The sequence below is a fragment of the Pseudocitrobacter corydidari genome (assembly GCF_021172065.1).
GTDB lineage: Bacteria > Pseudomonadota > Gammaproteobacteria > Enterobacterales > Enterobacteriaceae > Pseudocitrobacter > Pseudocitrobacter corydidari.
In genome coordinates this window covers 4077548-5000293 of record NZ_CP087880.1, presented here as the reverse complement: position 1 = coordinate 5000293, position 922746 = coordinate 4077548, and the positions used below count along the sequence as shown (strand labels likewise).

General features: G+C 54.2%; 857 protein-coding genes, 17 tRNA genes, 7 rRNA genes, 4 other RNA genes, 3 pseudogenes and 1 riboswitch (2 of these 889 only partly in view). Of the genes and pseudogenes, 357 read left to right on the top strand and 531 right to left on the bottom strand.

Translation table 11 applies throughout. The annotated features are described in order from the left end of the window. The 6 genes from proW to emrB form a co-directional block, all read left to right on the top strand. Nucleotides 1-229, top strand: the 3' end of a protein-coding gene (gene proW / locus G163CM_RS23355) for a glycine betaine/L-proline ABC transporter permease ProW (protein ID WP_231826445.1). It extends 830 nt beyond the left edge of the window; the window shows 229 of its 1059 coding nt (coding positions 831-1059); its start codon lies off the left edge, out of view; the stop codon is at nucleotides 227-229. Nucleotides 230-297: 68 nt separating this feature from the next. Beyond that, nucleotides 298-1293 (top strand): glycine betaine/L-proline ABC transporter substrate-binding protein ProX, encoded by a 996-nt coding sequence (gene proX / locus G163CM_RS23350; protein ID WP_231826444.1) that lies wholly within the window; start codon nucleotides 298-300, stop codon nucleotides 1291-1293. 214 nt (nucleotides 1294-1507) lie between these two features. Beyond that, complete coding sequence (locus G163CM_RS23345) at nucleotides 1508-2689, top strand: MFS transporter (RefSeq protein ID WP_231826443.1); 1182 nt, start codon at nucleotides 1508-1510, stop codon at nucleotides 2687-2689. A gap of 144 nt (nucleotides 2690-2833) precedes the next feature. Continuing rightward, nucleotides 2834-3364 carry a transcriptional repressor MprA gene (gene mprA / locus G163CM_RS23340; RefSeq protein ID WP_015963311.1) on the top strand — a complete coding sequence of 177 codons (531 nt, stop codon included), beginning with the start codon at nucleotides 2834-2836 and terminating at the stop codon, nucleotides 3362-3364. A gap of 253 nt (nucleotides 3365-3617) precedes the next feature. Continuing rightward, a complete protein-coding gene (emrA, locus tag G163CM_RS23335) occupies nucleotides 3618-4790 on the top strand; it encodes a multidrug efflux MFS transporter periplasmic adaptor subunit EmrA (RefSeq protein WP_231826442.1) in 1173 nt (390 codons plus the stop codon). A gap of 16 nt (nucleotides 4791-4806) precedes the next feature. Then, nucleotides 4807-6345, top strand: coding sequence for a multidrug efflux MFS transporter permease subunit EmrB (gene emrB, locus G163CM_RS23330; protein ID WP_231826441.1), 1539 nt, complete (start codon nucleotides 4807-4809; stop codon nucleotides 6343-6345). Between the two features lie 106 nt (nucleotides 6346-6451). On the opposite strand, the gene luxS is transcribed toward emrB, so the two are convergent. The 18 genes from luxS to mltB form a co-directional block, all read right to left on the bottom strand. Beyond that, the gene (luxS, locus tag G163CM_RS23325; RefSeq protein WP_015963308.1) at nucleotides 6452-6967 is read right to left on the bottom strand and encodes an S-ribosylhomocysteine lyase; all 516 of its coding nucleotides are present in this window, start codon (nucleotides 6965-6967) and stop codon (nucleotides 6452-6454) included. A 243-nt stretch (nucleotides 6968-7210) separates the two neighbouring features. Next, nucleotides 7211-8767: a glutamate--cysteine ligase gene (gshA, locus tag G163CM_RS23320; protein WP_231826440.1), complete on the bottom strand. Its 1557-nt coding sequence runs from the start codon at nucleotides 8765-8767 to the stop codon at nucleotides 7211-7213. A gap of 78 nt (nucleotides 8768-8845) precedes the next feature. Beyond that, nucleotides 8846-9274 (bottom strand): YqaA family protein, encoded by a 429-nt coding sequence (locus G163CM_RS23315; RefSeq protein WP_108476423.1) that lies wholly within the window; start codon nucleotides 9272-9274, stop codon nucleotides 8846-8848. Next, a complete protein-coding gene (yqaB, locus tag G163CM_RS23310; protein ID WP_015963305.1) occupies nucleotides 9271-9837 on the bottom strand; it encodes a fructose-1-phosphate/6-phosphogluconate phosphatase in 567 nt (188 codons plus the stop codon). Before yqaB ends, G163CM_RS23315 begins: the two co-directional genes overlap by 4 nt. A gap of 277 nt (nucleotides 9838-10114) precedes the next feature. Next, nucleotides 10115-10191: transfer RNA gene (locus G163CM_RS23305), tRNA-Arg, on the bottom strand. 32 nt (nucleotides 10192-10223) lie between these two features. Continuing rightward, a tRNA-Arg gene (locus tag G163CM_RS23300) sits at nucleotides 10224-10300 on the bottom strand. 57 nt (nucleotides 10301-10357) lie between these two features. After that, a tRNA-Arg gene (locus tag G163CM_RS23295) sits at nucleotides 10358-10434 on the bottom strand. Nucleotides 10435-10635: 201 nt separating this feature from the next. After that, nucleotides 10636-10712: transfer RNA gene (locus tag G163CM_RS23290), tRNA-Arg, on the bottom strand. Nucleotides 10713-10716: 4 nt separating this feature from the next. Continuing rightward, nucleotides 10717-10809, bottom strand: a tRNA-Ser gene (locus G163CM_RS23285). Nucleotides 10810-11147: 338 nt separating this feature from the next. Next, nucleotides 11148-11333 (bottom strand): carbon storage regulator CsrA, encoded by a 186-nt coding sequence (gene csrA, locus G163CM_RS23280; RefSeq protein ID WP_000906486.1) that lies wholly within the window; start codon nucleotides 11331-11333, stop codon nucleotides 11148-11150. 286 nt (nucleotides 11334-11619) lie between these two features. After that, entirely contained in the window at nucleotides 11620-14247 is a 2628-nt protein-coding gene (alaS, locus tag G163CM_RS23275) for an alanine--tRNA ligase (RefSeq protein ID WP_231826439.1), read from the bottom strand. Between the two features lie 130 nt (nucleotides 14248-14377). Continuing rightward, nucleotides 14378-14878 (bottom strand): recombination regulator RecX, encoded by a 501-nt coding sequence (recX, locus tag G163CM_RS23270; protein ID WP_015963303.1) that lies wholly within the window; start codon nucleotides 14876-14878, stop codon nucleotides 14378-14380. A gap of 70 nt (nucleotides 14879-14948) precedes the next feature. Then, nucleotides 14949-16013 carry a recombinase RecA gene (gene recA, locus G163CM_RS23265; protein WP_015963302.1) on the bottom strand — a complete coding sequence of 355 codons (1065 nt, stop codon included), beginning with the start codon at nucleotides 16011-16013 and terminating at the stop codon, nucleotides 14949-14951. An 80-nt stretch (nucleotides 16014-16093) separates the two neighbouring features. After that, nucleotides 16094-16591, bottom strand: coding sequence for a nicotinamide-nucleotide amidase (gene pncC / locus G163CM_RS23260; protein WP_015963301.1), 498 nt, complete (start codon nucleotides 16589-16591; stop codon nucleotides 16094-16096). 137 nt (nucleotides 16592-16728) lie between these two features. Next, nucleotides 16729-17607, bottom strand: a complete 879-nt coding sequence (locus tag G163CM_RS23255) for a metal ABC transporter substrate-binding protein (protein ID WP_231826438.1) — start codon at nucleotides 17605-17607, stop codon at nucleotides 16729-16731. A gap of 9 nt (nucleotides 17608-17616) precedes the next feature. Continuing rightward, nucleotides 17617-18480: a metal ABC transporter permease gene (locus G163CM_RS23250; RefSeq protein WP_231826437.1), complete on the bottom strand. Its 864-nt coding sequence runs from the start codon at nucleotides 18478-18480 to the stop codon at nucleotides 17617-17619. Beyond that, nucleotides 18477-19163 (bottom strand): metal ABC transporter ATP-binding protein, encoded by a 687-nt coding sequence (locus G163CM_RS23245; RefSeq protein ID WP_231828417.1) that lies wholly within the window; start codon nucleotides 19161-19163, stop codon nucleotides 18477-18479. The genes G163CM_RS23250 and G163CM_RS23245 overlap by 4 nt, the downstream gene beginning before the upstream one ends. Nucleotides 19164-19360: 197 nt before the next feature. Beyond that, on the bottom strand, nucleotides 19361-20440 hold the full coding sequence (mltB, locus tag G163CM_RS23240) for a lytic murein transglycosylase B (protein ID WP_015963296.1): 1080 nt from the start codon (nucleotides 20438-20440) through the stop codon (nucleotides 19361-19363). Nucleotides 20441-20669: 229 nt separating this feature from the next. On the opposite strand from mltB, the gene gutQ reads away from it, so the two are divergent. Further along, a complete protein-coding gene (gene gutQ / locus G163CM_RS23235) occupies nucleotides 20670-21644 on the top strand; it encodes an arabinose-5-phosphate isomerase GutQ (protein ID WP_015963295.1) in 975 nt (324 codons plus the stop codon). Here gutQ and norR read toward each other — a convergent pair. Further along, on the bottom strand, nucleotides 21641-23161 hold the full coding sequence (gene norR / locus G163CM_RS23230) for a nitric oxide reductase transcriptional regulator NorR (protein ID WP_231826436.1): 1521 nt from the start codon (nucleotides 23159-23161) through the stop codon (nucleotides 21641-21643). The genes gutQ and norR overlap by 4 nt on opposite strands. A 186-nt stretch (nucleotides 23162-23347) precedes the next feature. Between norR and norV the strand changes: the two genes are divergently transcribed. Both norV and norW read left to right on the top strand, forming a co-directional pair. Further along, entirely contained in the window at nucleotides 23348-24796 is a 1449-nt protein-coding gene (gene norV, locus G163CM_RS23225; RefSeq protein ID WP_231826435.1) for an anaerobic nitric oxide reductase flavorubredoxin, read from the top strand. Then, nucleotides 24793-25926 (top strand): NADH:flavorubredoxin reductase NorW, encoded by a 1134-nt coding sequence (norW, locus tag G163CM_RS23220; RefSeq protein ID WP_231826434.1) that lies wholly within the window; start codon nucleotides 24793-24795, stop codon nucleotides 25924-25926. The genes norV and norW overlap by 4 nt, the downstream gene beginning before the upstream one ends. A gap of 253 nt (nucleotides 25927-26179) precedes the next feature. Here norW and hypF read toward each other — a convergent pair whose 3' ends face one another. From hypF to G163CM_RS23200, 4 genes are all read right to left on the bottom strand, one after another. Continuing rightward, nucleotides 26180-28396 (bottom strand): carbamoyltransferase HypF, encoded by a 2217-nt coding sequence (gene hypF / locus G163CM_RS23215; RefSeq protein ID WP_231826433.1) that lies wholly within the window; start codon nucleotides 28394-28396, stop codon nucleotides 26180-26182. Between the two features lie 3 nt (nucleotides 28397-28399). Continuing rightward, nucleotides 28400-30550 carry a formate dehydrogenase subunit alpha gene (gene fdhF / locus G163CM_RS23210; protein WP_015963290.1) on the bottom strand — a complete coding sequence of 717 codons (2151 nt, stop codon included), beginning with the start codon at nucleotides 30548-30550 and terminating at the stop codon, nucleotides 28400-28402. Between the two features lie 36 nt (nucleotides 30551-30586). Further along, nucleotides 30587-31132, bottom strand: a complete 546-nt coding sequence (hydN, locus tag G163CM_RS23205) for an electron transport protein HydN (protein ID WP_015963289.1) — start codon at nucleotides 31130-31132, stop codon at nucleotides 30587-30589. 144 nt (nucleotides 31133-31276) lie between these two features. Further along, nucleotides 31277-32290 (bottom strand): LacI family DNA-binding transcriptional regulator, encoded by a 1014-nt coding sequence (locus G163CM_RS23200; RefSeq protein ID WP_231826432.1) that lies wholly within the window; start codon nucleotides 32288-32290, stop codon nucleotides 31277-31279. A 223-nt stretch (nucleotides 32291-32513) separates the two neighbouring features. Between G163CM_RS23200 and ascF the strand changes: the two genes are divergently transcribed. Next, entirely contained in the window at nucleotides 32514-33953 is a 1440-nt protein-coding gene (gene ascF, locus G163CM_RS23195; RefSeq protein ID WP_231826431.1) for a PTS cellobiose/arbutin/salicin transporter subunit IIBC, read from the top strand. Nucleotides 33954-33980: 27 nt separating this feature from the next. Continuing rightward, nucleotides 33981-35405 carry a 6-phospho-beta-glucosidase gene (locus G163CM_RS23190; protein ID WP_231826430.1) on the top strand — a complete coding sequence of 475 codons (1425 nt, stop codon included), beginning with the start codon at nucleotides 33981-33983 and terminating at the stop codon, nucleotides 35403-35405. Between the two features lie 90 nt (nucleotides 35406-35495). On the opposite strand, the gene hycI is transcribed toward G163CM_RS23190, so the two are convergent. The 9 genes from hycI to hycA all read right to left on the bottom strand — a co-directional run bounded on the left by hycI (nucleotide 35496) and on the right by hycA (nucleotide 43319). Continuing rightward, nucleotides 35496-35963: a hydrogenase maturation peptidase HycI gene (gene hycI / locus G163CM_RS23185; protein WP_231826429.1), complete on the bottom strand. Its 468-nt coding sequence runs from the start codon at nucleotides 35961-35963 to the stop codon at nucleotides 35496-35498. Further along, nucleotides 35956-36366, bottom strand: coding sequence for a formate hydrogenlyase maturation HycH family protein (locus G163CM_RS23180; protein WP_231826428.1), 411 nt, complete (start codon nucleotides 36364-36366; stop codon nucleotides 35956-35958). The genes hycI and G163CM_RS23180 overlap by 8 nt, the downstream gene beginning before the upstream one ends. Beyond that, a complete protein-coding gene (locus tag G163CM_RS23175) occupies nucleotides 36363-37130 on the bottom strand; it encodes an NADH-quinone oxidoreductase subunit B family protein (RefSeq protein ID WP_015963281.1) in 768 nt (255 codons plus the stop codon). Before G163CM_RS23175 ends, G163CM_RS23180 begins: the two co-directional genes overlap by 4 nt. Next, a complete protein-coding gene (locus G163CM_RS23170) occupies nucleotides 37130-37672 on the bottom strand; it encodes a formate hydrogenlyase complex iron-sulfur subunit (protein WP_015963280.1) in 543 nt (180 codons plus the stop codon). Before G163CM_RS23170 ends, G163CM_RS23175 begins: the two co-directional genes overlap by 1 nt. Before the next feature lie 9 nt (nucleotides 37673-37681). After that, nucleotides 37682-39391, bottom strand: coding sequence for a formate hydrogenlyase subunit HycE (hycE, locus tag G163CM_RS23165; RefSeq protein ID WP_231826427.1), 1710 nt, complete (start codon nucleotides 39389-39391; stop codon nucleotides 37682-37684). A 16-nt stretch (nucleotides 39392-39407) separates the two neighbouring features. Beyond that, entirely contained in the window at nucleotides 39408-40331 is a 924-nt protein-coding gene (locus G163CM_RS23160; protein WP_231826426.1) for a respiratory chain complex I subunit 1 family protein, read from the bottom strand. Between the two features lie 2 nt (nucleotides 40332-40333). Then, nucleotides 40334-42160 (bottom strand): formate hydrogenlyase subunit 3, encoded by a 1827-nt coding sequence (hycC, locus tag G163CM_RS23155; protein ID WP_231826425.1) that lies wholly within the window; start codon nucleotides 42158-42160, stop codon nucleotides 40334-40336. Then, nucleotides 42157-42768 (bottom strand): 4Fe-4S dicluster domain-containing protein, encoded by a 612-nt coding sequence (locus G163CM_RS23150; RefSeq protein WP_015963276.1) that lies wholly within the window; start codon nucleotides 42766-42768, stop codon nucleotides 42157-42159. The genes hycC and G163CM_RS23150 overlap by 4 nt, the downstream gene beginning before the upstream one ends. An 83-nt stretch (nucleotides 42769-42851) precedes the next feature. Continuing rightward, entirely contained in the window at nucleotides 42852-43319 is a 468-nt protein-coding gene (hycA, locus tag G163CM_RS23145; protein ID WP_149463431.1) for a formate hydrogenlyase regulator HycA, read from the bottom strand. Between the two features lie 213 nt (nucleotides 43320-43532). Here hycA and hypA point away from each other — a divergent pair, with 213 nt between their 5' ends. The 8 genes from hypA (at nucleotide 43533) to G163CM_RS23105 (ending at nucleotide 52786) form a co-directional block, all read left to right on the top strand. Continuing rightward, nucleotides 43533-43883 (top strand): hydrogenase maturation nickel metallochaperone HypA, encoded by a 351-nt coding sequence (gene hypA, locus G163CM_RS23140; RefSeq protein WP_231826424.1) that lies wholly within the window; start codon nucleotides 43533-43535, stop codon nucleotides 43881-43883. Between the two features lie 3 nt (nucleotides 43884-43886). Further along, entirely contained in the window at nucleotides 43887-44759 is an 873-nt protein-coding gene (hypB, locus tag G163CM_RS23135; protein WP_113857677.1) for a hydrogenase nickel incorporation protein HypB, read from the top strand. Further along, on the top strand, nucleotides 44750-45022 hold the full coding sequence (locus G163CM_RS23130) for a HypC/HybG/HupF family hydrogenase formation chaperone (RefSeq protein WP_015963272.1): 273 nt from the start codon (nucleotides 44750-44752) through the stop codon (nucleotides 45020-45022). The genes hypB and G163CM_RS23130 overlap by 10 nt, the downstream gene beginning before the upstream one ends. Next, a complete protein-coding gene (gene hypD / locus G163CM_RS23125; RefSeq protein WP_149463427.1) occupies nucleotides 45022-46143 on the top strand; it encodes a hydrogenase formation protein HypD in 1122 nt (373 codons plus the stop codon). Before G163CM_RS23130 ends, hypD begins: the two co-directional genes overlap by 1 nt. Then, the gene (hypE, locus tag G163CM_RS23120; protein ID WP_231826423.1) at nucleotides 46140-47150 is read left to right on the top strand and encodes a hydrogenase expression/formation protein HypE; all 1011 of its coding nucleotides are present in this window, start codon (nucleotides 46140-46142) and stop codon (nucleotides 47148-47150) included. The genes hypD and hypE overlap by 4 nt, the downstream gene beginning before the upstream one ends. 237 nt (nucleotides 47151-47387) lie before the next feature. Continuing rightward, nucleotides 47388-49469 carry a formate hydrogenlyase transcriptional activator FlhA gene (gene flhA / locus G163CM_RS23115; protein WP_231826422.1) on the top strand — a complete coding sequence of 694 codons (2082 nt, stop codon included), beginning with the start codon at nucleotides 47388-47390 and terminating at the stop codon, nucleotides 49467-49469. A gap of 178 nt (nucleotides 49470-49647) precedes the next feature. Then, nucleotides 49648-51945: a formate C-acetyltransferase gene (locus tag G163CM_RS23110; protein ID WP_231826421.1), complete on the top strand. Its 2298-nt coding sequence runs from the start codon at nucleotides 49648-49650 to the stop codon at nucleotides 51943-51945. Beyond that, the gene (locus G163CM_RS23105) at nucleotides 51911-52786 is read left to right on the top strand and encodes a [formate-C-acetyltransferase]-activating enzyme (protein WP_231826420.1); all 876 of its coding nucleotides are present in this window, start codon (nucleotides 51911-51913) and stop codon (nucleotides 52784-52786) included. Before G163CM_RS23110 ends, G163CM_RS23105 begins: the two co-directional genes overlap by 35 nt. Here the strand turns inward: G163CM_RS23105 and G163CM_RS23100 are convergent, their stop codons facing one another. Continuing rightward, nucleotides 52787-53140, bottom strand: coding sequence for a nitrous oxide-stimulated promoter family protein (locus tag G163CM_RS23100; RefSeq protein WP_231826419.1), 354 nt, complete (start codon nucleotides 53138-53140; stop codon nucleotides 52787-52789). It lies immediately after the preceding gene. A gap of 596 nt (nucleotides 53141-53736) precedes the next feature. On the opposite strand from G163CM_RS23100, the gene G163CM_RS23095 reads away from it, so the two are divergent. The 7 genes from G163CM_RS23095 (at nucleotide 53737) to G163CM_RS23065 (ending at nucleotide 63023) form a co-directional block, all read left to right on the top strand. After that, entirely contained in the window at nucleotides 53737-56472 is a 2736-nt protein-coding gene (locus G163CM_RS23095; RefSeq protein ID WP_231826418.1) for an autotransporter outer membrane beta-barrel domain-containing protein, read from the top strand. A gap of 519 nt (nucleotides 56473-56991) precedes the next feature. Beyond that, entirely contained in the window at nucleotides 56992-57366 is a 375-nt protein-coding gene (locus G163CM_RS23090) for a hypothetical protein (protein WP_225372713.1), read from the top strand. Nucleotides 57367-57382: 16 nt separating this feature from the next. Then, nucleotides 57383-58543, top strand: a complete 1161-nt coding sequence (locus tag G163CM_RS23085) for a ComEC/Rec2 family competence protein (RefSeq protein ID WP_231826417.1) — start codon at nucleotides 57383-57385, stop codon at nucleotides 58541-58543. Nucleotides 58544-58610: 67 nt separating this feature from the next. Further along, complete coding sequence (locus G163CM_RS23080; RefSeq protein WP_231826416.1) at nucleotides 58611-59879, top strand: ThiF family adenylyltransferase; 1269 nt, start codon at nucleotides 58611-58613, stop codon at nucleotides 59877-59879. A 767-nt stretch (nucleotides 59880-60646) separates the two neighbouring features. Beyond that, entirely contained in the window at nucleotides 60647-61012 is a 366-nt protein-coding gene (locus G163CM_RS23075; RefSeq protein WP_124988833.1) for a hypothetical protein, read from the top strand. Between the two features lie 5 nt (nucleotides 61013-61017). Continuing rightward, entirely contained in the window at nucleotides 61018-62205 is a 1188-nt protein-coding gene (locus G163CM_RS23070; RefSeq protein WP_231826415.1) for a relaxase/mobilization nuclease domain-containing protein, read from the top strand. Nucleotides 62206-62444: 239 nt separating this feature from the next. Further along, on the top strand, nucleotides 62445-63023 hold the full coding sequence (locus tag G163CM_RS23065) for a DUF4755 domain-containing protein (protein WP_231826414.1): 579 nt from the start codon (nucleotides 62445-62447) through the stop codon (nucleotides 63021-63023). A 51-nt stretch (nucleotides 63024-63074) separates the two neighbouring features. Here the strand turns inward: G163CM_RS23065 and G163CM_RS23060 are convergent, their stop codons facing one another. The 5 genes from G163CM_RS23060 to G163CM_RS23040 all read right to left on the bottom strand — a co-directional run bounded on the left by G163CM_RS23060 (nucleotide 63075) and on the right by G163CM_RS23040 (nucleotide 68120). Beyond that, the gene (locus G163CM_RS23060; RefSeq protein WP_231826413.1) at nucleotides 63075-63494 is read right to left on the bottom strand and encodes a hypothetical protein; all 420 of its coding nucleotides are present in this window, start codon (nucleotides 63492-63494) and stop codon (nucleotides 63075-63077) included. Between the two features lie 91 nt (nucleotides 63495-63585). Next, the gene (locus G163CM_RS23055; protein ID WP_231826412.1) at nucleotides 63586-63987 is read right to left on the bottom strand and encodes a hypothetical protein; all 402 of its coding nucleotides are present in this window, start codon (nucleotides 63985-63987) and stop codon (nucleotides 63586-63588) included. An 8-nt stretch (nucleotides 63988-63995) separates the two neighbouring features. Further along, entirely contained in the window at nucleotides 63996-65813 is a 1818-nt protein-coding gene (locus G163CM_RS23050; RefSeq protein ID WP_231826411.1) for a DNA-binding protein, read from the bottom strand. After that, nucleotides 65810-67129, bottom strand: coding sequence for a site-specific integrase (locus G163CM_RS23045; RefSeq protein WP_231826410.1), 1320 nt, complete (start codon nucleotides 67127-67129; stop codon nucleotides 65810-65812). The genes G163CM_RS23050 and G163CM_RS23045 overlap by 4 nt, the downstream gene beginning before the upstream one ends. Continuing rightward, nucleotides 67122-68120 (bottom strand): tyrosine-type recombinase/integrase, encoded by a 999-nt coding sequence (locus G163CM_RS23040; RefSeq protein WP_231826409.1) that lies wholly within the window; start codon nucleotides 68118-68120, stop codon nucleotides 67122-67124. Before G163CM_RS23040 ends, G163CM_RS23045 begins: the two co-directional genes overlap by 8 nt. Nucleotides 68121-68791: 671 nt before the next feature. Here G163CM_RS23040 and G163CM_RS23035 point away from each other — a divergent pair. Beyond that, nucleotides 68792-69364 (top strand): hypothetical protein, encoded by a 573-nt coding sequence (locus G163CM_RS23035; RefSeq protein ID WP_231826408.1) that lies wholly within the window; start codon nucleotides 68792-68794, stop codon nucleotides 69362-69364. A gap of 195 nt (nucleotides 69365-69559) precedes the next feature. Further along, nucleotides 69560-69775, top strand: coding sequence for a hypothetical protein (locus G163CM_RS23030; protein ID WP_129587464.1), 216 nt, complete (start codon nucleotides 69560-69562; stop codon nucleotides 69773-69775). 58 nt (nucleotides 69776-69833) lie between these two features. Here the strand turns inward: G163CM_RS23030 and G163CM_RS23025 are convergent, their stop codons facing one another. From G163CM_RS23025 to G163CM_RS23000, 6 genes are all read right to left on the bottom strand, one after another. Beyond that, entirely contained in the window at nucleotides 69834-70325 is a 492-nt protein-coding gene (locus tag G163CM_RS23025; protein WP_231826407.1) for a hypothetical protein, read from the bottom strand. A 113-nt stretch (nucleotides 70326-70438) separates the two neighbouring features. Then, nucleotides 70439-70939 (bottom strand): type II secretion system protein, encoded by a 501-nt coding sequence (locus tag G163CM_RS23020; protein WP_255689192.1) that lies wholly within the window; start codon nucleotides 70937-70939, stop codon nucleotides 70439-70441. A 125-nt stretch (nucleotides 70940-71064) separates the two neighbouring features. Further along, complete coding sequence (locus G163CM_RS23015) at nucleotides 71065-71655, bottom strand: hypothetical protein (protein WP_231826405.1); 591 nt, start codon at nucleotides 71653-71655, stop codon at nucleotides 71065-71067. A gap of 750 nt (nucleotides 71656-72405) precedes the next feature. Next, nucleotides 72406-73014, bottom strand: coding sequence for a hypothetical protein (locus tag G163CM_RS23010; protein WP_231826404.1), 609 nt, complete (start codon nucleotides 73012-73014; stop codon nucleotides 72406-72408). Nucleotides 73015-73030: 16 nt separating this feature from the next. Next, entirely contained in the window at nucleotides 73031-73996 is a 966-nt protein-coding gene (locus G163CM_RS23005) for an HNH endonuclease (protein WP_231826403.1), read from the bottom strand. 7 nt (nucleotides 73997-74003) lie between these two features. Continuing rightward, nucleotides 74004-75461 (bottom strand): tyrosine-type recombinase/integrase, encoded by a 1458-nt coding sequence (locus tag G163CM_RS23000; RefSeq protein WP_231826402.1) that lies wholly within the window; start codon nucleotides 75459-75461, stop codon nucleotides 74004-74006. A gap of 159 nt (nucleotides 75462-75620) precedes the next feature. Between G163CM_RS23000 and mutS the strand changes: the two genes are divergently transcribed. The 3 genes from mutS (at nucleotide 75621) to pphB (ending at nucleotide 79835) form a co-directional block, all read left to right on the top strand. Continuing rightward, nucleotides 75621-78188, top strand: coding sequence for a DNA mismatch repair protein MutS (gene mutS / locus G163CM_RS22995; RefSeq protein ID WP_231826401.1), 2568 nt, complete (start codon nucleotides 75621-75623; stop codon nucleotides 78186-78188). Nucleotides 78189-78292: 104 nt separating this feature from the next. Beyond that, nucleotides 78293-79156, top strand: a complete 864-nt coding sequence (locus tag G163CM_RS22990; protein ID WP_231826400.1) for a tetratricopeptide repeat protein — start codon at nucleotides 78293-78295, stop codon at nucleotides 79154-79156. A gap of 22 nt (nucleotides 79157-79178) precedes the next feature. After that, complete coding sequence (pphB, locus tag G163CM_RS22985) at nucleotides 79179-79835, top strand: protein-serine/threonine phosphatase (protein ID WP_231826399.1); 657 nt, start codon at nucleotides 79179-79181, stop codon at nucleotides 79833-79835. 41 nt (nucleotides 79836-79876) lie between these two features. Here pphB and G163CM_RS22980 read toward each other — a convergent pair whose 3' ends face one another. From G163CM_RS22980 to G163CM_RS22970, 3 genes are read right to left on the bottom strand one after another with little or no spacing between them, the layout of a single operon-like run. Beyond that, nucleotides 79877-80113, bottom strand: a complete 237-nt coding sequence (locus G163CM_RS22980; protein ID WP_015963262.1) for a non-oxidative hydroxyarylic acid decarboxylases subunit D — start codon at nucleotides 80111-80113, stop codon at nucleotides 79877-79879. 10 nt (nucleotides 80114-80123) lie between these two features. Beyond that, the gene (locus G163CM_RS22975; RefSeq protein WP_231826398.1) at nucleotides 80124-81551 is read right to left on the bottom strand and encodes a non-oxidative hydroxyarylic acid decarboxylases subunit C; all 1428 of its coding nucleotides are present in this window, start codon (nucleotides 81549-81551) and stop codon (nucleotides 80124-80126) included. Then, nucleotides 81551-82144 carry a non-oxidative hydroxyarylic acid decarboxylases subunit B gene (locus G163CM_RS22970; protein WP_231826397.1) on the bottom strand — a complete coding sequence of 198 codons (594 nt, stop codon included), beginning with the start codon at nucleotides 82142-82144 and terminating at the stop codon, nucleotides 81551-81553. The genes G163CM_RS22975 and G163CM_RS22970 overlap by 1 nt, the downstream gene beginning before the upstream one ends. A 173-nt stretch (nucleotides 82145-82317) precedes the next feature. Here G163CM_RS22970 and G163CM_RS22965 point away from each other — a divergent pair, with 173 nt between their 5' ends. Further along, nucleotides 82318-82722, top strand: coding sequence for a MarR family winged helix-turn-helix transcriptional regulator (locus tag G163CM_RS22965; protein WP_231826396.1), 405 nt, complete (start codon nucleotides 82318-82320; stop codon nucleotides 82720-82722). A gap of 22 nt (nucleotides 82723-82744) precedes the next feature. On the opposite strand, the gene G163CM_RS22960 is transcribed toward G163CM_RS22965, so the two are convergent. The 17 genes from G163CM_RS22960 to cysG (G163CM_RS22880) all read right to left on the bottom strand — a co-directional run bounded on the left by G163CM_RS22960 (nucleotide 82745) and on the right by cysG (G163CM_RS22880) (nucleotide 98863). Next, entirely contained in the window at nucleotides 82745-83908 is a 1164-nt protein-coding gene (locus G163CM_RS22960; RefSeq protein ID WP_231826395.1) for an ROK family transcriptional regulator, read from the bottom strand. Continuing rightward, entirely contained in the window at nucleotides 83865-85118 is a 1254-nt protein-coding gene (locus G163CM_RS22955) for an N-acetylglucosamine-6-phosphate deacetylase (RefSeq protein WP_231826394.1), read from the bottom strand. The genes G163CM_RS22960 and G163CM_RS22955 overlap by 44 nt, the downstream gene beginning before the upstream one ends. Further along, nucleotides 85111-85887 (bottom strand): glucosamine-6-phosphate deaminase, encoded by a 777-nt coding sequence (locus tag G163CM_RS22950; RefSeq protein ID WP_231826393.1) that lies wholly within the window; start codon nucleotides 85885-85887, stop codon nucleotides 85111-85113. The genes G163CM_RS22955 and G163CM_RS22950 overlap by 8 nt, the downstream gene beginning before the upstream one ends. 1 nt (nucleotide 85888) lies before the next feature. Continuing rightward, nucleotides 85889-87403 carry a sodium:solute symporter family protein gene (locus tag G163CM_RS22945; RefSeq protein WP_231826392.1) on the bottom strand — a complete coding sequence of 505 codons (1515 nt, stop codon included), beginning with the start codon at nucleotides 87401-87403 and terminating at the stop codon, nucleotides 85889-85891. A 245-nt stretch (nucleotides 87404-87648) separates the two neighbouring features. Next, entirely contained in the window at nucleotides 87649-88641 is a 993-nt protein-coding gene (gene rpoS / locus G163CM_RS22940) for an RNA polymerase sigma factor RpoS (RefSeq protein ID WP_015963258.1), read from the bottom strand. Nucleotides 88642-88746: 105 nt separating this feature from the next. Further along, nucleotides 88747-89904: a murein hydrolase activator NlpD gene (gene nlpD, locus G163CM_RS22935; RefSeq protein WP_015963257.1), complete on the bottom strand. Its 1158-nt coding sequence runs from the start codon at nucleotides 89902-89904 to the stop codon at nucleotides 88747-88749. Between the two features lie 125 nt (nucleotides 89905-90029). Further along, nucleotides 90030-90656 (bottom strand): protein-L-isoaspartate(D-aspartate) O-methyltransferase, encoded by a 627-nt coding sequence (locus tag G163CM_RS22930; RefSeq protein WP_015963256.1) that lies wholly within the window; start codon nucleotides 90654-90656, stop codon nucleotides 90030-90032. After that, entirely contained in the window at nucleotides 90650-91411 is a 762-nt protein-coding gene (gene surE / locus G163CM_RS22925; RefSeq protein ID WP_015963255.1) for a 5'/3'-nucleotidase SurE, read from the bottom strand. The genes G163CM_RS22930 and surE overlap by 7 nt, the downstream gene beginning before the upstream one ends. Continuing rightward, nucleotides 91392-92441: a tRNA pseudouridine(13) synthase TruD gene (gene truD / locus G163CM_RS22920; protein ID WP_231826391.1), complete on the bottom strand. Its 1050-nt coding sequence runs from the start codon at nucleotides 92439-92441 to the stop codon at nucleotides 91392-91394. The genes surE and truD overlap by 20 nt, the downstream gene beginning before the upstream one ends. Next, nucleotides 92438-92917, bottom strand: a complete 480-nt coding sequence (gene ispF, locus G163CM_RS22915) for a 2-C-methyl-D-erythritol 2,4-cyclodiphosphate synthase (protein WP_015963253.1) — start codon at nucleotides 92915-92917, stop codon at nucleotides 92438-92440. Before ispF ends, truD begins: the two co-directional genes overlap by 4 nt. Further along, nucleotides 92917-93627, bottom strand: coding sequence for a 2-C-methyl-D-erythritol 4-phosphate cytidylyltransferase (gene ispD, locus G163CM_RS22910; RefSeq protein ID WP_231826390.1), 711 nt, complete (start codon nucleotides 93625-93627; stop codon nucleotides 92917-92919). Before ispD ends, ispF begins: the two co-directional genes overlap by 1 nt. 24 nt (nucleotides 93628-93651) lie before the next feature. Further along, nucleotides 93652-93963 (bottom strand): cell division protein FtsB, encoded by a 312-nt coding sequence (ftsB, locus tag G163CM_RS22905; protein WP_015963251.1) that lies wholly within the window; start codon nucleotides 93961-93963, stop codon nucleotides 93652-93654. 163 nt (nucleotides 93964-94126) lie between these two features. Further along, on the bottom strand, nucleotides 94127-94453 hold the full coding sequence (locus tag G163CM_RS22900) for a DUF3561 family protein (protein WP_015963250.1): 327 nt from the start codon (nucleotides 94451-94453) through the stop codon (nucleotides 94127-94129). Nucleotides 94454-94496: 43 nt separating this feature from the next. Beyond that, nucleotides 94497-95102, bottom strand: coding sequence for an adenylyl-sulfate kinase (gene cysC / locus G163CM_RS22895; RefSeq protein ID WP_149463406.1), 606 nt, complete (start codon nucleotides 95100-95102; stop codon nucleotides 94497-94499). Continuing rightward, on the bottom strand, nucleotides 95102-96529 hold the full coding sequence (gene cysN, locus G163CM_RS22890) for a sulfate adenylyltransferase subunit CysN (RefSeq protein WP_231826389.1): 1428 nt from the start codon (nucleotides 96527-96529) through the stop codon (nucleotides 95102-95104). Before cysN ends, cysC begins: the two co-directional genes overlap by 1 nt. A 9-nt stretch (nucleotides 96530-96538) precedes the next feature. Then, nucleotides 96539-97447, bottom strand: a complete 909-nt coding sequence (gene cysD / locus G163CM_RS22885; protein WP_015963247.1) for a sulfate adenylyltransferase subunit CysD — start codon at nucleotides 97445-97447, stop codon at nucleotides 96539-96541. A gap of 9 nt (nucleotides 97448-97456) precedes the next feature. Next, nucleotides 97457-98863, bottom strand: coding sequence for a siroheme synthase CysG (gene cysG / locus G163CM_RS22880; protein WP_231828416.1), 1407 nt, complete (start codon nucleotides 98861-98863; stop codon nucleotides 97457-97459). 248 nt (nucleotides 98864-99111) lie between these two features. On the opposite strand from cysG (G163CM_RS22880), the gene G163CM_RS22875 reads away from it, so the two are divergent. Then, on the top strand, nucleotides 99112-100155 hold the full coding sequence (locus tag G163CM_RS22875; protein ID WP_015963245.1) for an aminopeptidase: 1044 nt from the start codon (nucleotides 99112-99114) through the stop codon (nucleotides 100153-100155). Between the two features lie 66 nt (nucleotides 100156-100221). On the opposite strand, the gene G163CM_RS22870 is transcribed toward G163CM_RS22875, so the two are convergent. The 4 genes from G163CM_RS22870 to cysJ form a co-directional block, all read right to left on the bottom strand. Beyond that, a complete protein-coding gene (locus G163CM_RS22870) occupies nucleotides 100222-100374 on the bottom strand; it encodes a Hok/Gef family protein (RefSeq protein WP_000956460.1) in 153 nt (50 codons plus the stop codon). A 264-nt stretch (nucleotides 100375-100638) separates the two neighbouring features. Next, nucleotides 100639-101373, bottom strand: coding sequence for a phosphoadenosine phosphosulfate reductase (cysH, locus tag G163CM_RS22865; RefSeq protein ID WP_231826388.1), 735 nt, complete (start codon nucleotides 101371-101373; stop codon nucleotides 100639-100641). A gap of 136 nt (nucleotides 101374-101509) precedes the next feature. Further along, nucleotides 101510-103222 carry an assimilatory sulfite reductase (NADPH) hemoprotein subunit gene (cysI, locus tag G163CM_RS22860; RefSeq protein ID WP_231826387.1) on the bottom strand — a complete coding sequence of 571 codons (1713 nt, stop codon included), beginning with the start codon at nucleotides 103220-103222 and terminating at the stop codon, nucleotides 101510-101512. Beyond that, on the bottom strand, nucleotides 103222-105024 hold the full coding sequence (cysJ, locus tag G163CM_RS22855; protein ID WP_231826386.1) for an NADPH-dependent assimilatory sulfite reductase flavoprotein subunit: 1803 nt from the start codon (nucleotides 105022-105024) through the stop codon (nucleotides 103222-103224). The genes cysI and cysJ overlap by 1 nt, the downstream gene beginning before the upstream one ends. A gap of 303 nt (nucleotides 105025-105327) precedes the next feature. Here cysJ and queD point away from each other — a divergent pair, with 303 nt between their 5' ends. Further along, entirely contained in the window at nucleotides 105328-105693 is a 366-nt protein-coding gene (gene queD, locus G163CM_RS22850) for a 6-carboxytetrahydropterin synthase QueD (RefSeq protein WP_015963241.1), read from the top strand. Between the two features lie 48 nt (nucleotides 105694-105741). Here queD and queE read toward each other — a convergent pair whose 3' ends face one another. The 7 genes from queE to rlmD all read right to left on the bottom strand — a co-directional run bounded on the left by queE (nucleotide 105742) and on the right by rlmD (nucleotide 114835). Continuing rightward, the gene (queE, locus tag G163CM_RS22845) at nucleotides 105742-106413 is read right to left on the bottom strand and encodes a 7-carboxy-7-deazaguanine synthase QueE (RefSeq protein WP_015963240.1); all 672 of its coding nucleotides are present in this window, start codon (nucleotides 106411-106413) and stop codon (nucleotides 105742-105744) included. 135 nt (nucleotides 106414-106548) lie between these two features. After that, on the bottom strand, nucleotides 106549-107847 hold the full coding sequence (gene eno / locus G163CM_RS22840) for a phosphopyruvate hydratase (RefSeq protein ID WP_005130911.1): 1299 nt from the start codon (nucleotides 107845-107847) through the stop codon (nucleotides 106549-106551). Nucleotides 107848-107929: 82 nt separating this feature from the next. Continuing rightward, the gene (pyrG, locus tag G163CM_RS22835; RefSeq protein ID WP_149463400.1) at nucleotides 107930-109567 is read right to left on the bottom strand and encodes a glutamine hydrolyzing CTP synthase; all 1638 of its coding nucleotides are present in this window, start codon (nucleotides 109565-109567) and stop codon (nucleotides 107930-107932) included. Nucleotides 109568-109916: 349 nt separating this feature from the next. Next, nucleotides 109917-110720: a nucleoside triphosphate pyrophosphohydrolase gene (mazG, locus tag G163CM_RS22830; protein WP_231826385.1), complete on the bottom strand. Its 804-nt coding sequence runs from the start codon at nucleotides 110718-110720 to the stop codon at nucleotides 109917-109919. 41 nt (nucleotides 110721-110761) lie between these two features. Continuing rightward, entirely contained in the window at nucleotides 110762-111091 is a 330-nt protein-coding gene (locus G163CM_RS22825; RefSeq protein ID WP_231826384.1) for a hypothetical protein, read from the bottom strand. Nucleotides 111092-111251: 160 nt separating this feature from the next. Beyond that, nucleotides 111252-113486, bottom strand: a complete 2235-nt coding sequence (gene relA, locus G163CM_RS22820) for a GTP diphosphokinase (protein WP_015963237.1) — start codon at nucleotides 113484-113486, stop codon at nucleotides 111252-111254. A 50-nt stretch (nucleotides 113487-113536) separates the two neighbouring features. Then, nucleotides 113537-114835: a 23S rRNA (uracil(1939)-C(5))-methyltransferase RlmD gene (gene rlmD, locus G163CM_RS22815; RefSeq protein ID WP_231826383.1), complete on the bottom strand. Its 1299-nt coding sequence runs from the start codon at nucleotides 114833-114835 to the stop codon at nucleotides 113537-113539. Nucleotides 114836-114891: 56 nt separating this feature from the next. On the opposite strand from rlmD, the gene barA reads away from it, so the two are divergent. Continuing rightward, entirely contained in the window at nucleotides 114892-117645 is a 2754-nt protein-coding gene (gene barA, locus G163CM_RS22810; protein ID WP_015963235.1) for a two-component sensor histidine kinase BarA, read from the top strand. An 81-nt stretch (nucleotides 117646-117726) separates the two neighbouring features. Here the strand turns inward: barA and G163CM_RS22805 are convergent, their stop codons facing one another. The 8 genes from G163CM_RS22805 to syd form a co-directional block, all read right to left on the bottom strand. Continuing rightward, complete coding sequence (locus G163CM_RS22805) at nucleotides 117727-118872, bottom strand: glycerate kinase (protein ID WP_231826382.1); 1146 nt, start codon at nucleotides 118870-118872, stop codon at nucleotides 117727-117729. An 84-nt stretch (nucleotides 118873-118956) separates the two neighbouring features. Next, entirely contained in the window at nucleotides 118957-120294 is a 1338-nt protein-coding gene (gudD, locus tag G163CM_RS22800) for a glucarate dehydratase (protein WP_015963233.1), read from the bottom strand. Between the two features lie 3 nt (nucleotides 120295-120297). Then, entirely contained in the window at nucleotides 120298-121653 is a 1356-nt protein-coding gene (locus G163CM_RS22795; RefSeq protein WP_231826381.1) for an enolase C-terminal domain-like protein, read from the bottom strand. Further along, the gene (gene gudP / locus G163CM_RS22790; RefSeq protein ID WP_231826380.1) at nucleotides 121650-123008 is read right to left on the bottom strand and encodes a galactarate/glucarate/glycerate transporter GudP; all 1359 of its coding nucleotides are present in this window, start codon (nucleotides 123006-123008) and stop codon (nucleotides 121650-121652) included. Before gudP ends, G163CM_RS22795 begins: the two co-directional genes overlap by 4 nt. A gap of 479 nt (nucleotides 123009-123487) precedes the next feature. Continuing rightward, entirely contained in the window at nucleotides 123488-123931 is a 444-nt protein-coding gene (locus G163CM_RS22785; RefSeq protein WP_015963230.1) for a flavodoxin, read from the bottom strand. 21 nt (nucleotides 123932-123952) lie between these two features. Beyond that, entirely contained in the window at nucleotides 123953-124729 is a 777-nt protein-coding gene (gene truC, locus G163CM_RS22780) for a tRNA pseudouridine(65) synthase TruC (protein WP_231826379.1), read from the bottom strand. Beyond that, the gene (locus G163CM_RS22775) at nucleotides 124729-125058 is read right to left on the bottom strand and encodes a YqcC family protein (RefSeq protein WP_231826378.1); all 330 of its coding nucleotides are present in this window, start codon (nucleotides 125056-125058) and stop codon (nucleotides 124729-124731) included. The genes truC and G163CM_RS22775 overlap by 1 nt, the downstream gene beginning before the upstream one ends. 685 nt (nucleotides 125059-125743) lie before the next feature. Continuing rightward, entirely contained in the window at nucleotides 125744-126289 is a 546-nt protein-coding gene (gene syd, locus G163CM_RS22770; RefSeq protein ID WP_015963227.1) for a SecY-interacting protein, read from the bottom strand. Between the two features lie 68 nt (nucleotides 126290-126357). On the opposite strand from syd, the gene queF reads away from it, so the two are divergent. From queF to xni, 5 genes are all read left to right on the top strand, one after another. After that, nucleotides 126358-127203 (top strand): NADPH-dependent 7-cyano-7-deazaguanine reductase QueF, encoded by an 846-nt coding sequence (queF, locus tag G163CM_RS22765; RefSeq protein ID WP_231826377.1) that lies wholly within the window; start codon nucleotides 126358-126360, stop codon nucleotides 127201-127203. 135 nt (nucleotides 127204-127338) lie between these two features. Further along, entirely contained in the window at nucleotides 127339-128703 is a 1365-nt protein-coding gene (gene ppnN / locus G163CM_RS22760; protein ID WP_231826376.1) for a nucleotide 5'-monophosphate nucleosidase PpnN, read from the top strand. Between the two features lie 564 nt (nucleotides 128704-129267). Further along, nucleotides 129268-130557: an HAAAP family serine/threonine permease gene (locus G163CM_RS22755; RefSeq protein ID WP_231826375.1), complete on the top strand. Its 1290-nt coding sequence runs from the start codon at nucleotides 129268-129270 to the stop codon at nucleotides 130555-130557. 60 nt (nucleotides 130558-130617) lie between these two features. Continuing rightward, entirely contained in the window at nucleotides 130618-131985 is a 1368-nt protein-coding gene (locus G163CM_RS22750) for an L-serine ammonia-lyase (RefSeq protein ID WP_231826374.1), read from the top strand. A 130-nt stretch (nucleotides 131986-132115) separates the two neighbouring features. After that, nucleotides 132116-132871 (top strand): flap endonuclease Xni, encoded by a 756-nt coding sequence (gene xni, locus G163CM_RS22745; protein ID WP_231826373.1) that lies wholly within the window; start codon nucleotides 132116-132118, stop codon nucleotides 132869-132871. A gap of 83 nt (nucleotides 132872-132954) precedes the next feature. Here the strand turns inward: xni and rlmM are convergent, their stop codons facing one another. The 4 genes from rlmM to G163CM_RS22725 form a co-directional block, all read right to left on the bottom strand. Continuing rightward, a complete protein-coding gene (rlmM, locus tag G163CM_RS22740) occupies nucleotides 132955-134055 on the bottom strand; it encodes a 23S rRNA (cytidine(2498)-2'-O)-methyltransferase RlmM (RefSeq protein ID WP_231826372.1) in 1101 nt (366 codons plus the stop codon). Further along, on the bottom strand, nucleotides 134048-134443 hold the full coding sequence (locus G163CM_RS22735) for a DUF423 domain-containing protein (protein ID WP_108477165.1): 396 nt from the start codon (nucleotides 134441-134443) through the stop codon (nucleotides 134048-134050). Before G163CM_RS22735 ends, rlmM begins: the two co-directional genes overlap by 8 nt. A 19-nt stretch (nucleotides 134444-134462) precedes the next feature. Next, nucleotides 134463-135380, bottom strand: a complete 918-nt coding sequence (gcvA, locus tag G163CM_RS22730) for a glycine cleavage system transcriptional regulator GcvA (protein ID WP_015963219.1) — start codon at nucleotides 135378-135380, stop codon at nucleotides 134463-134465. Between the two features lie 350 nt (nucleotides 135381-135730). Continuing rightward, entirely contained in the window at nucleotides 135731-135958 is a 228-nt protein-coding gene (locus G163CM_RS22725) for a YgdI/YgdR family lipoprotein (RefSeq protein WP_015963218.1), read from the bottom strand. Between the two features lie 192 nt (nucleotides 135959-136150). Between G163CM_RS22725 and csdA the strand changes: the two genes are divergently transcribed. Both csdA and csdE read left to right on the top strand, forming a co-directional pair. Beyond that, nucleotides 136151-137359 (top strand): cysteine desulfurase CsdA, encoded by a 1209-nt coding sequence (csdA, locus tag G163CM_RS22720; protein WP_231826371.1) that lies wholly within the window; start codon nucleotides 136151-136153, stop codon nucleotides 137357-137359. Further along, on the top strand, nucleotides 137356-137805 hold the full coding sequence (gene csdE, locus G163CM_RS22715) for a cysteine desulfurase sulfur acceptor subunit CsdE (RefSeq protein WP_231826370.1): 450 nt from the start codon (nucleotides 137356-137358) through the stop codon (nucleotides 137803-137805). Before csdA ends, csdE begins: the two co-directional genes overlap by 4 nt. Here csdE and tcdA read toward each other — a convergent pair. Next, the gene (tcdA, locus tag G163CM_RS22710) at nucleotides 137790-138602 is read right to left on the bottom strand and encodes a tRNA cyclic N6-threonylcarbamoyladenosine(37) synthase TcdA (RefSeq protein WP_231826369.1); all 813 of its coding nucleotides are present in this window, start codon (nucleotides 138600-138602) and stop codon (nucleotides 137790-137792) included. The genes csdE and tcdA overlap by 16 nt on opposite strands. Before the next feature lie 114 nt (nucleotides 138603-138716). Beyond that, nucleotides 138717-139814 carry a murein transglycosylase A gene (gene mltA, locus G163CM_RS22705; RefSeq protein WP_231826368.1) on the bottom strand — a complete coding sequence of 366 codons (1098 nt, stop codon included), beginning with the start codon at nucleotides 139812-139814 and terminating at the stop codon, nucleotides 138717-138719. 209 nt (nucleotides 139815-140023) lie between these two features. Here mltA and G163CM_RS22700 point away from each other — a divergent pair. From G163CM_RS22700 to G163CM_RS22690, 3 genes are all read left to right on the top strand, one after another. Beyond that, nucleotides 140024-140100 (top strand) — tRNA-Met (locus tag G163CM_RS22700). Nucleotides 140101-140144: 44 nt separating this feature from the next. Beyond that, nucleotides 140145-140221, top strand: a tRNA-Met gene (locus tag G163CM_RS22695). Between the two features lie 51 nt (nucleotides 140222-140272). Then, a tRNA-Met gene (locus G163CM_RS22690) sits at nucleotides 140273-140349 on the top strand. A 90-nt stretch (nucleotides 140350-140439) separates the two neighbouring features. On the opposite strand, the gene amiC is transcribed toward G163CM_RS22690, so the two are convergent. Next, nucleotides 140440-141687 carry an N-acetylmuramoyl-L-alanine amidase AmiC gene (amiC, locus tag G163CM_RS22685; RefSeq protein WP_231826367.1) on the bottom strand — a complete coding sequence of 416 codons (1248 nt, stop codon included), beginning with the start codon at nucleotides 141685-141687 and terminating at the stop codon, nucleotides 140440-140442. A 230-nt stretch (nucleotides 141688-141917) separates the two neighbouring features. On the opposite strand from amiC, the gene argA reads away from it, so the two are divergent. Beyond that, a complete protein-coding gene (argA, locus tag G163CM_RS22680) occupies nucleotides 141918-143249 on the top strand; it encodes an amino-acid N-acetyltransferase (protein ID WP_015963212.1) in 1332 nt (443 codons plus the stop codon). A 41-nt stretch (nucleotides 143250-143290) separates the two neighbouring features. On the opposite strand, the gene recD is transcribed toward argA, so the two are convergent. From recD to rppH, 12 genes are all read right to left on the bottom strand, one after another. Continuing rightward, nucleotides 143291-145126 (bottom strand): exodeoxyribonuclease V subunit alpha, encoded by a 1836-nt coding sequence (gene recD / locus G163CM_RS22675; protein WP_231826366.1) that lies wholly within the window; start codon nucleotides 145124-145126, stop codon nucleotides 143291-143293. Further along, nucleotides 145123-148686 (bottom strand): exodeoxyribonuclease V subunit beta, encoded by a 3564-nt coding sequence (gene recB, locus G163CM_RS22670; protein WP_231826365.1) that lies wholly within the window; start codon nucleotides 148684-148686, stop codon nucleotides 145123-145125. Before recB ends, recD begins: the two co-directional genes overlap by 4 nt. Continuing rightward, the gene (gene ptrA, locus G163CM_RS22665) at nucleotides 148683-151568 is read right to left on the bottom strand and encodes a pitrilysin (RefSeq protein ID WP_231826364.1); all 2886 of its coding nucleotides are present in this window, start codon (nucleotides 151566-151568) and stop codon (nucleotides 148683-148685) included. The genes recB and ptrA overlap by 4 nt, the downstream gene beginning before the upstream one ends. 126 nt (nucleotides 151569-151694) lie before the next feature. Then, complete coding sequence (gene recC / locus G163CM_RS22660; RefSeq protein ID WP_231826363.1) at nucleotides 151695-155063, bottom strand: exodeoxyribonuclease V subunit gamma; 3369 nt, start codon at nucleotides 155061-155063, stop codon at nucleotides 151695-151697. 12 nt (nucleotides 155064-155075) lie between these two features. Continuing rightward, complete coding sequence (locus G163CM_RS22655) at nucleotides 155076-155399, bottom strand: prepilin-type N-terminal cleavage/methylation domain-containing protein (RefSeq protein WP_231826362.1); 324 nt, start codon at nucleotides 155397-155399, stop codon at nucleotides 155076-155078. Beyond that, complete coding sequence (locus G163CM_RS22650) at nucleotides 155384-155788, bottom strand: DUF2509 family protein (protein ID WP_231826361.1); 405 nt, start codon at nucleotides 155786-155788, stop codon at nucleotides 155384-155386. Before G163CM_RS22650 ends, G163CM_RS22655 begins: the two co-directional genes overlap by 16 nt. Next, complete coding sequence (locus tag G163CM_RS22645) at nucleotides 155785-156345, bottom strand: prepilin peptidase-dependent protein (protein ID WP_231826360.1); 561 nt, start codon at nucleotides 156343-156345, stop codon at nucleotides 155785-155787. Before G163CM_RS22645 ends, G163CM_RS22650 begins: the two co-directional genes overlap by 4 nt. Further along, nucleotides 156336-156806 (bottom strand): prepilin peptidase-dependent protein, encoded by a 471-nt coding sequence (locus tag G163CM_RS22640; RefSeq protein ID WP_231826359.1) that lies wholly within the window; start codon nucleotides 156804-156806, stop codon nucleotides 156336-156338. The genes G163CM_RS22645 and G163CM_RS22640 overlap by 10 nt, the downstream gene beginning before the upstream one ends. Before the next feature lie 171 nt (nucleotides 156807-156977). Beyond that, complete coding sequence (thyA, locus tag G163CM_RS22635) at nucleotides 156978-157772, bottom strand: thymidylate synthase (protein ID WP_015963203.1); 795 nt, start codon at nucleotides 157770-157772, stop codon at nucleotides 156978-156980. Nucleotides 157773-157778: 6 nt separating this feature from the next. Next, nucleotides 157779-158651, bottom strand: coding sequence for a prolipoprotein diacylglyceryl transferase (gene lgt, locus G163CM_RS22630; RefSeq protein ID WP_015963202.1), 873 nt, complete (start codon nucleotides 158649-158651; stop codon nucleotides 157779-157781). A 176-nt stretch (nucleotides 158652-158827) separates the two neighbouring features. After that, nucleotides 158828-161074, bottom strand: a complete 2247-nt coding sequence (gene ptsP / locus G163CM_RS22625) for a phosphoenolpyruvate--protein phosphotransferase (protein WP_231826358.1) — start codon at nucleotides 161072-161074, stop codon at nucleotides 158828-158830. A gap of 12 nt (nucleotides 161075-161086) precedes the next feature. Continuing rightward, entirely contained in the window at nucleotides 161087-161617 is a 531-nt protein-coding gene (gene rppH / locus G163CM_RS22620) for an RNA pyrophosphohydrolase (protein ID WP_015963199.1), read from the bottom strand. Nucleotides 161618-162070: 453 nt separating this feature from the next. Between rppH and G163CM_RS23505 the strand changes: the two genes are divergently transcribed. The 6 genes from G163CM_RS23505 (at nucleotide 162071) to G163CM_RS22595 (ending at nucleotide 167110) form a co-directional block, all read left to right on the top strand. Then, complete coding sequence (locus tag G163CM_RS23505; RefSeq protein ID WP_338050257.1) at nucleotides 162071-162208, top strand: hypothetical protein; 138 nt, start codon at nucleotides 162071-162073, stop codon at nucleotides 162206-162208. 92 nt (nucleotides 162209-162300) lie between these two features. After that, on the top strand, nucleotides 162301-162996 hold the full coding sequence (gene mutH, locus G163CM_RS22615) for a DNA mismatch repair endonuclease MutH (RefSeq protein ID WP_231826357.1): 696 nt from the start codon (nucleotides 162301-162303) through the stop codon (nucleotides 162994-162996). A 64-nt stretch (nucleotides 162997-163060) separates the two neighbouring features. Then, the gene (locus tag G163CM_RS22610) at nucleotides 163061-163774 is read left to right on the top strand and encodes a TerC family protein (protein WP_108475951.1); all 714 of its coding nucleotides are present in this window, start codon (nucleotides 163061-163063) and stop codon (nucleotides 163772-163774) included. A 124-nt stretch (nucleotides 163775-163898) separates the two neighbouring features. Further along, entirely contained in the window at nucleotides 163899-164117 is a 219-nt protein-coding gene (locus tag G163CM_RS22605) for a YgdI/YgdR family lipoprotein (RefSeq protein WP_015963194.1), read from the top strand. A gap of 125 nt (nucleotides 164118-164242) precedes the next feature. Next, nucleotides 164243-165283, top strand: coding sequence for an NADP(H)-dependent aldo-keto reductase (locus G163CM_RS22600; RefSeq protein WP_015963193.1), 1041 nt, complete (start codon nucleotides 164243-164245; stop codon nucleotides 165281-165283). Nucleotides 165284-165427: 144 nt separating this feature from the next. Continuing rightward, nucleotides 165428-167110: a DUF4139 domain-containing protein gene (locus tag G163CM_RS22595; RefSeq protein WP_231826356.1), complete on the top strand. Its 1683-nt coding sequence runs from the start codon at nucleotides 165428-165430 to the stop codon at nucleotides 167108-167110. 37 nt (nucleotides 167111-167147) lie between these two features. On the opposite strand, the gene lplT is transcribed toward G163CM_RS22595, so the two are convergent. Beyond that, on the bottom strand, nucleotides 167148-168341 hold the full coding sequence (gene lplT / locus G163CM_RS22590) for a lysophospholipid transporter LplT (RefSeq protein WP_231826355.1): 1194 nt from the start codon (nucleotides 168339-168341) through the stop codon (nucleotides 167148-167150). Continuing rightward, complete coding sequence (gene aas, locus G163CM_RS22585) at nucleotides 168334-170493, bottom strand: bifunctional acyl-ACP--phospholipid O-acyltransferase/long-chain-fatty-acid--ACP ligase (protein WP_231826354.1); 2160 nt, start codon at nucleotides 170491-170493, stop codon at nucleotides 168334-168336. Before aas ends, lplT begins: the two co-directional genes overlap by 8 nt. 399 nt (nucleotides 170494-170892) lie before the next feature. Here aas and galR point away from each other — a divergent pair, with 399 nt between their 5' ends. Together galR and G163CM_RS22575 are read left to right on the top strand one after the other, a co-directional pair. Next, the gene (gene galR, locus G163CM_RS22580; RefSeq protein WP_231826353.1) at nucleotides 170893-171909 is read left to right on the top strand and encodes an HTH-type transcriptional regulator GalR; all 1017 of its coding nucleotides are present in this window, start codon (nucleotides 170893-170895) and stop codon (nucleotides 171907-171909) included. Nucleotides 171910-172050: 141 nt separating this feature from the next. After that, nucleotides 172051-173082, top strand: coding sequence for a LacI family DNA-binding transcriptional regulator (locus tag G163CM_RS22575; RefSeq protein WP_231826352.1), 1032 nt, complete (start codon nucleotides 172051-172053; stop codon nucleotides 173080-173082). Here the strand turns inward: G163CM_RS22575 and lysA are convergent. Next, nucleotides 173052-174314, bottom strand: coding sequence for a diaminopimelate decarboxylase (lysA, locus tag G163CM_RS22570; protein ID WP_231826351.1), 1263 nt, complete (start codon nucleotides 174312-174314; stop codon nucleotides 173052-173054). The genes G163CM_RS22575 and lysA overlap by 31 nt on opposite strands. Nucleotides 174315-174435: 121 nt before the next feature. Between lysA and G163CM_RS22565 the strand changes: the two genes are divergently transcribed. Continuing rightward, the gene (locus G163CM_RS22565) at nucleotides 174436-175359 is read left to right on the top strand and encodes a LysR family transcriptional regulator (RefSeq protein WP_231826350.1); all 924 of its coding nucleotides are present in this window, start codon (nucleotides 174436-174438) and stop codon (nucleotides 175357-175359) included. A 207-nt stretch (nucleotides 175360-175566) separates the two neighbouring features. Here G163CM_RS22565 and G163CM_RS22560 read toward each other — a convergent pair whose 3' ends face one another. Further along, on the bottom strand, nucleotides 175567-176259 hold the full coding sequence (locus G163CM_RS22560; protein WP_231826349.1) for an aspartate/glutamate racemase: 693 nt from the start codon (nucleotides 176257-176259) through the stop codon (nucleotides 175567-175569). Nucleotides 176260-176401: 142 nt separating this feature from the next. Between G163CM_RS22560 and G163CM_RS22555 the strand changes: the two genes are divergently transcribed. The 6 genes from G163CM_RS22555 (at nucleotide 176402) to G163CM_RS22530 (ending at nucleotide 182610) form a co-directional block, all read left to right on the top strand. Then, nucleotides 176402-176728 (top strand): cupin domain-containing protein, encoded by a 327-nt coding sequence (locus G163CM_RS22555; protein WP_231826348.1) that lies wholly within the window; start codon nucleotides 176402-176404, stop codon nucleotides 176726-176728. A 474-nt stretch (nucleotides 176729-177202) separates the two neighbouring features. After that, a complete protein-coding gene (locus G163CM_RS22550; RefSeq protein WP_015963179.1) occupies nucleotides 177203-178093 on the top strand; it encodes a carbohydrate ABC transporter permease in 891 nt (296 codons plus the stop codon). Next, entirely contained in the window at nucleotides 178086-178988 is a 903-nt protein-coding gene (locus tag G163CM_RS22545; RefSeq protein WP_231826347.1) for a carbohydrate ABC transporter permease, read from the top strand. Before G163CM_RS22550 ends, G163CM_RS22545 begins: the two co-directional genes overlap by 8 nt. Nucleotides 178989-179000: 12 nt before the next feature. Next, nucleotides 179001-180128: an ABC transporter ATP-binding protein gene (locus G163CM_RS22540; protein ID WP_231826346.1), complete on the top strand. Its 1128-nt coding sequence runs from the start codon at nucleotides 179001-179003 to the stop codon at nucleotides 180126-180128. Between the two features lie 12 nt (nucleotides 180129-180140). Then, nucleotides 180141-181427 (top strand): ABC transporter substrate-binding protein, encoded by a 1287-nt coding sequence (locus G163CM_RS22535; RefSeq protein WP_015963176.1) that lies wholly within the window; start codon nucleotides 180141-180143, stop codon nucleotides 181425-181427. Between the two features lie 64 nt (nucleotides 181428-181491). Further along, complete coding sequence (locus tag G163CM_RS22530) at nucleotides 181492-182610, top strand: oligogalacturonate lyase family protein (protein WP_231826345.1); 1119 nt, start codon at nucleotides 181492-181494, stop codon at nucleotides 182608-182610. A gap of 50 nt (nucleotides 182611-182660) precedes the next feature. On the opposite strand, the gene araE is transcribed toward G163CM_RS22530, so the two are convergent. From araE to kduI, 3 genes are all read right to left on the bottom strand, one after another. Then, the gene (gene araE / locus G163CM_RS22525) at nucleotides 182661-184079 is read right to left on the bottom strand and encodes an arabinose-proton symporter AraE (protein ID WP_149463343.1); all 1419 of its coding nucleotides are present in this window, start codon (nucleotides 184077-184079) and stop codon (nucleotides 182661-182663) included. Nucleotides 184080-184391: 312 nt separating this feature from the next. Continuing rightward, nucleotides 184392-185153 carry a 2-dehydro-3-deoxy-D-gluconate 5-dehydrogenase KduD gene (gene kduD, locus G163CM_RS22520; RefSeq protein ID WP_015963173.1) on the bottom strand — a complete coding sequence of 254 codons (762 nt, stop codon included), beginning with the start codon at nucleotides 185151-185153 and terminating at the stop codon, nucleotides 184392-184394. Between the two features lie 62 nt (nucleotides 185154-185215). Continuing rightward, complete coding sequence (kduI, locus tag G163CM_RS22515) at nucleotides 185216-186052, bottom strand: 5-dehydro-4-deoxy-D-glucuronate isomerase (RefSeq protein WP_231826344.1); 837 nt, start codon at nucleotides 186050-186052, stop codon at nucleotides 185216-185218. A 461-nt stretch (nucleotides 186053-186513) separates the two neighbouring features. On the opposite strand from kduI, the gene G163CM_RS22510 reads away from it, so the two are divergent. Then, nucleotides 186514-187689, top strand: a complete 1176-nt coding sequence (locus tag G163CM_RS22510; protein ID WP_015963171.1) for an oligogalacturonate lyase family protein — start codon at nucleotides 186514-186516, stop codon at nucleotides 187687-187689. A gap of 185 nt (nucleotides 187690-187874) precedes the next feature. Here G163CM_RS22510 and G163CM_RS22505 read toward each other — a convergent pair whose 3' ends face one another. The 3 genes from G163CM_RS22505 to G163CM_RS22495 form a co-directional block, all read right to left on the bottom strand. Beyond that, nucleotides 187875-188570, bottom strand: coding sequence for an oligogalacturonate-specific porin KdgM family protein (locus tag G163CM_RS22505; RefSeq protein ID WP_231826343.1), 696 nt, complete (start codon nucleotides 188568-188570; stop codon nucleotides 187875-187877). A 487-nt stretch (nucleotides 188571-189057) separates the two neighbouring features. Continuing rightward, nucleotides 189058-190251 (bottom strand): acetyl-CoA C-acetyltransferase, encoded by a 1194-nt coding sequence (locus G163CM_RS22500; protein WP_015963169.1) that lies wholly within the window; start codon nucleotides 190249-190251, stop codon nucleotides 189058-189060. A gap of 100 nt (nucleotides 190252-190351) precedes the next feature. Beyond that, entirely contained in the window at nucleotides 190352-191221 is an 870-nt protein-coding gene (locus tag G163CM_RS22495; RefSeq protein WP_231826342.1) for a LysR family transcriptional regulator, read from the bottom strand. A 96-nt stretch (nucleotides 191222-191317) separates the two neighbouring features. Between G163CM_RS22495 and G163CM_RS22490 the strand changes: the two genes are divergently transcribed. The 21 genes from G163CM_RS22490 to G163CM_RS22390 all read left to right on the top strand — a co-directional run bounded on the left by G163CM_RS22490 (nucleotide 191318) and on the right by G163CM_RS22390 (nucleotide 209825). Next, nucleotides 191318-191779 carry a multidrug/biocide efflux PACE transporter gene (locus tag G163CM_RS22490; protein WP_231826341.1) on the top strand — a complete coding sequence of 154 codons (462 nt, stop codon included), beginning with the start codon at nucleotides 191318-191320 and terminating at the stop codon, nucleotides 191777-191779. 214 nt (nucleotides 191780-191993) lie between these two features. After that, the gene (locus G163CM_RS22485) at nucleotides 191994-193223 is read left to right on the top strand and encodes an amino acid permease (RefSeq protein ID WP_231826340.1); all 1230 of its coding nucleotides are present in this window, start codon (nucleotides 191994-191996) and stop codon (nucleotides 193221-193223) included. Between the two features lie 221 nt (nucleotides 193224-193444). Then, the gene (locus G163CM_RS22480; RefSeq protein ID WP_231826339.1) at nucleotides 193445-194167 is read left to right on the top strand and encodes a beta-ketoacyl synthase chain length factor; all 723 of its coding nucleotides are present in this window, start codon (nucleotides 193445-193447) and stop codon (nucleotides 194165-194167) included. Then, nucleotides 194146-194934, top strand: coding sequence for a lysophospholipid acyltransferase family protein (locus tag G163CM_RS22475; RefSeq protein WP_420851454.1), 789 nt, complete (start codon nucleotides 194146-194148; stop codon nucleotides 194932-194934). Before G163CM_RS22480 ends, G163CM_RS22475 begins: the two co-directional genes overlap by 22 nt. 24 nt (nucleotides 194935-194958) lie before the next feature. Beyond that, nucleotides 194959-195216, top strand: a complete 258-nt coding sequence (locus G163CM_RS22470; RefSeq protein ID WP_015963163.1) for a phosphopantetheine-binding protein — start codon at nucleotides 194959-194961, stop codon at nucleotides 195214-195216. Between the two features lie 12 nt (nucleotides 195217-195228). Continuing rightward, a complete protein-coding gene (locus tag G163CM_RS22465) occupies nucleotides 195229-195480 on the top strand; it encodes an acyl carrier protein (protein ID WP_015963162.1) in 252 nt (83 codons plus the stop codon). Between the two features lie 6 nt (nucleotides 195481-195486). Next, nucleotides 195487-196056, top strand: coding sequence for a COG4648 family protein (locus tag G163CM_RS22460; protein ID WP_231826338.1), 570 nt, complete (start codon nucleotides 195487-195489; stop codon nucleotides 196054-196056). Next, nucleotides 196053-197408 (top strand): AMP-binding protein, encoded by a 1356-nt coding sequence (locus tag G163CM_RS22455; protein WP_231828415.1) that lies wholly within the window; start codon nucleotides 196053-196055, stop codon nucleotides 197406-197408. The genes G163CM_RS22460 and G163CM_RS22455 overlap by 4 nt, the downstream gene beginning before the upstream one ends. After that, complete coding sequence (locus G163CM_RS22450; RefSeq protein ID WP_231828414.1) at nucleotides 197395-197748, top strand: ApeI family dehydratase; 354 nt, start codon at nucleotides 197395-197397, stop codon at nucleotides 197746-197748. Before G163CM_RS22455 ends, G163CM_RS22450 begins: the two co-directional genes overlap by 14 nt. Continuing rightward, complete coding sequence (locus tag G163CM_RS22445) at nucleotides 197739-199415, top strand: glycosyltransferase family 2 protein (RefSeq protein ID WP_231826337.1); 1677 nt, start codon at nucleotides 197739-197741, stop codon at nucleotides 199413-199415. Before G163CM_RS22450 ends, G163CM_RS22445 begins: the two co-directional genes overlap by 10 nt. Nucleotides 199416-199418: 3 nt before the next feature. Beyond that, nucleotides 199419-199841 (top strand): acyl-CoA thioesterase, encoded by a 423-nt coding sequence (locus G163CM_RS22440; RefSeq protein WP_231826336.1) that lies wholly within the window; start codon nucleotides 199419-199421, stop codon nucleotides 199839-199841. Next, nucleotides 199838-200443, top strand: a complete 606-nt coding sequence (locus tag G163CM_RS22435; RefSeq protein ID WP_231826335.1) for an outer membrane lipoprotein carrier protein LolA — start codon at nucleotides 199838-199840, stop codon at nucleotides 200441-200443. Before G163CM_RS22440 ends, G163CM_RS22435 begins: the two co-directional genes overlap by 4 nt. Beyond that, nucleotides 200412-202733: an MMPL family transporter gene (locus G163CM_RS22430; protein WP_231826334.1), complete on the top strand. Its 2322-nt coding sequence runs from the start codon at nucleotides 200412-200414 to the stop codon at nucleotides 202731-202733. The genes G163CM_RS22435 and G163CM_RS22430 overlap by 32 nt, the downstream gene beginning before the upstream one ends. Next, complete coding sequence (locus G163CM_RS22425) at nucleotides 202733-203308, top strand: DUF3261 domain-containing protein (RefSeq protein WP_231828413.1); 576 nt, start codon at nucleotides 202733-202735, stop codon at nucleotides 203306-203308. Before G163CM_RS22430 ends, G163CM_RS22425 begins: the two co-directional genes overlap by 1 nt. Nucleotide 203309: 1 nt before the next feature. Further along, nucleotides 203310-204464 (top strand): beta-ketoacyl-[acyl-carrier-protein] synthase family protein, encoded by a 1155-nt coding sequence (locus G163CM_RS22420; RefSeq protein ID WP_231826333.1) that lies wholly within the window; start codon nucleotides 203310-203312, stop codon nucleotides 204462-204464. Continuing rightward, nucleotides 204461-204937, top strand: a complete 477-nt coding sequence (locus G163CM_RS22415) for a hotdog family protein (protein ID WP_231826332.1) — start codon at nucleotides 204461-204463, stop codon at nucleotides 204935-204937. Before G163CM_RS22420 ends, G163CM_RS22415 begins: the two co-directional genes overlap by 4 nt. Continuing rightward, entirely contained in the window at nucleotides 204934-205665 is a 732-nt protein-coding gene (locus G163CM_RS22410; RefSeq protein ID WP_231826331.1) for a 3-ketoacyl-ACP reductase FabG2, read from the top strand. Before G163CM_RS22415 ends, G163CM_RS22410 begins: the two co-directional genes overlap by 4 nt. Continuing rightward, a complete protein-coding gene (locus G163CM_RS22405; RefSeq protein ID WP_231826330.1) occupies nucleotides 205662-206891 on the top strand; it encodes a beta-ketoacyl-ACP synthase in 1230 nt (409 codons plus the stop codon). Before G163CM_RS22410 ends, G163CM_RS22405 begins: the two co-directional genes overlap by 4 nt. 2 nt (nucleotides 206892-206893) lie before the next feature. Then, the gene (gene acpT / locus G163CM_RS22400) at nucleotides 206894-207418 is read left to right on the top strand and encodes a 4'-phosphopantetheinyl transferase AcpT (RefSeq protein ID WP_231826329.1); all 525 of its coding nucleotides are present in this window, start codon (nucleotides 206894-206896) and stop codon (nucleotides 207416-207418) included. A gap of 275 nt (nucleotides 207419-207693) precedes the next feature. Beyond that, the gene (locus tag G163CM_RS22395) at nucleotides 207694-208149 is read left to right on the top strand and encodes a DUF1398 family protein (protein ID WP_338050294.1); all 456 of its coding nucleotides are present in this window, start codon (nucleotides 207694-207696) and stop codon (nucleotides 208147-208149) included. Between the two features lie 488 nt (nucleotides 208150-208637). Continuing rightward, nucleotides 208638-209825 (top strand): multidrug effflux MFS transporter, encoded by a 1188-nt coding sequence (locus G163CM_RS22390; RefSeq protein WP_231826328.1) that lies wholly within the window; start codon nucleotides 208638-208640, stop codon nucleotides 209823-209825. Between the two features lie 32 nt (nucleotides 209826-209857). On the opposite strand, the gene G163CM_RS22385 is transcribed toward G163CM_RS22390, so the two are convergent. Together G163CM_RS22385 and G163CM_RS22380 are read right to left on the bottom strand one after the other, a co-directional pair. Further along, nucleotides 209858-210886, bottom strand: a complete 1029-nt coding sequence (locus tag G163CM_RS22385) for an alpha/beta hydrolase (protein WP_231826327.1) — start codon at nucleotides 210884-210886, stop codon at nucleotides 209858-209860. 3 nt (nucleotides 210887-210889) lie between these two features. Beyond that, nucleotides 210890-212059 (bottom strand): MFS transporter, encoded by a 1170-nt coding sequence (locus G163CM_RS22380; RefSeq protein WP_231826326.1) that lies wholly within the window; start codon nucleotides 212057-212059, stop codon nucleotides 210890-210892. A 188-nt stretch (nucleotides 212060-212247) separates the two neighbouring features. On the opposite strand from G163CM_RS22380, the gene G163CM_RS22375 reads away from it, so the two are divergent. The 3 genes from G163CM_RS22375 (at nucleotide 212248) to G163CM_RS22365 (ending at nucleotide 217253) form a co-directional block, all read left to right on the top strand. Next, complete coding sequence (locus tag G163CM_RS22375) at nucleotides 212248-213141, top strand: LysR family transcriptional regulator (RefSeq protein WP_231826325.1); 894 nt, start codon at nucleotides 212248-212250, stop codon at nucleotides 213139-213141. Between the two features lie 190 nt (nucleotides 213142-213331). Further along, nucleotides 213332-215536 carry a ferric-rhodotorulic acid/ferric-coprogen receptor FhuE gene (fhuE, locus tag G163CM_RS22370; RefSeq protein WP_231826324.1) on the top strand — a complete coding sequence of 735 codons (2205 nt, stop codon included), beginning with the start codon at nucleotides 213332-213334 and terminating at the stop codon, nucleotides 215534-215536. A 118-nt stretch (nucleotides 215537-215654) separates the two neighbouring features. Beyond that, nucleotides 215655-217253 carry an FAD-NAD(P)-binding protein gene (locus G163CM_RS22365; protein ID WP_231826323.1) on the top strand — a complete coding sequence of 533 codons (1599 nt, stop codon included), beginning with the start codon at nucleotides 215655-215657 and terminating at the stop codon, nucleotides 217251-217253. 144 nt (nucleotides 217254-217397) lie between these two features. Here the strand turns inward: G163CM_RS22365 and G163CM_RS22360 are convergent, their stop codons facing one another. Both G163CM_RS22360 and G163CM_RS22355 read right to left on the bottom strand, forming a co-directional pair. Beyond that, nucleotides 217398-218276: a DUF6998 domain-containing protein gene (locus G163CM_RS22360; protein ID WP_231826322.1), complete on the bottom strand. Its 879-nt coding sequence runs from the start codon at nucleotides 218274-218276 to the stop codon at nucleotides 217398-217400. A gap of 169 nt (nucleotides 218277-218445) precedes the next feature. Continuing rightward, nucleotides 218446-218910 carry a helix-turn-helix domain-containing protein gene (locus G163CM_RS22355; protein WP_032672091.1) on the bottom strand — a complete coding sequence of 155 codons (465 nt, stop codon included), beginning with the start codon at nucleotides 218908-218910 and terminating at the stop codon, nucleotides 218446-218448. Between the two features lie 239 nt (nucleotides 218911-219149). Between G163CM_RS22355 and G163CM_RS22350 the strand changes: the two genes are divergently transcribed. The 3 genes from G163CM_RS22350 to G163CM_RS22340 all read left to right on the top strand — a co-directional run bounded on the left by G163CM_RS22350 (nucleotide 219150) and on the right by G163CM_RS22340 (nucleotide 220814). Continuing rightward, nucleotides 219150-219647: a hypothetical protein gene (locus tag G163CM_RS22350; RefSeq protein ID WP_032671962.1), complete on the top strand. Its 498-nt coding sequence runs from the start codon at nucleotides 219150-219152 to the stop codon at nucleotides 219645-219647. 115 nt (nucleotides 219648-219762) lie between these two features. Next, the gene (locus tag G163CM_RS22345) at nucleotides 219763-220440 is read left to right on the top strand and encodes a hypothetical protein (RefSeq protein WP_085280942.1); all 678 of its coding nucleotides are present in this window, start codon (nucleotides 219763-219765) and stop codon (nucleotides 220438-220440) included. Further along, nucleotides 220437-220814, top strand: a complete 378-nt coding sequence (locus G163CM_RS22340) for a hypothetical protein (RefSeq protein WP_032671964.1) — start codon at nucleotides 220437-220439, stop codon at nucleotides 220812-220814. The genes G163CM_RS22345 and G163CM_RS22340 overlap by 4 nt, the downstream gene beginning before the upstream one ends. Nucleotides 220815-220861: 47 nt before the next feature. On the opposite strand, the gene G163CM_RS22335 is transcribed toward G163CM_RS22340, so the two are convergent. Further along, nucleotides 220862-221503, bottom strand: a complete 642-nt coding sequence (locus G163CM_RS22335) for a recombinase family protein (RefSeq protein ID WP_032671967.1) — start codon at nucleotides 221501-221503, stop codon at nucleotides 220862-220864. Nucleotides 221504-221741: 238 nt separating this feature from the next. On the opposite strand from G163CM_RS22335, the gene G163CM_RS22330 reads away from it, so the two are divergent. The 3 genes from G163CM_RS22330 to G163CM_RS22320 all read left to right on the top strand — a co-directional run bounded on the left by G163CM_RS22330 (nucleotide 221742) and on the right by G163CM_RS22320 (nucleotide 224348). Beyond that, nucleotides 221742-222224 (top strand): ribbon-helix-helix domain-containing protein, encoded by a 483-nt coding sequence (locus G163CM_RS22330; protein ID WP_071993937.1) that lies wholly within the window; start codon nucleotides 221742-221744, stop codon nucleotides 222222-222224. 350 nt (nucleotides 222225-222574) lie between these two features. Next, the gene (locus tag G163CM_RS22325) at nucleotides 222575-223501 is read left to right on the top strand and encodes a hypothetical protein (RefSeq protein ID WP_032671969.1); all 927 of its coding nucleotides are present in this window, start codon (nucleotides 222575-222577) and stop codon (nucleotides 223499-223501) included. Nucleotides 223502-224021: 520 nt separating this feature from the next. Then, nucleotides 224022-224348: an NIPSNAP family protein gene (locus G163CM_RS22320; protein ID WP_032671971.1), complete on the top strand. Its 327-nt coding sequence runs from the start codon at nucleotides 224022-224024 to the stop codon at nucleotides 224346-224348. 115 nt (nucleotides 224349-224463) lie between these two features. Here the strand turns inward: G163CM_RS22320 and G163CM_RS22315 are convergent, their stop codons facing one another. The 4 genes from G163CM_RS22315 to G163CM_RS22300 all read right to left on the bottom strand — a co-directional run bounded on the left by G163CM_RS22315 (nucleotide 224464) and on the right by G163CM_RS22300 (nucleotide 228366). Next, on the bottom strand, nucleotides 224464-226416 hold the full coding sequence (locus G163CM_RS22315) for a site-specific integrase (RefSeq protein WP_163312272.1): 1953 nt from the start codon (nucleotides 226414-226416) through the stop codon (nucleotides 224464-224466). A gap of 89 nt (nucleotides 226417-226505) precedes the next feature. Further along, a tRNA-Gly gene (locus G163CM_RS22310) sits at nucleotides 226506-226579 on the bottom strand. A gap of 82 nt (nucleotides 226580-226661) precedes the next feature. Beyond that, nucleotides 226662-227366: an amidase activator ActS gene (gene actS / locus G163CM_RS22305; protein WP_015963141.1), complete on the bottom strand. Its 705-nt coding sequence runs from the start codon at nucleotides 227364-227366 to the stop codon at nucleotides 226662-226664. 97 nt (nucleotides 227367-227463) lie between these two features. Further along, entirely contained in the window at nucleotides 227464-228366 is a 903-nt protein-coding gene (locus tag G163CM_RS22300; protein ID WP_015963140.1) for a LysR family transcriptional regulator, read from the bottom strand. A gap of 170 nt (nucleotides 228367-228536) precedes the next feature. Here G163CM_RS22300 and G163CM_RS22295 point away from each other — a divergent pair, with 170 nt between their 5' ends. The 5 genes from G163CM_RS22295 (at nucleotide 228537) to G163CM_RS22275 (ending at nucleotide 233321) form a co-directional block, all read left to right on the top strand. Then, entirely contained in the window at nucleotides 228537-230009 is a 1473-nt protein-coding gene (locus tag G163CM_RS22295) for a UbiD family decarboxylase (protein ID WP_015963139.1), read from the top strand. Nucleotides 230010-230034: 25 nt separating this feature from the next. Beyond that, the gene (locus tag G163CM_RS22290; protein WP_051051086.1) at nucleotides 230035-230604 is read left to right on the top strand and encodes a UbiX family flavin prenyltransferase; all 570 of its coding nucleotides are present in this window, start codon (nucleotides 230035-230037) and stop codon (nucleotides 230602-230604) included. A gap of 18 nt (nucleotides 230605-230622) precedes the next feature. Further along, on the top strand, nucleotides 230623-231339 hold the full coding sequence (locus G163CM_RS22285) for a DUF554 domain-containing protein (RefSeq protein ID WP_231826321.1): 717 nt from the start codon (nucleotides 230623-230625) through the stop codon (nucleotides 231337-231339). A 120-nt stretch (nucleotides 231340-231459) separates the two neighbouring features. After that, on the top strand, nucleotides 231460-232023 hold the full coding sequence (idi, locus tag G163CM_RS22280) for an isopentenyl-diphosphate Delta-isomerase (RefSeq protein ID WP_231826320.1): 564 nt from the start codon (nucleotides 231460-231462) through the stop codon (nucleotides 232021-232023). A 155-nt stretch (nucleotides 232024-232178) separates the two neighbouring features. Then, nucleotides 232179-233321 carry an IS481 family transposase gene (locus G163CM_RS22275; protein WP_420851270.1) on the top strand — a complete coding sequence of 381 codons (1143 nt, stop codon included), beginning with the start codon at nucleotides 232179-232181 and terminating at the stop codon, nucleotides 233319-233321. 126 nt (nucleotides 233322-233447) lie between these two features. Here the strand turns inward: G163CM_RS22275 and lysS are convergent, their stop codons facing one another. The 5 genes from lysS to xerD all read right to left on the bottom strand — a co-directional run bounded on the left by lysS (nucleotide 233448) and on the right by xerD (nucleotide 239537). Next, nucleotides 233448-234965: a lysine--tRNA ligase gene (gene lysS, locus G163CM_RS22270; RefSeq protein ID WP_231826319.1), complete on the bottom strand. Its 1518-nt coding sequence runs from the start codon at nucleotides 234963-234965 to the stop codon at nucleotides 233448-233450. Between the two features lie 9 nt (nucleotides 234966-234974). Then, nucleotides 234975-236073, bottom strand: a protein-coding gene (prfB, locus tag G163CM_RS22265; RefSeq protein ID WP_231826318.1) for a peptide chain release factor 2 whose coding sequence is annotated in 2 segments (ribosomal slippage) — nucleotides 234975-235997 and nucleotides 235999-236073 — 1098 coding nt in all. Because the reading frame shifts where the segments join, the coding sequence is not laid out codon by codon here. A gap of 91 nt (nucleotides 236074-236164) precedes the next feature. Further along, nucleotides 236165-237898: a single-stranded-DNA-specific exonuclease RecJ gene (gene recJ, locus G163CM_RS22260; RefSeq protein WP_231826317.1), complete on the bottom strand. Its 1734-nt coding sequence runs from the start codon at nucleotides 237896-237898 to the stop codon at nucleotides 236165-236167. Nucleotides 237899-237903: 5 nt separating this feature from the next. Then, nucleotides 237904-238617 (bottom strand): bifunctional protein-disulfide isomerase/oxidoreductase DsbC, encoded by a 714-nt coding sequence (gene dsbC / locus G163CM_RS22255; protein WP_015963132.1) that lies wholly within the window; start codon nucleotides 238615-238617, stop codon nucleotides 237904-237906. 23 nt (nucleotides 238618-238640) lie between these two features. Beyond that, on the bottom strand, nucleotides 238641-239537 hold the full coding sequence (xerD, locus tag G163CM_RS22250) for a site-specific tyrosine recombinase XerD (RefSeq protein WP_149463303.1): 897 nt from the start codon (nucleotides 239535-239537) through the stop codon (nucleotides 238641-238643). Nucleotides 239538-239639: 102 nt separating this feature from the next. On the opposite strand from xerD, the gene fldB reads away from it, so the two are divergent. Then, nucleotides 239640-240161 (top strand): flavodoxin FldB, encoded by a 522-nt coding sequence (gene fldB / locus G163CM_RS22245; RefSeq protein WP_231826316.1) that lies wholly within the window; start codon nucleotides 239640-239642, stop codon nucleotides 240159-240161. Here the strand turns inward: fldB and G163CM_RS22240 are convergent. Together G163CM_RS22240 and sdhE are read right to left on the bottom strand one after the other, a co-directional pair. Then, nucleotides 240158-240574, bottom strand: a complete 417-nt coding sequence (locus G163CM_RS22240; RefSeq protein WP_149463301.1) for a protein YgfX — start codon at nucleotides 240572-240574, stop codon at nucleotides 240158-240160. The two genes, fldB and G163CM_RS22240, sit on opposite strands and share 4 nt — an antisense overlap. Continuing rightward, the gene (gene sdhE / locus G163CM_RS22235) at nucleotides 240555-240821 is read right to left on the bottom strand and encodes an FAD assembly factor SdhE (RefSeq protein ID WP_015963128.1); all 267 of its coding nucleotides are present in this window, start codon (nucleotides 240819-240821) and stop codon (nucleotides 240555-240557) included. Before sdhE ends, G163CM_RS22240 begins: the two co-directional genes overlap by 20 nt. Before the next feature lie 247 nt (nucleotides 240822-241068). On the opposite strand from sdhE, the gene ygfZ reads away from it, so the two are divergent. Continuing rightward, nucleotides 241069-242049, top strand: a complete 981-nt coding sequence (gene ygfZ / locus G163CM_RS22230; RefSeq protein ID WP_231826315.1) for a tRNA-modifying protein YgfZ — start codon at nucleotides 241069-241071, stop codon at nucleotides 242047-242049. A 26-nt stretch (nucleotides 242050-242075) separates the two neighbouring features. After that, entirely contained in the window at nucleotides 242076-243347 is a 1272-nt protein-coding gene (locus G163CM_RS22225) for a hypothetical protein (protein WP_231826314.1), read from the top strand. A 188-nt stretch (nucleotides 243348-243535) separates the two neighbouring features. On the opposite strand, the gene trhA is transcribed toward G163CM_RS22225, so the two are convergent. Beyond that, nucleotides 243536-244195 (bottom strand): PAQR family membrane homeostasis protein TrhA, encoded by a 660-nt coding sequence (gene trhA, locus G163CM_RS22220; protein WP_015963125.1) that lies wholly within the window; start codon nucleotides 244193-244195, stop codon nucleotides 243536-243538. Nucleotides 244196-244337: 142 nt separating this feature from the next. Beyond that, nucleotides 244338-244670, bottom strand: coding sequence for a N(4)-acetylcytidine aminohydrolase (gene yqfB / locus G163CM_RS22215; RefSeq protein WP_231826313.1), 333 nt, complete (start codon nucleotides 244668-244670; stop codon nucleotides 244338-244340). Nucleotides 244671-244721: 51 nt separating this feature from the next. Between yqfB and G163CM_RS22210 the strand changes: the two genes are divergently transcribed. Beyond that, the gene (locus tag G163CM_RS22210) at nucleotides 244722-245450 is read left to right on the top strand and encodes a MurR/RpiR family transcriptional regulator (RefSeq protein ID WP_231828411.1); all 729 of its coding nucleotides are present in this window, start codon (nucleotides 244722-244724) and stop codon (nucleotides 245448-245450) included. Nucleotides 245451-245568: 118 nt separating this feature from the next. Beyond that, nucleotides 245569-247002, top strand: coding sequence for a 6-phospho-beta-glucosidase BglA (bglA, locus tag G163CM_RS22205; RefSeq protein WP_231826312.1), 1434 nt, complete (start codon nucleotides 245569-245571; stop codon nucleotides 247000-247002). Between the two features lie 87 nt (nucleotides 247003-247089). Here the strand turns inward: bglA and G163CM_RS22200 are convergent, their stop codons facing one another. The 8 genes from G163CM_RS22200 to G163CM_RS22165 all read right to left on the bottom strand — a co-directional run bounded on the left by G163CM_RS22200 (nucleotide 247090) and on the right by G163CM_RS22165 (nucleotide 257234). Continuing rightward, complete coding sequence (locus G163CM_RS22200; RefSeq protein ID WP_015963121.1) at nucleotides 247090-247833, bottom strand: SDR family oxidoreductase; 744 nt, start codon at nucleotides 247831-247833, stop codon at nucleotides 247090-247092. A 56-nt stretch (nucleotides 247834-247889) separates the two neighbouring features. Next, a complete protein-coding gene (gcvP, locus tag G163CM_RS22195) occupies nucleotides 247890-250763 on the bottom strand; it encodes an aminomethyl-transferring glycine dehydrogenase (RefSeq protein ID WP_231826311.1) in 2874 nt (957 codons plus the stop codon). Nucleotides 250764-250890: 127 nt separating this feature from the next. After that, the gene (gene gcvH, locus G163CM_RS22190) at nucleotides 250891-251280 is read right to left on the bottom strand and encodes a glycine cleavage system protein GcvH (RefSeq protein ID WP_108475859.1); all 390 of its coding nucleotides are present in this window, start codon (nucleotides 251278-251280) and stop codon (nucleotides 250891-250893) included. 26 nt (nucleotides 251281-251306) lie between these two features. Continuing rightward, entirely contained in the window at nucleotides 251307-252401 is a 1095-nt protein-coding gene (gene gcvT / locus G163CM_RS22185) for a glycine cleavage system aminomethyltransferase GcvT (RefSeq protein WP_231826310.1), read from the bottom strand. Between the two features lie 408 nt (nucleotides 252402-252809). Beyond that, nucleotides 252810-254012 carry an FAD-dependent 2-octaprenylphenol hydroxylase gene (gene ubiI, locus G163CM_RS22180; RefSeq protein ID WP_231826309.1) on the bottom strand — a complete coding sequence of 401 codons (1203 nt, stop codon included), beginning with the start codon at nucleotides 254010-254012 and terminating at the stop codon, nucleotides 252810-252812. 9 nt (nucleotides 254013-254021) lie between these two features. Beyond that, nucleotides 254022-255200, bottom strand: coding sequence for a 2-octaprenyl-6-methoxyphenyl hydroxylase (gene ubiH, locus G163CM_RS22175; RefSeq protein ID WP_231826308.1), 1179 nt, complete (start codon nucleotides 255198-255200; stop codon nucleotides 254022-254024). Continuing rightward, the gene (gene pepP, locus G163CM_RS22170) at nucleotides 255197-256513 is read right to left on the bottom strand and encodes a Xaa-Pro aminopeptidase (RefSeq protein WP_015963115.1); all 1317 of its coding nucleotides are present in this window, start codon (nucleotides 256511-256513) and stop codon (nucleotides 255197-255199) included. Before pepP ends, ubiH begins: the two co-directional genes overlap by 4 nt. 142 nt (nucleotides 256514-256655) lie before the next feature. After that, nucleotides 256656-257234, bottom strand: coding sequence for a YecA/YgfB family protein (locus tag G163CM_RS22165; protein WP_144052225.1), 579 nt, complete (start codon nucleotides 257232-257234; stop codon nucleotides 256656-256658). A 160-nt stretch (nucleotides 257235-257394) separates the two neighbouring features. On the opposite strand from G163CM_RS22165, the gene zapA reads away from it, so the two are divergent. The 3 genes from zapA (at nucleotide 257395) to G163CM_RS22150 (ending at nucleotide 258568) form a co-directional block, all read left to right on the top strand. Then, nucleotides 257395-257724, top strand: a complete 330-nt coding sequence (gene zapA / locus G163CM_RS22160; protein ID WP_015963113.1) for a cell division protein ZapA — start codon at nucleotides 257395-257397, stop codon at nucleotides 257722-257724. 41 nt (nucleotides 257725-257765) lie between these two features. Beyond that, nucleotides 257766-257949: non-coding RNA, 6S RNA (ssrS, locus tag G163CM_RS22155), on the top strand. Between the two features lie 22 nt (nucleotides 257950-257971). Further along, the gene (locus G163CM_RS22150; protein WP_231826307.1) at nucleotides 257972-258568 is read left to right on the top strand and encodes a 5-formyltetrahydrofolate cyclo-ligase; all 597 of its coding nucleotides are present in this window, start codon (nucleotides 257972-257974) and stop codon (nucleotides 258566-258568) included. A gap of 100 nt (nucleotides 258569-258668) precedes the next feature. Here G163CM_RS22150 and G163CM_RS23590 read toward each other — a convergent pair whose 3' ends face one another. The 3 genes from G163CM_RS23590 to rpiA all read right to left on the bottom strand — a co-directional run bounded on the left by G163CM_RS23590 (nucleotide 258669) and on the right by rpiA (nucleotide 261454). Then, nucleotides 258669-258728: a type I toxin-antitoxin system Ibs family toxin gene (locus G163CM_RS23590; RefSeq protein WP_420851453.1), complete on the bottom strand. Its 60-nt coding sequence runs from the start codon at nucleotides 258726-258728 to the stop codon at nucleotides 258669-258671. A 571-nt stretch (nucleotides 258729-259299) separates the two neighbouring features. Continuing rightward, entirely contained in the window at nucleotides 259300-260532 is a 1233-nt protein-coding gene (serA, locus tag G163CM_RS22145; protein ID WP_015963111.1) for a phosphoglycerate dehydrogenase, read from the bottom strand. A gap of 262 nt (nucleotides 260533-260794) precedes the next feature. Continuing rightward, complete coding sequence (rpiA, locus tag G163CM_RS22140; protein ID WP_231826306.1) at nucleotides 260795-261454, bottom strand: ribose-5-phosphate isomerase RpiA; 660 nt, start codon at nucleotides 261452-261454, stop codon at nucleotides 260795-260797. Between the two features lie 148 nt (nucleotides 261455-261602). Here rpiA and argP point away from each other — a divergent pair, with 148 nt between their 5' ends. Next, nucleotides 261603-262496: a DNA-binding transcriptional regulator ArgP gene (gene argP, locus G163CM_RS22135; protein WP_015963109.1), complete on the top strand. Its 894-nt coding sequence runs from the start codon at nucleotides 261603-261605 to the stop codon at nucleotides 262494-262496. Nucleotides 262497-262586: 90 nt separating this feature from the next. Here the strand turns inward: argP and G163CM_RS22130 are convergent, their stop codons facing one another. The 8 genes from G163CM_RS22130 to G163CM_RS22095 all read right to left on the bottom strand — a co-directional run bounded on the left by G163CM_RS22130 (nucleotide 262587) and on the right by G163CM_RS22095 (nucleotide 271114). After that, on the bottom strand, nucleotides 262587-263333 hold the full coding sequence (locus G163CM_RS22130) for an oxidative stress defense protein (protein WP_015963108.1): 747 nt from the start codon (nucleotides 263331-263333) through the stop codon (nucleotides 262587-262589). Nucleotides 263334-263424: 91 nt separating this feature from the next. Next, nucleotides 263425-264060 carry an arginine exporter ArgO gene (gene argO, locus G163CM_RS22125; protein ID WP_015963107.1) on the bottom strand — a complete coding sequence of 212 codons (636 nt, stop codon included), beginning with the start codon at nucleotides 264058-264060 and terminating at the stop codon, nucleotides 263425-263427. Nucleotides 264061-264195: 135 nt separating this feature from the next. After that, complete coding sequence (locus tag G163CM_RS22120; protein ID WP_015963106.1) at nucleotides 264196-265053, bottom strand: small-conductance mechanosensitive channel MscS; 858 nt, start codon at nucleotides 265051-265053, stop codon at nucleotides 264196-264198. Nucleotides 265054-265176: 123 nt separating this feature from the next. Next, entirely contained in the window at nucleotides 265177-266109 is a 933-nt protein-coding gene (gene allS, locus G163CM_RS22115; RefSeq protein WP_231826305.1) for an HTH-type transcriptional activator AllS, read from the bottom strand. Next, nucleotides 266066-266899, bottom strand: coding sequence for an oxamate carbamoyltransferase subunit AllH family protein (locus G163CM_RS22110; protein WP_231826304.1), 834 nt, complete (start codon nucleotides 266897-266899; stop codon nucleotides 266066-266068). The genes allS and G163CM_RS22110 overlap by 44 nt, the downstream gene beginning before the upstream one ends. Before the next feature lie 39 nt (nucleotides 266900-266938). Beyond that, on the bottom strand, nucleotides 266939-268201 hold the full coding sequence (locus tag G163CM_RS22105) for a YlbE family protein (RefSeq protein WP_231826303.1): 1263 nt from the start codon (nucleotides 268199-268201) through the stop codon (nucleotides 266939-266941). Between the two features lie 15 nt (nucleotides 268202-268216). After that, on the bottom strand, nucleotides 268217-269878 hold the full coding sequence (locus tag G163CM_RS22100) for an acyl-CoA synthetase FdrA (RefSeq protein ID WP_231826302.1): 1662 nt from the start codon (nucleotides 269876-269878) through the stop codon (nucleotides 268217-268219). Nucleotides 269879-269890: 12 nt separating this feature from the next. Further along, a complete protein-coding gene (locus G163CM_RS22095; protein ID WP_231826301.1) occupies nucleotides 269891-271114 on the bottom strand; it encodes an MFS transporter in 1224 nt (407 codons plus the stop codon). Between the two features lie 322 nt (nucleotides 271115-271436). On the opposite strand from G163CM_RS22095, the gene G163CM_RS22090 reads away from it, so the two are divergent. After that, nucleotides 271437-272339, top strand: a complete 903-nt coding sequence (locus tag G163CM_RS22090; RefSeq protein ID WP_231826300.1) for a carbamate kinase — start codon at nucleotides 271437-271439, stop codon at nucleotides 272337-272339. Between the two features lie 66 nt (nucleotides 272340-272405). Here G163CM_RS22090 and fbaA read toward each other — a convergent pair whose 3' ends face one another. From fbaA to epd, 3 genes are all read right to left on the bottom strand, one after another. After that, the gene (gene fbaA / locus G163CM_RS22085) at nucleotides 272406-273485 is read right to left on the bottom strand and encodes a class II fructose-bisphosphate aldolase (RefSeq protein ID WP_015963099.1); all 1080 of its coding nucleotides are present in this window, start codon (nucleotides 273483-273485) and stop codon (nucleotides 272406-272408) included. A gap of 97 nt (nucleotides 273486-273582) precedes the next feature. Then, nucleotides 273583-274746: a phosphoglycerate kinase gene (gene pgk / locus G163CM_RS22080; protein WP_231826299.1), complete on the bottom strand. Its 1164-nt coding sequence runs from the start codon at nucleotides 274744-274746 to the stop codon at nucleotides 273583-273585. A gap of 48 nt (nucleotides 274747-274794) precedes the next feature. Further along, on the bottom strand, nucleotides 274795-275814 hold the full coding sequence (gene epd, locus G163CM_RS22075; protein ID WP_231826298.1) for an erythrose-4-phosphate dehydrogenase: 1020 nt from the start codon (nucleotides 275812-275814) through the stop codon (nucleotides 274795-274797). Between the two features lie 1461 nt (nucleotides 275815-277275). On the opposite strand from epd, the gene G163CM_RS22070 reads away from it, so the two are divergent. The 5 genes from G163CM_RS22070 (at nucleotide 277276) to G163CM_RS22050 (ending at nucleotide 285683) form a co-directional block, all read left to right on the top strand. Beyond that, nucleotides 277276-278907, top strand: a complete 1632-nt coding sequence (locus G163CM_RS22070) for a PTS transporter subunit EIIC (RefSeq protein ID WP_231826297.1) — start codon at nucleotides 277276-277278, stop codon at nucleotides 278905-278907. Next, a complete protein-coding gene (locus tag G163CM_RS22065) occupies nucleotides 278907-280115 on the top strand; it encodes a CehA/McbA family metallohydrolase (protein ID WP_231826296.1) in 1209 nt (402 codons plus the stop codon). Before G163CM_RS22070 ends, G163CM_RS22065 begins: the two co-directional genes overlap by 1 nt. Before the next feature lie 3 nt (nucleotides 280116-280118). After that, nucleotides 280119-282110 (top strand): DUF5054 domain-containing protein, encoded by a 1992-nt coding sequence (locus G163CM_RS22060; RefSeq protein WP_231826295.1) that lies wholly within the window; start codon nucleotides 280119-280121, stop codon nucleotides 282108-282110. Continuing rightward, nucleotides 282107-284680 carry a glycoside hydrolase family 38 N-terminal domain-containing protein gene (locus G163CM_RS22055; RefSeq protein WP_231826294.1) on the top strand — a complete coding sequence of 858 codons (2574 nt, stop codon included), beginning with the start codon at nucleotides 282107-282109 and terminating at the stop codon, nucleotides 284678-284680. Before G163CM_RS22060 ends, G163CM_RS22055 begins: the two co-directional genes overlap by 4 nt. A gap of 127 nt (nucleotides 284681-284807) precedes the next feature. Next, complete coding sequence (locus G163CM_RS22050; protein ID WP_231826293.1) at nucleotides 284808-285683, top strand: prohibitin family protein; 876 nt, start codon at nucleotides 284808-284810, stop codon at nucleotides 285681-285683. 45 nt (nucleotides 285684-285728) lie between these two features. Here G163CM_RS22050 and tkt read toward each other — a convergent pair whose 3' ends face one another. Then, the gene (tkt, locus tag G163CM_RS22045; protein ID WP_231826292.1) at nucleotides 285729-287720 is read right to left on the bottom strand and encodes a transketolase; all 1992 of its coding nucleotides are present in this window, start codon (nucleotides 287718-287720) and stop codon (nucleotides 285729-285731) included. Nucleotides 287721-288001: 281 nt separating this feature from the next. Here tkt and loiP point away from each other — a divergent pair, with 281 nt between their 5' ends. Next, on the top strand, nucleotides 288002-288760 hold the full coding sequence (gene loiP, locus G163CM_RS22040; RefSeq protein ID WP_231826291.1) for a metalloprotease LoiP: 759 nt from the start codon (nucleotides 288002-288004) through the stop codon (nucleotides 288758-288760). A 397-nt stretch (nucleotides 288761-289157) separates the two neighbouring features. After that, complete coding sequence (locus G163CM_RS22035) at nucleotides 289158-290426, top strand: OprD family outer membrane porin (RefSeq protein ID WP_015963093.1); 1269 nt, start codon at nucleotides 289158-289160, stop codon at nucleotides 290424-290426. 98 nt (nucleotides 290427-290524) lie between these two features. Here G163CM_RS22035 and G163CM_RS22030 read toward each other — a convergent pair whose 3' ends face one another. The 14 genes from G163CM_RS22030 to G163CM_RS21965 all read right to left on the bottom strand — a co-directional run bounded on the left by G163CM_RS22030 (nucleotide 290525) and on the right by G163CM_RS21965 (nucleotide 303244). After that, the gene (locus G163CM_RS22030) at nucleotides 290525-292165 is read right to left on the bottom strand and encodes a thiamine pyrophosphate-binding protein (protein WP_231826290.1); all 1641 of its coding nucleotides are present in this window, start codon (nucleotides 292163-292165) and stop codon (nucleotides 290525-290527) included. A gap of 15 nt (nucleotides 292166-292180) precedes the next feature. Then, nucleotides 292181-293650, bottom strand: coding sequence for an aldehyde dehydrogenase (locus tag G163CM_RS22025; protein ID WP_231826289.1), 1470 nt, complete (start codon nucleotides 293648-293650; stop codon nucleotides 292181-292183). Between the two features lie 9 nt (nucleotides 293651-293659). Next, on the bottom strand, nucleotides 293660-294430 hold the full coding sequence (locus G163CM_RS22020; RefSeq protein ID WP_015963090.1) for an aspartate dehydrogenase: 771 nt from the start codon (nucleotides 294428-294430) through the stop codon (nucleotides 293660-293662). Nucleotides 294431-294439: 9 nt separating this feature from the next. Then, nucleotides 294440-295234 carry an SDR family oxidoreductase gene (locus tag G163CM_RS22015; protein ID WP_231826288.1) on the bottom strand — a complete coding sequence of 265 codons (795 nt, stop codon included), beginning with the start codon at nucleotides 295232-295234 and terminating at the stop codon, nucleotides 294440-294442. Then, the gene (locus G163CM_RS22010; RefSeq protein ID WP_231826287.1) at nucleotides 295218-295988 is read right to left on the bottom strand and encodes an alpha/beta fold hydrolase; all 771 of its coding nucleotides are present in this window, start codon (nucleotides 295986-295988) and stop codon (nucleotides 295218-295220) included. Before G163CM_RS22010 ends, G163CM_RS22015 begins: the two co-directional genes overlap by 17 nt. Nucleotides 295989-295997: 9 nt before the next feature. Beyond that, nucleotides 295998-296528, bottom strand: coding sequence for a cupin domain-containing protein (locus G163CM_RS22005; RefSeq protein WP_015963087.1), 531 nt, complete (start codon nucleotides 296526-296528; stop codon nucleotides 295998-296000). 10 nt (nucleotides 296529-296538) lie between these two features. Next, complete coding sequence (locus G163CM_RS22000) at nucleotides 296539-297795, bottom strand: MFS transporter (RefSeq protein WP_231826286.1); 1257 nt, start codon at nucleotides 297793-297795, stop codon at nucleotides 296539-296541. A gap of 26 nt (nucleotides 297796-297821) precedes the next feature. Further along, the gene (locus G163CM_RS21995; RefSeq protein ID WP_231826285.1) at nucleotides 297822-299018 is read right to left on the bottom strand and encodes an NAD(P)/FAD-dependent oxidoreductase; all 1197 of its coding nucleotides are present in this window, start codon (nucleotides 299016-299018) and stop codon (nucleotides 297822-297824) included. Then, a complete protein-coding gene (locus tag G163CM_RS21990) occupies nucleotides 299015-299941 on the bottom strand; it encodes a VOC family protein (RefSeq protein WP_231826284.1) in 927 nt (308 codons plus the stop codon). The genes G163CM_RS21995 and G163CM_RS21990 overlap by 4 nt, the downstream gene beginning before the upstream one ends. Before the next feature lie 87 nt (nucleotides 299942-300028). Then, nucleotides 300029-300817, bottom strand: coding sequence for an IclR family transcriptional regulator (locus tag G163CM_RS21985; RefSeq protein WP_108475824.1), 789 nt, complete (start codon nucleotides 300815-300817; stop codon nucleotides 300029-300031). Between the two features lie 16 nt (nucleotides 300818-300833). Beyond that, nucleotides 300834-301583 (bottom strand): SDR family oxidoreductase, encoded by a 750-nt coding sequence (locus G163CM_RS21980; RefSeq protein ID WP_231826283.1) that lies wholly within the window; start codon nucleotides 301581-301583, stop codon nucleotides 300834-300836. Further along, nucleotides 301583-302605 (bottom strand): aromatic ring-hydroxylating oxygenase subunit alpha, encoded by a 1023-nt coding sequence (locus tag G163CM_RS21975; RefSeq protein ID WP_015963081.1) that lies wholly within the window; start codon nucleotides 302603-302605, stop codon nucleotides 301583-301585. Before G163CM_RS21975 ends, G163CM_RS21980 begins: the two co-directional genes overlap by 1 nt. A gap of 10 nt (nucleotides 302606-302615) precedes the next feature. Next, a complete protein-coding gene (locus G163CM_RS21970; RefSeq protein WP_015963080.1) occupies nucleotides 302616-302924 on the bottom strand; it encodes a recombinase-like helix-turn-helix domain-containing protein in 309 nt (102 codons plus the stop codon). Beyond that, nucleotides 302921-303244 carry a Rieske (2Fe-2S) protein gene (locus G163CM_RS21965; protein WP_231826282.1) on the bottom strand — a complete coding sequence of 108 codons (324 nt, stop codon included), beginning with the start codon at nucleotides 303242-303244 and terminating at the stop codon, nucleotides 302921-302923. Before G163CM_RS21965 ends, G163CM_RS21970 begins: the two co-directional genes overlap by 4 nt. A gap of 415 nt (nucleotides 303245-303659) precedes the next feature. Here G163CM_RS21965 and G163CM_RS21960 point away from each other — a divergent pair, with 415 nt between their 5' ends. After that, on the top strand, nucleotides 303660-304871 hold the full coding sequence (locus G163CM_RS21960) for an MFS transporter (protein ID WP_231828410.1): 1212 nt from the start codon (nucleotides 303660-303662) through the stop codon (nucleotides 304869-304871). A 4-nt stretch (nucleotides 304872-304875) separates the two neighbouring features. Here the strand turns inward: G163CM_RS21960 and speB are convergent, their stop codons facing one another. The 4 genes from speB to G163CM_RS23585 form a co-directional block, all read right to left on the bottom strand. Then, nucleotides 304876-305796, bottom strand: coding sequence for an agmatinase (speB, locus tag G163CM_RS21955; protein ID WP_231826281.1), 921 nt, complete (start codon nucleotides 305794-305796; stop codon nucleotides 304876-304878). A gap of 187 nt (nucleotides 305797-305983) precedes the next feature. Next, on the bottom strand, nucleotides 305984-307960 hold the full coding sequence (gene speA, locus G163CM_RS21950) for a biosynthetic arginine decarboxylase (protein ID WP_015963076.1): 1977 nt from the start codon (nucleotides 307958-307960) through the stop codon (nucleotides 305984-305986). 8 nt (nucleotides 307961-307968) lie between these two features. Beyond that, nucleotides 307969-308100 carry an acid stress response protein YqgB gene (yqgB, locus tag G163CM_RS21945; RefSeq protein ID WP_144052291.1) on the bottom strand — a complete coding sequence of 44 codons (132 nt, stop codon included), beginning with the start codon at nucleotides 308098-308100 and terminating at the stop codon, nucleotides 307969-307971. Between the two features lie 84 nt (nucleotides 308101-308184). Then, on the bottom strand, nucleotides 308185-308334 hold the full coding sequence (locus tag G163CM_RS23585; protein WP_420851269.1) for a hypothetical protein: 150 nt from the start codon (nucleotides 308332-308334) through the stop codon (nucleotides 308185-308187). Between the two features lie 405 nt (nucleotides 308335-308739). Here G163CM_RS23585 and metK point away from each other — a divergent pair, with 405 nt between their 5' ends. The 8 genes from metK (at nucleotide 308740) to ruvX (ending at nucleotide 316038) form a co-directional block, all read left to right on the top strand. After that, nucleotides 308740-309894, top strand: coding sequence for a methionine adenosyltransferase (gene metK, locus G163CM_RS21940; protein WP_015963075.1), 1155 nt, complete (start codon nucleotides 308740-308742; stop codon nucleotides 309892-309894). 349 nt (nucleotides 309895-310243) lie between these two features. Continuing rightward, nucleotides 310244-311638, top strand: coding sequence for a galactose/proton symporter (gene galP / locus G163CM_RS21935; protein ID WP_015963074.1), 1395 nt, complete (start codon nucleotides 310244-310246; stop codon nucleotides 311636-311638). A gap of 130 nt (nucleotides 311639-311768) precedes the next feature. After that, nucleotides 311769-312269: a SprT family zinc-dependent metalloprotease gene (locus G163CM_RS21930; protein ID WP_015963073.1), complete on the top strand. Its 501-nt coding sequence runs from the start codon at nucleotides 311769-311771 to the stop codon at nucleotides 312267-312269. A 94-nt stretch (nucleotides 312270-312363) separates the two neighbouring features. Continuing rightward, on the top strand, nucleotides 312364-313071 hold the full coding sequence (gene endA / locus G163CM_RS21925; RefSeq protein WP_231826280.1) for a deoxyribonuclease I: 708 nt from the start codon (nucleotides 312364-312366) through the stop codon (nucleotides 313069-313071). Between the two features lie 134 nt (nucleotides 313072-313205). Beyond that, nucleotides 313206-313937, top strand: coding sequence for a 16S rRNA (uracil(1498)-N(3))-methyltransferase (rsmE, locus tag G163CM_RS21920; RefSeq protein WP_189623858.1), 732 nt, complete (start codon nucleotides 313206-313208; stop codon nucleotides 313935-313937). A 23-nt stretch (nucleotides 313938-313960) separates the two neighbouring features. Continuing rightward, nucleotides 313961-314908 (top strand): glutathione synthase, encoded by a 948-nt coding sequence (gshB, locus tag G163CM_RS21915; protein ID WP_015963070.1) that lies wholly within the window; start codon nucleotides 313961-313963, stop codon nucleotides 314906-314908. A 144-nt stretch (nucleotides 314909-315052) separates the two neighbouring features. Beyond that, nucleotides 315053-315616, top strand: coding sequence for a YqgE/AlgH family protein (locus G163CM_RS21910; RefSeq protein WP_231826279.1), 564 nt, complete (start codon nucleotides 315053-315055; stop codon nucleotides 315614-315616). Further along, nucleotides 315616-316038, top strand: coding sequence for a Holliday junction resolvase RuvX (gene ruvX / locus G163CM_RS21905; protein WP_189623856.1), 423 nt, complete (start codon nucleotides 315616-315618; stop codon nucleotides 316036-316038). The genes G163CM_RS21910 and ruvX overlap by 1 nt, the downstream gene beginning before the upstream one ends. Before the next feature lie 95 nt (nucleotides 316039-316133). Here ruvX and G163CM_RS21900 read toward each other — a convergent pair whose 3' ends face one another. Together G163CM_RS21900 and G163CM_RS21895 are read right to left on the bottom strand one after the other, a co-directional pair. Then, nucleotides 316134-316787 carry a LuxR C-terminal-related transcriptional regulator gene (locus G163CM_RS21900; protein ID WP_015963067.1) on the bottom strand — a complete coding sequence of 218 codons (654 nt, stop codon included), beginning with the start codon at nucleotides 316785-316787 and terminating at the stop codon, nucleotides 316134-316136. Between the two features lie 485 nt (nucleotides 316788-317272). Next, a complete protein-coding gene (locus G163CM_RS21895; protein ID WP_231826278.1) occupies nucleotides 317273-318253 on the bottom strand; it encodes a type IV pilus twitching motility protein PilT in 981 nt (326 codons plus the stop codon). 17 nt (nucleotides 318254-318270) lie between these two features. Between G163CM_RS21895 and G163CM_RS21890 the strand changes: the two genes are divergently transcribed. Genes G163CM_RS21890 through hemW form a run of 5 tightly spaced genes read left to right on the top strand, consistent with a single transcriptional unit; the run spans nucleotide 318271 to nucleotide 321577 of the window. After that, nucleotides 318271-318984 carry a YggS family pyridoxal phosphate-dependent enzyme gene (locus G163CM_RS21890; RefSeq protein WP_231826277.1) on the top strand — a complete coding sequence of 238 codons (714 nt, stop codon included), beginning with the start codon at nucleotides 318271-318273 and terminating at the stop codon, nucleotides 318982-318984. Nucleotides 318985-318992: 8 nt separating this feature from the next. Continuing rightward, complete coding sequence (locus G163CM_RS21885; RefSeq protein ID WP_015963064.1) at nucleotides 318993-319559, top strand: YggT family protein; 567 nt, start codon at nucleotides 318993-318995, stop codon at nucleotides 319557-319559. Further along, nucleotides 319556-319846, top strand: coding sequence for a DUF167 family protein YggU (yggU, locus tag G163CM_RS21880; RefSeq protein WP_231826276.1), 291 nt, complete (start codon nucleotides 319556-319558; stop codon nucleotides 319844-319846). Before G163CM_RS21885 ends, yggU begins: the two co-directional genes overlap by 4 nt. A gap of 8 nt (nucleotides 319847-319854) precedes the next feature. Further along, nucleotides 319855-320448, top strand: coding sequence for an XTP/dITP diphosphatase (locus G163CM_RS21875; protein WP_231826275.1), 594 nt, complete (start codon nucleotides 319855-319857; stop codon nucleotides 320446-320448). Beyond that, complete coding sequence (gene hemW / locus G163CM_RS21870; protein WP_231826274.1) at nucleotides 320441-321577, top strand: radical SAM family heme chaperone HemW; 1137 nt, start codon at nucleotides 320441-320443, stop codon at nucleotides 321575-321577. The genes G163CM_RS21875 and hemW overlap by 8 nt, the downstream gene beginning before the upstream one ends. Before the next feature lie 38 nt (nucleotides 321578-321615). On the opposite strand, the gene ansB is transcribed toward hemW, so the two are convergent. Together ansB and G163CM_RS21860 are read right to left on the bottom strand one after the other, a co-directional pair. Then, on the bottom strand, nucleotides 321616-322662 hold the full coding sequence (ansB, locus tag G163CM_RS21865) for an L-asparaginase 2 (RefSeq protein WP_231826273.1): 1047 nt from the start codon (nucleotides 322660-322662) through the stop codon (nucleotides 321616-321618). Between the two features lie 181 nt (nucleotides 322663-322843). Next, nucleotides 322844-323848, bottom strand: a complete 1005-nt coding sequence (locus G163CM_RS21860) for a DUF1202 family protein (RefSeq protein ID WP_231826272.1) — start codon at nucleotides 323846-323848, stop codon at nucleotides 322844-322846. Between the two features lie 150 nt (nucleotides 323849-323998). On the opposite strand from G163CM_RS21860, the gene G163CM_RS21855 reads away from it, so the two are divergent. Continuing rightward, a complete protein-coding gene (locus tag G163CM_RS21855; RefSeq protein ID WP_231826271.1) occupies nucleotides 323999-324361 on the top strand; it encodes an endonuclease domain-containing protein in 363 nt (120 codons plus the stop codon). A gap of 85 nt (nucleotides 324362-324446) precedes the next feature. Here the strand turns inward: G163CM_RS21855 and G163CM_RS21850 are convergent, their stop codons facing one another. Genes G163CM_RS21850 through trmB form a run of 3 tightly spaced genes read right to left on the bottom strand, consistent with a single transcriptional unit; the run spans nucleotide 324447 to nucleotide 326263 of the window. Next, nucleotides 324447-325166 carry a YggN family protein gene (locus G163CM_RS21850; protein WP_149463238.1) on the bottom strand — a complete coding sequence of 240 codons (720 nt, stop codon included), beginning with the start codon at nucleotides 325164-325166 and terminating at the stop codon, nucleotides 324447-324449. Between the two features lie 51 nt (nucleotides 325167-325217). Further along, nucleotides 325218-325544 (bottom strand): YggL family protein, encoded by a 327-nt coding sequence (locus tag G163CM_RS21845; RefSeq protein WP_015963056.1) that lies wholly within the window; start codon nucleotides 325542-325544, stop codon nucleotides 325218-325220. Continuing rightward, the gene (trmB, locus tag G163CM_RS21840; RefSeq protein ID WP_015963055.1) at nucleotides 325544-326263 is read right to left on the bottom strand and encodes a tRNA (guanosine(46)-N7)-methyltransferase TrmB; all 720 of its coding nucleotides are present in this window, start codon (nucleotides 326261-326263) and stop codon (nucleotides 325544-325546) included. Before trmB ends, G163CM_RS21845 begins: the two co-directional genes overlap by 1 nt. A gap of 150 nt (nucleotides 326264-326413) precedes the next feature. Here trmB and mutY point away from each other — a divergent pair, with 150 nt between their 5' ends. Genes mutY through mltC form a run of 3 tightly spaced genes read left to right on the top strand, consistent with a single transcriptional unit; the run spans nucleotide 326414 to nucleotide 328900 of the window. Continuing rightward, entirely contained in the window at nucleotides 326414-327472 is a 1059-nt protein-coding gene (gene mutY / locus G163CM_RS21835; protein ID WP_231826270.1) for an A/G-specific adenine glycosylase, read from the top strand. A gap of 26 nt (nucleotides 327473-327498) precedes the next feature. After that, nucleotides 327499-327774, top strand: a complete 276-nt coding sequence (locus G163CM_RS21830; protein ID WP_015963053.1) for an oxidative damage protection protein — start codon at nucleotides 327499-327501, stop codon at nucleotides 327772-327774. 46 nt (nucleotides 327775-327820) lie between these two features. Then, nucleotides 327821-328900, top strand: coding sequence for a membrane-bound lytic murein transglycosylase MltC (gene mltC / locus G163CM_RS21825; protein ID WP_015963052.1), 1080 nt, complete (start codon nucleotides 327821-327823; stop codon nucleotides 328898-328900). Between the two features lie 39 nt (nucleotides 328901-328939). Here the strand turns inward: mltC and citG are convergent, their stop codons facing one another. The 8 genes from citG to G163CM_RS21785 are packed head-to-tail and all read right to left on the bottom strand — an operon-like array spanning nucleotide 328940 to nucleotide 336282. Next, complete coding sequence (citG, locus tag G163CM_RS21820; RefSeq protein ID WP_231826269.1) at nucleotides 328940-329761, bottom strand: triphosphoribosyl-dephospho-CoA synthase CitG; 822 nt, start codon at nucleotides 329759-329761, stop codon at nucleotides 328940-328942. Next, nucleotides 329739-330278, bottom strand: coding sequence for a citrate lyase holo-[acyl-carrier protein] synthase (citX, locus tag G163CM_RS21815; RefSeq protein WP_231826268.1), 540 nt, complete (start codon nucleotides 330276-330278; stop codon nucleotides 329739-329741). The genes citG and citX overlap by 23 nt, the downstream gene beginning before the upstream one ends. After that, nucleotides 330278-331801, bottom strand: a complete 1524-nt coding sequence (gene citF, locus G163CM_RS21810; protein ID WP_231826267.1) for a citrate lyase subunit alpha — start codon at nucleotides 331799-331801, stop codon at nucleotides 330278-330280. Before citF ends, citX begins: the two co-directional genes overlap by 1 nt. A gap of 10 nt (nucleotides 331802-331811) precedes the next feature. Then, complete coding sequence (citE, locus tag G163CM_RS21805; RefSeq protein WP_231826266.1) at nucleotides 331812-332687, bottom strand: citrate (pro-3S)-lyase subunit beta; 876 nt, start codon at nucleotides 332685-332687, stop codon at nucleotides 331812-331814. After that, nucleotides 332687-332977: a citrate lyase acyl carrier protein gene (gene citD / locus G163CM_RS21800; protein ID WP_231826265.1), complete on the bottom strand. Its 291-nt coding sequence runs from the start codon at nucleotides 332975-332977 to the stop codon at nucleotides 332687-332689. The genes citE and citD overlap by 1 nt, the downstream gene beginning before the upstream one ends. Before the next feature lie 18 nt (nucleotides 332978-332995). Beyond that, a complete protein-coding gene (citC, locus tag G163CM_RS21795) occupies nucleotides 332996-334018 on the bottom strand; it encodes a [citrate (pro-3S)-lyase] ligase (RefSeq protein WP_231826264.1) in 1023 nt (340 codons plus the stop codon). Between the two features lie 15 nt (nucleotides 334019-334033). Continuing rightward, entirely contained in the window at nucleotides 334034-334897 is an 864-nt protein-coding gene (locus tag G163CM_RS21790) for a fumarylacetoacetate hydrolase family protein (protein WP_015963045.1), read from the bottom strand. 23 nt (nucleotides 334898-334920) lie between these two features. Beyond that, nucleotides 334921-336282, bottom strand: coding sequence for a 2-hydroxycarboxylate transporter family protein (locus G163CM_RS21785; protein WP_015963044.1), 1362 nt, complete (start codon nucleotides 336280-336282; stop codon nucleotides 334921-334923). Between the two features lie 322 nt (nucleotides 336283-336604). On the opposite strand from G163CM_RS21785, the gene G163CM_RS21780 reads away from it, so the two are divergent. Continuing rightward, nucleotides 336605-338242: an ATP-binding protein gene (locus G163CM_RS21780; protein ID WP_231826263.1), complete on the top strand. Its 1638-nt coding sequence runs from the start codon at nucleotides 336605-336607 to the stop codon at nucleotides 338240-338242. Then, nucleotides 338232-338924, top strand: coding sequence for a response regulator (locus G163CM_RS21775; protein ID WP_231826262.1), 693 nt, complete (start codon nucleotides 338232-338234; stop codon nucleotides 338922-338924). The genes G163CM_RS21780 and G163CM_RS21775 overlap by 11 nt, the downstream gene beginning before the upstream one ends. Before the next feature lie 16 nt (nucleotides 338925-338940). Here the strand turns inward: G163CM_RS21775 and G163CM_RS21770 are convergent, their stop codons facing one another. Then, nucleotides 338941-341076: an ornithine decarboxylase gene (locus tag G163CM_RS21770; protein ID WP_231826261.1), complete on the bottom strand. Its 2136-nt coding sequence runs from the start codon at nucleotides 341074-341076 to the stop codon at nucleotides 338941-338943. A 259-nt stretch (nucleotides 341077-341335) separates the two neighbouring features. Here G163CM_RS21770 and G163CM_RS21765 point away from each other — a divergent pair, with 259 nt between their 5' ends. The 3 genes from G163CM_RS21765 (at nucleotide 341336) to G163CM_RS21755 (ending at nucleotide 343630) form a co-directional block, all read left to right on the top strand. Continuing rightward, the gene (locus G163CM_RS21765) at nucleotides 341336-342046 is read left to right on the top strand and encodes a DUF554 domain-containing protein (RefSeq protein ID WP_231826260.1); all 711 of its coding nucleotides are present in this window, start codon (nucleotides 341336-341338) and stop codon (nucleotides 342044-342046) included. A gap of 104 nt (nucleotides 342047-342150) precedes the next feature. Next, a tRNA-Phe gene (locus G163CM_RS21760) sits at nucleotides 342151-342226 on the top strand. Between the two features lie 147 nt (nucleotides 342227-342373). Then, nucleotides 342374-343630 (top strand): tyrosine-type recombinase/integrase, encoded by a 1257-nt coding sequence (locus G163CM_RS21755; protein WP_231826259.1) that lies wholly within the window; start codon nucleotides 342374-342376, stop codon nucleotides 343628-343630. A 1069-nt stretch (nucleotides 343631-344699) separates the two neighbouring features. On the opposite strand, the gene G163CM_RS21750 is transcribed toward G163CM_RS21755, so the two are convergent. Continuing rightward, nucleotides 344700-345497: an integrase domain-containing protein gene (locus G163CM_RS21750; RefSeq protein WP_231826258.1), complete on the bottom strand. Its 798-nt coding sequence runs from the start codon at nucleotides 345495-345497 to the stop codon at nucleotides 344700-344702. Between the two features lie 275 nt (nucleotides 345498-345772). Between G163CM_RS21750 and G163CM_RS21745 the strand changes: the two genes are divergently transcribed. Beyond that, complete coding sequence (locus tag G163CM_RS21745) at nucleotides 345773-345925, top strand: hypothetical protein (RefSeq protein ID WP_231826257.1); 153 nt, start codon at nucleotides 345773-345775, stop codon at nucleotides 345923-345925. A 424-nt stretch (nucleotides 345926-346349) separates the two neighbouring features. Here the strand turns inward: G163CM_RS21745 and G163CM_RS21740 are convergent. Next, a pseudogene (locus G163CM_RS21740) lies at nucleotides 346350-346603 on the bottom strand (helix-turn-helix domain-containing protein). Then, nucleotides 346600-347061, bottom strand: a complete 462-nt coding sequence (locus G163CM_RS21735) for a hypothetical protein (RefSeq protein WP_000246270.1) — start codon at nucleotides 347059-347061, stop codon at nucleotides 346600-346602. The pseudogene G163CM_RS21740 and the gene G163CM_RS21735 overlap by 4 nt, the downstream one beginning before the upstream one ends. Before the next feature lie 521 nt (nucleotides 347062-347582). On the opposite strand from G163CM_RS21735, the gene G163CM_RS21730 reads away from it, so the two are divergent. Beyond that, entirely contained in the window at nucleotides 347583-351716 is a 4134-nt protein-coding gene (locus tag G163CM_RS21730; protein WP_231826256.1) for an RHS element core protein, read from the top strand. A 17-nt stretch (nucleotides 351717-351733) separates the two neighbouring features. Beyond that, on the top strand, nucleotides 351734-352198 hold the full coding sequence (locus tag G163CM_RS21725) for a hypothetical protein (protein WP_231826255.1): 465 nt from the start codon (nucleotides 351734-351736) through the stop codon (nucleotides 352196-352198). A 701-nt stretch (nucleotides 352199-352899) separates the two neighbouring features. On the opposite strand, the gene G163CM_RS21720 is transcribed toward G163CM_RS21725, so the two are convergent. The 8 genes from G163CM_RS21720 to G163CM_RS21685 form a co-directional block, all read right to left on the bottom strand. Further along, nucleotides 352900-353388 (bottom strand): GNAT family N-acetyltransferase, encoded by a 489-nt coding sequence (locus G163CM_RS21720; protein ID WP_231826254.1) that lies wholly within the window; start codon nucleotides 353386-353388, stop codon nucleotides 352900-352902. Further along, a complete protein-coding gene (locus tag G163CM_RS21715; protein ID WP_231826253.1) occupies nucleotides 353385-353678 on the bottom strand; it encodes a type II toxin-antitoxin system TacA family antitoxin in 294 nt (97 codons plus the stop codon). Before G163CM_RS21715 ends, G163CM_RS21720 begins: the two co-directional genes overlap by 4 nt. A 766-nt stretch (nucleotides 353679-354444) precedes the next feature. After that, nucleotides 354445-354560, bottom strand: a 5S ribosomal RNA gene (gene rrf, locus G163CM_RS21710). Nucleotides 354561-354657: 97 nt separating this feature from the next. Further along, nucleotides 354658-357565 (bottom strand): 23S ribosomal RNA (locus G163CM_RS21705). A 204-nt stretch (nucleotides 357566-357769) separates the two neighbouring features. After that, nucleotides 357770-359311: ribosomal RNA gene (locus G163CM_RS21700) — 16S ribosomal RNA — on the bottom strand. Together the 16S, 23S and 5S rRNA genes form the textbook arrangement of a ribosomal RNA operon. A 435-nt stretch (nucleotides 359312-359746) precedes the next feature. After that, a complete protein-coding gene (locus tag G163CM_RS21695; RefSeq protein ID WP_274707223.1) occupies nucleotides 359747-360928 on the bottom strand; it encodes a cyanate transporter in 1182 nt (393 codons plus the stop codon). A 48-nt stretch (nucleotides 360929-360976) separates the two neighbouring features. After that, entirely contained in the window at nucleotides 360977-361447 is a 471-nt protein-coding gene (gene cynS / locus G163CM_RS21690; protein WP_231826252.1) for a cyanase, read from the bottom strand. Nucleotides 361448-361476: 29 nt separating this feature from the next. Beyond that, nucleotides 361477-362136, bottom strand: coding sequence for a carbonic anhydrase (locus G163CM_RS21685; RefSeq protein ID WP_231826251.1), 660 nt, complete (start codon nucleotides 362134-362136; stop codon nucleotides 361477-361479). Nucleotides 362137-362245: 109 nt separating this feature from the next. On the opposite strand from G163CM_RS21685, the gene cynR reads away from it, so the two are divergent. Together cynR and G163CM_RS21675 are read left to right on the top strand one after the other, a co-directional pair. Then, nucleotides 362246-363133, top strand: coding sequence for a transcriptional regulator CynR (gene cynR, locus G163CM_RS21680; RefSeq protein WP_015963035.1), 888 nt, complete (start codon nucleotides 362246-362248; stop codon nucleotides 363131-363133). Between the two features lie 59 nt (nucleotides 363134-363192). Then, nucleotides 363193-363810, top strand: coding sequence for a DUF2238 domain-containing protein (locus G163CM_RS21675; protein ID WP_231826250.1), 618 nt, complete (start codon nucleotides 363193-363195; stop codon nucleotides 363808-363810). A gap of 83 nt (nucleotides 363811-363893) precedes the next feature. Here G163CM_RS21675 and G163CM_RS21670 read toward each other — a convergent pair whose 3' ends face one another. Continuing rightward, nucleotides 363894-364901, bottom strand: a complete 1008-nt coding sequence (locus G163CM_RS21670; protein ID WP_231826249.1) for a DUF1202 family protein — start codon at nucleotides 364899-364901, stop codon at nucleotides 363894-363896. A 700-nt stretch (nucleotides 364902-365601) separates the two neighbouring features. Between G163CM_RS21670 and G163CM_RS21665 the strand changes: the two genes are divergently transcribed. The 4 genes from G163CM_RS21665 (at nucleotide 365602) to G163CM_RS21650 (ending at nucleotide 370597) form a co-directional block, all read left to right on the top strand. Next, entirely contained in the window at nucleotides 365602-366237 is a 636-nt protein-coding gene (locus G163CM_RS21665) for a fimbrial protein (protein ID WP_231826248.1), read from the top strand. Nucleotides 366238-366326: 89 nt separating this feature from the next. Next, nucleotides 366327-367031 (top strand): fimbrial biogenesis chaperone, encoded by a 705-nt coding sequence (locus tag G163CM_RS21660; RefSeq protein ID WP_231826247.1) that lies wholly within the window; start codon nucleotides 366327-366329, stop codon nucleotides 367029-367031. A gap of 69 nt (nucleotides 367032-367100) precedes the next feature. Continuing rightward, the gene (locus G163CM_RS21655; RefSeq protein ID WP_231826246.1) at nucleotides 367101-369617 is read left to right on the top strand and encodes a fimbria/pilus outer membrane usher protein; all 2517 of its coding nucleotides are present in this window, start codon (nucleotides 367101-367103) and stop codon (nucleotides 369615-369617) included. Continuing rightward, nucleotides 369614-370597, top strand: coding sequence for a fimbrial protein (locus tag G163CM_RS21650; protein WP_231826245.1), 984 nt, complete (start codon nucleotides 369614-369616; stop codon nucleotides 370595-370597). Before G163CM_RS21655 ends, G163CM_RS21650 begins: the two co-directional genes overlap by 4 nt. 1 nt (nucleotide 370598) lies before the next feature. Here G163CM_RS21650 and nikR read toward each other — a convergent pair whose 3' ends face one another. From nikR to gss, 7 genes are all read right to left on the bottom strand, one after another. Further along, nucleotides 370599-370997 carry a nickel-responsive transcriptional regulator NikR gene (nikR, locus tag G163CM_RS21645; RefSeq protein ID WP_231826244.1) on the bottom strand — a complete coding sequence of 133 codons (399 nt, stop codon included), beginning with the start codon at nucleotides 370995-370997 and terminating at the stop codon, nucleotides 370599-370601. Nucleotides 370998-371001: 4 nt separating this feature from the next. Then, complete coding sequence (nikE, locus tag G163CM_RS21640) at nucleotides 371002-371808, bottom strand: nickel import ATP-binding protein NikE (protein ID WP_231826243.1); 807 nt, start codon at nucleotides 371806-371808, stop codon at nucleotides 371002-371004. Continuing rightward, nucleotides 371805-372569, bottom strand: a complete 765-nt coding sequence (nikD, locus tag G163CM_RS21635) for a nickel import ATP-binding protein NikD (RefSeq protein WP_231826242.1) — start codon at nucleotides 372567-372569, stop codon at nucleotides 371805-371807. The genes nikE and nikD overlap by 4 nt, the downstream gene beginning before the upstream one ends. Then, nucleotides 372569-373402, bottom strand: a complete 834-nt coding sequence (gene nikC / locus G163CM_RS21630) for a nickel ABC transporter permease subunit NikC (protein ID WP_001008963.1) — start codon at nucleotides 373400-373402, stop codon at nucleotides 372569-372571. The genes nikD and nikC overlap by 1 nt, the downstream gene beginning before the upstream one ends. Beyond that, nucleotides 373399-374343, bottom strand: a complete 945-nt coding sequence (nikB, locus tag G163CM_RS21625) for a nickel ABC transporter permease subunit NikB (protein ID WP_149465012.1) — start codon at nucleotides 374341-374343, stop codon at nucleotides 373399-373401. The genes nikC and nikB overlap by 4 nt, the downstream gene beginning before the upstream one ends. Then, nucleotides 374343-375920 (bottom strand): nickel ABC transporter substrate-binding protein, encoded by a 1578-nt coding sequence (gene nikA, locus G163CM_RS21620; protein WP_231828408.1) that lies wholly within the window; start codon nucleotides 375918-375920, stop codon nucleotides 374343-374345. The genes nikB and nikA overlap by 1 nt, the downstream gene beginning before the upstream one ends. A gap of 174 nt (nucleotides 375921-376094) precedes the next feature. After that, entirely contained in the window at nucleotides 376095-377948 is a 1854-nt protein-coding gene (gss, locus tag G163CM_RS21615; RefSeq protein ID WP_231826241.1) for a bifunctional glutathionylspermidine amidase/synthase, read from the bottom strand. A gap of 186 nt (nucleotides 377949-378134) precedes the next feature. Here gss and yghU point away from each other — a divergent pair, with 186 nt between their 5' ends. After that, nucleotides 378135-379001: a glutathione-dependent disulfide-bond oxidoreductase gene (gene yghU, locus G163CM_RS21610; protein ID WP_231826240.1), complete on the top strand. Its 867-nt coding sequence runs from the start codon at nucleotides 378135-378137 to the stop codon at nucleotides 378999-379001. 30 nt (nucleotides 379002-379031) lie between these two features. On the opposite strand, the gene G163CM_RS21605 is transcribed toward yghU, so the two are convergent. Both G163CM_RS21605 and yghX read right to left on the bottom strand, forming a co-directional pair. Beyond that, a complete protein-coding gene (locus tag G163CM_RS21605) occupies nucleotides 379032-379322 on the bottom strand; it encodes a DUF2623 family protein (protein WP_015963010.1) in 291 nt (96 codons plus the stop codon). A gap of 80 nt (nucleotides 379323-379402) precedes the next feature. Beyond that, nucleotides 379403-380290: a YghX family hydrolase gene (yghX, locus tag G163CM_RS21600; RefSeq protein WP_231826239.1), complete on the bottom strand. Its 888-nt coding sequence runs from the start codon at nucleotides 380288-380290 to the stop codon at nucleotides 379403-379405. 156 nt (nucleotides 380291-380446) lie between these two features. On the opposite strand from yghX, the gene G163CM_RS21595 reads away from it, so the two are divergent. Beyond that, a complete protein-coding gene (locus G163CM_RS21595) occupies nucleotides 380447-381487 on the top strand; it encodes an aldo/keto reductase (protein WP_015963008.1) in 1041 nt (346 codons plus the stop codon). Between the two features lie 47 nt (nucleotides 381488-381534). Here the strand turns inward: G163CM_RS21595 and G163CM_RS21590 are convergent, their stop codons facing one another. From G163CM_RS21590 to exbB, 4 genes are all read right to left on the bottom strand, one after another. Beyond that, nucleotides 381535-382032, bottom strand: a complete 498-nt coding sequence (locus tag G163CM_RS21590; protein ID WP_015963007.1) for a TIGR00645 family protein — start codon at nucleotides 382030-382032, stop codon at nucleotides 381535-381537. Nucleotides 382033-382121: 89 nt separating this feature from the next. Further along, complete coding sequence (locus G163CM_RS21585; protein WP_231826238.1) at nucleotides 382122-383573, bottom strand: methyl-accepting chemotaxis protein; 1452 nt, start codon at nucleotides 383571-383573, stop codon at nucleotides 382122-382124. A gap of 280 nt (nucleotides 383574-383853) precedes the next feature. Next, nucleotides 383854-384279: a TonB system transport protein ExbD gene (exbD, locus tag G163CM_RS21580; protein ID WP_015963005.1), complete on the bottom strand. Its 426-nt coding sequence runs from the start codon at nucleotides 384277-384279 to the stop codon at nucleotides 383854-383856. Nucleotides 384280-384285: 6 nt separating this feature from the next. Further along, nucleotides 384286-385020 (bottom strand): tol-pal system-associated acyl-CoA thioesterase, encoded by a 735-nt coding sequence (gene exbB, locus G163CM_RS21575; RefSeq protein ID WP_231826237.1) that lies wholly within the window; start codon nucleotides 385018-385020, stop codon nucleotides 384286-384288. A gap of 250 nt (nucleotides 385021-385270) precedes the next feature. Here exbB and metC point away from each other — a divergent pair, with 250 nt between their 5' ends. Both metC and yghB read left to right on the top strand, forming a co-directional pair. Next, complete coding sequence (metC, locus tag G163CM_RS21570) at nucleotides 385271-386458, top strand: cystathionine beta-lyase (RefSeq protein WP_231826236.1); 1188 nt, start codon at nucleotides 385271-385273, stop codon at nucleotides 386456-386458. Between the two features lie 266 nt (nucleotides 386459-386724). Next, nucleotides 386725-387384, top strand: a complete 660-nt coding sequence (yghB, locus tag G163CM_RS21565; protein WP_015963002.1) for a DedA family general envelope maintenance protein YghB — start codon at nucleotides 386725-386727, stop codon at nucleotides 387382-387384. A gap of 78 nt (nucleotides 387385-387462) precedes the next feature. Here yghB and G163CM_RS21560 read toward each other — a convergent pair whose 3' ends face one another. Further along, complete coding sequence (locus G163CM_RS21560) at nucleotides 387463-388362, bottom strand: AraC family transcriptional regulator (protein WP_231826235.1); 900 nt, start codon at nucleotides 388360-388362, stop codon at nucleotides 387463-387465. 198 nt (nucleotides 388363-388560) lie between these two features. Here G163CM_RS21560 and yqhD point away from each other — a divergent pair, with 198 nt between their 5' ends. The 4 genes from yqhD (at nucleotide 388561) to G163CM_RS21540 (ending at nucleotide 392976) form a co-directional block, all read left to right on the top strand. Further along, complete coding sequence (yqhD, locus tag G163CM_RS21555) at nucleotides 388561-389724, top strand: alcohol dehydrogenase (RefSeq protein WP_231826234.1); 1164 nt, start codon at nucleotides 388561-388563, stop codon at nucleotides 389722-389724. A 130-nt stretch (nucleotides 389725-389854) separates the two neighbouring features. Next, nucleotides 389855-390682 carry a 2,5-didehydrogluconate reductase DkgA gene (gene dkgA / locus G163CM_RS21550; protein WP_149465001.1) on the top strand — a complete coding sequence of 276 codons (828 nt, stop codon included), beginning with the start codon at nucleotides 389855-389857 and terminating at the stop codon, nucleotides 390680-390682. 297 nt (nucleotides 390683-390979) lie between these two features. Continuing rightward, entirely contained in the window at nucleotides 390980-392434 is a 1455-nt protein-coding gene (locus G163CM_RS21545) for a DASS family sodium-coupled anion symporter (protein ID WP_231826233.1), read from the top strand. 77 nt (nucleotides 392435-392511) lie between these two features. Next, the gene (locus tag G163CM_RS21540; protein ID WP_231826232.1) at nucleotides 392512-392976 is read left to right on the top strand and encodes an HIT family protein; all 465 of its coding nucleotides are present in this window, start codon (nucleotides 392512-392514) and stop codon (nucleotides 392974-392976) included. On the opposite strand, the gene G163CM_RS21535 is transcribed toward G163CM_RS21540, so the two are convergent. The 4 genes from G163CM_RS21535 to G163CM_RS21520 all read right to left on the bottom strand — a co-directional run bounded on the left by G163CM_RS21535 (nucleotide 392973) and on the right by G163CM_RS21520 (nucleotide 398966). Then, entirely contained in the window at nucleotides 392973-395192 is a 2220-nt protein-coding gene (locus tag G163CM_RS21535) for a YgiQ family radical SAM protein (protein WP_015962995.1), read from the bottom strand. The two genes, G163CM_RS21540 and G163CM_RS21535, sit on opposite strands and share 4 nt — an antisense overlap. Before the next feature lie 133 nt (nucleotides 395193-395325). Beyond that, complete coding sequence (locus G163CM_RS21530; RefSeq protein ID WP_231826231.1) at nucleotides 395326-395664, bottom strand: hypothetical protein; 339 nt, start codon at nucleotides 395662-395664, stop codon at nucleotides 395326-395328. A gap of 60 nt (nucleotides 395665-395724) precedes the next feature. Then, entirely contained in the window at nucleotides 395725-397143 is a 1419-nt protein-coding gene (locus G163CM_RS21525) for a hypothetical protein (RefSeq protein ID WP_231826230.1), read from the bottom strand. A 59-nt stretch (nucleotides 397144-397202) separates the two neighbouring features. Next, a complete protein-coding gene (locus G163CM_RS21520) occupies nucleotides 397203-398966 on the bottom strand; it encodes a glycosyltransferase family protein (protein ID WP_231826229.1) in 1764 nt (587 codons plus the stop codon). A 277-nt stretch (nucleotides 398967-399243) separates the two neighbouring features. Between G163CM_RS21520 and G163CM_RS21515 the strand changes: the two genes are divergently transcribed. Together G163CM_RS21515 and htpX are read left to right on the top strand one after the other, a co-directional pair. Next, the gene (locus G163CM_RS21515) at nucleotides 399244-399795 is read left to right on the top strand and encodes a LemA family protein (RefSeq protein WP_231826228.1); all 552 of its coding nucleotides are present in this window, start codon (nucleotides 399244-399246) and stop codon (nucleotides 399793-399795) included. Nucleotides 399796-399813: 18 nt separating this feature from the next. Then, entirely contained in the window at nucleotides 399814-400716 is a 903-nt protein-coding gene (gene htpX / locus G163CM_RS21510; protein ID WP_231826227.1) for a zinc metalloprotease HtpX, read from the top strand. Between the two features lie 47 nt (nucleotides 400717-400763). Here htpX and ftsP read toward each other — a convergent pair whose 3' ends face one another. The 5 genes from ftsP to G163CM_RS21485 all read right to left on the bottom strand — a co-directional run bounded on the left by ftsP (nucleotide 400764) and on the right by G163CM_RS21485 (nucleotide 407002). Next, nucleotides 400764-402176, bottom strand: coding sequence for a cell division protein FtsP (ftsP, locus tag G163CM_RS21505; RefSeq protein WP_231826226.1), 1413 nt, complete (start codon nucleotides 402174-402176; stop codon nucleotides 400764-400766). 119 nt (nucleotides 402177-402295) lie between these two features. Next, nucleotides 402296-403033, bottom strand: coding sequence for a 1-acylglycerol-3-phosphate O-acyltransferase (gene plsC, locus G163CM_RS21500; RefSeq protein WP_231826225.1), 738 nt, complete (start codon nucleotides 403031-403033; stop codon nucleotides 402296-402298). A gap of 262 nt (nucleotides 403034-403295) precedes the next feature. Then, entirely contained in the window at nucleotides 403296-405554 is a 2259-nt protein-coding gene (parC, locus tag G163CM_RS21495; RefSeq protein ID WP_231826224.1) for a DNA topoisomerase IV subunit A, read from the bottom strand. A 115-nt stretch (nucleotides 405555-405669) separates the two neighbouring features. Then, the gene (locus G163CM_RS21490) at nucleotides 405670-406536 is read right to left on the bottom strand and encodes an AraC family transcriptional regulator (RefSeq protein WP_231826223.1); all 867 of its coding nucleotides are present in this window, start codon (nucleotides 406534-406536) and stop codon (nucleotides 405670-405672) included. Nucleotides 406537-406609: 73 nt separating this feature from the next. Continuing rightward, nucleotides 406610-407002 (bottom strand): YgiW/YdeI family stress tolerance OB fold protein, encoded by a 393-nt coding sequence (locus G163CM_RS21485; RefSeq protein WP_231826222.1) that lies wholly within the window; start codon nucleotides 407000-407002, stop codon nucleotides 406610-406612. A gap of 153 nt (nucleotides 407003-407155) precedes the next feature. On the opposite strand from G163CM_RS21485, the gene qseB reads away from it, so the two are divergent. From qseB to G163CM_RS21465, 4 genes are all read left to right on the top strand, one after another. Next, nucleotides 407156-407815: a quorum sensing response regulator transcription factor QseB gene (gene qseB, locus G163CM_RS21480; RefSeq protein ID WP_015962986.1), complete on the top strand. Its 660-nt coding sequence runs from the start codon at nucleotides 407156-407158 to the stop codon at nucleotides 407813-407815. Next, nucleotides 407812-409161 carry a quorum sensing histidine kinase QseC gene (gene qseC, locus G163CM_RS21475; RefSeq protein ID WP_231826221.1) on the top strand — a complete coding sequence of 450 codons (1350 nt, stop codon included), beginning with the start codon at nucleotides 407812-407814 and terminating at the stop codon, nucleotides 409159-409161. The genes qseB and qseC overlap by 4 nt, the downstream gene beginning before the upstream one ends. A 106-nt stretch (nucleotides 409162-409267) precedes the next feature. Next, nucleotides 409268-409849: an NAD(P)H-dependent oxidoreductase gene (locus G163CM_RS21470; protein WP_231826220.1), complete on the top strand. Its 582-nt coding sequence runs from the start codon at nucleotides 409268-409270 to the stop codon at nucleotides 409847-409849. Nucleotides 409850-409879: 30 nt separating this feature from the next. Further along, nucleotides 409880-410194, top strand: coding sequence for a putative quinol monooxygenase (locus G163CM_RS21465; RefSeq protein WP_015962980.1), 315 nt, complete (start codon nucleotides 409880-409882; stop codon nucleotides 410192-410194). 85 nt (nucleotides 410195-410279) lie between these two features. Here the strand turns inward: G163CM_RS21465 and G163CM_RS21460 are convergent, their stop codons facing one another. The 3 genes from G163CM_RS21460 to G163CM_RS21450 form a co-directional block, all read right to left on the bottom strand. Continuing rightward, a complete protein-coding gene (locus tag G163CM_RS21460; protein ID WP_231826219.1) occupies nucleotides 410280-411470 on the bottom strand; it encodes a glycoside hydrolase family 88 protein in 1191 nt (396 codons plus the stop codon). Nucleotides 411471-411501: 31 nt separating this feature from the next. Then, nucleotides 411502-412770 carry an oligosaccharide MFS transporter gene (locus tag G163CM_RS21455; RefSeq protein WP_231826218.1) on the bottom strand — a complete coding sequence of 423 codons (1269 nt, stop codon included), beginning with the start codon at nucleotides 412768-412770 and terminating at the stop codon, nucleotides 411502-411504. Nucleotides 412771-412831: 61 nt separating this feature from the next. Continuing rightward, nucleotides 412832-414670 (bottom strand): DUF2264 domain-containing protein, encoded by a 1839-nt coding sequence (locus tag G163CM_RS21450; protein WP_420851267.1) that lies wholly within the window; start codon nucleotides 414668-414670, stop codon nucleotides 412832-412834. Between the two features lie 151 nt (nucleotides 414671-414821). Here G163CM_RS21450 and G163CM_RS21445 point away from each other — a divergent pair, with 151 nt between their 5' ends. Further along, entirely contained in the window at nucleotides 414822-415673 is an 852-nt protein-coding gene (locus tag G163CM_RS21445) for an AraC family transcriptional regulator (protein ID WP_231826216.1), read from the top strand. A gap of 41 nt (nucleotides 415674-415714) precedes the next feature. On the opposite strand, the gene G163CM_RS21440 is transcribed toward G163CM_RS21445, so the two are convergent. The 8 genes from G163CM_RS21440 to nudF form a co-directional block, all read right to left on the bottom strand. Next, nucleotides 415715-417004, bottom strand: coding sequence for a TRAP transporter large permease (locus G163CM_RS21440; protein ID WP_231826215.1), 1290 nt, complete (start codon nucleotides 417002-417004; stop codon nucleotides 415715-415717). Nucleotides 417005-417016: 12 nt separating this feature from the next. Continuing rightward, the gene (locus G163CM_RS21435; protein WP_231826214.1) at nucleotides 417017-417565 is read right to left on the bottom strand and encodes a TRAP transporter small permease; all 549 of its coding nucleotides are present in this window, start codon (nucleotides 417563-417565) and stop codon (nucleotides 417017-417019) included. A 54-nt stretch (nucleotides 417566-417619) separates the two neighbouring features. Beyond that, nucleotides 417620-418597, bottom strand: a complete 978-nt coding sequence (locus tag G163CM_RS21430) for a TRAP transporter substrate-binding protein (RefSeq protein ID WP_231826213.1) — start codon at nucleotides 418595-418597, stop codon at nucleotides 417620-417622. 257 nt (nucleotides 418598-418854) lie between these two features. Then, on the bottom strand, nucleotides 418855-420750 hold the full coding sequence (gene parE, locus G163CM_RS21425) for a DNA topoisomerase IV subunit B (RefSeq protein ID WP_231826212.1): 1896 nt from the start codon (nucleotides 420748-420750) through the stop codon (nucleotides 418855-418857). 27 nt (nucleotides 420751-420777) lie between these two features. After that, entirely contained in the window at nucleotides 420778-421353 is a 576-nt protein-coding gene (gene yqiA, locus G163CM_RS21420; protein ID WP_015962974.1) for an esterase YqiA, read from the bottom strand. Beyond that, nucleotides 421353-422180 carry a 3',5'-cyclic-AMP phosphodiesterase gene (gene cpdA, locus G163CM_RS21415; protein ID WP_231826211.1) on the bottom strand — a complete coding sequence of 276 codons (828 nt, stop codon included), beginning with the start codon at nucleotides 422178-422180 and terminating at the stop codon, nucleotides 421353-421355. Before cpdA ends, yqiA begins: the two co-directional genes overlap by 1 nt. Before the next feature lie 25 nt (nucleotides 422181-422205). Then, nucleotides 422206-422625 (bottom strand): DUF1249 family protein, encoded by a 420-nt coding sequence (locus tag G163CM_RS21410; RefSeq protein ID WP_015962972.1) that lies wholly within the window; start codon nucleotides 422623-422625, stop codon nucleotides 422206-422208. After that, nucleotides 422622-423254 carry an ADP-ribose diphosphatase gene (gene nudF, locus G163CM_RS21405; protein ID WP_015962971.1) on the bottom strand — a complete coding sequence of 211 codons (633 nt, stop codon included), beginning with the start codon at nucleotides 423252-423254 and terminating at the stop codon, nucleotides 422622-422624. Before nudF ends, G163CM_RS21410 begins: the two co-directional genes overlap by 4 nt. Before the next feature lie 200 nt (nucleotides 423255-423454). Here nudF and tolC point away from each other — a divergent pair, with 200 nt between their 5' ends. From tolC to G163CM_RS21390, 3 genes are all read left to right on the top strand, one after another. Beyond that, nucleotides 423455-424882: an outer membrane channel protein TolC gene (gene tolC, locus G163CM_RS21400; RefSeq protein ID WP_231826210.1), complete on the top strand. Its 1428-nt coding sequence runs from the start codon at nucleotides 423455-423457 to the stop codon at nucleotides 424880-424882. A 170-nt stretch (nucleotides 424883-425052) separates the two neighbouring features. Continuing rightward, the gene (locus G163CM_RS21395; protein ID WP_231826209.1) at nucleotides 425053-425724 is read left to right on the top strand and encodes a DUF1190 family protein; all 672 of its coding nucleotides are present in this window, start codon (nucleotides 425053-425055) and stop codon (nucleotides 425722-425724) included. A 5-nt stretch (nucleotides 425725-425729) separates the two neighbouring features. After that, nucleotides 425730-426890: a glutathionylspermidine synthase family protein gene (locus G163CM_RS21390; RefSeq protein WP_231826208.1), complete on the top strand. Its 1161-nt coding sequence runs from the start codon at nucleotides 425730-425732 to the stop codon at nucleotides 426888-426890. 22 nt (nucleotides 426891-426912) lie between these two features. Here G163CM_RS21390 and G163CM_RS21385 read toward each other — a convergent pair whose 3' ends face one another. Then, nucleotides 426913-427068 carry a hypothetical protein gene (locus G163CM_RS21385; protein WP_231826207.1) on the bottom strand — a complete coding sequence of 52 codons (156 nt, stop codon included), beginning with the start codon at nucleotides 427066-427068 and terminating at the stop codon, nucleotides 426913-426915. 357 nt (nucleotides 427069-427425) lie between these two features. On the opposite strand from G163CM_RS21385, the gene G163CM_RS21380 reads away from it, so the two are divergent. Genes G163CM_RS21380 through dsbI form a run of 3 tightly spaced genes read left to right on the top strand, consistent with a single transcriptional unit; the run spans nucleotide 427426 to nucleotide 430593 of the window. Next, the gene (locus tag G163CM_RS21380; protein WP_231826206.1) at nucleotides 427426-429222 is read left to right on the top strand and encodes an aryl-sulfate sulfotransferase; all 1797 of its coding nucleotides are present in this window, start codon (nucleotides 427426-427428) and stop codon (nucleotides 429220-429222) included. Nucleotides 429223-429234: 12 nt separating this feature from the next. Beyond that, nucleotides 429235-429903 carry a thiol:disulfide interchange protein DsbA/DsbL gene (locus G163CM_RS21375; protein ID WP_231826205.1) on the top strand — a complete coding sequence of 223 codons (669 nt, stop codon included), beginning with the start codon at nucleotides 429235-429237 and terminating at the stop codon, nucleotides 429901-429903. 15 nt (nucleotides 429904-429918) lie between these two features. Next, nucleotides 429919-430593: a protein-disulfide oxidoreductase DsbI gene (gene dsbI, locus G163CM_RS21370; protein ID WP_231826204.1), complete on the top strand. Its 675-nt coding sequence runs from the start codon at nucleotides 429919-429921 to the stop codon at nucleotides 430591-430593. A 106-nt stretch (nucleotides 430594-430699) separates the two neighbouring features. On the opposite strand, the gene ygiD is transcribed toward dsbI, so the two are convergent. Beyond that, complete coding sequence (gene ygiD, locus G163CM_RS21365; RefSeq protein ID WP_231826203.1) at nucleotides 430700-431488, bottom strand: 4,5-DOPA-extradiol-dioxygenase; 789 nt, start codon at nucleotides 431486-431488, stop codon at nucleotides 430700-430702. A gap of 191 nt (nucleotides 431489-431679) precedes the next feature. Between ygiD and zupT the strand changes: the two genes are divergently transcribed. The 5 genes from zupT (at nucleotide 431680) to G163CM_RS21340 (ending at nucleotide 437654) form a co-directional block, all read left to right on the top strand. Continuing rightward, nucleotides 431680-432453, top strand: coding sequence for a zinc transporter ZupT (gene zupT / locus G163CM_RS21360; protein ID WP_015962966.1), 774 nt, complete (start codon nucleotides 431680-431682; stop codon nucleotides 432451-432453). Nucleotides 432454-432773: 320 nt separating this feature from the next. Further along, nucleotides 432774-433337 carry a fimbrial protein gene (locus G163CM_RS21355; protein WP_231826202.1) on the top strand — a complete coding sequence of 188 codons (564 nt, stop codon included), beginning with the start codon at nucleotides 432774-432776 and terminating at the stop codon, nucleotides 433335-433337. 60 nt (nucleotides 433338-433397) lie between these two features. Next, the gene (locus G163CM_RS21350; protein WP_231826201.1) at nucleotides 433398-435845 is read left to right on the top strand and encodes a fimbria/pilus outer membrane usher protein; all 2448 of its coding nucleotides are present in this window, start codon (nucleotides 433398-433400) and stop codon (nucleotides 435843-435845) included. Nucleotides 435846-435858: 13 nt separating this feature from the next. Continuing rightward, nucleotides 435859-436590, top strand: a complete 732-nt coding sequence (locus tag G163CM_RS21345; protein ID WP_231826200.1) for a fimbrial biogenesis chaperone — start codon at nucleotides 435859-435861, stop codon at nucleotides 436588-436590. Then, nucleotides 436587-437654, top strand: a complete 1068-nt coding sequence (locus tag G163CM_RS21340; protein ID WP_231826199.1) for a fimbrial protein — start codon at nucleotides 436587-436589, stop codon at nucleotides 437652-437654. The genes G163CM_RS21345 and G163CM_RS21340 overlap by 4 nt, the downstream gene beginning before the upstream one ends. A 47-nt stretch (nucleotides 437655-437701) precedes the next feature. Here G163CM_RS21340 and ribB read toward each other — a convergent pair whose 3' ends face one another. Continuing rightward, nucleotides 437702-438355 (bottom strand): 3,4-dihydroxy-2-butanone-4-phosphate synthase, encoded by a 654-nt coding sequence (ribB, locus tag G163CM_RS21335; protein ID WP_015962961.1) that lies wholly within the window; start codon nucleotides 438353-438355, stop codon nucleotides 437702-437704. A gap of 105 nt (nucleotides 438356-438460) precedes the next feature. Beyond that, nucleotides 438461-438610: riboswitch (FMN riboswitch) on the bottom strand. Between the two features lie 121 nt (nucleotides 438611-438731). On the opposite strand from ribB, the gene ubiK reads away from it, so the two are divergent. Beyond that, nucleotides 438732-438998, top strand: coding sequence for a ubiquinone biosynthesis accessory factor UbiK (gene ubiK, locus G163CM_RS21330; protein ID WP_015962960.1), 267 nt, complete (start codon nucleotides 438732-438734; stop codon nucleotides 438996-438998). Nucleotides 438999-439051: 53 nt separating this feature from the next. Here the strand turns inward: ubiK and glgS are convergent, their stop codons facing one another. The 4 genes from glgS to G163CM_RS21310 form a co-directional block, all read right to left on the bottom strand. Further along, on the bottom strand, nucleotides 439052-439252 hold the full coding sequence (gene glgS, locus G163CM_RS21325) for a cell surface composition regulator GlgS (protein ID WP_231826198.1): 201 nt from the start codon (nucleotides 439250-439252) through the stop codon (nucleotides 439052-439054). Between the two features lie 191 nt (nucleotides 439253-439443). After that, nucleotides 439444-440877, bottom strand: coding sequence for a bifunctional D-glycero-beta-D-manno-heptose-7-phosphate kinase/D-glycero-beta-D-manno-heptose 1-phosphate adenylyltransferase HldE (gene hldE, locus G163CM_RS21320; protein WP_015962958.1), 1434 nt, complete (start codon nucleotides 440875-440877; stop codon nucleotides 439444-439446). A 47-nt stretch (nucleotides 440878-440924) separates the two neighbouring features. Beyond that, nucleotides 440925-443765, bottom strand: a complete 2841-nt coding sequence (gene glnE / locus G163CM_RS21315) for a bifunctional [glutamate--ammonia ligase]-adenylyl-L-tyrosine phosphorylase/[glutamate--ammonia-ligase] adenylyltransferase (protein ID WP_231826197.1) — start codon at nucleotides 443763-443765, stop codon at nucleotides 440925-440927. Between the two features lie 21 nt (nucleotides 443766-443786). Continuing rightward, nucleotides 443787-445088 carry a CYTH domain-containing protein gene (locus tag G163CM_RS21310; protein WP_231826196.1) on the bottom strand — a complete coding sequence of 434 codons (1302 nt, stop codon included), beginning with the start codon at nucleotides 445086-445088 and terminating at the stop codon, nucleotides 443787-443789. A 251-nt stretch (nucleotides 445089-445339) separates the two neighbouring features. On the opposite strand from G163CM_RS21310, the gene G163CM_RS21305 reads away from it, so the two are divergent. Both G163CM_RS21305 and G163CM_RS21300 read left to right on the top strand, forming a co-directional pair. After that, nucleotides 445340-445960, top strand: a complete 621-nt coding sequence (locus G163CM_RS21305) for a TIGR04211 family SH3 domain-containing protein (protein WP_041686171.1) — start codon at nucleotides 445340-445342, stop codon at nucleotides 445958-445960. Between the two features lie 58 nt (nucleotides 445961-446018). Continuing rightward, nucleotides 446019-447260 carry a multifunctional CCA addition/repair protein gene (locus G163CM_RS21300; RefSeq protein ID WP_231826195.1) on the top strand — a complete coding sequence of 414 codons (1242 nt, stop codon included), beginning with the start codon at nucleotides 446019-446021 and terminating at the stop codon, nucleotides 447258-447260. A 10-nt stretch (nucleotides 447261-447270) separates the two neighbouring features. Here G163CM_RS21300 and bacA read toward each other — a convergent pair whose 3' ends face one another. Both bacA and folB read right to left on the bottom strand, forming a co-directional pair. Beyond that, nucleotides 447271-448089, bottom strand: coding sequence for an undecaprenyl-diphosphate phosphatase (gene bacA / locus G163CM_RS21295; protein ID WP_015962953.1), 819 nt, complete (start codon nucleotides 448087-448089; stop codon nucleotides 447271-447273). An 84-nt stretch (nucleotides 448090-448173) separates the two neighbouring features. Beyond that, nucleotides 448174-448542, bottom strand: a complete 369-nt coding sequence (gene folB / locus G163CM_RS21290; protein WP_015962952.1) for a bifunctional dihydroneopterin aldolase/7,8-dihydroneopterin epimerase — start codon at nucleotides 448540-448542, stop codon at nucleotides 448174-448176. Between the two features lie 107 nt (nucleotides 448543-448649). On the opposite strand from folB, the gene plsY reads away from it, so the two are divergent. Further along, complete coding sequence (plsY, locus tag G163CM_RS21285; protein ID WP_149463893.1) at nucleotides 448650-449267, top strand: glycerol-3-phosphate 1-O-acyltransferase PlsY; 618 nt, start codon at nucleotides 448650-448652, stop codon at nucleotides 449265-449267. Between the two features lie 74 nt (nucleotides 449268-449341). Here the strand turns inward: plsY and tsaD are convergent, their stop codons facing one another. After that, a complete protein-coding gene (tsaD, locus tag G163CM_RS21280) occupies nucleotides 449342-450355 on the bottom strand; it encodes a tRNA (adenosine(37)-N6)-threonylcarbamoyltransferase complex transferase subunit TsaD (protein ID WP_231826194.1) in 1014 nt (337 codons plus the stop codon). A 235-nt stretch (nucleotides 450356-450590) separates the two neighbouring features. Here tsaD and rpsU point away from each other — a divergent pair, with 235 nt between their 5' ends. The 10 genes from rpsU to G163CM_RS21230 all read left to right on the top strand — a co-directional run bounded on the left by rpsU (nucleotide 450591) and on the right by G163CM_RS21230 (nucleotide 461744). Then, nucleotides 450591-450806: a 30S ribosomal protein S21 gene (rpsU, locus tag G163CM_RS21275; RefSeq protein ID WP_001144069.1), complete on the top strand. Its 216-nt coding sequence runs from the start codon at nucleotides 450591-450593 to the stop codon at nucleotides 450804-450806. Between the two features lie 115 nt (nucleotides 450807-450921). Beyond that, nucleotides 450922-452667 carry a DNA primase gene (gene dnaG / locus G163CM_RS21270; protein ID WP_231826193.1) on the top strand — a complete coding sequence of 582 codons (1746 nt, stop codon included), beginning with the start codon at nucleotides 450922-450924 and terminating at the stop codon, nucleotides 452665-452667. 155 nt (nucleotides 452668-452822) lie between these two features. Continuing rightward, complete coding sequence (gene rpoD, locus G163CM_RS21265; protein ID WP_015962948.1) at nucleotides 452823-454664, top strand: RNA polymerase sigma factor RpoD; 1842 nt, start codon at nucleotides 452823-452825, stop codon at nucleotides 454662-454664. A 612-nt stretch (nucleotides 454665-455276) separates the two neighbouring features. Further along, the gene (locus G163CM_RS21260; protein WP_231826192.1) at nucleotides 455277-455849 is read left to right on the top strand and encodes a fimbrial protein; all 573 of its coding nucleotides are present in this window, start codon (nucleotides 455277-455279) and stop codon (nucleotides 455847-455849) included. Nucleotides 455850-455930: 81 nt separating this feature from the next. Next, nucleotides 455931-458576, top strand: coding sequence for a fimbrial biogenesis outer membrane usher protein (locus G163CM_RS21255; RefSeq protein ID WP_231826191.1), 2646 nt, complete (start codon nucleotides 455931-455933; stop codon nucleotides 458574-458576). Nucleotides 458577-458595: 19 nt separating this feature from the next. After that, nucleotides 458596-459339: a fimbria/pilus periplasmic chaperone gene (locus G163CM_RS21250; protein ID WP_231826100.1), complete on the top strand. Its 744-nt coding sequence runs from the start codon at nucleotides 458596-458598 to the stop codon at nucleotides 459337-459339. 15 nt (nucleotides 459340-459354) lie between these two features. Further along, nucleotides 459355-459861 (top strand): fimbrial protein, encoded by a 507-nt coding sequence (locus tag G163CM_RS21245; RefSeq protein ID WP_000018447.1) that lies wholly within the window; start codon nucleotides 459355-459357, stop codon nucleotides 459859-459861. Continuing rightward, entirely contained in the window at nucleotides 459858-460346 is a 489-nt protein-coding gene (locus tag G163CM_RS21240) for a fimbrial protein (protein ID WP_231826190.1), read from the top strand. The genes G163CM_RS21245 and G163CM_RS21240 overlap by 4 nt, the downstream gene beginning before the upstream one ends. After that, entirely contained in the window at nucleotides 460343-460882 is a 540-nt protein-coding gene (locus G163CM_RS21235; protein ID WP_231826189.1) for a fimbrial protein, read from the top strand. The genes G163CM_RS21240 and G163CM_RS21235 overlap by 4 nt, the downstream gene beginning before the upstream one ends. Before the next feature lies 1 nt (nucleotide 460883). Next, nucleotides 460884-461744: a StfH/YfcO family fimbrial adhesin gene (locus G163CM_RS21230; protein WP_231826188.1), complete on the top strand. Its 861-nt coding sequence runs from the start codon at nucleotides 460884-460886 to the stop codon at nucleotides 461742-461744. Between the two features lie 62 nt (nucleotides 461745-461806). On the opposite strand, the gene mug is transcribed toward G163CM_RS21230, so the two are convergent. Further along, the gene (mug, locus tag G163CM_RS21225; protein ID WP_231826187.1) at nucleotides 461807-462313 is read right to left on the bottom strand and encodes a G/U mismatch-specific DNA glycosylase; all 507 of its coding nucleotides are present in this window, start codon (nucleotides 462311-462313) and stop codon (nucleotides 461807-461809) included. 125 nt (nucleotides 462314-462438) lie between these two features. On the opposite strand from mug, the gene G163CM_RS21220 reads away from it, so the two are divergent. Both G163CM_RS21220 and G163CM_RS21215 read left to right on the top strand, forming a co-directional pair. After that, nucleotides 462439-462514: transfer RNA gene (locus G163CM_RS21220), tRNA-Ile, on the top strand. 100 nt (nucleotides 462515-462614) lie between these two features. Then, nucleotides 462615-463175 carry a serine O-acetyltransferase gene (locus tag G163CM_RS21215; protein WP_231826186.1) on the top strand — a complete coding sequence of 187 codons (561 nt, stop codon included), beginning with the start codon at nucleotides 462615-462617 and terminating at the stop codon, nucleotides 463173-463175. Nucleotides 463176-463246: 71 nt separating this feature from the next. Here the strand turns inward: G163CM_RS21215 and G163CM_RS21210 are convergent, their stop codons facing one another. Continuing rightward, nucleotides 463247-463546 (bottom strand): DUF1889 family protein, encoded by a 300-nt coding sequence (locus G163CM_RS21210; protein ID WP_231826185.1) that lies wholly within the window; start codon nucleotides 463544-463546, stop codon nucleotides 463247-463249. 445 nt (nucleotides 463547-463991) lie between these two features. Here G163CM_RS21210 and G163CM_RS21205 point away from each other — a divergent pair, with 445 nt between their 5' ends. The 4 genes from G163CM_RS21205 (at nucleotide 463992) to G163CM_RS21190 (ending at nucleotide 468591) form a co-directional block, all read left to right on the top strand. Then, nucleotides 463992-464522 carry a Csu type fimbrial protein gene (locus G163CM_RS21205; RefSeq protein WP_231826184.1) on the top strand — a complete coding sequence of 177 codons (531 nt, stop codon included), beginning with the start codon at nucleotides 463992-463994 and terminating at the stop codon, nucleotides 464520-464522. Nucleotides 464523-464536: 14 nt separating this feature from the next. Continuing rightward, complete coding sequence (locus tag G163CM_RS21200) at nucleotides 464537-465256, top strand: fimbrial biogenesis chaperone (RefSeq protein ID WP_231828407.1); 720 nt, start codon at nucleotides 464537-464539, stop codon at nucleotides 465254-465256. A gap of 103 nt (nucleotides 465257-465359) precedes the next feature. Next, nucleotides 465360-467594 carry a fimbria/pilus outer membrane usher protein gene (locus G163CM_RS21195; protein WP_231826183.1) on the top strand — a complete coding sequence of 745 codons (2235 nt, stop codon included), beginning with the start codon at nucleotides 465360-465362 and terminating at the stop codon, nucleotides 467592-467594. A 16-nt stretch (nucleotides 467595-467610) separates the two neighbouring features. Next, nucleotides 467611-468591 (top strand): Csu type fimbrial protein, encoded by a 981-nt coding sequence (locus G163CM_RS21190; protein ID WP_231826182.1) that lies wholly within the window; start codon nucleotides 467611-467613, stop codon nucleotides 468589-468591. Here the strand turns inward: G163CM_RS21190 and G163CM_RS21185 are convergent. From G163CM_RS21185 to G163CM_RS21150, 8 genes are all read right to left on the bottom strand, one after another. Further along, nucleotides 468588-469091: a protein disulfide oxidoreductase gene (locus G163CM_RS21185; RefSeq protein WP_231826181.1), complete on the bottom strand. Its 504-nt coding sequence runs from the start codon at nucleotides 469089-469091 to the stop codon at nucleotides 468588-468590. The genes G163CM_RS21190 and G163CM_RS21185 overlap by 4 nt on opposite strands. Continuing rightward, the gene (locus tag G163CM_RS21180) at nucleotides 469081-469677 is read right to left on the bottom strand and encodes a DsbA family protein (protein ID WP_231826180.1); all 597 of its coding nucleotides are present in this window, start codon (nucleotides 469675-469677) and stop codon (nucleotides 469081-469083) included. Before G163CM_RS21180 ends, G163CM_RS21185 begins: the two co-directional genes overlap by 11 nt. Continuing rightward, on the bottom strand, nucleotides 469677-471689 hold the full coding sequence (locus tag G163CM_RS21175; RefSeq protein ID WP_231826179.1) for a protein-disulfide reductase DsbD family protein: 2013 nt from the start codon (nucleotides 471687-471689) through the stop codon (nucleotides 469677-469679). The genes G163CM_RS21180 and G163CM_RS21175 overlap by 1 nt, the downstream gene beginning before the upstream one ends. Before the next feature lie 49 nt (nucleotides 471690-471738). Next, nucleotides 471739-472089, bottom strand: a complete 351-nt coding sequence (locus tag G163CM_RS21170) for a copper resistance protein (protein ID WP_108475055.1) — start codon at nucleotides 472087-472089, stop codon at nucleotides 471739-471741. 116 nt (nucleotides 472090-472205) lie between these two features. Continuing rightward, entirely contained in the window at nucleotides 472206-473018 is an 813-nt protein-coding gene (locus G163CM_RS21165; RefSeq protein WP_015962936.1) for a MetQ/NlpA family ABC transporter substrate-binding protein, read from the bottom strand. 23 nt (nucleotides 473019-473041) lie between these two features. Next, nucleotides 473042-473710, bottom strand: coding sequence for a methionine ABC transporter permease (locus tag G163CM_RS21160; protein WP_015962935.1), 669 nt, complete (start codon nucleotides 473708-473710; stop codon nucleotides 473042-473044). Then, nucleotides 473703-474725, bottom strand: coding sequence for a methionine ABC transporter ATP-binding protein (locus G163CM_RS21155; RefSeq protein ID WP_231826178.1), 1023 nt, complete (start codon nucleotides 474723-474725; stop codon nucleotides 473703-473705). Before G163CM_RS21155 ends, G163CM_RS21160 begins: the two co-directional genes overlap by 8 nt. Before the next feature lie 620 nt (nucleotides 474726-475345). Then, nucleotides 475346-476110 carry a siderophore-interacting protein gene (locus G163CM_RS21150; RefSeq protein WP_231826177.1) on the bottom strand — a complete coding sequence of 255 codons (765 nt, stop codon included), beginning with the start codon at nucleotides 476108-476110 and terminating at the stop codon, nucleotides 475346-475348. A 247-nt stretch (nucleotides 476111-476357) separates the two neighbouring features. Here G163CM_RS21150 and G163CM_RS21145 point away from each other — a divergent pair, with 247 nt between their 5' ends. Beyond that, nucleotides 476358-476948 (top strand): PadR family transcriptional regulator, encoded by a 591-nt coding sequence (locus G163CM_RS21145; RefSeq protein ID WP_231828406.1) that lies wholly within the window; start codon nucleotides 476358-476360, stop codon nucleotides 476946-476948. Here G163CM_RS21145 and G163CM_RS21140 read toward each other — a convergent pair. Then, nucleotides 476945-478465, bottom strand: a complete 1521-nt coding sequence (locus G163CM_RS21140; RefSeq protein ID WP_231826176.1) for a methyl-accepting chemotaxis protein — start codon at nucleotides 478463-478465, stop codon at nucleotides 476945-476947. The two genes, G163CM_RS21145 and G163CM_RS21140, sit on opposite strands and share 4 nt — an antisense overlap. A 345-nt stretch (nucleotides 478466-478810) precedes the next feature. On the opposite strand from G163CM_RS21140, the gene ygjG reads away from it, so the two are divergent. Both ygjG and G163CM_RS21130 read left to right on the top strand, forming a co-directional pair. Continuing rightward, a complete protein-coding gene (gene ygjG, locus G163CM_RS21135) occupies nucleotides 478811-480199 on the top strand; it encodes a putrescine aminotransferase (RefSeq protein ID WP_231826175.1) in 1389 nt (462 codons plus the stop codon). A 141-nt stretch (nucleotides 480200-480340) separates the two neighbouring features. Next, nucleotides 480341-482359 (top strand): NADPH-dependent 2,4-dienoyl-CoA reductase, encoded by a 2019-nt coding sequence (locus G163CM_RS21130; RefSeq protein ID WP_231826174.1) that lies wholly within the window; start codon nucleotides 480341-480343, stop codon nucleotides 482357-482359. A 142-nt stretch (nucleotides 482360-482501) separates the two neighbouring features. Here the strand turns inward: G163CM_RS21130 and rlmG are convergent, their stop codons facing one another. Then, nucleotides 482502-483638 (bottom strand): 23S rRNA (guanine(1835)-N(2))-methyltransferase RlmG, encoded by a 1137-nt coding sequence (gene rlmG, locus G163CM_RS21125; protein ID WP_231826173.1) that lies wholly within the window; start codon nucleotides 483636-483638, stop codon nucleotides 482502-482504. An 83-nt stretch (nucleotides 483639-483721) separates the two neighbouring features. Between rlmG and G163CM_RS21120 the strand changes: the two genes are divergently transcribed. The 5 genes from G163CM_RS21120 to sstT all read left to right on the top strand — a co-directional run bounded on the left by G163CM_RS21120 (nucleotide 483722) and on the right by sstT (nucleotide 488793). Continuing rightward, entirely contained in the window at nucleotides 483722-484225 is a 504-nt protein-coding gene (locus G163CM_RS21120; RefSeq protein WP_231826172.1) for a M48 metallopeptidase family protein, read from the top strand. A gap of 80 nt (nucleotides 484226-484305) precedes the next feature. Further along, on the top strand, nucleotides 484306-484998 hold the full coding sequence (locus tag G163CM_RS21115) for a SanA/YdcF family protein (RefSeq protein WP_231826171.1): 693 nt from the start codon (nucleotides 484306-484308) through the stop codon (nucleotides 484996-484998). Nucleotides 484999-485079: 81 nt separating this feature from the next. After that, complete coding sequence (locus G163CM_RS21110; RefSeq protein ID WP_231826170.1) at nucleotides 485080-486078, top strand: Gfo/Idh/MocA family protein; 999 nt, start codon at nucleotides 485080-485082, stop codon at nucleotides 486076-486078. Between the two features lie 287 nt (nucleotides 486079-486365). Next, nucleotides 486366-487334 carry a TerC family protein gene (locus tag G163CM_RS21105; RefSeq protein WP_231826169.1) on the top strand — a complete coding sequence of 323 codons (969 nt, stop codon included), beginning with the start codon at nucleotides 486366-486368 and terminating at the stop codon, nucleotides 487332-487334. A 214-nt stretch (nucleotides 487335-487548) separates the two neighbouring features. Continuing rightward, nucleotides 487549-488793, top strand: coding sequence for a serine/threonine transporter SstT (gene sstT, locus G163CM_RS21100; RefSeq protein WP_231826168.1), 1245 nt, complete (start codon nucleotides 487549-487551; stop codon nucleotides 488791-488793). Between the two features lie 18 nt (nucleotides 488794-488811). Here sstT and G163CM_RS21095 read toward each other — a convergent pair whose 3' ends face one another. The 3 genes from G163CM_RS21095 to uxaC form a co-directional block, all read right to left on the bottom strand. After that, a complete protein-coding gene (locus tag G163CM_RS21095; protein WP_231826167.1) occupies nucleotides 488812-489363 on the bottom strand; it encodes a YgjV family protein in 552 nt (183 codons plus the stop codon). Nucleotides 489364-489446: 83 nt separating this feature from the next. Next, nucleotides 489447-490934, bottom strand: a complete 1488-nt coding sequence (locus tag G163CM_RS21090; protein ID WP_231826166.1) for a UxaA family hydrolase — start codon at nucleotides 490932-490934, stop codon at nucleotides 489447-489449. 14 nt (nucleotides 490935-490948) lie between these two features. Then, nucleotides 490949-492361 carry a glucuronate isomerase gene (gene uxaC, locus G163CM_RS21085; protein ID WP_231826165.1) on the bottom strand — a complete coding sequence of 471 codons (1413 nt, stop codon included), beginning with the start codon at nucleotides 492359-492361 and terminating at the stop codon, nucleotides 490949-490951. A 460-nt stretch (nucleotides 492362-492821) separates the two neighbouring features. Here uxaC and exuT point away from each other — a divergent pair, with 460 nt between their 5' ends. The 8 genes from exuT (at nucleotide 492822) to G163CM_RS21045 (ending at nucleotide 497899) form a co-directional block, all read left to right on the top strand. After that, complete coding sequence (gene exuT / locus G163CM_RS21080) at nucleotides 492822-494117, top strand: hexuronate transporter ExuT (RefSeq protein ID WP_231826164.1); 1296 nt, start codon at nucleotides 492822-492824, stop codon at nucleotides 494115-494117. A 126-nt stretch (nucleotides 494118-494243) separates the two neighbouring features. Then, nucleotides 494244-495020, top strand: a complete 777-nt coding sequence (gene exuR / locus G163CM_RS21075; RefSeq protein ID WP_231826163.1) for a transcriptional regulator ExuR — start codon at nucleotides 494244-494246, stop codon at nucleotides 495018-495020. A 318-nt stretch (nucleotides 495021-495338) separates the two neighbouring features. Continuing rightward, a complete protein-coding gene (gene yqjA, locus G163CM_RS21070) occupies nucleotides 495339-496004 on the top strand; it encodes a DedA family general envelope maintenance protein YqjA (protein ID WP_015962917.1) in 666 nt (221 codons plus the stop codon). Next, nucleotides 496004-496387, top strand: a complete 384-nt coding sequence (mzrA, locus tag G163CM_RS21065) for an EnvZ/OmpR regulon moderator MzrA (RefSeq protein ID WP_015962916.1) — start codon at nucleotides 496004-496006, stop codon at nucleotides 496385-496387. The genes yqjA and mzrA overlap by 1 nt, the downstream gene beginning before the upstream one ends. A 134-nt stretch (nucleotides 496388-496521) precedes the next feature. Further along, nucleotides 496522-496890, top strand: coding sequence for a DUF1090 domain-containing protein (locus tag G163CM_RS21060; protein WP_231826162.1), 369 nt, complete (start codon nucleotides 496522-496524; stop codon nucleotides 496888-496890). 29 nt (nucleotides 496891-496919) lie between these two features. Further along, nucleotides 496920-497225 carry an ElaB/YgaM/YqjD family protein gene (locus G163CM_RS21055; protein ID WP_015962914.1) on the top strand — a complete coding sequence of 102 codons (306 nt, stop codon included), beginning with the start codon at nucleotides 496920-496922 and terminating at the stop codon, nucleotides 497223-497225. A 1-nt stretch (nucleotide 497226) separates the two neighbouring features. Further along, a complete protein-coding gene (locus tag G163CM_RS21050; protein WP_015962913.1) occupies nucleotides 497227-497625 on the top strand; it encodes a phage holin family protein in 399 nt (132 codons plus the stop codon). After that, entirely contained in the window at nucleotides 497618-497899 is a 282-nt protein-coding gene (locus tag G163CM_RS21045) for a YqjK-like family protein (protein ID WP_015962912.1), read from the top strand. The genes G163CM_RS21050 and G163CM_RS21045 overlap by 8 nt, the downstream gene beginning before the upstream one ends. A 38-nt stretch (nucleotides 497900-497937) precedes the next feature. Here the strand turns inward: G163CM_RS21045 and G163CM_RS21040 are convergent, their stop codons facing one another. Further along, nucleotides 497938-498285, bottom strand: coding sequence for an RpnC/YadD family protein (locus tag G163CM_RS21040; RefSeq protein WP_231826161.1), 348 nt, complete (start codon nucleotides 498283-498285; stop codon nucleotides 497938-497940). Nucleotides 498286-498586: 301 nt separating this feature from the next. Between G163CM_RS21040 and G163CM_RS21035 the strand changes: the two genes are divergently transcribed. The 3 genes from G163CM_RS21035 (at nucleotide 498587) to G163CM_RS21025 (ending at nucleotide 500523) form a co-directional block, all read left to right on the top strand. After that, on the top strand, nucleotides 498587-498979 hold the full coding sequence (locus G163CM_RS21035; protein ID WP_015962910.1) for a DoxX family protein: 393 nt from the start codon (nucleotides 498587-498589) through the stop codon (nucleotides 498977-498979). A 64-nt stretch (nucleotides 498980-499043) separates the two neighbouring features. After that, complete coding sequence (locus G163CM_RS21030; protein WP_231826160.1) at nucleotides 499044-500030, top strand: glutathione S-transferase family protein; 987 nt, start codon at nucleotides 499044-499046, stop codon at nucleotides 500028-500030. Nucleotides 500031-500157: 127 nt separating this feature from the next. Next, a complete protein-coding gene (locus G163CM_RS21025) occupies nucleotides 500158-500523 on the top strand; it encodes a DUF805 domain-containing protein (protein ID WP_231826159.1) in 366 nt (121 codons plus the stop codon). 106 nt (nucleotides 500524-500629) lie between these two features. Here G163CM_RS21025 and G163CM_RS21020 read toward each other — a convergent pair whose 3' ends face one another. Further along, nucleotides 500630-501526 (bottom strand): LysR family transcriptional regulator, encoded by an 897-nt coding sequence (locus G163CM_RS21020; protein WP_015962907.1) that lies wholly within the window; start codon nucleotides 501524-501526, stop codon nucleotides 500630-500632. Between the two features lie 105 nt (nucleotides 501527-501631). Between G163CM_RS21020 and G163CM_RS21015 the strand changes: the two genes are divergently transcribed. Next, nucleotides 501632-502333, top strand: coding sequence for a pirin family protein (locus G163CM_RS21015; RefSeq protein WP_231826158.1), 702 nt, complete (start codon nucleotides 501632-501634; stop codon nucleotides 502331-502333). Between the two features lie 25 nt (nucleotides 502334-502358). After that, on the top strand, nucleotides 502359-502520 hold the full coding sequence (locus G163CM_RS21010) for a hypothetical protein (protein ID WP_015962905.1): 162 nt from the start codon (nucleotides 502359-502361) through the stop codon (nucleotides 502518-502520). A gap of 48 nt (nucleotides 502521-502568) precedes the next feature. Here G163CM_RS21010 and tdcG read toward each other — a convergent pair whose 3' ends face one another. From tdcG to garP, 12 genes are all read right to left on the bottom strand, one after another. Then, on the bottom strand, nucleotides 502569-503933 hold the full coding sequence (tdcG, locus tag G163CM_RS21005) for an L-serine ammonia-lyase (protein WP_231826157.1): 1365 nt from the start codon (nucleotides 503931-503933) through the stop codon (nucleotides 502569-502571). 67 nt (nucleotides 503934-504000) lie between these two features. Beyond that, entirely contained in the window at nucleotides 504001-504396 is a 396-nt protein-coding gene (locus G163CM_RS21000; protein ID WP_015962903.1) for an enamine/imine deaminase, read from the bottom strand. 14 nt (nucleotides 504397-504410) lie between these two features. Then, nucleotides 504411-506705, bottom strand: coding sequence for a formate C-acetyltransferase (gene pflB / locus G163CM_RS20995; RefSeq protein WP_231826156.1), 2295 nt, complete (start codon nucleotides 506703-506705; stop codon nucleotides 504411-504413). 33 nt (nucleotides 506706-506738) lie between these two features. Then, on the bottom strand, nucleotides 506739-507947 hold the full coding sequence (gene tdcD / locus G163CM_RS20990; RefSeq protein WP_231826155.1) for a propionate kinase: 1209 nt from the start codon (nucleotides 507945-507947) through the stop codon (nucleotides 506739-506741). Between the two features lie 31 nt (nucleotides 507948-507978). Then, complete coding sequence (tdcC, locus tag G163CM_RS20985; protein ID WP_015962900.1) at nucleotides 507979-509310, bottom strand: threonine/serine transporter TdcC; 1332 nt, start codon at nucleotides 509308-509310, stop codon at nucleotides 507979-507981. Nucleotides 509311-509403: 93 nt separating this feature from the next. Then, the gene (tdcB, locus tag G163CM_RS20980) at nucleotides 509404-510393 is read right to left on the bottom strand and encodes a bifunctional threonine ammonia-lyase/L-serine ammonia-lyase TdcB (RefSeq protein ID WP_231828405.1); all 990 of its coding nucleotides are present in this window, start codon (nucleotides 510391-510393) and stop codon (nucleotides 509404-509406) included. Nucleotides 510394-510505: 112 nt separating this feature from the next. After that, on the bottom strand, nucleotides 510506-511429 hold the full coding sequence (gene tdcA, locus G163CM_RS20975; RefSeq protein WP_231826154.1) for a transcriptional regulator TdcA: 924 nt from the start codon (nucleotides 511427-511429) through the stop codon (nucleotides 510506-510508). Nucleotides 511430-512117: 688 nt separating this feature from the next. Continuing rightward, nucleotides 512118-512498: RNase P RNA component class A (gene rnpB, locus G163CM_RS20970), an RNA gene on the bottom strand. Between the two features lie 32 nt (nucleotides 512499-512530). After that, a complete protein-coding gene (gene garK, locus G163CM_RS20965) occupies nucleotides 512531-513676 on the bottom strand; it encodes a glycerate 2-kinase (protein WP_231826153.1) in 1146 nt (381 codons plus the stop codon). Nucleotides 513677-513772: 96 nt separating this feature from the next. Further along, entirely contained in the window at nucleotides 513773-514663 is an 891-nt protein-coding gene (gene garR / locus G163CM_RS20960; RefSeq protein WP_231826152.1) for a 2-hydroxy-3-oxopropionate reductase, read from the bottom strand. A 30-nt stretch (nucleotides 514664-514693) separates the two neighbouring features. Next, entirely contained in the window at nucleotides 514694-515464 is a 771-nt protein-coding gene (gene garL, locus G163CM_RS20955) for a 2-dehydro-3-deoxyglucarate aldolase (protein ID WP_015962895.1), read from the bottom strand. A gap of 28 nt (nucleotides 515465-515492) precedes the next feature. Next, nucleotides 515493-516824 (bottom strand): galactarate/glucarate/glycerate transporter GarP, encoded by a 1332-nt coding sequence (gene garP / locus G163CM_RS20950; protein WP_231826151.1) that lies wholly within the window; start codon nucleotides 516822-516824, stop codon nucleotides 515493-515495. Between the two features lie 415 nt (nucleotides 516825-517239). Between garP and garD the strand changes: the two genes are divergently transcribed. From garD to G163CM_RS20935, 3 genes are all read left to right on the top strand, one after another. Next, nucleotides 517240-518811, top strand: a complete 1572-nt coding sequence (gene garD / locus G163CM_RS20945) for a galactarate dehydratase (RefSeq protein WP_231826150.1) — start codon at nucleotides 517240-517242, stop codon at nucleotides 518809-518811. A gap of 150 nt (nucleotides 518812-518961) precedes the next feature. Next, nucleotides 518962-519297, top strand: coding sequence for a type II toxin-antitoxin system PrlF family antitoxin (locus G163CM_RS20940; RefSeq protein WP_231826149.1), 336 nt, complete (start codon nucleotides 518962-518964; stop codon nucleotides 519295-519297). Beyond that, on the top strand, nucleotides 519297-519770 hold the full coding sequence (locus G163CM_RS20935) for a type II toxin-antitoxin system YhaV family toxin (RefSeq protein ID WP_231826148.1): 474 nt from the start codon (nucleotides 519297-519299) through the stop codon (nucleotides 519768-519770). The genes G163CM_RS20940 and G163CM_RS20935 overlap by 1 nt, the downstream gene beginning before the upstream one ends. Nucleotides 519771-519842: 72 nt before the next feature. On the opposite strand, the gene G163CM_RS20930 is transcribed toward G163CM_RS20935, so the two are convergent. Beyond that, nucleotides 519843-520790 carry a sugar kinase gene (locus G163CM_RS20930; protein WP_231826147.1) on the bottom strand — a complete coding sequence of 316 codons (948 nt, stop codon included), beginning with the start codon at nucleotides 520788-520790 and terminating at the stop codon, nucleotides 519843-519845. A 10-nt stretch (nucleotides 520791-520800) separates the two neighbouring features. Next, nucleotides 520801-521634 carry a DeoR/GlpR family DNA-binding transcription regulator gene (locus G163CM_RS20925; RefSeq protein ID WP_231826146.1) on the bottom strand — a complete coding sequence of 278 codons (834 nt, stop codon included), beginning with the start codon at nucleotides 521632-521634 and terminating at the stop codon, nucleotides 520801-520803. 334 nt (nucleotides 521635-521968) lie between these two features. Here G163CM_RS20925 and G163CM_RS20920 point away from each other — a divergent pair, with 334 nt between their 5' ends. From G163CM_RS20920 to G163CM_RS20875, 10 genes are all read left to right on the top strand, one after another. Continuing rightward, entirely contained in the window at nucleotides 521969-522823 is an 855-nt protein-coding gene (locus G163CM_RS20920; protein WP_000469985.1) for a tagatose bisphosphate family class II aldolase, read from the top strand. 10 nt (nucleotides 522824-522833) lie between these two features. Next, on the top strand, nucleotides 522834-523748 hold the full coding sequence (gene pfkB / locus G163CM_RS20915) for a 1-phosphofructokinase (RefSeq protein ID WP_231826145.1): 915 nt from the start codon (nucleotides 522834-522836) through the stop codon (nucleotides 523746-523748). Between the two features lie 26 nt (nucleotides 523749-523774). Next, nucleotides 523775-525202 (top strand): PTS fructose transporter subunit IIC, encoded by a 1428-nt coding sequence (locus G163CM_RS20910; protein WP_231826144.1) that lies wholly within the window; start codon nucleotides 523775-523777, stop codon nucleotides 525200-525202. Continuing rightward, nucleotides 525189-525995, top strand: coding sequence for an HPr family phosphocarrier protein (locus G163CM_RS20905; RefSeq protein WP_231826143.1), 807 nt, complete (start codon nucleotides 525189-525191; stop codon nucleotides 525993-525995). Before G163CM_RS20910 ends, G163CM_RS20905 begins: the two co-directional genes overlap by 14 nt. Nucleotides 525996-526192: 197 nt before the next feature. Next, nucleotides 526193-527467, top strand: a complete 1275-nt coding sequence (gatZ, locus tag G163CM_RS20900; protein WP_231826142.1) for a tagatose-bisphosphate aldolase subunit GatZ — start codon at nucleotides 526193-526195, stop codon at nucleotides 527465-527467. Further along, the gene (gatA, locus tag G163CM_RS20895; protein WP_231826141.1) at nucleotides 527464-527928 is read left to right on the top strand and encodes a PTS galactitol transporter subunit IIA; all 465 of its coding nucleotides are present in this window, start codon (nucleotides 527464-527466) and stop codon (nucleotides 527926-527928) included. Before gatZ ends, gatA begins: the two co-directional genes overlap by 4 nt. A 29-nt stretch (nucleotides 527929-527957) precedes the next feature. Further along, a complete protein-coding gene (gene gatB / locus G163CM_RS20890) occupies nucleotides 527958-528242 on the top strand; it encodes a PTS galactitol transporter subunit IIB (protein WP_000824291.1) in 285 nt (94 codons plus the stop codon). Nucleotides 528243-528248: 6 nt separating this feature from the next. Beyond that, the gene (locus tag G163CM_RS20885; RefSeq protein ID WP_231826140.1) at nucleotides 528249-529622 is read left to right on the top strand and encodes a galactitol-specific PTS transporter subunit IIC; all 1374 of its coding nucleotides are present in this window, start codon (nucleotides 528249-528251) and stop codon (nucleotides 529620-529622) included. 45 nt (nucleotides 529623-529667) lie between these two features. Next, the gene (gatD, locus tag G163CM_RS20880; RefSeq protein ID WP_231826139.1) at nucleotides 529668-530711 is read left to right on the top strand and encodes a galactitol-1-phosphate 5-dehydrogenase; all 1044 of its coding nucleotides are present in this window, start codon (nucleotides 529668-529670) and stop codon (nucleotides 530709-530711) included. A gap of 111 nt (nucleotides 530712-530822) precedes the next feature. Then, the gene (locus G163CM_RS20875; RefSeq protein ID WP_231826138.1) at nucleotides 530823-531596 is read left to right on the top strand and encodes a DeoR/GlpR family DNA-binding transcription regulator; all 774 of its coding nucleotides are present in this window, start codon (nucleotides 530823-530825) and stop codon (nucleotides 531594-531596) included. Between the two features lie 53 nt (nucleotides 531597-531649). Here G163CM_RS20875 and rsmI read toward each other — a convergent pair whose 3' ends face one another. Continuing rightward, complete coding sequence (gene rsmI, locus G163CM_RS20870) at nucleotides 531650-532513, bottom strand: 16S rRNA (cytidine(1402)-2'-O)-methyltransferase (protein WP_231826137.1); 864 nt, start codon at nucleotides 532511-532513, stop codon at nucleotides 531650-531652. 63 nt (nucleotides 532514-532576) lie between these two features. Here rsmI and G163CM_RS20865 point away from each other — a divergent pair, with 63 nt between their 5' ends. Genes G163CM_RS20865 through dolP form a run of 4 tightly spaced genes read left to right on the top strand, consistent with a single transcriptional unit; the run spans nucleotide 532577 to nucleotide 536207 of the window. Next, entirely contained in the window at nucleotides 532577-534658 is a 2082-nt protein-coding gene (locus G163CM_RS20865) for a penicillin-binding protein activator (protein WP_231826136.1), read from the top strand. Next, complete coding sequence (locus G163CM_RS20860; protein WP_231826135.1) at nucleotides 534616-535002, top strand: YraN family protein; 387 nt, start codon at nucleotides 534616-534618, stop codon at nucleotides 535000-535002. The genes G163CM_RS20865 and G163CM_RS20860 overlap by 43 nt, the downstream gene beginning before the upstream one ends. A gap of 29 nt (nucleotides 535003-535031) precedes the next feature. Further along, entirely contained in the window at nucleotides 535032-535622 is a 591-nt protein-coding gene (gene diaA, locus G163CM_RS20855; protein ID WP_015962885.1) for a DnaA initiator-associating protein DiaA, read from the top strand. A gap of 9 nt (nucleotides 535623-535631) precedes the next feature. Beyond that, nucleotides 535632-536207, top strand: coding sequence for a division/outer membrane stress-associated lipid-binding lipoprotein (gene dolP, locus G163CM_RS20850; RefSeq protein WP_231826134.1), 576 nt, complete (start codon nucleotides 535632-535634; stop codon nucleotides 536205-536207). A gap of 89 nt (nucleotides 536208-536296) precedes the next feature. Here the strand turns inward: dolP and G163CM_RS20845 are convergent, their stop codons facing one another. Then, nucleotides 536297-536950, bottom strand: a complete 654-nt coding sequence (locus tag G163CM_RS20845) for an NAD-dependent epimerase/dehydratase family protein (protein WP_231826133.1) — start codon at nucleotides 536948-536950, stop codon at nucleotides 536297-536299. A gap of 103 nt (nucleotides 536951-537053) precedes the next feature. On the opposite strand from G163CM_RS20845, the gene G163CM_RS20840 reads away from it, so the two are divergent. Then, nucleotides 537054-537572 carry a type 1 glutamine amidotransferase domain-containing protein gene (locus tag G163CM_RS20840; protein ID WP_231826132.1) on the top strand — a complete coding sequence of 173 codons (519 nt, stop codon included), beginning with the start codon at nucleotides 537054-537056 and terminating at the stop codon, nucleotides 537570-537572. Here G163CM_RS20840 and G163CM_RS20835 read toward each other — a convergent pair. Next, complete coding sequence (locus G163CM_RS20835; protein WP_231826131.1) at nucleotides 537552-537995, bottom strand: YhbP family protein; 444 nt, start codon at nucleotides 537993-537995, stop codon at nucleotides 537552-537554. The two genes, G163CM_RS20840 and G163CM_RS20835, sit on opposite strands and share 21 nt — an antisense overlap. A gap of 54 nt (nucleotides 537996-538049) precedes the next feature. Between G163CM_RS20835 and G163CM_RS20830 the strand changes: the two genes are divergently transcribed. Continuing rightward, nucleotides 538050-538334, top strand: a complete 285-nt coding sequence (locus G163CM_RS20830; RefSeq protein ID WP_108474997.1) for a GIY-YIG nuclease family protein — start codon at nucleotides 538050-538052, stop codon at nucleotides 538332-538334. Here the strand turns inward: G163CM_RS20830 and G163CM_RS20825 are convergent. Continuing rightward, nucleotides 538321-538824, bottom strand: a complete 504-nt coding sequence (locus G163CM_RS20825) for a GNAT family N-acetyltransferase (RefSeq protein ID WP_231826130.1) — start codon at nucleotides 538822-538824, stop codon at nucleotides 538321-538323. The two genes, G163CM_RS20830 and G163CM_RS20825, sit on opposite strands and share 14 nt — an antisense overlap. Continuing rightward, nucleotides 538818-539342, bottom strand: a complete 525-nt coding sequence (gene ubiT, locus G163CM_RS20820) for a ubiquinone anaerobic biosynthesis accessory factor UbiT (protein WP_015962878.1) — start codon at nucleotides 539340-539342, stop codon at nucleotides 538818-538820. Before ubiT ends, G163CM_RS20825 begins: the two co-directional genes overlap by 7 nt. 205 nt (nucleotides 539343-539547) lie before the next feature. Between ubiT and ubiU the strand changes: the two genes are divergently transcribed. The 3 genes from ubiU (at nucleotide 539548) to G163CM_RS20805 (ending at nucleotide 542636) form a co-directional block, all read left to right on the top strand. After that, complete coding sequence (ubiU, locus tag G163CM_RS20815) at nucleotides 539548-540543, top strand: ubiquinone anaerobic biosynthesis protein UbiU (protein ID WP_015962877.1); 996 nt, start codon at nucleotides 539548-539550, stop codon at nucleotides 540541-540543. A gap of 8 nt (nucleotides 540544-540551) precedes the next feature. Then, nucleotides 540552-541430: a U32 family peptidase gene (locus G163CM_RS20810; RefSeq protein WP_231826129.1), complete on the top strand. Its 879-nt coding sequence runs from the start codon at nucleotides 540552-540554 to the stop codon at nucleotides 541428-541430. A 198-nt stretch (nucleotides 541431-541628) separates the two neighbouring features. Next, entirely contained in the window at nucleotides 541629-542636 is a 1008-nt protein-coding gene (locus G163CM_RS20805; RefSeq protein ID WP_015962875.1) for a luciferase-like monooxygenase, read from the top strand. 91 nt (nucleotides 542637-542727) lie between these two features. Here G163CM_RS20805 and mtr read toward each other — a convergent pair whose 3' ends face one another. The 12 genes from mtr to G163CM_RS20745 form a co-directional block, all read right to left on the bottom strand. Next, a complete protein-coding gene (gene mtr / locus G163CM_RS20800; RefSeq protein ID WP_231826128.1) occupies nucleotides 542728-543972 on the bottom strand; it encodes a tryptophan permease in 1245 nt (414 codons plus the stop codon). A 145-nt stretch (nucleotides 543973-544117) separates the two neighbouring features. Next, nucleotides 544118-546067, bottom strand: a complete 1950-nt coding sequence (locus G163CM_RS20795; protein ID WP_231826127.1) for a DEAD/DEAH family ATP-dependent RNA helicase — start codon at nucleotides 546065-546067, stop codon at nucleotides 544118-544120. Beyond that, nucleotides 546060-546140 (bottom strand): protein YrbN, encoded by an 81-nt coding sequence (gene yrbN / locus G163CM_RS20790; RefSeq protein ID WP_100249910.1) that lies wholly within the window; start codon nucleotides 546138-546140, stop codon nucleotides 546060-546062. The genes G163CM_RS20795 and yrbN overlap by 8 nt, the downstream gene beginning before the upstream one ends. 105 nt (nucleotides 546141-546245) lie before the next feature. Continuing rightward, on the bottom strand, nucleotides 546246-547130 hold the full coding sequence (nlpI, locus tag G163CM_RS20785; protein ID WP_015962872.1) for a lipoprotein NlpI: 885 nt from the start codon (nucleotides 547128-547130) through the stop codon (nucleotides 546246-546248). Between the two features lie 111 nt (nucleotides 547131-547241). Beyond that, nucleotides 547242-549377, bottom strand: a complete 2136-nt coding sequence (gene pnp / locus G163CM_RS20780) for a polyribonucleotide nucleotidyltransferase (protein ID WP_231826126.1) — start codon at nucleotides 549375-549377, stop codon at nucleotides 547242-547244. A gap of 346 nt (nucleotides 549378-549723) precedes the next feature. Beyond that, nucleotides 549724-549993 carry a 30S ribosomal protein S15 gene (rpsO, locus tag G163CM_RS20775; protein WP_015962870.1) on the bottom strand — a complete coding sequence of 90 codons (270 nt, stop codon included), beginning with the start codon at nucleotides 549991-549993 and terminating at the stop codon, nucleotides 549724-549726. Between the two features lie 150 nt (nucleotides 549994-550143). Beyond that, entirely contained in the window at nucleotides 550144-551088 is a 945-nt protein-coding gene (gene truB / locus G163CM_RS20770) for a tRNA pseudouridine(55) synthase TruB (protein WP_231826125.1), read from the bottom strand. Further along, nucleotides 551088-551489, bottom strand: coding sequence for a 30S ribosome-binding factor RbfA (gene rbfA / locus G163CM_RS20765; protein ID WP_015962868.1), 402 nt, complete (start codon nucleotides 551487-551489; stop codon nucleotides 551088-551090). Before rbfA ends, truB begins: the two co-directional genes overlap by 1 nt. Before the next feature lie 159 nt (nucleotides 551490-551648). Next, nucleotides 551649-554336, bottom strand: a complete 2688-nt coding sequence (infB, locus tag G163CM_RS20760) for a translation initiation factor IF-2 (protein ID WP_231826124.1) — start codon at nucleotides 554334-554336, stop codon at nucleotides 551649-551651. A 24-nt stretch (nucleotides 554337-554360) separates the two neighbouring features. Further along, nucleotides 554361-555848, bottom strand: coding sequence for a transcription termination factor NusA (gene nusA / locus G163CM_RS20755; RefSeq protein WP_015962866.1), 1488 nt, complete (start codon nucleotides 555846-555848; stop codon nucleotides 554361-554363). 27 nt (nucleotides 555849-555875) lie between these two features. Further along, nucleotides 555876-556328, bottom strand: a complete 453-nt coding sequence (gene rimP, locus G163CM_RS20750; protein WP_015962865.1) for a ribosome maturation factor RimP — start codon at nucleotides 556326-556328, stop codon at nucleotides 555876-555878. Between the two features lie 207 nt (nucleotides 556329-556535). Next, a tRNA-Met gene (locus G163CM_RS20745) sits at nucleotides 556536-556612 on the bottom strand. A gap of 337 nt (nucleotides 556613-556949) precedes the next feature. On the opposite strand from G163CM_RS20745, the gene argG reads away from it, so the two are divergent. Then, the gene (argG, locus tag G163CM_RS20740; protein ID WP_149463986.1) at nucleotides 556950-558293 is read left to right on the top strand and encodes an argininosuccinate synthase; all 1344 of its coding nucleotides are present in this window, start codon (nucleotides 556950-556952) and stop codon (nucleotides 558291-558293) included. 488 nt (nucleotides 558294-558781) lie between these two features. Here the strand turns inward: argG and G163CM_RS20735 are convergent. The 6 genes from G163CM_RS20735 to rlmE all read right to left on the bottom strand — a co-directional run bounded on the left by G163CM_RS20735 (nucleotide 558782) and on the right by rlmE (nucleotide 564377). Beyond that, nucleotides 558782-558868, bottom strand: a tRNA-Leu gene (locus G163CM_RS20735). Between the two features lie 13 nt (nucleotides 558869-558881). Further along, a complete protein-coding gene (gene secG / locus G163CM_RS20730; protein WP_015962861.1) occupies nucleotides 558882-559211 on the bottom strand; it encodes a preprotein translocase subunit SecG in 330 nt (109 codons plus the stop codon). 229 nt (nucleotides 559212-559440) lie between these two features. After that, nucleotides 559441-560778: a phosphoglucosamine mutase gene (gene glmM, locus G163CM_RS20725; protein ID WP_015962849.1), complete on the bottom strand. Its 1338-nt coding sequence runs from the start codon at nucleotides 560776-560778 to the stop codon at nucleotides 559441-559443. Further along, the gene (folP, locus tag G163CM_RS20720) at nucleotides 560771-561619 is read right to left on the bottom strand and encodes a dihydropteroate synthase (RefSeq protein WP_231826123.1); all 849 of its coding nucleotides are present in this window, start codon (nucleotides 561617-561619) and stop codon (nucleotides 560771-560773) included. The genes glmM and folP overlap by 8 nt, the downstream gene beginning before the upstream one ends. A 93-nt stretch (nucleotides 561620-561712) precedes the next feature. After that, nucleotides 561713-563647, bottom strand: a complete 1935-nt coding sequence (gene ftsH / locus G163CM_RS20715; RefSeq protein WP_041686165.1) for an ATP-dependent zinc metalloprotease FtsH — start codon at nucleotides 563645-563647, stop codon at nucleotides 561713-561715. A 100-nt stretch (nucleotides 563648-563747) separates the two neighbouring features. After that, nucleotides 563748-564377, bottom strand: a complete 630-nt coding sequence (gene rlmE / locus G163CM_RS20710; RefSeq protein ID WP_015962846.1) for a 23S rRNA (uridine(2552)-2'-O)-methyltransferase RlmE — start codon at nucleotides 564375-564377, stop codon at nucleotides 563748-563750. 126 nt (nucleotides 564378-564503) lie between these two features. On the opposite strand from rlmE, the gene yhbY reads away from it, so the two are divergent. Next, nucleotides 564504-564797, top strand: a complete 294-nt coding sequence (gene yhbY, locus G163CM_RS20705) for a ribosome assembly RNA-binding protein YhbY (protein ID WP_041686369.1) — start codon at nucleotides 564504-564506, stop codon at nucleotides 564795-564797. Between the two features lie 153 nt (nucleotides 564798-564950). Here yhbY and greA read toward each other — a convergent pair whose 3' ends face one another. Then, nucleotides 564951-565427, bottom strand: a complete 477-nt coding sequence (greA, locus tag G163CM_RS20700; protein ID WP_015962844.1) for a transcription elongation factor GreA — start codon at nucleotides 565425-565427, stop codon at nucleotides 564951-564953. A 246-nt stretch (nucleotides 565428-565673) separates the two neighbouring features. Between greA and dacB the strand changes: the two genes are divergently transcribed. After that, a complete protein-coding gene (dacB, locus tag G163CM_RS20695; protein ID WP_231826122.1) occupies nucleotides 565674-567107 on the top strand; it encodes a serine-type D-Ala-D-Ala carboxypeptidase in 1434 nt (477 codons plus the stop codon). Nucleotides 567108-567145: 38 nt separating this feature from the next. On the opposite strand, the gene cgtA is transcribed toward dacB, so the two are convergent. The 4 genes from cgtA to rplU form a co-directional block, all read right to left on the bottom strand. After that, entirely contained in the window at nucleotides 567146-568324 is a 1179-nt protein-coding gene (gene cgtA, locus G163CM_RS20690; RefSeq protein ID WP_231826121.1) for an Obg family GTPase CgtA, read from the bottom strand. A gap of 15 nt (nucleotides 568325-568339) precedes the next feature. Further along, nucleotides 568340-569305: a DMT family transporter gene (locus G163CM_RS20685; protein ID WP_231826120.1), complete on the bottom strand. Its 966-nt coding sequence runs from the start codon at nucleotides 569303-569305 to the stop codon at nucleotides 568340-568342. Nucleotides 569306-569408: 103 nt separating this feature from the next. After that, complete coding sequence (gene rpmA / locus G163CM_RS20680) at nucleotides 569409-569666, bottom strand: 50S ribosomal protein L27 (RefSeq protein ID WP_007673187.1); 258 nt, start codon at nucleotides 569664-569666, stop codon at nucleotides 569409-569411. A 19-nt stretch (nucleotides 569667-569685) separates the two neighbouring features. Further along, nucleotides 569686-569997: a 50S ribosomal protein L21 gene (rplU, locus tag G163CM_RS20675; protein ID WP_003025032.1), complete on the bottom strand. Its 312-nt coding sequence runs from the start codon at nucleotides 569995-569997 to the stop codon at nucleotides 569686-569688. Between the two features lie 258 nt (nucleotides 569998-570255). On the opposite strand from rplU, the gene ispB reads away from it, so the two are divergent. Together ispB and sfsB are read left to right on the top strand one after the other, a co-directional pair. Continuing rightward, nucleotides 570256-571227, top strand: coding sequence for an octaprenyl diphosphate synthase (gene ispB / locus G163CM_RS20670; RefSeq protein WP_015962839.1), 972 nt, complete (start codon nucleotides 570256-570258; stop codon nucleotides 571225-571227). Nucleotides 571228-571434: 207 nt separating this feature from the next. Further along, nucleotides 571435-571704, top strand: a complete 270-nt coding sequence (sfsB, locus tag G163CM_RS20665) for a DNA-binding transcriptional regulator SfsB (RefSeq protein ID WP_231826119.1) — start codon at nucleotides 571435-571437, stop codon at nucleotides 571702-571704. 58 nt (nucleotides 571705-571762) lie between these two features. Here the strand turns inward: sfsB and murA are convergent, their stop codons facing one another. The 7 genes from murA to mlaF form a co-directional block, all read right to left on the bottom strand. Then, complete coding sequence (murA, locus tag G163CM_RS20660) at nucleotides 571763-573022, bottom strand: UDP-N-acetylglucosamine 1-carboxyvinyltransferase (protein ID WP_015962837.1); 1260 nt, start codon at nucleotides 573020-573022, stop codon at nucleotides 571763-571765. 65 nt (nucleotides 573023-573087) lie between these two features. Next, a complete protein-coding gene (gene ibaG / locus G163CM_RS20655) occupies nucleotides 573088-573342 on the bottom strand; it encodes a BolA family iron metabolism protein IbaG (protein WP_015962836.1) in 255 nt (84 codons plus the stop codon). Between the two features lie 139 nt (nucleotides 573343-573481). Further along, nucleotides 573482-573772, bottom strand: coding sequence for a lipid asymmetry maintenance protein MlaB (gene mlaB, locus G163CM_RS20650; RefSeq protein WP_231828404.1), 291 nt, complete (start codon nucleotides 573770-573772; stop codon nucleotides 573482-573484). Further along, complete coding sequence (gene mlaC, locus G163CM_RS20645) at nucleotides 573769-574404, bottom strand: phospholipid-binding protein MlaC (protein WP_231826118.1); 636 nt, start codon at nucleotides 574402-574404, stop codon at nucleotides 573769-573771. Before mlaC ends, mlaB begins: the two co-directional genes overlap by 4 nt. Before the next feature lie 18 nt (nucleotides 574405-574422). After that, nucleotides 574423-574977 (bottom strand): outer membrane lipid asymmetry maintenance protein MlaD, encoded by a 555-nt coding sequence (mlaD, locus tag G163CM_RS20640; RefSeq protein WP_015962833.1) that lies wholly within the window; start codon nucleotides 574975-574977, stop codon nucleotides 574423-574425. 4 nt (nucleotides 574978-574981) lie between these two features. After that, nucleotides 574982-575764: a lipid asymmetry maintenance ABC transporter permease subunit MlaE gene (mlaE, locus tag G163CM_RS20635; RefSeq protein WP_015962832.1), complete on the bottom strand. Its 783-nt coding sequence runs from the start codon at nucleotides 575762-575764 to the stop codon at nucleotides 574982-574984. Between the two features lie 7 nt (nucleotides 575765-575771). Beyond that, the gene (gene mlaF / locus G163CM_RS20630; RefSeq protein ID WP_015962831.1) at nucleotides 575772-576584 is read right to left on the bottom strand and encodes a phospholipid ABC transporter ATP-binding protein MlaF; all 813 of its coding nucleotides are present in this window, start codon (nucleotides 576582-576584) and stop codon (nucleotides 575772-575774) included. Nucleotides 576585-576786: 202 nt separating this feature from the next. Here mlaF and G163CM_RS20625 point away from each other — a divergent pair, with 202 nt between their 5' ends. The 12 genes from G163CM_RS20625 (at nucleotide 576787) to yrbL (ending at nucleotide 585525) form a co-directional block, all read left to right on the top strand. Then, nucleotides 576787-577761, top strand: a complete 975-nt coding sequence (locus tag G163CM_RS20625; RefSeq protein ID WP_015962830.1) for a calcium/sodium antiporter — start codon at nucleotides 576787-576789, stop codon at nucleotides 577759-577761. 14 nt (nucleotides 577762-577775) lie between these two features. Beyond that, entirely contained in the window at nucleotides 577776-578762 is a 987-nt protein-coding gene (kdsD, locus tag G163CM_RS20620) for an arabinose-5-phosphate isomerase KdsD (protein ID WP_041686367.1), read from the top strand. A gap of 14 nt (nucleotides 578763-578776) precedes the next feature. Continuing rightward, the gene (gene kdsC, locus G163CM_RS20615; RefSeq protein ID WP_231826117.1) at nucleotides 578777-579343 is read left to right on the top strand and encodes a 3-deoxy-manno-octulosonate-8-phosphatase KdsC; all 567 of its coding nucleotides are present in this window, start codon (nucleotides 578777-578779) and stop codon (nucleotides 579341-579343) included. Then, a complete protein-coding gene (gene lptC / locus G163CM_RS20610) occupies nucleotides 579340-579915 on the top strand; it encodes an LPS export ABC transporter periplasmic protein LptC (protein ID WP_015962827.1) in 576 nt (191 codons plus the stop codon). The genes kdsC and lptC overlap by 4 nt, the downstream gene beginning before the upstream one ends. Beyond that, nucleotides 579884-580438, top strand: coding sequence for a lipopolysaccharide ABC transporter substrate-binding protein LptA (gene lptA, locus G163CM_RS20605; protein ID WP_015962826.1), 555 nt, complete (start codon nucleotides 579884-579886; stop codon nucleotides 580436-580438). The genes lptC and lptA overlap by 32 nt, the downstream gene beginning before the upstream one ends. 6 nt (nucleotides 580439-580444) lie before the next feature. Beyond that, nucleotides 580445-581170 (top strand): LPS export ABC transporter ATP-binding protein, encoded by a 726-nt coding sequence (gene lptB / locus G163CM_RS20600; protein WP_015962825.1) that lies wholly within the window; start codon nucleotides 580445-580447, stop codon nucleotides 581168-581170. 47 nt (nucleotides 581171-581217) lie between these two features. Continuing rightward, nucleotides 581218-582651 carry an RNA polymerase factor sigma-54 gene (rpoN, locus tag G163CM_RS20595; RefSeq protein ID WP_231826116.1) on the top strand — a complete coding sequence of 478 codons (1434 nt, stop codon included), beginning with the start codon at nucleotides 581218-581220 and terminating at the stop codon, nucleotides 582649-582651. 22 nt (nucleotides 582652-582673) lie between these two features. Continuing rightward, nucleotides 582674-582961: a ribosome hibernation promoting factor gene (gene hpf, locus G163CM_RS20590; RefSeq protein WP_015962823.1), complete on the top strand. Its 288-nt coding sequence runs from the start codon at nucleotides 582674-582676 to the stop codon at nucleotides 582959-582961. 56 nt (nucleotides 582962-583017) lie between these two features. Further along, nucleotides 583018-583506: a PTS IIA-like nitrogen regulatory protein PtsN gene (gene ptsN, locus G163CM_RS20585; RefSeq protein WP_015962822.1), complete on the top strand. Its 489-nt coding sequence runs from the start codon at nucleotides 583018-583020 to the stop codon at nucleotides 583504-583506. A gap of 33 nt (nucleotides 583507-583539) precedes the next feature. Next, nucleotides 583540-584394, top strand: a complete 855-nt coding sequence (gene rapZ, locus G163CM_RS20580; protein WP_015962821.1) for an RNase adapter RapZ — start codon at nucleotides 583540-583542, stop codon at nucleotides 584392-584394. Next, nucleotides 584391-584663 (top strand): PTS phosphocarrier protein NPr, encoded by a 273-nt coding sequence (npr, locus tag G163CM_RS20575; protein ID WP_015962820.1) that lies wholly within the window; start codon nucleotides 584391-584393, stop codon nucleotides 584661-584663. Before rapZ ends, npr begins: the two co-directional genes overlap by 4 nt. Before the next feature lie 229 nt (nucleotides 584664-584892). Further along, entirely contained in the window at nucleotides 584893-585525 is a 633-nt protein-coding gene (yrbL, locus tag G163CM_RS20570; protein WP_231826115.1) for a PhoP regulatory network protein YrbL, read from the top strand. Here the strand turns inward: yrbL and mtgA are convergent. The 4 genes from mtgA to mnmL all read right to left on the bottom strand — a co-directional run bounded on the left by mtgA (nucleotide 585522) and on the right by mnmL (nucleotide 590706). Beyond that, nucleotides 585522-586247 (bottom strand): monofunctional biosynthetic peptidoglycan transglycosylase, encoded by a 726-nt coding sequence (mtgA, locus tag G163CM_RS20565; RefSeq protein WP_231826114.1) that lies wholly within the window; start codon nucleotides 586245-586247, stop codon nucleotides 585522-585524. The genes yrbL and mtgA overlap by 4 nt on opposite strands. Then, the gene (gene elbB, locus G163CM_RS20560; protein WP_231826113.1) at nucleotides 586244-586897 is read right to left on the bottom strand and encodes an isoprenoid biosynthesis glyoxalase ElbB; all 654 of its coding nucleotides are present in this window, start codon (nucleotides 586895-586897) and stop codon (nucleotides 586244-586246) included. The genes mtgA and elbB overlap by 4 nt, the downstream gene beginning before the upstream one ends. 232 nt (nucleotides 586898-587129) lie before the next feature. Further along, nucleotides 587130-589466: an aerobic respiration two-component sensor histidine kinase ArcB gene (gene arcB / locus G163CM_RS20555; RefSeq protein WP_231826112.1), complete on the bottom strand. Its 2337-nt coding sequence runs from the start codon at nucleotides 589464-589466 to the stop codon at nucleotides 587130-587132. A 313-nt stretch (nucleotides 589467-589779) separates the two neighbouring features. Next, nucleotides 589780-590706 carry a tRNA modification radical SAM protein MnmL/YtqA gene (gene mnmL, locus G163CM_RS20550; protein WP_231826111.1) on the bottom strand — a complete coding sequence of 309 codons (927 nt, stop codon included), beginning with the start codon at nucleotides 590704-590706 and terminating at the stop codon, nucleotides 589780-589782. A 683-nt stretch (nucleotides 590707-591389) separates the two neighbouring features. On the opposite strand from mnmL, the gene gltB reads away from it, so the two are divergent. The 3 genes and pseudogenes from gltB to G163CM_RS20535 form a co-directional block, all read left to right on the top strand. Continuing rightward, nucleotides 591390-595850, top strand: a complete 4461-nt coding sequence (gltB, locus tag G163CM_RS20545) for a glutamate synthase large subunit (protein ID WP_231826110.1) — start codon at nucleotides 591390-591392, stop codon at nucleotides 595848-595850. 9 nt (nucleotides 595851-595859) lie between these two features. After that, the gene (gene gltD / locus G163CM_RS20540) at nucleotides 595860-597278 is read left to right on the top strand and encodes a glutamate synthase subunit GltD (protein WP_015962813.1); all 1419 of its coding nucleotides are present in this window, start codon (nucleotides 595860-595862) and stop codon (nucleotides 597276-597278) included. Nucleotides 597279-597460: 182 nt separating this feature from the next. Further along, nucleotides 597461-598346: pseudogene (locus tag G163CM_RS20535) on the top strand (PDDEXK nuclease domain-containing protein); the annotation flags it as partial. A gap of 67 nt (nucleotides 598347-598413) precedes the next feature. On the opposite strand, the gene nanQ reads toward G163CM_RS20535, so the two are convergent. The 18 genes from nanQ to zapE form a co-directional block, all read right to left on the bottom strand. Next, nucleotides 598414-598881 (bottom strand): N-acetylneuraminate anomerase, encoded by a 468-nt coding sequence (gene nanQ, locus G163CM_RS20530; RefSeq protein ID WP_231826109.1) that lies wholly within the window; start codon nucleotides 598879-598881, stop codon nucleotides 598414-598416. Further along, the gene (gene nanK / locus G163CM_RS20525) at nucleotides 598875-599753 is read right to left on the bottom strand and encodes an N-acetylmannosamine kinase (protein ID WP_231826108.1); all 879 of its coding nucleotides are present in this window, start codon (nucleotides 599751-599753) and stop codon (nucleotides 598875-598877) included. The genes nanQ and nanK overlap by 7 nt, the downstream gene beginning before the upstream one ends. Then, the gene (locus tag G163CM_RS20520; RefSeq protein ID WP_231826107.1) at nucleotides 599750-600439 is read right to left on the bottom strand and encodes an N-acetylmannosamine-6-phosphate 2-epimerase; all 690 of its coding nucleotides are present in this window, start codon (nucleotides 600437-600439) and stop codon (nucleotides 599750-599752) included. Before G163CM_RS20520 ends, nanK begins: the two co-directional genes overlap by 4 nt. Before the next feature lie 45 nt (nucleotides 600440-600484). Continuing rightward, the gene (locus G163CM_RS20515; protein WP_231826106.1) at nucleotides 600485-601975 is read right to left on the bottom strand and encodes an MFS transporter; all 1491 of its coding nucleotides are present in this window, start codon (nucleotides 601973-601975) and stop codon (nucleotides 600485-600487) included. A 197-nt stretch (nucleotides 601976-602172) separates the two neighbouring features. Then, on the bottom strand, nucleotides 602173-603066 hold the full coding sequence (nanA, locus tag G163CM_RS20510) for an N-acetylneuraminate lyase (protein ID WP_231826105.1): 894 nt from the start codon (nucleotides 603064-603066) through the stop codon (nucleotides 602173-602175). A 134-nt stretch (nucleotides 603067-603200) separates the two neighbouring features. Then, a complete protein-coding gene (nanR, locus tag G163CM_RS20505) occupies nucleotides 603201-603983 on the bottom strand; it encodes a transcriptional regulator NanR (RefSeq protein ID WP_231826104.1) in 783 nt (260 codons plus the stop codon). Between the two features lie 114 nt (nucleotides 603984-604097). Next, a complete protein-coding gene (locus G163CM_RS20500) occupies nucleotides 604098-604958 on the bottom strand; it encodes a StfH/YfcO family fimbrial adhesin (RefSeq protein WP_231826103.1) in 861 nt (286 codons plus the stop codon). Between the two features lies 1 nt (nucleotide 604959). Then, nucleotides 604960-605499, bottom strand: a complete 540-nt coding sequence (locus G163CM_RS20495; RefSeq protein ID WP_231826102.1) for a fimbrial protein — start codon at nucleotides 605497-605499, stop codon at nucleotides 604960-604962. Further along, the gene (locus tag G163CM_RS20490; RefSeq protein ID WP_231826101.1) at nucleotides 605496-605984 is read right to left on the bottom strand and encodes a fimbrial protein; all 489 of its coding nucleotides are present in this window, start codon (nucleotides 605982-605984) and stop codon (nucleotides 605496-605498) included. Before G163CM_RS20490 ends, G163CM_RS20495 begins: the two co-directional genes overlap by 4 nt. Then, nucleotides 605981-606487 (bottom strand): fimbrial protein, encoded by a 507-nt coding sequence (locus G163CM_RS20485; RefSeq protein WP_000018447.1) that lies wholly within the window; start codon nucleotides 606485-606487, stop codon nucleotides 605981-605983. The genes G163CM_RS20490 and G163CM_RS20485 overlap by 4 nt, the downstream gene beginning before the upstream one ends. 15 nt (nucleotides 606488-606502) lie before the next feature. Continuing rightward, entirely contained in the window at nucleotides 606503-607246 is a 744-nt protein-coding gene (locus G163CM_RS20480; protein ID WP_231826100.1) for a fimbria/pilus periplasmic chaperone, read from the bottom strand. A gap of 19 nt (nucleotides 607247-607265) precedes the next feature. Continuing rightward, on the bottom strand, nucleotides 607266-609911 hold the full coding sequence (locus G163CM_RS20475) for a fimbrial biogenesis outer membrane usher protein (RefSeq protein ID WP_231826099.1): 2646 nt from the start codon (nucleotides 609909-609911) through the stop codon (nucleotides 607266-607268). 81 nt (nucleotides 609912-609992) lie between these two features. Continuing rightward, a complete protein-coding gene (locus tag G163CM_RS20470; protein WP_231826098.1) occupies nucleotides 609993-610559 on the bottom strand; it encodes a fimbrial protein in 567 nt (188 codons plus the stop codon). Nucleotides 610560-611115: 556 nt separating this feature from the next. Next, entirely contained in the window at nucleotides 611116-611607 is a 492-nt protein-coding gene (sspB, locus tag G163CM_RS20465; protein ID WP_015962806.1) for a ClpXP protease specificity-enhancing factor, read from the bottom strand. A gap of 4 nt (nucleotides 611608-611611) precedes the next feature. Then, nucleotides 611612-612250, bottom strand: a complete 639-nt coding sequence (gene sspA, locus G163CM_RS20460; protein ID WP_015962805.1) for a stringent starvation protein SspA — start codon at nucleotides 612248-612250, stop codon at nucleotides 611612-611614. A gap of 360 nt (nucleotides 612251-612610) precedes the next feature. Continuing rightward, on the bottom strand, nucleotides 612611-613003 hold the full coding sequence (gene rpsI / locus G163CM_RS20455) for a 30S ribosomal protein S9 (protein WP_000829815.1): 393 nt from the start codon (nucleotides 613001-613003) through the stop codon (nucleotides 612611-612613). Nucleotides 613004-613018: 15 nt separating this feature from the next. Next, complete coding sequence (rplM, locus tag G163CM_RS20450) at nucleotides 613019-613447, bottom strand: 50S ribosomal protein L13 (RefSeq protein WP_015962804.1); 429 nt, start codon at nucleotides 613445-613447, stop codon at nucleotides 613019-613021. A 286-nt stretch (nucleotides 613448-613733) separates the two neighbouring features. Then, complete coding sequence (zapE, locus tag G163CM_RS20445) at nucleotides 613734-614861, bottom strand: cell division protein ZapE (protein WP_231826097.1); 1128 nt, start codon at nucleotides 614859-614861, stop codon at nucleotides 613734-613736. Between the two features lie 196 nt (nucleotides 614862-615057). Between zapE and zapG the strand changes: the two genes are divergently transcribed. The 3 genes from zapG to degS all read left to right on the top strand — a co-directional run bounded on the left by zapG (nucleotide 615058) and on the right by degS (nucleotide 618146). Beyond that, nucleotides 615058-615456 (top strand): Z-ring associated protein ZapG, encoded by a 399-nt coding sequence (gene zapG / locus G163CM_RS20440; protein ID WP_015962802.1) that lies wholly within the window; start codon nucleotides 615058-615060, stop codon nucleotides 615454-615456. A gap of 170 nt (nucleotides 615457-615626) precedes the next feature. Further along, complete coding sequence (degQ, locus tag G163CM_RS20435) at nucleotides 615627-616994, top strand: serine endoprotease DegQ (RefSeq protein WP_015962801.1); 1368 nt, start codon at nucleotides 615627-615629, stop codon at nucleotides 616992-616994. 87 nt (nucleotides 616995-617081) lie between these two features. Continuing rightward, the gene (gene degS / locus G163CM_RS20430) at nucleotides 617082-618146 is read left to right on the top strand and encodes an outer membrane-stress sensor serine endopeptidase DegS (RefSeq protein ID WP_231826096.1); all 1065 of its coding nucleotides are present in this window, start codon (nucleotides 617082-617084) and stop codon (nucleotides 618144-618146) included. Between the two features lie 29 nt (nucleotides 618147-618175). On the opposite strand, the gene G163CM_RS20425 is transcribed toward degS, so the two are convergent. The 10 genes from G163CM_RS20425 to mdh form a co-directional block, all read right to left on the bottom strand. Continuing rightward, nucleotides 618176-618883, bottom strand: coding sequence for a hypothetical protein (locus G163CM_RS20425; RefSeq protein ID WP_231826095.1), 708 nt, complete (start codon nucleotides 618881-618883; stop codon nucleotides 618176-618178). 47 nt (nucleotides 618884-618930) lie between these two features. Next, nucleotides 618931-620235 carry an oxaloacetate decarboxylase subunit beta gene (locus tag G163CM_RS20420; protein ID WP_231826094.1) on the bottom strand — a complete coding sequence of 435 codons (1305 nt, stop codon included), beginning with the start codon at nucleotides 620233-620235 and terminating at the stop codon, nucleotides 618931-618933. A gap of 11 nt (nucleotides 620236-620246) precedes the next feature. Beyond that, entirely contained in the window at nucleotides 620247-622019 is a 1773-nt protein-coding gene (gene oadA / locus G163CM_RS20415; protein ID WP_231826093.1) for a sodium-extruding oxaloacetate decarboxylase subunit alpha, read from the bottom strand. Between the two features lie 15 nt (nucleotides 622020-622034). After that, nucleotides 622035-622280, bottom strand: coding sequence for an oxaloacetate decarboxylase subunit gamma (locus G163CM_RS20410; protein WP_231826092.1), 246 nt, complete (start codon nucleotides 622278-622280; stop codon nucleotides 622035-622037). Nucleotides 622281-622351: 71 nt separating this feature from the next. Continuing rightward, the gene (gene ttdB / locus G163CM_RS20405; RefSeq protein ID WP_231826091.1) at nucleotides 622352-622969 is read right to left on the bottom strand and encodes a L(+)-tartrate dehydratase subunit beta; all 618 of its coding nucleotides are present in this window, start codon (nucleotides 622967-622969) and stop codon (nucleotides 622352-622354) included. After that, nucleotides 622969-623868: a L(+)-tartrate dehydratase subunit alpha gene (gene ttdA / locus G163CM_RS20400; protein ID WP_231826090.1), complete on the bottom strand. Its 900-nt coding sequence runs from the start codon at nucleotides 623866-623868 to the stop codon at nucleotides 622969-622971. The genes ttdB and ttdA overlap by 1 nt, the downstream gene beginning before the upstream one ends. 31 nt (nucleotides 623869-623899) lie before the next feature. After that, nucleotides 623900-625168: an SLC13 family permease gene (locus G163CM_RS20395; protein ID WP_231826089.1), complete on the bottom strand. Its 1269-nt coding sequence runs from the start codon at nucleotides 625166-625168 to the stop codon at nucleotides 623900-623902. A 197-nt stretch (nucleotides 625169-625365) separates the two neighbouring features. After that, nucleotides 625366-626034 (bottom strand): GntR family transcriptional regulator, encoded by a 669-nt coding sequence (locus G163CM_RS20390; RefSeq protein ID WP_231826088.1) that lies wholly within the window; start codon nucleotides 626032-626034, stop codon nucleotides 625366-625368. After that, nucleotides 626021-626650 carry a GntR family transcriptional regulator gene (locus G163CM_RS20385; RefSeq protein WP_231826087.1) on the bottom strand — a complete coding sequence of 210 codons (630 nt, stop codon included), beginning with the start codon at nucleotides 626648-626650 and terminating at the stop codon, nucleotides 626021-626023. The genes G163CM_RS20390 and G163CM_RS20385 overlap by 14 nt, the downstream gene beginning before the upstream one ends. A 123-nt stretch (nucleotides 626651-626773) precedes the next feature. Continuing rightward, a complete protein-coding gene (gene mdh, locus G163CM_RS20380; RefSeq protein ID WP_231826086.1) occupies nucleotides 626774-627712 on the bottom strand; it encodes a malate dehydrogenase in 939 nt (312 codons plus the stop codon). Nucleotides 627713-628169: 457 nt separating this feature from the next. Here mdh and argR point away from each other — a divergent pair, with 457 nt between their 5' ends. The 3 genes from argR to yhcN (G163CM_RS20365) all read left to right on the top strand — a co-directional run bounded on the left by argR (nucleotide 628170) and on the right by yhcN (G163CM_RS20365) (nucleotide 629650). After that, a complete protein-coding gene (argR, locus tag G163CM_RS20375) occupies nucleotides 628170-628640 on the top strand; it encodes a transcriptional regulator ArgR (RefSeq protein ID WP_015962796.1) in 471 nt (156 codons plus the stop codon). 375 nt (nucleotides 628641-629015) lie between these two features. Beyond that, a complete protein-coding gene (yhcN, locus tag G163CM_RS20370) occupies nucleotides 629016-629279 on the top strand; it encodes a peroxide/acid stress response protein YhcN (RefSeq protein WP_015962795.1) in 264 nt (87 codons plus the stop codon). A 107-nt stretch (nucleotides 629280-629386) separates the two neighbouring features. Then, nucleotides 629387-629650, top strand: coding sequence for a peroxide/acid stress response protein YhcN (yhcN, locus tag G163CM_RS20365; RefSeq protein ID WP_015962794.1), 264 nt, complete (start codon nucleotides 629387-629389; stop codon nucleotides 629648-629650). A gap of 52 nt (nucleotides 629651-629702) precedes the next feature. On the opposite strand, the gene G163CM_RS20360 is transcribed toward yhcN (G163CM_RS20365), so the two are convergent. The 4 genes from G163CM_RS20360 to aaeX form a co-directional block, all read right to left on the bottom strand. Then, on the bottom strand, nucleotides 629703-629978 hold the full coding sequence (locus G163CM_RS20360; protein ID WP_231826085.1) for a barstar family protein: 276 nt from the start codon (nucleotides 629976-629978) through the stop codon (nucleotides 629703-629705). A 116-nt stretch (nucleotides 629979-630094) separates the two neighbouring features. Beyond that, complete coding sequence (aaeB, locus tag G163CM_RS20355; RefSeq protein WP_231826084.1) at nucleotides 630095-632062, bottom strand: p-hydroxybenzoic acid efflux pump subunit AaeB; 1968 nt, start codon at nucleotides 632060-632062, stop codon at nucleotides 630095-630097. Nucleotides 632063-632067: 5 nt separating this feature from the next. Beyond that, on the bottom strand, nucleotides 632068-633000 hold the full coding sequence (aaeA, locus tag G163CM_RS20350; RefSeq protein WP_015962791.1) for a p-hydroxybenzoic acid efflux pump subunit AaeA: 933 nt from the start codon (nucleotides 632998-633000) through the stop codon (nucleotides 632068-632070). 7 nt (nucleotides 633001-633007) lie between these two features. Continuing rightward, entirely contained in the window at nucleotides 633008-633211 is a 204-nt protein-coding gene (aaeX, locus tag G163CM_RS20345; RefSeq protein WP_015962790.1) for a p-hydroxybenzoic acid efflux pump operon protein AaeX, read from the bottom strand. 130 nt (nucleotides 633212-633341) lie between these two features. Between aaeX and aaeR the strand changes: the two genes are divergently transcribed. After that, a complete protein-coding gene (gene aaeR, locus G163CM_RS20340) occupies nucleotides 633342-634277 on the top strand; it encodes an HTH-type transcriptional activator AaeR (protein ID WP_015962789.1) in 936 nt (311 codons plus the stop codon). A gap of 86 nt (nucleotides 634278-634363) precedes the next feature. On the opposite strand, the gene tldD is transcribed toward aaeR, so the two are convergent. The 8 genes from tldD to csrD form a co-directional block, all read right to left on the bottom strand. Beyond that, nucleotides 634364-635809, bottom strand: a complete 1446-nt coding sequence (gene tldD, locus G163CM_RS20335) for a metalloprotease TldD (protein ID WP_231826083.1) — start codon at nucleotides 635807-635809, stop codon at nucleotides 634364-634366. A 70-nt stretch (nucleotides 635810-635879) separates the two neighbouring features. Further along, on the bottom strand, nucleotides 635880-639683 hold the full coding sequence (gene yhdP, locus G163CM_RS20330; protein ID WP_231826082.1) for an AsmA2 domain-containing protein YhdP: 3804 nt from the start codon (nucleotides 639681-639683) through the stop codon (nucleotides 635880-635882). 29 nt (nucleotides 639684-639712) lie between these two features. Continuing rightward, the gene (gene rng, locus G163CM_RS20325; RefSeq protein WP_015962786.1) at nucleotides 639713-641182 is read right to left on the bottom strand and encodes a ribonuclease G; all 1470 of its coding nucleotides are present in this window, start codon (nucleotides 641180-641182) and stop codon (nucleotides 639713-639715) included. Next, entirely contained in the window at nucleotides 641172-641762 is a 591-nt protein-coding gene (locus G163CM_RS20320) for a Maf family protein (protein ID WP_231826081.1), read from the bottom strand. The genes rng and G163CM_RS20320 overlap by 11 nt, the downstream gene beginning before the upstream one ends. Before the next feature lie 8 nt (nucleotides 641763-641770). Then, nucleotides 641771-642259 carry a rod shape-determining protein MreD gene (gene mreD, locus G163CM_RS20315; protein ID WP_015962784.1) on the bottom strand — a complete coding sequence of 163 codons (489 nt, stop codon included), beginning with the start codon at nucleotides 642257-642259 and terminating at the stop codon, nucleotides 641771-641773. Further along, nucleotides 642259-643275, bottom strand: coding sequence for a rod shape-determining protein MreC (mreC, locus tag G163CM_RS20310; protein ID WP_015962783.1), 1017 nt, complete (start codon nucleotides 643273-643275; stop codon nucleotides 642259-642261). The genes mreD and mreC overlap by 1 nt, the downstream gene beginning before the upstream one ends. A gap of 67 nt (nucleotides 643276-643342) precedes the next feature. Continuing rightward, nucleotides 643343-644386 (bottom strand): rod shape-determining protein MreB, encoded by a 1044-nt coding sequence (gene mreB, locus G163CM_RS20305; protein WP_000913396.1) that lies wholly within the window; start codon nucleotides 644384-644386, stop codon nucleotides 643343-643345. A gap of 307 nt (nucleotides 644387-644693) precedes the next feature. Then, nucleotides 644694-646634 (bottom strand): RNase E specificity factor CsrD, encoded by a 1941-nt coding sequence (gene csrD / locus G163CM_RS20300; protein WP_015962782.1) that lies wholly within the window; start codon nucleotides 646632-646634, stop codon nucleotides 644694-644696. Nucleotides 646635-646852: 218 nt separating this feature from the next. On the opposite strand from csrD, the gene acuI reads away from it, so the two are divergent. From acuI to accC, 6 genes are all read left to right on the top strand, one after another. Beyond that, entirely contained in the window at nucleotides 646853-647827 is a 975-nt protein-coding gene (acuI, locus tag G163CM_RS20295; protein ID WP_231826080.1) for an acrylyl-CoA reductase (NADPH), read from the top strand. Nucleotides 647828-647907: 80 nt separating this feature from the next. Beyond that, nucleotides 647908-648897, top strand: a complete 990-nt coding sequence (gene msrP / locus G163CM_RS20290; RefSeq protein WP_420851266.1) for a protein-methionine-sulfoxide reductase catalytic subunit MsrP — start codon at nucleotides 647908-647910, stop codon at nucleotides 648895-648897. Then, nucleotides 648897-649496 carry a protein-methionine-sulfoxide reductase heme-binding subunit MsrQ gene (gene msrQ / locus G163CM_RS20285; protein WP_231826079.1) on the top strand — a complete coding sequence of 200 codons (600 nt, stop codon included), beginning with the start codon at nucleotides 648897-648899 and terminating at the stop codon, nucleotides 649494-649496. Before msrP ends, msrQ begins: the two co-directional genes overlap by 1 nt. Nucleotides 649497-649730: 234 nt before the next feature. After that, a complete protein-coding gene (gene aroQ, locus G163CM_RS20280) occupies nucleotides 649731-650183 on the top strand; it encodes a type II 3-dehydroquinate dehydratase (protein WP_015962778.1) in 453 nt (150 codons plus the stop codon). Between the two features lie 22 nt (nucleotides 650184-650205). Then, on the top strand, nucleotides 650206-650667 hold the full coding sequence (gene accB / locus G163CM_RS20275) for an acetyl-CoA carboxylase biotin carboxyl carrier protein (protein ID WP_015962777.1): 462 nt from the start codon (nucleotides 650206-650208) through the stop codon (nucleotides 650665-650667). Between the two features lie 10 nt (nucleotides 650668-650677). After that, on the top strand, nucleotides 650678-652027 hold the full coding sequence (gene accC / locus G163CM_RS20270) for an acetyl-CoA carboxylase biotin carboxylase subunit (protein ID WP_015962776.1): 1350 nt from the start codon (nucleotides 650678-650680) through the stop codon (nucleotides 652025-652027). 57 nt (nucleotides 652028-652084) lie between these two features. On the opposite strand, the gene G163CM_RS20265 is transcribed toward accC, so the two are convergent. Continuing rightward, nucleotides 652085-653713, bottom strand: coding sequence for a sodium/sugar symporter (locus tag G163CM_RS20265; RefSeq protein ID WP_231826078.1), 1629 nt, complete (start codon nucleotides 653711-653713; stop codon nucleotides 652085-652087). A 530-nt stretch (nucleotides 653714-654243) separates the two neighbouring features. On the opposite strand from G163CM_RS20265, the gene G163CM_RS20260 reads away from it, so the two are divergent. The 6 genes from G163CM_RS20260 to G163CM_RS20235 all read left to right on the top strand — a co-directional run bounded on the left by G163CM_RS20260 (nucleotide 654244) and on the right by G163CM_RS20235 (nucleotide 658780). Continuing rightward, the gene (locus G163CM_RS20260) at nucleotides 654244-654486 is read left to right on the top strand and encodes a YhdT family protein (RefSeq protein WP_231826077.1); all 243 of its coding nucleotides are present in this window, start codon (nucleotides 654244-654246) and stop codon (nucleotides 654484-654486) included. Next, nucleotides 654476-655927: a sodium/pantothenate symporter gene (gene panF / locus G163CM_RS20255; RefSeq protein ID WP_231826076.1), complete on the top strand. Its 1452-nt coding sequence runs from the start codon at nucleotides 654476-654478 to the stop codon at nucleotides 655925-655927. The genes G163CM_RS20260 and panF overlap by 11 nt, the downstream gene beginning before the upstream one ends. Before the next feature lie 12 nt (nucleotides 655928-655939). Continuing rightward, complete coding sequence (prmA, locus tag G163CM_RS20250) at nucleotides 655940-656821, top strand: 50S ribosomal protein L11 methyltransferase (protein ID WP_231826075.1); 882 nt, start codon at nucleotides 655940-655942, stop codon at nucleotides 656819-656821. Between the two features lie 358 nt (nucleotides 656822-657179). Continuing rightward, the gene (gene dusB / locus G163CM_RS20245; protein WP_015962772.1) at nucleotides 657180-658145 is read left to right on the top strand and encodes a tRNA dihydrouridine synthase DusB; all 966 of its coding nucleotides are present in this window, start codon (nucleotides 657180-657182) and stop codon (nucleotides 658143-658145) included. 24 nt (nucleotides 658146-658169) lie between these two features. After that, nucleotides 658170-658466, top strand: a complete 297-nt coding sequence (gene fis / locus G163CM_RS20240) for a DNA-binding transcriptional regulator Fis (RefSeq protein ID WP_000462905.1) — start codon at nucleotides 658170-658172, stop codon at nucleotides 658464-658466. Between the two features lie 146 nt (nucleotides 658467-658612). Further along, the gene (locus tag G163CM_RS20235) at nucleotides 658613-658780 is read left to right on the top strand and encodes a DUF2556 family protein (protein ID WP_015962771.1); all 168 of its coding nucleotides are present in this window, start codon (nucleotides 658613-658615) and stop codon (nucleotides 658778-658780) included. Between the two features lie 41 nt (nucleotides 658781-658821). On the opposite strand, the gene envR is transcribed toward G163CM_RS20235, so the two are convergent. Then, entirely contained in the window at nucleotides 658822-659478 is a 657-nt protein-coding gene (envR, locus tag G163CM_RS20230; RefSeq protein WP_231828402.1) for an acrEF/envCD operon transcriptional regulator, read from the bottom strand. Between the two features lie 318 nt (nucleotides 659479-659796). On the opposite strand from envR, the gene G163CM_RS20225 reads away from it, so the two are divergent. The 7 genes from G163CM_RS20225 to G163CM_RS20195 all read left to right on the top strand — a co-directional run bounded on the left by G163CM_RS20225 (nucleotide 659797) and on the right by G163CM_RS20195 (nucleotide 669150). After that, on the top strand, nucleotides 659797-660951 hold the full coding sequence (locus G163CM_RS20225) for an efflux RND transporter periplasmic adaptor subunit (RefSeq protein ID WP_231826074.1): 1155 nt from the start codon (nucleotides 659797-659799) through the stop codon (nucleotides 660949-660951). Nucleotides 660952-660965: 14 nt separating this feature from the next. Next, complete coding sequence (locus tag G163CM_RS20220) at nucleotides 660966-664079, top strand: efflux RND transporter permease subunit (protein WP_231826073.1); 3114 nt, start codon at nucleotides 660966-660968, stop codon at nucleotides 664077-664079. Nucleotides 664080-664331: 252 nt separating this feature from the next. After that, complete coding sequence (locus G163CM_RS20215) at nucleotides 664332-664553, top strand: lipoprotein (protein WP_015962767.1); 222 nt, start codon at nucleotides 664332-664334, stop codon at nucleotides 664551-664553. Between the two features lie 447 nt (nucleotides 664554-665000). Then, nucleotides 665001-666026 (top strand): amino acid ABC transporter substrate-binding protein, encoded by a 1026-nt coding sequence (locus G163CM_RS20210; RefSeq protein WP_015962766.1) that lies wholly within the window; start codon nucleotides 665001-665003, stop codon nucleotides 666024-666026. Nucleotides 666027-666089: 63 nt separating this feature from the next. Next, nucleotides 666090-667271, top strand: a complete 1182-nt coding sequence (locus G163CM_RS20205; protein ID WP_231826072.1) for an amino acid ABC transporter permease — start codon at nucleotides 666090-666092, stop codon at nucleotides 667269-667271. Nucleotides 667272-667280: 9 nt separating this feature from the next. Next, nucleotides 667281-668384, top strand: a complete 1104-nt coding sequence (locus G163CM_RS20200; protein ID WP_231826071.1) for an amino acid ABC transporter permease — start codon at nucleotides 667281-667283, stop codon at nucleotides 668382-668384. A 7-nt stretch (nucleotides 668385-668391) separates the two neighbouring features. After that, complete coding sequence (locus G163CM_RS20195; protein WP_015962763.1) at nucleotides 668392-669150, top strand: amino acid ABC transporter ATP-binding protein; 759 nt, start codon at nucleotides 668392-668394, stop codon at nucleotides 669148-669150. A gap of 204 nt (nucleotides 669151-669354) precedes the next feature. Here the strand turns inward: G163CM_RS20195 and rrf (G163CM_RS20190) are convergent. The 7 genes from rrf (G163CM_RS20190) to G163CM_RS20160 all read right to left on the bottom strand — a co-directional run bounded on the left by rrf (G163CM_RS20190) (nucleotide 669355) and on the right by G163CM_RS20160 (nucleotide 674764). Next, a 5S ribosomal RNA gene (rrf, locus tag G163CM_RS20190) occupies nucleotides 669355-669470 on the bottom strand. Nucleotides 669471-669509: 39 nt separating this feature from the next. Further along, nucleotides 669510-669585: transfer RNA gene (locus G163CM_RS20185), tRNA-Thr, on the bottom strand. Nucleotides 669586-669599: 14 nt separating this feature from the next. Further along, nucleotides 669600-669715 (bottom strand): 5S ribosomal RNA (gene rrf / locus G163CM_RS20180). Between the two features lie 97 nt (nucleotides 669716-669812). After that, nucleotides 669813-672719 (bottom strand): 23S ribosomal RNA (locus G163CM_RS20175). A 177-nt stretch (nucleotides 672720-672896) separates the two neighbouring features. Next, nucleotides 672897-672972 (bottom strand) — tRNA-Ala (locus G163CM_RS20170). Nucleotides 672973-673075: 103 nt separating this feature from the next. Beyond that, nucleotides 673076-673152, bottom strand: a tRNA-Ile gene (locus G163CM_RS20165). Nucleotides 673153-673222: 70 nt separating this feature from the next. Next, a 16S ribosomal RNA gene (locus G163CM_RS20160) occupies nucleotides 673223-674764 on the bottom strand. Between the two features lie 469 nt (nucleotides 674765-675233). Here G163CM_RS20160 and G163CM_RS20155 point away from each other — a divergent pair. Next, nucleotides 675234-675788 (top strand): gamma carbonic anhydrase family protein, encoded by a 555-nt coding sequence (locus tag G163CM_RS20155; protein WP_015962762.1) that lies wholly within the window; start codon nucleotides 675234-675236, stop codon nucleotides 675786-675788. Here G163CM_RS20155 and G163CM_RS20150 read toward each other — a convergent pair. The 6 genes from G163CM_RS20150 to dprA are packed head-to-tail and all read right to left on the bottom strand — an operon-like array spanning nucleotide 675764 to nucleotide 679556. Further along, entirely contained in the window at nucleotides 675764-676021 is a 258-nt protein-coding gene (locus tag G163CM_RS20150) for a DUF1488 family protein (protein WP_231826070.1), read from the bottom strand. The two genes, G163CM_RS20155 and G163CM_RS20150, sit on opposite strands and share 25 nt — an antisense overlap. Beyond that, nucleotides 676018-676836, bottom strand: a complete 819-nt coding sequence (aroE, locus tag G163CM_RS20145; RefSeq protein ID WP_231826069.1) for a shikimate dehydrogenase — start codon at nucleotides 676834-676836, stop codon at nucleotides 676018-676020. Before aroE ends, G163CM_RS20150 begins: the two co-directional genes overlap by 4 nt. Nucleotides 676837-676839: 3 nt before the next feature. Continuing rightward, a complete protein-coding gene (gene tsaC / locus G163CM_RS20140) occupies nucleotides 676840-677412 on the bottom strand; it encodes an L-threonylcarbamoyladenylate synthase type 1 TsaC (protein ID WP_231826068.1) in 573 nt (190 codons plus the stop codon). A gap of 4 nt (nucleotides 677413-677416) precedes the next feature. Then, on the bottom strand, nucleotides 677417-677959 hold the full coding sequence (locus G163CM_RS20135; protein WP_108477155.1) for a DNA topoisomerase family protein: 543 nt from the start codon (nucleotides 677957-677959) through the stop codon (nucleotides 677417-677419). A gap of 27 nt (nucleotides 677960-677986) precedes the next feature. Next, on the bottom strand, nucleotides 677987-678460 hold the full coding sequence (smg, locus tag G163CM_RS20130) for a DUF494 family protein Smg (protein ID WP_015962757.1): 474 nt from the start codon (nucleotides 678458-678460) through the stop codon (nucleotides 677987-677989). Further along, nucleotides 678432-679556 carry a DNA-protecting protein DprA gene (gene dprA, locus G163CM_RS20125; RefSeq protein WP_231826067.1) on the bottom strand — a complete coding sequence of 375 codons (1125 nt, stop codon included), beginning with the start codon at nucleotides 679554-679556 and terminating at the stop codon, nucleotides 678432-678434. The genes smg and dprA overlap by 29 nt, the downstream gene beginning before the upstream one ends. Nucleotides 679557-679685: 129 nt before the next feature. Between dprA and def the strand changes: the two genes are divergently transcribed. From def to mscL, 5 genes are all read left to right on the top strand, one after another. Continuing rightward, nucleotides 679686-680195: a peptide deformylase gene (gene def / locus G163CM_RS20120; RefSeq protein WP_231826066.1), complete on the top strand. Its 510-nt coding sequence runs from the start codon at nucleotides 679686-679688 to the stop codon at nucleotides 680193-680195. A 14-nt stretch (nucleotides 680196-680209) separates the two neighbouring features. Continuing rightward, nucleotides 680210-681157: a methionyl-tRNA formyltransferase gene (fmt, locus tag G163CM_RS20115; RefSeq protein WP_231826065.1), complete on the top strand. Its 948-nt coding sequence runs from the start codon at nucleotides 680210-680212 to the stop codon at nucleotides 681155-681157. Between the two features lie 54 nt (nucleotides 681158-681211). Then, nucleotides 681212-682501 carry a 16S rRNA (cytosine(967)-C(5))-methyltransferase RsmB gene (gene rsmB / locus G163CM_RS20110; RefSeq protein WP_231826064.1) on the top strand — a complete coding sequence of 430 codons (1290 nt, stop codon included), beginning with the start codon at nucleotides 681212-681214 and terminating at the stop codon, nucleotides 682499-682501. A 21-nt stretch (nucleotides 682502-682522) separates the two neighbouring features. Further along, nucleotides 682523-683899 carry a Trk system potassium transporter TrkA gene (trkA, locus tag G163CM_RS20105; protein ID WP_015962752.1) on the top strand — a complete coding sequence of 459 codons (1377 nt, stop codon included), beginning with the start codon at nucleotides 682523-682525 and terminating at the stop codon, nucleotides 683897-683899. 144 nt (nucleotides 683900-684043) lie between these two features. Beyond that, nucleotides 684044-684454 carry a large-conductance mechanosensitive channel protein MscL gene (mscL, locus tag G163CM_RS20100; protein WP_015962751.1) on the top strand — a complete coding sequence of 137 codons (411 nt, stop codon included), beginning with the start codon at nucleotides 684044-684046 and terminating at the stop codon, nucleotides 684452-684454. Here the strand turns inward: mscL and G163CM_RS20095 are convergent, their stop codons facing one another. The 31 genes from G163CM_RS20095 to rpsJ form a co-directional block, all read right to left on the bottom strand. Continuing rightward, the gene (locus G163CM_RS20095) at nucleotides 684455-684670 is read right to left on the bottom strand and encodes an alternative ribosome-rescue factor A (protein ID WP_015962750.1); all 216 of its coding nucleotides are present in this window, start codon (nucleotides 684668-684670) and stop codon (nucleotides 684455-684457) included. Between the two features lie 57 nt (nucleotides 684671-684727). Beyond that, the gene (gene zntR / locus G163CM_RS20090; RefSeq protein WP_015962749.1) at nucleotides 684728-685153 is read right to left on the bottom strand and encodes a Zn(2+)-responsive transcriptional regulator; all 426 of its coding nucleotides are present in this window, start codon (nucleotides 685151-685153) and stop codon (nucleotides 684728-684730) included. Between the two features lie 6 nt (nucleotides 685154-685159). Continuing rightward, nucleotides 685160-685528 (bottom strand): DnaJ family domain-containing protein, encoded by a 369-nt coding sequence (locus G163CM_RS20085; protein WP_015962748.1) that lies wholly within the window; start codon nucleotides 685526-685528, stop codon nucleotides 685160-685162. Between the two features lie 106 nt (nucleotides 685529-685634). Then, complete coding sequence (gene rplQ, locus G163CM_RS20080; protein ID WP_001216368.1) at nucleotides 685635-686018, bottom strand: 50S ribosomal protein L17; 384 nt, start codon at nucleotides 686016-686018, stop codon at nucleotides 685635-685637. Between the two features lie 40 nt (nucleotides 686019-686058). Next, nucleotides 686059-687048, bottom strand: a complete 990-nt coding sequence (locus G163CM_RS20075; RefSeq protein ID WP_015962747.1) for a DNA-directed RNA polymerase subunit alpha — start codon at nucleotides 687046-687048, stop codon at nucleotides 686059-686061. 25 nt (nucleotides 687049-687073) lie between these two features. Next, nucleotides 687074-687694, bottom strand: coding sequence for a 30S ribosomal protein S4 (gene rpsD / locus G163CM_RS20070; RefSeq protein WP_002919224.1), 621 nt, complete (start codon nucleotides 687692-687694; stop codon nucleotides 687074-687076). A 33-nt stretch (nucleotides 687695-687727) separates the two neighbouring features. Next, nucleotides 687728-688117, bottom strand: coding sequence for a 30S ribosomal protein S11 (gene rpsK / locus G163CM_RS20065; protein ID WP_002919257.1), 390 nt, complete (start codon nucleotides 688115-688117; stop codon nucleotides 687728-687730). A 16-nt stretch (nucleotides 688118-688133) separates the two neighbouring features. Further along, nucleotides 688134-688490 (bottom strand): 30S ribosomal protein S13, encoded by a 357-nt coding sequence (gene rpsM, locus G163CM_RS20060; RefSeq protein WP_149464956.1) that lies wholly within the window; start codon nucleotides 688488-688490, stop codon nucleotides 688134-688136. A 146-nt stretch (nucleotides 688491-688636) separates the two neighbouring features. Beyond that, nucleotides 688637-688753 (bottom strand): 50S ribosomal protein L36, encoded by a 117-nt coding sequence (gene rpmJ, locus G163CM_RS20055; protein ID WP_000868187.1) that lies wholly within the window; start codon nucleotides 688751-688753, stop codon nucleotides 688637-688639. A gap of 31 nt (nucleotides 688754-688784) precedes the next feature. After that, nucleotides 688785-690116 carry a preprotein translocase subunit SecY gene (gene secY / locus G163CM_RS20050; RefSeq protein ID WP_015962746.1) on the bottom strand — a complete coding sequence of 444 codons (1332 nt, stop codon included), beginning with the start codon at nucleotides 690114-690116 and terminating at the stop codon, nucleotides 688785-688787. 7 nt (nucleotides 690117-690123) lie between these two features. Continuing rightward, nucleotides 690124-690558, bottom strand: a complete 435-nt coding sequence (gene rplO, locus G163CM_RS20045; RefSeq protein WP_015962745.1) for a 50S ribosomal protein L15 — start codon at nucleotides 690556-690558, stop codon at nucleotides 690124-690126. Between the two features lie 3 nt (nucleotides 690559-690561). Beyond that, complete coding sequence (gene rpmD, locus G163CM_RS20040; RefSeq protein WP_001140434.1) at nucleotides 690562-690741, bottom strand: 50S ribosomal protein L30; 180 nt, start codon at nucleotides 690739-690741, stop codon at nucleotides 690562-690564. 3 nt (nucleotides 690742-690744) lie between these two features. Continuing rightward, on the bottom strand, nucleotides 690745-691248 hold the full coding sequence (rpsE, locus tag G163CM_RS20035) for a 30S ribosomal protein S5 (RefSeq protein ID WP_015962744.1): 504 nt from the start codon (nucleotides 691246-691248) through the stop codon (nucleotides 690745-690747). A 14-nt stretch (nucleotides 691249-691262) separates the two neighbouring features. Beyond that, nucleotides 691263-691616: a 50S ribosomal protein L18 gene (gene rplR / locus G163CM_RS20030; protein ID WP_000358960.1), complete on the bottom strand. Its 354-nt coding sequence runs from the start codon at nucleotides 691614-691616 to the stop codon at nucleotides 691263-691265. A 9-nt stretch (nucleotides 691617-691625) separates the two neighbouring features. Then, complete coding sequence (gene rplF, locus G163CM_RS20025) at nucleotides 691626-692159, bottom strand: 50S ribosomal protein L6 (RefSeq protein ID WP_015962743.1); 534 nt, start codon at nucleotides 692157-692159, stop codon at nucleotides 691626-691628. A 12-nt stretch (nucleotides 692160-692171) separates the two neighbouring features. After that, the gene (gene rpsH / locus G163CM_RS20020) at nucleotides 692172-692564 is read right to left on the bottom strand and encodes a 30S ribosomal protein S8 (RefSeq protein ID WP_003031127.1); all 393 of its coding nucleotides are present in this window, start codon (nucleotides 692562-692564) and stop codon (nucleotides 692172-692174) included. A gap of 30 nt (nucleotides 692565-692594) precedes the next feature. Continuing rightward, nucleotides 692595-692900, bottom strand: coding sequence for a 30S ribosomal protein S14 (gene rpsN / locus G163CM_RS20015; protein ID WP_003863291.1), 306 nt, complete (start codon nucleotides 692898-692900; stop codon nucleotides 692595-692597). A 10-nt stretch (nucleotides 692901-692910) separates the two neighbouring features. After that, a complete protein-coding gene (gene rplE / locus G163CM_RS20010) occupies nucleotides 692911-693450 on the bottom strand; it encodes a 50S ribosomal protein L5 (protein ID WP_007702494.1) in 540 nt (179 codons plus the stop codon). 14 nt (nucleotides 693451-693464) lie between these two features. Beyond that, nucleotides 693465-693779 carry a 50S ribosomal protein L24 gene (gene rplX / locus G163CM_RS20005; protein WP_015962742.1) on the bottom strand — a complete coding sequence of 105 codons (315 nt, stop codon included), beginning with the start codon at nucleotides 693777-693779 and terminating at the stop codon, nucleotides 693465-693467. Between the two features lie 10 nt (nucleotides 693780-693789). Beyond that, complete coding sequence (gene rplN / locus G163CM_RS20000; RefSeq protein WP_000613954.1) at nucleotides 693790-694161, bottom strand: 50S ribosomal protein L14; 372 nt, start codon at nucleotides 694159-694161, stop codon at nucleotides 693790-693792. Nucleotides 694162-694327: 166 nt separating this feature from the next. After that, nucleotides 694328-694582, bottom strand: a complete 255-nt coding sequence (gene rpsQ / locus G163CM_RS19995) for a 30S ribosomal protein S17 (RefSeq protein WP_015962741.1) — start codon at nucleotides 694580-694582, stop codon at nucleotides 694328-694330. Next, complete coding sequence (gene rpmC, locus G163CM_RS19990) at nucleotides 694582-694773, bottom strand: 50S ribosomal protein L29 (RefSeq protein WP_015962740.1); 192 nt, start codon at nucleotides 694771-694773, stop codon at nucleotides 694582-694584. The genes rpsQ and rpmC overlap by 1 nt, the downstream gene beginning before the upstream one ends. Next, on the bottom strand, nucleotides 694773-695183 hold the full coding sequence (rplP, locus tag G163CM_RS19985; protein ID WP_002919759.1) for a 50S ribosomal protein L16: 411 nt from the start codon (nucleotides 695181-695183) through the stop codon (nucleotides 694773-694775). The genes rpmC and rplP overlap by 1 nt, the downstream gene beginning before the upstream one ends. Before the next feature lie 12 nt (nucleotides 695184-695195). Further along, nucleotides 695196-695894 carry a 30S ribosomal protein S3 gene (rpsC, locus tag G163CM_RS19980; RefSeq protein WP_006817277.1) on the bottom strand — a complete coding sequence of 233 codons (699 nt, stop codon included), beginning with the start codon at nucleotides 695892-695894 and terminating at the stop codon, nucleotides 695196-695198. A 17-nt stretch (nucleotides 695895-695911) separates the two neighbouring features. After that, the gene (rplV, locus tag G163CM_RS19975) at nucleotides 695912-696244 is read right to left on the bottom strand and encodes a 50S ribosomal protein L22 (protein WP_002919773.1); all 333 of its coding nucleotides are present in this window, start codon (nucleotides 696242-696244) and stop codon (nucleotides 695912-695914) included. 14 nt (nucleotides 696245-696258) lie between these two features. Continuing rightward, a complete protein-coding gene (gene rpsS / locus G163CM_RS19970; RefSeq protein WP_001138117.1) occupies nucleotides 696259-696537 on the bottom strand; it encodes a 30S ribosomal protein S19 in 279 nt (92 codons plus the stop codon). Nucleotides 696538-696553: 16 nt separating this feature from the next. Then, nucleotides 696554-697375 carry a 50S ribosomal protein L2 gene (gene rplB, locus G163CM_RS19965; RefSeq protein ID WP_015962739.1) on the bottom strand — a complete coding sequence of 274 codons (822 nt, stop codon included), beginning with the start codon at nucleotides 697373-697375 and terminating at the stop codon, nucleotides 696554-696556. A 17-nt stretch (nucleotides 697376-697392) separates the two neighbouring features. Beyond that, entirely contained in the window at nucleotides 697393-697695 is a 303-nt protein-coding gene (gene rplW, locus G163CM_RS19960; RefSeq protein ID WP_231826063.1) for a 50S ribosomal protein L23, read from the bottom strand. After that, nucleotides 697692-698297 carry a 50S ribosomal protein L4 gene (gene rplD / locus G163CM_RS19955; RefSeq protein WP_000424395.1) on the bottom strand — a complete coding sequence of 202 codons (606 nt, stop codon included), beginning with the start codon at nucleotides 698295-698297 and terminating at the stop codon, nucleotides 697692-697694. The genes rplW and rplD overlap by 4 nt, the downstream gene beginning before the upstream one ends. A gap of 10 nt (nucleotides 698298-698307) precedes the next feature. Continuing rightward, nucleotides 698308-698937 (bottom strand): 50S ribosomal protein L3, encoded by a 630-nt coding sequence (gene rplC, locus G163CM_RS19950; RefSeq protein ID WP_231826062.1) that lies wholly within the window; start codon nucleotides 698935-698937, stop codon nucleotides 698308-698310. Nucleotides 698938-698969: 32 nt separating this feature from the next. Then, nucleotides 698970-699281, bottom strand: a complete 312-nt coding sequence (gene rpsJ / locus G163CM_RS19945; RefSeq protein WP_001181005.1) for a 30S ribosomal protein S10 — start codon at nucleotides 699279-699281, stop codon at nucleotides 698970-698972. A 375-nt stretch (nucleotides 699282-699656) separates the two neighbouring features. Between rpsJ and G163CM_RS19940 the strand changes: the two genes are divergently transcribed. After that, nucleotides 699657-700121: a prepilin peptidase gene (locus G163CM_RS19940; RefSeq protein WP_231826061.1), complete on the top strand. Its 465-nt coding sequence runs from the start codon at nucleotides 699657-699659 to the stop codon at nucleotides 700119-700121. Here the strand turns inward: G163CM_RS19940 and bfr are convergent. The 11 genes from bfr to fkpA all read right to left on the bottom strand — a co-directional run bounded on the left by bfr (nucleotide 700118) and on the right by fkpA (nucleotide 708314). Then, the gene (gene bfr / locus G163CM_RS19935) at nucleotides 700118-700594 is read right to left on the bottom strand and encodes a bacterioferritin (protein ID WP_015962736.1); all 477 of its coding nucleotides are present in this window, start codon (nucleotides 700592-700594) and stop codon (nucleotides 700118-700120) included. The two genes, G163CM_RS19940 and bfr, sit on opposite strands and share 4 nt — an antisense overlap. 71 nt (nucleotides 700595-700665) lie before the next feature. Continuing rightward, the gene (gene bfd / locus G163CM_RS19930; RefSeq protein ID WP_015962735.1) at nucleotides 700666-700860 is read right to left on the bottom strand and encodes a bacterioferritin-associated ferredoxin; all 195 of its coding nucleotides are present in this window, start codon (nucleotides 700858-700860) and stop codon (nucleotides 700666-700668) included. 177 nt (nucleotides 700861-701037) lie between these two features. Next, nucleotides 701038-702222 (bottom strand): elongation factor Tu, encoded by a 1185-nt coding sequence (gene tuf / locus G163CM_RS19925; protein WP_003031109.1) that lies wholly within the window; start codon nucleotides 702220-702222, stop codon nucleotides 701038-701040. A 70-nt stretch (nucleotides 702223-702292) separates the two neighbouring features. Next, complete coding sequence (gene fusA / locus G163CM_RS19920; RefSeq protein WP_015962734.1) at nucleotides 702293-704407, bottom strand: elongation factor G; 2115 nt, start codon at nucleotides 704405-704407, stop codon at nucleotides 702293-702295. A 96-nt stretch (nucleotides 704408-704503) separates the two neighbouring features. Next, nucleotides 704504-704974, bottom strand: coding sequence for a 30S ribosomal protein S7 (gene rpsG / locus G163CM_RS19915; RefSeq protein ID WP_003023657.1), 471 nt, complete (start codon nucleotides 704972-704974; stop codon nucleotides 704504-704506). A gap of 95 nt (nucleotides 704975-705069) precedes the next feature. Then, a complete protein-coding gene (rpsL, locus tag G163CM_RS19910) occupies nucleotides 705070-705444 on the bottom strand; it encodes a 30S ribosomal protein S12 (protein WP_000246815.1) in 375 nt (124 codons plus the stop codon). A gap of 124 nt (nucleotides 705445-705568) precedes the next feature. Further along, nucleotides 705569-705856, bottom strand: a complete 288-nt coding sequence (gene tusB / locus G163CM_RS19905; RefSeq protein ID WP_231826060.1) for a sulfurtransferase complex subunit TusB — start codon at nucleotides 705854-705856, stop codon at nucleotides 705569-705571. A 7-nt stretch (nucleotides 705857-705863) separates the two neighbouring features. After that, entirely contained in the window at nucleotides 705864-706223 is a 360-nt protein-coding gene (gene tusC / locus G163CM_RS19900; protein WP_015962732.1) for a sulfurtransferase complex subunit TusC, read from the bottom strand. Then, nucleotides 706223-706609, bottom strand: a complete 387-nt coding sequence (gene tusD, locus G163CM_RS19895; protein ID WP_231826059.1) for a sulfurtransferase complex subunit TusD — start codon at nucleotides 706607-706609, stop codon at nucleotides 706223-706225. Before tusD ends, tusC begins: the two co-directional genes overlap by 1 nt. Then, nucleotides 706609-707331 (bottom strand): helix-turn-helix transcriptional regulator, encoded by a 723-nt coding sequence (locus tag G163CM_RS19890; RefSeq protein ID WP_015962730.1) that lies wholly within the window; start codon nucleotides 707329-707331, stop codon nucleotides 706609-706611. Before G163CM_RS19890 ends, tusD begins: the two co-directional genes overlap by 1 nt. 164 nt (nucleotides 707332-707495) lie before the next feature. Further along, nucleotides 707496-708314, bottom strand: a complete 819-nt coding sequence (gene fkpA / locus G163CM_RS19885; RefSeq protein ID WP_108476640.1) for an FKBP-type peptidyl-prolyl cis-trans isomerase — start codon at nucleotides 708312-708314, stop codon at nucleotides 707496-707498. Nucleotides 708315-708547: 233 nt separating this feature from the next. Here fkpA and G163CM_RS19880 point away from each other — a divergent pair, with 233 nt between their 5' ends. Beyond that, the gene (locus tag G163CM_RS19880; RefSeq protein ID WP_231828401.1) at nucleotides 708548-708766 is read left to right on the top strand and encodes a protein SlyX; all 219 of its coding nucleotides are present in this window, start codon (nucleotides 708548-708550) and stop codon (nucleotides 708764-708766) included. Between the two features lie 122 nt (nucleotides 708767-708888). Here G163CM_RS19880 and slyD read toward each other — a convergent pair whose 3' ends face one another. The 4 genes from slyD to kefG all read right to left on the bottom strand — a co-directional run bounded on the left by slyD (nucleotide 708889) and on the right by kefG (nucleotide 712129). Continuing rightward, nucleotides 708889-709467: a peptidylprolyl isomerase gene (slyD, locus tag G163CM_RS19875; protein WP_231826058.1), complete on the bottom strand. Its 579-nt coding sequence runs from the start codon at nucleotides 709465-709467 to the stop codon at nucleotides 708889-708891. A gap of 94 nt (nucleotides 709468-709561) precedes the next feature. Then, nucleotides 709562-709762, bottom strand: a complete 201-nt coding sequence (locus G163CM_RS19870; protein WP_015962726.1) for a YheV family putative zinc ribbon protein — start codon at nucleotides 709760-709762, stop codon at nucleotides 709562-709564. Nucleotides 709763-709772: 10 nt separating this feature from the next. Further along, nucleotides 709773-711578, bottom strand: coding sequence for a glutathione-regulated potassium-efflux system protein KefB (gene kefB / locus G163CM_RS19865; RefSeq protein WP_231826057.1), 1806 nt, complete (start codon nucleotides 711576-711578; stop codon nucleotides 709773-709775). Beyond that, nucleotides 711578-712129 (bottom strand): glutathione-regulated potassium-efflux system ancillary protein KefG, encoded by a 552-nt coding sequence (gene kefG / locus G163CM_RS19860; protein ID WP_015962724.1) that lies wholly within the window; start codon nucleotides 712127-712129, stop codon nucleotides 711578-711580. The genes kefB and kefG overlap by 1 nt, the downstream gene beginning before the upstream one ends. A 159-nt stretch (nucleotides 712130-712288) precedes the next feature. On the opposite strand from kefG, the gene G163CM_RS19855 reads away from it, so the two are divergent. Beyond that, a complete protein-coding gene (locus G163CM_RS19855) occupies nucleotides 712289-714193 on the top strand; it encodes an ABC transporter ATP-binding protein (RefSeq protein WP_015962723.1) in 1905 nt (634 codons plus the stop codon). A 12-nt stretch (nucleotides 714194-714205) separates the two neighbouring features. Then, nucleotides 714206-715138 (top strand): LysR family transcriptional regulator, encoded by a 933-nt coding sequence (locus tag G163CM_RS19850; RefSeq protein WP_015962722.1) that lies wholly within the window; start codon nucleotides 714206-714208, stop codon nucleotides 715136-715138. Nucleotides 715139-715212: 74 nt separating this feature from the next. On the opposite strand, the gene mdcH is transcribed toward G163CM_RS19850, so the two are convergent. The 8 genes from mdcH to mdcA form a co-directional block, all read right to left on the bottom strand. Next, nucleotides 715213-716106 (bottom strand): malonate decarboxylase subunit epsilon, encoded by an 894-nt coding sequence (gene mdcH / locus G163CM_RS19845; RefSeq protein WP_231826056.1) that lies wholly within the window; start codon nucleotides 716104-716106, stop codon nucleotides 715213-715215. After that, nucleotides 716106-716723 carry a malonate decarboxylase holo-ACP synthase gene (locus G163CM_RS19840; protein ID WP_231826055.1) on the bottom strand — a complete coding sequence of 206 codons (618 nt, stop codon included), beginning with the start codon at nucleotides 716721-716723 and terminating at the stop codon, nucleotides 716106-716108. The genes mdcH and G163CM_RS19840 overlap by 1 nt, the downstream gene beginning before the upstream one ends. A 3-nt stretch (nucleotides 716724-716726) precedes the next feature. After that, a complete protein-coding gene (locus G163CM_RS19835; RefSeq protein ID WP_231826054.1) occupies nucleotides 716727-717686 on the bottom strand; it encodes an AEC family transporter in 960 nt (319 codons plus the stop codon). 120 nt (nucleotides 717687-717806) lie between these two features. Then, the gene (gene mdcE / locus G163CM_RS19830; RefSeq protein WP_041686160.1) at nucleotides 717807-718607 is read right to left on the bottom strand and encodes a biotin-independent malonate decarboxylase subunit gamma; all 801 of its coding nucleotides are present in this window, start codon (nucleotides 718605-718607) and stop codon (nucleotides 717807-717809) included. Beyond that, nucleotides 718607-719440 carry a biotin-independent malonate decarboxylase subunit beta gene (locus tag G163CM_RS19825; RefSeq protein ID WP_015962717.1) on the bottom strand — a complete coding sequence of 278 codons (834 nt, stop codon included), beginning with the start codon at nucleotides 719438-719440 and terminating at the stop codon, nucleotides 718607-718609. The genes mdcE and G163CM_RS19825 overlap by 1 nt, the downstream gene beginning before the upstream one ends. Continuing rightward, complete coding sequence (gene mdcC / locus G163CM_RS19820; RefSeq protein WP_015962716.1) at nucleotides 719433-719732, bottom strand: malonate decarboxylase acyl carrier protein; 300 nt, start codon at nucleotides 719730-719732, stop codon at nucleotides 719433-719435. Before mdcC ends, G163CM_RS19825 begins: the two co-directional genes overlap by 8 nt. A 9-nt stretch (nucleotides 719733-719741) precedes the next feature. Next, nucleotides 719742-720608, bottom strand: coding sequence for a triphosphoribosyl-dephospho-CoA synthase (locus G163CM_RS19815; protein WP_231826053.1), 867 nt, complete (start codon nucleotides 720606-720608; stop codon nucleotides 719742-719744). Beyond that, nucleotides 720608-722263 (bottom strand): malonate decarboxylase subunit alpha, encoded by a 1656-nt coding sequence (gene mdcA / locus G163CM_RS19810; protein ID WP_015962714.1) that lies wholly within the window; start codon nucleotides 722261-722263, stop codon nucleotides 720608-720610. The genes G163CM_RS19815 and mdcA overlap by 1 nt, the downstream gene beginning before the upstream one ends. A 249-nt stretch (nucleotides 722264-722512) precedes the next feature. Between mdcA and G163CM_RS19805 the strand changes: the two genes are divergently transcribed. From G163CM_RS19805 to G163CM_RS19795, 3 genes are read left to right on the top strand one after another with little or no spacing between them, the layout of a single operon-like run. After that, a complete protein-coding gene (locus G163CM_RS19805) occupies nucleotides 722513-723535 on the top strand; it encodes a hydrolase (RefSeq protein ID WP_231826052.1) in 1023 nt (340 codons plus the stop codon). Further along, nucleotides 723532-723750, top strand: a complete 219-nt coding sequence (locus G163CM_RS19800; protein WP_015962712.1) for a YheU family protein — start codon at nucleotides 723532-723534, stop codon at nucleotides 723748-723750. Before G163CM_RS19805 ends, G163CM_RS19800 begins: the two co-directional genes overlap by 4 nt. Before the next feature lie 26 nt (nucleotides 723751-723776). After that, nucleotides 723777-724646: a phosphoribulokinase gene (locus G163CM_RS19795; protein WP_231826051.1), complete on the top strand. Its 870-nt coding sequence runs from the start codon at nucleotides 723777-723779 to the stop codon at nucleotides 724644-724646. A gap of 81 nt (nucleotides 724647-724727) precedes the next feature. On the opposite strand, the gene G163CM_RS19790 is transcribed toward G163CM_RS19795, so the two are convergent. Then, nucleotides 724728-725132: an OsmC family protein gene (locus G163CM_RS19790; RefSeq protein WP_108476622.1), complete on the bottom strand. Its 405-nt coding sequence runs from the start codon at nucleotides 725130-725132 to the stop codon at nucleotides 724728-724730. Between the two features lie 300 nt (nucleotides 725133-725432). On the opposite strand from G163CM_RS19790, the gene crp reads away from it, so the two are divergent. Together crp and G163CM_RS19780 are read left to right on the top strand one after the other, a co-directional pair. Next, on the top strand, nucleotides 725433-726065 hold the full coding sequence (gene crp, locus G163CM_RS19785; protein ID WP_000242758.1) for a cAMP-activated global transcriptional regulator CRP: 633 nt from the start codon (nucleotides 725433-725435) through the stop codon (nucleotides 726063-726065). 48 nt (nucleotides 726066-726113) lie between these two features. Next, complete coding sequence (locus tag G163CM_RS19780) at nucleotides 726114-728189, top strand: YccS/YhfK family putative transporter (RefSeq protein WP_015962709.1); 2076 nt, start codon at nucleotides 726114-726116, stop codon at nucleotides 728187-728189. Here G163CM_RS19780 and argD read toward each other — a convergent pair. Then, nucleotides 728182-729399, bottom strand: coding sequence for a bifunctional acetylornithine/succinyldiaminopimelate transaminase (argD, locus tag G163CM_RS19775; protein ID WP_231826050.1), 1218 nt, complete (start codon nucleotides 729397-729399; stop codon nucleotides 728182-728184). The genes G163CM_RS19780 and argD overlap by 8 nt on opposite strands. A 178-nt stretch (nucleotides 729400-729577) precedes the next feature. Between argD and G163CM_RS19770 the strand changes: the two genes are divergently transcribed. Next, the gene (locus tag G163CM_RS19770) at nucleotides 729578-730648 is read left to right on the top strand and encodes a DUF3829 domain-containing protein (protein ID WP_231826049.1); all 1071 of its coding nucleotides are present in this window, start codon (nucleotides 729578-729580) and stop codon (nucleotides 730646-730648) included. A 28-nt stretch (nucleotides 730649-730676) separates the two neighbouring features. Here the strand turns inward: G163CM_RS19770 and pabA are convergent, their stop codons facing one another. From pabA to ppiA, 4 genes are all read right to left on the bottom strand, one after another. Then, nucleotides 730677-731240, bottom strand: coding sequence for an aminodeoxychorismate synthase component 2 (pabA, locus tag G163CM_RS19765; protein WP_231826048.1), 564 nt, complete (start codon nucleotides 731238-731240; stop codon nucleotides 730677-730679). Between the two features lie 39 nt (nucleotides 731241-731279). Then, nucleotides 731280-731873 carry a putative adenosine monophosphate-protein transferase Fic gene (locus tag G163CM_RS19760; RefSeq protein WP_231826047.1) on the bottom strand — a complete coding sequence of 198 codons (594 nt, stop codon included), beginning with the start codon at nucleotides 731871-731873 and terminating at the stop codon, nucleotides 731280-731282. Further along, the gene (locus tag G163CM_RS19755) at nucleotides 731863-732030 is read right to left on the bottom strand and encodes a YhfG family protein (RefSeq protein ID WP_015962705.1); all 168 of its coding nucleotides are present in this window, start codon (nucleotides 732028-732030) and stop codon (nucleotides 731863-731865) included. Before G163CM_RS19755 ends, G163CM_RS19760 begins: the two co-directional genes overlap by 11 nt. 105 nt (nucleotides 732031-732135) lie before the next feature. Then, entirely contained in the window at nucleotides 732136-732708 is a 573-nt protein-coding gene (gene ppiA, locus G163CM_RS19750; RefSeq protein WP_015962704.1) for a peptidylprolyl isomerase A, read from the bottom strand. 279 nt (nucleotides 732709-732987) lie between these two features. On the opposite strand from ppiA, the gene tsgA reads away from it, so the two are divergent. Then, complete coding sequence (tsgA, locus tag G163CM_RS19745; protein ID WP_015962703.1) at nucleotides 732988-734166, top strand: MFS transporter TsgA; 1179 nt, start codon at nucleotides 732988-732990, stop codon at nucleotides 734164-734166. A gap of 127 nt (nucleotides 734167-734293) precedes the next feature. Here the strand turns inward: tsgA and G163CM_RS19740 are convergent, their stop codons facing one another. Next, on the bottom strand, nucleotides 734294-735574 hold the full coding sequence (locus tag G163CM_RS19740; RefSeq protein WP_231826046.1) for a cytosine deaminase: 1281 nt from the start codon (nucleotides 735572-735574) through the stop codon (nucleotides 734294-734296). A gap of 239 nt (nucleotides 735575-735813) precedes the next feature. Between G163CM_RS19740 and nirB the strand changes: the two genes are divergently transcribed. The 4 genes and pseudogenes from nirB to G163CM_RS19720 form a co-directional block, all read left to right on the top strand. Next, the gene (gene nirB / locus G163CM_RS19735) at nucleotides 735814-738357 is read left to right on the top strand and encodes a nitrite reductase large subunit NirB (protein ID WP_231826045.1); all 2544 of its coding nucleotides are present in this window, start codon (nucleotides 735814-735816) and stop codon (nucleotides 738355-738357) included. Then, nucleotides 738354-738680, top strand: coding sequence for a nitrite reductase small subunit NirD (gene nirD / locus G163CM_RS19730; protein WP_231826044.1), 327 nt, complete (start codon nucleotides 738354-738356; stop codon nucleotides 738678-738680). Before nirB ends, nirD begins: the two co-directional genes overlap by 4 nt. Nucleotides 738681-738812: 132 nt before the next feature. Next, nucleotides 738813-740186 (top strand): siroheme synthase CysG, encoded by a 1374-nt coding sequence (gene cysG, locus G163CM_RS19725; protein WP_015962699.1) that lies wholly within the window; start codon nucleotides 738813-738815, stop codon nucleotides 740184-740186. A 54-nt stretch (nucleotides 740187-740240) separates the two neighbouring features. Continuing rightward, nucleotides 740241-740318: pseudogene (locus tag G163CM_RS19720) on the top strand (DUF4223 family protein); the annotation flags it as partial. A gap of 48 nt (nucleotides 740319-740366) precedes the next feature. Here G163CM_RS19720 and trpS read toward each other — a convergent pair. From trpS to G163CM_RS19660, 12 genes are all read right to left on the bottom strand, one after another. Further along, nucleotides 740367-741374, bottom strand: coding sequence for a tryptophan--tRNA ligase (gene trpS, locus G163CM_RS19715; protein ID WP_149464160.1), 1008 nt, complete (start codon nucleotides 741372-741374; stop codon nucleotides 740367-740369). Next, entirely contained in the window at nucleotides 741367-742128 is a 762-nt protein-coding gene (gene gph, locus G163CM_RS19710; protein ID WP_231826043.1) for a phosphoglycolate phosphatase, read from the bottom strand. The genes trpS and gph overlap by 8 nt, the downstream gene beginning before the upstream one ends. Continuing rightward, entirely contained in the window at nucleotides 742121-742798 is a 678-nt protein-coding gene (gene rpe, locus G163CM_RS19705) for a ribulose-phosphate 3-epimerase (protein WP_015962695.1), read from the bottom strand. The genes gph and rpe overlap by 8 nt, the downstream gene beginning before the upstream one ends. Nucleotides 742799-742814: 16 nt before the next feature. Continuing rightward, nucleotides 742815-743645: an adenine-specific DNA-methyltransferase gene (gene dam / locus G163CM_RS19700; protein ID WP_231826042.1), complete on the bottom strand. Its 831-nt coding sequence runs from the start codon at nucleotides 743643-743645 to the stop codon at nucleotides 742815-742817. A 74-nt stretch (nucleotides 743646-743719) separates the two neighbouring features. Further along, on the bottom strand, nucleotides 743720-745066 hold the full coding sequence (damX, locus tag G163CM_RS19695) for a cell division protein DamX (protein WP_231826041.1): 1347 nt from the start codon (nucleotides 745064-745066) through the stop codon (nucleotides 743720-743722). A gap of 85 nt (nucleotides 745067-745151) precedes the next feature. Continuing rightward, complete coding sequence (gene aroB, locus G163CM_RS19690) at nucleotides 745152-746246, bottom strand: 3-dehydroquinate synthase (RefSeq protein WP_231826040.1); 1095 nt, start codon at nucleotides 746244-746246, stop codon at nucleotides 745152-745154. A 72-nt stretch (nucleotides 746247-746318) separates the two neighbouring features. Further along, nucleotides 746319-746840, bottom strand: coding sequence for a shikimate kinase AroK (aroK, locus tag G163CM_RS19685; protein ID WP_015962691.1), 522 nt, complete (start codon nucleotides 746838-746840; stop codon nucleotides 746319-746321). 280 nt (nucleotides 746841-747120) lie between these two features. After that, complete coding sequence (gene hofQ / locus G163CM_RS19680; protein ID WP_231826039.1) at nucleotides 747121-748353, bottom strand: DNA uptake porin HofQ; 1233 nt, start codon at nucleotides 748351-748353, stop codon at nucleotides 747121-747123. Next, nucleotides 748295-748669, bottom strand: a complete 375-nt coding sequence (locus tag G163CM_RS19675) for a HofP DNA utilization family protein (RefSeq protein WP_231826038.1) — start codon at nucleotides 748667-748669, stop codon at nucleotides 748295-748297. Before G163CM_RS19675 ends, hofQ begins: the two co-directional genes overlap by 59 nt. Continuing rightward, nucleotides 748659-749090, bottom strand: coding sequence for a HofO family protein (locus G163CM_RS23475; RefSeq protein WP_274707222.1), 432 nt, complete (start codon nucleotides 749088-749090; stop codon nucleotides 748659-748661). The genes G163CM_RS19675 and G163CM_RS23475 overlap by 11 nt, the downstream gene beginning before the upstream one ends. Next, a complete protein-coding gene (locus tag G163CM_RS19665; protein ID WP_231826037.1) occupies nucleotides 749077-749613 on the bottom strand; it encodes a PilN domain-containing protein in 537 nt (178 codons plus the stop codon). Before G163CM_RS19665 ends, G163CM_RS23475 begins: the two co-directional genes overlap by 14 nt. Continuing rightward, nucleotides 749610-750398: a type IV pilus biogenesis protein PilM gene (locus G163CM_RS19660; RefSeq protein WP_231826036.1), complete on the bottom strand. Its 789-nt coding sequence runs from the start codon at nucleotides 750396-750398 to the stop codon at nucleotides 749610-749612. Before G163CM_RS19660 ends, G163CM_RS19665 begins: the two co-directional genes overlap by 4 nt. A gap of 119 nt (nucleotides 750399-750517) precedes the next feature. Between G163CM_RS19660 and mrcA the strand changes: the two genes are divergently transcribed. Continuing rightward, nucleotides 750518-753070: a peptidoglycan glycosyltransferase/peptidoglycan DD-transpeptidase MrcA gene (mrcA, locus tag G163CM_RS19655; protein WP_231826035.1), complete on the top strand. Its 2553-nt coding sequence runs from the start codon at nucleotides 750518-750520 to the stop codon at nucleotides 753068-753070. Nucleotides 753071-753126: 56 nt separating this feature from the next. Beyond that, complete coding sequence (locus G163CM_RS19650) at nucleotides 753127-753777, top strand: hypothetical protein (protein ID WP_231826034.1); 651 nt, start codon at nucleotides 753127-753129, stop codon at nucleotides 753775-753777. Here G163CM_RS19650 and nudE read toward each other — a convergent pair whose 3' ends face one another. Continuing rightward, entirely contained in the window at nucleotides 753778-754338 is a 561-nt protein-coding gene (gene nudE / locus G163CM_RS19645; RefSeq protein WP_231826033.1) for an ADP compounds hydrolase NudE, read from the bottom strand. A 305-nt stretch (nucleotides 754339-754643) separates the two neighbouring features. On the opposite strand from nudE, the gene G163CM_RS19640 reads away from it, so the two are divergent. The 4 genes from G163CM_RS19640 to hslO all read left to right on the top strand — a co-directional run bounded on the left by G163CM_RS19640 (nucleotide 754644) and on the right by hslO (nucleotide 758845). Then, nucleotides 754644-756791, top strand: coding sequence for an intracellular growth attenuator family protein (locus G163CM_RS19640; protein ID WP_231826032.1), 2148 nt, complete (start codon nucleotides 754644-754646; stop codon nucleotides 756789-756791). Nucleotides 756792-756862: 71 nt separating this feature from the next. Further along, nucleotides 756863-757531, top strand: coding sequence for a GMP/IMP nucleotidase (yrfG, locus tag G163CM_RS19635; RefSeq protein WP_231826031.1), 669 nt, complete (start codon nucleotides 756863-756865; stop codon nucleotides 757529-757531). A 10-nt stretch (nucleotides 757532-757541) separates the two neighbouring features. Next, nucleotides 757542-757943 carry a ribosome-associated heat shock protein Hsp15 gene (hslR, locus tag G163CM_RS19630; RefSeq protein ID WP_015962681.1) on the top strand — a complete coding sequence of 134 codons (402 nt, stop codon included), beginning with the start codon at nucleotides 757542-757544 and terminating at the stop codon, nucleotides 757941-757943. Nucleotides 757944-757966: 23 nt separating this feature from the next. Further along, nucleotides 757967-758845 (top strand): Hsp33 family molecular chaperone HslO, encoded by an 879-nt coding sequence (hslO, locus tag G163CM_RS19625; RefSeq protein ID WP_015962680.1) that lies wholly within the window; start codon nucleotides 757967-757969, stop codon nucleotides 758843-758845. Between the two features lie 70 nt (nucleotides 758846-758915). On the opposite strand, the gene G163CM_RS19620 is transcribed toward hslO, so the two are convergent. Further along, a complete protein-coding gene (locus tag G163CM_RS19620) occupies nucleotides 758916-760631 on the bottom strand; it encodes a DUF4153 domain-containing protein (RefSeq protein WP_231826030.1) in 1716 nt (571 codons plus the stop codon). A gap of 378 nt (nucleotides 760632-761009) precedes the next feature. Here G163CM_RS19620 and pckA point away from each other — a divergent pair, with 378 nt between their 5' ends. Further along, nucleotides 761010-762626: a phosphoenolpyruvate carboxykinase (ATP) gene (gene pckA / locus G163CM_RS19615; protein ID WP_231826029.1), complete on the top strand. Its 1617-nt coding sequence runs from the start codon at nucleotides 761010-761012 to the stop codon at nucleotides 762624-762626. Nucleotides 762627-762786: 160 nt separating this feature from the next. Here pckA and envZ read toward each other — a convergent pair whose 3' ends face one another. Both envZ and ompR read right to left on the bottom strand, forming a co-directional pair. Then, entirely contained in the window at nucleotides 762787-764139 is a 1353-nt protein-coding gene (envZ, locus tag G163CM_RS19610) for a two-component system sensor histidine kinase EnvZ (protein ID WP_015962675.1), read from the bottom strand. Then, nucleotides 764136-764855 carry an osmolarity response regulator transcription factor OmpR gene (gene ompR, locus G163CM_RS19605; protein ID WP_001157751.1) on the bottom strand — a complete coding sequence of 240 codons (720 nt, stop codon included), beginning with the start codon at nucleotides 764853-764855 and terminating at the stop codon, nucleotides 764136-764138. Before ompR ends, envZ begins: the two co-directional genes overlap by 4 nt. A 215-nt stretch (nucleotides 764856-765070) precedes the next feature. On the opposite strand from ompR, the gene greB reads away from it, so the two are divergent. The 5 genes from greB (at nucleotide 765071) to feoC (ending at nucleotide 771179) form a co-directional block, all read left to right on the top strand. Further along, complete coding sequence (gene greB / locus G163CM_RS19600) at nucleotides 765071-765544, top strand: transcription elongation factor GreB (RefSeq protein WP_015962674.1); 474 nt, start codon at nucleotides 765071-765073, stop codon at nucleotides 765542-765544. Between the two features lie 103 nt (nucleotides 765545-765647). Further along, a complete protein-coding gene (locus G163CM_RS19595) occupies nucleotides 765648-767981 on the top strand; it encodes a Tex family protein (protein WP_231826028.1) in 2334 nt (777 codons plus the stop codon). Nucleotides 767982-768361: 380 nt separating this feature from the next. Beyond that, entirely contained in the window at nucleotides 768362-768589 is a 228-nt protein-coding gene (gene feoA, locus G163CM_RS19590) for a ferrous iron transporter A (protein ID WP_015962672.1), read from the top strand. A gap of 31 nt (nucleotides 768590-768620) precedes the next feature. Beyond that, nucleotides 768621-770933: a Fe(2+) transporter permease subunit FeoB gene (gene feoB / locus G163CM_RS19585; RefSeq protein WP_231826027.1), complete on the top strand. Its 2313-nt coding sequence runs from the start codon at nucleotides 768621-768623 to the stop codon at nucleotides 770931-770933. 9 nt (nucleotides 770934-770942) lie between these two features. Next, complete coding sequence (gene feoC / locus G163CM_RS19580; protein ID WP_015962670.1) at nucleotides 770943-771179, top strand: [Fe-S]-dependent transcriptional repressor FeoC; 237 nt, start codon at nucleotides 770943-770945, stop codon at nucleotides 771177-771179. Between the two features lie 172 nt (nucleotides 771180-771351). Here the strand turns inward: feoC and G163CM_RS19575 are convergent, their stop codons facing one another. Together G163CM_RS19575 and bioH are read right to left on the bottom strand one after the other, a co-directional pair. Then, a complete protein-coding gene (locus G163CM_RS19575) occupies nucleotides 771352-771621 on the bottom strand; it encodes a YdgH/BhsA/McbA-like domain containing protein (protein WP_015962669.1) in 270 nt (89 codons plus the stop codon). Nucleotides 771622-771765: 144 nt separating this feature from the next. Continuing rightward, nucleotides 771766-772539 (bottom strand): pimeloyl-ACP methyl ester esterase BioH, encoded by a 774-nt coding sequence (gene bioH / locus G163CM_RS19570; protein ID WP_231826026.1) that lies wholly within the window; start codon nucleotides 772537-772539, stop codon nucleotides 771766-771768. Nucleotides 772540-772576: 37 nt separating this feature from the next. Here bioH and gntX point away from each other — a divergent pair, with 37 nt between their 5' ends. From gntX to gntT, 3 genes are all read left to right on the top strand, one after another. Continuing rightward, a complete protein-coding gene (gntX, locus tag G163CM_RS19565) occupies nucleotides 772577-773251 on the top strand; it encodes a DNA utilization protein GntX (RefSeq protein ID WP_231826025.1) in 675 nt (224 codons plus the stop codon). Between the two features lie 58 nt (nucleotides 773252-773309). After that, nucleotides 773310-773885, top strand: a complete 576-nt coding sequence (gene nfuA, locus G163CM_RS19560; RefSeq protein WP_015962666.1) for a Fe-S biogenesis protein NfuA — start codon at nucleotides 773310-773312, stop codon at nucleotides 773883-773885. A 473-nt stretch (nucleotides 773886-774358) separates the two neighbouring features. Beyond that, entirely contained in the window at nucleotides 774359-775675 is a 1317-nt protein-coding gene (gene gntT / locus G163CM_RS19555) for a gluconate transporter (RefSeq protein ID WP_231826024.1), read from the top strand. A 136-nt stretch (nucleotides 775676-775811) separates the two neighbouring features. Here the strand turns inward: gntT and malQ are convergent, their stop codons facing one another. Further along, nucleotides 775812-777893, bottom strand: coding sequence for a 4-alpha-glucanotransferase (malQ, locus tag G163CM_RS19550; RefSeq protein ID WP_231826023.1), 2082 nt, complete (start codon nucleotides 777891-777893; stop codon nucleotides 775812-775814). A gap of 10 nt (nucleotides 777894-777903) precedes the next feature. After that, a complete protein-coding gene (gene malP, locus G163CM_RS19545) occupies nucleotides 777904-780294 on the bottom strand; it encodes a maltodextrin phosphorylase (protein WP_231826022.1) in 2391 nt (796 codons plus the stop codon). Nucleotides 780295-780919: 625 nt separating this feature from the next. Here malP and malT point away from each other — a divergent pair. Together malT and G163CM_RS19535 are read left to right on the top strand one after the other, a co-directional pair. Continuing rightward, a complete protein-coding gene (gene malT / locus G163CM_RS19540; protein ID WP_015962662.1) occupies nucleotides 780920-783625 on the top strand; it encodes an HTH-type transcriptional regulator MalT in 2706 nt (901 codons plus the stop codon). A gap of 187 nt (nucleotides 783626-783812) precedes the next feature. After that, a complete protein-coding gene (locus G163CM_RS19535; RefSeq protein ID WP_015962661.1) occupies nucleotides 783813-785171 on the top strand; it encodes a glycoside-pentoside-hexuronide (GPH):cation symporter in 1359 nt (452 codons plus the stop codon). Between the two features lie 87 nt (nucleotides 785172-785258). Here G163CM_RS19535 and G163CM_RS19530 read toward each other — a convergent pair whose 3' ends face one another. From G163CM_RS19530 to glpE, 3 genes are all read right to left on the bottom strand, one after another. After that, entirely contained in the window at nucleotides 785259-786023 is a 765-nt protein-coding gene (locus tag G163CM_RS19530) for a DeoR/GlpR family transcriptional regulator (protein ID WP_231826021.1), read from the bottom strand. Nucleotides 786024-786041: 18 nt separating this feature from the next. After that, complete coding sequence (glpG, locus tag G163CM_RS19525) at nucleotides 786042-786872, bottom strand: rhomboid family intramembrane serine protease GlpG (protein ID WP_231826020.1); 831 nt, start codon at nucleotides 786870-786872, stop codon at nucleotides 786042-786044. A gap of 181 nt (nucleotides 786873-787053) precedes the next feature. Then, the gene (gene glpE, locus G163CM_RS19520; protein ID WP_015962658.1) at nucleotides 787054-787383 is read right to left on the bottom strand and encodes a thiosulfate sulfurtransferase GlpE; all 330 of its coding nucleotides are present in this window, start codon (nucleotides 787381-787383) and stop codon (nucleotides 787054-787056) included. 201 nt (nucleotides 787384-787584) lie between these two features. Between glpE and glpD the strand changes: the two genes are divergently transcribed. Continuing rightward, a complete protein-coding gene (gene glpD / locus G163CM_RS19515) occupies nucleotides 787585-789093 on the top strand; it encodes a glycerol-3-phosphate dehydrogenase (RefSeq protein ID WP_231826019.1) in 1509 nt (502 codons plus the stop codon). Between the two features lie 213 nt (nucleotides 789094-789306). On the opposite strand, the gene G163CM_RS19510 is transcribed toward glpD, so the two are convergent. From G163CM_RS19510 to asd, 9 genes are all read right to left on the bottom strand, one after another. Next, the gene (locus G163CM_RS19510; protein ID WP_231826018.1) at nucleotides 789307-790020 is read right to left on the bottom strand and encodes a YbbD family protein; all 714 of its coding nucleotides are present in this window, start codon (nucleotides 790018-790020) and stop codon (nucleotides 789307-789309) included. Nucleotide 790021: 1 nt separating this feature from the next. Next, the gene (locus tag G163CM_RS19505) at nucleotides 790022-791521 is read right to left on the bottom strand and encodes a PstS family phosphate ABC transporter substrate-binding protein (protein ID WP_231826017.1); all 1500 of its coding nucleotides are present in this window, start codon (nucleotides 791519-791521) and stop codon (nucleotides 790022-790024) included. 59 nt (nucleotides 791522-791580) lie between these two features. Further along, a complete protein-coding gene (locus G163CM_RS19500; RefSeq protein WP_231826016.1) occupies nucleotides 791581-792108 on the bottom strand; it encodes a hypothetical protein in 528 nt (175 codons plus the stop codon). Between the two features lie 85 nt (nucleotides 792109-792193). Continuing rightward, nucleotides 792194-794641 (bottom strand): glycogen phosphorylase, encoded by a 2448-nt coding sequence (glgP, locus tag G163CM_RS19495; protein ID WP_015962655.1) that lies wholly within the window; start codon nucleotides 794639-794641, stop codon nucleotides 792194-792196. A 17-nt stretch (nucleotides 794642-794658) separates the two neighbouring features. After that, nucleotides 794659-796092 carry a glycogen synthase GlgA gene (gene glgA, locus G163CM_RS19490; RefSeq protein ID WP_015962654.1) on the bottom strand — a complete coding sequence of 478 codons (1434 nt, stop codon included), beginning with the start codon at nucleotides 796090-796092 and terminating at the stop codon, nucleotides 794659-794661. Next, a complete protein-coding gene (gene glgC / locus G163CM_RS19485; RefSeq protein WP_231826015.1) occupies nucleotides 796092-797387 on the bottom strand; it encodes a glucose-1-phosphate adenylyltransferase in 1296 nt (431 codons plus the stop codon). The genes glgA and glgC overlap by 1 nt, the downstream gene beginning before the upstream one ends. 55 nt (nucleotides 797388-797442) lie before the next feature. Beyond that, nucleotides 797443-799419: a glycogen debranching protein GlgX gene (gene glgX, locus G163CM_RS19480; protein WP_231826014.1), complete on the bottom strand. Its 1977-nt coding sequence runs from the start codon at nucleotides 799417-799419 to the stop codon at nucleotides 797443-797445. Then, on the bottom strand, nucleotides 799416-801602 hold the full coding sequence (gene glgB, locus G163CM_RS19475; RefSeq protein WP_231826013.1) for a 1,4-alpha-glucan branching enzyme: 2187 nt from the start codon (nucleotides 801600-801602) through the stop codon (nucleotides 799416-799418). Before glgB ends, glgX begins: the two co-directional genes overlap by 4 nt. A 258-nt stretch (nucleotides 801603-801860) precedes the next feature. Next, nucleotides 801861-802967, bottom strand: a complete 1107-nt coding sequence (gene asd, locus G163CM_RS19470; protein WP_015962650.1) for an aspartate-semialdehyde dehydrogenase — start codon at nucleotides 802965-802967, stop codon at nucleotides 801861-801863. 232 nt (nucleotides 802968-803199) lie between these two features. Between asd and G163CM_RS19465 the strand changes: the two genes are divergently transcribed. Next, nucleotides 803200-803793, top strand: coding sequence for a YhgN family NAAT transporter (locus G163CM_RS19465; RefSeq protein WP_015962649.1), 594 nt, complete (start codon nucleotides 803200-803202; stop codon nucleotides 803791-803793). A 154-nt stretch (nucleotides 803794-803947) separates the two neighbouring features. Here G163CM_RS19465 and gntU read toward each other — a convergent pair whose 3' ends face one another. From gntU to G163CM_RS19440, 5 genes are all read right to left on the bottom strand, one after another. Further along, nucleotides 803948-805288 (bottom strand): gluconate transporter, encoded by a 1341-nt coding sequence (gene gntU / locus G163CM_RS19460; protein WP_108476565.1) that lies wholly within the window; start codon nucleotides 805286-805288, stop codon nucleotides 803948-803950. Further along, nucleotides 805285-805818 carry a gluconokinase gene (gene gntK / locus G163CM_RS19455; protein ID WP_015962647.1) on the bottom strand — a complete coding sequence of 178 codons (534 nt, stop codon included), beginning with the start codon at nucleotides 805816-805818 and terminating at the stop codon, nucleotides 805285-805287. The genes gntU and gntK overlap by 4 nt, the downstream gene beginning before the upstream one ends. Nucleotides 805819-805953: 135 nt before the next feature. Continuing rightward, on the bottom strand, nucleotides 805954-806949 hold the full coding sequence (gene gntR, locus G163CM_RS19450; RefSeq protein WP_015962646.1) for a gluconate operon transcriptional repressor GntR: 996 nt from the start codon (nucleotides 806947-806949) through the stop codon (nucleotides 805954-805956). 102 nt (nucleotides 806950-807051) lie between these two features. Continuing rightward, a complete protein-coding gene (locus G163CM_RS19445; RefSeq protein WP_015962645.1) occupies nucleotides 807052-807747 on the bottom strand; it encodes a pirin family protein in 696 nt (231 codons plus the stop codon). A 121-nt stretch (nucleotides 807748-807868) separates the two neighbouring features. Continuing rightward, nucleotides 807869-808906: an oxidoreductase gene (locus G163CM_RS19440; RefSeq protein WP_231826012.1), complete on the bottom strand. Its 1038-nt coding sequence runs from the start codon at nucleotides 808904-808906 to the stop codon at nucleotides 807869-807871. A 470-nt stretch (nucleotides 808907-809376) separates the two neighbouring features. Between G163CM_RS19440 and yhhY the strand changes: the two genes are divergently transcribed. After that, on the top strand, nucleotides 809377-809880 hold the full coding sequence (gene yhhY / locus G163CM_RS19435) for an N-acetyltransferase (RefSeq protein ID WP_231826011.1): 504 nt from the start codon (nucleotides 809377-809379) through the stop codon (nucleotides 809878-809880). Between the two features lie 166 nt (nucleotides 809881-810046). Further along, on the top strand, nucleotides 810047-811189 hold the full coding sequence (locus tag G163CM_RS19430; protein ID WP_420851079.1) for an IS481 family transposase: 1143 nt from the start codon (nucleotides 810047-810049) through the stop codon (nucleotides 811187-811189). A gap of 86 nt (nucleotides 811190-811275) precedes the next feature. Here the strand turns inward: G163CM_RS19430 and ggt are convergent, their stop codons facing one another. Next, complete coding sequence (gene ggt / locus G163CM_RS19425) at nucleotides 811276-813027, bottom strand: gamma-glutamyltransferase (RefSeq protein ID WP_231826010.1); 1752 nt, start codon at nucleotides 813025-813027, stop codon at nucleotides 811276-811278. 121 nt (nucleotides 813028-813148) lie between these two features. Between ggt and G163CM_RS19420 the strand changes: the two genes are divergently transcribed. After that, nucleotides 813149-813589 (top strand): DUF2756 family protein, encoded by a 441-nt coding sequence (locus tag G163CM_RS19420; protein ID WP_231826009.1) that lies wholly within the window; start codon nucleotides 813149-813151, stop codon nucleotides 813587-813589. Here the strand turns inward: G163CM_RS19420 and ugpQ are convergent. From ugpQ to livK, 10 genes are all read right to left on the bottom strand, one after another. Beyond that, complete coding sequence (gene ugpQ / locus G163CM_RS19415; protein ID WP_231826008.1) at nucleotides 813586-814326, bottom strand: glycerophosphodiester phosphodiesterase; 741 nt, start codon at nucleotides 814324-814326, stop codon at nucleotides 813586-813588. The two genes, G163CM_RS19420 and ugpQ, sit on opposite strands and share 4 nt — an antisense overlap. After that, nucleotides 814323-815393, bottom strand: a complete 1071-nt coding sequence (locus G163CM_RS19410; RefSeq protein WP_231826007.1) for a sn-glycerol-3-phosphate import ATP-binding protein UgpC — start codon at nucleotides 815391-815393, stop codon at nucleotides 814323-814325. Before G163CM_RS19410 ends, ugpQ begins: the two co-directional genes overlap by 4 nt. A 1-nt stretch (nucleotide 815394) precedes the next feature. Next, nucleotides 815395-816240 (bottom strand): sn-glycerol-3-phosphate ABC transporter permease UgpE, encoded by an 846-nt coding sequence (ugpE, locus tag G163CM_RS19405; protein ID WP_015962638.1) that lies wholly within the window; start codon nucleotides 816238-816240, stop codon nucleotides 815395-815397. After that, on the bottom strand, nucleotides 816237-817124 hold the full coding sequence (gene ugpA, locus G163CM_RS19400) for a sn-glycerol-3-phosphate ABC transporter permease UgpA (protein ID WP_015962637.1): 888 nt from the start codon (nucleotides 817122-817124) through the stop codon (nucleotides 816237-816239). The genes ugpE and ugpA overlap by 4 nt, the downstream gene beginning before the upstream one ends. A 98-nt stretch (nucleotides 817125-817222) precedes the next feature. After that, nucleotides 817223-818539, bottom strand: a complete 1317-nt coding sequence (gene ugpB / locus G163CM_RS19395; RefSeq protein WP_113858407.1) for a sn-glycerol-3-phosphate ABC transporter substrate-binding protein UgpB — start codon at nucleotides 818537-818539, stop codon at nucleotides 817223-817225. 289 nt (nucleotides 818540-818828) lie between these two features. Then, nucleotides 818829-819542, bottom strand: coding sequence for a high-affinity branched-chain amino acid ABC transporter ATP-binding protein LivF (livF, locus tag G163CM_RS19390; RefSeq protein ID WP_015962635.1), 714 nt, complete (start codon nucleotides 819540-819542; stop codon nucleotides 818829-818831). Nucleotide 819543: 1 nt separating this feature from the next. Then, nucleotides 819544-820311 carry a high-affinity branched-chain amino acid ABC transporter ATP-binding protein LivG gene (livG, locus tag G163CM_RS19385; protein ID WP_015962634.1) on the bottom strand — a complete coding sequence of 256 codons (768 nt, stop codon included), beginning with the start codon at nucleotides 820309-820311 and terminating at the stop codon, nucleotides 819544-819546. Further along, nucleotides 820308-821585 (bottom strand): high-affinity branched-chain amino acid ABC transporter permease LivM, encoded by a 1278-nt coding sequence (locus tag G163CM_RS19380; protein ID WP_015962633.1) that lies wholly within the window; start codon nucleotides 821583-821585, stop codon nucleotides 820308-820310. The genes livG and G163CM_RS19380 overlap by 4 nt, the downstream gene beginning before the upstream one ends. Beyond that, nucleotides 821582-822508, bottom strand: a complete 927-nt coding sequence (livH, locus tag G163CM_RS19375; RefSeq protein WP_149464107.1) for a high-affinity branched-chain amino acid ABC transporter permease LivH — start codon at nucleotides 822506-822508, stop codon at nucleotides 821582-821584. The genes G163CM_RS19380 and livH overlap by 4 nt, the downstream gene beginning before the upstream one ends. A gap of 54 nt (nucleotides 822509-822562) precedes the next feature. Continuing rightward, a complete protein-coding gene (livK, locus tag G163CM_RS19370) occupies nucleotides 822563-823672 on the bottom strand; it encodes a high-affinity branched-chain amino acid ABC transporter substrate-binding protein LivK (protein ID WP_015962631.1) in 1110 nt (369 codons plus the stop codon). A 420-nt stretch (nucleotides 823673-824092) separates the two neighbouring features. Here livK and panM point away from each other — a divergent pair, with 420 nt between their 5' ends. Then, the gene (panM, locus tag G163CM_RS19365; protein ID WP_149464105.1) at nucleotides 824093-824476 is read left to right on the top strand and encodes an aspartate 1-decarboxylase autocleavage activator PanM; all 384 of its coding nucleotides are present in this window, start codon (nucleotides 824093-824095) and stop codon (nucleotides 824474-824476) included. Here panM and G163CM_RS19360 read toward each other — a convergent pair. From G163CM_RS19360 to ftsY, 7 genes are all read right to left on the bottom strand, one after another. Next, the gene (locus tag G163CM_RS19360) at nucleotides 824442-824978 is read right to left on the bottom strand and encodes a GNAT family N-acetyltransferase (RefSeq protein ID WP_231826006.1); all 537 of its coding nucleotides are present in this window, start codon (nucleotides 824976-824978) and stop codon (nucleotides 824442-824444) included. The genes panM and G163CM_RS19360 overlap by 35 nt on opposite strands. A gap of 3 nt (nucleotides 824979-824981) precedes the next feature. Next, a complete protein-coding gene (locus G163CM_RS19355) occupies nucleotides 824982-825251 on the bottom strand; it encodes a type II toxin-antitoxin system TacA family antitoxin (RefSeq protein WP_015962628.1) in 270 nt (89 codons plus the stop codon). A 149-nt stretch (nucleotides 825252-825400) separates the two neighbouring features. After that, entirely contained in the window at nucleotides 825401-826504 is a 1104-nt protein-coding gene (livJ, locus tag G163CM_RS19350) for a branched chain amino acid ABC transporter substrate-binding protein LivJ (RefSeq protein ID WP_041686153.1), read from the bottom strand. A 338-nt stretch (nucleotides 826505-826842) separates the two neighbouring features. Continuing rightward, on the bottom strand, nucleotides 826843-827697 hold the full coding sequence (rpoH, locus tag G163CM_RS19345) for an RNA polymerase sigma factor RpoH (protein ID WP_015962625.1): 855 nt from the start codon (nucleotides 827695-827697) through the stop codon (nucleotides 826843-826845). Nucleotides 827698-827940: 243 nt separating this feature from the next. Continuing rightward, nucleotides 827941-828996 carry a permease-like cell division protein FtsX gene (gene ftsX, locus G163CM_RS19340; RefSeq protein WP_015962624.1) on the bottom strand — a complete coding sequence of 352 codons (1056 nt, stop codon included), beginning with the start codon at nucleotides 828994-828996 and terminating at the stop codon, nucleotides 827941-827943. Beyond that, nucleotides 828989-829657, bottom strand: coding sequence for a cell division ATP-binding protein FtsE (gene ftsE / locus G163CM_RS19335; protein ID WP_015962623.1), 669 nt, complete (start codon nucleotides 829655-829657; stop codon nucleotides 828989-828991). Before ftsE ends, ftsX begins: the two co-directional genes overlap by 8 nt. Before the next feature lie 2 nt (nucleotides 829658-829659). Next, nucleotides 829660-831216, bottom strand: a complete 1557-nt coding sequence (gene ftsY, locus G163CM_RS19330) for a signal recognition particle-docking protein FtsY (protein ID WP_231826005.1) — start codon at nucleotides 831214-831216, stop codon at nucleotides 829660-829662. A 192-nt stretch (nucleotides 831217-831408) separates the two neighbouring features. Between ftsY and rsmD the strand changes: the two genes are divergently transcribed. Both rsmD and G163CM_RS19320 read left to right on the top strand, forming a co-directional pair. Continuing rightward, nucleotides 831409-832005: a 16S rRNA (guanine(966)-N(2))-methyltransferase gene (gene rsmD, locus G163CM_RS19325; RefSeq protein WP_149464099.1), complete on the top strand. Its 597-nt coding sequence runs from the start codon at nucleotides 831409-831411 to the stop codon at nucleotides 832003-832005. Beyond that, nucleotides 831995-832267: a DUF1145 family protein gene (locus G163CM_RS19320; protein WP_231826004.1), complete on the top strand. Its 273-nt coding sequence runs from the start codon at nucleotides 831995-831997 to the stop codon at nucleotides 832265-832267. The genes rsmD and G163CM_RS19320 overlap by 11 nt, the downstream gene beginning before the upstream one ends. Nucleotides 832268-832363: 96 nt before the next feature. On the opposite strand, the gene G163CM_RS19315 is transcribed toward G163CM_RS19320, so the two are convergent. Next, complete coding sequence (locus tag G163CM_RS19315; RefSeq protein ID WP_041686152.1) at nucleotides 832364-832732, bottom strand: DUF2500 domain-containing protein; 369 nt, start codon at nucleotides 832730-832732, stop codon at nucleotides 832364-832366. Between the two features lie 135 nt (nucleotides 832733-832867). Here G163CM_RS19315 and G163CM_RS19310 point away from each other — a divergent pair, with 135 nt between their 5' ends. Together G163CM_RS19310 and zntA are read left to right on the top strand one after the other, a co-directional pair. Further along, on the top strand, nucleotides 832868-833494 hold the full coding sequence (locus G163CM_RS19310) for a lysoplasmalogenase (protein ID WP_015962618.1): 627 nt from the start codon (nucleotides 832868-832870) through the stop codon (nucleotides 833492-833494). Between the two features lie 78 nt (nucleotides 833495-833572). Next, complete coding sequence (zntA, locus tag G163CM_RS19305; protein ID WP_231826003.1) at nucleotides 833573-835774, top strand: Zn(II)/Cd(II)/Pb(II) translocating P-type ATPase ZntA; 2202 nt, start codon at nucleotides 833573-833575, stop codon at nucleotides 835772-835774. Nucleotides 835775-835887: 113 nt separating this feature from the next. On the opposite strand, the gene G163CM_RS19300 is transcribed toward zntA, so the two are convergent. The 4 genes from G163CM_RS19300 to tusA all read right to left on the bottom strand — a co-directional run bounded on the left by G163CM_RS19300 (nucleotide 835888) and on the right by tusA (nucleotide 839118). Beyond that, complete coding sequence (locus G163CM_RS19300) at nucleotides 835888-837171, bottom strand: TRAP transporter large permease (RefSeq protein WP_015962616.1); 1284 nt, start codon at nucleotides 837169-837171, stop codon at nucleotides 835888-835890. A gap of 11 nt (nucleotides 837172-837182) precedes the next feature. Next, nucleotides 837183-837692, bottom strand: coding sequence for a TRAP transporter small permease (locus tag G163CM_RS19295; protein WP_015962615.1), 510 nt, complete (start codon nucleotides 837690-837692; stop codon nucleotides 837183-837185). 10 nt (nucleotides 837693-837702) lie between these two features. Next, nucleotides 837703-838686, bottom strand: coding sequence for a TRAP transporter substrate-binding protein (locus G163CM_RS19290; protein WP_231826002.1), 984 nt, complete (start codon nucleotides 838684-838686; stop codon nucleotides 837703-837705). A gap of 186 nt (nucleotides 838687-838872) precedes the next feature. Continuing rightward, a complete protein-coding gene (gene tusA / locus G163CM_RS19285; RefSeq protein WP_015962613.1) occupies nucleotides 838873-839118 on the bottom strand; it encodes a sulfurtransferase TusA in 246 nt (81 codons plus the stop codon). A gap of 199 nt (nucleotides 839119-839317) precedes the next feature. Between tusA and G163CM_RS19280 the strand changes: the two genes are divergently transcribed. Further along, nucleotides 839318-839983, top strand: a complete 666-nt coding sequence (locus G163CM_RS19280; protein WP_231826001.1) for a 7-cyano-7-deazaguanine/7-aminomethyl-7-deazaguanine transporter — start codon at nucleotides 839318-839320, stop codon at nucleotides 839981-839983. A 73-nt stretch (nucleotides 839984-840056) separates the two neighbouring features. Further along, nucleotides 840057-840614: a DcrB family lipoprotein gene (locus G163CM_RS19275; protein ID WP_015962611.1), complete on the top strand. Its 558-nt coding sequence runs from the start codon at nucleotides 840057-840059 to the stop codon at nucleotides 840612-840614. Here G163CM_RS19275 and G163CM_RS19270 read toward each other — a convergent pair whose 3' ends face one another. Next, nucleotides 840615-841835 carry an MFS transporter gene (locus G163CM_RS19270; RefSeq protein ID WP_231826000.1) on the bottom strand — a complete coding sequence of 407 codons (1221 nt, stop codon included), beginning with the start codon at nucleotides 841833-841835 and terminating at the stop codon, nucleotides 840615-840617. A gap of 142 nt (nucleotides 841836-841977) precedes the next feature. On the opposite strand from G163CM_RS19270, the gene G163CM_RS19265 reads away from it, so the two are divergent. Continuing rightward, the gene (locus G163CM_RS19265) at nucleotides 841978-843027 is read left to right on the top strand and encodes an AI-2E family transporter (protein WP_231825999.1); all 1050 of its coding nucleotides are present in this window, start codon (nucleotides 841978-841980) and stop codon (nucleotides 843025-843027) included. A 3-nt stretch (nucleotides 843028-843030) separates the two neighbouring features. Here G163CM_RS19265 and G163CM_RS19260 read toward each other — a convergent pair whose 3' ends face one another. Then, entirely contained in the window at nucleotides 843031-843540 is a 510-nt protein-coding gene (locus G163CM_RS19260; protein ID WP_041686150.1) for a phenolic acid decarboxylase, read from the bottom strand. A 96-nt stretch (nucleotides 843541-843636) separates the two neighbouring features. On the opposite strand from G163CM_RS19260, the gene G163CM_RS19255 reads away from it, so the two are divergent. Beyond that, nucleotides 843637-844497 (top strand): LysR family transcriptional regulator, encoded by an 861-nt coding sequence (locus tag G163CM_RS19255; RefSeq protein ID WP_015962607.1) that lies wholly within the window; start codon nucleotides 843637-843639, stop codon nucleotides 844495-844497. Between the two features lie 217 nt (nucleotides 844498-844714). On the opposite strand, the gene G163CM_RS19250 is transcribed toward G163CM_RS19255, so the two are convergent. The 5 genes from G163CM_RS19250 to G163CM_RS19230 form a co-directional block, all read right to left on the bottom strand. After that, a complete protein-coding gene (locus G163CM_RS19250) occupies nucleotides 844715-845839 on the bottom strand; it encodes an ABC transporter permease (RefSeq protein WP_231825998.1) in 1125 nt (374 codons plus the stop codon). Further along, nucleotides 845839-848574 carry a ribosome-associated ATPase/putative transporter RbbA gene (gene rbbA, locus G163CM_RS19245; RefSeq protein WP_231825997.1) on the bottom strand — a complete coding sequence of 912 codons (2736 nt, stop codon included), beginning with the start codon at nucleotides 848572-848574 and terminating at the stop codon, nucleotides 845839-845841. Before rbbA ends, G163CM_RS19250 begins: the two co-directional genes overlap by 1 nt. After that, complete coding sequence (locus G163CM_RS19240) at nucleotides 848571-849638, bottom strand: HlyD family secretion protein (RefSeq protein WP_231825996.1); 1068 nt, start codon at nucleotides 849636-849638, stop codon at nucleotides 848571-848573. Before G163CM_RS19240 ends, rbbA begins: the two co-directional genes overlap by 4 nt. A gap of 63 nt (nucleotides 849639-849701) precedes the next feature. After that, the gene (locus G163CM_RS19235) at nucleotides 849702-849839 is read right to left on the bottom strand and encodes a hypothetical protein (RefSeq protein ID WP_231825995.1); all 138 of its coding nucleotides are present in this window, start codon (nucleotides 849837-849839) and stop codon (nucleotides 849702-849704) included. A gap of 119 nt (nucleotides 849840-849958) precedes the next feature. Continuing rightward, a complete protein-coding gene (locus G163CM_RS19230) occupies nucleotides 849959-850864 on the bottom strand; it encodes a LysR substrate-binding domain-containing protein (RefSeq protein WP_231825994.1) in 906 nt (301 codons plus the stop codon). 131 nt (nucleotides 850865-850995) lie between these two features. On the opposite strand from G163CM_RS19230, the gene G163CM_RS19225 reads away from it, so the two are divergent. Genes G163CM_RS19225 through G163CM_RS19215 form a run of 3 tightly spaced genes read left to right on the top strand, consistent with a single transcriptional unit; the run spans nucleotide 850996 to nucleotide 853299 of the window. Next, the gene (locus G163CM_RS19225; protein WP_189624052.1) at nucleotides 850996-852006 is read left to right on the top strand and encodes an aldo/keto reductase; all 1011 of its coding nucleotides are present in this window, start codon (nucleotides 850996-850998) and stop codon (nucleotides 852004-852006) included. A 44-nt stretch (nucleotides 852007-852050) separates the two neighbouring features. Next, on the top strand, nucleotides 852051-852848 hold the full coding sequence (locus G163CM_RS19220) for an SDR family NAD(P)-dependent oxidoreductase (protein WP_231825993.1): 798 nt from the start codon (nucleotides 852051-852053) through the stop codon (nucleotides 852846-852848). A 34-nt stretch (nucleotides 852849-852882) separates the two neighbouring features. Then, nucleotides 852883-853299, top strand: a complete 417-nt coding sequence (locus G163CM_RS19215; RefSeq protein ID WP_231825992.1) for an SRPBCC family protein — start codon at nucleotides 852883-852885, stop codon at nucleotides 853297-853299. Nucleotides 853300-853886: 587 nt separating this feature from the next. Here G163CM_RS19215 and G163CM_RS19210 read toward each other — a convergent pair. Further along, nucleotides 853887-855077 carry a BaiN/RdsA family NAD(P)/FAD-dependent oxidoreductase gene (locus tag G163CM_RS19210; protein WP_231825991.1) on the bottom strand — a complete coding sequence of 397 codons (1191 nt, stop codon included), beginning with the start codon at nucleotides 855075-855077 and terminating at the stop codon, nucleotides 853887-853889. Between the two features lie 230 nt (nucleotides 855078-855307). Between G163CM_RS19210 and pitA the strand changes: the two genes are divergently transcribed. Beyond that, on the top strand, nucleotides 855308-856804 hold the full coding sequence (pitA, locus tag G163CM_RS19205; protein WP_015962601.1) for an inorganic phosphate transporter PitA: 1497 nt from the start codon (nucleotides 855308-855310) through the stop codon (nucleotides 856802-856804). Nucleotides 856805-856865: 61 nt separating this feature from the next. Here pitA and uspB read toward each other — a convergent pair whose 3' ends face one another. Then, complete coding sequence (gene uspB, locus G163CM_RS19200; protein ID WP_015962600.1) at nucleotides 856866-857201, bottom strand: universal stress protein UspB; 336 nt, start codon at nucleotides 857199-857201, stop codon at nucleotides 856866-856868. Between the two features lie 425 nt (nucleotides 857202-857626). Between uspB and uspA the strand changes: the two genes are divergently transcribed. Beyond that, nucleotides 857627-858064 carry a universal stress protein UspA gene (gene uspA, locus G163CM_RS19195; protein WP_004106650.1) on the top strand — a complete coding sequence of 146 codons (438 nt, stop codon included), beginning with the start codon at nucleotides 857627-857629 and terminating at the stop codon, nucleotides 858062-858064. A gap of 90 nt (nucleotides 858065-858154) precedes the next feature. On the opposite strand, the gene G163CM_RS19190 is transcribed toward uspA, so the two are convergent. Continuing rightward, nucleotides 858155-858658: an RrF2 family transcriptional regulator gene (locus tag G163CM_RS19190; protein ID WP_015962599.1), complete on the bottom strand. Its 504-nt coding sequence runs from the start codon at nucleotides 858656-858658 to the stop codon at nucleotides 858155-858157. Between the two features lie 219 nt (nucleotides 858659-858877). On the opposite strand from G163CM_RS19190, the gene G163CM_RS19185 reads away from it, so the two are divergent. After that, a complete protein-coding gene (locus G163CM_RS19185) occupies nucleotides 858878-860080 on the top strand; it encodes an NAD(P)/FAD-dependent oxidoreductase (protein ID WP_231825990.1) in 1203 nt (400 codons plus the stop codon). 150 nt (nucleotides 860081-860230) lie between these two features. Here the strand turns inward: G163CM_RS19185 and G163CM_RS19180 are convergent, their stop codons facing one another. The 3 genes from G163CM_RS19180 to prlC form a co-directional block, all read right to left on the bottom strand. Next, a complete protein-coding gene (locus G163CM_RS19180; RefSeq protein ID WP_420851200.1) occupies nucleotides 860231-861373 on the bottom strand; it encodes an IS481 family transposase in 1143 nt (380 codons plus the stop codon). A 129-nt stretch (nucleotides 861374-861502) separates the two neighbouring features. Further along, nucleotides 861503-862255, bottom strand: a complete 753-nt coding sequence (gene rsmJ / locus G163CM_RS19175; protein ID WP_015962597.1) for a 16S rRNA (guanine(1516)-N(2))-methyltransferase RsmJ — start codon at nucleotides 862253-862255, stop codon at nucleotides 861503-861505. 7 nt (nucleotides 862256-862262) lie between these two features. Continuing rightward, a complete protein-coding gene (prlC, locus tag G163CM_RS19170) occupies nucleotides 862263-864305 on the bottom strand; it encodes an oligopeptidase A (protein WP_015962596.1) in 2043 nt (680 codons plus the stop codon). 277 nt (nucleotides 864306-864582) lie between these two features. On the opposite strand from prlC, the gene G163CM_RS19165 reads away from it, so the two are divergent. The 4 genes from G163CM_RS19165 to G163CM_RS19150 all read left to right on the top strand — a co-directional run bounded on the left by G163CM_RS19165 (nucleotide 864583) and on the right by G163CM_RS19150 (nucleotide 869660). After that, entirely contained in the window at nucleotides 864583-865425 is an 843-nt protein-coding gene (locus tag G163CM_RS19165) for a 23S rRNA (adenine(2030)-N(6))-methyltransferase RlmJ (protein ID WP_108476769.1), read from the top strand. Between the two features lie 101 nt (nucleotides 865426-865526). Then, nucleotides 865527-866879, top strand: coding sequence for a glutathione-disulfide reductase (gorA, locus tag G163CM_RS19160; protein ID WP_231825989.1), 1353 nt, complete (start codon nucleotides 865527-865529; stop codon nucleotides 866877-866879). A gap of 73 nt (nucleotides 866880-866952) precedes the next feature. Then, a complete protein-coding gene (locus tag G163CM_RS19155) occupies nucleotides 866953-867783 on the top strand; it encodes an SdiA-regulated domain-containing protein (RefSeq protein WP_231825988.1) in 831 nt (276 codons plus the stop codon). Nucleotides 867784-868010: 227 nt separating this feature from the next. Continuing rightward, nucleotides 868011-869660, top strand: coding sequence for an alpha,alpha-trehalase (locus G163CM_RS19150; protein ID WP_231825987.1), 1650 nt, complete (start codon nucleotides 868011-868013; stop codon nucleotides 869658-869660). A 227-nt stretch (nucleotides 869661-869887) separates the two neighbouring features. Here G163CM_RS19150 and G163CM_RS19145 read toward each other — a convergent pair whose 3' ends face one another. Further along, nucleotides 869888-871468, bottom strand: coding sequence for an STY4199 family HEPN domain-containing protein (locus tag G163CM_RS19145; RefSeq protein WP_231825986.1), 1581 nt, complete (start codon nucleotides 871466-871468; stop codon nucleotides 869888-869890). Nucleotides 871469-871773: 305 nt separating this feature from the next. On the opposite strand from G163CM_RS19145, the gene G163CM_RS19140 reads away from it, so the two are divergent. Then, nucleotides 871774-872250: a lysozyme gene (locus tag G163CM_RS19140; protein WP_231825985.1), complete on the top strand. Its 477-nt coding sequence runs from the start codon at nucleotides 871774-871776 to the stop codon at nucleotides 872248-872250. Here G163CM_RS19140 and G163CM_RS19135 read toward each other — a convergent pair. Together G163CM_RS19135 and G163CM_RS19130 are read right to left on the bottom strand one after the other, a co-directional pair. Next, nucleotides 872206-872832 (bottom strand): response regulator transcription factor, encoded by a 627-nt coding sequence (locus G163CM_RS19135; RefSeq protein ID WP_231825984.1) that lies wholly within the window; start codon nucleotides 872830-872832, stop codon nucleotides 872206-872208. The genes G163CM_RS19140 and G163CM_RS19135 overlap by 45 nt on opposite strands. Nucleotides 872833-873175: 343 nt before the next feature. Then, a complete protein-coding gene (locus tag G163CM_RS19130) occupies nucleotides 873176-873934 on the bottom strand; it encodes an SDR family NAD(P)-dependent oxidoreductase (protein WP_231825983.1) in 759 nt (252 codons plus the stop codon). Between the two features lie 119 nt (nucleotides 873935-874053). Between G163CM_RS19130 and G163CM_RS19125 the strand changes: the two genes are divergently transcribed. The 3 genes from G163CM_RS19125 (at nucleotide 874054) to G163CM_RS19115 (ending at nucleotide 877628) form a co-directional block, all read left to right on the top strand. Continuing rightward, the gene (locus G163CM_RS19125) at nucleotides 874054-874953 is read left to right on the top strand and encodes a LysR family transcriptional regulator (RefSeq protein ID WP_231825982.1); all 900 of its coding nucleotides are present in this window, start codon (nucleotides 874054-874056) and stop codon (nucleotides 874951-874953) included. A 51-nt stretch (nucleotides 874954-875004) separates the two neighbouring features. Further along, nucleotides 875005-876033, top strand: coding sequence for an inner membrane protein YhjD (gene yhjD / locus G163CM_RS19120; RefSeq protein ID WP_015962585.1), 1029 nt, complete (start codon nucleotides 875005-875007; stop codon nucleotides 876031-876033). A 272-nt stretch (nucleotides 876034-876305) separates the two neighbouring features. After that, complete coding sequence (locus G163CM_RS19115; protein ID WP_231825981.1) at nucleotides 876306-877628, top strand: MFS transporter; 1323 nt, start codon at nucleotides 876306-876308, stop codon at nucleotides 877626-877628. A gap of 80 nt (nucleotides 877629-877708) precedes the next feature. Here the strand turns inward: G163CM_RS19115 and G163CM_RS19110 are convergent, their stop codons facing one another. After that, nucleotides 877709-879745, bottom strand: a complete 2037-nt coding sequence (locus G163CM_RS19110) for an AsmA family protein (RefSeq protein WP_420851452.1) — start codon at nucleotides 879743-879745, stop codon at nucleotides 877709-877711. Between the two features lie 88 nt (nucleotides 879746-879833). Beyond that, complete coding sequence (pdeH, locus tag G163CM_RS19105; protein ID WP_231825979.1) at nucleotides 879834-880607, bottom strand: cyclic-guanylate-specific phosphodiesterase; 774 nt, start codon at nucleotides 880605-880607, stop codon at nucleotides 879834-879836. A 203-nt stretch (nucleotides 880608-880810) separates the two neighbouring features. Here pdeH and kdgK point away from each other — a divergent pair, with 203 nt between their 5' ends. After that, complete coding sequence (gene kdgK, locus G163CM_RS19100; RefSeq protein WP_015962581.1) at nucleotides 880811-881740, top strand: 2-dehydro-3-deoxygluconokinase; 930 nt, start codon at nucleotides 880811-880813, stop codon at nucleotides 881738-881740. 118 nt (nucleotides 881741-881858) lie between these two features. Here the strand turns inward: kdgK and G163CM_RS19095 are convergent, their stop codons facing one another. From G163CM_RS19095 to bcsR, 9 genes are all read right to left on the bottom strand, one after another. Beyond that, a complete protein-coding gene (locus G163CM_RS19095) occupies nucleotides 881859-883346 on the bottom strand; it encodes a M16 family metallopeptidase (protein ID WP_231825978.1) in 1488 nt (495 codons plus the stop codon). 229 nt (nucleotides 883347-883575) lie between these two features. Beyond that, the gene (locus tag G163CM_RS19090) at nucleotides 883576-884862 is read right to left on the bottom strand and encodes a dicarboxylate/amino acid:cation symporter (RefSeq protein WP_231825977.1); all 1287 of its coding nucleotides are present in this window, start codon (nucleotides 884860-884862) and stop codon (nucleotides 883576-883578) included. A 157-nt stretch (nucleotides 884863-885019) separates the two neighbouring features. Further along, entirely contained in the window at nucleotides 885020-887023 is a 2004-nt protein-coding gene (gene hmsP / locus G163CM_RS19085) for a biofilm formation regulator HmsP (protein ID WP_231825976.1), read from the bottom strand. A 266-nt stretch (nucleotides 887024-887289) separates the two neighbouring features. After that, the gene (gene bcsC, locus G163CM_RS19080) at nucleotides 887290-890778 is read right to left on the bottom strand and encodes a cellulose synthase complex outer membrane protein BcsC (RefSeq protein WP_231825975.1); all 3489 of its coding nucleotides are present in this window, start codon (nucleotides 890776-890778) and stop codon (nucleotides 887290-887292) included. After that, the gene (gene bcsZ, locus G163CM_RS19075; RefSeq protein ID WP_231828399.1) at nucleotides 890760-891866 is read right to left on the bottom strand and encodes a cellulose synthase complex periplasmic endoglucanase BcsZ; all 1107 of its coding nucleotides are present in this window, start codon (nucleotides 891864-891866) and stop codon (nucleotides 890760-890762) included. The genes bcsC and bcsZ overlap by 19 nt, the downstream gene beginning before the upstream one ends. Nucleotides 891867-891872: 6 nt before the next feature. Next, on the bottom strand, nucleotides 891873-894185 hold the full coding sequence (bcsB, locus tag G163CM_RS19070; RefSeq protein ID WP_231825974.1) for a cellulose biosynthesis cyclic di-GMP-binding regulatory protein BcsB: 2313 nt from the start codon (nucleotides 894183-894185) through the stop codon (nucleotides 891873-891875). Nucleotides 894186-894198: 13 nt separating this feature from the next. Continuing rightward, on the bottom strand, nucleotides 894199-896817 hold the full coding sequence (gene bcsA / locus G163CM_RS19065) for a UDP-forming cellulose synthase catalytic subunit (RefSeq protein WP_015962573.1): 2619 nt from the start codon (nucleotides 896815-896817) through the stop codon (nucleotides 894199-894201). Further along, a complete protein-coding gene (bcsQ, locus tag G163CM_RS19060; protein WP_015962572.1) occupies nucleotides 896814-897566 on the bottom strand; it encodes a cellulose biosynthesis protein BcsQ in 753 nt (250 codons plus the stop codon). The genes bcsA and bcsQ overlap by 4 nt, the downstream gene beginning before the upstream one ends. Before the next feature lie 10 nt (nucleotides 897567-897576). Further along, nucleotides 897577-897777 (bottom strand): cellulose biosynthesis protein BcsR, encoded by a 201-nt coding sequence (gene bcsR / locus G163CM_RS19055; protein WP_015962571.1) that lies wholly within the window; start codon nucleotides 897775-897777, stop codon nucleotides 897577-897579. Nucleotides 897778-897949: 172 nt separating this feature from the next. Here bcsR and bcsE point away from each other — a divergent pair, with 172 nt between their 5' ends. Genes bcsE through bcsG form a run of 3 tightly spaced genes read left to right on the top strand, consistent with a single transcriptional unit; the run spans nucleotide 897950 to nucleotide 901376 of the window. Then, a complete protein-coding gene (gene bcsE, locus G163CM_RS19050) occupies nucleotides 897950-899509 on the top strand; it encodes a cellulose biosynthesis protein BcsE (RefSeq protein ID WP_231825973.1) in 1560 nt (519 codons plus the stop codon). Next, nucleotides 899506-899700, top strand: a complete 195-nt coding sequence (gene bcsF, locus G163CM_RS19045) for a cellulose biosynthesis protein BcsF (RefSeq protein ID WP_015962569.1) — start codon at nucleotides 899506-899508, stop codon at nucleotides 899698-899700. The genes bcsE and bcsF overlap by 4 nt, the downstream gene beginning before the upstream one ends. Next, nucleotides 899697-901376, top strand: a complete 1680-nt coding sequence (bcsG, locus tag G163CM_RS19040; RefSeq protein WP_015962568.1) for a cellulose biosynthesis protein BcsG — start codon at nucleotides 899697-899699, stop codon at nucleotides 901374-901376. The genes bcsF and bcsG overlap by 4 nt, the downstream gene beginning before the upstream one ends. A gap of 83 nt (nucleotides 901377-901459) precedes the next feature. On the opposite strand, the gene G163CM_RS19035 is transcribed toward bcsG, so the two are convergent. From G163CM_RS19035 to G163CM_RS19000, 8 genes are all read right to left on the bottom strand, one after another. After that, the gene (locus G163CM_RS19035) at nucleotides 901460-901567 is read right to left on the bottom strand and encodes a type I toxin-antitoxin system toxin Ldr family protein (RefSeq protein WP_041686144.1); all 108 of its coding nucleotides are present in this window, start codon (nucleotides 901565-901567) and stop codon (nucleotides 901460-901462) included. 258 nt (nucleotides 901568-901825) lie between these two features. After that, a complete protein-coding gene (gene dppF, locus G163CM_RS19030) occupies nucleotides 901826-902836 on the bottom strand; it encodes a dipeptide ABC transporter ATP-binding subunit DppF (protein WP_231825972.1) in 1011 nt (336 codons plus the stop codon). Continuing rightward, nucleotides 902833-903816, bottom strand: coding sequence for a dipeptide ABC transporter ATP-binding protein (gene dppD, locus G163CM_RS19025; protein ID WP_231825971.1), 984 nt, complete (start codon nucleotides 903814-903816; stop codon nucleotides 902833-902835). The genes dppF and dppD overlap by 4 nt, the downstream gene beginning before the upstream one ends. Nucleotides 903817-903826: 10 nt before the next feature. Further along, entirely contained in the window at nucleotides 903827-904729 is a 903-nt protein-coding gene (gene dppC / locus G163CM_RS19020; RefSeq protein ID WP_231825970.1) for a dipeptide ABC transporter permease DppC, read from the bottom strand. Between the two features lie 9 nt (nucleotides 904730-904738). Beyond that, complete coding sequence (dppB, locus tag G163CM_RS19015; RefSeq protein ID WP_231825969.1) at nucleotides 904739-905758, bottom strand: dipeptide ABC transporter permease DppB; 1020 nt, start codon at nucleotides 905756-905758, stop codon at nucleotides 904739-904741. Nucleotides 905759-905926: 168 nt separating this feature from the next. After that, a complete protein-coding gene (gene dppA, locus G163CM_RS19010) occupies nucleotides 905927-907534 on the bottom strand; it encodes a dipeptide ABC transporter periplasmic-binding protein DppA (RefSeq protein ID WP_231825968.1) in 1608 nt (535 codons plus the stop codon). A gap of 582 nt (nucleotides 907535-908116) precedes the next feature. Further along, nucleotides 908117-909442 carry a uracil-xanthine permease family protein gene (locus G163CM_RS19005; protein ID WP_231825967.1) on the bottom strand — a complete coding sequence of 442 codons (1326 nt, stop codon included), beginning with the start codon at nucleotides 909440-909442 and terminating at the stop codon, nucleotides 908117-908119. A gap of 57 nt (nucleotides 909443-909499) precedes the next feature. Beyond that, on the bottom strand, nucleotides 909500-910624 hold the full coding sequence (locus tag G163CM_RS19000) for an aryl-sulfate sulfotransferase (protein ID WP_231825966.1): 1125 nt from the start codon (nucleotides 910622-910624) through the stop codon (nucleotides 909500-909502). Between the two features lie 149 nt (nucleotides 910625-910773). Between G163CM_RS19000 and G163CM_RS18995 the strand changes: the two genes are divergently transcribed. After that, complete coding sequence (locus G163CM_RS18995) at nucleotides 910774-911790, top strand: LacI family DNA-binding transcriptional regulator (protein WP_231825965.1); 1017 nt, start codon at nucleotides 910774-910776, stop codon at nucleotides 911788-911790. 79 nt (nucleotides 911791-911869) lie between these two features. On the opposite strand, the gene G163CM_RS18990 is transcribed toward G163CM_RS18995, so the two are convergent. From G163CM_RS18990 to G163CM_RS18965, 6 genes are all read right to left on the bottom strand, one after another. Next, nucleotides 911870-912003: non-coding RNA, RtT sRNA (locus G163CM_RS18990), on the bottom strand. A 33-nt stretch (nucleotides 912004-912036) separates the two neighbouring features. Next, nucleotides 912037-912170, bottom strand: a non-coding RNA gene (locus tag G163CM_RS18985) — RtT sRNA. A gap of 33 nt (nucleotides 912171-912203) precedes the next feature. Then, nucleotides 912204-912280: transfer RNA gene (locus G163CM_RS18980), tRNA-Pro, on the bottom strand. Between the two features lie 91 nt (nucleotides 912281-912371). Beyond that, nucleotides 912372-914063: a kdo(2)-lipid A phosphoethanolamine 7''-transferase gene (eptB, locus tag G163CM_RS18975; RefSeq protein WP_231825964.1), complete on the bottom strand. Its 1692-nt coding sequence runs from the start codon at nucleotides 914061-914063 to the stop codon at nucleotides 912372-912374. A gap of 253 nt (nucleotides 914064-914316) precedes the next feature. Continuing rightward, nucleotides 914317-915522: an L-lactate MFS transporter gene (locus G163CM_RS18970; RefSeq protein WP_015962561.1), complete on the bottom strand. Its 1206-nt coding sequence runs from the start codon at nucleotides 915520-915522 to the stop codon at nucleotides 914317-914319. A gap of 177 nt (nucleotides 915523-915699) precedes the next feature. Further along, nucleotides 915700-916398: an autotransporter domain-containing protein gene (locus tag G163CM_RS18965; RefSeq protein ID WP_231825963.1), complete on the bottom strand. Its 699-nt coding sequence runs from the start codon at nucleotides 916396-916398 to the stop codon at nucleotides 915700-915702. Nucleotides 916399-916675: 277 nt separating this feature from the next. Here G163CM_RS18965 and tag point away from each other — a divergent pair, with 277 nt between their 5' ends. After that, entirely contained in the window at nucleotides 916676-917257 is a 582-nt protein-coding gene (gene tag / locus G163CM_RS18960; RefSeq protein WP_231828398.1) for a DNA-3-methyladenine glycosylase I, read from the top strand. Then, entirely contained in the window at nucleotides 917235-917681 is a 447-nt protein-coding gene (locus tag G163CM_RS18955) for an N-acetyltransferase (RefSeq protein WP_015962558.1), read from the top strand. The genes tag and G163CM_RS18955 overlap by 23 nt, the downstream gene beginning before the upstream one ends. Here G163CM_RS18955 and G163CM_RS18950 read toward each other — a convergent pair. After that, a complete protein-coding gene (locus G163CM_RS18950) occupies nucleotides 917644-919923 on the bottom strand; it encodes a molybdopterin guanine dinucleotide-containing S/N-oxide reductase (protein ID WP_420851451.1) in 2280 nt (759 codons plus the stop codon). The genes G163CM_RS18955 and G163CM_RS18950 overlap by 38 nt on opposite strands. Before the next feature lie 222 nt (nucleotides 919924-920145). Here G163CM_RS18950 and G163CM_RS18945 point away from each other — a divergent pair, with 222 nt between their 5' ends. The 3 genes from G163CM_RS18945 to G163CM_RS18935 form a co-directional block, all read left to right on the top strand. Then, entirely contained in the window at nucleotides 920146-920808 is a 663-nt protein-coding gene (locus G163CM_RS18945; RefSeq protein ID WP_231825961.1) for an OmpA family lipoprotein, read from the top strand. Nucleotides 920809-920903: 95 nt separating this feature from the next. Next, nucleotides 920904-921920, top strand: coding sequence for a LacI family DNA-binding transcriptional regulator (locus G163CM_RS18940; RefSeq protein ID WP_108476453.1), 1017 nt, complete (start codon nucleotides 920904-920906; stop codon nucleotides 921918-921920). 100 nt (nucleotides 921921-922020) lie between these two features. Continuing rightward, nucleotides 922021-922746, top strand: the 5' portion of a protein-coding gene (locus G163CM_RS18935) for a sugar phosphate isomerase/epimerase family protein (protein ID WP_015962554.1). It continues 24 nt past the right edge of the window; the window shows 726 of its 750 coding nt (coding positions 1-726); its start codon is at nucleotides 922021-922023; its stop codon lies off the right edge, out of view.

Sequence of the window (922746 nt, the reverse complement as noted above, 5' to 3'; positions counted from 1 at the left end):
GGTTATCGCCTCGATGATCGCGGTGGGCGGCCTGGGGCAGATGGTTCTGCGCGGTATTGGCCGTCTTGATATGGGCCTCGCTACCGTGGGCGGCGTCGGGATCGTTATTCTGGCGATTATCCTCGACCGCCTGACGCAAGCCGTCGGCCGCGATTCCCGCAGCCGTGGCAACCGCCGCTGGTACACCACCGGCCCGCTGGGTCTGCTGACCCGTCCTTTCAGCAAGTAATCCTGTTATTACCCGGCGCATCGCGCGCCGGGCTCTCAAACCTTACTCATCATAAAAAAGGAACAACGATGCGACATAGCGTAATGTTAGCCACAGCCTTCGCCACCCTTGTTTCCACCAGCACCTTTGCGGCGGATTTACCGGGCAAAGGCGTTACCGTACAGCCGATTCAGAGCACCATCACGGAAGAGACCTTCCAGACCCTGCTGGTCAGCCGCGCGCTGGTAAAACTGGGCTACACCGTCAATAAGCCCGATGAAGTCGACTACAACGTCGCGTACACCTCGCTGGCGTCCGGCGATTCCACCTTTACTGCCGTCAACTGGCAACCGCTGCATGACGATATGTATGCCGCAGCCGGTGGCGATAAGAAATTCTACCGTGAAGGTGTATTTGTGAACGGTGCGGCTCAGGGTTATCTGATCGATAAAAAAACCGCCGATCAGTATCACATCACCAATATTGAGCAGCTTAAAGATCCGAAAATCGCCAAACTGTTCGACAGCAACGGCGACGGCAAAGCGGACTTAACCGGCTGTAACCCAGGCTGGGGCTGTGAAGCGGCGATTAACCACCAACTGGACGCCTATGGCCTGACCAAAACCGTTACCCACAACCAGGGTAACTATGCGGCGATGATGGCCGATACCATCACCCGCTATAAAGAAGGCAAACCGGTGCTTTATTACACCTGGACGCCGTACTGGGTAAGTGACGTGATGAAGCCGGGTAAAGATGTGGTATGGCTGCAGGTGCCATTCTCTTCCCTGCCAGGCGTGCAGAAAGACATCGACACCAAGCTGCCGAACGGCGCGAACTATGGCTTCCCGGTTAGCACCATGCACATTGTTGCCAACAAAGTCTGGGCCGAGAAAAACCCGGCGGCGGCGAAGCTGTTCTCAATCATGAAACTGCCGGTTGCTGACATCAACGCCCAGAACTCGATGATGCATGAAGGTAAAGCATCGGAAGGGGATATTCAGGGTCACGTTGATGGCTGGATCAAAGCGCACCAGGCGCAGTTTGATGGCTGGGTGAAAGAAGCGCTGGCGGCGCAGAAATAAGTTGTACTCATGGGCGCGTAGCATGTCGGATGGCGCTACGCTTATCCGACCTACGCCTGACGCTGCGTTTATCTTTCTGGCTTTATAAGCGCAGCGCCATCCGGCAAATTGTCTGAAACCGCACGTCTCGCCACTATTCATTTCACTTAATTCCCCCTGCATCCGTTATTATTGGTAACATCAATAATAATCACCACGAAAATAATTTACCCCAATGACCAAAACCTCACACGGGCTGAGCCCCGCGCTGATTGTCCTGATGTCTGTCGCCACCGGGCTTGCCGTTGCCAGCAACTATTATGCACAGCCGCTGCTCGAAGCCATTGCGCGCGCATTTTCCCTGAGCGCGAGCCAGGCGGGCTTTATCGTCACGGCGGCGCAGCTTGGCTATGCGGCCGGGCTGCTGTTCCTGGTGCCGCTGGGCGACATGTTTGAACGTCGACGGCTGATTGTGGTGATGACGCTGCTTGCCGCGGGCGGGATGCTGATTACCGCCAGCAGTACGTCGTTGGGGATGATGATTCTGGGGACCGCCCTGACCGGCCTCTTTTCAGTGGTGGCGCAGCTGTTAGTGCCGATGGCCGCCACGCTCGCCGCGCCGGAAAAGCGCGGCAAAGTGGTCGGCACGGTGATGAGCGGCCTGCTGCTTGGGATCTTACTGGCGCGCACCGTTGCCGGGCTGCTGGCAGGCCTCGGCGGCTGGCGCACCGTGTTCTGGGTGGCCAGCGTATCAATGGCGGTTCTGGCGCTTGCGCTGTGGCGGGGTTTACCGAAGCTCAAACAGGAAAATCACCTGAGCTACCCGCGAATTCTGGGCTCAATTTACCATCTGTTTGCCCATAACAAACTTCTGCGCACCCGCGCGCTGCTGGGCTGCCTGACCTTCGCCAGCTTCAGCATTCTCTGGACATCCATGGCATTCCTGCTTGCAGGTGAGCCTTATCACTTCTCCGAAGGCACCATTGGCCTGTTCGGCCTGGTGGGTGCGGCGGGCGCGTTAGGCGCACGTCCTGTGGGTACGCTGGCCGATAAGGGCAAAGCGCATCTGACCACCACGGTAAGCCTGCTGGCGCTGCTGCTCTCCTGGCTTGCTATCTGGTACGGGCAGGTCTCCGTAGCGGCGCTGATCGTCGGGATTCTGGTGCTCGACCTGATGGTTCAGGGTGTTCATATCACGAATCAGACGGTGATTTATCGCGTGCATCCCGATGCACGTAACCGTCTGACCGCAGGTTACATGACCTGCTATTTCATCGGCGGCGCGGCCGGGTCGCTGATTTCCGCTTCGGCCTGGCAACATGCAGGCTGGAACGGGGTTTGTCTGGTTGGCGCATGCATTACGCTGCTCAATCTGTTGGTGTGGTGGCGCGGCTACCGACACCAACCGCAGGAGTAATTCCCTGCACTGCTTGCACCGGGCTGCGGAACGGCCCGGCCTTCACTTTGATAGATTCGTCATATAAATTCGAATCAATAATTCATTTACTTTATTTGTCACCGTCGTTACTATATCGGCTGAAATTAATGAGGTTATGCCCAAATGGATAGTTCGTTTACGCCCATTGAACAAATGCTAAAATTTCGCGCCAGCCGCCACGAGGATTTTCCGTTTCAGGAAATTCTTCTGACTCGTCTTTGCATGCACATGCAGGGCAAGCTGCTGGACAACCGCAATAAGATGCTGAAAGCTCAGGGGATTAACGAGACATTGTTTATGGCGTTAATTACGCTGGAGTCTCAGGAAAATCACAGCATTCAGCCTTCTGAGCTGAGCTGCGCGCTGGGCTCGTCTCGTACCAATGCAACCCGTATCGCCGATGAGCTGGAAAAACGCGGCTGGATCGAGCGTCGTGAAAGCGATAACGATCGTCGTTGCCTGCACCTGCAGCTTACCGATAAAGGCCATCAGTTCCTGCGTGAGGTTCTGCCTCCGCAACATCATTGCTTACACCAACTCTGGTCTTCTTTAAGCGCGGCTGAAAAAGACCAGCTTGAGCATATCACCCGGAAACTTCTCACCCGTCTGGATCAGATGGATGAAGACGGCGTTGTCCTTGAGGCACTGCGCTAAATCCGGATATCGCTCAATTATCCTGATTAATTTACACAAAATAATTCCAGCTTCATCAAGGCGGCAAGTGAACGAATCCCCGGGAACGTACATAAGTACGTGACTGGGGTGAGCGAGCGCAGCCAACGCAGAGGAAGCTTGAAGAATGAAGTGTAAAAAGAAAACTGATAGGCCAGCAGATTACCCTCTGCTGGCCTTTCTGATAAACAGGTCGGCTCAGCCGATGTGAAATAATAAGATCGTGGAGAATAACATGAGCGCAAATGCGGAGAGTCAAACCCCGCAGCAACCGGCCAACAAGAAAGGCACGCGTAAGCGCGCCCTGATGCTGTTGACCTTGCTCTTTGTCATTATTGCTGTGGCATATGGGATTTACTGGTTTTTAGTACTGCGTCATTTTGAAGAAACCGATGACGCATACGTGGCAGGGAACCAGGTACAAATTATGGCGCAGGTGTCCGGCAGCGTGACGAAAGTCTGGGCCGATAACACCGATTTCGTGCAAAAAGGCGATGTGCTGGTAACGCTCGATCAGACCGATGCACAGCAGGCCTTCGAAAAAGCGCAAACCGCGCTGGCGTCTACCGTACGTCAAATGCGTCAAACGATGATCAACAGCAAGCAGTTGCAGGCGAGCATCGATGTGAAAAAAACCGCACTGGCGCAGGCGCAAACGGACTTAAACCGCCGTATTCCGCTCGGCAGCGCCAACCTGATTGGCCGCGAAGAGCTGCAACACGCGCGTGATGCGGTTGCCAGCGCACAGGCAGAACTCGACGTCGCTATCCAGCAATATAACGCCAACCAGGCGATTATTCTGGGGACCCGGCTCGAAGACCAGCCGACCGTCAAGCAAGCGGCGACAGAAGTACGCAACGCATGGCTCGCCCTGCAACGTACCAAAATTGTCAGCCCGATGACCGGTTATGTGTCTCGTCGTCAGGTACAGCCTGGCGCGCAAATCAGCCCAACTACCGCGTTAATGGCGGTGGTTCCGGCGAACAATTTGTGGGTTGATGCGAACTTCAAAGAGACGCAGCTGGCGCATATGCGTATCGGCCAACCGGTGACCGTCATCTCTGATATTTACGGCGACGACGTGGAATATCACGGCAAAGTGGTCGGCCTCGATATGGGGACCGGCAGCGCCTTCTCGCTGCTGCCTGCGCAGAACGCCACCGGGAACTGGATCAAAGTGGTGCAGCGTCTACCGGTTCGCGTTGAGCTGGATGAAAAACAGCTGGCGGAACATCCGCTACGTATTGGCCTCTCCACGCTGGTGAAAGTAGATACCTCGAACCGCGACGGTCAGATCCTGGCAAGTCAGGTGCGTACCAGCCCGGCTTACGAAAGTAACGCGCGTGAAATCAGTCTCGATCCGGTCAACAAGCTGATCAACGACATCGTGCAGGCCAACGCCAACTGATCCCGGGGTGAGTGTAATGCAACAGCAAAAACCGCTGGAAGGCGCGCAACTGGTCATCATGACCATTGCGTTGTCGCTTGCGACTTTCATGCAGGTGCTGGACTCCACCATCGCAAACGTGGCGATCCCGACGATCGCCGGTAACCTTGGCTCATCATTGAGCCAGGGTACCTGGGTTATCACCTCATTCGGCGTGGCAAACGCCATCTCCATCCCGATTACCGGATGGCTGGCGAAGCGCGTCGGTGAGGTGAAACTGTTCCTGTGGTCCACCGTAGCCTTTGCTATCGCGTCGTGGGCCTGCGGCGTCTCCAACAGTCTGGGCATGCTGATCTTCTTCCGCGTGATTCAGGGGATTGTTGCCGGCCCGCTTATCCCGCTGTCGCAAAGCTTGTTACTCAGCAACTATCCGCCTGCCAAACGCTCTATCGCGCTGGCGCTGTGGTCGATGACCGTTATCGTTGCACCAATTTGTGGGCCTATCCTTGGCGGGTATATCAGCGATAACTATCACTGGGGCTGGATCTTCTTCATCAACGTGCCGATTGGCATCGTGGTGGTGCTGATGAGTATTCAGGCGCTGCGTGGGCGCGAAACGCGTACCGAACAGCGTCGTATCGACGGTATTGGTCTGGCGCTGTTGGTATTGGGTATCGGTAGCCTGCAGGTGATGCTCGACCAGGGGAAAGAACTCGACTGGTTCAACTCCACCGAGATCATCGTGCTGACCATTGTGGCGGTGGTGTCGCTAAGCTTCCTGATTGTCTGGGAGTTGACTGACGATAACCCGATAGTCGACCTCTCGCTCTTTAAGTCGCGAAACTTCACCATCGGTTGTTTATGTATCAGCCTGGCATACATGCTCTACTTCGGCGCAATCGTTCTGTTGCCGCAGCTATTGCAGGAAGTGTACGGCTATACCGCGACGTGGGCAGGGCTGGCTTCTGCGCCGGTGGGCGTGATACCGGTGATTCTGTCGCCGATTATCGGTCGCTTTGCGCATAAGCTCGACATGCGTCGTCTGGTCACCTTCAGCTTTATTATGTATGCGGTCTGCTTCTACTGGCGCGCATATACCTTCGAGCCGGGGATGGATTTCGGCGCGTCGGCCTGGCCGCAGTTTATCCAGGGCTTCGCGGTGGCGTGCTTCTTTATGCCGCTGACGACCATTACGCTCTCCGGTTTGCCGCCTGAACGTCTGGCCGCGGCGTCGAGTTTGTCGAACTTTACGCGTACGCTGGCGGGCTCTATCGGGACGTCTATCACCACAACGTTGTGGACCAACCGGGAATCGTTGCACCATGCGCAGTTAACGGAGTATGTCACGCCGTATAACCCGGATGCTCAGGCGATGTACAACCAGCTTGAGGGGATGGGCATGTCGCAACAGCAGGCTTCCGGCTGGCTGGCGCAGCAGATAACCAACCAGGGGCTGATTATCTCGGCTAACGAAATCTTCTGGATTTCGGCGGGGATATTTCTCGTGCTGCTGGGGCTGGTGTGGTTTGCCAGACCGCCATTTGGTGCCGGGGGCGGCGGCGGTGGCGCGCATTAAGTTGTCGATATAAAAAAAGGGCCGATGGCCCTTTTTTGTTGCCCGGTGGCGCTTCGCTTACCGGGCCTACGTTGTCCGTAAGTTCATATAAGCCGGCACAATCAGACTAAATGTGCAGTTCCTGTAACTTCTCTTTCGGCAGCGCCAGCTCATCGTTGCTGTTCACACGCACGTCACGGTCGAGAATATGGCGCGCGATATCCTGCGCTTCCGCCAGGGAGTGCATCTGGTAGGTACCGCACTGGTAAACGTTCAGTTCCGGGATCTGATTCTGATCCTGAACCTTCAGGACGTCTGCCATTGCCGCTTTCCACGCATCCGCCACGCGCTGTTCATCCGGCGTACCAATCAGGCTCATATAGAAACCAGTGCGGCAGCCCATCGGGGAGATGTCGATGATCTCAACACCGTTACCGTTCAGGTGATTACGCATGAACCCGGCGAAAAGGTGCTCCAGCGTGTGAATGCCCTTTTCCGGCATGACTTCTTTGTTCGGCACGCAGAAGCGCAGGTCAAAAACGGTAATCGCGTCACCATGCGGCGTGTTCATCGTTTTGGCTACACGGACGGCTGGGGCTTCCATACGGGTGTGATCGACAGTGAAGCTATCTAACAACGGCATTTCGTAACCTCCGGTGTATCCCTCATCCTCGGCATTTTATTTTTCATCATAAGTAATTGAAAAATAAAATTTTTAAGCCATTCCACTCAGGATTTTGAGGGATAAAGTGATTTTTTATAAAAAAAACTGAACTCTTCATTCCAGTGCGAGTCTGAGTATATGAAAGACGCGCATTTGTTATCATCATCCCTGAATTCAGAGATGTATATTTTGGCCACAGTGATGTGGCCTTTTTCTTTTCTGTCAGGCGTGTTTTGCCAGCATCGCTTCAAATGATTCCGTATCTGAAGCTTCAAGCTTACGCTGACGTTCAACGGATGCATCACGTTCCGCAGCAAACTCCTCTTCTGTGAGGATCTCCAGCGGCTCTTCACGCAGCATATTACGATACTGCTCCGCCAGCGCCTTACCGGTTCCGCCAATCCCTTCATCAAGCATAGAACGCAGAATGCGTGCTGAGAAAGTTAATTCCGGATTATCAAAGCTGGCAACCAGTTCATCGCATACTTTCTGGTAAGCTTCACCGCCTTCAATGCTGTCCATCGTCTGCGCCACTCGCTTCAAATCGCGGAACAGATCTTTACCCACTTTCGGCAGCGGGAACTGTGCGGTTTCGCAACCAATGCCCAGCGTCAGGCCCGGTTTACGCCCTTCCAGAATCACGCGATTCCAGTTGGTACGCGTACATTGCAGCTCCTGGCTGCTCATTTCTGGCGCATCGGCCAGCACGCACCAGACCATAAACAGGTCAAGGAAGCGAATCTGCTGCTCGTCCACGCCAATTGGTGAGAACGGGTTGATATCCAGCGAGCGCACTTCGATATACTCAATGCCGCCGCGCAACAGCGCATCGGACGGATTCTCACCGCTACGGGTGACGCGTTTCGGGCGAATCGGCGCGTAGAGCTCGTTCTCAATCTGCAAAATATTGCTGTTGATCTGCAAACGCTTACCGTCTTTTTCCACGCCAATACGCGCGTACTCTTCCGATGGCGTTTTGATAGCCCGCTTTAATCCTGCCACGTATTCGTGCAATTCGTTAAACGTAATTCCGAGATTGCTTTGCGATTTATTGGTATAGCCGAGATCGCTCAGGCGCAGAGACGTGGCGTAAGGCAGGTAATACATGCCGCATTCGGTTTTTTCAAACGGCAGCGCGCTCTCTTTCCCTTGCAGGAAGGAAGAACAAATCGCCGGAGACGCACCGAACAGATACGGGATCACCCAGCCAAAGCGGTAGTAGTTGCGGATCGCGCGGAAGTAACCAGCCGAGATCGCCTCTTTACCGCTTTCGGCGTCCGTTACGCCGCACTTCGCCTGCCAGAACGCCATCGGCAGAGAGAAGTTGTAATGCACGCCAGAGATGGTTTGCATCAGCGCGCCATAGCGGTTCTTCAGCCCTTCACGATACAGCGTTTTCAGACGGCCAACGTTTGAAGTGCCGTACTGCGCCAGTTCGATATCCTGGCCCGGCGCGATATAGCACGGCATACTCAGCGGCCACATCCGTTCGTCGCCAAGATGACGCGCCGTATAGCGGTGAACGTCACGCAGGAAAGTGAGCATATGGTTGACGTCGCCATCAACCGGAGTGATAAATTCCAGCAGCGCTTCGGCGAAATCGGTGGTGATCCATTTATGGGTCAGCGTCGAGCCCAGCGATTCCGGGTGCCCGGTCGTTGCCAGTGAGCCATCGGCGTTAACGCGTAGCGTCTCACGCTCAAGACCACGATTTATCCCTTTCAGAGCTTCAGGGTGTTTTTCCAGCCAGGTCAGCGCCTGTGATACATCCGGGATCAAATTGACCTCCCGCCTGTCGATATCATTTTATTAAGCATAATTGTAATGGTTGACGATTAAAGGTCACAAGCAATCCAATTAGTGCCACCACGTCATACCCTGGAGCGTCGCCGCCGCTACAGCGATGTAGCGTAACGCTTTTCCAAGGCATAAAAAAAAGAGCACCGGTCCCCAGGAGATGCGCATCCATCCCGCCAGCAGACACAGTAAATCACCGATAACGGGCATCCAGCTCAGTAACAGTGTGGCTGCGCCGTAACGTTTTAACCAGGATGTCGCTTTTTCCTGCCAGCGCGATTGCTTACGCACGGGAAACAACCGCCCAAGGATAACGTTTGTTGCCCCACCAAGGCTATTACCCATTGTTGCTATTAATACTAAAAGCCAGGGGTGACTGAGGCCAGAAACGAGAAGCGCCACAAGTACCGCTTCCGAGTTGCCCGGCAGCAGCGTGGCGCTCAGAAAGCTGCTGGCGAATAACGACGCCAGCGCCAGCCCGTCGCTCACAGCAGACGAACGTCAACAGCGTCCATACCGGCGCTTCTTGCCGCCTGCAGGCCAAAATCCGCATCTTCAAACACGACGCATTTTTCCGGCGCCACGCCTAAGCGTTGTGCGCAGAGCAAGAAGGTATCGGGTGCGGGTTTGTGGTTCTTGACGTGATCGGCGGCGACCACCGCAGAAAAGTAGTGTCGCAGGCCCAGATGCGCCAGCAATGCTTCAGCAATAGCGCTCTCGCTGCCTGTACCGACCGCCATCGGGCGACGTCCGTGCCAGGCTTTCACCACATCAATAAGCGGTAACGGCGTCACAGAGTCCAGCAGCATCGCTTTAACGGCGGCTGTTTTTTCCTGTGCCAGGAGATGAGGGTCGAGATCGGCCTGATGAAGTTCAATGATGGCCTGCGCGATACGCCAGGTTGGAGAACCGTTAAGGGCGACCATCGCCTGCTCGTCGAAACGCATACCATAACGCCCCAGCACCTCGTGCCACGCTTTACGGTGCGTAGGTTCGGTGTCCAGGATGGTGCCATCCATATCAAAGATTAATCCCGCGTAGCGTTCGTACATCACGTTCTCACAGACAAGATAAAGTGAGATGTTACTTTAACGTAAAAGGCGGTTTTTGTCGCTGACAGACACACTGGAAATATGCAGAGAAGAAGGGCTTAGAGAAAAATAGGATTTTGTAAGTACATCGAGGGGAAATAAGAGATGGTGCATCCGGGAGGATTACTCGGCTGCGCCTCGCCCGATGGGTCGTTGCTAAAGCAACGCTATCCTCCCTGGTGCCTGCGGTGACTTCGCAGAACCTGAAACAACAGACTCGCTGTTATCCTGGAGAAGATGGTGCATCCGGGAGGATTCGAACCTCCGACCGCTCGGTTCGTAGCCGAGTACTCTATCCAGCTGAGCTACGGATGCATCGGGAAATGCTATTCGTTGAAAACAAGAGATGGTGCATCCGGGAGGATTCGAACCTCCGACCGCTCGGTTCGTAGCCGAGTACTCTATCCAGCTGAGCTACGGATGCATCGGGAAACTTGCTTTACTGCCGATGTTGATATCACGAAAATGATATCAAGTAAGATGGTGCATCCGGGAGGATTCGAACCTCCGACCGCTCGGTTCGTAGCCGAGTACTCTATCCAGCTGAGCTACGGATGCATCGGGAAACTTACTTTACTACTCTGATACTACCCTGATTTAACATCACTAATGCAATGCTAAGTAAGATGGTGCATCCGGGAGGATTACTCGGCTGCGCCTTGCCCTACGGGTCGTTGCTAAAGCAACGCTATCCTCCCTGGTGCTCGCGAGTATCTCGCAGAACCTGAAACAACAAACCAACTGTTATCTCGGAGAATATGGTGCATCCGGGAGGATTCGAACCTCCGACCGCTCGGTTCGTAGCCGAGTACTCTATCCAGCTGAGCTACGGATGCAAAATGGCGGTGAGGCGGGGATTCGAACCCCGGATGCAGCTTTTGACCGCATACTCCCTTAGCAGGGGAGCGCCTTCAGCCTCTCGGCCACCTCACCACACGCCTCTTACGAGTGCTTCGGAGAACTCGTTAAAAGCTCTTCGTCGCTGCGTGGCGCACATATTACTTTCTGGGCTTTATAAGTCAAACAATTTTTCGAGACCTTTTATCGTTTGCACACTTCGCGCACAATTAGGCGTTAAAAACGGCAAAAAGCCTGTTTTCTCAACAGTAAAATCGCTAACTCACGGTAAAACAAAACAGAAAGAATGCGGCACAACAGACGCGACAAAATCACGACGGGACGAAAAAGAGAAGAAAGCGAGAAGAAAACGAAGAGGTAAAACGGGAAATCTGGGAAGGATGCGTCTCACCAGGAAGGTGAGACGCCAGAACTTAGTAACTGGACTGCTGGGATTTTTCAGCCTGGATACGCTGGTAGATCTCTTCACGGTGAACGGATACTTCTTTCGGAGCGTTAACGCCGATACGCACCTGGTTACCCTTCACCCCTAAAACTGTCACAGTGACCTCATCTCCAATCATGAGGGTTTCACCAACTCGACGAGTCAGAATCAGCATTCTTTGCTCCTTGAAAGATTAAAAGAGTCGGGTCTCTCTGTATCCCGGCATATCCATCATATACACACTCATCATCAGGCTTCCTTGATTTGACCTGAACGCTTCGTGCATAACGCCAAACGTACGCTGTGACAAACACCTGGTGTAACTGTCACGGCATCACATTCTGTTAAACGTAAGTTTAGCCGATATACATGACTTCAACCTGACTTTATCGTTATCAGTACTCCATATGCAAGGCGTCTTAACAATTAACGTTAAGACGCCCACACAGGATTTATTTTTGTTACAGCTTAGCGCCTACCCACTCTTTCACACTGGCCAACGCGGCTGGAAGCGCCGTCGCATCGGTACCACCGGCTTGCGCCATGTCCGGACGACCACCGCCTTTACCACCAACCTGTTGAGCCACCATACCGATAAGTTCACCTGCTTTGACACGGTCAGTGACATCCTTAGACACGCCCGCAATCAGAGAAACCTTATCGTCAGCCACGGTCGCCAGCACAATAATGGCGGAACCCAGCTGGTTTTTCAGATCGTCAACCATCGTACGCAGCATTTTCGGCTCAACGCCGGAAAGCTCGCTCACCAGCAGCTTAACGCCGTTGATGTTTTCTGCTTTGCTGGAAAGGTTTGCACTCTCCTGCGCTGCCGCCTGCTCTTTCAGCTGCTGCAGCTCTTTTTCGAGCTGACGGGTACGTTCCAGCACGGTACGCACTTTCTCCGTCAGGTTATGGCTATCGCCTTTCAGCAACTGGGCGATATCACCCAAGCGATCGCTTTCTGCATGCAGGCTGGCAATCGCGCCTTCACCGGTTACCGCTTCGATACGGCGAACACCCGCCGCCGTTCCGGATTCGGACACAATACGGAACAGACCGATGTCACCGGTGCGTGAAGCGTGAGTACCGCCGCACAGCTCGGTAGAGAAATCGCCCATGCTCAGCACGCGAACGCGGTCATCATATTTTTCGCCGAACAGCGCCATCGCGCCCTTCGCTTTTGCCGCGTCGAGATCCATTACGTTGGTCTCAACCGGCAGATTACGACGGATCTGGGCATTGACCAGATCTTCGACCGCACGAATCTCTTCTGGTTTCATCGCTTCGAAATGCGAGAAATCGAAACGAAGGACTTTGTCATTTACCAGAGAACCTTTCTGCGCCACATGCGTGCCCAGAATCTGGCGCAGCGCCGCGTGCATCAGGTGCGTAGCGGAGTGGTTCAGACGAATACGCGCACGACGCGCTTCGTCAACGTCGGCCTGCACCGCGTCGCCCACTTTCAGGGAACCCGCCGTCAATTTGCCGAGATGACCAATCGCCTGACCATATTTCTGCGTATCGTTCACGCTGAAACTAAAGCCCGCGCCTTTCAGCTCGCCTTTATCGCCAACCTGACCGCCAGATTCCGCATAGAACGGCGTCTGGTCCAGAATGACCACCGCTTCCTGACCGGCCGCTACGCTCTCAACCGCTTTACCGTCGATAAACAGCGCAGTCACTTTGCCGTTCAGTTCCAGATGATCGTAGCCTTTGAATTCTGACGCGCCATCAACGCGAATCATCGCGTTGTAGTCTGCGCCGAAACCGCTGGATTCACGCGCACGGCGGCGCTGTTCTTCCATCGCGGCTTCAAAGCCTGCTTCATCCACTTTCAGGCCACGTTCACGGCAAACGTCCGCCGTCAGGTCAACCGGGAAGCCGTAGGTGTCGTACAGACGGAAAGCGGTTTCGCCATCCAGCGTGTCGCCAGTCAGCTTAGACAACTCTTCGTCCAGCAGCGCCAGGCCGCGTTCCAGCGTACGGGCAAACTGCTCTTCTTCCGTTTTCAGTACCTGTTCAACCTGCGCCTGCTGGCGTTTCAGTTCTTCACCGGCAGAACCCATTACATCAATCAGCGGGCCAACCAGCTTATAGAAGAAGGTGTCTTTCGCGCCCAGCATGTTGCCGTGACGAATGGCGCGACGAATGATGCGACGCAGCACGTAGCCACGGTTTTCATTCGACGGCGTAACGCCATCTGCAATCAGGAACGCGCAAGAACGAATGTGGTCCGCAATAACGCGCAATGACTTGTTAGACAGGTCAGTCGCGCCGGTGACTTTAGCCACGGAATCAATCAGCTTACGGAACAGGTCAATTTCATAGTTAGAGTTGACGTGTTGCAGTACCGCAGTGATACGTTCCAGGCCCATACCGGTGTCGACAGACGGTTTTGGCAGCGGTTCCATGGTACCGTCAGCCTGACGGTTGAACTGCATGAAGACGATGTTCCAGATCTCAATGTAACGGTCGCCGTCTTCTTCAGGCGTTCCCGGAGGGCCACCCCAGATGTGGTCGCCGTGATCGTAGAAGATCTCGGTGCACGGGCCGCATGGGCCGGTATCGCCCATCTGCCAGAAGTTATCGGAAGCATACGGCGCGCCTTTATTGTCGCCGATGCGGATGATGCGCTCACGCGGGATTCCGACTTCTTTTTCCCAGATTTCGTAAGCTTCATCATCGGTTTCGTAAACGGTCACCCACAGACGCTCTTTCGGCAGAGCGAACCAGTTTTCACCGGTCAGCAATTCCCACGCGTACTGAATAGCGTCGTGTTTGAAGTAGTCGCCGAAGCTGAAGTTACCCAGCATTTCGAAGAAAGTGTGGTGACGCGCGGTGTAACCGACGTTTTCCAGATCGTTATGTTTACCACCCGCACGAACGCAACGCTGCGCAGTAGTTGCGCGAGAATAATTACGTTTGTCGAGACCAAGGAAAACATCCTTGAACTGGTTCATCCCGGCGTTGGTAAACAGCAGGGTCGGGTCGTTATTCGGCACCAGGGAGCTGCTGGCAACTACCTGATGTCCCTTGCTATGGAAAAAGTCGAGAAACGCCTGACGGATCTCAGCGGTGCTCTTGCTCATAATTATCCTGAAATCAAGCTAACGAATGGTCGCCGTCGTAGCAGGTCATTTGTTGTCCAACTTGCTACCAGACGGAAAAAGTGGGAATAAGATAAGTTTTCTTTAAAGGGAAGTAAAATCCCCCGTGCGGTCAATCGGCAAAATTTCGCCATATTTCCTGGATATCTTCCATCAAATAGCCGCGGTAAAGCAAAAAGCGCTGGATTTTCACTTTTTCGGCAAATGTGGTCGGTAACGGTTCACCATATTTCCGCTCCGCCTGGTCACGCGCCAGCATGCACCAGTCGATATCGCACTCGCGCATCGCCTGCTCAATGTCATTACGCGCAATGCCTTTCTGCCCGAGTTCCTGACGAATACGCGCCGGGCCGTAGCCTTTGCGGCTGCGGCTGGCGATAAACTGCTGCACAAATCGCAGATCATCGAGATAGCGATTCTCGTGACACCAGGCAATGACTTTCTCGACCTCTTCTTCCGGCGCATCGATGGGTTCGGGGCCGTTTTTGGTCATCACCGGGGCCGTCAGTTTGCGACGCAGCTCCTGTTCGCTGTGGTCACGCATCGCCAGAATACGAATGGCACGATCCAACAAACGCGCGTAGGCGGAGCGGCGTGGTGCGTTCTCGTTCATAACCCTCCCGGTCGTTTAAATGCAAAAAAGGGCTGCATCGGCAGCCCTTCTGTTTTCTGATGAGAGGTTATCAGAAATCTTCGTTGGTTTCTTTCGCGTGCGTGTCGTTTTCATCGACCACGAAATCCGGCGAAGAGTCCTGATTGCTGAGCAGCAGCTCGCGCACTTTCTTCTCGATTTCTTTCGCCGCAGCCGGGTTCTCTTTCAGCCAGGAGATAGCATTCGCTTTACCCTGACCAATTTTGTCGCCGTTGTAGCTGTACCAGGCGCCCGCTTTTTCGATCAGCTTCTCTTTCACGCCCAGGTCTACCAGCTCGCCCAGGAAGTTAATGCCTTCACCGTAGAGGATCTGGAATTCGGCCTGTTTGAACGGTGCGGCGATTTTGTTTTTCACCACTTTCACGCGGGTTTCACTACCGATGACGTTATCGCCCTCTTTCACCGCGCCGATACGACGGATGTCCAGACGAACGGACGCGTAGAATTTCAGCGCGTTACCGCCAGTGGTGGTTTCCGGGTTACCGAACATCACACCAATTTTCATACGGATCTGGTTGATGAAGATAAGCAGAGTGTTGGACTGTTTCAGGTTACCGGCCAGCTTACGCATCGCCTGGCTCATCATACGCGCCGCGAGGCCCATGTGAGAGTCACCGATTTCGCCTTCGATTTCCGCTTTCGGCGTCAGTGCCGCAACGGAGTCGACTACCAGCACGTCAACCGCACCAGAGCGCGCCAGCGCGTCACAGATTTCCAGCGCCTGTTCACCGGTGTCTGGCTGGGAGCACAGCAGGTTGTCGATATCAACGCCTAACTTACGTGCATAGACAGGGTCCAGCGCGTGCTCTGCATCGATAAAGGCACAGGTTTTGCCTTCACGCTGCGCCGCAGCAATAACCTGGAGGGTTAACGTCGTTTTACCGGACGATTCAGGCCCGTAGATTTCGACGATACGCCCCATCGGCAGACCGCCTGCACCCAGCGCGATATCCAGTGAAAGCGAACCGGTGGAGATGGTTTCCACGTCCATGGTGCGGTCTTCACCCAGGCGCATGATGGAGCCTTTGCCGAATTGCTTCTCAATTTGGCCCAGTGCTGCCGCCAACGCTTTCTGTTTGTTTTCGTCGATAGCCATTTTTACTCCTGTCATGCCGAGCAAGCCCGGGGAATGAATTCTGTTCTGTTGAAGCAATTATACTGTATGGTCATACAGTATCAAGTGTTTTGTAGAAATTGTTGCCAGAGCAGTTGCAAGGCAAATGCCGTGGCCTGTCGACGCACCGATTCCCGGTCGCCCGCAAAGCATTCACGCTGGGTGACGCCCTGCCCGGTCGCGCTTGCCACGCCAAACCACACGGTACCGACGGGCTTCTCATCGCTGCCGCCATCTGGCCCGGCGATGCCGCTGACCGATACCGCATAAGAGGCGCGCGCAGCCCGCAATGCGCCCACGGCCATTTCGACCACGACCGGTTCGCTGACCGCGCCATGCTGTTCCAGCGTCACCGCGCTGACGCCAATCATTTGTGATTTGGCTTCATTGCTATAGGTGACAAAGCCGCGCTCAAACCACGCGGAGCTTCCCGCGACATCGGTCAGGGTTTTGGCAATCCAGCCACCAGTGCAGGATTCTGCCGCGGTTACCGTTGCGCCCTGCGCTTTCAGCGCCTGCCCGACCTTTTCGCTCAGTTGAAATAATTCGCTGTCAGTCATCACCACTCCTGTCAGGTAGATATCTGTCGGACAAGATAGCACTTTCCCAACACAGATGGGGGCGAGGTGTCGATTTTACGAGGGGGGTTCAGAAAAAGCGGAAAATCCCCCGACTGAGAGCGGGGGGACATGATTCATTACTCCATGCTTTTCACAATAGTATCTACGTTATGCCGCACCATCTTCACATAGCTGTCCGCCACGCCGCCCGGCTTCGATAACGCTTCCGGATAAAGCTCGCCGCCTGCCTGCGCTCCGGTTGCGGACGCAATCTGCTTAACCAGTCGCGGGTCGAGCTGATTTTCCATAAACCAGGTGTGTACCCCATCGGCTTTGATTTGTTTAATCAATGCGCCTACCTCCGCCGCGTTCGCTTCGCTTTCTGATGACAGCCCCTGCGGCGAAAGGAAGTCCACCTGATACGCTTTGGCAAAATAGCCGAACGCATCGTGGCTGGTCAGCACCTTACGCTTCTCGCGCGGAATGGGGCTAAAACGCTGCTTGACCCAGCTATCGAGCGCCCGGAGATCATCCACATATTTCGCACCGCGGGCTTTAATTAGGCTGGCGTCCTGCGGGTCCGCTTTAGCGAGGCCCTCGGTAATGTTCTGCGCATAAATAACGCCGTTCGCCACGTTATTCCAGGCGTGTGGGTCCGTCACCGTTTGTCCATCCTCTTCCAGCGTTTGCGTGGCGACGCCCTGAGAGGCAACAACCAGTTTCCCTTTAAACCCGGACGCTTTGACTAATCGGTCAATCCATCCTTCCAGCCCCAGACCGTTCACCACCACCACATCCGCTTTACTCAGCAACGCGCTCTCTTTCGGCGATGGCTCAAAAGTATGCGGATCGCCGTCCGGCCCCACCAGCGTCGTTACCTTCACCGCATCGCCGCCAACCTGCTGCGTGATATCGCCCAGCACCGAAAAACTGGTGACGACATTGAGCGTTTTCGCCATTGCGCCCTGCGCGATTAACCCCAACGCCAGCGCCAAAATAACCCTCTTCATTTTCATAGCATCCCCTCAGTTAAAAAGCGCCCGCAGGCGATAGGCCAGCCTGCTGCGCGTGCCAAAAATTAGTGAAAAAAGAAAAACCAGGCTGGCGGTCAGTACAATAGCCGGCCCGGTAGGCAGACTCGCCGCCCACGACAGGCTCAGCCCTATCCAGGCGCAAAGTACGCCGCAAAGCCCCGCCAGCCCGAGCATGGTTGGCAGCGTTTGCGCCCAGCAGCGGGCCGCTATCGCGGGCAGCATCATCACGCCCACCGCCATCAACGTACCCAGCACCTGAAACCCGGCCACCAGATTCAGCACCAGCAGCGCGAGGAACAATCCGTGCAGCGCTGAGGGCAGCCAGCGTGCATTCACCTGTAGCCAACTGCTGTCGAACGCTTCAACCACCAGGCCGCGATAGCACACCGCCAGCGCGATCAGCGTGATGCTGGCCACCAGCGCGACAAACAGTGCAGACGGCCCATCCACCGCCAGAATCGAACCGAACAGCAGATGCAGCAGATCGACGTTTGAGCCGCGCAGCGACACCAGCGTTACGCCCAGCGCCAGAGAGCCCAGATAAAATCCGGCAAAGCTGGCATCTTCTTTCAGAAGCGTGCGGCGACTTACCCACCCCGCCCCCAGCGCCACGGCGATCCCTGCCACGAAACCGCCGATCGTCATTGCCAGCAATGACATTCCATTCATTAAATAGCCCACAGCAACACCGGGAAGAATGGCGTGCGACAGCGCATCGCCCATTAAGCTCATTCGCCGCAACAGGAGAAATACGCCGAGCAGCGTCGTGCTGAGTGAAAGCGCGAGGCACACCATCAGCGCGCGGCGCATAAAACCAAATTCGATAAACGGTTGAAAAAAGGTGTGCCAGATCATGCTGACCTCGCGGGTAACATCGGGGATATTGCGCGCACGCCGCCCAGCTCAAGCACCTGTGGAAAAAAGCGCGCCACTTTTTCGCTGTCATGCAGGACCGCCAGTACCGTTTGCCCGTGCCGCTGCATATCAAGGATGAGCGACATCAGCATCTCCGTTGTCGTTTCATCGACGCCGGTAAAGGGTTCATCCAGCATCACCAGCGGGGCCTGCTGAACGAGGATGCGAGCAAAAAGCATGCGCTGAAACTGGCCACCGGATAAGCTGGCAATCGGTGTTTTCGCCAGTGAAATCAACCCTACCCTTTCCAGCGCGTCAGCTACGCGTCGGCGCACCACCCGATCAATGCCGAAGCACAATGAGATGCGCGGCCACGCGCCCTGACACACGACGTCCTGCACCGTTAAGGGAAATTGCTGATCCATCAGCTGTCGCTGCGCCAGCCAACCAATAACCGGGCGTCGCGTCTGCCAGTGCACACGCCCACTGACAGGAGGAATAAATCCGGCGAGGGTTTTTAGCAGCGTCGATTTACCGCAACCATTCTCACCGACGATAGCCATCAGGCTGCCACGCGTAATGCGTCCATCGACGGGCGGCGCAATCGCCTCGCCGTCATAGCCGACACAAAGGTTGTTCAGAACAATCATGGCAGCGATACCGCCCACCAGGCGACCAGCCAGATAAACGCCAGCAGCACACAAACGGCTGCCAGCCGCCTCAGGCTGGAGAGAGAAAAAAGCGAAGATGACATCAACAGCACCCCAATCATTATGTTATAACATAACAATAAACAGCGAGCAGATGAATGTAAATCCTTGTCAGCGCCTGAGGGTGTATCGAAATGTAAATCCCCTCCCGAACGGGAGGGGAAGCGGGATTACTGAACGCGAGCCAGCGCGACGGCCTGACCAAGCTGCCAGACAGCCATCGCATAGTGCGTGCTGTGGTTGTAGCGGGTGATGGTGTAGAAGTTCGGCAAGCCGTACCAGTACTGATAACCGGTGCCGACATCCAGACGCAGCAGGCTGGCCTGCTGATGGTTACCCAGTGAATTCATCGGCGTCAGACCTGCGGCAGCAAGCTGCGACACGCTGTATTTGGTTTTAAAGCCGTTTTCCAGCCCCGGCGCCTGGCCCATCGCCTGCACCGCCACCTGGTCGCCCTTCACCCAACCGTGCTGTTTAAAGTAGTTCGCCACGCTGCCGATGGCATCTTCCGGATCCCACAGGTTGATGTGGCCGTCGCCATTAAAATCAACAGCATACTGTTTGTAAGAGGACGGCATAAACTGGCCGTAACCCATTGCGCCTGCGAAGGAACCTTTCAGATCCAGCGGGTCATCGCTTTCATCACGCGCCATCAGCAGGAAGGTTTCCAGCTCGCCGGAGAAATACTCCGCGCGGCGCGGGTAGTTAAAGGAGAGCGTCGCCAGCGCATCGAGGATACGGGTTTTGCCCATCACGCGGCCCCAGCGGGTTTCAACGCCAATAATACCGACGATAATTTCCGGCGGCACGCCGTACACCTGCCATGCGCGTTTCAGCGCCGCTTCATGTTGATTCCAGAACGCCACGCCGTTTTGAACGTTGTCCGGAGTAATAAACTGTTTGCGATAACGCAGCCACGCACCGTTTGGCCCACTCGGCGGCAGGCCGGTCGGTGCCTGGCGATCCATCAGACGCAGTACGTAATCAAGACGCTTCGCCTGGGAGAGAATTTCGTGCAGCTGTTGTCGATCAAAGCCGTGCTTGCTCACCATCTTATCGATGAACTGCTCTGCCGCCGGGTTATTGGCGAAATCACCGGTTGGGATCAGCGCATTGTGCTGCGGCTCCAGCAGGAAGCCGCCGGATGGCGTGCCAGCCGTTGCCGGTGCGGCGGCGGTTTTCGGTTTGCTGCTACAGGCAGCGAGCAGGACACACAGGGGGAGTAAGGCGATATAACGACGCTTCAACATGGGACATCCATTTAACAATATCGGCAAGAGGTAATTATGGTAAAGCAATCGCAACGCCTCAAGGAAGCGCCTTCACGTATCGCAGAGAAAAAACTTCGCCCTAAGCGAAACGCCCAGACCTTGATCGCGCTATTGGTATTGGGGGCACGAAATCAGTACCCTTACGCCGCACGTCGGTGAACGCCGATCCCTACACCTATGACATACAAAAATGACAGGATGCAACGCCATGATTGCGGATAACAATTTTTTACTGGAAGCGGGCCGTCAAACGCTGATGCTGGAACTTCAGGAAGCTAGTCAGCTGCCGGACCGCCTGGGTGATGACTTTATCAAAGCCGCCGAAGCCATCATTAATTGCAAAGGCAAACTGATTGTTTCCGGTATCGGTAAATCGGGCCATATCGGTAAAAAACTCGCCGCAACCTTCGCCAGCACCGGTACACCCGCGTTCTTTGTTCATCCGGCAGAGGCGCTGCACGGCGATCTCGGTATGGTAGAAAGTCAGGATGTGATGCTCTTTATCTCCTACTCCGGCGGCGCGAAAGAGCTGGATCTCATCATCCCGCGTCTGGAAGAAAAATCCGTTGTTCTGCTGGCGATGACCGGAAAATCCCACTCGCCGTTGGGGTTAGCGGCAAAAGCGGTGCTGGATATTTCCGTCGAGCGCGAAGCCTGCCCGATGCGTCTGGCCCCCACGTCCAGCACCGTGAATACGCTGATGATGGGCGATGCGCTGGCGATGGCCGTGATGCAGGCGCGCGGTTTCAATGAGGAAGATTTTGCCCGTTCGCATCCGGCTGGCGCGCTGGGCGCACGCTTACTGAATAAAGTACATCATCTGATGCGCCGCGATACCGAGGTGCCGCAGGTGAGCATCCACGCCAGTATCATGGATGCGATGCTTGAACTGAGCCGCACCGGGCTGGGCCTGGTTGCCGTATGCGATGAGCAGCTACAGGTGAAAGGCGTGTTTACCGACGGTGACCTGCGCCGCTGGCTGGTTGGCGGCGGCGCGCTGGCGGATAACGTGAGCCTGGCGATGACGGTGAACGGCACCACGCTGAATGCCCAGAGCCGCGCCATTGATGCCAAAGAACAACTGATGAAGAAAAAAATCAGCGCCGCACCGGTGGTGGATGACCACGGCCAACTGGTTGGCGCGATCAACCTGCAAAACTTTTATCAGGCCGGAATTCTTTAATCCTTCATTCCCAGACGTTTCGCCAGCCGATGCAGGTTGGCGACGTCTGTCTCCAGCGCCCGCGCGCTGGCCGCCCAGTTATTGTTGTTTTGCGACAGCGCCTGACGGATCATCTCACGCTGGAAATGTTCGGTCGCGTCACGCAGGTTGTGACACGCGGGTAACGCTGGCGCTTCACTTTCCTGAACGGGCGCAACCACGCTCTCTTCAAACGCAAAATGCTGCGCTTCCAGAATCACTTCGCCACCGCTGCGCGTTGCGCGCGCCAGCACCACCGCGCGATGCACGGCATGTTCCAGCTCACGCACGTTGCCCGGCCAGCCATAACTCAGCAAATGCGCCCTCGCCCCGGAGCTTAAAATCACGCGGGACAGCCCAAGACGCAATCGACACTGTTCGCAGAAATAGCCCGCCAGCAGCACCACGTCATCACCACGTTCACGCAGCGGTGGTACGGAAAGTGGGAAGACGCTCAGGCGATGGAACAGATCGGCACGAAAACGTCCGGCCAGCACCTCTTCGCGCAGGTCGCGGTTGGTCGCCGCCAGCACGCGCACATCGACCCGCAGGCTACGGTCATCGCCGACGCGCTGAATATCGCCATACTGCAACACGCGCAGCAGCTTGGCCTGCAACGCCAGCGACAGCTCGCCAATTTCATCGAGGAACAGCGTACCGTTATCGGCCATTTCAAACTTACCGCTACGGTTGCTGATTGCCCCGGTAAACGCACCTTTCACGTGGCCGAATAGTTCACTTTCCGCCACGCTTTCGGGCAGCGCCGCACAGTTGAGATAGACCAGCGGGTTAGCCGCACGCGGAGAACCCTCATGAATCGATTTCGCCACCAGCTCTTTCCCGGTGCCCGTTTCACCGCTGATCAGTACGTTGAGATCGGACGCCGCGACGATTTCTATCTCTTTTTTCAACTGCATCATGTTCGGCGACAGGCCAATCATGTCGGTATTGGCCACCGGCTCAAACGCGGCGGGCGCGCCTGGCAGCATATTCTGGCTTTCAAGCTGTTCAATCAACAGCGCGTTGCTCAGCGCTCCGGCGGCCAGCGCGGATATCAGTCGCAGCTCTTCATCGCTGAAAACATCAAACTGCTCCGGCTCCATCGCATCGAGCGTCAACGCGCCAATCAGGTTTTGCCCGGCAAACAGCGGCAGGCCGACGCAGGCATGCACTTTCAGGCTCTCCTGGCCGGGGATTAGCCCATCGTAGGGATCGGGCAAATCGCTGTCTGCGGGGAAACGGACGACATCACCGGCGCGGGCGATAGCTTCCAGCCGCGGGTGCCCTTCCAGGGTAAAGCGACGCCCCAGCACATCCTGCGCCAGTCCGTCGATTGCCAGCGGGATAAATTGCCGCGCATCGTAGCGCAGCAGCGCCGAAGCATCGCACTCCAGCACCTGACGCAGGGTGGTGATTAAGCGCTGAAAGCGGTCCTGATGCCCAACCCCGCTTTGCAACTGGATGGCGATACCCGCCAGCACGTCGACCGAAAAACTCATGATGACCTCATTGTCTTTTTGACAATGCATATTGTCATATTGACAGTATTAGTAACAGTCATTTTGACAACAAAAATGCACGGTAAATTATTAAAAACATATAAAACAATAAGTTATAAAGTTGGCACGCAACCTGCAATAAGCAATACATCTTTTTTAAAAACACTGCATTTGATTGAGGTTGCTATGTCTATTCTGGTTAAAAATAACATTCATTGGGTTGGCCAACGGGACTGGGAAGTGCGTGATTTTCACGGTACCGAATACAAAACGCTGCGCGGTAGCAGCTACAACAGCTATCTGATCCGTGAAGGTAAAAATGTCCTGATCGACACCGTTGACCATAAATTCAGCCGCGAATTCGTGCAGAACCTGCGCAGCGAAATCGACCTGAACGACATCGATTACATTATTATCAACCACGCAGAAGAAGACCACGCCGGTGCGCTGACCGAGCTGATGTCTTACATCCCGAACACGCCCATTTACTGCACTACCAACGCCATTGATTCCATCAACGGCCACCACCACCATCCGGAATGGAATTTCCATACGGTGAAAACCGGCGACAGCCTGGACATCGGTAACGGCAAACAATTGATCTTCGTTGAAACCCCGATGCTGCACTGGCCGGACAGCATGATGACCTACATGACTGGCGACGCGGTTCTGTTCAGTAACGACGCCTTCGGCCAGCACTATTGCGACGAACGTCTGTTCAACGACGAAGTGGATCAGACCGAACTGTTTGAACAGTGCCAGCGCTACTACGCCAATATCCTGACGCCGTTTAGCCGCCTGGTAACGCCAAAAATCACCGAGATCCTCGGCTTCAACCTGCCGGTCGATATGATTGCCACCTCCCACGGGGTGGTATGGCGTGACAATCCAACGCAAATCGTTGAACTGTATCTGAAATGGGCGGCCGATTATCAGGAAGACCGCATCACTATTTTCTACGACACCATGTCGAACAACACCCGCATGATGGCGGACGCGATTGCTCAGGGCATCAACGAAGTTGACCCACGCGTGGCGGTGAAAATCTTCAACGTCGCCCGCAGCGATAAAAACGAAATCCTGACCAATGTTTTCCGTTCTAAAGGCGTGCTGGTCGGTACTTCAACCATGAACAACGTGATGATGCCGAAAATTGCCGGCCTGGTAGAAGAGCTGACGGGCCTGCGTTTCCGTAACAAACGCGCCAGCGCGTTCGGTTCACACGGCTGGAGCGGCGGCGCGGTTGACCGTCTTTCTACCCGCCTTCAGGATGCCGGTTTTGAAATGTCGCTGAGCCTGAAAGCCAAATGGCGCCCGGACTTCGACGCGCTGGAAGTGTGTCGCGAACACGGTCGGGAAATCGCCCGCCAGTGGGCGCTTGCGCCGCTGCCAGAGGTGAGCGCCAAAGCGACAACCGCGCAGGAAGAGTGCGCCTGTGCCGCAGCGGCAGCCGCCGATCTCGGCCCAAGCATGCAGTGCAGCGTCTGCCAGTGGATTTACGATCCGGCAAAAGGCGAGCCGAACCAGGATGTTCAGCCAGGTACGCCGTGGAGCGACGTGCCAGACAACTTCCTGTGCCCGGAATGTTCACTGGGTAAAGACGTCTTCGACGTACTGGCCACGGAGGCAAAATGAATAATGGCATCGTGATCATCGGGTCGGGCTTCGCGGCCCGCCAGTTGGTGAAAAACATTCGCAAACAGGATGCTGCCGTGCCGCTGACGTTAATTGCCGCCGACAGCATTGATGAGTACAACAAGCCGGATCTCAGCCACGTCGTCAGCCGGGGGCAAACCGCCGCCGACCTGACGCTGCAAACCGCGGGCGAGTTTGCCGAGCAGTACAACCTGAATCTCTTTCCGCAAACCTGGGTGAGCGACATCGACGCGCAGGCCAAAGTGGTGAAAAGTCAGGACAGAGAGTGGCATTACGACAAACTGGTGCTGGCCACAGGCGCATCAACCATTGTACCGCCGGTCCCCGGAAAAGAGCTGATGCTGACCCTCAACAGCCAGCAGGAATTCGGGGCCGCGCAGAGTACCCTGCGTGATGCGCAGCGCGTACTGATTATCGGCGGCGGGCTGATTGGCAGCGAGCTGGCGATGGACTTCAGCCGCGCAGGTAAAGCGGTGACGGTGGTGGATAACTCCGCCTGCATTCTGGCGTCACTGATGCCGCCGGAAGTGAGCAGCCGCCTGCAACATCGCCTGACCGACATGGGCGTGCATCTGCTGCTGAAAACTCAGTTACAGTCGCTGGCGAAAACGACAACCGGGATTGTGGCGCAGTTTGACCGTAATCGTCAGGTTGAAGTAGACGCGGTCGTCGCCGCCACCGGCTTGCGCCCGGAAACTGCGCTGGCCCGTCGCGCGGGTGTGGAGATCAATCGCGGCGTGAAGGTCAACAGCGCGATGCAGACCAGTAACCCGGATATCTATGCGCTGGGCGACTGTGCGGAAATCAACGGCGCCGTGCTGCCGTTCCTGCAACCGATTCTGTTGAGTGCGATGTGTCTGGCGAAGAATCTGCTCGGCCAGAATGGCGAGTTGAAGCTGCCGCATATGCTGGTGAAGGTGAAAACGCCGGATCTGCCGCTGCATCTGGCGGGGGAAACGCGCCGTCAGGATCTGGACTGGACCATCGCCACCAGCGCGCAGGGCATGCTTGCCCAGGGCTATGACGACAGCCAGCAGCTTCGCGCTTTTGTGGTGAGTGAAGAGAGAATGAAGGAGGCGTTTAGCCTGTTGAAATTATTGCCGAACTGATTTGCTACGCCATTGCTGAACTTAACCTTGCTCGCGAATGTTGCAGAGCCCTTATGAACCTCAGATACATGGACGTATCGCGTCTGATTTTTGCCCCGGTCGCCGGGGCTTTTTTTTGGCTCCGTGCGCACATTTTTGTCGGGTGGCGGCTACGCCTTACCCGACCTACCTATTTGCACCATCACACAAGCCCAAACCACCCGACATTACGCGCACAACCCGTAGGCCGGATAAGGCGCAGCCGCATCCGGCATCACGCGCACCGGGCCGCAGCCACCACCGCCTGCCCGAACGCAATTGCCCCATCACCTGCGGGCAAACTGTGCGGGAAAAGCAGCGTAAAATTAGCCAGATGGTGCAGCAACCGCGCACGCAGCAGGGCGTTATGTAGCACGCCGCCGCCAAACGCCAGCGTTGAGATGCCCCGCGCCTGTGCTTCACGACGCATCATACCGCCCAGCCCCTGCGCCAGCGCATCGTGAAACGCCCACGCTTTCTCCGCCGGGCTGGCCTGCCAGGCTAACCAACTCGGCCAGAATTCAGCAAGGTCGAACTGTTCACTTTGCAACGGATGTTCGACGCCGGTACAGGTCGCCGCCAGCGCTTCCAGACGACAAGCCGCTTCACCTTCATAGCTCAACGTCAGCGGCGCACAGCCCAGCGCACAGGCCACGGCATCAAACAATCGCCCGCAGGATGACGCGCGCGGCGCATTAATACCGCGCTCAATCGCCCGCGCCAGCAGCGGCCAGTTTTGCTCGCGCACGGTGGCGGTTTCCGGGTAACTTTCCCACTCCGACACAAACGCCAGGCAGTGCGCCAGCAGGTTTCGCCACGGCTGACGTGCTGCCAGGTCGCCCCCCGGCAACGCTACCGCAGGCAGGCCGCCAAGATGTTCACACTCGCGGTAGTTCACCCGCAGACATTCACCGCCCCACAACGCGCCCTCTTCCCCCATGCCAATGCCGTCCAGCGCCAGCGCAATCACATCACCGCCGTCCAGCGGCCAGTTGTGTTCCGCCAGGCACGCGGCAATATGCGCGTGGTGATGGAGCACCGTTTGATGGGGTAAATCGCGGGCGGCGGCCCACTGCGAGGAGTGGTAGCCAGGATGCGCATCCGCCACCACCGCCTGCGAAGTAAAATCGTAGATAGCCTGCATCAAACGCAACGACTGCTGCCATTGCGCTTCGACACCTTCATCAGTGAGATCGCCAAAATGCTGGCTCAACACCGCCTGCTCGCCGCGTACCAGGCAGAAGGTATTTTTGAGATCCGCACCCAGGCAAAGCATCGGCGGAATATCGTGAAAACCCGGCGGCAGAGGAATGGCGTCCGGCACATAGCCGCGCGACCGGCGCAGCATTTCGCCGTTTTGTCGCACCACCGAGTCATCCATCCGCTGCACAATATCGCGATTGTGCAGTAAAAATCCGTCGGCAATCTCCGCGAGATCCGCCAGTGCCAGCGCATTGGTCAGCGCGGGTGGTTTACCGCTGAGATTCCCGGATGTCATCACCAGTGGGCGATTCAACGCCTGCATCAGCAAATGCTGAACAGGGTTAGCCGGGAGCATGACGCCCACTTCCGCCAGCCCCGGCGCGATGTCATCACACAAGCCGCTGACGCAGGATTTATCCACCAGCACAATCGGTGCTGCGGGCGTGCGCAGTAATCGGCTGGCGTCATCGGGGAGATTCGTCGTAGTGGGGATCATCACCGCAAGCGGTTTCGCCGGGCGATGCTTACGGGCGCGCAGCGTCGCTACCGCGCGGGCATTGCCCGCATCACAGGCCAGATGAAAACCCCCCAGCCCTTTAATCGCCACAATGCCGCCCGACGTGAGAAGCGCAATCGCCGCCTGTAGCGCCGCCTCATGATGCAGAGGTTCGCTCCCGGCATACCACGACAGCCACGGGCCGCACTCGGCGCAGGCTACCGGCTGGGCGTGAAAGCGACGATCGTAAGGATTGCGGTACTCCGCCTCGCAGGCAGAGCACAGCGGAAACGCCGCCATCACCGTCAGCGGACGGTCGTACGGCATGGCGTTGATAATGGTGAAACGTGGGCCACAGTGGGTACAGTTGATAAAGGGATAACGATAACGGCGCTCCTGCGGGTCATTCATCTCCGCAAGACACGCCGGGCAGGTGGCCGCATCCGGGACAATCTGCGTGCTCATCGCCCCCGCGCCGCTCTCGCGGATCACGAAGTCGTCAGGCTCTCTTTGCCACACATAAGGCTGCACCTGCGTCTCATCAATACGCGCCAGCGGCGGGCAGTGTTGATGAAGCGCGGCAAGGAAATCCGCTTCTTCGCCCAGCAAACGAACGAGCACCCCCGCACCGTCGTTGCAAACATCGCCCACGCGCGCCTGCTGCTGAGCCAGTTGCCAGACAAAGGGGCGGAAGCCCACCCCCTGTACTTTACCGCGGATGCGGATTTCGACGCCGTTATGCGTTATCGTCATTCATTATCCTGCTACCGCCTCGCGCAGGCGGGATTTCATCGACTGGTAGCTTTCCAGCGCGTAGTTTTCCGCCCAGTTCTGATCCTCAATCGCACTGATATTCACCGCACAGTACTTGGTTTCCGGCGTTTTGGAGATGGGATCGAGGTTGTCCTGGGTCAGTTCGTTACAGGCGCCAATCCACCACTGGTAGGTCATATAGACGCTGCCGTGATTGATACGCTCGTTGACGTTGGCACGCGTGATCACTTTACCGCGACGCGACGCCACCCACACCAGCTGTTTGTCTTTCACGCCCAGTTTCTGTGCATCCTGCGGGTTAATCTGCACAAATCCCGGTTCGTCGGCCAGCGATTGCAGCGCCGCGCAGTTACCGGTCATCGAGCGGCAGGAGTAGTGCCCCACTTCGCGCACGGTGCACAGCACCAGCGGATATTTATCATCCGGGCGTTCGGCGGGCGCACGCCACGGTGCGGCGAACAGATGGCCTTTGCCATCCGGGGTATCAAACTGATTGCCTGCGTAAAGATACGGCGTGCCGGGATGATCGAGCGTCGGGCATGGCCACTGTACGTGCCCCATGTCGCCCATTTTATCGTAAGTCACGCCATAGAAGAGCGGGCAAAGCTCACGCATTTCGTCCCAGATTTGCTGGTTATTATCATAATGCATCGGATAGCCCATTTTCTGGGCAATCAGGCTGATAATTTCCCAGTCGCGTTTGACGTTGTATTTTGGTTCGATGGCTTTTTCGAAACGCTGGAAACCACGGTCGGCACAGGTGAAGACGCCACCGTGTTCGCCCCAGGAGGTGGCGGGCAGCAGCACATCGGCCTGCTCGGCGGTTTTGGTCATAAAGATGTCCTGCACCACCACGAAGTCGAGCGCTTCAAACCCTTTGCGCACCAGGCCTAAGTCGGCCTCGGTTTGCAGCGGATCTTCACCCATGATGTAGTAGGCTTTCACCTTCCCTTCCAGCGCCAGATGCGGCACTTCAGTAATGCGCACGCCCACTTTGTCGTCCATCAGGCTGGCGTCAATACCCCAGGCTTTGGCGAATTTCGCCCGCACGTCGGCATCCACCACGTCCTGATAACCAGGGAACTGGTTGGGGATCACGCCCATATCGCACGCGCCCTGCACATTGTTCTGACCCCGCACCGGGCCGACGCCAACATGTTCACGACCCAGATTGCCGGTGAGCAGCGCAAGCGTTGCCAACCCCTTCACCACATCCACGGCCTGACCAAACTGCGTCACGCCCATGCCCCACATAATGGTGGCGCTCGGCGCCGCCGCGTAGGTGCGCATCGCCTGACGAATCTGTTGTGCGGTCACGCCAGTCAGGGCTTCTACCGCTTCCGGCGCATAATCTTTCACGATTTCACGCAGCTCGTCGATACCGGTGGTGTAGCGCGCAACGTATTCTTTGTCGTAGAGATTTTCTTCCAGCAGCACATGGGAAAACGCATTCACCAGCGCCATGTTGCAGCCGTTTTTAATTTGCAGATGTTGATCGGCGATACGCGCGGTTTCAATGCGACGCGGGTCGCAGACGATAATTTTCGCGCCTTTCTCTTTGGCTTTGATTACGCGACGCGCCACGATAGGGTGCGAATCGGCGCAGTTGTAGCCAAAGACCAGCAGACAGCTTGAGTTTTCAATGTCTTCGATGGAGTTACTCATCGCGCCGTTGCCGAGCGCTTCCTGCAAGCCTGCGACGGAAGGCCCGTGGCAGACGCGCGCGCAGCAGTCGACGTTATTGGTATTCAGCACGCCGCGCGCAAATTTTTGCATCACATAGTTGGTTTCATTCCCGGTACCGCGCGATGACCCGGTGGTCATAATGGCGCGCGGACCGAATTTCGCTTTGATCTCGCCTAAGCGTTTTGCCGTATAGCTGATGGCTTCATCCCAGCTCACTGGCGTCAGCTTGCCGCCTTTTTCATAGCGGATCATCGGCTGCGTCAGGCGCGGCGTCAGCAGTTTGGTGTCGTTCAGGAAATCCCAGCCGTAATAGCCTTTCAGGCACAGTTCATGCTGGTTAGTTTTCCCATCGGCCGCTTCCGCGCGGATGATTTTATTGTTATCGACAACCAGCTTCAGTTTGCAGCCAGCACCACAATACGGACAAACACTTGTAATTTTTTTCATCAGTAACAGACCTGTTAAAAGTGAAACGGAGGATCATTAAAACGACAGGGAAATCGACGTATCGAGCGCAGCGCGACGACGTTTTTCGGCGCTGATTTGCTCAAGCTTGTCGCGATCGACGCAGAAAATAGCGTGCGTCGGGCAGGCTTCCATACAGGCCGGGCCTTGCTCGCGGTGGAAGCAAAGGTCGCATTTGTTGGCTTCGGCTTTTTCGGCACGCACGTTGAGGCCCGCGCCGCTGTTGCGTACAACCGGGCGCACGACCACTTCCATCGCGCCATACGGGCAGGCTACGACGCAGGTTTTGCAGCCGATGCAGCGTTCCTGCATCACATGCACAAAGCCTTTTTCGCGGCGAATTGCGCCGTTCGGGCAGACGTTAGCGCACGGCGCGTCTTCGCACTGGCGGCACGCGGTCGCGGTAGAGACGTTCACGCCTTTAATCACATGAATTCGCGGCAGGAAAGATTCCGGCGTCAGCGCGGCGCAATCCTGTTCGGCCTGGTGGCTAACCACGCATGCCACTTCGCATGTCCGGCAGCCTATACATTTACTCGCATCTGCAATGATGAAACGGTTCATCAAATTCTCCAGCAATGACAATGAATGAGCCGGAGAATGCATTATTCGCGCCAACTTTTATTACGCTGTTTATTAAGGATTTTTTATTTGAAGCGCTGTGTCTAACCCTGTCATCGTCACGAGTGACGATGACAGGTGACGAGATTACCCCTGCGGGCCTGTGCCGAGGGAATCGCGTGCGATAAGCTCGCCGAGGAAGGAAGGTTGTGGTTTGAACTCGCCACCATCGAGCATGAAAATCAGACGATGGATAATCTCCTGAATCATCTCTGTCACTGGGATTTTAACGCTGGAGAGCGATGGCAGCATGTACGGCGCCAGGGCGATATCATCAAAACCCACAACAGAGACCTGCTCCGGTACGCGCAGGCCGCGCGACTGAAGTTGTTTCATCGCCCCGATAGCCATGTCATCGTTGCTGGCGACCAGCGCGCTAAAGCTAACGCCGCGCGCTAGCAGCGTATCGACACCCGCCAGACCCGTCGCTGGCGTCCATTTCCCTTCGACAATCAGCGCATCATGAAGTGGAATATTGTGTTCAGCTAAAGCAGCTTTGTAGCCTGACAAGCGTTCAATGCCGGTTGGCGAATCAAGCGAACCGGTGATAAATGCGATATCGCGATGCCCCTGTGCAATCAGCTTCTCCACCGCATTCTGGCTGGTACGCGCCTGGTCGCAGTACACACAGTGGCTGAGGTTACGGCGCAGGCGACGGTTGAGCACCAGCACCGGCTGTTCATGCTGCTGAATCAGCTCGTCGATTTCGTCAACGCTGAGAAAACGCGGGTAGATGATGATGCCGTCGCAGCGCATATCGAGCAGATACTGAATCGCCGCCCGCTCCTCTTCCGCGCTGTGTTTACCGTCGGCGAGGATCAACTGGCGGCCCTGGTTTTCCGTCATCCGCGCGGCGTGAAACAGCAGCTCGCTGAAATAGACACCGTGATACAGGGTGTTGGTGACCACCAGCCCCAGCGTTTGCGTGCGTTTGGTCGCCAGATTGCGCGCCAGCAGATTAGGCCGATAGCCGCTCTCTTCAATCGCCTGCCAGACCCGGTCTTTGGTCTCCTGACCCACGTAGCCGTTGCCGGTCAGCACGCGTGAGACCGTCGCTTTCGACACGCCAGCCAGCTTTGCCACCTCCAGCATCGTCGCCATTTCGCTTCCCTCGTCAAAAATGATGGGCAGCAGTGTACTTCAGCCACCGCCCTTTTTCAGCATTTGCCATGCATAGCGATCAATGTCACAAATTTAAAAAATGATTTTTTAATCTCTTGTTAGTGGTCATGAAACTCATCATGATTTTGTGGAACCGGTTTCCTATGCAACGTTTCATCGCCTGGCGATGAGTACCCTACAGATAAAAACAGGATAGATTCCGATGTCCAAAAACTATGCGGCGCTGGCAAAGTCGATCGTCGATTTACTGGGCGGCGTCAACAACATTTCCGCGGTGACCCACTGCATGACGCGTCTGCGCTTCGTGTTGAAAGACGATTCCCTGGTCGATAGCCCTGCGCTGAAAAGCCTGAGCGGCGTGCTCGGCGTGGTGCGCAGCGATAACCAGTGCCAGGTGATCATCGGCAACACCGTTTCCCAGGCGTACCGGGAAGTGGTGAGTTTGCTGCCGGAGAATATGCAGCCTGCCGTACCGCAGGGGAAACCGAAGATAACGCTGAAGCGCATCGGCGCGGGGATCCTTGATGCGCTGATCGGCACCATGTCGCCGTTGATCCCAGCGATAATCGGCGGATCGATGGTCAAGCTGCTGGCGATGATCCTCGAAATGTCCGGCGTGCTCACCAAAGGCGCACCGACGTTGACTATCCTGACGGTGATTGGCGACGGGGCATTCTTCTTCCTGCCGCTGATGGTCGCCGCCTCTGCCGCCGTGAAATTCAAAACCAACATGTCGCTGGCCATCGCCATTGCAGGCGTGCTGGTGCACCCAAGCTTTATCGAACTGATGGCGAAAGCCGCACAGGGCGAGCATGTGGAATTCGCCTTCGTGCCGGTCACGGCGGTGAAATATACCTATACGGTTATTCCGGCGCTGGTGATGACCTGGTGCCTGTCGTACATCGAACGCTGGGTGGATCGCATTACGCCTGCGGTAACGAAAAACTTCCTCAAACCAATGCTGATTGTACTGATTGCCGCCCCGCTGGCGATCCTGCTTATCGGCCCGATTGGTATCTGGATCGGCAGCGGTATCTCTGCACTGGTGTACACCATTCACGGCTATCTCGGCTGGCTGTCGGTCGCCATTATGGGCGCGCTGTGGCCGCTGCTGGTGATGACCGGGATGCACCGCGTCTTTACGCCCACCATTATTCAAACCATCGCTGAAACGGGCAAAGAGGGCATGGTGATGCCGTCAGAAATCGGTGCGAACCTTTCGCTGGGCGGCTCATCGCTGGCGGTGGCGTGGAAAACCAAAAACCCGGAACTGCGCCAGACGGCGCTGGCTGCGGCGGCTTCAGCCATTCTGGCGGGCATCTCTGAACCGGCGCTGTACGGCGTGGCGGTCCGGCTGAAGCGTCCGTTAATCGCCAGCCTGATCAGCGGCTTTATCTGCGGTGCCGTTGCAGGTATTGCCGGGCTTGCCAGCCACTCGATGGCGGCACCCGGCCTGTTCACCAGCGTGCAGTTCTTTGACCCCGCGAATCCGATGACCATTGTGTGGGTCTTTGGCGTGATGGCGCTGGCGGTGGTGCTCTCCTTTATTTTGACGCTGATCCTGGGCTTTGAAGATATCCCGGTCGAAGAGGCCGCCGCCGATGCCCGCACGCGTCAGGCCGCAGCGCCAGCAACTGTTTGAATAACAAAACATTTAATGAGGAAACGCATGTCGACATTTCCAGAAGGATTTTTATGGGGCGGCGCACTGGCCGCCAACCAGTGCGAAGGCGCTTATCTTGAAGGCGGTAAAGGCCTGACCACGGTCGATATGATCCCGCATGGCGCAAATCGCCTGCCGGTTAAGCTGGGCCTGGAAAAACGCTTTAGCCTGCGTGACGATGAGTTTTACCCTAGCCATCAGGCGACCGATTTTTATCATCGTTACAAAGAAGATATCGCCCTGATGGCGGAAATGGGCTTCACCGTATTCCGCACCTCCATTGCCTGGGCACGACTCTACCCGAACGGCGATGAGCTGACGCCGAACGCAGAAGGCATTGCGTTTTACCGCGCGGTATTTGAAGAGTGCAAAAAGTACGGCATCGAACCGCTGGTCACGTTATGCCACTTCGATGTGCCAATGCATCTGGTGGTGGAGTACGGCTCCTGGCGCAACCGCAAAATGGTCGAGTTCTTCACTCGCTACGCGCGCACCTGCTTTGAAGCGTTTGACGGGCTGGTGAAATACTGGCTCACCTTCAATGAAATCAACATTATGCTGCACAGCCCCTTCTCCGGTGCCGGGCTGGTGTTTGAAGACGGTGAGAATCAGGATCAGGTGAAGTACCAGGCGGCGCACCATGAGCTTATCGCCAGCGCGCTGGCAACCAAAATCGCCCACGAGGTTAACCCGCAAAACCAGGTTGGCTGCATGCTGGCGGGCGGCAATTTCTACCCATACTCCTGCAAGCCGGAAGATGTGTGGATGGCGCTGGAGAAAGACCGCGAAAACCTGTTCTTTATCGATGTACAGGCGCGTGGCGCGTATCCCTCTTACTCCGCCCGCGTATTCCGCGAAAAAGGCGTGGTGATTGAGAAAGCCGAGGGCGATGACGAGATCCTGAAAAATACCGTCGATTTCGTGTCGTTCAGCTACTACGCGTCTCGCTGCGCGTCTGCCGGCATGAACGCCAATAACACCAACGCGGCAAACATTGTGAAATCGCTGAAAAACCCGCACATCCAGGCCAGCGAATGGGGCTGGGGCATCGACCCTCTGGGGCTGCGCATCACCATGAACATGATGTACGACCGTTACCAGAAGCCGCTGTTTTTAGTGGAAAACGGGCTGGGTGCGAAAGATGAAGTGAACGCGCAGGGCGAGATTAACGACGACTATCGCATCAGCTATCTGCGCGAACATATTCGCGCGATGGGCGAAGCGATTGGCGACGGTATTCCGGTTATCGGCTACACCAGTTGGGGCTGTATCGACCTGGTGGCGGCCTCGACGGGCGAGATGAGCAAACGGTACGGTTTTGTCTATGTCGACCGTGACGACGCGGGCAACGGCACGCTGGCGCGCACGCGCAAAAAATCGTTCTGGTGGTATAAGAAGGTGATTGCCAGTAACGGGGAAGATTTGGGGTAACAGCAGTGCCGGATGGCGCTAACGCTTATCCGGCCTACGGTATGGCATAGATTGGTAGGCCGGATAAGGCGCAGCCGCCATCCGGCATTGTTACTCCTCGGCCTCTAACTGCGCAAATCCGCCGTTGCCTTCCCATCCCTCCAGCCTCTGATAAACCACCTCAACCGCGTCTTTAATCGCCTGGGTCATCGGGTAATAGAAGCCGACAATATCCGGCTGAATGCCGAGGAAAATCACCTCGCCAACATCTTCTTTAAGCTGATCAACCAGATAGTTCAGCGGCATGTTATGGGTAGTCATCATAAACATCTCGGCGATGTCGTCCGGGTCGATAATGCGGATCTCGCCAGGGTTAAGCCCCATGTCGGTGGCATCGACAATCAGCAGACGTTCCGGGTGCAGTTCGCGGATGGCGAAGACGTCGTTTTCCGGCGCGCTGCCGCCGTCAATCACTACCCAGTTGCCTTTCGGCGCGGCGGCGCACATTTCGGCGAGCAACGGGCCTGCGCCATCGTCGCCCATCATGCTGTTGCCCACGCAAAGTAATACGTCAGTCACGAAGCCTCCGGACCATCAAATAAATCGCACTTTCCTGATATATCGCGTGCAGCATGCCGAGCATCGCTTCGCTCCATTCCTTCTGCTGCGCCGTTTGCCCTGCGCGCGCTTTATCAAACGCGTTCGCGAGCATAGAGACGTGATTACTGTCGATAACGATTTCACCGTACTTCGGCACGCCTTCCATTTTGCGCCGCGCGACGCTGCCCTCTTCCAGCGTAGCAATCCATGCCAGATATTGATCCCACGGGCAGGTCAGCGCGGCTTCGAGGCAGTCGATCACCCCGAGGTGGTGGCCAATCGCCAGGCTGTAATAGACAACCTGCTGCGCCTCAGACGGCGTCGCATCGTTCTCATCAATAAATTTACGGCTCAGTTGACTGAACACCACCGTTTCGCTCATCGGATACGCGCCTCTTCAACAACGTGATTAAGCTGACCGACAATTTCGGTCAGACGGGGGTCGCTTTCGGCTTCCAGCCAGCGCTGTACCTGGTGATCGCCTTGCCCCAGCAGACGCATATAGTCGTCTGCAATCTGGCGGCCATAGCGATAACCCGCCAGACGGCGCGCGGCGCGATCGATACGTACGCGCAGCGGTTGGTTCATATCCGCGTGCAGCAGTTCCGCCGGTTGTGCATCCAGTTCACCCGGCGCGCGGGCGTGGATTTTCTGCTCCAGCAGGCCGAGCGCCATCGCAAAGCCATACAGCGTGGCGGCAGGCGTCGGCGGGCAGCCTGGGATGTAGACATCCACCGGCACGATTTTGTCGGTGCCGCCCCAGACGCAGTACAGGTCGTGGAAGATGCCGCCGCTGTTGCCGCAGGCACCGTAAGAGATACAGATTTTCGGGTCCGGCGCGGATTGCCAGGCACGCAGCGCCGGGGAACGCATGGCGCGGGTGACTGCGCCAGTGAACAGCAGGATGTCTGCATGACGCGGCGACGGCACAACTTTAATGCCGAAGCGTTCAGCATCGAACAGCGGCGAAAGTGTGGCGAAAATCTCGATTTCGCAGCCGTTACAGCCGCCGCAGTCGACGCGGTAAACATACGCGGAACGTTTGATGTTTTTCAGTAACGCCGTTTTCATACTGGCGATGGACTCTTCCACCGTCATCGGCACCGGCATGCCGTTATCATCACGTGGGCCTATTAAAGCGCTCATCAGCTGGCCTCTTTCATATGGCGAGTCAGTTCAATACGGTCGGACGGCACCAGGCATTTCTGGCGTTTGCATTCCGGGCAGGTTTCGAAGCTTTCGCGATGTTTCTCCGCGCGGCTGTCGCCGTTGTGCTTGAGGATCGCAATGGCATAGTCGATCTCTTTTTGCACCGCGAACGGACGCTGACAAACGCGGCAGTTGCAGATGTCAAAGCGCGACTGCTGTAAGAAGTCCTCTTTTTTCCACACCGCCAGTTCGTACTCCTGCGACAGTTTAATTGCCGCTGTGGGGCACACTTCTTCACAGCGGCCACAGAAAATGCAGCGGCCCAGGTTGAATTGCCACGCCAGTTGATTGGTGGCTAAATCCGTTTCCACTGTCAGCGCGTTGGAGGGGCACGCGTTCACGCAGGCCGCACAGCCCACACATTGCTGCGGATTATGTTCCGGTTTGCCACGGAAGTTTTTATCAACCGGCAGCGGCTCCAGCGGATACGACGACGTGGTCGTACCGGTTTTGATCACTTTTTTGATAAAGGTAAACATGGCGATTCCTTATTTCAGCGGCGAGTTTTTACGCTCGATGCTGTAGCGCTCAAGTTCTTTGTACGGCACCACTTTGCTTTTCTTCTTACGCACATCAACCACGGTCATGCGGTCGGTACAGGAGTAGCAAGGGTCGAGGCTACCGATAATCAGCGGCGCATCGGAAACGGTGTTACCGCGAAGCATGTAACGCAGGGTCGGCCAGTTGGCGTAGGTCGCCGCACGGCAGCGCCAGCGGTAGAGTTTCTGGTTGTCGCCGGTCATGCTCCAGTGGATATCGTCGCCGCGCGGCGCTTCGGCAAAGCCAAGGGCGAAGCGATGCGGAATGTAGGTAAAGCCTTCCACCGCCAGCGGGCCGCCAGGCAGGTTATCGAGACCGAAATCAATCATATTCAGCGCGGTAAACACTTCATTGATACGCACTTTCAGGCGCGAAATCACGTCACAACCCTGCTCGCTGTGGACTTCCATCGGCAGCAGGCCATAACCGACAAACGGGTGATCGGCGCGGGTGTCGCGCGCGTGGCCGCTGGCGCGAACCATCGGGCCGACGTTACTGAAGTCGCGGGCGATTTCCGGGTCGAGACGACCAATGCCGACGGTGCGCTGTTCCATGTTCGGGGTGCTCAGCAGCACGTCCACCAGCTCCTGCACGTCGCGGCGCATCTGCTGCGCCAGCTGGCGGGTCTGGATCATGTCATCTTTCAACAGGTCGCGACGAATGCCGCCAATCAGGTTCAGGCCGTAGGTTTTACGCGCCCCGGTGAGAATTTCCGCCATTTTCATGGAGGTCTCACGCACGCGGAAGAACTGCATAAAGCCGGAGTCGAAGCCGGTGAAGTGGCAGGCCAGGCCGAGGTTCAGCAGGTGCGAGTGCAGGCGTTCCACTTCCAGCAGAATGGCGCGGATCATCTGCGCACGTTCCGGCACCACGATGCCCATCGCATTCTCAACGGAGGTAGTGTACGCCGTACTGTGGGCGAAGCCGCAGATACCGCAGACGCGATCCGACAGGAAGGTAACTTCGTTGTAGCCCATGCGGGTTTCCGCCAGCTTTTCCATGCCACGGTGGACGTAGAACAGACGGTAGTCGGCGTCGATAATGTTTTCGCCGTCAACAAACAGACGGAAGTGGCCCGGTTCATCGGAAGTCACGTGCAGTGGGCCAATCGGCACCACGTTGTTCTTTTTGCTGCCCAGTTCGTTGATGAACTCGTAGGTTTCGGCATCGGTGGTCGGCGCCGGGCGCTGACGGTAATCCATGCTGTCTTTACGCAGCGGATAGAGTTCGTCCGGCCAGTCATCCGGCAGGACCAGACGACGTTCATCCGGCAAACCAACCGGAATCAACCCGTACATGTCGCGCACTTCGCGCTCGCCCCACACGGCAGCAGGCACGCGCGGCGTCACGGACGGATATTCCAGCGTGTTGGCGTCCACTTCGACGCGCACCGTTACCCAGCATTTCGTGCCCTGCTCCATGGAGAGCACGTAATAGACCGCGTAGTGGCCGTTCAGCTTGCGTTCGTCGTTACCGAACAGCACCGACAGCCAGCCGCCCTGTTTGTAGTAAAGGAACTCCACCACTTCCGGCAGGTAGTTCACCTTCACCGTAATAGTAAGCTGATCTTTCGTCTGCCAGGCTTCATCCAGCACCACGCCCGGAAAGGCCTGATGCAGTGCGGCGAGGTAATGTTGACCGATTTTTTCTTCAGACATGCTCAAACTCTCTTAATCACGCCGCCAGCAAGGAGACGAAAGCTAAAAACGCAAAACCAAAACCCGCCCAGGTGACGCGAGACGTGGCGCAAAAACGCAGACGCGCCATGCTGTTTTCGAACAGGGCAATCACCAGAACGCCGACGACCAGTTTGACGACCGCTGCTACCACTGCCAGCACAAGGCCGCCAACGCTGAAGCTGGTCATCTGACCCCACGGAATGAAGACGCCCACGAACATTTGCAGCACCACCAGTTGTTTCAGGCTGATGCCCCATTTCAGGATGCCGAAGCCACTGCCGCTGTACTCAGACAGCGGGCCTTCCTGCAACTCCTGCTCGGCTTCAGCCAGGTCGAACGGCAGTTTGCCCATTTCGATAAAGGTGGCGAACGCGCAGGCGCAAAGGGCCAGCAGCAGCGGCAGGGAGTGAGAAACAGGCCAGTGATAAACGGTGTTCGCAATATTGCTGATGTGCGTAGACCCCGCCACCAGCGCGGCTACCCACAGGCCGAGCAGCAGAATCGGCTCCACCAGCACGCCGAGCATCGCTTCACGGCTTGCGCCGATGGCGGTGAACGGACTACCGGTATCCAGCCCGGCGATAGCAAAGAAGAAACGGGCAATGGCGAACAGATAAATCAGGGTGATGAGATCGCCCAGAGACGGCATCAAAGACCCTACAGTTACCACCGGCAGCGCGGTAGCAATGGTCAGCATCACGCCGACCATCACAAACGGCGTCAGGCGGAAGACCCAACCGGATGCATCCGGCCCGACGCTCTGGCGGCCCAGCAGTTTGATAATGTCGCGATACTCCTGCAACACGCCCGGCCCACGGCGGTTATGCATACGCGCGCGGGCCACGCGGGTAATGCCGGACAGCAGCGGCGCAACGGCAAACAGCACCAGCGCCTGCAGTAATGCAAAGAAAACGGTCATTCTCAGGCTCCTCGCGAAATCACAATCACCACCAGCACGGCAAGCTCAACGAGCGCCACACCGCGCAGCAACGCTGGCGCACTGGCGTTCTGCCAGCCTGGCACCAGACGCACCGGGTTCAGCCAGTCGCGCAGTTTCAGCACCACGGCAAAGGCTTCTTTCACCGGCATGGCAAAACCGTGCGCGGTTACCACCATTGATTGCTCATGGTCATAGCCACACACCCACGCCGCGCCGCGTGAACGGTTCGGCAGGCGGTCGCCTTTGAAGAGAATCATGATGATGAACGGCAGCAGCGGGCAGGCAATCAGCAGCAAGGTGATCATCGGCTGAGAGACCACGGTGCTCGCGGTCTGCAACGGCAGCGGCACGGCGGAGGTCAGCAGCGGCAGCAGCCACGGCGCAGCAACGCCACCCACGACGCACAGCAGCGCCATCGCCACGGTGCTCACGCCCATCAGCAGCGGCGCGCAGCAGGCGTTTTCCGCCTCTTTGGTACGCGGTGCGCCGAGGAAGGTGACGCCATAGACTTTCGCCATACACATCACCGCCAGTGCACCGGTAATCGCGAGGCCCACCGCCAGCAGCGGCCCTAACAGACGACCAACAAACAGGTCGCTGGCGCTCAGTTTGAAGAAGGATTGATAGATAACCCATTCGCCCGCGAAGCCGTTCAGCGGCGGCAGCGCAGCCATCGCCATCAGGCCAACCAGCATGGCAATGGAGATAACCGGCATTTTTTTGCCGATACCGCCCAGTTTTTCGATATCGCGATGCCCGGTGCGATACCACACCGCGCCCGCGCCGAGAAACAGCGTGGTTTTAAACAGGCTGTGGTTTACCAGGTGATAGAGACCACCGGTTAAGCCCAGCGCCACCAGCACCGGCTGTTGCAGCGCAATACCGGTTACGCCCGCGCCAAGGCCGAGCAGAATAATGCCGATATTTTCCAGCGTGTGGTACGCCAGCAGACGCTGAATATTGTGCTCCATCAGTGCATAAAGGCCGCCGACAAAGGCGGTGATCATCCCCAGCACCAGCAGGGCAATGCCCCACCACAGCGGTTGATTCACGCCAATCAGCGAAACGGTCAGAATGCCGAGTAAACCGACTTTCATCACCACGGCGGAGAACAGCGCCGCAGCCGGGGCGCTGGCGTTGGCATGCGCCTGCGGAACCCAACCGTGCAGCGGAATAATCCCCGCCAGCAGGCCGAAGCCCAGCACGCTCAGCACCCAGATATCTGAGCCCAGCGGCAGAAGTTGAGTCCGTTCATTCAGCACGGACAGTTCCAGCGAGCCGTAGCGTTGCCACAGCAGCCAGCAGGCGATTGCCAGCAGAATCGTGCCCAGACGCCCCAGCGCAAACCACAGTTTGCCGGAGGTGGCGCAGCCGGTGAGGAACGCGCCGCACAGGGCCATGATTTCTGCCATGACAACCATCGACCCCAGGTTATCTGCCACCGTGGCGCATACCGCCGCCGCCAGCAGAATGTTCATCAGCCAGCCGTTGGCTTTCGCCTGCGGATGACGGTGCCAGGTAATGTTAAACAGGCTGATAAACAGACCACACAGGCCAAAAGCAATCAGCCAGATGGAATTCAGCGGAGTGGCCAGCACGCGATGCCCGACCAGCGGGATGACCCCGGCAATCGGCTGAGTGTGGGTTAATACACTGAAACCCGCCAGCGCCGCGCAGGCACTGCCGACCGCGCCGCCAATACCGGCAACCCAGCCGCTCAGCGGTTTATTGAACGACAGCAGAAAAGCGAGCACCGCCGCCGCCGCAAACCAGGCGACCGCACTATCAATTAACGACATCACGCTCATTTCGCCTCTCCTTCCTGCATGCTCTGCAACAGCGACAGATCGCCTAAGTCGGTATTAAAGGTCAGTTCGCGTTTGCGTTTGCTGACGCGAGCAATATCCATGTTATTGACCAGATGCAGCGCTTTAGTTGGGCAGGTGCGTACACAGGCCGGGCCTTCTTCGTCGAAGTTGCACAAATCGCACTTCACGGCGATAGCACGAACGCCCGGCACCCAGTCGAGCAGCGTGCTCACGCGTGCAGGCGCAGGCGGCGCGGGCAGTGCTTTCGGCGTATTAGCATTGGCCGGAATATCCAGCGGACGGCTGCCGGAGAATTCGATGGCACCAAACGGGCAGGCGATGCCGCACAGCTTGCAGCTTACGCACAGGCTCTCGTTGAGCTGCACCGCACCGTCAACGCGGTTGATGGCGTTCACCGGGCAAACGGTGGCACACGGCGCATCTTCACAGTGGTGGCACATCTGCGGGGCAGATTCTTTTTCATTGCGCATCACGCGCAGACGCGGCATGGACTGCAATCCATGATGGCGATGCGTCTCGGAACAGGCGGCTTCGCAGGTGCGGCAGCCAATACAGACGCTTGAGTCAGCAATTACAAAACGGTTCACCAGGTCTTCCTCAGGTGACAGTCATTTTTGACGAAATCATGCAGAGCAGGTGTCATTTCGACACCTGTCGACACACCGGTACTTCAGGCTACTTTGGCCGTATTCGCGCTTTGCGCCAGCGGGTTGAACGTCACCGGGCTGTCGCTTTCCAGCGCGGCATACAGGGCGTCATAAACCGGGGCGATTTTTTCCAGATAGTGTTCCAGCACCTGCTCGCGGTCGCGGCATTTGACGCCGTTATCCACGGTGCCGTCGGCGTTTAACTCCGCGCGGGCAATACATTTTTTGTCTTGTCCGTCGCGCGTTTCGACGGTGTATTCGATGGTGTGGCTGTTGAAGCCGCCGACCAGGCTCACGGAAAGCACAAAGTGTTCGAACAGCACAAAGCTGAGGTCCTTATCCGGCGCGCAATTCACCGCATGATGCAGGCGCGCTTTGGAAAGCGTGATCCCCTGAACCAGCGAGTTGCAGTAAATACGCCACTGTTCCTGTTGGCGATGGTGTCGATCGGCGATGAAGTCAGCTTTTTCGCTAATTTCCCAAATGGTCATGTCAGGTTACCCGGTTGATAGAGACTCACCCTGATAAGCACGTTCCATGCCAGTTTTTAATTTATTGATATTTAATGATTTTAACTATCAACCTGATGAATGGTGACATGTCATTTCGTCAGTTTGACACTGTCATCGACAGTACAAATGCATCAGATTTCATCTCTGGCATCGTTATTGCATTAACCGGGTCAATGAAATGTCGGAGGCGTTATGCACGAAATTACGCTCTGCCAGCGGGCGCTGGAAATCGTCGAACAGCAGGCCACCCAGCACGGCGCAAAACGCGTAACCGGGGTCTGGCTCAAAGTTGGCGCATTTTCCTGCGTTGAAACCAGCGCAATGACCTTTTGTTTTGATCTGGTATGCCGCGGCACGTTAGCTGAAGGATGTAAATTACACGTCGAAGAACAAGAGGCGGAGTGCTGGTGCGAAAAGTGCCAGCAATATGTTCAGTTGCTCTCCGTTCACGTGCGCCGCTGCCCGCAATGCCAAAGTAACGACCTGCAAATTGTGGCGGATGACGGTTTACAGATTCAGCGAATTGAAATAGATCAGGAGTAAGCTATGTGTACCACCTGTGGTTGTGGAGAAGGTAACCTCTATATAGAGGGAGACGAACATAACCCGCACTCGCCGTTTCGCAGTGCGCCTTTCGCCTCTGCTGCACGGCCAGCAATGACCATTACGGGTGTGAAAACCCAGCAATTTGAACCGACGCGCGCCGACAACGGCGACCTGCATTACGGTCACGGCGAAGCGGGAACCCACGCGCCGGGCATGAGTCAGCGTCGCATGCTGGAAGTCGAAATTGACGTGCTGGACAAAAACAACCAGCTCGCCGCGCGTAACCGCGCTCGCTTTGCCGCCCGCGAACTGCTGGTGCTGAATCTGGTGTCGAGCCCAGGCTCCGGTAAAACGACTCTGCTCACCGAAACGTTAATGCGCCTGAAAGACAAGGTGCCGTGCGCCGTTATTGAAGGCGATCAACAAACGGTGAACGATGCCGCGCGTATTCGCGCCACCGGCACACCGGCGATTCAGGTTAACACCGGTAAAGGTTGTCACCTTGACGCGCAGATGATTGCCGACGCCGCGCCGCGCCTGCCGCTGGATAATCACGGCATTCTGTTTATCGAAAACGTTGGTAACCTGGTGTGCCCGGCAAGTTTTGATCTCGGCGAAAAGCACAAAGTCGCCGTGCTCTCCGTCACCGAAGGCGAAGACAAACCGCTCAAATATCCGCATATGTTTGCCGCCGCATCTATCATGCTGCTTAATAAAGTCGACCTGTTGCCGTACCTCAACTTCGACGTTGAGAAGTGCATCGCTTACGCCCGTGAAGTGAATCCGAACATTGAAGTTCTGCTGATTTCCGCCACCAGCGGCGAAGGCATGGACACCTGGCTGAACTGGCTGGAGGCACAGCGATGTGCATAGGTATTCCGGGGCAAATCTGCGCCATTGATGGCGTCCAGGCGAAAGTAGAAGTCAGCGGCGTAAAGCGCGACGTTGACCTGACGCTGGTTGGCGCGGTGGATGAACAGGGCCAGTCGCGCATCGGCCAGTGGGTGCTGGTGCACGTCGGCTTCGCCATGAGCATCATTAACGAAGAAGAAGCCCGCGACACCCTCGCGGCGCTGCACAATATGTTTGAAGTCGAGCCGGACGTCGGCGCGCTGCTGTATGGCGAGGAGCACTGATGCGTTTCGTTGATGAATATCGCGCCCCTGAGCAGGTGATGCAGCTTATCGCGCACCTGAAATCCCGTGCGGCGCTGCTGAACTACACCGCCGCGCGCCCGTTGCGCATCATGGAAGTGTGCGGCGGCCACACCCACGCCATTTTTAAGTTTGGCCTCGACCAGCTTCTGCCGGATAACATCGAGTTCATCCACGGGCCGGGCTGCCCGGTATGCGTGCTGCCGATGGGGCGCATCGATAGCTGTATCGAAATCGCCAGCCATCCGGAAGTGATTTTCTGCACTTTTGGCGATGCGATGCGCGTACCGGGGAAAAACGGCTCGCTGATGCAGGCGAAATCGCGCGGCGCGGACGTGCGCATTATCTATTCGCCGATGGATGCGTTAAAACTGGCGAAACAGAACCCGGATCGCAAAGTGGTGTTCTTTGGCCTTGGCTTCGAAACCACCATGCCCGCCACCGCTATTACCCTGCAACAGGCGCGTATCCAGCAGGTCGATAACTTCTTCTTTTTCTGTCAGCACATTACGCTCATCCCGACGTTGCGCAGCCTGCTGGAGCAACCGGACAACGGCATTGACGCTTTCCTCGCGCCGGGCCACGTCAGTATGGTCATCGGCACCGACGCTTACGGATTTATCGCCAGCGATTTTCATCGTCCATTAGTGGTCGCTGGATTCGAACCGATTGATCTACTGCAAGGCGTGAACATGCTGGTTGAGCAGAAAATAGCGGATAACATTCAGGTAGAGAATCAATACCGCCGGGTCGTGCCCGATGAAGGCAACCGGCTGGCGCAGGTGGCTATCGCCGACGTGTTTACCGTGAAAGGCGACAGCGAATGGCGCGGTCTGGGGCTTATCAATGACTCTGGCGTGCAGTTAACCGAAAAATATCAATCATTTGATGCAGAAGCGCACTTCAAACCTGCGCCGCAAAATGTCAGCGATGACCCGCGCGCGCGCTGCGGCGACGTGTTAACCGGGCGCTGCAAACCGCATCAATGCCCGCTTTTCGGCAACACCTGTAATCCACAAAGTGCCTTCGGCGCACTGATGGTTTCCTCCGAGGGAGCCTGCGCGGCCTGGTATCAATATCGCAGTCAGGAATCAGAAGCATGAAAAGTATTCAGCTCGCTCACGGCAGTGGCGGCCAGGCAATGCAGCAGTTGATTGGCGACCTGTTTATGCAGGCATTCGCCAACCCGTGGCTGGCGGAACAGGAAGATCAGGCGCGTTTGTCGCTGGCTTCTCTGATGGCTCAGGGCGACCGTTTAGCCTTCTCCACCGACAGCTACGTTATCGACCCGCTCTTCTTCCCCGGCGGCAACATCGGCAAACTGGCGGTGTGCGGTACGGCGAATGATGTCGCGGTCAGCGGTGCGATCCCACGCTTTCTCTCCTGCGGTTTTATCCTCGAAGAAGGCCTGCCGATGGAGACGCTGGAAGCGGTGGTGAACAGCATGGCGGCGACGGCGAAAGCGGCGGATATCGCTATCGTGACCGGTGATACCAAAGTGGTACCGCGCGGCGCGGCGGATAAACTGTTTATCAATACCGCCGGGATGGGTGCCATTCCGGCGGATATTCACTGGGGTGCGGCGCAGTTGCAGCCGGGCGACCAATTATTGGTGAGCGGCACCCTGGGCGACCACGGAGCGACTATCCTTAACCTTCGCGAGCAGATGGGGCTGGATGGCGAACTGGCGAGCGACTGCGCGGTGCTGACGCCGCTGATTCAGGCGCTGCGCCATATCCCTGGCGTAAAAGCCCTGCGCGACGCCACCCGTGGCGGCGTGAACGCCGTGGCGCATGAATATGCCGCCACCAGTGGTTTCGGTATCGAACTGCACGAGCAAAAGCTGCCGCTGAAAGAGGCGGTGCGCGGCGTGTGTGAACTGCTTGGGCTGGATGCGCTTAACTTTGCCAACGAAGGCAAACTGGTGATCGGCGTGGCGCGCGACGCGGCGGATGCCGTGCTGGAAGCGCTGCGTGCGCATCCTTTGGGGCGCGATGCGGCGATTATTGGTGAAGTCACCGAACGTAAAGGCGTACGCGTCGCCGGGCTGTACGGCGTGAAACGCACGCTCGATCTTCCGCACGCAGAGCCGCTGCCGCGGATTTGCTGAGTGCCCGTGTTGTGCCGGGGGCGCTACGCTTGCCCGGCCTACGGGTAAGCTGTGCATGGGTTTGGTCTTTTGTCGGTCGGGTAAGCGTAGCGCCACCCGACACCGTGCACCGGCATGATGGTTTGGTCGTTGTAGGTCGGGTAAGCGCAGCGCCACCCGACAAAAGCAGGTTCCGCCCTGCTATTAATCTAATTTTTTCTTTTTCCGTACCCTCACGGTACGTTTGTGGGCTAATCAATGTCGTATACACCGATGGGCGATCTCGGTCAGCAAGGGCTGTTCGATATCACCCGGACACTTCTGCAACAACCCGATCTGGCGGCGCTTTGCGAAACGCTGACCCAACTGGTCAAGCAATCTGCACTGGCAGATCGGGCGGCCATCGTACTGCTGCAGGCGGGCAATCATCGCGCCAGCTATCATGCGACGCATGAAGCAGGGAAACCCATTGCCTACGATGATGACAGCCTGCTGGCTAACGGTCCGGTGCGTCGACTGCTCTCGCGCCCGGACGCCCTGCACTGCGACTATCGCGAATTCAGTGAAACCTGGCCGCAACTCGCCGCCAGTGAACTTTATACGCCCTTTGGTCACTACAGCCTGCTGCCTCTGGCGGCGGAAGGACGCATTTTCGGCGGCTGCGAATTTATTCGTGACAACGACCAGCCGTGGACGGAAAAAGAGTATCAGCGGCTGCAAACCTTCACCCAGATTATCGCGGTGGTTACCGAGCAAATTCAGAGTCGCGTCACCAACAACGTCGATTACGACTTACTGTGCCACGAACGCGATAACTTCCGCATTCTGGTCGCTATCACCAACGCCGTGCTCTCGCGTCTGGATATGGACGACCTGGTGAGCGCGGTGGCCAAAGAGATCCACTATTACTTCCGCATCGACGCCATCAGCATCGTGCTGCGCAGCAACCGTAAAGGCAAACTCAACATCTACTCGACACACTATCTGGATGTGAACGACCCGGTTCACGATCAGAGTGAAGTGAGCGAAGCCGGTACGCTGACCGAGCGCGTGTTTAAAAGCAAAGAGATGCTGATGCTCAACCTGCGCGAGCAGGATAAGCTCGCCCCCTACGAACGCATGCTGTTCGATATGTGGGATAACCAGATTCAAACCCTGTGCCTGCTGCCGCTGATGTCGGGCAACACCATGCTGGGCGTGCTGAAGCTGGCCCAGTGCGACGAAAAAGTCTTTACCGCTACCAACCTTAAGCTATTGCGTCAGATTGCCGAACGGGTGGCCATCGCGGTAGATAACGCTCTCGCCTATCAGGAAATTCATCGACTAAAAGAGCGGCTGGTGGATGAGAACCTGGCGCTAACTGAGCAGCTCAACAATGTTGAAAGCGAGTTCGGCGAAATTATTGGTCGCAGCGAAGCGATGTACAGCGTGCTTAAGCAGGTTGAAATGGTGGCGCAAAGCGACAGCACGGTGCTGATCCTCGGCGAAACCGGCACCGGGAAAGAGCTGATTGCCCGCGCCATCCACAATCTCAGCAACCGCAACGGTCGCCGGATGGTGAAAATGAACTGCGCCGCAATGCCAGCCGGGTTGCTGGAAAGCGACCTCTTTGGCCACGAACGCGGCGCGTTTACCGGCGCAAATACGCAGCGCATTGGTCGTTTTGAACTTGCCGATAAAAGCTCCCTGTTCCTCGATGAAGTGGGCGACATGCCGGTGGAACTTCAGCCAAAACTGCTACGCGTCTTGCAAGAGCAAGAGTTTGAGCGCCTCGGCAGCAATAAGCTGATCCGCACCGATGTGCGTCTGATCGCCGCCACCAACCGCGATCTGAAACAGATGGTTAACGATCGCGAATTTCGTAGCGATCTCTATTATCGATTGAACGTCTTCCCGATCCACCTTCCACCGTTACGCGAACGTCCGGAAGATATTCCGCTGCTGGTGAAAGCCTTCACCTTTAAAATCGCCCGCCGTCTGGGGCGCAATATCGACAGCATTCCGGCGGAAACCCTGCGCACCCTGGAACGTATGGAGTGGCCGGGTAACGTCCGTGAACTGGAGAACGTGATTGAGCGCGCCGTGCTGCTGACGCGCGGCAGCGTGCTGCAACTGTCGCTGCCGGAAGTCACCCTATCCCCTAATGAATCCCCCGCACCAGCCGCGACCTGCGCCATGGACGGGGAAGATGAATTCCAGCTGATCACCCGCGTGCTGAAAGAGACCAACGGCGTCGTCGCCGGGCCAAAAGGCGCGGCGCAAAGGCTGGGTCTGAAGCGCACCACGCTGCTGTCACGCATGAAACGCCTGGGGATTGATAAAGACGCACTGCTCCCCTAGACACGCAAACATACACAGCGCCAAATCATTGGCGCTGTGTTTTTAATACAGGACAAAACAGAGATCTCACTTTCAAAATCTGCGTACAATAATCCAGTATTTCGCCAGATTGTCTCCTGTCTTCGCCCCCCTGATTTGCCTACCTTAGACACATCACCTGTTCTGAGGAGCACCCCGTATGACCCATCGCATTCAACGCCTGAAAGACGCCCTTTTCGCTCATCCACGTGAAATTTCACTTGAGCGCGCCCTGCTCTACACCGAGAGCCATCGCCAGACAGAAGGCGAGCCGGTGATGATTCGCCGCGCGAAAGCCACCGCGCACATTCTGGATAACGTCGCCATCAGCATTCGCGACGACGAACTGATTGCGGGCAATCGAACGATTAAACCGCGCGCCGGGATTATGTCACCGGAGATGGATCCTTACTGGTTGCTTAAAGAACTCGATCAGTTCCCGACGCGCCCGCAGGATCGGTTTGTCATCAGCGACGACGACAAGCGCTGCTATCGCGAAGAATTGTTCCCGTACTGGGAAAAGCGCTCGATGAAAGATTTCATTAACGGGCAGATGACCGATGAGGTAAAAACCGCCGTTGGTACACAGATTTTCAGCGTTAACCAGACAGACAAAGGCCAGGGTCATATCATTATTGACTACCCGCGGCTGCTGAATAACGGCCTCGCCGCGCTGATTTCAGAGATGAAAGCACACTGCACTCAGCAGCGGGAAAACCATTTTTATGCCGCAGTATTGATTGTGCTGGAAGCCGCGCAGCGCCATATTCTGCGCTATGCCGCACTGGCGGAAACCCTGGCCGCAGCGTGCCCGGATGCCGGACGTCGCCAGGAGCTGCTGTCTATCGCCGCGACATCCCGCCATAACGCCGAACAGCGCCCGGAGGATTTCCATCAGGCCTGCCAGCTGTTCTGGTACATGAACATCATTTTGCAGTATGAATCCAACGCCAGCTCAATATCGCTGGGCCGCTTCGATCAGTACATGCTGCCCTTCTGGCAGGCCTCGCTCAACCGTGGCGTTGACGCGCAAACGCTGCGCGAACTGCTGGAATCCCTGTGGGTGAAATGCAACGACATCGTACTGCTGCGTTCCACCAGCAGCGCCCGCTATTTTGCCGGTTTCCCGACAGGCTATACCGCCCTGCTCGGCGGCTTAACCGAGAATGGCCGCAGCGCCGTCAATGCCCTTTCGTTTATGTGTCTGGACGCCTACCAGAGCGTACGTCTGCCGCAGCCAAACCTCGGCGTGCGCGTCAATGAACTGATCGATCGCCCGTTCCTGCGTAAAACCGCTGAGACCATTCGCCTCGGTACCGGCATTCCGCAAATTTTTAACGATGAAGTGGTGGTTCCGGCATTTTTAAACCGTGGCGTGTCGCTGGAAGATGCGCGCGATTACGCGGTAGTTGGCTGCGTTGAGCTGTCGATTCCCGGGCGCACCTACGGGCTACACGATATCGCTATGTTTAACCTGCTGAAGGTGATGGAAATCGTGCTGCATGAAAACGAGGGCAACCCGGATATCAACTGGGAGGGCTTGCAGGCGCAAATCCGCGACAAGATCCGCCATTATATTAAGTTAATGGTTGAAGGCAGCAATATTTGCGATATCGGCCATCGCGACTGGGCGCCGGTGCCGCTGCTCTCATCGTTTGTCAGCGACTGCCTTGCCAATGGCAAAGATATCACCGAAGGCGGCGCGCGCTACAACTTCTCCGGCGTGCAGGGCATTGGTATCGCCAATATGAGCGACTCGCTACATGCACTGAAAGGTATGGTTTTTGACCAGCAGCGGATGAGTTTTGACGAACTGCTGGCGGTGCTGAAAGCCAACTTCGAAACACCAGAGGGCAAAGAAGTGCGTGCGCGGCTGATTAACCGCTTCGAGAAGTACGGTAACGATATCGACGAAGTGGATAATATCAGCGCCGATCTGCTGCGTTTTTACTGCAAAGAGGTGGAAAAATACCGCAACCCGCGCGGGGGGCAATTTACACCGGGTTCCTACACCGTTTCGGCACACGTACCGCTGGGATCGGTAGTCGGCGCAACCCCGGACGGACGTTTTGCCGGGGAACAGCTGGCGGATGGCGGGTTGTCGCCTATGTTAGGTCAGGACTGCCAGGGGCCAACGGCGGTTCTGAAATCGGTGAGCAAGCTGGATAACTATTTGCTCTCTAACGGGACCCTGCTGAACGTGAAATTTACCCCGGCGACGCTGGAAGGCGAAGGCGGCCTGAACAAACTCTCGGACTTCCTGCTCGCCTTTACCAAACTGAAGTTGCAACACGTGCAGTTTAACGTAGTCAACGCCGACATGCTGCGCGAAGCCCAGCAGCGCCCGCAGGATTTCGCCGGATTGGTGGTCCGCGTGGCGGGCTACAGCGCCTTCTTTGTTGAGCTGTCGAAGGAGATTCAGGATGACATTATCCGCCGCACCGCGCATCAGCTATGAGGTAATGGAGCCGCGCGCCGACACGGCGCGCATCTTTAACATCCAGCGTTACTCGCTAAACGACGGCCAGGGCATCCGTACGGTGGTCTTTTTTAAAGGCTGCCCGCACCGCTGCCCGTGGTGCGCTAACCCGGAATCACTGTCGCCAAAAATCGAAACCGTGCGCCGCGAAAGCAAATGCCTGCGCTGCGTTCGCTGCCGCCAGGATGCGGATGAGTGCCCGTCTGGCGCATGGGAAAATATTGGCCGCGACGTCACGCTGGAACAGCTGGAACGCGATGTGCTGAAAGATGATATTTTCTTTCGCGCATCGGGCGGGGGCGTCACGCTTTCGGGCGGTGAAGTACTGATGCAGGCAGAATTTGCCACTCAATTTTTGCAGCGCCTGCGCCAGTTAGGTATCCGTACGGCAATCGAAACGGCAGGTGACGCATCGTTCAGCCGGTTGCTGCCGCTGGCCAGCGCCTGCGATGAAGTCTTGTTTGATTTAAAAATCATGGATGCCGAACGCGCCCGCGAGGTGTTGAATATCAACCAGCTACGCGTGCTGGAAAACTTTCGCCAGCTGCTGGCAGCAGGTATAAAGGTCATCCCGCGTCTGCCGCTGATCCCGGGCTTCACGTTGAACGACGAAAACGTGACGCAGATCCTGGCGTTCCTCGCCCCGCTCGCGGTGCAGGAAATTCACCTTCTACCGTTTCATCAGTACGGTGAACCGAAATACCATCAGCTTAGTAAAGTGTGGCAAATGGCGGGCGTGACAACGCCAACAGAGCAGGATATCGCCCCACTGCGCGAGAAAATCGAACAGGCCGGTTATCGGGTAGTGATGGGCGGGTAGTTATTTCGCATTGGGTTTCTTGCGGTATTTTTCAGGTAGTTCCGGCACCGGGCGCTTGTCATCAATCAGATGGCGGACCGTAAGAATCGGGTGCCGCCAAAGCATTCGCGGCCCGGCCCAGCGCATTATCTGCTTCATCTCTTCGCGTTTTGCTGGCTGATAGCAGTGTACCGGGCACTGTTTGCAGGCCGGTTTTTCTTCACCGAACACGCACTTGTCGAGGCGCTTTTCTGCATACGCGAAAAGATCATCATAATGCCCGCTCTGAGCTACAGCCTGCGGGCACTGTTTCTCGTAAAGCGCGATCATTTTTTCAATCGTTTTTTTCTCACGAGCAATACGTTTTCCAGCCATTGCGCCCCTCCCGACAAAAGATGCATGTATCTTACAACTTATCTATTGTGCATACCATTACCCGAAAGTGACAGTTCGCGATTTTCTGCTTGCATCGATATTCGGTTATTCAGCGTCGTATAACGAATAATATGAAACCGTATTAATAACTTGTCATTGTCTTAATGCTCATGTTATTTTTCTTATATCATCAATTCTTCAACTTTTGATTTTAATCAATAAACGCACATTATTATCAAACGCTCTCGCCCCACATATCCATATTAATATGGTGATAATAATAATCACGCCAATATTCACCCATGACAACTAAATTATTTTTCTAATCTTTTCGCCGCTTGCTCATACACAAAAAAGACGCTGATTTAAGATTTTTATCTCCCCGTGGATAAGTGACAACAAAAAATTTTTAATCACTGCGCCAGCATTCTTCACACGCGTATTATTCTTATATTGTTAAAACCTATTAATCGTTAATGATTGTAGTGTCTTAAACGATTTTTTATTTTATTCCTGCCATCACTACTATCCAGATTGCAGAGCCTTTGTTTTTTTAAATTGAAAAACAATATATTTATTATGAGCAAGGAAAAGCGATGAGCCCTAATCCTCTGATTCACCCAATGTCAAAAATTGCACTCGTGGTATCCCTGATACTTTCAGCTCAGGCCAATGCAGGAGCCGTTAATAATATCGATTTATTCGCTTCCTATACGCCGGTTGATACCAACATCACCGTCACGATCAATGAAAACAATTCCGTTACGCTATCATCGACAGAGAATACTGAATCTGAATGGGACCAGTTTAAGTCGCTGATTATCGGGAAAGACACCGATGGCAGCATGATTATTGATAATCGCGCAATCAATACTCAATCGCCAAACATAAATGACAATATCATCGGTACAAACTCAACGGGGTCCTTAACGTTAACCAATGGCGCCAGATGGTCGGTTAACGGTGCTTATCTTTTGTTAGGCAAATATGACGGAAAAGGAACCCTGTTCGTTGAAAAGGGGAGCCAGATCACCGGCGTCGGCGAACTCAGAGTCGGGGAGTTCGCGAGTGCGGCTGAAGGGGTCGTTATTATCGACGGAGAAAACTCATCGGTTGATACTCAGTGGACGATGGTTGGCGATCAGGGAACGGGGTATCTTGCGATCACCAACGGTGGTCACCTCAGCGTAGCCAAAAGCCTGGTATCAGGATTCAATGGTTATCCAGAATTTAATCAGGCTGGTCATGGTGAAGTGCTGGTCGACGGTGATCAGTCAACGCTTGATGTCACTTCAAATTTAACCGTTGGCGGTTACGGTGCGGATGAAAATTCAGCGTTTGGCACGCTGACCATCAGTAATGGCGCAACCGTCAATGTGGGAAAAGAGTTGCAATTAGGCTATAGCACAACGGCCACAGGAATACTCAATATAGGCGGCGTAGCTGGTGAAGCGGAACAGGGAGCGGGCACACTCAACGCGCCGGTGATCCTTTTAGGTCGTGAGGGGGATACCAGTACCGCGATTCTCAACTTTAATCATAACAGCGAAGATTTCACGCTCGCGGCAAACATTGTTAACCACGGGGAAGTGAATCAGATTGGTTCGGGCATTACGACCCTCAGCGGCGCTAACACCTACACGGGCACCACCCATGTGGCAAACGGCACGCTGCGTGCGGGTGTAGCGAATACCTTTAGCGCCAATTCAGATTATGTCGTCGACAGCGCCGGAACGTTGGATCTCAACGGCCACGACCAGACGCTCAACTCTCTTGTTCTGGCGGGTAACGCGTCCCTCTCTTCTGGAGAAGTTAGCGGTGAATTTACGCCGACTACGCTCACCATTAACGGCGACTATACCGCAGACAATGGGTTACTGGCGCTGCGCACGGTATTGGGCGATGACAACTCCGCCACTGACAAACTGGTCGTACTCGGCGATACCGCGGGCGACACCCGCGTCAGCATCAGCAATGCAGGTGGCACCGGTGCGCAAACCATTGAAGGTATCCGCATTGTCGATATCGCCGGTGAATCAAACGGCACATTTGCCAAAGAGGGGCGTATCGTCGCTGGCGGGTATGACTACAATATTGTCAAACTCGACAATCAGAACTGGTATCTCACCAGTGAAGCCATTCCGGATCCGGTCAAACCTGTAGATCCTGTTGACCCTATCGATCCTAAACCGCCGGTTGATCCCGTTGACCCAGTGCCACCGGTTGATCCGGTTGACCCTGTACCACCTGTCGACCCGGTTGACCCTGTACCGCCTGTCGACCCGGTTGACCCTTTACCGCCTGTCGACCCCGTGCCGCCCGTTGACCCTATCCCAACGCAACCTGAAGGTGAACATCAGTATCGCCCGGAATCAGGCAGCTATCTCGCGAACGCAATGGCCAACAACACCCTGTTTAATACTCGCCTGCACGATCGTTTGGGGGAAACCCAGTACACCGACGCGCTGACCGGCGAGCAAAAAGTGACCAGCCTGTGGATGCGTAACGTCGGCGGACACACTCGTTTTAAAGATGGGTCAGATCAACTCTCCACACAGAGTAATCGATATGTGTTGCAGATTGGTGGTGACATCGCGCAGTGGAGCAGCAACGGTCAGGACCGTTTGCACCTCGGCCTGATGGCGGGCTATGCCAACAGTAAAAGCCGCACGCATTCACGACTGACCGGATATTCTTCTCGTGGCGAAGTGAGTGGTTATAGCGCCGGGCTTTATGGCACCTGGTATGCCAACGAGCTCGATAAAACCGGTCTCTATGTCGACAGCTGGGTGCTTTACAACTGGTTTGATAACAAGGTCTCCGGCGAAGATCTCGCCACCGAGAAGTATGATGCCGATGGCGTTACCGCCTCAATTGAGAGTGGATATAGCTTCCGTCTCGGCGAAAGCAGCGATGAGCGCACCAGCTACTGGCTGCAACCCAAACTCCAGCTTACCTGGATGGACGTGCAGGCCGATAGTCTGACCGAACATAACGGAACTCGCGTGTCGGATAAAACAGACGGTAATCTGCAAACACGTCTCGGCGTGAAAGCATATCTTCAGGGGAACAACAAACTGGACGACGGGAAAGATCGTACCTTCCAGCCGTTTGTCGAAGCGAACTGGATCTACAATTCGGACACGTACCGCGTGAAAATGGATGATATCAGCAATGATATCAGCGGCACGCGTAATGTTGGCGAGCTGAAAGTGGGCGTTGAAGGGCAAATTAACAAGCGTCTACAACTGTGGGGAAATGTTGCCCAACAACTGGGCGACAACGGTTACAGCGACACCCAGGGCATGCTGGGCGTGAAGTACAGTTTCTAATATCCCAGTTCCCACCTGCGTTTTCGCAGGTGGGAATCACGTTCGTTCCCGTCTTTACCTCCTCTTTTTTTGCTATTGCGCGCTCTGACGCATAACGCCAGCCCACATCTGGAAGCGCGATCGCACAACCATGCAGATTGTTAAATCAACATCGTATTGATGGTACAATCGCCTCCCTATGAGCTGAATTTCATCGGCAGCGTTGACGCGACCCAGAGCACCATCATGGTCACGCATGAGAACAGAAATTCTCACTAACGCATTAAAAGTAAAGAGAATGGAATAACGAATTCGATGAGTACGATTGATAACCTGGACGCGCATACGCCAATGATGCAGCAGTACTTTCATGGATAATCTAAGAACATGATCTAAAATGACTAAACATGAAAATTCACTTAAAAAGTTACCTATAGGCTACATATGAAACGGATAATCTGTTATCTCTTCTTCCTACTCTTACTTGTTGTCCTTGTGTATGCCGGGTTAGTAAAGGGGGATGTGTTTCCTGAATGGATCATGAGTAAGAAGCTTATGATCCGTTGTGGGTTGATAGGTATCCTTGGTGGAACTCTTTACTGTATCCGTGGAGTGTATCTTAACAAATGTGTTAGGAACTGCTGGGATGAACGCTGGCATGTTTGGTATGTGTTGAGACCTATCGTTAGTGGTATCTGTGGTGTTGTGGCCTACCTGTTCCTTAAAGCGGGTTTGATAGTGTTAGATGCATCACAAAACGGTAGTGGTGGCGATTATGGATATATGGCATTTGCCTTCTTTGCTGGCTTGAATGTAGATAAATTCGTTGGCAAAATCGAAGATGTAGGTATGGCTATTTTTGGGATTGAGAAATCTCGCACAGCAAGATCGGGAGATAATACCGATCAGAAATAATTAATAAGGATATAATATGTCTGCAAAGATATGTTTCTTCCCCGTTGGTAATGGGGATATGACCCTCATCCAAACGGAAGATGGGCAAAATATTTTAATCGATTGCCACATAAGAAAAGGGAAGGAACACCCTGATGTTCTTTCTCAGTTAAGAGAAAAGCTGGATCGTGATGAGAAAGGTAGATTATTTATCCACCTATTTATTTGGTCTCATCCCGATAAAGATCATTGTTCTGGAATTTCTGAGCACTTCCATTTAGGCAAACCCGAAGACTGGAGTGAAAGGTCAGATAAAATCTTTATTAATGAAATCTGGTCCAGTCCGATAGTATTTAGGCGACACCATGCACAAAATCATAATTTAGTCCAAGATGCAAGAGATCTTAATTCAGAAGTAAAACGAAGAGTTAATCTTTACAAAGAAAAACGATATTTAGATGGTGTCGGTAATCAAGTTTTAGTCTTAGGTGAAGATGAAAATGGTAAAACTGATGATATCCCTAATATTGTACTGCAACTTGATAATACAACTCGACTAATTAATGGTGCATATTCATACAATTTTGAAGCTCATTTGCTTGCACCATCACCAAAAAAAGATTTTGATGAGGATGAAGATGAAGATAAGTTAGGTAAGAATCATTCAAGTGTAATTATCAATTTTGAGTTAAAAGGCGATAATAAAACAGCATTCTTTTTAAGTGGTGGTGATGCGGAAGTTGTTTGTTGGGAAGGTGTCCGTAACCGCCTGTTTAAAAATTACAATATGTCGTGGCTTGATTACGATATACTACAAACCCCACATCATTGCTCTTGGCGATCTTTATCGCATGATAGTTCAAGCGGTAAAGGAGATGAAGCAAAAACCTCCGAACTGGCGATGGAAGTATTCAACCGAGCAAAACAAAATGCATTCATAATTGCAAGTTCAGATCCTATTGCAGATGATGCTAATGATCCCCCATCATATCGAGCAAAAAAAGAATACGAAAATATTGTTGATAATGTACAAGGTCAATTTTTATGTGTATCGGACCATAAAAAGAATGGAGAGAATATTCCGTTAGAAATTGAAATTTCAGATAATGGTATTAAGAAAATTGCAGCATCTGCATTAGGCATGGCTGAATCATCAAGTGCCGCTGTAAATAGACAAGGTGGTGGTGGTTATGCCTGATTGTCTTAAAAAAAAGATAGATCAGTTGAGCACAATCCTTGCACCTTATGGTGCAAGGAAGCTTTCTATGAATGAATTAATAAAATTCGATAATAGATATGCTTGCGCTTGGGAGTTACCAACTGATTTAGAATTTAGTAATGAACCTATTGTATTGCAACTAAGATACAAAACTCTTAGTCAATTTGACATTCCAGATGTGTTTATTTCCTCACCTAAAATTGATGTTTGCCAACTCCCGCACTTAGAAAAAAATGGCAAGTTATGTGTTTGGCCTGACAGTTATATCATCGATCATAATGATATGACCTATGCAGTCGACTTACTAAACGATGCTATACTAATGCTAAGAAAAGGAATAAATGGAGATTTAAATGAGGATTTTATTGATGAGTTCCAGAACTATTGGATTTATCAATGTAATAAAACAGATCGACTTATAAGCCTGTGTGATCTAACAAATAAAAACACAAGGTTGGTTTTCGGTTATCGGACTCGGAAATTTGGAGTAATATATTCTGACACACAGAAAGAATTAATTAACTGGTTGGAAAACCAAAAAATATTGCCATTAGAATCGGATGAAAGTAATTCAAAAGATAAGCGAATAAGGCAACAGCAACTATCTAAAATAATTTCCATTCCATTGATATTCTTCGATGAAGCCTGGTATCCGAGTCAGTATCCCAAAACTGCAAGGGATTTTTTTGAAATCATAAATCAGCAACAGGAAGATTCAGAAAGCACTATTGAATTGATCTTAAGATCTTGTGCTAATATGTTCAATGTCAAGCCAATAATTCTAATTTCATTCCCAACTCCTTCTGGAATGAATATTATAGGAATACAGATTCCCAAGGGAGTTAGTGATCTTGCCTCAGACCGCTTCGATACCAAAGGTCTTAGTCGGGGTCGATTCAGAAATACAGCTTTATTAGATGGTTATAGAAATTACATCGATGGAAAGATTTTAAAAAATAGAATAGGCCAAACTAAAACAGAAAATCTCATAGTTGACCGTTCTGACGATTCTTGGTTAACGGGCCGTGAGCATAACAAAACTTACAAGAAAATCTCTGAACATAAAGTAGCTATCGTCGGATGTGGTTCAGTAGGTTCTTCGGTCTCAAGACTATTACTTCAATCAGGCGTTAGAAAAATGATGCTTTGGGATGATGATTTAATGAAGAGTGAAAACTCCTCTCGTCATCTATTAGGATTTGATTCTGTTTATAAAAATAAAGCATTAGCTCTTGCCTCAAGACTACGGGAAGAGTTTCCAAATGCCAATATAGAAGCTTTTAATGAAGAACTATTAGAGTATCTGGAGGTATGAAATCCTTTCTAAATATTGGTTGCTAGTTCCTCCAATTTTAATAGCTTTTGGTTTTTCTATTTTCTACGAAAAATTGAAAAAGATTGCAGAGTTTATTTTCTCCATTGCTTCTAGTGTTATAGGGTATTTAATTATAGTTGTAATAGCTTCTCTTTCATTAGCAAAAATAATTTCCGCAATTATATTGAAAAAATTACCATAAATACGGATGAATGCTAATAATGCGGAGATTATACCTTATCTCTGCATTTATTTTCAAAAAAGTAAAAGAATGGGAAAGCCATCATGTAAAAGAAACTAGCTAATACTACGAATACCTCCACGACACTTCCATCTTTATATAATGGCTGACTGAATGGTAGATTAAAGAAAAAACAGACTACAAAGATTATGGCCATTAAATTTTGATATCTTTTATTACCCTTCATATATACCTCTTTTATATAATTGCTATATTTAATTCTTTATACATTATGAAACAACTTTGTCAATTATCTAAACTTCTTATATTATTATTTAGCAAGGGCTAACTTATCGAAGCTACGCTTCTCAAGTTGACCTTGCTTTTTCGCCCTTTGGTTGAAAAAGAACATCAAAACCTAAAAACCATAATGCAAAAACACTCTGAAGATGTTGTATTATTTCAGCAATAGCTTCGTTTTTATTCAACCTAAATTACCTGTATACATTGACATTTTTCTTTTGTGCAATATAAATATTCTAAGCATAAGGAATATGCTTCGGATAAAAACACGAATGGAGTTCGTATGGAAAATACTTTTAATAAAATTAATAAAAATGAATCATATCAAAATTTACTAAGAACGCATTGCATCAGTGTTCGACTGAACCATGAAGAACTACAGCTTCTCAATGCTAAACGTGGAGAGAAAAGCAAGGGGGAATGGCTCAGATTAGCTTCTCTTGATAAGCTTCCCATAGTAGTTCCTTCAATCAACATAGAAGCTTGGAAATCCCTCAGCGAAATATCACAGAAGCTGAACAAGCTACTTATTCATCTCGAAAGTAAAAGCACTGGTGGTGAGCTTACAAAGACAGAGATCTTCGCAGTGAAGCGCCAAATTTCTGAGCTTCGCTTCTGTCTTACATCCTCCAAGAGATCTATGAGTTAACTTTAATGAAAGGAATGCAAAAAATCAAAAGAGGGAAAACCTTTAATGGCCTTATTTCTTATTTATTAAAACCTGCTTCGCACCACAAGTCAGATCCGTATGTAATCGGAGGGAATGTCATAGAAAGCTTCGCAGAAGCACTAAGTGCAGAGTTCAACGCTACGAAGCTCCTACGCTCCGATGTAAGTAAACCTGTTTGGCACAATTCTCTGCGTCTACCTGCTGGTGAGTGTCTACCTATACAACAATGGAAGCTGTTAGCTGACGACTATATGAAGCGTATGGGCTTCTCTGAAACGCATCTACGTGCATACGTGCTTCATGATGATAAAGATGGTCAACATATCCATATAGTAGCAAGTCGCATAGATGCAACATCCGGGAAGCTCTACTTAGGTAAAAATGAGAACCTTATCAGCACACGTATCATCCAGGAACTTGAAAAGGACTACCAGCTAACAAGAACTAAAGGAACTGATGCTGTGAAACCTTCTTCCTCACCTACCAAACGTAAAAAATCACGTAATGAAGCAATGTTAGAAGAAAGAACTGGCGAGAAATGTGCAAAGACAATCATACAAGAAGCTATAGATACACTCATAACCAGCAAGATTTCCGAAGAAAGGTTTGTGCAGCAGCTTGCAGCTCAGAAGATAAGAGCAATCCCCAACAGGGCTTCAACCGGAAAAATGAACGGTTTTTCATTTGAATACGCCAAAATTTCATTCAAAGCATCCCAATTAGGTAAAAAGTATTCATGGAAAAACTTAGAGCCGTTCATCATCATTGATCCCCTTGTCGTAGATGATAGAAAAGCTTCCATTGCCTTCAATGCAACCAACCCAGAAGAAATTATCAAGATAGTGAAAGCTGATGCCGTAAGTTTTTTTGGTGGTATAGATGCAGAAAACACCCTGCTTCCTTTATCTGTCTTGCCTGTAGCAGATGATATCTATCAAGAGAAAGTTAAAACCACAGGTAAAAGCTATGTGGACGTAGTGATGCGATGGATAGAAACCATCCCCTGGGTAGACAAAATAGTTAACACCATCAAAAAACTACGTAATCCATTGTTAAAGGCGTTTAAGCAGCCCCCCAAGATTTTTTCGGCTATCCCCCTTCCTATAGACACACCACCTCTTTCTGCTGTTGAAAAAGCTACAAAAACAAACGGTTTTAGGTCTAAAATTTAGCATTATTATTGCTGCAAACAGCTATATCATTGATTTTAGTATAATTAATCGATCGTCACAATCGATCGATAAATCACATATGATAGGAATAAACTATCAAGATGAAAGTATCGATCGGTACAAATGATTTGATAACTTTATCGCTTCGTCCAAAATGTACCTTGAACGAAATGTAGGCTAATAGATTGATTTTACTAGCCTATTTTCAATTTCTTTTTACATCGTACAGGAACAAACGTATGAAATACTTCATGATGAAGCGTGTATTACTGGCGATTGCACTCCCTGTTTTTGTTGCTTATTTTGGGGGTGCTAAGGTTATGTCAGTTTATTGGGTACCTCTGTTTTTCGTCAGTGCAATGCTTCTGGCTACAGCATATGGCAAATATGTTGTCAGAAAGAATAACTCTGCAACAGTCAATTATCTTAACGACAATAATGATGGGGTCTATCTTCATAAATTCAATGATTGTGAAATCCGGTTAGACACAAATAAACAAGAGGTCTTTCTTAAAAATAGCGAAGGAGCAAATACTTATTCTTTTGATGATATTAAAGAATGGAGCTACAACATCACACATGGTGGCGAAATTTCAGGTGGTGGTTTAAAGGGTATCAGTGAAAACGGCAAAACATTAGGTCAAAACATCGCTGATACAGGTCTCTTTATCCGTGTAAAAGACATTCGTAAACCAGAGTGGCATATTCGGTTCTATCCTCGTAATGATTCTTTTAATTCAAGCAAGGGCATTAATGATCTCAAAGAACAACTTAATCAATGGATGGAGATCTTTGATCAGAACTTGAATGCAGCATGAAATTAAGCATCTTATATTTAAAACAGAATCTATATAGGAACAGATTCTGTTTTAAGTGTTTTTATTATTGTTCGCCATATAGTTGAGATTTCTTTCTTTTAATGACCTTGCCAATACAGAACGATCATATTTTCTTTTTTCTGTTATAAAAACAGTTTCTGAATTAGCTTTGTTCTTCATGATGAAGTGAATGAGTAATCCACACATTCTTCTTATTTTATCAGCATCGATTACTCTTTTTTCAACATTATTAATAAAGCAGTAATAAGAGGTAAGCATAAAAGATAAAACAACATCTCTATTAGCTAACTCCATATTATCAATGTCATTTTTATACTTGATATAAAAACCTACACAGAAAAGGTAAGACTTTTCTAATATGTCTGACTCAGACAATCCAGACTCTTCGAGCTTTTTAATGAAGCGTTCAAAAAGTATTAGAAAACGCTCCATGCTATTTAATTTTTCCATAATATGCATCCTTGCAATTGTTAACGTCCGTATTTCTGTCTATACAATTAGCATAATATTCAATCATGTCAATAGTTAAAACCTATCAATATTATCTTTTAATGATGGGAAAGTTTTCTTCAATTTCGTGTTCTTTAATCCCTTTGAGATAACAAGAGTACTGTAGCTTAGCTATATTCTCTTGCAGTATATTGTTCAGGTTAGACAGTTCTGCAACTTTGATTTCTAATTTATCGATCTTTTCGTAGGCTTTTTTAATGCTGGATGGTTTGTCAACGAGATCAACTTTCTGCCTGATAGCCTTCTTTTTAGCCATGTATAAATTTACGATTTCTTTGTGTGTATATAAGGATTGCCTTGTTGGGGTTTTCCCGATCTTTCTTGATACTTTTTTGCATAAGTTGTCCCAAGTTAGCTTGTCGCTTTTCATGTTCCACTCGGTGATTGAATAAAGTATATAATCGATATCTCTTCTACTTAAATGCTTTGCCATACTCTCTCCTATTTTTTATTGAGTTTTTCTTTATATTTAAGATGTAGTTCTAACCATTGTTCTGCACCATACACTCCATCGTTCTTATCCTGTTCAGTTCTATATACCAGCTTGTCTACAAGATCGGTCAGCTCAGCGCTGCCGCTACCTGTTGTGTCATCTAAGCCAGAGAACTTGGAGCAGGGTTTTATGGAGTAGTGATGTTGGCAATAGCCCTGTTCTGTAGCAAGCACAGCTCCATGCACATCAGGATCAAGGTTCGAGTCAGAGATCCCACTATCAGTTCCTAAGAAAGGCTCAATGGAACTTTGCTTTTGTTCGCTTATGTCGATGGCATAACACTTCATGTGCTCTTCTGAAACATGGTTATAATCTCTATTGCTTGTAATCCTATTACGCCCAGACCATCTTGCGATATCAAAATCATTCATCCCGCCAAGATATGCGAACGTATTAAGTAAATGCCTTGCCTGATGGCTATATACAATCAATGGTTTGCCATCTCTATCAAAAAAACCATGTCTTTCAAATATATTTGGTCCTCCTATCTTTTTGTGTCCAATTTCCAACATGAGGCTATTAGCTGAATATTTGTGAATTTGCCACAGATTAGTTTGTGCATCTTCATTAAGTTGATAACCATTAACAATACATAGAGCATTGGAATATTTAATCCCTTTTTCCCTATCGTAATATGGGAAATCTGGTGGCGGCGAATTATGGATTGTTTGGAATAGAGTTTTCAGTGTATAGGAGTACTTTTTACCCAAGAATGTTTTTTTATCATTTAATAACAAAGATTCTATTTTGGCTTTATAACCATGTTTCCATTTTAAATTAACATCATAACCTAAAGCTTTATATACCTGAGCACTTGTTAGAGGTTGTTCTTCATCTACATCTGGACAAGTAGGCAGTCTAAAAACTGATGATTTGTTTTCATGCCATAACGCGATGGCTCTTGCGTTCGCTGATAGTCTCCTGAGTCTTGCCACTGCTTTTTGAGCTACGGGAACCATTATCGAAGGTATCCATTTAATATCTGCTCCATATCCTTTTGCTGAATAAAAGCGAAGCCCATAATGCTCTGCACCATCTTTATCTTGTTCAACGATTTCACAATCGGCCGGTAAAGCAAGGATCTCTGAAATTCTACTCGGAGCACACATCAAAAGAGCGAATACAGAACTTACATACTGATCCTTTTCACTTAGTTTCGAATCTTCTTTTGCAAAAATACTCGCTAATGCTTCAATGGCAGATAAATTTGATAATTTCCCATTTTCTCCAATTACCTCTGAAAGCGGTTTATAACTTTCGACCTGTTTTAATTTTAAAGGAGACACCCATCCTATAAAAAATTTTCTGACTAATTTCTTTTCAACCAAGAATATAGAAAACCTTTCTAATACTTTTGATAGTTTGTATACAGAGTATTCTGAAAAACTTTTTTTCATTATATTTAAAGCCAAATCAAAAACCATAGTATCACAATTGGTTATACATGCACTGCCCTTTAATTTGATTAGTGATTCTTCGATGCATTTTAAAACAACCATCTCTCGTTGAAATTTCTTCTTCCTTGTTAGACCTCTTTGATAAATAATGTAAGACTTCGCAAAGTCAACAAACTCCAAATTCATTGCATTACCATCTTCCCAATGTTTGGTTTTTAGTTTGGTGAATGTGCCCAACTTATACCAAATATTGTCATCCCATGTATGCATTCTCTTTTGATGGTTAAATTGCTGTTTACAAAATGATATGAATTGTTCTAAATTATTATCCTGCTCATCATTTGGTGGATTGAATATTAAGACAGTCATTTTACCCCCTTATTCCATGCTTTAAAATGTTGACAACCATCACAGTTTCTATTGTTTTTACTTTCTTTTTTTATGTCCATTGTGAGCACTTTCTGTAATAAATCTCCCTGGTATCCTCTTTTACCAAGAAATACATCTGATATATCTGTTAGATAACGTTCTACTGCTTTGTCTATAACATTGACGTTATCAGATAAGTTTTTAATATAATAACCTGCACTGGTATCAGACGAATGATCCATTGCGAAAGCAATTGTGCTCAAGTTTCCTCCACTTCTGGCTAATAACGTCCCGAATGTATAGCGAAACCTTACTGGATGAATTTTCAATAATTCCCCTGTCCTTGGAGAATATATTTTAAATTTCTTAGCAAAATCTTTTAACCAAAATCGAGCCTGACCTGTTCTGATATGTAAAAAATCACATTGTAGGTACTTAGAGAAATCTATTCCATTTGAAACTTTACATAATTGAGGGATTGAAAGAAATATAGGCAAATCGTCGAAAAACTTCTCATTTAAATCTTCAGCAATAATTTCTTTAACTTTATCTATATTGTGAACCATTACTTTCATTAAATGTTGCCAGATATCCTCTGTGATTTCTATTTCTCTGAACGTCCCCCTGAACACATTATTCTTTTGCTTAGCTCTCGGTATTCTTAAAAAGTATCCCCCTTCATTCTTTATAACATCTCGGTGTTTTAATGACATGATTTGAATAGGTCTTCTACCACTTAGTAGTAAAATCCTTGTGAAAATATAACAATATTCACTTACTGTGCCTCGATTTATACCCGTTTCAAGTCCATCTACAATCATTTTAATTTCCAGATCATTAAATGGACCTAATTTTGGGTCTCTTCTTTTAACGACATCTCCATGAACACTTGTAGGGATAGTTATTACTTTTAAATATTCATAAGCATTGTCATCTATTCCATAATAACCAAGTTCTTTCCATTTAATTATAAAGCTCTTAAACGTTATGAATTTTTCGTAATCTTTGCTCTGCAAGTCGCTATATGCAGTAATAAGTTCATGTTCACTGAACGTCCTAACATTATAACCAAACATAATAGCTTTTATTTTAACAACAAATGAACTTACTGACTCTGGTTTGTATACCTGTGCAAAATAAGAAAGAGTATGAATGAAACCTTCATGATAAATTTTTTCTAAAAAATCATTCAGAAATGATAAGTTAATTATTACTCCCCTTTTCAGATTCCAATTTTTTTCTCTGAGATCAAATTCATATCCAGCCATACTATATCTTATATTGAATTCTTCTTTAAGTATTGTCTGATTAATCATCGCCCATCACCTCAATTATTTTACACATCTTTTTTTGCATAGCTTTCTGGATTTGGCTACAGATCTCTTTAGTGAATCTTTGATTGTACACTTTCGATATGTTTGTATTCGGAACCCATCCCATAACATAAGATCGAATTAACTCTTCATTTATGTTCCCATTTTCTATCGTCGCATTCCTTAACTCTTTAGAAAATTCATAGTTCCAGGTATGCCTCAACTTATGTCCTGAAAAATTCTTTGGTAAGCTATCAATCTCTTTTATTCGCTCGAATAACTTCTCATACGCTGCCATTGTCAACGGTAATCCTCTATTCAGAGAGCTACCCTGTGTTATGAACAGAAAATCATGTTTGTGCTTCTTTATGTTCTTTTGTCGTTCACCTTGTATGTAAAAGTAGATCTTACTTTCAAGCCACTCTGACATGTAAATGTTTCTGTTCAAAGTTTTAACAAGCGGCTGCTTGATCCTGTTATCCGTAAGATCATCATGACGACGAATAATTTTGATCGTCCTGTTTTCAAGATCTATATCTCGCAAACGAATGTTCAAAAGCTCTCCTGCTCGCACACCCAACATGTACAGCATGATTACTATTAATTCATTCCTTGTGCGAACTGTCTTTGAAAACGGATTTTGATGAGAGGATGATTTTATTGCAGAAAAAAGTTGCCTCTTTTGGTGATCATCAAGAGATTTTGACTCTGAGGTATAATAGTCATCATCATAACAAAGTTTCGGTTTTTTGCTGTCCAGCGTTCTTATGAATACATTTTGTTTTTTTACTTCCACTTTCTTATCATATAAAAGATAGTTAGAAAGCCATGTGAAATACCTGCTAATCCAATTTATCCTGTTATACTTAGTTTTTACACTTACTGGTTGCCTTCTTCCATGTGTAATTTTTACAACTTTTTTTGTAGTATGGTTTAAACCTAAATAGTAGACCAATTCATCTATCTCTTGAATAGTCAGGAATTCTAATTCCATTATCCTTTCTATTATGTCTATATTCTTCAGATTTAAATAATCATTCAATAACAGTAAGGTCCTGATTACTGCTTCCATCGTCTTTACTGAGTGAGTTCGGTTTCTCACCTCTACTGTTATATACATGTTTTCGTAATATCTCGGTATGTTAGTCGCCCTATCAAATAACAAACAATACCTCTCACCGTTCTCAAACATGAAATTCTTTACATAAAAATTACCCACAATAACCCCCTTTTTTTACTTTTTATTCTCTAACTATGGTTGCAATTTAACTCTCCTTAATTTTGACTATCTTTTCCAATCATAAATAAATCATAAATATATGGAACAACTATCTTTTTTTGCAAATTTTTTACAATTTCATTTAATAGTAGAACTAAGCTCTGTTATGTTTACTGCCTTTTCCTTTTAATTACGAGAAAGTAGTATAAACAATACCTGTAATAACAAACGTAAAAAATATTGCAAATAATTCGAAATAAGCCCTGAAAATAATTGACAAAATTATTGTTTATAACATTACATGATAGAATGTATGCAGTACAAATTTATTTTCAGCAAAACCAAAAAAAATTAATATACCGTTATCAGTAGTTATCTCTCTGGAAATAAAAGCGTGATACAATGGTCTTCTGGTTTGCAAATGCATTGAATATGGAAGGTTCACCATGAATAGAGTATTGAAAACACTCGTTATTGGATTGCCACTTATAGGTGTTTTTTACGGAATATACTTTGGATATTTTCCTAATGCACCAGATATGCACCGGAAGGAAGATATAATAGGAACGTGGGCAACAAATGGTTCGTATTCATATAATGAACAGGGAATTATAGTAAGCACAAAGGTAAAAACATCTTATTTTTCAAACGGAAAATACAATGTTAGTGGCGAAATGTCTTATAGCTCCGATAAAATCAATAATACTAATTTGTTTGTATCTTATAGAGTAAATGGTGCTGGCGAGTGGCAAATCAATGATAAAGAGTTAGTTATCTCTCTCAACAATCTGAAATCAACCCCGAACAAAATTATTTATAATGGCGAAGAAGTCGATCTTCAGAACTTATCTCTTCTTGAAAAACTCACAAACAAAAATTTCCCTGCTGTAGAAGACATGCTGGCGAAAGGGGCAAGCCAATCGTATAGAATCATCATTGATAACCACAATTACAAAAAACTCGATGTGATAAATCCCTTTGGAAATAATTTCAACATGGAAATGTATAGAGAGAATTGATAGCTTTGATAAACACGGTCAGTGTTCTATTGACCGTGTTCGTTCCTCTCTGGCATCCTGCTTTATCGCTACCAGAACCCTACCCCTACGTTCCCATCGCTGATGACGACTTTACTTATTGCTGTTCCGAACGCCAGTATGTATGCTTCCTCTCTCTGTTGATAGTTTCTTACGACCATGTTATGGGTAAATAGTATGTCTCAATACAAGATAGAAAAAAGAACCAAGTACGCGACAGATGGAACAATCATCTCAACAGTATGGGATATCTATGATGAAGAAGGGCGAGTTATTGAAAGGGGACTTGATTCAGAAGAGATAGCACAAGGTATTGTTGAAATGCATAAAACAAGGAATGAATTAAAAAAAATAAAGACCAACATTATCCACAAAAATGATTCAAAACCATAGGTTATGGATTATATAGCAAGGATGCTATAGTTAATACCACACCCCATATAATGAAAGTTCATGCTGAATTTGACCTTTCTGATAATATTTGAGTGCTATCTTTATGATTTTTTTGCCATATTCCATATAATGGGATTGTATCCCCATTGTCTTTGACTAAATAACGATCGGCTTGATAAAGACCTGATATAGCGTGTGCTAATCTTCTGTGGTATTCATCAAAATCAGGATTATGATTATCAGTCAAGGCATCTAATATTGATAACGATATATTTTTCTTCTCCTGCATCGAAAAGAAAATATCATTGTCCTGATACATTTCATAAAGACATACAATAGCAAAAGCAAAATCATCAAGATTCAATCTTACAATGATATCACTGTATGTATTTAACTTGTTAGTGTTTATCTTATCTTCAACAAAAACCAGTGCTGATAATGCTGCTATATGTTTATACTCCAAATCAGAAAAACCTTTCTCAAAAAAACAATCCACTGACACCTCATTGTTAAATACTTTCTTCAGACTAAGGTAAACCGTATTAATCATCTCATCTATTCCTTTTAATTCAATTCTCTATTTTAATTTGACAATACTACAACTGCTTAACCAATTAACTATGTCTTCTTTTTTATATATGCATGACACTCATTAAAGTTATTTTAAAAACAGATCCATAATCCTTCTAAACTACCAGCCTGGCTTCTGAATTCTTCAACATAATAACCCATTGCTTTGTAGGCATTGGAGATCCTGTCGAGTGGGTAATCTTTTGATGAAATCCTTATACAATGATTCAATGCTGAATTTCCGTTATATCCACTGCCATAGTAGGTAATGTATGTCTTACCACCCAGGCTATTTTTGTAATAAATTGAATTACTCGCCTCTGGATAAAAAATCACTTTCGGTTTATTCATTAGGTTCATAAAAACAGATAAATGTTGACCAGCAGTTCTACCAGGTATGTTGTAGAATCCAGTGTAGATAGACTCCATTTCACTTCTTACCACACCAATATAAGCTAATTCTTCATTCAGTCTGTTGTTAGTATCAACTTTTTTATACATGATAAAAACAGAGATAGTTAAAACAGCACCAATTACAAGAACCAAAATTATTTCAGTCAACGTAAACCCTTTTAAACTTCGAAATATCTTCATAAAAATATACTCTCCCATAGTTTATAATGAAATATATAATATTTATCTAAACCTAAGTCAAATTAGTGGGTAATATATTATGGATTACATTTAGTTGATACTTTGTAATTACACCAATAGAATTCTTATTGACTTAAAAAAAACCATGATGGTCTATCTTTTGAAACCATTTTATTAAATTTTTTGCAATACCTTCCCAATATGAAACCTATATCATCTTTGAGGTCTTCTGGATTATTACTTTTGAGAAAATTTGTAGGTGCTGTCATTATAAATTCATTAGAACTACTTTTATTGATATAAACATACTCATTGCCTAAACTACTCCAGTCCCCTCTTTGTAGGGGTGCAATAACTCCATCAAAAGAAATGTTGCTTTCAATATATGTATTATTGATTTTTCCCAAAACGCTAATGACATATTCGTTTTTTATAATTAGTGGGAATTGTTGTTTTTTTGAACTAAGGCAATCAGTTATATCGCTACCCAAGTCTTCCGTGAGTGTATTGTTAGGTATAGGCAATAAGACCTTCTGGCAATTATTGTCGCAAGTAGCTTTGGCTAAAAATTCAGATTTATTCAGTCCTTTAAAGTCTTTGAATGGGTCAAAGAAATAAATAATGAATGTTAGGATTACCATCAATACAAATAACAATATCCCGAACGTAATCAAAACTCCTTTACCTGAATTTCCTCTTTTTGTTTTTTTGCTCATAACACCCCGTTGAAATATAAAGAACGCTATTAAATAGCACGCTATTTTTATATAAAAACAATATACGTTGAAATAATAAAAATCAAAAAAAATATTAAGTTATAAATAAAAAACAACATTCGCATGGTGAATGAATGCAATGCGATTAATACGTGAAATATATGAGATGTGATTGAACCTCATACATAAAAAAAGCCCCCCTAAGGGTGCTTTAAATGTTTAGCAATGATACTCTTCAAGTGAACCCAAAGAAGGTACCTTCATCCAAATGGTTGGATGATGAGAAGAGGAGATGAGCATGAAAAACTCTCCCAACAGAAAAGTAAAAGCGCTAATTTTAGTGCTTTTATTTTTCTGTTGGTGATGATGCTGGGAACGGCATATTAACCAACAGTATAGAGACACCACGACCACGTAGTGGCTCTTATTTTATGTATATATCACAAATATAAGCTCAGTCAAATTTTTTGTAATCACTCTTGGTTATCTGACAATTAAAAAAGCATCCCGAAGGATGCTTTTCAGTGTTTCAATAACACATTTACTTAATGTAGAGAGTAAAAGAGAATTAAAACTTTCCATAAAAGTAAAAGTGCTTAATGTTAACTCCCAACATGGTTATCTCAGGGGATATTTGAGAACCATATATAACCCTATATACAATAGGGAATTAAAGTCAACAGAAATATGCAGTTAAAATTGTAAATTCCACATTTATTTTTATGGAAAAAGCCTAATACTTTCATTACTCTACATGTCTATTGAGTTAAGGTAAGCATTCAATAAATGTTTCTCTTGTGCTACATTTGAACTTTTGATGATATGCTTTAAAACTTCATTCAATAAATTATTCCACTTTAATCTTTCATAGACAGAAACCCAATTCATAAAAAGAGCTTCTTCAACAGAGAACCATACAACGGTTGCATTCTTTTTTAATAACAGTGCTTTGAAATCTGCATCTGGTGTTGTTAAGGCATGTGATAATATTTTGTTATGTGAGTCATTTACATTATGAAGTAGCCAGAATGGTTGTGGTTCAGTGAAATCCCCTAACGATGCAAACGTTAAACCTCGAACCTGAGCAGCATGAATTGTATCCTTTACCTTATGGGTCTCTCTCCAATTACGAAGATCACCTAACAGGTAGTTTATTCTTTGATTTCTCGCTTTACTATCTTCTGATTGGTATTGGATGTATTGTGGACCACCACCTTTCTGTCTATATCGCGCTAATGATTTAACGCTAATGCCAAGATAAAGAGCGGCTAAATCAACGCTTAGCGTAGCGTCATCTGGTATCTCGCTAAATAGTTTCCAAACTTCGGAAAGATCCCGTAATGTTTCTACTACATTCATTTTTTATCCCCTTAAATTATTTATCCCGTTCTTTGAGATCGTTAGGGTCAACTGGAATAATATCTTCGGCTTTGAACGTCATAGGGAGTTTTTCATTAACGACCATCTCCCCACTTGTTAGATCCAATGTTTCTTGTTGTGGATCTCCATGCATCCATTTTTCATCAAATGGTGTGGGAAATGGTATGAAGCTTATTTTTACATTTTTGGCGACTGCATCGAATGCTGAAGGTATCATAACTTGCATTATGACATTACCAAGACCTATAACAAGGACGCAGGAAGGATAACCTTTTATTTTTCCATTTTTTTTGTGCATTAGTTGAACGACTAAGGGTTTATTAGGTTTTTCCCCCGGTATAAATTTATATAGTAAAATTGCAGGCTTAAATAATATATTGTTATGATTACTATCCATTATCCATTCAATGGTTTTAGTAAACATAGGAAGTAAAGATTCTGGCATTAGGGAAATGCCTATTTTAACAAGAGCTTTGTATACCGCAATTGGTATGTAAGGTTCTCTTTCGAAGGTGTATTTTAATTTTTTCTTGTCATGATCTATTTCAACTTTCTCAAATCCAATTGTATCTGTTATTTCAGATATCCCACTTCCACTACTAAATGAGAATCTTGATTTCTGATCCTTTGATTTATAGGCAGGAACTTTTTTCCTTCCTTTTATTTTGGCAACCAAACGGAATGGTTTAGTGTATTTATCAAGATGATCTTCTATTCCCTCAGAGAAAGCTTTATTGCATTCATCGCATTCATCTTTGGAAATGTAAACATAATTGCCTAAAAAAAGTGGTATTGCATGGGATTTGTTCTTGAAGGTAGTTTCAGTGTGTGATTTTCCACAATATCGGCATTTATCATCCATGCCAATACAAACTTCCTTTTCTCCTTTTGAAATGAATGCTTGAAATAATGAAATATAATTTTCATTGTAAAAATCAAGCCTCTCTTGAGTGGTTTTCATAACGAAATCAGTCCTTGTTCTCTGGTAATGGTGGATATTTTGCTGACGCTAAAAGCGCATTGTATAGCTTAGGTGCAGTCATCAGCATGTGTAGTTCGATACGTTGCAGAGCTTCACGAACACGTTCTTGATCCGGTTCAACATAACGTTCTGTTGGATCAGTCGTATTACGATGGTTAAGCAGTTTCTTGACTACTGCATACGATGTAAGCTCTTCTGCAACTCGGCCAAATGTTCTGCGAAGATCATGCATCCCAAGTTTGATAATTCCAGCATCCTCACACAAGTATTGACGTAAACTTTTACTGTCCGAATAATGACCTACCTTACTCCTTGACGAACGTGCAGGGAACACCCATTTGTGTTTCTCTGGACTTGCTTCATCAAACACGATATCTCGTCTGTCTTCGAGAATACGTTTCATCCCATCAGTGATGGGTAGCTCATGATCGTTTCTGTTCTTCGTGTCGTAAAACCGGACTTTCAGGTTTTTTAGATCTACGTAGTTCGCTGTTCTTGCTTCTTCATCGGTAAGAGATTCTCTCCAGCATAATGGTGCTGTTTCTTCTTTTCTCGCACCTAAAAGGATCGTCAGGAGCAAATAGTCGCAACCTAAGCGATTAAAGCTTCTCTTGTTATGTAATGCTGTTAAAAATCGCCCAAGAGTATCTTTTGGAGAAAGCGGATTTCTAACACCTTTTGCACGATAGCTATCTTCCAGTTCAGAACGAGTCCTGAACTTTTTTTGCACTTTTAGGATGTTAAAAGGATTGTAAGACAGCGTAGGTTGCCTTTGTTGGGTTTGAGCATTCCCAGCTTCGATTTCGATTGCATGTTTCACTGCCACATTTATCCAACGAAACGTCTGTTCTGCTGCTGTTCTGGCCCTAGATGCTATCTCATCGAACTTCTGAAGAATTTCATTACCAGTGAGATCCTTTACTCGTAAAGCTTCCCACTCTTTCAGGCGATTTTCTGCTTTGTTCAGCACACTAAGTGTGTTGGGTTTGGCTGGTTTTGGTCTTCCTAACAGATGTTGGCGGTATTGGGCGAACACTTCGCTGATAGTGAGTTCAGAAGCCTCTGTTTCTCGCTTGATTCTATTGGGATTCCTCTTTGTTGCGATCATGGTCTGAACCAACTGTCGGGCTACTTCACGAGCTTGATCGATATTCGGAAAATCAGAAACATTGCCAACTTTTACTTTGAGCACAGAACTAGGTTTCTTACCTTCACTCACACTACGATCACCGGAAGACACTCTTCTCTGGATTACATACGTTTTTTTCGTCAAACTTACCTTCACACCAAAACCTACTGGCGAATCACGGTGATCATCAAAAACGATGTATGGCTTCTGTTGTGGGTTAGATTCGAAAACAACTTTTCCTCTATCGTTAAGAGCAGGCTTCGCACTGATGCTTAACTTATTGATAATAAAAGACTGATTGAGAGTTGTTTTCAAAATATCACCACTATTTGTAGCCCAAGAATGATTAGAAGGTAACCTATCACATTCTAGGCTACAAATGAGCTACAAATTTATGGGTTTATGTGAGTCTAAAGGGGTTTCACTTGGGGCCACATAAGTACCCAGAAGACTTTAAAAACGAGTAAAATCAATATGAATGATGATCTTGATAAGGACTTCTCTAGCCACACGCCGATGATGCAGCAGTATCTCAAGCTGAAAGCTCAGCATCCTGAGATCCTGCTGTTCTACCGCATGGGCGACTTCTACGAACTGTTCTACGATGACGCGAAACGCGCATCGCAGCTGCTGGATATTTCACTGACCAAACGCGGCGCATCCGCAGGCGAGCCCATCCCGATGGCGGGCATTCCGCATCATGCGGTGGAAAACTATCTCGCTAAGCTGGTGAATCAGGGCGAATCGGTCGCTATTTGCGAACAGATTGGCGACCCGGCGACCAGTAAAGGCCCGGTGGAACGCAAGGTTGTGCGTATCGTCACGCCGGGCACCATTAGCGATGAAGCGCTGTTGCAGGAGCGTCAGGACAACCTGCTGGCGGCAATCTGGCAGGACAGCAAAGGCTACGGCTACGCGACGCTGGATATCAGCTCCGGGCGTTTTCGCCTGAGCGAACCGGCTGACCGGGAAACGATGGCGGCAGAGCTGCAACGCACTAACCCTGCGGAATTGCTGTATGCAGAAGATTTCGCCGAGATGGCGCTGATTGAAGGGCGTCGTGGCCTGCGTCGTCGCCCGCTGTGGGAGTTTGAAATCGACACCGCGCGTCAGCAGCTCAACCTGCAATTTGGTACCCGCGATCTTATCGGTTTCGGCGTGGAAAACGCGCCGCGCGGCCTGTGCGCCGCCGGATGCCTGTTACAGTACGTAAAAGATACCCAACGCACCTCGCTGCCGCACATTCGTTCTATCACCATGGAGCGTCAGCAGGACAGTATCATTATGGATGCGGCCACCCGGCGTAATCTGGAGATCACCCAGAATCTGGGCGGTGGTGTCGAGAACACGCTGGCGTCGGTACTGGATTGCACCGTAACGCCAATGGGCAGCCGTATGCTCAAACGCTGGCTGCATATGCCGGTGCGCGATACCAAAACCCTGACAGAACGCCAGCAAACTATTGGCGCACTGCAAGACGCGACGGGCGAACTGCAACCGGTGCTGCGTCAGGTGGGCGATCTCGAACGTATTCTTGCGCGCCTGGCGCTGCGTACCGCTCGCCCGCGCGACCTGGCGCGTATGCGCCATGCCTTCCAGCAATTGCCGGAACTGCGCGCACAGCTGGAGAGTGTCGATAGCGCCCCGGTGCAGATGCTGCGCGAAAAAATGGGTGAGTTTACGGAACTGCGTGAACTGCTCGAACGCGCGATTATCGATGCGCCGCCGGTGCTGGTTCGCGACGGCGGCGTCATCGCGCCGGGTTACAACGAAGAGCTGGATGAGTGGCGCGCGTTGGCCGATGGCGCAACCGACTACCTCGATCGTCTGGAAATTCGTGAACGCGAGCGTACTGGCCTGGATACATTGAAAGTGGGCTTTAATGCCGTCCACGGTTATTACATTCAGATCAGCCGTGGGCAAAGCCACCTGGCACCTATCAACTATGTTCGCCGCCAGACGCTGAAAAATGCCGAACGCTATATCATTCCTGAGCTGAAAGAGTACGAGGACAAAGTTCTCACTTCCAAAGGCAAAGCGCTGGCGCTGGAAAAACAGCTTTATGACGAACTGTTCGACCTGCTGCTGCCGCATCTGGCTGACCTGCAACAGAGCGCCAGCGCCCTTGCGGAGCTGGACGTGCTGGTAAACCTTGCCGAACGCGCCTATACACTGAACTACACCTGCCCGACCTTTATCGACAAACCGGGCATTCGCATCACCGAAGGCCGTCACCCGGTGGTTGAACAGGTGCTGAACGAGCCGTTTATCGCCAACCCGCTGAACCTGTCACCACAGCGTCGTATGTTAATCATCACCGGCCCGAATATGGGCGGTAAGAGTACCTACATGCGTCAGACCGCGTTGATTGCCCTGCTGGCTTACATCGGCAGTTACGTGCCTGCGCAAAGCGTGGAGATTGGCCCGATTGACCGCATCTTTACCCGCGTCGGCGCGGCGGATGACCTTGCCTCTGGCCGCTCAACCTTTATGGTGGAGATGACCGAAACGGCTAATATTCTGCATAACGCCACCGAAAACAGCCTGGTGCTCATGGATGAAATTGGGCGCGGTACATCAACCTACGACGGTCTGTCACTGGCATGGGCGTGTGCGGAAAATCTGGCGAATAAAATCAAAGCATTAACGCTGTTTGCCACCCACTACTTCGAGCTGACTCAACTGCCGGAGAAAATGGAAGGCGTCGCCAACGTGCATCTTGATGCGCTGGAGCACGGCGACACTATCGCCTTTATGCACAGCGTGCAGGATGGCGCGGCGAGTAAAAGCTACGGCCTGGCGGTTGCGGCCCTTGCGGGTGTGCCAAAAGAGGTGATCAAGCGTGCGCGGCAGAAACTGCGCGAGCTGGAGAGCATTTCGCCGAATGCCGCCGCGACGCAGGTCGATGGCACGCAGATGTCGCTGCTGTCAACGCCGGAAGAAACCTCGCCCGCGGTGGAAGCGCTGGAAAATCTCGACCCGGATTCACTCACCCCGCGTCAGGCGCTGGAGTGGATTTATCGGTTGAAGAGTCTGGTATAATATTAATGAGCCCCGATTAAATTTCGGGGCTCATATATCTCTTATCCGATAGATAAAAAAGGAGTAAAATAAACACTATTAAGAACAAAACATTCAAGAAAAAAATGAGAATAACGATTGCATCAATAATTTTAATAATTAGCGCCACTGCAATAGGCGCCGAAGATACCCCTTCACATTTTGATATTCCCGAGCAAGTATTAAATAATATGACGAAGGAATCACGAACTAAACTACAGGATATCATTACCAAGGCTCAACATGGCGATAAAGTCTCACAAACAGTGATGGGAATCATATATCTGAATGGTCTAACTGAAAGCCCTTCAGTGAAGGATATAAACAAAGCATTTTATTGGTTCAACCTTGCAGCAAAGCAAGATTATGATGAAGCTGAATTTTACTTAGGACAGCTTTATCATTACGGATATGATAATACAACGCCCAACTATCGCACTGCGATATACTGGTACGAGAAAGCGGCAGAAAAAGGGAATGAACAAGCTCAAATAAACTGTGCAAATATTTATCAGTTCGGCCCACAGGAATTCAAAAATATTAACAAAGCCAAGTTTTGGCTCCAGAGAGCAGTACAGAAGGACAATCCTATTGCGCATGCTAATTTAGGTATTATCGGAGTGCAAGAGAATAACTATGATGAAGCAATCCCTCATTTAAAAATAGCAGCAGAAAAGGGACAGCGACTTGGCCAGTATAATTATGGGACACTTTTCTTTAATGGTCATGGCGTTCCCAAAGATATACAACAGGCTAAATATTGGTTTGAGAAAGCTGCCACTCAAAACTTACCTATCGCACAAATTACTTTAGGACAAATTTATGCCTGGGGGCTTGATGGAAATGGCATAAATAAAGAAGAAGCGTTACTCTGGTTAAATAAAGCCAAAAATCAAGGTTCACTTACTGACAAACAGATTAAAGCCATTATTTCAAAAAAAACAGATTAACTTACCACAAAGGCGCATATTAATGCCATTCGTTCGCTATCAAAAAATCGACACTCATAATTATCACCATATCTGGGCCGTTGGTGATATTCATGGTGACTATCAATTATTACAATCCCGCTTACATCAACTCTCTTTTTGCCCTGAAACAGACTTACTTATTTCTGTCGGCGATAACATTGATCGTGGGCCGGAGAGTCTTAACGTGCTACGCCTGTTAAACCAGCCCTGGTTTACATCGGTTAAAGGCAACCACGAAGCGATGGCACTGGATGCGTTCGCGACCGGCGATGGCAATATTTGGCTTGCCAGCGGCGGTAACTGGTTCTTCGAGTTAAATGGTTTGCAACAACAAGAGGCAATAGATCTGTTGCTGAAATTTCAGCACCTCCCGCATATTATTGAAATAACCAATGACATTATAACATATGTCATCGTACATGCGGATTATCCGGGTAATGAATATCAGTTTGGCAAGGAAGTAGCGGAAAGAGAGGTACTCTGGCCTGTTGATCGCGTGCAGAAATCACTCAAAGGCGAGTTAAAAGAAATAAACGGTGCCGACTGTTTTATCTTCGGGCATATGATGTTTACAAATATCCAGACATTTGCCAATCAGGTTTATATTGATACCGGCTCTCCGGAGAGTGGACGGTTATCGTTTTATAAAATTAAATGAAGCAGCCGGGTAAAGCAATGCCTCTACCCGGCACGTTTTTATTAACGCTTATCTTCCGCCAGCAGCGGCGGAATGCTCGGCACCATTGGCGCATCATCAATATCTTTCTGCGTCATGCGGAACGCTTCCGGGTAATGTTCGCGGCTGGTACGGCGTAGCGGTTCGGTATCGCGCCAGGTATAAAGGCAATGCTGGCACTGGTAGACCGTCCAGACATCTTTCACCGGCGATTTCGCCATCACTTCAATCTGTTCATCGGCACAACGTGGACAAATCATCTTGTTCTCCTTATTTACGTGCGGCCAGCATAGCGGTCAGTTTTTCAGCCCAGGCTTTGGTTTCCGGTAAGTCCACCACCGGCTGGCTGTAGTGACCACGGTTGTCCGGGGCGACAGGCGTGGTGGCGTCGATAATCAGCTTGTCGGTGATCCCCGCCGGGCTTGAACCAGGGTCGAGTTCCAGCACGGACATATTCGGCAACTGCACCAGGTCGCCCGCCGGGTTCACTTTCGAGGAGAGCGCCCACATCACCTGCGGCAGGTTGAACGGGTCAACGTCTTCATCGACCATAATCACCATCTTCACGTAGCCCAGACCGTGCGGCGTGGTCATCGCACGCAGGCCCACTGCGCGGGCAAAGCCGCCGTAGCGTTTTTTGGTGGAGATAATCGCCAGCAGGCCGTGGGTGTACATGGCGTTTACCGCCTGCACTTCCGGGAACTCGGCTTTCAGTTGCTGATACAGCGGCACGCAGGTGGCAGGCCCCATCAGATAGTCGATTTCGGTCCACGGCATGCCGAGGTACAGCGATTCGAAAATCGGTTTGCTGCGGTAAGAGACTTTATCGATGCGCACCACGGTCATGTTGCGCCCACCGGAGTAGTGCCCGGTAAACTCACCGAACGGCCCTTCGATTTCGCGTTTACGGCTTTCGATAACCCCTTCGAGGATCACTTCAGAACCCCACGGCACGTCAAAACCGGTCAATGGCGCGGTAGCGATCGGGTACGGGCTTTCGCGCAGTGCGCCCGCCATTTCGTACTCAGACTGATCGTATTTCAGTGGGGTGGCGCCCATCAGGGTGATGATCGGATCGTTACCGAGGGTGATCGCAATCGGCAGATCTTCACCGCGCTCTTCCGCTTTATGCAGATGCAGGGCGATATCGTGCATCGGCACCGGTTGCAGGCCGAGCTTACGTTTGCCCTTCACTTCCATACGGTAGATGCCGACGTTCTGCTTACCGAAGTTATCCGGGTCGAGCGGGTCGCGGGAAACCACGCAGGCTTTGTCGAGATAGAAACCGCCATCACCGTCGTTTAAACGAAACAGCGGCAGGATATCGAACAGATTGATCTCGTCACCATCGACGGTGTTCTGCGCCCAGGCTGGATTGGCACGGCGCTCCGGGGCGATTGGGAAGTTATCCCAGCGGCGGATAAACTCATCAATCTGCTTTTTGACCGGCGTGTTTGGCGGCAGGCCGAGGGAAATCGCGTGGTTCTGCCAGGAACCGATGGTATTCATCGCCACGCGCGCATCGCTAAAACCGCGAATATTATCAAACCACAGCGCGGGCGCGCCGTCGCCGATACGCCCGGTGGCGTTGGCAGCGGCAGCCAGATCCGGCTCAGCGTTCACCTCTTCGCTGATTTTCAGCAATTGCCCCTGGTCGTCGAGCGCCTGTAAAAAGCTGCGTAAATCATCAAAAGCCATTATGCATTCTCCTGTGAAAATGAGTGTGCCGACGGAAGCCCCTTCCAGCGGCGGGCCTTGTCATACTTCAGGCCGAATTGGTCCAGCACGCGGGTGACGATGTGATCGACGATGTCGCCCACCGTTTCCGGGTGGTTATAGAAAGCAGGCATGGGCGGCACCATCGCCACGCCCATGCGAGAAAGCGCCAGCATATTTTCCAGGTGAATGGTGCTAAGCGGCATTTCACGCGGCACCAGTACCAGCTTGCGCCCCTCTTTGAGCACCACGTCCGCCGCGCGTCCTACCAGGCCATCGGCGTACCCGGCGCGAATCCCCGCCAGCGTTTTCATGCTGCAAGGAATCACAATCATGCCGTCGGTCTGGAATGAGCCTGATGAGATAGTCGCTGCCTGGTCCGCCGGGCTGTGGCTGAAATCCGCTAACGCGGCAACATCACGCGCACTGTACGGCGTTTCCAGTTCGATGGTGGTTTTGGCCCACTTCGACATCACCAGATGCGTTTCAACCTCCGGCATATCACGCAGCGCCTGGAGCAGCGCGACGCCAAGCGGTGCGCCCGTTGCGCCTGTCATACCCACTATCAGTCTCATTCTTCACCTCAATCACTTTGTTCGTATACGAACGTTTTCATATAAATTACGTCAGAATGACCGTGCACACAATATTGTTCGTATACGATCGCACTCAGAGCTAAAAAATGAAGGATTAAAAAAGCGGCGCGTAGCGGCTATCATGAGAGAAAGATTTTTACGATGGGGTTTTCATGGAGTTAAGAAACGAAGCATTTCACCTGCTGCGCCAGCTCTTTCAGCAACACACCGCGCGCTGGCAGCAAGAATTGCCGGAGCTGACCAAGCCCCAGTACGCCGTAATGCGCTCTATCGCTGAACATCCGGGCATTGAGCAGGTAGAACTGACGGAAGTGGCTGTGAGCACTAAAGCCACGCTTGCCGAGATGCTGAGCCGTATGGAAAGCCGTAATCTGGTGCGCCGCGAGCACGATCCGGCCGATAAACGCCGCCGCTTTGTTTTTCTCACCGAGGAAGGCGAAGCGTTATTGAACGCCAAAAAACCCGTTGGTAACGGCGTCGATCAGGCATTTTTAGCGCGATTGAGTGAGGAAGAGCGCGAACAGTTTACGCGGCTGGTGAGAAAGATGATGGGGTGACTGGCATCCCTCGGCGGTGAACTTATTCACCTTCAGCCACCACACTGTTCATGACGAACGCTGGACGCTCACTGTTCTCAATTACGCCAAGCGCGAGGCCGTTCGCAGGATCGATACTTTCCGGAATGAAGTGCAATTTAGTGTGCTGTAAGGTAAATGATAAAGCACTTTGTTCGACTCCCTTCTGAACGGCTTTAACAAAAGCAGCACTCTGATTCCAGGGACAATCTACAATAATATCCCCAGGGTTGAGCAACAGAACAATTTGCCCAAGGGCGTGTCCCAAATAAGTTCCTGCTTTTATCATGACCACATTCATTGCATCCGGCGCGGTCAAACGCGTCGCCCAGGTCAGTCCTGGCTGTCGCTGAGAGAGAGCTTTTTGGATCGCTGGTTGACTGATCATCATTTCCAGACAACCCGCACGGCCACATGAACAAATTGGCCCAGACGCTTCCACGCATAAATGACCGACTTCCCCTGCCGTCCAACTGCTGCCTGTATAGACAGCATTATTCACAACCATCGCGCCACCAACGCCTTCACCTACACGCAGATAAAAATGGTTTCCAGAGGAAGAGAGCTGTAATGTCTGCACAGCCAGCAGCGCAGCGGCTTTAACACTGTTCATCACCAGTAGCGGCACGCTTGTTTTTGACTGTAGCGGTGTCAATAAATCGATATCCTGCCAGCCAAGATGCGAGGAGTGATGCATCCACCCGCGCAGTGGGTCGATAATCCCCGGAAATCCGAGCGCAATGCCGATCAGGGAAGGATATCGTTCGACAAGTTGCTGACACAGTTCGCCTAGCTCACGAAGAAGCGCTGCCGGATCCTGAGTTTCCGTTTTCCAGGTCCGCTCTTCCAGAACCTGAGAAAAATAATCGCAGACACGCAGGTGCACCCGCTGACGTTCAATCATTATCCCCGCACTTAATCGCCTTTCGGGGCGAAGGGCGATGCGGATCTTGCGTCTGCCAGCCCCCGAAGATGATAGCGGCCCTTGTTCCTCTACCATCCCCGAGGCAATAAGATCATCAATAATCAAAGAAACTGTATTTTTGCTCAATGTCAGCTGACGAGCGAGATCCTGGCGGGTCGTACACTGCTGACGACGTAAGGCCGCCATCACTCGCTTTTCATTATTGATACGGAGGATTGCTGGCCCCTTCCCTGTTTCTTTCATGACTGAACTCAACTGGTTGACGCAATTCCGTCAGTCTATCAGCATCCTGCGTTTCGTCACCCCATACTTTCTGCGCTTTTTTCCAACATGAAGAAAGGCGGATCCCCTGAGAAGGATCGTATTGAAAAAGAATGAAATCCGCAGGCGCGCCAGCGGTTAGACCGCCCTGCTGCGGGAGCGACAGTTGACGTGCCGGTCGTACAGAAGCCATATCAATTGCCGTACGCAAATCGACCAGGGATGAACGAAGCAGATAATTCACCCCTTCCAGCAGACTGCGTGCGGAACCCGCCAACAGCTGCGGGTTATCTCTGAGTGAAAGCCGCCCGTTCTCACTTAGCATTACCTCTCCGCCGATGTGAGAGTGATAATAACCTGGAGCCAGGCCTGCAAAACTGGTGACATCGCTTACCAGAATCGCCTGCTCGCCTTTGGCTCGAATAAAGACTTTTAGAACGGATATGGGTAGATGCTCTCCATCGGCAATCATGGTGCAGGCCAGACGATCGTCAGCCAGTTGCTGCCAGATATAGTTGGGGTGGCGCGGTAATTGAAGATGCGCACCATTACCCAAATGTGTAGACATACTCGCCCCCGCTTCGACGGCCTCATCAATCTGCGCGGGTGTCGCGGCAGTATGTCCAATCGAAAACAGCACATCATCATTTTTGTATCGACGTATAAACTCCGCCGTTTCAGGCCATTCCGCAGAAAGCGTCAGGATGCGGATACGCCCCTTTGCCAGCTGTTGCCACTCATCAAATAAACCCGTGTCTGGGGGGCGGATCTCACTTTGTGGGTGAGCCCCTCGCGGGCCATCCTGCGGTGATAAAAAGGGACCTTCAAGATGGAACCCCGGAATCGCCTCCCCAACCCATTGAGATCGTTCACAAGCCCTGGCAAGAACAGCCATCGATTTTCCAATCGTGTCAGGTACGGCGGTAATAACGGTTGGCAGCCAGCTTGTAACGCCATGCTGCCAGAGTTGACGAACCGCGTGCTCCACCTGCTCCTCACTGAATGGATAGTGATTAAAATCAATCCCCTGAAAACCATTAATTTGCAGGTCAACAAATCCTGGCGCGATAATTGGCAAGGACGCATCCGTTTCATCGCACAGATTTATCGACTGAATGACGCCCTCCTCGAGTACCACTTTTACGGGTTTAAGGTGACGGTAATCTCGCGCGTATATCACTGACTCAGTCAAGAGGCACCTCCGGACAAGCATCAACGTCGGTAAATAACAGACAGTTGGCATGTTGGCGAAGAATCGTCGCCGGACAGCGCGTGGAAACAGGTTCGTTCAGCGTGCGAATCACGGCTTCTCGTTTAGTGGCTCCCGGCACAATACAAAACAGATAATCGGCTTTCAGCAACGTCGGGATAGTCAGTGTTAACGCGTGCGTTGGCACCGAGTCCAACATTGGGAAGCAACCATCGTTAACCTGCTGCTGGCGGCAAACATCATCCAGTTCAACATGTTTAATAATCTTCGGGTCGGCAAAATCAGCCACTGGCGGATCGTTAAAGGCGAGATGACCGTTTTCACCAATCCCCAGACACACCGCATCAATCGGCGCTTCACTCAGCAATGTTCCGTATTGCTGGCATAGTTGCTGGGGATCGCCATTACCTGGAATCAGATGTACCGTTCCGGGTTTAACCAGGTTGAACAACCTTTCCTGAAGAAAATGGCTGAAGCGCTGTGGCGCGGACAGACTAAGCCCAATATATTCATCCATATGAAAAACCGTCACGCGAGACCAGTCGATACCCTCTGCTCGTGCAAGCGTCGCAAGGAATTCATTTTGCGAGGGAGCGGCTGCAAAAATCATTCTTACCTGGCGCTGACTGGACAACCGCATACGAAGCCATTCAGCCACACACCTTCCGGCCTCTTCCCCCATCATCTGGCGATTTCCGTAGCGCAACACCGTCAGGTTGTCTTTTTTAAATTCAGTAATTCCATTATCCATTTTATGCCTCCTGAGAATGGCTCATCTTTTTCGCAGGTGAGGTTGAATCACTCTCCTTGCTCAGCGCGGCCAGCAGATTTTCAATTTCCGGACGTACCGGAGAAGGTAATACCCATCCCATCACCGTATAGATAACTAATGAAGAGAGCACCGGAGCGGCGACGGTCAGAGCAGTACTTGCATCGGTCAGCACAAACTTCACGGTGAAGAAGGCCCCGACGCCAATCGCCCAACTCACCAATGCCGCAGCGCTACCGCTTCGTTTGAACCATGGTAACAACCCCAATAGCATCGGAATTGAGATCGGACCAACTAAACCGCCAAACCAGATGACTAATAACGACAACACACCACCAAACCGGCTGGCATTCAGAGCAATAACCAACGTTGTGATAATGAATAAGAACGCCGTAACACGTGCCGCCAGAAGCGACGTTTTTCCGCGTTTAAAACGCCCAGGTAGCATAACAGGCAGGATGTCACGCGTGACAACAGCGGTAATTGCATTGGCGTCAGAAGATGTCATCGATAACGTGTGGGTAAACATGGCAATCAATACCAGGCCAATCAGACCATTAGGTAAGAGTTCCATCGCCATTACGGAGTAGGAACGTGAAGGATCGCTAATGTCAGGGTAGAGAATCGGCGCGGCCCACATCGGCCAGAACAGAACCAGAGGCCATACCAGATACAGGAGTGAAGAAAGCAGTGCCGCTTTACGTGCTTCCCGTCCACCGGGCGACGCGATAAAGCGCTGAGCCAGGTTCCATGTCCCCCCGTTGTAGCTCAGGGTATAGATAACCAGATAGGCAGCAATAAAACCAAGCGTGTATGGCTCCTGAACAATTTGCGTATGATTTACCGGTAAACGATCCCAGATGGTGAAAAGTTCACCCGCACCACCGAGATGAATTGCCACAGCCACGACCATGACAATGGCAGCGACAAACTGAACGATAAACTGACCAAAGTCGTTGCAGGCATCGGCCCACAATCCCCCCATGACCGTGTAGAACATACTTAATGCGCCGGAAATGCACATCCCTATTATCGGGTCTAATCCTGTGAAGACGTTGATAATGACTGAAATTGCCGCCCATTTAGCGCCCACATCAAACGTCTTGAGCAGCACACCGCTCCATGCCAGAACCTGTTGTGTCGGGACGTTATAACGAGTCGCCAGATATTCCATTGGCGATTCAATATTCAAATGAATACGCAGGCGTGCCCAACGAGGGGCAAATACCCATGCGCCGATAAGCACCGCAATCGCGATGGGTAATGCCCACCAGAAATAGATAGTGATGCCATAGTTGTACGCCACGGCAGCGTAAGCGACAAACACGGCGGCACTGTAGCCGGACATGTGGTGAGAGACTCCGGAAAGCCACCATGGCATTTTCCCTCCCGCTGCAAAAAAATCTCGCGTACTGCCGACGCGTCTCATCGCCCATAAGGTAATAACAACAATCATTAGCGCATAAAGCGCGATAACAACGTAATCAAGAGCGTTCATCCCAGACTCCGCTTAATAGGTTGTGGATCCCGCTGACAAGGGTTACGACGTTCCTTATCAATTAGTCCTTACTTAGGACCAATTGAATGTGACAGATCATCGCTGTCGGTTTTGTGACCGAATTCGCGGATCGTAAAAGTGATCTTTAAGAGAGATTTTTTGCAGGGTGCGTAAAAAAACCCGGAAATGTCACCATTTCCGGGTTTCGAGATTGTTGTCGGATCAAATGATCCTGTGTTGCTTACTTATTCGCGGAACAGCGCTTCGATATTCAGCCCCTGCGTCTGCAAAATTTCACGCAGACGACGCAGACCTTCAACCTGAATCTGACGAACGCGTTCACGAGTCAGGCCAATTTCGCGGCCCACATCTTCAAGCGTTGCAGCTTCATACCCCAGTAAACCGAAACGACGTGCCAGCACTTCACGCTGTTTGGCGTTCAGTTCGAACAGCCATTTGACGATGCTCTGTTTCATGTCATCGTCCTGCGTGGTGTCTTCCGGGCCGTTTTCTTTTTCATCGGCCAGGATGTCCAGCAGCGCTTTTTCAGAGTCTCCGCCCAGCGGCGTGTCGACCGAGGTAATGCGCTCGTTGAGACGCAGCATACGGCTTACGTCATCAACCGGTTTATCCAGCTGTTCGGCTATCTCTTCTGCGCTTGGCTCGTGGTCCAGTTTATGGGACAACTCGCGCGCCGTACGCAGATAGACGTTCAGCTCTTTGACGATGTGAATCGGCAAACGAATGGTACGGGTTTGGTTCATAATCGCCCGTTCAATCGTCTGGCGGATCCACCAGGTCGCGTAGGTTGAAAAGCGGAACCCGCGTTCCGGGTCAAACTTCTCAACGGCGCGGATAAGCCCCAAATTGCCCTCTTCGATAAGATCCAACAACGCCAGACCACGATTGCCATAACGGCGGGCAATTTTTACCACCAGACGCAGGTTACTCTCGATCATCCTGCGACGGGAGGCGACGTCTCCACGCAATGCACGACGTGCAAAATAGACTTCTTCTTCGGCTGTTAACAGTGGAGAATAACCAATCTCTCCAAGGTAAAGCTGAGTCGCGTCCAGCACACGCTGTGTGGCCCCCTGCGATAACAGCTCTTCCTCAGCCAGGTCGTTATCACTGGGTTCCTCTTCTACTAAGGCTTTCTCATCGAAAACCTCTGCTCCGTTCTCATCAAATTCCGCGTCTTCATTTAAATCATGAACTTTCAGCGTATTCTGACTCATAAGGTGGCTCCTACCCGTGATCCCCAGGCAAAGCACCTTATCACTTCATCTTCAGACGGCGCGTTTACACCGCCTGAATGACTCCGTGCTTAGTACTCTGCCGAATTATCGCTGCGGCAAATACTGCAGCGGGTTTACGGATTTCCCCTTGTAACGAATTTCAAAATGCAAGCGTGTAGAACTGGTTCCGGTGCTACCCATGGTAGCTATTTTTTGCCCCGCCTTAACCTCTTGTTGTTCCCGGACCAGCATTGTGTCGTTATGGGCGTAGGCGCTCAGGTAATCATCGTTGTGTTTGATGATAATTAAGTTACCGTAACCTCGCAGCGCATTACCGGCATACACAACGCGACCATCCGCGGTCGCGGTGATAGCCTGTCCTTTGCTACCTGCGATATCGATGCCTTTGTTGCCTCCTTCGGAGCCGCCAAAGCCTTCGATGATTTTGCCGTCAGTTGGCCAGCGCCAGGACGAAATTGGCGCGCTGGTTGTCGTACTGCTGGCATTCGGTACGGAAGAGCTCGCAACCGGTGCTGTTACAGGCGCTGTGACTGTCGTCGCAGGCTTGTTATTAGGCAACATCTTGTTAGCACTTTGTTCACCTGAATCCTCAGAATACGTAATTGTTGGTTGCGACGCAACAGCCACGGTTGAATTTTGTGCAGGTTTTGCGACCGTCGTCTGAGAAGTGGTTGCCGCTTGCGTGCTGGCCATGGCAACCGGATTATTGCCGGTGATCGGCTGGCCGGACGCGTTCCCAACTTGCAGCACCTGGCCGACGTTCAGCGCGTAAGGCGCAGCGACATTGTTGCGCTGCGCCAGATCGCGGAAGTCGTTACCGGTGACCCATGCGATATAGAAAAGCGTGTCGCCATGCTTGACGGTATAGGTACTGCCGCCCGCATAACTGCCTTTCGGAATATCGCCGTATTTACGGTTATAGACGATATGACCGTTCTGCATTTGCACCGGCTGCTGGGCAACAGGCTGCTGACTGACCGGCTGAATCTGCGTCGGCTGAGTTTGAACCGGCTGCACCGGTTGGATTTGCGGCGTGGCTGGCACGCTGTTTTGCGCCGTTGCGCCCGCTTTCTGCTGCGGCGTGATGAGCATGCCGGAATTGGTGCTGCTGGAGGTGTTTCCGTTAACAGAGGTTACCGGCGCAGGCGGATTGTCCGAAGACGTACAGCCTGCCAGCCAGAGTGAAACCAGTGATAATGCCGCAACACGGCGTACGGTGATTTTTGGGCTTCCCGCGCTCATTTATCCCCCAGGAATAGTGTTAACTGCCAGTGTGTTAATAACCGTGTCGCGTCCATCGTGGACTCTTACAAAGTCTCCCCACGATACGCTGAATTGTGCCGAAAAACCTAAGAAAAATCCGGGTCTCAGGCCAGCTCTCCTTTGACTAAAGGAACAAAACGCACGGCTTCCACGGTATCAATAATGAATTCGCCACCCCGTCGATGAACGCGTTTTAAAAACTGATGTTCATCGCCCACGGGTAAAACGAGAATGCCGCCTTCATCCAGCTGCGACATCAGCGCCACCGGAATTTCCGGCGGTGCGGCCGTGACGATAATGGCGTCGAAAGGCGCACGCGCCTGCCAACCCTGCCAGCCATCGCCATGGCGAGTAGAGATATTATGCAAATCAAGCTGCTTCAGGCGACGTCTTGCGTGCCATTGCAAACTTTTAATGCGTTCAACCGAACACACGCGCTGCACCAGATGCGCCAGAATCGCGGTCTGATACCCGGAGCCGGTGCCAATTTCCAGCACCCGCGATTCCGGTGTTAACTCAAGCAGTTCGGTCATCCGCGCAACCATATAGGGCTGAGAAATGGTTTGCCCCTGACCTATCGGCAAGGCGACGTTTTCCCAGGCTTTGTGTTCAAACGCTTCATCGACAAATTTTTCGCGTGGAACGCGGGCAATAGCATCCAGCACCCGCTCGTCACGAATGCCCTGCGTGCGAAGTTGTTCCAGAAGCGCCAGTACGCGTCCGCTTACCATTGCGTATCCACTCCCGCCTGTTCCAGCCAACTGCCTACGACTTCACGGGCGCTGTGCGCGGTTAAATCGACATGCAGCGGCGTAACGGAAACATACCCTGCGTCAACCGCGGCAAAATCCGTATCCGGGCCAGCATCCTGTTTTTCGCCCGGCGGGCCAATCCAGTAGAGCGTATTGCCGCGCGGATCCTGCTGCGGGATCACTTTATCTGCCGGATGACGGCTGCCGCAGCGGGTCACGCGAATGCCTTTGATTTGATCGAGCGGTAGGTCCGGTACGTTGACATTGAGAATACGCCCGGTGCGCAGCGGTTCACGCGCCAGCGCGCGCAGCAACGTACAGGTGACCGCCGCCGCCGTGTCGTAATGCTGCGTGCCGTTCAGCGAAACCGCCAGTGCCGGAAAACCGAGATGACGCCCCTCCATCGCCGCCGCGACAGTACCGGAATAGATAACGTCATCGCCCAGATTCGGCCCGGCATTAATACCCGACACGACGATATCAGGACGCGGGCGCATCAGGGCATTGACGCCGAGATAGACACAGTCCGTCGGCGTGCCCATCTGCACGGCGATATCGCCGTTTTCAAACGTAAAAGTACGAAGAGAAGATTCCAGCGTCAGCGAGTTTGATGCGCCACTGCGGTTACGATCGGGTGCAACTACCTGAACCTCGGCAAATTCCCGTAAGGCTCTGGCCAGTGCCTGTATGCCTGGCGCGTGGATCCCGTCATCGTTACTCAGCAATATTCGCATATTCACCTGTTGTATTGATAAGTTCCCTTACCACGCTGGTCGCAAAGCTGCCCGCCGGGAGCCAGAAACGCAACTCTACGGTTACGTCGTCCCACCAGTTCCACTCAAGCTGTTGTGGATAGAGCAGCATCGCGCGCCGCGCGGCTTCTACTTTTTCACGCACCAGCAGCGACTGGAGCGCGGTTTCTTCTGCAAGCTGAAGTTGTTCAAATGCGAGCGCTTCACGCTGGGTTCCCCAGTCGCCGCTCCCCGGCATTGACGCGGTGATCATCAGTTCGCGCGCGTCCACACGTGTTTGCAGTTCGGGCATTTCTTCAGGCGTGGCGACAAACCAGCTGCCGCGTCCCGCTAATTGTAGCGCATCGCCATCAACAACTTGATTAAATTCCGGTTTCTGTAAGCGCGCGCTCGCCAGTTGATTAAACAACGCACTACGCGCTGCCGACAACCAAAAACTGCGTTTATTACGATCGCGCACCGGCGCACCGCTTTCGGCCCAGCGCAGCGCGCCCTGCAGGTTACTGCCGCCAATACCAAAACGCTGAGCGCCGAAATAGTTCGGCACACCCTGGGCGTTAATCGCCTGCAGGCGCGTGTCAACATCCTCGCGATGGCTGACTTCGCGCAGAATAATCGTGAACTGATTGCCTTTCAGCGCGCCTAAACGCAGTTTACGCTTATGTCGCGCATACTCCAGCACCTGGCAGCCTTCCAGCTCGAACTTACTTAAATCGGGCATCTCTTTGCCCGGCACGCGGGCGCAGAGCCACTGCTCGGTGACCGCGTGTTTGTCTTTCTGCCCGGCAAAGCTCACTTCGCGAGCGTGAATTTTCAGGAATTTTGCCAGCGCGTCGGCCACGAAACGGGTATTGCAGCCATTTTTCAGGATGCGTACCAGAACGTGTTCGCCTTCGCCGTCGGGCTCAAACCCTAAGTCTTCCACCACCAGGAAATCTTCCGGGTTGGCTTTCAGCAGCCCGTGTCCCTGCGGCTTACCGTGCAGGTAAGTCAGGTCATCGAATGCAATCATTTGTTTGCCTTATACAACAGAGCGACCGCTTCGCAGGCGATGCCTTCACCGCGCCCGGTAAAACCGAGTTTTTCAGTGGTGGTCGCTTTTACGTTAACGTCATCCATATGGCAGCCAAGATCTTCAGCGATAAAGACACGCATCTGCGGGATGTGCGGCAGCATTTTCGGCGCCTGGGCAATGATGGTGACATCGACGTTGCTCAGGGTGTAGCCCTTCGCCTGCACGCGTTTCCAGGCCTCACGCAGCAGCGCGCGGCTGTCTGCGCCTTTGAACGCCGGGTCGGTGTCCGGGAAAAGTTTACCGATATCGCCCAATGCCGCCGCGCCAAGCAGGGCATCGGTTAAGGCATGGAGCGCGACGTCGCCGTCCGAGTGGGCGAGCAGCCCTTTCTCGTAAGGGATGCGCACGCCGCCGATGATAATCGGCCCTTCGCCGCCAAACGCGTGTACATCAAAACCGTGTCCAATTCGCATTATGCTTTCTCCTGGTGTCCCGATCGGGTGAGGTAAAATTCTGCCAGCGCCAGATCTTCCGGGCGTGTCACTTTAATATTATCAGCGCGTCCGGCGACCAGCGCCGGATGAAAACCACAATATTCCAGCGCCGAGGCTTCATCGGTGATGATTGCGCCTTCGTTGAGCGCCCGGGTCAGGCAATCGAAGAGTAATTCGCGGGGGAAAAACTGCGGCGTAAGGGCGTGCCACAGATCGTTGCGGTCAACCGTATGGGCAATCGCAGATTTGCCGGGCTCCGCGCGTTTCATGGTATCGCGCACCGGCGCGGCCAGAATACCGCCGACGCGGCTGGTTTCGCACAGCGCCAGAAGACGCGCCAGGTCATCCTGATGTAAACAAGGGCGTGCGGCATCGTGCACCAGCACCCATTCGGCATTGCCAGCGGCTTTCAGGCCTGAAAGCACGGAATCGGCACGTTCGGCGCCACCGTCAACGACGGTAATTTGCGGATGCTGTGCCAGTGAGAGTTGGCTGAAGCGCTCGTCTCCGGGAGAGACGGCGATGATCACCCGCTGGACGCGCGCATTTGCCAGCAGCGCATCCACCGAATGTTCGAGAATCGTTTTGTTACCGATTGAGAGATATTGTTTCGGGCAGTCCGTTTGCATGCGGCGACCAAATCCGGCCGCCGGAACCACGGCGCAAACGCCCGGAAAAGTTGCTGCCATGTGTTAATCCTGGGCTTATTCTGTTTATCGGTTTGTTTGCCCTGAACTCTGATTGCGTTTCGACGCATCCGGCACCAGGCGGTAGAAGGTTTCACCCGGTTTCGTCATGCTGAGTTCATTGCGTGCGCGTTCTTCGATAGCTTCCTGGCCGCCGTTAAGGTCATCAATTTCGGCGAAAAGCTGATCGTTGCGCGCTTTTAATTTGGCGTTGGTCGCCTCTTGTACTGACACGTCATCACGGACCCGGCTAAAGTCATGCAGACCATTTTTGCCGAACCACAGTGAATACTGCAACCACACCAGCAAAGCCAGTAATAGCAGCGTTAATTTACCCATCCTGCCCCCTGAAAAACGGCATCATCATCCCAAAACTTGCCGTCGTACTCTACGCCGGCTGCGGACGATACCGCGTCACGCGGGCAATGTATCACATTTTGCCTGCCGATACTTATGTCTCGTTGTCGGGCGATTGTGCGGATTTTCACAAAAAACGTCAGGCTTAACCCATCAACCATAGAAATAATAGACCGCACAACGCGGCGACGGTAAGCAACGTTGCGATAATACTGTAGCGCAATTTGCTGTTCACCAGCGAGTGGATTGCCACGCCAATCACCACGGCAACGGGCATCAGCGCAAGGAAGAAGGGCCAGGTATAGAGGAAGAAAAACAGGGTGTTATTGCCATACCAAAGGTAGGGAATACCCAATGCAATCAGCCAGGCAACGAAACCCACGGTTGCGCCTGACAAAGACCAGGTGGTTTCGTCATCGGGCGGGGGTATGGACTCTGAACGCGTCAGGCTGATGTTTTGAGTATTGCGCATAGTTAATCCTGTCAGGCCGGGCAACGATACGCCCGGCACTCTCTCAGGATCTGATGATATCGTCCTGTCTCAGCAGGTCTAACATTTGGTCCACTAAATTTGTTACCAATTGTTCACCATCGAGGTGGATTTCAGGACGTTCAGGGGATTCATAGACTGAATCAATACCGGTGAAATTGCGCAGTTCACCGGCACGCGCTTTCTTGTATAAGCCTTTGGGATCGCGGGCCTCGCAGGTATCGAGCGGCGTATCGACGAACACCTCGATAAAGCGCCCTTCCCCCACTCGCTCACGCACCATCTGGCGCTCAGCACGATGCGGAGAGATAAATGCCGTTAAAACCACCAGCCCGGCATCCACCATCAGGTTAGCCACTTCACCCACCCGACGGATATTCTCTTTGCGATCGTCATCACTAAAGCCGAGATCGCTGCACAAACCGTGACGCACGTTATCGCCATCCAGCAGATAAGTGCTGACGCCAAGCTTATGCAGCGCCTCTTCCAGCGCCCCGGCAACGGTCGATTTTCCCGAGCCCGAAAGCCCGGTAAACCACAGCACAACCCCACGGTGACCGTGGAGTTGCTCACGCTGTTGCGCAGTGACCGGATGGGCGTGCCAGACGACGTTTTCGTCATGCACCGCCATCACTTGCCTCCCAGCAGGTCACGCGCGCCCCAGTGTGGGAAGTGTTTACGCACCAGCGCATTCAGTTCCAGCTCAAACGCGCTGAATTCCGATGCCACTGCCGTGGAAGTGGTATTCGGTTCGCGTACCATGCCTGCGCCCACCGTGACGTTGGTCAGACGGTCGATAAAGATCAGGCCGCCGGTAACCGGGTTTTGCTGGTATTTATCCAGCACCAGCGGTTCATCAAAGGTCAGATCCACCAGACCGATGCCGTTCAGCGGCAGGTTATCAACGTCTCGCTGCGTCAGGTTATTGATATCCACCTGATACTGAATACCGTCCACGCGGGCGCGGGTTTTCTTGCCTGCGATTTTGATGTCATAGCTCTGACCCGCCGTCAGCGGCTGTTCCGCCATCCACACCACATCCACAGATGCGCTTTGAACGGCAGGCAGCGTTTCGCTGGCATCCAGCAGCAGGTCGCCACGGCTGATGTCGATTTCATCTTTCAGCACCAGCGTCACAGCTTCGCCGGCAAAGGCTTCCTGCAAGTCGCCATCGAAAGTAACGATGCGCGCAATGGAAGATTCCACGCCTGACGGCAGCACTTTAATGCGTTGCCCCACGCTGACATGCCCGGAAGCCAGCGTGCCGGAGAACCCACGAAAATCGAGGTTCGGGCGATTCACGTACTGTACCGGGAAGCGCATCGGCTGCGTGTCGACCACGCGTTGAATCTGCACGGTTTCCAGCACTTCCAGCAGCGTCGGGCCGCTGTACCACGGCATTTTATCGCTCTGGGTGGCAACGTTATCCCCTTCCAGTGCCGATAGCGGTACGAAGCGAATATCAAGGTTGCCAGGCAACTGTTCGGCAAAGGTCAGATAGTCCTGACGGATCTGCTCAAACTTCTCTTCGCTGAATTCAACCAGATCCATTTTGTTCACCGCGACGATCAGGTGTTTGATCCCCAGCAGCGTGGAGATAAAACTGTGGCGGCGGGTTTGATCGAGCACGCCTTTACGTGCGTCGATCAGCAGGATCGCCAGGTCGCAGGTGGATGCGCCGGTCGCCATATTACGGGTGTACTGCTCGTGCCCTGGGGTGTCAGCGATGATAAATTTGCGTTTCTCGGTTGAGAAATAGCGATACGCCACATCAATGGTGATGCCCTGCTCACGCTCGGCCTGTAAGCCATCCACCAGCAGCGCCAGATCCAAACGTTCACCCTGCGTACCGTGGCGTTTACTGTCATTGTGCAGCGAAGAGAGCTGATCTTCATAAATCTGACGGGTATCGTGCAGCAAACGGCCAATCAGCGTACTTTTGCCGTCATCCACGCTGCCGCAGGTCAGGAAACGCAGCAGGCTTTTATGTTGCTGGGCGTGCAGATACGCTTCAACGCCGCCTTCATCCGCAATTTGTTGTGCAATTGAACTGTTCATGGCGGCTCCTTAGAAATAACCCTGACGTTTTTTAAGCTCCATCGAGCCTGCCTGGTCGCGGTCAATCACGCGGCCCTGACGTTCACTGGTGGTCGAAACCAGCATCTCTTCGATGATTTCCGGCAGCGTCTGCGCATCGGATTCTACTGCGCCGGTCAGCGGCCAGCAGCCAAGGGTACGGAAGCGCACCATACGTTTTTTGATAACCTCGCCTGGCTGTAAATCGATGCGATCGTCATCGATCATCATCAGCATGCCATCGCGCTCCAGCACCGGGCGTTCTGCCGCCAGATACAGCGGAACGATTTCGATATTTTCCAGATAGATGTACTGCCAGATATCCAGCTCGGTCCAGTTGGAGAGCGGGAAGACGCGGATGCTTTCGCCTTTATTGATCTGGCCGTTGTAGTTGTGCCACAGCTCCGGGCGCTGATTTTTCGGGTCCCAGCGGTGGAATCGGTCGCGGAAGGAGTAGATACGCTCTTTGGCGCGCGACTTCTCTTCATCACGACGCGCCCCGCCGAACGCGGCATCAAAACCGTATTTGTTCAGCGCCTGTTTCAGGCCTTCCGTTTTCATGATATCGGTGTGTTTGGCGCTGCCGTGCACGAACGGGTTGATCCCCATCGCCACGCCTTCCGGGTTTTTATGCACCAGCAGCTCACAGCCATAGGCTTTCGCGGTACGGTCGCGGAACTCGTACATCTCACGGAATTTCCAGCCGGTATCCACGTGCAGCAGCGGGAACGGCAGGGTTCCCGGATAGAACGCTTTACGCGCCAGGTGCAGCATCACGCTGGAGTCCTTGCCGATCGAATACATCATGACCGGGTTGGCGAATTCGGCGGCCACCTCACGGATGATATGGATGCTTTCCGCCTCCAGTTGCCGCAGGTGAGTGAGTCGTTTTTGGTCCATAACCGTTCCTTAAGCCAGATTCACTACAGAAGAATCGAAATTTTCTGAGTCTGTTGTGTGTTGAAACCAGGCGAGCTGGTGATGCAGTTCCACCACTTCGCCGACCACCAGCAGTGCTGGCATGGGGGCCTCTTTCGCCAGGTTTTCGAGTTGTTGCAGGGTGCCTGTTTTTATCTGTTGGTCCGCACGCGTACCGCGCGAAATCACCGCCACCGGCGTTTCGCTGTCGCGTCCGTGTTGAATCAGTTGTTGGCTAATTTCCGCCGCTTTCATGGTGCCCATGTAAATCGCCAGCGTCTGACGGCTTTGCGCCAGCTGTTTCCAGTCAAAGGGCGTGCTGTCCGCTTTGTAGTGCCCGGTGACGAAAGTGACGCTTTGCGCGTAATCGCGGTGAGTGAGCGGTATGCCTGCATACGCGGTTGCACCTGCGGCAGCCGTCACGCCGGGAACAACCTGGAAGGGAATTCCCGCTTCTGCTGCCGCCTGAAGTTCTTCGCCGCCGCGCCCGAAAATAAACGGGTCACCGCCTTTAAGGCGCACCACGTTTTTGCCTTCTCGCGCTGCTTCAACCAGCAGACGATTGGTTTCGTGTTGAGGAACGGAGGTGGCACCTGCGCGTTTACCCACGCAGACAAGTTCTGCATCACGACGAACCAGTTCGCGTACTGCATCGCTGACCAGATGATCGTAAAAAACGATATCCGCTTGCTGAATGACCTGAAGCCCACGCAGCGTCAGCAGCCCGGCATCGCCCGGCCCCGCGCCCACCAGAATAATCTCGCCCACGCGCCGCTGCGGCTGAGCCAGTTCATCCTGTAATGCCGCTTCCGCCGCCTGCTGATTGCCAGCAAGCAACATGTTGGCAATACGACCACGGAACACGCGTTCCCAGAATCGACGGCGCTCGGCGGTGGTTTTCAGATGCGTTTTAATCGCATGACGCCAGTAACTGGCCACTTCGGCCAGCAGGCCCAAGCGCGTTGGCAGCAGCGCTTCAATTTTTTCGCGCAGGATGCGCGCCAGTACCGGCGCGGTGCCGCCGGATGAAATCGCCACCAGCAGCGGCGACCTGTCGACAATCGACGGGAAAATGAAGGAGCACTGCGACGGGCTATCCACCACATTCACCAGCCGCTGGCGGGCATTTGCCGCATCATAAATACGCTGATTGAGTGGGTTATTCTCGGTGGCGGCAATCACCAGGAAAACGCTATCGAGCTGTGTTTCCTGAAAAGAGTCTGCCAGCCATGTGATCTTGTTATCCGCCACCAGCGCCGCCAATTCATCGCACAGCGTTTCGCTCACAACCTGAACGTTAGCGCCTGCGCGCAGCAGAAACGCGATCTTGCGGGCAGCGGTGTCATCGCCGCCCACAACCAGGGCAGTGCGGTCTTTCACAGCGGCAAAAAGGGGCAGATAATCCACAGAGTTACAACTCACTAACAATCAGTCATAGAGGGACTATAGGGTGCCCCTTAGTGCAAATGAAATTACGAAATGGAATGAGTAGTTCCTCAAAGGAATAACAGCCTGAAAAAGCAAATATCAAAAAGTGCTTAACACCCTCTTTTTTGGGCATTTAAGAAGAAATGAAATTGTGTAATCACCGCCCCGGTTTCATACTGGCTGCGTCTAATTTTTTGCATTGTTTAAAGGATTTCCCTATGTCTTCCGCACTGCGTCGCCGCCTCTTCGCGCTGGCGCTTGGCGTATGCTCTGCCTTCCCGGCACTGGCGACAACGACGTCGCCCGGTTCTATCGCAAACACCCAGGCTCGCTATATCGCAACCTATTTCCCTGGCCGTATTACCGGCACACCGGCAGAGATGCTGTCGGCAGATTATTTGCGTCAGCAGTTTGCCAAAATGGGTTATCAAAGCGATATCCGCACGTTCCACAGCCGCTATATCTACACCGCCAAAAATAACCGCCAGAACTGGCATAACGTGATTGGCAGCACCGTTATCGCGGCGCATGAAGGTAAATCGCAGCAGCAGATTATTGTGATGGCGCATCTGGACACCTATGCGCCGCAAAACGATGGCGATGTCGAAAATAATCTCGGCGGGCTGACCCTTCAGGGTATTGATGATAACGCGATGGGGCTGGGCGTGATGCTTGAGCTGGCCGAGCGTCTGAAAGACGTGCCGACGGAGTACGGCATTCGCTTCGTCGCCACCAGCGGCGAGGAAGAAGGCAAGCTGGGCGCGGAGAATCTGCTCAAACGCATGAGCGCCGCCGAGAAGAAAAATACGCTGCTGGTTATCAACCTCGATAATCTGGTCGTCGGCGATAAGCTCTATTTCAACAGCGGCGTAAAAACCCCGGCGTCGGTACGAAAACTCACGCGTGACCGCGCGCTGGCGATTGCGCGCAGCCATGGTATTTCCGCCTTCACCAATCCAGGTTTGAATCCTGATTATCCAAAAGGTACCGGTTGCTGTAATGATGCTGAAGTGTTTGATGCCGCGGGTATTCCCGTGTTGTCTGTAGAAGCAACGAACTGGTCGTTAGGGAAGAAAGATGGTTATCAACAGCGGGCAAAAACACGCAGTTTCCCGGAAGGAAACAGCTGGCACGACGCGCGGCTGGATAATCAGCAGTATCTCGATAAAGCCCTACCAGGCAGAATTGAGCGCCGCAGCCGCGATGTCATGAAAGTGATGATGCCGCTGGTTGCGGAACTGGCGAAGGCGGGGAAGGTTTAGGTTAAAAGGGTGCCGGAGACCAAACCATCACAATCCAATACGCGGGGTTTTACCCCCGCGTGATGGCTACTTCTTCGATTCGTAAGCGAGAACTGCCTTAAACTCCATACCACGCTCTCTGATACTCAACTCACACAGCGAGTCGCCTACCATCAGCGTGAATCCCAGTACTGTAAAACACAGCACTATGATTGCCACAAGGGCATATTTTGTTAGCATGTCTTGCCTCCCTGCAAAGAAGAGACTAACATCCGAATTGCAACGTTCGAACGCGAGCCTCAGGTTGATAGAAATATCGCCTGGGGCTTTTGTCCATCTGGAACCTCGCGAATGCTCAACGCCAGACAGCCTCAAGCACCCGACGCCATTCTATGCCTGTTGTTTCCCTCTGCTATTTTCACGTTTAAAATCAGGAATGCGGCTCGCAAAATAAAAACGCCTCCATCTTTTCAGACAGAGGCGTTTATTAAGCGGTGCAATGTTTTACCCTTCGTGCAGCCCACATTCCCTTTTTAAGCCAAAGAAACGCGTTTCTTCTTCCGCCATGCCAGGTTCCCATTTACGGGTTGTATGGGTATCACCGACGGATAAATATCCTTCATCCCATAGCGGGTGATATTTCAGACCATGTTTTTGCAGGTACTGATATATCGTCCGGTTATCCCAGTCGATAATCGGCAGCACTTTAAATACACCACGCTGAACCGCCAGTACCGGCAATGTTGCCCGGCTACCGGATTGTTCGCGGCGTAATCCTGCAAACCAGGTTTTTGCGTTCAGTTCTTTCAGCGCCCGGTTCATCGGTTCGACTTTGTTGATGTCATTGTATTTTTCAATGCCTTCAACACCCTGTTCCCACAGTTTGCCGTAGCGGGCTTCCTGCCAGGCTGCGCTTTCGGTGGCGCGGTACACTTTCAGGTTGAGCTTGAGTTTGTCCGTTAACTCGTCAATAAAGCGGTAGGTTTCCGGGAACAGATAGCCGGTATCGGTGAGGATCACCGGAATATCCGGACGGATCTGATTCACCAGATGCAGGCTCACCGCCGCCTGAATGCCGAAGCTGGAAGATAGCACATATTCACCGGGCAGATTATCCAGCGCCCAGGCGATGCGGCCTTCAGCGTCCAGCTTTTCAAGCTCGGCGTTAGTTTGAGCCAGCGCCAGAATGCGGTCTACCTTTGGCAGGTCGTTCAGGGCATTTAGATCGAGTTTGGACATAAGTTCCTCACTGTTTGCCTTGCGGGTTAAGTAGGCCGGATAAAGCGTTTACGCCGCGTCCGGCAAAAGGCGCCACAATGTCTGATGGCGCTTTGCTTATCAGGCCTACAAAACCGGGCAGGAGCGGCAATTCAAGTTAATCCCACAAATCGCGCGCCGGGTCGAGCACCGGGCGAATGATGCCCGCGCGCACCGTAAAGTCGCCGAAGCCTTCACCCGCTTCACGCTCTTTCGCCCAGCGCCCTACCAGTTCATCAATCACTGCAAGAATTTCAGTGTCGGTGATGTTCTCTTTATACATACGCGGGATACGCGTTCCCATGCGGTTGCCGCCGATATGTAAGTTATAGCGGCCCGGCGCTTTCCCGACGAGGCCGATTTCCGCCAGCATCGCGCGACCACAGCCGTTCGGGCAGCCCGTCACGCGCAGGACGATGTGCTCATCACTGACACCATGCGTCGCCATCACCGCTTCCACCTTGTCGACGAACGACGGCAGGAAACGTTCAGCTTCGGCCATCGCCAGCGGACACGTTGGGAACGACACGCAGGCCATTGAGTTTTCACGCTGCGGGGTGACGACATTCATCAGGCCGCTCGCCTGCGCAATTTTGTCGATCTTCGCCTTCTGGCTTTCCGGTACACCGGCAATGATCAGGTTCTGGTTCGCGGTAATGCGGAAATCGCCTTTATGGATCTTCGCAATATCCAGCAACCCGGTTTTCAGCGGACGCCCAGGATAATCAAGGATACGACCATTTTCGATAAACAGCGTCAGATGCCATTTGTCGTCGATCCCTTTTACCCAGCCGATGCGATCGCCGCGCCCTGTAAATTCATACGGGCGGATCGGTTCGAATTTGATCCCCGCACGACGTTCCACTTCCGCTTTAAATGTCTCAACACCCACACGTTCCAGCGTGTATTTGGTTTTGGCATTTTTACGATCGGTACGGTTACCCCAGTCGCGCTGAGTCGTCACGACGGCTTCCGCCACCGCCAGCGTATGCTCCAGCGGCAGATAACCAAACTCGCTTGCGGTGCGAGCGTAGGTTTTCTTGTTACCGTGTTCGATGGAAAGCCCACCGCCCACCAGCAGGTTGAAGCCCACCAGTTTGCCGTTTTCGGCGATCGCCACAAAGTTCATGTCGTTGGCGTGCAGATCGATATCGTTCTGCGGCGGGATCACTACTGTGGTTTTGAACTTACGCGGCAGATAGGTCTGACCGAGGATCGGTTCTTCATCAGTGGTGGCGACTTTTTCCTGATCGAGCCAGATCTCCGCATACGCACGGGTGCGTGGCAGCAAATGTTCAGAGATCTTCTTCGCCCACTCGTAGGCTTCTGCGTGCAGTTGCGACTCATACGGGTTCGAGGTGCACAACACGTTACGGTTCATGTCGTTAGCGGTCGCCAGCGCATCAAGACCGACCGAGTGCAGCATCTGGTGCACCGGTTTGACGTTCTTTTTCAGAATGCCGTGGAACTGGAATGTCTGGCGGTTGGTCAGGCGAATGCTGCCATAGATGGTGTTTTCACCGGCAAATTTATCGATCGCCTGCCACTGTTTGGTGGTGATCACCCCACCCGGCAGACGGCAGCGCAGCAGCATCGCATGACGCGGCTCCAGCTTCTGTTCAGCACGTTCAGCGCGGATATCGCGGTCATCCTGCTGATACATGCCGTGGAAGCGGATCAGCAGGAAGTTATCGCCCTTAAAACCACCGGTCAGGCCATCGTTTAAATCTTCAGCAATCGTGCCGCGCAGGTAGTTGCTCTCAAGCTTCATGCGCTCGGCGTCTGCCAGTTTACCTTCGACCACTAAAGGCCCTGGATGTTTTTCGCTCATTAGTAGACATCTCGCTGATAACGGCGCTCTACGCGCAGCTCACTTAAAAATTCATCCGCCGCTTCGGTGTCCATGCCACCAAATTCGGCAATCACTTCCAGAAGTGCCTGCTCAACGTCTTTCGCCATGCGATTAGCGTCGCCGCAGACATAAATGTGGGCACCGTCATTGATCCAGCGCCACAGCTCCGCGCCCTGTTCGCGCAGTTTGTCTTGTACGTAAACTTTTTCTTTTTGATCGCGCGACCAGGCGAGATCGATACGGCTCAATACGCCTTCTTTCACGTAACGCTGCCACTCCACCTGATAAAGGAAGTCTTCCGTAAAGTGCGGATTGCCAAAGAACAGCCAGTTTTTGCCTGGCGCTTCGTCGGCGGCGCGTTGCTGCATAAAGGCGCGGAATGGCGCGATACCGGTACCTGGACCAATCATAATCACCGGCGTTTCCGGGTTCGCTGGCAGGCGGAAGTTATCGTTATGTTCGATAAAGACGCGGACTTCGCCCTCTTCTTCCACGCGATCCGCGAGGAAACTGGAGGCTCCACCCGCACGGGCGCGGCCTTCAATGTCATAACGCACCACGCCAACGGTGACGTGCACTTCACTTTCCACTTCAGCCTGCGATGAGGCGATGGAATAGAGGCGCGGCGTCAGCGGGCGCAGCAGGTTAATCAGCGCTTCAGCATCAAGCTGTGCAGGCGAGAAACGCACCATGTCGACAATCGGCGTGGTCGCGGCGTAATGCTGCAACTGCGCTTTATCGCCTACCAGCGGCAGCAGTGTTTCGCTGCGGGTAAGTGTGGCGTAGTTTTCAACGATATTGGCGGTGTTAACCGTCAGTTCGAAGTGCCATTGAAGCGCTTCACTCAGGGTCAGCGTTTTTCCGTCAACGGTGACGGATTCATCGCCTTTCAGCCACAGCAGTTCGACAAGTTCTTTAACCAGTGCCGGATCGTTCTGATACCAGACCCCCAGCGCATCGCCCGGCTGATAGCGCAGGCCAGAGTCGCCTAAGTCGATTTCGATATGACGAACGTCTTTTTCTGAATCGCGGCTGGTGATTTTCTGATTAACGGACAAGCTTGCCGTCAGCGGCGCTTCTTTGCTGTAGGGGCTGGTGTAGATTTCATTCACCGCGCCCGTCGCGACGGCTTGTGAAGGTGCTGCGACAGGCGCGCGCGATTTAAGAACATCCACCACACGGGCGCGCCATTCGCTGGCGGCAGCCTGATATTCTACATCTGCATCAACGCGATCGAGCAGACGCTCACCGCCAAGTTCCGCCAGTTTGCTGTCGAAATCTTTACCGGCCTGGCAGAAGAATTCATATGAGGTATCGCCCAGCCCCAGCACAGCAAAAGCAGTGCCATCAAGCTTCGGTGCTTTTTTCGAGAACAGGAATTTATGCAGCGCCACCGCTTCTTCCGGCGGCTCCCCTTCCCCTTGCGTGGAGGCAACGACAACCAGCAGTTTTTCTGACGCGATTTGTTTGAATTTATAATCCCCGGCATTCACCAGGTTCACGTTCAGTTTAGCGGCGAGTAAATCGTCACGCAGCGCTTCAGCAACCCGACGGGCGTTGCCGGTTTGCGAGGCAGAGATAAGCGTAATGGCTGGGGCCTCAACAACTGCTGGCGTTGCAGCAACGGCTGCGGCACCAGGCTGCTGATTCAGCACGCCCCAGAAATAGCCAGAAACCCAGGCAAGCTGGGTCGGCGTTAAGTCAGTCGTGGCCGCCTGAAGGCGTGCCAGTTGCTCCGTATTAAGCGGCAGCAGCGCGGAAGGGGGGACCTGTGTTGTCATGCTTGTTATGTTCCAGTATCAAAGCTGTTTCAAATCGGGAAAAACAAAACTGAATGTAAGGTTAACGAGCTGGATAATAACAATTAAAGAAGGGTTGGAAATATCAAATAACCAAATGAACTAACCTGATTTCCAGGTAGTTATTAGCAATAAAAGTGATTGGATAACTTATTGATATAGATAGCAAAGGAACCATGGACACAATCCATTACGCTCTTCACGTCCATTTGTGGGTTTTAGTTAATGATAAAAAATGTGCTTTCCGGTACTATGCGGCGGTTTTTTCCGCAAGACTGAGAGTTCATGATGTCCACCACACTGTTTAAAGATTTCACTTTTGAAGCCGCTCACCGTTTGCCTCACGTACCCGAAGGGCATAAGTGCGGTCGCCTGCACGGCCACTCCTTTATGGTGCGCCTTGAGATAACGGGTGAAGTCGATCCGCATACCGGTTGGATCATGGATTTCGCCGAACTGAAAGCGGCGTTCAAACCGACTTACGATCGTCTGGATCACTACTATCTGAATGATATTCCGGGCCTGGAGAATCCGACCAGCGAAGTACTGTCGCGCTGGATTTGGGAACAGGTGAAACCGGTTGTGCCGCTGCTGAGCGCGGTGATGGTGAAAGAGACCTGTACGGCGGGTTGTGTTTATCGCGGGGAGTGAATTTCTGCGAACTGATGAAAGCCCGGTAGATGCTACCGGGCTTTTTTATTAGGCAATATTCAGATACTTATGCGTCTGCATCGACAAGCGCCAGTTGCGCGCAATGCAGGTATCAATGCACAGGCGTGTGGCATCTTCTTTCTGGCTAATCGGCTGCAAGGCAATCACGCGCTGTTTGTCGTCCGTCAGCGTCTCCAGCAGCTCATCCAGCGCTTCAATATCGCGCACGCGGCCTACCGGGTGTTTAATCTCATCGGCACGCTCCAGCGCCTGTGACAGCACGTCATAGCCACCACGCATGTTCACTTTCGGGGAAACCGTGACCCACGTGGTGTGCGTGCAACGCACTTCGTGCGTACCGCTGGTTTCAATCTGGCAGCTATAGCCGTTTTGCTCGAGCAGCGTTGTCAGCGGGGTGAGGTCGTGAATGCAAGGTTCGCCGCCGGTGATGACAACATGCTTCGCTGTCCAGCCCTGACGGGCAATGGCGGTTAACAGATCGTCTTCTCCTGCCGCGCCCCATTTATCGCTCTCTTTGGTTTTTGCCAGGATGCTGAACAGAGACACTTCCCGATCGCTAAGTTTTTCCCAGGTATGCTTGGTATCACACCAGGCGCAGCCCACCGGGCATCCCTGTAAACGAATAAAGATAGCGGGAACGCCAGTGAAGTAACCCTCGCCTTGCAGGGTCTGGAACATTTCATTAATCGGGTACTGCATAATCATCTCTGTAAAAGGGGTATGCGGTAATTATCGCAGATTTATGCGGGAGGGTCATGTTTGCCCGTGCATTCTCTTACAGGCATAAAAAAACCCGCCGAAGCGGGTTTTTATCAAGAGTTAAAAGCAGGGCGATTAAGCCTGGCCTTTGATCTCTTTACGACCGTTGTACGGAGCTTGTTCGCCCAGTGCTTCTTCGATACGAATCAGCTGGTTGTATTTAGCAACACGGTCAGAACGGCTCATAGAACCCGTTTTGATCTGGCCTGCAGCGGTACCAACAGCCAGGTCAGCGATGGTAGCGTCTTCAGTTTCGCCAGAACGGTGAGAGATGACCGCAGTGTAGCCAGCGTCTTTCGCCATTTTGATCGCAGCCAGAGTTTCGGTCAGGGAACCGATCTGGTTGAATTTGATCAGGATGGAGTTAACGATGCCTTTTTCGATGCCTTCTTTCAGGATCTTGGTGTTGGTTACGAACAGATCGTCACCAACCAGCTGGATTTTGTCGCCCAGTACTTTGGTCTGGTATGCGAAACCATCCCAGTCAGATTCGTCCAGGCCATCTTCGATGGAGACGATCGGGTACTGTTTGGTAAGTTCTTCCAGGAAGTGAGTGAATTCTTCAGAGGTGAAAGCTTTGTTGCCTTCGCCAGCCAGAACGTATTTACCGTCTTTGTAGAATTCAGACGCTGCGCAGTCCATCGCCAGAGTGATGTCTTTGCCCAGTTCGTAGCCTGCTGCTTTAACCGCTTCAGCGATTACAGCCAGCGCTTCTGCGTTGGAACCCAGGTTCGGCGCATAGCCGCCTTCGTCACCAACAGCAGTGTTCATACCTTTCGCTTTCAGAACTTTAGCCAGGTTATGGAACACTTCAGAACCCATACGTACAGCTTCTTTCAGGGTTTTCGCGCCAACCGGCTGAATCATGAATTCCTGGATGTCGACGTTGTTGTCAGCGTGCTCGCCACCGTTGATGATGTTCATCATCGGAACCGGCATAGAGTATTTACCCGGGGTGCCGTTCAGTTCAGCGATGTGAGCATACAGCGGCAGGCCTTTAGCAGCAGCAGCAGCTTTAGCAGCAGCCAGAGAAACGGCCAGGATTGCGTTCGCACCGAAGTTAGATTTGTTTTCAGTACCGTCCAGGTCGATCATGATTTTGTCGATGCCAGCTTGATCTTTAGCATCTTTACCCAGCAGAGCCTGAGCGATTGGGCCGTTAACAGCTGCAACAGCTTTCAGTACGCCTTTACCCATGAAACGGGATTTGTCACCATCGCGCAGTTCCAGAGCTTCGCGGGAACCAGTAGAAGCACCTGACGGAGCAGCTGCCATACCGACGAAACCACCTTCCAGGTGAACTTCTGCTTCAACAGTCGGGTTACCACGGGAGTCGATGATTTCACGACCGATGATTTTAACGATTTTGGACATTAGGTTTTCCTCAGTACAAGTTAAACTAAAACTCCAGACAAACAACGCCCCTCATGGGGCGTTGCCGTTCTAACTTTTTTACTTACTTCGCCTGACGTTTCTGGTACTCGCTGGCGGCTTTCACAAAGCCTGCGAACAGCGGGTGACCATCACGCGGTGTAGAAGTAAACTCCGGATGGAACTGACAAGCAACGAACCACGGGTGATTCGGAACTTCGATGATCTCGACCAACTGATCATCCCCGGAACGGCCCGCAACGCGCAGACCTGCAGCTTCAATCTGTTTCAACAGCATATTGTTGACTTCGTAGCGGTGACGATGACGCTCAACGATCGTTGGCGCATTGTACAGCTGACGAACCAGGCTATCGTCGGAGAGCTGGCACTGCTGTGCGCCCAGGCGCATTGTGCCGCCGAGATCGCTCTTCTCGGTACGCACTTCAACATTACCTTCTTCATCACGCCACTCGGTAATGAGCGCCACAACCGGGTACTTACAGTCTGGCACAAATTCCGTAGAGTTGGCGTTATCCATACCCGCCACGTTACGTGCAAACTCAATCAACGCAACCTGCATACCCAGGCAAATGCCCAGATACGGAATATTGTTTTCACGCGCATAGCGTGCGGTAGCAATTTTACCTTCGACGCCACGGTAGCCGAAACCACCAGGAATCAGGATAGCATCTAAATCTTTCAGGATTTCGACGCCACGTGTTTCAACATCTTGCGAATCGATCAGTTTGATGTTGACGGTTACACGATTTTTCAGGCCACCGTGTTTCAGCGCTTCGATAACTGACTTATAGGCATCCGGCAGTTCAATGTACTTGCCGACCATACCAATCGTTACTTCACCTGCCGGGTTAGCTTCTTCATAGATAACCTGTTCCCATTCAGACAAGTTAGCTTCCGGACAGTTCAAGCTGAATCGTTTACAAATATAATCGTCCAGCCCCTGAGATTTCAACAGGCCTGGAATTTTATAAATGGAATCGACATCTTTCATCGAAATAACGGCTTTTTCTGGCACGTTACAGAACAATGCAATTTTTGCACGTTCGTTAGCCGGAATCGCGCGATCGGAACGGCAAACCAGGATGTCAGGCTGAATACCAATGGACAGCAGTTCTTTTACAGAGTGCTGAGTCGGTTTGGTTTTGACTTCACCCGCCGCCGCCAGATAAGGCACCAGGGTCAGGTGCATGAACAGTGCGTGCTCACGACCAATATCAACCGCCAGCTGGCGAATCGCTTCAAGGAACGGCAGGGATTCGATATCACCTACGGTACCGCCGATTTCAACCAGAACCACGTCATGGCCTTCACCGCCAGCAAGTACGCGTTCTTTGATAGCGTTAGTGATGTGCGGGATAACCTGTACGGTCGCGCCCAGATAGTCGCCACGGCGCTCTTTGCGCAGGACATCTGAGTAGATACGGCCGGTCGTGAAGTTATTGCGGCGAGTCATTTTGGTGCGGATGAAACGCTCGTAGTGACCCAGGTCCAGGTCGGTTTCAGCGCCGTCTTCAGTAACGAACACTTCGCCGTGTTGGATCGGGCTCATGGTGCCTGGATCGACGTTGATGTACGGATCCAATTTCATCATGGTTACGTTGAGGCCACGGGCTTCAAGAATGGCTGCCAGGGAGGCTGCGGCAATGCCTTTACCCAGAGAGGATACGACCCCGCCGGTCACAAAAATATAGTTCGTTGTCATGCTGAACCTGAGAAGTTAGGGTGAAACGATGGAATAACCAGGACGGGAAAACAGTATACCCGAACATGACGAGCGCCACAAACTTTCATTCTCCCTCCCCTATGTTCTTCAGGCCGCGTTAATGTTGGTTTTCTCCGGGTTAAATAGGGCATTACACTGCTATTCACCCGAGGAATTACTCCGTTATCACCTTGATGTCTCACGAATAAGTGATGAATGCATCTCAGCACGGAGTCTCAACAGAGATAAGGAGTGAGAAAATAGCCGCTTTTGGCTAAATGTTTTTGACGCAAATCAAGCGCTTGTCATTTAAAAAATCACACAAATTGCGCTTGATCGCGAAATTTCCTTAGAGATCATGTTCCTGTCGTTTTACCTCCTGCCATACCTCTTCCATGGTATCGAGGTCTACTCCGGTCATTTCCAGGCCTCTGGCGGCGACGATTCGTTCAACTTCACGAAAACGGCGCTCAAATTTCAGGTTGGCCTTTTGCAGCGCGGTTTCGGCTTTTACACCTAAATGACGTGAAAGATTCACCGTGGCGAACAACAGATCCCCCACTTCCTCTTCCAGTTTGGCTTCATCAATCACCGCCTGCTTCGCTTCGTGCATCACTTCGTCGATTTCTTCATGCACTTTATCCAGAACCGGGCCGAGCGTATCCCAGTCAAAACCAACCGCCGAGCAGCGTTTCTGAATTTTGTGCGCGCGCATTAACGCCGGGAAGCTGTGCGGAATATCATCCAGCGCGGAGGTCTGCGCTTTTTCAGCGCGTTCGGCGGTTTTGATTTGCTCCCAGCGCGCCAGAACTTCGCTGCTGTTGCCTGCGGTCGCATCGCCAAAGATATGCGGGTGGCGGCGTTCTAATTTGTCGCTGATGGCCGCGCAGATATCGTTGAAGTCGAAGCGTCCCTCTTCCTGCGCCATCTGAGCGTAAAACACCACCTGGAACAACAGGTCGCCGAGTTCGCCGCGCAGGTCGTCAAAATCTTCACGGGCGATAGCATCGAGCACTTCGTAAGTTTCTTCAAGGGTGTATGGCGCGATGGTGCTAAAGGTTTGTTCTTTATCCCACGGACAGCCGGTTTCTGGGTCACGCAGGCGCTGCATAATGGTGAGAAGGCGGGTGATTTGGTTTTCTGGCGATGTCATAGAATGTGTCACTCCTGGTATTTTTTACAAGAGTAACGCATTCATTCCCGCCATTCACTTTTGCGTGCAGTTATAAGACGTAGCAAGAATGACATCACTACATGAAACACAAAAAAAATCACCGCCAAAATACGCACGGTGTCATCAACAAAGTGGTTTTGCGACGCCATTAGCTCAAAGGGAAAACGCCCAAATTTGGCAAGATAGAGTTGAAATCCTTCCAGGAGCATTAATACAAGATGGTAGATCCAAAAGAGAATCAGGCTATTCGCGCTAATAGACATGAGCACCGCAAAGCACCAGATTTGCAGTAAGAACATGGCAAGCGAAGTGAGAAGATAAAGAATAAAAAAGGTAAAGCTGAGTGTCATAGCCGGAATGTCCTTATTAGCCGTTTACTGCGACTCCTGTGCAGCAATGCTAAGTTTATCCCTACTCATCCTTTATCTTCATGGCTGCGGAACAAATTCGGAAAATGGCCTGGCAGCAAGGAGCTTACCAGGCATTTTTTCATGCACACGGAGGGGTAATTTACCCCCCGTGCAGACGCCGCGCGTCTATCACATCCGGCACCTGATTCAGTTTGCCAAGCACGCGGCCCAGCACCTGCAGGTTGTAGATTTCAATGGTCATGTCGATGGTCGCCATCTGCTGCTTGGTATCGCTGCGGCTGGCGACGCCGAGGACGTTGACCTTTTCGTTGGCGAGGATGGTGGTGATATCGCGCAGCAAGCCACTACGGTCGTTCGCCGTGACGCGCACCACCAGCGAGTAACCCGCTGAGTAGCTTTCGCCCCACACGGCGTCCACCAGGCGTTCCGGTGCATGCGCGCGCAGTTCGACCAGCTGTTCGCAGTCGGCACGGTGAACGGATATACCGCGCCCCTGGGTGATAAAGCCGACAATCTCATCGCCCGGAATAGGCTGGCAGCAGCGCGCAATGTGGTGCATCAGGTTACCGACGCCTTCCACCACCACACGGCCATTGTCCTTGCTGCGGTTTTGCGGAGTGTAGGTTTTCTGCTGCAGCTGTTTCAGCGCCGCCGCGTCTTCTTCCGCCGCGCTCGGTTTATTGAACTGCGCCTGCAGGAAGTTGACCATCTGGTTAAGACGAATGTCGCCGCCGCCAATCGCCGCTAACAGCTCTTCCACGTCGTTGAAGTTGTAACGTGGCAGCAGATGTTTTTCCGCTTCCTTCAGGCTAATGCCCAAATGCTCAAGCTCGTCGTCAAGGATTTGACGCCCGGCCAGCACGTTTTTATCGCGATCCTGTTTACGGAACCAGGCGTGAATTTTCGAGCGCCCACGGCTGGTTGTAACGTAGCCCAGGTTCGGGTTCAGCCAGTCACGGCTCGGGTTCGGCTGTTTCTGGGTGATGATTTCAATCTGATCGCCCATCTGCAACTGATAGGTGAACGGCACGATGCGTCCACCAATTTTCGCGCCGATGCAGCGGTGGCCGACATCGCTGTGGATGTGATAGGCGAAATCAAGCGGCGTCGACCCTGCCGGTAAATCGACAACATCACCTTTCGGTGTAAACACATACACGCGGTCGTCAAAGACCTGGCTGCGCACTTCGTCGAGCATTTCGCCGGAGTCGGCCATCTCTTCCTGCCACGCAATCAGCTTACGCAGCCAGGCGATACGGTCTTCATGTCCGCTACGCGGGCCAGGCGCAGCCGTGCCCTCTTTGTATTTCCAGTGCGCGGCGACGCCCAGCTCGGCATCTTCGTGCATCTGTTTGGTACGGATCTGAATCTCAATCGTTTTGCCACCCGGCCCCAGCACCACGGTGTGGATGGACTGATAACCGTTCGGTTTCGGGTTGGCGACATAGTCGTCAAATTCATCCGGCAGGTGGCGATAGTGAGTGTGTACTATCCCCAGCGCGGCGTAGCAGTCCTGCAAACGCTCGGCGACGATTCGCACCGCACGCACATCAAACAGCTCATCAAACGCGAGCTGTTTTTTCTGCATTTTGCGCCAGATGCTGTAGATGTGTTTGGGTCGCCCGTACACTTCCGCTTTCACGCCTTCGGTTTTCATTTCGGCGCGCAGGTGCCCCACGAACTCAGAAATGTAGTGTTCGCGGTCGATACGGCGTTCGTGCAGCAGTTTGGCAATACGCTTGTATTCTGCCGGGTGCAGATAGCGGAAGCAGTAGTCTTCCAGCTCCCACTTCAACTGGCCGATACCGAGTCGGTTCGCCAGCGGCGCGTAGATGTTGGTACACTCTTTCGCCGCCAGAACGCGTTCATCTTCCGGCGCGTCTTTCACTTCACGCAGATGGGCAATGCGCTCTGCCAGCTTGATAACCACGCAGCGGAAATCGTCGACCATCGCCAGCAGCATGCGGCGCACGTTATCGACCTGCTCGGAGGAAACAGAATCCGTGTGGGTGGCTTTTAACTGGCGAATGGCCGCCATATCGCGCACGCCGTGAATCAACGTGACGACGGATTTCCCGGCGCTTTCAGCAAGCACCTCTTCTGAAACCACATTAGCGTCCACCAACGGGAACAGCAAGGCGGCGCGCAGGGTGTCGTTATCCATACTGAGCATCGACAGAATCTCTACCATCTCTACCCCGCGCCAGAGCAGCAGCTCGGCGTCCGGGTGGTTCTGGGTGTGCTGTCGACAATAATCCCAGGTCTCGGCTAAGCGCTCACACGACTGCTGGCTGGTAATTCCCAGGCTTGAGATCCATTTTTGTGAGTCAAACTCACCAGCTTTATTTAGATGTGCACTTCTTACCGCAACCATTGTCCTCTCCTTAAGGGACCGGGCCTGTCGAAGTCGACAAGCCACAATTATTACTTACGCTCAAACAACACCATTGATTCCAGATGCCCAGTGTGCGGGAACATGTCAAGCATTGCCATACGCTGAATTTGGTAACCCGCACGTAAAAGCGCTTCACTGTCACGCGCAAGTGTCGCGGGGTTACAGGACACATAGACCATCCGCGTTGGCGCTAATTTTATAATATGTTGCATCACACCCGGTGCGCCTGCGCGGGCAGGATCGAGTAAAATTTTGTCAAAGCCGTGCTTTGCCCAGCTCTGACGCGTCACGTCCTCTTCCAGATTCTCATGGAAAAACGTGACATTCTGTAAATTATTCAGCGCCGCATTTTCCTGGCCTTTCGCCACCAGCGCCGGAACGCCCTCTACGCCAATGACACTGGCAGCGCGTTTTGCCAGCGGCAGCGTGAAGTTGCCCATGCCGCAGAACAGATCCAGCACCCGGTCCTCTTTCTGTACATCAAGCCATTCAAGCGCGGTAGCAACCATTTTCTGGTTCACACCATCGTTCACCTGAATGAAGTCGCGCGGGCTGAACGTTAAGCGTAGACCGTCTGAGGAATACCATGGCGCTTCACCGCTTACGCGTTCAAGTATCTCGCTTTCGGGGGCGAGATACAGGGAAAGACCTGAAGAATGCGAAAAGCGTTCCAGTTTTTCTTTGTCTTGCGCACTTAACGGCGCGGTATGGCGAAGCACCAGCAGCGGGCCGTTGTCAGCGCTCACTAACTCAACGTGCCCCAGGCTGCGTTTGCCTTGCAGCGTATTCAGGCATTCACGCAATGGCACCAGCAACGCCTCAAGCGTGGGCACCAAAACGGGGCACTGCACCACATCGACGATATCGCTGGCGTTGGCCTTGCGAAAACCCATCTGCAACTGCTGCGTTTTTGGCTGGTAATTCAGGCTCAAACGCGCACGGCGGCGGTAGCCCCAGGGCTGGTCCGCGATCACCTCTTCAACGTCTCGCTTCATCAGGCGCCCGAGTGCGGCCTGTTTACTGCGCTGCTGTAGTGCAATCGAGGCGTGTTGCTGCTGGCACCCGCCACAGACGCCAAAATGCGGGCAACGCGGTGTGACGCGCTCCGGGCTGTCGCTTAAGCGCCGTTTTACCTGCCCACGGGCATACTGTTTTTTATCTTCCGTCAGGGTAATTTCCGCGCTTTCATCAGGAAGTAACCCATTGATAAATAGTGTCTTACCGTTGTTACGCGCAACACCCTGACCAAAGGGATCGAGGTCACTGACTGTCACAGTTATGATCTGGCGCGTCGTCACGCGCCGTTTTGCAGAGTAGAATTGCGCCATCGTAGAGATTTTTCTCAATCAAACATATTACCCTGATTCTCCCACAACGGACCTTCATGACCAACTACAGCCTGCGTGCGCGCATGATGATTTTGATCCTGGCCCCGACCGTACTCATCGGTTTGCTGCTCAGCATCTTCTTTGTCGTTCACCGCTATAACGACCTGCAGCGTCAACTCGAAGACGCTGGCGCCAGCATTATCGAACCGCTTGCCGTCTCCAGCGAATATGGAATGAATTTGCAGAATCGCGAATCCATTGGCCAGCTCATCAGCGTGTTGCATCGCCGCCACTCGGATATCGTGCGGGCGATTTCGGTGTATGACGAACATAACAAACTGTTCGTGACCTCGAACTATCAGCTCGATCCTACCGAACTGCGCTTGCCCAACGGCCAGCCATTCCCCCGGCGGCTGAGCGTCGTGCGCCACGGCGACATCATGATTTTACGCACGCCGATTATCTCCGAACATTACTCGCCGGATGAATCCCCGCAGTCAGAGGCAAAAACTCCGGTCAATATGTTGGGCTACGTCGCGCTGGAGCTGGATCTCCGATCGGTACGGCTTCAGCAGTACAAAGAGATTTTCATCTCCAGCGTGATGATGCTGTTCTGTATCGGCATTGCGCTGATCTTCGGCTGGCGTTTAATGCGCGATGTGACCGGGCCGATTCGCAACATGGTGAACACGGTTGACCGCATCCGGCGCGGGCAACTCGATAGCCGCGTGGAAGGCTTTATGCTGGGCGAGCTGGATATGCTGAAAAACGGCATTAACTCGATGGCGATGTCGCTGGCGGCATATCATGAGGAGATGCAGCACAACGTTGACCAGGCCACCTCCGACCTGCGTGAAACGCTCGAGCAGATGGAGATTCAGAACGTCGAGCTGGATCTGGCGAAAAAACGCGCCCAGGAAGCGGCGCGTATTAAGTCTGAGTTTCTTGCAAACATGTCGCACGAACTGCGAACCCCGCTCAACGGCGTGATTGGCTTTACCCGCTTGACGCTGAAAAGCGAGTTGAATCCAACCCAGCGCGACCACCTGAATACCATCGAACGTTCGGCGAATAACCTGCTGGCGATCATCAACGATGTGCTCGACTTCTCGAAACTGGAAGCCGGTAAACTGATTCTGGAAAGCATTCCCTTCCCGCTGCGTAACTCGCTGGATGAAGTGGTCACACTGCTTGCCCACTCTGCTCATGATAAGGGGCTGGAACTCACCCTCAACATCAAAAACGATGTGCCGGATAACGTGATTGGCGACCCGCTGCGCTTGCAGCAGGTGATCACCAACCTGGTCGGCAATGCGATTAAATTTACCGAACACGGTAACATTGACGTGCTGGTTGAGAAACGCGCCATCAGTAATAACAAAGTGCAAATCGAGGTGCAGATCCGCGATACAGGCATTGGTATTCCGGAACGCGATCAGTCACGGCTGTTCCAGGCATTCCGTCAGGCCGATGCCAGTATTTCTCGCCGTCACGGCGGCACTGGGTTGGGGCTGGTGATCACCCAGAAACTGGTCAAGGAAATGGGCGGAGATATCTCCTTCCACAGTCAGCCAAATCGCGGCTCAACCTTCTGGTTTAATATCAATCTGGATCTTAATCCGAACGTCATTTCTGACGGGCCGTCTACGCAGTGCCTGAAAGGGAAGCGCCTGGCGTACGTAGAAGCGAATGCCGCGGCTGCGCAGGCGACGCTGGATATGCTGGCCACAACGCCACTGGAAGTCATCTACAGCCAAACCTTCTCCGCGCTGCCGGTGGAGCACTACGACATGATGCTGGCGGCGATACCGGTGTCAGTACGCGATCTTGCGCACCATCGCGAGAAACTCGCTCAGGCGCGCGCCATGACCGACTATCTGCTGCTTGCATTGCCGTGCCACGCGCAGGTCGATGCCGAAGCGTTGAAAAAAGAGGGCGCGGCGGCCTGCCTGTTAAAACCGCTCACCTCCACACGTCTGCTCCCGGCGCTGACGGATTACTGCCATCTCACCGAACCGGCGCTCATCCACCAGGATGACGATTCACGTATCGCCATGACGGTAATGGCGGTGGATGACAACCCGGCCAACCTTAAGCTGATTGGTGCGCTGCTCGGCGACCAGGTCCAGCATGTTGAGCTGTGCGAGAGTGGCAAACAGGCGATTGAGCGCGCCCGCGAAATGCAGTTTGACCTGATTCTGATGGATATTCAGATGCCGGATATCGACGGCATTCGCGCCTGCGAATTGATTCGCCAGTTGCCGCATCAGCAGCAAACGCCGGTGATTGCGGTGACCGCGCACGCCATGGCCGGGCAGAAAGAAAAACTGCTGAGCGCGGGCATGAACGATTATCTGGCGAAACCGATTGAAGAAGATAAGCTGCGCAATCTTCTGCTGCGTTACAAGCCAGGGTTATCTGCGGCGACGCTGCCGACCGCGTCTGAACCCGTAGAACCTGCAATCGATCTCAACACCACGCTCGACTGGCAGCTGGCGCTGCGTCAGGCCGCGTATAAACCGGACCTTGCACGCGAGATGCTGCAAATGCTGGTCGCCTTCCTGCCAGAAGTGCGTAACAAGGTGGAAGAGCAACTGGTGGGAGAAGAGCCAGAAAATCTGGTGGACGCCATTCATAAGCTGCACGGTAGCTGCGGCTACAGCGGCGTGCCGCGCCTGAAGCACCTGTGCCATCTGATTGAAGGGCAACTGCGCAACGGTACGCCTGCGGAAGATCTGGAACCGGAGTTCCTGGAACTGCTCGATGAGATGGATAATGTGACGCGGGAAACGAAGAAGATGTTGGGGTAAGAAGACAGCTTTTGCCGGATGGCGCTAACGCTCATCCGGCGCTAAACGTAGGCCGGATAAGCGTTAGCGCCATCCGGCATTTTACAGCGAGAATCCCTGCCCCATCCTCAACACCGCCGCGATATTCCGCGCCGCCATAAACAGATTCTCTTCGGCATCCCGCAAAGCGTCCTCCAGCGTACAAATGCGATACAGCACGCTAAACACCGCATCTAAACCATGCTCATGCACTACGCCGACATCCGGCGTCAGGCTGCCGCCAATCGCGATGACCGGCACGTTATAGCGCTTTGCCACGCGCGCCACGCCTACCGGTACTTTGCCGTGAATGGTCTGGCTGTCGATACGTCCCTCCCCGGTAATGACCAGGTCAGCGTCAGCCACCAGCTTATCGAGATGCAGCGCATCGGTAACAATTTCGATGCCAGGGCGAAGCTCTGCGCCGCAGAAGGCATATAGCGCCGCGCCCATTCCGCCTGCTGCGCCACCTCCTTCCAGCGCCAGCACGTCAATATCCAGACAGCGCTTCACGCATTGCGCATAGTGCTCGAGCGCCGCATCAAGGCGGGAAATCATCTCGGGCGTTGCGCCTTTCTGCGGGCCAAATACGGCAGATGCGCCCTCTTTGCCCGTTAACGGATTGGTGACGTCACAGGCAACCTCAATACGACACTCAGCCAGACGCGCATCCAGCTCGCTGATATCGATACGTTCAAGCGTCTCAAGCCCCGCGCCGCCAGGAGCAATGGACTGGTTTTCCGCCGTCAGCAGCTTTACGCCCAGCGCCTGTGCCATGCCTGCGCCGCCGTCATTGGTCGCGCTACCGCCAAGGCCAATAATAATATGCTTTACGCCCGCATCTAAGGCGTGGCGGATCAGCTCCCCGGTTCCCCAGGACGTTGTGGTCAGCGGGCAGCGTTTGTCGGTTGGTACGAGCTCCAGCCCGCTGGCTGCCGCCATTTCGATAAAGGCGCTCTGCTCATCGCCCGACAGGCCGTAAAAACCCTGCACCGTGTCGCCCAGCGGGCCGGTCACATCTACCTCGACGATGCGCCCCTGCGTGGCGGCAACCATCGCTTCAACGGTGCCTTCGCCGCCATCGGCAACGGGGAGTTTATGGTAATCCGCGTCAGGGTAAATTTCGCGAAAACCCCGCTCGATGGCACCCGCCACCTCCAGCGCGCTCAGGCTTTCCTTGTAAGAATCCGGGGCAATTACAATCTTCATTGGCTGTCCTTATGCGTCGGGAGTGCCATGATCTTACATCTGAATCAGAAAAAATGCCGACCCCGGCAGGGATCGGCATTTTGCTTAACGCACCATGCAAGGGCGCTTATTATCAAACGTCCAGTTGGGGATGAGATACTGCATGCCCATCGCGTCGTCGCGTGCGCCAAGGCCGTGTTTCTTATACAGCTCGTTGGCCTGCATAACGCGGTCCATATCCAGTTCAACACCCAGCCCCGGCGTGGTCGGCACCTGTACCATTCCGCCTTTAATTTCGAACGGTTGTTTGGTGAGGCGTTGATTCCCTTCCTGCCAGATCCAGTGAGTGTCAATCGCGGTAACATTCCCCGGCGCGGCAGCGGCGACGTGGGTAAACATCGCCAGCGAAACGTCAAAGTGGTTGTTGGAGTGTGAACCCCAGGTCAGGCCGAATTCATGACACATCTGCGCCACGCGCACCGAACCCTGCATGGTCCAGAAGTGCGGGTCCGCCAGCGGGATATCGACAGATTGCAGCGAAAGCGTGTGGCCCATCTGACGCCAGTCGGTGGCAATCATGTTGGTTGCGGTCGGCAGGCCGGTCGCGCGACGGAATTCCGCCATCACTTCTCGCCCGGAGAAGCCCTGCTCCGCGCCACACGGATCTTCCGCATATGCCAGCACGCCCTTCAGGTATTTACCGATTTTAATCGCTTCGTTGAGCGACCATGCGCCGTTCGGGTCGAGCGTGACGCGCGCCTGCGGGAAGCGTTTTGCCAGCGCCACAATCGATTCGGCCTCTTCTTCCCCGGCCAGCACGCCGCCCTTCAGTTTAAAGTCGTTAAAACCATATTTTTCATACGCCGCTTCCGCCAGACGTACCACGGAATCCGGAGTCATCGCTTCGTCGTGACGCAGACGATACCAGTCGCATTTCTCATCCGGCTGGCTCTGATATGGCAGCGGCGTCGCTTTGCGGTTGCCGACAAAGAACAGGTAGCCGAGCATTTCCACTTCGCTACGCTGCTGGCCATCGCCCAGCAGAGAAGCCACGTTTACGCCTAAGTGCTGGCCCAGCAAATCCAGCATTGCCGCTTCAATACCGGTGACCACATGAATGGTGGTACGCAGGTCGAAGGTTTGCAGCCCACGGCCGCCAGCATCCCGATCGGCAAAGGTATTACGCACCAGCGTCAGGACGTTCTTGTATTCTCCCAGCGTTTTACCGACAACCAGCGGGATCGCATCTTCCAGCGTGGTGCGGATCTTCTCTCCGCCGGGGATTTCCCCCACGCCCGTATGGCCGGAATTGTCTTTAATCACCACAATGTTGCGGGTAAAGAACGGCGCGTGCGCCCCGCTCAGGTTCATCAGCATACTGTCGTGGCCCGCAACCGGGATGACCTGCATGGAAGTAACAACTGGCGTTGAATAGTGAGACATGATTCAGTCCTTTTTTAATGAGTTACGGCCGAAAACGGGACGTTTGCGGTCAAATGTCCAGCCGGGGATCAGATACTGCATCGGGCCAGCGTCATTACGCGCGCCGCCCGGCAGGCTTTTATAGGCGTCATGCGCCTTCTGCACCTGATCCCAGTCCAGCTCTACGCCCAGTCCGGGCGCATCGGGAACGGCGATTTTGCCGTCGGTAATCTGCAGTGGATTTTTGGTCAGGCGCGCGTCGCCTTCCTGCCAGATCCAGTGAGTATCAATCGCCGTCGGGTTACCGGGTGCGGCAGCGCCCACGTGGGTAAACATCGCCAGCGAGATGTCGAAATGGTTGTTGGAGTGGCAACCCCAGGTCAGGCCCCAGTCGTCGCACAGCTGCGCGACACGCACCGCGCCGGAGAGCGTCCAGAAGTGCGGGTCGGCCAGCGGAATATCCACCGCATTGAGCATCACCGCATGACCCATTTCGCGCCAGTTGGTGGCGATCATGTTGGTGGCGACCGGCAGGCCGGTAGCGCGGCGGAATTCCGTCATCACTTCTCGCCCGGAGAAACCCTGCTCAGCGCCGCACGGATCTTCCGCGTAGGTCAACACATCGTTCAGGCCTTTACACAGGGAAATCGCTTCATCCAGCAGCCAGGCGCCGTTGGGATCGACGGTGATACGGGCATCCGGGAAACGTTTTTTCAGCGCCTTCACGGATTCAATTTCCTGTTCGCCCGGCAGGACGCCGCCCTTCAGTTTGAAATCTTTAAAGCCGTAGCGATCCTGCGAGGCTTCTGCCAGGCGCACCACCGCATCGCTGGAGAGCACTTCCTGATGACGCAGATGATACCAGTCATGGTTGCCCGGCGTGCTCTCCAGATACGGCAAATCCGTTTTGCGACGGTCGCCGACGTAGAAGAGATAGCCCAGCACGGTCACCGCATCACGCTGCTTACCTGGGCCCAGCAGTTCACAAACCGGGACATTGAGCGCTTTACCAAGCAGGTCGAGCAGCGCGGCTTCCAGTGCAGCCACCGCGTTAACCCGCAGTTCAAATGTCCAGGCACCTTTGCCGAAGGTGTCAAAATCCGCCGCCTGATTGCCTTTGTGCACCTGCTGAACCACTTTATTCAGCCGTGCTATCTCCTGGCCCAGCACCATCGGTATCGCATCCACCAGCGTCTGGTAAATCACTTCACCCCCCGGCGCTTCCCCCACGCCGGTATTCCCGGCGTTATCGGTCAGCACCACGATATTACGGGTGAAATACGCGTTGTGTGCGCCGCCGATGTTGAGCAGCATACTGTCATGCCCGGCGACCGGAATAACTTTCATGTCCGTAATGACGGGACTCGATTGCGTTGTCATGATGCTTGCCCCGCAACAGGTTTCAGTTCGATACGTTTAATGTCGCCAACCAGTATCAGATAGCTCAATACCGCCACCAGCGCATGCACACCGACATAAATCAGCGCACCGTTAAACGAGCCCGTGGTACCGACGATATAACCAATTGCAATTGGCGTAACGATGCCGGATATGTTGCCGAACATATTGAACAGGCCGCCGGAGAGACCGCTTATCTCTTTCGGCGCGGTATCTGCCATCACCGCCCAGCCCAGCGCGCCAATGCCTTTACCGAAGAAGGCCAGCGCCATAAAGCCGATGATCATCCATTCAACGTTCACATAGTTACAGAACACCATCACCATCGACATCAGCATACCGAGAACGATGGGGGTTTTACGGGCGATATTCAGCGAGCCCGTGCGACGCATCAGCCAGTCGGAAATAATGCCGCCCAGCACGCCGCCCGCGAAGCCGCAAATCGCCGGAACGGAGGCCACGAAACCCGCTTTCAGAATCGACATGCCGCGCGCCTGCACCAGATAAACCGGGAACCAGGTGATAAAGAAGTAAGTCAGGGCGTTGATGCAGTACTGGCCGATATAAACGCCAATCATCATGCGAGAACCCAGCAACTGCTTGATTTGCCCCCACTTCACGCTGAACGGCACCTTCGCCTTCGCGCCTTTTTGATCCATATTGATCAGCGCGCCGCCTTCCGCGATGTACTCGAGTTCTTTTTTGTTAACACCCGGATGCTGATTCGGTTCGTGGATCACTTTCAGCCAGACAAAACTGATGACGATCCCCAGCCCGCCCATAAAGAAGAACACGTGAGACCAGCCCACTTCATGAGTCAACCAGCCCATGATAGGCGCGAAGATAACCGTGGCGAAGTACTGCGCGGAGTTAAAAATCGCTACCGCCGTTCCCCTCTCCTGCGCCGGGAACCATGCCGCGACGATTCGGCTGTTGCCAGGGAAGGAGGGCGCTTCCGCCAGACCGACCAGGAAACGTAAGGTAAACAACGCGATAATAATGCCAAAACCACTGAAGATATCGACGAAGCCCTGCAAAAGGGTAAACATGGACCAGATAAAGATGGACCAGAAGTAGACGCGTTTTGAACCAAAGCGGTCAAGCAGCCAGCCGCCTGGGATCTGGCCGATAACATAGGCCCATGAGAATGCGGAGAAAACGTAACCCATACCCACCGCGTCCAGGCCAATATCTTTCGCCATCTCCGAACCGGCAATAGACAAGGTGGCGCGGTCGCCGTAGTTGAAGGATGTGACAATAAACAGCATCACCACTATCCAGTAACGAGCATTGGTGCGCTTTTCCGCCCCGCTCGCAGCCTGACTTAATGAACTCATTGTTGTACTCCTGAATTATAGCTTTCGGCTACATTCACTCTGAACAGCACAACCTGTAGGGTAATCAGAATGACGTATTTGTGTTTTTATCGCAGCGTGTCGTTATGTCTTGCTGACTGCGTTTTATAACTGGCTCAGGAAGTATAAAAAGAGGTCACCTGTGGCTCACCGTGCATCTTCACAGCATTCACGCGGTAAATAAAAGTGATTTATGGCATATGCCCTAAGCGCTGGAAGATACCTCACGGAAATGAAAACTGTTTGCGGGAAGCGCACGTTACCAGCACAGAGGATGGCAGAGTGTGAAACAGCTCTCTTGACGCAGTGAAAATGCCCTGCGCTAACCTATTATTAAATGGAGAAATATTGGCATTCGCCCGAGGCTGATGGCGAGAATGAGGAATAAGATAGTGAAAGCTGCTAGCGCAGCGAACTGGCGATGTAAGGGAACGCCCTCTGCGTAGGGAGAGGGCGACACCTTACTTAAGCAATGTGGCCCACTGCTCAACCCACGGGTTCGACACGCCCTCTGGTTCAGGGTCTTCGCTGGCGTCAATCATCAGCATGTCGCCAATACGTTGCGCGCCCTGTTCCTGCAATAACGCATCAAACGTTTTCCCGCCGCCGCAGAAATTGGCGTAGGTACTGTCACCCAGCGCAATAATGCCGTAGCGCAGATGTGGCTGATACATATCTTTGAGATCGTTAAACAGCGGCACGATGCTGTCTGGCAAATCGCCCTGCCCGGTCGTTGAGGTCACCACCAGCACATATTTGCCGACATACTCTTCCCACTCACCGACCTGCGGGTCTTCAAACACTTTGGCGGTATGGCCCTGATTGCCCAGAATCGCCTGCGCTTCTTCGGCGACTAACAGCGAATTACCATACATGGTGCCAACAAAAATCCCTACTTCAGCCATGATTTAACTCCCTGTTTACTTTCAGATGTTCTCATCCTGACCGCTGTTGGCGACAAACTCAACCCTTTCGTTATCGGGGAGAAGCCCGCGCCAGCCAAAGTGTGACAGGGCCTGCATCCAGGTATCGTCGAACCCAGCGCGCAGCGTAAGGGGTTCGCCGGTAAACGGATGCGTCAGCGAAAGTGAGCTGGCGTGCAGCATCAGACGCTGGCAGCCGAAATGTTCCGCCGCGCTACGGTTCTGACGCAAATCACCATGCTTGCTGTCGCCAAGAATAGGATGGCGCAAATGGGACAAATGGCGGCGCAATTGATGCTTGCGGCCGGTTTTAGGTTCCAGCTCAACCAGCCCGTAACGGGTCGTTGGGTAGCGCCCGGTGGCGATCGGCATTTCGACCGTCGCCAGCCCGCGATAGTGCGTCACCGCTGGCTGCGGATCTTTATTCTCTTTCGCGAATTTATCGGCGATTTTGTCGAGCTCTTCCACCAGCGGGTAATCGAGCACCGCGTCATCCATCAGCCAGCCGCGCACAATCGCATGATAGCACTTCTGCATTTGATGCTGCTCAAACTGCTGAGACAACAAACGCCCCGCCTCGCTGGAAAGGCCCATTAACAGAACGCCGGAGGTCGGGCGATCGAGGCGATGCGCAGTAAACACGTGCTGACCAATCTGGTCGCGCACCGTTTGCATCACCACCACTTTTTCGTCGCGGTCCAGCCAGCTGCGGTGAACCAGCCAGCCGGAAGGTTTGTTGACGGCCACCAGCCACTCATCCTGGTAAATAATTTCCAGCATCAGTTAGCGTCATCGGCAAAAAAGGCGTCGAGCTTGTGCAGCTCGACCAGGATGATATCGCGCTGCGGATGCTGTGCATCCAGCGCCATTTCATAATACGGCGCGATGGCAAAACTTTGCGGCAGCGGCTGGCCGTTATCCAGCAATTGATGCATGCGCGGAATCAATACCCACTGCAACCACTCCAGCGGCTCCAGCGTGTCCATGCAAAAGGGTTGGTCGCTGGCAAATTTGCTTTCATGCGGCGCTTCGTCCTGCCAGTGTTGGTGCAGACGCAGCATCGCTTCGATGGCCTGAAGTTGTTCGCGCAAATTATCGTGAAGGGTCATGGCTACCTCGGTAGAAACAAAATCGCGTGCAGGATACACCAGCCGAACGCAAAACAAAAAAAGGGAGCACTGTATAAACAGTGCTCCCGGTTCGTTTCGCAGCATTCCAGCTACTTTTCGTGCTCCCTGCTCGTCCGTGACAACTTTTCCTGCGGCCTTGCGACCTGTGTTCATCCGTAAACTGTTGCGTCCTGCTCACACCACCCCGATGCGAATCTACCCAATCCCTGAGTATGTCCTGAACTTCTTGCTCCACCAGGCATCCTGTCTGGCTCTCATTCTCCGTCCTGGAGGTGTCCTTTAACGCGTCCTGGCGTTTTCCATTTTGCCTCGTCCTGAAGCCTTTCCTTGTTACACCATCCTGGCGTATCCACTTACCTCATCCTGAGGCCTATCCCTGAAGCACCGTCCTGGTGTGTCCTGTTTGAAGTGTCATCATCCTGATGTTCACTTCACTGTGCGACTCCTTGTCGACGGACATAGAATCGCTTATTCCGCCCCGTCTTACAAGGGCCCTTCAGGCAATCCTGTAAGGACATTTTCATATGAAAGAGCCTAAGAAAAATCTCAATAAGCTGATTTATAAGGAAAACATAATAATCGATCAGTAGCTGTCCTACTTACAGCCCGGCGATCTCCTACAAGGCTTGTAAGAGATCTCTCACAAGCATTCGGGCAAACTGGATTACAAATCGGGGTCTAATTGATTGAGGAAGCTCTCAAGAGAGGGGGCGAGAGTCTGGCGCTTGCGGGTGCCGAGCGTCTCTTTAACCACTTCGCCGGTCAGATTACAGACGGAAATCACGTCCAGTTCACTGTCGAGCGTGGCGATAAACAGCGTCGGCGAAAGCTTCAGGCGTTTCTGAGTAACCAAATGGCCGATCAGATTCTCCTGCACGCGACGAAAATCGTCCGGGCTCCATACCTGTAGCAGCGTCAGTCGTTGTCCGGCAAAACGGGCTTCCATGTCGCCAGCATACTGAGTGGTATAATAAGTATGAAGGGGTGGTTGTACCACAATGTCTAATGCACGTTCAACGCCATTTACATTCTGTTCACCACTAAACGGCAACGGTTGCCAAAAAACCGCGTCGTCGGTGGTATTGACGATGCAGGGAGACGCTACGCCAAACAGCTCTTCGCTGCGCGGCCAGCAGTGATTTTGTTGCTGCCAGGCGTCGCAATAACGTTGGGTAAAGGCTTTAAGCGCTTCTGCGGTCTGATGGTCCACCGATTTCTCTCTTCTGGTTAGTCAGGTTACACTTGGCGCATAGTCTACCTGCTTTATAACGGTGAAACATGTCTTCTTATGAGAATCATCAGGCGCTGACGGGCCTGACGCTTGGTAAATCAACGGATTACCGCGACACTTACGATGCCGGGTTATTACAGGGCGTTCCGCGTAGCCTGAACCGCGATCCGCTGGGCCTGCATGCCGACACGCTGCCGTTCCACGGCGCCGATATCTGGACGCTGTATGAGCTTTCATGGCTTAACGCCAAAGGGCTACCGCAGGTGGCGGTGGGTCACGTTGAGCTGAGCCACACCACCGTCAACCTGGTTGAGTCCAAAAGCTTTAAGCTCTACCTGAACAGTTTTAACCAGACGCGTTTTGGTTCATGGGAAGATGTCCGCCACACGCTGGAGCGCGATCTCAGCGCCTGCGCACAGGGCGACGTCACCGTTTCACTTTATCGTCTGGATGAAATTGAAGGACAGCCTATCGCCCACTTCCACGGCACCTGCATTGATAATCAGGATATCGAGATTGATAACTATCAGTTCAATGCCGATTACCTGCTGAACTCAACCGGCAGCAAGAAAGTGGAAGAGACGCTGGTCAGCCATCTGCTGAAATCCAATTGCCTGATTACCCATCAGCCAGACTGGGGCTCGGTACAAATTGAGTATCGCGGGCCGCAGATAGACCGCGAAAAGCTGCTGCGTTATCTGGTGTCGTTCCGTCATCACAATGAGTTTCACGAGCAGTGCGTCGAGCGTATTTTTAGCGATATTCTGCGCTTCTGTCAGCCGGAAAGCCTGAGCGTCTATGCGCGCTATACCCGTCGCGGCGGGCTGGATATAAACCCGTGGCGTTCTAATACGGACTTTGTGCCGGCGATTGGTCGGCTGGTCAGGCAGTAAGCGCCCCTCCCCGCACAAACCTAAATAATTTCTCAATTTGCAACCATTCTCCCACACAGGATGGTTGTAGTATTCCTACAGGCAAGGCTATTGTAATCAGCAGGGAAGACGATTCTCGTCCCGTAAGGAGCTCACTTGATTACACATATTAGCCCGCTTGGCTCAATGGATATGTTGTCGCAGCTGGAAGTCGATATGCTTAAACGCACGGCCAGCAGCGACCTGTACCATCTGTTTCGTAACTGCTCGCTGGCGGTACTGAATTCAGGCAGCCTGACCGATAACAGTAAAGAACTGCTGTCCCGTTTTGAGAATTTCGATATTAACGTGCTGCGCCGCGAGCGCGGCGTGAAGCTGGAACTCATCAACCCGCCGGAAGAGGCGTTCGTTGATGGCCATATTATTCGCTCGTTGCAAGCGAACCTGTTTGCCGTGCTGCGCGATATCCTGTTCGTTTATGGCCAAATCCACAACACCGTACGCTTCCCGAATCTTGATTTGGAAAGCTCCACGCATATTACCAACCTTGTCTTCAGCATTCTGCGCAACGCCCGTGCGCTGCATGTCGGCGAAGCGCCGAGCATGGTCGTTTGCTGGGGCGGCCACTCCATTAACGAAAACGAATACCTCTACGCGCGTCGCGTGGGGAATCAGCTCGGCCTGCGTGAGCTGAATATCTGCACCGGCTGCGGCCCGGGAGCGATGGAAGCGCCAATGAAAGGCGCGGCGGTTGGTCACGCGCAGCAGCGTTACAAAGAAGGCCGTTTCATCGGCATGACCGAACCGTCAATCATCGCCGCTGAGCCGCCTAACCCGCTGGTTAACGAGCTGATTATTATGCCGGATATCGAAAAACGTCTCGAAGCGTTTGTCCGTATCGCCCACGGCATTATTATCTTCCCCGGCGGTGTTGGTACGGCGGAAGAGCTGCTGTATCTGCTCGGTATTCTGATGAATCCGGCGAATAAAAATCAGGTACTGCCGCTCATCCTCACCGGCCCGAAAGAGAGCGCTGATTACTTCCGCGTGCTGGATGAGTTTATCGTCCATACGCTGGGTGAGAGCGCGCGTCGCCACTACAAAATCATCATCGACGATGCGGCGGAAGTGGCCCGTCAGATGAAGAAAGCGATGCCGCTGGTGAAAGAAAATCGTCGCGATACGGGCGATGCCTACAGCTTCAACTGGTCGATTAAAATCGCGCCGGATCTGCAAATGCCGTTCGATCCGACCCACGAAAACATGGCGAACCTGAAGCTTTATCCGGACCAGCCGGTTGAAGTGCTGGCCGCTGACCTGCGCCGCGCCTTCTCGGGTATCGTCGCCGGTAACGTGAAGGAAGTGGGTATCCGCGCCATCGAAGAGCATGGGCCGTATAAGATCCACGGCGATAAAGAGATGATGCGCCGTATGGACGACCTGTTGCAGGGTTTTGTCGCCCAGCACCGTATGAAGCTGCCAGGTTCCGCTTATATCCCTTGCTACGAAATCATGGCCTGATAAGGCCTCTCACGCCGTCGCCCGCTCGTCGGGCGACTTATCTCCCCTTGCCCATTGAATCCATTAGCATAAAACGCCATCCCGTTACGTTTATCCCCTCACATGTGCTGACGGTGTTGAACAAAAAAATGACAACGTTCCCTTATCGTTAATCACTTCCTATTAATCGTTTGCGTACAATGCAAAGCGTGAATTATTGACAACAAAGATAAATAAACCGTCTAAAACGCTATTTTTGACACTTTTATTAGTGCAAACCGCGTATTTACACTCCTGCCTATTTACCAACCATACTGCTAATGCTAGGTTTCGCGCCCATAAATTTCTGCCCAAATAACAATCACAGGCAGATGAACTGCAAACACAGCGAAGAGGAGTGAATTATTACATTTGGGATCATGATCACTGATAGATTCATCAGTTAAATGTATCTTTCCGCCCCGTCGTAGTGATGGGTGGAAAATCATAAAAAAACCGTCACTGAAAAGATTTCATATTACTGTCGGTCTTAATTCCATTGGATTTAACTAAAAACCGGCAATTTTAGTCCTCCAGGAGATACAGATGGAAAGCACTCAAACCAGCACCATCGCGTCAACACAATCCGCTAGCGGATGGCGCAAAACAGATACCATGTGGATGCTGGGTCTGTACGGTACAGCAATCGGCGCGGGCGTTCTGTTCCTGCCGATCAACGCAGGCGTCGGCGGTATGATCCCGCTGATTATCATGGCAATTCTTGCCTTCCCGATGACTTTCTTCGCACACCGCGGCCTGACCCGCTTCGTGCTGTCCGGTAAAAATCCGGGCGAAGACATCACGGAAGTGGTTGAAGAACACTTCGGCGTGGGCGCAGGTAAACTGATTACCCTGCTCTACTTCTTCGCAATCTACCCGATTCTGTTGGTTTACAGCGTCGCTATCACCAACACCGTAGAAAGCTTCATGACGCACCAGCTGCAGATGACTGCGCCGCCGCGTGCGATTCTGTCGCTGATTCTGATCGTCGGTATGATGACCATCGTTCGCTTCGGTGAGCAGATGATTGTTAAGGCGATGAGTATCCTGGTGTTCCCGTTCGTTGCAGCCCTGATGCTACTGGCTCTGTACCTCATCCCTCAGTGGAGCGGTGCGGCGCTGGAAACCCTGTCCTTTAGCTCTGCCTCCTCTACCGGCAACGGTCTGTGGATGACGCTGTGGCTGGCTATCCCGGTCATGGTCTTCTCCTTCAACCACTCGCCGATCATCTCCTCTTTCGCCGTCGCGAAACGTGAAGAATACGGTCAGGGTGCTGAGAAGAAATGTTCTAAAATCCTGGCATGCGCACACGTCATGATGGTGCTGACGGTCATGTTCTTCGTCTTCAGCTGCGTACTGAGCCTGACGCCGGCAGACCTGGCGGCAGCGAAAGCACAGAACATCTCGATTCTGTCTTACCTGGCGAACCACTTTAACGTCTCCTTCATCGAATGGATGGCGCCAATCATCGCGATTATCGCTATCACGAAATCGTTCCTGGGCCACTACCTGGGCGCACGTGAAGGCTTCAACGGGATGGTGATTAAGTCTCTGCGTGGCAAAGGCAAATCCATCGAAATCAACAAACTGAACAAAATCACTGCGCTGTTCATGCTGGTTACCACCTGGATTGTGGCGACCCTGAACCCAAGCATCCTGGGTATGATTGAAACCCTGGGCGGCCCGATTATCGCGATGATTCTGTTCCTGATGCCGATGTATGCAATTCAGAAAGTACCGGCGATGCGTAAATACAGCGGCCACATCAGCAACGTCTTCGTTGTGGTTATGGGTCTGATTGCTATCTCCGCTATCTTCTACTCTCTGTTCAGCTAATATCCCCCGCGCCGCCTTCGGGCGGCGCGTCTCTTCTTCTCCTACAGCAATGGATGCATCATGATCAGCGTATTCGATATTTTCAAAATCGGCATTGGTCCCTCCAGCTCTCATACTGTCGGGCCAATGAAAGCAGGCAAACAATTCACGGACGACTTGATTGCGCGTGGGATCCTGACCGACATCACCCGCGTCGTCGTCGATGTATATGGCTCACTCTCCCTCACCGGGAAAGGCCACCATACCGATATCGCCATCATCATGGGCCTGGCGGGTAACCTGCCGGACACCGTCGATATCGACAGCATTCCTGGCTTTATCCAGGACGTGAATACCCACGGTCGTTTACTGCTGGCAAACGGCCAGCACGAAGTGGAGTTCCCGGTTGATAAGTGCATGAACTTCCATGCCGACAACCTCTCTTTGCACGAAAACGGCATGCGCATCACCGCACTGGTGGGCGAAAAAGCGGTTTACAGCAAAACCTATTATTCCATCGGCGGTGGCTTTATCGTCGATGAAGAGCATTTCGGTCAGCAGACTGAAGCACCGGTCGCCGTACCTTATCCGTACAGCAGCGCAGCAGATTTGCAGCGTCATTGCAGCGAGACGGGCCTTTCCCTCTCAGGCCTGATGATGCAGAACGAACTGGCGCTGCACAGCAAAGAAGAGCTGGAAAAGCACTTTGCTGACGTCTGGGCGGTTATGAAAGGCGGCATCGAACATGGCACCACTACCGAAGGCGTGCTGCCGGGTAAACTGCGCGTGCCGCGCCGTGCCTCCGCGCTGCGCCGCATGCTGGTCAGCCAGGATAAAATCAGCAGCGACCCGATGGCGGTCGTTGACTGGATCAACATGTTCGCGCTGGCGGTAAACGAAGAAAACGCCGCTGGCGGACGCGTGGTGACCGCGCCAACAAACGGCGCCTGCGGGATTGTTCCGGCGGTGCTGGCGTACTACGACAAATTTATCCGTGAAGTGAACGCCAACTCTCTCGCACGCTACCTGCTGGTGGCCAGCGCAATTGGCTCGCTCTACAAAATGAACGCCTCTATTTCCGGCGCGGAAGTGGGCTGTCAGGGCGAAGTGGGCGTGGCCTGTTCCATGGCCGCTGCTGGCCTGGCGGAACTGCTGGGCGGTAGCCCGGCGCAGGTGTGTATTGCCGCTGAAATCGGCATGGAGCATAACCTCGGTTTAACCTGCGACCCGGTTGCCGGTCAGGTTCAGGTGCCGTGCATCGAGCGTAACGCGATTGCCTCTGTCAAAGCGGTCAACGCAGCCCGTATGGCGCTGCGCCGTACCAGCGAGCCGCGCGTATGCCTCGATAAGGTCATCGAAACCATGTATGAAACAGGCAAAGACATGAACGCCAAGTACCGCGAAACCTCCCGCGGCGGCCTGGCGATGAAAGTGGTTGCCTGCGATTAATCCCTCCAACTGCCCGGTGGCACGCTGCGCCGGGCAGTTTTTTGCGAGTCTCCTTCCTGATTTTTTATCCCGCGTAGCCTCCCCCTGATGCAAATGTTACCCTAGCCTCAATTGTTACAAGGAGGTCCCGGTGTCCGTTCATCTGCTTATCGTCGACGCACTCAATTTGATTCGCCGCATTCATGCCGTGCAGGGCTCCCCCTGCGGTGAAACATGCCTGCGGGCGCTGGAGCAACTGATTGCCCACAGCCAGCCCACGCATGTAGTCGCCGTATTTGATGATGAAGAGCGGGGCCAGGGTTGGCGGCACCAGCGTCTTCCCGACTATAAAGCAGGCCGTGCGCCAATGCCGGACACGCTGGTAGAAGAGATGCCCGCATTGCGTGCGGCGTTCGAACAGCGCGGCTTCCGGTGCTGGGCGCTACCGGGCAGCGAAGCCGACGACCTTGCCGCGACGCTTGCCGTGAAAGTGGCCCAGGCCGGGCATCAGGCAACCATTGTGTCAACGGATAAAGGCTACTGCCAGTTACTTTCACCCACCATTCGCATTCGTGATTACTTCCAGAAACGCTGGCTGGATGCACCGTTTATCGCCAACGAATTTGGCGTAACGCCGGAACAGCTGCCGGACTACTGGGGGCTGGCGGGGATCAGCAGTTCAAAAGTACCGGGCGTTGCGGGAATCGGGCCGAAGAGTGCCACGCAGTTGTTGAATGAGTTCGGTTCGCTGGAAGGCATTTACGCGCAGTTGGATAACGTGCCGGAGAAGTGGCGCAAAAAGCTCGAAGAGCATAAAGAGATGGCGTTTATCTGCCGTGAGGTTGCGCGGCTGGAGACGAATTTACAGCTCGATGGGAATTTGCAGCAATTGCGGTTGATGCGCTAAGGCATGCCTGATGGCGCTACGCTTATCAGGCCTACGCGCGAGGTAGGCCTGATAAGGCGAAGCCGCCATCCGGCGTTCAGGCCTTACCGCTCGTCCCGACGTCCACCGACCGCTGCCCACCAGCGACGCACGTGGACCGTCACTTCTTCGCGGTCGTGATACAGCTGACGCGCCTGAATCTCTGCATTAATGCCGTGTTCTTGCAGCGCCTGCTCAATGTGCGCCAGGTTTGACGACACCTCTTCATAGCGTTTTTTCATCGGCAGCTTAAGGTTGAAGATGGTTTCGCGACACCAGCCATTTACCAGCCACTGCGCCATCAGCGCGGCGACTTTCGCCGGCTTCTCGACCATATCGCACACCATCCACGAGATGTTGTTGCGGTTCGGACGATAGCGGAAACCATCTTCGCGCAGCCAGGTCACCTGCCCGGTATCCATCAGGCTTTGCGCCATCGGGCCGTTATCGACCGATGAAACCCACATGTTGCGTTTCACCAGCTGATAGGTCCAGCCGCCAGGGCATGCCCCGAGGTCAACCGCGTACATCCCATTAGCCAGGCGCTCATCCCACTCATCGGCGGGAATAAAGACGTGGAACGCCTCTTCCAGTTTCAGGGTTGAACGGCTTGGCGCATCGGATGGGAACTTCAGGCGCGGGATGCCCATATAGAACGGGGAATTATTAGTGCTGTAGGAATAACCTGTGTAGCAACAACCCGGCGCGATAAAGAACACATGCACCACCGGGCGCTTCGGCGTGTCGTATTTGGCTAATACGCCTACCTCACGCAGTGCCGAACGCAGCGGTACGGTGAACTTGCGGCAGAACTTCATCAGCTCTTTGCTTTCGTTAGTATCGGCCACTTCCACGCGCAGATCGCCGCCTTTCTCGACCACGCCCTGCAGCATACCGACAACCGGGGTAATACGGTCTTCCGGCGGCAAATCTTTTAGCAGTTCACCCACGACTATCATTTGACGCGCGAAAATCAGTGAGCTAAAAGGCAATTCGCGGGCCAGTTTATCGGCCTCGCCTTCCTGATAACACTCAAAAATCACATAGCCCGAGTTATCTTTTACTCGCGCAAAACCAAAGACTTCGCGGCGCGCGGCTTTATCGGTAATTTCCGCAGCACACTCTTTCTCAAACCCAGGGCGGCAATAGAGCACAACCTTATTCATGAACAACACCCTTACGTTTAAGACGAATAGCGCCGACCAACATCAGCGCCCAACCTGCGAGGAAGCTAACGCCCCCCACCGGAGTAACAAACGCCCACAGGCGTAAATGAGAAAGCGCCAGGCAGTACAGGCTGCCGCTAAATAACACGGTTCCTAAGGCCAGGAAGACGCTGCTCCAGTAGAACCAGATGCTGATGCGACGCTGCATCGCAACGGATAAGCCGAGGATCGCCAGCGTATGGAACGCCTGGTACTCGAGGCCGGTTTGGATCCAGCCCATCTCAACAACACCCAGAGATTTGCTTAACACGTGTGCGCCAAAAGCGCCCAGTGCAACAAAGATAAAACCGCTAATGGCGGCGAAAATCAGCATAAAACGGCTGGTCATGCGATTACCCTAAATTCATTTATTGTTCGTAACGGAAGCGGAATGTCTCTTGTTCATTGGCCGCTTTCGCCAGTATCCATTGCCGGAAGGCAGCTATTTTACCCAGTTCAGCCTGACTGTCATGACAAACCAGATAAAAAGCGTTTTTACTGACCAGGACATCATTAAACGGGCAGACCAGGCGGCCTGCTTCTATTTCCGATTGCGCCATGACGTTATTCGCCAGCGCAACGCCTTGTCCATGAATGGCAGCCTGTAGCACCATCGCGCTATGGCTGAAGATCGGTCCCTGCTGAACGTTGATGTGGTTAAGCCCCAACTGGCGAGTATAGGTTTGCCAGTCGCGACGCGAAGCATCGTGCAATAACGTGTGCTTTGCGAGATCTGCCGGCGTTTTAAGCGCTTTATCGCCCGTCAGCAGCAGCGGTGAGCAAACCGGCAGCAGGTATTCTGCGTACAATTTTTCGACACGCAGCCCCGGCCAGTTGCCGCGACCATAAAAAATAGCCACGTCAACATCGTCAGCCAGCTTGTCTTCCTGACGGTCAACAGCCTGGATTCTGACGTCGATTCCCGGATAAGCTGAGTTAAAGCTTGTAAGACGAGGCACCAACCACTGAATGGCAAAACTGGGCAATAAACTGACAGTCAGCGCCCCTTTTGCACTTCGTGCCTGTAGTTTACGCGTTGCCTCGGTTAATTGCGAAAAGATCTCTTTGATGTCGAGAAAATAGCTCTGCCCCTCTTCCGTCAACAGCAACGATCGATTGCGGCGTCGGAACAGCTTCAGACCCAAAAAATCCTCAAGTGACTTGATTTGGTGGCTTACTGCGGCCTGTGTCACAAAAAGCTCGTCGGCGGCGCGAGTAAAACTTAAATGGCGGGCTGCTGCATCAAATACACGTAATGCATTCAGAGGTGGCAATCGCTTCGACATGGTCCCAGAACCTGAATGTTAATAGGATTTAACAAATAGGAAACAACGTTTAACCTATTAGTTTTTTTTATCTGAGACATTATAAATTGTCCGTTGAGCTTCTACCAGCAAATACCTATAGTGGCGGCACTTCCTGAGCCGGAACGAGAAGCTTTTTTCGGAATGCGTGTTCTGATGGGCTTTTGGCTTACGGTTGTGATGTTGTGTTGTTGTGTTTGCAATTGGTCTGCGATTCAGACCACGGTAGCAACGCTACCCTTTTTCACTTCCTGTACATTTACCCTGTCTGTCCATAGTGATTAATGTAGCACCGCCAAATTGCGGTGCTTTTTTTTGCCTGTAAACCTGACTTAGTCTTCCAGGGCGACCATCTCTTTCACATCGGTACGGTTAATTTGCTGCTTGTTACCGTTGGCATCTTTGTAAGAAATCATCCCGGTTTCGTCATCCGTTTTCGGCTTACCATCAGAGACGATACTACGGCCATCATTCGTGTGCATGACGTAGTTCGGGGAAGAACAGGCGCCCAGGGCAAAGGTCATTACACAAGCTGAAATAATTGCGGCAGTCTTTTTCATCTTCTACTCCTTTAAGCGATTTATGCCAGATAGTTCATATTCCGTAACAGGCAAAAACATTTGCCTAACGTTATTTAGCATATGTCACTGGTCAGATTTCGCCAGGATATCCAGATTATTCTGATGGTTAGCACAAGCCTTGTCACAGGGCCAGTTTTGCGCCACGATCGCACTACTGAACCGAGGAATATCATGAACGCTTTCAACCCCGCGCAGTTTCGCGCCCAGTTCCCTGCTTTGGCCGATGCAGGCGTCTATCTCGATAGCGCCGCGACGGCCCTTAAGCCGCAGGCCGTTATTGAAGCCACGCAACACTTCTATTCGTTAAGCGCGGGCAACGTCCATCGCAGCCAGTTTGCACAAGCGCAAAAGCTCACCGCCCGTTATGAAGCCGCCCGCGATCAAGTTGCAGAGCGCCTGAATGCCCCTTCCGGGAAAAATATCGTCTGGACGCGCGGAACGACAGAAGCCATCAACATGGTGGCGCAGTGCTATGCACGGCCTCGTTTACAGGCAGGCGACGAGATAATCGTCAGCGAAGCAGAGCACCACGCCAACCTGGTGCCGTGGCTGATGGTTGCGCAACAAACCGGGGCGAAAATCGTTAAGCTCCCGCTGGGCAGCGATCTTCTGCCCGATCTCAATCTTCTGCCTTCGCTAATCACACCGCGCAGTAAGTTTCTGGCGCTGGGGCAAATGTCCAACGTGACCGGCGGCTGCCCGGATTTAGCCCGCGCCATTACCCTTGCTCATCAGGCAAATATGGTGGTAATGGTCGATGGCGCACAGGGCGCGGTGCACTGCCCGGCGGATGTGCAACAGCTGGATATCGATTTCTACGCTTTTTCCGGGCATAAACTGTATGGCCCGACAGGTATCGGCGCGCTGTACGGTAAAAGCGACCTGCTCGATGACATGTCGCCATGGCTTGGCGGCGGCAAGATGATCAGTGAAGTCACCTTCGACGGATTTACCACGCAACCGGTACCTTATCGCCTGGAAGCGGGCACGCCAAACGTAGCGGGCGTCATTGGTCTGAGCGCCGCACTGGAGTGGCTTGCGGATATCGATATCGTGCAGGCAGAAAACTGGAGCCGTGGGCTGGCAACGCTTGCGGAAGATGAACTGGCGAAGCGACCGGGGTTCCGTTCCTTCCGCTGTCAGGATTCCAGCCTGCTGGCCTTTGATTTTAAAGGCGTTCACCATAGCGATATGGTTACGCTGCTGGCAGAGTACGGTATCGCCCTGCGTGCCGGGCAGCATTGCGCACAGCCGCTGCTGGCCGCACTCGGCGTAAGCGGCACGCTGCGTGCTTCCTTTGCGCCCTATAATACGCAGGATGACGTTTACGCGCTGGTCAACGCCGTTGATCGGGCGCTCGAATTACTGGTGGATAAATGACAGCTTCCCTACTCGCCGGGCATCCGTTCGGCACAACCGTAACGCCCGATTCGCTGCGCCAGCTTTTTGCACCGTTGCAGCAGTGGGAAGAGAAATACCGACAGGTGATTCTGCTGGGCAAGCAGCTTCCTGCGCTCAGCGACGACCTCAAAGCGCAGGCACGGGAAATCCCCGGCTGCGAAAATCGCGTCTGGCTGGGCTATACGGTCACGCCCTCTGGCTCGATGCATTTCTTTGGCGACAGTGAAGGCAGAATTGTGCGCGGGCTGCTGGCGGTATTGCTGACGGCGGTGGAAGGACGAAGCGCCAGCGATCTGGCCTCTGCCGACCCACTGGCGCTATTTGATGAACTGGGATTACGCGGTCAACTTAGTGCCTCACGCTCGCAGGGCCTGGCGGCACTGAGCGAGGCGGTAACGCAGGCAGCACGTCAGGCGCTGGCCTGACGCTCCGCTTTCGCCATCATTTTTTTCAACGCATGGGATACCGCAACAAAACCAAAGGTTGCGGTGACCATGGTCGCCGCGCCAAAGCCGGAGGCGCAGTCCATTCTTTTTGGCCCTTCTGCCGTGCTTTTCATCGCACACACTGAACCATCCGATTGTGGGTATACCAGCGCTTCGGTGGAAAATACGCAATCCACACCCAACTTGCCTTTACTGTTTTTGACCACGTTGAACTCACTCTTCAGCCGCTCACGCAGTTTCGCTGCCAGCGGATCCTGAATCGTTTTCGCCAGATCGGTCACCTGAATCTGTGTCGGGTCGATTTGCCCGCCCGCCCCGCCGGTGGTCACCAGCGGCACTTTATAACGGCGACAGTAAGCAATCAGCGCCGCTTTCGGCCGCACGCTATCAATGGCATCAATCACGTAGTCATAGCCTGCGCTCATGTACTCTGCGACGTTTTCCGTAGTAACGAAATCATCGATCACCGTGACGCGGCATTCCGGGTTGATTTGGCGGATACGCTCGGCCATCACTTCCGCCTTAGCCTGCCCGACATTGCAAGTCAGCGCATGAAGCTGACGGTTGGTGTTGGTCACACAGACGTCGTCCATATCGATAAGCGTGATTGCTCCAATCCCGGTACGCGCCAGCGCTTCTGCCGCCCAGCAGCCGACGCCGCCAATCCCTACCACGCACACGTGCGCGCCCGCAAAGAGCTGCAACGCTTTTTCACCGTACAACCGCGCCGTGCCGCCAAAACGCTGGCGCCAGGCGTCACTGATGACAACTGACATAGAACCTCGGAGTTGAAAAACAAAAAGAGCGGATTTACCGCCCTTAATACAATACATCCGGCCCACAGATCGTTCGTAGGCCGGATAAGGCGTAGCCGCCATCCGGCAATGCTATCAGCCGCTAAACACGTTCCCCGCACCCGGCGCGGACTTCAGCACCCACACGCGGCCATAGTGATTATACCAGCCTGCGCGGTGTCCGGCATCCGGGCCGATCCCCTGATAGATATCAAAGTGTTGGCCTTTAATCGCCCCGCCCACATCCAGCGCGACCATCAGACGCAGCTCGTACTGACCGTTAAACTTCCCGTTATTGTCGAGCAGCGGCACTTCCGCCAGCAGCGTGGTGCCCGCCGGAACGATGCTACGGTCCGATGCCACAGACGCGCGGCCAATCAGCGGCACCGCACTTGCCCCTTTCACTGGCGCAAACGATTGAGGTTTAAAGAAGACGAACGACGGGTTCTGTTCCAGCAACTCACGCACTTCCGCTTCGCTGTGTTTTTCGCCCCACTCACGGATCGCCTGCATCGACATATCTTCGCGTTTCACTTCCCCGCGGTCGATCAGCACTTTACCGATACTGCGATAAGGCCAGCCATTTTTGCCGGAATAGCTAAAGAAGTTAAGCGGCGAACCGTCGCCAAAATCGATATAGCCGCTGCCCTGCACATCCATAATGAAGTTATCCATCAGCGAGTTGCTGTAGGCAAGGATATAGCTGTCGCTCAGGCCACCGGCATAAATACTGGCACGCGACGGCAGTTTTCCGCGCTTCGGCGGCATGCGGTAAATCGGATACTGGAACTCGCCCTGACGAGTATGGCGCGCCTGAATCACCGGCGTGTAGTAACCGGTAAACTGGACGTTACCGTAGTTATCGGCACCTTCCATTTGCCAGGCGTCGAGACCGAACTGGCGCATGTTGCGCGTATCGCCCCCGGCACGCAGCCACTGCTGCACGGCGTTATACACGTTACTCTGGTTGCCATAAAGGCGCGGCGACGCGCTGCGAATTTGATTAACCTGTTCTGCAAAATCACCGGCGTTGATTGGCGCGCCGACGGCTTCAGGTTGATTGACCAGTGAGAAAGGCTGGGTAAATTTCCCGTCTTTATACTGTTGACCGCGATCGGTCGGTTTGGAAGAACAGGCTGCCAGCATTGCCAGCATTGCGCCCGTCACCACATACTTTGCCCAACGTCCTTTCATGGTATCTCGTCTTCTACGTAAATCGTGAATGCCCGAAGAAGATAACAAACCGCCAGGCCTATTGAAACGTGATAACGTCCCCTGAGCGCAATTTCGTACAAAAAACAGACCGAGCTGACGCTTTTTAACGCGTTTTCGGAAAAAATAACCATTTAAATCAAAAAATAGTTGCATCAGAAAGCGAGCAGAGTATAGTGCGCATCCACGGACGCGGGGTGGAGCAGCCTGGTAGCTCGTCGGGCTCATAACCCGAAGGTCGTCAGTTCAAATCTGGCCCCCGCAACCAATTACAATGTGAAAAGAGTTACTTGAAAGAGAGTAACAGACGGACGCGGGGTGGAGCAGCCTGGTAGCTCGTCGGGCTCATAACCCGAAGGTCGTCAGTTCAAATCTGGCCCCCGCAACCAACACATTGTACAAAAGAGAAAAGGTTACTCGATGGAAGAGTAACAGACGGACGCGGGGTGGAGCAGCCTGGTAGCTCGTCGGGCTCATAACCCGAAGGTCGTCGGTTCAAATCCGGCCCCCGCAACCAACAAAATCAAGCACCCATTTGGGTGTTTTTTTTTGCCTGTCATTTAGCCCAGCCATAAAAAAGAGCGCCGTAGCGCCCTATTCCTGTGCCTTATCGTCTTGCAAGCGTCGCGCCATCGGCAAAATAGGCTTTTATCCCCGCCAGAATAGACTCGGCGACTTCCTGCTGGAAGGTTGCCGTCTTGAGCTTACGTTCCTCTTCTACGTTACTGATAAACGCCGTTTCGACGAGGATCGACGGGATATCCGGTGCCTTCAGCACGGCAAAACCCGCCTGCTCAACCTGATTCTTATGCAGCTTATTCACCTTGCCCATATGCTTGAGCACCGCTTTGCCGAATTTCAGGCTATCGGCGATGGTCAGCGACTGCACCATATCAAACATGGTGTGGTCGACGTAGCGGTCGCCGCTTTTGCTCACCCCACCGATTAAGTCGGCGGCGTTCTGGGTTTGTGCGAGAAATTTCGCGGCGGTACTGGTTGCGCCTTTGGTTGAGAGCGCAAAAACCGATGACCCGCTCGGCTGACGGCTGGTGAAAGCATCGGCGTGAATAGAGACAAAAAGATCTGCGCGCTGCTTCTGGGCTTTCGCCACGCGCACCTTGAGCGGAATAAAGATATCTTCATTTCGCGTCATGTAGACCTTCATGTTGCCCTCTTTCTCGATAAGTGACCGCAGGCGTCGGGCAATTTGCAGCACCACATCTTTTTCACGCGTTTTATATTTACCCACCGCGCCGGAGTCTTCCCCACCGTGCCCCGGATCGAGCATGATAACGATAGGACGATCGCGCCCGGCTTTACCTGGCTGCGGCCCGCTCTGCGCAGGCGGCACCTGTTTATCGAGATCGCCACGGTTGTAATCTTCCAGCAACGCCAGCAGCGGATCCTGCACATCCTGCGCATTCGCCGGGTACAGGTCCATGACCAGACGCTCTTTAAACCCGGCAACCGGCGCCAGCGCAAACAGCTGCGGCGTGACGTTCTGCTTAAGCTCAAACACCATCCGCACGGTTTGCGGATCAAACTGCCCGACGCGCGCGGATTTAATAAAGGGATCGTCAGCGCGGATTTGCGCAGTCATGCCTTTCAACACCGAGTTCAGGTTCACGCCTTCGAGGTCGACGACAAGACGTTCCGGGTTGCTCAGCGCAAACTGTCGGTATTTCAGTTCCCGATTTGACTCAACCGTCACACGCGTATAGCTGGACGCAGGCCAGACGCGCACGGCCACCACCTGGCTTGTGGCAGCCATACCTACCTGACTGACGCTTAATAACCACATGGCGCCCGCCCCTTTTAACAAGCGGCGGCGGCTAAATGACTGACTTCCCGACATGCTTCTCCCGAGCCAATAATGCTTACTTTGGTATTACGCATAATAAGTTTGACCAAAAACTTTAACCAAAGGCGCATAAACTGTCATCTATAAAAGGGTAAACATTCTTTTGCTAAGCCCTTTTTCAGAATCCATTTTGCCCATTCGCGGAAAATTCGCGCTTGCACTCACAGCCAAAACAGAATAAAAATACATTTATTGCGAATAAAAATGCACTGAGAGGTCATGCCGTGGTGAAGGAACGTAAAACCGAACTGGTCGAAGGGTTTCGTCATTCAGTTCCCTATATCAATGCCCATCGGGGAAAAACGTTTGTCATCATGCTGGGCGGAGAAGCCATTGAACATGACAATTTCTCCAGTATTGTCAATGACATTGGCTTGTTGCATAGCCTGGGGATTCGCCTGGTGCTGGTCTATGGCGCGCGTCCACAAATTGATGCCAATCTTGAAGCGCATCATCATGAGCCTATCTACCACAAGCAAATTCGCGTGACCGATGCCAAAAGCCTCGAACTGGTTAAACAGGCAGCCGGATTATTACAACTCGATATCACCGCGCGTTTATCCATGAGCCTCAACAATACGCCGTTGCAGGGCGCGCATATCAACGTGGTGAGCGGTAACTTTATCATTGCCCAGCCGCTTGGCGTTGATGATGGCGTCGATTACTGCCACAGCGGGCGCATTCGTCGCATCGATGAAGAAGCGATTCATCGCCAGCTCGACAGCGGCGCAATCGTCCTGATGGGCCCGGTCGCCGTTTCCGTCACCGGCGAAAGCTTCAACCTGACCTCCGAAGAGATTGCCACGCAGCTGGCTATCAAACTGAAAGCGGAAAAGATGATCGGCTTCTGCTCTTCTCAGGGGGTTTTTGACCGTGAGGGTAACATCGTGCCAGAGCTGTTCCCCAACGAAGCACAGGCCCGCGTTGAGGAGCTTGAGCAGGAAGGCGATTACTTATCTGGCACCGTGCGTTTTCTGCGCGGTGCAGTAAAAGCGTGCCGCAGCGGCGTGCGTCGCAGCCACTTGATTAGCTATCAGGAAGATGGCGCGCTGTTGCAGGAGCTTTTCTCCCGCGACGGTATCGGCACCCAGATTGTGATGGAAAGCGCCGAGCAGATCCGCCGCGCCACCATCAACGATATTGGCGGCATCCTCGATCTCATCCATCCGCTGGAACAGCAGGGTATCCTGGTGCGCCGCTCCCGCGAACAACTGGAGATGGAGATCGACAAATTCACCATTATTCAGCGCGATAACACCACCATCGCCTGTGCGGCGCTCTATCCGTTCCCGGAAGAGAAAATCGGCGAGATGGCCTGCGTGGCGGTGCATCCGGATTATCAAAGCTCATCACGCGGGGAGGTGCTGTTGCAGCGCATCTCTACGCAGGCAAAGCAGATGGGGCTGAGTAAGCTGTTTGTGCTGACCACCCGCAGCATTCACTGGTTCCAGGAGCGTGGATTCCAGCCGGTGGACGTTGAGCTGCTGCCGGAAAGCAAAAAGCAGATGTATAACTACCAGCGGCGCTCAAAAGTGCTGATGGCGGATTTGGGGTGACGTTTTACGCCGGATGGCGCTAACGCCATCCGGCAAGCCCATTAATCCTCGGCGAAAATCGCCGCCAGCCCGCTGCGACGCTCGGTTCTGGCGACGATCGCCTGCCCTAACAACGCCGCATCGGCATACATCGACAATCGTGATTTCGCACGCGTAATCGCCGTATACACCAGTTCCCGCGTTACAACCGGCACCGGCTGCGTCGGCAAAACCAGCGCGGCATGCTCGAATTCAGAGCCCTGCGATTTATGCACCGTCATCGCCCACGCCGTATCGTGCTCGGGCAAACGACTCGGCTGCACCGATTTAATGGTTCCATCCGGCATCGGGAACCAGACGCGTAACCCCTGTCCACGATCGAGCGCCACGCCAATGTCACCGTTAAACAGCCCCAGCGCACTGTCGTTTCGGGCGATCATCACCGGACGCCCTTCATACCAGCGAGAATGCCGCTGCGGCGCAATCATGCGATGGCGCACCAGCGACAGTTCGAGCTGCTGATTCAACCCGCTGACGCCCCACGGCCCTTCGCGCAAGGCGCACAGGAGCTGATACTCACCAAAGGCCTGCAAAATTTCAGCCGGGTCGGCCTGCTGGCGCAGGCATTGCAGATAGCGCCCATAGCCCGCGCGCGCATCGTCGAGCATCGCTTCATATTCGTCGCTGGTGCGCAGGGATTTCAGTTCGATATCCGTAAAGCCGCGTGCAAAGACGTCACGCACGCCCGCGCAATCGCCCAGATTCACCGCGCGCGCCAGTTGCCCAATTCCTGAATCACTGCCGAAACGGTAGCTGGTACGCAGCAGGCAAAGGCTGTCACGCAATGCGCCAGCCGCCTCTCCTTCCCCTTCCGGCACCGTCGTGCCTGTCAGGCGACTCAGCTGAAGAGCGCGATACGGCGTATAGCCGCTGTTAACCCACGCGCAGATATCCCCCAGCACCGCGCCTGCTTCGACGGAGGCCAGCTGGTCGCGGTCACCAAGGAAAATCACCCGCCCGTGACGCGGCAGCGCGTCAATCAAGCGCGCCATCATCGGCAGGTCAATCATTGAGGCTTCGTCCACCACCAGCACATCCAGATGTAGCGGGTTTCCCGCGTGATAACGCATACGCTGGCTGCCCGGCTGCGCGCCTAACAGACGATGCAGCGTACTGGCATCTGTTGGCAGCATCGTTTTCTGAGCTTCTGTTAATGGCAATTTGCGCAGCGCCGCGCCCAGCGATTCGGTGAGTCGCGCCGCGGCTTTCCCGGTCGGCGCCGCCAGGCGAATACGGCATTTATTCTCTCCTGCAATGCGCACCAGCGCCGCCAGCAGTTTTGCTACGGTGGTGGTTTTCCCGGTGCCGGGCCCGCCAGAAATCACCGAAATGCGTCGGGTGAGCGCGACGGCGGCGGCGACTTTTTGCCAGTCGATGGTATCGGATGGCGGGAAAAGATCGGCGAGCGTCTCGGCAATCAGCGATTCATCAATAGGCTCTGCAAGCTGCGCATCGCGGAAGAAACGTGCGACGCTACGTTCATTACCCCACATGCGGTTCAGATACAGACGGTCCCCGCAGAGGATCAGCGGCGTCGGGCGCTCGCCCTGGCTCACCGCCTGCGAGGCCAATAGCAGGGCCGCCCAGTCGTCAGGCATTTCGACCGCGTCCAGCAGTTGCGTCCACAAGACTTTTGCTCGCCCGTGCAGCGTCGGCGCGTGCTGCAAATGGCTGAGCGGCAGGCAAACGTGCCCCTCTCCGGCGTCGCGGCTCAAAATGGCCGCCGCCAGCATCACGGCGGGATGTTCATTGCGGGCGATAGTCAGCGCGAACTGCACATCCAGCGGGCGCAGTAGCTTTAGCTCTGCGGCTTCAATCAATAAATTTTCCAGGCTCACGATGCCATCTCCTGCGTCTGCCCGGCAAACAGGGCGTCCATTGCATCAACCAGTTCCCGTTGGGGGCGGGTGCTAAAAATCCCCTGCTGGCCCGGCTCACCGTCCACGCCTCGCAGGAACAGGTAAATCACACCGCCAAAGTGTTGCTCGTAGTCATAACCGGCCAGGCGGTGGCGCAAATAGCGGTGCAGCGCCAGCGTATAGAGCTGGTACTGCAAATCGTAGCGGTGCGACTGCATCGCCTGTGCCATCGCCTGCTGGGTGTAAGCGTCGCTATTCGCGCCCAGCCAGTTCGATTTATAGTCAAGCAGGTAGTAGCGCCCGTTGTGGCGGAAGACCAGGTCGATAAAGCCCTTTAGCATCCCGCGCACCTGACGGAAATCAAGGGGCGGACAGCCCGCCGAGAGCGAGTCATAACGACGTATCACGGCATCCAGCGCCACCGGGTCGAGCGGCTTTTCGATAGGAAGATAGAACTCCATCTCCACCTGTTTTTGCCGTGCATCCAGTTGATTTAACGCCACGCCTTCTGGCGTGAGCGGCGTTGCCAGCACCTGAGATATCCAGCGCGTCAGCACCGGTTCCCAGTGATCTTCAAAGCCATTCAACAACAGTTTTTCACGCATCCATTCGGCATCAACCGGCTGCGTAAAATCGAGATCTTCAAACAGGCTGTGCAGGAAAGTGCCCGGCGATGCGCCGCGCGGGAAGTGATGCGGCGTGAGCGCTTCCTCTTCCATCGCGTCTCCTATGCCTGCGGCGTCGATATCCAGACGCGGCAGCAGATCCTGCGCCATGCTATGACCGCGCTGTTGCAGGCCGGAATAACTGGTAACGCGCCAGTCATCAACCATGCGCCGCATCACCTGGCGCGCCGTCAGTTCAGGCACCTCTGGCTGTAACGCCTGCCAGCGGGTGTCGTCGGGTTCGCTGGCAATCGTCAGCGCAATATGTTCATCACACAGCGCGCGCAGTGCGGCTTCCAGCCCGGCGGCGTCAAGCTGCTCGCCTTTTTGCAGCAGGCGGCCCGGCGCACTGTGGTGGATATCGGTTTCGGTCGCTTTGTCGCTGCGACGTGAAGTCAGCGGTGCCATGCCAAGGCTACAGTGCCAGACAGCGCGGGTTAGCGCCACGTAGAGCAGGCGTAAATCTTCCGCCAGCCGTTCCGCTTCCGCCAGCTCCAGGCTCTCTTCGCCCTGCTGGAGATCCAGCACCGCCGAGAAGGATTCGCGATCGTGATAAAACGCCTGATCCTGCTTGCGAAAACGGGCGATAAACGGCAGCCAGACCAGCGGATACTCCAGGCCTTTCGATTTGTGGATGGTGACGATTTGCACCAGGTGCTTGTCGCTCTCCAGTCGCATCTGTTGATTCGAGGCGTTGGTGTTGGGCTCGGCGATCTGTTGATTCAACCAGCGCACCAGCGCGTGCTCACTTTCAAGCTGTGTCGCGGCTTCCTGCAACAGTTCGCTTAAGTGCAGAATGTCGGTTAAACGGCGCTCGCCGCCGTGGGTCGCCAGCAGGTTTTCAGCGATGTTTCGCGCGCTCATCAGCGCGCGGAGCATCGGCATCACGCCGCGCTTTTGCCAGATGTCGCGGTACTGGCTGAACTCTTCCACCAGCGCATCCCAGGCAGCTTCATCCTGATTCAGGCGCTCGATATCCTGCGCGTTCAGGCCAAACATCGCCGTCGCCAGCGCGCTGCGCAGCGTGGTTTCACGCTCCGGGCTTAACGCCGCCTGCAGTACCCACAGCAACTCCTGCGCTTCGGGCGTTTCAAATACGCTGTCGCGGTTGGAGAGATAAACCGAAGGGATCGCCAGCGCATTGAGCGCATCGCGAATCAACGAGGCTTCCTGGCGATTACGCACCAGCACCGTGATGTCTGAGGCCTGCACCGGACGCGCTATTTCGCCGCGCCACAGCAGCGCCGTGCCCCGCTGCCCACCGGTCAGCCAGTCGCGAATTTGCGCCGCGCACTGACGCGCCATAAAGGCCTGATAATCGCCCGCGCCAACGCCCTGCCCTGGCATCAGGCAGACGTTCATCGCCGGTTGCGTTTCGCCATTAATTTCAAATTTCAGCGACTGGTTTTTGGCGGCGGATTTTACCGGCAAAAACGGGATATCGCGGAACATGAACGGGTTATCAACCGTGGTGAAAAGTTTGTTGATGCTTGCCACTACACCCGGCGCGGAACGCCAGTTGGTGTCCAGCGTGTAGTGCGCCGCCACGTCGCTGCGCGCGCGCATATAGGTAAAAATATCCGCACCGCGAAACGCGTAAATGGCCTGCTTCGGGTCGCCAATCAGCAGCAGCGCCGTATCCGGTTGCTGTCGCCAGATACGGCGGAAAATGCGGTACTGCTGCGGGTCGGTATCCTGGAATTCATCAATCATCGCTACCGGGAAACGCTGGCGAATCGCCGCGGCCAGCGCGTCGCCGCTTTCGCTTTGCAGCGCGGCGTCCAGACGGCTAAGCATGTCGTCAAAACCCAGTTCGCCGCGACGGCGTTTCTCCTGCGCCACCGCTTCGCGAATTTCCACCATTGCCTGAGTGATCACCAGGTCATTCAGGCTGAGCGGCGCGGCAAGCAGGGCCTCAATGGCGCTGAACAGCGGATGCGTCGGCACCTCTCCACCGGCTTTGGTACGTTCGACTAAAAAGGCCTGCGAGAACTTTTCCAGCGCATCCGGAAGCTGGTAGCCGCGTGTTTCCTCGCTCGCCCAGGCACTGACCTTATCAATCCATTTGCCCTGGTTGCCGCGATTAAATTTGCGCCGGTCGATGCCGGAGTTTTCCAGCACATCATTCAGTTCGCTAACCGCCGCCAGCCACTGGCGTTTAACCGCATCAATCTGCGCGACAATTTTTTCGTGCCGCGACGCCAGCGTCTCGCTGTCGTCCGGTGGGCGTTTGATGGTGGGTGCTTCGCCCTGCAAATAGCGGTCAATGGATTTCAGGAGATCCTGCGGCCCTTTCCAGGTGTCAAAAATCACCTGGGCGATTTCGCGCTTCAACGGGTAGCAGTAACGTCGCCAGAAATCGGCACAGGCCTGGTAGCGAAGCTGAGATTCATCTTCAATGAGCTGCTGTTCAAACAGCATGCCTGACTCAAAAGCGTTGAGGCTGAGCATGCGCTGACAGAAGCCGTGAATGGTAAAGACCGCCGCATCGTCCATCTGCCGCTCGGCCAGCAGCAGCACTTCCGCCGCCTGCTGTTTATCGGCGATTTCATCCAGCAAACGGGCGTAGAGCGGGTCAACGGTGGTTTCGGGTTCATCGGGGTTGTAGCGAAGACAAGCAATACGCAGCTCGTGAATGTTGCTGCGGATACGCCCGCGAAGCTCTTCCGTCGCCGCTTCGGTGAAGGTTACCACCAGCAGCTCTTCGACGTTGACGGGCCGGGGGAAAGCGGCGCTTTCGCCCAGGCCCAATAAGAGCCGCAGATAGAGTGCGGCGATGGTGAAGGTTTTTCCGGTGCCCGCAGAGGCTTCAATCAGGCGCTCGCCATACAGGGGCAAGCGCAGGGGATCAAGGGACTCGGCGGTATCGGTCATTCGTTCTCTCGTCTCAACGGTAAGGTTTGCTGCAATTCACTGATGCTTTGCCATACTTTCCAGCCTTCAGGATGGGCGTAGTCCTGTTTTCCGTTATCACTACCGGAAACCTGCGACAGTACGGTCATGCCCTGCGGCTCAACCACCGTTTGATGGAAGAAGTTGGCAACCTTAAGCGGCGTCAGTAACTTAATCTGGGCCACTACTTTATCACGTGAATCGAACGCCATATTACCCCTGTCGAAATCTTTACTGAGCTGTGACGCTTCTTCGCTCAGGGTTTGCGGGGCCTGCACCATTTGCGCAATCACCGCCTGCTGAATTTGCGCGAACTCTTCCGGTTTCATGGCACGCAGCTTCGCTTCCGCCGTCGGGAAGAACGCTTTAAAACGCTCCCACAGGAAGGCCGGTTGCTTGTCGCTGCTTTGCAGCAGGAAGCCCATACCCCACTGGCGACCCACGTTCATCGAGAAGGCAAACACCGCGTAACCCAGTTGCTCTTCCGTGCGTAGTTGCGTGTAGAACCACGGCTGGACAATTTGTGCCAGGACGGCGCTGGTCGCAGAGGTGCTGGCTTCATCGGCATTCACTGGTGCGAAAACGGCTGCCAGGGCGGAGTCCGTACTTGGGCCCGCTTTTTCAAAAATCGCCGACTGTTTTTTATCAATCAGCACATCTTTGTTGCGGCACCATTCGGTACCTTTTGCGCCAAGCTGTGTCTGGATGTTGTGCGCCAGCGTGCTGGAGGCCTCTTTGCTCAGGTTACCAATCACCATAAATTCCGGGCGGGCGTTGGTTTTGAGGCGATCGCGATAAGCCATCACCTCTTGCAATGTAATGGACGGTAACAATGCCCGGCGTTCTTCACGCTGGAAGTACGGCACCTGAGAAAGCATCTGCACCGGCATAATCGCCTGCTCGTAGGCTTTGCCTTTATCGGCGGAATCCATCATCTGGGCGTACCAGGATTTCGCCTGTGCCAGCTGCTCTTCCGTTGTCTGATAGCTGAAATAACCCTGCAACAGCGCATCAAACAGCTGCGGCAAACGCTGGGTATACCCGTTAGCGTTCAGCATCAGGCCATTATTTGCGCCGGTCGAGAAGCTGATGCCGCCGACCGCCGCCTGATTGCTGAGCTGGTCGAGCGAGATCCCCGCCAGATAATCATTGAGCGCAAACATCACCTGGTTACGGGCGCTGTCCATCGCTTTCGGATTACGCAGAATCAGCGTGACATCAGCCTTCGGTTCGCTGGCGAAGTAGTGGCTCGGCATATACACCAGACGCAGCGTCGGCTCATCAATGACAAGTTCAGGGTGCGTATAGCTTTTTTCCGGCTTAATCAGGGTGAAATCATCCGGGATATAGGGGTTCAGTTCCGGCAGCTTCAGCGAAATTGTTTCGGCTTTTTGCTGCCACTCGGTAAACGTCTGCGCGCTGATTTTGTCGACCTGATAAGGCGCATTCACGAAGTAAGCGGTTTTGTTATGCGGCTCTTTTTCGCTGATATACCAGACGCGCGCATTCTGCGGGGTCATCATCGCCAGACGCGCTTTTACCGCCTGCGCGTCAAACTGGTCGGCGATATTCACCGCATCCAGCGTATGCTGGACCGGCACGCGGATCATGGTGTCCGCCAGCCATTCGACATAGCCCATATCGCGGTTGATTGACGGATAACGGAAGTCGAGATCCAGCACGTGAGCCAGCTCATCGAAGTAACGCTTATCGATGCCTTTTTCCCGTAACAAATTGAGATAGCTAAAGATAGCGGCAACAACCTCATCGCGATGTGCGAGACCCTTATCGGTTAAGGTCGCGGAAATCGCCAGCACGCCGCTGTTGCCGTTCACCACCGGGTCAGAGTCGGCGCGAATGCCTTCCACCAGCCCCTGATTTTGCAGCCAGTCGGAGAGCGTGCCGGGGCTACGGTTACCAATCATGTAGGTAACCAGTTCATCAGTTTTGCTGCGGAACTGCGCGGTGTTGTTATCGATGCGAAACTCTACACGCAGCACTTTACGCGGCAGCGCCGGGACGTAGTGAATCAATACGCCTTTTTGCGCGTCGGTCACTACGGGCACATCAATTTGCGGCACGGTGATGGATTTGTTGGGTACGCGACCATAGGTTTGCGCCGCCATCTGCGCCAGCTCTGGCAACGGTTTATTACTGTAGATAACCGCTTTCATCAGGTTCGCAGAGTAGTATTGATCGCGGAAGGCGAGCAGCGCCTGATGCACCGGGCTGCCGGGCTTGTCGCTCAGCGTTTCCAGGTTACCGCCGGAGAAGCGTGAACCAGGGTGCGCCGGGTTAATGGTTTCGGCGCTCACCTGCGCCATGCGCATACCGTCGCGCGAGCGGGCCATAGTCAGCTCGGCGTTCACCGCATTGCGTTCGCGCTCAACGTATTTTTTATCCAGTTTGGGCGATGCGATCGCGTCGGCAAGGCGGTCAACCGCGCCCTGCAATGCATCGTTCTCTACTTCGAGATAAAAAGCCGTACGGTAAGGCGCGGTACTGGCGTTATGGCTGCCACCGTGCATTTTCAGATATTCAGCGAGGCTGTCAGGCTGCGGGTACATTTTCGAGCCCATCAGCGTCATATGTTCGAGGAAGTGCGCAAGGCCAGGATGGACCTCGGGATCCTGCAATGAGCCCACCGGCACAACCAGCGCCGACAGCGATTTCACCGCCTGAGGATCGGAAACCAGCAGCACCACCATGCCGTTATCGAGCTTGATAGCCTGATAGTGACGAGGATCTTTTTCACTTTTGCGGATGGTCTCCTGTACGGGTTGCCATCCGGTGTCTGCCTGACTAATAGGTGCCCAAAGGGCGGTAATCAAAACAACAACACTCAACCAGATACTACGGGGCATTCACGGACCTCATCATTAACAAACCGGCGGCTGAACGTGTCAGCCGGTGTATCGTATGCGCATCAGTCCGTGACTTCTTGCGCATAGTAAACGAAGGGTTTTAATTGCGCAATTTTTATACTGCCATTATGACTGGTGATAACGGAAAACCGGCAACAGGTAGCGCTGCGTCTGTTCGATAATGGCTTCATATTGCTCATTTTCGAGCGTGCGCCACAGACGTTGATACCATAAGTCACTGCCTTCGCCACTGACTACCATATTCCCTTCATACGCCTGAAGGAACTTGCTTCGCGCTTTTTGCTGCGTTTCGTCGTCCATCAGGAGCGTGTTGCTTTCGGCGTCGAAGCAGGCTTTCAGCCAGGCACCACCGCTTTCAGGCAGGAACAGTAGCGGCTGCGTCATGCCGAGTCGGTAACCTTCAACCAGCTCGGCAAGATAGCCGCTCGCTTCCGTAGCCGACAGCGGAGGGAAGCGCCACTCCCCCTCTTTGCGCAGCAGCAGACGGCTCTCGCCGCATCCGCCACTGGCACAATAGACAAGGTGTTCCAGCCAAAGTTGCATTCCCTGTGAAACGCTGAGCAAAGATGGGCGCCAGCGCAACAATCCGTTCGACTGCACTTGCGCCAGCCAGCCGGTGATGTTAACGCCAGCACACTCAAGGTCGATCTCCATGCTTTGCGCAGGCTCGCGCAGCTCGATAACGCGCGTGGCCAGCGCCTCCATTTCCTGACGCTGCACTTCCCAGGCAATTTCTCCGTATGGCCCGTAAGGCAGCGTGCCCGCCGCCCGATAGCGGCGATACATCTGCCCGGCGTCCTGCTCTTCAATCAGCGTATTCAGTAGCTGTTGATTGAGCTGATAGCGGGTCAGCCCTTCCAGGGTAAACGGTTCGGTATCCGGGATTTCACTCTCTTCGGAACGGAAATTTACCTGTAAGCGCATCTGGAAGAAGGCGCGCACCGGGTGCTGCCAGAAGCGCTGAAGCTGCTCCAGCGGTAGATGCGTGATATCGAGCGGCGCGAGGGGCTGAATAAACGGCGAATGCGCCTCGCCTTGCTGGCTGGCCGCCGCGAGCCATTCGCGGGCGTAGCTTTGCCGCTCATTGGCTGTGAAGTTCTCGGCATCAAACGGCATGCGCGTATGCTGGTGCATGATATGCGCTTTCACGCGCTTATCGCTCTCGTCGCAGTTCAGCGCTTCATCACCTTCCAGGCAATGGCTTTGCCCGATGTAATCCAGCAGTTCCTGCACCAGCACCGACGGGTAACGTTCGCTGTTGTCCTGAATGGAACGGCCAATGTAGCTGATATAGAGCGTCTGCCCGGCGGACATCAGCGCTTCGAGGAACAGATAGCGGTCGTCATCGCGACGGCTGCGGTCGCCGCGCACCGGTTTCTGGCTCATCAAATCGAAGCCCAGCGGCGGTAGCGCGCGCGGATACACACCATCGTTCATGCCCAGCAGGCACACCACTTTGAACGGAATGGAACGCATCGGCATCAGGGTACAGATGTTCACCGGCCCCGCCAGGAAGCGCTGGCTGATGCGCTCCTGATCGAGCCGGGAAGCCAGCTCGTCGCGCAGCAGTGAAAGCGGGACCATGCCCTCGTATTGAGACTGCGTTCCCTGCGCAATAATCGCCTGCCACTGCTGTTCAATCAGCGCCAGTGCGGCTTCCGTATCTTGATCCGGCAGGAAGAAGTCGTTGAGCATATCGCGACACACCGGCAGCCACTCTTCCAGCGGGCGATCCTGCGATAAGCCCTGCCGCCAGTGGTTAAGCTGCATTAATAACGATGCCAGGTGCCCCACCAGTTCGGCAATCAGACCGCTGGACTCATCATAAGGTAAGACCGATTGCCACTCGCCCTGCTGGCTTTCCATCGCGTAGCCAAGCAGCATACGCGTCAGGCCAAAGCGCCAGGTATGTTGCCCGGTGGCAGGAAGATCGAGTTCGCGGACGTTATCGTCATCAAGCCCCCAGCGAATACCGGACTCATTCACCCACTGGCGCAGGTAGCGCAGCCCCTCTTCATCAATGTTGAAACGAGCGGCCAGCACGGGTACGTCCAGCAGCGCCAGCACGTCTTCGCTGACAAAGCGGCTGTCGGGCAGCGAGAGCAGCGTGATAAACGCCTGCATCGCCGGATGCGCCTGACGGGCGCGACGGTCGGAAATGGCATACGGCAGATAGCGCTCGCCGGTGGCGCTGCCAAACACCGCCTGAATAAACGGGCTGTAGCTGTCGATGTCAGCGACCATCACAATGATATCGCGCGGCGTCAGCGTCGGGTCTGCTTCCAGCATCGCCAGCAGGCGATCGTGCAATATTTCCACTTCGCGCTGCGGGCTGTGGCAGACGTGAACCGTCAGGCTGCGATCGTCAGGCTTCAATACGCGTTTGCCGCCGCTGTGGGCAAACTCTTGCGCCGTGCGCCCGGCAATGGCGGAATTCTTTAATTCGAGAACGTCATGTTGCAGGTTGTGCAGCAGGTTATCCGGGTCAATATCAACAAACGCTTCCAGCTCCTGATAATGCTCCAGACCAGCAAGCAGGTAAATATAATCGCGCCCCAGCTTGCCCCAGGAGGCCAGCATCGGGTTGGTGACATTCTGCTCGCCGTCGTCGTTAAACAAACCCGGCGCGGCGTCGGCGTCGCGAAACAGCGGCAACTCGCGTTCTTCACGGAAGTGGCGACGCTGGCGCGCCTGCAAACGCGCCAGAAACGCCGGGTCCTGAATATCGCCCCAGTAGTAACGGCAAGGGTTAGTGAACAGCACGTAGATATCAATATGCTTGCCCAGCGCCTGTAAGGCGTGGAGATAAACCGGCGGCAGCGCCGAAATACCGCAGATAAACACGCGCGATGGCAGGCCTTCCGGGCACGTCTCGCTTTGTTCAAGGATATTGATAAAACGCTGATACAAATTGGCACGGTGCCAGAGCGGCTGACCGAGCGCTTCGGTGTGCGCCACCAGCGCTTTCCACAGGGGTGCCTGCCAGAGCTGCGCCTCACCGAGGCCATCCACCAGCTTGTCGTTTTCCCAGTCGGTTAGCCACTGTGGACGATACACCAGATACTGGTCGTAGAGATCCGCCACCCGTGAGGCAAGCTGGAACAGTTTGCGCTTGTCGGCATCGTCGTGCAGATAGTGGCGCAGCGGGGTAAAAGCGTCGTCCTCCAGCATTTGCGGCAGCAGGGTCATCAGCTTCCAGCTCATGCTCTGCTTGTTGAAGGCGCTTTCGCCGGGAATATCCGGCAGCACGCGGGTGAACATATCCCAGATAAAGCTGGCGGGAAGCGGAAAGTCGATATTCGCCGCAATGCCAAAGCGTTGCGACAGGGTCATCTGTAGCCATTGTGCCATCCCGGTGCTTTGCACCAGCACCATTTCAGACTCGAATGGGTCATCGAGCCGCTGTTGCTCAACAATGAACTCCATTAATGCTTCCAGCACATCCAGACGATTGGAGTGGTAGACCCGTAACATATTCGCTCCTGACTACAGATTGACGGGGCAATGCAGCCGCGTCATATGACCTTGCTTACCCAGCGGGGTAGTAATAGTAACATTGATGCTGACACAACGTTGGCTTGTTGTCTGCACGCGCTGGCTGCTCCAGCCTTCCGGCACGGGATGAGCCTGCCGCTGCGTTTGCAACCATGCATAGCGCCATAGCTGGCGATACTGATTAAGCTGATGGTTGCTCAACGCCAGGCTACGATAATATCCACCCAACGCCGTAACAACGCTGACCATCAGCAGCATCGCCAGTAGCACTTCCGGCAGGCTAAAGCCGCGCGTTTTGGCTAAGGCATCTGGCATAACGTTTTCTCCTGTAAGGGGCAAAAATCGCTCCAGCCGTGAGGCGAAAACACAATACCGTTACCCTGCCTTGTGCCGGATTGCCAAAGCTGAATGCCGTTACTCTCCGCCATCAGCAGTATGGCGTCACCGTTAAGCTGTCGCAGACACACGCGAGCCCCGTCGCTGTTTGCCCGGCACTGGACACTCATCGCTATCTGCCACGATAAAATTTTCCCCCACTGAAGTGCGGAGTGCGCCCGCGCCGTATCGCGCAGCGCCAGCGTTTCATCATTGACCATTGCCACTTGCCGACGCTGAGCCTGGTTAAGCCCCTGTAACATCAAACTGCCTAACACCAGCAGTAACAGAACGAGCGCCAGTGACGATGCCCCCCGCTCGCGATTCACAGGTTGTACCCCGTCACGCTATACAGCGCATTGACGTTACCCGCACCATTGATAGAGGATGCACTTAGCGCGACCGTTAACTCCGGTGGAAACCCGGCGCTGTTTTGCCGCGTAACCTGAAACTGCGTGATGGTCACCGTCGCCGGGTCGATCATTTTATCCCACCCTTTTCCCTCGCAGCTCGACGCGCCGCGTAAGGTTTCCAGCACGCCCTTCTGCAGGCGAAAGCCAATACTGTCGGCATCGGTCATCGGCGATACCTGCCAGATGCCGTCGCTGTTAGCATCCCAGCGAATAATGACGCACCGCCCCTGCTGCGCAAGTTCCAGCGGCTCGCCCTGACATTCACCGTTGCAGTAGCCGGCGCGTTGCAGATGCTTCGCCACCGTATACAGCCGCTGCCAGACCTCATCTTCCAGCGCCTGCTGACGGGTCTGTTGTAAAATGCCACGCTGTAACGCGGGAAGAAAACGCGACGCCCCCAGCAGCAATACGCTGCTGATAGCCATTGAAATCAGCACTTCCGGCAGCGAAAAACCGCGCATGATCACTGGCACTCGTTGCCTCCTTCACGTTCACACAACCGTATTCGTCCAAAGCTTGAGAGAATCACTTCCCAGTGTCCGGCAGTGCTTTGAACTGAAATACTCCCGGCCCACGCGGTGTTACGTAACCCGAAAAACCCCAGAGAAGGTGTGATGCCCGCCAGTTGCACCTCGGCCCACGGCGGCAGAAAAACCAGCGGATTAGCCAGTGGACAACCTTCCGTCACGGTGTCATCCGCCACCAGACACCATCGCGCATCAACGTAATGGGCTTTAATCATTCGGTCACGGTTATGCCAGTTAGCGTCATTACGCAAAAAAAGCAGGTAATCACGCAGCTGCGTCGCGGTTTGCCAGAGCCGCTGTTGCTGCTGCCAGCTTTGCCAGCCATATAGCCCGCCCGCGCTAAGGATGATAACCAGCGAGACCGCAACCAATGTTTCAATCAGGGTGTAACCCGTTTGTTTGTTCATGGCGGGGAGTATCGGAAAACCGAAGATACGTTGCGAGAGGCAGATTGCATTTCTACGAGGCGCTTTCCAGTGAATTTACGCGGTTGCAGCGGCTTGCAAAAAAATGGGAAGGCGAATTCCAGACATAAAAAAACCGGCACGCAGAAGGTGCCGGTTTTTCATACGATGCGATTAAATCGCAACGGGCGCTTTAATACCCGGATGCGGGTCGTAGCCTTCAATCTCGAAATCTTCGAAACGGTAATCAAAGATAGATTCCGGCTTACGCTTAATAATCAGTTTCGGTAGGGCGCGCGGTTCGCGAGTTAGCTGAAGTGCAGTCTGCTCCATATGGTTGCTGTACAGGTGCGTATCGCCGCCCGTCCAGACAAAATCGCCCACTTCCAGGTCGCACTGCTGCGCCATCATATGCACCAGCAGCGCATAGCTGGCGATGTTAAACGGCAGACCGAGGAACACATCGCAGGAACGTTGATAGAGCTGGCAGGAGAGCTTGCCATCGGCAACATAGAACTGGAAGAACGCATGGCATGGGGCCAGCGCCATTTTATCCAGCTCGCCCACGTTCCACGCCGACACAATAATGCGGCGGGAATCTGGGTCGTTTTTCAGCTGATTCATTACCGTGGTGATCTGGTCGATATGGCGGCCATCCGGCGTAGGCCAGGCGCGCCACTGTTTACCGTAAACCGGGCCTAAATCGCCGTTTTCATCAGCCCACTCGTCCCAGATAGTGACGTTATTTTCACGCAGATACGCCACGTTGGTGTCGCCCTGCAGGAACCACAACAGTTCGTGGATGATGGAGCGTAAATGACAACGTTTTGTCGTCACCAGCGGGAAGCCATCCTGCAAGTTAAAGCGCATCTGGTGGCCAAAAATGGAGGTCGTGCCCGTGCCGGTACGGTCATTTTTCTGGGTGCCTTCATCAAGCACCTTCTGCATCAATTCAAGATACTGTTTCATGATTCCTCAGGAGACGTGTTGCTGCGGACGGCGGAATGCCCAAACCATCATAATGATACCCGCAAGCACCATCGGAATGGAAAGGATCTGCCCCATGCTGATGTACTGAACCCACGCGCCGGTGAATTGCTGATCCGGCTGGCGGAAGAATTCAACAATGATACGGAACAGGCCATAGCCTATCAGGAACAGGCCGGAGACCGAACCCGCCGGGCGCGGTTTGCGGATAAACCAGTTGAGGATCAGGAACAGCACCACGCCTTCCAGCGCCATTTCATACAGCTGAGACATATGGCGCGGCAGCGAGCCGTAAGTATCAAACAGCGATTGCCATTCAGGGTGCGATGGCAGCAGCGCCAGGTCTTCTGCGCGCGAGTTTGGGAACAGCATGGTGTACTTGAAGCCTGGGTCGACGCGGCCCCACAGTTCGCCGTTGATAAAGTTGCCCAGGCGCCCGGCGCCCAAACCAAATGGGATCAGCGGAGCAATAAAGTCAGAGACCTGGAAGAAAGTGCGTTTGGTGCGTTTCGCGAAGACGATCATCACGATAATCACGCCAATCAGCCCGCCGTGGAAGGACATGCCACCATCCCAGACGCGGAACAGATAGAGCGGGTCATTCAGGAACAGGTCGAAGTTATAGAACAATACGTAGCCGATACGCCCACCGAGGAATACCCCGAGGAAGCCCGCATACAGCAGATTTTCAACTTCATTTTTCGTCCAACCACTGCCAGGGCGATTCGCCCGACGGCCCGCCAGCCACATCGCGAAGACGAAGCCGACCAGATACATCACGCCGTACCAGTGCAGCGAAACCGGTCCAATGGAAAAAATTACCGGGTCAAATTCCGGGAAACGCAGATACCCACTATTCATCTGTCACCACAAGTTCTTGTTATTCCGCCGAAAGTGGTCAGCGGTATAGATGTGCGCCTACGTGAAACGGACGCGCCAAAGGGCAGAATGATAGCACAAGGCTCGCAGGAGAGGATGCGGGGAAGATGTAAAAGATGTGTATAGGGAGAGGGCATCAACGTGCCCAATCACCCGATTTACCGCCCCCCGCGAATCAACCCACCCAGCCCGCGTCGCTCCATAAACGCCGCCACCTGATGGCGTACTTCAGTGGTGAGCTGCGCTTCCAGGCTACGCTGGGCCAGCGTTTGAGCCTCTTCAAGTTCAACGTTTCGAAGCAAATACTTCACACGTGCCACTGAGCGGCCATTCATCGATAAATGCCGGAAACCGAGCCCAACCAGTATCGTCACGCACATCGGGTCGCCCGCCATTTCACCACACAGGCGAAGATCGATATCGTAGCGCTCCGCTTCCTGCACTACCATCGACAGCACGCGCAGCATGGCCGGATGCAGACTATCGTAGATGTTCGCCACCCGCGTATTGTTACGATCCACCGCCAGAATGTACTGGGTAAGATCGTTAGTGCCGACGGAGATAAAGTCGATGCGATTAGCCAGATGCGGCAGCATAAAGACCATCGACGGCACTTCAAGCATGATGCCGATACGCGGTTTCGGGATCGCGTAGCCGATCATCTCTTCCACTTCACGTCCGGCGCGATCAATCAGACGACGCGCTTCATCAACCTCTTCAAGGCTGGTGACCATGGGCAGCAAAATACTAAGGTTACCGGTCGCGGCGTTGGCACGCAGCATGGCGCGCACCTGGATCAGGAAGATCTCCGGCTGATCGAGCGTAATGCGGATCCCACGCCAGCCCAGGCACGGGTTTTCTTCGCTGATGGGCATGTAGGGCAGTTGTTTATCCGCACCGACATCAAGCGTACGCAAGGTCACCGGTTTGTCGTTGAACATCTGCAACATGCCCTGATACTGCGCAACCTGCTCTTCTTCCGACGGGAAGCCGCTTTGCAGCATAAACGGGATTTCGGTGCGATAGAGGCCAATGCCGTCAATGCGCCGCCCCTGCTTCTCTTCATGCTCCGGGCTAAGGCCCGCGTTGAGCATAACTTTTACCCGTTCGCCGCTTTTAAGCTGCGCCGGGCGTTCCACATCATCTTCGGCGATGCGGCTGAGCTCATGCTCTTCGCTGATAAGGCGTTGATATTCCTGAATCAGGATCGGTTCAGGGTCAACCAGCAATTCACCGCGATAGCCATCCACCACCAGGTTGCGACCATGCAGCACCGATGGCTGGATATCCGCGCCCATGACGGTGGGAATGCCGAGTGCACGCACCATGATCGCCGCATGCGAGTTTGCCGCGCCGTCGCGAACCACCACGCCTACCAGTCTGTCCTGCGGTACTTCCGCAAGCGTGGTAGCCGAGAGTTCATCCGCCACCAGCACGAAACGTTCCGGCCAGGCATTTGCCCCCTGAATGGTATCGTCGAGATGGAACAGCAGACGCTGGCCCAGCGTGCGCAGGTCGCCCGCACGCTCTTTCAGATAGCCGTCACTCAGCGCTGCAAACTGTTCGGCAAACTTCTCAATAACTTTTTTGACCGCCCACTCAGCAACCGAGCCTTTATCCACTTCGGCAAACAGCGCCCGACGCAGGCTGGCATCGGAAAGCAGGTGCGAGTAAAGGTCGAAAATCGCCGCCGTTTCTTTCTGCGCTCCGGCGGCATAACGCTTGCTGTAGCGGCGGAACTCATTGGCCGCTTCTTCCAGCGCGCCGGTCAGGCGTTCGCGCTCTTGCGCGGTGTCGAGCGTCGAGGCTTCGTATACCTGCTCCATTAATGGCAGCGTGGCATCCATCCAGCCTTCGGCAATCGCCACCCCGGACGACGCCGGAAGCGCGCGAATGCGCGTCTGGCGATACTGACCAAACAGCGCAGTCAGCTGCGATTGGGAAAGTATCGCCGCCATTTGCGTCGCGAGGGTGACCAGGAAAGACTCTTCGCTTTCATCGTACTGACGCAGCTCGCGCTGCTGAACCACCAGCACGCCAAGCAGCTGTCTCCGCTGAATAATCGGCACGCCAAGGAAGGCGCGGAAACGCTCTTCTTTTACGGAAGGAATATATTTAAAACTGGGGTGTTTTTGCGCGTCGGCCAGGTTGATAGGTTCGGCCAGTCGGCCCACCAGGCCGACGATGCCTTCATCGAAGGCGAGCGTGACCGTACGACCGCGCGGTTTTTTTAAGCCGCGCGTCGCCATCAGGTAATAGCTGCGTCGGTCGTGGTCGGCCAGGTAAACCGAGCACACCTCGGTTTCCATCGCCAGGCAGATATCCGTAACCAGGATATCCAGCGCCTCGTTCAAACGCGGCGCACTGGCAACCTTCTCGACTATTTCGCGTAAGCGAGTGAGCATAATGTGCGTGGCTTAACCTCTTTTACGTCGATAAGCTGGCGCGCTTTGCGGCCTGGAGTTGCTTTCCGCAAGCGCCATCACAACACTGGCGAACTCTTTCATCACCCGGCGGTATACATCACGCTTAAACGAGACGACCTGACGCACCGGATACCAGTAACTCACCCAGCGCCAGCCATCGAACTCCGGCGTGCTGCTGGTTTGCATATTGATATCTGCGTCATTGCCAATCAACTGCAAGAGAAACCACTTCTGCTTCTGGCCGATACAAACCGGCTTTGTGTCCCAACGCACCAAACGTTTCGGCAACTTGTAACGCAACCAGTTTCGGGTTGAAGCGAGGATCCGCACATCCTTGCGGCTTAATCCTACTTCTTCAAACAGTTCCCGATACATCGCCTGCTCTGCGGTTTCTCCCGGATTTATCCCGCCCTGCGGGAATTGCCAGGAGTGCTGACCATAGCGCCGAGCCCACATGACCTGGCCCTGACGGTTGCAAATTACAATACCAACATTTGGGCGGTAGCCATCGTCATCAATCACCGGACTACCTCAAAATAAGCTTCAATGTGAATGATTGTTTCATACTCCCCGGAAACGGTAAACCACTCTATTACCCCGCTCACAACGAATAACATTTGAATAACTCACAGTAATGAGCCGAGTTATAAACAGAGGCGCGAGCACAAAGGCGATTTTATTCACTTTTTCTGTGGATAGAGTTGTGAAGAAGTATGGAATTAACCAGGGAAAACCCGGAGTAGTCCTAATCAACAGGGATGAGAGCATCTCAGGAAAACGCTATTTTTCATAAAGTTATTATGACCTTTTGTCAGTTATTACAGCATAACGTGATGATCATCACATCACCGATCCTTTGATTGATGAAAGATCGAGCAACGTTGGTTTTATCCACAGATTGTGCCAACATCTTAGGCATCTTTTGTGCGAAAATTCGATTTTCGTCGCACGTCAAGGCTGTAAATCGAAACAGTAGTGGGGCTTTTCCCCAGTTATCCCACTTTTCTGTGGATAACATGGTGTAAGATCCTGTTCATTGCCAGTGACCAGAATTGGAAAACCTTTTTTCTACAACTTTTTCATGAGCAAAAACTCAAAAAAAAGCCATATTAATCATGCGATTGGTATATTTACTCAGAAAAAGTTAAACTCTATCCACAGTGTGCAAAACTCTCGTTCATTTTTTGACCAAAAGGTTAAACCTTATGTCTGCCCTGATTCCATTGACCACTTCCCCACAAACTCAGGCTGAGTTGTTAACACAAGCGCAACGTCTTGCCGGGTATTCATTGGGGGAACTGGCGGCGATGGCCGGGCTACCCATTCCGAAAGATTTGAAACGCGATAAAGGCTGGATTGGCATTCTTCTTGAGCTATGGCTGGGGGCCAGCGCGGGCAGTAAACCCGAGCAAGATTTCGCCGCCCTGGGCGTCGAACTTAAAACGATTCCCATTGATAGTCTGGGCCGCCCGCTGGAAACCACGTTTGTCTGCGTTGCACCGCTCACCGGTAACACCGGGGTGACCTGGGAGAACAGCCACATACGTCATAAACTGAAATGCGTTTTGTGGGTCCCGGTTGAAGGCGAGCGTTCAATTCCGCTGGCTGAACGCCGTGTGGGTTCGCCGCTGCTGTGGACGCCGAGCGCCGAAGAAGAGAGGCAGTTGCAGATGGACTGGGAGGAACTGATGGACCTCATCGTGCTGGGTCAGGTCGAGAAAATCACCGCCCGCCACGGCGAAGTGCTGCAACTGCGCCCTAAAGCCGCCAACAGTAAAGCGCTGACGGAAGCCATTGGCGCGCATGGCGAACCGATTCTGACGCTGCCGCGCGGCTTTTATCTGAAGAAAAACTTCACCTCCGCCCTGCTGGCCCGTCACTTCATGCTACAAACGTATTAATCTTTTTACCCCGCCGTGTGACACGCTTATAATTGACGCTTTCGTTTTTGGCAGGACTTTATAGATGTTATTTGCATGGATAACCGATCCCAACGCCTGGCTGGCGCTTGGAACCCTGACGCTTCTGGAGATCGTCCTTGGGATCGACAACATTATCTTCCTCTCTTTGGTTGTCGCGAAACTTCCCACCGCACAACGTGCCCACGCCCGTCGCTTAGGGTTACTGGGGGCGATGATTATGCGTCTGGGGCTGCTGGCATCCATTGCCTGGGTGGTTAAGCTGACGAACCCACTGTTCTCAGTGCTGGGACAGGAAATCTCGCTACGCGATCTCATCTTGCTGGTCGGTGGGCTATTCCTCATCTGGAAAGCCAGCAAAGAGATCCACGAGTCGATCGAAGGCGATGAAGAGGGGCTGAAAACCAACGTCCACTCGTTCATGGGTGCCATCGTGCAGATTATGCTGCTGGATATTATTTTCAGCCTCGACTCGGTGATTACGGCGGTAGGTCTGTCCGATCACCTGTTTATTATGATGGCCGCCGTGGTCATTGCAGTCGGTGTGATGATGTTTGCGGCCCGCCCGATTGGCGAGTTTGTCGATCGCCATCCGTCGGTCAAAATGCTGGCGCTGTCGTTCCTGATTCTGGTGGGCTTCACCCTGATTCTGGAAAGTTTCGACATTCACGTACCGAAAGGCTACATCTACTTCGCGATGTTCTTCTCTATCGGTGTCGAAAGCCTTAACCTCATCCGCAATAAAAAGAATCCGCTCTAATCCCCCTCTTCAGCCCTCTTTTGAGGGCTGAGTCTTATTTTTTTAAGACTTTACTGCTTTATCCTCTCAAAATATTGAGTTATTACTACAATGATAAACGTGCGGCCATAAAAGGGGATTAAGGATGAAAAAATGGGCAGTGTTGATTTCCGCAGTGGGTTTGGCTTTTGCTGTATCAGGTTGTAGCAGTGATTACGTGATGGCAACCAAGGATGGCAGGATGATCCTGACGGATGGAAAACCGGAAGTCGATGACGACACCGGGCTGATTAGCTACGAAGATCAGCAGGGCAACAGAATGCAGATTAATCGCGACGACGTTTCGCAAATCATTAAACGTTAAGAAAATGAGGTCAGCCGCCTGCTGGCCTTTTTTGATCTTTTGCTTCCACTTTCTCTCTCCCTCTGCCATTTTTATATTCCTTTGTCGGGACATTCCTGACGTTGTTAAGAAAAAGGAAGCTGGCTATGCACTACCACCGTATTCCCCACAGCTCACTTGAGATAAGTACTCTTGGGCTGGGCACTATGACGTTTGGTGAACAAAATAGTGAAGCCGACGCCCACGCACAGCTCGATTACGCCGTCAGTCAGGGTATCAACTTGATTGACGTCGCCGAAATGTATCCGGTGCCTCCTCGCCCGGAGACACAGGGTTTGACCGAGACCTACGTCGGTAACTGGATTGCCAAACGCGGCAACCGTGAAAAAATCATCCTGGCCTCAAAAGTCAGCGGCCCCTCGCGCAATAACGACAGCGGCATCCGCCCAAACCAGGCGCTGGATCGCAAAAACATTCGCGAAGCCCTGCATGATAGCCTGACCCGCCTGCAAACGGATTATCTCGATTTATACCAGGTACACTGGCCGCAGCGCCCAACCAACTGCTTTGGCAAACTGGGCTACACCTGGGCCGATTCCGCACCGGTGATTTCGTTGCTGGATACACTGGAAGCGCTGAGCGAATTCCAGCGCGCCGGAAAAATTCGCTATATTGGCGTCTCGAACGAAACGGCCTTTGGTGTAATGCGCTATCTGCATCTGGCGGATAAACACGATCTGCCGCGCATCGTCACCATCCAGAATCCGTACAGCCTGCTCAACCGCAGCTATGAAGTGGGTCTGGCCGAAGTGAGTCAGTTTGAAGGCGTTGAACTGCTGGCCTACTCCTGCCTGGCCTTTGGCACATTAACCGGCAAATATCTTAACGGCGCAAAACCCGCTGGGGCGCGCAATACGCTGTTCAGCCGCTTCACCCGCTACAGCGGTGAGCAGGCGCAGAAAGCGGTGGCGGCTTATGTCGATATCGCCAAACGCCACGGGCTCGACCCGGCGCAGATGGCGCTGGCTTTTGTGCGTCGTCAGCCGTTTGTCGCCAGTACGCTGCTGGGCGCCACCACGCTTGAACAGCTGAAAACCAACGTCGAGAGCTATCACCTTGAGCTAAGCGAAGAGGTGCTGGCAGAGATTGAAGCGGTGCATCAGGTTTATACCTATCCGGCACCGTAATTCCCCGGCCTGACGTTTTGCGTCAGGCCTCTCGTTTTCCCCTTTTTCAGAATTCATTCACACGTTTTAGTCACGTTTTTCTTAACGACGCGCAATAGACTTACGCCAACGCCACGCGGGCGTTTTTCTTCGTTAAGGACAACCATGTTTATTTTAAAACCGCTTCCCCTTGCCCTGTTTCTGGCAGGCGTGTCTGTTTCATCGGCCTGGTCTGCACAGCTTACGCAGCCGCTCTCGCTTAAAGAGGTCACCGTTTATCTGCGCGGTGCGAGTCTGCAAAGTGAAGAGGCGCTCAATCTCCCTGCCGGAGAGAGCGAAATTACCTTTACGCAGGTTGCAGATTCCGTGCTTCCTGACAGCATCGCCATTGCCATGGATAACGGCGTCACCGTACTTTCCTCGCGCGTCGCGCTGCAGGAAACACAATCCGGCGCGGACCTGTCCGACATCCAGCAGCGGCTTAACGCTGCCAGACAAGAAAAAGAGAAACTGACCGCCGAGAAAAACAATATCAACGCACAAATTAAGGTGCTGGAGGCTAACCGTTCGTTAACCACCAAGAGCGCGGCGGAGGTGGCCAAATATCTGCAAATGGTCAAAGAAAAGAACGGTGAACTGCTGATAGCCGCCGGTCAATTGACGCAGAAAATCAGCGATAAACAGCGAGATATCGATAAGCTGGAACAACACGATTTGCTGAGCGAGTTAAACGGACAAAACGAGCCGCAAGTGATTATCGCCAGAGTGTATACACCCAAAGCCGTCAGTTCCCGAGCAGTGGTGCGTTATATGACCCGAGCCGCCTCATGGACGCCGCTCTACGATATTCACGCCAGCGCCATTAATCAACCGCTGCGGCTGGTCTATAAGGCCAGTATTCGCCAGTATACGGGGCTGGCGTGGAAGAACGTTAAGCTGGTGCTCTCCACCAGCGAGCCGAATACGCATCTGACGTTGCCGCGCATGGAGACGCAGTATGTGGATGTACGCGATGAAAGCAATGTAATCCAGGGTTATGCCTACGGCTCCGGCAGCGGCTCACTTGATGCGGCCTTCCAGGCACGAGAGGAAGCGACGGCTCGTAAGGACACTTATGCCGCCGAGAAAGCGGCAGTGGCGGCAAAAGCCGCCGCTGATAAAAAAGCAGCAGAAGCCGGTCGTCGTTATGCTGCCCCGGAAAAAGCGCCAACCCCACGGCCCGCAGAAAACTTCACCGCATTAAACGTCCGTTATGCACTCACCCTTCCCTGGCAAATAGACAGCGATAACAACGCGCGTACGGTGGTGATTAAAGAAGAGTCCGTCTCCGGCAACTATCGCTTCTTTGCGATTCCGAAAATCAGCAATGACGCCTATTTGCAGGTGCAGATTAACGCGTGGGAAGATCTGAACCTGATCCCCGGCGAAAGCCAGATTTTCTTTGGCAACAACCGTACCGGAGTCGGTTATTTACAGCCGCCGGAAGATGGTAAATCACTGAACATTCAGCTTAATCGTGATCCGAAGCTGATTATCCAGCGCAAAACGGTGCAGAAGAAAGAGAATGCGGTCTCTATCTTTAACGACGATGCGATACGCAACTTCAGCTATTCCCTGAACGTGAAAAACAGCTATGCCGAAGCCGTGGATTTAACCCTTCTCGATCAAATCCCGGTCAGCGCCAACAGCGATATTACGGTGGAAAAAGTGCAGTATGGTCAGGCGCAGTACAACGCCAAAACCGGTGAGCTGAGCTGGAAACTGCATCTGGCGGGGAAAGAGAGTACCAGTTTGCCGTTCTCTTATACCGTGAAGTATCCGAAAAACATCACACCGTCGGGAATGTAATTTTAACGGGTGGCGTTAAGCGCCACCCGCTTCACGCTTATCGCCGATGCCCCCACAGCCACAGGCCGATAATCGCCAGCGCAAACAGCACGCCAAAGCCGATACCTACGCCAATGACCGGGATCCCCACCATCACCGCCAGCGAGTAAATCCCCAGCATGACCAGCATGGCGCTGTTTTCGCCAAGGTTCTGCACGGCGATAGCATTACCTGCGCCCACCGAGTGTTTGCCGATATCCTGAAGCAGCGCGTTAAGCGGCACGACAAAGAAACCGCCGCAAATCCCGATGACAAACAGCAGCGCATAGGCTGGCAGAATCGCATGTTGTAGCGCGAAAATCGCCACGACCACACCAATCAACACGCCAGCTGGCATACAGCGGGCAACGGTTTTCAGTGTCACCAGTTTGGCCGCCGCGCCTGCGCCGACCACAATCCCTACGGCGACCATGGCGTTAAGGTAAGTAGGCGTAGCGTTATCGGTAATGCCGAGCGCCACCGGTACCCACAGCACCAGCAGGAAACGCAGCGTCACGCCTGCGCCCCAGAACAGACTGGTACCCAACAGCGAGAAACGCGCTTCGCCGTTGTGCCACAGCGTTTTGCAGGCGCTGAAAAAACTGTTGGTCATCGGGCGAAAACGCCAGGACTGCCCCGGACGCGCCGCCGCCAGCTTCGGAATAAACAGGTTCGCCACCACCGCGCCGCCGTAAGCGATGGCGCAGGCCACCAGCGCCGCAATCACGTGCCAGTCGGCAAGCACGCCGCCCGCCACCGACCCCAGCAGTATGGCGGCAATGGTCGATGCCTCCATCAACCCGTTGGCTTTCACCAGCTTATCGCCGGTCGTCAACTCGCCCAGAATGCCGTACTTAGCCGGTGAGTAACCCGCTGCCCCAATGCCCACCAGCAGATAGCCGATGAACGGGTTTACGCCAAGACAAATGCTCGCCGCGCCAATCAGTTTCAGGCCGTTGGTCATCATCATGACGCGCCCTTTGGCAAAGCTGTCTGCTATCTGCCCAACGAACGGCGCGAAAAGAATGTAAGCGCCCACAAACACCATCTGTAAAACCGGTTGACTCCAGTCGGGGTAAAACTGCTGTTTCATCAACGCCAGCGTGGCAAACAGCAGGGCGTTATCACCGAATGCGGAGAGGAACTGGGCGGCAATCACCGCCATCATGCCCTTCGACCAGATAGAGGTGTTAGTGTGTACTGACTCACTCATTGTGCTGTTCTGCCTCTTCAACCATACCTTTGAGCGTCACGAAGTCCGGCTTACCGCTGCCCAGTAGCGGCAACTGTTTCAGCCAGCGAATATCGCGCGGCACAGCCAGCTCCGGTACGCCGTGTGCCCGCGCGTACTGCAACAGTTTGTCGCGGGTCAGCTCATTATCGGTGGTAAACAGCACCAGCGCCTCCCCTTTGCTGGCATCCGTTTTCACGGCAGTGGCGTGCATTTTCTCCGGCGATACCGCCAGCGCGACCTGCTCGACCATCTCCAGCGACACCATCTCCCCGGCAATTTTTGCGAAGCGTTTGGCTCGGCCCTGAATTTGCACAAAGCCCTGTTCGTCAAAGGCGACAATATCGCCCGTGTCGTACCAGCCCTCTTCCAGCTCGCCGTGTTGATTCTCGGCGCTCGGTTTTTCCAGCACGCCAGGGTTCTCGACACGCAGATAGCCGGTCATGATATTCGGCCCTTTCAACTGCAAACGTCCGCCTTTATCAATGCCAGGGATTGCCAGCAAACGCGCATCCATTCCGGGTAAAATGCGCCCAACAGTACCCGGCTTCGCCGCCATCGGCACGTTGATGGATACCACCGGCGCGCATTCCGTCACGCCGTAGCCTTCCAGAATGCGCAGGCCAAACTTGTCCTGCCAGAGTTCTTTGGTACTTTGCTGCAGTTTTTCCGCCCCCGCCACCACGTAGCGCAGACGATAAAAATCATACGGATTGGCGAATCGCGCGTAGTGACCGAGGAAGGTGGAGGTGCCAAACAGTACGGTACAGTTACGGTCATAAACCAGCTCCGGCACGATGCGGTAATGCAGCGGGCTCGGGTAAAGGAACACCTGCGCGCCGGTCAGCAGCGGCGTAAAGAGCCCGACCGTCAGACCGAAGGAGTGGAAGAGCGGCAGCGCGGACATAAAGCGATCGTTAGCGGTGAAGTCGGCGATGGTTTTAATCTGCTCGACGTTCGCCAAAATGCTTTTATGGCTGTGCACCACCCCTTTCGGATTGCCTTCGGAACCGGAGGTAAAGAGGATAATCGCCGGATCTTCCGGTTTCTGTTCGACCTGCGCCAGACGCGGTACCAGCAGGCGCGAGAAAATCCACAGTTTGTCCTGGGTGGTGACATCGCCTTTTAAATCTTCGAGGAACACCCAACGTACCTGAGTCAGCTGTTCGGTCAGGTGCCAGAGCTTGCCTTTATCAAGGAAGGTGCGCGAGGTAAATATCGTCTTCAGTTCCGCCGCGGTAATCGCGCTGGAAAGCCCCTTCACGCCTGCCGTGTAGTTCATCATCGCCGGAATACGCCCGCGCGCAATCGCGCCGAAAATCACCGCCGCGCTGATCCCCGCGTTCGGTAACATCAGGCCGATGCGTTCGCCTTTCCGGGTATATTTGTCGAGGATGCGCGCCACAAACAGCGTTTTGGTCATCAGCTTGTGATAGCTGTCGGGCTGGAAATTAATGTCTTCCACGCACGGTTTTTTCGCGCCGTAGCGATACTGGGCGCTAATCAACGATTCAAAGAGGGTTTCACGCGGACGCACCGCCATCCGCGCTTCCATCATGATTTGATGCAGCATTTCGCCCGCAATTTTGCGGCGATCGCGCGCGCGCGGCGCGTCCGGCATCTCAATGCGGGTTGGCGGCAACAGGTGCAGCCGAATTTGCGGGAAGAGACGCTGCTTCACCAGCCCTTTCAGGCGACTGAAATAGGTCAGTTCTGCCCCTTCAATACGTACCGGGATAATGGTCGCGCCCGATTTTGCCGCCACAAAAGCCGCGCCGTCGTAGATTTTCATCAGCGAACCAGACACTGAAATACGCCCTTCCGGGAAAATCACCACCGGCCTGCCCTGTTCAATCAGGCGCACCAGGTGTTTGATAGACATTGGTTTGGTCGGGTCGAGGGGTACAAAATCGATTATCGGCGCCAGCCAGCGCATAAACCATTTTTGCGATATGGAGGAGTAGACAGCAAAAACCGGGCGTACTGGCAGGAACAACGCCAGCAGAATACCATCGATAAATGAGACATGGTTCGGGGTAATCAGCACCTTTGATTGCGTTAAAGCCGCTGTATCGCCGGTCATCCTTACCCGAAACAGAACTTTAAAAAGCTGCCGAAAAAAGCCAATAACCATACCAACTCCTTTTGCCAAAGTTTTCTCTGCAAGCAGGGTACATGAGAAAACAGCGGAAAAGCAGCAAACCCCAGTTTCTTGACAAAAAAAAACCTGCGCATCTGCGCAGGTTGGTGTAATTCAAGTCAGTCAACCTTGCGGATGACTTCACCTATCAATACCTCTGGGATAATCAGAGTAGCAATCCCGTTGCTGCTTTCTCCAGCACAGAACCGCAACAGCCCTTCGCAAAGTGTAAGCAAAAGTTTGTATTCGTTTTTTTAGAATCACTTAGTGCTCTTTCGTGCCATCTGGGCGATATCAAAGATCTTCCCCTTAAGCGTCTCCCGGCCTTGAACCTGTGCGAAATTTCCGTAACACTACAGTGGTGTAACCGTTTACCCATCGAAAAGGCAGTGTATGGCGACTATCAAAGATGTGGCTCGACTGGCTGGCGTCTCTGTCGCCACCGTCTCCCGCGTAATCAATAACTCTCCGAAAGCCAGCGATGCTTCTCGTCAGTCGGTTTCTTCGGCTATGGAAACACTCAACTATCACCCGAACGCCAACGCGCGTGCCCTGGCGCAACAGTCAACGGAAACCGTGGGTCTGGTGGTAGGCGATGTGTCCGATCCCTTCTTTGGCGCCATGGTCAAAGCCGTTGAGCAGGTGGCGTACCACACCGGTAACTTTTTGCTGATCGGCAACGGCTATCACAACGAATTAAAAGAGCGTCAGGCCATCGAGCAATTGATTCGCCACCGCTGCGCGGCGCTGGTAGTGCACGCTAAAATGATCCCCGATGAGGAACTGATAGGGTTGATGAAGCAAATGCCCGGCATGGTGCTGATTAACCGCATTTTACCCGGTTTCGAAAAACGCTGCGTAGCGCTGGACGATCGCTATGGCGCGTGGCTCGCAACGCGTCATTTGATTCAGCAGGGGCATACAAAGATTGGCTACATCTGCTCGAACCACGCGATTTCCGATGCGGAAGACCGTTTGCAGGGATATTACGACGCGCTAAAAGAGAACGGCCTGCCGTGCAACGATCGACTGGTCACCTTCGGCGAACCTGACGAAAGCGGCGGCGAGCAGGCAATGACCGAGCTGCTGGGGCGCGGAAAACGATTTACCGCCGTGGCTTGTTATAACGACTCAATGGCAGCTGGCGCAATGGGCGTGCTCAATGATAACGGCATCGACGTGCCGCAGGAGATTTCGCTGATGGGTTTCGATGATGTGCTGGTCTCACGCTATGTGCGCCCGCGTCTGACCACCATTCGTTATCCGATTGTCACCATGGCAACGCAGGCAGCAGAACTGGCGCTGGCACTGGCGGAAAAACGCCCGGTGCCGGATGTCACCCACCTTTTCAGCCCGACGCTTGTGCGTCGTCATTCGGTGTCGGTACCGGCGGAGAGCGATAAGGCCTGATTAAGCGCTGGCGCGGCTTACAGCAAATCCTGAGGAATTGAATGAAACCGTGATCGCGTCGGTTATTTGTCATTTCTCAAGGCATATCCCCCTGAATGTCTGTGATAAACTGCGGAAATCACGTGGCATCAGGAACAGACAATGACAACAATGCTGGATGTCTCAATTCGCGCAGGCGTTTCGAAAGCAACGGTTTCCCGCGTCTTGAACGGCACAGGTCAGGTAAAAGAGAGCACCCGTCAGCAGGTGTTCAAAGCAATGGAAGAGTTGGGCTACCGGCCAAATTTTCTGGCGCGCTCACTGGCAAACCGCACCAGCAATAGCATTGGGCTGATTGTCTCAACCTTTGACGGCTTCTATTTTGGCCGCCTGTTACAGCAGGCGTCGCGTCAGACGGAAGTCTGGGGCAAGCAGTTGATTGTCGCAGATGGGCATGACGAGCCGGAGCGAGAAAAGCAGGCGGTACAGATGCTGGCCGATCGCCAGTGCGATGCGATTGTGCTCTACACCCGTTTTATGAGCGAAGAAACCATCATGTCGCTCATCGATTCCATTCCCATGCCGCTGGTGGTGATCAACCGCGACGTCAGCCAGGCGCGCGAGCGCTGCGTCTTCTTCGAACAGCAGGATGCCGCGTTTCAGGCGGTGGAGTACCTGATTTCCCAGGGCCATCGCGATATCGCCTGCCTCACGGTTCCTATTCACACGCCTACCGGGAAAGCGCGTTTGGAAGGTTATAAAAATGCGCTGGAAAAACATGGTATTGCATGGGATCCGGCGAAGATAAAATATGGTGATGCGGGCATGACCTGCGGCTTTGAGAAGTGCAATGAACTGCTGAGCGAAAAGGTGCCATTCAGCGCGCTGTTTGCCTGTAACGATGATATGGCGCTGGGTGCGTCAAAAGCACTGCATCAGGCGGGTCTGCGTATTCCGCAGGATATTTCACTGTTTGGCTTCGATGACGCGCCGAGCGCGAAATGGCTGGAGCCGGGGCTGTCGACGGTTTATCTGCCGATCGACAACATGATTGTGACCGCTATCGATCAAGCCATTAAGCTCGCCAACGGCGAGCCAATTGAAACGATCCCGCCGTTTACCGGCACGCTGGTGCTGCGTGACACGGTGACAACGGGGCCGTTTTACGCCAGTTCCAGCGCCAGCAGTTCCTGAATCGTCTGGCGGCGGCGAATCAAACGCGCCGCGCCATTTTCAAATAACACTTCTGGCAACAGCGGGCGGCTGTTGTAATTCGATGACATCGACGCACCGTATGCACCGGTGTCGTGCAGCACCAGATAATCGCCCGGCTTCACCGCAGGCAAGGCGCGCGTTTCAACTTTCCCACCTTCCTGCTGCGTAAAGACGTCACCCGACTCACACAGGGGACCGGCAACCACCGTTTCAATCAACGGTGCCTGGGACAGGTCGCGCCCGTCAGCCGGCAGCGCTGAAATGTGGTGATAGCTACCGTACATCGCCGGGCGCATCAGGTCGTTAAACCCGGCGTCAATCAGCACAAAGTGGCGGCTGCCCATCGCTTTCACGCTACGCACCTGCGCCACCAGTACGCCAGACTCCGCCACCAGGAAACGCCCCGGTTCGAGTTCCAGTTTTACCGGGTGGCCCAGATGTTTGGCAATCTGCTCACGCGCACCGTTCCACAGGCCATAGTAGTGATCGGTATTGATCGCCTCTTCACCTTCGCGATACGGAATGGATAATCCGCCGCCCGCAGAGATCGCCTCCAGATCCTGGCCAAATTCAACGACCTGACGCACCATAGCGCCGCAAACCTGCTCCAGGTGCGCATAATCCACGCCGGAACCGATGTGCATATGAATGCCCACCAGTTTCAGTTGATAACGCTGAATCACGTCCAGCGCGGCCGGAAGATCGCTGTACCAGATACCGTGTTTGCTGTTTTCGCCGCCGGTGTTGGTTTTCTGGCTGTGACCGTGACCAAAGCCTGGATTCACGCGCAGCCACACGCGATGGCCTGGGGACACCTCACCCAGTTGCGCCAGCATATCGATGGAACCGGCGTTAACCGGGATCTGCAACTCATGCACGCGCGAAAGCGTCGCCTCGTCGATAGTGTCAGCGGTAAAAACGATATCGTCAGACTCCGCGCCAGGCTGATAGCCCGCCACCAGTGCGCGCTCAATCTCACCCAATGACACCGAATCAACCTTCACGCCCTGCTCGCGCATCAGACGCAGAATATGGATGTTCGAGCACGCTTTTTGGGCAAAACGCACAACGTCAAACTGGCTCAGTTTGGCAATCTGCTGGCGAATAATTTGCGCGTCATACACCCAGACCGGGCAGCCAAATTCAGCGGGCAGGCGCAGCAGGTTTTCTGCGGTCAGGTCAGTGTCGGTACTGTTAAGCGGGCGTGGCATGGAAGGCTCCGGTGTCAAATATTGCTTTTTACCGATTACGCCACAGGATGAAGGGAATAAAAAATATCGTTTTATGGTGAGTCTATGCAAAAATGATATACAACCACACCAGGAGTCTCTCATGCCCGCCGTCAACCTGCGTCACATTGAAATCTTCCATGCGGTAATGACCGCCGGTAACCTGACGGAAGCCGCGCGTCTGCTGCACACCTCGCAACCCACGGTCAGCCGCGAACTGGCGCGCTTTGAAAAAGTGCTCGGTTTGAAGCTGTTTGAACGCAGCCGTGGCCGCTTACATCCTACCGTGCAGGGGCTGAGGCTGTTTGAAGAGGTACAACGCTCCTGGTACGGGCTCGATCGCATCGTCAGCGCGGCGGAAAGCCTGCGCGAGTTTCGCCAGGGCGAGCTGTCGATTGTGTGCCTGCCGGTTTTCTCACAATCCTTTCTGCCGTTGCTGATCCAGCCTTTTCTGGCGCGCTACCCGGATGTCAGCCTGCAAATCGTGCCGCAGGAGTCGCCGTTGCTGGAGGAGTGGCTCTCGGCACAGCGTCATGATTTAGGGCTGACGGAAACCCTGCACACGCCCGCAGGGACTGAGCGCACGCCGCTGCTGACGCTCAACGAAGTCTGCGTGCTGCCGCAGGATCACCCACTGACGGCAAAAAGCGTACTGACGCCGCAAGATTTTCAGGGCGAGAACTACATCAGTCTGTCGCGTACCGACAGCTATCGCCAGCTGCTGGATACATTATTCAACGAAAATCAGGTGAAGCGGAGAATGGTGGTAGAAACCCACAGCGCGGCGTCAATTTGTGCGATGGTGCGGGCAGGCGCGGGAATTTCAGTGGTTAACCCGTTCACCGCGCTGGATTATGTGAACAGCGGTGTGGTGATCCGCCGTTTCAGTAAAGATGTGCCTTTTACCGTGAGCCTGATTCGCCCGCTCCACCGGCCCGGTTCGGCGCTGGTTGAGGCATTTACGCAGCATATGCAGGCAAACCTGGGCGTGATTACCGATACGTTGAATAGCGTTCTCGCGCCGTGAGGGGATGCCGGATGGCGGCTGCGCCTTATCCGGCCTACCAATCGTGCGTATTTTGCAGGATGGCGGCTGCGCCTTATCCGGCCTACCAATCGTGCGTGTTTTGCAGGATGGCGGCTGCGCCTTATCCGGCCTACGGATCGTGCGTGTTTTGCCGGAGGGCGGCAATCTTGTAGGCCCGGTAAGCGAAGCGCCACCGGGCACAAAGGCTCAGGAGAGCATAAAATCCACCGCATCCGCAGCGTGGATCGCCGCCGTATCGAACACCGGAAGCGGGCTGAGTTCCGCAGGCACCAGCAGGCCAATTTCGGTGCAGCCGAAAATCACGCCCTTCGCGCCCTGCGCTTTCAATGCGGAAATCACTTCGAGGTAATAGTCGCGCGACGCCTCGCTGAAGGTGCCCAGACACAGCTCATCAAAGATTATCTGGTTGATACGCGCGCGGTCGTCGCTGTTCGGGATCGGCGTGCTGATGGCGAATTCCTGTTGCAGACGGGCGCGATAGAAATCCTGCTCCATGGTGTAGCGCGTGCCCAGCAGCGCAACGTTACTCATTCCCGCTTTCTGGATTGCGCGTCCGGTCGCATCGGCAATGTGCAGGAATGGCACAGTCACAGCGTGCTCGATTTGATCCGCCACTTTGTGCATGGTGTTGGTACACAGCACGATGCCTTCAGCCCCGGCCTGCTCCAGCCCTTTTGCTGCCTGCGCCAGTATGTCGCCGGCACGCTGCCAGTCTCCGTTCGACTGGCAGGCCTCAATCTCATGAAAATCAACGCTGTGCAGCAGAATCTGCGCCGAATGTAGCCCGCCCAGACGCTGCTTTACGCCTTCATTAATCAGTCGATAGTAGGGAATTGTCGACTCCCAGCTCATACCGCCTAACAGCCCAATCGTTTTCATTTTTATGCCTCGGTTTTTCGCGTGCCTTCCAGTGAAGCAAACTTGTGATCAACTTTCCACTTCTCCAGCAGCCGATTTCTTTTTCACGCATTCTGGGATAAGTTAAATGAAACATTGTTTCAACTTACTACAGGACAGCCTGATGTTTATTTTTCATAAAGAGACCACCCTTGAAGACCTGGGTAACGGCGTCACCCGTCGTATCCTCGCCCATGATGGCAAGATGATGGCGGTAGAGGTCAACTTTGAGAAAGGTGCCGTTGGCCCGCTGCATAACCACCCGCATGAGCAGCTAACCTACGTACTTTCCGGTGAATTTGAATTCACCATCGGCGACGAAAAACATATCGTCCGCGCAGGTGATACGCTCTATAAAAAACCGGAAATTATGCACGGTTGTGTTTGTCTGCAAGCCGGTACGCTGCTCGATACCTTTACCCCGATGCGTCAGGATTTTCTCAAAGACTAATATCCCTACCCGCCTAAGGCCCTCATTTCATGAGGGCTTTTTTTTACTTCATATAATCAAGCATTAGCCTGATAACCATTAATGGAATCACTAATTTCAGGGGTTAGGGGATATTTTCACTCATCTACTTCCATACCACCCACACAGAAACCCCACCCACCTCACTTAATTGAAACATCGTTTCGACTTCGATCACATTTCCATCATTAAACGCATGACGCGGAAACAAATAGCAATAAAATAAAATTAAAACGGTGTTTTACTAATCACGCGTAACAAAACGTCAGAGTTGAAACAGCAAAACATCACCAATGGAATGAGTAGTAAAAAAGTCTTACACAACATTTATTTACAGGGAAGGATCGTATGACCGACACCAAGCTAACACCGTGAATTCCGCGCCCCGTGCCCCTCGTGTGGAGCGATGACCGAACCTCAATCCGTTTTACAAACTTGTTTGCCAGGTAGGTATCTATGAATGAAAACAGAATGCTGGGTTTGGCCTGGATTTCGCCCTATATCATTGGGTTGATAATCTTTACGGCCTTCCCGTTTGTGTCATCTTTCTTTCTCAGTTTTACTGAGTACGACTTGATGAGTCCGCCGGTATTTAACGGCATTGAGAACTATCGCTATATGTTTGCCGAAGATACTCTCTTCTGGAAATCAATGGGCGTAACGTTCGCGTATGTATTTTTAACCATTCCGCTGAAGCTCGCTTTCGCCCTTGGCATTGCGTTTGTTCTTAACTTTAAATTACGCGGCATCGGGTTCTTCCGTACCGCCTACTATATTCCGTCGATTCTTGGCAGCTCCGTGGCCATCGCTGTACTGTGGCGTGCCCTGTTTGCCATCGACGGCCTGCTGAACAGCTTCCTCGGCGTGTTCGGTTTTGATGCCATTAACTGGCTCGGCGAGCCGTCTCTGGCGCTGATGTCCGTTACCCTGCTGCGCGTCTGGCAGTTCGGTTCCGCGATGGTTATCTTCCTGGCCGCACTGCAAAACGTTCCACAATCGCAGTATGAAGCCGCGATGATCGATGGCGCGTCCAAATGGCAGATGTTTATGAAAGTGACTGTGCCGCTGATTACGCCGGTTATCTTCTTCAACTTCATCATGCAAACCACTCAGGCGTTCCAGGAGTTTACCGGCCCGTACGTGATTACCGGCGGCGGCCCAACCTACTCCACGTACCTGTTCTCGCTCTACATCTACGACACCGCGTTTAAATACTTCGATATGGGTTATGGCGCAGCGCTGGCGTGGGTTCTGTTCCTGGTCGTCGCGGTCTTCGCCGCCATCGCCTTTAAGTCTTCAAAATACTGGGTGTTCTACTCCGCCGATAAGGGAGGCAAAAATGGCTGATATTCAACAAATCGACGAAGCAAGAAGCATCGCTGAACGTGAGGTTGCCCGCACCCTGAGACGCGAGAAAATTAACGCCTGGATTCGCTACACCATCCTGCTGTTCGTCGGCCTGCTGATGCTGTACCCGCTGGCGTGGATGTTCTCGGCGTCGTTCAAACCGAACCACGAGATCTTCACCACGCTCGGACTGTGGCCTGCTCATGCCACCTGGGAAGGGTTTATCAACGGCTGGAAAACCGGTACCGAATACAACTTCGGCCATTACATGCTGAACACCTTTAAGTATGTGATCCCGAAGGTGATTCTGACCATTATCTCCTCCACCATCGTGGCCTACGGCTTTGCCCGCTTCGAAATCCCGTGGAAGAAATTCTGGTTTGCCACGCTCATCACCACCATGCTGCTGCCGAGCACCGTACTGCTGATTCCTCAGTACCTGATGTTCCGCGAAATGGGCATGCTCAACAGCTACATGCCGCTGTATCTGCCGCTGGCGTTCGCCACGCAGGGGTTCTTCGTCTTCATGCTGATTCAGTTCCTGCGCGGTGTGCCGCGTGACATGGAAGAAGCGGCGCAAATTGACGGCTGTAACTCTATTCAGGTGCTGTGGTACGTGGTGGTGCCGATTCTGAAACCGGCCATTATCTCCGTCGCGCTGTTCCAGTTCATGTGGTCCATGAACGACTTTATCGGCCCGCTGATCTACGTCTACAGCGTCGATAAGTACCCGATTGCACTGGCACTGAAAATGTCCATCGACGTCACCGAAGGTGCGCCGTGGAACGAAATTCTGGCAATGGCGAGCATCTCCATTCTGCCGTCCATCATTGTGTTCTTCCTGGCTCAACGCTACTTCGTACAGGGCGTGACCAGCAGCGGAATTAAAGGTTAAGAGGGAAATATCATGGCTGAAGTGATTTTCAACAAACTGGAAAAAGTGTACTCCAACGGCTTCAAAGCGGTACATGGTATCGACCTTAAAATTGCTGAAGGCGAATTTATGGTGATCGTTGGCCCATCGGGCTGCGCCAAGTCCACCACGCTGCGTATGCTGGCCGGGCTGGAAACCATCAGCGGCGGCGAAGTGCGCATCGGTGAGAAAGTGGTGAATAACCTCGCGCCGAAAGAGCGCGGCATTGCGATGGTGTTCCAGAACTACGCGCTCTATCCGCACATGACCGTGCGCGAAAACCTGGCGTTCGGCCTGAAGCTGAGCAAAATGCCGAAAGATCAAATCGACAGGCAGGTCGATGAAGCGGCGAAAATCCTTGAGCTGGATGAACTGCTGGACAGGCTGCCGCGCCAGCTCTCCGGCGGCCAGGCACAGCGTGTCGCCGTAGGCCGCGCGATTGTGAAAAAACCGGACGTGTTCCTGTTCGATGAACCGCTCTCCAACCTTGACGCCAAACTGCGTGCATCGATGCGCATCCGTATCTCTGACCTGCATAAGCAGTTGAAGAAATCGGGCAAACCGGCGACCACCGTTTACGTTACCCACGATCAGACAGAAGCGATGACCATGGGCGACCGTATCTGCGTCATGAAGCTGGGTCACATCATGCAGGTCGATACGCCGGATAACCTCTACCACAAGCCGAAAAATATGTTCGTCGCGGGTTTCATCGGCGCGCCGGAAATGAACATTCGCGCCAGCAAACTGGTGGAAAAAGAGGGACACCTCTACCTGACCATCGGCGACGAATTCCTGCCGTTGAGCAACGTGTTAGAGCAGAAACTGGCGGGCCATAAAAATGAAGACGTGTTCTACGGCATTCGCCCGGAATTCGTGTCGGTGGCGGACGAACCGTTTGCTGAAGGCGGCTGTACCGGCGAGATGGTTCGCGTTGAAAACATGGGCCATGAGTTCTTCGTCTACCTGAAAGTAGCCAACTACGAACTGACGGCGCGCATTCCATCGGATGAAGCTAAGCCAATGATTGATAAAGGGCTTAACCGTAAAGTGTACTTTAAGTTTGATATGAATAAGTGTCATATCTTTGACGCAAAAACAGAACAGAACCTCTCTCTTTAATGGAGTATTAAAATGAAAAAAGTGCTTTTAAGCGCAGCAATCTCCACCATTTTGGGGCTGACTGCTTTACCCTCAATGGCAAAAGATGTGGATTTACGTATGTCCTGGTGGGGCGGCAATGGCCGTCACCAGGTCACTCTGAAGGCGCTGGAAGAGTTCCATAAACAGAACCCTGATATCAACGTTAAAGCGGAATATACCGGCTGGGATGGTCACCTCTCCCGCTTGACCACCCAGATTGCGGGCGGTACCGAGCCGGATGTGATGCAAACCAACTGGAACTGGTTGCCGATTTTCTCCAAAACGGGCGATGGCTTCTACGACCTGAATAAAATGAAAGATGTCATCGACCTGAGCCAGTTCGATGCCAAAGAGCTGCAAACCACCACGGTGAACGGCAAGCTGAACGGCATTCCGATTTCCGTAACCGCGCGCGTGTTCTACTTCAACGATGAAACGTGGAAAAAAGCCGGCGTGGAGTACCCGAAAACCTGGGACGCGCTGATGGAAGCGGGCAAAACGTTTGAAAGCAAACTGGGTAAGCAGTACTACCCGGTGGTGCTTGAGCATCAGGATACCCTGGCGCTGCTGAACTCGTATATGGTGCAGAAGTACAATACGGCCGCCATTGATGAACAGACCAAAAAACTGGCCTGGAGCAAAGACCAATGGAATGAGTTTTTCCAGATGTACAAAAAGCTCATCGACAGCCACGTCATGCCGGACACCAAGTACTACGCCTCTTTCGGTAAGAGCAACATGTACGAAATGAAGCCGTGGATCCAGGGCGAATGGGGGGGAACCTACATGTGGAACTCCACCATCAACAAATATTCCGACAACCTGAAGCCGCCAGCAAAACTGGAGCTGGGTAACTATCCGATGCTGGAAGGCGCAACCGACGCGGGCCTGTTCTTCAAACCGGCGCAGATGCTCTCTATCGGTAAGTCGACGAAAAACCCGGAAGCGGCAGCGAAGTTGATTAACTTCCTGCTCAACAACAAAGAAGCGGTTGATACGCTGGGCCTGGAGCGCGGCGTGCCGCTGAGCAAAGCGGCTGTGCAATACCTGACCGAAGACGGCATCATCAAAGAGGATGACCCGGCGGTATCCGGCCTGCGTCTGGCGCAGTCTCTGCCGACCAAACTGAGCGTATCGCCATACTTTGATGACCCGCAGATCGTCGCCCAGTTCGGCACCACGCTGCAATACATCGATTACGGCCAGAAATCTGTGGAAGATGCCGCCGCAGACTTCCAGCGCCAGGCGGAACGTATTCTGCGTCGCGCCATGCGTTAATCCCCATCTTGTCTCTCAATACCCTGGCGCTTCGGCGGCGGGGTATTTTTTTATCAGGAGCTGATTGATGAAAGGTAAAATCATCCCGCTGAATTTCCGATCACAGCGGGACCCCGAAACGGGGCATGAGGTTATTCGCCTGACGCCGCCGCATATTATTTGTCACCGCAACTACTTCTATCAAAAGTGCTTTACCCGCGATGGCAACAAACTCATTTTTGGCGGCGCGTTTGAAGGGCACTGGAATTACTACCTGCTGGACCTTAACGCGCAGCACGCTACACAGTTAACGGACGGCGAAGGCGATAACACCTTCGGCGGCTTCCTTTCCGCAGACGATCAATCGCTGTGGTATGTGAAAAACAGCCGCCAGCTAAGGCGCGTGGTTCTCGATTCGCTGGAAGAGCAGGTGATTTACGAAGTCGATGACGCCTGGGTGGCCTATGGTACGTGGGTCGCCAACAGCGACTGTACGCAGCTTGTCGGTATCGAAATTAAAAAAAGCGACTGGCAGCCGCTAACCGACTGGGGCAAATTCCGCGATTTCTACTTTACGCAGCCGGAGTGCCGTCTGATCAACATCGACCTGCAAACCGGCGAGCAGCGCACCATTTTGCAGGAGAAGCGCTGGCTGGGGCATCCGATTTACCGCCCGTTTGATGATAATACCGTGGCGTTCTGCCACGAAGGACCACGCGATGCGATCGATGCGCGCATGTGGCTCATCAATGCCGACGGCACTCACCTGCGCAAGGTTCGCCAGCATCAGCCAGGGGAAAGTTTTACCCATGAATTCTGGGTGCCGAATGGCTCCGCGCTCTATTACGTGGCGCATCAGGAGAACGCACCGCAGCGCTATTTATATCGCGCCGATCCGGCAACGCTTGAGAATACGCTGCTGATGGCGATCCCGCCCTGCTCTCACCTGATGAGTAACCATGACGGCTCCCTCGTCGTGGGCGACGGTGCGCCGCATAACGGCAGCAACGATCCGTTTATCTGGGTGTTTGATATTCACAGCGGGGAGCAGAAAGCGGTGTGTCAGCATAACAGTAGCTGGAAGGTGCTGGACGGTGACCGCCAGGTGACGCATCCGCATCCTTCGTTTTCACCGGATAATCAATGGGTGCTGTATACGTCAGATGTTGAGGGGATGCCGGCGCTGTATTTAGCGAAGGTGTAAACATACGGGCCGGGGTGAGGGCATCAGCGCGCACTCACCCCAACTTTCCTTCACACCCCAATATTTCGCAGCTTCTCTCCCGCCATCAGTTTGCGTTCGATATGCTCCAGTGTGACATTTTTGGTCTCCGGTATCAGCCAGAACGTAATGCCGATAAAGGCAATATTCAGCCCGGTATAGAGCCAGAACGTGCCTGCCGCGCCGATGCTGTCGAGCAGCGTCAGGAAGGTCGCGCCGATAATCATATTGGAGACCCAGTTGGTTGTGGTGGAACAGGTGATACCAAAGTCGCGGCATTTCAGCGGCTGAATTTCAGAACACAGGATCCATACCACCGGCGCGGCACTCATTGCGTAACCGGCGATGCACATCATGGTCATGCCCACCGACAGCCAGGAAAGCCCGCTTCCCGCCGTGCCGTTGTCGAACTGCATCAGGCAGTAGCCCAGCACCAGCGTACCCAGCGCCATCACGCTAAAACCAATCTTCAGCGCCGGTTTACGCCCGGCTTTATCCACCATAAAGATGGCGATAAAGGTGGCAAACATAAAGGTCAACCCGACGACCAGCGTCGCCAGCATCTGCTGTTCCGTGGTGGTGAAACCCGCCATTTTGAAGATGCGCGGCGCGTAATACATGATGATGTTCATCCCGGTAAACTGCTGCATCGCCTGCAATAGCATACCGAGGAACACCGCGCGGCGGACGTTGCGGTTAGCTTTAAACAGCTTCCAGCCGCCCTGCTTCAGCTTCAGACTTTCGCGAATTTCATTCAGCTCTTCGCGCGCTTTTTCAGAGGTATCGCGCAGCATACGCAACACTTCTTCCGCTTCGATATGCCGCCCCTTCTCCGCCAGCCAGCGCGGGCTGTTCGGCAGGAAGACCACCAGCACAATCAGGATCACCGCCGGCAACGCCAGCACGCCAAGCATCGCGCGCCAGTTTCCGGTGTAGCTGAATGCGGTATCCGAGAGGAACGCCAGCACAATGCCCAGGGTGACCATCAACTGATACATGCTGATCATCTTACCGCGCACGTTTTCGCTCGCCATTTCAGAGAGATAAAGCGGTGCAGTGTAAGAGGCAATCCCCACCGCGACGCCCAACAGCACGCGCGCCGCAATCAGAATTTCCACGCTGCTGGCCAGCGCAGAGCCCAGCGAACCCAGCACGAACAGCACCGCCGCCGCCATCAGGCTGTATTTACGTCCCAGACGGAAAGAGAGCCAGCCGTTAAACAGCGCGCCCAGCGCTGCGCCAAGCATCATGCTGCTGACCACCCACTCCTGCAAGCGGCTGCTCAGGGCAAAGTGGTCGGTGATAAAGGGTAGCGCCCCGGCAATCACCCCAATATCTAAACCAAACAACAGACCGGCAACCGCCGCAGAAACGGAGACAAACAGATTCATTCGCCGCGTATCGCGCAGCGAGCGTGGAGACACAACAGAATCACTATTTAAGGTAACCATCTTTTCCTGCCTGCACTGTATAAAACATTCCCTGAACATACGGGATTTCTACAGAAATACGTCAGGCGGTTCATCGCGTAGATATGGATTAAATAGCTGCACATATCGGTTATGTGATGGACATTCCAATTTTAAAATTGGTGCGTATTTCATCAATTATTTTTAATTTATTGTTTTTAAATAAATTTATTATTAATGATTTCAATATGGAAATAATCACATGGATAAATCAATTTATGCGATATGGATTGATGTGATTTACAGGCAAAAAAAACCCTGCCGCGAAGCAGGGTTCTCACCGTTAGCCCGGAATTAGCGAGCCAGCCAGCCGCCATCTACCGCCACGGTATAGCCGTTGATGTAGTCGGATGCGCTGGAAGCCAGGAAGACAATCGGCCCCATCAGATCGCTCGGCAGACCCCAGCGACCCGCCGGGATACGGTCGAGGATCGCCGCGCTACGCTCTTCATCCGCACGCAGCTGCTGGGTGTTGTTGGTCGCCATGTAGCCCGGCGCGATAGCGTTAACGTTGATGTTATGTTTCGCCCACTCGTTGGCCATCAGGCGAGTTACGCCCATCACGCCGCTTTTAGAGGCGGTGTAAGACGGCACGCGGATGCCGCCCTGGAAGGAGAGCATGGAGGCGATATTGATAATTTTGCCGCCTTTGCCCTGCGCGATGAAGTGTTTCGCCGCCGCCTGAGACATAAAGAACACGCTCTTGATGTTCAGGTTCATTACGTCGTCCCAGTCTTTTTCGCTGAAGTCGATCGCGTCTTCACGACGAATCAGACCGGCGTTGTTGACCAGGATATCGATATGACCGAATTCCGCTACCGCACGATCAAGCAGCGCAGGAATGCCGTCGATGGAACGCAGATCGGCAGTCAGGCTCAGGAAGCGACGACCCAGCGCAGTAACGCGCTCGATGGTTTCAGCTGGCTCAACGATGTTGATACCCACGATGTCGCAGCCCGCTTCCGCGAGGCCAACTGCCATACCCTGGCCCAGGCCGGTATCACAACCGGTGACGACGGCAACTTTACCCTGTAACGAGAATGCATCTAAAATCATGTTAAATTCCTTATTGATTGCGCCTGTTCGCGACAGGCATTATTTCTTTTGCTGCCCGCGACTTAGCGCAGATCCTTAACCGCCACGTGATCCATGTCATCGAAGACCTGGTTCTCGCCAACCATTCCCCAGATGAAGGTATACGCTTTGGTACCCACACCGGAGTGAATAGACCAGCTCGGCGAAATCACTGCCTGTTCGTTATGCATCACGATGTGACGCGTTTCCTGCGGCTGCCCCATCATATGGAACACGCAGGCGTCCTCATCCATATTGAAGTAGAAGTACACTTCCATACGGCGCTCGTGGGTGTGGCACGGCATGGTGTTCCACAGATTTCCCGGTGCGAGTTCAGTCAGCCCCATGCTGAGCTGGCAGGTTTCCAGCACATCAGGCACAAAGTATTTATTGATGGTGCGACGGTTGCTGGTGAGGTTATCGCCCAGCGTGACCGGAGAAACGTCATCCGGCGTGACTTTTTTGGTGGGATATGAGGTATGAGCCGGTGCGCAGTTATAGTAGAACTTCGCCGGTTTCGCCGTATCGACGCTGGCGAACACCACTTCTTTCACCCCTTTCCCGACATACAGCGCATCGCGATGGCCGATTTCATAACATTTACCGTCAACGGTGATGGTGCCTGCGCCGCCGATATTGATAACGCCCAGCTCACGACGCTCCAGGAAGTAGCTCACGCCCAGCTGTTTGCCCACTTCACCGCCCACAGAAACGGTTTTCGCCACCGGCATAATGCCGCCGACAATGATGCGGTCGATGTGGCTGTACACCATGGTGTACTCATCCGCGACAAAGACTTGCTCAACGAGAAATTCGTTGCGCAGGCCCTGCGTATCCAGCGTTTTTGCATGTTCACTATGAATGCTTTGTCTTACGTCCACCGAATGCCTCCAGACCATCTGTTTATCTTTATTAAGCGTCCTGAAACAGGGTTCCGCTTTGTCAATGAGGTCATCTTATCGCTGATGAAATGGGTTTTCAATTACAATTAAAACATCGTTTCACTTTTTCTGCGTGATATTGCTGAAAATGCAGAAGCGATCACGAATATGTCTCCCCTTATCGCCCGCGATAAAATAAAGTCTTTTTAATTCAGTAAAATAGAATCATTAAGAATTAACTGAAATGTGAGAAATATCCGTCAGAAAACAAAGTTCATTTATGGAGACATCGTGTTGGACAGCATCCTCTGGATTGAATTTACTGCCTTTTCGTACAAAATGCGCTCACCATCACAAACAATGAAACGATGTTTTGATAAATTATCACTACATTTTTAAAACGACATCCACATCGGCCGGTGAGCTTTACGCCACCATTGCTTGAGAAAAAGGAGTGCAACATGGCTAAAGGTATGCGGGTAAAACTGAACTATGAGGTCAGCCGCGATCCAGACACAGGCGCGGAAGTCACCCGCTTAACCCCACCAGAAGTCACCTGTCATCGCAACTACTTCTATCAGAAGTGCTTTTTCAACGATGGCAGCCATCTGCTGTTCGCGGGTGAGTTCGACGGCCACTGGAACTACTACCTGCTGGATGTCGCCAATGCAGAAGCGGTGCAATTAACGGAAGGTGAAGGCGATAACACCTTCGGCGGTTTTCTCTCGCCTGATGACAAATCGCTCTACTATGTGAAAAACGATCGCACCCTGCTGGAAGTTAACCTGAAAACCCTGGTGGAGCGGGAAGTGTATCGCGTGCCGGACGAATGGGTCGGCTACGGTACCTGGGTTTCCAACAGCGATTGCACCAAACTGGTGGGCATTGAGATTGCCAAAAGTGACTGGACGCCGCTCAATAGCTGGCAGCTGTTCCACGACTTCTTCCATAAAGGCCCGCACTGCCGCCTGCTGCGCGTTGACCTGCAAACCGGCGAAAGCTCAGTTATTCACGAAGAGAAAAACTGGCTCGGCCACCCCATTTATCGCCCGTTCGATGATAATACCGTCGCGTTCTGCCACGAAGGCCCGCACGATCTGGTCGATGCCCGTATGTGGCTGGTAAACGAAGACGGTAGCAACGTGCGCAAAGTCAAAGAGCATGCGGAAGGCGAAAGCTGCACCCATGAATTCTGGGTACCGAACGGTTCGGCGCTGGTGTATGTCTCTTATCTGAAGGGCAAGCAGGGTCGCACGATTTATCGTTATAACCCGGACACCGGCGTCAACGAAGCGCTGATGCAGATGCCGGCCTGTTCGCATCTGATGAGCAACTTCGACGGTACGCTGCTGGTCGGTGACGGTTCCGGTACGCCGGTCGATGTGAAAGACACCAGCGGTTACACTATCGACAACGATCCCTATTTATACGGTTTCGACGTGGCGAAAAAAGCGTACTTCCGCATCGCGCGTCACGACACCTCCTGGGCGACGGTGCAAAACAGCCGCCAGGTCACGCATCCGCACCCTTCTTTCCTGCCACACGATGGCGCGGTGCTGTTCAGCTCCGACAAAGACGGGAAACCGGCGCTTTATATCGCCAAACTTCCGGCGCAGCGTGATTTCATTCAGGCCTGAATGGCTGAATATGAAGTATGAGTGAATGAGTATTTGATGTAGTGTTTCTGTAACTGGCCTTGCCCTCCTTTGTGGAGGGCCTTTTTTTTATCTGCCGTTTATATTAGAAATATGATTACAGGAAAAAAAGAAAACAGAAAAACCCGGCTAACTACGCCGGGTTAATAACGAGGTGGAAGAATTAATTAGAAGGTATACGCCACACCGACACGGAAACGCGTCTGGCGATCGTTACGGTCATTCACACCCACGTTACCCACTTCGCCATACGGCGCCCAGTTTTTATCCCAACGGTAAGCCAGCTTAACGTTATATTCCTGAGAATAAGGTTTGTTATTATTACGTGCAGTACCTTCGGTGCTGCGCGCATAAACATAGTTCAGCTCGGTACGCCAGTCGCCGAACACATAACCCGCCCAGGCATCGCCACGGTTGACTTTGTCATCATCTTTTCCGGCATTAGAAGGATAGCGCGTGTAATCATAACGATAACGCGCGGCGACATAAAAACCACTGTCGAAGCTGTATTGAACACGCAGGTTCGGTTTGTAAATAGAGCGGCTATCATTACTTTCAATATTGAATCCCGGCGTTACCGAGAAATTCTTATTGGCTTTCCACTGCCAGCTAATCGTCTCTTCGTGACCATTACCAATAAAATCCGCATACGGCTTATCGGTATTATCACCACCCGACTTCCATTTTGCTTCAACAGAGAAACCAAAGCCATTTGCAAATCGATGAGAAACAGAAACGCGGTCAGCGTTAGATTTATCTGTTTTACCACCATCAATGAACTCATGACGTAAATCAACAGTTACCGCTGATGCGGCAAAAGATGCTCCACACAATACAGCCAGGGCCAGAGTTTTTTTAAACATTTGCTATCTCTCAATTGAAATCATGTTTCGTTTTTATGGAATTGCATTTTATTTTTTTAACTCATGTGTTTTAGTGATCAGGATCGTAATTATTTGTTTCAAAAAATACGGCACGAAATGGCGTGATCGGCTTCAATAAAAAAATGTCAAAACACCATAATTATGAGATATAAGTCACATGTAATTCATTTTTCACACATAATTCGCTAAAACACCCGCTTCAAATAAACATTAAAAAACAACAAGTTATGAAAGGTGTGAAAAATAAAATAACCAGAGTTATTTTATTTCATCAAATAATAAGGATTTGATTAATGTGGTTTTTATAGAATTAACTTAACGTAAAACATTACAAACGGCGGCAAAAGTGTAAGCAAAAAGCCTTTTGCTACGTCATTGGTATTAGCGTTAATAGTGAGGAGGGTAAAGAGGGATTAACTCAGGGTAATCTTAACGCTACCGGGGATTTTAGTAGCGTTGTAAGAGATTATGCGGCGGGTAAATCGCGTTCCACGGCCAGCGCCACGCCCTGACCGCCGCCAATGCACAGCGTCGCCAGGCCTTTGCGGGCATCGCGTTTCATCATTTCGTGAACCAGAGACACCAGAATACGGCAGCCGGAAGCGCCAATAGGATGACCCAGGGCGATAGCGCCGCCGTTCACATTCACTTTCTGCTCATCCCACTCCAGCATCTTGCCGACAGAAATCGCCTGCGCGGCAAACGCTTCGTTGGCTTCAATAAGATCAACATCGTTCAGTTGCCAGCCCGCTCGCTCCAGACAACGGCGGGTCGCATACACCGGGGCAATGCCCATCAGCGCGGGATCGACACCGACGCTGGCAAACGCGCGGATGCGTGCCAGGATCGGTAAATTCAGCTCCAGCGCTTTGCTTTCGCTCATCATTAATACCGCCGCGGCGCCATCGTTGATCGACGACGCATTCCCGGCGGTGACGGAACCCAGCTGATCAAATGCGGGAGAAAGCCGCGCCAGGCCTTCCGCACTGGGATCGGTTTGCGGCTGTTCATCGGTTTCAACGCACAGTGCTTCACCATTAGGTTGGGCGTTTACGACCGGGACGATTTCATCGCGAAAGCGTCCGGAATCAATCGCCTTGCGCGCCTTATGCTGGGAACTCAGGGCCCAGGCATCTTGTTGTTCACGGCTGATGCCATATTCGCGTGCCAGATTTTCCGCCGTCACGCCCATATGATAATCGTTAAACGCATCCCACAATCCGTCGTGCACCAGGCTATCAATCAGCTGACTGTTACCCAACTGCGCACCGGTGCGGCTGTCGGTCAGAACGTGTGGCGCGCGGCTCATGTTCTCCTGTCCGCCCGCGATCACCACATCCGCTTCACCGCACTGAATAGCCTGCGTCGCCAGATGCAACGCTTTCAGGCCCGAGCCGCAGACGTCATTGATGGTGATGGCTGAAACGGTATTGGGCAGGCCGCCTTTAATCGCCGACTGCCGGGCAGGGTTTTGCCCGGTGCCCGCTGTCAGCACCTGACCAATAATCACTTCATCAATAACATGAGGCTCAATCCCGCTGCGTTCGACCAGCGCGTTGATCACCAGGCTGCCCAGCTCGACAGCCGAATGGCGGGAGAGCGCCCCCTGGAAGCAGCCGATGGGTGTACGGACTGCACCTACGATAACGACGTCTTTCATCTCTACCTCAGCGCAAAATAATCCGGCTATAGTAGATGATTGTTATCAACTATTATCGTAATTGTTTAAAAAAAGTGAGATTTATCACAAAGGTTTTCTGTCAGGCTGACACCTGTTGCAGATACGCTTTGACCCAGCTTCCGGCCGCGCCCGGTGGCGCGCTTTTGTTCCACAGCAAATCGATAGAGACAGCGATCGGCCAGCCGGGAAGTGTCAGCATCGTTAACGGCGCAGAGCGGGAAAACTCCTCCACCAGCGCACAGGGCAGCACGCACCAGCCGAATCCCTGTGCGGCCATACTCATTAACATCAGATAGTTAGGCGCAGACCACACCGGTCCGCGCGCAGGCGTGGGGCGATTTTCAAGATAGGTATTCAGCCGCAGCTCGCGCCAGGTATGCAGCTGATCCCACTCGACGCTGGTCTGCGCGGTTAGCGGATGATCGGGGGAAACGTAGATAGCCATATGCGTCTGCATCGGCAGACGAGTGTGCCCAATATCGGTAGGATAACTTTCCCGCGCCTCAATCAGCCCCACCTGTGCCCGCCCTTTTTGCAGCAAATCGATAACATCATCGTCTTCACCCACCAGACATTCGAACTCCGTATGCGGGAAACGACGGTCAAACTGCACCATCAGCTCCTCCAGCACATCCGGATGGAGCGTATCGGACAACACAAATGCCAGCCGCGCTTCCGTTTCGCTGCTCAGGGCCACCGCCAGTTCATCCAGCCGCTCGCTGGCGGCCAGAATCGCCTGCACGTAACTCAGCACGCGCTGACCTTCGGCCGTCAGTACCGGCTGGCGTGATGTGCGATCGAACAGCGTCACACCGAGATCGGCCTCAAGATTGGCAATGGCGGTACTGATGGTGGACTGGCTTTTTCGTAAGCGCCGCGCGGCAGCGGAAAACGAACCGCTGTCGACGGTTTCAACAAATGCGGTAAGGGCTTCGGGAGAATAGCGCATAACCTATCTACTTTATCGATGGAATCTATCTTTTACTTATCATATTTATCCATAAAATGCCCAGCAATACAGAGAACAAATTGAGGTCATATCACCATGCAAAACGACAACCTTCACCGCAGAAAGCTGCCGGAACGCATTTTCCATGCCGTGTGCTTTGAGGGTATCGCCACGGCGATCCTCGCCCCGACCGCCGCGTACCTAATGCAACGTTCGGTGCTCGAAATGGGTGGATTAACCATCATTCTCGCCACCACGGCGATGGTGTGGAATATCATCTATAACGCCATTTTTGACCGCCTGTGGCCGGTGACGCGCGTCACCCGTACGGCGAAAATCCGCGCCTTCCACGCGCTGGGGTTTGAGTGTGGTTTTATCGTGATTGGGGTGAGCATTGTGTCGGTGGTGCTGGGCGTAACGCTGATGCAGGCGCTGACGCTGGAGATTGGTTTCTTCCTGTTCTTCCTGCCATACACCATGCTCTATAACTGGGTGTACGACATGCTGCGCGAGCGCGTGATGAAGCGCCGTATGCAACGGGCGATGGTCCGGAGCTGACCGCCCTGCCGGATGGCGCTGCGCTTATCCGGCCTACAGGACATACAGCGCCCTCGCATCCTGCAATACCCCGCACACCCGTAGGCCGGATAAGGCGCAGCCGCCATCCGGCAATGCTGCTCCAGGCCATCAATAGTATTCATAACCACCACGAATCATAATTATGGTAAATTACGCTCCATTTTGTATGTTCCATGGTTATTAAATTCGCATAATGTCTAAAATTTGGTCAAAAGAAGAGACGCTCTGGAGCTTTGCCCTGTACGGCACGGCTGTAGGCGCCGGTACCCTGTTCCTGCCGATCCAGCTGGGTTCCGCAGGCGCCGTGGTACTGTTTGTTACCGCGCTGGTCGCGTGGCCGCTGACGTACTGGCCACATCGCGCCCTGTGTCAGTTTATCCTCTCCTCCAACACCCCTGCGGGTGTCGGGATAACCGGTGCAGTCACCCACTACTACGGCAAAAAAATTGGCAACCTCATCACCGCGCTCTATTTCCTGGCGTTCTTTGTGGTGATTCTGATTTACGCCGTCGCCATCACCAACTCCATCACCGAACAGATAGCCAAGCATATGCCGGTCGATCTGACGCTACGCGTGCTGGTGAGCCTTGGCGTGGTATTGCTGCTGAACGTGATTTTCCTTGCCGGTCGCCAGGCCACCATCAAAGTGATGGGCTTCCTGGTATTCCCGCTGATCGCCTACTTCCTGTTTTTGTCGATTTACCTGACAGGCAGCTGGCAGCCCGCGCTACTCACCGGGCAAATGGAAGTGACGCCGCACACGCTGCACCAGGTGTGGTTATCCATCCCCGTGATGGTTTTCGCTTTTAGCCATACGCCAATTATCTCTACCTTCGCTATCGACCGCAGAGAGAAATATGGCGATCTCGCGATGGGTAAATGCAAAAAAATCATGAAGGTCGCGTATCTGATTATCTGCCTGAGCGTGCTGTTCTTTGTCTTTAGCTGCCTGCTCTCCATTCCGGTGGATTACATCAATACCGCCAAAGATCAGGGCGTGACGATTCTGTCAGCGCTGTCGATGATGCCCAACTCGCCAAACTGGCTGTCCGTCTCCGGCATTATTGTGGCGATTGTAGCGATGTCGAAATCGTTCCTCGGCACCTACTTTGGCGTCATTGAAGGCGCGAGTGAGATGGTTAAAGCGTCCCTGAATCAGGTTGGCGTGCGCAAAAGTCGTTCGTTTAACCGCATGCTGTCGATTCTGCTGGTCTCCACGCTGACCTTCATCGTCTGCTGCATCAACCCGAACGCCATTTCGATGATCTACGCGATAAGCGGCCCGCTGATCGCCATGATTCTGTTTATCATGCCAACGCTTTCTACGTACCTCATCCCGTCGCTGAAGCCATACCGCTCCATCGGCAGCCTGATTACGCTGATTGTGGGTGTACTCTGCGTGTCAGTAATGTTCCTCGGTTAACGCCGATAACAGGGCAGTTCTGGCTGCCCTGTTATCCCGCCTGAAACAAATGATGAGCAAAAATCAGTTTGTTCCGCATGACTAAAATGCATTTTTTTTGTAAAGTCCCCACTATTTTGTAGAAGATAGATAAGAAATACCCTGGTCGTTAAAATAACGCGATCGCGGCATTACGCCCGGCGTATTTTAAGTACGTATTTTTCCCCCGCGGACGCGCGTTAATGAAATTAGCATTCAACATCATCGACTGGATCGCCCGAGCGCCTGGACTGGGCGAGGCTGACCAGTGGCTGTCATGGGCGCAATCGCCTTATGCCATTGATCCTGCCAGCCCGCAGGCGAAGCTGGTTGAATTGCCGATGATGACCGCGCGCCGCCTGAGTTCGGGTAGCAAGCTGGCCGTAGAGTGTGGCCTTACGATGCTGCGTCGCCATGCCATTGATGCCGTGCTCTACACCAGTCGCCACGGCGAGCTGGAGCGTAATTACCGTATCCTTAGCGCGCTGGCGAGCGATCAGGCCATTTCACCGACCGATTTCGCGATGTCAGTGCATAACGCGGCGGTTGGCAATCTCACCATCGCTGCAAAACAGCCGATTGTCTCCTCGTCGCTGAGCGCCGGGCGCGACACGTTCCTGCAAGGCTTATGCGAGGTGATGTGCCTGCTACAGGCGGGCCACCAGCGTATTTTAATGGTCGATTTTGACGGTGCGCTGCCGGACTTTTACCGTGCCTCATTACCCGCACAGATGCCTGCCTGGGCCTTTGCGACAGCGCTGGTAATTGAAGCGGGTAATCAGGTTCAGTGCACCACCGAGCCGGGTGGAACGAAAGAAGAGCCTGCGCTACCGCAAAGCCTGCAATTTTTACAGCATTACCTGGGCCGCACAGCCCATTTCGCCCTTCAGGGCGAACGGTTACGCTGGTGCTGGAGCCAGACATGATCGCGAGGCGCATCAATCGCTTTTGGCGATTGCTGATGACCGTATTGTGCTTTGCGCTGTTTGGCCTGGGCGGACTGCTGCTGTCGCTGTGCTGGTTTAACCTGCTGCTGTTGGTGATTGGCGATGACGACAAACGCCGTCGCCTGGCGCGCCGCAGCATTTCGGCCAGCTTCCGCGCTTTTTTGAGGTTCGCCAGCGTGACGGGCGTACTGCGTTACCGTGTACAGGGCGCTGATATTTTACGTCAGGCGCGCGGTTGTCTGGTGGTGGCGAATCATCCGACGTTGATTGATTATGTCCTGCTGGCCTCGGTGATGCCGGAAACAGACTGTCTGGTAAAGAGCGCGCTGTTGAAGAACCCGTTTGTCGGCGGCGTGATCCGCGCGGCAGATTACCTGGTCAATAGCGAGGCTGAACGGCTGCTGACCGAAAGCCAGGCCCGTTTGCAGCGCGGCGATACCCTGCTGATTTTCCCGGAAGGTACGCGCACTCGCCCTGACGAAAAGATGACGATTCAGCGCGGGGCAGCCAATATCGCGGTGCGCTGTGAACGCGACTTACGCCTGGTGAGCATACGCTGTAGCGAGCACCTGCTGGATAAGCAGCGCCCGTGGTATCACGTCCCGGCAACGACGCCGCAGTTTGAGGTTGTCGTCCGCGAGCGAATCTGTATTGACGATTTTATCACCGCGAATAAGCAAGAACCGGCGCTGGCCGCGCGCGCGCTAAACCGGCATCTTTTACAGAAATTACAATTAATTTGTTAAAACATCATTGTGCAGGAATTAACGATGCAAGAGCTCTATTCTGAGATTAAACATCTCATCATTAACACATTGAATCTGGACGAACTGAGCGTGGACGACATCGACACCGATGCGGCCCTGTTCGGTGACGGTTTAGGCCTGGATTCTATTGATGCGCTGGAGCTGGGGCTGGCGGTAAAAAACCAGTATGGCATTGTGCTTTCTGCTGAAAATGAAGCGATGCGTCAGCATTTCTATTCGGTGGCGACGCTCGCTGCCTTCATTCAATCCCAACGCGCCTGAGGAGATGCCATCATGACCGACCAAACTGCTGTCTATCAGGAAGTCACTTCCCTGCTGGTAAAACTGTTCGAAGTAGACCCGGCGGCCATCACCCCCGAGGCGCGTCTGTATGAAGATCTTGAACTCGATAGCATTGATGCTGTGGATATGATCGTCCAGTTGCAGAAAAAGACCGGCAAGAAAATTAAGCCGGAAGAGTTCAAAGCCGTGCGCACCGTGCAGGATGTGGTTGACGCCGTCGAGCGCCTGCTGCGGGAAGCCTGATTTTTCGTGCGTTTACCGCTCCTCAAGATAATCACCGCGTGTGTGCTGCTGGCCTGGCCATTTTTGGTCTGGTTTGGCCTGGCGCATAACGGCCTGCAATGGCTGCTGCCCACGCTGGCGGTTGTTCTGCTGCTTCGTCTGCGTCAGGCGCAGGACAACGCCGGGCCGATGCGTCGGGTGATGCAAAGCGTCGCGCTAGCCGGGCTGGCGCTCTGTCTTGCCAGTGTGCTGCTGGGAACGCATCAGCTCTTGCTCTACTGGCCTGTGGCGGTCAATGGCATCATGCTCGCCCTGTTTGGCAGTTCACTGTTCAGCGCGATGCCGCTGGTTGAACGCCTGGCGCGCCTGCAATATCCCCAACTCTCTGAGCAAGGTGTGCGCTACACGCGGCGCGTGACGCAAATCTGGTGCGGCTTTTTTATTTTCAACGGCAGCGTTGCCCTGATCACCGCGCAGATCGGCGATATGGCGCTGTGGAGCGCGTGGAACGGGATGATCGCCTACCTGCTGATGGGCGCGCTGATGGCCGGTGAATGGCTGGTGCGCCGCCGGGTGATGAAGCGAGAAACCGCATGAACGTGCCGCGCCCGTTATCCCGCTGGCTGAGTGGCGAACGCCCCGACAGCACGACCGTCGCCTGGTCAGGCGAGCGCCTCTGGTCGCTGGGCCAGCTGCGCAACGACGTGGCCGCGCACTGCGCGTGGCTGCAAACGCAGAAGGGCCAGCGCTGGGCGCTGTGTCTGGAAGAGAGCTATCTGTTTCTTGTTGCCCTGCTGGCGACGCTGCATGCCGGAAAAACGCCGGTGTTGCCGGGCCACGCTCGCCCCGCGCTACTTGAGGAACAACGAGCGCTGTTCGACGGCGTCTTAAGCGATGGACCTCTGCGCTGGGACGGCCCTTTACGCATCATCAATACCCACGCCCGTGAAGATGCCCAACCGCTTCCCGCGATACCTGATGACGCCGGTCTGGAACTTTTTACCTCCGGCTCCACCGGGCAGCCCAAACGTATTCACAAAAGCCTGGCGGCGCTGGATGCAGAATCCGCCCTGCTGGCCGCGCGCTTTGCCGGGCGGCTGACCGATTGCCGGGTGGTCGCTTCCGTCTCACCGCAGCATCTCTACGGCCTGACCTTCCGCATTTTTCTGCCGATGTCATTGGGCTTGCCGCTACATGCCGACATCCTCGCCTGGCCTGAACAACTGGCCGCGCTCCCGCAGCAGCGTTATCTGTTTATCAGCAGCCCGGCGTTTCTGAAGCATCTGGATGCGCGGCTGACGGCCCCGGACGTCGCCATGGTGATCACTGCGGGCGGCATGCTGCACTGGCAGGATGCGCAGCACGCCCATCACTGGCTGAACGTCTGGCCCGACGAAATATACGGCAGTAGCGAAACGGGCGTACTCGCGTGGCGACAACGCCGTTCAGACGATACTCCGTGGCAGCCCTTCCCCGGCGTGACGCTCACGGCAGAAAACGACCGCTGGCGCGTGACGTCGCCGCTGATTGCTGAGCCCGCCGGGCTACTGCTGGAAGACGCACTGCGCGTCACTGCGGATAACCACTTTCATCTGCTTGGGCGGCGCGGTCGGGTGGTCAAAATCGCCGAAAAACGGGTCTCGCTGGCGGAAATCGAACAGCGCGTGTTATCGCTGGCGGGCGTGCGCGATGCCGCAGCCATACTGATTACGCGCGGCACGCGGCAGAACGTTGGAGTGCTATTAGTGCTTGATGATGATGCGCGCCAGGCGTGGCAGCGCGCGAGCCGCAAACAGGAGCAGGCGTGGCGTCAGACGCTGCGCCCGTGGCTGGAGCCCGTTGCACTTCCCCGCTTTTGGCGCGTGGTAGATGTTATTCCAGTGAATACAATGAATAAGCGCATCGATGCGCAATTACAGGAGTGCTTTCATGACCATGACGCCCGATGAAATTTCCTGCCAGCATACGGGCGCGGGCGAGGCGGAGATTGTCCTGCATCTGCCCGCCACGCTGTTCTGGTTTAAAGGCCACTTTGCCGTCCAGCCGCTATTGCCGGGTGTGGCACAGCTGGAGTGGGTCATGCATTATGCCAGCCGATTACTGACGCCTGATTATCGTTTTCACAGTATTCAGAACGTCAAATTCCAGGCCCCGCTGTTACCGGAAAACCGGGTCACCTTAACGCTGACCTGGCTGGAGGCGCGTCAGGTGCTCGCCTTCCGCTACCAGCGCCACGACGGCGACACACGCCACACCACCAGCAGCGGGAAAATCCGTTTATGCCGCTAACTTTCACGCCCTGCGTGGTGATCCCCTGCTACAACCACGGCGCGATGATGGCGCGGGTGCTGGCGCGTCTTGCGCCGTTTGCCCTGCCCATTATCATCGTCGACGATGGCAGCGACGACGCGACCCGGCGCGAATTACGCACGCTTGCCGAGAATCACCCCAGCGTCACGCTCATTCGCCAGGCGCACAATGCGGGGAAAGGCGCGGCGGTGATCCGCGGGCTGGAAGAGGCGGCGCGCGCGGGTTTCAGCCATGCGGTGCAGGTCGATGCCGACGGGCAGCACGCGATTGAAGATATCCCGGCGTTGCTCGCACTTTCGCAGCAACATCCCGAGGCGCTGATTTCCGGCCAGCCGATTTACGATGACTCCATCCCCCGCTCACGCCTGTATGGCCGCTGGATAACCCACGTCTGGGTATGGATTGAAACCCTGTCATTGCAGCTTAAAGACAGCATGTGCGGCTTTCGCGTTTATCCGGTTATGCCAACGCTACAGCTGGCGCAGCGTGTGCCGCTCGGCAAGCGAATGGATTTCGACACCGAAGTGATAGTGCGCCTCTACTGGCAGGGCCATCGCAGCTATTTTCTGCCAACGCGCGTCACCTACCCGCAGGATGGCCTTTCTCATTTCGATGCGTTGAAAGACAACGTGCGCATCTCGTGGATGCACACCCGCCTTTTCTTCGGCATGCTGCCGCGTATTCCGTCGCTGCTGTTTCGCCGTCGCAATGTCCACTGGGCAGAGCAAAAAGAGGTGAAAGGATTATGGGGCATGCGCCTGATGCTGCGCGTCTGGCAACTGCTGGGGCGTGGCGCATTTTCGCTGCTGCTAAAACCGGTGGTGGCACTGTACTGGCTGATTGCCGCAACGGAACGACGCGCCTCGCAGCAGTGGCTCGCGCGTGTACATCAACAGCAGCCGAACGCGAAGCCGCTGAGCAGCTATCGCCACTTTCTGCGCTTTGGCGAGGCGATGCTCGATAAAGTCGCCAGTTGGCGCGGGGAACTGCGTTTCGGTCATGAGGTGGTGTTTGCCCCCGGCGCGGAAGCGGCGCTGGCGATGCATGAACCACGCGGCAAGCTGCTGCTGGCCTCGCATCTTGGCGATGTAGAAGCCTGTCGGGCGCTGGCGCAACGCGAAGAAGGCCGGGTGATCAACGCGCTGGTGTTCAGTGAAAACGCCCAGCGATTCAAACAAATCATGCAGGAAATGGCGCCGCAGGCCGGGATGAACCTGATGCCGGTTACCGATATTGGCCCGGATACCGCCATGCTGCTGAAAGAGAAACTGGATCGCGGCGAATGGGTGGCGATCGTCGGCGATCGCATCGCCGTTAACCGTCAGCGCGGCGGCGACTGGCGCGTTATCTGGAGCCGTTTTATGGGCCAGCCCGCGCCGTTCCCGCAGGGGCCGTTTATTCTCGCCGCACTGCTGCGCTGCCCGACCCTACTGATTTTCGCCCTGAAACAGCAGGGCCAATTACACATTCATTGCGAACCGTTCGCCGACCCGCTGCTGCTGCCGCGCGCAGAGCGCCAGGCGGCGCTTCAGCAGGCGGTAGACCGCTATGCGCAGCGGCTGGAGCATTACGCGCTTCTGGCGCCGCTGGACTGGTTTAACTTTTTTGATTTCTGGCGGCTGCCCGACGCGGCCAATAAGGAGTAAAGGGTGCTTAACGTTCCCCGCTTTACCACTGAGGTTGAACTCACTATCCCGTTTCATGACGTCGATGCGATGGGCGTGGTGTGGCACGGCAACTATTTCCGCTATTTCGAAATCGCCCGCGAAGCGCTGCTTAACCAGTTCGACTACGGCTATCGCCAGATGAAAGCGTCCGGCTATGTCTGGCCGGTGGTGGATACGCGCGTCAAATATCGCGATGCCCTGACCTTCGAACAGCGTATCCGCGTGCGGGCACATCTGGAAGAGTACGAAAACCGACTGCGCATTGCCTACCAGATTTTCGACGCCGAAAGCGGCAAACGCACCACCACCGGCTACACCATCCAGGTGGCGGTTGAGGAAGCCAGCAAAGAGATGTGCTTTGTCAGCCCGGCAATTCTCTTTGAACGTATGGGAGTCGAGCCATGAAATTCCTGCCCCTTATTTGCCTGCTGCTTGCGCCATGGGTACACGCCGTGACGCTGGATGATCTGCAACAGCGCTTTACCGAACAGCCAATTGTGCGCGCCCACTTTGAGCAAACCCGCACCATTAAAACGATGCCGCAGCCGCTGCGTTCTCAGGGCGAGATGCTGATTGCCCGTGATAACGGGCTACTGTGGGATCAGAAAACGCCGTTCCCGATGCAAATGATGCTTACCGATACCCGCATGGTGCAGCAGGTGAACGGCCAGCCGCCGCAGGTGATCACCGCCGACAATAACCCGCAGATGTTCCAGCTTAATCATCTGCTGCGCGCCTTATTCCAGGCCGACCGCCGTGTGCTGGAACAAAATTTCCGCATCAGCCTTCAGGACAAAGGCGACAACCGCTGGGCGCTGCGCCTGACGCCCATCACCTCACCGCTGGATAAAATTTTTGCCTCTATCGACCTGAGCGGGCAGCAGTTCCTCGAAACTATCCAGTTGAACGATCAGCAGGGCGACCGCACCGATATCGCCCTCTCACAACACCGCCTGACGCCAGCCACCCTGACCCATGACGAACAACAACGTTTTAGCGCCCAATAACGCCCGCCGCCCGGCGCTCATCTGGGCTGTTTTTTGCCTGATCCTGCTGGGTACGCTGCTGGCGCTATTACCCGGTGCGAGGATGAACAGCAGCGTGCTGGCGATGTTACCAAAGCAGGCGCTGGGCGATATTCCACCCGCGCTGAACGACGGTTTTATCTCGCGCCTTGATAAACAAATGATGTGGCTGGTCAGCCCTGGTAAAACGCCCGATCCCCACGTCGCGCAGGCGTGGTTCGATCAACTGAAAAGCACCCCGGCGCTGGCGCAGGTGAAGGGCCCGATGGATGCCAAAAGCCAGCAGGAATGGGGCGCGTTTTACTGGCAGCATCGTAACGGCATGGTCGACAGCGCCACCCGCGATCGCCTGCAAAACGGCGGCGAGGCGCAGGCGCAGTGGGTTCTCTCGCAGCTCTACTCCGCCTTCTCCGGCGTCAGCGGCAAAGAACTGCAAAACGATCCCTTTATGCTGACGCGCGGTTCGCAACTGGCGTTAATGCAAAGCAGCCAGCGCTTACGCCTGATGGATGGCTGGCTGGCAACGCAGGATCAAGACGGTAACTACTGGTATCTGCTGCACGGGGAGCTGCAAAGCGACGCGTTTGATATGCAGCAAACCCATCAACTGGTGCAGGAACTGACCGCCGCCGAAGCCCGGCTTAAAACGCGCTTCCCGCAGGCGCAGGTGTTATCGCGCGGCACCGTGCTGTACAGCGATTACGCCAGCCAGCAGGCGAAACGCGATATCTCGACGCTCGGCGCGGCAACGGTATTCGGCGTGCTGCTACTGATTGTGCTGGTATTCCGCTCGCTGCGCCCGCTGCTGTTGAGCCTGCTCTCCATCGGCATTGGCGCACTGGCGGGTACCACGGTGACGCTGCTGCTGTTTGGCGAACTGCACCTGATGACGCTGGTGATGAGCATGAGCATCATCGGCATTTCTGCCGACTACACGCTCTATTATCTGACCGAACGGATGGTGCACGGCGCGGAAAACTCGCCGTGGCAAAGTCTCAATAAAGTGCGTAACGCGCTGTTGCTGGCGCTGCTGACCACGGTTGTCGCCTATCTGATTATGATGCTCGCCCCCTTCCCCGGCATACGCCAGATGGCTATCTTTGCCGCCGTAGGGCTGAGCGCGTCCTGCCTGACGGTCGTGTTCTGGCATCCGTGGCTGTGTCGCGGGCTGCCGGTGCGCCCGGTACCGATGCTCGGCCTGCTGCTGCGCTGGCTCGCCCTGTGGCGACGCAATAACGCCCTGATTTACGGCCTGCCCGCCGCGCTGGCCGTGGTTTCGCTGATCGGCCTTTCCACGCTTCAGGTTAACGATGATATCGCCCAGTTGCAGGCGCTGCCGTCGCATCTTCTGGAACAGGAAAAGCAGATCACACAGCTCACCGGGCAGAACGTCGATCAGAAATGGTTTGTGGTCTACGGCGACTCGCCAGAGCAAACGCTGACGCGCATGGAGGCATTTACCGCGCATCTGGATACCGCTCGCCAGCAAGGCTTACTCGCCCGTTATCGCACGATTCCGCTCAATTCACAGGCGCGTCAGGCGCAGGATTTGGCGCTACTTAATCACGCCACGCCCGCAATCGGCCAGGCACTGCAACAGGCGGGGCTGCATGACGTGAAACCCGATCTTCGCGCGATGCCGGTGAACGTGGCCGACTGGCTGGCAAGCCCCGTCAGCGAAGGCTGGCGCTTGATGTGGTTGACGCTACCGCGCGGCGTCAGCGGCGTGCTCATTCCCGTGGACGGCGTGAAAGATAGCGCGGCGTTAAAGGCGCTGGCGGAACAGCACACCGGCGTCGCCTGGGTTGACAGAAAACAGAGTTTCGATGCGCTGTTCGCGCTGTACCGCACCGTATTAACGGTGCTGCTCGGCGTGGCGCTGGCGGCTATCGCGATTGGCGCCGTCGTACGAACGGGCTGGCGCAAGGGGTTAATCAGTTTGCTTCCTTCATTGCTCTCGTTGGGCTGCGGGCTGGCGGCGCTCGCCTTTAGCGGGCACAGCGTCAACCTCTTCTCACTGCTGGCGCTGGTGCTGGTATTGGGTATCGGCATTAACTACACCCTGTTCTTCAGCAACCCCCGCGGTACGCCGCTGACCTCGCTGCTCGCCATTACGCTTGCGATGATGACCACCTTGTTGACGCTGGGCATGCTGGTCTTCAGCAGTACCCAGGCCATAAGCAGTTTTGGGATTGTCCTTGTTTCCGGTATCTTCACTGCCTGGCTACTGTCGCCGCTGGCGATGCCAACGAAAAAAAGAGAAAAACGATGATGATACGCAACGCCTGGCGCGCCCTTGCGCTGGCAACCGCGCTGCTGCTTACGGGCTGTAGCCACGATCATGATGGCACTCGCCCCACCGCCTGGCTGCAACCGGGCGCGCGCATAACGCTGCCTGCGCCAGGCATGACGCCCGCCTTTACGTCGCAGCAGCTTTTGACCGGCACCTTCAACGGCAAAACCCAATCATTAATGGTGATGCTGGATGCCGATGAACACAAAATCACGCTCGCCGGGCTATCGTCGCTGGGGATACGTCTGTTCCTGCTGACCTATGATGAAAAAGGCCTGCGCACCGAACAAAACATCGTCGTACCGCAATTGCCGCCCGCAAGCCAGGTACTGGCTGATGTGATGCTCAGCTATCTGCCGATTAGCGCGTGGCAGCCGCAGTTGCCGAAAGGCTGGACGCTCACCGATGCGGGCGACAAGCGCGCACTGCGTAACGCCCGTGGCGAAACGGTAACCGAAATAACCTACCTGACGCGCAAAGGCAAACGCGAGCCGGTCAGTATTGAGCAGCACGCCTTCAAATACCACATCACCATTCAATACCTGGATGACTGATATGATTTTTATCTCTGCCGTGGGCATGATTAACGCGCTGGGTAACAACGTGCCTGAGGTCGCCGCGAACCTGACGCGCGGCATCGCGCCGGGAATGCGTGCCCGTGCGGGCTGGTTGCAGGGCAATTCAGATGCCGTTTTTGGCGGCGTAGAGGCGGGACTGCCCGATATTCCGGACACCTTTGCCGAACATCGCAGCCGCAATAATCAGCTCCTGCTGGCAGCGCTGGCACAGATCCAGCCGCAGGTAGATGACGCGATTGCCCGCTATGGCCGCGAGCGCATTGCCGTGGTGATGGGCACCAGCACCTCCGGGCTGGACGAAGGCGATAAACATGTCAGCCAGCAGCATCCCCGGTGGCGCTACGCACAGCAGGAACTGGGCGACCCGTCGCGATTTCTCAGCCACTGGCTGGCGCTCGATGGCCCGGCATTTACCCTTTCTACCGCCTGTTCATCCAGTGCGCGCGCCATTATTAGCGGTCGCCGTCTGATTGAAGCGGGTTTAGCGGATGTGGCGATTGTTGGCGGTGCGGACACCTTGAGCCGGATGCCGATCAACGGCTTCAACAGCCTGGAGTCGCTCTCAGCCTCGCGCTGCCAGCCTTTTGGTCGCGATCGCAGCGGCATTACCATCGGGGAAGGCGCGGGGCTGATGCTACTGACCCGCGAGCCGCAGCCAATCGCGCTGCTGGGCGTGGGCGAATCGAGCGATGCGTGGCATATGTCGGCTCCGCATCCTGAAGGCGAAGGCGCAATTCGCGCGATTCTTCAGGCGCTGAAAGAAGCGAAGCTCGCGCCGCAGGACGTGGGCTACATCAATATGCACGGCACCGCCACGCCGCTGAATGACAAAATTGAATCGCAGGTGGTGAATCATATCTTCGGTGATACGGTTCCCTGTAGCTCCACGAAGCATCTTACCGGGCACACGTTAGGCGCGGCGGGCATCACCGAAGCAGGTATTGCCATGTTGATTTTGCAGCATAACCTGCCGCTGCCACCGCAGGACTTCAGCCAAATGCCCGTCGATGACACACTGCCGCCCTGCGGCCTGCTTCACGCCTGTGCACCGCTGGCGCGCCCGGTGATTCTTTCCAACTCTTTCGCCTTTGGCGGCAACAACACCAGTATTTTGTTAGGACGATGTTCATGAGCCACTACTTACCGCCCGCGGACTATTTGCCGCACGACGCGCCGATGTTACTGCTTGAACAGGTTTCCGCTGTTGGCGAAAACGACGTTCAGTGTCAGGTGTCGGTGAATCCTGCGGGCGTGCTGGCGCCGTTTCTTGATGCGTCGGGCAACCTGCCCGGCTGGTACGCGCTGGAACTGATGGCGCAGACGGTCGGCGTCTGGTCCGGCTGGCATCGTCAGGATGATGGCGAGCAACAGCTGACGCTGGGCATGGTGCTCGGCGCGCGTGAACTGGTGTGCGAGGCAGGCTCTTTTCCTGCGCACGCCACGCTGGATATTCACGCCCACCTGCTGATGCGCGACAGCCGTTTTGGCAGTTTCGAATGCACAATAATGATTAATAACACCGTGGCCGCCACCGGCCGCGTCAACACATTCCAGCCGTCGACCGAAGAGTTAACGTCGCTGTTTCAGCAGGGAGAAAACGCATGAGCCGTTCCGTTCTGGTCACCGGCGCCAGCAAAGGCATTGGCCGGGCTATTGCCCTTCAACTGGCCGCTGATGGCTTTACCCTTGGTGTTCACTATCATCAGGATGAACCCGGCGCGCGCGAAACGCTGGCCGCCATTGAGCAGGCTGGCGGCAAAGGGCGATTGCTGCGCTTTGATGTGGGCGATCGCGCCCAGTGCTTAGCGGTGCTGGAAGAGGATATGGCCGAAAACGGCGCGTGGTACGGCGTGGTGAGCAACGCCGGAATTACTCGAGATGGCGCATTCCCGGCGCTGAGCGAAGAAGACTGGGATGCGGTCATTCACACTAACCTCGACAGCTTCTACAACGTGATTCACCCCTGCATCATGCCCATGATTAGCGCGCGTAAAGGCGGGCGAATCATCACGCTGTCGTCCGTTTCCGGCGTGATGGGTAACCGCGGGCAAGTGAACTACAGCGCCGCCAAAGCGGGGATCATCGGGGCCACCAAAGCATTGGCAATGGAACTCGCGAAGCGCAAAATCACCGTCAACTGTATCGCGCCGGGGTTGATTGACACCGGAATGGTTGCAATGGAAGAGGCCGCGCTAAAAGAAGCCATGGCGATGATCCCAATGAAACGCATGGGTCAGGCCGAAGAGGTCGCCGGGCTGGCGAGTTATTTAATGTCGGACATCGCGGGCTACGTCACCCGGCAGGTGATTTCGATCAACGGAGGCATGTTATGACACGTCGTGTCGTGATCACGGGCATGGGCGGCGTCACCGCTTTCGGCGAAAACTGGCAGGACGTCTCGCGCGGGCTGCTGAATTATGAAAACGCCGTCCGTCATATGCCGGAGTGGCAGATCTACGCTGGCCTGCATACCCTGCTGGGCGCGCCCATTGATGACTTCACGCTGCCCGCCCATTACACCCGCAAGCGCATCCGCGCCATGGGCCGCGTGTCGCTGCTCTCTACCCGTGCCACTGAACTGGCGCTGGAGCAGGCCGGGCTGATTGACGACCCGGTGCTGACCAATGGCCAGACCGGTATCGCCTATGGTTCATCGACCGGCAGCACCGGCCCGGTGAGCGAATTCGCCACCATGCTGACCGAAAAGCACACCAATAATATTACCGGCACCACCTACGTGCAGATGATGCCGCACACCACGGCGGTGAATACCGGGCTGTTCTTTGGCCTGCGCGGGCGGGTCATTCCCACCTCCAGCGCCTGCACTTCCGGTAGCCAGGCGATTGGCTACGCTTGGGAAGCGATTCGCCACGGTTATCAAACCGTGATGGTCGCGGGCGGCGCAGAAGAACTCTGCCCCTCGGAAGCCGCCGTTTTCGATACGCTGTTCGCCACCAGCCAGCGCAACGATCAGCCGAAAACGACGCCCTCGCCGTTTGACCAGACGCGTGACGGGCTGGTGATTGGCGAAGGCGCCGGTACGCTGATTCTGGAAGAACTGGAACACGCGAAGGCGCGTGGGGCGACCATCTACGGCGAAATCGTCGGCTTCGCCACCAACTGCGATGCCGCGCATATCACCCAACCACAGCGCGATACGATGCAAATTTGCATGGAGCAGGCGTTGCAGATGGCGGGCGTCAGCGCTCAGCAGATTGGCTATATCTCCGCGCACGGTACGGCAACCGATCGCGGCGATCTGGCGGAAAGCCAGGCCACGGCGGCGATCTTCGGTGAGACCACGCCGATCTCCTCGCTGAAAAGTTATTTCGGCCATACGCTGGGAGCCTGCGGCGCGCTGGAGGCGTGGATGAGCTTACAGATGATGCGCGAAGGCTGGTTCGCACCGACCATTAACCTGACGCAACCTGATGAAGCCTGCGGCAAGCTGGATTACATCATGGGCGAAGCGCGTCACATTGACTGCGAATATCTGCAAAGCAATAACTTCGCTTTCGGCGGGATCAACACCTCGCTGGTCATCAAGCGCTGGGCATAAGCATGTATCGCCTGCTGCGCACAAAGATATCGGAATACATCGACGCTCAGGCAGCGGGACGCGCGCTGCTTGAACAGGCGATCTCCCCCGCCGTGATGCCAGAGATTGTTCGCAACACTAACGGCAAACCCGGCTTCGTTGGTGGATATCCGCTGTGGTTTAACATCAGCCACAGCGGCAATGACATTGTGCTGCTGCTGAGCGATGAGGGCGAGGTGGGCTGCGATATTGAAGTCATACGCCCGCGTAAAAATAGCCAGCGGATTGTTGAATCGGTATTCAGCCCCGGTGAACAGGCGCAGATTGCAGCGGCGGAAGATAAGCTCGTCGCGTTCTGGCAAATCTGGACGCGCAAAGAGGCGATGCTTAAACAGGCAGGCAGCCAGATTTGGCACATCGCCGATTTCGACAGTTGCTTGCCCGCACCGCTGTTTTTAACGCAACTTCGCGGGCCTGAGGATCAAATCGTGACGCTCTGTACTCCAACGCCCATTTCACCACAAGAAAACGATTTCATTGTTAAATAATAACGTGAATATCACTCTGATAAATAATACACCACTAAAGTATTATCATAATATTCGATGATATATAATACCTAAATTAGATCAAAAATCGATCATATGTATTAATGATGTTGATATATTCCATCAGGAATATGAATTAAAGAAACAAAGCGGAAACATGAAATTTGGTATAGTCATTTTTTGTGATAGAGATAACACAAATTTCAATTGTCTATGGATTCGTTTTGCCCGTATAGTGGCTCTCTGTTAGAAGATAGTTACCTTTACTTACTTTAATTAGCATTATTGTAACTATCGCAATCATTATTATTGAGGCACTGATTATTTTACGCACTCTATTTTCTGAGGCTCGAACGCAGATAACGCTGCATGAACTGATCAAAGAACTCGAAAAACAGAACATCGTTTTCTACGTTCATTTCGTCTCTACCGGAAACGTGACGCTTGTTGATAGCGAAGGAAATATTCGCATTATAGAAGGTGAGTACAGCCTCAAACGCGTCAATCTGCGGGCAAATGAAGATCTCATCCGCGCAGCGTCTCGCCGCCATTTTGCGGGCGAAATTGGTTATGAAGAATATTGTTCTCTGGTCGCCAGCGCCGGGGTATATAAGTGGATTGTCGATATAAAACAGATGACACGTAAATATGTCGGCTTATCCGATAAAGTGATTTTGAGCGAAGAGATAACGCCCGTTAATAGTAGTGAAGGCGCATGGCGTTATAATTAACCGCGTGATTATCGTAGGGGCAACCACATCCAGAGCCCATGCAAGATAAGCCAAATACCCGCACACGATAACGTAATTAACGAAACCATTTTCATTGAACCTCCCTGGCTCATTTCCATCGCAACTTTCCTTTTTTGCGCCAGACGATAAGGGATAAATATAAAAATCGCCTGATAAAAATGTCATCAGGCGATATTCTATAACAAAAAATGCACACCAGGATATACGTAATAATAATTACGCTTGGTTATTTTCTGTTACTTCGCCCAACGCAGGTTGAGAAGAATTGGCACTGATTCAGCGCCTGGCATCCTCCAGCGTAATCGTAAGCCTCGAGAGGAGATGCCGACATCAGCCTGAAGGCAGCATAAATTTCTGCACTTACGTGATTTATGATTTCGCCTCATAAAGGCTATCCGCTGGAGAGGGATTATTAACCAATAGCTTTCCGATATCCTTACCCTCTCACTTCTGCCGAACGGAAAATTATGAGTCACGCGCAACGCCAACCGGTAAAAACAACCGGACTGGTTTTTATTCTTATTCTGAGCGCCCTGATGGCGTTTACCTCCCTCTCCACCGATATTTATCTTCCTGCAATGCCCGTCATGGCGAATGAGTTACAGGGCAACGTCGAGCTAACAATTACCGGTTTTTTGGTCGGTTTCTGCATTGCTCAGCTTATTTGGGGGCCGATTAGCGATCATCTTGGCCGTCGCATTCCGCTGGTGATTGGGATGGTGCTGTTTGTCATTGGTTCGATTGGCTGCGCACTGTCTACCGATATTATGCAGATCGTTTTCTGGCGCGTATTCCAGGCGCTGGGGGCCTGCACCGGGCCGATGCTGGCACGTGCCATGATCCGCGACCTCTTCAGCCGTACGCGTGCCGCGCAGATGCTATCAACCCTGACCATCGTGATGGCGATTGCGCCCATTGTCGGGCCGCTGCTTGGCGGGCAGATGATTAAATTCGCCTCCTGGCATGCCATTTTCTGGCTGCTGGCCGTTATCGGCGTACTGATGCTCTGTTCACTCTATTGGCTATCGGAAACATTACCGCCAGAGCGACGCATAAAAGCCTCTATACGCGGCGCATTCGAAACCTATTACACACTGCTTTCGAATCGTAGCTTTATGCGATTTATCCTAAGCCTGACATTTTATTACGTCGCCGCTTACGCCTTTATTACCGGCTCACCGTTCGTCTATATCAGCTGGTTTCATATTGACCCACAGCACTATGGCTGGCTGTTCGCCATTAATATCGTCGGGGTGATGAGCATGAGCGCAGTGAACCGTCGCCTGGTACAACGCTACCCGCTGGAGACGCTGCTAAAACGCGCAGTCGGCGTTGCTACCCTTGCTGCCCTCGCGCTGGCGATGGGGACAAAACTCAACGTCGGCGGCGTCATACTGATTGTCGCAACGGTGTTTGTTTTCTTCTCGATGAACGGCATCATCGCCGCCACCGCAACAGCCGCTGCGCTGGATAGCGCACCACACGTAGCAGGTTCCGCATCAGCGCTGATTGGCGCATTGCAGTATGGCAGCGGAATTATCTCCTCGCTGCTGCTGGCGCTGTTCAGCGACGGCACCCCGTGGACAATGGGATGGATTATTGCGTTGTTTACGTTGTTGAGTGCAGGGATGGTAGTCAGAGCACAGATACGTTAAAAATGCCGCACCTTTCGGTGCGGCGCGGGTGCTTACTTCAGATTAGTTTTAAAGAATGCCGTCAGTTTGTCGAAGGGAATGAGATCGGTACGATCGTAGAGATCTACATGCCCCGCGTTCGGCACGATATACAGCTCTTTCGGCTGCCCGGCGCGTTGATAGGCATCTTCACTAAACTCCTTCGAATGCGCGCGATCGCCTGCAATAAACAGCATCGGACGCGGTGAAATCGTCTCGATATCATTGAACGGATAGAAATTCATAAACTTGCCAATGCTGCTTAACATCGGTTTGGTGGTCAGCTCTTCTTTCTCGCCTTTCGGCGTATAGCCGCCACGAGACGTGCGGTAGAAATCAAAGAATTCGCGCTGTATTTCTGGCGTGGAGTCATCCAGCTTGTTCACGGTACCCGGAATATAAACAGTATCGCCGCCTTTGTACTCGGCAAAGCGCTGCTCAATGGCCGTCTTAATCAACGCTTTGCGCTGTTCAACGGTCTGCGAATGCTTCAGGCCATTACGAAACGCAGCGCCCATGTCGTACATGCTGACGGTCGCTATCGCTTTCATACGCGGGTCGATTTTAGCTGCGCTAATCACAAAGCTACCGCTACCGCAGATACCCAGTACGCCGATGTTTTCCGCGTCCACCCACGGCTGCGTGCTGAGGTAATCAACTGCCGCGCTGAAATCATCGGCGTAGATTTCCGGCGAAATCATATGGCCCGGTTTGCCGTCGCTCTCACCCCAGAAAGAGAGATCGATGGCCAGCGTGACGAAGCCCTGCTCCGCCAGTTTTTGCGCGTAGAGGTTTGAACTCTGTTCTTTCACCGCGCCCATCGGATGCCCAACGATAATCGCCGGATGCTTCGTGTTTTTATCCAGCGTCTGAGGCATAAACAGATTGCCCACCACATTCATTTGATACTGGTTTTTAAAGCTGACGCGCTGCTGGGTCACGCTGTCGCTTTTGTAAAAATTGTCCGCTCCGCGTGACATATCCGCAGCGGAAGAGGCAAATGCGCTAATCAGTAAGCCCAACGCCAGTGTGACGTTTTTCATAGGTTAACTCCTGAGTGTGTGTTTACGTGAGGTTGTAAAAGTGATGACCGACGCGCAGAGCAAAACGCCAGCGCTCAGTGCAAAGGTGCTCTGCCAGCCGTGATGGTCGTACATCAGGCCACCCAGCGTTGATCCCAGGGCAATAGAAAGCTGAATGATGGCGACCATCACGCCGCCGCCGGCTTCCGCGTCATGGGGTAACGTTCGCGCGAGCCACGTCCACCAGCCTGTCGGGGCTGCGGTTGCGACCAGCCCCCAGGCGCCCAGCAGTGGCACGACGAACCAAAGCTGATGACCGAAAATCATCAGTGCGATAGCAATCGCCGCCATCAGCAACGGAATAAGAATTAGCGTGCGATAAATACCGTGTTTCAGCAGGTGACCCACTATCAGCGTGCCGATAAATCCCATCACGCCGATGATCAGCAGAACGACAGATAACGTGGTTCCTCTCACCTGCGTGATGCCCTCAAGAAAAGGACGCACGTAGGTGAAGAGCGTGAACTGGCCCATAAAAAAGAGCCCGCAAGCAAGAAGCCCCACCGCCACAACAGGACGTGCGAAGAGAGGAAGCGCCCTGCTGCGCTGTTGGCTGTATTGCATAGCTGGCAGGCTAAACCATTGCCAGATGAAGGCGGCAATCGCGACAGGCACCAGGCAGAAAAATGCGCCCCGCCAGCCCATCACGTCGCCGAGATAACTCCCAAGCGGCGCGGCAATCACCGTCGCCAGCGCATTGCCGCCGTTGAAAATGGCTAATGCGCGAGGCACCTGCGATTCAGGAACCAGACGGATCGCCGTCGCCGCCGACATGGACCAGAAGCCGCCAATGGCAATACCAATCAGCGCGCGCCCCACCATATAAACAACATAATTCGCGGCCATGGCGATCATCGCGCCAGAGAATGCCATCAGCGCAGTCATGCCCAGCAGCAGATATCGGCGATCCAGCCCTGCGGTGAGCCGCGAGAGCGTGAGGCTGGTGATGACCGCCAGCGCCCCGGAGATGGCAATGCCCTGACCCGCCAGCCCTTCCGTCACGCCTAAATCAGCCGCGATGGGCGATAACAAACTGACCGGCATAAATTCGGAGGCAATTAATACAAAAACACACAGCGTCATGGCATAAATGCCGCCCCAATGGGCGCGTTGAACGTCAGCCTGCAGAGCCATTATGTTTTACCTCCTGTTTTACCGGCTGTTTTCAGGCAAGCCGGGGCCGCACGTTATTCGCAGGAATAACGTCATTAAATTGGGGGGAATATTCGTTGCTGAAAATTTTACACGGCGAGCGTAGGATAACTAGCTAATGAATACTTAATAGGCTTATAAGCCATACTTATTAATCGGGCATTCTGACCATGAAACGTAACCTGAACGATCTGCTGTACTTTGTGACCGTGGCCCGCGAAGGAAGCTTCACCCGCGCGGCGGCGCTGTTGGGCGTCACGCAGCCAGCGATCAGCCAGGCGATTTCTGCGCTGGAAGCGCGGATGCAGATTCGCCTGCTCACCCGCACCACCCGCAGCGTGTCGCCCACGGCGGCGGGTGAGCGGTTGATGGCGTCAGTCGGTACGCGCATCGATGAAATCGAAGCCGAACTGGATATGTTGACCGAACTGCGCGACAAACCGGCAGGCACCGTGCGCATTACCTGCGGGCCCAACGTTCTGCGCACCACGCTGTTACCAAAGCTCACGCCGCTGCTGCGCGAATATCCGGATATTCACGTTGAGTTTGATGCCAACCACGGCTTTCGCGACATCGTGGCGGATCGCTTTGATGCAGGCGTGCGTCTGGGCGATACCATCGACCAGGATATGATTGCAGTGCCGATTGGCCCGAAGCTGCGCATGGCGGCGGTCGCTTCACCGGACTACTTTGCTCGTCATCCCGCGCCCACCACGCCCCACGAATTAACGCAGCATCAGTGTATTAATCAGCGTATGGTTAAATCCGGCGGGCTGTATGTGTGGGATTTCGATCAGGAAGGCGGTGATTTAAATGTCCGCGTCAGCGGGCAGCTTACGTTTAACACTTCAGAACACATCGTTGATGCGGCGCTGGCCGGTTTTGGTATCGCTTTCCTGCCTGAAGAAGAGTTTGGAACACACATTGCTGAAGGCCGCCTGATTCGCATACTCGAACCCTGGTGTTTGCCCTTCCCCGGTTACTATCTCTACTATCCCAGCCGTAAACAGCCTTCCCCGGCATTTTCCCTGGTGGTCGATGCGTTACGCAATAAACATCCCTGACGTTCTGCTGGCAATTTCCCTTATGTGAAAGCGGTTCCATAAAATCCGCTTACATCCATTTACATCTAAAACACTAATGCGTATATTTCTCATTCGCATTTTTATGCTCATTGATTAACTAAAAAAACAATCCCTGACGCGGCTAAGTACCGCTGTCGGGCAGTCCCGCAAACACACTTAAGGGTTTATCATGTCTTTCACTTATCAGACCCGGGAAACGCGTCGTCCGTTCGGATGCTCCCCTTCTTTGCTCGCCCTCTCCGTGGCGATGGCTTTCACGCCTGCGCTGTCATTTGCCGCCGCTGTGAACAGCGATGACACTATTGTGGTGGAAGAGAGCGCCACGCCGGGTGACGAAGGTCAGGACCAGGATTACAGCGTTAAAACCACCACCACCGGCACCAAAATGCTGCTGGTGCAGCGCGATATCCCCCAGTCGGTCAGCGTTATCAGCCAGCAGCGAATGAAAGATCAGGAGCTGAACTCGATTGAGGAAGTGCTGGATAACACTACCGGCGTGAGCGTTTCCCGCATCGACAGCCACCGTACTAATATTTTCTCACGCGGTTTCTTCGTCAGTAACTTTGCCTTCGACGATATGCCGACGTTCCTCGACGATCGCTGGAATTTTGGCGACACGGCGGGCGATACGGCGATTTTCGAGAGTATTGAAGTTGTGCGTGGCGCAGCCGGTTTGATGAGTGGCACGGGCAACCCATCGGCGTACGTCAACATGGTGCGTAAGCATGCCGATAGCCGCGAGTTTAAAGGCTCCGCTTCCGCCACTTACGGAAGCTGGGATAAACAACGTTATGTGCTGGACTTACAGGCCCCGCTGACCGAGTCCGGTGACGTGCGTGGCCGCGTGATTGCCGGGTATCAGGACAACGACAGCTGGCTTGAGCGCAATCACTACCGCAAAAAATTCATCACCGGCGTCGTGGATGCCGATATCACAGATTCCACCACCCTCTCGCTGGCCTATGATTACCAGAAGAGCGAAGAAGACAGCCCAACCTGGGGCGGCTTCCCTTCCCTGTGGAGCGACGGCAGCCGCACCGATTTCCGCCGTGAATTCAATACGGCCGCCGACTGGACCTATTCCAATGAAGATACCTCACGCGTATTTGCCAACCTGACCCAGCGTTTCGACAACGGTTGGGAAGCGAAGGTGAACGCCATGCATGCGGAAACCAATTTCGACAGCCGCCTGATGTATATCGACGGCTTCCCGGATAAAAATACCGGCCTGTATAACGGCGCACTGTACCAGGGCGCGTGGGGCGGCTGGAACCGCGGCGAGCGTAAACAGGACTCCGTGGACGCCTTTGTGCGCGGGGGTTATGAACTGTTTGGCCGCCAGCACCAGATAATGTTCGGCGGCAGCTACAGCCGTCAGCGCAACAATTACGACAACTCGTATCCGGTCACCGATAACTATGGGTTGATGGATGTCGGCAATATTCATAACTATGACGGCAAACTGGCGTATCCGGAGTGGTCTGACTGGGCGCTGTATCAGCGCGATATTATCCGCCAGAAATCGCTCTACACTGCGACGCGTCTCTCGCTGGCCGACCCGCTGAACCTGATCCTCGGCGTGCGCTGGACGGAATGGAGCGCCCATTACAATCTGGAGCGCAAACCGGACGAAACCCGCGACAGTAAATTCGATGACGTCACGCCATATGCGGGCCTGGTATATGACATCAATGATGAGTGGTCGGCCTACGCCAGCTACACCTCCATCTTCCAGCCAACCAGCAAGCGTAACGCTAACAGCGAGTTCCTCGACCCGACCACCGGGAAGAGCTATGAAGCGGGCGTGAAAGGTGACTGGTTTAACACCCGCCTGACCGCGACGCTTGCCGTATTCCGTACCGAGCAGGATAAAGTTGCTGTCAGCACCGGGCAGACCATTCCGGGCTCCGGCGGCCAGACGGCGTATAAATCGGTCGATGGCACCGTGAGTAAAGGCGTGGAATTTGAGATTAACGGCGCATTGACCGACCGTTGGCAGCTCACCTTCGGCGCATCCCGCTACATCGCAGAAGACGATGACGGCGTGGCGGTGAATCCGGAACAGCCGCGTACCACGGCGAAACTGTTCACCCGCTATCAACTGCCGATGCTGCCTGAACTGGCGGTCGGCGGCGGCGTGCGCTGGCAGAATAAAACCTGGCAGGACATTGCCGGGCCGAACGGCGATACCCGCATTAAACAGGGCGGTTATGCGGTGGTCGATCTCTTCAGCCGTTATCAGGTCACTAAAAACTTTGCCCTCCAGGCCAACCTGAACAACCTGTTCGACAAAGAGTATTACGACTATCTCGGCACTTACGGCGTGTATGGCGCGCCGCGTAACTTCTCGGTCAGCGGCACCTATAACTTCTGATCTCCCTCAACGGCACCGCCCGGTGCCGTTTTCCTTTCTTCTGAAATTCCGCCGCCAGGTTTGGCGCAATCGTCTTTTTCGACCAGACTTATCTCTGTGTTTCTTTTTCAGGATGATTATGAAAAACGTGGCGATTGTCGGCGTCGGCCCGACCGGAATTTACACCTTTCACGCGCTTATTGAGCGCGGCGAACCACATGCGATTACGCTCTTCGAGCAGGCTGAAGAAGCGGGCGTCGGCATGCCCTATAACGATGATAATAATGCTACGCTGATGCTGGCGAATATTGCCAGCATTGAGATCCCGCCGATTTTCATCACTTATCTGGAATGGCTGCATCAACAGAGCGACAGCTACCTGGCGCGCTTTGCGATTAAACGTGAATCACTGCATGAGCGGCAATTTTTACCGCGCGTGATCCTCGGCGATTATTACCGTGACCGCTTTCTGGCGCTGGTCGAGAAAGCTGAGCGCTTGGGGTTTGACGTCTCGGTGCGGGAAGCGAGCAGGATTGCTGATATTGAGGCCACCGAGAATGGCGTGCAGCTATGGACCGAAAATCGCAATACCCCGGAACCCTTTGATTATGCGGTAATCGCCACCGGGCACATGTGGCCCGAAGACGATGACTCGCCGCGCGACTTTTACCCCAGCCCGTGGACCGGCCTGATGGACGCGCGCATTGCGCCGTGCCGTGTGGGCATTATGGGTGCCTCATTGAGTGGGCTTGATGCCGCCATGGCAGTCGTCTCGCAGCATGGAAAATTCATTGTTGAAGAGGGTAAAACCACGCGCTTCCAGCTTAATGCGCAAAGCCAGTCGCTTCAGCTGACGCTGATGTCGCGCAGCGGCATTCTGCCGGAAGCGGATTTTTACTGCCCCCTGCCCTACGAACCGCTGGCGATAGTGACGGAGCAGGCAATTGCAGCTGAAATTGCTAAAGGCAGTGAGGGCCTGCTGAATAGGGTATTTCAGTTGATCGTCTCCGAACTGGAACAGGCAGATCCGCAGTGGAGTGCGCGGATAGGCTTAAACAACCTGAATGCCGATACGCTCTCCGAGGCCTGGTTTGCCGATCGTAAAAAACACGATCCGTTTTACTGGGCGCAGGACAACCTGGAAGAGGTCGAACGTAATAAGCGCGAGAAGCACACGGTGCCCTGGCGCTACACCGTTTTGCGGCTGCATGAAGTGATTGAGGAGATCGTTCCGCATCTGAACGAAGAGGACCGCAAACGTTTCAAAAAAGGGCTGGCGCGCGTTTTTATCGATAACTATGCCGCTATTCCGTCTGAATCTATCCGCCGCCTGTTGGCGCTGCGTGAAGCCGGGCTGATTCATATTCGGGCGCTGGGAAGCGACTATGAGATGCAAGTCAACGATGGCCTGACGACCATTACCACCGATGATGCGCGTTATGAATTTGACGTGTTTATCGACGCCCGTGGCCAGAAGGCGCTAAAAACCAAAGACCTTCCCTTCCCCACGCTTCGCAAACAGCTTTTAGCCTGCGGCGATGACATACCGGATGTCGGTGACGACTATACCTTGCAGGCACCTGAGAGCGTGCGTGGACGAATCGCGTTTGGCGCGCTGCCGTGGCTGATGCATGACAGACCGTTTGTGCAGGGGTTGGTAGTGTGCGCGGAGATAGGGGCGGCGATGGCGAAAGGGGTGGAGCAACAAGCGTCAGGGAAGAGAAAGAAGCTACTGTGAAATGAGTAAAAATGTTGGGTCTGGAGCGGGCGAAGGGAAATCAACCCCGCTCCAAAGATCTCGTAATCCAATGGATTTATTAACAAAACTTGGAGCATTGTAGGAGGGTTTTGTAGGAGGAACTACAACGCTTTGCAAACCGCTTCACTCCAGAACACTGATAAGTTTTAGCGCGTCACTTCTGACAGAATCTTGTATTCGCCCAGAGTCAGCGATCAACGTCAAGGCCTCAATACTTAAACCATCCCTGATCACTTTTCGCGCTTTACTGAGACGGCCCCGGCAACTTTTCTCTGTATAACCCTCACGTGAGTGCATTTGCTCAATGATATAAGCGCTTGATAAATTTGAATCGGCAAAATGGTGGTAGTAGTTTACGAAGCACTCCATCCCGATAGCCTTAAGGAGGCTGACCAGGGTAACACTACTCGTTATCTTCTCTGGTTGATTCGAAACCTCTTCCATAGGTTCAGGTGGAAGGGTTTGCATAGCCGCTTCATTGACTGAAGCCGAACTCCTTACAATCAATTCTTCTTTGATGGAACTCACTCGGGGATCAGTAAGAATCGCGCCCTTGAGGGTAACGATATGTGCGTTAACGTGATCACTATGCCGAGCGTAATCTCGTATTACTTCATGTGGGATTTTGTAGGCATCAAGAATGTTGTAAGTTTTATCGAAAATAACGGCTATCAAATAATCAAAATCGGCAGCTTCATAGTTACGCAATGCACTGAGTTGCCGGGAAGGATTATCCGATGTGACTCTCCTCGCTTTGATCTGCACTTTCAGGCCATCAGCATCAATGGCATCAGCACCCGCCGACGAATTACTGAGAAGAGTCATACCCAGTGCATTAGAAACCAGCCATTCAGCATAGTCACCAACAGGATTATTCTTGGTGCGAATTACACCTCTAGAACGCAACTGCGTTAAAATTTCGGAATGAAGTGACAGCAATTCAAGATTATTCAGCGCATTTAGCCAATCATATGATGTTAAATGATTATTTTTCAAAAACACTCTCCATTGCCGAAGTGAAATGCCACTGTAACGCCTACGTAACGCACCTGGATTTTGATGTTTTGTCGACTCTTATAGAAAAGTAAGACTGATTCATAGGTGTCTCATCTTTTGCCAAAGAAGACTGTTCATTAATACAGCATCCAGAATTTATAAACTTACACTTACTTCACTTTCTCAGTTTGCCCCACCGCACTGCCGAAACAATACCCCAGTTGCCACTGGCATTGGGCCTACGCCATTTTGCTGTCTCCATGCTACGGAGATACTCAAGAGCTTCAGAAAACGTGCCAAAACGCTTCTGAGCCGCTTTATCACCTACGCCAAACGAACCATCACGGGTGCTCGCCAAACCGGGGTGAAAACAGGAACCATCGGCTGCGTATGGAACCAACAGTTCAGGATCGTTATCTTCAGATGAGTCAGACGCTAACAACTGCCACGGCTCAACACTCAGAGCGTTAGCCAGCACCTCAATCGCATCCAGAGACGCATTAGAACCACCACGTTCAATGCGGCTCATATAGCTACGTGCGAACCCGCACCGATCGGCAAAGGCTTCCTGGCTCATTCCTGTGGCAATGCGCAGTTCTTTTACCCGCTCGCCAAACTGTATTCTCAAGGTCTTTTTCATGCACTGAATGTGCAATTTTGACCACTGTAAGGCCACGCTCCATATGAGACATTTTGAATCTATTCTCGCGTCAGTAGCTTAGTCACTCGCATTAATCTCCTGTCTCGTGACCTCCTCAATAGATTCAAAATAAACACCAATAGTGACATTTAAAACCAACGAAGTATGATGATCGTCTTCGGTTTGGCATCACCAGCGTTCGCTATCAGGCGCGATCTGGTTTGGAAAATGAGGCAATCATGGCAGGAGCAGACTTTTTATTATCGATGTCAGTGGGAGCCGCGCTTAGCTGGGCCAGTTATAGTATAGTCGCCCATGTTGTATCAAAGCAGCACGTCAGCACGCTACGCGCAATTGTATGGGGGGCTCTGGGCACTCTCTCATTGGTGCTGGGCATATGCGCCTTTTCTGCTGTAGGTGCTGAGCATCAGGCAGCACGAAAAGATATCGTATGTGCAGATGACAACCCGGAATGCTATGCGAGAACGCACCATAACCCGGTCAGGGAGTGCAAGCAGCTAATGGATGAGAAAGCGAAGTTTCACCATGTGTGGCTGGATAGCGAAGCGCAACCGGTTTTCAGCACCTACCTCTGGCACAACGAAAACAAACGAACTATACAAATGTTCGGACAACAGGCTAAAGCGATTAATAGCTTGGGGATGCATACCCCTCTGCAATATTTTTGTGTTTTTAACGCCAACACCGGGAAGGTCATCGCGGCTTCATTTGAATAATGTAAAGCAACAGTAGTTGTTGTTAAAGCTATCGCACCTGCCCAATGCCAGTAGAGATGAACTGATTCGATAATGTATACTGTTCAAGTAAGAACACATTCAAAATGGAGTGATCATGAAAAGCGAACCACAAATCATCTCAACACAACTTGCTATTTTTCTCGATTCTTTTATTAAGAGACCGGATCTATTCTTTAATAAATTAAATTCTGACTTAGGGGGCCTAATAGATGCCATGCCACAGGTTCTGCCTCTTCCACCAGAAGCACCAGCAGAAATCCCTCGGGTTATGGCTGCATCTTCATATAATAAAAACACTATAAACATTTCTCTCAATCGTGTGGACTTCATTAGGCAATACAATCCTGTTGAGGACATAGAGCAATCAATCAAAGAGTTCAAGGCATTATGTAAAAACTTTATATTGTCTATCATAAGTGAGTATAAAATATCCAGATTTGGTAATGTTGGTTCATTTTATGTTAAATCCAACAATCCAGAGAAAGAAATAAGCGATCTATTTATTAATAAAGACGCAGGTTCTTTTGATGAGATCTCGCTGAGATTAAATAAAACAACCATCGATAAAGGTATTACTTTCAATAATGTCATTAGTATAAACCAAGGGCATATTGAAGCTCCTAATTACAACGGCAATGGAATTGTAATTCAATTAGATAACAACAGCATTGCAAGAGCTGAGGCATTAAAAGAAGAAGAACTACTATCATTATTTGAAATTAAAAGTAATGCATTTAACCCAACCTATGCAAAAGAGGTGGGCAAAAAATGAGTTTTTTTGGTTCAAATCAAGGTGCTAAAGATGAGCAAATAAAAGTAACATTCTCCTCCAGCAGTAGTGTTACTGCCGCACCATCTCCGAGCGATACCAACCCTAATACATATGTAATGTTTAGGGCTGAATTAGAAGATATGATTAAGCAACATCGGCCTAAAACCGAAAAAGAGATTAAGGCTGAAAGTGATTCATCGCTAAGAAAAATTGCATTGTATGGTTTATTCCTTTGTATTTTTATATTACTTTGCATAGTAATCTACTTCGGCGCTACAAAAGATGAACTCCCTGGTTTTGCACAAGGGTTCGCTTCATTAATTACAACGCTGGTCGGTGGAATTGGCGGTTTTATTTACGGCTCTAAAAAATAACATTTAAGTAGTCAACATTGGGTGTTGACTACTTACCAATGAATTATTTAAATGATATTATCATGAATATTTTTGAGGTTTGTTTTTATAATTCGGCTAATAGTTGTTCTCGCTACATTTGTTGCTTTCTGGATTTCTGTGTATGACCAGCCAGCATCACGTAACTTCAGCACGCGCTCATGCAAGCCGGTATCAATCTGACGGCCTTTAAATTTTCCTTCGGCCTTCGCAAGTTTAATACCCTGTGCCTGACGGCGTTTGCGGTCTTGGTGATCCTTTCGGGCAATAGCAGCCAACATATCGAGCATCATACTGTTTAGCGCCTGCATCATGCGGGTGGTGAACTCGTCACCGGAGTTCACCATCATGTGAGACGTTGGCAGATCGAGAGCGACAACACGCACTCCTTTCCCCTTAATCATCCCAGTCAGCTTTTCCCAATCTTCCGCATTAAGGCGTGATAGGCGATCTACTTGTTCAACTAGCAGAACATCACCGCTTTGCGCTATATCAAGCAACTTCATCAACTCAGGACGAGCCAGTGATGCACCAGACTCGTTCTCAATGAACCACGCAGAGATAGCAACGCCATTGCTGGTGGCGAACTCCTGCAAATCCTGACGCGCACGCTCAGCGTTTTGGTCTTTGGTGGAGGCGCGAAGATAGGCGTAGATGCGGTTGCTGTTCATGTTTTATTTCCCGTTGCTGGTAGCATTTAAGCGGTTCATCGAAACCGGTAGCTTTTAGGCTGTATCACTGACGATGCAACCGGAGTTTATGGTGTGCTCTCAATGGTAGCCATTGAGTATACATATAAACTACCAGTAAGAATGAAGGTTACACGATAAACATAAAAAAGTGAAATATATATTCACTTTTTTATGCAGAGGTCATATAGTTTTATCCGTGATCATTTCGAGGTAAAACATGAAAAAGACCTTCAAAACACGCAATGCAGAACTTGCCGGAATTGGGCGCACGTCATTCCGGTTAGAAGACACCACATGGACGGCGCTCGATATGCTTGCGGCAAAGCGCGGGATCCGTTGGCAGAATTGGGCGAGTGAAGTTTTGGCGACACAACCTGATGCACCAAACAGGACAGCTCTGATACGTGCTGCATTGGCTGATGAATTGATGGCCGAGCAGATTCATACCATCGCTGAGTCTGGGTCAGTTGAAGCAGACTCCCATCATGAAATTATCGGAAATGGCTATTGGCGGTTAAATGACGAGCAACTACAGAGCGAGCTAGACGGCGCAACCATCGTCACACGTGATAGCTCATTTGCGGCGTTTACCTTACTGACTGGTTACAAAGACAAAAGCTACGGCGGATCACCATTCGTGATCATTCAGAACGAGTTACGCGGTCAGCTACATCTCATGATCGCTCCAGACGTTGATTAAGGAGGACACAATGAAAGTTAAAACCCTTTCAGCAAGTGAGACGGCTTACTTTTTGAGAGCTAAGCTGGGCGACGTCAGGGCATGGGATGATTTATTAGCGGATATGCGGCGCGGGAGGGCTAGCTATCACGGTGAGTTCTTACTTCCTGTCGGAAGGTATTCCTCCACTCGCCACCCTCGCCCGGTTTATCTATTTAGTGAAGTATGTGAGTTCGTCGAAAAAGTCTCACGCCTTTGCCCTCCCCCCTCCAAGCCGCACATGCTGTCTATGCTTGAGGTTGACATTGACCTCACCGATAAGCGGCATTGGAGCGTTCGCCCTCCAATAGCGACGAGCTGAAAGGCTGGCAATGAACAACTATCAACAAACAGCGGATTCAGCCTTGAAGCAATTCAGGGCTACCGCCGTCATCGATTGGCTCGACGTTGAGATTCGCACCGAACGCCCAACACAGCACCAACACATCCGCAGAGCGCTGAGAGAGATAACGAGCGTTAATCGCTGGTGGGTTGAGGCAATCGACATGCAGCCCGGTGATGCTACTGACACATTCCGCATTCGCTTTCATGACGAGCTGGCGAACAACTATCAGCAGCTCCGTGCTGCGCTCCATGCGTTAGCCAGACGGTTCACGTTTGCAACCGAACCGACTATTGCCGGGATAGAGATCAGTTGTGACTTCTGGCATAAACAACAATCAGTTGAAGCAACACGCGCCCTCACATACCGGATGCAAACAAGCCTGTTCGCCCCGGGCACCAATCATCGCCAATACAACGGCGACAACAGCAGTAACCAATTTCTTGATAAGCCCGGCAATCGTATAAACCCAGCGTATAACATGCGGATTGGCAACGAAGATGATGCCATTTCATGGCAGTGCTATCACAAACGCACCGACAAGAAGCAGCCGCTGCCGCTTCATCAGCAACGTGCTCGCATAGAGGTGACATTGCAGGGTGACGCGCTACAGCAACACGGCTTAGGTCTTCTGTCCAGGCTGCAACACTTCCCGTTTGAAACGCTCGCCAGCCTGTTCACGTTCCGCCGACCAATACCTACGGCACAGATGACAAAGGGGGATCTGTTCCGACTCATTTCAATCAACTGGATACGCTCATACAGAGATGCAACAGCGGAACGCGGCATTCACTCGTTCAGCACTGTAGGACAACGCGACAAGAAAGGCAGAACGCGGACAGAGAGTAGTCACCTGACAGCAGACAAAGAACTGAGTAACCGGGTTAGGGCAGCATTGCGGAACCTACACCCATGAATATCCATTCCAAAAAAGTGTGCGGATTTTGGAGCAGTGATCCGCTTGCTGGCTGGGCTGGCGCACAGTGACCTAATAACTTAAACACATACAGCCGCTAACCAACTACGTTTACACACAACAACAGGTAACAGGGAAAACCGGAAGTGAGAAGCGGAGCCGCGAGCTTCACCAACAAGCTGTCAGGAACATGACCGCCGAAAAGTAAGCAGTCTTAGGTTTTAACAGCTCCCTTTCAGGGAGAGCGTTTAAAAACTTCGGTGTTTGAAAAACAAAACCTTATACTTGGATTACTGGCAATTATTCTCAGCCAGACGCATCACTAAAGCACCACGGCTTTTTTACCGTGTATGCCATTCTGATAAAAAACTCGTCAGAGAGCCTTACAGCGCGTTTGAACCACATATCGCGGCTTCTGCTTACGAATAGCTGTCTGATTAGTAGTAGCTTCATGGGCCAGTCGGGTTTACTTTATTGCTATCAACAAGGGAGCCGTCCAGAGACGACACGGAGACAACGCTTGAGAACCGTCGAGATACTGCAATACACCTTGCACAAAGGCACCGGAACTGCTTTTCACACCATAATGCAGGACATCAGCGTGCCCCTACACCAACGCCACGGGATCGATGTAGTATCGTTTGGTAACTCACTGCATGACACGGATTGCTATTACCTGATCCGCGCCTTTGACAGCGCTGAAAGCATGGCTGCGGTTCTCGATGCTTTTTACGCAAACGCAGACTGGCACAACGGCCCGCGCCAAGACGTCATTGGCAGAATAGAGACCAGCATTAAAACAGTTATTAGCCTACCTTCAGAAAGCGTGGAAGGGCTGCGGGGGTAATCGTAAGTCAACGTCACCAAACTCGTTTTAAGCGCTTCCAAATTCTGCACTAGAAAAAATCCACGACCCTAGATAAAAAACGCGCCTCAGGGCTTCCTGGCGCGTTTGGCACATCTTACGATTTATGTCTGCGCCGCGCGTCGATGACCGCCTTGATACCCGCTTGCGAATCAAACTGCGCAATATCAGGTAAACTGTAGTGAAGCTGCGAAATCACGCCCAATTGCTCTCCCACATCAGCATCCTTACGATAGGTTGTCATCGCGGTGGTGCTGCCCCGAACATGTCCAACAAGCTGCGCAATCGTGCGTTCGTTGATCTCAAACTTGTCTACGGCGTTGATGAAAGTGTGCCGCAACGAATGGAACGTTTTCTTACCGTCACGGGTAAAACCGAGGACTTTGCCAAAGTAGTTTTCGTTAAACCATTTTGAGGCGGCGGCACGATATCCTTTGATTTTGTTGTGCTTCAACTCAGGGAAAAGACGATCATACCCGGCAGCTTTCAATGCATCTACATACTCCAGCAGCCCTAGTTCGATAAGTCGCGGATGAATTGGAACCTGACGGATCGCATTCACCGTCTTTAATGATTTAACGCCACCAGCCTGCGCTTCTTCATCCATCACCTTATCCGGCGCATCAAGGTTAAAATCAATATAGGCAACCCCGTTTTTATCTTCGCGAATATCCGTCAGATAAAGCTGGCAAAGCTCATTGATGCGCCCGCCCACATATAATGCCAACAGAGGCAACCAGTAGTGAAACGGGCGGAAGCTCGTATAACGTCCGTATTGATTGGGCCTTCCCGCGCCTTTCTTAAACCAGTCAGCCGAGAAAATTTGCTCTAGTTCATCGTCGGTGAAGAGGTCGCGGCGATCCTGCTCACGCACCATCACACGACGCTGAGCCAACACATTCTCAGCAGGGTTATCAAAAAGGTAACGTTCACTCTTAGCCCATTTGAGCATAGAACCCAGTGACTCAATATGCCTGCCAATAGCATCTCGGCTCATAACTGGCTGACCATCAGCTAGCGCTATTTCAATTAGCTTTTGCGTATCTGAAATCTTGTATTTTCGCCGCATCAAATACAGATTACCGGGCATATTCTGCATTTTGGTGACGTAATCTTTCACAACGTCACGATTCAGTTCGCCTAGAGTTAAATCGCCCATTATCTCCACGAAGTGTTCAATTCTGGAACGAATTTTCCCCTCGCTGGCTAGCTTAATATCGCCCGTATTTTTATAGACCAAAAACGCTTTCAGCAATGCTGAAACCGTCATGCTCGCATATGTCGGGTTGCAATACGGGTTGATGGTAGCGGCCACAGGAATCGTTGGTGTTACACCTACCGGAGCGCATGGCATAGCACTTAATGTTGGCTCCGATTTCGCAAGCGCCTTATCCCAAGCGCTACGCAGTTTTTCAGCTTGCACGTTGTTGATGAACAAAGAACTTGCATTCAGCGTCACCCCGGGTAAATCCAACAACCAGAGGGAAAGAGGATTGCCGTTGTTAGCCCTGAATGCCGTAACCTCAACCTCTCGCCCGTTCAGCAATTCAACAAGGGCAAACTGCGGCTGGTAAAGCTGCATATAGCCGTTTACCGCAGCCTCAGCACCGTCATACGCAATGTTATTCAAAACGAACCCATGCGTATCAGGATCACGCTCAAGCGTGCTGAAATCATCAATCAGAAAGCCACGCTGGTTAGATACAAGGGCATACAGCGGCACATTGGCTGCCAGAAGATGCTGGACGACAGTCTCAGCCCCAACCCCAAATGAATCGCAAAACAACGCCAGGCTGATTTTGCCTGCTCCAATCAACAATGGGGCATTGCCCCTGATCTTCTCTTTATCCACTTGCCTGAACTCTTCCAGAGACGCATACCACTTCTCCAACAAACGCGCGGCAATAGCTCTGGCATTTGCAAGGTGGGTTGTGCGGGTAGATGCATGAATTTCACGCTGCCCTATCAGGGCGCGATAACGAACCGGAACGGTGATCCGCAGAACATAGATACCGCTTGGACGTCGATAGAGATTATCACGCTGCGCCATCGGCTGTATGACCCCTTTGTAGGAGGATCACGAGCGCCGTCACGTATGAATCAGAAAAAGGCTGAGGAATGAATACGTTAGGGAGTTTTTGGAGCGGGCGAAGGGAATCGAACCCTCGTATAGAGCTTGGGAAGCTCTCGTTCTACCATTGAACTACGCCCGCTTCGGCGTGTGCGAGGAGCATTATAAACCTTATGCCCTCGCTGGCAAGCCTCATCGCCACTGACTGGCGATAAAATAGTCTTTTAGCACTTAGGCTTACTGCCCTGCGGCGGTAAGTAGCGCAGTGGATCAATCGCCGTCGCGCGGTAGCGAATCTGGAAGTGCAGACGCACAGAATCCGTATCGCTGCTGCCCATGGTGGCAATCTTCTGGCCAATCTTCACGCTTTGCCCGTTGTTCACCAGCAGAGTCTCGTTGTGCGCGTAGGCGGTGATGTAATCTTCACTGTGTTTAATCATGATCAGATTACCGTAGCCGCGCAGCTGATTGCCGACGTAAACCACCTTCCCGGCTCCTGCGGCGTATACCGGTTGACCACGGCTGCCGGAAATATCGATACCCTTATTACCGCCGTCAGCGGTGGAGTACGGCATGATGACTTTCCCGCTGGTTGGCCAGCGCCAGCAGCGTTGTCCCACCGGCGGCCATGACGCCTGCGGTACGGCGGAGGACGGCGTCACTTTCGCCGTGCTGGTCGATTTTTTACCTAACAGTTTTGAGGAACTGCCGGTTTTAATCTTCTGCCCCACCTCAATGGTGTAAGGCGGCTTGATGCCGTTCAGACGCGCCAGTTCGGCCACGCTGGTGCCCGTTGCACGAGAGATACGCGACAGCGTGTCGCCGCGTTTTACGGTGTAGACCGAACCGTCATAGCTGCCGGAGCCAGACTTGCTCCCGGAACAGCCCACCAGCACCACGCCGAGGAACAGGCACAGTAAAAAACGCATTGGCTGGGTACTCAGGCATCCTGCTAGCAAAACATCGTCCTCGGGTTAGTTCGGTCAGGTCGCCTATGATAGCAGGCTGATGGCGGATGCCAATATCTCAGACAGAAGGATGAGTGTTAAAAGGATACCCTTCCGCCACCAAATCCATCACTTCCGGTACCCAGTTCGCGGCAGGCATTTTCACCAGCGCGGGATAGAAAACCTGCGGAGAAGGGAAGACATCAACCACGTGGCAGTGGGGCAAACGTGTTGCGTCTACCTCCGATGAGGGCAGCAGCGTGGCGGCAGCCAGCCCCGATTCGAGCCAGTCGAGGATCATGCCCGGCTGGGTGATATGCATAATCACATTCGGATTTACCCCCGCCTTCCTGAACAGATCGATAAGCATCTCGTAAGTGCCGGAATCTTTCGCCCGATGCAGCAATACCAACGGAAAGTCAGCCAGTGCCGTGTAGTCGAAAGGATTCGCGGGCGCCTGGGGCAAACATTTTTTGCTGATTACCGCCACCAGCTTGATGGGATCAAAGGAGACGAAATCAAACCCTTCACTGCGATAGGGGCGCTGGATTAGCGCTAAATCAATGGCACCTTCATTGAGCAGCATCTCCAGATGGCTGGAATCGGTGACTGAGATGTTCACCTCAATGTTGGGATTACGCTCATACAACGCCAGCAGCAGCGGTTTAAAGTAGGACTGAAACAGATGCGTTAGGCCAAGACGAAACTGCAGATGATCTTTTTGCGCGATCTCCATGGTTTCCCGCGCGGTGTCCTCCACCTGACGCAAAATCTCGCAGGCTTTGCGATAGAGGAAAAACCCGGCTTCCGTGGGCTCAATGCGGTTTCCCCGGCGCGTGAACAGCGGCGTTTGCAGCTCGTCCTCCAGCTCCTGGATACGTTTACTGAGCGGCGGTTGCGCCATATTCAGCACCTTCGCCGCCTGGCTTATCGAGCCTTGCTCCACCACCCGACAAAAATAGCGTAATCGTTTTAAATCCACGAAACCGTCCTCCTCGCCAACGTCCTGAAGGCTAGTGTACGTCAGCCACCATACCTGCCTCACACTTTTTTGATCTACTCAGAGGCAGCTAAACGGTATTTGTCCCTTTTTCCATTGGGGATTAGGGTAATCCGCAGACCGTTTTACTGCTTACTCACAGGAACAAAACGATGAAAAGTAAAGTTCATGACCTACGCTCTGCACTGGAGCTGTTGAAAACGCTGCCAGGCGAATATGTTGAAACCGATACCGAAGTTGACCCGCACGCGGAGCTCTCCGGCGTTTACCGCTATGTTGGCGCAGGCGGTACCTGCCAGCGTCCAACACGCAAAAATGGCCCGGTAATGATGTTCAACAAAATTAAAGGCTTTAACGACATCAGCGTCGCCATTGGTCTTAATGGTTCCCGTAACCGCGTCAGCCATTTCCTGAACTGCCCACCGGAACGTCTGGGTCATCTGCTCAAAGATTCCGTACAGACGCCAATCGCACCTGTTCTGACCACTGCGCCTGCCGTGGGTCAGGAAGTGGTTCACCTTGCAACCGACGCCGGTTTTGACCTGCGTAAACTGCTGCCCGCGCCGACCAATACTGAAGAAGATGCCGGCCCGTATATCACCATGGGGCTGTGCTACGCCTCAGATCCGCAAACGCATGAGTCTGATATCACCATTCACCGTTTATGCGTGCAGAGTAAAGATGAGCTCTCCATGTGGCTCACCCCAGGCCGTCATATCGATGCGTTCCGCATGAAAGCGGAAGCCGCAGGCAAACCGCTGCCGATTTCTATCAGCATCGGCGTTGACCCGGCGATTGAAATTGCTGCCTGCTTCGAGCCGCCAACCACGCCGCTGGGCTTCGATGAACTGAGCATCGCCGGTTCCCTGCGCGGTCATGCCGTTGAAATGGTGCAGTGTAAAACCATCAACGAGAAAGCGATCGCTCACGCGGAAATCATCATCGAAGGCGAACTGCTGCCTAACGTACGCGTGCGTGAAGACCAGAACACCAACACCGGCAAAGCAATGCCGGAATTCCCTGGTTACACCGGTGAAGCAAAAGAAGCGATTCCGGTGATTAAAGTGAAAGCGGTAACGCACCGTAAAAACCCAATCTGGCGCACTACAGTAGGGCCAGGCGAAGAACACGTGAACATGGCGGGTATCCCGACCGAAGCGAGCATCCTCGATATGGTTGAACGCGCGATGCCGGGCAAACTGCTGAACGTCTTTGCGCATACCGCAGGCGGCGGCAAACTGCTGGCGGTGATGCAATTTAAAAAATCCGCCGCCGTTGATGAAGGTCGTCAGCGCCAGGCTGCCCTGCTCGCCTTCTCCGCGTTCCCGGAACTGAAACACGTCATTCTGGTGGATGAAGATGTCGATATTTTCGATAGCGATGATGTGATGTGGGCGATGCAGACGCGCTATCAGGGCGACGTGGACACCGTCACTATTCCGGGCGTACGTTGCCACCCGCTCGATCCGTCTCAGGTACCGGCTTACAGCCCAAGCATTCTGCAACAGGGGATGTCCTGCAAAACTATCTTTGACTGCACCGTACCGTTCCATCTGAAAAGCCACTTTGAACGCTCGAAATTCAAAGAAGTCGATGTGAAACGCTTCCTGCCGGACTTCGAATAAGGAGAACACCGTGGCCACGAAACGCATGATTGTCGGGATTAGCGGCGCCTCAGGGTTCCAGTACGGCGTGAAAGCGCTGGAACTGTTGCAGAAACTGGACGTTGAGGTTCATCTGGTTGTCTCGAAAGGGGCAGAGAAAACCTGCCAGCTGGAGACGGATTACCGCCTGGAAGATGTCTTCGCCATGGCGGACGTCGTTCACCCGATTGGTAATCTGGGCGCGGCGATTTCCAGCGGTTCATTTAAAACGGCGGGGATGCTTGTTGCCCCCTGTTCAATGAGAACGCTGGGCGCGATTGCCCACTGCCTGACCGACAATCTGCTGACGCGTGCGGCAGACGTGGTGCTCAAAGAGCGCCGCCGTCTGGTGCTTCTGGCGCGGGAAACGCCGCTCAACCTCGGCCATATTCGCAATATGGCTGCGGTGACCGAAATGGGCGGCATTATTTTCCCGCCGGTACCTGCGCTTTATCAGCGGCCACAAACGGCTGACGAGATCGTTACCCATAGCGTCAGCCGTGCTCTCGATCTGTTTGATTTTGATATTAAAGATCTTCCGCGCTGGGGCGAAGGATCTCTTAGCCACACTGAATAACTCTATCAGGACACTTCCATGTTAATTGGACCATACGTGAACGGCGCGGCGGTGATCGTCGGCGGCCTGTTCGGATCGGTCATCGGGACGCATATCCCCGATCGCGTTAAAACGGCGCTGCCGCTGACCTTCGGGCTTTGCTCGGTAGGCCTTGGTATCAATCTGGTCATCAAGGTGAAATTCATGCCCGCCGTGGTGCTGGCGATGGTTATCGGCGCGGTGATTGGCGAAATGTTTTTCCTCGAAAAGCAGATTGGTAAAGCCGCTGGCAGCACGCGCGGCCTGATCAACCGTATCTTCCCGCCGGTTCAGGGGTTAACACACGACGAGTTTACCGAAAAGTTTGTCGCGATTCTGGTGCTCTTCTGCGCCAGCGGTACCGGGATTTTCGGGGCGATGCATGAGGGGATGACCGGCGATCCGTCGATTCTCTACATTAAAACTGTGCTGGACCTGTTCACCGCGGCGATTTTCGCCACCATGCTGGGTTTTTCGGTGATGACTATCGGCCTGCCGCTGATTGCCGTCCAGGTCGCGCTGGCGGTGCTGGCGGTGCATATTCTGCATCTGATCACGCCAGATATGATGGCCGATTTCTCCTGTGCAGGCGGGCTGATTATGGTCGCCACCGGGCTTCGCATCTGTAATATCAAAGCGTTCCCGGTCGCCAATATGCTGCCAGGCTTAATTCTGGTTATGCCGATTTCCGCACTGTGGGCCAGTTTGTTTGCCTAAGCTTGAGGTATAATGGCATTGCCCGGTGGCGCTTCGCTTACCGGGCCTACGGAGGGAAATTCGTAGGCCGGGTAAGCGCAGCGCCATCCGGCGTTTTTGAATCCGCTATCGGGAGCCGTGATGAAAGGGCAAGAACACGTCATTTTACTGAATGAAAAAGGTGAACCTATTGGCACGGCGGAAAAATATGCCGTACACACCGCCCACACGCCTCTCCACCTCGCCTTCTCCTGCTGGATCTTCAATAACGAAGGTCAGGTTCTGATTACCCGACGCTCACTTGGCAAAAAGGCCTGGCCGGGCGTCTGGACTAACTCTGTTTGCGGTCATCCTCAGCAGAACGAATCGTTCGAACAGGCAATTATTCGCCGCTGCCGTTTTGAAGTCGGCGCAGAACTCACGGATATCACCCCGGTGTATCCAGAATTTCGTTATTGCGAAACCGACGCCAGCGGTATTGTGGAAAACGAAGTCTGCCCGGTCTATGCGGCAAAGTTAACCAATGCCATTACGTTGAATCCGGACGAAGTGATGGATAGCCGCTGGGTTTCATTAGATGCACTGTTTCGGGCGCTTGCCGCTACACCGTGGGTATTCAGCCCGTGGATGGTGTTGCAGTACAGTTCGCAAGAGGCGCGGGATAAGCTGGTGCGGTTTGGACCCTCACCCCTGCCCTCTCCCTGAGGGAGAGGGAGAAAACCTGCATCAGACTCAACCACCTGCACAATCTGTCCCCTCTCCCTCAGGGAGTGTACGGTCCGGGGACATGGTTAACACTTGTTCGGGGACATGGTAGACACTTACAACTAAGGCATAAGAACCCGTTTATGGAGTCGCTTATGCCCTGGGATGCGAGAGATACCATGTCATTACGTTCCGAGTTTGTTCTGTTCGCCTCACAAGACGGGGCGAACATCCGTTCCCTCTGCCGTCACTACGGCATTTCTCCCGCCACCGGTTACAAGTGGCTTCGTCGCTGGGCTGAGGAAGGCGCATCCGGTCTTCTGGACCGTCCCCGCGTACCTCATCACTCTCCCAACCGTTCTCCGGATGATATCACTGACCTGCTGCGCATCGCCCATGCCCGTCATGAGCGCTGGGGCGCCCGCAAGATAAAGCGCTGGCTCGAAGACCAGGGGCACCGTATGCCCGCCTTCAGCACCGTCCATAACCTGATGGCCCGTCACGGTCTGCTACCGGGCACGGCTCCGGGCATTCCGGCCACAGGGCGCTTCGAACATGACGCGCCGAACCGGCTCTGGCAGATGGATTTTAAGGGCCACTTCCCCTTCGGCGGGGGCCGCTGCCATCCGCTCACCCTGCTGGACGACCACTCTCGTTTCTCCCTGTGTCTGGCACCCTGCACCGATGAACGCCGTGAGACCGTGCAGCAGCAGCTGGTCAGCGTGTTTGAACGCTACGGGCTGCCAGACCGGATGACGATGGACAACGGCTCACCGTGGGGCGACACCACCGGCACCTGGACGGCACTTGAGTTGTGGCTGATGCGCCAGGGTATCCGGGTGGGGCATTCCCGGCCATACCATCCGCAGACACAGGGCAAGCTGGAACGTTTTCACCGCAGCCTGAAGGCGGAAGTACTGCAGGGTAAGTGGTTCACAGACAGCGGTGAGCTGCAGCGTGCTTTCGACCACTGGCGTACGGTGTATAACCTTGAACGGCCCCATGAAGCCCTGGGTATGGCCGTTCCGGCCTCGCGGTATCAGCCGTCTGCAAGGCAGTACAGCGACAGCATTACGCCACCGGAATATGATGAAGGGGTGATGGTGAGGAAGGTCGATATCAGCGGGAAGCTGAGCATAAAAGGTATCAGTCTGAAGGCAGGCAATGCGTTCAGGGGAGAGCGGGTCGGGCTGAAGGAGACGCAGGAGGATGGCTGCTATGAAGTGTGGTGGTACAGTACAAAAGTGGGGGAGATCGACCTGAAGAAAAGGTCGATCTCCATGGGTAAAGGATGTTAAAAAGTGTTCACCATGTCCCCGAACACCTGTCTACCATGTCCCCGGACCGTACAGAGAGAGGGTTAGGGTGAGGGTGAAAAAAAGCCCCGATGCTCACACATCGGGGCTTTTTCACATCTCAGTGATTTATTTCACCGGGCGCATCGCCGGGAACAGAATCACGTCGCGGATGGTGTGGCTGTTGGTGAACAGCATCACCATACGGTCGATACCGATACCCAGACCCGCAGTCGGCGGCAGGCCGTGTTCCAGCGCGGTTACGTAGTCTTCGTCGAAGAACATCGCTTCGTCGTCGCCTGCGGCTTTCGCATCAACCTGATCCTGGAAGCGCTGCGCCTGGTCTTCTGCATCGTTCAGCTCGCTAAAGCCGTTACCGATTTCACGGCCACCGATGAAGAATTCGAAGCGGTCAGTGATTTCCGGATTCACATCATTACGACGCGCCAGCGGAGAGACTTCAGCCGGGTATTCAGTGATGAAGGTCGGCTGAATCAGGTGCGCTTCGGCCACTTCTTCGAAGATTTCGGTCACGATGCGGCCCAGACCCCAGCTCTTCTCAACTTTAATACCGATGCTTTCCGCGATGGCTTTTGCAGAATCGAAGTTATCCAGATCCGCCATATCCGTTTCCGGACGGTATTTCTTGATCGCTTCGCGCATGGTCAGTTTTTCGAACGGTTTGCCGAAGTCGAAGGTTTCTTCACCATAAGGCACTTCGGTAGTACCGAGGATATTCTGCGCCAGAGTGCGGAACAGAGATTCGGTCAGTTCGATCAGGTCTTTGTAATCCGCATACGCCATATAGAGTTCCATCATGGTGAACTCTGGGTTATGACGTACGGAGATGCCTTCGTTACGGAAGTTACGGTTGATTTCGAAGACACGTTCGAAGCCGCCAACGACCAGACGTTTCAGGTACAGTTCCGGCGCGATACGCAGGTACATGTCCAGGTCCAGGGCGTTGTGGTGGGTGATGAACGGACGGGCAGACGCGCCGCCAGGAATCACCTGCATCATCGGGGTTTCCACTTCCATAAAGTCGCGGCCTACCATGAACTGGCGGATACCGGCCATAATCTGAGAGCGGATTTTAAAGGTTTTGCGGGATTCATCGTTAGAGATGAGGTCAAGGTAACGCTGGCGATAGCGCGCTTCCTGATCCTGCAGGCCGTGGAATTTGTCCGGCAGCGGGCGCAGCGCTTTGGTCAGCAGGCGCAGCTCGGTACAGTGGATAGAGAGTTCACCGGTTTTGGTTTTGAACAGTTTACCTTTCGCGCCGAGGATATCGCCGAGGTCCCATTTTTTGAACTGCTCGTTGTAAACACCTTCCGGCAGATCGTCACGGGCAACGTACAGCTGAATGCGGCCGCCCACGTCCTGCAAGGTCACGAAAGAGGCTTTACCCATGATACGACGGGTCATCATGCGGCCAGCAACGGACACTTCGATGTTCAGCGCTTCCAGCTCTTCGTTCTCTTTGGCGTCGAAGTCAGCGTGCAGTTGGTCTGAGGTGTGATCGCGACGGAAATCGTTCGGGAACGGGAGGCCCTGCTCGCGCAGTGCTGCCAGCTTCTCGCGGCGCGCTTTCAGTTCATTGTTAAGGTCAGCTACCGCGTCAGCACCTTGTGCGTGTTGTTCAGACATGTTGGTTCCTCATAACCCTGCTTTCAAACTTGCTTCGATAAATTGATCCAGACTGCCGTCCAGCACCGCCTGCGTGTTACGGGTTTCTACACCGGTACGCAAGTCTTTGATGCGGGAGTCGTCCAGGACATAAGAACGAATCTGGCTACCCCAGCCGATATCAGACTTGGTGTCTTCCATCGCCTGCTTCTCCGCGTTCTTCTTCTGCATTTCCAGTTCATAAAGCTTTGCTTTCATCTGCTTCATGGCCTGGTCTTTGTTCTTGTGCTGAGAACGGTCGTTCTGGCACTGCGTTACCGTATTGGTCGGAATGTGGGTAATACGTACCGCGGATTCCGTACGGTTAACGTGCTGACCACCCGCCCCTGACGCGCGATACACGTCGATGCGCAGGTCAGCCGGGTTGATTTCGATATCAATATCGTCATCCACTTCCGGGTAAACAAACGCAGAGCTGAAAGAGGTGTGGCGACGTCCACCGGAGTCGAACGGGCTCTTACGCACCAGGCGGTGAACGCCGGTTTCAGTGCGTAACCAGCCGTACGCGTAATCACCGGAAATCTTGATGGTGACGGATTTGATACCCGCAACTTCACCTTCTGATTCTTCGATGATCTCGGTCTTGAAGCCGCGCGCTTCGGCCCAGCGCAGATACATGCGCTCAAGCATGCTGGCCCAGTCCTGCGCTTCGGTGCCGCCGGAACCGGCCTGGATATCCAGGTAGCAGTCGGCGCTATCGTATTCACCAGAGAACATGCGGCGGAATTCCAGCTGTTCCAGCTTCTCTTCCAGCGTATCGAGTTCCGCAACGGCTTCGTTGAAGGTCTCTTCGTCATCCGCTTCTACGGCGAGCTCCAGCAGCCCGGAGACATCTTCCAGACCCTGAGACATTTGATCCAGCGTATCGACGATGGCTTCCAGAGAGGAACGCTCTTTACCCAGCGCCTGTGCGCGCTCAGGTTCGTTCCAGACGTCCGGCTGTTCCAGCTCGGCGTTTACTTCTTCAAGACGCTCTTTCTTGGCATCATAGTCAAAGATACCCCCTAAGAACGTCAGAGCGCTCCGTGAGGTCCTGAATGCGGTTATTTACCGGGTTAATTTCAAACATGGTCTGTTTTCTTTTAATGGACGAGTCAAAATGCGGTTATAAGGGCGAGATTTTACCGGATCTGCGCCCTTATTTATAGCGATTACTGGCGCTAAATTGGCCAGATATTGTCGATGATTAACTGCAAACTGCGGTTTCCGCGAAACTCGTTGATGTCGAGCTTGTAGGCGAGCTTAACTTCGCGCACGCCGTTATCCGGCCAGCAGGCGGTATCAACGTTAAACGCGATGCCGTCCAGCAGCGGGCCGCCGCCCACGGGTTCCACCATCACCTTCAGGTGACGTTCGCCAACAATGCGCTGTTGCAGCAGACGAAAATGGCCGTCAAACAGCGGTTCCGGGAACATCTGCCCCCACGGCCCCGCTTCACGCAGCATCTGCGCCACATCCAGCGTCATCTCCTGCGGGGAAAGTTCGCCATCCGACAGAATTTCCCCCTGCAACAGCGCCGGATCGAGCCATTCGGTGACCAGTTCGCCAAAGCGCTGCTGGAACTCATCAAACTTCGTTTCTTCCAGCGATAAACCGGCCGCCATCGCGTGGCCGCCAAACTTCATCATCAGGCCAGGATAGAGCGTGTCCAGGCGCTCCAGCGCATCACGCATATGCAGCCCCTGAATCGAACGGCCAGAACCTTTCAGCATGCCGTCTCCGGCAGGCGCAAAGGCAATCACCGGGCGATGGAACCGCTCTTTGATGCGCGAGGCGAGAATACCCACCACGCCCTGATGCCATTCGGGATGATACATCGCCAGCCCGCCGGGCAGCGTGTCGCTGCTGCGCTCCAGCTTTTCGCACAGCGTCAGCGCTTCCGCCTGCATGCCCTGTTCAATCTCTTTGCGCGTCTGGTTAAGCGCATCGAGTTCATTTGCCAGCATGCGGGCTTCGCCGAGGTTTTCACTCAGCAGCAATGCCACGCCCACCGACATATCGTCCAGCCGACCGGCCGCGTTCAGACGCGGGCCAAGTGCAAAGCCGAGATCGCTCGCCACCAGCTTTTGCGGGTCGCGATTAGCTATTTCCAGCAAAGCTTTGATGCCAGGGCGGCACACGCCCGCGCGAATGCGGCTCAGGCCCTGCCAGGTCAGAATGCGGTTATTGGCATCCAGCGGTACTACGTCGGCAACCGTACCCAGCGCCACCAGATCGAGGAACTCGACAATCTTCGGCACCGCGATGCCACGCGATTCAAACCAGCCTTTCGCCTTCAGGTGATTACACAGCACCAGCATCAGGTAGAACGCCACGCCCACGCCCGCCAACGATTTGGACGGGAACGGGCAGTCCACCAGGTTTGGGTTTACCATCGCATCGGCAGCCGGCAGCGTCTCCCCCGGCAGGTGGTGATCGGTCACCAGCACGCTGATCCCCAACGCATGCGCGTGATCGACGCCCGCGTGCGAAGAGATCCCGTTATCCACCGTCATGATCATCTGCGCGCCACGTGCGTGCGCCTGATCGACGACTTCCGGGCTCAGGCCATAACCGTCTTCAAAACGGTTCGGCACCAGATACTCCACGTTGTGGCAGCCCATCGCACGCAGCGAGAGCACGCTCAACGCGGTGCTGGTTGCGCCATCGGCGTCAAAATCACCGACAACCATAATGCGCAGGTTTTTCTCGAACGCATCGTGCAGCATCTCAACGGCTTTTTCGACGCCCGTTAACGTGCGCCAGTGCAGCATGCCTTTCAGGCCGCGCTCCAGATCGTCCGCTGATTTCACGCCGCGGCTGGCGTACAAGCGACGCAGCAATGGTGGTAAATCAGCGGGCAGCGAATCTGAATCAACCGCCTCGCGGCGGCGAAGTTGAATCTGTGGTTTCACGCGAATTATTTACCGCTGGTCTGTTTTTTGTGTTCGTCGAGGAAGGCTTTCATCTCTTTCGGCCCCTGATAACCCGGCACAACGTAGCCATCGTTCAGGACAATCGCCGGTGTGCCGTTGACGCCAAACTGCACGCCCAGCGCGTAGTGATCCGCGATGTTGATATCGCAGCTGGCAGGCTGTACGCCTTTGCCGTTCATCGCGTCATCGAAGGCTTTGTTGCGATCTTTCGCGCACCAAATCGCTTTCATGTCCTGCTCGGCCTGGCTTTGAATGCCCTGGCGCGGGAAGGCGAGGTAACGCACGGTGATCCCCAGCGCGTTGTAGTCGCTCATCTCTTCATGCAGTTTGTGGCAGTAGCCGCAGGTGATATCGGTAAAGACGGTAATCACGTGCTGCTCTTTCGGCGCTTTGTAGACAATCATCTCTTTTTCCAGGGCGTTAAGATGGGTCATCAGCAGTTGATTGGTGACGTTAACCGGCTGCGCGCCGCTGACGTCATACATCGGCCCCTGAATAATGTGTTTGCCATCTTCGGTGACATACAGCACGCCGCTGTTGGTCAGCACGGTTTTCATGCCCGCCACCGGCGCATTCTGGATATCCGTACTCTGAACGCCCAGTTTAGCCAGCGACTGTTTAATCGCCGCATCATCCGCGTGGGTGGTGGCGGAAAAAGCCGCCGCCAGCAGGGTAAACATCACTAAACCTTTTTTCATGAACTCGTCCTTTGTGGTCAGCATCACGCGCGTGGGTGGTGCTGTTGATGAAGTTGTCGCAGTCGCTCTGTCGCCACATGCGTATAAATTTGTGTTGTCGATAAATCACTATGGCCTAACAACATCTGCACCACACGCAAATCTGCGCCGTGGTTGAGCAAATGGGTGGCAAATGCGTGGCGTAACACGTGCGGGGAGAGCTTTTCGCTATCGATACCCGCCAGTTGAGCATAGTGTTTAATGCGATGCCAGAACGTCTGACGCGTCATTTGTTGCGCGCGCTGGCTGGGGAACAGAACGTCTATCGATACCCCGTTGAGCAACCACGGGCGACCATGTTCCAGATACGTTTCCACCCAATATACCGCTTCTTCCCCCAGCGGGACGAGGCGTTCTTTGTTGCCTTTACCAATGACGCGCACCACGCCCTGACGCAGGCTGATATCGCTCATCGTCAGCCCGACCAACTCTGAAACGCGAAGACCGGTGGCATAGAGTACCTCAAGCATCGCTTTATCGCGCAGTTCCAGCGGAATATCGGTCACCGGCGACTGCAACAGCCGATCAACCTGCGCTTCGCTCAAATCCTTCGGCAAACGTTGCGGCAGCTTTGGTGAGGCCAGCAAAGCGCTGGGGTCATCGGCGCGCACTTTCTCGCGATAAAGATGCTGGAAAAAGCGACGCATGGCGCTTAACAGACGCGCCGAACTGGTGGCTTTATACCCGCCCTGCTGACGTTCAGCGAGCAAATTCTGCAAATCATCATGCTGCACGGTATCAAGCGTCAGGCCGCGATGCGCCAGCCATTCGACCACCATAGTGAGATCGCGACGATAGGCGCTCAGCGTGTTTTCGGCAAGATTGCGCTCCAGCCACAGCGCATCGAGAAATTGTTCGATTCGTGCGAGATCCTGTTCCACGTTCGCCCCTTTGCCTGTTTCATCGGCACCATTATGCCTGAATTGATGACTCTTCTGGTACACTGGCCGCATAGTCACAGCAAGAATCGAGACCTTTACGTTATGAACATCGGCCTTTTTTATGGTTCCAGTACCTGCTACACCGAAATGGCAGCGGAGAAAATTCGCGACATCATCGGCCCGGAACTGGTGACGCTGCACAATGTGAAAGATGACGCTCCGGCGCTCATGGAGCAGTACGATGTGCTGATCCTCGGCATTCCAACCTGGGATTTCGGTGAGATTCAGGAAGACTGGGAAGCCATCTGGGAACAACTGGATACGCTGAATCTTGAGGGCAAAATTGTTGCGCTCTATGGTATGGGCGATCAGTTAGGTTACGGCGAATGGTTCCTGGACGCGCTCGGCATGCTGCACGATAAACTGGCAACCAAAGGCGTCAAGTTTGTCGGCTACTGGCCGACCGAAGGCTATGAGTTCACCAGCCCGAAACCGGTCATCGCCGACGGTCAACTGTTTGTTGGCCTCGCACTTGACGAGACCAATCAGTACGACCTGAGCGATGAACGCATTCAGAACTGGTGCGAACAAATTCTTGGCGAAATGGCCGAACAATTCTCTTAATGCTTACTCGGCGCGGGCTGCTGCATCACGATACGCCGCAGGTCGCGCCACTCTTCGGCATCCATACTGTCTGCCGCAATCCATAAATGCTGACGACGGCGGCTGGCCAGCCTGCGTAAACGCAGCATCATGCCGGAATTGAGTACCCACGGTTGCCCGAGGATCTCCCACTCCTGATCGCGCCAGCGAAGGCGTGAATCCATCAGCAGTTTAATTTCCCCCTGATGGCTATTGATGCGCCGCTGACTGCGTACACAATCAAACACCACCAGCGACAGTAATAACAGCCATAGCGGGGTGTAGCTCAACGGCCAGGGCATCAGCAATATGAAGGCCGCCACCAGGCCGTGGAGCAGTAAAGAGAGCCATTGTGAGCGCCAGGAGACGCGTAAATCAGATTGCCACAGGACCACGTTCCCGATTCCGAGTCTGAATTAAATGCACCATGCGCTGGAGATCAGCATCCGCCGGCTTACCGTGATTCATCAGCCAGTTGAACAAATCTGGATCGTCGCACTCCAGCAGACGAATAAAAATCGCTTTGTCACCGTCGCTCAGCGAATCGTACTCATGCTCGAAAAACGGCATGATGGAGATATCGAGCTCACGCATACCGCGACGGCATGCCCAGTGGATACGGGCTTTATTATTGATGTCCATAATTTCCTTCCAGCATAACGATGTCATTAGTTTAACGTGTTTTTTGCACTTACTTTACAGCAATCTCGTTAATCGCGGGCAACATTCAGAAAACCCACGTAAACAAAATGGATTTTCAGGTTGCCTGCGTACCTTATCGCAAACCGCGCATCAGGGCACGAATCGGCTGTTGAAAGCACTTGCATTGATGACCATCTCTTTTACCATGAGTTATCTACCCGTGCGTTAAGCAATTCAGGACATCACTATGGCTTTTACACCTTTTCCTCCTCGTCAGCCTTCCGCTTCTGCGCGTTTACCGCTGACGCTTATGACACTTGATGACTGGGCGCTGGCGACCCTTACCGGTGCCGACAGTGAAAAGTATCTGCAAGGCCAGGTTACCGCCGATGTCGCGGAACTGGGCGCCAATCAGCATCTGTTAGCGGCCCATTGCGATGCTAAAGGCAAGATGTGGAGCAACCTGCGCCTGTTTCGCCGTAACGAAGGTTTCGCCTGGATCGAACGCCGTAGCCTGCGCGACGCACAACTGACGCAGCTGAAAAAGTACGCGGTGTTCTCCAAAGTGGTTATCGAGCCGAACGATGCGCTGGTGCTGCTTGGTGTAGCGGGCTTCCAGGCGCGTGCGGCGCTGGCGAATCTGTTTGCTGAACTGCCGGATGCCGACAAACCACTGGTGCAGGAAGGCGAAACCTCACTGTTGTGGTTTGCCCACCCGGACGAGCGTTTCCTGCTGGTCACCGACGAAGCCACCGCTACGCGAGTGACCGATGCCCTGCGCGGCGAAGCGCAGCTCAACAACAGTCAGCAGTGGCTGGCGCTGAACATTGAAGCGGGCCTGCCGGTTATCGATGAAGCCAACAGCGGGCAGTTTATTCCGCAGGCCACCAACATTCAGGCGCTGGGCGGTATCAGCTTTAAGAAAGGCTGTTACACCGGGCAGGAGATGGTGGCGCGCGCCAAATTCCGTGGCGCCAACAAACGTGCGTTGTGGTCCCTGGCGGGAACGGCCAGCCGCGTACCGGAAGCCGGGGAAGACCTGGAACTGAAGATGGGCGAGAACTGGCGTCGTACCGGTACCGTTTTAGCCGCAGTACAGCTCGACGATGGCCGACTGCTAGTGCAGGCGGTGATGAATAACGATATGGAACCGGACAGCATCTTCCGCGTGCGCGACGATGCCAATACATTGAGCATTGAGCCGCTGCCGTATTCGCTGGAAGAGTAGCGTTAACAACCAAAGGAAAATTGATCATGGACGATAATGGTGACGTTAGCGCATGCGAACATTTACTCGCAAATCCCGAAAGCGATTATTATTGGTACTTTACCGGAAAGGGCCCTGAGTCTTTTCTTCTCTGTGAGGCGTGCCGTAAAGACGTCACCCACAAAGGCGTAAAATTAAATGTCAGGCGTATCGGGCTGGATGAGCTTAAGTTAATCAATCAGGAAGGGTATCTTGACGGTGTTTCTGGTGAAGTCACTGTTCAGGAATGCCCTGTATCTCATTTACCTCCTGTTCGCTTTATAGAACTTCCCGGAACGCCCGTGTTAACCATGACTGCACTGCCGGACAGGCGCTGGTTGCTCTACAGTGCCTCTCACGAGCTGGCTGTTTTCGACCCGAACACCGGGGTTCGAAAAACGTTGATGTCAGTCTCGCTACCTGAAGAAACGGACGAGGCATGGTGCAATCGGCATCTTACGCCCCGCCTGCATTGCGATCCTTCCGGGCGTTTCGCGGCATTAGTTCATGATTATGGGCGCCACGGCGTAGTGGTCGATCTGCTGGAAAAGCGCATCACTATGACGCTGGATGGTGGAGACTATCACCCGAAAACCGTGCCCTTCTCGCTAAGTTTTATTATTCATAATAAACGCCCCGTGATAATTCACCGCACAGCATGGAACCGTCTGGATGCCTCCGATCCTGAAACGGGTCGTTTGCTGACTGCGCGGGGCCCGACAGACGACCAGAGCGGTGAAGAACAATCATCGCATGATCTCGATTATTTTCACGGCGGCCTTTATCTCTCACCATCAGGTACCAGGGTGCTTGATGATGGCTGGGTATGGAGTCCCGTTGGCGTGCTTGCGCATTTCGAACCAGAGAATTGGCTTTCTGGTAACGTCTGGGAAACTGAAGATAAAGTCAGGACGCAAAATTTTCCCCTCCAGCGGGAAGACTGGGATATTGGCATTAGCTGGATAAATGATGAGCAATTCGTCATTCAGGTGCTTCTTTCCAACAAAGCATCCGCAAAAAACCAGGTTGCCTTTCTTTGTCATATTTCCTCTGACGAGATTACGCCCATTGCGGGAGCTGGTGGACGATTTTTTTCCGATGGCGTGCATCTGTTTTCAGCCAATGCGGAAGGACTGTCTGTCTGGAATATAGAACAAGGATCACGGGCAAGTTTAATTGCCGGATTTTCACCGACATTCACTCACCCCTGGCGCCGCGAACTGGCGCAGATAAGTAACGAAGGGATTTTATGCTGGCATTGGCCAGATACGTCGCATTAACAAATCTATCAGGGGGTTATCGTTTATTCTGTGCCAATATAAATACGCCCTATTTACACAGTGTCAGTTTAGGGCCAGGAGCAAACATTCTCGGCACGATTGCAGGTTATGATGAGCCAAATATGTGGATTTTGCTTGAGAACTGCCAGAACGATTACCCCCCAGCCTGACACGGCTGGGGGAAATTATCACGCCTGCCCAACATAAAGATAAATTGCCAGGAAGTGGCACACGCTGCCGCCCAGTACAAAGCCGTGCCAGATAGCATGGTTGTAAGGAATGCGTTTGCAGACGTAGAAAATCACGCCCAGCGAATACACTACCCCGCCGACCGCCAGTAGCGTTACTCCGCCAATCGCCAGCTTAATCGCCAGTTGATATACCACGATCAACGACAGCCAGCCCATCGTCAGATAGGTGACCAGCGATAGCACCTTGAAGCGGTGCGCGATGGTGAGCTTAAACAGAATACCCAGCAGCGCCAGGCTCCAGATAACAATCATCAACCCACGCGCCAGCGGTGAATCCAGGCCCACCAGCAAAAATGGCGTATAGGTCCCCGCAATCAGCAAATAGATAGCGCAGTGGTCAAATTTCTTCAGCCAGATTTTGGCTCGCTGATGTGGAATGGCGTGATACAGCGTCGAGGCAAGGAACAGCAAAATCATGCTGCCGCCATAAAGGCTATAGCTGGTGATTGCCATTGCGCTGGCGTTGGTGTCCACCGCCTGAACCAGCAGCAGAACCAGCCCCACAATACCAAATACAAAACCCACTCCATGGCTGATGCTGTTGGCAACTTCCTCTGCCAACGAATAACCCTGTTTAATGAGCGGCTTCTGGTCCATTACGTACTCCGGGTGAACAACACAATCTGTTAAACGCTCCTAGCGTAACTGAGAATGATTCCAGTGAACACCTGTTAGCTAAAATAAAAAGGTGTAATTTTGTAAATCAATAAAAATCATAAGGTTATAAACATCATTCACCTCACACTTGTTCATCATTTTTATGAAGATATTTGAACTCAATCACGTGATACGCCGTTTGGCCTGGGTAAATGTCGGTGATCACCCGACGCAGTTCGGCGAGCGTCATGTTCTCCTGCTGCGCGTGCCACTCCGTTAACGTATCAAGCGTAATGCGCGAGGTGGACAGCACTTCGATGGTGCAGAAGTAGCCATCGTCTTCATATCGCCCGACGCGTAAAATATCTCCGGCCTTAAAATGGGACTCCGCATCGTCACGCAGGGTAATGGTTTTCCGCCCTGCCAGAATATCGTCCTGAAAACGGCGAAAAAAAGTGATGTCGTTGGGCTGCATGGTACTATTCCTTTAAGGTCTATGAATTTTACGAGTATCGCCACCGTGAGCATGTTTACCCACACCGCCGTTGCCAGCCTCAATAATCTTGAGATGATGGTCTATCACTACGTTATCAAAAACCGCGACAAAGTGATGTACATGACCATTCGCGAACTGGCCGATGCGGCAGGGGTCTCCACCACCACGGTGATGCGTTTCTGTCGCAAGCTCAACTGCGATGGCTACTCCGAATTTCGGGTGCGTTTTAAATTGTATCTGGCGCAGAACGAGCCGCAACAAGCTAATTTCGGTGCCAGCGAAATTATCAGTTTTTTTAAAAGCGTCAACAATGACGAATTTGATACATTACTCGATGACGCCGTCGATATTATATTATCTTCGGAACGTATTATTTTCGTCGGCGCGGGCACTTCGGGCTCGCTGGCGAAATATGGCGCGCGCTTTTTCTCGAATATCGGTAAATTCAGTAATCACATTGATGATCCCTATTTCCCGGTAACCAACGACATGGCCAAAAACGCGCTGGCAATTGTGCTTTCAGTTTCCGGTGAAACGGAAGAGATCCTGCGCTTTGCCAGCCAGTTCAGTCTGCATCGCTGCAAGGTGATGTCAATAACCAGCCACGAACATTCCCGTCTGGCGAAGCTCGCTGACTTTAATCTCTCCTGGCATTTTCCGCAAACGCGTATTGCGGGGGTCTATGATATTACGACGCAGATCCCGGTCGTTTATATTCTGGAATCTCTGGGCCGTAAACTGGCGAAGAAATTAGCATAAAATACAGGGTGTTTTTTCGATGTAACATATAACATGGCACGATATTTGTTATATCGTGACTTTTCGATACCCTTTGTTAGACTCACCTTAATTGCATTAACGAGTGAGTATAGCAACAATGAAAAAACTGACCTTACCGAAAGATTTTTTATGGGGCGGCGCGGTCGCGGCGCATCAGGTTGAAGGCGGCTGGAATAAAGGCGGCAAAGGCCCGAGCATCTGCGACGTGCTGACCGGCGGCGCACACGGCGTACCACGCGAAATCACTCAGGAAGTGGTGCCGGGGAAATACTACCCAAACCACGAAGCCATCGACTTTCACGGCCATTACAAAGAAGACATCAAACTGTTTGCGGAGATGGGCTTCAAATGTTTCCGTACCTCTATCGCCTGGACGCGAATCTTCCCGAAAGGCGACGAAACGCAGCCGAATGAAGAAGGCTTAAAATTCTACGACGACATGTTCGATGAGCTGCTGAAATACAACATCGAACCGGTTATCACCCTCTCCCACTTCGAGATGCCGCTGCATCTGGTGCAGGAATACGGCGGCTGGACCAACCGCAAAGTGGTTGATTTCTTTGTGCGTTTCTCTGAGGTTGTCTTCGAGCGCTACAAGCATAAGGTCAAATACTGGATGACCTTCAACGAAATCAACAACCAGCGTAACTGGCGCGCGCCGCTGTTCGGTTACTGCTGTTCCGGCGTGGTCTACACCGAGCATGAAAACCCGGAAGAGACCATGTATCAGGTGCTGCATCACCAGTTCGTCGCCAGCGCGCTGGCGGTGAAAGCGGCGCGTCGCATCAACCCGGAAATGAAAGTCGGCTGCATGCTGGCGATGGTGGCGCTCTATCCGTTCTCTTGCAAACCAGAAGACGTGATGTTTGCCCAGGAGTCGATGCGTGAACGTTATGTCTTTACCGACGTTCAACTGCGCGGCTACTACCCGTCCTACGTTCTGAACGAGTGGGAACGCCGAGGCTTTACCATCAAAATGGAAGACGGCGACGACGCCATTCTGCGCGAAGGCACCTGCGACTATCTCGGTTTCAGCTACTACATGACCAACGCGGTTAAAGCCGAAGGCGGCAGCGGCGATGCTATTTCCGGCTTCGAAGGCAGCGTGCCAAACCCGCACGTGAAGGCGTCCGACTGGGGCTGGCAGATTGACCCGGTGGGTCTGCGTTACTCCCTGTGCGAGCTGTATGAACGTTACCAGAAACCGCTGTTTATTGTCGAAAACGGCTTCGGCGCGTACGACAAAGTGGAAGAAGACGGCAGCATCAACGATGACTATCGCATCGACTACCTGCGCGCGCACGTTGAAGAGATGATGAAAGCGGTGACCTACGATGGCGTAGATTTAATGGGCTACACGCCATGGGGCTGCATCGACTGTGTGTCGTTCACCACCGGCCAGTACAGCAAGCGCTACGGTTTTATTTACGTCAACAAGCACGACGACGGCACTGGCGATATGTCGCGCTCACGCAAGAAGAGTTTTGCGTGGTACAAAGCGGTGATTGCCAGCAACGGCGAGACGCTTTAATTTTTCCGGATAGCGACGTAAACGCCTTATCCGGCCTACAGACTCGTGTGTAGGTCGGGTAAGGCGCAGCCGCCACCCGACAACAAACTACTTCCCGCCCGCCAGTTCGAGGAAACTCCCCGTCACATACGACGCTTTATCGCTTAACAGCCAGACAATCGCCTGCGCGACCTCTTCCGGCTGGCCACCTCGCTGCATCGGCAACACCGATTTCACCCGGTCAACCCGCCCCGGCTCGCCGCCATCGGCGTGCATTTCGGTGTAGATAAACCCTGGCCTTACACCGTTTACCCGAATCCCCTGCGCCGCGACTTCCAGTGCCAGCCCGGTGGTTAAGGTATCCACCGCCCCTTTCGACGCCGCATAATCCACATACTCGCCCGGCGCGCCCAACCGCGCCGCCGCAGAAGAGACGTTCACGATTGCCCCGCCCACGCCGCCATGCTGATGCGCCATCCGTTTAACCGCTTCACGACAACAGAGGAAAAACCCTGTCACGTTGGTCGCCAGCACGCGGTTGATGCGGTCTGCCGTCAGCGCTTCCACGCGGCTTTGCTGAAACAGAATGCCCGCGTTGTTCACCAGCGCCACCAGCGGCTGATTGTGCTTGTCTATAGCCTCAAACATCGCCACTACCTGCGATTCATCGCTGATGTCAGCACGCAGGGCGAAGGCCTCGCCACCGGCTTCGGTTATCTCGCGCACCACGTCGGCTGCCGCCTGCACGTTATGCCGATAGTTGACGGCAACGCTGTACCCTTCCTGCGCCAGTTGCAGCGCAGTAGCCCTGCCAATTCCGCGGCTCGCGCCGGTTACCAGTGCAATTCCCATCACTCTCTCCCATAAAAAAGGGCGCCGAAGCGCCCTTAAAAGCATAGCCGAATAACTTACTGGTATTCGCTCATCGGCACGCAGGAGCAGAACAGATTGCGGTCACCATAGACGTCATCCAGACGTTTCACGGTCGGCCAGTATTTGTTCTCCACGCCTGCCGGGAAGACCGCCACTTCGCGGCTGTAACCGTGATTCCACTCAGAGACCAGCTCGTTCTGGGTGTGCGGAGCGTTCACCAGCGGGTTATCTTCCAGCGTCCACTCGCCCGCTTTAACACGGTCAATTTCCGCACGGATAGCCAGCATCGCATCGATAAAGCGGTCCAGCTCCACTTTGCTTTCCGATTCCGTCGGCTCAACCATCAGCGTACCCGCAACCGGGAAGGACATGGTCGGCGCGTGGAAACCGTAGTCGATCAGACGCTTAGCAATATCCAGTTCGCTGATGCCGGTTTCTTCTTTCAGCGGACGAATATCGAGAATACATTCGTGCGCCACGTGACCTTCACGGCCGGTATACAGCACCGGGAACGCATCTTTCAGGCGGCTGGCAATGTAGTTGGCATTCAGAATCGCCACCTGGCTTGCCTGCTTCAGCCCTTCTGCGCCCATCATGCGGATGTACATCCAACTGATTGGTAGAATAGAGGCGCTACCGAACGGAGCGGCAGAAACCGCGCCCTGGCGAGTCAGCATGCCTTCAATCTGCACCACGCTGTGGCCCGGAACAAACGGCGCCAGATGCGCTTTCACGCCAATCGGCCCCATACCCGGGCCGCCGCCGCCGTGCGGAATGCAGAAGGTTTTATGCAGGTTAAGGTGCGAGACATCTGCGCCGATAAAGCCCGGCGAGGTGATACCGACCTGTGCGTTCATGTTCGCGCCATCAAGGTAAACCTGGCCGCCAAACTGATGCACGATTTCGCACACTTCACGGATCGTCTCTTCATACACGCCGTGCGTGGACGGGTAGGTCACCATGATGCAGGAGAGGCTTTCGCCGTGCTGCTCGGCTTTCGCGCGCAGATCCGCCAGGTCGATGTTGCCCTGTTTATCACAGGCCACCACGACAACCTGCATACCCGCCATCTGTGCGGAAGCCGGGTTAGTACCGTGCGCGGATGCCGGGATCAGACACACATCGCGATGGCCTTCATTGCGGCTTTCGTGATAGTGGCGGATCGCCAGCAGGCCCGCGTATTCACCCTGCGCGCCGGAGTTCGGCTGCATGCAAACCGCGTCGTAACCGGTCAGTTTCACCAGCCAGTCCGAAAGCTGACCGATCATCTGATGATACCCTTCCGCCTGCTCTGCCGGGCAGAACGGGTGCAGTTCAGCAAATTCAGGCCAGGTGATCGGGATCATCTCGGCGGCCGCGTTCAGTTTCATGGTGCAGGAGCCCAGCGGGATCATCGCCTGGTTCAGCGCCAGATCTTTACGCTCCAGCGAGTGCATATAGCGCATCATCTCGGTTTCGCTGTGGTAGCGGTTAAACACCGGATGAGTCAGGATCGCGTCATCGCGCAGCATCGCCGCCGGGATCGAACGGCTATCGAGCGCCACGTCTTTATCCAGCGTGTCGATATTCAGGCCGTGGTTGTCACCGAAGATCACGCTGAACAGCTTCAGTACATCGTCACGGGTGGTGGTTTCATCAAGCGTGATGCCCACCGCGTTGTGGATATCGCTGCGCAGATTGATTTCTGCCGCTTCGGCACGCGCCAGCACGCTGGCTTTATCTGCCACCTCTACACACAGGGTATCGAAGAAGTGCGTAAAGCGCAGTTTCTGCCCTTTCTGCTGCAGGCCAGCAGCCAGAATATCGGTCAGGCGGTGAATACGATTGGCGATACGTTTCAGGCCAACCGGTCCATGGAAGACGGCATACAGGCTGGCAATGTTCGCCAGCAGAACCTGAGAAGTACAAATGTTAGAGTTCGCTTTCTCGCGGCGGATATGCTGCTCGCGGGTCTGCATCGCCATGCGCAGCGCGGTATTACCTGCCGCATCTTTCGATACGCCGATAATACGGCCCGGCATGGAGCGTTTAAATTCGTCTTTCGCGGCAAAGAACGCCGCGTGTGGGCCACCGTAGCCCATCGGCACGCCGAAGCGTTGAGCAGAGCCGAAAACAATGTCTGCGCCCTGCTTACCCGGTGCGGTTAACAGCACCAGCGCCATAAAATCAGCGGCAACGCTTACAACGACTTTGCGGGATTTCAGTTCAGCCATCAGCGAGGTGTAATCGTGAACTTCGCCAGTGGTGCCCACTTGCTGCAACAGCACACCGAAGACGTCCTGGTGATCCAGCGCTTTGCTGGCATCATCAACAATCACGTCAAAACCAAAGGTTTCTGCACGGGTGCGCACCACATCCAGCGTCTGCGGATGCACATCGGCAGCCACGAAGAACCGGTTGGCGTTTTTCAGTTTGCTGACGCGTTTTGCCATCGCCATCGCTTCGGCGGCGGCAGTGGCTTCGTCCAGCAGAGAAGCGGAGGCGATATCCAGACCGGTCAGATCCAGCGTCACCTGCTGGAAGTTCAGCAACGACTCAAGGCGGCCCTGCGAGACTTCCGGTTGATAAGGGGTGTATGCGGTATACCAGCCCGGGTTTTCCAGCATATTGCGCTGGATTACCGGCGGCAGCTGGACGCCGGTATAGCCCATGCCAATGTAAGACTTAAAGCGCTTGTTACGTCCGGCAATCGCTTTCAGCTCCGCCAGTGCGGCGAATTCTGTCGTCGCGTCGCCCACCTGCGGCGGGGTGGCAAGCTGGATATCTTTCGGCACGATTTGGGAAATCAGTGCAGTTAATGAATCCGCGCCAACCGTTTTCAGCATCTCCTGCTGTTGCTGAGCGTCCGGCCCGATGTGACGTTCGATAAAAGCATCACGGTTTTCAAGCTGGCTTAAAGTCTGTGTCATGAGCGATGGTTCCTGAAACGTGCGGTGAATCGTAATTGTCTTGCTGATATTGCCCGGCGGCGCTAACGCTTACCGGGCCTGGCTTTGACCTGTAGGCCGGATAAGCGCAGCGCCATCCGGCACAACATTATTCGTCTTCCAGTAATGCGGCATACGCCGTCGCATCCAGCAGCGCGGCAACTTCCGCTTCATCACTGGCTTTGATTTTGAAGATCCAGCCGCCCGCGTACGGCTCGCTGTTGACCAGCTCCGGCGAGTCGCTCAGTTCATCATTAACCGCGACGATTTCACCGCTGATTGGCGCGTAGATGTCGGACGCCGCTTTAACGGATTCCGCTACCGCGCAGTCATCGCCCGCGGCAACGGTCGCGCCGACGTCAGGCAGGTCAACAAACACCATATCGCCCAGTAATTCCTGCGCGTGTTCGGTGATGCCCACGGTGTAAGAGCCATCAGCTTCTTTACGCAGCCATTCGTGTTCTTTGCTGTATTTCAGTTCTGCGGGTACGTTGCTCATCAAAAAATCTCCAGAAAAGGGGGGAATTACGCGACGGCTTTGCCGTTACGCACAAAAACAGGTTTGGTGACTTTTACCGGCATTTCACGGTTACGAATCTGCACGATGGCCGTCTCGCCAATGCCTTCTGGCACGCGTGCCAGCGCGATACTGTGACCGAGCGTCGGGGAGAATGTCCCGCTGGTGATCACGCCTTCCAGCGCGTTGCCGTGAGCGTCGGTGAAACGCACCGGCAGTTCGCCACGCAGCACGCCTTTTTCGGTCATCACCAGGCCAACCAGTTGCTCGGTGCCTTTTTCACGCTGCATCTCCAGCGCTTCACGACCGATAAAGTCGCGGTCGGCAGGCTCCCAGGCAATGGTCCAGCCCATGTTGGCCGCCAGCGGAGAGATACCTTCATCCATCTCCTGGCCGTATAAATTCATCCCGGCTTCCAGACGCAGCGTATCGCGCGCGCCCAGACCACACGGTTTTACACCCGCTTCAACCAACGCGCGCCAAAAATCGGCGGCTTTTTCGCGCGGCATCGCAATTTCGTATCCTGCTTCACCGGTATAGCCAGTGGTGGCCACAAACAAATCGCCCGTCTGTACGCCAAAGAACGGCTTCATGCCTTCAACGGCTTGACGCTGTTCATCGCTAAACAGGGTTTCGGCTTTTGCTTTGGCATTTGGCCCCTGCACCGCAATCAGCGACAGGTCATCACGAACGGTGATTTCAATGGCGAAAGGTTCAGCGTGTTGGGTGATCCAGGAGAGGTCTTTTTCGCGGGTGGCGGAGTTTACAACGAGGCGGAAATAATCTTCGGTGAGGTAGTAGACGATAAGGTCGTCAATCACGCCGCCCGAGGCATTTAGCATGCCGCTATAAAGCGCTTTGCCGGGTTTCGTCAGTTTGGCAACGTCGTTTGCCAGCAGATAGCGCAGAAACTCGCGGGTGCGGCTGCCGTGCAGGTCGACGATGGTCATGTGCGACACATCAAACATCCCGGCATCAGTGCGCACCGCGTGGTGCTCGTCAATTTGCGAGCCGTAATGCAGCGGCATCATCCAGCCGTGGAAATCCACCATGCGTGCGCCGCACTGAACGTGTTGATCATACAAAGGCGTTTGTTGTGCCATCTTGTCCTCGTTGAGTAAGCAAAGCCAACCACTTTCCATTTCAAAAACCCGGCGTCGACACCGCGAACAGGCCCCGACGCAAACGTTCTCTTTTGCCTGAACTTACCACCGAAATCGGCGGTAAACCATAAGCAAAGACGGGTCATCAGATTAGCTTATGGTCAAAATCAGCCCAAAAGCTTACAGAGTTATTCGCTATAAAAATGCGAATAACACCACATATAATTAACATTCATGCGCGAGCATTTAGCATAAAACCATATTTAGTGCGGAAAACGAGGCGTGTTTTTCGTTATCTCAAAAACGCTGAATTAGAAAAACTAATGCGAAAAAAGGCGTGAAATTAGAATATTTCAAACGAGAGGAACGTTCTCCCGGCAGAGCGCCGGGAGAAGAAGTGTGACGCAGTTAACGAAGCCACTCCGGGAGGTCATTCAGACCCATGGCCTGACGAATCAGTTGCGGTTTAATACCGGGCAGGGTATCCGCCAGTTTCAGGCCGATATCGCGCAGCAGTTTTTTCGCCGGGTTCTCCCCGGCGAAAAGCTCGCGGAACCCCTGCATACCGGCCAGCATCATCGCGGCGCTGTGTTTACGGCTGCGCTCATAGCGGCGCAGATAGAAATGCTGTCCGATATCTTTACCCTGCGCGTGCAGACGACGCACTTCATCAATCAGTTCCGCCGCATCCATAAAGCCCAGGTTAACGCCCTGCCCCGCCAGCGGATGAATGGTATGCGCTGCATCGCCAACTAACGCCAGACGGTGCGCGGCGAACTGACGCGCGTAACGCCCGGTCAGCGGATAAACCTGACGCTCGCTCTCAAGCGTACACAAACCGAGACGATTGTCGAAAGCGATGTTGAGCGCTTTGGTAAAAGTAGGCTCATCGGCCTGCTGCATCCGTTCAGCTTCCTGCGGCGACAGCGACCAGACAATTGAGCAAAGATGTGGGTCAGAAAGCGGCAGAAAAGCCAGAATGCCTTCGCCATGGAAGGCCTGACGGGCGATGGCATCATGCGGTTCCTCGGTGCGAATGGTCGCCACCAGCGCGTGATGTTTATAATCCCAGAAGGTTAACGGGATATCCGCTTTATTACGCAGCCAGGAGTTTGCGCCATCGGCCCCCACCACCAGACGCGCCGTTAGCATTGCGCCATCTTTCAGCGTCAGAAACGCGTCGTTCTCGCCCCAGGCAACCTGCTGAAGCTCAGCGGGAGCGATTAACGTAATATCCTGACAACGCTGTGCTTTTTCCCACAACGCATTGTGGATCACCGCGTTCTCAACGATATGGCCGAGATGACCGTAACCCAGGCTTTTATCATCAAAGGCGATGCGCCCGAAGCTGTCTTTATCCCACACTTCCATGCCGTGATAGCGGCTGGCGCGATGGGCAAGAATCGCGGACCATACATCCAGCTTTGTGAGTAATTTTTCGCTGCCGGCATTGATTGCCGACACGCGCAACGCCGGGGGCGCATCCGCAGCCAGCGGCTGGGGCAACGCTTGTTCCAGCACCGCGACGCGCAGCCCGCTGCCCTGTAAACCACAGGCAACCGCCAGGCCCACCATTCCACCGCCAACGATAGCGACATCTACACTCTGCACATTGACTCCTTAACGGGCTACCCAGCCCAGCGTACGCTGCGCCAGCACATCGCGTGCCGGGGTAAATAATTCCATCGCCATTAAACCGACATTGCGCCCGACAACCAGCGGGGCCCAACGGTTGGCAAACAGATGCACTAAACCATCGGTCACGCCGATAGTGGCGGCTTTATCGTCCGCGCGCTGACGTTGATAACGACACAGCAGCCCATAGCTGCCGATGTCCTGACCCGCGTTATGCGCCTGCGCCAGCAGTTCCGCCAGCGACATGACATCGCGCAGGCCAAGGTTGAAGCCCTGCCCGGCAATCGGATGCAGCGTCTGTGCGGCATTGCCAACAAGCGCCAGACGGTGTGATACCGCCCGCATCGCCGTGGTGAGAGACAACGGGTACGCACTACGTGCGCCAGCCTGCGTGATGCGCCCCAGGCGCCAGCCAAACGCCTGCTGAAGCTCATTGCAAAAACGTTCGTCCGACCAGCCCATCACCTCATCACGATTCTCCAGCGCATGGCACCACACCAGCGAGCAGCGCCCTTGTGACATCGGCAGCATCGCCAGCGGGCCATTCGCGGTGAAGCGTTCAAATGCGCGCCCCTGATGTGGCTCGGCAGTGGTGACGTTGGCGATAACGGCAAGCTGTTGATACGGTTCTTGTTGCCAGCTAATGCCGCACTGTTCACCCAGCGCCGAGCGGGAGCCGTCGGCTGCCACCAGCATCTGCCCGTTGATTGTCTCGCCGCTTTCCAGCGTGACGCTCACGGCATCCTGAGTGCGATTGACGCGGGAAACGCGCGCCGGGCAATGCAGCGTCACGCCAGGCGCTTTACGCAGCAGCGCGAAAAGGCGTTGCCCGACATCATGCAGTTCGACCACGTTGCCCAGTGCTGGCAGGCGATAATCTTCTGCTTCCAGCGTGACAAACCCGGCATGGCCGCGATCGCTGACGTGAACGGTATGAATTGCCGTCGCACAGTTCGATATCGCCTGCCAGATACCGACTTTCGCCAGTTGCTGACAGGTGCCCGCCGCCAGCGCAATCGCCCTGGCATCAAAACCCGGATGTTGCAAAGAATCGACTTCCGCCGCTTCAATCAGATGCACGGGCAAGCGCCCGCCGGTCATCTGCGACACCGCCAGCGCAAGCGTCGCGCCGGTCATCCCACCACCGACAATAATCAGGCTCATGAGCGACGCGCCGCCGCCATCAGCGCTTCAATATCGTCCGCGCGTTTAACCACCGAGGCGGTCAGGTTTTCATTACCGTCTGCGGTTATCAGAATGTCATCTTCGATACGAATACCAATGCCGCGATACTCCGCCGGAACGTCCGCATCTGGCGCGATATACAGGCCAGGCTCCACGGTTAACACCATGCCCGGTTCCAGTACGCGCGAGCGGTCCACGCCATAAACGCCGACGTCATGCACATCCAGCCCCAGCCAGTGGCTCAGGCCGTGCATGAAATACGGGCGATGGGCGTTTTCCGCGATAAGTTCATCGACCTCACCGTGCAGAATACCCAGATCGCGCAGTCCGGTAATCATGATGCGCACCACTTCGCCGGTCACTTCCTGTATAGAGGTGCCTGGACGATAGAGTTTGAGCGAGGTTTCCAGCGATTCCAGCACAATGTCATAAATGGCGCGCTGCGCCGGGGTAAACTTGCCGTTCACCGGGAAGGTACGGGTGATATCACCGGCGTAGCCTTTGTATTCGCAACCGGCGTCAATCAGCACCAGTTCGCCATCGCGCAGTTCAGATTCGTTTTCGGTGTAGTGCAGAATGCAGCCGTTTTCGCCGCCGCCAACAATCGTGTTGTAAGACGGGTAGCGCGCACCGTGGCGGGTAAACTCATGCAGAATTTCCCCTTCGAGCTGATACTCGAACATCCCCGGCTGGCATTTTTCCATCGCACGCGTGTGGGCAAGCGCGGTAATTTCGCCGGCCCGACGCATCACGGCAATCTCTTCTTCCGATTTGAACAGGCGCATTTCGTGCACCAGCGGGCGCCAGTCAATCACCGTGGACGGAGCCACCAGATTCTGACGCGAACCTTTACGCAGTTTGTCCATGGCGGTGAAGACGATTTCATCAGCCCAGGCGTATTCACCCTGCGCGTGATAAATCGTATCCAGCCCGTTGAGCAACTGGAACAACTGCTGGTTGATTTCGCTGAAGGCCAGCGCGCGGTCAACGCCCAGTTTTTCCGGAGCCGCATCCTGACCCAGGCGGCGACCAAACCAGATCTCCGCCGTCAGGTCGCGCACGCGGTTAAACAGCACGCTGTGATTGTGAGTGTCATCGCTTTTAATCAGCACCAGCAAGGCTTCCGGCTCGTTAAAGCCCGTGAAGTACCAGAAATCGCTGCTCTGGCGATAGGGATACTCGGAATCCGCGCTGCGGGTCACTTCCGGCGCGGCAAAAATCAGCGCCGCGCTGCCTGGCTGCATTTGCGCCAGCAGTGCCTGACGGCGACGGAGAAACTCTTGCTGTGTCATGACATCTCCTTAATACGTAAAATGCGGACGGTTTGTCGGATGGCGGCTACGTCTTATCCGACCTACGTTCGACGACATCACCTTGTAGGCCCGATAAGCGCAGCGCCATCGGGCAAACCCGGCAGAACGCAACCCTGAATAATTAGTGTAACGTTGGCTTTTGCACTTCCGGCGCAGTCGGCTGCGGGCGCGTGAAGGTATCGTGGCACAGCAGCGCCGCAACGCGCACGTACTCGATAATTTCTTCCAGCGACATCTCCAGCTCTTCCTGATCTTCGTCTTCGTCGTAGCCCAGTTGTGCAATATTACGCAGATCGTCAATCGCTTCCCCGGTTTCGCCTTTCACTTTATCCAGCTTCGGCTGCGAGACGCCCAGCCCCAGCAGGTAGTGATTCACCCAGCCAGAGAGCGCATCGGCGCGTTCAAACACGCTGACATCGTCGCCGTCAGGCAGATAAAGCTGAAAAAGAAAGCCGTCGTCTTCCAGCGAATCACTGGTTACCGCATGCATGGTACGCAGCGCTTCAGCCAGCTCGTGGCCGAAGGCCAGTCCTTCGTTGGTGAGGTCGTGAAGCAGCGGCTGCCAGGAGCTGTCGCTGTTCCCGCCACAGAGCATCCCGCTGATGAGGCCATGCATTTCCGCAGGCGTCAGGCCTACCCCTTGTTGGTTCAGTAACTGGTTCACGTCGGTGTAACCAGGCATTTCGTTCTGTATAGACATGCGCATTCATCATCGTTGGGAGGAATATTCATGGTATGCTACCACTTTGGACCCTGGTGATACCAGAAAAGGGCTTGTATGTTCATACCAGGGTAGCTATAGTGTCGCCCCTTCGCATCCTGGGTGTGAAGGCCGCGCAGTCAATCAGCAGGAAGGTGGCATGTCTGCAGAACCCGTCGATATTCACATTTTTGGCCGTTCGCTTCGCGTGAATTGCCCGCCTGAACAAAGGGATGCTTTGAATCAGGCTGCGGACGATCTGAATCAGCGGTTGCAAGATCTGAAAGAACGCACTAGAGTCACAAATACTGAGCAGCTGGTTTTCATCGCCGCGTTGAACATCAGCTATGAATTAACTCAGGAAAAGTCCAAGACGCGCGACTACGCTTCCAGTATGGAGCAGCGCATTCGGATGCTTCAGCAGACCATTGAACAGGCATTGCTTGACCAGGGTCGCACCTCCGAAAAGTCAGGGCAAAACTTTGAATAACACTTTGCAGTTTACTGTGGTAGAGTGACTGTGAAGACAAAATTTCTCTGAGATGTTCGCAAGCGGGCCAGTCCCCTGAGCCGATATTTCATACCACAAGAATGTGGCGCTCCATGGTTGGTGAGCATGCTCGGCCCGTCCGAGAAGCCTTAAAACTGTGACGACACATTCACCTTGAACCAAGGGTTCAAGGGTTACAGCCTGCGGCGGCATCTCGGAGATTCCCCTTCTTTTACTACCAATCCCTATGACACAACTTCCTGAACTCGCCCTCACCCGACAAGACATCCGCAAGATGATTCGGCAACGGCGTCGCGAGCTAACAGAACAGCAGCAAATCGATTTTGGCGAGCAGGCCGCAACCCGCATGATGGCGTATCCGCCCATGGTCATGGCGCATACGGTCGCGCTGTTTTTGTCCTTTGATGGCGAGCTCGACACTCAACCGCTAATAGAACAACTCTGGCGAGCGGGCAAACGCGTTTATCTGCCGGTGCTTCATCCCTTCAGCCCAGGAAACCTGCTGTTTCTGCATTACCATCCGCACAGCGAACTGGTGGTAAACCGTCTTAAAATTCACGAACCTAAACTGGATGTGCGTAATGTTCTTCCCCTGAGCAAACTGGATGTGCTGATTACGCCGCTGGTGGCTTTCGATGAGCAAGGGCAACGGCTGGGGATGGGCGGCGGGTTTTACGATCGCACCCTACAAAACTGGCAGCAGCATGGCATCAGCCCGGTAGGCTACGCGCACGATTGTCAGCGGGTGGAACGCTTGCCGGTTGAAGAGTGGGATATCCCGCTGCCGGCAGTGGTGACGCCGTCAAAAACCTGGGTGTGGTAGGGCGAAGTTTCCCACTCCGCCCCGATTGACTTTGCTGATTCTTTGACCTAATTTAGTGAGTAAGGGTAAGGGAGGATTGCTCCTCCCTCTGGGACTCTGTTTAGAAAGCTGCCGGGCTTATTATCAACAGAATAACCAGGATGATGACTAACTTCATCATAACCCTTCTCCTTTGAGCCCCTGCTTCGGTAGGGGCTTTCCCGTTTTAGCATCATGCTGCCCCTATCCTAATCTTTCTTACGCACACAAAAACGCCGTCGCACGGCTTTAGTTGCCTTTTACGACTCGCTTCGCAAAGTGATTTACATACGTTTCAGAAAGCTTATAACGTGATGTGACGACGTCTTACGGCACAGATTTCCACCGATTGACACCGCCGTTTTTTTGACCTACATTCCACGGTAAAGGGTGAGGGAGGCGAACCTCCCTCCTGCGTCTTTGTTAATATGCCGGGAAAGCGATTATTAACAGAATCAGCAGCATGATGACGTAGCTCATCATCGTCCCTTTCCTTATCAGAGCCCCTGCTTCGGTAGGGGCTTTCCCGTTTTAGCATCATGCTGCCCCTATCCTAATCTTTCTTACGCGCGCAAAAACGCCGTCGCACGGGTTTAGTTGCCTTTTACGACTCGCTTCGCAAAGGGTGTTACATACGCTTCAGAATGGAAAACAGCAGCGGATGAGCGGGAAAGAACGAGCAGGCCAGCGGCCCGCCCGTTAGAGAAGAGTAATCAGAACAGCATGCGTGCGCGAACCGTGCCCGGAATCGCTTTCATGCTTTGCAGCGCTTTCTGCGCCACGTCTTCTTCCGCTTCGATATCGATAACCACATAGCCCATCTGCGGCGTGGTTTGCAGGTACTGTGCGGCAATGTTGACGCCCTGCTCAGCGAAGATCTGGTTGATGGCGGTCAGTACGCCTGGACGGTTTTCGTGGATGTGCAGCAGGCGACGGCCGCCGTGAATCGGCAGCGAGACTTCCGGGAAGTTCACCGCAGAAAGGGTTGAGCCGTTATCGGAGTATTTCGCCAGTTTACCCGCCACTTCCAGGCCGATATTTTCCTGCGCTTCCTGAGTGGAACCACCGATGTGCGGCGTCAGGATCACGTTATCAAATTCGCACAGCGGCGAGGTGAACGGGTCGCTGTTGGTCGCCGGTTCGGTTGGGAAGACGTCGATCGCAGCCCCCGCCAGGTGTTTACGCGCCAGCGCATCGCACAGCGCCGGGATGTCCACAACGGTGCCGCGAGAGGCGTTAATCAGCAGTGAACCCGGCTTCATCAGCGCCAGTTCTTCCACGCCCATCATGTTTTTGGTGGAGGCGTTTTCCGGCACGTGCAGACTCACCACGTCGCTCATATTCAACAGATCGGAAAGATGCTGTACCTGCGTCGCGTTGCCCAACGGCAGTTTGTTTTCGATGTCGTAGAAGAAGACGTGCATCCCCAGCGATTCCGCCAGAATGCCCAGCTGTGTGCCGATATGACCGTAGCCGATAATGCCCAGCTTTTTACCGCGCGCTTCAAAAGAGCCCACGGCCAGTTTGTTCCACACGCCGCGGTGTGCTTTGGCGTTCGCTTCCGGCACGCCGCGCAGCAGCAGCAGCAGTTCGCCAATCACCAACTCGGCCACGGAACGGGTGTTCGAGAACGGTGCGTTAAAGACCGGTACGCCGCGTTTCGCCGCCGCTTTCAGGTCAACCTGGTTGGTACCGATGCAGAAGCATCCTACCGCCACCAGTTTTTCCGCCGCCGCAAAGATTTCTTCGGTCAGATGCGTACGGGAGCGCAGGCCAATGAAATGGGCATCACGGATCGACTCTTTCAGTTGCTCGCTGTCCAGCGCGCCTTTGTGAAACTCAATGTTGGTGTAACCTGCTGCACGAAGGCTGTCCAGTGCCTTCTGATGTACGCCTTCAACCAGCAGAAACTTAATCTTCTCTTTTTCCAGTGATACCTTAGCCATTTCCCCGCCCTGTCTCTGTTTTACTGATGTTGTGATGAACGAAAGTTCACCTAAGCAACATATCAAAAAAAACTATCGCGGCAATCTAAACGTTTGCGTGTGCGTCATGCGGAAATTTCACGCAGGGCAGAATGTCAGCATAAAATGCTACACATAAGAAATTAGATGGGATGTTAATGAAGTGGTTTTATAAAATGTGACACAAGTCACCAAAATCAGGTAGGTAAAAAATTTTGGGGGAATTTAGCTTCCCCCAGTCAGATCATTTCACGATGGTTTTCACACCATCAGCCGTACCAATGAGTGCCACATCAGCACCACGGTTGGCGAATAATCCAACGGTCACGACGCCGGGAATAGCGTTGATGGCGTTCTCCAGTGCGACAGCATCAAGAATTTCCAGACCATGAACGTCCAGAATCACGTTGCCGTTGTCGGTTACGACGCCCTGACGGTATTCCGGACGACCGCCCAGCTTCACCAGTTGGCGTGCCACGCAGCTGCGCGCCATCGGGATAACTTCAACCGGCAGCGGGAAATTGCCAAGAATATCAACCTGTTTAGAGGCATCGGCGATGCAGATAAATTTGTCAGCCACCGAGGCAATAATCTTCTCGCGCGTCAACGCCGCACCGCCGCCTTTGATCATCTGCATGTGGCCGTTGATTTCATCTGCACCGTCAACGTAGATACCCAGACGGTCAACTTCGTTAAGGTCAAAAACGGTGATCCCCAGGCTTTTCAGTTTCTCGGTAGAAGCATCCGAGCTGGATACCGCGCCTTCAATCTGCCCTTTCATGGTACCCAGCGCATCGATAAAGTGCGCGGCGGTAGAGCCCGTGCCCACACCGACGATGGTGCCCGGTTGTACATATTGAAGCGCCGCCCAGCCTACTGCTTTTTTCAGTTCATCCTGCGTCATGATTATTGCCCGTGCTGTAATGATATTTGCCGCATTATAGAACATATGCGCGGGTTGTCGCATTGCGCCAGACACCAATTTCGTCTGTATCTGCCTGCAATTTATGTCATAGTGCGAGATAACGATTTTAGAGGAGCCCCTCAACGCAATGAAACGTCCTGACTACAGAACATTACAGGCGCTGGATGCGGTTATCCGGGAACGCGGCTTTGAGCGCGCAGCGCAAAAGCTTTGCATCACCCAGTCAGCCGTGTCGCAGAGAATTAAACAACTGGAAAATATGTTCGGGCAACCGTTGCTGGTGCGAACCGTTCCGCCACGCCCGACAGAACAAGGGCAAAAGCTGCTAGCGCTGCTGCGTCAGGTTGAGCTGCTGGAAGACGAGTGGCTGGGCGATGAGCAAACAGGTTCCACGCCGCTGCTACTGTCGCTGGCGGTCAACGCCGACAGTCTGGCGACCTGGCTACTGCCTGCGCTTGCCGATGTGCTGGTTAACTCGCCTATTCGCCTGAACTTGCAGGTAGAGGATGAAACGCGCACACAAGAACGCTTGCGTCGCGGTGAAGTGGTTGGCGCGGTGAGTATCCAACCGCAGGCGCTACCAAGCTGCCTGGTCGATCAGTTAGGCGCGCTGGACTATCTGTTTGTGGGTTCAAAAGCGTTTGCCGAGCGCTATTTCCCGAATGGCGTAACGCGTTCAGCGCTGCTCAAAGCACCTGCCGTGGCGTTCGACCATCTCGACGATATGCATCAGGCCTTCCTGCAACAAAACTTTGATTTGCCGCCGGGCAGCGTGCCGTGTCATATCGTGAATTCTTCAGAAGCGTTTGTGCAACTGGCGCGTCAGGGAACGACCTGCTGCATGATCCCGCATTTGCAGATTGAGAAAGAATTGGCTTCGGGTGAGCTGATTGACCTGACACCAGGTCTGTTCCAGCGTCGGATGCTGTACTGGCACCGCTTCGCGCCGGAAAGCCGCATGATGCGCAATGTGACGGATGCGCTGCTGGCCTACGGGCGTCGGGTATTGAGACAGGATTGAAGGTAAACGCCGGATGACGCTGCGCTTATCCGGCCTACCTGTAATAATGCGTAGGGTGGATAAGTGCAACGCCATCCGACATATCAACGATTATTGCGCTTTCGCAGGTGCCGCTGGCTGAGGCTGCGCCTGAGTCGGTTGCAGCTCAAACACCACGTCTACCTGGTCGCCAAACTGAATGGTCGGCTGTTCGTAAGTTTCTTCCGCTGATACCGGTGCGGCATCCGCTTTCATCATGCGAACCATCGGGCTCGGCTGATAGTTTGACACGTGATAACGCACGCTATACACCGGCCCCAGCTTGCTGTTAAAGCCTGCTGCCAGTTCTTTGGCCTGATGAATCGCATCATCAATCGCCGCTTTACGCGCTTTATCTTTGTAGGCATCCGGCTGAGCCACGCCCAGCGACACAGAACGAATTTCATTCAGGCCAGCTTTCAACGCGCCGTCCAGCAGCGAATTAAGCTTATCCAGCTGACGCAGGGTCACCTCAACGGTACGCACCGCGCGATAGCCTTTCAGAATGCTTTTGCCGTTCTGATAGTCATAATCAGGCTGAGTACGCAGATTGGCCGAGCTGATATCTTTCTTCGCTACGCCGTTTTGCTCAAGGAAGGAGAGGTACTGCGCCACACGCTGATCCGCCTGCTTCTTCGCCGTCGCCGCATCTTTCGCAGCAATATTCACTTCAATTGCCAGGGTGGCAATATCCGGGGTCGCATCTACGCTGGCCGTACCGGAGGTGACAATATGCGGGCCGTTAGGTAATTCATTCGCCTGTACCGACATCGCGCTCAAACCCATTAATGCTGTCAGCGCCATCACTTTAAACTTCACTGTCGTCTCTCCATGTTACGTTATCACCCGAAAATACAGGTACTCGCATCCAAGCTTAGCGCTTCAGATGCGAAAGTCCATCGGACAACGCTTAGTTGAACAAGGCGTGAACATGCCCGATGCCCTCTTTCGCCAGTTGGAAAGCGATAAACCACATTACGACACCAACCAGGGTGTTAATGATGCGCTGCGCTTTCGCGGTGCGCAGACGCGGCGCCAGCCAGGCGGCCAGCAGTGCCAGGCCGAAGAACCACAGGAACGAGGCGCTGACGGTGCCGAGAGCAAACCAGCGCTTAGGTTCCACATCAAGCTGTCCGCCAAGGCTGCCCAGCACCACAAACGTATCGAGATAAACATGCGGATTCAGCCAGGTCACCGCCAGCATGGTGGCGACAATTTTCCAGCGGCCCTGCTTGAGCACTTCGGCGCTGGCAAGCTCCAGATTACTGCTCATCGCCGTTTTCAATGCGCCATAGCCATACCACAGCAGGAACGCCACCCCACCCCAGGTCACTAACGCCAGCAGCCACGGCGACTGCATCAGCAATGCGCTGCCGCCAAATATGCCAGCGCAAATGAGCAGCAGATCGCTAACGGCGCAAAGCAGCGCAATCATGATGTGGTACTGACGACGTATGCCCTGGTTCATCACAAAAGCGTTCTGTGGCCCGAGGGGAAGGATCATGGCAGCGCCAAGTGCAAGGCCTTGAAAATAGTAAGATATCACGAGATTTTATCCTGAGCAGTGTCTGTTTACGGCAGACTATAGCGCGGGATAATCATTAGCGGAAATTGATAATTTTAATCGCTTATAAGACAGGCTAATAATGGCGGAGCAACGCTCCGCCATCGGCAGGGAACGTTATTCAGCGTCTTCTTTCACGCGTTTGAAATTAACGTCCATCTGCGGATACGGGAAGCTAATACCGGCGGCATCAAACTCACGTTTAACGCGTTCCAGCACATCCCAGTACACGTTTTGCAGGTCGCCGCTGTTACTCCAGACGCGCACCACAAAGTTAATTGACGATGCGCCCAGCTCATTCAGACGCACGGTCATTTCGCGATCTTTCAAAATACGCTCGTCGGACTGGATGATATTGGTGAGAATGGATTTCACCTGATCGATATCGGAATCATACGCCACGCCAATGATAAATTCGTTGCGGCGCACCGGCTCACGGGAGAAGTTAATGATATTACCGGCAATAATTTTTCCGTTCGGGATCACCACAATTTTACCGTCGACGGTGCGCATGGTGGTGGAGAAAATCTGCACATTCAGCACGGTACCGGCTACGCCGCCCAGGTCAACATACTCGCCCGCACGGAACGGACGGAACATCACCAGCAGCACGCCCGCCGCCAGGTTGGAGAGGGAGCCTTGCAACGCCAGACCAACGGCTAAGCCCGCGGCACCCAGCACCGCAATTACCGAGGCGGTCTGAACGCCTACACGTCCCAGCGCGGCAATCAGCGTAAACGCGATAATCGCATAGCGAACCAGCGCAGAAAGGAAATCCGCCACGGTGGCGTCAATATGACGCGCACGCATCAGACGGTTTACGGTGTTAGAGACCAGGCGCGCGATGATCATCCCGACGATGATAATCGCGATGGCCGCGACGATATTCACGGCATAACTGAGCAACAGCGCCTGGTTGCGCACCAGCCAGGTGCCCGCCCCATTGATGCTGTCGACAACGTTTAAATCTTCCATTCAAACTCCCCGAAAATAAAAAATTGTGAGTTGGCTCTCACGAAAAATGACTATTTAAAGGTAAACAAAAAGCGTCAAATATGCCATTTTTCAATATGATTCAGGGAATATAGGGTGGTTTATTCAGACTCCAGCGGGGCGATCGACCATCCGCAGGAAGCCGCTCACTAACGCATTTCGCTGCTTAAAAACTTCTGCAATTTCGCTCACTACCTTGCCGCTGCCGGCATTCTTCCAGGCAATGGAAAGCGGTGAAGGCTGGCGTGGATGAGCAACCTCACGCGCCACCAGCGCCCCCGATTCCACATAGGGGCGACACATCCGCTCCGGTAGAAAACCGACGCCAAGGCCGCTTAGATGACACGCCAGTTTGGTGCTGAGGTCGGGCACCTTAATCTCTTTTTGTCCGCTCAGTAGCCACGCCACGCGGCGCGTCAGGGTTCGTGAGGTATCTTCGATATTAATAGCGGGATAACGCCGCAGCACATCATCCGAAAGCAGCTCAGCAGGATGAGTGGCAAGCGGATGGGTAGCCGCCACCACAAACTGCCAGCTGATATCGCCCAGCGGCAGTAATGAAATATTATTGGAAAGCGACTCTGAACCGGTGACACCTATCGCCAGTTGAAAATCGTCATACAGCAGTGAGTCCCACACACCCATGTAGACCTGGCGGGAAATCTGAAAGCGGGTAAAAGGAAACTGTTGATGCAGCCAGGTCAGCAGGTCCGCCGTGGTCTGTGGTTGGTATAGCAGGTTATTGATAACAATATTCACCTGTCGTTCAACGCCCGCGTTGATTTGCTGTAGCTCATCCGGCATGGCATCCAGCCAGTTGAGCCACTGGCGGCAGTGTTCGAGTAAATGTTGCCCGGCGCGAGTGAGGCTGACGGAGCGGGTGGTGCGTAAAAAAAGTTGCGTGCCGACCTGCTCTTCCAGCGTCTTAATGCGATAGCTGATCGCTGCCGGCGTTTTATGCAGCGAGCTGGCTGCACGAGAAAAACTCTCCGTTTCAGCAACCCGAATAAACGTGCGTATTGTTTCCTGATCGAGCATGCACTCTCCTTGATTCCCATTGCCGCAAAACCTGTTGCGCCATCGCCATTCCCAGTAACGTATCCGCGCCGGAAGTATGTCCAACGTTCAGCAAACGCTGTACCGCATACTGCACGCTGCGCGTGGATTGCCAGCGCCGTAACAACCTTAACACTGGCGTTGAAAACGTGCCGTGACGTGCGCTGTTAAGATAGCGACAGCTTACCGAAGTTGTGAGATGCGCGAGTTGATCCGCCGGGGGTAAAAAAGGACGCGGTGATGAGGTGTGACCTGTCGCATACAGCACAGCAAGCGCCCCAATTAGCATATCGTCACCGGCTGGCGTCAGGCCGGGGCCGCAGCCAATCAACCATGACCAGTCCAGCGTTTCACCCTTTAGCCAGTGTTCCAGTTCCTGCGTAAAACGGTCAAAAATCGGCATTGCTGCCAGTGGCTGATTCAGCGCGCCGCACAAACCACTCAGATGAGGCGAGACATGCACGTTATCCTGCCTGAGTTCAGCAACTTCCGGGGTTAACGAAAGCACGCGACGCGGGCGAATCAAAATATCAGCCCCCCAAAGCAGATTGCCCTGCTTGATAAGTCGCGTAAGGTGAGAACAGGCGGCAAAATGACGGGTAGTGAGCAATACGCCCGCCGGGCCCATACCTTTGCCGAAGCGAAAAAGCGTTAAGAGTGTATCATCCGGGCGACAGTAGTTTATTGCCTGTGAGAAGCGGCTATGCAACCTCCATTCACCATCGGGTAAATGAGATAACCCGGCGCACGCCTGAGCATTAATGATTTTCATCAGCAGCACTCCGGGGCGGCAATGCCGCCCCTTCTCTTGTTACGCGGTGATGTGGTGCAGCTCCGCCAGCGCTTCCAGCGCTTTCTCGAAGCAGAGCAGCGGCGCACGTACGGTGCCCGCGCCAACCTGACCAATCCCCGCCTCGCGGTGTGCAATGCCGGTGTTAATCAACGGCGTGATGCCCGTTTCTACGACACGGCGGATATCCAACCCCAGGCATGCGCCTTTAAAATCCCAGGAAGGGATCTGGAACAGCGGGTTGTGATCGAGATAAATCTCCGCCATCTCTTCGGATGTCTCCAGCGCAGCACCCATTCCCCCCGCCCCCACAAAGCGGGTTACGCCGGGTGCCGCAATCATCGCCGCACCACCAATACCCAGCGTTTCAGTGATCGCGCTATCACCAATATCCGGGTTAGCATCCGCCTGGCTGTAGCCGGTGAAGAAAAGCCCCTGCGGCGTATTCACTGGCGCGGTAAACCAGCGATCGCCGGTGCCGCTCACGCGTATACCAAAGTCGCGACCGTTACGCGTCATCGCCGTTACCACCGAGCCCGCTTTAATCACCGCTGCGGCGTCCATCACCGCCTTGCTGTATGCCATCGCCAGATTAAGGAAGAACTGATCGGTAACGCTAAGGAACTGTAATACCTCAATGACTTCGGCTTTAGGGCGATCCAGGCCCGCGATCGCCGGAGATAGCGTGCGTAGCAGCAGTGAAGAAGCGGCGATATTACGCTGATGGAATTCATCGCCCATGGTGATGGCCTGTGCCATCAGCGCGGTGAGATCGACGCCGTTTTCCAGTTTGCTAATCGCATCCTGAAGTACCGGGGCCAGGGTATCGCGCATCCAGCGCAAACGTTGCTGGACGTCGTCGCCGTAGGCACCAAAGCGCATCACCTTGCCAATGCCTTCGTTCAGGTTGCAGCAAGCGTGATTTCCATGGACCACATCTTTCACCACCAGAACGGGCATATTTGCAGAAGTAATGCCGCCCATTGGGCCTACAGCGCCCACATGGTGACAAGGGATAAACTCTACTTCGCCCTGACCAAGCAAACGCACAGCCTCTTCTTCCGTGGCAGCCCAGCCTTCAAACAGCGATGCCCCAATACAGGCGCCACGCATCGGCCCGGTCATCTCTTCCCACGCAATTGGCGGCCCGGCGTGAAGCAGCTTGCGGCCTGAAGCCAGCGTCGTAACAACCTCTTTAGCCGGGCGAACGGCTACCCAGTGCGGGCGGGCAGCTTTAATGCGTTCAATGATGGCTTCGTTAGCCTGTGCAATTGATGAATACATATCCGTACCTCTAACTTAATGTAACTGTTTGAGAAGACTGGCAAGATGCGCGTTGCCGCCAGCAACAGGCGCCCACTGATAGTGCACAACAGGTGTGCCGCTGCTTTGCAGATCCAGCGCGAAGCTGCGTAAACCGGCGTTGATGACCTGCACGCCGTCCAGCAGCGGGTAGTGTTTTTCTGCCGGGTGGCTTTCCTGGTGATGCGTCAGGCTTATGGCGAGGAGAATCGCCTCTTCGAGGGTCTCGACGACCGCAACGCCCGCTTCACGAAGTTTTTCGCTTTGTGCTGTGCGGCCCTGCGGATCGCCTTCGGTGCCCGTCAGTGTGGCGATAGTGACCAGCGGCGCAGTTCGGCGCGCGCGCACCTGTTCCAGTGTCTGAACCACCGCTCCCGCAGGGTCTTCACAGGCTCCGTAGCCAAGCACCACATCCAGTAGCAGCACGCCAACATCCGGTAGGGCGGCCAGTTTTTCGATTTCAATACTGCGGGTGGTCGGGTCAATCATCGGATGTGGCCTGCCGAGGGTGTAGCTGTCATCCCCCAGGTCAACAATCCGATGACCGCCCGCGTCCAGCATCACGCCTTGCGCGTGGCTTTCACTCACCGGCACATTTAACCCCGCAGAGAGAAGCATCGCCGCTTCCGCCGCCAGGGTTCCCCCGGCATACAGCCCATAAATACCTTTGCCCGCCACTTCCGGTTGAATCTGCCGCTGCCGCGCGACGCGCATCAGCAACACCGCCAGACGCGCGGCTTCAGACAATGAGTTAGCCAGCCAGACGTTTCCTTCACGGCGCTGCTCCGGCTTACTGCCAAGGAAGAGCGCCACGACGGGTTTCCCGACGTTCTGCATCGCGGCGATAATCCGCGTGCGAACCTGTGGTGATGGAGGTTTCGAGACAAAGGCAATCACCTGAGTCGCCTCATCAGAGGCCAGCATCTCAAGCGCGGTTAATGCGCTGATACCGCCGATGTCGGCACTTAAGTCTCGCCCACCAAGCCCAATCGCATGACTGATACCCTGTTGATGTAAGGCCACCTGCGAGGTAATCTCCTGAATCCCCGTACCCGATGCGCCAATCACGCCAATGCCCCCTTCCGGCAGCACGTTAGCGAAAGCCAGCGGGCTCCCGGCAATCATCGCGGTACCGCAGTCTGGCCCCATGACGATGAGCCCGCGTTCACGCGCCAGCGTTTTCAGTTCCATCTCTTGCGTCAACGGGACGTTATCGGAAAACAACATCACGTTTTTACCTGCCAGCAGCCCTTCTTTCGCGACCGAGGCGGCGTACTCTCCGGCCACCGAGACCAGCAACAGGTTAGCCTGGGGTAATTTCTGACACGCACTTTCCCAACGACGGGCTTTCAGCAATTGTTGCGAGCTACCTGATGCACTGGCAATGGCGCTGAGTTCTTTCTCCAGTTGCTCACGGATTAGATCCATAATCGCCGGTTGTTCCGTTTCAGTACGCACCGCCACGCAGATGTCGTTAGGTGTGGCTTCAGCGAAGTCGTCATGCCAGAAACCGGTAGATTCCAGCATCGATTTATTCGCGGGCGTGCCCATCATTACCGATACCTGATCCACTTCCGGACGTTCACTCAGTTTGCGGGAAATAATCATCAGGCTGACGGAGTCCTGAAAACTTCCCTTTTTAATAAAGGCGTAAATCATTACCGCTACCTCTTATGTACGTTTTTCTTTTAAAAACAGCATGGCGACCAGGCCGATAGCCAATAAAACAGCAGAAACATAGAAACTGGAGGCCAGACTTCCGGTCATATCTCGCGCCGCACCGGCAATAATCGGTGCAAGAATAGATGAGCTCATACCGATGAAATTAAATAAACCAAAGGCGGTACTGTAATTATTTTCATCCACGCTATCGGCCACCAGCGCGACCAATACCGGGTCAAGTGCCAGTTTGCCTACCAGCCCATAAACGCACAGGGCGACAATGACGCCGGTCATATTTGGCATCCAGACGATAGACAGCATGCTGAGAATGGCAACCGGTACCAGGAACATGATTAAGGGTTTACGCTTGCCTAATTTATCTGACAGGCTGGAGAATAACAGCGCACCAGGAATGGAGATCCACGCAACCAGTGATGAAATAAATCCTGTTTCACTACCGGCAATACCGCGTTCATTTTGCAAATAATAGGGAAGCCAGGTCAGAATAACGAAGAAACCAAACAGGCTACAGAACACCATGATATAGGTAAGAATTAAATTACGGTTCTTCAGGAGGTCGCTAAACTTACCTTTTTTAATCGGCTTACCGTCAACTTCAGTGGTGCGTTTCTTCTCTTTAACAAAGAACCAGATTGCCAGTCCGACGAGTACGGAAGGCACCGCCATCGCGTAGAACGGCATCCTCCAGGAATGGCCCTGATCGTAAACCAGCCAGCTTGAGGTCATCAGGCCCAGCGCAATACCAAACGCCATACCACTGTTGATGATGGCGCTACCCAGCGAGCGGAATTTTTTCGGGATTTGCTCTGAAGATAAGCCGTACTGCGGGCCATAATAGGTTCCCTCGCCCGCGCCTGTGACCACGCGGGCAAACAGTAATGTGTACCAGCTTTTTGCCCAGCCCGTTACCGCAGTAAAGACGCCGAACAAAATAAATCCAGGCACCAACACTTTTTTCTTACCGATTTTATCGCCGAGGATCCCCGCGGGAACCTGCAATAAGGCGTAAGAAAAATAGAATACTGAATTAAGAATACCTAACTGTGTTCCCGTTAAGCCGAACTCTTTTTCCAGTTCGCCCATAACCGGATTAAGAACGGTACGGTCGGCATACATAAAAATCCAGCCCAGCCAGAACAGGAATACGGTGACCCACCAGGCCGGTATTCCTTTTCTTTTTGTGACATCAGTCACTTCACATGAATCAGACATAAGTGAACTCCCGGTAATCATTACCGCTGAATGCCTCTGTCAGGAGGCTTGATGTTTAAACTGACCTAACCATATCGGGGTTAAGTGAGTTTTCATTTGAGCAAAGTCACACTAAAACCATTGTTATAAATTCCTGGTAACTCACCGCATAATTATTAAAAAAAGTCTAATAATCACTTTTAAATTTAGTTATATAAAAACAATTAAAATGGCAGAGATTAACAAGTTATTTTTCGTGATAATTAAATCATTATCGCCATCACAGTGAATAGAAATGGAAAAACTATATTGAGCGCGACATCATCTATTTTGTGAGGCAACAATGAAAAAGAAACTGGTCATTGCCCTTGGCGGCAATGCGTTATTACAGCGTGGTGAGATCCTCAGCGCTGAGAATCAGCAAAAAAGCATTCAACTCTTTTCCCAAATGGTAGCGCAGCTGGCGCGTGATTATCAGTTGGTGATCGTTCACGGCAACGGCCCGCAGGTGGGACTGCTGGCCTTGCAGAATGCTGCCTACCAGGATGCGCCTGCCTGGCCGCTGGATATCCTGGTTGCCGAAAGCCAGGGGATGATTGGTTTTGCGATTGCGCAGGAGCTCACGGCTAACAGCAGCGCACCGGTCACCACGCTGATGACTCGCGTAGAAGTTGATCCGAATGACCCTGCGTTTGCATCGCCGGGCAAATATATCGGTCCTGTTTATCCGCCAGAACAACAAGCTGAACTTCAGGCGCGCTATGGCTGGCAAATGAAGCCTGACGGCCAGTATATCCGCCGCGTGGTCGCCTCCCCTGCGCCGTTGAAAATTATCGATAGCGAGGCGATCCGCACGCTAATGAATGACGGGCATCTGGTGATTTGCTGTGGGGGCGGCGGGATTCCGGTCGTTGAAAAAGAGGTCGGCTATCAGGGTATCGAAGCCGTAATTGATAAAGATTTGACGGCAGCCGTGCTGGCCCAGGCAATCAGCGCCGACCATCTGCTGATTCTAACCGATGCCGATGCGGTGTACGAAAATTGGGGAACGCCACAGGCCCGCGCTTTACGTCAGGTTACCCCTGGAGAACTGGCGCCGTTCGCCGCACCGGATGGGGCGATGGGGCCAAAAGCCGCTGCGGTCATTCAGTTTGTAAAGCAAACAGGCAATGCGGCGTTTATTGGCGCGCTGAAAGATGCACCACAGATACTTGCAGGGAAAAAAGGCACCTGTATTTCAGACTAACGTGCTGGTTTCACGCAAAAAAAAGGCTTCCCGAAGGAAGCCTTTTATCATTCACGCAGCATCAAATTACAGAACGTCAACCGCGTTCAGTTCTTTGAAAGCCTGCTCCAGACGAGCGCTCATGCTGGTCTGGCCAGCGCGCAGCCACACGCGCGGATCGTAGTATTTTTTGTTCGGCTGGTCTTCGCCTTTCGGGTTGCCCAGCTGGCCCTGCAGGTAAGCTTCGTTGGTTTTGTAGTAGTTCAGAATACCTTCCCAGGTCGCCCATTGGGTATCGGTATCGATGTTCATTTTCACTACACCGTAGCTTACAGAGTCTTTGATTTCCTGAGCAGAAGAACCGGAACCGCCGTGGAAGACGAAGTTCAGGCTGTTGTGCGGCAGGTTGTGTTTCTTAGAAACATAGTCCTGAGAATCACGCAGGATGGTCGGGGTCAGAACCACGTTACCTGGTTTGTATACGCCGTGTACGTTACCGAAGGAAGCGGCGATGGTGAAACGCGGGCTGATTTTGCTCAGTTCAGTGTACGCGTAATCTACGTCTTCCGGCTGGGTGTACAGTGCAGAAGCGTCCATGTGGCTGTTGTCCACGCCGTCTTCTTCACCACCGGTGCAACCCAGTTCGATTTCCAGAGTCATGCCCATTTTGGACATACGCGCCAGGTATTTGGAGCAGATTTCGATGTTTTCGTGCAGAGACTCTTCAGACAGGTCGATCATGTGAGAAGAGAACAGCGGTTTGCCGGTAGCAGCGAAGTGTTTTTCACCCGCGTCCAGCAGGCCGTCGATCCACGGCAGCAGTTTTTTCGCGCAGTGGTCAGTGTGCAGAATAACCGGAACACCGTAGTGCTCAGCCATCTGGTGAACGTGATGCGCGCCAGAGATAGCGCCCAGGATTGCTGCACCCTGCGGAACGTCAGTTTTCACGCCTTTACCGGCAATGAATGCTGCACCACCGTTGGAGAACTGAACGATAACCGGTGCTTTAACTTTAGCAGCGGTTTCCAGAACGGCGTTGATGGAGTCGGTGCCCACGCAGTTTACTGCTGGCAGTGCAAAGTTGTTTTCTTTTGCTACCTGGAACACTTTCTGAACGTCATCACCAGTGATAACACCAGGTTTTACGAAATCAAAAATTTTAGACATGTTTACGAGTCCTATCTGTATCTTCGGCCGTTAGAAAAAGAAGCGCGAGCTATGTAGCGCGCTGAAAAACAGGCGGGTTTCCCCGCCTGCTCAAACATTACTTCTTAGCGCGCTCTTCGAGCATTGCAACTGCTGGTAGTACTTTGCCTTCCACGAATTCGAGGAATGCGCCGCCACCAGTGGAGATGTAGGAGATTTTGTCAGAGATACCGAACAGGTCGATTGCAGCCAGAGTATCGCCGCCGCCTGCGATGGAGAACGCGTCGCTGTCTGCGATAGCGTTAGCCACGATTTCAGTACCTTTACGGAAGTTCGGGAATTCAAACACGCCAACCGGACCATTCCACAGGATGGTTTTCGCGTTTTTCAGAATCTCAGCCAGCTGCTGTGCAGATGCGTCGCCGATATCCAGGATCTGCTCGTCTTCTTTCACGTCAGATACGGATTTCAGGGTCGCTGCCGCAGTTTCGGAGAACTCGGTTGCCACGCGCACATCAGTCGGAACCGGAATGTCGCAGGTGGTCAGCAGACGTTTGGCTTCATCAACCAGGTCAGCTTCATACAGGGATTTACCGACGTTGTGGCCCTGAGCGGCAACGAAGGTGTTCGCGATACCACCGCCAACGATCAGCTGGTCAGCGATTTTAGACAGAGAGTCCAGAACGGTCAGTTTGGTAGACACTTTAGAGCCACCAACGATAGCCACCATCGGGCGAGCAGGTTCTTTCAGTGCTTTACCCAGCGCGTCCAGTTCAGCGGCCAGCAGCGGGCCTGCGCACGCAACGTCAGCGAATTTGCCGATACCGTGAGTAGAAGCCTGCGCACGGTGAGCGGTACCGAAAGCATCCATGACGAATACGTCGCACAGCGCAGCGTATTTTTTGGACAGTGCTTCGTCGTCTTTTTTCTCGCCTTTGTTGAAGCGAACGTTTTCCAGAACAACCAGTTCACCTGCAGCAACTTCTACGCCGTCCAGGTAATCTTTAACCAGACGTACCGGGTTAGACAGTTTGTCTTTCAGGTAATTAACAACCGGCAGCAGAGAGAATTCTTCGTTGTACTCGCCTTCGGTCGGACGACCCAGGTGGGAGGTTACCATCACTTTCGCGCCTTGTTTCAGGGCCAGCTCGATGGTCGGCAGGGAAGCACGGATACGCGCGTCGCTGGTTACTTTCCCTTCTTTAACTGGTACGTTCAGATCCGCACGGATAAAAACACGTTTACCAGCAAGATCCAGATCGGTCATCTTAATTACAGACATGGTGAATCCTCTCGTTGATTCATAAAGTTTTGCAGACGCATTCGCGTCCTACCTGAAACCTTGTGCGGCCATCGCTAACGTGGTGTCGAGCATTCGGTTAGCAAAGCCCCATTCGTTATCGCACCAGACCAGTGTTTTGATCAGATGCGCGCCACTCACTCGCGTCTGCGTGCCATCAACAATGGCGCTGTGCGGATCGTGGTTAAAATCTGTTGAGACCAACGGTAATTCCGTATAGTCAACTATACCATGAAATGCATCCCGTGCTGCTTTTTGCAGCAACTGGTTGACTTCATTAGCGTTTACCGGATTTTTTACCGTTACGCTAAGATCGATTGCCGTGACGTTAATGGTCGGTACACGCACCGCAATCGCTTCGAATCGATCGTTAAACTGCGGGAAAATACGCGTAATCCCTGCAGCAAGCTTCGTATCGACCGGAATGATCGACTGACTTGCGGCGCGTGTGCGGCGCAGGTCCGGGTGATACGCGTCAATCACCTGCTGATCGTGCATCGCGGAGTGAATCGTCGTCACCGTTCCCGATTCAATGCCCCAGGCATCATCCAACAATTTTATGATGGGGATTATGCAATTCGTGGTACAGGAGGCATTGGAGACAATACGATGTTCAGGACGTAACGCGTCATGGTTTACACCATAAACCACCGTTGCGTCGAGGTCGTTGCTACCGGGATGTGAAAAGAGCACCTTCTTCGCGCCTGCGGCGATATGTGCTTCGCCGTCAGCGCGACTACCGAACACGCCGGTACAATCGAGCACCACATCAACCGACAGTTCGCGCCAGGGCAGCGCGTTAATCTCGCGCTCGTGCAGAAGACGAATGCTGTCGTCGCCAACAAACAACTGTTCCCGTTCCTGGCGAACGTCCCAGGCAAAACGGCCATGGCTGGTGTCATATTTCAATAAGTGTGCGATGCCCGCAGCATCCGCCAGTTCATTGATTGCCACCACGGTGATTTCCGCACGGCGTCCGGATTCATACAAAGCACGAACCACGTTACGCCCAATGCGACCGAAGCCATTAATCGCTACGCGTACGGTCATAGGTCTCCTGCAAGGTCATCCCAAAGCAATGTGGCTGACAGAGTAATGCAGCAATTCATTCCGGGAAACCTTACCTGCCACAAACAGTGACTGATTGGTCAAATGTCGAACACTTCATCAACTGAAACGCTTCAGCCAGAATAAGCGAAAGCCGGAATAAAAGGAATGATTGTCCAGACAAACGCACCAGGAATCTGACATACATCACATTTCTACAGGAATAATTTGCAGCGTTATGCCAGAAGGAGTCGGGCGATGGAATAAAGACCGAGTACGGAATCAGACTATCTCTGAATGAGTGATTAGGCGAAATGAAGGGTAAAATTTGCTCGTCGATGCGTAAGTCATCGGCAGGTGCAACGGCGCGGGGACTTTTTCCGTGCGGCTCCTTGCACTGGAAAAAGAAAACCCCCGTCGTTGCGGTATAAAAACAGGCAAACTACGGGGGTGATCCATGACTCTCAACAGGTCTAGGATAGCCGCTGACGCTTGCCGCTTCAAGCAGGATGTGCGGTATGGATATATTGAAATTCGCCGTACTGATGGTTGTACTTCATTTAATTGTATCGTCAATGATACATCACGATTTACAACCCTCTTTGGTTAATCGCGTTATGTATACGCAGAGCGAAGGAGGAATGCCACACCGCTGTTCGTAATTTGAAACTGGCTAACGTTGCCCCTTGATTAGCCCCGCTCCAGCGGGGCTTTTCTAAAATATCTCTTATTTCTAATAATATCCGAATTCAGACATTCTAAATAAAAGCGACAAATAACCAACGCGAGTAAAATTTGTGTGTTGGTGAATGTTCATCGACAGGTGCAACGGCGCGGGGGAACTTTTTCCGTGCGGCTCCTTGCACTGAAAAAAGAAAACCCCCGTCGTTGCGGTATAAAAACAGGCAAACTACGGGGGTGATCCATGACTCCAAACAGTTCTAGGATAGCCGCTGACGCTTGCCGCTTCAAGCAGGATTTGCGGTATGGATATTCTGAAATTCGCCGTACTGATGGTTGTAATTCATATAACAGTATCGTCAATGATACATGATGATTTACACCCCTCGCCGATTCATCGCGTTATTTATACGCTAAGCGATGGAGGGGTTCCGTACCGTTACTCTTAATTTGAAACTGGCTAACGTTGTACCTGACTAGCCCCGCTTCGGCGGGGCTTTTCTTTGAAAGAAATAAATTCGCACTATTCATAGATACCTTCAATATTTATTTATCGTCGTGTCTGTCACACAATCCCGTTTTTACGATGATAAACTCCTCATTCGGTTTTAAATAAACACAGCAGCCATGCGGCCCGCATGATAACTAATAATTATTAGCGACATCAATAAAAACCACGCTAATTACATTTATAAAATAAATATAAAACCTCTGAAGGCCGTGAATAAAAATAGAGGAATTCATCCGAGTTATCGTCGGACGAACTATTCACAAGGATAATTTATGAAGCAGCAGATGCAAATGATTGGCCAGGCCATGCTGGTCCCCATATCAATTATCACCATCGGCTCCATGTTTATGGGCTTTGGGAGTGCCTTCACGAATACAGAAACCCTTGCAGCGTTGCATCTCTCCTCGCTTATCAGCAAAGGTTCGCCTGGATACATCGCCTTTAGCGTCATGAAAGCCACCGGCGATGTGGTCTTTCGCAATCTTCCGCTCTTCTTCTCCATCGGCGTCGCTTTCGGGTTGGCAAAGAAAGAGAAAGCCTGGGCCGCGTTTTCCGGCGCGGTATGCTTTATGGCGATGCATTACATCCTCAACACGCTGCTGGATTCCCAGGGCATCAGCGCGCAAACCACCACCGCAGACTGGTTTATCACTCAGCAGCACATGGACCCCGTCTCCGCCGTGCAGAAGGCCTCTATCTATACCACCGAACTGGGTATGTTCACCTATCGCATGAGCGTTTTCGGTGGGATGGCGGTTGGCCTGACCACCGCCTGGCTGCATAATCGTTTATACAACGTGAAGCTTCCGCTGGTGCTTTCATTCTTTGCCGGTACGCGAACGGTACCCATCGTTACGCTGGTTGTTGGAGCGTTGATGGGCGTGGCGCTCTATTTTATCTGGCCGCCCATCGGCTGGATGCTGGCACAGTTCAGTAAAATGATCGGCGATTCCGGTCTGTTCGGCACCTTTATCTGGGCCATTGCCGATAAATCGCTTCTGCCCGTCGGGCTGCACCACCTCATCACCACGCCTATCCGCCTGACCGAACTCGGCGGGACGATGGAGATTTGCGGCAACCTGGTCAGTGGCACCACCAATATTTATATGGCGCAGCTGGGATGTGAGTCCTCGCACGAGCTACTGGTACGCGGTTTCCAGTCTGGCCGCGTGGTGATTCACTTCGGTGCGTTGCCGGGTGCCGCACTGGCGATGTACCACTGTTCACGCTCAAGTCATAAAAAAGTGGTCGCCGGCTTACTGCTCCCCGTCGTCGCAACCATGATGCTGTTTGGCATCACCGAGCCCATTGAATACACCTTTTTGTTCGTCGCGCCGTGGCTGTTCTACTTTGTGCACGTACCGCTGACCGGCCTGATTTTTGTTTTGTCAGAAATGGCGAACATTTCCGTGTATGGCGGTTGCCTGAAGGACATTCTTCCCGTTCTGCTCCAGCCGGATAAACTCGATATGTGGGGCTACCTGTGGCTGACCCCGCTCTTCTTCGCCGTTTATTATTTTTTATTCCGCTATCTGATTACGCGCTTCAACGTGATGACCCCAGGCCGCGAAGAGGGCTCCGCCGCAGACGAAGACGTCAGGCTGTTCAGTAAGCAAGATTTTAAAGACAAAACAAACGCCAGCACGGCGCAAAGCAGCCTTTTTGCCCAGCAGATTATTGATGCCCTGGGTGGCCCACAAAATATTTCGCAGTTCGATAACTGTATTTCCCGACTACGCGTCGAGGTCATTGACCCGGCTCGCGTCGCCAGCGATGACGTCTGGAAAAAAAGCCTGCGCGCGAAAGGCGTCGTCCACGTCAGTGAGAAAGGCCTGCAAGTCATTTATGGCGCGGAAGTGGTCATGATCGCGGGCGACTGCAAAGAACTGCTGGGGGAAGCGTAATGGAATCCACTACCCTGCACCAATCCGTTGTGGTTCATCCCTATGACGAGAAACAGCTCAGGCCCGTCACCTTTGAAGTGAACGACGAGGTTGAGCGGCTGATTATCAGCTACCGTTTTAGCGAAGGTAATGTGGTGGATTTGGGCCTCGCGCGCGGCGAGGAGATCATTGGCTGGAGCGGCGGCGCACGAAAAGAGCTGATTATCAGCGAATCTTTCGCCACGCCGGGCTATCTCCACACGCCCATCACTACGGGAACCTGGTCAGTTCTGCTCGGTCTGTACAAAATTCGTGGCGAATGCCGCATCGATATCGACATTACCTTCCAGCGCAAAACGCCCCGCTGGCTGACGGGCGATACGCATATTCACTCGGAACACAGCGATGGCAAGCTTTCCGTAGAGGCGCTAATTGAGCGCGCAATGGGGCTGAACTTCGATTTCCTGTGCCTGACCGATCACAACACCACCACGCAGAACCGGGTGATTGCCGGGATGAACGCGCCGCTGACGCTGATTCCCGGTATGGAACTAACCACCGATCGCGGGCACGTGAATTTTCTTGGTCTGACGCAGCCCGTTGAACGCTTCCTTCCGCATTTTAGCGAACAGGATATTACGGCCAAAATGGATGAGGCTCGCCGCAACGGCGCACGTATTGGCATCAATCACCCTTTCTGCCACTACTGCCCCTGGATGCTGCCGTTTCGCGGCCACGATTGGCTGGAACTGTGGAATGGCCCGTGGGATGCCACGGGCAATGAGATGACCTTCCAGTACTGGTTACAGCTGCTGTACGACGGCATCAGGATGCCGGTCACCGCAGGCAGCGATTTCCATAAAGAGAAAGGTCAGATCCTGCCGCGCATCAGCGTACGGGCGCAAAGCGCCGAGCGCGAGGATATCTTGCGTGGCCTTGAACGTGGGCAAAGTTACCTGCAAAGCGACAGTGAAACCCGGCTAAACCGTTTTGTCATGGGCACTGCAGGTATCGGCGACACCGCTGACAGCGCCCTGCTTCAGGTCAATCTCGATACCCGCCCCGACAATCAGGTGCTGCTTTATACGCAGAAGAAAATCTATCTGCTCAACAACCGTAACGGCCATATCAATCAGGAAGTGGATTGCAGCGACAGCGCGTTTGCTTTTCTGCGGGTCAACCGCGAACAGACGGCTCAGTTGATTACCAACCCCATTTTCAGGGAGTGAAAAATGAAACGCGTACACATTATCTATAAAACGCATCTGGATATCGGCTTCACCGATTTTGCCCAGGTGATTGAAGATAAATATCTGAATGAGTTTATTCCGTCAGTTATCAATCTTGCCCAGCAGGTGAACCGCGACGGGCAAAAAAACTTTATCTGGAGCTGCGGCTCCTGGCTGATTCAGCGCTATTTCCAGAAAGCGGATCGCCCTTCTCAGGTGCGCCTTGCTGAGGCAATTAACCAGGGTGATATCGTCTGGCATGCGTTACCGTTCACCACGCACAGCGAATTGCTGACGCCACAATTGTTACAGCATGGCCTTTCATACAGCCAGGCGCTGGATGCACGTTTCGGGCGTCACACCATCGCCGCGAAAATGACGGACGTTCCAGGCCATCCGCAAACGTTGATTCCGTGGCTTGCTGATGCAGGCGTTCGTTACCTGCATCTTGGCGTTAACCCGGCATCCTGCCCGCCCGATGTGCCGCCGCTGTTCCTGTGGAAATATGGCGATCGGAGCCTTATCGTTAACTACTCCTTCGGCGGCTACGGTAATGAAACCTGGTGCGAAGCGCTGGATGAGCTGCTGGTCTTCTGCCATGCGGAAGACAACTGCTCGCCGCCCTCGGCAAGTGATGTGTTGCAGCTTATCGACCGCTACCGGGAGCGCTATCCGGAGGCGGAAGTCAGCGCATCCACGCTCGATAATTTCGCCGCGCGGCTGGAAACCGTGCGCCATACGCTGCCGGTGATTGAAGCTGAAATGGGTGACACCTGGAACCACGGTATCGGCACCGACCCGGCGAAGGTCAGCCGCTACCGCCGGGTAACAAACCTGCTTGCACAGATGCCGCAGCCCAATCCGCAGGCGCTGGATGCGCTGCTGATGATCCCGGAACACACCTGGGGCATGGATCTCAAACTGCATCTTGGTGATTACAGCCACTATCTGCCAGAAGAGTTCGATTGCGCACGTAAAGCCGACAACGTTACCGATCCGATGCCAGAGAAATACACATTTATTCAGCAGTTTGTCGATAAACTCCCGCACCGCAAAATTAAAGGTTACCGCCATTTTGCCCGTTCGTGGCAGGAGCAGCGAAACTATCTGGAAAGCGCGTTTACCCATCTTCCCGACGCGCTGGTGCTGGCAAGCCAGCCCGCGCCCGTTGAAGTGGAAGGTGACGTTACCGCTTCTCGCGCGTTCCGCTTTGGTGATTACACCCTTTCGCTGGCGCAGGATGGCAGCCTGGCGTCGTTGCAGATAGGTGAAACTGAACAGCTTCAGGCTCCCTTTGGACGGCTGATTTACCGTCAGGTGGGTTATCAGGAGTATGACCAGTTCCGCGAGCGCTATATGCAAAACATGGAGGTGACCTCCGTCTGGTCGCTCTCGGATTTCACCAAGCCCGGCATGGAGCTTTCTTCTCGCCCGATCACTACACAACGGGCGGAATTTGCGCTACATCAGGCACGCTGGCGTGAAGACGATGATGCCTGGTATTTACAGGCGATAACGCGCCCGACGCCGGACAACGCCGCAATGATCATCCGTCTGCCGGAGGAAATCCGCACCGAATACCGTTTTAGTAAAATCCGCCACGATGTCACCCTGCGCGTCAGTATCATTGGCAAACAGGCTAATCGCCTGCCGGAAGAAGTCTGGCTGCAACTGGGCCTCGCCGACACACAGCACAGCCAGTGTCACAAGCTGGGCTATCCGCTGAACTGGCATAACGTCATTAAAAACGGCAACCGCAACCTGCACGCCGTCGAGTCGGCCAGCACCGCGAACTGGACGCTTAGTCCAATCGATGCCCCGCTGCTGGCATTGTTCGAACCGCGCGTACTCTGTTTTAACGATCACCCGCACACCAGCACCAGCCTTTACGGTCAGCTTTACAACAACATCTGGGGCACCAATTTTCCGATGTGGTATGAGGAAGATATTCACATTGAATATCAATTGCATTTCCACATGGGAGAAACCGCATGAGCGACGCCCGCACCATCCACGCGGTCTCGCATACCCACTGGGACCGCGAATGGTATTTCTCGACGCTTGATACCCAGCTCTTTGCCCTTAAGGCATTCAGCGAACTCATCGAAGCGCTGGAGAACAACCCACGTTTCGTTTTTCATCTTGATGGGCAAAGCTCAATTTTCGATGATTTCATCCGCCTCAGGCCAGAAATGGCCGACCGCGCCAGGGTACTGGTCGCGCAGAAAAGGTTGCTGATTGGCCCGTGGTACACCCAGCCGGATCTCTTCAACATCAGCACCGAATCACTGTTCCGCAATCTGCGCATCGGTATTCATCACGCCAGACAGGCGGGCTATTGCATGCAGGTGCTCTATCTGCCCGATACCTTCGGCAGCCACGCGCAGCTCCCGCAAATCGCCCGCGCGTTTGGCCTACCCGCTATTTTGCTGCGTCGTGGTTATGATCCTAACGTGATGGGCCCGACAGAGCTCAACTGGGAAGCGCTGAACGGCGATTGCGTGACCACCGTCATCACGCCGTTTGGCTATTCACTGGCGCACCCGGAACGCGGCGGACGCTGGCGAAATTTCTCTCGCCATCATCTGGATGAAGAGACGTTCCCGCTGATCGCGCGAATGAAAACCTTAACAGCATCGGAAGATCTTCTCTGCCCGATCGGCGGCGATCAGGTCAGCTGTGACGCAGATTTTGATCGGCTTATCGAAGAGATCAACCATCACAGTGACGATCGCTGGGAAGTGAGCAGCTACGAACGCTTCTTTGCCACCTTAGACGGCAAAACCTTGCCGCACTGGCGTGGGGAGTTTCGCATCCCGCGCCTTGCACGCGTGCACAAAAGCATTGGCTCATCACGCTACGACATTAAAAAAGCCAACTTCGATACCGAAGAGATCCTGACCCATCTGGCAGAACCGATGCTGGCAATAGCCCGTTTGAACGGCATCGCCCACGGTGACGCGCTGCTCGAACAGGCGTGGCGCTGGCTGCTGGAAAGCCACGCTCACGACAGCATGGGCGGCTGCAATAGCGATGAAACCAACCGCGATATCCTTCACCGCTGCCGCCAGGCGCAACAGATCGGCGAGGCGATTTACAGCCTCCACGCGCGGCAGATTCTGGCGAACCTCGCGCCAGAGCAAAACTACCGCTTCCTGCTCAGCAATGGAACCAGCAGCCCAACCGTCACGGCACGCCAGCAAACGCTGATTACGCCGGAAGCCAGCTTCAGCGTGCTTGATGAAACGGGCAAACCGCTGCAGGTTGTGTTACGTCAACAGCGAAAAATCCAGCACCCGCGCCATGTGTTACTCACCCCGGATGGCGAAGTCGAAACCGAACAGCAGGCGTGGTACTACGAAAATGTGGTGGACATCCTTAATGCGCCAGTTCCGCCGCTAGGTCTGGCGCTATTCTTTGTTGCTCCAGCCCCTGCACCACAGCCTTTGCTCGCCAACGCGCCGGAAGCGACGGCGATTGAAAATGCGAACTATCGTCTGAGCCTGCACCGCAACACGCTGCGCCTGGAGGACAAAATTCAGGGCCGCGTACTGGAACCGCTGCTTCATCTTCACGACGTTAGCGAAGACGGCGATCTTTATGACTTTTCACCTCTTCCCGGCGACGAAGGCCTGATCTTTTCGGCGTTTCAGCGCGTTGCAATACTCAGTCACCCGGCGCATCAGGAGATGCACCTGCGGGCTACGCTCAACTTGCCAGAAGGTCTGAACGACGATCGCCGCACGCGTAGTGAAAACACACGATCTGTCGCCGTAGAACTGATCGTTACGCTCGAAGATGACGTCATCCGTTTTGCCATGAGCGTTGATAACCAGGTGCGCGAGCATCGCCTGCAGCTACGTTTTAACAGTGGAAACGTCATCACCGCCGTAAACGCCGACGTGCCATTCGGCTCAATCGCGCGCGAAAACCAGTCCATTAGCAGCGCAGCGGGTTTCGCCGAAATGCCTGTCGACACCGAACCGTTTATGCACCAACTGAGCGCACATCCGGACTTCCACTTCTTTGCTCGTGGCCTGAAAGAGTATGAATACCACGGGCAGGAATTGCGGGTGACGCTGTTTCGCGGCACCGGTAATCTTGGCAAAGATGATCTGCTCTATCGTCCGGGGCGCGCTTCCGGGCAGCGTATGGCAACGCCAGAAGGCAACCTCATTGGCAAACTGTATTTTGAATTTGCACTCTGCCTGGCACCGCTAACGCCAGCCCAGCTCGCCATTCATCAGCAACACTACAGCTTCTCGCCTGTACTCTGGCAATGGCAGCAGGATCGCCGCTGTCTGCATCGGCTGGATAACTTTGATTTGCATATTCCGCAGCAGGAAATGGCGCGGTTAAAAATTCTGGACGCGCTACCAGAAGGATTCATCGTCAGTGGCGTCGATGTGTTGTACGGGCAAACGCTGGTGCGACTTTACAACCCTTCCGCCGAGGAATTACCGATTCCCGCGCCGTGGCGACCGTACCTGTGTAACGCCATGGGCGAGCCGGAGGAGAAAACCCGGTTACGGGCTTACGATCACTTAACACTTAAAGTGCAGTAAAAAGGGATTGCCCGGTCGTTTTACCGCAGACCGGGCTTCCCTTTATGAATTCTGAAAGTGCTCTGGCGAGCTTTAATCCCCAGGCTTCTTGTGCCATCTTCCGGTTTTTTACTCACGGATGAAAGTCATGGAAGCGTCTGCGCTAAAAATACCTTTTCAGCCTCGAAAAATTATATTCATCACCTTTTCGGGGCTCATTATTCTGTTTCTGCTGCTCCTCTCCTGGTACACCGTCAACGAAGGCGAACGCGGTATTCTCTTGCGTTATGGAAAAATTGTGAAGGTTGCCGAGCCGGGTCTCGGGTTTAAAATCCCGTTCATTGAAGGTGTGGAAAAGATTTCAATTCGCAATCAGGCGGTAGTTTATCAGGGGCTTCAGGCTTATAGTCGCGATCAACAGCCCGCGCAAATGACCGTATCCGTCAGCTTCCATATTCCGCCTTCAGAAGCCGGCGCGGTCTATACCACCTACAACACCATTGACGCGCTCAAAGACAGGCTGATTGTCCGCCAGCTTCCTACACAGCTGGAAAACGTATTTGGTCAGTACACTGCCATCAGCGCGGTACAGGATCGTACCAGGCTGGTTCAGGACCTGCAAAACGCGATGCGCAAAGCTATTGTTGGCCCGGTGGTTATCGACGGGGTACAGATTGAAAATATCGACTTTTCCGACGCTTATGAAAAATCGATTGAAGACAGAATGAAGGCGGAAGTCGCCATTGCCACCCGTAAGCAAAATCTGGAGACCGAAAAAATCCAGGCGCAGATTGCCATCACCCAGGCGCAGGCCGAAGCCGAGAGTAAGCTGGCCGCAGCCAAAGCCGAAGCGGAGACCATTCGTTTAAAAGGTGCGGCAGAAGCAGAAGCCATTCGCCTGCGCGGCGAAGCGCTGCGCGATAATCCGAATCTCATCGCGCTGACCACCGCTGAACGCTGGAACGGTAAACTGCCGGATACCATGATCCCCGGTGGAACGGTGCCGTTTATTTCGACGAAATGAAAAAAGGGCCGCTTTCGCGGCCCTTCTCACAAAACGTCTTACCAATTACAGCAGCGCTTTTGCTTTCGCAACAACGTTGTCAACGGTGAAGCCGAACTCTTCAAACAGCAGCTCAGCCGGAGCAGACTCACCGAAGGTAGTCATACCGATGATAGCGCCGTTCAGGCCAACGTATTTGAACCAGTAGTCAGCGATACCCGCTTCCACAGCAACACGTGCGGAAACCGCTTTCGGCAGGACGGATTCGCGGTAAGCCGCATCCTGTTTGTCGAATGCGTCGGTAGACGGCATGGAAACCACGCGCGCTTTCACGCCTTCAGCAGTCAGTTTTTCGTATGCCGCTACAGCCAGTTCAACTTCAGAACCGGTCGCGATGAAGATCAGTTCCGGCTGGCCGGCACAGTCTTTCAGCACATAACCACCGCGAGCGATGTTTGCCAGCTGTTCTGGAGTACGTTCCTGCTGCGCCAGGTTCTGACGGGAGAGGATAAGCGCAGTCGGGCCGTCCTGACGTTCTACACCGTATTTCCACGCAACCGCGGATTCAACCTGGTCACAAGGACGCCACGTGGACATGTTCGGGGTCACGCGCAGAGAAGCCACTTGCTCTACCGGCTGGTGAGTCGGGCCATCTTCGCCCAGACCGATGGAGTCGTGGGTGTAGACCATCACCTGACGCTGTTTCATCAGCGCGGCCATACGTACGGCATTACGCGCGTATTCCACGAACATCAGGAAGGTGGAGGTGTACGGCAGGAAACCACCGTGCAGGGAGATACCGTTCGCGATCGCGGTCATACCGAATTCACGTACACCGTAATGGATGTAGTTACCGGCTGTATCTTCGTTGATAGCCTTAGAACCAGACCACAGGGTCAGGTTAGACGGTGCCAGGTCAGCGGAGCCGCCGAGGAATTCTGGCAGCAGCGGGCCAAATGCTTCAATCGCATTCTGAGAGGCTTTACGGCTGGCGATTTTCGCCGGGTTAGCCTGCAGTTTGGCGATGAATTCGTTGGCTTTCGCGTCGAAGTCAGACGGCATTTCGCCTTTCATACGACGAGTGAATTCAGCAGCTTCCTGTGGGAAGGCTTTCGCATAAGCAGCGAACTTCTCATTCCAGGCAGATTCTTTCGCCTGACCTGCTTCTTTCGCATCCCACTGCGCATAGATTTCAGACGGGATTTCGAACGGCGCGTATTTCCAGCCCAGTTTTTCGCGGGTCAGCGCGATTTCAGCGTCACCCAGCGGCGCACCGTGGGAGTCGTGGGTGCCGGCTTTGTTCGGCGAACCGAAACCGATGATAGTTTTGCACATCAGCAGGGACGGTTTGTCAGTCACTGCGCGCGCTTCTTCTACGGCGCGTTTGATGGAGTCTGCATCGTGACCATCAACACCGCGAACCACGTGCCAGCCGTAGGCTTCGAAACGTTTAGCGGTATCGTCGGTGAACCAGCCTTCAACGTGACCATCGATAGAGATACCGTTGTCATCGTAGAACGCAACCAGTTTGCCCAGTTTCAGGGTACCGGCCAGAGAACATACCTCGTGAGAGATACCTTCCATCATGCAGCCGTCGCCCATGAACGCGTAGGTGAAGTGGTCAACGATGTCGTGGCCCGGACGGTTGAACTGCGCCGCCAGCGTTTTTTCTGCAATAGCCATACCGACTGCGTTAGCAATACCCTGACCCAGCGGGCCAGTAGTGGTTTCCACACCTGCGGTGTAGCCCACTTCCGGGTGACCCGGAGTTTTGGAGTGCAGCTGGCGGAAGTTTTGCAGTTCAGACATCGGCAGATCATAACCGGTGAGGTGCAACAGGCTATAAATCAGCATGGAGCCGTGGCCGTTAGACAGCACGAAGCGGTCACGGTCAGCCCAGGAAGGGTTCTGCGGGTTGTGGTTCATGAAATCACGCCACAGGACTTCGGCAATGTCAGCCATACCCATCGGGGCACCCGGGTGACCGGATTTGGCTTTCTGTACTGCGTCCATGCTCAGCGCACGAATAGCATTAGCAAGCTCTTTACGTGAGGACATTTTGACTCCAGTTCGGACTGTTGAAGGCTATGCCCCTTAACGACTTGACGACCGCGCGTTATGGGCTACGCCAGAAAAAAGTGCCAACAATGTAACCCAAGCGACAAGTCATGTACATGGACCATCCTTTTGCCGCTTCAGAAATCTCCGGAACAGGGCACACTCTGCGCAAACCACTCGCTCATCTTTAAGGATTTTCTTTATACTTAAGGCATCTTTCGCTCCGTTTCTCTGGAGCAACTTTCAGATTTTATATAGATGAATGAGTTCGGAATAACATCATGAAAACACGTGCGATCGTGCTGGCTCTGGGTACGTCACTGCTGCTGAGCGGCTGTCAGAATATGGATTCAAACGGCATGTTAAACTCCGGCGCGGGCGCCTTTCAGGCCTTCTCGCTGAGTGATGAACAGGTGCAGGCGCTAAGCGACCAGGCCTGTAAGGATATGGACGCAAAAGCAACCATTGCTCCGTCGACCAGCGACTACAGCAAGCGTCTGAGTAAAATTGCCGCCGCGCTGGGGGATAACATCAACGGTCAGCCGGTGAACTATAAGGTTTACGTGGCGAAAGACGTTAACGCCTTTGCGATGGCTAACGGCTGTATTCGTGTATACAGCGGCCTGATGGACATCATGACCGATAACGAAGTCGAAGCGGTGATTGGTCATGAAATGGGTCACGTTGCGCTGGGCCACGTGAAAAAAGGCATGCAGGTGGCGATTGGTACCAACGCACTGCGCGCCGCCGCCGCATCGGCGGGTGGCATCGTGGGCAGCCTGTCGCAATCGCAGCTTGGCGATTTGGGTGAAAAACTGGTGAACTCCCAGTTCTCCCAGCGTCAGGAATCGGAAGCGGATGACTACTCTTACGATCTGCTGCGTAAGCGTGGCATTAACCCAACCGGCCTCGCCACCAGCTTTGAAAAACTGGCGAAGCTGGAAGACGGTCGCCAGAGTTCCATGTTTGACGATCACCCGGCATCACAGGAACGTGCGGCGCACATTCGTCAGCGTCTGGCGGCGGATGGGATTAAATAAGTGTACTGCCTCTCTTCTTTGGAAGAGAGGCTTATTCATCATTGTGCAAAGCTAATGCGATTATTTTATTCATCATTAAATCGCATCAATCGCTAATTAAACAGCACGATTTGCTAACGATAACTGAAAATCGCCAAATAAATAATTTCAAAAGATCGCGTTTCAAAAGATATTTATTTTGTCATTTACAAACTTCCTGTTCATTCTCTCCTTGAGAATAAACCAATGCCATATAATCCATAGTCCATCCCCTGTAAGCCTTGCCAGTCGTGGCCTGACATACCCGGCAATAGTGAAGAAACATTTACACACATAATGATTGCAATCGTTATTCATTCAGGAGAATATCGCGAAGAACTCACAACTTTTAATATAGACAGACAGAGACGTTCCCGCCGTGAAAAATAAATTATCGTTAATTGCATTAGGCCTGATCGCCGCTACACCTGCATTTGCCAGCCAGCAATCTGAAAGCCAGGGCTTTGTCGATGACAGCCATTTAGATGTATTTTTGCGCAATGCGTATATCAACCGTGATTACCAGGATGGGCTGAAAGATAAAGCCGAATGGGGTCAGGGCATTGTCGCGACCTTTGAATCTGGCTTCACCCAGGGTGTGGTAGGTTTTGGCGTTGACGGTATTGCGCAGTATGGCGTGCGTCTGGACGGTGGCCGTGGCCGCAGCGGCGCGGGCGGGATCGACTTCTTCGCTCAGGATAACGATGGCCGCGCGAAATCAGACCTCGCGAAATTTGGCGCGACGGTCAAAGCGCGTTTCTCGAATACCGTGCTGAGCTACGGTACCCAGCGCCCGGCGCTGCCGATTCTGACGGCGGATGATTCTCGTCTGTTATACGAAACCTACACCGGTACCCTGTTGACTTCTAAAGAGATCGACGGCCTGGAAGTGAACGCCGGTTACTTCACCGACGAACAGCGTAAGAGTGACGATAGCCATAACTCCGGCCTCGAAAGCATCTCCTTCGGCGGCGCGAGCTATCAGTTCAACGACCAGTTCAGCGGGGCAATCTATGCCTCTCACATTGAAGATGTGATGAACAAACAGTACCTGGGCCTGAACTACAAACAACCGTTCAGCACCGGCCAGCAGCTGGTTCTTGATTTCAACGGTTATAACTCTCGCCTCACCCCAGGCTATGCTGAATCGCTGGATACGGGCCGCAGCAACAGCATCTGGAGCCTGGCAGCCAGCTATATCTGGGATATTCATACCTTTAAAATCGCTTATCAGCAGAGCAGCGGCAGCACGGGCTATAACTACGGCGGCTACCGTAATCAGGGCGGCGTGGGTGATGGTGGCAACACCATCTGGCTGGCGAACTCCTACTGGTCTGATTTTAACGGTGAAGACGAACGTTCATGGCAGGCATCTTACGGCCTGGACTTCGCGGGTCTCGGTCTGCCGGGCCTGAGCTGGACCACCGCTTACGTGCGCGGCGATAACATCAAAACCTCGCAGACCAGCAACGGTAAAGAACACGAGTGGTTCAACCAGGTGCAATACCAGGTTCAGGACGGCGTGGCGAAGGATCTGAAATTCAAAGTCCGTTACTCCGTACTGCGCGTCTCTAACAACGCCAGCGACTATAACGTGAGCGGGAACGAAGTTCGCGTGTACGTTGAGTATCCGTTCAACGTATTCTGACGTGTGTAACGCCGGATGGCGGCTGACGCCTTATCCGGCCTACCTACAGATGAGTGTCCAGGCCCGGTAAGCGTTCGCGCCACCGGGCTTTTTATCTTTTAATACAACGTCTTCTGCGGCGGCCCGGCAAAACGCAGCGCGCCAATCTCGCCCATTCGCACTTCCACGACCGACGGCCCCGGCATCGCCAGCGCTTCGGTCATCGCAGCCTGGAAATCTTCCGCACGGTTCACCGTCCACGCCTGTAAGCCAATGGCCTGCGCCAGCGCGGTAAAGTCCGGCGTGTGCAGTTCGTTATAGTACTGGCGACCACCGAAGTATTTATCCTGAATACCGCGCATCACGCCGTAGCCGCCGTCATTCATAATCAGCAGCGTGACGTTGGCTTTTTCCTGCGCCAGCGTCGCCAGTTCGCCCAGATTCAGGCTCAGGCCACCATCGCCTACCAGCCCCACCACTTTGTGCTGCGGATTCGCAATTGCGGTGCCAATCGCCATCGGCAGCCCCATCCCAATCGCCCCGGCGAGGGAGTGGATGTTTTTCAGCGGCTGATGGGCGCGGAACAGACGACTGCCCCACAGGCTGCCGGAAACGGTGATATCCCGCACCAGAATGCCGTCGTCCGGCAACGCATGTTCAATGGCATCATTCAGGCCAGCATAGGCGCCACACTGCTCGCGCAACCCCTGCTCTGCCGCCACGACCGCCTGCTGCACCTGCTCATCCCACGCGCTGTTGCCCCATTCACGCCCCTGGGCTTTCGCGGCTAACGCCGTCAGCAATGCGCCGCAGTCGGCGATAATCGTCTGATCCATCAGGTAATTCCGGCTTGCCGCCGCCGGGTCGATATCAATCTGCACGCGTGGTTCCGGCAGCGTCAGCGTCCAGGAGCGGGTTTCGTTACTGCGCAGGCGCGAGCCCGCCACCAGCGTGAAATCACAGCTTTCCATAATGGCTTCCACGGAAGGCGAGTTATGGAACGCGCGCAGGCTGGCGCGGTGATTATCCGGCAACACACCGCGAGCATGGGTGCTGGAAATGACCGTCATCCCGGCATCCGCCAGCTTCTTAACTGCCGCCGCGCTCGAAAGCGCCCCACCGCCCAACCACAGCAGCGGTTGCTTCGCCTGCTTAAGCTGCGCCCACAGCGCATCAACGGTTGCGGCATCCACCGCCGCAGGCGTCGCCGGACGCACTGCTGCCGTCACCAGCGAAGCGGGAATTTTCGCGCCCTGAATATCAATAGGAATTTCCACCGACACCGGGCCACACGGCGGGGTCTGCGCGTCCTGAATCGCTTTATGCAGAATCGCTATCGCCTGATTGGCATTGCTGATGCGATAGGCGCGTTTTGAGCTGGCCTTCAGAAAAGTCAGCTGGTCGCGCGTCTCGTGAATAAACCCGGTATCCGCGTCGAGCCAGGCTTTTTCTACCTGGCCGGTCAGATGCAGCAGCGGCGTGCAGGCGTTCATCGCCTCGACCAGTGCGCCAACGGCATTGCCCGCGCCTGCGCCGGTGCTGGTCAGCGCCACGCCAAGCCCGGAAAAACGCCCGTGCGCATCCGCCATCGTCACCGATCCCGCTTCCCCGCGCGCCGGGACGAAACGGATATTGCCACGCTGCCCAACGGCATCGGCAATCGGCAGGTTGTGGATAGAGATAACGCCGTAGATAGCGTCTACCTGATACTGCTCCAGCGTTCTGGCAATGGCCTCGCCGACGGTAATCATTTCACTCATAACTCACCCTTATTCTTAGTCGCACCAGCGGTTGACGCTATTGCCCGTCGCCAGATAAATGCTCTTTTGTTGCATCCAGGCTTTCAGCCCCTGAATACCCTTTTCGCGGCCCAGACCGCTCTCTTTAAAGCCCCCAAACGGGGTCGAAATGGCGAAAACTTTGTAGGTGTTGATCCACACCGTGCCCGCTTCCAGCCGCTCGCTTAAGCGCAGCGCTCGCCCGGTGTCGCGTGTCCAGATACCCGCCGCCAGCCCGTAAACCGATGCGTTTGCCTCAGAAATCAGCGACTCTTCGTCGGCAAACGGCATGGCCACCAGCACCGGGCCGAAGATCTCTTCCTGACAGACGCGCGCCTGATAATTCAGGCCGTCGATAATCGTCGGCTGGAAATAGCTGCCACTGGCAAGCGCCGGGTCTGCGGGAATTTCACCGCCGCACAGCACGCGCCCGCCCTCTTTCTGTGCCAGCGCGACGTAATCCATCACGCTTTTACGGTGCTTTTCGTTAATCAGCGGCCCAATGTGCGTGCCTTCCTGATGAGGGTGCCCAACGCGCAGCCCACGGGTTAATTCCAGCAGCCGCGCCATTAGCGGTTGATAAACGGATTCGTGAATAAACAGACGCGAACCGGCGATACACGCCTGCCCTGCCGAACTGAAAATGCCGTAGCAAATGCCGCGCGCCGCCTGTTCGATATCGGCATCTTCCAGCACGATAGTCGGCGATTTTCCGCCCAGCTCCAGCGAAGCGGGGATCAGTTTTTCCGCCGCCACGTGCGCCAGATGCCGCCCGGTAGTCGTGCCGCCGGTGAAAGAGATTTTGCGAATCAAGGGATGGCGCGCCAGCGCATCGCCAATCACCGAGCCTTTCCCCGGCAACACGCTCAACAGCCCGGCAGGCAGCCCTGCCTGTTCAAAAATACGTGCCAGTTCAAGCGCCATCAGCGGCGTGGCCTCCGCCGGTTTGAGGATCACCGCATTGCCCGCCGCAATCGCCGGAGCGACCTTCTGCATTTCGCTGGCAATCGGCGAGTTCCACGGCGTAATGGCCGCCACCACGCCCAGCGGTTCATAGCGGCTGAGGGTTAATACCTCCGCCATGCGCGGGGTCGGCAGCTCGCCTTCCAGCAGTTCGCAGGCCGCCGCAAAATAACGCGCCGTTCCCGCCGCGCTCAGCACCAGGCCACGCGCTTCCGGCAACGGTTTGCCGTTGTCGCGGCTTTGCATCAGGGCCAGTTCATCTACGCGCGATTCGATAATATCGGCGACCTTGTGCAGCACTTTTGCCCGCTGATGCGGCAGCGCATTGCGCCATGCCGGGTCACGCCAGGCGCGCTCGGCGCTTTTCACCGCGTCGTTCAGATCGTCGATGCTGGCGGCGTTGAGGGTGGCGTTCAGCGAACCGTCCGCCGGGAAGGTGCTCTGCATCGCGTCACCGTTACCGCGTCGCCAGGCTCCGCCCACAAAAATAGAGAGTTCTTGCATATCAGCCTCTTAGCACTGAGCCAGTTCACGGCAGGCGCGCACCGCACTCAGCGCCGCCAGCGTGGAGGTTTTCGGGTTGCTGGCGAGCGGCAGGCCGCTGAGTTCGAGGTGGAATTCGCCAAACAGCCCCTCAACGTGCAGGGTATGGGTGTTACGTTTTGTCGCCGGATCAACCATTAACTGAACGCGGGTGTCGTCCATTCCCACGCCGCCCAGCGCCACGGTTGCCGCCACGTTGGCATTTGCCGGGAAGAGGCGTGCGGCTTCCCGCGCACTGCCTTCGAAAAAGATTTGCGCTTCCTGCACCGTCGCCAGGTCAATCAACTGCTCGGCGTAGCTCCCACGCCAGCTGGCCGGGCTTTTACGCGACTGATAGGTCACGCGCTGCAAGCCGCCCTCTTTTGCCGCCGATAAACCGTCGATGCCCGCCACCGCGCCTGCCAGCAGGGTTAATTTCCCCCCCGCATTCAGCAGCCGCTGTTCAAGTTCGCTATCGGCCAGCGCACCGGTGGAGATAACCGCCAGGTGCCAGCCACGTTTGAGGACCGCTTCGCCGTACTGCGCCACCGCCTGCTGGCTGGCGCACTCCAGCACCAGATCCGGCGTAGCATCGCATGCCAGCGGATCCACCAGCGGGGTAACCTCGCCGTGAAAACGCGCCAGGATCGCCTGATGATGTGATTCCCGCGCCACGATCCAGCCGATCGCCACGTTGGCAGGTAAACGTTCGATCACCGCCTGCGCCATCGCGCCGTAGCCAATTAACATGACCTTTTTCATCATTGCTCCTTAAAGGTGACGGCAGAAACCGCCGGAGACATCCAGCGCGGCCCCGGTGGTGAACGAGGCCAGCGGCGACGCCAGGAATAACAGCGCCTGAGCGGGCTCCTGCGGTTTGCCCAGACGGCCCATCGGAATACCGCGCTTACGGGCGATATCACCGGTCCACTCCGGCCAGCTCTGGCTTTTATCACTGCGCTGCTCATAGCGGCGCTTCCATTGGCCAGATTCCACCATCCCCAGCAGGATGGAATTTACGCGGATACCTTTCTCAATCAGATCTTTCGACAGGGTGAGCGTCATGTTCAGCAGCGCGGCGCGCGCAGCCGAGGTGGCTATCATGTGCTCTTCCGGCTGTAGCGCCAGCAGCGAGTTCACGCAGGTGATCGACGCGATATCCGACGCTTCCAGCTGGCTTAAAAACGCCTGCACCGGGTTGATGACGCCAAACAATTTCAGCTCGGCCTCATGCAGCCATGCGCTGCGCGGAGTGTCGGCAAAATGGGCGACAAAGCCCTGCCCGGCGTTGTTGATCAGCATGTCGGCGCGGCCCAGATTCGCCTCAACGGCGGCGGCGAACGCCTGCACATCCTCTTCTTTCAGTACATCGCAGCAGGCAGAGAAAACCTCACCCTGCGGAAATTCGTTGAGCAACGCGGCGTGCGCGCTGGCGAGCCTGTCCGCATCGCGGCCACAAAACGCCACTTTTGCGCCTTCACCCAGTAACAGGCGCAGGGTTTCAAAACCGATCCCCGACGATCCCCCGGTGACTACCGCTACACGCCCTTCAATTTGTGCATTCATCGCGCACCTCTTCCATTGCCTGCAAAAGCCATTGATTAAATGTCGTTTCGTTATCGAGATAGCTGGCATGCCCGGCCGCAGGAACGACGGTGTACGGCATGCCGTAACGTGCGGCCAGCGCCTGCGCGGCATCCGGTGGCGTGATGGTGTCCTGCTCACCGCAGCACACGCTGAACGCACCGCCGTATTGTTCAAGCCAGCGGTGAATATCGTCGTGCGCCAGCATCCACGCCGCCGCCAGATACCCTTCCGGGCGCAGACGTCGCATCCCTGCCGCCACCGTCGCCACATCGTCCTGGCATGCCGCCGGTTGCAGCAGTGCCGCCGCGCGGGTTTGCGCGAGGATCTCGCCGCCCATCGCTATTTGCTGTTCCCGGCTGCGCCACACCTGTTCGCGCTTTTCCGCCGTCGCGTTGCCGTAACCCTGCGCCGGGTCAGCCAGCAGCAGATGCACTACCCGTTCGGGGTAACGCGCAGCAAACGCGCTGGCGACCAGCGCGCCCAGCGAATGCCCCACCAGCACCGTTTGCCAGACGCCAGCACGGTCAAGCAACAGCGCAAGCGCATCGGCGTAGTCGCCCGCATTCGCCCGCTCGGTTGCCAGCATCGGGCTTTCGCCATAACCCGGCATATCCCAGGCCAGCACGCGGCAGCCCGGCAGCGCCATCTGCTTATGCCAGGAAGCGGCACCGGAGCTGATGCCATGCAGCAGCATCACCGGCACGCCATGGCCCTGTTCACGAAAACCCGTCATCGTCATTCCTTAGTTACGTTTCACTTTCGACAGCGGATGGTCTGCCGGATAGGTTGGGATTTCGGGCTTTTTGGTGCCGAGCATCACGCACATCAGCGCTTCTTCTTCGCCGTGGTTAAACAGGCCGCGATAGATCCCCGCCGGAACGGAGATGAGATCGCGCTCGCGCAGCACCGTTTCGGTGTAGTTGTCACCATCCTGAATCATCAGGGTGATCTGCCCTTTCAGCATGAAGAAGACCTCTTCCACGTCATCGTGCAGATGCAGCGGGCCTTCGCATTTCGACGGCAGCACCATGGTGGAGAAAGTAAAGTGTTCCGCCGCAACGGTGTTGGTATCGCTGGCGACGCCGGTCGCCCCGGTACCGATATAACGCATCTGCGCACGGCGATATTTCGGGTCAAAATCGGCCTGGAACTTCAGCGCGTTCCAGTCATATTTACGGCCTTCAAAGCGGGCAATACGCGACTCCACCCACTCTTCCATGCTCAGATTTTCTGGCTTGATGCCGGTTTTCGCGCTTACGGTTGAATCAGACATGACACACTCCTCAGTAACGTTTAAGCAGCGGCAGTAACAGGACGCACCCTACGGTCGCCATCACCACCAGAAAGATCAGCCCGGAATCCATACTGTGAGTGAAGGCGATCAGCGCCCCCATCACCGCCGGCGACAACGCCCCGGCAAAGTTTCCCAGCCCGTTGAAAATACCGCCCGCCGTGGCGCTCACCCGTGGATGGGTCGCTTTTGCCAGCAGGGCGAAAATGTTCGGCGCGCCCACGCCCCACATAAAGGTGCTGAAGCTCATGGCGGCGATGATGGTCAGCGGCGTATCCAGATGCATGACCGCCGTCAGGCCAATGGCCGCCCCCGCCATCGAGATAAAGCAGGCGGCGGCGCGTTTATCGACGCGATCGGAAAGCCACGCGCCAATCACCTCGCCCAGTAGCATGGCGATGAACGGCATCGACGACAGCCAGCCCGCATGCTCCAGGTGAATGCCTTTACCTTTAATCAGGTAGCCAGGCAGCCAGCCGTTGATGCCCCACAGATAGGTCAGGAAGGCGATGTTAAAGACGCAAATCATCCAGAAGTGAGTGCTGACAAACAACTCCTGACGCGCCGCCCGACGCGTTAGCTGCGACTGTTGCGTCGGTGCCTGTTTCGCCTCCAGCTGCACGCCACGCAGGCCAATGCGCACCAGAATCAACACCGGGATGGTGAGCAGCGCCATGGTGAAGAAGGTGCTCTGCCAGCCAAAGGTATTGAGCAGCCAGATGGAAAGCGGGAAGCCAATTGCCGCGCCCACGGGCGTGCCGAGCAGCCAAAGCATGGTGGCGCGCGCCTGCAAATGCTGCGGGAAGGAGTGGCGCACAATGGCGAACGCCAGCGGGAACAGCGGCCCTTCCGCCACACCGAGCAGAATGCGCAGCGTGACCATCAGCGTATAGTTATGGGTAAAGCCCATCATCACCATCAGCACGCACCACACCACCATCATCCCGGTAAGCAGACGCAGCGGTGCGATTTTGTCGCCCAACCCACTCAGCAGTACGGAGGAAAAACCGTAGCTCAGCAGGAACGCGCTCATCAGAATGCCGAGGCGCGTGGTGTCAAAGTCGATTCCCATCGCCTGCTGGAAATGGCTGTCGGAAAAGAGTGCGGCAATGCTGATTTTGTCGAAAAACGCCAACAGGACGCAGGCCAGCAGCGACAGCGGAATAGCCCAGCGAACGGTCGTTTCAGGCGTGAAGACGCCCTCACCGCGCGCCTCAACGGGCGCGGTGTTGTTCTCTAATGTGCTCATGTTCCCCCCTGAGGGTTACGTCGCGGTTAGCGTAGTGACATCAGTGAAAATGCGGGATCGCCCAATGGCTCGGCGTTCAGATCGCGCCCGCTCGCCATCCAGCGTTTCGCAAGCTTAACGGTGCGCGGATCGTTAAACGCCACCAGTTGATTCAGCGTACCGTCAGCGTTGAGCGAGAAGAAAATCGGTCCTTTTTCTTCCCGGCGAACCACCGTCCGGCTGTTCGGCTGCGGAATGCCAAGGATCTGAATATTGTGCTGGTATTGATCCGACCACAGCCACGGCACGTCGTCGTAACCGGGTGCGTTGGTATCCAGCATCGCTTTGGCCGTCGCCACCGCCTGATTCTGCGCAAATGCCCATGACTGCACGCACAGACCGTAACACGCGTGCTGCGCCACATCGCCCACGGCGAAGATTGCCGGATCTGACGTGCGTCCCTGCGCATCGACCACAATACCGCGATCGGTTTTCAGCCCGGCATCGCGTGCCAGCTCCAGGTTGAGATCGACGCCGATCCCCACCACCACCGCGTCGAAGATCTCACGCTGGCCGTCGCAGTGGATCACCGCGTTTTCATCGCCGCCATCCAGTTCGATAGCGCCACACCCGGTGCGCACATCCACGCCCTGCTGCTGATGCAGCGCCAGCAGTTCAGCGGAAACTTCCGCGCTGACTGAGCGCATACACAGCGCGGGCTGTTGTTCAAACAGAGTGACCGCAATACCGCTTTTGCGCGCCGAGGCGGCAATCTCCAGGCCAATCCAGCCGCCGCCGATAATCGCCAGCGTTTGGCTCTGTGCCAGGCGCTTTTTCAGACGCTGCGCATCCTGCCAGTGGCGCAGGGTATACACCTGCGGATGCGTCGCCCACGCGTCTCCCGGCAGGCGCGCCCGGCCTCCGGTGGCGATCAAAAGCTGGTCGTAGCTCAGTGACTCTCCGTTACTCAACGCAACGGTTTTTGCTTGTGGATCAATATTCTGCGCGCGAAGCGGGCGATACCAGCGCAGGTTCAGCGCCTGCTGTGCCTCCTCGCTGAACAGGCGCGGTAGCGTCGGGGACGCTTCCAGCAGCGAGGCTTTTGACAGTGGCGGGCGTTCGTAGAAATCCCACTCCTCTTGTGCCACTACGCAAATCTCACCGTCGAAACCGTCATCGCGCAGGGTTTTCGCCGCCCAGCCGCCCGCCTGACCGCCGCCGATAATCACGATGCGCACCGTCATACCGCCTCCGGCTTCTTCTGCTGGCGGCGGGTGTCGTGGTCGATACCGCCTTCCACCGCCCACTCGGTAAAGGAGACCAGCGAATGCTCCAGCTCGCGCGGCTGCCACTTCTCTGTGAGGTAGTCGTCGTTGGTGTAGTACTCGAACGCGCCGCCGGTTGGGCTGTTCACGTACCAGAAATAGGCAGAAGAGACCGGGTGACGGCCGGGACCGATAAAGGTGCTCCAGTCATGTTTGTTCATGGCAATGCCGCCGCCGATCACTTCGTGGATGTCACGCACGGTGAAAGCGACGTGATTCAGCCCGCGCTTGCGGTTGGGCAATTGCAGCAGAAAAAGATTGTGATGGCCGCCGCGCGCCTGGCAACGCAGGAATACCGCGCGGTTGATGTAACGGTCAGAGACCTGGAAGCCCAGCACTTCACGGTAGAATTTCTCCACCGCCGCCAGTTCTTCAACAAAGAACACGACGTGGCCGATATTAATCGGCTCCGCACGATCGTAAACCGGGCTGGGTGTGTCGATACGGCGTGCATCGCCCCACTGGTTAATCGGCTCAACGTTCAGCTCAACCGGCTGCTGCTGGCTGACCTGCACGCGCAGGGTCATGCCGTTCGGGTCACGGCATTCCAGCGCACCGTCCACCTCACGATAACCCGGCTGGCTGGCAAGCTTCGGGCGCAGCGCATCCAGTTCCGCCTGGCTCGCCACGCCCCAGGTCATGCGACGCAATGTGTTGCCCGCTTCAAAAGCGTCCGGCAACGCGGGGGCGTTCTGCGAATTCAGCTCCACGCTCGCACCGCTCAGGGTGGTGAAACGACGCCCGCTGGCATCGCCCTTCAGGCCAAAATCAGCCATAAATTTCGCGCTGTGGGCCACGTCATCGACGCCAAACTCCAGCTTTTCAATTCCGATTACACTCATGGTTCGTTGCCTCTTTGCCACGCTATGCCCTGATTTGGGCGTAGAGCATGCCCGACGCCGCTCAGCGCCTGCATCTAACTGTTTGATTTAACTGGCTTGTGACAGATACCCTAAAAAGCCAGAGATTTTGTCCGCCGCCATGCGAACGTCGTTTTGCAACCGATCGCGATCGGTTTGCGGCACCTGTTCCGAGGGCACCAGAATACTTACTACCGCCGCTACGCGCCCGCTGCGGTCGTAAACCGGATAGACAATGGAGGAGATCCCTTCGCGGAAGAATGATTCGCCAATGACATAACCACGCGCTTTATCCTGCTGCACCATTTGCCACAGCGCTTCCCGGTCATGCGGCTGGCCCAGCGTATTTCCCGGTAAGCGTTCGTTCGGGAAAATCTGTTCAAACTCGCTGCGCGAGACATCCGTCAGTAGCATGCGGCCCAGCGATGTGCAGTGCACCGGCAAACGCGTGCCGATACTGACATGGTTGATACGCGAGCCGGCGGCGCTGACGCGAGCGATGTAGATAATGTCGCGCCCGTCGCGGATCGCCAGATGGCTGCTGCACTGGCTGCTGTCGCGCAGTTGCTCAATCACCGGCTGCCCAACCTGGGCCACATCCAGCGAGGCGATATATTCAAAGCCAAGACGCAGCACGTTCATGCCGAGCGAGAAGGTGTTAGTGCGCGGGTTGCGCTCCAGAAACCCCATGTACTCCAGCGTCTGAACGACGCGGTAAGCCGTCGCTTTCGGCATATCCACCAGACGATGCAGCTCAGCGAAGGTCAGGTCGCGGTGCTGTTCACCAAAGGCCAGCAGCAGCTGTAAACCGCGCTCCAGACCGGGCACCAGGTACTTGATTTCGTGCTCGTTCGCCATACTGCCTCCGCCCTGTTCAGTTAAAAATAAAGCCGCCGTTGACCGGAATAAGCTGCCCGGTAACAAACCCGGAGAGATCGCTCAACAGCCACAGCACGCTACCGGTGACATCCTCTGGCTGCTGCGCGCCCGCCAGCGCCCGGCCATTTTCATACAGTTGATGACGCTCAGCAGGCACGTACTCCGTCGCTTCCACGCGCGTCAACCCCGGCGCAATCGCATTGATACGGATACGTTTTTCGCCCAGTTCACGGGCCATCGAACGGGTCATGGCAATCACCGCGCCCTTGCTGGCAACGTAGGCCATCAGGCGCGGCGCGCCCCACAGCGCGGTGTCCGAGGCCACGTTAACGATCCCCGATCCCTCGCGCAGCAGAGGCACGGCGGCGCGTGTCACCAGCCAGGTACCTTTGACGTTGACGTTCATCACCCGATCCCAGAGATCAGGATCGTAGTCGATCATATTTTTACCGCCGACGCCGGTCGCCATCGCCGCGTTATTCACCAGCCCATCAATCGCCCCACTTTCTGCGATGGCGGCAAACGTAGCGTCGATAGACGCGCTGTCGGCTAAATCAATCACGTAATCTTCAATACGGTAGCCCTGCTCACGCAGGCTGTGCGCGCTTTCCGCCAGCTCACCGGCGAGGATGTCGCACATCACAACCATCGCGCCCTGCTCTGCACAAGATTTGGCAAAGTGAAAACCGAGCCCACGTGCCGCGCCGGTCACCACGATGCGCTTGCCGTCGAGTAAGCCGTGCATCAGGCCGCTCCCTGCTGCGCGTCGCGCGTCGCCAGCTGTTCTTTTGCTGCTTTCTGCATCATGCGGCGCAGGCGGGAAAGGCCGACATCGTGCTGATAGAGATATTCATGATCGCGGGCGTTCGGCGCCAGGCTCTCCAGCACCACGCGATCCTGTTCCAGCACTTCCCAGTGCAGTTTCTCCAGGCGGTTGCGGTACATAAAACGCCAGAGATCGCGCTGCCAGCCCTGTACGCGACGGATACGCCAGAAGAAGACGCGGCAGTTGTCGTTATCTTCCGGCACCACCATGCCGACAATCCAGAAATGACCGCCCGGCCCAAAACGACGTTTGTACGGGATCGAGAGGCGCATCCAGTAAGTGCCGCTGTTGCCCAGCTCAACCCAGTCGAAGTTGACACCGCTCTGCCCTTTTTTCTCGAAGATGAAGCCGGTTTGGGTCGGTTGCAGCACCATGTCGGCTTTGCGATCGCCTTCCGCCATCGAGTGCGAAGACGAGTGCAGGTAGGTGCCGTGCATCGGGTCCATGACGTTTTCCAGCGCGTACTGGTAATTGCATTTCCACGCGGCAGAACAGAGGAAGTTGCTGTAGCTTTCGGTGTCCGCCAGCTCTTCCGGGAAGGTGAGCTCTTCCGGCTGTTGGTCAGCGGTGACGCCAAACCACAGGAAAATCGCGCCGTGCGCTTCCTGCACGTTGTAGCTGCGCACGCACTGCTGGCCCACCAGCGGGCAGCGATCCACCGCCGGAACGTCTTTCACTTCACCGTTGCCCGCCACTTCCACACCGTGATACCAGCAGGCAATACGGTCGCCAAGGTTCCAGCCCATCGACAGACGCGCGCCACGGTGCGGGCAGCGATCTTCCAGCGCCTGTACCTGACCATCTTTGTTACGCCACACCACGATTTGTTCGCCCAGGCGGGTGATCCCGACCGGCGCGGACTGCACTTCCCAGCTCGCCAGCACCGGATACCACAAACCGCGCAACCCTTTATCGAGATAGCTCTGTACTGTTGTTGTCATCACCCCCCCCTCAGTAACCGTTAACCTGTAAGAATGCCTGGAAGCTGTCATCGCTCCATGGCGCGCCCTGCTGGTCGTACATGCGAATCGCGTTGAGCCCGTTGACCAGTTCCGGCAGCGTCTCCACGCCCTGCTCGAACAACTCTTCCAGCGCGGTAATCAGCAGCAGCTCCCAGTTCTCCGGCACGCGGCTGCGGGTTTGCCAGATGATATTCTGGTAATCACCCGGCTTGTGAATGTTGCCGTTACCGCCTTCTGCGGGCGGGGTAAACTGGCGGCTTTCCGGCAACGCCGGGTTGAAATCCAGAGTTTCGCTCATGCCACGGTCTCCTCAATGAAAGTGATCTGAATTTGGTTTTCGAATACCCGTACCGGGTAGCGATTCAGGTTGCGACCACCGGGCCCGTGCAGACACTGGCCGGTTTTAACGTCGAACACCGCTTCATGCAGCGGGCATTCCACTTTGCCGTCTTCGACAAACCCCTGGCTCAACAGCGCGTAAGCGTGAGGACAAACGTCTTCCAGCGCGTAAAACTCGCCATCGACCAGATAAATACCGATCTCTTTACCTTCAATTTTGCCGCTATAAGGGAAATCTTCCTGTACCTGCTCCGCGTCACATACGCCTATCCAGCTCATCGCATTCCTCCAGGCTTTTGTTTCATATATGAAACTGTGTTTCTTATTTAATACGCTCAATATAAAAGCGGTGAATCTTTCGTCAAGCGCAAATGTGACGTTTTTGTTAAGTGCTATGCAATTAATTAGCTAAGTGTGTAATCGATCACGAAAAACTGCATCGATATGAAATTGTGATTTATGAAGGCGGAAAGAATCGGTTTTATAAATAGCGTGGTTTTCACTTTCAAAGATATTGACTTTTACTTTATGGGATTATTAATAAATAGCACAAGGCTTCACCACTCAGTTTCACAGGTGAAACTCGAAAATAAATTAACCATTAATATCAATGAGTTTCACTGGTGATACATTTTCACAATGAAACTATAAATACAAAATAATAAATAACATTACTGGCAGGAGAAATGAGATGATTTCAGCACGCTGGCAGGGCGTCATCGCGTTATTGTTTCTAATTGTGATTTCTTATGTCGATAGAGTAAATATCTCGGTGATGATTCTCAATGCCGATTTCGTCAATCACTTTCATATAAATGAAAACAGAATGTTACAAGGAATGTTAATGACATTCTTTCTCCTGGGTTATGGATTGTCGGCACTTCTATTAACTCCGGTAATGGAAAGTAAACTCAATTACCGCCAGGGACTGTTGATCAGCATCGCGGTTTGGGCGCTGGTTTGCGCTATCTCCCCTCTGCTCGGATCGCTGTTCGGCATGCTTATCGCGCGCGTGATCCTCGGCATTGCTGAAGGGCCGCTCTTTTCACTGAAGACGCGCTACATCAGCGACCACTTTGCCGCGCAGGAGATTGGCAAACCGAATGCCGTAAGCGCCCTGGGCGTATCGCTCGGGCTGGCCGTTGGCTTCCCGCTGGTCACGTTTCTGATGCAACATCTGGGCTGGATGGGCTCATTTTATGCGCTTGCTGCGCTGAATTTGCTGCTTGGCGGCGGGCTAATTTATCGCTTTTTACCTGCGCCGCAGAAAGCGAATCGCACCACTAAAAAGGGGTTGAGCGAGACTTTTATGCTGGCCTGGCGCACGCCGCTGCTCGGCTGGATCCTGCTGGTTGAGATTGCCACGTTGAGCTATCTGTGGGGCAGCAGTGCGTGGCTTCCGGCGTGGCTGCGCGATGAGCATCACTTTTCTCTGCACGCGACGGGCTTTCTGGCCGCCATTCCATTTCTGCTGAGTCTCGGGTCAAAATTTTTAGGCGGCGTTCTCCTCGATAAACTGCGCCCGGAACAGGCCCCGCTGCTGTTCGTCACCGGCGGCGCGCTGACGGCCTGCTCGGTGCTGGCGCTCATGCTCAGCCATCAACCCGCCATGCTGGGGCTGTTTTTACTCTCAGCGAATATTTTCTGGGGATTACAGGGGGCAGCCATTCCGGCGGTGGTGCAGCATCACGCGGCGCACGACGCGGTGGGCAGCGCCTATGGGATCATTAACGGGATTGGCAATATTTGCGCGGCGTTTATTCCGCTCCTGATGGGCGTGGTGATGAAATATGCAGGGTCGGTGAGCGCAGGGTTTTCGGTTCTGGTGGCGTCGCAAATCGTGACGCTGCTGGCAGGGGGAATGTTGCTGCTGCGCATGCGTCGCGCAGCAGCGGTCAGCGCGTAACGGATTACTCGCCTTTTTTCGCGGCCTGGATGTAGAGCATTTCCAGTGCGAGGGTCGCCGCTGCCAGGGCGGTGATTTCAGACTGATCGTAGGCCGGGGCCACTTCCACAACATCCATACCCACGATGTTGAGATCTTTCAGGCCGCGCACCAGCTTGATGGCGCGGTCAGAGGTCAGGCCGCCGATCACCGGCGTACCGGTTCCTGGCGCGAACGCCGGGTCGAGGCAGTCGATATCAAAGGTCAGATAAACCGGCATATCACCGACAATCTTTTTCACCTGCGCGATGATGTCATCGGCGGTGCGATCGTTCACCTGACAGGCGTCCAGCACGGTGAAGCCGTTGTCTTTATCGAACTCGGTACGGATACCAATCTGCACGGAATGGTTCGGGTCAATCAAACCTTCGTTCGGCGCGGTGTAGAACATGGTGCCGTGGTCGAATTCGCAGCCGTTCGCATAGGTGTCGGTGTGGGCATCAAAATGCACCAGCGCCATTTTGCCGAAGTGTTTGGCGTGCGCGCGCAGCAGCGGCAGCGTGACGAAGTGGTCACCGCCGAAAGAGAGCATGCGTTTACCCGCAGCCAGCAGTTTTTCCGCGTGCGCCTGCAATTTTTCGCTCATTTCGCGGGCATCGCCAAAGGCATACACCAGGTCACCACAGTCCACGACGTTCAGGCGTTCACGCATGTCGAAGTTCCACGGGAAGCGGTTGTGCTCCCAGGCGAGGTTGGTCGACACCTGGCGGATCGCCGCCGGGCCATGACGACCACCAGCGCGACCTGACGTCGCCATATCAAACGGTACGCCGGTGATCACCCAGTCGGCGTCGCTGTCATAGGGTTGGAAGTTCAGCGGCAGACGTAAAAAACCAAATGCGTTAGATACCAGGGAGTTATCGTACTGATTTCCTAAGGTACTCATGGCTATGACCTCATCTAAAGTCGGTAAAAAAAAATCCCTTCCGCGTCGTTAGGCCCGACGAGGAAGGGATTGATTTGAGTTACAGCTTGTTGGGGCAAATTATCGCCGTTATTTTGCGCGGGTTCAAGTGAGTGTAGTACTTGTAGGCCCGGTAAGCGTAGCGCCACCGGGCAACGCCCGCGCAAACTTACTCGTCTTCCAGGTACGTATACCCGTAAAGCCCCGCTTCAAACTCTTCCAGGAACTGCTGTTGCAGCGCCTCGTCCAGACCGGTGTTTTTCACCTGATCACGGAACTGAGTCAGCAACGTGTTGGGATCAAGCTGCACGTATTGCAGCATATCCGCCACCGTATCGCCTTCGTCAGACAGCTCAACTTCCACGCTGCCGTCAGGGAAGACGAACACGTCAACCGCTTCGGTATCACCGAACAGGTTGTGCATGTTGCCGAGGATCTCCTGATACGCGCCAACCATAAAGAAGCCCAGCATCGGCGGGTTGTCCACGTCATACTGCGGCATCGGCATGGTGGTAGCAATCCCGTCGCCATCGACGTAATGATCGATAGCGCCATCGGAGTCACAGGTGATATCCAGCAGCACCGCGCGGCGCTCTGGTACCTGGTTTAAGCCTTCCAGCGGCATCACCGGGAAGAGCTGGTCGATACCCCACGCATCCGGCATCGACTGGAACAGAGAGAAGTTGACGTAAATTTTATCCGCCATACGCTCTTGCAGTTCATCGATAATCGGGCGATGCGCGCGGTTGCTCGGGTCGAGCTGTTTCTGCACTTCGTGACACATGTTCAGATAAAGCTGCTCTGCCCATGCGCGCTCTTTCAGGTTGAACGCCCCGGAGGAGTATCCGATGTGAATGTCGTGCAGGTCCATCTGGCTGTCGTGCAGCCATTCACGCAGCGAGCGGCGCGTGCCAGGTTCATGCATCTCCTGCCAGGTTTCCCACATGCTTTGCAGCGCACGCGGCGCATCTTCCGCAGGCGGGGTCGCCTCGGTGTATTCGTTGCGCTCAACGCCGATGATGTTCGACACCAGCACCGTGTGATGCGCGGTTACCGCACGGCCCGATTCGGTGATCACCGTCGGGTGCGGCAGGCCGTTCTCTTCACAGGCATCGCCAATCGCCCAGATGATGTTGTTAGCGTATTCGTTCAGGCCGTAGTTAACGGAGCAATCAGACTGAGAACGCGTTCCTTCGTAGTCCACGCCCAGGCCGCCACCGACGTCGAAGCACTGAATGTTTACACCCAGTTTGTGCAGTTCAACGTAGAAACGCGCCGATTCACGCACGCCGGTGGCGATGTCGCGAATATTGGCCATCTGTGAACCCAGGTGGAAGTGCAGCAGTTGCAGGCTGTCGAGATGCCCGGCTTCACGCAGGATATCCACCAGTTGCAGCACCTGCGTCGCCGCGAGGCCAAATTTGGATTTCTCACCGCCGGAGGATTGCCATTTACCGGAACCCTGCGACGCCAGACGCGCACGCACGCCAAGGCGCGGCACGACGTTTAATCGCTCGGCTTCTTCCAGTACGATGGCGATTTCCGACATTTTCTCAATCACCAGATAGACCTTATGGCCCATCTTCTCACCCACCAGCGCCAGGCGAATGTATTCACGGTCTTTGTAGCCGTTACACACAATTACGCTGCGGGTCATGCCAGCGTGAGCCAGCACAGCCATCAATTCTGCTTTAGAACCCGCTTCCAGCCCCAGCGGTTCGCCGGAGTGGATCAGGGATTCAATGACGCGGCGATGCTGGTTTACCTTGATCGGGTAGACCAGGAAATAGTCGCCGTTATAGCCGTAAGACTCGCGCGCACGCTTGAACGCGGCGTTGATCGAGCGCAAACGGTGCTGGAGGATCTGCGGGAAGCAGAACAGCGCAGGCAGGCGCTGCCCCTGTGCTTCACGCGCTTTTACCAGCTGCGCCAGGTCAACGCGGGCTTCCGGAACGTCCGGGTCAGGGCATACGCTGATATGGCCTAACTCGTTGACGTCATAGTAGTTATTGCCCCACCAGGCAATGTTGTATGTGCGTAGCATCTTGCTTGCTTCCTGGGAGCTCATCGCAACCTCCTGCATGGAACGTAGTACACCTTGTTCGCCCGCTGACGAAGGCAAACCCATAGACATGTCGTCAGACATAGCGAACCTCAATAATTTGTATCTAGTGTAAAACAGTTAACTACTATCGCAGCGTAACGATGCGATAACAACCCATATACAGCCTGATTTCCCAGCGCGTTATGCTGGTGCGTCGGCTGTGCGACCGGTTTCTTGTTCATATCATTGTAAAACACGCAACCGAACTTATGACGATGTTCGGAGAAACCACGAGAAATCTCTTGCTGGAGCAAGAGCGCCCTTGTTCAGTTCCGGGAAGCCTGACCGGCCCTGGAGTCCTGAGAAGCGCCGAAATGGGTAAAACATCGGCAGGTATACAAAGCAGAGATACTAAGAACGGGAGTCGGGTTCACACCAGGACGGTGTGACAGATTTGGCACAATACAACGGTTCATTATTTGATATCACCTCCACGCCAGCCCCGAAGGACCTGCTATAGCCAAAAAACAGATGTTTTAGCCCGGCTGGAAGTGGCGTTACGAACTTAATTCGTACACTTTTTTGGTATGAGCCGCGCGCCGCGTTTTATACCGGGAAGACGGGTAAAAAGCAAAATAAAAATACGGACTCTGCCAGCAATGTCAGGAAAAATTTCCACCTTGCGTTGCGCAAGAATGCGAGCCAAATCAAAAAACGCTGGAAATCGGCTTAAGAAGTAACCTAGAATAGCCATCCAGAAGTTAATCCGTCTATACTGACTTCCTGTGTGCCAACCTGCTGCCCTGTTATTGCGCATCGCACAGCGCGGGCACCGCCACACGAAGCTTATCGAACTCTATTTATTCCAGGGTGAAGAAATTATGGCAAAACACCTATTTACGTCCGAGTCTGTATCCGAAGGGCATCCTGACAAAATTGCGGACCAAATCTCCGACGCTGTGCTGGACGCTATCCTCGAGCAGGATCCGAAAGCGCGCGTAGCCTGTGAAACCTACGTGAAAACAGGCATGGTTTTGGTTGGCGGTGAAATCACCACCAGCGCATGGGTTGATATCGAAGAGATCACCCGTAACACCGTTCGCGAAATTGGCTATGTGCATTCGGATATGGGCTTTGACGCCAATTCCTGTGCCGTTCTGAGCGCAATTGGTAAACAGTCTCCGGACATCAACCAGGGCGTTGACCGTTCTGACCCGCTGGAACAAGGCGCGGGCGACCAGGGCCTGATGTTTGGTTATGCAACCAACGAAACCGACGTGCTGATGCCAGCGCCAATCACCTACGCACACCGTCTGGTGCAGCGTCAGGCTGAAGTGCGCAAAAACGGCACCCTGCCGTGGCTGCGTCCGGATGCGAAAAGCCAGGTCACCTTCCAGTATGACGACGGTAAAATCGTCGGTATTGATGCGGTCGTTCTGTCCACTCAGCACGCGGAAAGCATCGATCAGAAATCCCTGCAAGAAGCGGTGATGGAAGAGATCATCAAGCCAGTTCTGCCGACAGAATGGCTGAATGCCTCCACCAAATTCTTCATCAACCCAACCGGTCGTTTCGTGATCGGCGGCCCGATGGGCGACTGCGGCCTGACAGGCCGTAAAATCATCGTTGATACCTACGGCGGCATGGCACGTCACGGCGGCGGTGCTTTCTCTGGTAAAGATCCATCAAAAGTGGACCGTTCCGCAGCATACGCGGCACGTTATGTCGCGAAAAACATCGTTGCTGCGGGCCTGGCTGACCGTTGTGAAATTCAGGTCTCCTACGCAATTGGCGTGGCGGAACCGACTTCCATCATGGTGGAAACCTTCGGTACCGAGAAAGTACCTTCTGAACAACTGACCCTGCTGGTGCGCGAGTTCTTCGACCTGCGTCCGTACGGCCTGATTCAGATGCTGGATCTGCTGCACCCGATCTACAAAGAGACCGCAGCATACGGTCACTTTGGCCGCGAACATTTCCCGTGGGAAAAAACCGACAAAGCGGCGCTGCTGCGCGATGCTGCCGGCCTGAAATAATCTCCCCACCGTTTTATCTGAAGGCCAGCCTCGCGCTGGCCTTTTTTTATTTCTCACGCGCGCGCGATGAAAGCGATTACACCACACCACCTATCAGACAAATTGACGCAGCCAGGCATGTTACATAGCAAATGCTCTGTTGTTACATTTATTTTTCAGGCTAATCTGAAGCACAATTTTTCCCCGCCACATTTCACAATTAACTATTTGATTACTATAATTTTTAATGCATAGCTACCACGAATGATAGTGTAAGCGATTACACTCCTGTGATTACAATCACATATTTTTACGGCGGACTCACTTACCCTTAACATCGACAAAGCTGATAATCCAACTGGAGGGCATAATGCCTGACAATAAAAAACAAGGGCGTTCTAACAAGACAATGACCTTTTTTGTCTGTTTTCTGGCAGCCCTGGCCGGACTCCTTTTCGGTCTTGATATCGGCGTAATTGCCGGTGCCCTACCCTTTATTACCGATGAGTTTCAGATTTCCCCACACACCCAGGAGTGGGTGGTCAGTTCCATGATGTTCGGTGCCGCGATTGGTGCGGTCGGCAGTGGCTGGCTCTCCTTCCGCCTCGGGCGTAAAAAAAGCCTGATGATTGGCGCCATCCTGTTCGTGCTCGGCTCGCTGTTCTCCGCCGCTGCGCCGAACCCGGAAGTGCTGATTATCTCCCGCGTGCTGCTGGGCCTGGCCGTGGGTGTCGCGTCCTATACTGCGCCGCTGTATCTCTCTGAAATCGCGCCGGAAAAAATTCGCGGCAGTATGATTTCGATGTACCAGCTGATGATTACCATCGGTATTCTCGGCGCGTACCTGTCGGATACCGCATTCAGCTACTCTGGCGCATGGCGCTGGATGCTGGGCGTGATCATCATTCCGGCTGTCCTGCTGCTGATTGGTGTATTCTTCCTGCCGGACAGCCCGCGCTGGTTCGCGGCCAAACGCCGCTTCCACGACGCGGAACGCGTACTGCTTCGTCTGCGTGATACCAGCGCAGAAGCCAAACGCGAGTTGGATGAAATCCGCGAAAGTTTGCAGGTGAAGCAGAGCGGCTGGGCGCTGTTTAAAGAGAACAGCAACTTCCGCCGCGCGGTGTTCCTGGGCGTGCTGTTACAGGTGATGCAGCAGTTCACCGGGATGAACGTCATCATGTATTACGCGCCGAAAATCTTTGAGCTGGCGGGTTATACCAACACACACGAACAGATGTGGGGGACGGTTATCGTCGGCCTGACCAACGTGCTGGCGACCTTTATTGCCATCGGGCTGGTTGACCGCTGGGGCCGTAAACCAACCCTGACACTGGGCTTCCTGGTGATGGCCGTCGGCATGGGCGTACTGGGTACAATGATGCACGTCGGTATCCATTCACCGTCTGCGCAGTACTTCGCGATTGCCATGCTGCTGATGTTTATCGTTGGCTTCGCCATGAGCGCCGGCCCGCTGATTTGGGTACTGTGTTCTGAAATTCAGCCGCTGAAAGGCCGCGATTTCGGTATCACCTGCTCTACCGCGACCAACTGGATTGCCAACATGATCGTCGGCGCAACGTTCCTGACCATGCTCAACTCGCTGGGCAACGCCAACACCTTCTGGGTTTACGCCGGTCTGAACCTGTTCTTCATCGTCCTGACTATCTGGCTGGTTCCGGAAACCAAACATGTGTCGCTGGAACATATTGAACGTAACCTGATGAAAGGTCGTAAACTGCGCGAAATCGGCGCGCACGACTAATCCTGGCGTAGTGTCGGGTGGCACTGCGCTTACCCGACCTACCTATCATCGTGTATGCCCGATGTGCGAAGCGCCATTGGGCATACCTTCCTCTTGCGCTAGCCCCACTACCCGCACTATCCTCTGCTCCATGAAAAGCCCTCGAATTCCTATCGCCCTTCAGCAAAGCGTCATGCGCTGCCTGCGGGAAAATCTTGCCAAAGCGAATCTGGCGCTCAAGCGTAACTACCCCGAGCCAAAGCTGGTTTATCAACAGCGCGGCACCTCGGCGGGCACCGCGTGGTTGCAGGAGTATGAAATTCGCCTCAACCCGGTGCTGCTGGCGGAAAACCAGCAGGCGTTTATTGATGAAGTGGTTCCGCATGAACTGGCGCATCTGCTGGTGTGGAAGCACTTTGGCCGCGTTCCTCCGCACGGGAAAGAGTGGAAATGGATGATGGAAGCCGTACTCGGCGTTCCGGCGCGCCGCACGCATCAGTTTGAACTGAGTTCGATACGCACTAAAACCTTCCCCTACCGCTGCCGCTGCCAGCTACATCAATTGACCATTCGCCGCCATAATCGCGTAGTGCGCGGTGAAGCGACCTATCGTTGCGTACACTGCGGCGAGCCGTTGGTTGCAGAATTGTAACTGATGGAATTTTCTGGAAGTTTTCTGATCTGACTGATTGCATCTGACCGGTGCTTTCGCTACGTTGCGGGCTCGTTTTGAGACGGAGTTCGTGATGTCCCGTAAAGTAGCATTCGCAGTCGTGTTTTTAGCGGCGGCGCTCTCAGGCCAGACGCTGGCCGAAGGTATTAAAAGTTTTTCCCAGGCCAAAACCGCTGGTGTAAAAGTTAACAGCGATGTGCCGGGTGATTTCTACTGTGGCTGTAAAATTAACTGGCAGGGCAAGAAAGGTGTCATTGACCTTGAGTCCTGCGGCTATAAAGTGCGTAAAAATGAAAACCGCGCCAGCCGTGTTGAGTGGGAACACGTAATGCCCGCCTGGCAGTTTGGGCACCAGCGCCAGTGCTGGCAGGATGGCGGACGGAAGAACTGCGCCAAAGATCCGGTGTACCGCAAAATCGAAAGCGATATGCATAACCTGCAACCGGCGGTCGGAGAAGTGAACGGCGATCGCGGTAACTTTATGTATAGCCAGTGGAACGGCGGCGAAGGCCAGTACGGTCAGTGCGCCATGAAAGTCGATTTTAAAGAAAAAATGGCCGAGCCACCGGCACGCTCGCGCGGCGCAATTGCCCGCACCTACTTCTATATGCGCGACACGTATCAAATCAATCTTTCCCGCCAGCAGACGCAGCTTTTCAACGCGTGGAATAAGCTGTATCCGGTCAGCGAATGGGAGTGTGAACGCGACAGGCGCATCGCCAAAATTCAGGGTAACCATAACCCTTACGTGTTGCAGGCTTGCCAGGCGCAAAAGAGCTAACCTACACTAGCGGCTAATTGTTTTATTTTCTGCCAGGCATTTCCCCCTCACGCTGCACCGAGTGTTTCCTCGCCCCTTTGGGGAGAGGGTTAGGGTGAGGGGAAGACGCGGCACAATCCATGGAACGTCATATCATGCGCATCCCCCGTATTTATCACCCTGAACGCATCACCGCCGGGCATGAAATCGCCCTGTCGGAAGACGCGGCAAACCATGTTGGCCGTGTGCTGCGCATGGGGCCGGGCCAGGCGATTCAGCTTTTCGATGGCAGTAACCAGGTCTTCGATGCCGAAATTACCCACGCCGACAAAAAAAGCGTGCGCGTGAATATCGTCAGCGGGGAAATTGATAACCGCGAATCCCCCATTCACATTCACCTGGGCCAGGTGATGTCGCGCGGCGATAAAATGGAATTCACCATCCAGAAATCAATAGAACTTGGTGTAAGCCTCATAACGCCACTGTTTTCTGAGCGCTGTGGCGTTAAACTGGATGCCGAGCGTTTGAATAAGAAGATCCAACAGTGGCAAAAAATCGCGATTGCCGCCTGTGAACAGTGTGGCCGCAACACGATTCCGGAAATTCGCCCGGCGATGGATCTGGAACAGTGGTGTGCCGAAGAAGATAGCGGGCTGAAGCTGAACCTGCATCCGCGCGCCAGCGCCAGCATCAATACGCTGCCGTTGCCGGTGGAGCGCGTGCGTTTGCTGATTGGCCCGGAAGGCGGTCTCTCGGCAGATGAAATTGCCATGACCGCACGCTACCAGTTTACTGATATCCTGTTGGGACCTCGCGTTCTGCGTACTGAGACTACCGCGCTCACCGCCATTACTGCGCTTCAAGTGCGCTTTGGCGATCTGGGCTAATACCGGCTTCCAGGAGAACTAGAATGATTAAGCTCGGCATCGTGATGGACCCCATCGCAAACATCAATATCAAAAAAGACACCAGCTTCGCGATGTTGCTGGAGGCACAGCGCCGGGGCTATGAACTCCATTACATGGAGATGAATGACCTCTATCTGACCAACGGCGAATCCCGCGCGCGTACGCGTCTGGTGAACGTTGAGCAGAACTATGACAAATGGTACGAATTTGGCAGCGAGCAGGATATCGCGCTTGCCGACCTCGATGTGATTCTGATGCGTAAGGATCCGCCGTTTGACACCGAATTCATCTACGCGACCTATATTCTGGAACGCGCGGAAGAGAAAGGCACGCTTATCGTCAACAAACCGCAGAGCCTGCGCGACTGTAACGAGAAGCTGTTCACCGCCTGGTTCTCTGAGCTGACGCCGGAAACGCTGGTTACGCGCAACAAAGCACAGTTGAAAGCGTTCTGGCAGGAGCATGGCGACATCATCATGAAACCGCTGGACGGCATGGGCGGCGCGTCGATTTTCCGCGTGAAAGAAGGCGATCCGAACATTGGCGTTATCGCCGAAACCCTGACCGAACTCGGCAGCCGCTACTGCATGGCGCAAACGTATCTGCCAGCAATCAAAGATGGTGACAAACGCGTGCTGGTCGTCGATGGCGAACCTGTCCCGTACTGCCTGGCGCGTATTCCGCAGGGTGGCGAAACCCGTGGCAACCTGGCCGCCGGTGGCCGTGGCGAACCGCGTCCGCTGAGCGAAAGCGATTGGGAAATCGCCCGCAAAGTGGGCCCGACGCTGAAAGCGAAAGGTCTGATTTTTGTCGGCCTGGATATCATCGGCGATCGCCTGACCGAGATTAACGTGACCAGCCCAACCTGCGTGCGTGAAATCGAAGCGGAGTTCCCGATTTCCATCACCGGGATGCTGATGGACGCTATCGAAAAACGTTTAGGCAAGTAATCTCTGCGGCGGGAGGGAACCCGCCACAACCAGGCAGTCCTGCCCGGCGCTTACGCGCGTTTACAGGACTGCCTGGTGACAGCACGCCTCTTTCCCCGCATACTGGACGTTGCTGCTTTTTGAACCAGGACAGAACCTCTGACAATGAATTTACAGCATCACTTTCTTATTGCCATGCCGGCTCTTCAGGACCCCATCTTCCGCCGTTCCGTTGTCTATATCTGCGAGTATAACGACGATGGCGCAATGGGGATTATCATCAATAAGCCGCTGGAAAACCTGCAAGTTGAAGGCATTCTGGAAAAACTGAAGATCACGCCCGATCCGCGCGATCCGTCGATTCGTCTCGATAAACCGGTGATGCTCGGCGGCCCGCTGGCGGAAGATCGCGGCTTCATTCTGCACACGCCACCGGCGTCGTTTTCCTCAAGCATCCGTATCTCTGATAACACCATCGTCACCACATCGCGCGACGTGCTGGAAACCCTGGGCACGGCGGCACAGCCGACAGACGTGCTGGTGGCGCTGGGTTACGCATCGTGGGAGAAAGGCCAGCTGGAGCAGGAAATTCTCGATAACGCCTGGCTCACCGCACCTGCCGACCTCAATATTCTGTTTAAAACCCCGATTGCCGATCGCTGGCGCGACGCGGCAAAACTCATCGGCATCGATATTCACACCATGCCTGGTGTGGCGGGGCACGCATAATGAGCGGAACCTTTCTCGCATTTGATTTTGGCACCCGCAGCATTGGCGTCGCGGTCGGTCAACAAATTACCGGTACCGCGCGCCCACTTAACGCCCTGAAAGCGCAAAACGGCACGCCAGACTGGACGCTTATCGAAAAGCTTCTGAAAGAGTGGCAACCGGCGTTAGTGATCGTCGGCCTGCCGCTGAATATGGATGGCACCGAGCAACCGCTTACCGCGCGCGCGCGTAACTTCGCCAATAAAATTCACGGTCGTTTCGGCGTGGCGATTAAACTGCATGATGAGCGTCTGAGCACCGTTGAAGCCCGCGCTGGGTTGTTCGAGCACGGTGGTTTTCGCGCGCTGGATAAAGGCAGCGTGGATTCAGCCTCTGCGGTGGTGATTCTGGAGAGTTACTTTGAGCAAAGCTACGGTCAGTAGTCAGGCTAGCATAACGTGTAAATAGTGGGCGTTAGAGACAGGAAAGCCGGATGGCGCTAGCGCTTATCCGGCCTACAACATTTCCAGTGTAAAACTTAGTGACGCAAATTTTCGTTCGCCCAGCTGACAGCCTGGGTTCTGTTTTTCACGCTTAACTTACGGAAAACATTATATAAGTGCGTACGCACTGTGTTTTCACTGATGAACAGCGCACGAGCAATATCCATATTGGTCGCACCATGACGTAATTCATTAAGAATTTCGCATTCACGTTCGGTCAGCGGAATATTGTCTGATGATTCAGTCGGTTGTTCAACTGCGTACATTGCCGGATGCATTACGCTCAATTCAGCAGTCTGTTCACCGTTCAGCACGGCTTTGACACCCTCAATTAAGCGCGATTCTTCATCATCATGACGGAACACACCGTACAGCGCGGGCCACTGCGCCATTTCGTATAATTCATACTTTTGCGCACTGTTAATAATAAGCAAGCGTGGAGAATCAAACTGCGAGCGGATAATATCGCGCCAGATACCGTTCAGTTTTTTGTTCGATACAGCAATATCAAAAAGCACCACAGTACCTTTCGCAAGGCGCTGTACCATTGGCTTATTGATATTGTGAACATCTACAGAAACTGAAAGTAAATCAGAAAGATAACCAGCGAATGCATTGGCCTGTACTGACGGGTGGGTGATTAAAATGATTTTGCGGGATTTAGATACACTCTCTGATACATCAAGCATTTGAAACTCTCCTTAGTATTTTGCCACCATCATGGTGTTTTAATAAATCAAAGCAATCTTAATTATCATGCATAATAATAATCAAGACAGTATGAAGTGAAACAATATTTCATAAGAATAATCCTAATTCCATAATTAGAATAGAACGATCCCCGCTGAGTGTCAAAAGAATATCACCCTTTTTTTCTATGTCTACACAACATAATGTCATGCATCCGTGTAAAAATCCGTCATCCATATTACTTAGGAATTATGGATTAGGTATAACAGGTTTCGCTGATGACTATTTATTGGCAAAGTAATAAAGGAACGATGACTTCACAAATCAAACATTATCACAACAGAATATCGAATGATTGCTACATCTAAAATATATTGAAACATTATTCCCAGGTGGTTAATTCACAAAAGTCTACCGTCATCACAGTATTAACCTTTATCTGTTAGAGATAGAATTAATCAGTACAGGAAAAATAGCCTAATCCTTATAGCTTACCCTTCGCCACACATTGTTGATAGCTCTGAGAAAAAGTTTGCATCCCCGCGTGCTGTCCAGTTTGCATGACACCTGCAAGCTGATGCGTTTTCCCCTCACGGATCAGGTTTCCTACCGCCGGGGTATTCACCAGCAGCTCAAAGAGCGCCACGCGCCCGCCTTGTTTATCCGCCACCAGCTTTTGCGCCACCACGGCACACAAACTGTTCGCCAGTTGGCTGCGAACCGGATCTTTTTCCTGCGCCGGAAAAACGTCAACCAGACGCTCAATCGCCTGTGCCGCGCCGCGCGTATGCAAGGTCGCCAGCACCAGATGGCCTGTTTCGGCGGCGGTTAATGCCAGCCGGATCGTCTCGCTGTCGCGTAACTCCCCCAGCAGGATAACGTCGGGGTCCTGACGTAGCGCGCCGCGCAGTGCCTCAGCGAATGACGAGATATGTTGACCGATTTCGCGTTGTTGAATTAAGCAGCGCTGGCTGGAATGAATAAATTCCACCGGATCTTCCAGCGTCAGAATATGCCCATCCAGGGTGTTATTGAGGTAATCGACCATTGCGGCAAGCGTCGTTGACTTACCGCTGCCGGTTGCGCCGGTGACCAGTATCAACCCACCCTCTTCATGCAACAGTTCAGGTAGCGCCGCTGGCACGCCGAGCTCAGCGAGCGTTGGGCAGCGCGTCGGTAGCACACGCAATGCCAGTGAAACCCCGCGCGCATGGCGAAATGCGCTGGCGCGCAGGCGTGGCCCTTCAGAGGGCGCTATCGCGAAATCAAGCTGGCCCTGCGCCCGCCACTGCGCGTGCTGTGCCTCGCTTAACCAACCGCGCAGCAATGCTTCCGGCTCGGGTGATGAAAAGGGGGCAGATTCGAGCAAGCCACAGCGTCGCCATCGCGCCATTGCCCCGCTACACAGGTGTAGATCCGACACGTTATGCTTTACACTAAGCGCCACGATTTCTTGTATTTCCATAAGACCCACCAGCAAATATGAACGATATAGCGCATAACCTGGCACAGGTCCGGGACAAAATCTCAGCCGCTGCATCACGATGCGGCCGGCTTTCAGAAGAAGTTACGCTGCTTGCAGTCAGCAAAACAAAACCTGCGAGCGCCGTCGAAGAAGCAATGGCTGCTGGCCAACGTGCATTCGGCGAAAACTACGTCCAGGAAGGCGTGGAAAAAATCCGCTTCTTTCAGGACAAAGGCGTTACGGATCTGCAATGGCACTTTATTGGCCCGTTGCAGTCCAACAAAAGTCGCCTGGTGGCGGAGCATTTCGACTGGTGCCATACGGTCGACCGGCTGAAAATTGCCACCCGGCTTAGCGAGCAGCGCCCTGCACATTTGCCACCGCTTAACGTGCTGATTCAGGTCAACATTAGCGATGAGCAGAGTAAATCCGGCATCGAACCCGAGGCGATTGACGCGTTAGCGGCGGAAGTCTCCGCCCTGCCCAATCTTTGCCTGCGCGGTTTGATGGCCATTCCGGCACCGGAAACCGAGTACGATAAGCAGTTTGCCGTCGCCCAACAAATGGCGGTAGCATTCGCGCGGCTGAAGACGCACTACCCTACGGTCGATACGCTCTCACTGGGCATGTCAGACGATATGGAAGCCGCCATTGCGGCGGGTAGCACTATGGTACGCATCGGCACCGCGATTTTCGGTGCGCGTGATTACACAAAAAATAAGGAACTCTGAGGAACGCCATGAAGACGTTGACTTTCCTGCTCTCTACAGTGATTGAACTGTACACTATGGTGCTACTGCTGCGCGTCTGGATGCAGTGGGCACGCTGTGATTTTTACAACCCGTTCTCCCAGTTTGTGGTGAAAATCACCCAGCCTATCGTCGGGCCGCTGCGCCGCATCATTCCGGCGATGGGGCCGCTCGACAGTTCCTCGCTGCTGGTTGCCTTTATTCTTAGCGTCATCAAGGCGATTACCCTGTTTATGGTCATCACCTTCCAGCCGATAATCTGGATTGCGGCGGTGCTGATCCTGCTGAAAACCACCGGCCTGCTTATCTTCTGGGTACTGCTGCTGATGGCGATTATGAGCTGGGTAAGCCAGGGCCGTAGCCCGGTTGAGTTTGTGCTGATGCAGCTCGCCGACCCGCTGCTGCGCCCGATTCGCAAGCTGCTGCCGTCGATGGGCGGTATCGATTTCTCGCCGATGATCCTCGTGCTGCTGCTGTATGTTATCAACATGGGCATTGCCGAAGTGTTACAGGCAACGGGCAACATGCTGCTGCCGGGGCTGTGGATGGCGCTATGAGTGCCGTAACATCCTGCGACGACGGGCTGGTGCTGCGGCTGTATATTCAGCCGAAGGCCAGCCGTGACAGCATTGTGGGTGAACATGGCGACGAATTAAAAGTCGCCATTACCGCCCCGCCGGTCGATGGGCAGGCTAATGTCCATCTGGTGAAATTTCTCGCCAAACAGTTTAAGGTCGCCAAAAGTCAGGTCATCATCGAGAAAGGTGAACTGGGCCGCCATAAACAGGTTAAAATCATTCATCCGCAGCACATCCCAGCGGGCGTCGACGCCCTGATAAATTAGGATATCCCATGCAAAAAGTTGTCCTCGCTACCGGTAATGCCGGTAAAGTGCGCGAGCTCGCCTCGTTGCTGAGCGATTTTGGTCTCGATATCGTTGCGCAGACCGATCTTGGTGTCGATTCCGCCGAAGAGACTGGCCTGACGTTCATCGAGAACGCGATCCTTAAAGCACGCCACGCGTCACAGGTGACCGGCCTTCCCGCGATTGCCGATGATTCCGGGCTGGCGGTGGATTATCTCGGCGGTGCGCCGGGTATCTATTCCGCACGTTATTCCGGTGAAGGCGCGACCGACGAGCGTAATCTGCAAAAGCTGCTGGAAACGCTGAAAGATGTGCCGGACGACCAGCGTCAGGCGCAGTTCCACTGCGTGCTGGTCTATCTTCGTCACGCGGAAGATCCAACGCCGTTGGTGTGCCACGGTCGCTGGCCGGGCGTCATCACCCACGCGCCTGCGGGCAACGGTGGCTTCGGCTACGATCCTATTTTTTATGTCCCTTCTGAGGGGAAAACCGCCGCTGAGCTGACGCGTGAAGAGAAGATTGCCATCTCTCACCGTGGTCAGGCGCTGAAACAGTTACTGGAAGCGTTACGTAATGGCTAATTTGCCGCCTCTGAGCCTTTATATTCACATCCCGTGGTGCGTGCAGAAATGTCCGTACTGCGACTTTAACTCGCACGCGCTGAAAGGCGAGGTGCCGCACGACGATTATGTTCAGCATCTGCTGAGTGATTTAGATGCAGACGTGGCTTACGCGCAGGGACGTGAAGTAAAGACCATTTTTATTGGCGGCGGTACACCGAGCCTGCTCTCAGGCCCGGCGATGCAAACGCTGCTGGATGGCGTGCGTGCGCGCCTCAATCTGGCGGCGGATGCGGAAATCACCATGGAAGCGAACCCCGGCACGGTGGAAGCAGATCGCTTTGTCGATTACCAGCGTGCGGGCGTGAACCGTATCTCCATCGGCGTGCAGAGCTTTAGCGAGACCAAGTTAAAGCGTCTGGGGCGTATTCACGGCCCGGAAGAAGCCAAACGCGCGGCGAATCTGGCGACGGGTCTGGGCCTGCGCAGCTTCAACCTTGATCTGATGCATGGCCTGCCGGACCAATCCTTAGAAGAAGCGCTGGACGATTTGCGCCAGGCGATTGCGCTCAATCCACCGCATCTCTCCTGGTATCAGTTGACTATCGAACCTAACACCCTGTTTGGCTCGCGCCCCCCGGTACTGCCGGATGACGACGCGCTTTGGGATATTTTCGAGCAGGGCGACAAACTGCTGACGGCGGCAGGTTATCAGCAGTATGAAACGTCGGCTTACGCGAAGCCGGGATATCAGTGCCAGCACAACCTCAACTACTGGCGCTTTGGCGACTATCTCGGCATTGGCTGCGGCGCACACGGCAAAGTCACCTTCCCGGACGGGCGCATTCTACGTACCGCCAAAACGCGCCATCCGCGTGGCTATATGGAAGGACGCTACCTGGAACGCCAGCACGATGTCGACGTGGCCGATAAACCGTTTGAGTTCTTTATGAACCGCTTCCGCCTGCTGGAACCCGCTCCGCGCGCGGAGTTTAGCCGCTATACGGGGCTCAGTGAGCAAGCGATTCGCCCGCAAATTGATGAAGCGCTGGCACAGGGGTATCTCACCGAATGCGCTGAATTCTGGCAGATTACCGAGCACGGGAAGCTGTTTTTGAACTCGCTGCTGGAGCTGTTTCTGGCTGAGTAACCGGTACCGGATGGCGACGAGCCATCCGGTCATTTCCGTTAATATTGATTAAACATCTGCTGAATTTGTTTTGGATCTTTGGTTTGCGTTAACGCAAGCTGAAGCAGGACACGAGCTTTTTGCGGGTTCAGCGTTCCCGAAGCGACAAAGCCATATTTCGCGTCATCAATTTCCGCATCTTCCGTTGTCGCGCCTGTCGGCACGCGGGATGACCGAACCACAGCAACGCCTTGATGTGCCGCTGTTGCCAGCGTATCGAAGATCGTTTTATAGAGATTGCCGTTGCCCACGCCCGCGCTTACGATGCCCTGATATCCCGCCTCAATCAACGCTTTTGCCGGAAGATCGGAAGCACTGGCGTAGTTATAAACAATACCCACTTTCGGCAATTCACTTAGGTTAGAAACATCGAAAGGCGTGGCGGCAGTATGTTTACGCGCCGGCGTGCGTTGATAATCAACTTTGCCATTATGGATATAGCCCAAAGGCCCGTAATTCACAGAGCGGAACGTCGCGACATCCGTGGTATTTGTTTTGGTCACGTCGCGCCCGTCCATAACCGTATCGTTCATCACAACCAGCACGCCGCGTTTTACAGATTGTGGATCTACAGCCGTTACCACCGCGTTGTAGAGATTAAACGGGCCATCCGCACTCATTGAGGTTGAGGGGCGCATCGCACCGACCAGTACGACAGGTTTATCGCATTTAACGGTGAGATCAAGAAAATAAGCGGTCTCTTCCATCGTATCCGTGCCGTGGGTGATCACGAATCCATCGGTAGCCGCACAATCATTATTAATTTTTTTCGCAAGTGTCAGCCAGACGTCATCATTCATATCCTGAGAGCCGATATTAACCACCTGCTCTCCTTTAACGACGGCAATATCTTTTAATTGAGGTACCGCATTAACGAGGTTCTCCACGCCCACTTTACCTGCGGTGTAATTGGATTTTGTCGCTGAATCACCACCACCCGCAATGGTTCCTCCGGTCGCCAGTATCGTTACATTGGGTAGCGCTAACGCAGCACTGCTGCACCCCATAACCAGTACAGCCAGTGCCGTTTTTCTGAAAAACTCCATGTTATTTCTCCAGTTACGTGAATTTGTCGCATTATCCCAATGCAGAAGACGAATAATGTGACCTCATTCCATTAACCAGATAAATATCTTAATAAGATTGTGTATTTTAGACATTGCTATCAAAACGGCACTGATGCGTGCCGTTGATGGAAGGGCGCTCTTTTGCACCACAACGTTTTGATTACTGGATAATGCCCTCTTTTTTCATTTTTTCGAGCGCTTCTCGCCACCACTTATAATCACGCGTGAATTCGTGGGTACTGACCTCCAGTGCAACCAGTTGCTTGCGAAGCTCACCCTGCTCTTTGCGCAACGGCGCGACATTATTATCCAGCGCTGCCATATCCTCGCGAATTTTGCCGGCCATTTGCGTATGTTTTGTATAGTACGCGTTGCGATGCTCGGCAAAAGCTTTGTCGCGAGCGTCGTAAAGTGGCGTTGCATCGCAGGAAAGCTTTTGCTGACACGCCGCAAGCGCGGGCTCGTAGATGGTTTCGAGGTAGCGATTTTCGAATTTTAGCGGATCGTTTTCACGATCCACAGCGTACATTTTTTCCAGTTTTTCTTGCTGTACAGCACTGCGATCGAGTGGTTTACCGTTGGCATCTTTTCCCCACGAAAGGCTAATTTTCTCGTCGAGAGCAGCAATTTTCTGCTTCAGCACCTTTTGCTGTGCAAGGTCTTTATCCGCCGTCGCTTTCCTTCGTGCAAAGTCAGCTTCAACCTTACCAAGCTCGGTCATGAAATGAGCGTCGTTAACCACCAGCATTTTGCTGCGATCTTCTCCCGCTTCAAACGGTCTGCCGACATTCTTCGCCGCGGTTTGCATAGAAAAGAAGGTCGTTTTCCAGCCGGAGTCTTTCGTCCCCACGGCCTGCATCATGGCGGAAAATTTAACGGGCTGCCCTTTTGTCCACGTCCTTTCATAAAAGAGATAATCGCCAGCGCCCTCGACAATAGTGTACAGATTGTCGGTAGAGGACATATCACCATCCACCTGATACGTCGCCTGATTTCCCACGGCATCAAGCTGGCGCAAGGTGAACGAGTCCAGACGCAACATCCCACCGGACTCTTTGGCGAACTGTTGTTTGATAACGTCATCTGTAGGCGTGTTGTCGGCAGCCAGCGCGTGAAGTGAAAAGCACCACAGCAGCAACGCCGCCGTTTTCCAGGCAAGTTTCATCGATTAAATCCTTTTAGTGAGTAAGGACATCATCATACGAAACTCGTCCGCGATGGGAGGATAAACAGAATCTGAAAGTGCTCTGGAAGACGGGTTCCAGTTTTGATTATGAGATCTGACGACTGTTGCCCGTGGTGGCAACATGAAGGTATGGAGAAACGGCGGGAATATGCAAAAACGTTACGGGGCCAGCAAACGAGAGAAGAGCTGCGGCTTTGGTATTTGTTGAGGGGGCGGCGGTTTTCCCGCTACAAATTTCGACGTCAGCACGTGGTTGGCAACTACATACTTGATTTTGCCTGCTGTGAGGCAAGGCTGGCAATTGAACTTGATGGAGGACAACATCTACAGCAAGAAGCATATGATCAACAAAGAACGGAATGGCTGGCATTGAAGGGATGGACAGTTTTACGTTTCTGGAATAATGAGCTTAATTATGACGAAGAGGCTGTATTGAGAAATATATTCGATACCCTGCAAACGCTTTTACCCTCACCCCGGCCCTCTCCCTAAAAGGGCGAGGGAGAAAGTCAAAAACCGCACCGTCTATCCCCTCTCCCCTTCGGGGAGAGGGTTAGGGTGAGGGGGTCAGCGCGCACTACTTCAGCGTCCCCACCAGCGCCTTACGGCTGTCCTCAAGCGCAATCACGCGCCCGCAGACATCCTTACCGAACGCTTTGAAATCCGCTTCCTGGTTTTTCCATTCATTCTGAATAGAGGTTTGCAGGCCGCCCAGGCTACCCAGTACGCCCTGTAACGGGTTACCGCCGCCTTTCAGCACGGCTTTCGCGCCCATTTCGTTGATGCTGTCCTGCAAGATACCGCCCATTGCCTGGTTCACCAGGTTCTGGCCGTCAGCGCGGACTTCATCAATCGCTTTATAGTGGAACGTCAGGCCATCGGTACGATGCTCGATAATACGGTTCATCTGCGCTTTAAGCTGGGCATCCAGCTTGGTCAGACGGCTGCGCATGTTGCTGCTCTCGCCCACTTCTTTGGCGATGATTTTGTCCAGCGCAACACGGCCTTTTTCAACGCGCGTTCTCGCGCCTTCATCGATCCACGGCAGCGCGCTGCGCAGTTCGGTTTGATAATCTTTTGCCTGTTCGCGCTGTGCAGCGTTCAGGGAATACTGTTTGCCGTTAAAGGTCACGCCACCGTCGGGGGTGATGACCAGATTGCCATTCTCGCCTTTAACCTGCACCGTTTGCGGGCTCAGGATCACATCATCACGCGGGGTGACGCTGCACTGGTAATCCGCATGGGCGGATAATGCCGTTAACGAAAGTGCCGCCGCCAGCAGCGTTTGACGCATCATACAAATCCCTCGATAGAAAACGGGCCAGCGTGTGCTGGCCCCGATGCTAATTTAGTCCCACCAAACGTCGAAAAGTTCGCTGGTGCGCACTTCTTCGAATTTGTGGTCTTCCAGCCATTTACGCACCTGAGCCTGATGGTCTTCGGTGCATTTGCCGATTTCCTGGGTGCAAATCAGACCTTCCCAGGCCAGATAGCCGCTGCCGTCAAACGCCAGCTTGTTCGGCTCGATCACCTCTTCAATGAACTTATCAACCGTCTGGTCGATCTGCTCTTCGCTGGTGCCTTCCGGGAAACGCCACGCTACAGAGAAGCCAATTTCCTGAAACTCATCGATGTGCATTTTTTTACGCAAACGACGGCTACGATTCTTTGCCATTATTTCACCCTCTCGAACATTAAGTCCCATACGCCGTGACCAAGACGATGGCCACGTTGTTCAAATTTGGTTACCGGACGTGATTCCGGACGCGGTACATAGTCGTTCGTTTCTGAGCGGTTTTTATACCCTTCAATGGAAGACATCACTTCCAGCATATGCTCCGCGTAGGCTTCCCAGTCGGTCGCCATATGGAAAACACCGCCCAGTTTGAGCTTGCTCTTCACCAGTTCAGCAAACGGTACCTGAACGATACGGCGTTTATTATGACGCGCTTTGTGCCACGGGTCAGGGAAAAAGAGCTGAACCATGGTTAAAGAATTGTCAGGGATCATTTTGTGCAGCACTTCCACCGCGTCGTGGCACATCACGCGCAGGTTTTCTACGCCCTCTTCATGCGCGGTTGCCAGGCAGGCACCAACACCCGGCGAGTGAACCTCAATGCCGAGGAAGTTCTGATGCGGATTCGCTTTCGCCATCGCCACCAGCGATGCGCCCATGCCAAAACCGATTTCCAGCGTGGTTGGCGCTTCGCGGCCAAACAGCGTGGCAAAGTCGACAGGATCTTCGCTGAATTCAACGCCCATCACCGGCCAGTAGTTTTCTAATGCGTGTTCCTGCCCTTTGGTCAGTCGCCCCTGGCGACGCACAAAGCTGCGAATTCGGCGCAGCGGGCGGCCGTTTTCATCAAATTCCGGTGAAATGACGTCGTTCTTCATAAAAGTATTGTCTGCTTGTGAGAGTGTTCGGGAAACCGGCATTATCCAAAGTTAGTTGCCGGATGCAAGCACCGGAAAGTTCCTGTTTACACCATAGTGCCGCTGTGCTGCAATCTGCCACCCAAATAGTGCGATATCGGAAACCCTGCTTTGACCCTACAAGCGTCTCAATTTTCGGCCCAGGTGCTGGAGTGGTACGACAAATACGGGCGTAAAACCCTGCCCTGGCAACTTAACAAGACGCCTTACAAAGTATGGCTCTCTGAAGTGATGTTGCAACAAACCCAGGTGGCCACCGTCATTCCCTATTTTGAACGCTTTATGGCGCGTTTCCCCACGATCACCGATTTAGCCAATGCGCCACTGGATGAAGTGCTGCATCTGTGGACCGGCCTCGGCTATTACGCCCGCGCGCGTAATCTGCATAAAGCCGCGCAGCAGGTGGCGACGCTGCATAACGGGCGCTTCCCGGAAACCTTTGAAGAGGTTGCCGCGCTGCCCGGCGTCGGGCGCTCCACGGCGGGGGCGATTCTTTCTCTCTCTTTAGGACAGCATTTTCCTATTCTTGATGGAAATGTTAAACGCGTGCTGGCGCGCTGCTATGCTGTAAGCGGCTGGCCCGGTAAGAAAGAGGTTGAGAAAAAACTGTGGGATATCAGCGAGCAAGTCACGCCCGCGAAAGGCGTGGAACGGTTTAACCAGGCGATGATGGATTTAGGCGCGATGGTCTGTACGCGCTCGAAACCGAAGTGCGAGCTTTGCCCGCTCAACACTGGCTGTGTGGCGTACGCAAACCATAGCTGGGCGCAATATCCGGGTAAAAAACCGAAGCAGACGTTACCTGAACGCACCGGTTATTTCCTTATGGTGCAACAGGGTGACGAGGTGATGCTGGCGCAGCGTCCACCGAGCGGTTTGTGGGGCGGGCTGTACTGTTTCCCACAGTTTGAAGATGAAGCGGCGCTTCGCGAGTGGCTGGCAACACGACAGATAAGTGCAGAGAAACTCACGCAATTAACCGCGTTTCGCCACACATTCAGCCATTTCCATCTGGATATTGTGCCAATGTGGCTTCCCGTGTCCTCATTCACCTCTTGCATGGATGAAGGCAGCGCTCTCTGGTATAACTTAGCCCAGCCACCGTCCGTTGGACTGGCGGCCCCCGTGGAGCGGTTGTTGCAGCAGTTACGCGCTGGCGCATTAGCGTAAGCGTCAGTGAACAAAGAGGATTTATCATGAGCAGAACGATTTTTTGTACTTTCCTGCAGCGCGACGCTGAAGGTCAGGATTTTCAGCTCTACCCAGGCGAGCTGGGCAAGCGTATTTATAACGAGATCTCCAAAGAGGCGTGGAAGCAGTGGCAGCACAAGCAAACCATGCTCATCAACGAGAAAAAACTGAGCATGATGAACCCGGAACATCGCAAACTTCTGGAAGAGGAAATGGTGAATTTCCTGTTTGAAGGTAAAGATGTGCACATCGAAGGCTACACTCCGCCAGAAAAACAATAAGGGCCCTCAGGCCCTTTAGCCCAACACAACACGCGCTCCCGGAATGATGAAAAAATTATTTGCACTGGCTCTGATTGCGCCGTTGCTTATCTCCTGCTCAGGCTCCAAAAAAGGTGATACCTATAATGAAGCCTGGGTTAAGGACACCAACGGTTTTGATATTCTGATGGGGCAATTTGCCCATAACATTGAAAACATTTGGGGATTTAACGAAGTTCTTATCGCAGGCCCGAAGGACTACGTTAAATACACCGACGGCTACCAGACCCGTAGCCACATCAACTTCGACGAAGGTACCATTACCGTCGAGACTATCTCCGGCACTGAACCGGCGGCACATCTGCGTCAGGCAATTATCCAGACGCTGCTGATGGGCGACGATCCCGGTTCTATCGACCTCTACTCCGACGCCAACGATATCCAAATTTCCAAAGAACCGTTCCTTTATGGACAGGTTGTGGATAACACCGGCGAGGCGATTCGCTGGGAGTGGCGTGCGGCGCGGTTTGCCGATTATCTGCTGCAAACGCGGATGAAAAGCCGCAGCAACGGCATTCGAATGATCTACAGCATCACCATTAATCTGGTGCCAAACCACCTCGACAAGCGTGCGCACAAGTACATCAATATGGTGCGTCAGGCGTCGCGTAAATATGGCGTCGATGAGTCGCTTATCCTGGCGATTATGCAGACCGAGTCCTCTTTCAACCCGTACGCCGTCAGCCGTTCCGATGCGCTGGGTCTGATGCAGGTGGTGCAGCACAGCGCCGGGAAAGATGTGTTCCGCTCGCAGGGTAAATCGGGCACGCCGAGCCGCAGCTTCCTGTTCGACCCGGCCAGCAATATTGATACGGGTACCGCGTATCTGGCAATGCTGGGCAATGTGTACCTTGCGGGTATCGATAACCCAACATCGCGGCGTTATGCGGTGATCACCGCCTATAACGGCGGCGCGGGCAGCGTGCTGCGGGTCTTCTCGAACGATAAGATCCAGGCTGCGCAAATCATTAACAGCATGGCGCCGGGCGATGTGTATACCACCCTGACCACGCGTCATCCGTCCGCGGAATCGCGTCGCTATCTGTATAAGGTGAATACAGCGCAGAAGAGTTATCGTCGTAAGTAATTTTAGTCTTCATTAACCCCTTCCTTTTTTCGGAAGGGGTTAATATTTACATCCGCCCAGCACCCACGCCACCGATAATAAGTCCGCGCTTCCACCCGGGCTTAAATTGCGGGCAATCAGTTGTTTATCCATTTCAACCAGATCATTGTGCTGCCAGCCTCGTGCTAACAGTTGTTGCGAATAGTTTTGTACATAGCGCATCCCTGCCATTCCGCCCCTGGACACCAGATTGCTGTCGGGATTCACCTTCATCAAACGCAGCAGCATTTCATGCATCGCGCGCGGGTTCCAGTAAGGCAACACATGGCGCATCACCGTCGCAAACCCGCTTTCAGCCTCGCCGCGCGCGCCGGTCAGGCCGAACTGATGGAACTGTTTTTCACCTGCTGTTGCTCTACTCTGGCGGCTGGCTAATTCCCGCTGAACCATTCCCTGGCATAACCCGCTTACCTGCGAAGAAAGCGACAATGCATTAATCTGGCTCCCTTTTTCCGCCAGACGTCCGGCGGCAAAGCACAGCAGGCCTAATGCGAAAATACCGCCTTTATGCGTGTTTACCCCGTGGGTTGCGCGCAGCATAGCCTGTTCGCAGGCGATGCCGATGGGGCGCAGCAAGGCGAGCTGCTCGCTATCGGTACGCAGGGCAAACTCACGCCCCGCGTCGTCAAAGCGCGCAAACCACGGCGAGATGGCCTGTATACTTCGCACAAACAACGCGTGGTCCATGTCACGATGCGAACCGTTATTGTTTTTATCCACCAGCCCTGGCTTCGGCGTTAGCTCAAGCTCCTGCCACAGCGCCTCTTCTGCCAGCGCCGCCACGTTGATGACGCGGGGTTTAGTCGCGAGCAAACCAGCCATCAATCAGACCCTCCACACGGGCGACAACCTCTTCAACCGGATGGGCGCGCGAGCGGGCGCAGGCGTGCGCGGCTTCGTCGCAAATCAGGCAACGACGCATATGGGAACCCAGCGATAAGCGCCCTACGTGGCCGTTTTGCGGGCAGATCACATCCAAATCCCACAACCGCCCCAGCGGGTGAGTTTGCTCCAGCGCCGCACAGTGCGCTTTGATTTCCGGCGCCTGATGCGCAACGCACCATAGCGCTTCCGGGCCTGTGGGCAGCCACAGCACCTGACGGTCGAGAACCTTCCAGCCATTGCCCCACAGCATCTGGTCGCAGGCCTGTAGCGCCACGCCCATCGTATTGCGATAGCGAATGCTGTCTTTCACCGCGCCGGGCGTCACCAGCGTCAGCGAAATCAGCGATTGTTGATAGTGTTGCAGCCAGTCAGCCTGACGCGCGGCGCGGCGCTCCTTTGCCGCCAACAGCGCATCGAGACTGACGCCCTCAACATCGGGCGTCATCGTTTCCATTATGCGTACTCCTTCACCTGACGGACGACGTCAATCACGCTGCCGTCGCGATAGCGGATCACGCCGACAATTTTGTCGGTAAATTCAATCGGTTTCGGGTTGCCGGTCAGAGAAATCGCGCGTTGATAAAGGTCGTCGATATCCACCACTTTTAGCCCCGCCGCCAGCAGGCGCTCGCGAATTTCCGGGCGTGCCGGATTCACCGCGATGCCGTGGTCGGTGACCAGCACATCAATGCTTTCGCCGGGCGTTAAGCGGGTTGTCACGCGTTTCACCACCGTTGGAATGCGGCTGCGCAGGAGCGGCGCAACGACAATGGTGAGGTTGGCCGCTGCCGCCACGTCGCAGTGTCCGCCGGATGCGCCGCGCATTACGCCGTCGGAACCGGTGATCACGTTGACGTTAAAATCGACGTCGATCTCCAGCGCGCTCAGAATCACCACATCCAGTTGGTCACAGCAGGCGGCTTTACTGCCTGGGTTGGCGTAAACGTTGGTGGAGATTTCGACGTGATTCGGATTTCGCGCCAGCGACGCTGCAGCCTGGCCGTCGAAGCACTGGGTATCAAGCAGTTTGCCAATCAGCCCTTTCTCGTGAAGATCGACCAGGCTGCCGGTGATTCCGCCGAGCGCGAAACTGGCTTTGACGCCGCTGCGCTCCATTTTCTCTTCCATAAAGCGTGTGCAGGCGGTCGCCGCCGCGCCGGAACCGGTTTGCATCGAGAAACCATCACGGAAGTAGCCGGAGTGCTCAATCACATCCGCCGCATAACGCGCAATCATCAGTTCGCGCGGGTTGCTGGTCACGCGCGCCGCCCCAACGCTGATTTTCTCCGGGTCGCCAACGCTCTCCACCTTCACGATGTAATCCACCTGATCCTGCACCAGGCTTGCCGGCATATTAGGGAACGGCACCAGTTCTTCGGTCAGCAGCACCACTTTACGGGCATACTGCGCATCCACCATCGCATAGCCCAGCGAGCCGCAGCACGATTTCCCCTGCGTACCGTTGGCGTTGCCGAATTCGTCGCTGCACGGTACGCCAAGAAATGCCACGTCGATATTCAGCTCACCGTCCTGAAGCAGCTTCACGCGGCCCCCGTGGGAGTGGATTTGTACCGGCTCATCCATCAAACCGTGGGAGATGGCATCTGCCAGTTTGCCGCGCATGCCGGACGTATAAATCCGCGTAATCACGCCACTTTCGATGTGCTCAATCAACGCGTCGTTGCAGGTCATCAGCGAACTGGAGGCCAGGGTCAGATTTTTAAAACCCATTTTCGCCAGCAGAGCGACCACAGTGTTAATCACCCGGTCGCCTTCCCGGAACGCATGGTGGAAGGAGATGGTCATGCCGTCACGCAGGCCGCTACGTTCAATCGCCTGTTCCAGCGAGTCGCAAAGTTTGCGTTGATGTTTCGTTTCCAGGTTATCCAGCCACGGCGTGGCGCTGTGTGCGGTATCAAAAGGTTTTAACGCCCGCAGATGCGGGAAATTCACATGAAGAAGTTCTGTCTGATTCATTTTTCTGTCCTTAACGACGCACGCCGGACGCGGCAGCGCGTTCCAGCACTCGCTGCGCGTGGTTAATAATCGGTGCATCGACCATTTTTCCGTTGAGCGACACAACGCCCAGGCCGTTACGTTCGCCCTCTTCCGCCGCTTCAATCACGCGCTGCGCGTGGTCCACTTCCTGCTGCGTTGGCGCATAGGCGTTATGCAGCAGGTCAATCTGGCGTGGGTTAATCAGCGATTTTCCGTTGAAACCCATTTTGCGGATCAGTTCGACTTCGCGCAGGAAACCGGCTTCGTCATTGACGTCTGACCACACCACGTCGAACGCATCGATCCCTGCGGCACGGGCCGCATGCAGGACGGCGCAACGCGCGTAGAACAACTCGGTGCCGTCGCTGCGCTCGGTTTGCATATCCATCACGTAGTCGAACGCCGCCAGTGCGATACCAATCAGACGCGGGGAGCTGCGGGCAATCGCCACGGCATTGATAACGCCCACGGCAGATTCAATCGCCGCCATCACGCCCGTGGAGCCCACTTCGCGCCCGCATTCACGCTCAATGCGCTCAAGGTGGCCTTCGAGTTCGAAGATATCTTCCGGGGTATCGGTTTTTGGCAGGCGAATGACATCAACGCCCGCACGTACCACCGCTTCGAGATCCGCCAGGCCAAACGGCGTACTCAGCGGGTTAATACGCACCACGGTTTCGATATCCTGATACATCGGGTGTTGCAGAGCATGGAACACCAGCAGGCGCGCGGTGTCTTTCTCACGCAGCGCCACGGCGTCTTCCAGGTCGAACATGATGGAGTCGGGGCGGTAGATGAATGCGGTAGAGAGCATGGCGGCGTTTGCGCCGGGTAAAAACAGCATACTGCGGCGAAGTTTATTCATTAGAGCGCCTCCCAGGCGATGGTTTTTTCATCGGCAGCGCGCAGGAGCGCACTTTGCAAACGGGCACGGATGACACAATCCAGCGCGCCTTTGTCTTCGATGATAATGAGCCCCTGCGCCACGCCCATGCGCTGTAACGTCTCGTCAACTACCCGGCGGATCTGCTCGCCAAACTGTTTAATCACTTCACTGTGGATGACAATCTCCAGCTCGCCGTCGGCGGGGGTGATTTTCACCATCAGGTCGCTGGACTCCTGCGTACCGGCCAGCGCCTCCCTTACTATTTTCATGATGTATTCCCTGAATGTTTACGCCACTTCCACCGCGCCGTAATGCGCTTCCAGGTGGGCGAAAGTGGTTTCTGGTACGATCTCCCGAATACGGGAAAACTGTTCTGTTTTTAATAACCTGCGCACTTCGGATGCGGAAATTGCGCTGCCGGTTGCCCGGATACGCGGCACTTCCACCACCTCAATATGGCCCGCCAGCAACTGATGCAGCGTTTCGTTGTACTGGCGCGTGACGTCGCAAAACGGTTCAGAGCCGATAAAACGGTGGGTGATCCCTAACGCCGGGGCGATATGGTCGCGGAAAATCAGTGCGTCGATTTCACTCCAGGCGCGCTGCACCTTGCCGGTCTCTTTCAGAAAGTAGGCCGGAAACGTGGCGCGGGAGATGATGTACTGCGAACCTTCATGCACCGTGACATTCGGCAGATGGGCTACGCCTGCGCGCACCATCGCCAGCCGGGCGCTAAACGGGAAGAATGACGCGTCTTCTTGTACGACAAAGAGATGCAGCCAGTCGCAGCGCGATGCCGCCAGTTCAACCAAATGGCGATGCCCCAGCGTGAATGGATTAGCGTTCATGACGATGGCACCCGTGCGCACGCCTTCATGGCGATAACGTTGCAGCGAGCGACAGTAACGAGCGATCCCCTGCGGCGTGTTTTCCATCAGCACGGCATTACTGCCGCTTTGCGCAATCGGCCAGAAGCCGCTGTGCTGAAACCGCTGTGCATTGCAGGGGCGGGTGCACAGGAAGAGGTGAAAGTGACCGCGTTCCATGGCCACGTTTTCCACTTCCGCCAGCAACTTCGCGCTGAGGTTTTCGCCGCGGAGTTGCTTATCCACCGCCACACATTTGATAACGTTAGCGGCAAGGCCCGCGCAGCCCACCAGCTGCGAATCGGACCAGGCTTCTACAAACAACGTGATGTCGGCATCCATGCCCAGGCCGCTGTCCGCCAGAAGCTGGCGGATCTGAATCAGACGTGCCGGGTGTTTAGCGACTTCCGTCACCCTGAAGTCGATTGCGGGTTGCGACTGCATCCTGTCACCTGCCGGTTAGTGTGCTGCCGTCAGCGTCTGCGCTGGCGCTTCCATAATCACATTGCTGAGGTGACCGATATGTTCAATCTCGACTTCAATGCGATCGCCTTCGTGCATAAACAGCGGCGGATTGCGCTTTTTACCGACGCCGCCAGGTGAGCCGGTGATGATCACGTCGCCCGGGCTTAAACGGGTGAAGGTGCTGATGTACTCAATCAATTCGGCGACTTTGTGGATCATGCTGCTGGTGTTGTCTTCCTGCACCATGCGGCCATTGAGCCAGGTGCGGATCGCCAGTTGATGCGGGTCAGGAATTTCGTCAGCCGTCGCCATCCACGGGCCAAAAGCCCCGGTCTGGCGCCAGTTTTTCCCGGCGGTAAACCAGGTGTGCTGCCAGTCGCGCGCCGAGCCGTCCATATAGCAGCTGTAACCCGCCACGTGGTTCAGCGCGTCATCACGGGTAATATTTTCGCCACCTTTACCAATGATGACCGCCAGTTCACCTTCGTAATCGAACTCATTGGAGCTGCGCGGTTTCAGTACCGGCGAGTTGTGGCCGGTTTGCGAATCCGGGAAACGCACGAACAGCGTGGGCGCCGGGTTGTGCTGGTCAAACTCTTTGCGTTTTTCGGCGTAGTTCATGCCCACACAGAGGATCTTTTCCGGATGCTCAATCACCGGTAAGAAGGTGATCGCCTCCATGTTCAGATCGGCCGGTTCATTGGCGAACAGGCGGGCCTGAGTTAAACCATCGCCCTGTAACAGCGCCTTGAGGTCGCTGTAGCGGTCGCCAAGACGGCGACCTAAATCCACCACACCTTCGGCATTGACGATGCCGTAGCTGCGATTACCCTGATATGTAAAGCTTGCGAGTTTCATTGTTCTTTTCCTGCGTACATCAATTAAACAAGGAAGTTGCCGAGTACCAGCAGCGAGACGGAGACGTTAATCGCGCCGCCGATACGCGTGGCAATCTGGGCGAATGGCATCAGGCTCATGCGGTTGCCTGCGGTCAGAATCGCCACGTCGCCGGTACCGCCCTGGCCGCTCTGGCAGCAGGAGACGATGGCGACATCAATGGGGTGCATACCGATTTTTTTACCGACGAAGAAGCCTGTGGCAACCAGCGCAGAGACGGTGCTGACAATCACCAGCAGGTTGCTGATAGTGAATGCGTTAACCAATTCCTGCCATGGGGTAATGGCCACACCAACAGCGAAGAGAATCGGATACGTAACGGAAGTCTGGAAGAACTTGTACACCACCTGCGAGCCTTCCAGCAGGCGCGGAGACGCCCCGTTACACAGCTTGACCAGCACCGCGACAAACAACATGCCAACCGGCGCAGGCAGGCCAATCAGCTTGTGGCCGAGCATGCCAATCATGTAGAGCAGCACCGCCAGCAATGCGCCAGACGCAATGGTGGTGACATCCGTTTTGCCAGAGACAACAGGCTGTGAAGAGGTGGTATCTGCATTTGCGCGATTCGGCATCAACTGGCCTTCACCGGTCAGATGCGGGTAGCGTTTACCCAGTTGGTTAAGGCAACCGGAGATAATAATCGCCGTCAGGCCGCCGAGCATAACCATCGGCAGAACGCGTCCCAGCGCAACGCCCTGGTCCATATGCAGCAGCGTGGCATAACCGATGGAAAGCGGGATCGCCCCTTCCCCGACGCCGCCCGCCATAATCGGCAGAATGATAAAGAAGAAGATCTGAAACGGTTCCATCCCTAACGCCAGGCCGACGCCCATTCCCACAATCATGCCGACGATTTCGCCACACAGCATCGGGAAGAAGATGCGCAGGAAGCCCTGAATCAGCACCGTGCGGTTCATGCTCATAATGCTGCCAACGATAATGCAGCAGATATAGAGATAGAGAATGTTGGTCGATTTGTAGAATTTGGTGGTGGACTCGACCACGACATCCGGCAGCAGCCCGTAGTAGACCATCGCGGACGGAATAAAGGTGGCGCAAATCGCCGCCGCGCCCAGCTTGCCGACGATAGGCAGGCGTTTACCAAATTCGCCACAGGCAAAACCAAAGAACGCCAGGGTGGCGACCATCACCACAATATCGCTCGGCAGCTTGCCGCCTAAACAGTCGATGGCAATCAGTACACCGGCCAGTAAGAACAGCGGCAGCGGGATAATACCCACTTTCCACGTATCCATAATGTGCCACCAGCGCTCTTTCAGCGCCGGGCGCTGCATATCTATTGGGTCGTGAGGTACAGAGAAAGAATCATCAGTTGTGCTCATAATAAGCCCCTTGGTTATTTTTCACGTTCAGCTTAGGGCTACGAAGGCATACTTTATGTGAGGGAATGCATATTAAAACCAGAGTTTTAATGGCATCTATGGTTTTTAAGGTTTCTTTTATTTTGTGTGACTTACCGCTTATTTATTAGCGTGGTTTTTATGGTTTCTTTTATTAAATCGCGAATAAATACTTTCCTGCATGAATTATTTTCGCAAAGCTTCGGGGGGATGTGCAAAGGCTCACAACTTTCCCTAAAAACAGAAGCCACCCGTACAAAAGGTGATACATTAGGCGTTCCAGTTGCTAACGTGCGTGATAGTCATGAAGTTGTCATTCCAGATAAAACTGTTTATATCGCTGGTAGCCTTTTTCTCGGTGCTGTTTGCATTATTGGGTGGCTATTATTATGTCGATATGGAAAGACAGCTTTATCAGGAAATGAGCGGGCGCGCCAGAATACAGGCAGAAGAGATTGCGCTTATTCCTTCACTGCGTCAGGAAGTCGCCGATAAAGATATTGCCGCAATTAAAACGTATATGCAGAAACTGGCCGCGCACAGTGACGCCAGCTTTATTGTAATTGGTGATAATAAAGGAATGCATCTGTTTCATTCGGTGTTTGAGGACCGCGTAGGAAAAGAACTGGTCGGCGGCGATAACACCGAGGTGCTGGCCGGAAAAAGTACCACCACCATTCGCAAAGGTGGGCTTGGGATCTCTTTACGCAGCAAAGCGCCTATTCTGAATGACGCCGGTCAGGTGGTTGGGATTGTTTCGGTGGGGTACCTTACCAGCTACCTTGACGCGATTACGGTGAACAAAGTCGTTAATATTCTGCTGGCCGCCGTGCTGCTGCTGATCGCCCTGTTTATCTTTTCATGGTTCTTCACCCGCAGCATCAAAAAGCAGATTTTCTCGCTGGAGCCGCGCGAAATTGGCCTGCTGGTGCGTCAGCAAAAAGCGATGATGGAATCCATCTACGAAGGCGTTATCGCCATTGATAAAAACTGCCGAATCGAGGTGATTAACCAGGCCGCGAGAAAGCTGCTTTCGCTGAGCCAGCCGACGCGCCATCTGCGCGGGCAGCATATCAGCGAGGTCATCTCGCCCGTGCCGTTTTTTGCCCCTGAAACCATGCTCGCCCGCGATACGCATGACGAAATCTGCCACTTTAATCAGTCGATGGTTATCGCCAGCCGGGTACGCATCATGCTTGAGAACGAGCTTCAGGGCTGGGTCATCACTTTTCGCGATCGCAACGACATCGACTCGCTGAGCGCGCAGCTTAGCCAGGTGAAGCGCTATGTCGATAACCTGCGCATCATGCGTCATGAACAGCTTAACCGCATGACAACCTTATCTGGCCTGCTGCATATGGGCCGCTATGAAGAAGCGATTAGCTACATTCAGGCGCAGTCTGAACACGCGCAGGAGCTGCTGGATTTTATCTCCTCACGCTTTGCTTCGCCGACCCTGTGCGGGCTGCTGCTGGGTAAAGCCGCACGCGCACGTGAGAAAGGCGTTAAGCTGGCGTTTGATCCTGCCTGCCTGATGGACAAGCCCTTCACGACGCTGAGCGAAACGGAGCTGATTTCCATTATCGGTAACCTGCTGGACAACGCGATCGAAGCCACCCAGCGCTCTGCGCTACCGCACTCGCCGGTTGAAGTGCTGATAAAACTCACTGAACATGAGCTGATTATCGAAGTGGCGGATCAGGGCGTCGGCATCGCCCCTGAACTGCGCGAACGCATTTTTGAACGCGGCATTACGACCAAAAAACACGGCGACCATGGCATTGGCCTCTACCTGATTGAAAGCTATGTCACTCAGGCAGGCGGTGCAATAGAAGTGGCGGATAACACGCCGCGCGGCGCCATTTTTTCTCTTTTCATCCCCGCAGGGGGAGAGGCACGACGCGCCACGCCAGCGCAGGAAGAGACTGATTATGCAACATGAACTTATCGATGTACTGATCGTTGAAGATGAAAACGAACTGGCCCAGCTTCATGCGGAACTGATTAGCAAGCACCCGCGATTGCGCCTGGTGGGGATCGCCGGATCGCTCGCCGAGGCGCAGACGCAGCTTGCGGAAAAGCAGCCGCAGCTGGTTTTGCTGGATAACTATTTGCCGGATGGCAAAGGCATCACGCTTATCAATAATCCCCTGGTGGCGCGGGCCAACTGTTCGGTAATTTTCATTACCGCCGCCAGCGATATGGACACCTGCAGCCAGGCCATTCGCAACGGGGCGTTCGACTATATTCTCAAGCCGGTATCGTGGAAGCGGTTGAGCCAGTCGCTGGAACGCTTTGTGCAGTTTAACGAGCAACAGCGCGTGTGGAAGATAGTTGATCAGCAGAACGTTGACTCGCTCTATCAGTTGCAGGCGAAAAATTATCGCCAGGACGGCGGCAGTAAGGGCATTGAAGAGAATACGCTGGCGCGGGTGCAAAAACTGTTTAATGACCAACCGGCGTACTGCTTCTCGGTGGATGAGGTGGTGAGCGAGACCGGGTTGAGTAAGACCACTGCACGCCGCTATCTGGAACACGGCGTGGATAACGGTTTTCTGAGCGTTGAGATGCAGTACGGCAAGATTGGGCATCCGCGCAGGATGTATAAGCGGAGTGCGGCCTGAGAGGCCGCTCCCACAATTACTTCAACATATAGCCAAATAAACGCTCGATTCCATCGGCATCGGTTTCGCTGTAAACCCCCTGCAACTCCGGTGAGAAGCCCGGCAGCAGGTTTACGCCCTCTTCCAGCGCCAGGAAGTAACGTTGGACCGCACCACCCCATACTTCGCCAGGCACCACACAGAGGACGCCTGGCGGGTACGGTAGCGCGCCTTCCGCAGCAATCCGCCCTTGCGCTTCACTGATGCGAACCAGTTCCACGTTGCCACGAATAAACTCACGGTTGGCATCCTGCGGGTTCATCACCACCTTCGGCAGGCTCTCTTTGCGGAACATCGCCTTTTGCAGATCTTTTACGGCAAAGCTGACATAAAGATTGTGCATCTCCTGGCACAGTTCACGAAGGGTGTAATCGCGATAACGCACCGGATATTTGTTGAATATCGTCGGCAGTACGTCAGCCAGCGGCGTGTCGTCTTCGATGTGCTGTTCAAACTGGGCCAGCATCGCCACCAGTTGCGCCAGCTTCTCGCGGCTCTCGGCAGGCGTCAGCAGGAATAAAATGGAATTGAGATCGCACTTCTCGGGCACGATACCGTTCTCGCGCAGGTAGTGCGCCAGAATGGTCGCCGGGATCCCGAACGCCGTATATTCGCCGGTCGTGGCGTCGATCCCCGGCGTGGTGAGCAGCAGTTTGCAGGGGTCAACAAAGTACTGATCCTGCGCGTAACCTTCAAATCCGTGCCAGCGCGCACCTGGCGCAAAACTGAAGAACTTACGATCGCTGGCAAGCGTTTGAGTCGAATAACTCTGCCATGGGCGGCCATCCACCTCTGGCGGCACGAAGGGTTGGATCATCTTGCAGTTAGCAATGATCGCTTTACGCGCGTCGATCCCCAGCTCAACGCATTCTGCCCACAAACGACGCCCGCTTTCACCTTCATGAATTTTGGCGTTGATATCCAGCGCGGCAAACAGCGGATAGAACGGGCTGGTTGAGGCGTGAAGCATGAAGGCATTATTCAGCCGCTTGTGCGGGCAAAAACGCGCCTGACCACGAATGTGGTTATCTTTTTTGTGGATCTGCGAGGTCTGGGAGAATCCGGCCTGCTGCTTGTGCACCGATTGGGTGACGAAAATACCCGGATCGTTCTCGTTAAGTTCCAGCAGCAGTGGAGAGGTATCGGCCATCATATCGATAAACTGCTCGTAGCCGACCCACGCGGAATCAAACAGAATGTAGTCGCAGAGATGACCGATTTTATCCACCACCTGACGCGCATTATAGATAGTGCCGTCGTAGGTGCCGAGCTGGATCACCGCCAGGCGGAAGGGACGCGCGTCCTCCGCTTTTTCCGGCGCAACGTCGCGGATGAGCTCACGCAGATAGCTATCATTAAAACAATGTTCGTCAATCCCGCCGATAAAACCGAACGGGTTACGTGCGGCTTCCAGATAGACCGGCGTCGCCCCGGCCTGAATCAGCGCGCCGTGGTGGTTGGATTTGTGATTGTTGCGGTCGAACAGCACCAGGTCGCCGCGCGTCAGCAGTGCGTTGGTGACGACTTTATTCGCGGCCGACGTGCCATTAAGTACAAAATAGGTTTTGTCGGCATGGAATACCTTTGCCGCGAATTTCTGCGCATCTTTCGCGGAGCCTTCGTGGATCAGTAAATCGCCCAGTTTGACATCGGCGTTGCACATATCGGCGCGAAAAACGTTCTCACCGAAGAAATCATAGAACTGGCGGCCCGCCGGGTGTTTTTTGAAAAACTCGCCGTGCTGATGGCCTGGGCAGGCGAACGTGCTGTGCCCCATTTCGACATACTGGCTCAGCGTATCGAAGAACGGCGGCAGTAGATTTTCTTCATAGCGACAGGCAGCGGATTCCAGCTCCAGCCACTCCTGTGCTTTGCCGGTGATCACCGCATCAACGCCCGCTGGGGCATCTACCCCCTCAGTCGCCAGCAAAAAGACCGGCAGGTTAAACCCGGTGCGCTTAAGCAGCGCCAGAATGCCACTACGGCTGTCCATCACGGTTATGACGACTGCCGCGACGTCGGTAAAGTCGGTACTGTCCAGTGCCACCACGCGACGGTGGGTGGAGAGTTGAGAGACCAGCTCCGCGCTGGCGGCAATATGCAGTGATTTCATCGGCGCAACAACCCATTTCGGAAAAGGAGAAACCAGGACAAGACTTTCAGTCTTGCCCCGCGAAACATCAGGGGCCTAACGGAGTACCAGCCTTAGCGATAATGGCATGGCTGGAGAAAAATCGCGCAATCATGGCACCTTTCACCGGGAGGGGCAAGATGAAAACCCTCGGGCCGCGAATGTTGATTTAACCCACACTGAACCGATTAACCAGGCCATAATAGCTTCATACTGAAGGAATCATTTTACAGGAGCCAGCGTGGTTATTGGGCCATTTATTAATGCCGGAGCCGTCTTGTTAGGCGGCATCCTCGGCGCACTTCTCAGCCAGCGTTTACCGGAACGTATTCGCAGCTCCATGACCTCTATTTTTGGTCTGACATCGCTTGGGATTGGCATCTTACTGGTAGTGAAGTGCGAGAACCTTCCGGTGATGGTGTTAGCGACATTACTGGGAACACTCATCGGCGAGTTCTGTCTGCTCGAGAAAGGTATCAACAACGGCGTCAGCAAGCTGAAGACGCTGCTGTCGCGCAAGAGTAAGAGCCACAATAATCAGGAGACGTTTATTCAAAGCTACGTCGCCATTATTGTGCTGTTTTGCGCCAGCGGTACGGGGATCTTCGGCGCGATGCGGGAAGGGATGACCGGCGATGCGTCGATTCTTATCGCCAAAGCGTTTCTTGATTTCTTTACCGCGACGATCTTCGCCTGCACGCTGGGCATTGCCGTTTCGGCGATCGCGGTGCCAATGCTGGTGATCCAATTGGCACTGGCGTTCAGCGCGTCGCTGTTATTACCGCTTACCACGCCGATGATGATGGCCGACTTCACCGCCGTCGGCGGCATGCTGCTACTGGCGACCGGGCTGCGGATTTGCGGTATCAAGATGTTTGCCGTGGTGAATATGCTACCGGCCCTGATACTGGCGATGCCGATTTCCGCCTTGTGGACTGCCTTTTTCGCCTGAGTCGCGTGCAAATGCAGCAAGGTGATGATATATTGCGCAATTCGCATCAAAATTTATAAATTACGTTGACGCGGAGAGGTGAATAAGGTTTAATGCGCCTCGTTGCCCGGATAGCTCAGTCGGTAGAGCAGGGGATTGAAAATCCCCGTGTCCTTGGTTCGATTCCGAGTCCGGGCACCACTTTTCCTTTTTTATGCTTCTCTATGAGTCTCTATATGTATGAAATTCAATAGGTTAGCGTAAAAATCTTTCCCGATATGTTTTGATTTGTTCCTATATATCCGGGAAATTTGGGGTCTTTCAGTTCGATGAACTAAAGAGACCCATATGGCCCTGACTGATAGTAAAATCCGCGCAGCAAAGCCCTTCGCAAAATCCTACAAGCTCACCGACTCGCAAGGTCTGTACCTGACAGTATCCACCAGCGGTTCTAAGCTGTGGTATTTTCGCTATTTCTTTGGTGGCAAAGAAAGCCGTCTGGCTTTTGGCCCCTATCCACAGATTATGCTGGCAGAAGCCCGCGAAAAACGCGATGCGGCGCGTAAGCTGCTGGCATCCCGCGTTAACCCTTCTCAGTTACGCAAATCCGAAACCGTTGACGCCTCCCGGACGTTTCAGTTTATCGCCACCGCGTGGCATACCAGTTGCCTGAAGCTCTGGTCGGAAAATCACGCTGATAAAATTCTTACCTGCCTGAAACGCTATGTTTTCCCCGATATCGGCGCGATGGATATTGCGAAGATTGAGACCCGGCATCTGGCGCAGCTTGTGAAAGCCATTGACGATAAAGGCGTGCATGACGTTGCCGGGCGGGTGCGCCAGCATCTGACCAAAATCATGCGCCACGCCGTGCAGCAGGGGATTATCAAATATAACCCGGCTTATGATTTGGATGGCGTCGTGACCCCGGTTGTGACCCAGCATCACCCCGCCCTGCCCCTGAAACGCCTGCCGGAGTTGCTGGAGAAGATGGATGGTTATAAAGGCCGGGAACTGACCCGGCTGGCGCTGGAGCTGAATCTGCACGTGTTTCTGCGCTCCAGCGAGCTGCGGCTTGCCCGCTGGGATGAGTTCAATCTGAAAGCCCATATCTGGACGGTGCCAGCAAAGCGTGAAGCGGTGAAGGGCGTGCGGTTTTCGGAGCGTGGCGCAAAGATGAAGGATGAGCATCTGGTGCCGCTGTCCGCGCAGGCGGTGGAGTTACTGAAGCGGATTAAGGCGATCACTGGCGAGTCGGTTTTCGTTTTTCCGGGTGCACATTCGCTGGAGAAGCCGATGAGCGAAAATACCATTAACAAGGCGTTGCGGGTAATTGGCTATGACACCAAAGCGGAGGTTTGCGGTCACGGTTTCAGAACGATGGCCTGTAGCGCCCTGAACGAGTCGGGGCTGTGGTCAAAGGACGCTATCGAGCGGCAGATGAGCCACAAGGAGCGCAACGGCGTGCGGGCGGCGTATGTGCATAAGGCCGAGCATCTGGAAGCGCGAATAGAAATGATGCAGTGGTGGTCGGATTATCTGGATGTGAGCCGTGAGGGATATGTTGCACCGTATATTTATGCGCGGCAGCATAAGGCAGCCTGAGTCAAAAATAACGTAAATTATTAAAATGGAAAAGCAGATCCTGATTGATCGGGATCTGCCTTTTTTGTATTGAGAGATATTGCCGCTGTTTTTATTATTATTAATTGGGAAGCGCCCAAAATTATTCGCTGGTGAATAATTTTGGGTGAAAACCTATCAATATATAACCCATCAATAGGTAACTGACTTCCGTGATTAACGTGTTAATCATGGAAGATGAAAATCTATCAATAAGCAATTTTTTCACGGAGATACCGATTAATATATATTCCAGAAGTTGCGCCACAAAATAACAGGCAGTCCTTTCTGAAACACATTAAAACTGTACCAGACATGCAGAGACAAAATAATCTGCACCAGCCCCGGATAATCGGTTATCTGCACCAGTGTCCCGCCACTTTACCTATTCGGGAGTGCGCCAGTTTCTGGCCCTTTGGTTTTCGGCCCTTTCCGGTCAGGCGCTGTTACCCTTATCGCCCCTTAACCTTTATGACCCTTTCCCTTTCTGGTGCAACCAGTTTATTCAGAAATGCACCATGACAGTCTGTACCAGATTGTATTCTCACCACCGGATAACGATCACAGAGCGCAAAAAACAACATGAAGCACCGAAGATTGTTAATCTATATGTAGCAGGTTATGGTGTCAAAAACTGTCGCAGCATTTTTTATAAAATTATGAGACAATCTGTGATCATACAATATATGTCACAGGATGCAGGAAAACACAGAGAGAATTATTCAGATATAATCCTGCGCCAGAATTAATGTGATGCCCCGGTGAATTTACATTTTAAAATTTCCCTGTCCTGTAACATCGGTAAAAACGATTGAAACACCAGCTATTAATCGCGATCGTTTCGAGTGATTACCGGGTAATCACTATAATATTCCGGCAAGCCACATTGGTTCAGCAGGAAAATCCGATCTGTTGATATTTATTCGTCATGCCGTAACGATATTTTCACAATGCAAACCCACTTCCCCCTGCGCCAGATCCGGTACAGAGGGTACGATAAATCGCTGTCGTTACGCAGTAACGTACTATTTTGCGCAATTCATGAAAGCCGTTATTCCTCCTTCCAGCGGTAGCCGTACACCTGTTTCACCCAGCGACCGCGACCGTCGCCGTGGCCCAGATCCGTCGCCGTCAGCGCCAGCGATTCCTTCTCGCTGAATCCCTGCGCCAGATAATGGTGGATCGCGTCCTGCGCCCACGCATAACGCAGGGAGTGCGGGGAAAATTCCCCCTTCAGCCCCGCCTTAATGGCCTGTTTGTGCCAGCTCTCCAGCGCCGTTTTAAGGTCTGGCTTGTCGATCAGCCTGCCATTGCGCTGTCTGGCGATCGGTAATGCGTTTTCCACCGATTTCCTGACTGCGCCAGCGTCCAGGATCGTCGTATAACGTGGACGCCCGCCTTTGGTGCCAAACACCACTTTCAGCCGGGTTTCGCCACGGGAAATGGCTTTCAGCCACGTTTTCAGCGACTGCGAACTCTGTACCGCCTCCTGCGAGCGTAACCCCATCAGCCGCGCAATCTCCAGCGCCGCAGCCAGCCCCGCATCCTCAGCGCGGGCTTTCTCCATCACCTGCTGGTAATGTTCCGGCGTGATGGCGCGGCGCGTGCCGTTGCGTGAAGCGCCCGACAGCCCCAGCGCCTTATTGGTCAGGCGTGGATGCTCCAGCCGTTCCTCAATGTAGCATTCGATATGGCGAACCTTGATCTGCTCCACCCGCTGGATCTGGATATTCAGCGCCCGTAAATGTTCACTGAACCGTTTTGTAATATGGATACGGTCATTCACCGTTTTGAAGCTGCCGCCCGCTTTCTTCGCCAGCGCCTTCATTTCACTGCTTAATTTGCTCATGACAACCCCTGCAACAAAAACAAACTGTCTCCGGCGTGTGCTTTTTGGCTGCGCCAGAACGATACCTTCACGCCGGAGTGGCAGTTTGTTAAGGTTTAGGGAGTTTCAGGCTGTACGCGGTACAGACTGCCTGCCGAAACAGGAAATTCTCCGGGGCGTCGTGCCCCCCTCGGTATCGATCTTTTTCTCCTCTTACTCTGGGCTGACAGCGGCCCCAAAGGGCATGTCAGGCGGCGGAAATATGGCGCAGGCCAGAACTGGCGCGGCTTGCGGCGGTGAGTTGTGCGGCGTCACTTTGCCCTGTCGCTGGCGCGACCAAAGTGACGCCTCGTCTGGTGCAGGGGGTAAACGTTGCGTTTCTGGTGCAGGGTGACGGTCACGCGGCAGCAAAGCCTGACGGCAATGCAGGCCGCAGCCCGTCAATGTAAGGCGCTGGTTGTCAGCAGAAGATAAAACCCGGCAAAGCCAGAGTGTCAGCCCGTAAAGCCGGGTATCTGGTGCAGTGATGGTGTATATGTACGTCAGTCTCAGATGCAGGTATTTTTGCATCCCCGGCGTTTTCAGAGATCAACGCCGGTAAAGGATGCCATGCTGGCGAAGCCAGGCGCTTCTTTCAGACGTGAAGCGACAAAGGGACTGCCCGGAGGCAGTTTGTTGCAGGCGGGAGACTGCGCCATTATTTCTGGTGCAGGAAGGAAAAACTGTTTCCGGGTTTAAAAGATTGTTTGCTTACCTGGTGACGGAAAAACTGCCGCGCTTCGCTTGTCTTCTCCCGGCGCGCTGCCAGCAAAAGCAGGCAGCGCGCCGGGAGAGTCTGGTTTTACTGTAACAGTGCGCCTGACGGTTCAGCCATCAGGATCGGCGTTTTTGCATGAGTCTTCCGGTACGGTTGCCCCGATCATCGATGTATCCGGACGGCCAGATAATTTCCGGTGATGTTTCCAGCGCATCCGCAATCAGTTTTCGCCGCGCGGCCTGGAGCGGGTCAGCGCATTTGCCAGCGTGGAAGACGCCAGCCCGGCCCTGCGGGAAACCTCAGCCAGCGATGTTCCCTTTTTTCTCAGGCCCGCGATAATATCGGCGGGGTGCCAGTCGGGTTGCATCATGCTGGCCTCCCGTCGATAACCTGTATGCCGTCAGCAGTACGTATCCAGCGTGGGGCGTTCAGATCGGCGGCAAAATACCAGACCAGTTCGCACAGCAGCCCGGTCAGCGTGGTTTCGGTTTCCGGCAGCAGCGCGTGGCCGTTCAGTATCTGCGTCAGCGCCAGGCAGTAATCGCAGAGTGATCCTGCATCAGGCTCAAAACCGGGTGAAACATCGGGAAGATCATTCGTAATAAACCCGTCAATCAGATGTGGTGGGATCGGCTCGTTCAGCGTGGGCCGCAACAGTGCAAGACAGGTATTAAGCCTGCCACAGAGCGCCGTTTTCAGCGCCGGATCGCGGCACTCGATGAGCGTTGTGGCAACGCGATCGCAGTACTCCGCCAGATCGGTGAAATCGGTAGCGGCACTAAAGGGAACAGCAAGTAAATTGCATTCAGAGGTGAGAGTAGTCGCCATAAGGACGTCTCCAGTGAGTGATAAATATTCCAGCCACTGGAGAGGCTAATCTCACGGGTGGTGGAACCGGACGGGGTTAGCCTTACCAGCCTCACTGACACTGGCGCGCCTTTCGACGCCCCCGCCCGATCCCACCATTGAGATGAGACCGTGCGCGACACACAAATATTGTATCGTCAGTGAGGATCTTCAGGAGGCTAATCCCGACGCCTGATTTTGCAGGCGCGGCGCAACGATACAATGTTCGGTAATTTGCAGCAAGAGGTTTAGCGGAAGCAGACGCACAGGAAAATACAATCACGTGATAAATATTAAATACAATTATATTTATATAAAATAAATATTGATCAATATGCAGACACTTTGCAGTAAATATCCTGTCAGTTAATTCGTCCCGTTGATATCAGTCAAAAAAATAAATGTAAAAAGAGCGTATTTCGTCTCATACAGTAACGTTATTTATCATTTTGTCCGGTGCCGCCAGCATCAGGCCAGATGAACCATAAAAAAGGATATCAGCGATGAGCGGAAAACCGGCAGCACGTCAGGGCGATGCCACAATGAAAGGTGGCCCGATAGTCCAGGGGTCGGCAGGCGTGAGGATTGGCGCGCCAACCGGCGTGGCCTGTTCAGTGTGCCCCGGCGGATTCACTTCCGGCAACCCGGTGAATCCGCTGCTCGGTGCAAAAGTACAGCCCGGCGAAACCGATTTCGCGCTGCCCGGCCCGTTACCGTTCGTGCTCTCCCGCACCTACAGCAGCTACCTGACGAAAACCCCTGCGCCCGTCGGTATCTTCGGTCCTGGCTGGAAAGCACCCTTTGATATCCGCTTACAGATACGCGATAACGAACTGATACTCAATGATAACGGTGGCAGAAGCATTCATTTTGAGCACCTTTTTCCCGGTGAGGATGGTTTCAGTCGCAGCGAATTATTCTGGCTGGTACGCGGCGGCGTGGCGAAACTGAATGAAAGTCACCGTCTTGCCCCACTCTGGCAGGCTCTACCGGAAGAACTCCGCCTGAGTCCGCATATTTATCTGGCGACGAACAGTCCGCAGGGGCCGTGGTGGGTACTCGGCTGGAGTGAGCGGGTGCCGGGGGTGGATGAGGTGCTGCCTGTCCCATTGCCGCCGTACCGGGTGCTGACCGGCCTGGTGGACCGCTTCGGGCGCACGCAAACCTTCCACCGTGAGGCCGCAGGCGAATTTACCGGGGAAATCACCGGCGTGACCGATGGTGCAGGCCGTCAGTTCCGCCTGGTGCTGACCACGCAGGCGCAACGGGCAGAAAACGCCCGGCAGCAGGCCATCGCCGCAGGAACGAAAGGATCGGATATCCCGGATTCACTGCCGGACTATACGGAGTATGGCCGGGATAACGGTATCCGCCTGTCAGGGGTGTGGCTGACGCACGACCCGGAATACCCGGAGAATCTGCCCGCCGCCCCCCTGGTACGCTACGACTGGACGGCACGCGGTGAGCTGGCGGCGGTGTATGACCGCAGCGGTACTCAGATGCGCCACTTTACTTACGATGATAAATACCGGGGCCGGATGGTGGCGCACCGTTACGCAGGCAGGCCGGAGATGCGTTACCGCTACGACGACATCGGGCACGTGACGGAACAACGTAATCCGGCGGGTTTAAGCTACACCTATCAGTATGAGAAAAACCGCATCATCATCACCGACAGCCTGAACCGGTGCGAGGTGCTGCATACAGAAGGCGAAGCCGGGCTGAAACGGGTGGTGAAAAAAGAGCACGCTGACGGCAGCGTCACACAGAGTCAGTTCGATTCCATTGGCCGCCTTCTGTCACAGACGGATGCGGCAGGCCGGACGACAGAATACAGTCCGAATGTGGTGACGGGTCTCGTCACACGCATCACCACGCCGGACGGCAGGAAATCGGAATTTTACTATAACAACCAGAACCAGTTAACCTCAGCATCCGGGCCGGACGGGCTGGAAATGCGCAGGAAATATGATGAGTACGGGCGTCTGACGCAGGAAACCGCCCGCAACGGCGATGTCACCCGCTACAGTTATGATAATCCGCACAGTGAATTACCCTCTGCAACTGAAGATGCGACGGGTAGCCGCAAGCAGATGATATGGAGCCGCTACGGTCAGTTGCTGACGTTCACCGATTGCTCAGGCTATAAAACGCATTACGAATACGACCGCTTTGGTCAGATGACGGCGGTCCACCATGAGGAAGGCATCAGCCTTTACCGCAGTTACGACAACCGTAGCCGGTTAGTCTCAACAAAGGACAAGCAGGGCCATGAAACGCGATATGAGTACAACGCCGCTGGCGACCTGACCGCCGTCATCACCCCGGACGGCAACCGGAGCGAGACACAGTACGATGCGTGGGGAAAGGCCGTCAGTACCACCCAGGGCGGGCTGGCGCGCAGCATGGAATACGATGCAGCGGGACGTGTCATCAGCCTGACCAACGAGAACGGCAGCCATACAGAATTTAGCTGGGATGTGCTTGACCACCTGATACAACAGAGCGGCTTTGACGGGCGGACGCAGCGTTACCGTTATGACCTGACCGGGAAACTCACGCAGAGCGAGGATGAGGGGCTGGTCACGCACTGGCATTACGACGAGGCTGACCGGCTGACACACCGCATGGTGAACGGTGATATGGCGGAGCAGTGGCAGTATGACGACCACGGCTGGCTGAGGGAAATCAGCCATCTCAGCGAAGGGCACCGAGTGGCGGTGCATTACGGCTATAACCGTAAGGGACGTCTCACAGGCGAGCGCCAGACGGTACATAACCCGGAGACGGGGGAACTGCTCTGGCAACATGAGACGAAACACGCTTACAACGAACAGGGGCTGGCTAACCGTTTTCAGGCAGACAGCCTGCCACCGGTGGAGTGGCTGACGTATGGCAGCGGCTACCTGGCGGGCATGAAGCTGGGCGACACGCCCCTGGTGGAGTACACGCGGGACAAACTGCACCGGGAGACGGTGCGCAGCTTTGGCAATAACGCCCGGGAACTGACCAGCACTTACACCCCCGCAGGCCAGTTACAGAGTCGGCACCTGAACAGCCTGGTGTTTGATTGTGACTATAACTGGAATGACAACGGCGACCTGGTGCGCATCAGCAGCCCACGACAGACGCGGGAATATGGCTACAGCGCCACGGGCAGGCTGACGAGCGTGCGCACCATCGCCGCGAATCTGGATGTCCGTATCCCGTATGCCACCGACCCGGCTGGCAACCGGTTGCCGGACCCGGAGCTGCACCCGGACAGCACGCTCACGGCGTGGCCGGATAACCGCATCACCGAAGACGCACATTACCTGTACCGCTATGACAGGTATGGCAGGCTGACGGAGAAAACGGACCTTATCCCCGAAGGGGTGAACCGGATGGACGACGAGCGGACGCACAGCTACGAATGGGACAGCCAGCACCGGCTGGTACATTATGTGCGCACGCAGTACCGGGAGACGCAGGCGGAGGGCCGCTATATTTACGACCCACTGGGAAGACGCACCGGGAAACGGGTGTGGAAGCGTGAACCCATACTACCGGGACATAAGCAGACGGCGATGTCGCGCAAACCGTATGTGACGTGGTACGGCTGGGACGGCGACCGGCTGACGACGGTACAGACCGACACCACGCGTATCCAGACGGTATACCAGCCGGGAAGCTTCACGCCGCTCATCCGCATCGAAACAGACAACGGCGAACTGGAGAAAGCGCAGCAGCGGAGCCTGGCGGAGAAGTTACAGCAGGAAGGGAGCGAGGACGGCCACGGTGTGGTGTTCCCGGCGGAGCTGGTGAGGATGCTGGACAGGCTGGAGGGGGAAATCAGGGAAGACCGCGTGAGCAGTGAAAGTCGCCAGTGGCTTGCACAGTGCGGACTGACGGTGGAGCGGCTGGCGGCACAGATAGAGCCGGTTTATTTGCCTGAGCGAAAAATACATCTTTATCACTGTGACCACCGGGGACTGCCACTGGCGCTCATCAGTACCGAAGGGGCAACGGAATGGCGTGGGGAGTATGACGAGTGGGGAAATCAGCTAAATGAGGAGAATCCGCAGCATCTGTTCCAGCCATACCGCCTGCCGGGGCAGCAGTATGATGATGAATCGGGGCTGTACTATAACCGTCACCGGTCCTATGATCCGTTACAGGGACGTTATATTACGCAAGATCCAATAGGGCTGAGAGGGGGGTGGAATTTTTATCAGTATCCGTTGAATCCGGTTGCAGATACAGATCCTCTGGGATTATTTGTACCCTTGGTTGTTGCAGGTGTATGTGCAGGTGGTGGATGTGAGGCAATACTAATAGCCTTGGGGTTGTCGGCTTCCATGGTTGGACAGCAAATGTTGGCAAATTCATCTAACTCAACACAAAATAATAGTTTGACAAAATGCGAGGAGAAAAAAGCTTGCCCTCCCTGTGACCCACCTGTTGGAGAAAAATTTAATATTGATATTCATTATGAAGCTCACATAGGTAGAGGTCTTGCTGATGGTTCTCATGGTTGTTTAGAGAAAACAGGCAGTCCAGTGCATTGGCATTATGATGTGATGGATCAAAATCCTAAAACCTGCGATTGTATTCCGAGACGACATAAATTGGGTGGTTGTGGAATGCCGCCTGTTTAACCATGAGGATTGACTTTATGCTTTCTTATGAGAATGGTGAACCTAACTTCCATGACAATTTAATTCGTGGTGTCTCTTTTGCATCTAATATGGACAGTTTTGACTCTGAATTATATTTTGATATTGATCATATTATTCAATGGGTGAAATGTTCACCTAATGAAAATGAATCTTTATTTCTAATATCTCGAGGGATACTTAAATTTCATAATGTTTCCGATTTATGCATGAACATTTCATGGGGAGACACACAATACAAACAATACTCTGGTTATCAAGGTGGTTTATATATTTCAGATATAAAAAAAGAGTTGGTTAGTTCTTCTTTAGGAGGTAGTGAAGAATACTATCGATGGGATATTAATACAAACAACAAAGATAGTATAATTACATTTGGTGCGTCTTCTTTCTCTTTAGAACTACTTGGCAACCCATTGACAGTTAATCGTCAATATTTATTAAATAATGAGCGATGCATGTAATCGTCCAGTGTTCTCACCATGTTACATAACTTGAAATATCATGTGTATACGCCCAATAAACCTGAAGATGCTTGCTTACCCACCAGCGCAGATTGGGCTGCATCTGGTCTGAGGGGCAACAGATAGCAAGCTGAAGTATCATGAGTATACAATAAATCTGAACCCAGTTTCGTTCAAACAAACGGTGGTCAGTCTGGTTGCCTTGACAAACTTTATTTTTTGTTTTAGCTTACTAATCAGCCTGTTAAAGGCAACGGCGATCCCAATCAGAGTCTCGCCATCATGAGACTTGCCGCAGATTGCCGGCGAGTTCTTTACTTTTTTGCATCAGCATATTACGGATATTCATTAATGACTATGGCGCTCCTGTAAATTTTTCTGACTCGCTGTTTCAGCCAACTGCCTGCAGAATCCATATCGCAACATAAACAAGTCTGAATATATACTCGTGATATTTTAAGTCACATATTGATCGTGTCACTTCATATCAACAAGGCTCTGGCTACTCAATTCTTCAAATATGCAACCTCAAGTTTATTATGTATATCCGATATGAAGATATTCAGGGGGGGGGGATTTTTTCCGCTTCCACGGCATGAGAATTTGGGTAGCTAATCTGGTGTTCCTGACTAATTATTTTTAAATTTATTAATTAGCCTGTTAATAACTACAACGCTCTTTGTCAAAATAAGAGTTATTATTTATGCAATCATAGACAAATCCCCTAATGTCACCATTAACATCATCGGATCAATCGGCGATGGCTCAAACCCCACCCGCAGATAAGACTCCCGCGCTTCGTCAGACAGAGCATGAACCAGCATCCCACGAATGCCGATGGTTTCCGCGACCTGAATCACCCGTAGCCCGGCATCACGCACCAGCGCCCGTCCGATACCCTGACCATGCCGCGATACATCCACCGCTAAACGGCCCAGCACCACAACCGGGATCGGGTCGGGCATATTGCGGCTAAAACGTCCGGGGGCGGTGTTTGTCATTACCGCACTGGAGGCCAGCGAATAATACGCCATCACTTTAGTCGTGTCACAGCAGACAAAGGTACGGGAAGCACCTGTAATTTGGTTTTTCATTGCCCGCTGTTTCAGCCAGTTATCCATCGAATCCACACCGCAACAGAACGAGGTCAGAACATGCCCGGCGTGAAGAGGCTCAGGAGCAGAGATCATTTCTCCTGCTCCCACGGCGCTGCGGTTTGCATGGTTTTACGCAATGCATCGTTTGGCGCGGGGGCCTGATCCAGACGAGTCAGAAACGCCTGATAGGCCTCTGGATCGGCCATAATGATACGCTGTTCAATCAACGCTTCCTCGGCAGCAGCACGGGCGGCTTCCAGCACAAAGTCAGTGCGGTTTTTCCCTCGGGCTTTCGCCGCGCGATCAATGAGATCGCGCTCGGCAGGTCTGATGCGCAGGTTTAGCGTTTCACGCTTGATAGACAGGCTGTTTGCGGCTGGCATGGCGTTATCCTCTGGTGTGTCTCTGGATAATAATTATACACCATGCGTAACGCTGATGTCATTACAGTGATGTAGAGGGAATCGCACCGGAGGATCGAACCGAATATTTTCCTGACCATGTTTCTCATCAATTTGATTTAACAGCAAAAATACGGGTCACTCTCCGGGTCTTGACAATTTCAGGAAAAAAGATTTATGATGAAATTCAACCAACTAGATAACTGAAAGTTCTCGAGTCCGGGCACCACTATTTAAAGAACCCAGCCTATGGCTGGGTTTTTGCTTTTCTGGGGTTTGTACTCCACTCTTCCTGCTTTCCTTCCTTTCCGTTTTTAAATCATCGCTGTAATCCACGAGACGCGTTTTAATCAGTTGGGTGTTGTTCTGGGGCAGGTATCGTTAAGATGTCGTCAGGAAGAGGTTATGCGCGCGGTGTTGCCCGGTGGCGCTTGCGCTTACCGGGCCTACGGGTTCGTGCCATTCGGTGGGGGAGGTTATTCTTTTGTAGGCCGGATAAGGCGCAGCCGCCTTCCGGCGTTGTTTTTTTGCACCAATGCAAAAAGGCCATCCTTGCGGATGGCCTTCTGCTTTATTTGATGCCTGGCAGTTTATGGCGGGCGTCCTGCCCGCCACCCTTCGGGCCGTTGCTTCGCAACGTTCAAATCCGCTCCCGGCGGATTTGTCCTACTCGGGAGAGCGTTCACCGACAAACAACAGATAAAACAAAAGGCCCAGTCTTTCGACTGAGCCTTTCGTTTTATTTGATGCCTGGCAGTTCCCTACTCTCGCATGGGGAGACCCCACACTACCATCGGCGCTACGGCGTTTCACTTCTGAGTTCGGCATGGGGTCAGGTGGGACCACCGCGCTAGTGCCGCCAGGCAAATTCTGTTGTATTAACCCGCTTATCGCCGGTCAATTTAATCTGTCATCAAGCTTACTTATCGATGTCTCTTCGCCAAAACATCTTCGGCGTTGTAAGGTTAAGCCTCACGGTTCATTAGTACTGGTTAGCTCAATGCATCGCTGCACTTACACACCCAGCCTATCAACGTCGTCGTCTTCAACGTTCCTTCAGGACTCTTAAAGAGTCAGGGAGAACTCATCTCGGGGCAAGTTTCGTGCTTAGATGCTTTCAGCACTTATCTCTTCCGCATGTAGCTACCGGGCAATGCCATTGGCATGACAACCCGAACACCAGTGATGCGTCCACTCCGGTCCTCTCGTACTAGGAGCAGCCCCCCTCAATTCTCCAGCGCCCACGGCAGATAGGGACCGAACTGTCTCACGACGTTCTAAACCCAGCTCGCGTACCACTTTAAATGGCGAACAGCCATACCCTTGGGACCTACTTCAGCCCCAGGATGTGATGAGCCGACATCGAGGTGCCAAACACCGCCGTCGATATGAACTCTTGGGCGGTATCAGCCTGTTATCCCCGGAGTACCTTTTATCCGTTGAGCGATGGCCCTTCCATTCAGAACCACCGGATCACTATGACCTGCTTTCGCACCTGCTCGCGCCGTCACGCTCGCAGTCAAGCTAGCTTATGCCATTGCACTAACCTCCTGATGTCCGACCAGGATTAGCTAACCTTCGTGCTCCTCCGTTACTCTTTGGGAGGAGACCGCCCCAGTCAAACTACCCACCAGACACTGTCCGCAACCCGGATCACGGGTCTACGTTAGAACATCAAACATTAAAGGGTGGTATTTCAAGGTTGGCTCCATGCAGACTGGCGTCCACACTTCAAAGCCTCCCACCTATCCTACACATCAAGGCTCAATGTTCAGTGTCAAGCTATAGTAAAGGTTCACGGGGTCTTTCCGTCTTGCCGCGGGTACACTGCATCTTCACAGCGAGTTCAATTTCACTGAGTCTCGGGTGGAGACAGCCTGGCCATCATTACGCCATTCGTGCAGGTCGGAACTTACCCGACAAGGAATTTCGCTACCTTAGGACCGTTATAGTTACGGCCGCCGTTTACCGGGGCTTCGATCAAGAGCTTCGCGTTGCCGCTAACCCCATCAATTAACCTTCCGGCACCGGGCAGGCGTCACACCGTATACGTCCACTTTCGTGTTTGCACAGTGCTGTGTTTTTAATAAACAGTTGCAGCCAGCTGGTATCTTCGACTGATTTCAGCTCCATGAGTAAATCACTTCACCTACATATCAGCGTGCCTTCTCCCGAAGTTACGGCACCATTTTGCCTAGTTCCTTCACCCGAGTTCTCTCAAGCGCCTTGGTATTCTCTACCTGACCACCTGTGTCGGTTTGGGGTACGATTCAATGTTACCTATAGCTTAGAGGCTTTTCCTGGAAGCAGGGCATTTGTTACTTCAGCACCGTAGTGCCTCGTCATCACGTCTCAGTGTTAAAAGAAGTCCGGATTTACCTAAACCTCCCACCTACACGCTTAAACCGGGACAACCGTCGCCCGGCCAACATAGCCTTCTCCGTCCCCCCTTCGCAGTAACACCAAGTACAGGAATATTAACCTGTTTCCCATCGACTACGCCTTTCGGCCTCGCCTTAGGGGTCGACTCACCCTGCCCCGATTAACGTTGGACAGGAACCCTTGGTCTTCCGGCGTGCGGGTTTTTCACCCGCATTATCGTTACTTATGTCAGCATTCGCACTTCTGATACCTCCAGCAAACCTCACAGTTCACCTTCAACGGCTTACAGAACGCTCCCCTACCCAACAACGCATAAGCGTCGCTGCCGCAGCTTCGGTGCACAGTTTAGCCCCGTTACATCTTCCGCGCAGGCCGACTCGACCAGTGAGCTATTACGCTTTCTTTAAATGATGGCTGCTTCTAAGCCAACATCCTGGCTGTCTGAGCCTTCCCACATCGTTTCCCACTTAACTGTGACTTTGGGACCTTAGCTGGCGGTCTGGGTTGTTTCCCTCTTCACGACGGACGTTAGCACCCGCCGTGTGTCTCCCGTGATAACATTCTTCGGTATTCGTAGTTTGCATCGGGTTGGTAAGTCGGGATGACCCCCTAGCCGAAACAGTGCTCTACCCCCGAAGATGAGTTCACGAGGCGCTACCTAAATAGCTTTCGGGGAGAACCAGCTATCTCCCGGTTTGATTGGCCTTTCACCCCCAGCCACAAGTCATCCGCTAATTTTTCAACATTAGTCGGTTCGGTCCTCCAGTTAGTGTTACCCAACCTTCAACCTGCCCATGGCTAGATCACCGGGTTTCGGGTCTATACCCTGCAACTTAACGCCCAGTTAAGACTCGGTTTCCCTTCGGCTCCCCTATTCGGTTAACCTTGCTACAGAATATAAGTCGCTGACCCATTATACAAAAGGTACGCAGTCACCTAACAAGTAGGCTCCCACTGCTTGTACGTACACGGTTTCAGGTTCTTTTTCACTCCCCTCGCCGGGGTTCTTTTCGCCTTTCCCTCACGGTACTGGTTCACTATCGGTCAGTCAGGAGTATTTAGCCTTGGAGGATGGTCCCCCCATATTCAGACAGGATACCACGTGTCCCGCCCTACTCTTCGAGTTCACAACATGTGCATTTTGGTGTACGGGACTTTCACCCTGTATCGTGCGACTTTCCAGACGCTTCCACTAACACACATGCTGATTCAGACTCTGGGCTGCTCCCCGTTCGCTCGCCGCTACTGGGGGAATCTCGGTTGATTTCTTTTCCTCGGGGTACTTAGATGTTTCAGTTCCCCCGGTTCGCTTCATTACGCTATGTATTCACGTAATGATAGTGTGACGAATCACACTGGGTTTCCCCATTCGGAAATCGCCGGTTATAACGGTTCATATCACCTTACCGACGCTTATCGCAGATTAGCACGTCCTTCATCGCCTCTGACTGCCAGGGCATCCACCGTGTACGCTTAGTCGCTTAACCTCACAACCCGAAGATGTTTCGTAAAACACCATCGTGTTGCGAAAATTTGAGAGACTCGAACACACTTAAAGTGTGTCGTTTCAATTTTCAGCTTGATCCAGATTTTTAAAGAGCAAAACTTCTTAATGCACTCGAAAGTACATTCAGAAGTTCATCATTTATCAGACAATTTGTGTGAGCACTTCAAGGAACGGTTCTTTAAGGTAAGGAGGTGATCCAACCGCAGGTTCCCCTACGGTTACCTTGTTACGACTTCACCCCAGTCATGAATCACAAAGTGGTAAGCGCCCTCCCGAAGGTTAAGCTACCTACTTCTTTTGCAACCCACTCCCATGGTGTGACGGGCGGTGTGTACAAGGCCCGGGAACGTATTCACCGTAGCATTCTGATCTACGATTACTAGCGATTCCGACTTCATGGAGTCGAGTTGCAGACTCCAATCCGGACTACGACATACTTTATGAGGTCCGCTTGCTCTCGCGAGGTCGCTTCTCTTTGTATATGCCATTGTAGCACGTGTGTAGCCCTACTCGTAAGGGCCATGATGACTTGACGTCATCCCCACCTTCCTCCAGTTTATCACTGGCAGTCTCCTTTGAGTTCCCGGCCGAACCGCTGGCAACAAAGGATAAGGGTTGCGCTCGTTGCGGGACTTAACCCAACATTTCACAACACGAGCTGACGACAGCCATGCAGCACCTGTCTCACGGTTCCCGAAGGCACCAATTCATCTCTGAAAAGTTCCGTGGATGTCAAGAGTAGGTAAGGTTCTTCGCGTTGCATCGAATTAAACCACATGCTCCACCGCTTGTGCGGGCCCCCGTCAATTCATTTGAGTTTTAACCTTGCGGCCGTACTCCCCAGGCGGTCGACTTAACGCGTTAGCTCCGGAAGCCACGCCTCAAGGGCACAACCTCCAAGTCGACATCGTTTACAGCGTGGACTACCAGGGTATCTAATCCTGTTTGCTCCCCACGCTTTCGCACCTGAGCGTCAGTCTTCGTCCAGGGGGCCGCCTTCGCCACCGGTATTCCTCCAGATCTCTACGCATTTCACCGCTACACCTGGAATTCTACCCCCCTCTACGAGACTCAAGCTTGCCAGTTTCAAATGCAGTTCCCAGGTTGAGCCCGGGGATTTCACATCTGACTTAACAAACCGCCTGCGTGCGCTTTACGCCCAGTAATTCCGATTAACGCTTGCACCCTCCGTATTACCGCGGCTGCTGGCACGGAGTTAGCCGGTGCTTCTTCTGCGAGTAACGTCAATTGCTGTGGTTATTAACCACAACACCTTCCTCCTCGCTGAAAGTACTTTACAACCCGAAGGCCTTCTTCATACACGCGGCATGGCTGCATCAGGCTTGCGCCCATTGTGCAATATTCCCCACTGCTGCCTCCCGTAGGAGTCTGGACCGTGTCTCAGTTCCAGTGTGGCTGGTCATCCTCTCAGACCAGCTAGGGATCGTCGCCTAGGTGAGCCGTTACCCCACCTACTAGCTAATCCCATCTGGGCACATCCGATGGCAAGAGGCCCGAAGGTCCCCCTCTTTGGTCTTGCGACGTTATGCGGTATTAGCTACCGTTTCCAGTAGTTATCCCCCTCCATCAGGCAGTTTCCCAGACATTACTCACCCGTCCGCCACTCGTCAGCAAAGCAGCAAGCTGCTTTCTGTTACCGTTCGACTTGCATGTGTTAGGCCTGCCGCCAGCGTTCAATCTGAGCCATGATCAAACTCTTCAATTTAAGTTTGATGCTCGTGAATTAAACTTCGTAATGAATTACGTGTTCACTCAGAGACTTGGTATTCATTTATCGTCTTGCGACGTTAAGAATCCGTATCATTGAGTGCCCACACAGATTGTCTGATAAATTGTTAAAGAGCAGTGCAACGCGGCGTGAAGCTCACCGTTGCGAGGTGCGCATAATACGCTTTCCTCTTTCAGAGTCAACCCTGATTTTCAGGATTTTTCTCTTCAACCGAAGCGGCTGTTAGTGTGAAGTGATTCACATCTGCCGTGTCAGTGGGAGCGCATTATAGGGAGTTACGCCGAACCTGCAACCCCTAATTTGCAGCTAATTCACTGACTGCTGCATTCCACAGCAAAACCCCGCCTTATACCCACTTAACCACAGAGTTATCCACAAAGAAGTGCATTTTGCTGAATAACAGACACAGCCCTACTCTGTTGCAGCCCACTCCTGCGGATAGCGTGACGGGACAAAACGCAGCGTCAGCAGCATTAATCCGACAACACAGCACGCATGAAATACCCAATCGACGACAAAATCCCCGCTCAGGCTACGCAATATCCCAGAAAGATAGGGAGACAGTCCGGCGATAATAAAACCGATCCCCTGCATAAACGCCACCAGCTTTCCGGAAATAACCGGATGCCCGGCATGATCGAGCGCCAGCACCAGGCAAAGCGGGAAAGCACCACCAAGACCTACTCCACACGCGATCGCCCACAGCACTGAAAGATGTGCCGGCCAGAGAATAAAGCCGAGGAAACCTATCATTTGCAAGGCCAGCGCCAGCAGCAGCAATCGCCGCCGATCCTCATGCCGTGCCAGCATAGGTAGCAGCAGCGCGCCCGCCGTTTGTCCGACGGTCATCAACGCCAGCAGCGTACCGCTAAACTGTGCGCTATTTCCCAGTTGCATATAATAAGGAGGTAACCAGGCAATCAGGCTGCCATAGCCGCCATTAATCACGCCAAAATAGAGCCCCAGGGTCCACGCGCGGGGATTGCGGATGATACGAATTGCGCTCTGTGCGTTTCGTTGGCCTGTCTCTGGGGAAAGTCGGCTCTGCGGCCACCAGCCAATTAAGGCGATAATTGCAGGCACCGCCCACCACGCCAGTGAGCTGTGCCAGATTTCACTCTGACCCGCGATCCACGGCGTTAACGCCGCGCCCAAGCCACCGCCGCCCATCAATGCAGCAGACCAGAGTCCCATAACCTGCGGCATACGACGTTGAAACTGGCGCTTGATAACCGTTGGCATCACAACCTGAATAACACCAATGCCGATTCCCCCCAGCAGCGCGCTACTCAGCAGCACGACGCTGTGAGGCGCCAGCTCGCGTAGCAGCGCTCCGATGATGATCATCAACAGACCGATCGCTACGCTATCACGCTCGCGAATATGACGAGTGATCCAGCCCCCCGCCAACGCCAGTCCGCCCATCGCGACCATCGGTAATGCGGTAAGAAGGGAAGCCACGGTAAAACTCATGCCGCTGGCAGCGCGTAATTGCGGGAGTAAAGGCCCAATCGACGTGAGTAACGGACGCATATTCAGGCCAATCAGCACCAACACCAGGAGCATCAAACCCGCACGAGAAGATTGATTCATATTGTTCTTTGAGCCCGGCGCGGATCACGCGCCAGGCTTTACTCAGGTTTAGAAAGGTTTTGTCGGCAGATATTTGCCATCAAGCGTGATCACCGCGCGTTCACCGCCTTCCGGGTCAGCCACTTTTTGGACATCCAGTTTGAAGTTAATGGCGCTGATAATGCCGTCGCCAAATTTCTCATGCACCAGCACCTTCAGCGTAGAGCCATAGACCTGCAGGATTTCATAGAAGCGATAAATGGTCGGATCAGTGGGTACGCGATCGTCAATACTTCCGCGCAGTGGGATCATTTGCAGAAGCAGCACCGCATCTTCATCCAGTGAGAGCTTTTCACCGACCAGGCGCGCCGCATCAGCCGGCAGTGCATGCTGCCCCAGTAAGGCTGCGGTAACAAAAGCTTCAGATAACCCCGTACCATCGGTGAGTTGTGCAAAGGTCAGATCTTTTTTCGCTTTGATAAGCAGAATCTGGTCAGCCAGACTGAGGCGAATATCGCGGTTAATTTGTGCGTGGATCATGATGGAACCTCCTGTATAGAGAGAAAAAATTAAGCTGCGGTGAGGCTGCGAAGCGGCATCGCGCAGGTATTTGGATTTTCGGCAAGCGAGACAAACTGCCCGCTGGCACCGTGGTAAGCGGCAATATCGCCACGTTCGATGTCGTAAACCCAGCCGTGCAATGCCATCCGCCCCTCTTCCAGCGCCAGGCGTACTGACGGGTGAGTCTGAATATTGGCCAGCTGTGCAATGACGTTCTCACGCACCATTGAGGCGGTTTTCGCCTGCAATGAAATATGTGCGCGTGATTCATTCACCACGCGGGCTGAATCGGCGTAGCGCAGCCAGTGGCTGACGGCGGGCATACTGTCCAGACAATGGCATCCGGCGATGGCCGTCATGGCCCCGCAGTCAGAGTGACCACATATAACAATGTCTTTCACTTTTAAAACCGACACGGCGTACTCCACCGAGGCGGTGACGCCTCCCGGCTCCGGGCCATAAGAAGGAACAATATTGCCCGCGTTACGGATGACAAACAGATCGCCAGGCTCACGCTGCGTTACCAGCTCCGGCACCAGGCGGCTGTCTGAACACGAGATAAAAAGGGCGCGTGGGTTTTGCTGGTTTGCCAGCGTTCTGAAAAGGTCGGCGCGTTCTGGAAAGACGCTGCGCTGAAATTTCAAAAAGCCATCAATAATCTCTTTCACGATTGTTCCTCTGTCTCACTATGGAATGGACACAGGCTACTCGCTACGTTCCATAAGATAAAAGACTCATTTATAATAAAGTCTATTGGTAATACTTATGGGAAAGATGATGCTGTTACGACATATTCACTACTTTTTGGCCGTCGCTGAGCATCGCGGCTTTACCCGTGCCGCCACGGCGCTTCACGTTTCGCAGCCCGCGCTTTCTCAGCAAATCAGACAGCTTGAAGAGTCACTTGGCGCGCAACTGTTCGATCGCAGTGGTCGCCATATTCAGCTCACCGATGCTGGCGAAGCCTGGTTGGGTTACGCAAAAAATGCGCTGAGATCGCTGGAAGAGGGAAAGCGGGCAATTCATGACGTTGAGGATTTGAGCCGTGGCTCACTGCGTGTCGCCGTTACCCCCACGTTTACGTCGTGGCTTATCGGGCCGCTAATGGCGAGGTTTTACGCGCGCTATCCCAATATCACCCTTGCGTTACAGGAGATGTCGCAGGAAAAAATGGAAGAGCTGCTGCTCAACGATGAACTGGATATCGGCATCGCGTTTGATGATGTTCATTCGGCGGACATTGACGCACTACCGCTACTGAAGGAATCCCTTGCGTTGGTGGTGTCCGAAAGCCATCCTCTGGCGCAACAGGCGAGCGTTGCGTTATCGCATCTGAATAATGAACGACTCGTTTTACTGAGCGAAGAATTTGCTACCCGCGAACAAATTGATCGCTATTGCCGCCAAAGAGATCTGCATCCGCAGATAGTAATCGAAGCAAACTCTATCAATGCCATTCTGGAACTGGTGCGCCGCACAACGCTCGCCACCCTGCTTCCATCGCCAATCGCCGCGCAAAATGAGGGATTAAAAGCGGTTTCACTGACGCCGCAGCTGCTGGAACGAACCGCCGCGCTGATGCTACGCAAAGGCGCGTGGAGAACGGCCGCCGTGAAGGCATTTACGGCAATGGCGCAGGAAGTGACGAAAACGTACACCCGATAACATTGAATTTCGCACGCCAGCAGGCGATAGTGCTTTTTTGACTGAGACAGAAGACGAGTATGACATCCACCGCACTCTCATCGACACTCAAAGGCGGCGCGCTGATCCTGTTGCTTGCCCTGATTTACACCGGCCTCTTTACCGCTGACTGCACAACCTGGCTCATGGAGGTCACCCCGGTCATTATCATTGTGCCGCTGCTATTGGCCACGCATCGCCGCTACCCGCTGACGCCCCTCCTTTATACGCTTATCTTTTTCCACGCGCTTATTCTGATCGGCGGCGGCATGTACACCTACGCCAAAGTGCCCATCGGCTTCGACGTGCAGGAGATGTTTAACCTGAGCCGCAATCCTTACGACAAACTGGGCCACTTTTTCCAGGGGCTGGTTCCGGCACTGGCGGCGCGAGAGATTTTACTGCGCGGTGGCTACGTGCGCGGGCGTAAAATGGTCGGTTTTCTGGTCTGCTGTATCGCTTTGGCCATCAGTGCAGCCTATGAATTGATCGAGTGGTGGGCGGCGCTGGCAATGGGCCAGGGCGCGGATGACTTTCTGGGGACTCAGGGCGATCCGTGGGATACGCAATCAGACATGTTTTGCGCCCTTCTCGGGGCATTAACCACGGTATTGCTGCTTGGTCGTTATCATCAGCGCCAGCTAATGCGCTTACTGTAATATTCAGAACCCGCCTGACCGGCGGGTTCTGGAAGTTGCGCCATGACGCTCATGCAACAGTTGAATAAGACTACGAAGAATAATCAATCAACTTTATTTTTTTGTAATTTATCGGAGAACTCCAGCCAATTCTCATACTGGTAATTGATATTGCGAACTTCATTACTAATTTCAAACTTTTGCTGTTCAAGGCTACGTTTTTTGGCCGTTAACGCCTGGAACCCCTCGTCGAGTGATTTTACTTTTGCACTAATTTTATCATTTAACGCATTGATTTTAATCGAATACTCTTCTCGGTACGTTTCAAGAACTTTTCTTTTTTCTGCTCGAATGTCATCAAAATCACTGGGGCGATATTTATTTAACTTTTCTCTTCTAGCTTTCATCGCAGGCTCAAACACTTCCTCATTATATTTCCTTTCGAAAACATAGGGAGCATAGATTTTATTAAACTCTTCTTTTTCCTTGCTTATTTCACGAACAGTCACATATCTGGAATGAATGGCACCACTTTCAGACCGCCCCCAATAACCATCTATTTCACTGGAAACTTTTAAAATATCGTTTGTGATATCCTCTGACTTCTTATTAAGCTCATCGACTTTATTTTTCTTTCCGAGAAACTCTTTTTCTATTGTTTTGATTTTATCATCAAAGCCTGAGCTACCAGCAATAATATATTTACTGTTAGAAGCTATGTCGCGGATGGGCTTACCCTCTGGATTAACAGACATTTGCAGGGATGAAAACCGTGTACTCCACCCGGTATCTTTTGTCCCAACACTGTTTATCGTCGCAGAAAATTTTATATCCTGTCCTTTATCCCAGGATTTCTTCACCACGACGTGATTATCCAAAGACGCAACTGTCTTATACAAATCATACGTCATCAACAGAGTACCATCGGCAGCATAAACACGGTTGTTACCATTTACGGATGTTTCTTTTACCTCTATTTTATCCAGCATCAAAAGACCATTATACTGCTTACTCACTTGTTCTTTTAATACTTCATCCGTAGGCGTGTTGTTGTCTCCACATCCGCTAAGAAAAAATGAGAATAATACGCCACAAAAAATCTTTCCATTCATAACACTCACCAATAAATTAAATAATAAAAAGACCACTTTTGTTAAAGTCACACAACAGCATGGGAAAAACAATCTCTACCCTTTCTTTTACCATGCTCACTACATGATACTGCCCTGAATGTCACTTTTATCATCAGTCAATCAAATAAAAAATAACAACCCCATTAACTTAAGATATAAATAACAAGCCATCTTACTCAAAGAGTCATTTAGATAACATATGAATAGAAGAGGCACTTCTGAATGGATGGTATCGTTCGGGTATTTATGTAAACCGCTCTTCCAGTAATGCTAAAAATGAAAACTACCATCGCAGAAATTACAGCAACCACCTGACAAGGCATTCACTTTCGGCTGTAATTTGTCATACCAATAAAGTTTACATATCTGGTCCATAAAAAAGAGAGCAAGCGCACATTACAAACCGTCATTCAATATCATCAGCCCTGTGTTTCACTCACTAAAATTGCCGCCAGTTCAATAGAGTCATACTATTTTGTCACCAAAACCGGCGGAAAATACGAAAAAGGTATTAGATGCAATACCGCTTCGGTTGCCCACTATTAGCGGGCAGCATTCATCGCAGGAGAGATTAAATAATCCTGTCGGGTTATTTAATCCCTGAAGAGAGGAAGCTGTGCACGTCTTTATCATTGTAATTCGAATGTCCTACTAAACAACACAGTAACAGGATACGCACATGAAAAAGATATATCTGGGTTTGATGGTTACCGCGGCTTTATTGGGTGGCAGTGTGGCAGCATATGCAGGCGATGATGTAGTGGAGTCAGCGGGTTATCACCCAGGTGGTGGTGGTGGTGATGACACAACCACCGGCACGGGGGGGACGCTGTTATTTGATGGTGATGTATATACCGGATCGTGCAAAATTAAAGTTGTTGGCGTGAAAGATGGCAGCAATACTATTTATCTGAACTCTGTTCGTACTTCAGCCCTTTCAACAAAAGGCGATCTGGTTAACCGCACTGACTTCAGTATCAATCTGAAAGACTGCGGTGACCCGGATGGAAAACATGGTACCTTCACACGTAAAGTGAAATGGACCGGTTCTTCCGGCCTCTACGGCTCTGGCAACCCTGGCTATCTGAAAAATACAGATAATACAGGCGCCGCTAACGTAGCCTTCGCGCTGACTAACCCTGGTAGTAATTCAATTATCAAACCCGGGTCTGACGCGGGTAAAGCTCGTGATCTCAACGATGGCACCTGGGATGTCTACAAATACCAGGTTAGCTACGTGAGCCCAGCCGGTAGCGGCAACCCAACGGGTGGTCACGTTTCTGCAAACGCAACCTATCAGATTTTCTACGAGTAATATCCAAAAAAGTGGCGGTACGCCGCCACTTTTATTTCATGTACAAAAGCAATGACAATAAGATGATATAAAAATGCATGAGGGTGATTATGAAATTCGTTGCTGCACTCAGTGGATTATTATTATCAATTCCTGCCTTCGCCGATAGTATTATCGTCAATGGAACACGTTTCATATATAAAGAAAATGATAAAGAAGTGACAGTTCAATTATCTAATACTGCTGACCGCCCCTCATTGGCCCAGGTTTGGCTCGATGACGGGGATCCTGAAGCCACACCAGATAAAATATCTACACCATTTATTATTAATCCTCCCGTTTCACGCATCGACCCACATAGCGGTCAGGTTATTCGTATTAAACTGAACCCTGGTAGCCGCCTCTCGCAAACAAAAGAATCGATCTGGTGGCTTAATGTGCTGGATATACCTGGCTCATCTAAGGCTGATAAAGCCCCAGAAGGCGCAGGTCTTTTTAAAATGGCAGTCCGTTCCCGGTTTAAGCTCATTTATCGCCCAGACTCACTCTCCGGTCGGTCATCAGCAATAGAAAAAATCAAACTGCAACCTGCTGGCAGTTCATTAACAATGACGAATCCAACGCCATTCTATATTACGGTCGCCACCATTAGTCCAGACGGTGGTGAACCTATTAATTTAGATGCCGTCATGCTTGCACCACAATCATCACAAACCATTTCTTTGCGGCAAACTGTCCACACTGGAGAGAAGTTGATGCTGGAAGAGATTAATGACTACGGTGCACTAGCAAAAAGTAAAGCGACTGCGGGTTAATGCCAACGTTTTATAACAAACAGGCACCGGCAACAGCCGGAGAATTCTCTTTTTTCAGGGCGGAATCTCATGGAGCATTGGCGAGTCACAGCCTGGCAGGTTGGCGGTCTGATGACCCTATTCTGTCTTGGGTCCGGCTTTTGTCGTGCTGAACAATCAGGCACTGGTGAGGGCGCAACGGATTATGAATTTGATAATAGTTTTATCGTGGGTAGCCAACAGCAAGCCAGCCTGAAACGATTTGATGCGCTGGCCTTCAAACCAGGCGTTTACTCGGTAGACGTTTACACCAATGAAAGCTGGAAAGGTCGTTATGACGTTCACGTTGATCGCACCACCGATGGTAAGCCATTGATTTGCTATACCAAAGAGATGCTTGAGAACTTCGGTCTCTCACCTGAAAAACTCAATTCGACGAAAAGTAGTGATGAGAAATTTTGTGGCACACTTGCCGATTGGAATAGCGAACCTGCGCTTAAGGATACCTTCAGCGCATCGGCCATGCGTCTCGATTTTAGCGTACCGCAGCAACTCACCGACGGTAGCGGCGGCAGCTATATTCCGCCCCAATTCTGGGATCAAGGAGTGCCGGGTCTCAATCTGGGCTATACCGCCAACTATTATAATATTCTTAAATCAGATAGTGATGATAAGGGGGCCAGCGCTTACCTCGGGATCAACGCAGGTCTTTCAGCTCTGGGATGGCAACTACGTCATTCCGGAAACTATACCTGGGATGAAAATAGCGGTGAAAATAAATGGACCAGTAACCAAACTTATTTACGCCGTCCGATAGCGCCAATGAAATCTGTGTTAACTATGGGGCAGTTCAATACTAACGGGACCTTCTTTGACACCATTCGTCTGCTGGGTGGAAGCTTACAGACTGACGATTTAATGTTCTCTGATAATATGCGTAGCTACGCCCCTGTAGTAAATGGTGTTGCACAAACTAACGCCCTTGTCACGGTCCGCCAGGACGGCAATATCATTTACCAAACCACCGTCACGCCCGGCCCCTTTAGCTTAACGGATGTCTATCCAGCAGGAACAGGTAACGATCTTATTGTAACCTTGCAAGAAGCTGACGGTCGAACATCAACCTGGTCAATCCCTTACGATTCCGTTGTTCAACTGCTACATCCCGGGATGGCATTGTATGGTGTTGCCGCAGGTCAGGTAGACGAAGATGACCTGCACGACAAACCTACACTCGGTCAGGCGAATTTCCAGTACGGATTAAATAATACGCTTACCCTATATTCCGCATTAACTGGATTTAATGACTATCAGGCAGGACAAATTGGGACAGGTATCAATACCGGAATAGGTGCACTGGGTTTCGATATCACTCAAGCCCGAACAAAATTACCGAATAGTTCCAGCTCCGGCCAAGAATATCGCGCAACATTTAGCCGTATGTTCGGGGTGTCACAAACCAGTGTAAACATTCAGGGATGGGTTAATAGTTCCGATAACTACTACTCACTGCGCGACGCCATCTATGCGCGGGATGATCAGATGCGGGGCATTATTAGCAGCAATATTCGGCAAAAAAGCGGGGTGAGTTACTCTATAAATCAGCAATTCCCGGATCCCTGGGGAGCGCTGTATCTCAACGGCTCTATCACTCGTTACTGGAACTACTCCGGTAAAGAGCAGCAATACTCGTTAGGCTACAGCAACAACTGGGGAAATCTTAGTTGGTCTGTCACCGTGCAACGCACCTATTCCAATGAAACGGACAGCACGGATGATAACGGCACAACATCATCCCGACGCATCAAAGAAGATATGATTTTTCTGAGCTTTAGTTATCCGCTGTTCCAGAGCGAAAACAGTTCAGTCGCCCTTTCTTCAAACACGCAATTTAAAGATTCCTCCTTTGATCGCAGCCAGTTAGGGGTCAATGGTTCCGTTGGTGAGGATCATGCGCTTACCTGGGGGGTCAACAGTAACGTCGATAAAGATGGAAGCTATACCACCAGCGTTAACGGTGGATATATCTTCCCTAAAATCGATCTCTCCGGCAGTTATAGCTACGGGCGACGCTACCAGCAAACGTCAGCGTCTGCCGAAGGCTCTATCGTAGCAATCCCTGGCGAAGTGATTTTAACATCGACAACCGGCACGACACTGGCCGTTGTCGAGGCGAAAGATGCCGCGGGGGCCAGCATTGTAGGCGCCCCAACATGGGTTGATAACGATGGCTATGCTGTTGTCTCCTCACTGCAACCCTATCGTGTGAACAACATTGAAATCGACCCGAAAGGGATTGATGAAGATGTCCAATTCTCCAGCACCGAGGCGCGAACGGTACCTTATGAAGGCAGTATCGTAAAAGTCGTCTTCAATACCCGTCGCGAAAAAACGCGTATCTTTATTGCCCGTCAGGGTAATGGTATGCCGCTGCCATTCGGGTCCGAAATCACCGACGGACGAGGGAAGTCACTCGGTTTCGTCGGCCAGGGCAGCACGCTTTATATCACCGGGGATAACGTGAAAAACGCCTGGGTACGCTGGGATGGAGGGCAGTGCCAGGTGGTACTGCCGGTCAGAGGCTCACAACAGTTGAGGTGCTTATGAATCGGCACAAACAATGGTGGATGGCGGGATTATTACTCACATGCGGCGTTGCCCACGCCAACTGTCAATTGAGTTCAGGGAACACCACCGCTACACCTTTCTACATGGATATTGGCCGGGTAATGGTACATCCTCAAACGCCGCCAGGAACCGTTATTGCCAGTCGTAGCTGGCCACTTCGTGATAACCGTGCACAACTGTTGTGTAATGGTTCTCAAACATTAGAAGCGCAAGTCATCGCAGCGGGCAGTCGTCAGAATGGTAATCAAATCTGGTCGACTAACATTCCTGGGATCGGGCTACGCTTTACCCTACAACGTCAGGCTCAACAGGTTGTCTATCCGGGTAAACTCAATGTCGGAGGTAAAGGGGATAACAGCGTTTCGCTGCGTGATTTAACATTCAAACTGGATGTCGTAAAAACTGCCGATCTTGTCGGTAGTGGAGCCGTGAGTGCCGGACAATATACGACCTTCGGCAGTGGCAACAATGTATTGTTAACTACATGGATGCGAGAGAACTCACTGATCGTGGTAGCGCCGTCTTGTCGTATTATGAGCAATAATAACTTTCGTATAAATTTAGGCACCATTCCACTTACCGCCCTCAAGGGGCAAGGAACCGGTGCGGGCGGCAGAAATTTTGCGATCCGTATGCAATGTGCGGGCAGCGTTAGCATCTCTGGTACACATGTGAATATGACTTTTGACGGAAATACCCCCGATGGCATCTCGCCAGCACTGGGAGTGATTCGTAATGAAAGTCGCAGTAATAGCGCAGCCGTTGGAATCGGTGTTCAATTAATGGACGAAACTCGTCGCCCGGTACCTTTCCGCCAGGCAAGCCATGTCGCTACGTTGAACAGTTCGCCGCTTCAATTCCTGAACTTGCGCTATTTCGCTCGCTTTTATCAGTATCAACAAAAAGCCTCTGCCGGGAGCGTCACCGGACATATGGTATTTCGTGTGAGTTATAACTAACTCACTCTTCCGGCAGGCACTGTAAATGCCCATGCCGCACGCCGCGCTGGGCGATAACGTCATCGGCAAAATGTTGCACGTCGCCCATGTCACCTTTCAGCACGGCGATTTCCAGACAGTCGTCGTGGTTGATATGCACATGCAGCGTGGCGACCGAGAGATCGTGGTGATGGTGCTGGGTGGAGACAATGCGGCTGGCTAAGTCACGTTTTTCGTGTTCATACACATACGACAGCACCGCGAAACCTTGTGTGCCGTGCTGCTGGGTCGTTTCCTGCGCCAGCGCATCTCGCAGAATATCGCGAATCGCCTCTGAGCGGTTGTTATAACCACGACGCTGGCTCAGGCTGTCCAGCGTCTCCAGTAAATCGTCATCAAGGGTGATGGTGACTCGTTGCATAGACTTAAACCTTTTCTGTGGCGCGACGGCGCACGGGAAATGCGGGTAATACCGCGTTTTGAAGCACACGTCCGGCCTCAGAAGAAAAAGTTAATTTCTCTCCCACCGCCTGGGTTTCGACGATTTGTCCGTTGTCCATCACCATCACTCGCTGGCAAAAGCGTTCTACAAGACGTAAGTCGTGGGTGATGAACAGGCAGGCGGTGCCAAACTGTTGTTGTAGCTTTTTCAGCAGGCGAATGACGCCCGCCTGTAACACGAGATCAAGGTTAGAAACGGCTTCATCCAGAATCAGTAGTTTCGGTTCGACCGCCAGCGCGCGAGCCAGGCAGACGCGCTGGAGCTGACCGCCGCTTAACTGCGGTGGGCGTTTGTCTAGAACGCTGTCATCGAGATCGACCGCCTTCAGCATTTCGCTGGCGCGCGCCAGTTGTTCGGATTTTTTCAGCGATAGCAGGTGGCGCATCGGTTCACGCAGGATCTCGCGCACGGTTTTGCGTGGATTCACGGCGCTGATGGAGTCCTGAAACACCATCTGAATATCGCGACGGAATGCTTTACGTTGCGCGCGATTAAGTTTCGCCAGCGGTTCGCCACGCCAGCTAATATTTCCTTGTGAGGGCGATTCTAAACCTACCAATAGCCGCGCGAGGGTGCTTTTCCCGCAGCCGCTGCGCCCCAGCAGAGCGACAGTTTCACCGCTTTTCAGGGTCAGGGAAACGTTATTCAGCACCGCCTGATGCTGATGTTTTCCGCTAAATCCACCGTGCGCATAGTGATGGGAAAGGTCGCAGACGTTAAGTAAGGTCATGATGCCAGCTCCATACCATAAAGGGCGAGGTGAGCGGAAACCAGGCTGCGCGTCACCGCATGTTGAGGGGCGTTAAACAGCGTTTCGACATCGCCCTGTTCGACAATCCTACCGTCAGACATTACCGCCACGTCATCCGCCAGACGCGCCACCACACCCATATCATGGGTCACCAGCAGCATTCCCGGCGCTTGTTTTTGCATAATGCTTTCCAGCAGATCGAGGATGCGCGCTTGTGCCACCACATCAAGGTCGGTGGTCGGCTCATCGGCAATGATAAACGGCGATTCGCACAGCACCGCCATCGCAATCATCATGCGTTGCAACATGCCGCCGCTCATCTCGAACGGGTATAGCTTCAGCACACGCGGAGCGTTTTCCAGCCCCACCGCTTCTAAGGCAGCGGTAAGCGTGGCATCGTCGGCGGGTTTCCCTAACGCCAGACAGGTTTCCCGCGCGTGGGTGTGCATGGTGTGCAGCGGATTAAAGGCGCTGCGCGGGTTCTGCATGATGGTGGCAATTTTGATGCCGCGCAGGGCGCAGGGCGAAACCGGTTTGCCATCGGCTAAAATTTCCCCCGCCGTCTGGCGAACGCCTGCGGGCAAAATGCCCAGCGCCGCGGCGCAGGTCAGTGATTTCCCGCTGCCGCTACCGCCGACTAACGCCAGCACGCGCCCGCGATGCAGGGTTAACGATACGTCGTGCACCAGCGGCTGTGCGGCCTGTAGCGCGATATTACGTAGTTCAATCTGTTGCGGCATTAGTGTGCGTGCTCCGTCACCAGATGAGGATCCAGATGATCGCGCAGTGCGTCACCCACCAGGTTAAAGGCCATCACGCTGATAAACAGCGCCAGCCCCGGCCAGAACATTTGCAGCGGCTGGGTCCAGATATACTGACGCGCGTCGTTAATCATCACGCCCCACTCGGCGGTCGGCGCGGTCACACCGAGGCCGAGGAAGGACATCCCCGCGACGTGCAGCATCATATGGCCGATATCCAGCGTTGCCAGCACCAGCAGCGAAGGGATCACCGCGCCCGCCAGATGATCGACAAACACCCGTACATGGCCCGCGCCGGAAAGCCGTGACGCCAGCACAAACTCGCGCTGGCGAAGCGAAATCACCAGGCTTCGCACCATGCGCGCGTACCACGCCCAGTGCGACAGGGCGATGGCGATAATCACGTTGGTCAGCCCGGTTCCGAGCACGCCGACCATAAAGAACGACAGAATCGAGGTCGGGAAGGTCATAAACATATCGGCGACGCGCATGGTGGCCTGATCAACGCGCCCGCCAATCAGTCCGGCGCTGCCGCCAATAACCAGCCCTAATGTCAGTACCAGCAGCAGGCAGGCCATTACCGAGCCGAGCGACACGCGGGTCGCCGCCATCAGCCGCGAGAAAATATCGCGCCCTAAGTGATCGGTGCCCAGCCAGTGCTGCGCATCCGGTGAAAGCAGGCGCGACGGCAAATCAATCGCCTGGGGGTCGTACGGCAGCCACCACTGGCTGGTAAGCGCAATCAGTGCCAGCAGGGCGATAATGATCAGCGCCAGGCGTACCGACCAGCGGGAAGAGAGGAAAAAGTTCACGCGTGCGCTCCTTCATGACGGCGAATGCGCGGGTCCAGCGCGGCGTTGAGCAAATCGACAATCAAATTACAGACCACAAAAACCACCACCATCATCAGCGTAAAGCACTGGATCACCGGATAGTCACGGTTGAAAATCGCCGACACCGCATAGCGCCCGACGCCCGGCCAGGCAAAGATGTTTTCGATAATCATCGTCCCGCCAATCAGTTCGCCGATGTGCATCCCCACGGCGGTAATCATCGGCAGCGAGGCATTGCGCAGAATATGGCGACGTTCGGTCTGTTTGTCGTTCAGGCCGCGTAGCCGCGCCCAGGTGACGTGACGCTGACCGGCGACGTCCAGCATACTGGCGCGCAGCAAACGCGCGTTAATCGCCAGCGACATAAAGGCGATGGAAACCGCAGGCAAAATAATGTGCTGCCAGCCGCCGTAGCCCATCGCGGGCAGCCATTGCAGATAGACCGAGAAGAACATCACCAGCAAAAACGCCAACCAGAAGTTGGGCATCGATACACCAAGAAACGCGATAAAGCGCACGGCGAAATCCGGCAAACGATCGCGGTGGCGCGCCGCCCAGATGCCGAGCGGCACGGAGGTGAGCAGAATTAACACCAGCGCCGCGCCCGCCAGTTCCAGCGTGGCGGGCAGGAAGGTCAGCATATCGTCCAGCACCGGGCGCTGCGTGGCAAACGAGATGCCGAAATCAAGATGCAGCGCCTTCCACAACCAGGTTCCGTACTGTACATACAGCGGCTGATCCAGCCCGAGCATGGTGCGGGTAGAAGCCAGCATCTCCGGCGTCGGCGGCAGGTTAGACAGACGCAGATAATCGAGCGCCGGGTCGCCGGTGCCGAGGCGCAGCATCAGAAAAATGATCACCGAGGCGGAAAGCACCATCGGGATCAGCAGCAGCACGCGGCGTAATACGTAACGCAACATCAGGGTTTCACCGGGTTAATCTGTTCAAAAGGAATGTCGCTGGTGATGGGCGCGTAGGGGATTTTGCCCAGTTCAGGTTTCGCCACCACCATCATCGACACATAACTAATCGGCAGATAGACCGCGTCGCTATGCAGGCGCGTCAAAATATCGCGGTAAAGCGCCTGGCGTTTTGTTTCGTCCGTGGTTTCCAGCACCTCGCCAATCTCTTTATCAATCAGCGGCTTGTCCGCTAATCCTTGTTGCGCCTGGAAATCAGCGTGAGACGGCACGCGCATCGAACTTAAAAACGCATGCGGATCGTAAGGCGCGCCCCAGGTGCGGTTGAAAATCATGCCGAAGCGACCGTCGCGCTGGCGGGCGTAAATACTGCTCTCTTCTTCGCCAATCAGGGCGACATCAACACCAATCTGGCGCATATCGGCCTGAATAATTTCGGCCATCGATTTACTTAACGCATCGGTACCAATGAACGACAGTTCAATGCGCAGCGGCTGACCGTTTTTCTCGCGGATGTCTTTGCCTGCGGGCAGCGTCCAGCCTGCTTTCTCCAGCAGATTTTTCGCCAGTTGCGGATCGTACTGGCGCGCTTTCAGTTTGAGATCGGCATAAGGTACGGTCGGCGCAAAAAGCGTATCCGCCACCTGCTGCGTGCCATAAAGCACGTTGTCGATCAGGGATTTTTTATTCACCGCATGATTGAGCGCTTCGCGCACCGCCAGCTCGTTGGTCGGCGCTTTGGCGGAGTTCAGCGCCAGCATTACTGTTTCAATAGGCTGAGAAAGCTGAGTACGGTAAGCCGGGTTGTGGCTAAAACGCTCAAAGGTATCGAGCGGCAATAACCCTTCGTTGCCGTAAAGAAGATCGATATCGCCGGTTTCAAACGCCACCGCGCGGGTGGTCGGGTCCGGGATCACTTTAATGGTTATCTTGTTAATCGCCGGTTTTTCGCCCCAGTAGTTTTCGTTGCGGACGAAGACATCGTACTGATTCAGTTTCGATTCTTTCAGCACCCATGGCCCCGTGCCGATGGGCGCTTTAATCCCGCGCAGGGTCTCGTTATCTTTAAACTGCGACGGGGCGATAAAACGGAAAGGTCGGGGTAACGCCAGTTCTTGCAGGAAGGGGTAATAGGCGCTTTTCAGCGTGATTTGCAGCTCGGTTTTATTCAGCGCTTTCACATCGACAATCTGATTTACCAGTTCAAGCCAGGCATGACGCTGACGGTTATCGAGCACCACGCGGAAGTTTTCTGCCGCCGCCTCTGCATCAAACGGTTCACCATTGGAAAATTTCACGTCATCGCGCAGGGTGAAGGTCCAGATCTTGCCATCATCCGAATGCGTCCAGCTTTTTGCCAGCCAGGGTTTTACCGATCCGTCGGCCTGATATTTCACCAGCGGTTCATAGACCATGCTCTGGGCAAACATCTGATTCGGCGTATAAAGATGCGGATTAAGCGGCCCGACGTTAACCGGCCAGGCGGTGGTGATTTCATCTGGCGCAGCGGCGTGTGCGAAAAACGAGGCACAGGTCAGCAGCGCAATGAGCGTGCGACGGAGAATGGACAAAACGATGACCTTCAGTGAAAAGGAGTAAGACTAAGTGAGTATGATGATTTTAAGGATTCATCATACGTTTGGGCTGTGCTGGATCAATTTATGCGCCGAATTGACGGAAGGGTTCAATATTGTGTCGTGATGCTCGCAGGTAAAAAAAGCGGAGCCCGTTGCAGGCTCCGCTTCGATTTATTACCGCTCAATTACCACCAGCGGTTCGATATCGCTCTCTTTCTTAATCACCAGCGACGTATCGCCGCGCAGGCAGGTCCCGCCGTAGTTGCCGCCGACGGTAAAGGTACACACCTGAATGTATTTCCCGGCGACGTTCGGCAGACACCACAACTGCTGGTAGATATTTTTGCGGTCGACAAACTTACCGCTGGTTTGATCGAGAAGCTGATCGTGCCCGCTCACCAGGTCAATGTTGCTGCCGCAGCGCCCGGAGATCGGTTTCACCGCATAGCCGGTTTTAGCCAGCGCATCGGTCACTTCAAAATCGGTGTCGAGCAGATACGGATGATTCGGGAACAGCGACCACAGTACCGGCAGAATCGCTTTGTTGCCCGGAATCACCGTCCACAGCGGTTCGAAGACCATCACTTCCGGGCGCAGCAGCACGTCAATCAAGCGCACCTCGCCCGCCGGGCTGCCGGTGCGAATCGGCACCGCCGCATACTCGGCATCGCTCACTTCACGCACCTGTTCAATGGCGGTTTCCCACGCCCAGGTTTTCCATACGCAGTTTACCAGTCGCCCTTCGTCATCCACCAGCTGACCCGCGGCATCCCAGTGCACCTCTTCCAGGCCGTGGAGAATTTTGCACTCAAACCCAGCCTGCGTGATGGCACGCTGCATAAACTGCGCGTGGTAATCCTCTTCCAGATCTTTATCCTGCATGATGTGAACAAACGGACGCGCCGAACTGTGTTTCCACGCGCCAATCAGTTCGCTGAGCAGTTCATCTGAAGGGTTATGGCCTTTGCCCTCAAAGCCGGTTTTAAGCCACTGTTCGAGGATTAACCCGCCTTCCGTATGGCAGGATGCGGAGTCGGCGTTGTATTCGTACACCTTCAGACCGCGTTCATCCATGCAGAAATCCATGCGCCCGGTGATCATGTCGTGGCGGCGACGCTGCCAGGAGAGACGCAGACGCGGCCAGAGAATTTTCGGGATATCAAACAGCGCCAGCAGGTTATCGTCACGCATCACTTTGTCGGTGGCGTGCAGATACATCAGGTGCATTTCGTTGGTGGCTTTAATCAGCTCCTGTTCAGCGCTTTCCGTCATGGTGAAGTACTGATACGGGTCCTGATTGATCACATGACCATTTGCAGCGACGTACGCTTTCTGCAACGGATCCTGTTCGTTGAGCCATTTACCGTCGAACTGACCGCGATTTTCCAGCCGCGCGCCCTGCAAATTCAGCGCTTTACTGGCAATTGTTGGTTGCGGCAGGCTGTATTCGGTATCGGCGGTTTGGATCATCCAGCCCAGAATGGTGGTGTCGTCAAACGTATCATGAAGGATGTAATGGCCGTCTTTCACTTCCAGCGTCAGCTCGCGCGTCCACTGCTGGCCCGCAGGCAGAGGCGAGTGGATAACGTTCTGTTCTGCAATGCGCACTTTATTGCCGACCAGTTGGGTGATGACCGCGACGTGGCCGGTTTCATGGAATTCACCGCCCTTCTGCCAGATGAGCAGCGAACCCGCTTTCGGCGCGCGGCGCGAACCATTGGCAAATGCCTGCAACGGCAGAATGTCGTCATTCACTACCTGGCGCAAAAAGCGCAGAGAGAAGATTTCATAGGCCATGCCGACGTCGGTGAAAACAAAACCGTAGGTCAGGAACAGGAAGCGGCGCGCGAATTCCACGCATTGCCACTTGTAGCCCATGTACTCGTTATCGATATAGCTACGGAACGAGACATCATCCGCCCGCTCTTCGGGCTTCAGGCTGCTGTAATTTGAAGAATAGATGGCGACGCCACCCGGTGCATATCCCAACAACGTGCCAAACGGCGCGTCACTACTCGAACAACTCATGTGTCTTCCTCAGAGCATGCAGGCGGCGAGTAATAGCGGGTGTGGTCGTCCCTGCACGTTGTTATTTATCCAACAGGTGTCGGTTAATCATACACCTGTTGTGCCGTCAAAATCCCTCACTTCGTTAAACCGATCGCCCATCAACTGCTACACTGCCTCAACACATCATCAAAAAGGCAGGCCAACATGTCAGACAACACCTATCAGCCTCCCAAAGTCTGGGAGTGGAAGAAAAACGGCGGCGGTGCGTTCGCTAATATCAATCGCCCGGTTTCCGGCGCGACGCATGAAAAAGAGTTGCCGGTTGGGCATCACCCGCTTCAGCTCTATTCGCTGGGTACGCCAAACGGCCAGAAAGTCACCATCATGCTCGAAGAGTTGTTAGCGCTGGGCGTGACGGGCGCGGAGTATGACGCATGGCTGATTCGCATTGGCGAGGGCGATCAATTCTCCAGCGGTTTTGTTGAAGTGAACCCAAACTCGAAAATCCCGGCCCTGCGTGACCATTCCACCACGCCGCCGACCCGCGTGTTTGAGTCCGGCAATATCCTGCTGTATCTGGCGGAAAAATTTGACCACTTCCTGCCTAAAGATCCGGCGGGCCACGTAGAAACCCTGAACTGGCTATTCTGGCTGCAAGGCTCCGCGCCGTTCCTCGGCGGCGGTTTTGGTCACTTCTATAACTATGCGCCGGTGAAAATTGAGTACGCGATCGACCGTTTCACCATGGAAGCGAAACGTCTGCTGGATGTGCTGGATAAACAGCTGGCGCGTGGGCGCTATGTCGCAGGCGAGGAATACACCATTGCCGACATGGCGGTGTGGCCGTGGTTCGGCAACGTAGTGCTGGGTCAGGTTTATGGCGCGGATGAATTCCTTGATGCCCAAAGCTATAAAAACGTGCAGCGCTGGGCGAAGGATATCGCCAGCCGCCCGGCGGTACAGCGCGGACGCATTGTTAACCGCACCAACGGCCCATTGAATGAGCAACTGCATGAGCGTCATGCCGCCAGCGATTTCGACACCCAGACGGAAGATAAACGTCAGGGTTAAACGATGGAAACCGGGTGTATTCCACCCGGTTTATCTCCCTTCCAGGCGATAACCCGCCATAAAGTAGCGCACCGTCGTGCTGGATTCGTGCTCTTTAAAGAAATCCATCACCATCTCTTTATCCAGACCATAGCGTCGTGTCAGGACGCCCGCTTCCCATGCGCTGAGCTGCCGGTCGCCCGTCTTCTCAAACATGCGATGGGAAAACCCCAGCACAAACCCGCGTTTATAGTCAGAACAAAAGCCCAGAACCTTCTGCGCACTGTCGGCGTAAGGTGCTTTCAGCCCGGCCATCAGGCCTTTACCAAAATGGTTATCCATCGCACAATCCTCAATCGTTATATATAAAATTATATAGCGACTTTTTGAGCGATATCCAGTGCTATTTGCAGCCTTTACTTTCAGTGCAAATATTTCTCAAACCACGCCAGCGTTCGCTGCCAGGCTAGCTCCGCTGCGGCCTTGTCGTAGCGCGGGGTGGAGTCATTGTGGAAACCATGATTCACGCCCGGATAAATATAGGCTTCGTACACTTTTTTATGCGCCTTTAGGGCCTCTTCCATCGCTGGCCAGCCTTCGTTAATGCGCGTATCCAGCGCCGCGTAATGCAGTAATAAAGGGGCGTTGATTTTTTCCACATCCGCGACCGGTGCCTGACGCCCGTAGAACGGCACCGCGCAGGCCAGCTCAGGGTAAGCCACCGCCGCTGCATTCGACACGCCGCCGCCATAGCAAAAACCGGTTATCCCCACTTTGCCCGTCGCCTGCGGATGCGTCTGCATAAACTCAATCGCGGCGAAGAAATCATTCATCAGTTTGGTCGGATCAACTTTTTGCTGTAACTCGCGCCCTTCATCATCGTTACCGGGATAACCGCCGACGGAAGAGAGGCCATCCGGCGCAAGGGCGATATAGCCCGCCTTCGCCACTCGCCTGGCAACATCTTCTATATACGGGTTAAGCCCGCGATTTTCATGCACCACCACCACGGCGGGTACCTTTCCGGCGGCTTTCGTCGGCGCGACCAGATAACCGCGCACTTCGCCGTGGCCGTTGGGCGACGGGTAGCGAATATATTCCGGTTTGATATCCGGGTCGGTGAACTCGACCTGTTCCGCCAGCGCGTAGTTGGGCTTAAGCAGATTAAACAACGCCAGCGCAGTCATACCGCCGACGGCGTACCGCCCGGCCAGTTGCAGAAACTCGCGTTTTGAAATTTTACCGTGCGCGTAATAGTCGTAGTAATCGAGCAACGCTTGCGGAAAGTCTTTGGCGGTCAGTCGGGTCATCAAGGGATCTCCATTAACAGGCATTAACTAAGAAAAGCACAAGACAGATTTATTGCCCATAAATCATCAGCATTGTGATCCCGCCGACGGGTTGGTTGTGACAAAAACGTTAATCTGGAAACAGCGTTTCAAAAATCAGACAATCAAGGAGACATTATGACCTGGTCCGCCAATCCTGCCCGTTACGAGCAGATGCAATATCGCTATTGCGGCAACAGCGGCCTGCAACTGCCCGCGCTGTCACTCGGGTTATGGCACAGTTTCGGTCATATCCAGTCGCTCGACAGCCAGCGCGCGCTGCTGCGTAAAGCGTTCGACTGCGGCATTACTCACCTCGACCTCGCCAATAACTACGGCCCGCCTCCGGGCAGTGCGGAAGAGAACTTTGGCCGCCTGCTGCGGGAAGATTTCGCCGCCTATCGCGATGAGCTGATCATCTCGACCAAAGCCGGATACGACATGTGGCCGGGGCCATATGGCAAAGGCGGCTCGCGTAAATACCTGCTCGCCAGCCTCGACCAGAGCCTGAAGCGCATGGGGCTGGATTACGTCGATATCTTCTATTCGCACCGTGTGGACGAAAACACACCGATGGAAGAAACCGCTGCCGCGCTGGCGCAGGCGGTGCAGAGCGGCAAAGCGCTGTATGTTGGTATCTCGTCTTATTCGCCAGAGCGCACGCAAAAGATGGCTGAGTTATTGCGCGAGTGGAAAATCCCGTTACTTATCCACCAGCCGTCCTATAACCTGCTCAACCGCTGGGTGGATAAAAGCGGCCTGTTGAATACGCTGGAAGAGAACGGCGTCGGCTGCATCGCCTTTACCCCGCTGGCGCAAGGGCTGCTGACCGGTAAATACCTCAACGGAATTCCGGACGGCTCACGCATGCAGACCGAAGGGAAAAAAGCACGCGGCCTGACAGAAAACATGTTGAGCGAAAGCAACCTCAACAGCCTGCGCCTGTTGAACGAGATGGCGCAGAGTCGCGGTCAAAGCATGGCGCAAATGGCGCTAAGCTGGCTGCTGAAAGATAATCGTGTAACGTCTGTGCTGATTGGCGCGAGCCGACCGGAGCAAATTGAAGAGAACGTTCAGGCCCTGAATAACCTGAACTTTACGGCAGAAGAGCTGGCGCAGATTGATAAGCATGTTGCCGATGGGCAACTGAATTTGTGGCAGGCGTCGTCGGATAAATAGCACACTCTTTGCCCGGTGGCGCATCGCCACCGGGCACGAGTCGCGTTTTAATGCTTCTGACCACGAGTTAAGCGGTCCAGATATCCCATGACAAACGCCGACAGCACAAATGTCAGGTGGATAATCACATACCACATCAGCTTGTTATCCGGCACATTCTTGGCATCCATAAACACCCGCAGCAGGTGGATAGATGAAATAGCGACAATGGATGCCGCGACCTTGTTTTTCAGCGAGGTGGCATCCATTTTTCCCAGCCAGTTCAGCTTCTCTTTGTGGGTACTGATATCCAGCTGCGAGACAAAGTTTTCGTAACCGGAGAACATCACCATCACCAGCAAACCGCCCACCAGCGTCATATCGACCAGCGATAACAACGTCAGGATAAGATCGGCTTCTGCCAGTTCAAAGATGTTAGGCAGAACGTGAAAGATCTCCTGAAAAAACTTAATCATCAACGCCAGCAGCGCCAATGAAAGGCCAAAATATACCGGGGCTAAAATCCAGCGCGACGCGTACATCGCATTTTCAAAAAAACGTTCCATAGTGTCCTGTCGATAAACTCAATTCGGCTTAGTATATCGCAACCATGCAACATCATTTCAACAATTCACATCAGCAATTTAGGGTTAGGTTACACCAACCTGAACACCGAAATCGCCGTTTTCAGTTCGCCGGTATAGCGCTGTTGCTGCTGCGCCACCTGCATGGTCTGCGCCACATGCTGGACGTTTTCCTGCACGCTGGCATCAATGCTGGCGATACTGCCCTTCATCTGCATCACGCTGGTGCGCTGCTGTTCGCTCATCGAAGAGAGGATTTCCAGCGAGTCCTGTAAGCCTTCAATATGCGTAATGATCGCCTGCATGGTATTTCCCGCCAGCTCGACCTGCTCAGCGCCCTGATGGGTGCTTTTCACCGAGGCGGCGGTAAGCTGGCGAATCTCTTTCGCCGCCTCTTCACAACGTAACGCCAGCGAACGCACTTCAGAGGCGACCACCGCAAACCCTCGGCCATGTTCGCCTGCGCGAGCCGCTTCAACCGAGGCGTTCAGCGACAGAATATTCGTCTGAAAGGCGATGCCGTCGATTAACTCAAGAATGCTATTAATCTGCTGTGATTCATCACGAATATGCATCATTGAAGCCGTCGCCGCGCGGATGTTTTCCCCGCCCTGCCTTGCGACATCGCACGCCTGTAAAACACGCTTGCGCGCCTCGCTGGCTTGTTCGCTGGTCAGTGACGCCGCGCTCGCCAGTTGCTCCATCGCGCTGGCGGCGATGGCAAGGGAATTGGCCTGGCTATCAGTACGTTCCGATAGCGCGGTATTGCGCTGCAAAATAGTGTGCGACGCGTCCAGCAACTGAACGACATTGCCACTTACCTGCTCCAGCGTATTACGCATCGCGCCAAGCGTGCGGCTAAAGGTACGGGCGAACGGCGAATGGCTGTTGTTTGATTCTCGCGCCAGGGTCAGGCTTCCGGGTTGACAATTAATGACCGCCGCCAGTTTCGCTACCTCACTGGCAGATATCGCATCCTGTTCCATACGCAACGCCAGTACGACCAGGAATAGGGTTTGCGCCACCACAAACGCACCATGCATCATCACCATATGCAGGCCGGTATGCATAAAAATAACGATGTGATAAAGGTTATAGGCCTGCAAATAGTTAAAGACTAAATGGTGCACCGCAATGACCGCCGCGCCCATCACCAACGGACGCCAGTCACGCCAGGCCAGCAACGCGGATAAAAGCACAAAAACAGAGAAGTGATATTCCGTTTCGCCTTCACCCAATTGAATAAGCAGTGCGGAAAAGGCCATCAGGATAAACGCAAAAAACAGTCTTGAAATTAATCGCCCGCGAAAAAGTGCAGTGACAAGCGTGGCCAGAATCGCCAACGGCGTCGCGAAAAATAGCGCCACCAGCCCATTCCCGGCTATCCAGCCCACAACCAGCGAGATAACCCAAAGCAGCCACACCAGCGCCAGCATCTGGCCGTCGGCCCGCTGGCGAATAGACGAAACAGAGATACTTTCACGCAGCGATCCGCGAGCTTTTATATTGTTTGATTTATCCATATTGTTCCGCACTGTACAGGTAATGTTATTAGTATTTTTAGCGCCATAAATAAGCGTAGAGAGTTTATTAACCATTACCAGCAGAGGGGAAGAATATATTCTTTGTGGTGATTTTAATTACTACTTAAAACAGAAAGAAATTTAATTTAAAGCAACAAAAAATAATTATTTGGGGGGAAGTATTTATTAGGGAAGCGGGTAGTTTGGCGCAGGACATGATATTGGCACTATCTGTCCCCTCTCCCCTTTGGGGAGAGGGTTAAGGTGTGGGGCGAGGGCTTTACTTCGCCCCCGCGTGTTCTTCCCCTACCAGACCAATTTTCAGATAACCAGCCTGATGCAGGGTGTCCATCACCTTCATCATCGTTTCATAGTCGACGGTTTTATCGGCGCGGAAGAAGATAGTGGTATCTTTCTTCCCTTCCGTCAGCGTGTTCAACGCGTTCACCATGTTCTCATCGGTAATAGGGTCATTACCCAGGAACATCGACTTATCTGCTTTCACCGACAGGTAGACCGGTTTTTCCGGGCGCGGCTGCGGTTGGCTGGAGGATGCAGGCAGATTGACCTTCACATCCACCGTCGCCAGTGGCGCGGCAACCATGAAGATGATCAGCAGAACCAACATAACGTCGATAAACGGCGTCACGTTGATTTCATGCATTTCGCCGTTATCGTCCAGATTTTCATTAAGACGCATTGCCATGGGGCATCAACCTACTCGTAATTTCTGTGCGGAACGTACCGGCTGGGTCACGCCGCTGGCGTGGAGGTCCAGGTCACGGCTTTGCAGCAGCAGAACCTGCGCAGCAACATCGCTGAGGTTTGCTTTATAGCTGCCAATCAGACGGGCGAAGACGTTATAGATAACCACCGCCGGAATAGCGGCGAACAGACCAATTGCGGTCGCCAGCAGCGCTTCTGCGATACCCGGTGCAACAACGGCCAGGTTGGTGGTTTGCGTCTGCGCAATACCGATGAAGCTGTTCATGATACCCCAAACGGTACCGAACAGACCGACGAACGGGGAAATCGCGCCGATGGTCGCGAGGTAACCGGTACCGCGGCTCATACTACGGCTCACGAAGGCAACACGACGTTCCAGACGGAAGCCGGTACGCTCTTTAATTCCTTCATTGTCTTCGGAACCCGCAGAAAGCTCGCGCTCGTCCTGCGCTTCATGAATCAGTTGCGTGCTTAGGCTTTTCGCGTGGAAGGCGGCGGCGATTTCGTGCGCCTGATCGATAGAGCGGGCTTCCGCTAACAGCTGCTGCTCGCGTTTGAGGCGACGCTTCTGGGAGAACAACTCTGCGCTCTTACTAAAGAAGATAGCCCAGGTGACTACGGATGCCAGAATCAGGCCAATCATAACCACTTTAACAACGATGTCGGCATGATGATACATACCCCAAACGGAGAGATCCGTCTGCATCAAATTATTACCCACTCTGTATCTCCAGGACATAAATCACAAAATCTGAGCACAATAATATCAAAACGACGTCGAATTGATAGTAGTTCTCATTAGTATTTACATAGTGACTCAAATCATACTTATTTTCCTTGCGCTTACGCAGTAAAAAAGTCACCACCGCGCTTTTTGAGAAATTTTCTGCTTTATGCGGTAAGAGCGAGTACATCCTGCAATAATCGTGATAGTTTAGACGTCCAGACGTATAAAAATGGGCAGGAGAGAGATGGCAGATAAGCACCTGGATACCGCGCTGGTCAACGCCGGGCGGAGTAAAAAGTACACGCAGGGTTCGGTAAACAGCGTCATTCAGCGCGCCTCTTCGCTGGTGTTCGACACCGTTGAGGCGAAGAAACATGCCACCCGTAATCGCGCGAAAGGCGAACTCTTTTATGGCCGTCGCGGCACACTCACCCACTTCTCGTTGCAGGAAGCGATGTGTGAACTGGAAGGCGGCGCGGGCTGCGCCCTCTTCCCTTGCGGCGCAGCGGCGGTCGCTAATACGATTCTGGCCTTCGTTGAACAGGGCGATCATGTGTTGATGACCAATACCGCCTATGAGCCGAGCCAGGATTTCTGCACCAAAATTCTGGGGAAACTGGGTGTCACCACCAGCTGGTTCGACCCGCTGATCGGCAGCGACATCGCGCACCTGATTCAGCCCAACACCAAAGTCGTGTTCCTGGAATCACCCGGTTCAATCACCATGGAAGTTCACGATGTTCCGGCGATTGTTGCCGCCGTGCGCAGCGTTGCGCCAGATGCAATCATTATGATCGACAACACCTGGGCAGCAGGCGTGCTGTTTAAGGCGCTCGATTTCGGAATCGATATCTCCATTCAGGCGGGCACAAAGTACCTGATTGGCCACTCTGACGCGATGGTCGGTACCGCGGTATCCAACGAACGCTGCTGGGCGCAACTGCGCGAAAATGCGTATCTGATGGGCCAGATGCTGGATGCGGACACCGCCTACATGACCAGCCGCGGACTGCGCACACTTGGCGTTCGCCTGCGTCAGCATCATGAAAGCAGCCTGAAAATTGCCGAATGGCTGGAACAGCATCCGCAGGTTTCCCGCGTGAATCATCCGGCGCTGCCGGGCAGTAAAGGCCACGAATACTGGAAACGAGATTTTACAGGCAGCAGCGGCCTGTTCTCCTTCGTGCTGAATAAGCGTTTAACCGATGCCGAGCTTGCGACTTACCTCGACAACTTCTCCCTGTTCAGCATGGCCTACTCGTGGGGCGGTTTTGAGTCGCTGATTTTGCCTAACCAGCCAGAACAGCTGGCGGAGATTCGCCCCGGCGGCGAAGTCGACTTTACCGGCACCCTTATTCGCTTACATATTGGTTTAGAAAACATTGACGATCTTATCGCGGATTTAGCAGCAGGCTTCGCGCGTATTGTGTAAAATAGCCTCAGGCCCGGCGGCGTTTCGCACCGGGCTGTCTGGTTAGCAATGTTCCTGAAGATACGCGCCGCGCAAAGCCTCGCGTATTTTCATGATTTTGAGAACAGTCTCTCTGCCGAATGGCCAGAACATCCCGGCGTAAACGCACAGTGCTCAGGTTGTTCTTATTCCTGAACAGCTGCGCGTGCGTTGTTGCGCGAGGGATCAAAGAGTTTCGGGCAATTCGGGAGTACAATAAGCGAAAATGCTGTTCCACAGGAAAGTCCATGGTCGTCATTCAAGATATTGTCGCCGCGCTCTGGCAGCATGACTTTGCCGCGCTGGCGAATCCTCACGTTGTGGGGGTGGTTTATCTGGTCATGTTTGCCACGCTGTTTTTAGAAAACGGTCTGCTTCCGGCCTCCTTCCTGCCGGGCGATAGCCTGTTGCTGCTCGCGGGCGCGCTTATCGCCAAAGGGGTGATGGGATTCGTGCCGACGGTGATCATTCTGACGACCGCCGCCAGCCTCGGCTGCTGGCTGAGCTATATTCAGGGGCGCTGGTTGGGCAACACCCGTACGGTGAAAGGCTGGCTCTCGCAATTGCCGGATAAATACCATCAACGTGCAACCTGCATGTTCGATCGTCATGGCCTGCTGGCGCTGCTCGCCGGGCGCTTTCTGGCGTTCGTACGTACGCTGCTGCCAACCATGGCGGGTATTTCCGGACTCTCTAATCGCCGCTTCCAGTTCTTTAACTGGCTGAGCGCGCTGCTGTGGGTAGGCGTCGTCACCAGCCTTGGCTATGCCATCAGTATGATTCCGTTTGTAAAACGTCATGAAGATCAGGTGATGACCTTTCTGATGATCCTGCCTATTTTCCTGCTGGTTGCCGGGCTGCTCGGTACGCTGGTGGTGGTGATTAAGAAGAAATATTGCAGCGCCTGAGGGCGCTGTATTTTTGAAGCCGGATGCGCTTTAAAGCCGGATGGCGCTGCGCTTATCCGGCCTACAAGGCCCTCTTGCCTAAACGATTTGAATCGCGCGTAATCGCGCCGCATCTTCTCCAGGCGTAATGCCGAAATAGCGTTTAAATTCGCGGCTAAACTGCGATGCGCTTTCATATCCCACCTGCATTGCCGCTGCGCTTGCTTTTAATCCATCATGCACCATCATCATTCGCGCCTTATGCAGGCGATAGGTTTTCAGGTACTGCAACGGTGACGTGCTGGTCACCGATTTAAAGTTATGATGAAACGCCGACAGGCTCATATTGGCTTCGGCGGCCAGTTGATCGACACTCAAGGATTCGGTGTACTGGCTTTCGATACGTTTCAATACCCGGCTTATCTGACTGAAGTGCGTCTGGCGGCTGACCAATGCCAGCAATGCTCCACCGCGCGGTCCGGTAAGCACATAGAACAACATTTCGCGGATAATCTGTTTGCCGAGGATGCGCGCTTCCAGCGGGCGTTCCATCACATCCAGCAGGCGCTCGGCCGCACAAAGGATCTCATCAGAGAGCGTCGCCGAGTTAATGCCGCTCGCCGCCATTGCAGGCTGAAAGCGTTCATCTTCCCCAATATCCATCAGCAGCTCCTGAAGCTGCAAAATATCGACGTTCAGACGTAACCCGGCCAGCGGCGCGGCCTCGGTGGCAAAGGTTTCACACTCAAACGGCAGCGGCACCGTCAGCAGTAAGTATTCATTGGCGTCGTAGCGGAAGGTACGTTCATTGATATAGCCAATCTTATAGCCAGAAAAGAGAAATATAATCCCAGGACGGTACATAACAGGCGTACGAGCGGCAGGCTGCGTACCGTAGATAAGCTGGATATCCGGCACCAAAGCACTGAGCTTTTGCTCATTACTTTTCAGTGACTTAACTTTATCCGTCAGCAACGCGCAAATCTCTTCCCGGTTCATATCCCCACTCTTCCGCCAGATTAATTCAGGCTTTCATTGTTGACCTTTTCGCTACTTTTCTCCAGTCCTATGGAGAAATGGGCAAGACATAGGCAGGAATGTGCATTGAGAGGATCGTCCCCAAAGACCACAATAGTCGTCATCCGGTAGCCACGGTTGCTACCCACTTTTTCTATCCTCCGATGAAGGAAACGAGCCATGTTTAATTTTGATCTCCATACCCCAACCCGTATTCTTTTCGGTAAAGGCGTTATTGAAAACCTGCGTGCGCAAATTCCTGCGGATGCTCGCGTTCTGGTGACCTACGGCGGCGGCAGCGTGAAAAAAACCGGCGTACTGGACCAGGTGTTAACCGCGCTGAAAGGTCTGGACGTTCGCGAGTTTGGCGGCATTGAGCCAAACCCGTCTTATGAAACGCTGATGCACGCGGTGAAAATTGCCCGCGACGAAAAAATCACGTTCCTGCTGGCCGTTGGCGGCGGTTCCGTGCTGGATGGCACCAAGTTCATCGCGGCGGCGGCGCATTACGATGCGTCTATCGATCCGTGGGAAATTCTGGAAACTTACGGCAGCAAGGTGAACAGCGCGATTCCGATGGGTTCCGTTCTTACCCTTCCGGCAACCGGTTCTGAATCCAATAAAGGTGCGGTTATTTCCCGTAAAACGACCGGTGACAAACGCGCATTTATGTCGCCGCACGTGCAGCCGGTGTTCGCGATTCTGGACCCGGTATACACCTACACTCTGCCGCCGCGTCAGGTGGCGAACGGTGTGGTTGACGCCTTCGTGCACACGGTCGAACAGTACGTCACCTATCCGGTAAACGGCAAAATTCAGGATCGCTTCGCGGAAGGTATTCTGCTGACGCTGGTTGAAGATGGCCCGAAAGCGCTGAAAGAACCTGAAAACTACGATGTTCGCGCCAATATTATGTGGGCGGCAACCCAGGCATTAAACGGCCTGATTGGCGCAGGCGTGCCGCAGGACTGGGCAACCCACATGCTGGGTCACGAACTGACCGCCATGCACGGCCTCGACCACGCACAGACGCTGGCTATCGTCCTGCCGGCCCTGTGGAATGAAAAACGTGATACCAAACGCGCCAAACTGCTGCAATACGCAGAACGCGTCTGGAACATCACCGAAGGTTCCGATGATGCGCGTATCGACGCCGCCATCGCCGCCACCCGCAATTTCTTCGAGCAAATGGGCGTACCGACTCATTTGTCCGATTACGGTCTGGACGGCAGCTCTATTCCGGCGCTGCTGAAAAAACTCGAAGAACACGGCATGACAAAACTGGGTGAAAATCAGGATATTACCCTCGAAGTAAGCCGTCGCATTTACGAAGCGGCTCGTTAATCCCCACCCAAAGCCAGACCTAAGTCTTTAGCGTCTGGCTTTCGTTTTTGCATATTTCGACCAGAATTGATCTTACAAATCTTATCGGGCCCACAGTGCCGATAAGCAATAGAGAGAAAAGGAGAAATGCATGACACATCCAACCGTAATCAAACTCCAGGACGGCAACGTGATGCCGCAGCTGGGTCTCGGCGTGTGGAAAGCAAGCAACGAGGAGGTTGTCACCGCGATTCATAAAGCGCTGGAGGTCGGGTATCGCTCGATTGATACCGCCACCGCCTACAAGAACGAAGATGGCGTGGGCCAGGCGCTGAAAAGCGCGGGCGTTCCGCGCGAAGAGCTGTTTATCACCACTAAACTGTGGAATGACGATCAAAAACGCCCGGCCGAGGCGCTACAGGAAAGCCTCGATAAACTACAGCTGGATTATCTCGATCTCTACCTGATGCACTGGCCGGTTCCCGCCATCGACCACTACGTGGACGCGTGGAAAGGAATGATTGAGCTGCAAAAACAAGGGCTGGTAAAAAGCATCGGCGTCTGCAACTTCCAGGTGAATCACCTGCAACGCATTATCGATGAAACCGGCGTCGCCCCGGTCATCAACCAGATTGAACTGCACCCATTGATGCAGCAGCGCCAGCTGCATGCGTGGAACGCGACGCACAAAATTCAAACCGAATCCTGGAGCCCGCTGGCTCAGGGCGGCGAAGGTGTATTCGATCAGAAAATCATTCGTGAACTGGCGGATAAATATGGCAAAACACCCGCGCAAATTGTGATTCGCTGGCACCTGGATAACGGCCTGGTCGTCATCCCGAAATCCGTCACGCCGGCGCGTATTGCCGCCAACTTCGACGTCTGGGATTTCCGTCTTGATAAAGACGAACTGGGCGAAATAGCCAAACTGGATAAAGGCAAACGTCTTGGGCCCGATCCGGATCAGTTCGGCGGTTAATCTCTTTTTCCTGGCGTGGGAAACCGCGCCAGGTATTCCTCCAATAAATTCACCCAATTAATAATTTATGCATCTTTTATTTATTAAAATTATTATTCAGTAATTTTCATACTATTTTTATTATTTCGAAAGCAATTATCATCTCTCGATCAAAGAATATCCTCACGACAATAGCGCACAATTCGCCATAACGGCGTTGTTCTGCAATGCATCCTGCCGCGGTTGAACTGAATAACCATCTGATCATGATGGAATTATTCCGAGTACTTATAAATCATTTTAAATGAGTATCTTGTCGTGACAAAAAAACAATCTCAGGGAGTAAAATGGCTCCCACTCATTATTATCGTGCTTATCGCTGCCGGGCTTTGGCAACTGACGCCGCCTTCCGGGCTCAGCGCGCCGGCCTGGCATTCCGCTATTATCTTTGTGGCAACCATTGCCTCTATTGTGGCGAAAGTCCTGCCGATTGGCGCAGTTGGGATCATCGGTATTACGGTTTTTGCCCTCGCCTATGCGGCAGGTGATAAAACCGCCAGCGGCGCTATCACCACCGCACTGAGTGAACTAAACAGCTCATTGATCTGGCTTATCGTCGTCGCTTTTATGATTGCCCGCGGATTTATCAAAACGGGCCTGGGTCGGCGCATCGCCCTGCAAATGATCCGCCTGCTGGGTAAACGCACGCTGGGGCTGGCGTATGGCCTCGCGTTTGCCGACCTGATTTTATCCCCCGCAATGCCGAGCAACACCGCACGCTGCGGCGGCGTTATCTACCCTATCGCCGATTCGCTGGCGCGCAGTTTTGGCTCGCGCCCGGAGGATGAGTCGCGCAGCAAAATCGGCACCTTCCTGATCACCTGCATTGGTAACGTCAACGACGTCACCGCCGCGCTGTTTATGACCGGCTACACCGGCAACCTGCTGGCGGTCAAACTGGCGGCTAACGCGGGCGTCACCCTGACCTGGGGTAGCTGGTTTATGGCGGCCCTGCTGCCGTGCGTGGTGTCGCTGATGATCGTTCCGCTGCTGGTTTACTGGCTGACGCGCCCGGAAATCAAGCACACACCGGATGCCCCGGACATCGCCCGTAAAGAACTTGCCGAAATGGGCAGCATGGCGCGTGGCGAGTGGCTGATGCTGGCAACCGTCGGCGTACTGCTGGTGCTGTGGATCTTCGGCGACAAACTGGGCGTCGATGCCACCACCGCGTCGTTTGTCGGGCTCTCCATTCTGCTACTGAGCGGCGTGCTGAGCTGGGAAGATGTGAAAAGCGAGAAAGGCGCATGGGATACCCTGATTTGGTTTGCCGCGCTGCTGATGATGGCGAACCAACTGAAAAAGCTCGGCTTTACGATGTGGTTCGGTAACCTGATTGGCGACAGCATCGGCAGCGCCATGCAGGGCACCAGTTGGGTGGTTGTACTGCTGCTGCTGAACGCCGCCTACTTCTACACCCACTACTTCTTCGCCAGCGGCAACGCGCAAATCGCCGCGCTGTATGCGGTATTCCTCGGCGTCGGCTTGCACCTGAACATCCCGCCCGCGCCGATGGCGCTGATGCTGGCGTTCACCAGCAGCCTTTATTGCTCACTCACCCAGTACACCCACGCGCGCGGCCCGATTCTTTTCGGCGCGGGCTACGTACCAACCGGCGTCTGGTGGCGAACCGGGTTTGCTATCAGCCTGTTTAACCAGGCGGTGTTTATCACCGTCGGCCTGGCGTGGTGGAAGATGTTGGGCTTTTACTAGCAGCATTTAGCTGTGATAAAACCGTTTTTTACGTCATTGTGAAAAACGGTTTTTTATTTCCCGAATGGAGACGAATCATGACCTGCATTTTCTGCCAAATCGTTGAGGGCAAAGCGCCCTGCCATAAAATCTGGGAAGATGAACATCACCTGGCCTTCCTGTCGATTTTCCCCAATACCGAAGGCTTTACCGTCGTCATCCCGAAAAAACACTATCCGAGCTATGCCTTTGATATGCCGCCGCTGGCGCTGGCCGATTTAGTGCTGGCGACGCAGAAAGTGGCTAAATTGCTGGATAAATCCTTTGATGATGTGGGCCGCAGCGGGATGTTTTTTGAAGGTTTCGGCGTGGACCACGTGCACAGTAAACTCAGCCCGATGCACGGCACGGGCGACATGACGAAATGGCGGCCTATCGAGTTTAAGCAGAAGAAATATTTTGAACAGTATGAGGGCTATTTATCTTCCCACGATCACGAGCGGGCGGATGATGAGAAGCTGGCCGCATTAGCGGCCAGAATCAGAGCGGAGCAGGATTCTTAACGCCCCGCGGTCGGTTTTGCGCGTTTTTTCGCACCCGCATTAACCGGGCGCGGCTGCGCGGCAGGCGCTTTCTTCGCGCCTGCTGGCGTTTGGCGCTGGTGCGCCACCGGCGTGTGTTTGGTCAGCGCCGGGCGGGTGTTGCGGTTCTGGCGACGCGCTTCGCGCATCTCGTCGAGCGTCGGTGACGGCACCAGGCAATCACGACGTGGGCCGATCAGATGCTTTTTACCCATTGCTTCCAGCGCCTGACGAATCATCGGCCAGTTTTTCGGATCATGATAACGCAGCAGCGCTTTATGCAGGCGGCGCTGCTTATCCCCTTTCGGCACCACCACTTCTTCACTCTTATAGCCAATTTTACCCAGCGGGTTCTTGCCGGTGTAATACATGGTGGTCGAGTTCGCCAGCGGTGACGGGTAGAAGTTCTGCACCTGGTCGAGACGGAAACGGTGTTTCTTCAGCCACAGCGCCAGATTCACCATATCTTCATCACGCGTACCAGGGTGCGCGGAGATAAAGTACGGAATCAAATACTGCTCTTTCCCGGCCTGTTTCGAATAGGTGTCGAAAAGCTCTTTAAAGCGGTGATAGGTTCCCATCCCCGGCTTCATCATTTTCGACAACGGCCCTTCTTCCGTATGTTCCGGCGCAATCTTCAGATAGCCGCCCACGTGATGGGTTGCCAGCTCTTTGATATAGCGCGGATCTTCCACCGCGATGTCGTAACGCACGCCGGAGGCGATGAGGATCTTCTTGATGCCTTTCAGATCGCGCGCGCGGCGGTAAAGGTTGATCGTCGGCTCATGGTTGGTGTCCATGTGCGGACAAATATCCGGATAAACACAGGAGAGACGGCGGCAGGTTTGCTCAGCGCGCGGTGATTTACAGCGCAGCATATACATATTCGCCGTCGGCCCGCCGAGGTCGGAAATCACACCGGTAAAGCCCGGTACCGTATCACGAATGGCTTCGATCTCGTTGATGATCGAATCTTCCGAACGGCTCTGAATAATACGCCCTTCATGCTCGGTAATAGAGCAGAAAGAGCAGCCGCCGAAGCAGCCACGCATGATGTTGATCGAAAAACGGATCATCTCATACGCCGGAATACGTGCGTTGCCATACGCCGGATGCGGTACACGCTGGTACGGCAGCGCAAACACGCTGTCCATCTCTTCGGTTGAAAGCGGGATCGCCGGTGGGTTGATCCAAATATAGCGATCGCCATGTTTTTGCATCAGCGCACGCGCACAGCCTGGGTTGGTTTCATGGTGCAGAATGCGCGAAGCGTGCGCATACAGCACTTTATCACTTTTCACTTTCTCAAAAGACGGCAGCAGCACGTAGGTTTTTTCCCACGGCTTCGGGCGCGGCGGCTGAACGGTGACGGTTTTGACTTCCGCTTTTTGCGGTTCAACCGGCTTGTTGTCGGCACACGGCAAATCTTCGCCATACGGATGCGGAATCGGGTCGATTTTCCCCGGCGTATCTAAACGTGTGGAATCCACGCCAGCCCAACCCGGCAGCGCTTCTTTTACGATAATCGCCGTGTTACGCACATCGCGGATCTGCGAAATCAGTTCACCCTGCGCCAGACGGTGCGCCACTTCCACTAGCGGACGTTCGCCGTTGCCGAACATCAGCATATCGGCTTTGGAATCGACCAGCACCGAACGGCGCACGGTATCAGACCAGTAATCGTAATGCGCGGTACGACGCAGGCTGGCTTCGATACCGCCCAGGATCACCGGCACATCTTTCCATGCTTCTTTGCAACGCTGGGTATAGACCAGCGTCGCGCGGTCCGGGCGTTTGCCGCCGACGTTGTCCGGCGTGTAGGCATCGTCCTGACGCAGCTTACGGTCTGCCGTGTAGCGGTTGATCATCGAGTCCATGTTGCCTGCGGTCACGCCGAAAAAGAGGTTCGGCTTGCCCAGACGCATAAAGTCGTCTTTGCTGTTCCAGTCCGGCTGCGCGATGATGCCCACGCGAAAACCCTGCGCTTCCAGCATACGACCGCAAATCGCCATCCCAAAACTCGGATGGTCAACGTACGCGTCTCCGGTAACCAAAATGATGTCGCAGCTATCCCAGCCAAGTTGATCCATCTCTTCACGGGACATTGGCAAAAACGGTGCCGGCCCAAAACAGGCGGCCCAATACTGCGGCCAGGAGAACAGGTCGCGATCCGGTTGGATCAGGGAGATAGAGCTCATTTTGCTTCCAAAAAGAAAAGTGGTAAAAAAATAATCAAAGGCCGGGGATTATACGCTGTATTCGTGGGGGAAATGAAGGAGATTGTTGCCTGAGATGCGGTGGATGACAGTCAACTTATCCGTGAATCGCCCATCAGAAATGGAAGTAACAAAATACCGCTGCAAAGAACACTGCCAGCCCTGTGCAGTGGAACACCAGCAGCAATACAGGATGCGCCGAGCGCAGCCACTTCCCGGTAAGCAACGCCGCAAAAAGCAAGGGAACATGATACACCGGGAATGCCGTCCAAAGCATCCCCGCCGTCTCTTTCTCGCCCATCACCCAGAAAACGGAGACAAGCAGCATAGCAATGCCGATTTGAGGAGCTGCCACACGCAAAAACAGATCGCGAAAGTAACGCCATGAAATGGAGAGAATGATCAGGATAACCCATTGCGCCAGATAAAAAATCCAGCTATTAGCGGTTAGCATAATAATCATTGCGAATATCAGTGGGCCATCCATCTCCAGAATCGCCTTTATAACTGCTATCTACTTGCCTTCGCAGCACAACCCTGAATCGATATCGCGCAATGCACTTGAAGTTATTCCCTGGTTCGCAGCACCAGCAAGCGCAGTACACAGTCGATCTTTCGTCATACCAGAGGCAAGAAGCATTTCTGGCTTCACGCCGCTTGTTATTGCATCCGTGATGTTTTTATCCGAGAAGGATATCCCTTGTTTCAGCATATCTTTTAGTACAAGTGGGAGGGTCTCACGGTCGCCCTCTTCCTGCTTAATAGCCGCCAGTCGTAATGGCGTATAGTCGTCCTCAGGTAACATGAAATGTTGCCAGTCGATGATATTGGCCGTTATCAATTCCTTAACTGTCGAAGCATCAGCAAAACGCACGATAAATTCCAGGAGCGTAATATTGTTACTGTGTTTTTTCATATCGCCATAACGAATAATAATATTCAGTATTGGGATATCATCATCACGCGCTTCCAGTAACGAGGGGTTATCGGTTATCGCTGCCACTAACGCCTTGCTGTCGCCAATAAGTGCTAACATCTGTAAGCGATGTATCTGCATTTTGGGCTGCTGTTTTTGCCAAAAAAGACTTAACGTTTCGCGATCTCTGGTATTAATAATTTGTTCGTAAACATCTTCCGTTAAAAGCTTTGGCATGATTCCCAGCAATTTCTCACTGATTTCCCTTGCGGTCGCCAGAGAGCGTAGCCCCTGTTCATGCTGATATTTCAACTTACCGTTCAGGTAAAAATACATCCAGTACAGTGGATTATGTTGATAGACCATCAAACGATGATTTCTCGCCTGTAAAGAGTCTCCGATTAGCAAAGGGCTAAACTGGTAAACCGCACGGGCATTCAGATGCGTGACGGCCATAAAAAATGGGTGCGAATCGCCACAACAGGAAAACGGTGTATCAACCCGCGTAATCAGTGCCTTCAACGTCATGTCTGAAACGTCAGGCGCAAGTACCGCTTGTGTGAGTATGTGTTTTAGCTGAGCATTATCATGAATGCTATTCAGCACAATTACGCCTTCCCGTTCAGCACGATCAATAAGGCGTGAGATTTGTTTCTTCTCCCAGCCATGCGCGACCTCACGCGTCAGGTAATTCACAGGTTCGAGATATCCCCAAAGTGCAACAAAAAGGAGATGGCATGGCAGGCAGAGATATTTGAAATGCCGACGCCCAATAAGAGCAAGAGACAGTGAGACAAACTGGCTAATAAGCGCAAAGAAGATAAGACTGTCATCAATATCAAGCCAGTAAAAAAGTAATGCACCTGCACCGACCAGGACAATCTGCGGCAACAGCAGCCACAGAAAAATCCCCCGTACACGAGGATGTTTTATCGCAAAACCAAGCAGTATGAGCGCCATAATATCGGCAATAGCCAGCGGCCATAGCCAAATTGCAAACGCGAATTCCCGCCCCATTATCCTTTTTCCTTAAAGCTCAGGTTGCGAGTATTGGCCACATGCCCGCCATCCATTTGCTATTCATTCCTGCACTGTTCATGTAACGAGTTAAGCGTTCCCTCGCGTGAAACGGCACCTTTCGGATAAACACGGTCGACCATGGCAAACAGTGCGTCACAAGTCAAACCTGCACGGTGATAGACGTCCACTAATACAGTGTTTTCTTCTTCCGTAATGAAATCTACCATTTGCGCTTCCGGTAACGGGGCCTTTTGTTTCTGGATCTGCTGCAATGCCGACACTAAAACCTCCGGCGGCAGTGAATTCGGGCCATGAACAGTACGCAAAAGTAACTGGCGAAACTCTCCTCCGGAACTGGCGAGAATAGGTTTCCAGGGAATGATATTGGCATTCAGGATGCGCTGAATCAGAGAAGCGTCCGCATGTTCAAACAGAATCGCCAGTAACGAATCGTTGCTGATAAGCGATCGTTCCAGTAGTTGCGGGTCCTGCGCCACCAATGCAATGAACGCGTCATATTGCTCCAGCCGAAACAAACCATAGGCGCGATACAACGGCGTGGTTGGCGCACGTCGCTGCCAGTACGAAGCCAGGATGTTTTTATCCCATTCCTGTAACGCCTCCAGATAAGCTTCTTCGGTTAAGAGTTCCGGCATCACACGCAGCAAAATGTCGCTCACGCCGACAAACGCTAAACGACGACGTCTCATATCCTCCGGGAAACGCCCCCCAGAAATAAATTCCAGCGGGTTTTGCTCACGAACAATCGCGCGGTTTTCCTGTGCCTGTGCAGAATCGCCCTTCAGCGCCTCGCTAAAAATGCGCACCGCTTGTTGATTGCCATAGACAAAGGCAGCAAAGAAAGGTGCCCGCATACCACAGCATCCTTCAGCCAATTCAGGATTAGAGAATTTAAAAGGCGTTGCTACACGACGGGTCAAATAACGCAGCGTTTTCTCCGGTGTGCTGGGGTCTTTCGCCGCCTGAGACAGCAGTTTTTCCAGCGCGTCGCGATCGCTAATGTCCTGTAGTTCACTTAAATCGCCGCGCTTTGTTTGCTCCAGCAGGGCAATTCTGCTTTTTTCCTGCCACGCCGGAATGAAACCGCGCCATAAATCCGGTATCACTACCTGCGTACTCCCCAGAAACAGCAGATGACATAGTAGCCAGACCGGCCACGTTCGCTTCATCCAGAAGCCCAGAACAATTGCCGGGAACACGCCCACACAGAGATAGACCGGCACAGCAAGAATCAGCGCCAGCCAGGCGCCGCCCAGCAGGTCAAAATAATCCAGCGCGAACAATAACCCGCCCACGACCGCCCACTGAGGAAGCATCACCCACAGCAGAATCTGCCGACAGCGCCGGTAAAAGAAAGCCAGTATCAGCAGCAACGTTGAAACGTAGCTGTATAACCACGGCAAGGGGCCTAATTCCCAATACCAGCCCTCATCGCAATTCAATGCAGGCCACAAAACAGGATGAGAAACGGCTGTCAGCCCTAACATCACGAGCAGCATAAACAGGTGACATAACGTCCCCGCATGTTTGCGACGTCCAACCACTAACCAACCCAGCATGCCCCCGGCGAGTAAGCAACCCGGCAGAATTTCGCCCATGATGAGATCCCGGGCTTCATGTTTACCGTTGCTTATCAGAGACGTCGCCGCCAGGAGGATAAAAAGCAAGAGAATAGCCGCGAGCTGCGGGAAGATGACCTGCAAGAAAAGCGTTTTGTAATGTGCCTTAAAGATAGCGGCGACGAGCGATATCAGAAAGAAAAGGCCGTAAACCCACAGCAATATCGGTAAAGAATCCATGTACTAACCTCAGAACGCAATCCTTGCTTTTGCTCTACGATAGCGCTTTTTTCTTTGTCTGGGCAGACGTGAAATACTGAATTATCGATGTTTGCACCCTATAACTCACCTTTAAATAATTAATAACAATAATACAAAGTTATTTTATTTATCGAGTAAATACAAAAGAACACAATCCGCTTTAACCATCACAAAATATGCGCCTCTCTCACAACTTATATTTACCCCTGCCTAAGTATTATTTATAGTAAAACCTTCACTATCAGAGGGATCGACAATGTTTTTTCTTATCGCGTTTGCCGTCATTATTATTCTCGTCATTCTCTATATTGGAACGTATAACGCATTTATTAAAAACCGTAACCGCGTTGAGGAGACGTGGGCACAAATCGACGTGCAACTTAAAAGACGCTGCGATTTGATTCCTAATCTGGTTGAAACGGTAAAGGGCTTCGCGCGTCATGAGCAAGATACGCTGGAAAAGGTTATCGCCGCGCGTAACAGCATCATTGCTGCCGGAAACAGTCCACAGCAACAGCTTGAGGCTAACAATCAACTGACCGGTGCGCTGCGTTCCGTATTTGCGCTTAGCGAAAGCTACCCGGAACTCAAAGCAAATGACTCTTTTGTCGAGTTACAGCATGAGCTTTCCACCACGGAAAACAAAGTCGCGTATTCACGTCAATTATATAATTCAACAGTCATGAACTGGAATAACCGCGTAGAGTCCTTTCCGTCGAATATTATTGCTAACCTTCATCATTTCAAGAAACAAGAGATGCTCAGCATTGCTGATACTGAACGCGAAACGCCCAGCGTTAAGTTTTAATCCGCAAGGAATGCACGAATGTTATTTGAAGAAATTGCTCACAATAAACGCAATACATTTTTGTTAGTGATTATTTTCTTTCTTTTGCTGGTTGAAGTTGGCGCAGCAATGGGTTTTCTATTGCTCAATAATATCTTCTATGGAGTTGGCGCCGCGGTGGTCATTAGCATTTTGTACATCTTGATTATGATCTATCAGGGGTCTGCGGTCGTCATGTGGATGAACGGCGGGAAAGAGATCACCGACCGTGAACAGGCGCATGTCCTGTTTGAAACTGTGGAAGATATGGCTAACGTGGCGGGCGTTCCGGTGCCGCGAATTTTCATCATCGACGATGCTTCGCCCAACGCTTTTGCTACCGGAACGTCACCAGAGAAAGCTGCTGTGGCGGTAACACGCGGGCTTCTGGAAAGCCTGGAGCGTTATGAACTCGAAGGAGTGATTGCCCATGAAATGGCGCACGTACGTAATTACGATATCCGCCTCGCGACCATCGCTGTCGCGTTGGTGTCTGCCATTACGTTAATGAGCTCGCTGGGCAAACAAAGCCTGTTTTTTGGCGGAGGTAAAAACCGTAAAAGTTCCAGCAGTAAAAGCGGCGGCGGCAGCATGGTGCTCTATATCGCCGCTTTTGTCTTCCTGCTATTGGCGCCGGTCGTTGCAACCATCGTGCGTCTGACACTTTCGCGAAATCGCGAATTTCTGGCGGACGCAACGGCGGTTGAGCTGACGCGCAACCCGGAGGGATTAATCGCGGCACTGGAGAAAATTAGTGGGAGAGCGGAAATGATTGAGCGAGTCGATAGCGCCAGCCAGTCTCTTTGGTTCTCATCACCGCTGAAAGCCGATCGCGGAAAAACGGGGATGTTTGACACGCATCCTTCTATTGATGCCAGGATTGAACGTCTGAAAGCCATGTAATACAACCGCGCCGGGCATTGCCCGGCGCTGGTTCTCTGCATCCCGCGTTACGGTGCCGGGTTCACCAGAATTTGCCCAATCGAGCCGCGATCGGCCAGTTCCAGCGTTTGGCTGGAATACTGGAACGGGAAGTGCGGCCAGGACGGCTGGTTGTAGTAAACCAGCAGTTCCACCTGTCCATCCACCCAGACGGTATCTTTCCAGCCCCTGTCTTCCGGGAATGGCATTGCGCCGTTGACGTTGCGGATCAGGAACATCACGCCTTCAATATGGAACGACTGCGGCTCATCCGCGCGTACCGTCCAGCGCTCCCAGGTTCCCTGCTGCGCGGTGATATCAATGCGCTGCGGGTCCCACAGTTGGCCGTTGATGCCCGGATCGTCACCCAGCACGATATCGCGGCTACGTAGCGGCGTGCCGGTCATGATCTCGGTGGAAAGCAAACGCATCGGCAGATTATCGGTGACCAGCGGCAGCAGGCCGGTCGGTTTCAGGGTGAGCACCAACGTGGAAATAAGAATGCTCGACGGCTCAAAGAAACCGCGCAGACGGTCCATGATGCTTGCCGCTTCGCCACAGGTAATGGAGACTTCATCACCGTTGGTCATATCGACCAGAATTTCACGACGTTCACCCGGCGCGAGCGACAGCTGCTTGACCGAAACAGGCGCAGGCAGGAATCCCTGATCGCCGGAGATGACGTGCAACGCACGGCCATCGCTCATCTGCAACTGATAGCGGCGTGAGTTAGAGGCGTTCAGCAGGCGCAGACGCACCCATCCGCGTGACACTTCGACATACGGGCTTTGCGCGCCGTTCACCAGCAGCGTGTCGCCGACGAAGCCACCGCTGCCAGGTTCGCTGTATTCCGGCGTGCCGAAGTTATCCAGACGCTTGTCCTGAATGATCACCGGGAAGTCGTCCACGCCGTAGTGGTTTGGAATCGGTAAGGACTTACTGACTTCATCTTCCACCAGCCACATTCCGGCCAGGCCGTTGTAGACCTGCTGAGCCATGTGGTTCGGCGTATTGGCCTGATACCAGAGCGTTGCGGCAGACTGGCGAATCGGTAGCACCGGCGCCCAGTCGGCGTTTGGCGACATCATGCGCGCCGCACCGCCAATCAGCGGGCCGGGAACCTGCAAACCGCGCACGGTCATGGCGACGTTTTCCGTCAGGCGGTTGCTGTAGATCAGTTTGACGTCATCACCGTTCCACACGCGGATGGTCGGCCCAAGGTAGCGACCATTGATGCCCCAGACAGGCGCGCGCGTGCCCTGAGAGAAGGACCAGTGTGAACGTTGTAAGGTAAGAAAGAGAGGCTGTCCGCGACGCGATTCCACCAGCGGCGGTATCGGCAGCTCAGGCTGTTTCCCTGCGGCATTTGCCCTCAGCGGCACTGCCCCTGCGCAGAACGCAACGCCCGATGCCTGAATAAACTGACGCCGACTGAGTGACATATAAACTCCATGAAAACTGATCAATCAAAAAAGGGAATTCGTTTCCCGTAAGCCAGCACCGCGTTTTATGTTTGCCGCCGTGCTTTTTCCGCCCGGCGGCGAGTGAGCCTGACCCGGTTTTATCGTTTTCCGTCAGACTCGCGCTGGGCGACTTCTTTATCTAATTCTTCAATCTTCGCCTGCATAACTTCACGGCAGTGTTTGGAAAGTTCGCGTACCTGGTCTTTACCCCATTTGCTGGTATCGATCGGCGGTAGCATTTCAACAATCACCAGCCCGTTGTTCAGGCGGTTTAGGTTAATCTTATCCGATGTATTGGAAACGCACACGGGAATAATCGGTACACCCGCCGCAATGGCGGCGTGAAACGCGCCGGTTTTAAACGGTAACAGTCCGCGACCACGGCTACGCGTTCCTTCCGGGAACATCCAGAAGGAGATTTTGCGGTTGTTGAAGTGTTTCACCACTTCGGCGATAGTGCTGTGCGCTTTCGCACGATTATTACGGTCAATCAGCAGGTTACCGGTGAGCCAGTAAAGCTGACCAAAGAATGGGATCCACACCAGGCTTTTTTTGCCTACGGTGACAGTCGGCGGCTGCACAATATTTGCCGCAGTAACCATGTCGTAGTTGTTCTGGTGGTTCGCAATGTAGATAGCATTCCCGTAGCTTGCGGCATCCGCAGGCAGGCGGGTTTCAACTTTTAGACCAAACAGCGGGGCCATACGGCCAAACATATGGCCAAAAGTGGCAACGTGTTTTGGATTACGTGGACTAAACAGGCAATAGATACAGCCAAACACGCATACCAGGATGCAGTAAATGACCACGATGATGACACGAAAAATAAATAGCATAGCTACCTCTGAAGCCCTGACCGCTTAGAGTTATATATTGGTCAGGATTTGTGACTCGCAAACCCTCGTAAGGGCTATTCTTAATCGCAACGGCGTAATTAACAACGTTTTTACAGGAAAATGTGTGCGTTGTCGCCTTTAGCCCCTCACCCTAACCCTCTCCCCAAAGGGGAGAGGGGATCGCCCGAGTGTGGTGTTAACCCTTGCACTGGTTTTCCACCCTCTCCCCTTTGGGGAGAGGGCCGGGGTGAGGGGTCAAGCTTTACTCCTCGCTCTCCCCCGCGCTCTGACGCAACGGAGAGTCGATATCGATACGGTCGATTTTCTGCAACCCACGCATCAGCGTACCGCGACGGCCACGTTCGCCCGTCACTTTTTGCAGCTCTTCCGGACGCAGTTTGATTTTACGTTTCCCGACGTGCACGGTCAGCGTGGTCTGCGGCGGCAGCAGGTAAAGGTGTGCCAGACTATCTTCCCCTTTCGCCGCTTCCGCTGACGGGATATTGATAATCTTGTTGCCCTTACCTTTCGACAACTGCGGCAGGTCGCTTACCGGGAACATCAGCATGCGTCCCGCGCTGGTGATCGCCAGCAGCATGTCAGACTCATCTTCTACCACCACCGGCGGCAGGACGTGCGCATTTTCCGGCAGCGAGATCATCGCCTTACCCGCGCGGTTACGCGCAACGAGATCGTTGAATGTACACAGGAAGCCGTAGCCCGCGTCAGACGCCATCAGTAGTTTCTGATCGTCGCTTTCCATCAGCATATGCTCAACGGTCGCCCCCGGCGGCAGCGTCAGCTTACCGGTCAACGGTTCGCCCTGACCGCGCGCCGACGGCAGCGTGATAGGGTCGATGGCATAGCTGCGTCCGGTCGTATCCACAAATACCACCGGCTGATTGCTCTTGCCTTTCACCGATGCTTTCCAGCTGTCGCCCGCTTTATAACTCAGCCCCTGCGCGTCGATGTCGTGGCCTTTGGCGCTACGCACCCAGCCCATCTGCGACAGCACAATGGTCACCGGCTCAGACGGCAGCATGTCATGCTCGCTCATCGCCTTCGCTTCGTCACGTTCGTGCAGCGGAGAACGGCGATCGTCGCCGAAGGTATCGGCATCAGCCTGCAGCTCTTTCTTCAGCAGGTTATTCATTTTTCGCTCGGAGGCGAGAATGGCCTGCAGCTGATCGCGCTCTTTCGCCAGATCGTTTTGCTCACCGCGAATTTTCACTTCTTCGAGCTTCGCAAGGTGGCGCAGTTTCAGCTCGAGGATAGCTTCCGCCTGTGTTTCGCTAATGCCGAAGCGCGACATCAGCGCCGGTTTTGGCTCATCTTCGGTGCGAATGATCTCAATGACTTCGTCGATGTTGAGAAACGCCACCAGCAAACCTTCGAGGATATGCAGGCGCTTGAGCACTTTCTCCAGACGATAGTTCAGGCGACGACGCACGGTGTCGCGACGGAACGCCAGCCATTCGGTGAGGATCTCCAGCAGGTTTTTCACCGCCGGGCGACCATCCAGGCCGATCATGTTCAGGTTAATACGATAGCTTTTTTCCAGGTCCGTGGTGGCGAAGAGGTGATTCATCACCGGCTCCATATCCACACGGTTGGAACGCGGCACAATCACCAGACGCGTCGGGTTTTCGTGGTCCGACTCATCGCGCAGGTCATCAACCATCGGCAGCTTTTTGTTGCGCATCTGGGCGGCGATTTGCTCCAGCACTTTCGCGCCGGAAACCTGATGCGGCAGCGCAGTGATCACCACCGCGCCATCTTCTTTATTCCAGACCGCGCGCATACGTACAGAGCCGCGCCCGTTCTGGTAAATTTTGCGAATTTCCGCGCGGGAGGTGATGATTTCCGCTTCGGTCGGATAGTCCGGCCCCTGCACGATATCAAGCACTTCATCCAGCGTGGTTTTCGGCTGTTCAATCAGTTTGATGGCGGCGTTAGCGACTTCGCGCAGGTTGTGCGGCGGAATATCCGTCGCCATACCCACCGCAATGCCGGTGGTGCCGTTCAGCAGAATATTCGGCAGACGCGCAGGCAGCATTTTCGGCTCCTGCATCGTACCGTCAAAGTTCGGTACCCAGTCCGCCGTGCCTTGTCCCAGTTCACCCAGCAGCAGCTCGGCATACTTCGACAGACGCGATTCGGTATAACGCATTGCCGCGAACGATTTCGGATCGTCCGGCGCCCCCCAGTTCCCCTGGCCGTCGACCAGCGGGTAACGGTAAGAGAACGGCTGCGCCATCAGCACCATCGCTTCATAGCAGGCGCTGTCGCCGTGCGGGTGATATTTACCTAACACGTCACCGACGGTACGCGCCGATTTTTTGAATTTGGCGCTGGCGTTCAGGCCCAGCTCAGACATCGCATAGACGATGCGGCGCTGCACCGGCTTCAGACCATCACCAATAAACGGCAACGCGCGATCCATGATGACGTACATGGAGTAGTTTAAGTAGGCGTTTTCCGTGAATTCATGTAGCGCAAGGCGCTCTGCCATATCGCTCATTAATGGGGGTTCCTCAAATCTGCATGCTGACCGTTCGGACGGCAATATTGCCGCAGATAATACCCTATCTCACGGGCTGAGTCACAAGTCCGTGAGATAAGGCGAGGAAGGCGGTTTATTGCAGTGGCAGGTAGATATCGGTTTGCAGTTCGTGCTCGGCAACTTCATTGACAAAATTGTGATACTGAAAGAAAACCGGGAAATCGCGCGGCGTTTCACCGCTGCCCGGCAACCAGTCGCGGAACAGAGACCAGACGCTTTCACCGACCGTATCCAGCGAGCCGTGATGGCGCACCACCGCGCAGCGTCCGGCGGGAATTTCGCCGTTAATAACGCCGTGAGCATTTTCGGGCACGGGCGCGTTTACGCTGCCGCAAATATCGAAACGAAACGCTTCCGGCGGCGTCGTTTGCGGGTCGTCCCAGGCAATGCCGAACGTTGCGCTTTGCGCGACCGGCGACAGGCCCGTTTCTTTACGCCATAGAATAAACTTCGCGGCGCTGTAGTTCACTAGCTCCGGATTACAGCGATGTTGCAGTAATGCAACTGGTGTACGGGGAAAATCGACAAGGGTGACATCCATATTTTTTTGCCCTTTTATGTTCATCATTGGCATGCGCTGGTGCCAGGCGCGCCAGTCCGGTTGCTGCCGGAACTGTCGCGGGCTTTGACCAAACGCCATCTTGAAAGCTCGAGTGAATGACTCCGGGTTCTGAAACCCTGCATCCAACGCAATATCGATAACCTTATCCTGTGGATTAAACGCCAGCCGCCACGATGCGCGGCGCAGGCGCAACCACTGGATGTACCGGTAGAGCGGCATGCCACACCAGGCGGTAAACTGCCGATGGAAATGGAAAGGCGAACAGTACGCCATCTGGCTTAATGACTCTAATGAAAGAGGCGCATCCAGATGGCGCTCGATATGGTCACACACTCGCCGTAAGCGAGCCGAATATTGCGCTTTTAACCGGTCATTCATCACGGCCTCCGTGCCAACAATAGTGCCGGGGTTATGCCGTGAGATCCTGACCGATCTTGCGCACTCTTCCCGGTTACGGTTTCAGTTTCTGGATCTGTTTGACGTCGATCTCAACCGAGTTCCAGTCTTTATCCACTTCACCGCGAATTTCCACTTTATCCTGCGGGGTCACGGTCAGGCCGTTCCAGCGTTTGTCGTCGATATCCACGTTGATGGTGCCGGTCTCATCTTTAAAGGTATAGAGATCGTCAGAGATACGCTCAACGATAGTCCCTTTTAGCGTAACCCAGGTATCATCACGCAGGGTTTTCGCATTAGCAACGGTGGTTACAGTACCATCCGGGCCGACGAAGCCGCCGCTTTGTGTTGACGTTGAATTTGGGCCAGAAAAACCGCCCTGAGTGTTCGCCAGAACCGGGGTAGCCATCAGCGCCAGGACGGCGGCCATTGCAGCAAGTTTCTTCATGATATTTTCTCCCTTAAATTTCATTACGAAAGCCATTTAACAGGATAATGCTTAACGACTTCTTAAGGTAAAAATATTCTTTTTTTTACTGTACAGCGTAGGTCTGATAAGGGTTTACTGGCTTTATTCAGGCAGAGGGGCAAGGAGCGCAAGATGCGAATTTTACTGGTAGAAGATGACAAACTGATCGGCGACGGGCTGAAAACCGGCCTTGGCAAAATGGGCTTTACGGTCGACTGGTTTACCCGCGGTGAAGAAGGCAAAGTGGCCCTCGACAGCGCGCCGTATGACGCCGTCATCCTCGACCTCACCCTGCCCGGCATCGATGGGCTGGATATTCTGCGTGGCTGGCGAGAAAAATCGCATCATGAACCGGTATTGATCCTCACCGCGCGCGACGCGCTCAACCAGCGCGTTGAAGGGCTTCGCCTGGGCGCGGACGACTATTTATGCAAGCCCTTTGCGCTGATTGAAGTCGCCGCCAGGCTGGAGGCGTTAATCCGTCGCGCGCACGGGCAGCCCAGCAATGAACTGCGCCACGGCGCGGTGACGCTCGACCCCGGTAAACTCACCGCCACGCTCAACGGCGAACCGCTTCCTCTTAAACCGAAAGAATTTGCTCTGCTGGAGTTGCTGCTGCGCAACAGCGGGCGCGTTCTGCCGCGCAAGCTTATTGAAGAAAAGCTCTACAGCTGGGATGACGACGTCACCAGCAACGCCGTGGAAGTGCACGTGCATCATCTGCGCCGCAAACTGGGCAGCGAGTTTATCCGCACCGTACACGGCATCGGTTATACGCTGGGGGCGCAGTGAAACTGTTTCCCCGCCTCAGCCTGCGCGTTCGCCTGACGCTGCTGTTTATGCTGCTTTCCGCCGCCGCATGGCTCTGCGCCAGCCTGGTGGCCTGGCATCAAACCACCAATAAGCTGGATAAGCTCTTTGATACCCAGCAAATGCTGTTCGCCAAGCGCATCAGCGCGATGGATTTTACCGACGTTCGCAGCTCGCGGCAGTTTATCCGCGCGCCGAAAAAGGTTAAACACGGGCATCTTGATGAAGATGTGCTGGCTTTCGCGGTGTACGCGATCGACGGCAGAATGGTAATGCACGATGGCGAAAACGGCCCGTTCATTCCTTACAGCTATCGCCGGGAAGGGTTTGACGACGGCAACTTGATCAATGATGACGATCGCTGGCGTTTTCTGTGGCTGACCACCGCCGATAAAAAATATCGCATCGTGGTCGGCCAGGAATGGGAATATCGTGAAGAGATGGCGCTGGACATCATCACGTCGCAGCTTACGCCGTGGCTGGTGGCGCTGCCGGTGATGTTTTTACTCTTGATCCTGCTGCTCAGCAGCGAACTGCGGCCGCTGAAAAAACTGACGCTCACCCTACGCCGCCGCTCGCCGGAAGACGATACGCCACTCAACACCAAAGGCGTACCCAACGAGGTGCGCCCGCTGGTTGACGCCCTCAATCACCTCTTCCATCAAACCCATGAAATGATGAACCGCGAGCGGCGCTTTACCTCCGACGCCGCCCATGAACTGCGTAGCCCGTTAACCGCGCTGAAAGTACAGACCGAAGTGGCGCAGCTCTCACAAGATGATGCCGACGCGCGCGAGAAAGCCTTGTCACAGTTGCATGAAGGGATCGACCGTGCCACCCGCCTGGTGGAGCAGTTGCTCACCCTCTCCCGCCTCGATTCGCTGGATAATCTGGCAGACGTACAGACGGTCCAGTTGGAAGAGTTGCTGCAATCTGCGGTGATGGATATTTATCACAGCGCCCAGCGCGCGGGCATTGAAGTTCGCTTACACCTCAACGACATCAGCATCGCCCGCACCGCGCAGCCGCTGCTGCTCAGCCTGCTGGTGCGTAATTTGCTGGATAACGCCGTACGCTACAGTCCATCAGGCAGCGTTATCGATGTGACCCTGGAGCAAGGCGGCTTTACCGTGCGCGATAACGGACCAGGCGTGTCGCCGGAAGCGCTGGCGCGAATGGGCGAGCGTTTTTATCGCCCACCAGGGCAAGAGCAAACGGGCAGCGGGCTGGGGTTGTCGATTGTTCGGCGCATTGCGTCTCTGCACGGTATGACGGTGAATTTCGGTAACATTTCTGAAGGCGGGTTCGAAGCGCAGGTGCGTTGGTAATCAGATTATTGCTCATACAGCAAAAGACTTTGCACATTTTGCTCATATTCACGGTTCGTCAGGAGGGGTATTATAACGGCCAAACGCTTTTTACCGAGGACAAAAAATGAGCAACATCTTGATTATTAACGGCGGCAAAAAATTTGGTCACTCTAACGGCCAGCTGAACGACACCATGACCGAGGTCGCGGAAAGCTTCCTGCGCGACGCCGGGCATGATGTTAAAGTTGTGCGCGCCGACAGCGATTACGACGTGAAAGCCGAAGTACAAAACTTCCTGTGGGCCGATTCCGTTATCTGGCAAATGCCGGGCTGGTGGATGGGCGCACCGTGGACCGTGAAAAAATATATCGATGACGTGTTCACCGAAGGTCACGGCGCACTGTATGCCAGCGATGGTCGTACCCGTTCCGACGCCAGCAAGAAATATGGCTCCGGCGGTCTGATTCAGGGCAAAACTTACATGCTTTCTCTGACCTGGAACGCGCCGATGGAAGCGTTCACCGATAAAGAACAGTTCTTCCACGGCGTGGGCGTAGACGGTGTTTATCTGCCGTTCCACAAAGCCAACCAGTTCCTTGGTATGGAAGCGCTGCCGACCTTTATCGCCAACGACGTCATCAAAATGCCTGACGTTCCGCGTTATATTGCAGAATACCGCGAGCATCTTGGTAAAATTTTTGCTTAACTGGGAAGCTGGATTAAGAAGGAGTTTACTATGTTGACAGTTATTGCAGAGATTCGTACTCGTCCGGGCCAACACCACCGTCAGGCGGTTCTGGATCAGTTTGCGAAAATCATCCCGACCGTTTTGCAGGAAGAAGGCTGCCACGGCTACGCGCCAATGGTTGACCATGCTGCGGGCGTGAGCTTCCAGACCACGTCTCCAGACTCTATCGTGATGATTGAGCAGTGGGAAAGCATCGCGCATCTTGAAGCGCATCTGCAAACGCCGCACATGAAAGCCTACAGCGAAGCGGTGAAAAACGACGTGCTGGATATGTCTATTCGTATCCTGGAAGCGGGCGTTTAAGCTTTAGTCTTGCCGGGTGGCGCTGCGCTTACCCGGCCTACAAAGGCTTGCCAGCCCGGTAACGTACGCGCCACCGGGCAATCACTTACCAGTACAATTTCCAGCTCTGCGTCATGCGCATCAGCGCTTCAACGTAGAAATAATCCCCCCAGCTACTGCACTCATCCACGCCTTTATTCCCGGCTAAATGGTAGACCGAGTGTTTCAGCAGGCCATTACCCGGCTCATCTAACCCTGTCAGATAATGCTTCGTCAGCGACGACATCATCCCCATCGCCCATTGCTGATAACGCGCGCGATCCGGATCGGTGAGCGGCAGAGATTTCACCAGCTCCAGCAGACCACAAACCGCAATCGCCGCCGAAGAGGAATCACGTAACGCGTCGGTGCCCTGCAATGCCAGATCCCAGTGACATACCGCATCCTCCGGCAGACGATTAAGAAAGTAGTTCGCCAGCTTTTTCGACAGGCTAATCAGTTGCTTGTCGCCGGTGTAGAGGTAACTCAGCATAAAACCGTAGATCCCCCACGCCTGCCCGCGCGACCAGCAGGAGTCATCCGCATAGCCCTGCTGCGTATTGCCAAAGAGCGGTGCGCCGGTCTGCACATCCATATACCAGGTGTGGTAGGTCGATGCGTCGTCGCGCACCAGATACTTCGCCGACTGGCGCACATGCGCTTTTGCCGCCTCGGCAAAACGCGGGTCGCCGGTTTGTTCACTGGCCCAGTACAGCAGCGGCAGATTCATGGTGCAGTCGATGATCATGCGCCCGGCCTGCGTGGGATCGTTAAGATCGCCCCATGCCTGGATGATCTCCGCTTTACGATGGAACCGCTCGAGCAGCGCTTCGGCGGCCAGCAGGGAGAAACCACGCGCATCGCGATTTTCCGTCAGACGCCAGGCGGCTACGCAGGAGAGCGTGTACAGGAAACCGAGATCGTGCGTGTTGGTATCGTGTCGCCCGGCAATGCGCAGGCCAAACGATCGCACATGTTTTTCCGCCAATGCGCGGAAAGCCTCATCGCCGCTCATCTCCCAGGCGAGCCACAGTTGGCCGGTCCAGAAACTGGTGGTCCACTCGACGTTTTCCGTTAGCGGATAAAACCCTTTTTCACAGGTTTCCGCCGGAAATTTCTCACCAAATTCAGCCATATGGCGGCGAATCAGTGTCAGAACGTGCTGTCGCGCAGCGCCCATCTCATCGTTAAACGCGTCCATATTCACCGGCGCGCCCGGAAATTCAGGTAATGTTTCCTCAATGACGGAATTGTGCATTTTTGTGTCCTTATTACTCTTCGGTTCAGGATTATTTAGCCGCATTGTTTTCTGCCACATTCAGCGCCGCGGGGCGATTACGTTGGGTACGACAGGCGGATAAGGTAAATGCCGAGATAACAGTAAACAGCAGGGCGATTGAGCCCATCAGGATGTACGTTTTTTCAAAACCAATACGGTCATAAAGAATGCCCGCAGGCGAGGAGACCACCACGTTGCCGACATATAACATCGCCTGGTAGCCCAGCAGATACATGGTCGCATTGACGCGTTTATCGAAATGTTCGGCGATATATTTAAACACCGACACCAGCAGCAAACAGATTTCCAGACCATACAGCGGCTTCAGTACGGAAATAAGCAGATGCGAGTCACACAGTCCAGAAATAATCAGGCGTGCGCCAACCACGGCCCCGACGATTAACAGCCCGCGTTTGGCACCGATATAATTCACCACCAGCGGAATAAACATATACATCACGAATTCAATGCCGGACTGCACGGTACCGAGATAGCCAAACAGCGCATTGCCCTGATGAACATCTTCGAAGAAGGTGACGAAATAGCGCGAGAACTGCTGCTCGGCGATAAACATCATCCACGCGACGCCCGCGACATACATACAGAAGGCCCAGAATTTACCGCTACGCAGCAGCGCGTAGACATCTGCCGGGGCGATTTTCTCCTTCGTTAGCACTTCGCTTGCATAAACGGAGTTAGTGTTCACTTTCAGGCTGATAAGCACCACCAGCATGATAATCGACGCCACGCTGCCCATAATAAAGTTATACGCGGGCGAGAGGTTAAACAGCAGGCCGGAGAAAGAGGATGCCACCGCCCAGCCAAGCGACCCCCACATACGGATCTGGCCGAATTCCATGCCGTTCAGGCGGCTGTAACGGTCTGCATACGATTCGCAGGCCGCCACGCCCGCATACCAGGCAAAGCTCAGGTAAATCGCACCGACGATAATTCCCAGCATGGTGTGCGACAGCAGCAGCGGCTGATAGACATAAATAAAAAATGGCGCCATCAGGGCCGATACCCCAACGACAAAATAGAGCAGGCATTTACTCATGCCTATTTTATCGAGAATATAACCGTAAATCGGTTTTAGAATAACGGCAAAGATGCCATTTACCGCAAAAACAGTACCAATCACTGTTCCGCTTAAATTAGCTTTTTGCCCTAACCAGATAGCAAATAAACCAATACTGGCGGACCAGGTAAAAAAGTAGAGGAAAATAAAGGTACTTATTTTGTAATATTCAAGCCTGTTTTGAGACGATAACTTTTCCATACCATCCTCGACGAAAGCATGTAGGGTCAACAGAGAGTATTCCGGGCTTACGCCCGGAAAATTAAAAACTCAGAGCAGCATATTGTTTGTCTGATTCACCAATAACTCTGAGCGTATTTTCTTCAATAACCAGCCGTGGCGGCTGTTGATATTTTTTCGTGGCGTCGCCGCTGGCAGCCACCGCGCAGCAGAGCCAGTGTTCACCCGGCTTCAGGTCGGCGGTGAGTAACGGAATCGACGCACATTCGGCGAACATCACGCTGCTGTTGGGCGGTGTCACAACCGCGTCTCCCTGGCGGGTAAGCGTTGGCGAGAGATCGGCGATCACGCTGACACCGTTGCGCGCGGTAATCTGACACCGGCCTTCACCCTGCTGCGCATCGGCCTTCATCACCGCGAAACCGCCCTCGGCACTTTGCAAATGGCGCGCGGTATCCAGACGATGCACGCGCACGTGCCACTCGCCTGCCGGAATAAGCCAGGTGGTGACGTGCACGTCTTGCCAGGGCGACCAGCGTGAAACGATCGCATTTTCCTGCATCTCAACGTATTCACATTCCCGACGCCCGCGCCAGTGGTTATCGTTCTCGGCAAGCAGCAGCATGGAGTCACTGGCCGCATGTTTGATGCCGTAACGTCCGCGTTCAATGGTGAAACCGAAACGGCTGGAGTAGGCAAATTTGGTGTACTTGGCGTCGGTATTCACATAGTTGTTCAGCTCCAGCTGGCCGGAGGTGAGCATCACGACGTGCTGTGAATGTTCGCTGTGCTGCAAAACCTGCTGCGCAGGCGCAATGACGTGAACATCTTCCAGCGCGGGCAGCGGCAGTTCTTGCGCCTGCCAGAACGGATGCTCCGCCGGCAGCGCCATAATCAAAAAGACCTTCAACGCCCAGTAAGGCGATCCCGGCGAGTTGTAGTCTTCACACATCGCCAGATTCGGATAGGCAAAACCAAGGGTCAGGATCCCGTCGCGATCGAAAATTGGTTTTTCCAGCCACCAGCGCAGATGACGCAGAATGATGCCTTTCACCACGCCCGGCGAGAAGACCTCCAGCCCGGCGAATGCCATGCCGCTCCAGAAGGCGACCATGGCAAAACGATAGGTCAGGCTGCGGCCAAACGGCACGGAAGCACCATCGGCGGCAGAGAGATAGATAAAGTCGCGGGCAAACAGCGTGGCGCGTTCGCGGATGGTCGCCGCGCGCTGCGGATCGTCGCGGCCGTTCAGGGTCGCGTAGATCAAGCCATAAAAATGAAAAGCCATTGAGATGTAATAATCTTTGGGCCGCCCCGGGCCGTCGGAATACCAGCCATCACCCAGATAGTAGGCTTCCATCATAGCGAAGCGTTTATCGACAGCCCGACGATCGTAAGGCAATCCGGCGCGCTTAAAGCCCAGCTGCACCATAATGGCAAAGTAGTTCCAGTTGCTGTCCGGCATTTGTGAATCGGTGATTTGATCCAGCCAGCGGTGCAGATTATTCAGTTCAGCGGCGCTGAAATGATCGGTAAAGCTGCCCTGTAACAGCGCCAGCCCAAGGCCATAGGCCGCCATTTCGACCAGTCGCTGATCGTACGGGCCCGTTTCGCCCCAGTACGCCGGGCTTTGCGGATCGGTGCCAAGCTTAATGGCGGTGAAGTATTTGTCGCTGAAGGGCACCTCTGCCCCACCCGCCAGCAGCGGGAAAAGGCCCCACAGTGCGCGTGACAGCCCTTCCATTTCGGCAATCTCCACACTGTAATGCGCGCAGGTATCGCCCAACGAGAATTGCGCCGCACCGGCGGGAAACTGTTTATCCAGCGCGCTCAACATGCTTGTGAGCGCGGTCACCACCTCTTCACGTGAAGACAATGAATTTGATTTTTCCATCACCGCCAGAATCCTCTGCTTAGCCATCCTCGAAAGTGGCTCAAGCATAGAGAATCGGACAGGGCGTGAAATGTTAACCCGGTCACAACTGATATGATTAAATAAACCGCAGCTTGATAAAATTTAAAACGGTGGTTTAGTGGGGGAATTAATAACGTAAAAATTTAATTCTGTTGCTATGAGTACATCATTAAATGCGGAACGTCTGGAGCTGATCACGCTGAAGGATAAGGTGGCGTCATTCAGCCGCCTGTACGCCAACAGCGTGCGCTATCACCACTGGCATCAGTGTCTGGAAGTGCTGTACGTCGAAGAAGGATTCGGCGTGGTGATTGTCGATAATCGCCAGTACACCATGCGCCCGGGGCGGCTGTTTTTTTTCCCGCCGTTTACGCTGCACAAAGTGATGGTGGATGAACAAGCGCATGACTCCTACCGCCGCACGATTATTCATCTCGATCAGCATGCGATTGTGCGCCTGCTGCGCGACTTTCCCGAGGCGCGCAGCCGTCTGCAAATGCTGGCGCAGCGCGCTGGCCCGGCGTTTGTCGCCGACCTCGCCGACGCGCATGCCCACGTCAATTATCTCTTTACGCTCTACGCGCAGCTTGCCGTTTCCGGGCTTAGCGCGGAGCATGTCGCCAGTCTGCTGATGGCGTTGTTGCGCATGCTGCCGCCGGTGCAGGAAAAAATGCAGGAAGGTAACCACGGGATCGCCAGCCCGGTAATGTTCTGGATAGAAGAAAACTATCGACAAAAATTCAGCCTCGATAGGCTGGCGCAGGATCTCGGTAAATCGCGCAGCTATCTTTCGCGGCGCTTTCACGTCGAGACCGGGGAATATATTCACAACTATTTGAATACGATACGGCTGCGGCGAGCCTGCGAGTTATTGCTGCATAGCACGATGAGCGTGGCGGAGGTGGCAAGCCAGGTCGGATTTGCTGATACCACATGGTTTATCAGCTCGTTTAAGAAAGGGATTGGCGAAACGCCGTTACAGTATCGGAAAAATCATCGCACGGATTAACCGTCATGGAGGCACCGATTTGCCTCCATGACGTTAGGTGTTTACAGGAACAGCGACGGCAGCCACAGGGACAGCGCCGGGATGTAGGTCACCAGAATCAGCACCATAAACAGCGCAAAATAGAATGGCAGCATCGCTTTCACCACCTGCTCTATCTTCAGCCCGCTCACGGCGCTCGCGACAAACAGCACAGAGCCCACCGGCGGCGTAATCAGGCCAATCCCCAGGTTGGTCATCATGATGATGCCAAAGTGCATTGGGTTAATTCCCAACTGCATCACCACCGGCAGCAGAATCGGCGTGAGGATGAGGATCAACGGCGCCATATCCATCAGGAAGCCCAGCAGCAGCAACATCACGTTGATAATCATCAGGATGATGTATTTGTTATCCGACAGGGACAGCAGCGCCGAGGAGATTTGACTCGGTAAATCCACCAGCATCATCACCGAACCGAAGGCCGCCGCAAAGGCTATCAGTACCATCACCATGGTGACGGTTTTGATGGTGCGGTGAATCAGTTTCGGAAAGTCGCGGAATTTATATTCGCGATAGATAAAGAAGGTGACGAACATCGCCCAGATACAGGCGATGGCCCCCGATTCCGTCGGCGTGAAGAAGCCGGAGAGGATCCCGCCGGAGATGATCACGATGGTAATCAGCCCCCAGATGGCATCCAGCGCGATTTTCATTTTGCGCCGGAACTCTATCTTCGCCTCTTTCGGGTAGTTATTGCGTCGCGCAGAGATCAAACACAGCACCACCAGCGTGCCGCACAGGACGAAGGTGGGAACTATCCCCGCCAGGAACATACCGGGAATAGTCACCGCCGCGGTATTGGCGACAATTGCAAACAGCACCGAGTTATGGCTGGGCGGTACCAGAATCGCCTGCACCGAGGCGCTAGCGGTGAGCACCGCGCCAAAAGTACGCGGATACCCTTTGCGCTCCATTTCTGGAATCAATACCGAACCAATCGACGCGGTATCGGCAACGGATGAACCAGAAATCGCGCCAAACAGCGTGGAAGCCAGAATGTTCACCAGCGCCAGGCCACCGCGGATCCAGCCGACAAACAGTCCGGCAAAATCCACCAGCCGTCGCGCCATTCCGCCTTCCGCCATGATGGCGCCCGCAAACACAAAGAACGGGATGGTCAGCAGATTGACGTTATCGGTACTGTGGAAAATGGTGATGATTAAGCCATCCAGCGAGAAATCCGCCATTATCGTGACCACCACGGCGGTCAGGCCGACCGCATAGGCCACCGGCATACCAACCGCCATCAGCACAACAAACGTCACCACAAAGACAAGCAGCGTCATGTCCATATTATGAATTCCTTAGTGGCCCACTTTCGGCGAGCCAAACTGCACCAGTTCCCGGTGCGTTTGCGGGCCAAACAGTAATTTTTCAACTACAAACAGCAGCGTAAAGAACGACCCTAAAGGAACGGGGAGATGGGTAATTCCGGAAGTCAGGAACGGCAAGGAGGGAATCACATCTTCCCAGGCATCCTGACAGCCGACAATGCCCCATTTGATAATAAAAACGCAGGTTGCCAGCATGGCGAGATCCACGAATATCGCGATCCCTTTTTGCGCCGCCGCAGGAATGCGATCGACCAGCATAGTAATGGCAATATGCCCGCCAGCCCGATAGGCTGCCGCCGCGCCAACGAAGGAGAAGGTGATCATGCAAATTTGCGACAGCGGTTCGGGCCAACTGGTTGACGCGTGAGGCATAAAGTCCAGCCACGCGGGAAGGTCCGGGCGAAACCGAGCGTAAATACCGATCAAATAAATAAACGTCATAAATAACAAGCTAAAACCGGATAGCCAGATACATAACCGGTAGACATAATCCATGGCCAGGATATAGGTATTTTTCATTTTATGCTCCTACAAAGACCGGGCCAGAATAATCCGGCCCGGCACATCGTATTCTTATTTTGTTTCCTGGATTTGCTGCATCAACACACTAAATTGTTTGCCATATTTTTCACGGACTGGCGCAGTGGCGTCGATAAAGGGTTTTTTATCCACCTTAATAAACTCCACGCCCTGGCCTTGTAATTTCTTAGTTGATTTTTCAACATACTGCGCCCACAGAACGCGTTCTTCCGCCTGCGCTTCTTTCGCCAGTTTTAAAATCAGCGCCTGATCTTCAGCAGAGAGTTTGTTCCATTTTTTCTTTGAGAACGTAAACACTTCCGGAATCATAAAGTGCTCGGTCATATCGAAATATTTGGTTCCGGCCACCACATAGTTTTCGGTATCAAACGTCGGTTCATTGTTTTCCGCCGCATCAATAACGCCGGTTTGCAGGCTGGCAAAAACGTCGCCGACCGGAATGACAACCGGGTTTGCGCCCATCGCTTTAAAGGAGTCCAGGCCGATGGGGTTGTTTTGCAGACGGATTTTCACACCTTTCAGATCGTCGAGATTGTTCACCGGTTTTTTGGTGATCAGGCTACGTGAGCCCGCGTCCATCCAGCCGAGGAACACCAGACCCAGGTTACTGTCAGTGACTTTCTGCCCCAGTTGCTCGCCTACCTGGCCATCCAGCACATGATGAAGATGATCGAGGTCGCGGAAAACAAACGGCATATTAAAGACGCTCACTTCCGGCAAAATACCGCCCACGGGTGCCATTGATACACGCAGAATATCAATCGCCCCTGCGCGCGCTTTTTCAATGGTGGCGCCCTCATCGCCCATTTGCCCGTTAGGGAACATTTTAATCGCTAAACGCCCGTCCGTTTGCGCGCTCAGTTTTTCGCCCATATGAATCACCGCCGCCGTGGTGGGGTAATCAGCAGGGTGAACATCAGACGCGATAAAGACGGTTTTTGCCAAAGCCATAGAAGATGCAACCAGAAGGGATAAGGCTAATAATCCGGTGGTGAGTTTTTTATTTCCCATTGTGTGCTCCATGCGTTGTCTTTAATTAACAGATATATTCACAAAAATTATTTATTCATACATCACGCTCACACGTACTATGCAAAAACGCGGAAAGCCAATCCGTGACAGTACGCAATAAAAAAAAGAAAATAGCTTTTCAGAAAAATAAAAAGCACGTATTGTTATTAGTGTTATAAATATTAATTGTTGAATGTATTTTTGAAGAAAATAAAAAAGGAGAGCTTCCGCTCTCCTTTTTTGTTATTAATAACGAATCAGGCCTCAATATCTGCCATATCGCCTTTTTCCTGCAGCCAGTTACGGCGGTCTTCCGAACGCTTCTTGGCCAGCAGCATATCCATTACCGCATTGGTTTGCTGTTCATCTTCATCATCAATAATCAGCTGTACCAGGCGGCGCGTGTTCGGATCGAGCGTGGTTTCACGCAGCTGCATCGGGTTCATTTCACCCAGCCCTTTAAAGCGCTGAACGTTCGGTTTGCCTTTCTTGCGCTTCAGCTGTTCCAGCACGCCCGCTTTCTCTTCTTCGGTCAGGGCGTAATAAACTTCTTTGCCGAGATCGATACGATACAGCGGCGGCAGCGCCACGTAAACGTGGCCCTGTTTAACCACTGAGCGGAAGTGTTTCACAAACAGCGCGCACAGCAGCGTGGCGATGTGCAGACCATCGGAGTCCGCATCCGCGAGGATACAGATCTTGCCGTAGCGCAGCTGGCTGAGATCGTCGCTGTCCGGATCGATACCGATCGCCACGGAAATGTCGTGCACTTCCTGCGAGGCCAGCACTTCATCGGAGGAGACTTCCCAGGTGTTAAGGATCTTCCCTTTCAGCGGCATGATCGCCTGATATTCACGATCGCGCGCCTGCTTGGCGGAACCGCCTGCGGAGTCACCTTCCACGAGGAAAAGTTCGGTACGGTTGAGATCCTGCGCGGTGCAGTCCGCCAGTTTGCCGGGCAGCGCCGGGCCACTGGTCAGTTTTTTACGCACCACTTTTTTCGCCGCGCGCATACGGCGCTGAGCGCTGGAAATCGCCATCTCGGCCAGCATTTCTGCGGCCTGAACGTTCTGGTTCAGCCACAGGGAAAACGCATCTTTCACCACGCCGGAAACAAATGCCGCGCACTGACGCGAAGAGAGGCGTTCTTTGGTCTGGCCGGCAAACTGCGGATCCTGCATTTTCACCGACAGCACATACGCGCAGCGTTCCCAGATATCCTCCGCCGTCAGCTTCACGCCGCGCGGCAGGATATTGCGGTATTCGCAGAATTCGCGCATCGCGTCGAGCAGGCCCTGACGCAGACCGTTAACGTGCGTACCGCCCTGCATGGTCGGGATCAGGTTAACGTAGCTTTCGGTCAGCAGTTCACCGCCTTCCGGCAGCCACAGCAGCGCCCAGTCAACCGCTTCCGTTTCACCAGAAAACGTCCCGACGAACGGCTGTTCTGGCAGCGTCGGCAGGCCGTTCACCGCTTCTTTCAGGTAATCCGTCAGGCCGTCTTCATAACGCCAGCTCTGCTCGGTGTTATTCACTTTGTCTTTAAAGACGATTTCCACGCCAGGGCAAAGTACCGCTTTCGCTTTCAACACGTGGTTGAGACGAGAGACGGAGAAGCGCGGGCTGTCGAAGAAGCTTTCATCTGGCCAGAAGTGAACGCTGGTGCCGGTATTGCGTTTGCCGCAGGTGCCGGTCACGTGCAGATCTTCCACTTTATCGCCATTTTCAAAGGCGATGCTGTAGACCTGACCATCGCGACGGACGTTCACTTCCACGCGTTTGGACAAGGCGTTAACCACCGAAATCCCCACGCCGTGCAGGCCACCGGAGAACTGGTAGTTTTTGTTAGAGAATTTACCACCCGCATGCAGGCGGCACAGAATCAGCTCGACCGCCGGTACACCCTCTTCCGGGTGAATGTCGACCGGCATGCCGCGCCCGTCGTCAATAACTTCCAGCGACTGGTCAGCATGAAGAATGACTTCGACACGTTTTGCGTGGCCCGCCAGCGCTTCATCGACGCTGTTATCGATCACTTCCTGACCAAGATGGTTAGGGCGTGTAGTATCCGTGTACATTCCCGGACGGCGGCGAACCGGCTCAAGCCCGGTGAGTACCTCAATGGCATCAGCGTTATAAGAAGATTGTGTCATGATCTGTTCGTAGGTAATGGGAGCGGCTTAATGCAGCCCCAGAAAGTCGATAATCTGTGTGAAGTGATCTTCAAAGCCCACAAATGCGTGATTACCGCCCTCCTCTACCGTTTGGCGGCAGGAGGCGAAATAGTCAACGGCCTGGCGGTAATCAAGCACTTCATCGCCCGTTTGCTGCAACAACCAGATGAGATCCGGCGCTTCCAGCGGGTCAATCCGCATCACTTTGAGATCGTAAATATGGCGAGACTCTAGCACATAATGCTCACCGGTGTAGGGATTCTCGTTCGGACCGAGGAAGTTCGTCAGCAGTTCATACGGGCGTATCGCCGGGTTCACCACCACGGCAGGCAGCATGAAACACTGTGACAGCCAGGTAGCGTAATAGCCACCCAGCGAGGAGCCGACGACACCCAGCGGTTCGCCACCATGCTTTAGCACCAGCGCTTCCAGCATCTCTGCGGCTTCAGCGGGATAGGACGGCAGCTGCGGAATCACCATGGTGATATCCGGGTAGTGCTCCGCCAGCCACGTTTTCAGCGCCGTCGCTTTGGCAGACCAGGGAGAGCTGTTAAACCCGTGCAGATAGAGAAGCGTAGCCATCAGTATCCTTCTGACGCGGTATCCGGGTGAAACTCCGACCCGGCAAGGCGGCAAACTTCGGTGGTTAGCGATCCATCAGCATGCAGCTCCAGCCAGCGCCAGCCCGGAGAAACGGTATCCAGCGTAAAGTTGGCGCAATGCGGCTTAAACTGCACACAGGTGGACGGTGTCGCCATCATCCGGCGGCCGTTCCAGTCGAGGTCAAGTTCCTGATGGATATGTCCGCACAGCAGGTGCTTCACCTTCGGGAAATTTACCAGCACGTTATCCAGCGACGCGGCGTTGCGCAGGCTGTGCTGATCGAGCCAGCTACATCCCGCAGGCAATGGATGATGGTGCAACAGCAGCAGCGTATAACGTTCCGGCGCCTCCGCCAGCCGTTTTTCCAGCCACTCCAGTTGAAAGTCGCTCAGTTCGCCGTGAGGCACGCCAAAGACCTGACTGTCGAGCAGCAGGATTTGCCAGTGCTCGCCCACCATTACGCGCTTAGCCGGGGAGATCCCAGCGTCCTGGAGCGTGCTGTACATGGCGGGTTGAAAGTCATGGTTGCCCGGCAGCCAAACGCAGGGCGCAGAAAACCGCGCGATGCCTTCAGCGAAATGCTGATAGGCCGCGGAAGTGTGATCCTGCGCCAAGTCGCCGGTTGCGACAACCAGATCGACTTCACGCTGCGAAGCGTTAATCGCTTCGAGCACGGCGTGATAACTGTCCCAGGTATTCACGCCCAACAGCGTTTCACTCTTTTTAGCGAACAGGTGAGTATCAGTAATTTGCAGTAACCTGACACTGGCCCCACCAGCCAGAGGAAGGTTTAACAGGCTTTCCAAATGGTGTCCTTAGGTTTCACGATGCTTAAACCGGAATCGCCATCGCTCCATATGCTAAACAGTAACGTAACCAGTCAGCCAGAAACTGGTTAATTTGATGCTTTTCGTCGCGTTGATGCAACTTTTTATTAGGATAATCATAACGTGCTTTAAAGCGAAAAATCTGCTGACTCGAACACACTTCAGCCACCATGGCATCATGATACAGGCGTACCGTCATTGACGGCAGGCTCCAGTAACTGACCTTCGGGTGCGTCTGCTCTATCTCAACCAGCGTGGTGTAACGCGTCGATTCGACGATCGTTAACCGATATTGCGCATTCGCCACCTGATAGTTCACTGCGTCGCCGGGCGTATCAGTGCGCGGCAGTAATCGGCGTAGCTGCGCGAAATTGGTTTCGCACAGCCGCATCATTTCAGGGAAGTCAGGTGTATAGCGCTTCATTTTAACCACTCTTGTCGTAAGTCTTGATAATGCAACTGCAGCCATTGCAAAGCGATGACCGTCGCCGCGTTGTCGATTTTTCCCTCTTCTACCCACTGATAAGCTTGTTCCCGACTTACCACATGAACCCGAATATCTTCGTTTTCTTCTGCCAGGCCATGAATGCCTTTGGCCGTCGTTGCGTCCACTTCGCCCGCTAATATAGAGAGGCGCTCACTGGTTCCCCCTGGGCTTGCCAGGTAACTCAGCATTTTTTTCGTGCGCCCGACGATTAAGCCCGCCTCTTCCACCGCTTCCCGGCGCGCCACATCTTCGATGGTTTCGCCTTCTTCGATCATACCGGCCACCATCTCCAGCAACCACGGGCTTTCGCTGGTGTCGAATGCGGCGATGCGGATCTGTTCAATCAGCACAACTTCATCCCGCACAGGGTCAAAGGGTAGCAAGACTGCGGCGTGACCGCGCTCAAAAATTTCGCGTTTTACCTCGCCACTCATTTCTCCGTTGAATAAACGATGACGAAAACGATACAAATCAAGCGAAAAAAAACCGCTGTACAGCGTTTCCCGTGCAATAATTTCTACATCGTTTTTCGAGAACGTAACCACTGAATCATTCGTCTTAGTCATGATTGGTTCCAATTGCATTTGTGCTGAAATTGTGGATTTCGGGTCAGTTTGGCTACCGTTTAGCTGACTGTATGCTAGATTGATGCAAATTAACGCCGCATGGCACATTACGCCAACTTTTTAAACTGGCAGACTCTGATACAATCGGCGAATATTTTTCTGAATTAGATCAGCGCTAAGCTTCACAACAAGGAATGCAAATGAAGAAATTGCTCCCCATCCTTATTGGCCTGAGCCTTACGGGTTTCAGCGCAATGAGCCAGGCAGAGAACCTGCTGCAAGTGTATCAGCAGGCGCGTTTAAGCAACCCTGACCTGCGGAAATCCGCAGCAGATCGCGATGCTGCCTTTGAAAAGATCAACGAAGCGCGTAGCCCACTGTTACCACAGCTTGGCCTGGGTGCTGATTATACCTATAACAACGGCTATCGTGACAACAACGGCGTCAACTCTAACGTCAGCAGCGCGTCGTTACAGTTAACGCAAACGTTGTTTGATATGTCGAAATGGCGTGCCCTGACGCTGCAAGAAAAAAGCGCGGGTATTCAGGACGTCACTTATCAGACTGACCAGCAGCAGCTTATTCTGAACACGGCGACGGCCTACTTTAACGTGCTGAGCGCGATTGATGCGCTTTCCTATACTGAAGCGCAGAAACAAGCTATCTACCGTCAGTTGGATCAAACCACTCAGCGCTTTAACGTCGGTCTGGTTGCTATCACCGACGTTCAGAACGCCCGTTCACAGTACGATACCGTGCTGGCGAATGAAGTGACCGCGCGTAACAATCTTGATAACGCCGTTGAAGCGCTGCGTCAGGTCACCGGTAACTACTATCCGGAACTCTCTTCGCTGAATGTTGACAGCTTCTCTACCGACAAGCCGAAAGCGGTCAATGCGCTGCTGAAGGAAGCGGAAAGCCGCAACCTGTCGCTGTTACAGGCACGCCTGAGCCAGGACCTGGCCCGCGAGCAGATTCGTCAGGCACAGGACGGCCACCTGCCGACCCTGGACCTGAACGCGTCTACCAGCGTGTCCAACACCAAATATAACGGCAGCCAGACCAGTGGGCCAAATAGCGGTAGCTATGCTGACCGCGACATCGGCCAGAACTCTATCGGCCTGAGCTTCAACCTGCCAATTTACAGCGGCGGTTCAGTGACCTCTCAGGTTAAACAAGCGCAGTACAACTTTGTTGGCGCAAGCGAGCAACTGGAAAGCGCGCACCGTACAGTAGTGCAGACCGTGCGTTCCTCCTTCAACAACGTCAATGCCTCTATCAGCAGCATCAACGCCTATAAACAAGCCGTTGTCTCTGCACAGAGTTCATTAGACGCGATGGAAGCCGGTTACTCAGTGGGTACCCGTACCATCGTTGACGTGTTGGATGCAACCACCACGCTGTATAACGCCAAGCAGCAGCTCTCCAGCGCGCGTTATAACTACCTGATTAACCAGCTTAATATCAAATCTGCGCTCGGTACCCTGAACGAACAGGATCTGCAGGCGCTGAACAGCACGCTGGGTAAACCGGTTTCAACGACGCCTGAGTCTGTTGCCCCGGAAAATCCAAAGCAGGATGCTTCCGCAGACGGCTATAACGGCGCGACCACTACCGCGAATCGTTAAGCCCGACGACGTATAAAAACGCCACGCCCAACACGCGTGGCGTTTTACATTGCGCAGAACGTAAGGCAACGTAAAGATCCCCCTGTTTCTTCCCCTTCTCGCTTCATTTTCAACCAGTCATCCACTATCCTGAGCGCTAATGCTCTACCATTGGGTCCAGGAAGATAACGATGAAACGGACAAATAATATTAAGCATGCCGCTTTTCGCAAAAGCTGGAGTGCACGCCATTTAACACCGGTTGCTTTCGCTGTCACCGCCGTCTTTATGCTGGCGGGCTGTGAGCAAAGTGACGAAACGGTCACCCTCTATCAAAACGCGGACGACTGCTCGGCAGCCAACCCGGGGAAAGGTGCGGAATGTACCACCGCCTTTAATAATGCACAGAAAGAAGCGGAACGTACTGCACCGAAATATGCCACGCGTGAAGATTGCGTCGCGGAATTTGGTGAAGGCCAGTGTCAGCAAACGCCTGCTCAGGCAGGTGTCGCGCCAGAAAACCAGGCTCAGGCGCAAAGCAGCGGCAGCTTCTGGATGCCGTTGATGGCCGGTTACATGATGGGTCGTATGATGAGCGGCGGCGCGGGCTTCCAGCAGCAGCCAGTGTTCACATCCAAAAACCCGTCCAGCCCGGCATACGGTAAATACACCGACGCCAGCGGCAAAAACTACGGCGCCGCGCAGCCAGGACGCACCATGACGGTACCGAAAACCGCGATGGCGCCAAAACCGGCGACCACCAACACGGTCACCCGTGGCGGCTTCGGTGAGTCTGTCGCGAAACAGTCGACAATGCAGCGTAGCAGCGCGTCCGGCACCTCTTCTCGCTCAATGGGCGGCTAAGTCAGATGGAAAGAATCAGTATTACCGAGCGCCCGGACTGGCGCGAAAAAGCCACCGAATATGGCTTTAACTTCCACACCATGTACGGCGAGCCGTACTGGAGCGAAGAAGCGTATTACAAGTTGACCCTGGCCCAGGTTGAAAAACTGGAAGAGGTCACCGCAGAACTGCACCAGATGTGTTTAAAAGTGGTGGAGCGCGTAGTCGCCAGCGATGAGCTGATGACCAAATTCCGCATTCCGAAACACACCTGGGGCTTTGTGCGTCAGTCGTGGCTGACGCATCAGCCTTCGCTCTATTCACGCATGGACCTTGCATGGGATGGCGTGGGCGAGCCGAAGCTGCTCGAGAACAACGCCGATACCCCAACCTCGCTGTACGAAGCGGCGTTCTTCCAGTGGATCTGGCTGGAAGATCAGCTGAATGCCGGTAACCTGCCGGAAGGCAGCGATCAGTTCAACAGCCTGCAAGAAAAGATCATCGAGCGCTTCACCGAGCTGCGTGAACAGCATGGTTTTCAGCTGCTGCACCTGACCTGCTGTCGCGATACCGTGGAAGATCGTGGAACCGTGCAATATCTGCAGGACTGCGCGGCAGAAGCGGAAGTGGCAACCGAATTCCTGTACATCGACGATATTGGCCTGGGTGAAAAAGGTCAGTTTACCGATCTCCAGGATCAGGTTATCGGCAACCTCTTCAAGCTCTATCCGTGGGAATACATGCTGCGCGAGATATTCTCAACCAAGCTTGAAGACGCTGGCGTGCGCTGGCTGGAACCGGCATGGAAGAGCATTATTTCCAACAAAGCGCTGCTGCCGCTGCTGTGGGAGATGTTCCCGGATCACCCAAATCTGCTGCCCGCTTATTTTGCCGAAGACGATCATCCGCAGATGGACAAATATGTGGTGAAACCGATCTTCTCCCGCGAAGGCGCCAATATTTCGATCATTGAGAACGGCAAAACGCTGGAACAGGTTGAAGGGCCTTACGGTGAAGAAGGCATGATCGTGCAGCAGTTCCATCCGCTGCCGAAGTTTGGCGACAGCTATACGCTGATTGGCAGCTGGCTTATCAACGATCAACCGGCCGGAATTGGCATTCGCGAAGATCGCGCGCTGATTACCCAGGATCTTTCCCGTTTCTACCCGCATGTTTTTGTCGAGTAAGTCCGGATTCAGATACCGCTTCTTATTGGGGCGGTATTTTCTCTTCGCGCCAACGGCGAATCATCTCCAGCAACGCCTCTCTTTCCTGCCGACAGGCGCGGCGCTCACGCCTGACATGGTAAATAGAAAATCCTGCAAGTACAGCGACCAGGGCTATCCAGTACCACGCGATATACATTCTTTCATCCTTAAAAGTTAAATTTAATTCACATTCAATATTTTTATTTCACATAAACATATTTTCATTTGTTTTTTCATTAAGGTTATTCTGTTATTTATCATAGAAATAAATAACAGAATACCATGATGAAAGATATACATTCTGCTATTTAAAACAATGCAACCAGGATCACACTCTATAACAATAGCGGTTGTGGTTGATATATCACAACCCTACTATCTCAATCATTAAATTCGCTCCATGCATTTACCAAAAATATATTTAAAAATAAAAGATAGATTTAAACCTCATTCAGAAAGAACGATGTTTGTTTTCTCATAAATAACCCACGGGAATATATAAGGAAATATCGTTATGTTTAATCAATATCGAAAAACGTTCCTCGCGGGCGCCGTTGCGCTTACCTTTGGTTTATCTACCGCCAGCGCGCTGGCCGCAGGTTTTCAGCCGGCGCCACCGGCGGGTCATCTGGGTGCCGTGGTGGTTGATCCCTACGGACACGCGCCTTTAACCGCGTTGGTTGAACTCGATAGTCACACCATATCCGATGTGAAAGTCACCGTTCATGGTAAAGGCGAGAAAGGCGTGCCTATCAGCTATAGCGTAGGCGAGGAGTCGCTGAAGAACTACGACGGTATTCCTATTTTTGGGCTGTATCAGAAGTTTGCCAACAAAGTCACCGTGGAATGGAAAGAAAATGGCAAGCCGATGAAAGACGACTACGTGGTGCAGACTTCCGCTATCGTTAACCACTATATGGATAACCGCTCTATCTCTGACCTGCAACAACCGAAAGTCGTTAAAGTCGCCAAAGGCTTTGAAGATCGCCTCTACATGGTGAACACCCACACCTTTACCGCCCAGGGCTCCGACCTGCACTGGCATGGCGAAAAATCAAAAGACGCCGGTATTCTCGACGCGGGCCCGGCAACTGGCGCGCTGGCTTTTGATATTGCGCCATTTACCTTTGTGGTGGATACCGAAGGTGAATATCGCTGGTGGCTGGATCAGGAAACCTTCTACGATGGGCATGACCGCAACATCAACAAGCGCGGCTACCTGATGGGTATTCGCGAAACGCCACGTGGAACCTACACGGCCGTGCAGGGCCAGCACTGGTATGAATTCGATATGATGGGCCAGGTGCTGGAAGATCACAAACTGCCGCGTGGGTTCGTCGATGCCACCCATGAATCCATCGAAACGTCGAAAGGCACCGTGCTGCTGCGTGTCGGTAAACACAGCTATCGCCGCGATGACGGCGTACACGTCAACACCATCCGCGACCATATTCTGGAAGTGGATAAATCAGGCCGCGTGGTCGATGTCTGGGACCTGAACAAAATCCTCGATCCGATGCGTGACTCGCTACTGGGCGCGCTCGACGCTGGTGCCGTTTGTGTGAACGTCGACCTTGCGCACGCAGGCCAGCAGGCGAAGCTCGAACCCGATACACCGTTTGGCGATGCGCTGGGCGTAGGGCCGGGACGCAACTGGGCGCACGTTAACTCAATTGCTTATGACGCCAAAGACGACTCCATTATTATTTCTTCACGCCACCAGGGCGTGTTTAAAATTGGCCGTGATAAGCAGGTGAAATGGATCCTTGCGCCGTCCAAAGGCTGGAATAAACAGCTGGCAAGCAAACTGCTGAAACCGGTTGATGATAAAGGCAAACCGATTAGCTGTGATGAAAACGGCAACTGCCAGAACAGTGATTTCGACTTCACCTACACCCAACATACCGCGTGGCTCTCCAGCAAAGGCACACTCACCGTCTTTGATAACGGCGATGGTCGTCATCTCGAACAACCCGCCCTGCCAACGATGAAATATTCCCGTTTCGTGGAATATAAAATCGACGAGAAAAAAGGCACCGTCCAGCAGGTTTGGGAATACGGTAAAGATCGCGGCTACGACTTCTACAGCCCGATTACGTCTGTCATCGAATATGAAAAAGACCGCAACACGATGTTTGGCTTCAGCGGCTCCATTCATTTATTCGATGTTGGTCAACCGACCATTGGTAAGCTCAATGAAATTGACTACAAAACCAAAGAAGTGAAAGTCGAAATCGACGTTCTGTCGGATAAACCGAATCAGACCCACTACCGTGCAATGCTGGTTCATCCGCAGCAGATGTTTAAATAAGAAGGAATGGCTATGTCTACGAAATGGATTAAATCATTATTTACCGGCGTGGTACTCACTGCCGCGCTGGCGACATCTTTTGCCGCATCGGCTTTCACTGAAGGCACAGACTACATGGTGCTGGAGAAACCGATTCCCAACGCCGATAAAACGCTGATTAAAGTCTTCAGCTACGCCTGCCCGTTCTGCTACAAGTACGACAAAGCCGTGACCGGCCCGGTGTCGGAAAAAGTGAAAGATCTGGTGGCCTTCACCCCGTTCCATCTGGAAACCAAAGGCGAATATGGCAAGCAGGCCAGCGAAGTCTTTGCAGTGTTAATTGCCAAAGATAAAGCCGCAGGCATTTCACTGTTTGATGCCAACTCGCAGTTCAAAAAAGCGAAGTTCGCCTACTACGCGGCGTATCACGACAAAAAAGAGCGCTGGTCTGACGGTAAAGACCCAGCCGCCTTTATCAAAACCGGCCTGGATGCCGCAGGTATGAGCCAGGCTGATTTTGAAGCCGCGCTGAAAGAGCCTGCCGTTCAGGAAACGCTGGAAAAATGGAAAGCAGCCTACGATGTGGCCAAAATCCAGGGCGTTCCGGCCTATGTCGTTAATGGTAAATATCTGATCTACACCAAGAATATTAAATCCATCGACGCTATGGCAGACCTGATTCGCGAACTGGCGAGCAAATAATACAGGGAAACGCTTATGGCTTTCATTAAGGGATTATTGAGAGACCTGCGAAGAACGCCGGTCGATACGCTGGTGAGGTGGCAGGAACGGCGCTTTCTGTGGCTGTTTATGGCTATCGCGATGGGCGCGCTTATCGTGCTGGCGCACTCATTCTTCCAGATCTATCTCTACATGGCCCCGTGCGAACAGTGTGTTTATATTCGCTACGCGATGTTTGTGATGGTATTTGGCGGCGTGATTGCGGCGATAAACCCAAAAAACATTATCCTGAAACTGATTGGCTGCGTAATGGCGTTCTACGGCAGCATTATGGGGATTAAGTTTTCGATCAAGCTGAACGGTATCCATTATGCGGTGCATAACCCGGACCCCGACGCGCTGTTTGGCGTACAGGGCTGTTCAACTGACCCAACTTTTCCCTTTAATCTGCCGCTGGCGCAGTGGGCGCCGGAATGGTTCAAACCGACCGGCGACTGCGGCTATGACGCGCCCATCGTGCCTGATGGCGTCACGCTTAGTAGCACTCAACAATGGTTTGTTAATTTGTACCAAAGCTCAGAAGGCTGGTATCTCCTGCCGCCATGGCATTTTATGAATATGGCGCAGGCGTGCATGCTGGCTTTCGGAACTTGCCTGGTGCTGCTGCTGATTATGAGCGCAGCCTGGGGTATAAAGCTGGTCAGAGGATGAAACAAGCCTGATGGCGCTGCGCTTATCAGGCCTACCGACAGTCCGTAACACATTGACAGAGCGGGCTATTCGTAGGCCGGGTAAGCGCAGCGCCATCCGGCAAAAACTACCCGATTTGAACAGACAACATGCTTAAGCTGCCCATCTCCAGGCCATCCACCGGGATCGTGATAGGTTCTTCGCCATCCCACGCGCCCAGCACATACAGCAGCGGCAGGAAGTGATCCGCCGTCGGGTTCGACAATGCGCCGCCTTCATGATCCAGATAGTTCACCAGTGGATGCTGTTCCGTTGGCCCTTTCCAGCTCAGATTCTCTTTCACATACTCATTAAAGGACGATGCCCAAGGATACGGCGTGCCATCACCGTGCCATTTCGCGGTCCGCAGGTTATGCACCACGTTGCCGCTGGCCACCAGCATAATCCCTTCATCGCGCAGGCTGGCGAGCTTACGCCCCATCTCCATGTGCCACGCCGCCGGTTTAGTGCTATCAATGCTTAACTGCACCATCGGAATATCCGCGTTCGGGTACATCTTAATCAGCACGCCCCAGGAGCCGTGGTCAAAACCCCAGGCTTCATTGTCCAGTGTTACAGGCACCGGTGACAGCAATTCAACCAGCTTCTGCGCCAGTGCCGGAGAGCCCGGTGCCGGATAGTGAATGTCATACAGCGCCTGAGGGAAGCCGCCAAAATCATGAATCGTCTTCGGCGTTTCCATGGCCGTCACGCCGGTTCCACGGGTGAACCAGTGGGCGGAAATCACCACAATCGCTTTTGGACGCGGCAGCGTCTCGCCCAGATGCTGCCAGGTGCGGGTATAGATGTTGTCTTCCAGCACGTTCATCGGGCTACCGTGACCTAAAAACAACGCTGGCATTCGGGTACGAGACATGGTGTTATCCTCATAAAGAGTACGATGTAATAACACTACATTAACCTGTTTTAGACAGGGTGAAACTCAGATAAGCGTGATGATGATCTTCAGAAAATTTGAATGTAAGCTGGAGTAAAGACGCAATAAGCCTCTCGTAATGGACGACAACTTTTAGTATAAATGATAATCATTATCATAAGGAGTAAGCGATGTCGGTACCCTTAATTCTGACCTTATTAGCGGGTGCGGCCACGTTTATTGGCGCGATCCTTGGCGTTATCGGGCAAAAGCCATCTAACCGCGTGCTGGCGTTTTCGCTGGGCTTTGCGGCGGGCATTATGCTGCTGATTTCCCTGATGGAAATGCTGCCTGCCGCCCTGCATACCGAAGGCATGTCGCCCGTATTGGGCTACGGTATGTTTGTCGTCGGCCTGCTCGGCTATTTCGCGCTCGATCGCCTATTGCCGCACGCCCACCCGCAGGATTTAGCGCCTGCGGATGTAAAACCCCTGCCGCCCAACATCCGGCGAACGGCGGTTCTATTGACGCTGGGCATCAGCCTGCATAACTTCCCGGAAGGTATTGCGACGTTTGTTACGGCCAGCAATAACCTGGAACTCGGCTTCGGCATCGCCTTTGCCGTCGCGCTACACAATATTCCGGAAGGCCTCGCCGTTTCCGGGCCCATTTATGCCGCTACTGGCTCAAAGCGAAAAGCGGTATTCTGGGCAGGAATTTCCGGGATGGCGGAAATCCTCGGCGGCGTGCTGGCATGGCTCATACTCGGTAGCCTGGTGTCACCGGTAGTGATGGCGGCCATTATGGCGGCGGTGGCCGGAATTATGGTCGCGCTGTCAGTGGATGAGCTGATGCCGTTGGCGAAAGAGATAGACCCCAACAACAACCCAAGCTACGGCGTATTGTGTGGCATGTCTGTGATGGGGCTTAGCCTGGTCCTTTTACAATCGATTGGACTCGGATAATATTTTTACGCCGTGCCAGGATTACAGCACGGCGTAATTAAGCCGGCTACATTGTGTCACACAATTTAATCCGAAAATTCAGTAACCCACTTGTAAGCCCAGAAGATTTCATAATAATAACCATACAAAAAATTGAGCTATTTAACAAAACCAATCACAACACAAATATTATCATTAGATAATATTATTAAAGACAATATTTTAAGTTTTATGAATTTCACTTTTAAGCCTTCCTAATTCTACATTAATACTCCTTACGATATAATTGAGTCAAAGAATATTAAATTTAAACCTATCTCTTTATATTAAAAGGATATTCTATGATTTCAGGAAAGAAAACATTGCTGGCGTTGGCATTAACCGCTCTCACTTCTGGATATGCGCTGGCGGATGTCGACGGCGGTGGCGGCAAAATTACGTTTACGGGTCTGGTCATCAGCGCGCCGTGCTCTATTCAGGCTGACGATGTTGATAAACAGGTCAATCTGGGGGAAGTTCCGGCTACCTATATCAATGCGAACAATCACTCTGATGCAGTAGACTCAAGCCTGCATCTGATTAACTGCGACTTACCAAATTCCGACAACGGAAACGCGCAGAAAGTGACCAAAGTTGACGTTACCTTCAGCAGCGGCAGCGTTGATCCTTCAGACAGCAGCCTGTTAACCAATACCTACGCCAGCGGCGCGACCAACGTCGGTGTGCGTATTCTGGATAAAAACAGCAGCAATATCACTCTGGGCGCAGCACAAACTCTCGACCTTATCGCAGCGTCCCAAACCCAAATCCTGCCATTTAAAGCCTGGATGGAAAAAATCGGCTCCAACAGCGTCACGCCGGGAGGCGTAACGGCGACGGCAAATTATACGCTGACCTACAAGTAATAGATGGCGGCCTCTATGGCCGCCCCTTTCGCTTATTGCAATAGCCCCGGTAAGGACGCCATGGATACTTGCAAGTTTCTGATTTTAAGCAGTGGTTTGTTATTCACCGTCTCTGCTCAGGCCGTTGAATTCAATCTCAATGTTTTGGATAAGTCTATGCGTGACAGCGTAGATATTTCATTGCTTAAAGAAAAGGCAGCGATTGCCCCCGGAAACTACTTCGTTTCCGTGGCGGTAAACAAAAATCTTATTTCTGCCGGGCAGGAGCTTCACTGGAAAGCCAATGGAAAAACGGTGGCGGTTTGTATTCCGGCTGAACTTGCCGATCAACTCGGTCTTAAGGAAAACATCCGCAACGCACTAACGCTGAAAGAGGGGTGCGTCGATTTTAGCAACCACTCTGCTATCCAGTTTACACTGGATCGTGCCGATCAGCGTCTGGATGTCAGTATCCCCCAGGCAATGCTCTCCTGGAAATCAGACAACTGGATGCCTCCTTCCTCCTGGGATGATGGGGTGGCGGGCTTGCTGCTGGATTACAATCTTTTTGCCAGCACTTATCGTCCTAATCACGGCGAGCACAGTGAAAATATTAACTCTTACGGTACGGCGGGGCTGAATATGGGCGCATGGCGTCTGCGCAGCGACTACCAAATTAGCCAGAACCGTAACGATGAAAGCTCACAAACCACGCGTGGTCTCTCGCGCACCTATCTTTTTCGCCCACTCCCTGCACTTGGCGCAAAACTCACGCTGGGCGAAACCGATTTCAGCTCCAGTATCTTTGATGCTTTTGCCTACAATGGTGCGGCGCTCGCCAGTGACGATCGCATGCTGCCCTGGGAACTGCGTGGCTACGCGCCGCAGATAAGCGGCATCGCCCAGACTAACGCCACGGTAACGGTCAGTCATGCCGGGCGCGTTATCTACCAGACAAAAGTTGCACCCGGCCCGTTTATCATCAGCGACCTCAACCAATCGGTACAAGGGACGCTGGACGTCAAAGTCACCGAAGAAGATGGGCGGGTTAACAGTTTTCAGGTTTCAGCTGCCTCTACGCCATTTCTCACCCGTGAAGGCCAGGTGCGCTATAAGTTCGCCGCAGGTCGGGCACGCCCGGATATATCCCACCACGTGATTGACGATACGTTTGCCAGCGGTGAAGCCTCGTGGGGGATGCTGTCAAATACCTCACTTTATGGCGGCGTACTGGCCGCAGGAAGCGATTACCGTTCGGTGGCGGTTGGCATCGGGCAAAATATGCTATGGCTGGGCGCTTTGTCTTTCGACGTCACCCACGCCAGCAGCACGTTCGATGATGGTCATACGGAAAAAGGACTCAGCTACCGCCTGAACTACAGTAAGCGATTTGATGCTACAGACAGCCAGATTTCGCTGGCGGCGTATCGCTTCTCCGAACGCGAGTTCCACAGCTATGCCAACTTTATAGACCATCAATATAACGATGCTGACACGCAGGATGAAAAACAGACCATCAGCGTGTCATTCAATCAACCTATCACCCCGCTCAACCTTAACCTTTATGTCAGCGCACTGCGTCAGAAATGGTGGGATGGCGATAGCTCGACAACCGCCACGCTTACGGCGGGATATAACTTTGATCTCGGTGAGTGGAAAGGCTTATCGCTATCAACATCATGGAGCACCACGCGCTATGAAGAAAGCGATACGGATAACCAACTGTACGTTTCGCTCTCCATTCCTTTTGGCTACAGTCGCCGCCTGAACTACGACATGCGCAATAGCAATACCACCAGCAACATGCTGAGCTGGAGCGATGCGTCAAATCCCCGCAATACCTGGGGCGTCTCTGCCGGTGTAGAAACAGACAAACCGGATAACGGCAGCCAGTTCCGCGGCAACCTTCAACACCTGACTTCGCTGGGTGATTTACAACTGGCTGGCAGCTACGCCGCCAGCGATTACAGCTCATTGAGCGCAAGCTGGAGCGGTTCGGTCACCGCCACCCGTCACGGCCTGGCGATGCATCGCCGAAGTTTCGGCAATGAACCCCGTATTATGATCGACACCGATGGTGTTCCGGGCGTGCCCGTGCAGGGTGACTTCAATGAAACAAATCGACTGGGATATGCGGTCGTTCCCATGGCTGGAAGCTATCAACCTACGTCTATTGCCGTAAATATGAATCAACTGCCGGATGGCGTAACGGTTAATGAAAGCATTACCCGTGAAACCTGGACGGAAGGCGCCATCGGCTATAAAACCGTAGCATCGCGTACAGGTCGTGATATTAGCGTCATTTTGCGGACGCCCGATGGTCATTACCCCCCGCTGGGTGCGGTGATTCATCAAGCCGAAAGTAACATTGATATCGGAATGGTCAGTGAAGAGGGCCATGCCTGGTTAAGCGGCATTAAGGATAACCAGCAGTTTGACGTGATGTGGGGAAAAAACCAGCGCTGTACCATCTCGCTCCCAAATAATTTAGAACATATAAAACAACAAGTTATTTTACCTTGTCATTAATTAAGGATGAAAGATGACACTCTCAAAAACACTCTATATTTTAACTTTGTTGATACCGCTAGCCGCGCATTCGGCTATCCAGCCTGACAGAACGCGTATCGTTTTTAACAGCGCTGATAAAGCCAGCAGCCTGAGGCTGGAAAACCAAAGCAAAAAGCTCCCCTATCTTGCCTACTCCTGGATTGAAAATGAGCAGGGCCAAAAGGACGACCGCTATTTTTCGGCACTTCCGCCTATTCAACGTCTGGAACCAGGTACCCTGACGCAGGTTCGTATTGTTAAACAGGCCAGCGTGAAATCACTCCCGGCAGACAGAGAGTCTCTCTTTTACTTCAATGTGAGAGAAATTCCGCCAGAGCCTGAAAACAGCGGTAATATCGCAGTCGTGCAGCTTGCTGTTCAGTCCAGACTAAAACTCTTCTGGCGCCCGGAGGCACTAAAAAAAACGCCGGGGGTGATTGTGGAAGAGCAGCTTACCGCGTCGCAGCATGCCAGCACGTTACGGGTGCAAAACCCAACAGGTTATTACATTACGCTGGCATTTTTTGGCAAAGATGACCGTAGCCTTTTTCCCGGATTTAAAAGCACCATAATTGCCCCTTTCTCTGCCGTCACTCTTGATGCAGGAAACTATACGGGCAATACCTATGCATTGGGTTACATGGATGACTACGGCGCAATGCGCACACTTAACGTGCGATGCCATGGGCAGTGTGACGTCAAAGCCCCGGAGAAGAAAAAATGAAGCGCCTGCTCTGCCTGACGTCGTTAGTGCTGCTCATGCTTATCCCTTTGCGCTCCGCCCTGGCGGTTAACTGCTACCTGGGTACAACAGGCGGGCCGGTTGAAGGTTTTACCAACATTGAGCCATTTGCCGTTCCGAGCAACGCGAAACCGGGTGATAAGATTTGGGAAAGTAACGATATTAAAATTCCGGTTTACTGCGATACCGGCACCGCGCCTAACTTCGGTAATGAGGATATCTACGCATGGGTGAATCCTTACATTTCAGCGAATGACCCTTACTATCAGCTTGGCGTCACCTACGAAGGCGTTGATTACGATGCCTCGCGAGGTAGCATCGGGATTGATACTCATCAGTGTCTGGACAACAAGCAGCTCTCAATTTACACCCCGGAGCAGATTAAAGCGGCCGGATGGGAACACGATCTCTGTTCTGGCGACGTCAACAGCATTCACTATTCGCGAACCTTTGTGGCGCGAATGAGGCTGTATGTGAAAATTATCTCCATGCCACCGCATGATTACAAAAGCAGCATTAGCGATTACATTCTGGTGCAGTTTGACGGCGTGGGCGGCGTAAACCAGAACCCGGAAGCCCAGAACCTGAAATATCATGTCACTGGTCTTGATCAAATTCGCGTGCTGGACTGTAGCGTGAATTTCAGCATCTTCCCGGAAAATCAGACCATCGACTTTGGTAGCTTTAATAATCTGGAAATCGCCTCAAAAACCCTGACACGCAGCTTTTCCATTAAAACCACCAAAAACATTGCCGATTCTCAGTGCACCGATACCTTTAAGGTCTCATCGTCGTTTTACACCACCGAAACGCTGGCGGAAAACGATACCTCATTGCGTATCGGTAATGGGCTGCAGCTCAGGATCCGCGATACGGACGACAATACGTTATTTAACTTTAATGAATACAAAGAGTATGCCGACTTTGACTCCTCGTTATTAATGCGGGAGAAAACCTATCAGGCTGAATTGAGCCAGGTGGCAGGGGAAACGGTAAAAACGGGGCCGTTTGAAACAGTAGTGCTCTTTAAGATTAACTACAACTAGATACGAAAAAGCCCGCATCGCGGGCTTTTTATCGAATAACGCCTCGATTAGCTTGCTTTACGCTCGTGCGCCTGGCGATACGCCACCAGATCTTCAATCGTCACCAGCGCCATATTGTGTTTGCGGGCAAACTCGATGCACTCTGGCGCACGCGCCATGGTGCCGTCGTCGTTGGTCAGTTCACACAGCACGCCCGCCGGTTTGAAGCCAGCCAGAGAAACCAAATCGATGGTCGCTTCAGTGTGGCCGCCGCGAGTCAGTACGCCGCCCTGCTGCGCGCGCAGCGGGAAGACGTGGCCAGGACGGTTCAGGTCAGACGGTTTCGCGCCGTCGGCAATCGCCGCGCGAACGGTAGTCAGGCGGTCAGCGGCAGAAACGCCGGTAGTCACGCCGTGCGCCGCTTCGATGGTGATCGTGAAACCGGTGCCGTATGCGCTGGTGTTGTTCTCTACCATCATCGGCAGATCCAGCTGTTTGCGGCGTTCTTCCGTCAGGCACAGACAAACGATGCCGCTACCGTGACGGATAGTCAGCGCCATTTGTTCAACAGTCATGTTTTCGGCGGCAAAGACCATGTCGCCTTCGTTTTCACGGTTTTCGTCGTCCAGCACCATTGCGCCGCGGCCTTCGCGCAGGGCAATCAGTGCGTTTTCAACGCGTTCAAAAGCAGTACCAAAAGAGGAAAGTAGCGTCTGATTCATGGTAAAAAAACCTCGTTAAAATTATGGTTACCAGAATCAGGGCAGTCTTAGGAGTGCCGGTTTAGCGGCAAATGGATAACGCGAGCGGGCTCAGCCCGACTGGATCGTTACTCTCTCCCATCCGGACTCTAACCGTCGGCCCCGGAATTACACCGGATCTGCTGACCTTTGAGTTTGCACTCAAAGCGCTCGCGGGCTTTCAGCCGTAGCTGATTTACCGCCGGTGGGGAATTTCGCCCCGCCCTGAGAATAAGCGTACTCACTATAACGCTATTGACTATGTTCGGCAATGCATAAGCTTCGAACAATTCTGGTTTATCGGGAGGAAGTAAGGCACTACAATGATCGTCAGAACAGACAAATCAGGTAAACGACGATGATTGACCCGAAAAAAATTGAACAAATCGCACGCCAGGTCCATGAATCTATGCCGAAAGGCCTCCGTGATTTCGGGGATGATGTAGAGAAAAAAGTCCGTCAGGTCCTGCAGTCACAGCTGACTCGCCTGGATTTGGTGAGCCGTGAAGAGTTCGACGTACAGACGCAAGTGCTGCTGCGTACCCGTGAAAAACTGGCGCTTCTTGAGCAGCGTCTGAGCGAGCTCGAGAGCCGGGCGGCCACGCCAGCGGAAGATAAAGAGTAAGAAAAATGCCGGGTGGCGCTGCGCTTACCCGGCCTACGATCGACACAAACCTATCAGTGTTCCAGCTCAGGCACGCTCTGTTTCTGGCAATAGCGTTCATAACGCCTGCAAAACCAGACGCGGTGCTCTTCATCCATGTTGCCAGTAATTGCTTCTAAATCAACGTCCTGACCCTGATCGTGCATTCTGGCAAAGCTCTGGGCCAAAAAATCAAAATTATTCAGGGAATAAATATTGCTGTTGTCCATCGGCATACTCCTTCAGTCGTTGTATATCTGAGTGTATATGCTTTATCTGATTTCAGTATTCGCCGACCAAAAATCAGAATTTGGACATTCCGTGCGCTTATTGTGGATAAAAAATGTGCTAAATCATATTTCTGATAAATCAATAAAAAGCCCTGTCGTCCGAAGGCAACAGGGCTTTTAAACGAAAAAAGTAATGCTTATTTATTCGCGTCTTTTTGAATCTTCTTGATGATATTAGTGGTCGAGCAACCGTCTTCGAAGTTGAGCACCAGCACTTCACCGCCGTTGGCCCACACCTCTTCACTACCGGCAATCTGTTCCGGTTTATAGTCGCCGCCTTTCACCAGGCGATCCGGCAAGATCCCGGCGATCAGGCGCTGCGGGGTATCTTCTTCAAAAGAGACCACCCAGTCGACGGATTCCAGTGCGCCCAGCACGATCATGCGCTGTTCCAGCGGGTTCACCGGGCGGGATTCGCCCTTCAGACGTTTGGTCGAGGCATCGCTGTTCACCGCAACAATCAGGCGATCGCCGAGCTTGCGTGCATTTGCCAGATAAGAGACGTGACCTGCGTGCAGAATGTCGAACACACCGTTGGTCATCACCACTTTCTCACCGCGTTTACGCGCAGCAGCCACCGCCTGCTTCAGCTCTTCTTCGCTCATCACGCCAAAACCGGTTTCCGCACGACCGCGTACGGCGTTTTCCAGCTCGATAGGCGAAACGGTTGACGTACCCAGTTTACCCACGACGACGCCTGCCGCCGCGTTAGCGAAGTAGCAGGCATCTTCCAGAGAATTACCCGCCGCCAGCGTTGCCGCCAGCACGCCAATCACCGTATCACCGGCACCGGTGACGTCATACACTTCCTGCGCCTGGGTCGGTTGATGCAGCGGCTCTTTGCCCGGCTGCAGCAGCGTCATGCCCTGCTCGGAACGGGTCACCAGCAGCGCGGAAAGTTCGTAATCAGCAATCAGCTTCATGCCGCGCTCAACAATCTCCGCTTCGCTTTTGCATTTACCCACGACCGCTTCAAACTCAGAGAGGTTTGGCGTCAGCAGCGTGGCACCGCGATAACGTTCAAAATCCGTGCCTTTCGGGTCGATCAATACCGGAACTTTCGCTTCACGCGCCAGCTTAATCATCTGCTGTACGCTTTCCAGCGCGCCTTTGGCGTAGTCGGAAAGCACCAGTGCACCCACGCTCGCCAGGCCGCTTTTAATGCGGTCATGCAGCGGCTGCGGGTCAACCCCGGCAAAACCTTCTTCGAAGTCGAGACGAATCAGCTGCTGGTTGCGCGACAGCACGCGCAGCTTGGTGATGGTCGGGTGCGTCGCCACGGAGACGAAATCACATTTGACGTTCACATCCGCCAGCGCTTTGTTCAATGCGCGCGCAGCGTCGTCAATGCCGGTCAGGCCGACCAGACGAGAATTCGCTCCCAGGGACGCGATATTCATCGCCACGTTCGCCGCACCGCCAGGACGTTCTTCGATGGTTTCAACCTTCACCACCGGCACCGGCGCTTCCGGAGAAATACGGCTGGTTGGGCCATACCAGTAGCGATCCAGCATCACATCACCCACAACCATCACACCTGCGCGCTCATATTCTGGCAGCGTTACTTTCATTCGTGTCTCCTGAGAGATTCAAAAATTTGGCGCGATAATAGCACATTTCACGGCGTGACCAGCCACTTCAGCCAACTCGCCTCTACCTGTTCGCGTTCGGCGGTAAAACGCTCCAGCCCAACGTTCCCCGGCAACTCCTGCAACGCCAGATGATGCAACGCATCGCGCAGCGTGGTGTAGGCGCGGGTCAGCGCTTGCGCTTCCTGCTCATCCATAATGTCGTTCTGCGCCAGCAGTTCGAGGATGCGCACATTATCAGACCACCGCGTCAGCTTCGGTTTTTCATGCGCGTAGCGCAGCACCAGATATTGCGTAATGAACTCAATGTCGGTGATCCCGCCGGCATCGGTTTTGATATCGAAGCGATCGCGCTGCTTGCCACCCAGATGGGCGCGCATTTTTTCACGCATCTCGCGCACTTCGGTGCGTAAGGTGTCGCCATCGCGGACGTTGGTGAGGATCTGGCGACGAATCGCGTCAAACTGCTGCTGAAGCTGCGGGTCGCCATAGACCACGCGCGCGCGGACCAGCGCCTGATGTTCCCATGTCCACGCCTCATTTTGCTGGTAATCAGCAAAGGCTTCAGCGGTAGTCACCAGCATGCCCGCCGCACCGGACGGGCGCAGGCGCGCGTCAACTTCATAAAGGATGCCGGAGGACGTCCGCGTGCTGAACAGGTGCATAATGCGTTGCGCCAGACGCAGATAGAACTGGCGGCCATCGATTTCGCGGTCGCCATCGGTCATGACATCTGCCGGGCAGTCGTGAAGGAACACCAGATCAAGGTCGGAACTGTAGCCCAGCTCCCAGCCGCCCAACTTGCCATAACCAATTACCGCAAAACCGCGCCCATGACGGTCGTGCAGATGCGTCGGCTGCCCGTAGCGGGCGACCATTTGTGTCCATGCCTGATGCACCACGGCATCAATCATCGCTTCCGCAAGCCAGGTCAGGTGATCGCTCACCTTCATCACCGGCAAGGTTCCGGCGATATCGGCTGCGGCGATGTGCAGCAATTGCGCCTGTTTAAACTGGCGTAATGCTTCAAGCTGTTGTTCTTCATCCTCTTCCGGCACGCGCAGCAAATACTGGCGCAGCTCGTCGCGATAGGCGTCGGTGGCCGTCGGTTGATAAAGCGTGTTCGGGTCGAGCAGTTCATCCAGCAGCAACGGATAACGCGCCAGCTGGCTTGCGACCATCGGCGAGGCCGCGCACAAACGGATAAGGTGTTTCAGCGTACCCGGATATTCGCTCAGCAGCTCCAGATAGGTGGTTCGCGTGACGATGCCAATCAGCAGCGGCGTGATGCGCATCAGCGGCACCGGCGCGTCATCGCGCACGCACACTTCGCTCAACAGATGCGGCATCAGCGAATCCAGCACCTGACGCCCGCGCGGGCCAATGGTGCGTTTATCCAGCTCTTTGCGGAAATCAGCAATCAGCGCCACCACCTGGCGGCGATCGTCTTCGCTGAGGTGCGCCAGCACCGGCGGATTGTCCTCTTCCTGCAACGTGTCCTGCCAGAGTTCGCGCCAGTCTTCAGCCAGCGTTTCCTCTTCTGGCGAGGATTCATCATCGCCAATCAGCTCGTCAAAAATACGCCGCACGCACGCCATCAACTCTTCAAGCTGTACGGTGAGCGCCTCCCAGTCGGCCACGCCCATTCCCCACGCCAGACGCGCGCGGTTAAGGTCGTCACCCGGCAGGGTTTGCGTCTGTTCATCGTTGATGCTTTGCAGCAGGTTTTCCAGGCGACGCAGGAAGAGATACGCCTCGCGCAGCGCGTCTGCGTCATGCTCTGAAAGCAGGTGCAGGTTTTCAATCGCCGCAAGCGTCGGCAGCAGTGATCGCTGCTGTAACGACGGTTCACGCCCACCGCGAATCAACTGGAACACCTGAACGATAAATTCGATTTCACGGATGCCGCCCGCGCCGAGCTTGATGTTATCTTTCAGCCCCCGGCGGCGCACTTCACGGGCAATCATCCCTTTCATGCTGCGCAGCGACTGAATCACGCTGAAGTCGATATAGCGACGGAAAACAAATGGCCTCAGCATGGCGCGCAATTCCTGGCTCCAGACGTCATCGTTGTCGCCCATAATCCGCGCTTTTACCATCGCGTAGCGCTCCCAGTCGCGCCCCTGCTCCTGGTAATAATCTTCCAGCGCAGCGAAGCTCAGCACCAGCGGTCCACTGTCGCCAAACGGACGCAGGCGCATATCGACGCGATAGACAAAGCCATCCTGCGTCGGCTGGTCGAGCACTTTAATCAGCCGCTGACCGAGGCGGGTAAAGAACTGGGCGTTGTCGAGTTCGCGACGCCCGCCGCGCGTGGAGCCATGCTCCGGCCAGGCAAAAATCAGGTCGATATCCGAGGAGAAGTTAAGCTCCCCGCCGCCCAGCTTGCCCATGCCAAGAATCAACAGCGGTTGCGCGACGCCGTCGGCGTTGCTGGGCGTGCCCCATTCCCGGCAACAGGCGTCATAGAGCCAGTCACGGGCGCTGACGATCAGCGTCTCGGCCAGCACGCTTAGCTGTTGCAGCGTATCCACCTCAGAAATCAGCGACAGCGACTGCGCCCAGGCGATGCGTACCATAATACGTCGGCGGAACAACCGCAGTTCGCGCATGATCCCAGCTTCATCGGTTACGTCTACCAGCGCGGCCTGTAGCCAGTCGCGATAGTGCTGCCATTCGTCCGCCTGCGGCGGCTGGCTGGCGAGCGTTTCCAGCCATTCGGGATACATCGTCAGGCTTTGCTGAACGAAATCGCTGAACGTCATGACGGCCTGCGCCTGCGGCGTCAGCGTCGCTACCGGAAAGGTCTCTGGCAGCCGTTCAACCAACGTTTGCCAGTGCTGCTGTAACTGCGATGAAAGCGGGGTCATACTCGATTTCCCTGAGGTCAGTTATCGTTTTCCGCTGTGTAACCAGAATGGCTCAACCGCCAGTGCTTCATTGCGGAAATGTTCAATTTCGATGTGCTGGCGGGTCAAAATGGCGTGACGTAATCCCAGCCAGTTTGCCAGCCATGCGTCGGCCTGAGCGCGATTGTAATAACCCGCCAGCAGCTGTACGCAGGTGATATCGCGCGTTAAACGTGGCAACTGGTCGGCATAGCTGTCGCCCAGCGGATACGCAAAAGTGGTGCGCAGTTCTGCCGCCTGGCGCGAAAGATGGGTATCGGCGAAACGCTTAAAGGAGTCGCTGATTTTGGTCTGCGCTTTGGCATCGAGGAAAGGCTGCCAGCCGCGCGTCACCAGCCACTCGGTGAAGGCCAGTTTAGCCTGCGTCACCGCCACGTTAAAGGCGGCATCATGGGCAGAAATATCGCCGCCCAGCACCGCTTCTGCCTGGGTCAGTAAATCGCGCAGAGGTGCGCTGGCTTTGCGCGGCACCACGCCACCAAACAGCATCAGCGTGTGGCGAATCTGGCCGATTGCCGCCAGCACTTCGTCTTTCGCTTTTCTATTACCGCGAACCCACAGCTCTTCGTGGTATTGCCAGTGCGCCAGCGCTTTTTCCAGCGCCGCTTCCAGCCCCTGTTCGATGGTCGATTTCGGCGCGATTTGCATGATTTCCGCAGGCTTGAGAGGACGTTCCTCGTTGCCCTGCGCCAGATGATAGCCGCGCGCGGCCTTGCTCAGGCTGCCCTGACGCACAAGACCTGTCTGGTTAAGCTGCTGCGCCAGCGTCAGAACATCGGCGGTTTCGCCGGAAAGCAGTTCCAGTTCCAGCTCGCAAATCGGTTCCTGATAATCACCTGCTTTGACTTCGCCCAGGTCGAGCGCGATTTCAATCTGGCTCTTGCCGTGGCTTACCACCCACTTTTCACGCAAGAAATCAGTGCTGAATAGAGGTTGTACCTCCTCCGCCAGCCCATCCGGCAGCTCGCCATTCGGCCAGACTTCGGCAGGCAGCTTTTCCAGCGCGAGTGTCGGTTCATCAAGATTGATATTGTATTCCGGACGCTGATGCAGCCCGCCCACCGTACGACCGGCCACTTTCAGGGTCATTTCATAGCGATCGCCCGCGCCGCGAATGCGCAGGCCCATGTCGTGACGACGCAGCCAGTTATCTTCAGTTTCGTAGTAAATATTGAGGAGTTTCCCGGCGTCCGAATGCTCGGCCTTCAGGGAGGAGAGATGCTGACGCAGGGCATCAACACCTGCCTCATCAACGAGGAACTTTAATTCAATTTCTTGTGCCATGGCTGATTTCTTATGGTTTCGTGGCCCGGAAGTACCCTTTCGGCGAACTTCCAGGTAATCTTTTTGTCAGTAGATAGTATTTTGCGAAAAATTACCATGCAATGCGCAATTTGCGCGGCAACTTTACGCGGTTAACACTCTTGCGACGTCACCCGCGCCTCCTGGATGATTCTGATTGCTGTAGAAGGCTTTGCGTCGCCAGACTGTTGCCACTACTATCGTTCCACTTTTATGACAAAAACGATGACCTGATGCCAAAATTACGCCTAATCGCAGTCACTTTACTTGCACTTACCGCTTCCGCCGTCACCCATGCTGATGAGAAGCGTTATGTTTCTGATGAACTGAATACCTGGGTTCGTAGCGGCCCCGGCGATAACTATCGCCTGGTAGGCTCCATTAACGCCGGTGAAGAAGTCACCCTGCTGCAAACCAATCCCGGCACCCAGTACGGACAAGTTCGCGACGGCAATGGCCGTACCGCGTGGATCCCACTGAAAGAGCTGACGGAAACGCCGAGCCTGCGCACCCGCGTGCCGGACCTGGAAAACCAGGTGAAAACCCTGACCGACAAGCTGAATAATATCGATTCGACCTGGAATCAGCGCACCGCTGAAATGCAGACCAAAGTCTCCCAGAGCGACAGCGTGATCAACAGCCTGAAAGAAGAAAACCAGAAGCTGAAAAATGAGCTGATTGTGGCGCAGAAAAAAGTGAGCGCCGCCAACCTGCAGCTCGACGATAAACAGCGCACCATCATCATGCAGTGGTTTATGTACGGTGGCGGCGTGTTGGGCGCTGGCCTGATTCTTGGCCTGGTGCTGCCGCATCTGGTGCCTAGCCGTAAGCGTAAAGACCGCTGGATGAATTAGCCATAACGCCGCTTCTCTCGTATTATCCACACAGGACAATAGCGAGGAGAAGCGTGGCGTGAAGAGTTATCTGGTCGGTGGTGCGGTAAGAGACGGTTTATTAGGCCTGCCGGTCAAAGATAAAGATTGGGTCGTGGTCGGCGCGACGCCACAGCAAATGCTCGACGCGGGCTACCAGCAGGTAGGCCGCGATTTTCCCGTGTTTTTGCATCCGCAAAGCCATGAAGAGTATGCGCTGGCACGTACCGAGCGTAAATCGGGTTCCGGGTATACGGGTTTTACCTGCTATGCCGCACCGGATGTGACGCTGGAGCAAGATTTACTGCGCCGCGATCTGACAGTAAACGCCCTCGCACAGGACGACAACGGCACGATTATCGACCCCTACGGCGGTCGTGCCGATTTGCAAAATCGTCTGTTACGCCATGTTTCCCCTGCCTTTGGCGAAGACCCGCTCCGCGTGCTGCGCGTGGCGCGTTTTGCCGCACGCTACGCCCATCTTAGCTTCCGCATTGCCGATGAAACCCTGACGCTGATGCGCGACATGACCGCCGCTGGCGAACTTGAACATTTGACGCCGGAACGCGTGTGGAAAGAGACGGAAGGTGCGCTCGGTACTCGTAACCCACAGGTCTTTTTCCAGACCTTACGCGACTGCGGCGCGCTGAAAGTGCTGTTCCCGGAAATCGACGCGCTGTACGGCGTGCCTGCGCCGGAAAAATGGCATCCGGAAATCGACACCGGCGTGCATACGCTGATGACGCTGACGATGGCGGCCATGCTGAGCTCTGAAATCGATATTCGTTTTGCCACCCTGTGCCACGATTTAGGCAAAGGCTTAACGCCAAAACATCTCTGGCCGCGCCATCATGGCCACGGCCCGGCAGGCGTCAAACTGGTGGAACAGCTTTGTATGCGTCTGAAAGTGCCTAATGAGATGCGCGATTTAGCAAAACTGGTGGCGGAGTTCCACGATCTCATTCACACCTTCCCGATTTTGCAGCCGAAAACCATCATCAAGCTGTTCGATTCAATCGATGCCTGGCGTAAGCCACAGCGCGTTGAACAAATCGCGCTGACCAGCGAAGCCGACGTGCGCGGACGTACGCATTTTGAAGCCTGCGACTACCCGCAAGGGCGCTTGCTGCGTGAAGCATGGATCGTGGCGAAAAGCGTGTCGAATAAAGAGGTGATAGAAGCCGGTTTTCAGGGGCCCGCGATCCGCGAAGAGTTGACGCGCCGTCGTATTCAGGCTGTCGCGAACTGGAAAGAAAAACGTTGCCCTCAGCCGAAAGACTGAGGGCTGGGCATCAGAAGAAGACCACGTACACCGCTGCCGCGACGATAAAGCGGTAGATGGCGAACGGGATAAACGAGATGCGTTTGATGAGTTGCAGGAAGGTTTTGATGGCAATTAACGCGACGACAAACGCCATTACGAAACCAACCGCGAACATCGGCAAGTCGGCAAGCGTCAGGAAGTGCCAGCTCTTATAGAGATCCAATGCCGTAGCACCCATCATCATCGGCACCGCCAGCAGGAATGAGAATTCCGACGCCGCATAGCGGCTTACGCCCATCAGCATGCCGCCGGAAATGGTCGCGCCGGAGCGAGAAAAGCCCGGCCACAGCGCCAGACACTGGAAGCAGCCAATCATAAACGCCTGACGATAGGTCATGTCGTCCACGCCTACCGCGCGCGGCTGTTTTGGCTTCAGGCATTCGGCGGCAATCAGCAGGAAACCGCCGACCACCAACGCGTACATCACGTTAACCGGATTAAACAGCGACTTGATGGTGTCGTGGAACACCAGCCCCAGCACCACCGCCGGGATCATCCCCAGCAGAATGTGGATGAGCGACAAACGCCCTTTTCCTTCACCTTCATGAACCGGTCGGCCAAAATGGATGCCGATCAGGCTAAACAGACGGCGCCAGAACATCACCACCACGGCCAGAATCGAACCGAGCTGAATCACCACTTCAAACGTTTTCGCCGTTTCACCTTCAAAACCCAGCAAATGCCCCACAATAATCATGTGGCCGGTGCTGGAGACAGGCAGAAACTCCGTCAATCCTTCGACAACACCCAGAATAGCCGCAACCAGCAGCGAGTGCATATCGCTCATCACTTAAACCCTTAAAATTTAAAAAATAAAATAAACCCGGCTCTAAGACCGGTGTAATAGCGTTTGGTTTAATACATTGTGAATTTAAATAGTTTGTTTCAGATTTTGGCCACGCTCGATGATAACGCCCACGTTCGCCGCCCTGGCGACCGCGCCGGGTTTGCTCACTTTGATACGCACCCATGGGGAGTTAAAGCGCGTCATGAGCAGTTCGGCCACCTCTTCCGCCACGCGTTCAACCAGCGCAAAGCGGCTACCTTCGACATGTTCAATCACCGCTTCACTAATATCGGCATAGCTCAGACAATACTTAACGTCGTCGCTGGATGCCGCCCGCCGGTTGTCCCATCCCATTTCGATATCGAACACCAGTTTCTGCTCGATAGTCTGTTCCCAGTCGTAAACACCGATAGTGGTGATTACCGAAAGTTGCTCTATAAATACAATATCCATCACGACCTGCCTGCTTTTTGGCTGAACCGGATACCACTTCCGGCGAATTATGCGTATTATCCACAGATGCAGAGAATACTTCGACATTTTCACAACGGAACAGCGTTATGAGTGCAATCGCGCCTGGAATGATCCTCCTCGCCTACCTTTGCGGCTCAATTTCCAGCGCCATTCTGGTCTGCCGCATCGCGGGTTTACCCGATCCTCGCGAGAGTGGTTCCGGGAATCCCGGGGCGACCAACGTTTTACGAATTGGCGGCAAGGGAGCAGCCGTAGCAGTTCTGATTTTCGACATCCTGAAAGGGATGTTGCCGGTCTGGGGCGCATATGCCCTCGGGCTTACTCCGTTTTGGCTGGGGCTGGTGGCGATTGCTGCCTGTCTTGGACACATCTGGCCGGTTTTCTTCGGTTTTCACGGTGGAAAAGGCGTCGCCACCGCATTTGGCGCGATTGCGCCGATTGGCCTCGATCTCACCGGCGTGATGGCGGGCACCTGGCTTTTGACCATCCTGCTGAGCGGCTATTCATCGCTGGGCGCCATTGTCAGCGCGCTGGTTGCGCCGTTTTACGTCTGGTGGTTTAAACCGCAATACACCTTCCCGGTGTCGATGCTGTCGTGCCTGATCTTACTGCGTCATCATGACAATATTCAGCGTCTGTGGCGTCGTCAGGAAACAAAAATCTGGGCGCGGTTTAAGAAGAAAAAAGAAGAAGAGAAAAAATAAAAGCGTGCCGAATGACACGCTTTTGTTTTGTATTTTACAGGCCGGATAAGCGCAAGCGCCATCCGGCATTGCCGTCACGCCGCCGGTAACTCCGCCAGCGGCCACCGTGGACGCACGGTCACGCCAAGGTCTGCATTTACCCCCGCTTTGAAGCGCACCATGCCCGCATAGGCAATCATCGCCCCATTATCGGTACAAAATTCCGGGCGCGCGTAGAACACTTCACCGCGACGTTTCTGCATCATCTCCGCCAGTTTTGCACGCAAGGTTCGGTTAGCGCTCACGCCACCTGCCATCACCAGACGCTTGAAGCCGGTTTGATCCAGCGCGCGTTTGCACTTGATCATCAATGTATCGACCACCGCATCTTCAAAAGCACGGGCGATATCGGCACGCGTTTGATCGTCGTTGTCATTATTGCGAATGGTGTTCGCCGCGAAAGTTTTCAGGCCAGAGAAGCTGAAATCCAGCCCCGGACGGTCAGTCATCGGACGCGGGAAAACAAAGCGCCCTTCCGTGCCCTGAGAGGCCATTTTCGACAGCATCGGGCCGCCTGGGTAGTCAAGCCCCAGCAGTTTGGCGGTTTTATCGAAGGCTTCGCCCGCCGCGTCATCAATTGATTCGCCCAGCAGTTCATACTCGCCGATGCCGGTCACGCTGATAAGCTGCGTATGACCGCCAGAGACCAGCAGCGCCACAAACGGGTATTCCGGCGGGTTATCTTCCAGCATCGGGGCCAGCAGGTGACCTTCCATATGGTGTACCGGGATCGCCGGAACATTCCAGGCAAACGCCAGCGAACGCCCAACGGTTGCGCCAACCAGCAGCGCGCCAACTAAACCCGGCCCGGCGGTATAGGCCACGGCATCAATATCTTTTGCCGTCAGATTCGCCTCTTTCAGCGCGGCCTGAATCAATGGCACCGTTTTACGCACGTGATCGCGCGAGGCCAGTTCAGGCACGACGCCGCCGTAGTCAGCATGTAATTTCACCTGACTATACAATTGGTTGGCTAACAGACCTTTTACATCGTCATAAATTGCGATGCCGGTTTCATCGCAGGATGTTTCAATTCCCAGTACACGCATGGCTAGATTTACCTCGTTTCAATACCGCGCAGTGTAGGTTTTCTGCCCCGGCTTGTAAAACATTGTTCGCCCCAGGAACCTGCTTCGTGTATACTCCCCACCCTTAAAAAGTCCCTTTCAAAAACGCGTCGGTGCTTTACAAAGCAGCAGCAATTGCAGTAAAATTCCGCACCATTTTGAAATAAGCTGGCGTTGATGCCAGCGGCAAACCGAATTTATTAAAGGTGAGAGTTACATGCCGGTAATTAAAGTACGTGAAAACGAGCCGTTCGACGTAGCACTGCGTCGCTTCAAGCGTTCCTGCGAAAAAGCGGGTGTTCTGGCGGAAGTTCGTCGTCGTGAGTTCTATGAAAAACCGACTACCGAACGTAAGCGCGCTAAAGCTTCTGCTGTGAAACGTCACGCGAAGAAACTGGCTCGCGAAAACGCACGCCGTACTCGTCTGTACTAATCTCTTGAGAGCACACGCTCTCAATTGTCAGACCGAGTAGTAGTTGCAAGGCCGTGCTTCCGGAAGGAAAGCGCGGCTTGTTTTCGTTTAAGCATCATTAAAAACTACGGGGCTTATGGCTGGACGAATTCCGCGCGTATTCATTAATGATCTGCTGGCACGCACCGACATCATCGATCTGATCGATGCGCGAGTGAAGCTGAAAAAGCAGGGCAAGAACTATCACGCGTGCTGTCCTTTCCATAACGAGAAAACCCCCTCTTTCACCGTCAACGGTGAAAAACAGTTTTACCACTGCTTCGGCTGTGGCGCGCACGGCAACGCCATCGACTTTTTGATGAACTACGACAAGCTCGAGTTCGTGGAAACCGTCGAAGAACTGGCCGCCATGCACAACCTTGAAGTGCCGTATGAAGCAGGCAATGGGCCGAGTCAGATAGAGCGCCATCAACGGCAAAGTCTCTATCAACTGATGGACGGTCTGAACGCGTTTTATCAGCAATCCCTGATGAATCCTGCCGCTGACCCCGCGCGCCAGTATCTGGAAAAGCGTGGCCTCAGCAGCGAAGTGATTTCTCGTTTCGCGATTGGTTATGCGCCTCCGGGTTGGGACAACGTCCTGAAACGCTTTGGCGGCAATAGTGAAAATCGCCAGGCGCTTATCGACGCCGGCATGCTGGTAACCAACGATCAGGGGCGTAGCTACGACCGCTTTCGCGAGCGCGTCATGTTCCCTATTCGCGATAAACGTGGCCGGGTAATTGGTTTTGGTGGACGCGTGCTGGGCGATGCCCTGCCGAAATACCTCAACTCCCCGGAAACCGATATTTTCCATAAGGGCCGTCAGCTGTATGGCCTTTATGAAGCGCAGCAAACAGAAGCTGAACCCCAGCGTTTACTGGTGGTCGAAGGCTATATGGATGTGGTCGCTCTGGCGCAGTACGACATTAACTATGCCGTCGCCTCGCTTGGCACCTCAACCACCGCCGACCATATTCAGCTGCTGTTCCGGGTGACGAATAACGTCATCTGCTGCTATGACGGCGACCGTGCTGGCCGTGATGCCGCATGGCGTGCGCTCGAAACAGCGCTGCCGTACATGACCGACGGGCGTCAGTTACGCTTTATGTTTCTGCCCGACGGTGAAGACCCGGATACGCTGGTGCGTAAAGAGGGTAAAGCAGCATTTGAAGCGCGGATGGAGCAGGCTCAGCCGCTCTCCACGTTTCTGTTTAACAGCCTGATGCCGCAGGTCGATTTGAGCACCCCGGACGGGCGCGCGCAGTTAAGTACGCTGGCGCTGCCGCTCATCGGCCAGGTTCCGGGCGAAACCTTACGCATCTATTTGCGTCAGGAGCTGGGAAACAAACTGGGTATTCTGGATGACGCCCAGCTTGAACGTTTGATGCCAAAACAGGCAGAAAATGGCGTGGTCCGCCCCGCCCCACAGCTAAAACGCACGACCATGCGTATACTGATAGGGTTACTGGTGCAAAACCCCGATCTCGCGCCGTTGGTTCCCCCTTTAACGGGGCTGGATCCGAAAAAACTGCCGGGACTTGGCTTATTTGCAGAACTGGTCAACACTTGTTTGTCACAGCCTGGACTGACCACTGGTCAACTTCTGGAACAATATCGTGGCACAAATGAAGCCGCGACCCTTGAAAAACTGTCGATGTGGGACGATATAGCAGATAAGGATATCGCAGAAAAAACGTTCACCGACTCACTCAACCATATGTTTGACTCATTGCTGGTTCTGCGACAAGAAGAGTTGATTGCTCGCGATCGCACACATGGACTCAGCAGTGAGGAACGCCGGGAACTCTGGACGCTAAACCAGGAACTGGCCAAAAAATAGAATTGAACGGCTTAAGTGCCGAATATCACTCGGGAAGCCCCCGAAAGCCGCGTGAAGGGCAGCGGCAAAATATAAATAAGTCCTCGTTACACTCTGTTGGCGGCTTGTTTCGCCGACCGACACCAATCTCATGAAATAAGTGTGGATACCGTCTTATGGAGCAAAACCCGCAGTCACAGCTGAAGCTTCTTGTCCAACGTGGTAAGGAGCAAGGCTATCTGACCTATGCCGAGGTCAATGACCATCTGCCGGAAGATATCGTCGACTCCGATCAGATCGAAGACATCATCCAAATGATCAACGACATGGGCATTCAGGTGATGGAAGAAGCACCGGATGCCGATGACCTGTTGCTCGCTGAAACATCGAACAACACCGATGAAGATGCGGAAGAAGCCGCCGCACAGGTGCTTTCGAGCGTGGAATCTGAAATCGGGCGCACCACTGACCCGGTACGCATGTACATGCGTGAAATGGGTACCGTTGAACTGTTGACCCGCGAAGGCGAAATTGACATCGCCAAACGTATCGAAGACGGGATCAACCAGGTTCAGTGTTCCGTTGCGGAATACCCGGAAGCCATCACCTATCTGCTTGAACAGTACGATCGCGTTGAAGCGGAAGAAGCACGTTTGTCCGATCTCATCACCGGGTTCGTCGATCCGAACGCTGAAGAAGATTTAGCGCCGACCGCGACTCACGTTGGTTCTGAACTCTCTCAGGAAGAGATGGATGACGACGATGAAGATGAAGAGGACGACGACGACAGCAGCGATGACGACAACAGCATCGACCCTGAACTGGCGCGTGAGAAATTCGCTGAACTGCGCACGCAGTATGAAGTGACTCGCGACACCATCAAGGCGAAAGGCCGTAGCCATGCCGCCGCGCAGGAAGAGATCCTGAAGCTGTCCGAAGTCTTCAAACAGTTCCGTCTGGTGCCGAAACAGTTCGACTACCTGGTGAACAGCATGCGCGTCATGATGGATCGCGTGCGTACCCAGGAGCGTATCATCATGAAGATGTGCGTTGAACAGTGCAAAATGCCGAAGAAAAACTTCATCACCCTGTTCACCGGCAACGAAACCAGCGAAACCTGGTTCAACGCGGCCGTCGCAATGAACAAACCGTGGTCCGAGAAGCTGCTCGACATTAAAGAAGACGTTCAGCGCAGCCTGATGAAGCTGCAACAAATCGAAGAAGAAACCGGCCTGACCATCGAGCAGGTTAAAGATATCAACCGTCGCATGTCCATCGGTGAAGCGAAAGCCCGCCGTGCGAAGAAAGAGATGGTTGAAGCGAACTTACGTCTGGTAATTTCTATCGCCAAGAAATACACCAACCGTGGCCTGCAGTTCCTTGACCTGATTCAGGAAGGTAACATCGGCCTGATGAAAGCGGTTGATAAGTTTGAATATCGCCGTGGTTACAAGTTCTCCACCTATGCAACCTGGTGGATCCGTCAGGCGATCACCCGCTCTATCGCGGATCAGGCGCGCACCATCCGTATTCCGGTGCATATGATTGAGACTATCAACAAGCTCAACCGTATTTCTCGCCAGATGCTGCAAGAGATGGGCCGCGAGCCGACGCCGGAAGAACTGGCTGAACGCATGCTGATGCCGGAAGACAAAATCCGTAAAGTGCTGAAAATTGCTAAAGAGCCTATCTCCATGGAAACGCCAATCGGCGACGATGAAGATTCGCATCTGGGTGATTTCATCGAGGATACCACCCTCGAGCTGCCGCTGGATTCTGCGACCACCGAAAGCCTGCGTGCGGCAACGCACGACGTGCTGGCTGGCCTGACCGCGCGTGAAGCGAAAGTTCTGCGTATGCGTTTCGGTATCGATATGAACACCGACCACACGCTGGAAGAAGTGGGTAAACAGTTCGACGTTACCCGTGAACGTATCCGTCAGATCGAAGCGAAGGCGCTGCGTAAACTGCGTCACCCGAGCCGTTCTGAAGTGCTGCGTAGCTTCCTGGACGATTAATCCCGGTCTGTGAAACGTAAAAAGCTCCCTGCGGGGAGCTTTTTTTATACCTGCGAATACCGCCGCCTGAAGGTAGTGCCCGTTTTTTATGGGTGAGATTGTCCCTGGTCGCCGGCTGAAGTGGCTATGTCAGCAGGGATTGATATCGAAAGAGGGAGGAATTGATATTTGATTAACATGTTTTGGTAATAACGTCTTTTTCAGACCTTATTTAATATTAAATATCAGCTTTCTAATATTATATTTCATGATAATTATTATGCAATATTTTAATTGTCCGGCCTGATGTAATCACTTACAAAAACATACATTATTGTTATAACATGCGTTTTCCTTTATCGTTTGCGTCGCTTTTTTCGGCTAAATCAGCACTATTTGCATAAATGCCACTCATATCATTAAAAATTCTACAATCTGAATTAACTAAAGATAAATTGAGTGTCTGCCCCTTCAGTATCACTATCGCCGCACACCAAAGAATATCATCTTATGCACACTTTTGCGGGAAGCAATGACGCATATTCGATGGTCATCTCTAAGCCGAACACTTCACTATTAATCTGAGGTTTTCCGGCGATTAAAATTTAATTATTTATGGTTTAAGGACAAATAATGAGTAAGTTTGTTAAAACTGCTATTGCAGCGGTGATGGTAATGGGTGCGTTCGCGTCAACTTCTTCCATCGCTGCCGGTAACAACGGTACCGCGCGTTTCTACGGCACCATCGAAGATTCCCCGTGCTCCATCGTGCCTGACGACCACAAACTGGAAGTTGATATGGGCGATATCGGTTCTGAAAAACTGAAAGGCGGCAAATCAACCACGCCGAAAGAGTTCCAGATCCACCTGCAGGACTGCGTCTTTGACACCCAGACCAAGGCTTCGACCACCTTCACTGGCACCATCTATACTGCGGTATCAAACAGCAACAACTACACCATTTTCAGCACCGAAACCGGTATGCCATTTGAGCATGTCAGCCTGGCGATTGGTGACGAACATGGTACAGCGTACAAAAGCGGCATGCCTATCGAACAGCTGCTGACCCTGGACAGCAGTACCACACCGGCTAAAGGTAAAGCTAACCAGACGCTGAACTTTAAAGCATGGCTGGTGGGTGAAGGCGAAATGCCGACCCTGGGCACATTCGAAGCTAATACCACGTTCCAGATCACCTATCTCTGACGTTTCACCCCATAGCGCGAGCGCTATGGGGTTTTTAAATAAAATCTGACTTAATTATAATAATCACGGATGGATACGTGTATGCCAGACCATTCTCTTTTCCGTTTACGGGTGCTTCCCTGGTATATTGCGCTGGCAATATCCGGAAATTATACCAGTGCCTGGGCTGATGATGATATTCAGTTTGATTCCCGTTTTCTGGAATTAAAAGGCGACACGAAAATCGATCTGAAACGTTTTTCCAGCCAGGGCTATGTCGAGCCGGGTAAATATAATTTAACGGTTCAGGTAAATAAACAGCCGCTCCCGGATGACCACGATATTTTCTGGTACGCCTCTGAAAAAGAGGCCGGTAAAACCTATGCCTGTCTGACGCCCGCGCTGCTCGCTCAGTTTGGTCTGAAAGAAGATATTGCAAAAAGCCTGCAATGGTCCCGCAACGGTGAATGCCTTGCACCTGGCCAACTGGAAGGTATTGATATTAAGGCTGATTTAAGCCAGTCCGCGTTATTAATCTCCCTGCCACAGGCCTACCTGGAATACAGCGATATTGACTGGGACCCGCCTTCCCGCTGGGACGATGGTATTCCCGGCCTGATTGCCGACTACAGCATTAACGCCCAGACCCGCCACGATGAACAGAGCGGCGATGACAGTAACGATATCACCGGCAACGGCACGGTCGGGGCGAACCTCGGCCCGTGGCGTCTGCGCGCCGACTGGCAGACGGACTACCAGCATACCCGCAGCGGTGATGACGATGAAGACAGTGACGGTAACAGCACACAAAGAAACTGGGAGTGGAGCCGCTACTACGCCTGGCGCGCCCTGCCGTCACTGAAAGCCAAACTTGCGCTCGGCGAAGATTACCTTAATTCCGATATTTTCGACGGCTTTAACTATGTCGGCGGCAGCGTCAGCACCGACGACCAGATGCTGCCGCCCAATCTGCGTGGCTACGCCCCTGATATTTCCGGGGTGGCGCACACCACGGCAAAAGTGACCGTCAGCCAGATGGGCCGCGTCATTTATGAAACCCAGGTGCCGGCGGGGCCGTTCCGTATTCAGGATTTGGGTGATTCCGTCTCCGGGACCCTGCATGTGCGTATTGAAGAGCAGAACGGCCAGGTGCAGGAATACGACATCAGCACCGCCTCGATGCCGTTCCTGACCCGTCAGGGCCAGGTACGCTATAAAGTGATGATGGGCCGTCCGCAGGAGTGGGGGCACAATATTGCCGGCGGATTTTTCTCCGGCGGCGAAGCCTCCTGGGGGATTGCCAACGGCTGGTCGCTCTACGGCGGCGCGCTGGCGGATGAAAACTATCAGTCGGCGGCCATTGGCGTCGGGCGTGACCTGTCAATTCTTGGTGCCATGGCCTTTGACGTTACGCACTCACATGTCCGCCTGGATGAGAACACCGCTTACAACAATCGCACGCTGGACGGTAACTCGTTCCGCGTGAGCTATGCCAAAGACTTTGACGAACTGGACAGCCGCGTCACCTTCGCCGGATACCGCTTCTCTGAAAAGAACTTCATGACCATGAGCGAGTATCTGGATGCGAAAGATGCAGACATGGTGCGCTCCGGCAACGATAAAGAGATGTACACGGTGACCTATAACCAGAACTTCCGGGATGCCGCGGTTTCTGTTTATCTCAACTACACCCACCGCACCTACTGGGACCGGCCGGAGCAGACCAACTACAACGTGATGATGTCCCACTATTTCAATATGGGCAGCATCCGCAACATGAGCGTGTCCCTGACCGGCTACCGCTACGAATACGACAAAAGCACCGACAAGGGGATGTATATCTCGCTGAGTATGCCGTGGGGCGACAGCAGTACCGTCAGCTATAACGGCAACTACGGCAGCGGCTCGGACTCCAGCCAGGTCGGCTATTTCAGCCGTATCGACGATGCCTCGCATTACCAGATTAACGTCGGCACCAGCGAAAACCACGGCAGCGTGGACGGCTACTACAGCCGTGACGGCTCGCTGGCGAAAGTGGATTTAAGCGCCAACTACCATGAAGGCGAATACCAGTCTGCCGGGATTTCACTGCAGGGCGGCGCGACGCTGACCGCCCACGGCGGAGCGCTGCACCGCACGCAGAATATGGGCGGCACACGTCTGCTGATTGACGCTGACGGCGTGTCCGGCGTGCCGGTGGAAGGCAACGGCGCGGCGGTTTATACCAACATGTTTGGTAAAGCGGTCGTGGCGGACGTCAACAACTACTACCGTAACCAGGCCTATATCGACCTGACGAAACTGCCGGAAAACGCCGAAGCCACCCAGTCGGTGGTACAGGCCACGCTGACCGAGGGCGCGATTGGCTACCGTAAATTTGCCGTGATCAGCGGGCAGAAAGCGATGGCGGTACTGCGTCTGAGCGACGGCAGCCATCCGCCGTTCGGTGCGGAAGTGAAAAACAGCGACGAGCAGCAGGTCGGGCTGGTGGACGACGACGGCAACGTCTATCTGGCCGGGGTGAAACCGGGCGAGCGGATGACCGTGTCGTGGAACGGGGAGGCGCACTGCGACATCGCGCTGCCGGATCCGTTACCGGCCGATCTGTTCAACGGCCTGTTGCTGCCCTGCCAGACAAAAGGTGCCGTCGCACCTGCCACCTCGCCGGACGTCAAACCGGTGATTCAGGAACAGACGCAGCGGGTGACGCCAACGGAACCCCCGACTTCAATTTCAGTAAACCAGTAACGTGATTAAGGAATGATCCATGTTTAATCTGACTCATACGGTAAAAACCGTTATCCCTGCGCTGGCGCTGCTGGCCAGTTTCTCCGGCCACGCTTCGGTGACGCCCGACAGGACACGGCTGGTGTTTAACGAAAGCGACAAGTCCATCAGCGTCACGCTGCGCAATAACGATCAGAAACTGCCCTATCTGGCGCAGAGCTGGATAGAGGATGCAAAGGGCAACAAAATCAGCTCGCCGCTGGCGGTGCTGCCGCCGGTGCAGCGCATCGATGCAATGATGAACGGCCAGGTGAAGGTGCAGGGGCTACCGGACATCAACAAGCTGCCTGCCGACCGCGAGACCGTGTTTTACTTTAATGTGCGTGAAATTCCGCCGAAATCGAACAAACCGAACACGCTGCAGATTGCGCTGCAGACGCGCATCAAGCTGTTCTGGCGACCGAAGGCGCTGGAAAACGTCAGCATGAAAAACCCGTGGCAGCACAAGGTGACGCTCACCCGCAACGGCCAGGATTTTACCGTCAATAACCCGACGCCGTACTACGTGATCATCAGCAACGCCAGCGCAAAAAAAGGCGGCAACCCGCCGGCGGGATTCACACCGCTGATGCTGGAGCCGAAAACCTCCGCGCCGCTGAATGCGAAGATGGACAGCGTGCCGGTGCTGACCTACATCAACGACTACGGCGCGCGGATGCCGCTGTACTTCAAATGCACCGGCAACAACTGCCAGGTGGATGAAGAGCAGAGCCGCAAAGGCTGATGCCGGGAGGGACTTATGAGTCACAAGTTTTTAGCGGGCGCGGGGTTGCTGGTGCTGGCCGGATGGGGGGGCAGCGATGTTGCCGTTGCCAGTGACATTAAGCAGGTGGATATGACGCTGCGAATCCTGGTCGATGGCCCGCCGCCGTGCTCCGTGAAGGGAAGCGCGGTTGAGTTTGGCAATGTGGTGATCAACAAGATCGATGGCACCAGTTACCGACAGGATGCGAAATACACCCTCAACTGCGGCAATAAAGTCAGCGATGACTTACAGATGCAGCTTAAAGGCAACACGACTGTTATCAACGGGGAAACGGTTCTCAGCACGGATATCGCAGGTTTAGGGGTGCGGATAGAAAACGCCGCCGATAATTCCCTGTTTGCTGTCGGTGAAAATACCTGGACGCCTTTTAATTTTAATACTCAGCCACAGTTGAAAGCGGTGCCGGTAAAGCAGAGCGGAGTGCAGTTAACGCCATCGGAATTTAACGCCAGTCTGACCATGGTGGTGGATTACCAATGAAAAAACTCACGCTTATTTTACTGTGCGCCTACTGGGGCAAGGCTCTGGCTGCCGACGAGGACATTACTTTCCACGGCACGCTGATGTCGCCGCCCACCTGTAGCATCAGCGGCGGGCAAACCATTGAAGTGGAATTTCGCGATCTCATTATCGACAGCATTGATGGCAATTACGGTCGTAAGGAAGTGGCATACGAACTGAGTTGCGAAACCAATGAGCGCGACCCTGACTGGGAGATGACGCTCACCTGGACGGGGACAGCAACCAGTTACAACGATGCGGCCATCGAGACAGACGTGCCGGGCTTCGGAATTGAGCTTCAGCACGACGGTCAGCGTTTTAAGCTCAACGAGCCACTTTCCATTAACGCCACCGATTTTACCCAGAAGCCGAAGCTGGAGGCGGTGCCGGTAAAAGCGGCTGACGCGGTGCTGACGGACACGACTTTTTCTGCTTACGCAACCTTACGGGTGGATTATCAATGAAAACAGCACGCACTTATTTGCCCGGTTACGCGCTGCTGGCCAGCCTGCTGCTGACCGCCAGCACGGGGGCACTGGCGGTAGATAACAACCTGCATTTTTACGGCAACCTGCTGAGTAAATCCTGCACGCTGGTGGTGGATGGCACCAATCTGGCGGAAATCCATTTTCCCACCGTCAGCAACCGGGATTTGATGGTCGCCGGGCAGTCCGCGCACCTGCCGGTTGTGTTTAAGCTGAAAGACTGCAAAGGGCCGGCGGGATACAACGTCAAAGTCACGCTGAGCGGCACCGAAGACAGCGGTCAGCCGGGTTTTCTGGCAGTCGATGACACTTCCACCGCTCAGGGGGTGGGAATTGGTATGGAAACGCTCGACGGAGCGCGGGTGGATATTAACAACACCACCGGGGCGACCTTTGCGCTTATCAACGGTAACAATGACATTAACTTCAGGGCCTGGATCCAGGCGAAAAGCGGCCGCGATGTGACAATCGGTGAATTTACCGCCAGCCTGACAGCAACCTTTGAGTATATTTAAAATGAAGAAAATACATCATACACTTTGCCTGATGTTGTTATTTTTTTGTGCTTCAGGAGCGATTGCAGCACAGAAAATCGCTACGTTGAACGTTGCGGCCGGAACTATGGGGCCGCTCACAGGGTATGAATTCGATATTTCTATTCTCACGCCAGAAGGGGTGCAATATGGAGTTTATACCTCCAGGTCAACTTCAAGTGTGAATGTAACTAACGTTTCGTGGACGGGTAGCGATACTGCTCCTGAATTGATTTTAGAAGATGCGTATAACAACAGGTTACCTGATGAAAATTGTCCAGGCCTTGTAGAATATGACGCTCGAACTGATCAAACGAAATGGGGCTGCTTTAATATGCGGATTGGTGTTTACTACGACGGAGATTTGCATGGCTGCCCATGGATAGTATCCACGTTTGTTAAAAGCACTGATCGAACTGAAGAAATTTACACCGGAAATAGTATTCCTTATGTTGGTCCGGTAGGGGTGAATTCGTCATGTCCAACCGTATCCCTCGCACCTTACGATGTTTCGTGGAATGAAAATTATGTTGTGCATAACAAAGTCGTCAGGTTGCAGTCAACAGGTGGTGTTATTGAGCAAACGTTGCCCACTTTTCTGATGGAAAATGGCAAACTGTGTGATGGCAGTAGTTTTGATGAGCGTGGAGCCTACTGCCGTTTTGTCGCACAGCAGATGACCTTCTCCACTTCTGGCTGTGACGATGCCAAAGTGACGGTGACAGCAGAGCAGCAACCGGTCACGTCCAGGCAACTGCATGATATGAAGTTGCGGGTGGATACGACCGCAGAGCAGCCAATAGATTCCACCTGCCGGTTCACCTACATTCTGAATATGTATTAGCGCACCTTTTCTCGCCAGGCAGGGGCATTCGCCCCTGCCAGCTCTTTATCCTTGATGTTTCCTCAAAGCCCCCGCAATACCAGCGCCTGATCCAGCTCCTGATACGCTTCGACCAGTTTATCCGTGGTAATTCGGTTTAACCCGCTCGGATTCGGCAACACCCACACCTGAGTCACGCCAATCAACATCGACTGCTTGCCCCACGGCACGCCTCGCTGGCTGAATCCCTGTTCAAATGCCTGTTTCCCCAGCACCGCCAGCGCCGCAGGTTGATAGTCCTCGATTTTACTAATCAGCGCCCGTCCGCCATCGTGCAACTCCTGGCGCTTCACTTCCGTGGCCTGTACCGTCGGGCGATCCACCAGCTTGGTCACGCCACAGCGAAAATCGAGCAAATGGTCGGCTTCTTCTGGCTTAAGCTGCCTGTCGGTAAACCCGGCAAGATGCAGCACTTTCCAGAAGCGATTCGCCGGATGCGCGAAAGGAAAACCGAGTGAAGAGGAAGACAACCCCGGGTTAATGCCGCAAAACACCACCCGTAGTCCTGGAGCAAGAATGTCCTTAACCATGCTGTTCTCTGATAAATGGCTCATGTGACTATTATAACGAATTGAAAATACGTTGTTTATAAAAACAGCAGACGTACCTTAACAACTGGATTGTAAACCGCAGTTACTTTATAATTCCCCGCCACGGCCCCTTAGCTCAGTGGTTAGAGCAGGCGACTCATAATCGCTTGGTCGTTGGTTCAAACCCAACAGGGGCCACCAAATTTAAGCATCAAGATCATATGAAAAAGCCACTCTCACGAGTGGCTTTTTCATAAGTGTCTGTCTACACGCGGTCATCGTCATTTTGCCTGGGGAGAACATGGCTTCCTACAACGAACTTAAAGAATGTATCCGCCTTGAAGTTATTGGACAAAACAAATCCTTTTCCTGGCGTAAGGCCCTCCTGAGAACACGTCGCAATCAAAGGAAGCACTTTATTTTCTGGTGGCGTATCGCTTCATGGCTCTATGCTCAGGACAGTAAGTTCAAAAAACGCATTGCGCGTAGAATTGAAAACCGCCTTAAATATCAGCATAGCGTAGAAATATCCCTGTCCTGTAAAATCGGGAAGGGCTTAAATATCGCGCATCTCAATGGTATTGTGATTACGGATAATTGCGTGATTGGCGAATACGCCGATCTGAAACAAGGCATCACCATCGGTCTACGTACAGACAGCGCTAATGCAATGATAGTCATCGGGAATCATGTTGATATTGGATGTAATTCATCCATCCTCGGGGGCAACGTTAGAATTGGCGACAATGTTACCATCGGCGCGCATTCTCTGGTCCTTCAGGACATCCCCGATAACACAGTGTACAAAAACAAGATCACACCGCTATTAACACCCAAGTCGCATCAGCACGAGCATCAATAAATTGATACAGCAAGGGCTTACGTGAAAACGTAAGCCCTTCGTTTTTTTGCAGCATACCTCACCACGTTAACTCACACTAACGCGCTCAGCTGTTCCTGCATATAGGATGAAAAATACTCGGGGTTTTTAATCACAACACGCTCGTCAGAGGCGATTTTATCAGCCCATCCGACTACTTTTTTGGTGAACTCAGGGTTCCATCCCTCTGAAGTCCCTCGCGCAGTAATCTCTTCTGCACTCACCTGTACACCGATCTCTTTCAGATACTTAAAGATACCCTTCGCTGTGCTTTCATCCATAGAGTGCGGGACCGCAACGGTTGTATCCATAGCGTTGATGAAATCCAGGGCTTTAGCGATGACTGTTGGCATGTTCTCGTCCTTAAATTAACCACGTGATTAACAAGACTATAAGACCTCAAATGGCTCACGATATCAAAGGGATTCTTACACCTTTCATACGAAACCTCGTACGGGTCACTTCTTCGGGCATCCGTGTCCTCAGTCTCCCTCATCGGGAGTGTAGTGGGTAATCGCTTTTTTGCCATATCGGGCGACGAGTTGAGACTGATAAAAAATATAATATATTATATATAACATCTTATTTATCCCACATCTTAAAAACATCCACAGGAATATTCCTATAAAATAACCACACAAATAAAATATATCCACATAGATAAATCAATACGCATAAATCTTTATTTTAAAATTGGCACAAAACATTTCCGTACCCTACTGTTTACTTAAGTGCAATTGAGATAATTCCCCTTCCACTCTTTTTAAAAGAATAAGATAACCTGTAGAGGATAAGAATATGAAACCATCAACCCTGCTGCGCTTCATTCTTCCTTGCTTCGCATTTGCCGTTATTCCTACAGCCAATGCGGCGACGGCGACAGCCACTTTTCAGGTTCTTATTACTATTCTCAAATCATGTAGCGTTACCGCCGGAGCATCCTCCAATATTAACCTGGGCTCGGTGAATGCCAGTGCCACCAACACCAGCGGTAACAGCACCATTTCGGTGAACTGCTCGAAAACAACCCCCTACTTTATCGGCCTTGCGCCCTCCACGGCGAACGGTGGCGGAACAAGTGGCGCGGGGGCGATGTCATCCGTTGCCAACGCCGCGACCAACACCGATAAAGTGCCGTATCAGCTCAACCAAACCTCGGCCACCGGCCCGGTGTGGGGGAATACCGCTACCACCACCACGGTGGGTAATGGCGTGGCGGGCACCGGTACTGGCGTTGCACAAACCTACACGGTCTACGCGACCGCCGCGAGCGCAAACTTCACTCCAGATAGCTATGCCGACACGGTAACCGTCAACGTTAACTATTGATTAAACGGAATTTTATGAGAATAAAAACCTTTTTAAGGCAGGCCACCTGGCTTTGCCTGACAGGATTGATCGCCTCACAAAATCTCGCCCTGGCCAGTGGCTTGCAGGTTTCTCCTGTCTCGTTAACCCTTCAGGATAAAAATGCTGACGGCATCTGGCTGAGCAACGAAGGCAGCAATGCGATTAACGCGCAGGTGCGTGTCTTTCACTGGAGCCAGCGCAATTTTCAGGACAACCTGACCGCCTCGCGCGATCTGGTTATCAGCCCGCCGATGCTCACCCTGCAACCCGGGCAGCGCCAGTTGATTCGCGTCATTCGGCTGGGAACCCCAACAAACAGCGTGGAAGAATCTTACCGGTTATCGGTTAATGAATTACCGTCAGCCACCCCGCAGTCCAATAAATTACAATTCGTTTTACATTATTCACTCCCCGTTTTTATTCAACCGAGAAACAGTGGCGCGCCGGAAGCGAAATTAACGTGGGGTGTTAAACGCGTAGGAAATGATAATTTCCTTGAGGTCAGCAACCAGGGAAATAGCCATGCACAACTCTCGGCGGTAACATATATCAATCATCAGGGTGGCAGAAGGGAAATTACGCCGGGGCTGCTTGGCTATGTTCTTCCCGGTTCAACTATGCGATGGGTATTAGCGCCACAGTCCGCAAATATTACGCCCGGCGGAAAACTCGAAGTCATGATCAATGGCCAAAAAGCGGTGCAAAATCTGTAGAAGACTGCCCCGTCTGGCAAACGTCATTTTGCTTAGCGCAACATGTTTATCGGGAGCCGCGGTCGCAAACAATAACAACACTGGCCCATCACGGGATACTCCGATGAATGATAACGCGCAGCATGAAGGTATCGACCTCTACCTTGATGTGACGGTTAACGGAAACCCCAAAGGGCTGGTGCATTTTCGCTTCAATGATGAAAAGCTCTACGCCAGCCCCGCCACACGGCGCCAGATTGGCATCCCGGCGGGCGAGACGCGCGCGCTTAATGACATTCCGCAGCTCAATGTCGATTACGATGTCCAGCAGCAAACCCTCACGCTCACTGCCCCGCTTAGCGCACTGGATCTCGGCACTACCGAAGTGGGAAGAGACAACGTGGAACAGCCGCAAGCCAGCATCTCGCGCGGGCTACTGCTCAACTATGATCTCTATGCCGCGCAGGATGATGAAACGCGCCTCAACACATGGAGCGAGCTGCGCGCCTTTAATGCCGCCGGGGTTCTCAGCTCGACCCAGTTAAGTCAGAACACCACCGAAAGCACGCCAGGTTATCAGAGCAACGGCTTCACGCGCCTCGATACCAACTGGCGCTCCTCTTTCCCGGATAAAATGCTGTATGTCTCGTTGGGCGATACGCTCACCAGCGCGCTGTCATGGTCGCGTTCCACGCGTATTGCCGGCCTGCAAATCGGCACCGATTTCAGCCTGCAACCCTATCAGCCCACCACTCCGCTGCCTGCTTTTTTTGGTTCCGCCACGTTACCCTCCAGCGTCGAGCTATACGTGAACGGGGTGAGAAACTACAACGGCAACGTCCCTGCCGGGAATTTTGAGATTAACACTCTGCCCAATATCAACGGCGCGGGGAACGCCCAGGTGACGATGACCGATGCGCTGGGGCGCACGACCGTGCAAAATTTTTCGTTTTATAACGATCAGTCTTTGCTGCGAAAGGGGTTAACCGAGTGGTCCGCCGAGCTGGGCGTGGTGCGGGAAAACTACGGTTACACCTCATTTGACTATGCCAGCAAGCCCGCTCTCAGCGCTACGTGGCGTCACGGCGTCAGCAACACCTTCACCACCGCCGCACACGGTGAAGCCAGCGACAGCCTGATTAACGGTGGCATCAGTAATGACTGGGTGCCAGGCCCGCGCAGCGGTACGATTTCAGCCGCTCTCGCCTTCAGCGGTGATGAAGGAAAAAGCGGCGCGCTGTACAGCCTCGGCTATCGCTGGTCGAACGATATTTTCAGTTTTAATACCTCCACCACTGCCACCAGCGGCGACTACCGCGATATCGCCACCGCTTACGGCCAGGCGCCACCGGAGCTCAACAGCAATACGGTGGTGGGCTATAACGCCCAGGCGCTCGGCAATTTCAGCGTCGGCTATCTGCAGTTTCGCTATCCGCACGACAGCAACCTGCGCTACGTGAACGCCAACTGGTCAAAAGCGCTGACCGAAAAAGCCTGGCTTAACCTCGGGCTGAATCAGAATCTCGACGATCATCAGGACAGCAGCGTCTACCTGATGCTCACGGTTTCACTGGAGAATAACCGTACCGTCAGCGGTACCGTTCAGCGCACCAACAATGAGACGGGTTACATGATGAATGCCAGCCAGATGCTGCCGTCCGAAGGCGGATGGGGCTGGAATATCGCTGCCAATCGCCAGGCTTCTGACACCAGCGGCCAGGGCGAAGTCGGCTATCAGGGGCGATACGGGAAGGTCTATACCGGCTTTAACCGTGTTCCCGATAACCACTACGCCTACGCGGGCGCGACCGGTTCTCTTGTGATGATGGGCGGCGGCCTGTTCGCCGCGCGGGAAATCAACAATGGCTTTGCCGTGGTGTCGACGCAGGGCGTGCCGGACGTGCCGGTGATGCTGGAAAATAACGTCGTCGGCACCAGCGATGACGACGGTTTGCTGCTGGTGACGCAGCTTAATAGTTATCAAAACAATCAGATAAGCATCGATACAATGAATCTTCCGGCCAACACGCGCGTCGACCACGTTAACACCGCCGCCGTTCCCGCCGATCGTTCCGGCACGCTGGTTGAGTTTGGTATTACCACCACACAGCCCGCGTTGATTCTCCTGGTGGATGCGCAGGGCCGCGCGTTACCGGAAGGTAGCCAGGCCACGCTCAACCCAGGGCAAAAGAGTACAGATACGGTGATGATCGGTTTTGATGGGATGGCCTATTTCGATATGGTCTCTTCGCATAACACGCTGGAGGTGACTCTGCCGGGCGGCAAATGCGCAGTACAGTTCGATTACCCGCGTCAGGCCAAAGGCATCCCGCAAATTGGCCCATTGGTCTGTCGCTAACTACAGGAGTCGTGATGTGCGGTTAATTCATCTGGTATTACTGCTGGGACTATTGCTCTGCCCGCTGGCCAGCAAAGCGGTGGTGTGCTCAATGTCCGGCGTGCAAAACATCAGCTTTGGGAACGTCAATCCGTTAAGCAGCACGGATACCAATACCAGCATGACCTTTAACTACAGCTGTACTAAAGAACTCGCCGATGTGCTGGCCGGGGTGACCATCTGCTTTAACATCGGCGCGTCAGCGAACAGCGGTCAGGTGATACCGCGCAGAATGGCTTACGCAGGGCCACCTGCCGGGACGCTCGATTATCAGCTCTATCAGAACGCATCGTACACTACCGTTTGGGGCAGCCAGTATCAAAGCGGGACCACCGTTCCGGCGATCCAGCTTAATTTGTTAAATCTGACACCGGTGACGGGCAGCGTGACGGTGTATGCCAAAGTGCCCGCCAGACAAACCACCGTGGTGCCAGGAAGCTATCAGGATACCTACACAGCGGCGACCGCCAGCATGACCATGAACGTCGGCCTGCTGGCGCCACCAACCACCTGTGGAACCACGCAGGGCCCGACCTTTCCCTTTAACGTCCTGGCTACCGTGACCAAATTTTGTAACGTCACCACGGCGAGTAATATTACTTTTGGCAATGCCGCCTTTACCGATACTAACCTGAGCGCCAGCAACACCATTGGCGTGGCCTGTACCAGCAACACGCCCTATACCATCGGGCTGGTGCCGTCCAACAACAGCACGACCGGCAGCGGAGTGATGAAAACCAATACCGGCAATGCCAGCAACAGCGATCAGGTGCCGTATCAGCTTCGTTCCGCCGCCGGAACCAGCGGCGCGCCATGGGGAAACAGCACGGGCAGCAACACGGTTGCCGGAACGGGGAACGGGCAAACCATCACCTATAATGCGTATGCCACGGTGCCGAGCGCGAATTACACGCCCGACACCTACGCCGATACGGTCACCATCAACGTGACCTACTAAAGCCCGCTCCACCACAGCCGGGCGCGCATGCCCCAGTAGCTGGTCCAGCCGGTGGTCACATTCACCACCTTGCCCTGCGAAATAACCACCAGCGTGGGCGTCACACTTACCTGCCAGCGCGCGGAAAGCTCACCGCGCGGGTCGTTTACCACGGGCAGGGTCAGGTGCTTTTTCGCCATCCACTGCGCCAGTTGGTTGTCGTCTCCGGATCGCAGGGCCACGCTCAGCACGTTCTGACCCTCGTGCGAAAGTTGCTCGACCGCAGGCGTGGTGTAGCGGCATACGCCGCACCAGGTCGCCCATACGTAAAGTAGCAACGGCTTTTTCTGGCTCAGTTCCGCCAGCGAATGAGTTTCGCCATCCAGGGTCTGTAAGGCTATCCCGGAAACATTCTCCGGGAGTTCAGGCTTACGCAGTTGATCCATCCCCCACATCAGCGCCATTGCCAGGAGTAGCAGGACGATCAGATCCTTCAGCCAGCGGCGTAATTTACTGCGCATTGGCTTTCGCCAGCTGTTCTTTCACCAGCGCCTCCAGATCGTCATAGGCGATAGCGCCCGCCACCAGTTGATCGCCGACGATCGTTGCGGGCGTTCCCTGAATGCCCAGCACCTGCGACAGGATCAGATTCAGCTTCACACTGTCCGTGCTTTGCGCATCCGCCTTGATATCCGCCGTCTGGGTTTTCTGCTGCGCATTCAGGATAGAAGCGTCATCGTGCGTGCCCTTTTTCGCCATTAACCGCTGATGCAGCGCCCAGAATTTTTCCGGCTGCTGACGCCAGGTGGTTAACGCCACGCGGGCGGAGGTCATCGAACTTTCTCCGCGAAACGGCAACAGTTTAACGACCAGTTGCACCTGCGGGTAATCCTGCACAATTTTCTCCAGCATCGGGTCAAACTGTTTGCAGTAGGGGCAGTTGTAATCGGTAAAGTTGACGATCATCAGCGCCGGTTTTTCCGCGCCTTTACGCGGGCTGGTCGGGTCATTGAAAATCATCTCGGTGAGCTGCGATTGTGTGTCCGATTCTTGCGCCTGGCCAAAGGTGGCCATACACAGCAGTAATATCAGAGTAAATACGCGCATTAGTTTTTTCCTTTAGCGTTGGACAACGCATTCAGTACCGCATCGCGGCTGAGCAGCGGCGGCAGAATCTCGCCCTGCGGCGTTCCGGGGCCATAAATTTGATTAAACGGGATAGCCGCGCTTTGGCGGCGCTGGAGAAACTGGCTGATGGCGGTGGACGGGCGGCTCCAGTCTCCGCGCAGGGCGACAACATCTGGCGAAGTGAGCGCCTGCTGAACGTCATCACGCAGCAGCACATTGTATTTATTGGCTTTACAGGTCACACACCAGTCGGCGGTCACATCAACAAACACACGCTTGCCGTCACCCAGTGCCGTCTGGATCGCCTGTTCGCTCAGCGGCTGCCAGTCAATTCGGTCGCGCAGCGGGGAAGATGATTGCGGAAGCCAGAAAAGTGCCGCCGCAGTCATCAGCATCAGCCCTGCCGCGCCCAGTGCCACACGCCCGCGATAGCGCCAGGCCAGCGCAACGCACAGCAGCAGCGCCAGCACGCCGCCAATTCCCCAGGTGATGGCTGCCCCAACATGCGCGTTCAGTAGCGTCAGCAGCCAGAGCGCGGAGCCCAGCATCATCACGCCCAGCACGATGCGCACGAGGTTCATCCAGCGGCCCGGCTTCGGCAGGCGCTGTGCCAGCCCCGGCCAGGCCGCGACCAACAGCCACGGCAGGCTCATGCCGATCCCCATCGCCAGGAAAATGCCCCACAGTTTCGGCAGCGGCGCAACCAGCGCCACCGACACCGCCGTACCGAGGAACGGCGCGGTGCAGGGCGTAGCCAGCAGCGTGGCAAATGCGCCCTGCCAGAAATGCCCCGCCAGCCCGCGACCGCCGCGCGTGGCGAGAAACGTCGTGGTGTTTGATGAGAGGCGAATTTCGAACAATCCCAGCAGGCTGGCGCTGAACAGCACCATCACCAGCACCATCGCCGCAATAAACCACGGATTCTGGAACTGAATTCCCCAGCCCAGCGCCTGATTACTCAGACGCAACAGCGTCATCATCAATGCCAGCGCCAGAAATGACGCCACAATCCCCGCCACCGAGGCCAGGAACTGCCGCCGCACCACGCCGCGTTGCGTGCTATCGCCCTGTAATACCGATCCAAGTTTCATCGCCAGCACCGGTAATACGCAGGGCATGATGTTAAGGATCAGCCCGCCGAGCAGCGCCATCGACAGCACCAGCCACAGCGACACGCCGTCAGACGGCAGCCCACTCGCCCGGCCAATCACGCGGGTGCTCTCCTGCGCGAGGCCGTTATCCGCCAGCACCAGCGACAGCGTTTTGCCCTGTAAATCGGGCGCACTATCGCCCCATTCGTCCGTCACCGGCACGGTGGCGATGAGCGTATCGCCGTTCACCTGCACACTGGGTTTGGCAAAACTGACGCCGTCCAGCGTATCGAGAAACAGCGCGGGCGAGTGCCAGCCGCCCTCACGCGTGGCGGTAACGATCATTTTTCCCGGCGCGTAATCCGCCTGCAACGTGGTGGTAAGCCCATCTTCACGTGGCAGTGTGCCCATCGCGCGGGTGAAGTCGTAATCGATGTTTTTATCCGTCGGCGCACGCAGGTCGAGCGAGAACGGATAGTCCGTCAGAATACAGACGTTGCTACAGGTAGAGAGCGTCAGCACGCCGCTCAGCGTCGGCGTTTTTACATCATGCAGCGTGATGGGGAAGCTGACGTCATCGTGATAGCCCTGGGTCGTAATACCCGCAACATCAAAACGTTGCGGCACCGGCCAGCGCCAGGTCACCGACGGCGAATCATTCCAGACGATAGTGGGCGCAATTCCACCCTCGCCCGGCGAGCGCCAGTAGGTTTTCCAGCCCTTCTCCAGTTGAACATCAAGAAGCAGGCGCGTCTCGCCGCCAGGAAGAGTTTGCGTGCGCAGCCGCACGCTGGCGTGGTCGTTATCGGCGGCGCGCAGCCAGCCGCTGTCTGCCGCCCAGCTTGCGGGCAGCCACAGACAAACCAGGCAGAGCAGAAGCTGCCTGAAAAAAGTAAGCATCGGTTTTCTCCGTAAGTAATTAATTAACCTGAATAACGCAGGCTAAAACTCACTCACGGAAGACGCATAATCGGAGATGCACCCGCAATCGGGGCGGAGAGATAACGCGAGGAGGCCAGACGCGCGTGAAGAAGACGGGCAGCGCCGCCAGAACCGCCAGCAGCAGTGCAACGGCAAACAGCGCGCCTTCAAACAGCACCGGCGGCGACGCCAGCAGCGATTTCGCGCTCAGTTCGCAAGGCGTGACGGGCGCATCGCCATCCGATGAGACGGTCTGGCTTACGGAGGCAACGTTCATCGTCAGGGCGTGCAGGCTCGCCATGCGCTGCGCGGTGCAAACCAGCACCACCAGACATGCAAGGGCTACCAGTAATATCGCCTTTCGCTGTCGATGAATCATCATTACCTCGTATAAATACGGGCTTAATCTTAACGGGCGAAAATGGTTTGGCAATCTTATTGCTGTAAAGAAGTGTCGGAGAGGGAGAAACGCCCGGCGTTAACCGGGCGGAAGGATCAGTTATTAACCGGGATCACCGCGCCTTTGTATTTGGTGCGGATCCACTCCTGAATCTCTTTCGAGTGCAGCACGTTCACCAGCGCCACGATATCTTTTTTCTTCTCGTCGCCGCGATGCACGGTGATGATATTGGCATACGGGTTATTTTCGCCGCTCTCTACCGCAATCGGATCATGCACCGGGTCGAGGCCCGCATCAATCGCGTAGTTGGCGTTGATCACCACCGCCGCGCCTTCATCGTTGTTGTACATCTGCGGCAGCAGAGACGCTTCGACGTTCGGCAGGAATTGCAGCTTTTTCGGGTTTTCCACGATATCGCTGATACGCGCGGTCACTTTATCAATCCCCGGCTTCAGCTTGATCACGCCCTCTTTTTCGAAGATGGAGAGAATACGCCCCTCTTCGGAAACCGCGTCACGCATGATGATTTTGCCGCCTTCCGGCAGGTCTTTCAGCGTTTTGTATTTTTTGGAGTAAATACCAATCGGCTCGATGTGGATAGCCCCGGCACTCACGAAATCATAATCTTTATCGCCCGCATGATCTTTCAGCACGCTGTTCAGATACGGGATGTGCTGGAAGTAGTTGGCATCGATGTCGCGGCCCGCCAGCGCGGTGTTCGGCAGGATGTAGTCCTGGAACGGTTTGATCTCAAGGTCAATGCCCTGCTTCGCCAGAATCGGTTTCGCCTGCTCCAGAATTTCCGCGTGCGGCGTGTTGGACGCCCCCACGGTCAGGGTGTCAGCCCAGGAAGCAAAGCTCAGGGCGCTCAGGGTAGCGGCGGCGATTAGCGTGAGTGTCTTTTTCATGATGATGGTTCCTGTGTGTGTTATTAGCGTTTATCTAACAGAGAAGTCAGTACGTCGCCGCAGAACTGGATGATGAAAACGATGATGAGAATCGTCACCGTCGCGACCAGCGTGACGTCATTGTGGTTGCGCTGGAATCCTTCCAGATAAGCCAGATTCCCTAAGCCACCTGCGCCGATCACCCCCGCCATCGCGCTGTAACTCACCAGCGCAATCAGCGTGACGGTAATACCGGAAACCAGCGCCGGGGAAGATTCGGGCAGCAGGACGCGGAAAATCAGCGTCGACAGGCGTGCGCCCATAGAACGGGTTGCCTCAATCACCCCTTTGTCGACTTCACGCAGGGCAATCTCGACCAGTCGCGCATAAAACGGAGCCGCGCCAACAATCAGGGCAGGCAGCGCCGCGTTCGCGCCGAGAATGGTGCCGACGATCGTTTTGGTAAACGGGATCAGCAGCACAATCAAAATAATGAACGGAATGGAACGGAAGACGTTCACCACCACCGAAATCACGCTATACAGCGGGCGGTTATAAAAGAGCCCGCCTTTGGCAGTCAAAAACAGCGCCAGCCCGAGCGCGATGCCGAGGATAAACGTCGCCACGCCGGAAAGCGCGGTCATGTAGAGCGTCTCCTGGGTGGCTGCCCACAGGGCATCCCATTTCAGATGCGGTAAGAATTGCTCAGCCATGTTTCACTACCTCGCTGTCGATGCCAGTTTCCTGCAAATCTGCGAGGATGCTTTTCAGTTGTTCAGGGTTCGCCACCACATGCAGCCAGAGCTGACCAAACGCGCCGTGGGTGGTCTGTGTCATCTTGCCGTGCAGAATGTTAAACGGCAGGCCGTAGCGCAGCATCAGCTCGCCCACCACCGGACGATGGGTCGTCTGCCCGGTAAAGGTCAGCTTGATAATGCTGCCGGTCAGGCCGTCGGTGAGTGCAGGGTTAAACGCCTCTTCTTCGACGTACTGGCTTACCTGGCGCACAAACTGCTGAGTAATCGGCTTTTGCGGATGGGTAAAGACCTCCAGCACATCGCCCTCTTCCACCACTTTGCCGTCTTCCATCACCGCCACGCGGTCGCAGATTTTGCGCACCACGTGCATTTCATGGGTGATGAGCACAATGGTTAAACGGAAGCGGCGGTTGATATCCAGCAGCAGGTCGAGAATTTGATCGGTGGTTTGCGGGTCGAGCGCCGATGTCGCTTCATCGCACAGCAGCACGTCCGGGTTATTAGCCAGCGCGCGGGCGATGCCCACACGTTGCTTCTGCCCGCCGCTTAACTGCGAGGGATAGGCGTTTTCGCGCCCCTTCAGGCCCACCAGCTCAACCAGTTCCGCCACGCGAGCGCGAATTTTGGCTTTCGGTACGCCGGCAATCTGCATCGAAAAGGCGATGTTTTCGCTTACCGTGCGCGACCAGAGCAGGTTAAAGTGCTGGAATACCATGCTGATTTTCAGGCGTGCCTGACGCAATGTTTCGCCTTTAGCGGCGGAGATATCCTGCCCATTCACAATCACGCTGCCCGCAGACGGTTTTTCCAGCCCATTGAGCAGGCGGATCAGCGTGCTTTTTCCCGCGCCGCTGTAGCCGATAATGCCGTAGATCTGCCCCTGCTCGATGCTCAGGTTGACGTTATCGACTGCCGTTATCGTCCCTTTTCCAGGGTTAAAAATCTTTGAAATATTCCTGAGTACTATCATTCGTCTGCCAAATAGCGGTTTAGAAGTATGGACGTCCAGACGATATCGGGAATGGGTGACAGATAGCAAACAACAAAAAGGAATGTGTTATTACGAGGAGTTATAAGCGAGTTGCCGCACCGGGCGGGGCAATACAATTATTTTCGGCAAAGCTTTGCCGCAATTTGGCTATTGCGATTGCGCCGGGTGGCGCTTCGCTTACCCGGCCTACAGCGTATGCAGCTTTTGTAGGTCGGGTAAGCGCAGCGCCACCCGACAAACAGCGTATTCAGTTTTTGTAGGTCGGGTAAGCGCAGCGCCACCCGACACACAGCGTATTCAGCTTTTGTAGGTCGGGTAAGCGCAGCGCCACCCGACACACAGCGTATTCAGCTTTTGTAGGTCGGGTAAGCGCAGCGCCACCCGACACACAGCGTATACAGCTTTTGTAGGTCGGGTAAGCGCAGCGCCACCCGACACACAGCGTATTCAGTTTTTGTAGGTCGGGTAAGCGCAGCGCCACCCGACACACAGCGTATGCAGCTTTTGTAGGTCGGGTAAGCGCAGCGCCATCCGACAAACAGCGTATGCAGCTTTTGTAGGTCGGGTAAGCGCAGCGCCACCCGACAAAACCAGCGCACTTACTTCTTATGCCAGTACGCCTGAGTCCTTAACAGCTGTTGATCAATCGCGTCATTCTCAAAACGGCTAACCAGCGATTTCGCTACCGCACCTTCCCCGGTCACCCAGATAAAATAATCCTCCGCAGGCACAGACAGCGTCGCCAGTTTATCGGCCACGGCTTGTTCGCGATGACCTATCACCCACTCGATCTCAAACTCGCTGAACTCCGCCAGATAGTCCTGATACGCCGCATCCGCGATCGTCACAATGGCCTTAACCTGCGGGCGTGTCGGGAGCTGGCGCAGGCTTTCCAGACGGCGGCGCAGCGCAGGCATACCCGATTCATCACACACATAAAGCTGCCAGGCGTAATCCTCCGGCACCACCAGCGAACCACGCGGCCCGCCAATCGTTAGCGTATCCCCCACGCGGGCATTCATCGCCCATGAGCTTGCCACGCCGCCATCATGAATAAAGAAGTCATAGGCCAGCTCGTGACGCTCGGCGTTATAGAGCGGCGTGTAGTCGCGCGACTGCGGGCGCACGCCGTCCGGCCAGACGATCCCTTCGTCGGTCATGGTCGGCGGCGCGATACGTTCGCCTGCCTGAGGGAAAAACAGTTTGGTGTGATCGTCAAAACCGCGTGAAGAGAAGCCTTCCAACGCCTCGCCGCCGAGCACAATGCGCTGAAAACCTGCGCCGATGCGCTCCACGCGTAACACGCTCAATTCGCGAAAACGCAGTTCATTACGCACGCGCTGCGGGTATTTTTTTTCTTTCATAGTGGTGTTATCCGTCGCCTTCGTGAAAAATAGATATATCTAAACTTGATGCAAATGATAATGATTGCCAGTTAGGCAGAAAGCAAGCTTTTTTTAAGATATACTTTACCCATCGCACAAAAAATCCACGATATAAAATTAATTCGTTAAATTACATAAAGATAAAAATTTATCCCATCTCACCCTTGCTAAAGACAGATATTTAGATATAAGTTAGATATATCTAAATCAAGTTAAGGTAAAAATGATGAGACACTTTTCAGAGTTTGGCCGCGGCAGACGCGGTGGTCGTGAATGCCATGGTGAGCGCGAATGTCGTGGTGGTCGTGGTGAAGGTCGTCACGGCGGTGGCGGCGGCTTTGGCGGCGGGCGTCGTCAGCGTTTCTTCGGCCACGGCGAGCTGCGTCTGGTGGTGCTGGATATCCTCTCCCGCAACGCCAGCCACGGTTACGAACTGATCAAAGAGATCGAGAACATGACCCAGGGCAACTACAGCCCAAGCCCTGGCGTAATCTACCCGACGCTCGATCTGTTGCAGGATCAGGGGCTGATCACCATCCAGGAAGAAGACGGTGGACGCAAAAAAATCGCCATCACCGGGGAAGGCAGCAATGTGCTGGCGGAAAACAAAGAGGTGCTGGAGCAGGTGCAGGCGAAGCTGAAACTCCGCATGGTCGGCCACGAACTGCGTAAAGATCCGCAAATGAAACGCGCGCTGGAAAACTTCAAGGCCGTGCTGAACCTGAAAGTTAACCAGAGCGAAATCAGCGACGCGCAGCTAAAACAGATTGTGGGCGTGATCGACCGCGCGGCGCTGGAGATTTCACAGCTCGATTAATGCAGTACCGTGACGGCGTCCTGAAGCCGGCTGGCGCGATGTTTTACCATCGCCGACACATGGGCGCTTTCAGCGACCAGCCCGGCATTTTTCTGGGTAATGGCATCCAGTTCCGCCACCGCGCGGGTAATATCCGACAGCCCGTTGGCCTGTTCTGAGGTCGACTGGCTGATCTGCGCAATCAACTGCGTCACGTTTTGCACCTGCGCCAGAATATCGTTCATCACCCGCCCCGCCGCATGAACCTGATCGGCCCCGGAATGCACTTTGCTGGCGCTGGCCTCAATCAGCTTACGAATGTCGTTGGCCGCCGTTGCGCTGCGGCTCGCCAGTTGGCGTACCTCCCCCGCGACCACCGCAAAACCTCTCCCCTGCTCGCCCGCTCGCGCGGCTTCGACCGCGGCATTTAGCGCCAGAATATTGGTCTGGAAGGCAATATCATTGATAAGTGTGGTAATTGAGCCTATCCGCTGCGTGCTGTCGGCAATTTCGTCCATCGTTCTGACCACGCCCTGCATCGCCTGCCCGCCCTGCTCGGCCGCGCCGCTGGCGGCAATTGAGAGCTTATCGGCTGCCGCCGCCGTTTGTGAATTGCTTTGCACGGAGGCATTCATCTCGTTCATTGTCGCCACCGTCTGCTGGACATTAACCACCGTCTGGCGGGTGCGTTCGTTAAGATCATCGTTGCCCTTCGCTAACGTATCGCTTCCCCGGCTGACGCTGGAGACCTGGCTTGCGACATCATTTTTCAACCAGCGACAGATAAGCCCCAGTTGCCCGACCGATCGCAGAATTAGCCCCAGTTCATCACCACGGCTCAGATGCTGCACGCGGTGACGTCCACCCGTCGCAATACTGAGCGCCTGATGCGCCACATTCTCAACCGGGCGAACTATCTGTGTCTCAAGCAGCGCCGTTGCCGCCAGCATCAGCACTGCCGCGACCACCAGCGACATCCACGGCGCATGCGTGGCGCACAGCGCCGCGGCTAACAGCATAAACATGGACGTCATCAATAGCCGCACGCGCCAGCGTAGCGGCATCACGGACAGCTTGCCCCACCAGTGTTTACTGATCACCATGCCTTTGTAGAGCCGCTTGTTACCGCGCCCCTCTTTTAATGCCCGATAGAGCGGCTCCGCGACGGCGACCTCTTCCGGTGTCGCCTGAGTACGAATTGACATGTAGCCGGTAACTTCACCGTGCCGCACCATCGGGATAGCGTTAGCTCGCACCCAGTAATGGTCGCCATTTTTACGCCGGTTTTTGACAATTGCGCTCCACGGCTCCCCCTGTTTCAGGGTGTACCACATATCGGCAAACGCCGCTTTCGGCATATCCGGGTGACGGACCAGGTTATGAGGCTGGCCGCACATCTCTTCCATGCTGTAACCGCTCACCTGAATAAACGTATCGTTTACGTGGGTGACATAGCTATTGAGATCGGAAGTGGACATTAAGGTCGTGTGTTCATCCAGCGGGTATTCGCGCTGACTAACCCAGGGTTGTGAAGACATGCAGGTATCCTTGCCGGTAATAAGGCTTATTGTGTAAAGGTTATTTCGGCGGCGGAGGACTTAGCTTTATTCGTTAATCTCGATTCAGCTCGCATTTTTAGAGGATATATTCTCTCACGCGTCAAAATGGCGCACGATCTGCCCCGTTTTCGCGCAGTTCGCCCCATTCTGGCGAGATGAGATTTGTCCTTCTCCTGCGGCCACAGGGCCGCTGGACGATTAAATATTGTGCAACTGCATTTCTCCCTGGTGTTTATCCCGATTTTCAGCGCCCGCGTCGAAGTGGCGCAATCCCTGCAATACTTAATTCAGTATCGTGTGATACGTGACCCCCGGGAGCTTATTTTGAACAGATTACCTTCCAGCGCATCGGCTTTGGCCTGTAGCGCACACGCATTGAATCTCATTGAAAAGCGCACGCTTGATCATGAGGAGATGAAAGCTCTCAACCAGGAGGTCAGAGAATACTTTAAAGAGCATGTAAACCCGGGGTTTCTGGAGTATCGAAAATCTGTGACCGCCGGCGGGGATTACGGAGCCGTAGAGTGGCAAGCGGGGAGCCTGAATACGCTTGTCGACACCCAGGGACAGGAGTTTATTGATTGTCTGGGTGGATTTGGCATTTTCAACGTGGGGCACCGTAATCCAGTTGTGGTTTCCGCCGTACAGAATCAGCTCGTCAAACAACCGCTACACAGCCAGGAGCTGCTCGACCCGCTTCGTGCGATGCTGGCGAAAACGCTGGCCGCGCTGGCGCCGGGGAAACTGAAGTACAGTTTCTTCAGCAACAGCGGCACCGAATCTGTAGAAGCGGCGCTGAAGCTTGCCAAAGCGTATCAATCACCACGGGGTAAATTCACCTTCATCGCCACCAGCGGCGCGTTTCATGGCAAATCGCTCGGCGCACTCTCGGCCACGGCGAAATCCACGTTCCGCAAGCCGTTTATGCCGCTGCTGCCGGGCTTCCGTCATGTGCCGTTTGGCAACATCGACGCCATGCGTCTGGCGCTATCCGAATGCCAGAAAACCGGCGACGACGTGGCGGCGGTGATCCTGGAACCTATCCAGGGTGAAGGCGGCGTGATCCTGCCGCCGCAAGGTTACCTGCCAGCGGTACGCAAGCTGTGCGATGAGTTTGGCGCGTTGCTTATCTTCGACGAAGTGCAAACCGGGATGGGGCGCACGGGCAAAATGTTTGCCTGCGAACACGAGAACGTTCAGCCCGACATTTTGTGCCTGGCGAAAGCGCTCGGCGGTGGCGTGATGCCCATCGGCGCGACTATCGCCACCGAAGAGGTCTTTTCGGTGCTGTTCGATAATCCGTTCCTGCATACCACCACCTTTGGCGGTAATCCGCTGGCCTGTGCGGCCGCACTCGCCACCATCAACGTGCTGCTGACGGAGAACCTTCCGGCACAGGCGGAGCAAAAAGGCGATATGTTGCTTGACGGCTTCCGCAGCCTGGCACGCGAATACCCGGATCTGGTGCGTGAAGCGCGCGGTAAAGGGATGCTGATGGCGATCGAATTTGTCGATAACGAAATCGGCTACAGCTTCGCGAGTGAAATGTTCCGCCAGCGCGTGCTGGTTGCCGGAACGCTCAACAACGCCAAAACCATCCGCATTGAGCCCCCGCTCACGCTGACCATCGAGCAGTGTGAACTGGTGCTGAAGGCCACACGCAAGGCGCTGGCGTCACTGCGCGTTGAAAAACAGGTCACGACCGAGCAGTAAATCTCACGCCCCCTGATTTCATGGGGGGCGTTCTTTGAATCCCATCACAATCCCCACATTCCCCTTTTCCCTTTTCGACGCCGACGGCTAAATTAAACTCATCCGACCACATAACAATAATTTTACATACTGGACAATCTTATGAGCTATCCGTCGCTGTTCGCCCCGCTGGATTTGGGCTTCACTACCCTTAAAAACCGCGTTCTGATGGGTTCGATGCACACCGGGCTGGAAGAGCATCCGACCGGGGCCGAACGGCTGGCGGCATTTTATGCCGAGCGCGCGCGTCACGGCGTGGCATTGATTGTCACTGGCGGTGTCGCACCGGCGCTTTCCGGCGTCGGCATGGAGGGTGGCGCGGTGCTGAGTGATGCCAGCCAGCTTCCCCAGCATCGGCGGGTGACGGATGCGGTGCATCAGGAGGGTGGCAAAATCGCCCTGCAAATTCTGCACACCGGGCGCTACAGTTATCAGCCGCATCTGGTGGCACCCTCGGCCATTCAGGCACCGATTAACCGCTTTACGCCGCATGCGTTAACCCACGATGAAATCCTGACGCTGATTGATGATTTCGCCCGTTGCGCCCAGCTGGCGCGGGAAGCCGGGTATGACGGCGTGGAAGTGATGGGTTCGGAAGGCTATCTGATAAACGAATTTCTGGCGGCGCGCACCAATCATCGCGATGACGAATGGGGCGGCGACTATCCGCGCCGGATGCGTTTTGCTGTGGAAGTGGTGCGCGCAGTTCGTGAACGCGTGGGCAAAGATTTCATTATTATTTTCCGTCTGTCGATGCTGGACCTGGTGGAAGGCGGTGGCGCATTTGATGAGACCGTACAGCTGGCACAGGCCATTGAAGCTGCGGGGGCGACTATTATTAATACCGGCATTGGCTGGCACGAAGCGCGGATCCCCACCATCGCCACGCCGGTACCACGCGGGGCATTCAGTTGGGTCACGCGCAAGCTCAAAGGGCATGTCACGATCCCGCTGGTGACCACCAACCGCATCAACGATCCGCAGGTCGCCGACGACATTCTTTCACGCGGCGACGCAGATATGGTGTCGATGGCGCGCCCGTTCCTCGCCGACGCCGAGTTGCTGTCAAAAGCACAGGCGGGCCGTGCCGATGAGATCAACACCTGTATCGGCTGCAATCAGGCGTGTCTCGATCAGATCTTCATGGGCAAAGTCACCTCCTGCCTGGTGAACCCCCGCGCCTGTCACGAAACCAAAATGCCGATTATCCCGGCGCTGAAAAAGAAAAATCTCGCCGTCGTCGGCGCAGGCCCGGCCGGGCTGGCGTTTGCCATTAACGCCGCCGCGCGCGGGCATCAGGTCACGCTGTTTGATGCGCATAGCGAAATTGGCGGACAGTTTAATATTGCCAAACAGATCCCCGGCAAAGAAGAATTTTACGAAACGCTGCGCTACTACCGCCGGATGATCGACGTCACGGGCGTGACGCTCAAACTGAATCACCTCGTCACGGCGAGTCAGCTTCAGGCATTTGACGAAACGATCCTCGCCAGCGGGATCGTCCCGCGCATGCCCGCGATTGACGGGATCGACCATCCCAAAGTGCTGACCTATCTCCAGGTGCTGCGCGATAAAGTTGCGGTGGGGAATTCGGTGGCGATTATCGGTTGCGGCGGCATTGGCTTTGATACCGCAATGTATTTAAGTCAGCCAGGCGTTTCTACCAGCCAGAATATTGCCGAATTTTGCCAGGAATGGGGCATCGACACCACGCTACAACAGCCGGGCGGCCTGCGCCCGGAAGGCGCAATGCTGCCGAAGAGCCCACGCAAAATAGTGATGCTTCAGCGTAAAGCCAGTAAACCCGGTGATGGGCTGGGCAAAACTACCGGCTGGATCCACCGGGCAACGCTGCTGTCGCGCGGCGTGAAGATGATCCCGGCGGTGAGCTATCAGAAGATCGATGACGAAGGGTTACATATCACGATCGGCGATGAAGCGCAGGTTCTAAAGGTCGATCATATAGTGATCTGCGCCGGGCAGGATCCACAGCGCGCGCTGGCACAGCCGCTGGCGGAAAGCGGGAAAACCGTGCATTTGATTGGCGGCTGCGATGTAGCAATGGAGCTGGATGCGCGGCGGGCGATTGCGCAAGGGACTAAGCTGGCACTGGAGATTTAGATGCGGTTTTTTTGCCGGATGGCGGCTACGCCTTATCCAGCCTACGGAACCGTGCGGTATTTGACCGAATTATATCTATTTGCACGATCGCTTGTAGGCCGGATAAGGCGTTTACGCCGCCATCCGGCACTGTGCACAAAATTTAACGGCGACGCCCCAGCTTCACCGCTTTCAGCACCACAAACTTGCTGTTGGTGGCGATTGTGGTGCAGTTGCCGAAAATCTTCTTCAGCTTATGGAAGTAGTCGAGGTGACGGTTAGCCACAATGTACAGCTCGCCGTTAATTTTCAGGCAACGACGCGCGTGGTGGAACATCTCCCACGCTACGTTATCCGTCAGCGCATGCTGCTGATGGAACGGCGGGTTGCACAGTACCGCGTTGAAGCGGAAAGGTTCGACGCCAGAGAGCGCGTTGTTGATCATAAATTCACAACGGTCGATGGCGTCCGGCAGGTTGCTTTCCACGTTGAGACGGCTCGATGCCACCGCCATCGGTGATTCATCGACAAACACCACCGTTGCGTCCGGGTTTTTCGCAAGCAACGTCAGGCCAATCACCCCGTTACCGCAGCCGAGGTCAACAATCTCCCCTTCCAGGTTTTCCGGCAGATGCTCGATAAAGAAGCGTGCGCCGATATCCAGACCGGTGCGAGAGAAGACGTTCGCGTGGTTATGAATGGTCCACGAGGTGCCTTCCAGCGGCCAGCTCTGGATCTGCGATTCGTCTTCCAGCTCCGGCTTCGTGAACGTGCAATTAATCAGACGCGCTTTTTTCCACGCAAGCGTAGTCGTAGTGGTACCGAGGATTTTCTCGAACAGCGCCAGCGTTGAATTGTGGATGTCACGCGCTTTCGCCCCGCCAATGATGCGGGTTTGCGGAGTAACCACCTCGCGCAGTGCGCGCAGTTGCTGCTCCAGCAATGCCAGGGTTTTCGGGATTTTAATCAGCACGACCGCAGGCGCAGAGGGATATTCCGCGGTGCTGTCGAGGAATCTGACGCTGGATTCGTCAATGTCGTTATGGCGCAGGTTTTCGCGCGTACCCAGCTCGCTGACGTAAGAGTCACCAATGCTGTACGGCTTGTGCTCCGCCAGCGCGCAGCTCAGTGCGCCGAAGCTGTCATTGAAGATCAGGACCGGGCCGTTGATTTCGGTGTCGTCCAACTGCTGCAGCAGATACTCATCCGCCGCTTCCCACGCCTGTAGCGGGTTGACGTCGTCCGTCTCCGGGAAACGTTTCAGGTTCAGTGAACGGAAACCGTTGTCTATGTGGCTCATCGGCCCTCCAGAATGGTAAAATTTGGCGTTATCCCTGAAAAGGGTGCGTGAGTATACACTTTTTAATCCGATTTGGGGCTGTGATGACGCAACTAACTTATCTCCAGGGCTACCCGGAACACCTGCTGGCACAAGTGCGCACGCTTATCGCGGAACAGCGTTTGGGTGCCGTGCTGGCAAAGCGCTACCCCGGCACGCACGATTTCGCCACCGATAAAGCGCTGTGGCAGTACACGCAGGATCTGAAAAGCCAGTTTTTGCGCAACGCGCCGCCGATTAATAAGGTGATGTATGACAACAAAATCCACGTACTGAAAAACGCGCTGGGCCTGCATACCGCCGTTTCGCACGTTCAGGGCGGAAAGCTGAAAGCCAAAGCGGAAATTCGCGTCGCCACCGTTTTTCGCAGCGCGCCGGAGCCGTTTTTGCGCATGATTGTGGTACATGAATTAGCGCACCTGAAAGAGAAAGAGCACGACAAAGCGTTTTATCAGCTTTGCTGCCACATGGAACCGCAGTACCACCAGCTGGAGTTTGATACCCGGCTGTGGCTGACACAGATGTCGCTGGGGCAAGACAAAATCTGAATTCGATCGCCGATCGTTATGAATTTACCCACTAACGTCTACAATCGACTTCCCCCCGCTTTCGTTAAGGATAACGATCAATGCTGCGCGTGTTAGCCCGTTTTCTCCGTCACCTTTTTTGCTCTCGACGCATGTTCAGGTTCGTCTGTTTTCTGCTCTTTGCGGCTATTGCTATGATTTTTTTCGCCAACAGGGAGATAGTCAAGACGAGCGAGCAACTGACGTGGAATGATGTTAACGCCATCCCCGTGCGTAATGTGGGATTGCTGTTAGGCGCCAGACCGGGCAATAACTACTTCACCCGGCGAATTAACGCCGCAGCGGAACTGTATCATTCAGGGAAAGTAAAATGGCTGCTGGTGAGCGGCGATAATGGCCGTAAAAATTACGATGAGTCTTCCGGCATGCAGCAGGCGTTGATCGCCAAAGGCGTGCCCGCCAGCGCTATCTTCTGTGACTACGCTGGCTTCTCCACCCTCGACTCCGTCGTGCGCGCCAATAAAGTCTTTGGTGAAAATAACATCACGATTATCTCGCAGGAATTCCATAATCAACGCGCCATCTGGCTGGCGAAGCAATATGGCATTGATGCCATCGGCTATAACGCTGAGGATTTGGATCAAGGCCGCGGTAAGCTGGTGCGTCTGCGCGAAAAACTCGCCCGCGTCAGCGCGGTGATTGATGCAACAATCCTCCACCGTCAGCCCAAATATCTCGGCCCTACGGTCATGATTGGCCCGAACAGCGAGCATGGTTGCCCCGCCACGAAATAAGTGCGTTACTGCGCACTCATTTTGTCACGCCAGCGTGCTACATTGAGGGAAGATCCCCTTTTATGGAGCACGTCAGCGTCTATGATACGTTTCGCAGTCATTGGTACAAACTGGATAACCAAACAGTTTGTCGATGCCGCCCACGAGACCGGCAAATATAAGCTCACCGCTATTTACTCCCGCAGCCTTGAGCAGGCCCAAACGTTCGCCAACGATTATCCCGTCGAGCACCTTTTTACGTCGCTTGAAGCGATGGCGCAAAGCGATGCCATTGATGCGGTGTATATCGCCAGCCCTAACTCGCTGCATTTCCCGCAAACGCAACTGTTCTTGCGCCATAAAAAGCACGTAATTTGCGAGAAACCGCTGGCGTCAAACCTGCGTGAAGTGGAAGCGGCGATTGAAACCGCGCGCGAAAACCAGGTCGTTCTGTTCGAGGCGTTTAAAACCGCCAGCCTGCCTAATTTCCTGCTGTTGCAGCAGTCGTTAAGCAAGGTGGGTAAGGTGCGTAAAGCGCTTATCAACTACTGCCAGTACTCGTCACGCTATCAGCGCTATCTCGACGGTGAAAACCCAAATACCTTTAATCCGGCGTTCTCTAACGGTTCGATTATGGATATCGGTTTTTATTGCCTGGCCTCAGCGGTTGCGCTGTGGGGCGAGCCGCACGGCGTACATGCGACGGCGAGCCTGCTGGAAAGCGGCGTGGATGCGCACGGTCTGGTGGTGCTCGACTATGGCGATTTCAGCGTTACCTTGCAGCACTCAAAAGTCAGTGATTCCGTGTTGCCGAGCGAAATCCAGGGCGAAGAGGGTTCACTGGTCATCGAGAAGATCTCCGAGTGCCAGAAAGTCACCTTCGTGCCGCGCGGTGGCAAAGCGCAGGATCTCACTCAGCCTCAGCATATTAATACTATGCTGTATGAAGCAGAGGTCTTTGCCCGTCTGGTCGAAACCAATGAAGTGAATCATCCGGGGCTTGCCGTCAGCCGTACGACGGCGAAACTGCAAACGGAGATTCGCCGCCAGACTGGCGTCACTTTCCCTGCGGATGACATTAGCGAGCAGGTGCCTGCGTAAAGCTATGTAAAACGGATGTTACAGGTCATTGACGTCATCGATGGCCTGTAATATTTTGTAACCCGCAAAGGGGAGTAACTTCCTTGCCGGTGGATCGTCATTACGATACGTGAAAAACCGTATCCGGTCGCCGGGCAATAAAACGTATACATCTTCGGGCAACCGTTTGAAGTGCATACTTTTTGTTGTAAGTGAGACCTTGCCGGAAGGCGAGGTCTATGCATAGAAAAAGCAGCGGCTGACGTCTTTCGACGTTAGCCGTTTTTTTATGCGTAAGGAAAATATCTATGAATAGTGTCGGCACACCGTTGCTGTGGGGCGGATTCGCTGTCGTCGTCGTGATCATGTTAGCCATCGACCTGATGTTGCAGGGCCGACGCGGCGCTAACGCCATGACCATGAAACAGGCTGCGGCCTGGTCTATCGTCTGGGTCACGCTCTCGTTGTTGTTCAACGCTGCCTTCTGGTGGTATCTGGCGGAGACACAGGGTCGCGCGGTGGCCGATCCGCAGGCGCTCGCCTTCCTTACCGGTTATCTGATTGAGAAATCGCTGGCCGTCGATAACGTCTTCGTCTGGTTGATGCTATTCAGCTACTTCTCGGTACCGGCGGCGCTGCAACGCCGCGTGCTGGTTTATGGCGTATTGGGCGCGATCGTGCTACGTACAATCATGATCTTCGCCGGAAGCTGGCTCATCACCCAGTTTGAATGGCTGCTGTACGTGTTCGGCGCGTTCCTGCTGTTTACCGGTATCAAGATGGCGCTGGCGAAAGAGGATGAGAGCGGGATTGGCGATAAACCGCTGGTACGCTGGCTGCGCGGGCATCTGCGCATGACTGATAAGATAGAGGGCGAGCACTTCTTTGTACGCCAGAAAGGCGTTATCTACGCGACGCCGCTGCTGCTGGTGCTGATTCTGGTCGAGTTCAGCGACATTATTTTTGCCGTCGACAGCATTCCGGCGATCTTCGCGGTCACCACCGATCCGTTTATCGTACTGACCTCTAACCTGTTCGCCATTCTCGGCCTGCGCGCGATGTACTTCCTGCTGGCGGGCGTGGCGGAGCGTTTCTCGATGCTCAAATACGGTCTGGCGGTGATCCTGGTGTTTATCGGTATCAAAATGCTGATTGTCGATTTCTACCATATCCCTATCGCGATTTCGCTGGGCGTGGTGGGCGGCATCCTGGTGCTGACGTTAGTGATCAACGCCTGGGTGAACCACCAGCACGACAAGAAGAATCAGCAAGCTTAAGCTTTTCCACCGGGCGGCAGTACGCTGCCCGTCATCAATGTAAAACTAAAGTTAAAAAATATGATGCACCGCGTAAATTCCAGCATTTTACGCTTCCCCAGCGACCAACTTTCCTTATACTCAACCAGGCAAACATTTTTTTACATCCTGACATAAACGAGACAAATAATTCGTAACCGGGATGGCACATTACATCACTGGAAGGAATACATTCATGACGACATCTCCGTCTTCCAGCTTCTTTCGCCGCCTGGTGCAGGGAAGTCTGGTAAAACAAATATTGATTGGTCTGGTGCTGGGCATCGCGCTGGCGTTAATTTCAAAACCGGCGGCGGAAGCCACGGGGCTGCTGGGAACGCTGTTTGTTGGCGCGCTGAAAGCAGTCGCGCCGGTACTGGTACTGACGCTGGTGATGGCCTCAATTGCCAACCATCAGCACGGGCAGAAAACCAATATCCGCCCTATCCTGTGGATGTATTTACTGGGGACCTTCTCTGCGGCATTAACAGCCGTGGTGGTGAGCTTTATGTTCCCCTCCACGCTGCAACTCACCACCGGCGCGACAGACATTACCCCGCCTACAGGCATCGTTCAGGTATTGCACGGGCTGCTGATGAGCATCGTCGCCAACCCGATTCATGCGCTGATTAACGCAAACTACATCGGTATTCTGGTGTGGGCTGTCGGTCTGGGCTTCGCCCTGCGTCACAGCAACGACACCACCAAAAACCTGGTCAACGACATGTCCAACGCGGTCACCTTCATCGTGAAGGTGGTGATTCGCTTTGCACCTGTGGGTATTTTCGGCCTGGTCTCTTCTACCCTCGCCACCACCGGTTTTTCCGCGCTGTGGGGCTACGCGCAAATTCTGCTGGTGCTGGTTGGCTGTATGGCCGTGGTGGCGCTGGTGATCAACCCGCTGCTGGTATGGCTGCAAATCCGCCGCAACCCGTACCCGCTGGTCTTTACCTGCCTGCGTGAAAGCGGCGTGACCGCCTTCTTCACCCGCAGCTCTGCGGCGAACATTCCGGTGAATATGTCGCTGTGCGAGAAGCTGAATCTGGATCGCGATACTTACTCGGTCTCCATTCCGCTGGGCGCGACCGTAAACATGGCTGGCGCGGCAATTACCATTACCGTGCTGACGCTGGCGGCGGTGCATACGCTGGGCATTCCGGTTGACCTGCCGACGGCGCTGCTGCTGAGTGTGGTGGCTTCGCTGTGCGCCTGTGGCGCATCCGGTGTGGCGGGTGGTTCGCTGCTGCTGATCCCGCTGGCCTGTAATATGTTTGGCATTCCGAACGAAATCGCCATGCAGGTGGTGGCTGTCGGCTTTATCATCGGCGTATTGCAGGACTCCTGCGAAACCGCGATCAACTCCTCTACCGACGTGATGTTCACCGCTGCCGTTTGCCAGGCGGAAGATGCGCGCCTGGCGAAGGACGCGCTGCGCAGTTAATGATTCGCTCCTTCGCCATCAGGCGGAGGGGCTCTCTTTCTGTACTTTTTTCTCGACGTTAAATGGGTCAATACCGCGCCGCTGCATGCGCCAGAAGCGGATAATATTCAGGCCGTTCATTATCAAAAAACTCCCTTCAATCATCGTGCCGCCAATCGAGCCGAGCCAGAAGTTATGGATAACCCAGCAGGCTGTAGAGCACCACATTACGCAGCGCACCGACAGCCCTTTGCAGCGAAACAGTGCCCACGTACTGGCAACCGTTCCGGCAATCGGCAGCAGTTCCATCGCGTGATGCAGCTTGCTTAGCCCCAGAATCAGCGTCAGGGCGATAAACACAAACATCACCCAGATGCGGCGGGTATAAACCGAGATAATGGTACGGATGACGTTGAGTTCCGCGCTCATTCCCGCCGGAATGGCGCCCATCAGGAAGAAATGCACGCCAATCGTCGCACTGTAGAGGGAGAGCTGAAACTTAAAGCGCCGTTCATCGCGATTGATGAAGGTGGTGATACCGATTAAAAACGCGAGTACACCTACGCCCTGGGCAAGCCAATACGCAGTCATGGAGAAGTCCTTATTGAACACCATAAAAAAAACGGCGTTTCAGGAAGTGAAACGCCGTTTTATCGTATCAGATCACATTTTTATTACAATGTGACGCCGCTCTTAAAGATCGCCAGTTCGCGGAAATCATTGCGTTCGTTGCAGGTCTCTTTGCCGTTGGCAAAATCGACAATCGCATCCACAAACTCGTTCAGCAACTGCGGCATTGCTTTGCCGTGAATCAGCTGGCCCGCGTCGAAGTCGATCCAGTGTTTTTTCTTCGCTGCCAGTTCACTGTTGGTGGCGATTTTCACCGTTGGCACAAAACCGCCGTACGGCGTGCCGCGACCGGTGCTGAACAGCACCATGTGACAGCCCGCGCCCGCCAGCGCGCTGGTGGCAACCGCATCGTTACCCGGCGCGCTCAACAGGTTCAGACCCGGCGTTTTCAAACGTTCGCCGTAGCGCAGTACGTCCACCACCTTACTGGAGCCCGCTTTTTGCGTACAACCCAGCGATTTATCTTCCAGCGTGGTGATGCCACCGGCTTTGTTACCCGGTGATGGATTCTCGTAGATAGGCTGATCATGGGCAATGAAGTACTGCTTGAAGTCATTGACCATGGTGACCAGTTTCTCAAACGTGGCTTCGTCACGGCAGTGGCTCATCAGGAGCTGTTCCGCGCCAAACATTTCCGGCACTTCGGTCAGCACGGTGGTGCCGCCGTTGGCAATCACGTAGTCGGAGAAGCGACCCAGCATTGGGTTGGCGGTGATCCCGGAGAGTCCGTCGGAACCGCCGCACTCGAGGCCGAACTTCAGCTCGCTCAGCTTGCCCGGTACGCGTTTGTCGTTACGCATCACGTTGTACAGCTGATGGAGATGCTCAATCCCCGCTTCTACTTCATCGTCCTGGTGTTGGCAAATCATAAAGTGAACGCGGTCGGCATCAAAATCACCCAGCGTTTCGCGGAAGGCATCAACCTGGTTGTTTTCACAGCCAAGACCAATCACCAGCACCGCACCCGCGTTAGGGTGACGCACCATGTTTTGCAGCATGGTACGGGTATTAATATGGTCGTCGCCCAGCTGAGAGCAGCCGTAAGTGTGGCTAAAGAGATGCACGCCGTCGGTACCTTCGGCGTCATTGGTCTCTTTCAGGAAACGAGTCTGGATCTGACGCGCGATGCCGTTAACACAGCCCACGGTCGGCAGGATCCAGATTTCGTTACGCACCCCAACGTCACCGTTAGCGCGACGATAAATGTTGATATCGCGATCTGCCGGTTGCGCCGCTTCAGGCTGGAATTCGGGTTGATAGCTATACGTATCCAGATCGCTCAGATTGGTACGCGTATTGTGCGAGTGAATATGTTCACCCGCAGCAATATCCACCAGCGCATGGCCAATCGGTAAACCATACTTAATGACGTTTTCACCTTTGGCGATAGGGCACAATGTGAATTTATGCCCACGCGCTACCGCCTGACGGAGCGTTACCGTCTGGTTGTCGACCGTGACTTCCGTGCCTTCAGCCAAATCCGCTAATGCTACCGCAACGTTATCCAGCGCATGGATCTTGATGTATTGCATATCAACCCCAGACCTTAGTTCAGTTCAATGGCGAAGTAGTCACGCGCATTGTTAAAGCAAATGTTTTTCACCATCTCGCCCAGCAGGTTGATATCCGCCGGCGCTTCGCCCGCAGCAACCCAGCGGCCAATCATCTGGCACAGGATGCGACGGAAGTATTCATGACGGGTATAAGACAGGAAGCTGCGGCTGTCGGTCAGCATGCCGACGAAACGGCTCAGCAGGCCCAGCTGTGCGAGCTGAGTCATCTGACGTTCCATGCCATCTTTCTGGTCGTTGAACCACCAGCCGGAACCGAACTGCATTTTGCCCGGCATCCCTTCGCCCTGGAAGTTACCGATCATGGTGCCCAGCACTTCGTTGTCGCGCGGGTTCAGACAGTACAGGATGGTTTTCGGCAGCAGATTCTGTTCGTTCTGTTTGCTCAGCAGTTTGGAAAGCTCTTCCGCCATCGGACGGTCGTTGATGGAGTCGAAACCAACGTCCGCGCCCAGCAGTTTGAACTGACGCAGGTTGTTATTACGCAGCGCGCCAATGTGGTACTGCTGTACCCATTCGCGACGGGCGTATTCTGCGCCAAGGAAGACCAGTACCGCGGTTTTGAACTGTGCCACTTCGTGCTCGCTCAGGCTTTCACCCGCCAGACGACGCGCCAGGATGCTATCCAGCTCGGCTTCGCTCGCTTCGGCAAACATCACCACGTCCAGCGCGTGGTCAGACACTTTACAGCCGTGGGCGGCGAAGTGGTCCAGACGTTTGGTCAGCGCGGTTTGCAGGTCGGTGAAACGACGGATATCGGTGTCAGACACTTCACCCAGTTTCGCCATGTAGTCGTTAAAGGTGGCCTGCTCAATGTTGAACGCTTTATCCGGGCGCCAGCTCGGCAGCACTTTGATGGAGAAGGTGCTGTCTTTGGCTACGGTCGCGTGGTGTTCCAGCGAGTCGATCGGGTCATCGGTGGTGCCGACCATTTTCACGTTCATCTGCTGCATGATGCCACGCGCGGAGAATTTGTCCTGCGCCAGCAGTTCGTTGCATTCGTTCCAGATTTCGTCAGCGGTAGACGGGGAAAGCAGCTTGCCGGTGATGCCAAACGGACGGCGCAGTTCGAGGTGCGTCCAGTGGTATAACGGGTTGCCAATGGTGTGTGGCACGGTCGCCGCCCACGCATCAAATTTTTCGCGGTCAGACGCATCGCCGGTGCACAGGCGCTCTGCGACACCGTTGGTACGCATAGCGCGCCATTTGTAGTGATCACCTTTCAACCAGATGTCATACAGGTTGTTAAAACGATAGTTTTCTGCAATCTGCTGCGGCGGCAGGTGGCAATGATAGTCAAAAATCGGCTGATCTTTTGCGTAGTCGTGGTACAGACGGCGGGCAAATTCGGTATCTAACAGAAAATCTTCAGTCATAAACGGGGTCATTATCGTCTTCCTCTCACGAGTGGTCAGATGTTTATCTGTAATGCTGACAAAGTTATCACACCAATTTCGCCAAGCCGAAGATTTTTTCGTGAGTTAGATCAATAAAAATTGACAAAAAATGACATTAAAAAACTAAAAAAAGCGACGCAGGCCGCGCCACGACTGGCTTCAAGCCCTACCACCTATACCCACACGTAAAATACCTCTTTTGTGACAGCATTCACCTTTTAAAGTTGTATGACAAGTTATTGTGCACCCCGTCAAACATAAGCCGACGGAATGCATTGTTGGTGAAAGATACAACTGACTTAACGGTACGGATACCGAATTAAGCACAAGTACGAAGGCAAGGTTCGGGTCGTACCGGGTTCTCCCGGTAAGCCCCTCGATTGAGACATCCTCCCGTAGTACTGGATGAAGACCGTATGAAGATGCGGAATAACGACACGATGAGGTTTACATGCGTAAAATTAAAGGATTACGTTGGTACATGATCGCACTGGTGACGCTGGGCACCGTGCTGGGCTACCTGACGCGTAATACCGTTGCAGCTGCTGCTCCTACCCTGATGGAAGAGCTGCACATTTCTACACAGCAATACTCCTATATCATTGCCGCTTACTCCGCGGCCTACACGGTGATGCAGCCTGTTGCCGGTTATGTGCTGGATATTCTCGGCACCAAAATTGGTTACGCCTTCTTCGCCGTTGCGTGGGCTGTCTTCTGCGGCGCAACCGCATTAGCAGGCAGCTGGGGTGGCCTGGCGCTGGCACGTGGTGCGGTCGGTGCGGCAGAAGCTGCGATGATCCCGGCTGGTCTGAAAGCGAGCTCCGAATGGTTCCCGGCAAAAGAGCGTTCTATCGCGGTCGGTTACTTCAACGTCGGTTCTTCAATCGGTGCGATGATTGCGCCTCCGTTGGTGGTATGGGCCATCGTTATGCACAGCTGGCAGATGGCATTTATTATCTCCGGTGTGCTGAGCTTCGCCTGGGCAATGGCCTGGCTTATCTTCTACAAACACCCGCGTGACCAGAAAAAACTGACTGACGAAGAACGCGACTACATCATTAACGGCCAGGAAGCACAGCACCAGGTTAGCACCGCGAAGAAAATGTCTGTTGGTCAGATCCTGCGTAACCGCCAGTTCTGGGGTATTGCCCTGCCGCGCTTCCTGGCAGAACCGGCCTGGGGTACTTTCAACGCCTGGATCCCACTGTTCATGTTTAAAGTCTATGGCTTTAACCTGAAAGAAATCGCCATGTTCGCCTGGATGCCAATGCTGTTTGCTGACCTGGGTTGTATCGTGGGGGGTTACCTGCCGCCGCTGTTCCAGCGTTGGTTTGGCGTGAACCTGATCGTTTCCCGTAAAATGGTTGTCACCATGGGCGCCCTGCTGATGATTGGCCCGGGTATGATTGGTCTGTTCACCAGCCCGTATGTTGCAATCGGCCTGCTGTGTATCGGTGGCTTTGCTCACCAGGCGCTGTCTGGCGCGCTGATTACGCTCTCTTCTGACGTATTCGGTCGCAACGAAGTGGCCACGGCTAACGGCCTGACCGGGATGTCCGCCTGGCTGGCAAGTACCCTGTTCGCACTGGTTGTCGGTGCGCTGGCTGATACCATCGGCTTCAGCCCGCTGTTCGCGGTACTGGCGGTATTTGACCTGCTGGGTGCGCTGGTTATCTGGACGGTATTGAAAAATAAACCGGCTGATGAGGTTGAGCAAGAAACGCATCAACCGGCGACGCAAAGCTAGTTTGAGCGTGTTAAACATGTATCAAAAGCCGCCTCCTCTGGCGGCTTTTTTCATGCGGCGTTATGGTTAGATCCTCGTAAAAGTGGTATAACAAATCTAATCTGCCGTACCCTGCCTGGAGAGAATATGGAAATCACTGACGCACGTCGTTTATATCAGCAACTTGCCGCTGAGCTGAAAGAGCGCATTGAGCAAGGCGTTTATCTCGTGGGCGACAAGCTGCCTGCCGAGCGCTTTATTGCTGACGAAAAATGCGTGAGCCGTACGGTGGTTCGTGAAGCCATAATCATGCTGGAAGTCGAAGGCTACGTTGAAGTGCGTAAAGGTTCCGGCATTCATGTTATCTCCAATACGCCACGCCATCAGCAGGTGCCTGACGAATCCATGGAATTCGCCAATTACGGCCCGTTTGAGCTGCTCCAGGCTCGCCAGCTCATTGAAAGTAATATTGCTGAGTTTGCCGCTACGCAGGTGACCAAGCAGGACATCATGAAGCTAATGGAGATCCAGGACAAAGCGCGCAACGAGAAGTGTTTCCGCGACTCCGAGTGGGATTTGCAATTCCACATTCAGGTCGCGCTGGCCACGCAGAATACCGCCCTTGCCGCCATCGTCGAGAAAATGTGGACCCAGCGCAGCCATAACCCGTACTGGAAAAAACTGCATGAGCATATTGATGCGCGTACGGTCGATAACTGGTGTGATGACCACGACCAAATTCTGAAAGCGCTGATTCGCAAAGACCCGCACGCCGCCAAACTGGCGATGTGGCAGCATCTGGAAAACACCAAGCTGATGCTGTTCAACGAAACCAGCGATGACTTCGAATTTAATGCCGACCGCTACCTGTTCGCTGAGAACCCGGTCGTGCATCTCGACACCGCCGCCAACGGCATCAAATAATTCCCCGAATCCCTTCTCAGGCCAGTCTTCAGACTGGCCTGACGTTTATTGTGGGTAAGCAAAACATATATAGTGTCAGCCTTTGTAAATACCCTCGCCTCTCACCCACGCAACCCGCAAAATCAAACCTCAACAAACTGCAAAATCTGTGACGCAAAACTCAGGTGTTTGTTACAATTAGATGCATTTTGTCGTTCTGTGAGTTAGCTATTGCTTACTTCGCCATTAACACGGATGTGTTTACCGCGACCGATTAAAATATAAACAATGTCGCAGTTCGTTCAGGCGTTACGTTAATCGTTGTACCAGGAATCGTGAATGGAACTATTATCCCAGTTATTAAATGCGTTATGGAGCCAGGATTTCGAAACCCTGTCGAATCCGTCCATGATTGGCATGCTCTACTTCGTCTTGTTTATGATCCTTTTCCTTGAGAACGGGCTGTTACCTGCTGCCTTCCTGCCGGGCGATAGCCTGCTGGTGCTGATTGGCGTACTGATTGCCAAAGGCGCGCTGGGCTTCCCGCAAACCATTCTTCTGCTGACCACCGCCGCAAGCCTTGGCTGCTGGCTCAGCTATATTCAGGGGCGATGGCTGGGGAATACGCGCATTGTGCAGAACTGGCTTTCACATCTTCCGGCCCACTATCACCAGCGCGCGCATCACCTGTTCCATAAACACGGGCTCTCCGCATTGCTGATTGGCCGCTTCATCGCCTTCGTGCGTACCCTGCTGCCAACCATCGCCGGGATATCCGGCCTGAGCAATGCGCGCTTCCAGTTCTTTAACTGGATGAGCGGCCTGCTGTGGGTGCTTATCCTCACCTCGCTGGGGTACCTGCTCGGCAAAACGCCGGTATTCCTGAAGTATGAAGATGCGCTGATGTCCTGTCTGATGCTGTTGCCGGTCGCCCTGTTGGTGATTGGCCTGGTGGGGTCGCTGGTTGTTCTGTGGAAGAAAAAATACGGCAACCGGAGCTCATAATGGGGCTGAAACAGGTCACGCTACGTCGATTTACCCTGAGCCTTGGCGCATTACTGCTGTTTTGCGCCATTCTCTGGCTGTGCGCGGCGTTACAGCAGAAAGAGTCCACGCTGGCAATTCGCCCGCTCAATCAGGGCGCCAGCATGCCGGATGGCTTCTCCATCTGGCATCACCTGGATGCTAACGGCATTCAGTTCAAAAGCATTACGCCGCAAAAAGATGCGCTACTCATTAAATTTGAGTCCAGCGCGCAAAGCGCCGCGGCCAAAAAGGTGCTCGACAGCACGCTGCCGCACGAGTACATCATCGCCCAGCAGGATGACGATCGCGATGCCACCACCTGGCTTTCGCTGTTGCGCGACACGCCGCATCGCTTTGGATAATTCTGTATCTAATCACTGGCTTTGGTGATTTCCCAATTTTCTAACTATGCTTAAGTAAGTGGGCGTAATCTATTACCCCCGTTACTGGAACCCGTACATTCCTGATGTACTTAACACAATGGAAGGTTTCTTACATGAAATACCGCATCGCACTGACCATCGCACTTCTTTCCCTCACTGCCGGGGCAAGCGCAACGACGCTGTGCCAGGAGAAAGAACAGGACATCCAGCGTGAGATCAGCTATGCCGAAAAGCATAACAATCAAAACCGCATTAATGGCCTGAAAAAAGCGTTGAGCGAGGTTAAAGCAAACTGTTCCGACAGTAAGTTACGCGCTGACCATCAGAAAAAAATTGCCGAGCAGAAAGAAGAGATCGCCGAACGTCAGCGTGACCTGCATGAAGCAAAGCAAAAAGGCGATGCGGATAAAATTTCTAAACGTGAGCACAAACTCGCGGAATCTCAGCACGAGCTTAAAGAACTGGAGTCTCGCCAGTACTAAGCACATGGACATTCAAACAGGAGAGCATCATGTCTAAAGATACCAATGCAGATAACCTGCGCGCGGAACTGAAATCACTGGCTGACACCCTGGAAGAAGTACTGAATAGCTCCTCTGATAAGTCGAAAGAAGAGATAAGTAAGCTGCGCAGTAAAGCGGAAAGCGCGCTGAAAGAGAGCCGCCATCGTCTGGGCGAAACCAGCGATGCGCTGGCGAAACAGACTCGCGAAGCCGCGGCGCGTGCTGACGGTTATGTACGCGAAAACCCATGGACCGGCGTGGGTATCGGGGCGGCAGTCGGTCTGGTACTGGGCGTGCTGCTGACGCGTCGCTAATATGGCGGACTATCAACACACTCAGGGGCCGGGAAAAAACATCCTCGGCATCGGCCAACGTCTGGTGACCGTACTGGTGCAGATGGTTGAGACGCGGGTGCGCCTTGCGGTGGTGGAGCTGGAAGAAGAGAAAGCCAACATCTTCCAGCTATTACTGCTGGTTGGCTTAACCCTGCTGTTTGCCGCTTTCGGTCTGATGAGCCTGCTGGTACTGATTATCTGGGCGGTCGATCCGCAATATCGACTGAACGTGATGATTGGCACCACTGTCACCTTGCTGGTGCTGGCGCTAATCGGCGGCCTTTGGACGTTACGTAAAGTGCGACGCTCAACTCTGCTGCGTCACACGCGTCACGAACTGGCTAACGACCGGGCGCTGCTGGAGGACGATCGTGAGTAACCGAAAGGAGCGTGAGGCGCGTAAGGCGTATTTGCTGAGCCAGATTCAGCAACAGCGGCTGGACTTAAGTGCGGGCCGACGCGACTGGCTGGAACTCACCCACGTCTACGACCGCAAATGGGCGATGCTGCTCAGCCTGCGTACCTGGGCGCTGGCGGGTAGCGGCGTGTTCGCGGTCTGGGGTTTGCGTCAGCCGAACAGGCTGGTGCGCTGGGCACGACGCGGGTTCAGCGTCTGGAGCGCCTGGCGGCTGGTGAAAAATACGCTGCGTTAATCTGATACAGGCCCGGTATGCAATGCCGGGCCTTGTTTTTAGGCGAGCGCTTCTATCTCGGCAACAGTCAGGCCGGTGGTTTTGTCAATGATTGCCACGTCGATACCGGTGGCCAATAATGCCCGGGCGATTTGACGTTTGGCGTTGCGTTCGCCTCTATCAAAACCCTTATCAAGCCCTCTACGGAGCCCATCCTTAATACCTTCGCGACGCCCTTTATTCATCCCTAGCCGACGGCCAAAATCGATCCCTTTTTCCCGCTCTTTTTCCATCCACTCCGCAATCGTCATCAACGTCTCCTTGTGTTGAGGTACCTTACGCGCCAGCCGGCGAAAAAAGACGAACAGACTGGCGGAATGGCCGGCCTGCGCGATATAGCTCATCATCGCGTCGAACTGGCTTTGGGTAGTGTAACCTGGCGCTAAAAGCCTTGCCAGCGCATGGAATAAGGGTAACAGCTACCCCGCCGTCAGCAGGCAATTCACCACTCCCCGAGCAGCCTCGACAAAAATATTCATCTTGCATTTCATTACTCAGAATTTTTGAAGCAATTCGACAGTTTTCCTTGCTAACAATTGATCCAGGCCGCAGGTATTCTTCTTTCCATCGACAGCAGGCACACGGCATCAACGTGTATTTGCACAATAAATAACATTGTTCGCCCGATGGGTATCCTGGAGTTTTAAGATGAAAAAATTAGAAGATGTTGGTGTACTGGTAGCGCGCATCCTGATGCCAATCCTGTTCATTACCGCAGGTTGGGGCAAAATCACCGGTTATGCGGGTACCCAACAATATATGGAAGCAATGGGCGTCCCTGGCTTTATGCTGCCGCTGGTTATCCTGCTTGAGTTTGGCGGCGGTCTGGCAGTGCTGTTTGGTTTCCTGACCCGAACCACCGCGCTGTTTACTGCGGGCTTCACCATCCTGACCGCGTTCCTGTTCCACAGTAACTTCGCGGAAGGCGTAAACTCGCTGATGTTTATGAAAAACCTCACCATTGCGGGCGGTTTCCTGCTGCTGGCTATCACCGGCCCGGGCGCATTCAGCATCGACCGCGTGCTGAATAAAAAGTGGTAATCGCACTATACTGAATCAAAGCGAGGAGACATCTCCTCGCTTTTGCCATCTGAAGGAGAGAAAAATGGGACAACTGATCGACGGCGTCTGGCATGACACCTGGTATGACACCAAATCCACCGGGGGTAAATTTCAACGTTCAGTCTCGGCATTCCGTAACTGGCTCACTGCGGATGGCGAAGCAGGCCCATCGGGCGTCGGCGGGTTTGCCGCTGAGAAAGATCGCTATCACCTGTACGTCTCGCTCGCCTGTCCGTGGGCGCACCGCACGCTGATTCTGCGTAAACTGAAAGGGCTGGAGCCGTTTATCTCCGTTTCCGTGGTCAACCCGCTGATGCTGGAAAATGGCTGGACCTTTGATGACAGCTTCCCGGCGGCGACCGGCGATACGCTGTATCAGCATGAATTCCTCTATCAACTCTATCTGCATGCCGATCCGCACTATACCGGGCGCGTTACCGTACCGGTGCTGTGGGATAAGAAAAACCATACCATCGTCAGCAACGAATCCGCCGAAATCATTCGCATGTTCAATACGGCTTTCGACGGCCTGGGCGCGAAAGCGGGTGATTACTATCCTGCTGAGCTGCGCGCACAGATTGATGAACTGAACGGTTGGATCTACGACACGGTGAATAACGGCGTCTACAAAGCCGGCTTTGCCACCAGCCAGGACGCCTACAGCGACGCGGTGGAGAAAGTCTTTACCTCGCTGGAACGCCTTGAGCAGATCCTCGGTCAGCATCGTTATCTGACGGGTAATCAGCTCACTGAAGCCGATATTCGTCTGTGGACCACATTGATCCGCTTTGATCCGGTCTATGTGACGCACTTTAAGTGCGATAAGCACCGTATCAGCGATTACCTGAACCTGCACGGTTTTATGCGCGATATCTATCAGATGCCGGGCATTGCCGAGACGGTGAATTTCGATCACATCCGCAATCACTATTTCCGCAGCCATAAAACCATTAACCCTACGGGAATCATTTCCATTGGGCCGTGGCAGGATCTCGACGAGCCACACGGGCGTGATGAGCGCTCCCGCTAATGACACAGGGCATCCTCCGGGATGCCCTATTAATTGGTAACACCAATATTTACCACCGTTTCATTCACAGCTATTCTTAATTCGATCGCTTAGAAAACAAGTGATTAACGAATAGCTGAGGCAGAAAATGGATTGGTATCTCAAAGTTCTACGAAATTACATCGGTTTTGGGGGCCGCGCTCGCCGTAAAGAGTACTGGATGTTTATTCTGGTCAACGTCATCTTTACGCTGGTGCTGGGTATTATCGATAAGATGCTGGGCTGGCAGCGCGCCAGCGGTGAAGGAATTCTGACAACCATTTATGGTGTGCTGATTTTCCTGCCCTGGTGGGCCGTCCAGTTCCGCCGCCTGCACGATACCGACCGCTCGGCCTGGTGGCTGTTGCTGCTGATCATCCCGATTATCGGCTGGCTGGTGATTATTATCTTCAACTGCCAGTCGGGTACGCCGGGCGAGAACCGCTTTGGCGCGGATCCGAAGTTGAATTCGTAGTGCGTTTATTGCCGGATGGCGCTTCGCTTATCCGGCCTACGCAAATCCTGTAGGTCGGATAAGGCGCAGCCGCCATCCGACTTCGCCGCACCGCTGAACAAAAACCCTACTTAACCGCCAGCAGCTTCTGAATTTCCCGCAGACACCACGACTTCGCTTCGCCCATGCTGTCGCGACGCCACGCCATGATAATTTCCACTTCGTTGGTGTATTCCGGGCTCACTACCCGCAAACGCCCCTCGGCGATATCTTTTTCCACCAGCGGATACGGCATGGTCGCCACACCCAAACCGGCCAGCAGAGCCTGGCGCTTATCTTCCATTGAGGTTACGGTAAGGCGCGGCTGTTTATCCAGTAACTGCACCGTCAGCACCGGGCGTTCACGGGCGGTATCCGCCACCGCCACGCCGCGGTACTTCACGCGCGTCACTTCAGAGAGCGGTTCCGGCTCCTGATGAATCGGGTGATCTGGCGCGGCGACGTAAACGTTCATCACCGAATAGAGTTTGCGTGAGTTAATTTCCGACGACGAACGGAAATGCATATCCGGCGCAATCACGATATCCGCTCGCCCCTGCTCCAGGCGTTCCCACGCACCGGCCAGCACTTCGGTGATAATTGAAAGTTGTGTGTTCGCTTTCGCCGCCAGCTTTTCAATCAGCGGATAGAGCGTGGGTGTAGGAATGAGCGCTTCGGTGACAATCGTCAGATGTGTTTCCCAACCGCGCGCCAGTGCTTCGGCATCGGTCGTCAGCTTATCCGCCGCTTCCAGCAGTACGCGCCCGCGTTCCAGAAGCATCCGCCCGACATTGGTGAATTTTGTTCGATGACCTGAGCGGTCGAACAACACAACGTCCAGTTCTTCTTCCAGTTTTTGCATGGTGTAGCTTAATGCCGACGGAACGCGTCCCAGCTCATCAGCCGCAGCGGCAAAGCTGCCGCGACGGTCGATTGCATCCATCACCCGCAGGGCTTCCAGCGTTAATGCTCTCTCTTTAGCCATCGTTTTATCATTCAGGAAATTTGAATATACCGGGCAGAATATCTGGCTAACAATGCAGCGTCCATACCTTTACCATTGATTTAGTGTAAAGAGAGGTCAAAAACTATGATTACTACCCGAACAGCCAAACAGTGTGGAAAGGCGGACTTCGGCTGGCTCCAGGCTCGCTACACTTTCTCCTTTGGACACTACTTTGACCCGAAACTGCTGGGATACGCCTCTTTGCGTGTTCTGAACCAGGAAGTGCTGGCACCAGGGGCCTCCTTCCAGCCGCGAACTTACCCGAAAGTGGATATCCTCAATATCATCCTCGAAGGGGAAGCGGAATACCGCAACAGCGAAGGCCATCATGTACAGGCGAAAGCAGGCGAAGCGCTGCTGATTTCGACCCAGCCGGGCATCAGCTACAGCGAACATAATGTCAGTAAGGATAAACCCCTCACCCGGATGCAGCTCTGGCTTGACGCCTGCCCGGAACGTGAAAATCCGCTGATTCAAAAAGTGGGCATTGCAGATGCTTCACCACAACTTCTGGCTTCGCCAGACGGCGCAGACGGCAGCCTGCAATTGCGTCAGAAGGTGTGGATCCACCATATCGAGTTGAAAAAAGGTGAGAAAGTCAGTTTCCACCTCAACGGTCCGCGCGCGTATCTGCAGTCGATCCACGGTACCGTGCATGCTGAGACGCAGGCGCTGGAAAAAGGGGCGCTCACCTGCGGTGATGGCGCATTTATTCGTGACGAAGATAACATAACGCTGGTTGCCGATACGCCGCTGCGCGCTTTACTGATAGATTTACCTGTGTAATTTTCAGGATGAAAAGAGTGAGCAGATGAGTAAGAAAAGCCATAAGAAGCCGCAGGCGAAAAAGCAGGTAAAACCCCAGGCCGTCATTTCAGCGCCGGTTAGTTTCGGTTATGAAGAGATGTTAGGCGAACTCGAAGCGATAGTCGCAGATGCCCAAACCCGTCAGTCGGAAGAGGAAGCGGCATAAAAGGAAACCCCGGGGAACCGGGGTTTTCTGTTTTTAGCCCTTCAAAAATTAACTGCACACCACTTTTATCGCCAGCCCGCCACGGGACGTTTCGCGATACTTATCGTTCATATCTTTGCCCGTTTCATACATCGTCTCGATCACTTTATCGAGAGAGACGCGCGCTTCACTGGTACGCTGAATCGCCATTCGCGCTGCGTTAACCGCTTTCACCGCGTTGATGGCGTTACGCTCGATACAAGGAATTTGCACCTGTCCGCCAACCGGATCGCAGGTCAGGCCCAGGTTATGCTCCATGGCGATTTCCGCCGCCATGCACACCTGCTGCGGGCTGCCGCCAAGCAACTCCGTCAGCCCCGCTGCCGCCATCGAGGCTGCGACGCCCACTTCGCCCTGACAGCCCACTTCCGCACCGGAAATTGAAGCGTTCTGCTTATACAGGCCGCCAATCGCCCCGGCGGTCAGTAAGAAACGCGCCACGGAGTTACCGTTCACCGTACGACGGAATTTGTCGTAATAGGCCAGCACCGCCGGAACGATGCCGCAGGCACCGTTGGTGGGCGCGGTGACGACGCGCCCGCCCGCCGCATTCTCTTCACTGACCGCCAGCGCGAACATGTTGATCCAGTCGATCACATTCATCGGATCGCTGGAGGTGCTGTCGCTGGAGACGAGGATCCGCCGCAATGCCACCGCGCGGCGCGGCACGTTCATCGGCCCTGGCAGCACGCCTTCCGTATTCATGCCGCGTTCGATCCCGGTGCGCATGACGTGCCAGATCCGCGCAAAACCGGTGTCGATCTCTTCTCTGCTCCTGAGCGCCAGCTCGTTCTGCATCATCAGGCCAGAGATGGACAATCCGTTTTCCGTACACTGTTTTACCAGTTCACTGGCAGAGCGGAACGGAAACGGTACGGGCTGTTCGATGTCATGCGCCTGGCCAAACTTTTCTTCTTCGACAATAAAACCGCCGCCCACCGAGTAGTAGGTTTTACACAGTAAAATCTGGTCGCCGTAACGCGCGGTAAAGCGCATGCCGTTCTCGTGGCGCGGCAGGGTTTCATCATGAAAGACCACGTCATCGTTTACAGAGAACGGTACCACGGCAGCGCCCTGCGCCACCGGTAGACGCCCGCTGCGCTGTACGGCGCGAATAAATGCCGGAATGGCGTCAATATCGACGCTATCCGGGCGATTGCCCGCCAGCCCCATAATCACCGCGACGTCGGTCGCATGCCCTTTCCCGGTGAGCGACAGCGAACCATAGAGATCGACCGTCAGACCGGTTATTTGCGACAGCGCCCCACTCTTCTGGAGTTCATCAATAAAGGATTTCCCGGCATTCATCGGCCCAACCGTGTGCGAGCTGGATGGCCCAACGCCGATTTTGAACATATCGAATGTGCTAATCATATCCGTGACCTCGATACGACTTCAGAGACGGGCTGCCGGATAGCAGCCCGGTGTGGCTACAAGCGAATTACAGGCTATCTCCCCGAACGGCGATCGCTTCAATTTCCAGCTTCACATCCTTCGGTAATCTCGCTACCTGCACGCAGCTGCGCGTCGGATAAGTAGCATGATGATCGTCGAAGAACTGCTGATAAACCTGGTTGATGGTCGCAAAATCATTCAGGTCAGTAATAAATACCGTCGTCTTGACGATACTCCCCACCTCAAGACCCGCCGCCGTGATAATGGCTTTGACGTTTTCCAGGCTCATTCGCGCCTGATCCGCCACATCCGCCGGGATCTCGCCGTTTTGTGGATTCACCGGGATCTGCCCGGAGGTGAAGATCATTTTGCCTAAATCGATCCCCTGTACGTAGGGGCCAATCGCACCCGGCGCACGGGTGGTTTCAATCATCTTTTTCATGCGCTCTCCAGTTCTCAAAGTGCCTGGGTAAAGGTTCGGGAGATCACGTCCTGCTGCTGCTCACGCGTCAGCGCATTAAAGCGCACCGCGTAGCCCGAGACGCGAATGGTTAAGTTCGGGTAGTTTTCCGGATGCGCGATGGCGTCCAGCAGCATGTCGCGGTTCATCACGTTGACGTTAAGATGCTGGCCGCCCTCTATCGACGCTTCATGATGGAAGTAACCGTCGAGCAGGCCGACGAGGTTGGTCTTGCGTACTGCATCCTCTTTGCCGAGCGCTGCCGGAACAATCGAGAAGGTGTAGGAAATCCCGTCTTTGGCATAGGTAAACGGCAGCTTCGCCACTGACGTCAGCGAGGCAACCGCACCTTTGCGATCGCGCCCGTGCATCGGGTTGGCACCCGGCGCAAACGGCGTGCCCGCGCGACGACCGTCCGGGGTATTCCCGGTTTTCTGGCCATACACCACGTTCGAGGTGATGGTCAGAATCGACTGGGTCGGCACGGCGTTACGGTAGGTTGGCAGCACTTTGATTTTCTTCATAAAGCGCTCAACCAGGTCACAGGCGATGCTGTCAACACGTTCATCATTGTTGCCGTATTGCGGATAGTCGCCCTCGATTGCAAAATCGACCGCCAGCCCGTTTTCATCACGGATCGGTTTCACGCGGGCGTATTTGATAGCCGACAGGGAATCTGCCGCCACCGACAACCCGGCCATACCGCAGGCCATCGTGCGATAGACATCGCGGTCGTGCAGCGCCATCAGCGACGCTTCGTAGCTGTATTTGTCATGCATGTAGTGAATGACATTCAGCGCACTGATGTACTGCACCGCCAGCCAGTCCATAAAGTGGTCGAGGCTTTCCATGACGGTGTCGTAATCCAGCACATCATCCATCAGCGGCGCGGTTTTCGGCCCGACCTGGATTTTCAGCTTCTCATCCACCCCGCCGTTGATAGCGTACAGCAACGTTTTGGCGAGGTTGGCGCGCGCGCCGAAGAACTGCATCTGCTTGCCGATAACCATCGGGCTGACGCAGCAGGCGATAGCGTAGTCATCACTGTCAAAGTCTGCGCGCATCAGGTCATCGTTTTCATATTGCAGCGATGAGGTGACGATAGAGACCTGTGCTGCGTACTGCTTGAACGCTTTCGGCAGGGCTTCCGACCACAGTATGGTCAGGTTGGGTTCCGGCGCCGGGCCCATGGTGTGCAGGGTATGCAGGTAACGGAAAGAGTTTTTGCTTACCAGCGTGCGGCCATCCAGCCCCATCCCGCCGATCACTTCCGTCGCCCAAATCGGGTCGCCGGAGAAGAGCGTGTCGAATTCCGGGGTTCGCAGGAAGCGCACCATGCGGATCTTCATAATGAAGTGGTCGATCAGCTCCTGCGCCTGCTGTTCCGTTAACTCGCCCGCCTGCATATCGCGCTCGATGTAAATATCGAGGAAGGTGGCCGTGCGGCCCAGCGACATCGCGCCGCCGTTCTGCGATTTCACCGCCGCCAGATAGGCAAAATAGAGCCACTGCACCGCTTCCTGCGCATTACGCGCCGGGCGCGAGATATCGCAACCGTACTTCGCCGCCATCTCCTGCATTTGCAGCAACGCGCGACGATGTTCGGCCAGCTCTTCACGCAGGCGAATAGTGGCTTCCAGGCTTTCGCCCCACTCCAGTTTGTTCTGTAAGTCCGCAAATTGCAGCTCGCGTTCGCGCACCAGATAACGGATGCCATACAGCGCCACGCGGCGGTAATCGCCGATAATACGCCCGCGCCCGTAGCCATCCGGCAGGCCGGTCAGCACGCCCGATTTGCGACAGCGCAGCATATCCGGCGAGTAGGCATCAAATACACCCTGGTTATGGGTTTTACGCAGTGACGTAAACTGGTACTCGAAATCGGCATCCATTTCGCGGCCATAGGCCTCGAAAGAGCTTTTGATCATATTGATGCCGCCGAACGGATGCAGCGCGCGTTTCAGCGGTTTATCCGTTTGCAGGCCGACAATTTTTTCCAGATCTTTTTCGATATAACCTGCATCGTGCGCGGTAATGGTGGTCGCGATATTGGTGTCAAAATCGACCGGGGCGTGAGTGGCATTCTCGGTACGAATGCCTTCCATCACTTTTTCCCACAGGGCGGTTGTCGCCGACGTCGCTTCCGCGAGGAAAGACTCGTCGCCTTCATACGGCGTGTAGTTCTGCTGAATAAATTCGCGAACGTTAATTTCATTCTGCCATTCGCTACCCTTAAAACCGCGCCATGCATCGGCAAAATGCATATCGTTAAGATCGATATTTACCTTCATGAAACTCTTCTCTCAATTTTAAAAGCGATTAACTCAGGCGTATTCCGCTACCGTATTAATATTTCCTAAACGGATAGCGTCCAGCGCAATCATTTTTTCTTCATTGGTCGGAATAACGGCACAGACGACACTGGAACGTTCGTCAGAAATAATGCGTTCTCCGCAGGAATTAGGTTGATTGTTCATTTCGCAACTTATTGCCACACCTAATACGCGTAAATGCTCCAGCACCATTTGGCGGATAAGTACCGAATTCTCACCGATACCGCCGGTGAAAATAATACCGTCCAGCCGGGTCAGCGATGCCGCGTGCCCGGCAATATGGCGCGCAATGCGATGGACAAAGGTTTTGATCGCCAGCTGCGCGCGCTCATGCCCTTCGTGCCACGCTTTTTCCAGGGTGCGCAGGTCGGATGACAATCCGGAAATACCCAGCAGGCCAGACTCTTTATTGACGATGCGCTCAAGGTCGCTCATCGTCTGGTTGGTCTGGCTGGCAATCCACGCCATCGCGCCAAAATCGACGTCACCGCTGCGGGTGCCCATCATCAGGCCTTCCAGCGGTGTCATGCCCATTGAGGTATCCACGCTCTGCCCGTTGTGTACCGCGCAAATCGATGCTCCGTTGCCCAGGTGTGCAATCACCAGCCCGGAATCGGCTTCCTGTAACCCCAGCAGGTCATACGCCTGTTTTGCGACATAACGATGAGAGGTGCCGTGGAAACCGTAGCGACGAACACCCAGCTCTTCAGTGTATTTCCACGGTAAACCATAGAGATACGCCTCTGGCGGCAGCGTCTGATGAAAGCTGGTGTCAAATACCGCAACCTGCTGTACGCCCGGGAAAAGCTGGCGGGCGGACTCAATCCCGCTCAGGTTGGCGTAGTTATGCAACGGCGCCAGCGGCGAAACTTTACGGATACTGTCAATCACTGCGTCAGTAATTAAAACAGACTGGGTAAAGATATCGCCGCCGTGGGCGATGCGGTGGCCAATTAAGGCCACACTATCGATTAAATCACGTTTTTCAAGTTCAAATGAGATAGCGCTTAATGCAGCTTCATAAGTGGGTTGGGACAGCGGCGAAATATCGCCGCCGTTGACCGTTAAACCCGCCTGCTCAGTATTAATACCCTCCGCGATACCCGCCAGTAATACATCACAGGTATCAACATCCAGTACTGAAAATTTAATAGACGATGAACCGCTATTAATAACCAATACAACCGGGAACTCATTCATATTACGACTCCGCTCATCCTGAGCATGTTAATTAAAACAGTTTGTAGACGATGTTCAGAATGGTCAGCAGACCAATCGCGGTAACGAAGACGTTATCCAGCTTGCCACGATATTTCGCCAGCGACGGCGCTTTACGGATGGCATACATCGGCAGCAGGCAGAGCAGAGAAGCGATAATCGGCGCGCCCATGGCTTCAATCAGGTCCAGGATGTTCGGGTTGGCGTAAGCCACGACCCAGGTGGAACCCATGATGAAGATCATGCTGATGGTATTCAGTTTGCCGGTGGAGACTTTGGTTTTATCGCCTTTGTAGCCGAACTTCAGTACCAGGCCATTCAGCCCTTCCAGCGTGCCCAGGTAGTGGCCGAAGAAGGATTTGAAGATAGCAACCAGCGCGATGATGGAGGCACCATACTCAAGCGTGGTGGCAAACGTCGATTTCTGACCCGCCATGGAGGAGAAGTGGTTCGCCAGATAAGACAGCACCGGAATGTTCTGCGCTTTCGCTTCCGCCATGTTTGCCGGAGAGAGCGTAAACAGGCAGCTGAAGGCGAAGAACATCACCACCGCCACCATCAACATACTGGCGCGGGAGATAATTTTAGAACACTTACGCTCGGTGAAATCACGGCCAAACTCGCCTTCGTACTCTTCACGTTTGGAGACCACGAAGGAAGAGACGATCGGTGAGAAGTTGAAGGAGAACACCATGATGGAAATCCCCAGCCACACAGTGACCAGAATGCCATCGTGACCGGTCAGCGAGATATCGCTCAGGCTGACCTGGTCAATGACAGCGGAGTTCCAGTAAGGGATCAGAGAAAGCGAAATCAGCACCAGGCTCGCGATGAATGGGAATACCAGGAAGCTCATCACTTTAACCATCAGGTCTTTACCGAAGTAGATGACGAACGCCATCAACAGCAGCAGGAAGAGCGCCACCAGGCCACGGTTTAACGCGGGCATCTGGAGCTGGTTTTCCCAGAAGGTCATAAAGGTGTTGGTAATAGTGACACCATAAATCCACAGCAGCGGGCAGATAGCAAAGAAGTACAGGAAGGTGATAACTACCCCGCCAGTTTTACCAAAGTGCTCTTCTACTGTTTCGGTGATGTTTCCGGAAGGATTCGATCCCGAAAGGCACAGACGTGCCAGCGCGCGGTGGCAATAAAAAGCAATGGGATAAGCCAATAACAGCATTAATAATATTGGGATCAGGCCGCCGTAGCCTGCGCGAATTGGGAAGAATAAAACCCCGGCACCAATCGCTGTACCGAATAAACCCAACGTCCATGTGGTATCCGATTTACGCCAGGAGGCTTCTTTAGAATGGCTTACATTAATACTTTCTGTCGTACTCATATCTTATCCTTTGATTAAAGTACCCGTCATTCTTTAAATACCAGGCCAGCGCCGTTATATGCGTGGCCCGTAAATAATGATCAGGAAAATGGATTAAGCACCAACATACCCTGTAATTTGGGAAACACGAGAAAGGTCGATATTCCCGCCTGAAATAATACTTACCGTTTTACGGCCACGAATATAATCATCAAGCTTACCGCTTAAGAGTGCCGCCGACGCTAATGCGCCCGCGCCTTCGGTCACTACTTTATTACGTTGAATTAGTGCAATCATGCTGTCGCGAATTTCGTCTTCGGTGACCAGAACAATATCGTCAACCAGCTCGCGCACGATTTCGAAGGTCAGGTTGCCCGGACGCGCAACGTCGCAGCCGTCAGCCAGCGTCGTGCAGGTGCGGTGAGTGGTGATTTCACCGGCATAGAATGACGCCGCCATACCGTGCACGTTTTCAGACTGCACGCCGATGATTTTGATTGTCGGGTTGATGGATTTGATCGCCGTGGCGATCCCGGCAATCAGGCCGCCGCCGCCGATTGGCACGATGACGTTATCCACATCATAAAGGTCTTCAAGGATCTCCAGACCGATGGTGCCCTGACCGGCAATCACCAGCGCATCGTCGTAAGGAGGAATAAAGATGCGGCCTTCGGTTTCAACGATCTCGCTCACTTTGGCAATCGTGTCGTTGAAGTTATCGCCGTGAAGAATCACTTCGGCGGAGTAATCCTGCGTCGCCGCAACCTTCGATTTCGGCGCGCCTTTTGGCATCACTACCTTGCCGTCAATGCCGAGCATCGCGCAGGAAAGAGAGACGCCCTGCGCATGGTTGCCCGCTGAACAGGCGACCACGCCTTTACGGCGTTCAGCTTCCGTCAACGCGCTCAGTTTGTTAAATGCGCCGCGAATCTTAAAGGAGCCCGTACGCTGCATGTTTTCAAACTTCAGGAATATTTCACCTTTGCAGCGTTCGCTAAGATAATTTGAGCGCGGCATCCCGGTTTTATAAATTTTACCGGCCAGTCTTTTTTTTGCTGTTTGAATATCGTCAAGGGCTACAGGCAGATCGTAGGTAATATGCATCATATCCTCTTATCAGAACTAATCTCTGATGTTTAGACAAAATCAGGGTGTCAGAGTATTTAACGACTCTGGGTTTCGTTTACGTTATTAGCTGCTTTTAATAAACAGTCTGTTAATTCATTTCTGCCTTCCCGGCGTTCGACGAATATTCTTTCGCCAAATCAACCAATACTGAGGCAGATTTTTTAATTCGATAATTTTTAGACCACACGGCTGCATAGCGCGCTACCGGTAATACATCTTCAACCTTTAGCGTAATAAATTGTTTAGAGCCAAACGGCGCAATCATATCTCTTGGGATCACCGTCAGGAATCCGGCATTCAACACCAGGTTGTAAATGGTGACGACAGAATCGGTTTTTACAATATTTTCGGTGCTGATGTGATGAAGATGGAGGGTGGTGAGAAGTTCTTTGTAGTAACCCATATCCGTTTGCGGTAGAACCCACTGCTCGTTCGAGAGCGACTCCAGCGTGACCGTTGACGTATACGTTCGCGATTTCGATGCGACGACAACGAATTCCGACTCGAACAGCGGCTCTACCTGCAAATCCTGGAGCTGCATTTCATCACTTAATGTACCAATGGCAAAATCTAAACGGCCATCACGCAGGGCCGGTAAAAACGACGAGAGCTGTGCTTCAAACATGGTGACCTGTGCCGCCGGGAACACCGTTTTAAAGGTTTTAATCATCTCGGGTAAGAAGGTGAAACCGATAAGCGATGGGTAACCAAACGAGACGTCAACCACGCTGTTGCAGCTCAGGCTGTTCATCTCGTTGACCATGTTTTTCATTTCACGGGTGATGGATTCGGAGTAGCTCAGCAACACCTGACCTGCGCTGGTCAACGTGACGCCGGTATTTTTACGCACCATCAGCTCGATACCAAAGTTAGACTCAATGTCGTTGATAATTTTACTGACCGCCGGTTGGGTAAGCCCAAGCTGCTTGGCAGCTGAACCAAAAGAACCACTTCTAATGACTTCCTGAAACACGACTAGCTGTTGTGTTTTTGGCAGAAGAACATTATCCATCTTTCTTTCCCCCTTATTTCCATTTGGCGAGAGGGATTCTAATAAATATAAGAGAGTAAGATGTGTGCTATTACTCACAATTTACCTTAAACCTATATAAACACAGGTCACAAAACACAATAAAAGCATTATAAATCATGCACTTATTAATATAACCAAGTGACTTTAGCCTGACTTTTATCAACAAAAATAAGGTGTATAACTTTATTTTATGGCGATAAACAATGCACCTTTAAACATATAAAAAATCAAATTAAAAGATCACCTTTCAACCAATTTCAGGACGTTTTTTACCCTATCGTGCGCATTAATATTCTTTTTAATATATAAAATAAACTGGTAAAAAAGCCTGTTATCCAAAAAATTCTTCGTACGGCGTCACAGATACCCAGGACAAACATACATTCACGTTAATATGTTTAGATCACCACCATTAACATATGCACAACTATTTAGAAACATTGCGAATAATTCAAAACCCTGTTTTTGTTTTGCTTTACGAGAAATTAATCAAGCAAAAAGCATGATAGGCAGCATAAAAACCCGCTAAATTTTACCCGATCAGTGTTTTGTGCATCGCGTCGCAATTCTGCAAAATGGCATACGTTGGTGCCGAAGGAAGAGAAGGAAATAGCGGTTGTCGGGGCAGAAAAGCAAAAACCCGCCGAAGCGGGTTTTTGCCTGAAAAAAGTGAAACTGACCGATAAGCCGGGTTCTGTCGTGGACAGTCATTCATCTAGGCCAGCAATCGCTCACTGGCTCAAGCAGCCTACCCGGGTTCAGTACGGGCCGTACCTTATGAACCCCTATTTGGCCTTGCTCCGGGTGGAGTTTACCGTGCCACGGACTGTTGCCAGCCGCGCGGTGCGCTCTTACCGCACCCTTTCACCCTTACCTGATCCCACTTGCGTGGGCCATCGGCGGTTTGCTCTCTGTTGCACTGGTCGTGGGCTGTTACACCCCCCAGGCGTTACCTGGCACCTTGCCCTATGGAGCCCGGACTTTCCTCCCCTCCGCCCGTCTCCCCCGAAGAGGACGACGACGAAGCGGCGACTGTCTGGTCAGCTTCGGCGCGAAGTATAGAGGGTTTGCGCGCCCTTGTCACCCCGCGCTGCGCATTCCGACCGCAAGCGTGGCCGCAATGTTGCGCGAAGCGCGGTAAATGTTGTCGAATGCACCGCGAAACGCCTCTTCCAGCGTACCGATACTGGTCAGCACGCTAAACACCGCGTCAATACCATATTGATGCACCACGCCCACGTCGCGCGTCAGGCTGCCCGCGATGCCAATCACCGGTTTATGGTATTTTTTCGCAACGCTCGCCACGCCAACCGGCACTTTGCCATGAATGCTTTGGCTGTCGATGCGCCCTTCCCCGGTAACCACCAGCGTGCAGTCGTGAATGTGCTCTTCCAGATTCAGCGCCGTGGTGACAATCTCAATGCCGCTTTTCAGCTCCGCACCAAGAAACGCCATCAGCGCAGCCCCCATGCCGCCTGCCGCGCCCGCGCCGGGCACCGCTTTAACATCTACGCGCAGCGATGTCTTAATCACATCGGCGTAGTGCGACAGATTGTTATCGAGTTCGCGGATCATCGCCTCGTTAGCCCCTTTCTGCGGGCCAAAGATGCGGGATGCGCCGTTTTCGCCGATCAACGGATTGGTGACGTCGCAGGCGACGCGAATAGTGCAATGCTGAATGCGGGGATCGAGGCCCGAGATATCAATGGTATTCAGGCTATCCAGGCTGCCACCGCCAAAACCAATCTCAGTGCCGTTAGCATCCTGAAGTTTCGCGCCCAGCGCCTGGACCATGCCTGCACCACCGTCATTGGTGGCGCTACCGCCAATGCCGATAATAATATTCGTTGCGCCGCTTTCCAGCGCTTGCAGGATGAGCTCACCGGTACCGCGAGAGGTCGTCACCAGTGGATTGCGCTTTTCCGGAGGAACCAACGCCAGCCCGCTGGCCGCCGCCATTTCGATAAACGCGGTTTTTCCGTCGCCAGACATTCCCCAGCTGGCATTCACCTTTTCGCCCAAAGGCCCGGTGACCCACGCATGATGTTCAGAGCCTTGCGTGGCAGCAATCATCGCTTCAACCGTTCCTTCGCCGCCGTCAGCAACCGGAACAGAAACATACTGCGCATCAGGAAAGATTTCCCGAAATCCTTTTTCTATCGCCTGAGCTACCTCGGAGGCAGAAAGGCTTTCTTTGTAAGAGTCTGGGGCGATTACGATTTTCATAGTGATAGCCTGTTGCTGCACAACGCCGGATGGCGTTTCACTTATCCGGCCTACAATGTAGGCCCGGTAAGCTCAGCGCCACCGGGCACAACGTCCTTAGCGAGTGACTTCCACCTTCGCCAGTTTTTCGTAGTAGCACGCCAGGGCGCTATGGTCCGCCGTTCCCAGGCCATCGGCACGCAGCGCCTGCATCATTTCCATGACCGCAGCGGTAAGCGGCAGCTGTGCGCCTACGCCGTGAGAGGTGTCCAGCGCATTCGCCAGATCTTTGATATGCAGGTCGATACGGAAACCGGGTTTGAAGTTTCTGTCCATGACCATTGGCGCTTTGGCTTCCAGTACGGTGCTGCCCGCCAGACCACCGCGAATCGCCTGGAACACCAGATCCGGGTTAACGCCCGCTTTGGTTGCCAGCGTCAGCGCTTCGGACATCGCCGCGATGTTCAGCGCAACGATCACCTGGTTTGCCAGCTTGGTGACGTTACCCGCGCCGATTTCGCCGGTATGCACCACGGATCCTGCCATCGCTTTCATCAGGTCGTAGTATTTGTCGAAGATGGCTTTCTCACCGCCAACCATGACGGAGAGCGTGCCGTCGATGGCTTTCGGTTCACCACCGCTCACCGGCGCATCCAGCATATCCACGCCTTTTGCTTTCAGCGCGTCGCTGATTTCGCGGCTCGCCAGCGGTGCAATGGAACTCATGTCGATAAGAACCGTGCCAGGCTTCGCGCCTTCGATAATTCCGCCCTCACCCAGCGCAACCTCTTTCACATGCGGGGAGTTTGGCAGCATGGTGATAATCACATCGCACTGCTCGGCAATGGCTTTGGCGGTAGTCGCGGTTTCTGCGCCTAAGGCGATCAGTTCGGCAATCACTTCCGGGTTACGGTCGGAAACCACCAGCGAGTAACCGGCTTTAATGAGGTTTTTACTCATTGGTTTACCCATGATCCCCAGGCCAATAAAACCAACTTTCATCGTCATAATTGTGTCTCTCTCTTGTTGCAGTGGTGGTTATTTTTTAAAGGAATCAGCCAGTTTCTGCGTTGCAGAACGGAAAACGCCGAGGTCGCTGCCGACGGCGACAAAGGTCGCCCCCCAGTCAAGATAACGACGCGCGTCCGCTTCCACCGGGGCCAGAATGCCGCTCGGTTTGCCGTGTGCTTTTGCACGCGCAAAAATGTGCTGGATGGCTTTCTGTACATCCGGGTGCGATGCGTTGCCAAGATGGCCCAGTGCCGCAGCCAGGTCGCTTGGGCCGACGAAGATGCCGTCCACGCCTTCGGTCGCCGCGATAGCATCAACGTTATCGACGCCCTGCTGGCTTTCGATTTGTACCAGGATGGTGATGTTCTTGTTCGACTGCGCGAAGTAGTCCGGCACCGTGCCAAACATATTGGCGCGATGAGAAACGGAGACGCCGCGAATGCCTTCTGGCGGATAACGCGTCGATGCCACGGCCTGCACCGCTTCTTCTTCGGTTTCCACGAACGGGATGAGGAAGTTGTAAAAACCGATATCCAGCAGACGCTTAATAATCACCGGCTCGTTAGTCGGCACACGCACCACCGGTGCGCTGCTGCTCCCCTTCAGCGCCATCAACTGTGGAATAAAGGTAGAGATATCGTTTGGCGCATGTTCACCGTCCAGCACCAGCCAGTCGAACCCGGCCAGGCCCAGCACTTCGGTGCTGATTGGGCTTGCCAGCGCTGACCAGCAGCCAATTTGAATCTGTTTGGCGGCCAGCGCGGCCTTGAATTTATTCGGGAAGATATCGTTATTCATCGCTTATACCTTGTCTCTTAACCGTTAATTATTTCTGCAATTCCATACGCTTGATGTCGCCGACGACAAACAGGTAGCAGAACATCGCCATCAGTGCCGAACAGCCGACGAAGACCAGCGCGGCGTTGAAGGAGTGCAGTTCACTAACCAGATAGCCAATCACCAGCGGAGTCACGATAGAGGCTACGTTGCCAAACACGTTAAATACCCCGCCGCACAGGCCTACAATTTCTTTCGGCGCGGTATCGGAAATAACCGGCCAGCCCAGCGCGCCAAACCCTTTACCGAAGAAGGCCAGTGCCATCAAAGTCACCACCAGCGCCGTATTGTTGGTGTAGTTACACAGAATAATGGTCGAAGCCAACAGCATGCCGAGCACAATCGGTAACTTACGCGCCAGAGTAATGGTGGAGCCACGTTTAATCAGGTAATCCGAGAACACACCGCCCAGTACGCCACCGGCGAACCCGCAGAGTGCCGGAATCGACGCCACCAGCCCCACTTTCAGAATCGACATCCCTTTTTCCTGCACCAGATAGATCGGGAACCAGGTGAGGAAGAACCAGGTGATGGTATTGATAAAGTATTGCCCGAAGAACACGCCCAGCATCATGCGGTTGGTCAATAACTGCTTGATGTAGTGGAGTTTTGGCCCCTGTGTCGTGCTGCCGGGCTTTTTGTGATCCATATCGACCACGGCGCCGTTATCAGAGATAAACTTCAGCTCTTCCGCCGACATGCGAGGGTGGTCGGTCGGGTTATGAATCAGCTTGATCCACAGCCCCGTCAGCACAAAACCAATCACGCCCATCACGGTAAAGACGTGTTCCCAGCCCCAGGCGAAGGTCAGCCACCCCAGCAGCGGTGAGAAGAGCGCCAGTGAGAAGTACTGCGCCGAGTTAAAGATAGCGGACGCGGTGCCACGCTCTTTAGTCGGGAACCAGGCCGCAACAATACGCGCGTTGGCCGGGAAGGATGGCGCTTCCGAAAAGCCAAGCATAAAACGCATAAAGAACATGGAGATACCTGCCCAGGCAAGCGGGAACATGTCCACAAAGCCCTGCAGGAAGGTAAACAGTGACCAGAAGAAGAGACTGTAAGAGTAAACCTTCTTCGAGCCGAATTTATCGAGCAGCCAGCCGCCGGGTATCTGCATCAGCAGGTAAGCCCAGCCAAACGCCGAGAAGATATAGCCCATCGACACCGCACTCAATTGCAGCTCTTTGGCCACTTCCGTACCGGCAATTGATAACGTGGCGCGGTCCGCGTAGTTAACGGCGGTAACAATAAAGATGATTAATAAGATTAAATATCGGGTTGGCACACCCTTTTTCGATTCGACAGCAGTATCCAGCATCATTTTATTTATCCTCGGGCACAGGATGCCTTATATTATTTATTTTGTACTAAGGCATATTTCACTGATTATTTATCGACAGCAGGAATATCAGATAGCTAACCAGACACAATGAAATCGTGATTCAGTATAATCAGCATTGCTGGCCTGCACACTGTGCAATTACACAATTTGAATATTTTAATCTCGCATACTATTGAGCATATGCCCACAACATTGGGCGCTGATGCACAGATTTACGTAATACCCGCCACAGCTGGCCTGACAGGCGATTAAGTGGTGATCTGCGTCACATTTTTACCGCTGAACTCCTGACATTCTTTATGCCATCACGCGATGTAATAATTTTGCTTCGTCAGAAAGCGATACCCTTTATTGTAATTTTTAGGTTTACCACCTGGCTGGAGAATACTGGACAATGGCTAACATCGAAATTCGCCAAGACGCGCCGAAAGCATTTTATATAAAAGTGCACGATACGGATAACGTGGCGATTATTGTTAATGATAATGGCTTAAAAGCAGGAACACGTTTTCCTGATGGGCTGGAGTTAATTGAACATATTCCACAAGGCCATAAGGTGGCATTGGTGGACATTCCCGTTAATGGCGAAATCATTCGCTATGGCGAAGTCATTGGCTATGCGGTGCGCGATATCGCCAAAGGCAGCTGGATTGACGAATCCACCGTGTCGCTGCCGGAAGCGCCGCCGCTGAATACGCTGCCGCTTGCCACCAAAGTGCCGGAGCCGCTGCCTGCGCTTGAGGGTTACACCTTTGAGGGTTATCGCAACGCCGATGGCAGCGTGGGGACGAAAAATCTGCTGGGGATCTCCACCAGCGTGCACTGCGTGGCGGGGGTTGTGGATTATGTCGTCAAAATCATCGAACGTGACCTGCTGCCAAAATATCCTAACGTTGATGGTGTCGTCGGCCTGAACCATCTCTACGGCTGCGGCGTGGCGATTAACGCACCTGCCGCCATCGTGCCTATCCGCACCATTCACAACATCGCTCTGAACCCGAACTTTGGCGGCGAGGTAATGGTGATTGGCCTCGGCTGTGAAAAACTCCAGCCGGAACGCCTGCTGGAAGGCACACCGGATGTGAATGCCATTCCGGCCGACAACGCCAGCATTGTGCGTTTGCAGGACGAACAACACGTCGGCTTTAAATCGATGGTTGATGATATTTTGCAGGTCGCCGAACGCCACCTGAAAAAATTGAACGAACGCCAGCGCGAGACCTGCCCGGCCTCTGAACTGGTCGTTGGGATGCAGTGCGGCGGCAGCGATGCGTTTTCCGGCGTGACGGCGAACCCGGCGGTGGGCTACGCGTCTGACCTACTGGTACGCTGCGGCGCAACCGTGATGTTCTCAGAGGTGACGGAAGTACGTGATGCTATCCACCTGCTGACGCCGCGCGCCATTAACGAAGAGGTAGGTAAACGCCTGCTGGAAGAGATGGCCTGGTACGATAACTATCTCGATATGGGTAAAACCGACCGCAGCGCCAACCCGTCCCCCGGCAACAAAAAAGGTGGGCTGGCAAACGTGGTGGAAAAAGCGCTCGGCTCGATTGCCAAATCTGGCAAAAGCGCCATTGTTGAAGTGCTCTCTCCGGGCCAACGCCCGACCAAACGCGGGCTGATCTACGCCGCGACGCCTGCCAGCGATTTCGTCTGCGGCACGCAGCAGGTGGCTTCCGGTATTACGGTGCAGGTCTTCACAACCGGGCGCGGTACGCCGTATGGCCTGATGGCGGTGCCGGTCATTAAGATGGCGACGCGTACCGAACTGGCGAACCGCTGGTACGACTTAATGGATATCAACGCGGGCACTATCGCCACTGGCGAAGAGACGATTGAGGATGTGGGCTGGAAGCTGTTCCAGTTTATTCTTGATGTGGCGAGCGGGAAGAAGAAGACGTTCTCGGATCAGTGGGGGCTGCATAACCAGCTGGCGGTGTTTAACCCGGCACCGGTGACCTGATATCCTTTTGGAATATTCCTCGCAAAACATGGCCTTAGGGCCATGTTTTTATTGCCCCGCATTTCACTTCGCGCTAATAATGCATTTGCATTACCCTGCTCAGCGGCTATAATTTAGCCAGAATTAATGTTGTAAAGAACAGGTGATTTTATGCTCGCTTATGCTCGTTCTGACGCCGTGCTGACCACTGAATCTAAGGTCACTGTGCGCGGTCAAACTACCCTACCCACGCCAGTACGTGAAGCGCTGAAACTCAAGCCCGGCGAGGACAGTATCCAGTATGACATTTTGCCTGGGGGGCAAGTGCTCATGAGCCGTGTGGGAGATGAACAGGAGGATCACACCATGAAGGCTTTCTTACAGTTTCTGGACACCGACATCCAGAACCATCCACAACAATTACGCCCATTCGATATGCATCAGGGCAGAACTCTGGTGTCTGGTATGGACATCAATATCGATGATGAGATTGGCGACGACGATTGATGGACTTTCCGCATAAAGTGAATGGTTGGGCGCTCTACGCTCATCCCTGCTTTCAGGAAACTTATGATGCTTTAGTTGAAGATGTCGAGATATTAAAGGGAAAGGATCCTGAGAATTATCAAAAGAAAGCAGCCACCAGGCTGTTGGCCGTTGTACACAAAGTTATTGAGGAACACATCACCGTCTCTCCTTCATCACCATCATTTCGTCATGGGAAGACGTTAGGAACAGGTAATCATAAAGATTGGTCGAGAGCTAAATTCGGCGCGGGAAGGTATCGACTCTTTTTCCGGTACAGTGAAAAAGAGAGAGTTATCATCCTGGGGTGGATGAACGATGAACACACGCTCAGAAGCTACGGCAAAAAGAGTGACGCTTATACCACCTTCTGCAAAATGTTGAAGAAGGGGCACCCACCCGCCGATTGGGAAAGTCTTCTGCAAGAAGCCCTGACAAGCGCGAAACGTAAATAATATAAGACATGGCCTTAGGGCCATGTCTTAAAATGCGACTCACAAATAAGCACGGGAAATAATCCTCTTTACTTAATTCTGCTGCCTCATTAATTCTTTAATTTGTTCCAGCGTGGACGTACCTTCCATCGGCCCACGCGCAGAGATAGCCAGCGATCCTGCCGCATTAGCATGAGCTAAGGCATCTGGTACGGAATATCCCGCAAGAAACAGGCTGACAAAGGTTGCGCCAAAGCAGTCGCCAGCGCCTGTAGGATCAACCACCTCCACCGGATAACCAGCCACATGATGTTGTTCGTCTTTTGAGTAGTAACTGGCTCCACGGGCGCCGCGTTTAATGATGACATGGGCAATCCCACGCTTGTGAAGCCTTGCGACAATTTTCTCTTCATCGCGAGATTTGCTCAGGCCGAAGTAATCCAGTTCGCCATCGCTTGGCAGGAAGAAATCCGTGTAATCAAGAATGTATTCAAAGGCCTGCGACATTTCACGGATTTTTAGCATCTCTTTACGGATATTAGGATCGAAAGAAATAGTGCCGCCATTTTCTTTTACAATGCTAATCGCCTTGCGTACGGCGTCGATCAAACGAAACGAAAATAATGACGACCCCATAATATGGAAGTGGCTGTATTGCCTGAGCAATGCTTCATCAAGGTGATCGGCACTGAGCAAACCACAGGCACTGTCCGGCATATTGAAAATAAAATCGCGCTGGGCCTGGCTTCGGTAGCTGACAAAAGCACTTCCCGTTGTAGCATTGGGCAGTACGGAAATCCCCTGGACATTTACGCCATCGCGCGATAAACGGGTAATATTCATAACGCCGAAGGCATCGTTGCCAACACAGCTAAACAACAATGAACGAAAACCAAGTTTAGCGACCTGATCGGCAAATATGGCGGGCGCCCCACTGGGATATGGCCCCCAAAATTCCCCCGGTGAGGAAAATCCCTGGTTCTCTTTTTTTGCCAGAAACTCGACGAGCAATTCACCCAATGTTGCGATTGTTATGTTCATGCGTTGTCCTTCATCTTGCCTGATGCAGGGCCGGGTTTATCCAGGTCAGACATTCGTTATTGGTATAGCTGTTGGTTAAGCCGTCGGCCAGAAACCGTGAGTGGTACTCCGCGGCGACAATCTGCGGCGTAATAATCGCGCTCAGCGTATTCAGTTTTCCTACCGGATAACGCGCCGCATCCTGAACCGGACGCTGCGCCACCACGGCAATACTCTGTCCACTAAGGCGCAGGCATTCACTTAGCAAAGCAGCTGCACTTTCGTTTTTTACGTTGAGTGTGCCATCCTCGCTAATATGGTCCACCATCACCAGACAACATGACGGTTGAAATTGTTGCAAAGATTGGATGGCAATTTCGCCCCCCAGCGCCTGACCACTACGTCCCAGTACACCGCCTAACAACACAATTTCCCCATCGATATAGTCACGCGCCGGTGCAACGTGGCTAAGATCGTTGATGATAAGGCACAGATCCCGATAATCGCCCAGGAAAGGAAGCGCTTTACGCAACACCTCTCCGGCCCCAAGAAACACGGTATCGTCGTCACAGACCAGACGGGCAACTTGCTTAGCCAGTTCAAGCTCTACGCTATGCTCTAACGCCTGCGACGGCACCACTTCATGGCTTACCGCTGCTCTGACGGGTTGGGCCGTGTAAATCGCTCCGCCAAAGGAGCGTTTCAGATAGCCTTGTTGCTCCAGGTAATTGAGATCATTACGGATCGTCACCCCTGAAACCGATAACATTTCAGCCAAATCGTCTACTTTTATTTCGCCGTTTTTACGGACGATTTCGGCAATGTCCAGACGCCTTTTCAACAGGCTGGTAGATGGTTTTGCCACAACATACCCTTTTTTTCCGCTTCGTCGGGGAGTTATCCCGTGCTTTAACTTTCATTTTTAAACTTCTGACAGGGGATGTCAATTTTGCACCACGTTACCGAATGCTCAACAGTAAAACATCGCAATAAAATCAATTGATTATAGAAATTTCATATCTCCTATTTACTTACAAAATAAAATTTAAATCCACACATTTACTTTCGTTTAAGAAAAATGTTCCTGTTTTTGTGTTGATGATCACAATCACGCGTGGCAATGATCGTTACATTACTTTCAAAACGAAGGTTATTTTTATTTTAAACTTTAATTTCGAAAGTTATTAACGGAGACCGCTATGTTCATTATTTCCAGTAAAAATATGCTCCAGAAGGCCCAGCATGCAGGCTATGCCGTGCCTGCCTTTAACATCCATAACCTGGAAACCTTGCAGGTGGTGGTAGAAACCGCCGCAGAAATGCGCTCACCGCTGATCGTCGCCGGAACACCAGGCACGTTTAGCTATGCCGGAATGGGCAACATTGTGGCGATCGCGGGCGATCTGGCTCGCGAATACAATCTGCCGCTGGCCATTCATCTGGATCATCATGAATCGTTAGCCGATATCGAAAGCAAAGTTATGGCAGGGATCCGTTCAGTCATGATCGATGGTTCCCACTTTCCCTTTGAAGAGAATGTGGCACTGGTGAAAAGCGTGGTCGATTTTTGCCATCGCTACGACACCAGCGTGGAGGCAGAACTGGGCCGCCTTGGTGGGATCGAAGATGATTTAGTGGTAGACAGCAAAGATGCTCTTTACACCAATCCACAACAAGCGCGTGAGTTTGTGGCGCGCACCGGCATTGATTCGCTGGCGGTTGCTATCGGCACGGCACACGGTATGTATGCCGCTGAACCTAAACTCGATTTTGAGCGACTGGCAGAAATACGCGCTCTGGTGGATATCCCTCTGGTATTGCATGGGGCATCTGGTTTGCCGGAAAGTGATATTCGCCAGGCCATCAGCCTTGGGGTATGCAAAGTCAATGTTGCCACCGAACTGAAAATCGCCTTCTCCGACGCCTTAAAAGAGTATTTCCTGCAAAACCCGAAAGCCAATGATCCCCGCCACTATATGCAACCAGCAAAACAGGCGATGAAAGAGGTGGTACGCAAAGTGATCCATGTTTGCGGCTGTGAAGGGCAACTGTGAGGAATCGCCAGTGATCTACACGCTAACGCTTAATAGCGCGATCGATATGAATATATTTAGCGATCCTTTACAGCCAAATATTGTCAATCGCACTCACCACACCGAGTTTTGCCCGAATGGCAAAGGGGTAAATGTTGCGCTGGTCCTGGATCACTTTCAAATACCTGCGCATATATTAGGCATTTTTGGTGGTTTCACCGGGCATTATATTGTTGAAAGCCTGCGTACCCGAAAAATGCCAGTTACACCAGCATGGGTAGATGAACCAACGCGGATTAATATTTTCATTCATGACGGTCAGCAGGAGTATAAACTCGTCAACCCTGGCTCATATATTCCAGATGAATGTAAACATCAAATCATCACGATTATTTCGCAACTGCCCGATGCAGAATATCTGGTGATAAGCGGCAGTCTGCCACAAGGTATTGAAAGCCGCTTTTACGCAGAAATAATGCATATTTGTCAGCAAAAAGATATCGGCGTGATTTTAGATATTAGTCATCCATCATTACGTCAGTTACTGGAGTTCAAACCGTTATTAATTAAACCCAATGATGAAGAGGTTAAAGCAATATTCGGTTTAACTGTCTTAGACGACAATGATGCGAAAAATACGCTTACCACTTTACATGCACTTGGTGCACAAAATGTTCTGCTAACCCTTGGTGCTAAAGGAATGTATTTCTCCAATGGGATCGATTACTGGTTTTGTAGCGCGCCAACGGTTGATCTGGTGAGTTCCGCCTGTGCAGGCGATGCCGCACTGGCTGCCTTTCTCAGCCAGTGGTTATCTACAGGAGAAGTGGAATATGCCTTATCTCTTGCCAGTGCAACAGGCGCTGATGTCGCAAGTTCTGCCGGATTAGGCCAACTTGCGGCAATAGAAACCTTACTTTCGCAAATCCACGTCAGAAAGCTGTAGGCTAAATTACAATATAAGGTCTGCTTATGAAAAAGATCATTGCAGTGACCGGCTGCCCTACCGGTATTGCGCATACATTTATGGCTGAAGAAGCCTTAAAAAATGCCGCGAAAAAATTATCTGTCGAAATAAAAGTTGAAACAAATGGTGCCAGTGGCGTTGAAAATGCTATTCAACCTGCTGATCTGGTCGATATTGCCGGAGTCATTATTGCGGCAGATAAAGATGTCTTACCTGATCGCTTTAATGGTTTACCGGTTATTGAAGTGCCGGTAAAAGAAGCAATCCATCATCCTGCGGAGCTGATTAACAAAGTTATTAATGGTGAAGCCCCAATACGTAAAGGCGAATCAACTACCAGCACGGAAATTATCGAAAAAGAATCATTGGGGCGACAAATTTATAAGCACCTGATGAGTGGTGTTTCAAATATGCTGCCTTTTGTGGTTGCCGGAGGCATATTAATTGCGGTGTCGTTTTTATGGGGGATTTATTCCGCTGATCCTAATTCAGCTGAATACAATGCAACCGCCGCCATGCTAATGAAAATTGGTCAGCAAGCCTTTTCGATCATGGTTCCGGTCTTTACCGCTTATATTGCATTCTCTATTTCGGGCAGACCTGGGATGGTGGCTGGATTTGTCGGCGGCTTACTGGCAAATGCTACCGGCGCAGGATTCCTCGGTGGGATAATTGCCGGATTCGCCGCCGGTTACCTGATGTTATGGGTAAAGAACCGACTCGAAGGCTTACCGCGTCAGTATGAAGGCCTGAAATCGATTTTTATTATGCCACTCATTGGCGTACTGGTTATTGGCGTGTTGATGTCGCTGCTTGGGCAACCTGTTGCAGCTATCAATAATGGCATGATGAACTGGCTGGCATCGCTACAGGAAGCGAATCCAATATTGCTGGGTATTGTGGTGGGTGCAATGTGCTCCTTTGACTTTGGCGGCCCGGTAAACAAAGCCGCTTATGTCACCGGCACGCTTTTACTGGGCCAGGGCAACTTCTACTTTATGGCTGGTGTGTCTGCCGCATGTATTACTCCACCGCTGGTAATTGCTCTGGCGACCACCTTCTTTCCAAAAGGTTTTAGCGAGGAAGAACGTGCCGCAGGCATGGTTAACTATATCCTCGGCTGTACACACATCACTGAAGGCGCAATTCCTTTCGCAGCGAAAGATCCTTTACGTGTCATCCCGATGATGATGATTGCTTCCAGCATTTCTGCGGTACTTAGCTACAGCTTGCGTATTCAGGTTCCGGCTCCTCACGGCGGCTTCTTAATTTTACCTTTGGTGAGTCAGCCGCTGGCCTGGGTGTTATGTATTGTTGCGGGCTCTGCATGTGGCGCAGTAATGCTTGGCCTATGGCGGTTGTGGGCTGTACGCAAAAATGCGGTCAATACAACTCCTGTTGTAAAGGCTGGAGGTCAGAATGCAGCTCTGTGAACACGATATTTTTATCAGCGATGAGCGCCTCGATAAAGTCACCGCTCTGTACCGTGTGGTGGAAAAGCTCTCGGCGGCTGGCAATACCACGCCTGACTATTTACGCGGCATGTTGGATCGCGAAGCACAGATTTCCACTTATCTGGGAAATGGAATCGCGATCCCACACGGTACGCCGGAATCTCGCGATGCGGTATTACAAACCGGTGTAAAGGTAATTGTTTTCCGCCACGGTGTTGACTGGGGTGACGGCAATACCGCGTATCTGGTCACTGGAATTGCCGCGCGCTCCAATGAACATCTTGAGATTTTGCGCCAGTTGACTCGCGTGCTCAGCGATGACGCTATTCCGCAAGCACTGGCTAAAGCCGAATCCCCCAGTCAGGTTTTAGCGCTACTGACTGGATCGACCACCAATACGCCAGCAGAAGTGGAGTTGCAGGAGGGTGAGCAGGCAACGTTTGTCATCCATAATCCGCATGGTTTACATGCCAGACCCAGTGCGGTGTTGGTGAAGTTTATCAAACAGTTTGAAAGCCAAATTACGGTAGAGAACCTGGATAACGCCTCCGGCCCGGTGGACGGAAAAAACCTGATGCGGGTGGTGTCGCTCGGCGCGAAAAAGGGGCATCGCTTGTTGTTCCGGGCGCAGGGCGAAGATGCACAGCAGGCACTACGTGAAATTGGGGAGCTTATTGCCTCTGGTGCAGGCGAGATGATCACCGTTCCCGTTACCCCACCACCAGAAGTCATGCAGCCAAAGCGCAGTTGGCTATCCCGATTGTTTAATTAGCCTTTGTTTGTTCCTCCGTGCCCGCTCCGGCGGGTACGCTTTTTCATGACAAAGTGAAATTACAGACATCACACACCCTTTCGTCATCTTACATTTTCTTTCGCAACTTTCATTTATCAGATCAAAATCACAAAATAACATTACGAAAGCCTATAAATTCTTTCGAAGAAGAAAAACGAAAGAACTCGGAGATAAAAGTGAAAGAAATAATTGCTCGTCATAAAGCAGGAGAACATCTGGGCATCTGTTCAGTTTGTTCTGCTCATCCCCTGGTTATCGAATCTGCTCTGCTTTTCGATCTCAACACAGACAACAAAGTATTGATTGAAGCCACATCCAATCAGGTGAATCAGTTTGGTGGTTATACCGGAATGAAACCGGCTGATTTTCGTGATTTTGTTTATGGCATTGCTCAGGAAGTGGGATTTCCACGTGAGCGGTTGATTCTTGGTGGCGATCATTTGGGGCCTAACTGCTGGCAGAACGAACCGGCAGTAGCAGCAATGGAAAAGTCGGTTGAGTTAATAAAGGCGTATGTCGCCGCTGGTTTTAGCAAAATTCACTTGGACGCGTCAATGTCCTGCGCAGATGACCCAACACCGTTGGATCCGATGGTCGTTGCACGCCGTGCCGCTGTGCTTTGTAAAGCAGCGGAAGAGACCGCAAACGAAGAACAAAAACGCCATCTGACTTATGTCATCGGCACCGAAGTGCCTGTTCCTGGCGGCGAAGCCAGCACCATCGGCAGCGTTCATGTCACCCGCGAAGTCGATGCTGCCCGTACGCTGGAAACTCACCAAATCGCGTTTCGTGAATCAGGGCTGGAAGAAGCATTATCGCGCGTGATCGCCATTGTGGTGCAGCCGGGCGTTGAATTTGATCATACCCAGATTATTCATTATCAGCCGCAGGCGGCACAGGCGCTCTCCGCATGGATCAAAGAGACGCCGATGGTATATGAAGCACACTCCACCGATTACCAAACTCGCCAGGCCTACCGCGCCCTCGTTCGCGATCATTACGCCATCCTGAAAGTGGGCCCAGCCCTCACTTTCGCCCTGCGTGAAGCCGTATTTGCCCTTGCGCAAATGGAAAATGAACTGGTATCGCCAGAACAACGTAGCCGCGTGATGGAAGTTATCGATGAAGTAATGCTCAACGAACCAGGCTACTGGAAAAAGTACTACCGCCCTACCTGGAGCCAGGCGATGGTCGATATTCACTTCAGCCTCTCCGATCGAATCCGCTATTACTGGCCGCATCCACGCATTCGCCAGAGCGTAGAGAAAATGATCGCCAATTTAAACCACATCGATCTGCCGCTGGGATTGCTCAGTCAGTACATGCCCGTGCAGTTCGAACGCCTTGCAGATGGAGCGCTGACCGCTACGCCGCATAACCTGATTATCGACAAAATCCAGGATGTTCTGCGTGCCTACCGCTTTGGCTGTATTGCTGAGGAGTCTGTATGAGCCAGCTTTTTGTCCGCACCGGTATTCACTTCGCATCACGCCAGCAGGCACTGGAACACATTGGCGAAGAGATGCAAAGGCAAGGTGTCGTTCATGAAAGTTATCCGCTGGCTTTGCTGGAACGCGAGGCCGCCTTTCCGACCGGAATAGCACTGGAACGCCATGCCGTGGCAATCCCCCACTGCGAAGCGATTCATGCGAAATCACCCGCAATCTACCTCATTCGACCGGACACTCCGGTGATGTTTCAACAAGCTGATGATGACGCAGAAATCCCCGTCTCGCTCATTATCGCTTTAATTGTTGAAAACCCGACGGCGCAACTGCAGCTCCTGCGCCGTCTGTTCGGGGCATTACAAGCCCCGGACACCATAGAAGCCTTACTGAGCGCCCCGGATGCCGGATTGGCGTCGTGCTTTGAGCACAAAGTCCTTACGGCTGAGAACGGTGCTCGGGTCTGATAATAAATTGATAATAAAAGGAATACCCTATGAAACGTAAAGTGATTGTCGCATGTGGTGGTGCTGTCGCTACCTCAACTCTGGCAGCGGAAGAGATTAAAGAGTTATGTGAAGCAAACAATATCACTCTCGATTTGGTGCAATGTCGGGTTACTGAAATTGAAACTTATATGGATGGTGCAGATCTTATCTGTACTACCGCACGGGTAGACAGGAGTTTTGGTGATATTCCGGTAGTTCACGGTATGCCTTTTGTCTCAGGCGTGGGTATTGACGCATTGCAGCAAAAAATTCTGCATATTCTGGTGGGGTGATACGCCATGTTTAGCGAAATAATGCGTTATATCCTCGACTTAGGCCCCACGGTTATGTTGCCGTTGGTGATCATCATCTTCTCAAAACTGCTGGGGATGAAACTCGGGGACTGCTTTAAGTCAGGGCTGCATATTGGTATTGGTTTTGTCGGCATTGGGCTGGTGATCGGCCTGATGCTGGACTCCATTGGCCCGGCAGCGAAAGCCATGGCAGAACAATTCGAAATTAACCTGCATGTGGTTGATGTCGGCTGGCCGGGTTCTTCACCGATGACCTGGGCCTCGCAGATCGCGCTGATCGCCATTCCGGTTGCCATCGCGGTCAATATTCTGATGCTGGTAACGCGTATGACGCGGGTGGTGAATGTCGATATCTGGAATATCTGGCATATGACCTTTACCGGGGCGATGCTGCATCTGGCAACAGGTTCTTACTGGATCGGTATGCTGGGCGTCATCGTACATGCCGCCTTCGTCTACAAACTGGGTGACTGGTTTGCCAAAGATACACGCGACTTTTTTGGTCTGGAAGGTATCGCTATTCCTCATGGTTCGTCTGCTTATCTGGGGCCGATTGCTGTTCTGATCGATACCATCATCGACAAGATCCCAGGGCTAAATCGTATTCACTTTAGCGCCGATGATGTCCAGAAACGTTTTGGCCCCTTTGGTGAGCCCGTTACCGTAGGTTTCGTCATGGGGCTTGTGATCGGTTTGCTGGCCGGTTATGACCTGAAAGCCGTGCTGCAGCTGGCGGTGAAAACGGCGGCTGTGATGTTGCTTATGCCCCGAGTCATCAAACCAATTATGGATGGTTTAACGCCTATCGCGAAACAGGCACGTAAACGCCTGCAAGCGAAGTTCGGCGGCCAGGAGTTCCTGATCGGTCTTGATCCCGCGTTGCTGCTTGGTCACACATCGGTGGTATCGGCTAGTCTGATCTTTATTCCGCTGACCATTCTGATAGCAGTAGTGGTTCCAGGTAACCAGGTACTGCCTTTCGGTGATTTGGCGACAATCGGCTTCTTTGTGGCGATGGCCGTGGCAGTGCATCAGGGCAATCTGTTCCGCACATTGATCTCCGGCGTCATCATTATGGGGATCACCTTATGGATAGCCACGCAGACCATCGGTTTGCATACGCAACTTGCCGCTAACGCCGGTGCGCTGAAAGAGGGCGGCATGGTGGCCTCTATGGATCAAGGTGGTTCACCAATCACCTGGCTGCTGATTCAACTCTTCACCTGGCAAAACGTGGTTGGTTTTGCGGTGATTGTGGTGATCTACATGGCTGGCGTCCTGCTGACCTGGCGTCGGGCACGAAATCATATGGTCGCAGAAAAAGCCGCTGCGCTTACCGAAACGCAACCCACAGTTTAATTTCAGGGGAGCGATGCTCCCCCTTTTGTATTTTTGGAGAACGTTATGAAATCAGTTGTAATTTATGCTGAGGGAGACGTGCGCGTTGAAGAACGCCCGGTACCACAGCTGCAAAGTGAAGACGACGTGCTGGTAAAAGTGGTTTGTTCCGGCCTTTGCGGTTCTGATATTCCCCGTATCTTTGCCCACGGCGCGCATTATTACCCCATCACTTTAGGCCATGAGTTTAGCGGATATGTTGAATCTTACGGCAGTAACATCAAGGATTTACAACCCGGTGACGCTGTGGCCTGCGTGCCGTTATTACCCTGTTTTCACTGCCCGCAATGTGAAAGAGGTTTTTACTCTTTATGTAAGCAATATCAGTTTGTGGGTTCGCGTAGTGAAGGCGGAAATGCAGAATACATTGTGGTAAAACGCGCCAATTTATTTCGTTTACCGTCAGATATGCCTGTGGCAGATGGAGCATTTATCGAACCGATTACCGTCGGGCTACATGCGTTTCATCTGGCACAAGGCTGCGAAGATAAAAATGTCATTATTGTTGGGGCCGGAACGATTGGCCTGCTCGCCCTGCAATGCGCACGAGAACTGGGGGCCAAAAGCGTCACCGCGATAGATATCAACCCACAGAAACTGGCACTGGCGCAGCAATTAGGCGCAACACACACATTTAATAGCCGGGAGATGAGTGCCGCAGAAATTCAGGCCGCAATGAAAGACGCTACGTTTGATCAACTGGTGCTGGAGACCGCAGGCACGCCGCAGACGGTTTCTTTAGCCATTGAAGTTGCCGGGCCGCGCGCGCAACTGGCACTGGTAGGTACTTTGCATCACGACCTGACACTCAGCGCAGGCGTATTTGGGCAAATATTGCGTAAAGAATTAAGCCTGATAGGCAGTTGGATGAACTACTCCAGCCCATGGCCGGGAGAGGAGTGGGCAACAGCCGCACGCCTGTTAACTGAGAAACGCCTGCAACTGGCCCCTCTTATAGCCAGCAGCGGTAATGCCGAGCACTTTGCACACGCGGTAAAAGCGTTAAACGGTGCGCCAATGCAGGGAAAAATTCTGCTTAATCTGGCCTGACTAGCCTGAGCCAGCAATCCGCGCTGGCTCACATTTACTTTCGAAAATTAGCGTTCACCTTTCGCAATCCTTCGATTAAACTAGCAACAGTTAATTATCAGGCAACTCAACATGAATTCATTTGAACGAAGGAATAAAATTGTCGACCTGATTAATACGCAAGGCAGCGTGCTAGTGTTGGATCTCTCGAATATGTTTGGTATTTCGGAAGTTACCATCCGCGCCGATCTGCGTATGCTGGAAGAGAAAGGGCTTGTCACGCGTTTTCATGGCGGCGCGGCAAAACCTGGAAGTCATCTGGCGGAAGGCGACAATCAGGAGGTGGTACTTGAAGATCGGTATCAGTTGGCCAGCGACCCGAAAAAACGGATTGCCCAGGCTGCCGCAGCAATGATCGAAGAAGGTATGACCATCATCCTCGACAGTGGCAGCACCACTTTACTGATTGCCGAAGCGCTGACACGTAAAAGCAATATCACGGTGATTACTAACAACTTACCCGCTGCATATATTTTATCGGACAACAAAGATCTTACTCTGGTTGTGTGCGGTGGCACCGTGCGCCATAAAACTCACTCGATGCACGGTACAATCGCCGAGCGTTCACTTCACGGTATTAGCGCAGATCTGATGTTTGTCGGGGCAGATGGGATTGATGCCACCAACGGTATTACCACCTTTAATGAAGGCTACTCTATTAGCAGTGCGATGGCAGCTGCGGCACATAAAGTAATCGCCGTACTGGATGCTACCAAATTTAACCGACGCGGTTTTAACCAGGTGTTACCCATGGAGAAGATCAACTGTGTGATCACCGATGACAGTATTAACAGACAGGACAAAGTAGCACTGGAAAAAACAGGCGTTGAATTGCAGATTGTGTAAACCCGTCGCTACCTGAAAAGTTTAGCGTTGCAGTTTTGCTGCAACGCTTACACTCACTCCCCCTGCTGTTCCAGCGCATACTTATACAGCGCATTCTTTTTCACGCCGTGAATTTCCGCGGCCAGGGCCGCCGCTTTCTTCAGCGGCAGTTCTGCCTGTAACAGCGCCAGCGTGCGCAGCGCATCGGCAGGCAGATCATCTTCCTGCGCTTTATGGCCTTCAACAATCAGCACCATCTCGCCTTTGCGACGGTTTTCATCTTCCTTCACCCACGCCAGCAGTTCACCTACCGGCGCGCCGTGAATAGATTCCCAGGTTTTGGTCAGCTCACGGGCCAGAACCACGTAGCGAGATTCGCCCAATACCGCGACGATATCTTCCAGGCTATCTAGCAGACGGTGTGTTGATTCATAAAAAATCAGCGTGCGTGTCTCTTCTTCGATGGCTTTCAGCGCGTCGCGACGGCCTTTTGATTTGGCCGGCAGGAAGCCTTCATAGCAGAAACGGTCCGAAGGCAGACCGGCGGCGCTCAGTGCGGCGATAGCGGCACATGGCCCCGGCAGCGGGACAACGCGAATGCCCGCTTCACGGCAGGTACGCACCAGATGGTAGCCAGGATCGTTAATCAGCGGCGTACCTGCATCGGAGACCAGCGCAATGTTTTGCCCCTCTTTCAGCTTTGCCACCAGCGTTTCGGCTTTCTGCTGTTCGTTGTGGTCGTGCAGCGCAAATAACCGGGCATTAATCCCAAAATGTTGCAGCAGTAAACCGGTGTGACGCGTATCCTCAGCGGCAATTAAATCAACGGCTTGTAATACGTTTAATGCACGTTGGGTGATATCAGCCAGATTCCCGATAGGAGTGGGTACAATATAGAGCTGACCTTCAGAATTCTCAGCTGATTCGTGTTGTTTCATTGTTTCATCCGTATTGCCGATTTAATATTGAGCATTGAGCCAAAAAAATATCACTGGATACATATGGTACCGTCAACACTTCTTCGTTCTAAAGCCGCGCGCTGCCTGCCTGTTGTTCTGGCGGCATTACTTTTCGCCGGCTGTGGCACCCAGCAAACACAGGACCAGAGTGCATCCCATTTAGAGGGAACCGCACAAGCGGACTCTGGTTATTACCTGCAGCAGATGCAGCAGAGTGCGAATGATAGCAAGACCAACTGGCAATTACTCGCCATTCGTGCACTGCTGAAAGAAGGTAAGAGCCAGCAGGCAATGGAACTGTTCGGCCAGTTACCGAAAGATCTTAACGATGAGCAGCGTCTGGAGCAGTCGCTGCTGGCCGTTGAGATCAAACTGGCACAGCAGGATTTCAAAGGCGCGGAAGCGCTGCTGGCGAAAATCGACCCGAATGGTCTGAGCAACAATCAGCAGATCCGCTTCTGGGCCGACGGCATCGCCTCGCAGCAAGGGAAACCAACCCTTACGCTGCTGCGTGCATTAATCGCGCAGGAACCCCTGCTGAAGGCCGTACCGGAAAAACAGAAAAATATCGATGCCACCTGGCAGGCGCTTTCCGCAATGACGCAGGAACAGGCCAACGCGCTGGTGATTAATGCCGATGAAAACGTGTTACAGGGTTGGCTTGATCTGCAACGCGTCTGGTTCGATAACCGTAGCGATGCCAATATGATGAAAGCCGGGATCAAAGACTGGCAGACCCGCTATCCGCAGAATCCTGGCGCAAAACTGCTGCCTACCCAACTGGTGAACGTCCAGAGCTTTAAACCCGCTTCAACCAATAAGATCGCCCTGCTGCTGCCATTAAATGGTCAGGCGGCGGTGTTTGGCCGTGCCATTCAGCAAGGTTTTGAAGCCGCGAAAAACGGGATTTCCCCGGTAAGCGGCAGCGCGGTGCCAGAACAGGTTGCACAGGCGGCATCGACCAATGACGTAGTGAGCCCGTCTCAGGCCGAAGTCACTGACCTGACGACACCGCAGACGCATCCAGTACAGGCACCAGCGCCTGCACAAGCACCGGTGCAATCCGTCACCGCTGCGCCACAGCAGCAGGAACCAGCACCAGCCGCTGCCACACCTGCAACGCCTGCGACCCAGACCGCTACCACGAACCCGTCCGCCGAGCTGAAAATTTATGACACCACCACGCAACCTATGAGCCAGATTCTGACGCAGGCTCAGCAGGATGGCGTCACGCTGGTAGTCGGCCCGCTGTTGAAAAACAACGTCGACGATCTGCTGAAAAGTAACACCCCGCTGAACGTGCTGGCGCTTAATCAGCCGGAGTCGGTCAGCAACCGTGCGAACGTCTGCTACTTCGCGCTCTCTCCGGAAGATGAAGCGCGCGACGCCGCGCGTCATATTCATGAGCAGGGCAAACAGGCTCCGCTGCTGCTGGTTCCGCGCAGTGCACTGGGCGATCGCGTAACCCGCGCCTTCGCAGAAGAGTGGCAATCGCTGGGCGGTGCCACGGTGCTGCAACAGAAGTTTGGTTCTCTGTCTGAACTGCGCGGCGGCGTGAACGGCGGTTCCGGTATTGCGCTGACCGGCAGCCCGGTCACCACCAGCCAGAATCAACCGCAGAGCGTAACCATTGGCGATTTAACGATTCCGGCACCGCCGAGCGATGCGCAAATCAGCAGCGGTGGTAAAGTAGACGCCGCGTACATCGTGGCGACCGCACAGGAAATTGCGTTCATCAAGCCGATGATCGCCATGCGTAACGGCAGCCAGGGCGGTGCAACGCTGTATGCCAGCTCACGCAGCGCGCAGGGCGTCGCCGGGCCTGATTTCCGTTTAGAGATGGAAGGCTTACAGTACAGTGAAATCCCGATGCTGGCAGGCAGTAATCCGTCGCTGATGCAGCAGGCATTGCGTGCGGTGAATAACGACTATTCCCTGGCACGTCTGTATGCAATGGGCGCAGATGCCTGGTCGCTGGCGAATCATTTCTCGCAAATGCGCCAGGTGCCAGGTTTTGAGCTGAACGGCAACACCGGCGATTTGACGGCAACTCAGGATTGCGTGATTAACAGGAAGTTATCATGGCTCAAATACCAACAGGGTCAGGTCGTCTCAGCAAACTAACCACAAAACAGACTGGTGACGCGGCGGAACTTCGTGCGCGTCGCTGGCTGGAACGTCAGGGGTTGACATTCATCGCCGCCAATTTTCGCGATCGCGGCGGTGAAATCGACCTGATTATGCGCGACGGTACGGTAACGGTTTTTGTGGAAGTCCGTTATCGTACTTCCGGTGCGTATGGCGGTGCTGCCGCCAGCGTAACCCGGAGCAAGCAACATAAATTATTACACACTGCTCAATTGTGGCTCGCCCGTCACAATGGGAGTTTTGATACTGTGGATTGCCGTTTCGATGTGGTAGCCTTCACAGGCAATGAGATCGAATGGCTTAAAAACGCATTTAGCTAATAGCAACATCAAGAATTTAAAGGGAAATCGTGCTCGAAAGAATTAAAGTTTGCTTCACTGAAAGCATTCAAACGCAAATTGCAGCGGCAGAAGCCCTCCCGGATGCTATCTCCCGAGCCGCTATGACCCTTGTGCAGTCACTGCTCAATGGCAACAAAATTCTCTGTTGTGGTAACGGATCATCCGCCGCCAACGCACAGCATTTTGCTGCCTGTATGATCAACCGTTTCGAAACGGAGCGCCCTGGTTTACCCGCGATTGCACTTAATGCAGATAATGTGGTCTTAACGGCGATCGCGAACGATCGCTTACACGATGAGATTTACGCCAAGCAGGTTCGCGCGCTGGGTCATGCCGGAGATGTGTTACTGGCGATTTCAACGCGTGGCAACAGCCGCGACATCGTGAAAGCGGTAGAAGCTGCCGTGACGCGCGATATGACCATTGTGGCGTTAACCGGCTACGACGGTGGTGAACTGGCCGGTTTACTCGGTCAGCAGGATGTGGAAATTCGCATCCCTTCCCACCGCAGCGCGCGCATTCAAGAAATGCACATGCTGACGGTGAATTGCTTATGCGATCTGATTGATAACACGCTTTTCCCACACCAGGACGATTAAGGAGTACATATGAAGGCATTCTCGCCCCTCGCAGTCCTTATTTCCGCGCTGCTGCTTCAGGGATGCGTCGCTGCTGCCGTGGTTGGCGGCGCAGCGGTAGGCACGAAAGCGGCAACCGACCCGCGTACTGTGGGAACACAGGTTGACGATGGCACGCTGGAGCTACGCGTAAACACCGCGTTGTCGAAAGACGAACAAATTAAGAAAGAAGCGCGCATCAATGTGACGGCATACCAGGGCAAAGTGCTGCTGGTCGGTCAGGCGCCGAATACCGGGCTGGCGGCTCAGGCCAAGCAAATCGCTATGGGCGTAGAGGGCACCACCGAAGTCTTCAACGAAATTCGTCAGGGTGCGCCAATTAGCCTGGGCACGGCGTCAACGGATACCTGGATCACAACGAAAGTACGCTCCCAGTTGCTGACGACCGATCAGGTGAAATCATCAAACGTGAAGGTCACCACGGAAAACGGTGAAGTCTTCCTGATGGGCGTGGTGACAGACCGTGAAGGTAAAGCCGCCGCGGATATCGCCAGCCGCGTTAGCGGAGTGAAACGCGTCACAACGGCGTTTACTTATATTCAGTAACCGCTCAGGCCTGCGGTTGACGCAGGCCTGATAAGCGTAGCGCCATCAGGCACCGTGCAGCGTAATTGCCGGATGGCGGCGTAAACGCCTTATCCGGCCTGCACTGCTCGCCGCGCGATGTCGCGCAACTCCCCTGACTTCAAAATGGTGACGGGTTCCCGCTCCGGCGATAACGCTTCCGTCAGCATTGCCTGCGCCACATCGCGCGCCTTGATCGACTTCCAGTTCCCTGGCAGGAAACCAAACAGCGGGGCCAGCAGCGACTCGTTGAGCCGTCTTTTGTGACGTTCCCCCACCAGCATGGACGGCCTCGCAATGGTCAGACGCGGCCACTGCTGTGCAATCAGCGCATTCTCCATCTCACCTTTGACGCGGTTATAGAAGAAGGGTGAATGCGCATTGGCGCCCATCGCGCTCACCACCAGCATATGCTTCGCCCCCAGTCGCAAACCGGTAAGCGCCGTGTCGACCACCAGCGTGTAATCCGACTGGATGAACGCCTCTTTTGAGCCCGCCTCACGCATCGTCGACCCCAGGCAACAGAACACGATATCAATTGGCGTGGTGACCTGCGCGAGCGCGTCGCTTAACTGCGGATCGTGCGGATTAAAGACTTCGGGAAATCCTTCAAGCGGGCGGCGCGTAGGGGCGGCAATCGAGTAGATATGCGGTTCCTGAAGCAGAAGATGCAGTAAGTGCCCACCCACTAATCCGGTCGCGCCGGTTATCAATACCTGACTCATTCATATCCCCTTTACGGATTTTTCACCCTTGTAATCTCATCGTCCTGCCCCACACTTTATAGTTCGCAGGATTTTTTTCTGAAGCCAAAACCATGGAGGAATCATGAGCAAGAAAATAGCCGTCTTGATCACCGACGAGTTTGAAGATTCAGAGTTTACCTCTCCCGCCGATGCGTTTCGCAAAGCGGGCCATCAGGTTATCACCATTGAGAAGCAGGCCGGTAATACCGTGACGGGTAAACGTGGCGAAGCGAAAGTGAAGATTGACGCCGCCATTGACCAGGTTAGCCCCGCAGAGTTTGATGCCCTGCTGCTGCCGGGCGGCCACTCGCCAGACTACCTGCGCAGCGACGATCGTTTTGTCACCTTCACCCGCGATTTTGTTAACGCCGGCAAACCGGTTTTCGCCATCTGCCACGGGCCGCAACTGTTGATCAGCGCTGATGTGGTGCGCGGGCGCAAGCTCACCGCTGTGAAACCTATTGTAGTGGATGTGAAAAATGCCGGGGCGGATTTTTACGACCAGGAAGTGGTGGTCGATAATGACCAGCTGGTGACCAGCCGGACGCCAGATGATTTACCGGCATTTAATCGGGAAGCGTTACGCCTGCTGGGCGCCTGATTCCCGTAACCAATGCAGTTTTTTACCGAAGCCCAGCGTGTTGTCAGTAAACTTGAGCTCATCAAGACGAATTTCCCACACGGGTGCTGACAACATTCTGGCGACCGGGAAGCGGCGGTTATACAACGCGCGCTTCTCGTCGCTCTCTTCACCTTCCAGCAACCGAATCTCCCCCTTGAACTGCACGCCGCGAATCAGCGCCACCGTTTTCGGCTGGCCGTTAACCGTTCCGGCAACGGGCGCATGTGTACCGGTCATCTGTCCATGACGAGTGGTGGTTTCGCTGAGAAGATAAAACGCGACACGCTCGGCGTCATACACGAAGAATGCATTCGCACACCACAGTTCGCCTTCACTCGCCACACACCAGCTTACAACGTGTTGTTTTGTCAGCCAGCGGCTAATGGCAGCAAGCGTTTCCATCTTTTCTCTCCGTTATGCTAAGGTGCGTTCACGTTACTATACAGGTTTCAACTCGTGCCCTGGTTTCTTTATCTGGTCCGCTCGGCGGATAACAAACTCTACACCGGGATCACCACCGACGTAGCGCGTCGCTTTCAGCAGCATCAAAGCGGAAAAGGTGCAAAAGCGCTACGCGGCAAGGGTGAACTGACGCTGGCATTTTCTGGCGAAGTTGGTGAGCACTCACTGGCTTTGCGGCTGGAATACCGCATTAAACAGCTAACGAAGCGCCAGAAAGAGCGCCTCGTCGCTGGAGAAGAGTCGTTTGAAGCCCTGCTAAGCGGCCTTAAAAACGATTAAAGTGATCGGAATACTCGACCAGGCCGTGCACGCCGTTCAGCGCATCATCCGCCAGACGATGAACCATAAACGCCTCTTCCGTGCCCGGCCAGCGGCAACGTAAGTCGTACTGCGCAGCGCGTTCGAAGCCAAAACGGCTGTACAACGCGGGCTCGCCCAGCGTGACGACCGCGGCATAGCCGAACTCGTTCAGGGAATCGAGGCCTTCATAGACCATCTGGCGCGCCAGCCCTTGCCCGCGATAGCTTTCATCTACCGCCAGCGGCGCCAGCCCGACCCATTGCAGTTCTTCACCTTCAACGCTTACCGGGCTGAATGCCACGTAACCCACCACGTGACCTTCATCATCCGTCGCCACAACGCCGAGGGTAATCAAGCCATCTTCGCGCAGCTCGCGCACAAGATCGGCTTCCCCGTCGCCGTTGAAGGTACGACGCAGCAGGGAGTCTATCCCCGGTGCATCAATCCCAATTTCCACTCGAATCAGCATGGCTCACCTACCGATGTGTGTTTAGAGTCTGATGGCGTTTTCAGCCCGGCTTCCACGAAGTCCGCCAGCTGCATCAGCATGACACGAAGTGCTTTTGGCATCTGTTCAAGCTCAATGGCATCCATCAGGTTTTTAACGTACAAACCCAGCTCCGTATCGCCTTCAATGACCAGTCGACGCTGGAAGAAGAGCGTGTCGGGATCTTGTTTACGCGCGGCGATCATCAGCAAATCGCTGGCGTCGGCGCTAAAGCTCACATCTGGCTGCGCCGATTCGCTCACAATCAGGCGATCGTTCTCGACGGAGGTAAACCATTGCAGGCCAATATCACGCACCTCAATGCTTAACCAGCGCCCTTCGAGAAACTCAAGCTCACCATCGGCCAGCGCCTGGCGGAATTGCCAGCTGAGCATCTGCTGCAACACCTGACGTTTAAGGGCGAACGGCGTGAACTTCACCGGCACGCTCATCAGCGTTGGGGCAACATGAACCAGACGTGAACGCAGTTTATCCAACACAAGCTTTACTCCCTGAATGCAATAATCCTGTTATTTTGCCATATCAGATAAACGACATAGCGGCGTAAATCAACAATTATGTGGTAAAGACTAACCATTATTGGTGCCATCAATACGCTTTTGTCTGCCTCAAATCAAAAATAATCGCCGCCAGGTTAACTAAAATCCCACTTCGTTAACATTATCGCTATCTGCAGGAAGAATTATGGAGCTGCTCTGCCCTGCCGGAAATCTCCCGGCGCTTAAGGCGGCCATCGAGAACGGCGCCGATGCTGTCTATATCGGGCTGAAAGATGACACCAACGCCCGCCACTTTGCCGGTCTGAATTTTACCGAGAAAAAACTGCAGGAAGCCGTCAGCTTTGTGCACCAGCATAAGCGCAAGCTTCACATCGCCATTAATACCTTCGCGCACCCGGACGGTTACGTTCGTTGGCAACGCGCGGTGGATATGGCCGCACAGCTTGGCGCTGATGCGCTGATCCTCGCCGACATCGCTATGCTGGAGTACGCGGCAGAACGTTACCCGCATATTGAGCGCCACGTCTCCGTTCAGGCTTCCGCCACCAATGAAGAAGCCATTCGCTTCTATCATCGCAATTTCGATGTCGCTCGTGTGGTGCTGCCGCGCGTGCTTTCCATCCACCAGGTAAAACAGCTGGCGCGCGTCACCCCCGTTCCGCTGGAAGTGTTCGCGTTTGGTAGCCTGTGCATTATGGCGGAAGGCCGTTGCTATCTGTCGTCCTATTTGACTGGGGAATCCCCGAATACCGTCGGCGCGTGTTCTCCGGCGCGCTATGTACGCTGGCAGCAAACGCCACAGGGGCTGGAATCGCGCCTCAATGAAGTATTGATTGACCGCTACCAGGACGGCGAGAACGCCGGGTATCCGACCCTGTGCAAAGGGCGTTATCTGGTCGACGGCGAGCGCTATCACGCGCTGGAAGAACCGACCAGCCTGAATACGCTGGAACTGCTGCCGGAACTGCTGGCCGCCAATATTGCCTCGGTGAAAATCGAAGGTCGCCAGCGTAGCCCGGCCTATGTCAGCCAGGTGGCAAAAGTATGGCGTCAGGCCATCGACCGCTGCATCGCGGACCCGCAAAACTTTGTGCCGCAGGCGGCATGGATGGACACCCTCGGTTCAATGTCCGAAGGCACACAAACCACGCTTGGCGCGTACCACCGCAAATGGCAGTAGGAAAGACCATGAAATATTCATTAGGGCCGGTGCTGTACTACTGGCCAAAAGAGACGCTGGAAGATTTCTACCAGCAGGCGGCCACCAGCAGCGCTGATATTATTTATCTGGGCGAAGCGGTATGCAGCAAGCGCCGCGCCACCAAAGTGGGCGACTGGCTGGATATGGCGAAATCGCTGGCGGACAGCGGCAAGCAAATTGTGCTGTCAACGCTGGCGCTGGTGCAGGCCTCTTCTGAACTGGGCGAGCTGAAGCGCTACGTTGAGAACGGCGACTTCCTGCTGGAAGCGAGCGACTTAGGCGTGGTGAATATGTGCGCTGAGCGCAAATTGCCGTTTGTCGCCGGACATGCACTGAACTGCTATAACGCGGTAACGCTTCGTCTGCTGGCGAAACAGGGCATGATGCGCTGGTGTATGCCGGTCGAGCTCTCTCGCGACTGGCTGGCGAATCTGCTGACGCAGTGTGAAGAGCTGGGCATCCGCAATCAGTTTGAAGTGGAAGTGTTGAGCTACGGTCATCTGCCGCTGGCCTACTCCGCGCGCTGCTTTACCGCGCGTTCAGAAGATAAACCGAAAGATGAGTGCGAAACCTGCTGCATTAAATACCCGAACGGGCGCAGCATGCTGTCGCAGGAAAACCAGCAGGTCTTCGTGCTGAACGGTATTCAGACCATGAGCGGCTATGTCTATAACCTCGGCAATGAGCTGGCGTCAATGCAGGGGCTGGTGGATATCGTGCGTCTGTCGCCGCTGGGCACCGAGACGTTCGATATGCTGGATGCCTTCCGCGCCAACGAAAATGGCCAGGCGCCGCTGAACCTTACCGCCAACAGCGATTGTAACGGTTACTGGAAACGTCTGGCAGGCCTGGAACTGCAAGCGTAACCTTTCGCCGGATGGCGGCATAAATGCCTTATCCGGCCTACAAATACGCCAAACACCGTACGCCCCGCAGGCCTGATAAGCGCAGCGCCATCAGGCATTTTACGTGCGACACCTACCGTATAAAGCTCACTTTGTTAACAACATTCACTACTCTTTAATGCAGTATGAAATGTTCAGCAGCTAACAAAGTGAGCCTTTATGACTGACAAAACCGTTGCATACTCGGTGCTCGATCTCGCGCCGATCCCACAAGGTTTGCAGGCCAAAGACGCCTTCGACCGTTCCCTCGATCTCGCAAAGCTCGCCGAAAAGCGTGGCTATCACCGTTACTGGTTAGCAGAGCACCACAACATGACAGGCATCGCCAGCGCGGCAACATCGGTGCTGATTGGCTACCTGGCGGCGAATACCACCACCCTGCACCTCGGTTCCGGCGGCGTGATGCTGCCAAACCACTCCCCGCTGGTGATTGCCGAGCAGTTCGGCACGCTCAATACGTTGTACCCCGGCCGTATTGATTTAGGGCTGGGACGCGCGCCTGGCAGCGACCAGCGCACCATGATGGCGCTGCGCCGTCATATGAGCGGTGATGTGGATAATTTCCCACGCGATGTGGCGGAGCTGGTTGACTGGTTCGACGCCCGCGATCCCAATCCACACGTGCGCCCGGTTCCCGGCTACGGCGAGAAAATCCCGGTTTGGCTGCTGGGGTCAAGCCTCTACAGCGCGCAGCTTGCGGCACAGCTTGGCCTGCCGTTCGCGTTTGCCTCGCACTTCGCGCCGGATATGCTGTTCCAGGCACTGCACCTTTACCGCACCAATTTCAAACCTTCCGCACGGCTGGAAAAACCTTACGCGATGGTGTGCATCAATATCATCGCCGCCGACAGCAATCGCGACGCGGAATTCCTGTTCACCTCGATGCAGCAAGCGTTTGTGAAACTGCGCCGTGGCGAAACCGGACAGCTTCCGCCGCCGATTCAAAACATGGATCAGTTCTGGTCACCCTCCGAACAATATGGCGTACAACAGGCGCTGAGCATGTCGCTGGTTGGCGATAAAGCGAAAGTGCGTCACGGGCTGGAGTCAATTCTGCGTGAAACCGACGCGGATGAAATTATGGTTAACGGGCAGATTTTTGATAGTGAGGCGCGTCTGCATTCGTTCGGGCTGGCGATGGACGTGAAGGAAGAGTTGTTGGGGTAAGTGCGGTTTGTGTGCCCGGTGGCGCTGCGCTTACCGGGCCTACGCGATCGTGTAGGCCGGATAAGGCAACGCCGCCATCCGGCACTGTTGATTATTGATAAACCGGCAACAAGTTAAAGCTCGACAGAATGTGCACCAGCGCATTGCCGATACCGAAGATCAGAATCAGTGCAATCATCGGCTTGCCGCCCCAGACGCGGAATTTCGGGCTGCCGAAGCGTTTGCGCGATGCGCGGGCCAACAGTGCAGGTACAATCGCGGCCCAGATGGTTGCCGCCAGCCCGGCATAGCCAATGGCATGCAGGAAGCCGTTCGGCCACAGTACGCCGCCAACAATCGGCGGTGCGAAGGTCAGCAGTGCCGTTTTAAAACGACCCATCGCGCTATCGTCAAAGCCAAACAAATCGGCCAGGTAATCGAACAGGCCCAGCGTCACGCCCAGGAAAGAACTCGCTACCGCGAAGTTAGAAAACACCACCAGCAGCAGGTCCAGGCTACGGCTGTTTAGCACGCCACTCAGCGCCTGTACCAGCACATCAATGTTCCCGCCTTTCTCGGCGATGCCGATAAATTCCGGACGCGGGATGTTGCCCATCGTTCCCAGCAACCAGATAACATACAGACCCAGCGCCAGCAGCGTGCCGTAAACCAGGCATTTCACAATGGTCTTCGGATCTTTGCCGTAATACTTCATCAGGCTCGGCACGTTACCGTGATAGCCAAACGAGGCCAGGCAGAACGGCAACGTCATCAGCAGATACGGGGTGTAAGACGCATTACTTTCTGCGACGTTAAACAGCGTCGCGGGTTCAACATGACCCAGCAGACTGCCGAACGTCAGGAAGAAGGTGATGACTTTCGCGCCCAGTACGATAGCCGTCATGCGGCTCACCGCTTTGGTGCTCATCCAGACAATAAACGCCACCAGCAGCGCGAAGGTAAAACCGCCCACGCGTGCCGGTACGTTCAGAGACATCTCGGCAAACGTGTGGTGCAGAATCGACCCGCTCGCGGAGATATACGCGTAGGTCAGGATATAAAGCACAAAGGCAATCGAGAGGCCGTTGACGACGTTCCAGCCTTTGCCAAGGAGATCTTTGGTCAGCGTGTCGAAGCTCGCGCCGATGCGGTAGTTGAGGTTCGCTTCGAGGATCATTAGGCCGGAATGCAGCATGCAAAACCAGGTGAAAAGCAGCGCCGCCAGCGACCAGAAGAACCAGCTACCGGCCATCACCACCGGCAGCGAGAACATGCCCGCGCCAATAATGGTCCCGCCGATGATCACCACGCCGCCAAAGAGTGACGGTCGTGAAGCTGTAGTGGTAAGTGTCGCCATTTGCCGATATCTCCAGTGAATCGTTCTTTGCTATACGTTAGCATGGCGCTAATGTACCAGTACACGAGTACAAAAGGAATAAAAAAAGCCCCGATTTCGCAACCGGGGCTGTATATTTTACTTTACGCTAACAAGCGGTGATTTCTTACGCATCGCCACCGAAACGGCGACGGCTGGAAGAGTCATCACGACGCGGAGCGGCAGCATCATCACGACGCGGCGCACGGCCACCGTCACGACGTTCGCCGCTGAAACGACGACCATCACCACGGCCACCTTCACGACGCTCGCCACCGAAGCCACGGCCTTCACGACGTTCGCCGCCAAAGCCACGACCTTCACCACGACCGCCTTCACGACGCTCGCCGCCGAAACCACGACCACCGCTACGCTCAGGACGCGGTTGCGCGTCGCCCAGCAGCTGCATGTTCATCGGTTTGTTCAGGATGCGGGTGCGAGTAAAGTGCTGCAGTACTTCGCCCGGCATACCTTTCGGCAATTCGATAGTGGAGTGCGTACCGAACAGTTTGATGTTACCGATGTAACGGCTGCTGATATCGCCTTCGTTGGCAATCGCGCCAACGATGTGACGAACTTCAACGCCATCATCACGGCCCACTTCAATGCGATACAGTTCCATATCACCGGCATCACGACGTTCGCGACGCGGACGATCTTCACGGTCGCCACGCGGAGCACGATCGTTACGATCGCGCGGACCACGGTCATCACGGTCACGGAATTCGCGTTTCGGACGCATCGGCGCATCTGGCGGAACGATCAGAGTACGTTCGCCCTGTGCCATTTTCAGCAGCGCTGCGGCCAGCGTTTCGATATCCAGCTCTTCGCCTTCTGCAGTCGGCTGGATTTTCGCCAGCAGGCCACGGTAGAGATCCAGATCGCTGCTTTCCAGCTGCTGCTGTACTTTCGCGGCGAATTTTTCCAGACGACGTTTGCCCAGCAGTTCTGCGTTCGGCAGTTCGACTTCCGGAATGGTCAGCTTCATGGTGCGTTCGATGTTGCGCAGCAGACGACGCTCGCGGTTCTCAACGAACAGCAGCGCACGGCCAGCACGACCCGCACGACCGGTACGACCGATACGGTGAACGTAAGACTCGGAATCCATCGGGATATCGTAGTTTACGACCAGGCTGATACGCTCAACGTCCAGGCCACGGGCCGCAACGTCGGTCGCGATCAGGATGTCCAGACGACCATCTTTCAGGCGTTCCAGCGTCTGCTCACGCAGTGCCTGGTTCATGTCACCATTCAGCGCGGCGCTGTTGTAGCCGTTACGCTCAAGAGCTTCTGCCACTTCCAGGGTCGCGTTTTTGGTACGAACGAAGATAATCGCCGCATCAAAATCTTCCGCTTCCAGGAAACGTACCAGTGCTTCGTTTTTACGCATGCCCCACACAGTCCAGTAGCTCTGGCTGATGTCAGGACGGGTCGTCACGCTGGACTGAATGCGCACTTCCTGCGGCTCTTTCATAAAGCGGCGGGTAATGCGACGAATCGCTTCTGGCATGGTTGCAGAGAACAGAGCGGTCTGATGACCTTCCGGGATCTGCGCCATAATGGTTTCAACGTCTTCGATGAAGCCCATGCGCAGCATTTCGTCAGCTTCATCCAGAACCAGACCGCTCAGTTTAGAGAGGTCCAGGGTGCCGCGTTTCAGGTGATCCAGCAGACGACCCGGCGTACCGACGACGATCTGCGGCCCCTGACGCAGGGCGCGTAACTGCACGTCATAACGCTGGCCGCCGTACAGGGCAACCACGTTTACGCCGCGCATATGTTTAGAGAAATCCGTCATGGCTTCAGCAACCTGAACCGCCAGTTCGCGGGTCGGTGCCAGCACCAGGATTTGAGGTGCTTTCAGCTCAGGATCAAGATTGTTCAGCAGTGGCAGGGAAAACGCTGCGGTTTTACCACTACCTGTCTGGGCCATGCCCAGCACGTCACGACCGCCCAGCAGGTGCGGGATGCACTCAGCCTGGATCGGAGATGGTTTTTCGTAACCCAGATCGTTAAGGGCTTCAAGGATAGGAGCCTTCAGGCCCAGATCTGCAAAAGTGGTTTCGAATTCAGCCATGTAGTACAAGTGCCTCGATATTAATGGCGGCCAGTCTACATAACTCATCATGAAATTGATCTGCAATTTTCATTGAAAAGTGTGAACCGGCTCAAAGTAGGTGTATTAACGAACAACAACGCCCTCACCCGCGAAGGTGATGGCAATCAAAAAGATTACGGGCTGATGTAGTCGTCAGCTATTGCTGGTCCGATTCTGCCAGGTCATCTTGGTCCTGGCCCAGGAGCGATAATTCCAACAATGCGTATCGGTGCTCAACATAGTTATGAACGTTGTTAGCAACCGCCAGTTTGAACAGTGCCGTAGCGCTGTCCTTGTCCCCAAGACTTAGGTAATACTTACCTAAATAGAAGTTGGTTTCACTGAGATGCTCAGCGAGCGAGGTGTTATCCGTTGCGTCCGCCTTCAGGCGCTCCATTAACGTTTTTTCGTCAATGTTGCCTAAGTAGAACTCGACAATGTTCCATCCCCATTGTTCTTTATCCGATTTATCGAAGCGTTGTTTCAACGCCTCTTTTGCCTGCTTCTCATCGAGCTTCTGCTCAGCGAGGAATAACCACAGACTACGGAAGGGATCATTGGGATCGTCTTGATAAAACGCCAGCAGATCATCTTGCGCTAATTTTGCACGGCCACCGTAGTAAAGCGCGATGCCGCGGTTCAAGTGCGCATAATTGTAAGTTGGATCAAGCTCAAGTACAGAATCAAACGCTTCATAGGCAGCATCAAAATTGCCTGCCTGCGTTAAGTAAATGCCTAAGTAATTGAATACTTCAGGCATATCTGGTCGGATTGCCAGCGCTTGCGAAAAATCGTTACGCGCTAGTGCCCTCAGACCGAGACTATCATACAACACTCCGCGCTCATATAAAAGCTGTGCGCGTTCGTCATCGGTTAAAGCCCGACTGGCAAGAATTTGTTCCATGCGTGCCAGAATCACTTCCTGCTGTAAAGTCGGTTGCAATGGTACCGCGAGGACCTCACTCTTTCGCCAGGCAGAATTACTGCATCCTGCCAGCGTGAGTGCTGTCGCTACGAAACACCAGCGCAAAAAAGGCTTCATTTCCCACTCCCGAAGACAACAATTGGATGAACGTCCTGTCCCCCGGCTGCAAACAGGCATCCCGCCAGGTAAAATTGCCCCCTGCTCGCGCAGAGGGCAAAACGGCAAACCTTACTCGCCTTGTTCCGCGGCCGGAGCTTCCGGTGCGGCGGCAGGCTGAGACTGCTCGGTTGCTTCTTTGATGCTCAGACGGATACGGCCCTGACGGTCAACTTCCAGAACCTTAACCGGTACTTCCTGATTCATCTGCAGGTAATCAGTGACTTTCTCAACACGCTTGTCAGCGATCTGAGAGATGTGCACCAGACCTTCTTTACCGCCGCCGATGGCAACGAATGCACCAAAGTCTACGATACGGGTCACTTTACCGTTATAGATACGGCCCACTTCGATCTCTGCGGTGATCTCTTCGATACGACGGATAGCGTATTTCGCTTTCTCACCGTCGGTCGCTGCGATCTTCACAGTACCGTCATCTTCGATTTCGATGGTGGTGCCGGTTTCTTCGGTCAGGGCACGGATAACAGAACCGCCTTTACCGATAACGTCTTTGATTTTGTCCGGGCTGATCTTGATGGTGTGGATACGCGGTGCGAACTGAGAGATGTCGCCGCGCGGCGCGTTGATCGCCTGTTCCATCACGCCCAGGATGTGCAGACGCGCACCTTTAGCCTGGTTCAGAGCAACCTGCATGATTTCTTTGGTGATACCTTCAATTTTGATATCCATCTGCAGCGCAGAGATACCGTCGCGGGAACCCGCTACTTTGAAGTCCATATCGCCCAGGTGGTCTTCGTCGCCCAGGATGTCAGACAGAACAACAAAGTTGTCGCCTTCTTTCACCAGACCCATCGCGATACCCGCAACGGCGGCTTTGATCGGCACACCTGCGTCCATCAGCGCCAGAGAAGCGCCACATACGGAAGCCATGGAAGAAGAACCGTTGGATTCGGTGATTTCAGAAACCACACGAACGGTGTACGGGAATTTGTCCAGTTCCGGCATCACTGCCAGTACGCCGCGTTTCGCCAGACGGCCGTGACCAATTTCACGACGCTTCGGAGAACCGACCATACCAGTTTCACCTACGCAGTACGGAGGGAAGTTGTAGTGGAACAGGAAGTTGTCAGTACGCTCGCCCATCAGCTCATCGAGGTTCTGCGCATCACGGGTGGTACCCAGAGTTGCAGTCACCAGCGCCTGCGTTTCACCACGGGTGAACAGCGCGGAGCCGTGAGTACGCGGCAGAACGCCAGTGCGCACGTCCAGACCACGGATCATGTCTTTTTCACGGCCATCGATACGCGGTTCGCCTGCCAGTACGCGGCTACGAACAACGTTTTTCTCGATGGCGTGCAGGATTTCGCCCAGCTCGTTAGCGTCCAGAGTTTCGTCTTCTGCCGTAAGCGTTGCGATGGTTTCAGATTTGATCACGTCAACCTGAGCATAACGCTCTTGTTTGTCGGTGATGCGGTAAGCGTCGCTCAGGCGAGCTTCTGCCAGGGCAGCAACGCGTGCGTTCAGCGCGTCGTTGACGGCTTCTGGCTGCCAGTCCCAACGTGGTTTACCGGCTTCTTTAACCAGCTCGTTGATTTCGCGGATAACAACCTGCTGCTGTTCATGACCGAACACAACAGCGCCCAGCATCTGGTCTTCGCTCAGCAGTTCTGCTTCGGATTCAACCATCAGCACAGCGGCTTCGGTACCGGCAACAACCAGGTCCAGCTTGCTTTCTTTCAGTTCGTCCTGAGTCGGGTTCAGCACGTACTGGTCATTGATGTAACCTACGCGAGCGGCACCAATCGGGCCGTTGAACGGGATACCGGACAGAGACAGAGCTGCAGAAGCACCAATCATTGCCACGATGTCTGGGTTAACCTGCGGGTTTACGGACACAACGGTCGCGATAACCTGAACTTCGTTGACGAAGCCTTCCGGGAACAGCGGGCGAACCGGGCGGTCAATCAGACGCGCGATCAGGGTTTCGCCTTCGCTTGGACGGCCTTCACGACGGAAGAAGCTACCCGGGATACGACCAGCAGCGTAGGTACGCTCCTGATAGTTAACGGTCAGCGGGAAGAAGTCCTGGCCTGGTTTCGCTTTTTTCTGGCCGACAACGGTAACGAATACCGCGGTGTCATCCATGCTAACCATCACGGCGGCAGTTGCCTGACGCGCCATCATGCCGGTTTCCAGGGTTACGGTGTGTTGGCCGTACTGGAATTTACGAACGATCGGATTAAGCAAAATTCTATCCTTTCTTAATAAGTGGCAGCACACCTTCAGGCGTGCCGACATAGGAACTCGAACTTCGTTGCATCCTCGCGACTAATGACAACCCTAACCCTTCATGGGTGAAGCCTCTCATTAGCCGCGCGAACCTCTGCAATGAAGAACATGTACAACAACAATACATTATACCCGTTATCTTTCAAAATACCGCTGCGTTAGCAAAGTGCGTTGTAAATTCATTTACGTGGCACCGATACTTTCGCTAAAGCGCTATTTATTTCGGGTACATTTTCTCTTAACTAGCTGACATCTGGTGGAAAAAAGGGGCCATAAAGGCCCCTCTTTCTGAAACTCGCCAGAATTAGCGACGCAGACCCAGACGCTCGATCAGCGCGGTGTAGCGTGCAACATCTTTACGTTTCAGGTAGTCCAGCAGTTTACGACGCTGAGAAACCATGCGCAGCAGACCACGACGGCTGTGGTGATCTTTTTTGTGCTCTGCAAAGTGACCCTGCAGGTGGTTGATCTGTGCAGTCAGCAGAGCAACCTGAACTTCGGTAGAACCGCTGTCGTTCGCATCGCGACCGAACTCAGAAACGATTTGTGCTTTAGCTTCAACGCTTAGAGACATTTTGAACTCCAAATTTAAAAGAATGAAAGGGTGCCGATCTCTAATTCAGCAGCCCTGAGATAACGCTTGCCAATTGTTAAACAATTACGCAGGCGTTAAGCCGCAACATTCTACTCGTAGCGGCCTGTTATCGCAAGAGAGGCAATTGCCTCACTCGGGGTATTCCACCACCAGGCGACGCGGTGCAACGCGGCCTTCATCGTCAATTTCAGCCATGCCGATAAATTTCGCGTCGTCGCCCTCGGTGACGCGGACTAATCCGCTACCTGGCGCCTGAGAGGCACGCACCGGCTGACCGTTCTTAAAGTACGCCGCCACGACGGATGGAATATTGACGACTGGGAAGTCCGAAGCTGGACTATCCATCGGCATCAGCAGCGGGTCCAGCAGTTGGGCGGCAGGAATACCCTGCTGTTCAGCCTGCTCCACATACTCACGCAACTGTTCCAGGGTCACCATCCGCTCAACCGGATATTTACTCACCGCCAGACGACGCAGGAAAATGACGTGCGCGCCGCAGCCGAGCTTTTCGCCCAGGTCATCAATGATGGTGCGAATGTAGGTGCCTTTCGAACAGTGTATTTCCAGCTCCAGTTCATTGCCTTCGTGGCGAATAAACAGCAGTTCATACACGGTAATCGGGCGCGCTTCACGCGGAACTTCAATGCCCTGGCGGGCATATTCGTAGAGCTTTTTGCCCTGATACTTCAGCGCCGAATACATGGACGGCACCTGCTGGGTGTCGCCACGAAAACTCTCCAGCGCTTCAGCCAGCTGCGCATCGGTGAAGGTCACCGGGCGCTCTTCAACAATCTGACCGTCGGCATCGGACGTATCGGTACGTTGGCCCAATCGTGCGATGACGCGATAACGCTTATCGGAATCCAGCAGATACTGGGAAAACTTGGTGGCTTCCCCAAGGCAAATCGGCAGCATGCCGGTCGCCAGCGGATCCAGCGCCCCGGTATGCCCGGCGCGGTTCGCGTTATAGAGACGTTTTACTTTTTGCAGCACATCATTGCTGGATGCACCTTGTGGTTTATCCAGCAACAATACGCCGTGGATATCACGACCGCGACGACGAGGACGACTCATCAGTCCTCCTTGCTGTCGTCCGGGTTCACACGACGTTCTTCGTCATGTTTCACCACGTTAGTCACCAGGTTGGACATACGCATACCTTCTACTAATGAGTTGTCGTAGAAGAAGGTCAGTTCCGGCACGATACGCAGGCGCATAGCTTTACCCAGCAGCGAGCGGATGAAACCGGATGCTTCCTGCAGCGCTTTGATGCCTGCTTTTACGGCAGCTTCATCTTTGTCGTTCAGGAAGGTAACGAACACTTTGGCATAGGCCAGGTCACGAGACATTTCCACGCCGGAAACGGTGGTCATCATGCCCAGACGCGGGTCTTTAATTTCGCGCTGCAGGATGAGTGCGATCTCTTTTTGCATCTCCTGGCCCACGCGCTGCGGGCGACCAAATTCTTTCGCCATAATAAATTCTCCAGACAAAAAAGGGGCCAAAAGCCCCTTTTAAAATTCATGCCGGGTGGCGCTTCTAAGCCTGATGGCGCTACGCTTATCAGGCCTACAACCCGGCTTACAATAATCATCCAGGCCCGGTAAACGAAGTGCCACCGGGCATTACGAAGATTATGCGATGGTACGCTGAATTTCGATGATCTCGAACACTTCGATCATATCGCCAACGCGAACGTCGTTGTAGTTCTTCACGCCGATACCACATTCCATGCCGTTACGGACTTCGTTAACGTCATCTTTGAAGCGGCGCAGGGATTCCAGCTCGCCTTCATAGATAACCACGTTGTCGCGCAGAACGCGGATTGGGTTGTGACGTTTGATGATACCTTCGGTAACCATACAGCCCGCGATCGCACCGAATTTCGGTGATTTGAACACGTCACGCACTTCAGCCAGACCGATGATCTGCTGTTTCAGTTCCGGAGACAGCATGCCGCTCATCGCCGCTTTCACTTCGTCGATCAGGTTATAGATGACGGAGTAGTAACGCAGATCCAGGCTTTCCGCTTCGATCACGCGACGCGCAGAGGCATCAGCACGGACGTTGAAGCCAACCAGGATGGCGTTGGAAGCCGCAGCAAGCGTAGCGTCGGTTTCGGTAATACCACCTACGCCAGAACCGATGATCTTCACTTTCACTTCGTCGGTAGACAGTTTCAGCAAGGAATCGGAAATCGCTTCTACAGAACCCTGTACGTCAGCCTTCAGTACGACGTTCACTTCGTGAACTTCGCCTTCGGTCATGTTGGCGAACATGTTCTCCAGTTTAGATTTCTGCTGACGAGCCAGTTTAACTTCACGGAATTTACCCTGACGATACAGTGCAACTTCACGCGCTTTCTTCTCGTCACGCACAACGGTCACTTCATCACCAGCAGCCGGAACACCGGACAGACCGAGGATTTCCACCGGAATGGACGGACCTGCTTCCAGCACTTCCTGACCCAGTTCGTTACGCATCGCACGAACACGGCCATATTCGAAGCCACACAGAACGATGTCGCCCTTGTGCAGAGTACCTTCGCGTACCAGAACGGTAGCAACCGGACCACGACCTTTATCCAGGAAGGATTCGATAACCGCGCCGCTCGCCATACCTTTACGAACCGCTTTCAGCTCCAGAACTTCCGCCTGCAGCAGGATGGCGTTCAGCAGGTCATCAATACCGGTACCCGCTTTCGCAGAAACTGGGATGAACTGTGCTTCACCGCCCCACTCTTCCGGCATAACGCCGTACTGGGAGAGTTCGTTCTTAACGCGATCGAGGTCAGCTTCTGGCTTATCGATTTTGTTCACCGCAACAACCAGCGGAACCTGCGCCGCTTTCGCGTGCTGGATAGCTTCGATGGTCTGCGGCATCACGCCGTCGTCTGCTGCGACAACCAGAACAACGATATCCGTTGCCTGCGCACCACGAGCACGCATAGAGGTAAACGCGGCGTGGCCTGGGGTATCCAGGAAGGTGATCATACCGTTGTCAGTTTCAACGTGGTATGCACCGATGTGCTGAGTAATGCCGCCCGCTTCGCCAGAGGCCACTTTCGTAGAACGAATGTAGTCCAGCAGAGAGGTTTTACCGTGGTCAACGTGACCCATGATGGTCACGACCGGCGCGCGCGGTTCAGCCGCAGCACCCGTGTCACGGTCGCTCATTACCGCTTCTTCCAGCTCGTTTTCACGACGCAGGATAACTTTGTGGCCCATCTCTTCGGCAACCAGCTGTGCGGTTTCCTGGTCGATGACCTGGTTGATGGTCGCCATGGCGCCCAGTTTCATCATCGCTTTGATGACCTGAGAACCTTTAACGGCCATTTTGTTAGCCAGATCGCCAACGGTGATGGTTTCGCCGATCACAACGTCACGGTTAACAGCCTGCGCTGGCTTCTGGAAGCCCTGCTGCAGAGAAGAACCTTTACGCTGTTTGCCGCCTTTACCGCCACGAACCGCAGCACGCGCTTCTTCACGGTCAGCTTTTGATTCAGCGTGTTTGTTGCCTTTTTTCGCCGGACGCGCCGCTTTCGCGTTGCGACCACGGCCACGACCACCTTCAACTTCACGGTCGTTTTCATCTTCAGCCTGGCGAGCATGCTGAGAAGTGGTGACGTGATAGTCGCTGGTGTCTTCAGTCGGCTCAGCGTTATTCACGCCATTTTTCTCGTTTTCTTCTGCCATGCGGCGGGCTTCTTCCGCTACGCGGCGCGCTTCTTCTTCAAGCTTGCGGCGTGCTTCTTCTTCCGCTTTACGCTTCAGCTCAGCAGCTTCACTTTCACGGCGGGCTTTCTCAGCCTGGGCAGTTTTAGTCATATCGTCTTGTTGATTGCTCACTTTGTCTTTTTCCGCAGCTTCACGTTTCGCTTTATCAGCGGCTTCACGTTTCGCTTGTTCCGCGGCCTCACGTTCAGCTTTCTGTTGCGCCTCGCGCTTCGCTGCTTCTTCAGCTTCACGACGGGCTTGCTCTTCCGCTTCACGCTGCGCCTGCTCTTCCGCGGCCAGGCGTTCAGCCTCTTGCGGATCGCGTTTCACAAAGGTGCGTGTCTTGCGGACTTCAATTTGCACCGACTTACTTTTACCGCCGGTACCTGGGATATTGAGCGTGCTGCGCGTTTTGCGCTGCAGGGTCAATTTGTCCGGCGCAGAACCGTTTTCACGGTTCAGGTGCGCCAGTAAAGTTTGTTTCTCTTGTGCGGACACAGAGTCATCAGCAGACTTCGGGATACCAGCGTCAGCAAATTGCTGTACCAGGCGATCCACCGAGGTCTGTATCTCTGCGGCCAGCGTTTTTACGGTTACATCTGTCATGCTGTTCCTTCCTGCTACAGTTTATTACGCTTCGTCGCCGAACCAGCAAATATTACGGGCGGCCATGATGAGCTCGCCGGCTTTCTCGTCAGTTAAACCTTCGATATCAGCCAGGTCATCAACGCCTTGTTCAGCGAGATCTTCCAGCGTACAAACACCACGAGCTGCCAGTTTGAATGCCATTGCGCGATCCAGCCCTTCAAGGTTGAGCAGATCGTCAGCCGGTTTGTTATCACCGAGGCTTTCTTCCTGGGCCAGTGCCAGAGTGGTCAGTGCGTTTTTAGCACGTTCGCGCAGTGCCTCAACGGTGTCTTCATCAAGACCGTCGATTTCCAGCAGTTCTTTCATTGGCACGTAGGCCAGTTCTTCCAGCGTGGAGAAGCCTTCTTCAACCAGCACTGTCGCGAAATCTTCATCAATATCGAGATATTTGGTGAAGGTATCGATCGCCGCGTGCGCTTCAGCCTGATGCTTCGCCTGCAGGTCATCAACGGTCATCACGTTGAGTTCCCAGCCGCTCAGCTGCGAGGCAAGACGTACGTTCTGACCGTTACGGCCAATCGCCTGCGCCAGGTTGCCCGCTTCAACAGCGATATCCATAGTGTGTTTATCTTCGTCGACCACGATAGACGCGACATCCGCCGGCGCCATTGCGTTGATCACGAACTGCGCCGGGTTATCGTCCCACAGAACGATGTCGATACGCTCGCCGCCCAGCTCCGTCGAAACGGCCTGAACACGCGCACCGCGCATACCCACGCAAGCACCCACCGGATCGATACGCTTATCGTTGGTTTTCACGGCGATTTTCGCACGAGAACCTGGATCGCGAGCGGCTGCTTTGATTTCAATAACTTCTTCGCCAATTTCTGGCACTTCAATGCGGAACAGTTCGATCAGCATTTCCGGCTTGGAGCGAGTGACGAACAGCTGTGCGCCACGCGCTTCCGGACGTACGGAATAAAGTACACCACGGATACGGTCGCCTGGACGGAAGTTTTCACGCGGCAGCATATCTTCACGCAGGATAACGGCTTCAGCATTGTTGCCGAGATCCAAAGAGATGTTGTCACGGTTCACTTTCTTCACCACGCCGGTGATGATTTCACCTTCGTGCTCGCGGAACTGATCAACGACCATTGCGCGTTCAGCTTCACGAACTTTCTGGACGATAACCTGTTTCGCCGTTTGCGTGGTGATACGGTCGAAGGTCACAGATTCGATCTGGTCTTCAACATAGTCACCCACATTCAGGCTTTCGTCTTCGTAGCGTGCTGCTTCCAGGGTAATTTCTTTAGTCGGCTGCGTGACCTCTTCAACGATCACCCAACGACGGAATGTGTCGAAATCGCCGCTCTTACGATCAATTTCTACGCGAACGTCAATTTCTTGCTCGTATTTTTTCTTAGTAGCCGTTGCCAGCGCGCTTTCCAGCGCTTCGAAAATCTTCTCACGCGGCAGCGCTTTCTCATTGGAGACGGCTTCAACAACAGCCAAAATTTCTTTGTTCATCGGGGCCTTTCACCTCAATCCAGACTGTTAAAAGTGGGGAACCAGGTTCGCCTTCTGGATGTTACTCAGCGCGAACACTTCATCTTTGCCTTCGACTGTCACAGTGATCATTTCACCGTCTACCGCTTTGATAATGCCCTGCCATTTACGACGGTTCTGAACCGCCATGCGCAGGACCAGCGTCACCTCTTCACCCAGGAAACGCGTGTAGTGTTCCGCGGTGAACATAGGACGATCGAGGCCCGGAGAGGAAACTTCCAGGTTGTAAGCTACAGTAATCGGATCTTCTACATCCATTACCGCGCTTACCTGGTGGCTCACATCAGCACAATCATCAACATTGATGCCATCTTCACTATCAATATAGATGCGCAGTGTGGATGTGCGACCGCGAATAAATTCGATGCCGACCAGTTCGTAGCCCAGGGCTTCAACTGGTGCCGTAATCATCTCTGTTAATTTTTGCTCTAATGTGGACAAACCCACCCCCAAGACATAAAAAAAGGGCGTAAAGCCCAGTTATTCTGTAGTCAGATAACAAAAAACCCCGATAAATCGGGGCTTTAGATAACTGAACCCTATAGCCGCAACTGCGGCCTGGAGAACCTTCCGAAAGAATTTTTTTCAAATCCAGCTACGAAGGCCTAAGTCTTCACAGTATATTTGAAAAAGAACTCTAAGGGAAAGTGGTTGCGGGGGCCGGATTTGAACCGACGACCTTCGGGTTATGAGCCCGACGAGCTACCAGGCTGCTCCACCCCGCGCCTGAAACGTGGCAAATTTTACGCGTTTTGAGTAAAAAATGCAAATAATGCTGGGATTTGGTACCGAGGACGGGACGTAAAATCGGCCTGTAGTATAAGGAAGTAAGTAACATCCTGTCAACCTCACATTCTATGCAGCGGACAAGCAGTATCACTGGCGGTAATGTGTCATGAGTGATACGCCGAAGCGATAAGGATTTTTCACTGAAAATCGCACGAAGCACTTCCGGTATTGCGCAAAAGATGATTAAATGAAAACTCATTTATTTTGCATAAAAATTCACTGAGAGCGAAAAAGCGTTTTCTCCATCAGTCTATCAAAGCAGGGTTTTACTTTATGACGACGATTCTCAAGCATCTTCCGGTAGGTCAACGTATTGGTATCGCCTTCTCCGGCGGTCTGGACACCAGCGCGGCGCTGCTGTGGATGCGACAAAAAGGGGCAGTGCCTTATGCCTATACTGCAAACCTGGGCCAGCCTGATGAAGAAGACTACGACGCTATCCCACGCCGTGCCATGGAATACGGCGCAGAGAACGCTCGTCTGATCGACTGCCGTAAGCAGCTGGTTGCAGAAGGTATTGCCGCTATTCAATGTGGCGCTTTCCACAATACCACCGGCGGCCTGACCTACTTCAACACAACCCCACTCGGCCGTGCCGTTACCGGCACCATGCTGGTTGCCGCCATGAAAGAAGATGGCGTGAACATTTGGGGCGACGGCAGCACCTATAAAGGCAACGATATTGAACGTTTCTATCGTTATGGCCTGCTGACCAACGCCGAACTGCAGATTTACAAACCGTGGCTCGATAGCGACTTTATCGATGAGTTGGGCGGTCGCCATGAGATGTCTGAGTTTATGATTTCCTGCGGCTTCGACTACAAAATGTCCGTCGAGAAAGCCTACTCCACCGACTCCAACATGCTCGGCGCGACGCACGAAGCGAAAGATCTCGAATTCCTGAACTCTAGCGTCAAAATCGTTAACCCGATTATGGGCGTGAAGTTCTGGGACGAGAACGTGAAGATCCCGGCGGAAGAAGTGACCGTGCGTTTTGAACAGGGTCATCCGGTGGCGCTGAACGGTAAAACCTTCAGCGACGACGTGGAGATGATGCTGGAAGCGAATCGCATCGGCGGCCGTCACGGTCTGGGCATGAGCGATCAGATTGAAAACCGTATCATTGAAGCGAAAAGCCGTGGCATCTACGAAGCTCCGGGGATGGCGCTGCTGCATATCGCTTACGAGCGTCTGCTGACCGGTATTCACAACGAAGACACCATCGAGCAGTATCATGCGCATGGCCGTCAGTTGGGCCGTCTGCTGTACCAGGGCCGTTGGTTCGATTCTCAGGCGCTGATGCTGCGTGATTCCCTGCAACGCTGGGTGGCAAGCCAGATTACCGGCGAAGTGACGCTGGAACTGCGTCGCGGGAACGACTACTCCATTCTGAATACCGTGTCTGACAACCTGACCTATAAAGCAGAGCGTCTGACGATGGAGAAAGGCGACTCGATGTTCTCTGCTGAAGATCGTATCGGCCAGCTGACTATGCGTAACCTGGATATCACCGACACGCGCGATAAGTTGTTCGGTTATGCAAAAACCGGCCTGCTCTCTTCCTCAGCCGCCAGCGGTGTTCCGCAGGTTGAGAATCTGGAGAAGAAAGGGAAGTAATTGCGTCTCTGTCGATGCATCTAAAAAGCCGCGTAAGCGGCTTTTTTTGTAGGCTGGTAGTGCGTGCACAATGCCTGATGGCGCTGCGCTTATCAGGCCTACGAAGCGTTCGGTGTTTAATTCATCTGTAGGCCGGATAAGGCGAAGCCGCCATCCGGCGGTTTTACCGCGTGCACAATGCCTGATGCGCTGCGCTTATCAGGCCTACGAAGTGTGCGGTGATGAGTGCCTGGTGCATCTGTAGGCCGGATAAGGCGAAGCCGCCATCCGGCGGTTTTACCGCGAGCACAATGCCTGATGCGCTGCGCTTATCAGGCCTACTAAGCGTGCGGTGATAAGTGCCAGGTGCATCTGTAGGCCGGATAAGGCGAAGCCGCCATCCGGCTGTTCTGCCGCGAGCACAATGCCTGATGCACTGCGCTTATCAGCGCCTGTGTTTACTACGGACGAAAAAAAAGACGCTTTTCAGCGTCTTTCTTTCGGAATATTGGTACTGAGGATGGGACTCGAACCCACAAGCCCGTTAGGGCACTACCACCTCAAGGTAGCGTGTCTACCAATTCCACCACCTCAGCACAGATACTACTCTTAGTGTGGGATATCGCTGGTCGGCTGAGCCGGTGCAGCTGGCTGAGTTTGCTCGGTTTTCGGCGCACTCAGATTTTCCCACTCGCTTCCTTTATTGGTCTTGTTGCTGTTAATGTTACCCAGCGCCAGACTGATAATGAAGAACAACGTTGCCAGAACTGCGGTCATGCGGGTCATGAAGTTACCAGAACCACTTGAACCAAACAGCGTGCCGGAAGCGCCTGCTCCGAAGGAGGCTCCCATATCAGCGCCTTTACCTTGCTGCAGCATGATCAGACCTACGAGGCCAATCGCTACAATAAGGAAAACTACTAAAAGAGCTTCGTACATAATCAACCTGTTCCTTGCGGAGTTGCCGCATACCAATTGCTTCGACCAATTAAAGTGGGCGTTTTTAATGTTTCCCACTGAAGCGGGTGTGAATACTAACCAAAGCGAATCACCTTCGCAAGGGCAATTTTATCGCATTGTATCAACTGCGGAAAAAAACAGCAAAAAAGCCTATTTTCCCTAAAAGAAAGGCGGCAACCGCCGCCTTATTAATCACTTATCGCCAGTATCAGACCGCTTTCACCGCATCCGCAATGCGATTAGCGAAAGCGGTAACCTGTGCTTCATCTTCGCCCTCTACCATCACGCGAATGAGAGGTTCAGTGCCAGATTTACGCAGCAGCACGCGGCCACGGTTGCCCAGTGCGGCTTCCACCTCAGCCGTCACCGCTTTCACCGTTTCGTTTTCCAGCGGGTCGCCGCTGCCCGCGGTGAAGCGCACGTTGACCAGCACCTGCGGGAACATCTTCATGCCGCTGCACAGGTCATGCAGAGACATATGGTTGCGTACCATCGCTGCAACGACCTGCAATGCCGCCACAATACCGTCGCCCGTCGTGGTTTGGTCCAGCAGGATGACGTGGCCGGAGTTTTCCGCGCCAATGCGCCAGTCTTTCTCCTGCAGTTTTTCCAGCACGTAACGGTCGCCTACTTTGGCGCGCACAAACGGAATGCCCAGCTGCTTCAGCGCCACTTCCAGGCCCATGTTGCTCATCAGGGTGCCGACCGCGCCGCCGCGCAGTTTGCCCTGACGCAGCCCTTCGCGGGCGATGATATAAAGGATCTGGTCGCCGTCGACTTTATTACCTTCATGGTCAACCATGATGACGCGGTCGCCGTCGCCGTCAAAAGCGATGCCAAGATGCGCTTTCTCGGCCAGTACGCGCGCCTGTAAGGCACGCACGTCGGTTGCCCCGACTTCCTGGTTGATGTTGACGCCGTCCGGCTCACAGCCGATGGCAACAACCTGCGCACCTAATTCGCGGAATACGTTCGGCGCGATGTGATACGTCGCACCATTCGCACAGTCAACGACGATTTTCAGGTCGTTCAGGCTCAGTTCGTTCGGGAAGGTCGCTTTACAAAATTCGATATAGCGGCCCGCGGCATCCACGATACGGCTGGCTTTACCCAGTTCGGCGGAATCCACGCAGCTAATCTCTTTTTCCAGCTCCGCTTCGATGGCTTCTTCTACTTCATCCGGCAGTTTGGTGCCGTCGATAGAGAAGAATTTGATGCCGTTGTCGTAGTATGGGTTATGCGATGCGGAGATAACAATGCCCGCCTCGGCACGGAAAGTACGCGTCAGGTAAGCCACCGCAGGGGTCGGCATTGGGCCAGTGAAGGAGGCAGAAAGGCCCGCCGCCGCCAGGCCTGCTTCCAGCGCGGACTCCAGCATATAGCCAGAGATACGGGTATCTTTACCGATGATGATTTTACGTGAACCGTGGCTTGCCAGCACTTTCCCGGCCGCCCAGCCCAGCTTCAGTACGAAATCAGGGGTGATTGGCGCATCGCCTACGCGGCCACGAATACCATCGGTACCAAAATATTTACGTTTACTCATAGCGTTTGTTTTCCTTCGCTGACAACGTAGCTTCCACCACGCGCATCGCTTCTACAGTTTCTTTGACATCATGGACACGAATAATATGCGCCCCCTGCATTGCGGCAATCACCGCACACGCCAGGCTGCCGCTGAGGCGCTCGGCAGGCCCAACGTTCAGCAGTTGACCAATCATCGATTTACGTGACATTCCGACGAACAGCGGAAGACCAAAATGATGGAATTCGGACAGGCGTGCCAGTAATGCATAATTATGGGAGAGATTCTTACCGAAACCGAACCCCGGGTCGAGGATCAATTTCTCTTTTCCGATACCTGCCGCTTCACAACGGGCGATATGCTCAATAAAGAAGCGATTTACATCCGCAAAAACGTCATCATACTTCGGCGCTTCCTGCATGGTTTTCGGGTTGCCCTGCATATGCATCAGGGAAACCGGCAGTCCGGTTTCTGCTGCCGCTTCCAGCGCGCCGGGTTCGGTGAGCGAGCGGATATCATTAATAATGTGCGCGCCTGCGCGCGCAGATTCGCGGATCACTTCCGGTTTTGATGTATCGACGGAGATCCACACTTCAAAGCGCTGGGCTATCGCCTCCACTACCGGGATTACGCGCTCCAGCTCTTCTTCAACGCTGACGTCAGAAGCCCCTGGGCGCGTAGACTCACCGCCGACATCCACAATCGTCGCCCCGGCGTTAATCATCAGGTTAGCGTGCTTCACCGCTTCCACTAACGTATTGTGCGTTCCGCCGTCGGAGAACGAATCCGGCGTGACGTTCAGAATGCCCATAACGTGAGGGTGAGAGAGATCCAGCGTGGAGCCCTGGGCGAAGAGTTTCATGGCTAATCCTTCCGATTCTTGTCTTGAATGTAAAAAAACCCTGAGGCAAGCCTCAGGGTTTCAGGTGATGCTACGTTATCACGTGCGGATAATTTATTTGTCGCCTAACTGTTCTGACATGGTGTTGCCCGGGTTCGGCGTACGCGGTTCATCGACCGGACGCGGCGCACGCGGGGTGCCATTGTTGTCAGAGTTGTTAGATGAACCCGGTTCTTCCCAGCCGGCTGGCGGGCGAACATCACGGCGGGCCATCAGGTCATCAATCTGCGGCGCATCGATGGTCTCATATTTCATGAGTGCATCTTTCATCGCGTGCAGGATGTCCATATTGTCGTTAAGCAGTTTACGCGCACGATCGTAGTTACGTTCGATGAGCGATTTTACTTCCTGGTCGATGATACGCGCGGTTTCATCAGACATATGTTTCGCTTTCGCAACTGAACGCCCCAGGAACACTTCGCCCTCTTCTTCCGCATACAGCAGCGGACCGAGTTTGTCGGAAAAGCCCCACTGGGTGACCATGTTACGCGCGAGGTTCGTCGCGACTTTAATGTCGTTCGACGCACCGGTAGAAACATGTTCCGCACCGTAGATGATCTCTTCTGCCAGACGACCGCCATACAGCGTAGAAATCTGACTTTCCAGTTTCTGACGGCTGGCGCTGATCGCGTCGCCTTCAGGCAGGAAGAAGGTCACACCCAACGCACGTCCGCGCGGGATAATCGTCACTTTGTGCACCGGATCGTGTTCCGGTACCAGGCGACCAATAATCGCGTGGCCTGCTTCGTGATATGCGGTGGATTCTTTCTGCGCTTCCGTCATCACCATGGAGCGACGTTCCGCACCCATCATGATTTTGTCTTTCGCTTTTTCGAACTCAACCATCGATACAACGCGTTTGTTGCCACGAGCCGCAAACAGTGCCGCTTCGTTCACCAGGTTCGCCAGGTCTGCACCGGAGAAACCAGGGGTACCACGGGCAATGATTGCCGCGTCGATATCCGGAGACAGTGGTACGCGACGCATGTGAACTTTCAGGATCTGCTCACGACCGCGAACATCTGGCAGGCCAACCACAACCTGACGGTCGAAACGGCCAGGACGCAGCAGCGCCGGGTCAAGAACGTCCGGACGGTTAGTTGCCGCGATAACGATAATACCTTCGTTACCTTCGAAGCCGTCCATCTCAACCAGCATCTGGTTCAGGGTCTGTTCACGTTCATCGTGACCACCGCCCAGGCCTGCGCCACGCTGACGGCCTACGGCGTCGATTTCATCGATAAAGATGATGCACGGTGCCGCTTTCTTCGCCTGTTCGAACATGTCACGCACACGAGATGCACCCACACCAACGAACATTTCCACGAAGTCAGAACCGGAAATCGTAAAGAACGGAACCTTCGCTTCGCCAGCGATCGCTTTCGCCAGCAGCGTTTTACCGGTACCCGGAGGGCCGACCATCAGGACGCCTTTCGGAATTTTACCGCCCAGTTTCTGGAAACGGCTCGGCTCACGCAGATATTCAACCAGCTCAGCCACCTCTTCTTTCGCTTCGTCACAACCTGCGACGTCAGCAAAGGTGGTTTTGATCTGATCTTCTGTCAGCATGCGCGCCTTGCTCTTACCGAACGACATGGCACCTTTGCCACCGCCGCCCTGCATCTGGCGCATGAAGAAGATCCAGACACCGATCAGTAACAACATCGGGAACCAGGAGATGAAGATAGAAGCCAGCAGGCTCGGCTCTTCAGGCGGTTCGCCAACCACTTTGACATTTTTAGTCAGCAGGTTGTCGAGAAGCTTCGGATCGTTAACCGGAATGTAAGTCGTGTAACGGTTACTATCTTTCTTGGTAACGTTGATCTCACGTCCGTTGATACGCGCTTCGCGAACCTGGTCCTGATTGACCTCTTGCAGGAAGGTAGAGTAGTCCACCTTGCGGCTATTCGACTCGCTGGGCCCAAAGCTCTGGAATACTGACATCAGCACAACGGCAATGACCAGCCAGAGTATTAGGTTTTTCGCCATGTCACTCAAGGGATTAACCTCTTATTACAACTGTGTTAAAAACAGCGTCAGGATACTCTATATCCAGTTTCTTTCAAACTTTCGTCTGAAATTCCACCTTCTATGGTTTTCGCCCGGTCGCTACAATGTACACTTCTCGCGAACGTGCGCGGGAAGAGTCCGGCTTACGAACTTTGACCTTCGTAAACAGGGAGCGAATTTCCCTTAGATACTCATCGAAGCCTTCGCCCTGGAACACCTTCACTACAAAATTACCGCCTGGCGCGAGAACATCACGAGCCATTTCAAGCGCCAGCTCCACCAGATACATGGCGCGGGGGATATCCACCGCGGGTGTTCCACTCATGTTTGGTGCCATATCTGACATGACAACTTGTACTTTACTGTCACCCACGCGTTCCAGTAACGCTTTCATGACGAGTTCATCACGAAAGTCGCCCTGAAGGAAGTCCACACCAACGATTGGATCCATAGGTAAAAGATCGCAAGCAATGATGCGGCCTTTGCCACCAATCTGCGTGACCACATACTGTGACCAGCCTCCTGGGGCAGCACCGAGGTCGACAACCGTCATCCCCGGCTTAAAAAGTTTGTCACTTTGCTGTATTTCATCAAGTTTAAACCAGGCACGGGAACGTAACCCCTTTTTCTGTGCCGCTTGAACATATTTATCGCTAAAGTGTTCCTGAAGCCAGCGACTTGAGCTGGCAGAACGCTTCTTACCTGTCATTTAACTTTCCCATCGGGGCAGAACATCGTTGCCATGCGGCGTAAATTTCAACGCACTATTTGGCGATATATGGGAGATGGCGGTAGAATGACCCGTTTTCAATCCCAACGTAAGCAAAAATATACGATGAATCTGAGTACTAAACAAAAACAGCACCTGAAAGGTCTGGCACATCCGCTCAAGCCGGTCGTCATGCTTGGCAATAATGGTTTGACCGAAGGGGTACTGGCCGAGATTGAACAAGCGTTAGAGCACCATGAACTTATCAAGGTGAAAGTCGCGTCTGAAGATCGCGAAACCAAAACCTTGATCGTGGACGCTATCGTGCGCGAAACCGGCGCCTGTAACGTACAGGTCATCGGTAAAATGCTGGTGCTTTATCGCCCAAGTAAAGAGCGTAAAATCTCGCTGCCACGTTAAGAATATCCTAAAATTGCACACAACAGTGTGTAAAACGAGGGTTTTCCTTCGCGAAGGCTAGCAACATGCCACGCTCTTCAGCTTGATAAAAGGCCGCTATGCGGCCTTTTTCTTATCTTTACAATGCATCAACATCTCTGTGTTGGGCAACCGTTAAAGATACTCTACCTTGATGATTTCGTACTCAACTTCACCGCCCGGCGTGCGAATGGTGACGACATCATCCTGCTCTTTGCCGACCAGGCCACGCGCAATTGGCGAGTTCACAGAAATCAGATTCTGCTTAAAGTCCGCCTCATCATCACCCACGATACGATAGGTTTGTTCTTCGTCAGTATCGAGATTCAGTACGGTAACAGTGGAGCCAAAAATCACGCGACCATTGTTAGGCATTTTGGTGATGTCGATCACCTGCGCGTTAGACAGCTTGGCTTCGATATCTTTAATACGGCCTTCGCAGAAGCCCTGCTGCTCACGGGCAGCATGATATTCAGCGTTCTCTTTCAGATCGCCATGCTCGCGCGCTTCCGCGATGGCTGCAATGATTTCAGGACGGCGAACAGATTTCAAAAAATCGAGTTCTTCACGCAGTTTTTCTGCGCCACGAAGGGTCATCGGAATAGCTTGCATTTGTTATACCTCTTGAACATTCCTGTTGGGAGCAGTTCACCCCACTCCGGCTCTCAGCCCGCCTGACACCGCCACGCGGCCAGACCAGAAGCAAAAGAAAACCGACCCGGGTACAAAGTCCCAGGTCAGCAGCAATTTCTCATTTGATACGCATTTTACCCTGAAGTTCACTATGGGTCATCGTTTACTTTACAGGGCGTTGCGCCGTAGTATGTCGGCTTGTTTCCAGGTTGTTAGCGCGGGATTATGCGATTTTCCAGATTTATCATTGGATTGACCACCAGTATAGCGTTTAGCGTCCAGGCCGCGAATGTTGAAGAGTACACCAGTCAACTTCCCGCAGGGGCCAATCTTGCTTTTATGGTGCAAAAAGTGGGCGCATCAGCCCCAGAGATTGACTATCACAGTCAGCAGATGGCACTGCCTGCCAGTACGCAGAAAGTGATTACTGCGCTGGCGGCGTTGCTACAGCTTGGCCCAGACTTCCGCTTTACTACCACGCTAGAGAGTAAAGGCAGCATCGATGACGGCACGTTAAAAGGCGACCTGGTGGCACGATTTGGCGGCGATCCGACGCTAAAACGTCAGGATATTCGCAATATGGTGGCGAACCTGAAAAGAGCAGGTATACAGAAAATTGAAGGTAATGTGCTGATTGATACCTCGATTTTCGCCAGTCACGATAAAGCCCCTGGCTGGCCGTGGAACGACATGACCCAGTGCTTCAGCGCCCCGCCCGCTGCCGCAATTGTCGATCGCAACTGCTTCTCGATTTCTCTCTATAGTGCGCAAAAAGCGGATGATTTAGCGTTTATCCGCGTCGCCTCTTATTACCCGGTGACCATGTTTAGCCAGGTGCGCACGCTGGCGAAAGGCTCCCCGGACGCACAGTACTGCGAGCTGGACGTGGTGCCCGGCGATCTTAATCGCTACACCCTGACCGGCTGTCTGCCGCAGCGTGCAGAGCCGCTTCCACTGGCTTTCGCGATACAGGACGGCGCCAGCTACGCTGGTGCGATCATTAAAGATGAACTGAAGCAGGCTGGCATCACCTACAGCGGCACGCTGCTGCGCCAGACGCTCGTCAACGAGCCGGGAACGGTGATCGCCAGTAAGCAATCGGCGCCGCTGCACGATCTGCTGCGGATCATGCTGAAAAAATCGGACAACATGATCGCCGATACCGTTTTCCGGATGATTGGCCACGCGCGTTTCAACGTGCCGGGTACCTGGCGCGCTGGTTCAGATGCGGTACGTCAGATCCTGCGTCAACAGGCGGGCGTCGATTTAGGCAACACCATTATCGCCGATGGCTCCGGCCTTTCACGGCATAACCTGATTGCCCCTGCGACGATGATGCAGGTGCTGCAATATATTGCTCAGCATGATAACGAGCTGAACTACATCTCTATGCTGCCGCTCGCCGGGCACGACGGTTCTCTGCAATACCGCGCAGGTCTGCATCAGGCGGGCGTAGATGGCAAAGTCTCCGCGAAAACGGGGTCATTGCAGGGCGTGTATAACCTGGCCGGATTTATCACCACCGCCAGCGGTCAGCGGATGGCGTTTGTGCAGTATCTCTCTGGCTATGCGGTGTCACCGGCGGATCAGCGTAACAGGCGTATTCCGTTGGTACGGTTTGAGAGCAGGTTGTATAAGGATATTTATCAGAATAACTGAGCATAAAAAAACCCGGCCATCAGGCCGGGTTTTTTAGGTTAACGCTTGTAAATGAACTCAACGCCTTCTTCGTCGTCTTCGTCCCAATCGTCATCCCAGTCTTCATCGTCTTCTTCTTCGACAGCCGCTTCTTCAAGCTGCTGACGGTGGTAGTCATCCCACATGAATTCGACTTTCTCCGGCTGTGCCGCTTCTTCAGCAGAGACAATCGGGTTCTCGATGATAAAGGTCATGACATCCCAGCACAGGTCTTTTACGCCCTGCTGGCTGGCTGCGGAGATCAGGTAGTGTTTACCTTCCCAACCCAGCGCGTCTGCAATCTCTTGTGCTTTCGCTTCCGCTTCGGCTTTATCCATCAGGTCGATCTTGTTGAAGACCAGCCAGCGTGGCTTGCTTGCCAGTTTTTCGCTGTATTTTTCCAGCTCGCCGATGATCACGCGGGCGTTCTCAACTGGATCGGAACCGTCGATTGGCGCAATGTCGATGAGGTGCAACAGGACGCGGCAGCGCTCAAGGTGTTTCAGGAAGCGGATACCCAGGCCTGCGCCTTCTGCGGCACCTTCGATCAGCCCCGGAATATCGGCAACCACGAAGCTCTTCTCGTTATCCATACGTACCACACCGAGGCTTGGCACCAGGGTGGTAAACGGATAATCCGCCACTTTCGGCTTCGCCGCAGACACGGCGCGGATGAAGGTGGATTTACCGGCGTTCGGCATCCCCAGCATCCCAACGTCGGCCAGCAGCATCAGTTCCAGCTGCAGGTCACGTTTATCACCCGGCGTACCCATCGTTTTCTGGCGCGGCGTACGGTTAACGGACGATTTAAAACGGGTGTTCCCCAAACCGTGCCAGCCACCTTTTGCCACCATCAGACGCTGACCGTGTTTGGTCATATCGCCCATGGTTTCGCCAGTGCCCTGATCGATAACGCGCGTACCGACCGGCACTTTCACGGTGACGTCTTTCCCGCGCTTACCGGTACAGTCACGGCTCTGGCCGTTCTGACCACGTTCAGCACGGAAAGATTTTTCGAAACGGTAGTCAATCAGGGTGTTCAGGTTCTCATCCGCTTCCAGCCAGACATCACCGCCATCACCGCCGTCGCCGCCATCAGGGCCACCGCGTGGAATATATTTTTCACGGCGGAAGCTTACGCAACCATTACCGCCATCACCTGCGACAACCAGGATCGTTGCTTCATCAACAAACTTCATTTTACTCTCCGTAAATCATTCGCCTGAGCGGGGGACAACTACAACCGCCTCACGCTTACGCCACCGTCCCCAAAGACGGTGACCAATGGCGGAATACATTGCGCCCGCAACCACGACAAACGCACCGAGATAACCGATAAGGTTTAACATCGGTCTGGCGAAGAAATCGGGCCAGGCCATTGATAATAAATCTGAAAACAACAGTGTAAACAGTGGAGTGAGCGTCACAATCGCGCTCACCTGCGCCGCCTGCCAGCGAGCCATGGCTTCCGCCAGTGCGCCATAGCCAACCAGCGTGTTCAGCCCACAGAAAATCAGGCAGGCCAGCTGCCAGTCACTGAGCTGATGGATAACCGCCGGCTTTGCCAATGGTAGCAGCGCAATAGTACATAAAGCGTACAGTAAAAACAGGATCTGTTGTGACGCCAGTCGCCGCAATAACACCTTTTGCGCGACGCCATAGCTCACCCAGACCATCGCCGCCCCGACACCGAAGATAACGCCCCAGGTGTAGTCGGTCAGGCGCGTGAAAATCTCAATCAAACTGGTGTTGAAGAACATCACCAGCCCGCAGACCAGCATGATAGCGCCAACAATCTGCGTACCGCGCATTTTCTCTTTGAGGATAAATACGCTGGCAACCATCATCCCAACGGGAGAGAGCTGCCCAATGACCTGCGAAGCGGTCGGACTGACATATTGCAGCGAGGAGCTGAAGAGAACAAAGTTCCCAAACAGACCGCCCGTGGCAATCGCCAGCAGTACCAGCCAACGCGGGTTACGGAAAATTCGCAGCGGCGGCAGCTTACGCTTCACCGTCAGAATGAGGCCGAGGCCGACACTGGCCATTAAAAAGCGATAGAAGACAACGGTAGGCGGTTCCATGACCTCCAGTACCTGCTTCATTGCAATCGGCAAAGCACCCCAACATATCGCCGTGGTGAGTGCCAAAAGAATACCAATACCTGCCTGCTGCTTCATACCGGAATCCCTGCCTGAGACCACTGTGATTTTCCGGGCGTCGAATGTAAAAAGCCCCGCAACGAGTTGCGGGGCTTTAATCCGTTACCGGACCACGAAAACCTTACTCAGCAACGATGCTGATGTATTTACGGTTGTTCGGGCCTTTAACTTCGAATTTCACTTTACCGTCTGCTTTAGCAAACAGAGTGTGGTCACGACCGCAACCTACGTTGTTACCAGCGTGGAATTTGGTACCACGCTGACGAACGATGATGCTACCCGCCAGAACGGTTTCGCCACCGAAACGCTTAACGCCAAGACGTTTAGCTTCTGAATCGCGACCGTTACGAGTTGAGCCGCCAGCCTTTTTATGTGCCATTTAAATCTCTCCTCAGGTCTTAGGCGCTGATGCCAGTAATTTTCACATCAGTGAACCACTGACGGTGGCCCTGCTGCTTACGGTAGTGTTTACGACGACGAAACTTAACGATTTTAACTTTCTCGCCACGACCGTGAGCAACAACTTCAGCTTTGATTACGCCGCCATCAACGAAAGGAACGCCGATTTTGACTTCTTCACCGTTTGCGATCATCAGAACTTCAGCGAATTCAACAGATTCGCCAGTTGCGATGTCCAGCTTTTCCAGGCGAACGGTCTGACCTTCGCTTACTCGGTGTTGTTTACCACCACTTTGGAAAACCGCGTACATATAGAACTCCGCTTCCGCGCACATTAATCGTGTGATTCAGAGTGCGCTATAAATATTCACAATAGGGCGCGAATATTACGCAAAACGCGAGCCTTTGACAAGTGCTACCATCAATACATGCAGAAAAAAAACACAACTTTCACGGTAACGTTTATCTGAGCCGTTTTTTCAGTACAATCAGTACTACAACTCTAACGTAAAACCTTCGTTATCCTGTATGGATAAGTGGTAAACAGGACATTAAGCCCGGCTTTTGCGATGAATCTACAACAAATCAATGAGTTAACCGCGCAGGATATGGCGGGTGTCAATGCAACGATTCTTGAACAGCTCAACTCAGATGTTCAGCTCATCAATCAGTTGGGTTATTACATCGTCAGTGGAGGTGGAAAACGCATTCGCCCTATGATCGCCGTACTGGCAGCACGCGCTGTCGGCTACGAGGGAAATGCCCATGTCACCATCGCCGCGCTGATTGAATTTATCCACACCGCCACGCTGCTGCACGACGATGTGGTGGATGAATCCGACATGCGTCGCGGGAAAGCGACCGCAAACGCCGCATTCGGTAATGCGGCAAGCGTGCTGGTCGGCGATTTCATCTACACCCGTGCGTTCCAGATGATGACCAGCCTCGGCTCGCTGAAGGTGCTGGAAGTGATGTCGGAAGCGGTGAACGTGATTGCAGAAGGCGAAGTTCTGCAGTTGATGAACGTCAACGACCCGGATATCACCGAAGAAAACTACATGCGCGTGATTTACAGTAAAACCGCGCGCCTGTTTGAAGCGGCATCCCAGTGTTCCGGCCTGCTTGCGGGCTGTACGCCAGAACAGGAAAAAGGCTTACAGGATTATGGGCGCTATTTAGGTACTGCTTTCCAGTTGATTGATGATTTACTGGATTACAGCGCCGATGGCGAGACGCTCGGCAAAAACGTGGGAGATGACCTCAACGAGGGCAAACCGACGCTGCCGCTGCTGCATGCCATGCGTAACGGTACCCCGGAACAAGCGCTACTGATTCGCGGCGCGATTGAACAAGGTAACGGGCGTCATCTGCTGGAACCGGTTCTGGAAGCAATGGCAGCCTGTGGCTCGCTGGAATGGACGCGTCAGCGCGCCGAGGAAGAAGCGGATAAAGCCATTGCCGCCCTCTCACCGCTGCCGGATTCCCAATGGCGCGATGCGCTTATCGCCCTCGCCCACATCGCCGTTCAGCGCGACCATTAATCCTGCCTTTCTCTCCCGCGCATCTTGCGGGAGAGTTCCAGTAAAATCCAAAAAAAATGATAATTCACGCCTGATGACGTCAATAATTTGATGTTTTCTGAATTTTGAGTCGTGTTATATGAACTTTTTAGAGCTTATCTGCAGAAAGCGTTATAGTACTCCCGTGTTGTTTTCACAAGCAATTTAGCTTCTGAACAGGGAGGTAACATGGATAAGTTTATTGACTGGCACCCTGCGGATATCATCGCGGGTCTGCGCAAAAAAGGCACAACAATGGCGGCGGAATCCCGCAAAAATGGCCTGAGTTCCTCTACGCTTGCCAACGTTCTGTCGCGCCCGTGGCCGAAAGGTGAGCTGATTATCGCAAAAGCACTGGGTACAGAGCCGTGGGTTATCTGGCCGTCACGCTATCACGACCCTATCACACATCAGTTTATTGATAAGACGCAGTTGATGCGTCAGTCGAAAAAGAAATAAACCACACAAAGCACAACGCCTCTCACGCTGCGCGTAAGAGGCGTTGTCAGCAGAACGATTACTCGCCCTTCACACGCTCGATATTCGCACCCAGCGCGCGCAGTTTGTCTTCAATGCGCTCGTAGCCACGATCGATGTGATAGATACGGTCAACAATGGTGGTACCTTCCGCGATGCAACCTGCCAGCACCAGGCTTGCAGACGCGCGCAGATCGGTCGCCATCACCTGAGCGCCGGAAAGTTTCTCAACGCCGTGACAGATAGCCGTATTGCTTTCGATTTCCGCACGCGCGCCCATACGGATCAGTTCCGGAATGTGCATGAAACGGTTTTCGAAGATGGTTTCGGTGATAACACCGGTACCTTCCGCCAGCATATTCAGCAGAGTGAACTGCGCCTGCATGTCGGTCGGGAAGCCAGGGTGCGGCGCGGTACGCACGTTCACCGCTTTCGGACGCTGACCGTGCATATCCAGGCTGATCCAGTCGCTGCCGACTTCGATTTCAGCACCGGCTTCACGCAGTTTCGCCAGCACGGCGTCCAGCGTTTCCGGGCAGGCGTTACGGCAGATGATTTTGCCGCGAGAAATGGCTGCTGCCACCAGGAACGTACCGGTTTCGATACGGTCTGGCAGAACACGATATACGCCGCCACCCAGGCGTTTTACGCCTTCGATGGTAATGCGATCGGTGCCCTGGCCGCTGATTTTCGCGCCCAGCGCAACGAGGAAGTTTGCCGTATCGACAATTTCCGGCTCACGCGCGGCGTTTTCGATGATGGTTGTACCTTCCGCAAGCGTAGCCGCCGACATGATGGTCACGGTGGCGCCAACGCTCACTTTGTCCATCACGATGTGCGCGCCTTTCAGGCGACCATCGACGGAGGCTTTTACATAGCCTTCTTCCAGCTTGATGGTCGCACCGAGCTGTTCCAGACCAGTGATGTGCAGGTCAACCGGACGCGCACCGATGGTGCAGCCGCCCGGCAGCGAAACCTGACCCTGACCAAAACGCGCCACCAGCGGCCCAAGCGCCCAGATAGAAGCACGCATGGTTTTCACCAGCTCATACGGCGCGCAGAAAATGTTCACACCGCTGGCATCGATGTGTACCGAACCATTTCGCTCAACTTTCGCGCCTAACTGGCTCAGCAGCTTCATCGACGTATCAACGTCTTTCAGTTTTGGGACGTTTTGAATCTCTACCGGCTCTTCCGCCAGCAGTGCGGCGAAGAGGATTGGCAGTGCGGCATTTTTAGCGCCGGAAATAGACACTTCGCCCTGGAGCTTAGTCGGCCCCTGAACACGGAATTTATCCATTATTCTGTTCTCTGTTAAAAGTCATACTCGCCATCGATTCACGCCTTTACAGGCGAATCCATGGCTCAAAATCCGTTAAGTTTACGGTCGCGCGCCCACTCTTGCGGGGTATACGCTTTGATTGACAGGGCATGGATGCGGTTGTCCGCAATATACTCCATCAGCGGGGCATAGATAGTCTGTTGCTTCTTGACCCGGCTCATGCCGTCAAACATCTCACCCACCGCGATAACCTGAAAGTGGCTGCCATCGCCCGAGACGATCGCTTCCTGAAGGGAGAGTGCATTCATCAGCACGGTCTGAATTTCATGATTTTCCATGGGTTCACATTTTTATCTGATAGAGAAAACAGCCCAACATCTTAGAGGAAAGTGACGCAGGCTTAAACAATCAAAAAGCCCCATCGTGCAGATTGATGGGGCTTTGGGAGTAATCAACAGCAATAACGCACTGAAAGTATTATGGGATCATATCTGCTGGCAGATTATACAATCCGGCGAGCGTGGCGACGTTTTCGCTCACACCTTTAACGCTGGCTGTATTGCCCTGACGGCGGATCAGCTCGATAAAGTGGATTAATAACGCCAGGCCGGCAGTATCAACGCGGCTTAACCCACTTAAATCAATCACCTGCGCGCCGCTCGTGGCCTCTGCTCTGGCGTCCCACAGGGGAACCAGCAGATCTTGATCCAGTTCACCGTGCAGCGACAGAGTTTCCCCGTCGCGCGTCCAGCTTAACTGTTCCATTATTTTTTCTGTTCCAGCGTGATCGGCTGGTTGGAGATGGATTTGAGCTGCGCCGTCAGGCCATCGATACCTTTGGTGCGCAGCAGATCGCTCCACTCGTTTTGCTTGGTGGTGATCATGCTCACCCCTTCCGCAATCATGTCATAAGCCTGCCAGTTACCCGTCTGGGTATTTTTACGCCACTGGAAATCCAGGCGCACCGGCGGGCGACCGTTCGGATCAACAATCGTTACGCGAATAGGCACGATAGACGCATCGTTCAGCGGCTGTTCCGGCGCAATCTGGTAGGTCTGACCGTGGTACATCGCCAGTGCCTGGCCGTAAGCCTGTTTCAGGTACTCACGGAATGCGGCGAAGTAAGCGTCACGCTGCGCCGGGGTGGCGTCTTTGTAGTAACGGCCCAGCACCAGCGCACCGGCGTATTTTACCTGTACGTACGGCAGCAGTTCCTGATCGACCACGTCGCGCAGGTAGTTCGGATTCGCGCGAATTTTCGGTTGTTCATTTTTCAGGCGATCAAAGGTTTTCTGCGCCGCTTCATTCATCAGCTTGTACGGATTGGACTGGTCAGCCGCCGTTGCCGCGGTTAACGGAGCAATCACCAGCATAGCGACCATCAATAAGCGTTTAAACATGAGTTACGTCTCCTGAAATTAATTCGTCGAGCCAGCAGCAGGCGTCGCAGCATCAGTATGTCCTTCGCCAGCGCTTTGCGCATCGCCTGAAGTCTTATTGTCACCGCCTTTACTGTTGTAAAGGAACTGACCGATTAAATCTTCCAGCACCATGGCGGATTTGGTGTCCTGGATAGTACCGCCATCCTTAAGGATAGACGTTCCCAGCTCCGGGTCTTCAAATCCGACGTTCAGCGCCAGATACTGTTCCCCCAGCAGGCCGGAGGTGCGGATTGCCAGCGAGCTGGTATCCGGAATATGGTTGTAACGCTCTTCGATATCCAGCGCCACGCGCGGCAGATAGGTTTTCGGGTCGAGGGTGATGTCCGCGACGCGACCAATCACTACCCCGCCGATACGTACCGGCGAACGCGCTTTCAGGCCGCCGATGTTATCGAAGGTGGCGTAAATGCGGTATGTCGGCTCCACGCGCAGCGAGGTGACATCTGCCGCTTTCAGGCAGATAAACAGCGCCGCCAGCATGGCAACCAGCAAAAAGATACCGACCCAGATTTCACTCTTTTTCGTTTGCATTCACTCAATTCCCAAACATCAGTGCCGTCAGCACAAAGTCCAACCCAAGTACCGCCAGCGACGAATGCACCACGGTGCGCGTTGTCGCCCGGCTGATCCCGGCAGAAGTGGGGATCGCATCGTAACCGTTGAATAACGCAATCCATGTAACCGTAATGGCGAAGACCAGGCTCTTAATCAGGCAGTTAACCAGATCAAGACGGAAGTCCACCGCGTTTTGCATTGCCGACCAGAAGAAGCCGGCATCAATACCTTTCCAGCTTACGCCAACCAGCGAACCGCCCCACACCCCCACCGCGACGAACATAATCGTCAGCAGCGGCAGCGAGATAACGCCCGCCCAGAAACGTGGCGCAATGACGCGACGCAGCGGATCAACAGCCATCATCTCCATGCTGGAGAGCTGTTCCGTCGCGCGCATCAGGCCGATTTCAGCGGTCAGTGCGGAGCCTGCGCGCCCTGCAAACAGCAGCGCGGCAACCACCGGCCCCAGCTCACGCAGCAGCGACAGCGCCACCAGCATACCTAAGCTGGTTTCTGCACTGTAGGTGGTCAGCACCAGATACCCCTGAAGACCCAGCACCATGCCGATAAATACACCGGACACGAGGATGATCAGCATCGACAGCACGCCAACGTTATAAAGCTGACGCACCAGCAACGGCGCATGCTTACGAAACTCCGGCTTGCCGACGATGGCATTGAATAACATTAACCCGGCGCGCCCGAACGTCGCGAGAGTCTTAATCCCGCGATGGCCCAGCGCGGCCAGTGCATTTAACAGCATGAGTAAGTTAGCTCCCTGTTCCTAAGAGATCGCGGCGATAGTCGCCCGCAGGATAGCGGAACGGCACAGGCCCGTCGGCAATGCCGTCGAGGAACTGGCGTACCCGAGGATCGTCGTTTTCCTGCAATGCCGACGCGCTCCCGTGCGCGACAATTTTTTTATCCGCCACGATGTAGGCGTAATCCGCGATACTCAGCACTTCAGGCACATCGTGCGAAACCACGACACAAGTGACACCGAGCGCGCTATTGAGTTCCGAAATCAGTTTGACCAGCACGCCCATGGTGATCGGGTCCTGGCCAACAAAAGGTTCATCAAACATGATGAGGTCGGGCTCAAGCGCGATAGCGCGCGCCAGCGCCGCACGTCGCGCCATGCCGCCGGAGAGTTCTGACGGCATCAGTTTCGCCGCCCCACGCAGGCCGACAGCTTCCAGTTTCATCATCACCGTGCTTTTCAGCAGGGCGGGAGGAAGATGCGTGTGCTCACGAATAGGATAGGCGACATTGTCAAAAACGTTCATGTCGGTGAACAGCGCGCCGGACTGAAACAGCATGCTCATGCGCTTACGCACGGTATACAGGCGCGAGCGGGACATCTCCGGCACATTTTCGCCGTCAAACAGGATCTCGCCGCTGTCCGGTGGGATCTGCCCGCCAATCAGGCGCAGCAGCGTGGTTTTGCCGATGCCCGACGGCCCCATGATGGCAGTAATTTTTCCGCGCGGCACCGAAAGCGAGATATTGTCAAAGATGACACGGTTCCCGCGCGTGAAGCTCATTCCCCGGACATCAACAAGATTCGCTAAACTCTGGCTCATACGTTTACCTTTACCAGGACCTTAACAGGGGGAGCATGGAATGATTCCCTGCCCTAAACCCGACATTCTTACAGAATCTGCTCTGCTTTGGTTAACGAAATCTGGCATTTGTTTTACTTTTACAGCGCATAAAGTCAAAATTAAGAATTCGTTACGACCAGGCGTTACGGACTAGCGATTATACCTTAAGAAAGGACTTTGAATGCTTTTAGCGACGGCTCTGTTCATAATTGGTTTACTTCTGGTGGTTTACAGCGCCGACCGTCTGGTTTACTCCGCATCAATACTGTGTCGCGCGGTAGGCATCCCGCCGCTGATTATTGGTCTGACGGTGGTCAGCGTCGGCACATCATTACCGGAAATTATTGTTTCTTCCGCCGCCGCGCTGCACGGGCAAGTTGATTTGGCCATTGGCACCGCCATTGGCTCGAATATCATCAATATTTTATTGATCCTCGGGCTTGCCGCCTTGCTGCACCCTTTTACCGTGCATTCTGATATCCTGCGCCGCGAAGTTCCCTTAATGTTAATCGTCAGCCTGCTGGCGGGCTATGTGTTGTATGATGGTGAATTATCACTGTTTGATGGCGTTTTTTTGCTCGCGCTGGCGGTGCTTTGGTTGCTGTTTACCGTTAAAATCGCCCGGCTGGCGGAACGTCAGGGAAACGATAGCCTGACCCGCGAACAGGTCGCGGAGCTACCCCGCGAAGGTTCGCTGCCGGTTGCGTTCCTGTGGCTCGGTATCGCGTTGATTATTATGCCCATGGCGACGCGTATGGTGGTGGATAACGCTACCGTACTGGCCAATTTCTTTGCCATGAGCGAGCTGACCATCGGCCTGACCGCCATTGCGCTGGGCACCAGTCTCCCAGAACTGGCAACGGCAATCGCGGGCGTGCGCAAAGGCGAAAATGACATTGCCATTGGTAATATCATCGGCTCCAACTTTTTTAATATCGCCATTGTTCTTGGAATACCGGCGCTGCTGGCGCCAGGCGCGTTTAACCCACTGGCCTTCACCCGCGATTACGGCGTGATGGTTATCGTGAGCGTGATTTTTGCGTTGCTGTGCTGGCGACGTCAACAAATTGGCCGCGTGGCGGGCGCGCTCTTAACCGGCGGGTTTATCGCATGGCTGGCGATGCTCTGGTGGGCGACGCCGCTCTTTGTAGAATGAATCGGGATAACATTATGTCGCAAATCGATTTGCAACCGGGTTTTGACTTCCAGAAAGCCGGGAAAGAGGTGCTGGAGATTGAACGCGAGGGCCTGGCCCAGCTCGATCAATACATCAACGACGACTTCAGCCGCGCCTGTGAGAAAATCTTCTACTGCAGCGGTAAAGTCGTGGTGATGGGCATGGGGAAATCCGGGCATATTGGCCGCAAAATGGCTGCGACATTTGCCAGCACCGGCACCTCCGCGTTCTTCGTGCATCCGGGCGAAGCCGCACATGGCGATTTGGGCATGGTAACGCCGCACGATATCGTCATCGCCTTGTCTAACTCCGGTGAATCAAACGAAATTCTGGCGTTGATCCCGGTTCTGAAACGTTTACAGGTGCCGCTGATTTGCATGACCAGCCGCCCGGAAAGCAGTATGGGCCGCGCGGCGGATATCCATCTGTGCGTGAAAGTGCCGAAAGAAGCCTGCCCGTTGGGCCTGGCGCCGACCTCCAGCACCACCGCGGCGCTGGTGATGGGTGATGCGCTGGCAGTTGCGCTGCTGAAAGCGCGCGGTTTCACTGCCGAAGATTTTGCGCTCTCCCACCCCGGCGGCGCACTTGGTCGCAAGCTGTTGCTGCGCGTAAACGATATTATGCACACCGGCGACGAAATTCCGCGCGTCAGCAAAGAAGCGTCTTTGCGTGATGCGCTGCTGGAAATTACCCGCAAAAACCTCGGCATGACGGTAATTTGCGATGCCAACATGAAGATCGACGGTATCTTCACCGATGGTGACCTGCGCCGTATCTTTGATAACGGCGCCGATTTGCGTAGCCTGAGCATCGCCGATGTGATGACCCCAGGCGGTATTCGTATCCGTCCGGGTACGCTGGCCGTTGATGCGTTAAACCTGATGCAATCCCGCCACGTCACCTGCGTGCTGGTTGCCGATGGCGATCACCTGCTGGGCGTCATCCATATGCATGATTTACTGCGCGCAGGCGTAGTGTAAAAGGATTAAAAACAATGAGTAATGCTGTCACTTCCGTGGCAACCTGTTACGGCCCGGTGAGCACCGAATTTATTGAGAAAGCGGCGAAAATTCGCCTGCTGATCCTCGACGTCGACGGCGTGCTGTCCGATGGTCTGATTTACATGGGGAATAACGGCGAAGAGCTGAAAGCCTTCAACGTGCGTGATGGCTACGGTATTCGCTGCGCCCTGACGTCCGGAATCGAAGTTGCCATTATTACCGGGCGAAAAGCTAAACTGTTAGAAGACCGCTGTGATACGTTAGGAATTACCCATCTTTATCAAGGGCAATCCGATAAACTGATCGCCTATCGCGAGCTGCTTAGCAAGCTCGGTTTGCAGGCCGATGAAGTCGCTTATGTGGGCGACGATCTCATCGACTGGCCGGTCATGGCGGAAGTGGGTTTAAGCGTTGCGGTCAATGACGCGCATCCGCTGTTGCTGCCGCGTGCGGATTACGTCACCCGTATTGCCGGTGGACGCGGCGCGGTCCGCGAAGTGTGCGATCTCCTGTTGCTGGCGCAAGGGAAGTTAGAGGAAGCCAAAGGGCAATCGATATGAGTAAAACCAGACGTTGGGTTATTATCCTGCTTTCGCTTGCGGCGCTCATCCTCATTGGCATCAATCTGGCCAGTAACGATGATGACGGCCAGGCGGTTGTCAATGCGAATGACCCAACTTATAAAAGCGAACATACCGATACGGTGGTCTACAGCCCTGAAGGCGCGTTGAATTATCGGTTAATCGCAGAACACGTCGAGTATTTCTCCGACGAAGCTGTCTCGTGGTTTACCCAGCCGCGACTGACCACGTTTGACACCGAAAAAGTGCCAACCTGGTCAATCAAAGCCGATAAAGCGAAGCTGACAAACGATCGCATGCTGTACCTTTACGGTCACGTTGAAGTTAACGCGCTGACCCCTGACGCGCAATTGCGCAAAATTACGACGGATAACGCCCAAATCAACCTGGTCACCCAGGATGTTACCTCTGATGATTTGGTGACGTTATACGGAACGACATTTAATTCCAGCGGCCTGAAAATGCGCGGCAATTTACGCAGCAAGAACGCCGAGCTGATTGAAAAGGTTAGAACCTCCTATGAAATTCAGAACAAACAAACTCAGCCTTAAGCTGGCGCTCGCCGGTTCTCTGCTGGCAGCCAGCCTGCCGGCACTGGCACTGACTGGTGATACTGACCAGCCGATTCACATTGAATCCGATCAGCAGTCGCTGGATATGCAGGGCAATATCGTGACCTTTACCGGCAACGTTATTGTGACCCAGGGCAGTATCAAAATTAACGCCGACAAGGTCGTGGTGACCCGCCCTGGCGGCGAAAAAGGCAAAGAAGTGATCGACGGCTACGGTAACCCGGCGACCTTCTATCAAATGCAGGACAACGGCAAGCCGGTGAAAGGCCACGCCGCCAAAATGCATTATGAACTGCAAAGTGATTTCGTGGTGCTGACCGGCAACGCGTATCTGGAACAGGTCGACAGTAACATCAAGGGCGACAAAATCACTTACCTGGTTAAAGAACAGAAAATGCAGGCGTTTAGCGAAAAAGGTAAACGCGTCACGACCGTTCTGGTTCCGTCCCAGTTGCAGGACAAAAACAAAGACCAGGCTCCGGCACAGAAGAAGAGTAACTAATTCGTTATGGCGACATTAACTGCAAAGAACCTGGCTAAAGCCTACAAAGGCCGCCGTGTGGTAGAGGATGTCAGTCTGACCGTCAACTCCGGTGAGATTGTGGGCCTGCTCGGGCCGAACGGTGCGGGTAAAACCACCACCTTCTACATGGTGGTCGGTATCGTGCCGCGCGATGCGGGTAACATCATTATTGATGACGAAGATATCAGCCTGCTGCCGCTGCACGCCCGTGCGCGCCGCGGGATTGGCTATCTGCCACAGGAAGCGTCCATTTTCCGTCGTCTGAGCGTATACGACAACCTGATGGCCGTGCTGCAAATTCGCGACGATCTCACCAGCGAACAGCGCGAAGACCGCTGTAATGAGCTGATGGAAGAGTTCCACATCGAACACCTGCGCGACAACATGGGTCAATCGCTCTCCGGGGGCGAACGTCGCCGCGTAGAGATCGCCCGCGCGCTGGCCGCAAATCCGAAATTTATCCTGCTGGATGAACCGTTTGCGGGCGTTGACCCAATCTCCGTTATCGATATCAAACACATCATTGAGCACCTGCGCGACAGCGGTCTCGGCGTGTTAATCACTGACCACAACGTCCGCGAAACGCTGGCGGTGTGTGAGCGTGCGTATATCGTCAGCCAGGGGCAGCTTATCGCCCACGGCACCCCGACAGAGATCTTACAAGACGAACATGTTAAACGTGTGTATCTTGGGGAAGACTTCAGACTCTGATAGGGTAGAAGCATGAGAGAGGTTAGCCGGAGATTATCGCACTGAACATGAAGCAAGGTTTGCAATTAAGGCTCAGCCAACAGCTCGCCATGACGCCACAGCTGCAACAGGCTATTCGCTTGTTACAGCTGTCGACGCTGGAACTGCAGCAGGAACTTCAGCAAGCGCTGGAGAGTAATCCCCTGCTTGAGCAAACCGATATTCATGAAGAAATCGATGCCAAAGAGACGCCGGATAACGAAACGTTAGACAGCGCCGATGCGCTCGAACAGAAAGATATGCCGGAAGAGCTGCCGCTTGATGCCAGCTGGGATGAAATCTACACCGCCGGAACGCCCTCAGGCACCGGCGCAGATTACCAGGACGACGAACTGCCGGTCTATCAGGGCGAAACCACCCAGTCCCTTCAGGATTACCTGATGTGGCAGGTGGAACTCACGCCGTTTACCGACACGGACCGCGCGATAGCCACCTCCATTGTCGACGCCGTTGACGATACCGGTTATCTGACCGTCCCGCTGGAAGATATCCTTGAGAGCATGGGCGATGACGAAATCGGTCTGGATGAAGTCGAAGCGGTGCTTAAACGGATCCAGCGATTTGACCCGGTGGGTGTCGCCGCCCGCGATCTCCGCGATTGCCTGCTTATTCAGCTCTCTCAGTTTGCCAAAGAAACCCCCCGCCTCGCCGAAGCCCGTCTGATCATCAGCGACCATCTCGATCTGCTTGCCAACCACGATTTCCGATCGTTAATGCGCGTCACGCGTCTGAAAGAAGACGTGTTGAAAGAAGCGGTGGATCTGATTCAGTCACTGGATCCGCGTCCGGGTCAGTCGATCCAGACCGGTGAGCCGGAGTATGTTATTCCTGATGTGCTGGTGCGCAAAGTCAGTGGCCGCTGGGTGGTGGAACTCAACGCCGACAGCATTCCACGTTTGCAAATCAACCAACACTACGCGGGCATGTGTAACAACGTCCGTAACGACGCCGACAGCCAGTTTATTCGCAGCAACCTACAGGATGCGAAGTGGCTGATTAAAAGCCTTGAGAGCCGCAACGATACGTTGCTGCGCGTCAGCCGCTGCATCGTTGAGCAGCAGCAGGCGTTTTTTGAGTCCGGCGAAGAGTATATGAAACCGATGGTGCTGGCGGATATCGCCCAGACCGTCGAGATGCACGAATCCACGATTTCACGCGTGACGACGCAGAAGTATTTGCATAGCCCGCGCGGTATTTTTGAGCTTAAGTATTTCTTCTCAAGCCATGTGAATACTGAGGGTGGCGGTGAAGCCTCATCCACGGCGATCCGCGCGCTGGTGAAGAAATTGATTGCCGCGGAAAATCCCGCGAAACCACTGAGCGACAGTAAGCTGACCTCCATGCTCTCCGATCAGGGTATCATGGTGGCCCGTCGAACCGTTGCGAAGTACCGAGAGTCTTTATCCATTCCGCCGTCTAACCAGCGTAAACAACTGGTCTGACTCAACTGATAAGGAAGACACTATGCAGCTCAACATCACTGGACACAACGTCGAAATCACTGAAGCCCTGCGCGATTTCATCAACACGAAATTCGTGAAGCTGGAACAGTATTTCGAGAGGATCAATCAGGTCTATATTGTGTTAAAAGTGGAGAAATTGACGCACATCTCGGATGCGACCCTGCATGTTAACGGGGGCGAACTTCATGCCAGCGCGGAAGGGCAAGATATGTATGCCGCTCTCGATCTGTTGATCGACAAACTGGCGCGGCAGCTTAATAAACATAAAGATAAACTGAAACAACACTAATTGTCCGGGCGGTCGCCCGATGCCGGTAAAGTGTCGGGCGATGCTTAGGTGAAATTATGATAAATAACGATTCGGCTCTACAACTGAGCAATGTGCTTAACCAGGAATGTACCCGCAGTGCTGTTCACTGCCAGAGTAAAAAACGTGCGCTGGAAATCATCAGTGAACTGGCGGCAAAGCAGTTAGGCCTGCCTCCGCAGGTGGTGTTTGAAGCGATTCTCACCCGCGAGAAAATGGGCAGTACCGGCATTGGCAATGGCATCGCCATTCCACACGGTAAGCTGGAAGAAGATACGCTGCGCGCCGTGGGCGTTTTTGTGCAGCTTGAAACGCCGATCGCGTTCGACGCCATCGACAATCAGCCTGTCGACCTGCTGTTTGCTCTGCTGGTGCCTGCGGACCAAACCAAAACGCACTTACATACGCTTTCACTGGTGGCGAAACGTCTGGCGGATAAAACTATCTGCCGCCGCCTGCGCTCAGCGCAGAGTGACGAAGAGCTTTATCAAATCATCACCGAAACGGAAAACAGTGATGAAGCGTAAGGGAAATGAGTTCGTACTGAGGAGAAACGGTACATGGTACTGATGATCGTCAGCGGCCGCTCAGGCTCGGGTAAATCCGTGGCCTTACGGGCGCTGGAAGATATGGGTTTCTACTGTGTGGACAACCTGCCGGTAGTCCTGCTGCCAGAGCTTGCGAAAACGCTGGCCGACCGGGAGATCTCCGCCGCCGTCAGTATCGACGTGCGTAACATGCCGGAGTCGCCGGAAATCTTCGAAAAAGCGATGGAAAATCTGCCGGACGCATTTTCTCCACAGTTGCTGTTCCTCGATGCCGATCGCAATACGCTGATCCGTCGTTACAGCGACACGCGTCGTCTGCACCCGCTTTCCAGCAAAAACCTGTCACTGGAGAGCGCCATCGACAAAGAGAGCGACCTGCTGGAGCCGCTGCGCTCACGCGCGGACCTTATCGTCGATACCTCCGAGATGTCGGTACACGAGCTGGCAGAAATGCTGCGTACCCGCCTGCTGGGCAAACGCGAGCGCGAACTGACGATGGTGTTTGAATCCTTCGGCTTCAAGCACGGTATTCCTATCGATGCGGATTACGTCTTCGACGTACGCTTCCTGCCGAACCCGCACTGGGATCCCAAACTTCGCCCAATGACCGGCCTCGATAAACCGGTTGCCGCATTCCTCGACAGGCATACGGAAGTCCATAACTTTATCTACCAGACCCGCAGCTATCTTGAGCTATGGTTACCTATGCTGGAAACCAATAACCGTAGCTATCTGACCGTGGCGATTGGCTGTACCGGCGGTAAACACCGTTCGGTGTATGTCGCCGAACAACTGGCTGACTACTTCCGCTCGCGCGGTAAGAACGTGCAGTCTCGTCACCGGACGCTGGAAAAACGTAAATCATGACCGTAAAGCAAACCGTTGAAATCACCAACCGGCTGGGCATGCATGCCCGGCCAGCGATGAAGCTGTTTGAACTGATGCAGGGTTTTGATGCGGAAGTGCTGCTGCGCAACGACGAAGGCACAGAGGCGGAAGCCAATAGTGTGATTGCGCTGCTGATGCTGGATTCCGCCAAAGGACGCCAGATTGAAGTGGAAGCCTCCGGCCCGCAGGAAGTCGAAGCGCTGGCCGCGGTTATCGCCCTGTTTGAATCCGGGTTTGATGAAGATTAAGTAGTCTCCCTTCCCCATGCCGGATGGCGGCTTCGCCTTATCCGGCCTACGAAAAGCGCCTCTACCCTAAAAACGCCATTTGGCGTTTTTTTTTATTATCCCTGTACAATTTGTGCGCTTTTTAGTCCAGGATTAACCTTAAGAAAACCTTAACATGGTTCGTTTATGTTTCATTTAAGTTTGGTGTCGATACTGGTCAATTGTCAGCAAATAATTCCAGGAGCGCGTCATGTTACATTTATCGGATCACACCCCCCTGGGCACCGGAAGACATCGTAAATGTTATGCGCATCCGGATGATGCCCAACGCTGTATCAAGATCGTTTACAACAACGATCAGGGCGGCGACAAAGAGATCAAGCGTGAGCTGGGTTACTACGCCCATCTCAACCGTCATCTGAAAGACTGGAGCGGGATCCCGCGTTATTACGGCACCGTTGAGACCGACTGCGGAACGGGTTACGTGTATGACGTGATCAGCGACTTTGACGGTAAACCGTCTATCACCTTAAAACAGTTCGCTGCGGAGTGTCGCTACGAAGAAGATCTGGTTGTGTTGCGTCAGATCCTGCGCACGTTGAAGAAGTACATCACCGAAAACCACATTGTGACCATGACGCTGAAACCGGCCAATATTCTGTGTCATCGCATCAGCGAATCGGAAGTGGTGCCGGTTATCTGCGACAACATCGGCGAATCAACCTTTATTCCACTGGCCACCTGGTCAAAATGGTTCTGTCGTCGTAAGCAGGAACGCCTGTGGGAACGCTTTATTGCGCAGCCGGTGCTGGCAGCCGCGCTGAAGAACAGCAAGCCGCGCGAAGAGCGCAGCGCGCTGGAGCTCTCTTCTCGTAAAGTTTAATGCAGTTGGTGGCGGGTCATGAAGGATTCGCCGCCGAGTTGACGCATCTGGCGCAGAATCCATGCCTGGCGGTTACGCACGTAGCCTGAAGGGGCATCCGCTTTAAAGCGAATCGGGTTCGGTAGTACCGCGGCTAACAGCGCCGCTTCCGACATGGTCAGCCTGCTGGCGGATTTATGGAAATAGCGCTGCGCAGCGGCCTCTACGCCAAAGGTGCCCTCGCCAAACTCAGCGATATTCAGGTATACCGTCAGGATACGTTTCTTACTCCAGACGGTTTCGATTCCCACCGTTAGCCCGGCTTCCAGCCCTTTACGCAACCAGCTACGGCCATCCCACAGCAGCAGGTTTTTCGCTGTCTGCTGCGACAACGTCGACGCGCCGCGAATGCGGTTTTCGTTGCGTTCGTTATGCGTAAGCGCCTTTTCGATCGCCTGAACATCAAACCCCCAGTGCTCCGGGAATTTCTGATCTTCGGCGGCAATCACCGCCAGTCCCATCCACGGCGAGATCTCATCCATGCTGACCCAGTCGGAATGCGCCACATAGTGAAAATCGCCACTCAGCCAGGCGCTTAGCTGGCGCTCGACCATCACCGCAGAAAAGGGCACTGGCACAAAGCTGAACAGCGCGATGCCGCCGCCCCAGAACAGCACCAGCAGCAACGCGACGCGCCAGGCGATACGTTTTATCCACGCCAGCGGTAAGACGCGCTTGCTCATTCAGCCAGAACCAGCACGCGCGCTACCAGCTTCTCAATGCCCTCGGCAGCTTCAGCGATGTTCTGCGCCAGCATGTAGGCCGGGGTGGTGACCACTTTGTTGTCTTCATCAACAACGATATCATCGACCGGACACGGCACGTGCTCCGCGCCCATCTCTTCCAGCACTTCCGCGGTGTCGATATCCGTGCCGATGGTAATGCGCAGCGGGAAATCAAAAATCTTCGGCAACATCGCCGGAGCGATACACATAAAGCCGAGCGGTTTGCCCGCCTGATGCATTGCCTGCGCCAGCGCTTTCAGATTTGCGTCAACCTCGCACGCCGCGCCCTGCGTGGCGAAGTTAGAGAGGTTTTTCGCCGCGCCAAACCCGCCGGGCACTATCAGCGCATCCAGCTCTTGCGCCTGGGCGCTGGCGAGCGGGCGTACATCGCCGCGCGCAATGCGCGCAGACTCGATCAGCACATTGCGGCTTTCGCCCATCGCTTCTCCCGAGAGATGATCGACAACATCGAACTGGCGCTTATCCGGCGCAAAGCACACGGCCTGCGCGCCGCTACGGACAATGGCCAGCAGCGTTAGGGTGGCTTCGTGAATTTCAGACCCGTCATAGACACCGCAGCCGCTCAAAATAACGCCAATTTTTTTCATGATGCTTATCCCTCGCTGTAACTGACTGAAGATTATTACTATTTCTGATTAACTCGCTATGCTTCACATATTTTGCTGATTCATGTAACAAATGTTTCAAGTTTTGCTATCTTAATCTGCGTGCAATCGTATTCATCAGGTTGTGTCTTACTAAATTCCTATTACATCTTATGGCGCAGCCACGATTTCCCTGGTGTTGGCGCAGTGTTCGCGCACCCCGGTTTAGCCGGGGTCATTTTTTTTCAGCGTTCGCCACCCAGGATTTAAGCACCGCGACATCGTGCTGCCACTCGGTTTTCATCTCTTCAACCCATTCACCGACGTTATCCCACCAGGCCGGTAAATCAGGTGACTGGATCTGCTGCCCCAACTGTTGCAAATGACGCAGGCCCACGGACCCCGCCGCACCTTTAATTTTGTGCCCTTCCTCGACAATGCCTTTCTGATCGCGCGCGGTCAGATTCGATTCCAGCACCGCCAGATATCCCGGCATCATCTTCTCAAAGACGGCCAGACCATCGGTAATCAGCTTCGGCCCTACCAGTTCGATGTACTGCTCCAGCATCGGAATATCCAGTAACTGCTGTGATTTACCCTGTTCAGTTGGCATTGCGGTACTCTCCTCGTCGTCGGCGGTGTCCCAGAATTTTTTGATCATCGCGGTGAGGGCCGGTACTGATAACGGCTTGCTCAGCACATCATCCATCCCCGCTTCCAGATACTCTTTTTTATCTTTCAGCACGTTAGCCGTCAATGCCACCAGCGGCGGCAGGTCATCAGCGGCAAATTTCTGTTTTAACTCGCGAGAGATATCCAGCCCGGTCATATCCGGCAGTTGAATATCCAGCAGTACCAGGTCGTATTCGCCTGGCGTAAACATCTCCAGCGCTGCCTTCCCGGTCATCGCCACGTCAACGCTGTTGCCGAGTTTTTCCAGCACCGAGCGGGCGACAATGACGTTCAGTTCGATATCTTCCACCAGCAGCACGTTGAGCGCCGGCAGCGGCATATCGTCGTCGTCCAGCGTATCTTCAACTTCGTCGGCAACCGCTGGCGCGTGGACGGTCAGAATAAAGGTCGAGCCCTGCCCTGGGTTGCTGGTGACTTCAATGTCGCCGCCCATGTCGCGCGCCAGACGACGCGAAACGGCCAGGCCAATCCCGGTGCCGGTCGCTGGTTTACCGCCCTGGCTGTCTTTCACCTGGTAGTACATGGCAAAGATTTTATCCTGCTCTTCCTGCGGAATACCGATACCGGAGTCGGCCACTTCAAAGTGCAGCATATCGCCGTCGTCGTAACGAATACGCACTTCAACCTTGCCCTGCTGGGTAAATTTCACCGCATTGCTGATGAGGTTCCACAGGATCTGACGCAGGCGCGTACCGTCGGTAATCACTTTATGCGGCAGCGGCAAGCTCGGCTCCATGACGAAGCGCAGCCCTTTCTGTTGCGCCTGCAAGCCGGAGAGGTTTTCTAAATCGGAGAGGAAGCCGGTAAAGTCGATAGTCTGGTTATCCAGCTGAACTTTACGCCGCTCCATTTTATCCATATCGATGATATCGTTAAATATATTACCTAACGTCACCGCAGAAACATGGATAGTTTTCAGGTATTTTTCCTGCTCGGCGGTCAGGTCGGTATCAAGCAGAATACGGCTCAGGCCAACGATGCCGTTGAGCGGCGTACGCAGTTCGTGGCTGATGGTGGAGATAAAGGTGGTCTTATCGCGGCTGGCACGCTCCAGAGCGTCCTGATAACGCTTACGCTCGGTAATATCACGGCCAAAGCCCATCAGGCCGTGGCGCTTACCGACGCGGTCGTAATAAGGCACTTTACGGATTTCAAAGCAGGCTTTGCGACCATCCGGGTAATCCAGCCACTGTTCATAGGTGAGCGAGACGTTATGACGGAACACTTTCTCATCAGTTTCCAGCACCTTCGCGGCCGCTTCCGGCGCATAAACGTCTTCCGGATGCAGGTTGATCAGTTGTTTTTCGCTTTTCCCGGTTAACAGTTCCATCGCCCGGTTACAGCCGGAAAACTCTTTATCTTCATTGCGATAGAAGACCAGGTCTGGTGAGGCATCGAGGAACGAGCGCAGGAAGGAGGATTGTTGCTCGAGGCGGATTTGCGTCTCTTCACGCTCTTTCATCTCGACCTTCAGCTGCTCAAGCGTGGTTTCACGCTCAGCTTCCGCCTTTTCACGATCGCTGATTTCCTGGTTGAGCTGCGAGATGTTGTCTTTGAGTTGAACGTTAAGTTTGAGATCGCGCTCGCGCATCTCTTCGAGCTTCTCCACCAGCTTCGATAAACGCTGGCGGGATTCTTCCAGTTGCTCGACCACCACCGATAAAAAGTAGACCGCCCACGGCGTAATCAACAGACCAAAGAAGATAGAGCGGATCACATCAATGCTTTCCACCTGGCCGTGCAGCACCATGGTTACGGCCATCTGCACCACAATGGCCAGTACCACCAGCGCAAGGGCCAATAGCATTGAAAAGCGCACCAGACCCAGCTTCATCATCAGGTCGACGTAATACTGCGCCAGTAAACGGATTTGCTTCATAGGGGGTTCCTTCACGTCATCGTCGCTCAATAATACCCAATTCTGAGCAATGCGTTGAAGGTTGTGTGAAAAATGGTGAGTTGAGCGGTCTTTGTGCCGGATGGCGGCTTCGCCTTATCCGGCCTACAAGTTGGCCCGTAGGTCGGATAAGGCGCTAGCCGCCATCCGACATTTAGCAACCGTAGGTCGGATAAGGCGAAGCCGCCATCCGACATTTAGCAACCGTAGGTCGGATAAGGCGAAGCCGCCATCCGACATTTAGCAACCGTAGGTCGGATAAGGCGCTAGCCGCCATCCGACATTTAGCCGCACATTAGCTTAACCCTTCCCACGGAGTCCCCAGCGCCGATCCCTGCACCCCATGTTCATTCAAATACTTATCCAGCTCCACCATCCCGGTCCAGCGGTTTTCACACCACAGCGGCGCGAGGAGCGTCGGGCGACGCGCGCTGGCGGAAATGCGGTGGTAAATCACCTCGGGTGGCGTGTGGCGAATCATCTCACCTGCCGTCACGGTATAATCGTCGAGCTCAATGCCGCTTAAGCGCCCCGCCTCCCATGCCTTCGCCATAATGCTGCCCTTCACGATATGCAGCGGATGCAACTTAATGCCGTCCACGCCAGTCTCCACCACGCGTTCCAGGGTTTGCAGACATTCACTTTTCCCTTCGCCCGGCAGGCCGACAATCAGATGCGAGCACACTTTCAGCCCGCGTTCGCGCGCCAGCCGAGTGGTGTTCTGGTAGCAGGCAAAATCATGCCCCCGGTTGATGCGATGCAGCGTTTTATCGTGCGCGGTTTGTAGCCCCAGCTCCAGCCACACTTCATAACCCTGGTCTTTATATTCAGTGAGCAAATCGAGCACCGCTTCCGGCACGCAGTCCGGGCGCGTGCCCACGCACAGACCCACGATATTGGCCTGACTGACCGCCTGCTGATACATAGACCGCAGCACCTGCACTTCCGCAAAGGTACTGGTATAAGCCTGGAAATAGGCAAGATAGCGTTTGGCGCGATTCACCAGGCTTGCCTGATGCTCAAGCTGTTCGGCAATCGAGCGGTACTGCTGCGCTTCATCGGCAAAAGAGGCGACATTGCAAAACGTGCAGCCGCCCCGGCCAATGGTGCCATCACGATTCGGGCAGCTAAACCCGCCATGCAGCGTCAATTTATGAACCTTTTCGCCATAGCGACGTGAAAGATCCCCACCAAACATATTGACTAATTTTTGTAACTGCATAATCTGATAGACCGGCCTGTAGAAAGGGGCCAAGCCTGCCATTTTTAGTCTCGATCGGCGATGACCTGGATCAATCGCCCGGTAGACCTTTATCTCATTGCATAACCAATCAAAATAAATGCAATTTCATTCATCGCCAAACCGATTACTTTTGCTTATATACGCCGCTTATTTTGCAATAATCCGCCTCTCGTAGAAAAACAGAGTGATCCTATACCCGCACAACCATTGCCAGTGTTATGTGCTGCTTTAAGCGGCAAATTCAGCACAGGCCGTTTATCACACCGCTTCCAGACAGTGAGTCAGATCACACTCCATCCGCACCTGTTTCGTGGTTAATACAATGTAAAAAATGGATAAAAACCATAAATATCATTGAATTAAGCCTCCTATAGCACATTTTTAGATAAATAAGTTTGCCATTTGACCTGTCTACGGATTCCCGATAAGTTGGAAATCCGCTGGAAGCTTTCTGGATGAGCACTCAGCTCATCATATTTATGCAGTAATTGAGATTCCCTCTGAAGCAAGTCCTCAAACTTGTTTGACCTGCGCGAAAAGGCAAAAGAGGGCGAATGCGAGATTGGTCATTGAACGACCCAATCCCGTCGCCATGCTCTTTCTGCGCCCGTGCGCAATCGGTGTCGGAGTGAGTCACGTAGAGCCTGGGGAGGTTCACTGATATGTTGTACGATAAATCCCTTGAGAGGGATAACTGTGGTTTCGGCCTGATCGCCCACATAGAAGGCGAACCTAGCCACAAGGTAGTGCGTACCGCCATACACGCACTGGCCCGCATGCAGCACCGTGGGGCAATCCTCGCCGATGGTAAAACCGGTGACGGTTGCGGCCTGCTGCTGCAAAAACCGGATCGTTTCTTCCGCATTGTGGCGGAAGAGCGCGGCTGGCGTTTAGCCAAAAACTACGCCGTCGGCATGCTGTTCCTGAATCAGGATCCAGACAAAGCCGCCGCATCGCGCCGCATCGTTGAAGAAGAACTGCAACGTGAAACGCTCTCTATTGTTGGCTGGCGTGATGTGCCGACCAACGAAGGCGTTCTCGGTGAAATCGCCCTCTCCTCGCTGCCCCGTATTGAGCAAATTTTTGTTAACGCCCCGGCTGGCTGGCGCCCGCGCGATATGGAACGCCGTCTGTTCATCGCCCGTCGCCGCATTGAACAACGCCTGGTGGAAGACAAAGAGTTCTACGTCTGTAGCCTGTCGAACCTGGTGAACATCTATAAAGGTCTGTGTATGCCGGCGGATTTGCCGCGCTTCTACCTGGACCTCGCGGACCTGCGTCTGGAATCGGCCATCTGCCTGTTCCACCAGCGCTTCTCCACCAACACCGTGCCGCGCTGGCCGCTGGCGCAGCCGTTCCGCTACCTGGCGCACAACGGTGAAATCAACACCATCACCGGTAACCGTCAGTGGGCGCGCGCGCGTACCTATAAGTTCCAGACGCCGCTGATCCCTGACCTGCACGACGCCGCACCGTTTGTTAACGAAACCGGCTCTGACTCCAGCTCGATGGATAACATGCTCGAACTGCTGCTGGCAGGCGGGATGGATATCGTGCGTGCGATGCGTCTTCTGGTTCCGCCAGCCTGGCAGAACAACCCGGATATGGACCCGGAGCTGCGCGCGTTCTTCGACTTTAACTCCATGCACATGGAGCCGTGGGATGGCCCGGCGGGCATCGTAATGTCCGATGGTCGCTACGCGGCCTGTAACCTTGACCGTAACGGCCTGCGCCCGGCGCGCTACGTCATTACCAAAGACAAGCTCATCACCTGCGCATCGGAAGTTGGGATCTGGGATTATCAGCCCGACGAAGTGATGGAAAAAGGCCGCGTTGGGCCGGGCGAGCTGATGGTGATCGACACCCGCAGCGGCCGCATTCTGCACTCTGCCGAAACCGATAACGACTTGAAAAGCCGTCATCCGTACAAAGAGTGGATGGAGAAAAACGTCCGCCGCCTGGTGCCGTTTGAAGATCTGCCGGACGAAGAGGTTGGTAGCCGCGTGATGGACGATGACACGCTCGCCAGCTACCAGAAACAGTTTAACTACAGCGCGGAAGAGCTAGATTCGGTTATCCGCGTGCTGGGCGAAAACGGCCAGGAAGCCGTCGGCTCAATGGGCGATGACACCCCGTTTGCCGTGCTCTCCAGCCAGCCGCGCATTATTTACGACTACTTCCGCCAGCAGTTTGCGCAGGTGACGAACCCGCCAATCGACCCGCTGCGTGAAGCGCACGTCATGTCGCTGGCGACCAGCATTGGCCGCGAAATGAACGTCTTCTGCGAAGCAGAAGGCCAGGCGCATCGCCTGAGCTTCAAATCGCCAATCCTGCTGTTCTCTGATTTTAAACAGCTCACCACAATTAAAGATGAGCACTATCGCGCAGATACCCTCGATATCACTTACGATGCGACGGAAACCTCGCTTGAAGCGACGGTAAAAGCGCTGTGCGATAAAGCCGAAGAGATGGTGCGTAACGGCACCGTTCTGCTGGTGCTCTCTGACCGCAACATCGCTAAAAATCGTCTGCCGGTTCCGGCACCGATGGCGGTTGGCGCGATTCAGGCGCGCCTGGTCGATAAGAGCCTGCGCTGCGATGCCAACATCATCGTGGAAACCGCCAGCGCCCGCGACCCGCACCACTTTGCCGTGCTGCTGGGCTTTGGCGCGACGGCAATCTACCCGTATCTCGCCTACGAAACGCTGGCGAAACTGGTGGATACCAAAGCGATTGATAAAGCGTACCGCACCGTGATGCTCAACTACCGTAACGGCATCAACAAAGGTCTGTACAAAATCATGTCCAAAATGGGCATCTCAACCATCGCCTCTTACCGCTGCTCCAAACTGTTTGAAGCGGTCGGCCTGCATGACGATGTGGTTGAGCAGTGCTTCCAGGGCGTGGTCAGCCGCATCGGTGGCGCAAACTTTGACGACTTCCAGCAGGATCTGCTGAACCTGTCGAAACGTGCCTGGCTGGCACGTAAACCGATTAGCCAGGGCGGCCTGCTGAAGTACGTACTCGGCGGTGAATATCACGCCTATAACCCGGACGTGGTGCGCACGCTGCAACAGGCAGTGCAAAGCGGCGAATACAGTGACTATCAGGAATACGCGAAGCTGGTCAACGAGCGCCCGGCGGCAACGCTGCGCGATCTGCTGGCTATCACGCCAGGTAGCGACGCCGTCAGTATTGATGAGGTTGAGCCGGCAAGCGATCTGTTTAAACGCTTCGATACCGCGGCGATGTCTATCGGCGCATTGAGCCCGGAAGCACACGAAGCGCTGGCGGAAGCGATGAACAGCATCGGTGGTAACTCTAACTCCGGCGAAGGCGGCGAAGACCCGGCACGCTACGGCACCAACAAAGTGTCGCGCATCAAGCAAGTCGCTTCCGGTCGCTTCGGCGTCACGCCAGCGTACCTGGTCAATGCCGACGTCATTCAGATTAAAGTCGCTCAGGGCGCGAAGCCGGGCGAAGGCGGTCAGTTACCGGGTGATAAAGTCACCCCGTACATCGCCAAACTGCGCTATTCCGTGCCGGGCGTGACGTTGATCTCCCCGCCGCCGCACCACGATATCTACTCTATCGAGGATTTAGCGCAGCTGATTTTCGACCTCAAACAGGTCAACCCGAAAGCGATGATCTCCGTGAAACTGGTTTCCGAACCGGGCGTCGGTACCATCGCCACCGGCGTGGCGAAAGCTTACGCCGATTTAATCACCATCGCCGGTTATGACGGCGGCACCGGCGCAAGCCCGCTGTCGTCAGTGAAATACGCAGGCTGCCCGTGGGAACTCGGCCTGGTGGAAACCCAGCAGGCGCTGGTGGCCAACGGCTTGCGTCACAAAATTCGTTTGCAGGTCGATGGCGGCCTGAAAACCGGCGTCGATATCATCAAAGCGGCGATTCTCGGCGCGGAAAGCTTCGGCTTCGGCACCGGCCCGATGGTGGCGCTGGGTTGTAAATATCTGCGTATTTGCCACCTGAACAACTGCGCGACGGGTGTGGCAACTCAGGATGACAAACTGCGTAAGAACCACTATCACGGCCTGCCGTTCAAAGTGACCAACTACTTTGAATTTATCGCCCGTGAAACCCGCGAGCTGATGGCGCAGCTTGGCGTGACGCGTCTGGTCGATCTGATTGGCCGTACCGACCTGCTCAAAGAGCTGGACGGTTTCACTGCCAAACAGCAGAAGCTGGAACTGTCTCGCCTGCTGGAGACCGCCGAGCCACATCCTGGTAAAGCGCTCTACTGCACCGAGAACAACCCGCCGTTCGATAACGGCGTGTTGAATGCGCAGCTGCTGCAACAGGCGAAACCGTTTGTCGATGAGCGCCAGAGCAAAACCTTCTGGTTCGATATTCGCAACACCGATCGCTCCGTGGGCGCGTCGCTCTCCGGCTATATCGCACAAACGCACGGCGACCAGGGTCTGGCATCCGATCCGATTAAAGCGCACTTCAGCGGCACCGCAGGCCAGAGCTTCGGCGTCTGGAACGCAGGTGGCGTAGAGCTGTACCTGACCGGCGATGCCAACGACTACGTCGGTAAAGGCATGGCGGGCGGCCTGATTGCTATTCGCCCTCCGGTGGGTTCCGCCTTCCGCAGCCATGAAGCGAGCATTATCGGCAACACCTGCCTGTACGGCGCGACCGGTGGTCGTCTGTATGCCGCAGGCCGCGCGGGTGAACGTTTCGGCGTGCGTAACTCCGGTGCTATCACCGTGGTAGAAGGTATTGGCGACAACGGTTGTGAATATATGACCGGCGGCATCGTCTGTATTCTGGGTAAAACCGGCGTTAACTTCGGCGCAGGCATGACCGGCGGCTTCGCCTACGTTCTGGATGAAAGCGGCGATTTCCGTAAACGCGTCAACCCGGAACTGGTGGAAGTGCTGGACGTTGACTCTCTGGCAATCCATGAAGAGCACCTGCGCGGGCTGATTACCGAGCACGTACAGTTAACCGGTTCCCAGCGCGGCGAAGAGATTCTGGCGAACTGGCCAGCATTCTCTGCCAAATTTGCTCTGGTTAAGCCGAAGTCCAGCGATGTCAAAGCACTGTTGGGTCATCGTAGTCGTAGCGCAGCTGAGCTGCGCGTGCAGGCGCAGTAAGGGGTCATCATGAGTCAGAACGTTTATCAATTTATCGACCTGCAACGCGTTGATCCCGCTAAGAAAGCGTTGAAGATCCGCAAGATCGAGTTTGTTGAAATTTACGAGCCGTTTTCCGAAGGGCAGGCCAAGGCGCAGGCCGATCGCTGCCTCTCGTGCGGCAACCCGTACTGCGAATGGAAATGCCCGGTACACAACTACATCCCGAACTGGCTGAAGCTTGCCAACGAGGGGCGTATTTTTGAAGCGGCAGAACTGTCGCATCAAACCAACACCCTGCCGGAAGTGTGTGGACGCGTCTGCCCACAGGACCGTCTGTGTGAAGGTTCCTGTACTCTGAACGACGAGTTCGGCGCGGTGACTATCGGCAACATCGAGCGCTATATCAATGATAAAGCGTTCGAGATGGGATGGCGCCCGGATATGTCTGGCGTGAAGCAAACTGGCAAAAAAGTGGCGATTATCGGCGCGGGCCCGGCGGGCCTGGCCTGTGCGGATGTGCTGACGCGCAACGGCGTAAAAGCGGTCGTGTTCGATCGTCACCCGGAAATCGGCGGCCTGCTGACCTTCGGTATTCCGGCCTTTAAGCTGGAAAAAGAGGTGATGACCCGCCGCCGCGAAATCTTCACCGGTATGGGCATTGAGTTCAAACTGAATACCGAAGTGGGTCGTGACGTGCAGCTTGAAACCCTGCTGAGTGATTACGACGCAGTGTTCCTCGGCGTCGGCACCTATCAATCGATGCGCGGCGGTCTGGAGAACGAAGATGCCTCTGGCGTGTTTGATGCGCTGCCGTTCCTGATTGCCAATACCCGTCAAATCATGGGCTTTGGTGAGAACAAAGACGAGCCGTACATCAACATGGAAGGCAAACGCGTGGTGGTGCTTGGCGGTGGCGACACGGCGATGGACTGCGTGCGCACTTCCGTGCGCCAGGGCGCAACGCACGTCACCTGTGCCTATCGTCGTGACGAAGAGAACATGCCAGGCTCACGCCGCGAAGTGAAAAACGCGCGTGAAGAAGGCGTTGAGTTCCAGTTCAACGTGCAGCCGCTGGGCATTGAAGTGAATGCTAACGGCAAGGTGAGCGGCGTGAAAATGGCGCGCACCGAGATGGGCCAACCGGATGCGAAAGGCCGCCGTCGTGCGGAGATCGTTCCTGGCTCCGAGCACGTGGTTCCGGCAGATGCAGTGGTGATGGCATTTGGTTTCCGCCCGCACAGCATGGAGTGGCTGGCGAAACACAGCGTCGAGCTGGATTCTCAGGGCCGTATCATCGCCCCGGAAGGTCACGAAAATGCCTTCCAGACCAGCAACCCGAAAATCTTTGCCGGTGGCGATATCGTCCGTGGTTCAGACCTGGTAGTGACCGCCATCGCTGAAGGCCGTAAGGCGGCTGACGGCATTATGAACTGGCTGGAAGTGTAAGCCCTCCCTCAGCGTCGCCTGCCTGGAAAGGGAGGCGACGCTGAAATCCCCCGCTTTTGCAGGAAAGCCTCTCGCAATTCCTTAAGAAAATGAATGCAATACGCTGTTGCAGATTGTTCCATGCGAACGCCAGGCGTATAGCTGTTCCATTTTCAACGCAGGCTCGCATTGAGGGATAAAGGATGGAATCGCTCCCCGCACAATCTACCGCTGGTTATCAGCAGATTCACGACGGTATTATTGATCTGGTCAATAGCGCCCGGACGGAAACGGTACGTAGCGTTAACGCGCTGATGACAGCGACATACTGGGAAATTGGCCGACGAATTGTCGAGTTTGAGCAAGGCGGCGAGGCCAGAGCGGCTTATGGTGCACAACTTATCAAGCGGCTATCAAAGGATTTAAGTCTAAGGTATAAGCGTGGATTTTCCACCAGGAATTTATGGCAATTTAAGAATTTTTATATTTGTTTTCAACGAATTGAAATTGTGCAGACAGTGTCTGCACAATTCAGCCCCACAATTATCCAGACACTGTCTGGAGAATTGTGCCATTTAACGCAACTCGCCAAATCGTTCCCCCTGCCCTGGTCCACTTACGTCCGTTTGCTTTCCGTTAAAAATGCTGACGCCCGCAGCTTTTATGAGAAAGAGACGCTCCGTTGCGGCTGGTCAGCTCGCCAGCTCGAACGACAAATAGTGACCCAATTTTATGAGCGGACATTACTGTCTCATGACAAATCGGCCATGCTGCAAAAACACACTTCTGTCGAGACGCATATTCTTCCGCAACAAGCGATACGCGATCCCTTTCGTACTCGAATTTCTGGAGCTTAAAGATGAGTACTCAGAATCCGATTTTGAAGAGGCGCTGATTACCCATCTAATGGATTTCATGCTGGAACTTGGGGATGATTTCGCCTTTGTGGGCCGACAGCGGCGGTTACGCATTGATGACAACTGGTTTCGGGTGGATCTGCTGTTTTTCCATCGCCCTTTACGCTGCCTGCTTGTTGTAGACCTTAAGGTCGGGAAATTTAGCTATACCGATGCAGGGCAAATGAATATGTGCCCTCCCCTCGGACGACGAATGCGATTTTTCCAGGCCGGATAAGCGCCAGCGCCATCCGGCTTTTTTAACGCGCGAGCAAGCTGGCGCGAACTTTAACCACCGTTTTTTTGATATCACGTGATAGCGCCACGGTACACCCTGGTTTATGCGGCTCCCCCGGCATAAACACGGCGAACATTCCCGGCTTTAACGTCACCGCTTGCTCATCCTCAATGGCAGAGCAAAGCTGATAATCTTCCTCAGCATGCAGTTCTTCACACTGCCGTGCCGCCCCTGCAATACCATAATAAATCCGCTCATCTCCACTCAGCAAAAGCTGGATATCCACATACTGCACATGCAGCTCCGCTTTTTTGCTCTCGGCTGTCTGTGTGGAAAATTCCATCACATTCATAAAGATATCATCACCGCGCAGTTCATAACGCCCTGGCGCTTTCTCCTGCGGTCGGATAGTTAATGCCAATGCTAACGCCTCAGCCAATACGGGGTGTAACCCCGCAGCGTTCAGCGACTGAATTTCACCTGTTACCATGCTTTTTCTCCCTGGGCCAACAGCGCGGCCCCCAGTAGTCCGGCATCATGCCGATAGTGCGCGGATTGTAATGAAACCTGATAAACAGCAGGCTCCTGCGCCAGACAGGTCTCCACCCGCGCTAAATATCCTTCCGCCAGCCCAACGCTGCCGCCAATGACTACGCACTGGCAATCGGTTGTCGCTTTTACATCAGCGATTAATCTCGCCAGCGTCTGTGCCGAGCGGTGGATGAGCTGTATCGCCTGCTTATCGCCCTGCCCCGCGCGAGTGAAAATTGCTTTGGCATCACATCCTGCGAGTTCACCCACTGCCGCTGCCGCAATCCCGCGCCCTGAAGCAATGGCTTCTACGCAGCCCCGACGACCACAGCCGCACATCGGCCCGTTAGGATCGGCCAGCGTATGCCCCAGATGCCCGGCCAGACCGCCCGTTCCGGCGAGCAGTTTGCCGTGGCTTATCACACCGCCCCCCACGCCCGTGGAGACGGTGAGGAAAACCATGTCACGATAATCGCCATGCAGGGCATGATATTCCGCCCACGCCGCTGCCTGTGCGTCATTCACGGCCAGTGTCGGCAATCCGGTTATCGCTTCCAGCGTCTTCGTGAGCGGAAAATTGAGCAAGCCGCCCAGATTAAGCGGGTTAATCGCCAGCAGCACGCCATCGCGAATAATCCCGGTTGAGGCGATGGCCACCCGCGTGGCGCGAGGGAAAAGCGGCTCAACCAGCGTTTGCAAAGCGGTGCGCAGCGCATCCGGCGTCTTGCTTGCCGGTGTGGGTAGCTCGCGACGCGCCACGAGGTTCAGCGCATCATCCACCAGGGCGGCTGCCAGTTTGGTGCCACCGATATCAATTGCCAGCGTGGTCATAACACCGCCTTTTTTAACGCCGTGTTGTACCACTGGCAGATATGTTCCAGCCGCGTTATCGCGGAACCGACCGTGACCGCCCACGCGCCATGGCGCATCGCCTCAGCCGCCTGCGCAGGGGTGTTATAGCGCCCTTCGGCAATAACCCGGCAGCCTGCGTCGCTTAAGGACTTCACCAGTGCGAAGTCTGGCTCTTCCGGCGTGTGGGGCGTGGTGTAGCCCGAAAGCGTGGTGCCGATAATGTCAGCCCCCAGACGCTGACAGGCCATACCGTCTTCATATGTTGAGCAGTCGGTCATCGCCAGTAAACCGTGCTGGTGAATCTGCGCCAGCAGCGCCTCTACGCCCGCCGGGCGCACGCGGTCCGTGCCATCAACGGCGATGATATCGGCCCCGGCCTGCGCCAGCGCATCGACATCTTCCAGAAAAGGCGTGATACGCACCGGTGAGTCATCCAGGTCGCGTTTGAGGATGCCGATAATCGGGATGGACACGAGCGCGCGTGTGGCGCGTAGATTCGCCACGCCTTCAATGCGCAGTGCAACTGCCCCTGCCTGTTCCGCCGCCAGCGCCATCGCAGCGACAATGTCAGGTTTATCCAGCGGGCTATCAGGGACGGGCTGGCAGGAGACAATCAGCCCGCCAGATTGCGCAATGTTGTTATTGAGCTGTTCAAGTAAAGACATCATCATATCCTCGGAGAAGCGCCCGGCCTGCGCCGGGCTTCCTGGTTAACTTTTACTTTTCACTAATCCACTTTTATCGCCGCCAAACGGTATTGCTCCACTGAACGGTTTACCGTCGATCGCATCGTGTGTGCGCAGCGCTTCAGGGCGGATCCAGCGTTGAACGCGCGTGGGCATATCAAGGCCGATCAGCAGGATCACCACAAAGGTCAGGCTGAAGGAGAGCGAGCCCAGCGCGGTTCCCAGATCCAACCGTTGGGCGATCAACGCCCCGAGGATCGGAGCCAATGCGCCGCCTAACGCACCGACGTTGTAGGTAAAGCCGAGGCCCGCCGCACGTTGATCTGTTTCGAAATAACCGCCGATCAGTTTCGGTAAGATCCCGGAGATCCCCTGCCCCAGCATCTGCTGGAAGAAGAGTAACAAGCCCAGCACCCAGACGTTTGTGCCGCCAATCGCAAACACCGGAATGATCAGCAACTGTGAGGCCAGCAGGCTGCAAACATAGGCTTTGCGGGTGCCCAGCCAGTCGCCGAGGAATCCGCCCACGCAGCAGCCGACCGCCGCGCCAAATCCGCTGAAGAACAGGACGTTCGCTACGGTGTGCGGGTCATAGGCCAGCTCGGTTTTCAGATAGGTCGGCAGCAGCGCCTGAATCGGCCATGAGTAGAGAAAAGCAAACAGCACGACCACCATCAGCATCACGCCGGTTGGCCAGCGTTTACCGCTGCTTTGCACCATAAAACTGATGAAGATAATCGCGCACACCAGGCCCAGCAGCGCCACCAGCCCGGCAATGCGCGCTTCACCGGCGAAGCAGTACCACAGCGACGCGCCCGCGACGCAGGTCATGATGATGTTCATCACCCGATACTGGCCGCGATAGAGGATATCGACCATCGTGCGTACCGGGGCTTTGCCTTCGTGTTTGGCTTTCCAGTCTTCCGCTTCCGGGATGTTTTTACGCAGCCACAGCGCAAAGACGATGGGCACGATGCCGATGAAAAACAGCGCGCGCCAGCCCCAGACGGGCACCACCAGGCTGTAGACCTGTGCCGCAACAACAGCACCGACGGAGAAGCCGGAAATGAGAAAGCCGCTGGCTTTATTCCGTAGCTGTTTTGGCCAGCTTTCAATGACATAGGTTGCGCTGGAGCCGTATTCCCCCGCCATCCCCATGCCGATCACCAGACGGGCGATAAACAGGGAGGTGTAGCCCGGCGCAAAACCGCAGGCGAGCGTTCCCGCCGAGAAGAGAATGATGCTGGTGACCATTGCCAGGCGGCGACCGTAGCGATCCCCCATTGCGCCAAGCATCAGGCCGCCGAACCAGCGAGAGATAAAGGCGGCGGAGATCAGGCTTGCCGCCTGAACCGTGGTTAAACCGAATTCACCCTGCACTTCGGTTAACACCAGGGCGATTAAGACAAAATCAAAACCATCAAGCAAATATCCCAACCAGGCGGCGGAAAATGCCCGCCATTGTGCCCGATTAAGATGGCGATACCACGGGATGTTCTGGGTTGTTGTACTCATGGTGAGTCTCCCGCGGTGGGCCAGGCCCACGCGCTTTGGTATGAATGTGTTTGTGCCTGTGTCGGATGGCGGCTGGCGCCTTATCCGGCCTACGGACCGTGCTTGCTGCTGTGTCGGATGGCGGCTGGCGCCTTATCCGACCTACGGGACCGTGCTGGACGTAGGTCGGATAAGCGTTAGCGCCATCCGACAAAAACTCAGCTCCGCTCCTGCATCAACTGCTGCGCCAGCGCTTTTAGCTCCGGCAGGTATTTCTCGTCCACCGGGGCGAACGGTTTGCGGCACAGCGGCACGGAGACCACATCCATGTAATGCAGCACCGTTTTCAGCCCACGGAAGACGCCGACTTTGATCAGCAGGTCGATAACCTTGTTACACTCGCGCTGCAACTGCTGCGCCTTCGCGATATCGCCCGCTTTCAACGCCTGCGCGATCCCCATGTAACGCCAGCCCATGATGTTGTAGGTACTGCCGATCCCGCCGTCGGCCCCCGCCAGCAGGCCCGAGGCGAAGATTTCGTCATAACCGTTGTAAAGCACCAGATCCGGATGTTCGCGGCGGATCTGTTCCATCTGATACAGATCGCCCGAGGTTTGTTTCAGCGCGCCGACGCCCGGCAACGTCACCAGTGTGTTGATTTGATCCAGCGTCAGTTTTACACCACTCAGCGCCGGAATGTTGTAGACCACCATCGGTAATCCATCAGCCGAGTCGATAATTGCGCGATAGTGATCGCAATGTTCTTCAAAGCTGAACGGATAGTAGAACGGCGTCACCGCAGATACCGCATCGAAGCCATAACGCTTTGCCGCCGCCGCCAGTTGCTGGCTTTCCGCCGTGCTGACGCAGCCAACATGGGCAATCAGGGTGATTTTCCCTTTTCCCTCTTCCGCCACGATTTCAAGTACTTCTTCACGTTCGGCCAGGCTCTGAATAAACGCTTCCCCGGTCGATCCCCCCACGTAGACACCGTCAATCCCCTGCTCAATATTGAAACGCACCAGGCGACGCAGGCTCTCTTTATCAATCTTTTGCTGGCCGTCGAAAGGGGTGAGAAGCGCGGGCATTACGCCCCGTAAGTTGCTAGCCATACATACCTCGTAGTGATGTTTAATCGGATTAACTATGTACCTTTATACCTGTTATACCAGATTGCTTTTGCAGCAGCGTAATACAGAAAGCTTATTGTGCGATCGGCTTCACTAATTCGATCGTCGGGATGGGATCACTTACGGGATTTTTTGGCTTTGCCGAAGGCGTGCCAGGTGGCGGAAACGCTGTTGAGGTGGGTTTGCAAAGCGCGATCCGCTTCGTCTGGATCGTGCGCGCGAATGGCATCGACAATGGCGATATGCTGTTGATAGCTCACGCTATTGTGCTCGTGAAGTTCCTGATCCGCCACTTTCGGGCGGGCGGCGATCAGCCAGTCGAGCAGCGCGACGTGGATCGCCATAAAGATTGGGTTGCCGGGAATTTCCGCCAGCACGCGATGGAAGTCGACGTCCGAGCGGATAAACTGCGCGTTGTCATCCAGCGCCTGGCTGTTGATCTCCAGCGCTTTACTCAGTAGCGCAATTTGTTCATCCGTGGCGTGTTCGGCAGCATAGCGCACCAGGCTTGATTCAAAGAACAGACGCAGTTGTTCGAAGTGGGCGATACCGCCAGGGTGCGAGAGGAAATCTTTCGCCATGCCGGAGAGTTCGCCAATGATGGTGTCCGCTGAAGGGCGCGAGACGCGCGCGCGTTCGCCGTTGTTAATCTGCACCAGCCCTTTACGTTTCAGCGCGGCCAGCGCTTCTCGCACCGAGGGGCGGCCAACGTTGAAGAATGCCATCAGTTCACGCTCGGACGGTAACTGTTCCCCTTCGCCAAACTCACGACGGCGGATCATTTGTTCCAGCTCTTCTTCCACCATTTCAGACAGTTTTTTGCGCGTCAGCGGGCGACGGCGCAGGCTATTGCCGATAGGGTCGGATGTTTCTTCTGAGTGAGGATCAAATGCGCTCATAAGTACCGTTTTTACCGTAAGAAGGGGAAAATCAGCGTTTTTGCATCATATCATAAAAAAGAGGCGGGAGTGGCAGGCAGAGGCGAACGCCCCTGCCTGGTGAGACGATGTGCGCTAATACATATTCAGAATGTAAGTGAACCGGCAGGTAGAATCTATGGGCTGTTGTGCCGTCGTATCCACGCGTAGCTTCATATCATGCAGTTGCCTGGACGTGACCGGTTGCTGCTCTGCTGTCACCGTCACTTTGGCATTATCACAGCCGGAAGTCGAGAAGGTCATCTGCTGTGCGACAAAACGGCAGTAGGCTCCACGCTCATCAAAACTACTGCCATCACACAGTTTGCCATTTTCCATCAGGAAAGTGGGCAGCGTTTGCTCAATCACTGCGCCCGTCGATTGCAACCTGACAACCTTGTTATGCACAACATAGTTTTCATTCCACGAAACATCATAAGGTGCGAGGGATACGGTTGGACATGATGAATTCACTGCTACTGGGCCAGTGTAAGGCGTGGGAACAAACATTTGGTCCAAAGGGTCTTTTGATATTACATATGACGAGACGATCCACGGGCAACCATGTAAATCTCCGTCGTAGTAAACACCAATGACCACATCATTACATCCCCACCCCGTTACGGGTGAGAGATCGTCATATGCTTTTATACCGGGGCACCTGGCTTCAGGAAAGTGACCACCAAATGATTCGATCTTCAAAATAGGGGCGGTGCTTGTAGGGCCTGCTGTCCATGACACGATTGGTAAATCAGTAACCACAAGTGATTTGGATTCATAAACACCATATTCAACTGATGTAGGTGTAAGCACCGAAAGATTAAACCTATACTCTGTCATCGCCCCTGAGGATACTCCTGCAGGAATATGTAATGTGGCAATCTTTTGGGCTGCCAGTGCCCCGCAGGTGCATAAAATCAGTACCAATAAACACACTAAATGATGTATTTTCTTCATATTAAATATACTCAAACGTGGCGGTCAGGCTGGCAGTAAACTCACCGATCGTCACCTCACGGCCGCTTTTCGCCTGGATCCAGGCCCTGAAATTAATATCATTGTTACCGTTGATAAGCGCAAAGGTCGCTCCGGTGGTGTTGTTAATATCCACCCGCTTGCCTTCGAGGGTTTCCATCCCTATCCCCACCCCCTGCGCGGTCGAGGTGTCATCGATTGCCAGAAATCCCGGCTGACCGCTGTCTTCGGTGCCGCTCAGCGTGACTTTAACGTTGTATCCCGCCGGCCCTTTGCAGTCTTTCAGCTTAAACACAACCGGCAGGTGCGCGGACTGCCCGGCGACCATCAAATCCCGGTTGCTGACGGTGGGAAAATGGATTTCCGCCAGATTGGTGCCATCCACCACCAGCGTGCAGGATTTACTCAGCAGGTTGCCGTAAAAATGCAGGTTGTTATCTACCGCCAGTGCCCCCGTGCTGGCGGTCAGCAGCAGGCTGGCCAGCAGCGCGTAACCGGGCAAATAAGTGCGTGCTGTTTTCATTGGTAATCCACCCGTAAGGTTGCGTAAGCAGAAAAAGTCGTGTCGGTCAGCACCGCGTCAGCCGCTTTCACCGGAACCGCCTCCAGCTTCGGCTTCTGGGTAAAATCGGTGGCATTAATGGAAATCGAATCATTGAGCTTAAAACGCTGGCCGTCGTGCTGAAGCTCAATTCCAAACCCCGGCACATCCGTCTCAATGGCGGCATCATTGTAAGAGGTTGCTGTACCCGTCCAGGTGAGCGTCATCTCCCAGTCAGGGTCGCGCTCATTGGTTTCGCAACTCAGTTCGTATACCACTTCCTTACGACCGTAATTGCCATCAATGCTGTCGATAATGAGATCGCGAAATTCCACTTCAATGGTTTGCCCGCCGCTGATGCTACAGGCGGGTGGTGATACCAGCGTACCATGGAAAGTAATGTCCTCGTCGGCAGCCAGAGCCTTGCCCCAGCAGGCGCACAGTAAAATAAGCGTGAGTTTTTTCATTGGTAATCCACCACCATGGTCAGACTGGCGTTAAATTCCGATGGCGTTAACTGCACTCCGCTCTGCTTTACCGGCACCGCTTTCAACTGTGGCTGAGTATTAAAATTAAAAGGCGTCCAGGTATTTTCACCGACCGCAAACAGGGAATTATCGGCGGCGTTTTCTATCCGCACCCCTAAACCTGCGATATCCGTGCTGAGAACCGTTTCCCCGTTGATAACAGTCGTGTTGCCTTTAAGCTGCATCTGTAAGTCATCGCTGACTTTATTGCCGCAGTTGAGGGTGTATTTCGCATCCTGTCGGTAACTGGTGCCATCGATCTTGTTGATCACCACATTGCCAAACTCAACCGCGCTTCCCTTCACGGAGCACGGCGGCGGGCCATCGACCAGGATTCGCAGCGTCATATCCACCTGCTTAATGTCACTGGCAACGGCAACATCGCTGCCCCCCCATCCGGCCAGCACCAGCAACCCCGCGCCCGCTAAAAACTTGTGACTCATAAGTCCCTCCCGGCATCAGCCTTTGCGGCTCTGCTCTTCATCCACCTGGCAGTTGTTGCCGGTGCATTTGAAGTACAGCGGCATCCGCGCGCCGTAGTCGTTGATGTAGGTCAGCACCGGCACGCTGTCCATCTTCGCATTCAGCGGCGCGGAGGTTTTCGGCTCCAGCATCAGCGGTGTGAATCCCGCCGGCGGGTTGCCGCCTTTTTTTGCGCTGGCGTTGCTGATGATCACGTAGTACGGCGTCGGGTTATTGACGGTAAAATCCTGGCCGTTGCGGGTGAGCGTCACCTTGTGCTGCCACGGGTTTTTCATGCTGACGTTTTCCAGCGCCTTCGGTCGCCAGAACAGCTTGATGCGCGTCTGCAGCGCAATCTGCAGCGTGTTCGGTTTGTTCGATTTCGGCGGAATTTCACGCACATTAAAGTAAAACACGGTCTCGCGGTCGGCAGGCAGCTTGTTGATGTCCGGTAGCCCCTGCACCTTCACCTGGCCGTTCATCATTGCATCGATGCGCTGCACCGGCGGCAGCACCGCCAGCGGCGAGCTGATTTTGTTGCCCTTTGCATCCTCTATCCAGCTCTGCGCCAGATAGGGCAGTTTCTGATCGTTATTGCGCAGCGTGACGCTGATGGACTTGTCGCTTTCGTTAAACACCAGCCGTGTCCTGTCGGGCGTCACCGAAGCGTGGCCGGAGAAACTGGCCAGCAGCGCCAGCGCAGGGATAACGGTTTTTACCGTATGAGTCAGATTAAACATGGATCATTCCTTAATCACGTTACTGGTTTACTGAAATTGAAGTCGGGGGTTCCGTTGGCGTCACCCGCTGCGTCTGTTCCTGAATCACCGGTTTGACGTCCGGCGAGGTGGCAGGTGCGACGGCACCTTTTGTCTGGCAGGGCAGCAACAGGCCGTTGAACAGATCGGCCGGTAACGGGTCCGGCAGCGCGATGTCGCAGTGCGCCTCCCCGTTCCACGACACGGTCATGCGCTCGCCCGGTTTCACCCCGGCCAGATAGACGTTGCCGTCATCGTCCACCAGCCCGACCTGCTGCTCGTCGCTGTTTTTCACTTCCGCACCGAACGGCGGATGGCTGCCGTCGCTCAGACGCAGTACCGCCATCGCTTTCTGCCCGCTGATAACGGCAAATTTACGGTAGCCAATCGCGCCCTCGGTCAGCGTGGCCTGTACCACCGACTGGGTGGCTTCGGCGTTTTCCGGCAGTTTCGTCAGGTCGATATAGGCCTGGTTACGGTAGTAGTTGTTGACGTCCGCCACGACCGCCTTACCAAACATGTTGGTGTAAACCGGCGAGCCATTGCCTTCCACCGGCACGCCGGACACGCCGTCGGCGTCAATCAGCAGACGCGTGCCGCCCATATTCTGCGTGCGGTGCAGCGCCCCGCCGTGCGCGGTCAGTGTCGCGCCGCCCTGCAGTGAAATCCCGGCAGACTGATATTCGCCTTCATGGTAGTTGGCGCTTAAATCCACTTTCGCCAGCGAGCCGTCACGGCTGTAGTAGCCATCCACGCTGCCGTGGTTCTCACTGGTACCGACGTTAATCTGGTAATGCGAGGCATCGTCGATACGGCTGAAATAGCCGACCTGGCTGGAGTCTGAGCCGCTGCCGTAGTTGCCGTTATAGCTGACGGTACTGCTGTCGCCCCACGGCATACTCAGCGAGAGATACATCCCCTTGTCGGTGCTTTTGTCGTATTCGTAGCGGTAGCCGGTCAGGGACACGCTCATGTTGCGGATGCTGCCCATATTGAAATAGTGGGACATCATCACGTTGTAGTTGGTCTGCTCCGGCCGGTCCCAGTAGGTGCGGTGGGTGTAGTTAAGATAAACAGAAACCGCGGCATCCCGGAAGTTCTGGTTATAGGTCACCGTGTACATCTCTTTATCGTTGCCGGAGCGCACCATGTCCGCATCTTTCGCATCCAGATACTCGCTCATGGTCATGAAGTTCTTTTCAGAGAAGCGGTATCCGGCGAAGGTGACGCGGCTGTCCAGTTCGTCAAAGTCTTTGGCATAGCTCACGCGGAACGAGTTACCGTCCAGCGTGCGATTGTTGTAGGCGGTGTTCTCATCCAGGCGGACATGTGAGTGCGTGACGTCAAAGGCCATGGCACCAAGAATGGACAGGTCACGCCCGACGCCAATGGCCGCCGACTGATAGTTTTCATCCGCCAGCGCCCCGCCGTAGAGCGACCAGCCGTTGGCAATCCCCCAGGAGGCTTCGCCGCCGGAGAAAAATCCGCCGGCAATATTGTGCCCCCACTCCTGCGGGCGGCCCATCATCACTTTATAACGCACCTGGCCCTGACGGGTCAGGAACGGCATCGAGGCGGTGCTGATATCATATTCCTGCACCTGCCCGTTCTGCTCTTCAATACGCACATGCAGGGTCCCGGAGACGGAATCACCCAAATCCTGAATACGGAACGGCCCCGCCGGCACCTGGGTTTCGTAAATGACGCGGCCCATCTGGCTGACGGTCACTTTTGCCGTGGTGTGCGCCACCCCGGAAATATCGGGGGCGTAGCCGCGCAGATTGGGCGGCAGCATCTGGTCGTCGGTGCTGACGCTACCGCCGACATAGTTAAAGCCGTCGAAAATATCGGAATTAAGGTAATCCTCGCCGAGCGCAAGTTTGGCTTTCAGTGACGGCAGGGCGCGCCAGGCGTAGTAGCGGCTCCACTCCCAGTTTCTTTGTGTGCTGTTACCGTCGCTGTCTTCATCGTCATCGCCGCTACGGGTATGCTGGTAGTCCGTCTGCCAGTCGGCGCGCAGACGCCACGGGCCGAGGTTCGCCCCGACCGTGCCGTTGCCGGTGATATCGTTACTGTCATCGCCGCTCTGTTCATCGTGGCGGGTCTGGGCGTTAATGCTGTAGTCGGCAATCAGGCCGGGAATACCATCATCCCAGCGGGAAGGCGGGTCCCAGTCAATATCGCTGTATTCCAGGTAGGCCTGTGGCAGGGAGATTAATAACGCGGACTGGCTTAAATCAGCCTTAATATCAATACCTTCCAGCTGGCCAGGTGCAAGGCATTCACCGTTGCGGGACCATTGCAGGCTTTTTGCAATATCTTCTTTCAGACCAAACTGAGCGAGCAGCGCGGGCGTCAGACAGGCATAGGTTTTACCGGCCTCTTTTTCAGAGGCGTACCAGAAAATATCGTGGTCATCCGGGAGCGGCTGTTTATTTACCTGAACCGTTAAATTATATTTACCCGGCTCGACATAGCCCTGGCTGGAAAAACGTTTCAGATCGATTTTCGTGTCGCCTTTTAATTCCAGAAAACGGGAATCAAACTGAATATCATCATCAGCCCAGGCACTGGAATAACTTCCGGATATTGCCAGCGCAATATACCAGGGAAGCACCCGTAAACGGAAAAGAGAATGGTCTGGCATACACGTATCCATCCGTGATTATTATAATTTCGTCAGAATCGATTAAAAAACCCCATGACGTTGCCGCCATGGGGTGAAACATCAGAGATAGGTGATCTGGAACGTGGTATTAGCTTCAAATGCACCCAGGGTCGGCATTTCGCTTTCACCCACCAGCCACGCTTTAAAGTTCAGCGTCTGGTTTGGTTTACCTTTCGTGGTGGCGGTATCCAGAGTCAGCAGTTGCTCAATAGGCATGCCACTTTTGTATGCCGTGCCGTGTTCGTCACCGATCGCCAGGCTGACATGCTCAAATGGCATACCGGTTTCGGTGCTGAAAATGGTGTAGTTGTTGCTGTTTGATACCGCAGTATAGATGGTGCCGGTGAAGGTGGTCGAAGCCTTGGCCTGGGTATCAAACACGCAGTCCTGCAGGTGGATCTGGAACTCTTTCGGCGTGGTTGATTTGCCGCCTTTTAGTGTTTCAGAACCGATATCGCCCATATCAACTTCCAGTTTGTGGTCGTCAGGCACGATGGAGCACGGGGAATCTTCGATGGTGCCGTAGAAACGCGCGGTACCGTTGTTACCGGCAGCGATGGAAGAAGTTGACGCGAACGCACCCATTACCATCACCGCTGCAATAGCAGTTTTAACAAACTTACTCATTATTTGTCCTTAAACCATAAATAATTAAATTTTAATCGCCGGAAAACCTCAGATTAATAGTGAAGTGAACGGCTTAGAGATGACCATCGAATATGCGTCATTGCTTCCCGCAAAAGTGTGCATAAGATGATATTCTTTGGTGTGCGGCGATAGTGATACTGAAGGGGCAGACACTCAATTTATCTTTAGTTAATTCAGATTGTAGAATTTTTAATGATATGAGTGGCATTTATGCAAATAGTGCTGATTTAGCCGAAAAAAGCGACGCAAACGATAAAGGAAAACGCATGTTATAACAATAATGTATGTTTTTGTAAGTGATTACATCAGGCCGGACAATTAAAATATTGCATAATAATTATCATGAAATATAATATTAGAAAGCTGATATTTAATATTAAATAAGGTCTGAAAAAGACGTTATTACCAGAACATGTTAATCAAATATCAATTCCTCCCTCTTTCGATATCAATCCCTGCTGACATAGCCACTTCAGCCGGCGACCAGGGACAATCTCACCCATAAAAAAAGGCCCTTTCGGGCCTTTCGGGATATTTACTTCACCACGCGAAGTGCCGGGCGGCCACCGCGCGGCGGCGGGGTATCGTCCGGATCGGTGTCGTCGTCGTGATCCGGCTTATCGCCGTCGATGACCGACATCACCGTTTCGTTTTCAACGACTTCGAGGTCGTCGTTATAGCCTTCCGCATCTTCGTCGTAGGCCGTTTCCGGCTCGAACATGGTGCCTGCGCCGTTTTCACGCGCGTAGATAGCCAGCACGGCGGCCAGCGGCACGGAAACATTGCGTGGAACACCGCCGAAGCGTGCGTTGAAGCGAACTTCATCGTTCGCCAGCTCCAGGTTGCCCACCGCGCGTGGCGCGATGTTCAGGACTATCTGGCCGTCACGGGCGTACTCCATTGGTACCTGAACGCCTGGCTGCATGACATCAACGACCAAATGCGGCGTAAGCTGGTTGTCCAGCAGCCACTCGTAAAATGCACGAAGCAGATACGGGCGGCGTGGAGAAAGCTGTGACACATCCATTCAGTTAACCCCGGCCAAGGCGCATTTCGCGCTCGGCTTCCGTTAAGGAGGCAAGGAAAGAATCACGTTCGAAGACGCGGGTCATGTAGCCTTTCAGCTCTTTCGCACCCGCACCAGCCATTTCGATACCCATAACCGGCAGACGCCACAGCAGCGGCGCCAGGTAGCAGTCGACCAGGCTGAACTCATCGCTCAGGAAGTACGGCTTCTGAGTGAAGACCGGCGCAATCGCCAGCAGCTCTTCGCGCAGCTGTTTACGCGCAGCATCAGCCTGAGCCGCAGAGCCCGTCATCACGACGTTCATCAGCGTGTACCAGTCTTTCTCGATACGTTGCATGTACAGACGGCTTTCACCGCGTGCAACCGGGTAAACCGGCATCAGCGGCGGATGCGGGAAACGCTCATCCAGGTATTCCATAATGATGCGGGATTCCCACAGAGTCAGTTCGCGATCTACCAGTGTCGGAACGCTTTGATTCGGGTTGAGGTCAATCAGATCCTGCGGTGGATTGTCCTTTTCCACGTGCTCTATCTCAAAGCTGACACCTTTTTCAGCCAGCACGATGCGGACCTGATGGCTATAAATGTCAGTAGGACCAGAAAACAGCGTCATTACCGAACGTTTGTTGGCAGCGACAGCCATGAAAACCTCCAGGTATATTCAGAATTTTTACTGCTACCAGCCACACGGTGGCTAGCCAGAAGTGTGTCCCCATCCTGCGTTGAGTGGCATTCCTGCTTGCAAACCAAACAAAAATTGAACAATCACCCGCATTTGGGCAGAAAATTGGAGAATAGTTTACCAGATTTTGCACGGCTTGTGGTGAGTGGATTCTGGAAATCCGGAAAAAGAGCCGTGAGATTGGCATTGGCAATGCGATTATGGCGGGGGCGCTTCGCCTGCCTACCCTACAAATACGTTCATCGCGTAAGTGTTCAGGCATAAAAAAACCCGCCGAAGCGGGTTTTTGCGCAAATTGTTGTCTGCCGAAGCAGAAACCAATTAACGTTTGGAGAACTGAGGACGACGACGTGCTTTACGCAGACCGACTTTCTTACGTTCAACCTGACGAGCATCACGGGTAACGAAGCCAGCTTTACGCAATTCGCCACGCAGGGACTCATCATACTCCATCAGAGCGCGGGTGATACCGTGACGGATCGCACCAGCCTGACCAGAGATACCACCACCTTTAACGGTGATGTACAGATCCAGTTTCTCAACCATGTCGACCAGTTCCAGCGGCTGACGAACTACCATGCGGGCAGTTTCACGACCGAAGTACTGTTCCAGAGAACGTTGGTTGATAACGATTTTGCCGTTGCCCGGTTTGATGAAAACGCGAGCTGCGGAACTTTTGCGGCGACCAGTGCCGTAGTATTGATTTTCAGCCATTGCCTATAATCCCGATTAGATGTCAAGAACTTGCGGTTGCTGTGCCGCGTGGTTGTGCTCGGTACCCGCGTAAACTTTCAGTTTACGGAACATAGCACGACCCAGCGGGCCTTTTGGCAGCATGCCTTTAACCGCGATTTCAATCACACGCTCAGGACGGCGGGCAATCATCTCTTCAAAGGTCGCTTCTTTGATACCACCGATGTGGCCGGTGTGGTGATAGTACATTTTGTCAGTACGCTTGTTGCCGGTTACAGCAACTTTGTCAGCGTTCAGAACGATGATGTAATCACCGGTATCTACGTGCGGAGTGTATTCCGCTTTATGCTTACCGCGCAGGCGACGAGCCAGTTCAGTAGCCAGACGGCCCAGAGTTTTACCGGTCGCGTCAACAACATACCAGTCACGTTGAACGGTTTCTGGTTTAGCTGTAAAAGTTTTCATTAAAAGCTTACCCAAATAAATAAGTTACACGTTGGTGAACACCCAAACGTTTTGTCAGTTGAGGTTCACACGACATTGTCCAGCAAACCTACCCCTTCGAATAGCCTATGCCGGCACATAGAAAGTTTTGGGAAAAAAACCTTCTTGTAACGTGGGGTCGCAAGATTATAGAGAAGTCGGGGTTAAAGATCGACCCTTATTTGTGATTTTGATGGGGGGTTTTAATAGGGGGGTGCGGCCTGATGCCCTCCCCCCCAGCCCATCTCCCACGCGGAGAGGGGAGCATTTACGGCATATGCGGCCGTTTCAAATACTCTTCGCTCTGCATCTCCTGCAAACGCGACAGGCAGCGCTGGAACTCAAACTTCAGCCGTTCGCCCTGATAAATGTCGTACAGCGGCACTTCGGCGCTCACCACCAGCTTCACGTGGCGCTCATAGAATTCATCCACCAGCGCAATAAAGCGGCGCGCTTCGCTTTCCATCATTGGCGTCATGACGGGCACATCAAACAGCATCACCGTATGGAACAGGCACGAGAGCGCGATGTAGTCGTGCTGGCTGCGCGCATCGACGCACAGTGTGGTAAAGGAAACCGCCAGCGTTTGGTTCTCCACGCCCAGCGTCGGCAACGCGCGGTGGTTAATCTCAAGTTCGGGGGCGTGCTCACGCTTTGCGCCCGCCAGCGCCAGCCAAAGTTTATCCATCTCGACGCGGGTTTCGTCGTTTAGCGGCGAAAGCCACAGATGCGCCTGAGTTAACGTGCGTAGACGGTAATCGACACCCGCATCGACGTTCATGATGTCGCAGTGGGCTTTAATCGCGTCGATGGCCGGCAGGAAGCGCGCGCGCTGTAAGCCATTGCGATAAAGCTCATCCGGCGGGATATTCGAGGTGGCGACCAGCGTAATCCCACGCGAGAACAGCGCTTTCATCAGGCCGCCGAGCAGCATGGCGTCGGTGATATCTGAGACAAAAAACTCATCAAAGCAGAGTACGTCCGTTTCCGCTTTAAAGCGTTCAGCGACGATTTCCAGCGGGTCGCTATGACCCTGAAGCTGCGTCAGCTCTTCATGCACCCGCAGCATAAAACGGTGAAAGTGCAGACGCTGTTTACGTTCGCCCGGCAGGCTGTGATAGAACATGTCCATCAACCAGGTTTTCCCCCGGCCTACTCCGCCCCACATATACAAGCCGCGAACCGGCGTGTTCGTGTCCGCCTCGCGTTTACCAAGAAATTTTCCGAATTTTGCCATCAGGCCACCGCCGCTTTGGGCAGGCTGCGCACGATTGGCGAGCAGTTCCTGGTAGATGGTATCGAGGCGATTTACCGCCTCACGCTGGACATCATCAGGCTGATGGGTGCCCTCTTCGAGGGCCTGAAGATAACGCGATGTGGGGGACAGGCTTTGCATGATCTAATTGTTATTCCTTTGAAAACCGGTATGTCTTACTTCACGATTGGTGAAAAAAGTGCCGTTCTACACTACGCGATGATACGCCAGGATTCCACTTCTGCGGAATAAGCGGTTATAGTGGCAGTATCTGGTACAGGCAAGGAGCGCCTGGTAACCAATACCCTACGGAACCACAAAACAATGGGAGATGTTCATGACCTGGGAATATGCGCTAATTGGGCTCGTTGTCGGCATTATTATCGGTGCTGTGGCCATGCGTTTCGGTAATCGCAAATTGCGTCAACAACAGGCCCTGCAGTACGAGCTGGAAAAAAATAAAGCCGAACTGGAAGAGTACCGCGAAGAGTTAGTCAGCCATTTTGCGCGCAGTGCGGAATTGCTGAACAATATGGCGGACGACTATCGTCAGCTCTATCAGCACATGGCGAAAAGCTCAAGCAGCCTGCTGCCTGAAATGAGCGCAGAGTCTAATCCGTTCCGCAACCGTCTGGCTGAATCGGAAGCCGGTAACGACCAGGCGCCGGTACAGATGCCGCGTGACTACTCAGAAGGCGCATCCGGCCTGCTGCGTAGCGGTGCAAAACGCGACTAATCCTTTCTGCGAACAATTTATTTCACGGGCGCGCCTGTTGCGCCCGTCACTTCTCTCTGCCCCGACTATATTTAGTCAATATCCACATTGTTACCCCGAGAAAAATTCAATAACATCAGACTGTTTCGGGAAGCATGTCCTTACACCTCAGGTCAGGAGAGCCAGCATCAATGAATAAATCTACTTTGCTGTTGAGTGCGTTAGCGTTAAGTGTCGGCCTGTCCTTTGCCGTGCCTCAGGTGGCCAGCGCGTCGATTCCCACTCAGGTTCCAGGCCAGGGCGCACTGCCAAGCCTCGCGCCAATGCTGGAAAAAGTCTTGCCCGCCGTGGTGAGCGTGCAGGTGGAAGGCACCGCCACGCCGAGTCAGCGCGTGCCGGAAGAGCTGAAAAAATTCTTTGGTGAAGAAGGCGGCAATGAACCGGCGCAACCGTTCGAAGGTCTGGGTTCTGGCGTCATTATTGATGCGGCGAAAGGCTACGTCTTAACCAACAACCACGTCATCAGCCAGGCGCAAAAAATCAGCATCCAGCTGAATGATGGCCGCGAGTTCGATGCCAAACTGATTGGCAGCGATGACCAAAGCGATATCGCCCTGCTGCAAATTCAGGGCGGCAGCAAACTCACACAAATCGCCATTGCCGATTCCGATAAACTGCGCGTCGGCGATTTCGCCGTCGCCGTGGGTAACCCCTTCGGGCTGGGGCAAACCGCCACCTCCGGGATCGTATCAGCGTTAGGCCGCAGCGGGCTGAACCTCGAGGGGCTGGAAAACTTTATTCAGACCGATGCCTCGATTAACCGTGGCAACTCCGGTGGCGCATTGCTGAACCTCAACGGCGAGCTGATCGGCATTAACACCGCGATTCTCGCCCCTGGCGGCGGCAGCGTCGGGATTGGCTTCGCCATTCCCAGCAATATGGCGCAAATCCTCGCGAAACAGCTGATTCAGTTCGGCGAAATCAAACGCGGGCTGCTGGGTATTCGCGGTATGGAAATGAGCGCCGATATCGCCAAAGCGTTTAACCTCAACGTGCAGCGCGGGGCGTTTGTCAGCGAAGTACTGCCTAACTCTGGCTCGGCGAAAGCGGGCATAAAATCAGGCGACGTGATTGTCAGCCTGAACGGTAAAGCGCTGAGCAGCTTTGCCGAACTGCGCTCGCGCATTGCCACCACCGAACCCGGCTCAAAAGTGAAGCTGGGTCTGCTGCGCGATGGCAAACCGCTGGAAGTCGAAGTCACGCTGGATAAAAGCACCTCGGCGACCGCCAGCGCGGAAATGATCGCCCCGCAGCTCCAGGGCGCGTCCTTAAGCGACGGTCAGTTGAAAGACGGTACCAAAGGCATCGTCATCAGCGACGTGGAAAAAGGCAGCGCTGCGGCACAGGTTGGCCTGCATAAAGATGATGTCATCATCGGGATTAACCGCCAGCGCACGCAGTCCATCGCGGATATGCGCAAAGTGCTGGAGACCAAACCGTCGGTGATTGCCCTGAACGTGATGCGCGGTGAAGAGAGCATTTATCTCTTACTGCGTTAACCGTCTTACGCTGGACATCGCGCAGCGTGTGATGTCCAGCGAAGTCGTGGTATGCTGCGAACGTTTATTCATCAACGATACCTGATCATGCTTGCAAAGCTTTTACGTTCTGTCGCAATTGGTTTTATTGTCGGTGGCATTTTGCTGGCCGCGATGCCCTCGTTACGTAAGTGGACCACTGCGACCACTACGCTCACCAGCTCGGATGAATCCCCCGCCAGCTATAACCAGGCCGTGCGTCGTGCCGCACCTGCGGTCGTCAACGTCTATAACCGTGGTTTGAACAGCACCGGGCAGAATCAACTGGAGATCCGCACGCTCGGCTCCGGGGTGATCATGGACGAACGCGGGTATATCGTGACCAACAAGCATGTCATTAACGATGCCGATCAAATCATCGTCGCGTTGCAGGATGGCCGCGTATTTGAAGCGCTGCTGGTCGGCTCCGATACGCTTACCGACCTCGCGGTGCTGAAAATTAACGCCACCGGCGGCCTGCCGGTTATCCCAATCAACCCGAAGCGTGTGCCGCACATTGGCGATGTGGTGCTGGCGATTGGTAACCCTTACAACCTGGGGCAGACCATTACGCAGGGCATCATCAGCGCCACCGGGCGTATCGGCCTGAACCCGACCGGGCGACAGAATTTCCTGCAAACGGATGCCTCCATCAATCACGGTAACTCCGGCGGCGCACTGATTAACTCGCTGGGCGAGCTGATGGGTATCAACACCCTCTCCTTCGATAAGAGTAACGATGGTGAAACGCCGGAAGGCTTAAGCTTCGCCATCCCGTTCCAGCTGGCGACGAAGATCATGGATAAACTGATCCGCGATGGCCGGGTGATCCGTGGTTACATCGGGATCGGCGGGCGCGAGATCGCCCCGCTTCACGCGCAGGGTGGCGGCATGGATCAGATCCAGGGGATCGTGGTTAACGAAGTCACCGCCGGTGGCCCGGCCGCGCAGGCAGGCATTCAGGTTAATGACGTTATCACATCGGTGAACGGTAAACCGGCGCTCTCCGCGCTGGAAACCATGGACCAGGTGGCCGAGATTCGTCCGGGGTCGGACATCCCGGTTGAAGTCATGCGCGACGACAAGAAATTAACGCTGAAGGTGACGATTCAGGAGTATCCGGCGTCGAACTAACAGGCTCCCCCATTACGGGGGAGCATGTGTTAATCAATAAACATTGGCCCGGCGGGATAGCGCGCCAGAAACCCTGCAATCGCCAGTAGCGACCACAACGATGGCCAGGCAATCTGCCGCTCGGCCATCTCTTTATCCAGCAGTTCCAGTTCTGCCACACCGTTTTCTCCCAGTACGCCACCCTGCCACAGCAGCCGCTGCGCCTGTTGCCTCGTCCACAGAGAATCGCTTTTCCACGCCAGCAGATGCAGCAGCACCTGATGCACGCAGTTGGGGTGCGAGTGACCATCCCGCAGCAGGCGCTGATAAACCGGGAGCGCAATGCTGCGCACCGTGAGAAACGACTCCCGAATCTGCGCAGATTCCGGCACGCTATCAACCGCAAACTGCCCGGCATAATCACATAAGCGGTTGTGGGCCATCGGTTTTCGCAGGGCGTTCATTTTCCCCGCCGCTGCACACAGCAGACCAATACTTTGCAGGCTGACAGCAGACTGTAGCAACGTTGAAGGCAGTCTTGCCGCGATGCACGCATTGTCGCTGTCGGCATTTTGCGCCCCAACATTGTAGCAATCCCCAAACAATTCTTGAGCGCGCGACGTCAGCGCCGGATGCGCTAAAAGACCCAGCGCTGGTTGTAACTGCTCAAGTTCATCCGTCGATTGCTGAACGCTGGTCAGAACCGCTTGCATGGACGACGCCCCAACCTGCGGACGTAATGCTGCCATTTCACTCATCTTTGTATCCTTACATCAAAAGAGCGGGCAACCCCGCTCAGTTAGGGTTAAGCCATCGCCAGAACATACTTCAGCATCACGCCGGCGGCGATGGCTGAGCCAATCACGCCCGCCACGTTCGGGCCCATCGCGTGCATCAGCAGGAAGTTTTGCGCATCCGCTTCCAGCCCCACTTTGTTCGACACGCGCGCCGCCATCGGCACCGCCGAGACGCCCGCCGAGCCTATCAGTGGGTTGATTTTGTTTTTGCTGAACAGGTTAAGCAGTTTCGCCATAATCACGCCCGCCGCTGTCCCGATACCAAAGGCGATCACCCCCAGCACCAGAATGCCCAGCGTCTGCGGTTGCAGGAATTTATCCGCCACCAGCTTCGCGCCCACCGACAGGCCGAGGAAAATGGTCACAATATTAATCAGCCCGTTTTGCACCGTGTCGCTCAGGCGCTCCACCACGCCGCTTTCGCGCATCAGGTTGCCGAAGCAGAACATCCCCAGCAGCGGCGCGGCGTCCGGCAGCAGCAGCGCCACCAGCAGCAGCAGGATCACCGGGAAGATGATTTTTTCCCGTTTGCTGATGGTTCGCAGCTGCACCATGCGGATTTTGCGTTCACTCTCGGTAGTCAGCGCCTTCATGATCGGCGGCTGGATCAACGGCACCAGCGCCATATAGGAGTACGCTGCCACGGCAATCGCTCCGAGCAGCTCCGGCGCCAGCTTGCTGGCGAGGTAAATGGCCGTGGGGCCATCCGCGCCGCCGATAATACCGATCGCCGCCGCCTGCGGCAGGGTGAAGTGGATGAAACCAAGGTAGTTCAGCCCCAGCGCACCCAGCACGGTGGCGAAGATGCCGAACTGCGCCGCCGCACCAAGCAGCAGCGTGCGCGGGTTGGCCAGCAGCGGGCCGAAGTCGGTCATCGCCCCGACGCCCATGAAGATCACCAGCGGCGCCACGCCGGAGCCAATCGCCACTTTATAAAACAGCGCCAGCACGCCCGGCGTGTAGCCCATATCCACCGCCAGCGTTTCCATCTGGTTTTGCACCGACGGTAACGCCAGCGCCAGCGCTTCCTTGATGGCGTGAACATCCGGCGTGCAGTTGAGCTTCGCGGCAATCACCGCCAGTTGCCCGGCGTCGTGATGCGCCAGCAGGCTTTCCAGCGCGGTCATCGCCATGCCAGCTTCCGGGATGTTCGACAGCAGGCCGCCGAAGCCAATCGGCAACAGCAGCAGCGGTTCAAACTTCTTCGCGATGGCCAGCCACAGCAGCAGCAGGCTGACCAGCAGCATCACCGCCTGGCCTGCGCTGAGATGCATCAGCCCCATGCCCTGAAGCAGGGCGTTCAGACTCTCCATATCCGCCCCCGTTACGCCAGCGTCATCAGGGTGTCACCCACCGCAACCGCATCCCCGGCTTTCACCGCGATACCGCGTACCGTGCCCGCCTGCGCGGCGCGGATCTCCGTTTCCATCTTCATGGCTTCGAGGATCAGCAGCACGTCGCCTTCCGCCACCTGCTGGCCTTCGCTGGCGATAACTTTCCAGATATTCCCGGCCAGCGGCGCGGCAACCGGTGTGCCTGTGCCCGCCGGAGCAGAAGCCTGCGGTGCCGGAGCCGATGCGGCGGCGACAGGCGTGATATCGCCGCCATCGCTCACTTTCACCACCCAGGCTTTGCCGTCCACTTCGACGGTATAAATACCGCTGGATGCCGCCGGTTTTGGCGCGCTGACCGGGGCGGCAGGTTTTGCCACCGCCAGCTCAGGACGCGGCTCAAACGCCGCCGGGTTGTCGCGATTCTCAAGGAACTTCAGGCCCGGCTGCGGGAAAAGCGCCACGGTCAGCACATCGTCAATGGCGTTATCGGCAAGGGTGATGCCTTTTTCCTGCGCCTGACGTTTGATATCCGCTTCCAGCGTCGCCAGTTCAGGCTTCAGCAGGTCCGCCGGACGACAGGTAATCGCCTGGCCGCCTTCCAGCACACGGGCCTGCAACGCCGCATTTACCGGCGCGGGCGTGCGGCCATATTCGCCTTTCAGAATGCCCGCCGTCTCTTTGGCGATGGATTTGTAGCGCTCGCCGGTCAGCACGTTGAGCACCGCCTGGGTGCCGACAATCTGCGACGTGGGCGTCACCAGCGGGATAAACCCGAGGTCCTCACGCACGCGCGGGATTTCCGCCAGCACGGCATCGAGCCTGTCGGCGGCGTTCTGCTGCTTCAGCTGGCTTTCCAGGTTGGTGAGCATCCCGCCCGGCACCTGCGCCACCAGAATGCGGCTGTCGTAACCTTTTAGCTGGCCTTCAAAACTGTGGTATTTCTTACGCACATCGCGGAAGTACGCGGCGATTTTCTCAATCTGCGGCAGGGAGAATCCGGTATCCTGCGGTGTGCCCGCCAGCGTGGCGACCAGCGCTTCGGTGGCCGGATGGCCGTAGGTGGCGCTCATCGACGAGATAGCCGTATCGACGCCGTCGACGCCCGCGTCAATCGCTTTAAGCAGCGCCATTTCCGCCATACCGGTGGTGGCGTGGCAGTGCAGATGCAGGCGCACGTCATAGCGTTTTTTGATTTCACTGACCAGCTCATACGCCGCGCCGGGCGTCAGGATACCGGACATATCCTTGATGGCGATGGAGTCGACGCCGATTTCCAGCAGCTGTTCCGTCAGGTCGAGCCAGGTTTGGAGGTTATGCGCCGGGCTGGTGGTGTAGGAGAGCGTGCCCTGCGCATGCGCGCCGTGGCTGCGCACCGCCTGGAGAGAGGCTTTCATATTGCGCGGGTCGTTCATGGCGTCAAACACGCGGAACACGTCCATGCCGTTTTTCACGGCACGCTCGACAAAGCGTTCCACCACGTCATCGGCGTAGTGGCGATAACCCAGTAAATTCTGCCCGCGCAGCAGCATCTGCAGCGGGGTTTTCGGCAGGGCTTTTTTCAGCTCGCGCAGACGCACCCACGGGTCTTCGCCGAGAAAACGAATACAGGCATCAAAGGTGGCACCGCCCCAGCACTCCAGCGACCAGTAGCCCACGTCATCAAGCGCGGCGGCAATCGGCAGCATATCGTCAAGACGCAGACGGGTGGCAAACAGAGACTGGTGAGCGTCGCGCAGGACGACATCGGTAATAGCAACGGTCATAAATTCCTCCGTGAATTAAGCATTAAGGCGACGATGATGGTGAATTGCCGCCGCGATAACCGGCTTCAACTGGCTGAAGTCATCGGCGGGAGCAGAAACAGGGCGTGGCGCAGCAACCGGTTCGGGTTCAGGAAAGAAGCGGTTGATGAGGGTGGACATCAAACGAATCGCCAGGATCAGGAGAAATAAAAAAAGAAGAACGAATCCCATCCCGGAGAACATTAATGTGATGCCTTCGCCAATAAGTTGAGCATCATTCATATAAATCCCTTAATAAATACGGCACGTTTTATATAAGCGTCGTGCCGTATTATTTCGCAGCGTCAGAAAAATTACTTAATAAAGCTCACGTTCTTGCATATTTCATCCGCAACGATGTCTTTACGCTGGTTAAATATCACTTTATTTTGCTCAAAGAGATTATTTCCATGGGTATCTATTGATACGATTAATGGACCAAACTCCTTAACCCGGCAAACCCACAGCGTTTCCGGCATGCCAAGGTCGCGCCAGTGCGATTCTTCAATTTCTTCCACGCAGACAGCCGCAACGACCGCACACCCGGCAGGGAAGACGCAGTGCAGCGCTTTATGTTCCGCGCATCCCTCTTCCGTGCCCTTGCCCATGCCGCCTTTTCCCACGATCAGCTTCACGCCCGTTTGTGCAATAAATTCCTTCTCAAATTTTTCCATGCGCATACTGGTGGTTGGGCCCACTGACACCATTTCGAATTTATCATCACTGTCTTTTATCGGTCGAACAATTGGCCCCGCATGTAATATCGCACCACCTCTTATATCAACCGGTAATTCACGTCCGCCTTCAATTAAACGACGATGCGCCACATCACGACAGGTGACAATATGCCCATTCAGATAAATAATATCACCCGCCTTTATATCAGCCAGATCTTCAGCCTTAATCGGGGTCGTCAGAATTTTTTTAGCCATCAGAGAGTGACTCCTGTGTGAGACATAATGGTGTAATTCAGGTCCTTATCAAAAATGATGTGGCCTTTACGATGAGACCAGCAGCCGACGTTCACCGCCACGCCAATCGTCGAAGGATGCCGCGCCGTATTTTCAATATTGACGCCCATCACCGAGGTGTTGCCAGACATACCCTGTGGGCCAAGGCCAATCTTGTTAATCCCCTCTTCCAGCATTCTCTCCAGCGATGCAGCGCGTTCGTTTTCATTATGTGAACCCACCGGGCGCATCAACGCTTTTTTAGAGAGCAGCGCAGCGGTCTCTACCGATGTTGCGACGCCTACGCCAACCAATAACGGTGGGCAGGCATTGAGGCCGTAGGTGGTCATGACATCCAGCACAAAACGCGTAACGCCTTCATAACCCGCGCCAGGCATCAGCACCATCGCTTTTCCCGGAAGGGAACAGCCACCGCCAGCCATGTAGGTATAGATGCTGCACTGATCAGAATCGGGAACGATCTCCCAGAATACCGTCGGCGTGCCCTTACCGACGTTTTTGCCGGTATTGTATTCATCAAAGGTTTCAACGCTGTTGTGGCGCAGCGGAGAGTCGTTCGTTGCCTGAATGACGGCCTCGCGCAGCAGAGCTTCCAGTTGCCCAATCAGGGGGAAATTCGCCCCACACTCCACTAAAAACTGGATAACCCCCGTATCCTGGCAAGAAGGACGATCCAGTTCTTTCGCCAGCCGCTGGTTATCGAACATGGTGGTAAAGATGACGTTCGCCAGCGCGCTGGTCTCTTTTTTCTGTAACGCTTCCAGCTTTGTTGTGACGTCATCTGGCAATACTTTGCCGGTATATCCCACGAATTTGGCCATAATGTCGGTCATTCGGGATATCTGATCGCTTTTACTCATACATACTCCTTAGTCGAACAGCGTCCGTGAATTACGGATGAAAAGGGAAAAGAATTGGCAGCAGAATCAGGCTGACAATCGTTGAGACGATAATGAGAGGGAGCCCGGCTTTGGCGTAATCAATGAACTTATAACCGCCTGCGGCCAGCACCATCATGTTGGCAGGCATGCCGATAGGGGTGGCGTAGGCGCAAGAGCCGCCGATAACCGTAGCCATCAGTACCGCGCGCGGATCGGCCCCCATGCCTGCGGCAATAGAGAGGCTGACCGGGACCAGGAGTGCGGTCGTCGCCGTATTGGACATAAAATTGGTCATGACGACGGAGAGGGCAAAAACCGCCACCAGCAGCATAAATGGAGAGGAATTCTCCCCCAGCATACCGATAACCTGCGCGGCGACCAGTTTACCCGCGCCGGTAATTTCCAACGCTTTTGCAAGCGCCAGCGTACCGCCGAAGATAAAAATAGTTTGTGAATCAATGGCTTTATAGGCCTGCTTCTCGTTAAGAACGCCGGTCACAACCAGCACTAACGCGCCAATACATCCCGTTACCGCCAGATTGATCCCAATACGTTTTTCAAAGATCATGCCGAGGATCGTGACGATCAACACCACCAGGGAGAGGACCTGTTTCCATTGCGGAACATGGCTGTAATCCTGCTGCTCACCGACGCTTCCCACGGCCCCACTGTTGGGATTATTCGGCAGGAATTTATAGCCCAGCGTCAGGAAGTAAATAATTCCGCAAATCAGCATGGGCAAACCGATTTTGGCGTATTCGAAAAAGCCAAAGCCGCTGCCGATATTCTGCAACGCAGATTGCGCAATTAAATTGCCCGGCGCGCCAATCAGCGACAAATTGCCCCCCAGTGCGGCGGCAAAAACCAGCGGCATCAGCAGGCGAGAGCGGGCAAAACCGGATTTAGCCGCCACGCCGATCACCACCGGGATGAGGACTGCTGCGGTTCCGGTATTTGAAAGCACGCCTGACATCAACCCGACCACCACCATGATGGTGAAAATCAGCTGTTTTTCGGTTTTGGCGAAACGCGTGATGACGCCGCCGACTTTGTTCGCCATCCCTGTTTCGAACAATGCACCGCCCACAATAAACATCGCCACAAACAGAATGACATTGGTATCAATAAAGCCTGCAAATGCTTGCTTGAGATCGAGCACACCAGTCAATACCAGCGCCACGCACACCAGCATTGAAGTGACGGCAAGCGGCAATTTTTCCCACACAAACATTGCGATAGCGAACATCAGAAGACATAGGGTAATGGTAATCGGTTCCATGATAACTATCCTATCAATGATATATGATATTGTATCCAATTAAGGTGGGATGCAAATTATTCCCTTAAAAAAAGTAAGTCAATCGAATTCAGGAGAAAGATCGCGGAGTGAGATCTTTATCAAGATCTCGGGCAGTGTGCCGCTAACTGATTAATTTATAGAATAAATATAACCACTAATTTTATTGCGATAGTGAATTATTCAGCATGAGGATCCACGACATAACGTGTCAGCATATTTTCCATGGATCGGATAATGTGTTCTCGCATACGCTGTCGCGCCAGAACCTCATCGTGGGCTTCCAGCGCCTGCAAAATCCCTTTATGTTCCTGAATAGAAATAACGGCATACTCCTCTTCCGTGACCTTATGCCCCATCGACAAGCCATTCCACATGTTACACAGCAACATTTTCATTTTTTCATTGCCGGCAACATTCCAGATTTCCATGTGAAATGCCTGATTTAAATCGGAATACTCAGCAGAGTTATTTTCAGCGAGCGCTTTTTCTGCCGCGTGATGAATGCGGGCGATTTGCGAAATATCAGTACCGGGCCGCGAGGCTTTAGCGACGGCTTCGCTCTCAAGCAGGGCGCGAATTTCATAATGCTCGCGAATAGTTTGCGCGTTAATGCCCAGCACCACGGCCCCTTTGTTAGGGCGCACTTTAATGAGTCCGTCGGCCGCCAGAATCTGAAAGGCTTCACGCACGGGCATGCTGGATACACCAACCATTTTGGCAATGCCTTCCAGGGTAATTTCCTGGCCTTCAACCAGATCCCTGGACAGAATTGCTTTTCGCAATACGGCAGCAACCTGCTCTTTTGCAGAAAGAAGCTTAATCTTCCCTAATTTAGGCTTCGGCACTTTCCCAATCCTTCATATGTTGACGCATTATTTCCGCTAAAGTGAGGAAATAGCGCTGTGTGGCCTGAGCAATCTCATCGTTATCTTGCTTGCTGATTGCGCCCGCAAGCGCCCCCAGAAGCTGGGCAGATTCGTGATTATCCTCTTTCAGATACAAAATCACATACGAAATATAGCCTTCCAGAAACTGCTGGTACGCTTTTTCCAGATAGCGATTATCAATGTAGCTGATTAACGCATGGTGAAATTCAAGCTCATGCGATCTCTCGTCAGCATAAGCAAGCGCTTCGGCCCGTGAACGCAGCGTTTCCCCGGCGAAAGCGGGAATGCGCGTAAAGAGCTCGGCCGCCATCACGGCAATCACGCGAAAGATATGGCTAACATGTTCAGGTTCAAGATGCGCTACCTGCATATGGCGATTGGGTAGCCGCACCAAAAATCCTTCTTGCTCAAGAGATTGCAATGCTTCCCTGACCGGCATTCGTGAAAGCCCCAGCTGTTCAGCCACACTTTCCTGCGCCAGCTCTTCCCCCGCTTTAATACTGCCGGAGAGGATTTCATAGCGAAGCATTTGCGTGATGTGGTCCCTGGTTTGCTTTCTTTCGATCTTTTTCACAACGTCCTCGTCGGTGGCCAGTCAAAAGGCAGGGAATTTTAGCAGATTTCGACTGTTTCACGGCAGAGTACAGACAAAAATGCCGGAACTTATGCTCCGGCTTCTTTAAGGGGAAGGTTTACATCACTTATTCACAAACTCTTCGCCGAGCGTAATATCTTTTCTCAGCGTATCGAGCATACCTTCCAGCGCCTGTTGTTCAAACGCGCTCAGCTTGCCGATAGACTGACGCTCTTCCACACCGTTTTTGCCCAGCAGCAACGGCTGAGAGAAGAAACGCGCGTACTGACCGTCACCTTCCACATAGGCGCATTCAACGATGCCTTTCTCGCCCTGCAGGGCGCGAACCAGAGAAAGGCCTAAACGCGCGGCAGCCTGACCCATCGACAGGGTTGCTGAGCCGCCACCGGCTTTGGCCTCGACCACTTCCGTACCCGCATTCTGGATACGTTTGGTGAGGTCAGCCACTTCCTGCTCGCTAAAGGAAACGCCAGGGATCTGCGACAACAGCGGCAGAATGGTCACGCCAGAGTGGCCGCCGATCACCGGCACTTCAACCTCAGTCGCTTTTTTGCCTTTCAGCTCCGCCACAAATGTATTTGAGCGGATGATATCCAGCGTCGTGACGCCGAACAGTTTGTTCTTATCGTAAACACCCGCTTTTTTCAGCACTTCTGCCGCGATGGCAACGGTGGTGTTGACCGGGTTAGTAATAATGCCAATGCAGGCTTTCGGGGCGGTTTTCGCCACCTGCTGCACCAGGTTCTTCACGATCCCGGCATTCACGTTAAACAGATCGGAGCGATCCATTCCCGGTTTACGCGCGACGCCCGCGGAGATCAGCACCACATCCGCACCTTCCAGCGCCGGAGAAGCATCTTCACCTGAGAAGCCTGTGATCTTCACATCGGTCGGGATATGACTGAGATCGACCGCCACGCCAGGCGTAACAGGGGCGATATCATAGAGAGTGAGTTCTGAGCCTGAAGGTAGTTGGGTCTTAAGTAGTAGGGCAAGCGCCTGACCGATACCGCCGGCGGCACCAAGGACTGCAACTTTCATCCGAAACTCCTTATTATGGTTAATGTCATTCAGGGTGACCTGTCATGTACCGCGAAACCGACGCAGGGCACTGCCTGTTATACTCCGTTGCGGCGACCTTAATTCACGGTGTAAATAATTACAATCTAATTACTTACAGAATGAGGGGTATTTAGCAGCCTTGCTACAAAATTGCTCACTCGTTTACCGGGAAGGGTCTTTTTCACGTAACCAAATCCACATCAACTATCACTTAAACTATAACCAGTGATCTGGTTAAAACAACATCATTTTCATAACATTTAATTTACTTTTAACCTTATTTGCAGGCCGTGATATAGGCATGTTTATTAATAGTAAATTTTGCTAAGATCCGCCCCTTCTCGCGATTATTATCCGCCTTTTTTGCAGATTATTTGCATAAAAATGCATTTATATGCATAATCATGTTAATTTCATCACCATATACGGGTGACTTATGCGAAGTTCAACCAAACAAGAAGAATTAGTGAAGGCGTTCAAAGCGCTATTAAAGGAAGAAAAGTTTAGCTCTCAGGGTGAGATCGTCCAGGCGCTGCAGGAGGAAGGGTTCGAGAATATTAATCAATCCAAAGTCTCCCGCATGCTGACCAAGTTTGGCGCGGTTCGTACCCGCAATGCCAAGATGGAGATGGTCTACTGCCTGCCGGCTGAACTCGGCGTTCCAACGACCTCCAGTCCACTGAAAAATCTGGTGCTGGATATCGATTACAACGATGCGGTTGTGGTTATCCACACAAGCCCTGGCGCCGCGCAGCTGATTGCCCGCCTGCTTGACTCACTGGGTAAAGCGGAAGGTATCCTCGGCAGCATCGCCGGTGACGACACCATCTTTACTACCCCTGCCCGTGGCTTTACGGTGAAAGATCTCTACGAAGCTATTCTGGTGCTGTTCGAGCAAGAGCTGTGATCCTCCATCCTCTGGTCATTGGCCAGAGGATAATTCCTTTTTACCGCTTCGTTTCCCCGACGTTCCTCCGCCCCCCATTTTGCATTAAGTGCTAAAAATGGATTAAACACATAGTTTCAGTGAATACTTCCGCGCAAGATCGCACGAAAAATCAAATTCATGTATCCATATGATTTTCTTAGATTTCAATTCACGATACAGCACTAATACACCATTTTTTATTCCGTTTAGGCATAAAAATCATTGTATTTAAAACAGATTTACGCGTGAAACCATTAGTCTGGTATTAATTTTAGATGTGATTAGTGTATACTTAATTTCGTGATGAGGGTCACAAAACAAAGACCCTCCAAATAATTCGACGAGGTGTAGATCATGAAAATCAAAACAACTGTTGCGGCTCTGAGCATCCTTTCCGTTATCTCTTTTGGCGCTTTCGCCGCTGACTCTATTAACAGCGATCAAGCGCAAAATCGCCAGGCTATCGGCACCGTTTCCGTCGGTGCAGTCGGTTCTTCTCCGATGGATATGCATGAGATGCTGAACAAGAAAGCGGAAGAACAGGGTGCATCCTCTTACCGCATCATCGAAGCGCGTACCGGTGACCACTGGCACGCAACGGCTGAACTGTACAAATAAGTTTGGCTTATAGAGTAGGTAAGATTTAGGTAAAAAAATTTTCTACAGCGGTCCAGGAAGCCATGTTTTCTCCTCTCACCGCTGTCGCACATGGTGGAGTAAAAATTATGAAAAACGCAATGATCATCGCTTCTTTGGGTCTGGCTTCTGTTCTCTCTTTTGGTGCCAGCGCCGCTGAGCAAATTAGTGCAGAACAAGCACAGAGCCTGCAATCTATGGGCACCGTTTCCGTATCTCAGGTCGGCAGCTCGCCGATGGATATGAATAGCGCATTATCAGCAAAAGCAGCAAAAGAAGGCGCAAGCGGCTACCGCATTATTGAAGCGCGTTCCGGTAATACCTGGCACGCGACCGCAGAACTGTACAAATAAACCCTCGTCGTCTTGTCCGACGACTTGCCCCCGCCGTTACGCGGGGGCTTTTTTATGTCCGCGAAAGGTTAAAGCGCAGCATCCCTTCCAGCTCTTCCTCTGCTTCATCAAATAACAGTATCAGCGCACCGTAACGCCGCTTCTGCTTCTCATCCAGATGCAGGAACTCTATCTCCAGCGGCAGCGGAAGCTGGCTACCGGTCACTACATCCCATAAGGAATCGAGATCGTGAACCAGCCCACTCTTGAGTATGAAGAGGCGCGTGAACTCGCGGTAAAAATCACCCTGATTTTCTATTTCATCAAAATCAAAAGAATAGACTTCCATCACTCGCCCTCAATTTTCCCGCCGCTGTCATCCGCCACTAAGTATAGCGATAAAAAAGCCGACGCTGAGGGCGTCGGCTTTGACAGGAGGATAAATGTGAGTGGGCCTGATGATTGTTAGCTGTTGGTCAGTGCGCTCTGATACTTATGCAGCATCGCCACCAGCCGTCCAACCGGTTCGGTGACCTGGGGTGACGCATCCCAGATGCGCAGTTTTTCCTGATAGATGTCTAACTCTTCCAGGAGACGCAGGAAGTAGCGACGACGCTTATCATCGCTGCCCGCAGAGATCACGCTGTCCGCAGTACGTCTGAGCTGGCGGTGGAACTCAGAGAGATCCTGATTCACCGGCACTGGCGCATCGCGCAGACGCTGGTGCGCAATAATCAGCGACAGGGCCAGACGGAACTTGGCGATATCGTCAGGGAATTTATTCAGCAACAGGAAGAGTTGCTGATAAAGCGCAGGTAGATGGTTCTCTTTACGACGCGCGGAGTTAGTGGTCATCGCCGAAACCGCGGCAGACACAAACTGGTTCAGCAGCACGCGGCCCGTGCGTTCACGCGAGTTATCGCGAATCAGCATAATCACCATCAGCGCCAGGAAGCAGCCCACCAGCTGGCCCAGAGCGCTATCAAGAAACTTACTGAACTCAAACGTCATTGGGTTATCGAGCACGATAATGTTGATAGTACTCGCCAGCGCGCCCAGCGATCCCAGCCGCCGTTTCTGCACCTCGATACCAATAAAGAACGCCAGCACCGCAAGGCTGATGCAGAGTAACAGCATGCTTTGCTGGGTAGAAGGGATGATAACCAGGAAGAAAAGCGTCCCCAGCGGCAGCGCCAGCAGCGTGCCGTAAAGGAAGTCGACGGCGACCATTCGAGGGTTTGGCAAACGCATAGCCAGCGAGGTGACCACCGCAATCATCACCATCGCCCCGCTGCCGGACGTCCAGCCGGTCCACAGCCAGAAGAGCGTGCCGAGCACGCAGGACACCGTCGTACGCCAGAAGTTAACCATCGCATGGTGGCGTTCGGCAGACTCGGCCTTCACCACCACTTCGTCCTGAAGAATTTCCTCTTCGCGAGCGCTGATTTTGGTGTTGCCAATTACGCCGCGCTTCAGCAGCAGGTAGCGCGTCGCCGTGCCTACCCAGCCGTAAATCGTCACCGGCGTGCCGTGTTCCCCCGTCCAGGCCATCACCCGACGCATACGTTTGAGCTGGCGATGCACGTCCTGCACGGTCTCAACCGGTTCGGCGAAGAGTTCGCGATAGTCATCGGTGACCGTTTCCGGGCGCGTATTCTGAATAATGTAGGTTTCGCAAGCCTGGGTGATCATGGTCAGGGAGACCGTGTTCAGCGCCTTTAAGCGCCGATTCGCGCGTGACCAGCGGGAAGACTCCATGCTCAGGTTGCTGCGCATCCCACCCAGGGCTGCGGTGCGGCGCACCAGCCCACTCCACGCGCGGTCAACTTCTTCACTGTCGCCGTGCTTAATACACAACTGCATCAGGCGATATTGATCGATAAGCAGGTTATCCAGTTCAAGGTCGATCTCTTTTTTGATCGATCGCGGGGAGAAAAGCAGATCGGCCATGATCGCACAGACGATACCAATGACGATCTCGCTACAGCGTTCGACCGCAAATTGCGGCGTGAGGAGCGGTTCAGTCTGAATGGTGATAACGATAATCAGCGCCGTGTAGCCCGCCAGCCCCCACGCGTAGGAGTTTTCGACGCGTACCAGCGAGGAGAGCCAGGTACAAAAACCGGCCCAGATACAGCACACCAGAATCATTAACAGCGGCGCGCGGATCATCAAAATAATGATGGTTAACGCTGCGATACAGCCGATAAAGGTCCCGATAATACGCAGCATTCCACGATAGCGAATAGCGCCTGAATAGGGTTCGCCACCGGCTGCAAAGGCCGGGCCTGCCGCGACGATTGCTGCCGTCAGTACCGCCCAGCGCGGCGTTTCCAGCTCAAAGTGAAAACCGACAAACAGCGCCAGCACAATCGCGCACGCCAGTTTAATGGCAAAGCGGATGTGCTGATTGGCAATGCTAAAAATGCCCATAACGATTAACCGAACTCACGCAGACGCAGCGCCAGTTTCTGGAAGAAGGTCATGTTCTGCGCGTCCCGGTCTTTTTCGCCGGTGATCACCACGGTTGCGGTTGTCCCGGCAGGCCAGATGTTATCCTGCTGTTCATCAAGATGAATACGAACCGGCACACGCTGCGCCAGACGTACCCATTCAAGGTTGGAATCAATGGTCGCCATACCTTTCGCGTCATTGCTGCTGCTGGCGTTGGTTACGCCCGCCGCGATGCTATCTACGGTGCCTTTGATAACACGGTTGCTGCCAAGCGGAGTGACTTCCGCACGATAGCCTTTACGCACACCTTCCAGCTTGGTCTCTTCCAGGTAGGCCAGTACGTAGAACGAATTCTTTTTCACCAGCGCAACCGCCGTAGAGCCACGGGTAATAAACTCCCCGTTAAAGACGTTGAGGTTAGTGACCCAGCCAGCCGCAGGCGCACGGATAACGGTACGGTCGAGGTCCAGGCGCGCAAGGTCGCGCGTCGCCTGCGCCTTGGCTAACTGATGCTCGACGGTTTGCAGGACGTTATTGGCCTGGTCGATTTCCTCACGCGACATCGCCTGAATACCTAACTGGTTACGACGCCCGGCTTCACGACGTTTTTCGCTGGCGAGCGCTTTGTAATACGCCACATCCGCTTCAGCTTCTTCCAGCGCTTTCTGGTAACGTGGCTGGTCAATCGTGAACAATACCTGGTCTTTATTAACCAGTTGGTTATCCTTGATATTTACCTGAGTAATCAGCCCGGAGACATCAGGCGCGATGGCGACCACGTCGGCGCTGAAGCGCGCATCACGCGTCCACGGCGACTCGGTGTAGTACACCCAGGCGCGAAAAATGGCGACAAAAGCCAGAATAACCAGTATCAGTGTGATGGCTGTACGGGAGATTTTTCTTATTAGCGTTTTCACATCTACCTCAAACGAACAAACGTGATATCAGATAAAAAAGACAGCAATACAATGCCGTATTGAACAGCGCAGGGTGCCAGACAAAGTCATAGATACCGGTTGGAATAAGCAGTCGCCTCACCCCCCAGAAGATGGCGAGCGACAATAGCAACTCAAAGAAGATCGGCGGGAATGACAGGCCGAAAATCACAATGACAGGAAACAGACTCATGTTGACCTTGGTTTAGACTAGCGTGCAGGTGAGAGTGCGCTTTAATTATTCAGCTAACAGTATATTAACGTAACTGTTATGCCGTTATCTATATATTGTGATCTAAATCACTTTTAAGCCAGAGTGAATAATGGAACGACTAAAACGAATGTCGGTATTTGCGAAAGTGGTCGAGCAAGGCTCGTTCACCGCCGCCGCGAAACAGCTTCAGATGAGCGTCTCTTCCATCAGTCAGACTGTATCAAAGCTGGAAGATGAGTTACAAGTTAAGCTGTTAAACCGCAGCACGCGTAGTATAGGTCTCACAGAAGCCGGCAAAATATATTACCAGGGCTGCCGCCGAATGCTGTTTGAGGCTCAGGACGTCCACGAACAGCTCTACGCGTTTAACAACACACCTATCGGTACACTGCGAATCGGGTGTTCTTCAACTATGGCACAAAATGTCCTCGCGCGGATCACCGCAGAGATGTTGAAAGAGTACACCGGCCTGACGGTTAATCTGGTTACGGGTATTCCGGCGCCGGACCTGATTGCCGATGGCCTTGATGTGGTGATACGCGTCGGCGCGTTGCAGGATTCCAGCCTCTTCTCGCGCCGGTTGGGCTCGATGCCGATGGTTATCTGCGCGGCTAAAAGTTATCTACAACATGCAGGCATTCCTGAGAAACCCGCTGACCTCGCAAACCATTCGTGGCTGGAATACAGCGTGCGCCCGGATAATGAATTTGAGCTGATCGCCCCGGAAGGGCTGACCACCCGCCTGATCCCTGAAGGGCGATTCGTGACTAACGATCCGATGACGCTGAGCCGCTGGCTCTCTGCGGGCGCGGGGATCGCATACGTGCCGCTAATGTGGGTGATTGAAGAGATTAACCGTGGCGAGGTAGAAATTTTACTGCCGCGCTACCAGTCCGATCCGCGTCCGGTCTACGCGCTTTATACCGAAAAAGATAAGCTGCCGCTGAAGGTGCAGGTGTGTATTAACTACCTGACCGATTATTTTGTCGAGGTTGCCAAATTATACCAGGGGATGCGGGGCAAAGATGAGACGGGAGAGCGGTGAAACAGTTTGCCTGATGGCGCTACGCTTATCAGGCCTACTCGATCGGTAGGCCGGATAAGGCGCAGCCGCCATCCGGCAAGGCAAAATTACGCGGTGCCACCCACGGTCAAATTATCAACCTTCAGCGTTGGCTGACCTACGCCAACCGGCAGGCTCTGCCCCTCTTTACCGCAAACGCCCACGCCGTTATCCAGCTTCAGGTCGTTACCGACCATGGAAATCTGCTGCATGGTTTCAATACCGGAACCAATCAGCGTCGCGCCTTTCACCGGTTTAGTGACTTTACCGTTTTCAATCAGATACGCTTCTGAGGTCGAGAAGACGAATTTCCCGGAGGTGATATCCACCTGGCCACCGCCAAAGTTCGGCGCGTAGATGCCGTACTCAACGGATTCGATAATCTCCTGCGGCGTCGATTTCCCGGCCAGCATATAGGTATTGGTCATACGCGGCATCGGCAGATGCGCATAGGATTCACGACGGCCATTCCCGGTCGGCGCAACACCCATCAGACGCGCGTTGAGTTTGTCCTGCATGTAACCTTTCAGAATGCCATTTTCGATCAGCACGTTGTACTGGCCCGGCGTCCCTTCATCATCGATAGCCACGGAGCCACGGCGATCCTGCATGGTGCCATCATCGACAACCGTACACAGCTCGGAAGCCACCAGCTCACCCATATGACCGCTGAAAACAGAGGTGCCGCGACGGTTGAAATCGCCTTCCAGACCATGTCCTACCGCTTCGTGCAGCAGTACGCCCGGCCAGCCTGCGCCCAGCACCACCGGCAGCGTTCCCGCAGGCGCCGCGACAGCCGAGAGATTCACCAGCGCCATACGCACGGCTTCTTTTGCCCACGCGTCCGCGCGCACTTCACCGTCGAGATCCGCCAGGAAGTAGTCATAACCAAAACGACCGCCGCCGCCGCTGGCGCCGCGCTCGCGTTTGCCGTTATCGTCAACCTGCACGCTAACCGACAGGCGTACCAGCGGGCGAACGTCCGCCGCCAGCGTACCGTCCGTTGCCGCCACCAGGATCAGCTCATACACTCCCGTCAGGCTGGCGGAGACTTCCTGCACACGCTTATCTGCCGCGCGCGCAACTTTATCCACGCGACGCAGGATGTCGAGTTTCTCTTCACGGCTCATGCTTTGCAGCGGATCGAGCGACGTATAGAGCGGAGAGTGGTCTACCGCGCCCAGCGTGTGCACCTTGCCATCGCCCGCATCACGTACGATGGTTCGTGCCGCCTGCGCGCTCTGCTCCAGCGCCAGCAGGCTAATCTGGTCGGCATAGGCAAATCCGGTTTTTTCACCGCTCACCGCACGCACGCCAACACCCTGGTCGATATTGTAAGAACCATCTTTGATGATGCTGTCTTCTAAAACCCAGGATTCGTGATAGCTCGACTGGAAATAGAGATCGCCATAATCGAGACGGCGCTCGGCGAGTTGACCAAGAATGTCAAACAGGCGCTGATGATTCAGGCCATTCGCTGCCAGCAATTGTTCACTTACCAGGTTTAGACTCATTATTCGCTCTCGTTAGTTACCGCTAAGATACTATGTTAAAAGAGTGAGGCAATTGTGCGACTGCGTCAAATCATTGCTTCGTATCACTGCGCGCCTGGCGCAGAACTTCATTGATTTGCGGCGAATCGATTGGCCCGGTGATGCGATAACGCAGAATCGATACCTTGCTCCACAGCGGCCCCAGCACTTTACTGGCCGCGAAGACGGCTGCACCGACAATCGGGTTAATGGCAAATGCCGCTGCCACGCCGACGGTTGCTGAGATCTCAGGCGCAACAATCGCTTCCATCGCCAGCTGACGACGGACTAAATCGACAGATCCTTTCATGGCGATGTCCGCTTCCAGGCCATCAACCAGGGTGTCATCCGTGTTCAGCACGCCGTCTTTAATCCAGGCGGTGCTGCGAATGGAGTCGAAATAGAAGCCTTCCGTGAAGGTATCGCTAAAATCAAAGCGCAGTTTGCGCAGCAGCGCATCGACGCTCAGCAGGCGCAATAACTGGCCCGCGTGGCCGGTGCTCAAATCGGTAAACTGTCCTTTGCCGATGCGCGTCTTCAGAATACCGTTTAGCGACGGTACGTCCGGCTGCCACGGGCTGGCGCGCCAGTGTAAGTCGTAATCCAGGTCGATTGAGGAGTCGCGAATCGGCGTGGCGATACCGAAGAACGCCACCGCATCGTCAATTTTCTTGCCGCGCAGTTTTCCTTTCAACGACGTGCGCTGGCCGCTCAGGCCATTCACCCATTCGCCGTCGCTGGTCAGCCGCGCGAAGCCGGTATCCACCAGACCGTTACTCAAAGTCAGGGTGTCGCCTTTAATGGCAAAATCGCCATCGATACGACCATATTTCTGCCCCCACAGCCAGCACTCTGCACAGCGAAGCTGAAAATCCGGCCAGCCGCTGAAATCGAGGCGATTACGGGTAAGAGGGCCTGTCGAAGGTGCCGATGCCTGCGTCAGCGGCGTCGATGACGGGTTGTAATACAGATAGCGAATCGCCGCCTGCCACGGTGCATTGTCGTGCATGGTCAGCGTGGCATTCACTTCGCGGCCCTGCGCGTCAACTTTGGTGCCCTGCGCCGACGGCTGCGAAACGATGCTCAGGTTATTCCACTGCTGCCCGCCTAAGGTCAGCGACGGCGTGCGCAGGGTGACCTGTTTCGGGAAGACGGCGGCAGAGCTCGCATCACTGGCTGCGCCCTGCTGGAACAGCGCCAGCCACTGTGCGCCATCCATCGGCGGTAGATTCAGCTCAACGCCCTGCTGCTGCGGCAACGGCGGATTAGTACGGCTGTCGCTTGCCCAGATCGCGCGATCCAGCGTCAGTTTCTGGTTAAGCAACCAACGGCTATTGAGATGATTATTACTTCCCACTTTGCCGGTTAAATCGAAACTTTTCAGGTTGCCATCAACGTCAATTTTCACCGGGAGCGGCTCACCGGCAGCTTTATCGACCGGCGCAGGTAAGTGACTACTCACATTTTTCAGGTCAGCGGTGACGCCCACTTTGTACGTGGGGCTACCGCGATACGGCAGCTCAATAGCGACTTTCCCCTGCCACGGCACGCTGCCGCTGATTTCGTCGTTGATAGCTTTCGGCAGCACGCCCGTGCGCGACGGTTGCCAGTTGGCGTCCATATTGACGCCAACCTGGTACGATTTCTCGCCTTCACGGGTGTTGAAATCCACCTTCAGCGGCTGATTAAACCAGGTCGCGGTCATCGGCTGGCTCTGCAAATCGCCGTTGGAAAAGCTAAATTTGCCGCTCAGGTTCTGCAACGTGCTGTCGAGCGGTTTGATAAACAGGCTGTTGTTATTGAGCGCCACATCGCCAGTCGCATGCACCAGTTCGCCATTGAGGGGGATATCAAGTTGTAAGCGAGCGCTCACATTCCCATCAAGCTGGAGTTCATCCAGCGTCGCGCCTAACGATTCTTTCAGCGGTGTTTCATTGAAATACGGCCCAACCGCCTTACCCGGCCCGTTGATGTCGGCATCAATCAGCAGCTTCTCTTTGGCGTAGTCCGGGATCATGGCGTTAAGGTTAGTCGCCGTGACGCCGCCCAGTGCCACTTTGTCGGCCTTCATCCACAAGCCATCGTTGAGGAAGTCGAGATGAATGTCGAGGTCGGTCAGCGCGGGCCAGTCAGGCTGGAAGGCAAAGGTGGCATTGCGCAGCGGCACCGACACTTCAAACTGCCCTTCGTTATGCTTGTACGGGAAGAGATGCGGATTGCCGCCATACACCAGCGTCGCGTTATCAGCCTGACCGCCTTTGATCGCACCGCTCAGGTAATCGACCAGCTCTTTGCCCATCAAATTTTCCGGGAAATAGCGCCAGGCCTGGCCGCCATCGTCGGTGCTGATACCCGCCAGAATGCCCAGCCAGGGCTGATCGTCTTTCGGCTGCAGGTAACGGAAACCACCTGCGGCGCGGACGGCTTTGGCTTCGACATCGATATGACGACCATCCAGCATGAAGCCTTTGTCGTTATTCAGCCAGTTGAGCGTGGCGGTGCCTTTGGCTATTTCCAGCGGTGCGCGGAAGACCGTTTCATACGGCATCGTCGCCTGCTGCATATTCACTTTCAATGCGCCGTTTTCAACGCTACCGGACAGCTCGCCAGAAACATTCTCCGCGCCGGGCAGTAGCTTCCACTGCTTCCACGCTAAATCATTCCACGTAGCCTGAAAACGGGTTTGCTCCGTGGCCTGAAGCGGAATATCGAGCCCCAACGAGTCAATCGTGCCGTTCGGCTGCGTGGTGCGCCAGATTTCGCCAAGCGTCGGGGAGAGTTTGTCAGCAATCGGTAACAGGCCGTTGAGCCCGGCAAGGGAAAGATGGCTGGCACGAATGCGCAGTTCATCGCTGCGCACGCTGTTTTTGCCGCCCACTTCCTGCTCGGGGATCCACGCCAGCGCCAGCGCACCGCGCGGCCATGGTGTGCCATCCATGGTAATGCGCGTATCGGGAATGCGGAATTCCCAACCAGCTTTTTCACGCGAGAGGTGCGCCGTCAGGTTATCCACGGCGAGCTGGTGATCATCTTTATCACCCTTCCACGTCGCGCCGCCCTTTTTCAGCCAGACATCACCGCTTGAGATTTCGCCTTTATCGACAGACGCCCAGGCTTCCAGACTAAAGCGCGCGCTGGTGAGCGCAATGTTGTCCTGCATCCATTTGCCAAGCCAGGGTTTAACGTCGATGTCATCTGCCTGGAGCCACAGCTTACCTTTGTTCAGCAGACCGTTCTCATCACGCAGATCCATACGCACTTTCATCACCCCGTGCTGCCCGGTGAGGCTGGTCAGGCTCAGCTCGCCTTCCGCGCGGTGACGATTTTTACCGTTCAGCCAGGTCAGCTGCGGGATCGCCAGCTCGGCCCGCTGGCCGGAAAGGGTCAGGAAGCTCAGGTGGCTGTCGCGCAGGGTGAACTGGTCAAACTGGCGCAGGAAGAGGTCGCCGATGCGATCGCCTTCCATGCTGCCGCTGCTGTCATTGCTTTGCAGCGGCGAGTTGGTGTGAATGTTGAGCTGCCAGAAGGTGAGATCGCGGAACTGCCAGCGCATGTGCAGCAGGCTTTGCCAGACGTCCAGCGCCAGCGAGACGCGTTTAATCGACATCTCGCCGCCGTCGTTATCCAGCCCGGCTTTAATGTCGCGTACTTCAAGAGTAGGACCGAAGTTTTCCCAGCTGGCCTGAATTTTCGAGGCTTCCACCGGCTGCCCCACCGCCGAAGAGATTTTTGCGAGGATTTGCGGGCGCCACTCATTCAGATGCGGCAGCACGAGGCGCAGGCCGCTCACCAGCAGCGCAGCAATGACAATCAATGTTGCCACGGTGAGCAGTAATATCCCCGGCAATCGCCTCACGCTTCTCTCCTTGTGCCTGGCAGGCTGCTTTACATCATGACCACATCAAACTGCTCTGGATTGTAGAGCGGTTCGATTTGTACTTTTACCTGCTTGCCGACGAAGATTTCAACTTCCGCCAGCGCATGCGACTCATCGCCCTTCAGGGTTTCCGCCACCGACGGGGATGCATACACCAGGAAGCGATCGGAATCATACGCATGATGCACGCGCACAATTTCACGCATAATTTCATAGCATACCGTCTCAACGGTTTTCACCGTTCCGCGCCCGTGGCAGGTCGGACATTGATTGCACAGCACGTGCTCCACGCTTTCGCGGGTGCGCTTACGGGTCATCTCCACCAGCCCAAGCTGAGAGAAACCGTTGATACTGGTTTTCACGCGATCTTTGCTCAGCGCCTGCTCCAGCGAGTGCAGCACGCGACGGCGGTGATCTTCATTATTCATATCGATAAAGTCGATGATGATAATGCCGCCCAGATTACGCAGGCGCAGCTGGCGCGCGATAGCCTGGGTCGCTTCAATGTTGGTATTGAAGATAGTGTCGTCGAGATTCCGGTGGCCGACAAACGCTCCGGTGTTGATATCCACCGTGGTCATCGCTTCGGTCTGATCGATAATCAGGTAGCCGCCCGATTTCAGTTCAACTTTACGTTCCAGCGCGCGCTGAATTTCATTTTCGACGTCAAAGAGATCGAAGATCGGCTGATGGCCGGTGTAGTGCTCCAGCTTACTGGTCATTTCCGGGATGTATTCGGCGGTAAATTCCAGCAGCGCTTCATAGGTCAGACGCGAATCAACGCGAATGCGGTCAAGCTGGGCATCGGCGAAATCACGCAGCACACGCTGCGCCAGCGCCAGTTCACCGTACATCTGATAACGCGTCTGATGGCGTTTTTTACGCTCCATCACTTTGGTCCACACGCGCTTGAGGTACGCAGCGTCAGAGGCTAAATCCTCTTCACACACGCCCTCTGCCGCCGTACGAATGATGAAACCGCCCTGCTCGTCGCAGTATTCCGCCACCACCTTTTTCAGGCGTTCGCGTTCAGCTTCACTTTCAATACGTTGGGAGACGCCGACGTGGGACGCGCCAGGCATAAAGACCAGATAACGGGAAGGGAGTGTGATATCGGTCGTCAGACGTGCGCCTTTGGTGCCGAGCGGATCTTTCACCACCTGCACCATGAGGTCCTGCCCCTGACGCACCAGCTCAGAGATGTCGCGCACGGTGAACTGTTTTTGTTCCTCGCCCGCCACGCACTCGGTGTGCGGCATGATATCGGAGGCGTGAAGGAATGCGGCCTTATCCAGACCAATATCTACAAATGCCGCCTGCATCCCTGGCAATACCCGACTGACACGACCCTTGTAGATATTGCCTACTATTCCGCGTCGCGCTTCACGCTCAATATGAATTTCCTGCAAAATGCCGCCATCGATATACGCCACACGCGTTTCGGATGGCGTCACATTTACTAATAATTCAGCCGTCATGTTTATCCCTTTCCTCACGTAGTGAGTTAAAGTTACTGAGCAACTCATACGTTTCCACCAGCGGTAAGCCGACTACGGCGTGATAGCTGCCATTTATCTTCCTGACAAAACAGCCACCCAACCCTTGAATACCGTATGCACCTGCTTTATCTAAAGGTTCACCGCTGGCAACGTAGCCTGCGATATCGTGTTCGGAAAGTACTCTGAACGTCACATCGGTGACCACCAGCGCGTCGAGCGTGTTTTGGCGGTCTGCCAGCGCGATGGCAGTCATCACCTGATGCGTTTCCCCTGAAAGCTTGCCCAGCATCTCTGCCGCATGGGCGGCATCACGCGGTTTCTCCAGCACTTCGCCATTGAGGATAACTATAGTATCCGCGCCCAGAACCGGGAGGTCTTCATTCACCATCGCTACCCCGGCCTGTGCTTTTTCTCGCGCCAGGCGCGTCACGTATTGCTGCGCGCTTTCCTGCGGACGGCGCTGCTCTTCAATGCCTGGAACGATTTTTTCAAACGCCACACCCAGTTGGGTGAGCAGTTCCTGGCGACGCGGGGAGCCTGAAGCGAGATAAATTTTCATAACGACCTTTATTGCACGGCGAATTGCTGACGAACTTTGCGCATCAGGAGGAAGATCCACGGCCAGAGTACGCCATTGACTACACTACTCCAGAACACTTCCGGTCGGAAAGAGACGTTGATCACTAAAAACTCTGACCAGAAAACAATAATATCCGTGGCAAGCGATAACAGAATGACGACCAGCGCCTGCTGCCAGAGCGCCAGATTACGAAACAGCTGATACTTGAGCACCACCAGATACGCCACGATACTCAACGACAGCGCGCGCACGCCGAGCGTTGAACCGCTGATGAGATCCAGAATCGCGCCCATCACAAAACCCGTACCGACATTCACCCGATGCGGCAGCGCCAGTGACCAGTAAAGCAGAATGAGCAGAACCCAGTTGGGCCGGAAAACAATAATGTTGTCCGGCCAGGGCATAACTTGCAGCAGCAGTGCGATAAGAAACGAGAGCCAGATTACCCAGCGTCCCTGGCTACGGTAACTTGCCACTATGGCCCTCCCTGAGGGGAGAGTTCAGTGGGCTGGGTTTCCGTGGGCGAGGTTGCAAGGCCCGTGGCAGGCGCAGGAACCGGCGTTGGCGGCCCCATGGAGTCCGGGGATGGCAACACCTGCGGCATCATCTGCATCAGACGTTCGTTAGCCACGCGATGCACATCTTCCGGCGTCATCGGGTTCGCACCGTTACGATCGGCGCCCCACAGCAGCAGCAGATAGCGCAGACGCTGCAAGCCGGCGGTTGGACGCGCCTGAATCACGGTGTACGCACGCTGTGTATCGAGCTTAACGGAAGAAACTACCGCCACCGGGTATCCTTCCGGGAAACGACCGCCCAGACCAGATGTCACCAGCACGTCGCCGACGCGGATATCCGTGTTGGCTGGCAGGTGTTCAAGCTGGAGATCGTCGGTGCAGCCGTTACCGGCGGCAATCACGCGGATGTCGTTACGCAGCACCTGAATCGGTAGCGCATGCGTGGCATCACAAATCAACAGGACGCGGCTGGTCAGTTTGGCGACGGCCACCACCTGACCGACTACGCCTTTATCGCTGATGACCGGCTGGCCTTCATAGACGCCATTGACGCTGCCTTTGTCGATAACCACCTGATCGCTGTAAGGATCGTTAACGGTGGAGATCACCTGCGTCACCATTTTCTGCTCATCCTGACGCAGCGGCGAACCCAGCAATTCACGTAAACGGGCGTTCTCTTGTTTGTACTGACCCAGCATCAGCAGGTCGCTGTTTTTCAGCAGCAGTTCCTGGCGAAGTGCCCGGTTTTCAAGTTCGAGTTGGTCACGCGAGGCCAGCGTTTGCGACACGCTGTCGAGTAATTCACGAGGACCATTGGAGACAAAATAGAAAGGACTGACGGCGGTATCCATGTACGTTCGGATTTGACTGAACGTACCGAGGCGGCTGTCGGCGATGATAACGCCAAGCGCGATCAGAACCGCCAGGATAAGGCGAATCTGTAGCGACGGGCCACGGCTAAAAATGGGCTTCATAGGCTATGCGTATTCTCGTGTCAGTAAAATCAAGGGTAGCCCGAAAGCTACCCCGGACTCAGGCTGACTACTCTTCGCTAAACAAGTCGCCGCCGTGCATATCGATCATTTCCAGCGCTTTGCCGCCACCCCGCGCCACACAGGTCAGCGGATCTTCAGCAACAACGACAGGAATGCCCGTTTCTTCCATTAACAGGCGGTCAAGGTTACGCAGCAGCGCACCACCACCGGTCAGAACCATACCGCGTTCGGAGATGTCGGACGCCAGTTCCGGCGGGCACTGTTCCAGTGCAACCATGACGGCGCTTACGATACCGGTCAGCGGCTCTTGCAGCGCTTCGAGGATTTCGTTGGAGTTCAGGGTGAAACCGCGCGGTACGCCTTCAGCCAGGTTACGGCCACGTACTTCGATTTCACGCACTTCGTCGCCCGGGTAAGCGGAGCCAATTTCGTGCTTGATGCGCTCTGCGGTCGCTTCACCGATCAGAGAGCCGTAGTTACGACGCACGTAGTTGATGATAGCTTCATCGAAACGGTCGCCGCCGATACGTACGGAAGAGGAGTAAACCACGCCGTTCAGGGAGATAACCGCCACTTCAGTGGTACCACCACCGATATCAACCACCATAGAGCCAGTCGCTTCGGAAACCGGCAGGCCTGCGCCGATTGCCGCAGCCATCGGTTCTTCAATCAGGAACACTTCACGCGCGCCTGCGCCCTGTGCGGATTCACGAATCGCACGACGCTCAACCTGCGTTGCGCCAACCGGCACACAAACCAGTACGCGCGGGCTCGGACGCATGAAGCTGTTGCTGTGCACTTGTTTAATAAAGTGCTGCAACATTTTTTCGGTAACGAAGAAGTCAGCGATAACGCCGTCTTTCATCGGACGGATGGCTGCGATGTTGCCAGGCGTACGACCCAGCATCTGTTTGGCGTCATGACCAACGGCAGCGACGCTTTTCGGAGAACCAGCACGATCCTGACGAATGGCCACCACGGAAGGCTCATTCAATACGATGCCTTGTCCTTTTACGTAAATCAGGGTATTCGCAGTACCCAGGTCAATGGACAGGTCATTGGAAAACATGCCACGAAATTTTTTCAACATACTAAGGGATAATCCTGAAAGCTGGGGCGGAAAACAAAATCCGCTTACTTTACCAACCACACGCAGCAGCGACAAGGCGCAAAAATCATCTGCAACGGTGAAAATTAGTGCAGTTCGTTTCCTCTGTTACAAATCCAACCTGGCTCCATCAGCGTCGGGCGTCATTAACCGTATCCCAATCTGGACTTGCAACCTGTTTCAAAGGTCGTCGACTTGCATGATGCGACATATACCCGGCGAGCAGACACGCACACCCCCGAATAAACCGCGCGCATTATTCTACGTGATAAACACGCTAAACAGCAGGTCAAACAGAGTATCTTTGCGAATATTTTTTCACATTCGTGTCAAGTGGTTGTGAGGCGGCAAAAAAATCACCTTGCCCGCCGGAAACGCCACACTCTGTCAGTACCTGCCATTCACTACGGCTCCGGATGCCCGGCGCAAAAACCTGCATGGTTGTGCCTTTCGTGGCTTCAACCAGGCTCTGCACCAGCAACTGGTTTTGACTCCGCTTCTCAATATTGCGCACCAGACTTGGGTCAAGCTTGATGAGTTCAACCTCAAGCTGCTTGATCCAACTGGTGCTCACCAGGGTTAAACCCGCCTGAATAACGGCGATCCTGGCCCCTAATGCGTTAATTAAACGCACGACGGGCTGCAAACGGCTGATATGTTGACAAACATCCGCCTCTGCAAGTTCAAAAATAATCCGTTTGCGTTGCGATTTTTCGCATTGCATTAAAGAATCACGCAGCCAGCGCTGAAAACGCGGGCGAATGAGCGACTCAACCGACACCTGCAACGCCAGGTTTTCTTCCGGCCAGAAGTTTAAGAACGGCAGCACGCGGTTTATCTGCAAGCGGTCGTACTCTTCCATCAGGCCGAACTCCAGCACCATCGGCAGATACTCTGCGGCAATCACCTCTTCAGTGCCGTCATAGATGCGGCAAATCAGCTCCCGGTGATGCACGCGGCCATTAAGCGTAACCGCCGGTTTCTGATACAGACGCGGGCCGCCGCGTCGTAACATCTGTTCGATAAGCGTACGCCAGCGCACATTCCCGCGCCCTTTCTCCGGCAGCGAGTCATCGTAAATCGCCCAGCTATTGCTGCCCTGCAACACCGCGTTGCGCACGGCGGCTTCCGCGTGCTCCATCACCTGCTGGCTGGTTTGCCCGCTACGCCAGGCGCAGATGCCAATGTGCATCATGTCATCACGGTCGAGAATTTTGGTTATCGGCAGCGCATCCGCCGCCTTGAGCAGTTGCCCGGCGATACTGTCGGCTTCTTTCAGGGTGCGATGCGGCAACAATACAGTAAAGTCGCTGCGGTGGTATCGCGCCAGTAACGCGCCGGGATAACGCATCATAAAGGTGGAAAGCAGGTTGATGAGCATAAACAGGTGCTCTTCAGCCGCTTCATTGCCCCAGCGGTCGCGCAATAAATCGAGGTCCGGCAGACGAATCATCATCACGATGCCGTGCGCGCCGACGTTTTCCTGATCGTCCAGCAGCGTCGCCAGTTGATTATCAAAGAAGAGACGGTTGCTGAGGCCGGTTTTATTATCCTGCGCGGCATAGGCGCGAATCAGCGTATCCATTCGGCTGCGCTGCTCACCGGCAAACTGAATTTCTGACAGCAGTACGTCCATCGCGCTACTGGTGCGGGCGGGCCATTCATGGACGTTGCCTTTCACTTTCGCGCCGCGCTCGCCGTTCAGAATGCGAATGGCCCGCGATTCCAGCAGTTCCTGCCCGGCCAGTTGACGACGCAGCCAGCGCACAGCGATAAAAACTATCAATACCATAAAGGCGATGGTGAGCGTCAGCGGCAGGGTGGTCATCAGCGAACGGAAGTAGTTCGCCATCGGATCCTGGTAGGCCAGCTTGATTTGCATGCCGGGATGCTTAACCGAATCAATCACCAGCTCGCGATAGCGGTAATAGCTGCCCACCGGACGATAGCTGCTTTTACGCGCATGATGGTAGACGTTTTTCCCGTCCTGGAGGAAATCGACGCGCACCACATCCACGGGTGCCAGCATTTCATCAAGCTGTGGCCCCAGTTGCTCGAAAGGCGTGGTCAGCAGGCGATTATCCAGCACCGTGGCGACGGCCTCAACGCGGCTCTTCACTTTATATTGAATGCCGTTATAAAAACTCAGCGACGAGCCAATCAACGTCACCAGGATAGTCAACCCGGTCAGCAGCGTAAAAAAAGCGGAAAATTTCGTCGTTAATCGCATCCCTGATTTAACTCCGTTGGTTAATCGTCACCCGACAAATCGCCCGGCCCCGGCTGCCCGCTCCATCAAAAGTGAGCACTAACATATCAAATGAACCCGGCATACTACCAAATCAGGGGTTTCTGGCAATTTATTGCGCCAAATCGACATAGAATTGTGTGTAGCGAGTATAGTTCTGAGAGAAATTTTACCAAACATCGAGCCATTGAGGACGGGTTATGCAGGCATTAATCTTAGAACAGCAGGACGGAAAAACCCTTGCATCGGTACAGCGCATCGACGACAGCCTGTTGCCGCAAGGGGATGTCACCGTGGATATTCAGTGGTCCAGCCTGAACTATAAAGACGCGCTGGCGATCACCGGGAAAGGCAAAATTATCCGCAACTTCCCTATGGTGCCCGGCATTGATTTCGCCGGTACGGTACACGCCAGCGACGACGCGCGTTTCCAGCCCGGCCAACAGGTGCTGCTCACCGGCTGGGGCGTGGGTGAAAATCATTGGGGCGGTTTGTCTGAGCGCGCGCGCGTGAAAGGCGACTGGCTGGTGCCGATGCCAAATGGGCTCGATGGCCGTAAAGCGATGATTATCGGCACTGCCGGTTTCACCGCCATGCTGTGCGTAATGGCGCTGGAAGACGCAGGCGTTCGCCCGCAAGACGGTGAAATTGTGGTAACCGGTGCCAGCGGCGGCGTAGGCAGCACCGCGGTCGCGCTGCTGCATAAACTGGGTTATCAGGTGGCCGCTGTTTCAGGCCGTGAAAGCACCCACGATTATCTGCGCCAACTGGGCGCCAACCGAATTCTGCCGCGTGATGAATTCGCAGAAACACGCCCACTGGAAAAACAGGTCTGGGCCGGGGCCGTCGATACCGTCGGCGATAAAGTGCTGGCGAAAGTGCTGGCGCAAATGAACTACGGCGGCTGCGTGGCGGCCTGCGGCCTGGCAGGCGGTTTCGCGCTGCCGACCACCGTGATGCCGTTTATTCTGCGCAACGTCCGCTTACAGGGCGTTGATTCAGTAATGACCCCGATTGCGCGCCGTACCGCCGCGTGGGAGCGTCTGGTGAAAGATCTGCCAGAATCGTTCTACGCGCAAAGTGCGACGGAAATCACCCTTGATAAGGCATCACAATTTGCCGAAGCGATTATCAACAATCAGGCGCAGGGCCGTACGCTGGTAAAAATCGCCTAATCTTCAAATTTTCGTGACATATTCGCGCGAATAACGCCTCTCCGTCATGCTTAGTACAAATGACGGAGAGGTGAGATAACGTGAAAAAATTAACCGAAGCCGACGTGACCGCAGAGTCCGTCTTTATGATGCAGCGCCGCCAGGTGCTGAAAATGCTGGGAATCAGTACTGCGGCCATTGCACTGCCCGCGCAGGCTGGGCTCAGCGACTGGTTTAAGGGCAACGATCGCCCTCCCGCGCCTTCCGGTAAACCGCTCGATTTCAGCAAACCCGCCGAATGGCAAAACAAGCTCACCTTAACGCCGGAAGATAAAGTCACCGGATATAACAACTTTTATGAGTTCGGCCTCGATAAAGCCGACCCGGCTGCCAACGCGGGCAGTTTGCCGACCGATCCCTGGAAACTGACAATCGATGGCGAAGTGGCAAAACCTCTGACGCTCGATCACGATGACCTTACCCGCCGCTTTCCACTGGAAGAGCGCATTTACCGGATGCGTTGCGTGGAGGCCTGGTCGATGGTCGTGCCGTGGGTAGGCTTTCCTTTACATAAACTGTTATCGCTGGTTGAGCCCACCAGCAATGCAAAATATGTGGCCTTCCAGACTCTGTACGCACCTGATGTGATGCCCGGACAAAAAGACCGCTTCATCGGCGGTGGGCTGAAATATCCCTACGTTGAAGGGCTGCGCCTGGATGAAGCGATGCACCCGCTCACTATGCTGACCGTCGGCGTGTATGGTAAAGCGCTGCCGCCGCAAAACGGTGCGCCCATTCGCCTCACCGTGCCGTGGAAATATGGTTTTAAGGGCATCAAATCGATTGTCTCAATTAAGCTCACCCGCAAACGCCCGCCAACCACATGGAACCTCGCTGCAGCCGATGAATACGGGTTTTACGCCAACGTAAACCCGCACGTCGACCACCCGCGCTGGTCACAGGCCTCCGAGCGCTTTATCGGTTCCGGCGGCATTCTGGATGTAAAACGTCAGCCGACGCTGCTGTTTAATGGCTATGCCGACCAGGTGGCCTCGCTCTATCGTGGGCTGGATTTGCGGGAGAACTTTTAATGCGTTTAACTGTTACCCACACTCGCTGGCTGAAACTTTGCCTGCATCTTGCGGCATTTTTGCCGTTAGTCTGGCTCTTTTGGGCCGCATATTCCGGGCAACTCAGCGCCGATCCGGCAAAAGATATCCAGCACTTCACCGGTAGGATGGCTCTGAAATTACTGCTGGCGACCTTGTTGGTTTCCCCGCTGGCGCGCTACGCTAAACAGCCATTATTGATACGCGCCCGCCGCCTGTTGGGGTTATGGTGTTTTGCGTGGGCGACGTTGCATTTATGTAGCTATGCGCTGCTGGAGCTCGGTATCAACAACCTGGCGCTACTGGGCCAGGAACTGGTGATGCGCCCCTATTTGCTGCTCGGCTTTGCCAGTTGGCTGATTTTACTGGCGCTGGCGATGACATCGACCCAGTACATGCAGCGAAAACTGGGCCGACGCTGGCAGTTATTGCACAACTTCGTCTATCTGGTGGCGATCCTCGCACCGATTCATTATCTGTGGTCGGTAAAAATTTTATCGCCGCAGCCGCTGCTTTATGCCGTGTGCGCAGTCGCACTTTTAGCATGGCGTTATAAGAAGTTCCGCCAGTGGTGGCGCTAGCTGCGAGATATGTGCGGTTTACCGCAAATTACTGAACTCCGTCCTGACTTTACACGAATGCGGTTGATAATCTTCCCTGATAAGACCAGTATTTAGCTGCCAAATGCTACGAAATAGTTATAATGTGCGACTTCAGTTTTCCTGACAGGGGTTTTAAGCCCCTGAAAAGGTGACAATCGCGCATCGAAGGTATATTTTGTTTTTTACCGGAGAATTGCAGGAGATAGCAGCACAATGGCAGACAAGTTTCGCATTTTGCTTTTAAACGGCCCGAACCTGAATATGCTCGGCACCCGTGAACCCGAGAAGTACGGAACGCTAACGCTTGCGCAAATCGTTAACGGTTTGCAGCGCGAAGCGGAAGCACTGAACGTTGAGCTGGATCATCTGCAATCCAACGCGGAGTACGCACTCATCGACCGAATTCATCAGGCTAAAGACACTGTCGACTATATCCTGATTAATCCGGCCGCGTTTACGCACACAAGCGTTGCCCTTCGAGATGCGCTGCTGGCGGTAAGTATCCCGTTTATCGAGATTCACCTCAGCAATGTGCATGCGCGCGAACCGTTTCGCCATCATTCGTATCTGTCTGATGTCTCCGCTGGCGTTATTTGCGGGTTAGGCGCAGATGGTTATTCATACGCGTTACAGACGGCGGTAAAACGCCTGTCACAATCACACTAAACAAAGAGTACGGAACCCACTCATGGATATTCGTAAGATTAAAAAACTGATCGAGCTGGTCGAAGAGTCTGGCATTTCTGAACTGGAAATTTCTGAAGGCGAAGAGTCAGTACGCATCAGCCGCGCAACCGCGCCAGCCAGCTTCCCGGTAATGCAGCAAGCTTATGCCGCGCCGGTCGCTCAGGCTCAGCCAGCGCCAGTTGCCGCTCCGGCAGCAGCAGAAGCCGCTCCGGCTAAAGCTGAAATCAGTGGTCACATCGTACGTTCCCCGATGGTTGGTACTTTCTACCGTACACCAGGCCCGGAAGCGAAAGCTTTCGTGGAAGTGGGTCAGAAAGTTAACGTGGGCGACACCCTGTGCATCGTAGAAGCGATGAAAATGATGAACCAGATCGAAGCAGATAAAGCGGGCGTAGTGAAAGCCGTTCTGGTCGAAAGCGGGCAACCGGTTGAATTTGACGAGCCGCTGGTCATCATCGAGTAACGAGGCGAAGATGCTGGATAAAATTGTCATCGCTAACCGTGGCGAGATCGCACTGCGTATTCTTCGTGCCTGTAAAGAACTGGGCATCAAGACCGTCGCTGTGCACTCCACCGCGGACCGCGATTTAAAACACGTATTGCTGGCGGATGAGACGGTCTGTATTGGCCCGGCTCCGTCCGTAAAAAGCTACCTGAACATCCCGGCGATCATCAGCGCGGCTGAGATCACTGGCGCAGTAGCGATTCACCCTGGTTATGGCTTCCTCTCTGAGAACGCCAACTTTGCTGAGCAGGTTGAACGTTCTGGCTTTATCTTCATCGGCCCGAAAGCCGACACTATCCGCCTGATGGGCGATAAAGTGTCTGCGATCACCGCGATGAAAAAAGCCGGCGTCCCGACCGTACCAGGCTCCGATGGCCCGCTGGGCGACGACATGGACGCTAACCGCGCGCATGCCAAACGTATCGGCTACCCGGTAATCATCAAAGCCTCTGGCGGCGGCGGCGGTCGCGGTATGCGCGTTGTGCGTAGTGATGCCGACCTGGCGCAATCCATCTCCATGACCAAAGCGGAAGCCAAATCGGCTTTCAACAACGACATGGTGTACATGGAAAAATATCTGGAAAACCCACGCCACGTGGAAATCCAGGTACTGGCTGATGGTCAGGGTAACGCTATCTATCTGGCGGAACGTGACTGCTCCATGCAGCGTCGCCACCAGAAAGTTGTCGAAGAAGCGCCAGCACCGGGCATCACGCCGGAACTGCGTCGCTACATCGGCGAGCGTTGCGCCAAAGCCTGTGTTGATATCGGCTATCGCGGGGCGGGTACTTTCGAGTTCCTGTTCGAAAACGGCGAGTTCTACTTCATTGAAATGAACACCCGTATTCAGGTTGAACACCCGGTTACCGAAATGATCACCGGCGTTGACCTGATCAAAGAGCAGCTGCGCATCGCCGCAGGCCAACCGCTCTCTATCAAGCAGGACGAAGTGCAGGTTCGCGGCCATGCGGTGGAATGCCGTATCAACGCCGAAGACCCGGACACCTTCCTGCCGAGCCCGGGTAAAATCACGCGCTTCCACGCGCCGGGCGGCTTTGGCGTTCGTTGGGAATCTCATATCTACGCGGGCTACACGGTACCGCCGTACTATGACTCAATGATCGGCAAACTGATTTGCTACGGTGAAACCCGCGACGTCGCGATTTCCCGTATGAAAAACGCATTGCAGGAACTGATCATCGACGGTATCAAAACCAACGTTGATTTGCAGATCCGCATCATGAATGACGAGAACTTCCAGCATGGTGGTACTAACATCCACTATCTGGAGAAAAAACTCGGTCTTCAGGAAAAATAAGCTGCATTGATTGAAAAAGGCCGGGACTTGCGTTCCGGCCTTTTTATTAGCTCATTCTTACCAGAACAGCGAATACAGCACCGCGAGAATAATGACTATGACATAGGCCGCTATGTTAAAACTGCGACCAGTAGCAAATGTCGAAGCCACCACGTTAATGCTTTTGCTGTCATCATCGCTAACCGAAGTGCTCAAGCTGGTCAATGCAATCACGACGATAGTGAACAGCAGCGTATAGAGCATTTGATCCATAAACGGCATGCTTAACGGCATGAACTTGAGGAACAGCGCGAACGGAATAGACGCAATCACACCCACTATCGCGCCCTTACTCGTGGTTTTTTTCCAGAACAGCCCCAGCAGGAAGACCCCAAGGATACCAGGGCTCACCAGACCGGTATACTCCTGAATGTACTGGAAGGCCTGCCCGATATTGCCCAGCATTGGTGCAACAAAAGAGGCAATAATAAGCGCAACAATCGCCGTCATACGCCCGACGTTAACGAGTTTGCTTTCACTAGCGCTCGGTGCCAGGTACTCTTTATAGATATCCATGGTGAAGATAGTGGCGGTAGAGTTAAGCATCGACGCCAAAGAGGATACGATTGCCGCCGTCAATGCAGCAAAAACGACGCCTTTAATACCCGCAGGCAGGAACTGTGTCAGCCACGGGTAGGCTTTATCTGCGTGCGCCAGTGTCGGCATGTTATGTGTAGCAACGTCGCCCATCCGCGCCATCATCTCTGGCGAGGAAGTAATCACCCATGCTGCGATACCCGGAATAACCACCAGGAAAGGGACGATTAGCTTCAGGAAAGCAGCAAAAACGATCCCTTTCTGCGCTTCGGCCACTGACTTCGCCGCCAGCGTCCTTTGAATGATGTATTGGTTGAAGCCCCAGTAATAGAGGTTAGCCACCCACAATCCGCCAATCAGTACGGCAATCCCCGGCAAATTGGCATATTGCGGATTGTTCGGGCTCAGGATCATCTCAAAGTGTTCAGGCGCAGCAGACGCCATTTTGCTGAAACCGCTGAACCAGCCTTCATCGCCGCCGATAAAGTGCACCGCCATCCAGGTCGTTACCAGCCCACCCAATACCAGGAAAAAGACCTGAATAACGTCCGTCCAGACGACGGCAGACAGCCCGCCATAAATAGAATAAATCAGCGCAAACGCCGCCAACCCGATGATAGACCACATGAGCGGAATACCCAGAATTGTCTCCAGCGCCAGCCCACCGAGATAGAGTACGGAAGTCAGGTTAACGAAGATATAGAGGGCAATCCAGAATACCGCGAGGATTGTTTTCAGGTTTTTGTTAAAACGTTTCTCAACGAATTCAGGAATAGTATAAATTCCTTTTTCGATAAAAATCGGCAGAAAATATTTACCAACAATAATCAGTGTCAGAGCGGACATCCATTCGTAGGATGAGATTGCAAGACCTATTGAAAAGCCGGAGCCCGACATGCCGATAAATTGTTCAGCGGAAATATTCGCCGCAATTAGCGAAGAACCCACCGCCCACCAGGGAAGCGACTTACCAGCGAGAAAGTAATCTTCTGTATTCTTTTGCTGACCGGCTTTGTTGCGTGAAACCCAAAGACCCACGCCAATAATAATAAGCACATAGATTGCAAAAATTGTGATATCCAGTGTACCCAATCCATTTTCAACTTCCATTTTATGCCATCCTTCTTTGTTATGACGGCGGCATTGTAAGCGATTACATCTATAAAAATTTAAGGGGATTCACATTTTAATATTATTTTTTAGAATTTTAAACAAACCTAACAAAACACAACACCACGCCGAATAAAAATCATTAAAAACATCACCATAATTAATATTACACCATCAAAAAAATGCCCATCTGGATTTTCTATGATTTATCAAAATCATAAAAACGATACATTCACAAAAATAATGATAGCGATTACACTTGATTTATTAACGGCAGTAATTCTCTTAATCAAGAGAATCTATCAAAAATGAAAATACTTTTATTTCGCTGAATTTTACAAACGGCCGCACAAGCATCAGCGCCACAAAGAGTAGAATTCACCATCTACAGTCCGATACCGATGTGGCGGTACACCTGCTTATCTGCCTTTAGACTTCACTTTGTGAGCATTTGGCAAAAATTTTTGGGTTATGTCCTCTCTATCCGTACAATCACTGCAAGAATATGCTTCTCCTGACTCAGGAAAACTATGAATAAACGTTTTGTTCAGGCCCACAAAGAGGCGCGCTGGGCGCTGTGGCTGACCCTTCTTTATCTTGCTGCGTGGTTAGTGGCTGCTTACTTACCTGATTCGGCGATCGGCATTACCGGCCTGCCGCACTGGTTTGAGATGGCATGCCTACTGGTCCCGCTGATTTTTATTGTGCTGTGCTGGGCAATGGTGAAACTGATTTACCGCGATATTCCGCTGGAGGATGACGATGCAGCTTGAAGTGATTCTTCCGCTTATCGCCTACCTGGTGGTGGTGTTTGGCCTGTCGGTTTACGCAATGCGCAAACGGACCACGGGGACATTCCTCAACGAGTACTTCCTCGGCAGCCGCTCGATGGGCGGAATTGTGCTGGCGATGACGCTCACGGCCACCTATATCAGCGCCAGCTCGTTTATTGGCGGGCCGGGCGCGGCATATAAATATGGCCTCGGCTGGGTACTGCTGGCGATGATTCAGTTGCCTGCCGTCTGGCTATCGCTGGGGATTCTGGGCAAGAAATTCGCCATTCTGGCGCGACGCTATAATGCCGTCACGCTAAACGATATGCTGTTTGCGCGTTATCAGAGCCGCCTGCTGGTGTGGCTGGCAAGCCTGAGTCTGCTTATCGCATTTGTCGGCGCAATGACCGTGCAGTTTATCGGCGGCGCGCGCCTTCTGGAAACGGCAGCGGGGATCCCTTACGAAACCGGCCTGCTGATTTTCGGCATCAGTATTGCGCTCTACACCGCGTTTGGCGGCTTCCGCGCCAGCGTACTCAACGACACGATGCAAGGGCTGGTGATGCTGGTTGGCACCATCGTGCTGCTGGTCGGTATCGTTCACGCCGCAGGCGGCCTGACCCATGCGGTTGAAACGCTGCAAACCATCGACCCGAAACTGGTCAGCCCGGAAGGCGCGGAAGATATCCTGTCGCCCACCTTTATGACCTCATTCTGGGTGCTGGTGTGCTTCGGGGTGATTGGCCTGCCGCACACAGCGGTGCGCTGCATTTCCTACAAAGACAGTAAAGCCGTGCACCGCGGGATTATCATCGGCACCATCGTTGTTGCCATCCTGATGTTCGGTATGCACCTGGCGGGCGCGCTGGGGCGGGCGGTGATCCCGGACTTAACCGTGCCGGATCTGGTTATCCCCACACTGATGGTTAAAGTGTTGCCGCCGTTCGCCGCCGGGATCTTCCTTGCCGCCCCGATGGCCGCCATTATGTCGACGATCAATGCACAGTTACTGCAAAGTTCCGCTACGATCATTAAAGATCTCTACCTGAACCTGCGCCCGGAGCAGTTGCAGAACGAGCGACGCCTGAAGCGGATGTCGGCAGCGATTACCCTGATTCTGGGCGCGCTGCTGCTGCTGGCTGCATGGCGTCCACCAGAGATGATCATCTGGCTGAATCTGCTGGCCTTTGGCGGCCTGGAAGCCGTGTTCCTGTGGCCGCTGGTGCTGGGGCTTTACTGGGAACGTGCTAACGCTGCCGGGGCGCTGAGCGCGATGATCGTGGGCGGCGTGCTGTATGCCGTGCTCGCGACGTTTAATATTCAGTACCTGGGCTTCCATCCAATTGTGCCTTCGTTACTGCTGAGTTTGCTGGCGTTTCTGGTCGGGAACCGTTTCGGTTCATCCGCACCACAAACTGTCGTACTGTCTACTGATAAATAAAGAGTTTTTGCCATGCCATGGATCCAACTGAAACTGAACACCAGCGGCGCGAACGCTGAGGACTTAAGCGATGCGCTGATGGAAACGGGCGCCGTCTCCATCACCTTCCAGGATACACACGATACGCCGGTGTTTGAGCCGCTGCCGGGTGAAACCCGCCTGTGGGGCGATACGGACGTTATCGGCCTGTTCGACGCAGAAACCGACATGAAAGAGGTGGTTGCCGCCCTGGAACTGCATCCGCTACTGGGCGCCGGTTTTGCTCATAAAATCGAGCAACTGGAAGACAAAGACTGGGAACGCGAGTGGATGGATAACTTCCACCCGATGCGTTTCGGCGAGCGCCTGTGGATTTGCCCGAGCTGGCGCGATGTGCCGGATGCAAACGCCGTTAACGTGATGCTCGACCCTGGCCTGGCGTTTGGTACCGGGACACACCCGACAACCTCCCTGTGCTTGCAGTGGCTCGACGGGCTCGATCTGGCGGGCAAAACCGTTATCGATTTCGGCTGTGGCTCAGGCATTCTGGCCATCGCTGCGCTGAAGCTCGGCGCGGCAAAAGCCATCGGTATTGATATCGACCCACAGGCAATTCAGGCCAGCCGCGATAACGCCGAACGTAACGGCGTCTCTGAGCGTCTGGAACTTTATCTGCCGCAGGACCAGCCAGACGCCATGAAAGCGGATGTGGTGGTCGCTAACATCCTCGCAGGCCCATTACGCGAGCTGGCCCCGTTAATCAGCGTGCTGCCGGTTACAGGCGGTCTGTTGGGCCTTTCCGGTATTCTGGCAAGCCAGGCGGAAAGCGTATGTGAAGCTTACGCTGACCTTTTCAACCTCGACGCAGTGGTCGAGAAAGAAGAATGGTGTCGCATCACCGGCCGTAAGAAGTAAGCCTTCAGGCGGCCTGTCCGGGCCGCCTTACTCCCTCATTCCTGCTGACAATGGCGATAAATGCGATCCAGATCGCACTATACCCCCCTCTTTTTGCTCATAAATACAGCGTTTTGTGCCGTGCTTGCCCCATGAGAAGTAAGAAAAAACGAGAAGTTTTACCTTTTTATGGTTGAGCACAAAATATCCATCTCGAATTAATTTCATGATTATTAAAGATATTTATTTTTTGACTATCCTTTGAGCTGCGATTCATTGATCTACAACATCTGATTGCTCAAAGTTTGGCCTTTCATCTCGTCCAAAAAATGCGTAATATACGCCGCCTTGCAGTCACAGTATGGTCATTTCTTAACTCATGCGCATCGGACACTATCAGCTCAGAAATCGCCTGATCGCAGCGCCAATGGCTGGCATCACTGACAGACCATTCCGGACGCTGTGCTATGAGATGGGAGCAGGTTTAACCGTTTCCGAGATGATGTCCTCTAACCCGCAGGTTTGGGAGAGTGATAAGTCTCGCTTACGGATGGTGCACGTTGATGAACCAGGTATCCGAACCGTGCAAATCGCCGGTAGCGATCCTGAAGAGATGGCATGGGCCGCACGCATTAATGTGGAAAGCGGCGCCCAAATTATTGATATCAATATGGGCTGTCCAGCAAAGAAAGTGAATCGCAAGCTCGCGGGCTCAGCCCTACTGCAGTATCCGGACCAGGTGCAGTCTATCCTGACCGCGGTCGTGAAGGCAGTGGACGTTCCCGTAACACTCAAAATTCGCACTGGCTGGGCTCCTGAGCACCGTAACTGTGAAGAAATTGCCCAACTGGCTGAAGATTGTGGCATTCAGGCCCTGACGATTCACGGACGCACACGCGCCTGTTTGTTTAATGGTGAAGCTGAGTACGACAGTATTCGGGCAGTTAAGCAGAAAGTTTCCATTCCGGTTATCGCGAATGGCGACATTACTGACCCGCTTAAAGCCAGAGCTGTACTGGACTATACGGGGGCTGATGCCCTGATGATAGGCCGCGCAGCTCAGGGAAGACCCTGGATCTTTCGGGAAATCCAGCATTATCTGGACACTGGGGAGCTGCTGCCCCCTCTGCCTCTGGCAGAGATTAAGCGCTTACTTTGTGCGCATGTTCGGGAGTTGCACGACTTTTATGGTCAGGCAAAAGGGTACCGAATTGCACGCAAACACGTCTCCTGGTATCTCCAGGAGCACGCTCCAGATGACCAGTTTCGGCGCACATTCAACGCCATTGAGGATGCCAGCGAACAGCTGGAGGCGTTGGAGGCATACTTCGAAAATTTTGCGTAATAGAAATAAAGAGCTGACAGAACTATGTTCGAACAACGCGTAAATTCTGACGTACTGACCGTTTCAACCGTTAACTCTCAGGATCAGGTAACTCAAAAGCCCCTGCGTGACTCGGTTAAACAGGCACTGAAGAACTATTTTGCTCAACTGAATGGTCAGGATGTTAATGATCTGTATGAGCTGGTACTGGCTGAAGTAGAACAGCCCCTGTTGGACATGGTGATGCAATACACCCGCGGTAACCAAACCCGTGCTGCTCTCATGATGGGGATCAACCGCGGTACGCTGCGTAAAAAACTGAAAAAATACGGCATGAACTAAGTTTCGTTCATGACGGATAAAAAGGCGCTACTCGGCATGGGGACGCGCCTTTTTTATTGTCTGTAAAACCACTCTTCCCCCGCTTTCCTGCCCTTCATTTTCGTGTATATTGCTGCCATTCACGTTACCAATACCAGGGTTGGCTCATGATTCGCAAATACGGTTGGCTTGTCGTTTTCGCGCTGTTTATGTTCTTCTTCGATGCGGTGGTGATGCAGTGGATAGAGCTGCTGGCAACGGAAACGGACAAGTGCAGAAACATGAACTCGGTCAATCCGTTAAAGCTGGTGAACTGCAGCGAACTGTCTGAGTGACGTGAAGCGAAAAAAAATCAGAGGGTATTGGGATTTCACCATTACCCTGCCTTGTCTGCAACGATAAGCCATTCACTAGAATTATAATTACTGGCGATAAGTCGAAGAGTATTATCCACCAGCAGGGGGGCCTGCTGAAATAAATCATAGGATGACATTTTCATCAGCCAGTTTTTGATAATACCGCTAAAGCAGCCATGAAGAATAACTAATATCACATCCAGATCTAATGTGTGCGATGCTTGTCCACAGGCAATGGCACGCACCAATAATTCCCGCATATGATTATGATTAAAACCAATCTTCTCGCGAATATATGTCTCCGATAACATATCTTCATAAAATTCGCATTTATGATACAAAATTTGCATTAACGCGCGCTGACGCGGATTGCTGGCGATATATTGCAAACCAACAATGAGTTTTTCTCGCATCTGCATCAGGGGATTTTCATCCCAATGCCCTGAGAGTTGGCTATCGATAAGATCGCCTAGCGCAGGTTGCTGCTGCCAAATCTCATTAAAGAGCTGCACTTTGTTTTCGAAGTGCCAGTAGATGGCGCCGCGCGTGACCTGGGCCGCATCGGCAATGTCGTTGAGCGTCGTGTTAGAAAACCCATACTCCGCAAACAGGATGATGGCCATTTCAATCAGCTGCTGCCGCGTTTTAAGCGCTTCTTCTTTGGTTTTTCGCGCCATCGCGCCACCCTTCATATAATACGTCAGAGAAGATATAATGATGACATTATTTTATTTTTAATTCACCTCGGGAAAAACAACTTTACAACTATAAGCGCAAATAATAAATCACATTAATCAATTCACCCCATGAATATATTGCGCCCGTATTACGCCGTTTATTTTTATGTTTGCGTGCCTTTCACCCCATGAATAAATAACTAAGATTTACATCACCACTCCATTATTTGTAGGATAGCGCACTGTTTATTTCTTCAACATCTCGTCTCTATTTCCTTTTGACGGTAAATAGCGAGCGTCGGTTTTTAAGGAACAGCAATGACGAAACACGCCAGGTTTTCACTCCTGCCCATCTTCATCATGTCGGCCACTTTACTTTCTGCTTGTGATGAACAAAACACGCAGCAGGGCCATATCCCTGAGCCGCAGGTTACCGTTCATATCGTCAAAACGGCACCGCTCGCCGTAACGACAGAACTACCAGGTCGCACATCCGCATTCCGCGTCGCCCAGGTCCGTCCGCAGGTCAGCGGCATCATCCTGCAACGCCACTTCACGGAAGGCAGCGACGTCGAAGCGGGGCAATCGCTGTATCAAATTGACCCGGCAACCTATCAGGCTGATTACGACAGCGCGAAGGCCGAACTGGGGAAAAGTGAAGCCGCCGCGCAGATTGCCCACCTGACGGTGAAACGTTATATGCCGCTGGTGGGAACCAAATACATCAGCCAGCAAGAGTACGATCAGGCCATTGCCGACGCGCGTCAGGCGGATGCGGTGGTCGTTGCCGCCAAAGCATCGGTGGAGAGCGCGCGCATCAATCTGGCTTATACCAAAGTGACTTCGCCGATCGGTGGACGTATTGGCAAATCCAATGTGACGGAAGGCGCGCTGGTGACGAACGGGCAAACCACCGAGCTGGCAACCGTACAACAGTTAGACCCTATCTATGTCGACGTAACACAGTCCAGCAGCGACTTTATGCGCCTGAAACAGTCCGTCGAGCAGGGTAATCTGCAAAAAGAGAATACCGCCAGCAATGTGGAACTGCTGATGGAGAATGGCCAGCCTTATCCGCTGAAAGGCACGCTGCAGTTCTCCGATGTCACCGTCGATGAAAGCACTGGTTCTATTACTCTTCGCGCCGTCTTCCCGAACCCACAGCACACGCTGCTGCCGGGGATGTTTGTACGTGCACGCGTTGATGAAGGCACACAGCCAAATGCCATGCTGGTTCCGCAACAGGGCGTAACGCGTACGCCGCGCGGCGATGCCACCGTGATGGTGGTGAATAACGACAACACCGTTGAGACGCGCAACGTTGTCGCTGCGCAGGCTATTGGCGACCAGTGGTTGATTAGCGACGGGCTAAAAGCGGGTGAAAAGGTCATCGTTAGCGGTTTGCAGAAAGTGCATCCCGGCGCGAAGGTGACCACCGTTAGCGATGAATCGACTCCACCATCAGCGCAGTAAGGTAAGACGACGAAATGGCTAACTTTTTTATTAAGCGTCCTATTTTCGCCTGGGTGCTGGCTATCATTCTGATGATGGCTGGCGTGCTGGCGATTATGCAACTGCCGGTGGCGCAGTATCCCACCATCGCGCCACCAGCGGTTTCTATTTCCGCTAACTACCCGGGGGCCGATGCGCAAACGGTGCAGGATACAGTGACACAGGTTATCGAGCAGAACATGAACGGCATCGATAACCTGATGTATATGTCTTCCACCAGCGATTCTGCGGGGAGCGTGACAATCACCCTGACCTTCCAGTCGGGGACCGATCCGGATATCGCGCAGGTGCAGGTGCAGAACAAGCTCCAGCTCGCCACGCCGCTGCTGCCGCAGGAAGTACAGCAACAGGGGATCAGCGTTGAGAAGTCGAGTAGTAGCTTCCTCATGGTGGCCGGTTTTGTCTCCGATAACCCGGCCACTACGCAGGATGATATTTCTGACTACGTGGCCTCTAACGTTAAAGACTCCATCAGCCGCCTCAACGGCGTGGGCGATGTACAGCTGTTCGGCGCACAGTACGCCATGCGCATCTGGCTGGACGCTAACCTGCTGAATAAATATCGCCTTACGCCGGTCGATGTCATTAACCAGCTGAAAGTGCAGAATGACCAGATTGCCGCCGGACAGCTCGGCGGCACGCCTGCGATACCGGGGCAGCAACTTAACGCCTCTATTATTGCGCAAACGCGCTTGAAAGATCCGGTAGAGTTCGGGAACGTTACGCTGCGCGTAAACACGGACGGCTCCGTGGTACGCCTGAAGGATGTCGCGCGCATTGAACTTGGCGGTGAAAACTATAACGTGGTGGCCAGAATTAACGGCAACCCGGCATCAGGTCTCGGCATCAAGCTGGCGACGGGCGCCAACGCACTGGACACAGCGAAAGCCATCAAAGCGAAGCTGGCGGAGCTACAGCCTTTCTTCCCGCAAGGGATGAAAGTGGTTTACCCGTACGACACGACGCCGTTTGTGAAAATATCCATTAACGAGGTGGTGAAAACGCTCTTTGAGGCGATCGTGCTGGTGTTTCTCGTGATGTATCTGTTTTTACAGAATATCCGTGCGACGCTTATCCCGACGATCGCCGTGCCGGTCGTGCTGCTGGGGACGTTCGCCATTCTGTCGGCCTTCGGCTACTCCATTAACACCCTGACGATGTTCGGGATGGTGCTCGCCATCGGCCTGCTTGTCGATGATGCCATCGTGGTAGTGGAAAACGTCGAGCGTGTAATGGCGGAGGAGCACCTGCCACCGAAGGAAGCGACGGAAAAATCGATGTCGCAGATTCAGGGCGCGCTGGTCGGTATTGCCATGGTGCTGTCAGCCGTGTTTATCCCAATGGCTTTCTTTGGCGGGTCGACCGGGGCTATTTATCGCCAGTTCTCCATCACCATTGTGTCGGCGATGGCGCTGTCGGTGCTGGTCGCGTTAATCCTTACCCCAGCGCTGTGCGCCACCATTTTGAAACCGATGTCGCCAGAACAGCATGGTCATAAAGGCGGTTTCTTTGGCTGGTTTAACAATCTGTTCGAACGGAGCGTAGGGCATTACACCGACAGTGTGAGCCGGATTCTGGGTTCAACCGGGCGCTATCTGCTGATTTTTGTGCTGATTGTGGCCGGGATGGTGATGCTGGCGTTGCGTCTTCCCTCCTCGTTCCTCCCGGACGAAGATCAGGGCGTGTTCATGACCATCGTTCAGCTTCCCGCAGGGGCGACGCAGGAACGCACGCAGAAGGTGCTCGACCAGGTGACGCATTACTACCTGAACAACGAAAAAGCCGATGTCGAAAGCGTCTTTACCGTGAACGGATTCAGCTTCAGCGGCCAGGCGCAGAACGCCGGGATGGCGTTTGTCAGCCTGAAACCCTGGGATCAGCGTGAAGGGAAAGAATCGAAAGTTACGGCCATTTTAACCCGTGCCAATGCTGCATTTGCTCAGATTACGGATGGCTTTGTGCGCGGCTTTAACATGCCCCCTATCCTTGAGCTGGGTACAGCGACCGGTTTCGACTTCGAGTTAATAGACCAGGGCGGGTTGGGTCATCAGGCGTTAACCGCCGCGCGTAACGAACTGCTGGGCAAAGCCATGCAGCACCCTGATGTTCTGGAAGGTGTGCGACCCAACGGGCTGGAAGATACGGTGCAGTTTAAGCTCGATGTAGACCAGGAAAAGGCGCAGGCGCTGGGCGTATCGCTTTCGGACATCAACGAGACCATTTCGGCCTCACTGGGTGGCGCTTACGTTAACGATTTTATTGACCGTGGTCGCGTGAAGAAGGTTTACGTGCAGGCTGATGCAAAGTACCGCATGTTGCCGGAAGATATCAATAATCTGTACGTACGTAGCGCCAATGGCGAAATGGTGCCCTTCTCCACCTTTAGCTCAGCGCACTGGACTCACGGTTCTCCACGTCTGGAGCGTTATAACGGGCTGCCGTCGATGGAAATCCAGGGCGAATCCGCTCCGGGTAAAAGTACCGGTGAAGCGATGGCGCTGATGGAGCATTTGGCTTCGACGCTGCCAGTGGGCATTGGTTACGACTGGACGGGAATGTCCTACCAGGAACGGCTGTCAGGTAACCAGGCACCTGCCCTGATAGGCATCTCTTTCGTCATCGTCTTCCTCTGCCTGGCCGCGCTCTACGAGAGCTGGTCGATCCCGTTCTCCGTGATGCTGGTTGTACCGTTGGGGATCGTCGGCGTATTGTTGGCTGCTACGCTCTTTGGCCAGAAAAATGACGTCTACTTTATGGTTGGCCTGCTCACCACCATTGGTCTCTCGGCCAAGAACGCCATTCTGATCGTGGAGTTTGCCAAAGATCTGATGGAGAAAGAGGGCAAAGTCATCATCGAAGCAACGTTGATGTCGGTGCGGATGCGTCTGCGCCCGATCCTGATGACATCGCTCGCATTTATCCTCGGCGTATTGCCACTGGCAATCAGCAACGGCGCCGGGAGCGGCGCACAGAATGCGGTGGGTATTGGCGTGATGGGCGGGATGGTTTCCGCGACATTGTTAGCCATCTTCTTCGTGCCTGTCTTCTTTGTCGTGATCCGGCGTCGCTTCAAAGGTAAAGGCGAGTAAGGCTGAAACATAAAGGCGTCTTCGGACGCCTTTTTTTATGCAATCCGAAGACTATAATAATTAATAAGATAGTGATTCGTTCTTTCTTAAAAACAATCTATAAAATTCTTCTCTCTTCATTATGTTTACAATTCACATGAATTGACATTATTCCGCATGATGGTCTTTTTATCGCCAGTGATAAAATAGCCGCGAGTTCGTTAATAAGGGATTCAACTTATTAAACGAAGGCGTGATTATTGAGGTAACACCATGAAAAGATTAATTTCTGTCGCACTGCTTACCGCGTTGCTGGCAGGTTGTGCTCACGATTCTCCCTGCGTACCGGTCTATGATGACCAGGGACGTTTGGTTCATACCAATACCTGCATGAAAGGCACCACTCAGGATAACTGGGAGACTGCCGGCGCTGTCGCCGTAGGGACTGCCGCCGTGGCGGGCCTGACGATGGGGATCATCGCCCTGTCCAAATAATGCTTTCCGCGCGCGGCCCTGGCCGCGCGTTTGCCTTTCTGTGGTGCAATTTTTTATGCTCCCGCCGTTATATAAATAAATACATATAGAAGTTAATCACATCCTGCTGTCTTAAATATTGCCGCATTGCAATTATTCGTGTTGCTTTTCACATATTCTATTCATCCTACAGTTTGCTTATATTCACGGCCAAAACTGTTAGCGAACTGTTGCCGTTAAAAAGAAAATATTTTGCGCCAAAATGTGGCTTACGTTGTAATTTCGCACTATTTCGGGGCGCTGATTTTATTTTTTCCTGTCTACACTCAGACATATTGCGCTGTAACTACTTCGCGCAAACCTGGCACTACCTTTGCTTAGTAAAAAGTAGAGCCATCACGACAGACAGGTTCAGGCGTTTCCCAGACGTCAATTATAAAGATAATTTTCTGCCACACAGGATGCATTATGAAAAAGATAATGATAGCCAGCCTCGCCGCTGCCGGCGCGCTGTTTGCGGTTGTGAATCAGGCACATGCAGGTACCACATTTGATGCAGTTAAGAAAAAGGGGTTCGTCCAGTGTGGGATCAGTGACGGCCTTCCCGGCTTCTCTTACGCCGATGCCGATGGCAAATTTAGCGGGATCGACGTAGATGTCTGTCGCGGGGTCGCCGCAGCCGTCTTTGGTGATGCCAGCAAAGTAAAATATACCCCGCTCACCGCCAAAGAACGCTTCACTGCGCTGCAATCGGGTGAAGTGGACCTGCTCTCACGTAATACCACCTGGACCTCCTCGCGCGATGCTGGCATGGGGATGTCGTTCACCGGCGTAACCTATTACGACGGCATTGGCTTCCTGACCCATAACAAAGCCGACCTGAAAAGCGCGAAAGAGCTGGATGGCGCGACGGTTTGTATTCAGGCAGGCACCGATACCGAACTGAACGTGGCGGACTACTTCAAAGCCAACAACATGAAGTACACACCGGTGACCTTCGACCGCTCTGATGAATCGGCAAAAGCCCTGGAGTCAGGCCGCTGCGATACGCTGGCCTCTGACCAGTCGCAACTTTATGCGCTACGCATCAAGCTGGGTAACCCGGCAGAGTGGATTGTACTGCCTGAAGTTATTTCAAAAGAGCCGCTCGGGCCAGTAGTGCGCCGTGGCGATGACGAATGGTTCTCCGTCGTTCGCTGGACGCTTTTCGCCATGCTGAACGCCGAAGAGATGGGTATCAACTCGAAGAACGTCGACGAGAAAGCGGCCAGCCCTGCCACGCCGGATATGGCGCACCTGTTAGGCAAAGAGGGTGATTACGGTAAAGATCTTAAGCTCGATAATAAGTGGGCTTACAACATTGTGAAACAGGTCGGCAACTACGGTGAGATCTTCGAGCGCAATGTCGGATCGGAAAGCCCGCTGAAGATCAAACGCGGGCAAAACAACCTCTGGAACAATGGCGGGATTCAGTACGCTCCGCCAGTACGCTAAGCACGGCAGTAACGGGCGCTGCGCTGCGGCGCCCACATTTTCGTTCTGGTTCTGAGGTTTTTTATGCGCCATCGTCACCCAACCGTAAAGGGAGCTCTCTCCTTTTCTAATCCCACGGTTCGTGCCTGGCTGTTTCAAATTATCGCCGTAGTGACGCTTGTCGCTATTGCCATCTATTTGATACACAACACGATTACCAACCTGAATAACCGCGGTATCACCTCAGGCTTCGCTTTTCTCGATCGCAGCGCCGGGTTTGGTATCGTCCAACATCTCATTGATTATCAGCAGGGTGATACCTATGGCCGGGTGTTTCTGGTCGGGCTACTGAACACACTGCTGGTTTCCGCCCTCTGTATTGTTTTCGCCTCGATACTCGGTTTTTTCCTCGGGCTGGCGCGTTTGTCGGATAACTGGTTGCTGCGCAAACTCTCTACGATTTACATCGAGACGTTCCGCAATATTCCCCCACTGCTGCAAATCTTCTTCTGGTACTTTGCCGTACTGCGTAATCTGCCGGGGCCGCGTCAGGCGGTTAACGCCTTTGACCTGCTGTTTCTCAGCAATCGTGGGCTGTATATTCCTGCACCGCAGTTAGGGGAAGGGCTGCTGGCGTTTCTGGCGGCCATTATTGTCGCTATCGCCGTCTCCATCGGGCTGTATCGCTATAACACATTACGTCAGATCAAAACGGGGCAACTCCGCCGTACCTGGCCTGCTTCGCTGGCGCTCATTATTGGCTTACCGCTTCTGGCTCACGCGCTGTTTGGCGCGGCATTGCACTGGGATGTGCCGGAACTGCGTGGGTTTAACTTCCGCGGTGGCATGGCGCTTATCCCCGAGCTGGCAGCGCTCACCCTGGCGCTCTCTGTGTATACGTCGGCGTTTATCGCGGAAATTATTCGTGCGGGTATTCAGGCGGTGCCTTATGGTCAGCACGAAGCGGCGCGTTCACTGGGGCTGCCTAATCCGGTCACGCTACGCCAGGTGATCATCCCGCAGGCGCTGCGAGTCATCATTCCGCCGCTCACCAGCCAGTATCTGAATATTGTTAAGAACTCCTCTTTAGCGGCAGCGATTGGTTATCCCGATATGGTGTCTCTGTTTGCCGGAACGGTACTCAACCAGACCGGACAAGCGATTGAAACCATCGCCATTACTATGTCGGTTTACCTGATTATCAGCCTGACGATCTCCCTGCTGATGAACCTCTATAACCGCCGCATCGCCCTGGTCGAGCGTTAAGGAGCCATGATGACAAAAGCACTGTTATCGCATCCGGTCCCGCCCACGCCAGCTTCATCCTGGCGACCGCTGGTCTGGATGCGCAAAAACCTGTTCTCCAGCTGGCTGAATAGCCTGCTTACGCTGTTCTGTCTGTGGCTGATGTGGCAGTTAATTCCGCCGCTGCTGAACTGGGCATTTTTGCAGGCCAACTGGGTTGGCACGACACGCGCCGATTGTACGAAAGCCGGGGCGTGCTGGGTCTTTATCCACCAACGTTTTGGCCAGTTTATGTATGGCCTCTATCCGCACGATCAGCGCTGGCGAATTAATCTGGCGCTGCTGATTGGCCTGTTCTCCATTGCGCTGATGTTCTGGCGCAATCTGCCACAGCGCGGGCGCTACATTGCTGGCTGGGCGGTTATCTACCCGCTGGTTGTTTGGGGACTACTGTACGGCGGAATTTTCGGCCTGGATCGCGTCGAGACGCGCCAGTGGGGCGGGTTGACGCTGACGCTGATTATCGCCTCTGTTGGCATCGCGGGGGCACTGCCGCTCGGGATCCTCCTTGCGTTAGGCCGACGCTCGACGATGCCGGTGGTGCGTATTCTGTCGGTAATTTTTATCGAGTTCTGGCGCGGAGTGCCGCTTATTACGGTTCTGTTTATGTCTTCGGTCATGCTGCCGCTCTTTATGGCGGAAGGCACCAGTATCGATAAGCTGATTCGCGCATTGGTCGGTGTGATCCTGTTCCAGTCAGCCTACGTTGCGGAAGTGGTACGCGGCGGGCTTCAGGCGCTGCCAAAGGGGCAATATGAAGCGGCGGAGTCGCTGGCGCTGGGCTACTGGAGGATGCAGGGACTGGTCATTCTTCCACAGGCGCTGAAACTGGTGATTCCGGGCCTGGTGAACACCATCATTGCGTTGTTTAAGGATACCAGCCTGGTGATCATCATCGGTCTGTTTGATCTCTTCAGCAGCGTACAGCAAGCGACCGTCGATCCCGCCTGGCTGGGAATGTCGACCGAAGGATATGTCTTCGCTGCACTGATCTACTGGATCTTCTGTTTTAGCATGTCGCGCTATAGCCAGTACCTGGAAAAGCGCTTCCACACCGGGCGTACACCGCACTGAGGAATTTATGAGCCAAATTTTGATGCAACCCGCCGACGCGATGATTACGCTGGAAAATGTGAATAAATGGTACGGGCAATTTCATGTTTTAAAAGACATTAATCTGAAAGTGAGGCCGGGTGAACGCATTGTATTATGCGGGCCTTCGGGCTCCGGGAAATCAACGACCATTCGCTGCATCAACCACCTGGAGGAGCATCAGCAGGGGCGAATTATTGTCGATGGGATCGAGCTAAACGACGATCTGCGCAATATCGAGAAAGTACGTCAGGAAGTAGGCATGGTGTTCCAGCACTTTAACTTATTCCCGCATCTGACCGTTCTGCAAAACTGTACGCTGGCACCCATTTGGGTGCATAAAATGCCAAAGAAAGAGGCTGAAGCGCTGGCAATGCATTATCTGGAACGGGTGAGAATTGCCGAGCACGCGCATAAGTTCCCCGGGCAGATATCCGGCGGGCAGCAGCAGCGCGTCGCGATTGCCCGTTCTCTGTGCATGAAGCCCAAGATTATGCTGTTTGATGAACCGACATCGGCGCTCGATCCGGAGATGGTTAAAGAGGTGCTGGATACGATGATTGGACTGGCGCAGTCGGGTATGACGATGCTGTGTGTCACGCATGAGATGGGTTTCGCACGTACCGTCGCTGATCGGGTGATATTTATGGATCGCGGAGAGATTGTTGAGCAGGCAGCGCCGGATGAGTTTTTTGCACATCCGAAATCCGAGCGTACACGCGCATTTTTATCGCAGGTAATCCATTAATTGCTATCCCGTTTTTTTTCGCTCCAACGCAAAAAGGCCATCCTTATTTGATGCCTGGCAGTGTTGCCCGGTGGCGCTTGCGCTTACCGGGCCTACAATGTGCACCATACCTGTAGGCCGGATAAGGCGAAGCCGCCATCCGGCGTTGTTTTTCGCTCCAACGCAAAAAGGCCATCCTTTCGGATGGCCTTCTGCTTATTTGATGTCTGGCAGTTCCCTACTCTCGCATGGGGAGACCCCACACTACCATCGGCGCTACGGCGTTTCACTTCTGAGTTCGGCATGGGGTCAGGTGGGACCACCGCGCTACTGCCGCCAGACAAATTCTTTTCTAATCTGCCGAACTTTAACCGAAAAAGTGGTGCTGATACCCAGAGTCGAACTGGGGACCTCACCCTTACCAAGGGTGCGCTCTACCAACTGAGCCATATCAGCACGCTAAATTTGATGCCTGGCAGTTCCCTACTCTCGCATGGGGAGACCCCACACTACCATCGGCGCTACGGCGTTTCACTTCTGAGTTCGGCATGGGGTCAGGTGGGACCACCGCGCTAGTGCCGCCAGGCAAATTCTGTTGTATTAACCCGCTTATCGCCGGTCAATTTAATCTGTCATCAAGCTTACTTATCGATGTCTCTTCGCCAAAACATCTTCGGCGTTGTAAGGTTAAGCCTCACGGTTCATTAGTACTGGTTAGCTCAATGCATCGCTGCACTTACACACCCAGCCTATCAACGTCGTCGTCTTCAACGTTCCTTCAGGACTCTTAAAGAGTCAGGGAGAACTCATCTCGGGGCAAGTTTCGTGCTTAGATGCTTTCAGCACTTATCTCTTCCGCATGTAGCTACCGGGCAATGCCATTGGCATGACAACCCGAACACCAGTGATGCGTCCACTCCGGTCCTCTCGTACTAGGAGCAGCCCCCCTCAATTCTCCAGCGCCCACGGCAGATAGGGACCGAACTGTCTCACGACGTTCTAAACCCAGCTCGCGTACCACTTTAAATGGCGAACAGCCATACCCTTGGGACCTACTTCAGCCCCAGGATGTGATGAGCCGACATCGAGGTGCCAAACACCGCCGTCGATATGAACTCTTGGGCGGTATCAGCCTGTTATCCCCGGAGTACCTTTTATCCGTTGAGCGATGGCCCTTCCATTCAGAACCACCGGATCACTATGACCTGCTTTCGCACCTGCTCGCGCCGTCACGCTCGCAGTCAAGCTAGCTTATGCCATTGCACTAACCTCCTGATGTCCGACCAGGATTAGCTAACCTTCGTGCTCCTCCGTTACTCTTTGGGAGGAGACCGCCCCAGTCAAACTACCCACCAGACACTGTCCGCAACCCGGATCACGGGTCTACGTTAGAACATCAAACATTAAAGGGTGGTATTTCAAGGTTGGCTCCATGCAGACTGGCGTCCACACTTCAAAGCCTCCCACCTATCCTACACATCAAGGCTCAATGTTCAGTGTCAAGCTATAGTAAAGGTTCACGGGGTCTTTCCGTCTTGCCGCGGGTACACTGCATCTTCACAGCGAGTTCAATTTCACTGAGTCTCGGGTGGAGACAGCCTGGCCATCATTACGCCATTCGTGCAGGTCGGAACTTACCCGACAAGGAATTTCGCTACCTTAGGACCGTTATAGTTACGGCCGCCGTTTACCGGGGCTTCGATCAAGAGCTTCGCGTTGCCGCTAACCCCATCAATTAACCTTCCGGCACCGGGCAGGCGTCACACCGTATACGTCCACTTTCGTGTTTGCACAGTGCTGTGTTTTTAATAAACAGTTGCAGCCAGCTGGTATCTTCGACTGATTTCAGCTCCATGAGTAAATCACTTCACCTACATATCAGCGTGCCTTCTCCCGAAGTTACGGCACCATTTTGCCTAGTTCCTTCACCCGAGTTCTCTCAAGCGCCTTGGTATTCTCTACCTGACCACCTGTGTCGGTTTGGGGTACGATTCAATGTTACCTATAGCTTAGAGGCTTTTCCTGGAAGCAGGGCATTTGTTACTTCAGCACCGTAGTGCCTCGTCATCACGTCTCAGTGTTAACAGAAGTCCGGATTTACCTAAACTTCCCACCTACACGCTTAAACCGGGACAACCGTCGCCCGGCCAACATAGCCTTCTCCGTCCCCCCTTCGCAGTAACACCAAGTACAGGAATATTAACCTGTTTCCCATCGACTACGCCTTTCGGCCTCGCCTTAGGGGTCGACTCACCCTGCCCCGATTAACGTTGGACAGGAACCCTTGGTCTTCCGGCGAGCGGGCTTTTCACCCGCTTTATCGTTACTTATGTCAGCATTCGCACTTCTGATACCTCCAGCATGCCTCACGACACACCTTCGACGGCTTACAGAACGCTCCCCTACCCAACAACACATAGTGTCGCTGCCGCAGCTTCGGTGCACAGTTTAGCCCCGTTACATCTTCCGCGCAGGCCGACTCGACCAGTGAGCTATTACGCTTTCTTTAAATGATGGCTGCTTCTAAGCCAACATCCTGGCTGTCTGAGCCTTCCCACATCGTTTCCCACTTAACTGTGACTTTGGGACCTTAGCTGGCGGTCTGGGTTGTTTCCCTCTTCACGACGGACGTTAGCACCCGCCGTGTGTCTCCCGTGATAACATTCTTCGGTATTCGTAGTTTGCATCGGGTTGGTAAGTCGGGATGACCCCCTAGCCGAAACAGTGCTCTACCCCCGAAGATGAATTCACGAGGCGCTACCTAAATAGCTTTCGGGGAGAACCAGCTATCTCCCGGTTTGATTGGCCTTTCACCCCCAGCCACAAGTCATCCGCTAATTTTTCAACATTAGTCGGTTCGGTCCTCCAGTTAGTGTTACCCAACCTTCAACCTGCCCATGGCTAGATCACCGGGTTTCGGGTCTATACCCTGCAACTTAACGCCCAGTTAAGACTCGGTTTCCCTTCGGCTCCCCTATTCGGTTAACCTTGCTACAGAATATAAGTCGCTGACCCATTATACAAAAGGTACGCAGTCACCTAACAAGTAGGCTCCCACTGCTTGTACGTACACGGTTTCAGGTTCTTTTTCACTCCCCTCGCCGGGGTTCTTTTCGCCTTTCCCTCACGGTACTGGTTCACTATCGGTCAGTCAGGAGTATTTAGCCTTGGAGGATGGTCCCCCCATATTCAGACAGGATACCACGTGTCCCGCCCTACTCTTCGAGTTCACAACATATGCATTTTGGTGTACGGGACTTTCACCCTGTATCGTGCGACTTTCCAGACGCTTCCACTAACACACATGCTGATTCAGACTCTGGGCTGCTCCCCGTTCGCTCGCCGCTACTGGGGGAATCTCGGTTGATTTCTTTTCCTCGGGGTACTTAGATGTTTCAGTTCCCCCGGTTCGCTTCATTACGCTATGTATTCACGTAATGATAGTGTGACGAATCACACTGGGTTTCCCCATTCGGAAATCGCCGGTTATAACGGTTCATATCACCTTACCGACGCTTATCGCAGATTAGCACGTCCTTCATCGCCTCTGACTGCCAGGGCATCCACCGTGTACGCTTAGTCGCTTAACCTCACAACCCGAAGATGTTTCGTAAAACACCATCGTGTTGCGAAAATTTGAGAGACTCGAACACACTTAAATAGTGTGTCGTTTCAATTTTCAGCTTGATCCAGATTTTTAAAGAGCAAAACTTCGCAGCACACTTATTCAGTGTACTCTGAAGTTTTCTTGTTTTTTGCAGTAAAGATGGTGGAGCTATGCGGGATCGAACCGCAGACCTCCTGCGTGCAAAGCAGGCGCTCTCCCAGCTGAGCTATAGCCCCATCGTTTTTATCTCTGACCGTAATTTCTGTTGAGGCAAGGCGTGGTGACACGAAGCATACTGAAGTATGTGAGTGTCGCCGCAACGCAGCATCAGCAGAAATTTGGTAGGCCTGAGTGGACTTGAACCACCGACCTCACCCTTATCAGGGGTGCGCTCTAACCACCTGAGCTACAAGCCTGCAGAGATTTTTTACTGCTAATTTTCATCAGACAATCTGTGTGGACACTTCAAGGAACGGTTCTTTAAGGTAAGGAGGTGATCCAACCGCAGGTTCCCCTACGGTTACCTTGTTACGACTTCACCCCAGTCATGAATCACAAAGTGGTAAGCGCCCTCCCGAAGGTTAAGCTACCTACTTCTTTTGCAACCCACTCCCATGGTGTGACGGGCGGTGTGTACAAGGCCCGGGAACGTATTCACCGTAGCATTCTGATCTACGATTACTAGCGATTCCGACTTCATGGAGTCGAGTTGCAGACTCCAATCCGGACTACGACATACTTTATGAGGTCCGCTTGCTCTCGCGAGGTCGCTTCTCTTTGTATATGCCATTGTAGCACGTGTGTAGCCCTACTCGTAAGGGCCATGATGACTTGACGTCATCCCCACCTTCCTCCAGTTTATCACTGGCAGTCTCCTTTGAGTTCCCGGCCTAACCGCTGGCAACAAAGGATAAGGGTTGCGCTCGTTGCGGGACTTAACCCAACATTTCACAACACGAGCTGACGACAGCCATGCAGCACCTGTCTCACGGTTCCCGAAGGCACCAAAGCATCTCTGCTAAGTTCCGTGGATGTCAAGAGTAGGTAAGGTTCTTCGCGTTGCATCGAATTAAACCACATGCTCCACCGCTTGTGCGGGCCCCCGTCAATTCATTTGAGTTTTAACCTTGCGGCCGTACTCCCCAGGCGGTCGACTTAACGCGTTAGCTCCGGAAGCCACGCCTCAAGGGCACAACCTCCAAGTCGACATCGTTTACAGCGTGGACTACCAGGGTATCTAATCCTGTTTGCTCCCCACGCTTTCGCACCTGAGCGTCAGTCTTCGTCCAGGGGGCCGCCTTCGCCACCGGTATTCCTCCAGATCTCTACGCATTTCACCGCTACACCTGGAATTCTACCCCCCTCTACGAGACTCAAGCTTGCCAGTTTCAAATGCAGTTCCCAGGTTGAGCCCGGGGATTTCACATCTGACTTAACAAACCGCCTGCGTGCGCTTTACGCCCAGTAATTCCGATTAACGCTTGCACCCTCCGTATTACCGCGGCTGCTGGCACGGAGTTAGCCGGTGCTTCTTCTGCGAGTAACGTCAATTGCTGTGGTTATTAACCACAACACCTTCCTCCTCGCTGAAAGTACTTTACAACCCGAAGGCCTTCTTCATACACGCGGCATGGCTGCATCAGGCTTGCGCCCATTGTGCAATATTCCCCACTGCTGCCTCCCGTAGGAGTCTGGACCGTGTCTCAGTTCCAGTGTGGCTGGTCATCCTCTCAGACCAGCTAGGGATCGTCGCCTAGGTGAGCCGTTACCCCACCTACTAGCTAATCCCATCTGGGCACATCCGATGGCAAGAGGCCCGAAGGTCCCCCTCTTTGGTCTTGCGACGTTATGCGGTATTAGCTACCGTTTCCAGTAGTTATCCCCCTCCATCAGGCAGTTTCCCAGACATTACTCACCCGTCCGCCACTCGTCAGCAAAGCAGCAAGCTGCTTTCTGTTACCGTTCGACTTGCATGTGTTAGGCCTGCCGCCAGCGTTCAATCTGAGCCATGATCAAACTCTTCAATTTAAGTTTGATGCTCGTGAATTAAACTTCGTAATGAATTACGTGTTCACTCAGAGACTTGGTATTCATTTATCGTCTTGCGACGTTAAGAATCCGTATCATTGAGTGCCCACACAGATTGTCTGATAAATTGTTAAAGAGCAGTTGCAACGCGGCTTTACGCTCACCGTTGCGAGGTCCCGTATAATACGTTTTCCTCTTTCAGAGTCAACCCCATTTTCAAGGATTTTTCTCTTCAACCGAACCGGCTGTTTGTGTGAAGTGATTCACATCCGCCGTGTCGATGGAGGCGCATTATAGGGAGTTTGCTTCTTAGCACAAGGCCTTTTTAGATCTTTTTTTCTGACTGCTGTTTTTTCAAACTCTTTGCCTTCTAACTGCGCAATTTGCTTAAATTTTGAGGTGAGAAACCGTGAAATCGAGGCAATAATGATCGTCTGTTCCCTAAAACGATCGTTTTAAAGAGGTAATCATGGCCGCAGACTTACGCCACTATAAAGATCTTTTCCCAACCATTGGCGCTCGCGTGCTGATTGATCCCACAAGCGTAGTGATTGGCGACGTTCGAATTAGCGATGACGTCAGTATCTGGCCGCTGGTCGCCATTCGTGGCGATGTTAATTATGTCCAGATTGGCGCGCGCAGCAATATCCAGGACGGTAGCGTTCTCCACGTGACCCATAAATCGGCGCATAACCCGGACGGTAATCCGCTCATCATTGGCGACGACGTCACTGTTGGGCACAAAGTGATGTTACACGGCTGCACCGTGGGCAATCGGGTTCTGGTCGGGATGGGGTCTATCTTGCTGGACGGCGTGGTGGTTGAGGATGACGTCATGATTGGCGCGGGTAGTCTGGTGCCGCAGCATAAGCGCCTGGAAAGTGGCTATCTTTATCTGGGCAGCCCGGTTAAACAGATCCGCCCATTAAAAGCGTCTGAACTGGAAGGGTTGAAATACTCGGCCAACAACTACGTGAAATGGAAAGATGATTATCTGAATCAGGATAACCAGACCCAGCCTTGATTATCTTCCTGCTGGTCGCGGATAAGATCGCTGGCTTCCTCTTCCAGGTCCCAGCGATTTTCCTGAAACAGCGCTAACCATGCCTGAGGCGTTTCACCGCCAAAACGGGCGATCATCGTTTCGCGGCGGATGGCACACATTAGTTGCATGCCCTGTACCAGTGCCGGAAAACAGACGGCACACTGGTTGTCATCCCAGTGCTCACGATCGGGAAACTGTATAGCCTGGTTCATGCGCGCAACGCCTGCTTCATTTGTTCAATCACCGGTTCGATTTCCGGCAGCACGCCATGCCAGAGCAATACCGCATGTGCCGCCTGCCCCACCAGCATACCCAATCCATCAGCACACTGTTTTGCCCCATGCTGTCGACACCAGGCGAGGAACGGTGTATCTCCTTTCTGGTAGAACATGTCGTAGCAATAAAGAGAAGGATGAATCAGCGATGCCGGGATCGCCGGAATGTCGCCGTTAATGCCGCTGGACGTCGCATTGATAATTAAATCAAATTCATGTCCTTCCAGCGCATCCAGCCCCAGCGCCTTGACGCTGCCCGTATGCGCAAAAAGCTGAGCCAGCTCTTGCGCACGGGATGCGGTACGGTTGGCAATGGTGACGGCGCAATCCATCGAGAGCAGCGGCAGCAGGACACCGCGCGTGGCGCCGCCCGCCCCCAGCAGCAGAATTCGTAGCCCCGGTCGGATAAAGGAGAGGCGCTCAAGGTCGCTCAGCAAACCGATGCCATCAGTGTTATCCCCCAACAAACGCCCGTCTTCCAGTCGCTTGAGCGTATTTACCGCCCCTGCCAGCGCAGCGCGCTCGGTCAGCTCATCTGCCCGGGCGAACGCTTCTTCTTTAAAAGGTACGGTGACGTTCGCCCCCTTCCCCCCTTGCGCAAAGAAAGCATTGAGCGTGTTAACAAAATCATCAAGCGGCGCCAGCACGCGCCCATAAGGATGAGTAATGTTCAGCTGCTGCGCAAACTGTTGATGAATAAAAGGCGATTTACTGTGCGCAATCGGGTTACCAAAGACGGCATAGGTTTCCATGAGTTACCCCTGGCGGAAAAGTTCGCCCGTCAGGGCATCACGGATTTCAGATGGATTGAGTCGACCACCGGTCAGTGCATCCACCACCGGGAAGGCATCGCCAAATTGCTGGCGAACTTCTTCTGTTGTGCGGCACGGCGGCTGACCGGTAAGGTTCGCGCTGGTCGAGACCAGCGGTTTACCGTACGCATTACAAAGTTCGATGACCACCGGATGATCGGTAACGCGCACGGCGAGGGAGTCAAATCGCCCCGTCAGCCAGGCAGGCGTAGTGGCTTTAGCCGGGAACACAAAGGTGACCGGTCCTGGCCAGCAGGCAAATACTGCATCACGCTGTGCGGGAGTTAACGCGGCATCATCAATATACGGTTTCAGTTGCTCGAAACTCGCCGCAATCAGGATCAGCCCTTTTTCAACCGGGCGTTGTTTGAGTTCCAGCAGCCGATGAACGGCGGTTTCACTGTCAGGGTCGCAACCGACACCAAACACGGCTTCGGTTGGGTAAGCGATGACTTCTTTATTCTTCAGAGCGACAACCGCACGCTGTACGGCTTCTGATGGCAGGTTATTATTCACTGATTTATTCCGCCGGGATCGGCTTTCCACATTGTTTACTGGCGCAGTAGCGTTTCAGGCCATGCGCCGTTTTCTTTTCGATAAGCAGCGGGTAATGACACTCTGGACACTCGCCCGCAACAGGGGTGAAGTTAAGCACAAACTGACACTCCGGATAGCGATCGCAGGAGTGAAACGTTTTGCCATAGCGTGAACGGCGCTGAACCAGATGCCCTTGCTGGCACTGTGGGCAGGCGATAGCCGTTTCATCAGGTTTGTCGATAAGTTCGGTATGCTCGCAGGCCGGATACTGGCTGCAACCAATAAACATCCCAAAACGCCCCTGACGAAGCGCCAGCTCGGCGCCACATTCCGGGCACAACTGCCCCTCCAGAATTTTGACGATATGTCCATCCGCCTGACTCTTCAGGGGACGGACATAGTCACACTCTGGATAATGGGAACAACCAAGAAACGGCCCATGCTTGCCGGACCGTATTACCAGTTCAGCCCCGCACTGCGGGCAGGGCTCATTTTTACGCACTGTAAAGAGTGCTGATTTGGCCATAACAACTCTTACTGCTGCACCATCGAATTAGTGCAGCATACCTTCATTCACGTCGAAGAGTAATTCTTCCATTTGTTGATACGCGTTTTCACACCCCGGAAGATTGAACAGAACCATCAGAATCACCCATTTGAGGTCTTCCAGTTCGAACTCTGCGGTATCCAGAGCCATCACGCGTTCAATCACCATTTCTCGCGTTTCGAGGTTTAGCACCTGAATCTGTTCCAGGAATAACAAGAATCCCCGACAACTGGCATCCAGTCTCTGGCTCTCTTCCGCCGTAAAGATGCGAACAGAAAGCGGATCGGAAGCCAACTGCATCGGTTCGACAAGCCCTTCCTGATAATCAGCGAGCTTCTCCAGCCACATCAACGCGTTGAAAATGTCCTCACGTTCAAAACCTGCCTCGGTGAGATCCCGTGTCAGTTTATCCTGATCCACGCGCATTTCAGCTTCGTTATGGATGTAAGTTTCAAACAAGTACAGTAGTACGTCGAACATGGCATGCCCTCCTTAATCGGACATAGCCGCCGGGTACAGCTGCGATCCATCCTGCTAACTCCAGTTCGAGTAGCTGAGCCACGGTCACTGGCACAGGTTGGCCGGCACGTTCAGCGACGACGTCAACAGGTGTTACCTCATCTCCTACGTTAGCCAGGAGCTCAGGAAATGGCAATGCTACAGAATCCTGATCTGGTGAATATTTTGACGTATCCTGCGCATTTTCAGTCTGAAAAAGCGCAATTTGCCTGATTTCGAGAATATCTTCGGGCGACGTAACCATTATCGCCCCCTGCTGAATCAACCAGTGCGGCCCTTCGCAGCCGGGATTACCCAGCGGCCCCGGAATCGCATAGACGTCTCGCCCTTGATCCAATGCGCAACGCGCCGTCACCAGCGAACCACTTTTCAACGCCGCTTCAACCACCAGCACACCGCGACTAAGCCCACTGATAATACGATTACGCCGCGGAAAATTATGCGGCAACGGCGTCATCGCGAGGGGAAACTCCGAGACCAGCGCGCCGCCAGACGCCACAATGTCATCCGCCAGCTGGCGATGCCGATGTGGATAGATGTGGCTCAGGCCATTACCCAATACGGCGATGGTCTTGCCCGCCATACGCAATGCACTGCGGTGGGCAACCGCATCAATGCCCAGCGCAAGTCCGCTGGTAATGGTCACGCCCTGCTGCGCAAAGGCTTCGCAAAACACGCGCCCCCAGCGTTCGCCGTACCATGAGAAGCTCCGGCTACCGACTACCGCCAGCTGATAAGAGCTCAGCAGCGACAGGTTTCCGCGAACGAAAAGCGCGGCAGGATAATCGCTGATGGCCCGCAGCGCTGTGGGATAGAAAGGTGAACTGGCCAGCAGCAGATGATTATCATGCTGCGAGAGCCAGTGTTCGCTGTCACTAACCTCTTGCGCTGTCATCGAAAAAAAACGCGCCGCCTGCTTCGCGGTTAACCCAACGTCGCGCAGGTTTTTCAACGTCACCGTCGCTTCACGAATCAGGGTTTCGGCGATGTTTTTCATCCTGTCGCCGTATAGATCGTTTACCTTTATCAGGCGAAGCCATATCTCTGTAGGTGACATCCTTTTCCCCTTGCCACAAGCGGCATCAGCAATCTTTGCGATTGGTCACTGATGCTGTCAATTAGAGGGGGTTTTGTCTAGAATAGAGATAATATTCTTTCCAACTCCTGAACAGAACTCTGGAGATTTATGGCAGTTTTGCAAGTGTTACATATCCCGGACGAGCGTCTTCGCAAAGTCGCTAAACCGGTTGAAGAAGTGAATGCAGAAATTCAGCGTATCGTCGATGATATGTTCGAAACCATGTACGCCGAAGAAGGTATTGGCCTGGCGGCAACGCAGGTGGATATCCATCAGCGCATTATCGTGATTGATGTTTCTGAAAATCGTGATGAGCAACTGGTGCTGATCAACCCGGAGCTGCTGGAGAAATACGGCGACACCGGTATTGAAGAAGGTTGCCTGTCGATTCCGGAACAGCGTGCGCTGGTTCCGCGTGCTGAGCAGGTAAAAATCCGTGCGCTCGACCGTAACGGTAAAGCCTTCGAACTGGAAGCAGACGGCCTGCTGGCTATCTGTATCCAACACGAAATGGACCATTTAGTCGGTAAATTGTTTATCGATTATCTGTCCCCGCTGAAACAGCAGCGTATTCGTCAGAAAGTCGAGAAACTGGATCGCCTGAACGCGCGTGCCTAAGGATAAGGATCAACGTGTCTGATTCACTACGTATCATCTTTGCGGGTACCCCCGATTTTGCAGCGCGTCATCTTGACGCGCTGTTGTCGTCTGAACACCAGGTGGTGGGCGTGTTTACTCAGCCCGATCGCCCGGCGGGACGCGGCAAAAAACTGATGCCGAGCCCGGTAAAAGTGCTGGCCGAAGAGAAAGGCGTACCGGTATTTCAGCCGGGTTCGCTGCGTCCTCAGGAAAATCAACAGCTGGTTGCCGATTTACAGGCTGACGTCATGGTCGTGGTCGCCTATGGGTTAATCCTGCCAAAAGCGGTGCTTGATATGCCGCGTCTGGGCTGCATTAACGTGCACGGTTCCTTGCTGCCGCGCTGGCGTGGCGCTGCGCCTATTCAGCGTTCGCTGTGGGCAGGCGACGCCCAAACCGGCGTGACCATCATGCAGATGGACGTTGGCCTTGATACGGGCGATATGCTGCATAAGCTCTCCTGCCCAATCACTGCCGACGATACCAGCGGCAGCCTGTACGATAAGCTGGCCGACCTGGGCCCACAAGGGCTGCTGCATACGCTGACTCAACTCGCCGCGGGAACCGCTAAACCGGAAGTTCAGGATGAGGCGCTGGTCACTTATGCTGAGAAACTCAGTAAAGAAGAAGCGCGCGTCGACTGGTCGCTCAGCGCGGCACAGCTTGAGCGCTGCATTCGCGCCTTTAATCCGTGGCCAATGAGTTACATCGTGATTGATGAACAGCCTGTGAAAATCTGGCAGGCGTCAGTCATCAATACCCCAACGAACGCAGCACCAGGCACCATTCTGGAAGCCAATCGCCAGGGTATTCAGGTGGCAACCGGCGAGGGCATTCTTAACCTGCTCTCTCTGCAGCCGGCGGGTAAAAAAGCCATGGGCGTGCAGGATCTCCTGAATTCGCGCCGGGAGTGGTTTATTCCCGGAAACCGTCTTGCCTGACGGTCACTCTCTTTTTTAAGCCCGGTGTCGCCGGGCATTTTTATTTTTGCGGTTATGAAAAAAAACATCAATTTACGCAGTCTGGCGGCGCAAACCGTCGAGCAAGTTGTCGAGCAGGGTCAATCGTTAAGTAACGTCCTGCCAGCCATGCAGCAAAAAGTGTCCGATAAAGATAAAGCCTTGCTCCAGGAGCTGTGCTTTGGCGTGTTGCGCACGCTTTCTCAGCTGGAATGGTTCATTCACAAGCTAATGTCGCGCCCGATGACGGGCAAACAGCGCACCGTCCATTATCTGATAATGGTGGGGATCTACCAGCTGCTGTACACGCGCATCCCGGCGCACGCCGCGCTTGCCGAAACGGTAGAAGGGGCTGTAGCCATCAAGCGTCAGCAATTGAAAGGGCTTATCAACGGCGTACTGCGTCAGTTTCAGCGTCAACAGGATGAACTGCTGGCCGAATTTGCTCAGACCGAAGTGCGTTATCTCCACCCTTCCTGGCTGGTAAAACGTATTAAAAAGGCGTATCCGCAACAGTGGGAAGCCATTCTTGAGGCCAATAACCAGCGCCCGCCGATGTGGCTGCGCGTGAACCGTAATCATCACACACGCGACGCATGGCTGGCGCTGCTGGCAGAAGCTGGGTTAACCGGCTTCCCGCATGCGGATTACCCGGATGCCGTACGCCTCGAAACACCAGCACCTGTGCATGCGCTACCGGGTTTTGATGAAGGTTGGGTAACCGTTCAGGATGCCTCCGCGCAGGGTTGCATGACGTATCTGCAACCCGAAAATGGCGAGCAGATCCTCGACCTCTGCGCCGCGCCCGGCGGCAAAACGACCCACATTCTGGAAGTGGCGCCTGAGGCCAATGTCATGGCCGTCGATGTTGATGAAAAACGCCTGTCGCGCGTCTATGACAACCTAAAGCGCCTGGGCATGAAAGCGACGGTGAAACAGGGTGATGGCCGCTTCCCTGAGCAATGGTGTGGTGAACAGAAATTTGATCGCATTCTTCTTGATGCGCCATGTTCCGCAACGGGTGTCGTACGCCGTCATCCGGATATTAAGTGGCTACGCCGCGATCGCGATATTCCGGAACTGGCGCAGTTGCAGGCTGAAATCCTCAATGCGACCTGGGCGCACCTCAAACCTGGCGGCACGCTGGTCTACGCGACCTGCTCCATTCTACCGGAAGAGAACAGCGAACAAATTGCTGCCTTCCTGCAACGCACACCGGATGCCGTGTTGAGTGAAACCGGCACGCCAGAACAGCCCGGTAAACAGAATTTACCTGGCGCAGAAGAAGGCGATGGCTTCTTTTACGCTAAGCTAATCAAAAAATGATGAGATAACGGGTCGCGACTGATGAAAATTATCATTCTGGGCGCAGGGCAAGTAGGCGGTACGCTGGCTGAAAACCTGGTTGGAGAGAATAACGACATCACTATTGTGGATACCAATAGCGAGCGTCTGCGTGGTTTGCAGGACAAGTTTGACCTGCGCGTCGTCCAGGGGCACGGTTCTCATCCACGTGTGCTGCGTGAGGCCGGTGCCGACGATGCCGATATGCTGGTTGCCGTAACCAGCTCGGACGAAACCAATATGGTGGCCTGCCAGGTCGCCTATTCCCTCTTTAACACACCAAACCGTATCGCCCGCATTCGCTCACCCGACTACGTCCGTGACGCGGAGAAGCTTTTCAATACTGACGCGGTGCCAATCGATCACCTGATTGCGCCTGAGCAACTGGTTATTGATAGCATCTATCGCCTGATCGAATACCCAGGCGCGCTGCAGGTAGTGAACTTCGCTGAAGGGAAAGTGAGCCTCGCAGTGGTGAAAGCCTATTACGGCGGGCCGCTGGTTGGTAATGCGCTCTCGACCATGCGCGATCATATGCCACATATCGATACGCGTGTTGCAGCCATTTTCCGCCACGACACGCCGATCCGACCGCAGGGTTCAACCATTGTGGAGGCTGGCGATGAGGTGTTCTTTATCGCGGCATCCCAGCATATTCGCGCCGTCATGAGCGAATTACAGCGTCTGGAAAAGCCGTACAAGCGCATCATGCTGGTCGGTGGCGGTAACATCGGCGCGGGTCTGGCGCGTCGGCTGGAAAAAGACTACAGCGTGAAGTTGATCGAGCGAGATCAACAGCGTGCTGCTGAACTGGCAGAGAAGCTGCAAAATACGATCGTCTTCTTCGGCGATGCATCGGATCAAGAGTTGCTGGCAGAAGAACATATCGATCAGGTTGATCTGTTCATTGCCGTCACCAACGACGACGAAGCGAACATTATGTCCGCGATGCTGGCCAAGCGGATGGGCGCGAAAAAAGTGATGGTGTTGATCCAACGCCGCGCCTACGTTGACCTTGTTCAGGGGAGCGTGATTGATATCGCGATTTCGCCGCAGCAGGCCACTATTTCCGCCCTGTTGAGCCACGTGCGTAAAGCCGATATCGTCGGCGTTTCTTCCCTGCGTCGCGGGGTCGCTGAAGCCATCGAAGCCGTTGCTCATGGTGATGAAAGCACATCGCGCGTTGTCGGCCGAGTTATTGATGAGATAAAACTCCCACCGGGTACCATCATCGGCGCGATTGTGCGCGGAAATGATGTCATGATTGCCAATGATAATTTACGCATTGAGCAAGGGGACCATGTAATTATGTTCCTGACGGACAAAAAATTTATTACCGATGTCGAACGATTGTTCCAGCCAAGCCCCTTCTTCCTTTAATTACAAAAGGCGTTCTACGGAACGCTTTTTTATTAACCCTTTATTATTTAAGGCTAAATCTGTACGGCTGAATTATTGTTAATAATGGAAATTACATAAACATTTGTTAAACTTATAAACGTCAGCTGGCACAAGGAGAATAACATGAGCATTATTAAAGAGTTTCGCGAATTCGCGATGCGTGGAAACGTTGTTGATTTGGCGGTGGGTGTCATTATTGGTGCGGCGTTCGGTAAGATTGTATCGTCATTAGTCGCCGATATTATTATGCCACCGTTGGGCTTATTAATTGGCGGGATCGACTTTAAACAATTTGCGCTGACGTTACGCGACGCGCAGGGAGATGTTCCGGCTGTAGTCATGCACTACGGCGTGTTCATTCAAAATGTCTTTGATTTTGTGATCGTCGCTTTCGCTATCTTTATGGCGATCAAACTGATCAACAAACTGAATCGTAAGAAAGAAGAACCGGCAGCGGATCCGAAACCGACGAAAGAAGAAGTTCTGCTTTCTGAAATTCGCGACCTGCTGAAAGAACAGAATAACCGTTCTTAATCACGCCGCTAAAAGCAGAAGGCCAGTGGTAAAGAAGCGATTCGCTTGTTTGCCACTGGCCTCCCAGTTACCCCGTTTTGCATGTTTGGTTTTACGCAGATAACTTCCTTTCCCTTTTTTATTCTTCTCGACGCGCTGTCTGAACAGCGGGTCATGCAGTAGTGCCTCAATGGCGTTATCATTAATTTGCCCTTTCGTGTGTTGATAGCGGCTCATCATTTTCTCCTGATGGGTAATAATACGGCGCGAGTGTAGATGCGAACGGCGATAATTTCAACAGCCTTTAATATTGTTGTCAGCCCCCTGCTCCAGGGTCTCAAGGATAGAACAATAAACGCTACTATGTGCGGTTCCGCAGCAGGCATCATTCAGTTTCTTAAGCGACCGTTGCATTGATTGAAGCTCCTCAATGCGTGACTCCACTTCGCGAAGGCGCGCCTGGACAATACTCTTGGATTCCTGGCAGGTGTGATGTTCAGGGTCAACGCGAATTGAGAGCAACTCGCGGATCGCCTCAAGGGTAAAACCCAATTGGCGGGCATAGCGAATAAACTTCAGGCGCTGAAGATCGGTTCCGGTATACAGGCGAAATCCGCCTTCGGTACGAACTTCATGATCCATCATCTGCTGCTTTTCATAGTAGCGGATGGTATCGGGCGTCACACCTGCAAGCTTTGCCAGTTCACCAATGCGATACATAGATGATTACTCCTCATTAAACCGATTCATCAATTTCTCTGCGTACTCTCCACGCAGAAAATCGGTACTTATGCCAGCCTGGCGCAGTTTCAGTTCCATCAATGCGAGTCGACGACTTAATTCGTGATAGCGTTCATCTTCTTTGTGAATACCTTTCAGCAGATCGGCCAACGCCATCGCTTCTTTACGCTGCTCAAGCTCTGGCGGCAAGCAGCCCGCATTCTTCAACAAGCGATAGCCTGAGCGTAGTTCTTCAGGAACAGCCGAATCATCGTCCAGCGTCAAAGGCTCGCCCTGGCCGGGAAGATTATCGAACTCACCGTTACGCTGGGCATCAGCAATGTGACGCTCTGCCCACAGGTCGACTAACCACATGACAGCACTCCGGAATGAGCAGAAGGAATACAACTATTGTAGAGAGATGGGGGAAGGGGAGATATAAAAAAACCCGCCGAGGCGGGTTTTTTTACGTTACTACAGATTACTCTGCAGCAGCTTCTGCTTTCTCTGAACGATCAACCAGCTCGATGTAAGCCATCGGCGCGTTGTCGCCTGCACGGAAGCCACACTTCAGAATACGAGTGTAACCACCGGCACGGCTCGCGAAACGCGGGCCCAGTTCGTTAAACAGTTTTGCCACGATCTCGTTATCACGAGTACGGGCGAATGCCAGACGACGATTAGCAACGCTATCAGTCTTGGCAAGAGTAATCAGCGGCTCAACTACGCGACGCAGTTCTTTCGCTTTAGGCAGGGTCGTCTTGATGATTTCATGACGAACCAGTGAACCTGCCATGTTGCGGAACATAGCCTGGCGATGGCTGCTGTTGCGGTTCAGTTGACGACCACTCTTACGATGGCGCATGACCTTATCCTTCTCAGTAAAACCTTAACCTGTGATCCGGTTACTCGTCAGCAATGCTTGCCGGTGGCCAGTTTTCCAGGCGCATGCCCAGAGACAGTCCACGGGAGGCCAGCACGTCTTTAATCTCGGTAAGAGATTTTTTACCCAGGTTAGGCGTCTTAAGAAGCTCAACCTCGGTACGCTGTACCAGATCACCGATATAGTGGATAGCTTCTGCCTTAAGGCAGTTAGCAGAGCGGACAGTCAATTCCAGATCGTCAACAGGGCGCAGCAGGATCGGATCGAATTCTGGTTTCTCTTCTTTAACTTCTGGCTGACGTACATCACGTAAGTCAACAAAAGCTTCCAGTTGTTCAGCCAGGATGGTTGCCGCACGACGAATCGCCTCTTCAGGATCGATTGTGCCGTTGGTTTCCATTTCGATGACCAGCTTGTCCAGGTCGGTACGCTGTTCTACACGCGCTGCTTCAACATTGTAGGCAATACGCTCTACAGGGCTGTAGCAGGCGTCGACCAACAGACGGCCGATCGGGCGCTCATCTTCTTCCGAATGAATTCGGGAAGAAGCCGGCACATAACCGCGACCGCGCTGAACTTTGATACGCATGCTGATAGCTGCGTTTTCATCGGTCAGGTGGCAGATCACGTGCTGCGGCTTGACGATTTCGACATCACCGTCGTGGGTGATATCGGCTGCGGTCACAGGGCCAATGCCAGATTTATTCAAGGTAAGAATAACTTCATCTTTACCCTGAACTCTCACCGCCAGCCCTTTCAGGTTGAGCAGGATTTCCAGGATATCTTCCTGAACGCCTTCTTTGGTGCTGTACTCATGAAGTACACCATCAATCTCAACCTCGGTCACCGCGCAACCCGGCATCGATGAGAGCAGAATACGGCGCAGTGCGTTACCCAGAGTATGGCCAAAGCCACGCTCTAAAGGCTCAAGGGTCACCTTGGCGTGCGTCGAACTCACTTGCTCGATATCTACCAGGCGCGGTTTTAGAAACTCTGTCACAGAACCCTGCATTGTGTCCTCTCTTTGGTACTAAGCTTTACTTGGAGTAAAGCTCGACGATCAGGTGTTCGTTAATGTCCGCAGACAGATCAGAACGCTCAGGCTGACGCTTGAACGTGCCTTCCATCTTGCCAGCATCAACTTCCAGCCAGGTTGGCTTTTCACGCTGTTCAGCCAGCTCAAGAGCGGCTTTCACGCGAGACTGCTTCTTCGCTTTCTCACGGATGCTAACAACGTCATTCGCTTTAACCTGATAAGAAGCGATGTTAACAACACGACCGTTTACCATGATTGCTTTATGGCTAACCAGCTGGCGTGCTTCAGCACGAGTGGCGCCAAAGCCCATACGGTATACAACGTTGTCCAGACGACCTTCCAGCAGAGCCAACAGGTTTTCACCGGTGTTGCCTTTCAGACGTGCTGCTTCTTTGTAGTAGTTACGGAATTGACGCTCCAGCACACCGTACATACGGCGAACTTTTTGCTTCTCACGCAACTGCACACCATAGTCAGACAGACGCGGTTTACGCGCACCGTGCTGGCCAGGAGCTTGTTCAATTTTACACTTGGTATCGATCGCGCGAACGCCAGACTTAAGGAATAAGTCGGTGCCCTCACGACGGCTCAGCTTGAGCTTAGGACCCAAATATCTTGCCATTTTCTTTCTCCAACTAACCTGGAAAACGTAGCGTTATACGCGACGTTTTTTCGGCGGACGACAACCGTTATGAGGGATCGGAGTCACATCAGTAATGTTAGTGATGCGGAAACCTGCGGCGTTCAGAGCACGAATGGTAGATTCGCGACCCGGACCCGGACCTTTGACCATAACTTCCAGATTCTTGATGCCGTATTCTTTTACGGCTTCTGCGCAACGCTCTGCTGCAACCTGAGCTGCGAACGGAGTGGATTTGCGAGAACCACGGAAACCGGAACCACCGGCTGTTGCCCAACCCAGCGCGTTACCCTGACGATCGGTAATAGTCACGATGGTGTTGTTGAAAGAAGCATGGATATGAGCCACGCCGTCAGAGACTTGTTTTCTTACACGTTTACGTGCACGAATTGGTGCCTTTGCCATTATTCAATCACCCCGATTATTTCTTGATCGGTTTGCGCGGACCCTTACGGGTACGTGCGTTGGTCTTGGTACGCTGACCGCGAACCGGGAGACCACGACGATGACGCAAACCGCGATAGCAACCAAGATCCATCAGGCGCTTGATGCTCATGCTGATTTCACGGCGCAGATCACCTTCAACGACAAATTTGGCAACTTCGTCACGCAGCGTGTCGATTTGTTCTTCAGACAGCTCACTGATCTTAACATTTTCAGCGATGCCCGCCGCAGCTAAAATAGCCTTGGAACGGGTTTTGCCGACACCGAAGATCGAAGTTAATGCGATCACGGCGTGTTTTTGATCAGGAATGTTAATGCCTGCTATACGGGCCACTATGCACTCCTACTATTTAATATGTACGCACCATGCTGAAAAGCCCGTTTTCAGGATACTCAAATGGAAACGTACAGACATACAAAAGATTGGCTGGCTAATCTAGCCAGCTCAACCCAACTTTGCAAGAAAAATATGCGAATAAATCAGCCTTGGCGCTGTTTATGCTTCGGCTCGGCACTGCAAATCACACGGATGACACCATCACGCTTAACGATTTTGCAGTTACGGCATAATTTCTTGACGGAAGCACGAACTTTCATTTTTACTCTCCGTAACTTCTCGGGCGACCAATTATCGGCCGTAGCCTTTCAGGTTCGCCTTCTTCAATGCAGACTCGTACTGACTTGACATCATCAGAGTTTGCACTTGAGCCATAAAGTCCATAATCACGACAACAACGATAAGCAGTGAGGTCCCACCGAAGTAGAACGGTACTTTCATTGCATCACGCATGAACTCCGGGATCAGGCAGATAAAGGTAATATACAACGCACCAACCAGGGTCAGGCGGGTCATTACTTTATCGATATACTTCGCCGTTTGCTCTCCCGGACGAATTCCTGGTACAAATGCACCGGACTTCTTCAGGTTATCTGCTGTTTCACGCGGGTTGAAGACCAACGCCGTGTAGAAGAAACAGAAGAAGATGATCGCAGACGCATAGAGTAACACATAAAGTGGTTGCCCAGGCTGCAAATACAGCGAAATTGTTGTCAGCCAGTTCCAACCAGTCCCGCCCCCGAACCATGACGCGATGGTCGCCGGGAACAGAATAATACTGGAAGCGAAGATTGCCGGGATTACCCCTGCCATATTCACTTTCAGCGGTAAATGTGTGCTCTGTGCAGCATAGACACGACGACCTTGCTGACGTTTCGCGTAGTTTACCACAATGCGGCGTTGACCACGCTCAACAAATACAACAAAGAACGTCACTGCAAATACTAATACTGCAACCAACAGCAACAGGAGGAAGTGCAGGTCGCCTTGACGCGCTTGCTCGATAGTATGGGCAATGGCTGGCGGGAGTCCCGCAACGATACCAGCGAAGATAATGATTGAGATACCGTTACCGATACCGCGCTCAGTAATCTGTTCGCCGAGCCACATCAGGAACATAGTCCCTGTAACCAGACTTACAACAGCGGTGAAATAGAATGCAAAGCCTGGGTTAATTACCAGGCCCTGCATACCAGGCATATTCGGCAGACCGGTAGCAATACCGATCGACTGGAATATTGCCAGCACCAGAGTACCGTAGCGGGTGTACTGGCTGATCTTACGACGACCAGACTCCCCTTCTTTCTTAATTTCTGCCAGCGTTGGGTGAACCACCGTCAGCAGCTGGATAATGATCGACGCCGAAATATACGGCATGATCCCCAGAGCAAAGATAGAAGCACGGCTGAGAGCACCACCAGAGAACATGTTAAACATCTCAATGATGGTGCCTCGCTGTTGCTCAAGCAGTTTGGCAAGTACAGCGGCATCAATACCAGGGATCGGAATGAAAGAGCCAATACGGAACACAATAAGCGCACCGATTACAAACAGCAGTCTGCGTTTCAGCTCGCCTAAGCCACCTTTGGCACTTTGAAAATCTAATCCCGGTTGTTTAGCCATCTGCTACTTATTCCTCGATTTTACCGCCAGCAGCTTCGATAGCAGCACGAGCGCCTTTAGTAACACGCAGGCCACGAACAGTTACCGGAGTAGTGACTTCACCAGCCAGGATCACTTTCGCGAACTCGATCTGGATACCGATAATGTTAGCCGCTTTCAGCGTATTCAGGTCTACAACACCGCCTTCCACTTTCGCCAGGTCAGACAGACGGATTTCCGCTGTAATCGCTGCTTTGCGAGAAGTGAAGCCGAATTTCGGCAGACGACGGTACAGAGGCATCTGACCACCCTCGAAACCACGACGTACGCCACCGCCAGAACGAGACTTCTGACCTTTGTGACCACGACCGCCGGTTTTACCGAGGCCAGAACCGATACCACGACCCAGACGGCGACCCGCCTTTTTAGAGCCTTCGGCCGGAGACAGAGTATTTAAACGCATCTCTTACTCCTCAACTTTAACCATGAAGGAAACCGCGTTGACCATACCACGAACAGCAGGAGTATCCTCGCGTTCTACGGTGTGACCAATACGACGCAGACCCAGGCCAAGCAGCGTTGCCTTGTGTTTCGGCAGACGACCGATTGCACTGCGGGTTTGAGTAATTTTAATAGTCTTTGCCATGGTTTATTTCCCCAGAATTTCTTCAACGGATTTACCACGCTTGGCAGCGACCATTTCCGGAGATTTCATATTTTCCAGACCATCGATAGTTGCACGAACCACGTTAATCGGGTTGGTGGAACCATACGCTTTAGCCAGAACGTTACGAACTCCAGCGACTTCCAGAACGGCGCGCATTGCACCACCGGCGATGATACCGGTACCTTCGGAAGCCGGCTGCATGAATACACGAGAACCCGTGTGAGTACCCTTAACTGGGTGCTGCAGGGTGCCGGTATTCAGCGCGACGTTAATCATATTGCGACGGGCTTTTTCCATCGCTTTCTGGATCGCTGCTGGAACTTCACGCGCTTTACCGTAACCAAAACCTACGCGACCGTTACCATCGCCTACTACAGTCAGAGCTGTGAAGGAGAAAATACGACCACCTTTAACGGTTTTAGATACGCGGTTTACCGCGATCAGCTTTTCCTGCAGTTCGCCAGCTTGTTTTTCGATGTGAGCCATCTTACACCTCTACCTTAGAACTGAAGGCCAGCTTCACGGGCAGCATCTGCCAGTGCCTGGACACGACCATGATATTGGAACCCGGAACGGTCAAAGGATACATCTTTGATGCCTTTTTCCAGAGCGCGTTCAGCAACAGCTTTACCCACAGCTGCAGCCGCGTCTTTGTTACCGGTGTACTTCAGTTGTTCAGCGATAGCTTTTTCTACAGTAGAAGCAGCTACCAGAACTTCGGAACCGTTCGGTGCAATTACCTGTGCGTAAATATGACGCGGGGTACGATGTACCACCAGGCGAGTTGCGCCCAGCTCCTGGAGCTTGCGGCGTGCGCGGGTCGCACGACGGATACGAGCAGATTTCTTATCCATAGTGTTACCTTACTTCTTCTTAGCCTCTTTGGTACGCACGACTTCGTCGGCGTAACGAACACCCTTGCCTTTATAAGGCTCAGGACGACGGTAGGCGCGCAGATCCGCTGCAACCTGGCCGATCACCTGCTTATCAGCGCCTTTCAGCACGATTTCAGTTTGAGTCGGACATTCAGCAGTGATACCCGCAGGCAGCTGATGGTCAACCGGGTGAGAGAAACCTAAAGACAGGTTTACTACATTCCCTTTAACCGCTGCACGATAACCTACACCAACCAGCTGTAGCTTCTTAGTGAAGCCTTCGGTAACACCGACAACCATTGAGTTCAGCAGGGCACGCGCGGTACCAGCCTGAGCCCATCCGTCTACGTAACCATCACGCGGACCGAAGGTCAGTGCATTATCTGCATGTTTAACTTCAACAGCATCGTTGAGAGTACGAGTCAGCTCGCCGTTTTTACCTTTGATCGTAATAACCTGACCGTTGATTTTTACATCAACGCCGGCAGGAACAACGACCGGTGCTTTAGCAACACGAGACATTTTTTCCTCCGATTAGGCTACGTAGCAGATAATTTCGCCACCAAGACCAGCTTGGCGCGCTGCACGATCAGTCATAACACCTTTAGAGGTAGAAACAACTGCGATACCCATGCCGGCCATAACTTTCGGCAGCTCATCTTTACGTTTGTAGATGCGCAGACCTGGGCGGCTGACACGCTGAATGCTTTCTACAACAGCTTTACCCTGGAAATACTTGAGAGTAAGTTCCAGTTCCGGCTTGGTGTCGCCTTCAACTTTAAAATCTTCAATAAAACCTTCTTCCTTCAGCACGTTGGCAATTGCCACTTTCAGCTTGGAGGAAGGCATGGTGACCGCAGCTTTGTTCGCGGCCTGACCGTTACGGATACGGGTCAGCATATCCGCGATCGGATCTTGCATGCTCATCTGTCTTTACTCCCGTGATTCAATTGGTAATTACCAGCTAGCCTTTTTCAAGCCTGGTACTTCACCGCGCATAGCGGCTTCACGAAGCTTAATACGGCTCAACCCGAACTTGCCCACATAACCATGCGGACGACCTGTTTGACGGCAGCGGTTACGCTGACGAGACGGGCTGGAATCACGCGGCAGACTCTGCAGCTTCAGAACAGCGTTCCAACGATCTTCATCGGAAGCGTTCACATCAGAGATGATAGCTTTCAGTTCAGCGCGTTTAGCGAAGAATTTATCAGCTAAAGCTACGCGTTTTACTTCGCGTGCTTTCATTGATTGCTTAGCCATTCAGTAACCCTTACTTGCGGAACGGGAAGTCAAAGGCAGCCAGCAGAGCACGGCCTTCTTCGTCAGATTTCGCAGTAGTGGTAATGGTAATATCCAAACCACGCACGCGGTCGACTTTATCGTAGTCGATTTCTGGGAAGATGATCTGCTCACGGACACCCATGCTGTAGTTACCACGGCCATCGAATGACTTAGCGGACAGGCCACGGAAGTCACGGATACGTGGTACAGCAATAGTGATCAGGCGCTCAAAGAACTCCCACATGCGTTCGCCACGCAGAGTTACTTTACAGCCGATCGGATAGCCCTGACGGATTTTGAAGCCTGCAACTGATTTGCGTGCTTTGGTGATCAGCGGTTTTTGACCGGAGATTGCTGCCAGGTCAGCTGCTGCGTTATCCAGCAGTTTCTTGTCAGCGATCGCTTCACCAACACCCATGTTCAGGGTGATCTTCTCGACCCGAGGGACTTGCATGACAGAATTGTAGTTAAACTCAGTCATGAGCTTGTTAACTACTTCGTCTTTGTAGTAATCATGCAGTTTCGCCATCGTACTACTCCAAATTACTTGATAGTTTCGCTGTTAGACTTGAAGAAACGGACTTTTTTGCCGTCTTCGAATCTAAAGCCTACACGGTCGGCCTTGCCGGTTGCCGCATTGAAGATTGCAATGTTAGAGATCTGAATAGCTGCTTCTTTCTCAACAATGCCGCCTGGTTGGTTCAGGGCCGGAACCGGCTTCTGATGTTTTTTAACCAGGTTGATACCTTCAACAATGACCTTGCCGGAAGACAGGACATTTTTTACTTTACCGCGTTTACCTTTATCTTTACCGGTTAACACGATAACTTCGTCATCACGACGGATCTTCGCTGCCATGATTCGCTCCTTAGAGTACTTCTGGTGCCAGAGAGATAATTTTCATGAACTTCTCGTTACGAAGTTCACGAGTTACCGGCCCAAAAATACGCGTACCGATAGGCTGCTCGCTGTTATTGTTTAAAATAACGCATGCATTACCATCGAAGCGAATGACAGAACCGTCCGGGCGACGAACACCCTTCTTGGTGCGCACCACTACCGCCTTCAGCACATCACCTTTTTTGACCTTACCACGCGGAATTGCTTCCTTGATGGTGATCTTGATGATGTCGCCTACGCCTGCGTAGCGACGGTGCGAGCCACCCAGAACCTTGATACACATTACGCGACGTGCACCGGAGTTGTCGGCGACGTTCAGCATAGTCTGTTCTTGGATCATTTTAGTGCTCCGCTAATGTCAACTACTACTGAGACCCGAAAATCAGGCCATTAAAAAGCCCCATATATCGAGGGCGCGGCATTATAACACCACTCTCAAGATATGGGTAGAAAAAATAAACGGCTCATCGCTGAGCCGTTTATTCGTATCGAGAACGAGTACTGTATTACAGAACCGCTTTCTCTACAACGCGAACCAGCGTCCAGGACTTAGTCTTGGACAGCGGACGGCATTCGCGGATTTCAACCACGTCACCGGTACCGCATTCGTTGTTCTCGTCATGTACGTGCAGTTTGGTCGTACGTTTGATGAATTTACCGTAGATCGGGTGTTTCACAAAACGTTCGATAGCAACAACAATGGATTTCTCCATTTTCGCGCTAACGACGCGACCTTGCAGAGTACGGATTTTATCGGTCATTACGCACCCGCCTTCTGAGTCAGTAAAGTCTTAACACGTGCAACATCACGACGCACTTGCTTCAGCAGATGAGTCTGTTGCAGCTGGCCACTTGCAGCCTGCATGCGCAGGTTGAACTGCTCACGCAGCAAGTTCAGCAGCTCAGCGTTCAGATCTTCAACGCTTTTTTCACGCAGCTCTTTTGCTTTCATTACATCACCGTCTTAGTTACAAAGGTGGTTTTGATCGGCAGTTTCGCGGCTGCGAGGCCGAATGCTTCACGGGCCAGCTCTTCCGGTACACCGTCCATTTCATACAGGACTTTGCCCGGCTGAATCAAGGCAACCCAATACTCCACGTTACCTTTACCTTTACCCATACGAACTTCAAGAGGCTTCTCGGTAATCGGTTTGTCCGGGAATACACGGATCCAGATTTTACCTTGACGCTTCACTGCACGGGTCATAGCACGACGTGCTGCTTCGATCTGACGTGCAGTCAGACGACCACGGCCAACAGCTTTCAGACCGAAAGTGCCGAAGCTAACATCCGTACCCTGCGCCAGACCGCGGTTACGGCCTTTGTGCACTTTACGGAATTTTGTACGCTTTGGTTGTAACATCAGCGACGCTCCTTATTTACGGCCTTTACGCTGCTGCTTTTTAGGTTGAGCAGCCGGTTCCGGTTGTTCAACAGCAGCCATACCACCCAGGATCTCACCTTTGAAGATCCATACCTTAACGCCGATTACACCGTAAGTGGTGTGCGCTTCAGAGGTGTTGTAGTCGATGTCAGCACGCAGAGTGTGCAGCGGTACGCGACCTTCACGGTACCATTCGGTACGTGCGATTTCCGCGCCGCCCAGACGGCCGCTAACTTCAACTTTGATACCTTTAGCGCCCAGACGCATTGCGTTCTGTACAGCACGCTTCATAGCACGACGGAACATAACGCGACGTTCCAGCTGAGAAGTGATGCTGTCAGCAACCAATTTAGCGTCCAGTTCAGGCTTACGAACTTCGGCGATATTGATCTGAGCAGGAACGCCAGCGATATCCGCTACGACCTTGCGCAGTTTTTCTACGTCTTCGCCTTTCTTACCGATAACGATACCCGGGCGAGCAGTGTGAATAGTCACACGGATGCTCTTAGCCGGACGCTCGATAACGATACGAGATACGGACGCTTTTGCCAGTTCCTTCGTCAGGTACTGACGTACTTTAAAATCGCTGTCCAGGTTGTCAGCGAATTCTTTGGTGTTCGCGAACCAGGTAGAGTTCCATGGTTTGACAATACCCAGGCGAATACCATTAGGATGTACTTTCTGACCCATTGCTAGTCTCCAGAGTCTCAGCGATCGGACACAACCACAGTAATGTGGCTGGTGCGCTTCAGGATGCGATCTGCACGACCTTTTGCACGCGGCATAATGCGCTTCATGCTCGGGCCTTCGTCTACGAAAATTTTCGCAACTTTCAGATCGTCAATGTCAGCGCCATCGTTGTGTTCAGCGTTAGCAATGGCAGATTCCAGTACTTTCTTGACCAGTACAGCCGCTTTCTTATTGGTGTAGGTCAGAATATCCAGGGCCTGCGACACTTTCTTACCGCGAATCAGGTCAGCAACAAGGCGAACCTTCTGAGCAGAAGAACGAGCATGGCGATGTTGAGCTAAAGTTTCCATCTCTTCCTCCTACCTTATTTCTTCTTCGCTTTTTTATCAGCAGCATGGCCGCGATAAGTACGAGTCGGTGCGAATTCACCCAGTTTGTGACCAACCATTTCGTCGGTTACAAAGACTGGAACGTGCTGACGACCATTATGGACAGCGATGGTCAAACCGATCATGTTAGGAAAGATCGTTGAACGACGGGACCAAGTGCGCAGGGGCTTCTTGTCTCCGCTTTCCACCGCTTTCTCTACCTTCTTCAGCAAGTGCAGGTCAATAAAAGGACCTTTCTTGAGAGAACGTGGCATGGCTTATCCTCTAAAATTATTTGCTACGGCGACGTACGATGAATTTATCAGTACGCTTGTTGCTGCGGGTCTTCTTACCTTTGGTCTGCAGGCCCCACGGGGATACCGGGTGCTTACCAAAGTTACGACCTTCACCACCACCATGTGGGTGATCGACTGGGTTCATCGCAGTACCGCGAACGGTAGGACGAACACCACGCCAGCGTGCAGCACCTGCTTTACCCAGAACGCGCAGCATATGCTCAGCATTGCCAACTTCGCCCAGAGTTGCACGGCAGTCTGCTTCGACTTTACGCATTTCACCAGAACGCAGACGCAGGGTGACATAAGCACCATCGCGAGCAACGATCTGAACGTAAGTACCAGCGGAACGTGCCAGCTGACCGCCTTTACCTGGTTTCATTTCTACGTTATGAACGGTAGAACCAACCGGGATATTGCGCATCGGCAGGGTGTTACCTGCTTTGATTGCAGCATCAACGCCAGACTGAATCTGGTCGCCAGCTTTCAGGCCTTTAGGGGCCAGGATGTAACGGCGTTCGCCATCTTTGTACAGAACCAGCGCGATGTTCGCGGAGCGGTTCGGATCGTACTCAAGACGTTCAACTGTTGCCGGGATACCGTCTTTGTTGCGTTTGAAGTCAACAATACGATAAGCCTGCTTATGGCCACCACCGATGTGACGAGTGGTGATACGGCCATTGTTGTTACGACCACCGGATTTGCTGTTTTTTTCCAGCAACGGAGCAAAAGGTTTGCCCTTGTGCAGCTCAGGGTTAACCACTTTAACTACGTGGCGACGACCCGGAGATGTCGGTTTACATTTAACAACTGCCATTGTATTACTCCTCCGACTTACTCAGCGCCGCCAACGAAGTCCAGTTTCTGGCCTTCTTTCAGGGTGACGTAAGCTTTTTTCCAGTCGCTACGACGACCGATACGCTGTCCGTGACGTTTAACTTTCCCTTTAACTACCAGGGTGTTAACGACTTCGACTTCGACTTCAAACAGTTTCTGCACAGCAGCTTTGATTTCTGCTTTGGTCGCGTCTTTAGCAACTTTGAGAACGATGGTGTTAGTTTTTTCCATCGCAGTAGACGCTTTTTCAGAAACGTGCGGTGCGCGCAGCACCTTCAGCAGACGTTCTTCACGAATCATGCCAGCATCTCCTCAACTTGCTTAACAGCATCAGCAGTCATTACGACTTTGTCGAAGGCGATCAGGCTAACCGGGTCGATACCCGTTGCATCGCGAACGTCAACCTTGTGCAGGTTACGTGCTGCGAGGAACAGATTTTCGTCCAGCTCACCGGTGATGATCAGCACATCTTCCAGAGCCATGTCTTTCAGTTTCTGTGCCAGCAGCTTAGTTTTAGGCGCTTCTACAGAGAACTTCTCGACAACGATCAGACGATCCTGACGTACCAGTTCGGACAGGATGCTTTTCAGCGCGCCGCGGTACATCTTTTTGTTAACTTTTTGACTGTGGTCCTGCGGACGAGCAGCGAAGGTCACGCCACCGGAACGCCAGATCGGGCTCTTGATAGAACCTGAACGCGCACGGCCGGTACCTTTCTGGCGCCATGGTTTTTTACCAGAACCAGTTACTTCAGCACGAGTCTTCTGAGCACGAGTACCCTGACGAGCACCAGCTGCATAAGCAACAACAACCTGGTGAACCAGCGCTTCGTTGAAATCACGACCGAAGGTAGTTTCGGAAACAGTCAGCGCGCTCTGCGCGTCTTTCAATACTAATTCCATTGCTATCCCCTTACGCCTTCACAGCTGGTTTAACGATCAGGTCGCTACCGGTTGCACCCGGGACCGCACCTTTCACCAGCAGCAGGTTGCGCTCAGCGTCAACACGTACTACGTCCAGGCTCTGAACAGTTACACGTTCGTTACCCAGCTGACCTGCCATTTTCTTGCCTTTGAACACTTTGCCCGGAGTCTGGTTCTGACCGATAGAACCCGGAACGCGGTGAGACAAGGAGTTACCGTGAGTAGCGTCCTGGGTACGGAAGTTCCAGCGCTTAACGGTACCAGCAAAACCTTTACCTTTAGAGGTACCGGTTACGTCAACTTTTTTAACTTCAGCAAACAGTTCGACGCTGATGTTCTGACCAACGGTGAATTCTTCACCCTCTGCCAGACGGAACTCCCACAGGCCGCGGCCAGCTTCTACGCCAGCTTTAGCGAAATGGCCAGCTTCCGGCTTGGTTACACGGTTTGCTTTTTTAGCACCGGTGGTAACCTGAACAGCACGATAGCCATCGTTAGCCAGGTCTTTAACCTGAGTAACACGGTTTGCTTCAACTTCGATTACGGTTACTGGGATAGAAACGCCATCTTCAGTGAAGATGCGGGTCATACCCACTTTTTTACCGACTAAACCAATCATTGTATCAACCTCTCAATCGCTCGATGACCTGATTAACCCAGGCTGATCTGCACGTCTACACCGGCAGCCAGGTCCAGACGCATCAGAGCATCAACGGTTTTCTCGGTTGGCTCAACGATGTCAACCAGACGCTTGTGAGTGCGAATTTCGTACTGATCGCGCGCGTCTTTGTTAACGTGCGGAGAGATCAGAACGGTAAAGCGCTCTTTGCGGGTCGGCAGCGGGATCGGACCGCGAACCTGCGCACCAGTGCGCTTGGCAGTCTCGACGATTTCCGCGGTTGATTGATCGATCAGACGATGATCAAACGCTTTAAGGCGGATACGGATTCTTTGGTTCTGCATGAGACCAGAGCTCCAATTATTTTATAGACGAAATGATTACTCCTCAAACCCATTACGATTGATGGGAGAGTGTAACCGTTCTTACGTAGCCCCCCAATTGGGAGCATTGTTGATGACCAAAAAGCGCCATCGGGTTCAGATTGAACCGCTGTCAATATTAGACAAGCCCGCGCATTATACGCAAATACCAGCGCGAAGCAAGGGGTGTTTAGAAATTAGTCATGACGATTTGCGTTATTGCGCGCATCCCGCACTGTAAAAGATGTCATCGCGTGAGAAATACGGGAAAGCGGCTCGCAGCACTGTGTTTTGCCTTTTGCGTCCAGGGCAAGCCTTCGCCACACTCGTGGCCTGGACAACTTACCGGAGGCGCGTATGGCTTATGCTCCCCTGCCCTTCTTCATTTTCTACACGCTATTAACACTGGCGCTTAGCTGGCATGACTGGCGTACCGGTCTGCTGCCAGACAGACTGACCTGTCCGCTCTTGTGGGGCGGCGTGCTGTATCACCTGTGCCTTTACCCTGCGCGGTTATCCTTATCATTATGGGGAGCCATTGGAGGATATGTCGCCTTTGCGCTGATTTACTGGGGATATCGGGGCGTGCGCCATCGGGAAGGGTTAGGCTATGGCGATGTCAAATTGCTCGCCGCGCTGGGCGCATGGCATGGCTGGCAAGTGCTTCCTGAGCTGATACTCTCTGCCGCGTTGTTGGCCCTGCTCTTTATCAGCCTGTCAGCGCTCCATCAATGCAAGTGGCAGGCAATAAAAAACCCGCTGCCATTTGGTCCCTTTCTGGCCGCAGCGGGTTTCATCATATTCGGGCTTAGGATGTTTTAGTCTTCAACTTTGATTTGTGACTGCAGATAATTTTGCAGGCCAATCTTGCCGATCAGGTCCAGTTCGGTTTCCAGCCAGTCGATATGATGCTCTTCTTCACTGAGGATGTTGATAAGCATATCGCGGCTCACATAGTCATGAACGCTGTCGGCGTAGGCAATGGCTTCACGAAGATCTTTCGCGCCTTCCAGCTCAAGGCGGAGATCCGATTGCAGCATCTCTTCCACATCTTCGCCAATTTGCAGTTTGCCCAGATCCTGGAGATTCGGTATCCCTTCGAGAAATAAAATACGCTCGATATATTTATCTGCGTGCTTCATCTCATCGATTGATTCGTGATACTCGATATCGTTGAGGCGCATCAGGCCCCAGTTTTTGAACATTCTCGCATGGAGAAAGTATTGGTTGATTGCGACAAGCTCATTTCCCAATAATTTATTGAGATAATTTATAACCTTAACATCACCTTTCATTATGTAGTCCCTCCGCTTCCACTTATTGAAGCGTAGATCGGGCTACAGGGATGTCAAAAAAAGAATCGGGCTCAGGCGATTTCCTGATATTCCGGCATCTGCGTTAATTCGTCTTCCATCACTTCGCGGGCCGCACGTACGCACTTACCGCATTGATTTCCCACGGGTATAAATTTGCGTAATTGTTGGAAAGATTGAGGATGAAACTGGCGAACTACCTGGCGAATTTTTTTATCGCTTACACCGTTACACAAACAAACGTACATAATGACTCCCGCTTAATTTATGAACAGAGTGTAAATGAGAATAGTTATGATTACAATAGTAGATGACAAATGACGCAGCGGGTGCGCATTTTTAAATAAAAAATGAAAGCAGAAATAATAGACAGCAAAAAGGGCGCCGAAGCGCCCTTTTTAAGCTCAAAACTAATTAATTAATAATTAGCTCATTACTTTAGCAACAACGCCCGCGCCAACGGTACGGCCGCCTTCACGGATTGCGAAACGCAGACCGTCGTCCATCGCGATCGGGTGGATCAGGGTAACAACCATTTTGATGTTGTCGCCCGGCATTACCATCTCTACGCCTTCCGGCAGTTCGATGGTACCAGTCACGTCAGTAGTACGGAAGTAGAACTGCGGACGGTAGCCTTTGAAGAACGGAGTATGACGGCCGCCTTCGTCTTTGGACAGGATATAAACTTCAGATTCGAATTTGGTGTGCGGCTTGATGGAACCCGGCTTAGCCAGTACCTGACCACGTTCGATTTCTTCACGTTTGATACCACGCAGCAGAACACCAACGTTCTCACCAGCACGGCCTTCGTCCAGCAGTTTGCGGAACATTTCAACGCCAGTACAGGTAGACTTAGCAGTCTCTTTGATACCAACGATTTCAACTTCTTCACCAACTTTGATGATACCGCGTTCTACACGACCGGTAACAACGGTACCACGACCGGAGATGGAGAATACGTCTTCGATCGGCAGCAGGAACGGCTTGTCGATAGCACGTTCTGGTTCCGGGATGTAAGAATCCAGGAAGCCAGCCAGTTCGATGATTTTCGCTTCCCACTCTGCTTCGCCTTCCAGCGCTTTCAGAGCAGAACCACGAACGATCGGAGTGTCGTCGCCCGGGAAGTCGTACTGAGACAGAAGTTCACGAACTTCCATTTCTACCAGTTCCAGCAGCTCTTCGTCATCAACCATGTCACATTTGTTCAGGAACACGATGATGTACGGAACGCCTACCTGACGACCCAGCAGGATGTGCTCACGAGTCTGCGGCATCGGGCCGTCAGTCGCAGCAACAACCAGGATCGCGCCGTCCATCTGCGCAGCACCGGTGATCATGTTTTTAACATAGTCGGCGTGGCCTGGGCAGTCTACGTGCGCGTAGTGGCGAGTCGGGGTGTCATATTCAACGTGGGAAGTGTTGATGGTGATACCACGAGCTTTTTCTTCCGGTGCGTTATCGATCTGGTCGAAAGCACGAGCAGCACCGCCGTAGGTTTTAGCCAGTACGGTGGTGATTGCAGCGGTCAGAGTAGTTTTACCGTGGTCGACGTGGCCGATAGTACCAACGTTGACGTGCGGTTTTGTACGTTCAAATTTTTCTTTAGACACGGCTATATTCCTTACTATAGTGCTCTCCCCTTCAGGAGAGAGCACGGGACTTAGGTTTTAACCCCGGGGATTATTTACCACGGGCTTCGATTACGGCCTGAGCAACGTTGTTCGGCGCATCATCATACTTCAGGAATTCCATGGTGTATGATGCACGACCTTTGGTCAGAGAACGCAGCTGAGTTGCATATCCGAACATTTCAGACAGCGGAACTTCAGCGTGGATCTTAACGCCAGTTACTTCAGATTCCTGACCGCGCAGCATACCGCGACGACGGCTCAAGTCACCGATAACATCACCAGTGTTCTCTTCCGGAGTTTCTACTTCAACCTTCATGATCGGCTCAAGCAGAACAGGTTTTGCTTTCTTAAAGCCTTCTTTAAAGGCAATAGAAGCAGCCAGTTTAAACGCCAGTTCAGAGGAGTCAACGTCGTGGTAAGAACCGAAGTGCAGACGAACACCCATGTCTACAACCGGGTAACCAGCCAGCGGACCAGACTTCAGCTGTTCCTGGATGCCTTTATCAACGGCCGGGATGTATTCGCCAGGAATTACACCACCTTTGATGTCGTTGATGAACTCGTAACCTTTCGGGTTAGAGCCCGGCTCCAGCGGATACATGTCGATAACGACGTGACCATACTGACCGCGACCACCAGACTGTTTCGCGTGTTTACCTTCGATATCGGTAACTTTCGCGCGAATCGCTTCGCGGTAAGCAACCTGAGGTTTACCGACGTTCGCTTCAACGTTGAATTCACGTTTCATACGGTCAACGATGATGTCGAGGTGCAGCTCACCCATACCAGCGATGATGGTCTGGTTAGATTCTTCGTCAGTCCATACGCGGAATGACGGGTCTTCTTTAGCCAGACGGCCCAGAGCCAGACCCATTTTTTCCTGGTCAGCTTTGGTTTTCGGTTCAACTGCGATGGAGATTACCGGCTCAGGGAATTCCATACGTTCCAGAATGATCGGCGCATCTTGATCACACAGAGTGTCACCAGTGGTTACGTCTTTCAGACCGATTGCAGCAGCGATATCGCCCGCGCGAACTTCTTTGATCTCTTCACGTTTGTTAGCGTGCATCTGAACGATACGACCGAAACGCTCACGTGCAGCTTTCACGGAGTTCAGTACGGTATCACCAGAGTTAACCACACCGGAGTACACGCGGAAGAAGGTCAGGTTACCTACGAACGGGTCGGTAGCGATTTTGAACGCCAGAGCAGCGAACGGCTCGTCATCACTTGCGTGACGCTCAGCCGGCGTGTCTTTACCGTCGTCCAGGATACCGTTGATCGCCGGAACATCGATTGGGGATGGCAGGTAATCAATTACCGCATCCAGCATCGCCTGAACACCTTTGTTCTTGAACGCAGAACCACAGGTTACCAGGATGATTTCGTTGTTCAGAACGCGCTGACGCAGAGCAGTTTTGATCTCTTCTTCAGTCAGTTCTTCACCACCCAGGTATTTCTCCATCAGCTCTTCAGAAGCTTCAGCAGCGGATTCCAGCAGGTTCTGGTGCCATTCGTTGGCCAGTTCAACCATGTCAGCCGGGATATCTTCGTATTCGAAGGTAACGCCCTGATCTGCATCGTTCCAGTTGATGGCTTTCATTTTCACCAGGTCAACAACACCGGTGAAATGTTCTTCAGCACCAATCGCCAGCTGCAGCGGAACCGGGTTCGCGCCCAGACGGGTTTTGATCTGACCAACAACTTTCAGGAAGTTAGCGCCCATACGGTCCATTTTGTTAACGAACGCGATGCGCGGAACTTTATATTTGTTAGCCTGACGCCATACGGTTTCAGACTGTGGCTGAACACCACCGACTGCGCAGTAAACCATTACCGCACCATCAAGAACACGCATGGAACGTTCTACTTCGATTGTGAAGTCAACGTGCCCCGGGGTGTCGATGATGTTTACGCGATGCGGTTCATACTGCTTAGCCATACCAGACCAGAATGCAGTAGTCGCTGCGGAAGTGATGGTAATACCACGTTCCTGCTCCTGCTCCATCCAGTCCATGGTAGCCGCGCCGTCGTGAACTTCACCGATTTTGTGGTTTACACCGGTGTAGAACAGAATACGTTCGGTAGTAGTGGTTTTACCGGCGTCGATGTGCGCACTGATACCGATGTTACGGTAGCGTGCGATGGGTGTTGTACGAGCCATTTGATTCCTCGTTTATCTTTTTAGGCGTTCAGTTAAGTAACCCAAAGCGGGCTGCTTCGCTGAAGCGCCCGCCTGGTGACTAATACTCCGAAGGGATTACCAACGGTAGTGTGCGAACGCCTTGTTGGCTTCTGCCATACGGTGAACGTCTTCACGTTTCTTAACTGCAGTACCTTTGTTTTCTGCAGCATCAGAAAGTTCGTTCGCCAGGCGCAGAGCCATGGATTTATCACCGCGTTTACGAGCAGCTTCAACGATCCAACGCATTGCCAGAGCATTACGACGGACCGGACGGACTTCAACTGGTACCTGATAAGTAGAACCACCAACGCGGCGAGACTTAACTTCGACAGTCGGGCGCACGTTTTCGAGAGCTACTTCGAAAGCTTCCAGTTCATTTTTACCAGAGCGCTGAGCCAGGGTCTCCAGCGCGCTGTATACGATAGTTTCTGCAGTAGATTTTTTACCATCTACCATCAGGATGTTGACAAATTTAGCCAGCAGTTCTGATCCGAACTTAGGATCCGGCAGGATTTTACGCTGACCAATGACGCGACGACGTGGCATGGAAATACTCCGTTGTTAATTCAGGATTGTCCAAAACTCAAAGAGTTTAGTTTGACATTAATTTAAAACGTTTGGCCTTACTTAACGGAGAACCATTAAGCCTTAGGACGCTTCACGCCATACTTGGAGCGAGCTTGCTTACGGTCTTTAACGCCGGAGCAGTCAAGCGCACCACGAACGGTGTGGTAACGAACACCCGGAAGGTCTTTTACACGACCGCCACGGATCAGGATCACGGAGTGCTCCTGCAGGTTATGACCTTCACCACCGATGTAGGAGGTCACTTCAAAACCGTTAGTCAGGCGAACACGGCAAACTTTACGCAGTGCGGAGTTCGGTTTTTTAGGAGTGGTAGTATATACACGAGTACATACGCCACGTTTCTGCGGGCAGGCTTCCAGTGCCGGCACGTTGCTTTTTGCAACTTTGCGAGCACGTGGTTTGCGAACCAGCTGGTTAACTGTTGCCATTAAATAGCTCCTGGTTTTAGCTTTTGCTTCGTAAACACGTAATAAATCGCCTCATATAATATGAGGACGCAGAATTTTAGGGCGGTGTCGAAAAGGTGTCAAGAAATATACAACAACCTGGCATCTACCAGGCCATCTGAGACGCATGTTTTACCGCCAGCCTGACGAAGTCAGTATAGCCAACCCTGACGACACTGTTCGAAATTTGACCGCATAGCCCACGCGCTTCAACATCTTCATTCAGCACGAACAGGGATATGGGGGCGGAACGGAGAATATCAAGAAAGCGGCTGCCTTCAATTGCGGCCACAACGCCATCAGAGCGAAGCAGCAGGTCATCCCCCTCTTTCACCACGCGCAGCAGCGCAGTGATGTCCGTATGCCAGGGTGAAGTACTTAGAGTATGCAGCATAGACGCCTCAGAAGCGGAGAATCACATCATAGCCATCAAGCTGCTGACGAAGCGCATCGGGCTCCAGCAACTCAACGTCTGTGACAAAGGCCGTGCCCGCACTTAAGCCGCGCTCACGCAGCGACGCCGCGCACAGCCAGACGTTCTCAATATCGTAGAGTGACATTAGCTTAAAGGTGGCGATGTAATCACGCGCCAGCACCGCTGACGGCTTTTGATCGCTCAACAGCTGAAACACCCCATCGCCGATGAAAAAGACACCGAGGTCTTCACTTAACGCGGATGCGGCCAGCAGGGCATCGAGCCCTTCACGCCCGGAGGCGCTCCCGTGCGGCGCCGTCGAAAAAACAAATGCGATACGTTTCATCAGAACTGCACCATGCGATCGCAGGTCAACGCGGCTTGCGCCAGCGCACCCAACCCACTCAGAGAGAAACCCGGCTGGAGATTAAACCCCGGCAGCGACAGGTTTTTCGCTTCGGTTTCATCCGCTACGCCGCGACGCAGCGCCGCCGCCACGCAAATATGCAGCTCGACGCCCTGTTCATCATGCAGCCGCTGCCAGCCGCGCACCACGTCGAACTCATCGCTGGCGGGCGCAGTAAGCTGATTGGCGTTATAGACGCCCTCGCGATAAAAGAACACACAGGCAAGCTCGTGACCTTCGCTCAGCACCGCCTGCGCAAACTGCAGCGCGCTGCTGGCGTGTTGCGTCCCGTAGGCCGGGCCGGTCACCAAGATGGCAAAACGCATTACTTATCTTGCCCCACAAAGTCGCCGCTTTTGAACTGGCGAATGTAGAGATACACCGTGTGTTTAGAGATGTTCAGGCGATCGGCCACCTGATTAATCGCATCCTTGATATCGAAGATTCCTTTCTCGTAAAGATTAAGCACGATCTGGCGGTTTTTAGCGTTATTGGAAACGTTGCGATCGGCATTCACCTCTTCAATCGTGAACTCCAGCGTTTGGGTCACCAGGTCTTCAACTGAAGAGGCAAAGTTCACCTGCGAGTTCACTTCCGGCGTTTCCGGCGGAATAAAGGTGTTCATGATTTGTGAGAAAGGCACATCAAGGTTCATGTTGATGCACAGCAGCCCAATGACACGTTGTTCGCGATTGCGGATCGCGATGGTCACGGACTTCATCAGCACGCCACTTTTGGCACGAGTAAAATAGCATTTGGAAACACTGCTATCTGCGCCGGTCATATCGTGCAGCATGCGCAGGGCCAGGTCGGTAATCGGCGAGCCGATTTTCCGTCCGGTATGTTCACCGTTCGCGATTCGAATAGCCGAGCACTTCAGGTCCTGCAAAGAATGCAGCACAATTTCACAATGGGAACCAATGAGCATCGCTAACCCGTCCACGACCGCTTCGTAGGACTTCAGGATCTCGAAATCGGTTTTATCGAAAGGACGTTGATCCAGTAAATCAAGTTCACTGGTTTCGTTGGTTAAAAGCGACCTGGACATGTAAAAAAGCACTCCTTTTCAGGAGCCTGTCGTTATGTTGTCAGGGCAGGCTCATCACTAATAGGGGGATCTAAAGTAATACGCGCACCAGGCGCTTTCCAGCATTAATTATATCAGGCAGGTAATAAAAAGCCGCCGCCCAATGGGCGGCGGCTGTCAGACTCTTATTTTTTGTCTGCGGTTGCAGCTTTTTCAGCTGGCGCAGCGTCAGCTTTCGCGTCCGCTTTTGGTGCTGGCTTAACATCTAACAGTTCAACGTCGAAGACCAGGGTGGAGTTAGCCGGGATACCCGGAACGCCGGTTTTACCGTAAGCCAGATCCGGTGGGATAACCAGCTTGATTTTGCCGCCTTTTTTGATGTTTTTCAGGCCTTCAGTCCAGCCTGGGATCACGCCATCAAGACGGAAGGAGAGCGGCTCGCCACGAGTGTAAGAGTTATCGAACTCTTTACCGTCAATCAGCGTACCTTTGTAGTTTACTACCACAGTGTCGCTATCGGTCGGCGCGCTACCGGTACCCGCTTTCTCTACTTTGTACAGCAGGCCAGTAGAGGAGGTTTTCACATCTTTCTCTTTGGCGAATTTCGCGCGGTACTCTTTACCTTTCGCTTCGTTATCCGCGGCGTCTTTCTCCATCTTCGCCTGAGCGGAAGACTTCACGCGCGCTTCGAAAGCCTGCAGGGTTTGCTCGATTTCCTGATCGGACAGTTTGCTCTTATCAGCAAACGCGTCCTGAACACCGGCGATCAGCTGATCTTTATCCAGTTTGATGCCCAGTTTTTCCTGTTCTTTCAGGGAGTTTTCCATGTAACGACCCAGCGATGCACCCAGTGCATAGGCGGATTTCTGGTCGTCGTTTTTGAAAGCGGATTTGCTTTCTGCGGCTGCTGCGGTTTTCGCAGAGTCAGCAGCAAACGCCAGCGGCGCATTCAGTGCAACGGCCATCGTGGTTGCCAGAAGCGTTACTTTAAACAGTGATTTCATCCATCTCTCCAGGGCCGGGGCCTCTCGCCCCAAGATTTACTAAGTGAGAAGCGTACTATATAGCCTTGCAGAACAAATCTACATACGAACGCTCCTGATTCTCGACACTTTTCAGACTATTTTTGTTTAAATTAGTTTCCCCATTGACGAAGGAATGCTGCGCGGGGGCCGAAAGTTAAGTAGAATCCGCGGCACCGGGAAGCACGCCGGAACTAACAGCGAAGAGGTTAATGATGCAAGAAATGAGTATTGAAGCGCGGATGGAAGAACTTGAAAGCCGCCTGGCGTTTCAGGAGGTCACCATTGAAGATCTTAACCAAACGGTCACCGCACATGAGTTAGAAATGGCCAAACTGCGTGATCATCTCCGTCTGCTGACGGAAAAACTGAAAGCCAGCCAACCGTCTAATGTCGCGTCCCAGTCAGAAGAGACGCCGCCGCCTCATTATTGAGACGTAAAAAAAGCGGGATTATTCCCGCTTTTTTGTTGCCGGATGGCGCTTCGCTTACCCGGCCTACAAGATAATCTTATGTAGGCCGAATAAGGCAACGCCGCCATCCGGCGAAGGCTGAATTAATGGCAACCGCAACCGCCGTTACCACAACCGCCTTTACCGTGTTCGTGACCATGGTCGTGACCGTGGCCGCCGCAGCAACCGTCGTGGTCATGATCGTGATCGTGACCGTTCGCACCGTGAACGTGGCCATGAGCCAGTTCTTCTTCGGTTGCTTCACGGATAGCCACAACTTCCACGTTAAATTTCAGATTCTGACCCGCCAGCATGTGGTTACCATCAACCACAACGTGATCGTCTTCAACTTCGGTGATTTCAACCGGAACCGGGCCCTGGTCAGTTTCTGCCAGGAAGCGCATGCCAACCTGCAGTTCGTCAACGCCCATGAACACGTCTTTAGGAACGCGCTGCACCAGGTTTTCGTCATACTGACCGTAAGCGTCGTTCGCGCCCACAGCCACATCGAATTTATCGCCAACTTCGTGACCATCCAGCGCTGTTTCCAGGCCAGAGATCAGGGAACCGTGACCATGCAGGTAGTCCAGCGGCGCACTTACCGGAGACTCATCAACCAACACACCGTCTTCTGTACGTACCTGATAGGCCAGGCTGACCACCAGGTCTTTTGCTACTTTCATGATATCTCCTGAGCAAGGGAAGAATAGTGGCGCAGATTGTAGCGGAATTCTGCACTCGTGTACCCCTTAGCTTAAAAAAAGGCGAGCGATAACGCTAGTCGGGATGAAAAATGCCAATCACTTGCTCATCTTTGCGAACGTGATCGCGGGCTTCTTTATCTGCTTCCCGCATCTGATGACCACACTTAACGCATTCAACAATATCAACATTATTTTCGCGCCACATGGCCATGGAATCCTGCGCCTGACACGCCGGGCATTTCGCGCCCGCGATAAACCGTTTACGTACCGCCATACTTCACCTTTTATTCAAATTCATCCCAGCCATCCAGCTGACGTCGCTCCTGTTGCATCTCGCGCTGGAAGATCTCCTCCAGCTCGCGCCGCGCTTCCCGCACGCGCGAAATCTGTTGCGTATCGCTGTGCACCGGCATCAGCTCGCGCAGCATCCGCATATCGAGCCGACGGAAGTGCAGTTGCGCCCGCTGCGCCTGATGAGGATGCATTCCCGTCGAAATCAGCGCCTTACGCCCCAGTTCCAGCGCGCTGGAAAAGGTCTCACGAGAAAACTGTAACACGCCCGCCTGCAGCAGTTCGTGCGCTTCCACACGTCCCCTGGCACGCGCCATAATATTGAGGTGCGGAAAGTGCTGTTGGCAGATTTCCACCAGCTTCATGGTGTCTTCCGGATCGTTACAGGTGATGACAATCGACTGCGCCTGCTCCGCCCCGGCGGAACGCAGCAACTCAACCTGCGTCGCGTCACCGTAGTAAACCTTATAACCATATTTACGCATCAGGTTTACCGCGCTGATATCCCGCTCCAGTACGGTGATGCGCAGCTTGTTCGCCATCAGCAAACGGCCAATTACCTGACCAAAACGGCCAAAGCCAACCACAATTACCTGCGGCTTATCGTCTTCCACCCACGGCGCTTCCTCTTCTTCTTCCGGGCCGTTAAAGCGGCGCGACAGCACGCGATCGACCGCTTTCATCAGCAGCGGCGTGGTCATCATCGACAACGTTACCGTCACCAGTAGCAGCGCCATCTGATCGCCTTTAAACAGCTTTGCGCTCGATGCGGCAGAAAAGAGCACAAACGCAAACTCACCGCCCTGGCTGAGCACGCCAGCGAACTGCATCCGCTCGGAACTACGCAGGCCATGCAGCCGCGCCAGCACGTACAGCACCAGCGTTTTCACCGCCACCAGCACCACCACGCTGCCCACCACCCACAAAATATGGGTGTAGAGCACGCCAAGATTCAGCGCCATGCCGACGGAAATAAAGAACAGCCCCAGCAACAGCCCCTTAAAGGGCTCGATAGCCGTCTCCAGCTCGTGGCGATATTCACTTTCCGCCAGCAGCACCCCGGCGATAAACGTCCCGAGCGCCATCGACAGCCCCAACGCATCCATAAACAGCGCGGAACCCAGCACCAGCAGCAGCGTCGCCGCCGTAAACACTTCGCGCACGCCGGAGGCGGCGATAAAACGGAATACCGGGCGCAGTAGGTAACGCCCGCCAATCAACACGCCACCAAACACCAGCACCTTCATGCCGACAGCCATCCAGTCGACATGATCGTCGCCAGACCCCGCCAGCAGCGGCACCAGCGCTAACGCGGGGATGACCGCTAAATCCTGGAACAGCAGCACCGAAAAGCCGAGTTGCCCCGATTCGCTGCGGTTCATGCCCTTCTCGCGCATCAGTTGCAGCGCCATCGCCGTCGATGACATCGCCAGACCAATCCCGCCAATCACCGCCGTCTGCCAGGAGAAATCGGTCAGCATCAGCAGGCCGCCGAGGATAAGCGCGCTGAAAATAACCTGCGCCGCGCCGATGCCGAAAATGGGTCGCCGCAGTTGCCAGAGCTTGGCCGGATTCAGTTCAAGCCCGATGATGAACATCAGAAAGACGACGCCCAGCTCCGAAAAATGAAGTATCTCATCGACGTCGCTGATAAATCCCAGCCCCCACGGGCCGATAGCAATTCCCGCCAGCAGGTAGCCCAGCACTGCGCCAATCCCCAAACGGGCAGCCAGCGGCACCGCCACCACGGCGGCAAACAGAAACAGCACGCCGGCCAGTAACAAATCGGAACCTTCCATCAGCGGCCTCCCGGTGCAATCGGCGAGGCCAGCCACTCACCGTACGCTTTCGCGTGGCTCGCCAGCTCTTCCGGCGATTGACGGCGTGCCCAGTAGATAATCATCGGGTTCATCCAGTGCATGCGGCACATCGCCGCCGTCAGCTCAAAAGGACGTAAAATATCGCTCATGGGATAGCGGTTCAGCGCGTCATAACGGTAGGCACTTTCTGGCTCGCCGGTGGTGATGACGCTACGCCAGTACTTTCCCGCCAGTTGGTTGCCCCCCACCCCGCTGGCAAAGCCGCGGCTGAGCACCCGGTCGAGCCACTCTTTGAGCAGCGCCGGGCAACTGTAGGTATAAAGCGGATGCTGGAACACAATTACCTCGTGCTCGCGCAGCAGCGCCTGTTCTCGCGGGATATCAATAAAAAAATCAGGATAGTTTGCGTACAAGTCATGCACGGTCACGTTGCTCAGCTGCGTGGCAGGCTTGAGCAAAACCCGGTTCGCTACCGAGTCCTGTGATTCCGGATGGGCATACAGCAGCAATACTTTCGGCGTCTGCGACATCATTCCCCTCCGTTTATCATTTCCGGGCGCACGCGCAGCAGGAATGATTTTGTGTATCGTCATCATTTTGGGCTACCATTGCGGCCCGGTGTGGCGATTCGCTCACCACATTACATTATCACAATGACAATTTAACATACCCAGAACATACGGCGCCTTATGATTGTTTTCTCCTCGTTACAAATTCGACGCGGCGTGCGCGTCCTGCTGGACAACGCAACAGCCACCATTAACCCAGGGCAGAAAGTCGGCCTGGTGGGGAAAAACGGCTGCGGCAAATCCACGCTGCTGGCGTTATTGAAGAACGAGTTAAGCGCCGACGGCGGTAGCTTTACCTTCCCCGGCAACTGGCAACTGGCCTGGGTGAATCAGGAAACGCCAGCCCTGGCGGAGCCTGCGCTGGAGTATGTTATTGACGGCGATCGTGAATATCGCCAGCTTGAAGCGCAACTGAACGCTGCCAACGAACGCAACGACGGCCACGCCATTGCCACCGTTCACGGCAAACTCGACGCCATCGATGCGTGGACCATCCGCTCGCGTGCCTCCAGCCTGCTGCACGGTTTAGGCTTCAGTAACGAGCAGCTTGAACGTTCGGTGAGCGATTTCTCCGGTGGCTGGCGGATGCGTTTAAACCTGGCGCAGGCGCTGATTTGCCGCTCCGATTTACTGCTGCTCGATGAACCGACCAACCACCTCGATCTCGACGCGGTTATCTGGCTGGAGAAATGGCTAAAGAGCTATCAGGGCACGCTGATCCTGATTTCCCATGACCGCGACTTCCTCGACCCGATCGTCGATAAAATTATTCATATCGAACAGCAGGCGATGTTCGAATACACCGGCAACTACAGCTCTTTCGAACGCCAGCGCGCGACGCGTCTGGCCCAGCAGCAGGCCACCTATGAAAGCCAGCAGCAGCGCGTGGCGCACCTGCAAAGCTTTATCGACCGCTTTAAAGCCAAAGCCAGCAAAGCCAAACAGGCGCAGAGCCGCGTGAAAATGCTGGAGCGTATGGAGCTTATCGCCCCGGCGCACGTCGATAACCCGTTCCACTTCAGCTTCCGCGCGCCGGAAAGCCTGCCAAGCCCGCTCCTCAAAATGGAGAAAGTCAGCGCAGGCTACGGTGAGCGCATTATTCTCGACTCGATTAAACTGAATCTGGTACCCGGCTCGCGCATCGGCCTGCTGGGGCGCAACGGCGCGGGTAAATCGACGCTGATTAAAATGCTGGCGGGGGAACTTGCCCCAATAAGCGGCGAGATCGGCCTGGCGAAAGGCATTAAGCTTGGCTACTTCGCTCAGCATCAGCTTGAGTTCCTGCGTGCCGATGAGTCACCGATTCAGCATCTGGCGCGCTTAGCGCCGCAGGAGTTAGAACAAAAGCTGCGTGACTACCTCGGCGGTTTCGGTTTCCAGGGCGATAAAGTCAGCGAGCCAACCGGGCGTTTCTCCGGCGGTGAAAAAGCGCGCCTGGTGCTGGCGTTAATCGTCTGGCAGCGCCCGAACCTGCTGCTGCTCGATGAACCGACCAACCACCTTGACCTCGACATGCGTCAGGCGCTGACCGAAGCGCTCATTGAGTTTGAAGGCGCACTGGTTGTCGTCTCGCACGACCGTCACCTGCTGCGCTCCACTACCGATGACCTCTATCTGGTCCACGATGGCAAAGTCGAACCGTTCGATGGCGACCTTGAGGATTACCAGAAGTGGCTCAGCGATTCGCAGAAGCAGGAAGCGCAGGCGGACGACGCCCCGAAAGATAACGTCAACAGCGCCCAGGCGCGTAAAGATCAGAAGCGTCGTGAAGCGGAACTGCGCACGCTCACGCAGCCGTTGCGTAAAGAGATCGCCCGTCTGGAAAAAGAGATGGAAAAACTCAACGCGCAGCTTGCCAGTGCGGAAGAAAAACTGGGCGACAGCGAACTTTACGATCAGAGCCGCAAAGCGGAACTGACCGAATGCCTGCAACAGCAGGCGCAGGCAAAAGCGGGGCTGGAAGACGCAGAGATGGCCTGGCTGGATGCGCAGGAACAACTGGAAGCCATGCTGCAAAGCGAATAAAGGCGATACACCATGAACCCGGTAACGACTAACGACATCACCTTCCGTAAACTGGCAATCTTCATGACCTTTATGGAGAAGGGCAATATCGCCCGTACCGCCGAAGCGCTGGAACTCAGCGGCGTGAGCGTGCATCGTGCGCTGCATACGCTGGAAGAGAATGTCCGTTGTCCGTTGTTCATCCATAAAGGCCGCAACCTGGTGGCGCTTCCGGCGGCCTGGACGCTGCTGGAGTATTGCCAGGAAGTGACTCAACTGATGGCGCGCGGTCTGGAAGAAGCACGTAAAACGGCGGGTGTCGGTCAGGGGCGTCTGCGCGTCGGTACGCTCTATTCATTGACGCTGGAAACCGTACCGCGCCTGATCATGGGTATGAAACTGCGGCGTCCGGATCTGGAGCTTGACCTCACCATGGGCTCCAACGATACCCTGCTGCATATGCTGGAAGACGGCACGCTGGACGCGATCATCATCTCTATTTCTGAGAGCGACATCGACCGCAACAATATGGAAGTGCTGCCGCTGTTCCACGACGACATTTTTCTCGCCGCGCCTGCGTCAGCCTCGCTGAATACCGACTCGCTTGCCGATCTACGCGACTATCGCGATCAAAAGTTTGTCTCGCTGGCGGAAGGGTTTGCCACCTATGCCGGTTTTCAGGAAGCGTTTCACATCGCCGGGTTTGAACCGGAGATTGTGACAAGGGTAAATGATATTTTCTCGATGCTGAGTTTAGTGCAGGCAGGCGTAGGTTTTACCCTGATGCCGGGGCGTATGAAGAAAGTGTATGAGAGTTCGGTGCAGTTGCTGAAGCTGTCGCAGCCGTACCAGATGCAGCAGCTCATCGCGATTGTGTTCAGCCGCAACCGCGAGCAGGACCCGAACCTCCGCGCGCTCGCTGCCGAAGGACGTATGTACGCGCGGAGCCTGGAAGAGAACGCCTGAGCCGTCGCCGGATGGCGGCGGCCTACAGATGACCGCGACCTGTAGGCCCAATAAGCGCAGCGCCATCGGGCAAATTACCGCAACCGCTGCGCCAGATGCACAGCCACATCCACGCCGCTGCGCTCCAGCGAAATCGACTCCCCTTCCCACGCCGCCTGACGCGTTAAACAGGTCAAAATACCGCCCGGCGGCATCTCAATCGCCAACCGCGCTTCGCGTTCGTTGGCGGAAATCACCGCTTCCTGCCAGCGCACAGTGCGCGCCATGTTCATCGCCAAATCATCGGCGATGCGTTCCGGCTGCCACAATACGCGCCCGGTACTGCCGCTCAGATACGCATAACGCGGACGCGAAAGCGTGACCTGGCTAAAGGCCTGCACCAGCTTCTGCGCCGGTTTCGCCAGCAGTTCACAGTGCGACGGTACGCTCACCGCCAGTCTCGGCGCTTTCGTCGCGCCTTTCGCCATCGCGCGTTTTGCAACGATAGCCATGTCATCGTCCGGCCCGGCAATCACCGTCTGGGTTTCCGCATTGAGATTGGCGATGTACGTTCCCGTACCTTCCAGCAGCGGCTCAACCTGGCTCAGGGTTAATCCCATAATCGCCGTTAACCCGTAACCGTGCGGATACGCCTGCTCCATCAGATCGCCACGCAGCGCCACCAGCTTCAGCGCATCGCGGAAATCGAGCGCCTCAGCCACTACGGCGGCGGGATACGCCCCAATCGACAAACCGCTGACGATATCCGGCGTCACACCACGTCGCTCCAGCTCTCGCGCCCAGGCAACACCCGCTATCAGCAGCGACAGCTGCACAGCACGCGTATGTTTCAGCGCTTCCGGCGTGTCCAGCGTCAGCGCTTCATCGCCCAGCACATCACGGGCCTGCGCCAGTTCATCACCGGGGAGATTTTGCAGCATGCCAGGGTGTTGCGTGCCCTGGCCGGGAAAGGTAAACAGAATTTTCATTATTCCTCCCTGCTCCAGGGGAAGCGAACCAGTCGCGGCCCCTGGCTGGTTTTTAGCAACGCTTTGCCATCGCGCAGCCACTCCGCCAGCGCAAACGCGCCTTCCGGCGTTTCCACCTGGGTATCGGCGCGACACAGCGCGCCCGTCAGTTGCTGCTGCCAGCGTTGCAGTGCCTCGCGCGTTAACGGTTCAGGCGCGCGGATCAACAAATCCAGATCGCTTTCAGCGTGGATCACCGGGATCCCCGTTGCCAGCGCATAACCGGTGCTGCCGGTGACGCCCCACGTCCACGGCCAGCGTTGCTGGGCCAGCAGTAATGCCAGTTGAACGGGAGGCTGTGAGACAAACGGAGAGCGGAGTAATTCGAGGGGATCGACCAGCGATTCAGGCGAGCACACGCGAACCACAGATTCACGTTTAACCCAGCCTGCGGCACGCTGGTCTCGACGCATTCCGCGCACCCCAACCGGGATGCGCCCTTGCGCATCGACATCACGCCGCACCACCACCGGCAGACCGGTATGCCAGATACCGTCTACCCAATCTTCTGTTACCGATTCCAGCGCATCGCGGGTTTTCAGCCAGATAAGGTCGTGCGGGCGTAATGTCGTGGTCATAACTTAGATTCCTGAAGTCAGCGAGATAAACAGCGGCAGCGACAGGATACACAGAACCGAGCTCAGCAGCAGCACCGCTTCCGCATCCGGCGATTGCACGCCGAAACGGTTACCGAATACCACGCCGAAGAAACCGGCAGAGAGCGCAATCATCAGAATGGCGGTGATGGCGACAGAACCATGCAGGCCAAACGCCAGCACGATACCCCATGCGATAAACGGCTGAATCAGCAGTTTGGCGATAGTTGCGCTGATAACCATGGTGTTGATTTGCAGTTTACGCGCAGAGAGGATCACCCCGGTCAGGAACAGCGCCGCAGCGGTTGCCGACAGGCCCAGCGGTTTAATCGACGCCAGCAGCATTTCCGGCATTTTGATGCCAATTGCGGAGAGGATCACCCCCAGCAACGGGCCCATGACGATCGGTTTTTTCAGCGAGCGCCACATCAACACCGGCAGCATTGAAAGGGTATTACCGCTGTTGCCGCCTTCGGCACGCGCTTTTTCACGTTCAAGAATCAGCAGGCAGAACGGCGTCATCAGCACGGAACCACAGGCAATAGAGACTGCCACAGAGAGCGAAGTTGCCGGGGTTTCACCCAGCACGCTGCCCAGAATCGGCAGCCCCAGCGCGGCATAGTTCGGCAGTGCGACGGTCAGCGTCAGCACGGCGGCATCCTGCGGCGATTTATTGAAAACTTTCACGGCCAGGAAGTAGATAGCCGCATAGATAATCCACATCGCCAGGGTCAGTACCACAATCAGCGGCGACTGGGCGACAATCCCGGCCCACGGGGTCTGTACGGTTGCGCTGAACAGCGCGGCAGGCAGTGCGAAATCCATGACAAAAATATTAAGCAGGGAAACATTCTTGTTATCGACCATTTTGGCCTTACCTGCCCAGAATCCCAGTAGCATGATCACGAAAATCGGTGCCAGGGCATGAATAATTACGTAAGTCATAAATCACCTGTAGTTAAAAAGAAAAGTCACTGACGCGATGGTTATTATTTTCAGAGTGCAGACTCCCGGTGGGCGCAGCAGCTGTGCCCACGGGGTTGACTCTGGCAGGTCTCTTTTTACTTACCAGCTGGCGCGCATACGTTCGCGTACGAGCGCCGAACTGCGGCGGTTGTCAGAACCCAGGCGATTTTTCAGCGAGGTGTCCTGACGAGCGTCTTTGATGGCCTGTTGCAGTGTGCTGTTCACCTGCGTCAGATCGTTATCGGTTGGGGCATCCGGGTTGCTGATATCCAGCAGTTTCGCCAGCAGGCCCAGCGTGGCGTAGTTGCTGATGTCGTACGCCATCGGCGGAATGGTCGCCGCCAGTTTTTCCAGTGCTTCAACGGTACGCAGGGTGATACGCGCGGCAGACTCTTTGCCCATTGCGTGGATCAACACGCCGGAATCGTTGAAGGCAATCAGTTGGTTGGCCTGATAACCGTGCGCCAGAAACGCACCGGACATCGCTTTACCAACAATCAAACCAATCACCGGGTGACCGGCCAGACGCGCATTGGCATACGCCCCGGCAGCACCGGCCAGCGCCTGGTGAATACCGAACGCTTCTTCACGACGGCCATAGGCCTGGCTCGGCACATCAATCACCGCGATGATCGGGCGTTTAACGGCTTTATCCGCATCGGCAGCAACGGTTTCGCTGACCACTTTCGCCAGCGTCCAGCCTTCGAGCAGGCCCACTTCGCCTTTTGCCGCGCGTGGGAAATGGTTATTGGCATCGGGAACAACAGCCACAAAACGCACCGCTTCCCCGTTGATTTCGCCATCAGCCGCCTGGACTGACGGGCAAAGACCTTGCACGCGCTGTGCGTTCGGGGCCAGTTTTTCCAGCCACAATGCCCCACGGCTTACTGAGTTACTCATCATTTCACCTCCCGGGCAAAAAGCGCTTTAATCTGTTCAGAATCAGCCTGTTTGCGGGTGTCGAAATTCGTCAGGCGATCCAGATACCAGTCGTAATTATCGGTGCGATGTTTTGCAGGAACGCCTTTGGCAATCGCGTCGTTCATCGCCGCTTTCACCGCGTTAACGCCGTCACCCACCAGCGCATCGACCAGCCCGCTTTCATAGCGCACTTCGCCACCGGTCATGCTCCAGATAAACGGACGGTCGCGGGAGTCATATTCGGCAATCCCGGCTTCCTGTTCGATAACCTGCGGGCCGTTCAGGCCGAGACGCGCTTCGCGGGTGACAATCAGATAGCTGCACAGCGCGGCAGCGATAGACATCCCGCCGAAGCAGCCAACGGTACCGGCGACAATCCCAACCACTGGGGTATAGCGGCGCAGATCAACAATCGCGGCATGGATATCGGCAATCGCCGCCAGGCCGAGGTTGGCTTCCTGTAAGCGCACACCGCCGGTTTCGAGGCAAAGTACAGCCTGTGTCGGGATACCGTTACGGTTATCTTCCGCCGCCAGTTCAAGCGCCGCCGCCATTTTCGCGCCGGAGACTTCGCCCATGCTGCCGCCCTGGAACGCGCCTTCAATCGCCACCACTACGGCAGGTTGACCGTTGATGGTGCCTTTGGCGACAACCATGCCGTCATCGGCCTGCGGCACAATGCCCTGCGGCCCAAGCCACGGAGAAACAATGCCTTCAAACGGATCCAGCAGTTCGCGATAGCTGCCGTCATCCAGCAGCGCGTGCGCACGCTGACGTGCTTTTAATTCGATAAAACTGCGGTCATCACGCATAGCTCACCTCCTCAAAGACCTGTTCGATACGAATGCGAGCCACGCCTGGGGTTGCGCCAAAGTCGTGGACAACCAGCTTGCCAGACGGCAGTTCGCTCACAAGGCTCAGGCGGTTGAACAGCGCTTCCCAGCGGGCGCGACTGTTGTCCACCGAGGTGGTGATATCAATGGTCAGGGTTTTCTCCTGGTCGGCGGTGAATAACACCTCCATATCCCCGGAGCCCACAACGCCTGCCAGTGCTTTGCCGCTTAATGTGCGGCTGGCAGGCAAAGAGATCGTAATGTGTTCCATAACATCCTCTTAATTCGGTAAATAAGGCGCGGAAGACGCGTCAATACGGTCGAGAAACAGCGTGGCGGCCAGCAGGTCGGCAGCGCCGCCCGGTGACGCGTTGAGCGCCAGCATTTGTGCATCCAGCGTTGCCAGCGCCTCGCGGCCTTTCGGCTGTGCGGTACCGCCAGCCAGCAGGACAGCGCGCGCGCCGTTTTGCATGGTTTCAAGACCGTGCATTCCGCTGCGCGAGAGCACGCAGGTGTCGCTGAGCGAGGTCATAATCGCCATCAGCGCGTCCAGTCTGGCGTGCGTTTCGCTGCTGCCGTTCAGGCGGCTTAAGCGAAGCTGCGGCAATGCACACTGCATGACATGCGGGAAAGCCTGTTGAGCTTCTTCCCTCGCGCCCGGCACACGGTAGCGGTGCGTGGCGCGAAGCCCTTTGCTGAACACTTTCGGTGCGACAGCATCCGGCAACATCGCCAGTTTCGCCGCCGTGGTGCTGATGGCTTTCGCCGTACCGGCACCGCCGAGCATCGCCACCGCGCTGACCAGCAGGCCCAGCGCCCAAATCGCGCCGCGGTGGGTATTCACGCCGTCAGTGGCGGCCATCATCTGTTGCTCGCCTTCGCGTCCCAGTCGCCCAATGGTTTGTCTGAGCGCAACATCCGCCGGACGCTGCCAGCTTTGCTGCGCCAGGGCATGAAACGTTGGGGTCAGACTGTGGGCGGAACGCTCCATCAGCGCCAGCGTCAGGTCGTGATGCGCCCCGCTGCCCCGGCTGTCCACCAGACCGGGTTTCGGGCTTAAACGTGCTTCGTCGACAAGACATTGCGTGGCGGTTCGCGCCAGCCATTCGGCACCGCCTTCAACCTGAATCTGTGGCAGAAGTTTCATTACCAGCTCCGGAATTTCGCAGGTGGGTTGTACAAACCACCGGACCATTCCACCAGGTCGGACACGCTGCTGGCAGCCAGCAGGGAACGGGTGGCGTCGGTACGGCGAATGCCCATATCTTCCGGATAAACCACTTTGCCGCTCTTACGCAGCTCAGCGACGCGTTTGGCGTCAACGCCAAGGCCAATATCGGTAATACCGGCAACGGCAGCGACCATCGCGCGACGCTCTTCCAGGCTTTCCGCACGGTAGAGGTAAGCGATCCCCTCTTCGGTCAGCACGTGGGTCACGTCATCGCCGTAAATCATGACTGGCGCCAGCGGCATCCCGGAGGATTTCGCCACTTCAACGGCATCCAGCGTTTCGACGAAGGTCGGTTTCACGCCAGCCTGGAAGGTTTCCACCATCTGGACGACGAGTTTTTTACCGCGCTGCATCGGGTCTGGTTCGGTGATCATGTTCAGCCAGGCAGGCGTAGCATGACGACGACCGTGTGGGTCATGGCCCATATTTGGCGCACCACCGAAACCGGAGAGACGACCACGGGTGACGGTCGAAGAGTTGGCGAGGCCATCAACCTGTAACGTTGAACCGATAAACATATCCACCGCGTACTGACCTGCTAACTGGCAGAACGCGCGGTTAGAACGCATTGAACCGTCGGCACCGGTAAAGAACACATCAGGACGGGCGCGGATGTACTCTTCCATCCCCAGTTCGCCACCGAAGCAGTGCACGCTTTCCACCCAACCGCTCTCAATCGCCGGGATCAGCGTCGGATGCGGGTTAAGCGTCCAGTGTTTACAGATTTTGCCTTTCAGGCCGAGCTGTTCGCCGTAGGTTGGCAGCAGCAGTTCAATCGCGGCGGTGTTAAACCCGATACCGTGGTTGAGTGACTGCACCTGATGCTCTGCGTAGATGCCTTTAATCGCCATCATCGCCATCAGGATGTGTTCTTGTTTAATCAGACGCGGGTCACGGGTAAACAACGGTTCGATGAAGAACGGTTTATCCGCAACGACCACGAAATCGATCCACGAGCCCGGAATATCCACGCGCGGCAGATCGCATTCGTCGTCCACCAGTTCGTTCACCTGTGCGATGACGATACCGTCGTGGAAGGCGGCTGCTTCAACCAGCGCTGGCGTATCTTCGGTACTGGCGCCGGTGTAAAGGTTGCCTTTGCTGTCGGCTTTAAAACCGGCAATCAGCGCCACGTTCGGGGCCAGGTCAACATAGAGGCGGGAGTAGAGTTCGATGTAGGTGTGAATCGCACCGATTTCCAGCTGGCCATCTTCCAGCAGTTGCGAAATACGCAGGCTTTGCGTGCCGGAGAAAGAGAAGTCCAGCTTGTGGGCGATACCTTTCTCGAAGATGTCGAGGTGTTCGCTGCGACCGACGCTTGGCATGATCATATGCAGGTCGTGAACAATCTGCGGGTTCACTTCAGCAAGGGAACGAGACAGGAAATCTGCCTGTTTTTGGTTATTCCCTTCTAATACCACTCTGTCGCCCGGGGCGATCAGTTTTTCCAGCATTGCGACAAGGTCTGCCGTCGGTAGCACCTTGCCCTGCACCGGTACAGACGCCAGGCGGCGCTGTTTCTCAGTGCGTCGCGTGTTCCATACCCGTGCGGGTGTTTGCCCAGATAACATTATTAACCTCCTGATTCAGCGAATCATTTTGATTTGCTTAACACTGAGAAGAGTCTGAACCCTGGTGAGAAAGTCATCAATTAAGCTTAGGAAGGAATCATTAGCTTGAGAGTAATAATCACATTAAAATTTTGTGACGCAGGTCAACTCAAAAAGGAGTAAAAGAGGCTACCACCGCCCATTTTCTTAAACACAATCAAAAAGTGACGGTATAGTAGTCAGCAGATTAAAAGAGAACATCGCAACGTTATGGCCCAAATTACTCCCGCAGAGTTTGCTGTCCCGCAGGACGACTCCTCCACGTTTCGCCCAATGCCCGGCGTCAGCAACCCGCATCTGCAAACTATGCTGCCGAGGCTTATCCGCCGTCGGCTACACTTTACGCCGCACTGGCAGCGCCTCGATTTACCGGACGGCGACTTTCTGGATATCGCCTGGAGCGAAGACCCAATGCAGGCGAGGCACAAGCCGCGTCTGGTCGTATTCCACGGCCTGGAAGGCAGCCTGCACAGCCCCTATGCACACGGTCTGATTCAGGCGGCGAAGGAACGCGGCTGGCTCGGCGTGGTGATGCACTTTCGCGGCTGTAGCGGCGAACCGAATCGCCTTAACCGTATTTATCATTCCGGTGAAACAGAAGACGGCACCTGGTTTTTAAACTGGCTGAAGCAGGAACTGGGCGATGCGCCTACTGCGGCGGTCGGTTATTCGCTCGGCGGCAACATGCTCGCCTGCCTGCTGGCGAAAGAAGGCCCCACGGTTCCGCTGGATGCTGCGGTGATTGTCTCCGCGCCATTCGTGCTGGAAGCCTGTAGCTATCATATGGAAAAGGGCTTTTCGCGGGTGTACCAGCGCTATTTGCTGAACCTGTTAAAAGGCAACGCCTCGCGCAAACTGGCGGCCTATCCCGGCACGCTGCCGGTCGATTTACGCCAGCTGAAGCGCGTGCGCAAAATCCGTGAATTTGATGACCTGATTACCGCCAAAATTCACGGTTTCGCCGACGCTATCGACTATTATCGTCAATGTAGCGCCATGCCGTTGCTCAATCAGATAGCCATTCCGACGCTGATTATTCATGCGAAGGACGATCCGTTTATGGATCACCACGTTATCCCCGACGCCGACTCGCTTCCCGCCTGCGTCGAATATCAGTTAACGGAACATGGCGGCCACGTCGGCTTTATCGGCGGCACCTTCCGCCGCCCGAAAATGTGGCTGGAACAACGTATTCCCGACTGGCTGATGCCGTGGCTTGGAGGTGAAAAATGATCATTCCGTGGCAAGACATCGACGCTGAAACGCTCGATAACCTGATTGAAAGCTTTGTGTTGCGTGAAGGCACCGATTATGGTGAATATGAACGTTCACTTGCGCAAAAGGTCGCCGACGTAAAACAGCAACTACAACGCGGCGAAGCGGTACTGGTGTGGTCGGAACTTCATGAAACCGTCAACATCATGCCCCGCAGCCAGTTTCGCGGTTAATCTTACCGACTCGGGAGTTGTTCGCTATGTCTGCCAAACATCCGGTTATCGCCGTCACGGGTTCCAGCGGGGCGGGAACCACCACCACCAGCCTCGCGTTCCGCAAGATTTTCGCCCAGCTCAAACTTCGCGCCGCGGAAGTGGAAGGCGACAGCTTTCATCGCTACACGCGTCCGGAAATGGATTTAGCCATTCGTAAAGCGCGTGATATGGGCCGTCATATCAGCTACTTCGGCCCGGATGCCAACGACTTCAGCCTGCTGGAACAGACGTTCCGCGAGTACGGGCACAGCGGTACCGGACAGTCGCGAAAATATCTGCACACCTACGATGAAGCGGTGCCGTGGAATCAGGTGCCGGGAACCTTTACCCCCTGGCAACCGCTGCCTGAGCCGACCGACGTGCTGTTCTATGAAGGGCTGCACGGCGGCGTGGTCACCCCGCATCATGATGTGGCAAAGCATGTCGATTTACTGGTAGGCGTGGTGCCGATTGTAAACCTGGAGTGGATCCAAAAGATGATCCGCGACACCAGCGAGCGCGGTCACTCCCGCGAGGCGGTGATGGATTCCGTGGTGCGTTCGATGGAAGATTACATCAACTACATCACCCCGCAGTTCTCGCGCACCCATCTTAACTTCCAGCGTGTGCCAACGGTCGATACCTCCGATCCCTTCGCCGCCAAAGGCATTCCGTCGCTGGATGAGAGCTTTGTGGTGATCCACTTCCGCAATCTCGACAATATCGATTTCCCCTGGCTGCTGGCGATGCTGCAAGGCTCGTTTATCTCTCATATGAATACGCTGGTCGTTCCCGGCGGCAAGATGGGGCTGGCGATGGAATTGATCATGACGCCGCTGGTGCAGCGGTTGATGGAAGGGAAGAAGATTGGGTGAAATAGCACCTTACCCGACCTACAAAGCTTTCGTAGGTCGGATAAGGCGTAGCCGCCATCCGACATAAAGGCGACGCGGGCGTTACCCCTCCACCACCTCATAAGAATGGGTAATGTTCACCGCTTTGCCCAGCATCAGCGCCACTGAACAGTACTTCTCAGCGGACAAATCCACCGCCCGGGACACCGCCGCATCTTTCAGTTCTTTGCCGGTCACAATGAAGTGCAGATTGATGTGCGTGAACAGACGTGGCGCTTCTTCGCGGCGTTCAGAGGTCAGCTTAACTTCACAATCGGTCACGTCGTAACGGCCCTTTTGCAGGATTGACACGACGTCAATAGCGCTACAACCGCCCGCAGCCATCAGCACGACTTCCATCGGGCTTGGCGCTTTATCACCTGAGTTGCCATCCATTAGAATCTGGTGCCCGGAAGCCGACTCACCCAGGAAGGTTAACCCTTCAACCCATTTCACACGCGCTTGCATAATAGTCACTCCAGAGTTGCAAATTTATTGTCAGATTACGCGCACATAACAAATCTCGCAACGGAAGTAGACCTGGGTCATGCTGAAGCGAGACACCAGGAGACACACGGCGAAAGCTATGCTAAAACAGTCGGGATGCTACAGAGATACATAAACGTACTGCATGTATGCAGAGGACATCACATACTGGCTGCGACAATTTTTGACGGCCAACTTCCCAGGTAGAGGGAAGGACATTATTTCCACCAGTGGTAGCCTGATTTGCCGCTGGCGATAGCTTATAACAGAGGATAACCGCGCATGGTGCTTGGCAAACCGCAAACAGACCCGACACTCGAATGGTTCTTGTCTCATTGCCACATTCATAAGTACCCATCGAAGAGCACGCTGATTCACCAGGGTGAAAAAGCGGAAACGCTGTACTACATCGTTAAAGGCTCCGTGGCAGTACTCATCAAGGATGAGGAAGGCAAAGAGATGATCCTTTCCTACCTCAACCAGGGCGATTTCATCGGTGAACTGGGCCTGTTTGAAGAAGGCCAGGAACGTAGCGCCTGGGTTCGGGCGAAAACCGCCTGTGAAGTGGCTGAAATCTCCTATAAGAAATTCCGTCAGCTCATCCAGGTTAACCCGGATATCCTGATGCGTCTCTCCTCTCAGATGGCGCGCCGTCTGCAGGTTACCTCTGAGAAAGTGGGCAACCTGGCGTTCCTCGACGTTACCGGTCGTATCGCACAGACGCTGCTGAATCTGGCAAAACAGCCGGATGCCATGACCCACCCGGACGGTATGCAGATCAAAATCACCCGTCAGGAAATCGGTCAGATCGTCGGTTGCTCCCGCGAAACCGTGGGCCGCATTCTGAAGATGCTGGAAGATCAGAACCTGATCTCCGCACACGGTAAAACGATCGTCGTTTACGGCACGCGTTAATCTCGTCTGACGGCGTATTGTTCGCGCAATACGCCGTTTTTGTCTCTTATGTGGCGCAGGCTGATTTACCACCCGGAAGTCAACTATGCACTGCGGCAAACGCTGGTGTTATGTTTGCCGGTCGCCGTCGGCCTGATCCTCGGCCAGCTTCAACACGGCTTACTGTTCTCTTTAGTGCCTGCCTGCTGCAACATCGCCGGGCTGGATACTCCCCATAAACGCTTCTTCAAACGCCTGATTATCGGTGGGTCTCTGTTCGCCGGTTGCAGCCTGATTGTGCAACTGTTGCTGGCCGATGATATCCCGCTGCCGTTTATTCTTACCGGTCTGGCGATGGTGCTGGGCGTTACCGCCGAAATCAGCGCGCTGCACGGGCGATTGCTTCCGGCCTCGCTGATTGCCGCCATTTTTACCCTGAGCCTGGCGGGCAATATGCCCATCTGGGAACCGCTGCTTATCTACGCGCTCGGCACGCTATGGTACGGGCTGTTTAACTGGTTCTGGTTCTGGCTATGGCGCGAACAGCCGCTGCGCGAGTCGTTGAGCCTGCTTTACCGCCAACTGGCGGAGTACTGCGAAGCCAAATATAGCCTGCTGACGCAACATACCGACCCCAATACCGCCCTGCCGCCGTTGCTTAATCGTCAGCAGAAAGTGGTCGACCTGATTTCCCAGTGTTACCAGCAGATGCACATGCTGGCGGCCAATCAGCACAATGATTACAAGCGCCTGCTGCGCGCCTTCCAGATGGGGCTGGATTTACAGGAACACATTTCGGTGAGCCTGCACCAGCCAGAAGAGGTGCAAAAACTGGTCGAGCGCAGCCACGCCGAAGCGGTAATCCGCTGGAACGCGCAAACCGTCGCCGCGCGCCTGCGGGTAATGGCCGATGACATTCTTTATCACCGCTTCCCGACGCGCTTCAATATGGATAAGCAAATTGGCGCGCTGGAGAAAATTGCCCGCCAGCATCCCGATAACCCGGTCGGGCAGTTCTGCGCCTGGCACTTCAGCCGCATCGCCAAAGTCCTGCGCGCGCAGCGTCCGCTTTATCCGCGTAACCTGATGGCCGATAAAGAGCGCCGCCTGCCGCTGTTCCCGGCGCTGAAAAGCTATCTGTCGCTGAAATCGCCCGCCCTGCGTAATGCCGCGCGTTTAAGCGTGATGTTGAGCATCGCCAGCCTGATGGGCGCGGCGCTGCATCTGCCGAAACCCTACTGGATATTAATGACCGTCTTGCTGGTGACGCAAAACGGCTACGGCGCGACGCGTGTGCGTATCTTCCACCGAGCGGCGGGCACGCTGGCGGGGCTGGTTATCGCCGCGGTCACGCTGCACTACCATTTCCCGGAGGGATTCGCGCTGACCGCGATGCTGGTGATCACCCTGATAAGTTATCTGATCATTCGTAAAAGCTACGGCTGGGCGACCGTGGGTTTCACCATTACGGCGGTATATACCCTGCAATTGCTGACGCTCAACGGCGAGCAGTTTATCGTCGCGCGTTTCGCCGATACGATTATCGGCTGCCTGATTGCCTTTGGCGGCATGCTGTGGCTGTGGCCGCAGTGGCAAAGCGGTCTGCTGCGCAAAAATGCGCACTCTGCGCTGGAGGCGGATCAGGAAGCAATACAGTTAATTTTGAGTGACGATCCTTCCGCTGAAAAACTGGCGTATCAACGTATGCGCGTCAACCAGGCGCACAACGCCCTGTTTAACTCGCTCAATCAGGCGATGCAGGAACCGGGCTTTAATACGCACTATCTGGAAGATATGAAACTGTGGGTGACCCACAGCCAGTTCATCGTCGAGCATATCAACGCCATGACCACGCTTGCGCGCGAGCACGACACGCTCTCGCCGGAGCTGATGCAACGTTATCTGGAATCGTGTGAAGTCGCCCTGCAACGCTGTCAGCAGCGCCTGGAGTATGATGAATCGGGCAGCAGTGGGGATGTGAACATCATGGAGTCGCCGGATACGCTCTCCCACGGGCCACTCAGCACCATGGAACAGCATCTCCAGCGTATTCTGGGCCACCTCAACACCATGCACACCATTTCGTCGGTGGCATGGCGTCAGCGGCCGCGGCACGGTATCTGGCTAAACCGCCATATCAACTGACAACTTTCGCCACCGCCTGCGCAAAGCGCGTCATACCGTCATCGATCTCTTTCTCTTCCACCACCAGCGACGGCGCAAAACGCATCACGTCTGGCCCGGCGTTCAGCACCATGACACCGGCATCAGCGGCCGCGTAAAGGAATTCACGCGCGCGGCCTTTGTACGGTTCTTTCAGCTCGGCACCAATCAGCAGCCCCATTCCGCGAATATCGCTGAAAACGTCATACTTCGCGTCGATATCCTGCAAATGCTGCACAAAACGCTCGCGTTTGGCATGAACGCCATCCAGCACTTCCGGCGTATTGATAATATCGAACGCCGCGCCCGCCACGGCACAGGCCAGCGGGTTACCGCCATAGGTCGAGCCGTGGGAGCCGACGTGGAATGCGCTGGCAATCTCTTCGGTGGTGAGCATGGCGCTAATCGGGAAACCACCGCCCAAAGCTTTCGCGCTGGTGAGGATATCCGGCGTCACGCCATAGTGCATATAGGCGAACAGCGAACCGGTACGCCCCATCCCGCTCTGCACTTCATCAAACACCAACAGCGCCTGATGTTTATCGCACAGGTCACGCAGCCCCTGTAAAAATTCCGGCGTCGCGGCCAGCACGCCGCCTTCGCCCTGAACGGGTTCGACCACAATCGCGCAGGTATGGTCATCAATCACCGCTTCAACCGCGTGCAAATCGTTAAACGGCACGTGGACGATATCGGCCGGTTTTGGGCCAAAGCCATCGGAGTATTTCGGCTGGCCGCCGACGGAAACCGTAAACAGCGAGCGACCATGGAAGGCGTTGTGGAAGGCAATAATCTTACTTTTGTACGGGCTATGACGCGTAGAGGCGTAGTAACGCGCCAGTTTGAACGCGGTTTCGTTGGCTTCAGTGCCGGAGTTCATAAACACCACGCGCTCGGCAAAGGTGGCGTCCACCAGCTTCTGCCCCAGACGCAGCGCCGGTTCATTGGTAAACACGTTACTGGTATGCCACAGGGTTTCACCCTGGGTTTTCAGCGCCTCAACCAGCGCCGGATGGCAATGCCCCAGCGCCGTCACCGCAATCCCGCCGGCGAAATCGACGTACTCTTTCCCCTGCTGATCCCACACGCGGCTGCCTTTACCTTTTACCGGGATAAACTCCGCCGGTGCATAAATTGGCAAAATCACCTGATCGAACGTCGCGCGGGTAATTGCAGGTTGTTTGGTTGTCATGTCATGCCCTTCTGTGATTATGCAGCAATGATTATGAAATTATAATCACAAAATATGCATAAAAAATCACTCAATGGCAATATGCAATTGCGAATACAGGCGATTTTTGCTTTATGTTTTTCGCAGAAAAGTTATGCTGCGCAATCGTAACAATGGAAATAATCACTAAGGGAATAGTATGTTTCTAAAACGCATCGCCATTGTCTCGCTGTGCATGGGGCTGCTTTGCGGCTGTGATAACACCCACGATGAAACACCGCCAACGTCTGCACAAACTGATAGCCTTGATGCGCATAATAGCGTGGCGATGAAAGCCAATCAGTGGCTGGACATTATCAATAACGATTCCGACGCCTATCAGTATGACAAAAGCAGTGAGGAAGATGTTGAATTGCCAACGGTTATCGGTCAGCAACTTGTCTGGGTCAAAGAGAGCTACTTTAAAACAGTCAAAGAACAACGGCTCTTCAGGCGTAAAGCACCTGTCACGGAAAGCGAATTCAACATGCTGATGTCACAATTTGAGGTGACATCCAGCCCCGAAGAGAGAGAAACGTACCGGCAGATCGGTAAAACCATCTCGGCCACGCAGCCGCCATTACCGCCACTGGATCGCGCCGGGCAAACGTTAATCGAGAGCGAAATAACATTGTCCGAAGCGGTTAACGCGCTCGTTGAATATCACTCCTCTGGCGACTACCGTCAGGATCGCCTGAGTAAAGCGCCGGCGCTACATATGGCGCTGGATCAAGCCTGGCAGCAATATCGACAAGCCTCCAGAGAGGCAAACACCCTTCGCAATACGTTGTTCAGCGAAGAGCATGATATTGAACTGGCGTACTATAAAGACTGTGGTCTGACCGGACGGCTGGCGGTAGTTGAAAGCGCAGATATTGTGCAGAAGATCGTCGACCGCTTATACACCGTGATTTCTCAGCAGAAAAAGGTCGAACATATTCCCCTGGTGGCGTGGCAACAAGACATAGAACAACTCGAAGACGAGCTGGCGCTCATCAAATCACTGGCAAAAGATCCGCGCGCCCTCAGTGACAACGGCCTTGAGGAGGCCTATATCAAAGACTATGCAATGGCGCTTGACGCATTCATTACCCACCTCAAACTCACCCTGCATGATGTCGGTGAAAGCGCGGAGAAGAACGAAACGCTGCTGGACGATCTGGAACAAAAGCAAATGGCGCTGATCGGTGTGTATAACCAACTCATTGTCAGCGTCAATTGCGAGGAGTAAACGACGCCTGCGCCGTCAGGGCGCACAATCAACGCCGCAGGAAGTTTGCCAGCAGCGCATGCCCCTGTTCGCTGAGAATACTTTCCGGGTGGAACTGCACGCCTTCGAGATCCCACTGGCGATGGCGAATACCCATGATCTCGCCGCTTTCACTGCGGGCGGTCACTTCGAAGGTTTCCGGTAGCGTATTCGGTTCGATCAGCAGGGAATGGTAACGGGTGACGGTCAGCGGGTTATTCAGCCCCTGAAAAACGCCCTGGCCGTTATGCGTGATGGGCGAGGTTTTACCGTGCATCACTTTATGCGCCCGCACGATGCGCGCGCCAAACGCCTGCGCAATCGCCTGATGCCCCAGGCAGACGCCCAGCAGCGGCGTTTTTCCGGCGTAATGACGAATGACCTCCAACGAAATACCCGCGTCATCCGGCGTACAGGGGCCAGGGGAGATAACGATTTTCGCCGGGTTGAGCGCGTCGATTTGCGCGAGAGTGATGTCATCGTTGCGCTTGACCAACACCTCAGCGCCCAGCTCGCAGAAGTACTGGTAGAGGTTCCAGGTAAAGGAATCGTAGTTATCAATTAGCAGGATCATGGCGGCTCCGGTTACAGCAAACCGGAGCATTCTACCGGGTCAGGCTGCGACTCTCACCACTTTCGTAAACAGTGCCAGCAGCGGCTTCAAATCGCCCATCGCCCCCTGCTGGTTGGCGTCGTTCCAGCGCAGCGGTTCAATCTCCCGCCAGTCCAGCGCGTAGCCCGCGTGAATCGCCAGTTGTTCGAAGAAAATACGCTGCGCCAGGCCGCTGCCAATGCGAAACGGATGCAGCACGTTGATTTCGCAGTAGTACCACGTCAGCCGCTCAATAAACGCCTCTTTCTCCAACCCCGCTAACCAGTTCTCGTCTTCCAGCTCCTGCATCAGCGCATTGCCCTCTTTCTCAATACGCGTGAAATGGCAGAACGGCGTGTCACCGTGGTAGATATTGATTTCCCGGTACTTCCCGGCCCAGTCAAATACATCCTGATAGAGCTGATAATGAATGGCGCACAGCCAGGGAAGACCGCGCACCTGCGGGCCCAGTTCGATGGTCGCCGCACGTAGAGAGGTAAGCTCCCATGCGGCCTGTTCAAGGCGGGTCGCTTCGTGGATGCCCAGTTTATTACGCATTACGTTTAGACCGGGGAACAGATAGGGATCGCGGTCGTTACCGAATTTATCGCTCATAGTGCCCCCGCAGTTGTTCAATACGCGTCAGCGCGTCTTCGCGACTCAGGGTGACCAGCGGGATATCAGCCCCTTCCAGACGGCGGCTGGCCTGAAAATTCTCGTTGCGTGTTTTTTCCCAGAGCTGAGCTTTTTGCTTATCGGTAAGTTTTTTCATGCAGCCTCCCTGAACTGTTCCCATTTGCCACAAGTATAAGCAGCAATTTCAGGTTGTGCAGAAAGGCAAAAACGCGCGAACGGGATCGCCCGCGCGAAGAAGAATTTACGGCAGGACTTTTGCGGAGAGGATAACAACCGGTTTGGTCGGCACATTCTGGTACGGGCCAACGTTATGCGACTGCACCTGAGAAATTTTATCAGCGACGTCCATCCCTTTGACAACCTTACCAAATACCGCGTACCCAAAATCACGCTGACCGTGATCGAGGAAGGCATTATCCGCCACGTTGATGAAGAACTGGCTGGTTGCGCTATCTTTATCAGCAGTACGCGCCATCGAGATGGTGCCACGGGTGTTACGCAGGCCGTTGTCCGCTTCGTTTTTGATAGGCGGGTTCGGTTGCTTCTGCTGCATCTGCTCGTTAAACCCGCCGCCCTGCACCATGAATCCGGGGATCACACGGTGGAAGGTGGTGTTGTTATAGAAACCGCTGTTGACGTAGTTCACGAAGTTTTCCACGGAAACCGGCGCTTTCTGGCTGTTCAGCTCCAGCTCAATATTCCCTGCGGAGGTCGTCAGCAGCACATGCGGATCGCCAGTCGCCGCCAGAGCCGCCGGGGAGATCGCTGAGAGTGCAAAAACAGCCGTCATGGCCGCCAGAGTTGATTTGAGCATGAGAATTCCTTAACGGGTGCAGTAAAGAAGGCAAGTGGCTTGATTCTAAAGAGGGTTTGCACCCCAGGCCAGACTTTTACTTAAGTTTACTTAGTTGAAACAGATGTAACCAGCGCAGCGCTGAGATCTCCGCACTTTTAATGTGATACAAGTCACGTTAACTAGTGCAATAGATAACATTGATGCAATAAAACTAGGAATGAATCACTGAAATGAATAAAATCTGCGCACCCGGCGGGGTGTCAACGCGTTTTACGTTTCTATTCATACAGGCCAGTCATGACTAACAGCAACCGTATCAAGCTCACATGGATCAGCTTCTTCTCCTACGCCCTTACCGGTGCGTTGGTGATTGTCACCGGGATGGTGATGGGAAATATCGCCGATTACTTTAATCTGCCCGTTTCCAGCATGAGTAACACCTTCACCTTCCTGAACGCCGGGATCCTGATTTCTATCTTCCTGAACGCGTGGCTGATGGAAATTGTGCCGCTGAAAACGCAGCTCCGCTTTGGCTTTGTGCTGATGGTGCTGGCGGTTGCCGGTCTGATGACCACGCACAGCCTGGCGCTGTTCTCTGCCGCGATGTTCGTACTTGGTCTGGTCAGCGGGATCACCATGTCTATCGGTACGTTCCTGATAACCCACATGTATGAAGGCCGCCAGCGCGGCGCGCGTCTGCTGTTCACCGACTCCTTCTTCAGCATGGCCGGGATGATCTTCCCGATGGTCGCCGCGGTTCTGCTGGCGCGCAGCATCGAGTGGTACTGGGTGTATGCCTGCATTGGTCTGGTCTACGTGGCTATCTTTATTCTGACCTTCGGCTGCGACTTCCCGGTTCTTGGCAAGAAAGCCGCGCCCGATGCACAGCCTGTGGTGAAAGAAAAATGGGGTATCGGCGTACTGTTCCTGTCGATTGCCGCGCTTTGCTACATCCTTGGTCAACTCGGGTTTATCTCCTGGGTGCCGGAATACGCCAAAGGCCTGGGCATGAGCCTGAACGACGCGGGTAAACTGGTCAGCGATTTCTGGATGTCATATATGTTCGGCATGTGGGCGTTCAGCTTCATTCTGCGCTTCTTCGACCTGCAACGTATTCTGACCGTGCTGGCGGGCCTGGCGACCGTGCTGATGTACTTCTTCATTAACGGCGAACCGCAGCATCTGGCGTGGTTTATTCTGACGCTGGGCTTCTTCTCCAGCGCGATTTACACCTCAATCATTACCCTGGGTTCGCTGCAAACCAAAGTGGCCTCGCCAAAACTGGTTAACTTCGTTCTGACCTGCGGTACTATCGGTACCATGCTGACCTTCGTGGTCACCGGCCCGATTGTGGCTCACAGTGGTCCGCATGCGGCGCTGGTCACCGCCAACGGCCTTTATGCTGTGGTCTTCGTGATGTGTGTGATCCTCGGCTTCGTTAGCCGCCATCGCCAGCACGGCGCGGCGTCTCACTAAGGCGATTGTTGTTGTGCCCGGTGGCGCTGGCGCTTACCGGGCCTACAGAAAATTTGCAATTTTTTGATATTTAATAAAATTGTAGGCCGGATAAGGCGTTTACGCCGCCATCCGGCATTTCATCGCCTCAGGTGTTTCGCGCGAAATCAACGCGCTCTCCCCGCACCCAGGTCTGTGCAGGCTGCGTTTGCGCAATCACCTTCCCTTCTCTTATCGACCAGCGTACCGGCACCTGACGGCGCACCGCCTCAAAGCCATTCTCCGCCGGTAAAATAATCAGGTTAGCCGTATTTCCCGGCGCGATGCCGTAATCCGTCACGCCAAGCGTCCGCGCGCTGTGGTGCGTAATCAGCTTCAGCCCCTCGTTGATTTGCTGATACCCCATCAACTGACAAACGTGCAGCCCCATATGCAGCACCTGCAACATATTCCCGGTACCGAGCGGATACCACGGGTCGAACACATCATCATGCCCGAAGCAGACGTTAATCTCTGCCGCCAGCATCTCTTTCACCCGGGTGATGCCGCGACGTTTCGGATAATCATCAAAACGCCCCTGAAGATGAATATTCACCAGCGGGTTGGCGACAAAGTTAATGCCCGACATCTTCAGCAAGCGGAATAAGCGCGAGGTATACGCGCCGTTGTAGGAGTGCATCGCCGTAGTGTGGCTCGCCGTCACCCGTGCGCCGATGCCCTCTTTCAACGCCAGCGCCGCCACGGTTTCGACAAAGCGCGACTGCTCATCGTCGATTTCATCGCAGTGAATATCCAGCTGGCGGTCATACTTCTGCGCCAGGCGAAACGCGATATGCAGCGATTCCACGCCATACTCGCGGGTAAATTCAAAGTGTGGGATCGCCCCCACCACATCCGCGCCAAGCTTCAGCGCCTCCTCCAGTAACGCTTCGCCGTTGGGATACGACAGAATCCCCTCCTGCGGGAAGGCCACAATTTGCAGGTCAACCCACGGCGCAACTTCCTGCTTCACCTCCAGCATGGCTTTCAGGGCGGTGAGCGACGGGTCGGAGACATCCACATGGGTACGCACGTACTGAATGCCATTCGCCATCTGCCACTTCAGGGTTTTCCACGCTCGAGCTTTCACATCGTCGTGGCTCAGCAGCGCTTTTCGCTCGGCCCAGCGTTCGATGCCTTCGAACAGGGTGCCGGACTGATTCCAGTTCGGCTCGCCTGCCGTTTGCGTGGTGTCGAGGTGAATATGCGGCTCGATAAACGGCGGCAGCGCTAAACCGCCCTCTGCGTCGAGAACCTGCGGGTCGTCAGCCAGCACCACCTCCATGGGGGTAATCGCGCCAAACTGGCCATTTTCTATCGCGATTTGCCATCGTCCTTCCTGATTCGGCAAACGCACATTCTGAATAAAGCGAAGCGGTAGCGTTGTCATTCCTTTCTCCCCCGTTTTTGTCGCTGTTTTTTTCACCAGCACGAAATTTTCATTTACCACTATTTTGTACACAAAAAGAGCAAGCCGGAAAAGCGTGTCTTTTCCGCAACTTATAAAAATACTGACAAATCAGTGATATACCCATTAAGTGGTAGGCAAAGGTGTATTTGATTTGTATCAATAATCGCCATAGCTGAATCGTTAAGGTAGGCAGTAATAGAAAAGAAATCGAGGCAATAATGAGCAAAGTCAGACTCGCAATTATCGGTAACGGCATGGTCGGCCACCGCTTTATCGAGGATCTTCTCGATAAGTCCGACGCCAGCCTTTACGACATCACCGTATTCTGTGAAGAACCGCGTAAAGCCTATGACCGCGTGCACCTTTCTTCCTACTTCTCCCATCATACAGCGGAAGAGCTGTCGCTGGTGCGCGAAGGTTACTATGAGAAGCATGGCGTTAATGTTCTGATTGGCGAACGCGCCATTACCATTAACCGTCAGGAAAAGGTGATTCACTCCAGCGCCGGTCGTACCGTTTTTTATGACAAATTGATCATGGCGACAGGTTCATACCCGTGGGTGCCGCCGATCAAGGGCTCTGAAACGCAGGACTGCTTTGTTTATCGTACCATCGAAGATCTTAACGCCATTGAATCCTGTGCGCGTCGCAGCAAACGCGGCGCGGTCGTTGGCGGCGGGCTGCTCGGCCTGGAAGCGGCTGGCGCGCTGAAAAGTTTAGGCGTAGAAACCCACGTCATTGAGTTCGCACCGATGCTGATGGCTGAACAGCTTGATCAGATGGGTGGCGAGCAGTTACGTCGTAAAATTGAAAGCATGGGCGTGCGCGTGCACACCAGCAAAAATACCAAAGAGATCGTTCAGGAAGGCAAAGAAGCGCGTAAAACCATGCGTTTTGCCGACGGCAGCGATTTAGAAGTCGACTTTATCGTCTTCTCTACCGGTATTCGTCCACGCGACAAACTGGCGACCCAGTGCGGTCTGGCCGTCGCGCAGCGCGGCGGTATCGTGATTAATGACACCTGCCAGACCTCCGACCCGGATATCTACGCCATCGGCGAATGTGCCAGCTGGAATAACCGTGTTTACGGCCTGGTTGCCCCTGGCTACAAAATGGCGCAGGTCGCCGTTGACCATATCCTCGGCACGCAGAATGCGTTCCAGGGCGCAGACCTGAGCGCCAAACTGAAGCTGCTGGGCGTTGATGTCGGCGGTATTGGCGATGCGCATGGTCGCACGCCGGGCGCGCGCAGCTACGTTTATCTCGATGAAAGCAAAGAAGTCTACAAACGCCTGATCGTCAGCGAAGACAACAAATACCTGCTCGGCGCAGTGCTGGTGGGTGATACCAGCGACTACGGCAACCTGCTGCAACTGGAGATGAACAAGATTGAGCTGCCGGAAAACCCGGACTCCTTGATTCTTCCTGCACACGCGGGCAGCGGTAAACCATCTATCGGCGTTGATAAACTGCCGGATAGCGCACAAATCTGTTCCTGCTTCGACGTCACCAAAGGCGACCTCGTCGCGGCGATTAACCGTGGCTGTCACACCGTTGCGGCGCTGAAAGCGGAAACCAAAGCCGGTACCGGCTGCGGCGGTTGTATCCCGCTGGTGACGCAGGTGCTGAATGCGGAACTGTCGAAACAGGGTATCGAAGTTAACAACAACCTCTGTGAACACTTCGCCTTCACCCGTCAGGAGCTGTATCACCTGATCCGCGTGGAAGGCATTAAATCCTTCAACGAACTGCTGCAAAAATACGGCAAAGGCTACGGCTGCGAAGTGTGTAAACCAACCGTCGGCTCACTGCTGGCCTCCTGCTGGAATGAGTACATCCTCAAACCGGAACATACGCCGTTGCAGGATACCAACGATAACTTCCTGGCGAACATGCAGAAAGACGGGACCTACTCCGTTATTCCGCGCTCTGCGGGCGGTGAAATCACCCCGGAAGGGCTGGTCGCCGTGGGCCGTATCGCGCGTGAATTCAACCTGTACACCAAAATCACCGGTTCCCAGCGTATCGGCCTGTTTGGCGCACAAAAAGACGACCTGCCGGAAATCTGGCGTCAACTGATTGATGCTGGCTTCGAAACCGGCCACGCGTATGCGAAAGCGCTGCGTATGGCGAAAACCTGCGTGGGCAGCACCTGGTGCCGCTATGGCGTGGGCGATAGCGTGGGCTTCGGCGTTGAGCTGGAAAACCGCTACAAAGGCATCCGTACGCCGCACAAAATGAAATTCGGCGTCTCCGGCTGTACCCGTGAATGTGCAGAAGCGCAGGGTAAAGACGTGGGCATCATCGCCACCGAGAAAGGCTGGAACCTGTATGTCTGCGGTAACGGCGGGATGAAACCGCGTCACGCGGACCTGCTGGCGGCCGATCTTGATCGCGATACGCTGGTGAAATACCTCGACCGCTTCATGATGTTCTACATCCGCACCGCCGATAAGCTGACGCGTACCGCGCCGTGGCTGGATAATCTGGAAGGCGGGATCGACTACCTGCGTGCCGTGATCATCGACGACAAACTGGGCCTGAACGAACATCTGGAATCTGAAATTGCCCGTCTGCGCGCGGCGTTCGCCTGTGAATGGACAGAAACCGTGAACAACCCGGCGGCACAGGTTCGTTTCAAACACTTTATCAATAGCGAGCAGCGTGACCCGAACGTGCAGGTTGTGCCTGAACGTGAACAGCATCGCCCGGCCACGCCGTACGAACGCATCCCGGTCACCATGGTGGAGGAAAACGCATGAGCCAGTGGATAAACATCTGCAAAATCGACGCTATTTTGCCGGCAACCGGCGTTTGCGCCCTGCTGGGCGACCAGCAGGTGGCGATTTTCCGCCCCTACGCTGACGACCAGGTTTTCGCCATCAGCAACATCGACCCGTTCTTTGAGTCCAGCGTGTTGTCACGCGGCCTGATTGCAGAACATCAGGGCGATTTATGGGTCGCCAGCCCGCTGAAAAAACAGCGTTTCCGTCTGCGCGATGGGCTGTGCATGGAGGACGAAAGCCACTCTGTCGCCCATTTTGAAGCCCGCGTGAAAGACGGCCAGGTACAGCTCAAAGCCTGACGTAACAGGTCATAGGTTCCTCCTATGACCTCTTAGAGGTAACAGCAGGAAAAGTCGTATGTTTCATGCGGCTTCTGCTGTTATTCTACCCGCCATATTCCCCCTGTTTCTGTCCATTTAAGAGGCTACACCGTGGATCACTTACCTATCTTCTGCCAGTTACACGACCGTGACTGTTTATTGGTTGGCGGCGGTGATGTTGCTGAACGTAAGGCCCGCTTGCTGCTAGATGCAGGCGCCCGTCTGACGGTCAACGCGCTGGAGTACGTTCCTCAGTTCAGGATATGGGAAGAAGCAGGCATGCTGACGCTGGTTGAGGGCGAGTTTGCCCCGTCTCTGCTTGATACCTGCTGGCTGGCGATCGCCGCCACGGATAACGACGCGGTGAATCAGCAGGTCAGTGAAGCGGCGGAAGCGCGACGCATTTTCTGCAACGTTGTCGATGCGCCGAAAGCCGCCAGTTTTATCATGCCATCAATTATCGACCGCTCGCCGCTAATGGTGGCAGTCTCTTCCGGCGGCACGTCTCCGGTGCTGGCGCGTCTGCTGCGCGAAAAGCTGGAATCGCTGCTGCCGCTGCATCTTGGGCAGGTGGCGCACTACGCAGGCCAGCTACGTTCACGGGTGAAAAAGCAGTTTGCCACCATCGCTGAACGTCGCCGTTTCTGGGAAAAACTGTTCAGCCATGATCGCTTAGCCCAGTCGCTGGCGAATCAGGACAAAGTTGCCATTGAACAGGTCACCGAACACCTGCTCACCGAACCGCTGGACCATCGCGGTGAAGTGGTACTGGTTGGCGCCGGGCCGGGCGATGCAGGCTTATTGACGCTCAAAGGGCTGCAACAAATCCAGCAGGCGGATGTGGTGGTTTATGACCGTCTGGTCTCCGATGACATTATGAATCTGGTGCGCCGCGACGCGGATCGCGTGTTTGTCGGTAAGCGTGCCGGTTATCACTGCGTGCCGCAGGATGAGATCAACCAGATCCTGCTGCGCGAAGCGCAGAAAGGGAAACGCGTGGTGCGCCTGAAAGGCGGCGATCCGTTTATCTTCGGGCGCGGCGGCGAAGAGCTGGAAACCCTGTGCGATGCCGGTATACCTTTCTCCGTCGTGCCGGGTATTACGGCGGCATCGGGTTGCTCGGCGTATTCGGGTATCCCGCTCACGCACCGCGACTATGCGCAAAGCGTACGTCTGGTCACCGGCCACCTGAAAACCGGCGGCGAGCTGGACTGGGAAAATCTGGCGGCAGAGAAACAAACGCTGGTGTTCTACATGGGGCTGAATCAGGCGGCGACCATCCAGCAAAAACTGATTGAACACGGCATGTCGGCAGAGATGCCGGTGGCGATTGTGGAGAACGGCACGGCCATTAAACAGCGCGTTGTCGATGGAACACTGGCAGAGTTAGGCGCACTGGCGCAGCAGATGGAAAGCCCGGCGCTGATTATCGTGGGTCGTGTGGTTGCGCTTCGTAGTAAACTGAACTGGTTCTCAAATCATTAATGCCCTTCGGGCGCGGTAAACCTGCCGCGCCCATATATAATACAAACACATGACACTTACGATTATTTGCTGCATCTCGCTATTTCAGTTTCCAAAATTATTGGCGGCTGTGGCCCAGCGACAGAACAATAATTTAAATAATATAAAAAAGCCGGGAAATTTCCCGGCTTCATCGATTTATTATAAAGGCTTGCCCACAAACCCAATCGCTTCGTAAACAGCTTTCAGCGTTTGCCCCGCGCGTGCGCTGGCTTTGTCCGCGCCCTCTTTCATAATTTTGTTGAGCAGCGCTTCATCGTTACGGAAACGGTGATAACGTTCCTGAAGCTCGGTCAGCATGCCGGAAACGGCTTCTGCCACTTCGCCTTTCAGGTGGCCGTACATTTTGCCTTCGAAGTGTTTTTCCAGCTCCGGAATGCTCTGGCCCGTAACGGCAGAGAGAATATCCAGCAGGTTGGAAACGCCCGCTTTCTCTTTCACGTCATAACGCACCACCGGCGGCTCTTCCGAGTCGGTCATCGCGCGTTTGATTTTCTTCACGACGGATTTCGGATCTTCCAGCAGGCCGATGACGTTATTGCGGTTGTCATCCGATTTGGACATCTTCTTGGTCGGCTCCAGCAGCGACATCACGCGCGCGCCGGATTTCGGAATAAACGGCTCTGGCACTTTAAAGATATCGCCGTAAATGGCGTTAAAGCGCTGGGCGATATCGCGGCTCAGTTCCAGGTGCTGTTTCTGATCTTCGCCCACCGGAACCTGGTTGGTTTGATACAGCAGGATATCTGCCGCCATCAGTACCGGGTAGTCGAACAGACCGGCGTTGATGTTTTCCGCATAGCGTGCGGATTTATCTTTGAACTGGGTCATACGGCTCAGTTCACCGAAGTAGGTGTAGCAGTTCAGCGCCCAGCTCAGCTGTGCGTGTTCCGGCACGTGAGACTGTACGAAGATGGTGCTTTTTTCCGGGTCGATGCCACAGGCCAGATAGAGCGCCAGGGTATCTAACGTTGCTTTGCGCAGCGCCTGCGGGTCCTGACGCACGGTGATCGCGTGCTGGTCAACGATGCAGTAGATGCAATGGTAGTCATCCTGCATGTTTACCCACTGACGCAGCGCACCCATGTAGTTGCCAATGGTCAATTCACCTGACGGCTGTGCGCCACTAAAAACGATGGGCTTAGTCATTTTCTAATTCCTGATTTTCACTGTGCGGAAGCCCGAGCGCGGGCAAGAGTTCATTAAACTGGTCGAAGATATAATCGGGCGAGCTGAGCGCGATAGATTCGCCATAATTGTAGCCGTAGGTCAGGCCCACAGAGCAGCAGCCCGCCGCCTGTGCCGCCTGAATATCGTTGCGGGAATCGCCCACAAACAACAGTTCAGCCGGTTCGATTTCCAGACGCTTCGCTACCAGCAACAGCGGCTCCGGATGCGGCTTCTTGTTCTGCACGTCATCGCCGCCAATCACCACGCTAAAGAAACGCGCAATCCCCAGCGACTCAAGCAGTGGCGCGACAAACGGCGTCGGCTTATTGGTCACCAGCGCCAGCGGCAGGCCTTTGTCATGCAGCGCCGCCAGCGTTTGTTCAACATGTGGGAAGAGGAAACTGCCCTCTTCGGCAAACTCGGCGTAGTAGCGATCAAACAGGCGACGCAGCACGCGCAGCTGTTCATCCTGCGGGATGTCCGCATGGTCAACGGAAGGTTTCCCCTGGGAGGCACGTTGAGTCGCACGCTCCTGACGAGACCAGGCCAGCGCCCGCTCCATCAGAACATCAGCACCGTTGCCAATCCAGGTCACCACGCGTTCTTCGCCTGCGACCGGGAGTTCCAGCGCGTAAAGCGCGCTATCTACCGCCGCGGTGAGCCCCGGCGCGCTATCCACCAGCGTACCGTCGAGATCGAAGGCCACGCCGCGGAGGTTTTGCAATTTATCCATGACTTACCTTTGCCAGTTCACTGCGCATTTCATCAATCACTTTTTTGTAATCCGGCTTATCAAAAATCGCGGAGCCTGCGACAAACATATCTGCCCCGGCGGCGGCGATTTCGCCGATGTTGTTCACCTTCACCCCGCCGTCCACTTCCAGGCGGATATCGTAGCCAGATTCGTCAATGCGACGGCGTACTTCGCGCAGCTTGTCGAGGGTGTGAGGAATAAAGGACTGGCCGCCAAAGCCTGGGTTCACCGACATCAGCAGGATCACGTCTAGTTTATCCATGACATAATCGAGATAGCTCAGCGGCGTTGCCGGGTTGAATACCAGCCCCGCTTTACAGCCGTGCTCTTTGATCAGTTGCAGCGTGCGGTCAACGTGCTCAGAGGCTTCGGGATGGAAGGTAATAATGCTGGCACCTGCTGCCGCGAAATCGGGAACAATACGGTCGACCGGCTTCACCATCAGATGAACGTCGATGGGCGCGGTAATACCGTAGTTGCGCAGGGCTTTCAGCACCATCGGGCCGATGGTCAGGTTCGGCACATAGTGGTTATCCATAACATCGAAATGAACCACATCCGCACCGGCTGCCAGTGCGTTGGCGGTGTCTTCACCCAGGCGGGCAAAATCAGCCGACAGAATTGAGGGGGCAATCAAAAACTGTTTCATCCGCATCTCCTAAAAACTATTTTTTATCTGCCGGGCGATACAACGCCAGCAGCTCATCCACCTTATTACGCGTGCCGCCGTTGCGGCTAATACTGCGTCGCACTTTTACGACGTGCTGTACTGCGTTGTTATACCACGCCACCGTCTCGGGTGTGCGATGGTTTGAAATCAGTACCGGAATACGCTTCGCCACCAGCTCTTCGGCTTTATCAGCCAGCAGCTTTTGCTGTTCGCTGCTGAAGCTATTGGTGTGGTAAGCCGTAAAGTTGGCCGTTGCGGAGAGCGGTGCGTAGGGCGGATCGCAATAGACGACCGCTTTCTTTGCCTGCTGCGCGCGATCCATACACACTTCATACGACTCGCAATAGAACTCAGCGTTCTGCGCTTTTTCGGCGAAGTGGTACAGCTCGGCTTCCGGGAAGTAAGGCTTCTTGTATCGGCCAAATGGCACGTTGAACTCACCGCGCAAATTGTAACGGCACAAACCGTTGTAGCCGTGACGATTTAAGTACAAGAAGAGAACCGCACGGCGCATTTTATCCGTGCTGGCGTTAAATTCGCTGCGAAACGCGTAGTAGCGTTCGGCATCATTCGTTTCTGGTGTGAAAACCTTACGCGCCTCGGCGACATAGTCGTCAGGCTGGTTTTTTACGATGTTGTAGAGATCGATAAGATCGCTGTTGATATCAGCAAGGATATAACGTGAAAAGTCGGTATTAAGAAATACCGACCCGGCACCCACGAAAGGCTCCACCAGGCAGTCACCTGATGGCAAGTGATGTCTAATATCTTCGAGCAGGGGGAATTTTCCCCCTGCCCATTTTAAAAAAGCGCGATTTTTTTTCATGCTGCCTAACTAATTACACTTTCTCCGGCTGTGGAGAAAGCTCCGACAGCATCCTGCGCTTGTAGCACGTCACATTACTTCAGGTCAGATTGCACCTGATGCAACGGTTTCGCCCACGGATTTTTTGCCTGAACATCGGCAGGCAGCGAGGTCACCGCGCGTTTCGCATCATCTTTCGACGCATACACACCCGTTACCAGCACATACCACGGCTGACCGTTACGCGTGGTCTGATACACCACGTAGTCTTTCAGATTCTCTTTCTTCGCCCAACCGTTCAGGTTGTCGTAGTTGGAAGAGGAGCTGAGCTGCAGCGTGTAATGACCGCCAGGCGCAGATTTCAGTGAATTCACATCGCCTGCAGATTTCGCCGCGCCGCTGGCTGCCGGAGCACTGGTTGCCGCAGTAGCAGCCGGTGCAGTGGTCGCCGCTGGTGCGGTCGTTGAAGTTGCCGCAGGCGCCGTGGTGGTTGCCGTTGCTGCCGGTTTCGCTGGAGCGGTAGAGGTAGCTGGCGTTTTCGCCGGCGTGCTCGTGGCTGCGGTTTCGGTGTGTTTCGTCTGCTGGGCAACAGGTTTAGGCGTTGCCGCCGGAGTCGGTTTCGCCGCCGCGGTCGTTTGCGGTTTGCTTTGCGGCTTCGGTTCAATCACAGCCTGTTTACGTTCAGGACGCGTTGCCGCCGTCTGCTGACGCGGTGCTGTTTCCGTTGCCGCCGGGCGAGATGCCGCGCCGTTACGGATAGGTGCAACGGTCGCCGGTTCGGTTGGCAGCGTGGAGTTAACCACCACGTTGTCGACCTGGCCCTGTTGCTGAGTCAGTGCATTGTTCAGATCGCCCTGTACTTCCACACGCTGCTGGCCTTCAGCCGTTGCGGCTGGCTGACCCTGAGTCGGCGTGGAAGAGATTGGCGGCAGAGAAACGTCCTGCTGCGGGTTAGCGCCTGCGGTTTGCTCTGCGGAAGTGGTGCCTGGCGCAGGCTGCGTGCCATTTGCCTGATCGGCAGCATCACCGGAGAGATCGATATTTTTTTCCGCCGACGCGCTCTGGTCGCTGGAAGAGGAAGACGGTGATTTCAGCGCCGAACCGATGCCCACGATCAGCAGCAGCAGCACCAGAATCCCGACACCCATCATAATGTACTGGCGAGAAGCCGGTTTACGCGGTGGGGATTTACGTTTACGCGGACGACGCTCGACGACTTCTTCCGCCTCTGCATCATCTTCGTCGTCATACAGCTCATCTTCGGGCTCGACATCTTCACGTGCCTTGCGGCTACGGGCCGGACGGCGCTCATCCGCTTCCAGCTCCACATCATCAAAATTGATCTGCGGCTCATTGTCACGATCGGAAGATTGACGAGAGCGACCAGTACGACGATCGCTGGGATCGGGTTTCAGCTCGTCTTCTGGTTTAAATTCATCCATTTAACACCCCACTAAAAGGCTCACGCCCACAACTATTGCACTTCACCTGAAGATAAAACGCCGCGCGAACGCGGCTTGACCTTTCTTATTGTTGCGCCCGCTGAGTATCAGCAATAGCGCCAAGAACCACATCATGCGGCACACCGCCGCGCACTTCACTTTTACCAATTGCCAGCGGGAGGACGAGTCGCATCTCACCGGCTAAAACTTTTTTGTCGCGCATCATATGCGGCAGATAGGCTTGTGCCGTCATCTCCTGCGGGCCCGTGACCGGCAGGTTTGCGCGCTTGAGCAGCGCAATAATACGCTGTGTCTCTTCCGGCTTAAACTGACCTAAGCGTTCAGAGGCATGCGCCGCCATGACCATGCCAGCAGCAACCGCTTCACCGTGAAGCCAGTTACCGTAACCCATCTCGGCTTCAATCGCATGTCCAAATGTATGTCCAAGATTGAGTAAAGCACGTAAGCCGGTTTCGCGCTCGTCCGCAGCGACAACTTCTGCTTTTAATTCGCAGCAGCGACGAATGCAGTACGCCATGGCTTTCTCATCGAGGGACATCAGGGCATCAATATTCTCTTCCAGCCAGTCGAAGAACGGCGCGTCGAGGATAATGCCATATTTGATGACCTCAGCGAGACCAGAAGAGAGTTCACGCGCAGGCAGGGTTTTCAGGCAGTTCAGGTCGACAACCACGGAAGCCGGTTGCCAGAACGCGCCAATCATATTCTTGCCAAGGGGATGGTTTACGGCTGTTTTGCCGCCAACCGAGGAATCTACCTGCGAAAGCAGCGTGGTAGGTACCTGAATAAAGCGCACGCCGCGCTGATAGCTCGCCGCCGCAAACCCGGTTAAATCGCCAATGACGCCGCCGCCAAGGGCAACCAGGGTCGTATCGCGACCGTGCGGTTTTTGCAGTAGTGCTGTAAAGACGGTGTCCATCACAGCCAGGCTTTTGTACTTCTCGCCATCGGGAAGGATCACGCTATCGACCTTGACGCCAGCCTGCTCTAACACAGAACGGACCTTATCAAGATAGAGCGGCGCCAGCGTTTCGTTGGTGACCAGCATAACCTGGCAGCCAGACTTGAGCGGTAAGAAGGAAGCTGGATCGTTAAACAAACCAGCCGCGATGGTTATCGGGTAACTACGTTCCCCGAGAGTTACAGTAAGCCTCTCCATAACGCGACGTCCACCTTGGTTACTTATATTCGCTTAAACGCTTTACGCTGACGCAGTGTTCGCTGCCCAGTATCAGTTGCTTTCCAGCATATGAATGATCTGGTTCGCGACCACTTTTGCACTCTGATCGTCAGTACGGATAGTGATGTCGGCAATCTCTTCATACAGCGGGTTGCGCTCATCGGCCAACGCCACGAAAACCTCGCGCTGCGGTGCATCAACCTGCAACAGCGGACGTTTTTTATCGCGCTGCGTACGTGCCAGCTGTTTTTCGATGGTCGTTTCGAGATAGACCACCACGCCGCGGGCGGAGAGACGATTGCGCGTTTCGCGAGATTTAACAGAGCCACCACCCGTCGCCAGAACAATGCCCTGCTTTTCGGTCAGCTCGTTGATGATCTTTTCTTCGCGGTCACGGAAACCTTCTTCGCCTTCGACATCAAAGACCCAGCCCACGTCAGCGCCTGTCCGTTTCTCAATCTCTTGATCAGAATCGTAAAATTCCATATTGAGCTGTTGGGCTAACTGGCGCCCAATAGTGCTTTTGCCGGCACCCATAGGTCCAACCAGAAAGATATTGCGTTTCTCTGCCATTTTTTTGGTACTACTAAGACTATTCGTTAATGATAAATCCGCGCCGCAAACACTTTGGCGTCGCCGGACATGAACTGAAACCTCTTGTGCGATACTGCGAGAGTCAGACTGAAAATTATCTCAATACTCCGGCTGGTTTGGCAACAGATTAAATTGCCGTCTTGAAGGAGACTGGAAAGAGGCGCCGACGCTCAAATCGGTACTCCTTGTATGCTAAATCCTGCCTCACGTCAAACACCTGACGTCAGTTCGTAAAGAAATTTCAGCGATTAACGGGCCTTCAACGAGTAGAAATGATGCGTGGGGTGATAAACACCACCAGCTCTCGTCGCTCATTATCTTTGCCGTCATGGCGGAAAAGTTGGCCCAATAGCGGGATATCGCCCAATAAAGGTATACCATCCCGCGCAGTTTTGTTTTTTTGCGAGAATATTCCACCCAGTGCCAGCGTTTCGCCGCTCTGGACTTCCACCTGGGTTTCAATCTCCTGTTTATCGATGGCCAGCACTTCACCGTCGGCCTGTTGCAGCACCTGCCCCGGCATATTCTCACTGATGTGCAGTTTCAGGCGGACACGGTTTTTTTGTAGCACCGTGGGGGTCACTTCCATCCCCAGCACCGCCTCTTTAAATTCCACCGAGGTCGCGCCGCTTTCGCCGCTGGAAACCTGATACGGGATTTCGCTCCCCTGTTTGATGCTGGCAGGCTGTAGATGCGAAGCCAGTAAACGCGGGCTGGCGATAATTTCCAGCTGCTGCTTTTGTTCCAGCGCCGAGAGCTCCAGCTCCAGCAGGCGGCCATTAATGCGGCCAATGTTTAACCCGGCGCGGGTTGTCGCATCCGCCACAGATAAGTCGCTACTGAGGGTGGTCACTTTGCCCAACCCCGGTGGATTGGCCGCATCCGCCAGCGTCCACTTCACACCAAGCTCGCGCAGGCTCTTTTCATTAATGGTGACGATGTGCGCCGCCAGCTCAACCTGACCCACGGGAATGTCCATTTCGCTGGCCCAGCTATCAAACAGCGGCAGATGATTTTCATCATCGCGCAGAATGAGCCGATTGGTGCGTTTATCAACGGTGAGCGTACCGCGCGGGCTCAGCAACTTCTCCCCGGCTTTGGCGAGTTCCGTCGCATCGGCGTGATACAGCACGATACTGCGGCTTTTCAGCGGTAAGGCCTGCTGGCGTTTTTCCTGCTCAGCCTGCGCGCGTTGCTGACGCGCTTCCTGCCAGGCCTGCGAATGAATAGCGATAACGCTGCCTTCCTGGGTCATCATTAATCCGCTGCTGGTTAACACGGTTTGCAGCGCCTGCTTCCACGGCACATTCTTCAGCTGCAACGACAGCGTGCCCTGCACATCGGGCGCAATCACCATATTGCGCTGTTCGAGATCGGCCAGGCTTTGCAGCACCTGCGCCACCGGCACCTCATCGACCACCAGCGACACATTTTTACTGGCGGCCAGCAGCGGCAGCAGTAACAGCGCCAGCAGGCTTATCCTTTTTATCATGCTCGATTTCTCCTTTAATGATTCGCCACTGCGACGGCTCGCAGGCTTCACCCGTCTCCATCGTCAGGCTTTGCGTCGTGATTTCCGTAATGCGCCAGCCAGACATGAGGACGTCTTCTCGCTGTATCCGTCGCCATTTTCCTTTTTCGTCGCGCAAAAATGCAATCTGCCGTTGCCCGCTATCCACACTGCCCGCGTACTGCCACCGGCTTAGCTGCGCGGTTCGACAGGGATCGTCTGGCGGAATAAACGGGTCGCGCATGCCCAGCAGCAACGGAAGGAGCAGCACCAGCACGGCGCGTGATTTACTCTCCATTGCTCCCCTCCAGTTGCAGCGTCAGCACGTGCCGCGTCTCACCCGCCTGCAGAGAAAACGCCGCTACCCGCATTCCCCGTTCCGCCAGAAGCATAAACACCGATGGCACCTGCTCCCATACGGTTTCCAGCACCAGCTCACCGCCACGCCCGGCAGGCGTCCAGCTCATCAGCTCTGCCCCAGGGCGTTGAAAATCAACTGGGGAAAAGGGTTTGCTCGTCGCCAGACTTACGTCAGCAGCGACGTTTAGCGCCGCCTGTAACGGCATCACGCTCTGCCAGCGGGCGATGCGCAGTAGCTGCTGTTGCTTCCACGCGGCGTTATGCGGGGGCGATTCCGTTTGCAGCAGAAACGCCACGCCGCCCGCCGCCATCAACAGCAGCCCGGCAAGCCCAATAAGCCAGCGTTCAGGGTGCAGCATCGGCGGCCCTCCTTTTCATCCGATAGTTGAAAAGCCAGCGCCCGTCTTTATCGCGCGCCATTTTTCCGGCAACGGCAGGCTGAAAACCGTCGATGCGTTGCATTTGCTCATCAAGGGCATGCAATGCGGAAAAACGCGCCAGCACGCCGGAAAGCTGCAAAACGTCGTCCTGGTAGCTCAGGCTGGTCAGCCATGCCTGCGCGGGCAACTGTTCGGCTAGCGCCACCAGCCGCGCCTGCCAGGCGAGAGTTTGCCGCCGCGCGGCCTGTTGACGCTGCAATAGCGCGCGTTTCTCCAGCTGGAGCCTGAGCTGTTCTTCACGCAAGCTTAGGGCGTGATTTAACTGACGTTCGGCCTCAACATGGCAAATCAGCAGCGTCGCTTGCAGGCTCGATTCCACCTGCCTGCTGCCACCTGACGCTAAAAGCGTCAGCATGGTGCCGGCCAAAATCAGGCTTCCAAGACGGAGCCGTTTTCGCTGACGGGATTGTCGCCAGGGCAGAAAGTTAACCGCCGCGCTCATGCCTGTGCTCCCAGCGCCAGGCCAATGGCGATGGCAAACGCATCGCTGTCGGTGGGCAACGGCGGCTGAATCTGCCCAATGACACTCCACGGGTCGAAGCAAGAAACGGCATCAGCCTGCGCGGTACAGCGCACCAGTTCAGGCATGGCCAGCCGCGTACTGAGTTGGTGCAACGAAGACGCCTCCGCCTGCAACACGCTTCCCCAGCCTGCTGCGCCGGCCCATAGCCAACGAGCGTCGTCCTGCCACGCCAGCCCGCTCGCCCCGTGGGAAAGCCAGGGCAGAAAGTGGCGCAGCGCACAGGCGTCGGGCGTAATCGCCGTCACATGCAGGCGCAGCGCGCGGGCGATGCGCTGCAACGGTTCGACGTCTTTACGCTGAGCCGCAGTTACGCTCCATCCTTCTGCCTGGATGTTTGGCTGATAATCAAAACAGAGCGCAGAAGGCTCCATCGCCACCTGCTGTGCCATGGCGCTGGCGATCCACTGCGCTTGCTCGCTGTCACGCAGCGTCATCGCCGCCTGTGGCAACGTTTTCTGCAAGGTGCGGTGCGCCGGAAACGCCAGGCTGACCGCATGCTGCCACGGCAGCTCGCGTCGCCAGGCCGAGAGAGCCGCCACCAGCGCGTTTTCCGTCTGTGAAGGGGAAAGTGTGGAGAAATCAGCGGGAAGCGGCAGAAGCCACCACCGACGCAGCGCCCAGCCGCCGCGCACGCGCTGGAGCGCCAGGGCCGCAATTTTATCCTGTTGAATGTGAAGACCTATTTGCCAGCATCCGAAAGCCATTTCGTGATATCCCTTAAACGCCATCATGGTGACGGCTATATCAATGCATCTGGCTTGCCTTTATACTACCGCGCGTTTGTTTATAAACTGCCCAAATGAAACTAAATGGGAAATCTCCGGTGAAGTTCGTAAAGTATTTATTAATCCTTGCAGTCTGTTGCATTCTGCTGGGAGCAGGCTCGGTTTATGGCCTCTACAAGTATATTGAGCCCCAGCTTCCTGATGTTGCGACGCTCAGAGACGTGCGTCTGCAAATTCCAATGCAGGTTTACAGCGCAGACGGCGAGCTGATCGCCCAATATGGCGAAAAACGGCGTATTCCGGTCACCCTCAGTCAAATGCCGCCTGAGCTGGTGAAGGCCTTTATTGCCACGGAAGACAGCCGTTTCTACGAGCACCACGGGGTTGACCCGGTGGGGATTTTCCGTGCCGCCAGCGTCGCGCTGTTCTCCGGCCACGCGTCGCAGGGGGCGAGTACCATCACCCAGCAGCTGGCGCGTAACTTCTTCCTCAGCCCTGAAAAGACGCTGATGCGTAAAATAAAGGAAGTGTTCCTGGCCATTCGCATCGAGCAGTTGCTGAGCAAAGATGAGATCCTCGAACTCTATCTGAACAAAATCTACCTCGGCTACCGCGCGTACGGCGTGGGCGCTGCGGCGCATGTTTACTTCGGTAAATCCATCGATCAGCTGAGCCTGAGCGAAATGGCGGTGATCGCCGGCTTACCGAAAGCGCCTTCCACCTTCAACCCGCTCTATTCTATGGATCGCGCCACGGCCCGTCGTAACGTGGTGCTGTCGCGCATGCTGAACGAAGGGTATATCACTCAGGCGCAGTACGATCAGGCACGTAGCCAGCCGATTGATGCGGACTACCATGCCCCGGAAATTGCCTTCTCTGCCCCGTATCTGACCGAAATGGTGCGCCAGGAGATGGTGAAACGCTACGGCGAGCAGGCGTATGAAGACGGCTACCGCGTTTACACCACCATCACGCGTAAGAACCAGCAGGCCGCGCAGTTGGCCGTGCGGACCAACGTGATGGATTACGATATGCGTCACGGCTATCGCGGCCCGTCTAATGTGCTGTGGAAAGTGGGCGAGACGCCGTGGGATAGCAAGAAAATTACTGACTCCCTGAAAGCGCTGCCGACCTACGGGCCGCTGCGCCCGGCGGTGGTGATGTCAGCCAGCGCGACGGAAGCGACCGCACAGCTGGCCGATGGCAGTTCGGTCTCCCTGACAATGGAAGGCGTTCGCTGGGCGCGCGCCTGGCGTTCAGATACATTGCAGGGGCCAACCCCGCGTCGCGTTAGCGAAGTCGTGCAGGCCGGGCAGCAGATTTGGGTGCGTCAGGTTGGCGAAAGCTGGTGGTTGTCGCAGGTGCCGGATGTGAACTCGGCGCTGGTTTCCATCAACCCGCAGAATGGCGCGATCATCGCGCTGGTCGGCGGCTTCGATTTCAACCAAAGCAAATTTAACCGCGCCACGCAGGCGCTGCGTCAGGTGGGCTCGAACATCAAGCCGTTCCTGTACACGGCGGCGATGGACAAAGGCTTAACGCTCGCCAGCATCCTGAATGACGTGCCGATTTCCCGCTGGGATGCCGGGGCCGGTTCAGACTGGCGTCCGAAGAACTCCCCGAACGAGTACGCGGGCCCGATTCGCCTGCGCCAGGGTTTAGGTCAGTCGAAAAACGTGGTGATGGTGCGTGCCATGCGTGCGATGGGCGTCGATTATGCGGCGGAGTATCTCCAGCGCTTTGGCTTCCCGTCAGAGAACATTGTTCGCACAGAATCGCTGGCGCTGGGCTCGCCGTCCTTCACCCCGCTACAGGTCGCACGCGGCTATGCGGTGATGGCGAACGGCGGCTTCCTGGTCGATCCGTACTTTATCAGCAAGATTGAGAACGATCAGGGCGGCGTGATTTTTGAAGCGAAACCGAAAATCGCCTGTCCGGAATGCAATATCCCGGTGATTTACGGTGAAACGCAGAAATCTGACGTGCTGGAAAACAAAGACGTTGAGGATGTCGCCGCATCACAAACGCCGCAGAATTCCAGCGTGCCGATGCCGGAGCTCGAGCAGGCTAACCAGTCTCTGGTGGCGCAGACTGGTGCGCAGGAGTACGCCCCGCATGTGATCAACACCCCGCTGTCGTTCCTGATTAAGAGCGCGCTGAATACCAACATCTTCGGCGAACCGGGCTGGCAGGGTACCGGCTGGCGTGCGGGCCGTGACCTGCAACGCCACGATATCGGCGGTAAAACCGGGACCACCAACAGCTCGAAAGATGCGTGGTTCTCAGGCTATGGTCCGGGCGCGGTGACATCAGTATGGATTGGCTTTGACGATCACCGCCGCGATCTCGGCAGAACGTCTGCTTCTGGCGCGATTAAAGATCAGATTTCCGGTTACGAAGGCGGTGCAAAAAGCGCGCAGCCTGCGTGGGATGCGTTTATGAAAGCTATTCTGGCCGGGGTGCCGGAACAGCCGTTAACGCCGCCGCCGGGTATCGTCACGATTAATATCGACCGCAGCACCGGTCAGTTGTCCAGCGGCGGTAACAGCCGCGCCGAATACTTTATCGAAGGCACCCAACCGACGCATCAGTCGATTCGCGAGGTGGGTACGGAGATTATTGATAACGGGGAATCGCAGGAATTGTTCTAAAAAAAACGCCCGGCAGCAGTAACATTGCCGGGCGTTTTTTATCACGGACAATCACAATGGATACGGAAATTCATTCTGCTTCGATAAACGAAGACGAACAGGAAAAAAGTACACAGTTCACCTATCAGCATCCGCCATATAGTCTGACTCAGGTAGATTACATACGTGTTACTGCGTATTGGCAGCAGCGCCAGGGTATACGCCGGTTTACTAAATATGCCAATGTTTACATCATTGGTATGGCCATCTGCGTATTTCTGGCTTGCACCTTCACATCACTCCTTGAGTTGTTTGATTTGGTGATCCAGATTTCCGTACAGCATATCTCCACTGGCGCGACCCTTTTCCACTCTGGCCCCGGCACATTCGCTGCGCTGTTCATGCTGTTGTATTTTCTTATTTTTTTCCGCTGTTGGCTTATCAATCACAGGCAAAAAAAAGCAAACCTGAAAATCTACAATCAGACAGCAATGTTAGACGGGATGAATTTCAGAATTGACAAAACAGGTCTTACCTACTGGAATGTTTCAGGCTCATACAGCGTGTGTGCCTGGTCAGATATCAATGACCTTTTTGCCTATCAGGACAAATTTATTTTAATTCTGCACAACACCCGATTTGTCTGGTTGAGCGCCAAAGAAGAACTCGCGCTGGCGTTTATCCGCGAGCAGATCGCTCACTCACGCCAGGCGAAGCAAGAGGAGTGATTAAAACCTGCCCTGCGCCTTCAGCCACTCGCGCACTAAAAACAGCGCGCTCACATTACGGGCTTCGTTGAAATCCGGCTCTTCAAGCAGTTCCATCATATTGGCGATAGGCCAGCGCACCTGCGGCAGCGGTTCCGGTTCATCGCCTTCCAGCGATTCGGGATACAGGTCTTCCGCCACCACGATATTCATCTTACTGGAGAAGTAAGACGGCGCCATGCTGAGCTGTTTCAGGAAGGTCAGGTTGTTTGCCCCGAATCCTACCTCTTCTTTCAGCTCGCGGTTTGCGGCTTCAAAGACAGTTTCACCCGGGTCGATGAGCCCTTTAGAGAACCCCAGTTCATAGGACTCGGTACCCACGGCATATTCGCGGATGAGGATTAAGTGATCGTCCACCACCGGCACAATCATGACGGCTTCACGCGACGACGGTTTCATGCGTTCATAAACGCGGCGTACTCCGTTACTAAACTCCAGATCTACGCTTTCAACATTAAACAAACGGGAACGCGCGACCGTTTCAACATGGAGAATCGTGGGTTTTTGTAATGGTTTACTCATTGGACCGTTCTTTGCTGTGATGACTGTTGTCATTGTGAGCCAGGAGGCGCATTCCGGCAATTTAAAATGGCCGTTATTTACATATTCGTAACTAATGTTTTTGATAACCCTTATTTGTTCCAAAAAGTCAAGAAGTTGAAACAAATTTGAGAATTTGCTGATATTCGCCGCGAGAGGGGTTTGTTATCCTCGCGAGTTACGATAGTGTGCAACAAATCTGTGAAGACCTGGGTCATTCGTATTAAAAGTGAATAATAAAAAAGACGAATGAAGCGACCGACATAAATAAGGATAATGGCAATAGCATGGGCACATTGACTCTCTTTACCGCTGCGATACTGGTCTGTGCCCTGGTGGCGGGCTGGTATATTCGCCTGCGCGCAAAGCGACGCCGTTTACCCTGGCTGCATGCATTCCCTGGCGCGACCACGCGCAAATTAACCGACGATGAGCGTCGCGGCATTGAGAACTATCTTGAAGATCTCAACCAGAGTCAGCAGATCCCCGCATCGGGTTCTACGGTCGCCCCTGCGCTTATCTCGTTGAACGCGCAAAGCAATACCGTTTTCACCCTGACCCGCGCCATTACCCGCTACGGCATCACGACCGACGATCCCAATAAATGGCGCTATTTCCTCGACTCCATCGAAGTTCATTTGCCGCCCTTCTGGGAGCAGCACATCAACGACGAAAACAGTATTGAGCTGATCGTCACCGATGATATTCCGCTGGTGATTGCCCTCAACGGTTATTCGCTAAAGGAGTACACCCTCGAAGGCCAGCGTAAGGCGCTGGAATCGCCAACCTCGACGCAGGCATCTATTCGCGGCGAAGAGAGCGAACAGATAGAATTGCTCAATATTCGTCAGGAAACGCATGAAGAGTACGCGTTAAGCCGCCCGGACGGGCTGCGGGAAGCGCTGCTGATCGTTGGCGCATTCATCCTGTTCTATTGCGGCCTGGTCCTGCCTGGCGTCTTTACGCCCTGGCTGCTGGGCGGTGCGGTTTTACTACTGCTGGCGGGCTTGTGGGGCCTGTTTGCGCCGCCGACCAAAACGTCGCTGCGTGAGATTCACTGCCTGCGCGGCACGCCAAAACGCTGGGGTTTGTTTGGCGAAAACGATCAGGAACACATTAACAATATCTCGCTGGGCATTATCGACCTGATTTACCCGCGCCACTGGCAGCCGTTTGTCGCGCAGGATCTCGGTCAGCAGACCGATATCGATATCTATCTCGACAGACACGTAGTGCGTCAGGGGCGTTTCCTGTCGCTGCACGATGAGGTCAAAAACTTCCCGCTTCAACACTGGCTGCGTAGCGCCGTCATTGCCGGTGGCGCGCTGCTGGTTGTGGTAATGCTGTGGGTGAGCGTGCCGCTCAACATGCCGTTTAAATTCACGCTCTCCTGGCTGAAAGGCGCGCAGGTGATTGAAGCCACCACCGTCGATCAGCTCGCCAAAGCGGGCGTGCGTGTGGGCGATACGCTACAGCTTCAGGGCACCGGGATGTGTAATATTCATTCGCCGGGTACCTGGACTGCGCAGGAGAGTTCGCCTTTCCTGCCGTTCGACTGCTCGCAAATTATCTGGAACAACGCGCCGCGCCTGCCGCTGCCGGAGTCCGATATCGTCAACAAAGCCACGGCGCTGGTGCAGGCGGTGAACCGTCAGCTGCACCCAACGCCGGATGACAGCTCCCGCGTCAGCCCGGCGCTACGTTCAGCGATTCAAAAATCAGGCATGGTGCTGCTGGATGACTTTGCCGATATCGTGCTGAAAACCAAAGATCTGTGCTCGGCGGCGGACGAGTGCTCACGGCTCAAAAATGCACTGGTAAACCTTGGGAACACGCGCGATTGGGAAACGCTGGTCAAGCGCGCCAATTCGGGGCGTCTGGACGGCGTGAACGTTCTGCTGCGCCCGGTCAGCGCCGAGTCGCTCGATAACCTGGTCGATACCTCCACCGCGCCGTTTATTCTGCGGGAAACCGCACGCGCGGCACAGGCGCTAAACAGCCCGGCACCCGGCGGTTTTCTTATCACCAGCGATGAAGGCAGCGATCTCGTCACCCAGCCTTACCCCACGATGAGCCTGTATGACTTCCCGGCGCATCAGCAGTGGAGTGAGTTCCAGCGTCTGGCGGGCATGCTGATGCACACCCCGTTCCACGCAGAAGGCATCGTCACCAATATCTTTACCGACGCCAACGGCACGCAGCACGTTAACCTGCACCGCATGCCCGACAGCAGCGGCCTGTGGCGCTATCTGGCGACCACCCTGCTGATGATTACGATGATTATCTGCGCCGTCTACAACGGCGTTCAGGCGCTGCGCCGTTATCAGCGTCATCGCGAGCGTTTGGTCGAAATTCAGAAATATTACGAAAGCTGCACCAACCCCGTTTTGCTCTCCAACCCTGAGGATTATGAGCAAAATATGCCGCATCAATGATCCCATCCTGAATGAAGCAAAGCGGCAGGTTGTGCTAACCTGTCGCGCAATTCTATGGCTGGAGGCTCCCCATGCATTTTGACATCGCCTGGCAGGACGTCGATACCGTTCTGCTGGATATGGATGGTACGCTGCTCGACCTCGCATTCGATAATTACTTCTGGCAAACGCTGGTGCCTGAGACCTACGGCAGCCAGAAGGGCCTGACGCCGCAGCAAGCGCGCGACGCGCTGCGCCAGGAGTACCACGATGTGCAGCATACGCTAAACTGGTACTGTCTTGATTACTGGAGCGACCGGCTGGGTTTGGATATTTGTGCGATGACCCGCGAGCAGGGGCCGCGTGCGGCGCTGCGTGATGATACTGTGCCTTTTCTCAATGCCTTACAGGCGAGCGGTAAGCGGCGCATTCTGCTGACCAACGCGCATCCGTACAACCTTTCCGTCAAGCTGGAGCATACCGGTCTTGATGCACACCTTGATTTATTACTTTCCACCCACACATTTGGTTATCCGAAAGAGGATCAGCGGTTGTGGCAGGCGGTAGCGAAACATACAGGGCTGAAAGCGGAGCGCACGCTGTTTATCGACGATAGCGAGGCGATTCTGGACGCGGCGGCGACATTTGGTATTCGCTACTGTTTAGGCGTCACTAACCCGGACTCCGGTCTGGCGGATAAAAGCTATTTACGTCATCCCGCCCTGAATGATTACCGTCGTCTGATCCCCTCACTCAAGTGAAGGAGTGACCATGAAAGAGAAGTCCGTAGCGGGCGTTCGGCTGGATAAATGGTTATGGGCCGCGCGTTTCTATAAAACCCGGGCGCTGGCGAGGGAGATGGTTGACGGCGGCAAGGTTCACTATAACGGGCAGCGCAGCAAGCCCAGCAAGATAGTCGAACTCAACGCACAGATAACCTTACGCCAGGGCAACGATGAACGTACCGTCGTGGTGAAAAGCATTACCGAACAGCGCCGCCCGGCAAGCGAAGCCATGCTGCTTTATGAAGAGACAGCGGAAAGCATTGAGAAGCGCGAGAAAGTCGCGCTGGCACGTAAACTCAACGCGCTGACGATGCCCCATCCGGACCGACGCCCGGATAAAAAAGAGCGCCGCGACCTGATGAGATTTAAATATGGCGACAGTGAGTGACTGTTGCCTCAAGAGAGAAAATTATGACTCAACACGATCAATTACATCGCTATCTGTTTGAAAACTACGCCGTCCGTGGCGAACTGGTCACCGTATCAGACACCCTCGAACAGATCCTCGCGAACCACGACTACCCGCAGCCGGTGAAAAACGTGCTGGCCGAGCTGCTGGTTGCCACCAGCCTGCTGACCGCAACGCTGAAGTTCGCTGGCGATATTACCGTTCAGTTGCAGGGCGATGGCCCGATGACGCTGGCCGTGATCAACGGCAATAACCAGCAGCAGCTGCGCGGCGTGGCGCGTGTGCAGGGCGATATTCCTGCCGATGCCGACCTGAAAGCACTGGTGGGCAATGGCTATCTGGTTATCACCATTACCCCGGAAGAAGGCGAGCGCTATCAGGGCGTGGTGGGTCTGGAAGGTGATACGCTGGCGGAATGCCTGGAAGATTACTTCCAGCGTTCTGAACAGCTGCCGACGCGTCTGTTTATCCGCACCGGCGAAGCGAACGGTAAACCAGCGGCGGGCGGTATGTTGTTGCAGGTAATGCCTGCACAGGACGCGCAGCGTGATGATTTCGATCACCTGGCGGCACTGACCGAAACCATCAAAGGCGAAGAGCTGTTCACCCTGCCGGCGAACGATGTGCTGTGGCGTCTGTATCACGAAGAAGAAGTGACGATTTACGACCCGCAGGACGTGGAATTCAAGTGCACCTGCTCCCGTGAGCGCTGCGCTGGCGCGCTGAAAACGCTGCCGGATGAAGAAATCGACAGCATCCTGGCCGATGAAGGCGAAATCGATATGCACTGCGATTACTGCGGTAGCCATTACGTTTTCAACGCCATGGATATTGCGGAAATCCGCAATAATGCTTCTCCGGCAGATCCGCAGGTGCATTAATTATCCGGCGTTGAAAAATGCCATTTGTATGCCCGGTAAGCGTAGCGCCACCGGGCATTTTTTTGACCTGTCAGTTGCCGTAATACGTATCCAGCGTTTCATCATTAATCGTTAAGTCGCGCCATGGTTTTGGTTTAGCCCCGATTTTCCCTTCACCTATCGCACGCAAAACCTGCTCTTTCGTCATGCCCTGGGGTAATTTCACAGAACCTTTAATAGCCCAGGCTTTTTTTGCAGAATCGTATGCGTAAATCATGCTTCCTTCATCCCCGAAAGTAAAAAATAGACGTTCAGGCTGGCCATCATCATTTAAATCCTGGCTCGCCAGTAAGCAGGCATCTTTTTCACTACAGGAGGCAAGCCGATAACCATGTTCACTCATCAGTTGCCAGAAGGCTTCATCAGGTTGGGAAGTGCCTGGTGCAATGGCAATATTTTCTGCCAGCTGTTTCCCTGATAATTGTTGACTCTCCCTGTCCAGCATCCTCAGCAAACTACGCTTACGTTGCGCATCCTTCATATACTCCGCATCGTTTTTAAGCGACTCCATCGCCTCGCGTCCGTGACGACCCGTGCTATAAAGCAAATATAACGTCACCTCATCGGCGCTAATCTTCCCGCTATGATAATGCGCCATATGGCTGTTCACGCTGATACGCCATCTGTCCAGTACGGGTGAGTTAAGCAACACCACGAACAGAAGCCCCAGCAGTGACACCGCCAGATTCACCTTTCCCTGCACCATCAACGGGTTTCGCCCCTTCTGACGCACAATACTGATGAAATATCCCAACGACCATACCAGCAGCACAATCACCATCAACGCGCCGTGTATACGGTCAGGCGTCCAACCGTATTGATTTACCCGCAGCCACAGCGCCCAGGCCGAAATCAACACATAGACTGGCGCAATCAGCAGTGCGGTTTTTATCAGGCAGCGCAGCACGACGGTATAGGGTAGTGACGTTTTATGCGGATCGCGGACAATCGCCATCAGCAGTAGCAGCAGGAACGCCAGCATTGAAAGCAGGCCCGCCGCCGAAACATGGCGAGAAATGGCGCTCAGGCCGGTAAACGGCAGCGTGACGATAAAGAGCAGCGTTAACAGCGCGACCAGCGGCAGCAGGCCGGTGGCGATTAGCGTAAAGAGTTTCTGAATGGACGAAATCAGCCGCGACTGCGTACGCGACAGAATCACCGCCAGCGCCGTGATAAGCCCGGTAGCCACATACGTAAAACATTCGGCATCGAAAAAGAGGTCTTTGAAAAAGTGAATACCTACCAGCTTGAAGAGCTCGCCCCACAGCAGCAGCACCAGCCACGTCAGGCCGTTGGCGACCGCTATCACTAATAGCGTCAGAACGTTATGCCAGGCCAGATCATAAAAGCGGGCATAGCGCGTGATTGCCGCGCGAGGATTAAGGTTTAGCTGTATCCAGGGCAGCAACAGCATTACCATCAGCAGAAGATATCCACTGTAGCTTTCGAACAGGCGATGTTGCGACCAGGAGTCCAGGCCTTCGCTTTGCCACTTAATCCAGCCGCTCAAGCCCAGCACGGCGATAAACACCACCGCCAGCCAGCCCCACAACCGCTTCTGTTTAAAAGAAACAACTGCAAAAAGCAGCGTGGAGGAAAGCGCCACGGTCGCGGGCACACCATAAAACAGCCAACCGTTATTATGCGGTGCAAGCCAGTTTAACAACAGGTAGCACACCAGCCCCTGAATCAGGCCAGTGGCCATCATTCCCCAGCGCGTGGGGCGGGAAAGTTCAACGTTATCCATGTCGGTATCCACAAATTAGCAGTAAGCGCGATTATCGCATTACGCCTGATATCACGGTTGAAAAGTGTGGAAATTCGGAAAAGGGCTCAGCGAGGTGAATCGATTTTTTCGATGAAAGGGTTACGTAATTTTCTTTCAGAAATGCGATTACATTCACATAAACATCGTATTTTAAACCATTTTTTAACCAATTAAGAACATTTACCCCAATTCAAGTCATTTTCCTGCCATAATCGGTGCCGCTTCGTGACAGGAGTCACAATGAATTCGTAAGTAGACGTTTTGTCGGGATACGTAAATCTATGAGCCTGGTCGCGGTCAACACCCCTAAAATACCCATAGAATTTGTAGCAATACAATTGGCTAAGGAGCAGTGAAATGCGCAATGGTTTAACTCCGCAGGATCTCAAGGCTTATGGTATCAACGACGCACAGGAGATTGTCTACAATCCGGATTACGACACGCTGTATCAGGAAGAACTTGATCCTAACCTGGAAGGTTACGAGCGTGGCGTCCTGACCAATCTTGGTGCTATCAACGTCGACACCGGTATCTTCACCGGCCGTTCCCCGAAAGATAAATATATCGTCCGTGACGATACCACGCGTGATACCGTTTGGTGGTCTGATAAAGGCAAAGGAAAGAACGACAACAAGCCGCTCTCTCAGGAAACCTGGCAGCACCTGAAAGGACTCGTTTCAAAACAACTTTCTGGTAAGCGTCTGTTTATTATCGACGCTTTCTGTGGCGCGAACGAAGATACCCGTCTTTCCGTGCGCTTCATCACCGAAGTGGCCTGGCAGGCGCACTTTGTCAAAAACATGTTTATTCGCCCAACCGAAGAAGAACTGGTAACCTTTAAACCAGACTTTATCGTGATGAACGGCGCGAAATGCACCAACCCGCAGTGGAAAGAACAGGGTCTGAACTCTGAGAACTTCATTGCCTTTAACCTGACCGAGCGCATTCAATTGATTGGCGGCACCTGGTACGGCGGCGAAATGAAAAAAGGGATGTTCTCTATCATGAACTACCTGCTGCCGCTGAAGGGCATCGCGTCAATGCACTGCTCGGCAAACGTTGGCGAGAAAGGCGATGTGGCGGTCTTCTTTGGTCTTTCCGGCACCGGCAAAACCACGCTGTCCACCGACCCGAAACGTCGCCTGATTGGCGATGACGAGCACGGCTGGGATGACGATGGCGTCTTCAACTTCGAAGGCGGCTGCTACGCGAAAACCATCAAGCTTTCCAAAGAAGCGGAACCGGAAATCTACAACGCGATCCGCCGCGATGCGCTGCTGGAAAACGTGGTCGTACGTGCCGATGGCACCATCGATTTTGACGATAACTCGAAAACCGAGAACACCCGCGTTTCCTACCCGATTTATCACATCGATAATATCGTCAAGCCGATTTCCAAAGCGGGCCACGCGACCAAAGTTATCTTCCTGACGGCGGATGCGTTTGGCGTACTGCCGCCGGTTTCTCGTCTGACCGCTGACCAGACGCAGTACCACTTCCTGTCTGGCTTTACCGCCAAACTGGCCGGTACCGAGCGTGGCGTCAACGAACCGACCCCAACCTTCTCCTCCTGCTTCGGTGCGGCATTCCTGTCGCTGCACCCGACGCAGTACGCGGAAGTGCTGGTGAAACGCATGAAAGCCTCTGGCGCGCAGGCGTACCTGGTCAACACCGGCTGGAACGGCACCGGCAAACGTATCTCTATCAAAGATACCCGCGCCATTATCGACGCCATCCTGAACGGTTCGCTGGATAACGCAGAAACCTTCACCCTGCCGATGTTCGATTTGCAGATCCCAACCGAGCTGCCGGGCGTGGATACGCATATTCTCGACCCGCGTAACACCTACGGTTCCCCGGAACAGTGGCAGGAAAAAGCCACCGCGCTGGCAAAACTGTTTATCGAGAACTTCGAGAAATACACCGATACCCCGGCTGGCGCCGCGCTGGTAAGCGCTGGGCCAAAGCTGTAATCGGTCTGGTGAGATGATGAAATCCCCCTTCCGTGAGGTTGGGGGATTTTTTTTGGTAGGGTGCCCGCCTGTTGCCGGGGCGCTGCGCTTGCCCGGCCTACGATAGCCCCGCAGTAGGTAGGCCTGATAAGCGAAGCGCCATCAGGCAATGCCGTCAGCGCTAACTCTCTTTCACCGGCCCATGCACATGCGCCACCGGAACCGGGAGCCAGGCGCGAATCAGCAGGCCGCCGCGCTCGCTGGTGTCAATTTCCAGCAAACCGTTATGGTTGTCGATAATACGCTGTACGATTGCCAACCCAAGCCCCGTGCCGCTGGTGCTGCGCGCGCTGTCGCCGCGCACAAACGGCTGGAACAGGTGCTTGCGCTGCTCGGGTTTAATTCCCGGGCCGTTATCTTCCACCTGGAACCAGGCGCGATTGAGTTCGCTGCCGCTGCTGACTTTGATCCAGCCGTTGCCGTAGCGCGCGGCGTTCACCACCATATTGGCCAGCGCACGCTTGATGGAGAGCGGATGCATTCGCAGCAGAATTTCGCCAGCCTGCAAATCCGTTTCAATCTCGCGCTCATAACCACTTTCAGCGGCGATCACTTCACCGAGCACCGCGTTGAGATCCGCCATCTCCATCGGCATCTCCTGCCCGGTGCGCAGGTAATCGATGAACTGTTCGATGATCGCGTTGCACTCTTCGATATCTTTATTGATCGATTCCGCCAGATAGCCGTCCTGCTCGCCCATCATCTCCGTCGCCAGACGAATGCGGGTGAGCGGCGTGCGCAGATCGTGACTGACGCCCGCCATCAGCAAGGTACGGTCATCGGCCAGCTGTTTCACGCCTGCGGCCATATGGTTAAAGGCGCGGGTTACCGAACGCACTTCCGACGCGCCATATTCGCGCAGCGGCGGCGGGATCATCCCTTTACCAACCTGTAGCGCGGCATGTTCGAGGTCAACTAAGGGTCGGTTCTGAATACGGATAAACAGCCACGCACCGCCTATTGCCAGCAGCATGATCGCGAGTGTGTATCGGAACAGCGGCGAGAAGTCGCCCTGATGGATTTCGGTAAGGGGAACACGCACCCAGATGTTGGGAGACAACCAGGTTTTCAGCCAGACGACAGGCGAGCTTTTGTTAACCTCGACGCGCACTTCCGTCGGGCCACCCAGTTGCGTCGCCATCTGCTGGCTTAAAAATTCGTAATGCTGCGCCCAGCGCAGCCCCGCCTCTTCCGCCGCTTCATCGGAATAGAGCGAGATACCAAGTTCGCGGTAAATTTCGCGACGGAACGCAGGCGGCACCACCAGCTGCGTACCGTCCTCCAGCTCAAGTTTATCGGTCATCAACATACGGACTTCGTAAGCGAGGACCTTATTAAACTGCTGGAGGCTTGGCAAAATCGCGAAGTTCAGCACCACAAGGTAGGTTGTCACCAGGCTGACAAACAGCAAGGTGACAATCAGCAACAACGTGCGGGCAAACGAACTTCGCGGTGAGAAGCGCAATCGCCTCATGCCTTAGAACCGTCCGGGACAAAGACGTAACCCAGGCCCCAGACGGTCTGGATATAGCGTGGATGGGCCGGATCTTCTTCCACCATGCGGCGCAGACGGGAGATTTGTACGTCGATGGAACGTTCCATGGCGGAGTACTCGCGACCGCGCGCCAGGTTCATCAGTTTATCGCGGGAGAGTGGTTCACGCGGATGGCTCACCAGCGCTTTCAGTACCGCAAATTCCCCGCTGGTCAGCGGCATGGGTTCATCTTCACGGAACATTTCACGCGTACCGAGATTCAGTTTGAACTTACCGAAGGCAATCACCGCCTCTTCCTGAGAAGGCGCGCCCGGCAGTTCGTTCGCCTGACGACGCAGCACCGCACGAATACGGGCCAGCAGTTCACGCGGGTTGAACGGTTTAGGGATGTAGTCGTCTGCACCGATTTCCAGGCCGACGATACGGTCAACTTCTTCGCCCTTCGCCGTTACCATGATGATCGGCATTGGGTTGCTTTGGCTACGCAGACGGCGGCAGATGGACAAACCGTCTTCGCCTGGCAGCATTAAATCCAGTACCATAAGATGGAAGGATTCGCGGGTTAACAGGCGATCCATCTGTTCGGCGTTGGCTACACTTCGAACCTGGAAACCCTGCTCGGTCAGATAACGTTCAAGCAGCGCACGCAGGCGCATGTCGTCATCGACCACCAGAATCTTATAATTCTCTTGCATTGTTTTTACTCCCAAAGGTTCGCAACAATTATCAGTGCGTATTCTTAAAAAAGCGTAAGCCGGTCACCAGTTAAATCTGGTATAAATTCCAGGCTAAATTGTTACAAAGCATATTTTACAGCGGCTTAAGTATACATTTAATCATAAGACACATTATTCATCCTGTTGGACTCTTTTGTGCTTTCCAACAGGCCAGCAGAAGGCAGGAAACGCGGATGAAAACGCCTTTAATTACCCGTGAAGGGTATGAAAAACTGAAAAAAGAGATGGATTACCTCTGGCGCGAGGAACGCCCGGAAGTCACCAAAAAAGTGACCTGGGCTGCAAGTCTGGGCGATCGCAGTGAAAACGCCGATTACCAGTACAACAAAAAGCGCCTGCGTGAAATCGACCGCCGCGTGCGTTATCTCACCAAATGCCTGGAAAACCTGAAGATTGTCGATTATTCACCGCAGCAGGAAGGCAAAGTCTTCTTTGGCGCGTGGGTGGAAATTGAAAACGACGACGGCGATGTGAAGCGCTTTCGCATTGTCGGCTACGATGAAATCTTTGGCCGTAACGACTACATCTCGATTGACTCGCCGATGGCGCGCGGCCTGCTGAAAAAAGAGGTTGGCGACCTGGCCGTAGTGCAAACGCCCGCCGGTGAAGCGAGCTGGTACATCAATGAGATCGAATATGTGAAGTAGCGCGCCTGGAACAATCCGAGAGAATACGGTGGCGACTGGCATTTTTGCCGGTCAATCCGTATAACTATCCCCTGATTTTTTCGACCCAACAGATGACAACACCATGATGAATGATTCGCTCTGCCGCATTATTGCGGGTGAACTTCAGGCACGCGCAGAACAGGTGGAAGCCGCCGTTCGCCTGCTTGATGATGGGAATACCGTGCCGTTTATTGCACGTTATCGTAAGGAAGTCACCGGCGGTCTGGATGACACGCAGCTGCGTAATCTGGAATCCCGACTCGGCTATTTGCGTGAACTGGAAGATCGTCGCCAGACCATTCTTAAGTCCATCAGCGAACAGGGAAAACTCACCGAGTCGCTGGAAAAAGCCATCAACGGCACCCTCAGCAAAACCGAGCTTGAAGACCTTTACCTCCCGTATAAACAAAAACGTCGCACACGCGGGCAAATCGCCATTGAAGCCGGGCTGCAACCGCTGGCTGAGCTGCTGTGGAACGAGCCGTCTCATGACCCGGAAACGGAAGCCGCCAAATTTATCGACGCCGACAAAGGCGTGGCGGATACCAAAGCCGCGCTGGATGGCGCACGCTATATCCTGATGGAGCGTTTTGCTGAAGACGCAGGCCTGCTGGCGAAAGTGCGTGATTATCTGTGGAAAAACGCCCACATCGTGGCGACCGTGGTGGCAGGCAAAGAGGAAGAAGGCGCGAAATTCCGCGACTACTTCGACCATCACGAACCGATTTCTACCGTGCCGTCTCACCGCGCGCTGGCGATGTTCCGTGGCCGCAACGAAGGCATCCTGCAACTGTCGCTTAATGCCGACCCGCAGTTCGACGAGCCACCGAAAGAGAGCCACGGCGAACAGATTATTATCGACCACCTTGGCCTGCGCCTGAACAACGCCCCGGCGGATAGCTGGCGTAAAGGCGTGGTGAGCTGGACGTGGCGCATCAAGGTGCTGATGCACCTGGAAACTGAACTGATGGGCACCGTGCGCGAGCGCGGGGAAGACGAAGCGATTAACGTCTTCGCCCGTAACCTGCACGACCTGCTGATGGCGGCACCTGCGGGCCTGCGCGCGACGATGGGCCTCGATCCGGGCCTGCGTACCGGCGTGAAAGTGGCTGTGGTCGATGCCACCGGCAAACTGGTCGCCACCGACACCATCTATCCACATACCGGTCAGGCAGCGAAAGCGGCCGTTGTGGTCGCGGCGCTGTGCGAGAAACATAACGTTGAGCTGGTCGCTATCGGTAACGGTACAGCCTCGCGCGAAACGGAGCGTTTCTTCCTCGACGTGCAGAAACAGTTCCCGAAAGTGACGGCGCAGAAAGTGATCGTCAGCGAAGCAGGGGCGTCCGTTTACTCGGCGTCTGAACTGGCGGCGCTGGAATTCCCGGACCTCGACGTTTCTCTGCGTGGCGCGGTCTCTATCGCCCGCCGTTTGCAGGACCCGCTCGCCGAGCTGGTGAAAATCGACCCGAAATCCATCGGCGTCGGCCAGTATCAGCACGACGTCAGCCAGACCTCGCTGGCGCGTAAGCTGGATGCGGTAGTGGAAGACTGCGTAAACGCCGTCGGCGTAGACCTGAATACCGCTTCCGTTCCGCTGTTAACTCGCGTGGCGGGCCTGACGCGCATGATGGCGCAGAATATTGTCAGCTGGCGTGATGAGAACGGTCAGTTCCAGAACCGTCAGCAACTGCTGAAAGTCAGCCGTCTGGGGCCGAAAGCGTTCGAGCAGTGCGCAGGCTTCCTGCGTATTAACCACGGAGATAACCCGCTGGATGCCTCTACGGTGCACCCGGAAGCGTATCCGGTGGTCGAGCGTATCCTGGCGCGGACTCAGCAGGCGCTGAAAGATCTGATGGGCAACAGCAGCGAGCTGCGTAACCTGAAGGCCTCTGAATTCACCGACGAGAGTTTCGGCGTACCAACCGTCACCGATATCATCAAAGAGCTGGAAAAACCGGGCCGTGACCCGCGTCCTGAGTTTAAAACCGCGCAGTTCGCTGATGGCGTAGAAACCATGAACGACCTGCTGCCGGGGATGATTCTGGAAGGCGCGGTCACTAACGTCACCAACTTTGGTGCGTTTGTGGATATCGGCGTGCATCAGGATGGCCTGGTTCATATCTCGTCGCTGGCGGATAAGTTTGTGGAAGATCCGCACACGGTAGTGAAAGCCGGCGATATCGTGAAAGTGAAGGTGCTGGAAGTGGATCTGCCGCGTAAACGTATTGCGTTGACCATGCGTCTGGACGAGCAGCCGGGTGAAACCAACGCCCGTCGCGGCGGTAATAGCAATGAGCGCAACCAGGGCAATCGCCCGGCGGCCAAAGCAGCAAAACCACGCGGTCGCGATGTGCAGCCTGCGGGTAACAGCGCGATGATGGATGCGCTGGCGGCGGCGATGGGGAAAAAACGCTAACGCGTGCGGTTTGTGTTGCCGGGTGGCGCTGCGCTTACCCGGCCTATAAACCAGAAATGTCTGTGGGCCCGATAAACGTTATCGGGCTTTTTATTTCGGAAATATATTAATTGTTTTTATATTTAGCATTATTATCACCGCATTAACATTCGTCGAAATAAACAAACATACGGTTTACCCGAATTGTTTTGAGCCAAATCAACTTTGCGCCACTTTATTCTCAGAAAGAACATCCGGTCACATTTTATCTATTGAAGATACAAACCATTCTCATTATCATCGTATTGTAGATTAATTAACCTCTCTCATGTTCGCGCGCCTTTCCGTTCGTTTCTGTTGAACCCGCGCGACAGTGACTCGCGATGAAATAAGTAGGCCCTATGCAATTTACTCCTGATAGTGCGTGGAAAATTACTGGCTTCTCCCGTGAAATCAGCCCGGCCTGGCGTCAGAAACTGCTGTCGCTCGGCATGCTGCCCGGCTCCTCTTTCCAGGTTGTACGTGTCGCACCTTTAGGCGACCCCATTCATATTGAAACGCGTCGAGTCAGTTTAGTCCTACGCAAAAAAGATTTGGAATTCCTCGATCTTGAATCCATTTCTCGTTAATCCGATTTAGCTGTTATAGAGTTCACAAAAAATGAAAAAACTAACCATTGGCTTAATTGGTAATCCTAATTCCGGCAAGACAACATTATTCAATCAATTAACCGGCGCACGTCAGCGCGTGGGGAACTGGTCCGGGGTGACGGTCGAGCGTAAAGAAGGGTCGTTTTCAACGACCGATCACAGCGTCACGCTGGTCGACCTGCCAGGGACCTACTCCCTGACCACCATCTCCTCGCAGACCTCACTCGATGAGCAAATCGCCTGCCACTACATTTTAAGCGGCGACGCCGACTTACTGATTAACGTCGTCGATGCTTCTAACCTCGAGCGCAACCTCTACCTGACGCTGCAACTGCTCGAACTCGGTATTCCCTGCATCGTGGCGCTCAACATGCTCGATATCGCGGAAAAACAGCAAATCCGCATTGATATTGACGCCCTCTCTGCGCGTTTGGGTTGCCCGGTGGTTCCGCTGGTTTCCACGCGTGGCCGTGGGATCGACGCCCTGAAGCTGGCGGTCGACCGCTATCAAAGCAACGATGAGATTGAGCTGGTGCACTACGCTGCCCCGCTGCTTCGTGAAGCAGAAAATCTGGCGCGCGCGATGCCGGAAGCGATTCCGGAGAAACAGCGCCACTGGCTCGGTATGCAAATGCTGGAAGGCGATATCTATAGCCGCGCCTACGCAGGCGATGCGGCGGATAAACTCGATATCGCGCTGGCTAATCTGAACGACGAACTGGATGACCCTGCACTGCATATCGCCGATGCGCGTTATCAAAGCATCTCTGCCATTTGCGACAGCGTCAGTAACACGCTCACCGCCGAGCCAAGCCGCTTCACCGCTGCCGTGGATAAAATCGTGCTCAACCGCGTACTGGGACTGCCGATCTTCCTGTTCGTGATGTACCTGATGTTCCTGCTGGCGATTAACATCGGCGGCGCATTGCAGCCTATTTTCGACGGTGGCTCGGTCGCTATCTTTATTCACGGCATTCAATGGGTTGGCGCAACGCTGCACTTCCCGGAATGGCTGACGATTTTCCTCGCCCAGGGTATTGGCGGCGGGATCAACACCGTGCTGCCGCTGGTACCGCAAATCGGCATGATGTACCTGTTCCTCTCCTTCCTTGAGGATTCCGGCTACATGGCGCGTGCGGCGTTTGTTATGGACCGCCTGATGCAGTCGCTTGGCCTGCCGGGCAAATCCTTCGTGCCGCTGATTGTTGGTTTCGGCTGTAACGTACCGTCGGTGATGGGCGCACGTACGCTCGATGCCCCGCGCGAGCGTCTGATGACCATCATGATGGCGCCGTTTATGTCCTGCGGCGCACGTCTGGCAATCTTCGCCGTCTTCGCGGCGGCCTTCTTTGGTCAGCAGGGCGCGCTGGCGGTCTTCTCGCTTTACGTACTGGGCATCGTGATGGCGATCCTCACCGGTCTGATGCTCAAATACACCATCATGCGTGGTGAAGCCTCACCGTTCGTGATGGAGCTGCCGGTTTATCACATTCCGCATCTGAAAAGCCTGTTTATCCAGACCTGGCAACGCCTGAAAGGCTTTGTAGTTCGCGCGGGTAAAGTCATCGTTATCGTCAGTATTTTCCTGAGCGCCCTGAACAGCTTCTCACTGAGCGGCCAGGCGGTCGATAACATCAACGACTCAGCCCTTGCGTCAGTGAGCCGTCAGTTAACGCCGCTGCTGAAACCGATTGGCGTGCATGAAGATAACTGGCAGGCCGCGGTTGGCCTGTTTACCGGGGCGATGGCAAAAGAGGTGGTAGTCGGTACGTTGAACACCCTCTACACCGCTGAAAATATTCAGGAAGAAGATTTCGATCCAGCCACCTTCAGCCTGACCGACGAACTGCTGGGCGCAGCCGATGAAACCTGGCAGAGCCTGAAAGACACCTTTAGCCTGAGCGTGCTGGCGAACCCAATCGAAGCCAGTAAAGGCGACGGGGAAATGGCGACCGGCGCGATGGGCGTGATGAGCAGCAAATTCGGCAGCGCGGCGGCGGCCTACAGCTACCTGATTTTCGTTCTGCTCTACATTCCGTGCATTTCGGTGATGGGTGCGATTGCCCGTGAGTCCAGCCGCGGCTGGATGGGCTTCTCGGTGCTGTGGGGGCTGAATATCGCTTACTCACTGTCGACGCTATTTTATCAGGTCACCAGCTTCAAACAGCATCCGCAGTACAGCCTGGTGTGCATTCTGGCGGTGATTCTGTTTAACGTGATAGTGATTGGCGCGCTGCGCCGGGCACGTAGCCGTGTGGATGTGAATCTGCTGGCGACGCGCAAAACCGTTCACGCTCATGAAACCTCTGGCAGCTGCCACTAAGGAGAGGCGATGGCATCGTTAATTGAGGTTCGCGATATGCTGGCACTGCAAGGACGCATGGGGGCATCACAGCTCAGCGCGCAGTTACACACGCCGCAGCCGATGATCGATGCCATGCTCGAACGCCTGGAAGCAATGGGTAAAGCGCGTCGCGTGCAGGAAGACGCGGATGGTTGTCTGTCAGGGAGCTGTAAGCAGTGCCCGGAAGGGCGAGCCTGCCTGAGCGAATGGTGGGTATTGTGCTAATAACAAAGTGCGCTTTGTTCTTGCCGGATGCGGCGTAAACGCCTTATCCGGCCTACAAAATAGTGTAAATTCAATACATTGCAGAAACCTTGTAGGCCTGATAAGCGTAGCGCATCAGGCAATGTTACGTTCGTCATCAGTCTCAAGCGGGTCCGAAGACCCGCTTTTTTAATCACTTATAAACGTCTGCGTTACCGTGCACGGTTTTCTCATTCTTTGAACCGGCGATAATCACATAGTACTTCCCGCCCAGCTCATCCGCTTTTTTCGACAAATCGCGCTTCGCATCCATCGGCGAGGTGGTACGCGAGGTGGTGATTTCGCCAACCTTAGTGAGATTCATCTTCGCGACATCTTCTTTCTGAATCTCTTTCGCCGCCAGCGCACCAAAAGAGAGCGAGCCCATAACCAGAGTCGCGACAATACCTGTAACGAGTTTCATAACGTTATCCCTATATAAGTTTTTGTTTTATATGCGGTACGCAACGGCTATCAACGCATTAAGAGCCTAATGGGATAGGCTCTAAGCGTACCGGCAGGATAAGTATTGTTCCGCTTCGAAACTTTTTCCATGTGGGCGCAAAAATTAAATTTTAGCGTCGGCAAACTCGCGAATAACCTGAGAAAATTCATCCGGATGCGAGATAAACGGTGCATGGGCGGCTTTGGCAAAAAGGTACGATTCACTCTGCGGCCACAGGGCATCGAGTTGGGGCACTATTTTGCGCGGCACCAGGCCATCCAGTCGGCCATAAAGACGCAGGAAAGGTTTGTCCAGCGAGGTCAGCGCCTGACGCAAATCAGCGGTTTTCAGGATCTCCAGCCCGCCGTTGAGCGCATCGACGGTTGGCATCGGCAGCGACAGCACGGTACTTTTCAGCGCACGCGCATCCTGCCTGGCGCTTTCCGTGCCCAGGGTTTGCAGCGCGAGGAAGCGCTCAACGGTACGCTGAAAATCCTCGCTCAGCTGTTGCTGGAAGCCCGCCAGAATCTCGGGCTTGATGCCGGCCCAGTCGTCCTGCGCGCAGAAACATGGCGATGATGCGACGGTAATCAGTGCCTGGACACGCTGCGGGTGCGTCAGGGCTATCTGACTCGCCACCAGCCCGCCGAGGCTCCAGCCTAACCAAATAGCCTGTTCAGGCGCCTGTTTCAGCACAAGCTCCGCCATCGCATCCAGCGACATTGCGCCGAAATCACGGCTGCGGCCAAAGCCTGGCAGGTCGACAAGATGCAGCGTGAAATGCGCGCTCAGTTCCGGCGTTATGCAATCCCACACCTGCGCGTTCAGCCCCCATCCGTGCAGCAGCACAAGATGGCGATCTCCTTCACCTTTGGTTTGCCACCAAACGTTGTTCATCAGTTATTGTTCCCACATCCGGCTTTCGAGGTGCAATATGCTAACAGTCCACAGCTTGTGCTGGCTATGCCAAATGCCGCTGGCGATTTCACGATGGGGCGTCTGCTCCCGCTGCGCGCAAACGTTATTTAACACACAACCGCGCTGCCCTCAGTGCGGGCTTCCGGCGGCGATCGGGCACCTCGTATGCGGGCGCTGCCTGCGTAAAGCGCCGCCCTGGAGCCGGTTAATAGCGGTGAATGATTATGTCCCGCCGCTCAGTCATTTGATTCATCAATTTAAATTCTGCGATAAGCCGGAGCTCGCCCCGATTCTGGCACGGCTCATGCTATTAAACGCGCGGCAAACATCTGGATTACCCCGGCCAGACCGGCTCATCAGCGTTCCGCTCTGGCAGCGACGTCACTGGCGACGGGGATTTAATCAGAGCGACCTGTTGTGTCAGGCGCTGGCGAAATGGCTTGGCTGCGCCTGGCATCCTTTTGCTCTTAAACGGGTGCGGAAAACCGCCACCCAGCACCAGCTCAGCGCGCGGTTACGCGCCCGCAACCTGAAAAATGCCTTCCGGCTTGAATTACCGGTGAAGGGGCTCCATATGGTGATTGTGGATGATGTCGTTACCACGGGCAGCACTGTCGCCGAAATTTCCCGCCTGCTTTTGCGAAACGGCGCGGCGAGCGTTCAGGTATGGTGCCTGTGTCGCACCTTGTAGACCCCCTCTGATGGGCGTATTATAACCAACTAAAGTAGTCAACTATTAGGCCAAAGCTATGATCCGTATTTCCGATGCTGCACAAGCGCACTTTGCCAAACTGCTGGTAAATCAGGAAGAAGGTACACAAATCCGCGTATTTGTTATCAATCCTGGCACGCCAAACGCAGAATGTGGCGTTTCTTATTGCCCGCCGGATGCGGTGGAAGCAAGTGACACTGCCCTGAAATTTGAACAACTCACCGCCTATGTCGATGAGCTGAGCGCACCGTATCTGGAAGATGCGGAAATTGATTTTGTTACCGATCAGCTGGGTTCTCAGCTGACCCTGAAAGCGCCAAACGCCAAAATGCGTAAAGTGTCTGACGATGCGCCGCTGATGGAGCGCGTTGAGTATATGATTCAGGCGCAGGTTAACCCGCAGCTGGCAGGCCACGGCGGCCGCGTAACGCTGATGGAAATCACCGACGAAGGCTATGCGATTCTGCAATTCGGCGGCGGCTGTAACGGTTGCTCGATGGTAGACGTGACGCTGAAAGAAGGGATTGAGAAGCAGCTGCTGGCTGAATTCCCGGAACTGAAAGGGGTTCGCGATCTGACTGAACACCAGCGCGGCGAACACTCTTACTACTAAGTTTTACCCCCTGCCCTTTTGCCCGGTGGCGCTGCGCTTACCGGGCCTACGTACTGTGCTCGCTGTTGCCCGATGCGCGTTGCTTATCGGGCCTACGTGTTGTACAGATTTTGTAGGCTGGATAAGGCGTAAGCCGCATCCGGCGAATGCTTCACACTGCATAAATCCATCCCCGTAATGTTACCGCGCAACATAGCTCGCAATTCTCTATACACATCTTTGCAAAAACCCGGCAAATAGTATGACATCCGTCTCAATTTTTACATTTATGCTGCCTGGGTAATTCTCACTCCCTCATGTTACCCGTATCATCCGCCCCATAGCGTCGTCACGCAAATCAATAGCCAGCTATCCTTTAGCAGGGCAAAAGTGAGATTCCGACGCAATGAAGTGTGTCCACCCTCTCTGGGGACAATTGGACGTTGTCACTGAAACAATGACGTTACCCATATAAATTAAAGGCCAGGTGCATCATGCCATTAGTCATAGTAGCTATCGGGGTTATCCTGTTATTACTGCTGATGATCCGTTTTAAAATGAACGGCTTTATTGCCCTTATCCTGGTGGCGCTCGCCGTCGGGTTGATGCAGGGTATGCCGCTCGACAAAGTCATCGTCTCTATCAAAAACGGCGTAGGTGGAACCCTGGGCAGCCTTGCGCTGATTATGGGCTTCGGCGCAATGCTCGGGAAACTGCTGGCAGACTGCGGCGGTGCTCAGCGTATCGCCACCACGCTTATCGACAAGTTCGGTCGCAAAAACATTCAGTGGGCGGTGGTTCTGACCGGTTTCACCGTCGGTTTTGCGCTGTTCTACGAGGTTGGTTTCGTCCTGTTGCTGCCGCTGGTCTTCACCATCGCTGCTTCCGCGCGTATTCCGCTGCTGTATATCGGCGTACCGATGGCCGCCGCACTGTCCGTTACGCACGGCTTCCTGCCGCCGCACCCGGGCCCGACCGCGATTGCAACCATCTTCCACGCAGACATGGGTAAAACCCTGCTGTACGGTACGCTGCTGGCAATTCCGACCGTGATCCTGGCAGGCCCGGTTTATGCGCGCTGCCTGAAAAGCATCGACAAGCCGATTCCGGAAGGTCTGCACAACCCGAAAACCTTCACCGAAGAAGAAATGCCTTCTTTCGGCGTGAGCGTCTGGACCGCACTGGTGCCGGTTATCCTGATGGCCCTGCGCGCTATTGCAGAAATGGTGCTGCCGAAAGGCCATGCGGTGCTGCCGTACGCTGAATTCTTCGGCGACCCGGTAATGGCTACGCTGATTGCCGTACTGATTGCCGTATTCACATTCGGCCTGAACCGTGGTCGTAACATGGACCAGGTGAACGATACGCTGACTTCTTCCATCAAAATCATTGCCATGATGCTGTTGATCATTGGCGGTGGCGGTGCGTTTAAGCAGGTTCTGGTTGATAGCGGCGTGGACAAATACATCGCTTCAATGATGCATGGCTCCAACGTTTCTCCGCTGCTGATGGCCTGGTCTATTGCCGCCGTGCTGCGTATCGCGCTGGGTTCCGCAACCGTTGCGGCCATCACTGCCGGTGGTATCGCAGCCCCGCTGATTGCCACTACGGGCGTAAGCCCTGAGCTGATGGTTATCGCGGTTGGTTCCGGTAGCGTTATCTTCTCTCACGTGAACGATCCAGGCTTCTGGCTGTTCAAAGAGTATTTCAACCTGACTATCGGCGAGACCATCAAGTCCTGGTCGATGCTGGAAACCATCATCTCCGTGTGTGGTCTGGTAGGTTGTCTGCTGCTGGGAATGGTTGTTTGATTTGAGATTTTCCCCCCTCACCCCGGCCCTCTCCCTTAGGGAGAGGGTGAAAACCGCATATACCTGACCACTGGCACATTCGGTTCCCTCTCCCTAAGGGAGAGGGTTAGGGTTAGGGTGAGTATTTTGGTTCCTTTTACTTCTTCTTACCTGCCGCTTTGCGCCGTTTATCCAGGTCCTTAATCAGCTTATTCACCCGTTCATCGGCAAACATCTGCTCAAGACTGGTGGTCAGCTTACGCCGCCAGTTTTTGTACTGATCGCTGGTACCAGGGATATTGACCGGCTCTTCCATATTCAGCCAGTCTTCCGGTTGCAGCCCCAGCAGTGCGCTGTTGCTGTCAGCGATATAACGCTGCATACCGCGATTGAGCGTGTCGGTCATGCTCATCAGGCTGGCTTTATGCCCGGCACGTTTTGGCAGCACGCCATATTTGTGCAGCGCATCCAGCAAGCCCTGCTTCGCCAGTTCGCGATCCTGATACAAACCACGTAACACCACTTCGTCAGGGTAGAGCCCCAGCGCCCGACCGAGCGTCAGGTCACCGCTTTCCCAGTAACCGCGCAGCGTCGGCAGGTCATGGGTGGTGGCGACCGCCATGGATTGCTCCGGATACGCTTTAGGCGCACGGAAGATTTTGTCGCTGTCGTTTTCGAAGTAGAGCACTTTGTATGAGTAAACTCCGCTCTTGCGCAGTTTGCCGACAATCTCCACCGGTACGGTACCGAGATCTTCACCAATCACCATGCAGCGATGGCGTTTACTCTCCAGCGCCAGAATCGACAGCAGATCGTCCACCGGATAATGCACGTACGCGCCGTGATCCGCCGTTTCACCGTAAGGGATCCACCACAGACGCAGCACGGACATCACGTGGTCGATACGCAGCGCGCCGCAGTTTTTCATATTCGCGCGCAGCAGGTCGATAAACGGCTCGTAGGCACGCGCGGTAATGATGTGCGGGTCCATCGGCGGCAGGCCCCAGTTTTGCCCCAGCGGCCCGAGAATATCCGGCGGTGCGCCCACTGACGCTTTCAGGCAGTAAAGCTCGCGGTCACACCAGGTTTCCGCGCCGCCCTCCGCCACGCCCACGGCGAGGTCGCGATACAGGCCAATCGGCATGTCATATTGCTGGCTTTCCTGCCAGCAGGCCGCGAACTGGGTGTACGCCAGCCATTGCAGCCAAAGATAGAAATCGACTTCATCGGCATGCTGCTCACAGAACGCACGCACTTCCGGGCTATCGACATCCTGATACGCTTGCGGCCAGGCAGGCCAGCCCCAGCGCAGTTTGTCGATTTTCACCTGATTGGCGTGCAGCGCGTCATACGCTGCCTGCCAGTAAAGGCTGTCTCCTTCACGTTCCACAAAGTTGCGGAACTGGGTCATCTGCGCATCAGTGCGTTTGGCAAAACGCGTCCACGCCATACGCAGCGCGGTCATTTTCAGTTCGGTTACCGCCGTATAATCCACCCACACCGCATCGCAGGCGGCTTTCAGCGCTTTCTGGGTGGCCGGTTTTTTCCACCAGGCCTGTGCTTCTTCACTGTGCTGGAAATCTTCCACCGCGTTGACGTCGATATAAATCACGTTCAGCCAGCGGCGAGATGAAGGGCTGTACGGGCTCGCGCTTTCCGGGTTCGCCGGATAGAGCGCGTGGATCGGATTGAGGCCGATAAACGCCCCGCCGCGTTTGGCGATTTCCGGCAGCATCGCCTTCAGGTCGCCAAAGTCGCCAATTCCCCAGTTCTTTTCAGAACGCAGGGTGTAGAGCTGCACGCAGGCGCCCCACAATTTTTCTTTCTCTTTCAACGCCAGCGGTTCATAGCAGCGTTCCGGGGCAACAATCACCCGGCAGTGCCAGCGTTCATCAGACTGGGTCAGCGTAAGGGAGTGATAGCCCTCTGGCAGACGCGCGGGCAGCGCCAGGTTTTTGCCTCCTGTCGCTTCGCCCTGATACTGCTTGCCCTCTTCGGTGGTCAGCAGCCAGTGAAACTCGCCGCTGCCTTCAACCGTCAGAACCATTTTTTTGCCATGCGTCCAGACCATGACGTTCGGGACGGGCGTCACCGCCACTTTCGTGGCGGTAGCGTGCATTGCGTCCAGCAAACGCCGTTTGGTGTCAGCACCGATAGACTGCGGTTTACCGTGCGCATTGATATAGTTGGGGCTGATCCCCGCCGCCAGCGCGGCATTGTCGAGGCGTTTGCTTTCCATAGGCCTGTCCTTAGCGTTTTGCCTGCCAGATACGTTTCTGATAATCGCGAATGGAGCGATCGGAGCTAAACATGCCGCAGCGCGCGGTGTTCAGGATGGTGGCGCGGGTCCACGCTTCCTGGTCGCGATACAGCACATCGACCTGTTTCTGCGCTGCCACGTAGGCTTCGAAATCGGCCAGCACCAGGTACGGGTCGCCGCCTTTCAGCAGGCTGTGCAGCATCTGGTCGAACGCGTGTTTGTCGCCATCGCTGTACTTACCGCTCTCCAGCTCTTTGAGCACCGCGTCCAGCAGTTTGTCTTTCTTACGCCATTTCAGCGGATCGTAACCTTTCGCTTTCAGCGCCTTCACCTGTTCAACGGTGTTACCGAAGATGAAGATGTTTTCATCGCCGACCACTTCCGCGATTTCCACGTTCGCACCATCCAGCGTACCGACGGTCAACGCCCCGTTCAGCGCCAGCTTCATGTTGCCGGTACCAGACGCTTCTTTGCCTGCGGTAGAGATCTGTTCGGAGACATCCGCCGCCGGGATCATTTTTTCCGCCGCCGACACACAGTAATCCGGCAGGAAGACCACTTTCAGCTTGTCGCCCACTTTCGGATCGTTATTGACGGCTTCTGCCACCTTGTTAATCGCGAAGATGATGTTCTTCGCCAGGTAGTAGCCCGGCGCTGCTTTGGCGCCGAACAGGAATACGCGCGGGACGCGGTCTGCCTGCGGGTTCTCGCGGATCTCTTTATACAGCGCCAGAATGTGCAGCAGGTTCAGGTGCTGACGTTTGTATTCGTGCAGGCGCTTGATTTGGATATCAAAAATCGCCTGGGTATTGATTTCAATGCCGGTACGCGCTTTCACGAACTCAGCCAGGCGCTCTTTGTTGGCCTGTTTGATCTCGCGATAGGTCTGGCGGAATTTGGCGTCGTCAGCGAATTTTTCCAGATTGTTCAACTGGTCGAGATCGTTCGCCCACTCTTTCTTCAGCGACTTATCGAGTAACGCAGCCAGTGCCGGGTTGCACTGTTTGATCCAGCGGCGCGGCGTAATGCCGTTGGTGACGTTATGGAATTTGTTCGGCCACAGCTGGTGATATTCCGGGAACAGATCTTTCACCACCAGGTCGGAGTGCAGCGCGGCGACGCCGTTCACCGCAAAACCGCTGACCACGCACATGTTCGCCATGCGCACCTGTTTGTCGTGCACCACGGCCAGTTTCGCCCAAACCGCTTTGTCGCCCGGCCAGGTTTTATCAACCAGCTTTTTAAAGCGCGCGTTGATTTCGTTGATGATCTGCATATGGCGTGGCAGCAGCGCTTTAATCAGTTTTTCATCCCAGCACTCGAGCGCTTCCGGCATCAGGGTGTGGTTGGTGTAGGCGAATGTTTTGCTGGTGATAGCCCAGGCGTCATCCCAGCTCAACTGGTGCTCATCAATCAGCACGCGCAGCAGTTCAGGAATGGCGATCGTCGGGTGAGTATCGTTAAGCTGAATGACTTCGAAATTCGCCAGTTCATGCAGTTTGCGGCCCGCCAGATGATGACGACGCAGAATATCCGCCACTGAACACGCACACTGGAAGTACTGCTGCATCAGGCGGAGTTTTTTACCCGCCGTATGGTTGTCGTTCGGGTAGAGCACTTTCGTCAGTTTTTCGGCATCGATGCCCTGCTGTTCTGCACGCAGGAAGTCGCCGTCGTTGAATTTGGTCAGGTTAAATGGATGCGCGTGCTTCGCCTGCCACAGGCGCAGCGGCTGTGCGACGCCGTTACGATAACCCAGTACCGGCAGGTCCCAGGCTTCACCGGTGATTTCGAATGCCGGGGTCCAGTGACCCTCTTTGCTGACTTTACCGCCAATACCGACCAGCACATCCAGCGTCGCGTTGTGGCGGAACCACGGGTAGCTACCGCGCTGCCAGTCATCCGGCGCTTCCATCTGCTGACCATCGGCAAAAGACTGACGGAATAAGCCATATTGATAGTTCAGGCCATAGCCAGTTGCCGATTGACCCACGGTCGCCATAGAGTCAAGGAAGCAGGCCGCCAGACGCCCCAGACCGCCGTTACCCAGCGCCGGGTCCGTTTCTTCTTCCAGCAGGTCGGTCAGATGAATATCGAACGGCTTGAGCGCATCGCTCACGCCCTCATACCAGCCGAGGTTCAGCAGGTTGTTGCCGGTCAGACGACCAATCAGAAACTCCATCGAAATGTAGTTCACGTGGCGTTGATCCTTCGCCGGTTTCGCCACGGGCTGAGCGGACAGCATTTCTGCCAACGCACCGCTCACAGCCTGCCACCACTGGTGAGAAGTCATCTCAGAAGCAGCCTGTAAACCAAATCGTTGCCACTGACGCGTCAGGGCAGCCTGAAACAGTTCTTTATTGAAGGTTGGCTGTGACATAGGGAATTCGAGTCCTTTTTACATAAACGTTAGTGATAGTTTGCCTGGCTGACTGTGTGTCTTCCTCATCCCGTCCCGGATTAGGCGGGGAGGAGTCGCAGGGATGAGCGAAAAGTGTGATCGCAGACACTATTACGTTAGTGACTAACCCTGAAATTGCGCAAATTTCACACCACGTCAGGCGGCCATCCATTCTGCCAGGCGGCAGTTTCAGTTATCAGAACGAAGATATCCGCGCGGTGTGTCATAAAAATGAAATGGTGTTTTTCTTAATTTACGGCCGCAGGGAAATAGTTTCGGTTATGAAATAACCCGAAATGAAAATAAGATGATCCATAAGGCAAATAGCGCAGCTGACTATAAATTTAATAGTTGTTTAATTAACCCCATGCCCTTTGTCGCTTTTTCAGAGTTTTACTCTTTTTGACAAACCCAGTCACCACGCGCCCTGCAACCGGTCTCCGTAATTCAAATGGGCAATAAGTAGAATTGTGACAGAGTGCAAATTCGCAGACATCAAAACCGGACATAACTTGCAATAAATTGTCATTTGGCCGACCTTTGTATTGATTAATTACGAGCCCTAAAAAAAATATTTTTCTCTCCTCACAGTGAAGTGATTGCTATGTTGATTCCGTCAAAATTAAGTCGACCCGTCCGTCTTGAACACACAGTGATTCGGGAACGGCTGCTGGCGAAGCTTTCAGGCGCGAACAATTATCGTCTGGCGCTGATCACCAGCCCTGCAGGTTATGGCAAGACGACGCTCATTTCACAGTGGGCGGCGGGAAAAAACGAACTGGGTTGGTACTCCCTTGATGAAGGGGATAACCAGCAGGAACGGTTCGCCAGCTACCTTATCGCCGCGATTCAGCAGGCGACGGGCGGCCATTGCAGCGCCAGCGAAAACATGGTGCAAAAACGCCAGTATGCGAGCCTGTCATCGCTGTTTTCTCAGCTTTTTGTCGAGCTGAGCGAGTGGCAGAAACCGCTGTATCTGGTGATTGACGATTACCATCTGATCACCAATCCGGTGATCCACGACGCCATGCGCTTTTTCCTGCGCCATCAGCCGGAAAACCTGACGCTGGTCGTCCTGTCGCGTAATTTACCGCAGTTGGGTATCGCCAACCTGCGCGTGCGCGATCAACTGCTGGAAATCGGCAGCCAACAGCTGGCTTTTAACCACTGTGAAACCAAACAATTCTTCGACTGCCGCCTCACCTCGCCTATCGAGCTTGCTGAGAGTGGCCGTCTGTGTGACGACGTTGCCGGTTGGGCGACGGCGCTACAGCTGATCGCCCTGTCGGCGCGTCAGCGCAATAATGCCACGCAGCACTCCGCCCGCCGTCTTTCCGGCATTAACGCCAGCCATCTGTCCGATTATCTGGTCGATGAGGTGCTGGATAACGTGGAGCCTGCGACGCGTAATTTCCTGCTGAAAAGTTCGCTGCTGCGCTCGATGAACGACGCGCTCATTGTGCGCGTGACCGGCGAAGAAAACGGCCAGATGCGGCTGGAAGAGATTGAGCGTCAGGGGCTGTTCCTGCAACGTATGGATGACTCCGGTGAATGGTTTAACTATCACCCGCTGTTCTGTAGCTTCCTGCGCCAGCGCTGTCAGTGGGAACTGGCGACAGAGTTACCCGATATTCATCGCGCCGCCGCCGAAAGCTGGATGGCGCAAGGCTTCCCGAGCGAGGCGATTCATCACGCGCTTGCGGCTGGCGACCCCAAAATGCTGCGCGATATTCTGCTGAATCACGCGTGGGGTCTGTTTCATCACAGCGAACTCGCGCTGCTGGAAGAGTCGCTCTCCGCCCTGCCGTGGGAAAGCCTGCTGGAAAATCCGCGTCTGGTGCTGTTACAGGCATGGCTGATGCAGAGCCAGCATCGCTACAGCGAAGTTAATACCCTGCTGGCGCGTGCCGAGCAGGAGATGGACTTCGAGATGGACAAAGCCCTGCACGGCGATTTCAACGCCCTGCGCGCGCAGGTGGCCATCAACGATGGCGACCCGGAAGAAGCGGAACGTCTGGCAATGGTTGCCCTTGATGAGCTGCCGCTGGCCAGTTTCTACAGCCGTATCGTCGCCACTTCCGTGCATGGCGAAGTGCTGCACTGCAAAGGGCAACTGGGGCAGTCGCTGTCGGTGATGCAGCAAACGGAGCAGATGGCGCGCCGTCATGATGTCTGGCACTACGCCCTGTGGAGCCTGATCCAACAAAGTGAAATTCTGTTTGCCCAGGGCTTTTTGCAGGCCGCCTGGGAGTGCCAGGAAAAAGCGTTCCAGCTCATTCGCGATCAGCACCTCGAACAACTGCCCATGCACGAGTTCCTGCTGCGCATTCGCGCGCAGTTACTGTGGGCGTGGGCGCGTCTGGATGAAGCCGAAGCCTCTGCACGTACCGGCATGGATGTGCTGGTGAACTATCAGCCGCAGCAGCAGCTTCAGTGCCTGGCGCTGCTGGTACAATGCTCTCTGGCGCGCGGCGATCTCGACAATGCCCGCAGCCACCTGAACCGGCTGGAAAATTTACTCGGGAATGGCCCATACCACAGCGACTGGGTCTCCAACGCCGATAAAGTACGGGTGATTTACTGGCAGATGGTCGGCGATAAAAAATCTGCTGCCAACTGGTTGCGCCATACCCCAAAACCGGCGTTCGCCAACAACCACTTCCTGCAAAGCCAGTGGCGCAATATCGCCCGCGTGCAGATCCTGCTCGGCGAATTTGATGCCGCTGAAATGGTGCTGGAAGAGTTGAATGAAAATGCGCGTTCGCTGCGTCTGATGAGCGATCTCAACCGTAACCTGCTGCTGTTGAATCAACTGTACTGGCAGGCCGGGCGTAAAAATGAAGCTCAACGCGTGCTGCTGGAAGCGCTGACGCTGGCCAACCGCACCGGGTTTATCAGCCACTTTGTGATTGAGGGCGAAGCGATGGCGCAGCAGTTGCGTCAGCTGATTCAGCTCAACACGCTGCCGGAACTCGATCAGCATCGCGCTCAGCGCATTCTGCGCGAAATCAATCAGCATCATCGACATAAGTTCGCGCATTTTGATGAGAACTTCGTCGAACGTCTGCTTAATCACCCGGAAGTGCCGGAGCTTATCCGCACCAGCCCGCTCACTCAGCGTGAATGGCAGGTTCTGGGTCTTATCTACTCCGGCTATAGCAATGAACAGATTGCGGGTGAGCTGGACGTCGCCGCCACCACCATTAAGACGCATATTCGTAATCTGTACCAGAAGCTGGGCGTGGCACATCGTCAGGATGCGGTACAGCACGCGCAGCAGCTGCTGAAAATGATGGGGTATGGCGTTTAACATATATTTTGGTGGTAAATTATTACCGCCAAAATATATTGTATATTGATACTTCCAATTCAGAAGAGATAGCTACGTCACATTAGAGAAGAAACATAAATCAGAAATGAAAAATTAGAATATTTCTTCCTCGCTTCACCTCTTATAACTACTGCCGCGAGTTGGCACGTTATAAAAGGGTGATTATATGTCGGCATTAACCGAAAAAGTCAGTGCTAAAGAGAAGTTTGGATTTGGTTTGGGCGATGCCGCAAGCCACATTGTTTTCGATTCCTCTGTTGCTATTCTGGCGTACTTCTACACAAATATTTATGGCTTACCCCCGGCGGTAATGGGGACATTATTTTTAGTTGTCAGAGTCCTGGATGCCATTACCGACCCTATCATGGGCGCAATTGCAGACCAGACAAAAAGCCGCTGGGGGCGTTTTCGTCCATGGCTGTTAATTATCTGCGTACCGTTTGCCGTAAGCTGCATTTTAGTTTATTCCACGCCAGACTTTGATCAGACAGGAAAAATCATTTACGCCGTCATCGCCTATATATTTATGACACTAATGTATACCGCGATTAATATTCCTTACTGTTCACTGGGCGCGGCCATTACCGCCGATCCGTCAGAAAACCTTTCGCTGCAATCCTGGCGTTTCGCCATCGCACCTATCGGCGGTGCAATGGGGACGGCGCTGATTCTGCCGCTGGCGGACTTCCTCGCACCGGGCGATCGCGCAAGCGGTATGCAGTGGGCGATGGGGATATTCGGTGTCATTGGCTGCATTATGTTCCTGATCTGCTTCCTGACCACCAAAGAACGTATCGAACCGGTGAAAGAAGAGAACCTGAATATTCTGCGCGACGTGAAAATCCTGGCGAAAAACGATCAGTGGTGGATTCTGTCCGTTTATAACCTGGCGATGCTGTGTGGCGTCGTTGTGCGCGGCAGCTTACTGGTCTATTTCGTGCAATATATCCTGAATCAGGGTAGCAGCGTTATTTCCATGTTTATGCTGGCGACAACGGTAGCTGCGGTGGTCGGAAGCCTGGCCGCAAAACCATTGGGTTCAAAAGTGTGCAAAATCCGCGCTTCCGTGTGGGTAAACATTCTGAGTGCCTTAATTGGCTTGCTGTTCCTCGTGCTGCCAACGGAATACTGGATCCCGGCATTTATCGTTCACATTATTCTGAACGTGTTGCAGGGCATTAACGCGCCGCTGCAATGGTCAATGATCACTGACGCCAACAACTACGGCGAATGGAAGACTCAGCGTCGTATTACGGGTATGAACGTCGCAGCGAATATTTTTATCATCAAACTGGGCGTGGCAATTGGTGGCGCACTGACGGGCTGGGGCCTGGCTTTCTACGGCTATCAGGCTGGCGTCGAGCAGCAGTCTGCCGAAGCGATTCGCGGCGTACTGATTCTGTTCACCGTGTTACCGGCAATCTTCTATCTGATTACCGCGATTTCCATTCGCTTCTATCAGCTGACGGAAGACAAAATGAATACCATCGTGACTGACCTGAGCAAAGGGCAGTTCCAGATGTAACGAATGCCGGATGGCGCTTCGCTTATCCGGCCTACAAGCACTCTGTAGGCCGGATAAGGCGCAGCCGCCATCCGGCACTTCTCACCGCTACTCCCGGCACAGCTCCAGCTGGATGTTATGTTCGGCAATCACCTTCATTACTCCATCTGGCGGCAACACATCCGTGTAGACGGCATCCACCATGCTGATACTGCCCATATTCACCATCGCGTTGCGGCCAAACTTAGAATGGTCGACCACCAGCATCACATGACGCGAGTTCTCAATGATTGCGCGCTTGGTGCGCACTTCATGGTAATCAAACTCCAGCAGCGAACCGTCGCTGTCGATGCCGCTGATCCCCAGAATGCCGAAATCGAGGCGGAACTGGGAGATAAAATCGAGTGTCGCTTCCCCGATAATCCCACCGTCACGGCTGCGCAATTCACCGCCCGCGAGGATAATGCGGAAATCCTCTTTCACCATCAGCGTATTAGCCACGTTGAGGTTATTGGTCACGATGCGCAGGTCACTATGATTTAGCAACGCGTGGGCGACCGCTTCCGGCGTGGTACCGATATCGATAAACAGCGTAGAACCATTAGGGATTTCGCTGGCCACCTTACGGGCAATGCGCTCTTTCTCCGCCGTCTGCGTCGATTTTCGGTCATGCCACGAGGCGTTGACCGAACTGGAAGGTAACGCCGCGCCGCCGTGGTGGCGCAGGATCATCTTCTGCTCCGCCAGGTCGTTCAGGTCGCGGCGGATGGTTTGTGGGCTAACGGAAAAGTGCTCTACCAGCTCTTCGGTGCTGACATAGCCCTGCAATTTGACCAGCTCAATTATCGCGTCATGACGTTGTGTTTGTTTCATGGTGAGTCCCTGAAATAATTACGCGCGCTTTCGCGCATTTAGCGTATCGACAAACGCCATCGCCAGACCGACCACCAGGCCGGTAACATGTGCGCCATTGGCAATCGACATGCCAAAAAGATCAAACCAACCGGCAACCAGCCAGACCAACGAAAAGATAATCAACCCACGCTGCAGGTAAATCCCGCTGTCCGGATCGCGCTCGCCGCGCAGCCAGACGTAACCCATCAGCGCATACACCACGCCAGACAGCCCGCCAAACCAGGGGCCGCTAAACTGGTGCTGGATAAAACCGCTCAACAGCGCACTGATCGCGGTGATCACCACCAGTTTACCGCTGCCGATGCGTTTCTCCACCGCCCCGCCGAGATACCACCACCACAGCAGATTAAACAGAATATGCAGCACCGAGAAATGCATGAGCGCGTGGCTAAAGTAGCGCCAGGCCTCAAACTGCACCGAGCTGTCATAAGGCCAGGCCAGCCACATCATCACGGCCTGATCGCCCACCACGTTCATCAGGATGAAAACCAGAATACAGGCGATCATCACCGCCATGGTCACCGGACCGGCATTGGCTTTCAGCGTTTCGAGGAACGGGAAACGACGATAGTGCAGCCCGCTGTTGGTGTGGCCCGATTGCCAGCTCGCCGCCAGATAACGCGGATCTGCCGGGTTTTCCAGAAAGCGGGTCAACTCGGCGCGTACACGTTCGGCCTGACTTTCATCTGCGAGCCAGACATCACTCTGAGTATGTTGTTGTATTGTCAGGATAATACCCTGCGTCGCCATATAGTCCACAAAGGCCTGGGCGACGCGCGGGTTAGTAAAAGAGGTGATCATCAACATGCAGAGGGTCGCTTATTCCACACAAAGGAGCACAGTATACACGTCATCATTCAAGTTGCCTCTGCGTTGGCTGCGCGCTCTCACCCCAGTCACGTACTTTTGTACGCTCCTGGGGATTCGCTCTCTTGCCGCCTTGATCCAACTTGAATGATTTAGTGTAATTACCATTGCAAACACATGCCTAAAGCGCGATGTGCTCAACCTCTGCCGGGAAATGGCGATGCCAGGCGTCGAAGCCGCCGTCCACGCTATAGACTTCATCGTAGCCCTGCTGGAGCAGATATTGCGCCGCGCCTTTGCTGCTGTTGCCGTGATAGCACATCACCATCACCGGCGTGTCAAAATCGTTGTCGCGCATAAACGCGCCCAGCGTATCGTTAGTCAGATGAAACGCACCCGGCGTGTGGCCCAGCGCATAGCTCTGCGGGTCACGAATATCTACCAGCACGGCGGTCTGCTGGCGTAACTTCTGGTGCGCTTCTTCTACATTGATACACACAAACTGTTCCATGGTTTCTTTTCTCTTTATTGCAGGTGGGCGAACTCACGCCATTTTACCGCCAAGTGTACGTCCTGACGGCAGTGAAACGCCAATATGTTACACACATCACTGTAAATTGTTTTTTTGATGTTACCGAACGCGCGTTTGTTTGCTATTATTTTCGTTATCGAGCATTATTGAGCTATAACGAAAGTGAACGAGGTAGCGAGCATGGAAACCAAAGATCTGATTGTGATAGGTGGCGGGATCAACGGCGCAGGGATCGCAGCGGATGCCGCCGGGCGCGGATTATCCGTTTTGATGCTGGAAGCGCAGGATCTGGCGTGCGCCACCTCCAGCGCCAGTTCTAAGCTCATCCACGGCGGCCTGCGCTACCTTGAACACTATGAATTCCGCCTGGTGAGCGAAGCGCTCGCCGAGCGTGAAGTGCTGTTAAAAATGGCACCGCATATCGCCTTCCCGATGCGTTTTCGTCTGCCGCATCGCCCGCATCTGCGTCCGGCGTGGATGATCCGAATTGGTCTGTTTATGTACGATCATCTGGGCAAACGCACCAGTCTGCCGGGGTCTACCGGTTTGCGTTTTGGCGCAGAATCGGTCCTCAAACCGGAAATCGTGCGCGGATTCGAATATTCCGACTGCTGGGTTGACGATGCTCGCTTAGTATTAGCCAACGCGCAAATGGTTGAGCGAAAAGGTGGTGAAGTACTGACCCGCACGCGCGCTACCTCCGCTCGCCGTGAGAATGGCCTGTGGATTGTGGAAGCGGAAGACATCGATACCGGCAAAAAATATACCTGGCAGGCGCGTGGCCTGGTCAACGCCACCGGCCCGTGGGTGAAGCAGTTCTTCGATGACGGCATGCATCTGCCCTCGCCTTACGGCATCCGCCTGATCAAAGGCAGCCACATTGTGGTGCCGCGCGTGCACACGCAGAAGCAGGCCTACATCCTGCAAAACGAAGATAAGCGAATTGTGTTCGTCATTCCGTGGATGGATGAGTTTTCGATTATCGGTACCACCGACCAGGAGTATCACGGCGATCCGAAAAATGTCGAAATCGACGAAGGGGAAATCAGCTATCTGCTGAAAGTGTACAACGCGCACTTCAAAAAACAGCTGGGGCGCGACGACATCGTCTGGACTTACTCCGGCGTACGTCCGCTGTGCGATGATGAATCAGACTCACCGCAGGCCATTACCCGCGACTACACGCTGGACGTACACGACGTCGATAACCAGGCGCCGCTGCTGTCAGTGTTCGGCGGGAAGCTCACCACCTATCGCAAGCTGGCCGAGCACGCGCTGGAGAAACTGGCACCGTATTACAAAAATATCGGCCCGGCATGGACCAAAGGCGCAACGCTGCCCGGCGGTGACATCAACGGTGACCGTGATGACTACGCGGCGACTCTGCGCCGCCGCTATCCGTTTATCAGCGAACCGCTGGCGCGACATTTCGCCCGCACCTACGGCAGCAATAGCGAACTGTTGCTGGGTCAGGCCAAAAGTGTGGCGGATTTAGGCGAAGATTTCGGTCATGAGTTTTATGAAGCTGAACTGCGTTACCTGGTTGAGCACGAGTGGGTTCGCCGCGCCGATGACGCCCTGTGGCGCAGAACCAAGCAGGGAATGTGGCTGAACGCCGAACAGCAGTCGCGCGTGGCGCAATGGCTGCTGCAAAACGCGGGAAAGCGTGAACTGTCGCTGGCCTCTTGAACAATTGCCCGGAAGCAGAACGTTTCCGGGCCTTCCTGTCATCTGCGGCAGCCTCTATTTCTTCAGGCTGGCAGAACACAACCTAAAACTAATGCCAATACCCATTTAATATTCATGTTTCCCTTCTCCATTTGCACGATAAACATTCCCTTTTTCTCCAGGAGCTAGCCTGGTTTCTACATTCGTCATCGCATAACGGGGCTGGGTTGCATATTACGTCCTCCGCCTTTGTGAGCGCGTAAAGGGTATATACACAAAGCTCGCATAAGCGGCATTCAGCCTAATGATGGTACTGCGCGACAACGAAAAACTGGGGCGAACACAGTTATCCTCACAGGTGTTGCATCCTTCATCGGTACAGTTTGTTGAGGAGTAATTACGGCAATAATACGTCAGCGTCGCCTGCTTATCGCGGAATCCGCGCAGACTGTTATCCCCGTGAAATTTCAGTGCTTCTCTGAAGACCCAATGAGTGTAGACATCCTCAATCCAGGAGGCGCATTCCCTGAGTGGACGTTTGGCAATGATTGTTCGCTCATCAGGATTTTTCATCGCCGAGAAATGAACGGTAAAGTCATCTGTTGTGTTGAGTTCACACTCAATATCAGGCACATCGTTAATATAAGGGTCAAAACCAAACTCAGCGCCGCTGGCACAAAGACGACTGATAGTCGCAGGATCGAGGGAAAACCCAGGCCAGACATGACTTGAGGACAAACCGACATTCAGAGTAACATCATAGCGGCGCAAACCATCAAGACCTGCTGCACCGACAAATTTTTCCCCTTCGTCCAGTGCCTGATTAATCAGGCGTGGAACCATATCCTCATCCCAATATGCTGATTCGCAATTGGCAATGGTGATTTCAACGCCAGTGTAGGGATCGGTGCCGACGAGGTCGGCAAATAATCTGTTAACTGATTCCATGTTACTGCCCTGAGTTAGCGAGTGTTTCATACATCGGCACATACCCCACATCCTGCACCAGCCTTTGCCCCTGTGGGCTTAAAAACCACTCGACTACTTTCTGAGTTTCCGTGGTCGGGTTTTCCTGAGTAACCATATAAACACCCGCGACCCAGGGATAAACTTCGTTGCGAATGTTCTCAGCCGTGGGGGCAATGCCGTTAATTGCCAGCAATTTGACGCCCTCACGAGCATGCATCCGCGTAGCGTAATAGCGGAAGGTGTAACCAATCGCGCCGGGGGTATCCTGATATTGCGCCACCACATCCAACAGTTCACCCATTTGGTCAGCAACCTTCATCTCCCTGGGTTTAAGCATTGGCGTCCCTTTCATTACCTTCGCCAGCATGGCGGTCTGGCTACCTGAATCCTCGGGCCGCTGCCAGGGCTCAATGGCCGCGTCCGGGCCGCCAACCTGACGCCAGTTGGTCATTTTGCCGCTGAAAATATCGCGGACCTGCTCGGTGGTGAGGCTGTTAATTGGGTTGTTTTTATTGACGATAAAGACAAACGCTTCACGCGCGAACGGCGTGTAGGTCAACTTTACGCCCATTTTCTGGGCATCCGATTTCTGCCCTGCAGAAGGCTGTGCGACAAAAATAATATCGACATGACCTTTGATAATATTTTCCCACGCGGCCGGCGTACGAGAATTGAGTAAATATTTATCCTCATCAAACCGTTTTGGTAAGACGTTTAGCGCATAGAATGCCGAGGCATAGAGGGGATAGCCCGCCGTCGCACCGTCCATCCGCGGCCAGTTGTGGGTGATTTGTAACTCTGGCCTGCCCTGAAGCGGGATGAGTTCGTTATGCCATTTATCAGGCCGGTAATTGCGGGTATCACGATCTTCATAAATAACGTTGGGATATTTTAGTTTCTGCTGCCACGCCTGGTACGCCGCGTAAGTTGAGGCTATAACGATGAGAAACAGAATAATGCTGCGGCAGATGCCAGCCCTGCTTGTGAAGAAAGATCGCCTGAACGACCAGCCATAGCCGAGCGTAAAGCTTAACTGCGAGCAAACCGGTATCAGCAGGCTTCCCCAATACCATTGGCAGACAAGATTAACGATATGAATCCCTGCCCAGGGGGATAATACGGCAAGCGTTCCGCTGCCCATCGTGTAAAAATCGAGGCCAGCCTGTTGCAGCGCGTAAATCCACCCCAGCAATGCCAGGAGCACGGGCAGCAACAGAATCACGTGCCGCCAGGTGAGGTTATCTTCCGGCGCGTTATCTTTCGACCAAATGCGACCGCCGAAAAACATCAGGTTGCAAACGGCGAGCAGAATCAATGCGGAAGGAAGCCCCTGCGTCTCTTTTCCCAGGCCAAGCCCCTCTAAAATATAAGCGATAATCGCGACACATAGCCCACAGAATAATGCCACGCAGTGCGCAAGAATGGGCACACCGATAAAAGCCATGACCAGAGACAGAAATATCCATTTTATGTTTTTCATTTTGCAATCCGCATTTCTCTGCGTATATCCTCCAACCCCGGAAAGATATTATTCGTGCTTTATTTCTCTTCTTTTATTTCTGACTTGAGAATCAACTCAAGTTTATTACCTTTTAAAACATAATAGTATGAATAAAATTTATTCGTTATTTCATCCATTCCTGAGGTGACCAGCAACTTACTGTTTTTATCCATATAGACAATGTCTTCACCAATAGTGACTTCATCGTTGTCGCCGCCATAATAAACAGAAAAGGCTTTATCTAATGCACGCCCGGTTCGTTTATTAATAAAAGCAACAACATGACATCCTGAGCCACCGCATCCCCATCCGGCCTGAGCGTATTCCCCAGCGAAAGCAACATCCCCCTGCATGGCTTCTTTAAAGCGTGTTCTGAACATATGGGTGAATTCATCACTGTTATCAATATGTTCAGCCGGTTTTCCCTTATAGATTTCACTCACGGGATAATCTTTGCCTTGCGGAAATTTATCCGCCGCCTGCCCTGATAACGGAGCAAAGCCTAATAAAAGCGCCAGCGCGCCTGCAAAATATGTTGGCACGTGAATAAATTTCATTTCTTTCATTATCTTCCCTGTATTAAACAATAAGGCCATAGTGAATTTCACTATGGCCTTATTTAACTATGCTATCTGATTATTTACTGTGGTATTACAACCGTACAGGGTCAATATGCCAGATATGTTTGGCATATTCCTGAATGGTGCGGTCAGAGGAGAAATAGCCCATGTTGGCGATGTTGTGCATCGCTTTGGTGGTCCACTCTTCCGGGTTACGGTAGAGCTCGTCGACTTTATCCTGAGTGTCGATATAGCTGCGGTAATCCGCCAGCACCTGATAGTGGTCGCCGAAGTTGATCAGGGAGTCGACCAGGTCGCGGTAGCGCCCCGGCTCTTCCGGGCTGAATAGCCCGCTGCCGATTTGCGTCAGCACCTGATGCAGTTCTTCGTCCTGCTCGTAGTAGTCACGCGGTTTGTAGCCGTTCCGGCGCAGTTCTTCCACTTCTTCTGCGGTGTTGCCGAAGATGAAGATATTGTCTTCGCCCACTTTCTCCTGCATCTCGACGTTTGCGCCGTCCAGCGTGCCGATGGTGAGCGCGCCGTTCAGGGCAAACTTCATGTTACTGGTGCCGGAAGCTTCTGTTCCTGCCAGCGAGATCTGCTCGGAGAGATCGGCCGCCGGGATGATCACCTGCGCCAGGCTCACGCTGTAGTTCGGCACAAACACCACCTTCAGCTTGTCGCCAATTTGCGGATCGTTGTTGATCACATTGGCCACGTCGTTGATCAGGTGAATGATGTGCTTCGCCATGTAGTACGCCGATGCCGCTTTCCCGGCAAAGATGTTTACACGCGGCACCCAATCGGCGGTTGGATCGGCCTTGATACGGTTGTAACGGGTAATGACGTGCAGCACGTTCATCAACTGACGTTTGTACTCGTGAATACGTTTAATCTGCACGTCAAACAACGCGTTCGGATTGACCACCACGTTCAGGTGCTGGGCAATCGCCGCCGCCAGCCGTTTTTTGTTTTCCAGCTTGGCACGGTGCACAGCCTGGTTCACCGTCGGATAATCGATATGCTGTTCCAGATCGCTAAGCTGGCTGAGATCGGTTCGCCAGGTACGCCCAATGTTCTCATCCAGCACTTCTGACAGCGACGGATTCGCCAGCGCCAGCCAGCGACGCGGCGTGACGCCGTTAGTCACGTTGGTAAAGCGCATCGGGAAGATGGTCGCGAAATCGGCAAACAGCGACTGCACCATCAGGTTTGAGTGCAGTTCAGAGACGCCGTTCACCTTGTGACTGGCGACCACCGCCAGCCAGGCCATCCGCACGCGGCGACCGTTAGACTCATCAATGATAGACGTACGGCTAAGCAGCCCCATATCCTGCGGGTATTGCTCTTGCAGGGTTTTGAGGAAGTAGTCGTTGATTTCAAAGATGATTTGCAGGTGGCGCGGCAGGATTTTACCCAGCATATCAACCGGCCAGGTTTCCAGCGCTTCACTCATCAGCGTGTGGTTGGTGTAAGAGAAGACCTGGCAGGTCACCTCAAACGCATCATCCCAGCTAAATTTGTGCTCATCAATTAACAGGCGCATCAGCTCAGGAATCGACAGCACCGGGTGGGTGTCGTTGAGGTGAATCGCGATTTTATCCGCCAGGTTGGCATAGGTTTTATGCAGCTGATAGTGACGGCTTAAAATATCCTGAATCGTGGCGGAAACCAGGAAATACTCCTGACGCAGACGCAGTTCACGGCCCGAGTAAGTGGAGTCATCCGGGTAGAGAACGCGCGAGACGTTTTCCGAGTGGTTTTTGTCTTCCACCGCCGCGAAGTAGTCGCCCTGGTTAAATTTACCGAGGTTGATTTCACTGCTCGCCTGGGCGCTCCACAGACGCAGCGTGTTGGTCGCGTCGGTGTCATAGCCAGGAATGATTTGGTCGTAGGCTTCGGCGATGATCTCTTCGGTTTCAACCCAGCGGCTCTTTTTACCTTCCTGCTGGATACGGCCACCAAAACGCACTTTGTAGCGGGTGTTATGACGTTCGAACTCCCACGGGTTACCGTATTCCAGCCAGTAATCCGGCGATTCTTTCTGACGACCATCGACAATGTTCTGGCGGAACATGCCGTAGTCGTAGCGGATGCCGTAACCGCGCCCCGGCAGGCCGAGGGTGGCGAGAGAATCCAGGAAGCAGGCTGCCAGTCGGCCTAAGCCACCGTTGCCGAGCCCTGGGTCGTTTTCTTCGTCGATCAACTCTTCGAGGTCTAACCCCATCCCTTCCAGCGCGTTTTTGACATCTTCATAGATGCCGAGGGATAACAGCGCGTTGGAAAGGGTGCGGCCAATCAAAAACTCCATCGACAGGTAATAAACCTGTCGCGTTTCCTGAGAAAGTTGTGCGCGGTTGGAGCGCAACCAGCGCTCCACCATGCGGTCACGCACCGCAAACAGCGTGGCGTTCAGCCACTCGTGTTTGTTGGCAATGGCCGGATCTTTCCCAATCGTGAACATCAGCTTATAGGCAATAGAGTGCTTGAGAGCCTCAACGCTAAGAGTCGGTGATGCATAGGTAAATGGCGCATTCATAGAAATGGTTCCTGTGATTACATCAAGCGTTGATAAAGCTCGCGGTAAGAGTGCGCCGCGACTTGCCAGCTAAAATCCACGCTCATCGCCTGACGCTGTACATAGCGCCAGAGTGATGGGCGAGACCACAACACGAAAGCACGCCGGATGGCTCTCAATAGCGACCAGGCATTACTGTCCTCAAAGACAAAACCGCTGGCGACGCCATCGGCCAGGTTTTCCAGTGAACTGTCTGAGACCGTATCCGCCAGGCCACCGGTACGACGCACAAGCGGTAGCGTGCCGTACTTCAGGCCATAGAGCTGCGTTAAGCCACAAGGCTCAAAGCGGCTTGGCACAAGGATGACGTCAGCACCGCCCATAATGCGGTGCGAGAAGGCTTCGTGATAGCCAATCTGGACGCCAACCTGCCCCGGATGCTCCGCCGCTGCCGCAAGGAACCCTTCCTGCAGAACAGGATCGCCGGCCCCCAGCAGCGCCAGTTGCCCGCCTTGTTCCAGCAAGCCCGGCAGGGCTTCCAGAACCAGGTCCAGACCTTTCTGGCTGGTTAATCGGCTGACAACGGCAAAAAGCGGCACTTTATCGTTAACATTAAGGCCCATCGCAATTTGTAGCTGGCGTTTGTTTTCCGCTTTCTCCTCAAGAGTATCGCGGTTATAGCGTGATGCCAGCAGTATGTCCTTTTCCGGACTCCATACGTTGTCATCCACGCCGTTCAGGATGCCGGAAAGACGGCCCTCCTGGTGGCGCTGGCGCAGCAATCCTTCCATGCCGTAAGCAAACTGCGGTTCGGTAATCTCTCGTGCATAGGTTGGGCTCACCGCCGTAATGTGATCGGCGTAGTAGAGCCCCGCTTTCAGGAACGAAATCTGGCCGTTAAACTCCAGCCCGTGCATGTTGAAGAACGACCACGGCAGCTCGATGTCATTCATGTGGTGCGCATAAAACATGCCCTGATAGGCAAGGTTATGCACCGTAAACACCGACTTCGCCGGGCGGCCACGCGCCGCCAGGTACGCCGGGGCCAGGCCCGCATGCCAGTCATGCGCGTGCACCACTTCCGGGCGCCAGAACGGGTCAAGCCCGCAGGCCATTTCGCAGCCTACCCATCCCAGCAGCGCAAAGCGCAGGACGTTATCGGTGTAAGCATGCAGGTTAGTGTCGTGGTACGGGCTCCCTGGGCGGTCATACAAATGCGGCGCGTCGATCAGGTAAATGCCCACACCGTTAAAATGCCCGAACAGCAGCGAAATCGGCCCGGCAAAGGTTTGACGGCGCGTAACCACCTGCGCATCGGTGATGCCCCGGCGGATATCAGGGAAACCTGGCAGCAGCACGCGCGTATCGGTTCCATCTGCAATTTGCGCTGCAGGCAGCGCGCCAATAACATCAGCCAGACCGCCAGTTTTCAGTAACGGGAACATCTCTGAACAAACATGTAAAACCTGCATTATCGCTCCTGTTTGACCTGCAATTTGCGCAGCATGTCACGCGTTACCAGCACAATCCCCTCTTCCGAGCGGTAGAAACGGCGTGCATCGTCTTCCGCATTTTCTCCAATCACCATTCCTTCAGGAATGACGCAGGCGCGGTCGATAACACAGCGGCGTAAGCGGCATGAACGTCCAACCCAAACGTCCGGTAATAAGACTGCCGAATCAATGTTACAGAACGAGTTCACGCGCACGCGCGGGAACAGAACGGATTGCACCACCACGGAACCTGAAATAATGCAGCCGCCGGAGACCAGCGAGTTCAGGGTCATGCCGTGGCTACCGGAGCGGTCCTGAACGAACTTCGCTGGCGGCAGAGATTCCATGTGGGTACGAATCGGCCAGTTCTGGTCATACATGTCCAGCTCAGGCGTGACGGACGCCAGGTCAAGGTTCGCTTTCCAGTACGCTTCCAGCGTACCCACATCACGCCAGTACGGTTCTGCATTCGGGTCAGACTGTACACAGGAGAGTGGGAATGGATGTGCATAAGCCATGCCAGCTTTGGTGATTTTCGGGATGATATCTTTGCCGAAGTCGTGGCTGGAGTTTTCATCCTCGTCGTCTTCTTTGAGCAGCTCATAAAGATAATCAGCATCAAAGACATAGATACCCATACTGGCGAGCGATTTGCTTGCATCGTTTGGCATGGCCGGTGGGTTTGCCGGTTTTTCAACGAAGTCGATAATTTTCTCGCTTTCGTCTACTGCCATAACGCCAAACGCCGTTGCTTCTTCAATGGGCACTGGCATGCACGCAACGGTGCAGCGCGCGCCTTTTTCGACGTGGTCGATAAGCATGCGCGAGTAATCTTGCTTGTAGATATGGTCGCCCGCGAGGATCACCACATATTCCGCTTTATAACGGCTGATGATGTCGAGGTTTTGGGTTACCGCATCGGCGGTGCCGCGATACCAGTTTTCACCGTGTACGCGCTGCTGTGCCGGCAGAAGGTCAACAAACTCGTTCATCTCTTCGCTAAAGAAGGACCAGCCGCGCTGGATGTGTTGTACCAGCGTGTGTGACTGATACTGCGTAATCACGCCAATACGACGAATCCCTGAGTTGATGCAGTTCGACAGCGCAAAGTCGATAATGCGGAATTTCCCGCCAAAGTGCACCGCCGGTTTCGCACGCTTGATAGTGAGATCTTTTAAGCGCGTGCCGCGGCCACCCGCGAGGATCAGCGCAACCGTTTTATTCGGTAACTGGCGCGCCAGCATTAAGGGATCGTTTTTTTCCAGCCTAACCATGATTAACTCCTTTTGTTGCTCGTCTTCATCCGCCATCTGCGGAATGTTTCAGAGCCTATGACCTTTGAAATACGCACACTCCGTGCGCGGGCCCATGCCAGACAGCCATGACGACCGGATTATCCTCTCCGGCGAAGGGGGGAACAGCGCGCCACTCCCCCTCAGGTAAAACGAGTGTAGACACGTCGTGCGTCGCATTGAGCGTAATAAGCCAGCGATGGGAAAGCAGGATTTGCATCCGCCTTACGCCGTTTTGCCACTCATCAGGATGCAGCGGTTGCGCATGCTGATTGAGCCACTGCACGTTACCGTCGCCCTCCTGCCACCAGGCATCCTGCGTTAAGGCAGGGATGTTCTGGCGCAGATGAATCAGCGCGGCGGTAAATGCGGTAAGCCCGGCATTGGCGTTTTCCCAATCCAGCCAGGTCAACGGATTGTCCTGGCAGTAGGCGTTGTTATTACCGTGCTGACTGTGACCATGTTCGTCACCGGCCAGCAGCATCGGTGTCCCCTGGGACAGCAGCAGCGTCGTCAGCAGCGCATGCACGCTGGCCCGACGTCGCTCAATAATGTCCAGGTTACCACCTAATCCTTCTATACCATGATTATTGCTATGGTTATTGCTAGTGCCGTCGCGATTTTCCTCACCGTTGGCTTCGTTATGCTTATTATTGAAGCAAACACAGTCACGCAGCGTGAAGCCATCGTGCGCCGTCACCAGATTTACCGCAGCCGACGGGCTGCGTCCGCCGCGTGCAAAAACATCGCTGGAGGCAGCAAAACGTTGGGCAAACTCGCCCAACGAGAGATTTTCCTGCAACCAAAATCGGCGCATTGCATCGCGGAAATGGTCGTTCCACTCCATAAACAGCGGAGGGAAATTCCCCACCTGGTAACCGCCCATCCCGATATCCCACGGCTCGGCAATCAGCTTCACCGCAGACAGCACCGGGTCATGTTTAATCGCTTCAAACAGTGGCGCGTCCTGACGGAATTCCGGCGTACGCCCCATAATGGTGGCTAAATCAAAGCGAAAACCATCAATATGGCAGACATCGACCCAAAAACGCAGGCACTGACGGGCATACTCCACGCCGCCGGGATGACTGAGGTTGAGCGTGTTCCCACACCCCGTCCAGTTGTGGTAATCACCATCTTCCCTGATCCAATAATAGCTACGGTTATCGATTCCGCGCAGCGAGAAGGTCGGACCATCAAGATCAATCTCCGCGCTGTGGTTCAGCACGATGTCGAGAATCACTTCAATTCCGGCGCGGTGAAGCGCTTTTATGGCATCGCGAAATTCATCCAGCGCACGCTCGGGCGAGCTGGCGTAGCGCGGGTCGAGGGCAAACATCGCCATCGGGTTGTAGCCCCAGTAATTGCTTAACCCCATACGTTGCAGGCGCGGTTCGCTGGCAAAATGCGCCACCGGCATCAGCTCCAGCGCGGTAATGCCCAGCGCTTTGAAATAGTTAATCATCACCGGGTGAGCGAGCGCTTTGTAGGTGCCGCGAATCTCCTGCGGGATGCCCGGATGGCGATAGGTCAGCCCCTTCACATGCGCTTCGTAGATAACGGTTTTGCCCCACGCGGTACGCGGCGGCGCGTCGTCTTCCCACTGATAATCCAGCGCAGCAACGACCGATTTCGGCGCGATTGCGGCGCTGTCGCTGTTATCCGGCTGCTGATGCCCCCCGTGCAGACACGGCTCATCTTTCAGCGTGCCATCGACGCGATAACAGCACGGGTCGATAAGCAGTTTCGCCGGGTTAAAACGGTGCCCCTGCGCCGGATCCCACGGCCCGTGGACGCGATAGCCATAACGCAATCCAGGGCGCGCCTTTGGCAAATAACCGTGCCAGATATCGCCGCTGCGCGCGGGCAGGTCGTAGCGAGACTCATTGCCCTGCGCATCGAACACGCAGAGTTCCACCCGCTCAGCATGGGCAGAGAAGAGCGTGAAATTCACGCCCTTGCCGTCATAGCGTGCGCCTAACGGCGTGGGTGTTCCTGCTGCGAGTACGGTCATTCCCCCTCCCGAACCAGCCAGATGGTGGACAGCGGCGGCAACGTCAGGCTCAGAGAGTGCTCACGCCTGTGGCTGGCGATGTGGTCGCTATGCACCACGCCGCCGTTCCCGGCATTACTGCCGTGGTAATGTGCGGAGTCAGTGTTCAGCTCTTCACGCCAGCTACCCGGCTGATTGATACCGAAGCGGTAATCGTGGCGCGGCACCGGCGTAAAGTTGCTGGCGACGATCAGTTCATTGCCCTGCTTGTCGCGACGCACGAAGATAAAGACCGAACGTTCGTGGTCATCAACCACCAGCCACTCAAAGCCGTACGGGTCAAAGTCGAGCTCGTGCAGCGCTTTATGGTGGCGATAGGTGTGGTTCAGGTCACGCACCAGACGCTGAACGCCGTGGTGCCAGTTGTCGCCGCCTTCCAGCAGATGCCAGTCGAGACTGCCGTCGTGGTTCCACTCGCGCCCCTGCGCAAATTCGTTGCCCATGAACAGCAGCTTTTTGCCGGGGAACGCAAACAGCCAGCCGTAGTAGGCGCGCAGGTTGGCAAACTTCTGCCACGCATCGCCCGGCATACGGTCGAGAATCGATTTCTTACCGTGGACCACTTCATCGTGCGACAGCGGCAGCACGAAGTTTTCCGTGTAGTTGTAAAGCAGCCCGAAGGTCATTTTGTCGTGATGATACTGACGATGTACCGGGTCAAGCTTCATATAGTCGAGCGTGTCGTGCATCCAGCCCAGATTCCACTTGTACCAGAACCCCAGGCCGCCCATATCCTGCGGGCGAGAAACGCCGGCAAAATCGGTCGACTCTTCCGCCATACTCACCGCACCGGGAACCTGCTCGCCCAGCACGCGGTTGGTTGTGCGCAGAAATTCAATCGCTTCCAGGTTTTCGCGGCCGCCAAATTCATTGGGGATCCACTCACCTTCTTTACGGCTGTAGTCGCGGTAGATCATGGAAGCCACCGCATCCACGCGCAGCGCATCGATGCCAAAGCGTTCGATCCAGTACAGCGCATTGCCCGTCAGATAGTTACTGACTTCACGGCGGCCATAGTTGTAAATCAGGGTATTCCAGTCCTGATGGTAGCCTTCACGCGGGTCATCATGTTCGTAGAGTTTGGTGCCGTCGAATTCCGCCAGCGCGAAGTCATCCGACGGGAAGTGGCCCGGCACCCAGTCGAGAATCACGTTCAGCCCGGCCGCATGCGCGGCATTGATAAAGTAGCGGAAATCTTCGCGCGTACCGAAACGGCGCGTCGGCGCGTACAGCCCGGTTGGCTGGTAGCCCCAGCTACCGTCGAACGGATGCTCGTTAACCGGCAGCAGCTCCAGATGGGTAAAGCCCATCCATTTCGCGTACGGCACTAACTGGTCCGCCAGCTCGCGATAGCTCAGCCAGAAGTTGTTATCCGTATGGCGACGCCAGGAACCGAGATGCACTTCATAGATGGAAATCGGCGCGTCGAAACCATTCGCTTTTTTACGCTCTTCCGTCTGCACCACTTTTTCCGGCAGGCCGCAAATCAGCGAGGCCGTTTCTGGTCGCATCTGGGCTTCGAAGGCGTAAGGGTCGGCTTTGATGCGCAGTTTGCCGTGCGCGTCGATCATTTCAAATTTATAGAGCTGACCGTTATGCGCGCCGGGCACAAACAGTTCCCAGATCCCCGTTTCACCGCGCAGGCGCATCGGATGGCGACGGCCATCCCAGTAGTTGAACTGCCCGACCACCGAGACGCGGCGGGCGTTGGGTGCCCACACAGAGAAGCGCGTGCCGGTCACGCCGTCCATTGTGTCGGCATGCGCGCCCAGCGTTTCGTACGGGCGCAGGTGCGTGCCTTCAGACAGCAGCCATGCGTCCATCTCCTGCAACAGCGGGCCGAAGCGATAGGGGTCGTCGATCAGATTCTGCTGACCGTGCCAAACCACCGCCAGTTGATAACGAAAAGGATTTTTACGTCGCGGCAGAACGCCGCAAAAGAAACCGCGCGAGTCTAAACACTCGAGCTTGCCGACTTTACGCCCGGTTTTCGGTTCGATAACCCAGACATCAGTCGCATCAGGTAAAAGCGCCCGGACTTCCAGCCCTGCTTCGGTGCTATGCATCCCCAGAACGGAAAAAGGATCCGCAAAATGGCCAGCAATTAGCGCGTTAATCACGTCTCTATCAATACGATCGGACATGGTTCATCATCCTGTTGTATGTGTGTCGTCTCGTTCCAGTTAAGTGGACGACATTTTTGACCTGCACGGCGCAGCACAATGTGCTTCCTCTCTGCCCCGCCCAACTTTCAGTCAAGGTCGCAAAAATTCAACCTTGCTTACAGCATAGCCAACGCTTTATTGAACCTCTGAGAAAAATGAAGACATTCGCGTTTACTCCTTGTAGTACGCAAAACCTATCAGATGTAAACAGGGGGGCATAAAGCCCCCCTGAGAATATTAAGCCAGCTGACGCAACATGCGGCGCAGCGGTTCTGCTGCCCCCCACAGTAGCTGGTCGCCAACCGTAAAGGCCGAGAGATACTCTGGCCCCATGTTCAGCTTACGCAGACGCCCGACCGGCGTGGTCAGCGTGCCGGTGACCGCCGCAGGGGTCAGCTCGCGCATGGTGATGTCACGATCGTTCGGGATGACTTTCGCCCACGGGTTGTGAGCCGCCAGCAGCTCTTCAACGGTGGCGATAGAGATATCTTTTTTCAGTTTCAGCGTGAAAGCCTGGCTGTGGCAACGCAGCGCGCCAACACGGACGCAAAGGCCGTCAACCGGGATGGTGGACGCGGTGGCGAGGATTTTATTGGTCTCAGCCTGGCCTTTCCACTCTTCGCGGCTCTGGCCGTTATCGAGCTGTTTGTCGATCCACGGAATCAGGCTGCCTGCCAGCGGTACACCGAAGTTATCGACCGGCAGGTCACCGCTGCGCGTCAGCGCCGTGACTTTGCGTTCGATATCGAGAATAGCGGAAGCCGGGTTCGCCAGTTCATCGGCGACGTGATTATGCAGTTGGCCCATTTGAGTCAGCAGCTCACGCATATGACGCGCACCGCCGCCGGAAGCCGCCTGATAGGTAGCAACGGACGCCCACTCCACCAGGTCGTTAGCGAACAGGCCGCCTAAGGACATCAGCATCAGGCTGACGGTGCAGTTGCCGCCCACAAAGGTTTTCACGCCGTTGTTCAGGCCATCGGTGATGACTTTCTGGTTAACCGGGTCAAGAATGATAATGGCATCATCTTTCATGCGCAGCGAAGAGGCCGCGTCAATCCAGTAGCCCTGCCAGCCGCTTTCACGAAGCTTTGGATAGATTTCGTTGGTATAATCGCCGCCCTGGCAGGTGACAATAATGTCCAGGGCCTTCAGCGCGTCAAGATCGTAAGCATCCTGCAGCGTACCACCTGTGGTAGTGCCAAAAGACGGCGCCGCCTGCCCAAGTTGGGAGGTGGAGAAGAAGACCGGGCGAATGGCGTCGAAATCGCGCTCTTCCACCATGCGTTGCATGAGTACAGAGCCGACCATTCCACGCCAGCCGATAAAACCAACATTTTTCATAACGTTTTTTTCCTGCAGAGATGTGCTGTTAATGTCACCAGATCCGGTGCGACATCCTTCACATTACAAAAAGCAGCCAAAGTCGCAAGTGAAATTAATCAATGATTGCAACGCAATCAGAAATGCAACTTATTACCCCCATTTTGGGAGCCAACACGCGCCACTTCGGAAACCTTTCCATCGGCCACGTGTTTAGCAGAAAATCCGCAATGATTATCAGGGAATTTAGGTTATGAATGAAATCTTTTCTGCATCCGTTTTGTTGATCCTGATTATGGATCCATTAGGAAACTTGCCGATTTTTATGTCGGTATTAAAACACACGGAACCCAGGCGCCGCAGGGCGATCATGATACGTGAGCTTTTAATCGCACTTCTCGTCATGCTGATTTTCCTGTTCGCGGGCGAGAAGATTTTGGCCTTTTTGAACCTGCGTGCCGAAACGGTTTCTATCTCCGGCGGCATCATTCTGTTTTTGATTGCCATTAAGATGATATTTCCGAGTAGTTCCGAAAACAGTTCCGGTTTACCGGCGGGTGAAGAGCCGTTTATTGTGCCGCTCGCCATCCCGCTGGTCGCTGGGCCAACCCTGCTGGCGACCCTGATGCTGCTTTCGCATCAATATCCGAACAATATGAGCCATCTCGTTATCGCCCTGCTGATCGCCTGGGGCGGCACGGTTGCCATTCTGCTGCAATCGTCGCTGTTCCTGCGTCTGCTGGGTGAGAAAGGCGTAAACGCGCTTGAGCGCCTGATGGGGTTGATTCTGGTGATGATGGCAACCCAGATGTTCCTGGATGGGATTCGGATGTGGATGAAGGGGTGATGAAGCTGAACGACGCCGGGTGGCGGCTGCGCCTTACCCGACCTACAGCAATTTTGCCCTCCGTAGGCCCGGTAAGCGAAGCGCCACCGGGCAATTTCACCAATAAAAAAGGGCTTCCATCCGGAAGCCCTTTCGCAATAACGTTCTATAAAACCTAGCTCAGCAGGGTAAACGCAATCATACCGACAATCGCGCCCACGGTACCGAGGATGGTTTCCATCATGGTCCAGGTTTTCAGCGTCTGTGCTTCGGTGGCATTCGTAAACTTACCAAATAACCAGAAACCAGCATCGTTCACGTGGCTGACCACAATCGAGCCGCCCGCGATACAGATAGAGAGTGCTGCCATCTGTGCGCCGTTGTAGTTCAGCTGTTCAATTACCGGCATCACCAGGCCAACCGCCGTTAAGCAGGCAACCGTTGCCGAACCCTGAATGATACGTACCGCAGCCGCCAGGATGAAGCAGGTCAGCGCAATCGGCAGACCCATACCGGTCAGCGCTTCGCCCAGAGCCGGGCCCACGCCAGAGTCAACCAGAACCTGTTTGAACACGCCACCTGCACCGATAACCAGCAGGATGATGCCCGCAGGTTGCAGCGCGTGACCGCAGATTTCCATCACTTTGTCTTTCGCCATACCCTGACGATACGCCAGGCCATAAATGGCAACCAGACACGCAATCAGGATTGCAGTGAACGGGTGACCGATAAATTCAAACCATTCGTACGCGGTAGAGCCTTCAGCCACAAAGCGAGCGGCAATCGTTTTCAGACCGACCAGCACCAGCGGCAGCAGGATCAGCGCGAGGCTGAAACCGAACGACGGCATTTTGCCTTCGCCCAGATGCGGCTCGGTGATGTCTTCCGGAATGCTCAGCTCAACGTAGCGGCTGATAAAGTTGCCCCACAGCGGGCCGGCAATGATCATGCCCGGAATCGCTGCGCACAGGCCAATCAGGATCATCCAGCCGAAATCCGCGTGCATCTGGGAAGCCAGCAGCATCGGCGCAGGCCCAGGCAGCAGGAACGCCGCCGCCGCCGCAACACCGGCAAACAGAGGAATCACCAGTTTCACCAGGTTGGTCCCGGTGTGACGCGCCATAGAGAACGCGACGCTAATCAGCAGCACAATCGCCACTTCGAAGAACAGCGGCAGTGCGCAAATCAGACCAGCCAGGCCAATCGCGTAGTGCGCGCGATTGTGACCAAAGGATTTCAGCATCTTGACGGCAATCTGATCGACTGCGCCCGTTTCATGCAGAATTTTACCGAACATCGCGCCCAGCGCGACCACGATAGCCAGGAAGCCCAGCGTACCGCCCATCCCTTTTTCCATGGTTTGCGCGATCTTAATCAGCGGCATACCGGAGAAAAGACCTGCACCAATAGAAACCACCATCAAAGCCAGGAAGGCGTGCATACGCGCCTTCATGACTAAAAACAGCAGCAGCAGAACGGAGCCTACTGCTGTTAAAACCAGCGTTAAAGTTGTCACGCGTTACTGCCTTTGTTAATCACTTCAATAGTACTGTTGATAACGCCTTCCAGCGGCTGATCGATATCAACCACCAGCACATCGCGTTCATCAGCGCTCGGTTCCTGCAGCGTTTCGAACTGCGTCACCAGCATTTGCGTTTTGAAGAAGTGACCCTTACGTGCTTTCAGACGGCTTTCGATCACGTCGAAATCGCCTTTCAGGTACACGAAGGAGAGATTCGGGTTACCTTTTCGCAGAATGTCGCGATACGCTTTTTTCAGCGCAGAGCAGACAATCAGGGAAACTTTGTTGGTACGCTGCATCGCAAATGCGGCGTCGTTCAGCGCCTGCAGCCACGGTTTGCGATCGTCGTCGTTCAGCGGTTCGCCGGAGGACATTTTGACGATGTTGCTACGCGGATGAAGGAAATCGCCATCAAGAAACGCGGCATTCAGTCGATGCGCCACTTCACTGGCGACTGCGGATTTACCACTGCCAGATACGCCCATCAGAACGTAGACATGGTGATCATGATTAGTCGTGCTCAAAGCGTCCTCCTGCTGGACACAAGAATTTGTTACGGGTAACTGTTATCGGTAACATTGTCATGCCGGACCAGTGGAGAAGCAATCACCATTCGTGCCGGAAATGAATATGTGTGATCTAGTTCAAATTTGTCAGGGCTAAATTGAACCGCCCGGTGACAAAGTGAAACCTAAATCTAACATTTTAGGAGTAACTGCTTCACCTCGGATCCGTGCTAACAGACGTTCCGCGCCGATGCGCCCCATCCGCTCACGCGGCGTCAGGACGCTTGCCAGGCGGGGTTCCATCACTTGCCCGATATCATGGCCGTGGAAACCAGCGATGGCGATATCATCAGGAATACGTAAGCCCAGACGTTGGCACTCAAAGGACGCGCCTACCGCAAGGTCATCGTTGGTACAGAAGATGCCGTCAAGCTGCGGATATTCGCGACGCGCCTGGCGCATCAGCTCAATCCCCGACGAGTAAGAGGATGATTGCTCGACCATCACGCTGTAAGGCACCAGCCCGGCATCGAGCATCGCCTGCTCGTAACCCTTCTGTTTGATGATAGTACGTTCATCAAGACGCGCGCCAAGATAGGCGATATGGCGATGGCCGCGCGCGATAATCGCTGCCGTCATCTGCCGCGCGGCTTCGAAGTTATCGAAACCGACCGCGATATCGAGGCATGGCGATTTGCTGTCCATCAGTTCGACAACCGGAATGCCCGCAACTTCAATCATCTTCAGCGTACGCGGCGTATGCGAACGCTCGGTAAGGATCAGGCCGTCAATATTCCACGACAGCATCGATTCCAGACGCTCCTGCTCAAGTTCCGGCTTATAGCCGTAGTGGGCGAGCATCGTCTGATAACCATAGGCGTCGGTCACGCTTTCAATGCCACGAAGCACTTCAGCGAAAACCTGGTTAGTTAAGGAAGGAAGGAGAACGCCAACCGCACGGCTGGTCGCATTGGAGAGAATATCAGGGGCACGATTAGGAATATAACCCAGCTCATCCAGGGCCTGAGCAATTTTACCTCGCAGCGCGACGGAGACCTGCTCCGGATTGCGTAGAAAACGGCTGACCGTCATTTTGGTCACGCCGACGCGATCGGCCACATCCTGAAGTACGGGTCTTTTCTTTTTCATCGTCCTGAGAGAAATAAAAGTGAAACATCCTCTCAGTTTACCACGGAGATAAGAGAACCTCCCCGGTTGATTGGGGAGGTTCTCTTATTTATTTACGCGTTATCATACCGGCGGCAGATCGAAGAGCAGAATTTCGCTTTCGCTGTCGGCATGAACAGAAATCGCCTGTTCATCCCAAATCGCCAGGCCATCGCTGGTGGTGGCTTTGGTGCCATTGATAGTGACGTTACCTTTTACCACCTGAATCCACACGCGGCGGTCAGCGGCAATCTGGTGCACCGACTGCTCATCTTTCGCCAGCGCCCAGCGATAGAGTTCCATATCCTGGTACACTTTCAGCGAACCATCACGCGCATCCGGCGACAGCACCAGCTGTTTACCCTGCTCGGCGTCAAAGCGACGCTGTTCGTAGCGCGGCGTAATACCGGTTTCTTCTGGAATGATCCAGATTTGATACAGGCGTAGACGGTCAGTTTTGCTCGGGTTGTACTCGGAGTGACGCACGCCGGTACCCGCGCTCATAATCTGGAACTCACCCGCCGGAACCTGTTCTTTGTTGCCCATGCTGTCCTGGTGCTCAACGGCGCCTTCCAGTACATAGGTCAAAATTTCCATATCTTTGTGCGGGTGCGTACCGAACCCCTGGCCTGCGTCAATCACGTCATCGTTAATCACGCGCAGTGCCGAGAAGCCCATAAAATTCGGGTCGTAATAGTTTGCAAACGAGAAGGTATGCCAGGAATCCAGCCAACCATGATTTGCATGACCACGTTCATTTGCTTTGCGTAAGAAAATCATTTGTTACCCCCTCATGTTTTCGATGGAGTAAGTGTGGCCCTAAACCGCCTGGGATGATAGTGGGTGAAAATTGACTCCTCTGTTCAAAAAATGTGAACAAGAATAGAGGAGCCTTAACATCTTATTTGGCGAGGGTGATTGTGGCGGGTGAGGCCTGCTCGAAGGCACGTTCAAGGATCTCAAGGTTGGTCAGAACTTCAGATTCCTTGACGTAATTCGGCGTTCCATGGGTAAGGGTTTGATACAGCGCATCGTAGACACGGCCATAGTCGCCGGTTTCCGGTTTCACCTCTTCTTTCACCGTCACGCCTTCATCGTTGACGTACTCAAGCTGCCCGATGGAGTCATCAGCGGCAAAGCCCGGTTCACCCGGCATAATATTGGCTTTCAGGCTGGTTTCCTGCTGGTCGATACCGTATTTCAGGTACGAGCCTTTGGTGCCATGCACGATAAATTTCGGGTAATCGATTTTCACCAGGTGGCTGGTTTTGACGATGGCTTTCAGGTTGCCGTAGAACAGCTGTGCTTCAAAGGTGTCGTCCGGGTTGGCTTTGTTTCGCAGGCTACGGATGTCATAAGCGACGTGATCCGGGCGGCCAAACAGGGAAATGATCTGGTCCATGGTGTGCACACCAAGGCCGTAAAACGCGCCATCCTGCGGTAACCCTGGTTTGGTTTCCGCCACCGGGCGGAAGTAGTCAAAGTGGCTTTCGATTTCCACAATGTCACCGAGTTTTCCGCTTTCAATGGCCTTTTTCGCCGTCAGGAAGCAGGAGTCAAAACGGCGGTTCTGATACGGCGTTACCGTCAGCCCTTTGCTTTTCGCCAGCGCAAACAGTTCTTTCGCTTCGGCAAGCGTGGGGGTGAACGGCTTTTCGACCAGCACGTTTTTCCCGGCTTCCAGCGCGCGCTTCGCGTAGTCGAAGTGGCTATCAGCGTGGGTACACACCACCACCAGCTTCACTTCGGGGTCATTGAGCACTTCATCCAGATCGCTGGTGAAGTGGATGTGGGAATACTGCGGATGCTGCTCTTCCGGCTTCGCGCTGCGACGATAGATATGCGCCACGTGCCAGCTGTCTTTGCGGTTCAGAACATAGGGAAGATGATAGCGGGTGGTGCTTTTACCAAAACCAATGAATGCACAGTGTAGGGCCATGATGTCGTCCTTTAAAGGTATCTGGTTACACCATAGCGCAAAGCGAAGAGAGACAAAATGAGGAAGTGTGTTAGTGCAACGCATTGTCCGGAGCCGGAGAAAGAGAGCACAAATGCCCGCGCACCAGCCGTCGGCGTCGCAGCCAGTTTGTTCACGGCCTGCGCGCAGCAACCGGAGCGTACTTAATGTACGTGAGGATAGCGAGCACAGCCCGGGAACAAAATGGCAAGTAAGCCAGGCTGGAACATCCCAAAAAAAAAGCCAGCGCAAGGCTGGCTAAAGTAATACTGGAAGCAATGTGAGCAATGTCGTGCTTTCAGGTTCTCCCTCAGGGGTCTTCCTGAATGCAGGACAATAATAATCATTCTCATTCGCACTTGTCCAACACTTTTTGCAAAAAATGTCAGTTGACTCCGCTTTTAAAGTCAATGATGTTGAAAGGGATAATCACCCCACAGAGGAAACAAGGAATGAGTGAGATAGTAATACGCCACGCGGAACCGAAAGATTACGCTGCCATTCGGCAGATCCACGCCCAGCCGGAGGTGTATTACAACACGCTACAGGTTCCTCATCCTTCTGAGCAAATGTGGGAAGCGCGTCTTGCCGATCAGCCCGGCATCAAACAGCTTGTCGCCTGCATTGACGACACGGTGGTCGGGCATCTGTGCATCGACGTGGCACAACGCCCGCGCCGCAGCCACGTAGCTGATTTCGGCATTTGCGTTGATGCGCGATGGCAAAACCGCGGCGTCGCCAGCGCCCTGATGCGTGAGATGATTGATATGTGCGACAAGTGGCTGCGCGTGGAGCGTATTGAGCTCACGGTGTTCGTCGATAACGCCCCGGCGGTTGCGGTGTATAAGAAGCACGGCTTTGAAATTGAAGGCACCGGGAAGAAGTACGGGCTTCGCAACGGGGAATATGTGGATGCGTATTTTATGGCGCGAGTGAAGGGAATGAGTGCGGCCTGATGCCCTCACCCCGGCCCTCTCCCACAGGGAGAGGGAGAAAATCAGACCGCACGGACAGTCCCCTCTCCTTGCGGGAGTGTACGGTCCGGGGACATAGTTAACACTTGTTCGGGGACATGGTAGACACTTACAACTAAGGCATAAGAATCCGTTTATGGAGTCGCTTATGCCCTGGGATGCGAGAGATACCATGTCATTACGTTCCGAGTTTGTTCTGTTCGCCTCACAAGACGGGGCGAACATCCGTTCCCTCTGCCGTCACTACGGCATTTCTCCCGCCACCGGTTACAAGTGGCTTCGTCGCTGGGCTGAGGAAGGCGCATCCGGTCTTCTGGACCGTCCCCGCGTACCTCATCACTCTCCCAACCGTTCTCCGGATGATATCACTGACCTGCTGCGCATCGCCCATGCCCGTCATGAGCGCTGGGGCGCCCGCAAGATAAAGCGCTGGCTCGAAGACCAGGGGCACCGTATGCCCGCCTTCAGCACCGTCCATAACCTGATGGCCCGTCACGGTCTGCTACCGGGCACGGCTCCGGGCATTCCGGCCACAGGGCGCTTCGAACATGACGCGCCGAACCGGCTCTGGCAGATGGATTTTAAGGGCCACTTCCCCTTCGGCGGGGGGCGCTGCCATCCGCTCACCCTGCTGGATGACCACTCCCGTTTCTCCCTGTGTCTGGCACCCTGCGCCGATGAACGCCGTGAGACCGTGCAGCAGCAGCTGGTCAGCGTGTTTGAACGCTACGGGCTGCCAGACCGGATGACGATGGACAACGGCGCGCCGTGGGGCGACACCACCGGTGTCTGGACAGCGCTGGAGCTGTGGCTGATGCGCCAGGGTATCCGGGTGGGGCATTCCCGGCCATACCATCCGCAGACACAGGGCAAGCTGGAACGTTTTCACCGCAGCCTGAAGGCGGAAGTGCTGCAGGGTAAGTGGTTCACAGACAGCGGTGAGCTGCAGCGTGCTTTCGACCACTGGCGTACGGTGTATAACCTTGAACGGCCCCATGAAGCACTGGGTATGGCCGTTCCGGCCTCGCGGTATCAGCCGTCTGCAAGGCAGTACAGCGACAGCATTACGCCACCGGAATATGATGAAGGGGTGATGGTGAGGAAGGTCGATATCAGCGGGAAGCTGAGCATTAATGGTACCTGTCTGAAGGCAGGCAAAGCATTCAGGGGAGAGCGGGTCGGGCTGAAGGAGACGCAGGAGGATGGCTGCTATGAAGTGTGGTGGTACAGTACGAAAGTGGGGGTGATCGACCTGAAGAAAAAGTCGATCACCATGGGTAAAGGATGTTAAAAAGTGTTCACCATGTCCCCGAACACCTGTCTACCATGTCCCCGGACCGTACAGCGGGAGAGGGTTAGGGTGAGGGGTAAAGGTATTCAGTACCCCGCCGCCAAATCATCCACCGAACGCGGGTCGGACGCGCCATACAGCGTGCCGTCCGGCCCAATCATAATGCTCTGCGTACTGCCCATCGCCTCTTTCAGCGCCACTTTCTGCCCCTTCTGCTCAAGCAGCTTCAGCGTATCCGGGCTAAAGCCCTTCTCCACGCGCAGCTCATCCGGCAGCCACTGGTGATGGAATCGCGGTGCGTTAGTGGCTTCGGCGACGTTCATCCCATAATCGATGGTATTCACCACCATTTGCAGCACCGTGGTGATAATCCGGCTGCCGCCAGGGCTACCGGTAACCAGCCAGGTTTTGCCGTCTTTCACCACAATCGTTGGCGACATCGACGACAGCGGACGCTTCTTCGGCCCTACCGCATTCGCGTCACCGCCGACCAGGCCATAAACGTTCGGCACGCCCGGCTTAGCGGAGAAATCATCCATCTGATTATTCATCAGAATGCCGCTGTTCCCGGCAACAATCCCGGTGCCAAAGGTGGTGTTCAGCGTATAGGTCACCGCCACCGCATTACCGTCTTTATCCACTACCGAGAAATGGGTGGTTTGGTTGCTCTCGTAAGGCGCGAGCTTGCCAGGGCGAATTTCGCTGGACGGTTTCGCCTTGTTGACGTCAATCTGTTCGGCTATCGATTTCGCATAGGCTTTGCTGGTCAGCGCCTGCCACGGCACCTTCACAAAATCCGGGTCGCCGAGGTATTCCGAGCGATCCGCATAGGCATGCTTCTCGGCTTCCGCCATGACCTGCATGGCGTCGGCACTGCCAAAGCCATATTTATGCATGTCGAAATTTTCGAGAATATTGAGGATTTGCACGATGTGGATCCCGCCGGAGGACGGCGGCGGCATCGAGAAGACCTGATAACCGCGATAATCGCCGCTGATTGGCGTGCGCTCGACCGCTTTGTATTCGGCGAGGTCCGCTTTGGTGATCAGCCCGCCGTGCTTGTGCATCTCGTCGGCAATCTGATCGGCGATGGCGCCTTTATAAAACGCATCCGGGCCGTTTTCGGCAATCAGCTCCAGGCTTTTCGCCAGATCTTTTTGCACCAGCTTGTCACCCTTTTTCAGCGGCTCGCCGTCTTTCCAGAAAATCGCTTTGCTGTTTTCATGGTTGGGAATGACTTCACTGCCGTAGGTTTTGAGATCGTCAGCCAGCGCATCCTTCACCACAAAGCCATCGCGCGCCAGTTTAAACGCGGGCTGCACCACTTTGTTAAGCGGCAGCGTGCCATATTTTTCCAGCGCCAGTGAGAAACCCGCTACCGTGCCCGGCGTACCGGAGGCCAGATGTGAGGTCAGGGATTTTTTGCTGTCAGGATTACCGTGATCATCAAGAAACATATCGCGCGTGGCCTGTGCGGGGGCCATTTCGCGGAAGTCGATAGCCGTCGTTTTCCCGTCTTTGGTGCGCAGCAGCATAAATCCGCCGCCGCCCAGGTTACCGGCTTGCGGATGCGTGACTGCCAGCGCGTAACCCACCGCCACCGCCGCATCGACGGCATTACCGCCCTCTTTGAGGATTTGCACTCCAACCTGTGTGGCGAGCGCGTCCACCGACGCCACCATCCCCTGATGCGCGCGCACCGGGTGAAAAACATCTTCCTCTACGCCATAAGATACCGGTGGTGCAGCAGGCTCGGTCGTTGCTGCCGCCACGGCAAAACTCCCTCCGGCGGTCAGCGCGGCAATCGCCAGCCAACGCGCAAACGTCTGTTTCATCATCGTTGTTCTCCAGAATTGGGGTCACAGTTCCTGTTTAAGCCTGGTTCAAAACTCCTAAATAATCATCGTTATGGCGAAAACGAGGTAAACTTAAGCGATCCCTCAGAAGGGAGGAGAGACAATGAAACGATTATTGATTATGGCGGCAATGCTTCCGTTTGCCGCTTTAGCACAGCCACTCAATACCACCAATAATCCCAATCTGCCGGATTACAAAATCCCGAGCCAGCAGCGGTTACAAACCCAGATGAAATCGCAGCAGGTGCAGCAGAAAGGGATGCTGAATCAACAGTTGCAGACACAAACGCGCGTTCAGCAGCAACAGCTTCAGACGCAGATGAATAACGACAGGCAGCGGATACAGCAGGCCCAGCCGGGGGAGCGAAACCCCGCAGGTCAGCAAATGCTCCCCAATACTAACGGCGGGATGCTGAACCAGAGCGGGGCATCAGGGAATAGCGATTCGCTGCTGAATAATCAGCAGCATATGTTGCCGCAGCGGCAGAATGGCGACATGCTGAATAGCAATCCTAATCTGCCGGTGAAAACCAACCTGCCTTAAGGCTGGAAGTTCGGGCCGATGATATCAATGGCATCGGTACAGATGCAGTTCACGCCCCAGCGCAGCAGTTGTGATGCGCGCTGGGGCCTGTTCACCGTGTACACCAGAATCTTCAGGCCCGCCTCGCGCAGGGCATCTACCCGCGCTTCATCCAGCAGTTTGTGGTTGAGGTGAATCGACACGCAGCCCAGCCGCGTGGTCAGTTCACGCCAGTCATCACGCCATTCATCCAGCAATAAACCACGCGGCAATTCCGGCGCGGCCTGCTGTGCCGCTTCCAGCGCATCAATTTCAAACGACGAGAGCAGCGGCGGCGTCATGCCTGCCCACAGTTCACGCGCCGCCAGCGCCACCGCTTTCCCGGTGAGCGGCCCGGTTCCAGTGGTCGGTTTGATTTCGATGTTCGCCATCATCCCGTATTCGCGGCAACGTTCCGCCACCTGCGAGAGCAGCGGCAGCGGTTCACCTTTGAATTCACCGCTAAACCAGCTACCCGCGTCCACGCGCAGTAAATCGTGCCAGTTCAGTTCGCCCGCCACGCCCCAGCCATTGCTGGTGCGCTCAAGGTTATCGTCGTGCAACAGGAAAATTTCGCCGTCTTTCGACAGCTTCACGTCGAACTCAATCATGGTGTGACCGTATCGCGCCCCCACATCAATAGCCGCCAGCGTGTTTTCCGGAGCCAGTCTGCCGCCGCCACGATGGGCCGCAACATGGGGATAAGGCCAGTTACTCATATTCTTTGTCCTGTTTCGCCATCAAAAAGATGCAGATGATTGTCCGGCAGATGCAGCCACAGCGTGCTGCCCGCCGTCGGGCGTTCCTGATGAGACAGACGCACCACCAGCTTTTGTGCGCCCCAGCGGCCATGAGCAAGGTTATCCGCGCCCAGCATCTCCAGAGTGTCCATCACCAGCGGAATACCGCCTTCCGCCTGCGAGCTTAACGCAATATGCTCCGGGCGGATACCGAGGGTCATTTTACGCCCGGCGTGCTGACGAGCGTCACCCTTCAACGGAATCGACAGACCCTCTTCCAGTTCAAAGTGCGTGCCTTCATTGTTGATGCGCCCGGCCAGCAGGTTCATCGCCGGGCTGCCGATAAAACTCGCCACAAACAGGCTGGCGGGCTTTTCGTACACTTCTACCGGCGTACCAATCTGTTCGGCGATGCCGCCGTTCATCACCATCACGCGCTGGGCGAGCGTCATCGCCTCAACCTGATCGTGGGTCACGTACAGCGAGGTGGTTTTCAGACGACGATGCAGTTGTTGCAGTTCAAGGCGCATCTGCACGCGCAGCTTGGCATCCAGGTTCGAGAGCGGTTCATCGAACAGGAACACCGCCGGGTCGCGCACAATTGCGCGTCCCATCGCCACGCGCTGACGCTGACCGCCAGAAAGCTCGCGCGGGCGACGCTTAAGCAAGCCGTCCAGCTCCAGAATACGCGCCGCTTCTTTCACTCGCTCGGCAATCTGCTGTTTACCCATGCCGCGTATTTTCAGCCCCCACGCCATGTTCTCCTCCACGCTCATATGCGGGTAGAGGGCGTAGTTCTGGAACACCATCGCGATACCGCGATCTTTCGGTTCCATTTCGGTCACGCGCTTGCCGTCAATCCAGATATCGCCGCTGGTCGCGCGTTCAAGCCCGGCGACCATACGCAGCAGCGTGGATTTCCCGCAGCCGGACGGCCCAACCATCACGATAAATTCCCCATCGGCCACGTCCAGCGTCAGCGGTTTAATGACCTGGGTTTTACCATCCCAGCTTTTGGTTATTGCCTGTAATTTCAGTCCTGCCATCTTATTTCTCACTGTCCACTAAACCGCGTACAAAGGCACGCTGCATCACTAAAACAATCACCACGGGTGGGATAAGCGTTAACAACATCGCTGCCATCACCTGGTTCCATTGGGTTGTGCCTTCGCCGGTGGCGATCATGCCTTTGATCCCCGCAACGGTGGTGCCGAGATCCACATCGGTGATGATCAGCAGCGGCCACAGATACTGGTTCCAGCCGTAGATAAAGGTGATCACGAAAAGCGCCGCCAGATTGGTTTTTGACAGCGGGAAGACGATGTCGCGGAAGAAACGCATCGGCGAGGCGCCATCAATACGCGCGGCTTCCACCAGTTCATCCGGCAGAGTCATAAAGAATTGACGGAACAGGAACGTCGCGGTTGCCGACGCCATTAACGGCAGCGTCAGCCCGGCGTAGCTATCCAGCATCTTCAGGTTGGCAATGACCTCTACCGTCGGGAAGATACGCACTTCAACCGGCAGCATCAGCGTAATAAAAATCATCCAGAAGAAGAGGTTACGCAGCGGAAAGCGGAACCAGACGATGGCAAAGGCAGAGAGCATCGAGACGGTGATTTTGCCCACCGTAATGCTGAACGCCATCACAAAACTGTTAAGCATCATTCGCCAGAACGGTGCGCTGTTCACGCCAACACCGTTTACCCAGATGTGGTGCATATTTTCCAGCAAATGCGTCCCCGGCAGCAGCGTCATCGGCGTCGCGAAGACCGCCTGATCATCCAGCGTCGCCGCCACAAAGGCGACGTACAGCGGGAAGAGGATCACCGCAATCCCCAGAATCAACATGGTATGGCTGAATATCGTCAGCCCCGGACGGTTCTCAATCATTGGTAACGCACCTTACTTTCCACATAGCGGAACTGCACCACCGTCAGCACGATGACGAGGAACATCAGCACCACCGACTGCGCGGCAGAGGCTGAGAGATCCAGCCCGGTAAAACCTTCGCGGTAAATTTTATAAATCAGCGTGGTGGTCGCCTGCACCGGTCCGCCCGCCGTCGCGGCATCGATAACCGGGAAGGTGTCGAAGAAGGCGTAGACCAGGTTCACCACCAGCAGGAAGAAGCTCACCGGTGCAATCAGCGGCAGAGCGAGCCTGAAGAAACGGCGAATCGGGCCCGCGCCATCAATCGCTGCCGCCTCAATCAGCGAACGCGGAATGGATTGCAGCGCAGCGTAGAAGAACAGGAAGTTGTAGCTGATTTGCTTCCAGACCGAGGCGAACACCACGAGGAACATCGCCTGGCCGCTGTTTTGCGCGTGGTTCCAGTCGTAGCCGAATTCGGCGAGGAAATGGGTGATCAACCCGCGCCCCGGGTTGAAGAGGAAAATCCACAGCACCGCCGCGACGGCAGGCGCGACGGCGTAAGGCAGCAGCATCAGCGTCTGGTACAACCGACTGCCGCGCACGATGTACTCCACCAGCGCGGCGAAGACAAGCGAGATCACCAGACCGCTGACGGTCACCATGGTGCTGAATTTGATCGTCGTCCAGAAAGCGTCGAGATAGTAGCTGTCCTGGAACAGGGTGACGAAGTTATCCAGGCCGACAAACTGGCTGGAAAAACCAAACGGATCGACGCTTTGCAGCGAGTACCACAGCGCTTCGCCCGCAGGCCAGATAAAGAAAATAACGGTGATAACCAACTGCGGGGCAACCAGCAAATAGGGCAGCCAGCGCGAGCGGAACACCGGACGGGAAGATGACATTGAGGTTAGTTCCTGAACTGCGCCGGATGCGCTTCGCTTATCCGGCCTACGGAGACGTGTAGGCCGGGTAAGGCGCAGCCGCCACCCGGCATTTCACATTAAGACTTCGTCGATTTCTCAAAACGACGCAGCAACTGGTTCCCGCGCTCGACGGCAGAATCCAGCGCCTGCTGAGGCGTTTTCTTACCGGTCCACACGCTTTCCAGTTCTTCATCGACAATGACGCGGATCTGCGGCATGTTGCCCAGACGCAGCCCTTTGGTGAACGGCAGCGGCGGCTTGTTCAGCATCTGACGCGTGGCGGTGTCTGCACCCGGGTTCTTGTCGTAGTAGCCCTGCTCGCGGGTCAGGTCATAGGCAGCGGTAGTGATCGGCAGATAACCGGTTTTCTGATGCCATTCGGCGGCGTTTTCCGGCTTCGCCAGGAATTCGAGGAACTTCGCCACCCCGGTGTAGGTTTCTTTGTCTTTACCCTGCATCACCCACAGACTTGCCCCGCCAATAATGGCGTTTTGCGGCGCGCCTTTGGCGTCGGCATCGTACGGCATCATGCCCACGCCGTAGTTGAATTTGGCGTACTGACGGATGTTCGCCAGGGAACCCGACGACGCGGTGGTCATCGCGCAATCGCCGTTATAGAACTTCTCGGTCGATTCGTCTTTACGGCCCACGTAGCTGAAATCGCCCTTCTTGTTCATCTCCTGCAACAGCGCGATATGTTTCACCTGCTCCGGTTTGTTGAATTCCAGCACCGCATCCGTGCCGTCAAAACCATTGTTTTTGCTGGCAAACGGCAGGCCGTTCCAGGCGCTGAAGTTTTCCAGTTGGATCCACCCCTGCCAGCCGCTGGCGTAGCCGCACTTCATTCCCGCCGCTTTCAGTTTTTCGGTATAGGCCGCTAAGTCCTGCCAGGTTTTCGGCGGCTGCTCCGGGTCCAGGCCCGCTTTTTTGAAGGCGTCTTTGTTGTAGTAGAGAACAGGCGTGGAGCTGTTAAATGGCTGAGAAAGGAGATGCCCGGTTTTCGCATCGGAGTAATAACCGGAAATCGTCGGCACAAACTGCGACTCATCAAAGTTAATCCCGGCGTCTTTAAACACCTCATACACCGGCTTGATGGCTTTCGACGCCATCATTGTGGCGGTGCCCACTTCATACACCTGCAAAATCGCCGGCGCATTCCCGGTACGGAACGCGGCGATACCCGCGCTCAGGTTCTGTTCGTAGTTGCCCTTGTAGATAGGCACAATTTTGTAATCCGGGTTGGCGGCATTGAAACGCTGCGCCAGAGAATCAACTTCTTTACCCAACTCCCCTTCCATCGAATGCCAGAACGGAATGTTAGTCACTGCCAGCGCCTGGCCAACAAATACCAGACTGAGCGCCAATCCTGAGGCTGTATGTCGTAACAGTTTCATTGATTATCTCTCTTGTTGTTTCGAATGCGCGATTTCACGCGTTTTATGCTCGCGGGGGTAACATGACATGCTCGAATTACAGAAAAATAACGTTTTTATTACAAAAAAAAGATAGTCAGGCGTCAGAGGGATGGCAAGACGATGACGCTGCGGTGACAGGAAAATGGGAGGTGGGGCACGTATAGGTACGATTCAGGCACAATAAAGCCGGGTGGCGACGACGCCTTACCCGGCCTGATGAGTATTGATATTGTAGGCCCGGTAAGCGCAGCGCCACCGGGCATGTGCGTTAACCGCCCAAATACGCGCTTCTTACCGCTTCGTTCGCCAGCAGGGCATCGCCGGTATCTTCGAGCACCACATGGCCGTTTTCGAGCACGTAGCCGCGGTCAGCGAGTTTCAGTGCCTGGTTGGCGTTCTGCTCGACGAGGAAGATGGTCATCCCCTGCTCGCGCAGTTGTTCGATTGTGTCGAAAATCTGCTGAATAATGATTGGCGCCAGGCCAAGCGAAGGCTCATCCAGCAGCAACAGGCGCGGGTTGCTCATCAGCGCGCGACCAATCGCCAGCATCTGCTGTTCACCGCCGGACATCGTACCCGCACGCTGAATTCGGCGCTCGTGCAGACGCGGGAAGAGTTCGTATACCCACTTAATACGCTCCTGGAACTGGTCGCGTTCGGCAAAGAAGCCGCCCATCGCCAGGTTCTCTTCCACCGTCATGCGCGAGAAGACGCGACGCCCTTCCGGGACAATCGCTACCGCTTCGCGCATAATTTTCGCGGTTTGCCAGTCGGTAATGTCTTTATCATCAAAGACGATGCGCCCGCTGGTGGCGCGCGGGTCGCCGCACAGCGTGCCCAGCAGCGTGGTTTTCCCCGCGCCGTTGGCACCAATCAGGGTGACGATTTCGCCCTGATTGATATGCAGACTCACCTCATGCAGCGCCTGAATCTTGCCGTAGTGGGCATTGACCTTGTCAAAAGACAACATGACTTTTTCCATTTTATGCCTCACCTAAATACGCACGAATGACGTCCGGGTTATTACGAATTTGCTCCGGCGTACCGTTCGCCAGCGGCGTGCCCTGGTTCACCACGTAGATGCGGTCCGAAATACCCATCACCAGCTTCATGTCATGCTCAATCAGCAGAATGGTGGTGTTGTGCGCGTTACGCAGTTCGGCAATCAGTTCGTCCAGCTCTTTGGTCTCTTTCGGGTTGAGGCCCGCAGCGGGTTCATCGAGCATCAGAATTTCCGGCTGCGTGACCATGCAGCGGGCGATCTCCAGACGACGCTGGTCACCGTAGGCCAGGTTGCTCGCCTGACGGTTGGCGTGTTCCAGCAGGCCAATACGCTCAAGCCAGGTCGCGGCGCGATCGAGCGCTTCGCTCTGAGCACGGCGGAATGACGGAGTTTTCAGCAGGCCGGAGAAAACGCCGGTTTTCAGCTGCTGATGCTGTGCCACCAGCAGGTTTTCAATCACCGTCATTTCGCGGAACAGGCGCACGTGTTGGAAGGTACGCACCACGCCCATACGGGCGATTTGCTGGCCCGGAAGCCCTTCCAGATGCTGGTCGCGCAGCATGATGGTGCCGCCCGTCGGTTTGTAGAAGCCGGTCAGACAGTTAAAGACCGTAGTTTTCCCCGCGCCGTTCGGGCCAATCAGGGAGACAATCTCCTGCGGATGCAGCTCCAGATTGACGTTGTTGACCGCCAGCAGGCCGCCAAAACGCATCATCAGGCCGCTAACGGATAATAATGGCTGACTCATGCCTGCTCTCCTTTCGCTTTCCCGTTTTTCAACTTCATCTGCACACGGGTCATCGGCAGCAAGCCCTGCGGACGCCAGATCATCATCAGCACCATCAAACCACCCAGCATTAACATGCTGTATTCATTAAAGTCGCGCATCAGTTCACGCGAGACCACCAGCAGAATCGCCGCGAGAATAACCGCAAACTGCGAGCCCATTCCGCCCAGAACCACAATCGCCAGCACGAAAGCGGATTCGGCGAAGGTGAACGATTCCGGGCTGACAAAGCCCTGGCGTGCGGCAAACAGCGTACCGGCAAAACCGGCAAACGCGGCGCTGATGGTAAAGGCGGTCAGCTTGATGCGCGTCGGGCTCAGGCCCAGCGAGCGGCAGGCGATTTCATCTTCACGCAGCGCTTCCCACGCACGGCCCAGCGGCATACGCAGCAGGCGGTTAATCACGAACAGCGAGAACACCACCAGCAGCAGCGCCACCAGATAGAGCCAGATCACGCGGTCGGACGGGTCGTACTTTACGCCAAAGAAGTTGCTGAAGGTATCCCAGCCGCCTTCACGCGCGGAACGGCTGAACTCCAGACCGAAGAAGGTCGGTTTAGGGATCTGGCTGATCCCGTTCGGGCCACCGGTCACTTCGGTATTATTGAGCAGCAGAATGCGAACGATTTCCCCAAAGCCTAAGGTGACAATCGCCAGATAATCACCGCGCAAACGCAGCACCGGGAAGCCAAGCAGGAAGCCCGCCGCCGCCGAAACCAGCCCCGCCAACGGTAAACAGGTCCAGAAACCAAGCCCGTAATAGTGGTTCAACAGCGCAAAGGTATACGCGCCGATAGCATAAAAGCCGCCATAGCCCAGCACCAGCAGGCCAGAGAGGCCAACCACCACGTTCAGCCCGAGGCCGAGAATGATATAAATCATGGTCAGGGTGGCGATATCGACCGTACCGCGCGAAACCATAAACGGCCACGCCACGGCAATCACCAGCAGCGCCACGAGGAACAGTTTCTGTTTAACGGTGGAGCCGTCAATCGCCGGCAGAACAAACTTCGGCCCGGAGACGTTTTTCAGGGTGTTCTGGAAAACAGGACGCAGCAACTGGAAGAAGAAGACCACCGCCGTACCGATGTAAACCCACTGCCAGCGAATATCCGCCGCCGAGCCCACCACCAGTTTGGTGCCATCCAGTTGTAACTGAACGCCCATAAAGACGCCCGCCAGAATAAAGAACATGACGGCAGAGAGCAGCGCCATTGCAAAATGCATCGGTTTCATACTTTCTCTACCTCCGGGCGACCCAGAATACCGGTCGGCATCACCAGCAGCACCAGAATCAGCAGGGCGAACGACACCACGTCTTTGTATTCCGTACTCAAATAAGCAGAAGAGAGCGCCTCGGCGATACCGAGGATCAGGCCGCCAATCATCGCGCCAGGAATACTGCCGATACCCCCCAGTACCGCCGCGGTAAAGGCTTTCATACCGGCCATAAAGCCGATATACGGGTTAATCACGCCGTAGAACTGGCCGAGCAGCACACCCGCTACCGCCGCCATTGCCGCACCAATTACGAAGGTGAGTGCAATCACGCGGTCCGTGTTGATACCCAGCAGGCTCGCCATTTTCAGGTCTTCCGAACAGGCGCGGCAGGCACGGCCCATGCGGGAATAGCGGATAAACAGCGTCAGCGCCAGCATGGAAATAAAGGTCACAATCCAGATAACCAACTGCATGGTGGTGATGCTGGCCGAGAAGTTTTCGCTGCTGCCAATCGTCCACTGACCGTTAAACAGACTCGGCAGCGCGACGTCGCGCGAACCTTCCGTCAGGCTGACGTAGTTTTGCAGGAAGATGGACATCCCGATGGCGGAGATCAGCGCGATCAGGCGCTTGGAGTTACGCACCGGGCGATACGCGACGCGTTCAATACTCCAGCCGTAGGCGCTGGCGATAATAATCGCGCCAATAAACCCGGCGGCAACCAGCAGCCAGCTGGTATCAATACCCATCATCATCAGGGCGGCGATGATCATAAAGGAGACATAGCTACCGATCATATACACCTCGCCGTGGGCGAAGTTAATCATGCCGATAATGCCGTAAACCATGGTGTAACCGATGGCGATCAATGCATAGGTGCTTCCCAGCGTAACGCCGTTAAACATCTGCTGCATGAAATAGAGAAACTGCTCTGACATAGAATGACCTTTTTCAACCCCTCCGGGTGTTGCGCCCGGAGGGTGGGATGACAGTTACTTCGCCGGGGTTGATGAGCCGTCGGCGTGCCACTGGAAGACACCAAACTCAAATCCCTTCAGATCGCCTTTTTCATCCCATTTCAGCGGCCCAATCACGGTGTTCGCACCGTTTGCTTTCAAATCTTTGACCAGCGCCAGCGGCTCATCGCTGCCGGTACGCTCCATCGCGGTTGCCAGAGACTGCACCGCCGCGTAGGTGATCCACACGTACGGGCCGCTCGGATCTTTCTTCTGCGCCTTCAGGGCATCCACAATCGCTTTGTTGGCCGGTTCCTGGTCATAGCGTTTCGGCATCGTTACCAGCATCCCTTCCCCGGCATCGCCCGCGATGTTAGAGAGTGATGCGTTACCCACGCCTTCCGGGCCCATAAACAGGGTTTTCAGGCCGACGGAACGCGCCTGGCGCAGCATCTGGCCCATTTCCGGGTAGTAGCCGCCGAAGTAAACGAAATCGATATTCTCTTTTTTCAGGCGTGCGATCAGCGCCGAGAAATCTTTCTCACCCGCAGTAATACCGTCAAAGAAGACAATATTGGCTTTACCCGCTTTCAGGCCGTCCTGTACGGAACGCGCCAGGCCTTCACCGTACTGCTGTTTGTCGTGGATGATGGCAATACGCTGCGGTTTCACCTTCTCCAGAATATATTTCGCGGCGGTCGGGCCCTGAGAGGAGTCGAGACCGGCGGTACGCATGATGTGCTGATAGCCACGCTGCGTCAGTTCCGGGTTAGTTGCGCCCGGCGTGATCATCAGAATGCCTTCATCTTCATAGATGTCGGAAGCCGGCTGCGTGGAGGAGGAGCAGAGGTGACCGATAACGTACTGAATGCCGTCGTTGACGATTTTGTTGGCCACGGCAACGGCCTGTTTCGGGTCGCACGCGTCGTCATACTCCACGCCAACCAGTTTGTTGCCTTTAATGCCGCCTTTGGCGTTGATGTCTTTAATCGCCTGCCGCGCGCCGTTGAACTCCATGTCGCCCCACTGGGCGACCGGGCCAGACATCGCGCCGACTACGGCGACTTTAATATCCTCTGCCATCGCAACATGCGACATTGCCAGTGCGATCAACCCTGCGATCGCTGTTTTCGCATTCGGTCTCATTTTTATGGATCCCCACTCGTGACGTGATTTATTTATTTTGTAGTTTTATGGTTAAAACGCACTTTGTTCTTTTTTTAAACAACGCTATTTTTACCAGTCTCTTTAATGGTTTAGCGCAGTTTTTTGGCTATAACCAGACTAAAATCTCTATTTTTCAGTCTATTAAGCAGAGATAATATTCTGTATTTCTGCCGAGATAAACAAAAAAAGTCCAGAATTCAGCATAAAATAACGGTACATAAGGCGGAATAAATCACTACTTTTCAGGGTAAAACACTGCTTATTTTTCAATCCATATTGAATAAGACTGCCTTTATCCGGCTAAAAAAACTAATCAACTAATGAATGGATGAAAAACAGAATCGCCCTGAAAGGAAAATTAGGTACACTCAGTTACCCGTTTTGGCAGGATTTTTTCGAATGAAACTGACCATCATCCGCTTACAGCACTTCAGCGAACAGGATCGTCTCGATCTGGCAAAAATATGGCCGGAGTACGACATCGACACGCTCGCCCTTGATGACAACCACCGTATTTATGCGGCTCGTTTTAACGAGCGCCTGCTCGGCGCCGTGCGCGTCACGCTCGAAGGCACTCAGGCAACGCTCGACTCACTGCGCGTGCGCGAAATCACCCGCCGTCGTGGCGTGGGGCAATATCTGCTGGAAGAAACGCTGGCGGATAACGCGCAGGCATCCAGCTGGTGGATGGCGGATATCGGCGTGGAAGACCGCGGCGTAATGGCGGCGTTTATGCAGGCGCTGGGCTTTACGGCGCAGGCGGATGGGTGGGAGAAGCGGTAAACAGTCTCTCGATTGATTGGGTAGGATAAAACAGCGCCCGACGATTCTCCCGAACCAGCGGGATAAAGCCCAGCGAAAGATAAAAAGCATGGGCTTTATCATTCAGCGCTTCGACAAACAGGCCATAAATTCCCACGGCCTGCGAGGCCTGATACACCACTTTCATGGCATGTGTCACCAGCAGCGAACCCCACCCTTCTCCCTGAAGCGATTTATCCACAGCCAGCCTGCCTAACGTAACACTTGGGATGTTCTGATAAGGAATTTTCTTCTGCCCTGATTTCGAAGGCAGCGCCAGCCGCTCAAAACAGCTCCCGGACAAGGTGTAATACCCTAACACTACATTCCTGTTTCTGAGCACATAACCCCGCAAGACTTTGCCATCATGCTGGCGGCGCAGATGCTCTTTCAAAAAGAGATTCAACGACGCTTCGCCGCAATCAAACTGACGCCAGTCATACTCCACGTCATCCTGGAGAATCTCAATAATCAAGTCTTGCACGCTCTACTCCATGTCTAAAAGACGTCTCGCTGCGCGTTTCAGTTTTTCGTTCGGCTCCGGAGGTGTATCAAGCGCATCCATCACGCGTTTCCAGGAGTCCTCATTTAAGACGATGCGTCGATGCTCTTCGATGACAGCCGCCGCCCTTTCCGAGGCGCTGTTCAGCATGAACTGCGTCACGGACTGATTAGTGATCGCCGCAGCCTCCTCAATCATGCTTTTATCATCATCACTCAGCCGGAGATCGATCCGCTGTTTTTTTAGTGCTGGCATAACAGCCTCTTAATTTTCAACTTCATTTTGTACGGAAAATTACCGTACAACAACTATACGCCAGTTAACAATGTTGGCAATAGTTGTATTAAAAACAGGCAAAAAAAAGCCCCGGTCCTAAACCGAGGCCTATTATTCAAGGAATAGCCTTATTTGGCGTCAGTCGCCGTGCCGTTCGCATGCCAGTCAAACACGCCGAACTCGAAGCCTTTCAGGTCGCCCTTCTCATCCCATGACAGCGGCCCCATCACGGTTTCTACGGAGTTCGCTTTCAGGTATTTTGCGATTTCCGCCGGGTCTTCAGACTGATTCAGGCCCGCCTGCAGTGATTGCAGCGCAGCATAGGTGGTCCACACGAACGCGCCGCTCGGGTCCTGTTTCTTCGCTTTAATCGCATCCACAATCGGTTTGTTCGCCGGAACCTGATCATAGTTCTTCGGCTTGGTCACTAACAGACCTTCCGCAGAGTCGCCCGCGATGTTAGACAGCGAAACGTTCGCCACGCCTTCTGGCCCCATAAACTGAGTTTTCAGGCCAGCCGCGCGAGACTGACGCAGGATCTGCCCCATCTCCGGGTGATAGCCGCCGAAGTAGACGAAATCGATGTTCTCTTTCTTCAGACGCGCGACCAGGGTCGAGAAGTCTTTCTCGCCTGCGGTAATACCGTCAAAGAAGACCACGTTGGCGTTGCCTTTCTTCAGGTTGTCCTGAACGGCACGCGCCAGGCCTTCACCGTACTGCTGCTTATCGTGCACGATAGCGATACGCTGCGGCTTCACTTTATCGAGAATATATTTCGCCGCGGTTGGGCCCTGGTCAGAGTCCAGGCCGGTGGTACGCAGCAGCAGGTGATAACCGCGTGAGGTCAGTTCCGGAGCGGTCGCCGCCGGGGTGATCATCAGAATGCCTTCATCTTCATAGATATCAGAAGCGGGCTGAGTGGAGGATGAGCAAAGGTGGCCGATAACATATTTGATGCCATCGTTAACCACTTTGTTCGCTACCGCGACCGCCTGTTTCGGGTCACAGGCATCATCATATTTTACGATTTGCAGCTTATTGCCCTTGATGCCGCCTTTGGCGTTGATATCCGCAACCGCCTGCTCAGCACCGGTAAACTCCTGGTCGCCATACTGCGCAACCGGGCCAGACATCGCGCCCACGACCGCGACTTTAATGTTCTCAGCGAAAGCCATGTTACTGAACGCCAGCGCAATACATCCTGCCAGTAACGCTTTACCCTTCATGTTCATCCTGAGGTTCCCCATTGTTATGGTGATTGTATTTGTTGTGATGTTGTTGTGTGACACGTTATTCTGCTTTTATCTATAAGATAAGCATATGATATTAGTAATAACCGATGCATGCGGTGCCATAGCAGCATAGTCTGCTAAAAACATACCCCATTTTTCGGATTTTGAAACGAGAAATTTGGAAGGGATGTAACAAATTTATGACATTCTCGGTGCCGATAGCGATTGCCGGATGGCGCTTCGCTTATCCGGCCTACCTGAGAATGTGCACGATAAAAAACAAAAACCCCCGGACTCGCATCCAGGGGTTATCGGGTACTGCTTAACGCGTTGCGCGGTTACGCTTCAATCGCGGCGCGCAGTTTTTTCATCGCGTTCTTTTCCAGCTGACGTACACGTTCAGCGGAAACGCCGTAACGATCGGCCAGTTCCTGCAACGTCGACTTGTTGTCTTCGTCCAGCCAGCGGGCGCGGATAATGTCCTGGCTACGTTCGTCCAGACCCATCATCGCGTCAGTCAGCTTGTTGGCCGCCTGCTCTTCCCAGTTATCGTCTTCGATGCCATCGGCAAAGTTAGACGTTTTATCCTGAAGGTAAAGCACCGGCGCCATTGGCTGGCTGTCGGACTCGTCGTCGGAAGACATGTCAAAGGTCATGTCCTGTGCCGCCATACGGGATTCCATTTCACGGACATCTTTGCTGGATACGCCCAGTTCGCGCGCGACCATCTCGACTTCATCCTGGTTGAACCAGCCCAGACGCTGCTTGGTTTTACGCAGGTTAAAGAACAGCTTACGCTGTGCTTTGGTCGTCGCGACTTTCACGATACGCCAGTTACGCAGTACGTATTCGTGAATTTCCGCTTTGATCCAGTGTACGGCGAAAGAGACCAGACGCACGCCGACTTCAGGGTTGAAGCGACGAACGGCTTTCATCAGGCCGATGTTACCTTCCTGAATTAAGTCCGCCTGCGGCAGGCCATAGCCCGAGTAGTTACGAGCGATATGAACAACAAAGCGCAGGTGAGACAGGATCAGCGTTTTAGCTGCTTCCAGATCGCCCTGGTAATGCAGCTTTTCAGCGAGCGCCCGCTCTTCATCAGCCGTCAACATCGGCCATGCGTTCGCAGCCCGGATGTAAGACTCCAGGTTACCAACAGGGGCTAAAGCTAAATTTTGCATTTCTTTGGTCATTCAATCCTCTCAATCAATATCGTCTGGCCGTTGAGCAACAACCGTGCCAGAGCTTTTGAGCAACGAGATTATCATTCACTCTTTTATCAGACAGTGATTTTATCCACAAGTTCAATGCAACACTGTGAATAGATTACGCACAAAATGTGACACTCGATAAGCGAGGGCAGGGGAAAGGTAAGAGTGGAACGTATCCCCTGCTAACGGGAACTCGTAGCAGGGGAAGAGTATAACAGAACTTTATTACTCGGGAGTAAATCGACGTAAATGTTGTGCGGTGGCAAGCCATGCCGCAATCCAGCCGATCATCGAGCACACCAGCAGCAGTAACAGGCACTCATCAAACGATAAGCCACTGAGTTCAAACTGAGTTCCGAAAACGCGCGCCACTTCTGTCACCGCAGAAGAGAGCCGCATCACCAAAATTTCTGACAGAATCAGTGAAAGAAATGCGCCGGAAAAACCGAGCAGCGCGCCACCGTAGAGGAACGGACGCAGAATGAAACCATCCGTTGCGCCAATCAGTTTCTGTACGTTGATGGTATCGCGACGGGCAAAGATGCTCAGACGCACGCTGTTACCGATGACGAGGAATACCGCCGCCACCATCAGCACGCCGATCATGGCGGATACGCGGCCCACCAGCCCGGTCAGCGACGCCAGACGCGCAAACCAGCTATCATCCATACGCACTTCGTCCACGCCATCTACCTGCGCTACGCGGTCACGCAGGGTGTTGAGTGACTCGGTGCCCTGGAAATCGAGTTTCGGGATCACCACCGCCACCGCAGGCAACGGGTTCTCTTCCAGCATATCCAGCGCCCCGCCGAAGCCGGACCAGTTGCGGAACTCGCCCAACGCTTCATCACGGGAAAGATAGTTGACCTTCTCAACGCCCTGCTCCGCCTGCAACTGCGCGACCACGCGCGCTGCTGCATCGTCATCCAGCGTTTTTTGCAGGTAGACCGTAATCTGCGGCGACGGATAATATTGCGACGCCGCCGTGTTCACGTTCTTGTAGACCATGTAGCAGACGCTCGGCAGAGTCAGGGAGATGGCGATCACCATCACCGTCAGGAACGTCGCGAACGGCTTGCTTTTCAGATCCTGTAATGCGCCCTGCCAGGCATAACGCACCTGCTCGTTGAACACATTGGTTTTGCGGTTAGCCGGTTTCGGTGCGGCTTTCGGGCGTTTTGGCGCGTTACGTCCACCGCCGCCTTTCCCCACCGATTGACGAATACGATCCAGCCTGCCGCCAAACTGGCGGATTTGATTCATTGCTTCGCGTTTATTCACCCGTGTGGCCTCCATGCAAATGGCCGTCGCTCAGCGTCAGCATGCGGTAAGCGCGGCTGGAGATGAGGCCCAGGTCGTGCGTCGCCATCAGAACCGTTACGCCAACGCGGTTAAACTCTTCAAACAGGCGCAGAATGCCTTCCGACAACGCGTTATCGAGGTTACCCGTTGGTTCATCCGCCAGCAGTACGGCAGGCTTGTTCACCACCGCACGGGCGATGCCCACGCGCTGCTGCTCACCGCCGGAAAGTTGAATCGGGAAGTTTTTCGCTTTGTCGAGCAGCCCGACTTTATCCAGCGCTGCCGAGACGCGGCGGCGGATATCATCATAGCTTGCCCCGGCAATAATCAGCGGGATCGCCACGTTATCAAACACGGTGCGGTCCATCAGCAGATGGTGATCCTGGAAAATCATACCGATCTGGCGACGCAGGAACGGCACCTCACGGTTTTTCAGGCGGCTGATATCATGCCCGCTGAAATAGATTTTCCCGGCGCTGGGCCGTTCAATCCCACAGATAAGCTTCAGCAGGGTACTCTTCCCTGCGCCGGAATGGCCGGTCAGGAATGCCATCTCGCCTGGTTGCATATGGAAGGTCACTCCCTGCAACGCTTGTCTCCCGCCGAGATAGGCTTTGCTGACGTGTTCAAAGCGAATCATTGTTAGTCCTCTCGGGCAAAAAGTGCCTCAATAAAATCGCCCGCTTTAAACGGACGCAAGTCCTCGATACGTTCGCCGACGCCGATATAGCGAATCGGAATACCGAACTGGTCAGCCACAGAGAAGATAACCCCACCCTTCGCGGTACCGTCCAGTTTGGTGAGCGTAATTCCCGTCAGGCCAACGGCTTCATGGAACAATTTGGCCTGGCTGATTGCGTTCTGACCAGTGCTGGCGTCAATCGTCAGCATCACTTCATGCGGCGCTTCAACGTCGAGTTTTTTCATGACGCGGACGATTTTCTTCAGCTCTTCCATCAGGTGCGATTTGTTCTGCAAACGCCCTGCGGTATCAGCGATAAGGACGTCGATATTACGCGCCTTCGCCGCCTGAATAGCATCGAAAATCACCGATGCGGAGTCCGCGCCCGTATGCTGCGCGACCACCGGAATATTGTTACGCTGGCCCCACACCTGGAGCTGCTCCACCGCCGCCGCACGGAAGGTATCACCCGCCGCCAGCATCACCGATTTGCCCTGCTGCTCGAACTGACGCGCCAGCTTACCGATGGTGGTGGTTTTACCCACGCCGTTGACGCCAACCATCAGAATGACGAACGGGGTTTTGCCTTCAATATTAAGCGGTTCATCCACTTTTGCGAGAATATCGCCCATTTCATCTTTCAGCAGGCCGTACAGGGCTTCGGCATCGCGAAGCTGTTTGCGGCTGGCGCTTTCGGTCAGGCTGCTGATGATTTTACGGGTGGTATCCACGCCGACGTCGGCAATCAGCAGCTGTTCTTCCAGCTCTTCAAACAGATCATCGTCGATTTTCTTGCCACGGAACAGGCTGATAAATCCGGAACCGAGATTTTCTTTTGTTTTCAGCAGGCTGCGTTTCAGGCGCGCGAAGAAACCTTCTTTGGTCGGTTTTTCTTGTTCCTGCTGCGCTTCAACGGTTTCGTCGTCGATAGCGTTTTCTGCGGCATCAGCCGCGGCCAGCGCCTGAACCTCGAGTTCTTCATCGCGAATCACCGGCTCGTCTTCGACGAGAATTTCTTCGGCGACAGGCTCTACGACTGCGGGTTCTTCAGCAACCGATGTTTCAACGACGGGCTCTTCAACCACCGGCTCAACAACCGCGACCTCTTCAACTCGCGGTTCGGCCTCCTGAACAGGCTCAATCACCTCTTCAACGATAACCTCTTCCGGCTGCACTTGCGGCTCAGCAATGTCTTGCGCAATCTCTTCCGGCAGCGGCAGTTCTTCGTGCTCAATTACCGCTTCTGGCACGATTACAGGTTCAACAATCTCAACCGGCTGCGGCTTTTCGCTTTCCGCAACCTCTTCGGTAACCTCAACCACCTCGGCGGCGAACGCTTCGCTCTCCTGCTGAGTGTGTTCAGCAGGTGCCTCGACAACCGCCGTGTCATCCTGCTCAGGCTGCGTTTCTACCGCCGCCTGTTCTTCGATTTTTTGTTCAGATTCAACGTCCTGCTGCTGTTCTTTTTGCCCAAAGCCCAGCCAGGAAAAAAAGCCACGTTTCTTCTCTTTTGCCATTTGCGACTTAACTCCTCGCGGTTTATTTATGGCGCTGTTTCGCCATAACAGGGGCGAAAGCTAAAATAATGATGAAATTAGTCGGTTAGTCTACCACTTAACGCGGCGCGCATCACCGCCTGCGGATTAAGGTTTCGCCGAAGTAAGCAGATCGTTAGAATAGCAGGCCAAAAGAGCGACCTGAGCAATAAAATGAAGAAACCAACCTCTGCGGGCAGCGGCCAGATCCGAATTATCGGCGGCCAATGGCGTGGCCGAAAATTACCGGTGCCGGACAGCCCCGGCCTGCGTCCCACCACCGATCGCGTGCGTGAAACCCTGTTTAACTGGCTGGCGCCGTCAATGGTCGATGCCCAATGTCTGGACTGCTTCGCCGGAAGCGGCGCGCTCGGGCTGGAAGCGCTGTCGCGCTATGCGGCAGGCGCAACGCTGCTGGAGATGGACAAACAGGTCGCCCAGCAGTTACAGAAAAATCTCGCCACGCTGAAGGCAAATCAGGGCAAAGTCGTGAATACGAATACGCTCTCATTCCTCAACCAGCCGGGCACGCCGCATGATATCGTTTTTGTCGATCCGCCGTTCCGTAAAGGGCTGCTCGCTGAAACGCTCGCCCTGCTGGAGAACAACGGCTGGCTGGCGGACGATGCGCTTATCTATGTTGAAAGCGAAGTGGAAAATGGCCTGCCAGCGGTGCCGGTAAGCTGGGAACTGCACCGTGAGAAGGTTGCCGGTCAGGTGGCATACCGCCTGTACCATCGTGAAGCACAAGGAGAAAAGGATGCTGATTAATCTGGGTCGGTTGCTGATGCTGTGCGTATGGGCGTTTTTGCTGCTCAATCTTTTCCAGCCTTTCCCGCGCCCGCTGAATATTTTCGTTAACGTCGCGCTGGTGTTTATGGTGCTGATGCACGGCATGCAAATGGCGTTGTTGCAGTCCACCATCCCGAAAGATGGCCCGCAGATGAGCAAAGCGGAGAAGGTACGCATCTTCCTGTTTGGCGTTTTTGAATTGCTGGTGTGGCAGAAAAAAATCACCCCGAAGAAGAAGTAATGTGCGGTTTTTTGCCGGATGGCGCTGCGCTTATCCGGCCTACAAATACGTGCAAACCGTAGGTCGGGTAAGCGTAGCGCCACCCGACAACCACCATCACTGCCCCAAACTCTCCGCCTCAAACGCCACAAACCGCGAACCTTTATAACTCAGCACGCCTTTGTCGCCCACCGTCAGCGCATGATACTGCGCGTCGTCGAGGCGAAAATGCATCTCCAGCCCGCCCTGCTCCGGCTTAAAGCTCACGTCATAGCGCATTGAACTGCCCGCCGGGATTTCCGTTTGTTGGCGCGAGCGACGATCGTTGAGCACTTTTTCCCGCTTGTTACTGACCGTGACGCGCTTTTGCATCAGCGGTGCAGCCTCGTTTTCCTGTTTTTCCCGCCGCTGCTGCACATAACGAAACGATGCGGCAATCACGATAATTGCGACCACGACGACAAAAAATAACGGCATCTTACTCATCATCACATCTCATAGGAATTTACGGAATTCGGGCGATACGGCATGGAAGGCGATTGTCATTAGGCGCTCATGAACACTACACTGAAGACCAGGACAACGCGTGTAATACCCCACTAATGATAACAGGGACATAATATGCTTTGGTCGTTTATTGCTGTCTGCTTATCCGCATGGCTTTATGTCGATGCATCTTACCGTGGCCCGGTCTGGCAGCGCTGGGTATTTAAACCGGTTACCCTTATTCTTCTTCTGTTTCTCGCCTGGCAAGCACCGATGTTTGAGGCGGTTGGCTATCTGGTCGTCGCGGGGCTTTGCGCCTCACTGGTTGGCGATGCGCTAACGCTACTGCCGCGCCAGCGCCTGCTCTATGCCATCGGCGCATTCTTCCTGTCGCATCTGCTGTACACCATCTGGTTTGCCAGCCAGATGACCCTCAGCTTCTTCTGGCCGCTGCCGCTGGTGCTGCTGGTCATTGGCGCGCTGCTGCTGGCGGTTATATGGAGCAAACTGGAAGAGCTGCGTATCCCGGTCGCCACCTTTATCGCCATGACGCTGGTGATGGTCTGGCTGGCGGGTGAACTGTGGTTCCTGCGTCCCACCAGCCCGGCGCTTTCAGGCTTCGTAGGTGCGGCACTGCTGTTGCTGGGCAATATCGTCTGGCTGGTTAGCCATTATCGCTACCGTTTCCGCGCCGATAACGCCATTTCGTCGGCCTGCTACTTCGCCGGACACTTTTTGATCGTCCGCGCGCTCTATCTATAAAATGGCTCTTGACTCTGGAGTCGACTCCAGAGTGTATGCTGCGTTTAATGAAACAACGATCATTAACCGGAGGATACCATGTCGACTCCAGAGACGAAGCCCGCTAAAGCGCCGCAGTTTTCCTCGCTGAAGTTTACCCTTGCGCCTGCCAAAACGGACGACTGCTGCTGCGACGGCGAGTGCGCATCAACCGTTGCCGAAAATCTGCCGGATGCCCGCTACAGCTGGCTTGTCGATGGCATGGACTGCGCCGCCTGCGCCCGCAAAGTCGAAACGGCGGTAAGCCAGATCCCCGGCGTTAAACAGGTCAAAGTGCTGTTCGCCACCGAAAAGCTGCTGGTCGATGCCGATAACGATATTCGCGACCAGGTCGAACGCGCGGTCACCGCCGCCGGGTACACGCTGCGCGGCGAAAACGCACCGAAAACGGAACAAGCCCCTTCCCGCCTGCGTGAAAATCTCCCCCTTATTCTGCTGACGCTGCTGATGGTGATCAGCTGGGGGCTGGAGCATTTCAATCACCCTCTCGGGAACGCCGCGTTTATCGCGACGACGCTGGTCGGCCTCTATCCGGTGGCGCGTCAGGCGTTACGCCTGATCAAAAGCGGCAGCTGGTTTGCCATTGAAACGCTGATGAGCGTCGCGGCGATTGGCGCGCTGTTTATTGGCGCGACGGCGGAAGCGGCGATGGTGTTGCTGCTGTTTTTAATCGGCGAACGACTCGAAGGCTGGGCGGCGACCCGCGCGCGTCAGGGCGTGAGCGCGCTGATGGCGCTGAAACCCGACACCGCCGTGCGCGTGCGTGGCGACCAGCGTGAAACCGTCGCGCAGCAGGATTTACGCCCTGGCGATGTGATTGAAGTAGCGGCTGGCGGGCGCTTACCTGCCGACGGCACGCTGCTTTCTCCCTTTGCCAGCTTTGATGAAAGCGCCTTAACCGGTGAATCTATCCCCGTGGAACACAGTGCGGGCGAGCGCGTCAGCGCCGGAGCGACCAGCGTCGATCGTCTGGTACAAATCACCGTGACTTCACAGCCTGGCGACAGCGCTATCGACCGCATTCTGCGTTTAATTGAAGAAGCGGAAGAGCGCCGCGCGCCGATTGAGCGCTTTATTGACCGTTTCAGCCGCATCTACACCCCGGCGATTATGGTCGTGGCGCTGCTGGTTGCGCTGCTGCCGCCGCTGGCCTTTTCCGCACCGTGGCTGGAGTGGATCTACAAAGGTCTGACGCTGCTGCTGATTGGCTGCCCGTGCGCGCTGGTTATCTCCACGCCGGCGGCGATTACCTCTGGCCTGGCAACCGCTGCACGCTATGGCGCGTTGATTAAGGGCGGCGCGGCGCTGGAACAGCTGGGCCGCGTACAGCAGGTGGCGTTTGATAAAACCGGCACCCTGACCGTCGGCAAACCGCAGGTGACATCCGTTGTCGCTACCGCGGAACTTGACGAAAACAGTATGCTGGCGCTGGCCGCCGCCGTGGAGCAAGGCTCAACGCACCCGCTGGCGCAGGCCATTGTTCGTGAAGCGCAGCAGCGCCAGCTACCGCTACCCACAGCCGACAACCAGCGCACGCTGGCAGGTTCCGGTATCGAAGCGAACGTTAATGGGCAACGCATTCTGATTTGCGCGGCGGGTAAATTCCCGGCAGATGCTCATCAGATGCAGATTGAAGAACTGGAAAAAGCCGGTAATACGGTAGTGCTGGTGACACGCGAAGAGACACTACTGGGTATTCTGGCGCTGCGCGATACGCTACGTGACGACGCCCGCGAAGCCATCGACACCCTGCACACGCTGGGTATTCAGGGCATTATTCTGACCGGCGATAACCCACGCGCGGCGGCGGCCATTGCGGGCGAGCTGGGGCTCGATTTCCGCGCCGGGCTGCTGCCGGCGGATAAAGTCACCGAGGTGACGGCGTTGAATGCGAAAGCGCCGCTGGCGATGGTCGGCGATGGTATTAACGATGCGCCAGCCATGAAAGCCTCTACCATTGGCATTGCGATGGGTAGCGGTAGCGACGTGGCGCTGGAAACCGCCGATGCCGCGCTGACGCACAACCGCTTAACCGGTCTGGCGCAAATGCTGCGTCTGGCGCGTGCCACCCACGCCAACGTGCGGCAGAACATCGCCATCGCGCTGGGGTTGAAAGGCATCTTCCTCGTCACCACCCTGCTTGGCATTACCGGGTTGTGGCTGGCGGTGCTGGCGGATACCGGGGCCACGGTGCTGGTGACGCTGAATGCGCTGCGGTTGTTGCGGATGAAGTTGCGGTGATGGCATTGCCGGATGGCGGCTGCGCCTTATCCGGCCTACGGTAAGATAGCGGTGTGCCAATACATTTGTAGGCCGGATAAGCGAAGCGCATCCGGCAACAACGCGCACCAAACTCACATCCCCAATACCCCCGGCAACCATAGCGATATCGCCGGAACGTAGGTCACCAGCCCCAGCACCACCAACAGCATGCCGTAAAACGGCAGCATCGCTTTCACCACGCTTTCGATCTTCTGCTTACTCACCGCGCTGGCAACAAACAGCACCGAGCCCACCGGCGGGGTAATCAGGCCAATCCCCAGATTCACCATCATGATCATGCCAAAATGTACCGGGTCGATGCCCAACGCATTGGTCACCGGTAACAGCACCGGCGTCAGGATCAGGATAATCGGCGCCATATCCATCAAGGTACCAATCAGCAGCAGCATAATGTTCAGATACATCAAAATGACGTACTTGTTATCTGACAGCGACGTAAAGAACCCGGTGATACGCACCGGAAGCTGCATATAGGTCATCACCGCACCGAATGCGGCGGCAAAACCAATCAAAATCATCACGATACTGACGGTTTTTACCGTCCGGCACATCAGCTTCGGCAGCTCGCTCCACTTGTAATCACGGTAGATAAACATGGTCACGAAAAACGCCCACAGGCAGGCGACCGCCGCCGATTCTGTGGCGGTAAAAATCCCCGAGAGAATACCGCCGAGAATAATGACCACCGTCATCAGCCCCCACAGCGCATCAACGAAAATCTTCAGCGCCTGCTTAAACGGAATACGTTCCCCTTTCGGATAACCACGTTTGTGGGCAAAACCGAGGCACAGAATCATCAGGCACAACCCCAGCAACAGCCCAGGCAATACGCCCGCGATAAACAGCGAAGCGATAGAAACCGTGCCACCCGCCGCCAGTGAGTAAATGACCGAGTTATGGCTGGGCGGGATAAGAATCGCCTGCACCGAACCGCTCGCCGTCACCGCCGCCGCGTATTCGCGCGGGTAGCCTTTCTTTTCCATCTCCGGGATCATCACGCTGCCGATAGACGCCGTATCCGCCACCGATGAACCGGAAATCGCGCCGAAAAAGGTCGAGGCGACAATGTTCACCAGCGACAGCCCGCCGCGAATAAAGCCCACAAACAGATAGGCGAAATTGACCAACCGCCGGGCGATGCCACCCTCGGCCATAATCGCTCCCGCCAGAATGAAGAACGGGATCGCCAGCAGGGTAAACTTGTTCACCCCGCTGGTTATCTGAATCATTAATGCCTCCAGCGGCAGGTCAATCCACAGCGCGCCGGCAACGGCACTTAAGCCCACCGCGAACGCGACGGGCATTCCCACGGCCAACAGAATGGCGAGGGTGAAAAGCAAAATAAACGCATCCATCTTTCACCTCATTAACCGTGGTTACCGATGAGCACCACCGGGCGGTGTTCCTGCGAACCGAACAGCAGGCGCTCAATCACAAACAGAATCAGCACAGCGGAACCCACCGGCAGCGGCAGATAGCTCTCGCCGGAGGTCATCACCGGGAATTCCGCAACGGGCTGCTCCCACAGTTCGACACAGAGCCAGAAGCTGTACCAGAACATCAGCACGGTCACCAACAGCATCAGTAAGTCCACCAGTCGCGCCGCCGCTTTTTGCAGCGCAGCGGGCAGGCGGTCGGTGAGCATATTGACCGCGATATGCGACCCGGCGCGATAGCCCACCGCCGCGCCGATAAAGGTGAAAGTCACCATGCAGATTATGGCAATCGGCTCCGGCCAGGATTCGCCCCGGTTAAGCACATAGCGAGAAAAAATCCCCACCGGAATGACTATCGTCATCAGCAGCAGTGACAGCCCGGCAACCCACATCGCCAGCATGTAAAGCCGATCCATTGCGCGCGAAAAATGCTCTGACATAGGGCCTCCGCTACTGGACATCAGCAATGGCTTTCATCAGTTCCTGATGCTTTTCGCCGTACGCTTTACGCACCGGTTCCGTGGCCTGCACAAAGAAGGTTTTGTCGATTTCGTGGAACTGCACGCCGCCCGCTTTCATCTTCGCCAACGCCTGGTCGTTGTAGGCTTTCCACAGTTCACGCTGCTCCAGCTGCGCTTCATGGGCCAGGGTGATGATTTTTTGCCGATCGTCCGCGCTCAGTTTGTCCCACTTCACTTTCGAGTAGAGCAGCATTTCCGGGGTAATAAAGTGGCCGCTCAGGGTGTAGTTTTTGGCGACGGGCAGGTAGTTGTGGGCGATAAACGTCGGCGGGTTGTTCTCCGCACCGTCAATCACGCCCGTTTGCAGGCCGCTGTATACCTCACTCACGCCCATCGCCACCGAGTTCGCCCCCATATCCTTGAGTGTCGCCAGCGCAACCGGGCTGCCCTGCACGCGGATCTTCATGCCCTTGAGATCTTCCGCCTTCAGCACCGGCTCTTTGGTGATGAGATTACGCGTACCAGAATCCATCCAGCCAAGGAAGACCAGACGCGATTTCGGATTGTTAGTGAGCTTGTCGCCAATCTGCTTGCCGATGTCGCCGTCGATCACCTTATGCATATGATCTTCATCGCGAAAAACGTAGGGCAGCGTAAAGACTTCGATATCAGGCAAAATCGCCGCCACCGGAGCCATCGATACGCGGATCATGTCGATCGCCCCCATCTGCGCCTGCTCGATCATCTGCTTCTCATCGCCCAGCACGCCGCCGGGAAAGACTTTAATCTCAAGCTTGTCACCGGTTTGCTGTTTGAGTTTCTCCCCCATGTGCTGCACCGCCACCACGTTCGGGTAGCCTTCTGGGTGAACATCAGCGGCTTTGATCACTTGCGCCGAGGCGTAAGAGGTAAACAGGAGAGTGGCGGTTGAAAGGCACAAAGCGGCCACGAATGGCTTAACAGTCATCTTCATCGGTCGGCTCCAGCGGTATTTTTGCGGTAAGAGATAAAACGTTGTTTTAGTTTTCCGCTTAAAAACTAGACGGGAAGTGCGAGGTGGGCGGTGAGATAACTCACAAAAGAAACAATTTCGAAACGCGATTTTAACGATGTGATAACGATATTTCAGGGCAGATCACAGAATCTGCCCTGACAAAAACTAATGGCTTTTACGCAGCAGGTAGCGATACGGCAGAGTGTCGGTCTCTTTGGCAATCAGTTCATGTTCCATGAACGTGCAGAAACCCGGAATATCGCGGGTGGTTGCCGGGTCGTCGGCAATAATCAGCAGCGTTTCGCCCACGGGCATCGTGCGCACAGTTTTGCGCACCATCATCACCGGCTCCGGGCAACGGAGGCCAAGGGCATCTAAAGTATGGTTTGGGCTGGCGAACAGATCGGTCATTATGGTCTCACCGTAGAAAAATCGGCCTTAGTTTACGCCGTGATTTCTGTGACGCAAGTCAGGTTAACGATTGCGTGAAAAACAACCATTGCAATGACGCGCGGAAGCAGTATCATTCGCTCCCTTATCGCGCAGGTAACGATAAGAATACGAACAGTTTTATTGGGTTCCCTCACCCCAATTTCTAAAAAGGTACAATATGACTCCCTTTACATCCGTACAGCGCAAGCACGCGCTGGTTTGGCTATCGCTATTCCATTTGCTGGTGATTATCTCCAGTAACTACCTGGTGCAACTGCCGGTTTCTGTTTTTGGCTTCCACACCACCTGGGGCGCGTTCAGCTTTCCGTTTATTTTCCTCGCGACTGATCTCACCGTGCGCATCTTTGGCGCGCCGCTGGCTCGACGCATCGTTTTCGCAGTAATGATCCCCGCGCTGATGGTCTCCTACGCTGTTTCATCACTTTTCTATATGGGTGAATGGCAGGGCTTTGGCGCGCTGGCGAACTTCAACCTGTTTGTCGCCCGTATCGCCGCCGCCAGCTTTATGGCCTACGCGCTGGGGCAGATCCTTGACGTTCACGTCTTTAACCGCCTGCGCCAAAGCCGTCACTGGTGGCTTGCGCCAACGGCCTCGACGCTGTTCGGTAATATCAGCGATACGCTGGCCTTCTTCTTCATCGCCTTCTGGCGCAGTACCGACCCGTTCATGGCGCAGCACTGGGTGGAAATCGCACTGGTCGATTACTGCTTTAAAGTGCTGATCAGCATCATCTTCTTCCTGCCGATGTACGGCGTGCTGCTAAATATGCTGATGAAACGCCTGGCAGACAAATCCGATTTGTCAGCAATGCAGCCAGGTTAAAGGTTCGTTTTCCGAGTTGTGATAAGATGGGTGAATGAGCCGTTAATGGCCGTTTATCGAAAGGAAGAAGTCAATGCGCAAATTGGTGAAATACGTTGGTATTGGCCTGCTGGTTGCCGGGCTGGCAGCCTGTGACAACAGCGATACCAAAGCTCCGGCACAGGGTGCGGCGGCAGAGAGCAACGCCTCCGGGCAGCCGATTAACCTGCTGGATGGCAAGCTGAGCTTCTCATTACCCGCGGATATGACCGACCAGAGCGGAAAAATGGGCACCCAGAGCAACAATATGCATGTCTACTCTGATGCGACCGGGCAGAAAGCCGTGATCGTTATCGTGGGCGACAACACCGATGAAGACCTCGGCGTGATGGCGAAACGTCTGGAAGAGCAGCAGCGCAGCCGCGACCCGCAGTTGCAGGTCGTGACCAACAAATCCATTGAGGTGAAAGGCCACACGCTGCAACAACTGGACAGCATCATCTCTGCTAAAGGCCAGACCGCGTACTCTTCCGTTATCCTCGGCAAAATTGATGGCAAGCTGCTGACCATGCAGGTTACCCTGCCGGCAGATAATCAGCAGCAGGCGCAGACTGCCGCAGAGAACATCATCAATACTATCGTTATCAACTAATTAGTCTGCTGACGACGCGGCCTTCGGTTGTTCAACCGGAGGCCTTTTTTTTAGCCGCCACCCCAGCAGCAGCGCAATTGCCACCAGCCCGGCGGCAGCCAGGTAAATCGTCGATACCCCCATCCACGCCATCATCAGCCCGGCGAGCGGCCCGGTGATCCCGAGCGATAAATCCATAAACACCGTATAGGTAGCCAGCGCGGAACCCTGGTTTTGCTGCGGCACGGCCTTCACCGCCACTACGCCAAGCGCCGGGAACACCAGCGAGAAGCCTGCTCCCGCAAAGAAGGTGCCGATTTTCGCCACCAGTGGCGTGTCGGCGATGCCCACCAGCAGCAGGCCGATAATCTCGACCGTAAAGCAGAGCATCGCCACGTTCAGCCCGCCCAGACGGTTGATCCCGTTGGGGAACAGCAGACGCGTGCCGACGAACGCGCAGCTAAAGAGCGTGAGCGCAAAGGCCGCGCCGTCCCAGCCTTTGGCATCATAAAACAGCGTAATGAAGGTCGCGATAACGCCGAAGCCCGCCGAGGCCAGCGCCAGCGCCATGCCGTAGGGCCATACGCGACCGAGCACCGCGCGAAACGACATCACTTTACCCTTCGCCGCTTTCACTTCCGCACGCGGCAGCGCACAAATCACCGCCAGCGCGGCAACCGCCATAATCACCAGCGCCAGCCCGTGCAGGCCACCGTACTGATAACAGAGCACGCCGAGCGGCGCGCCCATCGCCATCGCCCCGTAGGTTACGATGCCGTTCCAGGAAATGACCCGCCCGATATGCAGCGAGCCCACCACGCCAACGCCCCACAGCGTGGAGCCGGTGCCGGCAAAGCTCTGACCAATTCCCAGAATCACGCGCCCCAGGCACAGCAGCACCAGGCTTACCATCGGCCAGCTACCGCCCATCGCCGCCAGTAAATAACTCAGGCCGCTGAGAAAACAGCCGCACAGACCAAACACCACAATTTTCTTCGGCCCAAGCTGGTCCGCGTAGCGCCCGGCATGGGGGCGACTTAACAGCGTGGCGAAGTATTGCAGGCTGATGACCAGCCCCGCCCAGAAGGCGCTAAAGCCCATGACATCATGGACATAGCCCGGCAGCACCGCGAGCGGCAGGCCGATGGTGAGATAGCTGGCGAAGTTGAAAATAACGACGGAAACGATGCGTAAATTGAGGCGAAAACCGCTGAGTTGCGCCCCATCTGCGGCGTCTGGCATGACAAACATCCGAATTTTAAAACGATGTTTTCATTATTGCATGCGCTGAAATTGAAGTCGCGTTTTTGCGCCGCGCACTTTCAGATAATAAGCCTGCCGCTTCGCACTACACTTAAGTGCGAACGATCAAAAGGAATTCGATATGACATCCCCACAGCCTGATAAAGCGGGCCTGCATATTTTACTCAAACTCGCCGCCCTGGTGGTGATCCTGGCCGGTATTCATGCCGCCGCCGATATTATCGTCCAGCTGCTGCTGGCACTCTTTTTCGCTATTGTACTTAACCCGTTGGTGAGGTGGTTTATGCGTCGGGGGGTTTCCCGCGCACTCGCCATCACCATTGTGATGATAGTGATGCTCTTCTTCCTTACGGCGCTGATGGCCGTACTCGCCTCATCGATCAATGACTTCATTGCCCTGATGCCGAGCTACAACAAAGAGCTCACCCGCAAGTTTATCGAGTTGCAGGAGATGCTACCGTTTCTGCATCTGCACGTTTCGCCGGAAAGATTACTCCAGCGAATGGATTCCGATAAGGTGATGACCCTGGCGACAGCCTTAATGACTCAACTTTCCGGGGCGATGACCAGCATCGTGCTGCTGATCATGACCGTGGTGTTTATGCTGTTCGAAGCTCGCCACGTTCCCTACAAAATGCGCTTTGCCCTCGTCAACCCGCAGGTGCATATCGCCGGGCTGCACCGTGCGTTAAAAGGGGTATCCCATTATCTGGCGCTCAAAACATTTATCAGCGTAATGACTGGCGTGATTGTCTGGCTCGGCCTGCTACTGCTCGATGTGCAGTTCGCGCTGATGTGGGGCGTGCTGGCGTTTTTGCTGAACTATATTCCCAACATTGGCTCGGTGATATCCGCTATTCCGCCGATGATTCAGGCGCTGCTGTTTAATGGCTATTACGAATGTTTAATGGTCGGCGCGCTGTTCCTGGTGGTGCACATGGTGTTGGGCAATATTCTGGAGCCACGCGTGATGGGGCATCGTCTGGGGATGTCGACGCTGGTGGTGTTCTTGTCGTTACTGATATGGGGATGGCTGCTGGGGCCGGTGGGTATGTTGCTGTCGGTGCCGCTGACCAGCGTCTGTAAAATCTGGATGGAAACCACAAAAGGCGGGAGCAAACTGGCGATACTGCTTGGCCCGGGGCGGCCCAAAAGCCGCCTGCCGGGCTAGTATTTAGCGCAGGTTTGCCGGGAAATCTTTCGGCAACTCACTGGCGGCACAGGCGATGACGCTGTCATCGTCCGGGCCGCAGTCGCGTACAAAGGTAATGGTCGCGAACTCATCAATTACTTCGGTCGGATAAGCCGGGCCTGCATCACGATATGAATTCATCAGTGGAATATGATCGTTCTGGAAGCAGACTGTTTTTTCCGGGTTGTTCATGATCCAGCGTGGGAAGAAGATAGTGCCGTGGAACAGTTTGTCGCCCAGGTTCACAATCAGACTAACGTCGGTACCGGTCGGTTCAGTCCATGAAATTTTGTAGATGCTTTCCCCGACACGCACGATGTATGCCTGCTGGTCTTTAACCCAACGATTCCCCACCAGACCGCTGTGAATGCGGTAATCAAGGGTGTTGGCGTTTTTGACGTAAATCTCATAGTTCCAGCCGTTATCGTAGGTGTAAACCAGGTGTTTACCGATAAAACCACTCAAATCATTTTTATCAAAGCTGCTCATAATTCGTTCTCCTCTTTTCGATGGAGTTATCTTATTGCTTTAAAATATGAATGAATAACGCTATGTTTGAATGAAATTCATCTAAATTTTAAATCAATCATGCATAAGACAACGCTTGAGCAGTGGGCGCTCCTCGAAAAAGTAGTTGAAGCGGGTAGCTTTGCCAAAGCCGCAGAAGAGACGCATCGCAGCCAGTCGTCGGTAAGTTACAACTTGTCGCTTCTCCAGGAGCGGTTAGGCGTTGCGCTGCTGGTGCCGGAAGGCCGCCGCGCAGTGCTGACGCCCGCAGGCGAACTGCTGCTGAGTCAGGTAAAACCCTTATTGAAAGCCTTTTCCTGGGTCGAAACCCGCGCCGCCACGCTGCGCGACGGCATGCGTACGCGGTTAAATCTGGTGGTGGACAGCATCTTCCCGCGTAAACGGCTGTTTGCGATTTTGCGCCAGTTTCAGCAGCATTACCCGCAAACGCAGGTGCGGCTAACGGAAGTGCTGGAGAACAGCACCGACAGTGACGCCGTGCAGGCGGAAGCGGATGTGATGGTACTGACGCGACGCCAGGACATTACCGGGCGTGGCGAATGGCTGATGAATATCGATTTCATCGCCGTCGCCCACCGTGACCACCCGCTGTTTCATCAGGATGCGCCGTTCAGCGATGAGATGCTGCGTAACTGGCCGCTCATTCGTATCGCCGACCATGACAGCGCACGCCAGCCGGGCAACGATGCGTGGACGTTTTCAACGATTGATGCGGCGATTGATGCGGTGATGTATCAGGTGGGCTATGGCTGGTTACCGGAGGAGCGTATACAGCGACTGCTGGAACAGGGCGTGTTGAAGCCTTTACCGCTCGACCACGGCGCGCGTCGCGCCACGCCGCTGCATTTGATTGTGAAACAGGATCTCGCCCCGCTGGATGAGCAGGTTGAGACGCTGCTGCGGTTGTTTGGCGAGGGCTAGGGAACTACGGTGCAGGGAAATGCCGGATGGCGCTGCGCTTATCCGGCCTACGAATTCATTGACGACTTTCGCCATCCGGCAGCATTCATTAACGCTCGTATGTTCCCGTAGGCCGGATAAGGTGTAGCCGCCATCCGGCAAACCCCGCCACCGCATCCATCAATGCTCGCACGTTCCAGTAGGCCGGATAAGCGCAGCGCCATCCGGCAACCCCAGGCTACGCCATCGTCCCAATCGTCTTCCTGAACCGCAGCAGGGCAATCATAAAAAACACCCCGCCAATCGCCAGCAGCGTGACAAACTGCGGCCAGACAATATCAAACCCGGCGCCGCGATAGAGAATCGCCTGCGCCAGGCTGACAAAATGGGTTGTCGGCATCGACAGCATTATGTCCTGCACCATTTGCGGCATACTTTCACGCGGCGTCGAGCCGCCGGAGAGCATCTGCAACGGCAACAGCACCAGAATCATCAACAGCCCCAGTTGCGGCATCGAGCGCGCCACCGTGCCCATGAAAATCCCGATAGACGTAGTGGCAAACAGACTTAACGCCACGCCGAGCATAAACAGCGGGATCGATCCTTCAATCGGCACGCCCAGCACGCCCTGCACCATCAGCACCAACGACAATCCGGACACCACCAGCACAACCAGCCCCATCGACCAAATCTTAGCCATCATGATTTCAAACGGCGTAATCGGCATCACCAGCAAATGCTCAACGGTGCCGTGCTCGCGCTCGCGGATAAGCGCCGAGCCCGTCAGCACAATCGCCAGCATGGTGATGTTGTTGATAATCGCCATCACCCCGCCGAACCACGCCGGTTCAAGGTTTGGGTTAAAACGCATCCGCGTCTCCAGCGCCACCAGCGGCTCGCTGTTATCGCGATAGCGCGCGACAAAACTGTTCACCTCACCGTTGATAATGCTCTGGATGTAGCTGTTGCCGGTAAACGCCTGGCTCATGCGCGTGGCATCAACGTTCACCTGAATATCCGGCTGACGCCCGGCCAGCACATCACGCTGAAAATTGGGCGGGATGTTCACCGCGAAGGTATAGCGCCCGGCATCCAGCCCGGCGTCCATTTCATCGGCGGTGATCATCTCCGGTGGCAGGAACCACGGGCGGTAGAAGCTGTTCACAATACGGTTAGAAAGCTGCGACTGGTCCATATCCGCGATAGCAATCGGCGCCAGATGCAGCGACCCCGGCGTGACCGTCGCCGACGAATAAACCGACAGCGTAAAGGCAAACACAATCAGCGCCAGCATCGCTTTATCGCCCAGCAGGCTGCGCAGCTCCTTGATGCCCAGGTTATAAATATTGCGTAATCGGCGCATCATCCCTCCTGTTTTTTCAGCAGCAGCACGCTCAGGCCAATCACCAGCGGCACAGCAATCAGCAGCGGAATGAACAGCGGCCAGAGATCGCCCAGATCCAGCGCCTTCGAAAACGTCCCGCGCGCGATGGTCAGGAAATGGCTGGTCGGGTAGATCTCGCCGATCCACCGCCCCGGCCCTTCCAGCGACGCCACCGGATCGATCATCCCGGAGAACTGCGTCGCCGGAATCAGCGTAATGATCGAGGTGCCAAAAATGGCAGCGATCTGGCTTTTCATAAAGGTGGAAATCAGCAGCCCCATCCCGGTGGCGATGGTGACATACAGCAGCGCCGCCAGCGTCAGAGTGAGGAAACTGCCTTTGTGTTCAACGCCAAACACAAACACCGACAACGCACAAAGCAGGAAGAAGTTGAGCATCCCCAGCACGATGTAGGGCAACTGCTTGCCGAGCAGGAACTCGCTCCGTGTCGTCGGCGTAACGTAGAGGTTGATGATCGACCCCAGCTCTTTTTCACGCACCACGCTTAACGCGCTGAGCATGGAAGGGATCATCATCAGCAGCAGTGGAATAACCGCAGGCACAATCGCCGGAAGGCTTTTCACATCCGGGTTATAGCGATAGCGGGTTTCGATGGTCATCAGGCCGTTCTGCGCGTTTGACGTCGGCTGGCGGCTGGCGACGTCCTGTAGCCAGGTCTGGTGCATCGCCTGCACGTAACCCTGCACCGTTTCCGCCCGGCTCGGCATCGCGCCATCTACCCAGACGCCAATTTTCACCGGCGTACCGCGCGCGATATCACGGCCAAAGTTAGGCGGAATTTCAATCGCCACCGCCACGTCGCCTGCCCGCATTCGTTTATCCAGCTCATCATAGCTGGTGAGCGGCGGCTGTTCGATAAAGTAGCGAGAACCGGCGAGATTAAGCGTCCATTCCTGGCTGCTCATGGTCTGGTCGCGATCGAGTACGGCAAAGCGCAGGTTTTCGACGTCCATGCTGATGCCGTAACCCATGATCAGCATCAGAATCACCGTGCCGAGCATCGCTAGCGTCGAGCGTACCGGGTCGCGCCGCAGTTCCAGCGCTTCCCGGCGGCTATAGCTAAACAGGCGGCGCAGGCTGAACCCCTGACGCGGCGGTGGTGGCGCTTCATGCGTCACCGGGATGTCGTCTGGTGGCGGCGCCTGCGGCGCAGGGCCGGACGCTTCCTGGAGCCAGGCGATAAACGCCTCTTCCAGATTCGCCGCGCCACGGCGCGCAACCAGTTCCTGCGGCGTGCCGCTAGCCAGCACTTTGCCCGCGTGCATCAGCGACATGCGGTCGCAGCGCTCCGCTTCGTTCATAAAGTGGGTGGAGATGAAAATAGTGACTTTATCCTGCCGCGACAAATCAACCATCAGTTGCCAGAACATATCGCGCGCCACCGGATCCACGCCGGAGGTCGGTTCATCAAGAATCAACATTTCCGGGCGATGGATCACCGCTACCGCCAGCGACAAACGCTGGCGAATGCCCAGCGGCAGCGAGGCGGGCAGCGCGTCCTCGACGTCGGTGAGCATAAAGCGATCGCTCATTTCCGCGACGCGCGCCGGGATTTCCGCTTCGGGAATATGAAACAGGCGAGCGTGAAGCTCCAGGTTTTGCCGTACGGTGAGTTCACTGTAGAGCGAGAACGCCTGCGACATATACCCCACACGGCGGCGGGTTTCGATATCGTTCGGGTCAACGGGCTGGCCGAACAGCCAGGCCTCACCTTCGCTGGCAGGCAACAGGCCGGTGAGCATCTTCATGGTGGTCGATTTACCGCAGCCGTTGGAGCCGAGAAAACCAAAAATCTCGCCGCGCGGAATACGAAAATTCACATGATCGACCGCGACAAAATCGCCGAAACGCATGGTGAGATCGCGCGCTTCAATGGCGATTTCTGCATTTTCTGCCTGATACGGCGGAATGACGACCGGTTTATGCGCCTGCCGCTGCGCCTCTGGCAACAGGGCGATAAATGCCTGCTCCAGCGTCTCGCTGCCGGTTTTATCCCGTAGCTGTTGCGCGCTGCCCGTCGCCATCACTTCCCCGGCGTTCATCGCCACCAGCCAGTCGAAGCGCTCTGCTTCTTCCATGTATGCGGTCGCGACCAGCACGCTCATGTTGCTTTGTCGTTCGCGGATGCTGTCGATCAGATCCCAGAACTGCGCGCGCGAAAGCGGGTCAACGCCGGTTGTGGGTTCATCGAGGATCAGCAGTTCCGGGTCGTGGATCAACGCGCAGCACAGCCCCAGCTTTTGCTTCATCCCACCAGAAAGCTTCCCGGCGGGGCGATCGCGGAACGGGGCCAGCCCGGTGCTGTTCAGCAGTTCGCTGATCCGCGCTTCACGCTCCGCTTTGTTGTGGCCAAACAGGCGCGCGAAAAAATCGACGTTTTCATACACCGACAGCGTGTGATAGAGGTTTTTGCCCAGCCCCTGCGGCATCCAGGCGATACGCGGGCAGACATCGCGGCGGTGCGCCGCATCGCGCATATCGCCGCCGAGCACCATCACATTGCCCTGCTCAATCACCCGCGCGCCGGAAATCAGCGACAGCAGGCTCGATTTGCCCACACCGTCCGGGCCAATCAACCCCACCATGCAGCGTGAGGGAATGTTCAGCGTAATGTTCTTTAACGCCACCGTCGCGCCGTAACGCTGGCCGACGCCTTCAAGCTGCGCGACAGGTTCCCGTACCTGGCCGCTCATTGCGGCAGCCTCACCACCAGGTCATCCGGCCAGGGTTGCTGTTCATCCAGACGCACCCACGCCATCCCCGGCAGCCCGGTTTTCACATACTCCAGATGCTGTTGCAGCAATTCCTGCGGTATGCGCGCTTTCACGCGGAACATCAGTTTGAGCCGCTCATCGCGGGTTTCCACAGTTTTTGGCGTGAACTGGGCGACGCTCGCCACAAAACTGATGGTCGCCGGCACGCGCAAATCAGGCGCAGCATCAAGCACCAGACGCGCTTCCCCGCCAATCTTCAGTAAACCCGCCTGCTCGGTCGGCAGGAAGAAGGTCATATATACATCGCTGAGATCGACCATATTGAGCACCCGGCCGCCCGCCGCCAGCACTTCGCCCGGCTCAGCAACGCGATACTGCACACGCCCGTCGCGCGGGGCTTTCAGTTCGCTATCGTCGATATCGGCCTGAATGCGCCGCTCGGTAGCCTGCGCCGCTTCGACGCGGGTTTGTGCCTGAATGATATTGGTGCGCGCCGCTTCAATCGCCGCGTTAGACGCCGAAACCTGCGCCTTTGCCGACTCCAGCGCCGCACGCGCGCTCTCTGCCGCCGCGCGATCGTCATCTAACTGCTGGGCAGACACCGCGCCACGCGTCGATAGCGTCTGCGAACGGGTATGACGTTTAGAGACGGATGCCAGCTCGGCATCACGCTGCTTCACCACCGCCTGAGCCGCACGCATCTCGCTCTGACGCTGCTCCAGCAAGGCTCGCGCAGCCGCGACCGCGCTTTCCGCTTCTTTAATTTGCGCGATAGCTTCCTGGCGTTGCTCCTGAAGCACGCGGGTATCCATCTTCGCCAGCACCTCGCCCTGACGCACAAACTGCCCTTCCGATACCAGAATAGTGTCGATGCGTCCGGCTATTTTGGTGGCGATATCCACTTCCGTGGCCTCGATTCTGCCATTGCTGGCGGCGAAACCGTCCGGCACGCCTGCGGGGCGTAGCATCCACCACGCCACGGCAGCCACCACCACCACAATGCCAACGATCCACCACGTCAAATGACGCTTAATATTGTCCATACTCGACCCGCCATAATCCCTGTTAGCTAACCACGCGTGTCACAATGCGCGCCGAACACGCGTTCAGCGACGATTCCCCTCCGGGATAAGAAGGAAAGAAGAGAGAGAGCCAGACGGTGTACAGGCGTCGGGATGACGCTCACCGTAAAGGAGAGTGCTGGATGAAGGTGTTGCGAAATCGGGTAGTAATGTTGTCATCATCAGCGTTCCTGGCCGTAAATGAAACACGCGTACTCATTGATACTGTCAATGTGATAGTAACACCTGATTTTTGTATGTCTATTGTGTTCTTTTGGCAGCATCCTTGCTGCTTTGGGTTATCAGACGGTCGCGGCAGTAGGGTTGGCGCGCAGAATTTCCCGGAAGTGCGAGACCAGCGGGCGCTGATTCGCTTTATGCCAGGCGGCCCACAACTGAGTGGAGTAGTGCATCCAGGGCAGCTCACGCAGTACCACGCCTTCCGGCGCATTATGGCGCAGACTGTGCTGAATCAGCGCCAGCCCCAGCCCGGCAGCCACAAGCCCCAGCGCAGTTAATGGCTCTCCCGCTTCCAGACGGATATCCGGGTTAAACCCAGCCTTCACGCAGGCCGCCACAAAACCATCACGCGAATGTGCGTCATCATTATGGACAACCGCAATCCACTCCTGCTCAGCCAGTTGTTCCGGGCGTAACGTATCGAGCAACGCCAGCGGATGGTTCTGCGGTAACGCCAGCAGCATTCTGTCATCAAGTACCTGAATATATTCCAGATCCTGCTCACCTTCTGTCGGCGGCGCATCCACCAGCGAAAAATCCAGGCTACGTTGACGCAGCCCTTCAATTTGCGTAGCCGGGGGCTGGCTGTAGAGCGCGATATGCACATCCGGGCGAGACTGACGTAATGTGCGCAGGGCAGTGGAAAGTACGCCGGAGTGCATCGCGTTCTCTATAAAACCAATACACAGTCCGCCATCTTCACCACGCCCCAGACGCTTCCCAAGCGACTCCAGGCGCGTGGCATGCGTTAACAGCGAGCGCGTCTCCGCCAGAAACGTCTGCCCATCCGCCGTCAGGCGAATACGCTGCTGGTTACGCTCAAATAGCATCAGCCCAAGACGCTCCTCCAGTTGCGCTATCTGACGGCTGAGCGGCGATTGCGAGATATGCAACCGCTCTGCCGCACGCCCGACATGTTCCTCTTCCGCCACTGCGACGAAGTATTTCAATTGTCGTAAATCGATCATGTTAGACCTCAAAGGACTCAAGTTAGACTAATTATGTCCTATCAAGTCACAACCTGGCAAGGTAATGTGATCAGCGTCACAGGACGAGAGCGAAAACGCCCTTCCTGTATTCCAGATAAAGAGGACATCTTATGAGCATTAAAAATCTGTTACCTGCAAACATCGGTTTTGGCGGCGCACCGCTGGGCAATATGTTCCGTGCTATTCCGCAAGAAGAAGCGCTGGCTACCGTTAAAGAAGCCTGGGACCTGGGCGTTCGTTATTTTGATACCGCGCCGTTATACGGTTCCGGCCTTTCTGAAATTCGCATGGGTGAAGCGCTGTCACAGTATCCACGTGATGAATATGTACTGAGCACCAAAGTCGGCCGCATCATGCTGGACGAAATGGAAGATCCGGCAAACCGTGATTTCGGTGAGAAAGGCGGGCTTTTCGAGCACGGCCTGAAAAACAAAATTCTCAACGACTATTCCGCCGACGCCACCATGCGTTCGATTGAAGACAGCCTGAAACGTTTGAAAACGGACCGTATTGATATCGTCTGGATCCACGATCCTGCACAAGATTTTTACGGCGACAACTGGCTGGAGCAGTTCAACATTGCCCGTACCGGTGCTTTCCGCACGCTGTCGCGTCTGCGTGATGAAGGCGTCATCAAAGCCTGGGGGCTGGGCGTTAACCGCGTTGAGCCGCCAGAATTAACGCTGGCACTGGATGAACCGCAGCCCGATGCCTTCCTGCTGGCGGGCCGCTACTCGCTGCTTGACCACTCGCGCGCATTGCAGCGTTTGATGCCGGAAGCGCTGGAACAGAATGTCGATATCGTGGTCGGTGGCCCTTACAGCTCTGGTGTTATGGCGGGCGGCGATTACTTTGAATACCAGAAAGCATCCCCTGAAATGCGTCAGAAAGTTGCAAAAATTCAGTCAATTGCTGCGCAGTTCAACGTCAATGTGAAGGCTGCGGCACTGCAGTTCGCGCTGGCAAACCCGGCTGTTGCTGCCGTCATTCCTGGCTCCAGCCGTCCTGGCCGCATGGCTGAAGACCTGGCCGCACTGAAAGCCACTATCCCGGCAGCTTTCTGGGAAGAGATGCGCCGACAGAATCTGGTTGCCGAAAACGCACCACTGCCAATCCGTTAACCCTCACGGGGCCGCAAGGCCCCAATAACGCGACGAGAAAATATATGAAACTTGATCTTACCGGCAAAGTCGCCGTGGTGAGCGGCTCAGCCTCGGGCATTGGCCTTGGGATCGCAACAGGTTTAGCCAAAACGGGCGCGACCGTGGTGGTAGTTGGCCGTAAACAGGATGGCGTCACTCGTGCCATGGAAAGCATCACCGCACAGGTTCCCGATGCCGCGTTACGCGGTGTGGTTGCCGACCTGGCGACGGCTGACGGTGCCGACGCATTGTTTGCCGCGGTACCTGAAGCCGACGTACTGGTGAATAACCTTGGCATTTTCAATGACAACGACTTTTTCACTGTACCCGACAGCGAGTGGACACAGTTCTACAGCACGAATGTGCTCTCTGGCGTACGCCTGTCCCGGCACTATGCCGCCACCATGGCGAAGCAAGGCTGGGGACGCATTATTTTTGTCTCTTCCGAGTCTGGCGTCGCTATCCCTGGCGACATGATCAACTACGGCGTGACGAAAGCGGCCAACCTCGCCGTTTCACACGGTCTGGCCAAACGACTGGCTGGCACTGGCGTCACCGTTAACGCCATTTTACCTGGGCCAACGTTTACCGATGGCCTGCAGGCAATGCTCGCCGACGCAGCAAAACAGTCAGGCCGTAGCCTGCGCGATCAGGCCGATGAATTTGTGAAGTCCTCGCGCCCAAGCTCAATCATCCAGCGCGCGGCGGATGTCGAAGAAGTCGCGAATCTGGCCGTATACCTGGCATCACCGCTTTCATCGGCAACAACGGGCGCCGCCCTGCGCGTCGATGGCGGTGTCGTCGACACCTTAACAATGTAACCCTAATAAATTGAAAACTAAGAGAGAAAATATCATGGCTAAAACACTGGTCTCTATTGAAATCCCGGCATCCGCCGATGACATCTGGCAGTTAATGGGTGGCTTCGACACCCTACCTGACTGGCTGCCGTTCATCCCAAAAAGCGTCATTTCTGAAGGTGGGCGCGTTCGCTCGCTGACCACCTCTGATGGCGGTACCGTCATTGAGCGCCTGGAAGCGTTCGACAACCGTCAGCGGAGCTATACCTACTCCATTATTCAGGCGCCGTTCCCGGTGGTGGATTATCTGTCGACGATCACCGTCGTTGCCACTGACGATAGCCGAATTTCCCGCGTGGAGTGGTCAGGAGAATTTACGCCGGTTAACGTTTCTGACGCCGAGGCTGAAGCGCTGTTTACCGGTATCTATCAGGATGGATTGGTGGCGCTGAAAAACAATTTTCACGCATAACGACAAAGCGCCGGAAAATCCGGCGCTTTCTGCCTGATGGCGCTTCGCTTATCAGGCCTACGGAGTTTGTGCCCTTGTAGGCCGGGCAAGCGCAGCGCCCCCGGCGCTTTCTGCCTGATGCGCTTCGCTTATCAGGCCTACGGATTTGTGCCCCTGTAGGCCGGGCAAGCGCAGCGCCCCCGGCGCTTTCTGCCTGATGGCGCTTCGCTTATCAGGCCTACGGAGTTTGCGCCCTTGTAGGCCGGGCAAGCGCAGCGCCCCCGGCGCTTTCTGCCTGATGGCGCTTCGCTTATCAGGCCTACGGAGTTTGTGCCCTTGTAGGCCGGGCAAGCGCAGCGCCCCCGGCGCTTTCTGCCTGATGGCGCTTCGCTTATCAGGCCTACGGAGTTTGTGCCCCTGTAGGCCGGGCAAGCGCAGCGCCCCCGGCGCTTTCTGCCTGATGCGCTTCGCTTATCAGGCCGACGGAGTTTGTGCCCTTGTAGGCCGGGCAAGCGCAGCGCCCCCGGCGCTTTCTGCCTGATGCGCCTCGCTGATCAGGCCTACGGATTTGTGCCCCTGTAGGCCGGGCAAGCGCAGCGCCCCCGGCGTTATTCGCCTAACGCCTGCGCGCAGGCCCAGGCGCTTGACCATGCCCACTGGAAGTTATAGCCGCCCAGCCAGCCGGTGACATCCATCACTTCGCCAATGAAATACAGCCCCGGCACCTTGCGCGCTTCCATGGTTCGGGAAGAGAGTTCGTTGGTATCCACACCGCCCAGCGTCACTTCCGCCGTGCGATACCCTTCCGTGCCGTTAGGCTGTACGCGCCATTCGGTTAAGGTTTCCACCAACGTTTGCTGATCGCGCACATTCAACTGCTTTAACGTGACATCCGGAATCTGCCCCAACTGCTGTAAACACTCCACCAGACGTTTCGGCAGATGCATTGCCAGGGTATTTTTCAGGCTCTGATTCGGGTGCTCCACGCGCTGCGCATCAAGGAATTCGGCAAGGTCGATATCCGGCAACAGGTTAATGGTGACAAACTCGCCAGGCTGCCAGTAGCTGGAAATCTGCAACACCGCCGGGCCGGAGAGGCCGCGATGCGTAAACAGCAGGCTTTCACGGAAAACGGTGCCGTCTTCTGCGCTAATAACAGAAGGAACGGAAACACCGGAGATAGTTTGAGAAACATCCAGCATCGGTTTGTGCAACGTGAAAGGCACCAGCCCCGCGCGAGTTGGCAGAACCTTCAGGCCAAACTGTTCAGCTATTTTGTAACCAAATGGCGATGCGCCAAGACCCGGCATTGATAATCCACCGCTGGCAATCACCAGTTTTTTCGTGGTGACCGTTTCACCGTTGAGTTGCAGGCTAAAGCCCTCTTCATCACGCTCAACGCTCAATACCTCGCTGCGCAGGCGTGTCGTAACGTTGCCTTTTGCACACTCGTCCACCAGCAGCTTGACGATTTGCTCGGCAGAATCATCGCAAAAAAGTTGCCCCAGCGTCTTCTCATGCCAGGCGATGCCGTGTTTTCCGACGAGGTCGATGAAATCCCACTGGGTGTAGCGCGCCAGCGCAGATTTGCAAAAATGCGGGTTTTGGCTGAGATATGCCGCCGGTTCGACATAAAGATTAGTAAAGTTGCAGCGGCCACCGCCGGACATCAAAATCTTGCGTCCCGGCTTCTTACCGTTATCCAGCAGCAGCACGCGCAGGCCCGCCTGCCCGGCCTGCGCGGCACAAAACATTCCTGCGGCACCTGCCCCAATTACAATGGCATCAAACCTTTCCACGCACTATCCTCAACTTAGAGATTGTCGGGAAGTGTAAATTTTTCATGCATGTCCTACCAGTGAAATATAAGACAATCCTGTATATCCATTTGAAAAGTCTTAAAAAATCATTTTCACTGCTTATACAAAGATGGGGAAATATCAAAAAAAGTCTATATTTCACTTTGCCCGCGCTGCCAAAGTCCATGATAATGCCGCGCGTTCATGTCCTCAAAATGGCGTAACGTACTATGTTACATTTGTTCGCAGGTCTGGATTTACATACCGGGCTTTTGTTGGTACTTGCTCTGATTTTTGTTCTGTTCTACGAAGCGATTAACGGCTTCCATGACACGGCAAACGCAGTGGCAACCGTGATTTATACTCGCGCTATGCGATCGCAGCTTGCGGTTGCCATGGCGGCTATCTTTAACTTTTTCGGCGTTCTGCTGGGCGGCCTGAGCGTAGCCTATGCCATCGTGCATATGTTACCGACGGATCTCCTGTTGAATGTCAGTTCGGCGCACGGCCTCGCCATGGTCTTCTCCATGTTGTTGGCTGCGATTATCTGGAACCTCGGCACCTGGTATTTTGGTCTGCCGGCATCCAGTTCCCACACGCTGATTGGCGCGATTATCGGTATTGGTTTAACCAATGCGCTGATGACCGGCACATCGGTAGTGGATGCGCTTAACATCCCGAAAGTGTTAAATATTTTTGCTTCCCTCATTGTGTCACCGATTGTCGGCCTGGTCTTCGCAGGTGGTCTGGTGTTCCTGCTGCGTCGCTACTGGAGCGGTACGAAAAAACGTGCGCGTATCCACCTGACGCCAGCAGAGCGTGAAAAGAAAGACGGTAAGAAAAAGCCGCCATTCTGGACACGTATCGCCCTGATCCTCTCGGCTATCGGCGTCGCGTTCTCTCATGGCGCGAACGACGGTCAGAAAGGCATTGGTCTGATCATGCTGGTACTGATTGGCGTGGCTCCGGCAGGGTTCGTGGTCAACATGAACGCGTCTGGCTACGAAATCACCCGTACCCGCGATGCTATCAATAACGTTGAAGTCTTCTATCAGCAGCACCCTGCGTTGCTGAAAAAAGTGACTGGCGTTGACCAAATCATTCCTGAGCCTGACACCGCTATCACGCCATCCGGCGAGCTGCACTGTCATCCGGCGAACTCCCTCTACGCATTAACCCGCGTGAAGAACATGCTGGCGGATATCGAGACCTACGACAAACTGAGCGTCGAGCAGCGTAGTCAGCTGCGTCGCATCATGCTGTGTATCTCTGATACCACCGACAAAGTCGCTAAGCTGCCGGAAGTGAGCGCTGACGATCAGCGTCTGCTGAAGAAACTGAAAGGCGATATGCTCAATACCATCGAGTACGCGCCAATCTGGATCATCATGGCAGTCGCTCTGGCGTTAGGCTGCGGTACGATGATTGGCTGGCGTCGCGTGGCGACCACCATCGGTGAGAAAATCGGTAAGAAAGGCATGACTTACGCACAGGGTATGGCGGCGCAGATGACCTCTGCGGTATCCATCGGCCTGGCGAGTTATACCGGGATGCCGGTATCCACCACCCACGTTCTCTCCTCCTCCGTGGCAGGTACGATGATCGTGGACGGCGGCGGTCTGCAGCGTAAAACGGTCACCAACATCCTGATGGCCTGGGTCTTCACGCTTCCGGCGTCGATTCTGCTGTCAGGCGGGTTGTACTGGCTGGCACTGAAGATTATCTAATCTTCAGGCAGACAAAAAAGACGGGTCAGGAAACTGGCCCGTCTTTTTTTATGTTGAAAGATTAATGCCAGAGAGCCAGTGCAATCAGGCTTACCACCACTAATCCACACAACGAACTGGTCAAAATGAACTGGCGGCGTACGCGCTCACAGCGGCGAATAAATTCGTCGTCATGATGGTCGCGATAACGCTGACCGTAAATGTACCAAACCAGCCTCACCTGCTTGCTGGGTTGGCCATGTGAGGTAAAAAACCCACCACCATCAACATATTGATAGAGCAAGGGATCGCAACCACGCAGTACCACTAGCAATGCACGCAACGACGAGAAATAGCGTGCCATATTCACCACACAGACGACACACAGGGCCCAAAACAGCGCGATTGTGCTGATCATACCTCCTCCCCGGCGACCCGCCCAAAGGAGACACCTCCCGGGCTACCGCACCCCAATTACTCATAGCTCCAGACAGCTCAGTGAAAAAGGTGAGAATCCGATCACGTTTATTTGCCCGACCGGCTCATTAAATAGTGTAGGAGATTAGTGAAATTTTTTACCACAACCTTAAGCGTTATCAATACGAGTGTTGCGAAAAATTTGTTTAACAAATTGGTGATCGCGTCGCATTGACGCGCAGACCCGGTCGCTATAATGTAGAAATATCTTCTACAATGAGGTCTTTAAGATTATTACAAGGCCTGATTAGCATCCTCGGATGCAGCAGATTTTAGGCAGGGCTAAACCCCCGCGCAATCGACATGCAGGACGCGGGCGACTTAACGCCCATTGGTCATCGACAACTTTATGGAAGGAGTAACACCATGGCTTACAAACACATTCTTATCGCGGTAGACCTTTCACCAGAGAGCAAAGTGCTGGTTGAGAAAGCCGTATCTATGGCACGCCCATACAACGCGAAAGTTTCCCTGATTCATGTTGATGTGAATTACTCCGATCTCTATACCGGCCTTATCGATGTGAATCTGGGCGATATGCAGAAACGCATTTCGGAAGAGACGCACCATGCGCTGTCTGAGCTGTCCACCAATGCGGGTTATCCGATTACCGAAACCCTGAGCGGCAGCGGCGATCTGGGCCAGGTGCTGGTCGACGCCATCAAGAAATACGATATGGACCTGGTGGTTTGCGGTCATCATCAGGACTTCTGGAGCAAGCTGATGTCTTCTGCGCGTCAGCTGATCAACACCGTTCACGTCGATATGTTGATTGTTCCGCTGCGCGACGAAGAAGAGGAGTAATCGCCTCTCGCGCATAATGACAACGCCCGCTTTTGCGGGCGTTTTGTTAAGTACGTAGGCCTGATAAGCGCAGCGCCATCAGGCAATTCACTACGCTTTGCGCGCGGCAATCCAGTCCTGTACCTCGATAACAAATTCATCCGGCGCTTTGCGATACATCTTGCGGGCAAGGTCGAGGATCGTGTGCTGAGCCAGCGCCTCTTCCATTCGCTGCTGTGCCATGTCCATTACCGAGCGCACGCCGCAGATTCCTTCACACGCCCACTCCGGCGGTTTCTCGTCAAACACCGCCAGCCGCTGGCGAATTTCACGGCATTCAAAGATGCGCTTCTCACCGTCGATGGCAACAGCAACGTCTTTCACCGTGATGTGCTCCGCTGGTTTAGCCAGCTGAAAACCGCCGCCCTTCCCTTCGATGCTCCGCACCAGCCCGGCTTTTGACAGACGGGTGAAGATTTTGGCGAGGTAGTCATAAGGCACGCTTTGCAGCTCAGCAATTTCGCGCACGCTCATATCACGGGCGTCGCCCTTACTGTCTACCATGCACATCAGGCTATGGATGCCGTATTCAACCCCGGAACTGTAAAATGCCATGCTTTAATCTCAGCCAATATAACTCTGAGTTATTGTAGCTATTTTGCCCTTTGCGATCCAGATGCTACGGCAACACCTCAGAATCAATAAAAAATAAATAGCGGTTAATCAATGCGATACCACCAAAACCCTTACGGTATTCTTTTTTCACGTTGCCTTTTCAAACTACGACTAATAAAATCCGAGTCAATTAATCAGCGTTAACAGAGTGAATAAGCGATGCGTAAACAAATTCTGATCGTAGGTGCCGGCTTCGCCGGGATGTGGGCGGCCCTTAGCGCGGCGCGTCTGGCGGACAAAAACAACAGCCAGGCGATTGATATTACAGTAATTGCCCCGCAGCCAGAGCTGCGCGTGCGTCCACGTTTTTATGAAAGTCACGTTGAAACGCTGGTATCCCCACTGATGCCGCTGTTCGACGTCACCGGCGTGAAATTCCTGCGCGGTACCGTATCGGATATTCACACCGACTCGCGTAGCGTGAGCTGGAAAGATGCCGATGGCGACATGCATCAGCACTCCTACGACCGTCTGGTTCTGGCGAGCGGCAGCCACGTAAACCGTTCATTTGTCTCAGGCGTTGCAGAGCATGCGTTCGATCTCGATCAGCTGGAGAGCGCGGCCGTTTTAGAAAAACATCTGCAATCCCTGGCCTCTCAGTCTGAAAGCGACGCGCGTAACACCGTCGTCGTGTGCGGCGGCGGGTTTACCGGTATTGAGATGGCGATGGAATTGCCAGGCCGCCTGCGCGACATTCTTGGCTCAAATGCTAAGACCAGAGTAGTCGTAGTTGAACGCGGCCCACAGCCAGGCTCACGTTACAGTGAAGAACTGCGTAATGTGGTGATTGATGCTTCAAACGAGCTGGGCGTCGAATGGATAGTGAATGCCGAAGTCGAATCGGTGGATGCCGCAGGCGCCACGCTAAAAGACGGGCAGCGAATTGCCTCTTCAACCGTTATCTGGACCGTGGGTGTCCAGGCAAGCGACCTGACGGCACAAATTGATGCGCCGCGCGATCGCCAGGGGCGTCTGCATGTGGATGCGAATCTTCAGGTTGTCGGCCATGAAGAGATTTTCGCCACCGGCGACGTGGCGTATGCGGCAACGGATGACAAAGGCAACCACGCGCTAATGACCTGCCAGCATGCGATTCTGCTGGGCAAATTCGCCGGTAATAACGCCGCTGCCAGCCTGCTGGGTGTGGAGCCGTCACCGTATCGCCAGGAGATGTACGTCACCTGTCTGGATCTCGGCGCATGGGGCGCGGTGTATACCGAAGGCTGGGATCAGCAGGTAAAACTGACGCGCGAAGAAGCGAAGAAGTTGAAGGTGTCGATCGTGAGCGAGCTGATTTACCCGCCGAAAGCGGAGAGAACAGCGGCGTTTGAGATGGCGGATCCGTACGCGCCGTTTGTGTAGGGGGAGACCCCCTCACCCCGGCCCCCTCCCACAGGGAGAGGGAGAAAACCGCACAACTTTCACCATTGGCACGATCGGTCCCCTCTCCCTATGGGAGTGTACGGTCCGGGGACATGGTAGACAGGTGTTCGGGGACATGGTGAACACTTTTTAACATCCTTTACCCATAGTGATCGACCTTTTCTTCAGGTCGATCTCCCCCACTTTTGTACTGTACCACCACACTTCATAGCAGCCATCCTCCTGCGTCTCCTTCAGCCCGACCCGCTCTCCCCTGAACGCATTGCCTGCCTTCAGACTGATACCTTTTATGCTCAGCTTCCCGCTGATATCGACCTTCCTCACCATCACCCCTTCATCATATTCCGGTGGCGTAATGCTGTCGCTGTACTGCCTTGCAGACGGCTGATACCGCGAGGCCGGAACGGCCATACCCAGGGCTTCATGGGGCCGTTCAAGGTTATACACCGTACGCCAGTGGTCGAAAGCACGCTGCAGCTCACCGCTGTCTGTGAACCACTTACCCTGCAGTACTTCCGCCTTCAGGCTGCGGTGAAAACGTTCCAGCTTGCCCTGTGTCTGCGGATGGTATGGCCGGGAATGCCCCACCCGGATACCCTGGCGCATCAGCCACAACTCAAGTGCCGTCCAGGTACCGGTGGTGTCGCCCCACGGCGAGCCGTTGTCCATCGTCATCCGGTCTGGCAGCCCGTAGCGTTCAAACACGCTGACCAGCTGCTGCTGCACGGTCTCACGGCGTTCATCGGTGCAGGGTGCCAGACACAGGGAGAAACGGGAGTGGTCATCCAGCAGGGTGAGCGGATGGCAGCGGCCCCCGCCGAAGGGGAAGTGACCCTTAAAATCCATCTGCCAGAGCCGGTTCGGCGCGTCATGTTCGAAGCGCCCTGTGGCCGTAATGCCCGGCGCCGTCCCCGGCAGCAGACCGTGACGGGCCATCAGGTTATGGACGGTGCTGAAGGCGGGCATACGGTGCCCCTGGTCTTCGAGCCAGCGCTTTATCTTGCGGGCGCCCCAGCGCTCATGACGGGCATGGGCGATGCACAGCAGGTCAGTGATATCATCCGGAGAACGGTTGGGAGAGTGATGAGGTACGCGGGGACGGTCCAGAAGACCGGATGCGCCTTCCTCAGCCCAGCGACGAAGCCACTTGTAACCGGTGGCGGGAGAAATGCCGTAGTGACGGCAGAGGGAACGGATGTTCGCCCCGTCTTGTGAGGCGAACAGAACAAACTCGGAACGTAATGACATGGTATCTCTCGCATCCCAGGGCATAAGCGACTCCATAAACGGGTTCTTATGCCTTAGTTGTAAGTGTCTACCATGTCCCCGAACAAGTGTTAACTATGTCCCCGGACCGTACAGGGAGAGGGTTAGGGTGAGGGGCCCCAGGCCACACCGCCCTTACTCCGCCGTCCCCGCATAAATATCAAACCGATGCCCTTTGGTGACCACCGCGTTGGTCGTCGCCACGTCCGCGAGCGGCGGCGCATAGTCGGGCCGCTTCACCACCACGCGTTTCGTCGCCAGCAGTCGTGCAGGCGCCAGCAATCCATCTGCGTCGAGATCAGGCCCCACCAGCGACTGAAACACGCGCATCTCTTTCTTTACCAGCGCGCTTTTCTGCTTATGGGGAAACATCGGGTCAAGGTACACCACCTGCGGGCGCGGGGTGATATCCGCGAGCGTCGTCAGGCTGGAGGCGTGGATCAGTTGCAAGCGTTCCTGCAACCAGCCGCCGATTTCCGCATCGGCATAGCCGCGCGCCAGGCCATCGTCGAGCAGTGCCGCCACTACCGGGTTACGCTCCAGCATCCGCACATGGCAGCCGACCGACGCCAGCACAAACGCATCGCGCCCCAGCCCCGCCGTGGCGTCAACCACGTCCGGCAGATAGCTGCCCTTAATGCCGACGGCTTTTGCCACCGCTTCACCGCGACCACCGCCAAATTTGCGGCGGTGCGCCATCGCTCCACCGACAAAATCCACGAAGATGCCGCCAAGCTTTGGCTCATCACGTTTGCGCAGTTCAAGATGCTCCGGCGTTAACACCAGCGCCATCAGGTTGTCTTCATCGTGCTCCAGCCCCCAGCGGGCGGCAAGAACAGATAAGGCGCCGTCTCCGGCGCCCGTTTCATCAAGTAAACAGATTTTCACTGACCGATTAGCCTTTGATCCCGTAATGCTCCAGCATCGCATCAAGCTGCGGTTCACGGCCACGGAAGCGTTTGAACAGCGCCATTGGCTCCTCAGAACCGCCGCGCGTCAGGATGTTATCGAGGAACGACTGCCCGGTATCGCGGTTGAAAATGCCCTCTTCTTCGAAGCGGGAGAACGCATCCGCCGCCAGCACATCGGCCCACAGATAGCTGTAGTAACCCGCCGCATAGCCACCGGCAAAGATGTGGCTGAAGGCGTGCGGGAAGCGGCCCCATGACGGCCCCGGCACCACGGCAACCTGTTTCTTAATTTCTGCCAGGGTTTCGAGGATTTTCGCGCCCTGCTCTGGGTTAAATTCCGCGTGCAGGCGGAAATCGAACAGGCCGAACTCCAGTTGACGCAGGATAAACAGCGCCGCCTGGTAGTTCTTCGCCGCCAGCATTTTATCGAGCAGTTCTTTCGGCAGCGGTTCGCCGGTTTCGTAGTGGCCGGAGATAAACGCCAGCGCGTCCGGCTCCCAGCACCAGTTTTCCATAAACTGGCTCGGCAGTTCGACCGCATCCCACGGCACGCCGTTGATCCCGGAAACGCCCGCGGTTTCGATGCGGGTCAGCATGTGGTGCAGGCCGTGACCGAATTCGTGGAACAGGGTGATCACTTCATCATGCGTAAACAGCGCCGGTTTGCCGTTAACCGGACGGTTGAAGTTACAGGTCAGGTAGGCGACCGGTTTTTGCAGCGAGCCATCGAGCTTGCGCATCTGGCCGACGCAGTCGTCCATCCACGCCCCGCCGCGTTTGTGTTCACGCGCGTACAGGTCGAGGTAGAAGCTACCGCGCAGTTCATTGTTTTCGTCATACAGCTCGAAGAAGCGCACTTCCGGGCTCCAGACGTCAACATCTTTGCGCTCTTTGGCGGTGATGCCGTAAATGCGTTTCACCACTTCGAACAGGCCGTTAACGGCTTTGTTTTCCGGGAAGTACGGGCGCAGCTGTTCGTCGCTGATGCTGTAGAGGTGCTGTTTCTGTTTTTCGCTGTAGTAGGCGATATCCCACGGTTGCAGCTCATCGACGCCAAATTCCGCTTTCGCGAAGGCACGCAGTTGCGCCAGCTCTTTTTCACCCTGCGGGCGCGCGCGTTTGGCGAGGTCGGTTAAGAATTCCAGCACCTGCTGCGGGTTTTCCGCCATTTTGGTGGCGAGTGATTTAAAGGCGTAGCTTTCGAAGCCCAGCAGTTGCGCCAGTTCGTGACGCAGGGCGAGGATTTCCGCCATCACCGGGCTGTTATCCCATTTACCGGCATTCGGGCCCTGATCGGAGGCACGGGTGCTGTAGGCGCGATACATCTCTTCACGTAGGGCCTGGTTGTCGCAATAGGTCATTACTGGCAGATAGCTTGGGATATCCAGCGTCAGCAGGTAGCCGTCCAGCTCTTTGGCTTCGGCCTGCGCTTTGGCGGCGGCCAGCGCGCTTTCCGGCATGCCGGAGAGTTCCGCTTCGTCGCTTACCTGTTTCGTCCAGCCCATGGTGGCATCGAGTACGTTGTTGCTATAGATGTTGCCGAGTTCAGACAGGCGCGTCGCAATTTCACCGTAGCGCTGCTGTTTCTCTTTCGGCAGTCCGATACCGGACAATTCGAAATCACGCAGCGCGTTATCGACCGCTTTTTTCTGTGCGGTTGAGAGCGTGGCGTAATTATCGCCGTCGCGCAGGTCGCGGTACGCTTTATACAGCCCTTCATGCTGACCAACCCAGGTGCTGTATTCCGACAGCAGCGGCAGGGTTTGCTCGTAAGCTTCACGCAGTTCCGGGCTATTTTTCACCGAGTTCAGGTGGCTGACCGGCGAGAAAATACGCCCCAGTACATCGTCCACTTCAGCCAGCGGCTGGCATAGATTTTCCCAGGAATACGGTGCGCCCTGCGCTACCACGCGTTCCACATTTTCACGGCAGTCGTTCAGCGCTTTGGTGACGGCGGGAACAACATGCTCAGGCTTGATGGCGGAAAACGGCGGCAGTTCGAAGGGAGTCAGTAATGGATTCGTCATATGCACAGTCCTGGTTAAAAAGGGGGAAACAAACGCGTATGCGCGTTGTTGTCGGGTGGCGGCTGCGCCTTACCCGACCTACGCCTGTAGATCGGATAAGACGCATTAGCGTCGCCATCCGCCATGTAATGTATGTAGCATGGGGTTAAGTGTAGTGAATTTCAATGATAAGCGTTGCGCTTTCGCGGCGGCGGCGACTTTTCGGTATACTGTTCGGATAGACTTTTTTGTTGCCCGGTAACGGGCCCATGTTTTACTTAGCGGAACCCCTTTACCCATGCTCAGTTATCGCCACAGCTTTCACGCTGGCAACCACGCCGACGTCCTTAAACACACCGTTCAGAGCCTGATCATCGAATCACTGAAAGAGAAAGAGAAACCGTTTCTCTATCTGGACACCCATGCGGGCGCGGGCCGTTACCAGTTAAGCAGCGAGCATGCCGAACGTACCGGTGAATATCTGGAAGGTATTGCCCGCATCTGGCAACAGGACGATCTGCCTGCCGAACTGGAGCCATACATCAGCGTGGTACAGCACTTCAACCGCAGCGGCCAGTTGCGCTACTACCCAGGTTCTCCGCTGATTGCCCGCCAGCTGCTGCGTGAACAAGACAGCCTGATGATGACCGAACTGCACCCAAGCGATTTCCCACTATTGCGTTCCGAGTTCCAGAAAGACGATCGTGCGCGCGTGGAAAAAGCCGACGGTTATCAGCAACTCAAATCCAAACTGCCGCCGGTTTCTCGTCGTGGCCTGATCCTCATCGACCCGCCGTACGAAATCAAAACCGATTACCAGGCGGTGGTGACGGGCATTCACGAAGGCTATAAGCGCTTTGCGACAGGCACCTATGCGTTGTGGTACCCGGTCGTCCTGCGTGCGCAAATCAAACGCATGATCAAAGACCTGGAAGCCACCGGCATCCGTAAAATCCTGCAAATCGAGCTGGCGGTACGCCCGGACAGCGATCAGCGCGGCATGACCGCGTCCGGCATGATTGTTATCAACCCGCCGTGGAAGCTGGAACAGCAGATGAACGCCGTTCTGCCATGGCTGCACAGCAAGCTGGTGCCAAATGGTATCGGCCACACCACGGTAAGCTGGATCGTGCCTGAGTAATTGCAGACATAGCCAGAACCTATCAGTTTCAGGTATACAATCGCGGATCTTTGGCGCTGGGCGTAGAGCCCTCGCCTGACAATGAACAGGAAGGAGCGGTCATGACCAAACATTACGACTATATCGCTATTGGCGGCGGCAGCGGCGGCATCGCCTCGATTAACCGTGCGGCGATGTACGGCCAGAAGTGCGCGCTGATTGAAGCCAAAGAGCTGGGCGGCACCTGCGTTAACGTCGGTTGCGTGCCGAAAAAAGTGATGTGGCATGCCGCGCAAATCCGCGAAGCCATCCACATGTATGGCCCGGACTACGGTTTTGACACCACCATCAACGACTTCGACTGGAACAAGCTGATTGCCAGCCGCACAGCCTACATTGACCGTATTCATACCTCGTATGACAACGGCCTGGCGAAAAACAAAGTCGACGTAATTAAAGGCTTTGCCCGCTTTGTTGATGCGAAAACTGTGGAAGTGAACGGGGAAACGATCACTGCCGATCATATCCTGATCGCCACCGGCGGTCGCCCAAGTCACCCGGATATTCCGGGCGTGGAGTACGGTATTGACTCCGACGGTTTCTTCGCGCTGCCGGCATTGCCGAAACGCGTTGCGGTGGTCGGCGCGGGCTACATTGCCGTTGAACTGGCTGGCGTGATTAATGGCCTGGGCGCGGAAACGCACCTGTTTGTGCGTAAACACGCGCCGCTGCGCACCTTCGACCCGCTGATTACCGAGACGCTGGTTGAAGTCATGAACGCGGAAGGCCCAACGCTGCATACCCAGGCTATTCCTAAAGCGGTCGTGAAAAACACCGACGGCAGCCTGACCGTTGAACTGGAAGATGGCCGCAGCCAGACGGTAGATTGCCTGATTTGGGCGATTGGCCGTGAACCGGCGACAGACAACTTCAATCTGGCCGCAACGGGCGTGAAAACTAACGATAAAGGCTACATCGTCGTCGATAAATTCCAGAACACCAACGTTCCGGGAATTTATGCGGTGGGCGATAACACCGGTGCCGTTGAACTGACGCCGGTTGCGGTGGCCGCAGGTCGTCGTCTCTCAGAGCGTCTGTTTAACAACAAGCCGGATGAGCATCTGGATTACAGCAACATTCCGACCGTGGTCTTCAGCCACCCGCCCATCGGCACCGTCGGTTTAACCGAACCGCAGGCACGTGAGCAGTATGGCGACGACGCCGTGAAGGTCTATAAATCCTCCTTCACCGCCATGTATACCGCTGTTACCACGCATCGCCAGCCGTGCCGTATGAAGCTAGTTTGCGTTGGCCCGGAAGAGAAAATTGTCGGTATTCACGGCATCGGTTTTGGTATGGATGAAATGCTGCAAGGCTTCGCCGTGGCGCTGAAAATGGGCGCAACCAAAAAAGATTTCGATAATACCGTGGCAATTCACCCGACAGCGGCGGAAGAGTTTGTTACTATGCGTTAATATATGACGCGCAATCCCCTATATGGAGACATATAGGGGATATCTGACTCTCCCGTTAATTCTCTGTGGGTTTATGAAGAATAAAAAATCTAAAATATTTGCAGGCTTTATTATTATTTTTGTTTGTATTTTCTCTTTCTATTACTACATCACAAATTACCCACAAATAGATAACTACCACGTCACGATCGACGCTAAACAGATTTCGGGTTTAGAGGGCGGATTATCCGGTCTGACCTGGAATAAAGACACGCAGACGCTGTTCGCTGTCACCGATGCGCCCTCGTTAATTCTGGAACTTAGCACGGATGGAAAGGTGCTGCGCCGTATCAAAACGGATAAACCCGCTGACCTTGAGGCGATTGAATATATCGGCAATCAACGCTTCTACCTTTCCAAAGAAAAGAGCGGCACGCTGGCTATCGTTACCATTAATAACGATACGCAAAAAGTGGATATCAGCCATGCCGAAACTTATCGTCCGGCAGTTCAGGCGGAAAAGCAAAACAGCGGCGTGGAAGGATTAGCCTGGAAACCTGAACTGTCTCGCATGGTGACAGCCCAGGAGAAAAAACCCGTCCGGATTTTTAATATCCTCGATAACGAAGGGGTATTCAAAACGGACAAAAGCCCGCTCAATGAATTAATGCTCTCCTGGTATGTGCGCGATATCTCCGGAATGGATTTTGATGGCTCGACGTCTAACCTCTATATTCTCTCCGACATTTCGCAAAAAGTCGTGCTGGTCGACCGCGAACATAACCTGAAATTTATGTCGCTGACGGCGGGTCATTACGGTCTTTCCCGTGATATTCCACAGCCGGAAGGTATCGCCACCGACGGCACGGGTAGTCTTTACATCGTCAGCGAACCGAATCTGTTTTATAAATTCAGCCCGCGTTAAAACCCGTTACAATCGATTGTTCTGAAAATCCCGGCGACGGTGAAAACCGGGATTTCAATTTTTTATTATTTTTCAAAAACCTGAAAAAATTTCTTCTTGTCACCCCGCCAGGAAGTGTGATCTTCCGCACGCTTTGCTCACCCGTAACCGAAGCGAATGTCTACGCTTTATAAGTGGCCGGATAAAACCGGGATGTAAAACGACGCTCACCGGAGGTGACCTGCGCTATGTTCAACCAGAAAATACGTAACGAAGAGTCCGAGGCCTTAGCCATTGATGTCGAGCTGTGCTACGAAGCGGATCCGTACGAATTAAAACTGGATGAAATGCTCGATGCCGAACCGGAGCCGGAAGTCATCGAGGGGCTGCCCGCCTCCGATGCCTTAACGCCAGCCGATCGTTATCTGGAACTGTTTGAAAACGTTCAGCGCGCACGCATTTTTAGCGATAGCAAAACGTTTCCTGACTGCGCGCCGAAAAAAGATCCGCTGGATATTCTTATCCACTATCGTCGCATCAAGCGCAAACCGGGTTTTGACCTGCGCCGCTTTGTGGAAGAGAACTTCTGGCCGCCGGAACTGCGCGACAGCGAGTACGTTTCGGACCCGGATAAATCCCTGAAGGAGCACATCGACACGCTCTGGCCGGTATTGACTCGCGAGCCGCAGGATCATATTCCCGGTTCGTCGCTATTGGCGCTGCCGCAGTCCTATATCGTGCCCGGCGGGCGCTTTAGTGAGACCTACTACTGGGACTCCTACTTCACCATGCTTGGCCTGGCGGAGAGCGGTCGGGAAGACCTGCTGAAATGCATGGCCGATAACTTTGCGTGGATGATTGAGCGCTACGGGCATATTCCTAACGGCAACCGCACCTATTATCTCAGCCGCTCGCAGCCGCCGGTGTTTGCTCTGATGGTGGAGCTGTTTGAAGAGGATGGCGTGCGCGGCGCGAAACGTTATCTCGACCATCTGAAGATGGAGTACAGCTTCTGGATGGATGGCGCGGATTCGCTCATTCCCAATCAGGCCTATCGCCACGTGGTGCGCATGCCGGACGGTTCATTGCTCAACCGTTACTGGGACGATCGCGACACGCCGCGTGATGAGTCATGGATTGAGGATGTCGAAACGGCGCAGCACTCAGGTCGTCCGCCCAATGAGGTGTATCGCGACCTGCGCGCCGGGGCGGCATCCGGTTGGGACTATTCCTCACGCTGGCTGCGCGATACGTCGCGACTGGCGAGCATACGTACCACCCAGTTTATTCCCATCGATTTGAACGCTTTTCTGTTCAAACTGGAAAACACCATCGCTAATCTTTCCGGTTTGAAGGGCGATAAAGAGACGCAGGCGCTGTTTAAGCAGAAAGCCAGCGCACGCCGTGCAGCGGTGACGCGTTATCTGTGGGATGAAGAAAATGGTCTGTTCCGCGATTACGACTGGCGTCGCGAGCAACAGGCGCTGTTCTCCGCCGCCAGCGTCGTGCCATTGTATGTCGGCATGGCGACGCATGAACAGGCAGACCGGCTGGCGCTTGCCGTCCGCGCCCGGTTGCTCACGCCACGCGGCATTCTGGCGACAGAGTATGAAAGCGGCGAGCAGTGGGATTACCCGAACGGCTGGGCCCCGCTACAGTGGATGGCGATTCAGGGATTCAAGCTCTACGGCCACGACGTGCTGGGCAACGAAATCGCCCACAACTGGCTGGAGACGGTGAATCATTTCTATCGCGACCACCATAAGCTGATTGAGAAGTATCACATCGCCGAAGGCACGCCGCGCGAAGGGGGCGGCGGGGAGTATCCGTTACAGGATGGTTTCGGCTGGACCAACGGCGTGGTACGCCGTTTGATTGGTTTGTACGGCGAGCCTTAACAGAAGCCGGGGGCGCTGCGCTTGCCCGGCCTACAATGGCACAAAACCGTAGGCCTGATAAGCGAAGCGCCATCAGGCACATCCACCGCACATGCCGGGGGCGCTGCGCTTGCCCGGCCTACAATTGCTCATAACCCGTAGGCCTGATAAGCGAAGCGCCATCAGGCACATTCACCGCACCTGCCGGGGGCGCTACACTTGCCCGGCCTACAATGGCTCAAAACCGGCTATTTAATCACGGCGTAAATCTCGCGCTGTACGTCCAGCCATCGCTTATTGTATGTCGTCGGCTCAGCCTTCACGCGTCGGCGGGCGTTATCCACTTCCCGTCGTTGACGTTCCACCACGGCGGGGCGGGTGCAAAACGCCTGCAAAAGATCTCTTCTTGACGATGTGAGCGCTTCACCGCCCGCCAGTGCGTGGCTCAGGGCGGTGATAAAGCGCCGACAGGGTTTTGGTTCATCCATTTGCAGGCGATAACGCAGCAGCAAAGCAATCACCTCATCGTGCTGCGCCGACAGTGCCTGCTCCGTCCAGGCGAGCTGCCACTCCATTCCGCCGCGCATGAAAAGCTGCACCACCTCAACGTCGTTACGATCGATAGCCGAACGCAATCCATTGATATCCCAATTAATACCGCGATTCGCCAGCTGTTCTCGCGGTGACGCGCGCGACGGCGCTTCGATTCCCGCCGCAGGCGTTGTCGATGCGCTGGCCGTTGGCGCTTCAGGTGGCGTATTGAACATCCAGAATCCACCAACAACCATCGCCAGTACCATCAGGCCCACGGCGGCCCACAGCCCCGAGGAGATTAATTTATCCCGCGCTTCCACCGTGCGCGCTGATTTTTTACGAGTACGTTCAATAGAGTCATGGACAGGCTGATCATCCGCACCGTTAAGCCGGGCAAAATCGCGTTGCTCATCCCAGAAATGCTGCACCACGTTACCGTCTGTCGCCATCAGACTGGCCGGATTCACCAACGTCCTGCCCTGCTCAAACGCGCGCTGAATCGGCGTGGCAATCTGCCGGGCATAGATATCCAGCAGCAGAAAAGCGGTGGAAGACACGGTCCGCTGGCTGACCACCGCCTTGCGCATCAGGCGGATATCATCCAGAAAAGCATGCAGCGTCAGACGAGGATCCGTATGGAAGGTCAGCAGGGTCGGGCTGTGGAAAAGCGAAGCGTAGTGGCGCGAAAACTCTTTTTTATCCACCACCAGTAGCGCCAGCTCGCTGAACTGCATGCCGCTGAGAATATCGCCCTCTTTGCTGCGCGAGAGCCAGCCCCGCACGCAGTCCGCGCCAAACTGGAGTTTGAGGTGATTGTGCAAACGGGTGGTATCGGGCCAGGCCTGACGAATAAGAGCGATCAGCATCAGCTGGATCATACGCAGCTGCCGCAGCGCCAGGGCTTCCAGCTGCTCGGCATCCGCATCAGAGTCGCTCTCAAAGACCAGCAACGGCTGACGGCGACGCATCAGCTCAAGCGCGGCCACCATTCGCGCCGCAGCAATCAGCTGATCCTCGGTGATGGGTTGCCCGCGCTCATAGTGCGGTACCAGTTTCTGTAAATGGCGAAGTTGCAGGGTGAACTCGCTCAGCTCGGCATCATTGAGGTTCAGCTTTTTCGCCACGCTCGCCCAGCCGCCAAGATTCAGCCGGGCCTGATCCAGTTGCTCCAGAAACCAACGAGGATCCTTACCTTCTCCGACACGCATGTCGAGCAGATTAAGGATCTCCACAGACGCCTGGCGGATCACACCAAGGCAATGTTCAAATAATTGATGCGATGGAGTAGGCATCATTCACGTCCTTAACCCACAGAAGGAAAGTAACCTGAAGATTAGTAAGGTTTATTTTTGTTTTTTGGCCGATACAACATATACGAAACCCTAAAAATTAAAAGGCCGCCGCGCCAGCACGACCGTAAAACTCGATCGTTCTCACGACTTTCCCGCAAACGGTTGGCCTGTACTTTTATTGTTGCAGCGAAATTAACGAACGGCGGAATATATTCTCGCCACACACCGGATTTACCCAGGCCATCTGGCGAATAGCCGTGCGCAATCACATCCTCTACACTCGTTAACTATCTGAGTGAGGAAGAAAAATGCCTAATACAGCCCTGCGCCTCAGCCCGGAGGGGTTAGCGTTTATTAAACAATGTCAGGGATTTTCTGCCGAGCCCTATCAGGATGAATGTCATCTGTGGGTCGTAGGCTATGGTCATTTGATTCAGGGGAGTGAGGCATTCGTTACGCCGCTTAGCCAGCCACAGGCCGACGCGTTATTGCAGCTGGATATTTACGCCTGCGAGCGCGTACTGGCGCGCGAAATAGAAGTGCCGCTGGTTCAGATTCAATATGATGCGTTAATATCGCTGGCACTCAGTTTAGGCCCCGAGACATTTGCCGCTTCCGCTGTGGTGCGCTATATCAATCAGCGCCAGTTCGCGAAAGCACTTTCGGTATGGTTGATGGAAACAGAGCTAAACGGGGTGAGAAGCAACGGCCTGAACAGACAGCGTCAGGCCGAATGTGCCTTATTCCGAACAGACCTGGGACGGGAGTTCATGCGCGCTGAATAACATCGCCGCCTGAGTGCGATTTTTCACATCCAGACGTCGGTATAGCGATTCAAGATGCGCTTTCACCGTGCCGGCGCTGATATTCAACGTACGGCTGATCTCTTTATTTGATTCGCCATTTGCCAGTAGCTCCAGAATTTCACGCTGGCGATGACTAAGCTGTTCCAGCCCACGCTTTTCGCTTTCATAATTAAATGTCCAGCCGCCAGGAAGGCACATTAACCCGCAGACAGCGCCGTTAATGGCTTGCACAAACGTTTCGACGCTTTCATCACGTGGCACAATTGCCTGCACATTCCAAGCAAGCGACTCTTTCAGCCAGGCCTGCTGGCAATCACTTGCCACAATTACCGTATGCGATAACGGGAATTGCTGCGCTTTTTCCTGCAATAACCAACTGCAAAACGATTTATCCATGTCGCCATCCAGAATAAGCAATGCCTCTGGATATTCCAGCAACCGTCGCCACAGTTCATCAGCCTGACTGACGGCGTAAATATCTACTTCAGGAATATTTTCCTGCAAACTGATCTTCATTCCATGAATAAATATCGACTGCCTGTCAAACATGATTACCTGCATACTGATTCCTCATCAGAAAAATGAACCCTACACATTGAAGGGTGAAGGGTATTACTAGCGGAGGTAAATAAGAACTCGCTGTTTGGCCTGGGCTATTTTACTGATGAAAACAAAAATAAAAACATTTTTGTTATGAATGAGTTAAGGGGGTGAGGAAGTATTACTTATTCATATTGTTTATTACATTCTATTTAAGGAAATCCTGAATATAATTGTCAGCGGAATAAATATTAATTTCGAGAAGAATAGCGCGGTGGCGGAAATAAAGGAAAGACGGTGGGCAGGGGCGAGTGTTACATGATGTGAAATAGCACGTGTTGTACCTCGCCCTCGCCCCCTCATCCTACAAAAACATCCCCCCAGAAACCTCTACCCGCTGCGCGTTCATCCAGCCGAGTTTATCGCTCAGCAGTGCGGCAATCGCATCGCCGATGTCGTCCGGCATACCTACGCGCCCCAGCGCGGTTTGCGAGGCAATATACTGATTAATCTGCGCATTATCGCGCACGCTGCCGCCGCCGAAGTCGGTTTCTATCGCCCCCGGCGCAATCACATTGACCGCAATGCCGCGCTCGCCCAGTTCTTTTGCCTGATAGCGCGTTAACACTTCCATTGCGCCCTTCATGGCGGCATAAGCGGCAAACCCCGGAAGCGCAAAACGCGCCAGCCCCGTCGAAACATTCAGGATGCGCCCGCCATTTTTAATCAGCGGCAGCAGGCGCTGAGTCAGGAAAAACGGCCCCTTAAACTGGATGTTCAATAATTCATCAAACTGTGCTTCCGTGGTCTCGGCAAACGGCGCATTAATGCCAATCCCGGCATTGTTCACTAAATAATCAAACGTGTCGCGCTGCCACATCTCTTTTAGCGCCCCTTTAACCTGCTGCGCAAAATCACCAAACGTGCTGATATCACTGACGTTAAGCTGTAATGCCACCGCTTTCACGCCCGTTTGCTGAAGTTCTTTCACCAGATCCTGCGCCGCCTGCTGCTGGCTATGCCAGGTAAAGATAATATCTGTTCCCTGGGCCGCCAGCTTCAATACGGCATTTTTACCCAGTCCACGGCTGCCGCCAGTCACTAATGCGATACGTTGCGTCATGAGAAACCTCATTTCAGTGGGGTTGTTCGTTGAGAACAAGCTTATTAGGTGATAAAAGAACAATAAATATTGCTGATTACGCTTCACTGTCTCATTCAAAACAACAATAAGGGTTGGGGATGGATAAAATTCACGCAATGCAACTGTTCATCCGCGTGGCGGAACTGGAGAGTTTCTCCCGCGCCGCCGATACCCTCGGCCTTCCTAAAGGTAGCGTATCGCGCCAGATTCAGGCGCTGGAAAACCAGCTCGGCTGTCGTCTGCTGCACCGCACCACGCGCCGCGTTCAGCTGACGCAGGACGGCATGGTCTACTATGAGCGCGCCAAAGATCTGCTCAGCAATCTGGAAGAACTCGACAGCATGTTCCAGAGCGACCCCAGCAGCGTGAGCGGGCGGCTGCGCGTCGATATGCCCGTTGCCGTGGCGCGAAATGTGGTCATTCCCCGCCTGCCCGCGTTTTTGCAGCACTACCCCGGCATTGAGCTGGAGCTGAGCAGCAGCGACCGCCTGGTGGATGTCATTCGTGAAGGATTTGACTGCGTGGTACGCGTGGGTCATCTGAAGGATTCAGGATTAATCGCCAGGCCGCTCGGCAAACTGACGGTGATAAACTGCGCCAGCCCGGATTATCTGGCGCGATTCGGTTATCCAGAATCGCTGGAGGCACTCGACGACCATGCGGTGGTGCATTACGCCACCAGCCTCGGCGTGCGCCCGCAGGGGTTTGAAGTGGTGATAGATAACACCACGCGCTGGGTAAAAACCGGCGGCGTGCTGACGGTCAACAGCACCGAAACCTATCACGCCGCCTGCCTTGCCGGGCTGGGGATTATTCAGGTGCCGCGCGTTGGCGTGCGGGAGGCGTTACGCAGCGGTAAGCTCATCGAAATTCTGCCGCAGTACCGCGCAGAACCGATGCCGGTATCGCTGATTTATCCCCATCGCCGCAACCTGTCGCGGCGGGTACATCTTTTTATGGAATGGCTAACCGAGGTGATGAAAGAGTACGTTGATTAGCACGGTCTATAATTTAGTGATAGTAAACAAGAGAAAAGGAAAACCGACCTGATGACGCCGGAAAATGACGTAAAACGTCCTACTCAGGAACTGGAGCACGACCCCATCAAACCCATCGACACTGAAACGCATCGGGCCCCTGAGGAGCCCGGAAAAGCGACGCAGGCGCTGAATAAAGTCACCCATACCGCACAGAAGATTCAGCAGCAGCCGATCATCGCCCACCTGCTTCGTGCCGCCGAGCGCTTTAACGATCGCCTGGGCAATCAGTTTGGTGCCGCCATCACCTACTTTTCGTTCCTGTCGATGATTCCGATTCTGATGGTGTCCTTTGCCGCAGGCGGTTTTATCCTCGCCTCGCACCCGACGCTGTTACAGGACATCTTCGATAAAATCCTCACCAACGTGAGCGACCCGACGCTTGCCGCGACGCTAAAAAGCACCATCAACACCGCCGTCCAGCAGCGTACCACCGTCGGTTTAGTGGGGCTTGCGGTGGCGCTCTACTCGGGCGTGAACTGGATGGGCAACCTGCGCGAGGCCATCCGCGCCCAGTCGCGCGATGTGTGGGAACGTACGCCGCAGGATCAGGAAAAAATCTGGATTAAATACCTGCGCGATTTTGTCTCGCTGATTGGCCTGCTGATTGCGCTAATTGTCACCCTGTCGATTACGTCAGTGTCCGGCGCGGCGCAGCAGATGATCATCTCAGCCCTCTATCTCGATAGCATTGAGTGGCTGAAACCAGCCTGGCGGTTGATTGGCCTGGCGATTTCCATTTTCGCCAACTATCTGCTCTTCTTCTGGATCTTCTGGCGACTGCCGCGCCACCGCCCGCGCAAAAAGGCGCTGATTCGCGGTACCTTCATTGCGGCGATTGGCTTTGAGGTGATTAAAATCATCATGACCTGGACGCTGCCTGCACTGGTGAAATCCCCCTCCGGCGCGGCGTTTGGTTCCGTTCTCGGCCTGATGGCGTTCTTCTACTTCTTCGCCCGTTTAACCCTGTTCTGCGCGGCGTGGATTGCCACCGCCCAGTACAAAGATGACCCGCGCATGCCGGGCAAAACGCACCGTTAATGCCCTATCGGGCTGAATGAAAATGCAAAATTTCAGCCCGATTCATCATTTCAGCAGATAAATCCAGTTAGTAACTTTTTTTTAACCAAAAACCAGTTTTATCCACTAACATGTAAATTCTGTGAAGCATTTCATAGAAGCGATTTCGCTGGCTTAAAAACTATTCACTTTTTGCCGTTTTTTCACGCACCCTCCCGGTCTGTTACAGATTGAAATGTCGATTTTGCTATGTCTAATATGGCCGTTCGTTCGCTATAAAATAAGAAAAGACTATGCAAGCTACCGCCACAACGCTCGATAACGAACAAGACATCGCACCGGTTAACTCACGTAATAAAGTCGTCGTTGCCTCACTCATCGGCACCGCCATCGAGTTCTTCGATTTCTACATTTACGCCACCGCGGCGGTGATTGTTTTCCCGCACATCTTCTTCCCGCAGGGTGACCCGGCCGCGGCCACGCTCCAGTCGCTGGCGACCTTTGCTATTGCTTTCGTCGCGCGTCCGATTGGCTCCGCGCTGTTCGGCCACTTTGGCGATCGCGTCGGGCGTAAAGTGACGTTAGTGGCCTCACTGCTGACGATGGGCATTTCCACAGTGGTGATCGGCCTGCTGCCGGGCTACGAAACCATCGGCATTCTGGCGCCGATGCTGCTGGCGCTGGCGCGTTTTGGTCAGGGGCTGGGATTAGGCGGCGAATGGGGTGGCGCGGCGCTGCTGGCCACGGAGAACGCCCCGCCGCGTAAGCGCGCGCTGTACGGTTCTTTCCCGCAGCTGGGCGCGCCTATCGGCTTCTTCTTTGCCAACGGCACCTTCCTGCTGCTCTCCTGGCTGTTGACCGACGAGCAGTTCATGAGCTGGGGCTGGCGCGTGCCGTTTATCTTCTCTGCGGTGCTGGTGATTATCGGGCTGTATGTTCGCGTGTCGCTGCATGAAACGCCGGTGTTCGCCAAAGTCGCCGCCGCGAAAAAACAGGTTAAAGTGCCGATGAGCACGCTGCTGACCAAACATATGCGCGTGACGGTTCTCGGCACCTTTATCATGCTGGCGACCTATACGCTGTTTTACATCATGACCGTTTATTCCATGAGCTACAGCACCGCCGCCGCGCCAAATGGTCTGGGGCTGCCGCGTAATGAAGTGCTGTGGATGCTGATGCTGGCGGTGATTGGTTTTGGCGTGATGGTGCCGATTGCCGGGCTGCTGGCCGACCGTTTTGGCCGTCGTTCCAGCATGATTGTCATTACTTCGCTGATTATTCTGTTCGCCCTGTTCTTCTTCCAGCCGCTGCTGGGTTCCGGCGAGCCGTCGCTGATTATGCTGTTCCTGTTGATTGGCCTGAGCCTGATGGGGCTGACCTTTGGCCCGATGGGCGCACTGCTGCCGGAGTTATTCCCGACAGAAGTGCGTTATACGGGGGCGTCGTTCTCTTATAACGTGTCGTCGATTCTTGGCGCGTCGGTTGCGCCGTACATCGCGGCCTGGTTACAGGGCAGCTACGGGCTGTACTACGTGGGCGTGTATCTGGCAGCAATGGCGGCGTTGACGCTGATTGCGCTGCTGCTGACCCATGAGACGAAACATCAGGCGTTGTAAAACGCCGGATGGCGCTACGCTTATCCGGCCTACATAAATTGTAGGGCGGGCAAGCGCAGCGCCCCCGCCAGCAAACCACATCAATGCTTCATCTGCGACAAAATCGTCTGGCACTGATTCACATCCCCTTCTGACGGCGAAATCAACGCCAGCAGCGCCGCCGCCGGTGTGACGAGCGTCGCCAGCGCCGCTGCTACCGCGCCACGGGCAATCAGCGGCCCCGCTTTTACGCCTGCCTGCGGGTTCTTGAAGCTGCCGCGCACATACAGCGGTGAGCGCAGGGTAATGATGCGAATCCCCTTACTTTCCGGATCAATCGTCAAATCGAGCTGCTCTGAGGCGAAACTGGCGGTGCCGGTCACGTTAATCAGCGCGTTTTCCGTATCGAAGGCAAAAATCTGCGGACGCGCCACGCCGTTCACAATATCGAGGTTCGCCGCCGCGCAGTTCACCCGCACTTCATCATCGCCAAAAATCTGCCCGACGATAAAGTTACCGACATTCAGCCCGACAATCTCCATCAGGTTACGGCTGATAAGCCCGTCGTTCATCAGCAGTTTCAGGTTGCCGTTACTGTTGCCCAGCAGCGCGGCCACGGAATTCCCGGTGCCACGGAACTGCGCATCGCCGTTCATCTCACCGAGCGTTTTCTGCATCAGCTCTACGTTGGGCATCAGCTCTTTGAGCTTCAGGCGACGCGCCTGAATATCCGCCTGGCCGCGCATGGGTTTACGGTCGCCTTCCAGATGGATATTGCCGCTGATCGTGCCGCCCGCCAACCCCAGTTTGATCGGTTGCAGGCGCAAATCGGCATTTTTGAGGATGATGTGCGTCGACAAGTCGCTGATCGGCAACGTGCTACCGTGCTCAATACGTCGCCCTTTAAAGCGCACATCCGCATCCATCACGTTCCATTTGTCGGTTTCGAAGCGGTCATAAGGCAACACTTTGTCGGCAGGCTGGACCGTGGCTTCCCCTTTACGCGCTTCGGCGCTTTTCGCTTTTTGCGCGCCTTTCCCGGAGTCCACGCCAATCAGCGGGCCTAAATCCGCCAGCCGAAGCTGACGCGATTCCAGGTCGCCTTCCAGTTTCGGACGCGGTTTCCCGGTGGTGTAGGTCAGCGAGCCGTGGATATCGCTGTCGCCGATGCGGCCGTTGAATTTGCGATAGTCAAAGACGGACGACTTTTCGCTATCGATTTTCGCCACCAGTCGGCCATCCGTTTCAAACGGCGGGGTGTCCGGCAGCAGTACGCCGGTGAGATCGTAGAGATCGCTCAGGGAATCGCCAGAGAATTTAAGTTGCAGATCGACCCCGCCCATCTTCATGGGATCGTTGACCGCGCCCACAAACGCCACACGCGTGTTGCCGGAGCGGAAATCGGCCTGCACCGGGAAAGGCTGCCCTTCGCCGCGCAGCGCCAGCATGCCGCCAATCTTACCGGTACCGGTAAGCGGTTCGCCGCGATAGCGCCCCTGCGCTTTCAGGCCGAACACATAATCCCCGGCTTTGGCGTTATCGCCCTTTCCTTTGCTGCCGGTCACTTCGCTAAACGGCAGCGGTTTGCCGAGCGGATCGACCAGGATCTCAATGTCTGCCTTGCTCACTTTGTCATCCACGGTAATGCGCCCGCGATCGAACAAAATATTATCCAGCCTGAATGACCATGCTGACGGCTGGGCATTTTTATCATCCTTACCGTCGCCAATATTAAAGGTCCAGTTATTGTTCTTTTCGGAGAGGCGAATCAGGCGCGCGTCGGGTTGTTCCAGCTTAATCCACGGCAGCCAGACCGTTTTGGTCAGCAGCGCCAGCGGCGCGAGCGTAGCTTCTACGCGCGGAAGATGCACCATGGTAACGTCCGGGATATCCGGCGGGTTGCCGAGCATGATGTCTTCAGCATGCACGTGCGGCCAGGGGATCCAGCTTCGCCAGCCGGTCTCCTGCTTCTGACGCTCCCACACCACGCCAAGATCGCCGCGAATAGCGAAGGGTCGGTGCAGTTCAGTGGACACTTTTTCGTTGATGGTTGGCTTCAGCCGGTTCCAGTCGAAGGTCGCAATAATTATCACCAGCAGGATAATCAGGGCCACTAATACCCCTGCGGTGATGGCAATCGCTTTGCTTAATTTCGTCACGCTCGCTCCTTTTGTGAAATTCCTCACCTCTCATAAAGATAGCTGAGGGAGAAGAGAGCGGCGTAAATCAGGAAAATGCTATTACCACATCGTCGAGGGTTTTCATGGGAACCGGGCGGGAAAGAAAGTAGCCTTGCGCCGCAAAGGCGGGCGATTCCTGCACATCCTGCCACTCCTCCTGCGTCTCTACACCTTCTACGATCACGCCACGGCAGTAGCGGTTCATCAGCTGTAATAGCATGGTGAATAGATTGCGCCCCTCGGGAGTTTTGCGCAGCATGATAAACAGGTCGCGGGCGACTTTGATGTAGTCGTAGCGCACTTCGCTGAGCGAGGAGAAGTTTGCCATCCCCGTGCCAAAATCATCGAGCCACAGCGGGCCAAATTCGCAAATGGACGCATACGACGATTCCTGCGGCAGACGCGTGTGCTCAACTAATTCGAAGCGCAGCCAGTCGAGCGGCTCAATCATATTTTTTAGCGCCTGATCCTGCTGCATCGCCATCAGCGTGGGGCCATCTACGTTAACCGACGCCAGGATCTGGTTATGCGCAAAGAATTCCTGCTTCAGCATCAGCATCTGCAGTTGCTCTTTTAACACCGCGATACGTTGACTGACGGGCACTTCAGAGAAATAACGGTCGGGCGCAATGCGTTGTGAGGGATGGTTGGGATGCGTCACTACCGTCAGCACTTCAATCGCCATCAGGCGGCCTTCGGTGGTGTAAATGGGCTGGTAAGTGTAGGCGCGTTCACACTCCAGCCAGTAGTGCTGTGCCTGCAGATTCGCGAGACCTGGCTCAGGAATGCTCAACTGCGGGATGACCGGCGTTAACTTCATTTCAGCTTCCTGTTGCAATGAGGGATCGAATGGAACTCGTCAACAGGTTATCGGCGGGTTAAAGGAGAACTTTATGTGCAAAAATTTGCGCTAACACGCGCTAGCTCAAAAAAATAATGGAACGATGTTTTAATATAGTTGACCACTAAAACAGCGCAGCGCACACTAGCGCTAATATTCCGATTCAGATCAGGTTCACGACTATGTCTAAAAAAATTGCCGTGATTGGCGAATGCATGATTGAGCTGTCCGAGAAGGGCGCAGACGTAACCCGCGGCTTTGGCGGCGACACTTTAAACACATCAGTGTATATCGCACGCCAGGTTGATTCTGCGGCGCTGCGCGTCGACTACGTCACCGCACTGGGCACCGATACGTTCAGCCAGCAGATGCTGGATGCCTGGAAAGCAGAAAACGTCGGCACCGGGCTGATTCAGCGCATGAGCAACCGCATGCCGGGCCTCTACTACATCGAAACCGACGACACCGGCGAGCGCACCTTCTACTACTGGCGTAACGAAGCGGCGGCAAAGTTCTGGCTGGAGAGCGATGAAGCCGCTGCCGTTTGCGAAGAGCTGGCGACCTACGACTACCTCTACCTGAGCGGGATCAGCCTGGCGATTTTAAGCCCGACCAGCCGTGAAAAATTGCTCTCTTTGCTGCGCGAATGCCGCGCCAACGGCGGGAAAGTCATTTTCGACAACAACTACCGTCCGCGCCTGTGGGCCAGCAAAGAAGAAACCCAGCAGGTTTACCAGCAGATGCTGGAATGCACCGACATCGCCTTCCTGACGCTGGACGACGAAGACGCGCTGTGGGGCGAGAAGCCGGTTGAAGAGGTGATTGCCCGTACCCACGCGGCAGGCGTACAAGAAGTGGTGGTGAAACGCGGCGCAGACTCTTGTCTGGTGGCGATTGCAGGCCAGAACGTGGTTGATGTTCCTGCGGTGAAACTGCCGAAAGAGAAAGTTGTGGATACCACCGCAGCGGGCGATTCTTTCAGTGCGGGTTATCTGGCGGTGCGTTTGACCGGCGGCGATGCAACAGCAGCGGCGCAACGTGGCCACCTGACTGCCAGCACCGTGATTCAGCATCGCGGCGCGATTATTCCGCGCGAGGCGATGCCGGCTTAAGGGCGAACCCCCTCACCCTAACCCTCTCCCTAAGGGAGAGGGGACCGATTGTGCCAAAGGTTAAGCGTGTGCGGTTTTTCTCCCTCTCCCTCAGGGAGAGGGCGGGGTGAGGGTTGTGTTACTGCGGCGGAATATCCGACACTTCCTGACGCACGTCATCCCCGCTTACCGGTTCTGCCGCCGCAGGCGCTGCCATCACGTTATCCCACGTGGCTTTCAGTTCCTTCATGTTATGTTCCGGCTCACCGGCGGGCTGCTGCAAAATCAGCGCCATATCCTGCGACAGCTGGCTGCGCAGATCCTGGTTCACCATATCGAGCGTTAACGTATCAAGGAAGTTCTGGCGCAGTTGCTGATACTGCTCTGGCGCGATATCCACCACCTGATTCTGCAACGAACGCATACGCTGGCTCATCAGCACATCGGTGTCGGTGCGGGCATAAGTGGCGAACAGTTTTTGCAGCTCCAGCTTTTTCTGCGCGACCAGCGCGTCAAACTCTTCGACCGGCAACCCCTTTTCGCGGACTTCTGCCAGCTCTTTCGCCACCACGCCCAGGTTTCCGTCGAGCTTATCGCCCGGAGAATCCAGGTTGATGGAGCATTGAGCGCGCAGATACAGCACCCGACAATCAAAGCCTAACGCGATGTCTTTCGCGTTGTTTTTGCTCAGTTTCTGCTGAACGTGCCAGAACAGCGCTTCACGCGCGAGATCCGCGCGCCAGTAGCGCAGCATTGCCGCAGATTCGCGAATCGGTTGCCATGGGGTATCCCACATCAGCGACAGGCGATCCTGGGTGACATTTTTGGTCATGATGCTGACCGCTTCCGGGCGCAGCGGCGAAAGCGTCGGCACTGCCGCAGGCGTTTCACGCTTGCCCTTCAGCTCGCCGAAGGTTTTGTTGATTTGCTCGGCAACCGTGCGGCTATCGACGTTGCCGACCACAATCAGGGTCATCGCATCCGGCGTGTACCATTTCTGGTAGAACGCTTTCACCTGCTCGGCATCTACCGGGCGCTTCAGCGGCTCTGCCGGGTCGTGGCCCAGCATGGTTGAGCCTTTCAGGCGATAGCGCCACCAGCCGTCTTTGGTATCCTGCGGCCAGGTTGCCACCATATCCTGCGTATTTAACGCATGCTCGATGGTTTGCGGCGTAATCGATACGCTGCCGCCCGCGCTGGCAAGCCAGGAGAGTGACTCTTTCAGTAAGTCTGTGCGGTTGTTCGGCAGGCTTAAATTAAAGTGGGTGTAATCATAGGAAACGATCGCGGGCGGCAGCGGCCGTTTCGGGTCGATGCCCTGCTGCCACAGTGAGCGAGCCTGCATCGGTTGTAAGCTTCCGCTTTGCGTCAGCGCAATGCGGGGAATGAGGTGGCTGTAGCCGGTTTGTTGCGCGCTTTCAGAGAGCGAGCCGATATTCACCACCAGCCGGATTTCAACGCGATCGCTGGGACGCTGAGGCGTGGAAAGCACCTGCCACTGAAAACCATTAGCCAGGGTACCCTGTTGCCAGGCGGGATCGGGCTGTAGCGCCTCTGCCTGCACATAACCCGCTGTCGCCATCATCAGCAAACTGCCAGCTAAGAGTCGAATTTTTGTGCCCTGCATGTGAACCCCTGATGAACGTTCCTGGTTACAAAGGCAATCCACACGTCGTGGTTGCCGAAAAGAATGTCGTAAACACGTCTGTTTGACCACACGATCGTCAAAACGTCACATCGCTACGAAAAATAATGTCTTACGATAGCATGACGTCGCTGCATGCAATATGCAACGCCGCCTAATTATGCGCAGGAGCCCGCACTCCAGCAAGGGAGTACGGGCTTAAGATGAGGATTTAAGAGGATAATTCGTGCGGTTTGTTGGCTGGCGTACGATTATTCAGCACATCATCCAGTTGTTGCTGGTCGAGCTGCTTAACGCGTTTCGCCACCACAATCGTTGCCACGCCGTTACCAATCAGGTTAGTCAGGGCGCGCGCTTCCGACATAAAGCGGTCGATACCCAGAATCAGGGCCAGGCCCGCGACCGGTAAATGCCCCACGGCAGAGATAGTTGCCGCCAGCACGATGAACCCGCTTCCGGTGACACCCGCCGCCCCTTTGGAGGAGAGCAACAACACCACCAGCAGGGTGATTTGATGGAAAATATCCATGTGGCTGTTGGTCGCCTGGGCGATAAACACCGCCGCCATCGTCAGGTAGATAGAGGTGCCGTCGAGGTTAAACGAGTATCCCGTCGGTATCACCAGCCCCACCACCGATTTCTTACAACCCAGTTTCTCCATCTTGTCCAGCATACGCGGCAGCGCCGATTCGGAAGAGGACGTGCCCAGTACAATCAGCAGCTCTTCACGGATGTAGCGGATGAATTTGAAGATGCTGAAGCCGGTGGCTTTGGCGATAGAACCGAGTACCACCACCACGAACAGAACACAGGTGATGTAGAAGCAGATGATCAGCTGGCCGAGTTGCACCAGCGTGCCCACACCGTACTTACCGATGGTGAAGGCCATGGCCCCGAAAGCCCCGATAGGCGCCAGGCGCATGATCATGTTGATGATGCCGAAGATAACCTGCGAGAAGCTCTCGATAACGTTAAAAATCAGCTGGCCTTTGCTGCCCAGACGGTGCAACGCAAAGCCAAACAGCACCGCAAACAGCAGCACCTGCAGAATGTTACCGCTGGCGAACGCGCCAATCACGCTGGAAGGAATGACATCCAGTAAGAAAGCGACAATGCCCTGATCCTTCGCCTGCTCGGCGTACACCGCAACCGCGCCCGCATCCAGACTTGCCGGATCAACGTTCATGCCCGCGCCGGGTTGCACCACGTTAACAATAATCAGGCCAATAATCAGCGCAATGGTACTGACCACTTCGAAGTAGAGTAGCGCCACCGCACCGGTGCGCCCTACCGCCTTCATGCTTTCCATCCCGGCAATACCGGTCACGACGGTACAAAAGATGACAGGCGCGATGATCATTTTAATCAGCTTAACGAACGCGTCGCCAAGCGGTTTCATTTGCGCGCCTAACTCAGGGTAATAGTGGCCCAACAGCACACCGATGACGATGGCGGTCAGAACCTGCACATAGAGGCTTTTGAAGAAAGAGGTTTTCATAGGATGTCCTTAAGATAAAACCACAAACCAGGTAGGGGATTACCCAACTTGTGACCTCAAAATAACACCCACGAAACATTACGGAAATATATATAGCTACATTTGCAACTGAATTGTTAAAAACCTTGAGCTGACTCGCACAACTGCGAAATCATTTTCAATCGGGTTTCACCGCCGAATCCGGCAGGTAGTCCTGCTCAAAGTTTTCCGGTGACACCGCGCGCGCAAACAGGAAACCCTGTAACACATCGACATTTGCCGCCTTCAGCCATGCATATTGTTCCTGCGTTTCCACCCCTTCCGCCACCAGCCGCAGATGCAGGCTGCGTGCGAGCTGAATAATCGCCGCAACCATGCTGGCATCTTCCGGCAAGGTATCGACAAACAGCTTGTCGATTTTCAGGATATCCACCGGAAGCGACTTCATATGCTGAAGCTGCTGCAGCCCCGCATAGCCCATTCCGAAGTCATCCAGTGCGATACGCACCCCGGCATTGCGCAACGGTCGCAGAATCGCTACAGCGGCTTTAGGATCGTCGATGCTGCGGCTTTCTGTCACTTCCAGCACCAGCGTGCCGGGTGCTATGCGGTAGCGTTCAAGCAGCGCCAGCATATCCGGCACCATATTGTGATGCATCAGTTGCAGGGCCGAGAGATTGACCGACAGCGGCAGCATGATGCCGCGCTTCTGCCACGCGGAAAGCAGGCGACACGCCTCCTCCAGCACCCAGTGCCCAACGGTCACCATCAGCCCGCAGGATTCGATGGTGTCGATCAGGTCGTTTGGCAACTCCCAATCGCCGTTCACCTGCTGCTGGCGCAGCAACACTTCCGCGCTGCACACCTTTCCGGTCTCGGTATCGATTTGCGGCTGTAGCCAGATGGCAAACTGATGGTGTTCCAGCGCCGAGAGAATGTCGCTCTCCTGCGTCAGGCGTTTTTGCGCTTTTTCCATCTGCTCCGGGTTAAAAAACTCAATCTGGTTCTTGCCCTTGCGACGCGCGCTAAAGGCCGCCGAAATTGCGCGACGGTAGAGTTGTTCGGCGCTCAACCCGCCTTCGAACATGGCGATACCCACGCTTGCGGTTGGGCGCAGTTGAATACCCTGCAACGGCAAACGCTCATTCATGACAGTGAGTACTTGCTGACCTAATGTGATGGCGTGCCACGGTTCGGTAACGCCTTCAGCCAGAATGGCGAAGTCATAGGCGCTGACCTGCGCCAGTACCATGCGCGGTGAGATCACCTGTTTCAGCTTCTCAACCAGGGTCAGCAACAGCATTTCGCGCTGCTCTTCTTTCAGAACGCCCGCCGTGTCCTGCAAGGTCTCGCACGCCACCATCAACAGCGCGGTGGTTTTCTGCTGGCTGACGGTTCGCTCAAGCAACGCCAGTAAAAAGGCTTTATTTGGTAATTCGGAAACCGGGAAACGCGTTGCGCGGCTGCAAAGCTCATCATACTGACGCAAAGCAAGCTGCTGATGGCGGTTGTAGCTGCGCACCATTTTGCCGATTTCATCGTCGTGATGCAGACGCGGCAGAGTGAGCTGATGGCCCACGCGCTCTTCCGGCGAGAGGTCGTTCAGTTCATTCGCAATCGCGCGCAGAGGGCGCACAATCAGGCGGTTGATGCTCCACGTCAGCGCCACGGTGAGGATCAGCACTAAAAGTAAGTAAGCAGTCACCAACGTAGCGAGGGCGCTCATTACGAATTTGTACATGCGGTACGAATCGGACTGAAGCACCAGATAAGCCAGCGGCTGTGGGTTTGCCGGGCGTTCCAGCGAATAAAGCGGCAGTGAAATCTGTACCGGCAGCTCAAAAATACGGGTGATCATCACCGGAACCGGGCGTTCCGGAATAAAACTCATGCGCAGCGCCTGGAACTGGTTAGGCAGCACCACATCGGCCCGGCTCACAATGCCGGAAGGCTGAATGCGGCCAAGAATGGTTTCCGCTTCCGGGATATCAGCTTTAAGAATGGCCGCCGAGAGCGGCTGGCGAACGGAACGGGCGATGCTTTCAAGTTGCGTGGCCGTGTTATAGCGATTCTGCTGCACAAAGTGAAAAAGCAGAATGAAACAAAAGACAAACACGAACACCATGGTTACGCCTGCAACCATTGCCATTTGTTTGATCGTAAGTGAACGGCTGACGCGCAAAAGAATTCTCCACTAAATACTTAACGCACTGCCCGTCATGAGGATAACGAGGTCGATGACAAAGTCAAAAGGTGACCAAAAGGAACAGGCCGACAAAACGACGATCCACAACAGAAAGCACTAACGTCTTACTGTGCAGATATCAGATGCGCAACAAAACAGGACGAAGCCCGCGATAACGTAACAAAGTATGACGTTTCGCGGGCCGATTATACGCTAAGAGAATGGAATTCGTGACAGTTGTCGGTTAATTTCAGCGATTAAAATCACCAGTCAGCGTATGGGACTAATGGCTGAGGCGGCATATCCAGATCGCCCTGCCAGCCTGCCGCCGAGTAACGCACATACAGCAGCGCATGGCTTGGGGTGTAATCCTTCGCTTCCTGAATATCCACCGCCGCGCCAACGAACCAGTTCGACGTCACCCGGCGCTCGACCAGCGCACGCGCGGTGTAACCGAAGCCCTGACTGCTGCCACCGCTGCTGCTGTCCTGGCTGGCATTATAACGCCAGTCGGTCGGTATCAGATTCATCAGCGGATAGCTGGCCTGCGATTTGGTGCGTGAATGCGACCACGATACCGAACCGCCGAGCTCCCACGACCAGTTCTCCGTGCGCTGACGCCAGGTCACCGGCACGGCAAACGACACATACTCTTGCGGGCTGTAGTATCCACCCTGGCCGAGGGTATAGCCGCTCAGATCCTTCTGATAATGCCAAATCATGTTGTTCAGGCCGACCGTTACCCGGCGATTATTTTCATTAATCACCTTGTAGTAGTAGCCGGTCATCCAGCGCACGCGCCAGTTATCGTCAACGTTCTTGCCGGTCAACTGGTCCGCGCCCAGCGACGCCCATACGCCGTTGGCCTCGCCTTTGTCATAGCTCAGGCTGAGCACGCCGCCGTCGGCGCGAACCCCGCCCCATTTCTTGCCGGTGTGACCATCTTTGCTGTTATCCTGCTGGCCGCCGAAGGCCAGCAGCGAACTGGAGATTGGCCGACGGTGACCTTCCAGGGTGTAACCAATCGGGCCCGCTTTGCTGCTGTAGCTCAGGCCGCCGACCACATCCACCACGTTGAAGCCCATTGGTGTGGTACCAATGTCGCCGCTCCAGGTGTCGTTTTTCCAGCCCACCGCCACGCTGACGCCGTTATCGCTGGCGCTCGCGCCGCCGCGACAGGCGTGATCTTTAATGCCGCAGGTCCCCCAGTCCGGCGCGTAGCTGCCGTCGCTTTTACGCGAGAAGCTGCCGACGTTCATGTCCACCCAATCGGAGCGGAAGAACATTCGTCCGTCTGAGAGCGGCGCATCCACCTGGAGCATAGTGGTATGCGCTTTAAGGTCTGAATAACCGCCCGTGCCGCTGGAACCCCAGTAGTCATGCTCCAGCGTCACGTTGAGATCCTGCTGACGATACAGGTCCGCCGCATCGCTGCGCACGCCGCGCTTGAGCCAGTCGTCGCTGGCATCGTTGCGCGTCAGGCGGGTGAAGGTGTCGTTATCCTGCGGTCGCGTCGGCGTGATCCCGGTGGCGACCATCGTATCTTTATAGGTTTCCAGCGCCTGCTGCGGATTGCCGTCCTGCGTCTGGAAACGTGCGGCATCGCGCAGCACCAGCGCGCTGTCCATTGACGGTGGCTGAGATTTCGCCTGCTGCGCCAGGGTGTTAAAGGTATTACGCGCTTTTTCGTTTTCACCGAGCCCGGACTGCACCAGCGCAATACGCCGCTGCGTACCCATCGACGGCGCTTCGCCCGTGGTGGAGAGCTGCGCCAGTTGCGCACGCGCGGCGGCTTTATCGCCCTGCGCTAAATAAAGCTCGGCCAGCCCCAGACGCGCGTCGTCATTCTGCGGCTCTTTGCTCAGCACCTCGTTGTAGAGCGCGATAGCCTGCGGCGCATCACCGCGCTGCTGCGCCCAGTCGGCGAGGGTCAATGTGATCCGCGTAGACGCCGGTTGTTTGCGCAGAAGCGCAATGGCCTGTTTCTCCTGACCGGCGTCGCGCAGTCGGTTCGCCTCCTGCATCGTCTTCGCAAATTGCAGGCGGTCTGAGAGTTCCTGAATGTTGCTGTTCCACTGACTGCGCGGCAGTGTGCCTAAATGGGAAATGGCGGCGGCATCACGTTCGGTGCTGGAAAGATACAGGCTGTAGGCGTACACCTGATCCGGGTCTTTCGCCTGCTTCTGCGCCAGATTACGCATCAGAGAGTCGGCTTCACCGCGCTTGCCCGCGCTGTCGAGGTCTTTCGCCAGACGATAGGTTATCCACACGCTGTCCGGGTTGAGCGCCAGACGCTGACGCTGAACCTCGGCGGCCTGCGCCCACTGGCCCTGGCTCTCAAGCGTTTCGGCCTGCTGTTCAAGGCGATCGTTGGTCAGACCGCGCTCGATATCATCAATGCTGCGACGTTGTGCCGCAGGTAACGATTGAATGTAAGCGGTCGCTTTCTCGGGAGACTGCGCCCGATAGACATTCGCCAGGCCGCGCACCGCAAGATTATTATCCCGGTCCATGCGCAGTGTCTGTTTGTAATAGCCTTCCGCCGTCGGGTAATCCTTACGCGCGGCAGCGACGTCGCCCAGTCCAAGAATCGCGTAGCTGTCGCTGTTATCCACCCGCTGCGCCTGCTGGTAATAGGTTTGCGCCTGCGCTGGATTGTTTGCCTTTAACGCCGCATCGCCCTGCTGAATCAGCAGCCAGTAGCGGTTGGTCTTCAACAGGCTATCCCACTTGCTGCGGCTGCTGTTTTGCGGGTCGAGGGCAATCGCTTTTTGCAACTGGGCGACCGCACGCGCGCGGTCGCCTTTCTGCGAATAGGCTTCGCCGAGCGTACCGATGGCGTCGGCATCTTTATTGTTTGTTGCAACGGCACGTTGTAGGTCTGAAATCGCCGAGGCGGTATTCCCGGACGCCAGCGCGGCAGCGGCTTCGCTCTTCGCACGAACGGTCGGGTCAGACAGGGTTTTCTGTTGTTCCGCCAGCAAGCCACGCGCGTTATCCGCCTGCTCACCGGTGGTGAAAATTTGCAGGAAACGCTGAAGCGATTGCACGCTCGCCTGACTCGGTGGCTGATCCTTAATGGCGTTGAACCAGACATCGCCCGCTTCATTGCGCCCGTTGGACGATTTCGCCATCTGTTCCAGAACGGCAAACGCGTCATCACGGCGATTATCCGCCAGCAGCGTGCGCGCCAGGGTGGATTGCAGGGTGACATTACCCGGCATCTGCTTGTTCAGTGCCTGCAAGCGCACCAACGCATTATTGTGGCGCGCCGGGATTTTCAACGCCGTCGCCCAGTACTCCACCGCATAATCACCGTCCGGCGGCGGGCCGTTAAAGGCTTTCTCGTAGGCGGCAATGGCTTCATCGGCATGGCCGGTGGTCGCCAGCAGACGCGCCTGTTGCAGCGCCTGACGACCTTCCGCTGAATTCAGCAGTATCTCCGTGCGCGAAGCGTTATATTCCGTTGAGTTGGGTGCCAGAGTTTTTATTCGCTCAAGCTGCTTCTGCGCCCCGGCGGTATCGCCCTGACGCAGCATGTAGCGCAATCGCGCGGCCAGCACCTGCGGGTTATTTGGATCGATCAGCTCCAGGCGATAGAGCGACTGCTGCACGATATCTTCGCGCTTGCTGGATTCCCCCAGTCGCACCTGATTGAGCAGTTGTTCCTGCGCGGAAGGCGCGGCATAACTCGCCGGAATCAGCGTAATACCTAAAGAGAGAGTGAGTAAACTTAGTGTGAACTTGCGCATTCCTGGCCCCAGTCAGGTAGTAATTCACCGCGGGCGCTGAAGCGAAAACGGTGTTGGTCCCAGCCCTGGCCAAAGAGGGTCAGGACATAGCTGTAATAGGCGTCTGCGCCAGGGAAATTGTCGGCTACGCGCTGGCGCTGAACGGCCTGCGCATCGCGGTCCTGCAGGAACGGCAGCAGCGAGGCGGAGAAGCCCACCGGGCCATTGCCGGTGACTTTGCCGGTGAGGGTGTCGACTTTTTCCGGCGGAACGCCTTCGCGGGCGGTCTGCGCCGCCATCGCGTTAAATCGGGTTAACAGACGGGCTTTTTGCGGGTCGCTGTTGTGCATCATGCCCACCCACAAATAGACGCGGATGGCGTCATAGCTGCCCACCAGCGGCGTTTTACTCTGCTTCTGCCAGCCCTTGCCTTTCTCGTAGTTCACCCAATCCGGCGAGTAACCTTTAGCAGCGGTTTCCATCAGCAGGCGCTGGTTGGTTTCGCGCAGCGTCGTCCACGGTGCACCAAAGCGGGTGAAGTAGCTCGCCAGCTGCGGCGGCAGGTAGCTTGGGTTAAAGCGCCAGCTGTTGGCTTCGGCAAAGCCAATTTTGCCCGGCAACAGCATTGAGCCTAACCCCGGCACGTTGACCACCTCTTCCCGGGCAATGCGCGAGAGCAGCGCTTTCCCGGTTTCGGTATAGTTCGCATTCTTCCACAGGCGGCCCGCCTCCAGCAGCGACCAGGCAATCCAGACGTCAGAATCGGATGCGGAGTTGGTATCCAGCACCGTCCAGGCGTTGTCGTCTTTCTTGCCCCACAGCCAGGCAGGCAGCGTGCTTTTCAGGTCACCCTGCGCCAGGTTGTTCTGCGTCCAGTCGAACAGTTTGCCGAACGTTTCGCGGTCGTTGGCCGCCAGCGCGAAGAACAATGCGTAGCTCTGCCCTTCGGAGGTGGTAATTTTGCGCGCATCGCTCGGGTCAATAACGCGCCCTTCGGCACTGACATAGTCTTTTTTGAACTGATCCCAGGCAGGCCAGTTACAGGCCGCCTGGGCCTGTACCATCGTGCCCAGCGCTAACAGCAAAACTATCCAGCGTACGCTTTTCATCACGGCTTACTCGTCTTCAGGATCCAGTCGACGGCGGCTGATAATGCGCAGCAGTCGCCACAGCACCCACGCCAGCAATACGATGCTGATAGCAGCAAACAGCGCCAGCAGAATCGGATGGTTAGAGAGGGCAAACCACAGGCGCTCGAACCATGGCAGGTGACCGACGTAGTACACATCGCCCACGCGCAGGCTGCTCACGCCCGATTCACGAATCACCGAAACTGAACCAAACATCGCCGCACGCTTGCCGCTGTCGTTCAGCGCGCCGTTCAACAGTTCATAACCACGCGGGCTGTCCGCCAGCAGTGCAACCACGCTGCGCTGATCGTTATACGGCGACTGGAAGCCGACGATTGCCGCCATCGGGCCGGATGAGGTGACGTCCGTCTGCACGTTCGGTTTACGTTCGTTTTCATCAAGATAGATGCTCGGCAGCTCATGATGACGCAGCGGCGTTTTCACCCAGCTCTTCGTGGCCTCAACCAACAGGTCAATCTGCTTGTCGTTTTTCAGTTTTTCCGGGATGGAACCAATCAGCAGCAGGTCGGTATCTTTGCCCTGAATGTCGCTGCCTTCATCGGCCAGGGTCACGTTCATCGCCGGGAAGCCGGTCTGTGCGCCCATCTCGCCGACGGTATTCAGCAGCGTGGTCACCTGTTCAACGGTCGGATTTTTCGGCATCACCACGGTGGTGTCAGAGAGATCCGCCATGCGGCTGAACGGGAAGCCCGCGTTGGCAAACGCGCGCAGGTCCGGCATCGCCAGGAAGTGATAGTAGTTCGAGAAGTCGATCGTCGAGTCGTCGCCAATCACCACATGGTTCTGCACCGGCTGGAAGGTAATACAGTTATCAATCGAGCCGCCCGGCATCGGGTTCATATACTGGAAGTCGAAGCGCAGCTGGTTCATCGCGCCCAGACGCAGCGCCGGAATAGTCACTTCGTTTTTACCATCAACCAGCCCCTGCAATACCGGCAGGCGCAGCAGCAAGCTGCTCACTTCCTGGGTGCTGTTGAGGTTAAAGGACTGTAAGAACTGATCGTTCAGGCTGATATCCATTCGCGAACTGTCTTTCACCGCCGGCATGGTAAAGCGATATTTGAGGTCCATATCGATACCGTTGCTGCGCAGCAGGTAGAGATCCGGCGGCAGATTCAGCGCCACGTTAATGGACGCCGGTTCCAGCCCGGTGGATTGCAGCTGTTGCTCGTAAGTTTTCAGCTCACCAAAAGTAACCGCGCGGTCGGTACGCACCCAGTTCGGCGCATCGTACGGCACGCGTGCCAGCAGCGGTTTCACATCGTCCACCACCACGCTGTCGCCACGGAACAAGATATTGCCCTGAGCAATGCCTTTCGCGGCCATCAACAGATCTTTATCGTCGCGGCCCATGATCACCAGCAGCTTGACGTAAGGATCGTTCGGATGGTTGATCATTTCGATCGTCGGAGCTTTTACCGCCGGATGATCGCGCAGGAAATCAGGGCGCTTGTCATTGGTGGCAAACACAATGGCGTTTCTATCCGGCAGCGTGTTGTAGCTCACCGGGAAAGTCTGCCCACGCCAGCCCGCACGCGAACCAAACCACGAGGCGACAATGCCCGCCGCCTGCTGCTGTGGCAGATCCGGCGTCGCCGCGAAGACGATCGGCAGCGTGAGCGGTCGGTTATCGCGGGAATCGAAGAACGGAACCGGGAAGTGCGACAGATCGTTACGCACGTTCAGCGCCTGATAGGTTAAATCCAGCGAACTGTTGCGGCCTACATCCAGCCAGACGGTGGTGTTAGCCGGGTTTTCACAGACGTCGCGATAGTGGCCGACAAACTCCAGACGCACGCGGTTAAAGTCGGTGATATAGAGCGGGTCGATAGGAATTTGCGCGCTGACCTTTTTCCCCAGTTGTTCTTTGGTGACCGGCAGCACGTCCATCAATTCTTCGTTCAGGTACACCTTCAGCTGCGACAGCACCGGCTGTAGCGACGGCGATGGCGTATAGGTGAGATTCAGCAGCGCTTTCGACACCACTTCGTCGCTGCGCATACCAAATTCAATGGAGCCATTAGGATTCGCACCGCGCAGCACCATGCTGCCCGGCGGCGGCGCAATTTGCGCGAAGGTGAGTTTAACATCGCGCGATGGCACGCTTTCCACCACCACCGGCGAGGCATCGGACGGCGCAGCAGCAGGCGTCGTCGCGCTCTCCTGAGCAGGCGGCATTACCGGCGTTGCGGTCGTCGGTTCAGACCAGGTTGTCGCAGGCAGCAGGCTGCCCATTCCCATCGCCACTGCACAAATCCAGGAGAGTTTTCTTTTCATCGTGTAATCATCATTATTGTTGAGCCATAACCGGCTGTGAGTGCGGCTGCACAGCTTCACGCTCAGGGCGACGCGGGACAAAAGAAGCCACCCAGGCCACCAGCGAAGTGAGCGTACGGAAAATTACTTTTGCAAACGGTGGAGCGAATTCCGCCAGATGGCGATAGCCCCGGAAGCCGAGCTTGAGAATATCCAGCAGGCTTTCCAGCGGTTTATCTTCCGGATAGCTGTCCTGCCAGAGCGCCCAGGTATCGGCGCGCGCGAAGGTACATTGAACAAAATCGATATGCTGACGGGTCGTCATCGGCAGCAGTTTCAGGCCAACTTCGTTGCCAAACACGCGCACCACCTGCGTCGGGAAGACGTACTCCTGCTGGCCGCGTTTGAGCAGCAGATTCACTTTCTGCTCTTCCAGCACCTGCGCGTCGCCGTTAATTTTGATCCCCACCCCGCCGTCGGAGAAGTCATGCACCGTACAGGAGAAGAGATGACCGTCTTCGCGGGCAATCGCGCCAGGCATTTTGATCTCCACGCGATGCGAGCGGCGAACCTGTTTGCTTTCAACCGACACGGCCACCGCGCCACCAAGGATAATCAGGTTGTAGAAGACCCACACCAGGCTGACCCAGACCGTGAGAATTTCATCCTCCGGGCCGTACATATAGCGCCAGATACCGAACGCCACGCCCACCAGGTTTATCAGAACAAGATAGATGTAAGGCCGGGAAATCACCCAGTCGACATACTCCTCTTTCACCAGCCCGCCTTTCGCCGTAACGTTGAATTTGCCTTTGTGTGGGTTAATCAACGCCACCAGGGTTGGCGGTGCGATATACCACGCCAGTACCGTCTCGTAGATTTCGCTCCAGAAGGAGTGGCGGTATTTGCCCTGAATCTTCGAGTTGGTCAGGCTGGCGTGGATCATGTGCGGCAGGACAAACAGCGCAATCATCAGCGCCGGGGCGTAAATGATGTAAGCGTGCAGCAACAGGAAAGCGAGCGGCGCAGTCAGGAAGATAAGCCTCGGCACGCCGGACAAGAAGTGGAACATGGCGTTGACGTAACAGAGCCGCTGCGCGAACTTCAACCCTTTGCCGGTAAGCGGGTTATCGAGACGGAAGATTTGTACCATCCCGCGCGCCCAGCGAATACGCTGGCCGATATGCGCGGATAAACTCTCCGTCGCCAGCCCCGCCGCCTGCGGAAGGCGCATATACGCAGAGGTATAGCCGCGACGGTGCAAACGCAGCGAGGTGTGCGCATCTTCCGTCACCGTTTCAACGGCAATGCCGCCAATTTCATCCAGCGGTTTACGGCGAATAACGGCGCAGGAACCGCAGAAGAAGGTCGCATCCCACATGTCGTTACCGTCCTGCACCAGGCCGTAGAACAGCGTGCCTTCGTTCGGCGTTTTACGGAAGCGGCCCAGGTTGCGTTCAAACGGATCGGGCGAGAAGAAGTGGTGCGGCGTCTGCATCATCGCCAGCTTTTTGTCCTTCAGGAACCAGCCCATGGTCATTTGCAGGAACGAGCGGGTAGGCACGTGGTCGCAGTCGAAAATCGACACGAATTCGCCTTTCGCCAGCTTCAGCGCATTGTTGATGTTCCCGGCTTTCGCATGCTCATGGGTACTACGCGCGACGTACTCGACGCCGACGTCTTTCGCAAACTGACGAAACTCAGGACGATTACCGTCATCCAGTATCCAGATTGACACTTTATCCTTCGGCCAGTCGATACCCAGCGACGCGTAGACCGTGTTCTTCACCACGTTGAGGTCTTCGTTGTAGGTCGGGACAAAAATGTCGACCGTCGGCCACTGGTTCATGTCTTTTGGCAGCGGAACAGGCTGGCGGTTGAGCGGCCAGACAACCTGGAAATAACCCAGCACCAGCACAATCCACGCGTAGGTTTCAGCGAACAGCAGAATGAGGCCGCACACCAGACTCACCGGATCGTTCCAGTTAAGCGTCGAAGTATAGCGCCACCAGATATAGCGGCAGGAAACGGTAAGCGACAGCACAATCAGCATCAGCGCCGAGAAGCGCCCAGGAATGCGCCTGACCAGCAGCGCCACGCCCCACAGTAGCATCAGGAAGATGAACTGAGAGAGTGGGTTAAAGGGCTGGGTGATACAAATCAGCGCCAGCGCGAGCGACAGCGTCACCACCACGCCCAGCACAATACGGCGGATTTTCGGGTTGATGTGCGCCAGCTCTTTATGGCTATCGAGGTGTCCGGTTCGCGCATTGACCTTCGCCGGAATCGCCTCCACCCACTGATGATAGCGCCCCATCACGCCCTGCACCGCCGCCAGCGAGCGCCAGCCTGGACGCTTAGCCGGCTCAGGCCGCTTCGTCGCCAGCAGCCATACGCTTTGCAGCAGATAGCGTAGCGGGTCGAGCGGGCGCGGACGCTGGGCGTCAATATGGGGATAAAGCTCATCCTGGCGGGCAATCAGCCGCTGCCAGTTCGCCTGTTCAAGCGGAATAAACGCCCACACCAGCGCCACCCAAAAGCAGCCCAGCGACGCGCTAAAACAGGATGCGCCCGCGCGACGATAGCCCTGATAGCGCGCATGCAGGCGCGCATAGGCTTCCGGCGCAAACAGCCAGGCGCTCAGGCTTATCATGATGCGGACTCCTCAGAAGCGGGAGCACCGGCGTAATGCAGCAGACACCAGCTCGCCAGCGTCAGGATCTCTTCCGCCGCCAGCGAGTCGTGACGATATTCGCCCAGCGGTTGCTTCGCCGCCATACACTCGGCCATCGCTTCGTCGCGATGCACGGCAATCGGCAGCAGGCGGCGTTGAGTTTGCAGCCATACCTGATACAAATCTTCCTGGAGCTGACTGCCGACGCGCAGGTCGTTAATCAGGAGATGGGCATTCACCGGCAGCGCCTGCTGGTGCAGACGCACGTGGCAGTTGGTGTCCGGCTGGACAATCATCAACGTATGATGGCAGGCCGCCATCAGAGATTGCGTCCACGGATAAAAACCGTGCGGCAGGTCGAGGAGGATCCAGCGATGCTCTCCCTGACGCTGGAGCGCTTCGGCAATGGCGGTAATTTCCGCAAACTTATCCGCCAGCGACAGAACGTTTTCGCGCTCGCCCGGCGTCAGCGCGCCAAACGGCAAAACATCAATCAGCGAGGTGTAGCGCATCCCGGCGTCGCGCCAGTCTTCACCGTCAAGTACCGCGCGCGCCCAGCCGCCTTTGTGGGCGATGTCGTCATTAAATGACAGGCGCAGCAAATTATCGGGGCAGGCGTCAATCACCAGCACCGATTCGCCAAGTAGTTGCAATGACCAGGCTAGCGCCGCCGTAACGGAAGTGGTTCCCACCCCGCCACGCACGCCCTGTAATCCCAGAATGGCCATTATGGCTTCCTTATTTTTGTTCGACTTTTTGTTCTGCAAACTCAGCCAGCAAAGGCCAACGCTTAAAGGCTGCGGCGAGTTGTTCGCGCTGAGAAATATCGGTGTAATCAATATCTGGCAAAGAAAATGCCCGGCTCAACGCCAGGAAGTCATTCTGAAATGTATAACCGAGCGTCGAATCTGACGAAGTCATGGGTTCATTATCAGGCATTTTTGTCGATCCCTATGGAATAAACCAGGAACTACGCTACGGTGCTAAGTAAGCTTTTCCTGAAATTCGTTTACATGCTAAATCTGATGTTATTTAATTTCAATCTTAGGTTTATTCTGCTGCTTTCGCTAGTAAACTGATATGCAGGCTAATCAGCAAAAAGAAGGACACGATGAACCCCATATTTTCTATTGGTATTCAGTCATTATGGGACGAAGTCAGTCACATGCCGACCGGCGGCATGTGGTGGATTAATACCGATCGCCATGAAGACGCTGTCAGCCTGCTCAACCAAACCCTTTCCGCGCAACCAAAAGAAGCGCGGGTCGCGGTGGTGTGCATGGGTTCAGATCCAAAGAAAATCATAAAGTTAGACGAAGACTGCGGGCCTCAAAAAATAGATCTTTTTTCCATGCAGGAAAATGAAAGCAGTCTATACTTTATGCGCCGCGATTTACTCTGTTCAATCGACCCAACAAATTTTCTGGTTGTGGTTTTATGCAGCAATAATGCATGGAAAAATATTCCTCCAGAAAAATTTCATGATTGGCTCAGTAAATCCAATAAATGGGTAAAATACCATCGTTGCACGCTCTTGATTCTCAGCCCCGGAAACAATTCTGATGCCCAAACCTCGCGTTTGTTAAGTGAGTACGGTTCGCTTGCCGGACTGGCAAGTTTACGTTACCAGGGCGATGGTCTGCTTTTTGACATTGCTTTTTGGGCAAATGAAAAAGGCGTAAGCGCCCGTCAGCAACTTCTCATCAGGCAAAACGATAACGGTCTGGAATTAGTTCAGGAAGAGCTGGCAAATGTTCAGCCGCGTACTGATGAAAAAGCGGTATTCAGCAATATTGCTTTTCTGGAAGGGGCCCCGCCGCTTTCGGAGCACTGGTCCGTTTTCGATACCAACGACGCCGTCTTTAATGCCGCGCGCAGTGCACAGGCGGCGACAGTTATTTTCGTAATGGGCCAGAATAGCCAGATTGAACAGCTCGCGCGTTATATTCACACGCTGCGACGCCAGCGCGGTACAGCGTTGAAAATCGTGGTGCGCGAAAGCGTGCCCAGCCTGCGCGCCACCGACGAGCGCCTGCTGCTAAGCTGCGGCGCAAACCTGGTTATCTCTCACAGTTCGGCGCTTTCGCGTTGCCTGACGTTAATTGAAAGCGTGCAAAATCAGCAATTCAGCCGCCGTGTACCGGAAGATTTGGCTACGCTGTTCAGTAATACCGAACCATTAAAGCTTAAAGGCTACCTGAAATGGGACGTCTTCTGCGAGGCAGTACAGAAAATCGTCAGCAACCCGCTGCTGCCTGCCGATGGTAAAGGCGTGCTGGTCGCGCTGCGTCCAGCGCCGGGCTTGCGCGTTGAACAAGCGCTGACCCTGTGCCGCCCGCACCGCATGGGCGATATCGCCACCATTGCCGACAAGCGTCTGATGATCTTTTTATCCTTTTGCCGGGTCAACGATCTCGATATCGCCCTGAACCATATTTTCCCGCTGCCGACGGGCGACATTTTCTCTAACCGGGTGATTTGGTTTGAAGATAAACAAATCGCGGCAGAACTGGTGAACATGCAGGACGTGAAGCCGGAGCGCTGGACGAAGCCGCTGCCGGTGACCACCCAGCCGGGCAAAATTATCAACGCCACGCACGATGGCCGTCACTGGCGTCGGTATCCGGAACCGCATCGTTTATCCGCTGACACGGGAGAACAGTCATCATGATGTCGATAAGCGATATTATTCAGTTAGTTGTCTTGTGCGCGCTGCTTTTCTTCCCGCTGGGATATTTGACGCGCCACTACCAGCGCCGCATCGAAAACGCCTTCCGGCTGATGTTCTTTAAACCGCGTTATGTCAAACCGGCTGGCGTCGTCCGCCGGGGTTCAAGTTCCAGAGCGAAAACAGAAAAATGACCCAATCAACCCAAACCGCCACGGCCTCATCGCCGCTCTGGCAATACTGGCGCGGCTTGTCCGGCTGGAACTTTTATTTCCTGGTAAAGTTCGGCCTGCTGTGGGCCGGTTACCTCAATTTCCACGCCATGCAGAACCTGGTGTTTATGGCGTTTCTGCTGTTTCCGCTGCCCAATCGCCGCCTGCACAAATGGCGCAACTGGATTGCCATCCCGATAGGCTTCGCCCTCTTCTGGCATGATACCTGGCTGCCTGGCCCGGAAAGCATCATGAGTCAGGGCTCGCAGGTCGCCGGCTTCAGCGCGGACTATATCTGGGATCTGGTAACCCGCTTTATCAACTGGCAGATGGTTGGCGCTTTCTTTGTGCTGCTGGTCGCCTGGCTGTTCTTAACCCAGTGGATCCGCGTGACCGTGTTTGTGGTTGCCGCGATGGTCTGGCTGAACCTGATTACGCTGGTTGGCCCTTCCTTTAGCCTGTTCCCTGGCGGTCAGCCAACCAACACCGTGACCACCACCGGCGGCACGGCGGCCGCGACGGTCGCCACGGCGGGCAATACGCCGGTTGTTGGTGATATTCCGGCGCAAACCGCGCCGCCGACTTCCGCCAATCTCAACGCCTGGCTGAACAGTTTCTATCAATCGGAAGAAAAGCGTTCGACCAAATTCCCGGACGCGTTGCCTGCCGATGCCCAGCCGTTTGAACTGCTGGTGATCAACATCTGCTCTCTGTCGAATGCCGATATTGAAGCGGCTGGTCTGATGCAGCACCCGCTGTGGTCGCACTTTGATATTCGCTTTACCAACTTCAACTCGGCGACCTCCTACAGCGGCCCGGCGGCGATTCGCCTGCTGCGCGCCAGCTGCGGTCAACCGTCACATACCAATCTGTATCAGCCTGCCGGTAACCAGTGCTACCTGTTCGATAACCTGAGCAAACTGGGCTTCGCGCAGCAGCTGATGCTGGATCACAACGGCGTCTTCGGTGGCTTCCTGAAAGAAATACGTGATAACGGGGGCGTGCAAAGCCCGCTGATGGATCAAAGCAAACTGCCGGTTAACCTGCTCTCCTTCGACGGCTCGCCGGTATATGACGACCTTGCCGTTCTGAAACGCTGGCAAGAATCGGAAGGCCAGGGGGCGGAAAAACGCACCGCAACCTTCTTTAATATTCTGCCGCTGCACGACGGTAACCACTATCAGGGCCAGAGCAAAACCGCCGACTACAAAGCGCGTGCGCAGAAGCTGTTTGATGAGCTGGATACCTTCTTTACCGAACTGGAAAAATCGGGGCGTAAAGTGATGGTGGTCGTGGTGCCGGAACACGGCGCGGCGCTACAGGGCGATAAAATGCAGGTGTCTGGCCTGCGCGATATTCCGAGCCCATCCATTACGCACGTTCCCGCCGCGGTGAAATTCTTTGGTATGAAAGCACCGCATCAGGGCGCGCCGATCGTTATCGATCAGCCGAGCAGCTACCTTGCGGTCTCCGAACTGGTTGCCCGCGCCGTTGACGGTAAGATGTTTAATGAGGATAGCGTGGACTGGCAGGCCTATACCAACAGCTTGCCGCAAACGGCCCCGGTCTCCGAGAACTCCAACGCCGTTGTGATGCAGTACCAGGGTAAACCATACGTTCGCCTGAACGGCGGCGACTGGGTACCGTATCCGCAGTAAGCAAAAAAGGCCGCAGGATGTCACCCCTGCGGCCCGATTCGGGCGCACGTTGCCATCTCGACAGCCTGACGCCCGCCTGCATGTTATCTCCGGTTACGCCACCAGCTCACGATTGCGGTGGTAATAATCCCCACCAGAATCGGCGCTGCCAGATCGTGCCAGAAGATCACACAGAGTTGTGCGAACGTCATATAGCCGCCTTGCTTGAAATGACAACGGTTCGCGGCTATTCTTGAATTGTCTAGAGTCAAGATAAGCCCCCGTTATGTTGTCAGGTTAAACCTCACAACGTGCGGGGGTTTTCTCTTTCCAGCAACCAATGCCGCCGGGGATCAAGCCCCCGCAACATTGCACCTGACCGGGCGAACCCGGCCTGGCGTCGATACTACGCTTATCTGTTTATTCCCTTCACCTGGCAATCTCGCAATATGCGCGCTGCCTTCCAGACCTTATAACGCCTTTTCAGGGTTTTCATCCTGGTCTACAGCGAAGCACGCAACCAGTTGACCACCATACTCTTTGAGCTGCGGCGCGAGTTGGGTGCAGGGCCCAAAGCGGCGACGGCAGCGGGCGTTGAAGGCACAACCCGGCGGTGGATTCAGCGGGCTTGGCAGTTCACCGGTGAGCTTAATACGCTCGCGACGATCGTCCGGATTCAGACGCGGTGTTGCCGATAGCAGCGCCTGGGTATACGGATGACGCGGATTATTGAAGATTTGGTCCTTGGTACCCTTCTCCACGCAGCGGCCCAGGTACATCACCATCACTTCATCGGCGATGTGTTCCACTACCGACAGGTCGTGCGAGATAAAGACATAAGACAGCCCCAACTCCTGCTGCAAATCCATCATCAGGTTGAGCACCTGCGCGCGCACCGAAACGTCCAGCGCGGAAACCGGTTCGTCGGCAATCACCACGTCCGGGTCGAGCATCAACCCACGGGCGATAGCGATACGCTGACGCTGGCCGCCGGAGAACATATGCGGATAGCGGTCGTAGTGTTCCGTTTTCAGGCCCACTTTCGCCATCATCGCCAGCGCTTTTTCGCGGCGTTCGGCTTTGCTGAGCGACGTGTTAATCAGCAGCGGCTCTTCCAGAATCTGCCCCACTTTTTTGCGCGGGTTCAGTGAACCGTATGGGTTCTGGAAGACTATCTGAATTTTCTGCCGACGCAGCTTTTGCGCGTGCGGATCGTGTTTCAGCAGGTCCTGCCCCTGATAAGAAAGCTCCCCGCCGGTGGGGGTTTCAATCATGGTCAGCAGACGGCCCAGCGTCGATTTCCCGCAGCCGGACTCCCCCACTACCGCCAGCGTTTTACCGCGTTCTAGCGTGAACGACACGCCGTCCAGCGCTTTCACCAGGCGTTCAGGGGCAAACAGCCCTTTCTTCACCGGGTAGTATTTTTTCAGATCGGTTGCCTGCAACAACGGCTGTTGCAGAGCGGCCTCTTGCGTACTCATCGTGTAGGCCTCCCGGCGTCATCGAGTGGGTAGTGACATTTGGACTGACGCGCGCCGTCCAGCAGGTTCAGGTTCGGCTCTTCAGTACGGCATTTGTCTGTGGCGTACGGGCAGCGCGGATTCAGCAGACAGCCGTTCGGGCGATCATATTTGCCCGGTACCACGCCCGGCAGCGACGCCAGACGCGCTTTGTCCTGGGCAAACTCCGGCAGCGCGCGCAGCAGCGCCTGGGTGTAGGGGTGGCGCGGCGCGCGGAAAATATCGTGCGCGGCGCCGGTTTCCACCACCTGGCCTGCATACATAACGATAATTTTATGCGCAGCTTCCGCTACCAGCGCCAGATCGTGGGTGATCAGGATCAGCGCCATGTTCTCTTTCTGCTGTAACTCCAGCAGCAGTTCGATGATCTGCGCCTGAATGGTCACATCGAGCGCCGTTGTCGGTTCATCGGCAATCAGCAGCTTTGGCCGACAGGCAATCGCCATGGCGATCATCACGCGCTGGCTCATCCCACCGGAAAGTTGATGCGGATAAACGTCTAAACGCGAGGCCGGGTCAGGAATGCCGACCTGATTCAGCAGGTCAATCGCCCGCTGACGACGCGTTTTCTTATTGCCGCCCTGATGCACCTTAATCGCTTCCATTATCTGGAAACCGACGGTGTAGCACGGGTTAAGGCTGGTCATCGGATCCTGGAAGATCATCGCCACTTCAGCGCCCACCAGATTGCGACGCTCTTTCTCAGAAATACGCTTCAGATCCTGGCCGTTAAATGCCAGGCTCTCTGCCATTACGCGTCCTGGATAGTCAATCAGCCCCATAATCGCCAGCGAGCTGACCGATTTACCGGAACCGGATTCGCCAACAATCCCGACCACTTCGCCCTGATCTACGCTATAACTGATGCGGTCTACGGCGCGGAATTCGGCACCCACTTCACCGAAGTGCACCGATAATTTATCTACATTTAATAACGCCATCTCGAACCTCTTACTGCTTCAGTTTGGGATCGAGCGCGTCACGCAGACCGTCACCCATCAGGTTAAATGCCAGCACCGTCAGCAGGATCGCCAGACCGGGGAAGGTCACGACCCACCAGGCGCTTTGCGCGAACTGCAACACGTCGGAGAGCATGGTGCCCCACTCCGGTGTTGGCGGTTGCGCACCCATGCCGAGGAAGCCAAGGGCGGCCATATCGAGAATGGCGTTAGAGAAGCCGAGCGACGCCTGAACAATCAGCGGCGCAAGGCAGTTCGGGAAGATATTGACGAACATCTGGCGCATCGCCCCCGCCCCCGCCACGCGAGACGCGGTAACGTAGTCGCGGTTGACTTCCACCAGCACGGCGGCACGCGTCAGACGCACGTAGTGCGGCAGCGCAACGAAGGTCAGCGCCAGCGCGGCGTTACCAATCGACGGGCCGAAAATCGCCACCAGTACCAGCGCCAGCAGCAGGCTCGGCAGCGCCAGCATGATATCGACGACGCGCATAATGACGTTATCGACCAGGCCGCCGAAGTAGCCCGCCACCAGCCCAAGGATAACCCCCAGCACCAGCGACAGCACCACCACCAGACAACCGACCAGCAGTGACAGGCGCGCGCCGTACATCAGGCGCGACATCACATCACGGCCCACGTCATCCGTACCCAGCAAATGCGCCCAGCTTCCGCCCTCCTGCCAGACCGGCGGGGAGAGCAGCGAGTCGCGGAACTGTTCGGCCGGGTTATAAGGCGCAATCCAGTTCGCAAAAATCGCGATAAACAGCACGATAACCACGTAAACCAGGCCAATCACTGCGCCCTTGTTACGTTTAAAGTAGTGCCAGAACTCCTGCAGCGGCGTCATCGGCACCGGTGCGGACACCGTTTTATTTTCAGTGACTTGTGACATGATGGCCCCTTACTTCTTATGCCGAATACGCGGGTTCACCACGCCATAGAGGAGATCAACCAGCAGGTTGACGAGGATAATCATCGTCGCTACCAGCAGCACGCCGCCCTGTACCACCGGGTAGTCGCGGCGCTGTAAGGCGTCGATTAACCAGCGGCCCAGCCCCGGCCAGGAGAAGATGGTTTCCGTCAGGATCGCGCCTGCCAGCAGGGTACCGACCTGCAAACCGATAACGGTCACCACCGGCAGCATGGCGTTACGCAGCGCGTGCACCACGATCACCCGCATGCGGGTCAGCCCTTTGGCGCGCGCGGTACGGATATAGTCTTCGCCCAATACTTCCAGCATGGAAGAGCGCGTCATACGCACAATCACCGCCAGCGGGATGGTGCCGAGCACGATGGCAGGCAAAATCATATGCGCCACTGCGTCGATGAAGTTGCCCTCTTCACCCCAGATGGCGGTATCAATCAGCATAAAGCCGGTCAGCGGGTTCGAGTCATCAAGGAACACCATGTCGCTAACGCGCCCGGAAACCGGCGTCAGGTTCCACTGCACCGAGACCAGCATGATCAGCATCATGCCCCACCAGAAGATAGGCATGGAGTAACCGGTCAGCGCCAGACCAACCGCGGTGTGATCGAAGATAGAGCCGCGTTTCACCGCAGCCAGCACGCCCACCGGGATACCCACGGCAACGGCGAACATCATGGCGCAGATGCCAAGTTCCAGCGTCGCTTTAAAACGCGGCACGAACTCGTCCCACACCGGGAGACGGCTTTTCAGCGAGACGCCTAAATCACCGTGCATTACGCCCCAGATATAGTGGAGGTACTGCTGCCACATCGGCTTATCGAGGCCGAGCGCGGCCAGCAGTTCGGCATGGCGTTCAGGGGAGATACCACGCTCGCCCGCCATAATCATCACCGGGTCGCCGGGGATCATATGGACAAACGCGAACGTGAGAAGGGTAATACCGATAAACGTGGGGATGACGAGTCCCAAACGTCGGAGAATAAACTGCAACATAACCCGGATTCTCTCTAGTAACACTCAGCCTGGAACTGGGTGTCTGTATTGCTCACAAATCCTGGCCCGCACGTACACTGCCACGGGCAAAGTATTACGCCGGATGGCGCTGCGCTTATCCGGCCTACAGGTGCAGGCGAAGACAAGCGCAGCAATCCAGCTTTTTAATTATTCGATGGAGACGTTGTCGAAGTGGTGTTTGCCCAACGGATCGACCACATAGCCTTTGACTTCTTTACGCACCGGCTCGTATACGGTGGAGTGAGCGATAATCAGCGCCGGAGCCTGGTCATGCATCACTACCTGAGCCTGTTTGTACAGTTCAATACGCTTGTTGTGATCGTCGGTGGCGCGCGCCGGCTGAATCAGATCTTCAAACGGTTTGTAGCACCATTTCGAGTAGTTGGAGCCTTGCTCTGACGCCGCACAGCTGAACAGGGTAGCGAAGAAGTTATCCGGGTCCCCGTTATCACCGGTCCAGCCCATCATGACCGTTTGGTGCTCGCCATCTTTCGCACGTTTCAGGTACTCGCCCCACTCATAGGTAACGATGTTGGCTTTCACGCCCACTTTCGCCCAGTCAGCCTGAATCATCTCTGCCATACGACGAGCGTTCGGGTTATATGGACGCTGAACCGGCATCGCCCACAGATCGATAGTGAAACCGTCCGCATGGCCCGCTTCTTTCAGCAGCGCTTTGGCTTTTTCTGGATCGTAGCTGTAGTCTTTCACATCGTCGTTATAGCCCCACATGGTTGGCGGGATCAGGTTCTTCGCGGCCACGCCAGCGCCCTGATAAACGGCTTTGATGATCGCTTCTTTGTTCACCGCATAGGTCAGCGCCTGGCGAACTTTCACTTCATCGAGCGGTTTTTTCTGCACGTTGTAAGAGAGGTAGCCCACGTTCAGGCCCGCCTGCTCGTGCAGGGTAATATTTTTATCCTGCTTCATGCGCGCGATGTCTGCCGGGTTCGGGTACGGCATCACCTGGCATTCGTTCTTCTGCAACTTGGCGTAACGCACGGAAGCGTCAGGCGTGATAGAGAAGACCAGACGGTCGATCTGCGGCTTGGTACCCCAGTAGCCCGGGAAGGCTTTGTAGAGAATACGGGAGTCTTTCTGGTACTGCTGCAGCTGGAATGGCCCGGTACCGATTGGGTTCAGGTCAACTTTATCCGGCGTACCGGCTTTCAGCATGTTGTCAGCATATTCTTTTGACAGAATAGAGGCGAAGTCCATCGCCAGGTCGGCGAGGAACGGCGCTTCCGGGCGAGTCAGGATGAACTGAACCGTGTGATCGTCGACTTTTTTCACTTCGCTAATCAGCTCCGGCAGGCCCATGCCTTCGAAGTATTCATAGCTGCCGCCAGAGACTTTGTGGTACGGGTTCTGGTCGTTTTTCTGACGATCGAACGAGAACACCACGTCATCGGCGTTAAAGTCGCGCGTCGGTTTGAAATCTTTGCTGTCCTGCCACTTCACACCGTTACGCAGGTGGAAGGTGTAGGTTTTGCCATCTTCGCTGACTTCCCACTTTTCAGCGAGGCCAGGGATAACTTCGGTAGTACCGGTTTTGAATTCCACCAGACGGTTATAGATTGGCACCGAGCTGGCGTCATAGGTGGTTCCCGAGGTAAAGAGCTGTGGGTTAAAGCCTTCCGGCGAGCCTTCAGAACAATAAACCAGGGTTTTAGCCTGCACGCCCGCTGCGACGGTCATCGCCACCAGGCTGAGACCAAGCTTCAGCATCCCTGACTTCTTCAAGGAAATACTCATTATTGTGCTCCAGGTTATGTGTGTTGTGTTGTTGTTATTCCGCCAGCCTTTATTTGTTTTTTAACCGGTCTGGTCGGTGGTGCCCGAAGGCGTTACAGGGGATGGAGATTCCTTTCAGGTGAGCGTGTGAGTTGCAGCGCAGATCCTCCCTGAAATGCCCCTCGTGCCCTACAATCTGTCAACAGAATGTGAAAACGTCAATACACTCATCCGGGATTTACAACAAGGGTGAGAATTGGCAGGCAAAGATTAAAAAAACCCCAGGGCGGTATTTTCAGCAGAGAAATTTATGCTACGGGCAAGAAGGCAGAGTTATTCACTTATTACGTTGAAACATCCAGTGATTAACAATTAGCCATTATATGAAAAATTTCTTTCGATATGCTGATTATCTGAGCGATTAATGCCGTGAACGTTAAAACGCACAGGCGAAAATGCTGAGGTAACCCATAAGCAACGCGAAAAAAGATTCATCTATACATACAAAAATACAATGGAATATGTCACAAAATTGTGAACAGACAGGCTAAAAGCATTGCGGCTTCATCGTGCCAGGGCAGGCCAAGGCCTGCCCTCAGGAACCTAGTTTTTCACGCGGGCCAGGTTACGCTTTTCACTCCAGTTAAACAGCGAATTGACCAGAATCGCCGTCAACGTCCCTGCCGCCATGCCGTTGCCAAAAACCATCTGCACGCCCGACGGGAAATTTTGATACAGGCCCGGAACCAGAATTGGCAGCATCCCCATCGAAAGCCCCATCGCCAGCGCGTAGGTTTTACCCGGCGTGTGTAGCGGCTCACGGGCGATCAAATCGATACCAATTACGCCAATGATGCTAAAGACAATCACCGCCGTGCCGCATACTACCGGACCCGGCAGGCAGGTCGCCAGACGCACCAGCGGCGAGAACAGCGCGATGAGAATCAGCAGCCCGCCCGCTGCGGCAGTGACGTAGCGTGATTTCACGTTGGTGGTGCGCACGACGCCGATATTTTCGCCGGAAGTAATAATCAGCGATGTGCCGAAAATTCCGCCTAACAGCGACATAATGGCATCACCGCGAATAGTACGCGGAATGGCCTCGCGTACATTTTCAGTAGAATTAACGATTTCCGCTGTAGCAATCGTTTGCCCGGTAGCTTCAGCCATAGAAATCACCGCGTAAATCAGTAACGGCAACGAGGCGGAAAGGTTGAACACGGGCCAACCGAAGGGAAACAGCTGCGGAACGCTGAACAGCGGCCCATGGCTTACGCCGCTAAAATCAGCGCTACCGAGCATCATCCCCAACAAGGTACCCGCCAGCAAGCCAAACATCACCGCCAGCTGACGCAAAATCCCGGTAAAAGCCAGCGCAAAGACCAGCGTAATCAGGATAGTGCCGAGCGACAAAATAATGCTGGTCGGGTGGGCGAAATCCGCGCTGCCCGGCTGGCCGATAATCAACCCGCCATACAGGCGAATCAGGTTAATCGACACCATCAGCAGCATAATGCCGATAATAAACGGCGGGAAATGATGCAGGCAGCGGCGAAAAACGGGCAGCGCCAGAAAATAGAATAACGAGGTTAAGATCACCGCGCCAACCGCCGTCTGGATATTGGTTTGCAGAGCGATAGCGACAAAAATGGCGATCGGCGCGCCGCCGGGCACCATGATAAACGGCAGCCGCGCGCCAACGCCCTTCACGCCCAGGCTTTGCAGAATCGCCCCCAGGCCGCACATCAAAAACGTGGCGCTTAGCACTGACGCGGTCACCGCATCGGTAAAGTGAAGCGCTTTAGCAATCAGAAAAACGGAGGTGATGGGTGTGGCGGCGACAACCAGCACGTGCTGAAGCGCCAGGAGAAAAGTGGTTTGCCAGGGTAATGCGTCGTTGTCCGGCGTGGTAAGGCCAGGTTGCGGCATGATTGCCTCCCGTAAAACTGCAAAAAAATCACCGCCAGCACAGGCTGGCGGCGGAGATTATTTCAGCCACGCAATCGCGTCGGCCGCATACCGGTGTGCACGGAAGGCGCTATTCTGTTTGCCTGGAATAATACCTTTGCTCAGGTGTTCCGGGTACTCATTAAAGAACGGAATGATGTATTCCCACACCGTTTCGCCTTCTGGCGTCACTTCGAACAGGCGGCCAAACGCCGACTCGCAGATAAAGGTATTGCCGTTCGCCAGTCGCTGCGCGCTACCCATATATGGCGAGAAAAACGCCGGCGGGAAAATATCGCGATACTGCCAGGTAATGGCTTTGGTTTGCGGACAGAATTCCAGCACCGTAGAGTGTGGCGAGGTCACGCCCGGGCGCAGGTTGCCGTTATCGAACACCAGAATCGCGCCATTTTCCATCTCAACCGGCGTATGTTGTTGCGCCACCACGTCCGCCCCCGCGTGCCACACCACGTTGCCGCTCTCTTTGCACACGGCAATCACGCCGGACGTCGTGCGCAGGCTCATCAGGACCAGGCCATCGCGGGTGACGGACAGGCCGTTAATCATCGGCCAGTGGCGACGGTCAAAAATCTCGTGCACCGGGAAGTCTTCCGGATTGAGATGCTCCCACGCACGCCACTCCCACACCACTTCCCCGTCGCGATTGACCTCTTTAACCACGTCGCTTTGAATCACACCGTCCGGCGCGTCGCGACGTGGGTCGCCGCCGGTGACGCGTGCGGCGATATCGGCGGGCAGCGGCGCGGCAGCGGTATACAACAGGTTACCGTTCGTTAACCACTGGGCATCGTGGTGGTGATAGATATCTTCGTAGTGCCAGACAATTTCGTTATCCGGCGTCACTTCGTAGAAGTCGCCGCCGTGCCAGAGATCCCAGGCGGGATAAAGATTTGCTGAGGTAGGATGGCTGCCGTTATACCCCAGATTGCCGTTTGGCAGCAGCACCGCATCGCGCCCGGCGCGTACCGGAAGCTGCCATTGGTGTGCTATCTCGCCCTGCTCATCCACCAGATAGACTCGCCCTTCGGCGGTTTGCGGAGCAAAGAGCGTATACCCGCCAAAGCTCTTCGCGCTGTCTGCATAAATAAGGCCCGCCAGACGGCGTCCTAAGGTGAAAGTCGGATCCTGCGTTACGTGTGCCACATCGCCTCCTGAGGAGTAAATTTTCGTCAAAATAACCCATTAAAACGTTTTAATGAAGAGTTTTTTGCATTTTTGCGCGAGAAAAGGCAAACGTTATCGTCGGGTAAATATGTTACCCTGTGCGCAAAATTGCGAAGGTCAGGAAGCAGATGGCTGCTCAAGAGAAAAAACGCGCGAAGTTGATTGATGTTGCCCGCCACGCAGGCGTGTCGCCGGGCACGGTATCCAATGCGTTACACAATACCCGGTTCGTCGAACCCGAAACGCGGCGGCGCATTGAAGAGGCAATTAAGGCGCTAAATTACACGCCGAACATTCGCGCCCGCCAGCTGCGTACCGGCAAGACCAACACCATCGCGCTGCTCTCTTCACTGCCGTTAACTATCGCCTCCGGCGCGTCGCGGTTAGGTTTTATGATGGAGGTGGCGCTGACGTCGGCGATGATGGCACTGGATAAACAGCACGCGTTGATTCTGGTGCCCCCCGGTGCAAACCCGCTCGATGCAGTGAGTTTTGACGCCGCCATCCTGATTGAACCGGCAGAAAACGATCCGCAGCTTGACGCGCTGGCCCAGGCCGGGATTCCCTGTGTGACCATTGGTCGAACGCCTGGAACCGACGCACCGGTGCCGTGGGTTGAGCTACATTCGGCGGCGACGGCGCAACTGCTGCTTTCACATCTGCAAACGGCAGGCGCCAGCAGAAGCGCGCTATTTGTTGGCAACACCTGTCGTACATCAATGCAGGAAACCGAGGCGACCTATCGACGTTGGTGTCAGGGGAAACACTCTCCGGTTGTTTATTATCTCAATGAGCATGAAGGGGAAGAAGCGGGTTATCAGGCGGCCTGTCAGCTCGCAGAGGCGCATCCTGATGTCGATGGCGTGCTGGTGCTGATAGACACCTTTGCCAGCGGTGCCGTGCGTGCATTTCGGGAGAAGTCGCTGGCCATCCCCGAACAAATACGGGTCGTCACACGCTACGACGGCATTCGTGCGCGGGAATCATTGCCGCCGCTAACGGCCGTCAATATGCATCTTGATGAAGTGGCGCGTCAGGCGATAACGCTGCTCTTTGCCGTGCTGGCGGGTGAACCGGTGGGTCACAGCGAGGGGAAAATGCCGGAGCTGGTGATACGTGCATCCACCGTTTCGGGATCGGCGTAAACGCCCTGCCCCCCGGAGGTTCTCATCCTCATGACTACAGACGCAAAAAAGCCCGTTCAAAGAGCGGGCTTTTCGAATTTGGTCGGTGATAGAGGATAACTCGCCACTTCGTGGCTCGCCCTGCGGGCCGTTGCTGACGCAACGTTCTCTCGCTTCGCTCGAGTCGAACCTCCCTGCCCCCGGAGGTTCTCATCCTCATGGCTACAGACGCAAAAAAGCCCACTCATAGAGCGGGCTTTTCGAATTTGGTCGGTGATAGAGGATTACTCGCCACTACGTGGCTCGCCCTGCGGGCCGTTGCTGGCGCAACGTTCTCTCGCTTCGCTCGAGTCGAACCTCCCTGCCCCCGGAGGTTCTCATCCTCGTGGCTACAGACGCAAAAAAGCCCGCTCATAGAGCGGGCTTTTCGAATTTGGTCGGTGATAGAGGATTCGAACCTCCGACCCCTTCGTCCCGAACGAAGTGCGCTACCAGGCTGCGCCAATCACCGAATGCGGGGCGCATCTTACTGCTGTGATGCATCCCCGTCAATCCCTTACCTTAAAAAAGCCATCCGTTCGGCGAGAAAGTCGCCATCCCGGTTAATTCGTGGCTTTCTTGCTGGCATCCGGGATGTGACACCAGTTGTTATTCTCGTTAATCCCGCCGTTTGGCGAGGTGTAACCGAGGCAGCCCATAATGGTGTCGTACAGCTCAACGTGACGACGCGGCTGTTTCATATCTGCTTCCTTCTTCAACTGCGCAAACGCCGCCGCATTCGATGGATTCTCCAGATATTTATCCGACATCCACACCATCATCGGCACGCGGAACTGCTCCGGCGGGGCCATATGGCGCGGGGTGCCGTGCAGGTGCTCGCGTTCTTCAATCGATTCACCGTGGTCAGAGGCGTAGAACACGATCGCTTTCTTATCGCGCACCTGATCGATAATGGTATCGATAAAGTGATCGACGTAGGTGATGGAGTTATCAAACGAGTTGATCATCAGGTCTTTCGGACACTTACGATCGACCGCGTAGCACTCCGGCCCCCACTGGGCGAAGGCGCGCGGGTAACGCTGTGTATAGTTGTAGTGCGACCCTTTGGTATGCAACACAATCAGGTGTTTACCCTGAGGGTTATCATCCAGCGAGCGCTGAACTTCGCTCGACAGCAGCATGTCGTCCACGGCTTTACCCCGGTTGCGCGGCTCAGCGGCGATCTGCTCACGGTAGGCGATGTTATCCGCCATAGTGTTGGTATAGAACCACATCTCGCTCTGCATCGCGTACAGGTCGGAACTGAAACCCAACTGCTTAAGCACCGCAAACACGTTCTGCTCTTTCAGCGTACGCTGCGGGTTATCTTCCGCCCCGCCCTGACGCACGAACATGCAGCGCAGCGACAGCTTGGTCGCGGTATCACAGGAGTAACCACGGTACATCACCAGATTCTTCTCTTTAGAGAGTTTTGGCGTCGTATCGCGTTCGTACCCCAGCATACCCATATGGTCCCAGCGGGTGGTTTCGCCGATGATGAAAATCACATAGGTATCATCGAGATTTTGCGTCGGCGTATAGGTAAATTTCTTCGCCGGATTCATCAGCGATTTGTTATCGGATGATTCATCTACCTGGGCAAAGGCGTAAAGCCCCAGCGCAGAGAGCCAGTTGGTCGGCAAGTAGGAGTTAGCCAGTACGCCGCCGTAGCTCGGCATATCCACGCCCGCGATGCGATCATCGCGCTTCTGGCGCGTATCAAGGAACCGAACCGGACCCCAGACCATCAGACCGGCCAGCAGTACCACCAGCACGCTGCGCCAGCGCAGTTCCGGCGTGCGAATCTGACGCCACAGCGTCATGTTGCTGCCGTTGAACCAGATAAGGAACAGCGGAATAGCGCTTATCAGCACCACCGAAATAACCAGCGTCCAGCCAACCACTTCTTTCGACAGATCGATATCCGTCGTCATCACCGACGCGACAATGCCGTAGCCAATCATGACGTTCATGGTGGTCATGTAATAACAGGCACCCGCGGAGATAAGCACTAACAGGGAAGCCAGCACCTGCCAGACACGTCTGCCGAATAACGACAGCAAGCGCAGTAAGAAGAAGCAGATCAGAACGGCGGCAATCATCTCAACGATGGCAGCAACACCTTTCCAGAAAGTGAGGTCCTGAGCGTAGCCTTCAAAGCGACGCAGGAACACGGAGGCATTCATAAACAGACCGATGTAAACAGCCAGCAGCCAGCACAGCGTCTGCTGAGACATCGTTTTTAAATATCGCATGCAAATAACCCTGAAAAAAGGGAACAACAGATCCAGCGCTAAACCATCCTGGTAAGCGCATCAGGCAATTGTGCGGGAGTAATAGAGTCCGTTCGGTACACGCGCGGCTAAGTAGACCACAGTAAGAGGGAAAAGTGGCAATGATGTGCGTTTTCGCTACAGATATTTACAAAAAAGCAAGTGCGGAAGTGGACAAAAAAGGGGGTAGAAACAGCAAAAGAGGAGCATAGCTCCTCTTTTTTCGGACTTGCAATTAGTGAGCGTGTATCTGGCGCAGTGTTGGCTGGGCCGGCTGACGAATCGTCGTGGACAGCGCCAGCGAGATAATCAGCAGAGCGAAGATAACGCAGAAGGTCACGTAGAAGCCACCGAACAGTGAGGCAATCAGCGAACCGCAGATGCTGCCGATACCGAAACCTAAGTAAATCACACCGTAGTTTTTCGCCAGATTGTTCAGGCCGAAGAACTCGCTCACCAGCGATGGGAACACGGTGATGGTGCCGCCAAAGTTAAAGGCGACGCAGGCAATTGCCGCGAAGAAGGTGGTCGCGTTGAGCGGGGCGAAGAGCAGCGCAGCCATACCCACCAGCGAAATGACCTGACCGATAGTAATGACACGGATACGGGAGATTTTATCGGACAGAATACCCAGCACCAGACGGCCACTCAGGTTAGCGATAGAGATAATGGTCACCGCGTTCGCCGCCGTGGCGATATCCAGATGTACCATGCCCTGTGCGATATCTTTCGCCACGCCAATCACATACAGGCCGCTCATGCAGGCGGTCAGGAACATCACCGCCAGCATCCAGTACTGCGGTTTACGCATGGACTGCGCCAGGGTGAAGTCATTTTCGACCACGCCGTTAACGCTTTTCACTTCCTGCTGCGGCGCATCGGTCATCAGCATCGCGCCGAAGACAATCATCACCAGCACAATGGCGCCCCAAATCATAAAGGTTTTTTCCAGACCGACGGTTTCCAGCAGGTGGCTGTCGATGAATTTAAAACCGAGGCTGCCTAAACCGTAAGAACCGATGGCAAACGCGGAAATCAGCCCTTTACGTTCCGGGAACCATTTCACGCAGTTGGAGAGCGTCAGCAGATAGCCCGCGCCGTCGGCGAGGCCAACCAGCACGCCTGCGCTCAGCCATAGCATCATCAGGCTGTTCGAGTGCGCCGTCAGGAAGAAGCCGACGCCTAATAAAATCCCGGAAGCCATGGTGACGCGTTTCACACCAAAACGTTCCTGTAATTTCCCGGCCACGGAGGAGGAAAGCGCGAGGCCAAGACTTAATAAACCGAAGGAGAAAGCGACCTGGCTGACCGGCGCATCCAGCTTGCTGGAGAGCGAGCTGTTAAACAGGCTCCAGGTGTAAACTGACCCCAGCGCAAACTGGGTAATGATGGTGCCGATAAGCGTCAGCCAGCGAGTATGGTTTTGAGTTGCAGCGTTCATGATGAAGATGCCTTCTTGAATTAACTGCGGCTACGATAACGAAACCCGCGTATTCCATGGGGGAAAAAGGCATGAAGTGCGTTGAGGACGGAATGAAATGCACTGAGAGTGGAATGAATGACATTGCGTGCAGCTTACGCCCGATGGCGCGGCCTGAAGCCCGCGCCATCCGACAATCTAAAAGCGAGCGCTCACGCCCATGGTATAGAGGTAGTTAGAACCGGTGGTCATGTTATCAGCCTGCGAGAGCGCCGCATACGCTGCAACATGTTGATTGAGCAGCATATCAGCGCCGAGCGTCACATCGACCCAGTTGCCTTCCTGATTGCTGCCCGGCATGCGATTAAGGCCTGACTGGGCTTTCCACTGATTTTCGCCGTACTGCTGGTTATAACTGACCTGCGCCCACGGATGAACACCCCACCAGGAGCGGGAATCCACGCGCCAGCCCAGCGTACTGATGCTGGCATGCCACATCGGATCGGTATAGCTGCCAATATCGCCCGCGTCAGTAAATACCGCGCCAGGCGAGCCATCGTAGCTCCACGCGGCAACCGGCCCGGTCGTAATCCCTGCCGTCAGCGGCATATTCCAGCCGATGCTCATTGATTTGGTCGCGTCCAGCGGCGTCTCGTCCGGCATCGTCATCGCCAGGCCTGGCCCATCGCTGGCAGCCTTGATACGCTCCGCAAGAATATCGTCATAGCGCGGTTGGTGATCGCTATCCCATGTATAGCGCTCAGCAGTACGACTTTCTGTGTCAGTCACGATATATTCTTGCTGCCAGGCGTGCGCCTGTGTAGCAAATACAAAAGATATAAAGACAGGCGCAGTCAAAACGGCTGGTCGAAAGCCAGTGCATTTCTTATCAATCATTCAAGCGACTCCAGAATATACACTTCATCCTTCAAGCTGCCTCTGCGTTGGCTGCGTTCGCTCACCCGAATCACTTACCTGAGTAAGCTCATCGGGATTCACTCACTTGCCGCCTTGATGCAACTTGAATGATTTTGTGTAGAGAGCCGAACCCGGCGATATTGTTATGTTTTTAGGGGTGTGTATCCCTGTATTAAATATTGTCTTTTTATTTCTGGCGTCAAGCATGATTTGCAGGTTTTATTATCAGGTCAGAACCATGAAACAGGAGAAGGGTATGCAGCGTTGTGGTTGGGTCAGTCAGGACCCGCTCTATATCGACTATCACGACAAGGAGTGGGGCGTTGCGCAGAGAGACGGGCAGCAGCTGTTTGAAATGATCTGCCTTGAAGGCCAGCAGGCCGGGCTGTCGTGGATAACGGTGCTTAAAAAACGGGAAAATTACCGTCGCGCGTTCCACCAGTTTGACCCGCGCAAGGTTGCGGCCATGACGGAAGTGGACGTTGAGCGGCTGGTGCTGGATGCCGGAATTATCCGCCATCGCGGGAAAATTCAGGCCATTATTGGCAACGCGCGTGCATATCTGGCGATGGAAGAAAACGGTGAACCGTTTGTCGATTTCGTCTGGTCGTTCGTGGATAACACGCCCATCATCACCCAGGCGGCAGAGTTATCCGGCATTCCAACCTCGACGCCCGCGTCCGATGCCTTATCAAAAGCGCTGAAAAAACGCGGGTTTAAGTTCGTCGGCACCACCATTTGTTACTCCTTTATGCAGGCGTGCGGGCTGGTTAACGATCACGTAACGGGCTGCTTCTGCCATCCCGGAGGCCAGCATGATCCGCAAGTGGACAGCTAAATCCCTGGACCCGGTGCTCACTCTGTGGCTGGAAAGCACCACCTTCGCGCATCCTTTTATTGATGAGCAGTACTGGCACGATAGCCTCGCGCTGGTACGCGACGTTTACCTACCGGCGGCGCAAACCTGGGTGTGGGAAGAAAATGACACCCTGCTGGGGTTCGTCAGCGTGATGGATAACCAGTTTGTCGGTGCGCTGTTTGTTGCGCCGCAGGCGCTGCATCGCGGCATTGGCAGCGCGCTGCTCAACGAAGTTAAGCAGCGCTATCCGATGTTAAGCCTGGAGGTATATCAGAAAAATGGCCGCGCGGTGAGCTTCTACCATGCGCTCGGTTTTCGCATCGAAGACGGCGCATGGCAGGAGGAGACCAAACATCCTACGTGGATTATGCGTTGGCAGGCGGATCAAACGCCGTTAGCGTAAGCGCCGGGCCGCGGTATTTCTCCACCCAGGCCAGCGCCGTATTGCCCGCGCAGCCATTCCCCAGCTTCGAGCTGGGGAGGTCTTTGGTCAGAACGTTGACCGCGCCGTTTTTGCAGATGCCATCGGCCTGAAGGTCAAGATCCGGCCACGCGCCTTCATGCAGGCAAATCACGCCAGGCTTAATGCCGTCGTTCACCACCGCGCCCGCCAGCACCTGCCCGCGATGATTCCACACGCGCACCACATCGCCATCCTGAATATTTCGTGCGCGCGCATCCTGCGGATGCAGGGTAAGCGGTTCACGCCCCGCGACCGCGTACTGCTCGCGCAGGGAGGTGTGATTGAGCTGGCTGTGCAGACGATGAGCCGGATGCGCGGAGAGCAGCTGCAACTGCTGCGGCTCGGCATTGCCATGCCATTCGTCCGGCTCCAGCCACATTGGATGCGGCGGACAATCGGCATAGTTGAAACTGGCGATGCGCTCGGAATAGATTTCGATTTTCCCGCTCGGCGTTTTCAACGGATTAGCCTGCGGATCGGCGCGGAAGGCCGCGAAACGCACAAACTGACCGTTTTGTTCGCTGGTCGGCATTTCGATAAGCTGATTCGCCTGCCAGAATTCCGCAAACGGCGGCAGCGTCACCTGCTGGCTGGCCCCCCGCTCAGCGGCGATATGATAGAACGTTTCCAGCCATTGCAGGTCGTTTTTGCCTTCGGTAAAACGCTCACGCCCGCCCGTTTCCCAACGCTCACTCAGCTCAGCGAATACCTCAAAATCATCACGCGCTTCAGCCTGCGGCATCACCACGCGCTTCATCGGCACCAGATGCTGATTGCTGTAATCCCCGGTCATGGTGAGATCGTTGCGCTCGAAAGAGGTGGTGGCGGGCAGAACGATATCGGCGTGACGCGCCGCCGCCGTCCAGTTGCACTCGGAAATCACCACCAGCTCCGGGCGCTGCCAGGCGCGAATTAAGCGGTTGGTATCCTGATGATGGGTAAAGTTGGCGCCGCCCGCCCACCAGACGAAACGGATATCCGGGAAGTGCCTGTCCATGCCGTTGTGCTGATACAGTGCGCCAGGGTTTTCCAGCGCCTCGACAATTCGCGCGACGGGGATTTTATCGACCGCATCCGCTCCCCCTTTTACTGCGCCCTGCATCGACGCCAGCACCGCGGCGCGGCGCGTCGGGTTGCCGCCGTTGGCAAAGTGATAGGAGAGCCCAAAGCCGCCGCCCGGCGTGCCGATTTGCCCCAGCATGGCGGCGAGCGTCACCACCATCCAGTGCTTTTGTTCGCCGAATTGCTGACGCTGCATCCCCCAGCCCGCCATTAACATGGTGGTGTTTTCGTGGAAAAGTTTCGCCAGTTCGCGAATTTTAACCGCACTTACGCCACAAATGGCTGATGCCCATTCGGCGGTTTTCGGCTGCCCGTCACTCTCGCCGAGCAGATATTTAGCGAAGAGGTCGAATCCGGTCGTGCAGCGCGCCAGGAATTGCGCATCATGCCAGTCGTTTTCCACCAGCGTATAGGCAATGCCAAGCATCATCGCCACGTCAGTGCCCATGTGTGGGGCTATCCACTCCATCGACTCGCCGAAGAAATCAACCGTCTCCGATCGCATCGGATCGATGCAGATCAGGCGCTTACCGCTTTGACGCAGTTGTTCAAAGTAAGGAATGCCTTGTTCATCTGAAGCATTCCAGGCAATTTTCAGCGTATTCAGCGGGTTGGCGCTCCACAGGACCACCACGTCCGTATGCTCCAGCACCAGCGGCCAGCTGGTTTGCTGCTGATACACTTCGTTGCCGCCGACCACGTGCGGCATGATGGCCTGCGCCGCGCCGGTCGAGTAATCCCCCAGGTGCCCGGTGTAACCGCCCGCCAGGCTCATGTAGCGCTGTAGCAGCGTCGCCGCTTTGTGCAGCACGCCATTGGAGCGCCAGCCGTAGGACCCCGCAAAAATCGAGGACGGGCCATACGTCTCGCGAATACGCTTGTGCTGCGCATGAATGAGATCCAGCGCCTCGTCCCAGCTTACCCGCACGAACTCGTCCTGCCCACGCACACCCTGCGGCGATGCGGGTGAGGCCAGATAGCCTTTGCGCACCATCGGATAACGTACCCGCGTTTTACTGTGCACCTGATCGCGCACGGCGCTTTGCAAAGAGTTCACAAACGAGGTTTTAAGCGCCCCGCGCGAGGAAAAAACGGTTTCTCCGTCGGTTTCGACGAGCATGGGCCCCCAATGGGCGGCGGTTAAGATAGTGTGCGTTTTCGCTGTATTAGCCAAAGCGTGCTCCTGAGCGTTCGATGCAGGTGTTGTGGCGGTGGATTAACCACCGCTCATTATTTTTTACATAAATCGGAGTTATAGAGGGAATTTTCCGCTTCTTTCCACGTCATAATCAACCGTCACGGTCGCCGTGGCAAAGAATAAAAAAAGGATTAAGGAATTGAGATGAAAAAAAGCGTACTGATGATTGCTGCCGTCGTGAGCGGAGCTCTGGCAGTTTCTGGCTGCACCACTAACCCTTACACCGGTGAGCGCGAAGCGGGCAAATCCGGCATTGGCGCCGGGCTCGGCTCTCTGGTCGGGGCTGGCGTTGGCGCACTCTCTTCATCGAAGAAAGATCGCGGCAAAGGCGCGTTGATTGGTGCGGCAGCGGGCGCAGCCCTTGGCGGCGGCGTCGGTTACTACATGGACGTGCAGGAAGCTAAACTGCGCGACAAAATGCAGGGAACCGGCGTCAGCGTGACGCGAAATGGCGACAACATCGTGTTAAACATGCCGAGCAATGTCACTTTCGACAGCAGTAGCGCAACGCTGAAACCGGCGGGCGCGAATACCCTGACCGGCGTGGCGATGGTGCTGAAAGAGTATGAAAAAACCGCAGTAAACGTGATTGGCTATACCGACAGCACCGGCGGCCAGGACCTGAACATGCGCCTGTCTCAGCAGCGTGCGGATTCCGTCGCCAGCTCACTGATTACTCAGGGCGTGGCGGCAACGCGTATTCGTACCAGCGGGATGGGCCCGGCGAACCCTATCGCCAGCAACAGCACCGAAGCGGGTAAAGCGCAGAACCGTCGCGTTGAAATCACGTTAAGCCCTCTCCAGTAAGACATTAGCCCGGTAACGCCTCGTTTACCGGGCAAATCACTTGCTTAGCCAGATTTTCGCGCTAAGGTGTTCTCACTTTGCAAAGAGAGGCCCCTATGGCGAAATCAACACGCCCGACTATCAGCGACGTCGCAAAAGCAGCGAAAACCGGTAAAACCAGCATCTCCCGTTACCTTAACGGCGAGAAGCATCTGCTTTCCGATGCGCTTCTGGCGCGTATTGAAAACGCCATCGCCGAACTCGATTATCGCCCCAGCCTGATGGCGCGCAGCCTGAAGCGTGGCCGCACCCGCCTGATTGGCCTGATTATCGCCGATATCACCAACCCCTACTCGGTTAACGTATTAAGCGGTATTGAGGCCGCCTGCCGCGAGAAAGGCTTCACCCCGCTGGTGTGTAACACCAACAATGAGGTCGATCAGGAGCAACATTATCTCGATCTGTTGCGCAGCTATCAGGTGGAAGGGATTGTGGTTAATGCCGTCGGGATGCGCGAAGAGGCGCTCAATCGCCTGCAACAATCCTCACTGCCGATGGTCCTCATTGACCGCAAAATTCCCGATTTCGCCTGCGACGTGGTAGGGCTCGATAATACCCAGGCAGCCACGACCGCCACCGAACATCTGATTGATCAGGGCTTTGAAGCCCTGCTGTTTCTCAGCGAACCGCTGGGTACCGTCAACACCCGCCGCGAGCGTCTGGCGGCGTTTAATGCCACGCTGGCGCGCTACCCTGGCGTGCTGGCCGAAAATGCGGAAGTGCCGCTGGCCGAGAATGCGCTGCTGGATAACACTCTGCGCCAGTTCCACACCCGCTATCGCGGTATGCGCAAAGCGATCATTTCCGCCAACGGCGCGCTCACGCTACAGGTTGCCCGCTCGCTCAAGCGCATCGGTTTGAACTGGGGCAGCGACATCGGCCTGCTTGGCTTTGATGAACTCGAGTGGGCAGAACTGGCAGGCGTCGGCATCACCACCTTAAAACAACCCACCTGGCAGATTGGTTTTGCGGCGGTCGAACAGGTCGTGCGCCGCATCGAAGGTGGTAGCACCGCCATCCATGAACAGGTTTTCTCTGGCGAACTGATTATCAGGGGTTCAACCTCCCGTTAACGATCCTTCGTGATGACGATCATAAATTCAACATCCTGAGCTTTTCTTTGGAACCGGTTCCATCTAGCGTATTAACCATACGATGACGCTGGAGTTCCCCATGAAAAGACAAATTATCGTGGTTACCGCCGCTTACGGACATGACCAGGTCCGCGCCGCGGGTGGCCAGGCGGCGATGCTGCCGATAATCGCGAAAGCGGGCGCGGACGGTGTTGAAATCCGCCGCGAGATGTTTAACGACGCCGAGCTGAATGCTCTACCAGAGTTGGCCCGCGCGATAGAAGCGCAAAAATTACTGGCCTGCTATTCCGCCCCTGAGCCGCTGTTTCTTGCCGACGGCACGCTTAACCCGCACCTTCCCGCCCTGCTCGAAGAAGCCCGCACGCTGAACGCCCTGTGGCTAAAAGTCTCCCTCGGTCATTTTGAGCGCAAAGCGCCGCTGGAAACCCTGCGCACCTGGCTGGAAGTCAGCGGCATGGCGCTGGTAGTGGAAAACGACCAGACTGAATGCGGCCAGCTGCCGCCAATGCAGCGTTTCAAAGCCGCCTGCCGCGTACTCAACCTGCCCGTGCGCCTGACCTTTGATATGGGTAACTGGCTGTGGGTCGGAAACTGCCCGCAGGAAGCGGCCCAGCAGCTGGCCCCTTCAGTATGCTACATCCACGTTAAAGCGGCGACGCCTCACCATGACAGCTTCCGCGCCGTGCCGCCGGACCCCATCAATACCGACTGGCTGGATGTACTGCGCGCCCTGCCCGCCGACGCGCCGCGCGGAATTGAGTTTCCGCTGGAAGGCAACGACCTGACCGCAGTAACCCGTCGCTAT

Bases quoted from the DNA above. Each gene is read 5' to 3' on its own strand.
- G163CM_RS22030 (WP_231826290.1), bottom strand. From the start codon at position 292,165: ATGAGTGAAATGATTACCGTCGGCGAGGCCATTGCCAGAACGCTGGAG.
- fis (WP_000462905.1), top strand. From the start codon at position 658,170: ATGTTCGAACAACGCGTAAATTCTGACGTACTGACCGTTTCAACCGTT.
- epd (WP_231826298.1), bottom strand. From the start codon at position 275,814: ATGACCGTACGCGTAGCGATTAATGGCTTCGGTCGCATTGGGCGTAAC.
- rplX (WP_015962742.1), bottom strand. From the start codon at position 693,779: ATGGCAGCGAAGATCCGTCGTGATGACGAAGTTATCGTGTTAACCGGT.
- ibaG (WP_015962836.1), bottom strand. From the start codon at position 573,342: ATGGAAAATCATGAAATTCAGACCGTGCTGATGAATGCACTCTCCCTT.
- glgP (WP_015962655.1), bottom strand. From the start codon at position 794,641: ATGAATGCGCCATTTACCTATGCATCACCGACTCTTAGCGTTGAGGCT.
- G163CM_RS21585 (WP_231826238.1), bottom strand. From the start codon at position 383,573: ATGGATAAATCAAACAATATAAAAGCTCGCGGATCGCTGCGTGAAAGT.
- rpe (WP_015962695.1), bottom strand. From the start codon at position 742,798: ATGAAACAGTTTTTGATTGCCCCCTCAATTCTGTCGGCTGATTTTGCC.
- G163CM_RS22165 (WP_144052225.1), bottom strand. From the start codon at position 257,234: ATGTCTATACAGAACGAAATGCCTGGTTACACCGACGTGAACCAGTTA.
- G163CM_RS19125 (WP_231825982.1), top strand. From the start codon at position 874,054: ATGGATAAAATTCACGCAATGCAACTGTTCATCCGCGTGGCGGAACTG.
- G163CM_RS23345 (WP_231826443.1), top strand. From the start codon at position 1,508: ATGACCAAAACCTCACACGGGCTGAGCCCCGCGCTGATTGTCCTGATG.
- livH (WP_149464107.1), bottom strand. From the start codon at position 822,508: ATGTCAGAGCAGTTTCTCTATTTCATGCAGCAGATGTTTAACGGCGTT.
- G163CM_RS20885 (WP_231826140.1), top strand. From the start codon at position 528,249: ATGTTTAGCGAAATAATGCGTTATATCCTCGACTTAGGCCCCACGGTT.
- G163CM_RS22385 (WP_231826327.1), bottom strand. From the start codon at position 210,886: ATGAAAAACGTCACACTGGCGTTGGGCTTACTGATTAGCGCATTTGCC.
- rsmB (WP_231826064.1), top strand. From the start codon at position 681,212: ATGAAAAAAAACATCAATTTACGCAGTCTGGCGGCGCAAACCGTCGAG.
- livF (WP_015962635.1), bottom strand. From the start codon at position 819,542: ATGGAAAAAGTCATGTTGTCTTTTGACAAGGTCAATGCCCACTACGGC.
- G163CM_RS20910 (WP_231826144.1), top strand. From the start codon at position 523,775: ATGAAAAAGATCATTGCAGTGACCGGCTGCCCTACCGGTATTGCGCAT.
- G163CM_RS22110 (WP_231826304.1), bottom strand. From the start codon at position 266,899: ATGAAAATCATTAATGCTCAGGCGTGCGCCGGGTTATCTCATTTACCC.
- G163CM_RS21130 (WP_231826174.1), top strand. From the start codon at position 480,341: ATGAGCTATCCGTCGCTGTTCGCCCCGCTGGATTTGGGCTTCACTACC.
- pabA (WP_231826048.1), bottom strand. From the start codon at position 731,240: ATGATCCTGCTAATTGATAACTACGATTCCTTTACCTGGAACCTCTAC.
- gntT (WP_231826024.1), top strand. From the start codon at position 774,359: ATGCCATTAGTCATAGTAGCTATCGGGGTTATCCTGTTATTACTGCTG.
- G163CM_RS19640 (WP_231826032.1), top strand. From the start codon at position 754,644: ATGGGCACATTGACTCTCTTTACCGCTGCGATACTGGTCTGTGCCCTG.
- arcB (WP_231826112.1), bottom strand. From the start codon at position 589,466: ATGAAGCAAATCCGTTTACTGGCGCAGTATTACGTCGACCTGATGATG.
- G163CM_RS19225 (WP_189624052.1), top strand. From the start codon at position 850,996: ATGAGCATTAAAAATCTGTTACCTGCAAACATCGGTTTTGGCGGCGCA.
- rplF (WP_015962743.1), bottom strand. From the start codon at position 692,159: ATGTCTCGTGTTGCTAAAGCACCGGTCGTTGTTCCTGCCGGCGTTGAT.
- G163CM_RS20865 (WP_231826136.1), top strand. From the start codon at position 532,577: ATGGTACCGTCAACACTTCTTCGTTCTAAAGCCGCGCGCTGCCTGCCT.
- rpsJ (WP_001181005.1), bottom strand. From the start codon at position 699,281: ATGCAGAACCAAAGAATCCGTATCCGCCTTAAAGCGTTTGATCATCGT.
- G163CM_RS21055 (WP_015962914.1), top strand. From the start codon at position 496,920: ATGTCTAAAGATACCAATGCAGATAACCTGCGCGCGGAACTGAAATCA.
- G163CM_RS21020 (WP_015962907.1), bottom strand. From the start codon at position 501,526: ATGGCTAAAGAGAGAGCATTAACGCTGGAAGCCCTGCGGGTGATGGAT.
- G163CM_RS21910 (WP_231826279.1), top strand. From the start codon at position 315,053: ATGAATTTACAGCATCACTTTCTTATTGCCATGCCGGCTCTTCAGGAC.
- kduD (WP_015963173.1), bottom strand. From the start codon at position 185,153: ATGATTTTAGATGCATTCTCGTTACAGGGTAAAGTTGCCGTCGTCACC.
- plsY (WP_149463893.1), top strand. From the start codon at position 448,650: ATGAGTGCAATCGCGCCTGGAATGATCCTCCTCGCCTACCTTTGCGGC.
- G163CM_RS20875 (WP_231826138.1), top strand. From the start codon at position 530,823: ATGAATTCATTTGAACGAAGGAATAAAATTGTCGACCTGATTAATACG.
- kefG (WP_015962724.1), bottom strand. From the start codon at position 712,129: ATGTCGCAGACGCCGAAAGTATTGCTGCTGTATGCCCATCCGGAATCA.
- G163CM_RS21985 (WP_108475824.1), bottom strand. From the start codon at position 300,817: ATGGCGAACGAGCACGAAATCAAGTACCTGGTGCCCGGTCTGGAGCGC.
- G163CM_RS19290 (WP_231826002.1), bottom strand. From the start codon at position 838,686: ATGAAGATGACTGTTAAGCCATTCGTGGCCGCTTTGTGCCTTTCAACC.
- G163CM_RS20135 (WP_108477155.1), bottom strand. From the start codon at position 677,959: ATGGCCAAATCAGCACTCTTTACAGTGCGTAAAAATGAGCCCTGCCCG.
- gutQ (WP_015963295.1), top strand. From the start codon at position 20,670: ATGATTGCGGATAACAATTTTTTACTGGAAGCGGGCCGTCAAACGCTG.
- truC (WP_231826379.1), bottom strand. From the start codon at position 124,729: ATGCTGGAAATTATTTACCAGGATGAGTGGCTGGTGGCCGTCAACAAA.
- bglA (WP_231826312.1), top strand. From the start codon at position 245,569: ATGAAAAAACTGACCTTACCGAAAGATTTTTTATGGGGCGGCGCGGTC.
- lptC (WP_015962827.1), top strand. From the start codon at position 579,340: ATGAGTAAAACCAGACGTTGGGTTATTATCCTGCTTTCGCTTGCGGCG.
- G163CM_RS23030 (WP_129587464.1), top strand. From the start codon at position 69,560: ATGTCTCAATACAAGATAGAAAAAAGAACCAAGTACGCGACAGATGGA.
- G163CM_RS22150 (WP_231826307.1), top strand. From the start codon at position 257,972: ATGACACAACTTCCTGAACTCGCCCTCACCCGACAAGACATCCGCAAG.
- yqaB (WP_015963305.1), bottom strand. From the start codon at position 9,837: ATGTACGAACGCTACGCGGGATTAATCTTTGATATGGATGGCACCATC.
- lysS (WP_231826319.1), bottom strand. From the start codon at position 234,965: ATGTCTGAACAACACGCACAAGGTGCTGACGCGGTAGCTGACCTTAAC.
- G163CM_RS22365 (WP_231826323.1), top strand. From the start codon at position 215,655: ATGAAAAACGTGGCGATTGTCGGCGTCGGCCCGACCGGAATTTACACC.
- G163CM_RS21540 (WP_231826232.1), top strand. From the start codon at position 392,512: ATGACCTGCATTTTCTGCCAAATCGTTGAGGGCAAAGCGCCCTGCCAT.
- nusA (WP_015962866.1), bottom strand. From the start codon at position 555,848: ATGAACAAAGAAATTTTGGCTGTTGTTGAAGCCGTCTCCAATGAGAAA.
- metK (WP_015963075.1), top strand. From the start codon at position 308,740: ATGGCAAAACACCTATTTACGTCCGAGTCTGTATCCGAAGGGCATCCT.
- G163CM_RS21155 (WP_231826178.1), bottom strand. From the start codon at position 474,725: ATGATAGTACTCAGGAATATTTCAAAGATTTTTAACCCTGGAAAAGGG.
- rplW (WP_231826063.1), bottom strand. From the start codon at position 697,695: ATGATTCGTGAAGAACGTCTGCTGAAGGTGCTGCGCGCACCGCACGTT.
- tusA (WP_015962613.1), bottom strand. From the start codon at position 839,118: ATGACCGATCTGTTCGCCAGCCCAAACCATACTTTAGATGCCCTTGGC.
- G163CM_RS20395 (WP_231826089.1), bottom strand. From the start codon at position 625,168: ATGGAACCGATTACCATTACCCTATGTCTTCTGATGTTCGCTATCGCA.
- recB (WP_231826365.1), bottom strand. From the start codon at position 148,686: ATGACCGATACCGCCGAGTCCCTTGATCCCCTGCGCTTGCCCCTGTAT.
- G163CM_RS23090 (WP_225372713.1), top strand. From the start codon at position 56,992: ATGAGTAAGAAGCTTATGATCCGTTGTGGGTTGATAGGTATCCTTGGT.
- G163CM_RS19500 (WP_231826016.1), bottom strand. From the start codon at position 792,108: ATGAAAGAAATGAAATTTATTCACGTGCCAACATATTTTGCAGGCGCG.
- rpmA (WP_007673187.1), bottom strand. From the start codon at position 569,666: ATGGCACATAAAAAGGCTGGCGGCTCAACTCGTAACGGTCGCGATTCA.
- G163CM_RS20265 (WP_231826078.1), bottom strand. From the start codon at position 653,713: ATGGAAGTTGAAAATGGATTGGGTACACTGGATATCACAATTTTTGCA.
- G163CM_RS22550 (WP_015963179.1), top strand. From the start codon at position 177,203: ATGAATGAAAACAGAATGCTGGGTTTGGCCTGGATTTCGCCCTATATC.
- G163CM_RS22465 (WP_015963162.1), top strand. From the start codon at position 195,229: ATGACCGACCAAACTGCTGTCTATCAGGAAGTCACTTCCCTGCTGGTA.
- G163CM_RS21715 (WP_231826253.1), bottom strand. From the start codon at position 353,678: ATGCCAGCCGCAAACAGCCTGTCTATCAAGCGTGAAACGCTAAACCTG.
- serA (WP_015963111.1), bottom strand. From the start codon at position 260,532: ATGGCTAAGGTATCACTGGAAAAAGAGAAGATTAAGTTTCTGCTGGTT.
- G163CM_RS21860 (WP_231826272.1), bottom strand. From the start codon at position 323,848: ATGAAACTTGCCTGGAAAACGGCGGCGTTGCTGCTGTGGTGCTTTTCA.
- yqgB (WP_144052291.1), bottom strand. From the start codon at position 308,100: ATGAACAAGAAACCGGTCGCACAGCCGACGCACCAGCATAACGCGCTG.
- G163CM_RS21450 (WP_420851267.1), bottom strand. From the start codon at position 414,670: ATGGCTAAGCAGAGGATTCTGGCGGTGATGGAAAAATCAAATTCATTG.
- dusB (WP_015962772.1), top strand. From the start codon at position 657,180: ATGCGCATCGGACACTATCAGCTCAGAAATCGCCTGATCGCAGCGCCA.
- tusC (WP_015962732.1), bottom strand. From the start codon at position 706,223: ATGAAACGTATCGCATTTGTTTTTTCGACGGCGCCGCACGGGAGCGCC.
- citD (WP_231826265.1), bottom strand. From the start codon at position 332,977: ATGAAAATAGTAAGGGAGGCGCTGGCCGGTACGCAGGAGTCCAGCGAC.
- G163CM_RS19595 (WP_231826028.1), top strand. From the start codon at position 765,648: ATGATGAATGATTCGCTCTGCCGCATTATTGCGGGTGAACTTCAGGCA.
- rpoH (WP_015962625.1), bottom strand. From the start codon at position 827,697: ATGACCAAAGAAATGCAAAATTTAGCTTTAGCCCCTGTTGGTAACCTG.
- G163CM_RS22575 (WP_231826352.1), top strand. From the start codon at position 172,051: ATGACAACAATGCTGGATGTCTCAATTCGCGCAGGCGTTTCGAAAGCA.
- dppA (WP_231825968.1), bottom strand. From the start codon at position 907,534: ATGAGTATTTCCTTGAAGAAGTCAGGGATGCTGAAGCTTGGTCTCAGC.
- G163CM_RS22595 (WP_231826356.1), top strand. From the start codon at position 165,428: ATGTTTATTTTAAAACCGCTTCCCCTTGCCCTGTTTCTGGCAGGCGTG.
- lplT (WP_231826355.1), bottom strand. From the start codon at position 168,341: ATGAGTGAGTCAGTACACACTAACACCTCTATCTGGTCGAAGGGCATG.
- glgA (WP_015962654.1), bottom strand. From the start codon at position 796,092: ATGCAGGTTTTACATGTTTGTTCAGAGATGTTCCCGTTACTGAAAACT.
- slyD (WP_231826058.1), bottom strand. From the start codon at position 709,467: ATGAAAGTAGCAAAAGACCTGGTGGTCAGCCTGGCCTATCAGGTACGT.
- garP (WP_231826151.1), bottom strand. From the start codon at position 516,824: ATGATGCTGGATACTGCTGTCGAATCGAAAAAGGGTGTGCCAACCCGA.
- G163CM_RS21095 (WP_231826167.1), bottom strand. From the start codon at position 489,363: ATGACTGCGTATTGGCTTGCCCAGGGCGTAGGTGTACTCGCGTTTTTA.
- G163CM_RS21215 (WP_231826186.1), top strand. From the start codon at position 462,615: ATGGCTTCCTACAACGAACTTAAAGAATGTATCCGCCTTGAAGTTATT.
- G163CM_RS22785 (WP_015963230.1), bottom strand. From the start codon at position 123,931: ATGGCTGAAGTAGGGATTTTTGTTGGCACCATGTATGGTAATTCGCTG.
- malT (WP_015962662.1), top strand. From the start codon at position 780,920: ATGTTGATTCCGTCAAAATTAAGTCGACCCGTCCGTCTTGAACACACA.
- G163CM_RS22875 (WP_015963245.1), top strand. From the start codon at position 99,112: ATGTCTTCCGCACTGCGTCGCCGCCTCTTCGCGCTGGCGCTTGGCGTA.
- G163CM_RS21390 (WP_231826208.1), top strand. From the start codon at position 425,730: ATGGAAAGAATCAGTATTACCGAGCGCCCGGACTGGCGCGAAAAAGCC.
- G163CM_RS21195 (WP_231826183.1), top strand. From the start codon at position 465,360: ATGAATGATAACGCGCAGCATGAAGGTATCGACCTCTACCTTGATGTG.
- G163CM_RS22485 (WP_231826340.1), top strand. From the start codon at position 191,994: ATGTCTAAAATTTGGTCAAAAGAAGAGACGCTCTGGAGCTTTGCCCTG.
- gatA (WP_231826141.1), top strand. From the start codon at position 527,464: ATGAGCCAGCTTTTTGTCCGCACCGGTATTCACTTCGCATCACGCCAG.
- G163CM_RS21900 (WP_015963067.1), bottom strand. From the start codon at position 316,787: ATGCTTGATGTATCAGAGAGTGTATCTAAATCCCGCAAAATCATTTTA.
- G163CM_RS19760 (WP_231826047.1), bottom strand. From the start codon at position 731,873: ATGAGCGATAAATTCGGTAACGACCGCGATCCCTATCTGTTCCCCGGT.
- G163CM_RS21015 (WP_231826158.1), top strand. From the start codon at position 501,632: ATGATTACTACCCGAACAGCCAAACAGTGTGGAAAGGCGGACTTCGGC.
- rpoS (WP_015963258.1), bottom strand. From the start codon at position 88,641: ATGAGTCAGAATACGCTGAAAGTTCATGATTTAAATGAAGACGCGGAA.
- ugpA (WP_015962637.1), bottom strand. From the start codon at position 817,124: ATGTCATCTTCCCGTCCGGTGTTCCGCTCGCGCTGGCTGCCCTATTTG.
- G163CM_RS21455 (WP_231826218.1), bottom strand. From the start codon at position 412,770: ATGGAAAAGTTATCGTCTCAAAACAGGCTTGAATATTACAAAATAAGT.
- norR (WP_231826436.1), bottom strand. From the start codon at position 23,161: ATGAGTTTTTCGGTCGACGTGCTGGCGGGTATCGCCATCCAGTTGCAA.
- G163CM_RS22010 (WP_231826287.1), bottom strand. From the start codon at position 295,988: ATGACGGGTTTTCGTGAACAGGGCCATGGCGTGCCGGTGATGCTGCTG.
- hslO (WP_015962680.1), top strand. From the start codon at position 757,967: ATGACTCAACACGATCAATTACATCGCTATCTGTTTGAAAACTACGCC.
- G163CM_RS22290 (WP_051051086.1), top strand. From the start codon at position 230,035: ATGATTGTCGGGATTAGCGGCGCCTCAGGGTTCCAGTACGGCGTGAAA.
- G163CM_RS19215 (WP_231825992.1), top strand. From the start codon at position 852,883: ATGGCTAAAACACTGGTCTCTATTGAAATCCCGGCATCCGCCGATGAC.
- G163CM_RS22750 (WP_231826374.1), top strand. From the start codon at position 130,618: ATGATCAGCGTATTCGATATTTTCAAAATCGGCATTGGTCCCTCCAGC.
- bcsR (WP_015962571.1), bottom strand. From the start codon at position 897,777: ATGCCTGATAATGAACCCATGACTTCGTCAGATTCGACGCTCGGTTAT.
- G163CM_RS19510 (WP_231826018.1), bottom strand. From the start codon at position 790,020: ATGGAATCAGTTAACAGATTATTTGCCGACCTCGTCGGCACCGATCCC.
- rng (WP_015962786.1), bottom strand. From the start codon at position 641,182: ATGACGGCTGAATTATTAGTAAATGTGACGCCATCCGAAACGCGTGTG.
- G163CM_RS18955 (WP_015962558.1), top strand. From the start codon at position 917,235: ATGATCCGCAAGTGGACAGCTAAATCCCTGGACCCGGTGCTCACTCTG.
- G163CM_RS22795 (WP_231826381.1), bottom strand. From the start codon at position 121,653: ATGACAACGCAATCGAGTCCCGTCATTACGGACATGAAAGTTATTCCG.
- ttdA (WP_231826090.1), bottom strand. From the start codon at position 623,868: ATGAGTAAAAGCGATCAGATATCCCGAATGACCGACATTATGGCCAAA.
- G163CM_RS21345 (WP_231826200.1), top strand. From the start codon at position 435,859: ATGACACTCTCAAAAACACTCTATATTTTAACTTTGTTGATACCGCTA.
- G163CM_RS22435 (WP_231826335.1), top strand. From the start codon at position 199,838: ATGAAATTCCTGCCCCTTATTTGCCTGCTGCTTGCGCCATGGGTACAC.
- glgX (WP_231826014.1), bottom strand. From the start codon at position 799,419: ATGACCGTACTCGCAGCAGGAACACCCACGCCGTTAGGCGCACGCTAT.
- metC (WP_231826236.1), top strand. From the start codon at position 385,271: ATGGCAGATAAGCACCTGGATACCGCGCTGGTCAACGCCGGGCGGAGT.
- G163CM_RS20205 (WP_231826072.1), top strand. From the start codon at position 666,090: ATGCGCCATCGTCACCCAACCGTAAAGGGAGCTCTCTCCTTTTCTAAT.
- citG (WP_231826269.1), bottom strand. From the start codon at position 329,761: ATGGCTGGTTTGCTCGCGACTAAACCCCGCGTCATCAACGTGGCGGCG.
- mltC (WP_015963052.1), top strand. From the start codon at position 327,821: ATGAAAAAATTATTTGCACTGGCTCTGATTGCGCCGTTGCTTATCTCC.
- G163CM_RS19795 (WP_231826051.1), top strand. From the start codon at position 723,777: ATGTCTGCCAAACATCCGGTTATCGCCGTCACGGGTTCCAGCGGGGCG.
- nirD (WP_231826044.1), top strand. From the start codon at position 738,354: ATGAGCCAGTGGATAAACATCTGCAAAATCGACGCTATTTTGCCGGCA.
- gshB (WP_015963070.1), top strand. From the start codon at position 313,961: ATGATTAAGCTCGGCATCGTGATGGACCCCATCGCAAACATCAATATC.
- G163CM_RS23045 (WP_231826410.1), bottom strand. From the start codon at position 67,129: ATGATTAATCAGACAATACTTAAAGAAGAATTCAATATAAGATATAGT.
- G163CM_RS19430 (WP_420851079.1), top strand. From the start codon at position 810,047: ATGCCCTGGGATGCGAGAGATACCATGTCATTACGTTCCGAGTTTGTT.
- msrQ (WP_231826079.1), top strand. From the start codon at position 648,897: ATGCGTTTAACTGTTACCCACACTCGCTGGCTGAAACTTTGCCTGCAT.
- eno (WP_005130911.1), bottom strand. From the start codon at position 107,847: ATGTCCAAAATCGTTAAAATCATCGGTCGTGAAATCATCGACTCCCGT.
- G163CM_RS21235 (WP_231826189.1), top strand. From the start codon at position 460,343: ATGAAAACAGCACGCACTTATTTGCCCGGTTACGCGCTGCTGGCCAGC.
- G163CM_RS21730 (WP_231826256.1), top strand. From the start codon at position 347,583: ATGAGCGGAAAACCGGCAGCACGTCAGGGCGATGCCACAATGAAAGGT.
- panF (WP_231826076.1), top strand. From the start codon at position 654,476: ATGCAGCTTGAAGTGATTCTTCCGCTTATCGCCTACCTGGTGGTGGTG.
- envR (WP_231828402.1), bottom strand. From the start codon at position 659,478: ATGGCGCGAAAAACCAAAGAAGAAGCGCTTAAAACGCGGCAGCAGCTG.
- G163CM_RS20805 (WP_015962875.1), top strand. From the start codon at position 541,629: ATGACTGACAAAACCGTTGCATACTCGGTGCTCGATCTCGCGCCGATC.
- yqjA (WP_015962917.1), top strand. From the start codon at position 495,339: ATGGAACTATTATCCCAGTTATTAAATGCGTTATGGAGCCAGGATTTC.
- G163CM_RS20835 (WP_231826131.1), bottom strand. From the start codon at position 537,995: ATGGAAACGCTTGCTGCCATTAGCCGCTGGCTGACAAAACAACACGTT.
- argP (WP_015963109.1), top strand. From the start codon at position 261,603: ATGAAACGTCCTGACTACAGAACATTACAGGCGCTGGATGCGGTTATC.
- trmB (WP_015963055.1), bottom strand. From the start codon at position 326,263: ATGAAGAACGACGTCATTTCACCGGAATTTGATGAAAACGGCCGCCCG.
- hemW (WP_231826274.1), top strand. From the start codon at position 320,441: ATGGCTAATTTGCCGCCTCTGAGCCTTTATATTCACATCCCGTGGTGC.
- G163CM_RS22825 (WP_231826384.1), bottom strand. From the start codon at position 111,091: ATGACACTCAGCTTTACCTTTTTTATTCTTTATCTTCTCACTTCGCTT.
- gph (WP_231826043.1), bottom strand. From the start codon at position 742,128: ATGGATAAATTGCAAAACCTCCGCGGCGTGGCCTTCGATCTCGACGGT.
- yqfB (WP_231826313.1), bottom strand. From the start codon at position 244,670: ATGCAGCCCAACGACATCACTTTTTTTCGCCGTTTTCAGGACGATATT.
- nikR (WP_231826244.1), bottom strand. From the start codon at position 370,997: ATGCAACGAGTCACCATCACCCTTGATGACGATTTACTGGAGACGCTG.
- rpsK (WP_002919257.1), bottom strand. From the start codon at position 688,117: ATGGCAAAGGCACCAATTCGTGCACGTAAACGTGTAAGAAAACAAGTC.
- bcsC (WP_231825975.1), bottom strand. From the start codon at position 890,778: ATGCGCAAGTTCACACTAAGTTTACTCACTCTCTCTTTAGGTATTACG.
- G163CM_RS21410 (WP_015962972.1), bottom strand. From the start codon at position 422,625: ATGAAGCGCTATACACCTGACTTCCCTGAAATGATGCGGCTGTGCGAA.
- G163CM_RS21380 (WP_231826206.1), top strand. From the start codon at position 427,426: ATGTTTAATCAATATCGAAAAACGTTCCTCGCGGGCGCCGTTGCGCTT.
- G163CM_RS22120 (WP_015963106.1), bottom strand. From the start codon at position 265,053: ATGGAAGATTTAAACGTTGTCGACAGCATCAATGGGGCGGGCACCTGG.
- G163CM_RS19140 (WP_231825985.1), top strand. From the start codon at position 871,774: ATGCCTAATACAGCCCTGCGCCTCAGCCCGGAGGGGTTAGCGTTTATT.
- yrbN (WP_100249910.1), bottom strand. From the start codon at position 546,140: ATGAAAATTGCAGATCAATTTCATGATGAGTTATGTAGACTGGCCGCC.
- G163CM_RS21430 (WP_231826213.1), bottom strand. From the start codon at position 418,597: ATGGGAAATAAAAAACTCACCACCGGATTATTAGCCTTATCCCTTCTG.
- glnE (WP_231826197.1), bottom strand. From the start codon at position 443,765: ATGACCCCGCTTTCATCGCAGTTACAGCAGCACTGGCAAACGTTGGTT.
- G163CM_RS20810 (WP_231826129.1), top strand. From the start codon at position 540,552: ATGAAATATTCATTAGGGCCGGTGCTGTACTACTGGCCAAAAGAGACG.
- G163CM_RS20215 (WP_015962767.1), top strand. From the start codon at position 664,332: ATGAAAAGATTAATTTCTGTCGCACTGCTTACCGCGTTGCTGGCAGGT.
- G163CM_RS22100 (WP_231826302.1), bottom strand. From the start codon at position 269,878: ATGATTTACGCCTTTATTAAAAAGGGAAGTTTTCAGGACTCCGTCAGC.
- ubiK (WP_015962960.1), top strand. From the start codon at position 438,732: ATGATTGACCCGAAAAAAATTGAACAAATCGCACGCCAGGTCCATGAA.
- G163CM_RS19890 (WP_015962730.1), bottom strand. From the start codon at position 707,331: ATGTCCAGGTCGCTTTTAACCAACGAAACCAGTGAACTTGATTTACTG.
- pphB (WP_231826399.1), top strand. From the start codon at position 79,179: ATGCCATTCGTTCGCTATCAAAAAATCGACACTCATAATTATCACCAT.
- yhhY (WP_231826011.1), top strand. From the start codon at position 809,377: ATGAGTGAGATAGTAATACGCCACGCGGAACCGAAAGATTACGCTGCC.
- exuT (WP_231826164.1), top strand. From the start codon at position 492,822: ATGCGTAAAATTAAAGGATTACGTTGGTACATGATCGCACTGGTGACG.
- mreC (WP_015962783.1), bottom strand. From the start codon at position 643,275: ATGAAGCCCATTTTTAGCCGTGGCCCGTCGCTACAGATTCGCCTTATC.
- cysJ (WP_231826386.1), bottom strand. From the start codon at position 105,024: ATGACAACACAGGTCCCCCCTTCCGCGCTGCTGCCGCTTAATACGGAG.
- mreB (WP_000913396.1), bottom strand. From the start codon at position 644,386: ATGTTGAAAAAATTTCGTGGCATGTTTTCCAATGACCTGTCCATTGAC.
- allS (WP_231826305.1), bottom strand. From the start codon at position 266,109: ATGCTCGATCAGGAAACAATACGCACGTTTATTCGGGTTGCTGAAACG.
- G163CM_RS21025 (WP_231826159.1), top strand. From the start codon at position 500,158: ATGGATTGGTATCTCAAAGTTCTACGAAATTACATCGGTTTTGGGGGC.
- G163CM_RS21230 (WP_231826188.1), top strand. From the start codon at position 460,884: ATGAAGAAAATACATCATACACTTTGCCTGATGTTGTTATTTTTTTGT.
- nikB (WP_149465012.1), bottom strand. From the start codon at position 374,343: ATGTTGCGTTACGTATTACGCCGCGTGCTGCTGCTGATCCCGATGGTG.
- G163CM_RS21695 (WP_274707223.1), bottom strand. From the start codon at position 360,928: ATGAATCAATCTTCTCGTGCGGGTTTGATGCTCCTGGTGTTGGTGCTG.
- nlpD (WP_015963257.1), bottom strand. From the start codon at position 89,904: ATGAGCGCGGGAAGCCCAAAAATCACCGTACGCCGTGTTGCGGCATTA.
- rpsD (WP_002919224.1), bottom strand. From the start codon at position 687,694: ATGGCAAGATATTTGGGTCCTAAGCTCAAGCTGAGCCGTCGTGAGGGC.
- hypA (WP_231826424.1), top strand. From the start codon at position 43,533: ATGCACGAAATTACGCTCTGCCAGCGGGCGCTGGAAATCGTCGAACAG.
- exuR (WP_231826163.1), top strand. From the start codon at position 494,244: ATGGAAATCACTGACGCACGTCGTTTATATCAGCAACTTGCCGCTGAG.
- proX (WP_231826444.1), top strand. From the start codon at position 298: ATGCGACATAGCGTAATGTTAGCCACAGCCTTCGCCACCCTTGTTTCC.
- npr (WP_015962820.1), top strand. From the start codon at position 584,391: ATGACCGTAAAGCAAACCGTTGAAATCACCAACCGGCTGGGCATGCAT.
- G163CM_RS21160 (WP_015962935.1), bottom strand. From the start codon at position 473,710: ATGGCTGAGCAATTCTTACCGCATCTGAAATGGGATGCCCTGTGGGCA.
- G163CM_RS19790 (WP_108476622.1), bottom strand. From the start codon at position 725,132: ATGCAAGCGCGTGTGAAATGGGTTGAAGGGTTAACCTTCCTGGGTGAG.
- tusD (WP_231826059.1), bottom strand. From the start codon at position 706,609: ATGCGTTTTGCCATCTTGGTGACCGGCCCGGCCTACGGGACGCAACAC.
- rpsL (WP_000246815.1), bottom strand. From the start codon at position 705,444: ATGGCAACAGTTAACCAGCTGGTTCGCAAACCACGTGCTCGCAAAGTT.
- yhjD (WP_015962585.1), top strand. From the start codon at position 875,005: ATGACGCCGGAAAATGACGTAAAACGTCCTACTCAGGAACTGGAGCAC.
- hldE (WP_015962958.1), bottom strand. From the start codon at position 440,877: ATGAAAGTAACGCTGCCAGAATATGAGCGCGCAGGTGTGATGGTTGTG.
- G163CM_RS19235 (WP_231825995.1), bottom strand. From the start codon at position 849,839: ATGATGACAACATTACTACCCGATTTCGCAACACCTTCATCCAGCACT.
- recA (WP_015963302.1), bottom strand. From the start codon at position 16,013: ATGGCTATCGACGAAAACAAACAGAAAGCGTTGGCGGCAGCACTGGGC.
- gss (WP_231826241.1), bottom strand. From the start codon at position 377,948: ATGAGTTGTTCGAGTAGTGACGCGCCGTTTGGCACGTTGTTGGGATAT.
- G163CM_RS20425 (WP_231826095.1), bottom strand. From the start codon at position 618,883: ATGAGTGAAATGGCAGCATTACGTCCGCAGGTTGGGGCGTCGTCCATG.
- G163CM_RS21260 (WP_231826192.1), top strand. From the start codon at position 455,277: ATGAGTAAGTTTGTTAAAACTGCTATTGCAGCGGTGATGGTAATGGGT.
- aroK (WP_015962691.1), bottom strand. From the start codon at position 746,840: ATGGCAGAGAAACGCAATATCTTTCTGGTTGGACCTATGGGTGCCGGC.
- malP (WP_231826022.1), bottom strand. From the start codon at position 780,294: ATGTCACAGCCAACCTTCAATAAAGAACTGTTTCAGGCTGCCCTGACG.
- G163CM_RS19270 (WP_231826000.1), bottom strand. From the start codon at position 841,835: ATGCCAGACGCCGCAGATGGGGCGCAACTCAGCGGTTTTCGCCTCAAT.
- G163CM_RS19230 (WP_231825994.1), bottom strand. From the start codon at position 850,864: ATGATCGATTTACGACAATTGAAATACTTCGTCGCAGTGGCGGAAGAG.
- G163CM_RS19320 (WP_231826004.1), top strand. From the start codon at position 831,995: ATGCTGATTAATCTGGGTCGGTTGCTGATGCTGTGCGTATGGGCGTTT.
- aas (WP_231826354.1), bottom strand. From the start codon at position 170,493: ATGGTTATTGGCTTTTTTCGGCAGCTTTTTAAAGTTCTGTTTCGGGTA.
- G163CM_RS21060 (WP_231826162.1), top strand. From the start codon at position 496,522: ATGAAATACCGCATCGCACTGACCATCGCACTTCTTTCCCTCACTGCC.
- G163CM_RS22210 (WP_231828411.1), top strand. From the start codon at position 244,722: ATGTTTACCCACACCGCCGTTGCCAGCCTCAATAATCTTGAGATGATG.
- nanK (WP_231826108.1), bottom strand. From the start codon at position 599,753: ATGACCACGCTGGCAATTGATATCGGTGGCACCAAACTGGCAGCCGCC.
- yggU (WP_231826276.1), top strand. From the start codon at position 319,556: ATGAGTGCCGTAACATCCTGCGACGACGGGCTGGTGCTGCGGCTGTAT.
- emrB (WP_231826441.1), top strand. From the start codon at position 4,807: ATGCAACAGCAAAAACCGCTGGAAGGCGCGCAACTGGTCATCATGACC.
- G163CM_RS19380 (WP_015962633.1), bottom strand. From the start codon at position 821,585: ATGAAACCGATGCATTTTGCAATGGCGCTGCTCTCTGCCGTCATGTTC.
- prlC (WP_015962596.1), bottom strand. From the start codon at position 864,305: ATGACGAATCCATTACTGACTCCCTTCGAACTGCCGCCGTTTTCCGCC.
- G163CM_RS21770 (WP_231826261.1), bottom strand. From the start codon at position 341,076: ATGAAATCACTGCATATTGCCGCCAGCGCGGAGCTGGTCTCTCAACTC.
- recX (WP_015963303.1), bottom strand. From the start codon at position 14,878: ATGAACGAGAACGCACCACGCCGCTCCGCCTACGCGCGTTTGTTGGAT.
- G163CM_RS19255 (WP_015962607.1), top strand. From the start codon at position 843,637: ATGCATAAGACAACGCTTGAGCAGTGGGCGCTCCTCGAAAAAGTAGTT.
- G163CM_RS23475 (WP_274707222.1), bottom strand. From the start codon at position 749,090: ATGCTGCACCCTGAACGCTGGCTTATTGGGCTTGCCGGGCTGCTGTTG.
- rpsG (WP_003023657.1), bottom strand. From the start codon at position 704,974: ATGCCACGTCGTCGCGTCATTGGTCAGCGTAAAATCCTGCCGGATCCT.
- gorA (WP_231825989.1), top strand. From the start codon at position 865,527: ATGACCAAACATTACGACTATATCGCTATTGGCGGCGGCAGCGGCGGC.
- G163CM_RS21165 (WP_015962936.1), bottom strand. From the start codon at position 473,018: ATGAAAAAGACACTCACGCTAATCGCCGCCGCTACCCTGAGCGCCCTG.
- G163CM_RS19310 (WP_015962618.1), top strand. From the start codon at position 832,868: ATGCTTTGGTCGTTTATTGCTGTCTGCTTATCCGCATGGCTTTATGTC.
- G163CM_RS23015 (WP_231826405.1), bottom strand. From the start codon at position 71,655: ATGAGCAAAAAAACAAAAAGAGGAAATTCAGGTAAAGGAGTTTTGATT.
- G163CM_RS20485 (WP_000018447.1), bottom strand. From the start codon at position 606,487: ATGAGTCACAAGTTTTTAGCGGGCGCGGGGTTGCTGGTGCTGGCCGGA.
- G163CM_RS20075 (WP_015962747.1), bottom strand. From the start codon at position 687,048: ATGCAGGGTTCTGTGACAGAGTTTCTAAAACCGCGCCTGGTAGATATC.
- def (WP_231826066.1), top strand. From the start codon at position 679,686: ATGGCAGTTTTGCAAGTGTTACATATCCCGGACGAGCGTCTTCGCAAA.
- G163CM_RS22965 (WP_231826396.1), top strand. From the start codon at position 82,318: ATGGAGTTAAGAAACGAAGCATTTCACCTGCTGCGCCAGCTCTTTCAG.
- G163CM_RS22015 (WP_231826288.1), bottom strand. From the start codon at position 295,234: ATGAATGCACAAATTGAAGGGCGTGTAGCGGTAGTCACCGGGGGATCG.
- G163CM_RS22640 (WP_231826359.1), bottom strand. From the start codon at position 156,806: ATGAACAAACAAACGGGTTACACCCTGATTGAAACATTGGTTGCGGTC.
- G163CM_RS21660 (WP_231826247.1), top strand. From the start codon at position 366,327: ATGAAATTCGTTGCTGCACTCAGTGGATTATTATTATCAATTCCTGCC.
- G163CM_RS22565 (WP_231826350.1), top strand. From the start codon at position 174,436: ATGCCCGCCGTCAACCTGCGTCACATTGAAATCTTCCATGCGGTAATG.
- queD (WP_015963241.1), top strand. From the start codon at position 105,328: ATGATGTCCACCACACTGTTTAAAGATTTCACTTTTGAAGCCGCTCAC.
- rpmD (WP_001140434.1), bottom strand. From the start codon at position 690,741: ATGGCAAAGACTATTAAAATTACTCAAACCCGCAGTGCAATCGGTCGT.
- G163CM_RS21560 (WP_231826235.1), bottom strand. From the start codon at position 388,362: ATGAACCGGGAAGAGATTTGCGCGTTGCTGACGGATAAAGTTAAGTCA.
- bcsA (WP_015962573.1), bottom strand. From the start codon at position 896,817: ATGATAAGCCTGAGCGCCTGGCTGTTTGCGCCGGAAGCCTATGCGCGC.
- G163CM_RS21245 (WP_000018447.1), top strand. From the start codon at position 459,355: ATGAGTCACAAGTTTTTAGCGGGCGCGGGGTTGCTGGTGCTGGCCGGA.
- G163CM_RS22900 (WP_015963250.1), bottom strand. From the start codon at position 94,453: ATGCGCAATACTCAAAACATCAGCCTGACGCGTTCAGAGTCCATACCC.
- G163CM_RS18950 (WP_420851451.1), bottom strand. From the start codon at position 919,923: ATGCTCGTCGAAACCGACGGAGAAACCGTTTTTTCCTCGCGCGGGGCG.
- malQ (WP_231826023.1), bottom strand. From the start codon at position 777,893: ATGGAAAGCAAACGCCTCGACAATGCCGCGCTGGCGGCGGGGATCAGC.
- eptB (WP_231825964.1), bottom strand. From the start codon at position 914,063: ATGCGATATTTAAAAACGATGTCTCAGCAGACGCTGTGCTGGCTGCTG.
- G163CM_RS22355 (WP_032672091.1), bottom strand. From the start codon at position 218,910: ATGAAAAAGACCTTGAGAATACAGTTTGGCGAGCGGGTAAAAGAACTG.
- rpsS (WP_001138117.1), bottom strand. From the start codon at position 696,537: ATGCCACGTTCTCTCAAGAAAGGTCCTTTTATTGACCTGCACTTGCTG.
- mutS (WP_231826401.1), top strand. From the start codon at position 75,621: ATGAATGATGATCTTGATAAGGACTTCTCTAGCCACACGCCGATGATG.
- G163CM_RS21115 (WP_231826171.1), top strand. From the start codon at position 484,306: ATGCTGCGCGTGTTAGCCCGTTTTCTCCGTCACCTTTTTTGCTCTCGA.
- galP (WP_015963074.1), top strand. From the start codon at position 310,244: ATGCCTGACAATAAAAAACAAGGGCGTTCTAACAAGACAATGACCTTT.
- G163CM_RS22480 (WP_231826339.1), top strand. From the start codon at position 193,445: ATGAAATTAGCATTCAACATCATCGACTGGATCGCCCGAGCGCCTGGA.
- tkt (WP_231826292.1), bottom strand. From the start codon at position 287,720: ATGTCCTCACGTAAAGAGCTTGCTAATGCTATTCGTGCGCTGAGCATG.
- emrA (WP_231826442.1), top strand. From the start codon at position 3,618: ATGAGCGCAAATGCGGAGAGTCAAACCCCGCAGCAACCGGCCAACAAG.
- G163CM_RS19815 (WP_231826053.1), bottom strand. From the start codon at position 720,608: ATGAAACTTCTGCCACAGATTCAGGTTGAAGGCGGTGCCGAATGGCTG.
- G163CM_RS21185 (WP_231826181.1), bottom strand. From the start codon at position 469,091: ATGCGCAGTAAATTACGCCGCTGGCTGAAGGATCTGATCGTCCTGCTA.
- crp (WP_000242758.1), top strand. From the start codon at position 725,433: ATGGTGCTTGGCAAACCGCAAACAGACCCGACACTCGAATGGTTCTTG.
- G163CM_RS21885 (WP_015963064.1), top strand. From the start codon at position 318,993: ATGAAGACGTTGACTTTCCTGCTCTCTACAGTGATTGAACTGTACACT.
- rplE (WP_007702494.1), bottom strand. From the start codon at position 693,450: ATGGCGAAACTGCATGATTACTACAAAGACGAAGTAGTTAACAAGCTC.
- G163CM_RS23075 (WP_124988833.1), top strand. From the start codon at position 60,647: ATGGAAAATACTTTTAATAAAATTAATAAAAATGAATCATATCAAAAT.
- uspA (WP_004106650.1), top strand. From the start codon at position 857,627: ATGGCTTACAAACACATTCTTATCGCGGTAGACCTTTCACCAGAGAGC.
- mdh (WP_231826086.1), bottom strand. From the start codon at position 627,712: ATGAAAGTTGCAGTCCTTGGTGCCGCCGGCGGTATCGGTCAGGCGCTT.
- tolC (WP_231826210.1), top strand. From the start codon at position 423,455: ATGAAGAAATTGCTCCCCATCCTTATTGGCCTGAGCCTTACGGGTTTC.
- G163CM_RS21145 (WP_231828406.1), top strand. From the start codon at position 476,358: ATGAGACACTTTTCAGAGTTTGGCCGCGGCAGACGCGGTGGTCGTGAA.
- G163CM_RS21780 (WP_231826263.1), top strand. From the start codon at position 336,605: ATGAAGTTGTCATTCCAGATAAAACTGTTTATATCGCTGGTAGCCTTT.
- dam (WP_231826042.1), bottom strand. From the start codon at position 743,645: ATGAAAAAAAATCGCGCTTTTTTAAAATGGGCAGGGGGAAAATTCCCC.
- plsC (WP_231826225.1), bottom strand. From the start codon at position 403,033: ATGCTATTTATTTTTCGTGTCATCATCGTGGTCATTTACTGCATCCTG.
- G163CM_RS19575 (WP_015962669.1), bottom strand. From the start codon at position 771,621: ATGAAACTCGTTACAGGTATTGTCGCGACTCTGGTTATGGGCTCGCTC.
- rapZ (WP_015962821.1), top strand. From the start codon at position 583,540: ATGGTACTGATGATCGTCAGCGGCCGCTCAGGCTCGGGTAAATCCGTG.
- G163CM_RS21650 (WP_231826245.1), top strand. From the start codon at position 369,614: ATGAATCGGCACAAACAATGGTGGATGGCGGGATTATTACTCACATGC.
- G163CM_RS21970 (WP_015963080.1), bottom strand. From the start codon at position 302,924: ATGAGCGAAACTCTGGATTTCAACCCGGCGTTGCCGGAAAGCCGCCAG.
- G163CM_RS19005 (WP_231825967.1), bottom strand. From the start codon at position 909,442: ATGCCGCAACCTGGCCTTACCACGCCGGACAACGACGCATTACCCTGG.
- cynS (WP_231826252.1), bottom strand. From the start codon at position 361,447: ATGATCCACGCACAAATTAACCGCGATATTCGCCTCAGTCTGGCTGAC.
- G163CM_RS19150 (WP_231825987.1), top strand. From the start codon at position 868,011: ATGTTCAACCAGAAAATACGTAACGAAGAGTCCGAGGCCTTAGCCATT.
- G163CM_RS22340 (WP_032671964.1), top strand. From the start codon at position 220,437: ATGAGTTTTTTTGGTTCAAATCAAGGTGCTAAAGATGAGCAAATAAAA.
- glpG (WP_231826020.1), bottom strand. From the start codon at position 786,872: ATGTTGATGATCACCTCTTTTACTAACCCGCGCGTCGCCCAGGCCTTT.
- ptsP (WP_231826358.1), bottom strand. From the start codon at position 161,074: ATGCTCACTCGCTTACGCGAAATAGTCGAGAAGGTTGCCAGTGCGCCG.
- mnmL (WP_231826111.1), bottom strand. From the start codon at position 590,706: ATGCAGTTACAAAAATTAGTCAATATGTTTGGTGGGGATCTTTCACGT.
- rpmJ (WP_000868187.1), bottom strand. From the start codon at position 688,753: ATGAAAGTTCGTGCTTCCGTCAAGAAATTATGCCGTAACTGCAAAATC.
- G163CM_RS21170 (WP_108475055.1), bottom strand. From the start codon at position 472,089: ATGATTCATCGACAGCGAAAGGCGATATTACTGGTAGCCCTTGCATGT.
- sspB (WP_015962806.1), bottom strand. From the start codon at position 611,607: ATGGATGTGTCACAGCTTTCTCCACGCCGCCCGTATCTGCTTCGTGCA.
- speA (WP_015963076.1), bottom strand. From the start codon at position 307,960: ATGTCTGACGACATGTCTATGGGTTTGCCTTCGTCAGCGGGCGAACAA.
- G163CM_RS20795 (WP_231826127.1), bottom strand. From the start codon at position 546,067: ATGGCTGAATTCGAAACCACTTTTGCAGATCTGGGCCTGAAGGCTCCT.
- rplO (WP_015962745.1), bottom strand. From the start codon at position 690,558: ATGCGTTTAAATACTCTGTCTCCGGCCGAAGGCTCTAAAAAGGCGGGT.
- rplP (WP_002919759.1), bottom strand. From the start codon at position 695,183: ATGTTACAACCAAAGCGTACAAAATTCCGTAAAGTGCACAAAGGCCGT.
- G163CM_RS21460 (WP_231826219.1), bottom strand. From the start codon at position 411,470: ATGCACAATTCCGTCATTGAGGAAACATTACCTGAATTTCCGGGCGCG.
- G163CM_RS20515 (WP_231826106.1), bottom strand. From the start codon at position 601,975: ATGAGTACAACAACCCAGAACATCCCGTGGTATCGCCATCTTAATCGG.
- sstT (WP_231826168.1), top strand. From the start codon at position 487,549: ATGACGACATCTCCGTCTTCCAGCTTCTTTCGCCGCCTGGTGCAGGGA.
- garD (WP_231826150.1), top strand. From the start codon at position 517,240: ATGGCTAACATCGAAATTCGCCAAGACGCGCCGAAAGCATTTTATATA.
- G163CM_RS20480 (WP_231826100.1), bottom strand. From the start codon at position 607,246: ATGTTTAATCTGACTCATACGGTAAAAACCGTTATCCCTGCGCTGGCG.
- zapE (WP_231826097.1), bottom strand. From the start codon at position 614,861: ATGCAAAGCCTGTCCCCCACATCGCGTTATCTTCAGGCCCTCGAAGAG.
- G163CM_RS22375 (WP_231826325.1), top strand. From the start codon at position 212,248: ATGAAACGTAACCTGAACGATCTGCTGTACTTTGTGACCGTGGCCCGC.
- G163CM_RS19535 (WP_015962661.1), top strand. From the start codon at position 783,813: ATGTCGGCATTAACCGAAAAAGTCAGTGCTAAAGAGAAGTTTGGATTT.
- rplU (WP_003025032.1), bottom strand. From the start codon at position 569,997: ATGTACGCGGTTTTCCAAAGTGGTGGTAAACAACACCGAGTAAGCGAA.
- G163CM_RS22005 (WP_015963087.1), bottom strand. From the start codon at position 296,528: ATGTCTGATTCAACCGTAAGCGCGAAAACCGGCATCAAGCCAGAAAAT.
- G163CM_RS21965 (WP_231826282.1), bottom strand. From the start codon at position 303,244: ATGAGCTGGATAGGCGTATGTGACGCGGAGCAGGTACAGGAAGATTTC.
- G163CM_RS22285 (WP_231826321.1), top strand. From the start codon at position 230,623: ATGTTAATTGGACCATACGTGAACGGCGCGGCGGTGATCGTCGGCGGC.
- G163CM_RS19240 (WP_231825996.1), bottom strand. From the start codon at position 849,638: ATGGACAATATTAAGCGTCATTTGACGTGGTGGATCGTTGGCATTGTG.
- G163CM_RS19505 (WP_231826017.1), bottom strand. From the start codon at position 791,521: ATGAAAAACATAAAATGGATATTTCTGTCTCTGGTCATGGCTTTTATC.
- rpsQ (WP_015962741.1), bottom strand. From the start codon at position 694,582: ATGACCGATAAAATCCGTACTCTGCAAGGTCGCGTCGTTAGCGCGAAA.
- G163CM_RS19855 (WP_015962723.1), top strand. From the start codon at position 712,289: ATGATTGTTTTCTCCTCGTTACAAATTCGACGCGGCGTGCGCGTCCTG.
- G163CM_RS22970 (WP_231826397.1), bottom strand. From the start codon at position 82,144: ATGAGACTGATAGTGGGTATGACAGGCGCAACGGGCGCACCGCTTGGC.
- gcvT (WP_231826310.1), bottom strand. From the start codon at position 252,401: ATGGCACAACAAACGCCTTTGTATGATCAACACGTTCAGTGCGGCGCA.
- G163CM_RS20235 (WP_015962771.1), top strand. From the start codon at position 658,613: ATGATTCGCAAATACGGTTGGCTTGTCGTTTTCGCGCTGTTTATGTTC.
- G163CM_RS22275 (WP_420851270.1), top strand. From the start codon at position 232,179: ATGCCCTGGGATGCGAGAGATACCATGTCATTACGTTCCGAGTTTGTT.
- G163CM_RS19530 (WP_231826021.1), bottom strand. From the start codon at position 786,023: ATGAAACAAACACAACGTCATGACGCGATAATTGAGCTGGTCAAATTG.
- hypB (WP_113857677.1), top strand. From the start codon at position 43,887: ATGTGTACCACCTGTGGTTGTGGAGAAGGTAACCTCTATATAGAGGGA.
- bfr (WP_015962736.1), bottom strand. From the start codon at position 700,594: ATGAAAGGTGATGTTAAGGTTATAAATTATCTCAATAAATTATTGGGA.
- G163CM_RS22415 (WP_231826332.1), top strand. From the start codon at position 204,461: ATGAGCCACTACTTACCGCCCGCGGACTATTTGCCGCACGACGCGCCG.
- mlaE (WP_015962832.1), bottom strand. From the start codon at position 575,764: ATGCTGTTAAATGCACTGGCCGCGCTGGGCCATCGCGGGATTAAGACT.
- kefB (WP_231826057.1), bottom strand. From the start codon at position 711,578: ATGGAAGGTTCCGATTTGTTACTGGCCGGCGTGCTGTTTCTGTTTGCC.
- G163CM_RS22410 (WP_231826331.1), top strand. From the start codon at position 204,934: ATGAGCCGTTCCGTTCTGGTCACCGGCGCCAGCAAAGGCATTGGCCGG.
- aroB (WP_231826040.1), bottom strand. From the start codon at position 746,246: ATGGAGAGGCTTACTGTAACTCTCGGGGAACGTAGTTACCCGATAACC.
- G163CM_RS22560 (WP_231826349.1), bottom strand. From the start codon at position 176,259: ATGAAAACGATTGGGCTGTTAGGCGGTATGAGCTGGGAGTCGACAATT.
- accB (WP_015962777.1), top strand. From the start codon at position 650,206: ATGGATATTCGTAAGATTAAAAAACTGATCGAGCTGGTCGAAGAGTCT.
- G163CM_RS20935 (WP_231826148.1), top strand. From the start codon at position 519,297: ATGGACTTTCCGCATAAAGTGAATGGTTGGGCGCTCTACGCTCATCCC.
- ompR (WP_001157751.1), bottom strand. From the start codon at position 764,855: ATGCAAGAGAATTATAAGATTCTGGTGGTCGATGACGACATGCGCCTG.
- tdcB (WP_231828405.1), bottom strand. From the start codon at position 510,393: ATGCATATTACCTACGATCTGCCTGTAGCCCTTGACGATATTCAAACA.
- G163CM_RS21845 (WP_015963056.1), bottom strand. From the start codon at position 325,544: ATGGCAAAGAATCGTAGCCGTCGTTTGCGTAAAAAAATGCACATCGAT.
- G163CM_RS21725 (WP_231826255.1), top strand. From the start codon at position 351,734: ATGCTTTCTTATGAGAATGGTGAACCTAACTTCCATGACAATTTAATT.
- G163CM_RS21530 (WP_231826231.1), bottom strand. From the start codon at position 395,664: ATGCTAACCGCTAATAGCTGGATTTTTTATCTGGCGCAATGGGTTATC.
- G163CM_RS22655 (WP_231826362.1), bottom strand. From the start codon at position 155,399: ATGCCAGATGCCTTAGCCAAAACGCGCGGCTTTAGCCTGCCGGAAGTG.
- G163CM_RS22490 (WP_231826341.1), top strand. From the start codon at position 191,318: ATGCAAAACGACAACCTTCACCGCAGAAAGCTGCCGGAACGCATTTTC.
- G163CM_RS21030 (WP_231826160.1), top strand. From the start codon at position 499,044: ATGGGACAACTGATCGACGGCGTCTGGCATGACACCTGGTATGACACC.
- G163CM_RS23160 (WP_231826426.1), bottom strand. From the start codon at position 40,331: ATGACCGTTTTCTTTGCATTACTGCAGGCGCTGGTGCTGTTTGCCGTT.
- mtr (WP_231826128.1), bottom strand. From the start codon at position 543,972: ATGGCGACACTTACCACTACAGCTTCACGACCGTCACTCTTTGGCGGC.
- rpsN (WP_003863291.1), bottom strand. From the start codon at position 692,900: ATGGCTAAGCAATCAATGAAAGCACGCGAAGTAAAACGCGTAGCTTTA.
- ftsE (WP_015962623.1), bottom strand. From the start codon at position 829,657: ATGATTCGCTTTGAACACGTCAGCAAAGCCTATCTCGGCGGGAGACAA.
- G163CM_RS21395 (WP_231826209.1), top strand. From the start codon at position 425,053: ATGAAACGGACAAATAATATTAAGCATGCCGCTTTTCGCAAAAGCTGG.
- gatB (WP_000824291.1), top strand. From the start codon at position 527,958: ATGAAACGTAAAGTGATTGTCGCATGTGGTGGTGCTGTCGCTACCTCA.
- glpD (WP_231826019.1), top strand. From the start codon at position 787,585: ATGGAAACCAAAGATCTGATTGTGATAGGTGGCGGGATCAACGGCGCA.
- dnaG (WP_231826193.1), top strand. From the start codon at position 450,922: ATGGCTGGACGAATTCCGCGCGTATTCATTAATGATCTGCTGGCACGC.
- G163CM_RS22605 (WP_015963194.1), top strand. From the start codon at position 163,899: ATGAAAAAATGGGCAGTGTTGATTTCCGCAGTGGGTTTGGCTTTTGCT.
- yqiA (WP_015962974.1), bottom strand. From the start codon at position 421,353: ATGGCTACGCTTCTCTATCTGCACGGGTTTAACAGCTCTCCCTGGTCT.
- gntR (WP_015962646.1), bottom strand. From the start codon at position 806,949: ATGAAAAAGAAAAGACCCGTACTTCAGGATGTGGCCGATCGCGTCGGC.
- lysA (WP_231826351.1), bottom strand. From the start codon at position 174,314: ATGCCACGCCCGCTTAACAGTACCGACACTGACCTGACCGCAGAAAAC.
- G163CM_RS22065 (WP_231826296.1), top strand. From the start codon at position 278,907: ATGGAATCCACTACCCTGCACCAATCCGTTGTGGTTCATCCCTATGAC.
- G163CM_RS18945 (WP_231825961.1), top strand. From the start codon at position 920,146: ATGAAAAAAAGCGTACTGATGATTGCTGCCGTCGTGAGCGGAGCTCTG.
- tsaD (WP_231826194.1), bottom strand. From the start codon at position 450,355: ATGCGTGTACTGGGAATTGAAACATCCTGCGATGAAACCGGCATCGCA.
- G163CM_RS20905 (WP_231826143.1), top strand. From the start codon at position 525,189: ATGCAGCTCTGTGAACACGATATTTTTATCAGCGATGAGCGCCTCGAT.
- G163CM_RS21775 (WP_231826262.1), top strand. From the start codon at position 338,232: ATGCAACATGAACTTATCGATGTACTGATCGTTGAAGATGAAAACGAA.
- loiP (WP_231826291.1), top strand. From the start codon at position 288,002: ATGAAAACACGTGCGATCGTGCTGGCTCTGGGTACGTCACTGCTGCTG.
- greA (WP_015962844.1), bottom strand. From the start codon at position 565,427: ATGCAAGCTATTCCGATGACCCTTCGTGGCGCAGAAAAACTGCGTGAA.
- G163CM_RS19835 (WP_231826054.1), bottom strand. From the start codon at position 717,686: ATGACTTACGTAATTATTCATGCCCTGGCACCGATTTTCGTGATCATG.
- G163CM_RS21440 (WP_231826215.1), bottom strand. From the start codon at position 417,004: ATGGACATGACGCTGCTTGTCTTTGTGGTGACGTTTGTTGTGCTGATG.
- G163CM_RS21050 (WP_015962913.1), top strand. From the start codon at position 497,227: ATGGCGGACTATCAACACACTCAGGGGCCGGGAAAAAACATCCTCGGC.
- G163CM_RS23175 (WP_015963281.1), bottom strand. From the start codon at position 37,130: ATGAGCGCTTTAATAGGCCCACGTGATGATAACGGCATGCCGGTGCCG.
- G163CM_RS20200 (WP_231826071.1), top strand. From the start codon at position 667,281: ATGACAAAAGCACTGTTATCGCATCCGGTCCCGCCCACGCCAGCTTCA.
- recC (WP_231826363.1), bottom strand. From the start codon at position 155,063: ATGTTACGGGTCTACCACTCCAATCGTCTGGATGTGCTGGAAGCATTA.
- pgk (WP_231826299.1), bottom strand. From the start codon at position 274,746: ATGTCTGTAATTAAGATGACCGATCTGGATCTTGCTGGTAAACGTGTT.
- G163CM_RS19465 (WP_015962649.1), top strand. From the start codon at position 803,200: ATGAATGAAATCTTTTCTGCATCCGTTTTGTTGATCCTGATTATGGAT.
- ggt (WP_231826010.1), bottom strand. From the start codon at position 813,027: ATGATGAAACAGACGTTTGCGCGTTGGCTGGCGATTGCCGCGCTGACC.
- G163CM_RS21875 (WP_231826275.1), top strand. From the start codon at position 319,855: ATGCAAAAAGTTGTCCTCGCTACCGGTAATGCCGGTAAAGTGCGCGAG.
- zntA (WP_231826003.1), top strand. From the start codon at position 833,573: ATGTCGACTCCAGAGACGAAGCCCGCTAAAGCGCCGCAGTTTTCCTCG.
- nudF (WP_015962971.1), bottom strand. From the start codon at position 423,254: ATGACTAAGACGAATGATTCAGTGGTTACGTTCTCGAAAAACGATGTA.
- G163CM_RS21435 (WP_231826214.1), bottom strand. From the start codon at position 417,565: ATGAAAAATACCTATATCCTGGCCATGGATTATGTCTACCGGTTATGT.
- G163CM_RS21655 (WP_231826246.1), top strand. From the start codon at position 367,101: ATGGAGCATTGGCGAGTCACAGCCTGGCAGGTTGGCGGTCTGATGACC.
- pdeH (WP_231825979.1), bottom strand. From the start codon at position 880,607: ATGAAGTTAACGCCGGTCATCCCGCAGTTGAGCATTCCTGAGCCAGGT.
- G163CM_RS21990 (WP_231826284.1), bottom strand. From the start codon at position 299,941: ATGAGTGTAATCGGAATTGAAAAGCTGGAGTTTGGCGTCGATGACGTG.
- garK (WP_231826153.1), bottom strand. From the start codon at position 513,676: ATGAAAATCGTAATCGCCCCAGACTCTTACAAAGAAAGCCTTTCTGCC.
- rplN (WP_000613954.1), bottom strand. From the start codon at position 694,161: ATGATCCAAGAACAGACTATGCTGAACGTCGCCGACAACTCCGGTGCA.
- rplD (WP_000424395.1), bottom strand. From the start codon at position 698,297: ATGGAATTAGTATTGAAAGACGCGCAGAGCGCGCTGACTGTTTCCGAA.
- G163CM_RS20860 (WP_231826135.1), top strand. From the start codon at position 534,616: ATGGCTCAAATACCAACAGGGTCAGGTCGTCTCAGCAAACTAACCACA.
- bioH (WP_231826026.1), bottom strand. From the start codon at position 772,539: ATGAACAACGTTTGGTGGCAAACCAAAGGTGAAGGAGATCGCCATCTT.
- G163CM_RS21590 (WP_015963007.1), bottom strand. From the start codon at position 382,032: ATGGAACGTTTTTTTGAAAATGCGATGTACGCGTCGCGCTGGATTTTA.
- G163CM_RS21520 (WP_231826229.1), bottom strand. From the start codon at position 398,966: ATGGATTCTTTACCGATATTGCTGTGGGTTTACGGCCTTTTCTTTCTG.
- G163CM_RS23055 (WP_231826412.1), bottom strand. From the start codon at position 63,987: ATGGCAAAGCATTTAAGTAGAAGAGATATCGATTATATACTTTATTCA.
- G163CM_RS21180 (WP_231826180.1), bottom strand. From the start codon at position 469,677: ATGCGCGTATTTACTCTGATATTACTGCTGTGTATGGCCACCTTTGGC.
- tag (WP_231828398.1), top strand. From the start codon at position 916,676: ATGCAGCGTTGTGGTTGGGTCAGTCAGGACCCGCTCTATATCGACTAT.
- csrA (WP_000906486.1), bottom strand. From the start codon at position 11,333: ATGCTGATTCTGACTCGTCGAGTTGGTGAAACCCTCATGATTGGAGAT.
- G163CM_RS22225 (WP_231826314.1), top strand. From the start codon at position 242,076: ATGGACGATAATGGTGACGTTAGCGCATGCGAACATTTACTCGCAAAT.
- gltD (WP_015962813.1), top strand. From the start codon at position 595,860: ATGAGTCAGAACGTTTATCAATTTATCGACCTGCAACGCGTTGATCCC.
- G163CM_RS21000 (WP_015962903.1), bottom strand. From the start codon at position 504,396: ATGAAAAAGATGATTGAAACCACCCGTGCGCCGGGTGCGATTGGCCCC.
- G163CM_RS21090 (WP_231826166.1), bottom strand. From the start codon at position 490,934: ATGCAATACATCAAGATCCATGCGCTGGATAACGTTGCGGTAGCATTA.
- G163CM_RS22425 (WP_231828413.1), top strand. From the start codon at position 202,733: ATGATACGCAACGCCTGGCGCGCCCTTGCGCTGGCAACCGCGCTGCTG.
- ispB (WP_015962839.1), top strand. From the start codon at position 570,256: ATGAATCTACAACAAATCAATGAGTTAACCGCGCAGGATATGGCGGGT.
- G163CM_RS19355 (WP_015962628.1), bottom strand. From the start codon at position 825,251: ATGCCAGCACTAAAAAAACAGCGGATCGATCTCCGGCTGAGTGATGAT.
- G163CM_RS22420 (WP_231826333.1), top strand. From the start codon at position 203,310: ATGATTTTTATCTCTGCCGTGGGCATGATTAACGCGCTGGGTAACAAC.
- cynR (WP_015963035.1), top strand. From the start codon at position 362,246: ATGCTGTTACGACATATTCACTACTTTTTGGCCGTCGCTGAGCATCGC.
- gntX (WP_231826025.1), top strand. From the start codon at position 772,577: ATGCTAACAGTCCACAGCTTGTGCTGGCTATGCCAAATGCCGCTGGCG.
- degS (WP_231826096.1), top strand. From the start codon at position 617,082: ATGCTTGCAAAGCTTTTACGTTCTGTCGCAATTGGTTTTATTGTCGGT.
- sfsB (WP_231826119.1), top strand. From the start codon at position 571,435: ATGGATAAGTTTATTGACTGGCACCCTGCGGATATCATCGCGGGTCTG.
- G163CM_RS19675 (WP_231826038.1), bottom strand. From the start codon at position 748,669: ATGGAGAGTAAATCACGCGCCGTGCTGGTGCTGCTCCTTCCGTTGCTG.
- G163CM_RS21465 (WP_015962980.1), top strand. From the start codon at position 409,880: ATGTTGACAGTTATTGCAGAGATTCGTACTCGTCCGGGCCAACACCAC.
- accC (WP_015962776.1), top strand. From the start codon at position 650,678: ATGCTGGATAAAATTGTCATCGCTAACCGTGGCGAGATCGCACTGCGT.
- mdcA (WP_015962714.1), bottom strand. From the start codon at position 722,263: ATGTTATCTGGGCAAACACCCGCACGGGTATGGAACACGCGACGCACT.
- rplR (WP_000358960.1), bottom strand. From the start codon at position 691,616: ATGGATAAGAAATCTGCTCGTATCCGTCGTGCGACCCGCGCACGCCGC.
- G163CM_RS22980 (WP_015963262.1), bottom strand. From the start codon at position 80,113: ATGATTTGTCCACGTTGTGCCGATGAACAGATTGAAGTGATGGCGAAA.
- G163CM_RS19800 (WP_015962712.1), top strand. From the start codon at position 723,532: ATGATCATTCCGTGGCAAGACATCGACGCTGAAACGCTCGATAACCTG.
- hypD (WP_149463427.1), top strand. From the start codon at position 45,022: ATGCGTTTCGTTGATGAATATCGCGCCCCTGAGCAGGTGATGCAGCTT.
- G163CM_RS21310 (WP_231826196.1), bottom strand. From the start codon at position 445,088: ATGGCACAAGAAATTGAATTAAAGTTCCTCGTTGATGAGGCAGGTGTT.
- G163CM_RS19880 (WP_231828401.1), top strand. From the start codon at position 708,548: ATGCAAGAAATGAGTATTGAAGCGCGGATGGAAGAACTTGAAAGCCGC.
- feoC (WP_015962670.1), top strand. From the start codon at position 770,943: ATGGCATCGTTAATTGAGGTTCGCGATATGCTGGCACTGCAAGGACGC.
- nanA (WP_231826105.1), bottom strand. From the start codon at position 603,066: ATGGCTAGCAACTTACGGGGCGTAATGCCCGCGCTTCTCACCCCTTTC.
- G163CM_RS19165 (WP_108476769.1), top strand. From the start codon at position 864,583: ATGCTCAGTTATCGCCACAGCTTTCACGCTGGCAACCACGCCGACGTC.
- sspA (WP_015962805.1), bottom strand. From the start codon at position 612,250: ATGGCTGTCGCTGCCAACAAACGTTCGGTAATGACGCTGTTTTCTGGT.
- G163CM_RS20420 (WP_231826094.1), bottom strand. From the start codon at position 620,235: ATGGAGAGTCTGAACGCCCTGCTTCAGGGCATGGGGCTGATGCATCTC.
- G163CM_RS19115 (WP_231825981.1), top strand. From the start codon at position 876,306: ATGCAAGCTACCGCCACAACGCTCGATAACGAACAAGACATCGCACCG.
- G163CM_RS20085 (WP_015962748.1), bottom strand. From the start codon at position 685,528: ATGTGGTTAGTCGACCTGTGGGCAGAGCGTCACATTGCTGATGCCCAG.
- rpsU (WP_001144069.1), top strand. From the start codon at position 450,591: ATGCCGGTAATTAAAGTACGTGAAAACGAGCCGTTCGACGTAGCACTG.
- truB (WP_231826125.1), bottom strand. From the start codon at position 551,088: ATGAGTCGTCCTCGTCGTCGCGGTCGTGATATCCACGGCGTATTGTTG.
- G163CM_RS20195 (WP_015962763.1), top strand. From the start codon at position 668,392: ATGAGCCAAATTTTGATGCAACCCGCCGACGCGATGATTACGCTGGAA.
- csdE (WP_231826370.1), top strand. From the start codon at position 137,356: ATGACAGCTTCCCTACTCGCCGGGCATCCGTTCGGCACAACCGTAACG.
- G163CM_RS20825 (WP_231826130.1), bottom strand. From the start codon at position 538,824: ATGCTGATTCGAGTGGAAATTGGGATTGATGCACCGGGGATAGACTCC.
- G163CM_RS21340 (WP_231826199.1), top strand. From the start codon at position 436,587: ATGAAGCGCCTGCTCTGCCTGACGTCGTTAGTGCTGCTCATGCTTATC.
- G163CM_RS19665 (WP_231826037.1), bottom strand. From the start codon at position 749,613: ATGAGCGCGGCGGTTAACTTTCTGCCCTGGCGACAATCCCGTCAGCGA.
- G163CM_RS19250 (WP_231825998.1), bottom strand. From the start codon at position 845,839: ATGCGCCGATTACGCAATATTTATAACCTGGGCATCAAGGAGCTGCGC.
- glmM (WP_015962849.1), bottom strand. From the start codon at position 560,778: ATGAGTAAACGTAAATATTTTGGTACCGATGGTATTCGTGGCCGCGTA.
- hypF (WP_231826433.1), bottom strand. From the start codon at position 28,396: ATGACGATAACGCATAACGGCGTCGAAATCCGCATCCGCGGTAAAGTA.
- G163CM_RS22430 (WP_231826334.1), top strand. From the start codon at position 200,412: ATGACGAACAACAACGTTTTAGCGCCCAATAACGCCCGCCGCCCGGCG.
- glgS (WP_231826198.1), bottom strand. From the start codon at position 439,252: ATGCCGATGGACAACAGCAATATTTATTCCCTGAATAATTTTGATTTT.
- acpT (WP_231826329.1), top strand. From the start codon at position 206,894: ATGTATCGCCTGCTGCGCACAAAGATATCGGAATACATCGACGCTCAG.
- G163CM_RS23180 (WP_231826428.1), bottom strand. From the start codon at position 36,366: ATGAGCGAAACGGTGGTGTTCAGTCAACTGAGCCGTAAATTTATTGAT.
- G163CM_RS23110 (WP_231826421.1), top strand. From the start codon at position 49,648: ATGACCCATCGCATTCAACGCCTGAAAGACGCCCTTTTCGCTCATCCA.
- tdcA (WP_231826154.1), bottom strand. From the start codon at position 511,429: ATGGATAATGTTCTTCTGCCAAAAACACAACAGCTAGTCGTGTTTCAG.
- dppB (WP_231825969.1), bottom strand. From the start codon at position 905,758: ATGTTGCAGTTTATTCTCCGACGTTTGGGACTCGTCATCCCCACGTTT.
- G163CM_RS22805 (WP_231826382.1), bottom strand. From the start codon at position 118,872: ATGAAGATTGTAATTGCCCCGGATTCTTACAAGGAAAGCCTGAGCGCG.
- G163CM_RS20220 (WP_231826073.1), top strand. From the start codon at position 660,966: ATGGCTAACTTTTTTATTAAGCGTCCTATTTTCGCCTGGGTGCTGGCT.
- G163CM_RS19130 (WP_231825983.1), bottom strand. From the start codon at position 873,934: ATGACGCAACGTATCGCATTAGTGACTGGCGGCAGCCGTGGACTGGGT.
- tldD (WP_231826083.1), bottom strand. From the start codon at position 635,809: ATGAGTCTAAACCTGGTAAGTGAACAATTGCTGGCAGCGAATGGCCTG.
- cysC (WP_149463406.1), bottom strand. From the start codon at position 95,102: ATGGCGGTGCATGACGAAAACGTCGTCTGGCACGCCCATCCGGTCACT.
- cysI (WP_231826387.1), bottom strand. From the start codon at position 103,222: ATGAGCGAAAAACATCCAGGGCCTTTAGTGGTCGAAGGTAAACTGGCA.
- G163CM_RS20210 (WP_015962766.1), top strand. From the start codon at position 665,001: ATGAAAAAGATAATGATAGCCAGCCTCGCCGCTGCCGGCGCGCTGTTT.
- barA (WP_015963235.1), top strand. From the start codon at position 114,892: ATGACCAACTACAGCCTGCGTGCGCGCATGATGATTTTGATCCTGGCC.
- bcsB (WP_231825974.1), bottom strand. From the start codon at position 894,185: ATGAAAAGAAAACTCTCCTGGATTTGTGCAGTGGCGATGGGAATGGGC.
- cysD (WP_015963247.1), bottom strand. From the start codon at position 97,447: ATGGACCAAAAACGACTCACTCACCTGCGGCAACTGGAGGCGGAAAGC.
- exbD (WP_015963005.1), bottom strand. From the start codon at position 384,279: ATGGCAATGCGTCTTAATGAAAATCTGGACGATAACGGCGAAATGCAT.
- damX (WP_231826041.1), bottom strand. From the start codon at position 745,066: ATGGATGAATTTAAACCAGAAGACGAGCTGAAACCCGATCCCAGCGAT.
- uxaC (WP_231826165.1), bottom strand. From the start codon at position 492,361: ATGACCCCGTTTATGACTGAAGATTTTCTGTTAGATACCGAATTTGCC.
- qseB (WP_015962986.1), top strand. From the start codon at position 407,156: ATGCGAATTTTACTGGTAGAAGATGACAAACTGATCGGCGACGGGCTG.
- G163CM_RS22020 (WP_015963090.1), bottom strand. From the start codon at position 294,430: ATGAAAAAGGTCATGTTAATTGGCTACGGCGCGATGGCGCAGGCGGTG.
- G163CM_RS22095 (WP_231826301.1), bottom strand. From the start codon at position 271,114: ATGTCTGATTCATGTGAAGTGACTGATGTCACAAAAAGAAAAGGAATA.
- G163CM_RS19660 (WP_231826036.1), bottom strand. From the start codon at position 750,398: ATGGCTTTCGGATGCTGGCAAATAGGTCTTCACATTCAACAGGATAAA.
- secY (WP_015962746.1), bottom strand. From the start codon at position 690,116: ATGGCTAAACAACCGGGATTAGATTTTCAAAGTGCCAAAGGTGGCTTA.
- gltB (WP_231826110.1), top strand. From the start codon at position 591,390: ATGTTGTACGATAAATCCCTTGAGAGGGATAACTGTGGTTTCGGCCTG.
- G163CM_RS19420 (WP_231826009.1), top strand. From the start codon at position 813,149: ATGAAACGATTATTGATTATGGCGGCAATGCTTCCGTTTGCCGCTTTA.
- G163CM_RS18970 (WP_015962561.1), bottom strand. From the start codon at position 915,522: ATGAACGCTGCAACTCAAAACCATACTCGCTGGCTGACGCTTATCGGC.
- cysN (WP_231826389.1), bottom strand. From the start codon at position 96,529: ATGAACAGTTCAATTGCACAACAAATTGCGGATGAAGGCGGCGTTGAA.
- G163CM_RS21975 (WP_015963081.1), bottom strand. From the start codon at position 302,605: ATGACAACAACAGTACAGAGCTATCTCGATAAAGGGTTGCGCGGTTTG.
- G163CM_RS23190 (WP_231826430.1), top strand. From the start codon at position 33,981: ATGTCGACATTTCCAGAAGGATTTTTATGGGGCGGCGCACTGGCCGCC.
- kdsC (WP_231826117.1), top strand. From the start codon at position 578,777: ATGAGTAATGCTGTCACTTCCGTGGCAACCTGTTACGGCCCGGTGAGC.
- G163CM_RS22510 (WP_015963171.1), top strand. From the start codon at position 186,514: ATGGCTAAAGGTATGCGGGTAAAACTGAACTATGAGGTCAGCCGCGAT.
- yghB (WP_015963002.1), top strand. From the start codon at position 386,725: ATGGTCGTCATTCAAGATATTGTCGCCGCGCTCTGGCAGCATGACTTT.
- nudE (WP_231826033.1), bottom strand. From the start codon at position 754,338: ATGAGTAAACCATTACAAAAACCCACGATTCTCCATGTTGAAACGGTC.
- G163CM_RS21665 (WP_231826248.1), top strand. From the start codon at position 365,602: ATGAAAAAGATATATCTGGGTTTGATGGTTACCGCGGCTTTATTGGGT.
- G163CM_RS21675 (WP_231826250.1), top strand. From the start codon at position 363,193: ATGACATCCACCGCACTCTCATCGACACTCAAAGGCGGCGCGCTGATC.
- flhA (WP_231826422.1), top strand. From the start codon at position 47,388: ATGTCGTATACACCGATGGGCGATCTCGGTCAGCAAGGGCTGTTCGAT.
- G163CM_RS22775 (WP_231826378.1), bottom strand. From the start codon at position 125,058: ATGACCCTTCACGATAATTTGCGCGAACAACTTCAGGCCATCGAAGCG.
- G163CM_RS20845 (WP_231826133.1), bottom strand. From the start codon at position 536,950: ATGAGTCAGGTATTGATAACCGGCGCGACCGGATTAGTGGGTGGGCAC.
- G163CM_RS23080 (WP_231826416.1), top strand. From the start codon at position 58,611: ATGAATGAATTAATAAAATTCGATAATAGATATGCTTGCGCTTGGGAG.
- degQ (WP_015962801.1), top strand. From the start codon at position 615,627: ATGAATAAATCTACTTTGCTGTTGAGTGCGTTAGCGTTAAGTGTCGGC.
- G163CM_RS22445 (WP_231826337.1), top strand. From the start codon at position 197,739: ATGCCGCTAACTTTCACGCCCTGCGTGGTGATCCCCTGCTACAACCAC.
- G163CM_RS22500 (WP_015963169.1), bottom strand. From the start codon at position 190,251: ATGAAAGACGTCGTTATCGTAGGTGCAGTCCGTACACCCATCGGCTGC.
- G163CM_RS19280 (WP_231826001.1), top strand. From the start codon at position 839,318: ATGACTCCCTTTACATCCGTACAGCGCAAGCACGCGCTGGTTTGGCTA.
- G163CM_RS21200 (WP_231828407.1), top strand. From the start codon at position 464,537: ATGAGAATAAAAACCTTTTTAAGGCAGGCCACCTGGCTTTGCCTGACA.
- gudD (WP_015963233.1), bottom strand. From the start codon at position 120,294: ATGTCTCACTATTCAACGCCAGTTGTTACTTCCATGCAGGTCATCCCG.
- G163CM_RS21930 (WP_015963073.1), top strand. From the start codon at position 311,769: ATGAAAAGCCCTCGAATTCCTATCGCCCTTCAGCAAAGCGTCATGCGC.
- G163CM_RS19145 (WP_231825986.1), bottom strand. From the start codon at position 871,468: ATGATGCCTACTCCATCGCATCAATTATTTGAACATTGCCTTGGTGTG.
- garL (WP_015962895.1), bottom strand. From the start codon at position 515,464: ATGAATAACGATATCTTCCCGAATAAATTCAAGGCCGCGCTGGCCGCC.
- yrfG (WP_231826031.1), top strand. From the start codon at position 756,863: ATGCATTTTGACATCGCCTGGCAGGACGTCGATACCGTTCTGCTGGAT.
- nfuA (WP_015962666.1), top strand. From the start codon at position 773,310: ATGATCCGTATTTCCGATGCTGCACAAGCGCACTTTGCCAAACTGCTG.
- G163CM_RS23035 (WP_231826408.1), top strand. From the start codon at position 68,792: ATGAATAGAGTATTGAAAACACTCGTTATTGGATTGCCACTTATAGGT.
- G163CM_RS20500 (WP_231826103.1), bottom strand. From the start codon at position 604,958: ATGAAGAAAATACATCATTTAGTGTGTTTATTGGTACTGATTTTATGC.
- bcsG (WP_015962568.1), top strand. From the start codon at position 899,697: ATGACCCAATCAACCCAAACCGCCACGGCCTCATCGCCGCTCTGGCAA.
- mzrA (WP_015962916.1), top strand. From the start codon at position 496,004: ATGGGGCTGAAACAGGTCACGCTACGTCGATTTACCCTGAGCCTTGGC.
- G163CM_RS19650 (WP_231826034.1), top strand. From the start codon at position 753,127: ATGGATACGGAAATTCATTCTGCTTCGATAAACGAAGACGAACAGGAA.
- trkA (WP_015962752.1), top strand. From the start codon at position 682,523: ATGAAAATTATCATTCTGGGCGCAGGGCAAGTAGGCGGTACGCTGGCT.
- glgC (WP_231826015.1), bottom strand. From the start codon at position 797,387: ATGGTTAGGCTGGAAAAAAACGATCCCTTAATGCTGGCGCGCCAGTTA.
- norV (WP_231826435.1), top strand. From the start codon at position 23,348: ATGTCTATTCTGGTTAAAAATAACATTCATTGGGTTGGCCAACGGGAC.
- G163CM_RS21605 (WP_015963010.1), bottom strand. From the start codon at position 379,322: ATGGATAACCATTTTGGTAAAGGCCTGATGGCCGGGCTGAAAGCACCT.
- G163CM_RS22405 (WP_231826330.1), top strand. From the start codon at position 205,662: ATGACACGTCGTGTCGTGATCACGGGCATGGGCGGCGTCACCGCTTTC.
- prmA (WP_231826075.1), top strand. From the start codon at position 655,940: ATGCCATGGATCCAACTGAAACTGAACACCAGCGGCGCGAACGCTGAG.
- G163CM_RS20685 (WP_231826120.1), bottom strand. From the start codon at position 569,305: ATGAAGCAGCAGGCAGGTATTGGTATTCTTTTGGCACTCACCACGGCG.
- G163CM_RS21150 (WP_231826177.1), bottom strand. From the start codon at position 476,110: ATGAAAGAAAAAAAATACCCGCAGCGCGTGCGTAATGAACTGCGTTTT.
- G163CM_RS19135 (WP_231825984.1), bottom strand. From the start codon at position 872,832: ATGCAGGTAATCATGTTTGACAGGCAGTCGATATTTATTCATGGAATG.
- G163CM_RS22600 (WP_015963193.1), top strand. From the start codon at position 164,243: ATGCACTACCACCGTATTCCCCACAGCTCACTTGAGATAAGTACTCTT.
- G163CM_RS22345 (WP_085280942.1), top strand. From the start codon at position 219,763: ATGAAAAGCGAACCACAAATCATCTCAACACAACTTGCTATTTTTCTC.
- aaeX (WP_015962790.1), bottom strand. From the start codon at position 633,211: ATGAGTCTGTTTCCTGTCATTGTGATTTTCGGCCTGTCATTCCCGCCG.
- ftsP (WP_231826226.1), bottom strand. From the start codon at position 402,176: ATGTCACTCAGTCGGCGTCAGTTTATTCAGGCATCGGGCGTTGCGTTC.
- G163CM_RS20410 (WP_231826092.1), bottom strand. From the start codon at position 622,280: ATGAATGATGCTCAACTTATTGGCGAAGGCATCACATTAATGTTCTCC.
- G163CM_RS20625 (WP_015962830.1), top strand. From the start codon at position 576,787: ATGCTTTTAGCGACGGCTCTGTTCATAATTGGTTTACTTCTGGTGGTT.
- mug (WP_231826187.1), bottom strand. From the start codon at position 462,313: ATGGTTAAGGACATTCTTGCTCCAGGACTACGGGTGGTGTTTTGCGGC.
- G163CM_RS21525 (WP_231826230.1), bottom strand. From the start codon at position 397,143: ATGGGGCGGGAATTCGCGTTTGCAATTTGGCTATGGCCGCTGGCTATT.
- fdhF (WP_015963290.1), bottom strand. From the start codon at position 30,550: ATGAAAAAAATTACAAGTGTTTGTCCGTATTGTGGTGCTGGCTGCAAA.
- G163CM_RS19295 (WP_015962615.1), bottom strand. From the start codon at position 837,692: ATGTCAGAGCATTTTTCGCGCGCAATGGATCGGCTTTACATGCTGGCG.
- fusA (WP_015962734.1), bottom strand. From the start codon at position 704,407: ATGGCTCGTACAACACCCATCGCACGCTACCGTAACATCGGTATCAGT.
- mazG (WP_231826385.1), bottom strand. From the start codon at position 110,720: ATGACATCGCCAGAAAACCAAATCACCCGCCTTCTCACCATTATGCAG.
- dolP (WP_231826134.1), top strand. From the start codon at position 535,632: ATGAAGGCATTCTCGCCCCTCGCAGTCCTTATTTCCGCGCTGCTGCTT.
- elbB (WP_231826113.1), bottom strand. From the start codon at position 586,897: ATGAAAAAAATTGGCGTTATTTTGAGCGGCTGCGGTGTCTATGACGGG.
- rplQ (WP_001216368.1), bottom strand. From the start codon at position 686,018: ATGCGCCATCGTAAGAGTGGTCGTCAACTGAACCGCAACAGCAGCCAT.
- yhcN (WP_015962794.1), top strand. From the start codon at position 629,387: ATGAAAAACGCAATGATCATCGCTTCTTTGGGTCTGGCTTCTGTTCTC.
- G163CM_RS19940 (WP_231826061.1), top strand. From the start codon at position 699,657: ATGGCTTATGCTCCCCTGCCCTTCTTCATTTTCTACACGCTATTAACA.
- G163CM_RS22950 (WP_231826393.1), bottom strand. From the start codon at position 85,887: ATGGATAATGGAATTACTGAATTTAAAAAAGACAACCTGACGGTGTTG.
- G163CM_RS21035 (WP_015962910.1), top strand. From the start codon at position 498,587: ATGAAAAAATTAGAAGATGTTGGTGTACTGGTAGCGCGCATCCTGATG.
- mscL (WP_015962751.1), top strand. From the start codon at position 684,044: ATGAGCATTATTAAAGAGTTTCGCGAATTCGCGATGCGTGGAAACGTT.
- glgB (WP_231826013.1), bottom strand. From the start codon at position 801,602: ATGTCCGATCGTATTGATAGAGACGTGATTAACGCGCTAATTGCTGGC.
- yghU (WP_231826240.1), top strand. From the start codon at position 378,135: ATGTCAGACAACACCTATCAGCCTCCCAAAGTCTGGGAGTGGAAGAAA.
- G163CM_RS22505 (WP_231826343.1), bottom strand. From the start codon at position 188,570: ATGTTTAAAAAAACTCTGGCCCTGGCTGTATTGTGTGGAGCATCTTTT.
- panM (WP_149464105.1), top strand. From the start codon at position 824,093: ATGAAACTGACCATCATCCGCTTACAGCACTTCAGCGAACAGGATCGT.
- G163CM_RS21445 (WP_231826216.1), top strand. From the start codon at position 414,822: ATGAGTACATCATTAAATGCGGAACGTCTGGAGCTGATCACGCTGAAG.
- mlaF (WP_015962831.1), bottom strand. From the start codon at position 576,584: ATGAGCCAGAGTTTAGCGAATCTTGTTGATGTCCGGGGAATGAGCTTC.
- galR (WP_231826353.1), top strand. From the start codon at position 170,893: ATGGCGACTATCAAAGATGTGGCTCGACTGGCTGGCGTCTCTGTCGCC.
- G163CM_RS21120 (WP_231826172.1), top strand. From the start codon at position 483,722: ATGACGCAACTAACTTATCTCCAGGGCTACCCGGAACACCTGCTGGCA.
- rbfA (WP_015962868.1), bottom strand. From the start codon at position 551,489: ATGGCGAAAGAATTTGGTCGCCCGCAGCGCGTGGGCCAGGAGATGCAA.
- htpX (WP_231826227.1), top strand. From the start codon at position 399,814: ATGTTATTTGAAGAAATTGCTCACAATAAACGCAATACATTTTTGTTA.
- G163CM_RS22335 (WP_032671967.1), bottom strand. From the start codon at position 221,503: ATGAACAGCAACCGCATCTACGCCTATCTTCGCGCCTCCACCAAAGAC.
- G163CM_RS22555 (WP_231826348.1), top strand. From the start codon at position 176,402: ATGTTTATTTTTCATAAAGAGACCACCCTTGAAGACCTGGGTAACGGC.
- ribB (WP_015962961.1), bottom strand. From the start codon at position 438,355: ATGAATCAGACGCTACTTTCCTCTTTTGGTACTGCTTTTGAACGCGTT.
- ruvX (WP_189623856.1), top strand. From the start codon at position 315,616: ATGAGCGGAACCTTTCTCGCATTTGATTTTGGCACCCGCAGCATTGGC.
- bcsQ (WP_015962572.1), bottom strand. From the start codon at position 897,566: ATGGCCATTCTGGGATTACAGGGCGTGCGTGGCGGGGTGGGAACCACT.
- G163CM_RS23085 (WP_231826417.1), top strand. From the start codon at position 57,383: ATGTCTGCAAAGATATGTTTCTTCCCCGTTGGTAATGGGGATATGACC.
- G163CM_RS21040 (WP_231826161.1), bottom strand. From the start codon at position 498,285: ATGATGAGCTATATCGCGCAGGCCGGCCATTCCGCCAGTCTGTTCGTC.
- G163CM_RS19755 (WP_015962705.1), bottom strand. From the start codon at position 732,030: ATGAAAAAACTTACCGATAAGCAAAAAGCTCAGCTCTGGGAAAAAACA.
- G163CM_RS22000 (WP_231826286.1), bottom strand. From the start codon at position 297,795: ATGAGCACATTAGAGAACAACACCGCGCCCGTTGAGGCGCGCGGTGAG.
- tdcG (WP_231826157.1), bottom strand. From the start codon at position 503,933: ATGATTAGCACATTCGATATGTTCAAAATCGGCGTTGGGCCATCCAGC.
- rsmE (WP_189623858.1), top strand. From the start codon at position 313,206: ATGCGCATCCCCCGTATTTATCACCCTGAACGCATCACCGCCGGGCAT.
- yghX (WP_231826239.1), bottom strand. From the start codon at position 380,290: ATGACCCGACTGACCGCCAAAGACTTTCCGCAAGCGTTGCTCGATTAC.
- ttdB (WP_231826091.1), bottom strand. From the start codon at position 622,969: ATGGCTAAAAAAATTCTGACGACCCCGATTAAGGCTGAAGATCTGGCT.
- G163CM_RS22390 (WP_231826328.1), top strand. From the start codon at position 208,638: ATGAGTCACGCGCAACGCCAACCGGTAAAAACAACCGGACTGGTTTTT.
- G163CM_RS22945 (WP_231826392.1), bottom strand. From the start codon at position 87,403: ATGAACGCTCTTGATTACGTTGTTATCGCGCTTTATGCGCTAATGATT.
- citX (WP_231826268.1), bottom strand. From the start codon at position 330,278: ATGGAAACGATGACGCCCGATGTTGAGGGCGTCAGTCTCGATGCGCTG.
- ascF (WP_231826431.1), top strand. From the start codon at position 32,514: ATGTCCAAAAACTATGCGGCGCTGGCAAAGTCGATCGTCGATTTACTG.
- G163CM_RS22025 (WP_231826289.1), bottom strand. From the start codon at position 293,650: ATGCAAGAACTCTCTATTTTTGTGGGCGGAGCCTGGCGACGCGGTAAC.
- secG (WP_015962861.1), bottom strand. From the start codon at position 559,211: ATGTACGAAGCTCTTTTAGTAGTTTTCCTTATTGTAGCGATTGGCCTC.
- G163CM_RS22060 (WP_231826295.1), top strand. From the start codon at position 280,119: ATGAAACGCGTACACATTATCTATAAAACGCATCTGGATATCGGCTTC.
- G163CM_RS23025 (WP_231826407.1), bottom strand. From the start codon at position 70,325: ATGATTAATACGGTTTACCTTAGTCTGAAGAAAGTATTTAACAATGAG.
- G163CM_RS22930 (WP_015963256.1), bottom strand. From the start codon at position 90,656: ATGGTAAGCGGACGCGTACTGGCGCTTCTGGAACAACTTCGCACGCAG.
- lptA (WP_015962826.1), top strand. From the start codon at position 579,884: ATGAAATTCAGAACAAACAAACTCAGCCTTAAGCTGGCGCTCGCCGGT.
- envZ (WP_015962675.1), bottom strand. From the start codon at position 764,139: ATGAGGCGATTGCGCTTCTCACCGCGAAGTTCGTTTGCCCGCACGTTG.
- G163CM_RS19265 (WP_231825999.1), top strand. From the start codon at position 841,978: ATGACATCCCCACAGCCTGATAAAGCGGGCCTGCATATTTTACTCAAA.
- G163CM_RS21105 (WP_231826169.1), top strand. From the start codon at position 486,366: ATGAATAGTGTCGGCACACCGTTGCTGTGGGGCGGATTCGCTGTCGTC.
- surE (WP_015963255.1), bottom strand. From the start codon at position 91,411: ATGCGAATATTGCTGAGTAACGATGACGGGATCCACGCGCCAGGCATA.
- queE (WP_015963240.1), bottom strand. From the start codon at position 106,413: ATGCAGTACCCGATTAATGAAATGTTCCAGACCCTGCAAGGCGAGGGT.
- mtgA (WP_231826114.1), bottom strand. From the start codon at position 586,247: ATGAGCAAGCGCGTCTTACCGCTGGCGTGGATAAAACGTATCGCCTGG.
- csrD (WP_015962782.1), bottom strand. From the start codon at position 646,634: ATGCGATTAACGACGAAATTTTCCGCTTTTTTTACGCTGCTGACCGGG.
- rpsE (WP_015962744.1), bottom strand. From the start codon at position 691,248: ATGGCTCACATCGAAAAACAAGCTGGCGAACTGCAGGAAAAGCTGATC.
- amiC (WP_231826367.1), bottom strand. From the start codon at position 141,687: ATGTCGGGAAGTCAGTCATTTAGCCGCCGCCGCTTGTTAAAAGGGGCG.
- mlaC (WP_231826118.1), bottom strand. From the start codon at position 574,404: ATGTTTAAACGCTTATTGATGGTCGCTATGCTGGTGATTGCTCCGTTA.
- gcvA (WP_015963219.1), bottom strand. From the start codon at position 135,380: ATGTCGAAGCGATTGCCACCTCTGAATGCATTACGTGTATTTGATGCA.
- garR (WP_231826152.1), bottom strand. From the start codon at position 514,663: ATGACGATGAAAGTTGGTTTTATTGGCCTGGGGATCATGGGTAAACCA.
- rlmD (WP_231826383.1), bottom strand. From the start codon at position 114,835: ATGGCGCAATTCTACTCTGCAAAACGGCGCGTGACGACGCGCCAGATC.
- G163CM_RS21995 (WP_231826285.1), bottom strand. From the start codon at position 299,018: ATGACGGTGCGCATCGTGATTATCGGCGGCGGTCAGGCGGGCGGCTGG.
- G163CM_RS22545 (WP_231826347.1), top strand. From the start codon at position 178,086: ATGGCTGATATTCAACAAATCGACGAAGCAAGAAGCATCGCTGAACGT.
- kdsD (WP_041686367.1), top strand. From the start codon at position 577,776: ATGTCGCAAATCGATTTGCAACCGGGTTTTGACTTCCAGAAAGCCGGG.
- G163CM_RS22055 (WP_231826294.1), top strand. From the start codon at position 282,107: ATGAGCGACGCCCGCACCATCCACGCGGTCTCGCATACCCACTGGGAC.
- G163CM_RS20490 (WP_231826101.1), bottom strand. From the start codon at position 605,984: ATGAAAAAACTCACGCTTATTTTACTGTGCGCCTGCTGGGGCAAGGCT.
- hypE (WP_231826423.1), top strand. From the start codon at position 46,140: ATGAAAAGTATTCAGCTCGCTCACGGCAGTGGCGGCCAGGCAATGCAG.
- rplV (WP_002919773.1), bottom strand. From the start codon at position 696,244: ATGGAAACTTTAGCTCAACATCGCCATGCTCGTTCTTCTGCTCAGAAG.
- nanR (WP_231826104.1), bottom strand. From the start codon at position 603,983: ATGAGCGCATTTGATCCTCACTCAGAAGAAACATCCGACCCTATCGGC.
- luxS (WP_015963308.1), bottom strand. From the start codon at position 6,967: ATGCCGTTGTTAGATAGCTTCACTGTCGATCACACCCGTATGGAAGCC.
- G163CM_RS21980 (WP_231826283.1), bottom strand. From the start codon at position 301,583: ATGCACGGCTTACTCGACGGCAAGCGCATCGTGGTGACCGGCGCGGCA.
- ftsB (WP_015963251.1), bottom strand. From the start codon at position 93,963: ATGGGTAAATTAACGCTGCTATTACTGGCTTTGCTGGTGTGGTTGCAG.
- G163CM_RS19440 (WP_231826012.1), bottom strand. From the start codon at position 808,906: ATGGCCCTACACTGTGCATTCATTGGTTTTGGTAAAAGCACCACCCGC.
- ispF (WP_015963253.1), bottom strand. From the start codon at position 92,917: ATGCGAATTGGACACGGTTTTGATGTACACGCGTTTGGCGGCGAAGGG.
- G163CM_RS18940 (WP_108476453.1), top strand. From the start codon at position 920,904: ATGGCGAAATCAACACGCCCGACTATCAGCGACGTCGCAAAAGCAGCG.
- G163CM_RS19780 (WP_015962709.1), top strand. From the start codon at position 726,114: ATGTGGCGCAGGCTGATTTACCACCCGGAAGTCAACTATGCACTGCGG.
- G163CM_RS22975 (WP_231826398.1), bottom strand. From the start codon at position 81,551: ATGGCTTTTGATGATTTACGCAGCTTTTTACAGGCGCTCGACGACCAG.
- feoB (WP_231826027.1), top strand. From the start codon at position 768,621: ATGAAAAAACTAACCATTGGCTTAATTGGTAATCCTAATTCCGGCAAG.
- G163CM_RS23130 (WP_015963272.1), top strand. From the start codon at position 44,750: ATGTGCATAGGTATTCCGGGGCAAATCTGCGCCATTGATGGCGTCCAG.
- aaeB (WP_231826084.1), bottom strand. From the start codon at position 632,062: ATGGGCATTTTTAGCATTGCCAATCAGCACATCCGCTTTGCCATTAAA.
- G163CM_RS21670 (WP_231826249.1), bottom strand. From the start codon at position 364,901: ATGAATGGAAAGATTTTTTGTGGCGTATTATTCTCATTTTTTCTTAGC.
- G163CM_RS22200 (WP_015963121.1), bottom strand. From the start codon at position 247,833: ATGGGAATTGCACTGGTAACCGGCGCGAGCCGCGGAATTGGCAGGGCT.
- rlmM (WP_231826372.1), bottom strand. From the start codon at position 134,055: ATGAATAAGGTTGTGCTCTATTGCCGCCCTGGGTTTGAGAAAGAGTGT.
- G163CM_RS21305 (WP_041686171.1), top strand. From the start codon at position 445,340: ATGCCAAAATTACGCCTAATCGCAGTCACTTTACTTGCACTTACCGCT.
- G163CM_RS20475 (WP_231826099.1), bottom strand. From the start codon at position 609,911: ATGCCAGACCATTCTCTTTTCCGTTTACGGGTGCTTCCCTGGTATATT.
- rpsH (WP_003031127.1), bottom strand. From the start codon at position 692,564: ATGAGCATGCAAGATCCGATCGCGGATATGCTGACCCGTATCCGTAAC.
- G163CM_RS20320 (WP_231826081.1), bottom strand. From the start codon at position 641,762: ATGAAAATTTATCTCGCTTCAGGCTCCCCGCGTCGCCAGGAACTGCTC.
- dppC (WP_231825970.1), bottom strand. From the start codon at position 904,729: ATGTCACAAGTCACTGAAAATAAAACGGTGTCCGCACCGGTGCCGATG.
- fhuE (WP_231826324.1), top strand. From the start codon at position 213,332: ATGTCTTTCACTTATCAGACCCGGGAAACGCGTCGTCCGTTCGGATGC.
- nikE (WP_231826243.1), bottom strand. From the start codon at position 371,808: ATGACCTTACTTAACGTCTGCGACCTTTCCCATCACTATGCGCACGGT.
- pitA (WP_015962601.1), top strand. From the start codon at position 855,308: ATGTTACATTTGTTCGCAGGTCTGGATTTACATACCGGGCTTTTGTTG.
- gudP (WP_231826380.1), bottom strand. From the start codon at position 123,008: ATGAGTTCATTAAGTCAGGCTGCGAGCGGGGCGGAAAAGCGCACCAAT.
- G163CM_RS19095 (WP_231825978.1), bottom strand. From the start codon at position 883,346: ATGCAGGGCACAAAAATTCGACTCTTAGCTGGCAGTTTGCTGATGATG.
- infB (WP_231826124.1), bottom strand. From the start codon at position 554,336: ATGACAGATGTAACCGTAAAAACGCTGGCCGCAGAGATACAGACCTCG.
- G163CM_RS20225 (WP_231826074.1), top strand. From the start codon at position 659,797: ATGACGAAACACGCCAGGTTTTCACTCCTGCCCATCTTCATCATGTCG.
- csdA (WP_231826371.1), top strand. From the start codon at position 136,151: ATGAACGCTTTCAACCCCGCGCAGTTTCGCGCCCAGTTCCCTGCTTTG.
- actS (WP_015963141.1), bottom strand. From the start codon at position 227,366: ATGCGTTTTTTACTGTGCCTGTTCCTCGGCGTGGTGCTGGTGGGCTGT.
- folP (WP_231826123.1), bottom strand. From the start codon at position 561,619: ATGAAACTCTTCGCCCAGGGCTCCACGCTGGATCTCTCTCACCCTCAC.
- ppiA (WP_015962704.1), bottom strand. From the start codon at position 732,708: ATGCTCAAATCAACTCTGGCGGCCATGACGGCTGTTTTTGCACTCTCA.
- gcvP (WP_231826311.1), bottom strand. From the start codon at position 250,763: ATGACACAGACTTTAAGCCAGCTTGAAAACCGTGATGCTTTTATCGAA.
- cysH (WP_231826388.1), bottom strand. From the start codon at position 101,373: ATGTCCAAACTCGATCTAAATGCCCTGAACGACCTGCCAAAGGTAGAC.
- rplB (WP_015962739.1), bottom strand. From the start codon at position 697,375: ATGGCAGTTGTTAAATGTAAACCGACATCTCCGGGTCGTCGCCACGTA.
- G163CM_RS19770 (WP_231826049.1), top strand. From the start codon at position 729,578: ATGTTTCTAAAACGCATCGCCATTGTCTCGCTGTGCATGGGGCTGCTT.
- G163CM_RS22470 (WP_015963163.1), top strand. From the start codon at position 194,959: ATGCAAGAGCTCTATTCTGAGATTAAACATCTCATCATTAACACATTG.
- rpoD (WP_015962948.1), top strand. From the start codon at position 452,823: ATGGAGCAAAACCCGCAGTCACAGCTGAAGCTTCTTGTCCAACGTGGT.
- G163CM_RS19275 (WP_015962611.1), top strand. From the start codon at position 840,057: ATGCGCAAATTGGTGAAATACGTTGGTATTGGCCTGCTGGTTGCCGGG.
- G163CM_RS19185 (WP_231825990.1), top strand. From the start codon at position 858,878: ATGCGTAAACAAATTCTGATCGTAGGTGCCGGCTTCGCCGGGATGTGG.
- speB (WP_231826281.1), bottom strand. From the start codon at position 305,796: ATGAGTACCTTAGGAAATCAGTACGATAACTCCCTGGTATCTAACGCA.
- mltB (WP_015963296.1), bottom strand. From the start codon at position 20,440: ATGTTGAAGCGTCGTTATATCGCCTTACTCCCCCTGTGTGTCCTGCTC.
- rpsC (WP_006817277.1), bottom strand. From the start codon at position 695,894: ATGGGTCAGAAAGTACATCCTAATGGTATTCGCCTGGGTATTGTCAAA.
- tdcC (WP_015962900.1), bottom strand. From the start codon at position 509,310: ATGAGTACGACAGAAAGTATTAATGTAAGCCATTCTAAAGAAGCCTCC.
- G163CM_RS19300 (WP_015962616.1), bottom strand. From the start codon at position 837,171: ATGGATGCGTTTATTTTGCTTTTCACCCTCGCCATTCTGTTGGCCGTG.
- citC (WP_231826264.1), bottom strand. From the start codon at position 334,018: ATGCAGTCGCAACCCGCAATCGACTTCAGGGTGACGGAAGTCGCTAAA.
- trpS (WP_149464160.1), bottom strand. From the start codon at position 741,374: ATGACTAAGCCCATCGTTTTTAGTGGCGCACAGCCGTCAGGTGAATTG.
- mutH (WP_231826357.1), top strand. From the start codon at position 162,301: ATGTCTGCCCTGATTCCATTGACCACTTCCCCACAAACTCAGGCTGAG.
- G163CM_RS18995 (WP_231825965.1), top strand. From the start codon at position 910,774: ATGGCTGCTCAAGAGAAAAAACGCGCGAAGTTGATTGATGTTGCCCGC.
- zupT (WP_015962966.1), top strand. From the start codon at position 431,680: ATGTCGGTACCCTTAATTCTGACCTTATTAGCGGGTGCGGCCACGTTT.
- G163CM_RS18965 (WP_231825963.1), bottom strand. From the start codon at position 916,398: ATGATTGATAAGAAATGCACTGGCTTTCGACCAGCCGTTTTGACTGCG.
- rbbA (WP_231825997.1), bottom strand. From the start codon at position 848,574: ATGAGCGGCCAGGTACGGGAACCTGTCGCGCAGCTTGAAGGCGTCGGC.
- G163CM_RS21470 (WP_231826220.1), top strand. From the start codon at position 409,268: ATGAGCAACATCTTGATTATTAACGGCGGCAAAAAATTTGGTCACTCT.
- argG (WP_149463986.1), top strand. From the start codon at position 556,950: ATGACGACGATTCTCAAGCATCTTCCGGTAGGTCAACGTATTGGTATC.
- ptsN (WP_015962822.1), top strand. From the start codon at position 583,018: ATGATAAATAACGATTCGGCTCTACAACTGAGCAATGTGCTTAACCAG.
- G163CM_RS21855 (WP_231826271.1), top strand. From the start codon at position 323,999: ATGGAGAAACGGCGGGAATATGCAAAAACGTTACGGGGCCAGCAAACG.
- G163CM_RS23100 (WP_231826419.1), bottom strand. From the start codon at position 53,140: ATGGCTGGAAAACGTATTGCTCGTGAGAAAAAAACGATTGAAAAAATG.
- hslR (WP_015962681.1), top strand. From the start codon at position 757,542: ATGAAAGAGAAGTCCGTAGCGGGCGTTCGGCTGGATAAATGGTTATGG.
- G163CM_RS20360 (WP_231826085.1), bottom strand. From the start codon at position 629,978: ATGGAAGTCTATTCTTTTGATTTTGATGAAATAGAAAATCAGGGTGAT.
- idi (WP_231826320.1), top strand. From the start codon at position 231,460: ATGAAAGGGCAAGAACACGTCATTTTACTGAATGAAAAAGGTGAACCT.
- G163CM_RS19190 (WP_015962599.1), bottom strand. From the start codon at position 858,658: ATGGCATTTTACAGTTCCGGGGTTGAATACGGCATCCATAGCCTGATG.
- argR (WP_015962796.1), top strand. From the start codon at position 628,170: ATGCGAAGTTCAACCAAACAAGAAGAATTAGTGAAGGCGTTCAAAGCG.
- G163CM_RS19805 (WP_231826052.1), top strand. From the start codon at position 722,513: ATGGCCCAAATTACTCCCGCAGAGTTTGCTGTCCCGCAGGACGACTCC.
- G163CM_RS23105 (WP_231826420.1), top strand. From the start codon at position 51,911: ATGACATTATCCGCCGCACCGCGCATCAGCTATGAGGTAATGGAGCCG.
- greB (WP_015962674.1), top strand. From the start codon at position 765,071: ATGAAAACGCCTTTAATTACCCGTGAAGGGTATGAAAAACTGAAAAAA.
- G163CM_RS22315 (WP_163312272.1), bottom strand. From the start codon at position 226,416: ATGGCGCAGCGTGATAATCTCTATCGACGTCCAAGCGGTATCTATGTT.
- yhcN (WP_015962795.1), top strand. From the start codon at position 629,016: ATGAAAATCAAAACAACTGTTGCGGCTCTGAGCATCCTTTCCGTTATC.
- G163CM_RS22450 (WP_231828414.1), top strand. From the start codon at position 197,395: ATGACGCCCGATGAAATTTCCTGCCAGCATACGGGCGCGGGCGAGGCG.
- tusB (WP_231826060.1), bottom strand. From the start codon at position 705,856: ATGCTGCATACTCTAAGTACTTCACCCTGGCATACGGACATCACTGCG.
- sdhE (WP_015963128.1), bottom strand. From the start codon at position 240,821: ATGGACATCAATAATAAAGCCCGTATCCACTGGGCATGCCGTCGCGGT.
- bacA (WP_015962953.1), bottom strand. From the start codon at position 448,089: ATGAGCGATATGCACTCGCTGCTGGTTGCGGCTATTCTGGGTGTTGTC.
- lgt (WP_015963202.1), bottom strand. From the start codon at position 158,651: ATGAATAGTGGGTATCTGCGTTTCCCGGAATTTGACCCGGTAATTTTT.
- G163CM_RS22495 (WP_231826342.1), bottom strand. From the start codon at position 191,221: ATGCGCTATTCTCCCGAAGCCCTTACCGCATTTGTTGAAACCGTCGAC.
- ftsY (WP_231826005.1), bottom strand. From the start codon at position 831,216: ATGGCAAAAGAGAAGAAACGTGGCTTTTTTTCCTGGCTGGGCTTTGGG.
- G163CM_RS19840 (WP_231826055.1), bottom strand. From the start codon at position 716,723: ATGACCACGACATTACGCCCGCACGACCTTATCTGGCTGAAAACCCGC.
- oadA (WP_231826093.1), bottom strand. From the start codon at position 622,019: ATGACCGTTGCTATTACCGATGTCGTCCTGCGCGACGCTCACCAGTCT.
- ugpQ (WP_231826008.1), bottom strand. From the start codon at position 814,326: ATGAGTAACTGGCCTTATCCCCATGTTGCGGCCCATCGTGGCGGCGGC.
- G163CM_RS23070 (WP_231826415.1), top strand. From the start codon at position 61,018: ATGAAAGGAATGCAAAAAATCAAAAGAGGGAAAACCTTTAATGGCCTT.
- G163CM_RS21890 (WP_231826277.1), top strand. From the start codon at position 318,271: ATGAACGATATAGCGCATAACCTGGCACAGGTCCGGGACAAAATCTCA.
- fldB (WP_231826316.1), top strand. From the start codon at position 239,640: ATGAACATCGGCCTTTTTTATGGTTCCAGTACCTGCTACACCGAAATG.
- aaeR (WP_015962789.1), top strand. From the start codon at position 633,342: ATGGAACGACTAAAACGAATGTCGGTATTTGCGAAAGTGGTCGAGCAA.
- G163CM_RS21785 (WP_015963044.1), bottom strand. From the start codon at position 336,282: ATGAGCACAACTGATGATTCTTTCTCTGTACCTCACGACCCAATAGAT.
- G163CM_RS21595 (WP_015963008.1), top strand. From the start codon at position 380,447: ATGACCTGGTCCGCCAATCCTGCCCGTTACGAGCAGATGCAATATCGC.
- G163CM_RS21830 (WP_015963053.1), top strand. From the start codon at position 327,499: ATGAGCAGAACGATTTTTTGTACTTTCCTGCAGCGCGACGCTGAAGGT.
- mdcH (WP_231826056.1), bottom strand. From the start codon at position 716,106: ATGAAAATTCTGTTTACCTTTCCCGGCCAGGGCACGCAACACCCTGGC.
- hycA (WP_149463431.1), bottom strand. From the start codon at position 43,319: ATGACCATTTGGGAAATTAGCGAAAAAGCTGACTTCATCGCCGATCGA.
- bcsZ (WP_231828399.1), bottom strand. From the start codon at position 891,866: ATGAAAAGCGTACGCTGGATAGTTTTGCTGTTAGCGCTGGGCACGATG.
- G163CM_RS21895 (WP_231826278.1), bottom strand. From the start codon at position 318,253: ATGGAAATACAAGAAATCGTGGCGCTTAGTGTAAAGCATAACGTGTCG.
- mlaD (WP_015962833.1), bottom strand. From the start codon at position 574,977: ATGCAAACGAAAAAGAGTGAAATCTGGGTCGGTATCTTTTTGCTGGTT.
- G163CM_RS20840 (WP_231826132.1), top strand. From the start codon at position 537,054: ATGAGCAAGAAAATAGCCGTCTTGATCACCGACGAGTTTGAAGATTCA.
- livK (WP_015962631.1), bottom strand. From the start codon at position 823,672: ATGAGACCGAATGCGAAAACAGCGATCGCAGGGTTGATCGCACTGGCA.
- G163CM_RS21110 (WP_231826170.1), top strand. From the start codon at position 485,080: ATGATACGTTTCGCAGTCATTGGTACAAACTGGATAACCAAACAGTTT.
- G163CM_RS20150 (WP_231826070.1), bottom strand. From the start codon at position 676,021: ATGAACCAGGCTATACAGTTTCCCGATCGTGAGCACTGGGATGACAAC.
- G163CM_RS23010 (WP_231826404.1), bottom strand. From the start codon at position 73,014: ATGAATGTAGTAGAAACATTACGGGATCTTTCCGAAGTTTGGAAACTA.
- G163CM_RS19445 (WP_015962645.1), bottom strand. From the start codon at position 807,747: ATGATTTTCTTACGCAAAGCAAATGAACGTGGTCATGCAAATCATGGT.
- hofQ (WP_231826039.1), bottom strand. From the start codon at position 748,353: ATGATAAAAAGGATAAGCCTGCTGGCGCTGTTACTGCTGCCGCTGCTG.
- G163CM_RS21385 (WP_231826207.1), bottom strand. From the start codon at position 427,068: ATGTATATCGCGTGGTACTGGATAGCCCTGGTCGCTGTACTTGCAGGA.
- pyrG (WP_149463400.1), bottom strand. From the start codon at position 109,567: ATGACAACGAACTATATTTTTGTGACCGGCGGGGTCGTATCCTCTCTG.
- endA (WP_231826280.1), top strand. From the start codon at position 312,364: ATGTCCCGTAAAGTAGCATTCGCAGTCGTGTTTTTAGCGGCGGCGCTC.
- G163CM_RS22350 (WP_032671962.1), top strand. From the start codon at position 219,150: ATGGCAGGAGCAGACTTTTTATTATCGATGTCAGTGGGAGCCGCGCTT.
- G163CM_RS19740 (WP_231826046.1), bottom strand. From the start codon at position 735,574: ATGACAACGCTACCGCTTCGCTTTATTCAGAATGTGCGTTTGCCGAAT.
- zapG (WP_015962802.1), top strand. From the start codon at position 615,058: ATGACCTGGGAATATGCGCTAATTGGGCTCGTTGTCGGCATTATTATC.
- G163CM_RS19620 (WP_231826030.1), bottom strand. From the start codon at position 760,631: ATGGATAACGTTGAACTTTCCCGCCCCACGCGCTGGGGAATGATGGCC.
- hycC (WP_231826425.1), bottom strand. From the start codon at position 42,160: ATGAGCGTGATGTCGTTAATTGATAGTGCGGTCGCCTGGTTTGCGGCG.
- ftsH (WP_041686165.1), bottom strand. From the start codon at position 563,647: ATGGCGAAAAACCTAATACTCTGGCTGGTCATTGCCGTTGTGCTGATG.
- G163CM_RS21140 (WP_231826176.1), bottom strand. From the start codon at position 478,465: ATGTCTTCACAACCCTGGGTTAGTCAGCGCGAATACCCGCTGGATGAA.
- G163CM_RS22050 (WP_231826293.1), top strand. From the start codon at position 284,808: ATGGAAGCGTCTGCGCTAAAAATACCTTTTCAGCCTCGAAAAATTATA.
- G163CM_RS20470 (WP_231826098.1), bottom strand. From the start codon at position 610,559: ATGAGTAAGTTTGTTAAAACTGCTATTGCAGCGGTGATGGTAATGGGT.
- ygfZ (WP_231826315.1), top strand. From the start codon at position 241,069: ATGGCTTTTACACCTTTTCCTCCTCGTCAGCCTTCCGCTTCTGCGCGT.
- G163CM_RS22455 (WP_231828415.1), top strand. From the start codon at position 196,053: ATGAACGTGCCGCGCCCGTTATCCCGCTGGCTGAGTGGCGAACGCCCC.
- G163CM_RS22725 (WP_015963218.1), bottom strand. From the start codon at position 135,958: ATGAAAAAGACTGCCGCAATTATTTCAGCTTGTGTAATGACCTTTGCC.
- nikD (WP_231826242.1), bottom strand. From the start codon at position 372,569: ATGCCGCAACAGATTGAACTACGTAATATCGCGCTACAGGCCGCACAG.
- truD (WP_231826391.1), bottom strand. From the start codon at position 92,441: ATGATTGCATTCGATGACCTGACTTACCTGCACGGTAAGCCGCAGGGA.
- G163CM_RS21010 (WP_015962905.1), top strand. From the start codon at position 502,359: ATGAGTAAGAAAAGCCATAAGAAGCCGCAGGCGAAAAAGCAGGTAAAA.
- hycE (WP_231826427.1), bottom strand. From the start codon at position 39,391: ATGTCTGAAGAAAAAATCGGTCAACATTACCTCGCCGCACTGCATCAG.
- bcsF (WP_015962569.1), top strand. From the start codon at position 899,506: ATGATGTCGATAAGCGATATTATTCAGTTAGTTGTCTTGTGCGCGCTG.
- bfd (WP_015962735.1), bottom strand. From the start codon at position 700,860: ATGTACGTTTGTTTGTGTAACGGTGTAAGCGATAAAAAAATTCGCCAG.
- G163CM_RS19220 (WP_231825993.1), top strand. From the start codon at position 852,051: ATGAAACTTGATCTTACCGGCAAAGTCGCCGTGGTGAGCGGCTCAGCC.
- hydN (WP_015963289.1), bottom strand. From the start codon at position 31,132: ATGAACCGTTTCATCATTGCAGATGCGAGTAAATGTATAGGCTGCCGG.
- ansB (WP_231826273.1), bottom strand. From the start codon at position 322,662: ATGGAGTTTTTCAGAAAAACGGCACTGGCTGTACTGGTTATGGGGTGC.
- G163CM_RS21255 (WP_231826191.1), top strand. From the start codon at position 455,931: ATGCCAGACCATTCTCTTTTCCGTTTACGGGTGCTTCCCTGGTATATT.
- ubiU (WP_015962877.1), top strand. From the start codon at position 539,548: ATGGAGCTGCTCTGCCCTGCCGGAAATCTCCCGGCGCTTAAGGCGGCC.
- rsmI (WP_231826137.1), bottom strand. From the start codon at position 532,513: ATGAAACAACACGAATCAGCTGAGAATTCTGAAGGTCAGCTCTATATT.
- G163CM_RS19410 (WP_231826007.1), bottom strand. From the start codon at position 815,393: ATGGCAGGACTGAAATTACAGGCAATAACCAAAAGCTGGGATGGTAAA.
- G163CM_RS19315 (WP_041686152.1), bottom strand. From the start codon at position 832,732: ATGAGTAAGATGCCGTTATTTTTTGTCGTCGTGGTCGCAATTATCGTG.
- G163CM_RS23200 (WP_231826432.1), bottom strand. From the start codon at position 32,290: ATGGCGACGATGCTGGAGGTGGCAAAGCTGGCTGGCGTGTCGAAAGCG.
- G163CM_RS22610 (WP_108475951.1), top strand. From the start codon at position 163,061: ATGTTATTTGCATGGATAACCGATCCCAACGCCTGGCTGGCGCTTGGA.
- G163CM_RS23065 (WP_231826414.1), top strand. From the start codon at position 62,445: ATGAAATACTTCATGATGAAGCGTGTATTACTGGCGATTGCACTCCCT.
- G163CM_RS21350 (WP_231826201.1), top strand. From the start codon at position 433,398: ATGGATACTTGCAAGTTTCTGATTTTAAGCAGTGGTTTGTTATTCACC.
- dsbC (WP_015963132.1), bottom strand. From the start codon at position 238,617: ATGAAAAAAGGTTTAGTGATGTTTACCCTGCTGGCGGCGGCTTTTTCC.
- G163CM_RS19180 (WP_420851200.1), bottom strand. From the start codon at position 861,373: ATGCCCTGGGATGCGAGAGATACCATGTCATTACGTTCCGAGTTTGTT.
- tcdA (WP_231826369.1), bottom strand. From the start codon at position 138,602: ATGTCAGTTGTCATCAGTGACGCCTGGCGCCAGCGTTTTGGCGGCACG.
- rpsO (WP_015962870.1), bottom strand. From the start codon at position 549,993: ATGTCTCTAAGCGTTGAAGCTAAAGCACAAATCGTTTCTGAGTTCGGT.
- rplC (WP_231826062.1), bottom strand. From the start codon at position 698,937: ATGATTGGTTTAGTCGGTAAAAAAGTGGGTATGACCCGCATCTTCACT.
- yrbL (WP_231826115.1), top strand. From the start codon at position 584,893: ATGTTACATTTATCGGATCACACCCCCCTGGGCACCGGAAGACATCGT.
- pepP (WP_015963115.1), bottom strand. From the start codon at position 256,513: ATGACACAGCAAGAGTTTCTCCGTCGCCGTCAGGCACTGCTGGCGCAA.
- dppD (WP_231825971.1), bottom strand. From the start codon at position 903,816: ATGGCGTTATTAAATGTAGATAAATTATCGGTGCACTTCGGTGAAGTG.
- murA (WP_015962837.1), bottom strand. From the start codon at position 573,022: ATGGATAAATTCCGTGTTCAGGGGCCGACTAAGCTCCAGGGCGAAGTG.
- G163CM_RS22870 (WP_000956460.1), bottom strand. From the start codon at position 100,374: ATGCTAACAAAATATGCCCTTGTGGCAATCATAGTGCTGTGTTTTACA.
- gatD (WP_231826139.1), top strand. From the start codon at position 529,668: ATGAAATCAGTTGTAATTTATGCTGAGGGAGACGTGCGCGTTGAAGAA.
- glpE (WP_015962658.1), bottom strand. From the start codon at position 787,383: ATGGAACAGTTTGTGTGTATCAATGTAGAAGAAGCGCACCAGAAGTTA.
- G163CM_RS23255 (WP_231826438.1), bottom strand. From the start codon at position 17,607: ATGAAAATGAAGAGGGTTATTTTGGCGCTGGCGTTGGGGTTAATCGCG.
- G163CM_RS22540 (WP_231826346.1), top strand. From the start codon at position 179,001: ATGGCTGAAGTGATTTTCAACAAACTGGAAAAAGTGTACTCCAACGGC.
- pflB (WP_231826156.1), bottom strand. From the start codon at position 506,705: ATGAAGGTAAATATCGATCTTAACGATATGCATTTTGCCGATGCATGG.
- tdcD (WP_231826155.1), bottom strand. From the start codon at position 507,947: ATGAATGAGTTCCCGGTTGTATTGGTTATTAATAGCGGTTCATCGTCT.
- G163CM_RS21720 (WP_231826254.1), bottom strand. From the start codon at position 353,388: ATGATCTCTGCTCCTGAGCCTCTTCACGCCGGGCATGTTCTGACCTCG.
- G163CM_RS21755 (WP_231826259.1), top strand. From the start codon at position 342,374: ATGGCCCTGACTGATAGTAAAATCCGCGCAGCAAAGCCCTTCGCAAAA.
- G163CM_RS21490 (WP_231826223.1), bottom strand. From the start codon at position 406,536: ATGAATGACCGGTTAAAAGCGCAATATTCGGCTCGCTTACGGCGAGTG.
- G163CM_RS21375 (WP_231826205.1), top strand. From the start codon at position 429,235: ATGTCTACGAAATGGATTAAATCATTATTTACCGGCGTGGTACTCACT.
- rpmC (WP_015962740.1), bottom strand. From the start codon at position 694,773: ATGAAAGCAAAAGAGCTGCGTGAAAAAAGCGTTGAAGATCTGAACGCT.
- G163CM_RS21735 (WP_000246270.1), bottom strand. From the start codon at position 347,061: ATGGCGACTACTCTCACCTCTGAATGCAATTTACTTGCTGTTCCCTTT.
- G163CM_RS21210 (WP_231826185.1), bottom strand. From the start codon at position 463,546: ATGCCAACAGTCATCGCTAAAGCCCTGGATTTCATCAACGCTATGGAT.
- G163CM_RS21790 (WP_015963045.1), bottom strand. From the start codon at position 334,897: ATGAAACTCGCAAGCTTTACATATCAGGGTAATCGCAGCTACGGCATC.
- G163CM_RS22735 (WP_108477165.1), bottom strand. From the start codon at position 134,443: ATGACCAGCCGTTTTATGCTGATTTTCGCCGCCATTAGCGGTTTTATC.
- acuI (WP_231826080.1), top strand. From the start codon at position 646,853: ATGCAGGCATTAATCTTAGAACAGCAGGACGGAAAAACCCTTGCATCG.
- G163CM_RS21515 (WP_231826228.1), top strand. From the start codon at position 399,244: ATGTTTTTTCTTATCGCGTTTGCCGTCATTATTATTCTCGTCATTCTC.
- mdcE (WP_041686160.1), bottom strand. From the start codon at position 718,607: ATGAGTAACTCAGTAAGCCGTGGGGCATTGTGGCTGGAAAAACTGGCC.
- alaS (WP_231826439.1), bottom strand. From the start codon at position 14,247: ATGAGCAAGAGCACCGCTGAGATCCGTCAGGCGTTTCTCGACTTTTTC.
- livG (WP_015962634.1), bottom strand. From the start codon at position 820,311: ATGAGTCAGCCATTATTATCCGTTAGCGGCCTGATGATGCGTTTTGGC.
- fbaA (WP_015963099.1), bottom strand. From the start codon at position 273,485: ATGTCTAAAATTTTTGATTTCGTAAAACCTGGTGTTATCACTGGTGAT.
- rlmG (WP_231826173.1), bottom strand. From the start codon at position 483,638: ATGAGCCACATAGACAACGGTTTCCGTTCACTGAACCTGAAACGTTTC.
- lptB (WP_015962825.1), top strand. From the start codon at position 580,445: ATGGCGACATTAACTGCAAAGAACCTGGCTAAAGCCTACAAAGGCCGC.
- livJ (WP_041686153.1), bottom strand. From the start codon at position 826,504: ATGAACATGAAGGGTAAAGCGTTACTGGCAGGATGTATTGCGCTGGCG.
- argD (WP_231826050.1), bottom strand. From the start codon at position 729,399: ATGACAACCAAACAACCTGCAATTACCCGCGCGACGTTCGATCAGGTG.
- G163CM_RS21355 (WP_231826202.1), top strand. From the start codon at position 432,774: ATGATTTCAGGAAAGAAAACATTGCTGGCGTTGGCATTAACCGCTCTC.
- rlmE (WP_015962846.1), bottom strand. From the start codon at position 564,377: ATGACAGGTAAGAAGCGTTCTGCCAGCTCAAGTCGCTGGCTTCAGGAA.
- G163CM_RS21750 (WP_231826258.1), bottom strand. From the start codon at position 345,497: ATGAGCAAATTAAGCAGTGAAATGAAGGCGCTGGCGAAGAAAGCGGGC.
- nanQ (WP_231826109.1), bottom strand. From the start codon at position 598,881: ATGGTAACAGGTGAAATTCAGTCGCTGAACGCTGCGGGGTTACACCCC.
- zapA (WP_015963113.1), top strand. From the start codon at position 257,395: ATGTCTGCAGAACCCGTCGATATTCACATTTTTGGCCGTTCGCTTCGC.
- dacB (WP_231826122.1), top strand. From the start codon at position 565,674: ATGCGATTTTCCAGATTTATCATTGGATTGACCACCAGTATAGCGTTT.
- uspB (WP_015962600.1), bottom strand. From the start codon at position 857,201: ATGATCAGCACAATCGCGCTGTTTTGGGCCCTGTGTGTCGTCTGTGTG.
- G163CM_RS22960 (WP_231826395.1), bottom strand. From the start codon at position 83,908: ATGAAAGAAACAGGGAAGGGGCCAGCAATCCTCCGTATCAATAATGAA.
- G163CM_RS22295 (WP_015963139.1), top strand. From the start codon at position 228,537: ATGAAAAGTAAAGTTCATGACCTACGCTCTGCACTGGAGCTGTTGAAA.
- G163CM_RS23060 (WP_231826413.1), bottom strand. From the start codon at position 63,494: ATGGAAAAATTAAATAGCATGGAGCGTTTTCTAATACTTTTTGAACGC.
- G163CM_RS19850 (WP_015962722.1), top strand. From the start codon at position 714,206: ATGAACCCGGTAACGACTAACGACATCACCTTCCGTAAACTGGCAATC.
- G163CM_RS19155 (WP_231825988.1), top strand. From the start codon at position 866,953: ATGAAGAATAAAAAATCTAAAATATTTGCAGGCTTTATTATTATTTTT.
- parE (WP_231826212.1), bottom strand. From the start codon at position 420,750: ATGACACAATCTTCTTATAACGCTGATGCCATTGAGGTACTCACCGGG.
- queF (WP_231826377.1), top strand. From the start codon at position 126,358: ATGTCTTCTTATGAGAATCATCAGGCGCTGACGGGCCTGACGCTTGGT.
- G163CM_RS21535 (WP_015962995.1), bottom strand. From the start codon at position 395,192: ATGAGCTCTATCTCCCTGATCCAACCGGATCGCGACCTGTTCTCCTGG.
- folB (WP_015962952.1), bottom strand. From the start codon at position 448,542: ATGGATATTGTATTTATAGAGCAACTTTCGGTAATCACCACTATCGGT.
- ugpB (WP_113858407.1), bottom strand. From the start codon at position 818,539: ATGAAACTGTTACGACATACAGCCTCAGGATTGGCGCTCAGTCTGGTA.
- dprA (WP_231826067.1), bottom strand. From the start codon at position 679,556: ATGTCACCTACAGAGATATGGCTTCGCCTGATAAAGGTAAACGATCTA.
- G163CM_RS22330 (WP_071993937.1), top strand. From the start codon at position 221,742: ATGAAAAAGACCTTCAAAACACGCAATGCAGAACTTGCCGGAATTGGG.
- G163CM_RS21850 (WP_149463238.1), bottom strand. From the start codon at position 325,166: ATGATGCGTCAAACGCTGCTGGCGGCGGCACTTTCGTTAACGGCATTA.
- ispD (WP_231826390.1), bottom strand. From the start codon at position 93,627: ATGGCAGCAACTTTTCCGGGCGTTTGCGCCGTGGTTCCGGCGGCCGGA.
- G163CM_RS23585 (WP_420851269.1), bottom strand. From the start codon at position 308,334: ATGAACCGTTGTATTGTGCCAAATCTGTCACACCGTCCTGGTGTGAAC.
- ugpE (WP_015962638.1), bottom strand. From the start codon at position 816,240: ATGATTGAGAACCGTCCGGGGCTGACGATATTCAGCCATACCATGTTG.
- G163CM_RS19870 (WP_015962726.1), bottom strand. From the start codon at position 709,762: ATGGCGGTACGTAAACGGTTTATCGCGGGCGCGAAATGCCCGGCGTGT.
- G163CM_RS22105 (WP_231826303.1), bottom strand. From the start codon at position 268,201: ATGTATTCATCAATTGCACAGGCTAACGAAGCCATCATTGAACGCATT.
- mprA (WP_015963311.1), top strand. From the start codon at position 2,834: ATGGATAGTTCGTTTACGCCCATTGAACAAATGCTAAAATTTCGCGCC.
- G163CM_RS21250 (WP_231826100.1), top strand. From the start codon at position 458,596: ATGTTTAATCTGACTCATACGGTAAAAACCGTTATCCCTGCGCTGGCG.
- G163CM_RS22755 (WP_231826375.1), top strand. From the start codon at position 129,268: ATGGAAAGCACTCAAACCAGCACCATCGCGTCAACACAATCCGCTAGC.
- G163CM_RS23095 (WP_231826418.1), top strand. From the start codon at position 53,737: ATGAGCCCTAATCCTCTGATTCACCCAATGTCAAAAATTGCACTCGTG.
- G163CM_RS20930 (WP_231826147.1), bottom strand. From the start codon at position 520,790: ATGAACATAACAATCGCAACATTGGGTGAATTGCTCGTCGAGTTTCTG.
- G163CM_RS23250 (WP_231826437.1), bottom strand. From the start codon at position 18,480: ATGATCTGGCACACCTTTTTTCAACCGTTTATCGAATTTGGTTTTATG.
- mltA (WP_231826368.1), bottom strand. From the start codon at position 139,814: ATGAAAGGACGTTGGGCAAAGTATGTGGTGACGGGCGCAATGCTGGCA.
- G163CM_RS20940 (WP_231826149.1), top strand. From the start codon at position 518,962: ATGCTCGCTTATGCTCGTTCTGACGCCGTGCTGACCACTGAATCTAAG.
- tsgA (WP_015962703.1), top strand. From the start codon at position 732,988: ATGACTAACAGCAACCGTATCAAGCTCACATGGATCAGCTTCTTCTCC.
- G163CM_RS20260 (WP_231826077.1), top strand. From the start codon at position 654,244: ATGAATAAACGTTTTGTTCAGGCCCACAAAGAGGCGCGCTGGGCGCTG.
- rpsI (WP_000829815.1), bottom strand. From the start codon at position 613,003: ATGGCTGAAAATCAATACTACGGCACTGGTCGCCGCAAAAGTTCCGCA.
- citF (WP_231826267.1), bottom strand. From the start codon at position 331,801: ATGAATCAGACAGAACTTCTTCATGTGAATTTCCCGCATCTGCGGGCG.
- feoA (WP_015962672.1), top strand. From the start codon at position 768,362: ATGCAATTTACTCCTGATAGTGCGTGGAAAATTACTGGCTTCTCCCGT.
- G163CM_RS19825 (WP_015962717.1), bottom strand. From the start codon at position 719,440: ATGCGTGATGACCGCAGTTTTATCGAATTAAAAGCACGTCAGCGTGCG.
- rsmD (WP_149464099.1), top strand. From the start codon at position 831,409: ATGAAGAAACCAACCTCTGCGGGCAGCGGCCAGATCCGAATTATCGGC.
- gcvH (WP_108475859.1), bottom strand. From the start codon at position 251,280: ATGAGCAACGTACCCGCAGAACTGAAATACAGCAAAGAACACGAATGG.
- G163CM_RS22090 (WP_231826300.1), top strand. From the start codon at position 271,437: ATGAAAAAGAAACTGGTCATTGCCCTTGGCGGCAATGCGTTATTACAG.
- nlpI (WP_015962872.1), bottom strand. From the start codon at position 547,130: ATGAAGCCTTTTTTGCGCTGGTGTTTCGTAGCGACAGCACTCACGCTG.
- mdcC (WP_015962716.1), bottom strand. From the start codon at position 719,732: ATGGAACACATTACGATCTCTTTGCCTGCCAGCCGCACATTAAGCGGC.
- pckA (WP_231826029.1), top strand. From the start codon at position 761,010: ATGCGCAATGGTTTAACTCCGCAGGATCTCAAGGCTTATGGTATCAAC.
- rpiA (WP_231826306.1), bottom strand. From the start codon at position 261,454: ATGACGCAGGATGAACTGAAAAAAGCAGTAGGCTGGGCGGCGCTTCAA.
- G163CM_RS19035 (WP_041686144.1), bottom strand. From the start codon at position 901,567: ATGACGTTCGCACAACTCTGTGTGATCTTCTGGCACGATCTGGCAGCG.
- G163CM_RS21240 (WP_231826190.1), top strand. From the start codon at position 459,858: ATGAAAAAACTCACGCTTATTTTACTGTGCGCCTACTGGGGCAAGGCT.
- G163CM_RS22380 (WP_231826326.1), bottom strand. From the start codon at position 212,059: ATGGCTCTGCAGGCTGACGTTCAACGCGCCCATTGGGGCGGCATTTAT.
- G163CM_RS22535 (WP_015963176.1), top strand. From the start codon at position 180,141: ATGAAAAAAGTGCTTTTAAGCGCAGCAATCTCCACCATTTTGGGGCTG.
- parC (WP_231826224.1), bottom strand. From the start codon at position 405,554: ATGAGCGATATGGCAGAGCGCCTTGCGCTACATGAATTCACGGAAAAC.
- pncC (WP_015963301.1), bottom strand. From the start codon at position 16,591: ATGACTGACAGCGAATTATTTCAACTGAGCGAAAAGGTCGGGCAGGCG.
- aroE (WP_231826069.1), bottom strand. From the start codon at position 676,836: ATGGAAACCTATGCCGTCTTTGGTAACCCGATTGCGCACAGTAAATCG.
- dsbI (WP_231826204.1), top strand. From the start codon at position 429,919: ATGGCTTTCATTAAGGGATTATTGAGAGACCTGCGAAGAACGCCGGTC.
- kdgK (WP_015962581.1), top strand. From the start codon at position 880,811: ATGTCTAAAAAAATTGCCGTGATTGGCGAATGCATGATTGAGCTGTCC.
- ubiH (WP_231826308.1), bottom strand. From the start codon at position 255,200: ATGAGCCTGATTATTGTCGGTGGTGGGATGACCGGCGCGACGCTTGCG.
- G163CM_RS23050 (WP_231826411.1), bottom strand. From the start codon at position 65,813: ATGACTGTCTTAATATTCAATCCACCAAATGATGAGCAGGATAATAAT.
- trhA (WP_015963125.1), bottom strand. From the start codon at position 244,195: ATGGACCAGAAGCCGCTCATTAAACAGGGTTATTCGTTGGCAGAGGAA.
- cgtA (WP_231826121.1), bottom strand. From the start codon at position 568,324: ATGAAGTTTGTTGATGAAGCAACGATCCTGGTTGTCGCAGGTGATGGC.
- yhbY (WP_041686369.1), top strand. From the start codon at position 564,504: ATGAATCTGAGTACTAAACAAAAACAGCACCTGAAAGGTCTGGCACAT.
- G163CM_RS21205 (WP_231826184.1), top strand. From the start codon at position 463,992: ATGAAACCATCAACCCTGCTGCGCTTCATTCTTCCTTGCTTCGCATTT.
- G163CM_RS23170 (WP_015963280.1), bottom strand. From the start codon at position 37,672: ATGTTTACCTTTATCAAAAAAGTGATCAAAACCGGTACGACCACGTCG.
- G163CM_RS22325 (WP_032671969.1), top strand. From the start codon at position 222,575: ATGAACAACTATCAACAAACAGCGGATTCAGCCTTGAAGCAATTCAGG.
- hpf (WP_015962823.1), top strand. From the start codon at position 582,674: ATGCAGCTCAACATCACTGGACACAACGTCGAAATCACTGAAGCCCTG.
- ygiD (WP_231826203.1), bottom strand. From the start codon at position 431,488: ATGTCTCGTACCCGAATGCCAGCGTTGTTTTTAGGTCACGGTAGCCCG.
- rplM (WP_015962804.1), bottom strand. From the start codon at position 613,447: ATGAAAACTTTTACAGCTAAACCAGAAACCGTTCAACGTGACTGGTAT.
- araE (WP_149463343.1), bottom strand. From the start codon at position 184,079: ATGGTTACCTTAAATAGTGATTCTGTTGTGTCTCCACGCTCGCTGCGC.
- G163CM_RS23040 (WP_231826409.1), bottom strand. From the start codon at position 68,120: ATGGAATTAGAATTCCTGACTATTCAAGAGATAGATGAATTGGTCTAC.
- norW (WP_231826434.1), top strand. From the start codon at position 24,793: ATGAATAATGGCATCGTGATCATCGGGTCGGGCTTCGCGGCCCGCCAG.
- rpoN (WP_231826116.1), top strand. From the start codon at position 581,218: ATGAAGCAAGGTTTGCAATTAAGGCTCAGCCAACAGCTCGCCATGACG.
- G163CM_RS20155 (WP_015962762.1), top strand. From the start codon at position 675,234: ATGGCCGCAGACTTACGCCACTATAAAGATCTTTTCCCAACCATTGGC.
- nirB (WP_231826045.1), top strand. From the start codon at position 735,814: ATGAGCAAAGTCAGACTCGCAATTATCGGTAACGGCATGGTCGGCCAC.
- relA (WP_015963237.1), bottom strand. From the start codon at position 113,486: ATGGTTGCGGTAAGAAGTGCACATCTAAATAAAGCTGGTGAGTTTGAC.
- G163CM_RS20495 (WP_231826102.1), bottom strand. From the start codon at position 605,499: ATGAAAACAGCACGCACTTATTTGCCCGGTTACGCGCTGCTGGCCAGC.
- G163CM_RS22070 (WP_231826297.1), top strand. From the start codon at position 277,276: ATGAAGCAGCAGATGCAAATGATTGGCCAGGCCATGCTGGTCCCCATA.
- thyA (WP_015963203.1), bottom strand. From the start codon at position 157,772: ATGAAACAGTATCTTGAATTGATGCAGAAGGTGCTTGATGAAGGCACC.
- G163CM_RS20920 (WP_000469985.1), top strand. From the start codon at position 521,969: ATGTTCATTATTTCCAGTAAAAATATGCTCCAGAAGGCCCAGCATGCA.
- dkgA (WP_149465001.1), top strand. From the start codon at position 389,855: ATGACACATCCAACCGTAATCAAACTCCAGGACGGCAACGTGATGCCG.
- dppF (WP_231825972.1), bottom strand. From the start codon at position 902,836: ATGAGTACGCAAGAGGCCGCTCTGCAACAGCCGTTGTTGCAGGCAACC.
- bcsE (WP_231825973.1), top strand. From the start codon at position 897,950: ATGAACCCCATATTTTCTATTGGTATTCAGTCATTATGGGACGAAGTC.
- G163CM_RS20095 (WP_015962750.1), bottom strand. From the start codon at position 684,670: ATGAGCCGCTATCAACACACGAAAGGGCAAATTAATGATAACGCCATT.
- G163CM_RS23005 (WP_231826403.1), bottom strand. From the start codon at position 73,996: ATGAAAACCACTCAAGAGAGGCTTGATTTTTACAATGAAAATTATATT.
- G163CM_RS23020 (WP_255689192.1), bottom strand. From the start codon at position 70,939: ATGAAGATATTTCGAAGTTTAAAAGGGTTTACGTTGACTGAAATAATT.
- G163CM_RS20520 (WP_231826107.1), bottom strand. From the start codon at position 600,439: ATGTCTTTACTTGAACAGCTCAATAACAACATTGCGCAATCTGGCGGG.
- G163CM_RS21175 (WP_231826179.1), bottom strand. From the start codon at position 471,689: ATGCTTACTTTTTTCAGGCAGCTTCTGCTCTGCCTGGTTTGTCTGTGG.
- citE (WP_231826266.1), bottom strand. From the start codon at position 332,687: ATGAATAAACTTCGCCGCAGTATGCTGTTTTTACCCGGCGCAAACGCC.
- fkpA (WP_108476640.1), bottom strand. From the start codon at position 708,314: ATGAAATCACTGTTTAAAGTAACGCTTCTGGCAACCACGATGGCCGTT.
- asd (WP_015962650.1), bottom strand. From the start codon at position 802,967: ATGAAAAATGTTGGTTTTATCGGCTGGCGTGGAATGGTCGGCTCTGTA.
- G163CM_RS21485 (WP_231826222.1), bottom strand. From the start codon at position 407,002: ATGAAGAAACTTGCTGCAATGGCCGCCGTCCTGGCGCTGATGGCTACC.
- G163CM_RS19090 (WP_231825977.1), bottom strand. From the start codon at position 884,862: ATGAAAACCTCTTTCTTCAAAAGCCTCTATGTGCAGGTTCTGACCGCC.
- yqhD (WP_231826234.1), top strand. From the start codon at position 388,561: ATGTTTAATTTTGATCTCCATACCCCAACCCGTATTCTTTTCGGTAAA.
- zntR (WP_015962749.1), bottom strand. From the start codon at position 685,153: ATGTATCGCATTGGTGAACTGGCAAAGCTTGCAGGTGTGACGCCCGAT.
- ptrA (WP_231826364.1), bottom strand. From the start codon at position 151,568: ATGCCCCGTAGTATCTGGTTGAGTGTTGTTGTTTTGATTACCGCCCTT.
- smg (WP_015962757.1), bottom strand. From the start codon at position 678,460: ATGTTCGACGTACTACTGTACTTGTTTGAAACTTACATCCATAACGAA.
- G163CM_RS22990 (WP_231826400.1), top strand. From the start codon at position 78,293: ATGAGAATAACGATTGCATCAATAATTTTAATAATTAGCGCCACTGCA.
- aroQ (WP_015962778.1), top strand. From the start codon at position 649,731: ATGGCAGACAAGTTTCGCATTTTGCTTTTAAACGGCCCGAACCTGAAT.